Annotated in this window: 805 protein-coding genes, 3 tRNA genes, 48 pseudogenes and 3 riboswitches (2 of these 859 running past the window's edge); of the genes and pseudogenes, 487 read left to right on the forward strand and 369 right to left on the reverse strand. The window is 63.2% G+C overall.

Annotated features, from left to right (window positions below; all coding sequences use genetic code 11):
* Positions 1-304, forward strand: the 3' portion of a protein-coding gene (locus ACOIX3_RS05365; protein WP_223966842.1) for a hypothetical protein. Its footprint begins 5 nt before the window's first position; 304 of the gene's 309 nt are visible here — the last part of the coding sequence; the start codon falls outside the window, past its left edge; it ends in the stop codon at positions 302-304.
* A gap of 523 nt (positions 305-827) precedes the next feature.
* On the opposite strand, the gene ACOIX3_RS05370 is transcribed toward ACOIX3_RS05365, so the two are convergent.
* Positions 828-959, reverse strand: a complete 132-nt coding sequence (locus ACOIX3_RS05370) for a hypothetical protein (protein ID WP_420968749.1) — start codon at positions 957-959, stop codon at positions 828-830.
* Between the two features lie 50 nt (positions 960-1009).
* Here ACOIX3_RS05370 and ACOIX3_RS05375 point away from each other — a divergent pair, with 50 nt between their 5' ends.
* The 9 genes from ACOIX3_RS05375 (at position 1010) to ACOIX3_RS05415 (ending at position 7892) form a co-directional block, all read left to right on the forward strand.
* Positions 1010-1207 carry a hypothetical protein gene (locus ACOIX3_RS05375; protein WP_420968750.1) on the forward strand — a complete coding sequence of 66 codons (198 nt, stop codon included), beginning with the start codon at positions 1010-1012 and terminating at the stop codon, positions 1205-1207.
* A 3-nt stretch (positions 1208-1210) separates the two neighbouring features.
* A complete protein-coding gene (locus tag ACOIX3_RS05380) occupies positions 1211-1972 on the forward strand; it encodes a metal ABC transporter ATP-binding protein (RefSeq protein WP_420968752.1) in 762 nt (253 codons plus the stop codon).
* A gap of 5 nt (positions 1973-1977) precedes the next feature.
* Positions 1978-2847 carry a metal ABC transporter permease gene (locus ACOIX3_RS05385; protein WP_298380175.1) on the forward strand — a complete coding sequence of 290 codons (870 nt, stop codon included), beginning with the start codon at positions 1978-1980 and terminating at the stop codon, positions 2845-2847.
* A gap of 5 nt (positions 2848-2852) precedes the next feature.
* On the forward strand, positions 2853-3725 hold the full coding sequence (locus tag ACOIX3_RS05390) for a metal ABC transporter substrate-binding protein (RefSeq protein ID WP_420968754.1): 873 nt from the start codon (positions 2853-2855) through the stop codon (positions 3723-3725).
* 51 nt (positions 3726-3776) lie between these two features.
* Positions 3777-4829, forward strand: coding sequence for a CobW family GTP-binding protein (locus ACOIX3_RS05395; RefSeq protein ID WP_420968755.1), 1053 nt, complete (start codon positions 3777-3779; stop codon positions 4827-4829).
* On the forward strand, positions 4829-5848 hold the full coding sequence (locus ACOIX3_RS05400; RefSeq protein ID WP_420968756.1) for a WD40 repeat domain-containing protein: 1020 nt from the start codon (positions 4829-4831) through the stop codon (positions 5846-5848). Before ACOIX3_RS05395 ends, ACOIX3_RS05400 begins: the two co-directional genes overlap by 1 nt.
* 44 nt (positions 5849-5892) lie before the next feature.
* The gene (locus tag ACOIX3_RS05405) at positions 5893-6609 is read left to right on the forward strand and encodes an MgtC/SapB family protein (RefSeq protein ID WP_420968757.1); all 717 of its coding nucleotides are present in this window, start codon (positions 5893-5895) and stop codon (positions 6607-6609) included.
* Between the two features lie 80 nt (positions 6610-6689).
* On the forward strand, positions 6690-7019 hold the full coding sequence (locus ACOIX3_RS05410) for a hypothetical protein (protein ID WP_420968758.1): 330 nt from the start codon (positions 6690-6692) through the stop codon (positions 7017-7019).
* A 132-nt stretch (positions 7020-7151) separates the two neighbouring features.
* Positions 7152-7892 carry an acetoacetate decarboxylase gene (locus ACOIX3_RS05415; RefSeq protein ID WP_171948001.1) on the forward strand — a complete coding sequence of 247 codons (741 nt, stop codon included), beginning with the start codon at positions 7152-7154 and terminating at the stop codon, positions 7890-7892.
* Positions 7893-8004: 112 nt separating this feature from the next.
* On the opposite strand, the gene ACOIX3_RS05420 is transcribed toward ACOIX3_RS05415, so the two are convergent.
* The 5 genes from ACOIX3_RS05420 to ACOIX3_RS05440 form a co-directional block, all read right to left on the reverse strand.
* Positions 8005-9447, reverse strand: coding sequence for a homospermidine synthase (locus ACOIX3_RS05420; RefSeq protein WP_420968759.1), 1443 nt, complete (start codon positions 9445-9447; stop codon positions 8005-8007).
* A gap of 40 nt (positions 9448-9487) precedes the next feature.
* Positions 9488-9877 (reverse strand): RidA family protein, encoded by a 390-nt coding sequence (locus tag ACOIX3_RS05425; RefSeq protein ID WP_420968760.1) that lies wholly within the window; start codon positions 9875-9877, stop codon positions 9488-9490.
* Between the two features lie 92 nt (positions 9878-9969).
* A complete protein-coding gene (locus ACOIX3_RS05430) occupies positions 9970-10137 on the reverse strand; it encodes a hypothetical protein (protein ID WP_420968761.1) in 168 nt (55 codons plus the stop codon).
* Between the two features lie 10 nt (positions 10138-10147).
* Positions 10148-10765: a GNAT family N-acetyltransferase gene (locus ACOIX3_RS05435; RefSeq protein ID WP_420968762.1), complete on the reverse strand. Its 618-nt coding sequence runs from the start codon at positions 10763-10765 to the stop codon at positions 10148-10150.
* Positions 10766-10894: 129 nt separating this feature from the next.
* On the reverse strand, positions 10895-12037 hold the full coding sequence (locus ACOIX3_RS05440) for a type III PLP-dependent enzyme (protein WP_375785453.1): 1143 nt from the start codon (positions 12035-12037) through the stop codon (positions 10895-10897).
* Here ACOIX3_RS05440 and ACOIX3_RS05445 point away from each other — a divergent pair.
* Complete coding sequence (locus ACOIX3_RS05445; protein ID WP_420968763.1) at positions 12036-12302, forward strand: hypothetical protein; 267 nt, start codon at positions 12036-12038, stop codon at positions 12300-12302. The two genes, ACOIX3_RS05440 and ACOIX3_RS05445, sit on opposite strands and share 2 nt — an antisense overlap.
* Positions 12303-12698: 396 nt before the next feature.
* Here the strand turns inward: ACOIX3_RS05445 and ACOIX3_RS05450 are convergent, their stop codons facing one another.
* Positions 12699-12959 (reverse strand): hypothetical protein, encoded by a 261-nt coding sequence (locus ACOIX3_RS05450; RefSeq protein ID WP_420968764.1) that lies wholly within the window; start codon positions 12957-12959, stop codon positions 12699-12701.
* A 129-nt stretch (positions 12960-13088) separates the two neighbouring features.
* On the opposite strand from ACOIX3_RS05450, the gene ACOIX3_RS05455 reads away from it, so the two are divergent.
* From ACOIX3_RS05455 to ACOIX3_RS05465, 3 genes are read left to right on the forward strand one after another with little or no spacing between them, the layout of a single operon-like run.
* Positions 13089-15164 (forward strand): M3 family metallopeptidase, encoded by a 2076-nt coding sequence (locus tag ACOIX3_RS05455; RefSeq protein ID WP_420968765.1) that lies wholly within the window; start codon positions 13089-13091, stop codon positions 15162-15164.
* 14 nt (positions 15165-15178) lie between these two features.
* A complete protein-coding gene (locus tag ACOIX3_RS05460; RefSeq protein ID WP_420971665.1) occupies positions 15179-15814 on the forward strand; it encodes a DUF1007 family protein in 636 nt (211 codons plus the stop codon).
* Positions 15811-16932, forward strand: coding sequence for a nickel/cobalt transporter (locus tag ACOIX3_RS05465; RefSeq protein WP_420968767.1), 1122 nt, complete (start codon positions 15811-15813; stop codon positions 16930-16932). The genes ACOIX3_RS05460 and ACOIX3_RS05465 overlap by 4 nt, the downstream gene beginning before the upstream one ends.
* Before the next feature lie 192 nt (positions 16933-17124).
* Here ACOIX3_RS05465 and ACOIX3_RS05470 read toward each other — a convergent pair whose 3' ends face one another.
* Positions 17125-17523 carry an MAPEG family protein gene (locus tag ACOIX3_RS05470; protein ID WP_229170916.1) on the reverse strand — a complete coding sequence of 133 codons (399 nt, stop codon included), beginning with the start codon at positions 17521-17523 and terminating at the stop codon, positions 17125-17127.
* 115 nt (positions 17524-17638) lie between these two features.
* Between ACOIX3_RS05470 and hemH the strand changes: the two genes are divergently transcribed.
* From hemH to ACOIX3_RS05485, 3 genes are all read left to right on the forward strand, one after another.
* Positions 17639-18676: a ferrochelatase gene (hemH, locus tag ACOIX3_RS05475; protein WP_420968768.1), complete on the forward strand. Its 1038-nt coding sequence runs from the start codon at positions 17639-17641 to the stop codon at positions 18674-18676.
* A gap of 238 nt (positions 18677-18914) precedes the next feature.
* Complete coding sequence (locus ACOIX3_RS05480) at positions 18915-19916, forward strand: SPFH domain-containing protein (RefSeq protein ID WP_420968769.1); 1002 nt, start codon at positions 18915-18917, stop codon at positions 19914-19916.
* Positions 19917-20097: 181 nt separating this feature from the next.
* Entirely contained in the window at positions 20098-20544 is a 447-nt protein-coding gene (locus tag ACOIX3_RS05485) for an NfeD family protein (RefSeq protein WP_420968770.1), read from the forward strand.
* A 166-nt stretch (positions 20545-20710) separates the two neighbouring features.
* Here the strand turns inward: ACOIX3_RS05485 and ACOIX3_RS05490 are convergent, their stop codons facing one another.
* Entirely contained in the window at positions 20711-21037 is a 327-nt protein-coding gene (locus tag ACOIX3_RS05490; protein ID WP_420968771.1) for a winged helix-turn-helix transcriptional regulator, read from the reverse strand.
* Between the two features lie 104 nt (positions 21038-21141).
* Here ACOIX3_RS05490 and ACOIX3_RS05495 point away from each other — a divergent pair, with 104 nt between their 5' ends.
* Positions 21142-21681 carry a carboxymuconolactone decarboxylase family protein gene (locus ACOIX3_RS05495; protein WP_420968772.1) on the forward strand — a complete coding sequence of 180 codons (540 nt, stop codon included), beginning with the start codon at positions 21142-21144 and terminating at the stop codon, positions 21679-21681.
* Between the two features lie 67 nt (positions 21682-21748).
* Here ACOIX3_RS05495 and ACOIX3_RS05500 read toward each other — a convergent pair whose 3' ends face one another.
* Positions 21749-22759, reverse strand: a complete 1011-nt coding sequence (locus ACOIX3_RS05500) for a KpsF/GutQ family sugar-phosphate isomerase (RefSeq protein WP_420968773.1) — start codon at positions 22757-22759, stop codon at positions 21749-21751.
* A gap of 239 nt (positions 22760-22998) precedes the next feature.
* Here ACOIX3_RS05500 and ACOIX3_RS05505 point away from each other — a divergent pair, with 239 nt between their 5' ends.
* Entirely contained in the window at positions 22999-24696 is a 1698-nt protein-coding gene (locus tag ACOIX3_RS05505; RefSeq protein ID WP_420968774.1) for an outer membrane beta-barrel protein, read from the forward strand.
* Between the two features lie 23 nt (positions 24697-24719).
* Here the strand turns inward: ACOIX3_RS05505 and ACOIX3_RS05510 are convergent, their stop codons facing one another.
* The 3 genes from ACOIX3_RS05510 to gltB form a co-directional block, all read right to left on the reverse strand.
* Positions 24720-25418 carry a haloacid dehalogenase type II gene (locus ACOIX3_RS05510; protein ID WP_420968775.1) on the reverse strand — a complete coding sequence of 233 codons (699 nt, stop codon included), beginning with the start codon at positions 25416-25418 and terminating at the stop codon, positions 24720-24722.
* 192 nt (positions 25419-25610) lie between these two features.
* On the reverse strand, positions 25611-27068 hold the full coding sequence (locus ACOIX3_RS05515) for a glutamate synthase subunit beta (RefSeq protein ID WP_420968777.1): 1458 nt from the start codon (positions 27066-27068) through the stop codon (positions 25611-25613).
* A gap of 138 nt (positions 27069-27206) precedes the next feature.
* Entirely contained in the window at positions 27207-31970 is a 4764-nt protein-coding gene (gene gltB / locus ACOIX3_RS05520; RefSeq protein WP_420968779.1) for a glutamate synthase large subunit, read from the reverse strand.
* A gap of 470 nt (positions 31971-32440) precedes the next feature.
* Between gltB and ACOIX3_RS05525 the strand changes: the two genes are divergently transcribed.
* Complete coding sequence (locus tag ACOIX3_RS05525; RefSeq protein WP_420968781.1) at positions 32441-33256, forward strand: hypothetical protein; 816 nt, start codon at positions 32441-32443, stop codon at positions 33254-33256.
* A gap of 180 nt (positions 33257-33436) precedes the next feature.
* Here the strand turns inward: ACOIX3_RS05525 and ACOIX3_RS05530 are convergent, their stop codons facing one another.
* A complete protein-coding gene (locus tag ACOIX3_RS05530) occupies positions 33437-33913 on the reverse strand; it encodes an Hsp20 family protein (protein ID WP_420968782.1) in 477 nt (158 codons plus the stop codon).
* Between the two features lie 220 nt (positions 33914-34133).
* On the opposite strand from ACOIX3_RS05530, the gene ACOIX3_RS05535 reads away from it, so the two are divergent.
* Entirely contained in the window at positions 34134-35081 is a 948-nt protein-coding gene (locus tag ACOIX3_RS05535; protein WP_420968784.1) for an alpha/beta hydrolase, read from the forward strand.
* Between the two features lie 27 nt (positions 35082-35108).
* On the opposite strand, the gene ACOIX3_RS05540 is transcribed toward ACOIX3_RS05535, so the two are convergent.
* Positions 35109-35768, reverse strand: coding sequence for a hypothetical protein (locus tag ACOIX3_RS05540; protein ID WP_420968785.1), 660 nt, complete (start codon positions 35766-35768; stop codon positions 35109-35111).
* Positions 35769-35828: 60 nt separating this feature from the next.
* Complete coding sequence (locus tag ACOIX3_RS05545) at positions 35829-37628, reverse strand: adenylate/guanylate cyclase domain-containing protein (protein ID WP_420968786.1); 1800 nt, start codon at positions 37626-37628, stop codon at positions 35829-35831.
* A gap of 240 nt (positions 37629-37868) precedes the next feature.
* Here ACOIX3_RS05545 and ACOIX3_RS05550 point away from each other — a divergent pair, with 240 nt between their 5' ends.
* Positions 37869-38504: a LysE family translocator gene (locus tag ACOIX3_RS05550; RefSeq protein WP_420968787.1), complete on the forward strand. Its 636-nt coding sequence runs from the start codon at positions 37869-37871 to the stop codon at positions 38502-38504.
* A gap of 5 nt (positions 38505-38509) precedes the next feature.
* On the opposite strand, the gene ACOIX3_RS05555 is transcribed toward ACOIX3_RS05550, so the two are convergent.
* On the reverse strand, positions 38510-39262 hold the full coding sequence (locus ACOIX3_RS05555) for a sulfite exporter TauE/SafE family protein (RefSeq protein ID WP_420968788.1): 753 nt from the start codon (positions 39260-39262) through the stop codon (positions 38510-38512).
* A gap of 91 nt (positions 39263-39353) precedes the next feature.
* On the opposite strand from ACOIX3_RS05555, the gene ACOIX3_RS05560 reads away from it, so the two are divergent.
* Complete coding sequence (locus ACOIX3_RS05560; RefSeq protein WP_176529113.1) at positions 39354-40247, forward strand: LysR family transcriptional regulator; 894 nt, start codon at positions 39354-39356, stop codon at positions 40245-40247.
* A gap of 9 nt (positions 40248-40256) precedes the next feature.
* Here the strand turns inward: ACOIX3_RS05560 and ACOIX3_RS05565 are convergent, their stop codons facing one another.
* The 3 genes from ACOIX3_RS05565 to ACOIX3_RS05575 all read right to left on the reverse strand — a co-directional run bounded on the left by ACOIX3_RS05565 (position 40257) and on the right by ACOIX3_RS05575 (position 43545).
* The gene (locus tag ACOIX3_RS05565) at positions 40257-41234 is read right to left on the reverse strand and encodes a Bug family tripartite tricarboxylate transporter substrate binding protein (protein WP_420968789.1); all 978 of its coding nucleotides are present in this window, start codon (positions 41232-41234) and stop codon (positions 40257-40259) included.
* 77 nt (positions 41235-41311) lie between these two features.
* Positions 41312-42091 (reverse strand): histidinol-phosphatase, encoded by a 780-nt coding sequence (gene hisN, locus ACOIX3_RS05570; protein ID WP_420968790.1) that lies wholly within the window; start codon positions 42089-42091, stop codon positions 41312-41314.
* A gap of 566 nt (positions 42092-42657) precedes the next feature.
* A complete protein-coding gene (locus ACOIX3_RS05575) occupies positions 42658-43545 on the reverse strand; it encodes an N-formylglutamate amidohydrolase (RefSeq protein WP_420968791.1) in 888 nt (295 codons plus the stop codon).
* Positions 43546-43850: 305 nt separating this feature from the next.
* Here ACOIX3_RS05575 and cpdR point away from each other — a divergent pair, with 305 nt between their 5' ends.
* Positions 43851-44210: a cell cycle two-component system response regulator CpdR gene (gene cpdR / locus ACOIX3_RS05580; protein ID WP_092123795.1), complete on the forward strand. Its 360-nt coding sequence runs from the start codon at positions 43851-43853 to the stop codon at positions 44208-44210.
* Positions 44211-44289: 79 nt separating this feature from the next.
* Positions 44290-44364: transfer RNA gene (locus ACOIX3_RS05585), tRNA-Val, on the forward strand.
* Positions 44365-44783: 419 nt separating this feature from the next.
* On the opposite strand, the gene ACOIX3_RS05590 is transcribed toward ACOIX3_RS05585, so the two are convergent.
* Complete coding sequence (locus ACOIX3_RS05590) at positions 44784-45620, reverse strand: hypothetical protein (protein ID WP_420968792.1); 837 nt, start codon at positions 45618-45620, stop codon at positions 44784-44786.
* Positions 45617-47191, reverse strand: a complete 1575-nt coding sequence (locus tag ACOIX3_RS05595; protein WP_420968793.1) for a putative bifunctional diguanylate cyclase/phosphodiesterase — start codon at positions 47189-47191, stop codon at positions 45617-45619. The genes ACOIX3_RS05590 and ACOIX3_RS05595 overlap by 4 nt, the downstream gene beginning before the upstream one ends.
* Positions 47192-47598: 407 nt before the next feature.
* Here ACOIX3_RS05595 and ACOIX3_RS05600 point away from each other — a divergent pair, with 407 nt between their 5' ends.
* Positions 47599-48033 (forward strand): hypothetical protein, encoded by a 435-nt coding sequence (locus ACOIX3_RS05600; protein WP_420968794.1) that lies wholly within the window; start codon positions 47599-47601, stop codon positions 48031-48033.
* A 317-nt stretch (positions 48034-48350) separates the two neighbouring features.
* Here the strand turns inward: ACOIX3_RS05600 and ACOIX3_RS05605 are convergent, their stop codons facing one another.
* On the reverse strand, positions 48351-48593 hold the full coding sequence (locus tag ACOIX3_RS05605; RefSeq protein ID WP_420968795.1) for a hypothetical protein: 243 nt from the start codon (positions 48591-48593) through the stop codon (positions 48351-48353).
* 197 nt (positions 48594-48790) lie between these two features.
* Here ACOIX3_RS05605 and ACOIX3_RS05610 point away from each other — a divergent pair, with 197 nt between their 5' ends.
* The 4 genes from ACOIX3_RS05610 to ACOIX3_RS05625 all read left to right on the forward strand — a co-directional run bounded on the left by ACOIX3_RS05610 (position 48791) and on the right by ACOIX3_RS05625 (position 57771).
* Positions 48791-49843, forward strand: coding sequence for a helix-turn-helix domain-containing protein (locus ACOIX3_RS05610; protein WP_420968797.1), 1053 nt, complete (start codon positions 48791-48793; stop codon positions 49841-49843).
* Positions 49844-50178: 335 nt separating this feature from the next.
* Positions 50179-56439 (forward strand): calcium-binding protein, encoded by a 6261-nt coding sequence (locus ACOIX3_RS05615; protein ID WP_420968799.1) that lies wholly within the window; start codon positions 50179-50181, stop codon positions 56437-56439.
* Positions 56436-57014 (forward strand): invasion associated locus B family protein, encoded by a 579-nt coding sequence (locus ACOIX3_RS05620; RefSeq protein WP_420968800.1) that lies wholly within the window; start codon positions 56436-56438, stop codon positions 57012-57014. The genes ACOIX3_RS05615 and ACOIX3_RS05620 overlap by 4 nt, the downstream gene beginning before the upstream one ends.
* A gap of 79 nt (positions 57015-57093) precedes the next feature.
* Positions 57094-57771 (forward strand): hypothetical protein, encoded by a 678-nt coding sequence (locus ACOIX3_RS05625; protein ID WP_420968801.1) that lies wholly within the window; start codon positions 57094-57096, stop codon positions 57769-57771.
* A gap of 33 nt (positions 57772-57804) precedes the next feature.
* Here the strand turns inward: ACOIX3_RS05625 and ACOIX3_RS05630 are convergent, their stop codons facing one another.
* Both ACOIX3_RS05630 and ACOIX3_RS05635 read right to left on the reverse strand, forming a co-directional pair.
* Positions 57805-58662, reverse strand: coding sequence for a 3-oxoacyl-ACP reductase family protein (locus tag ACOIX3_RS05630; protein ID WP_420968802.1), 858 nt, complete (start codon positions 58660-58662; stop codon positions 57805-57807).
* Entirely contained in the window at positions 58598-59164 is a 567-nt protein-coding gene (locus ACOIX3_RS05635; RefSeq protein WP_420968803.1) for a TetR/AcrR family transcriptional regulator, read from the reverse strand. Before ACOIX3_RS05635 ends, ACOIX3_RS05630 begins: the two co-directional genes overlap by 65 nt.
* 185 nt (positions 59165-59349) lie before the next feature.
* Between ACOIX3_RS05635 and ACOIX3_RS05640 the strand changes: the two genes are divergently transcribed.
* The 10 genes from ACOIX3_RS05640 (at position 59350) to uca (ending at position 71286) form a co-directional block, all read left to right on the forward strand.
* On the forward strand, positions 59350-60222 hold the full coding sequence (locus ACOIX3_RS05640; protein WP_420968805.1) for a helix-turn-helix domain-containing protein: 873 nt from the start codon (positions 59350-59352) through the stop codon (positions 60220-60222).
* Between the two features lie 120 nt (positions 60223-60342).
* Positions 60343-61539 (forward strand): CaiB/BaiF CoA transferase family protein, encoded by a 1197-nt coding sequence (locus ACOIX3_RS05645; protein ID WP_420968807.1) that lies wholly within the window; start codon positions 60343-60345, stop codon positions 61537-61539.
* 64 nt (positions 61540-61603) lie between these two features.
* The gene (locus ACOIX3_RS05650) at positions 61604-62347 is read left to right on the forward strand and encodes an SDR family NAD(P)-dependent oxidoreductase (RefSeq protein WP_342709292.1); all 744 of its coding nucleotides are present in this window, start codon (positions 61604-61606) and stop codon (positions 62345-62347) included.
* 4 nt (positions 62348-62351) lie between these two features.
* Positions 62352-62996, forward strand: coding sequence for a glutathione S-transferase family protein (locus ACOIX3_RS05655; RefSeq protein ID WP_420968808.1), 645 nt, complete (start codon positions 62352-62354; stop codon positions 62994-62996).
* Between the two features lie 309 nt (positions 62997-63305).
* Positions 63306-63416, forward strand: a riboswitch (guanidine-I (ykkC/yxkD leader).
* 78 nt (positions 63417-63494) lie between these two features.
* Positions 63495-64568, forward strand: a complete 1074-nt coding sequence (locus ACOIX3_RS05660) for a putative urea ABC transporter substrate-binding protein (RefSeq protein WP_420968810.1) — start codon at positions 63495-63497, stop codon at positions 64566-64568.
* 46 nt (positions 64569-64614) lie between these two features.
* Complete coding sequence (locus ACOIX3_RS05665; RefSeq protein ID WP_420968811.1) at positions 64615-65433, forward strand: ABC transporter permease; 819 nt, start codon at positions 64615-64617, stop codon at positions 65431-65433.
* Positions 65430-66263, forward strand: a complete 834-nt coding sequence (locus ACOIX3_RS05670) for an ABC transporter ATP-binding protein (protein ID WP_420968812.1) — start codon at positions 65430-65432, stop codon at positions 66261-66263. The genes ACOIX3_RS05665 and ACOIX3_RS05670 overlap by 4 nt, the downstream gene beginning before the upstream one ends.
* Complete coding sequence (locus ACOIX3_RS05675; protein ID WP_420968814.1) at positions 66260-67105, forward strand: urea amidolyase associated protein UAAP1; 846 nt, start codon at positions 66260-66262, stop codon at positions 67103-67105. The genes ACOIX3_RS05670 and ACOIX3_RS05675 overlap by 4 nt, the downstream gene beginning before the upstream one ends.
* Complete coding sequence (locus tag ACOIX3_RS05680; protein ID WP_420968816.1) at positions 67102-67740, forward strand: urea amidolyase associated protein UAAP2; 639 nt, start codon at positions 67102-67104, stop codon at positions 67738-67740. The genes ACOIX3_RS05675 and ACOIX3_RS05680 overlap by 4 nt, the downstream gene beginning before the upstream one ends.
* A gap of 3 nt (positions 67741-67743) precedes the next feature.
* Positions 67744-71286: an urea carboxylase gene (gene uca, locus ACOIX3_RS05685; protein WP_420968818.1), complete on the forward strand. Its 3543-nt coding sequence runs from the start codon at positions 67744-67746 to the stop codon at positions 71284-71286.
* A 44-nt stretch (positions 71287-71330) separates the two neighbouring features.
* On the opposite strand, the gene ACOIX3_RS05690 is transcribed toward uca, so the two are convergent.
* Complete coding sequence (locus ACOIX3_RS05690) at positions 71331-71948, reverse strand: GNAT family N-acetyltransferase (RefSeq protein WP_420968819.1); 618 nt, start codon at positions 71946-71948, stop codon at positions 71331-71333.
* Between the two features lie 68 nt (positions 71949-72016).
* Between ACOIX3_RS05690 and ACOIX3_RS05695 the strand changes: the two genes are divergently transcribed.
* Positions 72017-72931, forward strand: a complete 915-nt coding sequence (locus tag ACOIX3_RS05695; RefSeq protein ID WP_420968820.1) for a LysR substrate-binding domain-containing protein — start codon at positions 72017-72019, stop codon at positions 72929-72931.
* A gap of 307 nt (positions 72932-73238) precedes the next feature.
* On the opposite strand, the gene ACOIX3_RS05700 is transcribed toward ACOIX3_RS05695, so the two are convergent.
* The 8 genes from ACOIX3_RS05700 to ACOIX3_RS05735 all read right to left on the reverse strand — a co-directional run bounded on the left by ACOIX3_RS05700 (position 73239) and on the right by ACOIX3_RS05735 (position 82155).
* Positions 73239-74234, reverse strand: a complete 996-nt coding sequence (locus tag ACOIX3_RS05700; RefSeq protein ID WP_420968821.1) for a hypothetical protein — start codon at positions 74232-74234, stop codon at positions 73239-73241.
* A 134-nt stretch (positions 74235-74368) separates the two neighbouring features.
* Entirely contained in the window at positions 74369-75064 is a 696-nt protein-coding gene (locus ACOIX3_RS05705; protein WP_223966928.1) for an ABC transporter ATP-binding protein, read from the reverse strand.
* Positions 75064-75813, reverse strand: coding sequence for an ABC transporter ATP-binding protein (locus tag ACOIX3_RS05710; protein WP_342724466.1), 750 nt, complete (start codon positions 75811-75813; stop codon positions 75064-75066). The genes ACOIX3_RS05705 and ACOIX3_RS05710 overlap by 1 nt, the downstream gene beginning before the upstream one ends.
* The gene (locus tag ACOIX3_RS05715; protein WP_420968822.1) at positions 75810-77102 is read right to left on the reverse strand and encodes a branched-chain amino acid ABC transporter permease; all 1293 of its coding nucleotides are present in this window, start codon (positions 77100-77102) and stop codon (positions 75810-75812) included. Before ACOIX3_RS05715 ends, ACOIX3_RS05710 begins: the two co-directional genes overlap by 4 nt.
* Complete coding sequence (locus ACOIX3_RS05720; RefSeq protein WP_223966931.1) at positions 77099-78046, reverse strand: branched-chain amino acid ABC transporter permease; 948 nt, start codon at positions 78044-78046, stop codon at positions 77099-77101. Before ACOIX3_RS05720 ends, ACOIX3_RS05715 begins: the two co-directional genes overlap by 4 nt.
* Positions 78047-78181: 135 nt before the next feature.
* Positions 78182-79420, reverse strand: coding sequence for a branched-chain amino acid ABC transporter substrate-binding protein (locus tag ACOIX3_RS05725; protein ID WP_420968823.1), 1239 nt, complete (start codon positions 79418-79420; stop codon positions 78182-78184).
* A gap of 235 nt (positions 79421-79655) precedes the next feature.
* Entirely contained in the window at positions 79656-80879 is a 1224-nt protein-coding gene (locus ACOIX3_RS05730) for a TetR/AcrR family transcriptional regulator (protein ID WP_420968824.1), read from the reverse strand.
* Between the two features lie 199 nt (positions 80880-81078).
* Complete coding sequence (locus ACOIX3_RS05735) at positions 81079-82155, reverse strand: alpha/beta hydrolase family protein (RefSeq protein WP_420968825.1); 1077 nt, start codon at positions 82153-82155, stop codon at positions 81079-81081.
* Positions 82156-82249: 94 nt separating this feature from the next.
* On the opposite strand from ACOIX3_RS05735, the gene ACOIX3_RS05740 reads away from it, so the two are divergent.
* Both ACOIX3_RS05740 and ACOIX3_RS05745 read left to right on the forward strand, forming a co-directional pair.
* Entirely contained in the window at positions 82250-83059 is an 810-nt protein-coding gene (locus tag ACOIX3_RS05740; protein WP_420968826.1) for a LytTR family DNA-binding domain-containing protein, read from the forward strand.
* A 124-nt stretch (positions 83060-83183) separates the two neighbouring features.
* Positions 83184-84248, forward strand: a complete 1065-nt coding sequence (locus ACOIX3_RS05745) for a ketopantoate reductase family protein (protein ID WP_420968827.1) — start codon at positions 83184-83186, stop codon at positions 84246-84248.
* Between the two features lie 106 nt (positions 84249-84354).
* On the opposite strand, the gene ACOIX3_RS05750 is transcribed toward ACOIX3_RS05745, so the two are convergent.
* Positions 84355-87489, reverse strand: coding sequence for an ATP-binding protein (locus tag ACOIX3_RS05750; protein ID WP_420968828.1), 3135 nt, complete (start codon positions 87487-87489; stop codon positions 84355-84357).
* Positions 87490-87877: 388 nt separating this feature from the next.
* A complete protein-coding gene (locus tag ACOIX3_RS05755; RefSeq protein ID WP_420968829.1) occupies positions 87878-88081 on the reverse strand; it encodes a hypothetical protein in 204 nt (67 codons plus the stop codon).
* Positions 88082-88133: 52 nt separating this feature from the next.
* Here ACOIX3_RS05755 and ACOIX3_RS05760 point away from each other — a divergent pair, with 52 nt between their 5' ends.
* Positions 88134-88862 carry a sulfite exporter TauE/SafE family protein gene (locus tag ACOIX3_RS05760; protein ID WP_420968830.1) on the forward strand — a complete coding sequence of 243 codons (729 nt, stop codon included), beginning with the start codon at positions 88134-88136 and terminating at the stop codon, positions 88860-88862.
* A 156-nt stretch (positions 88863-89018) separates the two neighbouring features.
* Complete coding sequence (locus tag ACOIX3_RS05765; protein WP_420968831.1) at positions 89019-89213, forward strand: hypothetical protein; 195 nt, start codon at positions 89019-89021, stop codon at positions 89211-89213.
* 287 nt (positions 89214-89500) lie between these two features.
* On the opposite strand, the gene rnk is transcribed toward ACOIX3_RS05765, so the two are convergent.
* The 3 genes from rnk to ACOIX3_RS05780 form a co-directional block, all read right to left on the reverse strand.
* A complete protein-coding gene (gene rnk / locus ACOIX3_RS05770; protein WP_420968832.1) occupies positions 89501-89920 on the reverse strand; it encodes a nucleoside diphosphate kinase regulator in 420 nt (139 codons plus the stop codon).
* Between the two features lie 319 nt (positions 89921-90239).
* Positions 90240-90770, reverse strand: a complete 531-nt coding sequence (locus ACOIX3_RS05775; RefSeq protein WP_420968833.1) for a chromate transporter — start codon at positions 90768-90770, stop codon at positions 90240-90242.
* The gene (locus ACOIX3_RS05780) at positions 90767-91333 is read right to left on the reverse strand and encodes a chromate transporter (RefSeq protein WP_420968834.1); all 567 of its coding nucleotides are present in this window, start codon (positions 91331-91333) and stop codon (positions 90767-90769) included. Before ACOIX3_RS05780 ends, ACOIX3_RS05775 begins: the two co-directional genes overlap by 4 nt.
* 116 nt (positions 91334-91449) lie before the next feature.
* Between ACOIX3_RS05780 and ACOIX3_RS05785 the strand changes: the two genes are divergently transcribed.
* Complete coding sequence (locus tag ACOIX3_RS05785) at positions 91450-92364, forward strand: LysR family transcriptional regulator (protein WP_420971666.1); 915 nt, start codon at positions 91450-91452, stop codon at positions 92362-92364.
* A 31-nt stretch (positions 92365-92395) separates the two neighbouring features.
* Here the strand turns inward: ACOIX3_RS05785 and ACOIX3_RS05790 are convergent, their stop codons facing one another.
* The gene (locus ACOIX3_RS05790) at positions 92396-93340 is read right to left on the reverse strand and encodes a hypothetical protein (protein ID WP_420968835.1); all 945 of its coding nucleotides are present in this window, start codon (positions 93338-93340) and stop codon (positions 92396-92398) included.
* A 252-nt stretch (positions 93341-93592) separates the two neighbouring features.
* Between ACOIX3_RS05790 and ACOIX3_RS05795 the strand changes: the two genes are divergently transcribed.
* The gene (locus tag ACOIX3_RS05795) at positions 93593-94141 is read left to right on the forward strand and encodes a carboxymuconolactone decarboxylase family protein (RefSeq protein WP_420968836.1); all 549 of its coding nucleotides are present in this window, start codon (positions 93593-93595) and stop codon (positions 94139-94141) included.
* A 216-nt stretch (positions 94142-94357) separates the two neighbouring features.
* Here ACOIX3_RS05795 and ACOIX3_RS05800 read toward each other — a convergent pair whose 3' ends face one another.
* Positions 94358-95353 (reverse strand): GlxA family transcriptional regulator, encoded by a 996-nt coding sequence (locus ACOIX3_RS05800; RefSeq protein WP_420968837.1) that lies wholly within the window; start codon positions 95351-95353, stop codon positions 94358-94360.
* 64 nt (positions 95354-95417) lie between these two features.
* Between ACOIX3_RS05800 and ACOIX3_RS05805 the strand changes: the two genes are divergently transcribed.
* Entirely contained in the window at positions 95418-96122 is a 705-nt protein-coding gene (locus ACOIX3_RS05805; protein ID WP_420968838.1) for a DJ-1/PfpI family protein, read from the forward strand.
* 30 nt (positions 96123-96152) lie between these two features.
* Here ACOIX3_RS05805 and ACOIX3_RS05810 read toward each other — a convergent pair whose 3' ends face one another.
* Positions 96153-96644: a hypothetical protein gene (locus tag ACOIX3_RS05810; protein WP_420968839.1), complete on the reverse strand. Its 492-nt coding sequence runs from the start codon at positions 96642-96644 to the stop codon at positions 96153-96155.
* 251 nt (positions 96645-96895) lie between these two features.
* On the opposite strand from ACOIX3_RS05810, the gene ACOIX3_RS05815 reads away from it, so the two are divergent.
* The 5 genes from ACOIX3_RS05815 to ACOIX3_RS05835 all read left to right on the forward strand — a co-directional run bounded on the left by ACOIX3_RS05815 (position 96896) and on the right by ACOIX3_RS05835 (position 102670).
* A complete protein-coding gene (locus ACOIX3_RS05815; RefSeq protein ID WP_420968840.1) occupies positions 96896-97957 on the forward strand; it encodes an amidohydrolase family protein in 1062 nt (353 codons plus the stop codon).
* 12 nt (positions 97958-97969) lie between these two features.
* Positions 97970-99082, forward strand: coding sequence for an amidohydrolase family protein (locus ACOIX3_RS05820; protein WP_420968841.1), 1113 nt, complete (start codon positions 97970-97972; stop codon positions 99080-99082).
* 239 nt (positions 99083-99321) lie between these two features.
* Positions 99322-99735 (forward strand): Rieske (2Fe-2S) protein, encoded by a 414-nt coding sequence (locus ACOIX3_RS05825; protein WP_420968842.1) that lies wholly within the window; start codon positions 99322-99324, stop codon positions 99733-99735.
* Positions 99736-99916: 181 nt separating this feature from the next.
* Positions 99917-100534 (forward strand): glutathione S-transferase family protein, encoded by a 618-nt coding sequence (locus ACOIX3_RS05830; RefSeq protein ID WP_420968843.1) that lies wholly within the window; start codon positions 99917-99919, stop codon positions 100532-100534.
* A 60-nt stretch (positions 100535-100594) separates the two neighbouring features.
* Complete coding sequence (locus ACOIX3_RS05835; protein ID WP_420968844.1) at positions 100595-102670, forward strand: pyridoxamine 5'-phosphate oxidase family protein; 2076 nt, start codon at positions 100595-100597, stop codon at positions 102668-102670.
* Positions 102671-102703: 33 nt separating this feature from the next.
* Here ACOIX3_RS05835 and ACOIX3_RS05840 read toward each other — a convergent pair whose 3' ends face one another.
* Both ACOIX3_RS05840 and ACOIX3_RS05845 read right to left on the reverse strand, forming a co-directional pair.
* Positions 102704-103060 (reverse strand): hypothetical protein, encoded by a 357-nt coding sequence (locus tag ACOIX3_RS05840; protein WP_420968845.1) that lies wholly within the window; start codon positions 103058-103060, stop codon positions 102704-102706.
* Between the two features lie 143 nt (positions 103061-103203).
* Positions 103204-103779, reverse strand: coding sequence for a TetR/AcrR family transcriptional regulator (locus tag ACOIX3_RS05845; RefSeq protein ID WP_420968846.1), 576 nt, complete (start codon positions 103777-103779; stop codon positions 103204-103206).
* A 125-nt stretch (positions 103780-103904) separates the two neighbouring features.
* Here ACOIX3_RS05845 and ACOIX3_RS05850 point away from each other — a divergent pair, with 125 nt between their 5' ends.
* Positions 103905-104882 (forward strand): zinc-dependent alcohol dehydrogenase family protein, encoded by a 978-nt coding sequence (locus tag ACOIX3_RS05850; RefSeq protein WP_420968847.1) that lies wholly within the window; start codon positions 103905-103907, stop codon positions 104880-104882.
* On the opposite strand, the gene ACOIX3_RS05855 is transcribed toward ACOIX3_RS05850, so the two are convergent.
* Both ACOIX3_RS05855 and ACOIX3_RS05860 read right to left on the reverse strand, forming a co-directional pair.
* Entirely contained in the window at positions 104879-105643 is a 765-nt protein-coding gene (locus tag ACOIX3_RS05855; RefSeq protein ID WP_420968848.1) for an IS5 family transposase, read from the reverse strand. The genes ACOIX3_RS05850 and ACOIX3_RS05855 overlap by 4 nt on opposite strands.
* Before the next feature lie 230 nt (positions 105644-105873).
* Entirely contained in the window at positions 105874-106848 is a 975-nt protein-coding gene (locus ACOIX3_RS05860) for a helix-turn-helix domain-containing protein (RefSeq protein WP_212320215.1), read from the reverse strand.
* Positions 106849-107010: 162 nt separating this feature from the next.
* Here ACOIX3_RS05860 and ACOIX3_RS05865 point away from each other — a divergent pair, with 162 nt between their 5' ends.
* From ACOIX3_RS05865 to ACOIX3_RS05875, 3 genes are all read left to right on the forward strand, one after another.
* Positions 107011-108354 carry a squalene monooxygenase gene (locus tag ACOIX3_RS05865; protein ID WP_420968849.1) on the forward strand — a complete coding sequence of 448 codons (1344 nt, stop codon included), beginning with the start codon at positions 107011-107013 and terminating at the stop codon, positions 108352-108354.
* Between the two features lie 31 nt (positions 108355-108385).
* A complete protein-coding gene (locus ACOIX3_RS05870; protein ID WP_420968850.1) occupies positions 108386-109621 on the forward strand; it encodes an ABC transporter substrate-binding protein in 1236 nt (411 codons plus the stop codon).
* 140 nt (positions 109622-109761) lie between these two features.
* Positions 109762-110250 carry a lipocalin-like domain-containing protein gene (locus ACOIX3_RS05875; RefSeq protein WP_259224663.1) on the forward strand — a complete coding sequence of 163 codons (489 nt, stop codon included), beginning with the start codon at positions 109762-109764 and terminating at the stop codon, positions 110248-110250.
* 48 nt (positions 110251-110298) lie between these two features.
* On the opposite strand, the gene ACOIX3_RS05880 is transcribed toward ACOIX3_RS05875, so the two are convergent.
* Complete coding sequence (locus tag ACOIX3_RS05880; RefSeq protein ID WP_259224661.1) at positions 110299-111312, reverse strand: acetylserotonin O-methyltransferase; 1014 nt, start codon at positions 111310-111312, stop codon at positions 110299-110301.
* Between the two features lie 8 nt (positions 111313-111320).
* Positions 111321-112286 (reverse strand): Bug family tripartite tricarboxylate transporter substrate binding protein, encoded by a 966-nt coding sequence (locus ACOIX3_RS05885; protein ID WP_420968851.1) that lies wholly within the window; start codon positions 112284-112286, stop codon positions 111321-111323.
* Between the two features lie 129 nt (positions 112287-112415).
* Between ACOIX3_RS05885 and ACOIX3_RS05890 the strand changes: the two genes are divergently transcribed.
* Complete coding sequence (locus tag ACOIX3_RS05890) at positions 112416-113357, forward strand: LysR family transcriptional regulator (protein WP_212320226.1); 942 nt, start codon at positions 112416-112418, stop codon at positions 113355-113357.
* Positions 113358-113457: 100 nt separating this feature from the next.
* Here the strand turns inward: ACOIX3_RS05890 and ACOIX3_RS05895 are convergent, their stop codons facing one another.
* From ACOIX3_RS05895 to ACOIX3_RS05910, 4 genes are all read right to left on the reverse strand, one after another.
* Positions 113458-115458: a hypothetical protein gene (locus ACOIX3_RS05895; RefSeq protein ID WP_420968852.1), complete on the reverse strand. Its 2001-nt coding sequence runs from the start codon at positions 115456-115458 to the stop codon at positions 113458-113460.
* A gap of 380 nt (positions 115459-115838) precedes the next feature.
* Positions 115839-116609, reverse strand: a complete 771-nt coding sequence (locus ACOIX3_RS05900; protein ID WP_420968853.1) for a hypothetical protein — start codon at positions 116607-116609, stop codon at positions 115839-115841.
* 77 nt (positions 116610-116686) lie between these two features.
* Positions 116687-117085, reverse strand: coding sequence for a hypothetical protein (locus ACOIX3_RS05905; RefSeq protein WP_420968854.1), 399 nt, complete (start codon positions 117083-117085; stop codon positions 116687-116689).
* A gap of 56 nt (positions 117086-117141) precedes the next feature.
* On the reverse strand, positions 117142-117897 hold the full coding sequence (locus ACOIX3_RS05910) for a hypothetical protein (RefSeq protein WP_420971667.1): 756 nt from the start codon (positions 117895-117897) through the stop codon (positions 117142-117144).
* Positions 117898-118163: 266 nt separating this feature from the next.
* On the opposite strand from ACOIX3_RS05910, the gene ACOIX3_RS05915 reads away from it, so the two are divergent.
* Together ACOIX3_RS05915 and ACOIX3_RS05920 are read left to right on the forward strand one after the other, a co-directional pair.
* Positions 118164-118826, forward strand: a complete 663-nt coding sequence (locus ACOIX3_RS05915) for a response regulator transcription factor (RefSeq protein WP_420971668.1) — start codon at positions 118164-118166, stop codon at positions 118824-118826.
* The gene (locus tag ACOIX3_RS05920; RefSeq protein WP_420968855.1) at positions 118823-120127 is read left to right on the forward strand and encodes an ATP-binding protein; all 1305 of its coding nucleotides are present in this window, start codon (positions 118823-118825) and stop codon (positions 120125-120127) included. Before ACOIX3_RS05915 ends, ACOIX3_RS05920 begins: the two co-directional genes overlap by 4 nt.
* Before the next feature lie 267 nt (positions 120128-120394).
* Here ACOIX3_RS05920 and ACOIX3_RS05925 read toward each other — a convergent pair whose 3' ends face one another.
* Positions 120395-121240 (reverse strand): substrate-binding domain-containing protein, encoded by an 846-nt coding sequence (locus ACOIX3_RS05925; RefSeq protein ID WP_420968856.1) that lies wholly within the window; start codon positions 121238-121240, stop codon positions 120395-120397.
* A 39-nt stretch (positions 121241-121279) separates the two neighbouring features.
* Positions 121280-121978, reverse strand: coding sequence for an ABC transporter permease (locus ACOIX3_RS05930; protein WP_420968857.1), 699 nt, complete (start codon positions 121976-121978; stop codon positions 121280-121282).
* A 126-nt stretch (positions 121979-122104) separates the two neighbouring features.
* Between ACOIX3_RS05930 and ACOIX3_RS05935 the strand changes: the two genes are divergently transcribed.
* Together ACOIX3_RS05935 and ACOIX3_RS05940 are read left to right on the forward strand one after the other, a co-directional pair.
* Entirely contained in the window at positions 122105-122917 is an 813-nt protein-coding gene (locus ACOIX3_RS05935) for a uridine kinase (RefSeq protein WP_420968858.1), read from the forward strand.
* Between the two features lie 14 nt (positions 122918-122931).
* Entirely contained in the window at positions 122932-123756 is an 825-nt protein-coding gene (locus ACOIX3_RS05940; protein WP_420968859.1) for a molybdenum storage protein subunit alpha, read from the forward strand.
* A 62-nt stretch (positions 123757-123818) separates the two neighbouring features.
* Here the strand turns inward: ACOIX3_RS05940 and ACOIX3_RS05945 are convergent, their stop codons facing one another.
* Positions 123819-124160, reverse strand: coding sequence for a hypothetical protein (locus ACOIX3_RS05945; RefSeq protein WP_420968860.1), 342 nt, complete (start codon positions 124158-124160; stop codon positions 123819-123821).
* Between the two features lie 226 nt (positions 124161-124386).
* Here ACOIX3_RS05945 and ACOIX3_RS05950 point away from each other — a divergent pair, with 226 nt between their 5' ends.
* On the forward strand, positions 124387-124758 hold the full coding sequence (locus ACOIX3_RS05950) for a cupin domain-containing protein (protein ID WP_420968861.1): 372 nt from the start codon (positions 124387-124389) through the stop codon (positions 124756-124758).
* A 24-nt stretch (positions 124759-124782) separates the two neighbouring features.
* Here ACOIX3_RS05950 and ACOIX3_RS05955 read toward each other — a convergent pair whose 3' ends face one another.
* The 5 genes from ACOIX3_RS05955 to ACOIX3_RS05975 all read right to left on the reverse strand — a co-directional run bounded on the left by ACOIX3_RS05955 (position 124783) and on the right by ACOIX3_RS05975 (position 127728).
* A complete protein-coding gene (locus ACOIX3_RS05955; RefSeq protein WP_420968862.1) occupies positions 124783-125019 on the reverse strand; it encodes a hypothetical protein in 237 nt (78 codons plus the stop codon).
* Positions 125020-125107: 88 nt separating this feature from the next.
* Positions 125108-125275 (reverse strand): hypothetical protein, encoded by a 168-nt coding sequence (locus tag ACOIX3_RS05960; protein ID WP_420968863.1) that lies wholly within the window; start codon positions 125273-125275, stop codon positions 125108-125110.
* A gap of 43 nt (positions 125276-125318) precedes the next feature.
* Entirely contained in the window at positions 125319-126437 is a 1119-nt protein-coding gene (locus tag ACOIX3_RS05965; RefSeq protein WP_420971669.1) for an acyl-CoA desaturase, read from the reverse strand.
* A 232-nt stretch (positions 126438-126669) separates the two neighbouring features.
* Positions 126670-126879, reverse strand: a complete 210-nt coding sequence (locus ACOIX3_RS05970) for a cold-shock protein (protein WP_342724435.1) — start codon at positions 126877-126879, stop codon at positions 126670-126672.
* Between the two features lie 240 nt (positions 126880-127119).
* Positions 127120-127728: a TetR/AcrR family transcriptional regulator gene (locus ACOIX3_RS05975; RefSeq protein ID WP_420968864.1), complete on the reverse strand. Its 609-nt coding sequence runs from the start codon at positions 127726-127728 to the stop codon at positions 127120-127122.
* Positions 127729-127840: 112 nt separating this feature from the next.
* On the opposite strand from ACOIX3_RS05975, the gene ACOIX3_RS05980 reads away from it, so the two are divergent.
* The 8 genes from ACOIX3_RS05980 (at position 127841) to ACOIX3_RS06015 (ending at position 134856) form a co-directional block, all read left to right on the forward strand.
* Positions 127841-128536 carry a PspA/IM30 family protein gene (locus ACOIX3_RS05980; RefSeq protein WP_420968865.1) on the forward strand — a complete coding sequence of 232 codons (696 nt, stop codon included), beginning with the start codon at positions 127841-127843 and terminating at the stop codon, positions 128534-128536.
* A gap of 70 nt (positions 128537-128606) precedes the next feature.
* Positions 128607-128882, forward strand: coding sequence for a YiaA/YiaB family inner membrane protein (locus tag ACOIX3_RS05985; RefSeq protein WP_420968866.1), 276 nt, complete (start codon positions 128607-128609; stop codon positions 128880-128882).
* A 377-nt stretch (positions 128883-129259) separates the two neighbouring features.
* Positions 129260-130315 (forward strand): hypothetical protein, encoded by a 1056-nt coding sequence (locus ACOIX3_RS05990; protein WP_420968867.1) that lies wholly within the window; start codon positions 129260-129262, stop codon positions 130313-130315.
* On the forward strand, positions 130312-131187 hold the full coding sequence (locus ACOIX3_RS05995) for a HesA/MoeB/ThiF family protein (RefSeq protein WP_420968868.1): 876 nt from the start codon (positions 130312-130314) through the stop codon (positions 131185-131187). The genes ACOIX3_RS05990 and ACOIX3_RS05995 overlap by 4 nt, the downstream gene beginning before the upstream one ends.
* Positions 131184-132383 (forward strand): hypothetical protein, encoded by a 1200-nt coding sequence (locus ACOIX3_RS06000; RefSeq protein ID WP_420968869.1) that lies wholly within the window; start codon positions 131184-131186, stop codon positions 132381-132383. Before ACOIX3_RS05995 ends, ACOIX3_RS06000 begins: the two co-directional genes overlap by 4 nt.
* Positions 132380-133501 (forward strand): GNAT family N-acetyltransferase, encoded by a 1122-nt coding sequence (locus tag ACOIX3_RS06005; RefSeq protein ID WP_420968870.1) that lies wholly within the window; start codon positions 132380-132382, stop codon positions 133499-133501. The genes ACOIX3_RS06000 and ACOIX3_RS06005 overlap by 4 nt, the downstream gene beginning before the upstream one ends.
* Entirely contained in the window at positions 133498-134493 is a 996-nt protein-coding gene (locus ACOIX3_RS06010) for a hypothetical protein (protein WP_420968871.1), read from the forward strand. Before ACOIX3_RS06005 ends, ACOIX3_RS06010 begins: the two co-directional genes overlap by 4 nt.
* A gap of 156 nt (positions 134494-134649) precedes the next feature.
* Positions 134650-134856 (forward strand): hypothetical protein, encoded by a 207-nt coding sequence (locus tag ACOIX3_RS06015; RefSeq protein ID WP_024581255.1) that lies wholly within the window; start codon positions 134650-134652, stop codon positions 134854-134856.
* Between the two features lie 205 nt (positions 134857-135061).
* Here ACOIX3_RS06015 and ACOIX3_RS06020 read toward each other — a convergent pair whose 3' ends face one another.
* A complete protein-coding gene (locus tag ACOIX3_RS06020; protein ID WP_420968872.1) occupies positions 135062-135622 on the reverse strand; it encodes a DUF2478 domain-containing protein in 561 nt (186 codons plus the stop codon).
* 93 nt (positions 135623-135715) lie between these two features.
* Positions 135716-137125, reverse strand: coding sequence for an aldehyde dehydrogenase family protein (locus ACOIX3_RS06025; protein WP_420968873.1), 1410 nt, complete (start codon positions 137123-137125; stop codon positions 135716-135718).
* Between the two features lie 177 nt (positions 137126-137302).
* On the opposite strand from ACOIX3_RS06025, the gene ACOIX3_RS06030 reads away from it, so the two are divergent.
* Positions 137303-137683, forward strand: coding sequence for a hypothetical protein (locus tag ACOIX3_RS06030; protein ID WP_420968874.1), 381 nt, complete (start codon positions 137303-137305; stop codon positions 137681-137683).
* A gap of 230 nt (positions 137684-137913) precedes the next feature.
* Here ACOIX3_RS06030 and ACOIX3_RS06035 read toward each other — a convergent pair whose 3' ends face one another.
* Together ACOIX3_RS06035 and ACOIX3_RS06040 are read right to left on the reverse strand one after the other, a co-directional pair.
* Positions 137914-138201 (reverse strand): DUF1330 domain-containing protein, encoded by a 288-nt coding sequence (locus tag ACOIX3_RS06035; protein WP_420968875.1) that lies wholly within the window; start codon positions 138199-138201, stop codon positions 137914-137916.
* A 40-nt stretch (positions 138202-138241) separates the two neighbouring features.
* A complete protein-coding gene (locus tag ACOIX3_RS06040; RefSeq protein ID WP_420968876.1) occupies positions 138242-139162 on the reverse strand; it encodes an NAD(P)H-binding protein in 921 nt (306 codons plus the stop codon).
* Positions 139163-139242: 80 nt separating this feature from the next.
* On the opposite strand from ACOIX3_RS06040, the gene ACOIX3_RS06045 reads away from it, so the two are divergent.
* Positions 139243-139830 carry a TetR/AcrR family transcriptional regulator gene (locus ACOIX3_RS06045; protein ID WP_420968877.1) on the forward strand — a complete coding sequence of 196 codons (588 nt, stop codon included), beginning with the start codon at positions 139243-139245 and terminating at the stop codon, positions 139828-139830.
* Positions 139831-139911: 81 nt separating this feature from the next.
* Here the strand turns inward: ACOIX3_RS06045 and ACOIX3_RS06050 are convergent, their stop codons facing one another.
* Positions 139912-140763, reverse strand: coding sequence for an SDR family NAD(P)-dependent oxidoreductase (locus tag ACOIX3_RS06050; protein ID WP_420968878.1), 852 nt, complete (start codon positions 140761-140763; stop codon positions 139912-139914).
* A gap of 200 nt (positions 140764-140963) precedes the next feature.
* Between ACOIX3_RS06050 and ACOIX3_RS06055 the strand changes: the two genes are divergently transcribed.
* Positions 140964-142460, forward strand: a complete 1497-nt coding sequence (locus tag ACOIX3_RS06055; RefSeq protein WP_420968879.1) for an aldehyde dehydrogenase family protein — start codon at positions 140964-140966, stop codon at positions 142458-142460.
* 287 nt (positions 142461-142747) lie between these two features.
* On the opposite strand, the gene ACOIX3_RS06060 is transcribed toward ACOIX3_RS06055, so the two are convergent.
* The gene (locus ACOIX3_RS06060; RefSeq protein ID WP_420968880.1) at positions 142748-143131 is read right to left on the reverse strand and encodes a winged helix-turn-helix domain-containing protein; all 384 of its coding nucleotides are present in this window, start codon (positions 143129-143131) and stop codon (positions 142748-142750) included.
* Positions 143132-143233: 102 nt separating this feature from the next.
* Between ACOIX3_RS06060 and ACOIX3_RS06065 the strand changes: the two genes are divergently transcribed.
* Together ACOIX3_RS06065 and ACOIX3_RS06070 are read left to right on the forward strand one after the other, a co-directional pair.
* Entirely contained in the window at positions 143234-144361 is a 1128-nt protein-coding gene (locus ACOIX3_RS06065) for an alkene reductase (protein ID WP_420968881.1), read from the forward strand.
* 230 nt (positions 144362-144591) lie between these two features.
* The gene (locus ACOIX3_RS06070; protein ID WP_420968882.1) at positions 144592-145107 is read left to right on the forward strand and encodes a GFA family protein; all 516 of its coding nucleotides are present in this window, start codon (positions 144592-144594) and stop codon (positions 145105-145107) included.
* A 55-nt stretch (positions 145108-145162) separates the two neighbouring features.
* Here the strand turns inward: ACOIX3_RS06070 and ACOIX3_RS06075 are convergent, their stop codons facing one another.
* A complete protein-coding gene (locus ACOIX3_RS06075) occupies positions 145163-146647 on the reverse strand; it encodes a hypothetical protein (protein ID WP_420968883.1) in 1485 nt (494 codons plus the stop codon).
* Positions 146648-146976: 329 nt separating this feature from the next.
* Between ACOIX3_RS06075 and ACOIX3_RS06080 the strand changes: the two genes are divergently transcribed.
* Entirely contained in the window at positions 146977-148641 is a 1665-nt protein-coding gene (locus tag ACOIX3_RS06080) for a thiamine pyrophosphate-binding protein (protein ID WP_420968884.1), read from the forward strand.
* Positions 148642-148890: 249 nt separating this feature from the next.
* Here the strand turns inward: ACOIX3_RS06080 and ACOIX3_RS06085 are convergent, their stop codons facing one another.
* On the reverse strand, positions 148891-150270 hold the full coding sequence (locus ACOIX3_RS06085) for an LLM class flavin-dependent oxidoreductase (protein ID WP_420968885.1): 1380 nt from the start codon (positions 150268-150270) through the stop codon (positions 148891-148893).
* Positions 150271-150521: 251 nt separating this feature from the next.
* On the opposite strand from ACOIX3_RS06085, the gene ACOIX3_RS06090 reads away from it, so the two are divergent.
* The 10 genes from ACOIX3_RS06090 (at position 150522) to ACOIX3_RS06135 (ending at position 160267) form a co-directional block, all read left to right on the forward strand.
* The gene (locus ACOIX3_RS06090; RefSeq protein WP_420968886.1) at positions 150522-151907 is read left to right on the forward strand and encodes a M20 family metallopeptidase; all 1386 of its coding nucleotides are present in this window, start codon (positions 150522-150524) and stop codon (positions 151905-151907) included.
* A 211-nt stretch (positions 151908-152118) separates the two neighbouring features.
* Positions 152119-153405, forward strand: a complete 1287-nt coding sequence (locus tag ACOIX3_RS06095) for an MFS transporter (protein WP_420968887.1) — start codon at positions 152119-152121, stop codon at positions 153403-153405.
* Between the two features lie 246 nt (positions 153406-153651).
* Positions 153652-154497: an IclR family transcriptional regulator gene (locus ACOIX3_RS06100; protein WP_420968888.1), complete on the forward strand. Its 846-nt coding sequence runs from the start codon at positions 153652-153654 to the stop codon at positions 154495-154497.
* Between the two features lie 154 nt (positions 154498-154651).
* The gene (locus ACOIX3_RS06105) at positions 154652-155068 is read left to right on the forward strand and encodes a hypothetical protein (RefSeq protein WP_420968889.1); all 417 of its coding nucleotides are present in this window, start codon (positions 154652-154654) and stop codon (positions 155066-155068) included.
* Positions 155065-155925, forward strand: a complete 861-nt coding sequence (locus ACOIX3_RS06110) for an alpha/beta fold hydrolase (protein ID WP_420968890.1) — start codon at positions 155065-155067, stop codon at positions 155923-155925. Before ACOIX3_RS06105 ends, ACOIX3_RS06110 begins: the two co-directional genes overlap by 4 nt.
* A 31-nt stretch (positions 155926-155956) precedes the next feature.
* Positions 155957-156874, forward strand: coding sequence for an amino acid ABC transporter substrate-binding protein (locus ACOIX3_RS06115; protein ID WP_420968891.1), 918 nt, complete (start codon positions 155957-155959; stop codon positions 156872-156874).
* 151 nt (positions 156875-157025) lie between these two features.
* Entirely contained in the window at positions 157026-157757 is a 732-nt protein-coding gene (locus ACOIX3_RS06120; protein WP_420968892.1) for an amino acid ABC transporter permease, read from the forward strand.
* 2 nt (positions 157758-157759) lie between these two features.
* Complete coding sequence (locus tag ACOIX3_RS06125) at positions 157760-158452, forward strand: amino acid ABC transporter permease (protein ID WP_420968893.1); 693 nt, start codon at positions 157760-157762, stop codon at positions 158450-158452.
* 18 nt (positions 158453-158470) lie between these two features.
* Positions 158471-159202 carry an amino acid ABC transporter ATP-binding protein gene (locus ACOIX3_RS06130; protein ID WP_420968894.1) on the forward strand — a complete coding sequence of 244 codons (732 nt, stop codon included), beginning with the start codon at positions 158471-158473 and terminating at the stop codon, positions 159200-159202.
* A 204-nt stretch (positions 159203-159406) separates the two neighbouring features.
* Complete coding sequence (locus ACOIX3_RS06135; RefSeq protein ID WP_420968895.1) at positions 159407-160267, forward strand: D-amino-acid transaminase; 861 nt, start codon at positions 159407-159409, stop codon at positions 160265-160267.
* A gap of 157 nt (positions 160268-160424) precedes the next feature.
* On the opposite strand, the gene ACOIX3_RS06140 is transcribed toward ACOIX3_RS06135, so the two are convergent.
* The 3 genes from ACOIX3_RS06140 to ACOIX3_RS06150 form a co-directional block, all read right to left on the reverse strand.
* The gene (locus ACOIX3_RS06140) at positions 160425-160883 is read right to left on the reverse strand and encodes a carboxymuconolactone decarboxylase family protein (protein WP_092123976.1); all 459 of its coding nucleotides are present in this window, start codon (positions 160881-160883) and stop codon (positions 160425-160427) included.
* Between the two features lie 35 nt (positions 160884-160918).
* Positions 160919-162529: an MDR family MFS transporter gene (locus ACOIX3_RS06145; RefSeq protein WP_420968896.1), complete on the reverse strand. Its 1611-nt coding sequence runs from the start codon at positions 162527-162529 to the stop codon at positions 160919-160921.
* A 489-nt stretch (positions 162530-163018) separates the two neighbouring features.
* On the reverse strand, positions 163019-164167 hold the full coding sequence (locus ACOIX3_RS06150; protein ID WP_420968897.1) for an HlyD family secretion protein: 1149 nt from the start codon (positions 164165-164167) through the stop codon (positions 163019-163021).
* Between the two features lie 143 nt (positions 164168-164310).
* Here ACOIX3_RS06150 and ACOIX3_RS06155 point away from each other — a divergent pair, with 143 nt between their 5' ends.
* The 4 genes from ACOIX3_RS06155 to mctP all read left to right on the forward strand — a co-directional run bounded on the left by ACOIX3_RS06155 (position 164311) and on the right by mctP (position 168390).
* Positions 164311-165222 carry a LysR family transcriptional regulator gene (locus ACOIX3_RS06155; protein WP_420968898.1) on the forward strand — a complete coding sequence of 304 codons (912 nt, stop codon included), beginning with the start codon at positions 164311-164313 and terminating at the stop codon, positions 165220-165222.
* 360 nt (positions 165223-165582) lie between these two features.
* A complete protein-coding gene (locus ACOIX3_RS06160; protein ID WP_420968899.1) occupies positions 165583-166554 on the forward strand; it encodes a tripartite tricarboxylate transporter substrate binding protein in 972 nt (323 codons plus the stop codon).
* A 149-nt stretch (positions 166555-166703) separates the two neighbouring features.
* Complete coding sequence (locus ACOIX3_RS06165) at positions 166704-166889, forward strand: DUF3311 domain-containing protein (protein ID WP_050628491.1); 186 nt, start codon at positions 166704-166706, stop codon at positions 166887-166889.
* Positions 166890-166899: 10 nt separating this feature from the next.
* Complete coding sequence (mctP, locus tag ACOIX3_RS06170; protein ID WP_420968900.1) at positions 166900-168390, forward strand: monocarboxylate uptake permease MctP; 1491 nt, start codon at positions 166900-166902, stop codon at positions 168388-168390.
* On the opposite strand, the gene ACOIX3_RS06175 is transcribed toward mctP, so the two are convergent.
* Positions 168361-171837 (reverse strand): indolepyruvate ferredoxin oxidoreductase family protein, encoded by a 3477-nt coding sequence (locus ACOIX3_RS06175; RefSeq protein ID WP_420968901.1) that lies wholly within the window; start codon positions 171835-171837, stop codon positions 168361-168363. The genes mctP and ACOIX3_RS06175 overlap by 30 nt on opposite strands.
* A gap of 156 nt (positions 171838-171993) precedes the next feature.
* Here ACOIX3_RS06175 and ACOIX3_RS06180 point away from each other — a divergent pair, with 156 nt between their 5' ends.
* Positions 171994-172449 (forward strand): Lrp/AsnC family transcriptional regulator, encoded by a 456-nt coding sequence (locus tag ACOIX3_RS06180; protein WP_420968902.1) that lies wholly within the window; start codon positions 171994-171996, stop codon positions 172447-172449.
* A 120-nt stretch (positions 172450-172569) separates the two neighbouring features.
* Here ACOIX3_RS06180 and ACOIX3_RS06185 read toward each other — a convergent pair whose 3' ends face one another.
* Both ACOIX3_RS06185 and ACOIX3_RS06190 read right to left on the reverse strand, forming a co-directional pair.
* Positions 172570-173067: a hypothetical protein gene (locus ACOIX3_RS06185; RefSeq protein ID WP_420968903.1), complete on the reverse strand. Its 498-nt coding sequence runs from the start codon at positions 173065-173067 to the stop codon at positions 172570-172572.
* 85 nt (positions 173068-173152) lie between these two features.
* Positions 173153-173506: a hypothetical protein gene (locus tag ACOIX3_RS06190; protein WP_420968904.1), complete on the reverse strand. Its 354-nt coding sequence runs from the start codon at positions 173504-173506 to the stop codon at positions 173153-173155.
* A 192-nt stretch (positions 173507-173698) separates the two neighbouring features.
* Here ACOIX3_RS06190 and ACOIX3_RS06195 point away from each other — a divergent pair, with 192 nt between their 5' ends.
* Complete coding sequence (locus tag ACOIX3_RS06195; protein WP_420968905.1) at positions 173699-174619, forward strand: LysR family transcriptional regulator; 921 nt, start codon at positions 173699-173701, stop codon at positions 174617-174619.
* A 339-nt stretch (positions 174620-174958) separates the two neighbouring features.
* Here ACOIX3_RS06195 and ACOIX3_RS06200 read toward each other — a convergent pair whose 3' ends face one another.
* The 3 genes from ACOIX3_RS06200 to ACOIX3_RS06210 are packed head-to-tail and all read right to left on the reverse strand — an operon-like array spanning position 174959 to position 178198.
* Positions 174959-175744 (reverse strand): fumarylacetoacetate hydrolase family protein, encoded by a 786-nt coding sequence (locus ACOIX3_RS06200; RefSeq protein ID WP_420968906.1) that lies wholly within the window; start codon positions 175742-175744, stop codon positions 174959-174961.
* A 12-nt stretch (positions 175745-175756) separates the two neighbouring features.
* Positions 175757-177121 (reverse strand): LLM class flavin-dependent oxidoreductase, encoded by a 1365-nt coding sequence (locus tag ACOIX3_RS06205; protein WP_420968907.1) that lies wholly within the window; start codon positions 177119-177121, stop codon positions 175757-175759.
* Positions 177122-177145: 24 nt separating this feature from the next.
* Complete coding sequence (locus ACOIX3_RS06210) at positions 177146-178198, reverse strand: Ldh family oxidoreductase (RefSeq protein ID WP_420968908.1); 1053 nt, start codon at positions 178196-178198, stop codon at positions 177146-177148.
* Positions 178199-178601: 403 nt separating this feature from the next.
* Here ACOIX3_RS06210 and ACOIX3_RS06215 point away from each other — a divergent pair, with 403 nt between their 5' ends.
* Entirely contained in the window at positions 178602-182717 is a 4116-nt protein-coding gene (locus ACOIX3_RS06215) for a GAF domain-containing protein (RefSeq protein WP_420968909.1), read from the forward strand.
* Here ACOIX3_RS06215 and ACOIX3_RS06220 read toward each other — a convergent pair.
* Together ACOIX3_RS06220 and ACOIX3_RS06225 are read right to left on the reverse strand one after the other, a co-directional pair.
* Positions 182691-183065 (reverse strand): hypothetical protein, encoded by a 375-nt coding sequence (locus ACOIX3_RS06220; RefSeq protein WP_420968910.1) that lies wholly within the window; start codon positions 183063-183065, stop codon positions 182691-182693. The two genes, ACOIX3_RS06215 and ACOIX3_RS06220, sit on opposite strands and share 27 nt — an antisense overlap.
* Positions 183066-183088: 23 nt before the next feature.
* Entirely contained in the window at positions 183089-183559 is a 471-nt protein-coding gene (locus tag ACOIX3_RS06225; RefSeq protein WP_420968911.1) for a cupin domain-containing protein, read from the reverse strand.
* A gap of 219 nt (positions 183560-183778) precedes the next feature.
* On the opposite strand from ACOIX3_RS06225, the gene ACOIX3_RS06230 reads away from it, so the two are divergent.
* The gene (locus tag ACOIX3_RS06230) at positions 183779-184378 is read left to right on the forward strand and encodes a 3-keto-disaccharide hydrolase (protein WP_420968912.1); all 600 of its coding nucleotides are present in this window, start codon (positions 183779-183781) and stop codon (positions 184376-184378) included.
* A gap of 59 nt (positions 184379-184437) precedes the next feature.
* Here the strand turns inward: ACOIX3_RS06230 and ACOIX3_RS06235 are convergent, their stop codons facing one another.
* From ACOIX3_RS06235 to ACOIX3_RS06265, 7 genes are all read right to left on the reverse strand, one after another.
* Entirely contained in the window at positions 184438-185940 is a 1503-nt protein-coding gene (locus ACOIX3_RS06235; protein WP_420968913.1) for a hypothetical protein, read from the reverse strand.
* A gap of 92 nt (positions 185941-186032) precedes the next feature.
* Positions 186033-187139, reverse strand: coding sequence for a glycoside hydrolase family 5 protein (locus ACOIX3_RS06240; RefSeq protein WP_420968914.1), 1107 nt, complete (start codon positions 187137-187139; stop codon positions 186033-186035).
* A gap of 65 nt (positions 187140-187204) precedes the next feature.
* On the reverse strand, positions 187205-189523 hold the full coding sequence (locus ACOIX3_RS06245) for an exopolysaccharide transport family protein (RefSeq protein WP_420968915.1): 2319 nt from the start codon (positions 189521-189523) through the stop codon (positions 187205-187207).
* 150 nt (positions 189524-189673) lie between these two features.
* Positions 189674-190426 carry a polysaccharide deacetylase family protein gene (locus ACOIX3_RS06250; RefSeq protein WP_420968916.1) on the reverse strand — a complete coding sequence of 251 codons (753 nt, stop codon included), beginning with the start codon at positions 190424-190426 and terminating at the stop codon, positions 189674-189676.
* Positions 190423-191238: a class I SAM-dependent methyltransferase gene (locus ACOIX3_RS06255; protein WP_420968917.1), complete on the reverse strand. Its 816-nt coding sequence runs from the start codon at positions 191236-191238 to the stop codon at positions 190423-190425. Before ACOIX3_RS06255 ends, ACOIX3_RS06250 begins: the two co-directional genes overlap by 4 nt.
* Positions 191239-191242: 4 nt before the next feature.
* Positions 191243-192685, reverse strand: a complete 1443-nt coding sequence (locus tag ACOIX3_RS06260; RefSeq protein WP_420968918.1) for a lipopolysaccharide biosynthesis protein — start codon at positions 192683-192685, stop codon at positions 191243-191245.
* A complete protein-coding gene (locus tag ACOIX3_RS06265; RefSeq protein ID WP_420968919.1) occupies positions 192679-193605 on the reverse strand; it encodes a DUF6492 family protein in 927 nt (308 codons plus the stop codon). Before ACOIX3_RS06265 ends, ACOIX3_RS06260 begins: the two co-directional genes overlap by 7 nt.
* A 419-nt stretch (positions 193606-194024) precedes the next feature.
* Here ACOIX3_RS06265 and ACOIX3_RS06270 point away from each other — a divergent pair, with 419 nt between their 5' ends.
* Positions 194025-194993: a hypothetical protein gene (locus ACOIX3_RS06270; RefSeq protein ID WP_420968920.1), complete on the forward strand. Its 969-nt coding sequence runs from the start codon at positions 194025-194027 to the stop codon at positions 194991-194993.
* 74 nt (positions 194994-195067) lie between these two features.
* Here the strand turns inward: ACOIX3_RS06270 and ACOIX3_RS06275 are convergent, their stop codons facing one another.
* Entirely contained in the window at positions 195068-196156 is a 1089-nt protein-coding gene (locus ACOIX3_RS06275) for a radical SAM/SPASM domain-containing protein (protein ID WP_420968921.1), read from the reverse strand.
* A gap of 405 nt (positions 196157-196561) precedes the next feature.
* On the opposite strand from ACOIX3_RS06275, the gene ACOIX3_RS06280 reads away from it, so the two are divergent.
* Together ACOIX3_RS06280 and ACOIX3_RS06285 are read left to right on the forward strand one after the other, a co-directional pair.
* A complete protein-coding gene (locus tag ACOIX3_RS06280) occupies positions 196562-197557 on the forward strand; it encodes a glycosyltransferase family 2 protein (RefSeq protein ID WP_420968922.1) in 996 nt (331 codons plus the stop codon).
* Entirely contained in the window at positions 197554-198873 is a 1320-nt protein-coding gene (locus tag ACOIX3_RS06285; protein ID WP_420968923.1) for an O-antigen ligase family protein, read from the forward strand. The genes ACOIX3_RS06280 and ACOIX3_RS06285 overlap by 4 nt, the downstream gene beginning before the upstream one ends.
* Here the strand turns inward: ACOIX3_RS06285 and ACOIX3_RS06290 are convergent.
* On the reverse strand, positions 198870-199964 hold the full coding sequence (locus ACOIX3_RS06290; protein ID WP_420968924.1) for a hypothetical protein: 1095 nt from the start codon (positions 199962-199964) through the stop codon (positions 198870-198872). The two genes, ACOIX3_RS06285 and ACOIX3_RS06290, sit on opposite strands and share 4 nt — an antisense overlap.
* A 190-nt stretch (positions 199965-200154) precedes the next feature.
* Between ACOIX3_RS06290 and ACOIX3_RS06295 the strand changes: the two genes are divergently transcribed.
* Both ACOIX3_RS06295 and ACOIX3_RS06300 read left to right on the forward strand, forming a co-directional pair.
* A complete protein-coding gene (locus ACOIX3_RS06295) occupies positions 200155-201126 on the forward strand; it encodes a cupin-like domain-containing protein (protein WP_420968925.1) in 972 nt (323 codons plus the stop codon).
* A gap of 36 nt (positions 201127-201162) precedes the next feature.
* Positions 201163-202344, forward strand: coding sequence for a GNAT family N-acetyltransferase (locus tag ACOIX3_RS06300; RefSeq protein ID WP_420968926.1), 1182 nt, complete (start codon positions 201163-201165; stop codon positions 202342-202344).
* 68 nt (positions 202345-202412) lie between these two features.
* Here the strand turns inward: ACOIX3_RS06300 and wrbA are convergent, their stop codons facing one another.
* From wrbA to ACOIX3_RS06315, 3 genes are all read right to left on the reverse strand, one after another.
* Entirely contained in the window at positions 202413-203012 is a 600-nt protein-coding gene (gene wrbA, locus ACOIX3_RS06305; RefSeq protein WP_420968927.1) for an NAD(P)H:quinone oxidoreductase, read from the reverse strand.
* A gap of 151 nt (positions 203013-203163) precedes the next feature.
* Positions 203164-203862: a pirin family protein gene (locus tag ACOIX3_RS06310; RefSeq protein WP_420968928.1), complete on the reverse strand. Its 699-nt coding sequence runs from the start codon at positions 203860-203862 to the stop codon at positions 203164-203166.
* A 72-nt stretch (positions 203863-203934) separates the two neighbouring features.
* Complete coding sequence (locus ACOIX3_RS06315) at positions 203935-204687, reverse strand: SDR family NAD(P)-dependent oxidoreductase (RefSeq protein ID WP_212011787.1); 753 nt, start codon at positions 204685-204687, stop codon at positions 203935-203937.
* A gap of 115 nt (positions 204688-204802) precedes the next feature.
* Here ACOIX3_RS06315 and ACOIX3_RS06320 point away from each other — a divergent pair, with 115 nt between their 5' ends.
* The 4 genes from ACOIX3_RS06320 to ACOIX3_RS06335 all read left to right on the forward strand — a co-directional run bounded on the left by ACOIX3_RS06320 (position 204803) and on the right by ACOIX3_RS06335 (position 209130).
* Positions 204803-205717 carry a LysR family transcriptional regulator gene (locus ACOIX3_RS06320; RefSeq protein ID WP_342724370.1) on the forward strand — a complete coding sequence of 305 codons (915 nt, stop codon included), beginning with the start codon at positions 204803-204805 and terminating at the stop codon, positions 205715-205717.
* 187 nt (positions 205718-205904) lie between these two features.
* Positions 205905-208340: a hypothetical protein gene (locus tag ACOIX3_RS06325; RefSeq protein WP_420968929.1), complete on the forward strand. Its 2436-nt coding sequence runs from the start codon at positions 205905-205907 to the stop codon at positions 208338-208340.
* A 131-nt stretch (positions 208341-208471) separates the two neighbouring features.
* The gene (locus ACOIX3_RS06330; protein WP_420971985.1) at positions 208472-208738 is read left to right on the forward strand and encodes a hypothetical protein; all 267 of its coding nucleotides are present in this window, start codon (positions 208472-208474) and stop codon (positions 208736-208738) included.
* Between the two features lie 32 nt (positions 208739-208770).
* Positions 208771-209130 carry a hypothetical protein gene (locus tag ACOIX3_RS06335; protein WP_420968930.1) on the forward strand — a complete coding sequence of 120 codons (360 nt, stop codon included), beginning with the start codon at positions 208771-208773 and terminating at the stop codon, positions 209128-209130.
* 9 nt (positions 209131-209139) lie between these two features.
* Here the strand turns inward: ACOIX3_RS06335 and ACOIX3_RS06340 are convergent.
* The 5 genes and pseudogenes from ACOIX3_RS06340 to ACOIX3_RS06360 form a co-directional block, all read right to left on the reverse strand.
* Positions 209140-209922 (reverse strand): annotated as a pseudogene (locus ACOIX3_RS06340) (IS5-like element ISBj2 family transposase).
* A gap of 47 nt (positions 209923-209969) precedes the next feature.
* Positions 209970-210455 carry a YbaK/EbsC family protein gene (locus ACOIX3_RS06345; RefSeq protein ID WP_420968931.1) on the reverse strand — a complete coding sequence of 162 codons (486 nt, stop codon included), beginning with the start codon at positions 210453-210455 and terminating at the stop codon, positions 209970-209972.
* Positions 210456-210475: 20 nt separating this feature from the next.
* The gene (locus ACOIX3_RS06350) at positions 210476-211219 is read right to left on the reverse strand and encodes a haloacid dehalogenase type II (protein WP_420968932.1); all 744 of its coding nucleotides are present in this window, start codon (positions 211217-211219) and stop codon (positions 210476-210478) included.
* Positions 211216-212058 (reverse strand): dienelactone hydrolase family protein, encoded by an 843-nt coding sequence (locus ACOIX3_RS06355; protein WP_420968933.1) that lies wholly within the window; start codon positions 212056-212058, stop codon positions 211216-211218. Before ACOIX3_RS06355 ends, ACOIX3_RS06350 begins: the two co-directional genes overlap by 4 nt.
* 36 nt (positions 212059-212094) lie before the next feature.
* Complete coding sequence (locus ACOIX3_RS06360; protein WP_420968934.1) at positions 212095-212979, reverse strand: amidohydrolase family protein; 885 nt, start codon at positions 212977-212979, stop codon at positions 212095-212097.
* A gap of 476 nt (positions 212980-213455) precedes the next feature.
* Between ACOIX3_RS06360 and ykgO the strand changes: the two genes are divergently transcribed.
* Positions 213456-213581, forward strand: a complete 126-nt coding sequence (gene ykgO / locus ACOIX3_RS06365) for a type B 50S ribosomal protein L36 (protein WP_002718645.1) — start codon at positions 213456-213458, stop codon at positions 213579-213581.
* 105 nt (positions 213582-213686) lie between these two features.
* Positions 213687-214343, forward strand: coding sequence for a tetratricopeptide repeat protein (locus tag ACOIX3_RS06370; protein ID WP_420968935.1), 657 nt, complete (start codon positions 213687-213689; stop codon positions 214341-214343).
* Positions 214344-214454: 111 nt separating this feature from the next.
* Here ACOIX3_RS06370 and ACOIX3_RS06375 read toward each other — a convergent pair whose 3' ends face one another.
* On the reverse strand, positions 214455-214631 hold the full coding sequence (locus tag ACOIX3_RS06375) for a hypothetical protein (protein WP_198964552.1): 177 nt from the start codon (positions 214629-214631) through the stop codon (positions 214455-214457).
* Positions 214632-214995: 364 nt separating this feature from the next.
* Here ACOIX3_RS06375 and ACOIX3_RS06380 point away from each other — a divergent pair, with 364 nt between their 5' ends.
* Both ACOIX3_RS06380 and poxB read left to right on the forward strand, forming a co-directional pair.
* Positions 214996-215973, forward strand: a complete 978-nt coding sequence (locus ACOIX3_RS06380) for an alpha/beta fold hydrolase (protein WP_420968936.1) — start codon at positions 214996-214998, stop codon at positions 215971-215973.
* Positions 215974-216056: 83 nt separating this feature from the next.
* Positions 216057-217793, forward strand: a complete 1737-nt coding sequence (gene poxB / locus ACOIX3_RS06385; protein WP_420968937.1) for a ubiquinone-dependent pyruvate dehydrogenase — start codon at positions 216057-216059, stop codon at positions 217791-217793.
* A 59-nt stretch (positions 217794-217852) separates the two neighbouring features.
* Here the strand turns inward: poxB and cycA are convergent, their stop codons facing one another.
* The gene (cycA, locus tag ACOIX3_RS06390) at positions 217853-218245 is read right to left on the reverse strand and encodes a cytochrome c-550 CycA (protein ID WP_420968938.1); all 393 of its coding nucleotides are present in this window, start codon (positions 218243-218245) and stop codon (positions 217853-217855) included.
* 251 nt (positions 218246-218496) lie between these two features.
* On the opposite strand from cycA, the gene ACOIX3_RS06395 reads away from it, so the two are divergent.
* Positions 218497-219990 carry an FAD-linked oxidase C-terminal domain-containing protein gene (locus ACOIX3_RS06395; protein ID WP_212313603.1) on the forward strand — a complete coding sequence of 498 codons (1494 nt, stop codon included), beginning with the start codon at positions 218497-218499 and terminating at the stop codon, positions 219988-219990.
* Here the strand turns inward: ACOIX3_RS06395 and ACOIX3_RS06400 are convergent.
* Entirely contained in the window at positions 219987-220400 is a 414-nt protein-coding gene (locus ACOIX3_RS06400) for a hypothetical protein (RefSeq protein WP_420968939.1), read from the reverse strand. The genes ACOIX3_RS06395 and ACOIX3_RS06400 overlap by 4 nt on opposite strands.
* A 353-nt stretch (positions 220401-220753) precedes the next feature.
* On the opposite strand from ACOIX3_RS06400, the gene ACOIX3_RS06405 reads away from it, so the two are divergent.
* Together ACOIX3_RS06405 and ACOIX3_RS06410 are read left to right on the forward strand one after the other, a co-directional pair.
* Positions 220754-221926 carry an acyltransferase family protein gene (locus ACOIX3_RS06405; protein ID WP_420968940.1) on the forward strand — a complete coding sequence of 391 codons (1173 nt, stop codon included), beginning with the start codon at positions 220754-220756 and terminating at the stop codon, positions 221924-221926.
* A gap of 145 nt (positions 221927-222071) precedes the next feature.
* Entirely contained in the window at positions 222072-223217 is a 1146-nt protein-coding gene (locus ACOIX3_RS06410; RefSeq protein WP_420968941.1) for an acyltransferase family protein, read from the forward strand.
* 52 nt (positions 223218-223269) lie between these two features.
* Here ACOIX3_RS06410 and ACOIX3_RS06415 read toward each other — a convergent pair whose 3' ends face one another.
* A complete protein-coding gene (locus ACOIX3_RS06415) occupies positions 223270-223755 on the reverse strand; it encodes a putative quinol monooxygenase (RefSeq protein ID WP_420968942.1) in 486 nt (161 codons plus the stop codon).
* A gap of 313 nt (positions 223756-224068) precedes the next feature.
* Here ACOIX3_RS06415 and ACOIX3_RS06420 point away from each other — a divergent pair, with 313 nt between their 5' ends.
* The 4 genes from ACOIX3_RS06420 (at position 224069) to ACOIX3_RS06435 (ending at position 228604) form a co-directional block, all read left to right on the forward strand.
* Positions 224069-225307 carry an FAD-binding protein gene (locus ACOIX3_RS06420; RefSeq protein ID WP_420968943.1) on the forward strand — a complete coding sequence of 413 codons (1239 nt, stop codon included), beginning with the start codon at positions 224069-224071 and terminating at the stop codon, positions 225305-225307.
* Complete coding sequence (gene glcF / locus ACOIX3_RS06425; protein ID WP_420968944.1) at positions 225304-226620, forward strand: glycolate oxidase subunit GlcF; 1317 nt, start codon at positions 225304-225306, stop codon at positions 226618-226620. The genes ACOIX3_RS06420 and glcF overlap by 4 nt, the downstream gene beginning before the upstream one ends.
* A 213-nt stretch (positions 226621-226833) precedes the next feature.
* Positions 226834-227232 carry a histone gene (locus tag ACOIX3_RS06430; RefSeq protein WP_420968945.1) on the forward strand — a complete coding sequence of 133 codons (399 nt, stop codon included), beginning with the start codon at positions 226834-226836 and terminating at the stop codon, positions 227230-227232.
* 382 nt (positions 227233-227614) lie between these two features.
* Complete coding sequence (locus ACOIX3_RS06435; RefSeq protein WP_420968946.1) at positions 227615-228604, forward strand: TorF family putative porin; 990 nt, start codon at positions 227615-227617, stop codon at positions 228602-228604.
* 290 nt (positions 228605-228894) lie between these two features.
* On the opposite strand, the gene ACOIX3_RS06440 is transcribed toward ACOIX3_RS06435, so the two are convergent.
* Positions 228895-230637, reverse strand: coding sequence for an ABC transporter ATP-binding protein/permease (locus ACOIX3_RS06440; protein WP_420968947.1), 1743 nt, complete (start codon positions 230635-230637; stop codon positions 228895-228897).
* A 309-nt stretch (positions 230638-230946) separates the two neighbouring features.
* Between ACOIX3_RS06440 and ACOIX3_RS06445 the strand changes: the two genes are divergently transcribed.
* Positions 230947-232617 (forward strand): L-lactate permease, encoded by a 1671-nt coding sequence (locus tag ACOIX3_RS06445; RefSeq protein WP_420968948.1) that lies wholly within the window; start codon positions 230947-230949, stop codon positions 232615-232617.
* 146 nt (positions 232618-232763) lie between these two features.
* On the forward strand, positions 232764-233180 hold the full coding sequence (locus ACOIX3_RS06450; RefSeq protein WP_420968949.1) for an META domain-containing protein: 417 nt from the start codon (positions 232764-232766) through the stop codon (positions 233178-233180).
* A gap of 16 nt (positions 233181-233196) precedes the next feature.
* On the opposite strand, the gene ACOIX3_RS06455 is transcribed toward ACOIX3_RS06450, so the two are convergent.
* The gene (locus tag ACOIX3_RS06455; RefSeq protein ID WP_420968950.1) at positions 233197-233826 is read right to left on the reverse strand and encodes a hypothetical protein; all 630 of its coding nucleotides are present in this window, start codon (positions 233824-233826) and stop codon (positions 233197-233199) included.
* Positions 233827-234045: 219 nt separating this feature from the next.
* Between ACOIX3_RS06455 and ACOIX3_RS06460 the strand changes: the two genes are divergently transcribed.
* The 3 genes from ACOIX3_RS06460 (at position 234046) to ACOIX3_RS06470 (ending at position 235645) form a co-directional block, all read left to right on the forward strand.
* Positions 234046-234510 (forward strand): GNAT family N-acetyltransferase, encoded by a 465-nt coding sequence (locus ACOIX3_RS06460; protein ID WP_420968951.1) that lies wholly within the window; start codon positions 234046-234048, stop codon positions 234508-234510.
* Positions 234511-234586: 76 nt separating this feature from the next.
* Complete coding sequence (locus tag ACOIX3_RS06465) at positions 234587-235165, forward strand: bifunctional transcriptional activator/DNA repair enzyme AdaA (protein WP_420968952.1); 579 nt, start codon at positions 234587-234589, stop codon at positions 235163-235165.
* A 12-nt stretch (positions 235166-235177) separates the two neighbouring features.
* Complete coding sequence (locus ACOIX3_RS06470) at positions 235178-235645, forward strand: PaaI family thioesterase (protein ID WP_420968953.1); 468 nt, start codon at positions 235178-235180, stop codon at positions 235643-235645.
* A 189-nt stretch (positions 235646-235834) separates the two neighbouring features.
* Here the strand turns inward: ACOIX3_RS06470 and ACOIX3_RS06475 are convergent, their stop codons facing one another.
* Positions 235835-236548 carry an ester cyclase gene (locus ACOIX3_RS06475; protein ID WP_420968954.1) on the reverse strand — a complete coding sequence of 238 codons (714 nt, stop codon included), beginning with the start codon at positions 236546-236548 and terminating at the stop codon, positions 235835-235837.
* Here ACOIX3_RS06475 and ACOIX3_RS06480 point away from each other — a divergent pair.
* Complete coding sequence (locus ACOIX3_RS06480; RefSeq protein WP_420968955.1) at positions 236547-236744, forward strand: hypothetical protein; 198 nt, start codon at positions 236547-236549, stop codon at positions 236742-236744. The two genes, ACOIX3_RS06475 and ACOIX3_RS06480, sit on opposite strands and share 2 nt — an antisense overlap.
* A gap of 18 nt (positions 236745-236762) precedes the next feature.
* On the opposite strand, the gene ACOIX3_RS06485 is transcribed toward ACOIX3_RS06480, so the two are convergent.
* Positions 236763-237962 carry a hypothetical protein gene (locus ACOIX3_RS06485; protein WP_420968956.1) on the reverse strand — a complete coding sequence of 400 codons (1200 nt, stop codon included), beginning with the start codon at positions 237960-237962 and terminating at the stop codon, positions 236763-236765.
* Positions 237963-238238: 276 nt separating this feature from the next.
* The gene (locus ACOIX3_RS06490) at positions 238239-238715 is read right to left on the reverse strand and encodes a MarR family winged helix-turn-helix transcriptional regulator (protein ID WP_420968957.1); all 477 of its coding nucleotides are present in this window, start codon (positions 238713-238715) and stop codon (positions 238239-238241) included.
* Between the two features lie 95 nt (positions 238716-238810).
* Between ACOIX3_RS06490 and ACOIX3_RS06495 the strand changes: the two genes are divergently transcribed.
* Entirely contained in the window at positions 238811-239179 is a 369-nt protein-coding gene (locus tag ACOIX3_RS06495) for an antibiotic biosynthesis monooxygenase family protein (RefSeq protein WP_420968958.1), read from the forward strand.
* A 183-nt stretch (positions 239180-239362) separates the two neighbouring features.
* On the opposite strand, the gene ACOIX3_RS06500 is transcribed toward ACOIX3_RS06495, so the two are convergent.
* From ACOIX3_RS06500 to ACOIX3_RS06510, 3 genes are all read right to left on the reverse strand, one after another.
* Positions 239363-239653: a hypothetical protein gene (locus ACOIX3_RS06500; protein ID WP_420968959.1), complete on the reverse strand. Its 291-nt coding sequence runs from the start codon at positions 239651-239653 to the stop codon at positions 239363-239365.
* A 92-nt stretch (positions 239654-239745) separates the two neighbouring features.
* Entirely contained in the window at positions 239746-241392 is a 1647-nt protein-coding gene (gene groL / locus ACOIX3_RS06505) for a chaperonin GroEL (RefSeq protein WP_342724339.1), read from the reverse strand.
* Between the two features lie 165 nt (positions 241393-241557).
* Positions 241558-241854: a co-chaperone GroES gene (locus tag ACOIX3_RS06510; protein WP_018269780.1), complete on the reverse strand. Its 297-nt coding sequence runs from the start codon at positions 241852-241854 to the stop codon at positions 241558-241560.
* 319 nt (positions 241855-242173) lie between these two features.
* Here ACOIX3_RS06510 and ACOIX3_RS06515 point away from each other — a divergent pair, with 319 nt between their 5' ends.
* Positions 242174-242692 (forward strand): hypothetical protein, encoded by a 519-nt coding sequence (locus ACOIX3_RS06515; RefSeq protein ID WP_420968960.1) that lies wholly within the window; start codon positions 242174-242176, stop codon positions 242690-242692.
* Positions 242693-242962: 270 nt separating this feature from the next.
* Here the strand turns inward: ACOIX3_RS06515 and ACOIX3_RS06520 are convergent, their stop codons facing one another.
* Complete coding sequence (locus ACOIX3_RS06520) at positions 242963-243739, reverse strand: protein phosphatase CheZ (protein WP_420968961.1); 777 nt, start codon at positions 243737-243739, stop codon at positions 242963-242965.
* A gap of 310 nt (positions 243740-244049) precedes the next feature.
* Between ACOIX3_RS06520 and ACOIX3_RS06525 the strand changes: the two genes are divergently transcribed.
* Positions 244050-244859: a L,D-transpeptidase family protein gene (locus ACOIX3_RS06525; protein ID WP_420968962.1), complete on the forward strand. Its 810-nt coding sequence runs from the start codon at positions 244050-244052 to the stop codon at positions 244857-244859.
* Positions 244860-245032: 173 nt separating this feature from the next.
* Here the strand turns inward: ACOIX3_RS06525 and ACOIX3_RS06530 are convergent, their stop codons facing one another.
* From ACOIX3_RS06530 to ACOIX3_RS06555, 6 genes are all read right to left on the reverse strand, one after another.
* The gene (locus tag ACOIX3_RS06530; RefSeq protein WP_420968963.1) at positions 245033-245863 is read right to left on the reverse strand and encodes a DUF2076 domain-containing protein; all 831 of its coding nucleotides are present in this window, start codon (positions 245861-245863) and stop codon (positions 245033-245035) included.
* 129 nt (positions 245864-245992) lie between these two features.
* Complete coding sequence (locus ACOIX3_RS06535; RefSeq protein WP_420968964.1) at positions 245993-246835, reverse strand: ChbG/HpnK family deacetylase; 843 nt, start codon at positions 246833-246835, stop codon at positions 245993-245995.
* The gene (locus ACOIX3_RS06540) at positions 246832-247878 is read right to left on the reverse strand and encodes a glycosyltransferase family 2 protein (RefSeq protein ID WP_420968965.1); all 1047 of its coding nucleotides are present in this window, start codon (positions 247876-247878) and stop codon (positions 246832-246834) included. Before ACOIX3_RS06540 ends, ACOIX3_RS06535 begins: the two co-directional genes overlap by 4 nt.
* 140 nt (positions 247879-248018) lie before the next feature.
* Positions 248019-248996 (reverse strand): ATP phosphoribosyltransferase, encoded by a 978-nt coding sequence (gene hisG / locus ACOIX3_RS06545; protein WP_375776943.1) that lies wholly within the window; start codon positions 248994-248996, stop codon positions 248019-248021.
* Positions 248993-250159, reverse strand: a complete 1167-nt coding sequence (locus ACOIX3_RS06550; RefSeq protein WP_420968966.1) for an ATP phosphoribosyltransferase regulatory subunit — start codon at positions 250157-250159, stop codon at positions 248993-248995. The genes hisG and ACOIX3_RS06550 overlap by 4 nt, the downstream gene beginning before the upstream one ends.
* Positions 250160-250346: 187 nt before the next feature.
* Positions 250347-251096, reverse strand: coding sequence for a 16S rRNA (uracil(1498)-N(3))-methyltransferase (locus ACOIX3_RS06555; RefSeq protein WP_420968967.1), 750 nt, complete (start codon positions 251094-251096; stop codon positions 250347-250349).
* Between the two features lie 85 nt (positions 251097-251181).
* Here ACOIX3_RS06555 and ACOIX3_RS06560 point away from each other — a divergent pair, with 85 nt between their 5' ends.
* From ACOIX3_RS06560 to ubiA, 3 genes are all read left to right on the forward strand, one after another.
* Positions 251182-251658 (forward strand): hypothetical protein, encoded by a 477-nt coding sequence (locus ACOIX3_RS06560; protein ID WP_420968968.1) that lies wholly within the window; start codon positions 251182-251184, stop codon positions 251656-251658.
* A 463-nt stretch (positions 251659-252121) separates the two neighbouring features.
* Positions 252122-252856: a hypothetical protein gene (locus ACOIX3_RS06565; protein WP_420968969.1), complete on the forward strand. Its 735-nt coding sequence runs from the start codon at positions 252122-252124 to the stop codon at positions 252854-252856.
* A 40-nt stretch (positions 252857-252896) separates the two neighbouring features.
* On the forward strand, positions 252897-253829 hold the full coding sequence (ubiA, locus tag ACOIX3_RS06570) for a 4-hydroxybenzoate octaprenyltransferase (protein WP_420968970.1): 933 nt from the start codon (positions 252897-252899) through the stop codon (positions 253827-253829).
* A gap of 231 nt (positions 253830-254060) precedes the next feature.
* Here ubiA and ACOIX3_RS06575 read toward each other — a convergent pair whose 3' ends face one another.
* Complete coding sequence (locus ACOIX3_RS06575) at positions 254061-254585, reverse strand: DUF6101 family protein (RefSeq protein ID WP_420968971.1); 525 nt, start codon at positions 254583-254585, stop codon at positions 254061-254063.
* 276 nt (positions 254586-254861) lie between these two features.
* Here ACOIX3_RS06575 and ACOIX3_RS06580 point away from each other — a divergent pair, with 276 nt between their 5' ends.
* The 6 genes from ACOIX3_RS06580 to lpxK all read left to right on the forward strand — a co-directional run bounded on the left by ACOIX3_RS06580 (position 254862) and on the right by lpxK (position 260457).
* On the forward strand, positions 254862-256250 hold the full coding sequence (locus ACOIX3_RS06580; RefSeq protein ID WP_420968972.1) for a TldD/PmbA family protein: 1389 nt from the start codon (positions 254862-254864) through the stop codon (positions 256248-256250).
* Positions 256237-257046 (forward strand): 3'(2'),5'-bisphosphate nucleotidase CysQ, encoded by an 810-nt coding sequence (locus ACOIX3_RS06585; protein WP_420968973.1) that lies wholly within the window; start codon positions 256237-256239, stop codon positions 257044-257046. The genes ACOIX3_RS06580 and ACOIX3_RS06585 overlap by 14 nt, the downstream gene beginning before the upstream one ends.
* A gap of 128 nt (positions 257047-257174) precedes the next feature.
* The gene (locus tag ACOIX3_RS06590; RefSeq protein ID WP_050628541.1) at positions 257175-257423 is read left to right on the forward strand and encodes a DUF4170 domain-containing protein; all 249 of its coding nucleotides are present in this window, start codon (positions 257175-257177) and stop codon (positions 257421-257423) included.
* On the forward strand, positions 257420-258133 hold the full coding sequence (locus tag ACOIX3_RS06595; RefSeq protein ID WP_207832759.1) for a lysophospholipid acyltransferase family protein: 714 nt from the start codon (positions 257420-257422) through the stop codon (positions 258131-258133). Before ACOIX3_RS06590 ends, ACOIX3_RS06595 begins: the two co-directional genes overlap by 4 nt.
* Positions 258096-259430 (forward strand): 3-deoxy-D-manno-octulosonic acid transferase, encoded by a 1335-nt coding sequence (locus ACOIX3_RS06600; protein WP_420968974.1) that lies wholly within the window; start codon positions 258096-258098, stop codon positions 259428-259430. The genes ACOIX3_RS06595 and ACOIX3_RS06600 overlap by 38 nt, the downstream gene beginning before the upstream one ends.
* Positions 259423-260457 carry a tetraacyldisaccharide 4'-kinase gene (lpxK, locus tag ACOIX3_RS06605; protein WP_420968975.1) on the forward strand — a complete coding sequence of 345 codons (1035 nt, stop codon included), beginning with the start codon at positions 259423-259425 and terminating at the stop codon, positions 260455-260457. The genes ACOIX3_RS06600 and lpxK overlap by 8 nt, the downstream gene beginning before the upstream one ends.
* Before the next feature lie 2 nt (positions 260458-260459).
* Here lpxK and ACOIX3_RS06610 read toward each other — a convergent pair whose 3' ends face one another.
* On the reverse strand, positions 260460-260687 hold the full coding sequence (locus ACOIX3_RS06610) for a DUF2093 domain-containing protein (protein ID WP_016848019.1): 228 nt from the start codon (positions 260685-260687) through the stop codon (positions 260460-260462).
* A 185-nt stretch (positions 260688-260872) separates the two neighbouring features.
* Here ACOIX3_RS06610 and ACOIX3_RS06615 point away from each other — a divergent pair, with 185 nt between their 5' ends.
* Positions 260873-261706 carry a dienelactone hydrolase family protein gene (locus tag ACOIX3_RS06615; protein ID WP_420968976.1) on the forward strand — a complete coding sequence of 278 codons (834 nt, stop codon included), beginning with the start codon at positions 260873-260875 and terminating at the stop codon, positions 261704-261706.
* Here the strand turns inward: ACOIX3_RS06615 and xseA are convergent.
* Positions 261703-263322, reverse strand: coding sequence for an exodeoxyribonuclease VII large subunit (xseA, locus tag ACOIX3_RS06620; RefSeq protein ID WP_420968977.1), 1620 nt, complete (start codon positions 263320-263322; stop codon positions 261703-261705). The genes ACOIX3_RS06615 and xseA overlap by 4 nt on opposite strands.
* Before the next feature lie 149 nt (positions 263323-263471).
* Here xseA and ACOIX3_RS06625 point away from each other — a divergent pair, with 149 nt between their 5' ends.
* The 4 genes from ACOIX3_RS06625 to purD all read left to right on the forward strand — a co-directional run bounded on the left by ACOIX3_RS06625 (position 263472) and on the right by purD (position 266242).
* The gene (locus ACOIX3_RS06625; protein WP_420968978.1) at positions 263472-264014 is read left to right on the forward strand and encodes a DUF2306 domain-containing protein; all 543 of its coding nucleotides are present in this window, start codon (positions 263472-263474) and stop codon (positions 264012-264014) included.
* Entirely contained in the window at positions 264011-264565 is a 555-nt protein-coding gene (locus ACOIX3_RS06630; RefSeq protein WP_420968979.1) for a hypothetical protein, read from the forward strand. Before ACOIX3_RS06625 ends, ACOIX3_RS06630 begins: the two co-directional genes overlap by 4 nt.
* Positions 264566-264568: 3 nt before the next feature.
* Positions 264569-264868 carry a winged helix-turn-helix domain-containing protein gene (locus ACOIX3_RS06635; RefSeq protein ID WP_420968980.1) on the forward strand — a complete coding sequence of 100 codons (300 nt, stop codon included), beginning with the start codon at positions 264569-264571 and terminating at the stop codon, positions 264866-264868.
* 96 nt (positions 264869-264964) lie between these two features.
* Positions 264965-266242, forward strand: coding sequence for a phosphoribosylamine--glycine ligase (purD, locus tag ACOIX3_RS06640; RefSeq protein WP_420968981.1), 1278 nt, complete (start codon positions 264965-264967; stop codon positions 266240-266242).
* Between the two features lie 134 nt (positions 266243-266376).
* Here the strand turns inward: purD and ACOIX3_RS06645 are convergent, their stop codons facing one another.
* Positions 266377-267609 carry an acyl-CoA dehydrogenase family protein gene (locus ACOIX3_RS06645; RefSeq protein ID WP_097671618.1) on the reverse strand — a complete coding sequence of 411 codons (1233 nt, stop codon included), beginning with the start codon at positions 267607-267609 and terminating at the stop codon, positions 266377-266379.
* A gap of 119 nt (positions 267610-267728) precedes the next feature.
* On the opposite strand from ACOIX3_RS06645, the gene ACOIX3_RS06650 reads away from it, so the two are divergent.
* A complete protein-coding gene (locus tag ACOIX3_RS06650) occupies positions 267729-268634 on the forward strand; it encodes an alpha/beta fold hydrolase (protein WP_420968982.1) in 906 nt (301 codons plus the stop codon).
* Positions 268635-268769: 135 nt separating this feature from the next.
* On the opposite strand, the gene ACOIX3_RS06655 is transcribed toward ACOIX3_RS06650, so the two are convergent.
* Positions 268770-269216, reverse strand: a complete 447-nt coding sequence (locus ACOIX3_RS06655) for a nucleoside deaminase (RefSeq protein ID WP_420968983.1) — start codon at positions 269214-269216, stop codon at positions 268770-268772.
* Between the two features lie 141 nt (positions 269217-269357).
* Here ACOIX3_RS06655 and ACOIX3_RS06660 point away from each other — a divergent pair, with 141 nt between their 5' ends.
* The 3 genes from ACOIX3_RS06660 to ACOIX3_RS06670 all read left to right on the forward strand — a co-directional run bounded on the left by ACOIX3_RS06660 (position 269358) and on the right by ACOIX3_RS06670 (position 273000).
* Positions 269358-271529, forward strand: coding sequence for a pseudouridine synthase (locus ACOIX3_RS06660; protein ID WP_420968984.1), 2172 nt, complete (start codon positions 269358-269360; stop codon positions 271527-271529).
* A 201-nt stretch (positions 271530-271730) separates the two neighbouring features.
* The gene (gene rsmD, locus ACOIX3_RS06665) at positions 271731-272288 is read left to right on the forward strand and encodes a 16S rRNA (guanine(966)-N(2))-methyltransferase RsmD (RefSeq protein ID WP_420968985.1); all 558 of its coding nucleotides are present in this window, start codon (positions 271731-271733) and stop codon (positions 272286-272288) included.
* Between the two features lie 94 nt (positions 272289-272382).
* A complete protein-coding gene (locus ACOIX3_RS06670; protein ID WP_420968986.1) occupies positions 272383-273000 on the forward strand; it encodes a hypothetical protein in 618 nt (205 codons plus the stop codon).
* Positions 273001-273191: 191 nt separating this feature from the next.
* Here ACOIX3_RS06670 and mutL read toward each other — a convergent pair whose 3' ends face one another.
* Positions 273192-275009, reverse strand: a complete 1818-nt coding sequence (gene mutL / locus ACOIX3_RS06675) for a DNA mismatch repair endonuclease MutL (RefSeq protein WP_420968987.1) — start codon at positions 275007-275009, stop codon at positions 273192-273194.
* Between the two features lie 232 nt (positions 275010-275241).
* On the opposite strand from mutL, the gene ACOIX3_RS06680 reads away from it, so the two are divergent.
* Entirely contained in the window at positions 275242-275562 is a 321-nt protein-coding gene (locus tag ACOIX3_RS06680; protein ID WP_420968988.1) for a ribbon-helix-helix domain-containing protein, read from the forward strand.
* An 87-nt stretch (positions 275563-275649) separates the two neighbouring features.
* Here ACOIX3_RS06680 and ACOIX3_RS06685 read toward each other — a convergent pair whose 3' ends face one another.
* Genes ACOIX3_RS06685 through ACOIX3_RS06700 form a run of 4 tightly spaced genes read right to left on the reverse strand, consistent with a single transcriptional unit; the run spans position 275650 to position 278540 of the window.
* Positions 275650-277218, reverse strand: a complete 1569-nt coding sequence (locus ACOIX3_RS06685) for a GMC family oxidoreductase (protein ID WP_420968989.1) — start codon at positions 277216-277218, stop codon at positions 275650-275652.
* A gap of 24 nt (positions 277219-277242) precedes the next feature.
* Entirely contained in the window at positions 277243-277791 is a 549-nt protein-coding gene (locus ACOIX3_RS06690) for a gluconate 2-dehydrogenase subunit 3 family protein (protein WP_420968990.1), read from the reverse strand.
* Positions 277792-277823: 32 nt separating this feature from the next.
* Positions 277824-278219, reverse strand: a complete 396-nt coding sequence (locus ACOIX3_RS06695; RefSeq protein WP_420968991.1) for a VOC family protein — start codon at positions 278217-278219, stop codon at positions 277824-277826.
* Positions 278220-278540 carry a c-type cytochrome gene (locus ACOIX3_RS06700; RefSeq protein ID WP_420971670.1) on the reverse strand — a complete coding sequence of 107 codons (321 nt, stop codon included), beginning with the start codon at positions 278538-278540 and terminating at the stop codon, positions 278220-278222.
* A gap of 390 nt (positions 278541-278930) precedes the next feature.
* Between ACOIX3_RS06700 and ACOIX3_RS06705 the strand changes: the two genes are divergently transcribed.
* A complete protein-coding gene (locus tag ACOIX3_RS06705; RefSeq protein ID WP_420968992.1) occupies positions 278931-279236 on the forward strand; it encodes a hypothetical protein in 306 nt (101 codons plus the stop codon).
* 52 nt (positions 279237-279288) lie between these two features.
* Here ACOIX3_RS06705 and arfB read toward each other — a convergent pair whose 3' ends face one another.
* From arfB to ACOIX3_RS06745, 8 genes are all read right to left on the reverse strand, one after another.
* Positions 279289-279708, reverse strand: a complete 420-nt coding sequence (gene arfB, locus ACOIX3_RS06710; protein ID WP_420968993.1) for an alternative ribosome rescue aminoacyl-tRNA hydrolase ArfB — start codon at positions 279706-279708, stop codon at positions 279289-279291.
* Between the two features lie 317 nt (positions 279709-280025).
* Entirely contained in the window at positions 280026-281336 is a 1311-nt protein-coding gene (locus ACOIX3_RS06715; RefSeq protein ID WP_420971671.1) for a M16 family metallopeptidase, read from the reverse strand.
* A 50-nt stretch (positions 281337-281386) separates the two neighbouring features.
* Positions 281387-282778 (reverse strand): M16 family metallopeptidase, encoded by a 1392-nt coding sequence (locus ACOIX3_RS06720; protein ID WP_420968994.1) that lies wholly within the window; start codon positions 282776-282778, stop codon positions 281387-281389.
* A 149-nt stretch (positions 282779-282927) separates the two neighbouring features.
* Entirely contained in the window at positions 282928-283659 is a 732-nt protein-coding gene (locus tag ACOIX3_RS06725; RefSeq protein ID WP_420968995.1) for a hypothetical protein, read from the reverse strand.
* Positions 283660-283759: 100 nt separating this feature from the next.
* On the reverse strand, positions 283760-284257 hold the full coding sequence (gene lspA / locus ACOIX3_RS06730; protein WP_420968996.1) for a signal peptidase II: 498 nt from the start codon (positions 284255-284257) through the stop codon (positions 283760-283762).
* A gap of 147 nt (positions 284258-284404) precedes the next feature.
* Positions 284405-287407 carry an isoleucine--tRNA ligase gene (gene ileS / locus ACOIX3_RS06735; RefSeq protein WP_420968997.1) on the reverse strand — a complete coding sequence of 1001 codons (3003 nt, stop codon included), beginning with the start codon at positions 287405-287407 and terminating at the stop codon, positions 284405-284407.
* Positions 287408-287619: 212 nt separating this feature from the next.
* Entirely contained in the window at positions 287620-288147 is a 528-nt protein-coding gene (locus ACOIX3_RS06740) for a sugar O-acetyltransferase (RefSeq protein WP_342713442.1), read from the reverse strand.
* A gap of 17 nt (positions 288148-288164) precedes the next feature.
* Positions 288165-289148, reverse strand: a complete 984-nt coding sequence (locus tag ACOIX3_RS06745; protein WP_420968998.1) for a bifunctional riboflavin kinase/FAD synthetase — start codon at positions 289146-289148, stop codon at positions 288165-288167.
* Positions 289149-289362: 214 nt separating this feature from the next.
* Between ACOIX3_RS06745 and ACOIX3_RS06750 the strand changes: the two genes are divergently transcribed.
* Entirely contained in the window at positions 289363-289758 is a 396-nt protein-coding gene (locus tag ACOIX3_RS06750) for a response regulator (RefSeq protein WP_016844467.1), read from the forward strand.
* A gap of 357 nt (positions 289759-290115) precedes the next feature.
* On the opposite strand, the gene ACOIX3_RS06755 is transcribed toward ACOIX3_RS06750, so the two are convergent.
* The 7 genes from ACOIX3_RS06755 to uvrC all read right to left on the reverse strand — a co-directional run bounded on the left by ACOIX3_RS06755 (position 290116) and on the right by uvrC (position 297191).
* The gene (locus tag ACOIX3_RS06755) at positions 290116-290970 is read right to left on the reverse strand and encodes a TIGR01459 family HAD-type hydrolase (RefSeq protein ID WP_420968999.1); all 855 of its coding nucleotides are present in this window, start codon (positions 290968-290970) and stop codon (positions 290116-290118) included.
* Positions 290971-290985: 15 nt separating this feature from the next.
* Positions 290986-292398 carry an EAL domain-containing protein gene (locus tag ACOIX3_RS06760; RefSeq protein ID WP_420969000.1) on the reverse strand — a complete coding sequence of 471 codons (1413 nt, stop codon included), beginning with the start codon at positions 292396-292398 and terminating at the stop codon, positions 290986-290988.
* 176 nt (positions 292399-292574) lie between these two features.
* A complete protein-coding gene (prmB, locus tag ACOIX3_RS06765) occupies positions 292575-293534 on the reverse strand; it encodes a 50S ribosomal protein L3 N(5)-glutamine methyltransferase (RefSeq protein ID WP_420969001.1) in 960 nt (319 codons plus the stop codon).
* Positions 293534-294001 carry a molybdenum cofactor biosynthesis protein MoaE gene (locus tag ACOIX3_RS06770; RefSeq protein WP_420969002.1) on the reverse strand — a complete coding sequence of 156 codons (468 nt, stop codon included), beginning with the start codon at positions 293999-294001 and terminating at the stop codon, positions 293534-293536. The genes prmB and ACOIX3_RS06770 overlap by 1 nt, the downstream gene beginning before the upstream one ends.
* 8 nt (positions 294002-294009) lie before the next feature.
* Positions 294010-294261 carry a molybdopterin converting factor subunit 1 gene (gene moaD, locus ACOIX3_RS06775; protein ID WP_173638532.1) on the reverse strand — a complete coding sequence of 84 codons (252 nt, stop codon included), beginning with the start codon at positions 294259-294261 and terminating at the stop codon, positions 294010-294012.
* Positions 294258-294872 (reverse strand): CDP-diacylglycerol--glycerol-3-phosphate 3-phosphatidyltransferase, encoded by a 615-nt coding sequence (gene pgsA / locus ACOIX3_RS06780; RefSeq protein ID WP_097671595.1) that lies wholly within the window; start codon positions 294870-294872, stop codon positions 294258-294260. The genes moaD and pgsA overlap by 4 nt, the downstream gene beginning before the upstream one ends.
* A gap of 192 nt (positions 294873-295064) precedes the next feature.
* Complete coding sequence (gene uvrC, locus ACOIX3_RS06785) at positions 295065-297191, reverse strand: excinuclease ABC subunit UvrC (protein WP_420969003.1); 2127 nt, start codon at positions 297189-297191, stop codon at positions 295065-295067.
* 265 nt (positions 297192-297456) lie between these two features.
* Here uvrC and ACOIX3_RS06790 point away from each other — a divergent pair, with 265 nt between their 5' ends.
* A complete protein-coding gene (locus tag ACOIX3_RS06790) occupies positions 297457-298080 on the forward strand; it encodes an outer membrane protein (protein ID WP_420969004.1) in 624 nt (207 codons plus the stop codon).
* Positions 298081-298355: 275 nt separating this feature from the next.
* Here the strand turns inward: ACOIX3_RS06790 and ACOIX3_RS06795 are convergent, their stop codons facing one another.
* The 4 genes from ACOIX3_RS06795 to ACOIX3_RS06810 all read right to left on the reverse strand — a co-directional run bounded on the left by ACOIX3_RS06795 (position 298356) and on the right by ACOIX3_RS06810 (position 301127).
* Positions 298356-298568, reverse strand: coding sequence for a cold-shock protein (locus tag ACOIX3_RS06795; protein WP_027536987.1), 213 nt, complete (start codon positions 298566-298568; stop codon positions 298356-298358).
* Positions 298569-298828: 260 nt separating this feature from the next.
* Entirely contained in the window at positions 298829-299689 is an 861-nt protein-coding gene (locus ACOIX3_RS06800; protein ID WP_420969005.1) for a 23S rRNA (adenine(2030)-N(6))-methyltransferase RlmJ, read from the reverse strand.
* 160 nt (positions 299690-299849) lie between these two features.
* Positions 299850-300473, reverse strand: coding sequence for a ribonuclease T2 family protein (locus ACOIX3_RS06805; protein WP_420971672.1), 624 nt, complete (start codon positions 300471-300473; stop codon positions 299850-299852).
* 177 nt (positions 300474-300650) lie between these two features.
* The gene (locus ACOIX3_RS06810) at positions 300651-301127 is read right to left on the reverse strand and encodes a hypothetical protein (protein WP_420969006.1); all 477 of its coding nucleotides are present in this window, start codon (positions 301125-301127) and stop codon (positions 300651-300653) included.
* A 166-nt stretch (positions 301128-301293) separates the two neighbouring features.
* Here ACOIX3_RS06810 and ACOIX3_RS06815 point away from each other — a divergent pair, with 166 nt between their 5' ends.
* From ACOIX3_RS06815 to ACOIX3_RS06825, 3 genes are all read left to right on the forward strand, one after another.
* A complete protein-coding gene (locus tag ACOIX3_RS06815) occupies positions 301294-301593 on the forward strand; it encodes a hypothetical protein (RefSeq protein WP_176529291.1) in 300 nt (99 codons plus the stop codon).
* Between the two features lie 43 nt (positions 301594-301636).
* Positions 301637-302167: a DUF3617 domain-containing protein gene (locus tag ACOIX3_RS06820; RefSeq protein WP_092124104.1), complete on the forward strand. Its 531-nt coding sequence runs from the start codon at positions 301637-301639 to the stop codon at positions 302165-302167.
* A 674-nt stretch (positions 302168-302841) separates the two neighbouring features.
* Positions 302842-305142 carry a TonB-dependent siderophore receptor gene (locus ACOIX3_RS06825; RefSeq protein ID WP_420969007.1) on the forward strand — a complete coding sequence of 767 codons (2301 nt, stop codon included), beginning with the start codon at positions 302842-302844 and terminating at the stop codon, positions 305140-305142.
* Here ACOIX3_RS06825 and ACOIX3_RS06830 read toward each other — a convergent pair whose 3' ends face one another.
* The 3 genes from ACOIX3_RS06830 to ACOIX3_RS06840 are packed head-to-tail and all read right to left on the reverse strand — an operon-like array spanning position 305143 to position 307811.
* Complete coding sequence (locus tag ACOIX3_RS06830) at positions 305143-306528, reverse strand: ATP-binding protein (protein ID WP_420969008.1); 1386 nt, start codon at positions 306526-306528, stop codon at positions 305143-305145.
* A 9-nt stretch (positions 306529-306537) separates the two neighbouring features.
* A complete protein-coding gene (locus ACOIX3_RS06835; protein ID WP_371821805.1) occupies positions 306538-307239 on the reverse strand; it encodes a response regulator transcription factor in 702 nt (233 codons plus the stop codon).
* A gap of 23 nt (positions 307240-307262) precedes the next feature.
* Positions 307263-307811 (reverse strand): MarR family winged helix-turn-helix transcriptional regulator, encoded by a 549-nt coding sequence (locus ACOIX3_RS06840; RefSeq protein WP_420969009.1) that lies wholly within the window; start codon positions 307809-307811, stop codon positions 307263-307265.
* Positions 307812-308141: 330 nt separating this feature from the next.
* Between ACOIX3_RS06840 and ACOIX3_RS06845 the strand changes: the two genes are divergently transcribed.
* From ACOIX3_RS06845 to ACOIX3_RS06865, 5 genes are all read left to right on the forward strand, one after another.
* Positions 308142-309221, forward strand: coding sequence for a branched-chain amino acid aminotransferase (locus tag ACOIX3_RS06845; protein ID WP_420969010.1), 1080 nt, complete (start codon positions 308142-308144; stop codon positions 309219-309221).
* A 212-nt stretch (positions 309222-309433) separates the two neighbouring features.
* Positions 309434-309940 (forward strand): YegJ family protein, encoded by a 507-nt coding sequence (locus ACOIX3_RS06850; protein WP_420969011.1) that lies wholly within the window; start codon positions 309434-309436, stop codon positions 309938-309940.
* 169 nt (positions 309941-310109) lie between these two features.
* Positions 310110-311573, forward strand: coding sequence for a histidine--tRNA ligase (hisS, locus tag ACOIX3_RS06855; protein WP_420971673.1), 1464 nt, complete (start codon positions 310110-310112; stop codon positions 311571-311573).
* 110 nt (positions 311574-311683) lie between these two features.
* Positions 311684-311887 (forward strand): tautomerase family protein, encoded by a 204-nt coding sequence (locus tag ACOIX3_RS06860; RefSeq protein ID WP_044538952.1) that lies wholly within the window; start codon positions 311684-311686, stop codon positions 311885-311887.
* Between the two features lie 116 nt (positions 311888-312003).
* Positions 312004-312399, forward strand: coding sequence for a thioesterase family protein (locus ACOIX3_RS06865; RefSeq protein ID WP_420969012.1), 396 nt, complete (start codon positions 312004-312006; stop codon positions 312397-312399).
* Between the two features lie 147 nt (positions 312400-312546).
* Here ACOIX3_RS06865 and proC read toward each other — a convergent pair whose 3' ends face one another.
* Together proC and ACOIX3_RS06875 are read right to left on the reverse strand one after the other, a co-directional pair.
* Complete coding sequence (gene proC / locus ACOIX3_RS06870) at positions 312547-313422, reverse strand: pyrroline-5-carboxylate reductase (RefSeq protein ID WP_420971674.1); 876 nt, start codon at positions 313420-313422, stop codon at positions 312547-312549.
* Positions 313423-313553: 131 nt separating this feature from the next.
* On the reverse strand, positions 313554-314054 hold the full coding sequence (locus ACOIX3_RS06875; protein ID WP_016844492.1) for a YbjN domain-containing protein: 501 nt from the start codon (positions 314052-314054) through the stop codon (positions 313554-313556).
* Between the two features lie 444 nt (positions 314055-314498).
* Positions 314499-314653, forward strand: a riboswitch (FMN riboswitch).
* Positions 314654-314731: 78 nt separating this feature from the next.
* Here ACOIX3_RS06875 and ACOIX3_RS06880 point away from each other — a divergent pair.
* Positions 314732-315298, forward strand: a complete 567-nt coding sequence (locus tag ACOIX3_RS06880; RefSeq protein ID WP_420969013.1) for a 6,7-dimethyl-8-ribityllumazine synthase — start codon at positions 314732-314734, stop codon at positions 315296-315298.
* Positions 315299-315477: 179 nt separating this feature from the next.
* The gene (locus ACOIX3_RS06885; RefSeq protein WP_420969014.1) at positions 315478-316284 is read left to right on the forward strand and encodes an SDR family NAD(P)-dependent oxidoreductase; all 807 of its coding nucleotides are present in this window, start codon (positions 315478-315480) and stop codon (positions 316282-316284) included.
* 148 nt (positions 316285-316432) lie between these two features.
* Here ACOIX3_RS06885 and ACOIX3_RS06890 read toward each other — a convergent pair whose 3' ends face one another.
* The 8 genes from ACOIX3_RS06890 to ACOIX3_RS06925 all read right to left on the reverse strand — a co-directional run bounded on the left by ACOIX3_RS06890 (position 316433) and on the right by ACOIX3_RS06925 (position 323288).
* Positions 316433-317386, reverse strand: coding sequence for a ribose-phosphate pyrophosphokinase (locus ACOIX3_RS06890; RefSeq protein WP_171948021.1), 954 nt, complete (start codon positions 317384-317386; stop codon positions 316433-316435).
* Between the two features lie 178 nt (positions 317387-317564).
* Entirely contained in the window at positions 317565-318173 is a 609-nt protein-coding gene (locus ACOIX3_RS06895) for a hypothetical protein (RefSeq protein WP_420969015.1), read from the reverse strand.
* A 104-nt stretch (positions 318174-318277) separates the two neighbouring features.
* Positions 318278-319210, reverse strand: a complete 933-nt coding sequence (locus ACOIX3_RS06900) for a MerR family transcriptional regulator (RefSeq protein WP_420969016.1) — start codon at positions 319208-319210, stop codon at positions 318278-318280.
* Between the two features lie 74 nt (positions 319211-319284).
* Positions 319285-320052, reverse strand: coding sequence for a peptidoglycan editing factor PgeF (gene pgeF / locus ACOIX3_RS06905; protein WP_420969017.1), 768 nt, complete (start codon positions 320050-320052; stop codon positions 319285-319287).
* Positions 320049-321107, reverse strand: a complete 1059-nt coding sequence (locus ACOIX3_RS06910) for a class I SAM-dependent methyltransferase (RefSeq protein WP_420971675.1) — start codon at positions 321105-321107, stop codon at positions 320049-320051. The genes pgeF and ACOIX3_RS06910 overlap by 4 nt, the downstream gene beginning before the upstream one ends.
* An 84-nt stretch (positions 321108-321191) precedes the next feature.
* Positions 321192-322034: a prolipoprotein diacylglyceryl transferase gene (gene lgt / locus ACOIX3_RS06915; RefSeq protein ID WP_375776901.1), complete on the reverse strand. Its 843-nt coding sequence runs from the start codon at positions 322032-322034 to the stop codon at positions 321192-321194.
* Positions 322035-322039: 5 nt separating this feature from the next.
* A complete protein-coding gene (locus ACOIX3_RS06920) occupies positions 322040-322540 on the reverse strand; it encodes a GNAT family N-acetyltransferase (RefSeq protein ID WP_420969018.1) in 501 nt (166 codons plus the stop codon).
* A gap of 16 nt (positions 322541-322556) precedes the next feature.
* Positions 322557-323288, reverse strand: a complete 732-nt coding sequence (locus ACOIX3_RS06925) for a dienelactone hydrolase family protein (protein ID WP_420969019.1) — start codon at positions 323286-323288, stop codon at positions 322557-322559.
* Between the two features lie 178 nt (positions 323289-323466).
* On the opposite strand from ACOIX3_RS06925, the gene ACOIX3_RS06930 reads away from it, so the two are divergent.
* The 4 genes from ACOIX3_RS06930 to ychF all read left to right on the forward strand — a co-directional run bounded on the left by ACOIX3_RS06930 (position 323467) and on the right by ychF (position 326618).
* Positions 323467-323727 (forward strand): accessory factor UbiK family protein, encoded by a 261-nt coding sequence (locus ACOIX3_RS06930; RefSeq protein WP_038388183.1) that lies wholly within the window; start codon positions 323467-323469, stop codon positions 323725-323727.
* A 333-nt stretch (positions 323728-324060) separates the two neighbouring features.
* On the forward strand, positions 324061-324789 hold the full coding sequence (locus ACOIX3_RS06935; RefSeq protein ID WP_420969020.1) for a 50S ribosomal protein L25/general stress protein Ctc: 729 nt from the start codon (positions 324061-324063) through the stop codon (positions 324787-324789).
* Positions 324790-324844: 55 nt separating this feature from the next.
* Entirely contained in the window at positions 324845-325459 is a 615-nt protein-coding gene (gene pth / locus ACOIX3_RS06940) for an aminoacyl-tRNA hydrolase (protein WP_420969021.1), read from the forward strand.
* A gap of 61 nt (positions 325460-325520) precedes the next feature.
* Positions 325521-326618 carry a redox-regulated ATPase YchF gene (gene ychF / locus ACOIX3_RS06945; protein WP_420969022.1) on the forward strand — a complete coding sequence of 366 codons (1098 nt, stop codon included), beginning with the start codon at positions 325521-325523 and terminating at the stop codon, positions 326616-326618.
* A 419-nt stretch (positions 326619-327037) separates the two neighbouring features.
* On the opposite strand, the gene ACOIX3_RS06950 is transcribed toward ychF, so the two are convergent.
* On the reverse strand, positions 327038-327313 hold the full coding sequence (locus tag ACOIX3_RS06950; RefSeq protein ID WP_097671571.1) for a metal-sensitive transcriptional regulator: 276 nt from the start codon (positions 327311-327313) through the stop codon (positions 327038-327040).
* 66 nt (positions 327314-327379) lie between these two features.
* Here ACOIX3_RS06950 and ACOIX3_RS06955 point away from each other — a divergent pair, with 66 nt between their 5' ends.
* Positions 327380-329773 carry a heavy metal translocating P-type ATPase gene (locus tag ACOIX3_RS06955; RefSeq protein ID WP_420969023.1) on the forward strand — a complete coding sequence of 798 codons (2394 nt, stop codon included), beginning with the start codon at positions 327380-327382 and terminating at the stop codon, positions 329771-329773.
* Between the two features lie 137 nt (positions 329774-329910).
* Here ACOIX3_RS06955 and ACOIX3_RS06960 read toward each other — a convergent pair whose 3' ends face one another.
* The 3 genes from ACOIX3_RS06960 to trxB all read right to left on the reverse strand — a co-directional run bounded on the left by ACOIX3_RS06960 (position 329911) and on the right by trxB (position 333269).
* Positions 329911-330828 carry a 4-hydroxy-tetrahydrodipicolinate synthase family protein gene (locus ACOIX3_RS06960; RefSeq protein ID WP_420969024.1) on the reverse strand — a complete coding sequence of 306 codons (918 nt, stop codon included), beginning with the start codon at positions 330826-330828 and terminating at the stop codon, positions 329911-329913.
* Positions 330829-331380: 552 nt separating this feature from the next.
* Entirely contained in the window at positions 331381-332301 is a 921-nt protein-coding gene (locus ACOIX3_RS06965; RefSeq protein WP_029081982.1) for a LysR family transcriptional regulator, read from the reverse strand.
* Positions 332302-332303: 2 nt separating this feature from the next.
* Positions 332304-333269, reverse strand: coding sequence for a thioredoxin-disulfide reductase (gene trxB, locus ACOIX3_RS06970; protein WP_420969025.1), 966 nt, complete (start codon positions 333267-333269; stop codon positions 332304-332306).
* A 283-nt stretch (positions 333270-333552) separates the two neighbouring features.
* On the opposite strand from trxB, the gene ACOIX3_RS06975 reads away from it, so the two are divergent.
* A complete protein-coding gene (locus tag ACOIX3_RS06975; protein WP_298367171.1) occupies positions 333553-334032 on the forward strand; it encodes an Lrp/AsnC family transcriptional regulator in 480 nt (159 codons plus the stop codon).
* 100 nt (positions 334033-334132) lie between these two features.
* Here ACOIX3_RS06975 and ACOIX3_RS06980 read toward each other — a convergent pair whose 3' ends face one another.
* The 5 genes from ACOIX3_RS06980 to ACOIX3_RS07000 all read right to left on the reverse strand — a co-directional run bounded on the left by ACOIX3_RS06980 (position 334133) and on the right by ACOIX3_RS07000 (position 340198).
* Positions 334133-334525, reverse strand: coding sequence for a DoxX family protein (locus tag ACOIX3_RS06980; protein WP_420969026.1), 393 nt, complete (start codon positions 334523-334525; stop codon positions 334133-334135).
* Between the two features lie 348 nt (positions 334526-334873).
* A complete protein-coding gene (greA, locus tag ACOIX3_RS06985) occupies positions 334874-335347 on the reverse strand; it encodes a transcription elongation factor GreA (protein WP_420969027.1) in 474 nt (157 codons plus the stop codon).
* A gap of 197 nt (positions 335348-335544) precedes the next feature.
* Positions 335545-339009, reverse strand: coding sequence for a carbamoyl-phosphate synthase large subunit (gene carB, locus ACOIX3_RS06990; protein ID WP_420969028.1), 3465 nt, complete (start codon positions 339007-339009; stop codon positions 335545-335547).
* A 346-nt stretch (positions 339010-339355) separates the two neighbouring features.
* Positions 339356-339431: transfer RNA gene (locus tag ACOIX3_RS06995), tRNA-OTHER, on the reverse strand.
* Between the two features lie 77 nt (positions 339432-339508).
* The gene (locus tag ACOIX3_RS07000; protein WP_420969029.1) at positions 339509-340198 is read right to left on the reverse strand and encodes a class I SAM-dependent methyltransferase; all 690 of its coding nucleotides are present in this window, start codon (positions 340196-340198) and stop codon (positions 339509-339511) included.
* Positions 340199-340324: 126 nt separating this feature from the next.
* On the opposite strand from ACOIX3_RS07000, the gene ACOIX3_RS07005 reads away from it, so the two are divergent.
* The gene (locus tag ACOIX3_RS07005; protein ID WP_420969030.1) at positions 340325-340864 is read left to right on the forward strand and encodes a Dps family protein; all 540 of its coding nucleotides are present in this window, start codon (positions 340325-340327) and stop codon (positions 340862-340864) included.
* A gap of 170 nt (positions 340865-341034) precedes the next feature.
* Here the strand turns inward: ACOIX3_RS07005 and ACOIX3_RS07010 are convergent, their stop codons facing one another.
* The 4 genes from ACOIX3_RS07010 to carA all read right to left on the reverse strand — a co-directional run bounded on the left by ACOIX3_RS07010 (position 341035) and on the right by carA (position 344690).
* The gene (locus ACOIX3_RS07010; protein ID WP_420969031.1) at positions 341035-341556 is read right to left on the reverse strand and encodes a hypothetical protein; all 522 of its coding nucleotides are present in this window, start codon (positions 341554-341556) and stop codon (positions 341035-341037) included.
* Positions 341557-341618: 62 nt separating this feature from the next.
* Positions 341619-342719, reverse strand: a complete 1101-nt coding sequence (locus tag ACOIX3_RS07015) for a mandelate racemase/muconate lactonizing enzyme family protein (protein ID WP_420969032.1) — start codon at positions 342717-342719, stop codon at positions 341619-341621.
* A 127-nt stretch (positions 342720-342846) separates the two neighbouring features.
* Complete coding sequence (locus ACOIX3_RS07020; RefSeq protein ID WP_420969033.1) at positions 342847-343344, reverse strand: PaaI family thioesterase; 498 nt, start codon at positions 343342-343344, stop codon at positions 342847-342849.
* A gap of 152 nt (positions 343345-343496) precedes the next feature.
* Positions 343497-344690 carry a glutamine-hydrolyzing carbamoyl-phosphate synthase small subunit gene (gene carA / locus ACOIX3_RS07025; RefSeq protein ID WP_342724260.1) on the reverse strand — a complete coding sequence of 398 codons (1194 nt, stop codon included), beginning with the start codon at positions 344688-344690 and terminating at the stop codon, positions 343497-343499.
* Positions 344691-344851: 161 nt separating this feature from the next.
* On the opposite strand from carA, the gene ACOIX3_RS07030 reads away from it, so the two are divergent.
* From ACOIX3_RS07030 to ACOIX3_RS07050, 5 genes are all read left to right on the forward strand, one after another.
* Complete coding sequence (locus ACOIX3_RS07030) at positions 344852-345553, forward strand: alpha/beta fold hydrolase (RefSeq protein ID WP_420969034.1); 702 nt, start codon at positions 344852-344854, stop codon at positions 345551-345553.
* 58 nt (positions 345554-345611) lie between these two features.
* Complete coding sequence (locus ACOIX3_RS07035; protein WP_092124143.1) at positions 345612-346067, forward strand: GatB/YqeY domain-containing protein; 456 nt, start codon at positions 345612-345614, stop codon at positions 346065-346067.
* Between the two features lie 15 nt (positions 346068-346082).
* Positions 346083-346550, forward strand: a complete 468-nt coding sequence (locus ACOIX3_RS07040; RefSeq protein WP_420969035.1) for a hypothetical protein — start codon at positions 346083-346085, stop codon at positions 346548-346550.
* An 80-nt stretch (positions 346551-346630) separates the two neighbouring features.
* Positions 346631-348151: an FAD-dependent oxidoreductase gene (locus ACOIX3_RS07045; RefSeq protein ID WP_420969036.1), complete on the forward strand. Its 1521-nt coding sequence runs from the start codon at positions 346631-346633 to the stop codon at positions 348149-348151.
* Positions 348152-348207: 56 nt separating this feature from the next.
* Positions 348208-349818, forward strand: a complete 1611-nt coding sequence (locus ACOIX3_RS07050) for an acyl-CoA synthetase (protein WP_420969037.1) — start codon at positions 348208-348210, stop codon at positions 349816-349818.
* A 166-nt stretch (positions 349819-349984) separates the two neighbouring features.
* On the opposite strand, the gene ACOIX3_RS07055 is transcribed toward ACOIX3_RS07050, so the two are convergent.
* From ACOIX3_RS07055 to ACOIX3_RS07070, 4 genes are read right to left on the reverse strand one after another with little or no spacing between them, the layout of a single operon-like run.
* A complete protein-coding gene (locus tag ACOIX3_RS07055; protein WP_420969038.1) occupies positions 349985-350500 on the reverse strand; it encodes an SRPBCC family protein in 516 nt (171 codons plus the stop codon).
* 32 nt (positions 350501-350532) lie between these two features.
* A complete protein-coding gene (locus ACOIX3_RS07060) occupies positions 350533-351000 on the reverse strand; it encodes an SRPBCC family protein (protein ID WP_420969039.1) in 468 nt (155 codons plus the stop codon).
* On the reverse strand, positions 350993-351457 hold the full coding sequence (locus ACOIX3_RS07065) for an SRPBCC family protein (RefSeq protein WP_420969040.1): 465 nt from the start codon (positions 351455-351457) through the stop codon (positions 350993-350995). The genes ACOIX3_RS07060 and ACOIX3_RS07065 overlap by 8 nt, the downstream gene beginning before the upstream one ends.
* Positions 351450-351764: an ArsR/SmtB family transcription factor gene (locus ACOIX3_RS07070; RefSeq protein WP_024581051.1), complete on the reverse strand. Its 315-nt coding sequence runs from the start codon at positions 351762-351764 to the stop codon at positions 351450-351452. The genes ACOIX3_RS07065 and ACOIX3_RS07070 overlap by 8 nt, the downstream gene beginning before the upstream one ends.
* 121 nt (positions 351765-351885) lie before the next feature.
* On the opposite strand from ACOIX3_RS07070, the gene ACOIX3_RS07075 reads away from it, so the two are divergent.
* From ACOIX3_RS07075 to ACOIX3_RS07085, 3 genes are all read left to right on the forward strand, one after another.
* Positions 351886-353325, forward strand: coding sequence for an LVIVD repeat-containing protein (locus tag ACOIX3_RS07075; protein WP_420969041.1), 1440 nt, complete (start codon positions 351886-351888; stop codon positions 353323-353325).
* Between the two features lie 7 nt (positions 353326-353332).
* Positions 353333-353866: a hypothetical protein gene (locus tag ACOIX3_RS07080; protein ID WP_420969042.1), complete on the forward strand. Its 534-nt coding sequence runs from the start codon at positions 353333-353335 to the stop codon at positions 353864-353866.
* A 238-nt stretch (positions 353867-354104) separates the two neighbouring features.
* A complete protein-coding gene (locus ACOIX3_RS07085; protein ID WP_092126760.1) occupies positions 354105-354722 on the forward strand; it encodes a LysE family translocator in 618 nt (205 codons plus the stop codon).
* A gap of 26 nt (positions 354723-354748) precedes the next feature.
* Here ACOIX3_RS07085 and ACOIX3_RS07090 read toward each other — a convergent pair whose 3' ends face one another.
* From ACOIX3_RS07090 to ACOIX3_RS07100, 3 genes are read right to left on the reverse strand one after another with little or no spacing between them, the layout of a single operon-like run.
* Complete coding sequence (locus tag ACOIX3_RS07090; protein WP_420969043.1) at positions 354749-355672, reverse strand: FAD binding domain-containing protein; 924 nt, start codon at positions 355670-355672, stop codon at positions 354749-354751.
* Entirely contained in the window at positions 355669-358350 is a 2682-nt protein-coding gene (locus ACOIX3_RS07095) for a molybdopterin-dependent oxidoreductase (protein WP_420969044.1), read from the reverse strand. The genes ACOIX3_RS07090 and ACOIX3_RS07095 overlap by 4 nt, the downstream gene beginning before the upstream one ends.
* Positions 358347-359021 (reverse strand): TetR/AcrR family transcriptional regulator, encoded by a 675-nt coding sequence (locus ACOIX3_RS07100; protein ID WP_420969045.1) that lies wholly within the window; start codon positions 359019-359021, stop codon positions 358347-358349. Before ACOIX3_RS07100 ends, ACOIX3_RS07095 begins: the two co-directional genes overlap by 4 nt.
* 188 nt (positions 359022-359209) lie before the next feature.
* On the opposite strand from ACOIX3_RS07100, the gene ACOIX3_RS07105 reads away from it, so the two are divergent.
* The 4 genes from ACOIX3_RS07105 to ACOIX3_RS07120 all read left to right on the forward strand — a co-directional run bounded on the left by ACOIX3_RS07105 (position 359210) and on the right by ACOIX3_RS07120 (position 361195).
* Positions 359210-359443 (forward strand): DUF6894 family protein, encoded by a 234-nt coding sequence (locus ACOIX3_RS07105; RefSeq protein WP_097671814.1) that lies wholly within the window; start codon positions 359210-359212, stop codon positions 359441-359443.
* A gap of 9 nt (positions 359444-359452) precedes the next feature.
* Complete coding sequence (locus ACOIX3_RS07110) at positions 359453-359632, forward strand: hypothetical protein (RefSeq protein WP_420969046.1); 180 nt, start codon at positions 359453-359455, stop codon at positions 359630-359632.
* Positions 359633-359916: 284 nt separating this feature from the next.
* Positions 359917-361005, forward strand: a complete 1089-nt coding sequence (locus ACOIX3_RS07115; protein ID WP_420971676.1) for a PepSY-associated TM helix domain-containing protein — start codon at positions 359917-359919, stop codon at positions 361003-361005.
* Between the two features lie 7 nt (positions 361006-361012).
* The gene (locus ACOIX3_RS07120; RefSeq protein ID WP_420969047.1) at positions 361013-361195 is read left to right on the forward strand and encodes a hypothetical protein; all 183 of its coding nucleotides are present in this window, start codon (positions 361013-361015) and stop codon (positions 361193-361195) included.
* Between the two features lie 247 nt (positions 361196-361442).
* On the opposite strand, the gene ACOIX3_RS07125 is transcribed toward ACOIX3_RS07120, so the two are convergent.
* Positions 361443-362888, reverse strand: a complete 1446-nt coding sequence (locus ACOIX3_RS07125; protein WP_420969048.1) for an amidase family protein — start codon at positions 362886-362888, stop codon at positions 361443-361445.
* An 86-nt stretch (positions 362889-362974) separates the two neighbouring features.
* On the reverse strand, positions 362975-363772 hold the full coding sequence (locus tag ACOIX3_RS07130; protein WP_420969049.1) for an N-formylglutamate amidohydrolase: 798 nt from the start codon (positions 363770-363772) through the stop codon (positions 362975-362977).
* A gap of 102 nt (positions 363773-363874) precedes the next feature.
* Between ACOIX3_RS07130 and ACOIX3_RS07135 the strand changes: the two genes are divergently transcribed.
* The 3 genes from ACOIX3_RS07135 (at position 363875) to ACOIX3_RS07145 (ending at position 366086) form a co-directional block, all read left to right on the forward strand.
* Positions 363875-364777, forward strand: coding sequence for a transglutaminase family protein (locus tag ACOIX3_RS07135; protein ID WP_420969050.1), 903 nt, complete (start codon positions 363875-363877; stop codon positions 364775-364777).
* A 2-nt stretch (positions 364778-364779) separates the two neighbouring features.
* Positions 364780-365589, forward strand: coding sequence for a transglutaminase-like domain-containing protein (locus tag ACOIX3_RS07140; protein ID WP_420969051.1), 810 nt, complete (start codon positions 364780-364782; stop codon positions 365587-365589).
* A 98-nt stretch (positions 365590-365687) separates the two neighbouring features.
* The gene (locus ACOIX3_RS07145) at positions 365688-366086 is read left to right on the forward strand and encodes a gamma-glutamylcyclotransferase family protein (RefSeq protein ID WP_420969052.1); all 399 of its coding nucleotides are present in this window, start codon (positions 365688-365690) and stop codon (positions 366084-366086) included.
* 159 nt (positions 366087-366245) lie between these two features.
* Here ACOIX3_RS07145 and ACOIX3_RS07150 read toward each other — a convergent pair whose 3' ends face one another.
* A complete protein-coding gene (locus ACOIX3_RS07150) occupies positions 366246-366800 on the reverse strand; it encodes a chlorite dismutase family protein (protein ID WP_420969053.1) in 555 nt (184 codons plus the stop codon).
* A 209-nt stretch (positions 366801-367009) separates the two neighbouring features.
* On the opposite strand from ACOIX3_RS07150, the gene dnaG reads away from it, so the two are divergent.
* Both dnaG and rpoD read left to right on the forward strand, forming a co-directional pair.
* A complete protein-coding gene (gene dnaG, locus ACOIX3_RS07155) occupies positions 367010-369022 on the forward strand; it encodes a DNA primase (RefSeq protein ID WP_420969054.1) in 2013 nt (670 codons plus the stop codon).
* A 253-nt stretch (positions 369023-369275) separates the two neighbouring features.
* Positions 369276-371408: an RNA polymerase sigma factor RpoD gene (rpoD, locus tag ACOIX3_RS07160; RefSeq protein WP_223977169.1), complete on the forward strand. Its 2133-nt coding sequence runs from the start codon at positions 369276-369278 to the stop codon at positions 371406-371408.
* 359 nt (positions 371409-371767) lie between these two features.
* On the opposite strand, the gene ACOIX3_RS07165 is transcribed toward rpoD, so the two are convergent.
* Entirely contained in the window at positions 371768-372004 is a 237-nt protein-coding gene (locus ACOIX3_RS07165; protein ID WP_092124162.1) for a hypothetical protein, read from the reverse strand.
* A 114-nt stretch (positions 372005-372118) separates the two neighbouring features.
* Complete coding sequence (locus ACOIX3_RS07170) at positions 372119-374938, reverse strand: CHAT domain-containing protein (RefSeq protein WP_420969055.1); 2820 nt, start codon at positions 374936-374938, stop codon at positions 372119-372121.
* Between the two features lie 505 nt (positions 374939-375443).
* On the opposite strand from ACOIX3_RS07170, the gene ACOIX3_RS07175 reads away from it, so the two are divergent.
* The 5 genes from ACOIX3_RS07175 to ACOIX3_RS07195 all read left to right on the forward strand — a co-directional run bounded on the left by ACOIX3_RS07175 (position 375444) and on the right by ACOIX3_RS07195 (position 379924).
* Positions 375444-375854 (forward strand): ester cyclase, encoded by a 411-nt coding sequence (locus ACOIX3_RS07175; protein ID WP_420969056.1) that lies wholly within the window; start codon positions 375444-375446, stop codon positions 375852-375854.
* Positions 375855-376124: 270 nt separating this feature from the next.
* Entirely contained in the window at positions 376125-377018 is an 894-nt protein-coding gene (locus ACOIX3_RS07180) for a DUF4231 domain-containing protein (protein WP_420969057.1), read from the forward strand.
* A 79-nt stretch (positions 377019-377097) separates the two neighbouring features.
* Positions 377098-378057 (forward strand): DUF817 domain-containing protein, encoded by a 960-nt coding sequence (locus ACOIX3_RS07185; protein WP_420969058.1) that lies wholly within the window; start codon positions 377098-377100, stop codon positions 378055-378057.
* Positions 378058-378112: 55 nt separating this feature from the next.
* Positions 378113-378919 carry a lytic murein transglycosylase gene (locus tag ACOIX3_RS07190; protein ID WP_420969059.1) on the forward strand — a complete coding sequence of 269 codons (807 nt, stop codon included), beginning with the start codon at positions 378113-378115 and terminating at the stop codon, positions 378917-378919.
* A gap of 159 nt (positions 378920-379078) precedes the next feature.
* Positions 379079-379924, forward strand: coding sequence for an FRG domain-containing protein (locus ACOIX3_RS07195; RefSeq protein WP_420969060.1), 846 nt, complete (start codon positions 379079-379081; stop codon positions 379922-379924).
* 207 nt (positions 379925-380131) lie between these two features.
* Here ACOIX3_RS07195 and ACOIX3_RS07200 read toward each other — a convergent pair whose 3' ends face one another.
* Entirely contained in the window at positions 380132-380998 is an 867-nt protein-coding gene (locus ACOIX3_RS07200; protein WP_420969061.1) for an SDR family NAD(P)-dependent oxidoreductase, read from the reverse strand.
* Positions 380999-381151: 153 nt separating this feature from the next.
* Here ACOIX3_RS07200 and ACOIX3_RS07205 point away from each other — a divergent pair, with 153 nt between their 5' ends.
* The 9 genes from ACOIX3_RS07205 (at position 381152) to ACOIX3_RS07245 (ending at position 389843) form a co-directional block, all read left to right on the forward strand.
* Entirely contained in the window at positions 381152-381553 is a 402-nt protein-coding gene (locus ACOIX3_RS07205; protein ID WP_420969063.1) for a response regulator, read from the forward strand.
* Between the two features lie 140 nt (positions 381554-381693).
* Positions 381694-382305: a LysE family translocator gene (locus ACOIX3_RS07210; RefSeq protein WP_420969064.1), complete on the forward strand. Its 612-nt coding sequence runs from the start codon at positions 381694-381696 to the stop codon at positions 382303-382305.
* A gap of 637 nt (positions 382306-382942) precedes the next feature.
* Positions 382943-384157 (forward strand): GGDEF domain-containing protein, encoded by a 1215-nt coding sequence (locus ACOIX3_RS07215; RefSeq protein WP_420969065.1) that lies wholly within the window; start codon positions 382943-382945, stop codon positions 384155-384157.
* Positions 384158-384193: 36 nt separating this feature from the next.
* Positions 384194-384811, forward strand: coding sequence for an N-acetylmuramoyl-L-alanine amidase (locus tag ACOIX3_RS07220; RefSeq protein WP_420969066.1), 618 nt, complete (start codon positions 384194-384196; stop codon positions 384809-384811).
* Positions 384812-385247: 436 nt separating this feature from the next.
* Positions 385248-386129, forward strand: coding sequence for a L,D-transpeptidase (locus tag ACOIX3_RS07225; protein ID WP_420969067.1), 882 nt, complete (start codon positions 385248-385250; stop codon positions 386127-386129).
* Positions 386130-386346: 217 nt separating this feature from the next.
* Positions 386347-386772 (forward strand): hypothetical protein, encoded by a 426-nt coding sequence (locus ACOIX3_RS07230; protein ID WP_420969068.1) that lies wholly within the window; start codon positions 386347-386349, stop codon positions 386770-386772.
* 190 nt (positions 386773-386962) lie between these two features.
* Positions 386963-387592, forward strand: coding sequence for a TetR/AcrR family transcriptional regulator (locus tag ACOIX3_RS07235; protein WP_420969069.1), 630 nt, complete (start codon positions 386963-386965; stop codon positions 387590-387592).
* Positions 387589-388908 (forward strand): nucleotide disphospho-sugar-binding domain-containing protein, encoded by a 1320-nt coding sequence (locus ACOIX3_RS07240; protein ID WP_420969070.1) that lies wholly within the window; start codon positions 387589-387591, stop codon positions 388906-388908. Before ACOIX3_RS07235 ends, ACOIX3_RS07240 begins: the two co-directional genes overlap by 4 nt.
* 80 nt (positions 388909-388988) lie before the next feature.
* Entirely contained in the window at positions 388989-389843 is an 855-nt protein-coding gene (locus tag ACOIX3_RS07245) for an arylamine N-acetyltransferase family protein (protein WP_420969072.1), read from the forward strand.
* Positions 389844-390209: 366 nt separating this feature from the next.
* Here the strand turns inward: ACOIX3_RS07245 and rpoH are convergent, their stop codons facing one another.
* Together rpoH and ACOIX3_RS07255 are read right to left on the reverse strand one after the other, a co-directional pair.
* The gene (gene rpoH, locus ACOIX3_RS07250) at positions 390210-391106 is read right to left on the reverse strand and encodes an RNA polymerase sigma factor RpoH (protein ID WP_021077401.1); all 897 of its coding nucleotides are present in this window, start codon (positions 391104-391106) and stop codon (positions 390210-390212) included.
* A 217-nt stretch (positions 391107-391323) separates the two neighbouring features.
* Positions 391324-392304 carry an RluA family pseudouridine synthase gene (locus tag ACOIX3_RS07255; protein ID WP_420971677.1) on the reverse strand — a complete coding sequence of 327 codons (981 nt, stop codon included), beginning with the start codon at positions 392302-392304 and terminating at the stop codon, positions 391324-391326.
* Between the two features lie 63 nt (positions 392305-392367).
* Here ACOIX3_RS07255 and ACOIX3_RS07260 point away from each other — a divergent pair, with 63 nt between their 5' ends.
* The 3 genes from ACOIX3_RS07260 (at position 392368) to ACOIX3_RS07270 (ending at position 395331) form a co-directional block, all read left to right on the forward strand.
* Entirely contained in the window at positions 392368-392703 is a 336-nt protein-coding gene (locus ACOIX3_RS07260; RefSeq protein ID WP_212313255.1) for a hypothetical protein, read from the forward strand.
* Between the two features lie 126 nt (positions 392704-392829).
* Positions 392830-393477 carry a ubiquinol-cytochrome c reductase iron-sulfur subunit gene (locus tag ACOIX3_RS07265; RefSeq protein ID WP_420969073.1) on the forward strand — a complete coding sequence of 216 codons (648 nt, stop codon included), beginning with the start codon at positions 392830-392832 and terminating at the stop codon, positions 393475-393477.
* A gap of 123 nt (positions 393478-393600) precedes the next feature.
* A complete protein-coding gene (locus ACOIX3_RS07270) occupies positions 393601-395331 on the forward strand; it encodes a methanol/ethanol family PQQ-dependent dehydrogenase (RefSeq protein ID WP_420969074.1) in 1731 nt (576 codons plus the stop codon).
* A 284-nt stretch (positions 395332-395615) separates the two neighbouring features.
* Here ACOIX3_RS07270 and ACOIX3_RS07275 read toward each other — a convergent pair whose 3' ends face one another.
* Both ACOIX3_RS07275 and ACOIX3_RS07280 read right to left on the reverse strand, forming a co-directional pair.
* Positions 395616-397943: a molybdopterin cofactor-binding domain-containing protein gene (locus tag ACOIX3_RS07275; protein ID WP_420969075.1), complete on the reverse strand. Its 2328-nt coding sequence runs from the start codon at positions 397941-397943 to the stop codon at positions 395616-395618.
* Position 397944: 1 nt separating this feature from the next.
* Positions 397945-398397, reverse strand: coding sequence for a (2Fe-2S)-binding protein (locus ACOIX3_RS07280; RefSeq protein ID WP_092124185.1), 453 nt, complete (start codon positions 398395-398397; stop codon positions 397945-397947).
* Between the two features lie 510 nt (positions 398398-398907).
* On the opposite strand from ACOIX3_RS07280, the gene ACOIX3_RS07285 reads away from it, so the two are divergent.
* Positions 398908-398982, forward strand: a tRNA-Glu gene (locus tag ACOIX3_RS07285).
* A gap of 417 nt (positions 398983-399399) precedes the next feature.
* Here ACOIX3_RS07285 and ACOIX3_RS07290 read toward each other — a convergent pair.
* From ACOIX3_RS07290 to ACOIX3_RS07300, 3 genes are all read right to left on the reverse strand, one after another.
* Positions 399400-400311 (reverse strand): DMT family transporter, encoded by a 912-nt coding sequence (locus ACOIX3_RS07290; RefSeq protein WP_420969076.1) that lies wholly within the window; start codon positions 400309-400311, stop codon positions 399400-399402.
* A 127-nt stretch (positions 400312-400438) separates the two neighbouring features.
* Positions 400439-400648 carry a hypothetical protein gene (locus tag ACOIX3_RS07295; RefSeq protein ID WP_420969077.1) on the reverse strand — a complete coding sequence of 70 codons (210 nt, stop codon included), beginning with the start codon at positions 400646-400648 and terminating at the stop codon, positions 400439-400441.
* Between the two features lie 541 nt (positions 400649-401189).
* The gene (locus tag ACOIX3_RS07300) at positions 401190-402119 is read right to left on the reverse strand and encodes an NADP-dependent oxidoreductase (protein ID WP_420969078.1); all 930 of its coding nucleotides are present in this window, start codon (positions 402117-402119) and stop codon (positions 401190-401192) included.
* Between the two features lie 209 nt (positions 402120-402328).
* Here ACOIX3_RS07300 and ACOIX3_RS07305 point away from each other — a divergent pair, with 209 nt between their 5' ends.
* From ACOIX3_RS07305 to ACOIX3_RS07320, 4 genes are all read left to right on the forward strand, one after another.
* Positions 402329-402907: a TetR family transcriptional regulator C-terminal domain-containing protein gene (locus ACOIX3_RS07305; protein ID WP_420969079.1), complete on the forward strand. Its 579-nt coding sequence runs from the start codon at positions 402329-402331 to the stop codon at positions 402905-402907.
* A gap of 71 nt (positions 402908-402978) precedes the next feature.
* Positions 402979-404082: an alkene reductase gene (locus ACOIX3_RS07310; protein WP_420969080.1), complete on the forward strand. Its 1104-nt coding sequence runs from the start codon at positions 402979-402981 to the stop codon at positions 404080-404082.
* A gap of 235 nt (positions 404083-404317) precedes the next feature.
* Positions 404318-404773: a DUF3237 domain-containing protein gene (locus ACOIX3_RS07315; RefSeq protein ID WP_420969081.1), complete on the forward strand. Its 456-nt coding sequence runs from the start codon at positions 404318-404320 to the stop codon at positions 404771-404773.
* Positions 404774-404901: 128 nt separating this feature from the next.
* Positions 404902-405282 (forward strand): cupin domain-containing protein, encoded by a 381-nt coding sequence (locus ACOIX3_RS07320; protein ID WP_420969082.1) that lies wholly within the window; start codon positions 404902-404904, stop codon positions 405280-405282.
* A gap of 320 nt (positions 405283-405602) precedes the next feature.
* On the opposite strand, the gene ACOIX3_RS07325 is transcribed toward ACOIX3_RS07320, so the two are convergent.
* Together ACOIX3_RS07325 and ACOIX3_RS07330 are read right to left on the reverse strand one after the other, a co-directional pair.
* The gene (locus ACOIX3_RS07325; protein ID WP_420969083.1) at positions 405603-406256 is read right to left on the reverse strand and encodes a TetR/AcrR family transcriptional regulator; all 654 of its coding nucleotides are present in this window, start codon (positions 406254-406256) and stop codon (positions 405603-405605) included.
* A gap of 79 nt (positions 406257-406335) precedes the next feature.
* Entirely contained in the window at positions 406336-407220 is an 885-nt protein-coding gene (locus ACOIX3_RS07330; protein ID WP_420969084.1) for an acyl-CoA thioesterase, read from the reverse strand.
* A 335-nt stretch (positions 407221-407555) separates the two neighbouring features.
* Here ACOIX3_RS07330 and ACOIX3_RS07335 point away from each other — a divergent pair, with 335 nt between their 5' ends.
* From ACOIX3_RS07335 to ACOIX3_RS07375, 9 genes are all read left to right on the forward strand, one after another.
* Complete coding sequence (locus ACOIX3_RS07335; protein ID WP_420969085.1) at positions 407556-408134, forward strand: TetR/AcrR family transcriptional regulator; 579 nt, start codon at positions 407556-407558, stop codon at positions 408132-408134.
* A 15-nt stretch (positions 408135-408149) separates the two neighbouring features.
* Positions 408150-408686 carry a nuclear transport factor 2 family protein gene (locus ACOIX3_RS07340; protein ID WP_420969086.1) on the forward strand — a complete coding sequence of 179 codons (537 nt, stop codon included), beginning with the start codon at positions 408150-408152 and terminating at the stop codon, positions 408684-408686.
* The gene (locus ACOIX3_RS07345) at positions 408683-409375 is read left to right on the forward strand and encodes a glutathione S-transferase family protein (RefSeq protein WP_420969087.1); all 693 of its coding nucleotides are present in this window, start codon (positions 408683-408685) and stop codon (positions 409373-409375) included. The genes ACOIX3_RS07340 and ACOIX3_RS07345 overlap by 4 nt, the downstream gene beginning before the upstream one ends.
* Entirely contained in the window at positions 409372-410676 is a 1305-nt protein-coding gene (locus tag ACOIX3_RS07350; RefSeq protein WP_420969088.1) for an NADH:flavin oxidoreductase/NADH oxidase family protein, read from the forward strand. Before ACOIX3_RS07345 ends, ACOIX3_RS07350 begins: the two co-directional genes overlap by 4 nt.
* 42 nt (positions 410677-410718) lie before the next feature.
* On the forward strand, positions 410719-411159 hold the full coding sequence (locus ACOIX3_RS07355) for a nuclear transport factor 2 family protein (protein WP_420969089.1): 441 nt from the start codon (positions 410719-410721) through the stop codon (positions 411157-411159).
* A gap of 5 nt (positions 411160-411164) precedes the next feature.
* On the forward strand, positions 411165-411788 hold the full coding sequence (locus tag ACOIX3_RS07360; protein ID WP_420969090.1) for a DUF7002 family protein: 624 nt from the start codon (positions 411165-411167) through the stop codon (positions 411786-411788).
* Positions 411785-412543, forward strand: coding sequence for an NAD-dependent epimerase/dehydratase family protein (locus ACOIX3_RS07365; RefSeq protein ID WP_420969091.1), 759 nt, complete (start codon positions 411785-411787; stop codon positions 412541-412543). The genes ACOIX3_RS07360 and ACOIX3_RS07365 overlap by 4 nt, the downstream gene beginning before the upstream one ends.
* A 536-nt stretch (positions 412544-413079) precedes the next feature.
* Positions 413080-413760 carry a glutathione S-transferase family protein gene (locus ACOIX3_RS07370; protein ID WP_420969092.1) on the forward strand — a complete coding sequence of 227 codons (681 nt, stop codon included), beginning with the start codon at positions 413080-413082 and terminating at the stop codon, positions 413758-413760.
* A gap of 236 nt (positions 413761-413996) precedes the next feature.
* The gene (locus ACOIX3_RS07375; protein WP_420969093.1) at positions 413997-414317 is read left to right on the forward strand and encodes an antibiotic biosynthesis monooxygenase family protein; all 321 of its coding nucleotides are present in this window, start codon (positions 413997-413999) and stop codon (positions 414315-414317) included.
* 157 nt (positions 414318-414474) lie between these two features.
* Here ACOIX3_RS07375 and ACOIX3_RS07380 read toward each other — a convergent pair whose 3' ends face one another.
* The gene (locus tag ACOIX3_RS07380) at positions 414475-415134 is read right to left on the reverse strand and encodes a glutathione S-transferase family protein (protein ID WP_420969094.1); all 660 of its coding nucleotides are present in this window, start codon (positions 415132-415134) and stop codon (positions 414475-414477) included.
* Positions 415135-416609: 1475 nt separating this feature from the next.
* Between ACOIX3_RS07380 and ACOIX3_RS07385 the strand changes: the two genes are divergently transcribed.
* Positions 416610-419393, forward strand: coding sequence for a UPF0182 family protein (locus ACOIX3_RS07385; RefSeq protein WP_420969095.1), 2784 nt, complete (start codon positions 416610-416612; stop codon positions 419391-419393).
* Positions 419394-419554: 161 nt separating this feature from the next.
* Here ACOIX3_RS07385 and ACOIX3_RS07390 read toward each other — a convergent pair whose 3' ends face one another.
* From ACOIX3_RS07390 to ACOIX3_RS07405, 4 genes are all read right to left on the reverse strand, one after another.
* On the reverse strand, positions 419555-419884 hold the full coding sequence (locus ACOIX3_RS07390) for a hypothetical protein (RefSeq protein ID WP_420969096.1): 330 nt from the start codon (positions 419882-419884) through the stop codon (positions 419555-419557).
* Positions 419885-419959: 75 nt separating this feature from the next.
* Complete coding sequence (locus ACOIX3_RS07395) at positions 419960-424792, reverse strand: NAD-glutamate dehydrogenase (protein WP_420969097.1); 4833 nt, start codon at positions 424790-424792, stop codon at positions 419960-419962.
* A 308-nt stretch (positions 424793-425100) separates the two neighbouring features.
* Positions 425101-426000, reverse strand: coding sequence for an AraC family transcriptional regulator (locus ACOIX3_RS07400; RefSeq protein ID WP_420969098.1), 900 nt, complete (start codon positions 425998-426000; stop codon positions 425101-425103).
* Between the two features lie 241 nt (positions 426001-426241).
* Positions 426242-427255: a helix-turn-helix domain-containing protein gene (locus ACOIX3_RS07405; protein ID WP_420969099.1), complete on the reverse strand. Its 1014-nt coding sequence runs from the start codon at positions 427253-427255 to the stop codon at positions 426242-426244.
* A 298-nt stretch (positions 427256-427553) separates the two neighbouring features.
* Here ACOIX3_RS07405 and ACOIX3_RS07410 point away from each other — a divergent pair, with 298 nt between their 5' ends.
* Genes ACOIX3_RS07410 through ACOIX3_RS07420 form a run of 3 tightly spaced genes read left to right on the forward strand, consistent with a single transcriptional unit; the run spans position 427554 to position 429279 of the window.
* Entirely contained in the window at positions 427554-428516 is a 963-nt protein-coding gene (locus ACOIX3_RS07410) for an NAD(P)H-binding protein (protein WP_420969100.1), read from the forward strand.
* A 30-nt stretch (positions 428517-428546) separates the two neighbouring features.
* Positions 428547-428816, forward strand: coding sequence for an antibiotic biosynthesis monooxygenase family protein (locus tag ACOIX3_RS07415; RefSeq protein WP_420969101.1), 270 nt, complete (start codon positions 428547-428549; stop codon positions 428814-428816).
* A 22-nt stretch (positions 428817-428838) separates the two neighbouring features.
* Positions 428839-429279 carry a hypothetical protein gene (locus ACOIX3_RS07420; protein WP_420969102.1) on the forward strand — a complete coding sequence of 147 codons (441 nt, stop codon included), beginning with the start codon at positions 428839-428841 and terminating at the stop codon, positions 429277-429279.
* 47 nt (positions 429280-429326) lie between these two features.
* On the opposite strand, the gene ACOIX3_RS07425 is transcribed toward ACOIX3_RS07420, so the two are convergent.
* Positions 429327-431636, reverse strand: a complete 2310-nt coding sequence (locus ACOIX3_RS07425; protein WP_420969103.1) for a tetratricopeptide repeat protein — start codon at positions 431634-431636, stop codon at positions 429327-429329.
* A gap of 230 nt (positions 431637-431866) precedes the next feature.
* A complete protein-coding gene (locus tag ACOIX3_RS07430; RefSeq protein WP_420969104.1) occupies positions 431867-433162 on the reverse strand; it encodes an MFS transporter in 1296 nt (431 codons plus the stop codon).
* A 94-nt stretch (positions 433163-433256) separates the two neighbouring features.
* On the opposite strand from ACOIX3_RS07430, the gene ACOIX3_RS07435 reads away from it, so the two are divergent.
* The 4 genes from ACOIX3_RS07435 (at position 433257) to ACOIX3_RS07450 (ending at position 439349) form a co-directional block, all read left to right on the forward strand.
* Entirely contained in the window at positions 433257-433853 is a 597-nt protein-coding gene (locus ACOIX3_RS07435) for a TetR/AcrR family transcriptional regulator (protein WP_420969105.1), read from the forward strand.
* A 119-nt stretch (positions 433854-433972) separates the two neighbouring features.
* Positions 433973-434401 carry a hypothetical protein gene (locus ACOIX3_RS07440; protein ID WP_223977231.1) on the forward strand — a complete coding sequence of 143 codons (429 nt, stop codon included), beginning with the start codon at positions 433973-433975 and terminating at the stop codon, positions 434399-434401.
* 23 nt (positions 434402-434424) lie between these two features.
* Positions 434425-436665, forward strand: coding sequence for a hypothetical protein (locus tag ACOIX3_RS07445; protein ID WP_420969106.1), 2241 nt, complete (start codon positions 434425-434427; stop codon positions 436663-436665).
* On the forward strand, positions 436665-439349 hold the full coding sequence (locus ACOIX3_RS07450) for a carboxypeptidase-like regulatory domain-containing protein (protein ID WP_420969107.1): 2685 nt from the start codon (positions 436665-436667) through the stop codon (positions 439347-439349). The genes ACOIX3_RS07445 and ACOIX3_RS07450 overlap by 1 nt, the downstream gene beginning before the upstream one ends.
* 58 nt (positions 439350-439407) lie before the next feature.
* Here ACOIX3_RS07450 and fabF read toward each other — a convergent pair whose 3' ends face one another.
* Positions 439408-440670, reverse strand: coding sequence for a beta-ketoacyl-ACP synthase II (gene fabF, locus ACOIX3_RS07455; RefSeq protein ID WP_420969108.1), 1263 nt, complete (start codon positions 440668-440670; stop codon positions 439408-439410).
* A gap of 370 nt (positions 440671-441040) precedes the next feature.
* Between fabF and ACOIX3_RS07460 the strand changes: the two genes are divergently transcribed.
* Both ACOIX3_RS07460 and ACOIX3_RS07465 read left to right on the forward strand, forming a co-directional pair.
* On the forward strand, positions 441041-442063 hold the full coding sequence (locus ACOIX3_RS07460; protein ID WP_420969109.1) for a hypothetical protein: 1023 nt from the start codon (positions 441041-441043) through the stop codon (positions 442061-442063).
* Between the two features lie 205 nt (positions 442064-442268).
* Positions 442269-442754 (forward strand): hypothetical protein, encoded by a 486-nt coding sequence (locus ACOIX3_RS07465; RefSeq protein ID WP_420969110.1) that lies wholly within the window; start codon positions 442269-442271, stop codon positions 442752-442754.
* A 566-nt stretch (positions 442755-443320) separates the two neighbouring features.
* Here the strand turns inward: ACOIX3_RS07465 and ACOIX3_RS07470 are convergent.
* From ACOIX3_RS07470 to ACOIX3_RS07490, 5 genes are all read right to left on the reverse strand, one after another.
* Positions 443321-444169: a hypothetical protein gene (locus ACOIX3_RS07470; protein ID WP_420969111.1), complete on the reverse strand. Its 849-nt coding sequence runs from the start codon at positions 444167-444169 to the stop codon at positions 443321-443323.
* A gap of 7 nt (positions 444170-444176) precedes the next feature.
* Positions 444177-444773, reverse strand: coding sequence for a helix-turn-helix domain-containing protein (locus ACOIX3_RS07475; protein WP_420969112.1), 597 nt, complete (start codon positions 444771-444773; stop codon positions 444177-444179).
* A gap of 3 nt (positions 444774-444776) precedes the next feature.
* Positions 444777-445568: a TIGR04255 family protein gene (locus ACOIX3_RS07480; RefSeq protein ID WP_420969113.1), complete on the reverse strand. Its 792-nt coding sequence runs from the start codon at positions 445566-445568 to the stop codon at positions 444777-444779.
* A 187-nt stretch (positions 445569-445755) separates the two neighbouring features.
* Entirely contained in the window at positions 445756-446022 is a 267-nt protein-coding gene (locus tag ACOIX3_RS07485; protein ID WP_420969114.1) for an HGGxSTG domain-containing protein, read from the reverse strand.
* On the reverse strand, positions 446019-446678 hold the full coding sequence (locus ACOIX3_RS07490; RefSeq protein WP_420969115.1) for a hypothetical protein: 660 nt from the start codon (positions 446676-446678) through the stop codon (positions 446019-446021). Before ACOIX3_RS07490 ends, ACOIX3_RS07485 begins: the two co-directional genes overlap by 4 nt.
* A 419-nt stretch (positions 446679-447097) precedes the next feature.
* Here ACOIX3_RS07490 and ACOIX3_RS07495 point away from each other — a divergent pair, with 419 nt between their 5' ends.
* From ACOIX3_RS07495 to ACOIX3_RS07505, 3 genes are all read left to right on the forward strand, one after another.
* Complete coding sequence (locus ACOIX3_RS07495) at positions 447098-449419, forward strand: molybdopterin guanine dinucleotide-containing S/N-oxide reductase (RefSeq protein WP_420969116.1); 2322 nt, start codon at positions 447098-447100, stop codon at positions 449417-449419.
* 110 nt (positions 449420-449529) lie between these two features.
* Positions 449530-450573 carry an alpha/beta fold hydrolase gene (locus ACOIX3_RS07500; RefSeq protein WP_420969117.1) on the forward strand — a complete coding sequence of 348 codons (1044 nt, stop codon included), beginning with the start codon at positions 449530-449532 and terminating at the stop codon, positions 450571-450573.
* Between the two features lie 26 nt (positions 450574-450599).
* Entirely contained in the window at positions 450600-451475 is an 876-nt protein-coding gene (locus ACOIX3_RS07505) for a PhzF family phenazine biosynthesis protein (protein WP_420969118.1), read from the forward strand.
* A gap of 5 nt (positions 451476-451480) precedes the next feature.
* On the opposite strand, the gene ACOIX3_RS07510 is transcribed toward ACOIX3_RS07505, so the two are convergent.
* Positions 451481-451993 (reverse strand): helix-turn-helix domain-containing protein, encoded by a 513-nt coding sequence (locus ACOIX3_RS07510; RefSeq protein ID WP_342726770.1) that lies wholly within the window; start codon positions 451991-451993, stop codon positions 451481-451483.
* A 208-nt stretch (positions 451994-452201) separates the two neighbouring features.
* On the opposite strand from ACOIX3_RS07510, the gene ACOIX3_RS07515 reads away from it, so the two are divergent.
* The 12 genes from ACOIX3_RS07515 (at position 452202) to ACOIX3_RS07570 (ending at position 464679) form a co-directional block, all read left to right on the forward strand.
* Complete coding sequence (locus ACOIX3_RS07515) at positions 452202-452840, forward strand: 2-hydroxychromene-2-carboxylate isomerase (protein ID WP_420969119.1); 639 nt, start codon at positions 452202-452204, stop codon at positions 452838-452840.
* A gap of 85 nt (positions 452841-452925) precedes the next feature.
* Positions 452926-454440 (forward strand): class I adenylate-forming enzyme family protein, encoded by a 1515-nt coding sequence (locus ACOIX3_RS07520; protein WP_420971678.1) that lies wholly within the window; start codon positions 452926-452928, stop codon positions 454438-454440.
* 48 nt (positions 454441-454488) lie between these two features.
* Positions 454489-455226, forward strand: a complete 738-nt coding sequence (locus tag ACOIX3_RS07525; protein ID WP_092116714.1) for an SDR family oxidoreductase — start codon at positions 454489-454491, stop codon at positions 455224-455226.
* 12 nt (positions 455227-455238) lie between these two features.
* Positions 455239-456420, forward strand: coding sequence for an acyl-CoA dehydrogenase family protein (locus ACOIX3_RS07530; protein WP_420969120.1), 1182 nt, complete (start codon positions 455239-455241; stop codon positions 456418-456420).
* Positions 456421-456491: 71 nt separating this feature from the next.
* Positions 456492-457622, forward strand: coding sequence for an acyl-CoA dehydrogenase family protein (locus ACOIX3_RS07535; protein ID WP_420969121.1), 1131 nt, complete (start codon positions 456492-456494; stop codon positions 457620-457622).
* Between the two features lie 16 nt (positions 457623-457638).
* A complete protein-coding gene (locus ACOIX3_RS07540) occupies positions 457639-458826 on the forward strand; it encodes an acetyl-CoA C-acyltransferase (protein WP_420969122.1) in 1188 nt (395 codons plus the stop codon).
* A gap of 21 nt (positions 458827-458847) precedes the next feature.
* Complete coding sequence (locus ACOIX3_RS07545; RefSeq protein WP_420969123.1) at positions 458848-459858, forward strand: NAD(P)H-dependent flavin oxidoreductase; 1011 nt, start codon at positions 458848-458850, stop codon at positions 459856-459858.
* 12 nt (positions 459859-459870) lie between these two features.
* The gene (locus tag ACOIX3_RS07550; protein ID WP_420969124.1) at positions 459871-460644 is read left to right on the forward strand and encodes an enoyl-CoA hydratase-related protein; all 774 of its coding nucleotides are present in this window, start codon (positions 459871-459873) and stop codon (positions 460642-460644) included.
* Between the two features lie 42 nt (positions 460645-460686).
* Entirely contained in the window at positions 460687-461847 is a 1161-nt protein-coding gene (locus ACOIX3_RS07555) for an iron-containing alcohol dehydrogenase (protein WP_420969125.1), read from the forward strand.
* 26 nt (positions 461848-461873) lie between these two features.
* Positions 461874-462680 (forward strand): glutathione S-transferase, encoded by an 807-nt coding sequence (locus ACOIX3_RS07560; protein WP_420969126.1) that lies wholly within the window; start codon positions 461874-461876, stop codon positions 462678-462680.
* A 39-nt stretch (positions 462681-462719) separates the two neighbouring features.
* A complete protein-coding gene (locus ACOIX3_RS07565) occupies positions 462720-463421 on the forward strand; it encodes an SDR family NAD(P)-dependent oxidoreductase (protein ID WP_420969127.1) in 702 nt (233 codons plus the stop codon).
* Positions 463422-463476: 55 nt separating this feature from the next.
* Complete coding sequence (locus ACOIX3_RS07570; RefSeq protein ID WP_420969128.1) at positions 463477-464679, forward strand: ABC transporter substrate-binding protein; 1203 nt, start codon at positions 463477-463479, stop codon at positions 464677-464679.
* A gap of 20 nt (positions 464680-464699) precedes the next feature.
* On the opposite strand, the gene ACOIX3_RS07575 is transcribed toward ACOIX3_RS07570, so the two are convergent.
* The gene (locus tag ACOIX3_RS07575; RefSeq protein ID WP_420969129.1) at positions 464700-466256 is read right to left on the reverse strand and encodes a glucosamine inositolphosphorylceramide transferase family protein; all 1557 of its coding nucleotides are present in this window, start codon (positions 466254-466256) and stop codon (positions 464700-464702) included.
* 15 nt (positions 466257-466271) lie between these two features.
* Complete coding sequence (locus ACOIX3_RS07580) at positions 466272-467573, reverse strand: glycosyltransferase family 4 protein (RefSeq protein ID WP_420969130.1); 1302 nt, start codon at positions 467571-467573, stop codon at positions 466272-466274.
* Positions 467574-467739: 166 nt separating this feature from the next.
* On the opposite strand from ACOIX3_RS07580, the gene ACOIX3_RS07585 reads away from it, so the two are divergent.
* Positions 467740-469857: a GumC family protein gene (locus ACOIX3_RS07585; protein WP_420969131.1), complete on the forward strand. Its 2118-nt coding sequence runs from the start codon at positions 467740-467742 to the stop codon at positions 469855-469857.
* A gap of 90 nt (positions 469858-469947) precedes the next feature.
* Here the strand turns inward: ACOIX3_RS07585 and ACOIX3_RS07590 are convergent, their stop codons facing one another.
* Complete coding sequence (locus tag ACOIX3_RS07590; RefSeq protein WP_420969132.1) at positions 469948-471273, reverse strand: lipopolysaccharide biosynthesis protein; 1326 nt, start codon at positions 471271-471273, stop codon at positions 469948-469950.
* Positions 471274-471778: 505 nt separating this feature from the next.
* Between ACOIX3_RS07590 and ACOIX3_RS07595 the strand changes: the two genes are divergently transcribed.
* Complete coding sequence (locus tag ACOIX3_RS07595; protein WP_420969133.1) at positions 471779-472999, forward strand: FAD-dependent oxidoreductase; 1221 nt, start codon at positions 471779-471781, stop codon at positions 472997-472999.
* 137 nt (positions 473000-473136) lie between these two features.
* Here ACOIX3_RS07595 and ACOIX3_RS07600 read toward each other — a convergent pair whose 3' ends face one another.
* Positions 473137-474267 carry a GNAT family N-acetyltransferase gene (locus tag ACOIX3_RS07600; protein ID WP_420969134.1) on the reverse strand — a complete coding sequence of 377 codons (1131 nt, stop codon included), beginning with the start codon at positions 474265-474267 and terminating at the stop codon, positions 473137-473139.
* 496 nt (positions 474268-474763) lie between these two features.
* On the opposite strand from ACOIX3_RS07600, the gene ACOIX3_RS07605 reads away from it, so the two are divergent.
* Together ACOIX3_RS07605 and ACOIX3_RS07610 are read left to right on the forward strand one after the other, a co-directional pair.
* Positions 474764-475576: a WecB/TagA/CpsF family glycosyltransferase gene (locus ACOIX3_RS07605; RefSeq protein WP_420971679.1), complete on the forward strand. Its 813-nt coding sequence runs from the start codon at positions 474764-474766 to the stop codon at positions 475574-475576.
* A 257-nt stretch (positions 475577-475833) separates the two neighbouring features.
* Positions 475834-477054 carry an MFS transporter gene (locus ACOIX3_RS07610; protein ID WP_420971680.1) on the forward strand — a complete coding sequence of 407 codons (1221 nt, stop codon included), beginning with the start codon at positions 475834-475836 and terminating at the stop codon, positions 477052-477054.
* 9 nt (positions 477055-477063) lie between these two features.
* Here the strand turns inward: ACOIX3_RS07610 and ACOIX3_RS07615 are convergent, their stop codons facing one another.
* The 5 genes from ACOIX3_RS07615 to clpB form a co-directional block, all read right to left on the reverse strand.
* A complete protein-coding gene (locus ACOIX3_RS07615; RefSeq protein ID WP_097672779.1) occupies positions 477064-477255 on the reverse strand; it encodes a hypothetical protein in 192 nt (63 codons plus the stop codon).
* Between the two features lie 82 nt (positions 477256-477337).
* Positions 477338-478153 carry a family 1 encapsulin nanocompartment shell protein gene (locus ACOIX3_RS07620; RefSeq protein ID WP_420969135.1) on the reverse strand — a complete coding sequence of 272 codons (816 nt, stop codon included), beginning with the start codon at positions 478151-478153 and terminating at the stop codon, positions 477338-477340.
* Positions 478146-479207 carry a Dyp-type peroxidase gene (locus ACOIX3_RS07625; protein ID WP_420969136.1) on the reverse strand — a complete coding sequence of 354 codons (1062 nt, stop codon included), beginning with the start codon at positions 479205-479207 and terminating at the stop codon, positions 478146-478148. The genes ACOIX3_RS07620 and ACOIX3_RS07625 overlap by 8 nt, the downstream gene beginning before the upstream one ends.
* 117 nt (positions 479208-479324) lie before the next feature.
* Positions 479325-479594: a DUF2171 domain-containing protein gene (locus tag ACOIX3_RS07630; protein ID WP_050628119.1), complete on the reverse strand. Its 270-nt coding sequence runs from the start codon at positions 479592-479594 to the stop codon at positions 479325-479327.
* A gap of 102 nt (positions 479595-479696) precedes the next feature.
* On the reverse strand, positions 479697-482309 hold the full coding sequence (clpB, locus tag ACOIX3_RS07635; RefSeq protein WP_420969137.1) for an ATP-dependent chaperone ClpB: 2613 nt from the start codon (positions 482307-482309) through the stop codon (positions 479697-479699).
* A 654-nt stretch (positions 482310-482963) separates the two neighbouring features.
* Between clpB and ACOIX3_RS07640 the strand changes: the two genes are divergently transcribed.
* The 5 genes from ACOIX3_RS07640 to ACOIX3_RS07660 all read left to right on the forward strand — a co-directional run bounded on the left by ACOIX3_RS07640 (position 482964) and on the right by ACOIX3_RS07660 (position 486156).
* On the forward strand, positions 482964-484385 hold the full coding sequence (locus tag ACOIX3_RS07640) for a hypothetical protein (protein WP_420969138.1): 1422 nt from the start codon (positions 482964-482966) through the stop codon (positions 484383-484385).
* 87 nt (positions 484386-484472) lie between these two features.
* Positions 484473-484655: a hypothetical protein gene (locus ACOIX3_RS07645; RefSeq protein WP_092116659.1), complete on the forward strand. Its 183-nt coding sequence runs from the start codon at positions 484473-484475 to the stop codon at positions 484653-484655.
* A 124-nt stretch (positions 484656-484779) separates the two neighbouring features.
* Positions 484780-485682 carry a DnaJ C-terminal domain-containing protein gene (locus ACOIX3_RS07650; protein WP_420969139.1) on the forward strand — a complete coding sequence of 301 codons (903 nt, stop codon included), beginning with the start codon at positions 484780-484782 and terminating at the stop codon, positions 485680-485682.
* Positions 485679-485954 carry a chaperone modulator CbpM gene (locus ACOIX3_RS07655; protein WP_420969140.1) on the forward strand — a complete coding sequence of 92 codons (276 nt, stop codon included), beginning with the start codon at positions 485679-485681 and terminating at the stop codon, positions 485952-485954. The genes ACOIX3_RS07650 and ACOIX3_RS07655 overlap by 4 nt, the downstream gene beginning before the upstream one ends.
* Positions 485955-485994: 40 nt before the next feature.
* Positions 485995-486156 carry a hypothetical protein gene (locus ACOIX3_RS07660; RefSeq protein WP_420969141.1) on the forward strand — a complete coding sequence of 54 codons (162 nt, stop codon included), beginning with the start codon at positions 485995-485997 and terminating at the stop codon, positions 486154-486156.
* A 148-nt stretch (positions 486157-486304) separates the two neighbouring features.
* Here the strand turns inward: ACOIX3_RS07660 and ACOIX3_RS07665 are convergent, their stop codons facing one another.
* Both ACOIX3_RS07665 and ybaL read right to left on the reverse strand, forming a co-directional pair.
* On the reverse strand, positions 486305-486538 hold the full coding sequence (locus ACOIX3_RS07665) for a hypothetical protein (RefSeq protein WP_420969142.1): 234 nt from the start codon (positions 486536-486538) through the stop codon (positions 486305-486307).
* A gap of 39 nt (positions 486539-486577) precedes the next feature.
* Entirely contained in the window at positions 486578-488311 is a 1734-nt protein-coding gene (gene ybaL, locus ACOIX3_RS07670) for a YbaL family putative K(+) efflux transporter (RefSeq protein WP_420969143.1), read from the reverse strand.
* Positions 488312-488426: 115 nt separating this feature from the next.
* On the opposite strand from ybaL, the gene ACOIX3_RS07675 reads away from it, so the two are divergent.
* From ACOIX3_RS07675 to ACOIX3_RS07755, 17 genes are all read left to right on the forward strand, one after another.
* Positions 488427-489092, forward strand: coding sequence for an HAD family hydrolase (locus ACOIX3_RS07675; protein WP_420969144.1), 666 nt, complete (start codon positions 488427-488429; stop codon positions 489090-489092).
* A gap of 9 nt (positions 489093-489101) precedes the next feature.
* Positions 489102-490055, forward strand: coding sequence for a sugar-binding transcriptional regulator (locus tag ACOIX3_RS07680; RefSeq protein WP_420969145.1), 954 nt, complete (start codon positions 489102-489104; stop codon positions 490053-490055).
* Positions 490056-490213: 158 nt separating this feature from the next.
* Positions 490214-491527 (forward strand): ABC transporter substrate-binding protein, encoded by a 1314-nt coding sequence (locus tag ACOIX3_RS07685; RefSeq protein WP_420969146.1) that lies wholly within the window; start codon positions 490214-490216, stop codon positions 491525-491527.
* A 137-nt stretch (positions 491528-491664) separates the two neighbouring features.
* A complete protein-coding gene (locus ACOIX3_RS07690) occupies positions 491665-492537 on the forward strand; it encodes a carbohydrate ABC transporter permease (protein ID WP_024583852.1) in 873 nt (290 codons plus the stop codon).
* Between the two features lie 4 nt (positions 492538-492541).
* Positions 492542-493372, forward strand: a complete 831-nt coding sequence (locus ACOIX3_RS07695) for a carbohydrate ABC transporter permease (RefSeq protein ID WP_420969147.1) — start codon at positions 492542-492544, stop codon at positions 493370-493372.
* Positions 493373-493387: 15 nt separating this feature from the next.
* Positions 493388-494395 carry an ABC transporter ATP-binding protein gene (locus tag ACOIX3_RS07700; RefSeq protein ID WP_420969148.1) on the forward strand — a complete coding sequence of 336 codons (1008 nt, stop codon included), beginning with the start codon at positions 493388-493390 and terminating at the stop codon, positions 494393-494395.
* Between the two features lie 11 nt (positions 494396-494406).
* Positions 494407-495180, forward strand: coding sequence for an SDR family NAD(P)-dependent oxidoreductase (locus ACOIX3_RS07705; RefSeq protein WP_375776801.1), 774 nt, complete (start codon positions 494407-494409; stop codon positions 495178-495180).
* A gap of 27 nt (positions 495181-495207) precedes the next feature.
* Entirely contained in the window at positions 495208-496860 is a 1653-nt protein-coding gene (locus ACOIX3_RS07710; RefSeq protein WP_420969149.1) for an FGGY-family carbohydrate kinase, read from the forward strand.
* Between the two features lie 9 nt (positions 496861-496869).
* A complete protein-coding gene (locus ACOIX3_RS07715; RefSeq protein WP_420969150.1) occupies positions 496870-497808 on the forward strand; it encodes a carbohydrate kinase family protein in 939 nt (312 codons plus the stop codon).
* Between the two features lie 118 nt (positions 497809-497926).
* A complete protein-coding gene (locus tag ACOIX3_RS07720; protein ID WP_420969151.1) occupies positions 497927-499357 on the forward strand; it encodes an amidase in 1431 nt (476 codons plus the stop codon).
* Positions 499358-499433: 76 nt separating this feature from the next.
* Positions 499434-500384, forward strand: coding sequence for an ABC transporter permease (locus ACOIX3_RS07725; RefSeq protein WP_420969152.1), 951 nt, complete (start codon positions 499434-499436; stop codon positions 500382-500384).
* Positions 500381-501277: an ABC transporter permease gene (locus tag ACOIX3_RS07730; protein WP_420969153.1), complete on the forward strand. Its 897-nt coding sequence runs from the start codon at positions 500381-500383 to the stop codon at positions 501275-501277. Before ACOIX3_RS07725 ends, ACOIX3_RS07730 begins: the two co-directional genes overlap by 4 nt.
* Before the next feature lie 2 nt (positions 501278-501279).
* The gene (locus ACOIX3_RS07735) at positions 501280-502284 is read left to right on the forward strand and encodes an ABC transporter ATP-binding protein (protein ID WP_420969154.1); all 1005 of its coding nucleotides are present in this window, start codon (positions 501280-501282) and stop codon (positions 502282-502284) included.
* Positions 502281-503315: an ABC transporter ATP-binding protein gene (locus tag ACOIX3_RS07740; protein WP_420969155.1), complete on the forward strand. Its 1035-nt coding sequence runs from the start codon at positions 502281-502283 to the stop codon at positions 503313-503315. The genes ACOIX3_RS07735 and ACOIX3_RS07740 overlap by 4 nt, the downstream gene beginning before the upstream one ends.
* Before the next feature lie 56 nt (positions 503316-503371).
* A complete protein-coding gene (locus ACOIX3_RS07745) occupies positions 503372-504862 on the forward strand; it encodes an ABC transporter substrate-binding protein (protein ID WP_420969156.1) in 1491 nt (496 codons plus the stop codon).
* A 439-nt stretch (positions 504863-505301) separates the two neighbouring features.
* A complete protein-coding gene (locus ACOIX3_RS07750) occupies positions 505302-507011 on the forward strand; it encodes a pyrroloquinoline quinone-dependent dehydrogenase (RefSeq protein WP_420969157.1) in 1710 nt (569 codons plus the stop codon).
* Between the two features lie 248 nt (positions 507012-507259).
* Complete coding sequence (locus tag ACOIX3_RS07755; protein ID WP_420969158.1) at positions 507260-507823, forward strand: c-type cytochrome; 564 nt, start codon at positions 507260-507262, stop codon at positions 507821-507823.
* Positions 507824-507957: 134 nt separating this feature from the next.
* Here ACOIX3_RS07755 and glyA read toward each other — a convergent pair whose 3' ends face one another.
* From glyA to bla, 3 genes are all read right to left on the reverse strand, one after another.
* Positions 507958-509235 (reverse strand): serine hydroxymethyltransferase, encoded by a 1278-nt coding sequence (gene glyA / locus ACOIX3_RS07760; protein ID WP_420969159.1) that lies wholly within the window; start codon positions 509233-509235, stop codon positions 507958-507960.
* 32 nt (positions 509236-509267) lie between these two features.
* Positions 509268-509353: riboswitch (ZMP/ZTP riboswitch) on the reverse strand.
* A gap of 84 nt (positions 509354-509437) precedes the next feature.
* The gene (locus ACOIX3_RS07765) at positions 509438-510352 is read right to left on the reverse strand and encodes an ankyrin repeat domain-containing protein (protein WP_420969160.1); all 915 of its coding nucleotides are present in this window, start codon (positions 510350-510352) and stop codon (positions 509438-509440) included.
* Positions 510353-510503: 151 nt separating this feature from the next.
* Positions 510504-511439: a class A beta-lactamase gene (bla, locus tag ACOIX3_RS07770; RefSeq protein ID WP_420969161.1), complete on the reverse strand. Its 936-nt coding sequence runs from the start codon at positions 511437-511439 to the stop codon at positions 510504-510506.
* Between the two features lie 99 nt (positions 511440-511538).
* Here bla and ACOIX3_RS07775 point away from each other — a divergent pair, with 99 nt between their 5' ends.
* Positions 511539-512513, forward strand: a complete 975-nt coding sequence (locus tag ACOIX3_RS07775) for a LysR substrate-binding domain-containing protein (RefSeq protein WP_420969162.1) — start codon at positions 511539-511541, stop codon at positions 512511-512513.
* Between the two features lie 158 nt (positions 512514-512671).
* Here ACOIX3_RS07775 and ACOIX3_RS07780 read toward each other — a convergent pair whose 3' ends face one another.
* The 6 genes from ACOIX3_RS07780 to ACOIX3_RS07805 form a co-directional block, all read right to left on the reverse strand.
* On the reverse strand, positions 512672-513640 hold the full coding sequence (locus ACOIX3_RS07780; RefSeq protein WP_342709510.1) for a dipeptide ABC transporter ATP-binding protein: 969 nt from the start codon (positions 513638-513640) through the stop codon (positions 512672-512674).
* Positions 513637-514617 carry an ABC transporter ATP-binding protein gene (locus ACOIX3_RS07785; protein WP_420971681.1) on the reverse strand — a complete coding sequence of 327 codons (981 nt, stop codon included), beginning with the start codon at positions 514615-514617 and terminating at the stop codon, positions 513637-513639. Before ACOIX3_RS07785 ends, ACOIX3_RS07780 begins: the two co-directional genes overlap by 4 nt.
* Positions 514614-515531: an ABC transporter permease gene (locus tag ACOIX3_RS07790; protein WP_420969163.1), complete on the reverse strand. Its 918-nt coding sequence runs from the start codon at positions 515529-515531 to the stop codon at positions 514614-514616. The genes ACOIX3_RS07785 and ACOIX3_RS07790 overlap by 4 nt, the downstream gene beginning before the upstream one ends.
* Positions 515497-516453: an ABC transporter permease gene (locus ACOIX3_RS07795; RefSeq protein WP_420969164.1), complete on the reverse strand. Its 957-nt coding sequence runs from the start codon at positions 516451-516453 to the stop codon at positions 515497-515499. Before ACOIX3_RS07795 ends, ACOIX3_RS07790 begins: the two co-directional genes overlap by 35 nt.
* A 230-nt stretch (positions 516454-516683) precedes the next feature.
* Positions 516684-518474, reverse strand: a complete 1791-nt coding sequence (locus ACOIX3_RS07800) for a peptide ABC transporter substrate-binding protein (protein WP_420969165.1) — start codon at positions 518472-518474, stop codon at positions 516684-516686.
* A gap of 413 nt (positions 518475-518887) precedes the next feature.
* Entirely contained in the window at positions 518888-520306 is a 1419-nt protein-coding gene (locus ACOIX3_RS07805; protein WP_420969166.1) for a M20 family metallopeptidase, read from the reverse strand.
* A gap of 272 nt (positions 520307-520578) precedes the next feature.
* On the opposite strand from ACOIX3_RS07805, the gene ACOIX3_RS07810 reads away from it, so the two are divergent.
* Complete coding sequence (locus ACOIX3_RS07810) at positions 520579-521949, forward strand: metallophosphoesterase family protein (RefSeq protein ID WP_420969167.1); 1371 nt, start codon at positions 520579-520581, stop codon at positions 521947-521949.
* Between the two features lie 44 nt (positions 521950-521993).
* Here the strand turns inward: ACOIX3_RS07810 and ACOIX3_RS07815 are convergent, their stop codons facing one another.
* From ACOIX3_RS07815 to ACOIX3_RS07830, 4 genes are all read right to left on the reverse strand, one after another.
* A complete protein-coding gene (locus ACOIX3_RS07815) occupies positions 521994-522206 on the reverse strand; it encodes a hypothetical protein (protein ID WP_420969168.1) in 213 nt (70 codons plus the stop codon).
* A gap of 363 nt (positions 522207-522569) precedes the next feature.
* Positions 522570-522944, reverse strand: a complete 375-nt coding sequence (locus tag ACOIX3_RS07820) for a response regulator transcription factor (RefSeq protein WP_420969169.1) — start codon at positions 522942-522944, stop codon at positions 522570-522572.
* Positions 522941-523807, reverse strand: coding sequence for a S1C family serine protease (locus tag ACOIX3_RS07825; RefSeq protein WP_420969170.1), 867 nt, complete (start codon positions 523805-523807; stop codon positions 522941-522943). The genes ACOIX3_RS07820 and ACOIX3_RS07825 overlap by 4 nt, the downstream gene beginning before the upstream one ends.
* Before the next feature lie 97 nt (positions 523808-523904).
* Positions 523905-524927: an AraC family transcriptional regulator gene (locus ACOIX3_RS07830; protein WP_420969171.1), complete on the reverse strand. Its 1023-nt coding sequence runs from the start codon at positions 524925-524927 to the stop codon at positions 523905-523907.
* Positions 524928-525191: 264 nt separating this feature from the next.
* Here ACOIX3_RS07830 and ACOIX3_RS07835 point away from each other — a divergent pair, with 264 nt between their 5' ends.
* Together ACOIX3_RS07835 and ACOIX3_RS07840 are read left to right on the forward strand one after the other, a co-directional pair.
* Positions 525192-525641, forward strand: a complete 450-nt coding sequence (locus ACOIX3_RS07835; protein ID WP_298366857.1) for a cupin domain-containing protein — start codon at positions 525192-525194, stop codon at positions 525639-525641.
* Between the two features lie 116 nt (positions 525642-525757).
* Positions 525758-527251, forward strand: coding sequence for a flavin-containing monooxygenase (locus ACOIX3_RS07840; protein ID WP_420969172.1), 1494 nt, complete (start codon positions 525758-525760; stop codon positions 527249-527251).
* Here the strand turns inward: ACOIX3_RS07840 and ACOIX3_RS07845 are convergent.
* A complete protein-coding gene (locus tag ACOIX3_RS07845; RefSeq protein WP_420969173.1) occupies positions 527248-527973 on the reverse strand; it encodes an alpha/beta hydrolase in 726 nt (241 codons plus the stop codon). The two genes, ACOIX3_RS07840 and ACOIX3_RS07845, sit on opposite strands and share 4 nt — an antisense overlap.
* A gap of 153 nt (positions 527974-528126) precedes the next feature.
* Here ACOIX3_RS07845 and ACOIX3_RS07850 point away from each other — a divergent pair, with 153 nt between their 5' ends.
* A complete protein-coding gene (locus ACOIX3_RS07850; protein ID WP_420969175.1) occupies positions 528127-529107 on the forward strand; it encodes a helix-turn-helix domain-containing protein in 981 nt (326 codons plus the stop codon).
* Between the two features lie 21 nt (positions 529108-529128).
* Complete coding sequence (locus ACOIX3_RS07855; RefSeq protein ID WP_420969177.1) at positions 529129-530196, forward strand: maleylacetate reductase; 1068 nt, start codon at positions 529129-529131, stop codon at positions 530194-530196.
* Position 530197: 1 nt separating this feature from the next.
* Here the strand turns inward: ACOIX3_RS07855 and ACOIX3_RS07860 are convergent, their stop codons facing one another.
* Positions 530198-531652: a GH1 family beta-glucosidase gene (locus ACOIX3_RS07860; protein WP_420969179.1), complete on the reverse strand. Its 1455-nt coding sequence runs from the start codon at positions 531650-531652 to the stop codon at positions 530198-530200.
* Between the two features lie 240 nt (positions 531653-531892).
* Between ACOIX3_RS07860 and ACOIX3_RS07865 the strand changes: the two genes are divergently transcribed.
* The 10 genes from ACOIX3_RS07865 to ACOIX3_RS07910 all read left to right on the forward strand — a co-directional run bounded on the left by ACOIX3_RS07865 (position 531893) and on the right by ACOIX3_RS07910 (position 545316).
* On the forward strand, positions 531893-534553 hold the full coding sequence (locus ACOIX3_RS07865; RefSeq protein ID WP_420969181.1) for a M1 family metallopeptidase: 2661 nt from the start codon (positions 531893-531895) through the stop codon (positions 534551-534553).
* A gap of 78 nt (positions 534554-534631) precedes the next feature.
* On the forward strand, positions 534632-536284 hold the full coding sequence (locus tag ACOIX3_RS07870; protein WP_420969183.1) for an acetolactate synthase large subunit: 1653 nt from the start codon (positions 534632-534634) through the stop codon (positions 536282-536284).
* A 223-nt stretch (positions 536285-536507) separates the two neighbouring features.
* Positions 536508-536801 carry a hypothetical protein gene (locus ACOIX3_RS07875; protein ID WP_420969185.1) on the forward strand — a complete coding sequence of 98 codons (294 nt, stop codon included), beginning with the start codon at positions 536508-536510 and terminating at the stop codon, positions 536799-536801.
* Positions 536798-537415 (forward strand): hypothetical protein, encoded by a 618-nt coding sequence (locus ACOIX3_RS07880; protein WP_420969187.1) that lies wholly within the window; start codon positions 536798-536800, stop codon positions 537413-537415. The genes ACOIX3_RS07875 and ACOIX3_RS07880 overlap by 4 nt, the downstream gene beginning before the upstream one ends.
* A gap of 217 nt (positions 537416-537632) precedes the next feature.
* The gene (locus tag ACOIX3_RS07885; protein ID WP_420969188.1) at positions 537633-538250 is read left to right on the forward strand and encodes a hypothetical protein; all 618 of its coding nucleotides are present in this window, start codon (positions 537633-537635) and stop codon (positions 538248-538250) included.
* Positions 538251-538394: 144 nt separating this feature from the next.
* A complete protein-coding gene (locus ACOIX3_RS07890; protein ID WP_420969190.1) occupies positions 538395-539039 on the forward strand; it encodes an imm11 family protein in 645 nt (214 codons plus the stop codon).
* A 243-nt stretch (positions 539040-539282) separates the two neighbouring features.
* Positions 539283-540923: a phosphoglucomutase (alpha-D-glucose-1,6-bisphosphate-dependent) gene (pgm, locus tag ACOIX3_RS07895; protein WP_420969192.1), complete on the forward strand. Its 1641-nt coding sequence runs from the start codon at positions 539283-539285 to the stop codon at positions 540921-540923.
* A 23-nt stretch (positions 540924-540946) separates the two neighbouring features.
* Positions 540947-541903, forward strand: a complete 957-nt coding sequence (locus ACOIX3_RS07900; protein WP_420969194.1) for an NAD-dependent epimerase/dehydratase family protein — start codon at positions 540947-540949, stop codon at positions 541901-541903.
* Entirely contained in the window at positions 541896-542771 is an 876-nt protein-coding gene (locus ACOIX3_RS07905; protein ID WP_420969196.1) for a dihydrodipicolinate synthase family protein, read from the forward strand. The genes ACOIX3_RS07900 and ACOIX3_RS07905 overlap by 8 nt, the downstream gene beginning before the upstream one ends.
* A 220-nt stretch (positions 542772-542991) precedes the next feature.
* The gene (locus tag ACOIX3_RS07910; RefSeq protein ID WP_420969198.1) at positions 542992-545316 is read left to right on the forward strand and encodes a xanthine dehydrogenase family protein molybdopterin-binding subunit; all 2325 of its coding nucleotides are present in this window, start codon (positions 542992-542994) and stop codon (positions 545314-545316) included.
* Between the two features lie 199 nt (positions 545317-545515).
* On the opposite strand, the gene ACOIX3_RS07915 is transcribed toward ACOIX3_RS07910, so the two are convergent.
* From ACOIX3_RS07915 to ACOIX3_RS07925, 3 genes are read right to left on the reverse strand one after another with little or no spacing between them, the layout of a single operon-like run.
* Positions 545516-546712: an acyl-CoA dehydrogenase family protein gene (locus ACOIX3_RS07915; protein ID WP_420969200.1), complete on the reverse strand. Its 1197-nt coding sequence runs from the start codon at positions 546710-546712 to the stop codon at positions 545516-545518.
* Between the two features lie 13 nt (positions 546713-546725).
* Entirely contained in the window at positions 546726-547871 is a 1146-nt protein-coding gene (locus tag ACOIX3_RS07920) for an acyl-CoA dehydrogenase family protein (RefSeq protein WP_420969202.1), read from the reverse strand.
* Between the two features lie 6 nt (positions 547872-547877).
* Positions 547878-548669 carry an enoyl-CoA hydratase gene (locus tag ACOIX3_RS07925; RefSeq protein ID WP_420971682.1) on the reverse strand — a complete coding sequence of 264 codons (792 nt, stop codon included), beginning with the start codon at positions 548667-548669 and terminating at the stop codon, positions 547878-547880.
* Positions 548670-548893: 224 nt separating this feature from the next.
* On the opposite strand from ACOIX3_RS07925, the gene ACOIX3_RS07930 reads away from it, so the two are divergent.
* The 3 genes from ACOIX3_RS07930 to ACOIX3_RS07940 are packed head-to-tail and all read left to right on the forward strand — an operon-like array spanning position 548894 to position 550929.
* Positions 548894-549508, forward strand: coding sequence for a LemA family protein (locus ACOIX3_RS07930; protein WP_092116544.1), 615 nt, complete (start codon positions 548894-548896; stop codon positions 549506-549508).
* Between the two features lie 22 nt (positions 549509-549530).
* Positions 549531-550427, forward strand: coding sequence for a TPM domain-containing protein (locus ACOIX3_RS07935; protein ID WP_420971683.1), 897 nt, complete (start codon positions 549531-549533; stop codon positions 550425-550427).
* A gap of 4 nt (positions 550428-550431) precedes the next feature.
* A complete protein-coding gene (locus ACOIX3_RS07940) occupies positions 550432-550929 on the forward strand; it encodes a TPM domain-containing protein (protein ID WP_420969204.1) in 498 nt (165 codons plus the stop codon).
* Positions 550930-551131: 202 nt separating this feature from the next.
* Here ACOIX3_RS07940 and ACOIX3_RS07945 read toward each other — a convergent pair whose 3' ends face one another.
* From ACOIX3_RS07945 to ACOIX3_RS07960, 4 genes are all read right to left on the reverse strand, one after another.
* Positions 551132-551746 (reverse strand): glutathione S-transferase family protein, encoded by a 615-nt coding sequence (locus ACOIX3_RS07945; protein WP_420969206.1) that lies wholly within the window; start codon positions 551744-551746, stop codon positions 551132-551134.
* 103 nt (positions 551747-551849) lie between these two features.
* A complete protein-coding gene (locus ACOIX3_RS07950) occupies positions 551850-553163 on the reverse strand; it encodes an MFS transporter (protein WP_420969208.1) in 1314 nt (437 codons plus the stop codon).
* A 122-nt stretch (positions 553164-553285) separates the two neighbouring features.
* Positions 553286-554095 carry an MBL fold metallo-hydrolase gene (locus ACOIX3_RS07955; RefSeq protein ID WP_420969210.1) on the reverse strand — a complete coding sequence of 270 codons (810 nt, stop codon included), beginning with the start codon at positions 554093-554095 and terminating at the stop codon, positions 553286-553288.
* Positions 554092-554466, reverse strand: a complete 375-nt coding sequence (locus ACOIX3_RS07960) for a Crp/Fnr family transcriptional regulator (RefSeq protein ID WP_420969212.1) — start codon at positions 554464-554466, stop codon at positions 554092-554094. The genes ACOIX3_RS07955 and ACOIX3_RS07960 overlap by 4 nt, the downstream gene beginning before the upstream one ends.
* Before the next feature lie 204 nt (positions 554467-554670).
* On the opposite strand from ACOIX3_RS07960, the gene ACOIX3_RS07965 reads away from it, so the two are divergent.
* The 5 genes from ACOIX3_RS07965 to ACOIX3_RS07985 all read left to right on the forward strand — a co-directional run bounded on the left by ACOIX3_RS07965 (position 554671) and on the right by ACOIX3_RS07985 (position 560421).
* Positions 554671-555750 (forward strand): hypothetical protein, encoded by a 1080-nt coding sequence (locus ACOIX3_RS07965; RefSeq protein ID WP_420969214.1) that lies wholly within the window; start codon positions 554671-554673, stop codon positions 555748-555750.
* A gap of 90 nt (positions 555751-555840) precedes the next feature.
* Positions 555841-557388: a hypothetical protein gene (locus ACOIX3_RS07970; protein WP_420969216.1), complete on the forward strand. Its 1548-nt coding sequence runs from the start codon at positions 555841-555843 to the stop codon at positions 557386-557388.
* Positions 557389-557510: 122 nt separating this feature from the next.
* Entirely contained in the window at positions 557511-558746 is a 1236-nt protein-coding gene (locus tag ACOIX3_RS07975; protein WP_420969218.1) for a flavin-dependent oxidoreductase, read from the forward strand.
* 99 nt (positions 558747-558845) lie between these two features.
* The gene (locus ACOIX3_RS07980) at positions 558846-560231 is read left to right on the forward strand and encodes an MFS transporter (protein ID WP_420969220.1); all 1386 of its coding nucleotides are present in this window, start codon (positions 558846-558848) and stop codon (positions 560229-560231) included.
* A 25-nt stretch (positions 560232-560256) separates the two neighbouring features.
* The gene (locus ACOIX3_RS07985) at positions 560257-560421 is read left to right on the forward strand and encodes a hypothetical protein (protein ID WP_223977455.1); all 165 of its coding nucleotides are present in this window, start codon (positions 560257-560259) and stop codon (positions 560419-560421) included.
* Between the two features lie 188 nt (positions 560422-560609).
* On the opposite strand, the gene ACOIX3_RS07990 is transcribed toward ACOIX3_RS07985, so the two are convergent.
* Positions 560610-561815: a CaiB/BaiF CoA transferase family protein gene (locus ACOIX3_RS07990; RefSeq protein ID WP_420969222.1), complete on the reverse strand. Its 1206-nt coding sequence runs from the start codon at positions 561813-561815 to the stop codon at positions 560610-560612.
* 210 nt (positions 561816-562025) lie between these two features.
* Positions 562026-565037: a bifunctional proline dehydrogenase/L-glutamate gamma-semialdehyde dehydrogenase PutA gene (gene putA / locus ACOIX3_RS07995; RefSeq protein WP_420969224.1), complete on the reverse strand. Its 3012-nt coding sequence runs from the start codon at positions 565035-565037 to the stop codon at positions 562026-562028.
* A gap of 114 nt (positions 565038-565151) precedes the next feature.
* Between putA and ACOIX3_RS08000 the strand changes: the two genes are divergently transcribed.
* Both ACOIX3_RS08000 and ACOIX3_RS08005 read left to right on the forward strand, forming a co-directional pair.
* Positions 565152-565616: an Lrp/AsnC ligand binding domain-containing protein gene (locus tag ACOIX3_RS08000; protein ID WP_420969226.1), complete on the forward strand. Its 465-nt coding sequence runs from the start codon at positions 565152-565154 to the stop codon at positions 565614-565616.
* Positions 565617-565707: 91 nt separating this feature from the next.
* Positions 565708-566358 carry a hypothetical protein gene (locus ACOIX3_RS08005; RefSeq protein ID WP_420969228.1) on the forward strand — a complete coding sequence of 217 codons (651 nt, stop codon included), beginning with the start codon at positions 565708-565710 and terminating at the stop codon, positions 566356-566358.
* A gap of 168 nt (positions 566359-566526) precedes the next feature.
* On the opposite strand, the gene ACOIX3_RS08010 is transcribed toward ACOIX3_RS08005, so the two are convergent.
* The 5 genes from ACOIX3_RS08010 to ACOIX3_RS08030 form a co-directional block, all read right to left on the reverse strand.
* Positions 566527-566727 (reverse strand): cold-shock protein, encoded by a 201-nt coding sequence (locus tag ACOIX3_RS08010; RefSeq protein ID WP_021079749.1) that lies wholly within the window; start codon positions 566725-566727, stop codon positions 566527-566529.
* Between the two features lie 283 nt (positions 566728-567010).
* Entirely contained in the window at positions 567011-567322 is a 312-nt protein-coding gene (locus tag ACOIX3_RS08015; RefSeq protein WP_420969230.1) for a c-type cytochrome, read from the reverse strand.
* Positions 567323-567333: 11 nt separating this feature from the next.
* On the reverse strand, positions 567334-568533 hold the full coding sequence (locus ACOIX3_RS08020) for a molybdopterin-dependent oxidoreductase (protein WP_420969232.1): 1200 nt from the start codon (positions 568531-568533) through the stop codon (positions 567334-567336).
* A gap of 210 nt (positions 568534-568743) precedes the next feature.
* Positions 568744-568971, reverse strand: coding sequence for a hypothetical protein (locus tag ACOIX3_RS08025; RefSeq protein WP_420969234.1), 228 nt, complete (start codon positions 568969-568971; stop codon positions 568744-568746).
* 162 nt (positions 568972-569133) lie between these two features.
* Entirely contained in the window at positions 569134-570879 is a 1746-nt protein-coding gene (locus ACOIX3_RS08030; protein ID WP_420969236.1) for an adenylate/guanylate cyclase domain-containing protein, read from the reverse strand.
* A 208-nt stretch (positions 570880-571087) separates the two neighbouring features.
* Here ACOIX3_RS08030 and ACOIX3_RS08035 point away from each other — a divergent pair, with 208 nt between their 5' ends.
* A complete protein-coding gene (locus tag ACOIX3_RS08035) occupies positions 571088-572647 on the forward strand; it encodes a glycosyltransferase family 39 protein (RefSeq protein WP_420969238.1) in 1560 nt (519 codons plus the stop codon).
* 139 nt (positions 572648-572786) lie between these two features.
* Here ACOIX3_RS08035 and ACOIX3_RS08040 read toward each other — a convergent pair whose 3' ends face one another.
* A complete protein-coding gene (locus tag ACOIX3_RS08040) occupies positions 572787-573818 on the reverse strand; it encodes a YcjF family protein (protein WP_420969240.1) in 1032 nt (343 codons plus the stop codon).
* Positions 573815-575278 (reverse strand): YcjX family protein, encoded by a 1464-nt coding sequence (locus ACOIX3_RS08045; protein WP_420969242.1) that lies wholly within the window; start codon positions 575276-575278, stop codon positions 573815-573817. The genes ACOIX3_RS08040 and ACOIX3_RS08045 overlap by 4 nt, the downstream gene beginning before the upstream one ends.
* A 182-nt stretch (positions 575279-575460) precedes the next feature.
* Between ACOIX3_RS08045 and trhA the strand changes: the two genes are divergently transcribed.
* Positions 575461-576153, forward strand: coding sequence for a PAQR family membrane homeostasis protein TrhA (gene trhA, locus ACOIX3_RS08050; protein WP_420969244.1), 693 nt, complete (start codon positions 575461-575463; stop codon positions 576151-576153).
* 225 nt (positions 576154-576378) lie between these two features.
* Positions 576379-577173: an SDR family oxidoreductase gene (locus ACOIX3_RS08055; RefSeq protein ID WP_420969246.1), complete on the forward strand. Its 795-nt coding sequence runs from the start codon at positions 576379-576381 to the stop codon at positions 577171-577173.
* 259 nt (positions 577174-577432) lie between these two features.
* Here the strand turns inward: ACOIX3_RS08055 and ACOIX3_RS08060 are convergent, their stop codons facing one another.
* On the reverse strand, positions 577433-578053 hold the full coding sequence (locus tag ACOIX3_RS08060) for a TetR family transcriptional regulator (protein ID WP_420969248.1): 621 nt from the start codon (positions 578051-578053) through the stop codon (positions 577433-577435).
* Between the two features lie 85 nt (positions 578054-578138).
* Here ACOIX3_RS08060 and ACOIX3_RS08065 point away from each other — a divergent pair, with 85 nt between their 5' ends.
* On the forward strand, positions 578139-579686 hold the full coding sequence (locus ACOIX3_RS08065) for a 4-hydroxyphenylacetate 3-hydroxylase family protein (RefSeq protein WP_420969250.1): 1548 nt from the start codon (positions 578139-578141) through the stop codon (positions 579684-579686).
* 246 nt (positions 579687-579932) lie between these two features.
* Here ACOIX3_RS08065 and mdlC read toward each other — a convergent pair whose 3' ends face one another.
* The 4 genes from mdlC to ACOIX3_RS08085 all read right to left on the reverse strand — a co-directional run bounded on the left by mdlC (position 579933) and on the right by ACOIX3_RS08085 (position 583870).
* Positions 579933-581561, reverse strand: coding sequence for a benzoylformate decarboxylase (gene mdlC / locus ACOIX3_RS08070; protein ID WP_420969252.1), 1629 nt, complete (start codon positions 581559-581561; stop codon positions 579933-579935).
* Positions 581562-581866: 305 nt separating this feature from the next.
* Positions 581867-582754, reverse strand: coding sequence for a BJP family subclass B3 metallo-beta-lactamase (gene blaBJP / locus ACOIX3_RS08075; RefSeq protein WP_420969254.1), 888 nt, complete (start codon positions 582752-582754; stop codon positions 581867-581869).
* Positions 582755-582883: 129 nt separating this feature from the next.
* Positions 582884-583267 (reverse strand): tautomerase family protein, encoded by a 384-nt coding sequence (locus ACOIX3_RS08080; RefSeq protein WP_420969256.1) that lies wholly within the window; start codon positions 583265-583267, stop codon positions 582884-582886.
* 105 nt (positions 583268-583372) lie between these two features.
* Positions 583373-583870, reverse strand: coding sequence for a winged helix-turn-helix transcriptional regulator (locus ACOIX3_RS08085; protein ID WP_420971684.1), 498 nt, complete (start codon positions 583868-583870; stop codon positions 583373-583375).
* Between the two features lie 122 nt (positions 583871-583992).
* On the opposite strand from ACOIX3_RS08085, the gene ACOIX3_RS08090 reads away from it, so the two are divergent.
* The 4 genes from ACOIX3_RS08090 to ACOIX3_RS08105 are packed head-to-tail and all read left to right on the forward strand — an operon-like array spanning position 583993 to position 586999.
* Positions 583993-584598, forward strand: a complete 606-nt coding sequence (locus ACOIX3_RS08090; RefSeq protein WP_420969258.1) for a VOC family protein — start codon at positions 583993-583995, stop codon at positions 584596-584598.
* 57 nt (positions 584599-584655) lie between these two features.
* The gene (locus ACOIX3_RS08095; protein WP_420969260.1) at positions 584656-585306 is read left to right on the forward strand and encodes an isochorismatase family cysteine hydrolase; all 651 of its coding nucleotides are present in this window, start codon (positions 584656-584658) and stop codon (positions 585304-585306) included.
* Positions 585303-586670, forward strand: a complete 1368-nt coding sequence (locus ACOIX3_RS08100) for an epoxide hydrolase family protein (protein WP_420969262.1) — start codon at positions 585303-585305, stop codon at positions 586668-586670. Before ACOIX3_RS08095 ends, ACOIX3_RS08100 begins: the two co-directional genes overlap by 4 nt.
* Before the next feature lie 35 nt (positions 586671-586705).
* The gene (locus ACOIX3_RS08105; protein WP_420969264.1) at positions 586706-586999 is read left to right on the forward strand and encodes a putative quinol monooxygenase; all 294 of its coding nucleotides are present in this window, start codon (positions 586706-586708) and stop codon (positions 586997-586999) included.
* A gap of 29 nt (positions 587000-587028) precedes the next feature.
* Here the strand turns inward: ACOIX3_RS08105 and hisC are convergent, their stop codons facing one another.
* The 4 genes from hisC to ACOIX3_RS08125 all read right to left on the reverse strand — a co-directional run bounded on the left by hisC (position 587029) and on the right by ACOIX3_RS08125 (position 591351).
* A complete protein-coding gene (hisC, locus tag ACOIX3_RS08110; protein WP_420969266.1) occupies positions 587029-588081 on the reverse strand; it encodes a histidinol-phosphate transaminase in 1053 nt (350 codons plus the stop codon).
* Positions 588082-588184: 103 nt separating this feature from the next.
* Positions 588185-589042, reverse strand: coding sequence for an FAS1-like dehydratase domain-containing protein (locus tag ACOIX3_RS08115; protein ID WP_420969268.1), 858 nt, complete (start codon positions 589040-589042; stop codon positions 588185-588187).
* Positions 589043-589069: 27 nt separating this feature from the next.
* Entirely contained in the window at positions 589070-590170 is a 1101-nt protein-coding gene (locus tag ACOIX3_RS08120; RefSeq protein ID WP_420969270.1) for a CaiB/BaiF CoA transferase family protein, read from the reverse strand.
* Between the two features lie 11 nt (positions 590171-590181).
* Positions 590182-591351 carry an acyl-CoA dehydrogenase family protein gene (locus tag ACOIX3_RS08125; protein WP_420969272.1) on the reverse strand — a complete coding sequence of 390 codons (1170 nt, stop codon included), beginning with the start codon at positions 591349-591351 and terminating at the stop codon, positions 590182-590184.
* Between the two features lie 152 nt (positions 591352-591503).
* Between ACOIX3_RS08125 and ACOIX3_RS08130 the strand changes: the two genes are divergently transcribed.
* Positions 591504-592427, forward strand: a complete 924-nt coding sequence (locus ACOIX3_RS08130) for a LysR family transcriptional regulator (protein ID WP_092116489.1) — start codon at positions 591504-591506, stop codon at positions 592425-592427.
* A 126-nt stretch (positions 592428-592553) separates the two neighbouring features.
* On the opposite strand, the gene ACOIX3_RS08135 is transcribed toward ACOIX3_RS08130, so the two are convergent.
* From ACOIX3_RS08135 to ACOIX3_RS08150, 4 genes are all read right to left on the reverse strand, one after another.
* Positions 592554-593147: a thiamine pyrophosphate-dependent enzyme gene (locus ACOIX3_RS08135; protein WP_420969274.1), complete on the reverse strand. Its 594-nt coding sequence runs from the start codon at positions 593145-593147 to the stop codon at positions 592554-592556.
* The gene (locus tag ACOIX3_RS08140; protein ID WP_420969276.1) at positions 593147-593704 is read right to left on the reverse strand and encodes a phosphonopyruvate decarboxylase; all 558 of its coding nucleotides are present in this window, start codon (positions 593702-593704) and stop codon (positions 593147-593149) included. The genes ACOIX3_RS08135 and ACOIX3_RS08140 overlap by 1 nt, the downstream gene beginning before the upstream one ends.
* Positions 593705-593964: 260 nt before the next feature.
* Positions 593965-594768, reverse strand: a complete 804-nt coding sequence (locus tag ACOIX3_RS08145; protein WP_420969278.1) for an isocitrate lyase/PEP mutase family protein — start codon at positions 594766-594768, stop codon at positions 593965-593967.
* Positions 594769-594837: 69 nt separating this feature from the next.
* Positions 594838-595737: an alpha/beta fold hydrolase gene (locus tag ACOIX3_RS08150; RefSeq protein WP_420969279.1), complete on the reverse strand. Its 900-nt coding sequence runs from the start codon at positions 595735-595737 to the stop codon at positions 594838-594840.
* 107 nt (positions 595738-595844) lie between these two features.
* Between ACOIX3_RS08150 and ACOIX3_RS08155 the strand changes: the two genes are divergently transcribed.
* Positions 595845-596354 (forward strand): MarR family winged helix-turn-helix transcriptional regulator, encoded by a 510-nt coding sequence (locus ACOIX3_RS08155; RefSeq protein ID WP_420969280.1) that lies wholly within the window; start codon positions 595845-595847, stop codon positions 596352-596354.
* Positions 596355-596594: 240 nt separating this feature from the next.
* On the opposite strand, the gene ACOIX3_RS08160 is transcribed toward ACOIX3_RS08155, so the two are convergent.
* The 4 genes from ACOIX3_RS08160 to ACOIX3_RS08175 form a co-directional block, all read right to left on the reverse strand.
* Entirely contained in the window at positions 596595-598430 is a 1836-nt protein-coding gene (locus tag ACOIX3_RS08160) for a methyltransferase domain-containing protein (protein ID WP_420969282.1), read from the reverse strand.
* 62 nt (positions 598431-598492) lie between these two features.
* Complete coding sequence (locus ACOIX3_RS08165; protein WP_092116477.1) at positions 598493-599767, reverse strand: cytochrome P450; 1275 nt, start codon at positions 599765-599767, stop codon at positions 598493-598495.
* 30 nt (positions 599768-599797) lie between these two features.
* On the reverse strand, positions 599798-601069 hold the full coding sequence (locus tag ACOIX3_RS08170) for a cytochrome P450 (protein ID WP_420969285.1): 1272 nt from the start codon (positions 601067-601069) through the stop codon (positions 599798-599800).
* A gap of 203 nt (positions 601070-601272) precedes the next feature.
* A complete protein-coding gene (locus ACOIX3_RS08175; protein ID WP_420969287.1) occupies positions 601273-601656 on the reverse strand; it encodes a hypothetical protein in 384 nt (127 codons plus the stop codon).
* 310 nt (positions 601657-601966) lie between these two features.
* On the opposite strand from ACOIX3_RS08175, the gene ACOIX3_RS08180 reads away from it, so the two are divergent.
* Genes ACOIX3_RS08180 through ACOIX3_RS08190 form a run of 3 tightly spaced genes read left to right on the forward strand, consistent with a single transcriptional unit; the run spans position 601967 to position 604522 of the window.
* Positions 601967-603118 (forward strand): DUF898 family protein, encoded by a 1152-nt coding sequence (locus tag ACOIX3_RS08180; protein WP_420971685.1) that lies wholly within the window; start codon positions 601967-601969, stop codon positions 603116-603118.
* A 4-nt stretch (positions 603119-603122) separates the two neighbouring features.
* Positions 603123-604247, forward strand: coding sequence for a M48 family metallopeptidase (locus ACOIX3_RS08185; RefSeq protein ID WP_420969289.1), 1125 nt, complete (start codon positions 603123-603125; stop codon positions 604245-604247).
* A gap of 29 nt (positions 604248-604276) precedes the next feature.
* A complete protein-coding gene (locus tag ACOIX3_RS08190) occupies positions 604277-604522 on the forward strand; it encodes a hypothetical protein (protein ID WP_420969291.1) in 246 nt (81 codons plus the stop codon).
* A gap of 15 nt (positions 604523-604537) precedes the next feature.
* On the opposite strand, the gene ACOIX3_RS08195 is transcribed toward ACOIX3_RS08190, so the two are convergent.
* Positions 604538-605686 (reverse strand): ABC transporter substrate-binding protein, encoded by a 1149-nt coding sequence (locus tag ACOIX3_RS08195; protein WP_420969293.1) that lies wholly within the window; start codon positions 605684-605686, stop codon positions 604538-604540.
* A 429-nt stretch (positions 605687-606115) separates the two neighbouring features.
* On the opposite strand from ACOIX3_RS08195, the gene ACOIX3_RS08200 reads away from it, so the two are divergent.
* The gene (locus ACOIX3_RS08200) at positions 606116-606328 is read left to right on the forward strand and encodes a hypothetical protein (RefSeq protein ID WP_420969295.1); all 213 of its coding nucleotides are present in this window, start codon (positions 606116-606118) and stop codon (positions 606326-606328) included.
* Positions 606329-606337: 9 nt separating this feature from the next.
* Here ACOIX3_RS08200 and lspA (ACOIX3_RS08205) read toward each other — a convergent pair whose 3' ends face one another.
* The 5 genes from lspA (ACOIX3_RS08205) to ACOIX3_RS08225 all read right to left on the reverse strand — a co-directional run bounded on the left by lspA (ACOIX3_RS08205) (position 606338) and on the right by ACOIX3_RS08225 (position 611190).
* Positions 606338-606790, reverse strand: a complete 453-nt coding sequence (lspA, locus tag ACOIX3_RS08205) for a signal peptidase II (RefSeq protein WP_420969296.1) — start codon at positions 606788-606790, stop codon at positions 606338-606340.
* Positions 606791-606975: 185 nt separating this feature from the next.
* Positions 606976-607971 (reverse strand): LysR family transcriptional regulator, encoded by a 996-nt coding sequence (locus ACOIX3_RS08210; protein ID WP_420969298.1) that lies wholly within the window; start codon positions 607969-607971, stop codon positions 606976-606978.
* 77 nt (positions 607972-608048) lie between these two features.
* Entirely contained in the window at positions 608049-609080 is a 1032-nt protein-coding gene (locus tag ACOIX3_RS08215; protein WP_420969300.1) for a MerR family transcriptional regulator, read from the reverse strand.
* Positions 609081-609723: 643 nt separating this feature from the next.
* Positions 609724-610524 (reverse strand): DUF2927 domain-containing protein, encoded by an 801-nt coding sequence (locus ACOIX3_RS08220; protein WP_420969302.1) that lies wholly within the window; start codon positions 610522-610524, stop codon positions 609724-609726.
* Positions 610525-610617: 93 nt separating this feature from the next.
* Positions 610618-611190: a L,D-transpeptidase gene (locus ACOIX3_RS08225; protein ID WP_097677246.1), complete on the reverse strand. Its 573-nt coding sequence runs from the start codon at positions 611188-611190 to the stop codon at positions 610618-610620.
* Between the two features lie 326 nt (positions 611191-611516).
* Between ACOIX3_RS08225 and ACOIX3_RS08230 the strand changes: the two genes are divergently transcribed.
* Together ACOIX3_RS08230 and ACOIX3_RS08235 are read left to right on the forward strand one after the other, a co-directional pair.
* On the forward strand, positions 611517-613061 hold the full coding sequence (locus ACOIX3_RS08230; RefSeq protein WP_420969304.1) for an acetolactate synthase large subunit: 1545 nt from the start codon (positions 611517-611519) through the stop codon (positions 613059-613061).
* A 149-nt stretch (positions 613062-613210) separates the two neighbouring features.
* A complete protein-coding gene (locus tag ACOIX3_RS08235; protein ID WP_420969306.1) occupies positions 613211-613747 on the forward strand; it encodes a hypothetical protein in 537 nt (178 codons plus the stop codon).
* A gap of 370 nt (positions 613748-614117) precedes the next feature.
* On the opposite strand, the gene ACOIX3_RS08240 is transcribed toward ACOIX3_RS08235, so the two are convergent.
* A complete protein-coding gene (locus tag ACOIX3_RS08240; protein ID WP_420969308.1) occupies positions 614118-614354 on the reverse strand; it encodes a hypothetical protein in 237 nt (78 codons plus the stop codon).
* Positions 614355-614534: 180 nt separating this feature from the next.
* Here ACOIX3_RS08240 and ACOIX3_RS08245 point away from each other — a divergent pair, with 180 nt between their 5' ends.
* Positions 614535-614675, forward strand: coding sequence for a hypothetical protein (locus ACOIX3_RS08245; protein ID WP_171947715.1), 141 nt, complete (start codon positions 614535-614537; stop codon positions 614673-614675).
* Between the two features lie 68 nt (positions 614676-614743).
* Here ACOIX3_RS08245 and ACOIX3_RS08250 read toward each other — a convergent pair whose 3' ends face one another.
* Positions 614744-615115 carry a DUF4118 domain-containing protein gene (locus ACOIX3_RS08250; protein ID WP_420969310.1) on the reverse strand — a complete coding sequence of 124 codons (372 nt, stop codon included), beginning with the start codon at positions 615113-615115 and terminating at the stop codon, positions 614744-614746.
* Positions 615116-615295: 180 nt separating this feature from the next.
* On the opposite strand from ACOIX3_RS08250, the gene ACOIX3_RS08255 reads away from it, so the two are divergent.
* Both ACOIX3_RS08255 and ACOIX3_RS08260 read left to right on the forward strand, forming a co-directional pair.
* Positions 615296-615646 (forward strand): hypothetical protein, encoded by a 351-nt coding sequence (locus tag ACOIX3_RS08255; protein WP_420969312.1) that lies wholly within the window; start codon positions 615296-615298, stop codon positions 615644-615646.
* Between the two features lie 514 nt (positions 615647-616160).
* Positions 616161-617492 (forward strand): tyrosine-type recombinase/integrase, encoded by a 1332-nt coding sequence (locus tag ACOIX3_RS08260; protein WP_420969313.1) that lies wholly within the window; start codon positions 616161-616163, stop codon positions 617490-617492.
* 597 nt (positions 617493-618089) lie between these two features.
* On the opposite strand, the gene ACOIX3_RS08265 is transcribed toward ACOIX3_RS08260, so the two are convergent.
* Positions 618090-618212: a hypothetical protein gene (locus ACOIX3_RS08265; protein WP_420969314.1), complete on the reverse strand. Its 123-nt coding sequence runs from the start codon at positions 618210-618212 to the stop codon at positions 618090-618092.
* Positions 618213-618222: 10 nt separating this feature from the next.
* Positions 618223-618900 (reverse strand): recombinase family protein, encoded by a 678-nt coding sequence (locus ACOIX3_RS08270; protein WP_420969315.1) that lies wholly within the window; start codon positions 618898-618900, stop codon positions 618223-618225.
* A gap of 104 nt (positions 618901-619004) precedes the next feature.
* Between ACOIX3_RS08270 and ACOIX3_RS08275 the strand changes: the two genes are divergently transcribed.
* Genes ACOIX3_RS08275 through ACOIX3_RS08285 form a run of 3 tightly spaced genes read left to right on the forward strand, consistent with a single transcriptional unit; the run spans position 619005 to position 621114 of the window.
* Complete coding sequence (locus ACOIX3_RS08275) at positions 619005-619811, forward strand: hypothetical protein (RefSeq protein ID WP_420969316.1); 807 nt, start codon at positions 619005-619007, stop codon at positions 619809-619811.
* On the forward strand, positions 619808-620707 hold the full coding sequence (locus ACOIX3_RS08280) for a hypothetical protein (protein ID WP_420969317.1): 900 nt from the start codon (positions 619808-619810) through the stop codon (positions 620705-620707). Before ACOIX3_RS08275 ends, ACOIX3_RS08280 begins: the two co-directional genes overlap by 4 nt.
* On the forward strand, positions 620692-621114 hold the full coding sequence (locus ACOIX3_RS08285) for a hypothetical protein (RefSeq protein WP_420969319.1): 423 nt from the start codon (positions 620692-620694) through the stop codon (positions 621112-621114). Before ACOIX3_RS08280 ends, ACOIX3_RS08285 begins: the two co-directional genes overlap by 16 nt.
* A 333-nt stretch (positions 621115-621447) precedes the next feature.
* Here ACOIX3_RS08285 and ACOIX3_RS08290 read toward each other — a convergent pair whose 3' ends face one another.
* On the reverse strand, positions 621448-621816 hold the full coding sequence (locus tag ACOIX3_RS08290) for a hypothetical protein (protein WP_420969320.1): 369 nt from the start codon (positions 621814-621816) through the stop codon (positions 621448-621450).
* Positions 621817-622005: 189 nt separating this feature from the next.
* Between ACOIX3_RS08290 and ACOIX3_RS08295 the strand changes: the two genes are divergently transcribed.
* Positions 622006-622467 carry a hypothetical protein gene (locus ACOIX3_RS08295; RefSeq protein WP_420969321.1) on the forward strand — a complete coding sequence of 154 codons (462 nt, stop codon included), beginning with the start codon at positions 622006-622008 and terminating at the stop codon, positions 622465-622467.
* A gap of 225 nt (positions 622468-622692) precedes the next feature.
* On the opposite strand, the gene ACOIX3_RS08300 is transcribed toward ACOIX3_RS08295, so the two are convergent.
* Together ACOIX3_RS08300 and ACOIX3_RS08305 are read right to left on the reverse strand one after the other, a co-directional pair.
* Positions 622693-623636 (reverse strand): IS630 family transposase gene (locus ACOIX3_RS08300; RefSeq protein ID WP_420969322.1). Its coding sequence is split into 2 segments (ribosomal slippage): positions 622693-623298 and positions 623301-623636, totalling 942 coding nucleotides; the frame shifts between segments, so codons are not numbered across the junction.
* A gap of 377 nt (positions 623637-624013) precedes the next feature.
* Positions 624014-624394, reverse strand: a complete 381-nt coding sequence (locus ACOIX3_RS08305; RefSeq protein WP_420969323.1) for a hypothetical protein — start codon at positions 624392-624394, stop codon at positions 624014-624016.
* 434 nt (positions 624395-624828) lie between these two features.
* Between ACOIX3_RS08305 and ACOIX3_RS08310 the strand changes: the two are divergent.
* The 8 genes and pseudogenes from ACOIX3_RS08310 to hxsC form a co-directional block, all read left to right on the forward strand.
* A pseudogene (locus ACOIX3_RS08310) lies at positions 624829-624936 on the forward strand (DUF4236 domain-containing protein); the annotation flags it as partial.
* Positions 624937-625059: 123 nt separating this feature from the next.
* Positions 625060-626616 (forward strand): hypothetical protein, encoded by a 1557-nt coding sequence (locus ACOIX3_RS08315; protein WP_420971986.1) that lies wholly within the window; start codon positions 625060-625062, stop codon positions 626614-626616.
* A gap of 870 nt (positions 626617-627486) precedes the next feature.
* On the forward strand, positions 627487-627945 hold the full coding sequence (locus ACOIX3_RS08320) for a hypothetical protein (protein ID WP_420969324.1): 459 nt from the start codon (positions 627487-627489) through the stop codon (positions 627943-627945).
* 1164 nt (positions 627946-629109) lie between these two features.
* Positions 629110-629646, forward strand: coding sequence for a class I SAM-dependent methyltransferase (locus tag ACOIX3_RS08325; RefSeq protein ID WP_420969325.1), 537 nt, complete (start codon positions 629110-629112; stop codon positions 629644-629646).
* A gap of 74 nt (positions 629647-629720) precedes the next feature.
* A complete protein-coding gene (gene hxsA2, locus ACOIX3_RS08330; RefSeq protein WP_420969326.1) occupies positions 629721-630023 on the forward strand; it encodes a His-Xaa-Ser repeat protein HxsA2 in 303 nt (100 codons plus the stop codon).
* Positions 630004-630351 carry a hypothetical protein gene (locus ACOIX3_RS08335; protein ID WP_420969327.1) on the forward strand — a complete coding sequence of 116 codons (348 nt, stop codon included), beginning with the start codon at positions 630004-630006 and terminating at the stop codon, positions 630349-630351. The genes hxsA2 and ACOIX3_RS08335 overlap by 20 nt, the downstream gene beginning before the upstream one ends.
* A 21-nt stretch (positions 630352-630372) precedes the next feature.
* Positions 630373-631830 (forward strand): His-Xaa-Ser system radical SAM maturase HxsB, encoded by a 1458-nt coding sequence (hxsB, locus tag ACOIX3_RS08340; protein ID WP_420969328.1) that lies wholly within the window; start codon positions 630373-630375, stop codon positions 631828-631830.
* A complete protein-coding gene (gene hxsC, locus ACOIX3_RS08345; RefSeq protein ID WP_420969329.1) occupies positions 631827-633008 on the forward strand; it encodes a His-Xaa-Ser system radical SAM maturase HxsC in 1182 nt (393 codons plus the stop codon). The genes hxsB and hxsC overlap by 4 nt, the downstream gene beginning before the upstream one ends.
* 653 nt (positions 633009-633661) lie before the next feature.
* On the opposite strand, the gene ACOIX3_RS08350 is transcribed toward hxsC, so the two are convergent.
* Positions 633662-634848 (reverse strand): IS3 family transposase gene (locus ACOIX3_RS08350; protein WP_420969330.1). Its coding sequence is split into 2 segments (ribosomal slippage): positions 633662-634596 and positions 634596-634848, totalling 1188 coding nucleotides; the frame shifts between segments, so codons are not numbered across the junction.
* Positions 634849-634926: 78 nt separating this feature from the next.
* On the opposite strand from ACOIX3_RS08350, the gene ACOIX3_RS08355 reads away from it, so the two are divergent.
* On the forward strand, positions 634927-635145 hold the full coding sequence (locus ACOIX3_RS08355; RefSeq protein ID WP_420969331.1) for a hypothetical protein: 219 nt from the start codon (positions 634927-634929) through the stop codon (positions 635143-635145).
* Between the two features lie 461 nt (positions 635146-635606).
* Here ACOIX3_RS08355 and ACOIX3_RS08360 read toward each other — a convergent pair whose 3' ends face one another.
* The 4 genes from ACOIX3_RS08360 to ACOIX3_RS08375 are packed head-to-tail and all read right to left on the reverse strand — an operon-like array spanning position 635607 to position 643772.
* Positions 635607-636824: a TIGR02679 family protein gene (locus ACOIX3_RS08360; RefSeq protein WP_420969332.1), complete on the reverse strand. Its 1218-nt coding sequence runs from the start codon at positions 636822-636824 to the stop codon at positions 635607-635609.
* Entirely contained in the window at positions 636821-640951 is a 4131-nt protein-coding gene (locus ACOIX3_RS08365; protein WP_420969333.1) for a TIGR02680 family protein, read from the reverse strand. The genes ACOIX3_RS08360 and ACOIX3_RS08365 overlap by 4 nt, the downstream gene beginning before the upstream one ends.
* Positions 640948-642255, reverse strand: a complete 1308-nt coding sequence (locus tag ACOIX3_RS08370; protein ID WP_420969334.1) for a TIGR02678 family protein — start codon at positions 642253-642255, stop codon at positions 640948-640950. Before ACOIX3_RS08370 ends, ACOIX3_RS08365 begins: the two co-directional genes overlap by 4 nt.
* A complete protein-coding gene (locus ACOIX3_RS08375; protein ID WP_420969335.1) occupies positions 642252-643772 on the reverse strand; it encodes a TIGR02677 family protein in 1521 nt (506 codons plus the stop codon). Before ACOIX3_RS08375 ends, ACOIX3_RS08370 begins: the two co-directional genes overlap by 4 nt.
* Positions 643773-644306: 534 nt before the next feature.
* Between ACOIX3_RS08375 and ACOIX3_RS08380 the strand changes: the two genes are divergently transcribed.
* From ACOIX3_RS08380 to ACOIX3_RS08390, 3 genes are all read left to right on the forward strand, one after another.
* Positions 644307-645290, forward strand: coding sequence for an AAA family ATPase (locus ACOIX3_RS08380; protein WP_420969336.1), 984 nt, complete (start codon positions 644307-644309; stop codon positions 645288-645290).
* 14 nt (positions 645291-645304) lie between these two features.
* The gene (locus ACOIX3_RS08385; protein ID WP_420969337.1) at positions 645305-647764 is read left to right on the forward strand and encodes a S8 family peptidase; all 2460 of its coding nucleotides are present in this window, start codon (positions 645305-645307) and stop codon (positions 647762-647764) included.
* A gap of 380 nt (positions 647765-648144) precedes the next feature.
* Entirely contained in the window at positions 648145-648864 is a 720-nt protein-coding gene (locus tag ACOIX3_RS08390; RefSeq protein ID WP_420969338.1) for a methyltransferase domain-containing protein, read from the forward strand.
* Here ACOIX3_RS08390 and ACOIX3_RS08395 read toward each other — a convergent pair.
* Positions 648827-649819, reverse strand: coding sequence for a hypothetical protein (locus tag ACOIX3_RS08395; RefSeq protein ID WP_420969339.1), 993 nt, complete (start codon positions 649817-649819; stop codon positions 648827-648829). The genes ACOIX3_RS08390 and ACOIX3_RS08395 overlap by 38 nt on opposite strands.
* Positions 649820-649957: 138 nt before the next feature.
* On the opposite strand from ACOIX3_RS08395, the gene ACOIX3_RS08400 reads away from it, so the two are divergent.
* Positions 649958-650866: a tyrosine-type recombinase/integrase gene (locus ACOIX3_RS08400; RefSeq protein ID WP_420969340.1), complete on the forward strand. Its 909-nt coding sequence runs from the start codon at positions 649958-649960 to the stop codon at positions 650864-650866.
* Between the two features lie 735 nt (positions 650867-651601).
* On the opposite strand, the gene ACOIX3_RS08405 is transcribed toward ACOIX3_RS08400, so the two are convergent.
* The 3 genes from ACOIX3_RS08405 to ACOIX3_RS08415 all read right to left on the reverse strand — a co-directional run bounded on the left by ACOIX3_RS08405 (position 651602) and on the right by ACOIX3_RS08415 (position 654204).
* Positions 651602-652550 (reverse strand): IS630 family transposase gene (locus ACOIX3_RS08405; protein WP_420969341.1). Its coding sequence is split into 2 segments (ribosomal slippage): positions 651602-652213 and positions 652215-652550, totalling 948 coding nucleotides; the frame shifts between segments, so codons are not numbered across the junction.
* Positions 652551-652639: 89 nt separating this feature from the next.
* Entirely contained in the window at positions 652640-653950 is a 1311-nt protein-coding gene (locus ACOIX3_RS08410; protein ID WP_420969342.1) for a type II toxin-antitoxin system HipA family toxin, read from the reverse strand.
* Positions 653950-654204, reverse strand: coding sequence for a helix-turn-helix domain-containing protein (locus ACOIX3_RS08415; protein ID WP_420969343.1), 255 nt, complete (start codon positions 654202-654204; stop codon positions 653950-653952). Before ACOIX3_RS08415 ends, ACOIX3_RS08410 begins: the two co-directional genes overlap by 1 nt.
* 1323 nt (positions 654205-655527) lie before the next feature.
* On the opposite strand from ACOIX3_RS08415, the gene sfnG reads away from it, so the two are divergent.
* From sfnG to ACOIX3_RS08500, 17 genes and pseudogenes are all read left to right on the forward strand, one after another.
* Positions 655528-656628 (forward strand): dimethylsulfone monooxygenase SfnG, encoded by a 1101-nt coding sequence (gene sfnG, locus ACOIX3_RS08420; RefSeq protein ID WP_420969344.1) that lies wholly within the window; start codon positions 655528-655530, stop codon positions 656626-656628.
* Between the two features lie 25 nt (positions 656629-656653).
* Positions 656654-657562 carry an ABC transporter ATP-binding protein gene (locus ACOIX3_RS08425; protein ID WP_420971686.1) on the forward strand — a complete coding sequence of 303 codons (909 nt, stop codon included), beginning with the start codon at positions 656654-656656 and terminating at the stop codon, positions 657560-657562.
* Positions 657562-658452 (forward strand): branched-chain amino acid ABC transporter permease, encoded by an 891-nt coding sequence (locus tag ACOIX3_RS08430; protein WP_420969345.1) that lies wholly within the window; start codon positions 657562-657564, stop codon positions 658450-658452. The genes ACOIX3_RS08425 and ACOIX3_RS08430 overlap by 1 nt, the downstream gene beginning before the upstream one ends.
* A 3-nt stretch (positions 658453-658455) precedes the next feature.
* Positions 658456-659496 carry a branched-chain amino acid ABC transporter permease gene (locus tag ACOIX3_RS08435; protein WP_420969346.1) on the forward strand — a complete coding sequence of 347 codons (1041 nt, stop codon included), beginning with the start codon at positions 658456-658458 and terminating at the stop codon, positions 659494-659496.
* A 27-nt stretch (positions 659497-659523) separates the two neighbouring features.
* Positions 659524-660855, forward strand: a complete 1332-nt coding sequence (locus ACOIX3_RS08440) for an ABC transporter substrate-binding protein (RefSeq protein WP_420969347.1) — start codon at positions 659524-659526, stop codon at positions 660853-660855.
* A 60-nt stretch (positions 660856-660915) separates the two neighbouring features.
* Complete coding sequence (locus ACOIX3_RS08445) at positions 660916-661701, forward strand: ABC transporter ATP-binding protein (protein WP_420969348.1); 786 nt, start codon at positions 660916-660918, stop codon at positions 661699-661701.
* A gap of 22 nt (positions 661702-661723) precedes the next feature.
* Positions 661724-662920 (forward strand): acyl-CoA dehydrogenase family protein, encoded by a 1197-nt coding sequence (locus ACOIX3_RS08450; protein WP_420969349.1) that lies wholly within the window; start codon positions 661724-661726, stop codon positions 662918-662920.
* A 355-nt stretch (positions 662921-663275) separates the two neighbouring features.
* Positions 663276-663458 carry a hypothetical protein gene (locus ACOIX3_RS08455; RefSeq protein WP_420969350.1) on the forward strand — a complete coding sequence of 61 codons (183 nt, stop codon included), beginning with the start codon at positions 663276-663278 and terminating at the stop codon, positions 663456-663458.
* A gap of 506 nt (positions 663459-663964) precedes the next feature.
* A complete protein-coding gene (locus ACOIX3_RS08460) occupies positions 663965-664915 on the forward strand; it encodes an ArdC family protein (RefSeq protein ID WP_420969351.1) in 951 nt (316 codons plus the stop codon).
* Between the two features lie 109 nt (positions 664916-665024).
* The gene (locus tag ACOIX3_RS08465) at positions 665025-667142 is read left to right on the forward strand and encodes a ParB/RepB/Spo0J family partition protein (RefSeq protein WP_420969352.1); all 2118 of its coding nucleotides are present in this window, start codon (positions 665025-665027) and stop codon (positions 667140-667142) included.
* 184 nt (positions 667143-667326) lie between these two features.
* Entirely contained in the window at positions 667327-671661 is a 4335-nt protein-coding gene (locus ACOIX3_RS08470; protein ID WP_420969353.1) for a strawberry notch-like NTP hydrolase domain-containing protein, read from the forward strand.
* Complete coding sequence (locus ACOIX3_RS08475; protein ID WP_420969354.1) at positions 671661-672722, forward strand: DUF7146 domain-containing protein; 1062 nt, start codon at positions 671661-671663, stop codon at positions 672720-672722. The genes ACOIX3_RS08470 and ACOIX3_RS08475 overlap by 1 nt, the downstream gene beginning before the upstream one ends.
* Positions 672723-673051: 329 nt before the next feature.
* The gene (locus tag ACOIX3_RS08480; RefSeq protein ID WP_420969355.1) at positions 673052-673975 is read left to right on the forward strand and encodes a DUF2493 domain-containing protein; all 924 of its coding nucleotides are present in this window, start codon (positions 673052-673054) and stop codon (positions 673973-673975) included.
* 139 nt (positions 673976-674114) lie between these two features.
* On the forward strand, positions 674115-674633 hold the full coding sequence (locus tag ACOIX3_RS08485) for a hypothetical protein (protein ID WP_420969356.1): 519 nt from the start codon (positions 674115-674117) through the stop codon (positions 674631-674633).
* Between the two features lie 532 nt (positions 674634-675165).
* Positions 675166-675603: pseudogene (locus ACOIX3_RS08490) on the forward strand (TrbI/VirB10 family protein); the annotation flags it as partial.
* A 4-nt stretch (positions 675604-675607) separates the two neighbouring features.
* On the forward strand, positions 675608-675850 hold the full coding sequence (locus ACOIX3_RS08495) for a DUF2274 domain-containing protein (protein ID WP_420969357.1): 243 nt from the start codon (positions 675608-675610) through the stop codon (positions 675848-675850).
* Positions 675851-676775: 925 nt separating this feature from the next.
* The gene (locus tag ACOIX3_RS08500; RefSeq protein WP_420971687.1) at positions 676776-677915 is read left to right on the forward strand and encodes an MFS transporter; all 1140 of its coding nucleotides are present in this window, start codon (positions 676776-676778) and stop codon (positions 677913-677915) included.
* 229 nt (positions 677916-678144) lie between these two features.
* On the opposite strand, the gene fcl is transcribed toward ACOIX3_RS08500, so the two are convergent.
* On the reverse strand, positions 678145-679200 hold the full coding sequence (gene fcl / locus ACOIX3_RS08505) for a GDP-L-fucose synthase (RefSeq protein WP_420969358.1): 1056 nt from the start codon (positions 679198-679200) through the stop codon (positions 678145-678147).
* Positions 679184-680266 (reverse strand): GDP-mannose 4,6-dehydratase, encoded by a 1083-nt coding sequence (gene gmd, locus ACOIX3_RS08510; protein WP_420969359.1) that lies wholly within the window; start codon positions 680264-680266, stop codon positions 679184-679186. Before gmd ends, fcl begins: the two co-directional genes overlap by 17 nt.
* Before the next feature lie 1343 nt (positions 680267-681609).
* Between gmd and glmS the strand changes: the two genes are divergently transcribed.
* On the forward strand, positions 681610-683436 hold the full coding sequence (gene glmS / locus ACOIX3_RS08515; RefSeq protein ID WP_420969360.1) for a glutamine--fructose-6-phosphate transaminase (isomerizing): 1827 nt from the start codon (positions 681610-681612) through the stop codon (positions 683434-683436).
* 693 nt (positions 683437-684129) lie between these two features.
* Entirely contained in the window at positions 684130-684774 is a 645-nt protein-coding gene (locus tag ACOIX3_RS08520; protein ID WP_420969361.1) for an Effector protein NopP, read from the forward strand.
* 971 nt (positions 684775-685745) lie between these two features.
* On the opposite strand, the gene ACOIX3_RS08525 is transcribed toward ACOIX3_RS08520, so the two are convergent.
* From ACOIX3_RS08525 to dctA, 4 genes are all read right to left on the reverse strand, one after another.
* Positions 685746-686108, reverse strand: a complete 363-nt coding sequence (locus tag ACOIX3_RS08525; protein WP_420969362.1) for a response regulator transcription factor — start codon at positions 686106-686108, stop codon at positions 685746-685748.
* A gap of 93 nt (positions 686109-686201) precedes the next feature.
* Positions 686202-686879 carry a response regulator transcription factor gene (locus ACOIX3_RS08530; protein ID WP_420969363.1) on the reverse strand — a complete coding sequence of 226 codons (678 nt, stop codon included), beginning with the start codon at positions 686877-686879 and terminating at the stop codon, positions 686202-686204.
* Entirely contained in the window at positions 686876-689548 is a 2673-nt protein-coding gene (locus tag ACOIX3_RS08535) for a PAS domain S-box protein (protein ID WP_420969364.1), read from the reverse strand. Before ACOIX3_RS08535 ends, ACOIX3_RS08530 begins: the two co-directional genes overlap by 4 nt.
* An 831-nt stretch (positions 689549-690379) precedes the next feature.
* Positions 690380-691702, reverse strand: a complete 1323-nt coding sequence (gene dctA / locus ACOIX3_RS08540) for a C4-dicarboxylate transporter DctA (RefSeq protein WP_420969365.1) — start codon at positions 691700-691702, stop codon at positions 690380-690382.
* A 1315-nt stretch (positions 691703-693017) separates the two neighbouring features.
* Between dctA and ACOIX3_RS08545 the strand changes: the two are divergent.
* From ACOIX3_RS08545 to ACOIX3_RS08715, 35 genes and pseudogenes are all read left to right on the forward strand, one after another.
* Positions 693018-693298 (forward strand): annotated as a pseudogene (locus tag ACOIX3_RS08545) (helix-turn-helix transcriptional regulator).
* Positions 693299-693566: 268 nt separating this feature from the next.
* The gene (locus ACOIX3_RS08550) at positions 693567-694616 is read left to right on the forward strand and encodes a Rieske 2Fe-2S domain-containing protein (RefSeq protein WP_420969366.1); all 1050 of its coding nucleotides are present in this window, start codon (positions 693567-693569) and stop codon (positions 694614-694616) included.
* Positions 694617-694619: 3 nt separating this feature from the next.
* On the forward strand, positions 694620-695372 hold the full coding sequence (locus ACOIX3_RS08555; RefSeq protein ID WP_420969367.1) for a GntR family transcriptional regulator: 753 nt from the start codon (positions 694620-694622) through the stop codon (positions 695370-695372).
* 11 nt (positions 695373-695383) lie between these two features.
* Entirely contained in the window at positions 695384-696364 is a 981-nt protein-coding gene (locus ACOIX3_RS08560; RefSeq protein WP_420969368.1) for a PDR/VanB family oxidoreductase, read from the forward strand.
* A 1267-nt stretch (positions 696365-697631) separates the two neighbouring features.
* The gene (locus ACOIX3_RS08565) at positions 697632-698318 is read left to right on the forward strand and encodes a molybdate ABC transporter permease subunit (protein WP_420969369.1); all 687 of its coding nucleotides are present in this window, start codon (positions 697632-697634) and stop codon (positions 698316-698318) included.
* A 1035-nt stretch (positions 698319-699353) separates the two neighbouring features.
* Positions 699354-700454, forward strand: a complete 1101-nt coding sequence (locus ACOIX3_RS08570) for a hydrogenase small subunit (RefSeq protein WP_420969370.1) — start codon at positions 699354-699356, stop codon at positions 700452-700454.
* Between the two features lie 13 nt (positions 700455-700467).
* Positions 700468-702258, forward strand: a complete 1791-nt coding sequence (locus tag ACOIX3_RS08575) for a nickel-dependent hydrogenase large subunit (protein WP_420969371.1) — start codon at positions 700468-700470, stop codon at positions 702256-702258.
* Positions 702259-702262: 4 nt separating this feature from the next.
* Positions 702263-702982, forward strand: coding sequence for a Ni/Fe-hydrogenase, b-type cytochrome subunit (cybH, locus tag ACOIX3_RS08580; protein ID WP_420969372.1), 720 nt, complete (start codon positions 702263-702265; stop codon positions 702980-702982).
* 11 nt (positions 702983-702993) lie between these two features.
* Entirely contained in the window at positions 702994-703578 is a 585-nt protein-coding gene (locus tag ACOIX3_RS08585; RefSeq protein ID WP_420969373.1) for a HyaD/HybD family hydrogenase maturation endopeptidase, read from the forward strand.
* A gap of 15 nt (positions 703579-703593) precedes the next feature.
* Positions 703594-703884, forward strand: coding sequence for a HypC/HybG/HupF family hydrogenase formation chaperone (locus ACOIX3_RS08590; protein ID WP_342709636.1), 291 nt, complete (start codon positions 703594-703596; stop codon positions 703882-703884).
* A 200-nt stretch (positions 703885-704084) separates the two neighbouring features.
* Positions 704085-704531, forward strand: a complete 447-nt coding sequence (locus ACOIX3_RS08595) for a hypothetical protein (RefSeq protein ID WP_420969374.1) — start codon at positions 704085-704087, stop codon at positions 704529-704531.
* Entirely contained in the window at positions 704528-705391 is an 864-nt protein-coding gene (locus ACOIX3_RS08600; RefSeq protein WP_420969375.1) for a hydrogenase expression/formation protein, read from the forward strand. Before ACOIX3_RS08595 ends, ACOIX3_RS08600 begins: the two co-directional genes overlap by 4 nt.
* Positions 705392-705575: 184 nt before the next feature.
* Positions 705576-705884: a hypothetical protein gene (locus ACOIX3_RS08605; protein WP_420969376.1), complete on the forward strand. Its 309-nt coding sequence runs from the start codon at positions 705576-705578 to the stop codon at positions 705882-705884.
* Complete coding sequence (locus ACOIX3_RS08610) at positions 705881-706975, forward strand: hypothetical protein (RefSeq protein ID WP_420969377.1); 1095 nt, start codon at positions 705881-705883, stop codon at positions 706973-706975. The genes ACOIX3_RS08605 and ACOIX3_RS08610 overlap by 4 nt, the downstream gene beginning before the upstream one ends.
* Entirely contained in the window at positions 706968-707309 is a 342-nt protein-coding gene (locus ACOIX3_RS08615; RefSeq protein WP_420969378.1) for a hydrogenase maturation nickel metallochaperone HypA, read from the forward strand. The genes ACOIX3_RS08610 and ACOIX3_RS08615 overlap by 8 nt, the downstream gene beginning before the upstream one ends.
* Complete coding sequence (gene hypB, locus ACOIX3_RS08620; RefSeq protein WP_420969379.1) at positions 707309-708265, forward strand: hydrogenase nickel incorporation protein HypB; 957 nt, start codon at positions 707309-707311, stop codon at positions 708263-708265. The genes ACOIX3_RS08615 and hypB overlap by 1 nt, the downstream gene beginning before the upstream one ends.
* Entirely contained in the window at positions 708265-710526 is a 2262-nt protein-coding gene (gene hypF / locus ACOIX3_RS08625; protein ID WP_420969380.1) for a carbamoyltransferase HypF, read from the forward strand. The genes hypB and hypF overlap by 1 nt, the downstream gene beginning before the upstream one ends.
* Before the next feature lies 1 nt (position 710527).
* Positions 710528-710764: a HypC/HybG/HupF family hydrogenase formation chaperone gene (locus ACOIX3_RS08630; RefSeq protein ID WP_420969381.1), complete on the forward strand. Its 237-nt coding sequence runs from the start codon at positions 710528-710530 to the stop codon at positions 710762-710764.
* A complete protein-coding gene (gene hypD / locus ACOIX3_RS08635; protein ID WP_420969382.1) occupies positions 710761-711903 on the forward strand; it encodes a hydrogenase formation protein HypD in 1143 nt (380 codons plus the stop codon). The genes ACOIX3_RS08630 and hypD overlap by 4 nt, the downstream gene beginning before the upstream one ends.
* Complete coding sequence (hypE, locus tag ACOIX3_RS08640) at positions 711900-712946, forward strand: hydrogenase expression/formation protein HypE (protein ID WP_420969383.1); 1047 nt, start codon at positions 711900-711902, stop codon at positions 712944-712946. The genes hypD and hypE overlap by 4 nt, the downstream gene beginning before the upstream one ends.
* 856 nt (positions 712947-713802) lie before the next feature.
* Positions 713803-714915, forward strand: a complete 1113-nt coding sequence (ald, locus tag ACOIX3_RS08645) for an alanine dehydrogenase (RefSeq protein WP_420969384.1) — start codon at positions 713803-713805, stop codon at positions 714913-714915.
* 651 nt (positions 714916-715566) lie between these two features.
* Positions 715567-715761, forward strand: a complete 195-nt coding sequence (locus ACOIX3_RS08650; protein WP_342709650.1) for a 4Fe-4S binding protein — start codon at positions 715567-715569, stop codon at positions 715759-715761.
* 186 nt (positions 715762-715947) lie between these two features.
* Positions 715948-717444 carry a Fe-S cluster assembly protein SufB gene (sufB, locus tag ACOIX3_RS08655; RefSeq protein ID WP_420969385.1) on the forward strand — a complete coding sequence of 499 codons (1497 nt, stop codon included), beginning with the start codon at positions 715948-715950 and terminating at the stop codon, positions 717442-717444.
* Positions 717445-717515: 71 nt separating this feature from the next.
* The gene (sufC, locus tag ACOIX3_RS08660) at positions 717516-718268 is read left to right on the forward strand and encodes a Fe-S cluster assembly ATPase SufC (protein WP_420969386.1); all 753 of its coding nucleotides are present in this window, start codon (positions 717516-717518) and stop codon (positions 718266-718268) included.
* A gap of 19 nt (positions 718269-718287) precedes the next feature.
* Complete coding sequence (gene sufD, locus ACOIX3_RS08665; RefSeq protein WP_420969387.1) at positions 718288-719610, forward strand: Fe-S cluster assembly protein SufD; 1323 nt, start codon at positions 718288-718290, stop codon at positions 719608-719610.
* Positions 719607-720854, forward strand: coding sequence for a cysteine desulfurase (locus ACOIX3_RS08670; protein WP_420969388.1), 1248 nt, complete (start codon positions 719607-719609; stop codon positions 720852-720854). Before sufD ends, ACOIX3_RS08670 begins: the two co-directional genes overlap by 4 nt.
* 500 nt (positions 720855-721354) lie before the next feature.
* Positions 721355-722857 carry a nitrogenase molybdenum-iron protein alpha chain gene (gene nifD / locus ACOIX3_RS08675; protein WP_420969389.1) on the forward strand — a complete coding sequence of 501 codons (1503 nt, stop codon included), beginning with the start codon at positions 721355-721357 and terminating at the stop codon, positions 722855-722857.
* Positions 722858-722923: 66 nt separating this feature from the next.
* Complete coding sequence (gene nifK, locus ACOIX3_RS08680) at positions 722924-724480, forward strand: nitrogenase molybdenum-iron protein subunit beta (protein ID WP_420969390.1); 1557 nt, start codon at positions 722924-722926, stop codon at positions 724478-724480.
* A gap of 100 nt (positions 724481-724580) precedes the next feature.
* Positions 724581-726227 (forward strand): nitrogenase iron-molybdenum cofactor biosynthesis protein NifE, encoded by a 1647-nt coding sequence (nifE, locus tag ACOIX3_RS08685; protein WP_420969391.1) that lies wholly within the window; start codon positions 724581-724583, stop codon positions 726225-726227.
* 9 nt (positions 726228-726236) lie between these two features.
* Positions 726237-727646: a nitrogenase iron-molybdenum cofactor biosynthesis protein NifN gene (nifN, locus tag ACOIX3_RS08690; RefSeq protein ID WP_420969392.1), complete on the forward strand. Its 1410-nt coding sequence runs from the start codon at positions 726237-726239 to the stop codon at positions 727644-727646.
* A complete protein-coding gene (nifX, locus tag ACOIX3_RS08695; RefSeq protein ID WP_420969393.1) occupies positions 727643-728038 on the forward strand; it encodes a nitrogen fixation protein NifX in 396 nt (131 codons plus the stop codon). Before nifN ends, nifX begins: the two co-directional genes overlap by 4 nt.
* 6 nt (positions 728039-728044) lie before the next feature.
* The gene (locus tag ACOIX3_RS08700) at positions 728045-728506 is read left to right on the forward strand and encodes a NifX-associated nitrogen fixation protein (RefSeq protein WP_420969394.1); all 462 of its coding nucleotides are present in this window, start codon (positions 728045-728047) and stop codon (positions 728504-728506) included.
* Positions 728507-728514: 8 nt separating this feature from the next.
* Positions 728515-728715, forward strand: a complete 201-nt coding sequence (locus ACOIX3_RS08705) for a CCE_0567 family metalloprotein (RefSeq protein ID WP_420969395.1) — start codon at positions 728515-728517, stop codon at positions 728713-728715.
* Positions 728716-728729: 14 nt separating this feature from the next.
* Positions 728730-729029 (forward strand): ferredoxin III, nif-specific, encoded by a 300-nt coding sequence (gene fdxB / locus ACOIX3_RS08710; RefSeq protein WP_420969396.1) that lies wholly within the window; start codon positions 728730-728732, stop codon positions 729027-729029.
* Positions 729030-729258: 229 nt separating this feature from the next.
* A pseudogene (locus ACOIX3_RS08715) lies at positions 729259-729821 on the forward strand (IS6 family transposase); the annotation flags it as partial.
* 207 nt (positions 729822-730028) lie between these two features.
* Here the strand turns inward: ACOIX3_RS08715 and ACOIX3_RS08720 are convergent.
* Complete coding sequence (locus ACOIX3_RS08720; protein ID WP_420969397.1) at positions 730029-730175, reverse strand: phospholipase effector Tle1 domain-containing protein; 147 nt, start codon at positions 730173-730175, stop codon at positions 730029-730031.
* A 676-nt stretch (positions 730176-730851) separates the two neighbouring features.
* Here ACOIX3_RS08720 and ACOIX3_RS08725 point away from each other — a divergent pair.
* From ACOIX3_RS08725 to ACOIX3_RS08765, 9 genes and pseudogenes are all read left to right on the forward strand, one after another.
* Positions 730852-731176 (forward strand): annotated as a pseudogene (locus tag ACOIX3_RS08725) (cytochrome P450); the annotation flags it as partial.
* Between the two features lie 94 nt (positions 731177-731270).
* A complete protein-coding gene (locus ACOIX3_RS08730; RefSeq protein ID WP_420969398.1) occupies positions 731271-732560 on the forward strand; it encodes a cytochrome P450 in 1290 nt (429 codons plus the stop codon).
* A 1-nt stretch (position 732561) separates the two neighbouring features.
* Entirely contained in the window at positions 732562-732870 is a 309-nt protein-coding gene (locus tag ACOIX3_RS08735) for a ferredoxin (protein WP_420969399.1), read from the forward strand.
* Positions 732857-733702, forward strand: coding sequence for an SDR family oxidoreductase (locus ACOIX3_RS08740; RefSeq protein ID WP_420969400.1), 846 nt, complete (start codon positions 732857-732859; stop codon positions 733700-733702). The genes ACOIX3_RS08735 and ACOIX3_RS08740 overlap by 14 nt, the downstream gene beginning before the upstream one ends.
* Complete coding sequence (locus ACOIX3_RS08745; protein ID WP_420969401.1) at positions 733702-735045, forward strand: cytochrome P450; 1344 nt, start codon at positions 733702-733704, stop codon at positions 735043-735045. Before ACOIX3_RS08740 ends, ACOIX3_RS08745 begins: the two co-directional genes overlap by 1 nt.
* Before the next feature lie 154 nt (positions 735046-735199).
* A complete protein-coding gene (locus ACOIX3_RS08750; protein WP_420971688.1) occupies positions 735200-736198 on the forward strand; it encodes a polyprenyl synthetase family protein in 999 nt (332 codons plus the stop codon).
* Positions 736199-736505: 307 nt separating this feature from the next.
* Positions 736506-738056 carry a hypothetical protein gene (locus ACOIX3_RS08755; RefSeq protein WP_420969402.1) on the forward strand — a complete coding sequence of 517 codons (1551 nt, stop codon included), beginning with the start codon at positions 736506-736508 and terminating at the stop codon, positions 738054-738056.
* Positions 738053-738955, forward strand: coding sequence for a terpene synthase family protein (locus tag ACOIX3_RS08760; protein ID WP_420969403.1), 903 nt, complete (start codon positions 738053-738055; stop codon positions 738953-738955). Before ACOIX3_RS08755 ends, ACOIX3_RS08760 begins: the two co-directional genes overlap by 4 nt.
* Positions 738956-739038: 83 nt before the next feature.
* Positions 739039-739555 (forward strand): annotated as a pseudogene (locus ACOIX3_RS08765) (type 2 isopentenyl-diphosphate Delta-isomerase); the annotation flags it as partial.
* Between the two features lie 33 nt (positions 739556-739588).
* Here the strand turns inward: ACOIX3_RS08765 and ACOIX3_RS08770 are convergent.
* A pseudogene (locus ACOIX3_RS08770) lies at positions 739589-740155 on the reverse strand (IS110 family transposase); the annotation flags it as partial.
* Positions 740156-740962: 807 nt separating this feature from the next.
* Between ACOIX3_RS08770 and ACOIX3_RS08775 the strand changes: the two are divergent.
* Both ACOIX3_RS08775 and ACOIX3_RS08780 read left to right on the forward strand, forming a co-directional pair.
* Positions 740963-741820, forward strand: coding sequence for a host specificity protein (locus tag ACOIX3_RS08775; RefSeq protein WP_420969404.1), 858 nt, complete (start codon positions 740963-740965; stop codon positions 741818-741820).
* 512 nt (positions 741821-742332) lie between these two features.
* Complete coding sequence (locus ACOIX3_RS08780; protein WP_375785063.1) at positions 742333-742728, forward strand: Rieske (2Fe-2S) protein; 396 nt, start codon at positions 742333-742335, stop codon at positions 742726-742728.
* A 1-nt stretch (position 742729) separates the two neighbouring features.
* Here the strand turns inward: ACOIX3_RS08780 and ACOIX3_RS08785 are convergent, their stop codons facing one another.
* The gene (locus ACOIX3_RS08785) at positions 742730-743335 is read right to left on the reverse strand and encodes a hypothetical protein (RefSeq protein WP_375785062.1); all 606 of its coding nucleotides are present in this window, start codon (positions 743333-743335) and stop codon (positions 742730-742732) included.
* A gap of 276 nt (positions 743336-743611) precedes the next feature.
* Between ACOIX3_RS08785 and ACOIX3_RS08790 the strand changes: the two genes are divergently transcribed.
* From ACOIX3_RS08790 to ACOIX3_RS08850, 13 genes are all read left to right on the forward strand, one after another.
* Positions 743612-743932 (forward strand): HesB/IscA family protein, encoded by a 321-nt coding sequence (locus ACOIX3_RS08790; RefSeq protein WP_420969405.1) that lies wholly within the window; start codon positions 743612-743614, stop codon positions 743930-743932.
* A 301-nt stretch (positions 743933-744233) separates the two neighbouring features.
* Positions 744234-745421, forward strand: a complete 1188-nt coding sequence (gene nifS / locus ACOIX3_RS08795) for a cysteine desulfurase NifS (RefSeq protein WP_420969406.1) — start codon at positions 744234-744236, stop codon at positions 745419-745421.
* A gap of 17 nt (positions 745422-745438) precedes the next feature.
* On the forward strand, positions 745439-745663 hold the full coding sequence (gene nifT, locus ACOIX3_RS08800; protein WP_342709678.1) for a putative nitrogen fixation protein NifT: 225 nt from the start codon (positions 745439-745441) through the stop codon (positions 745661-745663).
* A complete protein-coding gene (locus tag ACOIX3_RS08805) occupies positions 745660-746532 on the forward strand; it encodes an SIR2 family NAD-dependent protein deacylase (RefSeq protein WP_420969407.1) in 873 nt (290 codons plus the stop codon). Before nifT ends, ACOIX3_RS08805 begins: the two co-directional genes overlap by 4 nt.
* Before the next feature lie 330 nt (positions 746533-746862).
* Positions 746863-748422 (forward strand): nitrogenase cofactor biosynthesis protein NifB, encoded by a 1560-nt coding sequence (gene nifB, locus ACOIX3_RS08810; protein WP_420969408.1) that lies wholly within the window; start codon positions 746863-746865, stop codon positions 748420-748422.
* A 10-nt stretch (positions 748423-748432) separates the two neighbouring features.
* Positions 748433-748657: a 4Fe-4S binding protein gene (locus ACOIX3_RS08815; protein WP_420969409.1), complete on the forward strand. Its 225-nt coding sequence runs from the start codon at positions 748433-748435 to the stop codon at positions 748655-748657.
* A gap of 155 nt (positions 748658-748812) precedes the next feature.
* A complete protein-coding gene (locus tag ACOIX3_RS08820) occupies positions 748813-749133 on the forward strand; it encodes a nitrogen fixation protein NifZ (RefSeq protein ID WP_420969410.1) in 321 nt (106 codons plus the stop codon).
* On the forward strand, positions 749130-749369 hold the full coding sequence (locus ACOIX3_RS08825) for a nitrogen fixation protein NifZ (protein WP_420969411.1): 240 nt from the start codon (positions 749130-749132) through the stop codon (positions 749367-749369). Before ACOIX3_RS08820 ends, ACOIX3_RS08825 begins: the two co-directional genes overlap by 4 nt.
* A 15-nt stretch (positions 749370-749384) precedes the next feature.
* Complete coding sequence (locus ACOIX3_RS08830; RefSeq protein ID WP_420969413.1) at positions 749385-749744, forward strand: DUF3024 domain-containing protein; 360 nt, start codon at positions 749385-749387, stop codon at positions 749742-749744.
* Positions 749745-749778: 34 nt separating this feature from the next.
* Positions 749779-750048: a hypothetical protein gene (locus tag ACOIX3_RS08835; RefSeq protein ID WP_420969414.1), complete on the forward strand. Its 270-nt coding sequence runs from the start codon at positions 749779-749781 to the stop codon at positions 750046-750048.
* A 5-nt stretch (positions 750049-750053) separates the two neighbouring features.
* Positions 750054-751247 (forward strand): DegT/DnrJ/EryC1/StrS family aminotransferase, encoded by a 1194-nt coding sequence (locus tag ACOIX3_RS08840; RefSeq protein WP_420971689.1) that lies wholly within the window; start codon positions 750054-750056, stop codon positions 751245-751247.
* Positions 751248-751830: 583 nt separating this feature from the next.
* On the forward strand, positions 751831-752304 hold the full coding sequence (locus ACOIX3_RS08845) for a Rieske (2Fe-2S) protein (protein WP_420969415.1): 474 nt from the start codon (positions 751831-751833) through the stop codon (positions 752302-752304).
* A 1503-nt stretch (positions 752305-753807) separates the two neighbouring features.
* A complete protein-coding gene (locus tag ACOIX3_RS08850) occupies positions 753808-754155 on the forward strand; it encodes a (2Fe-2S) ferredoxin domain-containing protein (RefSeq protein ID WP_420969416.1) in 348 nt (115 codons plus the stop codon).
* Positions 754156-754701: 546 nt separating this feature from the next.
* Here ACOIX3_RS08850 and ACOIX3_RS08855 read toward each other — a convergent pair.
* Together ACOIX3_RS08855 and ACOIX3_RS08860 are read right to left on the reverse strand one after the other, a co-directional pair.
* Complete coding sequence (locus tag ACOIX3_RS08855) at positions 754702-755451, reverse strand: OmpW/AlkL family protein (protein WP_420969417.1); 750 nt, start codon at positions 755449-755451, stop codon at positions 754702-754704.
* A gap of 458 nt (positions 755452-755909) precedes the next feature.
* A complete protein-coding gene (locus ACOIX3_RS08860; RefSeq protein WP_420969418.1) occupies positions 755910-756323 on the reverse strand; it encodes an ArsC/Spx/MgsR family protein in 414 nt (137 codons plus the stop codon).
* A gap of 860 nt (positions 756324-757183) precedes the next feature.
* On the opposite strand from ACOIX3_RS08860, the gene nifH reads away from it, so the two are divergent.
* The 8 genes from nifH (at position 757184) to ACOIX3_RS08900 (ending at position 765054) form a co-directional block, all read left to right on the forward strand.
* On the forward strand, positions 757184-758068 hold the full coding sequence (gene nifH, locus ACOIX3_RS08865) for a nitrogenase iron protein (protein ID WP_342724054.1): 885 nt from the start codon (positions 757184-757186) through the stop codon (positions 758066-758068).
* Between the two features lie 146 nt (positions 758069-758214).
* Positions 758215-758931, forward strand: coding sequence for a nitrogen fixation protein NifQ (locus tag ACOIX3_RS08870; protein ID WP_420969419.1), 717 nt, complete (start codon positions 758215-758217; stop codon positions 758929-758931).
* A 367-nt stretch (positions 758932-759298) separates the two neighbouring features.
* Positions 759299-760483, forward strand: coding sequence for a homocitrate synthase (gene nifV / locus ACOIX3_RS08875; protein ID WP_420969420.1), 1185 nt, complete (start codon positions 759299-759301; stop codon positions 760481-760483).
* A gap of 474 nt (positions 760484-760957) precedes the next feature.
* Positions 760958-761299: a nitrogenase stabilizing/protective protein NifW gene (nifW, locus tag ACOIX3_RS08880; protein WP_420971690.1), complete on the forward strand. Its 342-nt coding sequence runs from the start codon at positions 760958-760960 to the stop codon at positions 761297-761299.
* A 306-nt stretch (positions 761300-761605) separates the two neighbouring features.
* Positions 761606-761737, forward strand: coding sequence for a hypothetical protein (locus ACOIX3_RS08885; RefSeq protein WP_420969421.1), 132 nt, complete (start codon positions 761606-761608; stop codon positions 761735-761737).
* A 552-nt stretch (positions 761738-762289) separates the two neighbouring features.
* The gene (locus tag ACOIX3_RS08890) at positions 762290-763399 is read left to right on the forward strand and encodes an electron transfer flavoprotein subunit alpha/FixB family protein (protein WP_420969422.1); all 1110 of its coding nucleotides are present in this window, start codon (positions 762290-762292) and stop codon (positions 763397-763399) included.
* 11 nt (positions 763400-763410) lie between these two features.
* Positions 763411-764718 carry an FAD-dependent oxidoreductase gene (locus ACOIX3_RS08895; protein WP_420969423.1) on the forward strand — a complete coding sequence of 436 codons (1308 nt, stop codon included), beginning with the start codon at positions 763411-763413 and terminating at the stop codon, positions 764716-764718.
* A gap of 39 nt (positions 764719-764757) precedes the next feature.
* Positions 764758-765054, forward strand: coding sequence for a ferredoxin family protein (locus tag ACOIX3_RS08900; RefSeq protein WP_342709698.1), 297 nt, complete (start codon positions 764758-764760; stop codon positions 765052-765054).
* 231 nt (positions 765055-765285) lie between these two features.
* On the opposite strand, the gene ACOIX3_RS08905 is transcribed toward ACOIX3_RS08900, so the two are convergent.
* The 7 genes from ACOIX3_RS08905 to ACOIX3_RS08935 all read right to left on the reverse strand — a co-directional run bounded on the left by ACOIX3_RS08905 (position 765286) and on the right by ACOIX3_RS08935 (position 771324).
* A complete protein-coding gene (locus ACOIX3_RS08905; RefSeq protein ID WP_420969424.1) occupies positions 765286-765834 on the reverse strand; it encodes a carboxymuconolactone decarboxylase family protein in 549 nt (182 codons plus the stop codon).
* A gap of 6 nt (positions 765835-765840) precedes the next feature.
* Positions 765841-766395: a peroxiredoxin gene (locus ACOIX3_RS08910; RefSeq protein WP_420969425.1), complete on the reverse strand. Its 555-nt coding sequence runs from the start codon at positions 766393-766395 to the stop codon at positions 765841-765843.
* 657 nt (positions 766396-767052) lie between these two features.
* Positions 767053-767730 carry a DUF2478 domain-containing protein gene (locus ACOIX3_RS08915; protein WP_420969427.1) on the reverse strand — a complete coding sequence of 226 codons (678 nt, stop codon included), beginning with the start codon at positions 767728-767730 and terminating at the stop codon, positions 767053-767055.
* Between the two features lie 39 nt (positions 767731-767769).
* Positions 767770-768909 carry a molybdenum ABC transporter ATP-binding protein gene (gene modC, locus ACOIX3_RS08920; protein ID WP_420969428.1) on the reverse strand — a complete coding sequence of 380 codons (1140 nt, stop codon included), beginning with the start codon at positions 768907-768909 and terminating at the stop codon, positions 767770-767772.
* Positions 768906-769370 carry a hypothetical protein gene (locus ACOIX3_RS08925; RefSeq protein WP_420969429.1) on the reverse strand — a complete coding sequence of 155 codons (465 nt, stop codon included), beginning with the start codon at positions 769368-769370 and terminating at the stop codon, positions 768906-768908. Before ACOIX3_RS08925 ends, modC begins: the two co-directional genes overlap by 4 nt.
* A 281-nt stretch (positions 769371-769651) precedes the next feature.
* On the reverse strand, positions 769652-770692 hold the full coding sequence (locus tag ACOIX3_RS08930; RefSeq protein ID WP_420969430.1) for a cytochrome-c peroxidase: 1041 nt from the start codon (positions 770690-770692) through the stop codon (positions 769652-769654).
* Positions 770693-771009: 317 nt separating this feature from the next.
* Positions 771010-771324 carry a hypothetical protein gene (locus ACOIX3_RS08935; protein ID WP_420969431.1) on the reverse strand — a complete coding sequence of 105 codons (315 nt, stop codon included), beginning with the start codon at positions 771322-771324 and terminating at the stop codon, positions 771010-771012.
* Positions 771325-774070: 2746 nt separating this feature from the next.
* On the opposite strand from ACOIX3_RS08935, the gene ACOIX3_RS08940 reads away from it, so the two are divergent.
* A complete protein-coding gene (locus ACOIX3_RS08940; RefSeq protein WP_420969432.1) occupies positions 774071-775708 on the forward strand; it encodes a hypothetical protein in 1638 nt (545 codons plus the stop codon).
* Positions 775709-775859: 151 nt separating this feature from the next.
* Positions 775860-776105, forward strand: coding sequence for a hypothetical protein (locus ACOIX3_RS08945; RefSeq protein WP_420969433.1), 246 nt, complete (start codon positions 775860-775862; stop codon positions 776103-776105).
* A gap of 338 nt (positions 776106-776443) precedes the next feature.
* On the opposite strand, the gene ACOIX3_RS08950 is transcribed toward ACOIX3_RS08945, so the two are convergent.
* Together ACOIX3_RS08950 and ACOIX3_RS08955 are read right to left on the reverse strand one after the other, a co-directional pair.
* Positions 776444-777163 carry a hypothetical protein gene (locus ACOIX3_RS08950; RefSeq protein WP_420969434.1) on the reverse strand — a complete coding sequence of 240 codons (720 nt, stop codon included), beginning with the start codon at positions 777161-777163 and terminating at the stop codon, positions 776444-776446.
* Between the two features lie 59 nt (positions 777164-777222).
* Positions 777223-777972 (reverse strand): hypothetical protein, encoded by a 750-nt coding sequence (locus tag ACOIX3_RS08955; protein WP_420969435.1) that lies wholly within the window; start codon positions 777970-777972, stop codon positions 777223-777225.
* 774 nt (positions 777973-778746) lie between these two features.
* Here ACOIX3_RS08955 and ACOIX3_RS08960 point away from each other — a divergent pair.
* Both ACOIX3_RS08960 and tnpB (ACOIX3_RS08965) read left to right on the forward strand, forming a co-directional pair.
* Positions 778747-779034, forward strand: coding sequence for a transposase (locus tag ACOIX3_RS08960; protein WP_420969436.1), 288 nt, complete (start codon positions 778747-778749; stop codon positions 779032-779034).
* A gap of 202 nt (positions 779035-779236) precedes the next feature.
* Positions 779237-779401 carry an IS66 family insertion sequence element accessory protein TnpB gene (gene tnpB / locus ACOIX3_RS08965; RefSeq protein ID WP_420969437.1) on the forward strand — a complete coding sequence of 55 codons (165 nt, stop codon included), beginning with the start codon at positions 779237-779239 and terminating at the stop codon, positions 779399-779401.
* On the opposite strand, the gene ACOIX3_RS08970 is transcribed toward tnpB (ACOIX3_RS08965), so the two are convergent.
* On the reverse strand, positions 779376-779588 hold the full coding sequence (locus ACOIX3_RS08970; protein ID WP_420971987.1) for a hypothetical protein: 213 nt from the start codon (positions 779586-779588) through the stop codon (positions 779376-779378). The genes tnpB (ACOIX3_RS08965) and ACOIX3_RS08970 overlap by 26 nt on opposite strands.
* Before the next feature lie 480 nt (positions 779589-780068).
* On the opposite strand from ACOIX3_RS08970, the gene ACOIX3_RS08975 reads away from it, so the two are divergent.
* Positions 780069-780746 (forward strand): hypothetical protein, encoded by a 678-nt coding sequence (locus tag ACOIX3_RS08975; RefSeq protein WP_420969438.1) that lies wholly within the window; start codon positions 780069-780071, stop codon positions 780744-780746.
* Positions 780747-780799: 53 nt separating this feature from the next.
* On the opposite strand, the pseudogene ACOIX3_RS08980 reads toward ACOIX3_RS08975, so the two are convergent.
* Both ACOIX3_RS08980 and ACOIX3_RS08985 read right to left on the reverse strand, forming a co-directional pair.
* A pseudogene (locus tag ACOIX3_RS08980) lies at positions 780800-781772 on the reverse strand (IS701 family transposase).
* A gap of 62 nt (positions 781773-781834) precedes the next feature.
* A pseudogene (locus tag ACOIX3_RS08985) lies at positions 781835-782586 on the reverse strand (IS5 family transposase).
* A 757-nt stretch (positions 782587-783343) separates the two neighbouring features.
* Between ACOIX3_RS08985 and ACOIX3_RS08990 the strand changes: the two are divergent.
* A pseudogene (locus ACOIX3_RS08990) lies at positions 783344-783415 on the forward strand (transposase); the annotation flags it as partial.
* A 2-nt stretch (positions 783416-783417) separates the two neighbouring features.
* On the opposite strand, the pseudogene ACOIX3_RS08995 reads toward ACOIX3_RS08990, so the two are convergent.
* Positions 783418-783651: pseudogene (locus ACOIX3_RS08995) on the reverse strand (site-specific integrase); the annotation flags it as partial.
* Between the two features lie 658 nt (positions 783652-784309).
* Positions 784310-785113 carry an effector protein NopP gene (locus ACOIX3_RS09000; protein ID WP_420969439.1) on the reverse strand — a complete coding sequence of 268 codons (804 nt, stop codon included), beginning with the start codon at positions 785111-785113 and terminating at the stop codon, positions 784310-784312.
* A gap of 243 nt (positions 785114-785356) precedes the next feature.
* Here ACOIX3_RS09000 and ACOIX3_RS09005 point away from each other — a divergent pair, with 243 nt between their 5' ends.
* Both ACOIX3_RS09005 and istA (ACOIX3_RS09010) read left to right on the forward strand, forming a co-directional pair.
* Positions 785357-786568: an IS701 family transposase gene (locus ACOIX3_RS09005; protein ID WP_420971691.1), complete on the forward strand. Its 1212-nt coding sequence runs from the start codon at positions 785357-785359 to the stop codon at positions 786566-786568.
* 417 nt (positions 786569-786985) lie between these two features.
* Positions 786986-787735 (forward strand): annotated as a pseudogene (gene istA / locus ACOIX3_RS09010) (IS21 family transposase); the annotation flags it as partial.
* An 18-nt stretch (positions 787736-787753) separates the two neighbouring features.
* On the opposite strand, the gene ACOIX3_RS09015 reads toward istA (ACOIX3_RS09010), so the two are convergent.
* The 3 genes from ACOIX3_RS09015 to ACOIX3_RS09025 form a co-directional block, all read right to left on the reverse strand.
* A complete protein-coding gene (locus tag ACOIX3_RS09015) occupies positions 787754-789820 on the reverse strand; it encodes a recombinase family protein (protein WP_420969440.1) in 2067 nt (688 codons plus the stop codon).
* Positions 789821-790093: 273 nt separating this feature from the next.
* Positions 790094-790570 carry a helix-turn-helix domain-containing protein gene (locus ACOIX3_RS09020; protein WP_420969441.1) on the reverse strand — a complete coding sequence of 159 codons (477 nt, stop codon included), beginning with the start codon at positions 790568-790570 and terminating at the stop codon, positions 790094-790096.
* A 165-nt stretch (positions 790571-790735) separates the two neighbouring features.
* A complete protein-coding gene (locus ACOIX3_RS09025; RefSeq protein ID WP_420969442.1) occupies positions 790736-790963 on the reverse strand; it encodes a DUF5372 family protein in 228 nt (75 codons plus the stop codon).
* A 71-nt stretch (positions 790964-791034) separates the two neighbouring features.
* On the opposite strand from ACOIX3_RS09025, the gene ACOIX3_RS09030 reads away from it, so the two are divergent.
* Together ACOIX3_RS09030 and istB (ACOIX3_RS09035) are read left to right on the forward strand one after the other, a co-directional pair.
* On the forward strand, positions 791035-791823 hold the full coding sequence (locus ACOIX3_RS09030) for a Mu transposase domain-containing protein (protein ID WP_420969443.1): 789 nt from the start codon (positions 791035-791037) through the stop codon (positions 791821-791823).
* 13 nt (positions 791824-791836) lie between these two features.
* Entirely contained in the window at positions 791837-792568 is a 732-nt protein-coding gene (gene istB, locus ACOIX3_RS09035; RefSeq protein ID WP_420969444.1) for an IS21-like element helper ATPase IstB, read from the forward strand.
* A gap of 1273 nt (positions 792569-793841) precedes the next feature.
* Here the strand turns inward: istB (ACOIX3_RS09035) and ACOIX3_RS09040 are convergent.
* From ACOIX3_RS09040 to ACOIX3_RS09060, 5 genes are all read right to left on the reverse strand, one after another.
* Positions 793842-793973, reverse strand: coding sequence for a hypothetical protein (locus ACOIX3_RS09040; protein WP_420969445.1), 132 nt, complete (start codon positions 793971-793973; stop codon positions 793842-793844).
* 643 nt (positions 793974-794616) lie between these two features.
* On the reverse strand, positions 794617-795708 hold the full coding sequence (locus tag ACOIX3_RS09045; RefSeq protein ID WP_420969446.1) for an ABC transporter ATP-binding protein: 1092 nt from the start codon (positions 795706-795708) through the stop codon (positions 794617-794619).
* A gap of 20 nt (positions 795709-795728) precedes the next feature.
* Positions 795729-796502: an ABC transporter permease gene (locus ACOIX3_RS09050; protein WP_420969447.1), complete on the reverse strand. Its 774-nt coding sequence runs from the start codon at positions 796500-796502 to the stop codon at positions 795729-795731.
* A 16-nt stretch (positions 796503-796518) separates the two neighbouring features.
* Positions 796519-797313, reverse strand: coding sequence for an ABC transporter permease (locus ACOIX3_RS09055; RefSeq protein WP_420969448.1), 795 nt, complete (start codon positions 797311-797313; stop codon positions 796519-796521).
* Between the two features lie 170 nt (positions 797314-797483).
* On the reverse strand, positions 797484-798536 hold the full coding sequence (locus ACOIX3_RS09060) for an extracellular solute-binding protein (protein ID WP_420969449.1): 1053 nt from the start codon (positions 798534-798536) through the stop codon (positions 797484-797486).
* Positions 798537-800521: 1985 nt separating this feature from the next.
* Between ACOIX3_RS09060 and ACOIX3_RS09065 the strand changes: the two genes are divergently transcribed.
* Positions 800522-801535 (forward strand): 2-hydroxyacid dehydrogenase, encoded by a 1014-nt coding sequence (locus tag ACOIX3_RS09065; RefSeq protein ID WP_420969451.1) that lies wholly within the window; start codon positions 800522-800524, stop codon positions 801533-801535.
* Between the two features lie 899 nt (positions 801536-802434).
* Here the strand turns inward: ACOIX3_RS09065 and tnpC (ACOIX3_RS09070) are convergent.
* Positions 802435-803199 (reverse strand): annotated as a pseudogene (tnpC, locus tag ACOIX3_RS09070) (IS66 family transposase); the annotation flags it as partial.
* Between the two features lie 60 nt (positions 803200-803259).
* Here tnpC (ACOIX3_RS09070) and ACOIX3_RS09075 point away from each other — a divergent pair.
* Positions 803260-804264 (forward strand): IS110 family transposase, encoded by a 1005-nt coding sequence (locus ACOIX3_RS09075; RefSeq protein ID WP_420969452.1) that lies wholly within the window; start codon positions 803260-803262, stop codon positions 804262-804264.
* A gap of 229 nt (positions 804265-804493) precedes the next feature.
* On the opposite strand, the pseudogene tnpC (ACOIX3_RS09080) reads toward ACOIX3_RS09075, so the two are convergent.
* From tnpC (ACOIX3_RS09080) to ACOIX3_RS09095, 4 genes and pseudogenes are all read right to left on the reverse strand, one after another.
* Positions 804494-805321 (reverse strand): annotated as a pseudogene (tnpC, locus tag ACOIX3_RS09080) (IS66 family transposase); the annotation flags it as partial.
* Positions 805322-805364: 43 nt separating this feature from the next.
* Entirely contained in the window at positions 805365-805712 is a 348-nt protein-coding gene (gene tnpB / locus ACOIX3_RS09085) for an IS66 family insertion sequence element accessory protein TnpB (protein ID WP_050382259.1), read from the reverse strand.
* Complete coding sequence (gene tnpA, locus ACOIX3_RS09090; protein WP_173637247.1) at positions 805709-806104, reverse strand: IS66-like element accessory protein TnpA; 396 nt, start codon at positions 806102-806104, stop codon at positions 805709-805711. The genes tnpB (ACOIX3_RS09085) and tnpA overlap by 4 nt, the downstream gene beginning before the upstream one ends.
* Before the next feature lie 168 nt (positions 806105-806272).
* A complete protein-coding gene (locus ACOIX3_RS09095; protein ID WP_420969453.1) occupies positions 806273-807700 on the reverse strand; it encodes an IS1182 family transposase in 1428 nt (475 codons plus the stop codon).
* A 527-nt stretch (positions 807701-808227) separates the two neighbouring features.
* Here ACOIX3_RS09095 and ACOIX3_RS09100 point away from each other — a divergent pair.
* The 4 genes and pseudogenes from ACOIX3_RS09100 to ACOIX3_RS09115 all read left to right on the forward strand — a co-directional run.
* Positions 808228-808401 carry a hypothetical protein gene (locus ACOIX3_RS09100; protein ID WP_420969454.1) on the forward strand — a complete coding sequence of 58 codons (174 nt, stop codon included), beginning with the start codon at positions 808228-808230 and terminating at the stop codon, positions 808399-808401.
* On the forward strand, positions 808402-808770 hold the full coding sequence (locus tag ACOIX3_RS09105; RefSeq protein WP_420969455.1) for a reverse transcriptase domain-containing protein: 369 nt from the start codon (positions 808402-808404) through the stop codon (positions 808768-808770).
* A 136-nt stretch (positions 808771-808906) separates the two neighbouring features.
* The gene (locus ACOIX3_RS09110) at positions 808907-809365 is read left to right on the forward strand and encodes a group II intron maturase-specific domain-containing protein (RefSeq protein ID WP_420969456.1); all 459 of its coding nucleotides are present in this window, start codon (positions 808907-808909) and stop codon (positions 809363-809365) included.
* 692 nt (positions 809366-810057) lie between these two features.
* A pseudogene (locus ACOIX3_RS09115) lies at positions 810058-810519 on the forward strand (reverse transcriptase domain-containing protein); the annotation flags it as partial.
* Between the two features lie 9 nt (positions 810520-810528).
* On the opposite strand, the gene ACOIX3_RS09120 reads toward ACOIX3_RS09115, so the two are convergent.
* Both ACOIX3_RS09120 and ACOIX3_RS09125 read right to left on the reverse strand, forming a co-directional pair.
* Entirely contained in the window at positions 810529-812214 is a 1686-nt protein-coding gene (locus ACOIX3_RS09120) for a recombinase family protein (protein ID WP_420969457.1), read from the reverse strand.
* 140 nt (positions 812215-812354) lie between these two features.
* On the reverse strand, positions 812355-812627 hold the full coding sequence (locus tag ACOIX3_RS09125; RefSeq protein ID WP_420965994.1) for a ribbon-helix-helix protein, CopG family: 273 nt from the start codon (positions 812625-812627) through the stop codon (positions 812355-812357).
* Between the two features lie 518 nt (positions 812628-813145).
* Between ACOIX3_RS09125 and ACOIX3_RS09130 the strand changes: the two are divergent.
* Positions 813146-813280 (forward strand): annotated as a pseudogene (locus ACOIX3_RS09130) (group II intron maturase-specific domain-containing protein); the annotation flags it as partial.
* 49 nt (positions 813281-813329) lie between these two features.
* A pseudogene (locus ACOIX3_RS09135) lies at positions 813330-813944 on the forward strand (IS256 family transposase); the annotation flags it as partial.
* A gap of 316 nt (positions 813945-814260) precedes the next feature.
* On the opposite strand, the gene ACOIX3_RS09140 reads toward ACOIX3_RS09135, so the two are convergent.
* Entirely contained in the window at positions 814261-815478 is a 1218-nt protein-coding gene (locus ACOIX3_RS09140) for an IS110 family transposase (RefSeq protein WP_420971692.1), read from the reverse strand.
* A 262-nt stretch (positions 815479-815740) separates the two neighbouring features.
* On the opposite strand from ACOIX3_RS09140, the pseudogene ACOIX3_RS09145 reads away from it, so the two are divergent.
* A pseudogene (locus ACOIX3_RS09145) lies at positions 815741-815982 on the forward strand (IS256 family transposase); the annotation flags it as partial.
* A 724-nt stretch (positions 815983-816706) separates the two neighbouring features.
* Here the strand turns inward: ACOIX3_RS09145 and ACOIX3_RS09150 are convergent.
* Positions 816707-816958, reverse strand: coding sequence for a hypothetical protein (locus ACOIX3_RS09150; protein WP_420969458.1), 252 nt, complete (start codon positions 816956-816958; stop codon positions 816707-816709).
* Between the two features lie 387 nt (positions 816959-817345).
* Between ACOIX3_RS09150 and ACOIX3_RS09155 the strand changes: the two genes are divergently transcribed.
* Positions 817346-817729 carry a hypothetical protein gene (locus ACOIX3_RS09155; protein ID WP_420969459.1) on the forward strand — a complete coding sequence of 128 codons (384 nt, stop codon included), beginning with the start codon at positions 817346-817348 and terminating at the stop codon, positions 817727-817729.
* Between the two features lie 551 nt (positions 817730-818280).
* On the opposite strand, the gene ACOIX3_RS09160 is transcribed toward ACOIX3_RS09155, so the two are convergent.
* The 4 genes from ACOIX3_RS09160 to ACOIX3_RS09175 all read right to left on the reverse strand — a co-directional run bounded on the left by ACOIX3_RS09160 (position 818281) and on the right by ACOIX3_RS09175 (position 819812).
* Positions 818281-818544: a hypothetical protein gene (locus ACOIX3_RS09160; protein WP_420969460.1), complete on the reverse strand. Its 264-nt coding sequence runs from the start codon at positions 818542-818544 to the stop codon at positions 818281-818283.
* A complete protein-coding gene (locus tag ACOIX3_RS09165) occupies positions 818541-818804 on the reverse strand; it encodes a tyrosine-type recombinase/integrase (protein WP_420969461.1) in 264 nt (87 codons plus the stop codon). Before ACOIX3_RS09165 ends, ACOIX3_RS09160 begins: the two co-directional genes overlap by 4 nt.
* A 46-nt stretch (positions 818805-818850) precedes the next feature.
* The gene (locus ACOIX3_RS09170) at positions 818851-819060 is read right to left on the reverse strand and encodes a hypothetical protein (RefSeq protein ID WP_420971693.1); all 210 of its coding nucleotides are present in this window, start codon (positions 819058-819060) and stop codon (positions 818851-818853) included.
* Between the two features lie 353 nt (positions 819061-819413).
* The gene (locus ACOIX3_RS09175; RefSeq protein WP_420969462.1) at positions 819414-819812 is read right to left on the reverse strand and encodes a transposase; all 399 of its coding nucleotides are present in this window, start codon (positions 819810-819812) and stop codon (positions 819414-819416) included.
* A 190-nt stretch (positions 819813-820002) separates the two neighbouring features.
* On the opposite strand from ACOIX3_RS09175, the gene ACOIX3_RS09180 reads away from it, so the two are divergent.
* Positions 820003-821436: an IS4 family transposase gene (locus ACOIX3_RS09180; RefSeq protein WP_420969463.1), complete on the forward strand. Its 1434-nt coding sequence runs from the start codon at positions 820003-820005 to the stop codon at positions 821434-821436.
* A 19-nt stretch (positions 821437-821455) separates the two neighbouring features.
* On the opposite strand, the pseudogene ACOIX3_RS09185 reads toward ACOIX3_RS09180, so the two are convergent.
* The 3 genes and pseudogenes from ACOIX3_RS09185 to ACOIX3_RS09195 all read right to left on the reverse strand — a co-directional run.
* Positions 821456-821922 (reverse strand): annotated as a pseudogene (locus ACOIX3_RS09185) (ISNCY family transposase); the annotation flags it as partial.
* 88 nt (positions 821923-822010) lie between these two features.
* A pseudogene (locus ACOIX3_RS09190) lies at positions 822011-822622 on the reverse strand (IS21 family transposase); the annotation flags it as partial.
* Positions 822623-823517: 895 nt separating this feature from the next.
* The gene (locus tag ACOIX3_RS09195; protein ID WP_420969464.1) at positions 823518-824246 is read right to left on the reverse strand and encodes a class I SAM-dependent methyltransferase; all 729 of its coding nucleotides are present in this window, start codon (positions 824244-824246) and stop codon (positions 823518-823520) included.
* A 759-nt stretch (positions 824247-825005) separates the two neighbouring features.
* On the opposite strand from ACOIX3_RS09195, the pseudogene ACOIX3_RS09200 reads away from it, so the two are divergent.
* Positions 825006-825143 (forward strand): annotated as a pseudogene (locus tag ACOIX3_RS09200) (helix-turn-helix domain-containing protein); the annotation flags it as partial.
* A gap of 110 nt (positions 825144-825253) precedes the next feature.
* Entirely contained in the window at positions 825254-825973 is a 720-nt protein-coding gene (locus ACOIX3_RS09205; protein ID WP_420969465.1) for an IS630 family transposase, read from the forward strand.
* 230 nt (positions 825974-826203) lie between these two features.
* On the opposite strand, the gene ACOIX3_RS09210 is transcribed toward ACOIX3_RS09205, so the two are convergent.
* Together ACOIX3_RS09210 and ACOIX3_RS09215 are read right to left on the reverse strand one after the other, a co-directional pair.
* Positions 826204-826401 carry a hypothetical protein gene (locus ACOIX3_RS09210; protein WP_420969466.1) on the reverse strand — a complete coding sequence of 66 codons (198 nt, stop codon included), beginning with the start codon at positions 826399-826401 and terminating at the stop codon, positions 826204-826206.
* Between the two features lie 840 nt (positions 826402-827241).
* A complete protein-coding gene (locus ACOIX3_RS09215) occupies positions 827242-827415 on the reverse strand; it encodes a hypothetical protein (protein ID WP_420969467.1) in 174 nt (57 codons plus the stop codon).
* A 240-nt stretch (positions 827416-827655) separates the two neighbouring features.
* Between ACOIX3_RS09215 and ACOIX3_RS09220 the strand changes: the two genes are divergently transcribed.
* Positions 827656-828294, forward strand: coding sequence for a transposase (locus tag ACOIX3_RS09220; RefSeq protein WP_420969469.1), 639 nt, complete (start codon positions 827656-827658; stop codon positions 828292-828294).
* 312 nt (positions 828295-828606) lie between these two features.
* Positions 828607-828912 (forward strand): transposase, encoded by a 306-nt coding sequence (locus ACOIX3_RS09225; protein ID WP_420971694.1) that lies wholly within the window; start codon positions 828607-828609, stop codon positions 828910-828912.
* Here the strand turns inward: ACOIX3_RS09225 and ACOIX3_RS09230 are convergent.
* Positions 828825-829208, reverse strand: a pseudogene (locus tag ACOIX3_RS09230) (transposase); the annotation flags it as partial. The gene ACOIX3_RS09225 and the pseudogene ACOIX3_RS09230 sit on opposite strands and share 88 nt — an antisense overlap.
* Before the next feature lie 93 nt (positions 829209-829301).
* Here ACOIX3_RS09230 and ACOIX3_RS09235 point away from each other — a divergent pair.
* The 7 genes and pseudogenes from ACOIX3_RS09235 to ACOIX3_RS09265 all read left to right on the forward strand — a co-directional run.
* Positions 829302-829478: pseudogene (locus tag ACOIX3_RS09235) on the forward strand (IS630 family transposase); the annotation flags it as partial.
* Positions 829451-829866 (forward strand): annotated as a pseudogene (locus tag ACOIX3_RS09240) (transposase); the annotation flags it as partial. The pseudogenes ACOIX3_RS09235 and ACOIX3_RS09240, both read left to right, overlap by 28 nt.
* A gap of 391 nt (positions 829867-830257) precedes the next feature.
* Positions 830258-831598 carry an LLM class flavin-dependent oxidoreductase gene (locus tag ACOIX3_RS09245; protein WP_420969470.1) on the forward strand — a complete coding sequence of 447 codons (1341 nt, stop codon included), beginning with the start codon at positions 830258-830260 and terminating at the stop codon, positions 831596-831598.
* A 642-nt stretch (positions 831599-832240) separates the two neighbouring features.
* Positions 832241-832822, forward strand: a pseudogene (locus tag ACOIX3_RS09250) (IS256 family transposase); the annotation flags it as partial.
* A gap of 468 nt (positions 832823-833290) precedes the next feature.
* A pseudogene (locus ACOIX3_RS09255) lies at positions 833291-833416 on the forward strand (integrase); the annotation flags it as partial.
* A gap of 108 nt (positions 833417-833524) precedes the next feature.
* Positions 833525-834064: pseudogene (locus ACOIX3_RS09260) on the forward strand (IS630 family transposase); the annotation flags it as partial.
* A 524-nt stretch (positions 834065-834588) separates the two neighbouring features.
* Positions 834589-835779, forward strand: coding sequence for a M24 family metallopeptidase (locus ACOIX3_RS09265; protein ID WP_420969471.1), 1191 nt, complete (start codon positions 834589-834591; stop codon positions 835777-835779).
* A 754-nt stretch (positions 835780-836533) separates the two neighbouring features.
* Here the strand turns inward: ACOIX3_RS09265 and ACOIX3_RS09270 are convergent.
* A pseudogene (locus tag ACOIX3_RS09270) lies at positions 836534-837340 on the reverse strand (IS5/IS1182 family transposase); the annotation flags it as partial.
* A 105-nt stretch (positions 837341-837445) separates the two neighbouring features.
* Between ACOIX3_RS09270 and istA (ACOIX3_RS09275) the strand changes: the two are divergent.
* Both istA (ACOIX3_RS09275) and istB (ACOIX3_RS09280) read left to right on the forward strand, forming a co-directional pair.
* Positions 837446-839215 (forward strand): IS21 family transposase, encoded by a 1770-nt coding sequence (gene istA, locus ACOIX3_RS09275; RefSeq protein WP_420971695.1) that lies wholly within the window; start codon positions 837446-837448, stop codon positions 839213-839215.
* Positions 839193-839960 carry an IS21-like element IS1631 family helper ATPase IstB gene (istB, locus tag ACOIX3_RS09280; RefSeq protein ID WP_420969472.1) on the forward strand — a complete coding sequence of 256 codons (768 nt, stop codon included), beginning with the start codon at positions 839193-839195 and terminating at the stop codon, positions 839958-839960. Before istA (ACOIX3_RS09275) ends, istB (ACOIX3_RS09280) begins: the two co-directional genes overlap by 23 nt.
* Positions 839961-840024: 64 nt before the next feature.
* Here the strand turns inward: istB (ACOIX3_RS09280) and ACOIX3_RS09285 are convergent.
* Positions 840025-840588 (reverse strand): annotated as a pseudogene (locus tag ACOIX3_RS09285) (transposase); the annotation flags it as partial.
* Positions 840589-841295: 707 nt separating this feature from the next.
* Here ACOIX3_RS09285 and ACOIX3_RS09290 point away from each other — a divergent pair.
* The 6 genes from ACOIX3_RS09290 to ACOIX3_RS09315 all read left to right on the forward strand — a co-directional run bounded on the left by ACOIX3_RS09290 (position 841296) and on the right by ACOIX3_RS09315 (position 845950).
* The gene (locus ACOIX3_RS09290; protein ID WP_420969473.1) at positions 841296-841754 is read left to right on the forward strand and encodes a transposase; all 459 of its coding nucleotides are present in this window, start codon (positions 841296-841298) and stop codon (positions 841752-841754) included.
* 804 nt (positions 841755-842558) lie between these two features.
* Positions 842559-843419, forward strand: a complete 861-nt coding sequence (locus ACOIX3_RS09295) for a tyrosine-type recombinase/integrase (RefSeq protein ID WP_420969474.1) — start codon at positions 842559-842561, stop codon at positions 843417-843419.
* A 9-nt stretch (positions 843420-843428) separates the two neighbouring features.
* The gene (locus tag ACOIX3_RS09300) at positions 843429-844622 is read left to right on the forward strand and encodes an IS91 family transposase (protein WP_420969475.1); all 1194 of its coding nucleotides are present in this window, start codon (positions 843429-843431) and stop codon (positions 844620-844622) included.
* Positions 844623-845187: 565 nt separating this feature from the next.
* Positions 845188-845319: a helix-turn-helix domain-containing protein gene (locus tag ACOIX3_RS09305; RefSeq protein ID WP_420969476.1), complete on the forward strand. Its 132-nt coding sequence runs from the start codon at positions 845188-845190 to the stop codon at positions 845317-845319.
* 20 nt (positions 845320-845339) lie between these two features.
* Positions 845340-845546 (forward strand): hypothetical protein, encoded by a 207-nt coding sequence (locus ACOIX3_RS09310; protein WP_420969477.1) that lies wholly within the window; start codon positions 845340-845342, stop codon positions 845544-845546.
* A 65-nt stretch (positions 845547-845611) separates the two neighbouring features.
* Complete coding sequence (locus tag ACOIX3_RS09315) at positions 845612-845950, forward strand: DDE-type integrase/transposase/recombinase (RefSeq protein ID WP_420969479.1); 339 nt, start codon at positions 845612-845614, stop codon at positions 845948-845950.
* Here ACOIX3_RS09315 and ACOIX3_RS09320 read toward each other — a convergent pair.
* The 3 genes from ACOIX3_RS09320 to ACOIX3_RS09330 all read right to left on the reverse strand — a co-directional run bounded on the left by ACOIX3_RS09320 (position 845942) and on the right by ACOIX3_RS09330 (position 849151).
* Positions 845942-848008 (reverse strand): recombinase family protein, encoded by a 2067-nt coding sequence (locus ACOIX3_RS09320; RefSeq protein WP_420969480.1) that lies wholly within the window; start codon positions 848006-848008, stop codon positions 845942-845944. The genes ACOIX3_RS09315 and ACOIX3_RS09320 overlap by 9 nt on opposite strands.
* Before the next feature lie 273 nt (positions 848009-848281).
* Entirely contained in the window at positions 848282-848758 is a 477-nt protein-coding gene (locus ACOIX3_RS09325) for a helix-turn-helix domain-containing protein (protein WP_420969441.1), read from the reverse strand.
* Positions 848759-848923: 165 nt separating this feature from the next.
* Positions 848924-849151, reverse strand: coding sequence for a DUF5372 family protein (locus tag ACOIX3_RS09330; protein WP_420969442.1), 228 nt, complete (start codon positions 849149-849151; stop codon positions 848924-848926).
* Between the two features lie 32 nt (positions 849152-849183).
* Between ACOIX3_RS09330 and ACOIX3_RS09335 the strand changes: the two are divergent.
* The 5 genes and pseudogenes from ACOIX3_RS09335 to ACOIX3_RS09355 all read left to right on the forward strand — a co-directional run.
* Positions 849184-850013, forward strand: a pseudogene (locus ACOIX3_RS09335) (Mu transposase domain-containing protein); the annotation flags it as partial.
* An 11-nt stretch (positions 850014-850024) separates the two neighbouring features.
* A pseudogene (gene istB, locus ACOIX3_RS09340) lies at positions 850025-850767 on the forward strand (IS21-like element helper ATPase IstB).
* 697 nt (positions 850768-851464) lie between these two features.
* A pseudogene (locus ACOIX3_RS09345) lies at positions 851465-852319 on the forward strand (IS5 family transposase); the annotation flags it as partial.
* Between the two features lie 68 nt (positions 852320-852387).
* Positions 852388-853431, forward strand: coding sequence for an IS110 family transposase (locus tag ACOIX3_RS09350; protein ID WP_420969481.1), 1044 nt, complete (start codon positions 852388-852390; stop codon positions 853429-853431).
* 285 nt (positions 853432-853716) lie between these two features.
* A pseudogene (locus ACOIX3_RS09355) lies at positions 853717-854193 on the forward strand (IS5/IS1182 family transposase); the annotation flags it as partial.
* 467 nt (positions 854194-854660) lie between these two features.
* Here ACOIX3_RS09355 and ACOIX3_RS09360 read toward each other — a convergent pair.
* The 3 genes and pseudogenes from ACOIX3_RS09360 to ACOIX3_RS09370 form a co-directional block, all read right to left on the reverse strand.
* Positions 854661-855437 (reverse strand): annotated as a pseudogene (locus tag ACOIX3_RS09360) (alpha-hydroxy acid oxidase).
* Positions 855438-855809: 372 nt separating this feature from the next.
* Entirely contained in the window at positions 855810-857444 is a 1635-nt protein-coding gene (locus ACOIX3_RS09365; RefSeq protein ID WP_420969482.1) for an acyl-CoA dehydrogenase family protein, read from the reverse strand.
* A 45-nt stretch (positions 857445-857489) separates the two neighbouring features.
* Positions 857490-858731 carry a CoA transferase gene (locus ACOIX3_RS09370; protein ID WP_420969484.1) on the reverse strand — a complete coding sequence of 414 codons (1242 nt, stop codon included), beginning with the start codon at positions 858729-858731 and terminating at the stop codon, positions 857490-857492.
* A 207-nt stretch (positions 858732-858938) separates the two neighbouring features.
* On the opposite strand from ACOIX3_RS09370, the gene ACOIX3_RS09375 reads away from it, so the two are divergent.
* Together ACOIX3_RS09375 and ACOIX3_RS09380 are read left to right on the forward strand one after the other, a co-directional pair.
* A complete protein-coding gene (locus tag ACOIX3_RS09375) occupies positions 858939-861617 on the forward strand; it encodes a 2-oxoglutarate dehydrogenase E1 component (protein WP_420969485.1) in 2679 nt (892 codons plus the stop codon).
* Positions 861618-861985: 368 nt separating this feature from the next.
* On the forward strand, positions 861986-862330 hold the full coding sequence (locus ACOIX3_RS09380) for a hypothetical protein (RefSeq protein ID WP_420969486.1): 345 nt from the start codon (positions 861986-861988) through the stop codon (positions 862328-862330).
* A gap of 51 nt (positions 862331-862381) precedes the next feature.
* Here the strand turns inward: ACOIX3_RS09380 and ACOIX3_RS09385 are convergent.
* The 4 genes and pseudogenes from ACOIX3_RS09385 to ACOIX3_RS09400 all read right to left on the reverse strand — a co-directional run.
* Positions 862382-863308 (reverse strand): annotated as a pseudogene (locus ACOIX3_RS09385) (IS630 family transposase); the annotation flags it as partial.
* A 370-nt stretch (positions 863309-863678) separates the two neighbouring features.
* Positions 863679-864532: pseudogene (locus ACOIX3_RS09390) on the reverse strand (IS91 family transposase); the annotation flags it as partial.
* Positions 864533-864905: 373 nt separating this feature from the next.
* Positions 864906-865241: pseudogene (locus tag ACOIX3_RS09395) on the reverse strand (phage integrase N-terminal SAM-like domain-containing protein); the annotation flags it as partial.
* Positions 865242-865425: 184 nt separating this feature from the next.
* A complete protein-coding gene (locus ACOIX3_RS09400; RefSeq protein ID WP_420969488.1) occupies positions 865426-866238 on the reverse strand; it encodes an IclR family transcriptional regulator in 813 nt (270 codons plus the stop codon).
* Between the two features lie 504 nt (positions 866239-866742).
* Here ACOIX3_RS09400 and ACOIX3_RS09405 point away from each other — a divergent pair.
* Positions 866743-867921 carry a M24 family metallopeptidase gene (locus ACOIX3_RS09405; protein ID WP_420969489.1) on the forward strand — a complete coding sequence of 393 codons (1179 nt, stop codon included), beginning with the start codon at positions 866743-866745 and terminating at the stop codon, positions 867919-867921.
* Between the two features lie 765 nt (positions 867922-868686).
* Here the strand turns inward: ACOIX3_RS09405 and ACOIX3_RS09410 are convergent.
* The 3 genes and pseudogenes from ACOIX3_RS09410 to ACOIX3_RS09420 all read right to left on the reverse strand — a co-directional run.
* Positions 868687-868938 (reverse strand): hypothetical protein, encoded by a 252-nt coding sequence (locus ACOIX3_RS09410; RefSeq protein WP_420969491.1) that lies wholly within the window; start codon positions 868936-868938, stop codon positions 868687-868689.
* Positions 868935-869897, reverse strand: a pseudogene (locus ACOIX3_RS09415) (IS91 family transposase); the annotation flags it as partial. The pseudogene ACOIX3_RS09415 and the gene ACOIX3_RS09410, both read right to left, overlap by 4 nt.
* A pseudogene (locus ACOIX3_RS09420) lies at positions 869891-870088 on the reverse strand (phage integrase N-terminal SAM-like domain-containing protein); the annotation flags it as partial. The pseudogenes ACOIX3_RS09420 and ACOIX3_RS09415, both read right to left, overlap by 7 nt.
* A gap of 228 nt (positions 870089-870316) precedes the next feature.
* Between ACOIX3_RS09420 and ACOIX3_RS09425 the strand changes: the two are divergent.
* Positions 870317-870514, forward strand: a pseudogene (locus ACOIX3_RS09425) (Lrp/AsnC family transcriptional regulator); the annotation flags it as partial.
* A gap of 1166 nt (positions 870515-871680) precedes the next feature.
* Here ACOIX3_RS09425 and ACOIX3_RS09430 read toward each other — a convergent pair.
* Both ACOIX3_RS09430 and ACOIX3_RS09435 read right to left on the reverse strand, forming a co-directional pair.
* Positions 871681-871819 (reverse strand): annotated as a pseudogene (locus ACOIX3_RS09430) (ArsR family transcriptional regulator); the annotation flags it as partial.
* Positions 871809-872063: a hypothetical protein gene (locus ACOIX3_RS09435; RefSeq protein ID WP_420969492.1), complete on the reverse strand. Its 255-nt coding sequence runs from the start codon at positions 872061-872063 to the stop codon at positions 871809-871811. The gene ACOIX3_RS09435 and the pseudogene ACOIX3_RS09430, both read right to left, overlap by 11 nt.
* A 110-nt stretch (positions 872064-872173) precedes the next feature.
* On the opposite strand from ACOIX3_RS09435, the gene ACOIX3_RS09440 reads away from it, so the two are divergent.
* The 5 genes from ACOIX3_RS09440 to ACOIX3_RS09460 all read left to right on the forward strand — a co-directional run bounded on the left by ACOIX3_RS09440 (position 872174) and on the right by ACOIX3_RS09460 (position 875565).
* Positions 872174-873034 carry a tyrosine-type recombinase/integrase gene (locus tag ACOIX3_RS09440; RefSeq protein ID WP_420969474.1) on the forward strand — a complete coding sequence of 287 codons (861 nt, stop codon included), beginning with the start codon at positions 872174-872176 and terminating at the stop codon, positions 873032-873034.
* A 9-nt stretch (positions 873035-873043) separates the two neighbouring features.
* Complete coding sequence (locus ACOIX3_RS09445) at positions 873044-874237, forward strand: IS91 family transposase (RefSeq protein ID WP_420969475.1); 1194 nt, start codon at positions 873044-873046, stop codon at positions 874235-874237.
* A 565-nt stretch (positions 874238-874802) separates the two neighbouring features.
* Complete coding sequence (locus tag ACOIX3_RS09450; RefSeq protein WP_420969476.1) at positions 874803-874934, forward strand: helix-turn-helix domain-containing protein; 132 nt, start codon at positions 874803-874805, stop codon at positions 874932-874934.
* A 20-nt stretch (positions 874935-874954) separates the two neighbouring features.
* Positions 874955-875161 (forward strand): hypothetical protein, encoded by a 207-nt coding sequence (locus ACOIX3_RS09455; protein WP_420969477.1) that lies wholly within the window; start codon positions 874955-874957, stop codon positions 875159-875161.
* 65 nt (positions 875162-875226) lie between these two features.
* Positions 875227-875565, forward strand: a complete 339-nt coding sequence (locus ACOIX3_RS09460; RefSeq protein WP_420969479.1) for a DDE-type integrase/transposase/recombinase — start codon at positions 875227-875229, stop codon at positions 875563-875565.
* On the opposite strand, the gene ACOIX3_RS09465 is transcribed toward ACOIX3_RS09460, so the two are convergent.
* The 3 genes from ACOIX3_RS09465 to ACOIX3_RS09475 all read right to left on the reverse strand — a co-directional run bounded on the left by ACOIX3_RS09465 (position 875557) and on the right by ACOIX3_RS09475 (position 878766).
* Positions 875557-877623: a recombinase family protein gene (locus tag ACOIX3_RS09465; protein ID WP_420969480.1), complete on the reverse strand. Its 2067-nt coding sequence runs from the start codon at positions 877621-877623 to the stop codon at positions 875557-875559. The genes ACOIX3_RS09460 and ACOIX3_RS09465 overlap by 9 nt on opposite strands.
* 273 nt (positions 877624-877896) lie before the next feature.
* On the reverse strand, positions 877897-878373 hold the full coding sequence (locus tag ACOIX3_RS09470) for a helix-turn-helix domain-containing protein (RefSeq protein ID WP_420969441.1): 477 nt from the start codon (positions 878371-878373) through the stop codon (positions 877897-877899).
* Positions 878374-878538: 165 nt separating this feature from the next.
* The gene (locus ACOIX3_RS09475) at positions 878539-878766 is read right to left on the reverse strand and encodes a DUF5372 family protein (protein WP_420969442.1); all 228 of its coding nucleotides are present in this window, start codon (positions 878764-878766) and stop codon (positions 878539-878541) included.
* An 83-nt stretch (positions 878767-878849) separates the two neighbouring features.
* On the opposite strand from ACOIX3_RS09475, the pseudogene ACOIX3_RS09480 reads away from it, so the two are divergent.
* Positions 878850-879041, forward strand: a pseudogene (locus tag ACOIX3_RS09480) (IS21 family transposase); the annotation flags it as partial.
* 283 nt (positions 879042-879324) lie between these two features.
* Here ACOIX3_RS09480 and istB (ACOIX3_RS09485) read toward each other — a convergent pair.
* Positions 879325-880092 carry an IS21-like element IS1631 family helper ATPase IstB gene (istB, locus tag ACOIX3_RS09485; RefSeq protein WP_420969472.1) on the reverse strand — a complete coding sequence of 256 codons (768 nt, stop codon included), beginning with the start codon at positions 880090-880092 and terminating at the stop codon, positions 879325-879327.
* Positions 880070-881839, reverse strand: a complete 1770-nt coding sequence (istA, locus tag ACOIX3_RS09490; RefSeq protein ID WP_420971696.1) for an IS21 family transposase — start codon at positions 881837-881839, stop codon at positions 880070-880072. Before istA (ACOIX3_RS09490) ends, istB (ACOIX3_RS09485) begins: the two co-directional genes overlap by 23 nt.
* A gap of 758 nt (positions 881840-882597) precedes the next feature.
* Between istA (ACOIX3_RS09490) and ACOIX3_RS09495 the strand changes: the two genes are divergently transcribed.
* Positions 882598-883560, forward strand: a complete 963-nt coding sequence (locus ACOIX3_RS09495) for a D-2-hydroxyacid dehydrogenase (protein WP_420969493.1) — start codon at positions 882598-882600, stop codon at positions 883558-883560.
* 499 nt (positions 883561-884059) lie between these two features.
* Here the strand turns inward: ACOIX3_RS09495 and ACOIX3_RS09500 are convergent.
* Positions 884060-885040: pseudogene (locus tag ACOIX3_RS09500) on the reverse strand (IS3 family transposase); the annotation flags it as partial.
* Between the two features lie 172 nt (positions 885041-885212).
* Positions 885213-886751, reverse strand: a complete 1539-nt coding sequence (locus ACOIX3_RS09505) for a porin (protein WP_420969494.1) — start codon at positions 886749-886751, stop codon at positions 885213-885215.
* Positions 886752-887650: 899 nt separating this feature from the next.
* Between ACOIX3_RS09505 and ACOIX3_RS09510 the strand changes: the two genes are divergently transcribed.
* Together ACOIX3_RS09510 and ACOIX3_RS09515 are read left to right on the forward strand one after the other, a co-directional pair.
* Positions 887651-888067, forward strand: a complete 417-nt coding sequence (locus tag ACOIX3_RS09510; protein WP_420969495.1) for a hypothetical protein — start codon at positions 887651-887653, stop codon at positions 888065-888067.
* 882 nt (positions 888068-888949) lie between these two features.
* Positions 888950-890008 (forward strand): ketopantoate reductase family protein, encoded by a 1059-nt coding sequence (locus tag ACOIX3_RS09515; protein WP_420969496.1) that lies wholly within the window; start codon positions 888950-888952, stop codon positions 890006-890008.
* 842 nt (positions 890009-890850) lie between these two features.
* Here the strand turns inward: ACOIX3_RS09515 and ACOIX3_RS09520 are convergent.
* Positions 890851-891073: pseudogene (locus ACOIX3_RS09520) on the reverse strand (winged helix-turn-helix transcriptional regulator); the annotation flags it as partial.
* 139 nt (positions 891074-891212) lie between these two features.
* Here ACOIX3_RS09520 and ACOIX3_RS09525 point away from each other — a divergent pair.
* The 8 genes and pseudogenes from ACOIX3_RS09525 to ACOIX3_RS09560 all read left to right on the forward strand — a co-directional run.
* Positions 891213-892604: an NAD(P)/FAD-dependent oxidoreductase gene (locus tag ACOIX3_RS09525; RefSeq protein WP_420969497.1), complete on the forward strand. Its 1392-nt coding sequence runs from the start codon at positions 891213-891215 to the stop codon at positions 892602-892604.
* Between the two features lie 26 nt (positions 892605-892630).
* A complete protein-coding gene (locus ACOIX3_RS09530; protein WP_420969498.1) occupies positions 892631-893005 on the forward strand; it encodes a cupin domain-containing protein in 375 nt (124 codons plus the stop codon).
* A 321-nt stretch (positions 893006-893326) separates the two neighbouring features.
* Positions 893327-893602, forward strand: a complete 276-nt coding sequence (locus ACOIX3_RS09535; protein ID WP_420971697.1) for a hypothetical protein — start codon at positions 893327-893329, stop codon at positions 893600-893602.
* Positions 893603-893920: 318 nt separating this feature from the next.
* Positions 893921-894166: pseudogene (locus ACOIX3_RS09540) on the forward strand (Glu/Leu/Phe/Val dehydrogenase dimerization domain-containing protein); the annotation flags it as partial.
* Positions 894159-894284: a hypothetical protein gene (locus ACOIX3_RS09545; RefSeq protein ID WP_420969499.1), complete on the forward strand. Its 126-nt coding sequence runs from the start codon at positions 894159-894161 to the stop codon at positions 894282-894284. The pseudogene ACOIX3_RS09540 and the gene ACOIX3_RS09545, both read left to right, overlap by 8 nt.
* The gene (locus ACOIX3_RS09550; protein ID WP_420969500.1) at positions 894251-894598 is read left to right on the forward strand and encodes a hypothetical protein; all 348 of its coding nucleotides are present in this window, start codon (positions 894251-894253) and stop codon (positions 894596-894598) included. Before ACOIX3_RS09545 ends, ACOIX3_RS09550 begins: the two co-directional genes overlap by 34 nt.
* The gene (locus ACOIX3_RS09555; RefSeq protein ID WP_420969501.1) at positions 894480-895022 is read left to right on the forward strand and encodes a Glu/Leu/Phe/Val family dehydrogenase; all 543 of its coding nucleotides are present in this window, start codon (positions 894480-894482) and stop codon (positions 895020-895022) included. The genes ACOIX3_RS09550 and ACOIX3_RS09555 overlap by 119 nt, the downstream gene beginning before the upstream one ends.
* Positions 895023-896174: 1152 nt before the next feature.
* Positions 896175-896258, forward strand: a pseudogene (locus ACOIX3_RS09560) (transposase domain-containing protein); the annotation flags it as partial.
* A gap of 321 nt (positions 896259-896579) precedes the next feature.
* Here ACOIX3_RS09560 and ACOIX3_RS09565 read toward each other — a convergent pair.
* Positions 896580-897785 carry an IS110 family transposase gene (locus tag ACOIX3_RS09565; protein WP_420969502.1) on the reverse strand — a complete coding sequence of 402 codons (1206 nt, stop codon included), beginning with the start codon at positions 897783-897785 and terminating at the stop codon, positions 896580-896582.
* Between the two features lie 128 nt (positions 897786-897913).
* On the opposite strand from ACOIX3_RS09565, the gene ACOIX3_RS09570 reads away from it, so the two are divergent.
* From ACOIX3_RS09570 to ACOIX3_RS09610, 9 genes and pseudogenes are all read left to right on the forward strand, one after another.
* Complete coding sequence (locus tag ACOIX3_RS09570; protein WP_420969503.1) at positions 897914-898936, forward strand: IS110 family transposase; 1023 nt, start codon at positions 897914-897916, stop codon at positions 898934-898936.
* A 992-nt stretch (positions 898937-899928) separates the two neighbouring features.
* The gene (locus tag ACOIX3_RS09575) at positions 899929-900801 is read left to right on the forward strand and encodes an amino acid ABC transporter permease (RefSeq protein WP_420969504.1); all 873 of its coding nucleotides are present in this window, start codon (positions 899929-899931) and stop codon (positions 900799-900801) included.
* Positions 900802-900824: 23 nt separating this feature from the next.
* Positions 900825-901589: an amino acid ABC transporter ATP-binding protein gene (locus ACOIX3_RS09580; protein WP_420969505.1), complete on the forward strand. Its 765-nt coding sequence runs from the start codon at positions 900825-900827 to the stop codon at positions 901587-901589.
* 260 nt (positions 901590-901849) lie between these two features.
* Positions 901850-902290: pseudogene (locus ACOIX3_RS09585) on the forward strand (hypothetical protein); the annotation flags it as partial.
* 26 nt (positions 902291-902316) lie between these two features.
* The gene (locus ACOIX3_RS09590; protein ID WP_420969506.1) at positions 902317-902835 is read left to right on the forward strand and encodes an NAD(P)-dependent oxidoreductase; all 519 of its coding nucleotides are present in this window, start codon (positions 902317-902319) and stop codon (positions 902833-902835) included.
* Between the two features lie 49 nt (positions 902836-902884).
* Positions 902885-903895, forward strand: a complete 1011-nt coding sequence (locus tag ACOIX3_RS09595) for an NAD(P)-dependent oxidoreductase (protein WP_420969507.1) — start codon at positions 902885-902887, stop codon at positions 903893-903895.
* Between the two features lie 545 nt (positions 903896-904440).
* Positions 904441-904977, forward strand: a complete 537-nt coding sequence (locus ACOIX3_RS09600) for an NAD(P)-dependent oxidoreductase (protein ID WP_420969509.1) — start codon at positions 904441-904443, stop codon at positions 904975-904977.
* Between the two features lie 72 nt (positions 904978-905049).
* Positions 905050-905895 carry a transporter substrate-binding domain-containing protein gene (locus ACOIX3_RS09605; protein WP_420969510.1) on the forward strand — a complete coding sequence of 282 codons (846 nt, stop codon included), beginning with the start codon at positions 905050-905052 and terminating at the stop codon, positions 905893-905895.
* A gap of 256 nt (positions 905896-906151) precedes the next feature.
* A complete protein-coding gene (locus tag ACOIX3_RS09610) occupies positions 906152-907318 on the forward strand; it encodes an acyl-CoA dehydrogenase family protein (RefSeq protein WP_420969511.1) in 1167 nt (388 codons plus the stop codon).
* Positions 907319-907396: 78 nt separating this feature from the next.
* Here the strand turns inward: ACOIX3_RS09610 and ACOIX3_RS09615 are convergent, their stop codons facing one another.
* Positions 907397-907564: a hypothetical protein gene (locus ACOIX3_RS09615; protein ID WP_420969512.1), complete on the reverse strand. Its 168-nt coding sequence runs from the start codon at positions 907562-907564 to the stop codon at positions 907397-907399.
* On the opposite strand from ACOIX3_RS09615, the gene ACOIX3_RS09620 reads away from it, so the two are divergent.
* A complete protein-coding gene (locus ACOIX3_RS09620; protein ID WP_420969514.1) occupies positions 907563-907817 on the forward strand; it encodes a hypothetical protein in 255 nt (84 codons plus the stop codon). The genes ACOIX3_RS09615 and ACOIX3_RS09620 overlap by 2 nt on opposite strands.
* Positions 907818-907855: 38 nt before the next feature.
* Here the strand turns inward: ACOIX3_RS09620 and ACOIX3_RS09625 are convergent, their stop codons facing one another.
* Both ACOIX3_RS09625 and ACOIX3_RS09630 read right to left on the reverse strand, forming a co-directional pair.
* Positions 907856-909712, reverse strand: coding sequence for a recombinase family protein (locus tag ACOIX3_RS09625; protein ID WP_420969515.1), 1857 nt, complete (start codon positions 909710-909712; stop codon positions 907856-907858).
* Between the two features lie 140 nt (positions 909713-909852).
* Complete coding sequence (locus ACOIX3_RS09630; RefSeq protein ID WP_420969517.1) at positions 909853-910104, reverse strand: ribbon-helix-helix protein, CopG family; 252 nt, start codon at positions 910102-910104, stop codon at positions 909853-909855.
* An 80-nt stretch (positions 910105-910184) separates the two neighbouring features.
* On the opposite strand from ACOIX3_RS09630, the gene ACOIX3_RS09635 reads away from it, so the two are divergent.
* Positions 910185-910958, forward strand: coding sequence for a reverse transcriptase domain-containing protein (locus ACOIX3_RS09635; RefSeq protein WP_420969518.1), 774 nt, complete (start codon positions 910185-910187; stop codon positions 910956-910958).
* Positions 910959-911281: 323 nt separating this feature from the next.
* On the opposite strand, the gene ACOIX3_RS09640 is transcribed toward ACOIX3_RS09635, so the two are convergent.
* Positions 911282-911347, reverse strand: the 3' portion of a protein-coding gene (locus tag ACOIX3_RS09640) for a hypothetical protein (RefSeq protein WP_420971698.1). Its footprint extends 159 nt past the window's final position; the window shows 66 of its 225 coding nt (coding positions 160-225); its start codon lies beyond the right edge, outside the window; its stop codon occupies positions 911282-911284.

Here is a 911347-nt window from a genome sequence, read left to right on the forward strand (position 1 = left end):
CCGCATCGTCACGTGTCTGACGCTTTTGATTTCCCTTCAAGCGGCCGCGGCGCAAGACAGGGCGCCGGGCGTTTCTTCACAGCCCTATTTGGGCGGATCCACTTCGCCGCCGACCGATCTGCCGTCCGGGATCGGCAGTTACTGCATCTACGAGAACCTCATCTTCTCGATTGGCTCGCCCATGTGCGTAGGCAAGACGAGCTACGTATGCGCTCCCGCGACAAATGATGCGGAGCTCGGTCAGCGGGGATATTGGTCAGCAAGACCAGCCGACCCGAAACTGACCGCGCCGGTGTGCCAGTAGACCGGCTCCCGTCTCTTCCTTGAATCGAGAACCATCCTCATCGTCGTCATCCCGGCCTACTGCGCAATTGCGCACTAGGCCGGGACGACAGCGGAATTTGAGACGTGCAGACGTGTCTCGCAACTTGCGCCACACACTCATCGTCGTCCTGGCGAAGGCCAGGACCCATTACCCCAAATCGCAATTGTTACGCGAGGCTGGGGCCGCGAGCGCGTTCATCACCGAATGCGGTGGTTATGGATCCCGGCCTGCGCCGGGACGACGGCGGAATTTAAGACGCGCAGATGCGCCACACACTCATCGTCGTCCCGGCGAAGGCTAGGACCCGTTACCCCAAATCTCGATTGTTGCGCGACGTTGGGGCCGCGATCCCGTTCATCACCGAATGCGGTGGTTACGGGTCCTGGCTTTCGCCAGGACGACGAACGGAGAGACCCCCTGCGGCTCACGCAGACGCCCTTCTGGCGGACGGTCGCCCTGGGCGACCGGCAGCCCGTTCCAAGCGCGACCGGTGCCGGGCTGGCTACCAGAAATCCTGGTCATGATCCTGGTAGCCGACGGTTCCACCGGGGCGGGTTTCCCGGGCAAAGCTGTAAACCAGGTCATCACTCTGCCGGCGCAGCTCGAATCTCTCCCGGTTTTGCGGAGCGGCCATGAGTTCCTCGTTGGTGGACTCGCGTTATGTTATAATATAACAGTTTGGCCATGGCGCATACGCACTCCCACGACGACCACCACCATCACGGCCACAGCCATCCCTACGGGCACAGCCATGGCCCCTCGGCGCATCCGGCCCAGGCCGCGCCCTGGTCGATCCTGCGCATGCCGGTGCCGGCCCGGCTGGGCGCGGCGCTCGCGGTCTCGGCCTGCCTGTGGGCCGTCGTCTGGCTGGCGATGAGGTGAATGATGGGGTCGTCTCCGCTTGTCACCTTCCGCGACGTCACGCTCGGCTATGACCGCCATCCGGCCGTGCACCATCTCAACGGCTCGGTCGAGGCCGGCGCGCTGCTCGCTGTGATCGGCCCGAACGGCGCCGGCAAGTCGACGCTGCTGCGCGGCATCGCCGGCGTGCTCAAGCCGCTGTCGGGCGTGATCGATCTCGATGGGCTCGACCACCGTGACATCGCCTATCTGCCGCAATCCGCCGACATCGACCGCACGTTTCCGATCTCGGTGTTCGATTTCGTCGGCACCGGGCTGTGGCGCGCGACCGGCTTCTTCGGCGGCATCGGCAAGGCCGCGCGCGACAAGATCCGGGCGGCCCTCGCGGCCGTCGGCCTCAACGGCTTCGAGAACCGCCCGATCGGCACGCTGTCCGGCGGCCAGATGCAGCGCATGCTGTTCGCGCGCGTGCTGTTGCAGGACGCCCGCCTGATCGTGCTCGACGAGCCGTTCAATGCGATCGATGCCAAGACCACCGCCGATCTCCTGACGCTGGTGAAACGCTGGAACGGCGAGGGGCGCACGGTGCTGGCGGCGCTGCACGACCTCGACATGGTGCGCAACAATTTCCCGGAAACGCTGCTCCTGGCGCGCGGCCCGGTGGAATGGGGACCGACCGCGGAGACGCTGACGCCGGACAATCTGACGGTCGCGATGCGGATGTGCGAGGCGTTCGACGACAGCGCCGCGGCCTGCGCGGCCGATCCGCGCTCACGGGCCGCCTGACGCCGATGCTGACCGACGCGCTGATCACGCCCTTCACCGAATTCGAGTTCATGCGCCGCGCGCTCGCGGCTGTCATCGCGCTGTCGCTTGGTGGCGCGCCGATCGGCGTGTTCCTGATGCTTCGGCGGATGAGCCTGGTCGGCGACGCCATGGCGCATGCGATCCTGCCGGGGGCTGCGATCGGCTTCCTGCTGTCCGGGCTCAACCTGTTCGCGATGACGACCGGCGGCCTGATCGCGGGCTTTGCGGTGGCGCTGCTCGCGGGCCTCGTCGCCCGCACCACCGAGCTGAAGGAGGACGCTTCGCTTGCGACCTTCTATCTGGTCTCGCTCGCGCTTGGCGTGACCATCGTGTCCATCAAGGGTACCAATATCGACCTGCTGCACGTGCTGTTCGGCAATATCCTGGCGATGGACGACCAGACCCTGCTGGTGATCGCGTTCAACGCCACGCTCACCCTCCTGGTGCTTGCGGTGATCTATCGTCCGCTGGTGATCGAATGCGTCGATCCGGTATTCCTGCGCACCGTGAGCCGGGCCGGCGCGCCGGCGCATCTCGCCTTCCTTGCGCTGGTCGTGGTCAATCTCGTCAACGGCTTCCATGCGCTCGGCACGCTGCTCGGCGTCGGGCTGATGATCCTACCCGCCGGCATCGCGCGATTCTGGTCGCGCGACATCACCACCATGATCTGCATTGCGGTCGCGAGCGCGATTGTGTCGGGCTATGCCGGGCTGGTGCTGTCGTACCAGACCCGGATTCCCTCCGGCCCCGCGATCATCCTGGTTGCGGCCGGCCTCTATATTGTGTCGCTGCTGTTCGGCAATGTCAGCGGCCTGGTTCGGCAGCTGTTTCCCGGCCGCCATCTCGAGGCGTGAGGACGATGCGGCGATTGGTTGGATTGATCGGTCTGGCACTGCTGCTGGCGAGCGGCGCGGCGCGCGCCGAGGAGCGCATCAACGTCGTCGCGAGCTTCTCGATCCTTGCCGACATGGTGCGCAATGTCGGCGGCGACAGCGTCGACGTGGTGGCGCTGGTCGGGCCTGACGGCGACGCGCACGTCTATGCGCCGACGCCGGCAGACGCCAAGAAGGTCGCCGACGCCAAGCTGCTGGTCATCAACGGCCTCGGCTTCGAGGGCTGGCTGCCGCGGCTGCTGCAGGCCTCCGGCAGCAAGGCGCCGGTGGCGGTGGCGACCAAGGGGATCATGCCGCGCAAGATGGGCGGCCATGACGATCCGCATGCCTGGCAATCGGTGGCCAATGCGAAGATCTACGTCGTCAATATTCGCGATGGGCTGATCGCCGCGGCCCCTGACCATGCCGGCGTCATCAAGGCCAATGCCGACGCCTATCTGGCGAGGCTCGAGGCGCTCGACCGCGAGGTGCACGAGGCGGTGGCGAAAATACCGGACGCGCGGCGCAAGGTGATCTCGACCCATGACGCCTTCGGCTATTTCGCCGACGCCTACGGAATTACGTTCTTCTCGCCGCTCAGCGTCTCGACCGATTCAGAGCCCAGCGCACGCGATATCGCCGCCATTATCGCCCAGATCAGGGTTGCGAAAATTCCGGCAGTTTTTCTCGAAAATATCAGCGATCCGCGCCTGATCGAGCGGATCGCGGCCGAGACCGGCGCCAAGGTCGGCGGGACCCTGTATTCGGACAGTTTGACGGCCGAAAAGGGCCAAGCACCCACTTACATTGATATGGTCAGGCACAATATAAAGGCCCTGACCAGCGCGCTCGCCAACTAGGGGCAGGGGCCTCCCTGCCGGGATTGAGCGCGGCCCCAATTCGGAGTTGTTATGGCTGAAGCTTCGCAAAAAATTCCAGTGACCGTGCTGACGGGCTATCTCGGCGCCGGCAAGACCACGCTGTTGAACCGCATCCTGTCGGAAAACCACGGCAAGAAATACGCCGTCATCGTCAACGAATTCGGCGAGATCGGCATCGACAACGACCTCATCATCGGCGCCGATGAGGAAGTGTTCGAGATGAACAACGGCTGCGTCTGCTGCACGGTGCGCGGCGACCTCGTCCGCATCATGGACGGGCTGATGAAGCGCAAGGGCAAGTTCGACGCCATCATCGTCGAGACCACCGGCCTCGCCGATCCGGCACCGGTCGCGCAGACCTTCTTCGTCGACGAGGACGTGCAGAAGAACGCCCGGCTCGATGCGGTGGTGACCGTCGCCGACGCCAAGTGGCTGAGCGACCGCCTCAAGGACGCGCCGGAAGCCAAGAACCAGATCGCGTTCGCCGACGTCATCGTGCTGAACAAGACCGACCTGGTCTCGAAAGCTGAGCTCGCCGAGGTCGAAGCCCGCATCCGCGGCATCAATCCGTACGCAAAACTGCATCGCACCGAGCGTTGCCAGGTCGGGATATCAGACGTGCTGGAGCGCGGCGCGTTCGACCTCGACCGCATCCTGGAGATCGAGCCCGATTTCCTGGAGGCCGGCGACGGTCATGACCACGATCATCACCATCACGACCACGGTCATGACCATGATCACCATCACCACGATCACGGCCACGGGCTGAAGCACTATCACGACGAGGACATGCAATCGCTGTCGCTGCGTTCGGACAAGCCGCTCGATCCGACCAAGTTCATGCCCTGGCTGCAAAACCTCGTCGCCACTGAGGGCCAGAAGATCCTGCGTTCGAAGGGCATCCTCGCCTTCACCGGCGATGACGACCGCTACGTGTTCCAGGGCGTCCACATGATGCTGGAGGGCGATCATCAGCGGAAGTGGAAGGACGGCGAGAAGCGTGAAAGCCGCGTCGTGTTCATCGGTCGCGAATTGCCGGAGCAGGCGATCCGCGACGGCTTCGAGCAGTGCATCACCACGTGATGAAAGAGTTCGACCCGGGCGAGGCCCCTTCTTCCATCGTGTCGATCACCGACCGCGTCAAGCCGCTTCCGCTCGGCGCGGCGGTCGGTTCGGTGCATTTCCTCGGCGACCGCGCGTTCTTCGTCGGCGCCGAGGAGAGCGTCGCGATCGCGACCGCGGACGGCGAGATCACGCGCACCGAGACGCATTTCGGCGCCATCCTGTGCGCGGCCTCCGACGGCAAGCGGCTTGTCACCGGCGGTGACGACGGCAAGCTGATCGCAATCGACGCCAAGGGCGAGACCTCTGTCGTTGCGACCGACGCCAAGCGGCGCTGGATCGACAATGTCGCCCTGCACGGCGACGGCACCGTGGCGTGGTCGGCGGGCAAGACCGCGTTCGTGCGCAATCCCAAGGGCGAAGAGAAAACCTTCGAAGTGCCGTCGACCGTCGGCGGGCTGGCGTTCGCGCCGAAGGGCCTGCGGCTTGCGATCGCGCATTACAACGGCGTGACCTTGTGGTTCCCGAACATGGCCGCCAATCCGGAATTCCTGGAATGGGCCGGCTCGCACCTCGCAGTCTCTTTCAGCCCGGACAACAAATTCCTGGTCACGGCGATGCACGAGGCCGCGATGCATGGCTGGCGACTCGCCGACAACCGGCACATGCGGATGAGCGGCTATCCCGGCCGCGTGCGCTCGATGTCATGGAGCGCCGGCGGCAAGGGGCTCGCGACCTCGGGCGCCGATACCGTGATCGTCTGGCCGTTCACCAGCAAGGACGGGCCGATGGGCAAGGAGCCGGCGATGCTGGCGCCGATGCCGGCGCGGGTCGCGGTGGTTGCCTGCCATCCGAAGAACGACATCATGGCGGTCGGCTATGCCGACGGTACCGTGCTGATGGTCCGGCTCGAGGATGGCGCCGAGATTCTGGTGCGCCGGAACACCGGTGCCGCGGTCTCCGCGCTGGGCTGGAATGCCAAGGGCACGCTGCTCGCCTTCGGCACGGAAGATGGTGACGCGGGCATCGTGGAAATGTAAGAGATCGCTGCATCGTTCTCGGGCGAGGAAGAATCGGCAGCGCCATGCGATTTCTCACCACATTCCAGCTCGCCGACTTCATCGATACGCTGGTCAGCCTGACGTCAGCTTTTGTGCTCGGCACACTGATCGGGGCCGAGCGGCAGTACCGGCAGCGCACCGCGGGGCTGCGCACCAATGTGCTGGTCGCGGTCGGCGCGGCCGCCTTCGTCGACCTGGCGATGCATCTGGCAGGCGCCGACGGCGCGGTGCGGGTGATCGCCTATGTGGTGTCGGGGATCGGTTTCCTCGGCGCCGGCGTCATCATGAAGCAGGGCATGGACGTGCGCGGCCTCAACACCGCGGCGACGCTGTGGGCCTCGGCCGCGGTCGGCTCCTGCGCTGGCGCCGACCTGGTGGCACAGGCGGCGGCGCTGACCGTGTTCGTGATCGCCGGCAACACGCTGCTGCGTCCGCTGGTCAACGCCATCAACCGCATCCCGCTGAACGAGAAGGCCTCGGAGGCGACCTACGAATTCAAGCTCGCCGTCACCCCCGAAGCATTGCCCGCCATGCGCGACCGCCTGGTGGAGAAGCTCGAGGCGGCGAACTATCCGGTCGCCGACGTCAACGTGGTCGAGGCCGGCGACGACTTCCTGGAGATCGTGGCGACGCTGGTCTCCACCGCGGTCGACCCCAACGAGCTGAATGCGGTGGTGGTCGATCTGCAGCATCAGCCCGGCGTGCGGCACGTGACCTGGGAAGTCAGCACCACGGATTGAGGCCGGGTTCCCGCAAGCTCTGCTCAGGAACCATGCGTCGGCCGGATCGTTGACCTCGCTGACAATCGCGGGTGAACGAGATGGCTGCGGAGCGGACCAGGCTGCGGAAGGACGTGCTGATCGCCTCCTCGCTGGTGGTGGCAGGCGTTGCCATCGCGGCGCTGTCGCTGCACGCGATCAACGCTGCCCCGCAAGAGATGGCGCAGGCGACCCAGCCGCCGCAGACAACGCCGTCACCCGAGCCGGAGAAGACAGCGCCGCCCGCGGAGTCAAAACCCGGCGGCGAGCGGCCGACCACGCCGGCGCCGGAGCCGGCGCGTCCCGACGCTGACGCGCAGAAGGCCGGCGCCAGGCCGGCGCTGCCGCCGGCGCCCGCCGAGAAGATCGCGCCGCCGATCGAGAAGAAATAGCCGAACCGCGGGCCTGCCGACGGATCTGCATTGTGACGCGTATTTGACTGATGCTGCCAATTATACGGTCTCGCCTCCGCCCTCCGCGCCCGCCATAATCTGTCGGCACACCAAACGCAGATGGGGCACTTCATGAAGATCGAGGACGTCCGGCGCACCGCCTATTCGATGCCGCTCACCAACCCGTCGTTTCCGCCGGGGCCGTACCGGTTCTTCGACCGCGAATACTTCATCATCACCTACAAGACCGACCCCGAGGCGCTGGCGGCCGTGGTGCCGGAGCCGCTCGAGGTCGCCGAGCCCGTCGTGAAGTACGAATTCATCCGCATGCCGGACTCGACCGGCTTCGGCGACTACACCGAAACCGGCCAGGTGATCCCGGTCCGCTTCAAGGGTGAGCTCGGGGCCTATACCCACGCGATGTATCTCGACGACGAGGCCCCGATCGCCGGCGGCCGCGAGCTGTGGGGATTTCCGAAGAAGCTGGCGCGGCCCAAGATCGCGGTCGAGAGCGACGTGCTGGTCGGCTCGCTGCATTACGGCTCGGTGCTCTGCGCCTCTGCCACGATGGGCTACAAGTACCACAAGGTCGATCACGACACGGTCTTGAACGCGATGAAGGCGCCGAACTTTATTCTGAAAATTATCCCGCATGTCGACGGCACGCCGCGGATTTGCGAGCTGGTGCGCTTCCATCTCGACGACATTACCTTGAAGGAGGCCTGGACAGGGCCCTCCGCGCTCGGTCTGTTTCCGCACGCACTGTGCGACGTCGCCCGCCTGCCGGTGCGCGAGGTGGTGTCGGCGCTGCACTACAAGGCGGACCTGACGCTCGGCCTCGGCTCGGTGGCCTTCGACTACATGGCGAAGTGAGCCGCTGTCATTCCGGGCCTTGCCCTTCGGGCCAGCCCGGAATGACGAGAGCCAGCCCATCTCGCCGGCTACTGTGCATGGGGTTGTTTTCGAGATTTGCCCGGAAGGCCTTTCAGCGCACCAGGACGTTCTTGAACTGCCAGGGATCGCTGGTGTCGATATCTTCCGGGAACAGTCCCGGACGATCCGTCAGCGGGGTCCAGTCGGTGTAGAAACCCTTCACCGGGCCGAGATACGGCAACTGGATTTCCAGCAGACGGTCGAAATCCATCTCGTCGGCTTCGACGATGCCCTCGTTCGGGTTCTCCAGCGCCCACACCATGCCGCCGAGCACGGCGGAGGTGACCTGCAGGCCGGTCGCGTTCTGGTAGGGCGCGAGCTTGCGGGTCTCTTCGATCGAGAGCTGCGAGCCGTACCAGTAGGCATTGTTGTCGTGGCCGAACAGCAGCACGCCGAGTTCGTCGATGCCATCGACGATTTCGTTCTCATCGAGGATGTGGTGCTTCTCCTGCATCTTCGCCGCGCGGCCGAACATTTCATGCAGCGACAGCACGGCATCGTCGGCCGGATGATAGGCATAGTGGCAGGTCGGCCGATAGATCGCCTTGCCCGATGCGTCGCGCACCGTGAAGTAATCGGCGATCGAGATCGACTCATTGTGGGTGACGAGGAAGCCGTACTGCGCGCCGCGGGTCGGGCACCAGGTGCGGACGCGCGTGTTGGCGCCCGGCTGCATCAGATAGATGGCCGCGCCGCAGCCGGCTTCGTGGGTATGCGCATTCTCGGGCATCCATTTTTCATGGGTGCCCCAACCGAGTTCGGACGGCTGCACGCCTTCGGACAGGAAACCCTCTACCGACCAGGTGTTGACGAAGACGTCAGGCTCTTTCGGCGATTTGGAGCGCTGGGTGTCGCGTTCGGCGATGTGGATGCCCTTGATACCAGCCTGCCGCATCAAGTCCGCCCATTCAGCCTTGGTCTTCGGCTTGGGGGCATTGAGCTTCAGATCGGCAGCGACATTGAGCAGCGCCTGCTTGACGAAAAACGAGACCATGCCGGGATTAGCGCCACAGCAGGAGACCGCCGTCGTCGAGCCCGCGGGGCGGGCCTTCTTGGCGGCCAACGTCACTTCGCGCAGCGCGTAGTTGGAGCGCGCTTCCGGGCCCTTCGACGAATCGAAGTAGAAGCCGAGCCACGGCTCGTTGACGGTGTCGATGTAGAGAGCGCCGAGCTCGTTGCAGAGCTCCATGATGTCGGTCGAGCCGGTATCGACCGAGAGGTTGACGCAAAAGCCCTGACCGCCGCCTTCGGTGAGCAGCGGGGTCAGCAGTTCGCGATAATTGTCCTTCGTCACGGCCTTCTGGATGAACCTGACATTCTGCTTCTCGCAATGGGCCTTGCGGCCCTCATCCTTGGGATCGATCACGGTGACGCGCGACTTGTCGTAATCGAGATGCCGCTCGATCATCGGCAGCGTGCCTTTGCCGATCGAGCCGAAGCCGATCATGACAATGGGGCCGGTGATTTTCGCGTAGATCTGCGAGGAGGGGCTCATCATTTTCTCCAGGAGAGCGCCGAGCGGCGGGTAGAGTGGATCAGGGGTTGCGTCGCTTTGCGGTGACTTCGATCTCGACCTTCATCTCGGGCCGATAGAGCCCCGCGACGATCAGCAGCGTCGCGGCCGGCCGGATCTCGCCGAGCACCTCGCCGCAGACCGCGAAATGGGCATCCGCGTTACTGACGTCAGTGAGGTAGTAGGTCGCGCGGACGATGTCGGCCATCGCGAAGCCACCCTCCTTTAGGGCAGCCTCGATGGTCTTGAAGCAGTTCCGTGACTGGCTCGTGACATCATCAGGCATGGTCATCGTGGTGTAGTCGTAGCCGGTGGTTCCGGCGACGAAGGCGAAGTCGCCGTCGATCACGGCACGGCTGTAGCCCGCGGTCTTCTCGAACGGCGAGCCGGTGGAAATCAGGCGTCGGGACATGTCGGACCTCGGCTGAAAATGGCTTTGCGCGGGGTTTACGGGCATTTTTGGCGCCCGCGCAACCCCTTCTATTCTGGGCCTTGCGGCCGGCGCTAGTGGGACTGCTGCGTGGCGTCCGGCGGCGACGGCGGCGTGCCGGTCCAGCGCCGGATCAGGATGTCCCGGACGATCATAACCGAGATCAGGACCAGCATGACCGTGGTGACGAGGCCGCGCCAACGCGGGCGCGCGCCATCGATTGCTGGAAGGTTCTCTGCCATGGCGCCCGCCTTACGCAGCGTGCGGCACGGCGAGCGGTGCCTTGCGGTTGCGGGTTGCCTTGCTCGTTGCCTTGGTCTTGGGCAGCGGTGCGCCGGTCGGCGTGATCATGCCCCAGGCGCCGTCCAGCGCGCCCTCGACCAGCTCCAGGCCGAGCAGCCGGTCGCGCTCGAAAGCCCCGGGCAGCGACAGCTCGCCGGTCCCGGCGGCGGTGAAGCCATAGCGGGCGTAATAGGGCGCGTCGCCAAGCAGGATCACCGCGCCGTGGCCGCGGGCCTTCGCGACGGCCAGCGCGCGCTGCATCAGCGCGGCGCCGACGCCGAGGCCGCGGCAGTCGTCGTCGACAGCCAGCGGCCCCAGCATCAGCGCGCTGCGGCCCCCCGCGCTGACGTGCCACAGCCGCACGGTTCCAACCAGCCGGCCGTCCTGGCGCACGGCTGCAAGGCTCAGGCCTTGGGCGGGCGCGCGTCCGTCGCGCAGGCGCTGGCAAATGCGGGCATGGCGGTTCTCGCCAAAGCAGGCATCCAGCAGCGCTTCGCGCACGACGACGTCCGAAGCCCGCTCCGCACGGATCGCGAACGGAGCGGCATTTCGGATGAGGGCAACGGGGGTGTTCCGTTTTGCAGTCATGGCACGTCAGTCCCCGCTTGCAACGGCATGTCGCACGCCGCGCAAGCGTCGTTCAGAAAAATCAAAAATGATCGGGAAGGAGCCGGCGGGGCCGGCTCCCGGTTTATCAGGCCTCGAAAAGGAGGCGGCTTAGATGTGGAAGGTCTTCAGCGGCGGAATGCCGTTGAACGCCACCGACGAGTAGGTCGACGTATAGGCGCCGGTGCCTTCGATCAGCAGCTTGTCGCCGATCTCGAGCGTCACCGGGAGCGGATACGGCAACTTCTCGTACAGCACGTCGGCGCTATCGCAGGTCGGGCCCGCGAGCACGCACGGCGTCATGTCCGCTCCGTCATGCGGGGTGCGGATGGCGTAGCGGATCGACTCGTCCATCGTCTCGGCGAGACCGCCGAACTTGCCGATGTCGAGATAGACCCAGCGCACCTCGTCCTCGTCGCTCTTCTTCGAGATCAGAACGACTTCGGTCTCGATGATGCCCGCATTGCCGACCATGCCGCGGCCCGGCTCGATGATCGTCTCCGGGATTTGGTTGCCGAAATGCTTGCGCAGCGCGCGGAAGATCGACCGGCCATACTGCAGGACCGGCGGAACGTCCTTGAGGTACTTGGTCGGGAAGCCACCACCCATGTTGACCATGGTGAGGTTGATGCCGCGCTCGGCGCAGTCACGGAACACGGTCGAGGCCATCGCGAGCGCGCGGTCCCACGCCTTCACCTTGCGCTGCTGCGAGCCGACATGGAACGAGATGCCGCACGGCTCCAGACCAAGGCGCTTGGCGAGGTCGAGCACGTCGACCGCCATCTCCGGATCGCAGCCGAACTTGCGCGACAGCGGCCACTCGGCGCCGGCGCAATCATAGAGGATGCGGCAGAACACCTTCGCGCCGGGAGCGGCGCGGGAGATCTTCTCGACCTCGGCGGCGCAGTCGACCGCGAACAGGCGAATGCCGAGCGCGAAGGCACGCGCGATGTCGCGCTCCTTCTTGATCGTGTTGCCATAGGAGATGCGGTCCGGCGTCGCACCGGCAGCCAGCGCCATCTCGATTTCCGCAACGGTCGCGGTGTCGAAGCAGGAGCCGAGCGAGGCGAGCAGCGCCAGCACTTCGGGCGCCGGGTTGGCCTTGACAGCGTAGAACACGCGGCTGTCCGGCAGCACCTTCGCGAAGGTCTGGTAATTGTCGCGCACGACCTCAAGGTCGACGACGAGGCACGGCTCGGTGTCGAGACCTTCGCTGCGGCGGTGACGCAGGAATTCCTGGATACGTTCGGTCATGGCACTCTCCAACGGCCCCAGCGACGGGGTCCGCATCAACGTGACGTCGGATAAGAATGCTCTGGCCGCATTGCGCGATGGAGGCGCAACGAAAGCCAAAAGACTCAAACCAGACTGTGCTGCCGTGGATTGGTTGGGAGAGTTTCCCGCCCGCACACCTGGCAATGAAGGACAAGCCTTTTCAGTAGCCCGCGCCGGCGTTGGACTGCCGGTAGAGACCAAAAAAGCCCGATCCGTCGTTGCTTTAAGTCGCGTCCCCCGTTGAGAGCGGGGTGCGCCGGTTCGCCTCCGGCTGCCAGTCACGGTTGCAAAGAGTGGTGAGACCTTCAACGGCATCCCTGGAGAGGGAGGCTGGCCGCCTCGTGTCCTGATGGACGTAAGCGACCCTCGGTTCTTCCACCCCTTGGCGGCTGTCCGGCCTCTTGTCCGGATACCTACCGACTGACACACGACCACAGGCACGTGCGAAATTGGGCAAGGCAGGAAATAAGTCTTTTGAATTCGCTTCGCAAGAATTTTTTTGCGATCGCGACAAATTTCCCTAACGCGTGCTTGCGATCTCGCGCGCAGCAGGCGTTGAAGATGAACGGCTGTTAAGAATGACTAACGAAGCGTGTGCGTTTAAGCCCTGTGCCGCAGCGCTTTCTTGAATCGCTTCAGATCACGCGCGGCGCGTGAACGGCTCGACGCGCTGAGCTGCGCGGATGAAGGCGATCATGATCAGGACGCCGATGCCGAACAGCACGGCCTGCAGGATGTGCGCGCCGAAATCACCGAGCCCGAGCGCGATCGCGATCGCCCAGCCGCCGGCGAACGCCGCGCCGAATACTTCCGCGCCGATCAGGATCGCCGCCGAAATCACGGTGATGACGCTCGGCCAGAGGATCCGGCTGGTGCCTGCGGTGGAGGGCTGCATGGTCATGGAATAGGTCCTGTTCAGGGGCGCAATCTCTCCGAAAAGTGCCCATCTATCAAGCGCAAAAGGCCCAAAAATGCCGTATCGCGTGATATAGATTAGGCCGCATTTTCAAGGCGAAAAACGGGATATTCGATGTCAGAAACCAGCGCAGACGTTCACGCCAACCCCCTCCTGAAGGCATGGCAGACGCCGCTCGAGACGCCGCCCTTCGCCGAGATCAAGCCGGAGCATTTCCTCCCTGCCTTCGAGCAGGCCTTCGCCGACCATTCGGCTGAAGTGGCTGCGATTACCCATGATCCGGCGCTGCCGGACTTCGACAACACGATCACGGCGCTGGAGCGCTCGGGCAAGCTGCTGTCGAAGGTCTCGGCGGTGTTCTACGACCTGGTCTCGGCCCATTCGAGCCCTGCGATCCTGGAGATCGACAAGGAGGTGTCGCCCCGGATGGCGCGGCACTGGAATCCGATCATGATGAACGCTGTGCTGTTTGGCCGCATCGCCATGCTGCACGAGAAGCGCGCCTCGCTCGGCCTGACCGGCGAGCAGATGCGGCTCCTGGAGCGCACCTACACCCGCTTCCACCGCTCCGGCGCCGGGCTCGACGACGCCGCCAAGGCCCGCATGGCCGCGATCAACGAGCGCCTCGCCCAGCTCGGCACCTCGTTCAGCCACCATCTGCTCGGCGACGAGCAGGAGTGGTCCATGGAGCTCGGCGAGGGCGATCGCGCCGGCCTCTCCGACACATATGTGGCGGCCGCCAAGGCTGCGGCGGAAGAGCGCGGCAAGGGTGGCAAGGCGATCGTGACGCTGTCACGCTCCTCGGTCGAGCCGTTCCTGCAGAGCTCGTCGCGGCGCGACCTGCGCGAGAAGGTCTACAAGGCCTTCACGGCGCGCGGCGACAATGGCAACGCCAACGACAACAACGCGACCATCGTGGAGATCCTCTCGCTCCGCGAGGAGACCGCGAAGATCCTGGGCTTCCCGACCTACGCCGCCTATCGCCTGGAGGATTCCATGGCCAAGACGCCGGAGGCGGTGCGCGGCCTGCTGGAGCGGGTCTGGAAGCCGGCACGGGCGCGGGCACTCGCCGACCGCGATGCGCTGCAGGCGCTGATCGCTGAGGAGGGCGGCAATTTCACCCTGGCGGCCTGGGACTGGCGCTACTACGCCGAGAAGCTGCGCCAGGCCAAAGCCAATTTCGACGATTCCGCGATCAAGCCCTATCTGGTGCTCGACCACATGATCGAGGCCGCGTTCGACTGCGCCACCCGCCTGTTCGGCGTCACCTTCGCCGAGCGCAAGGACGTGCCGGTGTGGCACCCGGATGTTCGGGTGTGGGAGGTCAAGGGCCGCGACGGCCAGCACAAGGCGCTGTTCTATGGCGACTACTTCGCGCGGCCCTCGAAGCGCTCCGGCGCCTGGATGACCTCGCTGCGCGACCAGCAGAAGCTCGACGGCGACGTCGCGCCACTGGTCATCAATGTCTGCAATTTCGCCAAGGGCGCCGACGGCGCGCCCTCGCTGCTGTCGCCCGACGACGCGCGGACCTTGTTCCACGAGTTCGGCCATGGCCTGCACGGCATGCTCTCGAACGTGACCTATCCGTCGCTGTCGGGGACATCTGTGTTCACCGACTTCGTCGAGCTGCCCTCGCAGCTCTACGAGCACTGGCAGGAGCGGCCCGAGGTGCTGCAGCGCTTCGCACGCCACTACCAGACCGGGGAGGCGCTGCCGGACGACCTGCTCAAGCGCTTCCTCGCCGCGCGCAAGTTCAACCAGGGCTTTGCCACCGTGGAGTTCGTCTCCTCGGCGCTGGTCGATCTCGAATTCCACACCCAGCCGGCGGCGGCGAGCCGCGACGTCCGCGCCTTCGAGCAGAAGGAGCTGGAGAAGATCGGCATGCCCGCGGAGATCTCGCTGCGGCACCGGCCGACCCAGTTCGGCCACATCTTCTCCGGCGACCACTATGCGTCCGGCTACTACAGCTACATGTGGTCGGAGGTGATGGACGCCGACGCGTTCGGCGCCTTCGAGGAGGCCGGCGACATCTTCGATCCCGCGACCGCCAAGCGGCTGCATGACGACATCTATTCGTCGGGCGGCTCACGCGATCCCGAGGAGGCCTATGTCGCGTTCCGCGGCCGCGAGCCCGAGCCGGACGCGCTGTTGCGCCGCCGTGGCCTGCTCGAGACGCCTGAGGCGGCCTGAAGGTGCGGCAGTCCCTGAAGTGCCTGATCGCCGGGCTCGCGGTTGCTGTGTCCGTCGTGCTCGGCACGGCGGCCGCCGAGGCCCATCCGCATGTCTGGATCGTGGCCAAAAGCGAGCTGATCTACGCGCCCGACGGCACCATCACGGGGGTCCGCCACGCCTGGACCTTCGACGACATGTTCTCGACCTATGCGCTGCAGGGCATCGAGACCAAGGTGAAGGGCGCCTACAGCCGCGAGGAGCTGGCGCCGCTAGCGCAGACCAATGTCGAGTCGCTGAAGGAATACGCCTACTTCACCTTCGCCAAGGGCGACGGCAAGAAACAGAAGTTCACCGAGCCGGTCGACTACTTCCTCGAATACAAGGATTCGGCGCTGACACTGCACTTCACCCTGCCGGTGAAGACGCCGTTCAAGGCCAGGCAGCTGTCGCTCGAAGTGTTCGACCCGACCTATTTCATCGACTTCCAGTTCGCGGAGAAGGAGCCGGTCAAGCTGGTCGGCGCCGCGGCCGAGTGCAAGATGCAGTTCGAGCGGCCGAACGACGGCACCGCCGCCGCGCAGAAGCTCGGCGAGCAGAACTTCCTCGACGGCAGTGCCGGCAATTTCGCGATGATGTTCGCCAACAAGATCACGGTGGATTGCCCATGACGCCGATCGCCTCCCGCGTGATGCGTGGTTTGGCCGTGTCCGCTGCCGTGCTGGCGACGTTCGCGGTGCTCGATGGCGCCGTCCATGCGCTGCTGGCGCAAAATCCGTTCGGCGCGCCGCGCACAGCGGAGCCACAGGGCGGGATCGTCGGCTGGCTCTTGGCCAAGCAGTCGGAGTTTTACCGCGAGATGTCGGCGACCATCCGCGCCGCGAAATCCGACGGCTCTGCTGTCTGGACGCTGCTCGCGATCTCCTTTGCCTACGGGATCTTCCATGCCGCCGGCCCCGGCCATGGCAAGGCGGTGATCTCGTCCTACATGGTCGCCAATCGCGAAACCGCGCGGCGCGGCATCGTGCTGTCGTTCGCCTCGGCGCTGATGCAGTCGCTGGTCGCGGTTCTCATCGTCGGCGTCTGCGCCTGGCTGCTCAGCGCGACGGCGAAGACCATGTGCGGGGCGGAGAAGGCGATTGAGATCGCCAGCTACGCGTTGATCGCGGCGTTCGGCGCCCGGCTGGTCTGGGTCAAGGGCGGCGGTTTCCTCCGCGCGCTCCAGCTGCCGCGGCCGGCGCTGGCGATGGCCGGCGTGCAGCAGCACGATCACGACCACCATGATCACGATCACCACGACCATGGCCACGAGCACCATGATCGTCACGCGCATGACGATCATGGCCATCATCATGATCACGGCCACGATCACGGGCATGACGCGGAGCACGTCCATGACGAGCATTGCGGCCATTCGCACGGGCCGACGCCGGCTGAACTCGCCGGTCCCGGCGGCTGGCGGCGCGGCTTGGGTGCGATCCTCACGGTCGGGATCCGGCCGTGCTCGGGCGCGATCCTGGTGTTGGTGTTCGCGCTGGCGCAGGGCCTGTTCTGGGCCGGCATTGCCGCGACCTTCGTGATGGGCCTCGGCACCGCCATCACGGTGGCAGCAATCGCGCTGGTCGCGGTGTCGGCGCGTGGCGTGGCCGAGCGGCTGAGCGCGGCGCGTGACGGTGGCGGCATGGTGATCATGCGCGGCCTGGAGTTTGCCGCCGCAGGCCTCGTGCTGTTGTTCGGGCTTGGGCTGCTGTTCGGCTATGTCGCGGCCGAACGGGCGACGTGCCTTTGAAGTGACTTGTCTTACCCTCCCCTGGAGGAGGAGGGTCGCTACGCATGAAGCGCAGCGAAATGCGTAGCGGGGTGGGGTGACGGTCTTCCCGCGTCCGACAGCGCCCGAGCTGAGAGATCACCCCACCCCGGTTCGCCCCTCGCTTCGCTCGTCTCGATCCGACCCTCCCCCTCCAGGGGAGGGTGAGCGCACTCAACTCGTCAGATACCCCCTGATCGCCGGCAGGAAGAAGATCGCGATGTTGATCGCAAAGCCGATGCTCCAGAGGATTGAGCGCAGCGTCGGACGGTTGCCGATATAGGTGAAGACGTAGGCGATCCGCACGATCAGGAACAGCACCGCGAGTTCGTCGATCAGCCGCAGCGGGCCGACGCGGAATTCGGCGAGCAGCACGGCGAAGGCGAAGAACGGGAAGGCCTCGATGCCGTTCTGGTGGGCGCCGAGTGCGCGCGAGCGGATCGGGTCGTCGTAGAAATCCGGATCGCGCGGTTTCGAATTGTCAAAACCGCGGATGCCGGCCCATTTCACCGATACGATCGTCAGCAGCGAGAGCAGCAGCGTCCCGAAGACGCACCATTCGGCGATCGTCATGGTTCCTCCCGATTCACGGAGAGGAACGTAGCCAACCGGCACTCGGCTTGACAAGGTTGGAGCAACGCGCGAAGCCCAAAGCCCCCAAGCGAAGGACTTTAGGCGCAACGCCATCATGAGCACGGTGATCCCCTTCGAGAGCGCGAAGCCTACCGCGGCGCCGAAGCCAGAACGCGTCGGCGTGCTCCTGGTCAATCTCGGCACGCCGGATACGGCGGATGCCGCGGGCGTGCGGGTCTATCTAAGGGAATTCCTGTCCGATCCGCGGGTGATCGAGAACCAGGGCCTGCTGTGGAAGCTGATCCTCAACGGCATCATCTTGCGCGTCCGCCCGGCCCGCAAGGCGCGCGACTATCTGAAGATCTGGAACACCGAGAAGAACGAGTCGCCGCTGAAGACCATCACGCGCTCACAGGCCGAAAAGCTCGCGGAGGCGATTGCCGATCACGACCACGTCGTGGTCGACTGGGCGATGCGCTACGGCAATCCCTCGATCAAGGAACGCATCGAGGCGCTGGCGGCGCAGGGCTGCGGCCGGCTGCTGGTGGTGCCGCTCTATCCGCAATATTCCGCTGCGACGTCTGCGACGGTCTGCGACGAAGCGTTTCGCGTGCTGGCCGGCATGCGCGCGCAGCCGATCCTGCGGGTAACGCCGCCTTACTACGACGACCCTGACTACATCGAGGCGCTCGCGGTCTCGATCAATGACCATCTCGCGACGCTGCCGTTCCAGCCCGAGATCATCCTCGCATCGTTCCACGGCATGCCGAAGGCATATGTCGACAAGGGCGATCCCTATCAGGCGCAGTGCATTGCCACGACCGACGCGCTGCGCAAGCGGCTCGGGCTCGATGCCAACAGGCTGATCCTTACCTTCCAGTCGCGCTTCGGCAATGCCGAGTGGCTGCAGCCCTATACCGACAAGACGGTCGAGAAGCTGGCCAAGGACGGCGTGCGGCGAATTGCCGTGGTGACGCCCGGCTTCTCCGCCGATTGCCTGGAGACGCTGGAGGAGATCGCGCAGGAGAATGCCGAGATCTTCCGGCACAATGGCGGCGAGCAGTTCGCGGCCATCCCCTGCCTCAACGACAGCGATGGCGGCATGGACGTGATCCGCCAGCTCGTGTTGCGCGAGCTTCAGGGCTGGATCTAGCAAGGCTTGATCCAAGCAGGCTGGATCTGATTGTTAACGATCCGTGACGCCGGACACCGCGGTTCGTTCAGCCTTGCTGCATCCGCGTTCAGCTTGCGTGCATCTGGCAGTCCGACAGCCGCTTCCTATGTGCTAGAGAGAACAACAGCCGGCTGAACCGGCGGAGCGGTCCTGCCGACCAATGCACGACCGTGCCTGGCGACGGTCTCGCGGGTCTCGCGGTGCCTTGGAGGACTTTATGACTGGCTTCGACATTTTCGCGATCGCGCTTGTTCTTCTCGTCATCGTCACGCTGTTCGCCGGGATCAAGACCGTCCCGCAGGGTTATGACTGGACCATCGAGCGGTTCGGCAAATACACCCGCACGCTGTCGCCCGGCCTCAATCTGATCGTGCCGTATTTCGATCGCATCGGGCGCAAGATGAACATGATGGAGCAGGTGATCAACATCCCCGAGCAGGAGGTGATCACCAAGGACAACGCCACCGTGACGGTGGACGGCGTCGCGTTCTTCCAGGTGTTCGATGCCGCGAAGGCGAGCTACGAGGTCGCCAATCTCAACCAGGCCATCATCGTGCTGACCATGACCAACATCCGCTCGGTGATGGGCTCGATGGACCTCGACCAGGTGCTGTCGCATCGCGACGAGATCAACGAGCGGCTGCTGCGGGTGGTCGACGCGGCGGTGTCGCCGTGGGGCCTCAAGGTCAACCGCATCGAGATCAAGGACATCGTGCCGCCAGCCGACCTCGTCGAGGCGATGGGCCGGCAGATGAAGGCCGAGCGCGTCAAGCGCGCCGACATTTTGCAGGCCGAAGGCCAGCGGCAGTCCGAGATCCTGCGCGCCGAGGGCGCCAAGCAGGGCCAGATCCTGCAGGCCGAAGGCCGCAAGGAGGCTGCGTTCCGCGACGCCGAGGCGCGCGAGCGCTCCGCCGAAGCCGAGGCGAGAGCCACCCAGATGGTCAGCGATGCCATCGCCAAGGGCGACGTCGCCGCGCTGAACTACTTCATCGCCGACAAGTACATCAAGGCGTTCGGGCAATTGGCTGATTCGCCGAACCAGAAAGTACTGATGCTGCCGATCGAGGCGACCAGCATCCTCGGCTCGCTCGCCGGCATTGGCGAGATCGCCAAGGCCACCTTCGGCGAGAGTGCCGCATCGGCCGCGGCTGCCGCGCGGCGCGGCTCGGTGCCGCCGGCAGGTCCAACGCCGCCACCGCCGGTGCCGCCGCAGCGGTAGAGGGCGTGACAATGATTGCCTCGGCGCACTCCGTTCACCTCTCCCCTTGTGGGAGAGGTCGGGTTGCATCGCTAGATGCAATCCGGGTGAGGGGTCTCTCTCCGCGGAGAGACTGTCACCCCTCACCCCAACCCCTCTCCCACAAGGGGAGAGGGGCTTCAGACCGTTGAGAGGTCACGTCATGGCCGAGATGTTTTCGACACTGGGTACCTGGAACTGGCTGATCTTCGGCTTCATCCTGATGGCGCTGGAGCTCGCAGCGCCCGGCGTCTTCCTGTTCTGGCTCGGGCTCGCGGCGCTGCTGGTCGGGCTGCTGTCGTTCGTCTTCACGCCGTCCTGGCAGACGCAGCTCCTGATGTTCGCGGTGTTCGCCGCGCTCGCGGTGCCGGCGTGGCGGCATTTTGCCAGGGGTGCGACCGAGGCGAGCAGGACCAATCCATTCCTCAACCGCCGCAACGAAGCCCTGGTCGGCCGCGAATTCACGCTGGAGAAGCCGATCGTCGATGGGGCGGGCACGGTGCGGATCGACGACACGGTCTGGCGCGTCGCCGGCCCCGATGCGCCGGCCGGCAGCCGGGTGAAGGTGGTCCGCGCCGATGGCGCCAGCCTGACGGTGGCGGCGGTCTAGCTTTGTCGGGTGACGCTCTTGTTTGTCACCTCTCCCCGCTTGCGGGGAGAGGTCGACGCGCTCTTGCGCGGCGGGTGAGGGGGTACAGGTCTCAACTATCGGCTCGCTCGCGGAGGGAGCCCCTCACCCCAACCCTCTCCCCGTAAGAACGGGGAGAGGGAGAGAACTAGCGCTTGCTCCAGCGCTCGGCGAAGCGACTGAGCGGCGTGAAGGTCGCAAACAGCTCGCGGCCGAGCGCGGTGAGGCCGTAACCATCGTCCGTCAACTCGACGAAGCCTGCCTCGCGCAGCTCGGTCAACCGCGTCTGCAGGATCGTCGGCGAGGCCTCGTCGCAGGCGGTGCGCAGCGCGCGCGAGGTCAGCGCGCCCTCGCGCAGCTCCCAGAAGATGCGCAAGGTCCAGCGCCGCCCGAGCAGATCGAGCAGCGCCATGATCGGGCGGCCGGTCCGCGAGCCGCGGACGCCGGGTTTTGCGGTCGGAGCCTGCTTTGCCATGTCGCTAGTCCCTCTCGAATCTCGCTTGCGCAAATCTCTCTTGCGTCTCTCGCTACAGATATTGTAGCGTTTCGCTACAGTAAATGTAGCAAAGAGATCAGCCTATGTCACGCATCGCGCCGATCGATCCGCCTTACGCAGCGGACGTTCAACAGCATTTCGACCGCATCATGCGCGGCAAGCCGCCGCTGGTGCTGTTCCGCACGATGGCGGGGCACCCGCGCGCCTGGGAGAAGTTTCGCGGCGGCAGCCTGCTCGACCGCGGGCCGCTGCCCTTGCGGGCGCGCGAGATCGTGATCGACCGCACCTGCGCGCTCAATGCCTGCGAATATGAATGGGGCGTGCATGTCACCGCGTTCGGCGCCGCCGCCGAGCTGTCGGAGCAGCAGGTCCACGCCACCGTGCGCGGTGCGGCCGACGCCGACTGCTGGTCGCCGGCCGAACAGGCGATGATCGCCGCGGTCGATGCGCTGCATGCGCGCGCGACGCTGAGCGACGCGGAATTCGCCGCGCTGTCGTCGCATTATGATGAGGATCAGATCCTGGAGATCATCCTGCTGTGCGGCTTCTACCGCACCGTCTCCTACCTCGCCAACGCGCTGGCCCTGCCGCTGGAGGAAACCGCGGCGCGGTTTCCAAGGTAGTCGTCATTCCGGGGCTCGCCGCTTCGCGTCGCCCTCAGATGCGCAATTGCGCATCGGGGAATGACAATTACGCCACGCCGGCGCGCAGCAGATCGTGCAGATGGATGATGCCGACCGGCTTCTTCGCATCGGTCACGATCAACGTCGTGATCTTCGAGGCGTTGAGCAGTTCCAGCGCCTCGCCGGCCAGCGTGTCGCGGCTGATCGTCTTCGGGGTCTTGGTCATGACCTCGTCGACCGACAGCGTCAAAAGGTCGGGGCGCGTCAGCTGCCGGCGCAGATCGCCGTCGGTAACGATGCCGACGAGATGGCCGTGGCGGTCGACGATGCCGACGCAGCCAAAGCCCTTCGAGGTCATCTCGACCAGCGCGTCCGACATCTTGGTGCCGAGCGGCTTCAGCGGCAGCGCCTCGCCGCTGTGCATCAGGTCGCGGGCAAATTTCAGCAGCGCGCCGAGCTTGCCGCCCGGATGCAGCACGCTGAAATCGGTCGAGGTGAAGCCGCGGCCTTCGAGCAGCGCGATCGCCAGCGCATCGCCGAGCGCCAGCATCATCAGCGAGGACGTCGTCGGCGCCAGATTGTGCGGGCAGGCCTCGCGCGCCTTCGGCAGCGTCAGCTGCACGTCGGCCGCCTTGCTCAGCGTCGAGTCCTTGTCGGCGGTCATCGCGATCAGCGGGATGCCGAAGCGCGCGGCATAGGCGATCAGATTGCGCATCTCCGGCTGCTCGCCGGACCATGACAGCGCCAGGATCGCATCATCGGCCGTGATCATGCCGAGATCGCCGTGGCTGGCTTCGGCCGTGTGCACGAAGAACGCCGGCGTGCCGGTCGAGGCGAAGGTTGCGGCGATCTTGCGGCCGATATGGCCCGACTTGCCGAGCCCGGTGACGATCAGCCGTCCCTTGGCCTTGCGGATCAGTTCGGCCGCCGCCGTGAACGCCGCGCCGAGGTCGGACTTGAGCGCCGCAGAGAGCGCAGCGACGCCGCTTGCTTCGGCATCGAGGGTGCGGAGTGCCGACTGAACGGCGCCGTCATCGGGGCCGGATGATTTGGTCATCGGCGGTTTCGGTTTGGCCATTTCGGATTCCAGGGGAGGGTTTTGCACCCGGGCGTCTCCCTTAGCACGTTCGATTCCGCGATGCGACGCGCGGCGGCGGATCCTCAACGGCTCATTAACCATAATTGTTTTAACTCCATTAACGACGTTTTTCGCCGCCCGGCGGGATGCGTACGTCAAGTGCATGAATTCGTTGGAGTATTTCCATCGTGTGGCGGCGGCCAGCAAGCGGCCCAAATCGGCGCGGATGCTTCGTTCGCGTGGTTTTGCCATGCCTTTTGCTGACTCCAGCGCTGACCGCGACGACCGGGCTCGCCAACGCCCAGACCGTGACGCCGGATCTGTTCAGCCCGAACCGGCAGAGCCAGGTGATCACCCAGGATTCGCCGCTGCGCCGGACCACGGCCGATGCCACGGATCCGCTCAACGGCTTGAGGCTGCCCGACGCCGATCCTGCCCGGCGTGCCTCGTCGTCGTCGACATCAACCACCGACCGCGTCGGACAGGTCCCGACCTACGGTCTTCCCGCCGCCAACGGCGCCGCGACGTCAGGCTATGACTCGCTCAACCGGAAGCGCCTGAAGCCGAAATATTATCCAGGCCAGGCCAAGCCGAAGCCGCCGCCGGGACCCGGCTCGCCGGTGCCGACGCCACAGCCGTTGACGGCGGCCGGGCAGTTGCGACTGTCGATCCCGCCGTCGGAGACCGCCAGCAAGCCGCCGGTGCCGCCTGCGATGGCCGGCACCATCGTCGGCCAGCCGCCGCGCAGGCGGCTCAAGATCGACGACGATCCGTTCGGTGCGGTCGGCGACTACGCCGGCTCGTTCATGGTCAAGACCGCGGTCGAGGTGATGGCGGGCTACGACACCAACCCGGGTCGCTTGAATTCGCCGCAGGGCAAGGCGTTCTACATGGTCGCGCCGGAATTCGTCGCGATGTCGGACTGGGAGCGCCACGCCGTCGTTGCCGATCTGCGCGGCTCGTTCACCGGCTACGGCTCCCAGCTCGCGCAGATTGACGGCACGCCGCTGTCGGCGCCGCTCGACGTCGACCGTCCGAGCTTCACCGGCCATATCGACGGCCGTCTCGATGTGTCGAGGGATACGCATCTCACGGCGCAGGCCCGCTTGCTGGTTTCGACTGACAATCCCGGCAGCCCGAACGTGCAGGCCGGCCTCGCCAAATATCCGCTCTACTCTACGGTCGGCGGCACCTTCGGCATCGACCAGCATTTCAACCGCATGCAGGTCTCGCTCGGCGCCACCGTCGACCGCACCGACTACCAATGGTCGAAGTTGACCGACGGCACCTCGTCGTCGAACGACGACCGCAACTTCTCGCAATATGGCGGCATCGGCCGCGTCAGCTATGAGCTCAATCCGGCGGTGAAGCCCTTCATCGAGGTGCAGGGCGACAGCCGCGTCCACGATCTCCATCTCGACCGCGCCGGTTTTGCGCGCGATTCATCCGGCGGCTATGCCAAGGCCGGCACCTCGTTCGAGTTCACGCGGCTGTTGTTCGGCGAGATCTCGATCGGCTACGCGATGCGCGATTACACCGACACGCGGCTCAACCGGCTCGAGGGCTTGCTGACTACGGCCTCGCTGACCTGGACCGCGACGCCGCTGACCACAGCGAAATTCTATTCCGACACCCAGCTCGGCGAGACCACGCTGCCCGGCACCTCCGGCGTGCTGTCGCGCACCTACACCGTCGAGGTCGACCACGACTTCCGCCGCTGGCTCACTGCGATCGGCAAGTTCACCTACGGTACGCTGGAGTACAAGGGCGACAACCGCAACGACACCATCTACTCGGTGTCGGCCGACCTGATCTACAAGATGACCCGCAGCCTCTGGATCAAGGGCACGGTGCGCCGCGACTGGCTGGATTCGAACCTGGCCGGACAGAGCTCGTCGTCGACGGTCGTGATGCTGGGCGTGCGGGTGCAGAACTAGCTGATTTCGCTCCCGGTGCAGTGTCACATCCAGCCGGCAGCGCGCAGCAGCTCGGGCACCTTATCGAGCGCGCCGGCCGTTGCGTTCGGCACATAGTCCGGCAAGGGCTGCCGCCCCGTGCCACGATCGATCCAGATGGTCCGAAAGCCGAGTTCGCGAGCTGCCGCGAGGTCGAGATGCGGGCTGGCGCAGATATGCAGGAGCCTGTCCTTGCCGACACCGATGGCGTTCCAGGCGTGTTGGAAGATACGCACGGACGGCTTGTAGGCTTCGGCCTGCTCGGCGGTGATGACGCGATCGATATGGCCGCCGAGTTGCGCGACGTTGCCGGCGATGATCGCATCATCGGTGTTGGAGATGATTGCAAGCTTCAAGCCCGCTGCCTTGAGGCGGCCCAGCGTCTCGACCACCTCTGGGAAAGGAGGCATCGCGCTGATCGACGATGTCAAAATCTCCGCGTGACTCGCTTCGAAGGGCAGCGCCAGCTCCGCCATCGTCAGGCGCAACGCTTCGGCACTGACGTCCTTGAAAGACATATGCGGGCGCTGCTGCTCCAGCCGATGCTCATGGCGGTCGTGGATCGCGATGAGCTCATTCGGATCGACTGCTCCTCCGCTGCGGGAAAGGATGCTGCGAACCGCAGCAGCCAGGCCTTCGTCCCATTGGATCAGCGTCCCGTAGCAATCGAAGGTCAGCCATTCCGGCCGCGGTCCTGCCAGCATCGTCCCAATTCCTCGCCATGCGCGGCGATCCTGACAGGTGGGACGGGCATGGTGAAATTAATTCAACCAATGATCTCGATTAGGAATGCAAATGGCATATCCAGCAGACGTCTCTGGAATACAGGATCGCCCGCTTTCGCGGGCGATGACGGTTCAGTGTGTGGCTGTGGTCCGGCGTGACGGCCGGAGCGCTTACCCCGGCAGGTCGGTCTTGCCCATCAGGAAGCTGTCGATCGAGCGCGCGCACTGGCGGCCTTCTCGGATCGCCCAGACCACGAGCGACTGGCCGCGGCGCATGTCGCCGGCGGAGAAGATTTTCGCGCGCGAGGTCTGGTAGTCCTGCAGGGAGGCGCGGACATTGCCGCGCTGGTCGAGCTCGATGCCCAGCGTCTTGAGCAGGCCCTCGTGCACCGGATGCACGAAGCCCATTGCCAGCAGCACCAGCTCGGCGTCGAGCGTGAACTCGGTGCCGGGCAGCGGCTTGAACTTGTCGTCGACCTTGACGCAATGCAGTTTTGTCACTCTGCCGTCGACGCCTTCGAACTTCGTGGTCAGCACGGCGTATTCGCGCACCGCGCCTTCGGCCTGGCTCGACGAGGTCCGCATCTTCAGCGGCCAGTTCGGCCAGGTCACGCCCTTGTTCTCGTGCTCGGGCGGCGCCGGCATGATCTCGAGCTGGGTCACGGACTTGGCGCCTTGCCGGAACGAGGTGCCGATGCAGTCCGAACCGGTGTCGCCGCCGCCGATCACGACGACATGCTTGCCGCCGGCGAGGATGTCGGCTGTGCCGTTCAGCGGCTCGCCGGAGACGCGGCGGTTCTGCTGCGGCAGGAAGTCCATCGCGAAGTGGATGCCGGCGAGGTCGCGGCCCGGGATCGGCAGGTCGCGCGGGGCTTCCGCGCCGCCGGTCAACGCCACGGCGTCATACTGCTTGGCGAGCTCCTGCGGGTCGATCGCACCTGGCGTCGAGCCACCCACGGCGTTGCCGTAGTGGAAGGTGACGCCCTCGGCTTCCATCTGCGCCACGCGGCGGTCGATGATGTCCTTCTCCATTTTGAAGTCGGGAATGCCATAGCGCAGCAGGCCGCCGGCCTTGGCGAACTTCTCGTAGACATGCACCTCGTGGCCGGCGCGCGCGAGCTGCTGCGCGGCGGCCATGCCGGCGGGGCCCGAGCCGATCACGGCGACCTTCTTGCCGGTCTTCTGCGCAGCGATCTCCGGCTTGAGCCAGCCATTGTCCCAGGCGCGGTCGACGATCGCGCATTCGATGGTCTTGATGGTGACCGGGTTGTCGTCGATGTTGAGCGTGCAGGACGCCTCGCACGGCGCCGGGCAGATCCGGCCGGTGAACTCGGGGAAATTGTTGGTCGAGTGCAGGTTGCGCGAGGCCTCTTCCCAGTTGCCCTGATAGACGAGGTCGTTGAAATCGGGGATCTGGTTGTTGACCGGGCAGCCCGGCGTACCCGGCGCGGTCGAGCCGGTGCCGTGGCAATAGGGGATGCCGCAATTCATGCAGCGCGCGGCCTGGTCGCGCGTGTCCTTCTCGCTCAGCGGAATGACGAACTCGTTGAAGTTCTTGAGCCGATCGGCGACCGGCTCGTACTTGCGGTCATGCCGCTCGATCTCGAGAAAACCTGTGATCTTACCCATTGAAACCCGATGCCCCTGCATCTCAGTTGTCCGTCATTCCGGGCTGCGCCGCGAGGCACAGACCCGGAGGTCTCGAAGTGGTCTGGCGAGATTCCGGGCTCGCGCCAATGGCGCGCCCCGGAATGACGCCCGGTGATACTACGCGCCGATCGCGATCTTCGGCTCGGCGTCGGCGTTGGCCTTCATTTCCTTCAGCGCGCGGCGGTACTCCACCGGCATCACCTTGCGGAATTTCGGCAGCCAGCCCTTCCAGTCGGCGAGGATCTCGGCCGCCTTCTTCGAGCCGGTCAGCTTGGCGTGACGCGTAATCAGGACGTGCAGCCGCTCCACGTCGGAGTCGAGCAGGTTCTGGAACACGTCGACCCGGCCATGCGCCTCGAGATCGCCGGAGTGGTGGTAGGTGTCGGCGTTGATCATCTCCTCCGACAGCACCGGCTCGAGCTCGACCATCGAAAGATTGCAGAGCTTGTTGAAGTCGCCGCTCTCGTCCAGCACATAGGCGATGCCGCCCGACATGCCGGCCGCGAAGTTGCGTCCGGTCTTGCCGAGCACCACCACGATGCCGCCGGTCATGTATTCGCAGCAATGATCGCCGGCGCCTTCGACGACCGCGACCGCGCCTGAGTTGCGCACCGCGAAGCGCTCGCCGGCGATGCCGCGGAAGTAGCACTCGCCCGCGATCGCGCCATACATCACGGTGTTGCCGACGATGATCGATTCCTCCGGCACGATGCCGGAGTTCTTCGGCGGCTTGACGATGATGCAGCCGCCCGAGAGGCCCTTGCCGACATAGTCGTTGCCTTCACCCTCGAGCTCGAAGGTGACGCCCTTGGCGAGCCAGGCGCCGAACGCCTGTCCCGCCGTGCCCTTCAGGCCGACATGGATGGTGTCGAGCGGCAGGCCGGCATGGCCGTAGATCTTGGCCACCGCGCCCGACAGCATCGCGCCGGCGGAACGGTCGGTGTTGTTGATCTCTTCCTCGATCTTGACCGGCGCACCTCGATCGAGCGCGGCCTGTGCCTGCTCGATCAGCCGGCGGTCGAGCACGGCGTTCAGATGGTGGTTCTGGCTCTCCGAGTGATAGATCGTCCGGCCCTTCTCCTCCTTCTGCCGCACGAACAGCTTGGAGAAGTCGAGGCCCTTGGCCTTCCAGTGCGAGACCAGCGCGGTCTGGTCCAGCATCTGGACCTGGCCGACCATCTCGTCGAACGTCTTGTAGCCGAGCTGCGCCATGATCTCGCGCACTTCCTCGGCGACGAAGAAGAAGTAGTTGATGACGTGCTCGGGCTGGCCGGTGAAGCGCTTGCGCAGCACCGGATCCTGGGTCGCAACCCCGACCGGGCAGGTGTTGAGGTGGCACTTGCGCATCATGATGCAGCCCGCCGCGATCAGGGGCGCAGTGGCGAAGCCGAACTCGTCGGCACCGAGCAGCGCGCCGATCACGACGTCACGGCCGGTGCGGAAACCGCCGTCGACCTGGACCGCGATACGGCTGCGCAGCCGCTGGCGCACCAGCGTCTGATGGGTTTCGGCAAGGCCGATCTCCCATGGCGAGCCGGCATGCTTGATCGAGGTCAAGGGCGAGGCACCGGTGCCGCCCTCGAAGCCCGCGATGGTGACATGGTCGGCGCGCGCCTTGGCGACACCGGCGGCAACCGTGCCGACGCCGACTTCCGACACCAGCTTGACCGAGACCTGGCCGTCGGGATTGACGTTCTTGAGGTCGTAGATCAGCTGGGCGAGGTCTTCGATCGAGTAGATGTCGTGGTGCGGCGGCGGCGAGATCAGGCCGACGCCCGGCGTCGAATGCCGCACGCGCGCGATCGTCGCGTCGACCTTGTGGCCGGGCAACTGGCCGCCTTCGCCGGGCTTGGCACCCTGCGCCATCTTGATCTGCATCATGTCGGAGTTGACGAGATATTCCGTCGTCACGCCGAACCGGCCGGAGGCGACCTGCTTGATCGCCGAGCGCATCGAGTCGCCGTTGGGCAGCGGCTTGAAGCGGTCGGATTCCTCGCCGCCTTCGCCGGTGTTCGACTTGCCGCCGATCCGGTTCATCGCGATCGCGAGCGTGGTGTGCGCCTCGCGCGAGATCGAGCCGAACGACATCGCGCCGGTCGAGAAGCGCTTGACGATGTCCTTGGCCGGCTCGACGTCCTCGAGCTTGATCGGCTTGCGCTTGTCGTCCTCGGCGCTCCTGATCCGGAACAGGCCGCGCAGCGTCAGTAGACGCTCGGACTGCTCGTTGAGGATCTTGGCGAACGCCCGGTAGCGCTCCAGCGAGTTGCCGCGCACGGCATGCTGCAAGGTCGAGACCGATTCCGCGGTCCAGGCATGGTCTTCGCCGCGGGTGCGGTAGGCATATTCGCCGCCGACATCGAGCGCGCTCTTGTAGATCTGGCCGTCACCGAACGCATCGGTGTGGCGCCGCACGGTCTCCTCGGCGATCTCGCCGAGGCCGACGCCCTCGATCCTTGTGTGGGTGCCGGCGAAATACTTGGCGACGAAGTCCGCCTTGAGGCCGACCGCGTCGAAGATCTGCGCGCCGCAATAGGACTGGTAGGTCGAGATGCCCATCTTGGACATCACCTTGAGCAGGCCCTTGCCGATCGACTTGATGTAGCGCTTGACGATCTCGTAGTCGTCGAGCGCGCCGGGCAGCCGGTCCTTCATCGCGAGGATGGTCTCGAACGCGAGATAGGGGTTGATCGCTTCGGCGCCGTAGCCGGCGAGGCAGGCGAAGTGATGCACTTCGCGCGGCTCACCGGATTCCACGACGAGGCCGACCGAGGTGCGCAGGCCGGTGCGGATCAGATGATGATGCACGGCGGCGCAGGCCAAAAGCGACGGGATCGGAATCCGGTCGGTGCCGGTCATGCGGTCCGACAGGATGATGATGTTGATGCCCTCGCGCACCGCGCCCTCGGCGCGCGCGCAGAGCTCGTCGAGCACCTGCTCCATGCCCGCCGCGCCGAAGCCGGCGTGGAAGGTGGTGTCGAGCGTGCGCGACTTGAAGTGGGTCTCGGGAACGTCGGAGATCGAGCGGATCTTCTCGAGATCGGCATCGGTCAGGATCGGCTGCCGCACTTCGAGGCGCTGGGTCGAGGCGACGCCCTGCAGGTCGAACAGGTTCGGCCGCGGCCCGATGATCGAGACGAGGCTCATCACGATCTCTTCGCGGATCGGGTCGATCGGCGGGTTCGTGACCTGGGCGAAGTTCTGCTTGAAGTAGGTGAACAGCTGCTTCGGCTTGTCCGACAGCGCCGAGATCGGCGTGTCGTTGCCCATCGAGCCGGCTGCTTCCTCACCGGTGGCCGCCATCGGCGTCATCAGGATCGTGATGTCTTCCTGGCTGTAGCCGAACGCCTGCTGGCGATCGAGCAGCGGCAGGTTGGAGCGCACGCCCTTGGCCGGCGCATCCGGCAGCTCCTCGAGCTGGATCTGGGTGCGGTGCAGCCAGTCATTGTAGGGATGGCTCTTGGCGAGGTCGGCCTTGATCTCGTCGTCGGGAATCAGGCGGCCCTGCTCGAGGTCGACGAGCAGCATCTTGCCGGGCTGCAGCCGCCACTTGGTGACGATCTGGTCCTCCGGAATCTTCAGCACGCCCATTTCGGACGCCATCACGATGCGGTCGTCCTTGGTGACGAGGTAGCGCGCCGGGCGCAGGCCGTTGCGGTCGAGCGTCGCGCCGATCTTGCGGCCGTCGGTGAAGGCGATCGCGGCCGGGCCGTCCCACGGCTCCATCAGCGCGGCATGATATTCGTAGAAGGCGCGGCGCTGCTCATCCATCAGGGGATTGCCGGCCCACGCTTCCGGAATCATCATCATCACGGCGTGCGGCAGCGAGTAACCGCCCTGCACCAGGAATTCGAGCGCGTTGTCGAAGCAGGCGGTGTCGCTCTGGCCTTCATAGGAGATCGGCCACAGACGGCTGATGTCCTTGCCGTAGAGCTCCGAATGCACGGAAGCCTGCCGCGCCGCCATCCAGTTGACGTTGCCGCGCAGCGTGTTGATCTCGCCGTTATGGGCGATCATCCGGTAGGGATGCGCCAGCGACCAGGTCGGGAAGGTGTTGGTCGAGAAGCGCTGATGCACCAGCGCCAGCGCGCTGTCGAAATCCGCTTCGTGCAGGTCGGGATAGTACTTGCCGAGCTGGTCGGCGAGGAACATGCCCTTGTAGATCACGGTGCGGCACGACAGCGAGCACGGATAGTAGCCCGCCATGCCGCGGTCGCGGCGCTGATAGATCGCCTGCGAGATCGACTTGCGCAGGATGTAGAGCCGGCGCTCGAAATCGTCCTCGGTCTTGACCGCATTGTTGCGGCCGATGAAGACCTGCATGTGATAGGGCTCGGTCGGCTTCACCGTGACGCCGAGCGAGGAATTGTCACTGGGCACGTCGCGCCAGCCGAGCAGCTTGAAGCCCTCGTTCTTGATCTCTTCGGCGATGATGCTCTTGATCACGTTCCGCCACGCGGCATCGCGCGGCATGAACAGCGCGCCGATGGCGTATTCGCCGGGCTTCGGCAGCTTGAAGCCGAGCTCGGAGGTCTTGCGCGCGAAGAAGGCGTGCGGGATCTGCACCAGGATGCCGGCGCCGTCACCGGCGCGCGGATCGGCGCCGACGGCGCCACGATGCTCGAGGTTGCACAGGATGCTCAGCGCGTCGGAGACGATCTGATGCGACTTCTGGCCCTTGATGTTGGCGATGAAGCCGACGCCGCAGGAGTCCTTTTCCAGGCTCAGGTCGTACAGGCCTTCGGCCTGCGGGCGCCAGGTGTGAAGCTCGGGGGTGTGCGGTCCATAGGACGCATCATGCGCGGCATCGGCGGCTTTCGAGTCCGCGGTCGCCGACAGCATGCCTGCCACGATGGTTTCGCGCTCGAATTCCGACCCGCTCATGTGTCCTCTCCCTTTCGTAAGGGGCCTCACCGTATTTGGCGCACCTTGGACGTTGCGGCACCCACCGGGCCACCGCTCGTCCGCCGCGAGCCGCATTTTCCTAAATTCAGGCGACGGGCGTTTCAACGTCTCCTAGGAGACGGCCCTGCCTGCAGCATTCTCGGAGCCCGGGGCGCCGAGTTTTCGTTGCAATCCCTATGCCGGAATGGCCCCGAAATTGAGACAGCTTTGCTGTCCTAACCTCGACCTTGCCAAATTTTTGTCTATCACACAAGCGCGAGGAAGTCCTCGCCCGCATGCTTGGATCGGACAGCTCGGCGGGCCCGCCGCGCCCCTGATTCGAAGCAAACACGCCGTGATCTGGCCCAAGGAGGGACCAAGGACCGCCGGAATTCAAACCGAAATTTTACCCGGCAAGCCGGCAAGAGAGCGGGAAGCTCCCAGAGGCGGGCCAGACAGGAGTTACGGCGATGAAGTTGTTCACAGGTTCGGTTGCAGCCGCCGCCCTCGCGCTCAGCGCAGCCTCGGCCCAGGCGCAGCTGGTGACGTCCGTCCGGATTGGCAGCCCCTCTTTCGTCAGGGTATCCGACATGGGCGGGCCCTACGCCGCCATGCCCGAGGTTCCGCCGCCGCCGCGCTTCGGCCGCGTCCCGAGCCTGCTGCCGCCGGTCGAGGTCTACACGGTGCTGCGCGAGAACGGCTATCTGCCGCTCGGCGCGCCGCAGCAGCGCGGCTTCGTCTACACGATCTCTGTGATCGACCAGGGCGGCGACGACGGCCGGCTGGTGATCGACGCCCGCGACGGGCACATCGTCCGCTTCACCCCGGCCTATCGGCTCGGCGACAACTTCGAGGAGGAGATGAGCGCGACCTACGGCCCGGTCGGCCCGATGCCGCGGGCGATCCAGGCGAGGGTGCCGCGGCCGCCGCTCCCGATCCCGCATGTCGCCAGCCGCGTGCCCGTGCCGAAGCGGAGCCCGCTCGCGGCCAGGACAGCGCCAGGTCCAGCGCCCGGTCCGGCACCGGCTTCTGCCCCGGCGGCGGCCCAGGCTCCCGAGCCGGCGGCTCAGGCCGCCGTCGCCCCGACCACTCCGCCGAGCCCGGCAGCTGCGCCCGCGCCTGCCGAGCAGGCCGCGGCCGCACCGAAGCCGGCCGAAGCCCAGGCGGCCGCGCCGCAGGCCGTCCAGCAAGCCGAAGCTCCGACCGTCGGTCAGGCCGCTCCACCGCCGCCAGCGCCCGCGATCCTGCCGACCCAGGCGATGCCGAAGGTGCAGGGGCTGGAATGACAGAGGTCGCTGCGTAGCCCGGATGGAGCGCAGCGAAATCCGGGACAGTCTCGCCGCGGGGAACGTCCCCGGATTGCGCTTCGCTCCATCCGGGCTACGGCCCGCGCCAACAAAAAAACGCCCCGGTTTCCCGGGGCGTTTTCGCGTTCAGCCAATATCTGCTGACGCGGGACGTGTCGCTTAGGCCGCGACCTTGCCGACCGAGGCGTCAAACACCTGCGGGGCCTTGTCGCCGCCGCCGATCGGAATGCTGCGGGGCTTCTTGGCCTCGGGAATCTCGCGGACGAGATCGACGTGGAGCAGGCCGTTCTCGAGCGAAGCGTTCTTCACCTGCACGAAGTCGGCAAGCTGGAAGACGCGCTCGAAGGCGCGGGAGGCGATGCCGCGATAGAGCACTTCGGCGCTGTTGCCGGAGTTCTCGTTGGCGGATTTCTCGCCCTTGATCGTCAGCGTGTTCTCTTTCGCGACGATCGAAAGCTCGGCCTGCGAGAAGCCGGAGACCGCAACGCTGATCCGGTACGCATTCTCGCCGGTGCGCTCGATGTTGTAGGGGGGATAGCCGGGGCTGCCGTCCGAAGTCACCTGATCGAGCAGGCTGAAGAGGCGGTCGAAGCCGACGGTGGAACGATAGAACGGAGTGAGGTCGTAGCTACGCATAGGGTAGTCCTCCAATGAGCGACTGTTTCAGTTACCCGCCCGCCATCGGGCCGGGCTTAGATGTGTGCAGCCTGATGTTCCGGTTCCGAAACACTGGTAGCGGCCTGCACTGAGGTGATATGGGAGGGGTCATGTCGCGTTCAAGAGGCGGAAACCGCGTCGCTTTTTTCGGCGCCGGCGTCCTTGATCTCCACCCTGTCCCTCCACTCCGGTCTCCTGCATGACGCTCGTCTCGATCCCCGCCAACCCGGTTCCGGACGACGTTGTCAGTGGCACCATCAAGACTCCCGACGGGGCTGAGCTGCGCTTCGCGCGTTGGGCGCCGCCGCCCGGCCGCAAGGGCACGGTCTGCGTGTTCGGCGGACGCGGCGAGATGATCGAGAAATATTTCGAGACCGTGCGCGATCTGCGCGACCGCGGCTTTGCGGTGGCGATGATCGACTGGCGCGGGCAGGGCCACTCGTCGCGGCGGCTGCGCGATCCGCGCAAGGGTTACGTGCGCGACTTCGCCGACTACGAGGTCGATGTCGAGGCTTTCGTGCAGCAGGTGGTGCTGCCGGATTGCCCGCCGCCCTATTTCGCGCTGGCGCATTCGATGGGCGGCGCGGTGATGCTGCGGGTCGCGCATGCCGGCAAGCGCTGGTTCGACCGCATGGTGCTGTCGGCGCCGATGATCGACCTGCCGCGCCGCCGCGTCTCGTTCTTTCCGAGCGCGCTGCTCAGGATCATGCGGCTGACCGGGCAGGGCGGCAATTACGTCCCGGGCGGCAGCAGCGAACTCGTCGGGCTTGCGCCCTTCATCGGCAATCCCGTGACCAGCGATCCGGTGCGCCATGCCCGCAACGCCGCGATCCTGGAAGAAGACCCGACGCTCGGTATCGCGGCGCCGACGGTCGCCTGGGCCGACACCGCGTTCACCGCGATGCGCACCTTCCGCGGCATGTCGTATCCGTCCGAGATCCGCCAGCCGATCCTGATGCTGGCGGCGAGCAATGACGAGGTGGTGTCGACGGCCGCGATCGAGGAGTTCGCCTATCATTTGCGCGCCGGCTCGCATCTCGTGATCGCCGGCTCCAAGCACGAGATCCTGCAGGAGCAGGATCGCTACCGCGCGCAATTCTGGGCGGCGTTCGACGCCTTCGTGCCGGGCACGCCGCTGTTCAAGTGAACCATCTATTGGTGTGGAGCGCGCGGCTCAGCCGTTGAGCAGCGCGACGATCCGGTCGGGAAAGCGCTTTTCCACGAACAAGGTCCTGACCTCGGCGACGCTGAGATAGCGGTCCTTGCCTTCGCCCTTGCCCATGATGTCGAGCAGCACCGGCCACTCGCCAAGCATCAGAAGCGGATAGTAGCAGTGCAGGATCGCGTAGGACGGAGGATGCTCGTCCTTGGCGCGCTGGAAGTTCGCCGCCATGAAATTCTTGATCTCGGAGGCCGACAGCCCGCATTCGACGCTGCCGTCGGGCGCCTTGTGGTCCGTGCCGAAGGTCGCGAGCCGCGCGATCTCGTCCTCATGCACGACGGCATGCTGGTCGAGGATGCGCGAGCCGGCGCCGTGCTTGTCGAGCGGGCCGTTGCGCAATTCGTCGAGGATCGCGCCCTGCAGCAGGCTGCGAATCTGGCTGAAGGGGCCGATGCCGTTGGCCATCTGCGCGACCATGAAGATCTTGGCGCCGGCGCTGAGTGCCGGAAGGCCGGTCTTGCCGGTGGCGCGGTCGATGGTCTCAGTCAGCTTCGGCAGCGGCACGATATGGCCGCCGACATAGTCGCCGGCGACCAGCGCACGCAGGAACGGGCACGGATTGTCAGGGGAAACCTGCGGAGCGGGTGCCGCACTTGCAGCCGTATCGGACATCAAACCACATCCTGAAAAGCTTCAGCTTAAAAAGCATCCGTTACCGGTGGATGAATTCGCTCAGGAATCAGCGGCGAATTTCGAGTTGGATGCAACCAGAGCGAGTTTGCCGAAGGGGAGGCCGGCTTTCAAGAGGCCATCGCGATAGAGCGCGATGTCGGCCGGGTTCTTCCAGTGGAAATTGCGCAAGTGACGTTCGACCGTCAGGTCGGGATGGTTGGCGAGCAGCGCTTCGGCGGCCTGCGCGGCTTCGTCGGCGCGGCCGAGCTGGGCGAGTGCCGCGGCGCGCACCGCAAGACCCTGCAGGTGGTTCGGGTTGAGATAGAGCGTTTCGCGCGACCATGACAGCGATGCGTCGTATTGTCCGAGCAGGTAATGGCTGAACGCGTTCAAAGCGCCCCATTGGTAGCGCGGGTCGCTGTTGCCGCGCTGGACCGCCGTCGAGAACAGATCGACCGCCTTGCGATGATCGCCGATCACCATGTGGCAGATGCCGAGCACGCCGCGGGCGCCCATGTCGTACGGATTGAGCTCGATCGCCCGCTTGATGGCGTCCATCGCGGCTTCGTAGTGGCCCTGCATCGCATGCAGATAGGCCAGCAGCGAAAATGCGAACGAGGAGCGCGGGTCGAGCCGGACGCTGCTCTCGGCCAGGCTGACCGACGAGGCCCACAATTCGCGCGTGCTCGGAATCCAGCCGAACTGGATACTCTGGATCTGGATCAGCGCGAGATAGGCGCGCGCGATCGACAGCGCGGGGTCGAGCTCGATCGCCTCCTTGAACAGCGCGATCGCGGTTTCGCAGTCATCCTTGGTCTGGTGATAGTAGTGCGACAGGCCCTTCAGGAAGCGGTCCCACGCGGTCAGTTCGGCGTTCGGCGAGCGCGCCGGTGCCGAGGCCTCGGCGCGGTAGATCTCCTGGGCCACCGCAGCGGAAAGGTTGGCGGTGATCTCGTCCTGCATCGCGAACAGGTCGCCCATGTCGCGGTCGTAGCGGCCGGTCCACAGCTGCTCGCCCTTCTCGGGCGCGATCAACTCGGCGGAGACGCGGATCTTGTTGCCGGCGCGGCGCACCGAGCCCTGGATCAGATACGTCGCGTCGATCTCGCGCGCGATCAGGCGAGTCGAGACGTTCTTGCCCTTGTAGGCAAAGGTCGAGTTGCGGCTCAGCACGCGGTAGAAGGATTGCAGCGACAGCGCGTGGATCAGATCCTCGGTCAGGCCGTCGGAGAAATATTCGTCGGCGCCGCCGCTCAGATTGTCGAACGGCAGCACGCCGACGATCGCGGTCCGGTATTGCCCCGGCAGATGCGGACCGTCGTCCGGAACCTGCTCCTGCTTGTCGGAGCCGGCCGGCGCCCAAGTCCAGACATGGACCGGCTCGGTGATGTTCTTGAAGCGATGCGGGCCGGCATCGACCAGGCTGACGGCAAGCCGCCGCCCTGACTCGGTGCGGGCCTTGTCCGACACCGCGATGCCGCCGGGCACGGCGACGGTCTCGAGACGGACCGCGATGTTGACGTCGTCGCCGAACACCTCGTCCTCGTCGGCCATGACGTCGCCCATATGGACGCCCATCCGGAAGTGCATGGCGCGGTCGGCCGGCAGATGTTCATTGCGCTCGGCCATCAGGGTCTGCATCGCGACGGCAGCCTCGATCGCGCCGATGATGCTCGGAAATTCCAGCAGGAAGCCGTCGCCGGTGTTTTTGACGATTCGGCCGCCATGGTTGAGGATGATCGGGTAGATCGCGCTGCGATGCGCCTTGAACGAGGCGTGCGTCCCCGCCTCGTCGACACCCATCATGCGGGAATAGCCGGCGATATCAGCGCAAAGAATGGCAGCGAGCCGTCTTTCCATGTCTCCTGTGCCCTGGAATTGGCCACTTAGCCGAGGTGACCGAATCCGATACTTACAAGACAGGCCGGGTCCGGCGGAAGCTCGGTTTACGGGCACCTATAATGCATAGTAGCAGGAATTGGCATGCGACCAACGGATCGTACAGTCCGCTTCTCTACTGAATTCGTGTGTCGCTGCGATGGCGCAGGTTGGCTGACCGTCCTTTCGGGTTCGTTACTTACATAGGATAATGTGGCCGAGATGCTGGGAATTCACGAGCTTTGGCTGTTTGTCCTGTCCGGGCTGCTGCTCAACATCACGCCGGGGCCGGATACCGCTTATATCATAGGGCGCACGATTCAGCACGGATGGCGCGGCGGAGCCGCTGCGGCGATCGGTATCAGCTGCGGCTGCCTGGTTCACGTGCTGGGCGCGGCGATCGGGCTGTCGGCGCTGCTGATGGCCTCGTCGACCGCGTTCCTGGCCGTCAAGCTGATCGGCGCGGCCTATCTGGTGCTTACCGGCCTGCAGATGCTGCTGTCGCGCGCCAAGCCGATCGCCGACATCGCCGGGCAGGGTGGCGAGACCTCGATCTCGCGCGTGTTCTGGCAGGGCGCTCTGACCAACATCCTCAACCCCAAGGTGGCGCTGTTCTTCCTGGCATTCCTGCCGCAATTCGTGGCAGCGGACTCAGCCCACAAGACGCTCGCCTTCCTGGTGCTCGGGCTGATCTTCATCACCGGCGGCACGCTGTGGTGCCTTGGCCTCGCAGCGTTTGCGGCGCGGGCTGCCGGCCGCATCCGGCAATCGACCGGCGTGATCGCCTGGATCAACCGTTCGCTCGGCGCGCTCTTTATCTATCTCGGGGTCCGCGTCGCGATGCTGGAGGCGCGCTAGGTTTCTCAGCCGTGGATCTTGAGCAGCGCGCTGCCGGCCAGATAGATGCCGAGCAGGATCATCGAGATCAGGAACCAGCGGCGGAAGACGTCCGGCTGCATCCGTGTGCGGACCGCCTGGCCGATGAACATGCCGGTGAACGATGCCACCATCGCCACCGCGCCAGGTAGCGCGGTGGCCGCGGTCAGCAGGCCCGAGGCCGTGAGGTTGAAGGCGAGTGCCACCGTCGCGGTGGTGAAGAAGACGCCGAGCGCCTGCACCAGCTCGTCCTTGTCCATGCCGATCGCCTGCATGAACGGCATCGAGGGAATGACCTGGACGCCGGTTGCCGCCGAGATCAGCCCGGTGATGACCCCGACGATGCCGCCGACCCATTTCTCGTGACGCCGCGCGACCTTGAAGTTGAATCTGCTCAGGCCGACGATCGCGTAGATCACCAGCAGCGCGCCGAGCACGACGGTGCCGTAGGCTGCGTACGGCCCGGTCAATAGCCCGGCATTGATCCAGATTCCGACGACGGTGCCGAGCATCAGCGGCCACAGCCGCTTGAGGATGTCGCGCAGATAGGGGCCGACGAAGGTCTGCCAGATATTGGTGACGATCGCCGGCACGATCACGATCGCAATCGCCTGACCCGGCGCCATCGTGGTTGCGAGCAGTCCCATCGCGACCGTCGGCAGCCCGAGGCCGAGCGTCCCTTTGACGAAGCCGGCGAGCAGGAAGGCGAAAGCGATGAAGATCAGGAGATGGTCGACCATGACTGCACATTGACCGATCGAGCCGATCGGCACAATCTGGAGGTTACGGAGTTAGCCTTCGGACGGTCCGAAGGGCGGGGCGGGAAACGTCATGCGGTTCGACCTGATCGACTTGCAATTGTTCATCGCGGTTTCGGATGCACGCAGCATCACCCAGGGCGCCGCGCGCGCAAACCTTGCGCTAGCCTCGGCCAGCGAGCGGATCAAGGGCCTCGAGGAGGCGCTCGGCGTCGCGCTGCTCAAGCGCGGCCGTCGCGGCGTCGAATTGACGGCGGCGGGCGAGAGCCTGCTCGGTCATGCGCGGATCGTGATGCATAATGTCGAGGCCTTGCAGAGCGATCTCGCCGCCTATGCCAGCGGCGTCCGCGCCAACGTACTGCTGCTCGCCAACACCTCGGGTCTGTCGGAGCATCTGCCGCGGGCGCTGGCGGCATTCCTGCACGAACATCCCGATATCAGCGTCGACGTCGAGGAGCGCGAGAGCACCGATATCGCGACCGCGATCGCCAGCGGCGCCGCCGATCTCGGCTTCGCCGCCGAACACGCGCTGCCCGACAGCGTCGAACGCTTCCTGTTCAGCGAGGACCGCTTGATGCTGGTGGCATCGCGGCGCAGCGATCTCGGCGGCCGCCGCCAGATCGATTTCCAGGAGGTGGTCGGCCGCGATTTCGTCGGCCTCACGGCAACGTCCGCGCTGCAGGTCCATATTTCGCGGCACGCGGCAAAACTTGGTGCGCGGCTGCGCTTCCGCGCCCGCCTGCGCGGCTTCGACGCCATCTGCCAGATGGTCGCCGCCGATGTCGGCATCGCGGTGATCCCGGAAACCGCGGCGCGGCGCTGCGCGGCAGCGATGCCGATCACGACGATCAGGATCCGCGACGCCTGGGCCAACCGCCGGCTGACGATCTGCGCGCGCAGCTTCAAGGCTCTGCCGCGCGCGGCCAAGCAGCTGGTGGAATATCTGCGGGCCGAAGCGCAGCGCTGACGGCTTGCTCTACTTCGTCGTCACCACGCCGGCGTCCTTGATCACCTTCGCCCATCTCTTGATGTCGGCGGCGATGAAGTCGCGGAAATGCTCCGGCGTGTCGCCGACCAGCGTCAGGCCCTGCTCGGCGAGTTTTGCTTTGACCGTCGGATCGGCCATCGCTTCGGTGGCGATCTGGTTCAGCCTGTTGACGATCGCCGGCGGTGTTCCGGCGGGCGCGACCATGCCGTACCAGTTCTCGATGATCAGGTCGGGCATGCCGGCCTCTGTCGTGGTCGGCACGTCGGGCGCGGTTGGGGCGCGCTCGCGGCCGCCGAGCGCGATTGGCCGCAGCGTGCCCGCCTTGATCTGCGGCAGGATCACCGGCAGGTCGAGGAAGGTCATCTGCACCTGCTGACCCAACAGATCGTTCACCGCCGGCGCCGCCCCGCGATAGGGCACGTGCACGATGTCGATCTTCGCCGTCAGCTTGAACATTTCGCAGGCCAGATGCGGCAGGCTGCCGGGGCCTGAGGAGGCGAAGTTGAGCTTGCCCGGCTGTGCCTTGGCGAGCGCGACCAGTTCGCTCATGTTCTTTGCCGGCACGTCGGTGGCGACCACCAGCATCTCCGGCACGGTCGCGACCAGCGTGATTGGCGCAAGGTCCGTCAGCGTGTCGTAGACGACCTTCTCCATGCTCGGGCTGATCGCCAGCGCGCCGGCGCTCGCGATCGCAACCGTGTAACCGTCGGATGCGGCCTTCGCGACCGCATCGGTGCCGAGCACGCCGCCCTGGCCGGCGCGGTTGTCGACGATGATCGGCTGCTTCACCAGTTCCGAGATCTTCTGCCCGATCACCCGCGCAATGATGTCGTTCGGCCCGCCGGGCGGGAACGGCACGATCAGCCGGATCGGCTTGGCCGGGAACTGCTGGGCGCTAGCGGTGACGGGCGCGAAAAGCAGGAGAAGGGCTGCCAGCAGCCTGCCGCACATCGTCATGTCGCCCATCCCTGACTTTTCTCGTTGCCGTCAGGATGGGCGCAGATCAATCGCCCGGCAACTCAAGAAATCAGGCGGAGAAAAGATCAGGCGTTGAGCAGCTTCATCGCGGCTTCGTGCACGCGCGGGTCACCGGCTGCGATGATGCGGCCGCCGCCTTGCGCCGGCTTGCCGTCCCAGGTGGTGACGACGCCGCCGGCGCCGGTGACGATCGGGATCAGGCCGGCAATGTCGTAGGGTTTCAGCTCGGTCTCGACCACCAGGTCGAGATGGCCGGCCGCGAGCATGCAATAGGAGTAGCAGTCGCCGCCGTAGCGCGACAAGCGCGCCGCATGCTCGACGCGGCCGAAGCGGGCGCGGTCATCCGGATTCATCAGCAGCGGGCTGGTGGTGAAGACGGTCGCCTCCTTCAGCGAGGCGCAGCGCCGCACCGAGAGCCGTCGCGCGCCCGACGGCCCCGCGTAATTCGCCGAGCCGTTGTCGCCGGAGAAGCGCTCGCCGATATAGGGCTGGTGCATCATGCCGAATACCGGCGTACCTTTATGCAGCAGCGCGATCAGCGTGCCCCAGATCGGAAAGCCGGCGATGAACGACTTCGTGCCGTCGATCGGATCGAGCACCCAGACATAGTCGGCGTCCTGGCGCTCATTGCCGAACTCCTCGCCGACGATGCCGTGCTGGGGGAAGTTCGCCTTGATCAGCCGCCGCATCACGGCTTCGGCGGCCCGGTCCGCCTCGGTGACCGGATCGAAATCGTTCGAGCTCTTGTTGTCGACCGAGAGCGAGGTTCGGAAGAAGGGCAGGATGGTTTCGCCGGATGCGGTCGCGAGGCGGCCGATGAAGGCGGTAAAGTCGATGACCGTCACGGCATGTCCCTGAAATGCGCAAACGACGCGATAGATACCGGATGTGCTCTTGCCTAGCTTAATCCCAGGCGGCGCGCACGATTAACGGAGTGTTATCCCAGCCTGATGACCCGGTTCCGGACTTTCGATTTGGCTTCGATTCGAAAGTCTCCCTGGCTTCGGGGCGGATCACGAAGTTGCGAGTTCTGGTATACAAGCTATGCGCTGAACGCCGTCTGATCTCGTTTTCTCGCGTAAGATGTTGATATCAAACATCTTAATTCGTATCTCTGGCCGTGTTGCAGTTTCGCCAGACTTACCAACATTACAGAAGAAATGTTTCGAAAGTTCTTGCGTTTTGTGCGGCGCGGTCGCATATTGTTGCGGTGCGGTAGCGCCTCGCGCTATCGCTGCCCTCCTTGGGCGTTTCCTCCCTAGACTTGGGCCGCTTGTTCATTCAAGCGGCCCTTTTTTCTTTGGGCCGTCATTTCCGCGAGTGAACTGAGAATCCAATTCGGCGCCTATCGCGTTGCCAATTTGAATTCCCGGTTCATGACTTCATCGGCATCACGGTGCCGACGATGGATTTACTCCGCCGCCGCCTGGAACGGGCCGAGATCCCCGAACGGAATCTTCGCGAGTGCATCCCCGAGCGACGCAAAGTCGGCCGCCACCTGGGCGAAGCGCGGTCCGCGCTCGCGTTGGCGCTCATCCATATAGACCGCGCGGTTGAGCTCGATCTGCACGGTGTGCAGGCCGCTCGCCGGGTTGCCGTAATGCTCAGTGATGAAGCCGCCGGCATAGGGCTTGTTGCGGCCGACCGAATAGCCGAGCGAGCTCATCATCTCCTCGACCAGGTCGGGCAGCAGCGGCGCGCAGCTCGTGCCATAGCGGTCGCCGATCACGACGTCGGGCCGGCGCGGCTCGTCGCGCGATACCCCAACCGACGGCATCGAATGGCAATCGACCAAAATCACGGCACCGAACGCCTGATGCGCCTTGTTGATCAGCCGGCGCAGTGCGCGGTGATAGGGCTTGTAGAGCACCTCGATCCGCCGCAGCGCCTCGTCAACATCGAGCCGCTCGCGGTAGATCTCCTGGCCGTCGCCGACCACGCGCGGGATGGTGCCGAGGCCGCCGGCCACCCGCATCGAGCGCGTGTTGGCAAAGCTCGGCAGCCGCCCGGTGAACATGCGCGGGTCGAGCTCATAGGGCTCGCGGTTCACGTCGACATAGGAACGCGGGAAGTTGACCCGGATGATCGGAAAGCCGCGATCGCTCAATCCGGCGATCAACTCGTCCATGAAGGAGTCTTCGGAGCGGCGCAGCGACGCCACGTCGATTCGCGAGGCCTCAAGGAACTCGGCCGGGTAGACCGAGCCCGAATGCGGGGAATTGAAGATGATCGGCGCGCGCCAGGCCTGCGGCTCAACGATCTCGAACGGGGGCGACAACTCGCCAGCAAATTCGGTCATTCCCTTGGCGCCGTCCCTTGCGTCCGCCTCGCCCCGCAAGAACTGATTCTGCCGGAAAAGCGGAGATTTATGGGCGGGCATTGTCGGTAATCGCGATCATTCTGCCAAGTGAAAAGAGTGTGGCGCGGGCTGGAACGCGTCTTAAAGGCGGGAAATGCCGCACAAGGTTGATTCGATGCGTGGTTCGGTCCACAAGTGACTGGCGCGCATTTGCCGCTGGCTTGACGCAAATTTCACCCGAAATTTACCGTCTGTCGGGCTTACTGTTCGGACTGCTCCTCAAGCCGGATTCGACGATCCCTGCCATGCCGAAAATTCTTCTCGCCGAAGACGACACCGATATGCGCCGCTTTCTGGTCAAGGCACTGGAAAATGCGGGTTTCAAGGTCTCGCCGCACGACAACGGCATGTCGGCCTATCAGCGGCTGCGTGAGGAGCCGTTCGAAATGCTGCTCACCGACATCGTGATGCCCGAGATGGACGGCATCGAGCTGGCGCGCCGTGCCTCGGAGCTCGATCCCGATATCAAGATCATGTTCATCACCGGCTTTGCCGCGGTGGCCCTCAATTCCGATTCGGAGGCGCCGAAAAACGCCAAGGTGCTGTCCAAGCCCGTGCACCTCCGGGAATTGGTTAGCGAAGTGAATAAGTTGCTGGCGGCCTGATTCGCCAAAAAACCTTCACTTTGTATCCTTGCCTGCCCCGCCGGTGTCCGTTATAGGGACCCGATCCAAACACGGCTTTGGGTGCGTAGCTCAGCGGGAGAGCACTACCTTGACATGGTAGGGGTCACAGGTTCGATCCCTGTCGCACCCACCATCCTTCGCTCGCGCAGCGAGAGAAGGATGCCGCGCCGAAGCCCAACGGGCGAAGGCGGGCCGTTGGCCGCCAGCTACGGCTCGGCAAGCCACGCTTCGCCATGACGGCGAGCTTCTGATTCAACCTGTCAAATGGCTTGCTCGGTGTCATCACCCGCGCATGCGTGATCCAGTGTTCCAGAGACGCTGGTGCTTGAGCGGAAGGGCCGCGGCTTCTCCCGGCGTCGTCCCTGCGAAAGCAGGGACCCATACTCCGCGGCGGATATTGTGAACGGGATTCGTCGTTCCGGCATCGCCCGACAACAACCATCAGTGGTTATGGGTCCCTGCTTTCGCAGGGACGACATCGAGATTGTTGGCGCGCCTCGCCTGGTATAGGGCGCAGCGAAAGCCGGGCGCCGATCGCACACACAAGGCCGGTCAGTGCTGCAGGTTCCTGCCACTCCAGGGTGAGGGCCGCGCCGGCGCGGCCGCGGCGCCGACCAGCGGACGTCGATTCCAGTCCAGCACGGAGTCGCTGTGCAGCTGCTCGACGACCCAGAGGAAATAAACCGAGGCGGGAATGCCGATCAGGTCGAACACGAGCATCGATCCGCTGCCGTGAGTCGTCGCGTCGATGAGATGGATCAGCGCGCAGGAGGAGAAGACGCCCGCCAATGCGGCCCCCGACAGCGACCACACACCGGTCGCCAGATAGCGGCGCACCTGATGGTCAGCCAGATACCAGCCGACCAGGCCGTAGGTCACGGTGACGAACACATTAGCGTAGAACGTCGCCGAGGCGACGTCGATCCAGGTGCTCGGCATCGCCACGCGCGCGGCAAGATCGGCCGACGTGCAAAGGAACGGGATGTTTGCGCCTGGCTGGGCCATCGCCCAAGCCGCCAGCCAGCCAGCCGTGATGGCGAAGCCGCCGACCAGCAACATCGCGCGATGCGGCGAGAGGGCGATCAATCGCTCGCCCTGGCCACCCAATATCGTCTCGAACCGCAGGAACACAAATGTCAAACCTGCCGGCAGCCCGAGCAGGGTGACGGCGAGCATCGACCAGGACACGCTTTCGCCCTGCAGCACCTGAAAGCCATGCACCAGATGATGCGGGCCGCAGCTTGCCGCCATCATCGAAAATCCGATGCCGAAGCGGGACCAGCCCCTGTAACGGTGCAGGCTGACCGTCTCCCAGGCCGACAATACGCCGAGGCCGGCGTAAGCCAGTCCGATCGCCAGATTGCTGAGACCGATGACGAGATACATCATCGCGAGACCGTCGCCTTGGTGCCCATGGGAGCCCCGATGTGATCAAGGAATTCGTCGATGAAATAATGATGGCCGCGCCGCACCGGTCCTTCCACGGGCTGCGCGGCGTGCAGCGCGCGTCCCGAACTCGGGTGCCAGAGTGCCCTGGTCAGCATCGGCGCGATCTGATCGGCGGCAACCGGCCGCGAAAAGAAATAGCCCTGGGCAACGTCGCACCCCATGCGGAGCAGCATTGCGGCCTGCTCACTCCTTTCCACGCCCTCGGCGATGGTGTGCTTGCCCATCGCGTAGGCCAGGCTCAGGATCGACGATACGATCGCCGTATCGCCGGGCTCGCTGCTGAGACCGTCGATGAAGCTGCGGTCGATCTTCAAGACCTCGGCCGGCATGTCGCGCAGCCGCGACAGCGATGAGTGCTCGGTGCCGAAATCGTCGATCGCGACGAACACGCCGAGCTGCCGGATCTGATCGAGCACCTGGACGACCTCCTCCGGGGCGCTCATCATGACGCTTTCGGTGATTTCGAGACACAGGGCGGTCGGATCGACATTGGTGCTGGCGAGAGTCTGGCGGAGCTCCTGGATGAAGGTCGGCTCCGCGATCTCGCGCGGCGACACGTTCACGGTCATGGCCAGTGGGCAGCCCGGCATCAGCCTCGTCCACTCGGCGAGCTGGCGACAGGATTCCTGCAACACCTGCCGTCCGATCTTGACGATAAGCCCGCATTCCTCGGCGACAGGGATGAAGTCGGCGGGCGAGATGATGCCACGCTCGGGATGTCGCCAGCGCACCAGCGCCTCGACGCCGACCACGCGTCCATCTTTCAGGCGGACCTGCGGCTGATACTCCACGAACAGCTGCGATTCCCGCAGCGCCGCCCGCAAATCGGATTCGATTTGAACACGCTTCTCGGCGCGGGCATGCAGCTCGTCGTTGAACTCGGCCAATCGCGCACGGCCGCGGACCTTTGCCGCGTAGAGCGCGGTGTCCGCCTCGCGCAGCAATTGTTCGGCGCACTTCGTGCCGGGCTTGCAGTGCGCGAGCCCCACACTTGCCGATACCACGACTTCCTTGCCGGAGAGTAGGATCGGCTCTGCCAGCGCTGCAAGGATCCGCTTGCCGAGTTCCGCTCCGGAGGAGTCCGAGGCGCGCGGATGGAGAACGACCATCTCGTCGCCGCCGAACCGGCTCGCAGTATCTTCCGGTCCGAGACAGCCAAGGATGCGCCGGGCCATTTCGGACAGCACCTCGTCGCCGCTGCTATGGCCGAGTGAATCGTTGACGAGCTTGAAGTTGTCGAGATCGACGAACAGAACCGCGATCCGCGCGCCGTCATCGGCCTCGCGCGCCAGTTCACGATCCAGCCGCTCGAGCAGCAGGCTGCGCGTCGGAAGTCCAGTCAGCTGGTCATGCGCGGCCGTGTGCATCAGGCGTGCAATGACGCCGCGCAGGCGCTCGACCTCCGAGCTTGTTCCAACCGATGGAACGGCGGAATCACGCTCGACGCCCGAATGCTGTTCCCTGAATGCAGTCCCGAGTCGTATTGGGATATTCGGCCGCAGCCCAGCCATTCCCGTCCCCACTATCACTATAATATCCGGCGACGGTAGGCAGTTTGGAGTTTGCAAAAGGTTGCGTGAAGGCTGCCCGCGACTTTTGCGCGATAACGATTTGCAAGATGGTTACAAATCTACGACAGGGGCGCGGCCCATTTGTTGCGACTTTCGTCGAGGGCCAAATTGCCGCCGTGCCGACGCATGGCCATTCGGAACGGGCGCCGGGGCGCGGCACGCCTCCCCAGTGAGAACCCCTGTGCTGCCGGGAGCCATCGAAGGCGGCTTGGACGATAGACTTGTGTGGTTGGGCAAATCGGTGATCGGCATCTCGACGATCACGGCGCCCCAGGCAATAAAGGGCGCGGAACACAGGTTGCACAGGGTTCCTGGCGCGATCACGGCAGGTCGAAGGAGGCATCGCAGTGCTCGATCATATCCTGAAGTTCATGACGCTCGGGACCATCATCGTCGGCATCACCGCGATCTACACGGCGCTGCACACCAACAACCGGCGTCTGGGAGCCGACATCTTCCTGAGATATTCCGAGCGCATATCCGATTTGCGGCGTCGCCTGCCAACGGCGGCGTTCCATGACGAGGGCGCCGGCGGCGCCATCGAGATGACGCCGGACGAGCGCCGAATTGTGCATGAGGTCATCTTCTCGATCTTTGAGCTCTACGAGCTCAAGGTGCATGGCTTCGTTCCGCCGGGAATCTGGAAGATCAGGGAGCCCGACATCGAAAGGGTGCTCTCGCTGCCGGTGTTCCAGCAGGAGTTGGCGGTCGTGCAAGGCAGGTTCGCGAAGCACCCGCGTTTTGCGGCATGGCTCGACCAGATCGGGCAAGGCAAGGCATAGCCGGGCGACACCCGATCGAGGACCGCATGCTCCGTCGCTGGTGTTGCAGGTACCGGCGATCAGGTTCGCGCCGCCGGCATAGCGGGGCGTGTTCACCGACGAATATGATGGGCCATTGTTACTTTCGTCATCTCGACGTTCATATGAAACTGCCGCAGCGTGCCGCAACATGTGCGCCTCGTGCGGCGCGCGTGTTCCGTTCCCATCGATCGCATTCACGTCGCACGTGGTGGAATGCCGCATGATTAGGCAAGCGTCTTCAGGCGCGGTCGACGCGAATCCCGTGAGCGGGATTCGCGATGTGTCATGTACCGTGCTTAGGTTGCTGCGCTCTCGCGACATTCATTTCGTCTCAGCGCGAAGATCGAGAAAATTTTCTGAAGTCCCTGCGATGATGCGTTGCCGGATCGCATCGTACGAGCGCAATCTTGGATTTCTTCGCGGCGCGCGTTGCCGCCGCTCTGGTTCTCGCTCAGATTGTTCTCTAGATCAGTCAGGCCGACTCGGCGACGGGGCTTCCGGGCCGGGTCCGGTAATGACGCGACAATGATGAATGCCATGTGTGAGCCCGACTGCCGCAGGACCCATCGGCCCTATCAGGAGCGGCCGGCGTAAGCGGGTGATGTCCGCATCCGAAAATGCTGCTTCCTTGTCCGCCAGAAATTCGCCTGCCCGTCAGCGGCCGGCGACGCAACCTTGGGAATGCGCCCCCGTTGAGACGACGTTCGTCGTTTGCGACGACGGGGGACGGAATGACATGCCAGAAGACGACAATGCGCCGGCGAATGCCGCCAATCTCCTCGAACAAGTTCCCCTGCCACGCGAGCCTCGGGACATCAGGGACATAATTCCGTCGGTACCACGGTTCTTCACGACACGGCTCTATCCGCCGTCGGAGCAGTTCGAGGTCTGGAAGACGCGCATGGCCTCGCTGGTCGATGTGGCGCCGTCGGAAGGCCATAGTCCTGCGCAGGGATTCGAGGTGGAGTATCTGACCTGCAACATGGCCGACGTCATCTTCACGTCAGGACGCGTTGCCGCTCAAACATTCGCGCGTGCCGTCGACCCCTCGCAGGGCGCGCCGGTCGATATCTGGTGGCTGTTCCGGGTGCGCTCCGGCGAGGCCCGCTTCGAAACCGCAGAGCGGCGCGTTCACGCCGGGCCAGGCGCGATGTTCCTGATCTCGCTCGACGACGATTTCCGCGGCAGCATCACCGACTATGATGGCCTGGTGCTGGCTTTGCCGCGCCGGGCATTCGCGGATGTGGCCGATCAACTCAACGACGCCTGCAACATCCTCCTCTCGGGCAATCTGATCGAACTGCTGTCCGACTATCTCGACAGACTCGAAACGCGCCTGGTCCTGATGTCGCCGGAGGAGTTGAGGCAGGCGGGACGAGCGACCGCGCAAATGATCGCCGCGTGCATTCAGCTGTCCTCGGACCGGCTGGAGCAGGCACGCGGCGCAATCGAATCGGTGCTGTTCGAGCGTGCACGTCTTTATATAGAGACCCATCTCGGCGACTTCGATCTGACGCCGGATCGCATTGCGCAGCAATTGCGCATCTCGCGCTCTGCCCTCTACCGTGCATTCGAGAGCGTCGGCGGCGTCGCCGGATATATCCTGCGCAAGCGGCTGCGCGCAGCACATGCCGAACTCGTCGCGTCCACCGACAGGCAGGTGCAGGAGATCGCCTATCGTCACGGCTTCAAGCTGGCGTCGGATTTTACGCGCGCGTTTCGCCGCGAATTCGGCGTCAGTCCGCGCGAGATGCGTGAACGCGCGCGCCGCAGGTCAACTGCCGGTTGAAGATTTGCGGATTACCCCACGGTGCATCGAGCAAATCATTCAACTTGTGAGACGATCTGCGCGCTATTTGGACGGCCTGCTGAGTGACGTTGTCAAATATGTGTCTATCATTTTTGATATGACGACTCGGGGCACATTGATGGGGCAGTCGAGCGAGCGCTGGGTGGCAAGATGCGCTCGTTGAGTTCGACACATCGTTGGCCAGGACCGGAAGGCCGGCGCAGGTTGCGCGGCCTTTATATCTCCACATGCGTTCCCAAGGGACACGCATGTCGGCACAGTCCGCGGCATGGCTCCCCCGACGTCTGGACAAGATGTCACAAAAGGGGCGCACCATGGTTGTCGCACGCAACTCAACCGAATCGCTGAAGCGTCAGGGCCGCACCGGCTTCGTCCGGAGCTGGGTCGCGTCGGGCGATGCGGGCAGCACTTCGCTGCGGCGGCGACTGTTGGCGGTGTTGCGTCAGGCGCACCGCAGGCTCGGCGTGAAGCGCAATCGGCTGGGGCTTGGTTCGCTGGGTGCCGGCGGAGCGGTCGGCGCGCTGCTGGTCGTGATGGGGATTATGATCCCGCAGGCGGCGTTCGCGCAGGTTGCCATCGGCAATGGTGTTTTGAGCAACCCCGCCAACTGCACCAATCCCACCGCTGCAACGGCAGGCAGCACGGCTATTGGTTGCGGCGCCCACGCTGCCGGCACCACCGCAACCGCCATTGGCGCCAATACCAATGCGAATGGCCAGAACTCCCTGGCGATCGGCGATTCGAACACCGCGACCGGCGATGGTTCGATCATCGTGGGCTATTCCAACTCCGTGAACGGCCTCAATGCGATCGGTATGGGTGTGTTCGCGAACGCGACCGGCACCAACGCTCTCGCGATAGGTGGGAACGCGCATTCCACCGGTGACGGATCCTCATCCTTTGGCGTCAACACCACTGCAAATGGCGTGGGTGCCTTGGCGCTTGGTTCGACGGCGAGCGCTTCCGGCGGCGCATCGATAGCCATTGGATTGTCCTCCGCTGCCTCATCTTCAAACGGTTCGGGCACCGCGATCGGCGTCAGCGCCAAGGCAAACGCCGGAGCCGGCGGCGGGTCTCCGATCGCCATCGGCACGAATGCCAATGCCAGCGGGACCGCGCCTGCCGGCTTCACCTTCGAGGCTGTTGCGCTCGGCACCGGTTCCACCGCGACAGGGGCGTGGTCGACCAGTGTCGGCCCAAGCGCTTCAGCGACGGGGACAGGAGCCAGCGCTTTCGGCACCTCGGCCACGGCGTCGGCAAACCAGGCGACCGCAGTTGGTAACGGGGCGACCGGTTCCGCGGTAGGGACCGCAGCCGTGGGATACCTCGCCAATGCGAGCGGCTCCAACGCCGCCGCCTTTGGGACCCAGTCGGCCGCGTCGGGCATCAGTTCGTTGGCCGCCGGCAACCTCGCCAAGGCGTCAGCGGATTTCAGCGTCGCCTTGGGCAATCAGGCGCAGGCGCTGAGCACCGGGGGCTCGGTCGCAATTGGATCGGGCGCAATCGTCAACAGTGCAGCGACGGGCGGCATCGCGCTCGGTAACAATGCGGCATCCGCCGGCATCAGTTCGATCGCGACCGGCGTTGGGGCCAGTGCCGCCGGCACAAGTTCGCTGGCGATCGGCACTACCTCAAATGCGAGCGCCGTCGCCAGCACTGCGGTTGGCAACACAGCCGTTGCCAGCGGCCAAAATTCCTCCTCATTCGGATCTGGAGCGAGCGCGGCAGGAGACAACTCTCTCGCGGCCGGCGTCAGCGCCAACGCCAGCGGAGTAGCCAGTACCGCGCTCGGCATCGGCGCCAAGGCGTCGGCTGCAAGTGCCATCGCTATCGGTAACAATGCCGCGGCCAGTTCTGCCAACGCGGTGGCCTTGGGCACCAACGCGGTGGCGACCGGCGGCCAGGCGGTCTCGATCGGCGCGAACAACACCGCCTTTGGCAACGGCGCGGTGGCGATCGGCGACCCCAGCTATGCGAGCGGCACCGGCGCCTTCACCGGCGGCGCGAACAACATCGCCAACAGCGACGGCACGGCGAGCGCCACCGCCGCCAACCAGGCCAACGGCGCAGTCGCGATCGGCAACAACAACAAGGCGATCGGGCAGGGCTCCGTGGCGCTCGGCAACGGCTCCACCGCGGGTGCCGCCGGCCTTGCGGGCAATGTCGCACTGGGCAACGGCGCCACGGCGGCGGCAAAATCCGGCGATGTCGCGCTCGGCTCCGGCAGCGTCACGGCTGCCGCGGTCGGCACGCCCAACGCAGTGATCAACGGCATCACCTATTCCGGCTTCGCCGGCACCACCCCGGCCTCGACGGTTAGCGTCGGCGCGGTCGGCGCGGAACGCACCATCACCAACGTCGCAGCCGGTCGGATCGGCACGTCGAGCACGGACGCCATCAACGGCTCGCAGCTCTACAGCGTTGCCAATACGCTCTCGAGCCAGATCGCCGCCGGCGCGATCCACGACTACAGCGTTAACAGCGTGAGCACGGGCACGGATACCAACTACAACAACGCTGGAGCCACAGGCGCCAATGCGCTTGCGGCAGGGGTGAGCGCTGCGGCGTCCGGCGTGGACGCCGTCGCGGTTGGATACATAGCCAAGGCGACCGGCCAATTCAGCACGGCGATCGGACCCAATGCCCAGGCCTCGGCCACGTCCAGCACTGCGGTCGGCCAGAATGCAGCGGCCTCCGATGTTCAGGCGACCTCTCTCGGTGTCAATTCGAGTGCCGGTGCCGCGAATTCGCTCGCGCTTGGCGCCAATGCCAACGCCGGCAATGCCGGCGCCGTCGCGCTCGGCTTCGGCAGCGTGACCGCCGCGGCGGTCGGCACGCCGAACACCGTGATCAACGGCACCACCTACACGTTCCAGGGCACGACGCCGGCCTCGACGGTGAGCGTCGGCGCGGTCGGCGCCGAGCGCACCATCACCAATGTCGCGGCGGGCCGGATCAGCGGATCCTCGACCGACGCGATCAACGGTTCTCAGCTGTTTGCCACCAACCAGGCCGTCGATTCCATCGGCACCACCGTCAACAACATCAACAATGGCGGCGGCATCAAGTATTTCCACGCCAGTTCGACGCTAGCCGATTCGTCCGCGGTGGGGACCGACTCGGTTGCGGTCGGCCCGGTGTCGACCGCGACCGGCGCCAACGCAATCTCGATTGGTAACGCTTCGACCGCCAGCGGCGACAATGCGATCGCCGCCGGCTACCAATCTACTGCATCGGCGCTCGACTCAGTGGCGTTGGGATACATCTCCAAGGCGACGGGCCAGTTCAGCACCGCGATCGGACCCAATGCCCAGGCCTCAGCCACGTCCAGCACCGCAATCGGCCAGAACACGGTTGCATCCGGCACGCAAGCGACCTCTCTCGGTGTCAATGCGAATGCCGGCTTCTCGAATGCGCTCGCGCTGGGCGCCAATGCCAACGCCTCGAACGCAAATGCGGTCGCACTCGGCTCCGGCAGCGTCACGTCAGCCGCGGTCGGCACCCCGAACACCGTGATCAACGGCACCACCTATAGCTTCGCCGGCACGACACCGGGCTCGACCGTCAGCGTCGGTGCGGTCGGTGCCGAGCGCACCATCACCAACGTGGCGGCGGGACGGCTCAACAACGGGTCGACGGATGCGGTCAACGGGTCGCAGCTGTTTGCGACCAACCAGGCGATCGAAAACATCAACACCGGCGGCGGCATCAAGTATTTCCACGCCAATTCGACGCTGGCCGATTCGTCCGCGGTCGGGACGAATTCGGTTGCGGTCGGCCCGGTGTCGACCGCGACCGGCGCCAACGCAATCTCGGTTGGTAACGCTTCGGCCGCCAGCGGCGACAATGCGATCGCCGCCGGCTACCAATCTACCGCATCGGCGCTCGACTCAGTGGCGCTGGGATACATCTCCAAGGCGACAGGCCAGTTCAGCACCGCGATCGGACCCAATGCCCAGGCCTCGGCCACGTCCAGCACCGCGATCGGCCAGAATGCAGCGGCCTCCGATGTTCAGGCGACCTCTCTCGGTGTCAATTCGAGTGCCGGTGCCGCGAATGCACTCGCGCTTGGCGCCAATGCCAATGCCAGCAATGCCGGCGCCGTCGCGCTCGGCTTCGGCAGCGTGACCGCCGCGGCGGTCGGCACGCCGAACACTGTGATCAACGGCACCACCTACAGCTTCGCCGGCACGACGCCGGCCTCGACCGTCAGCGTCGGCGCGGTCGGCGCCGAGCGCACCATCACCAATGTCGCGGCGGGACGGCTCAACAACGGCTCGACGGATGCGGTCAACGGCTCCCAGCTCTGGTCCACCAACCAGGCCGTCGATGGTCTCGCGACCACCGTCAACAACATCAACAATGGCGGCGGCATCAAGTATTTCCACGCCAGTTCGACGCTGGCGGATTCCTCCGCCGTCGGCACCAACTCGGTTGCGATCGGGCCGGTGTCGACCGCGACCGGCAGCGGCTCGGTGTCGATCGGCAACGGCGCGACCGCTGCGAATGCCAACGATATCGCGCTCGGCTCCGGCAGCCAGACCACCACGGCGGTCGGCACGTCAGGCATCACCATCGGCACCACCGCCTACAGCTTCGCCGGTACCGGCCCGCTCTCGACCGTCAGCGTCGGCACGGTCGGCAACGAACGCACCATCACCAACGTCGCGGCGGGACGGATCAGCAACGGCTCGACCGATGCGATCAATGGCTCGCAGCTGTTTGCCGCCACTTCGGCGATCGACAGCCTCACGACCGTCGTCAGCAACGGCCTGACGCATTATTATAGCGTCAACGACGGTGGCACCCAGCTGGCGAACTACACCAACAACGGTGCGACCGGTGCGAATTCGATGGCCGCCGGCATCGCCGCGTCGGCAACCGCCGCCAATTCCACGGCGCTCGGCTTCAACACCCAGGCCTCGGTCGCCGGCGGCGTTGCGATCGGCTCGGGCTCGATCTCCAACCGCGCGCTCGCGCCGGCGTCCGGCACGATCGGCGGCACCATCATCCCCTACAACACCACCGATCTCGCGCTGCTCGGCGCGGTGTCGGTCGGCAATGCGACGAGCTATCGGCAGATCACCAATGTGGCCGACGGCACCCAGTCGAGCGACGCCGTGACCGTGCGGCAGCTGACCGGCGCGCTGTCGTCGTTCGCGACCACGACGACGAAATACTTCCACGCCAACTCGACGCTCGCCGACTCGCTCGCGGTCGGCAACAATTCCGTCGCGGTGGGACCGCAGACCGTGGTCAATGGCGACAACGGCATCGGCATGGGATTTGGCGCGACCGTGCAGCAGACCGCGCCCGGCGGCATCGCGATCGGCCAGAATTCGGTATCGAACTTCGCCGATTCGATCGCGTTCGGAACCAATGCGGTGGCCAGCGGCATTCAGTCGGTGTCGATCGGCGCCGGATCCCAGACCACCAACCCGACCAGCGTTGCGCTCGGCCCGAATGCCAAGGCGACGGCGCAGGCCGGCGACGTCGCGCTCGGTGCCAACTCGACCACACAGACGGTGGTCGCGACCAAGAACACCACGATCGGCGGCACCACCTACGCCTTCGCCGGCACGGCGCCGACCTCGACCGTCAGCGTCGGCAGCGTCGGGGCGGAACGCACCGTCACCAACGTCGCCGCGGGCCAGATCAGCTCGACCTCGACGGACGCGATCAACGGCTCGCAGCTTTGGGCCACCAACACCTCGCTCGACGCTCTCTATACGACCGTCAAGAACATCTCGACCGGCAGCGGCGGCATCAAGTACTTCCACGCCAACTCGTCCGCGGCGGATTCCTCCGCCACGGGCGCGGAGAGCGTCGCGATCGGACCGCAATCGGTCGCAAGCGGCGCGAACGCAGTGTCGATGGGCAACGGCTCGGCCGCATCGGGCGCCAACTCGGTCGCGATCGGTGCCGGCGCCAAGGCGACTTCGGCCAACTCGCTGGCGCTCGGTGCGAACTCGACCACCACGGCCAATCTGAGCGATGCGGCTTATACGCCTGTCGTCGGCAAGAGCGTCGCGGGGGTTGCGACCGGCGAAGTGTCGGTCGGCTCGGCTGGAGCCGAACGCCGCGTCACCAATGTTGCCGCCGGCTCGGCCGCGACCGATGCGGTCAATGTGAGCCAGCTGCAGGCCGTTTCCAGCGGCTCGATCCGCTACGACACCGATGCCTCAGGGAACACCACCAACAAGGTGACGCTGAACAGCGGCAGCAGCGGGCCGGTCACCATCAGCAACGTGGCGGCGGGCGTCGCCGGCACCGATGCGGTCAACGTCAACCAGCTCAACAGCGCATTCCAGCAGCTCAACGGCCAGATCGGCGAGGTGCGGCAGGACGCCTGGCGTGCGGCGGCGATCGGCATGGCCGCCGCATCGCTGCGCTATGACGACCGGCCCGGCAAAGTGAGCGCATCGGCCGGCGGCGGCGTCTGGCGCAGCCAGGGCGCGCTCGCCTTCGGCATCGGCTACACCAGCGAGAACGGCCGGTTGCGCACCAACGCGGCGGCGACCACCGCCGGCAGCGAGTGGGGCGTCAGCGCCGGCGTGAGCCTGACGCTCAATTGACCCTGACGTCGACGAGGCGGCTGGCGTGTCTGGCTTTGGCGATCTGGCTCGGCGCGGCGGCGGGCGCAAGCGCGCAGGGCGCGCCGCCACCCGCCTATGCCGTGAAGCCGTCGGACGTCGTGGTGCCGGAAGGCGAGACGCTCGGCGAGTTCAGGCGGATGATCCAGCCGTTCAAGAACTGGACCTTGATCTGCGACGAGAGCCTGAAATCGAAGCGCCGCGTCTGCAACGTCACGCAATCGATCGTCAACGCACAGGGCGCGGTCGCCTTCAACTGGTCGCTGATCGCGACCGCCGACGGCAAGCCGCTGATGGCGATGCGGATTCCCGCGGCCGCCGGCGTCGGCGCGCAGATCGAGCTTGCGATGGGCGATAGTCCCGACCGCATCGTTGCGCAGACCGATCGCTGCGACGCCAATTTCTGCTTCGCGACGATCGCGATCGGCAATGTGCTGAGGCGGCACATTCGCGCGGCGACGCCGTGCCTGGTGTCGTATCCGCTTCCGCAAGGCGGGCCGATCGTGCTGGAGGCGCCGCTCGACGGACTGTCCGGTGTGCTGGCGAAACTGAAATGAAGCGGGGTCGGACATGCGGATGTGGGATTCCGACGTCCGGCTCGAAACTGAAGTGCGAAGTGAAAAGGACGGATTGTCGATGCGGCGCACCCTTGGATTGATCTTTGTTGCGGTCGTCGTGGCCGCGCTCGGTGCTGCCGGCGTCGTGGTCTACGCGCAGCAAACGCAACCTGTACCCTTGCAGCCGGCCGTACCTGCGCCGCCCAAGAAGCCTGCTGCCGCTGCGAAGCCGCAGCCGCACAAGCAGCGTCCGCAGGAGGCGCAGACGCCACCGGCGGCCGCCGCATCCGTTCCGCCGCCGCAGGCGGGGCAGCAACCGACCGTGTTCGACGAGCATGCGCGGCAGGGCAATGTCGTGGCCTGCGCCAATCTGTTCGGAACGCTCGGCCGCGGCCTGGCGACCAACTCCAACTACACCGCGCAGTCGCAGTGGGACGCCAAGGCCGGAAATTCGCATTCGGTGCAGTCGCTGGTTGCGCTCGCGCCAATCCAGGCGCCCCAGGGCAGCGCTGCCCAGCGCGCCGCCGGCATCGTGTTCGCCGCGCCGGTCGGGTCGTCCTGCGAAGGCAATCTGGTGCGGGTGACGCCGAGCGCCGAGAGCTGCCCGACGGTTGCCGCGGAGCTCGCCAAGCTCAATGGGCAGAACGGCACGCTTGGAGACCTCGCGACGATCGCACTGCCGAACGGCGCGCAGGTGGTGCTGATTCCGTTCGGCAATGCCTGCGTCGCGGTGACCGCGCTCCGGGTCGCCGGATAACGCGGTCGCTCTCGTATACGTGACGCCGCCCGATCAGAGAACGTAGCCGCCGTCGATGGTGATGCTGGTGCCCGTGATCAGGCTGGCGCCGTTGCCTGCCAGAAAGCTGACTGCCGATGCGATGTCATCCGGACTGTTCAGGCGGCGCAACGGAATCCTCTCCTTCAGCCAATCGGCCATGCCGGCGGTCATGTCCGTGGCCGTCGGTCCCGGCTGCAGATTGTTGACCGTGATCTGCCGCGGGGCCAGGTCGAGTGCCGCGGTCTTCACGAGTGAAGCGACCGCCGCCTTCGTCATCGCATAGGCGCTGCCGCCGGCGGCGCCGGTCCTGATGGCCGTATTGCTTCCGATCGTGATGATCCGCCCGCCGTCACGCATGGCGGCCGTGGAGGCCTGCATCGCCAGGAACACGCCGCGAATGTTCACATTGAGCAGCAGATCGAGATCGTCGGGATTGAATGACTCGATCGATCCGAGACGAAGCACGCCCGCATTGATGACGACGACATCAAGCAGTCCGAGCTGATCGGTGGCCTCTGCCACGGCGCGCCGGATCGCGGCGGGATCGCCGCTGTCGGCGTGGATCGCGATTGCCTCGCCTCCGGCTCCAGAAACTGCGTCGCACACCTCGCGTGCCTTGTCGGGCCTGCTCACATAGGTGAGGGCGACCGAGAACCTCTCCTCCGCAAGGCGCTTGGCAATCGCGGCGCCGATCCCCCGCGACCCACCGAATATGAGGGCGCTACGTGGTCTCTCCGATGCTGTGTAGGTCATTTCCGTGTTTCCCTTCTTATTGGAATGTTTATTCCAGAATAGGCCAAAAAAATCATGCGAGTGCGCGCAGCGCCAATTGTCCGAGTGATCGCAATCGCCGGTGGCCGGCGCCACCACGAGCGGCGATCCGGATCCCTGCGAACGACGCGGTGAGGAATTCGGTCGCGCTCGATGGATCGATTTCGGCCGCCACATCGCCCTGCGCCTGAGCCTCACGGATTCGCGCCACGATGGCCTTGGTCAGCGCGCGTCCCGAGCTGTCACGGACCGCAGCAAGCTCCGGCTTGGCGGTGCCGAATTCGCAGATCGAATTGACGCCAAGACACGCCTCCGCTGCGTCATCCACCACGCGTTCGACCATAGCGCGAAGGCCGTCGAGCGCGCGCCGCTCGCTTGCCAGGGCTGACAAATGTGCCTCGGTCTCCCGGGTGGCATAGCGCTGCACCGCGGCAACATATAGCTGCCACTTGTCGCCGAACGTGTCGTAAAGGCTTTGCCGGCCGATGCCGAGCGCCCGTACCAGCATTTCGGCCGACGTGCCCTCATAGCCGTGCTCGCGGAACACGCCGATCGCGGCATCGAGCGCCTCTTCCGCAATGAATTCCTTCGGTCTTGCCATTGCCTGGAAATGACGGATTTGGAACGATCAGTCAAGAATGGTTGACATCACGGTCGCGTGCGCTGACCTCCAAACCTGTCCGCTAACATCTTGGCGATCAGCCATCAAAGGGCTGGATTTCCGGCTCCGGATCGTCAATTCTGATTTGGAACTTACCATCCGTGCATACGCGGAGGAGATGTCTCATGGAGGACGCGCGTCCGGAGCGGTTTGTCCGCAAGGTCGGCGGTGAGCTGGTGTCGTCCGTCATCGCGCGGTCAGAGCCGATCAGGGTCGAGCTGCTCAGCCGGACCTCGCGGCCCCGCATGAACTGGCACTTCCGCCAGCCCGAGCTGACGTTGTTCTGGTTCCGCAACGGCTGCTCGCGGTTGCAGGCCACGATCAACGGCCGTCCGGTCGAATATGAGTTCTCCAGCGCGGCCAATCTCGCGCTGTTTCCGGCCGGTACCGAGATCGAGGGGGAGTGGTCGGTCGGGCCGGCGTTCGACTATGTGGTCGTGTTCCTCGACCCGAAATTCGTGCAGAGCCGTCTCAATGGCTTGATCGAAACATCAGCGATTGCGTTCGGCCATGACCAGCTCTGTCGCGGTCTCTCCGAACTTTGCCAGGAAGCGACCACGCCGGACGATCTGTTCGATCTGTTCGCCGAAGGCTGGGCCAGCCAGGCGCTGGCCCATATGGCGCGGCTGTCGCGCGGCGCGGAACCGGCGAAGGCGCCGAGCCGTGGCGGACTGCCGGCGCTCAAGCTGCGCAGGATCGAGGAATTCGTCCGGGCCAATCTTGGCGAGACGATCTCGTTGTCGGCACTGTCAGATGTTGCCGGCCTGAGCAAGCGGCATTTCCTGCGCGCGTTCCAGGAGAGCATGGGTACCAGCCCGCATCGCTATGTGCTGGGCCTCCGCATCGAGGCCGCCAAGCATCGCCTCAGCGACACTGACGAGAGCTTGACCAGCATCGCGCTGGCCTCGGGGTTCAGCCACGCCCAGCATTTCTCGTCGACGTTCAGGCAAGTCACGGGTGTCAGTCCGTCGATGTTCCGGCAGCAGGGCCGGGCGTGAATTTCGGCGCTTTTTTGCAAGTCGAGGCGCTTTCCAGCAAGCGCAGGCGCACGGTCCATCGTATGCCGAGGTTGCGCTCAAGGTTTGATCGCGTCCGCGCATTGGAGAAGGAAGCAAAGCATGCCAGGGCCATTGGCGGGAGTTCGCGTACTTGATCTGACCGGTGTCGTTTCGGGCCCGTTCGCGACGATGTTTCTGGCCGATCAGGGCGCCGATGTCCTGAAGGTCGAGCCGATCGGCGGCGACATCACCCGCCGCAGCCGGGCCAATGTCGACAAGACCGGCGAGTTCTCGGCGCTGTTCATCTCGTCGAACCGTGGCAAGCGCTCGCTCTCGATCGATATGAAAACCGATGCCGGCCGGGACGTGCTGGGCAAGCTGGTCCTGCAGTCCGACGTGCTGGTGCAGAATTTCCGGCCCGGCACGATGGAACGTCTCGGGCTCGGTCCGGACGAGGTGCGCAAGAAGAATCCGCGGCTGATCTATGTCTCGATCAGCGGCGTCGGTGAAGACGGGCCTTACGCCAAGAAGCGCGTCTATGATCCGATCGTGCAGGCCCTGTCGGGCTTCTGCGATATCCAGGCGCAGCCGGTGACCAACCGTCCGCAGATGATCCGGACCATCGTGGCCGACAAGACGACGGCGGTCTATGCCGCGCAGGCGATCACGGCGGCGCTCTACGCGCGGGAAAAATCCGGCAGCGGCCAGCATATCCAGGTGGCGATGCTCGACGCGATGATCGCCTATCTCTGGCCGGAAGGCATGATGCAGTACACGGTGGTCGGCCGCGAGCAGGCGACGGCCGATCCGAACGATCGGCCCGATCTCGTGTTCCAGACCTCGGACGGCTACCTCACCTGCGGCACTATCTCCGATTCCGAATGGCAGGGCTTCTGCAAGGCCACTGGCGATCCGGAACTGGCCAGAGATGAACGCTTCGCCACGCCGGCCTCGCGCTCGGTCAATGCCACGGCGCGCATCAACAAGATGCAGGACTATATCGGCAGGCACACCACGGCCGAATGGCTGGCGCGGCTTGATGCGGCCGATGTGCCCTGTGCGCCGATCCTCCGGCGCGGCGAAATCATCGCCAACGAGCAGGTGGTTGCCCGCGGGCTGATCGCCGAGCTCGAGCAGCCCGGGGTCGGCACCGTGCGGCAGCCGAAGCCCGCGGCGCGCTTCGAGGTCGATGCCGCCGCGATCGGCGGTCCTGCGCCGCGGATCGGACAGCATACGAAGCAGGTGCTGTCCGACCTCGGCTACGGCGATGCCGCCATCGCAGAGATGATCGAGCAGAAGGCCGTGCGCGCGGTCTGAGCGACCGCGCCGCGCAACGTCACCATTGCTGAACTGAACAACTGCCGTCGGTGGGAGATGTCCTATGGCCGAGACGAACAAGACTGCCTTATTGGTTGGCGCGGGCGATGCGATCGGCGCCGCGGTAGCGCGGCGCTTCGCCGCCGGCGGCTACACCGTCTGCATCGCGCGGCGCGATGCGGCGAAATCGAGCGCCCTGGTGGAGGAATTGACCGGCGCCGGAAGCCAGGTGCATGCGTTCAGTGTCGACGCGCGGCGCGAGACCGAGGTGCAGGAGCTGTGCGAGCGGGTCGAACGGGAGATCGGGCCGATCGAGGTCTGCCTGTTCAATGCCGGCTCGAACGTCAAGAAGGAGCTGCATGAGACCAGCGAGAAGCTGTTCTTCAAGGCCTGGGAGCTCGCCTGCTTCGCCGGCTTCCTGGTCGGACGCGAGGCGACCCGGCACATGCTGCGGCATGGCCGCGGCACCATGCTGTTCACCGGCGCGACCGCGAGCGTGCGCGGCAGCAGCGGCTTTGCGGCATTCGCATCCGCCAAGTTCGGCCTGCGCGCGGTTGCCCAGGCGATGGCGCGCGAGCTCGGACCGAAGAACATCCATGTCGCGCATCTCTTGATCGATGCCGGCGTCGACAGCCCGGCCATCCACCAGCGGATGAAGGCCGCCACCGGCGTCGACGCATCAGAGATCCCGCCTGACACGTTGACCCGCACGTCTTCGATCGCGGAGGCCTACTGGTTCGTGCACCAGCAGAGCCGCGACGGATGGAGCCATGAACTGGATCTGCGTCCCTCCGTCGAGAAATGGTGACGTCATGCCTGAGACGCTGACGTTATGGGGGGTGGGGACATCGCGGACGATCCGGGCCCACTGGGCATTGCACGAATTGGGGCTGGACTATCACTGCAAGCCGATCCTGCCTCGCTCCGGCGAGACCAAGACGCCGGAATACACGCTGCTCAATCCGCGGCAGAAGATTCCCCTGCTGCAGGACGGCGACTTCACGATCGGGGAGAGCGCCGCCATCGTCGCCTATCTGGCGCGCCATTACTCGAACCCGAACATCTCCCTCGTTCCCGTCGAGGAGCGCGACTTTGCGCGATGGCTGGAATGGTGCTTCTTCATCGTGGCTGAGCTGGACTCGACCAGCCTCTACGTGATGCGCCGCCATGACGTCCAGGGCCTCGCCCATATCTACGGCCATGCTCCGGATGTGGTCGTGAAAGCGGCCGAGTATTTTCGCCAGCAGCTCCGCCATGTCGAAGTCGCCCTGTCGGACGGCCGCCAGTATCTGATGGGCGATCAGTTCACCAGCGCGGATATCCTGCTCGCGACCTGCCTGGTATGGGCGATCGACTACGGTGTCGGGGTCTGCGACGTCGCAACGCCCTATCTCGACCGCGTCACGGCGCGGCCGGCCTACAAGGAAAGCGTCGCGGTCAACACCGTGAAGAGCTGATCGGCCTCGCCATTCAGGGCTGGCGCTGCCGGGGACCGCCGATCTCGCATCCTGGCATCAGACCAAACCGGCCGTGCAGCCCACGCCAGAGGCTGCCGCACAGTACGCTCAGAAGCTTGCGCATCGACTTCCCCCTCGACATCCGCCGACTGCGATCCTGCTGACGCCGCTGACGGAATGACAGAGCCAATTCTGGGCACGCCTGCGTAGTTTTTAAGCAGAGCGTTCTCGCGGCCGCGCGGCGCGCGCCGAAAAATCTCATGAGATTCAAACGTCGGTGCGCTGGCACGCCTCGTGCATCAATGGCGCTGAGTTGGCCGCTAGGGTTCCGATCTTGCGAAGCAAGGTGCTGGTCCGAGAGCAGCCGCTTGCGGGGGAGACATCCTCGCAGGTGCACGGCGGGATAAAAGCCCGGGAGACCTCGTTAGCCAAGGGATTGGCGGAGCGATGGTCTTTTCGCCAGTCCCTTTTTGTGAAGTTTCGCAAGAGGGATCGGCAATGAACAAGTTCTCTTTCTTCCTCCGCTCTGTTGTCACCGGCTGCGCGATCGTGCTCGCGGCCGCATCCGTCGCTGACGCCGCACCGAAGAAAAGCTTCAAGGTCGCCTGGTCGATCTATGTCGGGTGGATGCCGTGGGGCTATGCGGCCGACACCGGCATCGTCAAGAAGTGGGCCGACAAATACGGCATCACGATCGAGGTCAAGCAGTTCAACGACTACGTCGAATCGATCAACCAGTACACCGCCGGCGGCTATGATGCCGTCACCATCACCAACATGGACGCGCTGTCGATTCCGGCGGCAGGCGGTGTCGACACCACCGCGGTCGTGATGGGCGATTTCTCCAACGGCAACGACGCCGTGATCCTCAAGAACAAGTCGGATCTGGCCGCGATCAAGGGCCAGACGGTCAACCTGGTCGAATTCTCGGTGTCGCACTATCTGCTGGCCCGCGCGCTCGAGACCAGCAAGCTGAGCGAGAAGGACGTCAAGGTCGTCAACACCTCCGATGCCGATATCGCAGCCGCCTACAAGACGCCTGACGTCAATGCGGTCGTGACCTGGAATCCGATCGTGACCGAAATCCTCGGCTCGCCCGACGCCAAGAAGGTGTTCGATTCCTCGCAGATCCCCGGCGAGATCATGGACCTCATGGTGGTCAACACGGCGGTTGCCAAGGACAATCCTGATTTCGCCAAGGCGCTGGTCGGCATCTGGTACGAGACGCTGTCCAGGATGACGGCGAACGATCCCGCGGCGAAGGCCGCCAAGGAAGCGATGGCCAAGGCCTCCGGCACCGACCTCGCCGGTTTCGACAGCCAGCTCTCGACCACAAAACTGTTCGACAAGGCAACGGACGCCGAAGCCTTTACGCGCAGCAAGACCATCGGCGTGACCATGGACCGCGTCCGCAAGTTCCTGTTCGAGAAGGACCTGCTCGGTAAGGGCGCGAAATCCGCCGACGCCGTCGGGATCGAGCTCGCCGACAAGTCGGTGCTGGGCGACAAGGCGAACGTCAAGCTGCGCTTCGATCCGACCTTTATGGACGAAGCCGCCAAGGGCAAGCTTTGACGTCAAGCCCTGACGCGCGTCGCGTCGCCTCAAACAGGAGCCGGATATGCGACTTGTGAACATACGGCCGGGACGGCAGACGCGATTCTATCTGCTCGCGCTGCCGTTTCTGTTGGTCGCAATCGCCTACTTCGCCGGCTCCAGCGCGCGGCTCACGCAAAACCCGAACGACAAGCTGCTGCCGGCGCTGCCCAACATGGTGCAGGCCGTCAAGCAGATGGCGTTCGAGGTCGACCCGCGCACCGGAGGCTATCTGATGGCCTCCGACACCGTCGCCAGCCTGGGGCGGCTGGGGTCGGCGCTGGCGATCTCGACGGTGGCGGCGCTTGTCCTCGGCATCGTGATCGGACTGTTGCCGGGTGCCAATGCCCTGCTCGGGCCGTTCGTGTCGGTGACTTCGATGGTGCCGCCACTGGCATTGTTGCCGATCCTGTTCATCGTGATGGGGCTCGGTGAGAACTCGAAGATTGCGCTGATCGTGATCGGGACGCTGCCCTGCATGATCCGCGACCTCGCCATGAAGGTGCAGGAGCTGCCGCGCGAGCAGATCGTCAAGGCGCAGACGCTCGGCGCCTCGACCTGGCAGATCGCGCTGCGCGTCGCGATGCCGCAAACCCTGCCGCGGCTGATCGACGTGCTGCGGCTGCAGCTCGGGCCGGCGTGGCTGTTCCTGATCGCGGCCGAAGCGATCGCATCCGACTCCGGGCTCGGCTACCGGATCTTCCTGGTGCGCCGCTATCTCGCGATGGACGTCATCATCCCCTACGTCGCCTGGATCACGCTGCTGGCGTTCCTGATCGATGTCGGCCTGCGCGTCCTGCAGCGCAGGTTGTTTCCCTGGTTTGCCTCGGTGAGGGCGGAATGAGCGCGATCCGGTTCGACGACGTCTGGAAGGAATACGGCGATCACATCGTGCTCGAGCGCATCACGATGGAGGTCGAGCCGCGTGCCTTCATTGCTCTGGTCGGCCCGTCCGGCTGCGGCAAGACCACGCTGCTCAGAATGCTGCTCGGCGAGGAGCAGCCGAGCCGCGGCCAGATCATGGTCGACGGCAAGCCGTTGAGCGCCGAGCCGGATGCCGATCGTGGCGTGGTGTTCCAGCGCTACTCGGTGTTTCCGCATCTGACCGTGCTGCAAAACGTCTTGCTCGGCCGCGAACTGCGCGACGCCAAATTCACGGCGCGGCTGTTCGGCGCCGCGCGGCGCGCCGCCAGCGACGAGGCCATGGCGTTGCTCGCCGAGGTCGGGCTCGCCGGTCAGGAGGGCAAGTATCCGTCGGCGCTGTCGGGCGGCATGCAGCAGCGCCTCGCGCTGGCGCAGGCGATCATGCGCGGCCCGAAAATCCTGCTGCTCGACGAGCCGTTCGGCGCGCTCGATCCGGGAATCCGCGCCGACATTCACCTGTTGATGAAGCGGCTCTGGAACGAGACCCATCTGACGGTCGTGATGGTGACGCACGACCTCAGCGAGGCCTTCGGGCTCGCAACGCGCGTGATCGCGCTGGAGCGGCAGCGCAACCGGCCGGAGGAGCGCGAGCGCTACGGCGCCACGGTGTCGCGCGACCTCGAGATCTTTCCACGCCGCAGCGCGGAGCCGCGGTCATCAGTTCAACCAGCTCCGATCGGGACGACCCGGTCAGACCAGGAGCATCAGCCGGGACGGCCCGGCGCTCTCGTCTTGAAGGAGCAACCATGATCCTCACAGAGGAACAGAAGGCCGAGATCGCGGCGCATACCCGACGTTACAACGAGCTGAAGGCGGCAGGGCAGGAGCACGCGCCGCGGGCGCTGCCGGCGGCGACCGCGCGCGATGCTGCGCCGATCGCCACTGACGCGATCATCCATCGCGAGGTGATTCCGGCCGGCTGGTACTGGACCACACGGCTGAACCGCGGCGATACGTTGCGCATCGTCAACACGTCGGGGACATCGACCGTCAGCCTGCTCGCCTGGAACAGCGCTGACACCACCGAGCGGCTCAACCACGCCGACACCATCAAGGTGCAGTGGGCGGCGCGGCTGCAGAAGGGCCGCATCCTGCTGTCCGACATGGGGCGCGCGCTGCTCGGCCTCACCGAGGACAGCAGCACCGCGCATGATGCCGTGGTCGGCGGCTCGACCGCGGCGACCAACCTCGCGAAATACGGCGACGGCAATTTCCGCAACACGCGCGACAATTTCATCCTCGCCGCGGCGAAGCTCGGGCTCGATCGCCGCGACGTCCATCCCTGCGTCAGCTTCTTCGCGCCGGTCGCGATCGACGCGGGCGGCAGGTTTGTGTGGTCCGGCGCGCGCCGGCAAAAGGGCGATTTCGTCGATCTGCGCGCGGAGATGGACCTGCTGATCGCGCTGTCGAATTGTCCGCATCCGCTCGATCCCGGGGAAAGCTATCCGCAAGCGAGCGTGGAAGTCGTGCGCTATCGCTCGGCCAAGCCCGCCGCCGATGATCTCTGCCGTACCGCGACGGCCGAGGCGATCCGCGCCTATCAGAACAATGCGCTGTATCTCGGCGAGATGAGCGAAGGAGCCGTGCGATGACCACGCCATCCGCTCAAACCCGCGGTCGTATCGTTCTCGACGTGGAAATTCCCGCGCGCAAGCCATGGTCGGCCATCATCCGCAAAGGCCAGACGCTGCGGATCACGGATACCCATGGCCAGCAGGCGGTCGATACGCTGTTCTATCGTGCCGACGATTTCGGTGAACGCTACAGCGGCCAGGATACGTTGCGTGCGCAGGGCTCGGCCTATGTCGGGCTCGGCACCCAGATCATGTCCAATGAAGGCCGGGTGATGCTGCGCGTCACCGCTGACAGTTGCGGCCTGCACGACACCTCGGCGGGCGCCTGCTCCTGCGAAAGCAACACCGTGCGGTTCGGGCACCAGACCCGCTACCAGCACGCCTGCCGCGAGAACTTCGTGCTTGAGGCCGCGAAATACGGCATGTCGAAGCGCGACATCGTGCCGAACCTGAACTTCTTCATGAACGTGCCGATCGATCCGGTTGGAAATTTCACCGTGGTCGACGGCGTCTCCAAACCCGGCGACGCCATCGAGCTGGTCGCCGAGATGGACGTGCTGTGCCTGATCTCGAACTGCCCGCAGATCAACAATCCCTGCAACGGCTTCTTCCCAACGCCGGTGCAGGTCACGATCTTCGAGCCGGAGGCGTGAGGCATGTTCAGCAAGGTCCTGATTGCCAACCGCGGCGAGATCGCCGGGCGGATCGGAAAGACGTTGCACCGCATGGGCATCGGTTCGGTCGCGGTCTATTCCGACGCCGACCGCTTCACCCGGCCGGTGCTGGAGGCCGACGAGGCGGTGCGCATTGGTCCGGCGCCGGCCGCCGAAAGCTACCTCAACGTCGATGCGATCATGGCGGCGTGCCTTGCGACGGGCGCGCAGGCAGTGCATCCCGGCTACGGCTTCCTGTCGGAGAACCGCCGCTTTGCCGAACGCCTGGCCGAGCACGGCATTGCGTTCATCGGGCCGCGGCCGGAGCACCTTGACGCCTTCGGACTCAAGCATCGGGCGCGCGAGATCGCCGAGCAAAGCGGCGTGCCGCTGTTGCCGGGCTCCGGCCTGCTGGAGACCATCGAAGAGGCGGTGCGCGAGGCTGACAGAATCGGCTTTCCGGTGATGCTGAAGAGCACGGCGGGCGGCGGCGGCATTGGCATGCAGCTCTGCCACGATATGGCGACGCTGCGCGAGCGGTTTGAATCCGTGCAGCGCACGGCGCGCGCGAGCTTCGGCGATGCCCGGGTCTATCTCGAGCGGTTCGTCGCCCGGGCACGCCACATCGAGGTGCAGATCTTCGGCAACGGCAAGGGCGATGTGGTCGCGCTCGGCGAACGCGATTGCTCGCTGCAACGGCGCAACCAGAAGGTCTTTGAGGAGACACCCGCGCCGGGGCTCTCCGCCGCGATCAGGCAACGGCTGCACGCGGCCGCGGTGTCGCTCGGCAAGGCGGTCGCTTACGAATCCGCCGGGACGGTGGAGTTCATCTATGACGTCGCGCGCGAGGACTTCTACTTCCTTGAGGTCAACACCCGTCTCCAGGTCGAGCATCCCGTCACCGAGCAGGTCACTGGTGTCGATCTCGTGGAATGGATGGTCCGGCAGGCGGCCGGCGAGGATGTGCTGGGCCAGGCCGGCGCGCTCACGCCGAAGGGCGCGGCGATCGAGGTGCGGCTCTATGCCGAGAACCCGGGCGCCGGCTTTCGCCCGAGCGCGGGCCGGCTGACGCAGGTCAGCTTTTCGCCGGACGCGCGGATCGACGGCTGGATCGAGACCGGCACCGAGGTCTCGCCGTTCTACGATCCGATGCTGGCCAAGATCATCGTATCGGCCGACACCCGCGACGCTGCGATCGCAAAGCTGACGCAGGCACTGGATGATACGGTCGTCGCCGGGATCGAGACCAATCTCGATTATCTCCGCGCGATCGCGGCGTCGGACGTGTTCCGCAGCGGCAAGGTGGCGACCAGCGTGCTCGGCGCGTTCGCCTATCGCCCCCGCACCATCGATGTCGTCGCACCCGGTGCCCAAAGCGGCGTGCAGGAATTGCCCGGCCGGCTGCATCTCTGGCATGTCGGCGTGCCGCCGAGCGGGCCGATGGACGAGCGGTCGTTTCGTCTTGCCAACCGCGTGGTCGGCAATCCGGAGACCACGACCGCGCTGGAGCTGACCGTCAACGGGCCGACCTTGCGCTTCAACACCGATGCGATCGTTGCGCTCTCGGGCGCACGCATGAAGGCATCGCTCGACGGTGCCGAGGTCGCCCATGACGAGCCGGTCGCGGTGCGCGCGGGGCAGACGCTCGTGATCGGCAGCATCAAGGGCCCCGGCCAGCGCAGCTATCTCGCCGTGCGTGGCGGCATCGACGTGCCCGAGATCCTGGGATCGCGAGCGGTGTTTGCGCTCGGCGCGTTCGGCGGCCATGCGACGGGCTCACTGAAGGCCGGCGACGTGCTGCACATCGGTGCCGAGACGTCGAGCCTTGCCGCGCCTCGGCGCGCAACGGAGGACGAATGTCCACAGCTTGCGTCGGCGTGGCAGATCGGCGTGGTCTATGGCCCGCATGGCGCGCCGGACTTCTTCCTCGACGAGGACATCGAAACGCTGTTCGCGGCGAGCTACGAGGTGCACTTCAACAGCGCCCGCACCGGCGTGCGGCTGATCGGTCCGAAGCCACGTTGGGCCCGCGCCGATGGCGGCGAGGCCGGGCTGCATCCGTCGAACATTCATGACAACGCCTATGCGGTCGGCTCGATCGATTTCACCGGCGACATGCCGATCATTCTCGGCCCCGACGGACCAAGCCTCGGCGGCTTCGTTTGTCCGGCGGTCGTCGCGCGCGACGAGCTCTGGAAGGTCGGCCAGCTCCGGCCCGGCGACACCGTCCGCTTCGTTCCGGTGAAACGCGACGATCCTGTTGCGGGCCCCACGGTGCTGCGCGCGCCCGAGCTCGGCTCGGCCGTTGTCGGACGCCATGATGACGGCCCGATCCCGGTGGTGTACCGGCGCGCCGGCGACGACAATCTCCTGGTCGAATATGGTCCGATGGAGCTCGACATCGCGCTGCGGCTGCGCGTCCATGTGCTGGCGCAGGCGCTTGAAGAAGCAAAACTCGGCGGCCTGATCGACCTCACGCCCGGCATCCGCTCGCTGCAGATCCATTATGACGGCACCGCGCTGTCGCGAACGAAGCTGCTCGATGTGCTCAGACGGATCGAACGCGACTTGCCGCCGGTCGATGCGATGCGGGTGCCGAGCCGCACCGTGCATCTACCGCTGTCGTGGCGGGATCCGCAGGCTGAGCTTGCGATGCGCAAGTATCAGGAGCTGGTCCGCGCGGATGCGCCGTGGTGTCCGTCGAATGTCGAGTTCATCCGCCGCATCAACGGCCTCGGCAGCGAGGACGACGTCCGCCGCATCGTGTTCGATGCCGATTATTTCGTGCTCGGCCTCGGCGACGTCTATCTCGGCGCGCCGGTGGCGACCCCGCTCGACCCGCGGCATCGTCTCGTCACCACCAAATACAATCCGGCGCGGACCTGGACGCCGGAGAACGCGGTCGGGATCGGCGGCGCCTATATGTGCATCTACGGCATGGAAGGGCCGGGCGGCTACCAGCTGTTCGGCCGCACCATCCAGGTCTGGAACACATGGCGCACCACGAAAGTGTTCGAGCCGGGTCATCCGTGGCTGCTGCGGTTCTTCGACAAAATCCGATTCTTCCCGGTCGATGCCGATGAGCTCTTGGACGCACGCGCCGCGTTCCCACACGGGCAATACGACATCAGGATCGAGCAGGGCGAATTCTCCTACGCCGACTACGCGAAGTCCTTGGCCGATGCGCAGCCGTCGATTACTGCGTTCAAGGCGACGCAGCAGGCCGCGTTCGATGCCGAGCGCCAGCGCTGGCGCGAGATGAAGCTCGACGAGGCGCCGGCAGAATCGATCGATGCGAGTGTCGTCTCGACCGGCATTCCCGACGGCCAGGTCGGCGCGTTCTCGGAGGTGCCCGGCAACATCTGGAAGATCCTGGTCGAGGAGGGCGCGGTGGTCGCAGCCGGCGACACACTCGCCATCATCGAGTCCATGAAGATGGAGATATCAGTGCATTCGCCGAGCGCGGGCCGCATTGCGTCGGTGCCGGTCAAGCCCGGACAGACGTTGCGCGCCGGGGATGTGGTGGCGTTGATCCGGCCGGAGTAGATTCGGCCGCATCGATCTGCTGCGGTCCTGTCCCCGTCATGGCGCTATGGGGGGCGATCGGACGGAAGCCGACTGCGCCACGTCTCGTTGGCAAGGAACCGGCGCTGTCGGTCGGCGATGGCGGGCCATCCGGAGCGTACCACGCTGAGCACCGCAGCGTCGGCGGATGGACCTTCATCGCAGGCAAAATAGGCGCGAAGCCGTCCCTCGCAGCGGAAGCCGAGGCCGGTGTAGAGCTCGAGCGCACGCCGCAGGCGCCAATCCAGATGCACCTCGGCCCGCTCGACGGCGAGCACCTCAAAGGCATACCGCGTCATGAGATGCGCGACATGGCTGATGAGCAGGATCTCGTCCAATCGTCCGCTGCTCCAGATCGGCGCAAACCTCGCCCGCTTCTCCTCCGGCTCGAGCGCCGCGAATGCGGTGAGGCCGATGATGTCGCCTGACCCGGCGTCTTCGATCGCGAACGCGGTCGTGACGTTCGCGCAGCTCAGTGTGGCTGCCATGCGCGCGGCCGCCGCCCGGCCGGAGCCGCTGCGATCGAGCTGCCGAAGCATGCCGGCGTCCCCGAGCGGCTTTGCCCGCGAGATCTCGGAACCGTGGATCCTGGTCAGCACGATACGGTCGGTGGCCAAGGCGGCATGGCTGTCTGCGAATTGCATGCCCTATTGACGCATCGAACCAACATGCCGTCAAATGACCGGAATGGCAGTTCATATGCAGATTGGTCATGTCCCTGAATCCGAGACACGTTGACCTGTTTCGCGAGGTCGTGCGTCACAACGGAATCACCAAGGCGGCCCTGAGCCTGCGGATCGGGCAGCCCTTCGTCAGTCGCGCCATCGCGCGGCTGGAGCGCGAGATCGGCTTCGCGCTGTTCGAACGCGGGCGCGGCGGCGTCACGTTGACGCCGGAAGGCGAGATATTCCTGCATGAGGTGGAGCGCAACCAGGCCGGGCTGGAGTATCTGGCGCGCGCCGCGCGCGGCATTCGCGCGCGGGGCAGCGGGACGCTGAGGATCGCCTGCCTTCCAGCATTCACCTATTCGTTGATGCCGCGGATCGTCAGCAAATTCTCCAGGAAGAACCCCGGCATCATGCTGTCGGTCGCCGTGCATAGCCCCGAACGGGTTTGGAGCCTGGTTGCTGCGGGCCAGTGCGATGTCGGGCTGGCGCGACCCCAGTCAGGCTTTGCAGCGGTCGACGACGAGCAGCTGATGACGACCGACGCCATCTGCGTGCTGCCGCGTCAGCACCGGCTGCGGTCCAAGCGATTGATCATGCCAAAGGACCTGCACGGCGAGGCGATGATTGCGGCAGCCCCGGGCGCGCCGCATCGATCGCGCCTCGAACGCGCCTTCGAAGACGCCGGGGCCGAGGTCAGAACGGTGGCGGAGATTCAGTACAGCATGCAGCGCTGCGCGCTGGTTGCGCAGGGGCTGGGCTTCTCGATCGTCGATCCCGTCGTGGCGCGGGATTTTGCCAGCGCCCGGATCGTGCTCAAACCGTTCACGCCGCGGCTGGAGATCACCACCGTGCTGCTGTTTCCGTCGCAACGGCCGCGCAGCCGTCTCGCGCTCGAATTCTGCGACCTGCTTCGCGCCGAGACCGCGGAGTACAGGAAGCCCGCCCGCGCTCCGGCCTGACCCGATCGGTGCCGGTGAAGCCGGGCCAGACACTGCGCGCGGGCGATGTCGTGGCGTTGATCAGCCAAGAGGAGGGCAATGCACATCGCACCGCGATGTCTGCCTGTCCTCGACGGCGCGAACTAGCGGTTGGGCGCCGATTTTGATGCTTCGCCGAACAGAGGGGTCGGCACCTGCTTGAACTCGGGGAGCTTGGAGCTCGGCGCGACCGGACTGATCTTTACCCCTACGAGAACGGGATTCCCCAGAAACCAGAGTGCGCCAGCCAACATAACAAGCCCGGCAACGCCCAGTGCGGCAAGACCTTTCACACGGACCCCCTTGAATGTGACGAGCCGATCAGCATGACGCCGTGCTGACGGCGCGAGGGATGATCGGCTCCAACCAGCGCATGCTCGTCATTGGCGAGCACGATTTCGGGTAACGGTAAGGGCTCAAGTCCGGCAAATCGGCGATACAACGCGCCCATGACGGCGCCATACGCGCATGCAGGCATCACCAGATAGGCGATGTGAGCCGCCGGAATGAAGGGCGCGAAGAGACCGATACACAATACGCCGCTCAAACCTCCGATCACCGAGTAGTCTAGCCCACGGCAGCGCCGGAAAGCTCTTGCAAGGTGATGAACGACAAGGATCAGGACGGCCGAGGGAACCACTGTGGCAATCAAAGTCATCAGAAATACTTGAGCCGGGATCGCCACAGCGAAGATGGAATCGGCAACGATCAGACGGGGCGGCAGGAACAGTGACTCAAGGGAAACGCATAGTACTGCGGTCAACACAGCCGGCACGATGGCTGCAATCGTAACCGCGGCGATCGACGTGCGAACACGAACCGGTCCGTCGAAAGTCCTTGAGCTGCGGGACTCGGCGTCTTGCCGCAAAGCTGCCGGCGCAAAACCCGCGAATTGACTATAGAGGAAGGCCGAGATCGTGCCGGCAATCGCTGGCAGAAGGCCCGAGGTGATCTCGGTGCCATGCCTCAGCGGAAACAGCCAGAACCCATTTTGGATCGCGGTTACATAGCTCAACGCGACCATCGCGCCACCCATAAGCCCGTACGCAAGCCTGCTCGAGATACGGAACTGGCGCAGCACAAGGTGACCAATGAACAGGAATGTGCCGTCCAGCACCAGACGACCTACAAAAAAGGTCAGCACCTTGTCCGGGCTCGGGAGGGCTCTTTCTGGCGGCGTGGTTTGGGTCGCAAGCAACGCCATGCCAATCAAGATGGCGTGCATGGCCGCAAGAGGAACAAGCGCCGCGAGCAGTGCGCGCGAGGAATTTTTCACCGCGTACATGCGTGCCCCCCTGAATGGTTGCACCCTAGACGGGAGGAGTTATCGATGCTCTATGGAAGAGAATAAAATTGTAATCAACCGCTTGCCGGAATTACCGTGTGAAAGCTGACGGTGTCTGCCATCGGCACCCCCCCTCACACCTCGAGCCATTCCTCGCGGACGGCCGCGTTCGCCTTGAGCTGGTCGGGGGTGCCTTCGAACACGACGCGGCCGTGGCCCATGATGTAGACCCGGTTCGAGATCTTCATCGCGATCGACAGCTTCTGCTCGACCAGCAGGATGGCGACGCCGGCCTTGGCGATCCGCGCGATCAACTCGCCGACCTGCTGCACGATCAGCGGCGCGAGGCCTTCGGTCGGCTCGTCGATCATCATCAGTTCGGGATCGCCGAGCAGCGTGCGACACGTGGTCAGCATCTGCTTCTCGCCGCCCGACAGCACGCCGGCCGGCGTATCGGCGCGGCGGGCGAGGTTGGGAAACATGTCGAGCATCTCCTGCAGCCGCCACTTGCCGGGGCGCCGCGGGTCCTTGATGCCGAGGATCAGGTTCTGGCGAACCGTCAGGCTCGGGAAGATGTCGCGATGCTCCGGCACATAGCCGAGGCCGAGGCGGGCGATCTTGTGGCTCGGCAGGCCCGCGATGTCCTGGCCCTTGAAGCGGATGGTGCCCTGCGGCGGCACCTCGCCCATGATCGCCTTGACGGTGGTCGAGCGGCCGACGCCGTTGCGACCGAGCAGGCTGACAACCTCGCCGGCGGCGATGTCGAGATCGACACCCTGCAGGATGTGGCTCTTGCCGTAATAGGCGTGGAGATTCCTGACCTCGAGCATCAGTCGACCTCCTCGCCGAGATAGGCTTCCTTGACCTTCGGATTGCCGCGGATTTCTTCCGGGGTGCCGGAGGCGATGATGTGGCCGTAGACCAAGACCGAGATGCGGTCGGCAAGGCCGAACACCACGCTCATGTCGTGCTCGACGATGACGAGCGTGCGTCCTTCGGTGAGGCGGCGGATCAGCGCGACGGCGCGTTCGGTCTCGGCGTGGCTCATGCCCGCGGTCGGCTCGTCCAGCATGATGACGCTGGCGCCGCCCGCGATCGTGATGCCGATCTCGAGCTCGCGCTGCTCGGCATAGGTGAGCAAGCCCGCCGGCACGTCGCGGCGATGGGTGAGATGGATGTCGTCGAGGATCTGCGCGGTGCGCTGCTTCACCTCGGGCAGGTTGTCGACGTTCTTCCAGAACGCGTAGCGGTGGCCGGTCGCCCACAGCACGGCGCAGCGGACGTTCTCCCACACCGTCATGCGGGCGAACACGTTGGTGACCTGGAACGAGCGCGACAGCCCGCGCCGGTTGATCTCGAACGGTCTGAGCCCCGAGGTGACCTCGCCGTTCAACCGGATCTCGCCCGAGGTCGGCTTGATGTAGCCACTGATCAGGTTGAACGTCGTCGACTTGCCGGCGCCGTTCGGACCGATGATGGCGTGACGCTCACCCTTGGCGACGCTCAAATTGAGATCGCGGATGATGGCGACATTGCCGAAGCTCTTCTCGACGGCGTTGACTTGGATGGCAGCGGTCATGCGAGATACCCCCGATCACGAGCCACCGTCGCGGCGCGATCCCAGGCTTCCGCGACGCGCCGCCAGGTGATGCGCGCAACCAGGAAGCCGCCGACGACGAGAACCGCCGCGGCCGCCCAGGTGGTCGGCGCGGTCGCGGCGAAGGGAATGCCGAGCAGATTGATGGCGTCGCCGCCGGAGAAGCGCGCGACCGTCTCGATGGTCAGGATGATGCCGAGCGCCAGCGCCAGCGTCGGGATCGCCGCGACCAGGTAGGACGGGATCACGGTGCCGAGCGTGCCGGCACGGATCAGTGGGCGGTGCTTCATCAGGATGCCGGCGATGCCGCCCGGGGCGAACATCACGATGGCGATGAAGATGATGCCGAAATAGAGCTGCCAGACCGAGGTGACGTTGGTCAGTCCCAGCTGCAGATACGTCACCAGGATGGCGCCGAAGATCGGACCGAAGAAATAGGCGGTGCCGCCGATGAACGCGGAGAACAGCACCAGCCCCGACTGCGTCGCGCCGAGATAGGCGGAGTTGGCGATCTCGAAATTGATCGCGGCGAGGCCGCCGGCGATGCCGGCGAAGAAGCCGGCGAACATGTAGGCGAGATAGCGCACCACATGCGGATCGTAGCCGATGAACTCGACGCGTTCCGGGTTGTCGCGCACCGCATTGCAGATGCGCCCGAGCGGGGTGCGGGTCAGCGCGTACATCGCGATTGCGGAGATCATCACCCAGAACGCGATCAAATAGTAGACCTGGAGCTGCGGCCCGAAGGTCCAGCCGAACAGCGGCATCAGCGCGGTGCGGTCGGTGGTGATGCCGGATTCGCCGCCGAATACGCTGCGCAGGATCAGCGACGACGAGGCGACCAGCTCGCCGATGCCGAGCGAGATCATCGCAAACACGGTGCCGGCGCGCTTGGTCATGACCCAGCCGACCAGCAGCGCGAACGCCATGCCGCCGATGCCGCCCATCAGCGGGATCAGCGGCAGCGGGATCGGCCAGTTGTGGCTCGCGACCGCATTCATGGTGTGGACGGCGAGGAAGCCGCCGAGGCCGTACTGCACGGCGTGGCCGAACGACAAGAGCCCGGTCTGGCCGAGCAGGATGTTGTAGGACAGCGCGAAGATGATCGCGATGCCGATCAGGCTGAACGAAGTCAGCGAGCCGCCGGAGGAGAACACCAGCGGCAGCACGACCAGCGCTACGGCTGCGATCAGCCAGATGCCATAGAAGCTCAGGGCGCTGTTGGACTCTTCTTTGGCCATTGCGGGAGCGGGCGTCACAGCGTTCGTCATGACTCGCGCGTCCCCAACAGGCCCATGGGGCGGAAGATCAGGACCAGCACCAGCAGCAGATAGGGCAGGATCGGCGCGATCTGCGCGATCGTGACGTTCCAGATGTCGGTCAGCGGCGAGGCGCCGAGGCTCGGATCGAGCGGCCCGAACACGCTGGCGAGCGAACCATTGAGGGCGACCGCAAAGGTCTGGATCAGTCCGATCAGGAGAGAGGCGATGAAGGCGCCGGGCAGCGAGCCGAGGCCGCCGAACACGATGACGACGAACAGGATCGGGCCGAGCAGCGCGGCCATGTCGGACTGAGTCACCAGCGAGGGACCGGCGATGACGCCGGCAAGGCCCGCCAGCGCGCTGCCGACGCCGAACACCAGCATGAAGACGCGGCCGACATTGTGACCGAGATGGCCGACCATGCTCGGATGGGTCAGCGCGGCCTGCACGATGAGGCCGACCCGCGTCCGCTTCAGCGTGACCAGCAGCGCGATGAAGATCACGACCGAGACCACCAGCATGAAGATCTTGTAGGCGGGGTAGTTGGTGGAGAATATGGTGAAGGCCGGAAAGTCGAGTGCCGCCGGAACCCGATAGTCGACCGGGCTCTTGCCCCAGATCATCGAGACGATTTCCTCGATCGCAAAGGCGAGACCGAAGGTCAGCAGCAACTCGGCGACATGGCCGTGCTTGTGGGTGTTGCGCAGGCCGTAGCGCTCGACGCCCATGCCGACCACGCCGACCAAGAGCGGAGCGATCACCAGCGCCGGCCAGAAGCCGATCCAGCGGGTGAGCTGAAAGCCGAAGAACGCGCCCAGCATGTAGAAGCTCGCATGCGCGAAGTTGAGCACGCCCATCATGCTGAAGATGACGGTGAGTCCGCTGGACAGCAGAAACAACAGCATGCCGAACAGCACGCCGTTGAGTGTCGAGATGACGATGAGCTCAGCCACGGCGCACCCGCTTGAGACTGGAACGGTTCACGTGATCAATAACCTGTCGGTGAAATGAACTGCGGCACCACGACGCTGCCGGAAGACGAACGCCTCCGCAACCCTGTGGTCGCGGAGGCGCCTTGCAGCGGCCGATCAGGGCCGCTTCATGTTGCAGGTGGTCGGAAGCATCGTCTTATCGGTGTCGATCTTGGAGACGATGTGCCAGCCCCAGCCGGTGTTCTCTTCGTCGAAGGGCTCCTTGGCCTTGTCGGTCAGCGAGCCGAACGAGGAGATGTAGATCGGCTGGAAGAACTGGTGGTCGTCCTTGCGCATGAAGCCATCGCCGCCGTCGAACACTTCGAACTTCATGCCCTCGAGGGCGGCCGCGACCTTCACCGGATCGACCGAATTGGCCTTCTCGGCGGCGACCTTGAACATCCGCATCTCATTGACGGCGCGCGGATACCACACGGAAATGCCGGTCTTGGCGCGGAAGTCCTTCTCGAAATCCATCGCCGCCTTGTTGCCGGAGTTCGGGACGCCTTCGCTGATCTGGAACACCTGGTTCTCGAGGCCGGTCTGCTTGATCGCGGTCGGCCCACCGGCGCCGCCGGCATAATAGGTGTACCAGTTGACCTTGAGGCCGGCATCGGCCGCGGCCTTCAACAGCAGCGCGAAGTCCTGGCCCCAGTTGCCGGTCACGACGGTGTCGGCGCCGGAGGCCTTGATCTTGGCGATGTAGGGCGAGAAGTCGGTGACCTTGAGCATCGGGTGCAGTTCGTCGCCGACGACCTGGATGTCCGGCCGCTTCTCGCCCAGCATCTTGCGCGCCGTGGTGCGCACCGACTGGCCGAACGAGTAGTCCATGTTGATCAGATAGACCTTCTTGATGGACGCTTGGCCCTTCATGTAGTTGGTCAGCGCTTCCATCTTGATGTCCGAGTTCGCATCCCAGCGGAAATGCCAGTAGCTGCACTTCTCGTTGGTCATGCTCGGATCGACCGCGGCGTAGTTGAAGTACAGCACTTCCTTGCCGGGGTTGCGCGAGTTGTTCTTGGTAACGAAATCTTCCAGCGCCGCACCGACCGACGAGCCGTTGCCCTGGGTGATGTAGTGGATGCCGGCGTCGACCGCCTTCTGCGCCTGCACCAGGCTTTCCTGCGGATTGGTCTTGTTGTCGAGCGGGACGATTTCGACCTTGTGGCCGAGGATGCCGCCCTTGGCGTTCAACTCGTCGGCGAGATACTGAAACGTCTTCAGGCCGCCTTCGCCAACGCTGGCGCCGCCGCCGGAGAGCGGATCGATATAGCCGATCTTGATGGATTCCTGCGCGGACGCCGCGCCTCCCAACACCGTCAGCGCTGCCGCGGCGGCAACGATCAGCCTATGCATTCTGCGTTCCTCCCTTGCTCGTGTTTTGATTGATCTTAAGCGATCGAGGCCGTCTCATAACCCCAATTGCCGCGCCTTCGCAACTTTCGCTTTGAATTTAGCGTCAAGTTTTAGCGGAAGGTAGTATGATGTTATAGGCTATATGCCTTCGGAATCGGTCGCTGTTTTGAATGAGCAGTAAACTTTCGGATGAGACCTGCGTGCGCACGCCCGCCCGGCATTTTGGAACCGATGCTCAGGTCGGATGCCGGCGCGGCTTGAGACCTGCGAGAAACAACCGCGCGAAATGATCGGCGATCTCTGCCGGAGACCAGTCGCGCCTGGTCTTGAACCAGATCGGATACCAATGGCCCATTCCGGTCAGAATGCGCTCCGCGAAGTAGGTATCGATGCGGCGGAAGCGGCCCTCGTCGATCCAGCGCTGATAGCTGTCCTGGTCCTGCCGGATCGTCGCCAGGACGTCTCCGACATAGACTTTCCGGTCGACGTCGTTGAGATAGTTGATGTTGTGGTAGGTCGCCTTCGGGCCGCAGGGCGTGTCGTGCAGCATCAGCAGCAGGCGGATCCTCTGCACGATGTGATCGAATGCACCGAGGCTGTGCTCTTGCAGGTGCTCGCGGATGCTGATCTCGCCGGCGAGCCCGCGCCGCAGGCACGCCAGCAACAGGCTCTCTTTTTCGCTGAAGTGATAGTAGATGCCGGCGCGGGTCATGCCCGCATCCGCGGCGATGCTCTCGAGCGATGTGCCTGACGCGCCCCTGCGGTTGAAGCTGTCGGAAGCAATCGAAAGCATCCTGTCGAACTTCGCGGCCCGCTTGTTCAACGCCGCGCGCGACTCCAGGAAAGGTGCAAGGCTGAGCGGTTCGGGCATCTCGGGAACCGCGATCTCGCGCCGGTAAACGCCGTGCGTGATGATGTCGTCGATGGCATCGATCGCCTGCTGGCGCGTGTAGTAGTCACGTTCGGACAGCCAGAACGGCACCCAGTCCAGGATGGAGATCAGCGCCACCGCCGTCAGCAGCGGTTCGTCGCAGGCGATCGAGCCGTCCGCCACACCCCGATCCAGAATCTCCGCAAGCCGCGCGGCATTCTGCCAGCGCTTGGCATGGACTTCGCTGCTGTAGGGCGCAGCCAGCGCATCGATGTCGGTGAACAGGATCATGCGCTGGGCTTCGGACCGCAGCCTGCCGCGCACGAAGCGCCTGACGATCTCGAGCCCATCGATACCGGGCTCGGCCGCTGCCTCCATCTCGCGCCTGTAGATCGCAAGGCCGCGCAGATAGCAATGAAAGATCAGGTCTTCCTTGTCGCGGAAGTGGTGATACAGCGCGCCCGGCACGGCCTGCACCGTCGCCGCAACCTGCTCCATCGTGACATTGGCATAGGAGTGGCGGGCAAACAGCCGGGATGCAGCGACCAGAATCTCTTCAGCTCGACCTGTCAGCGCAGCGACTTGCAAGCTCCGATGCCCTTTCCGGTTGCCGGATGCCAATCCAGACGGGAGATAATCCTCTCGGCATGGGACTTTCAATCGCCGATTTGGTCCGGCGAACGTCCGATCGCGTAATCCGGAGCATGAGATCACGACGCGGCGGCGCGCATCATGATCCCGTCTCGTTGCGTGAGTCCGATCCCGGCACGGTCAGCTGCGTCGCCATCTACTCCTGCGCAAATGCCTTGTCGAAGAAGGCGGGCAAGTCGTTGCGCAACTGCGTGAGCAGCGCCTCGCGATCGAAGCCGGGCGGATCTGCTGCGGCGTCGCCATCCAGGGTCTGGATCGGTGTGCCGGGGCGATCCATGAAGGCGAAGTGCCACGCGTTGGGGATCATGTGAAATTCGGCGTGCGGCACATTCTGTGCAACCCATTCGGCATGGAACCGCGGCACCAGCCAGCGGTCGCGTTCGGCTGCGTAAACCGCGGTCGGTATCTTGATCGCGGCGAGCGATGCGGCGGTGAAGAACACGCCGGCCGGCGCCATCGCCACCACCGCGCGCACCCGCGGATCGGTCGCCGGGGGCAGCAATGTCGTCGCCGGCGGCGGTGACTTGGAGTCGCCCCCCATGCTGCAGAACAAGGGATCGTCCTTGCTGTCGATTCTGCAATGCTCGCCGATGCGGGACAGGTCGACCTGGCCGCCCGCCAGCGCGATCACGGTGTAGCCGCCGGCGGAGTGTCCGACCGCCCCGATGCGCGGACCCTGTGCGTCGGTCGCGATCTTGTCCTTCCATTCGGGGTCCGCCAGCAGCGCATCAATCACCCGCGATGCCTGGCGCGGCCGTTCGGTGAAGAACGTCCCCGGCGGCTGCTGCCAGATCGAATGATCCTCCCAATTGTCGCCGGGATGCCGCAAGGCCGCGACCAGATAGCCGTGCCGGGCCAGCGCCTCCGCCAGGCTGGTATGCCCGAGCTCGGAGCCGCCCGTGCCGTGGCTGAGGATGATCAACCCCTTGACCTTCGGGTCCGGCGGCGCCCCGATCGCCGCCCGGACCGTGGACGGCCCCATCGGGATGGCGCGGGCCGGCGTTTGGGTCGGGTAATAAAGTGCGACGGGGATCGCCGCTGGATTAGAGGAGGAGACCGGGATCGTGATCTGGCGCCAGCCCGCCTCGGCGGCCTCGGCAGCCTCGGCTGCGGAGGGCGGCATCAGGACCGGGAGGGCCAGCAAGCCAAGACAGGACCAGAGGCAGGAGCAGAGCAGCCGGAGGCGAGCCGCCGGAACCAACGAAAATTTCATGTGCGAGTCCTCGAATGATCGACCGTCCGGCTGCTATAGGAAGGGGCGGTCTCGGGTCCACGTCCACTTCGCGAACAGCAGTTCTTATTCGCCAATGACCATCACCGAACTTTTCCGCCAGGATTCGATGGCTTTGCCGCGGCGCCACGCTGCAGTGGTGCTGCCTGTGGTGACCGGTATCGGGCTCGCGATCGTGGGCGCGTTCGGCACCTATGTCGGGATGGGGTTGCTGACGCGGCTGGTCCATTTCGTTGTGGGCGCGTTGTTGATCACCACCCTGGTCATTGGCGTGACGGCGCTGGTGCGGCGCTATCTGTTCTCCGGCGCCGAGCCGCTCTGGGCCGCGGTCGGCGTCGCGGTGGCGGTTGCGCCGGCCGGCGGCTGGATCGTTCAACAATTGTTGTGGCTGCTGGCGCCGCAGGTGCTGCCCTATGTGACCTACCGCGACCTCGCCCTGCAGGTGCTGTGGATCAACCTGTTCCTCGGCCCGCTCATCTGGGTTCTCCGGCGGGTGCCCGTTGGAGCTGCCGATCTTGCCATCGATCCGGCACAGCCGACGTCCCCGCCGGACGCAGCTTGCTCGTTCCGTTCGAAATTGCCGTTTGCGGTCCGCCACGCCGCCATCCTGTCCCTGAGTGCGGAAGACCATTATGTCCGCGTGCGCACCGATCGTGGTGAGGCCCTGATCCTGATCAAGCTGGCCGATGCCGTCGCGGCCCTGGGACCGGAGACCGGGGTGCGGATCCATCGATCACACTGGGTCGCCCACACCGGTATCCGGGGACTGACGCGTCAGTCCGGCCGGCTCGGCGTCCGGCTCGACGACAATCTGGTGCTACCGGTGAGTCGCGCCGGACAGAAACTGCTGCGTAATCAGCAGGATAGGATGCCGCTCGGCGCCTGAGCCGACAAAACCGCATCATCGCGCCAAGGAGCTTGGCCGGATCGCCCGAACATCGTAAGACAAGTATCTGGTATACCACGGACCGTCGGCAAGAGGTCCGGGATTGGTCTTTGAGAGAGGAAACATGGCGCGCAACATTCTGATCCTTGGGGCTTCCTACGGCTCCCTGCTGGGGACCAAGCTTCTGATGGCGGGGCACAACGTGTCCCTGGTGTGCCGGAAGAACACCGCTGACCTGATCAACCGCGACGGCACCGAGGTGCGCATCAAGCTGCGCGACGAGAAGCAGCATCGCTCGATCTTCTCGCGCGACCTGCCGGGCAAGCTCGATGCCGTCACGCCCGCCGATGTCGACGTGTCGCGCTACGACATGGTCGGCCTGGCGATGCAGGAGCCGCAATACACCAACCACACGGTTCGCGTGCTGATGATCAAGATCGCGGCGGCGAAGCTGCCCTGCCTGTCGATCATGAACATGCCGCCCCTGCCGTATCTGAAGCGGATCCCCGCGCTCGCCGGCATGGACCTCGAGGAGGCCTACACCAACGCCCAGGTCTGGGAGCGCTTCGAGCCGGGACTGGTGACGCTGTGCTCCCCGGATCCGCAGGCGTTCCGTCCGCCGGAAGAGAAGGCCAACGTCCTGCATGTCGGCCTGCCGACCAACTTCAAGGCCTCCGTTTTCGCCGACGACAAGCACAACAAGGTGCTGCGCGAGCTCGAAGCCGACATCGACGCGGTGACGCTCGACGGCCAGGACGTTCCGGTGAAGTTGAAAGTGTTCGATTCGCTGTTCGTGCCGCTGGCGAAGTGGTCGATGCTGCTGACCGGCAACTATCGCTGCATCACACCATCAGAGCCGCAATCGATCCGCGACGCCGTCCACGGCGACCTCACGCGCTCGCAGGCGATCTATGACCATGTCGATACCATCGCGCGCAAGCTCGGCGCCGATCCTGCGGATCAGGTGCCGTTCGCGAAATACGCCAAGGCGGCGGAGAGCCTGCTCAAGCCGTCCTCGGCGGCCCGCGCGGTCGCCGCCGGCGCGCCGTTCATCGAGCGCGTCGACCTCTTGGTGAAGCTGATCTCGCATCAGCTCGGCACGCCGAGCGCCGAGATCGACCGCACCGTCGAGACCGTCGACCAGAAGCTGAACGAGAAGATCGTGCAGGGCGGCTCCGGCGCCGAGTAACGGGAACGCACGTTGACGGCGGGGGCAGGACTCGAACCCGCAACCCGACCGTCATAAGCGGCGGGATAGCGATCAGATTCGTTGATCTTGCTGTGGTCTCGGTCGGCTAAGCGGGCCGCGAAGGCAGCGAGGTCATCGCTTCGAGTTGCGCCGTTCGCGTTGCCAACACCGCGAGCAAGCTCTTGTGCAGCCGATCCTCGGGTTCGAAGTTTTGCGCGAGCGTTCGGATGGTCTCGGAAAATCGCATGCGGTACGTCGCCGCCCTGTCGACGTCTCCGTATTTCGCGAAGATCTCGGCGGCCGTGCGGTACACCCGCCAGGACGCAATCGGGAAGTCGGCACCGTCGACGATCTCCAGCGCGCGAGACAGCTGCAACCGAGCTTCCGCTGAATCGCCCAAGGCAAGCGCAGTCCGCGCGAGCAGTCCGTGGGCCTGGGCCAGGTGATTGAGATCTGGAGCCGTAGCCACATAGTCGTGGAGCTGGCGTGCACAGCTCTGAGCCTGCGTAAGGTCGTCAACCTGCAGGTAATATTCGCCGAGGCAATGATACACCTGCGTCGCGGCGGTAAATTCGATGTCGATGCCTTCTTCATGCCTGCGGCGTTCGATATCGTCGAATTGCCTGCGCGCTCCCGACGGATCGTTCAGGCCGACATAGGCCTTCGCAAGGACCGCCCGCTTGTGGAAGTAGGTCGACTGATCGCCGACCAGCAGGCTGTCGTCGACGCTTTCGCAGAGTTCCCGGGCTCCATCAAAGTCCATCGCTTCGACATGCAACCATGCAAGCGTCAGCCGGCACAATGCGCTGCTGGGGCCGTTCGCGTTCCTGACGGCAAGTTCCAGGCCGGCCGTGATTTCACGCCGCAATTCGCGCCACTCGCCCAGATGAATCAGCGCGATTGATTCAAGAACGTTGAACAGGACAAAAGTGTAAACGTCGCCGGCTAGCCGCGCCAACCGCTTTCCTTCGGTGCCGGCGCGGCGGCACTCCTGGTACCGCGACCGCCAGCAATCAACGATACCGGATATTCCATTGCGTCTGATCAAGACGCCATAGTTCGTGGCATTCGCACTCAGCTCGATCGCCCTGTCGCAGAGCGTGGCGTCCTGTTTGCGCCAGCCGTTGAGGAACAGGTTGACGCTCGCGCTGCTGCCCTGGACCAGAGCCTTGAATGTGTCGTCCGCAAGCGTCTGGCTTCGCGACAGCACATCGTCAGCGGCCTCAAGGCAGGCGTGGCGATCCACACGCAAGCAGAGACTGCTCACAGCCGTGAGGCCGTTGAGCTGCTGCTTGATCTCGCCGGCTTGTTCGGCGCAGACAATCATGTCGCGCAAATCACGGATCGAGCCGACGAGGTCACCGCACGAGCGAAGCGCCCAGCTCCGCTCCCGCAAGAGGGCGACGCGGGTCGAGAATTTGTCGGCAGCATCGAAACGATCAAGTATGCCGAGCGCGCGGGTGAGATAGCTTGCGGCCTCCGCATGGCCGAGGCGTTTCGTCGAGCTCCTCGCCGCTTCCCTGAGGTAGCGCAACGCGCTCGGAAAGTCGCGACCCTGCTCAAAGTGAAGTGCGAGCGCGGGCGCGATTTCAGGGGTGCGGCCGGCATAGGCCTCCTCCAGCCTCTTGCCCAAGCGCTTGTGGGTCTGCGCGCGGTGCCCCGGCGGCAGATTCTGGTAAATGATATTCTGATAGAGAATGTGACGAAAGGCGTAGGAGCCCGAATATGTTCCATCGGGCCACTCGGAAACCCCCGAACGAACGAGGATTTGATCCTTCCGGATCGACGCTTCGATGTCCCTCTCAACGTCGATCGCATCGTCGGACAGGCCGGCCGCAACGAGGGCGGCAGAAAATTCCTCGCCGGCAACGCTGGCGACATCGAGCAGACGCCGCTCGTGATCGGTGAGGCGATCGAGCTCGTGGCCGATCATGTTGAGGAGGCTGTCTGGAATGCGATCTTGCGTGAATGCCGCCTGCGTGGCCAGGCACCATCTGCCGTCGATTTCGACGATCGACTCCTGGTCGATCAAGTGCTTGAGCAGCGAAGCAACAAACAGGGGATGTCCCAGCGTTCGCTCGAACACGGGCTTTGACAGGCTGGAGGCAAGTTCCTCGTCGTCGAAGCGCAATGCCAGGTAACGCTCGACCTCCGAACGTGACAATCGGTCGAGGCGCAATTCGCCGCAGTACCCATGGATCTCGAGATCCCGGTGCAGGCGACGGATGGGATGCCCGCCCGCGGAACTCTCGGCCGGACGATAGGAGCAGAGCACCAGCACGCGCGCCTTGCCGTTTCCGCGGGCGAAGCGGGACAGCACGTCGAGTGTCGCGAAGTCGCTCCAATGCAGATCTTCGAGCACAAGCACCCAGGGGCGGCCGGTGCTCAACGCTTCCAGAAGATCGCAAAATTCGCGCAGCATCCGCTCGCGCGTCGCGCCGAACACTTCATCCTGGAAAGCCGCGCGTTCCGATGCGTCGATGGCGCCCGGCAATTGCAGTATCCAGGTCGGGGCGTGCGCGCGAACGGCCGAAATCAATTCCGGACCGTTTGCGCGATAACGGTTCACCAGTGCATCGATGAGTGGAAGAAAGACCTCGTCTGTTCCGAATCGTTCAGTGCAGCGCCCATAGAGCTGATCGAAGCCCTGTTCCGTCAACTGCTCGATCGCCTTGGCGATGAAGGCCGTCTTGCCAATTCCGGCTTCTCCGGTGACAAAAGCCATCTGCCGCTTGCCGGACAATACATGCCGCGTCATCTGGTCGATCGTCGCGAAGGAGGCTGTCCGGCCGACCATCAGGGTGGAGATCTCGGCCTTCAGAGGTACGACCGCGTGCACGACCTCCCTGGGTGCTTCCCGCACCGTGCCGACAAAGCGGACGCCTTTGCGCGGCAAGGTCTTGATCAGCCGTTGCGCCTCGCCGGAATCGCCTATTCCCGTACGGGCTGCGTTGATCCGGGTGGTGAGCGCTGATTCCGAGACGATGCGCCCGCCCCAGATTGCACTGATCAGATCGTCCTTGGTCACCACCCGGGCGCGGTGGCGGACAAGATATTCGAGGAGGTCAAAAACCTGAGGCTGCAACGGGATCGGACGTCCGTCACGGCGCAATTCCCGCTGCTCGGTGTCGAGAACGAACTCGTCAAATAGATACTGCAAAACAATGCCTTCGGAGGTGCACGCGAGGCGGACATTCAACCGGTACGGCGGCCCGAAAGCAAGCACACCCTGCAAAATCAAGGAAACGATAAGGACAAATTAAGCTCGCGTTAAAGCGTGGCGTGGCGTCCCGTTCGATACTTCCAGCCGTATCCAGCCACTCACACAAGGTGCTCGTGTCATGCGCTTGGAAGAAAAGGCGCGGCGTCTCACCCGCGTGTTCTATGGGTTGTTGTTTCGCAAGATGTATCAGTCGATCGCGGCCGCGGCCGTACCATTGTTCGACGGCAGGGCTTCAGCCCGAAGCGATCCGTTGTTTTCTGTCGCCTCCGCGAGCTCTTCTCGAAAACAGGGCTGGCTTGGGCGCCTCCTTCAAGCGCTTCACGATTCGCGACGGCCGCAGGCAGAGCGCACCCTTCGACAGTATCGCCACCTGATCGACAATAGGTGGCACCGGTTTGCCGCTCGGTCAGATGTTGGAGGCCATGACAATGTCGGTCAGTGAAAAGTCGTCCGAACGCAAACTTCGGGTTTCGGCACCGAGCGAGAATACGCTGCTGGCAACGATCGCCATCTGCTTTGTCATTGTGCACATCCTTGCAGCCACGATGCTGACTTCGACCCGCCAGAGCGATGCCGGGATAGCGCCCGAGCCGCCCGGACTGTCGTCCACGGACTGATCGCCACGTCCATTCCAGGATTTTGCCAACCGGAAGGGTTAGCTCATGGGCGACATTGCGTCGTTTTGCCTGCTCAGTATCGCTGTGTTTTGCGGCGCTTTCGTCTCGGGCCTCGCGGGCTTTGCCTTTTCGGCGGTGGCCGGTGCGATTCTCCTGCACGTTCTCCCACCCCTGGAGGCGGTCCCGCTGATGATGGCCTGCAGCATCACCGTGCAAGCCACGGGTCTCTGGGCCTTGAGAAAAAGCATCCGCTGGAAACAGAGCTCCGCACTGGTCGTCGGCGGATTGCTTGGCGTTCCGATCGCCGTCTGGCTGCTGCAAGCCGCGGACGCGCGGATCTTCAGGGAGAGCTTCGGTCTCGCTGTCGCCTGCTATGCGGCCTACACGTTATTCCGGCCGGTGCTTTCTCATCGCTTGCAGATGAATGCGGGACGTAATGCATTGATCGGCTTCAGCGGAGGCTTTGTCGGCGGGCTGACGGCAATGCCGGGTGCGATACCGACTATATGGTGTGACATCCACGGCGTGCCGAAAACCGAGCAGCGCGGAATGGTTCAACCCTTCATCGCGGCCATGCAGATATTCGCACTTGGTCTCATGCTGGTCCGAGGAGATCTGTCGACAAAGGTCCTGGTTGATTTCGCCATCAGCATCCCGGCACTCCTCGCAGGAACGGCGCTCGGGCTTCTTGTCTTTCGCTGCGTCGATGACGCGCTGTTCCGGCGAATTATTCTCAGCATCTTGCTGGTTTCGGGACTGTTGCTGGTGTTGTAGCTGCGCCAGTCGCGCCTTCAGTTGCAATGGCAGCCAGTTGCTGACTTCTCGCCATGCATCGGTGGTCAGCAAAGTGCAGAATCGCGACAGCCGAACGCATGGCTCCGCCGACCCAGGTGAGGTAGGCTCGCGGAGTTGCGGTTGGGAGCCACGGACATGCCGATCAAAACGCTTCCCGTTCTTGCAATCTATGGCGATCTGGATCGCGCGCGCGACATCATGCGCGCCTGGCAGCCGCTCGACCATCTTTCCCCCGACGACGCCGAGATCGTCGTGAAGGCGATCGCCGAGGGCATCGCGCGCGGACGCCGGCACGGGCTCGAGATGGGGCAGTGCCATCTGGCGGCTTGAGTTGCGCTTACGTAGCGCTCGAGTATCGCGACCTGTTCAGGTGAGGTGAGCACGCCGGTCAGGCTCCCTCTCCCCTTGCGGGAGAGGGTGGGGAGAGGGGTGGCCCCGGGCGAGATGATCGAATGCGCATCGCTATCGCAACACCTATGACATGTCTGGTTCAAGACTCTGCCGAGAGAGTCCGCCGTGTGGCACCCCTCTCCCCAACCCTCCCCCGCAAGGGGGGAGGGAGCCCTTCCGCCGGTGGCTCCCTTACGAGAAAATAGTCACCCCGCGCGAAGCGACCGCTAGCTCTGCTGCTTCACAGCCAAAATCGTCACCGCACGCGTCTGGTGGCTTGGTGTCTGGAAATCGATCGTCTGTCCGACCGACAATCCAATCAGCGCGGCGCCGACCGGCGTCAGCACCGAGATGCGCCGCAGCGCGATGTCGGCTTCGTGCGGATACACCAGCACGACTTCCCTGACGTCGCCGGTCTCGTCGTCGCGGTAGCGCACGCGCGCGCCCATGCGGACCACGTCAGGCAGTTCGGAATCGTCGGCGACGACCCGGGCCCGGTCGGTCTCGCGCGCGAGGAACTGGGCCACGCGGGGAAACACCGCCATGCTGGAATCGGCCAGCGCGCTGAGGCGATGCGCCTCGCTCGCGGTGATGACGATCGGCGGCAGTGCGGGAGCGGTAAAGGTGTTCTGAATGGTTCGGGTCATGTCGGATGATCTCTGCGGTTGATCGCGGGCGCGGCGACGCCGGCGCGCGGATGTCTCGCGCGATGCGACGGAGCGAATGATTTCGATGAAGCTATGATTTTGACGACGACGGAGAATCCGGACGGCGCGCGATCGCCGGCCGGCTAAGTGCCTGCGTGCAGTCGTCCAGCGCGCAATCCGAGGCGCGCAATGCGGGTGTCGATGCTCAACATGTCGATCATGGCACCATCAACATAGCCGCTGATCACGTCGCATCCATTGCGGCGAAAGCGCGCACGCGCCGCGTGGAACGACGCGCCATCGCGGCAACAGCCTTGCGTCAGGGCTGGCCGATGCCGGTGAGGCCGAGCACCGCGCCGGCGGCGAGCGCGAGCAGCGGATGGATCCGGGTGGTGGTGGTGGCGATCGCGACCATGGCCGCGATCAGGATGGTGCCCCAGCTCGAGGTCGACGAATGGGTGATGACGATGGCGCTGGCGGTGACGAGGCCGGCGGTGACCGGAACCAGCCCGGCCTGCACCGTGCGGCGCCACGGCCGGTCCTTGAAGCGTTCCCAGAGCCGTAGCGCGAAGCCGGTGACGAGCGACGACGGCCCGAACTTGGCGAGCGAGGTCACCAATACGCCGGAGAAGCCGGCGACATGCCAGCCGACCAGCGGGACCACCATCATGTTCGGTCCCGGAGCGGCCTGCGCCAGCGCGAACAGCGCGCCGAATTCCTGCGCCGTCATCCAGTGATGGATGTCGACCACCTGACGCTGCATCTCCGGCAGGATGGTGTTGCCGCCGCCGAAGGCGAGCAGCGACAGCTCGGCGAAGATCAGGGCGAGCGTGACCAGGGTCCCCGTCATGACGCCTGCCTCGACCTGAGGACAATGCTGAGCGGCGCGAGCGTCAACAAGGTCGGCAGCAACGGCAATCGGAACACCGCGATCGCGAGCACGCAGAGCGCGCCGATGACGAGGCCGAGCACATCGCGCCGCAACGGCCAGGCGATCTTGATCGCGGTGGAGATCAGGAGCCCGGCCGCCGCGGCGGCGAGGCCGCCGAACAGATGGCGCACCACCGGGTGGTCTGCGAAGCGGCCATAGATCACGCCAAGGCCGATCACGACCGCGGTCGGCACCGCGATCAGGCCGAGGATCGAAGCGAGGGCGCCCGGAATGCCGCGAAACTTCAGCCCGACCGCCACCGACATGTTGATGATGTTGCCGCCGGGCAGGAACTGGCAGAGCCCGAGCAGGTCGGTGAACTCGGCGCCTGTCAGCCAGCCGCGTTTCTCCACCATCATGTGCCGCGCCAGCGGCAGCACGCCGCCGAAGCCGGTCAGCCCGAGGATGAAGAAGCCCGTGAACAACTCGCCGACATCGGGTGCGTCATGCTTGGCGGTCTGTGCGGCGGGTACGGCGTCCATCGGCGGGGCGGCTCCGGTTCGTTCGTTGTTGAACTGACTTTAGTTGGCCGCGTGCCAAATATCCAATATATGGATACGGGAATTTGCATATCTATTGCATATGGATCGCCCTGATGATCGAGCTGCGCCATCTCCGCTATGCCGTCGCGGTCGCCGAGGAAGGTCACATCACCCGCGCCGCCGCGCGGCTCGGCATCCAGCAGCCGCCGCTGAGCCAGCAGATCCGCGCGCTGGAAACTGAGATCGGCGCGCCGCTGTTTCGCCGGCAGCCGCGCGGGGTGGAGCTGACCGCCGCCGGCCGCGCCTTCGTCAGCAAGGCGCGCGCGATCCTGCGCGATACCGAGCTCGCCGTGGAAGCCGCGCGCCGCGCGAGTCGCGGCCAGGAAGGGCAGCTCGCGATCGGCTTCACCTCGTCGGCCGCCTTCCATCCCTTCGTCACCGGCGTGATGCGCGAAATGCGCGAGCGCGCGCCGGCGATCACGTTGTCTCTGGAAGAGGCCTCGACCGGCGAGCTGATCGAAGCCGTCGAGGCCGACCGGCTCGACGCCGCATTCGTGCGCTCGCCGAGCGAGCGGCTCGATAACCTCACGATCACGCATCTGCTCGACGAGGAGATGGTGGTGGCGTTGCCCGACCATCATCCGCGCGCCCGCAAGGACCCGCGGCGACGGATCTCGCTGGCCTCGCTCGCCGACGAGCCGCTGATCCTCTACCGCCGTCCGACCGGGCCCGGCCTCTACGACAGCATCATCGCCGCCTGCCGCGCAGCGGGCTTCAGCCCGAAGGTGGCGCAGGAGGCGACGCGGATGGTCTCGACGCTGAGCCTGGTCGCGGCGGGGCTCGGGATTTCGATCGTGCCGGAATCGATGGCGCGGCTGGAGACCGCCGGCGTGTCCTATCTCCGGCTCGACCGCGCCACGGGCCTCGTCGCGCCGCTCGCACTGGCCCGCAAGAAGGGCCCCGCCGCCGGCACGCTCGGCCGTCTGCTCGGGATCGTGACGCGGCGGGTGAAGGACCGTGCTGGGGTGTAGCGTGAACCTCGGAAGCGACGGCAGCGGGTGCTCACGGTCTCAGAAAGCAGGTTGCGAGCGGCGCCAGCAACGCAAGAGGCAACGGTGCGCTCAGTGCCACGGCGATGCCACCGGCGCGATGAAGCGCGAGGACATGGGCGCGGGGCGCAACCGTATCCGCCAGACCTCGCGTCATCAGCACCACGAAATTCGCAGTGATTGCGCCCCAGATCGCGCCGGCGCTGAAATGGCTCGCCAGCACCTGGAGGCGACGGGACCACGGTTGACCATTGAGGGCCCATCGATCCAGGAATAACGGGTCGATGGTCATGTGATAGAGCTGCGCGGCGATTGCCGAGACGACGCTGCCGGCGATCGAGGCGCTGAGGAATGTCAACGCTGTCCTTCGCCGTCCGGATGCCATGCCGAGCACGCAGGCGGGAATCAACGACGTCAGCGCACCGATCACGATCGTCCAGAGCAGGAACGGTCCCCACGGCAAATCGAGAATACCTGACGCGGTCAGCGTGCCGTGCACGCGCTCGGCCAGTGCAGCCTTTTGCAGCCGGAACTCGGACTCGAAGCGGATCGCGAGCGGCCCTCGACCAGCAACGTGTAGTGCCGTGACGAGCCACAATGCGGACGACAGCAGTGCGCCCAGGAACCAGATCGTGATGCTCAGTCTTGGCAGGATCCGCTTGAGCACGATCCCTTGCATCAGTGGTGGGGCCAGCGTGGCGAGCACGACAGCGGCCAGGAGGCCATTCATGATGAGCCCGCGGTATTCGGCGGTCCGCGAGACCTGCTTGCCGATGGCGGTAGCCGATAGCGCGGTGAAGACGGGGATCAGCGCGGAGACGAACACCCAGGCGAGCCAGGTGGACCAGGTCACGGGCTGCAAACGCAAAGGGGCCGGTTCTGTTGTCGGGTTCATGTCGCCAGCCTGAATTGATGAGATGAGCGCGCAGAACGTCGGCGACAAGCCGATCTGCGGCAACGGTCAATCCCTGCAAGCTTAGGCACACGGCCGATGGCGCTGTGTCGACTTGTCCGCGTTTGTGCGCATCCGTGCGGCTCGCGGAACGAGCCGGCCGGCAGGGATGGCGTGGAATGTGGGGAGTTTGGCGAACGCGCGCGTCAGGGCGCGGCTAGATAGCTCCCATCGAACTCCGATGCCGGCGCGTCGATCGCAACAACTCGGTTGCGTCCGGCGGCCTCGGGTTCAATCACCACAGTGAAAGGCAGTTCAATGGCACGTTTTCCTGTCCATACGCTCGACTCCGCACCGGAAGCCTCAAAGCCCGCGCTGCGTGACGTCGAGGCGCGGTTCGGCGTGATCCCGAACCTTGCCGCGACGATGGCGACCTCACCGGTGCTGATCCAGAGCTTCATCGGCATCTTCGACAAGGTTCACGGCGGCAGCTTCACCGAGCAGCAGATCCAGACCGTGCTGCTCACCGATGCGGTGACCAATGGCTGCATCTGGGCGGTCGCACTGCATTCCGCGCTCGGCCTGCAGGCCGGCCTCGATCCTGAAGATGTCGACGCGATGCGCGCCGGCCGCTCGCCTGCCGACAAGACCCTCGGCGCACTCTCGACGCTGGCGAGGTCGCTGATCGAAAAGCGCGGGCGGCTCGACGATGAGGAGATCGAACGATTCCTGGCGGCCGGGTTCTATAAGGACCTCGTGCTTGAAGTGATCACCATCGTGGCGGCGTCGACCATCACGAATTACACCGGCAGCGTGACCAATCCGCCGCTGGAGGCGGGATTACAGGACCATGCCTGGAATCGTTGAGCCGATCTCAACTACGCGTCAATCGCTGCGCTCTGCACTCCCTCTCCCCGTTCTTACGGGGAGAGGGCTGGGGTGAGGGGCCGTCTCCGCATAGATGGCGGTAGCTGCGTTTGCGGAGACTCCCCCTCACCCGGAACGCATCTGGCGATGCGTTCCGACCTCTCCCCGCAAGCGGGGCGAGGTGGAGCGAGGCCCGCCGCTCGATTCGAGAACGTCCTAGCGCGCAAATCTGGCGCGGTAATCCTGCGGTGTGGTCGACAGCACGCGCAGGAAGCTGCGGCGCATCGTCTCCTCGGACCCGAAACCGCAGCGCTGCGAGATTCGCTTGACCGGCAGGCGCGTCTCCGAGAGCAGGTGCCGGGCGCCCTCGACCCGCAATCGCTCGATCGCGCGTGCCGGCGTCAGCCCGGTTGCATCGGCGTAGTGCCGGCTGAAGCTGCGCTCGCTCATGCCGGCCTGTTTCGCCAGCGTCGAAAGCGAGAGGTCGTCGGCCAGATGGCCGCTGATCCAGTCGTGCAGCGCGCCGAACCTGTCGTCCGTCGTTTGCAGCGACAGGATTTCGCTGAATTGCGCCTGTCCGCCCGGCCGCTTGAAGAACACCACGAGATAGCGGGCGACGGCAAGCGCCGCCGCGCGGCCGAGGTCTTCTTCCAACAGGGCGAGCGCGAGATCGATGCCGGAGGTGACGCCGGCCGACGTCCAGAACGATCCGTCGCGCACGAAGATCGGATCGGACTCGACACGAACCTCAGGAAAGCGCTCGGCGAGTTCCGAACAGAATTGCCAATGGGTCGCGGCACGACGTCCATCGAGAACGCCCGATGCCGCGAGCAGGAACGCGCCGGTGCAGACCGATGCGGTACGGCGCGCTTGCCCGGCGCGTCCGCGCACCCAGTCCACCAGGGCGCGATCGGCCGCCGCTGCGTTGACGCCGTCGCCGCCCGGAATCACCAGCGTGTCGACCGCGGTGCTGACGGCGGGCAGCGGGTGCACCGCGAGCCCGACGCCGGCCGACGCTTCGACCGTTGGGCCGTCCTTGGCGACGACGCGGACCTCATACGGCTCGGCGTTGCCAGCCCTGGCCGCCAGCGCGTTGGCGGATGCGAACACCTGCAATGGCCCGGTGACGTCGAGCAGTTGCACCGCCGGGTAAGCCAGCACTTCGATCAGGCGGCGGCCTTTTGGCGAGAAACGTGGGCTGGTTGGCGTCATCGCCGAAACCTGCCGCGCTAGGTTTGCTTTGTCCATAGTGCAAAGAAAGTTCGAGGGAAGTTCGATGATTGCTCACGATGTCCACTTGCGGATCGGATCACTGCTGTTCGAAGGCGTCGATCAAATCGATTTGACCGGGCCGTTCGAGGTGCTGTCGCGGATTCCGAATTCGACCTACCGCATCTACGGCAAGACCGCCGAGCCCGTCCGCGACATCAAGGGATTGCGGCTGACACCGGATGCGACGCTGGCCGAAGCGCCGCCGCTCGATGTGCTGCATGTGCCGGGCGGCTTCGGTCAGCAAGCCCTGATGGAGGACGCGGAAGTGCTCGGCTGGATCAGCCGGCAGGCGGCGGGGGCATGCCGTATCTTCTCGGTCTGCACGGGTGCGCTGATCTGCGGAGCGGCCGGCCTTCTGAAGGGGCGCAGGGCGACGACGCATTGGGCGTCGTTTCATCTGCTGCCGTTCTTCGGCGCGACGCCGGTGAACCAGCGCGTGGTGGTGGACGGAAGCTTTGTCTTTGCCGCCGGCGTCACGGCCGGCATCGATGGCGCATTGCGGCTCGCCGCTGAATTGCGCGGCGACGATGCCGCGCGCGCGATCCAGCTCTATATGGTGTATGCGCCGGAGCCGCCGTTCGACAGCGGCACGCCGGAGACCGCGCCAGCCGAGATCCTGCAGCAATCACGCGAGGCCGTGCGCGCGATCACGGCGCAGCGGGAGGAAACCGCACGCCGCGTGGCTGGCAGGTTGGGCGTCGTGGTGTAGGGAGATTGAGCGCCGCCTTTCAGGTGCGCTCTAATTCCCCGGCTCAAAGCTGCAGTCGGCGCCGCCGCCGGCCTTGTCCTTGATCACGGCGGGATCGAGCGTGCAGGACAATTTCGACAGCGCTTCGTAGATCGTCCCGGCGGCTCCGTCGCCGGGAACGCCGGCGAGCGCTACGGTCGCGTAGATCGCGTTGGCTTCGCGGCCCTTCACGGTGTGGGTCCTGCTGCCGAAGGTCAGCGCGCAGGAGCGCGAGGTGATGTCGACATTGCTGGCCCGGCAGACGACCTTGTCGGCGGTGACGGTGATCTTCCTGGTGATGCGGACATTGCTGGCGCCGCCAAAGAACGCGGCGACCGCCTTCTTCTCCTTGGCCGGCAGCGACGAGTACGGCGCCACCACGCCGGCAAGCGCCAGCGCGACCGAGCCGGAGGTGGTCGCAGGCGCGGCCCATGCCGCTGTTGAGGCCAGCGACAATGAACATGCGAGGATCGTCAATCGGCCAAGCCTCATTCCAAGTCTCATTCCCGTCTCCTGAAGCTCCGCTTTCCGCGATGCGAAATCGCTAGCATGTCTGACGGCGCGCATGGGTGATGCCGTTCACATGCCATCCCGCAACTTCGCGTGAGGGCGGTGCGCGCACAGGGCAGGGCGGCCCCGCGTGGACCCGCTTGCACGATCGCGCCATCGGCGTCACAGTCCGCTCCGCGGCAGCGATGCCGCCAACAACCAAGACAAGAAGTTCGCTCCGGGGAACGGAACATCTAGGAAGCATCATGGCGGCCACGCGCATCGACTGCGACATCCATCCCGCGGTGGGGGGAACGCGCACCACGCTGCTGCCTTATCTCAGCGATCACTGGAAGGAACAGGTGGTCAGCCGCGCCATCGACGGGCTCGACCTCAACTCTTATCCGCCGTCGATGCCGCTGTCCGGCCGCGCCGACTGGCGGCCGGCCGACGGCCGCAAGCCCGGCAGCGATCTTGCCATGGTGCAGCGCGGCGCCTTCGACCAGCTCGGCGCCAGCCACGCCATCTGCAATGTCGTCTACGGCGCGCAGGCGGTGTTCGATCCCTACATGGCGGCGGACTTCTGCAAGGCGATCAACGACTGGATCGCGGCCGAGTGGCTTGCCAGGGACACGCGGCTGCGGGCCTCGATCGTGGTGCCGATCCAGGCGCCGGATCTTGCGGTCGAGGAGATCGAGCGCCGCGCTGGCGACAACCGTTTCGTCTCGGTGCTGGTGCCCTCGCAGGGCGAGATGCTGCTCGGGCGGCGGCACTACTGGCCGATCTATCAGGCCGCGGAGAAACACAGGCTGCCGATCGCGATCCACGCCGGCAGCGCCTATCGCGGCGCGCCGAGCTCGATCGGCTGGCCCTCCTATCGCTACGAATATTATCTCGCGGAGGCGCAGGCGTTCCAGGCGCAGACATTGAGCCTGATCTATGAGGGCGTGTTCGGGAAGTATCCGGGGTTGACGGTCGTGCTGATGGAGTCGGGCGTCAGCTGGCTGCCCGCCTTCATGTGGCGCGCCAACAAGACCTGGCGCGGCGTCCGCGTCGAGGTGCCGTGGGTCGAGCGCGAGCCGGCCGCGATCATCCGCGACCATTTCCGTGTCACCATGCAGCCGTTCGACGCGCCGATGGATGCAACCGGCGTCGCCGATATCATCGACCAGATCGGCTCCGACAAGATGTTCCTGTTCGCATCCGACTATCCGCACTGGCAGTTCGACGGCGACGATCCGGTCCCGCCGCATTTGCCGAAAAGTCTCATCGAGCGCATGTGTGCCGACAACCCGCTCGAAACCTTTCCGCGTCTCAAGCTGAATTAGGAGGAGGATCGCATGAGTGACGTCATCGACCGCCCGATGCTCGACCAGGAGACCACCGCCGCGACGCGGCTCAAGATCATCGATTGCGACATCCATCCGAGCATTCATGCGCACAGTGACCTCTACGAGTTCCTGCCGAAACGGTGGCAGCAGCATCTCAAGGAATATGGCAGCCATCTGCGCACGCCCTATATCGGCACCACGCCATATCCGCGCTCCTCGCCGCTGATCGCGCGCCGCGATGCGTGGCCGCCGACCGGCGGCGTGCCCGGCTCCGATCTCGATTTCATGCGCAAGCAGCATCTCGATCCGTTCGACGTCGAGTTCGGCATCCTGCAGGTGCTCGACCTCTTCATCTTCTCGCAGCAGAATCTGGAATTCGGCGCCGCGATCCAGCGCGCCATCAACGACTGGCAGCTCGCCTTCTGGGCGCACCGCGATCCCAGGCTGAAGGCCTCGATCCTGGTCGGGCAGGACGGCTCCGACCTCGGCCTCGCCGAGATCGACCGCTGCGCCAAAATCGGTGAGTACATCCAGATCAACGTGTCGCCACGCGCCAACGAACCACTCGGCCGCCGCCGCTACTGGCCGATCTACGAGCGCGCGCAAGAGCTCGATCTGCCGCTCGGCATCCATGTCGGCGGCTATGGCGGCCATGCGCCGACCGGCGGCGGCTGGCCGTCGTATTATTGCGAGGAGCATCAGTCGAACGCGCACACGGTGGCCTCGAACCTCACGAGCCTTGTGCTGGAAGGTGTTCCCGAGCGCTTCCCGAAACTGAAGATCGTGTTCATCGAGGGCGGCTTCGGCTGGATCCCCGCGACGATGTGGCGGATGGATCAGCACTTCGAACGCTTCCGCAGCGAGGTGCCGCATCTGAAGCGCAAGCCGAGCGAATATGTGAAGCAGCACTTCTGGTTCACGACCCAGCCGATCGACGAGCCGGATGAAGCCAAGCACCTGCGCCAGCTGATCGAATGGGTCGGGATCGACCGGCTGCTGTTCTCGTCGGACTATCCGCACTGGGACTATGACGACGCACGCTTCGCCTTCAAGACGCCGCTGACGGACGCCGAGCGGCGCAAGATCTTCAACAGCAACGCCCGCGCGGTTTACAAGTTTTAGGATCGAGATGACCCTGCTTCGGATCGCGCCGCGGACCCCGCGTCACCTCGCCCCGCGTGCGGGGAGAGGTCGGAATGCATCGCTAGATGCATTCCGGGTGAGGGGGAGTCTCCGCGAACGCAGCTATCACCGCATATGCGGGGACAGCCCCCAACCCTCTCCCCGTAAGAACGGGGCGAGGGAGCGCAGCGCCGCCGTGGTCGCTATTCGACCCACTCTCATCACGCACTAGGATTCCGATGGCCCGTCACATCGTCGCGCGCACCAGTGAGATTCCAGCCGGCGGCAACAAGGTGTTCGGTATCGAGGGCCGCGACATCGTCGTGTTCCACGTCAATGGCGAGTTTTTCGCGCTGCTCAATCGCTGTCCGCATGAGGGCGCGCCGCTGGAGAAGGCGGCCTGCGTGGCGCGCCTGACGTCGCCGGAGCCCGGCATCTATCAGCGCGACCGTGTCGGCGAGATGCTGCGCTGTGCGTGGCACGGCTGGGAATTCGACATGCGCAACGGCCAGTCCTGGTTCGATCCCAAGCGATTCAGGATCCGCTCCTATCCGGTCGCAGTCGAAAGCGGCGCCGAGTTGCAGAAGGGGCCGTATGTCGCCGAGACGTTTCCGGTGCACATCGAAGACGATTACGTGATCGTCGAGGTGTGACGGATACGCGTACTGCGCACTTCGTCATGGCCGGGACAAGCCCGGCCATGACGGCGGAGTTTGTTTATTGCGAAATACGCAACAATGAAGTGCTGTCGCTAGCGATTATAATGTGACGTGCAATGGGCCACCTTGAGGTCGCGGTCGGGATAACCCCGCCCACGACATCAGGAACGGCACCATGAAGCTCTATCACTTTGCTCTGTCCGGCCATGCGCATCGCGCCCGCCTGTTCATGTCCCTGCTGGGCATTCCGCACGAGGTGGTCGACGTCGACCTCAGGTCCGCGGCGCAGAAGACGCCGGAATTCCTCGCGCTTAATCCATTCGGCCAAGTGCCGGTGCTCGACGATGACGGCACCATCATTGCCGACTCCAACGCGATCCTCGTCTATCTCGCGACCAAGCTCGGCCGCACCGACTGGCTGCCGCAGGATGCGAAGGCCGCCGCCATGGTGCAGCGCTGGCTGTCGGTTGCCGCCGGCGATCTCGCGTTCGGGCCCGCCGCGGCGCGACTGATCACGGTGTTCGGCGCGAAGTTCAATCCGGACGACGTGATCGCGCGCGCCCACGTCCTGCTGAAGCGGCTCGAAGCCCATCTGGCCGGTCGCGATTGGCTGGTCGGCGCGCAGCCCACGATCGCCGATGTGGCGCTCTACAGCTATTTGTCGAGCGCGCCCGAAGGCAACGTCGATCTCTCCGCCTATCCGCGCGTCAACGCGTTCCTGCGCCGGATCGAGGCGCTGCCGGGCTTCGTGCCGTTTGCCAAGACGCGCGCCGGTTTGGCGGCGGCTGCGTGACATGTCGACCGGGCGTGCCTGCGGGCGCGCCCGTCCGACCCCGAAGGGGAAGGCGATGCGATGGGCGACAGGCGAACCAAGAGCAAGCTCGCGACCTGGCATGCCGGCGAGATGGCGATCCAGCAGAAGGTCGGCGTCGCGGAGAAGATGGCGGCCGTCGGCCAGCGCGCCGTGCGGGATTTCATGCCCGACCAGCATCGCGATTTCTTCGCGCAGATTCCCTTCATCGTGGTCGGCAGCGTCGACCGGCGCGGCGACGTGTGGGCCTCGTTGCTGGCCGGCCGGCCCGGCTTCATCGCCTCGCCGACGCCGAGCAGCCTCGAGATCGATGCGCGGCCGGAGCCCAGCGATCCCGCAAGCGAGGGCATGCGCGAGGGCGATGCGATCGGACTATTGGGAATCGAATTGCACACGCGGCGCCGCAACCGTGCGAACGGACTGCTTCGTGCGTCGTCGGGCAAGGCGCTCAGCTTCGAGCTCGACCAGAGCTTCGGCAATTGTCCGCAATATATCCAACTGCGCGATTTCACGTTCGTGCGCGAGCCGGCTGAACCGTTCAAGGGAGAGATTGAGGAAAGCACGACGCTCGATCAGGCCGCGCGCGACACGATTGCGGCGGCGGATACGTTCTTCGTGGCGTCCTATGCCGAGCGCGAGGATCGCCGCCAGGTCGACGTCTCGCATCGCGGCGGCAGAGCGGGTTTCGTCCGCGTCGCCGCCGACGGCACGCTGACGATCCCCGATTTCGCCGGCAATCTGTTCTTCAACACGCTCGGCAACATCCTCGTCAACGGCAAGGCAGGGCTGCTGTTCGTCGATTTCGAAACCGGCGACATGCTGCAACTGACCGGCGATGCCGAGGTGATTCTGGACTCGCCGGAGATCGCGGCGTTCCAGGGCGCCGAACGGCTCTGGAGCTTCCGCGCCCGCCGCGTGGTGCGCAGGCGCGGGGCGCTGCCGCTGCGCTGGGCGTTCCAGAACGCGGGCTGGTCGCCGAATGCATTGATGACCGGCGATTGGGCGCAGGCTGCCGACCGGCTCCGCGCGGCCGAGCGCGCCACGCAGTGGCGCCCGTTCAAGATCACCAAGATCATCGACGAGAGCCGTTCGATCCGCTCGTTTCATCTGCAGCCGGACGATGGCGCAGGGCTGCTCCCGCACCAGGCCGGACAGCATCTGCCGATCCGCCTCGCATTGCCCGGTGCCGACAGACCGGTAATCCGCACCTACACACTGTCGGTCGCGCCGTCGGACGGCATGTACCGGATCAGCGTGAAGCGCGATGGCCTGGTGTCGCAGCATCTCCACGACGCGATCCATGTCGGCGACATCATCGAGGTGCGGGCGCCGAGCGGCGGCTTCACGATCGATGCGCGCGAGAAGCGGCCGGCGGTGCTGCTTGCCGGCGGCGTCGGCATCACGCCGATGCTGGCGATGCTGCGCCACGTGGTCTATGAAGGGCTGCGCACCCGCGGCATCCGGCCGACCTTCCTGTTCCAGGCCGCGCATGCCAGGCCCGAGCGCGCGTTCGGCAACGAGTTGCAGCAATTGGCCGATGCCGCAGGTGGCGCAGTCCGGATCGTCCGCGTCCTCAGCGACATCGATGGCGCCGCGCAGGGCACGGACTACGACGCCGCGGGGCGGATCGACATGGCGCTGCTGTCGCGCGTCCTGCCATTCAACGATTACGATTTCTATCTGTGCGGGCCGCCGCAGTTCACCCAATCGCTCTATGACGCCCTGAGCGGCTACAACATTGCCGACGGCCGGATTCACGCCGAGGCTTTTGGTCCATCGTCGCTGGTGCGCAAGCCGGACGTCGCCACCACAGCGCCGCCGCGCCGGCCGGCTGCGACCACGCCGGTTCCGGTCGCCTTCACCGCATCGATGAAGGAAGCGCGCTGGACGCCGGAATCCGGAACGCTGCTCGAGCTGGCGGAGGAGCGCGGCCTCAGCCCGGCGTTCAGTTGCCGGGAAGGCAATTGCGGAAGCTGTCGAACCAGGTTGCTGGCAGGCGCCGTAACCTATCTGAAGGAGCCGACCGCCGAGGTGGCTGACGATGAGGTGCTGATCTGCTGCGCGGTCCCGGCGAAGCCGGATGGCGACGGCGTGGAGCGGGTCCAGCTGGACCTCTGATCCGCCGAGTTCGCCGACACGCAAGCCGGCTGCTCAGCCCATGCTGCCCGGCATGAAGCAGCGCGGCCGCGGGTGGCCATCGATGTAGTACGGCCAGACCATGGTGCGGCCGGCGCGGTTCGGGCCGGCGACGACGGCGTCCTCGGGAACGTCGACCCACTCGCCCTCGAGGCGGACGCGATAGTGGCCGTCCTTGGTGTCCCAATCGGCATCGTCGACGCGCTGCGCGTCGCTGCCGTCGCAGCAGGGTCCCTTGCCGCTGTGCAGGCTCTCATACCAGCCGTTCAACTCGGGATGCTGGTGATCATGGGCTTGCACCGGGCCGATCGCCGGCAGCGCCAGCAGGCCGGTGATGGCAAAAAGCGTCGCACGCCAAGACGGTTTGTTCATCTGATCCCAGATCCGGAAAGGCCCAGCAGCCAATCCGGACATGGTCATCACGCGCGCGACATCAATAAGATGATGATCGTCATATATTCACATTCATGCGAGGGCACGGCGTGCCGCCGGGCCAGGGCCTGCTACCGCCAAACTCAGGCGAGCAGGCCCATCACCTGGTCGATCACGGCCTTCACCCGTTTTGAATCCGGCCTTTGGTGCGCCAGCGCCAGCAGCCCGGCATGCACCACCATGATGGTGTGCGCGGTGACGTCGGGGTCAAACCCCTTCCTGAACTGGGCGCGGTCGGCGCGCAGCCGCGTGCGCAACAGCTCTTCGAGCCGCCGGTTGTAGCGCTCGATGCTCCTGCGGAGCTCGGCCTGGTCGAGCGAGCCGTCGGTCGCGGAATTGATCGACAGGCAGCCGCGCTGTCCCTTCTCGCCCGAGCAATAGGGAATGAAGCCGGTGAGCCACTGCCTGATCGCCTCACGGGCGGGCACAGGCTGGGCCAGGGTGCGCTCGGCCCAGCCCAGGATGCCGTCGTGATAGCGGTCGAGCACTTTCAGGAACAACGCGTTCTTGTCGCCGAACGCTGCGTAGAGGCTGGGCTTCGCGACGCCACTTGCGGCCGTGATCTCGTCGAGCGAGGTCGCCTGGAATCCCTTCTGCCAGAATACCTGACGGGCGATTTCCAGGACATCGTCCGGATCGAAGCTGCGCGGCCTTGCCATACTGCCCTTTTATGTACTCCTGCGTCGGATGTGAAGCCTTCATCTTGCTGTGAAGGTGGTTAGGGCCATTGACGGCACCTGCGTTCTGTACTTACTAGTACATAACGAAATCGGGAGATGGTGCCATGAAGGCTGTTCAGGTCGTTGCGTTCGGACGTGCTCAGGATGTGGTCAAGCTCAACGAGGTGCCCGACGTCGGCAGCCCCGGTCCCAACGAGGTCGTGGTCGCAGTCGAGGCTGCGCCGATCAACAACTCGGATTTCATGATCATCGCCGGGCGCTACGGCTATCTGCCGACGCCGCCGGCGACGCTCGGGATCGAGGGCGTCGGGCGGGTGGTTGCCGCGGGATCGCAGGTCAAGAACCTGAAGGTCGGCGATCGCACGTTGATCCCGTTCACGGTCCCGACCTGGACCGAACGCGTCAAGTTCACGGCGTCGTGGCAGCGGCCGCTGCCTGAGCAAGCCGACGTCCAGCAACTCTCGATGATCGGGGTCAACCCGGCGACCGCCTATCTGCTGCTGACCGATTTCGTGAAGATCCCGCAGGGCGGATGGGTGATCCAGAACGGCGCCAATTCGGCGACGGCGCGGGCGGTGATCGCGGTTGCCAAGTCGCTCGGGCTCAAGACGGTCAACGTCGTCCGGCGCGAGGAGGTCGTGGGTGAGGTCAAGTCGGTCGGCGGCGATATCGTGCTGGTCGACGGGCCGGATCTCGCCAAGCGGGTGGCGAAGGAGACCGGCGGGGCGCCGATCCTGCTGGCGCTCGACGTCGTCGGCGGCACATCGGCTCTAAACCTGATGAACTGCCTGGCGCCGAAGGCGGTACTCGTCATCTACAGCGCGATGAGCGGACAGCCGTTCTCCGGCTCGGCCTTGAGCGTGATTTTCAATGAAGTATCCGTGCGCGGCTTCTGGCTCGGCCATTGGGGCAAGACTGCAACCGATGAAGCCCTGGGCAGGATGTACGACCATCTCGTGCCCATGGTCGCATCCGGCGCGATCAGCGCGCCGGTGGTCGGGAGCTATGGCCTCGAGGGATTCCCGGAAGCCATCGCGCAGGCGGCAGCATTCAAGGGCAAAGTCATCTTCACCCCGAACTAGGGCGCGGACTCATAACGCGCGGCCAGCCATAGACGGATGGATGCGAGTTGGACGAAGGCAAGGTAGTTTTCCGCAAGCCTGTCGTAGCGCGTCGCGACCCGACGGCATTGCTTGATCCTGTTGAAGAACCGTTCGACGCGATTGCGAGCGCGATAGAGGTAAGGGCTAAAGCAGATCGGATCGCTGCGGTTGCGTTTCGGCGGGATGTTGGCCCACGCGCCCTTCTTCATGGCAAGCTCCCTGATCCAGTCGGCGTCATAGCCACGGTCGGCAAGCAGCATTGATCCGGATTTGAGACGAGACAGCAGTTTTCCGGCAAGTCGAACGTCGTGCGCCTCGCCTGGGCTCAACGCAAGCCGAACAGGCAGACCATTGCCATCGACTAACGCATGGATCTTGCTCGTCAAGCCACCGCGTGATCTTCCCATCGACTGGTGCTGGTTCCTTCTAATGCAGGCCGCCTGCTGATGCACACGGACAATCGAGGTGTCGATCATCTGGACAGCGGCATCATGGGCAGTCGCAAGCGCATCTATGATATCGCCCCACACGCCCGCCCGTCGCCAACGAACGAACCGATTGTAGCAAGTCGTGTACGGTCCGAAGTTTTCTGGCAGGTCGCGGCATGGCGCTCCGGATCGCAATATCCAGAAGATACCGTTGAGGACGCGACGGTCATTCACTCGCGGCACGCCGCGCGACTTATTCGGCAGCATCGGCTTAATGGCAAACCACTCATAGTCCGTGAGTTCGTAGCGCATGATTCGGCCCCTCCGACTGGATGGCTTGAATCATGGTTCGGCCGTCGGGCTCAACTGGTCGGTATCCGTCCGAAAGCGGACCTATATGCCCACCTTGAGTTTTGTCGTTCATGACCCCAAAGCAGGCAAAGAGCAAACTCGACGAAATAAGCGTCCGATGGTCTCTCGTGGCGGCGGTTTCGGTGCGAAGTTGATTGCGGTTCGCGCATAGTCGAGCGTCGGTAACGCTCCTATTTCGTCCTCAACCCGGTCTCATTCCTGATGTCGGATGGTGTCGCGTTGTAGCGCCGGCGAAATGCCCTGTTGAAGTAGGACAGGTCGTTGAACCCGAGGTCGAAGGCGATCGTACTGATCGCCCGCCGCGAATGGAGAGGGCTTCTCAAATCATGATAGGCCCGGGCCAAGCGCTGGCCGACCACGAACTCGGAGTAGGTGATGCCCTCGTTCTCGAACAGCTTGTGCAGATAACGCACGCTCACGCGATTACGGGTCGCGACCATCGTCGCGTTCAGCGTGCCATCATCGAGGTTGGCAACGATATCGGCCTTGATCGCGGCCAGCCGGACTGCGCCCAGCGTTCTGTCCGCGGCGACCGCCCTGGCGTCGCTGCTCGCCCCGAGTGCCAGCGCCACGAGATCGTGGAAGTGGCTGATGATCAGGCGCTGCGAAGCCGGTGCCGCCAAAGCCTCGTCGTCGGCGACGACGTCGAGATATTTTCGGAGGAGGCTCAGCCCGCTTGTATCCCTCGCTAAGCGTCGCATCGTTATGTTTTCGAGCTTGGGAACAAGCTGTGCAATCGCAGACCGGGGCAAGCGAATTCCAGCGATCTTGACGGATGACGGCGAGGTCATGGTCCAAGTGGCCTCCTCGTTCGTCATCAGCACGGCATCTCCATCACTGAGCATCATCTCGCGGCCGCGCCGGCTTCCCACGGTCGTCCCATGCAGGGTCATGCAGAGATAGAGGTGGTCACCCTCTTGCCGCACGCCCTCGCGGCGGATGCTCGTATAGCCCGCCGTCAGGATGCGGAGCCCGGGCATCGTGCGGTTGACAAGATCAACCTGCGGCACAGCGTTGCCGTAGCGAACAAATTTGGTCGGCAGCAGGCCGCGCTCATGCAGCTCTTCGAGCGTTTTGCCCCGTGCTGCTTCCGGCAAAGCGCGGCTTGAGAACCGAACGACAGTGTAGTCTGGCGCCGAATTCATCATTAGCCACCCCGCTGCAAGGGCCAATACGGACCGCACTCCAGTCTAGCAAACAGGGCACTTTAGTCCAAGCCGGCCTTCGCTTCAGTCCAAGATTGCTTGACCATGACCGCTTAAAGCCATGGCGAGCGAATGTTCGACGTAATTGGACCGGCAGGGAACATGCCAAAATCGATCGGCCGGCACGCAATCGTTGTCGGAGCCGGCATGGCGGGGCTCGCTGCCGCGAAAGCCCTGTCGTCGTTCTTCGACGCAGTCACCGTGCTGGAGCGTGACGCGCTGCCGTCTGCGCCGATCGCGCGTAGTGGCACGCCGCAGGCCCGGCAAATCCATGTTCTGCTCAAAGGCGGCCTCGACGCGCTGAGCGAGCTCATGCCGGACTTCGAAACGGAGCTTGAGCGCGCCGGCGCCGTCCGCGTGCGGGTCGGCTCTCAATCTCTGCTCGAATTTCCGGGCTTTGATCCGTTTCCGCGGCGCGATCTCGCCTTCGACTATCTCAGCATGACGCGGCCACTGCTGGAATTGGTGGCGAGGCGCCTAGTCCAGCGAGACAGCACCATCACGCTGAACCAACATTGTCGCGTCACGGAATTTCTGCAGGCGCCAGGCAGGGACGGTGTGGCGGGTGTGCGCTACGAACATGGGAACGCCAGCCACGAGCTTGCGGCTGATTTGGTCGTCGACGCATCGTCGCGCGGTGCGCTCACACTGGATTTCCTGGACAGGATAGGCCTGCCGAGACCGAAAGAGACGGAAATCGGCATCGACCTGCGTTACGCGACGGCGATGTTCGAGATTCCGTCTGACGCGCCGCCCGACTGGCGGGCGGTGCTGCATCGGCCTTCCCTCGGCAACTGCCGTGGCGGCTTACTTGTCCCGGTCGAGAACAATTGCTGGCAAGTCAACCTGACGACCCTTCATGGCGAGCCGGTGCCAGAAAACGTCGCGGAGTTCATCGCTTTTGCGAGGACGATGCGAACGCAGACGATCCACGACGCGATTGCTCGCGCAAGGCCTGTCGGACCGATCTACCGGTTCGGCTTTCCCTGCAGCATTCGCCGGCATTTCGAAGCGCTTGAACGCTTTCCGAGCCGTCTACTGCCGCTCGGCGATGTGATCTGTCGATTCAATCCGGCGTTCGGCCAGGGAATGAGTGTCGCCGCGCAGCAAGCCGGGGCCCTGAGATGGCTGATCGAGGCGCGAATCTCGAATGCCGATCCGCTCGCCGGCATCGCATGGCCTTTTTTCGAGGTGGTACAGGACTTCCTCGCGGCACCTTGGGCGACGGCCGAGAGCGACTTCATTCACGAGAAGACACGTGGCCAGTGCCCGCATGATTTTAAGGAGCGGCTGAACTTCAATTCTGGGCTGCTGCGGCTCGCTTCCGAAGATGCAATTGTGCATCGGACCATGAGCGAGGTGAGCCACCTCGTGAAGCCGTCCAGCGCCCTGCGCGCTCCCGAGATCGTCAACCGGGTCTCGGCGCTGTTGGCGGTCTCGATCTGATCCCGGACTGTCACTGCCAGGAGGATATCCGATGCTCCATCTTGCCAGAACACTGATGCCGGCTCTTGCAGGCTTCAGCCTGCTCGTCGGCACTGCGTCCGCGGAAAAGCAGTACGGCCCGGGGGTGAGCGACACCGAGATCAGGATCGGCAACATCATGCCGTACAGCGGCCCGGCCTCGGCCTATAGCATCATCGGCAAGACGATGAGCGCTTACTTCCGCATGATCAACGACGTCGGCGGCATTAACGGTCGCAAGATCACCTTCATCTCCAATGATGACGGCTACAGTCCGCCGAAGACCGTAGAGCAGGCACGAAAACTGGTCGAGAGCGATGAGGTGTTTCTGATCTTTGCGCCGCTTGGCACCGCCACCAATGCCGCCATTCAGAAGTACATGAACACCATGCGCGTGCCGCAGCTCTTCGTCCTGAGTGGCGCCTCGCGCTGGGGCGACCCCGGGCATTTTCCATGGACGATTGGCTTGCAACCCAACTACCGCGCTGAAGCGCGCGTCTATGCCGCGTATATTCTGAAGCAACATCCCGACGCCAGGATCGGCATCCTCTATCAGAACGATGATTTCGGAAGGGACTATATACTTGGATTGAAGGATGTGCTGCGGGACAGCTACGACAGAATGGTCGTTGCCAGCATGCCCTATGAAACCAGCATTCCAACAGTAGACTCGCAGGTGGTCGCGATCAAGGCTGCCAATCCCGATATCCTCCTCAATATTGCGACGCCAAAATTTGCTGCCCAGGCGATCAAGAAGGTCGCCGAACTCAATTGGCACCCCGTCCATATCGTGACGAATATATCGGTTTCGGTCGGAGCCGTGCTGAAACCCGCCGGGCTCGACAACGCCAAAGGTATTCTCAGCGCAGCTTTCCAGATGGACGTCACGGATCCGCAGTGGGATAGTCGCCCAGGCATGCTGCGCTTCCGGGCCTTCATGGCAAAATACTATCCTGAAGCAAATCGTTCAGAGAGCGGTCCAATGATCGCCTTCATCGCGGCGAACGCGCTGGTCGAGGTGCTGAAGCGATGCGGCGACGATCTCACTCGCGACAACGTCATGAAAATGGTGGCTAACCTCGATTTGGAGATTGATGGCTTGATTCCTGGCATTCGTGTGAAGACCACTGAAACTGACTTCTATCCGGTTGAACAGGTGCAAATGATGCGTTTCACCGGTGAACGGTGGGAGGCATTCGGCCCGATATTGGACGGCCGCGACGGGACGATTGTCCCTTCTCCGAACTAGCCGCGGCTGCAAACGCCCGTTTGCGAACCGTGGCAACAGTCGCCACAAAGGGCCTTACGCTTCTTTCCAGCCGCTCAATTCCTGCGCTAGTATCAGTCCACCGACTACCAAAAGGGCAGAGCATTGGAGGGAAACTCCTTATGTCCACTTTAAGATGCCTTGTTGCCATCGTGGGGTTGATTATGGCGGCGGATCCGAGCTTTGCCGATGATCGTGAGAATGTAATCGGCATCTGGAAACTAGTTTCTCAAGAAATTGAAATTCAAGCCACCGGGCAAAAAGAATCCGTCTTCGGACGCTCCCCTACGGGATATGCAATTTTCACGGCTGAGGGCCGTGTAATGTTTGTTCTGACTGCAGAGGGGCGCAAGCTACCACAAACGGTCGAAGATCGCGCCGATCTGCTAAACAGCATGGCCGCCTACACTGGCATGTACCGTCTCGAAGGGGACAAATGGATTACGAAAGTGGATGTTGCTTGGAACCCTGAATGGGTGGGTACCGAGCAAACACGCTTCTTCAAGTTAGACGGAGATCGTCTCCAAGTTACTTCGACGTGGCGAATAATGCCAAACTGGGCAGATAAGGGGATGCAGAGGAGCCTCCTTGTATTTGAAAAAGCGAAATAGAAGTTTGAACAACTTACCTTCCGCATAGCCGGGGTCGGCTTCCAAGTCTCAACAAAGCCGCGACTCGGTCAGATTAAAGCGGCCGGCGCGGAGAACCGCGACGGGGCGAAAGCCACTCTCGGTCAGGAGCCAATGATATTCCCTTTCGGTCCGCTCCCGTCCACCTGGACCGCGCAGCATGTTTAAATCGCTCATCGCGCACGACCTGTCCGCGTTATCGGTGCCGGGTAATTCCGACATCGCACGTTCGACTAATAGCAGTCTGCCTTTTTGGGGAAGCGCTTTGCGGCAGTTTCCCAAAATGATGCGACTGCGCTCATCATCCCAGTCGTGAATAATGCTTTTCAAGATAATCGCATCGGCCACTGCAGGCACCGCGCGAAAGAAATCGCCTGCAACAAATTCGACGCGGTCGGAGATTCCGAGGTGCCCGAAGTACTGGTTGGCGGCGTCGGCGCACCTCGGCAGATCGAAAACCGTTCCTTTGATATTCGAGTATTCTCTCGCTACGGCGCCCATGAGTTCCCCGGAGCCGCCTCCGACATCCATCAAGTGGGAGATCGAGCCAAAGTCGTAGGCCTGCAGCAGATCGTGCGTGACCAGCCGTGTCAGGTCTGTCATCGCTTCATTGAACATCCGCACATGCTCTGGCGTGCGCGCCATCAGATCGAAATTGTCGTCGACGTCCTGGAGTTGGGCAGCCGTCTTCCCCGACATGATCGAATCCAGAAGACCATCCCACCTCCTGACCAGCATGGAGCCTTCGAAGATGACCCAGTTCTTCAACGATCGTTCAGCAGCACCGTCGAGCGAGGCTCCCAGTTCGGTTAGCAAGTACCGGCCTTCGCCAACGCGAGAGCAAATGCCGACGGTCGAGAGAGCGACGAGCAGGCGGGCCAGCGCGTCCCGGTCCGCGTGGGTTCGGCTCGCGAGTTCTTCGACCGTTCGCGGTCCGTCGCGCAGAAATTCGGCAAGGCCCAACTTGGCTGCGACATGGATCACAGCTGTCACACGGTGCGATTGAACAAGGTCCAACAAATGTTCGGAGGGATCGGTGGTCATGTGCCGCCCTAATCTTCAATCGGGAATCCTGATGCCCTCACGATCGGCCCCCAGCGGTCGAGGTCGGTGCGCTGGATATGTTTAAGTTCGTCCGAAGTCGTTCCTGTTGGTTCGCACCCCATGGCATGAATCTTTGCGCGCATTTCGGGATCGCTCCCGATTGCAATGATCTCGTTTCCCAGGCGCTCAACGGACTGACGGGAAGAATGGGCAGGCGCATAGAATGCGAACCATCCGGACGCATCGATATCGATCCCGCTCTCCTTGAGAGTCGCGGTTTGGGGTAGGAAGGAAGATCGAGCGGTGGCTGCGGTGGCGATGATCCGTATGCCACCATCCCGGTGTTGCTCCAGGAGTTCGGAAACAAACGCCATATACATCGGGACCCGGCCGGCCAGCACATCCGGGAGGGCAGCAGACGTACCCTTATAGGGCGTGTGGCGCAGGTTCAGGCCTGTGATCCGACCAAACTCCCCGCAGATAAAATGAGGTGCTGTACCCGCTCCGGGCGAGCCGTACACGGCCTCTGCAGGATTGGCTTTCATCCAGTCGATGAGCTCATGCGCTGAATGGATGGGCAGCTTCCCGCTGACCGCCAGAGCCAGATCGACCGTCATCACCTGCGAAAGGGGCACAAAGTCGCGCTCTGCATCATATCCCAGGCTCCTGAAGAGATGCGGCTGAAGCGTGAATTGCGAAGCGGAAGCAAACAGCACCGCTTCCTCGCCCGGTGCGGCATTCTTGACCGCCTGCGCGCCAATGCGGCCGCCGGCGCCAGCAAGGTTCTCCACAATGGCCACCTTCCCGAGCCTGGTATGGAGCTGCTCGGCGAACAGCCGGGCGATCGAATCTCCCGACCCGCCAGGCGCGAATGGAAACACAATTTTCAGCGGCTGGTCGGCAGCAACAATGGGTAAAGGAAGAGCCAGAGCCGAAAACCCGCCCAGTATGGCGCGACGCGAGTAAAGCTGCATGGCGTTCTCCATGTGCTTCGGACAGCAACGCGACGATCCGGCCGGCTTTGCACCTCGCTATCCTGAAGCACTAAGGCTATAACCGGAAATCGCATTTTCCTATCGGGCTATAACGTGAGGTGAATACTCATGCAGTGGCAGGACCGCATCGGCCGACGCCTGCGTCTCAAGGATCTGCATACGCTCCAGACTGTCGCAGAGGTCGGCAGCATGGCCAAAGCGTCTCACCGTCTTGGATTGTCGCAGCCGGCAATCTCCAAGGCCATCACCGACATGGAGCACGCCGTCGGCGCTGCGCTGCTGGATCGCACCTCGCGCGGGGTTGAACTCACTGAGTGCGGTCGCCTTCTTGTCGATCGCACGCGCGTCGCTTTCGACGAAATAAAGCTAGGTGTTACCGACATTGTACAAAGGTCAGATCCGGCGCAAGGGCTCGTTGCGATCGGTATAACGGAGCCGGTCACCGCGATCGTTACTGAAATTATCGGACATCTCGTCCGCAGATATCCAGGCATCAGGTATCATATCACGATAGGTGATCGGGATGCGCTGGAGCATGCCCTGCGCCAGAGAATCCTCGATCTCGCCATAACGCGTTGGGCGCCGTTGCCGGTCGCCGATGATTTGTCCGCGGAGGTGCTGTTTAGATCCTCCCTTGCGGTAATGGCGGAGCGACGGCATCCGCTCCTGCGATCGAAGAAGAAGTTGAAGCTCGCAGAACTTATGCAAGAGCAATGGACGCTCTCGCCGCCCGATTCTTTTTTGGGGCGTACCGGCGTCGAGCTATTTCGGCGACATAACCTGCCGCTTCCGCAAACGACCGTCACCACGATTTCAATCTACATGCGGTTGAATCTGTTGGCGAGCAGCCGGTTTATAACCCTATTGCCAATGCAGATACTCAGAATGCGATCGAGCAGCGCATGGCTGCGCGCGCTGAACGTCGATCTTGGCGATACCTCCGCCCCGATTGCCTCAATCACCTTGAAGGGGCGACGGGCCGGAGGTGCCGTCAAATTATTCCAAGAGGCCAGCCGGGAGGTCTGTAAGGCGCTGGTTGGAGTGAGCTGATTGGTCCGAGCGGATTGTTCATCAGCGGAACTGACGAGTTTATGAGTACGAGTTTATGAGTACGCGCCCTAGAGCGTGATCGAGCGAAGCGGCAGCGCCGCTAGACGATGGTCGTGAGCACGAATGCGTGCCAGGAGCCCCAGTCGATGCCGTCAAACGCGCGCACATACATCGGCTCGGCGCCGGTGGCGGCACCGCCGCGGACCCACACGTCATCGACAGCCGCGGCGCTGACGTCGATGACGGTGCTGGCTGCCCAATGGGAATTCGCGGAGGTCCAGAAGTAGCCGCTGTCGGCGGTGTTGCCGCCGTCGAAGAACTGATACTCGGTCGCGGGATTTCCGTCGACATCGGAATAGGACAACAAATTGCTGACCTGGCTCCACTCGTTGACGTGCAATGTCTGATCGCTGATCGAGGCGACCGGCGCGTGGTTTGGCAGCGACGTCAGGGTAAAGCTGTCCCAATTGCTCCAGGCGGTCCCGTCGAAGGCCCGCACATACATGGTTTCGGAACCGCCGGCGGTGCCGCCTCGCACCCAGATATTGGCCAGATCGGACGCTGCAACGTCGATGGGGGTGCTGGCTGCCCAGTGTGAATTGTCGGGCGTCCAGAAATAGGCGCTGTTCGCGGCCCCGCCGCCGTCCCAGAACTGGTATTTGGTGATCGCATCGCCGTCGGCGTCGGATGCCGTCGTCCAGTTGACGAGCTGCGCCCACTGCGCGGCGTTCAGCGTATGATCGCTGATCGCAACCGTCGGGGCCGTGTTCGTGGACGTCAGGTTGAAGCTGTCCCAATTGCCCCAGGCGGTACCGTCGAACGCCCTGACCCACATGGTCTCGGAGCCGGTCGCCGAGCCGCCCTGAATCCAGAGATTGTCCAGGTCGGACGCCGAAACGTCGATCACGGTGTTGGCCGCCCAGTGCGCATTGGCAGGCGTCCAGAAGTAGGCGCTGGTCGCGGCGGTGCCGCTGTCCCAGAACTGATACTTCGTGATCGTATCGCCCTCGGCATCGCTGGTGCTGAGCCAGGCTTCGGGTTTGACCCATTGATTGACGTGCACCGACTGGTCGTTGATAGCAGCAACCGGTGGCGTGTTGACCGTCGACGTCAGCGTGAAAGTATCCCAATTGCTCCACGCGGTGCCGTCGAAGCCCCTGACCCACATCGTCTCCGAACCGGTCGCCGAGCCGCCCTGGATCCAGACATTGGCGAGATCCGCGGCCGAAACGTCGATCACGGTGTTGGCGTCCCAGTGGGAATTGGTCGGCGTCCAGAAATAGGCGCTGGTCGCGGCCGAGCCGCTGTCCCAGAACTGATACTTCGTGATCGCATCGTTGTCGGCATCCGATGTCGTCAACCAGTTGCCGACGGTCACCCACTGGTTCATGTGCACGGAATGGTCGCCGATCGTCACGACGGGGGCCGAATTCGTCGACGTCAACGTGAAGGTATCCCAGTTGCTCCAGTCCGTTCCGTCGAACGCTCTGACCCACATGGTCTCGGAGCCGGTCGTGGAGCCGCCCTGGATCCAGACATTGGCGAGGTCCGCGGCCGAAACGTCGATCGTCGTGTTGGCAGCCCAGTGCGAATTGGTGGGAGTCCAGAAATACGCGCTGGTGGCGGACGATCCGCTGTCCCAGAACTGGTACTTGGTCGCAACGTCGCCGTTGGCGTCGGAGTAGTTCAGCCAGTTCGTGACCTGCGCCCATGTATTGGTGTGCAGCTGCTGGTCGTTGATCGTGGCGACCGGAGGCGTGTTTGGAATCGTCGTGAAGGTGAATGCGGTCCAGGTGCTCCAGTCCGTCCCGTCGAAGGCGCGTGCCCAGAGTGTCTCGCTGCCACCGACCGAACCCGCACGCACCCACACATCGGAGAGGTCAGACGCTGCAACATCGATGACGGTGCCCGCATCCCAATGGCTATTGCTGGGAGTCCAGAAATAGCCGCTGGTTGCGGCGGTGCCACTGTCAAAGAACTGAAAGCTCTGCGCGGGATTGCCGTCGGCATCGAAATAAGTCAGCCATGGCTGCACCTTCTGCCACTGATTGTACAACAGGCTGTGGTTACCAATCGTGACGACCGGTGGGGTATTGGCCATGGGTTTGCGTCCTCGTGGTGCGCCGGTCGAAGCCGGCTAATGTCCAAGGTGCAAGGCAATCAATTCTGTGCTCGCGAAGCGCGCTGGTGCTGAACCAGCATCATTGAGCCGAGAGCAGCGCATCAAAAAAGCAGACAGTATCGAGATGAGGATCGCAGAATTTGAGTGCGGCATCTATGACGGGCGTCACACCCGCTGGCCGAGCCAACTGCGGCAAAACGTCCTAGACCTCGCTTCGTAACCACGTCACACAGAGGGGCTCCGTTCACGTAGTTCGCGACAGACCATCGCCCGCGAACCGATCGATCGCGAGACGATGATCGCGACGCGCCAACATACCCGCACGAGAACGATGTCCGGTGCGGGCAGAGGCCTGGCGTTCACGCATGCTCCCCCGCCCGCTGCGGCAGGATGAAGACCAGGGCCGCGATCGCAACGGCGAGAGCGATCGATGCCGTGTAGCGGCTGAGCGCAAGGCCGCCGTGATCGAGCGGCTTGTCGAGGAAATCGCCGACGGTCGCGCCGAGCGGCCTGGTCAGGACGAACGCGATCCAGAACAGCACGGTGTGCGACACCCGCGTCCAGAGATAGGCGGCGGCAACGATGGCGATGCCGGCGGCGAACACGATGGCGCCGCCGCTGTAGCCGAGGCCGGTGGAGTCGGCCATCCAGTCGCCGAGCGCGGTGCCCAGCGTCTGCGAGAACAGGATCGTGATCCAGTAGAAAGTTTCGGCCGCCTTGTTGTCGATCGACGCGATCGAGACCGTTCCCATGGTGCGATGCCACGCGGCAAGGGACACAACGAGCAGTCCGGCGAGCAGCGACGAGCCGCCGAGATATCCGATTCCGAGCGAACGGTCGACGAAGTCGGCAAAGGTCGTGCCGACGGTCGTCGTCGCGATGATCACCGTCCAGTAGAGAGCCGGGTGAAAGCGCTTCGCCGACATCTGCGCTGCGACGGCAGCAGCGAAGATCACCGCGAAGATCGCGGTGCCGACGAGATAGCCGAGATTCATCGACATCGTGACGGCGTCGCCGCCGGTCTCGCCGAGCGTCGTGGCGAGAATCTTGATGACCCAGAAGCCGAGCGTGACGGCGGGGACTTTTGCCGCGCGCTCGTCCGCGGCGGTGTCGTGCAACAATAATTCCATGGGGTTCTTCGCTCCAGAAGGCCGGGTCGCCGGCGGACGATGCCGCCGGCGGGCAGTCGAGGTGACGGACGGAGAGATCAGGCCTTCATCGAGTCCATGATCGACAGCAGCTCGGCGAGCGCCTTCTTGCATTTGGCGGCATCCGGATTGGTCTCACGCACCGCCTCGAGCGCACGATCGATCGCCTTGTCGACCGTGTGCCAGTCCGCGGCCGCGCGCGGCTTCAATCCGGCTTCCGCTTCGTCCCATTTGGTCTCGAGATCCTTGATCCGCGTCTTGGCGCCGACGAGGTCACCCTTGTCGACCAGTGCCGCCACATCGGCGGCGATGCTGCGAAATGGCGCCAGGTCGCCGAGCCTGGCGGCGGCCGTCTGCGTGTGCGGCAGCAGCCTGAGGCCTGCGTTGGCTTCGGGGAGCGGCTGGATGACTGTGAGCGCAACGATCGCGGTCGCAAGGCCGAGTGTCGTCTTGTTCATGGGTGGTTCTCCTTTGTGGGGTGCTTCGATGGGTATCCGTCGGGCGCATGGCGAATTCACGCGCCGGGCGACGCCTCGGGCTTGCCGCCGGCGTCGCCTTCGAACGACAGCCAGGCGACCAGCGCGACGATCACCGTCAGGAAGGCGAGGCTGGTGTAGATCGTGCCGAAGCCAAGGCCGCCGTACTCACGGGCCTGGGACAAGAGGTCGCCGAACGATGCTCCGAGCGGACGCGTCAGGATGTAGGCGAGCCAGAAGGTCAGAACCGCGTTGGCGCCAAGCGCGTAGGCTGCCGCTATGGCGGCGATCAGTGCCGTGAACGCGACCACCCCGACGTTGAAGCCAAGGCCCAGCGCTTCGGTCGCCAGATCGCCCGCAGCCGTGCCGAGCGCGAATGTGAACAGGATCGCGGCCCAGTAGAACAGTTCGCGCCGTTGGGTCACGATGCTGTGGATCGACAGCGTCCGCTCGACCGAAAACCAGATCGCGAAGGTCGTGGCCAAGGCGATCGCGAAGGCGGCGGTGCTGACGTAGAGGCTGATCTCGAGCTTGTCGGTCAGCGCATCGGTGATCTGCGTCCCGACGATGCTGACGAGCACGACCGTCAGCCAGTAGACCCATGGCACGTAACGGTCCATCCGCAGCTGGATGGCCAGCACTGCGGCAAGCAGCGTGATCATCAGCAGCCCGGTCACACTGGTGCCAAGGCCGACATGGACGGCGAGGTAATCCGCGCCGGTCTCGCCGACCGTGGTCGACATGATCTTGATCAGCCAGAAGACGAGAGTGACTTCGGGGACCTTGTTCAGCATGCTGCGGCCGATGGGTCTGATATCCAGCACGGTGTAAAGCTCCGCTTTTGAGAGGGTCGGCGGTTCCGCCGAGTTCGAAGGCGAGCGTGCACCGCGAGACTTAGCCCCGGCTTAGGTGGGCGGAGCGGCCGCCATTGGGGCGCCGAAAGCCCCTAAGCCGCGGCTAAGTCGAAACTGATATGATCGCGCAAGCGTCGCCGGCCGATCGGTGCGACGCAGTTTCGCCGGGCCTACTCCCGGCGCGGATCGGGATGGATTGCCAGGCGATGCGGGTGCTCGTGGTGGAGGACGACAGGATGATCGGCGCCGCCGTGGTCGAGGCGCTGCGGGATGCCGCCTATGCGGTCGACTGGGTGCGCAATGGCGATCTCGCCATCGAAGCCAGCCGCAGCGAGACCTACGACATTGCGCTGCTCGATCTCGGCCTGCCGTTGACTGACGGTCTCGACGTTCTCAAGGCGATCCGGGAGCGCGCCTCGCGCCTTCCCGTGATCATACTCACCGCACGCGATGCGCTGAACGATCGCATCCGGGGACTCGATCTCGGCGCCGACGATTACCTGGTCAAGCCGTTCGAGATCGCCGAGTTGCTGGCGCGCATGCGCGCGGTGCTGCGGCGCGAGGGCAGCGGAGCGCCCCCGGTTCTGACCAACGGCGCGCTTCATCTCGACCCGGCAACGCGGGAAGCCATTTTCTGCGAAGAGAAGGCCGTGCTCAGCGCACGCGAATTCGCCCTGCTGCAGGCGCTGCTGGCCCGGCCGGGAACGATCCTATCCCGCGCCGAGCTCGAACGTCAGATCTATGGCTGGCGCGAGGAGGTCGAGAGCAACGCGGTCGAGTTCCTGATCCACGCCGTGCGCAGAAAGCTCGGCGCCGCGGCGATCAGGAACGTGCGCGGCGTCGGATGGATGGTGGATCGTTCGAGATGATGAGATCGCTGCGCGGACGCCTGTTCGTCGGACTCACCGCGATCATCCTGTTGACCGGCGCCGTCGGCGGACTGCTGGCGTACAGATGGGCCTACAGCGAAGCGATCGAGATGCAGGACTCCGTGCTGATCCAGATCGGCAGCTTCGCGCTGAGCGCTCCGATCCGGCAAAGCCGCCCGGTCACCGGCATCGACGCGGAAGCCGAGGTTGCCGTCGTCGAGCTCGGCGAGGCGCCGCGCGGCTCCGCCGACGATCGCCGACTGTGGGGGCTGAAGGATGGGCTGCACAATGATGTCTATCACGGGCAGCCGGTCCGCGTGCTGCTTCGGACCCGGCCGGACGGCAGCCGCTTTGCGGTGACGCAGCAGACCGAGATCCGCACCGAGATCGCGGGCGATATGGCCGTCCGCACGCTGTTGCCGATCGCCGCGCTGGTGCCGTGCCTGTTGCTGATGACGGCATTCGTGATCGCCCGATCGTTCCGCCCGATGTTGCGCCTCGCCGGCGATCTCGATGCGAGCAGGGTGGATGACGTCGGTGCGTTGCCGGTGACGGGCGCGCCGAGCGAGCTGCAGCCGTTCCTTGGCTCGATCAACGGGCTGCTGGGGCGGGTGCGCGTCATGATGGATCAGCAACGGCGTTTCATCGCCGACGCGGCCCATGAACTTCGAACGCCGGTCACCGCGCTCAGCCTGCAGGCGGAAAATCTCGCTTCCCTCGACATGCCGGCGGAGACGCGCGACCGGCTCGATGCGTTGAAGAGCGGCATGCGGCGCACCAAGCATCTGCTCGAGCAACTCCTCGCGCTGGCGCGTCAGGACGCTGCGCCAGCCACCGTGAGCGCACCCGTGGCGCTGGACAAGATCGCAAAAGGCATCGTCGCCGATCTGCTGCCTGAGGCCGCAGCGCGCAACATCGATCTCGGCTTCACGACGGTCGAGGTGGTCGCGGTGAACGCTGATGAGCTGTCGCTGATCTCAGCGGTCCGGAACCTGGTCGAGAACGCAATCAAGTTCACGCCCAACGGAGGCGCCGTCGATCTTGCCGTCGGCAGGGAGGACGGAATGGCCGTCATCCAGATCGAGGACACCGGGCCGGGGATTCCGCCGCAGGATCTGGCGCGGATCGGCGAGCCGTTCTTTCGCGGCGGCCAGCCGAGCGGCGAGGGCGCCGGGCTCGGGCTCTCGATCGTGAAGCGGATCGTCGATCATGCGGCCGGTTCGGTTCTGTTCGAAAATGTGACTGGTGCCGGACGTTCAGGCCTGCGCGTGACCGTCAAGCTGCCGGCGACCGACCGGTGAGGTCTGGTCGCCGGCAGAATGCGCGCCAGCAGTGCGGCATCATTGCCATTGCAGCTTGAGACCGGTTCGGCTTACCGCTACCAGTGCAGTTCGGATGCGGGCCATTGCAATCGCCCCGTTGATGACGTCGGTTCTCAACTGAATAGCTTTAAGCTGATCATCAGTTGGAGCATACTTGCAATCAGCCGGCCGCTCTGAGGCTCTGCCCCCGCAGTAGGGCAAGCCGGCGCGTGCTTACGGAACGCAACCGGGCCGCTCCTTGTCCCCTCAAGCATTGGGATCGTTCGCATTGGGATAGAACAGCTGCTGGCCGTTGATCTTATAGCCGGCGATCGCGCTCTGTCCCTCCGGTGAAATCAGAAAATCGATGAAGCGCTGGCCGGCTTCCTTCTTTACCGCGGGATGCTTGATTGGGTTGACCAGCATCACCCCGTACTGATTGAACAGCCGCTTGTCGCTTTCAACCAGGACGGTCAGGTCGCCGCGATTTTGGAACGCCAGCCATGTGCCGCGGTCGGACAACACATAGGCGTTTGACGCCGAGGCCATGTTCAGCGCCGCACCCATGCCCTGGCCGATTTCCTTGTACCACGAGCCGCGTTCGTTCACGATGTCGATGCCGGCCTCCTTCCAAAGCTTCAGCTCGGCAATATGGGTGCCGGAATGATCGCCGCGGGAGACGAACGGCGCGGCTCTGGTCTTGATGGTCTGCAGCGCAGTGAGGACATCCTTGCCCTTGATGCCTGCCGGATCGTCCTTCGGACCGATGACGACGAAGTCGTTATACATCACGGGATAGCGCTTCACGCCAAATCCTTCCGCAAGGAATTTCTCCTCCGCGGATTTGGCGTGCACGAAGACCACATCGGCATCGCCGCGGCGTGCCGTATCGAGCGCCTGGCCGGTGCCCTGTGCCAGCACCTTCACCTCGACACCCGTCTTCTGCTTGACGATCGGGAGTAGGTAGTCGAACAGCCCGGAGTCCTGGGTGGACGTCGTCGATGCCACGACAATTGACTGATCTTCCGCCCGACCCGGATGGGTGAAGGTCTGAGCACTGAGCGCGGCAAACGCGATGATTGAGATGCGAAGTGAGCCGAACCAATGCTTCATGTGAGCGATCTCCCTTGGAACAATCATATTTTTGGCGCTTCAGCGAGCGGTCAGGATGCGTCCGATCAAAAAGCTCAACGCGCTTACGGTCATCGAGAGGATGACGAGGATGATGCCGAGCGCAAGCGCGAGGCTTAACTCTCCCTTGCTCGTCTCCAGTGCGATGGCAGTGGTCATGGTGCGCGTATAGCCGCGCACATTGCCGCCGACGATGATGATCGCGCCGACCTCGGCGATCGCTCGGCCGAACGCAGCGAGAAACGCGGTTAATAGCCCGTCGCGTCCGATAGCCATGAGCGGCAAGGTGGCACGCAAGCGCGAGGCGCCGTCGACGAGAAGGGCATCGCCGTAACGAGCCCAGACATCCACCATCATCCGGTGCACCAGTGCAATGACGATGGGAATGCCGAGAATGGCCTGCGCGATCACCATCGCGGTTGGCGTGAACAAAATCCCGAGCGCCCCCAACGGCCCCGATCGGGATAGGAGGAGGTAAACCGCAAGCCCCACCACGACCGGCGGCAACCCCAGGAGCGCATTGACGACAACGATCAACGCAACTCGACCCCGGATCCGGTAGATGGCCAGTGCCGTCCCCATTGGCGCCCCGATCGCGAAAGCAAGGAGGCTCGCCGTCAGGCTGACGCCGAGCGACAGGCCGACGATCTGGCGTAGCTCCGGATCAAAACGGCCGATAAGGCTGGCAGCCATTGCCAGCGCTTGGGTAAAATCATTCATGGTCTCTTACTAAGCCAGACCTCGGCAAATAAGCAAAATGATCGAGGTCTTGAGGCCCGGCCCGGTTACCGCTACCAGTGCAATCCGGAAGCAATGCCAGGCGCATTGGAGATAAGGACGTTTCTCATGGCAAACACGACGGCGGAGCTTGAAGCGCTCCTGATGCAGCGGTCGCTGACCGATCCGCAACTCCTGGCGACGGCAGAGGCGGCGTCGAACTTCCGGATCCTCCCCGATGCCGCAGTGATCAAGATCGGCGGCCAGAGCGTCATCGACCGCGGCCGCGCCGCGGTCTATCCGCTGGTCGACGAGATCGTCGCCGCCCGCAAGGCGCACAAGATGCTGATCGGGACCGGTGCGGGCACCCGCGCCCGGCATCTCTACTCGATCGCGGCCGGGCTCAGACTGCCGGCCGGCGTGCTCTCGCAGCTCGGCGCCTCGGTCGCCGATCAGAACGCCGTGATGCTGGGCCAGCTGCTGGCCAAGCACGGCATCTCCGCGGTCAGCGGCGCCGGCCTCTCGGCCGTGCCGCTCTATCTCGCCGAGGTGAACGCCGTGATCTTCAGCGGCATGCCGCCTTACGGGTTGTGGATGCGGCCCGCAGCCGAGGGCATGATCCCGCCCTACCGCACCGACGCCGGATGCTTTCTGGTCGCCGAGCAGTTCGGCTGCAAGTCGATGATCTATGTGAAGGACGAAAACGGCCTCTACACCGCGAACCCCAAGACCTCGAAGGGCGCCACCTTCATTCCGAAGATCTCGGTCGCCGAGATGAAGGCGAAGGGATTGCAGGATTCGATCCTCGAATTCCCGGTGCTCGATCTGCTCGCCACCGCGCGCCATGTCCGCCAGGTGCAGGTCGTCAATGGCCTCGTCCCCGGCAATCTCACCCGCGCGCTCGCGGGCGAGCATGTCGGCACCATCATCACCGCGAACTGAGCAGGGACACGACCATGGATGACACCATCAAGCACGTCGCTTCGCCGCTCGCGCGCCAGACCCTGCTCGACAGCGATCTCACCCGTCCCGTTGCCGGCGGACGCCCGATCCCGCTGCTGCCCTGGCTGCAGGTGGTGAAGATCGGCGGCCGCTCCATCATGGATCGCGGCCATCAAGCGATCCTGCCGATCGTCGACGAGCTGCGCGCGCTGCTGCCCGAGCACCGCATGCTGATCCTGACCGGCGCCGGCATCCGCGCCCGTCATCTCTACAGCGTCGGCCTCGACCTCGGACTGCCGGTCGGCTCGCTGGCGCCGCTCGCCGCAAGCGAGGCCGGCCAGAATGGCCACATTCTCGGCTGCCTGCTCGCGCCGGAGGGCGTGTCCTATATCGAGCATCCGACCATCGCGAGCCAGCTCGCGATCCATCTCTCCGCGGCCCGCGCGGTGGTCGGCAGCGCGTTTCCGCCATATCACCATCATGAATTCCCGGTCTCGCGCATCCCGTTGCACCGCGCCGACACCGGTGCGTTCCTGATCGCCGATGCGCTCGGCGCCGCCGGCCTCACCATCGTCGAGGACGTCGACGGCGTGTACAGCGACGATCCGAATGGTCCCGACGGCAAGAAGGCCCAGCTGCTGCGCGAGACGAGCTTCACCGATCTTGCCAAGCTGAAGGGAACGCTGCCGTTCGATCCCGCGCTGCTCGAGGTGATGGCCAACGCACGGCACATTGAACGCGTCCAGGTCGTGAACGGCCTGGTCCCCGGCCGGCTCACCGCGGCGCTGCGCGGTCAGCATGTCGGCTCGATCATCCGCACCGGCGCGCGGCCGGCCTGATACGAATGCAAGCGTCGCGCGCCGGGTTTGCCCGGCGCGCGACAATCCAACCGGGTCGGCGATTACTTGATCGTGGCGTGCACGGTGATGACCGAGGTGCCGGAGGCCTTCGGTCCCTGACCTGTTGCCTTGATGGCAAACGTATCGCTGCCCTTGTACTTGGCCTTCGCCCTGTATTCGAAGGTCGATGCGTTGATCTTTTTCAATTTGCCATAGGCCGGCTTTTGCGAGATCGACGAGTCCGTCACCGTGCCGCGGATCCCGATCGGGATCTGGCAGCTTTCGCCTGCTGCGACGTCGATGTCGCCGGTCGAATTCTCGCCCCAATCCGCCAACGTCACCGACATCGAGCATTCCGGCACGGGCTGCGCCGAGGATGCCGGCGTGACACTTGATGCTGACAAGATGAACGCCAAAGCGGCGACGACGATACCCGTTTTCATGCAAGGCCCACTGCTGAAGATGTTCAGTGCTGGAATCCTGCAACGTGGAAGCAGGGGTGGCAAGGGCTTCGCCTCAGCGGTGTGACATGTGTTGAAATGCTTGGGCGCTTGTTGCGTCGTTGGAGCGCCGCCATAGTCGCGCCCGATCCGGTCGGGACAAAGGTGCGCGTGACAGGAAAGGGTTCCAATGGCTGAAAGCAACGACGATCAGACAAGCGCTCGTCAAGCCGGCTTCGCCGGCGTCACGCGCAAGACCCTCGAGCGACTGCAACTGCCCGGCGATCAGCGCGAGCTTGTCGTTGCCGAGGTCACCTATCCGCCCGGCGGCGTTGCTCCGCTGCACCGGCATCCGGTCGGCGGCGTGATCTTCATCGTCGGAGGTGTTGCCGAGTCCGCCTATGGCGACGAGGCGCCGCGACAATATCGGGCGGGCGAGACCTTGCAGGATCGGGCCGACGTTCCGCACACGCTGTTTCGCAATTGCGACCCGGAACGGCCGCTGCGCTTTCTGACCATCTACGCGCTCGAACCCGGACGCGCCTACACGATGGAGCCGTGAGGTCTGGGTGTTTCCGTGGGCTGTTCAGATCATCACGAGCTTGATCTGGCCGCCTTCAATGGTTCCCGCCGCAAGGGCATCGCGAGCCATCTTTTCGAAGGTCGGCCAATTCGCGAGAAGATATTTGTGCGCCTGCATCTTCGTCGGGAATGTGGTTTGCAGGGTGCAATCCTGTCGTGCGTTTCCGTTCGCAATCTGAAAAGACACCGCTTGGGGTCCCTCATTGATCTCTTGTTCGGTAGGCTTGGGAAGCTTGCGCATGCTGCTCCTTCGAAATTCTTCGCGCTCGTCGCGAATGGAATTCGGTCGTATCCCGGGGCGGGCGATCCGGTCGGGTGGTGCGCGGGGCTTAATCGACGTCGGCGGCACCAGCCGCGGTCTTTTTGGCTTTTACCGGGCGCGGCTTCGACACCTGGTCCGGGCTCGGCGTGTTACGCACCGCCTCGGTCAGCATCTCACGCAATTCGGCCTTGGTCTTGGGTGGTTCGCGCTTGCTCGGTTTTTGCCAGTTGCTCATTGACTTTATATGGGGATGCCCGAGGCAAAATGCTACCGCTCCCTCAAGCTTTCGGGTTTACCCCGGCCACCGGCGGCGGAACGGCCAGAAGGAAGCAGACCGATTCCACCAGCAGCTCATGTGCACGGTCGACGATGTCGTCCAACGATGGCGTCTTCGCAAACATGGCCTGGGCTTCAGCCAACAACTGCTCGCGCGTCGGCATGCTGGGCAGATGCAAATCGGCACGATGCTGCAACAGAAAAAGCGCGTCCCGCACCGACAATCCGGTTTCGTGGATTGAGGATTTGATCGCCTGCGCAATGTGTTCGGGGTTGAAACGGCCGGCAAGCTGCTCAGCCGTCCGCTTGATCACGCGCGATCCCAGGCGCTGCTCGTTGCGGAGAACCTGCGCGGGCGGCGCCTTGAGATCCCAGACGACACCGAACCAGGACAAGACCACCAGGACATAATAGGTCGCATCGATCTCCCACCAGCGGAAGCCCTGCCGCGCGCTGCTTTGATAGGCGTGGTGATTGTTGTGCCAACCCTCACCCATCGTAACCAGCGCCAGCAGCCAATTGTTGCGGGAGTCGTCGCCCGTCACATATCGCTTGCGACCGTGAACATGTGCGAGGGAGTTGATGCAGAACGTCGCGTGGTAGAGCAGCACGGTGCTCCAGAAGAAACCGGCCAGGAGCCCCGGCCACCCGGCAATGAGGAAGCACAGACATGCGACCACGACCGCCGGCAAAATCTCAAATTTGTGCAGCCACATCAACTCCGGATACGCGGCAAAATCCGCAACTTTCGTCAGATCAGTCGCATCGTGCTGTCGATAGAAGATCCAGCCGAGATGGCTGTACACGAAGCCTTTGTGCCGGGGTGAATGCACATCCTGCTCGGTATCCGAATGAAGATGGTGATGTCGATGTTTCGCAGCCCACCACAGGACGCTCTTCTGGGCGCTGCTCTGGGCCAGGAATGCGAGGATGAACTGAAACGTCCGGCTGGTCGAATAGGCTCGATGCGAGAAGTAGCGATGATACCCGGCCGTGACCGCAAACATGCGCAGCCAATACAGCGCGACGCAAATTGCAATCGCCGGCCATGAGACGCCCGACCAGATCGCCGCCAGACACCCCAAATGGACCAGCACGAACGGGAGCACCTGCGGGTACATGATGTCGTCGTGCCGCGGAGCCGGATCGATCTTGGTGGACACGCTCGCGACCTCAGCTGCTTCGATGCGCAGGCCGCTTTGCCGGCGGACGGTTCAAGTCCTGGTCGTGGCGGGCATTGCGCGCGGTGTTGATAAAGAGAACCCCGCGGCCGGGTGACCAGTCGCGGGGTCGCGTAACCAGAGGCTTTGCCAGTTCATCCGTGGTCAAAGCAGCATGGCTAATTGCCGCAGCTTACACCGCGCGCAGATTGTCCGCAGCAGATTTGCCGGTCCGGCGGTCTGCCACGATTTCAAAAGAAATCTTCTGACCCTCGTTGAGGGAGCTCATGCCGGCGCGTTCGACTGCGCTGATATGAACGAAAACGTCCTGGCCGCCGTCGTCCGGCTGAATGAAGCCGAAACCCTTTTGGCCGTTAAACCACTTCACAGTTCCCATGCTCATGGAACATCGTCCTTTAGTACAGATGCGTGTTTGGAGCCGCACCCGAGGGCGCAGCAGGCTAAGTCGAAGTTCAGGGGGTGAGGGTCGTCAGTCAGGCACGCTATCAGCGGCGAGGCCAAGTCGTTCGGCCGAAACTCGATCCGAGGTAAGTAACTACAGTTCGATCGTTCCGCAAGGGGCCTTCCTCCTTTCTCTGCCTGACCGCACGGCGGGGACACCGTGCGATTACGGGCACCTGCGCTAATCCTTCATCGCCGCCAGGCCGTCGACCATCGCGCGCGTCAGGGTCGAGATCTCGCTGCGCAGCGCGCCGATCGGCACCGCGATCAGCTTGTGCTCCAGCCCGAGCGCGACCATGCCGTGGACGGCGGAGAACAGGCTGCGGGCGGTGACGCCGAGCTGTGCCGGCGAACGCTGCGGAAACAGCGCGGCGAGCGGCTTATAGATGTGGCGGAACAGTTCCATCTGCTCGGTGATGGCCCATTCCGGCACCGGCTTGCCGGGCTGCATGCGATGCTCGAACAGCGCGCGCCACAGTTCGAGATTGTCGGCGGCGAAGTCGCAATAGGCGACCGCGATCCGCACCAGCATCTCGCGCGGCGCCGCCGCGCCGCGGATCTCGGCCAGCGACAGCGAAGCATCGAGCCGGGCCAGCGTGCGGGAGCCGACGCGCAGGATCAGCTCGTCGACATCCTCGACCAGATTGTAGACGCCGCCATTGGCGACCCCGATTTCCTGGGCCAGTTCGCGGGTTTTCAGGCCACCGAGACCCTTTGCCGCAATTGCCCGTTCCGCCGCCTCGATCAGCGCTTCGCGCAGTTTTGCACGTCGTTCCAATGCTTTGGACATGTTTCACCCGTCGTTAATCACATGTATGAGCGTTGCTCAAATAATTCTTGAGCAATGCTCATTATGTGGTACAAGAGATTCATGAGCGATGCTCATAACAGGGAGTGACCAAATGTTCAAAACTGTTTTGACGATTTTCCGCGGCAGCGTGGCGGCAGCCGAGGAGGAACTGCAAGATCGGACCGCTCTGGTCGTCCTCGACCAGCAAATGCGCGATGCCGCCGCCGCGGTCGACCGCTCGAAACGGACCCTGGCGCTGGCCATTGCCGGCGACCAGCAGGAGGGCCGGCGGCTCGAGGCGACCAATGCCCGGATCGCCGATCTCGAGGTGCGCGCCTCGGCGGCGCTCGAGGGCGGCCGGGACGACCTCGCCCGCGAAGCCGCGCAGGCGATCGCCAACCTCGAAGCCGAGCGCGACGCCGCGATGACCGCGCGCGCGCTGTTCGCCACCGAGATCACCCGGCTGAAGCGCCACGTCGCCAATGCCGAGGCGCGCATTGCCGAGCTCGATCGCGGCAGGCGCCTCGCCCGTGCCTCGGAAGCCGTGCGCTCGCTGCGCCGAAGCGGCATCGAGGCGGCGCGGCCCTATGAGTCGACGCTGCCGGAAGCGGAAGCCACGCTGAAGCGGCTGCGCGAGCGGCAGATGGAGACTCAGGCGGCCGACGACGCGCTGTTCGAGATCGACACCGCCTCGGGACCATCAGCCACCGCCGAGAAGCTCGCCGAGCAGGGCTTTGGCCCGCGGATGAAATCGACGGCCGACGACGTGCTGGCGCGCTTGAGAGCCAAGCGCCCGCCTGCCGCCTGAGAACTCAAGCCTGAAACCTCGAGCCTGAAACCAAGCCAACTTCAAATCACCTAACATCAAGGAGACGACCATGAACCAGACCATCCAACCCCACAGCGGCGCTTGGGTCACCTTCACCTACGCGTCCTTCGCAGCCTCCGCCTTCCTCGTCGCGGTCGGCGTGTTCTTCCTGCCGATCAGCATCTGGATGCAGGGCTATCTGACGATGGGCATCGTGATGCTGGTCCAGACCTGCATCACGCTGACCAAGACGGTGCGCGACAATTACGAGAGCGGCAAGTTCGTGAACCGGATCGAGGACGCCAAGGCCGAGCGCCTGCTGATGGAAGTGTCCAAGGCAGGGTGAGCCGGAGCCAGGACGAAGCGGCGGGTGTTTCGCACCCGCCGCTTTTGCCTAAAACGCTTTGCGCCGATCGGGCGCTAGACTTAGCAGTCCCGTCATCCTGAGGAGCGCGTAGCGCGTCTCGAAGGATGCACGGCCCGGCTGGTGGCCGTCGACCCTTCGAGACGCGCGTTCCGCGCTCCTCAGGGTGACGGTGAAGGAGCACGCACTCTGCCGCTACGAGCTGCGCTCGCAATGACGGTGGATAGGCCGCGGGCCGCTTACCACCAACTTGTTCCGTTTCCGGAAGGCCTTGTTTACCCTGCGGCAAACAGCGCCAGGTTGCACTCATGGCTCTTTAACAGGCCAAAGTGCAGAGATCGCGCCCGAGGGACATAGAAATGGCGTCCACCGACAATCGCACGCCCGCTTCGCGCGGCAGCAGGAGCCTTGCCAAAGCGCGCGCGGCCTTTGACGGCCTGCGCAGCCACGGCGGCTTCTGGCTGAAGGCGCTGTCGCAGCCGACCATCGATCTCACCTTGCGCACCCAGGCCGGCCAGCGCACCCGCATCGTCGAATCGCCCGGCCTGTCGCTGCCAAAGGACGAGCTCGACGCGCTGGTCGAGCAGTTGCGCACCGTCGCCGCCAAGACGCTGCCCGAGGAGAGCCTGAGCTACGGCATCTTCTCCGGCGAGCCGGAGCGGCTGTCGCGCGCCGTTATCACTTTGATAACAGAGGAAGACAGCGGACGACCGATCGCCTTCAACGCCCTGTCAGTGATGGACGTGCCGCTCGACGGCGAGCCCACCGAAGTGACCCATCTCGGCCTCGTGATGGTCGATCCCGATGTGCGCGGGCAGGGACTGTCCTGGGTGCTTTACGGCCTGACCGCGCTGGTGCTGTTCGCCCGCGATGGCTTGCGGCCGAAATGGATCTCCAACGTCACCCAGGTGCCGGCGGTGGTCGGCATGGTCAGCGACACCTTCTCGGACGTATTCCCGTCGCCGCTGCCGGGCGCGCGGCAGAGCTTTGCGCATCTGCAACTGGCGCGCGGCATCATGGCACGGCATCGCGCGGTGTTCGGCGTCGGCGACGAGGCCGGCTTCGACGAGGCGCGTTCGGTGATCACCAATGCCTATACCGGAGGCTCGGACGCACTGAAGAAGACCTTCGAGGTCGCACCGAAGCATCGCGATGCCGTCTACAACGAATTTTGCGAACGCGAGCTCGACTACGGCCGCGGCGACGACGTGCTGCAACTCGGCCGCATCGATCTCGCCGGCGCGCGGCGCTACCTGATGAGCGAGGTGCCTTCGGGCTCGCTGCCGGCGCTGCTCGCGGCGTCCGCGATGCTGGCGTTGCAGCGGCTGGTGCTGCCGGTGGTCTACTGGATGGACGACAGTCGCGCCTTCGGCACCTTGCGGCCGTGCAGGCAGGAGAACGGGACCGCGCGATGAATTTCGATTATTACTCGTTCACCGGCCGCAACATCGGCTTTATCGACGAGCACGAGCAGCAGCTGCTGCGCCGGGCGCGGGTGTTCGTCTGCGGCGTCGGCGGCATGGGTGGCGCCGCCTTCATGGCGCTGGCGCGCGCCGGCGTCGGCAAGTTCGTGATCGCCGACATCGATCGCTTCGAAGTCTCCAACCTCAATCGCCAGGTGTTCGCCTTTGCTGACGAGGTCGGCCGCGAGAAGGCCGCGGTCGCGGCCGAGGCCGCCAAACGCATCAATCCGACCATCGAGGTCGAGGTGCTCGGCGAGAACTGGACCAGCGAGCTCGCCGGGATTGCCGAACGCTGCCCGGTCATCGTCAACGGCATGGACGATATCGCCGCCGGCGTGCATCTGTACCGGACCGCGAAAGCCGCCGATGCGACCGTGATCGACGCCTACATGTCGCCGCTGCCGTCGGTGATCGTGGTGCGTCCGCACGATCCGCGGCCCGAGCAGCGGCTCGGCTTTCCGACCCTGGTCAAGGACTGGACCGAGATCACCGAGGACGATCGCCGCGCTGCGATGCGGGCCGAGATCGAGCACGTGATGCTGCACTCCTCGTCGCGCAACTATGTCGACCTTGCGATTGCCGGCGAAGTCGCGGCCGGCCGCCGCAGCCGGATGTCGTTCGCGCCGATGGTGATCTCGACCGGCATGCTGATGGCCTATGAAGCGGTCGCGCTGATCCTGGGGCGCACCTCCGGCACCGATTGCCGCGGCTGGTTCCTCAACCCGCATCGGCCGGCGATCGAGAGGCCGCGCAATGCGCTGGTCGCTGCCCTGATGCGCCCGCTGGTGCGGCGGGCGATCGATCAATTGACGGGCGCCGCATGACCTCGGGCGTGATCGCCGATTCCATCGTCAACCTCTGCGGCGCCATCGGCGTCGTAGTGGCGATGATGACGTTCTACCGGCGCGATCCCCGGAGCCCGCTGACGCGCCGCTTGCTGCTCGCGCTCGGCGTGATCGCACTCCTGTTCCTCGACCGCGGCGTCGCGTGGTGGAGTGGAAGCCGGCTGCTCGATCGCCTCTCGGTGATCCCGGCCGCGCTGATCCCGCTCGGCGCGCTTGTTGTCACCGAAGGCATCCAGCGCCGGCACGCGCCGCGCGCGGTCAAGATCGCGGCGCTCGCCGGCGGCATCGTGCTCGGCCTCGGCGGTCTGTTCGGGTTGCAGCGCTTTGCGATGCCTTATGCAGTCGCGCTGGCGCTGTTCCAGCTCGTGGGCTTCGCCACCTGCGCGCTGCTGCTGGCGACGCGCGACCGCGCCGCGCTGATGGCCTCGGAAAACCGCAGCATCGGCCGCATGGCGGTCGGCGCACTGGTGGTGATCCCGTTCATCCTCACTGACTTCCGCACGCTATTCCCCGACATCCCGGTCCGGCTCGGCGCGCTGGGTGCGCTGCTCACCGTGACCGTGATGCTGATCGCCGGCGGCGGTGCCGAGACGCGCCGGCACGGCCTTGCGATGATGGCGCTGCGGCTGATCTCCTCGGGGCTGCTCGGCCTCGCCGCCGCCTTCATGGCGCCCGACGTCGATGCCGCGCAGATGGTCCGGTTCGTCGCGGTGGCGATCGCCGGCGTGCTGACCATCGGCCTGATGACGGATGCGCTGCGCGCGCTGTTCGAATCGCAGGAGCCGGGCGTGCTCAATTCGGTCGCGGCGTCGCCGGCGCAGACCCGCGAGCAGCTGATCGCCGAGCTCGCGCGGCATCCGATCTTCGAAAGCGCGCGGCGTTTCCGTGAAGGCGAGCTCGCGCTTTACGATCCGCCGCTGCTGCGCGATTTCCTGTCGGCGAGGCGCGTGCTGCGCCGGCCCGATGCGCCGTGGGGGCTGGCGCCGACCGACCCGGCCGCCGAGCGTATGGTGTCGCTGATGACCGCCAACAGCGCCTCGCACGTCATCGTGCTCGCGCACGATCCGATCGACCTGATCGTGCTCGCCGTCCCGGTGACCGCGGCCGATCCCGCCACCGAGACTGCACTGGCGCTGGTGCGGCGGCTGCTGGCGCTGACCCCGGAGGCCAAATGACGCTTGAGATCCGAGAGGGCGACCGCAGGGCGGCGTTCGACGCCGCGCTCAATGCCTATGGGCCGGACAGCCTCTACGTGCCGCCGCTGTGGAGCGATTTCGACCGGATGTTCGATGCCACGAAGAATCCGTTCGTCACCGAAGGCCACGGCCGCTATGCGCTGTTCTCGGCGCATCGCGACGGCCGTCCGGTCGGCCGCATCGCCGCCTCGATCCACGACGCCTCCAACCGCAAGCACGGCACCCGCCACGGCGCGTTCGGCTTCTTCGACTGCATCGACGACGTCGAAGTGACCGATGCGCTGCTGCGTGCCGCGGAGCAATGGCTGTCCGCGCGCGGCATGACCCGCATTGCCGGCAATTTCAATCTGACGGCGATGCAGCAGATCGGGGTGATGACCGACGGCTTCGACCATGCGCCGTTCACCGACATGATGTGGTCGCCGCCGCATATCGCACAGCATCTCGAACGCGCCGGCTATGCCGCGACCTTTCCGATGACGACGTTCGAGATCGCGCTCGACGGCGGCAGGCCGGAGCAATTGCTCGGCGACAAGCAGCGCGCGGTGCTGGCCGACACGGACTTCGTCTGGCAGCCGATCAAGCGCTCCGCCTTCAAGGTGCGGCTGGAGGATGCGCGGCTGATCCTCAATGACGGCTTTGCCGACAATCCGATGTTCGTGCCGCCGACCGCCGCCGAATATCTGTTCCAGGCTGGCGACATGATGTGGATCATCGACAAGCGGATTTCGACCGTGGTCTATCACCGCGGCCGGCCCGCCGGCGCGATCATCGCGATCCCCGACCTCAATCCGCTGATCAAGGCGATCGGCGGCCGGATCGGGCTGACGGCGCCGTTCAAATTCGTGCAGCACCGCATGCTGAACACGCGCGCGGTGCTGATCTATCAGTCGGTCTGCCGCGACCTGCACAACCGCGGCCTCAACGGCGCGATGCTCTACCGCACCGCGCTGGCCCTGCAAGAGGCCGGCTACCGCACGCTCGGCGGCACCTGGATCGCCGACATCAACGCGCCGTCGCTGCGCCAGGTCGAGAAGGCCGGCGCCACGCCGCTGCACCGGCTGCATCTGTTCACCAAGCGGCTGGCCGCGGCATGAGCGAGCTGACGCCGGATTTGCTGCGCGAGCTGGTCGCGGAGGCGCGGCTGGCGCCGAGCGTCCACAACATCCAGCCGACCCGCTGGCGGCTGCTCGGCGACAGGCGGCTGGCGCTGGTCGACGATATCAGCGTGCGCGCGCCGGTTGCGGATCCCGCCGGACACGACGTGCTTGTGTCGCACGGCGCAGCGCTGGAGGGCATGAGCCTCGCGCTCAACCGCCGCGGCCTCGCGATCACGGCGATGACCACGATCGAGCAGCCGCTGTCGCCGCAATTTACCGCGCTCTGCAGCTTTGCGATCAGGCAAGGTGTCGCGCCCGATCCGTTGGCCGGCCATGTGGCGCACCGGATGTCGTGGCGCGGCAAATTTGCGGCGTCGCCCGATGAGCCCGCGCCGCTGCTGCAGCTCGCCGTCGCGCGTGACGATCTGGTCTGCATCTGTCATCGCCAAGCAATTGCCGATATCGCCGGCTGGGCCGACCAGGCCGAGTTCTCCTTCGTGCACGGCGACGACTACCGGGCCGAACTGCTCGAATGGATGCGGCTGTCGCCCAACGATCCGCGCTATCTGCTGGATGGTCTCAATCGCGATGCGCTTGCGATGAATGCGGTCGAGGCCACCGCCGCCCGCTTCGTGCTCGGCAGCCTGTTCAGGCCGCTCGATCGTCTCGGCCTCGCCGCATCGCTGCTGTCAGACAGCGCCAAGACCGCTTCCGCCGCGGCGATCGTGCTGTTCTGTCGTCCGGTCGGTGAGGATCCACTCACGACAGGGCGGCATTTCTACCGCAGCTGGCTGGAGATCGATCGCGCCGGGCTCGCGGCATGCCCGATCTCGGCGCTGGCCGATCACCCCGACTTCAACGACCTGCTGCGCAAGGTCGGCAAGATCGGCACCGATCTGCGCCTCGTCAACGTGTTCCGCGTCGGCCGGCCCGCAAAACCGTTGAAACCGCGGCATTTCCGGCTGCCGGTCGATCGGCTCATCGTGTAGATTTTTTGTATTGACGCGTTTTCGTCACGCGAACCGGTATCCACGTCGCTCGAAAACGCTCTAGGATGTACTCACAAATAGAGCTCGATATCTGCTGTCAAAGCTTCACGGGGTCGTGCTATGACGCCGCCCGCAAACCAATGACCGGTGGGGTTAATGTCGAAGCAATCGTTGCGCGAGGAGGCCGAGCGCCTGATCCGCGAGACCATGGAAAAGCGGAACCTGGTCATCAAGCAGGGCACGACCCGGATCGAGGCCGTCTGCGGCAAATGCGGCGCGCCGAACCGGGTGCAGGCGGAAAAGGGCCAGTCCCGCGTCAAGTTCACCTGCAAGAATTGCGACCACAAGCAGGAAACGCTGTAAGCGCGGCCTGGTCTGTATGGTGGGGCTCGCTGACTCATCCTGCGATTCTGCATGTCCCGTCATCCTGAGGAGCGCGTAGCGCGTCTCGAAGGATCGACGGCCACCGGCCGGGCCGTTCATCCTTCGAGGCTCGCTCCGCTCGCACCTCAGGATGACGGGATAAATAGAATTGGATGGGTTAGCTGACCCACCCCACAAAGCCCCTTTACTTGAACGCCTCGCAGACCGTGGTGTGATCCGGCGCGATCCGGGCCGCGGTCCGCAGCGAGACGTTGCGCCACCAGGCGTCCAGCGCGTGGCGCTCGCAGGCGAGCTTCACGCTCATGCCGCCGGCGAACTTGATCCAGTCGGCAAAGCTCTGATGTGACACCGCGATCACGACGGGAATATCGGCGTCGAGCGCGCGCTCGATCACGAAGCCAAGGCCCTTGCCGTCGCGTTCCCGCTTGCCGAAGCGGTTGACGATGACGAGATCGGCGCCTTCAGCGAGCGCATCGGCGACGCGAACGCCGGCGTCCTGCAGCCGCGACAGATCGAGCTTGCAGCCGCTCGCACCCGGGCTCGGCGGCTGCGCCAGCAGCAGCGTCTCGCCGCTGTGGACCAGCACTGCCGACAGGGTGGAATCCGCGCATTGGCCTGATTGCACCATGCCGACCACGCGCGCCCCGCGCGCCTTCAGGTCGCCGGCGAAGTCGCGCAGGATGGCGTCGGGATCGTCATTGTCGTCATAGACCAGGGCGGCAAGGTCGCATTGGGCATCGAACATGATGGGCTCTGTTCGTTGTGGAGGAGAGCGGCGGCCGCGGCGCCAAGGGGCATTAAGGGGTGCCAAGGCGTCGCGCGGCCGCATGTTTTAGGATCAGGCGGCCGGCGGGCCGTTGATGATCTGCAGCTGGGTGAATTCGGCGAGACCTTCCTCGGCGAATTCGGTGCCGATGCCCGACTGCTTGGCGCCGCCGAACGGAATGTTCGGGGCCATGTCGAGGTGCTTGTTGATCCACACCGTGCCGGCTTCGATCTGGGTCGCGATCTCGTGCGCCCGCTTGATGTCGGAAGACCAGACCGACGCGCCGAGGCCGTAGGTGGTGGCGTTGGCGCGGCGGATCACGTCATCCTTGTCGGAGTATTTGATGACCGGCAGCACCGGGCCGAACTGTTCCTCGTCGACCAGCTTGGAGCCTTCCTTGATGTCGCGCACGATGGTCGGCTCGATGAAATAGCCGGGACGGTCCATTGCGGCGCCGCCGGCGATCACATTGCCGTTCTTGCGGGCGTCGTCGAGGAACGCCTTCACCTTCTCGTACTGCATCTTGTTCTGCAGCGGGCCGAGCTTGGTGCCCTGCTTGGAGCCGTCATCGACCACGGTGTTCTTCGCAATCGCGACGAGCTCGTTGCAGATCTCGTCATAGACGGATTCGTGCACATAGAGCCGCTTGATGGCGAGGCAGACCTGGCCGGAATTCTGGAACGCACCCTCGAAGATGCCGGGCGCGACCTTCTTCGGATCGACGTCGTCGAGCACGATGCCGGCGTCGTTGCCGCCGAGCTCGAGCGTGATCCGCTTCAGGGTCTGCGATGCGCTCGCCATCACCTTCTGGCCGGTCGCGGTCGAGCCGGTGAAGGAGATCTTGCGAATGTCAGGATGCTTGGTCATGTGATCGCCGAGATCGTTGGCGTCGGCGATGAAGTTGAGCACGCCCTTCGGCAGGATGTCCTTGACCAGTTCGGCAAAGCGCAGCGAGGCCAGCGGCGTGGTGGGCGCAGGCTTCACCACTAGCGTGTTGCCGGCAAGCAGCGCCGACGGCAGCTTGAACGCCAGGATCAGCAGCGGATAGTTCCAGGGAATGATCGCGCCGACCACGCCGAGCGGGCGGCGATAGGCCTCGACCTTGCGGTCGCCGGAATTCTCGACCACGCGCATCGGCAGATCGAGCGAGCCGAGGTAGCGGAAGAAGCCCGTCATGCCCATGACTTCGCCGGTGGCGTCCGCGAGCGGCTTGCCCTGCTCGCTGGTCAGGATGTGCGCGAGCTCGTTGGTGTTGGCCTCGATCGCCTCGGCCATCTTGATGATGAGCTTGCGACGCTCTTCCATCGGCGTGGCGGCCCACGCCGGGTAGGCGGCCTTCGCTGCGGCGACGGCCTTGTCGAGCTGTTCCTTGGAGGCGCGGGGGCATTGCGCCACCACCTCTTCGGTCGCCGGATTGAGCACCGGCATGGTCTGGTCGCCGGGTACCATCTTGCCGTCGATGAGAAGCTTGTAATCACTCATAGGCTTTGCTCTCCCTGGTCATACGGGCCCTTCGCGGGCCTCGCTATATCTCGCCGTATATCACGATTGCGGCGGGCGGGCCACGGCCAAAGATGCTCCCCGAATACCGGCTGGACGGCGGCCAGCCGAGCGATATATCCTTACGAATATAACGACGAAATGATCCGGAGTGCCGGCATGCAGATCGAAACCCAGCAGCTCACCACCTGCGAAGTCGCGCCCGACGGCTGCGCGATCTCGCTGGGCTTCGTCGACGGCAAGGGTGAGCCCGCAACCATTCGCCTGTCGATCAACCAGGTCGGCGCGCTGGTGATGACGCTGCCCGGGCTGATCAGCAAGGCGCTGCAGACGCGTTTCGGCGACCAGAGCCTGCGCTACGCCTATCCGCTGGATTCATGGGTGCTCGAGCAGTCGACCGATCCGAGCCATGGCATGATGACGCTGAAGACGTCGGACGGCTTCAGCGTCTGCTTCTCGATCCCGCGCGCCCAGCAGAGCGAGCTCGGCGAGGCGCTGGTGGCGCAGCCGGTGACGCCGGTGCGGGTGCGGGCGAATTAGCGTTGCCCGATGGCCTTTCCACGTCATTGCGAGCGGAGCGAAGCAATCCATTTTTTTCCGCGCATGCGGTGTCATGGATTGCTTCGTCGCTTCGCTCCTCGCAATGACGGGGAGAGACCTCACTTCCCCTTCACGAATGCGGCGAACGCGTCGCCGAAATCCGGATGTCAGCGCGACAGCGGCCGGCGGCTCAGAGGATGCGGCGCCGTCGATCGCACGCAGATGCCTTGTCAAACTCCGTCCAGAATAGCCAGGCTGCCGCGCGTGCTCTTGAGCCTGAGACCAATGATCTTCTGGTAGGCGGCCGAGTCGTACCAGCGTTCAGCGGATTCGCGTGACGGAAATTCAACGACCACTGTGCCGGGATGCTCCCACTGACCTTCCAGCACTGTCGCCTTGCCACCGGCAGCGAGAAACTGTCCCCCAAACGGGGCGGCCGTGTCCCCTACCTGCCTTCGATACTGTGCAAACATCGCTTCGTCGTGAACCGTCAACGTTACAATCAGGTAGGCCTTCATCTGAAACCCCTCATTGCTCAACTGGTCGCCAAGAAAACGCTCAACGTGCGAGCGTAGCCCCGGCCCGGTGCCGGGTTGAGTTCCGAAAGATCTCGATATTTTCGGCAAGCCATTGCGGCAGCGTTCTCGGCGACTGGCCGGTCAATGTCTCGACAGTCGACGTGGTCTCTCCGAGAGCGGATTCGCGAAACATCTGGTCCAGCCCGACCAACAAATCGGCGACCAGTGGCGGGAGGCCGTCAGCCAGCAGCGCGGCTCGCTGTTCCTCAGTCGACCGATGGTTGTAGACGACCGGGTGGCCGAGCAGGCTCGACAGCTGCTCAGCAACCTGCAGCATGGTCCAGGCCCGTGTCCCGGTCAGATGATAGGCGCGCTGCGACTCCGGGCTGAATTCCTCGAGCAATGCCACGCGTGCCACGTCGGCGACGTCACGGGTATCGATAAAGTTCACGCGCCCTTCGCCGGCCGCGCCCGCCCAGAAGCCGGCGGCGATTTGACCAGCCGCGCGCTTGAGGATGTCGACGTATGCCGAGGGCCGCAAGACGGTCGACGCCACCGGCTGCTGAGCCAGATGCGCCTCGATTTGCATATGCCAGGCAAAAGGATTCAGGCGAGACGCCGGCCCCAAGGCGGAGAGTTTGACCACATGGCGGACGCCGGCAGCTACGGCGGCGTCGATCAACGCGATCTCGTTCGCCACCTGCTGTGGCGACGTACCATGCGAAACGAACAGCCGATCGGTATCACGAAGCGCGTTCTGAAGCGTATCCGGCCGATCGAAATCGACAGCGGCGATGCGGACTCCCTTGGGCAGTTGAGGCGCGTCGGGCCGCCGGGTCAGCACCGTGATATCGACCGGATCGGAAGCGAGGAGGCCGGCCAGCGTCGAGCCGACGCGGCCCGTGGCACCGGCTATGGCGATCCGCGGCTTGTGCGACGCCGGTTGGATTTCCTTGGACATAGCGACATCTCCCTTGTATCTTGGAACGGTCGGTCCAACATACATGGAACGATCGGTCCAAGATGTCAAGCGGGGTGTTTATGAGCGGCAAGCCGCAATTCGATGAAGTTGCCGTGATCGCTGCGGCAATCGAGGTTTTCTGGCGCAACGGCTACGCGGCCGCTGCCATCAGCGATCTGACCGAGGCCACGGGCCTGTCGCGCTCCAGCCTCTATCAGCGATTCCAGGACAAGGACGGCTTGTTCCGGGAAGCCCTCGCAGCCTATACGCAGCGCGTCTTACGGCGCATGAACTCTGCCAAGGCCGATACCGCGCGCGGGCGACTGAACGCGTTGCTGCGCGCGTTTTTGCCGGACAGATCCCGGCCCCGGGGCTGCCTGATCGGGCGAAGCTGTGCCGAGATCTCGGCACTATCTAAAGCAGGACAGGCCGCCACACTGGCAGCAGCAGCACGTCAGCGTGACGTTTTGGCAGGCCTCCTGCGTGAAGGCGTGGCGGCGGGTGAGCTGCCCGAGGATGCCGACATCGATGCGATGGCTTGGTATTATCTCGGTGTGCTGCAGGCCGTATTGAATTTCCCGCAAACGGGTGGTGATCCGAGCATGCTCGATCGCATGATCGACGTCGCCATGTCGGTTTGGCCCGGCCCTCGTGTCAGCGGCTCATGACGTCAGTGCAAGCCAACGGGCCGCGCGAACGCGCGCCCGATGACGGGCTTCGTCGCCTCGCTCTTCGCAATGACGGTGTAACTACTTTCCCTTCACGAACGCGGCGAATGCGTCGCCGAAATCCGGATGCCAGCGCGACAGCGGCGGGCGGTTCTCGACGATGTCGCCGGCGGCCCACAGGATGCGGCGTTCGTCGAGCGCGCGCGGCACGTCGTTGTCCGGGCAGAGGATGTAGAAATCGCCGGCTTGGAGGTGCTCGATCATGAAGTCGACGGTCTGCTCCGATGTCCAGGCGGCGGCCGGCTTCTCGGTGCGGCCGCGCGCGGTCAGCCCGGTAAAGACAAAACCCGGGATCAAGAGATGCGCCGTGATCTTGCAGCCGTCGGTGTTGCGCAGCTCGTGCTGCAGCGCCTCGGTGAACGCCTTCACGCCGGCCTTGGAGACATTGTAGGCGGGATCGCCCGGCGGCGTGGTGATGCCCTGCTTCGAGCCGGTGTTGATGATCAGCCCCGGCCGGCCGCGCTTGATCATGTTCGGCGCAAACGCCTGCGTGCCGTTGATCACGCCCCACAGATTGACGCCAAGGATGCGCTGCCAATTGTCCGCGGGCCCGAACATCGCGCTGCCGGGCTGGATGCCGGCATTGTTCATCAGGATGTCGGTGCCGCCGAACTTTTTCGTGACGGCGGCCTCAAGGCCTGCGACCTCATCAGCACGGCTGACATCGACCGCAGCCGTCATGATGTCGGCGGCGCCGCCAGGCGCGGCAGATGACAGTTTTGCGGCAGCCGCCTTCAGCCTGTCATCGCCGAGATCGGCGATGCAGACCTTCATGCCGGCTTCGGCAAACCGCTTAGCTGCAGCAAGCCCGATGCCGGATGCGCCTCCGGTGATCACGGCAACATGATTGGCTGATATCACGGGGTGGGGCATCGTCGGTCTCCGGACACATCTGTGGCTCAGTTCGAAAATCAGTATATCGCACCTGGCATGCACGCAGGTGCATGGGAGGTTTTCATGCGCGCCACCCTCGACAACGCCGGCGTCGCTTTACGGTTTCGTGGCCGCGCTGTAGAATCGCCGATATAACGCTTCCAAAACACCTCAGCCGACATTTTATAGGGAGTGCAAACATGGCTGTTTCGCAGGCTATTCCGATCACGCGCCATCCTTATGCCGATGGCTCCTACAAGCAGATGCTGATCGACGGCAAATGGGTCGACGCCGCCTCCGGCAAGAAATTCGAAACCCACAACCCCGCCACCGGCGAATTGCTCGCCTCCGTCGCCGAGGGCGATGCCGAGGACATCAACCGTGCGGTTGCGGCCGCGCGCCGCGCCTTCGAAGGGCCGTGGAGCAAGGTGAAGCCGTTCGAGCGGCAGAACATGCTGCTCAAGCTCGCCGAGCTGGTCGAGGCCAATTTCGAGGAACTGTCCCAGCTCGACACGCTCGACATGGGCGCGCCGATCAGCCGCACCCGCGGCAACCGGCTGCGCGCGCTCGGCATGCTGCGCTACTACGCCGGCCAGGCCACCGCGATCCACGGCGAGACCATCGAGAACTCGCTGCCCGGCGAGATCTTCTCCTACACGCTGAAGGAGCCGATCGGCGTGGTCGGCGCCATCATTCCCTGGAACGGGCCGCTGACCGCCTCGATCTGGAAGATCGGCCCCGCGATCGCGACCGGTTGCACCGTGGTGCTGAAGCCGGCGGAGGAATCGCCGCTGACCTCGCTGCGCATCGGCGAGCTCTGCATGGAGGCCGGCATTCCGCCCGGCGTCGTCAATGTCGTGCCGGGCTATGGCGAGACCGCGGGCGCCGCGCTCGCCTCGCATCCCGATGTCGACAAGGTCGCCTTCACCGGCTCGCACGTCACGGGGCAATCGATCATCCGTGCCTCGGCCGGCAACCTCAAGCGCGTCTCGCTCGAGCTCGGCGGCAAGTCGCCGGACATTGTGTTCGCCGATGCCGATCTCGATGCCGCGGTGCCGGGCGCTGCGATGGCGGTGTTCGCCAATTCCGGCCAGATCTGCAGCGCCGGCACCCGGCTGTTCGTCGAGCAGAAGGTCTATGACGAGTTCGTCGGCCGCGTCGCCGAGTTCGGCAAGAAGCTGCAGGTCGGCAACGGCCTCGATCCCAACACCCAGATCGGCCCCTTGGTGTCGCAGCAGCAGATGGAGCGGGTCTCCGGCTATCTCGACATCGGCCAGAAGGAAGGCGCCAAGGCGCTGGCCGGCGGCGGCCGCCTCACCGAGGGCGCGCTGTCGAAGGGCTATTTCGTGCAGCCGACCGTGTTTGCCAATGTGCAGGACAACATGCGCATCGCGCAGGAGGAGATCTTCGGCCCGGTGATCTCGGCGATCTCGTTCAAGGATCCGGACGAGCTGATCAAGCGCGCCAATGCCACCACCTTCGGCCTCGGCTCCGGTGTCTGGACCACCAATGTCAGCAAGGCGCACCAGCTCGCCAAGGCGCTGCGCGCTGGCTCGGTCTGGGTCAATTGCTACCAAGCGATGGATCCGGCGGTGCCGTTCGGCGGCTACAAGATGAGCGGCTACGGCCGCGAGTCCGGCAAGCAGCACGTCGAGGAATATCTCAACGTCAAGGCGGTCTGGATCAAGACGGGTTAGGGTCGCGCAACCGCCTGCGTTTTCTCTTCGCCTCTCCCCGCCTGCGGGGAGAGGTCGCCGCGCCCTTGCGCGGCGCGTGAGGGGGGTACAGGTCTCACCACTAGCTGGTGCGCGGAGCGAAGCCCCTCACCAATGCTTGCATGATTTCGGAATATTAGAAGAATATCCCTGATTTGCCCGACGCGTCAAGTCGCCTTGTCGAGCGCCGGCCGTCGCCGGCTACTGTGCATGGGGTTGTTTTCGATATTTTCGTAAGCGCCCCTTGCTGCGGCCGCCGATTCCAGCGTTTACCGCCCCGCGGCCTTCCTCGGCTTGCCGATGTCGCTGCGCAGGGCCTCGAGATCCTTGCGCACGGCGGTCGCCGCATCGCGCTCGATCTTGCGGTAGCGCGCCACCAGGGAAAGACCGAACGGGGTCAGCACCGCGCCGCCGCCGTTCTTGCCGCCGGTCTGGCGTTCCACCGCCGCCTGGCGGCAGATGCGGTTGATCTCGTCGACCAGGTCCCAGGCGCGCTTGTAGCTCATGTCCATGGCGCGGCCGGCGGCCGAGATCGAGCCGCATTCCCTGATCTGCTCGAGCAGCAGGATCTTGCCCGGTCCGATGCGGTCTTCGGCATCGAGATCGATGCGGACGCTCAACGAGGGGAGCGATGTGGCGCTCGTTTTCGACATGGCAAGCCTGCTTGTCTGTTCGCTAGATTGCCACTACCTGCTTTTGCGAACAAGATGAACCCGTGACATAACGGGACATCACAAAGAATAATCGGGGTAGGCATGAGTTCTCCATCGCTGTTTTCGCCGCTCAAGGTCGGTCCCTATGAGCTGAAGCATCGCGTCGTGATGGCGCCGCTGACGCGGATGCGGGCGGCGCGGCCGAGTCTCGCGCCGCGGCCGATGAACGCGGAATATTACGCGCAGCGCGCCACGCCCGGCGGCCTCTTGATCGCGGAAGCCTCGCCGGTGGTCGCCACCGGCTTCGGCAATCCCGGCGTCCCCGGCATCTACAGCGAGGCCCAGATCGCGGGCTGGCGCGAGGTGGTGGATGCCGTGCACGCCAAGGGCGGCTTGATCTTCCTGCAGCTCTGGCACGTCGGCCGCGTCTCGCATTCCTCGTTCCAGCCGGATGGCGCGCTGCCGGTGGCGCCGTCGGCGGTCGCGATCCCCGCCGAGTTCAGGTGCATGACGGCGGACGGCAAGGTAGTCGACTACGAGACGCCGCGTGCGCTCGAGACCAGCGAGGTCGCCCTGATGGTCGAGGCCTACCGGCAGGGCGCGAAGAACGCGCTCGCCGCCGGCTTCGACGGTGTCGAGATCCACGGCGCCAATGGCTATCTGATCGAGCAGTTCCTGCAATCGCGCAGCAATCTGCGCACCGACCAATATGGCGGCTCGATAGAGAACCGCGTCCGCTTCCTGCTGGAAGTGGCGCAGGCGGTGACCGAGGTCTGGGGCGCCAACCGCGTCGGCGTGCGGCTCTCGCCCTACGGTATTGCCAATGGCAGCGGCGAGGCCGAGCCGATGCCGCTCTACAGCCACGCCATCAAGGCGCTGGACAAGTTCGGGCTCGCCTACCTGCATTTCATCGAGCCGCGTGCCTCGGGCACCGGTCGCGCCGAGGTCGACTGGCAGAACGTGCCGTCCGCGATGGTGTTGTACCGCCCGATGTGGAGCGGTGTCCTGATCACCGCCGGCAATTTCGTCGGCGACAGCGCGCAGAGCGCGGTCGCGGAAGGCCATGCCGATGCAATCGCGTTCGGCCGCTATTTCATCTCCAACCCGGATCTGCCGCGCCGCCTGCAGCGCGGCTATCCGCTGACCAAGTACAACCGCGCGACCTTCTATGCCGGCGAGGAGAAGGGCTACACGGATTATCCCCTGCACGACGAGATGGCGCAGGCCTGAGGATCTCGTAGTCCGGATAGTCTCGTAGCCCGGATGAAGCGCAGCGCAATCCGGGGCCTTTCGTCGGCGGATCAAGCGTCCCAGGATTTCGCTTCGCTGCATCCGGGCTACGATGCTTCCTTCCTCGTCATTGCGAGGAGCGGCAGCGACGAAGCAATCCATCGCCCCTGGCGCGCGGATAGATGGATTGCTTCGCTGCGCTCGCAATGACGGCAAATGGAGCGACCCCGATGTTTCCGGACGACGAGTTTGAGCCGACAAAGAAATCAAAACCGGTGGCGCTGGCAAAGCCCGCGGCCGGCCAGTGCCTGTGCGGCAAGGTGCAGTTCGAGATCGACGTGCCGGCACGCTGGGCCTGGCACGATCACACCGCTGCGAGCCGCCGCGCCCATGGCGCTGTTTATGCGACCTATGTCGGCAGCTGGAAGAAGCGCTTCCGCATCACGCAGGGCGAGAGCGAGCTCTCGCGCTATGAGGACACGAAAAGCAAGACCGCGCGCAGCTTCTGCGCCAATTGCGGCACGCCCATCGTCTACGAGCGCGCCCGGTCGCCGCACATGGTGAATATCCCGCGCGCGCTGTTTTCGGGGCGCACCGGCCGGCAGCCGCTCTATCACATCGCGATCGAGGAATTGCAGGAGTGGGCCTACACCGGCGAGCCGCTGGTGCCGCTGAAGGGCTATCCCGGCGTGGTCTGGCAACGTTCGAAAAAGAAGAAGCGCAGCGAGCGCGAGGGAATGTTCTAGGACACCAGGTCGCGCATGTCAGCGTTCGAGGCAGGGCGGTCACACCAACGCTATGTCAGTGCTTCACGTAGATGACCTCGTCCGTTCCTACGTATTCCTCGGTCCACCCTCTCTTGTCGACGAGGAACCGCTTCAGCGGTTCGTGCGCCTTCACCCAGAGCACCGTGTCGATCTTGTACTTGGCGAGGACGGTGTCCCAGGCGGCCTCGTCGATCTCCCATTTGATCAGGCTGAAATAGTCGCGCAGCAGCTCATCGGGATAGGCGGTGGCCGACCGACCGTCGACGAACACCGGCACCGCACCGCGTGTGTAGAAGATCAGGAGCCCGCCGACGTTCCAGTGGTTCAGCAGCCGTGCATGCGGAAAATGGCTTTGAAGATAACGCGCATCCTGCTCCGAGAGCAGCTGCGGCATCGCGAGCGCCGGTTTGACGTACATCAAGGTCAGCGGCAGCGCGCACATGCCGACAATGCCGGCCACCAGCAACGAACTCTGGACCTTGAGGTCGTTGAGCTGCTTGGGCAGCACCCGGTCGATGTGAAGCGCCAGCGGCACCGTCGCGAACATGAAGAAGAACGACATGTACCGGTATTGATAGAATCCGAGCAGCAGAAACAGCCAGGACAGCAGCCGCGACTCCGGAGGAGCGGGCGAGGCAGCCGGGTGGCGCAGCTCGAACGCGGCAAATATGGCGATATAGACGATGCCGGGAATGCTCCCGGGCACGGTGAAGTTCGCGGAATAAGACCACCACTCGGTGATGTTCGCCTGCGCAAAGTGGCCGAGCGTGTTCGTGACGCCGTCGTAGATGTGCCAGCCGAGCGGATTGATCAGGATTGCGACAAGGCAACCGGCGGCTGCGAAACCGTAGATCTTAAGACCTGCCCAGTCCCGCCTGAGCACGGACGCGGCGCCGAAGATGCCGATGATGAAAAGCCCGAGCACAAAGCCGCCATGCAGATTGGCCCAAAGCACCATCATCACCGGCAGCAAGAACCACCTGGTTCGCTTCAGGCACTCTGCGTAGAAAACGACGCAGAACAACATGGTCGGGGTGTTCGGCGAAGCGGCGAGATAGGAATTCGGCGCGGTCACGAACGCCGGGTAAAGCAGGCACGCGGCGAGAACGGAAATGCCGACCGCAAGCGTCGAGGCGCCGCTGCGCAGGCAGATCGATGCAAGATATCCGGTGATGACGGCGCCGCATGCAACGACCGACAGTGTGAGACCGATATACCCCGTGTATTGAAACACCACGCTGGCGATCACGTCCCAGAGCCAGGACAGATTGTACCATTGCCTGTCGCCGTGGGTGAATGACCATGGATCCTGGAAGGGGACATTGCCGCGCTCCCTGATCAGGTCTCCGGCGGCAAGGTGCCATCCGAGATCCAGATGGCCGAGCAGGAGCGGCCCGTTCGACAGGTAGTACACCGACGTGACTGCGATCAGGAAGACATAGAGACCCGGCTTCTCGCGCCCGATCGTTCCCGGTCCTCTATCGAGCCTGGTTCCGTTCCAGGCCGCCAGCGCGTCCATGACTGAACCCTCGCGATCGAAGCGAGCCGTGTGCGGGCCCTGCATGCTCTTCTGTGTGCTTGATGAAGGCAAACCATCGTCGCTTTAGGGCACTCTGGCTAAAGTAGCGTTAAGGTCGGCCGCGCAATTCGATGGCTCCCGTCGAGGTTCACGTCTGCCCAACGCCGGCTTTCGAGGGACCGGCCGGCGCAGTGAAATGATGGGCCCCGAGAGCCAGGCGCGCGCCAGCGGAATGCGGCCATGACCGGCCGCTCGATTGCTCCCCAAGCGCAAGTTTGGTCATCTCCACCGGTGCCGTCGGCCAATGCGCTGGCAGGCCTGGAGGGAACATGAAGAATCGCATCACCGGCCGCTCGGCATTCCTGGCGCTGCTGAAGGACGAGGGCGTCACGCATCTGTTCGGCAATCCCGGTACCACCGAATTGCCGATCATGCATGCGTTGAAGGATCATCCTGACCTCACCTATGTGATGGCGATGCAGGAGAGCCTGGTCGTCGCGATGGCCGATGGTTTCAGCCGCGCCTCCGGCAAGCTGGTCGCCTGCAACGTCCATGTCGCGCCCGGCCTCGGCAATGCAATGGGCTCGCTCTACAATGCGAGCTTCACCGGCACGCCGCTGATCCTTACCGCCGGCCAGCAGGAGCAGGGCCATGGCCTGACCGAGCCGGTGCTCTATGGTCCGCTGGTGCAGATGGCCACGCCCTTGGTGAAATGGGCCGTCGAGGTGACGCGGCTGGAGGACCTGCCGCGCATCGTGCGCCGCGCCGCCAAGATCGCGACCACGCCGCCCACGGGACCGGTGTTCATCTCGCTGCCCGGCGATATTCTCAACGCCGAGGCCGGCATCGAGCTCGGCCGCTCCACCCGGGTCGACACGCGCGTCCGGCCGTCGGAGGAGTCGTTGAAGGCGCTGGCCGCGCGGATCCTGAAAGCGGAGCGTCCGGTGATTGTCGTCGGCGACGAGATCGTCAAGAGCGACGCGTTGCGCGAAGCGGCCGATCTCGCCGAGACGCTGGGCTGCCCGGCCTGGCAATCGCCGACGCCTTATGGTTCGCATTTCCTCTCCGAAAGCCCGAGCTTCATGGGCGCGATCGCGCGGCTGCAGAAGGTCGCCCGCGACGTGCTGGCGCCGTATGATCTGTTGATCGCGCTCGGCGGCGATCCGCTGCGGATGTCGGTCTATAGCGAGGTCGATCCGCTGCCGGACGGGCTCTCGATCGTGCAGGTCGGCCTCGTCGACAGCGATCTCGCCAGGAATTATGGCGCCGAGATCGCTGTGAAGGCCGACGTCAAGGAAACGCTGCGCGCGCTGGTCCCGGCATTGAAGGAGCTCGGCGGCGGCGCGCTGGAGACGCGCGCCAAGCAGGGCCTTGCAGCGCTCTCGACGAAGAACTGGGCGGCGAAGCGCAAGGCGCTGGTCGAGCAGATCTCGAAGGCGAGCCTGAAATCGCCGATCGATCCGGATTGGCTGGCGCTGCAGGTCGTGGAGGCGATGCCCGACAATGCGATCCTGGTCGACGAAGGCCTGACCTCGTCGCGGCAGATCCTCGGCTTACGCCCGCATCGCGACCGCTACGGGTATCACGCGCTTGCCTCCGGTGGCATCGGCTGGGGCCTGCCGGCCGCGGTCGGCGTCAGCCTCGCCAATCCGCAGCGCCCGGTGGTGTGCTATTCCGGCGACGGCTCGTCGATGTATTCGATCCAGTCGCTGTGGACCGCGGCCAACCACAAGCTGCCGCTGACCTTCGTCATCGTCAACAATGGCGGCTATCGCATCATCAAGCAGCGCCTGCTCGCCTTCCATGGCGACGACAATTACGTCGGCATGGATTTCATCGATCCGCCGGTCGATTTCACCGGTGTCGCGCGCTCGCTCGGGCTCGAGGCGATCAAGGTCACCGACCCGCAGGAGCTGAAGGGTGTGATGAAGTCGGCGTTCAGCCGTCCCGGCGCGAAGCTGATCGAGGTGATGGTCAGCAATTCGGTGAATTGAACGGGTTGCGGTGCGCCAGCTCTCTCACCGTCATCCTGAGGCTCTCGCGTAGCGAGCCTCGAAGGATGCACGGCCCGGCCGTTGGCCGTCGATCCTTCGAGACGCGCGCAAGAGCGCGCTCCTCAGGATGACGGGACGGTGAGCTGGGCCTATCCTCGTCATTGCGAGGAGCGAAGCGACGAAGCAATCCATTGCTTCGCATATGCGGAAGCATGGATTGCTTCGCTTCGCTCGCAATGACGCCGTAAACTACTCCGCCGCGCGCTTCACCCGATATCGCCCCGCCGGATGTGTTGCGTCCAGCCTCGCTCGTCCCGCGCCGAACAGCTTCTCGCGCAAGGTGCCCTTGGCATACTCCCGCTTGTAGCGGCCGCGCTTGACGAGCTCCGGCACCAGCATGTCGGCGATATCCTCGAAATCGCCGGGCGAGATCGCAAACGCGACATTGAGGCCGTCGACGTCGGTATCCTCGAACCATTGCTCGATCTTGTCTGCGACCTGCTCGGGCGAGCCGACCACCACGGGGCCGGCGCCGCCGATGCCGACATGCTCGGCGACCTCGCGCACGGTCCAGACCCTGTCCGGGTCGGCGCGGGTGACGTTGTCCATCGCGGAGCGGCCGGCATCGTTCTGCACGTGCCGGACCTCCTGGTCGAGCGAATAGGTCGAGAAGTCGACGCCGGTCCAGCCCGACATCAGCGCCAGCGCGCCCTCATGGCTGATATGGCTGCGATACTCGGCGTACTTCGCCTTCGCCTCGGCCTCGGTCGGCGCCACCACGATGCACATCATCGAGAACATCAGGATCTCGGCGGCGTTACGGCCTTTCTCGGCGGCGAGCTCGCGGATCGCCGCCACCCGCGGGCCGATCACCTTGGCCGACGGGCCGGACATGAACACGCATTCGGCGTGCTCGGCGGCGAACTGCCGGCCGCGCGGCGAGGTGCCGGCCTGATAGAGCACCGGCGTGCGCTGCGGCGACGGCTCCGACAGATGGATCGCGTTGAGCCGGTAGTTGGCTCCCTCGTGCTGCACCCGATGCACCTTCTTTGGATCGGTGAAGATGCCGCGCGCGACGTCGCGGATCGCGGCGTCGTCCTCCCAGCTGCCTTCCCAGAGCTTGTAGACCAGCTCCATATACTCGTCGGCGAGCTCGTAGCGGTCGTCATGCGCGGTCTGCTTGTCCTTGCCGGCCCCGCGCGCCGCGGAATCGAGATAGCCGGTCACCACGTTCCAGCCGACCCGGCCGCCGGTGAGATGATCGAGCGTCGACATCCGCCGCGCGAACGGATAGGGCGGCTCGAACGAGAGATTGCTGGTGACGCCGAAGCCGAGATTTTCGGTCACGGCGGCCATCGCCGGGATCAGCATCAACGGCTCGTTGGCCGGGGTCTGAGCCGCGTTGCGCAGCGCCGCATCCGGATTGCCGGCATACACATCGTAGACGCCGAGCACGTCGGCGAGGAACAGGCCGTCGAACCGCCCTCGCTCCAGCGTCTTCGCCAGATCGGTCCAGTAGGACAGCTTGTTGTAGTCCTTGGTGCGGTCGCGCGGATGGGTCCACAGCCCCGGCGACTGATGCGCCACGCAGTTCATGGCAAAGGCGTTGAGCCGGATTTGTTTTGTCATTGTCGAAACCTTGGTCGAAACCTTGAGCGCCGCTTCGATTGTGGCCCGGTCGGATGCCGGGCGTCCCGCAGCAACTTGTTGCGACTTCCCACGTTTTGGCAAGGCCCCTTCGCGATTCACACCCTTCCGGTGGCGCGCCGATCCCGATAGGTTGCCGGCCTCCAGAAGCATGATCCGGGCGCAAGGCGTCGCGTTCCGGTGGGATCATGCCAAGCAATCATCTCGAGACGCGACCGGACGAAGGAACAATCATGGCGACACGGGCCGACGCAATCGCAAACGTGCGAGAGCATTTTCAATCGGGACAGTTCTTGCGGGAGCTGGACCGCAGGGTCGGCTACCAGACCGAGAGCCTGAATGCCGACAAGGCCGATGCGCTGCGCGCCTATCTGGTCGAGAATCTGCAGCCAGCCTTTGCCGAGCTCGATTTCAAGACCCGGCTGATCGAATCGCCGACCGGCCGCGGGCCCTATCTGATCGCCGACTACCAGGAGGATGCGGCGCGGCCGACCGTGCTGACCTATGGCCATGGCGACGTCGTCGACGGCATGGTCGGCGAATGGCGCGACGGGCTCAATCCCTGGCAGACCACGGTCAAGGGCGACCGGGTCTATGGCCGCGGCACCGCCGACAACAAGGGCCAGCATTCGATCAACATGGCCGCGCTGCGCGCGGTGAAGCAGGCGCGCGGCGGCAAGCTCGGCTTCAACGCCAAGTTCATCATCGAGACCGGTGAGGAGATCGGCTCGCCCGATCTGCGCGAGGTCTGCGAGGCGCATCGTGAGGAGCTGAAGGCCGATCTGTTCATTGCCTCTGACGGGCCGCGGCTGTCGGCGGACCGGCCGACCATCTTCCTCGGCTGCCGTGGCGGCAACCGCATCCATCTCGACGTCAACCTGCGCGATGGCGGCAACCATTCCGGCAATTGGGGCGGCGTGCTGGCCAATCCCGCGACGATTTTGGTCAACGCGATCGCGAGCCTGGTCGACGGCAAGGGCCGCATGAAGCTCGAGATCCTGAAACCGCCGCCGATCTCGAACCGTGTCCGCGCCGCGCTCGCCGACGTTGAAATCAAGCCGACGGCCGACGAGCCGGCGCTGGCGGAAGACTGGGGCGAGGAGGGCCTGACCGCGGCCGAGCGGCTCTACGCCTGGAACACGCTGGAAGTGCTGGCGATGTCGTCAGGCAATATCGACAAGCCCGCCAATGCAATTCCGGGCAAGGCGAATGCGGTGCTGCAGCTCCGCTTCGTGGTCGGCACCAGATATCTCGAAGTGATCGATGGGGTGCGCAATTATCTGCACAAGAACGGCTTTCCGATGGTCGAGGTCTCGGGCGCGCAGCGGTTTGGCGCCTCGCGCACCGACATGGACAGCCCGTGGATCGAGTGGGCGGCGAACTCGATCCGCACCACCACCGGCAAGGCGCCGGCGGTGCTGCCGAACTTCGGCGGCTCACTGCCGAACGACGTGTTCTCGGAAGGGCTGGGGCTGCCGACGATCTGGGTGCCGCATTCCTATCCGGGCTGCTCGCAGCATGCCCCCGACGAGCACATCCTGTTGCCGGTGACCGAGGAGGCGCTGACCATCATGGCCGGCCTGTTCTGGGATCTCGGCGAGGCACCGCGCAAGGGGTGAGGTTGCCGTTGAGCCAAGACTGGATGGGCTCCCTCGCCCCGCTCTTGCGGGGAGAGGGTGGGGTGAGGGGCTTCTCTCCGCGAGCACGCCGATTGTTGAGACCTGTACCCCCTCACCCGGATTGCATCTGACGATGCAATCCGACCTCTCCCCGCGGGCGGGGAGAGGTGAAGGACGCAGCGAGAAAGCTTGAGACCGCTAAGGAATCTAGATGACACTATCGACGCCGCTTACCTCCGAAGCCGACGCCACCACCAAGAAAAACATCACCCGCCTGATCGTCGCGACCTCGGTCGGCAATGCGCTCGAATGGTACGACATCTCGGTCTACGCCTATTTCGCGGTCTATCTCTCCAAGGCGTTCTTCCCGGCCAATGATCCCACCACCTCGCTGCTGCTGACCTTCGGCAGCTTCGGCTTGTCGTTTTTGATCCGCCCGATCGGCGGCATCGTGCTCGGCGCCTATGCCGACCGTCACGGCCGCAAGGCTTCCCTGATGCTGTCGATCGTGCTGATGACATTTGGCACATTGGTGCTGGCGTTGATGCCGACCTATCAGACCATCGGCATCCTGGCGCCGATAGCGGTGATGCTGGCGCGGCTGGTGCAGGGCTTTTCCGCAGGCGGCGAGTTCGGCTCCTCGACCGCGTTCCTGGTCGAGCACATGCCGGAGCGGCGCGGCTTCGTGGCGAGCTGGCAGTTCGCGAGCCAGGGCGTCAGCGGCCTGCTCGGCGCAGGCTTCGGTGCGCTGCTGACCTCGCTGATGAACCCCGACGACCTGCAATCCTGGGGCTGGCGGCTGCCGTTCCTGTTCGGCGTGCTGATCGGCCCGGTCGGCATCTACATCCGCAACCATGTCGACGATGCGACGCCGCCGCCGGCGGCGGGGAAGCAGGACTCGCCGGTGAGGGAAGTGTTCGCGCGGCAGAAGCTCGCAACGATGCTGGCGATCGGCGCGCTCGCGGTGTCGACCGCGGTCAACTATCTGATCGTCTACATGCCGACCTATGTGGTGAAGACGCTGAACCTCGCGCCGTCGGTCGGCTTCATCGCCGCATTCGCCGCGCAGACGGCGGTCGCGCTGCTGGCGCCAATCGCAGGCCTCGTCTCCGACAGGATCGGGCGCACCACGCACATGATCCTGTTCGCGCTGCTGCTGCTGGTATCGATCTTCCCGGCCTTCCTGCTGCTCACGGGCAGGCCGACGCCTGTCATCATCCTGATCGGCGTGCTGTGGCTCGGCGTGCTCAAGTCGCTGTATTACGGACCGCTCGCCGCGCTGATGTCGGAGCTGTTTCCGGCGGCGACGCGTGCGACCGGGCTCGGCCTCAGCTACAATATCGGCGTCACGCTGTTCGGCGGCATGGGCCCGGCGATCATGACCTGGATGGGCGGCTTCGCGCCGATCGGCGAGCTCGCACCGGGCTATTACCTCACCGGCGTCTGCCTGCTCAGCCTGTGGTCGCTGTTCACCATCCGACGGCTGCGGCTGGCATAGAGCATGATCCGAAAAAGTGCGAAGCGGTTTCTCGAAAGATCATGCTCAAATGGTGGATGATTTCGTGAAGCGAAATTCAAGTATCCTTGTTGCTGCAAAGCAGCGTAGATAGTCGCAATCAAAGTTTCATCTGACAAAAGTATACGATGTCCGGCGCACGTCATCCGTCTTAGGATGATGTCCGCCGGGCACGTCTCTCGCCGTGCCCGGTTCAGGATTTGGAATTGAGGCAAGGAAGATTAGGGCATGAACGCCTCCACGACTGCGACCGCACGGACCAGCCGCAAGAGGCCGCCGCCGGAGCCGGGCCAACCCGACAAGTTCAACGCGATCCAGAAGGTCTGCGCGATCCTGCGCGTGCTGGCGCAGCGCTCGCCGTTGCGGCTGACCGACATCGCCGACACCACCTCCCTGAACAAGGCGACCGCGCTGCGTATCCTCAACTCGCTGATCGAGGAAGGTTTCGTCAGCCGGCTCGCCGGCGCCAAGACCTATGAACTCGGCCAGGAGGCGCGGGTGATGGCGGTCGGCGCGCGCCGTTCGGTCGACATCGCCGAACTGGCGCAGCCCAGCCTGTTGCGGCTGTCGGAGCGCTCCGCCGACACGGCATTGTTGTCGGTGCGCTCCGGCGTCGAGGCGCTGTATCTGGCGCGCTCGGTCGGCAGCCATCCGTTGCAGCCGAACTATCTGCAGATCGGCAGCCGCCGTCCGCTCGGGGTCGGCGCCGGCGCGCTGGCGCTGTTGGTCTGGCTGCCGGATGCCGAGATCGAGGCCGTGATCGAGGTGATCGTGCCGCGGCTGGCGAAATCGCCGCGCATCACGCCGAAATTCCTGCGCGAGCGGATCGCCGTGGCGCGCAAGGCCGGCCACACCGTGCTGATCGACGCCGCATTCCCCGGCATGGGCGGCGTCGGCGTTCCCGTCCGCGACGACGCCGGCGAGGTGGTCGCCGCGCTCTCGATCGGCGCGGCGTCCGACCGCATCCGCCGCCGCGAAAACGAGCTCGCCGACATGCTGAAGAAGGAAGCCCAGGTGCTGGCCCGCGCGATGGCCCAGGCGCCGAAGGCCGGGCGTCCGGTGAAGGCGGGGTGAGATAGCGCGCGCCTCCGCGCCCTGACCGGCCGGCCGCGTTTGGTCAAGCGTATAATCCAGGGAACCCAAGGGCATCCAAGGGCATCGGCGGCTTGCGGGATCGCGCCCTTCCGGTCATCATGGGGCGTCCGCCGCAGGAAAACTTCCCCGACAGATGACGTTATCGCCCGACGCCACCGACGACGCTGTGACGACGGCGTTTGCCGGCATTCCCGCATTGCTCGACCAGGCACCGCTCTTGGTCTCGCGCGGGCGGCTGCTCGATTGCGACTGCCTGCTCGGCCCTATGGCGCGGCCGTTTCACGCCGCGATCCGCGCCGGCCGCATCGTCGAGCTCATGCCCTCGCCGGTCCTGATGCGCTCATGGCGCTTTGCCTATCGCGCGACGCCGCAGGCCTGGGCCGCCTATTGGCAGGCCGAGCCGAGACCCGGCTGGCACGATCTGCTGGCGCTGACCAAGCGCGGCGAGGCGGTGCTGGAAGGCGATCTGCATCCCTTCATGGTGCACCTGCAATACTTCAAGGACCTGCTGGCGCTGCCGCGGCAGCATTTCGCGGCGGCCGTATCATGAGCGGCGCGATCATGAACGGCCATATCGAGCCGATGGTCGGCCGCTATGTTCACGTCGAGATCGGCGGCGAACTGCACCGGATCTATTTCGAGGAGAACGGCAAGGGCATTCCGCTGGTCTGCCTGCACACCGCGGGATCAGACGCGCGGCAGTGGCGGCATCTGCTCGCAGATAGCGCGTTTGCCGAAAATTTCCGCGTCATTGCCTTCGATATGCCCTGGCATGGCAAGTCGAATCCGCCGAAAAGCTGGACCGGCGATGAATACCAACTCACCACCAACAGCTACACCGAGACCATCCGCGCCTTCTGCCGCGCATTGCGGTTGGAGAAGCCTGTCGTGATGGGCTGCTCGATCGGCGGCCGCATCGTGCTCAACCTTGCGATCGAACATGCCGCCGAGTTTCGCGCGCTGATCGGGCTGGAGGCCGCCGATTTCCAGACGCCGTGGTACGACACCGACTGGCTCAATCGGGCGGACGTTCACGGCGGCGAGGTTTGCGCCGCGCTGGTGTCGGGGCTGATCGCGCCGCAGAGCCCGGCGCCTGCGCGGATGGAAACGCTGTGGGCCTACAAGCAGGGCGGCCCCGGCGTGTTCAAGGGCGACCTATATTTCTACCGTGTCGACGGCGACCTGCGCGGCCGGGTCGCGTCAATCGATACTAAAGTATGCAAGCTCTATCTCCTCACGGGCGAGTATGATTTCTCCTGCACGCCTGAGGACACGAGGCGGACGGCAGCGGCAATAGGGGGCGCCAGCGTCACGATCATGGAAGAGCTCGGTCATTTTCCGATGAGCGAGAATCCGGACCAGTTTCGCCGCTACATCGCACCCGTCCTCGCCGACATTCTCACGTAGTAAATCGACCTTTCCACGAAGGAGTAGACGTATGACATCCAAATATCTGATCGGCCTCGCGCTCGCCGCCGCGCTCGGCGCGAGCCAGGCGCAGGCCGAGGAGCTGACGGGAACCCTGAAGAACATCAAGGACACCGGCGCGATCACGCTCGGCTACCGCGATTCCTCGATCCCGTTCTCCTATCTCGACGACAACCAGAAGCCCGTCGGCTACGCGATGGACATCTGCTACAAGATCGTCGATGCCATCAAGAAGGAGCTGAAGCTCGACAAGCTCGAGGTCAAGCTCAACCCGGTGACCTCGGCGACGCGTATTCCGCTGATGGCCAACGGCACCGTCGACCTCGAATGCGGCTCGACCACCAACAATGCCGAGCGCCAGAAGCAGGTCTCCTTCACCAACTCCCACTTCCTGACCGCGAGCCGCTACGTCACGAAGAAGGCGAACAAGATTAACTCGATCGACGACCTCAAGGGCAAGACGGTGGTTTCGACCGCCGGCACCACCAACATCAAGCAGCTCACCGAAGCCAACCTCGCACGCGGGCTGAGCATCAACATCATCCCGGCCAAGGATCACGCCGAGGCCTTCCTGATGGTCGAGACCGACCGCGCGGTCGCCTTCGTGATGGACGACATCCTGCTCGCAAGCCTCGTCGCCGGCTCGAAGTCGCCGGATGACTACGTGATCTCCAAGGACGCGTTCTCCAAGCCGGAGCCGTACGGCATCATGCTGCGCAAGGATGACGCGCCGTTCAAGAAGGTCGTCGACGCCGCCACCGCGGCGCTCTACACCAGCGCCGAGGGCCAGAAGATCTACGACAAGTGGTTCAATCAGAAGATCCCGCCGAAGGGCCTGAACCTCAACGTGCCGCTCGGGCCGGAGATGAAGAAGCAGCTTGCGAAGCCGTCGGATTCACCCGATCCGGATGCGTATCTGGTGAACTGATCGCAGTGCTGCGCATGACCCGTCGCCGTCGGCGGCGGGTCTTGAAAGTTAGCATGTCCGGCCATTTTGGAGGAAAATGGCCGGACATTTGCATAGACGCCGCCCGTGATGTCGGCGTAATGCGTGATCGGCGCGAGAGCGCGGGGGACCCGTGAACTATAATTGGAACTGGCACATCTTTCTTGAGCCGAACCCGATGGGGACCGGCACCTATCTCGACCTGTTGCTGGCGGGACTGGTGGTCACCATCAAGGTGTCGGTGCTCGCCTGGATCATCGCGCTGGTCTCCGGCACGGTGATCGGCGTGCTGCGCACGCTGCCGTCGCGGACGGCGTCGTGGATCGGCTTCTGCTGGGTCGAGTTCTTCCGCAACATGCCGCTGCTGGTGCAGCTCTTCCTGTGGTTCTTCGTGCTGCCCGAGCTGCTGCCGAAATCCGCCGGGCTGTGGCTGAAGCAGTTGCCGAACGCGCCGTTCTGGACCGCCGCGGTCGGCGTCGGCCTCTTCATGTCGGCGCGCGTCGCCGTGCAATTGCAGGCCGGCATCGGCTCGCTGCCGCGTGGCCAGAAGCAGGCCTCGACCGCGCTCGGCCTCACCACGGTGCAGACCTATCGCTACGTGCTGCTGCCGATGGCGTTCCGCATCATCCTGCCGCCGCTGACCTCCGAATTCCTCAACACCATCAAGAACAGCGCCGTCGCCATCACCATCGGCCTGATCGAATTGACCGGCCAGGCGCGCTCGATGCAGGAGTTCTCGTTCCAGGTGTTCGAGGCGTTCACCGCGGCGACCGTGCTCTATCTTCTCCTCAATTTCGTCGTGGTCACCGCGATGCGCTTCCTCGAGCGCTATGTCGCGGTCCCCGGCTACATCACGGGCAAATGACGATGCTCGGCAATCTCGATTTCGACGTCATCCGCCGCTCGCTGCCCTATCTGTTCTTCGAGGGGATGCGCTTCACGCTGACCTTGACGGCGCTCGCGGCGTTCGGCGGCCTCGTGTTCGGCACCCTGATCGCCCTGATGCGGTTGTCGAGCTACAAGGTGCTCGGGCGCATCGCGGGCTTCTATGTCGACTTCATCCGCTCGCTGCCGCTGGTGCTGGTGATCTTCTGGTTCTACTTCCTGGTGCCTTACATCGGGCAGTGGCTGACCGGCGCGTCGCGGCCGATCTCGGTCGGCGCCTTCGCCTCTTCGCTGATCACCTTCGTCGCATTCGAGGCGGCGTATTTCTCCGAGATCATGCGCGCCGGCATCCAGTCGATCTCGAAGGGCCAGCCGGCCGCGGCCAGCGCGCTCGGCCTGACCTACGCGCAGTCGATGCGCTACATCGTGCTGCCGCAGGCGTTCCGCAACATGCTGCCGGTGCTGCTGACGCAGACCATCGTGCTGTTCCAGGACACCTCGCTGGTCTACGTGCTGTCGATCCCGGATTTCCTCGGCGCCGCCAGCAAGGTCGCACAGCGCGACGGCCGCCTGGTCGAAATGTACCTGTTTGCCGCGCTGGTCTACTTCGTCATCTCCTGTGTCGCGTCCTTTGGCGTGCGCCGCCTGCAGGCGCGGATCGCCATTGTTCGCTGAACAACAAGCTGAGCCATCATGATCGAGATCAATCACGTCAATAAATGGTACGGGCCGACCTTCCAGGTGCTGAAGGACTGCACCACCAGCGTCGCCAAGGGCGAGGTGGTCGTGGTCTGCGGCCCGTCCGGCTCGGGCAAGTCGACCCTGATCAAATGCGTCAACGCGCTGGAGCCGATCCAGGACGGCGTCATCACGCTCGACGGTATCAAGGTCAACGATCCCAAAACCGATCTGCCGAAGCTGCGCTCCCGTGTCGGCATGGTGTTCCAGCACTTCGAGCTGTTTCCGCATCTGCGCATCATCGACAATCTCCGCCTCGCGCAGGAGAAGGTGCTGGGGCGCAAGCATGACGATGCCACCGCCAAGGGCATGAAGCTGCTGGAGCGCGTCGGGCTGACGGATCACGCCAAGAAGTTTCCCGCCGAATTGTCCGGCGGTCAGCAGCAGCGCGTCGCGATTGCCCGCGCGCTGGCGATGGACCCGATCGCGATGCTGTTCGATGAGCCGACCTCGGCGCTCGACCCGGAAATGATCAGCGAGGTGCTCGACGTCATGGTCGACCTCGCCCGCGAGGGCATGACCATGATGGTGGTCACCCACGAGATGGGCTTTGCCAACAAGGTCGCCGACCGCGTCATCTTCATGGACCGCGGCGAGATCGTCGAGGACGCCAAGAAGGCCGATTTCTTCGGCACGCCGCGCAGCGACCGCGCGCAGAAGTTCCTGTCGAAGATATTGCAGCACTGAGGCGGGGGCGCTGACCTTTCCCCTTTCGTCATTCCGGGGCGCCTCGCAGAGGCGAGCCCGGAATCCATAACCACCATCGTGAGTATGGATTCCGGGCTCGCGCCGAGTGGCGTGCCCCGGAATGACGGTGTGGAGGGTTTTCCCCCGTTAACAATTTGCGTATACGAAGGCCTGAAACTCCCCTTCGTCCGCAGGAGAACTCGCGTGGAAAAGATCGCTTACGTCAACGGCTCGTTCGTGCCGCATTCGGAGGCCAAGGTCTCGGTGTTCGACCGCGGATTCCTGTTCGCCGACGGCATCTACGAGGTGGCGGCGGTGCTCGAGGGCAAGCTGATCGACAACGCCTCGCATCTGGCGCGGCTGAAGCGCTCGGTCGGCGAGATCCAGCTGGCGCTCCCCGAGACGCTGGAGCGGATCGAGCAAATCCAGAAGGAGCTGGTCAAGCGCAACGACCTCGTCAACGGCATGGTCTATCTCGAGGTCACCCGCGGCGCCGACAAGGGGCGCGACTTCGCCTTCCCGAAGGCCGACGTCAAGCCGACCCTGGTGATGTTCACCTCGGAAAAGGACATTATCAACGCGCCGTCGGCCAAGGCCGGCATCAACGTGATCACGGTGCCCGACATCCGCTGGGAGCGGCGCGACATCAAGAGCGTGGCGCTGCTGGCGCAGGTGCTGGCCAAGCAGGCCGCGGCCGCGGCCGGCGCCGGCGAAGCCTGGATGATCGAGGACGGCAAGGTCACCGAGGGCGGCTCGTCCTCGTCCTTCATCGTCACCCAGGACGACGTCATCGTGACCCGGCAGAACGGCAACGAGATCCTGCCCGGCTGCACCCGCAAGGCGGTGGTCAAGCTCGCCGAGGAGCGTCAGCTTCGCATCGAGGAGCGCGCCTTTACGGTCGAGGAAGCGCTCACCGCCAAGGAAGCCTTCATCACCAGCGCCTCGGTGTTCGTGCAGGGCGTGGTCGCGATCGACGGCAAGCAGGTCGGAGGCGGCAAGGTCGGCCCGATCACCGACCGCCTGCGCGAGATCTACGTCGAGTTCGCCCGCGCGACGGCGGTGTAAGGCAGTCGCGCGCGAACTCTCCTCTCGTCATTCCCCGGTGCGCAATCGCGCACCTGAGGGCGCGCCGCTTGGCGCGAGCCCGGAATCCATACTCACGATCGTGGTTATGGATTCCGGGCTCATCGCTTCGCGATGCCCCGGAATGACGAAGGAGGAGCTACGCCGCGACCTTCACCTTCACCGGGTGCACCGCGCGGAAGCCGATCGCGATCCGGTTCCAGGCGTTGATGGCGCCGATCAGCGTGGTCAGGTTGACCAGCTCGCTGTCGGTGAACTGCGCGCGCACCGCCTCGTAGTCGGCGTCGGGCGCATGCGTTTCGGATACCAGCGTCAGCGCTTCGGTCCAGGCCAGCGCCGCGCGCTCGCGCTCGCTGTAGAGCGGCGACTCGCGCCAGGCGTTGAGCAGATAGAGCCGCTGCTCGGTCTCGCCGTGCTTGCGGGCGTCCTCGGTGTGCATGTTGATGCAGTAGGCGCAGCCGTTGATCTGCGAGGCGCGGGTCTTGACCAGTTCGATCAGCGATTGCTCAAGGCCGCTCGCGGTGATCTGGCTTTCCACTGCGACCAGCGCTTTGATCGTCTCGGGGGCCGCCTGGTAGAAATTCATGCGGGGCTTCATGGTCGTTCTCCTTGGTTAGGGGTTTGGCAAATAGGTTAGTGCGCACCGCCGCCGCCAGCGAGCTGGCCCGGCTTCTTCAGGAACAGCGCCGCCACCAGCGCCACGATCAGCGCCACGCCGAGCAGATAGAAGGTATCGCTGAAGGCGAGGATGTAGGCCTGCTTCTGCACGACCCTGCCGACCGCCGCGATCGCGCGGTGGGTGGCGTCGGCGTGATCGGCAACGCCGTGGTTCAGGAAATACTGGGTCAATCCCTCAATCCGGGTTCGGGTCGCCTGTTCCAGCATCGAGACCGACTGCATCAGCACATTGGAATGATATTGCTCGCGTTTGGTCAGCAGTGTCTGCAGCGCGGCAATGCCGATGGCGCCGCCGAGGTTGCGCATCATGTTGAACAACGCCGACGCCGATCCGGCATTCTCCGCCTCAATTCCGGCCGTCGCAACCGCCGACAGCGGCGCGAATACCAGCGCCTGACCGACGGCACGGACCACGTTCGGCCAGAGCAGCTGATCGGCCGCATAGTCGTTGGTCATGTAGATGTTCATGAAGTTGGAGCCGGCGAACAGCGCAAATCCGACGCCGATGACGATGCGCGGGTCGAAGCGCCGCATCAGCCGCGGCACCAGCGGGATCAGCGCGAGCTGCGGCAGGCCGGTCCATGCCAGCACCATGCCGATCTGCTCGGCGTTGTAGCCCTGGATGCGCGCCAGATATTGCGGCAGGATGAACACCGAGCCGTACAGCGCGATGCCGAGCAGGAAGTTGGCCAGCATGCCGAAGCCGAAATTGCGGCGGGCGAGCAGGCGCAGATTGAGCAGCGGCTTCTCGACGGTGAATTCGACGACCAGGAAGGCGACCAGCGCCACGGCGGCGATCACCGACAGGCGGACGATAAAGGGCGAGCCGAACCAGTCGTCCTTGTTGCCCTCTTCCAGCACGGTCTGCAGCGCGGCGAGGCCGATCGCCATGGTGATGATGCCGAGCCAGTCGCCCTGGCGGATCAGCGACAGCTTCATCGGGCTCGGATCGAGCGAGACGTACAGCATCGCGATCATCACGGCGCCCGGCACCAGATTGACATAGAAGATGTACTGCCAGCCCCAGTTCTCGGTGAGATAGCCGCCGATGGTCGGGCCGATCGCCGGCGCGAACGTCGCCGACAGCGCGAACAGCGCCAGCCCGATCGGCTGCTTGGCCTTCGGCAGCAGGGTGATGATCAGCGTGAATGCCATCGGGATCAGCACGCCGCCGGTGAAGCCCTGCACGGCGCGCAGCGCGATCATCTGCGGCAGGTCCTGCGCCAGCGCGCAGGCGCCGGAGAACACCAGGAACAGAAACGCATTGGTGAGCAGATAGATGCGCACCGAGAACACCTGCGCGAGCCAGCCGGACAGCGGGATCACCACGATCTCGGCGATCAAATAGGAGGTCGAGATCCAGCCGCCGTCGTCGATGCCCGCGCCGATGCCACCCTGGATGTCGGCAAGCGAGGCGTTGACGATCTGGATGTTGAGCACCGCCATGAAGGCGCCGAGCGTGGCGCCGATCACCGCGATCCAGGTCTTGGTCGGGATCGCCGGCGCAGCAGGCGCTGCGGGCGACGGGAGGGCGACGGCGTTGGCTGTGGGCTGGAGCGCGGTCATCGGGATGGTCCTTGCTTGCCCGCACAACATGGATTAGGCGGCCGGTTTCGATAATCCGGGAAAGACTGAAAGGATTGTCCTGTCGCGTTTGATAATCGACATGGCTGCCACTGCGGCCGCGCGGCTAGGCCCGCGCCCGCGGCCAGCGCACGCTGCATTTGGTCTTCGTGGTGTCGACGAGTGAGGTGAGCACTTCTCTCAGGCTCCCTCTCCCCTTGCGGGAGAGGGTGGGGAGAGGGGTGGCCCCGGGCGCTGACGTCAATTTGCTCGAACTGCTTCAATCCTGCCGACCCGTCACTTGCAGCAGGTGCGCAATCGCGATTCGTCTGATCTCAGCGCAAGCGGCACCCCTCTCCCCAACCCTCCCCCACAAGGGGGAAGGGAGCCCTAGCGCCGGTGCTTACGGCACGAAGAATGGACGTCGACACAACAAAACGCGATCGACCCTTACGGCCGATCGCGTCAAATCAGTCGGAGAATGTTCGAACGCTAGCCGCCGCTCGCCCGCGTCGCCGACGCCAGCCGGCGCTTCTCCTCACGCTCGGCCAGCACGGTCGCCTTGGTGTTGACGGTCGGGATCGCCGACATGCCCGGCCGCAAGAGACCGGTGAGGCTGTGATCGTCGAGCACGATCTTGACCGGCACGCGCTGCACGATCTTGGTGAAATTGCCGGTGGCGTTGTCGGGCGGCAGCAGCGCGAATTCGAGGCCGCTGGCCGGTGACAAGCTGTCGACATGGCCCTTCAGCGTGGTGCCGTGAAAGCTGTCGACGGTGAGCTCGACCGGCTGGCCATTGCGCACGTGGGTCAGCTGGGTCTCCTTGAAATTGGCGACCACATAGACCGCATCGAGCGGCACCACCGCCATCAGCTGGGTGCCGGCCTGCACGTATTGGCCGACGCGCAGCGTGCGGGCGCCGACCGTGCCGTCGACCGGCGCGGTGATCCGTGCGTAGGACAGGTTCAGCTCGGCCTGCTGCTCGACCGCGCGGGCCCGGTCGGCCTGCGCGACAGCCTGGGCCCGCTGCGTGGTCAGCACGTCGACCTTGCGCTGCGCCGCCGACAGCGCCGACTTGGCGTGCTGCCACTGCGCCGTGTTGCTGCGCAGCGCCGCGTCGGTCTGCTGCGCGCGTTGAATGGTGCCGGAGCCGGACTTCATCAGGCCGTCGTAACGGCTCTGCTCCTCCTGGGCGAATTTCAGATTGGCCTCGGCGGCGGTGACGTCGGCTGTGCTCTGGTCGATGATCGGCTGCTGCAATTCGAGCTGGGCATCGAGGTTGCGCACCGAGGCGTCGGCAGCGTCGACATCGGCCTTGGCCTGGCCGAGCGCCGTGCGGTAGTCGCGGTCGTCGATCTCGGCCAGCAGCTGGCCGGCCTTCACCGGCTGGTTGTCGGTGACCAGCACGCGGGCGATGTAGCCCGACACTTTCGGGGCGATGATCGTGGAGTCCGCCTTCACATAGGCGTCGTCGGTGGATTCGAGATAGCGGCCGGTGGTGAGGTAGTCGTAGCCAAGGTCGCTGGCCACGGCGATTCCGAGCAGGGCGGCGAGCCCAAGGGCTGCCCGCTTGACCGTCCGCCGCGACGGACGGAGGCCGATTTTCGCTGATTCTTCAGGGATATAGGTCGTGGTCGACATGATTGTCTCCTGGCCGAACATTCGCGTCCTTCCAGAAAGGGCGCCGGATACGGCCCCTTAGATGCAATGTCCTCCCCGCTGTGATAATCCCGATAAAACTGGAAGCATTATCAAGCCAGCGCTGATAATCCGGACCTTGTTACATGGATCGCCTGACCAGTTTGACCGCCTTCGTCCGGGTCGTGGATTCCGGCGGCTTTTCCGCCGCCGGCCGCAAGCTCAACATGTCCACCACCATGGTGAGCAACCACGTCCAGTCGCTGGAAGACCGGCTCGGTGCCCGGCTGCTCAACCGCACCACGCGCAAGGTCAGTCTCACCGAGGTCGGCCAGGCCTATTACGAGCGCTGCATCCAGATCCTCGCCGACATCGAGCAGGCCGATGAGGTTGCGGGTGCGCAGCAATCGGTGCCGCGCGGCACGCTGCGCATCTTCACCAACACCCATCTGGTCCAGTTCCTGTCGTCGACGGTCACCGAGTTCCTGGCGACCTATCCCGAGGTCAAGATTGATCTGATGATCGGCGAACGCTCGGCCGACCTGCTCGACGAAAATTTCGATCTCGCCGTGCAGATGATCCAGCCGCGCGATTCCGCGCTGATCGTGCGCCGCATCGCCACCTGGCGACACGTGCTGTGCTGCTCGCACGACTACGCCGAGGCGCACGGCAAGCCGGAGCGGCTCGACGACCTCACGACCCTCAACTGCGTTCGCCATGTCAACTACCCGTTCGGGGACGAGTGGCATTTCGTCGACCGCAAAGGCGCGCCGGCAGCGGTGAAGGTGGCCGGCAATCTCGTCTCCAACAGCGGCGAGACGCTGAAACTCGCGGCGCTCGCCGGCGTCGGCGTGTTCCTCGCGGCGGGCTTCCTGGTCCGGGACGAACTCGAATCGGGGAAGCTGGTTCGGCTGCTGCCCGAATACCGGCCGGTCGAGCTCACCATGAACGCGATCTACCCGCACCGCCATCACCTCTCGGCGAAGGTGCGCGTCTTCATCGACCTGCTGGTGCATCACGCCACCGAGCAGCAGAAGCTGATCAATCCGTATTCGTGATGGGCGATGCAGGCTGCGCAATGGCGCGCATGCTGGCGCTGAGCCGGCTCTGCGCTCCGTTCGTCGTCCCGGCGAAGGCCGGGACCCATACGCCGCGGCGGGTGTTGTGAACGGGGCTCGTCGTTCCACCATCGTGCAACAATGACCAGCTGTGGTTATGGGTCCCGGCCTGCGCCGGGACGACAGTGGGTTTGTTGCACGGCCGGTGCGCCATACATGCGTATTCTCGCGGTCCGCCGCGCCACCTTAAGGATGTCGGGACTGGCAGCGCAGCGCTTCCTTTGCCCGTCATGACCACCCGGCACTCCACGCATGGCGTTCGCGTGTATGAGAAGAACACCTCATCCGCCGGGGCCTGCCATGCCGCTTCGCGTTCTGACCTCCATCCTGTTCGCGATCGCAGCAAATGTGCTGCTGCAGGCGCCCGCGCGCGCCTTCTATCCCGACCATATCGTGAAGATCGTGGTGCCGTTCGCGCCGGGCGGCGGCACCGATGTCGTCGCGCGCACGCTGGCGCAGGAGATGCAGAAGGATCTCGGCGTCACCGTCATCATCGAGAACAAGCCGGGGGCAGGCACCATCATCGGCACGCAGAGCGTCGCCACGAGCCCGGCCGACGGCTACACGCTGCTGATGGCGACCTTCGCCAACGCCGTCAACCCGAGCCTCTACAGCAAGCTGCCCTACGACGCGCATAAGGACTTCGCCCCGGTAGCGCTGGTGGCGCGCTCGTTCAATGTCGTCGTGGTCAATCCTGCTTCGCCGATCAAGTCGATCGCCGATCTGATCGCGGCTGCGAGGGCCGATCCGGAAAAACTGTCCTATGGGACCTATGGCACCGGCACCTCAGCGCATCTGGCCGGCGAATTGTTCAAGCACATGGCTTCCGTCAATCTCACCACCGTGCCCTACAAAGGTGCCGCGCCCGCCATCACCGACTTGATGGGTGGCCAGATCCAGGTGATGTTCACGACGGTCGCAAGCTGCGCGTCGCTGGTTGAGGCCGGGCAGCTGCGCGCGATCGGCGTGACCTCGACCGAGCGTTCGGCGTCATTCCCGCAATTGCCGACGGTGTCCGAAGCCGGTGTGCCGGGCTATTCAGCGGAATCCTGGTACGGCCTTTACGCACCTGCGAACACGCCGCCCGAGATCATCGACCGCCTCAACAAATCGGCAGCCAAGGCCGTGCAGGCGGAGGCCTTCCGGAAGCTCAGCGTCAATGAGGGCCTCGTGATGGTGGCATCGCCCCCGGCCGAGCTCGACCGCTACTTCACGGCTGAGGAGGCCCGTTGGCGCAAGGTGATCCAAGACGCGGGCATCAAGGCGGAGTAGGCTGGGCGCTCGGCACGGCGATCACATCTTTTTGCATCGCCATGCCGCAACCGTGATTCTAGACGCAACAAATGGTTCCTGGGGTCGTTGATGACGGGACGCCGGCAACACCGCCGGTTTTGATCGGACCCCGGGCTGGGGAGTGAGCCATGTGGATTCTGTTGCTGCTGCCGTTCATCGGCTTGCTGTGGGTGCCGTTCTACAATTTCGCCGAGCCGTCGCTGTTCGGCTTTCCCTTCTTCTACTGGTACCAGCTCGCGTGGGTGCCGATCTCCTCGCTGCTGATCTGGCTGGTCTATCGCAGCCGGCGGCCTGATGCCGACGAGCAGCGGTGAGGGGGCAGCCATGACCGATCATATCGCCTGGGTGGCGCTCTCCGTCTTCATCTTCTTCTTCGCCCTCGTCACCGTGATGGGCTTCTTCGCCGCGCGCTGGAAGTCCGGCCCGGTCAGCGAGCATCTCGACGAATGGGGTCTCGGCGGCCGCCAGTTCGGCACCTGGATCACCTGGTTCCTGGTCGGCGGCGATTTCTACACCGCCTACACCGTGATCGCGGTGCCGGCGCTGGTCTACGCAGTCGGCGCCTACGGCTTCTTCGCGCTGCCCTACACCATCATCGTCTATCCCTTCGTATTCGCGGTGATGCCGGTGCTGTGGAAGAAAGCGCACGCCAATGGCTACGTCACCGCGGCGGATGTCGTCCATGGCGCTTATGGCTCGCGCAGCCTCGAGCTCGCGGTGGCGCTGACTGGCCTCGTCGCGACCATGCCCTATATCGCGTTGCAGCTGATCGGCATGGAGGTCGTGATCAAGGCGATGGGCCTGACCGGCGAACTGCCGATCATCGCCGCCTTCGTGATCCTTGCGCTCTATACCTATAGCTCCGGCCTGCGTGCGCCGGCGCTGATCGCCTTCGTCAAGGACATCATGATCTACATCGTGGTGCTGACGGCCGTGGTCGTGGTGCCCTCCAAGCTCGGCGGCTATGCGGCAGTGTTCTCTGCCGCCAACGACGCCTTCACGGCGAAGGGCGGCGCTACCGGGTTGACGCTGAAGCCCGCTCAGTATCTGCCCTATGCGACGCTGGCGCTCGGCTCGGCGCTCGCCGCCTTCATGTATCCGCACACGCTGACCGGCATCTTCGCCTCGAAGTCGGCGGATACCATCCGCAAGAATGCGATCCTGCTGCCGGCCTACACGCTCTTGCTCGGCCTGATCGCGTTGCTCGGCTACATGGCCTATGCCGCCGGCATCAAGGTGACGTCGCCGAACGACGTGGTGCCGCTGCTGTTCAAGACACTGTTCCCGGAGTGGTTTGCGGGCTTCGCGTTCTCGGCGATCGCGATCGGCGCGCTGGTGCCGGCGGCGGTGATGAGCATCGGCGCCGCCAATCTGTTCACCCGCAATGTCTGGAAGTCCTATGTCAATCCGGACATCTCGCATGCCGGTGAGGCGTCGGTGGCGAAGATCACCTCGCTGGTGGTGAAGGTCGGTGCGCTCGCCTTCATCCTGTTCCTGCCGACGCAATATGCGCTCGACCTGCAACTGCTCGGCGGCCTCTGGATCGTGCAGACGCTGCCGGCGCTGGTGTTCGGCCTGTTCACCGTCTGGTTCCGCGCCGAAGCGCTATTGCTCGGCTGGGCGGTCGGCATCGGCTGGGGCACCTACACGGCATGGAGCAACGGCTTGAAGCCGCTCGCCAGCATCTCGCTTGGCGATTCCAGCTACACCTTCTATGTCGGTCTCGGCGCGCTCTTGCTCAACATCGTGGTGGCGGTGCTTGCGACCGTGGTGGTCGGATTGATCTCACCCGCCAAGCGCGGCGCGGCGGCCTGAGCCGTCGCCTGAATCTGACGGGGCGGAGGTGAGAAGCGCGGTCAGCCGCGCCACCTCCGCCCTGGTCTTCTCGATCGCTGCGTCCTTCACCGGTCCATAGCCGCGGATTTCCATCGGCGCTTTTGCGATTGCTGTGAGATCGGGCAGCGGTGCGGCATCGAGCTTGCCGAGCATGGTCTCGATCACCGCCTCGTACCAGGTGATCAGCTCGCGCTCGGCGCGACGCTCCGCGGTGTAGCCGAATACGTCGAACGGCGTGCCGCGCAACCTCTTGAGCCGCGCCAGCAAGCGGAACGGCGTCTGGATCCATTGCCCGAACGCGCGCTTGCGTGGCCGGCCGCGCGCGTCGCGCCGTGCCGGCAACAGCGGCGGCGCGAGATGGTACTGCACCGTGAAGTCGCCATCGAATTCGCGCTTGAGGGTCTCGAGGAAGCCGGTCTGCATATGCAGCCGCGCCACCTCATACTCGTCCTTGTAGGCCATCAGCTTGAACAGCGAGCGGGCGACGGCGTCGGTCAATGTCTCGCTGCCGAGCGCGGCCTCGGCGCGGCGGACGCGGTCGACCGTGGCGCGGTAGCGCGCGGCATAGGCTGCGTCCTGATAGTCACGAAGGAAGTCGCCGCGGCGCGCGATCATCTGCTCCAGCGTCTCGGGCACATTGGCCGCCGTGTCGTCGGCCTTAGGCAAAAACTCCGGATCGGCAAAGGCGAGCCGGCCCCAGGCCAGCGCCTGCTTGTTGCGCTCGACCGCGACGCCGTTCAATTCGATCGCGCGCGTCAGTGCGCCGAGCGACACCGGCACCAGGCCCTGCTGCCAGGCAAAACCGAGCAGCATGATGTTGGCGTAGACGCTGTCGCCGAGCAGCCGCTCGGCCAGTGCATTGGCGTCCATCGCGGTGAGGTTGCCTGTTCCGATCACCCGCTCGATGGCGCGGAGGCGAACCGGCGAGGCGAGGTCGGCATCACGAAAGCGAACCACGTCGCCGGTCGGCATCTCAGCGATGTTGACCGCGGCGCGCATGCCCTTGCGATAGGTGCCGGAGGCCTTCGCCGACGAGCTCACCACGAGGTCGCAGCCGATCAGCGCGTCGGCCGAGCCCTGGTCGATCCGCACCTGATGCAGCGCCTCGGGCAGAGCCGCGAGCCGCAGATAGCTCAGAACGGGACCGAATTTCTGCGCGAAGCCGGTGAAGTCGAGCACCGAGACGCCGCGGCCCTCGAGATGTGCGGCCATCGCGATGAGCGCGCCGACCGTGATGACGCCGGTACCGCCGACGCCAGTCACCAGCAGGTCGTAGGGCTTGTCCAGTGCCGCCAGCTCCGGCGCCGGAAGTGCCGCGGCGCGCGCCAGCGGATCGATCGCGCTTGCGCCCTTCGCCCGCCGCTTGCCGCCCTCGATGGTGACGAAGCTCGGGCAGAAGCCGTTGAGGCAGGAAAAATCCTTGTTGCAGGTCGAGAGGTTGATCTTGCGCTTGCGGCCGAACGGCGTCTCCTTCGGCTCGACGCTGAGGCAGTTGGATTCCACCGAGCAGTCGCCGCAGCCTTCGCAGACGAGGTCGTTGATGTAGGCGAAACGCGCCGGATCCTTGATCGTGCCGCGCTTGCGCCGCCGCCGCTTCTCGGTGGCGCAGGTCTGCTGATAGATCAGCACGGTGACGCCGGGAATTTCGCGCAGCTCGCGCTGCACGGCGTCCATCTCCTCGCGCGGATGGATGGTGACGCCGGCGGGCAAATCCGCCGGTGAGAACTGCGCAGGATCATCCGACACCAGCGCGATCCGCGCGACGCCCTCGGCGCGGACAGAGTGCGCGATCGCCTGCACGCTGACCGGGCCGTCCACCGGCTGGCCTCCGGTCATCGCCACCGCGTCATTGAACAGGATCTTGTAGGTGATGTTGGCCTTGGCGGCGATCGCCTGGCGGATCGCCATCGAGCCGGAGTGATAGTAGGTGCCTTCGCCGAGATTCTGGAACACATGGCTGTTGCCGGTGAATCTTGACGAGGCCGCCCAGTTGACGCCTTCGCCGCCCATCTGGATCAGCGACGAGGTCTCGCGGTCCATCCAGCTCGCCATGAAGTGGCAGCCGATGCCGGCCAGCGCCTTGGAGCCCTCGGGTACCTTGGTCGATGTGTTGTGCGGGCAGCCCGAACAGAAATACGGCGTGCGCGTCGCGCCCGGCACTGCGATCATGCGGTCCTGCTCCGGCCGGAGCGCGGCGACGCGGCGCGCGAGCTGCAATTCCGGAAACATCGGATCGAGCCGCCGCGCCAGCACATCGGCCAGCATCAGCGGCGACAATTCGCCGGTCCAGGAGATCAGCCGCGCGCCGGTTTCGTCATGCTTGCCGACCATCCGTTCCGGCTTGGAGCCGGGATAGTCGTAGAAATACTCCTTGAACTGGCTCTCGATGATGCCGCGCTTCTCCTCGACCACGAGGATCTCGCGCTTGCCCTTCACGAACTCCATCGCGTCGTGCAGCGCCAGCGGCCACACCATGCCGACCTTGTAGATGTCGATGCCGAAGCGGCGGCATGCGGCTTCATCCAGCCCGACCAGCCGCAGCGCCTCCATCAGATCGAGATGCGCCTTGCCCGTGGTGACGATGCCGTAGGTCGCGTCCTTGATGTCGTAGATGTGGCGGTCGATCGGATTGGCTTTCGCAAACGCATAGACCGCGTGCTTCTTGGCCTCCAGCCGCTCCTCGATCTGCGGGCCCGGCAGATCGGGCCAGCGATAATGCAGGCCGCCGGGCGGCGGCACGAAATCCGGCTGCGCGAACACCCGCGGCGGCGCAAGCTCGACCGAGGCGCCGGACTCGACGATCTCCGAGATCGCCTTGAAGCCAACCCACATGCCGGAAAATCGACTGAGCGCGTAGCCATATTCGCCGAATGCGAGATATTCGCCGACATCGGCCGGATGCAGCGTCGGCATGAACCAGCTCATGAAGGCGACGTCGGATTGGTGCGGCATCGAGGACGACACGCAGCCATGATCGTCGCCGGCAACGACCAGCACGCCGCCATGCGGCGAGGAGCCATAGGCATTGCCGTGCTTCAGCGCATCGCCGGAACGATCGACGCCGGGGCCCTTGCCGTACCACAGCCCGAATACGCCATCGACCTTTCGATCCCTCTGCGTCTCGACCTGCTGCGAGCCGAGCACGGCGGTCGCGGCGAGGTCCTCGTTCACCGCGGGCAGGAATTCGATGCGGCTTTCCTTCAGCTGCTCGCCGATCTTCCACAGTTCGAGATCGACGCCGCCGAGCGGCGAGCCGCGATAGCCGGAGATGAAGCCCGCGGTGTTGAGGCCGCTCGCGCGGTCGCGCCGGATCTGGTCGAGCGCGATACGCACGATCGCCTGCGTGCCGGTGAGGAAGACGCGGCCACGCTCGCGGCTGTAGCGCTCGGACAGCTGGTAGGCGTCGAGCAACGGCATCTGGCCCATGACTGACCCCTCCGGGAATCGCAATGTCTGACCGGACAAGGCTACGCCTGAGGGGGTGGTAGGTCTTACCTATCTGTTCGGCCAACGGACCATAATCGGTATATGATTGCTGAAGGATCCGCAATTTGGTAAAATCTACCAAATTGAGGTCGCGCAATGGTCGAAGAACAAGACGAGAAAATTCTCGCCGAACTGCAGAAGGACGGCCGCGCCACCAACCAGCAGCTCGCGGAAACCGTGGGGATGTCGACGTCGGCGTGCTGGCGGCGGGTCCGCGCGCTGGAGGAGGCCGGCGTCATCTCGGGCTATTCGGCGCTCGTCGCGCGCGAGCACGCCGGCTTTGCGACCTCGGCGATCCTGCACGTCTCGCTGGAGCGGCACGACACGAAATTCGTCGACGAGTTCGTCGCGCGGGTGATGCAGCGCCGCGAGGTGCTGGAATGCTTCGCTACAACAGGCGATGCCGATTATCATCTGCGCGTCGTGGTGCGCGACATGGACGCCTACAATAGATTCTTGGACGAGTTCATGTTCCGCATCCCCGGCATCCGCCACGTCCGCACCAACGTGATCCTGAAGGAGATCAAAACCGGCGTGGCGCTGCCGTTTTAGCTTGTCATTCCGGGGCGCGCGAAGCACGAGCCCGGAATCCATTCCTCCACAAGCTATGCGGCTCGATGGATTCCGGGCTCGCCGCTTCGCGTCGCCCCGGAATGACGAGGGGAGAGGGCGCTACGCTTCCGCCGCTTTGGTCCGCATCAGGATCATGAACACCATCACATGGCTGACCAGCAGCAGCGGCACGTAGAGCGCCGGGATATAGATGCCGGCGCCGAACAGGCCGGGATCCGCGTTCTTCGTCGCGCCCATGAAGTAGGCGTTGAGAAGATCCAGCGTGCCCCAGATGTTGAAGAACCAGACGATCGGAATCGCCACCGGCCAGCGCCACGACAGTGCCGCCATCGCGAGCAGCGCGAGCGCTGCCGCGGTCAGATCGCCCCAGCCGACCGAGCTGGCAAACACCGGGTTCACCTCCGGCGACACGAAGCCTGTGACCATGAAGTTCATCCCGAGAAACCGGAAGGCATGAAAGGCCGCAAGCAGCCGGAGCGCCTCATGGCGCGGCCAGGTGCGGAGCGCCGGCCAGACATAGGTCGCGGCCACCACGGCACTGGTCAGAAATGCTCCGGCGACGCTGAGCAAGAATGGAATGTTGAGACTTACTGGCACGGTCGGCTCCCGTCTGACTGTCGATCCGGAGAGGCCGGACCCGGCGATCGGGTCCGGCCTCGGCGAGGCACTCAGGGCCTGACGCTTAAGGCTTGCCGACCAGCAGGCGCAGCGGCAGCAGCGGGCCGACCGCGATGTAGTCGTGGTCCATGATATCCAGCTTGGACAGCGGCAGCCCTTCCATGATCGCGTGTGCCTCGGACGTGTCCTTGGCATCGAGCAGCAGGATGACCCCGCGTCCGTCGGACCGCGAATACCATTCACGAACCTTGCCGCTGAGATAGAGCTGCACGGTCTGCCGGATTTCATCCGGCATCACGGCCATCACCTGTTCGCGGGTGACGCCGGCCTTGACGGTCAGGATCACCATCACGCCGGTGGTGATGGTGGAGGGGGCTTGGGCCTGTGTTTGGGTCTGCGCAAGGGAGGGAGCGGTCATGGAGGTTAAGCCTGTCGAAGTGAGGGTGAGGGCAAGGAGGGTGTGACGGATTGTTTTCATCGGTCGCAGGTCTCCGTTCACGACTGATGTCGTGATGTCGCGTGGAGCAGCGCGCGTCGCGGTGCTGCTGCCTGTGGCTCCGATGTAGGGCGGCTTCCCGTGCGCGACTATTCGCGATAATGTTGACGGGCCATGAAGCAGAACTTCACAGTCAGGCAGGGGGCGCTCGACGGCGTGGAAGCGTTCCTCAGCGTCGCCCAGCACCGCAGCTTTCGTCGCGCGGCGACCGAGCTCGCGGTGACGCCGTCGGCGATCAGCCAGGCGGTGCGCGCGCTCGAGGCGCGCCTCGGCGCCGTGCTGTTCATCCGCACCACCCGCAGCGTCGGCCTCACCGAGGCCGGCGAGCGATTCCTGGCGCGTGCCAGGCCTGCGTTCGAGGAGCTGGTCGCCGCAAGCGGCGCGGCGCGCGAGCTCGGGCAGAAGCCGGCCGGGCTGTTGCGTCTCACCGTGCCGCGCTCGGTGGTGCCGATCCTGCTGGAGCCGCTGATCGCCTCATTCTGCAAGGCCTATCCCGAGATCGAGGTCGAGCTCGCCGCCAGCGAGGAGCTGGTCGACCTCGCGGCCGGAGGTTTCGATGCGGGCATCCGGATGGGCCAGTTCATCAACCCGGACATGATCGCGGTGCGCCTGACCAAACCGTTCCCTTTCGCCGTCGTCGGCAGCCCGGACTATCTCGCGCGCCGTGGCCGGCCCAAACGTCCGGACGATCTGCGCGAACACACGTGCCTCAGGTTGCGGCGATCGAATGGCGGGCTGGCGCCGTGGTCGCTGAACGACAACGGCCGTTCGATCGAGCTTGCCGTCTCCGGCTCCTTCATCGGCCATGATTTCCCGACGCTGGTCGGCGCGGCCATCGAAGGTGTGGGACTGGCGCAAGTCCCCGCGCCGCTGGTCGCTGGCGCCGTGAAGGAGAAAAGGCTGGTCCGCGTGCTGGAGCCATTCGCGACGACAACGCCCGGCGTATTTCTCTACTATCCCGGCCACCGCCAGATCATGCCGAAGCTGCGCGCCTTCATCGACCATGTGAAGAGCAGGTCGGGGGCGGCGCGCTAGCCCGCGGGCCCCATGGGTGCGATTGGCATCCGGCTTTCCCTGCGCCCTCTCTTCTCAGAGCGGCGAAACGAAGAGCAAAGCTCGGACAATTCATATCGCGAGAATGCGAAGCTGCGTCCCCACTCACACTGTCATCGCCCGGCTTGACCGGGCGATTCAGTACGCCGCGGCTTGTCGGCTCAAGCACAGCCGCCTCTGGAAGACTGGATCACCCGCATGCGCGGGTGATGACACCGCGTGGTGTGACACCTTGATCTGTGAACCATCCTCATCGTCGTCCCGGCCTTCGCCGGGACGACATCGAGGACGCGGCGCGCGCGCAGGCTCAGGCCACCCGCCTCACACCCTCTCCTTCACGAACCTGTTCCGCAATGTCCCGATCCCGGTGATGTCGATCTCCACCACGTCACCGTCCTTCAGGTCCGGCGAGGCACCGTCGGTGCCCATCCAGATCACGTCGCCGGGCGACAGCGTGAAGTATTTCGAAAGCTCGACCAGGAAGGGCACGATGCCGAAGATCATCTCGTTGGTGCGGAAGCGGCCGGTCTCCTTGCCGTTGACGCGGATTGCGGTCTCCATGCGGTCGAGATCGACAGCGGTCTCGATCCACGGGCCCATCGGCTTGAAGGTGTCGGCGTTCTTGGCGCGCCACAGCCCGCGGTCGGCCTTCTGCCAGCTGCGCTCGGAGACGTCGTTGCCGATCGTGTAGCCGAACACGCAGTCCATCGCATTGGCTTCGGTGAGGTGCTTGGCTTTCTTGCCGATCACGACGACGAGCTCGCCCTCGTAATGGATCTTCTCGGTCGCGCTCGCCGGGATCACGACGTTCTCGTCATGGGCGATCAGCGCATTCTGGGCGCGGTAGCCGATCTCGGGACGATCAGGGACGTTCGGCACCGTGCCGGCCTTGTCGGCGGCCTCCTTGAGATGCTTCAGATAGTTCAGCCCGACGCAGTAGAAGGTGCGCGGGATCAGCGGCAGCTCGATTTTGACGTTCTTCAGGGCGTGAGTCTTCGCCGTCTTGCTCCATTCACCGAACGGATCGCCATTGACGGTGATGACGGTGTCGCCCTCGACGAGGCCCCAAGACGTGGTGCCCGCGGCGGTGAATTTCAGCCAGCGCATGATGATGTCCTTCTATTCCGCGGCCTGCGCGCGGGTCTTCCAGGCGCCCGCAGCCGGGCGCTTCAGTCCAAGATTCTCGCGCAGCGTGGTGCCGGCGTAGTCCTTGTGGAACAGGCCCCGCTTCTGCAGCTCGGGCACCACGTGATCGACGAAGTCGGCGTAGGAGCCAGGCACATAGCTCGCCGCGATGACGAAGCCGTCGCAGCCGCGGCCTTCGAACATTTCCTCCAGCCGGTCGGCGATCTCCTTCGGGCCGCCGACCATCGCGTCCTGCACCTGGCCGCGGCCGGAGAAGGTGATGAAGTCGCGGGTCGAGGGATTGGTCTTGCCGGAGGTGCGCAGCACGCCGTCGCGGATGCCGAGCATGCCTTGCATGCCCTGCAGCTCCTCGGTGGTCAGCGGCTCGTCGATCGGTTTGGCGCCGAAGTCGAAGTTGAGGCCTTCGGCGAGCAGCGACAGCGCGTCGATCTCGAGCGGCAGCTTCTGGATCACCGCCATCCGGTCCTCGGCCTCGGCCTTGGTCGCGCCGGTGACCGGCGTGATCAGGTTGCAGAGGAACATCTGGTCGGGATCGCGGCCGGCCTTGGCGGCTTCGCCCCGGATCGCGTCATAGCCTTGCTTGGCATTGGCGAGGTTGCGCGCCGCGGTGAAGATCACCTCGCCCCAGCGCCCGGCGAAACGCTGGCCGCGGCCGGAGGCGCCGGCCTGGATCACGACGGGATGGCCCTGCGCCGAGCGCGGCACCGTGAACGGGCCGCGCGAGGTAAAGAACGCGCCCTTGTGATCGAGCCGCTTCACCTTGGCCGGATCGGCGAACCGGCCGCTCTTCTTGTCGATCACCAGCGAGCCGTCTTCCCAGGCATCCCAATGGCCGAGCACCACCTCCATGAACTCGTCGGCGCGGTCGTAGCGCGGATCGTGGTCGAGATGCTGCGCCTTGCCCATGTTGAGCGCTTCGCCGTCATTGACTGACGTCACCACGTTCCAGGCGGCACGGCCGTTTGTCATCAGGTCGAGCGTGGCGAAGCGGCGAGCGACGTCGAACGGCTCGAAATAGGTGGTGGACGCGGTCGAGGCGAGGCCGAGCTTGGTGGTGACCATGCCCATCGTGGTCAGCACCACGATCGGGTCCATCTTCACGCAGCGGATGCCGTATTCGACGGTGTGGGCGTGATCGTTGCCGTAGCGGTCGGGCATTGCGAGGCGATCGTCGAAGAACGCCATGTGGAACTTGCCGCGCTCGAGGATGCGCGCGATCTCCTGGTAGTAGTCCGCCGACATCGAATCGTCGCGCGACTCCGGGTGACGCCAGGAGCTCGGCAGGTTGGTGCAGTTCTGCGCCTGCAAAAAGCCGACCAGCGCCATTTGCCGTGTCATGTCGTTCTCCTGTACCTGAATGCGTCAGCGAAGATCGAGGTCGTCGGTCAGCTTGTAGTCGGCGGCGAGCGCCTTGAGCTTGTCCCAGGTCGCATCCTCGATCTCGATGCCGTTCTTGCGCCGTTCGACTTCGCGCAGATGTTCGACCTCGCCGGGATAGAACACGCCGCGGCTCCCTTCCGAGGGCGGCGTCGATTTCAAGTAGCTGGCGAAATCGGCGACTTCGCGTCTGAAATCCTGCAAGGGACGGAACGCCGCGACATTGAACACCGCCATGAAGCAGCCGTCGTTGTGACGGCCGGTCGGCTCGACCCCGAAGCCGAGGCCGGTCAGCAGGCCGCACAGCACCTCGACCATCGCGGCAAGGCCCGAGCCCTTGTAGCCTTCGCTGCCGCCGAGCGGCAGCAGCGCGCCACCCTTGCGGTAGTCCTTTGGGTCAGTGGTGTCGCGCCCTTCGGCGTCGATGATCCAGCCCTTCGGGATGCTCTCGCCGCGCGCCACCGCGAGCTGGATCTTGCCGGCCGCGACCGCCGAGGTCGCCATGTCGAGATAGAACGGTGCCTCGAGATCGGACGGCACGGCGATCGAGAGCGGGTTGGTGCCGAGCCGGGCCTCGCGGCCGCCGAACGGCGCGACATGTTTCGGCGAGCGGCCGGAATCGGCGGCCGCGATCCCGATCATGCCTTCGCGCATCGCCATCAGCGGGTAATGCGCCAGCCGGCCGACATGGCTCTGCCGGAACACGGTGCAGGCCGCGACATTGGCGGTCTTCGCCTTGTTGATGGTCATCTCCATCGCCTTGGCGTTGACGTGGAAGCCGAACCCCCAATGACCGTCGATCACGGTCGTGGTCGGCGTCTCCTGCACCACGGTCCATTTCGCGCCGGGGACGATATGGCCGGCCTTGATGCGGTCGATATAGGTCGGGATCGCGATCACGCCGTGGGAGTCATGGCCGGCGAGGTTGGCGTTGACGCAGCCGGAGGCGACCGCGTTGGCCTCCTCCTCCGATGCGCCGGCGCCCCGGAGCAGCGCCGCGCCGATGCGCGTGAGACGGTCGGCATGGACGATCGGCATGGGATTTTCCTCGCGGTCCGCCCGCGTGATGCGCGGGTCTTGCTTGCTGTTATCAGGCTCATGCTCTCAAAGCGCAGGGCGCCGAGCAAGGGGCGGAAAATCCGGTCCGCCATACCGCCAGCAGGGTGCTCCGGGCCAGGATTTCACCGAATGGAACGAGCGCGGTCGCGCCGCGGAATTTGGCGGCTCCGGCGGCGCAAGCCGGGCGGCGATCCGCGCCCCGCACCTCTCCGCCTCAGGCTGGCACACAGGCGTCCGTATTATCCCGGAAAACCGCCACCGGGATTCGTCAGCCGTTTACTTTGTCTCACAACTTGCCGGATACACTAACCATCACTTAGGCCTCTCGCGGGCAATGTTCCCCGGCAGATTGAAGGGGGTGGCCCTGGGGCCTTCAGGGATCGTGCAGTCCAGCATCGGGCGTACATTCGCGGCGTTGAATGCCACCAACGAAGCGATCCTGTACGCGAAATCACCAGAAGAGTTGTACGGGAAGGTCTGCGAAGCCGCGTTCTCGAGCGGGAGCTTCCTGGCCGCGACCGTCTTTTTGCTGGAGCCGGATACCGGTCGGCTGACTTTCGCCGCCGGTTGCGGCGACGATGTCGCGCGCCTGCGCAGCATCAGGATTTCCACCCTCGCCAACATTCCGGAAGGGGAAGGCGTCGCCGGGCGGGCGTTCCGCGATCAGAGCGCTAGCGTCAGCAACGACTATATCAATGATGCCCGTTCGGCGGCCTGGCGCAGCGGCCTCGCAGCGGCTGGCGTCGGTGCGGCGGCGGCGATGCCGCTGGTCTGCAACGGACAGAGTGTCGGCGTCTTCATGGTGACCCGGCGCGAGATCGACTCGCTCAGCGAGGAGATCGTGTCGCTGCTGGAGCGCATCGCGGCGAACGTGTCCTTTGCGCTCGACAATTTCGACCATGAGGCGTCGCGCAAGAGCGGCGAGCGGGCGATGCGCCGGCTCAACCGCATGTTCGGCGCCATCAGCGCAACCAACGAGGCGATCCTTCGCGCCAAGACCGAGCACGATCTCTATCAGCGGGTGTGCGACGCCGCGGTGTTTAGCGGCAAATCCTTCGCCACGGTGGTGCTGCTGGCCGAGCCCGACACGCACTGGCTCGAGCCTGTCGCCGGCACCGGCGAGGCGCTCGACCTGATCACGCAGACGCGGTTTTCGACCGATCCGGACAATCTCTACGGCAAGGGGATCTGCGGCGAGGCGTTCCGGACCAAACGGCCGTGCATCGAGCACGACATTCCGATATCGACCGGCGCCTCGCAGGCGCAAGCCGGTGAGAGCGGTCTGATGGCCTGCGTCGCGCTGCCGCTCACCCGGTTCGGCAAGAGCATCGGCGTCCTGATCTTCTTCATCGGCAATTCCTGGGCCCGCGACGAGGAGATCATCGCGCTGCTGGCGGGCATCGCCGAGAACGTCTCGGTTGCGCTCGACACGTTCGGCCGCGCCACCGAGAAGGCCAAGGCCGATGCCGAACGCGAGCGGCTGTCGCGGATGTTCGCGGCGCTGAGCGCGACCAACGAGGCGATCATGCGCGCGCGGTCGCGGCTCGAGATGTTCGAGCTGGTCTGCGCCGCGGCGGCGCATGGCGGCGGGTTCAATTCGACCAGTATCCTGATCGCGAAACCCGGCGACGACTTCCTGGAGATGATGGCGGTGGCGGGGCCGACCGCCGAGAATGCGCGCCGCCTCAACGTCTCGCGCAGCGAGGCGCGTCCCGAAGGGCGCGGCGTTTGCGGCAGGGCGTTCCGCTCCCGGCGCGCCTGCATCGACAACGATTTTCTCGGCGACGTCGCCAACAACCCGTTCCGCGATATCATCGACCGCGAGGATGCGCGATCGGGCGCGGCGTTTCCGTTGATCGTCGACGACGAGCCGGTCGGCGTGATGCTGTTCATCTCGGCCAAGCGCAACACCTTCTCGGCCGAGTTCGCCGAGCTGCTGCAGCGGCTCGCCGACAACGTCGCCTATGCGCTCGGCAGTTTCGATCGCGCCGACGAGAAGGCGCGCACCGAGGAGCAGAAGGAACGGCTGAGGCGGATGTTCGCGGCGCTGAGCGCGACCAACGAGGCCATCATGCGGGCGAAGTCCCGCGCCGAGCTGTTCGATCTGGTCTGCGATGCCGCCGCGGTCGGCGGCCAGTTCATCTCGGCCACCATCAGGCTAGTGCGGCCGGGCGAGGTCTTCCTGGAGAACGTGGCTGCTTCCGGCCCCGACCGGGTACGGGCCCGCGAAGTCCAGTTGTCGGCCGACGCGACGCGTCCGGAGGGACAGACGCTGACCGGCGTTGCGGTTCGCACCCGCAGGCCCTGCATCAGCAACGATTACCTCAGCGACTTCGGCCCCGAGTCGCATGTCTATCCGGCCGTGCGCGACAGCGGCAGCAAGTCCGGCGCGGCCCTGCCGCTGCTCAAGAACGGCGAGGCGATCGGCGCGCTGGTGTTCCTCTCCGGCGAGTTCAACACCTTCAGTCCGGAGATGATGGCGCTGCTGCAGCGGCTCACCGAGAACGTGTCGTTCGCGCTGGCCAATTTCGACCGCGCCGACGAGAAGGCCCGGGCCGACGAGCAGAAGGAGCGGCTATCGCGAATGTTCGCGGCACTGAGCGCGACCAACGAGGCGATCATGCGGGCGAAGTCCCGCGCCGAACTCTATCAACTGGTCTGCGAAGCGGCAGCGACCGGCGGCAAGTTCACCTCGACCACCATCGCGCTGGCCCAGCCCGGCAGCGAGTATCTCCGCATCGTCGCGATCGCAGGCCCGGCAGCCGACGGGGCGAGCCAGGTGACGCTCTCGACCAGTGACGCGCACCCCGAGGGGCGCGGCGCCTGCGGCAGGGCGTTCCGGTCCGGCAAGGCCTGCATCATCAACGACTATTTCGCCGATACCGGTACCGCGGCGTTCCATGAGCGCGCGCGCCGCGATGGAACGCAGTCCGGTGCCTCGTTTCCGCTGATCGTCAGTGGGGAGGTCGTCGGCGTCATGATCTTCGTCGCGATCGAGAAGGATACGTTCACGCCTGAGTTCGCCGAGCTGCTGCAGCGGCTCGCCGACAATCTGGCGTTCGCGCTCGAAAGCTTCGATCGCGCCGACGAGAAGCACAAGGCCGACGAGCGGATCGAATATCTCGCCTCGCATGACAGCCTGACCAATCTGCCGAACCGCGAGACCTTCAACGAGATGCTGCGTCACGCGATCTCGGCGGCGGACCGCCATCGCCGGCAGCTCGCGGTGCTGTTCATCGATCTCGACCGCTTCAAGGTGATCAACGATTCGCTTGGCCACGACGCCGGCGACATGCTGCTGGTGGCGATCGCCGATCGGCTGCGCGGATCGTTGCGCGCGAGCGACGTGGTGGCGCGGCTCGGCGGCGACGAGTTCGTGGTCATCCTGGACGACACCGCCGAACGTCACGACGTCGAGCGCATCGCCGGCGATCTCCTGGTCGCACTCAGCCAGCCGATGCAGCTCAGCGGGCACGAGTGCCACACCACGGCCTCGATCGGCATTGCGACCTATCCGACCGACGGCTCCGACGTGCAGACGCTCACCAAGAATGCCGACATGGCGATGTATCTCGCCAAGGAGGACGGCAAGAACGGCTTCCGTTTCTTCTCCAACGAGGTCAGGGCGCAGTCGATCGAGCGCCTGACGATGGAAAGCGCGCTGCGCCGCGCGCTGGAGCGCGACCAGTTCACGCTCGAATATCAGCCCAAGGTCGACATGGCGAGCGGACAGATCAGCGGCGTCGAAGCGCTGCTGCGCTGGACCCATCCCGAGCTCGGCAAGGTCTCGCCGGGGCAGTTCATTCCGCTCGCCGAGGAGATCGGTCTGATCGTGCCGATCGGCCGCTGGGTGCTGAAGGAAGCCTGCGCGCAGAACATGGCGTGGCAGCACCGCGGTCTCAAGGCGGTGACGATGGCGGTCAACCTTTCGCCGCGGCAGTTCGGCGATCCGAACCTGCTCGACGACATCGACGAGGCGCTGGCGGCGAGCGGCATGTCGCCGGCGCTGCTGCAGCTCGAGGTCACCGAGAGCATGGTGATGCGCAACGTGACACGCGCGGTCCGCGTGCTCGACGCGATCCAGCACCGGGGCATTCGCCTTGCGATCGACGATTTCGGCACCGGCTATTCGTCGATGTCGCTGATGAAGCAGTTCCCGATCGACACCATCAAGATCGATCGCTCCTTCGTGCGCGATCTGCCTGATGATTCCGAGGACGTCGCGATTGCGCAGGCGATCATCAGCATGGGCAAGGCGCTCGGCATGACCATCGTGGCCGAGGGCGTCGAGACCTCCGAGCAGCAGGAGTTCCTGCGCGCACATGCCTGCGACGAGATGCAGGGCTTCCTGTTCAGCCGGCCGCTGCCGCCGCGCGATCTCGCCGAGTTGTTGAAGACATCGCCGGTGCTGACGTCGCCACCGTTGCAGCCGTTGCTGGACGACGAGGCGATCGGCGAGGCCGGGCCGGATCTAGGGCGGAAACGCGCTGTCGTCTGACGGTTGCACGGGCAGGTCGCGGACATCGGAATCGGTGGATGCGATCAAGCGCGAGAAATCGTAGGGCCAGGAAGGTATCGCCTGGCCGGCCAGGGTCTGGCGCAGCGCCGCCGACGCCTCCGCAAAACTCGCCCCGTCGGGCAGGCGGAACCGGCGGCACCAATTGGACGGCAGCGGTTCGGCGGCATTGCGCATCTCGAATGCCGGTCCCCACCACCACGCCGGCGCCGGCGGCCGTTCCGGTTCGGCAATGGCGCGCCAGCGCGCGAACTCGTCGGCGATGCGGGCAAATTGCAGCTTGGCGGCGGGATGCATCGAAGGTCCTTCCTTGAGCTGCGATGATAGCATCGCATGGACCTTACGCAACGCGGCTACTTCTGTTCCACCTCGGTCGCGGTGGCCGGGCCTTCGCCCATGATCAGCAGCACGGCGTCCTCGTCCTTGGCGCCGTCCCAATGCACCTGCTTGCCGAAATGGGTGACGAAGCTTCCGGCCGGCATCGCTACGGTGCCGTGCTCGGGATCGAATTTCGGACCCGAGCCGACCCACCAGGTGCCCTTCAGCACCACGATGTACCGGTCGTTGGGATGGAAGTGCGGACGGCTGAAGTGATTGCCCTTGGTCCATTTGGTGTAGACCATGTAGAAGCCGGGCTTCGAGGGATCGCCGACCACCACGGCATTCTGCGCGCCGCGCGCGTCGACCGGGCTCCATGGAATCTGGTCCGGCAGCTTGTAGGTGACGGCGGCCGGATTGAGCTCTGCCGCGGAGCTGACGCTCAGCGTGCCGGCAACGGCCAGCGGCATCAGGAGGTATCGCCAGGACCGGTTCAACGCCGTCATCGTATCCTCCCACGTCAATTCGTTCGGGCGACTGCCGCGCCCGTATGTCGCGTGATGCTAGTCGCTCTCGCTTGCGTCGGACAAGTCGCGCTCGCGCATGTCTGCCCTCAAGATTGCGGCATCGGGCCGTGACACAACGCAGTTGCAGTATGAAAAACGCATTTACGCCGCTGCAGACGATGATAGGTTGCGCGCCAACCAAAAGACGGGAGGATAACCTTGAAGAAGCAACTGTCGATACTGGCGGCGGGACTTATGATCGGTGCGGCCGCGCTGCAATTTTCCACCACCGCATCGGGCGATGACGGCTGGGTCACGCTGCTCGACAGCTCCAAGCAGGGCGACTGGGACGAGGTCGGCAAGGCCAATTGGGCGATGAAGGACGGCGCGCTGGTCGCCGACAAGCTCGACGGCAAGGATCTCTCCTATCTCGTCAGCAAGACCCAATACAAGGATTTCCAGATCAGGGCGGAGTTCTGGACCGACGAGGATGCCAACAGCGGCGTCTTCATCCGCTGCGAAGGCAACAAGGTGATCGACTCCAAGGTCTGCTACGAGGTCAACATCTTCGACAAGCGGCCCGATCCAACCTACGGCACCGGCGCGATCGTCGACGTCGGCAAGGTCGATCCGATGCCGAAGGCGGCCGGCAAGTGGAACGTCTACGAGATCACGGCGCAGGGGCCGCATTTCGTCGTGACGCTGAATGGCCAGAAGACCGTCGACGCGCAGGATTCCAAGCACGCCAGCGGCTACGTCGCGCTCCAATATGGTTCCGGCGTGGTCAAGTTCCGCAAGGTGCAGATCAAGCCGCTCTGACGGCGTACGTCGAGGAGAGCCCGGTCGCGCCGCGGCCGGGCTTGATCGCCTGTCATGTGCTATCCGCCGGAGGCCTTCAGGTCGTCGCCTTGCGTGCGCAAATGATGACCGATCACGAGCCCGGTCAGGCACAGCAACAGCCCGAGCGCCGGCGGCGCAAACAGCGCCTCCTCCTGGAAGATGCCGTTCACCAGCACGACCATCGTGCCGAACGCAGCGAGCCCCTGGATGAGGATTCCGGACGAGGCGTAGAGGCGCCAGGCCTTCAGCGCCACCGCAAAGAAGAAGCCGAGCGGCACCACTGCACCGATGCCCATCTGGTAGAGCAGGACGCCGACGGCGCTCTCCACCGCGCCGTCCATCGTGCCGGCCGCTTGCGCGGCGTCCCAGTCGATCGAGAAGTAACCTTCGGAGAGATTGCCGCCGACGCCGAGGCCACGGCCGATCGGATTGTGCAGGAATCCATCCCAGCCGCCCATGAAGCCGATCACGTGAAAGTCACCGATCTGGAGTCCGATGTGGATCGCCGCGATGGCGTACCCTAGGAGTCCGATCAGCGCGACGGCAAGGGTGATGGTGGCGCCGAGCAGCCAGGTCGCCGTCCAGGCCAGGGCCACGAAGATGACCAGGATGAGCGCGCCCTTCACGCTGCAGAAGATCAGCAACGGGATCGCGATCAGCGCCAGCCAGCGATATCCGGCCGCGAACAGGAACAGGATGGAAAAGGCGATCCCGTAGCCGAAGCTGATCGGGCTCATGTTCGGTCCGAAGATGCGCAGGATCGACGACAGTCCGAGATCCTCGAACAGCGGGCTGTTGAGAAAGCTGAAACGGAAGCGGTCGATCAGATCCACCGGGACATTTCCGGTTTGGCGCATCTGGGCTTCCCAGGCTCCGGAGCGGGTCGCCTTCAGCTCGTCGAAGTGCCAGAACGTGTAGCCATTGGTGATCTCGAGCCAGAAATCGCGAAACAGCAGTTCGACATAGCCGCAGACGATCAGCAGCGTGGCGACGGTCACCAGGAACGGCGTGATGCGAATCTCGAAGGTTGCGGCGGTCAGCAGCGACAGCTGAAACAGGAACAGCGGAAACGCAATGTTGCGCAGATAGACGAGGGCTGCATGCGGGTCCTGCGTGGCGCCGAGCAGGAAATAGGCTCCCACGACCGCGAGGGTCATCAGCCCCCAATTCATGATCCGGTCGATGCCGGGCGAATGCTTGCGCTCGCGCAGCACATACAGCGCCAGCGTCACCAGCCACATCACCGCGCAGATCAGGAAATTGTAGCCCTTGACGAAATCCATCTCCTGCTCGGTCGTGATGTAGGACGACAGGATCGAGACGAACAGATTCTGGAAGAAGATGATGAAGATGGCGATCGACGGCGCATAGGCCGGCGCCGCGAGCACGATGGCGCAACCGATCAGGCCTTCGACGGCGATCGCGAGCCCTGCATTGGCCGCCTGCATGATCGGCGCGAAAGCGATCGATGCCACGGCGATGCCGAGCGCAGGAACGAGGTCGCCGGCCAACAGCGGCCGCGGGGCTATGTCTGCTCGCACAGGCTCTGACCTAAATGACCGGATGGGTGGCGTGCCACACCCGCATCGCCGATCTAGCCGCGCATTGTGTAAGAACCGGTTAACCAGATGGGTCAGCGCGGCCCGAGCAGCGCCCTCAGCACGTCGCGGTCGGCCTTGCCGGTGACGGCGTCGGCCAGGCCAAAGCCCTGTGACAGTTCCCAATGGGTCCAGCCCCAGCACTGCTGCCGGGCGTAGGCCGTGACGCCGGCGAGCCAGCGTAACCGGCTGTCGCGCGGCGCCCCGGCCTTCAGCACCCCGAACTCATTGATGATGATCGGACGGGAATATTGCCGCTGCCAGGCGGCCGCGGGCTCGAGCCATTGGTCGATGCCGCGGCCCGGGATGGCGCGGTCGACCATCGCAAGCGCCTTGGGCCTGTTCAGCGCGGTCAGCTGCTCCCGCAATTGTTGAACCTTCGGGTCGTCGGCACGGATCGGAAAGGGCAATCCGACGACGTCGTGAAGCGGCTCGCTCCGATCCCAATGGGCCTGATGGGTGAACACCATCGGATCGTAGAAGTGGATGGCATAGACGACATTCGGATCGTCGAGCGGCGCGAAGCCCGGCAGCGAGTCCGCACGTTGCCAATTGACCGGACCCGTGATCAGCGTGGTCTGCGGCAGCAATTGGCGAATGAAGCCGGCCAGTTCCCGGACTTCGCCCTGCCACTGCGCGGCATCGACCTCCGGTTCGTTCAGCAGTTCCGCAAACACGCGATCGGAGGGATAGCGCTGCATGACCTGCGCGAGTGCGGTCCAGGCGCTCTTCATTTCGGTCATGGCGCCGGGCGGATCGTCCTTGTGCAGCGGGTTGAAGTGCTGGCCCGAATGCAGGTCGATCGATACGGCATAGCCGAGTGCGAGGAGGGTCTGCAGCGCGGCATCGACGGTTTGCAGCCGGCTGTCGATCTCCGCCTTGGTGGCGAAGCGCGGCATGACGAAGTCGGCCGGCACCGGCAGCCGGATGTGGGTCAGGCCGGCCTTGCGCAATTCGAGCAGCAGGCCGCGCGGCGGCGCCGACCGCGGATCGACGATCCAGCCGTCGGCGTTGACGCCGCGTGACAAGGCCTTGATCCGGTCCGCCGGGACGCCTTCGATCAGGGCAGGGCAGGCCCGCGCAGCGACGGACAGCAGAATGGATGCGGCGGCGACGATGGCGGGGATCGATGGCCGGGCCATTGGAAGATCAACTCGCGATCAATGTTGCAGCGGCGACGCCGAATGCGGCGCAGCTGGCGCGTCGCTCACGCATACTGCCTGTCGTGCTGCTGACCTGCGACGGTGGACAGCAGTTCGTTGAGCACCACACCGGCAAGCTTGCGCTCGGCGCCACCGAGCGCGCTGATGATGTCTTCCATCGACGCGTTGATGTCGCGATCCAGCGGCAGTGCCGCGATCAGCCCGTCGGCCAAGTCGAACAGCCGCCGTTCGTCCGCACCCCACGGCATCGGCGGGCCGTCGAGGATCACGAGGTCGTGGCCGCCGGCGGAGCGCGCCTGCACGATCGCCTTCTGGATCGCCTCGCTGGCCTTGGCGGGATTGCCCTTGATCGCCGGCAGGATCGCAATGCCGTTTGCGGTGTTGATGGCGCGGGACGCCTTGCTGCCGATCGTGAGCCAGTCGAGCCGGCTCGGGCTGCTCTGGATCGGATGCGCAACCCTGTCGGTCAGGGCGTGGACGGTTGCATCGGCGTCGATCAGCAGGACGCGCGCGCCATCGCGCGCGGCGACGAGCGCGATGTTGAGCGCAACCACGCTGCGATCGGGATCGTCGGCGGTGCCGATCACGGCCAGTACAGGGACGGCCTCGGGGGCGGCGCCCGTCGCCAGCGCCGCATGGATCTGCCGCATCGTGTTGGAGAACGGCCCCAGGGCCGAACTGGTCCGCAGCGTCGGCCAGCCGAACCGCGTGACGTCGGCGGGATTGTCGCCGGTCAGGATTCCGCCAAGCGTGCGCATGACATCGGATTCCTGCAGCTCGGCGATCAGCGGCTTCTCGATCACGGGCTTGTCGATGAGAGCGGCAGCCGGCTGGATCGGGGGTGATGGCTGCACCGGCGGCCTGGCCTTGGCGATGACGGGCTGCCGCTCCGGTGCGGCGTCCTGCTTCGGCTGGATCTGGGGGCGGATCGGATCGGCGCCGGGCGCCAGCTGGCTGGCCGCAACGATCCACGCCGCGGCGGCGAGGCCACCAAACATGAACCCGATCATCGCGAGCAGGCTCATCGGCGGCGGGAAGGTGCGCAGCTGCGGGATCGTCGCATCGCCGATCACGCGCGCGCTCGAGGTGTTGAGGCTCTCCTGCTCCTCGGTCTCGCGCGAGCGCTTGAGGAAGGACTGATAGACGTCGCGGCTGGCATCGACCTCGCGCTCGAGCTCGCGCAGCCGAACCGATGCCTGGCTCATCTGCACGCTCTGGTGCTTCTGAACGTCGAGCGCCTTGTTGAGCGAGGCTTCATAGTCGCGCGCCCGGGTCAGATCGTTCTTGGCGGATACCGCAAAGCGGTCGATCTCTTCCTTGATGGTCCGGCGCAGGTCCTCGACCTGTTGCTCGACCTGGCGCAGCGCCGGATGGCGCGGCCCGAGCTCGCCCTGCAGCTCGGCCTGCCGCTTCTTGGCATCGGCATATTGCGAGCGCAGATTGGCGATGGTCGGCGACTGCAGCGCTTCGGCGGTCGCGCCCGCGTCCGTCGACCCGCGACGGCTGGCTTCGATCTGGTCATACTTGGCCTGCGCATCGAGCGTGAGCGCCCGCGCCGCGGCCAGCCGCTGGTTGCCGACCGAGAGCTGCTGGTCGGTGAGCAGATTGTCCTGCGAGCCGACGAAGTTGTTCTGCGCCTTGTAGGTCGCAAGCGCCTCTTCGGCGTTGCGCAGGCGCTGCTGCAGCTCCTTCAGCCGGCCGGACAGGTCGCGGGTGGCGCGCCGCGCGGCCTCGGCCTGCGACTGCTTGGACTCGGTGAGATAGGCCTTGGCGATGGCGTTGGCGAGCATCGCCGCCTTGACCGGATCGTGCGACCACACCTCGATGTCGACGATGAAGGTGCGATCGGTCTTCTTGACGTTGATATGCCGGTTCAGCGTGTCGAGCGTCGTCATCTCGATCTGCTGTTGCTGTTCCGCCGTGGTTCGCGGCTCGATGCCGAACAGGCCGAGCAGCGAGGCGAGCAGGCCCGTGCTCGCGGCGCCACCGCCAAACTCGGGATCTTTCACCAGGTTGGTGTCGCGCATCACCTGCAGCAGCACATTGTTTGACGTGATCAGGCGCGACTGGCTCTCGACCACCATCGCGAGGCCGGAGACGTCCTGGGCGCGGGGGGTCAACTCGCGCTCGACCAGCTGCAGCTCGCGCGGGTCGACATAGAGCTGGGCGCCCGCGGTATATTTCGGTGTCAGGCCCTTGCCGATCGCGACCGCGATGCAGGCGCAGAGCAGCGCGACTGAGACGATTGCGACCTTGCGCGCCCACAGCAGCCGCACCAGCTCGAGCACGTTGAAGCCGGCCGGGATTGCGCCCCGGCGCGGCTCCGGTTTGGCCCGATCAATCGGCTGGTCATAGCTAAGCATCGACCCCAGCTTCCGTCTGAATGGCCGCACGCATCGGCTGAGGAGCGCTGTTTCGGGCCACGCAACGCGCACGCGACGACGCGGAGGCGCAACACGAAAAATTAACCATACTCATTCGCCGACTATTCACCAGAAAGGCAAACAAAGGGTTTAAGCGCGGGCGCATCGGAACGCCTCCGCCATCGTCAGCACCGGGACATTGCGCCGCGCCGCCGCCTCCAGCGCGTAGGTCATCAGCTCAGGCGTGCAGCCATAGAGGCTCGGCGCCTCGGCGACGTCGTGGCTGTAGAAAATTAACCAGCCGTTGATGTTTGCCGTCTCGGCGAAGGCCATGTCGATCCGGTCGCGGGACATCTGGCGGTCGATCAGCGGCATGGCGCGGAGGAATTGCAGGTCGACCTCGCCGCTGTTCACGCCGGGCACAATGCTGCGGCAGGTGCGGAATTCGGACCGCAACTGGTGTTTGCGCGCGTAGGAGCCGTAGCCGAACGGGTAGGCGAAGCTCTCGACCGGCATGGTCGGATCGAGCGAATGGAAATAGGTCCGGTTGCGCGCGATCTCCGCGGCCAGCGAGGTCTCGTCGAGATCGCAGGCGCGGCGGTGCGAGAACGTGTGGCAGCCGACCTCATGGCCACGGCGATGCAGCGAGATGACGTCGTCGGCACTGCCGGTGGTCCAGTCCGGTGCGTCCAGTCCAACCAGTCCGCCCGACACGTAGAACGTGCCGCGGGCGCCGTAGGATTCCAGAATGTCGGCGCCGAACGTCGCCGCGCTCTTCGGCAGATCGTCAAAGGTGAAGGTGACCATCGGCGTGGCATTGTTCAGGCGAAAACGCTCGACCTGCACATGCATCGCCAGCCGGTGGCTGACCTTGACCCTGGCTTCCGACCACAATGCGTTCATGAGCCGAGCTTCCGCAAGATCACGTGGTAATCGCCGTGCCGGACGTCGATCTTGCCCGGCAGCAACGCGTTGATCGTCTTCGCGCCCGCGTCGATCATCGCGGCCAGCAGCGGCTTGCGCCGGCGCATCTCGGGATAGCGCGGGCTCTCGTACTTCTTCCGGTAGATGACCTGCAATCCGCGGCCGGCCGCGAACGCTTCGAGGTTGCCGAGGGTTACCAGCGGATGGAAATGGGTCGGGAACGGCGCCTCGCCCGGCAGTCCGGCGTGCTTCTCGCCGCGCACATGGCGGTAAAACCAGACGTGAAACCAGTGCGGGGAGTATTTCGTGACGACGCCCGACAGCGACTTCGGGTTCGGTGCGCCGATCAAGAGCAGCCCGTTCGGCTTCAGCGCCTCGCAGAACCCGCTCAGCACGGCCTCCACATCGGGGATGTGCTCGATGACGTTGTAGCAGATGATCAGGTCGAAACGCTGCGGCGGGAAGCGATGGGTCTGGATGTCGCCGAGGATGGCTTCCTGCGCATAGCTGTTGTTGCGGATCTGATCGGCGTCGATGTCGACGACGGTCACGTGCGAACGCCGCAGCACGCCGAGCGGCAGATAGCTGGTCGAGCCGCCGCCGGCCTCGTAAATCGAGAGCGGACCGGACGGCAGCCGGGCCTCGAGGATGCTGTGAACCGTGAGCAGGCTCTGCTTGGCTTCGCCGGGCGGCAAGGCCAGCAGCGATTCCGGATGGATTTCAGCGGGGACGGGCATCGAGAGTTCGGTGAGCGGGGCGGGGCGCGTAGCAAGCGCGAGGGATCTGTTCATCGGCTCATCCAACGTTGCTGTTTGCGGATCTGGTGTGGAACATGACAAGGCCCCGCTTCAGCCGGCCGCGCAGGCGCGCGATGTCGAACAGCCAGCAGAGCGCGGCGTAGACGACGAGCCCTGCTCCGATCAGCACGATGCTGGCGGGGAGATCGGCGAGGTTGAGAGCGCGGTCGAACGCGCCGACGGTGAGCGCCATCGCGAGCGCGGCGATCGCGATCAGTGCGAGCCGGCCGAGCGGGATCGGAATCCGGAAAGCGAAGCGGCTCAGGATCAGGGCGCAGACGAAGCCCATGATGTCGGCGCCGAGCCGAGCCCAGGCCGCGCCGATGGTGCCGTAAAGGCTGACCAGGACGTAGGACAGGATCACATTCGCGGCGATGATCGAGGCGGTGTTGATCAGGTAGAAGGAGTTGCGTCCCGACAGGAGGAAGCTCGCATGCAGATATTGCTGCGTCAGCACCTGGAACAGCACGGCGATCGCGACGATAGGCATGATCTCGCTTGCAACCGCGCGGAAATCGGCGCCGAGGATGATGTTGGCGACATGCGGGGCGATCAACGCGAAGCCGAGACAGGCCGGCAACGTGACGCCGGCAAGCAGCTCGAGGCAATCGGCGAGATGGGTCCTGACCGCGGCGTCGCCTTGCCGGGCATGGATCTGCACGGCCATCGGAAAGAACGCCGCGGCCATGCTCATCGCCGGCATCATCAGGGTCTGGCGCACCAGGTCGAGCGCGGCGACATATTTGCCGGCGTCGGCCGCGCCGACCAGGTTCGCGATCATGAAGCGATCGGTCACGCTCGAGATCGCGAGCAGCGTCAGCGACAAGGTCAGCGGCAGGCCGGTGCGGGCGAGCGAGCGCAGGTCGGCACGGTCGAAATTGACGACGGTGCCGTGCCATGCGCTGCGCGATTGCACGAGCACGGCGACGAGATAGGCCGTGGAGGCCGCGAGCAGCAGCAGCACGCCGGTCGGGCTGACCAGCGCAACCACGACACCGAGCCCGAGCAGGGCGGCCGCGCGGACCAGCGTTGCCTTCATGACCGAGAGCGCCTTCAGCCGTGCACGCAGCAGATCCTGTGTCAGCTCGAAGAGGCCGATCGCAATGGCGAGAACCACGGCCGCAAGCGCGGCAGCGCCATCGAGGCCGACGAAGCGGGCCAGCAGATAGGCGATCGGCGCCGTGAGGCAGCAGATCAGGTAACCCGACACGACCAGGCCGCGGACGTCGGTGCCGTCATTGCGGGCGTGGCCGCTCAGGATCAGGTTGCGAAACCACCCGACCAGAAAGACCGATATGACCGAGGCGAATCCGACACCGAGCAGATAGATGCCATAGTCATGCGGCGCGAACAGCCGCGTGAAGATGAATACACTGAGCAGTCCAAGCAGCGCCGAGAGCACGTTGGCGGTCAGGTTGATGCTGGCCTGTCCGATCAGCATGATGCGGCGAGCTCCGAGAGCCTTGTTGCCGCCGACGACGCCAGGATCACGTCGCTCTCGGCCACGACCTCACGAATCGTCGCGACCGGCGTTCCTGAGAACGATGCGATCGAGAACGCGACGTCGTCCCGGTTGGCGCGTAGCAGCAGCCGGGTGAGCTCGTCTTTGCTCAGGGTCGGATCGTCCCAGTAGCTGACGCATGGCGTCTTCGGCACGTCGGAGTGACGCAGCGCGGCGGACTCGTCGTTCTCGACGAAAAAGCCGTACAGCAGATACTCGGAGAACTCGCGGGTCCGGCACAGCGCCTCGATCCAGCTCATCCCGGAGACGGCCTCGATGCGCTCAGTGAGCGCGCGCGTGGTCTGCTTGTCCCAGAAGATGATGTGCCCGATGAAGTCCGGCGCCGGGAAAGGCGGCGTCGGCAGCCCGATCAACTGGTGGCTGGTCTCGAGCCAGCGCGAATGGCGCGGCTGGTCGGCGGTGACGGCATCGGCCATTTTCAGCAGCGGGATCGTGTTCGGATACTGGAAGCGCGAAAGATCGAAATCGCGGAAGAACACGATGTCGGAATCCAGGATGCAGAACCGCTCATAGGGCAACGCGATCGTCGCCGCGATCTTCAGGATCTGCTGCACGTGCCAGCCGTTCACCGGCTTGGCGCGCAGCGACCACCAGAACTGGCGGCGCTTGCGCTGGATCATGCGCGGCAGCGGCCGCAGCCAGTCGGGCAGGAAGGAGGAGGCCGGAATGATGATGCGACGCTCGCTGGCCAGCGGCGCGAACAGCGGCAGGTCGCAATCCGGCACCAGCAGATAATGCCTGGTGAAGGACGTGACGTGACGATCCACGCTCTCGCACAGCAGCGTGCAGATTTCCAGATCGCGCCCGTAGGTCGGGGTCAGCAACGCGACAGGGTTCATCTCGTAACTCTCTCCGGCGACACCGTTTCACGGCGGTACATCGTGGCCGCCGGACTTTGTCCTGAACCCCAGTTCAGCAAGATCGGTGCCGGAGAGATTTGATGACCCTATCGACGGCGTTGATGGTTAACGATTGCCAAATGACGGCCCGCCGCGGCCGTTAGCGGATTGCAAATCATCGTCCGGCTGCGCGATTTTGACGCTGGATATTGATGTTGCCCGGATATTGCAGTGCTGGCGTCTCGAATGCCGATTTGGTCGGCGCAGGCGAGTGCACATGCAGATTCGATGGTATTTCCGGTGGGTAAGCAGCACGGCCGAACGGCGGGCCGCACCATCAGTCCATTTCGAGACATCCGCACTGTCGGCGCTGTGTGCTTTTGGCACGCTTGCCGCGCGCGAGCCGGCTGGAGCGCGGGATGCCGACTGATCGCGGAATCACGCGGCGCGGTGTCCTCGCAGTCGCGGCGCTTGCCCTCAGCGGATTGTCGACCGCGCGGGCCGCACCGTCAGCCCGATCGCAGCTCGGTACGGGTTCGGCGCGGTTCGCCGGCGCCTTTGTCAATTGGGGCGAGACCGGCCGCGAGCATGTGTTGCAGGCTTGGGAGAGATGGCTCAATCGGCCGCGCTCGTCTGTGCTCGGCGTCGACTTCTACGGCCAGAGCAGCTGGGACGACTTTCACAAGCTCGATTGGCTGCCGGGGCTCTGGAAGAAGCTCAATCCGGCGCGCAATCTGGTGTGGTCGGTGCCGCTCACCATGTCAGGCACGCCGCTCGCCGATGTCGGGGGCGGCCTGCACGATGCCGAGTTCGAGACGGCCGCACGCGCGATTGCGGCGGCGCATCCGAAGGCGATCATCCGCCTCGGCTGGGAGATGAACATCTCCAACTCGGGCTGGTTCGCCAAGGGCCATGAGGACGATTACATCAAGGCGTTCCGGCACGTGGTTGGAATCTTCCGTCGCCATTCCCGCAGTTTCAAATTCGACTGGTGTCCGGGCTGGGGAGCTCAGGACATGCCGGCCGACGCCGCCTATCCCGGCGACGACGTCGTCGATTTCATCGGCCTCGACGTCTACGATTTCAAATCCGAAGGCAGCGCGGCGGAGCGCTGGACCAATTCCTGTCTGAAGGCGCCGTTCGGTCTCGAATGGCAGCGCACGTTCGCAGCGAAGCACGGCAAGCTGATGAGCTATCCGGAATGGGGCGTCGGCCAATCCGGCGACAACGCGTTTTTCGTGCAGCAGATGCACGACTGGTTCGCGGCCAATCAGGCTGCGATCGCCTACGCGGCCTATTTCGATGTCGACGGGCTGTGGCCGACGCAGATCGACAACGGTCAGTTTCCGGAGTCCGCGAGCCTGTTCCGCAAACTATTCGCGGGCTGAGCTCAACACGATGAAGCAAAAGGCCCGATCCGTCCTTGGGGACAGACCGGGTTTGCTGTTTCTCTCTTGCTGCGTCAGGCGGCCTTGGTGTTGGTCAACAGCGTCAGGCCCATCTTCAGCTTGTCCTGTAGCGTGCGCTGCGCGAGGCAGGTGAACAGGCAGAGCTTGTCGCAGGCGACAGTCTCCTTGCGGCGGGCCCGGGCTTCCTCGCTGTACCAGATCTCGCGTGCGGTCTGGGTACGCACGTTGCCGATCGGCTTGAAAAACCAGCACGTTTCCAAACGGCCGTCGGAGCGGATGAAGTAATTCCGCATGCCGACGCGGCAGGGCATCACTTCTTTCGGCGCCTTCTCGCGGCGGAAATGGTTCGGCCAGGCCCGCAGCACGGCCTCGCCGTTGAGGATCGGCGCGCCTTCGCGCTTCATCCGCAACAGCTCGTCGCGGACCTTGATGAGATCGTCCAGCTCGCTCTCGCCAATCCACAGCTCGTCCTCGACCTCCTGCGTGCCCTGCTCGACCGGCTGGAAGCTCAGGGCGGTGGCGCCGATCTGCTGGATCCAGTCGACCATTTCAGGCAGGCGGCGGAAGTTCAGCCGGTGCACGACCGGCTTGATGATGATCGGGAAATCCAGACCTTCGGCACGGCGCTGTTCGGCGACGTTGCGGATGCCCTGCACGATGTCGCTCAGCGAGTTCTCGACGCCGCGCGAGTAGTTGTGAATCTTGGGATCGGTGGAATCGATCGAGATGTTGATGTTGAACGGATGCGCTTCGACGGTTTGCGCCACGATCTTCTTGTTGAGGTAGGCACCGCCATTGGTGGTGACGCCCCAGTGGATGTCGTTGTCGCGGCAGAACCGCAGCAGATCGAGGAAGCCCTTCTTGATGTAGGGCTCGCCGCCGGCAAACTCGACGTGATAGGCGCCGATGAATTCCTTCAGGCTTGCGAGCGCGCGCTGCCATTCGTCGATCGACATCTCGTCGCGATAGTTCGGGCGGCGCCAGTAGTCGCAGTAGCGGCACTTGTAGTTACAGCGTTCGACCACCTCGGCGAAGATCGCGGCCGGGCGGGTGACGTCCCGTCCGGTACGCAAATAGAGCTCTTCCGAGAGGGCGTTGCGGACGTGCTTGGTGCCGAGCGAGACGAGGTCGAGCGCTTTCAAGGTGAACCTCAGGCAGTGTTTTGCGTTGTTGCGACCGGATCGATCGAGGATTTATGGGGCGATCAGCAAATTGAATGCCAACTGGCGTGCAAGGCTCGCTGCACGCGCGCGTGACCGCTCTTAACCCTAAGGATCAGCTAACGGCGTGACGCCGATCGCGAGGCCTCGCTCCCACGCGGCGGCTCATTCCAGCAGAATCGCTTCGTTCGACTTCAAATTAACCTTGCGACGAAGTTGCGGTAACGCGGGTCTCGCCTGGAGCGGATTTTGCCATGAGGTCGCCGTAACGTTCGATCCGCGGCCGTATCGCTGCCCGCGCCGGTCACTTTGGGACGGCCATGTCCCATTCCGACCCGTGCCGGGACGATGCGTCGTGCGGATCGCGATTGCCAGGAGGGCATGGAGATGTCGACCGAGCTTGCTGTAGCCGACCGCGCCTGGGTCACTATCTCGCCCGCGCTGGATTGCTCCATCGAGACCGTCATCTGCATTCCAAGCTTCCGGCGCCCCAAGCACCTGCGGCTGACGCTGGAGTCCGTGGCGGCGCAGCGCACCGAGCGCCGCTTCGCGATCGTCGTGGTCGAGAACGACGCCTCGCGTTGCGAGAGCGCGCCGGTCGCCGCCGAGTTTCTCAATTCCGGCAAGCTCAGTGGCGTCTGCATCGTCGAGCCGCGGCAGGGCAATTGCCAGGCGATCAACGCGGCATTCGAGACCGCGCTTGAGACCTTTCCGAACGCGCAGAACTTCCTGATGATCGACGACGACGAGGTCGCCTCGCCCGACTGGCTGGAGCGGATGGTGCAGGCGGCCGAAAGTTCCGGCGCCGAGATCGTCGGCGGCCCGGTGTGGCCGAATTTCGATGACAAGCACAAGGGCAGCCTCAAGCGTCATCCGGCGTTCGCGCCGGCCTATCATGCCAGCGGTCCAGTTCCGGTGATCTATGGCTGCGGCAATTGCCTGATCCGGCGCGCGGTGTTCGACACGCTCGGACAGCCCGCCTTCGACCTGCGTTTCAACTTCCTCGGCGGCGGCGACCACGATTTCTTCGCGCGAGCGCGCCGCGCCGGCTTTCGCTTCTTCTGGGTCACGGACGCCGTCATCAGCGAGACCGTTCCCTCGACCCGGACCAATCTCGGCTGGATCGTGCGGCGCGGATTGCGGATCGGCGCGATCAACTATCACATCGAGCGCAAGGCGGCGCAGACAATGTGGTCACGCGCGGTCGTCAAGGCCAAGATGTTCGGCCTGGTGCCGTTCTCGCTGTATCGCTTCACGCGCATCGTGCTGCGCGAGCAGCAGGCCGTGATCGCGATGCACCCGATGGTGGTCGCGGTCGGCAGCGCGCTTGCCGTGCTCGGCATCGAGCCGCAGCCCTACGCAGCTTCCAAGATCGCGTCGTGAGCGATCTGTCCGTCACCGCGGAGAGCCGGGCGCTGATCGCCGACATTGCGCGCCGGCCGGTGATGGATATCGTCCGCGGCGCATTCTTTGTCGGCACTCTCCTGCTGGTCTGGATATCGCTACGTCCGTTCGCGGATCTGAGCGGCTTCTATGTCGGCGACGTGGTCACCGGCAAGGATGCGGTGCTTTACGCCCTGTTCGGCGTGCTGACGGTCGCGATGCTGGCGCTGACCTTGCGCGACAATCTGCCGGCGCTGAAATCATTGCTGACGCCGGCCTTCCTGCTGTTTGCGGGCTGGATCTGCGTCACCGTCGTGCTGTCGTCTGATCCCGCCACCTCGCTGCGCCGCCTGGCGCTGTCGGTGTTCGTCGTCGTGGTGACCGCGACGCTGCTGCTGCTGCCGAAATCGCAGGGCGAATTGATGCGCTGGTTCGGCATCGCCGCGCTGGTCCTGCTCGTGACGTGTTACCTCGGCGTCTTCCTGGCGCCGCATCTGTCGATCCACCAGGCCACCGATCCGCAGGAGCCGGCGCTTGCCGGCAACTGGCGCGGCGCGTTCGGCCACAAGAACGTCGCGGCCGCGATGATGGCGATGCTGATCTTCCTCGGCATCTATCTGATGCGGGCCGGCGGCTGGCTGTCGGGCATCGCCGTGACCACCCTCGCCGCGGTGTTCCTGTTCTTCACCGCCGGCAAGAGCGCGATCGCGCTCTGTGTCGCCGTGCTGATGCTGACCGCGTTGATGCCGGTGGTTCGCTCGCTGTGGGGCCGCGCGCTGCTGTTGCTGGCGCCGCTGCTGCTGCTCAATCTGTTCAGCGTCGGCACCGTGATGAGCGATACGCTAGCTGCGATCGCCGGCCGGATGCCGATCGACACCTCGTTCACCGGCCGCGCCGACATCTGGGCCTTCGCCCTCGAATCGCTGCAGCAGCGGCTATGGACCGGCTACGGCTTCGAGTCGTTCTGGGGCACCAGCGCGATCCAGAACCTGCAGGAAGGCAAGGAGTGGGCGGGCTACGCCTCGCACAGCCACAATGGCTATCTCGATACCGCGCTGGGGACCGGCCTGCCGGGTCTCGTGTTGTTGATCGCGGCTGTGGTCGTCAAGCCGCTCCGCGACTTTCAGGCCGCGGATGGTGGCGGCAATGATGCGCCGCTGACGATGCTGTTCCTGCGCATCTGGCTGTTCGGCCTCTACCTGTCGTCGATGGAGAGCTTCTTCCTCGATCGCGCCGATACGATCTGGGTGACATTCCTGATCGCGGTATTCGGGCTGCATTATCTGGCCCGGTTCCGGATGCGCGGCGAGGTCTAAAGCTGCGCGCGGACCGCGCTGGCAACGTCCGTCCACCAGCCGTCGAAATCGAACGGGGGCACGGGCACGGTCGGCCGCTTCAACGCCGCGACGATCCGGTCGGCGTAGGCCGCACTGTCGGCGTCACGCGGCACCAGCAGGATGGCGCCGTGATCGATCAATTCCCTGAAGCGCGGATGATGGTCGAATTCGTCCGGCAACGCCGGGCCGGTGACGATCAGCGGCCGGCCCGACTGCACGCAGGCCAGGATGCTGGAGCGCCGCGCGGTCAGGCCCTCGGCGAGCGAATAGCAGAACACGTCGATCTCGCCGAGCAGGCCGAACACCTCGTGATCGGAGGCGACATAGCCGGAAACGATTACGTCGCCCTTCAGCCCCAGCTCGGCGACGCGGGCATAGAACTTCTGCTCGATGTTGTCGGTGCCGCGGATGAAGGAGCCGATATAGACGATCAAGGGCTGCAGGCCTCGCTGCTTCAGGATCGCGCCGATCTCGAGCAGCCCGTTTGGCTGCTTGCCGGGATAGATCGAGCCGAAATGCCCGACGATGAGCTGGCCGTTGCTGCGTGCCGCGACGAGCCGCTGCAGCAGCATTGAATCCGAAAAGCCGGCCGGCGCCGCGATGTTCGGCGGCAGCGGCGCCAGCACGCATTTCCGCACCATGCCGCGCATGATGCGGTCGTCGGCGAGCTCGCGGCGCACCAGCGGCGAGAACATCACGATGGTGTTGGCGAGCCACAAAGCGGGGATATAAGTAAGCCGGCGGATGCCGTTGAGGCCGGCCCATTCGTGCTGGATCAGCACAACCTTGCGACGGCGCAGCCGGGCGAACAGCAGCGCGAGCAGCGGGCGCGCGATCACGCGCTTCCAGGCCACGATCGGGAAGTTGCAGACCACGCTGTCCGCGCTGCCGACCGCGCGCCAGATCTCGGCGATGGTGCCGTCGGTCTGGGTCAGGGTTAACGCCGTGCTGGCGCCGGGCTCGAGCTTGTCGAGCGCCTCCTGCAGCAGGCGGGTGAATTGCCCGACGCCGCAGTGCATCCGCGGCCCGGCGCCGAGAAACAGCGCGCGATATCGGGGTGGTTCAGTCATTCAGTCCTGTCGGCCACGGCGGCCGGCTCCGGAAACGTCGCGGTTAGCCATATCGGCGAGACATTAGCGTTGTGTAACCCCGCGCCCATACGCGACGGCACCGTTCTTGCCAATCCCTGTCCAAGAGCTGCCGGCTCGTCCCGGAACGGGACATCGGATGCAGCGAAACGGCGCAGCCAGGAGCGCGACCATGACGACGGGCAAGATCTTTGCGAATTGGGATGACAACCATTCCAGGCTCTGGAGCCATCAGCCGATCCGGCTCGAGCACACCATGCACAAGCAGCCGGCGTTTTCGATGGACGATCTCGCCAAGCTGATCGAGCACTATCCGCGCGAGCATTACAGCCTGATCAAGACCGGCGCCAAGGGATCGAGCCGGGTGTGGCGCGAGGGCGAGATCGGCAGGCTGCGCGGCCATCAGGTGATCGAGGCGATTTCGCGCGGTGGCCTGTGGCTGAACCTGCGCAACGTCACCTCGATCGATCGCCGCTACCGCGACATGATCGAGCGGATGTTCGGTGAGATCGCCACCAAGGTTCCCGGCTTCGATGCGCCGACCCATCAGGCCGGCATCCTGATTTCGTCGCCCGATGCACAGGTCTATTACCATGCCGATCTGCCGGGGCAGGGCCTGGTCCAGATCGCCGGCCGCAAGCGGGTCTACATCTATCCCAGCACGCAGCCGTTCATCCGGCCCGAGCATCTCGAGAACATCGCGCTGTTCGATGTCGAGGTCGATATCCCCTACGAGCCCTGGTACGACTGGCATGCGCAGGTGATCGATCTCGAACCCGGCCAGATGCTGAACTGGCCGCTCAATGCGCCGCACCGCGTCGAGAACCTCGACACCGTCAACATCTCGATGACGATCTCCTATGTCAACGACGACATCCGCCGCGCCCAGATCCTGCACCTCGCCAACGGCATGCTGCGTCATCGCTTCGGCTATACGCCGCGCAGCCGCAGCATCCGCGGCCCCACTTTCTTCGCCAAGCAGGTGATGCAGAAGCTGCTGCGCGACGGCAAATGGGTGAAGCGCGAACGCGCCATACGGCGCGCGATCGACTTCCGCCTCGACGAGAGCGATCTCGGCAAGATCGTCGACCTGCCCAAGGACCCGCCCAAGAACCCGCCCAAGGCGGCGTTGGAAGCGGCGTAAGCGGGCTTGCCGGTAGCAGGTGCTGGAATGACGGTCTTGACGACAGCGGTTGAGAAATTCGGGGCGCGGGTCGCTTCCTATGCGGTCGGCTATCGCGTCGAATTGGTTTCCGATTGGGCGTATGCCGCCGCGCGCTGGGGCGCGTTCGAGCCGCTTACGGCGTTCCAGCATCCGCAATGGTATGCGTCATGGTACCGGGCCTTCGCGTCGACCGATGGTGTCGAGCCGCTGATCGCAATCGTCAGTGATGCGGCAACCGGCGAACGAGCGGCGCTGCTGCCGCTGATCTGTCACCGGCAAGGCAGCCTCCGCATCGTCGAATTCGCCGACCTCAACCTCACCGACTTCAACGCGCCGATCCTCGGCCCTGCCGCACCGCGCGACGACGTCGCTGCATGGCAGTTTTGGCGTGATTTGCAGGCCGCGCTGCGCAAAGCACCCGGCGGAGCCGATCTGATCCGCTTTCGCAAGATGCCGGTCAAGCTCGCGACGCGATCCAATCCGCTGGCGCTGCTCGATGGCATCGGACCGTCGGTCGTCAACGGCAATCTGCTGACCATCGGTGACGACCACAACGCCTGGCGCTACGAGCTGAACCGGAAAGTTCGCAAGGAATTGGGACGGAGCTGGCGCGTATTCACGCGTGAGCCGTCCGCCTCGTTCAGGGTCGCCGCAGATACCGGCGAGGCGCTGGACCTTCTGTCCATCACGGAAGTGCAGCAGGGCGCGCGGCTGAACGGTCTTGGGCTCAATTACGTGCTCGACAATGCGGACTGCGCCGCCTTCTATCGCGACCTGGTGCGCGAAGGTACCGCGCGCGGCTATGCGGTCATGACCGCACTTGCGACCCATGACGAAGTGGTGGCGACGCTGCTCGGCGTCCGCTCCGGCTCGCGCTACGTCATGATCCGCATCAGCAATGCGGGCGAGAAATGGTCGGCCTGTTCGCCGGGGCGGCTGATCATCGATCGCACCATCGAAGCGCTGCACAGAGACGGTGTGCGGGAGTTCGATTTTTCGATCGGCAATTACACCTACAAGCGGCGGTTCAGACCACAGCGCACGCCGCTGGTCGATCTCAGCGCACCCTTGAGCTGGCGCGGGCAGCCTTACGCGCTGCGTGACCGCGCCGTGCTGGCGCTGCGTCACTATCCGGACCTCACCGCGCGGCTGAAGCAGGCGCTCGGCAAGTCGACGCCCTCGCGCGAGGACGACTGAGCAAAGGGCGGCATTCTCGAATGAGAATGCCGCCCTGATCGCATTTGCCTCGTAGCAAGCCGCGAAGCTTAGCCGTGCAGCTTTCTGGCAGCCTCCGCGATCGCCCGGCCCTGATAGCGCGCGCCGGCGAGCTCGTTCTCGCTGGGCTGGCGGCTGCCGTCGCCGCCGGTGATCGTGGTGGCGCCATAGGGCGCGCCGCCGGTGACCTCGTCGAGCTTCATCTGTCCGGCAAAGCCGTAGTTCAGTCCGATCACCGTCATGCCGAAATGCAACAGGTTGGTGATGATCGAGAACAGCGTGGTCTCCTGGCCGCCATGCTGGGTCGCGCTCGAGGTGAAGGCGCCGCCGACCTTGCCGTTCAGCGCGCCCCTAGCCCAGAGGCCGCCGGCCTGGTCGAGGAAGTTGGCCATCTGCGACGACATGCGGCCGAAGCGGGTGCCGGTGCCGACGATGATGGCGTCGTAATTGGGGAGGTCGTCAATCTTGGCGATCGGCGCGGGCTGGTCGAGCTTGTAGTACGAGGCTTTCGCGACTTCGGCCGGCACGAGCTCGGGCACGCGCTTGATGTCGACGGTGGCGCCGGCTTCGCGCGCGCCTTCCGCGACGGCATTCGCCATCGCTTCGATGTGACCGTAGGCGGAGTAATAGAGAACGAGAACCTTGGCCATGATGGCCTCCTTTGGGTTGAGGTTAGGGGAGTTGGTTTTGGGGCCGTCGTTGCCGGGCTTGACCCGGCAATCCATCGATCTCGAAAAAGCCCTTGCGAAGCTCGATGGATGCCCGGGTCAAGCCCGGGCATGACGGAGTGGGCTGCGGTCCTTACGCCGCGTCGACGAGCACGAGCTCGGCATCCTCGAGCGCGGTGATCTTCAGCTTGGCTTCATCGCGGATCGCGGCGCCGTCGCGCGCATTGACGCGCACGCCGTTGACTTCGATGCTGCCGGCCGCCGGCACCAGATAGAGGTGGCGGGCCTTGTCGGCGGCGTATTCCGCGCTCTCGCCGGCCCTCAGCGTGGTGGCGAGCACCCGCGCATTGGCGCGGATCGGCAGCGCGTCGTTGTCGCCGGCGATGCCGGAGGCGATGGTGACGAGCTTGCCCGAGCGGTCCGCCTTCGGGAACGGCTTCGAGCCCCAGGTCGGGTGACCGCCCTTCGTCGTCGGCTCGATCCAGATCTGGAAGATCTTCGTCTTGGACGGTTCCAGATTGTACTCGGAGTGGCGGATGCCGCTGCCGGCGCTCATCACCTGCACGTCGCCGGCTTCGGTGCGTCCCTTGTTGCCGAGCGAGTCCTGGTGCGTGATCGCGCCTTCGCGAACATAGGTGATGATCTCCATGTTGGCATGCGGATGCGCCGGGAAGCCGGAGTTGGGTGCGATCTCGTCGTCGTTCCACACCCGCAGCGCGCCGTGGCTGACATTCTCGGGATCGTAGTAGCTCGCGAACGAGAAGTGGTGCTTGGCCTTCAGCCAGCCATGGTCCGCACCGCTAAGCTCTGCGAATGGTCTGAGTTCGATCATGGTCATTCCCTTTGATGTGAATGTTTGGGGGGCCGGGCGCACCGCGCCCGGCGTCTCCAGATGATTTGCGGGTCAGGCGCCGAAGCCGCCGTCGACGTTGAGCACGGTGCCGGTCACGAAGGATGCTTCCGGGCTTGCCAGGAACACGACGCCGGCGGCGACTTCCTCCGGGCGGCCGAAGCGCTGCAGCGCGTGCTGCAAGCGTTGCGTCTCGGCAAACTCGCCGCCGTCCTTCGGGTTCATGTCGGTGTCGATCGAGCCGGGCTGCACCACGTTCACGGTGATGCCGCGCGGTCCGAGGTCGCGTGCCGCGCCCTTGGTGTAGCCGACGACGGCCGCCTTGCTGGCGACGTAGTCGGCAAGCCCCGGGAACGAGGCGCGATCGGCGAGCATCGAGCCGACGGTGACGATACGGCCGCCTTCACCCATCAGCTTCGAGGCGGCGCGGATCGCGGTGATGACGCCGTCGACATTGATGGCCTCCTGGCGGGCGAGCGTCGCGGTGTCGGCCTTCGGATCGTCGACCGCACCGCCGGATGCGACACCGGCATTGTTGACGAGGATGTCGAGCCGGCCAAAATCCTTGGCGACGGTCTTCACCAGCTGATCGACATCGGATGACGAGGCCTGGTCGGCCTTGTAGGCGCGGGCATTGACGCCCTTGCCCTTCAACTCGGCGACGACGGCTTCCGCCTTTTCGGGAGAGGCGACGTAGCTGATCGCGACGCTGGCGCCTTCCGCGGCGAGCGCGCGGGCGCTGGCGGCGCCGATGCCGCGCGAACCGCCGGTGACGAGGGCAACCTTGCCTGAGAGCTTCTTGGTCATTGGATTTCTCCACCGATTGAATTTGATGGCACTTGGATATGCCTCCGGCTGTGGTATAGAAATAGAAACTATTGAAACTCATTGTTTCCAAATTAAACGATCAGGACAGCGGCCCATGTCGAAACTGCCGGACTTCGAGGCGCTCGCGATCTTCGCAAAAGTGATGGAATTACGGTCGTTTGCGGCGGCCGCGACTGAGCTCTCGCTGTCCAAGGCGACGGTCTCGAAGGCGGTCAGCCGGCTCGAGGAGCGGCTCGGCGCGCGGCTGTTCAACCGCACCTCGCGGCGGCTGGCGCTGACCGATGCCGGCCAGAAATTGTCGGAGCGCGCCGCGCGGCTGCTGGCCGACGGCGAGGCCGCCGAGAGCGAGGCGCTGGCGCAATCGACCACGCCGCGCGGCCTGGTGCGGTTCGCGGTGCCCATGACCTTCGGCGTCAAGACGGTGGCGCCGCTGCTGCCGGAATTCATGGAGGCCTATCCGGAGGTCGCGATCGATCTGCATCTGAGCGACGCGACGGTCGATCTGATCGGCGAAGGCTTTGATGCCGGCCTGCGCATCGCGCGGCTGCCGGATTCCTCGCTGATCGCGCGGCGGCTGTGCGGCATGCCGCGCTATACGGTGGCAGCGCCGTCCTATTTGAAGCGCTACGGCCGGCCGACCCATCCGATGCATCTCGCCGAGCACAAATGCTTCGGCTACGCCTATCTCTCGACCCAGGGCGTCTGGCACTACACCAATGCGTCGGGCGAGCAGGCGAGCGTGCGTCCCGCCGGCCAGTTGCGCGTCAACAACGGCGAGGCCGTGATGCCCGCGCTGCTCGCCGGCCTCGGCATCGCCGATCTGCCCGACTTTATCGTCGGCGATGCGATCGCACGCGGCGAGGTCGAGGTGATCCTGAAAGGCTGGAAGCAGCCTGAGGGCGCCGTGCATCTCGTCACGCCGCCGGGCGGCCCGCGCCCCGCCCGTGTCGAAGTGCTGGCGGATTTCCTCGCCAGCCATTTCGCGAAAGGCCGCGCGCAGCGGAAGTAAAGGGGCAGCGCTCACCGGAAGTATCGAATCCACACACGAGGCTCAACGCCGCGTGACCCGTCACATTCGTGTCATCCCTTTTAAATTGTATAAGTTGTGTGAACTAACCCATGATCGTGGGCTGCCGCGATCGTCTATTTCTGCGTCCTGAACCTGTTGCCGCCAAGCGCATTTTCGGAGGAACCAGATGATTGACCTGACCAAGCATGATTTCACATCATTGTCGGTGAAGGATCTGCTCGATGCCCGCGAGGCCTATCATGTGCATCTGGCCCATCTGCAATCGGTCTACGCGACGGCGATCGGCCGCTATCTGATCCGCGACAGCGACCGCAACGCGACCGAACGGCGGCACCATTCCAAGCCGCAGGCGCTCGGACCGCGCACGCTGTTCAATTCGTCGGTCAAGGACTGGTCGTGGCCCTGCATCCTCGTCTTCGTGCGGGACTGGATGAAGCGCTCCGAGCTGAAGAACCATCCGGAGAAGCAGGACCAGCTGGTGCCTCCGTTCCTGTATCTGCCTGACGGGCGCGTCGTCCCCACCTGCGTCGTCAAGGTCGACCCGAACGAGGACAGCCCCGGCGTCGTCGACCCGCCGGTGTTCAAGAGCGAGCTGGTTGGCGGCGGCTTTCCGGTCCAGACCATGATCCAGGGCAAGATCCATCGCGGCTCGATCGGGTGTCTCGTCACCAATGGCGAGACCGTGTTTGCGCTCTCCAACCGCCACGTGGTCGGCGCGGCCGGGCGCGAGATCTTCGCCGGCTTCAAGAACACGGAGCGGCGTCTCGGCGTCAGCGATGCGCTGCAACTCGGCAAGCGCGCCTTCAGCGACGTCTATCCCGGCTGGCCCGGCGCGCGGGTGGTGGCCAATCTCGATGCCGGATTGATCCGCGTCGACGACGTCAAGGGCTGGACCGCGCAGGTCTACGGCGTCGGCCAGGTCGGCGACGTCGTCGATCTCAATGTCGGCACCTTCCGCCTCGAGATCATCAACCAGCCGCTGATCGCCTTCGGCGCGACCAGCGGATTGATGAAGGGCAAGATCATCGGCCTGTTCTATCGCTACAAGACCGTCGGCGGCATGGAATATGTCAGCGATTTCGTGATCGGTCCGCGCGACAGCGACACGCCGCTCAACAACTATCCCGGCGATTCCGGCACGATCTGGTTTCTCGACGATCCGGATGCGAAGAAGAACGCCGGCGGCGCGCGCATCCTCAGTCCCCTGGCGCTGGAATGGGGCGGCCAGGAATTGTTCGGATCGGGCGGCAAGATTCCGATGCAGGTCGCGCTCGGCATCTGCATGGCGACGCTGTGCCGCGAGCTCGATGTCGAGCTGATCGGCGACTGGAACGCCGGCCACACCGAGTATTGGGGCGAATGGGGACACGTCAAGATCGGCGCCTATGCGACCGGCCTGATCGATGCGAAGCTTCCCAAGCTCTCGGCCATGATGGACGCCAATGCCGACAATATCGGCCTCGACGACAAGCTGCTCCAAGACCTCAAGCCATATCAGCGCGGCGCATTCGCGCCGCTGGCCGACGTCGCCGACCTGGTCTGGCGCTTCACCCGGCACACCGACGAGAGCAACCATTTCGCAGACATGGACAAGCCGGGCAAGGACGGCAAGACGCTGCTGGATCTTTGCGCCGAGTCCACGCGCAACGTCGATCCAAAGGTCTGGAACGACTATTACGAAGGGATCGGCGAGGACCGCCGCGGCGCGTTGCCGTTCCGGGTCTGGCAGATCTTCGATGAGATGGTCGAATATGCCGCCGCCAACAAGAAGCTGGAATTCGTCTGTGCCGCGGGAATCGTCGCGCATTACATCGGTGATGCCTGCCAGCCGCTGCACATCTCGCAATTCCACCATGGCCTCGATCTGAACGACAAGGCGCACGCCAAGGTGCACAGCGTGTACGAGACCACGATGATCGGGCGTCACGGCAAGGATCTCATCAAGATGATCCCCGACGCCCGGACCAGCGACGTCGCGGAGATCGTTGCGGGCGGCACGCCGACCGGCCGCGATGCCGCGGTCGCCGTGGTCGCGCTGATGCAGCGAACCGTGAAGCGGCTGCCGCCGATGACCATCGTCAATTTGTTCAACTCGCACATGGGAAGCGGACAGGTCGATGTGCTGTGGTCGAAGCTGAAGGATGCGACGGCAGCCTGCATGCAGGACGGCGCCAAGACCCTGGCCCGGGTCTGGGAAGCGGCCTGGCGCGCCGGCGCGGGTGAAGATCGCGGGCAGGGCGGCAAGTTCGATCAGGGCAGTCTGAGCAAGCTCTACAACGATCCGAGCTTCCTTCCTGCATATCCGCTCCAGCAGCTCACACTCGATGCCGACGACCACATCGTTCCGATCGGGGGAAGTGGCGCGCGGCGCCGGAGTACGTCGACAGCACGGCGCGCACGCCCGCAAGCCGCCAAGAAGGCAGCGAAGAAAGCGGCCAAGAGTTCGGCGAGGAAGGCGGTCAAGAAGGCCGTGGCGCGCAAGCGTCCGGCAGCCGCCGCGCCGGTCCGCCGCGCGGCCGCCAGCAAGAAGACCGCGACCAAGCGCGGCGCGGCCAGGAAGCGGTCGGCCGGAAAGACGCGCAAGGCGGCGCGTCGGCGCTAAAGGATCATCAAGTCAGGTTGAACCGGCCCCGCGGCAGACTGCGGCAAACTCGTCATGCCCGGCCTTGTGCCGGGCATCCACGTCTTGGTTTCCGCGTGAGAAAGACGTGGATGGCCGGGACAGGCCCGGCCATGACGAAACGTGGAAGTCGCAGTGCCAAGCTTTTCGCTGCCATATGCGATTGCCCTGCGCTTGCGGGGGAGGTAGACGCGCCGGAGTTTTCAAAATTTGTTGCAGACGACAGCGCGCGGTTGATCGCGGCGGTGAAGAAGATCGGCAAGGATAGGGAACCGAGATTTATTGGCCTTCACATTTTGTTGTCTGCGCGAACGATCCTTGGCCGCATTCATTTGCCATTTTTGAAGCAAGTCGCCGCGCGGAACCATGCACGCGGATGAAATCGAACTCTCATTGAATAAAGGCACTGGGCATGCAGACGGAGCGGATTGTCCTGAGCTTAGCGATCGCGATCAGCGGCCTCGGCACTGCCGCGCCTGCGTTGTCGCAGGAGTATCGCGGCACCTGGGAACAGCAGATGGCGTGCACGCCCGACGTGATGCGGCTGTGCAGCGATCAGATTCCCGACACCAATCGGATCGTCGCCTGCCTGCGGCAGAACACGGCGCTGCTTGGCAGTTCCTGCCGTGCGGTGTTCGAGTCGAATGCGCAGCAACAGGCGCAGACGCAGGGGCGCGCTCCGCAGCCGCAGACGATGCAGCGGCCGCACACGCCGCAGCAGATGCAGCCGCCCCCGGTTGCGCCGCCGCGGCCCGACGATGATGAGGATTAGGGTTGAGACTCAATTGAGCCAATATGCGACGAGAGCGGCGAGATGAACAGCGGCCAAAAAATTACGGCCGAGCTTGTCATATCGCGTGGCGATGCGCCGGAAGTCCTTGAGCCTGCAAAAGCAGCGTTCGATGACATTTCGTCCTTTGTAGGCGCGTTTGTTGAAGCGATGGATGACGACACGGTTAGATTTATTGGGGATTACGGGCTTGGCGCCGCGACGAATGATTTCGCCGCGAAGCTTGTCGCCATCATACCCTTTGTCGGCGAGGAGCACGCTCATGGGTGGCGCGAGCGCCAGGACATCGGGAGCCGCAGCGATATCGGCATACTGGCCTGGAGTCAGATGCAGGACGACCGGCCGGCAGAGCGGATCGCTCAGCGCATGGATTTTTGTCGTGCGGCCTCCGCGCGAGCGGCCGATTGCTTGATTGTGCTCCCCCCTTTTCCGCCGGAGGCACACCGGTGAGCTTTAATCGAGGTCGAGTCGAGCGACAGTACGACGCCGTCTTCGCCAGGTTTGGCCAGCGCTTCGAAGATTGCGCACCATCGTCCTCGCTTGGCCCAGCGATTGAAGCGATTGTAGATCGTCGTGTAAGGGCCGTATTCACGTGGACAATCACGCCATCGTGCACCCGATTGCAACATGTGAATGATGCCGCTGACGATGCGTCGGTCGTCGTCCCGATCCGGCCCCGTCAGTCCCCTCGGCAGATGCGGTTCGATACGCGCCCATTGCCTGTCGTTCAGCCAAAACAAACCATCGCGCATTCTCTCGCCCCCGAATCAACACGTAGGCAAGAGAATCACGTGTCGCTATTTAGGTACAGACCCTAGTGTCTAGGCACTGACTTCTGTCTGGGCCCTGACTTCGCAGACGTCGACCCATTCGGCCGCGGTCAGCTCGGCCATCCGCTCGGGCGTGATGCGCACCGCGCTGTGGGTCGAGCCCGCGGCCGGCACCACGACGTCGAATGCTTTCAGCGACACATCGCAATAGACCGGCAGCGGCGTCTTCAGCCCGAACGGGCAGACGCCGCCGACCTCGTGGCCGGTGATGTCGGCAACCTCGTCGAGGCCGAGCATCTTCGGCTTACCGCCGAACGCTGCCTTCACCTTCTTGTTGTCCATCCGCGACGTGCCGGCGGCGACGATCAGCACGACGCGGTCGCCGACCCGCAGGCTCAGCGTCTTGGCGATCCGCGCGGGCTCGACGCCATAGGCCTCCGCCGCCAGCGCGACGGTCGCAGAGCTCACGGAGGATTCGATCACGGAGATATCGGGCGCCTTCTCGGCGAAGAAGGCGCGGACGGAGGCGAGACTCATGCTGTTCAGGACCTTGCTAGTCAGGATCTGGCAGACACCAGGGCAGGAAGTTCGGCGAGACCGTGGATCCGGTGATTGGGTACCACGCCGAGCTCGTCCATCTGGGTACGCAGGGCCTTGAACATCGTCAATGGGGCGACCGTCTCGCTCTCGACGCAGGCCAGCGCCATCGCTTCCGGCGTCACCCGCTCGATCCAGGCGACATTGAGTCCAAACGCCTTGGCGCCGCAGGCGTCCCACGGATTGGAGGAGATGAACAGGACCTCCGCGGGCGGTACGTTCAGCACCTCCTCGATCAGCGTGTAGGCCTCGGGCGCCGGCTTGAACACCTTGTGGGCATCGACGCTGATGGTTGCATCGAGCAGGCGGTCGAGCCCGGAATTGCGCACCAGCGCGTTCAGCATATCAGGGCTGCCGTTGGAGAGGATTGCGAGCTTCTTGTCCTTCATTGCCTCGAGCGCGGCGACCGCATCCGGATACAGCGCAAGATGCTGATACTTGTCGATGATGCGCCCAAAGGTCGCTTCGTCATATTGCAGGCCGAGGCAGCGCAGCGTGTAGGCGAGGGAATCGCGGGTCGCTGTGGCGAAATCCTGGTAGCGCCGCATCAGCGAGCGCAGCCAGGAGTATTCGAGCTGCTTGATGCGCCAGACCTGGGTGATGATGTCGCCATAGCCGGGGAATGCATCCTCGGTGATTTCGGCCACCGACTGGACATCGTAGAGCGTGCCGTAGGCGTCGAAGACGATCGCTTTGATTGTCATTGTGGTCTCTCTTGCCCGCCGATCGTCGCATACAGGAATTCCCTGAGTGCGTCGATGGACTGATCGCGGACCTGCTCGTTGAATTCGAGGTGATGACCGAGCAGCCGGCCCGGTGTGCGATATTGCGGCTCGTCGAAATCGTGATGGGCGCCGGGATAGACGATCAGCTCGATCGGATAACCAAGGCCCTGCTGCCGCGAGATGCCGTCATCGTCGCGGCCTTCCGCCAGGTTCCGGCACTCTTGCGCCGGCGTCCAATCGTCGAGTTCGCCGACCATGATCAGGGTCGGCACGGTCATGTTGCCCTTGATGCCGAGGCAGCGCGGGTAGAAGGCGACGGCGGCGCGAAATTTTTCGGTCGCGTTGACCTCGATCGCGCCGCGCTCGACCGAGAACAGTGCGAGCCATCCGCCTTGCGAAAAGCCGACCACGGCAATGCGTGTCGGATCGACCATGGATTGCCGGCTCAGGAAGCTCAGCGCGCGATAGGCGTCGTGAACTGTTGCGGCCGGGGCATCGCCGGTGCAGGTGTTGCTGATGCCGCGCGGGCCGAACCGGTCCACGGTGAGCGTGACATAGCCCCAGGCCGCAAGCCGTTTGCCCCAGCGCTCGTCGAGTTCCCGCCACTGCCCGCTGCAGCCATGCAGCAACACCACGGCGGGCAGGAGACCCGGTCGCTCCGGCCGCCGCAACAGGCCCTGCAATGGCTGCGCGTTGTTGAGCGGGCTTTCGAACTCGACCAGCACAGAGGGCGCTTCGGCTGCCGCCGCAGGTTTGCCGCCCGCGCTCCCGACCAGGAGCACGGCGAGGAGGGTGGCAAGTCCGGCCCGGTTCGTCATCGGCCGCCCCGCAAGCGTGCGGCCGACGATACTCCCCTAAATCCCCAAAATCTTCCGCGCGTTGGCCTTCAGCACCTTCGGCCGGATCTCATCGCGGATATCGAGCTTGGCGAAGTCGGCGAGCCAGCGGTCCGGTGTGATGACGGGCCAGTCGGAGCCGAACAGCATCTTGTCCTGCAGGATCGAGTTGATGTAGCGCACCAGGATCGGTGGGAAATATTTCGGCGACCAGCCGGACAGGTCGATATAGACGTTCGGCTTGTGGGTCGCGACCGACAGCGCCTCTTCCTGCCAGGGGAAGGAGGGATGCGCGAGGATGATCTTGAGGTCGGGCAAATCGGCCGCGACGTCGTCCATGTACATCGGGTTGGAATATTTCAGCCGCATCCCCATGCCGCCCGGCATGCCCGAGCCGACGCCGGTCTGGCCGGTATGGAACAGCGCGATCGCACCGCCCTCGTTGATCGCCTCATAGAGCGGATAGGCCATGCGGTCGTTGGCGTAGAAGCCTTGCATGGTCGGATGGAATTTGAAGCCGCGGACGCCGTACTCCTCGATCAGCTTGCGCGCCTCGCGGACGCCGAGCTTGCCCTTGTGCGGGTCGATCGAGACGAACGGGATCAGGACGTCGAGATGGTCGGAGGCGATCTCCAGCATCTCCTCATTCTTGTAGCGGCGGAAACCGGTCTCGCGCTCGGCGTCGACCGGGAAGATCACCGCGGCGATGTTCTTGGCGCGGTAGTAGGCCGCGGTCTCCGGCACGGTCGGCGGATGCTTGTGCGGCGACTTGAAATAGTCGGCCATCTGCGCCTGGAAATCGTCATAGCCGTCGTCGCCATGCATGCCGCACGGCTCCTCGGCATGGGTGTGGATGTCGATCGCTGTGACCTTTTCGATGTCGGGCAGTTTGAGCTTGGGCATTCGGCTTCCCCGGCGGCGTGTTTGTTGGTGATGGAAAATAATTATATGATATAATAATTTTCGCAAGCCGTCTGAGTTGATGGAAGGCGATGGCGGTGCGGGCTTAGTGCGGCCGCGAAGTGGTCCTTGGGTGGGCGCGAGCGCGGCGTGCGAGCACGATTCGCTGGCCATGAATCCACCGCTAGAGCGCCGCGACGGGTCGGGGCTTGGCGCCGGATATCGCGGCGGTCGCCGTTTCTGATGTGATCTCAATGGCGTGGCAGGTTGACCGACACCGGTTCCAGGCCGCGATAGGGCCGAAAATCGGCCCATCTCGGTTGACATTTAACTGTCCGATGGCTTAGAACCCGGCCGTCCCGCGCGGTAGGCCGCTTGTCGGGATAATCCCATTTCGCCAACTATTGGCTTTTGCCGACGATTGGCATTGATCAGGTACGGCCTCCAACACGGGCCTTTCGAAGTAACAGGATTGTCCCATGAAGGTCCGTAACTCGCTCAAGTCGCTGCGCGGCCGCCATCGCAACAACCGTCTGGTCCGCCGCAAGGGCCGCGTCTACGTGATCAACAAGGTCCAGCGCCGCTTCAAGGCGCGCCAGGGTTGATCCGGCGCGGGTTGGCCGATTGCGCCGATCCCAACACATCTCTTTCACAGGTCTTTGACGCCGTGCTGCTTTGCAGCGCGGCGTTGTGCGTCTAGACTTCGGGTCATGGGATTCAACTTCCTTGGGCCTACCCACCGCCGGCTGGCGATCGTGATCGCAGCACTTCTGGCCATGCCTGTCGCGGCCGCCGCGCAGGACGATCCGCGGGTCATCCCGCCGCCGAAGGCCCAGAAGAAACTGCCCGAAGCCCCGACCAAGCTGCCGAAGGTTCCGGCCGATCGCACCCGTGGTCTGGATTTCCTGTTCGGCGCTCTGAAAGCTGCGCCCGATGAGGACAGCGCCCGCCACGTCGAGGCGCGGATCTGGGCGCTGTGGCTGCAAACCCCGAGCGATACCGCGGCGCTCTTGATGGTACGCGCCAAGGCTGCGCTCGATGCCCAGAATATCGATGTGGCGCTGAAGCTTCTGGACGCGGTGATCAAGCTCCGGCCCGACTATGTCGAGGCCTGGAACCGGCGCGCGACGATCTACTATCTCAAGAACGACTATGTCCGTTCGCTGGGAGACCTGCAGCAGGTTTTGACCCGTGAGCCCCGCCATTTCGGCGCGCTGGCGGGTGTCGGCATGATCATGCAGGACATGGGCGACGACAAGCGCGCGCTGGACGCCTTCCGCAAGGCGCTGGCTGTCGATCCCTACCTCGAGAAGGTGCCGCAGATCGTCAAGCAGCTGACCGAGAAGGTCGAAGGCCGCGACATCTGATCGCCTTCAATTGATTGCGTGCGATGGATCGCGATCGCGGGCCGATGGCCGCGAATGGGCACGTGGCTCGCGAGCTTGATGCTTGCTCGCGATATGGCCCGGCGCAGGAGACTAGTGCAGGAACTTGCCGCGGGAGGCGCAGTCCTCGGCCACCGCAGCATAGAATTGCTGAAGCTCCGCCTCCAGGTGCTCATTCACGAGCAACAGTGCCTTCAGGGCGCCGCGCAGGTCGCCATTGCAGCTCGCCACGATCTGATCGATGGCCACATCGCTAGGGTCGGAAATCATGGTACTCCTCCGATTACTTCCCGTTGAACTCGTCGTGCGGACGCAGGTTCCTGTGGATTCAGTGTACAAAGCCAAGAGGCATCCCGGTGCGTCCCGGTTTCGATGAAGCCTCGCCTCTGATGGCGAAATTGCCACCGGCAATCTATGGAATTACTAATGACGGTGGGATGAACCCGCTATCCACAGGCTGGGGGCATTGTGGACAACTGCGCCTTGCGCGCGAACCGGACAACCGAAAATTGGCTTTCCGAACAAGGGCATCCCAGGGCTGCGGGCAAATCGACGCGAAACCTGACTTTGGCTTCGTCGTAATTTTCAGGTGTCCAAGACGCTTCAATTACCCAAGATCTTCCGGATCCCCTCGATGTTAACCGCGATCATCGCGCTGGCGGCGGCAGGGCTGGCCCTGGCGACGCAAATCGGCGTCAGCCTCATTCAGAGGGCCTTTCCGCCTCGGGGCCGCATGATCGAGGTATCCGGCGCGCGGCTGCACGTGGTCGAGCTCGGCCCGCGCGATGCCGCGGGGCCGCCGGTCGTGATGCTGCATGGCGCAAGCTCCAATCTCCGCGCAATGCAGCCGCTCGGCGACCGCATTGCCAAGACCCGCCGGGTGATCCTGATCGACCGGCCGGGCCATGGCTGGAGCACGCGGGAGCGCGTGGCGGATTCGACACCGGCGATCCAGGGCCGGATGATCGCGGAGGCGCTGACGAGGCTCGGCATCATCAGGGCGATCGTGGTGGCGCATTCCTGGGCCGGCGCGCTCGCGTTGCGCATCGCGCTGGATCATCCGGACCGTGTCGCGGGCCTCGCGCTGCTCGCCCCGGTCGCCTATCCCTGGCGTGGCGGCGCCGGCCGCTACAATGATGTGATCTCGACGCCGCTGATCGGGCCGTTGCTGGCACACACCATCACGCTGCCGCTCGGTTATCTCGTCACGACATCAGGCGTGCGCGGCGTGTTCGCGCCGCAGCCGATGCCGGCCGACTTCGTCCGCGACAGCGAGACGTTGCTCCTGCTGCGCCCGCGCGAATTCATCGCCAATGCGCGCGACCTCGTCACCCTGAAGGCCGCCGTGGTCGAGCAGGCGCCGCGCTATGCGGAGATCAAGGCGCCGCTGTCGATCATTTCGGGCGACGTCGACAAGACGGTCTCGACCAGAATCCATTCGCGGCCGCTCGCTGCGTCAGCGCCGAACGCCAAGCTCATCGTGCTGCCGGGTGTCGGCCACATGGTGCAGTACGCGGCGCCCGATCTCGTCGCATCCGAGATCGAGGCGATGGCTGACCGGTTGGTCCAACCGGCAGCAACAGCGGACAAGACTGTCCCCGCGAATCTGTGATCCGGTGAGGCTTGCGCGGTCGCAGCCTGCCGAACATCATGCGGCTGCGCGGCTCGACAGATATCACCCAAAGGACAAGCCCCATGCGGATCGACAACATCGCCGACCTCATCGCTGAAACCCTTGCCCAGGCCGGCGTGAAGCGCATCTACGGTGTCGTCGGCGACAGTCTCAACGGCTTGACCGAGGCGCTGCGCAAGCGCGGGACGATCGACTGGCTGCATGTGCGCCATGAGGAGGTGGCGGCCTTCGCCGCCGCGGCCGAATCCCAGATCACGGGCGACCTTGCGGTATGCGCGGGCTCCTGCGGCCCGGGCAATCTCCATCTCATCAACGGCCTGTTCGACGCGCATCGCAGCCGCACGCCGGTGCTGGCGATCGCAGCACAGATTCCATCGGCCGAGATCGGCGGCGGCTATTTCCAGGAGACTCATCCGCAGGACCTGTTCCGCGAATGCAGCCATTATTGCGAGCTGGTGTCGGATCCGGCGCAGCTGCCCTACATGCTGGAGAACGCGATCCGCGCCGCGGTCGGCAAGCGCGGCGTTGCGGTTTTGGTGCTGCCGGGCGACGTCGCGATGCGGCCGGCGCCGAAGCGCGACATCGCGCCGAACGCCGGGCTGCTGCCGCCGGTGCCGGTGGTGCGCCCGGCCGAGGCCGAATTGAACGCGCTGGCCGCGCTGCTCGATGGCGCAAAGCGCATCACGCTGTTCTGCGGCCGCGGCTGCGCCGGGGCGCATGACGGCCTGATCAAGCTCGCCGAGACGCTGAAGAGCCCGATCGTGCATGCGCTCGGCGGCAAGGAATATGTCGAGTACGACAATCCCTACGATGTCGGCATGACCGGCTTCATCGGCTTCTCCTCCGGCTATGCTGCCATGCACGGCTGCGACGTACTGCTGATGCTGGGCACCGACTTTCCCTACAAGCAGTTCTTCCCGACCGGCATCAGCATCGCCCAGGTCGATCTCCGTCCGGAAAATCTCGGCCGCCGCTGCAAGCTCGATCTCGGCATCGTCGGCGACGTCGGCGAGACCATCGCCGCGCTGTTGCCGAAGCTCACGATCAAGACCGAGCGCAAGTTTCTCGACGCCAGCCTCGCGCACTACAAGGACGCCCGCGCCGGCCTCGACGATCTCGCCCGCGGCAAGCCGGGGCAGAAGCCGATCCATCCGCAATATCTGGCTCGCCTGCTCAGCGAGCAGGCGACCGAGGATGCGGTGTTCACCGCCGACGTCGGCACGCCGACGATCTGGGCCGCGCGTTATCTGAAAATGAATGGCCGGCGCCGGCTGGTCGGCTCCTGGGTGCACGGCTCGATGGCCAATGCGATGGCGCACGCGATCGGCGCGCAGGCGGCGCAGCCGGGGCGTCAGGTGGTGTCGATGTCCGGCGACGGCGGCTTTGCGATGCTGATGGGCGATTTGATCACGCTGACGCAGGCGAAGCTGCCGGTGAAGGTCGTGATCTTCAACAACAGCGTACTCGGCTTCGTCGCGCTGGAGATGAAGGCCGCCGGCTTCATCGAGACCGGCGTCGATCTGAAGAATCCGGATTTCGCGGCGATGGCCCGCGCCATGGGCATTCACGGCGTCAGGGTGGAAGATCCCGGCGAGCTCGAGGGCGCGATCCGCAACGTCTTCGCGCATGACGGCCCGGCGGTGCTCGATGTCGTGACCGCGACGCAGGAGTTGTCGATGCCGCCGACCATTACGCTGGAACAGGTGAAGGGCTTCAGCCTGTGGGTGCTGCGCGCCGTGATGAGTGGCCGCGGCGACGAGGTGGTCGATCTCGCCAGGACCAATCTGTTGCCGCGCTGATCGCGGTAACACGTCCGCCCCGGCATTTGCGCAGGGCGGACGACGTCCGGTACCGCCGATTACTTCTGCTTGCCGTCCTTGTCGAACGACGACACGTAGGCCCACAGGTTGTTGGCCTCGGTCTCGTTCTTGATGCCGGCGAAGGCCATCTTGGTGCCGGGGATCTTGGCCTTCGGATCCTTGATGTAGTCGAGGAACTGGTCCTTGTTCCAGGTGATGCCGGAATTCTTGTTGGCATCGGAATAATTGTAGTCCGGCGCGGTGCCGGAGTGGCGGCCGTCGAGGCCGTTGAGCTCGGGGCCGACCTTGTTCTTGGCGCCCTCACCGATCGCGTGGCAGGCGAGGCATTTGTTGAACGAGGTCTTGCCGGCGGCGGCATCCTGCGCCAGCGCGGAGGATGCGGTGGCCAGCGATGTGACGACCGCCAGCCCGCTCAAGGTCTTTAGGTTCATGGGGTTCTCTTCGTTTCGTCCCGGGGGGTAGTGTTTGGTTTGTGGCATGTCCGGCTTGGACAGGACAAGCCACGAAACTTTGACAGGTTTCATGACCGTCCGCTTGTCCGAGAGAGAACTCGCCCTTGCGGGGCGGGGCAATCCGACCTTCGGCCGGGTGATTGAAACAGGGTGACTGAAACAGGTGCAGACCTGATTGATTTGTCGTAACAAATCCGCAAAGCGCGCCAGAGCGCGCCAAGGGAACACCGATGTCCATCATGATGCCGGCGGCCGATCAGGCCGTCCTTGCCCGCCGCGCCGAAATCGTCGCCGCCTTGCGCGCCATCGTCCCGGGCGAGGGCGTGATCGACAGCGCCGCCGAAATGCTGGCCTATGAATCCGACGGCCTGACCGCCTATCGGCAGCCGCCGATGGTCGTGGTGCTGCCCGATACCACCGAGCAGGTCGCGAAGGTCCTCAAATATTGCCAGGAGCAAGGCATCAAGGTGGTGCCGCGCGGCTCCGGCACCTCGCTGTCGGGCGGCGCGCTGCCGCTCGCCGACGGCGTCTTGCTCGGGCTCGGCAAGTTCAAGCGCATTCGCGAGATCGACTTCGACAACCGCGTTGTCGTCACCGAGCCCGGCGTCACCAACCTTGCAATCAGCCAGGCGGTCGCCCATGCCGGCTTCTATTACGCGCCCGATCCGTCGTCGCAGATCGCCTGCTCGATCGGCGGCAATGTCGCGGAGAATTCCGGTGGCGTGCACTGCCTGAAATACGGCATGACCACCAACAACGTGCTCGGCTGCGAGATCGTGCTGATGAGTGGCGAGATCCTGCGCATCGGCGGCAAGTCGGCCGAGAACGCCGGCTATGATCTGATGGGGATCATCACCGGCTCGGAGGGGCTGCTCGGCGTGATCACCGAGATCACGGTGCGCATTTTGCAGAAGCCCGAGACGGCGCGCGCGCTGATGGTCGGTTTCGCCGAGGTCGAGGCGGCCGGCGAATGCGTGGCCGCCATCATCGGCGCCGGCATCATCCCCGGTGGCATGGAGATGATGGACAAGCCGGCGATCCACGCCGCGGAAGCCTTCGTTCATGCCGGTTATCCGCTCGATGTCGAGGCGCTCCTGATTATCGAGCTCGACGGGCCCCAGGTCGAGGTCGACGAGCTGATCAAGCGGGTCGAGGCGATCGCGCAGGGCTGCGGCTCGACCTCCTGCCAGATCTCGACCTCGGAAGCCGAACGCAATCTGTTCTGGGCCGGCCGCAAGGCGGCATTCCCGGCGGTCGGGCGGATCTCGCCGGACTATCTCTGCATGGACGGCACCATCCCGCGCGGCGCGTTGCCGAAGGCCTTGGCGCGGATCCGCGAGCTCTCGGAGAAATACGGCCTCGGCGTCGCCAATGTGTTCCACGCCGGCGACGGCAATCTGCACCCTTTGATCCTCTACGATGCCAACAAGCCGGGCGAGATCGAGAAGGCGGAAGCGTTCGGCGCCGATATCCTGCGTTGCTGCGTCGAGCTCGGCGGCGTGCTCACCGGCGAGCATGGCGTCGGCATCGAGAAGCGCGACCTGATGCCGGAAATGTTCACCGAGATCGACCTCAACCAGCAGCAGCGGCTGAAATGCGCCTTCGATGCCCAGGGCCTGCTCAACCCCGGCAAGGTGTTTCCGACGCTACATCGTTGCGCCGAGCTCGGCCGCGTCCATGTCCACGCCGGCAAGCTGGCCTTCCCGGATATCCCGCGGTTCTAGTACCGTCTTACCAGGCCGCCCGCTGCGCTGGCATCGCCATATGCGGCGCAGGCCCGTTCGGGGTCAGCTATCAACTCCGCCCGGACCCGCCTGAAGGTCTTGCCGGCAGCTTCGGACACCTCGGGACGGAATTTGCGCGGATCGTAGTCATTGCCATCGTTGGCCTTGATGGCCGCGTCAAAGGCGCCGATCATGGCCATGGCGGCGTCGGGGCTGCCGAGCAGCCTGGCGCCGAGTTGAACGCCGCCGGCACCGTTGGCCTCATAGCCGATGCATCGCTGTTCGAGCACCGCGGCCGCGGTGGCGAGCTGGTCGAGGAACGTCGCCTCGGCGTCGGTGAGCATTGCGGCGCGCGCCTGCTGGGCCACGATCATCGCGAGCAGCGCGATGGCTGTTGGTTTGATGTTCATGGTGGCGGTTCTCCTGCGACGGTTGAGCCGCGATCGAAATCGCCGGTCGCCGAATGACGATGGCGCCGGCCAGTCCTTTTGGAGCATCAGGCGCCGCGCCGGCTATTGGCCCCAAGGCCAACATGCATCGATGTCGGCCGCTGGCGGACGTGGAATTTGCGAGCGCTTCGCCGATCGATCCATTTCGACGGATCGCGCTAGCCGACCGATAACCTTAACCGATGCTTGCCGCGGCGGCGGCAGGCCGTCAGGGCTGCCGTTGCATGTCGCTGCACCAGCGGCGGCCACCGTTTACACGACCTTCAACTGTTCCTCGGTACTTTCCCACGATGCATGTCTTCGGGACCACATCGATGCCCAGCCTGGCTGATCAGCTGGCGCTTTCGCGCAATCGGCCCGCAGGTTTCGATTACATGCGGATTGCGCTGGCAGTATCGATCATCTGCCTGCACAGCCTGAACGTGACGCTCGGCCTTGGCCGGGCGCTGGAAATCCTGGGCTCGTTCCGCATCGGCATCGCGATGATCCTCGCGCTGTTTTTCTCGCTCAGCGGCTTCCTGGTGACGGCGAGCCTGCAGCGGTGCAAGAGCCTGATTTCCTTCCTAGGCCTGCGCGTGCTTCGGATCGGACCCGCGCTCGCGGTCGAGACGACGCTGTCGGCGGTCATCATCGGCTCGGTGTTCACCGAACTGCCATTGGCGCAGTATGTCGCCGACCCGAAATTCCACGCCTATTTTCTCAATATGGTCGGCGACATCCATTACGAGCTGCCGGGCGTCTTCCTGCACAATCCGATGCCGGACGTGGTGAATGCCCAGCTCTGGACGGTGCCGTATGAATTGTGGTGCTACGTCATCCTGGCGCTGCTCGCGGTGACCACGATCTGCTTCAACAGGGTGGCGTACCTTGTGTTCCTGGTGATCGTTCAGGTCGCGCTGGTGAGCTACGACGTCTACCGCTGGGAAGAGGTGCCGATCCAGCTTCGCCCGCATCTTCTGGTGTTCTGCTTCCTTGCCGGCGTCGGCTTCTACCTGTGGCGCGACAAGGTGCCGTTCAACCGCACGGCGTGCCTGGTTGCGCTGTTGCTGTGCGCCGCCGGCATGGCCACGGGACGCGGCGACGCGCTGGCTCCGGTGCCGGCCGCCTATGTCGCGTGCTATCTCGGCCTGATGAACCCGCGACGGAGCTGGATCGTGTCGTCAGGCGATTACTCCTACGGGCTCTATCTCTATGGGTTCGTGATCCAGCAGTGCGTTGCCGCGTTCGGCCCGCCGGTTCAGCACTGGTATCTGAATATCCTGATCAGCCTGCCGCTCGCCTTCGGCGTCGCCGTCGCGTCCTGGCATCTCGTCGAGAAACATGCGCTGCGGCTCCGCGGCCATGTCGAGACTTTCGAGGCTGCGGTGCTGTCGCGGATTTCGATCGTCGGCTTCCGGTGCAAATCGCCCGAGCAGGCCGAACGAGAGGCTGTCATCCAGCCTGGGCCGATCAATCCGGTTCGACCGATCGTCCTTTCCGGCCGGTAACCTCTAACCATTACTTGCTGCGAATCCGGTGGCGCGTCGCTTAGATTGCGCCTGTTTGCACATACACGTTATGCGTTCATATCTTGTTAGTTTGTTGCTGGATAGTTTCCGATGATGTAGTTGTCTCGGAAGTGCAATGCAACCTATGTTCAGCCTGGCCGATCAGTTGGCTCTTTCGCGCCATCGGCCCACAGGCTTCGACTATCTGCGGCTCGCGCTGGCGGCCACCATCATCTGCCTGCACAGTGTGAACGTCGTCTTTGGGATCGACCGGGCGATGGAGGTCTTGGGCCACATCCGCATCGGGTGCGCAATGGTCCTTGCGCTCTTCTTCGCCTTGAGCGGGTTTCTGGTGACGGCGAGCTTGCTGAGGTGCAAGAGCCTGGTTTCATTTCTCGGCCTGCGCGTGCTTCGCATTGTGCCCGCGCTTGCGGTCGAGACGACACTCTCGGCCATCATCATCGGTCCGATCTTCACTGCGCTTCCCCTCGCGCAGTACTTCGCGGACCCGAAATTCTATGCCTATTTTCACAATATCTTCGGCGACATCCACTATGAGCTTCCGGGCGTGTTTCTGCACAATCCGGTACCTTTTGCGGTGAATGCGCAGCTTTGGACGGTCCCATATGAGCTGTGGTGCTACGTGATCCTGGCGCTGCTCGCCGTGACCACGATCTGCTTCAACAGGGTGCTGTATCTGGCGTTTCTGGTGTTCGCCCAGATCGGTTTCGCCTGCCACGATATCTACCATTCGGACCTGCAATATCTTCACCTTCGTCCGCCGCTGCTCGTGTTCTGCTTCCTTGCAGGTGTCGGCTTCTATCTCTGGCGCGACAAGGTCCCGTTCAACCGCACCGCGTTCCTGCTCGCGCTGATGCTTTGCGCGGCCGGGATGGCCACTGGATACACCGATGCGTTTGTTGTTGGACCCGCCGCGTATGTCGCGTGCTATCTGGGGCTCATGAACCCGCCGCGAGGCTGGATCGTGTCATCCGGCGACTACTCGTACGGGATGTATCTTTACGGAGTCGTCGTCCAGCAGTGCGTTGTGGCGTTGGGCCGTCCGGTTCAGCATTGGTACCTGAATATCCTGATCAGCCTGCCGATTGCCTTCGGCGTCGCGTTCGTGTCCTGGCATCTCGTCGAGAAGCATGCGCTTCGGCTCAGGGCGCAGGTCGAACAGATCGAGGCGGCGGTGCTCTCCCGGATTTCGATCGCAGCCTTCTGGCGCAAATCGCCCGAGCGGATCGAGTTGGGTGCGACGCTCGACGGCAGCCGCGCGTCGGTCTGATATTGTACGGGAGGGGGAGGACCTGCATCGCAAGCCCTCCCGCGGCACCGTCTTAAAGCAGCACGTATTGCGTCCGTTCGCGCTTGGCGAGCAGCGGAAGTGCCTGCTCCGCGATGTAGGTCTTGAAGTAGGCGCTCTCTGCATGCGCCTTGAACGCCGCTTCGTCCTGGAACAATTCGTAGAACAGGAATTGCGCCGGATTGTCCTTGCCGCGGCCGATCAGGAACAGCTTGGTGCCGGGGTCCTTCTGCGCCTCGGGCAGGAAGCCGTCGAGGATTGCCGCGACCTTGTCGGCCTGGCCGTCCTTGGCTTCCCATTGCGCCACCACCAGCAGTCCTGATGTGTTGATCACATCGCTGATGGTTCTCGTGCTCATCGCATAGTGCTTCATTTGCATTCCTCCGTTGCTTTGCTCGGATCGAGCCTGCGATCCGGTCCAGGGCGAGACGCCGGCGATCGTCATGATCGCGGCGAACGAGCCGATGGCCGATCGTCGGGTGAGCATCATCGTCGTGGTCGTGACGTCCGAACGTTTCATGATCGCCTCCAGATGAAGTGCGCCAACCGTCGTGCCGGCCGAACCGCACCGCGACAGATAGGGGATCGCGCCGCGCACTCGGTTAGGCGACGGTCGAAATGTCGATGTCGTGAAAATGGTTCGACATCGGTCGAAGTGTTGCGTCTCCGCCTGCGCAGGAGGCGCGATGTGGCCAAAACCTCGAGCAGGGGCCCGACCGCCGTTCCCGCCACTGTCGGGCGGCAAGCCCGGCTCCCGGGCCAGTCCGTCGGCATGGCGACGGTGGGGTTCGTCGCATTTGATTTCGGCGCCGAATTTCGTTACCGCCTAGCGGGTGGAAACGCTGAAAGTCAGAGACGTCCAGGACGTCGAAGAAGTGGTGCGCGCCGCTGTCGCCAGCGAGCAGCCGCTTGAGGTCATTGGTCATGGATCGAAACGCGCCATCGGCCATCCGATGGCGACCAATGCGGTGCTCGACGTCTCGGTGCTGAACGCGGTCAGCTCCTATGAGCCGAACGAGCTGATCATCACCGTGCAGGCCGGCGCGCCGCTCGCTGACGTGCAATCCCTGATCGACGCCAAGAACCAGCAATTCGCCTTCGAGCCGATGGACATGTCCGTGCTGCTCGGCAGCGCGGGAGCCGGCACGATCGGCGGCATGATCGGCGCCGGCCTTGCCGGTCCGCGCCGTATCAAGGCCGGCGGTGCCCGGGATCATCTGCTCGGGGCGCACGCGGTGTCCGGGTTCGGCGACAGTTTCAAGACCGGCGGGCGGGTGGTGAAGAACGTCACCGGCTACGATCTCTGCAAGCTGCTCACCGGTTCCTGGGGCACGCTGGCGGTCATGACCGAAGTGACGCTCAAGGTGATGCCGAAGCCGGAAGCCGAGCGGACGCTGGTGCTGCGCGGGCTCGACGACGTCACTGCCAACAAGGCGATGACGGCAGCGCTGGGTTCGCCCTTCGACGTGTCGGGCGCGGCGCATCTGCCCGGTTCGGCGCTGCGGTCCGGAACCGGCGCGCTCGCCGGCCTCGCGGCCTCCGGCCAGCCGGTCACGCTGGTGCGGCTTGAGGGCATTTCAGCGTCGGCGGCCCACCGGGCGGCCTCGCTCAGCCAGACACTCTCCTCCTATGGAACGGTCGACAGCCTCGCTGACGACGCCTCGGCTTCGATCTGGAGCGCGTTGCGCGACGTGGTGCCGTTCGCGGCGAACGGCGCGCTCGGGGCCTGGCCGGTGTGGCGGATCGTTTGCCCGCCGGCCTCAGGCGGCACGCTCGGTCAGGCGCTGTCGCGCGCCACCGGCGGTGATGTGATCTACGATTGGGGCGGCGGGCTGATCTGGGCCGCGGTGCCGCCGGGCACCGACGCGCAGGCCGCGCTGGTCCGCGGCCAGGTCGAGGCGGTCGGCGGGCACGCCACCCTGATCCGCGCCACCGAGGATGTGCGCCGTGCAGTCGATGTGTTCCAGCCGCAGCCGGCCGGGCTTGCCGCGCTCGGCGAGCGGGTCCGGGCGAGTTTCGATCCGAGATCGGTCCTCAACCGCGGCCGGATGATGCGAGGCGGGGGGGCATGAAGACCGAGTTTACCCTGGCGCAGCTCGCCGATCCCGACATCAAGGAAGCCGACAAGATCCTGCGCGCCTGCGTGCATTGCGGCTTCTGCACCGCGACCTGTCCGACCTATGTGCTGCTCGGCGACGAACTCGATAGTCCGCGCGGCCGCATCTACCTGATCAAGGAGATGCTGGAGAAGGACAAGCCGCCGACGGCGGACGTGGTCAAGCATATCGACCGCTGCCTGTCGTGCCTCGCCTGCATGACCACCTGTCCGTCGGGCGTGAACTACATGCACCTCGTCGACCAGGCCCGAGTCAGGATCGAGCGGGATTACGCGCGGCCGCTGACCGAGCGGCTGCTGCGGTCGGTGCTCGCCTACGTGCTGCCGCGACCGGGCCTGTTCCGGATCAGCATGATCCTGGCCGGGCTCGCCCGTCCGTTCACAGGGCTGCTGCCAACGCCGTCGGTCGGTGCGGCGAGTCCGGGCCTGCTGCGGCGGATCAAGGCCATGCTGGCGCTGGCGCCGCGCGGCCTGCCGCCGCCGGGGCCGGCTGCGGGAACCGTGTTTGCGGCGACCGGCCGTCGGCGTGGGCGGGTCGCGCTGCTGCAGGGCTGCGCCCAGCAGGTGCTGGCGCCACGTATCAATCAGGCCGCGATCAACGTGCTGACCCGGCACGGCGTCGAGGTGGTGCTGGTCAAGGACGAGCAATGCTGCGGCGCGCTGACCCATCACATGGGACAGGACGCCGACGCGCTGGCGCGCGCACGGGCCAACGTCACGGTGTGGCAAAGGGAAGCGGACCAGAACGGGCTCGACGCCATCCTGGTGACGACCTCGGGCTGTGGGACAGTCGTCAAGGACTACGGCTACCTGCTGCGCGAGGACAAAACATTCGCGGAAGCAGCCGAGCGAATCTCGGCGCTGGCAAAGGATATCACCGAGTATCTCGCTGGCCTCGAGCTCGCGCCTTCAACGCAGAAAGGCGACATCACCGTTGCCTATCACTCGGCTTGTTCGTTGCAGCACGGACAGAAAATCACCCAACTTCCGAAAGAATTGCTTTCCAAGAATGGATTCGTGGTGAAAGATGTGCCTGAGAGCCATTTGTGTTGCGGTTCGGCGGGGACCTACAACATTCTCCAGCCCGACATTGCGAGCAGATTGCGCGATCGCAAGGTCGCCAATATTGCGCTTGTCAAACCGGACATGATCGCTGCGGGCAATATTGGGTGCATGGTTCAGATTGCCGGCGGTACGTCAGTTCCTGTGGTGCACACGATTGAGCTTCTCGATTGGGCGACAGGAGGTCCCCGGCCAGGATTGAATTGATCGACTGCCATTCGAGCATGATCCGGACCCCAGCCTTGCCCTGACGCAAACTGAAGGACCGGCGCTTCCCTGCCACAGACGCGAAGCGATCGCGCGGCCATCATGCCCGACAAGCGAAGTGGAAGGTGCCTCTCCTCGAGGTGCAGCTGCTGACCGGCAAGCGATCACTTCAATACGCGGTGGACTCAAATCAGCGGCAACAGGAGGACCACGATGGCGAAGTCGAAGAAGGCGAAGAAAAGCAAGAAGGCCAAAAAGGCCAAGAAGGCAGTAGCGGCGAAGAAGAAGTCCGCGAAGAAGTCGGCCAAGAAGACTGCGAAGAAGGCCGCGAAGAAGTCTGCAAAGAAATCGGCGAAGAAGTCAGCCAAGAAGACCGCCAAGAAGACCGCTAAGAAAGCTGCGAAGAAGGCTGCTCCGAAGAAAGCCGCGCCCGCGAAGCCGGCTGCGAAGAAGGCCGCCAAGAAGAGCGCTCCGAAGAAGGCCGCCGCGCCGAAGCCGGCCCCGGTTGCAGCGCCCCCGGCGCCCGAGCCCGCGCCGCAGCCGGCGCCGAGCTGGGCCACGCCGGGCCACGAGCCGGCGCCGAGCTGGGGCACCGACAGCGAGCACCACTAGCCGAACCTGCACCGGTTCACCTGATCGAAGCCGCAGCGGACGCCGCTGCGGCTTTTTCCGTATCGGCCGTCCGTAGTTTTGCGGAGACGCGATTCGCGTCGATACCGACCGCAGTATGTCGAACTGTTGCTCGAATCCGATTTTGCGTGCCGCTCAACTGGGGCGGGAGCCCTGAGTCTTGTGGTGTAAATGCAACACCCGCCAACCAACGTGTGGCGAGGCGGCCAGAACGCCTAAAAAGTCGGCAGATGCATGTCTTTTCGCCTTCACGGTACCGTGCACGGGCCTCAGATTGATCCCACGCGATTTAGTTGCAGTCCGTTATCGCGCGCCCTGGGGGCCACCGGAGCTGGGCTGTCTGGAAAAGTAGATGGGGATCGTCATGAAGAAACTGGCCTTGTTAGCAACGGCGCTAGCAATGATTTCGAGCTCGGCAATGGCAGCTGACATGGCGGTGAAGGCCGTCAAGGCGCCGCCGCCGGCTCCTTTCGATCCCTGGGACGTCGCCTTCGGCGCCGGCATCGTGAGCGACTACATCTTCCGCGGCGTCACCCAGTCGAACCACAATCCGTCGGTCACCGCCTATTTCGAGCCGCGCTACAACGTCAACAAGGACCTGCAGCTCTACATCGGCACCTCGACCGAAAGCATCTCCTTCGCCAACCGCGCTGCGGCCGAAGTCGACGTCTACGGCGGTATCCGCCCGACCTTCGGCGCCTTCGCCTTCGACATCGGTGTCTGGGGCTACCTGTATCCGGGTGGAACCTGCTTCTTCGGCGCGCCGACCGACACCGCCGGCAAGCTGCTCAGCCCGGAGTGCGCAGCCAACGCCCTGCTGAACGGCAACGTGATGAAGAAGGACGTCTCGTTCTTCGAAGTCTACGGCAAGGCGACCTGGACCATCAACGACAACTGGGCGTTCACCATCAACGAGTACTACTCGCCCAACTTCCTCAACACCGGCGCCTGGGGCAACTACTCCTCGATCATCGGCAAGTACACCGCGCCGAGCACCGTGTTCGGCACCAGCGGCGTCGGCATGTATGTGTCGGGTGAGTTCGGCCGGCAGTGGCTCGGCACCTCCGACAGCTTCTACGGAGTTCCGGCGTTCCCGAACGGCATCAAGTATGCCGACTACAACACCTGGAACATCGGCATCGGCTTCACCTACAAGGTGTTCACGCTTGATCTGCGCTATTCCGACACCGACCTGTCGAAGGGCAATTGCAGCGCCTTCACCAGCGACTTCACCGCGGGCGGAACCACCAACGTCACCCCGATCAATCCGGGCGGCACGGGCTCCAACTGGTGCGGCACATCCGGTATCGCCAAGCTCTCGGTCGACCTGACCGCGATGTCCAACCTGAAGTAATTTCCTCTTCCGAGGATCGCGGGGGCGGCAGAGCAATCTGCCGCCCCTTTTTTGTTGGATGGATTGCCGCCTGATGGTCGTGAGGCCGGGCTGAACTGGAGCAGCACAGGCGGCCTAACCTCTCCCGAAGGGAGAGGTCGATTTGCGTGAGCAAATCGGGTGAGGGGTTACGGTCTATCGAGAGGGTAAGAGCCCTCACCCGGCGCTGCGCGCCGACCTCTCCCCGCCGGGGAGAGGTGAACCGAAAGCACCGTAAGCCGATTAAGCCAAAAGCCCCAGCTCCGGCGTGCTTACGATGCTCCAACCTCGACCTTGTCACGCAAGGTGAAGCGGTCGCCGTCGCGGACCAGCGAAATGTTGCGCTGGTGGAAGGCGTCGAGCGTCGAACGGTGGCCGATCGAAACCACCGTGGTGTCGGGCAGCTTCTCGGCGATCAGTCGGTACAGCGCGGCTTCCGACGGCTCGTCGAGCGAGGCCGTCGCCTCGTCGAGGAACAGGAACTGCGGCGCATGCAGCAGCGCCCGGGCGATGCCGAGCCGCTGCTGCTCGCCGAGCGATAGCATCCGGTTCCAGTGCGCTTCTTCCTCGAGCCGCGCCGCAAGCTGCGGCAGTCCGACGGCGGTGACAACCTCGCGGACCCGTCCCGCATCGAATTGCGCGGCCTTGCCCGGATAGACCACCGCGTCATGCAGCGAGCCGATCGGCAGATAGGGACGTTGCGGCAGCATCATCAGGCTGGCATTGGCGGGGATCTGGACCGCGCCGCGGCCGAACGGCCAGATGCCGGCCACCGCGCGGAACAGCGTGGACTTGCCGGCGCCGGAGGGACCGGTGACCAGGGTGCGTTCATTGTCGCGAAGGCTGAAGCCGTCAGCCGCGAGCAGCGGCTTGCCGTCGGGCAGGGTGACCAGGAGATCGTCGAGATCGATGGTGTCGCCGGCTGTGGGCTTGACGTGGATGATGTCCTGCCGCTGCGCGAGCGCATCGCCACCGCGGATCGAGTTCTCGAAGCCATCGAGACGCGCGACCACCGATTGCCATTCAGCCAGCGTCCGGTAGGCCGTGATGAAGAACGACAGTGAGTCCTGCACGCTGCTGAAGGCGGAAGCGGTCTGCATCATGCCGCCGAGCTGGATCTTGTTGGCGAAATAGGCCGGTGCGATCAGCACGTAGGGGAAGATCACGGCGGCCTGCGAATAGGTCGCGGTGAACGCGGTCAGCTTCTTGGTTCGTTGCATGATGTCGAGCCAGTTCCCGACCACGAATCCGAAGCGATCGAGCAATCGCGTGCGCTCGGCCGGTTCACCGCGGAGCAGTGCAATCTGCTCGGCGTTCTCGCGGGTCCGCACCAGGTTGAAGCGGAAATCGGCTTCGAACCGTTGCTGCCGGAAGTTGAGGTCGACCAGCGGCCTGCCGATCACATGGGTCAAGACCGTTCCGAGGATCGCGTAGACCAGCGCGCCCAGCACCAGGTAGCCGGGAATCGCGATGTCCTTGCCGAAAAGATGCAGCGGCGCCTGATTGGAAAGGCCCCACAGGATGAACACGAAGGAAGCAAGCGTCACCACGGCGCTCAGCAATCCGATCCCGAGCGTCAGGGTCTGTTCGACGAAGCGCTGGGTGTCGTCGGCGATACGCTGATCCGGGTTATCAGCGGCATCGCCGAGTAGTTGCATGCGGTAGTGGTTGGCATCGTGCAGCCAGCCGCCGAGATAGCGCGTGGTCATCCAGCGCCGCCAGCGGATCTGCAGCCATTGATTGAGATAGAGCTGGTAGACCTTCAGGCCGATCCAGAACGCCGCGAGCACGCAGAAATAACCGATCTGATAGGTGAAGACCGCCTGATCACGCTCCTGTAGCGCGTTGTAGAAAACGTTGTTCCAGCGGTTGAACAGCACGGTCAGAAAGACGGTGGCGAGCTCGATGATCACCACCGCGGCCAACAGTCCGCGGCCTGCCCATTTGTCGTCGGAGTTGAAATAGGGCGAGGCGATGCGCCACACCGTCGCGAGCGTCGAGCGAATGTTGTTCACAGATTATCGTCTCCGGGGAAGCGGCCGCAACGGCCTGAAGAATCGGGACAATCGGCGTGGTCCTCGACTAAAGTCGTAGGTCTGGCATGCAAGCGTTGGCTTGTCCCGGCGATCGAGTCAACCCTAGCATGACGACAACGGCGAGGGGCGGGGGACCTTCGATTTTTCGCGAGGATGTGAGCGATCCTTACCGATCGTTCATTCGCGAGCCGGGGCTGCAATTCTTCCGACGGACTCCCGCAATCGCACCGGCGCGCCTGCCTGCACCGAGGCCGGGGCGCTGCATAAGAACGTGGGAAGGACCCCGAGATGAGCACCTGGAATCAAATCTACAATCCGCTGGGGAATGCCGGGCTGTCGACGCTGGCGGCCGCCATTCCCGTGGTCACGCTGCTGGTGCTGATCGCCAGCGGCAAGGTGAAGGCACATATCGCTGCCATCGTCGCCGTGATCGTGACCAACCTGATCACGATCTTCGTGTTCACGATGCCGGCCGGCATGTCGATCCGCGCATCGATCCTCGGCATCGTCACCGGGTTCTTTCCGATCGGCTGGATCGTGCTCAACGTCATCTTCCTCTACCAGGTCACGGTAAGGTGCGGGAAGTTCGAGCTGCTCAAGCGCGCGGTCGGCGGTGTCACCGAGGATCGCCGCCTGCAGTTGCTCCTGATCGCGTTCTCGTTCGGCGCCTTCTTCGAGGGCGCCTCGGGCTTCGGCACGCCGGTCGCCATCACCGGCGCGGTGCTGATCGGGCTCGGCTTCTCGCCGCTCGCAGCCTCCGGCCTGTCGCTGATCGCCAACACGGCACCGGTCGCCTACGGCGCGCTCGGCACGCCGATCCAGGGCCTCGCCTCGGTCACCGGGCTCGATCCCTACATCCTCGGCGCCATGGTCGGCCGGCAGCTTCCGCTGTTCTCGCTGATCGTGCCGTTCTGGGTGGTATGGGCGTTCGCGGGCTGGCGCGGCATGAAGGAGATCTGGCCGGCGATCCTGGTCACCGGCGTGTCGTTTGCGGTCCCGCAATTCGTGATCTCGAACTATATCAACCCCTGGATCGTCGACATCGGCGCCTCGCTGATCTCGATGGGCGCGCTGATCCTGTTCCTCAAGGTCTGGCAGCCGCGGCAGCTGTGGCTGTCGCCCGCGCTGCGCGGCCGCGATGAATCGGCGGCAACGATGGCGGCTGCACCGCCGCTCGACAAGACACCGCTGACCCAGGGCGAATTGTGGAGCGCGCTGCTGCCGTGGATCATCGTCTGCGTGCTGATGCTGATCTGGGGCAATGGCGCCTTCAAGACCTGGGCGAACGCCAACTTCACCTGGAACTATGCGGTGCCCGAGCTCGACAAGCTGATCTTCAAGGTGCCGCCAGTGGCCGCCAAGCCGACGCCCGAAGGCGCCGTGTTCAGCTTCACCTATTTGTCGTTCACCGGCACCGGCATGCTGATCGCCGCGATCATCTCGGGTCTCTTGATGGGCTTCTCGCCTGCCAAGCTGATTGCCGAGTATGGCCGCACCATCCGCCTCTGCGCGATCTCGCTGATCACGATCTCGGCGATGCTGGCGATCGGCACCTTGACCCGGCTGTCCGGCGTCGACGCCACCCTCGGCCTCGCCTTCGCGGCGACCGGCGTGCTCTATCCCTTCTTCGGCACCTTGCTCGGCTGGCTCGGCGTGGCGCTGACCGGATCGGATACCGCCTCGAACGTGCTGTTCGGCAATCTGCAGAAGATCACCTCCGAGCAGCTCGGCCTGTCGCCGATCCTGATGGCGGCGGCGAACTCCTCGGGCGGCGTGATGGGCAAGATGATCGACGCGCAATCGATCGTTGTCGCCTCCACCGCGACCAACTGGTACGGCCACGAAGGATCGATCCTGCGCTACGTGTTCCTGCACTCGATCGTGCTGGCGTGCCTGGTCGGCCTGTTCGTGACCCTGCAGGCCTATGTCTACCCGTTCACGGCGATGGTTCTGAAATAACGAGGCGAGGCGTCGCCCAAACCAAGATCCCCGCGGGGGAGAGCCCGCGGGGATTTTGTTTTTCAAGCACTTTTTCTCGCGCCGCCATTCTGGCCAATCGCAGCCTCGTCCCATACAAGGGCGGCAAAAGCGACCCTGGGAATGGCATGATCTCGATGAAGCGGATTCTGAACGGCGGCATGGCCGCGTTGGTGGTCGTTGCAGCGGCGCTTGGCGCGGGGCCGGTACAGGCCCAGGAAGAATTCCCGTTCGGCTTCGTGATGACGCTCGATGCCGCGCGCATGCCGGGCTCCAAGCGGATTCCCTCGATCGAGGTCGGCGACAATGGCGAGGTGATCCTCGAGCTGTGGTGCGACGGCGGCAGGGGCCAGTTCTCGGTTGCCGGCAACACCATTGTGTTCGTCCCCGGCGCGATGGAGAACCGCAGCTGCGCGCCGGACCGGGCGCAGGCCGACAAGGATCTGCTCGCCGCGCTCGGCGACACGACGAGCTGGCGGCGGCAGGGGGATCAGGTCACGTTCATCGGAAGCAGGCAGCTGCGTTTCGTGATCAACAGCAACTGACGCGCATCGCGCGGGCTCAGGGCGTCGCGACCAATCCGCTTGCGGTGGCAACGATCCAGCGATTGCCCCAGCGCACGATGGAATCGACCCGTCCGAGGCCTGGGACGACGTCGCCGCGTGCGGCCATCTTGACGCCCTCCGGTCCCTCGAGCACGGCGGTGCCGTCGCGGACTTCAACCACCGACCAGCCGGGAATCGTGCTCGGCCGGGTCTCCGCCGCTGCTCCCGCGGGCTGCTTCGTTCCGAGCGCGGCGGCCTGCGCGTTCAGGGTGGTGGGCGCGGCGCCGAGAGCGAGCGAGCGCGGGCCGGCAGGGGTGTTCTTGGGAATGCTGCCAGTGACGACGGGGTCGGCGTTGGATGCGGTCCGGCGCGGGCTCTCGCTCTTTCGGCTCGGTGGCGCCTCGGCAACATGCGGCACCGGCGCTTCCTTCTGAGCCATCGGGACTGGCGCGGGAGCCGCAAAATCGTGCCAGTTGGCGCCGCCGGTCCATCCCAGCACGAAGCTTGCGGCCAGGGCGGTGGCTGCCAGCAGTGCGGTGCCGATGCGGTCGGCAAACGGCTCCCGCAGCAGCAGGGTGGCGTCGTGGTTCTCGCCTGAGACGTCCCAGAGGTCCGCCGTCTGCGCCGGCGAATGACCCTCCGTCACATCCGTTGGCCAGATGCTCCCAAGACTGATCGGCTCGCGGTCTTGCATGGCGTGACCCGTGTTCGGTGACGCAAAGGATGATCCTCGAAACTAAATCGAGCCTTAATTTTCGGTGACCGAACTGCGGCAGCACGAAGTCTTTTGGTCGCAGGCCCCGCAAATTGACGGGGCGGTGAGGGCGGCCGACAATCGCGACGACGACCCCGCATTGGGCCAGAGATGCGCACGCCTGACATCAGCATCGCCCCCGAAGACCCGCGGCAGGCGGACGTGCGGCAGCTGATCGATCTGTCGGACGCCCACATGCAGGCGTTGTATCCGCCCGATAGCAATCACCTCGTCCCCGTCGAGACGCTGGCCGACGCGGATACGGTCTTCCTCGTCGCGCGGCGCGATGGCGAGGTGCTCGGGTCGATCGCCTTCCGCCTCATCGCACCCGGTCATGCCGAGATGAAGCGAATGTTCGTGCGTGCCGATGCGCGCGGACACGGGCTCGGCCGCCGCCTGCTCGGAGTGTTGGAGGACGCCGCGCGCAGCCGGGAGATCACGCGCATCAGCCTGGAGACCGGGATCCGGCAGCCGGAGGCGGTCGGGCTCTATCGCGCTGCCGGCTACCGGGAGTGCCCGCCGTTCGCCGACTACGCGCCCGATCCGCTCAGCCTGTTCATGACCAAGCGCCTCTAACGCCAAGCGGTCGTTTCCGGACGTCGTCACCGCAAAGCGGGTCGTCCCGGCGCATAGGCGTCGCTATAGCGATGGCATGCTCGATTTCGCCGCCCAATATGCAGCCTTTCAGCGCCGCGATCCGGCCTGGGACGGCATCGTGTTCGTCGCGGTCCGGACGACGGGCGTGTATTGCCGTCCGGTGTGCCGGGCGCGCACGCCGCTCGCCCGCAATGTGCGGTTCTATGGCAGCGCCGCGTCGGCCGAGCGCGCCGGCTTCCGGCCCTGCCTGCGCTGCCGTCCTGAGGCGGCACCGTTCTGTCCGGCATGGAAGGGCACCAGGACGACGGTCGAGCGCGCGCTGGCGCTGATCGAAGCGGGCGCCCTCGACCGCGGCAATGTCGCTGCGCTGGCCGATCGGCTCGGCATCGGTGCGCGGCATCTGTCGCGTCTGTTCGCCGAGCATCTCGATGCCTCGCCGCTGCAGGTCGCGCTCTCGCTGCGCGTGCAGCGCGCCAAGCGCCTGATCGACGGCAGCGATCTCCCGCTCGCTTTGGTGGCGCAGCGCGCCGGCTTCTCCAGCGCAAGGCGCATGAACGCCGCATTCGCAAAGCTCTACGGCCGCTCGCCCGCGTCGCTGCGACGGAAGCCGCTGTCAAACATCACGATGCAATAATGGAGATCAGCAATGGCCAAGAGCTACGGCACCGTCAGTGCCGAACAGAAACTCAGGATGAGCGGCCTCGCATTCGTCCAGGGGCTCGCCTCTGGCGCGTTGCCGCTCAACACGATCGCGCGGACGCTCGGCTATGACGTCACGGAAGCCGAGCACGGCCGCGTCGTCGTCACGCTGCTGCCGACGGATGCGCATCTCAATCCGGCAGGCACCGTGCATGGCGGGCTCACCGCCACGCTGCTCGACAGTTGCATGGGCCTTGCGGTGCAGTCGACGCTCGATGCCGGAACGAGCCAGACCACGCTCGAATTCAAGATCTCGCTGGTGCGGCCGATCACACCCGACACCGGCCTCATCCGGGCCGAGGGCCATGTGCTCAATTGCGGCCGCCGCGTCGGCACCGCGGAGGGCAGGGTCACCGACGAGAAGGGGCGGCTGCTTGCGCACGGCACGACGACGTGCCTGATCTTTCCGGCTTGATGCACAATTGTTGCGGAGAGGTTGCGCCGGTACCGCATCGGGAGATGCGGAGCCGGCGCGACGTTGGAATGCCTCCAGCGAGCCTGCGGATTAGAGCGCTTCAATTTCACTGAGCCGATCGCTTGCGTTACCCGAACGCATGGAATGTGCGTTCGGGTAGCCGCGATGCGATTGTCGATGAAACGCGGTTTACCCGGCGTAGCCACTCTGTTCAGGCAAGCGAATGAGGCCGAGCTGCAGCATGGCTGTCAGCGCATCTTCCTGTCCGAGCTCCTCGGCGATCCGTCCGTCCCGCACGCGCAGTACGGTCGTGCCAGCGAACGTCATCTTGCGGCCGGAGGCCGCGGGCAGCGAGCCGAGGCGGAAGTCGCTGAAGGCAGGCCCGGTGTGCGTACCGCCACCTTCCCAGCGGCCGACGACGAGATCACCTTCCGCGACGAGATCGCCGACACCCCAGAAATTGAGATCCGGAAACGCTTCACGAAACTCGGTGATGAATTGCGTGACCGCGGCGCGGCCCTTCTTCGGTTCGTGCATCGGGTAGTGCACGACAATGTCTGGTGTCGCGAGCTCATCGATGATGCGCGGATTCCATGGGTTTCCCCAAAAGCCCTCGAACCACCGGCCTACGATGCTCTTGTTTTCCTCTGACATCGGATCGTCTCCATTTGCGTGTTGCCGGTATCGCGACCGGCCCTGTGTCGATGAACGCATTAGGCATCTTGAGACGGGTATCGTGCCACCCGATTCCAGATCGGGCGTGGCGTCGGCGTTCAGACGAGATTCCGCTTTGTCGATATGGCGCTTAGCGCCGCTTCTCGGATGTCGCCGCGCAATCGGGAAGCGGGTGGCTCGCGCAACACGAACGCGAAACCACTTCGCGATCACACAGGAGAACATCATGCGCAACTTCGATGCGATCGCCGCGTTGCGCGGCGACGGACTTCGGCCCGAGCTGCAAGCGCTGTTCGAGCGCCTTGCGATCGAGCCCCGCTCTGAACTGTTCGTCAGAGATGACGGGATGCTTCAGTCCGGTCCTGACCCCACTCCTGAGGCGGCGCGCGACAACGTCGTGCCGCTGAAGCGCAGGACGGCCTGAATCAGGAGAGCGCCGGCTTCAGCGCCACACCGACTTGTCGGCGTCCCAGCGCTGGCCTTTGAGCTCCTTGACCAGCGCGTCGATCGCGCCGTTGTCGTCCTTCGCCTCGCTGCCTTCCTCGTCGCTGCCGGAATCGTCCGAGAGACTGAGTTTGGCGCCGGCGCTGTCGTCCGACGTCGAGACGGTCGGGCTCGAGACCCACAGCATCAGCCTGTCCGAGCTGCCGGGCTTGTCGGGCGAGACGAGGGCGGTGACCTCGTAATTCTGGGTGAGGCCGAGCGCAGGGTAGATCGCGCTTGGCCGCTTCAGCACCAGCTTGAGCTTGCCGGTATTCGCGTTCCAGGTCGCCGAGGCGGGCTTTGCCGCGAGCGTCTTCGCCAGCACGCCCGCGATCGCGGATGCGAGCTTGTCCTTGTTGATCTTGTCGCCATCACGCCAGTCGGCGGCGGCGAAGCGGATGGTGCGGTCCATCTCGACCACGCCGCTGGTCCAGCCGGCCGCCGTCACGCCGGGTGCTGATTTCGCCTTGGCGAGCAGCGCGCCGGCGTGCTCGGGATCGACGGTGAGGTTGATGGTCTGCTCGCCGGAGCGCATCGCATCGCAGGTCACCGCGAGGCTGGAGGTGCCGATCTCGACGGCCTCGCCCTTCAGGCCCCTCAGGAAATCGGCCGCCGCATCGAGCTTGACCCGCACCCCGATCGATTCCGGCGAGACGTCGGTGAAGTCCTTCGGCTGTGGCGTGATGCCGTCCTCGGTGGCCTGGTTGTCCTGGAATTCCTTCTCGCTGAGATCGGAATTGTCGGTCGAGGCGACCTCGGTCACCGTCTGGCCGATCGTGATCTGGCCGCGGAACTCAAAACTCTCGCCGGTCTGCTTGCGGTTCAGCTTGACCGTGATCGGCTGCTTGTCGGCGACGCTCTGGGTGGTGCCGGACAGCGTCTGGCCGTTGACGGTCAGGTTGGCGACGAAGCGGTCCTTGCGGTCCGAGCTCTTGTCGGCGGGATAGCAGACGTCGAGCACGGCCGCGGTCACGGTCTTGCCCTGGCGGGTTTCCTTCAGCACGACGTCGGCATTGCCGTCCATCAGGCCGTCGATCGAAGTGAAATAGCGCGTCTCGGGGCCATTCGACGCTGCCGGCTTCGTTTGCAGCTTCATCTGGGCGAGGGCAGGTGCCGAGACGACGGCAAGACCGAGCAGCAGGAGCGGGAGCGCGCGCATACGATGAGTCCTCGATGGGCAGAATCGGTTCCGTCGTAACTAGCAAACCTCCGTCTCATTGGCCAAAAAAGAAGGCCGCCTAACGGCGGCCGGCTATCGCACACGAGATGAACGGACCTTTTTGGCACCGTCATGGCCGGGCTTGTCCCGACCATCGACGTCTTTTCTTTACGTGGGAACGAAGGCGTGGATGCCCGGGACAAGCCCGGGCATGACGAATGCGGAGACGGCACCGCTTCGATTATGCGTTTTGCGACGAACTTACGCTTGCTCGCGTCATGCGCGGTCGTCGGGTTCCTGGCCGCTCTCCAGCCTGCCGCGCAGCGTACTGACGACGCGACTGGTGGATTCGAGGTCCTTGATCGACAGCCCGTCGGCGAGGCCGTTCACCCAGGGCAGCTGCAGGCGCATCGCCGCGTCGAAGCTTTGCTGCCCCTTCTCGGTCAGCACGACGAGCTGGGCGCGGCGATGATGCGGATTGGTCTCGAATGTGACGAGCCCGTCCCGTTGCAGGTCGTTGACGATCCGCTGCACGTTCTGTCTGGCAGCGCCGAGGTCGCGCGCCAGCCATGCGACCGGTTGCGGGCGCTCAGTGGTGACGATGGCGCCGAGGATCTGCCAGCGCGCGCTGGTCAGGCCAAGTCCCGCCACCATCCGGTCGCCGGTGGTGAACAGCAGGCTGTTGAGCCTGAACAGGTCGAGAATCAGGTTGCTCAGGGCTTCGCCGGCCGGCGTTCGCTTGGTCTGCGGCATTTGTCACCATAAGTTGATATTGACATCATGATGTCAAGATATATGTATCCATCCGATCGAAATGACATCATAGCACCAAATCAACGGAGCCAGCCATGCCGCAGATGCGCCCCCTCGACCCCGCATTCCCGATCGACCGCCAGCTCGCGATCGATGCCAGCAACATCGTGCTCGTCAACGTCTTCACGCTCGATGCGGCCGACGAGGAGATCTTTCTGAAAGCCTGGCAGGCCGACGCCGCCATCATGAAGCGGCAGCCCGGCTTCATCTCGACTCAACTGCATCGTGCGCTCGGCGACAGCCCGGCCTATCTGAACTACGCGGTGTGGGAATCGACCGCGGCCTTCCGGGCCGCCTTCGCCAATCCCGAGTTCAGGGCCAAGCTCTCGGCCTATCCGGCCTCGGCTGTGGCGTCGCCGCATCTGTTCCAGAAGGTGGCGGTGGCTGACATCTGCGTCGCTTGAAGCGCGATGGGCACCGTGCACAGCTCCATCCACGTCATTGCGAGCGAAGCGAAGCAATCCATGGTTCCGCAAGCGGAGAAGTGGATTGCTTCGTCGCTATCGCTCCTCGCAATGACGGTGGTGCCAAGCATCACGGCCCCGTCGCGGGCGAAAGCGAACATGGGACGCCGCTTCAAAGATCGCTCAACTGTGCATCAGCACGCCGACGCCGAGCGTGGCCGCGGCAGCCAGGAACGATATGTCCAGAAACCGCAGCGGCGCTTTTGGACGATGTCCGATCGAACCGGCAACGACGCAATAGAGGCCGTAGGCTGCGGCGAGGACGACGAATGTCACTGTTTGCTTGAACCAGAACGTCAGGACGACCGCAAGATCATCGGTGCTGTCCAGGGCAGAGGCGCCCAACGCGAGCACCGCGCCGATCGCGTAGAACAGCACGAGCGTTGACGTCAGGGATTTGGCGTCGCGGGACATCAGATGATCCTTACAGCTCCATTGTAATCAGATCGCAAAAAAGAAGGCCGCCCGGAGGCGGCCTTCGATCTCGATGCGGATGCGGCGAGGGCTTAGAAGCCGCCCATGCCGCCCATTCCACCCATGCCGCCGCCGCCCGGCATCGCCGGCGCCGCGTCCTTGGGCAGTTCGGCGACCATGGCTTCGGTGGTCACCAAGAGGCCGGCCACCGAGGAGGCGTCCTGCAGCGCAGTGCGCACCACCTTGGCGGGATCGATGATGCCCTTGTCGACCATATCGACATAGTCTTCGGTCTGGGCGTCGAAGCCGAAGGTCTCCGACTTGTTCTCGAGGATCTTGCCGACCACGATCGAGCCCTCGACACCGGCGTTCTCCGAGATCTGGCGGACCGGAGCTTCGAGCGCCTTGAGCACGATGTTGATGCCGGCCTGGACGTCGGCATTCGGGTTGGTGAGACGGCCGACCGCCTTCTTGGCGCGCAGCAGCGCGACGCCGCCGCCCGGCACGATGCCTTCCTGCACCGCGGCGCGGGTTGCATTCAGCGCGTCCTCGACACGGTCCTTCTTCTCCTTGACCTCGACCTCGGTCGCGCCGCCGACCTTGATGACGGCAACGCCGCCGGCGAGCTTGGCAAGGCGTTCCTGCAGCTTCTCACGGTCGTAGTCCGAGGTGGTCTCCTCGATCTGCGCCTTGATCTGGCCAACGCGGGCGTCGATGTCCTTCTTCTTGCCGGCGCCCTTGACGATCGTGGTGTTCTCCTTGTCGATCACGATCTTGCCGGCGCGGCCGAGCATGTTGACCGTGACGTTCTCGAGCTTCATGCCGAGGTCGTCGGAGATCAGCTGACCGCCGGTCAGGATCGCGATGTCCTCCAGCATCGCCTTGCGGCGATCGCCGAAGCCCGGCGCCTTGACGGCGGCGACCTTGAGCCCGCCGCGCAGGCGGTTGACCACCAGCGTCGCCAGCGCCTCGCCCTCGACGTCCTCGGCGAGGATCAGGAGCGGACGGCCCGACTGCACCACGGCTTCGAGCACCGGCAGCATCGACTGCAGGCCGGTCAGCTTCTTCTCGTGCAGCAGGATGTAGGCATCCTCGAGCTCGGCGGTCATCTTCTCGGCGTTGGTGATGAAGTAGGGCGACAGGTAGCCGCGGTCGAACTTCATGCCCTCGACAATGTCGACTTCGGTATCGAGCGACTTGTTCTCCTCGACAGTGATGACGCCTTCGTTGCCGACCTTCTGCATCGCCTGCGCGATCATCTTGCCGATCGCGGCATCGCCATTGGCCGAGATGGTGCCGACCTGGGCGACTTCCGAAGAGGAGGCGACCGGCTTGGCGCGCTTCTCGATGTCCTTGATCACGGCGGCGACTGCGGTGTCGATGCCGCGCTTGAGGTCCATCGGGTTCATGCCGGCGGCGACCGCCTTGGCGCCCTCGCGGACGATGGCCTGCGCCAGCACGGTGGCCGTGGTGGTGCCGTCACCGGCGGTGTCGTTGGTCTTGGAAGCGACCTCGCGCAGCATCTGCGCGCCCATGTTCTCGAACTTGTCCTCGAGCTCGATCTCCTTGGCGACGGTGACGCCGTCCTTGGTGATGCGGGGAGCGCCGAAGCTCTTCTCGATGACGACGTTGCGGCCCTTCGGGCCGAGCGTCACCTTCACGGCATTGGCGAGCACGTCGACACCGCGCAGCATGCGGTCGCGGGCGTCTCCGGCGAATTTTACGTCCTTGGCAGCCATTGATTTGAACTCCTGTCAGTATTTTGAATGAGCGGCTGCAGCTTCCTGAACTCGTCATCGCCGGGCTTGACCCGGCGATCCATCTTTCGAAGCGTGATGGATGCCCGGGTCAAGCCCGGGCATGACAGCGGAGCGAGCGCCGCGTTTCTCGAATTGGTCGTGGCCTTACGCCAGCACGCCCATGATGTCGGACTCCTTCATGATCAGGAGCTCCTGGTTGTCGAGCTTGACCTCGGTGCCCGACCACTTGCCGAACAGCACGCGGTCGCCGACCTTGAGGTCGATCGGGATCAGCTTGCCGGCCTCGTCGCGGCCACCCGGGCCGACAGCGACGATCTCGCCTTGGGACGGCTTCTCCTTGGCCGAGTCCGGAATGATGATGCCGCCCTTGGACTTCTCCTCGGCATCGATACGCTTGACCACGACGCGGTCATGCAGTGGGCGGAAGGTGGATTTAGCCATGACGTTCCCTCTTGGAGGCTCGGTTTCAGGTCCGGTTCATCGAGACCGGCGTTGAATGCCGGCCCGGTCGGCGCCAGGCAGGACGCCCGGCGCATTTAGCAATCGTGGTGCGAGAGTGCTAATTGTGCGCCGGGAAATATGGCTTGGCGCAGTTTCTGTCAAGCAAACGGGTTAAGGCCTTGGTGAGGCCAATATAGGATGGTGGACCGGAAACCAAATCGTAGCGATGACGTAATTTTGTCAGACGTCATTGCTCCGCCTTAAGTTTTACGCTTGGCTGCATGACGGGTGCGGCCGGGAGATAGTTCGGGGGATGCATATGATCAGGTCACTCAACGCGCGATTGGTCGCACGGTTCGCGGCTGTCTCGGCGCTGACGACACTTTTGGGGGCGTGCGGCAGCATGAGCCTGCCGTCGTTGTCGTCGAACCACGAGCCGGCGCCCGTCGAACCGGGGGTAGCCCCGGAAATGCCGGCGTCGATCCGCCCCGACGAGATCGTCGGCCGCTGGGGCCTCGCCTCGTTCCAGAATCCCGCCGACCGCGCCCGCACCGAGGCCGCCGCGCGCGGCCAGTGCAAGCAGCCTTACGTGATCGGCGCCGGCCAGAGCGGCGGCGTCATCATGCATCTGGCCGACCAGGCCACCCCGCAGGAACTGCGGCTGAAGGGTTCCCCGAGCGGCAAGAACTATATCGGCCCGCCCGGACCTGTGCCCGGCGAGCAGGACCGCGAGATCATCTCGTTCGACGGCCGGGTCTTGATCACCCGCTTCGTCGACAAGGACGCCGCCACCCGCTACGGCAACATGGTCTACGTCCGCTGCGCCCCGAGGGCGTAACGGCGAGCTCCTTCAGCATGAGATAGTGCCGCATCGGCAGTGCACCTCTCCCCTTGTGGGAGAGGTCGGATTGCATCGCCAGATGCAATCCGGGTGAGGGGTCTCTCTCCGCGAGTCCCACTCTCGTCTGAACACGCGGTGACAACCCCTCATCCGGCGCGCTTTGCGCGCCACCTTCTCCCACAAGGGGAGAAGGGAAGAGGGGCCGCCGGGACAAGCAAAAACGCCGACCCTCAAGGCCGGCGTTTTGTATTCTTCCTCAGCGATCGCTCAGTTGAACATCGCGTCGATGTCGTCCTGCGAGGCATGGCCGGCGTCGCCGTCGAGCTTCGGGCCGTTGAGCAGGCGGGCATCGCCCTCGCGGGTGTCGACGATCGGCGGGACGTGGGTCTTGATCGCGTCGACGCCGCCCCAGATGTTCATCATCTCGTTGATGTGCTGTTCGATGAACTTCATCGTCTGCATCACCTTGCTGATGCGCTGGCCGGTGAGGTCCTGGAAGTTGCAGGCCTCGAAGATCGAGACCACGCGCTCCTGAATATCTTCGCTGAGCCGCTTCTGCTGGTCGGGCGTGACGTTGTTCGCGAGCGCGGTCGCGGCCTGGTCGATCGCTTCCACCGCTTCGAGGATCTGCTGGGTGGCCTGTTCGGTGCCGCCGACCACGGCGCCGAGCTCGCCATTGACCTTGGCCATCTCCTCGCCGTTGAAGCTCTTGCCGTGCAGCACGGCGATCTCACGCTTGGTGCGGCTGATCGCGTCGTGGATCAGGTCGAGCTCGACCTTGAGCTTCTCGCACTGTTCGACCTGCGCGCGGTAGGTCTCGAGCAATGCATGCGTCTCGGCGACTTCGCGGGCGACGGCGGCATCGACGCTGTCGCCGGTGCGCTGCGCCGGTGCCGCGGCCATCTGGGCGCGGATCGAGCGAAGCTCCGCCATGATCTCCCGATGCATCGGACCGAGCTCGGTGCCGCCGGCAACTTCCGGCTCCGGCATCACGACTTCGCCCATGGCCTGCTCGACACGAAAACGCTTACGCTTCACTGACATGATTTCATTCCCGCCCCTTCACTGCGTTCCGTTCTAGCGAGAGGTGATTTAACGTCAGGTTCACGCGGGAACAGTTTGCGCCGAGCGCGCGCAACCGCGGCGATACCGGCGATTAACCATGTCGCCGCGGCGTTCACGCAAAATAAACGCTGTCCGGCAAAACCGCGCGGCATCGTCGAGATGGTGAATCGAAACGGCCGATCCGTTTACCAAACCGATGCGGTTTTCATTGCTTATTGACCACGTGCAACGGCGCATGTGCGCTCCGTCCACGTCACACGTCACGACGAAACCAGTACAGAGTACGTCGATGTTCAGGAAAACCACGCTTGCGCTGCTCGCCGGCGCTTCTTCGCTTATTGCCGTTCCCCATCATGCCATGGCGATCGACGCGTCGGCTCAGCCCGAGCCCACTGTGATCTACGCCAACCAGGGCGCACCGCAGCCGCCGATGCGCACCGCCTATGTGCAGCCGCAACGTTCCAACATGGGCGGCGGCTTCATCGAATTCCTGTTCGGCGATGCGCCGTCGTCACAGGGTTATTCGCGAGAGCCGATGTATCAGCAGCAGCCGGCCTATTACGGCAACCGCCAGGGGCTGCCGCCGATGGATCCGCAGCAGCAGATGATCCGCCAGCAGGAAGAGGCGGCCGGCGATCCGACGCAGCGTCCGTTCGATCAGAGATATGAAAAGCAGCTGGTCGATTACAGCGGCAAGGAAGGCGCCGGCACCATCGTCGTCGATACGCCGAACAAGTTCCTCTATCTGGTGCAGGGCGACGGCCGCGCGCTGCGCTACGGCATCGGCGTCGGACGGCCCGGCTTCACCTGGGCCGGCGTCAAGACGATCTCGGCGAAGAAGGAATGGCCGGCCTGGACACCACCGCCGGAAATGCTGGCGCGCCGTCCCGATCTGCCGCGGCACATGGAAGGCGGCCCGGAGAATCCGCTCGGTGCCCGCGCGATGTATCTGGGGTCCTCGCTCTATCGTATCCATGGCTCCAACGAGCCCTGGACGATCGGCACCAACGTCTCGTCCGGCTGCATCCGGATGCGCAACGAGGACGTGATCGACCTCTATGGCCGCGTCAATGTTGGCGCCAAGGTCGTCGTGATGTGAGATGTAGCTCGGATGGAGTCTATGTAGCCCGGATGCAGCGAAGCGAAATCCGGGACGGGCTTCACCGCAGATAGAGTTGCCCCGGATTGCGCTGCGCTTCATCCGGGCTACGGATTGATCAAACCAAAACGGCCGCTCGATTGGAGCGGCCGTTGTCGTTTCAGCGATCGCGTTTACGCGTAATCGCCGTTGTCGTCGCCGCCGTTGTCGTCGAAGTCGTCGGCGTCTTGATCATCGTCACTGTCCCGGTCGGCCTGCGCCTGGTCGAACGCGCCGGCGCGCGAGCCGGAATCACTGTCGCGACCGGACGAATTGACATCGTTGATCCCGGCGTCACGGGCAAGGTTGCTCGACGACTGGTCGCCGCCCCAGGGACGCGAACCGCCGAGGCCACCGGCGTCGGCCAGCGATTGATGGCTGCCGCCACCCATCATGCCGCGGATGCTGGAGAGCAGCAGTCCGCCGCCGACCACGCCGGCCGCGGCCGCAGCCGCAGTGCCGAGAAATGATCCGCCACCGCCACCGGGCGCGCCGCCGCCGAAGGGCGGGGGCTGCTGGCCGCCGTAGGGTTGGCCGTATTGGGGTTGGCCGTATTGCTGCGGCGGCTGGCCATAGCCGCCCGCCTGCTGCATCGCCTGGCCCGAGTTCCAGACCGGGCGGCTGCCGCCGACATCCGGCGGGCGCACCGGCGGCACCGAGCCGTGCGGCTGCTGCTGGCCCTGTCCGAAGATCGCATCGCGCATCGAATCGAGGAAGCCGCCGCCCTGCTGCTGTGCACCCTGCTGCTGGCCGACCGCGGCCTCGAGCTCCTGGATCCGGTCGTGGGCGCGCTTCAGCGCCTCGTCCTGCACCAGCGCGGTCTGCACCAGCGTGTAAACCGCATTCGGCGCGCTACGCAGGCCCTGCATGATCGCGGACATGGCCTCGTTGTCGCGCGGGGCATTCTCCAGCTTGGCGAGCCGGTCGAAGAGATCGTCAATCAGTTGGCGTTCTTGCGGTGTCATGGCGTTCTCCATCGCGTCGATCGAATCGGCGCGCGGCTCATGTAGGACGGGCTTTGTGGCGCAAGGAGTGGGGGCCAGAATTAAATTTCTGTATGCGACAATCCGACCGGCGGTTTTTCGTGAACCTTATCAGCCGAGTGTAACTTTATTCAGGGCCAGCAGCGCGGGGAAATCCTCGCCTGCGAGATAGGCATGTTCGGTCTCGCGTTGCGTCGTCAGCGGGTCGAGGTTTTTCAGGGTTTCATCGACGAAACCTGGATGGCACATCACGAGCCCGTCTTCCGGCAGGCCGTCGAGAAAGCCCTGCATCAGGCCTGCGAATTCGCTGCCGCGCGTAAAATCGTAGGCGCCGGCGAAGGCCGGGTTGAAGTGCAGGCCCGATCGCTGGGCCTTGATCCGGAATTGCGTGCTGAGCACGTTCAGCACCAAAGCCTTCGGCGCCGCCAGCTGGCGCGCCAGCGGTCCTTCGCGTCCGCACTGCCGCACCCAGGCGCCCGGCGCGCGCTCTTTCACGGCGCGCAGGAAGCCGTCGCGCACCTGCGGAAACAGCTGCGCGTGCTGATGGCCGTCGACGAAATCGGGCGCGCGACCAAACAGATCGTGGAAGGCGTCGAGCTGCGCCAGCACCTCGGCATGGACCAGTTCGGCATCGAGCCGATGCATCAGCCCGGCACGCAACAGCCTCGGGAACGGCAGGAACATGTCGCCGTCGACCGGGCGGAAATGCATGGTCAGCGGCCGGAACGGCGCGGTCAGCGTCACATGCAGTCCGATCGCGCAGCGCGGGCTTTTCGCCACGGAGGCCGTGAGCGCGGCCGCCGCCTCGCGGCCGATTGCCGGCGTCACCATCATCACCGACGTCGCATTGAGGCGGCCACGCTCGATCAGGTCGCGGATCGCGCGGTTGACGCCATCGCTCAAGCCATAATCGTCAGCACACAGCCAGATCCGGCGCGGCGAAGTCTCGCTCATTCGGCGGCGGTCCGCTCGGTGGCGCTTTGCGCCGCGCCGCCGTCGGCGTGCTTCTCGGTATGCTCGGCGACGAAGTAGATCGGCCGTGCCTTCAATTCGGAGAGGATCTTGCCGATATATTCGCCGACGATGCCTATCATGATCAGCTGCACGCCGCCGATCGTCATCACGCCGATCATCAGCGACGGATAACCGGGGACCTGCTTGCCGGTGGTCAGCACTTCCCACAGGATCGAGAGGCCGAACAGGAACGCCGCGCCGGCGAGCAGCGCGCCGAGTAGGCTGGCGAAGCGCAGCGGCGCCACCGAGAACGAGGTCAGGCCCTCGATCGACAGGCCGATCAGCCGGCCGGCATTGAAGGTGGTGACGCCATGCGCGCGCGGCGCCGGCTCGTAGTCGACGCGGATCTGCCTGAAGCCGATCCAGCTCGCGAGGCCTTTGAAGAAGCGGTTGCGCTCCGGCAATTGCCGCAGCGCCAGCGCCGCGCGCGGCGACAGCAGGCGGAAGTCGCCGGCATCCTCGGGAATCTTCTGCCGCGCGCCCCAGTTGATCAACGCGTAGAAGCCGCGCACGGAAAGCCGCCGCAACGCCGATTCATTGTCGCGATGCGCCTTCGCCGTGTAGACCACGTCGTAGCCGTCATCGATCCAGTGCGCGACCAGCTGCTCGACCAGCGTCGGCGGATGCTGGCCGTCGCCATCCATGAACAGCACCGCGCCGCGGCGGGCATGGTCGAGGCCGGCCATCAGCGCAGCCTCCTTGCCGAAATTGCGTGACAGCGACACCACCTGCAGGTCGAGCCCGTCGGCGGGCAGGCCGCGCGCGATCGCCAGCGTGTTGTCCGCGCTGCCGTCGTCGACATAGACCACTTCGCAATTGAGCCCGTAACGGGCGCGCAATGAGCGGGCGAGGTCGATCAGCCGTTGGTGCAGTGCCACAAGCCCGTCGGCCTCGTTGTAGACGGGCACGACGATGGACAGCCCCTGCGCGGCGGCGGTCTTGGCGGTTGTGGTCAGGCTGGAAACGTCAGAGCCCAGCATCATCGGTCAGGTTCCAGAACTAGAGCGTTTTCCACCGAAATCGGGTTCCGGTTCGCGTGAAAGAAAACGCGTCACAACGAGAGATCATGAACACAATATGGTACCGACGGCCGGCTGTCGCCAACATGAACGGCGACACCGACTCATTGTCGCAGGAACGCCTCGAGCTTGGCGAACAGCGGGTTCTCGCGGTCGAACACGTAGTCCAGCGACACCACCGACACGGTTTCGGCGCCGTGCTCGCGCAGGAAGCTACCGAGCGCGTAGAGCTTGCCCGGTGGGCAGTGCAGCGTCAGCATGCCCGACGAGGTCGGCCCGCCGAACGGGGCGACCACGCCGAAGCGGGTATGCGCCTCGGACAGCAGCGCGTCGTTGCAGCCGGCGAACCGGGTACGCACCTCGCGGTATTTGCTGGCGCGGGCGCGCGCGGCGATGTGGTCGAGGATGACGCGCGCGGTCTCGCGGGCGCCGGTCGACCAGTCGGCATCACGTGAGGCGACGAGGTTGGCCTGGCTGCGCAGCATCACGCCGTCGTCGAGCACCTTGAGTCCGTTGGCGGCGAGCGTCGCCCCCGTGGTCGTGATGTCGACGATCAGCTCGGCAGTGCCGGCCGCGGGCGCGCCCTCGGTGGCGCCGGCGCTCTCCACGATGCGGTAGTCGCCGACACCGTGCTTTGCAAAGAAGCCGCGCGTCAGGTTGATGTATTTGGTCGCAACCCGCATGCGGTGATTGTGCTGCTCGCGGAAGCCGCTTGCGACGTCGTCGAGATCGGCCATGGTGCGGACGTCGATCCAGGCCTGCGGCACCGCGACCACGACATTGGCATAGCCGAAGCCGAGGCCCTCGATCATCAGCACGCGCTTGTCGGCATCCGGAATGCTCTCGCGCACCAGATCCTCGCCGGTGACGCCGAGATGCACCGAGCCGCGCGCCAGGTTGGCCGCGATCTCGCTCGCCGACAGATAGGCGATCTCGACATTGTCGACGCCTGCGATGGTGCCGCGATAGTCGCGCGCGCCGCCGGCCTTCGACAAGGTCAGCCCGGCGCGGGCGAAGAAGCTTTCCGCGTTTTCCTGCAAGCGTCCCTTGGAGGGAACGGCGACGACGAACGGCGTGCTCATTGGGCGCCTCCGGAGGAGGTGGCCTTGCCATGGCGGGTCATCGCCTCGATCCAGACCGAGAAGCCGACCGCGGGGATCGGACTGGCCGAGCCGAGCTGCGTCATCAGCCCGTCATAGCGGCCGCCCGCGACCAGCGGCTCGGCGCCGTTGCCCTTGGCGTGCAGCTCGAACTCGAAGCCGGTGTAATAGTCGAGGCCGCGGCCGAACGCGGTCGCGAACCGCGTCTTCCTGATGTCGATGCCGCGCGCGGCCATGAAGCCGACCCGGCTCTCGAACTGGTCGATCGCCGCGGCAAGATCGAGCCTGGCGTCGGCGGCCAGCGCGCGCAGCTGCGCGATCGCGTCGTCGGGATCGCCCGATATCGCGAGGAAGCGCTTGATGGTGGCGAGCGCATCGCGCGGCAGCGCGCCGCCCTTCAGCGTCGATTGCTCGAGGAAGCGGTCGGCGATCTCGGCGACCGTGCGGCCGCCGACATTGGTGGTGCCGGCGATCGACATCAGGTCGGTGACCAGCGCCAGCGCTGCCTTGCGGTCGGAGCCGGCCAGCGCCGCGAGCACGCCCTCATATTCGTTGCGGCCGGGCGCAGTCGCCAAGGTCAGCTGCTCGATGTCGTCGGTCAGGGAAACCTTGCGGTTGAAATCCTTGATCAGCCGGCGCCGCCACACCGGATAAAGCTCGAGCGCATCGATCAGCGCGTTGAACAGCGCCACGTCGCCGGTGCGGATCTCGACATCCTTCAACCCGAACGCCGTGGTTGCCTCCAGCGCCAGCGCCAGCATCTCGGCGTCGGCCGCGGCGCGGTCCTGCCGCCCGAACGATTCGATGCCGGCCTGCAGGAACTGGCTCGGCTGGCCGTCGCGATAGCGGAACACCGGGCCGAGATAGCTGAAGCCGGCCGGCTGGCCGGCGCGGGGCGAGGCGAGGTAGTCGCGCGCCACCGGGATCGTGAGATCCGGGCGCAGGCAGAGCTCCTCGCCGCTCGGGTCGGTCGTCAGATACAGGCTTTTGCGGATGTCCTCGCCGGACAGGTCGAGGAACGGCTCGGCCGGCTGCAGGATCGCGGGCTCGGACCTCAGATAACCGGCCTGCGCGAACGAGGCCAGCAGCGCATCCGCCCATAAGGCGGATCCGGCGGCGGTTCGTGGTGCGGCAGCTTCGCTCATCTCGACGTCCAATTCGCTCCGAAATCGCGTTTCAGAGCGGGTTCCATGGGTGGTGTTGGCGGAGCCCTTAGCATGGCCGTATCAGGGTTTCGACAGGGATCAGCCAAGTGGCTTAATGATTGGGTTCGTTAACGATTTTGCGACTGCTTGGCTAGGGGAAGATGTTTCCCACAACCGGGCTACGCGCTCACCTGGTCCCCCAGTCCCCCAGCGCCGCCTGGACCAGCGCCAGCGCCGCGACGGCGGCGGTGTCGGCGCGCAGGATACGCGGGCCGAGTGCGAGGCGGAGGATGTCGGGCTGGCGCAGCAGCAGCGCACGCTCCTCCTCGGCAAAGCCGCCCTCGGGGCCGATCAGCACGTCGATCCCGCCGTTTGCGGCGGTCGCCGCCTGCAACGCATGCACCGGGTTCGCCACTTCGGCCGCCTCGTCGCAGAACACCAGAAGCCGCGCCGGATCGCGCCCCGCCAGGAAGCGCTCGAGCGGGAGGGGATCGGCGACCTCGGCAAGCGAGATGATGCCGCATTGCTCGGCGGCTTCGACCACATTGGCGCGCATCCGCTCGCTGTTGACCCGCGACACCTGGGTGAAGCGGGTCAGCACCGGCACCAGCCGTGCCGCGCCCATCTCGACCGCCTTCTGCACCATGTAGTCGAGCCGCGCATGCTTCAGCGGCGCGAACACATAAGTCACGTCGGGCAGGCGGTCCTGCGCCCGGGTCTGCGCCGTGATCGTCAGCGTGTCGGCGCGCTTGCGGCCGGAAATCTCCGCGCGCCATTCGCCGTCGCGGCCGTTGAACACCAGCACGGCGTCGCCGGCGGCAAGCCGCAGCACGTTGCCGAGGTAGTTGCTCTGGTCGCGTTCGAGCGAAACGGTCGCGCCGGCACCGAGCGGGGCGTCGACAAACAGGCGGGGGCTGCGAAAATCGAGTTCAGGCATATCCTATTCCGGTTCCGGGCCGCGTTTTAGCCCAAAAGGCGCTGCCAGGTAGTTGCGAAGTATCGCTCACGCTGGAGAGGTCGTCATGATGGTCTACCGCTCATTGCTGCTGCTTGCGCTGGCTGCTGCGTCCGTGTCGGCCGAAAAAGCGTCGGCTCAGGGTGGTCCCGCGCCGTTTCCGGGCAACGGCACCACGCCGATTACGCCGGGCTCCCCGGTGCCATCCGCCGAGTCCTGCACCAGGGATTTCGCTCCGCTGCGCGAAGACGCGGAGATGAAGGGCAGGCTGATCAGGGCGGCTGCGGACCGCCATGCGCCTGCTGCCGAATCCTGCGGCTTGATCCGCAACTACGGTCGGGCCGAGATCAAGATGATCGATTATGTCGAAGCCAACGCGACCCGGTGCGCAATCTCGCCGCAGATTGCGAACCAGCTGAAGGCTGGTCACAACAATACCGAAGCGTTGCTCAGGAAGGCGTGCGCGCAAGCAGAACAGGCGCCAAGCCTGCCCGCCGGACCGGTCGGCGACTTTGATCACCTGATCAATCATCAGATTCCATGACCGACATCGTGTGTGCCGGCTGAAACGGCTTCCATGCGGCGAGGCAAGTTAACCAAGCCGGACGACACCGTAGTCCCGCGGACTCGTCAGGAACGCTGCGGCCAACTACTACAGTGGTGTCGATATATTGCTTCTGTCACCAAGTCATTTTTGAAGTCCGAGGGGTCGCTTGCACGCGGCCCCTTTTGCCGCTCGGACAGCGCGTGGAGCCGCGGATTCAAACCGAGGCGTGACCGAAAATCCCCGTTCAGGCACATGTGATGGCCGGTTTTACCGCCGTTCGCAGCCTAAAGGCTTCAAATCGGGGAACAATTTAATGTGGCCGGTGTGGCCCTACGCCGCGCTGTCGCCCAAATCCACGGGTTGTTAAGGGGTCACAGGAATCGTAAAACGCCCCCAAATTTCGTTGCTTCGTTTTGTTGCGCTGGGGTTGCCTGGACCTTTTGCCGGAGAAACACCCTCGATGATCCGCCGACTGATCGTGCTGACCGTTGCCGCGACCGCCCTGTCTGCGGGGCACGCCGCGGCCCAGAGCGCCTTTCCGGCGCCGTTGCCCAATCAAGGCCAGGCTGGCACCGCGTCGGATTCCGCGTTCCCGCCGGTGAACGGCGCGCGCCCAAGCCGGGCGAGCACCGCTCCGGATCCTGCGTTTCCGCCGGTCAACGGCGCGCCCGCGGCCAGGGTCGGCGGCGCGCCGTCGCCATTTCCGAGCAGTGGCGCAGCTCCCATCGCCGGCGGCGGTCTGTCGTCTCCGCCGCCCCCGCCCGGCGCCGGTGGCGGCGCCGGCGGTGACGCCTGCATGAAGGATTTCGTCCCGCTGCGCGAGGAGACCGAGCGGCGCGGCAAGGCGATCAAGGCGGCGAGCGACCGGCACGCCAGCCCCCAGGAGGCCTGCAAGCTGATCGGCAATTATAGCCAGGCCGAAGTCAAGATGATCAAATACGTCGACACCAATGCATCGAAGTGCGGAATCCCGCCGCAGATCTCCAATCAGCTCAAGGACGGTCACAAGAATACCGAGGCGTTGCTGAAGAAGGTCTGCAACGTCGCGGAGCAGGCGGCGGCGCAGCCGCGCGGCCCCGCGGGTCCGTCGCTGAGCGACGTGCTCGGCTCATCCGCCTCGCTGCCGGAAGCGACGCCGACCAAGAAGGGCGGCAGCACCTTCGACACGCTGAACGGCAACGTTCTGACCCGATGATCGGGCGCCCGATGATTGACCAGCCAATGATTGCGCATTCATGAGCGATGTCTCCGCCCGCGTTGCCGACTCTACAGGCAACTGGGTGGACACCCATGCGCCGGTCTGGTCGCGGCCCTATCTGCGGCTTGCACGCTACGACCGGCCGATCGGCTCCTGGCTGTTGTTGATGCCGTGCTGGTGGTCGGCGGCGCTCGCCGTCGGCGTCGCGCACGATGTTCACTCGCTCCCGCTCGTCGTCCTGCTGTTCTTCATCGGCGCCTTCGTGATGCGCGGCGCGGGCTGCACCTGGAACGACATCACCGATCGCGATCTCGACGCCAAGGTCGAGCGCACACGGTCGCGGCCGATCCCGGCCGGGCAGGTCACGGTGACGCAGGCGGTGGTCTTCATGGTCCTGCAGGCGCTGATCGGGCTTGCGGTGCTGCTGCAGTTCAACCGCTTTGCGATCATGACCGGCATCGCGTCGCTGGTGATCGTTGCGATCTATCCGTTCATGAAGCGGATCACCTGGTGGCCGCAGGTCGTACTCGGCCTCGCCTTTTCCTACGGCGCCCTGATGGGCTTTGCGGTGACGCTCGAGCGCATCGATGCGGCCGCGATCGCGCTTTACGCCGGCTCGATTGCCTGGGTGATCGCCTACGACACCATCTACGCGCATCAGGACGCCGAGGATGATGCGCTGATCGGCGTCAAATCCACCGCGCGCCTGTTCGGCGCACGCACCCATCGCGCGCTGGTGATTTTCTATGGTCTCGCCGTGCTGCTGATCGGCGTGGCATTCGCGCTCGCGGGCGCGCGCTGGCCGGCCTGGATCGGGCTAGCGGCGTTCGCGCTGCATCTCGCCTGGCAGGTCCGCCGGCTCGACACCAGCGACCCCGCGCTTTGCCTCCGCATCTTCAAATCCAACCGCGACGCCGGCTTCATCCTGTTCGCAAGCCTGGTCGTCGACGCGGTGATGCGGGCGGCTTAGGCCGCGAGACTGCGAAGCTGCGTCCTCACGCGGACGTCTGACTCACCGGCGGAACGACACATTCGGTGTCGTCCCTGCGAAAGCAGGGACCCATAACCACCAACATTCATTGTTGAGCGAGGCTGGAACGACAAGTCGCGTCGTCACAACGTCGGCCGCGGCGTATGGGTCCCTGCTTTCGCAGGGACGACAGCGGTTGTGAGGCGAGCTGTGTACGAAGAAACGATAAAACTAATCCCGCGCGATGATCTCGCGCTCGTCGCGATGGACGCTGGTGCCGTTGAGGCTGACGCCGGCGCGGCGGCGGACCAGGAATTTCGGGCGGCGCGCGCGGATTGCGTTGCGGCGGCGGCGGCGCGGGGCAGGCTGGCGCGGCGCCGGCTCGGTCAGTTGCGGGAGATGGAAGATGTCGCTCCACATCTGCCAGGCGGAGGCGATCTCTTCGGCATCCGAACTGGTGCCGAGCGGAATGGTGAGCGCGGGATCGCGGTGAACCAGCACCAGCATCTGCGCGTCGTCGATGCCACGCAGCGCGACGCCGAGGAAATCGCTGACGCGAACATTGACCGCCATCCGCATGCCGAGAACGGCACGGCGCAGCACGACATGTTCGCGGTGAAGCTCGACCTGCCGCATGCCGCCATCCGCGCGCGCATCCTGCGCGTGGAAGCTGAGCGGAAGGCAAAGAGGGTCGAGCCGCAGTGCGCGGCTCGACCCGGCGGAATTGATTCCGCTTGTTGGTGTTTGACGCCTCAAAGCCTTAGTCTCCCCGCCGGGATTATGTTCCCGGTCGATGTGTGAGAGCCTAGCCGAGCGATGGCCGTTTCGGCTTAAAAAGCCTGGTTAACCCATCCTCACCTGGCGCCATGATTGACAAGAGGTTGGCCCGCATGATTGACGAAGCCTTGCGCCGATCACTCAAATCTTTGTTGCCCGCCGGAGCAAAGTGCTTGAATTCCCTGTGAAACCGGCACATCTGGTTAGGTCTGTCGACGCCATTCCGGGCCCCCCTCAATCCGCAGGAATTCGTTCGTGAACTCTTCACCATCTGCATCGCGACACGGCGATACCTCCGATCTGTTCGACCAGTCCGGCCTGAGCGACCTTGCGCAGCGTCTGGTCGAAGCCGCAAAGCGCGCCGGCGCCGATGCTGCCGATGCCATCGCGGTGCGCGGCGTCTCGCAAGGCGTCGAAGTCCGCGACGGCCGCGTCGAGGAAACCGAGCGCTCCGAGGGCGATGATGTCGGACTTCGGGTGTTCGTCGGCCAGCGCCAGGCGGTGGTGTCGACCAACGACGTCAGTGGCGACGGGATTGCAAAGCTCGCCGAGCGCGCGGTCGCGATGGCGCGCGTCGCGCCCGACGACAAATATGTCGGCCTGGCCGATCCCGCGCTCCATGCGCATGATTTCCCCGATCTCGATCTGCTCGACCGCACCGTGCCGACCACGGCCGAGCTCGAGCAGCGCGCGATCGAGGCGGAGGCCGCGGCGCTCGCGGTCAAGGGTGTCTCCAAGTCCGGCGGTGCGTCGGCCTCGACCGGGATCGGCGGCATGGTGCTGGTGACCTCGACCGGCTTCCACGGTTCTTATCTGCGCTCCAGCCACGGCATTTCGACGACGGCGATTTCCGGTGAGGGCACCGGCATGGAGCGCGACTATGATTTCACCAGCGCGCCGCATGCGTCCGATCTCGATTCACCCACGGCCGTTGGCCGCAAGGCCGGCGAACGCGCGGTGGCGCGGGGAAATCCGCGCAAGGTCGAGACCTGCAAGGTGCCCGTGGTGTTCGATCCGCGGGTTGCGGGCTCGATCGTCGGCCATGTCGTCGGCGCGATCAACGGCGCCTCGATCGCGCGCAAGACCAGCTTCCTGAAGGACAAGCTCGGCGAGCAGTTGTTCTCCCGGGACATCCGCATCATCGACGATCCCTTGCGCGTGCGCGGCCTGCGCTCGCAGACCTTCGACGCCGAGGGCGTCAAGGTGAAGAAGATCGCGTTGATCGACGAAGGCGTGCTGACCACCTGGGTGCTGGACTCCGCGACCGCGCGCGAGCTCGGCCTGGTCACGACCGGCCATGCGCATCGCGGCGTGTCGTCCTCGCCGTCGCCCGGAACCTATAATCTGCATCTCGAGCCGGGTGCGGTGACGCCGAAGGAGCTGATCTCCGACATCAAGCAGGGCTTCTATGTCACCGACCTGATCGGCTCCGGCGTCAACGGTGTGACCGGCGATTACAGCCGCGGTGCGTCCGGCTTCTGGATCGAGAACGGCGAGATCACCTATCCGGTCAGCGAAGTGACCATCGCCGGTCACCTGCTGCCGATGTTCAAGTCGCTGGTTGCCGCCAACGATCTGGAATTCCGCTACGGCGTCAATTCACCGACGCTGCGCATCGAGGGGCTGACGCTTGGCGGACGCTGATACGGACGACTGGACCAAGGCGCGCGACGCCGCCTTGCTGACCAGATCGGTGCAGGAGGCGGGCCGGCTCGCATTGTCGCTGTTCCGCACCGAATTGAAGAACTGGATCAAGGGCGCGTCATCGCCGGTCTCCGAGGCCGACATCGCGGTCAACGACCTCCTGGAGCAGCAGCTGCGGTCGGCGACGCCGGGTTACGGCTGGCTGTCGGAGGAAAGCGCCGACAATGCGACCCGGCTCGACAGGCGCTTCACCTGGATCGTCGATCCGATCGACGGCACCCGCGCCTATCTCGCCGGGCGCGAGGACTGGTGCGTCAGTGTGGCGCTGGTTGAAAATGCAGCGCCAGTGCTCGCGGCGGTGTATGCGCCGGTGACCGAGGAATTCTTCTTCGCCGCCCGCGGCCAGGGCGCGACCCTGAACGACAGCGGCGTGCACGCAACCGCGGGCACCGATTTCGATTTTCCCCGCATGGCCGGACCGAAACCGCTGGTGCAGCGCCTCAGCTCGACGTCGGACGAGATAACGCTGTTTCCGCGGATCGGATCGCTGGCGCTGCGGTTGTGCCGCGTAGCACAAGGTCGACTTGACGCCGCCTTTGCGGGCGGGCAAAGCCGCGACTGGGATCTTGCCGCCGCGAATTTGATCGTGCAGGAAGCGGGTGGTAGGATGACCGCGCTCTCGGGGGATGCGATTGAGTACAATCGCCGGGAGGTGACGCATGGGGTGCTGGTGGCAGCAGGACGCGAACGTCATGCCCGCATTGTCGAGCATTTTCGTAATCGTCCATTGCCGTGAGGCCCCGCCGATCCGCACCGCGTTTCCGATTGTGACGACCAGGCTTGTTACGACAAACCTGTGACGACCAGACCTGTGACGACCACAACTTCATTTGCTTTGCCGGGCATCTCGTTAGGAAAACCATCATGTCAGACAATGCCCAGCCACAGCTGCTTCACCTCGTGATCGGCGGCGAGTTGACCGATCTCGAGCACAACACCTTCAAGAACCTGGACGAAGTCGAGATCGTCGGCGTCTACCCAAACTATGCGACCGCCTATGCGGCCTGGAAGGCGAAGGCGCAAGCGACCGTGGACAACGCCCAGATGCGCTATTTCGTCGTCCATCTCCACCGGTTGCTCGATCCTGAGCAGGACACAAAGCACTCCCATTGAAACGACTTCTTCGCGATCTGCTGCGCAGCGGCTTCGTGCAGCGCGTGCTGGGTGTGCTTGCGGCCGAGTACCTGCGGCTGGTGTGGTACACCAACCGCTTCATCTATCAGCCGCATGACGTATACGGGATCGTCGAGCCCTTGATGCCGGCGATCTTCGTGTTCTGGCACGGCCAGCACTTCATGACGCCGTTCATCAAGACCAAGGACAGCTACCGCGCCAAGGTCCTGATCTCGCGCCACCGCGACGGCGAGTTCAACGCCCTGGCGGTCGAGCGGCTCGGCATCGGCACGATCAGAGGTTCCGGCGATCATTCCGGCGCGTTCCATCGCAAGGGCGGCGTCGGCGCCTTCCTGGAGATGGTCCGGACACTGGAAGACGGCTGCAACATGGCCACCACGGCCGACGTGCCGAAGCGGGCGCGGGTGGCGGGCCTCGGGGCCATCATGCTGGCGCGGGAAACCGGGCGGCCGATCATCCCCTTTGCGATGGTCACCAGCCGATTCATCCGGTTGAAAAACTGGGATTCCACGACCATCAATTTGCCATTCGGGCGCGGCGCAGTGGTAGGTATTGAGCCGGTCTATGTGCCGCCGGATGCCGATGCCGCGACGATGGAGAAGCTTCGGCAGCACGTGGAGAATCTGCTCAACGAAGCGACCCGGCGCGCCTATGCAGCCGTCGGGCGGCCGGAGGCAACGCTTGGCTAGCTCGCTACCGATGACGTTGCGTGTCTACCGCAAGCTGTCGTCCGCGATGGTGCCGCTCGCGCCTGCGCTGATCAAGCGGCGGCTCAAGCTCGGCAAGGAAGATCCCGAACGCGTCGGCGAGCGGCGCGGCGTCAGCGCCGATACCAGGCCGCAGGGACCGCTGGTGTGGATCCACGGCGCGAGCGTCGGCGAGGTGCTGGCGGCGGTGGGGCTGATCGAGCGGCTGCGCGCGCTCAATCTGCGCATCCTGCTCACCTCAGGCACAGTGACCTCGGCAGCGATCGTGGCCAAGCGCTTTCCGCCCGACGTTATCCATCAATACGTGCCGTATGACTCGCCGCGCTATGTCGCGCGCTTCCTCGATCACTGGCGTCCGTCGCTGGCGCTGTTCATCGAGTCCGACCTGTGGCCGAACCTGATCCTGTCGAGCGCCGCGCGGCGGCTGCCGATGGTCTTGATCAACGGGCGGATGTCGCAGCGCTCGTTCCCGCGCTGGCGCCGGGTCTCCAACACCATCGGCGCGCTGCTCGGACGGTTCGACATCTGCCTCGCGCAGTCGAAGACCGATGCCGAACGCTTTGCCGCGCTCGGCAGCCCCAACGTCATGGTCACCGGCAACCTCAAGCTCGACGTCGCGGCGCCGCCGGCCGATCCCGCCAAGCTGGAGCGGCTGATGTCGGTGACGCGCGGCCGCGCGATCGTGGTGGCCGCGTCCACCCATCCCGGCGAGGAAGAGATCCTGATCGAGGCGCACAAATCGCTCGCCGGATTCTTCCCCGGGCTGCTCACGGTGATCGTGCCGCGGCATGCCGCGCGCGGCGAGGCCGTGGCGCGGCTCGTGACGGAAGCAGGCCTGCGCCCCGGGCTGCGCTCGCATGAGGATTTGCCGGTCGCGACCACCGATATCTATGTCGCCGACACGATGGGCGAGCTCGGCCTGTTCTATCGCCTCGCGCCGATCGTGTTCATGGGTGGCTCGCTGGTGGCGCATGGCGGCCAGAACCCGATCGAGGCGATCAAGCTTGGCGCCGCGATCGTGCACGGCCCGCACGTCTTCAATTTCACCGAAGTCTATGACACGCTCGATCGTGCCGGCGGCGCGCGGCGCACTGACGATCTGGAGGCGCTGGTCAAGCAGCTCGGCCAGTTCCTCGCCGATCCCGCGGCGCGCGACGCATCGCTTGCGGCCTCCGAGCGCGTCGTCGAGCAGCTCGGTGGTGCGTTGGAGCGCACGGTGACCGCTCTCGAGCCCTATCTGTTGCAGCTGCAGCTCGAGATGGGAGCCGCCAATGCGTGAGCCGGCCTTCTGGCACCGGCCATCGTCTTGGACATCGCAATTGCTCCGACCGCTTGCCGCGCTCTATGGCGCGGTGGCCGCACGGCGGATGCAGCAACCCGGCATCGATGCCGGCATTCCCGTGATCTTCGTCGGCAATTACCATGTCGGCGGCGCCGGCAAGACCCCGACGGTGCTGGCGCTGGCAAAACTGCTGCGCGAGCTCGATGAGCGGCCGGTGGTGCTCAGCCGCGGCTATGGCGGCAGGCTTGCCGGGCCGGTCAAGGTCGATCGAGACCACCACACGGCGGCCGATATCGGCGACGAGCCGCTGATGATGGCGGCGACATTGCCGGTCGTGGTCTCGCGCGACCGTGCCGCGGGTCTGGCGCTGGCGCGCGCACAGAACGCAAGCGTGATCCTGATGGATGACGGCTTCCAGAATCCGAGCGTGCTCAAGGACACCTGTCTGATCGTGATCGACGCCACGCGCGGCGTCGGCAATGGCCGCGTCATTCCGGCAGGACCGTTGCGCGCGCCGTTGTCACCGCAGCTGGAACGCACCGATGCGCTGATCGTGGTCGGTGAGGGGAGTGGCGCGAAGAAGATTGCGGCCGATCTCGCGGCCCGTGGCAAGCCGGTATTGTCGGCGCATCTGAGGCCCGATGAGGCCTCATTGAGTGCGTTGCGCGGTCAGCGCGTACTCGCCTTCGCCGGCATCGGCGATCCCGCGCGCTTCTTCAACACGCTGCGCGCAAGCGGCGTCGACGTCGTGCGCAACACGGCCTTCGCCGATCATCATGCCTTCACCAAGGACGAGATCGCGCAGCTCGTTGCCGATGCGAGAGGTGACGCCTTGACGCTGGTGACGACGGAAAAGGATCTGGCGCGGTTGCGTGGTCCGGCCGGGATGCCGGCCTGGGCACAGCCGATCGTGCCGTTTGCGGTGACGCTGCAATTCGAAGATGCTGCCGCGTTGCGGCGCCTGGTGAGCGATCAGCTGTTCAAGGCGCGGAGCAGGAGGCTGGGCGCATCAGCCCGGTCTTGAGCCTAAGCCTGCGGTTTGAGCACGCCGGGATGATGGCGCTGCAGCACGGCGGTCGGGGTGGCGTAGGCCTCCTGCAGGTCGACGCTCCAGTACTTCAGCTCGTCGAGCGGGATCCGGACGTCGGTGATGGCACAACGCACAAAGGTGCCAGGCGAGATCACGCGGAAATCGCCGTCGAGATATTGCACCTGCGCTTCGCCATGGCCCGAGGGACCGAACTTGTTCAGCACGTTTGAGCTCTCCGCCTTGCCCCCGATGAGGCCCTTAAATGTTCATGAAGCCGTCTATCACAGATAGGGGGGCATGTCCGCCCGTTAAACCACCGACTTGTGATGATTTGGCGGCAGACGTGCATGGTAGCGTTGCAGGCGTGGTCCGCTGTGTTTACAGCGCCATAACGAGCCGGCCGGATCGGATGCGCCTCAAGTCAGTTTTCATGTGCCTCGCGATGCTTGCCGTGCCGGCCGCGGCGGCGGCGCCGCTTCCAGCCCCGCATCAGGTCGAGATTCCCGAAGGCAATGTGACGCTGCACGCGCAGCTCTACCGGCCCGATGGCGATGGTCCGTTCCCGACGGTCATCGCGCTGCATGGCTGCGGCGGTCTTGCCGGCCGTTCCGAGGCGGTGCTGCCGCGCTATCGCGACTGGGCCGAGCAACTGCTCACGTCAGGCCATGCGGTGCTGCTGCCGGACAGCTACGGCTCGCGCGAGCTCGGGCCGCAGTGCCGGATCAAGGAGCATCAGGTCCAGACCCGCCGTGCGCGGGTCGCCGATATCAACGCCGCGCGGCAATGGCTGGTGCAGCAGAAATGGGTGGCGAAGAGCCGCATCAGCCTGATCGGCTGGGGCAACGGCGCGGCCGCCTTGCTGTGGGCGGTGCGGCCGCAGACCTGGTCGCGCAACGTCGAGCCGGACTTCCGCTCGGCGGTCGCGTTCTATCCGGATTGCCGCACCTCGTCAGGCCTTGGCTGGAGCGCGCGGGTGCCGACGCTGGTCCTGATCGGCGCGCGCGACGATGTGACGTCATCGTCGGCCTGCCACCAGATGGTCGACGGCGCGCGCGGCCGCAGCGCGCTGGCGCGGATCGTGGTCTATCCCGAGGCCTACCACGATTTCGACCGCGCCAACCTGCCGCTGCATGCGGTCGCGGCCTCGTCCGATGTCGACATCACGGAGCCCGGTCACATCGGCACCGATGCGAGCGCACGCAAGGACGCGCAGAAGCAAGTCGCGGAGTGGCTGTCGCGCTAAAACAAACTGCCCTGATCGACCGGCTTGGTGACGCGCTTCGGCGCCGCCGGTTTTGCTTCGCGTGGCTTCGGCTGGCTCTCAGGCGTCACCGTCGCCGCGGGCTGATCGGCATCCGTGGTGGCGGCGACGCGGCCGTCGGCGAACTCGATCGACAAATTGGCGTTCGGGCCGACCGCCGCGGCTGAATGCAGTGCGTGTCCCTGCGCGTCGCGCACCAGCGCAAAGCCGCGCGCCAGCACGCCGCGATAGGACAGCGCCGACAGCAGCTGGCTGCGATGGGCGACCCGCGCCTCGAGCCGCTGCAGCGTCGTCAGTAGCGCGCGGCGGGCACGCTCGGCGAGGCGGTGGGTGCGCTCGAGATCGCGCGCGATCGCGTTCCGCTGGGCCTTGGCATTGGCGAGCTTCGAGGCCTTGAGCCGGATCTCGAGCCCGCTGAAGCGTTCGCGCCGCCGATGCAGCAGCGCGCGCGCCGACAGCGTGATGCGCTCGCCCGAGACCGTCAGCCGCTGCCGCGCATGCGCGACCTGGCCGCGCAGCACGCCGATGGTGAGGCGCGAGCTCGACGCGGCAAAGCGGCGGAAATGCGCATGCGTATTGGCCTTCAGCCCGCGGGGCAGCCCGGCTGCGAGATGATCGAGCCGCTGCCGCGGGATCGCCAGCAGTTCGTTCGCCGCCGGCAGCGCACGCGCCGCGGCGCGCAGCTCGTTGCGGCGGGCCTCCTGGCTGCGTTGCCAACACACCATGGTGCGGCGGGCGAGCCCCTGGACCTCGACGAACAATTCGCTGCGCACCGGCACCGCCATCTCGGCGGCGGCGGTCGGCGTCGGTGCGCGCTTGTCGGCGACGAAGTCGATCAGCGTGATGTCGGTTTCGTGGCCCACCGCCGAGATCAGCGGGATGTGGCTCTCGGCCGCGGCGCGGACCACGATCTCCTCGTTGAACGACCACAAATCCTCCAGCGAGCCGCCGCCGCGCGCGACGATCAACAGATCGGGCCGCGGGATCCTGCCGCCCTCCGGCAGCGCGTTGAAGCCGCGGATCGCGGCCGCGACCTGCTCGGCCGAGCCGTCGCCCTGCACCTTGACCGGCCAGACCAGCACGCGGCGGGGAAAGCGGTCCTCGAGGCGATGCAGGATGTCGCGGATCACGGCGCCGGTCGGCGAGGTGACGACGCCGATCACCTCGGGCAGCCAGGGCAAAATCTGCTTGCGGGCCTCGTCGAACAGGCCCTCGGCCGCGAGCTTCTTCTTGCGTTCCTCCATCAGCGCCATCAGCGCGCCGACGCCGGCCGGCTCCAGCGAGTCGATGACGATCTGGTACTTCGAGGAGTTCGGATAGGTGGTCAGCTTGCCGGTGGCGATGACCTCGAGCCCTTCCTGCGGCTTGAAGCGCATCCTTGCGCGGGCGAACTTCCAGATCACCGCCTCGATCTTGGCGCTCTCGTCCTTCAGGGCGAAATAGCAGTGGCCGGAGGAGTGCGGGCCGCGAAAGCCGGAGATCTCGCCGCGGACGCGGACATGGCCGAAGCGGTCCTCCACCGTCCGCTTCAGGGCGGAGGAGAGTTCCGAGACGGTGAATTCGGGCGCGTTGACGAGATTAGGCGCGGCAGCAGTCATTTGCAGGTGATTCGGCTGTTTGTGAGCTTCAGCGCAACGTAGGGACTTTTGCCCGCCATCGCCAATGCGCGGGCTTGTTTGTCCATATACTCTGTGGTACAGAGTTCTCTGCATAGAAGGTGCTGGCGACCTGGCTGGAGGGCTGACCGATGGTCCCGCAGTTGACGTTGGCAAGTTTCGTCCATTCCGCGGCAGGCGCGGTCCATGCCGTCGTGGCTGTCCTGTGCATCGGTGTCGGGCTGATCCAGTTCCTGCGTCCAAAGCGCGGCGCGGGCCACCGGGCACGCGGCTATTTCTACGTCTACGCCATGCTGGTCGCTGACGGGACCGCGATGCTGGTCTATCGGTTCACCGGCGCCTTCAACCTGTTCCATGTCGGCGCGATCGTGAACTTCGCCTGCATCGTGGCGGCGATTGTTCCGCTGCTGCGCAGCCCGCGCCCGGCGAACTGGCGGCTCACCCACTACTATTTCATCTCGTGGTCCTACGTGTCGCTGATGTCGGCGGCGGCAACCGAGATCATGGTGCGGCTGCTGCCGCTGACGACGCGCGGACAGGTCGGGCTGGTGGCATTGGTGCTGTCGACCATGACCATGACGATCGCCTATGTCCTGATCGGCAAATATCGTCCGCCGGCGGAGGCGCCACCGGTGTCCGCCAAGCTCGCCGAGCAGAGTGGAATGCCGTCATGATCGACAGCCAGCAGGCCAGCGCGGCGCTAAACGACATCAACGACGTCGTGCAGCGCGTCCGCCAATCGCAAGTCTACCAGATCGCGAGCCTCATCATCATCATGTGGGGCGTGTTGGTGTTCCTGGGCTACATCGCCAACTACACATGGCCGCCCCAGGGCTACGCGATCTGGGCCGTGGTCGATCTCATCGGGATCGCAGGCTCGATCGGAATTGCCGCGTTCAGCGGTGTCGGTCCGGGGGCGGGCGCCTTCGCCATCCGATTGCTGATGGCGTTCCTGCTGTTCATCGCATTCGGCATTTTCTGCTCGGTGGTGTTGGGCCATTTCGGCCCGCGCCAGATGCTGGTGTTCTGGCCGGTCTTCACGATGCTGTTCTACGCGCTCGCCGGCCTGTGGTTCGGCTATGCCTTCATCGTGATCGCGCTCGGCACCAGTGCCCTGATCGTGATCGGCTATTTCTACGCCGGTGGTCCGGCACTGCTGCTGTGGATGGCGGTGGTGCATGGCGGCGCGCTGGTGCTCGGCGGTCTCTGGATGCGCCGGATCTGATCGATGGCCGAACTCGACGAGATCATCCATCAGCCGCTGCGGCTGCGGATCATGGCGGCGCTCAATGCGCTTCCGGTTGCGACCGGGCTCGAATTCGCCCGGCTGAAGAAGCTGACCGGCGCCACCGACGGCAATCTCGGCGCCCATATCGAGACGCTGGCCAGGGCCGGCTATGTCTCGGTCGACAAGGCGTTCGTCGGCAAGAAGCCGCAGACCACCGTGACCGCGACCGCGGCCGGCCGCGGCGCCTTCGCCCGCCATGTCGCGACCTTGCAGGAGATCATCGCCGGCAAGCAGCCGTGAGCCGGAATGACGGGGGAATCGGCCCCGTCGCCTCTTGCAGGCCGGCCGGGATTCGTGCGACCGACACAGCTCTTGCACCCTTTGGGCCTCTGTCTGATGAACATCCTCCTGCTCGGTTCCGGCGGCCGCGAACATGCGCTGGCGTGGAAGATTGCCGCATCCCCGCTGGTGACGAAACTTTGGTGCGCGCCGGGCAATGCCGGGATCGCGCGCGAGGCCGAGTGCATCGCGCTCGATGTCGCCGACCATGCCGCGGTGATCGAATTCTGCCAGCGCAACGCGGTCGATCTGGTGGTGGTCGGTCCGGAGACGCCGCTCGCCGCCGGCATCGTCGATGATCTCGCCGCCGTCGGCATCAAGGCGTTCGGGCCGAGCAAGCAAGCCGCGCAACTCGAGGGTTCGAAAGGCTTCACGAAGGACCTCTGCAGCGAGTTCGACATTCCGACCGGCGCCTATCGCCGCTTCGACAATGCGAAGGATGCGGTGGCCTATGTCCGCGCCCAGGGTGCGCCGATCGTGGTCAAGGCCGATGGGCTCGCCGCCGGCAAGGGCGTCGTGGTGGCGCAGACCTTGCTCGAGGCGGAAGCCGCTGTTGCGATGATGTTCGAGGGCGCATTCGGCTCGGCCGGCGCCGAGGTCGTGATCGAGGAGTTTTTGTCGGGCCGCGAGATCAGCTTCTTCGCGCTGTGCGATGGCGAGACCGCGATTCCGCTGGCGTCGGCGCAGGACCACAAGCGGGTGTTCGATCACGACAAGGGGCCGAACACCGGCGGCATGGGCGCCTATTCGCCGACGCCGTTCGTGACGCCTGAGGTGCACGACCAGATCATGGCGCACATCATCCTGCCGACGGTGGCAGGGATGAAGAGCCGCGGCATGCCGTTCAAGGGCGTGCTCTACGCCGGCGTGATGCTGACCGCGCAGGGTCCAAAACTGTTCGAATACAATGTCCGGTTCGGCGATCCCGAGTGCCAGGTGCTGATGCTGCGGATGATGTCGGACATCGTGCCGGCCTTCCTCGCCTCAATCGACGGGCAGTTGAAGAATTTCGACCTGCGCTGGTACCCGGAGCCGGCGCTGACGGTGGTGATGGCGGCCAAGGGCTATCCCGGCGACTACATCAAGGGCACGCGGATCGATGGCCTCGATGACGCCGCCAAGGTCGAGGGCGTCGAGATCTTTCACGCCGGCACGGTGGCGAAGGACGATGCAATCCTCGCCAACGGAGGTCGCGTGCTGAACGTCTGCGCGATGGGCAAGACGGTCACCGAAGCGCGCGACCGCGCCTATCAGGCCGTCGATCGCATCAAATGGCCGGAGGGATTCTGCCGCCGCGACATCGCCTGGCAGGCGGTGGAGCAGGAAAAGGGCTAGCTCACGCCAACGCCTCACATGTCATGCGCGGGCCTGACCCGCGCATCCATCGCCTTCACGAGAGTCTCTTCGTGAGATGGATTGCCGGTCAAGCCCGGCAATGACGGAGTGGTGTGGGGCGGTGCGGCTGTCGACTACAGCAAGTCCCCGCCCGCCGCGCTCGCCGTGGTGCCGTGTTCGCGGAACGCCTTGATGACGTTCTTGCCGATCTTCCACTTGTGCACTTCATCCGGGCCGTCGACCAGCCGCTGCGAGCGCACCTGGGTGTACCATTTCGCCAGCGGCGTATCCTGGCTGAAGCCGAGCGCGCCGTGGAGCTGGATCGCGGTGTCGATCACCTTGTGCACCATGTGGGCGTGGAAGATCTTGGCGATCGAGTTCTCCTGGCGGATGTCGAGGCCCTTCTCCGCCTTGTAGGCGATGTGCAGCAGCATCAGCCGGCCGATATAGAGCTCGCTCGCGCAATCGGCGAGCATGAACTGCACCGCCTGGCGGTCGGCCAGCAACTGGCCGAAGGTCGAGCGCTTGGTGACATGGGCGGCCGCCATGTCGAGCGCGCGCTGCGCCTTGGCGACGTTGTGCATGCCGTGGCGCAGCCGGCCGTAGGCGAGGCGGTGCTGGCCCATGTTGAAGCCATTGCCTTCGCCGCCGAGCAGGTTATCGGCGGGCACCTTGAGATCCTTGATCTCGATCTCGGAGTGGCCGCCATGGATCACGTCATCGTGGGGGCCCTCGATCGCCATGTTGGCGACGTTGCGCTTGATGCGGTAGCCGGGGTTGGGCAGCTCGACGATGAAGGTCGAATACTGCTTGTGGCGTGGCGCGTTCGGATCGGTCTTCGCCATCACCAGCGCCATGTCGGCGACGCTCGCCGACGAGGAGAACCATTTCTCGCCGTTGAGGATGTAGTTCTCGTTGCCGTCCTTCACCGCCGTGGTCTGCATGCCGGTGGCGTCGGCGCCGGCAGCCTTCTCGGTCATCGAGAAGCAGATCCGCTTCTCGCCGTTTAGCAGGGGCTTGAGGAATTTCTCCTTCTGGTACTCGGTGCCGTGCGCCAGGATCGTCATCATCGAGGCGTCGTCCGGCCCCTGCGTGTTCATCGAGAGCGCGCCCAGCATGCTCTCGCCGAGCTCCATCTGCACCAGCGCATTCGCCAGCGGGCCGAGGCCCATACCGCCATACTCCTTCGGCACGAACGGGCACCACAGACCCTGCGCCCGGGCCTTCTTGCGCAGCGGCGCCAGCACCTCGGCAAGCGGCTTGGTGTCGAGTTCCTTTTCCGCCGGGATGCACTCGTCGTGCACGAATTTGCGGACCTTCTCGCGGATCGCTTTGGCTTCGGCCGGAATCTCGAAATCGATCGACATGGCACTTCCTCGTTTGGTGTTGTTGTTGCTTGGGCTTGAGAATGGCATAAACCTCGCTTGGACCAGCGGCAACGCCGAACAAAGTTTGAAGCACGGCGCACGCGACCGGGGAGCCACCGATGCCTGATCTCGCTGATCTTTTTCCCGGCTATGAGTCGAAATGGATCAACACCTCGCAGGGCCGCATTTTCGCCCGCGTCGGCGGCAAGGGCCCGCCATTGCTGTTGCTGCACGGCTTCTCCTCAACGCATGTGATGTGGCACACGGTCGCGCCGAAGCTTGACGACAAGTTCACGCTGATCATCGCCGACCTGCCGGGCTACGGCTGGTCCGATATGCCCGACAGCGACAAGGACCATACGCCCTACACCAAGCGGGTCTGGGCCAAGACCATGGTCGAGGCGATGGAGCAACTCGGCCATGTGCATTTCGCACTCGCCGGTCACGACCGCGGCGGCCGCGTCTCATACCGGCTGGCGCTCGATCATCCCGGCCGGCTGTCGAAGCTCGCGGTGCTCGATATCGCGCCGACCTGTGATTACTGGCAAAAGCTTAATCGCCTCTCGGCGCTGAAGATCTACCACTGGGCGTTCCTGGCGCAGCCCTATCCGCTGCCGGAGACGCTGATCACGAGCAATGGCGAATTCTTCCTCAAGGAGAAGATGGCGAGCCAGACCAGGACCAAGACGCTGGACGCCATCGATCCCCGCGCGCTCGCGCATTACCTTGCGCCGTTCCGCGATCCCGCCCGCATCCACGCGATGTGCGAAGACTACCGCGCCGGCGCCTATGCCGACTTTGAGATCGACAAGGCCGACGTCGACGCCGGCAACAAGATCACGATCCCGATGCTGGCACTGTGGGGCGATGCCGGCGTTGCCAGCGCGGCAACGACGCCGCTCGACACCTGGAAGAATTGGGCAACCAATGTCAGCGGCGCGCCGGTGGCGTCGGGGCATTTCCTGCCCGAGGAGGCGCCGGACGCGACGGCAAAGCTGCTGCGCGAGTTTTTCCTGGCGGGGTGATGCGGCGCTTAAACCCGTCATCCTGAGGAGCGCGGAACGCGCGTCTCGAAGGATGCACGGCCCGGCCGGTGGCCGTCGATCCTTCGAGACGCGCTACGCGCTCCTCAGGATGACGGGTCTACATTCGCAGAATGTCTAACGCCGCTCCCTGAAGAACTCGCGCAGGAGGCGCGCCGACTCGGTCTCGCCGACTGCGCCATAGACCTCTGGCACGTGGTGGCAGGTCGGCTGTGCGAAGAACCGCACACCTGACTCGACCGCGCCGCCCTTGGGGTCGGCGGCGCCGTAATACAGCCGGCGGATGCGGGCCAAGGAGATCGCGCCGGCGCACATGGTGCAGGGCTCCAGCGTCACGTAGAGGTCGCAGTCGACCAGCCGCTCGGTGCCGATGGCCTCAGCCGCCTGCCGGATCGCCAGGACTTCCGCATGGGCGGTCGGATCGCGGTGGGTCAGGGTGCGATTGCTGGCGGTGGCGATGATCTCGTAACCCCGGACAATCACGCATCCAATCGGAACTTCGCCGGCTTTTCCGGCGTTTTCGGCCGTTTTCAGCGCCAAATCCATGAAAGAAGGGGCTGACATGCCTCGTATCATCGGAAGAAACCTGCTAGTAGCTTCGCCTTCAGCAAAAGTGGATGCCGGTTTTGCGTCAAATGCGCTGCCAACAGGGCGCGTACGCCCGGCTGCCCTTGCACCCCAATTGAACGTCCAGCGAGATTATTCATGCCCCGCGACAGCGACAAAAACAACGATTCCCGCGGCCGGCGTGATCGGCCCGGCGGTGGCAAGGGCCGCGCCAGCGGCGGCAAGGGCCGCTCCGGCGCCGCCCGCGGGCCGGACAAGAAATTTGCCAAGCGCGGCTTCGGCGACAAGAAGTTTGCCGGCAAGGGCGATGGCGAAAAGCGGCCCTATCGCGGCGATCGCGAGGACCGTCCGCCGCGCCGCGAGTTCGGCGACAAGCCGAGGTTCAACCGCGACGATCGTCCCCCTGGCGACCGGCCGTTCCGCGATCGCCCCGCGCGTGACGGCGATGGCGAGAAGCGCACGTTCAAGCCGCGCGAAGACCGGCCGAGATTTGATCGCACCGGCGATGGCGAAAAGCGTTCGTTCAAGCCGCGCGAAGATCGTGGCGGCGAAAAGCGACCCTATACGCCCCGTGGCGACCGTCCGAACTTCAATCGCGACGATCGCCCGCCGCGGCGCGATCGCGATGATGCGCGCCCGGCGGGGCGGTCCTCCGATCGGAAGTTCGGCGACAGGAAGCCTTACGCGCCGCGCGAACGTGACGGCGAGAAGCGGCCCTATACGCCGCGTGGCGAGCGATCGTTCGGCGACCGTCCTTCGCGCGACGGCGACCGGCCCGCACGGAAATTCGGCGGCGACAGCAAGTTCAAGCGCGGTGCGTCGGATCGCGGCGGCGATCGGGATCGCGGTGGCGATCGCGGCCCGCGCAAGGACTTTGGCGACCGGCCGCCGCGCGGCGAATCCAAGCCGTGGCAGAAGCGCGAGGGCGGCTCCGATCGTCCGGAGCGTAGTTCGCGTCCGTTCCGCGACGGCCCGCGCAATTTCGACAAGCCGCGCTACGACAAGCCGCGCGATGATCGTGGCGGCGAGCGGCCGCGTTTCTCGCGCTCCCGCGACGATCGCGAGCAGGGCGATCGTCCGGAGCGGCCGAAGTTCAGCCGGCCGCGCTGGGAGCGCGACGAGGCTGGTGGCGACAATCGCCGGCGCGAGCGCCCCGAAGGCCGCACCGACTGGCAGGAGCATCCGCGCAGCGAGGGCCGTTTCGGTGACCGCCCGCGCCGCGAGAATGAAGACGACAGCAAGGTCTTTGCCAAGCGCCCGGCGTTCGGCGGCCGCGGTGCCTATCGCGAACGTGCCTTTGATGACCGCCGCGAGCGTCCCGAGCCGAAGCCGAAGAAGGCGGGTGAGCGCATCGCCAAGGTGCTGGCGCGCGCCGGCCTCGCCTCGCGCCGCGATGCCGAGGAGATCGTCACCCAGGGTCGCGTCACCGTCAACGGAAGGGTGATCAACTCGCCGGCGCTCGATATCACCGAGAACGATGTCGTGGCGGTCGACGGCAAGCCGTTGCCGCCGCGCGAGCGGACCCGGCTGTTCATGTATCACAAGCCGCGCGGGCTGATGACGACGCATGCCGATCCCGAGGGGCGGCCGACCGTGTTCGACAATCTGCCCGAGGGCTTGCCGCGGCTGATCTCGATCGGCCGGCTCGATTTCAACACCGAGGGCCTGCTGCTGCTGACCAATGACGGCGGCCTGGCGCGGACGCTGGAGCATCCCGACACCGGATGGCTGCGCCGCTACCGCGTGCGCGCGCATGGCGAGGTGACGCAGGGCCAGCTCGACCAGCTCAAGGACGGCGTCGAGGTCGACGGCGTCAAATACGGGCCGATCGATGCGACGCTGGAGCGCGACCAGAGCGCCAACGTCTGGGTGGTGTTCGCGATCCGCGAGGGCAAGAACCGCGAGGTGCGCAACGTGATGGCGCATCTCGGGCTCGAGGTGAACCGGCTGATCCGGATCTCCTACGGCCCGTTCCAGCTCGGCGAGCTCGAGGAGGGCAAGGTCGAGGAGGTCAAGACGCGGGTGCTGCGCGAGCAGCTCGGCGAGAAGATCGCCAAGGTCGCCGGCGCGGACTTCGCGCGGCCCGAGCAGCGTGACGCCGCCGACGGCGACGATGCGCCCGCCAGGAAGCCGAAGCCCAGCAAGCGCGAGACGATCAACGACCGCAAGGGCCGCCGCGTGCTGGTGCAACGCACCGGCAGCGAGGAAGCCCGCGCCCGCAATGAGGACGAGGCCAACGGCTACGGCCCGCCGCGCCGCCCCAAGCGCGGCTATCACGGCAAGCGCGATCTCACGCCGAAGGACGAGTAGAGCGGTCGCGACGATGGATGTGTCGTCTTTACGCGCTGCGATGCGATCAACGCTCTCTCCGTTCCCTCCCCCCTTGTGGGGGAGGGCAAGGGAGGGGGGTGCCACACGGGTGGTCTGCCCGTGGGGCACCTCCTTCCCCAACCCTTCCCCACAAGGGGGAAGGGAGCACACCGCCCGAGTGGCCAACATCGAGGCATCCTGATGCGCGTTGTTGGCGGGCGATTGAAGGGCCGCAATCTCGCGTCGCCGTCGGGCCGCGACATCCGTCCGACCGCGGACCGCCTGCGCGAGTCCGTGTTCAATATCCTGATCCACGCCTACGACAATCCGATTGAGGACGCCCGCGTGCTCGATCTGTTTGCCGGCACCGGTGCGCTCGGCATCGAGGCGGTCTCGCGCGGCGCGAAGTTCACGCTGTTCGTCGACAATGGCGCCGAGGCGCGAGCCTTGCTGCGCAACAATGTCGAGTCGCTCGGCCTTGGCGGGACCACCAAGGTCTATCGCCGCGATGCCACCGATCTCGGACCTGCGCATCCGGTCGAGCCGTTCTCGCTGGTGTTCCTCGATCCGCCCTACGGCAAGGGGCTCGCCGACAAGGCGCTCGCTTCGCTGCGCGACGGCGGCTGGCTGACGCCGGGCGCGCTGCTCGTCGTCGAGGAGGCGAAGGCCGCGGCGTTCGCGGCGCCCGCGGGGTTCGAGGTGCTCGAGCGGCGGGCGTATGACGACACCGAGTTCGTGTTCCTTCGCGAAAAAGTGTAGGGGCGCATTGATGTCAGCGTCATCCGCTGACCCTAAGATGATTACCTCTGCTTCACCCCACGACTGATTCATCATCGTTTGCGGAGTACGAACCATGGCCGAAACGCTCGCTGAGCTCGCGGGTCAGCTTGAGGCGCGGGTCAAGGCGTTGCGCGGCGTCGGCGATGACACGGCACTGCTTGCGGCGGCGCGCGATGCCGCCGACCAGATCGAACGCCGTCGCGGCACGCAGGATGGTAACGAGCGCGAAGCACTCATGATGGCTCAGCGCTGGACGTACAATGCGGCGGCCGATTGCTGGCCGGGCTGGAGCGTTTCCGACAAGCCGATCGATCAGGACAATCTGCTGGCCGCGCGCGAGCTTGCGGAACGTTCGTTAGCGCTGGTGCGGGGCCTGGGGCTCGCACCGCTGCGCGAGGCAACGGGTGTCTGGATGGTAGGGGCCTTCGACCTTGCGCTCGGCCGCTACGACGACGCGTCTCGGCTGTTCCGCGACGCGCGGCAGTTATATGTTGCAGCGAGCGCGCCCGGCCTCGTGCTGCTGGTGGACGGCTATGCCGCGATTGTCCGGCGGATCGGTAAGCAGCCAGCCGATGGCAATGATCTCGATCAGGTCTGCGCCCGCATTGCGGCGGGTGGCTTTAAGGACGGCGACGAATGGATCGCGCAGTTGCGCACCGCGCTTGAGGTGTTCGCGCGCAAAAATTCGTAGGATGTCCTATTCTGTCGTCCCTGCGAAAGCAGGGACCCATAACCACGAATGTGCATTATGGAAGCGTGCTGCGGCCCCAGCTTCTCTCAAACCAGACATTCGTGGTTATGGGTCCCGGGTCGCGCGGAGCCTGTCATCGGGCGGCGCTTCGCGCCGACCCGTTGGCTTGCCCGGGACGACGGGGATAGAGACTACCTTCGCCCGAACAGCTTCTCGATATCGCTCAGCTTCAACTCGACATAGGTCGGCCGGCCGTGGTTGCACTGGCCGGAGTTCGGCGTGTCTTCCATTTCGCGGAGCAGCGCGTTCATCTCTTCCGGCTTGAGGCGTCTCCCGGCGCGGACCGAGCCGTGGCAGGCCATGGTGGCGGCGACATGCATCAGACGGCGCTCCAGCGGCAGCGCCTCGTCCCACTCCGCCATATGCTCGGCGAGGTCGCGCAGCAACCCGGCCGCATTGGCCTTGCCGAGCAGCGAGGGCGTCTCGCGCACGGCGACCGCGCCGGGGCCGAAGGATTCGATCGCGAGCCCGAACGACGCCAGCTCCTCGGCGCGATCGAGCAGTTTTTCGACGGTCGCCTCATCGAGCTCGACGATCTCCGGGATCAAGAGGATCTGCCGCTGCACGCCGTTCTTCGCCAGCGAGGCCTTCAGTCTCTCATAGACGATGCGCTCATGCGCCGCGTGCTGATCCACCACGATCAGGCCGTCGCGGGTCTGCGAGACGATGTAGGTCTCGTGGATCTGGGTCCGCGCAGCGCCGAGCGGCCGGTCGAGCATATCGGGTGCGGCCGCGGCCTCGAAGCGGACATCGGCGGTCGGGGTGCCGACGTCGAAGGCGGCCTGACCGGGTTCGGCGAAAGCGGGCGCCGCCGCGCCGTCGAAGGCGCGCAGCGGATTGACCGGATAGGACGGCGAGTTGCGCCAGTCCCAATTGCCCGGGCGCGGTGGCGTGAAGGCGGGGCGGAACGCCTGTAACGTCGCGCCGTCGGCGGTGTTGGCCGCGGTGCGCTTGCCCTCGCGCGCGAGGCCATCCTTCAGCGCGTGCACGATCAGCGCGCGCACCAGACCGGCATTGCGGAAGCGCACCTCGGTCTTGGCCGGATGCACATTGGCGTCGACCTCTTGCGGGTCGCAGGTCACGAACAGCGCCACCACGGGATGGCGGTCGCGCGGCAAATAGTCGGAATAGGCCGCGCGCACCGCGCCGAGGATCAGCTTGTCGCGCACCGGGCGGCCATTGACGAACAGATATTGCCCGAGCGCATTGGCGCGGGTCAGCGACGGCGCGGCGGCAAAGCCCTCGACCACGACGCCCTCGCGCTCGGCGCGCACCTCGATCGCGCTGGCGCGAAAGTCCGCGCCCAGGATATCGCCGAGCCGGGTCAGCCGGCCGGCCGCACCGGGCAGCGCCGCGGCCCAGGTCACCGGCGCACGCTCTTCGCCGGCCAGGGTGAAGGCGATGTCGGGCCGCGCCATGCCGAGGCGCCGCACCACCTCGCGGATCGCCTCCGCCTCGGTGCGGTCGGTCTTGAGGAATTTCAGCCGCGCCGGCGTTGCGTAGAACAGTTCGTTGACCTCGACGCGGGTGCCCTGGCCGAGCGCGGCCGGCATGACCTCCGACTTCTCGCCGCCTTCGACCGACAGCGACCACGCATGCGGTTCGCTGGCATGCCGCGTGGTGATGCCGAGCTTTGCGACCGCACCGATCGACGGCAGCGCCTCCCCGCGGAACCCGAGCGTGCGAATGCGCAAGAGGTCCTCGTCGTCGAGTTTCGAGGTGGCGTGGCGGTCGACCGCGAGCGCAAGGTCTGACCGCGTCATGCCGCCGCCATCGTCGGTGATGCCGATCCGGCGCCGGCCGCCGCCGTCGGTGAAAACGTCGATGCGGCTGGCGCCGGCGTCGATCGCGTTCTCGACCAGTTCCTTGACGACGCTCGCAGGGCGTTCGACCACTTCGCCGGCGGCGATGCGGTTGACGAGCAGTTCGGGAAGCTGGCGGACGGGCATGGATTGAATGTTGGGAAACCGATTCGAGGCTTGCCGTTACTATAAGTCACCGCCCCGGCAAATGCATGGGAGCGCTGCGGCCATCAGCTGCGCGTTGGGGATGATTCCGGCCTATCGCCTTGAAGACGCTCGTCTTCGGCGCCCGGCTCGTTACGCCCTACGTCCCGATTGTGGGGCCGCACGCGCAGGTATATCGTTTAGAAAAATTATAAGTTCTCGCCGGAGGAACGCCATGTGCCATCTTTTCGCGCACCAGCCGCAGCGTGACTATGAATCGCAGACCAGATCGCTGCGGATTGACGGCCATTGCACCTCGATCCGGCTGGAAATGTCGTTCTGGGACACGCTCGAGGAGATCGCGGCCAAGGAAGGCATGAGCTTGGCCAAGTTCCTCACTACCTTGCACAACGAGGTGCTCGACCATCACGGCGAGGTGAACAATTTCGCGTCGCTGTTGCGCTGCTCCTGCCTGATCTACCGCGCCAAGGCGAATGCGCCGGCGGTCGTGTCGGATTATCGCGCGACGGCGGCGATCATGGACGCCGCGGAGTAGCGTCGCGCCGACCCATCGCACAGGAAGAAAAAGCGGCCTTGTCCAGTTGGGCAAGGCCGCGCCAGTTAGAGGGACCTGGATTTCTTCCTAGATCTCCTTGCGCTGCATCGCGCCGGCGATGTGGTCGGCCTGCCGGATCGCCAGCGACACGATCGTCAGCGTCGGGTTGCACGCCGCGCCTGACGTGAACTGGCTGCCGTCGGAGACGAACAGGTTCTTGATGTCGTGGCTCTGGCCGAACTTGTTGACCACGCCGTCGCGCGGCTTCTCGCTCATCCGGTTGGTGCCCATGTTGTGGGTCGAGGGATAGGGCGGCGTCGGGTAGGTCACGGTGGCGCCGACCGCTTCATAGACCGCGGAGCCCTGCTTGTAGGCGTGATCGCGCATCGCGATGTCGTTCGGATGATCGTCGAAATGCACGCTGGCGACTGGCTGGCCGAACTTGTCCTTGATCTTCGGATCCAGCGTGACGCGGTTGGTCTCCTGCGGCATGTCCTCGCCGACCAGCCACATGCCGGCCATCCGCGGATAGCCTTCGATCGCGCTGGTGAAGCTGCGGCCCCAGGCGCCGGGATTGAGGAACGCCGCCATGAAGGGCAGGCCGAGCGACAGCGTCTCCATCTCGTAGCCGCCGACGAAGCCGCGGCTCGGGTTGTTCTTGGCTTCGTCGCGGATGATGCCGGCCATCGTGGTGCCGCGATACATGTGCACCGACTTCTCGAAGCTCGCATACACGCTGCCGGTCATGTGCCGCATGTAGTTGCGGCCGACCTGGCCCGACGAATTGGCGAGCCCGTCCGGGAACATGCTGGAGGCGCTGTTGAGAAGTAGCCGCGGGCTCTCGATCGAGTTGCCGGCAATCGCGACCACGCGGGCCTTCTGGCGCTGCATCGCGCCGGTCGCATCGGCATAGACCACGCCGGTGACCTTGCCGGACGGGTCGTGCTCGATCTTGATCACCATGCTGCCGGGACGCACTTCGAGATTGCCGGTGGCTTCGCCCTTCGGGATCTCGGTGTAGAGCGTCGACCATTTGGCGCCGGACTTGCAGCCCTGGAAGCAGAAGCCGATCTGCTGGCAGGAGCCGCGGCCGTCGCGCGGTTCGCTGTTGATCGCCATCCGCCCGGTGTGCACCTCCTTGTAGCCGAGCTTCTTGGCGCCGGCTTCCATCACCTTGAAGTTATTGTTGCCGGGCAGCCCGGGGATGCCGTTGGTGCGGGTGACGCCCATCTTGTCCTCGGCCTTGGCGTACCACGGCTCCATCTCGGCGAGCGTGATCGGCCAGTCCAGCAGGTTGGCGCCGGGGATGCCGCCATAGGCCGACTTGATCTTGAACTCATGCTCGTCGAAACGCAGTGACGCGCCGGCCCAATGCGTGGTCGAGCCGCCGACCGCCTTCACGATCCAGGCCGGCAGGCCCGGAAAATCCTGGTGGACGCGCCAGCTTCCCGACGTCGAGCGCGCGTCGGACCAGGCGAGCTGCGTGAAGCTGTCCCATTCATCGTTGATGAAGTCCTGGTTCTCGATGCGCGGTCCGGCTTCGAGGATCACGACCTTGACGCCCTTCTGCGCCAGTTCATTGCCGAGCGTTCCGCCGCCGGCACCGGAGCCGACGATCACGACAACGCCGCTGTCATTCAGATCGAATTTTGCCATTGTTTCCTCCTGGGCGTTGTGTGTTCAAGCCTTCGGCAGCCAGTCGATATCGGCGAAGCCGCGCTTGATGTAGCCGCCATGCTCGGCCGAGGAGCCCTCGTAGCCGAACCGCGGCCAGACCTCCTTGTTGTTGTAGAGCGAGACGATGAGGTCGCCGCGGATCTTCTGGAAGAACGCGCTTTGCTCGATCTGTTGCAGCAGCCCGACGCGATCGTTCTCCCAGGCGATCTGGGCATAAGGCATCTTGTGGCGATCGTTGGCCGCCTGATCGAGTCTCGCGACGCCCTCGTTGATCAGCGATTTGACCGCCGGATCCTTGGCGGCCTTGTCATCCCACGGCTTGACCGCCGTGATGTAGTAGCTGTCGCCGAGGAAATCGTGCGGATAGATATCGCGCGCCACCTTCAGCAGCGTCTTCATCGTGGCCGGCGTCAACGTGCCCGCCTCATCGGCCCACGCATCGGTGATGCCAAGCCCCGTGGACGTCGCGATCGCGACTGCGGGTGCGGTAACGGCCGCGCCTTTGAGAAACACACGCCGGTCATATTTGCTGCGTCGATCGATTTCTCTCATGGGTTTCCTCCGTAGTTTATTTTCTGATTCGATTAGCCGAAGCGCCCGCCGCGCTGGATCACCTCGATCTTGTAGCCGTCGGGATCCGAGACGAAGAAGAAGCGCGCCAGCGTCTTGCCGTCGTGCTTGAAGTCGCGCAGCGGCCCGGGCGACAGTTTCTCTCTCTCGAAGCGCGCGTGCTCGGCATCGACGTCATCGACGACGACGGCGAGATGGCCGTAGCCGTCGCCGAGCGTGTAGGGCTCCTTGCGGTCGAAATTGACCGTGAGCTCGACCTCGAAAGGCGAGGAGGGATGGCGCAGATAGATCAGGGCGAAGTCGCCAAATCTCAGATTGTCCGCGATCTCGAGCCCAAACGCGCGGTGATAGAAGTCGAGCGCCTTGGCCTCGTCGAACACGCGGATCATCGAATGCACGGGTTTCGCCATTCAGTTCAGCTCCTTCAGATAGGCGATGATCATGGCGCGGGTTTCCGGCTTGGCCTGCCGGTAGGCCATCACGGCGCCGGGGATCACCTCTTGTGGATTGGTCAGCCAGGCATCGAGCCTCGTGTCGTCCCAGACGAAGTCAGCCTTGGCGAAGCCCGCGGAATATTTGAAGCCGTCGGCCTTGCCGGCATGGCGGCCGACGATCTTGTAGAGCGACGGTCCTTGCCGGGCCGGATCCGTCGCGTTTGACGTGTGGCAGGTCGCGCATTGCTGCTTGAACAGTGTCGCCCCATCGGGCGGCTTGGCAGCAGGCAACGGCATTTGCGCAGCCGCCATTTGCACTGCAAACATCGCGCTGCAAAATCCCAGCGCCAACGTCCACCTCGCGCGCAGCTTTGTCATATACATCACCGCCTCTGTGCGGTGACTGTAGGAGGCTGAAATCGGCCGTTGGTAGTAGCGGGCTGTTTCACAGCAGAACAAAGCTGGGCGCTGATCTGGCGCGGAACCGATCGTTGCCGCATATGCGGACGACAAATCCGCAAAATGACCGCGAAATCCCTGCACGATCACCACACGCCGCCGCTTGCATTGCGCGTGCGCCGTTTGCGGAAAATTCAATCTCGCGCGATGGGGTTCAGGGTCGGCGCTGCAAACGGCGCACCACCCGCGCCGCTCCGTCCATCGTCAATCAAAGTCCTGGAGAAATAGATGACGTTTGCAAAGACCAGCGTGCTCGCCCTTGCCATCACGGCCGCGATGGCCGGTCCCGTCCTGGCGCAGGGCGCGACGACGCCGGACACCCAGCTTCGCGGTGGTGCGCAGGGCCGAGGCACCATGCAGCAGGGCGGCGGCATGTCCGGCAGCGGCGATGAGGAAATGGCGGCGCAACCGACGTCGCCGACGCAAAAGAGCGCCACCAGCGCCAAGTCGGGCAACAAGGGAACGGTCGGCAGCGGCCACGCCACACCGAAGTCGGGCGGTTCCGAGATGGCGCCTGCAACCAAGAAGTACTGATCCGCGATGATCGGATTCCGGATGCAGCGCCGCGCGCTGCGTCCGGTGCTCCCTAATCGTCGAAACGTTGACTGCCGCGGCCCGCCTTGATGTCGCTGCGGCGTTTCTTGCCCTCGAGCCGGCGCTTCTTTGAGCCGAGCGTCGGCCTGGTCGGCCGCCGCGGTGTCGGCCGCACCATCGCCTCCTTCAGCATCTCGAACAGCCGCTCGATCGCGTCCGAGCGATTGCGCTCCTGGGTGCGGAAACGGAACGCCTGGATCACGATCACGCCGTCCTTGGTCATGCGGCTGCCGGCGAGCCGCGCCAGCCGCTGCGCCGCGTCCTGCGGCAGTGCGATCTTGGTCGTGTCGAAGCGAAGCTGGGCTGCGGTCGAGACCTTGTTGACGTTCTGCCCGCCCGGACCGGAGGCGCGGACAAAGACGATCTCAATGTCATTCTCGTCGATCGTAAGGTCGCGGGACAGCCGCAGCATGACATCACCCGGTGCAGGGAAGAATCGGCGGCCGCAGGATAGCGGGTTTGTGTTGCGCGTGCTTGGGCGGTGTTGATGCAGCGTTCGTTACGTCAGCGGTCGGAGTTCGCGGCCACCCCTCTCCCCACCCTCCCCCGCAAGGGGGGAGGGAGCCCATCCGCCTGCGCGTCCCTAACTCTATCTCACCCGCTCAAGCTTCAGTTGTGATGCGATGTAAGGTGAGCACGCCTCTCAGGCTCCCTCCCCCCTTGCGGGGGAGGGTGGGGAGAGGGGTGGCCACAACGGTGGTGTGAGAAGGAGCGGCGCGCCGAACCGCGTCAGTTCGCCTTCGGCGGCGCCGATGCCGGCTGCGCTGCGGCTTGCGGGGCGCGGCCGACGATCACGGTGAGCAGGCCGTTGCCCCACAGCCTCTTGGAGACCCGCTTGACGTCGTCGAGCGTCACCGCATCGACGATGGCGCTGCGCTTCTCGATGTAATCGATCGGCAGCTTGTCGAGCTGGTATTGCAGCATCGCCTGCGCGAGCTTGGAGGAGGTGTCGAGCGCCAGCATCTGCGAGCCCTTCAGATAGGACTTCGCCTCGTCGAGCTCCTGCTGCGTCGGACCTTCCTCGGCGATGCGGCGGATCTCCGCCTCGATCGCATCGACGGTCTCGCCGGCGCGGTCGGCGCGGGTGCCGGTGTTGCCGATGAACAGCGCGGAGTGATCCATCCAGAGCAGCGCTTCATAGATCGAATAGGCCAGCCCGCGCTTCTCGCGCACTTCCTTGTAGAGCCGCGACGACAGCCCACCGCCGCCGAGAATGTGGTTCACCACATAGCCGGCCATGAAATCCGGGTCGTGCCTGTTGATGCCGGGGCCGCCGAAGGTGACGACGGTCTGCGGCACGTCGAGCGGGACAAAGGCGCGCTGCGGCGGCTTGGTCGCCACGACGTCGGGAATCGCGGTCAATTCGGCCTTGGCCGGCAGGCTGCCGAAGGTCTTGTCCAGCAGCTTGCCGAGCGTATCGGCATCGACGTCGCCGACCACGGCGATGCGCAGCGTGTCCTTGGCGATGATGCGGCGGACATAGTCCTTCAGATCGGCAATCTCGATGGTCGGCACGCTCTCGAGCGTGCCGGTCGCCGCCCTGGCATAGGGGTGATCGCCGAAGGCGAGCTCGAGGAACTTGCGGCCGGACAGCGAGGACGGATTGGTCGATTCGCGGCGCAGGTTCGAGATCACCTGGGCGCGGATGCGTTCGACGTCCTTCGGCTCGAACCGCGCCGAGGTCAGCGCCATCCGCAACAGGTCGTAGGCTTCGTCCTTGTTGTCCTTGAGCATGCGCAGCGAGCCGCGGAACTGATCGCGGTTGGACTGGAAGCTGAGCTCGATGGCGCGGCGCTCGAGCCGCTCATGATAGGTCTTGGAATCGAGATCGCCGGAGCCCTCGTCGAGCAGGTCGGCGACCAGATTGCCGACGCCGGGCTTGCCGGGCGGATCCTGGCTGGCGCCGCCGCCGAAGGAATATTCCATCGCGATCAGCGGCACGGTGGCGTCCTGCACGAACCACGCTTCGATGCCGCCGGGCGACACCAGCCGCTGGATCTTGGCCGCAGCCTGCGAGGGCGCTGACGTCAGCGTCAGCATCGCGGCGCAGGCGCCGCCGATCAGCGCCGCGCGGCGGGTGAGGGAATAGATCACGAGCGCTTCTCCTCGCGTTTCGGCGCAGTATCCTTGATCAGATAGCCGGTCACCGACCGCTTCTTGTCGAGCCAGGTGGCGGCTGCTGCGCGCACCTGCTCGGCGGTGACGGCGCGAACGCGATCCGGCCAGCTCCTGATGTCGTCGATGCCGAGCCCGGTGGTCAGCGCGCCGCCATACCAGCGCGCCAGCGTCGCCTGGTTGTCCTGGGCGTAGATCGCCTCCGCGATCAGCTGGGTCTTGACTCGCTCGAGGTCCTCGGCGCGCGCGGGGTTCTGCGCGAGATCGGCGATCACCTTGTCGATCGCGTCCTCGATCTGGGCGAACTCGACGCCGGCCTTGGGCGTCACCGCGATCGAGAATTGCGACGGATCGAGCGCGGTGCCCTGGTAGCCGGCGCCGGCCGAGATCGCGAGGCCCTTGTCGATCACCAGCGAGCGATAGAGGTAGGAGTTGGCGCCGCCGCCCATCAATTGCGCGAGCACATCGAGCGCCTGGCTCTCGCCCGCCGCCGCCGTGGTCGCTGACGGCACCAGATAGTAGCGGCGCAGGTTCGGCTGTTCGACGCGGGGATCCGACAGCGTCACGGTGCGCGGCGCGGCCGGTGTCGGCTCCTGCGGCCGGACACGCTTCTCGGGGATCGCACGCTGCGCCGGGATCGGGCCGAAATTCTTCTCGACCAGCGGGCGGATGTCCTTGACGTCGACATCGCCGGCGATGACCAGGATCGCGTTGTTCGGCGCGTAGAAGCGGCGGTAGAAGGCGAGCGCATCCTCGCGGTCGAGCTTCTCGATCTCCTGGTGCCAGCCGATCACCGGCCGGCCGTAGGGATGGTTGAGATAGAGCGCGGCCATGATCTGCTCGGTGAGCCTTGCATCCGGGTTGTTGGCAACCCGCATGTTGAATTCCTCGAGCACGACGTCGCGCTCGGGCAGCACATTCTCATCCTTCAGGATCAGGCCGGTCATGCGATCGGCCTCGAACTCCATCATGGTGGGCAGCTGCTCGCGCGGCACGCGCTGGAAGTAGCCGGTGTAGTCGTTGGAGGTGAAGGCGTTCTCGTTGCCGCCGATGCGCAGCACGGTCTGCGAGAACTCGCCGGCCGGGTGCTTGGCGGTACCCTTGAACATCAGGTGCTCGAGGAAATGCGCGAGGCCCGATTTGCCCGGCGTCTCGTCGGCGGAGCCGACCTTGTACCAGATCATCTGCGTCACGACGGGCGTGCGGTGATCGGGAATCACCACGACCTGCAGGCCGTTGTCGAGCGTGAAGCTCGCAGGGCGTTCCGAGGTGACGGTGGTCTGGGCGCGGAGGCTGCTGCCCGACAGCGGGATGGTTGAAACAAAGGCAGCAGCGAACAGGGCAATCGATCGGCGTGAGGGCATCATGGTCCTTATGGAAGCCTGAACTGATGGCCGGGCATGAAAGACGCCATCGTACACGGTGCGGTCCGTGCCAGTCGTCACGAAGCGGAGAGACGGATGTCCCCCCGCATTAAGCTTTGCTCATGTCAGCCTTCGCCCAAACAGGCCAAGCGTCACTGGATCGGTTTTCCGGTCATGACGTCGTACTGGCCCTCGTTCACCTTCGGCTTCATCGGGCCTGTGCCATAGTCAAAGCCCGAGGACGGCGTCTGGTAGCCCGGAGGGGGCTCGGTCAGGGATTCGCGCGTCGGCTCGCCCGGGAACGGCTTGGACTCGCTGCTGTTCCCCTTGAAGATGCCGAGCAGACCGCCGTTGTAGCCGAGCTGGCTCGGCATCAGCGACGGATTGGTGTTGGTGCCCGGCTCGAGCGGCTCTCTGCGGCCCTCGGTGGCCGTCTGCTGCTTGCGGCCCGCCTCGATCTCGGCCGGCGTCAACGCCACCGCTGACTGCCACGGCTCCTTCTTGACTTCCTTCTTGCGCGCCGCGATCGCAGCCTTGCGCGCCGCGATATCGGGGTCCTTCGGCCAGTTCGGCGCGTTGACCTGGGCGGCTGTGGCAGGCGGCGGCAGGTCGAGCTTCGGCGGCACCACCAGCGGCGAGCGCTCGCGATAATCGATGCCCTTGCTGGCGGCGCTCTTGGCGCCGAGCCCGGTCATCAGATTGTCGACGATCCGCTCTTCGAAGGTCAGGCCGTCATCGCCGTCGTCTTCATCGTCGCCGGCACGCACCGGGCCGGCCGTCATGACGAGGCCAATCCCGGCCGCAACGAACGCCAGACGCAGGCCGCGCATCAGCGGCAGCCGGGACGTCTCGATCAGGTAACCGCGGACTTTGGTGTTGCGCATCGCGCTATTCCCATCTCAAAATTCACCAAAGCGATCACTGGCTTAGCGCACAGTTTCGCTGGGTGCAGGTCGGCCGCCGACCGGTTCGTATCGGCCGGGATCAGGGCGCTTTTACGGCGGGGGTCCCCATGACGGAATCATACAATAGGGCCGCCACGCCAGCAACGATCGCCACATCGGCGAGGTTGAATATGTACCAATTGAAGGTTTTTCCCCCGATCTCGATATGAAACAGGGCAAAATCGACCACGGCGCCATAGGCGAAGCGGTCGATCCCGTTGCCGATCGCACCGCCGATGATCAGGCCGAGCGAGAGGGTCGCTAGCCAGGTCCGCGACCGCGCCATCCAGATCGCCAGCGCGATCACGGCCGCGGCCTTGATCACCATCAGCAGGATCTGGGCCGCCGGGGTCTCGCTCTGAAACCAGCCGAAGCTGATGCCGGGATTCCAGGCCAGCACCAGGTCGAAGAACGGCGTCACCTCGACCGCGCCGCGGTGGCCAATGCCGAAGACGAACAGCAGCCAGAGCTTGGAGGCCTGGTCGGCGATCAGGGTGATGACCGCCGCCAGCACACCGGCGCGAACGGGAGGGGTCATTGCCAGCCCACCAAAGGTGTCGTCCCTGCGAAAGCAGGGACCCATACGCCGTGCCGGGTATTGTTTGAATGACTCGGGGTCATCACCTTCGTCCGTTCGAGACAGCGGTGGTTATGGGTCCCGGGTCAAGCCCGGGACGACGGCGAGTTAGGAGATGCTGACCCCCAGCGCCTTCCATTCGCGCAGCGCTTGCGCGTCGCGCGGCGAGACGTCGGGATATTCGGGATCCTCGCCGATATCAGGCAGGATCTTCCACGAGCGTGCGCATTTGGTGCCGACCGCCTTCTCGACCACCACCGCGACGCCGGGCACGGCATCGAGGCGGAAGGCATTGGCCGGCGCCTCGCCCTCGCGCACCTCGTAGTTCGAGGTGATGCAGACCTCGGCGAGATCGATGTCGAACAACGTTGCCAGCATCTCGCGGTCAGCGATGTAGATCACCGGCGAGGCCTCGAGCGAGGAGCCGATCCGCTTGGCGGCGCGCTCGAGCTCGAGCGCACCGGTGACGACGCGGCGGACGTTGCGGATCGTCTCCCACTTCGCGGCGAGCGCGTCGTCGCGGAACTGCTCGAGACCTTCGGGGAACAGCGTGAGATGCACCGAGGGCTCGGCGTTCGGCCGGTACATCCGCCAGGCTTCGTCGGTGGTGAAGCTCAGGATCGGCGCCAGCCATTTCAGGATCGCGTCGCAGAGCAGGTCGATCGTGGTCAGCGCCGCCTTGCGCGCCACCGAGGACGGCGGGTCGCAATACAGCGTATCCTTGCGGATGTCGAAGTAGAACGCCGACAGCTCCGAGTTCATGAAGGCCGCGAGCGTTGCGACCACGGTCTTGTAGTCGAACGCGGCATAGGCCTTGCGGATGGTCTCGGTGTGGCCGGCTAGTTCGTGCAGCATCAGCCGCTCGAGCTCGGGCATCTCGGCGAAGGCGACCTTCTCGCTCGGCTTGAAATGATGCAGCGTGCCGAGCATCCAGCGGATCGAGTTGCGCAGCTTGCGATAGGTCTCGATGGTGTTCTTCAGGATCTCCGGGCCGATGCGCTGGTCGTCGGCATAGTCGGTGGCGCAGACCCACAGGCGCAGGATATCCGCGCCGGAATCCTTGATCACCTTTTGCGGCTCGACCGTGTTGCCGAGCGACTTCGACATCTTGCGGCCGTTCTCGTCGAGCGTGAAGCCGTGGGTCAGCACGATGTCATACGGCGCGCGGCCGCGCGTGCCGGCGCTTTCCAGCAGCGACGAGTGGAACCAGCCGCGATGCTGGTCGCTTCCTTCCAGATACATCACGGTGTCGTTGCCGCCGTCGATCTTGCGGACGATGTTGCCGAGCTGCGGGAAGTTCTGGCGGTCTTCCAGCACGAAGGCGTGCGTGGAGCCGGAATCGAACCAGACGTCGCAGATGTCGTCGACCTTCTTCCAGTTCTCCGACGCGCGGCTCCCGAGGAAGCGCTCGCGGGCGCCGTCCATGTACCAGGCGTCGGCGCCTTCCTCCATGAATGCTTCGGTGATGCGCTGGTTGACCACCTCGTCCTGCAGGATCTCGGCCGAACCGTCGGCCTTCTCGCGCACGAACACGGCGATCGGCACGCCCCAGGCGCGCTGCCGCGAGATCACCCAGTCGGGACGGTTGGCGATCATGCCGTTGATGCGGTTCTCGCCGGCCGGCGGCACCCATTGCGTGACCGAGATCGCCTGCAGCGCGCGGGCGCGCAGCGTGTCGCCCTTCTTGGCATAGCCATCTTCCGCGATGGGCTTGTCCATCGCGATGAACCATTGCGGCGTGTTGCGGAAGATCACCGGCTTCTTGGAGCGCCAGGAATGCGGGTACTGGTGCTTGAGGCGGCCGCGCGCCAGCAGCTTGCCGGCCTCGATCAGCGCCTTGATCACCGCCTCGTTGGCGTCGCCCTTCTCGCCCTTGTCGTTGAGCACGCGCTTTCCGGTGAAGCCCGGCGCCTGCGCGGTGTAGGCGCCGTTCTCGTCGACCGTATAGGGGATCGCAGTCGGGATGCCGCGGGCATCGAGCTCGCGGGTGTTGGCGGTCCAGACATCGAAGTCCTCGCGGCCGTGGCTCGGCGCGGTGTGCACGAAGCCGGTGCCGGTGTCGTCGGTGACATGCTCGCCGGCGAGCAGCGGCACGATGAATTCGTAGCCGCCGCCAAAGCCGCGCAGCGGATGGGCGCATTCGACGGCGTCCAGCGTGTCGCCGGGGATATCGCGGACCTTCTCATAGGACGTGACGCGCGCCTGCTTGAAGACCTCCGCGGCGAGCGCATCGGCCAGGATCAGGAGATCGCCGGTCTTCGCCCAATTGTCGGCGGGCGCGTCCGAGACCTTGTAGAGGCCGTAGGCGATCTTCGGCGAGAACGAGATCGCCCGGTTGCCGGGCAGCGTCCACGGCGTGGTGGTCCAGATCACGACCGAGGCACTGGCCAGCGCACCATGCGCCGGCGAGGTGACCGGGAATTTCACCCACACCATGTCGGAGGTGTAGTCCTCGTACTCGACCTCGGCTTCGGCGAGCGCAGTCTTCTCGACCACGCTCCACATCACCGGCTTGGAGCCGCGATACAGCGTGCCGTTGGCGGCGAACTTCATCAGCTCGCGGGCGATCTGCGCCTCGGCCGGATAGCTCATCGTCTCGTAGGGATGATCCCAGTCGCCGATGATGCCGAGCCGCTTGAACTCCTCGCGCTGCACGTTGATCCAGTGCGTCGCATAGGCGCGGCATTCCCTGCGGAACGCGACCATCGCGGCGGAGTCGCGGAAGTCGGGCTTCTGCTTGCCCTTGGAGCGGTAGTTCTCCTCCTCGATCTTCCATTCGATCGGCAGGCCGTGGCAGTCCCAGCCCGGCACATAGTTGGAGTCGAAGCCGAGCATCTGCTGGCTCTTGGTCACGACGTCCTTGAGGATCTTGTTCAGCGCGTGGCCGATATGGATGTTGCCGTTGGCGTAGGGCGGGCCGTCATGCAGCACGAATTTGGCGCGGCCCTCGGCTTCCCGGCGAAGCCTGTCGTAGAGGCCGATGTCGTTCCAGTATTTCAGGATTTCCGGCTCGCGCTGGGGCAGGCCGGCGCGCATCGGGAATTCCGTCTGCGGCAGGTAAAGGGTCTTGGAATAGTCGTTAGCGTCGGTCTTTTGCGGCTTGTCGGACATAAAAGCTCTGATTTGGCAGGTGCGGGCGCGGAAACGCGATCAATCGCGGGTGAAACGACGAAGTCCCGGTCTTGCGCCGAGCCTTCAAGCTCAGGCGGAAGCCGGGCCGCTAATCCGTATGATGCGCCGCGAAAACATGGGTTTTCCATAGCAGCCAAGCGGGGAAATCGCAAAGCCCCCGCCGCCGGCAAATCGAGCCCCGCCGGGCCGCCCTAAGCCTGCCGCGGCCGGGCCGGATTTCCTGCCACGGTCGCGCCGGGGGCGACGTCCCGCGTCACCACGCTGCCGGCCCCGACCAGGGCGCCGTCGCCGATCGTGACGCCCGGCAGGATGATGGCACCGCCGCCGATCCAGACGTCGCTGCCGATCCGGATCGGGCGGCCGAATTCCAGCCCGGCGCGCCGGGTCGCGGCGTCGCGCGGATGGTCGGCGGTATAGATCTGCACCGCGGGTCCGATCTGGGTGCGATCACCGATTGTGACCTCGACGACGTCGAGGATGACGCAATTGAAGTTGAGGAACACGCCGTCGCCGAGGCTGATATTGCTGCCGTAGTCGCAGAAGAACGGCGGGCGGATCACGGCGTCCTTGCCGACCTTTCGGAAGCGCGCGGAGAGCAGGGCGTGCAATTCGGCCGCGGACGATGCGCCTGACGCGTTGTAGCGCGCCATCCAATGTTCCGCCGCGGTATGGTCGGCGGCAAGCTCGGCATCCGGGCGATAGAGCTCGCCCGCCAGCATTTTCTCTTTCTCTGTTCTCAACCAATCACTCCGAGCTGCGGGAACGCGTCGGGAGCTGCGGCCAATGCCGCGCGCGCCCTGGCGCTGTCGTCATCCATCTGGCGTATCAACGCTTCGATGGTGTCGAATTTCAGCTCTTCGCGAATGAAACTGATGAAGGCGACATCGAGGACCGTGTCGTAGAGATCGCCCTTGAAGTCGAACAGGAACACTTCGAGCAGCGGCGCGCCGTTGTCGAAGGTCGGCCGGCGCCCGAAGCTTGCGACGCCGTCGAACCGCACCTTGTCGTTTCCGTGGACCTTGCCGACCCGCACCGCATAGATGCCGTGCTTCAAGCCGCAATGCTTGTCGAGGCGGATGTTGGCCGTGGGGTAACCGAGGTCGCGGCCGCGCTTCTCGCCATGGATCACCTTGCCGGTCGCAAACCACGGGCCGCCGAGCATCGTGGTGGCATCGTCGATCTGGCCTTCGGCGAGCGCCATGCGGATGGCGCTGGAGGAGACCGGGCGTTCCTCGATGTCGACATGGGCCTGCACATCGACCTCGATGCCGAGCCGCGGCGCTTCGCTGACCAAGAGGCTCGGCGAGCCGACCCGGCCCTTGCCGAAATGGAAGTCGTAGCCGACTGCGATGCCGCTGATGCCGAGCCGGCCGATCAGGTCATGGTGAATGAAGTCCTGTGCCGTGGTCCCGGCGCGCGCCTTGTCGAACGTCATGACGACGGCGCCGGCGAGCCCGGTAGCCGCGAGCAGCCGCAGCTTGTTGGTCTCGTCCGTGAGACGGAATTGCGGGGTGTTCGGGCTGAAGAAACTGCGCGGATGCGGTTCGAAGGTCACGGCGAGCGCGGGCACGCCGTGCGTCTTGCCCATCGCCAGCGCCGCGCCGATCACGGCGCGGTGACCGAGATGGACGCCGTCGAAATTTCCCATCGCGACCACGGCGCCCTTCGGAATGGCGCTTTCAGGGGTGTTGTCGCGGATAACGGTAAAGCCGGTGCTCATGTCAGGTATTCTTCAAGGATTCTTAAGCATGATTGGTGCGGGCCGGACCGTGACGTGGCGGCGGCGTGGAAGTCAAGCATAGCGAAAATCGCGTCAAATCCGTAACAATCCGGATTCAGCCGGTTAACGCGCTGTTTAACGCCTGCTGTTAGTCGTTGGCGGAAAGCTGCGTTCGTGCAGAAGCCAAGTTGCGTCAGGCGTTTTGGGGGAAAAGATGGCGGTTGATTTGTCCATGCCGGTTCTGGTGGTTGATGATTACAGCACCATGATCCGCATCATCCGGAATCTTCTCAAGCAGCTTGGATTCGAGAATATCGACGACGCCTCCGATGGCTCCGCGGCGCTCAACAAGATGCGCGGCAAGAAGTACGGCCTGGTGATTTCCGACTGGAACATGGAGCCGATGACCGGCTACGACCTGCTCAAGGAAGTCCGCGCCGATCCCAATCTCGCGACCACGCCCTTCATCATGATCACGGCGGAATCCAAGACCGAGAACGTGATCGCGGCCAAGAAGGCCGGCGTGAACAACTACATCGTCAAGCCGTTCAACGCGGCCACGCTGAAGACCAAGATCGAGGCGGTCTTCCCGGACATGGCGACCGCGTAAGCGCCCGTCCGTCGCATCACGATTCATCCTCATCTCATTGCGCGTCAGCGAATGACCAGCGCCGCCTCACCGTCGCCCCCGCGCAACGGCTTTGCCGTTGTCGCCTGAGGAGCCGCGATGCGGCGTCTCGAAGGGTCGACGGCCCGGCTGGTGGCCGTGCATCCTTCGAGACGCGCGCAAGAGCGCGCTCCTCAGGATGACGGGACCAAAGCATTGTACAATTTCGGAATATTAGAAGAATATCGCTGAGTTGCCCGACGTGTCAAGTTAGCTGGTGGCCGAACGTCGACTGCCGCCGGCTACTTTGCATGGGGTTGTTTTCGATATTTTGGCAGCGCGCCTCTGCGGGGTTGCCGGCTACCACTTCAGCTCGCGCATCAGCGCGCGCGGCGGATGGCCGAACAATTCCTTGATCGAGGCCGCATCGAGCTGCTCGATGCCCTCGAATTGCTCGGAATGGATGCCGCGCGTGACGAACAGGAGATCGATGCCGAAGCCATGGGCGCCGGTGAGGTCGGTGCGTACGGAATCGCCGATCGCGAGCACGCGGCTCAATTCGGTCGGACGCCCGCGGCGTTCAGTGGCCAGCGCCATCGCGCGCTCGTAGATCGGCCGGTGCGGCTTGCCGTAGAACACCGCCTCGCCGCCGAGCTCGCGATAGAGTTCGGCAATCGCACCGGCGCAATAGATCAGCCGGTCGCCGCGCTCGACCACGATGTCCGGATTGGCGCAGACCAGCGTCAGCTTGCGTTCGAGCGCCTTCAGCAGCGTGTCGCGATAATCCTCGGCGGATTCGGTCTCGTCGTCGAACAGGCCGGTGCAGATGATGTAGTCGGCCTGCTCCAGCGGCACCAACGTGGCGTCGAGGCCGCGATGGATCGAGCTGTCGCGCTCCGGACCGATCCAGAAGATTTTCTGACCGGGATGATCGGCGACGAAGTGGCGCGTCAGGTCGCCGGAGGAGACGATCGCGTCATAGGTCTCGTCGGCGACGCCGAGCTTGCGCAGCTGGCGCTGTACTGAGTCAGCCGGACGCGGCGCGTTGGTGATCAGAATGACGGTGCCGCCCTGCTGGCGGAACGTGTGCAGCGCCTCGCAGGCCTCGGGAAAGGATTCGAGCCCGTTGTGCACGACGCCCCAGATGTCCGACAGCACGACGTCGACGTCGCCGGTGAGGTCGCGCAGCCGCTCCACGAAACGCAGCGATGTCATGATGCGGACCGCCGGTCAGTTGGGCCCGAGCGCGCGGCGCGCCAGCGCGGCGCTGCCGGTCGTGCGCGGTGGCGCTGCGGGGCTGGAGACGGGTGCGGAAGTGCCGGCGCCATTGAGGTCCTGGGGCTTGGTCTGCGGAGTCTCGGCGGTAGCAGATGCCCCTTCGGGCCGCAACGGCCGCGGCGGGGCGAACAGGAAGCCCTGGCCGAACCGGACATCGTAGTCGAGCAGGTCGACCACCGAGCGCTCGCCCTCGATCCGTTCGGCGATCAGGTCGATGCCGAAGCGGCCGAGCAGGTCGGACAGATCGGAGGGATCGATATCGGCGGTTGCGCTTTGTCTGGCGTCGAGCAGCAGCGCGGCCGGCACCTTGATGAAGCGGACGCCGCGATCGGCGAGCTCGCGCGGCTCGAGGCGGAGGTCGCTGACATGGTCGATCGAGAACCGGTAGCCGCGCTGCGACAGCGCTGCGAGATTCTCGCTTTCAACCGGGCCGAGATTGCGGAAGGTCGCCTGCTTGAACTCGAGCACGAAGGAGGGCGCCAGCGCGCGGTTGGCCTCGAGGAAGTCGAGACACTGGGTGAAGTGCTGCGGGCTGGCCAGTGTCGCGGCCGAGACGTTGCAGAACACGCCGACATCCTTGCTGCGGATCATCAGGCGGCGCAGCACCTGGACGCAGCGAAGCATCACCATGTGGTCGATGCGGCCGATCAGGCCGCCGACTTCGGCGGCCTCGATGAAATCGTCGGCGGCAAGCACCTGGTCGCGCTCGTCGCGCAGCCGCGTCACCGCCTCGTAGTAGCGCACCTTGCGCTGCGGCAGCGTCACCATCGGCTGCAGATAGATGTCGAGGCGGTTCTCGTCGATGGCGTGCCTGACCGCGGCAATGAGCTGGGTCTGGCTGCGTGAGATCGGCGATGGGGGCGCAACCGGCGGCGGGGGCGCAAACACGACAGTCGGAGCCGGCGGGACCGGTTGCAGCAGATCGTCGCGCGGCGAGGCGACCGGCTGCACCACGGGAGCGGCCGCCAGCACATCCTCATGATGGGCGACGGACGCCGCAAGCTGCCGCACCAGGCCGCCAAGTTCGTTGATCTCGCCGGCCATGCCCTGGATCCGGTCGGCGCCGGTGGAGTTCGCCGAGGCGACGCGGCCTTCGACCGCGGCCAGCCGGCGGCCGAATTCGGCGACCTGACGGGCGAGGTCGGCGGTGCCGCGCGACAGATCCGCGATCTGGCCGCCGACATCGCTGCGGTCGCGGAGCCGCATCGAGACGGCGTTGTAGAGGATCAGGCAGGTGAGGGCGGTGAGCGCGACGATCGCCGATTCCGATCCGCTGATGCCCGCCACCGAATACAGGACGAAGCCGAGCGAGGCTGCGACCAGCACCATGCAGATGGCGATGAAGATCGTCGAAATGCGAATCATGTCGCGCGCCCGCGCCCTCTCTCCGAACGTCCCCGGAGCGCAAGCTTAGCACCATTGTTGATTCGACGGGCCAGCGATCTTCCGAACCGGCTGGAACTGCACACGATTTTCGCTTCGTCTTGGTCGGCTTCGAAGTCGGGCTCCGTAACGGACCGGAGCCGGCCGCGGCGTGCCGGTCAGAGGTCGGCGGCGGCGATCCAGAACACCTCGCCCTCGGAGTCTTCGGTGTCGAGCCAGAGCAGCGGCAGGTGGGGATAGGCCGCCTCGAGATTGTCGCGGCCGCGACCGATCTCGCAGAGCAGCCCGCCTTGCGGGGTCAGATGCCGCTTGGCCTCATCGAGCAGGCGGCGGACGATATCGAGCCCGTCGGCGCCGCCGTCGAACGCGATCTTCGGCTCGGCGCGGCACTCGCGCGGCAGCGCGGCCATGCCCTCGGCATCGACATAGGGCGGGTTCGAAATGATGAGATCGTAGCTGACGTCGCCGAGCGGCTTGAACAGGTCGCCGCGATGGAGTGTGAGGCGATCGTCGAGGCCGTGGTCGGCGACGTTGCGCGCGGCGACCTCCAGCGCATCCTTCGAGATGTCCACCGCGTCGACCGCGGCGTTGGCGAAATGCCGGGCGGCCAGGATCGCAAGGCAGCCGGAGCCGGTGCAGAGGTCGAGCACGCGTTCGACGTCGGCGGGATCGCCGATCAGCGAGGTGCCGTCCTCGTCGCCGCCGAAATGCGAATCCAGCAATTCGCCGATGAAGGAGCGCGGCACGATGGTGCGCTCGTCGACGTAGAACGGCAGGCCGCGCATATAGACCTTGTTGACGAGATAGGCGGCGGGCTTTCGCGTCGCGATCCGCCGCTCGATCAAATCGAGGATCTGCTTGCCTTCGGCGACGGTGACGCGCGCGCTTGCGAAATTCTCGAACTGGTCGGGATGCAAATGCAGCGTCTCGCAGATCAGGAACGCGGCCTCGGCCACCGGATCGGTGGTGCCGTGCGCGAACACGAGCTTTGCCGCGTTGAAGCGGCTGACCGCATAGCGCAGGAAATCGAACAGGGTGTGGAGCTCGCCGGCGCCGACCTTGGGCGCTTTCGGCGCAGCGGGGCTGCGCCTGGCCGGCACTTTGCTGCGCTTCGCCATCAGGATTTGGTCCAGCGCGCGGCGGCCGCGTCGTCATGGCCCTGCGCCTCGATCCAGCTCGTGCCGCGTGCGCTTTCCTCGCGCTTCCAGAACGGCGCGTTGGTCTTCAGATAGTCCATCAGGAACTCGGCTGCCTCGAACGCGGCCTGCCGGTGCGCCGAGGCGGTCACGACCAGCACGATGTTCTCGCCCGGCGCGATGCGGCCGAAGCGATGGATGATGGTGAGGCCCTGCAACGGCCAGCGCGCCAGCGCCTCGTCGGCGTGGCGCGCAATCTCGGCTTCCGCCATGCCCGGGTAATGTTCGAGCGTCAGCGCGGCGATCGGCTCGCCCTGTTCGCTGCCGCGGCAGATGCCGCTGAAGCTGACGACCGCGCCGACATCGGTGCGGCCCTTGCTTAAGGCTGCGATCTCCTGCGCGACGTCGAAGTCGGCTTGCTGGATCCGGATGGTCGCTGCGATAGCCATAGGAATATCTAACCGCCTGTCATCGGCGGGAAGAACGCGATCTCGCGGGCGCCGGAGATCACAGCGTCCGGTTTGACATGGGCATGGTCGATCGCGGCGCGGATCACCGTGGGCTTCTCGAAGGCGTGGGCGTAGCCGTCGTCGCGCGCGGCAAGCCAGCCGATCAGCTCGCCGACGGTGCGCACCTCGGCCGGCGGCTCGACGATCTCTTCGGCCTTGCCGATGCGCTCGCGCACCCAGGCGAAATACTTCAGCTTCATCCCTCATCCTCCTTGATGAGGTGATGGATGCCGGCACGGAAGTAATCCCAGCCGGTGTAGATCGTGAAGATCGCCGACATCCACAGCAGCACGATGCCGATCAGGGTGGTCGCCGGGAACACCTGTTCACCGGCTTCGCCGGCGATCAAGAAACCGATCGCCACCAGCTGGATCGTGGTCTTCCATTTCGCAAGCTTGGTGACGGGAACGCTGACCCGCAGGCCCGCGAGATATTCGCGCAGGCCCGAGACCAGGATCTCGCGGCACAGGATCACGATCGCCGCCCACAGCGTCCAGCCATGGATCGAATTGTCGGCGGCCAGCATCAGCAGGCTGGAGGCCACCAGCAGCTTGTCGGCGATCGGGTCGAGCATCCGGCCGAAGGCGGACTGCTGGTCCCACATGCGCGCGTAGTAGCCGTCGAGATAGTCGGTGATCCCCGCCGCAATGAACACGGCCAGCGCCACCCAGCGCAGCCACAACGGGCCGTCCAGGATCGACTGCCAGTAGACGCAGCCGATCACCACCGGGATCGCGGCGATCCGGGCGTAGGTGAGGATATTCGGGAGGGACATAGTCTTGCCCTGTCCCCGGGTCGTCGCGATGTTCATCCGTTCTACCAATACCGCTGAAGCCGGAAGGTCAACCGTGCGGGCGCCGAAGCACGGCGAGATTAGGCTGATTAGTCATGGCACCTTAGCCCCTTGTTTATGCATGTTCTTTTCGGAACGTTGCTTGCCACTTTTCCGCATCATGCCCTAGATGCCCTGTCGCAGGCGACGCCCTGATGACTCGCCTTTGGTTTAACCCGGCTGGGCGTGGAAAAACTCGAAAATCTTGCGGGCACTCTCGGCGCTGACGCCGGGAACCTTGCCGAGGTCGGCGATCGAGGCCCGCTCGATCTCCTTGAGCGTTCCGAAGTGGTGCAGCAAGGCACGTTTGCGCGACGGGCCGATGCCCGGGATCTCCTGCAATCCGGCCTCGCGGATGTCCTTTTTGCGCAGCTTGCGGTGCGAGCCGATCACGAAGCGGTGGGCCTCGTCGCGCAGCCGCTGGATGAAATAGAGCACCGGGTCGCGCGGCTCCAGCTTGATGGCCTCGCGGTCCGGCATGAACAGGGTTTCCCGCCCCGCATCGCGCTCCGGCCCCTTGGCCACCGCCATCAGCGAGACCTGGGTCAGCCCGAGATTCTCGAAAATCTCCCGGACCGCGTTGAGCTGGCCGCGGCCGCCGTCGATGATGACGAGATCGGGCCATTGCGGGAACGACTCGTCGTCCGCCCTGTCCTTTGGTTTGCCGGCTTCGCCCTCCGGCGGTTTCAGCAGCCGCTTGAAGCGGCGCTCCAGCACCTCGCGCATCATCCCGTAATCGTCGCCGGGCGTCAGCCCCTCGGACTTGATGTTGAACTTGCGGTACTGGTTCTTCATGAAGCCGTCCGGTCCCGCCACGATCATCGCGCCGACCGCGTTGGTGCCCTGGATGTGGCTGTTGTCGTAGACCTCGATGCGCTTCGGCGTATGCGGCAGGCCGAGCGTCGTGACCATGCCCTCCAGCAGCCGGCTTTGCGTCGCGGTATCGGCGAGCTTGCGGCCGAGTGCCTCGCGCGCGTTGGTGAGCGCGTGGCCGATCAATTCCTTCTTCTCGCCGCGCTTGGGCACGGAGACCTCGACCTTCGATCCGGCCTTCACCGACAGCGCGTCGGCGAGCAACGCGCTTTCCTCGATCTCGTGCGATAGCAGGATCAGCTTCGGCGGCGGCTTGTCGTCGTAGAATTGCGCAAGGAATGAGGACAGCACCTCTTCCGGCGTGAAGCTCTTTTCCGCGCGCGGGAAATAGGCGCGATTGCCCCAGTTCTGGCCGGTGCGGAAGAAGAACACCTCGACGCAGGAATAGCCGCCTTCCTGGTGGATCGCGAACACATCGGCCTCTTCGACGGTGCGCGGGTTGATGCCCTGCTGCGACTGGATCGCCGACAGTGCCGCGAGGCGGTCGCGGTACAGCGCCGCGGTCTCGAACTCGAGCTCGCCGGAGGCCTTCTCCATCTCGGCCGCGAGCAATTGCTTCACGGCGTGGCTGCGGCCGGACAGGAATTCGGTCGCCTCGCGCACCAGTTCGGTATAGCCGGGGAAATCGATCTCGCGCGTGCAGGGGCCTGCACAACGCTTGATCTGATAGAGCAGGCAGGGCCGGCTGCGGCTCTCGAAGAAGCCGTCGGTGCAGGAGCGGATCAGGAACGCGCGCTGCAGCGCCGTGATGGTGCGGTTGACCGCGCCCGCATTGGCGAACGGGCCGAAATAGCGTCCGGGCCGCGACTGCGCGCCGCGATGCTTGAGAATCTGCGGCGCCCAATGGTCGCCTGATATCAAGATATAGGGAAACGACTTGTCGTCGCGCAGCTGCACATTGAAGCGCGGCCGGAGCTGCTTGATCAGATTGGCTTCGAGCAGCAGCGCCTCGGTCTCGGTCGTGGTCGAGACGATCTCGACATGCGTGGTCGCCGCGATCATGCGCAGGATGCGCGCCGGCAGTGGCGCGTTGGCCCGCGCATAGGACGACAGCCGCTTTTTGACGTTCTTCGCTTTGCCGACATAGAGCACGTCGTTGGCGGCATTGAGCATGCGGTAGACGCCGGGCGAGGTCGGGGCGAGGCGCACCGCGTTCTCGATCGCCTCATGCCCGATCGAGAGCGTTCCCTCGGCGATTGTCTCGGTGGCGTCCTCCGATGCCTCGGGAAGACGTGCGTCATCCTCCTCCTCGGTGGCGGAGGTTTCCGGATCGACGTCGCTCGTGTCGAGCGTCAGGTCGTCCTGGGGCAGATCGGACTTTGCACTGCGGCGTGGCTTGGGGGCAGCCTCGCCATCAGTCTTGCCATCAGTCTTGCCATCAGTCTTGGGGGCCGGCGTCGGACGCTCGGGAGAATCGTGAACCATGGGCCGTAAATTAAGCGCTTGGGCGACCGGTCGCCAGCACTGGCGGCTCAGGAAAAAGAACCCGATTGCAGGGCGTTACTGGCCCGGCGCGGCCGGCCGGGGCGGGTCGGTAACACATTGTTAAGACTGATGAGCGGGCCGCTAACCGGGCTTAACAACCCTTTAACTTAAAACTCTCGATAAACCTTAGCGAAAACGAGTGGAATTCCGTAACCACGCCGGCCTCGGGCCTGCGGGCTGCGGCAGTTGCGTGTGGAGAGTACCCATGACCCGGTTTGTAGCGCGTGCGCTGGCACTGATCGTCGCAGGCTGGACGACCTCGGCGGCGTCGGCCGATCTCAACTACGGCTCGCCCTATACCGTCTATCAGCCGCTCAATGCCTACAGCTGGGCCGGTCCCTATCTCGGCGGCAACGTCGGCTACGGCTGGGGTTCGGTCGAGAACAACCCGACCAAGCCGTCCGGCTTCGTCGGCGGCGTGCAGGCCGGCTACAATTTCCAGAACGGCTCGCCGTGGGTGTTCGGCATCGAGGCCGATATCCAGGGCACCACCGCCGACGATCGGTTCGCGCCCTGGAAGTTCTCCAACCCGTGGTTCGGCACCGTGCGCGGCCGCGCCGGCTATGCGGTCAACAACGTGCTGTTCTACGCGACCGGCGGTCTTGCCTTCGGCGAACTGCGCGGCGAGACCTTCGGCGTATCGGAGTCGCATACCAATGCGGGCTTCACCGTCGGCGCCGGCGCCGAAATGGGCTTTGCCCCGAACTGGAGCGCCAAGATCGAATATCTCTACGTCGATCTCGCCAACAGCAACTTCACGATCACCGGCGGCGCGCCGAACGGCTACAGCTTCAGCCTGGTTCGCGCCGGCATCAACTATCACTTCTGAGAACAAGAAAACGTCTGACATCAACTCCCGGCTGCGCCTCGCGTGGCCGGGTTTTTCTTTGTGCTGATGACGCCGACATCACGCGCGGCTGCATAAACGCCGCGGCGTCCGCGCAACCGGTCGGACGGCCGCACGCACCGGATATGCGGGCACCGTCAATCGCGTCCGCATCATGCAGGTGGTCGTGCAGCGAGCGCGAGCCACGCGCCCGGCAGTCAACTCACACGCAACGCTTCATTCGCCGTTCATCACGAGTCACGCACCGCGCGCGCTCATCATGAAATCACCAGGTTGACCGCCTTCGGGCCCTTGCCCTTCTTGTCGGGTTCAACCTCGAACGTAATGCGCTGTCCTTCAGTCAGGTCCTTCAATCCTGCACGCTCGACAGCTGTGATGTGAACGAACACATCGCGGCCGCCATCATCAGGCTTGATGAAGCCGTAGCCACGCTCTCCGTTGAAGAACTTGACTGTCCCAGTCATGGCCATCGGGAAACTCCTCCCCCGTATTGCTCCACCGCTACGCGCACGCCGCGTAGCGGTTGACCGACATTCGCTTGTCGGAAGCTTGGCCACCTGAACAGGCCGGCGTCACGCCACCGGTCTGCCTGGATTTTATTTCGGCCTTGTCACTCCGCCGCAACCATTCGCGGAAGCGGAACGTAAAGCCAGTCGTAACAGGATGAGCATAATACGGTTCCGCGCGCGTTGCCTATGCTCAAATAGAACTTTTCAGTGGGTGCTACCGATCAAGGTTTAGGCGTTTCGAGTCTGAAGCGTCCGGCGCCACCTTGACCAAGCGGTCTCTCGAGTTCGGGCAGGATGATCTTCAGCTCGCCCGCCAGCGTCCACGGCGGATTCACTATCAAAAGGCCGGTAGAAACGAGGCCTGCGCCGGTTTCTTGCGGCGCCACACTGAATTCCAAACGCAAGCATTTGCCCGCGGGCCGACTGCTTGCTGTTGCTGCAGCCACGCTGCGCGCGAGCTCGTCGGTAGCTCTCCGGGTTTTTACGGGGTACCACAAAAGATATGTGCCGGTCGGCCACTTCGCGAACGCTTCGGTGAAGGCACTGGCCAGCCGCTCGAACTCGTCCTTCGCTTCGAATGGCGGATCGATCAGCACAAGGCCGCGCCGTTCGTTCGGCGGCACGAATGCAGGCAGTGCCATCCAGCCGTCGAGATCGACGACGCGCGCCTGCGCATCGCGTCGCAATGCATCGATCAATTGCTTGCGCGCCACGGGCTCGATCTCACAGGCCGTCATACGGTCTTGCGGACGCAGCAGCGCCCGCGCGATCAACGGCGAGCCCGGATAGGCTTTCAGTTCGCCTCTCGGGTTGAATGCTCTGACGATGTCGAGATAGGGCGCGACCAGCGGCAATGCCTTGTCGGACAGCCGCGCCTGCATCAGTCGCGCGATGCCGGTCAGCCATTCGCCGCCGCGCTGCGCTTCACTCGACGTCAAATCATAGAGGCCGGCGCCGGCATGGGTGTCGATGACGCGGAACGGCGCCTGCTTCTCCTGCAGGTAGGTGAGCATGCGCACCAGCACGATGTGCTTGATGACGTCGGCAAAGCTGCCGGCATGAAAGGCGTGACGATAGTTCATGCGATGACGCTGCGCTCCAGAGGGTGCGCATGTTGTACTGCGTCATGCCCGGCCTGTCCCGGGCATCGATGCCTTATCTCGCTAGTTTCGTGATGGCGTCCATGGCCGGGACACTCGGCGCGACAACGCGCGTTTGCCCGGCTCTGACGCGGACGGGACTTCAGCCGCCGCGAACCGGCGGCATCAGCACCTGATCGCGGCGGCAGGCGCGGCGATCGATCTCCTCGCAGGAACGGAATTGCAGATCCTTGCTGAGGCAGATCCGCACCTCGCTGAGCCGCTTGCTGTCGCAGGTCACCGAGATCGCGGAGTTGCTGAGCCCCGGATTGGCCTTGATGAACGCCGTCTCCAGCTCGTCGGGCGCGATCGTCTTCGGCTCCGTCAATTGCAGGAATTCCTCGGGGATCTTCACCGCGGCGCGGGCCTTGCGGATGGCTTCGAAATAGGCCCGTTCGCCGAGGCCGGAGCAGGTGCCGTGCTTGTCCCACTCGTTGTAGATCAGCCCGGGCGCCGGCATCAGGTCGAGCATCGAGCTCATGATGTTGCGGGCGAGGCGGGGCGAGGGCCGCTGGCAGTATTCCGGAAAGCCCCGCTCATATTGCGGCCACAGCCCGTGCACCACGAACGAGTATGGCCGTCCGCCGCACTGCGCCTGCGTGCCGCGGCCGTTGTTGCCGCGCTCGCTCGCCGCCTCGCAGAACGAGGGCGACCATGACAGCGACAGCACATAGAAGTCGAACTCGCCGGGCGCATTCTGCCGGCGATCCTGGGCCGAGGCCCCCATCGCACCACACAGAACAAAGGCAATTGAAATCAGAAATCGGGAAATTGTGACCAACCGAGGCATCAAACGCTCCCCTCACGCGACCATTCAGAGCCTAGCAGGCCGCTGGAACATTTCAAGAACAAAAGCCGCCGTCTGGATGGCGGCGGCTTCCGTTTTGACCGAACTGGTCGGAGATCAGGGCCGGGCGGCCTTGCAGGACGGGTTGTATGCCCAGTTGCGATCCAGCCCGGCGACGCACCAGTCGACGCCCTGGTTGGTGCCGGCAAAGCCGCCGTCCTCGATGATCGAATAGTGCACCTTGCGCACCTTGCCGTCGCTCAACACCGCGTCTCCCGAGCAATAGCGGCGCGGAATGTTGTCGGACTGCCAGGGGCGGAACGCGGTTTCGTGGATCCGGCTGAAGCCGGTGATCACGAGCGGCGAATTCCAGAAGGTGGCTTCTTTCTCATGGAATTGATCGCTGATGGTCGCCAGGGCCTTCTCGCAGGGTGCCACATGGCCGTCATAGCGCGGGCCGGACAGCCAGAAATTTAATTCGAACGGATTGGCGGCCTGAGCCGTGCCCCCGAACGCCAGAAGGCCGACCACGAGCGCGGCGCCGAGGCCAAGCGTGTGGCTGAGTTTATTGGGGGAGTTGAACAGGTTGCGCATGGGAATCCACCCGATGATCAGATGTGGCGGACGGTGCCGTGAAGCCCCGGCAAGGTCAAGTGCAGCGCGGCAACACCTGCGGAGAAGTCCACCTCCAGCAGCCGGCTCGTTCTTTCCATGGTCGCCGGCGCACTCTATGTTGGTCGCAAGCGAAATGGAGTCTGCGATGCGAAGGAAATTGGCCGCGTGCCTGGTTGCCGTTTGCGGGATGCTGGCCGTTGGTCCGGCGCGAGCCGACTGGATGCAGCCGGTGCCGCCGTTCAAGGGCAATGATACCGGCGGTATCATCGCCTATACCCTGGCGGCCCAGACCGATGCGCGGCAGCTCGCCGTCGATCACTGCGCTTCCTACGGCAAGGTGGTCAAGTTCCTTGCGATGCAGCGCTACCCGGGTGGCTACATCTCGTTCGCCTGCCGTTGGGTGCCCTACGGTTCGGCCCAGAGGCCGGTGCGCACGCTCTACTGAGCGCACTCCAAATCCTTCGATCGTTCAGCCGGGAGCTCACCGCATGACCCGACAGCTTGCCTTGCTTGGTTCTGCTGTTTGCCTTGTCCTGTCCACCGGTGCCGCGAGCGCCGTCGATCTGCCGATCCGCAAGGCCGGTCTGTGGGAGATGAAAATGGTGCGTACCGGCGGGCCGATGCCGGAAATCACCATGCAGCACTGCACCGACGAGACCACCGACAAGGAGATGAGCGCGGCGGCCTCGCCGATGGCCAAGGAAGTCTGCTCCAAGCAGGACATCCAGAAGACCGCGACCGGCTATGTCAGCGACAGCGTGTGCAGCGTCGCCGGCATGTCGATGAAGAGCCATGCCGAGATCGTCGGCGATTTCAATTCCGCCTACACGGTCAAGAGCAGCTCGCACGCGGAAGGCGGCGCCGCCGGCTCCCGCGACACCACGATGACCATCGAGGCGAAATGGCTCGGCGCCTGCAAGAGCGACCAGAAGCCCGGTGACATCATCATGCCCGGCGGCATGAAGATGAACGTCAAGGATATGGAAAAGCTGAAGGGCCTCCTGCCCAAGCAGAAGTAGCGCGCAGCGCCTTCGCTCGCCGCCGTGCGCCCCGAGCACGTCCTCTCTGATGTTGAGAGGACGTGACGTCTTTTCACCGCCATCGTTGCGAGCAACCCGCGACAAAACTGCCAAGGGTTTTGCGCTGCCTTTCATTGAGCGTTCGTTCGCGCGACCCGTCAGTTCGCAATGATCCGGTTGGACCGTGTGCGCCAACTCCGTCACGCCGGCGTATTCGCTTCACCGTTGTCGCTGAAGGTTGACGCCGAGCGCGCGTCGCGACGCACAACGGTCACTGGCCTCTCACCTTCAATAGATTGGATGTCAAACATGATGTCCGGTGTTGGTCGCGACAACGCGCGCGAGCACGACGGCATTGCAGGACGACGCCAGCATCATTGAATGATCGCTGCGTGACGCGCGCGCGAGACTCTCTGAGAGAGCGAGGACGTGCAGCGAATTCCTCGTGCTGAAAGGCTTGCTGCGACAACATGCCCTTTTTGAATCGCTCCAGTGTTGCGCATCTTGAATCGTTCCAGTGCCGTGCATCGCACGCTTCAATGGATTCTATTTTGCGCGTGTGGAATTCCGCGCATCCCGCCGATAGAAGTCCGCCCCAATCGAGCCCGCTCAATCACGAGCACGCGGCTCGATCAAGATCGGCCTTGCGGAAGTGTGGGGATTGCTTGGTGGGAATGGCTTCGTCGCGGAGCAAGCGCAGCTTGCTTGCATCAAAGGCTGCGATCAACGCAGCGCTCCTCGGTTCGGTCATGCTTGTGCCGATGAGTGCAAGCGTCGCCAGCGCTCAGGCACAAACCAGCTCTCCGCAGAACAATGTCAGCGTGCTTCCCGCCGTGACGGTGGATGAACCTGGCGCTGCAAGGAAGCGTAGCGCTGTCGCTTCAAGTCGGAACAGCAGGTCTTCGCGCACCACCGTGGTGAGCCGACGCCGCACTGCTGCGGCGCCCGCTCAGAACCAGGCTCCGCGCTCGCCAGGCGCGGCCGGCACGATTGGGACGACGACCGGTTACGTTGCGACCGGCAGCACGGCCGGCACCAAGACCAACACCGCGCTGATCGAGACGCCGCAGTCGCTTTCGGTCGTCACGCAAAAGGAGCTCAGGGATCGTAACGTTCAGACGCTCAAGGACGCCGTCAATTACACGCCCGGCGTCACGACCACGGCGTTCGGCTATGATCCCCGGTTCGACAGTTTCTACATCCGCGGCTTCGATGCGACCTATACCGGGATCTATCGTGACGGCCTGCGCCAGGGCGGCGGCAACTTCGCCATTCCAAAGATCGAACCATACGGTCTCGACAACGTGTCGATCCTCCGCGGCCCGGCCTCAGGCCTCTACGGCCTTGGCTCTCCGGGCGGCATCGTCGACGTCACCACCAAGCGGCCGACCATGACGCCGTTCGGCGAGGTGCAGCTGCAGACCGGCAATTATGATCGTTACCAGGGCAGCTTCGACATCGGTGGTCCTGTGCCCGGCAGCGATCAGCTGTACTACCGGCTGACCGGTTTGCTCCGTGACGCGAAGACCTGGTATCCCGGCAACGACGACGATCGCACCTATATCGCGCCTGCGCTGACCTGGCGGCCGGACGTCGATACGACCTTCACGATCCTCAGCGAATATCAAAGCAGCCGAACCGCCGCGAGCATCGGCAACTTCCGCACGCCCGACGGAAAATTGACCAACATCTATTCGAATGATCCGGCCTTCAGCGCCATGGATCAGAAGCAATACCGCATCGGCTACGCGTTCGAGCACAATGTCGACGACGTCTGGACGGTGCGGCAGAACTTCCGCTTCTACCAGGTCGACACCGACGCGAAATACACCCAGATCGATTCCATCGACAACAGCACCAATCTTGCGTCGCGGTCCGCCTGGCGGATCCTGGATAGCTTCAATACGGTGACGCTAGACAACCAGGCCGAGGCCAAGTTCATGCTCGGCGCGATCAAGAACACGGCGCTGTTCGGCGTCGATTACGGGCACTCCTACTACAACGACAAGATCGGCTACGGGCCGGCTCCCGATCTCAATCTCCTGACGATGAATTACGGTGCCCAGGCGATCGCGTCGCCGGCATTCTCGATCTTCAACAAGCAGTCGACCGACGAGGTCGGGGTCTATGCGCAGGAGCAGGCCAAGCTCGGCGGCTTCGTTCTGACGCTCAATGGCCGCCAGAGCTGGGTCTCGCAGACGACGACCGCGGGCCTCGACGGCGTGCCGTCAACGCAGAAGGCGACCGCCTTCACCGGCCGCGCGGGCCTCAGTTACGTCTTCGACAGTGGCGTTGCGCCTTATGTCAGCTACGCGACGGCATTCAGCCCGCAGGTCGGCGTCGATGCATCGGGATCGCCGTTCAGGCCGACCACCGGCGAGCAGAAGGAAATCGGCATCAAGTACCAGATGCCGCAAGTGCCGGTGCTGTTGACCGCCGCGGTGTTCGACATCACGCAGGACAATGTGCTGCGCACCGATCCGAGCAACATGGCCTTCCAGGCGGCAACCGGGCAGGTCGAATCGAAGGGCGTGGAGCTCGAGGCGAAGCTGGCGCTCAAGCAGGGATTCGATCTTACGGCTGCCTACACCCACCTGAACGTCGTGATCACGCAGGGCAATCCCGATACGACCGGCAATGAGCTCTCCGGCATTCCGCGGAATTCCTTCGCCGCCTTTGGCAAATACACGTTCCAGTCCGGCGTCCCTGTCGAAGGGCTCGGGCTCGGTCTCGGTGTCCGTTATATCGGGACCAACTTCGGCAACGACCAGAACACGTTCCAGAATGCGGCGAGAACGTTGTTCGATGCCGTGATCGATTACGATCTCGGCAAGCTCGACCGGCGCTTGCTCGGCGCCACCATGCGCTTGAACGCGACCAATCTGTTCGACACGCACTATCAGACCTGTCAGTCCGGCTACTGCTATGCCGGCGAACGGCGTCAGGTGATCGGCACCCTGTCTTACCGCTGGTAGCTACACCGGTATCCGCACCACCGCGCGCAGGCCGCCCATCGGGCTTTCGCCGAGCATGATGTCGCCGCCATGCGAGCGGGCGATGTCGCGGGCGATCGCAAGTCCGAGGCCGCTGCCGCCTTCGTCCTGGTTGCGGGCGTCGTCGAGCCGCAGGAAGGGCTTGAACACTTCCTCGCGCATGGCGGCGGGAATGCCGGGGCCGTCGTCGTCGACCGTGATGTTGAGATAGCGGTGGTCGCGCTGGCCGGTGATCGAGATCGTGTTGGCGTGGCGCGCCGCGTTGGAGACGAGATTGGCGAGACAGCGCTTGAACGAAGCCGGTTTCACCGTGACGACGGGCAGGCCGTGAAATGCGACGGTCGCGGTGTGGCCGTGACGTTCGGCGTCGCTGCGCAATTCCTCCAGCGCCATCGCCATGTCGGTCGGCTGCGCGACCTCGCCGGAGTCGCCGCGCGCGAAGGCAAGGTAGTCCTCCAGCATCATCGACATCTCGTCGACGTCCTTGCGCATCGCGTCGATCTCGGGGCCTTCGCCGATCAGGGCAAGTTCGAGCTTGAAGCGAGTCAGGATGGTGCGCAGATCGTGCGACACGCCGGCGAGCATCGCGGTGCGCTGCTCGATCGAACGCTCGACGCGCGCCTTCATTTCGATGAAGGCCTGCGCCGCACGCCGCACCTCGCGCGCACCGCGCGGCCGGAAGTTCGGCGCCTCGCGTCCCTTGCCGAAGCTTTCGGCGGCATCGGCCAGTCTGAGGATCGGCTTGATCTGGTTGCGCAGGAACAGCACGGCGACGATCAGCAGGATCGACGAGGTGCCGACCATCCAGAAGATGAAGATCTCCGAATTGGAGGCGTAGGCCGCGCTGCGCTGGGCGAAGATCCGCATCACCGAATCGTCGAGCGAAACGCGGATCTCGACCAGGTTGGACTTGCCGACGGTGTCGATCCAGAACGGACGGCTGATCTGGCGGCCGAGCTGCACCGACAGCGTCTGGTCGAGCAGCGAGAAGAACGGCTTCGGCCCCGGCGGCGGCATGTCGCCGGCGGGGAGGAAGTCGACCACGAGCTGCAGCTTCTGGGCGATGTGGCGCAGCTGCGCGCGGTCCTTGTCCTGCGGATAGTTCTTGTAGACGTCGATCAGCGCGGCGATGTCGGAGACCACCGCGGCCGACAGGCGCCGCGTCACCGTGTTCCAGTGCCGCTCCATGAACACGAACGCGACCACGGTCTGCAGGATCACCATCGGCACGATCATGATCAGCAGCGCGCGCGCATAGAGGCCGGTCGGCATCCAGCTCTTGAACGCATTGCCCATCCAGCCGTTCGCCTTCGAGACGCGCTGCGAGGCGTTCTTGATCAGGGTCAGGCCGGTGTCGAGCGTGCTCATGGCTGCATCTTACGGCGAGGCGACCAGGCGATAGCCGATGCCGCGTACCGCCTGCAGGAACAGCGGATTGGCGGGATCGTGCTCGATCTTGCGGCGCAGGCGGTTGATCTGGACGTCGACCGCGCGCTCATTGACGGTGCCGCCGCTGGTCAGCTCGCCGCGCGGCACGGTCTCGCCGGGGGCGCTTGCGAGGATACGCAGCATCTCGCGCTCACGGTCGGTGAGATGGATGATCTCCTCGCCCTGACGCAGCTCGCTGCGTTCGATGTGGAAGATGTAGGGGCCGAACGCGATCTGCTCGACGACAGTGACTTGCGGCGGCGCGGTGCGCTTGAGGATATTGCCGATGCGCAGCACCAGCTCGCGCGGCTCGAACGGCTTGGCGACATAGTCGTCGGCGCCGATCTGCAGGCCCTCGATGCGGGCTTCCGCCTCATGGCGGGCGGTCAGCATGATGATCGGCACCGTCGAGGAGGTGCGGATGAAGCGGGCGAGGTCGAAGCCGTTCTCGCCGGGCATCATCACGTCGAGGATGAGCAGGTCGAAATGCAGCCCGAGCAGCTTGGCGCGCGCGTCGGTGGCGCTCATGGCCGTCGTGACGCGATAGCCCTCGCCGGAGAGAAAGCGCGACAACAGGTCGCGAATGCGCCGGTCGTCGTCGACCAGCAGGAGATGCGGCGCATCGTCGGCCGGCTCGACCGGCGTGCGCATCAGGGTTGCAGCCTGCACCAGGTTCACTCCCTTGTTTTTCTGCCGCCGCCGAAGATCGCTTCGAGCACCTTGTCGGGATCGTCGCGGTCGATCATCGCGCGGAGGAATTCGCGAACCGTCTCGACGCCGGCCGGATCGATGCCGGCGATGGCGCGGTTGATGCGGTCGGTCTGCAGCCCTGCGAGCTTGGCGACCAGCGCCTCGCCCTTCGGCGTCGCGTAGAGCAGGCGCTGCCGGCGGTCGTTGTTGCCGGTCTTCTGCACGATGTAGCCTTCGTCCAGCAGTTGCTTGAGCACGCGTCCGAGCGACTGCTTGGTGATGCGCAGGACGTCGAGCAGGTCGGCGACCTTCAGGCCGGGGTAGCGGGTGACGAAGTGGATGACGCGGTGGTGGGCGCGGCCGAAGCCGAACGCCTCCAGTTCCTGGTCGGCGTCGCCGACAAAGTCGCGGTAGGCGAAGAACAACAGCTCGATGATGTCCCAGCGCAGGTCGCGGCCGCCCGCCGCAGGAGCGTGATCATCTCCCTGCGAATCGGGCTTGGCAGCCATGCCTGAGATATTTATGTCAGTCATATTGACGTATCTTGGGTTCAATGTTACAAAACTGCCTGTCACGACGAAACATTAGATCGTTCCGTCCCCGACAGCGTTTGAGGCGGCCTGAAAAAGCCTGTGAGGCGGTTTGGGCCGCAAATTGGACTACCGTGCGATTGTCGAGCGGCATTTCGGCAAACATACTGGACTTCAGCACTCCGCAAAAGCATGTCTAAACGGCATGTTGGCGATGGAAACCGGCCGGGTTGGCGGCGGTGGTGAAGTTCGGACCAGCCGAGCCTGATGGCTCCGGGGGAAACAGGTCGGCGCCCGGTATGGCGCCGGTTCCGACAGCGGAAAGCAAGAAAAATGACTTTGAAATTCGACATCCAGCCTTCGCCGAACGCCACGTCCGACAAGGATCGTGCAGCGAAGCTCGTGGACCCGGGCTTCGGCCGCGTCTTTACCGACCACATGGCGATCGTCCGCTACAGCCAGGGCAAGGGCTGGCACAGCGCCCGCGTCGAGGCACGCGCGAATTTTCCGCTCGATCCGGCCGGCGCGGTGCTGCACTACGCCCAGGAGATTTTCGAAGGTCTCAAGGCCTACCGGCGCGACGATGGCGGCGTGAACCTGTTCCGTCCCGACGCCAATGCCCGGCGCTTCCACGATTCGGCCGACCGCATGGCGATGGCGCCGCTGCCCGAGGAGGTGTTCATCGACGCGGTCGAGCAGCTGGTGCGGATGGATCGCGCCTGGATCCCGGGCGGCGAGGGCAGCCTCTATTTGCGACCGTTCATGATCGCGAGCGAGGTCTTCCTCGGCGTGAAGCCGTCGGCGGAATACATCTTCTCGGTCATCGCTTCTCCAGTCGGCTCCTACTTCAAGGGCGGTCCCGCGCCGGTGTCGATCTGGGTGTCGGAGAATTACACGCGCGCCGCGATCGGCGGCACCGGCGCCGTGAAGTGCGGCGGCAACTATGCCGCAAGCCTGCGCGCGCAGGCCGAAGCGATCGAGCGCGGCTGCGACCAAGTCGTGTTCCTTGATGCGATCGAGCGCCGCTACATCGAGGAGCTCGGCGGCATGAACATCTTCTTCGCCTTCGACGACGGCTCGCTGCTGACGCCGCCGCTCGGCACCATCCTGCCCGGCATCACCCGCGACTCGATCATCGCGCTTGCCAAGGATACCGGCACGCGCGTGCGCGAGGAGCCCTACACGATCCAGCAATGGCGCACCGATGCCGCCAGCGGCAAGCTGAAGGAAGCCTTCGCCTGCGGCACCGCGGCCGTCATCTCGCCGATCGGCAAGGTGTGCTCGGCGAGCGGCGACTTCCAGATCAGCGGCGGCGTGGCCGGCCCGGTCGCGATGGGCCTGCGCAAGAAGCTGGTCGACATCCAGTACGGTCGCACCAACGACCCGCATAACTGGATCAGGAACGTCGCCTGACACAGCGGTTCCGCCGCTGACGTGCTTCGATTTGGCGCCTCTCCTTTGCAAAGGGAGAGGCGCTTTCGCTTTGGAACTCCAGCAAGCACGCCGACGCTTCGCCTCGGTCGTCATTTTTCCGTGTTGTCGGCCGTCATCGCATGAACGGCCTGCCGCGAGCGCGCGACAAAGTCTCGCCTCCGCTTCAAACAATCCCCCATTTGCGTGATGACATGACCAAAACTCCCGTAACACGTCTGACCTGTGCCGTGCTGATTGCGGCTGCGTTCGCGCTCACCGGAACCGACACGGTGCGCGCCGAGGACCGCTCGCCCGTGATCGATGTCCGTACGGCCGATCCGGAGATGAACGCCGCGATCACCCATGCGCGCGAGACGCTTCCGTCATTCTGGGCCTCCTATGAGGCGCCGAAGCCGTCGGAGACCCAGCACTCGCTCAAGGTCCGCTTTCCGACCCATCGCAACGACGGCGAGCACATCTGGATGCGTGAGGTGAAGAAGCTGCCGAGCGGCGGCTATTCCGGCCGGTTCGCCAACCAGCCACGCGACTTGCCGGGCAAGCAGGCCGGCGACCTCGCCGAGTTCAAGCAGGCCGACATCTCCGACTGGATGTTCATGCGCAACGGCAAGATCGTCGGCGGCGAGACCATCAAGTCGCTGCTGAAATCGATGCCGAAGGCCGACGCCGACGCGCTTCGCGCGCGGATGGAGCAGCCCTGAGGACCAGCGTTTCGCGGTAGCGGAAGCGCAAAGCCGGGTTGCCGCCTTGCGCGTCCGCTGGTAAACGCCGCCAATGGCCGAGAAACCCAAAAAACCCCAGAAGCTGAAGGCGCGTCTGCCGCGCGGGCTGGAAGATCGCGGCCCGGCCGCGATCAATGCCACGCGGGCGATGGTCGAGAAAATCCGCGCCGTCTACGAGCTCTACGGCTTCGAGCCGGTGGAGACGCCGGCGATGGAATATACCGATGCGCTCGGCAAATTCCTGCCCGACCAGGACCGGCCCAACGAGGGCGTGTTCTCGTTCCAGGACGATGACGAGCAGTGGATCTCGCTGCGCTACGACCTGACCGCGCCGCTGGCGCGCTATGTCGCGGAAAACTTCGGTACCGAAAGGTTGGTTCTGCCCTACCGCAGTTATCGCTTTGGATACGTCTATCGAAACGAAAAGCCGGGTCCCGGCCGTTTCCGTCAGTTTATGCAGTTCGACGCGGACACGATCGGGACGGCGCAGTCTGGACCAGCTGCTGCCGCGGCTGACGCTGAGATTTGCATGATGGCGGCCGACACGATGGAGGCGCTTGGCATTCCCCGCGGTAGCTATGTCGTAAAAGTGAATAACCGCAAGGTGCTGGACGGTGTGATGGAGAGCATCGGGCTCGGCGGCGACGAGAATGCGGTTCGCCGCCTCACCGTGCTCAGAGCGATCGACAAGGCCGATAAGTTTGAGTGGGTAGAAGTAGAAAAGCTACTCGGGCCTGGAAGGAAGGATGAAAGCGGTGATTTCACCAAAGGCGCTGGGTTAGACGCCGAACAGATTGAAGCTGTTCGCCAAAGCTTGCAGTTCAGATTCAAGTTTGAGCAACTGCCAGATGGCACATGGCACAACCACTTGGAAGGTGAGTTACCAAAGCGCTTCTTTCAAATGGAAGGCGAGAGTCTCTTTAGCGTCGGGCTCTCGGAGCTAGGAGAAATTGCAAGGCTAGTCGCCGCTGCCGGGTACCAAGGCGATCGGGTCCGCATCGATCCCTCGGTCGTTCGCGGCCTCGAATACTACACCGGCCCGGTCTACGAGGTTGAGCTGCTGCTCGACACCAAGGACGAGAAGGGGCGCCCGGTGCGGTTCGGCTCGGTCGGTGGTGGTGGACGCTACGACGGTCTCGTGTCGCGCTTTCGCGGCGAGCCGGTGCCTGCCACCGGCTTCTCGATCGGCGTCTCGCGCCTGCAGGCCGCGCTGACGATGCTCGGCCAGCTCGATACGCAGGCCGGGTTCGGGCCCGTCGTCGTCACCGTGTTCGACCGAGATCGCGTCGCCGACTACCAGAAGATGGTCGCAGAGCTGCGTCAGGCCGGCATCCGCGCCGAGCTCTATCTCGGCAACCCGAAGAACATGGGCAACCAGCTCAAATACGCCGACCGCCGCAACTCGCCCTGCGTCATCATCCAGGGCTCCGATGAGAAGGCGCGCGGCGAGGTACAGATCAAGGATTTGATCGAGGGCGCCAAGGCGGCGGCTGCGATCGCGTCCAACCAGGAATGGCGCGAAACGCGCCCCGCCCAGTTCTCTTGCGCAGAGGCGGATCTGGTCGCCAAGGTCCGCGAGGTGCTCGCGCGCCACGGCGTGAGCTGGGGATAGCTGGTTTGTCGTGCGCGGGCTTGACCCGCGCATCCATCTTCAAAAAGATGGCGCGCCAGCCAGACCGGCGGATGACTGGTCTGCGCAACAACAACAAGGGAGTTATTCCGATGCCCGAGATCACTGTCAGCATGGCCGCCGGCCGCACCGACGAGCAGAAGGCCGGCATGATGCGCGACATCACCCAGGCGCTGGTGAAGAACCTCGGCGTCGACGCCGACGCCGTCGTGATCCAGATCAACGAAGCGCCGTTGCATCACAAGATGAAGGGCGGCAAGACCTTCGTCGAGCGCGCGGCTGCGGCGAAGAAATGACGCGCGAAAGCGCGTCATCCCGGGGCGCGCATTAGCGCGAACCCGGGATCTCGATCAACAATCTCCAGATTCCGGGTTCACGCTTCGCGTGCCCCGGAATGACGAGCAAGGCACCAATGGACGCACGCGACTTCATCAAGATCGGCATGAGCGCCGAGCGCATGCTCGTGGTGCCGCCGGAGCGCACGGTCGGGCATTTCGTGCCGGGCATGCCGATGGTCTATGCGACGCCGATGATGATCCTCGACATGGAGATGGCGTCGGGTGATGCCATCCGCGCTGCGCTGCAGCCCGGCTGGGTCACGGTCGGGACCGAGGTCGATATCCGCCATCTCGCCGCCGCGCTCGTCGGCGCCACCGTGCGGACCACCGCAAGTGTGGTCGCAGTCGAGCGCCGCGTGATCCGCTTCGAGGTCGAGGCCTTTGAGGGCGGGCGCAAGCTCGGCGAAGGCCGCCACGCCCGCGGCCTGATCAATGTCGAGAGTTTCAACAGGCGGCTCGGCGCGGCCTAGACCGCACATTCAGACGTCATCCTGAGGAGCGCGTAGCGCGTCTCGAAGGATGGGCGGCGGGCCGTGCACCCTTCGAGGCTCGCTCCGCTCGCACCTCCAGCGACAAAGGCGAAGCCTTTGCGCGGGGATGACGGGATCAGCAGGAGACTACTTCGCCAATTCCTTTGAGCGTCGCGTCGCCGCAGCGATGGCGCGGGTCATCAGTGGCTGCATGCCGTCGCTCGCCATCAGCACCTCGAGCGCGGCCGCGGTGGTGCCGCCGGGCGAGGTGACATTCTGCCGCAGCGTCGCCGACGGCAGATCCGAGCGATGCAGCAACTCGCCGGAGCCGGCGACGGTCGCGCGCGCCAGCGTGGTCGCGAGTTGCTCGGGCAAGCCGGCCGCGACGCCGGCGCGGGCGAGCTCCTCGGCGAGCAGGAAGACATAGGCCGGGCCGGAGCCGGAGACCGCGGTCACCGCGTCCATCAGGCCTTCATCGTCGACCCATTCGACCAGCCCGGTCGCCTTCAGCAGCGCGTCGGTCATGGCGCGCTGCGCGGCGGTGACGCGCTTTGAGGGCACCGCGACCGTGATGCCGCGGCCGATCGCCGCCGGCGTATTCGGCATCGCGCGCACCACCGCGCCGCCGACCACTTCTTCCAATGAGGAGATCGTGGTGCCGGCCATGATCGAGACCACGAGTGTCGATGGACCGACCAGCGCCTTCAGCGCAGCGCCGGCGTCGCGGAACGATTGCGGCTTCACCGCGACGACCAGCGTGTCGACCGTGCCGAGATCCGTCGCTCGCGGATTGAGCCGCACGCCCTTGGCGGCCAGCGCGGAAATCTCCGGCGAGATATGCGGATCGATCACCGCGACATGCTTGGGCGAGAGGCCCTGCGCTAGCCAGCCGGTCAGCATTGCGCCGCCCATCTTGCCCGCGCCCGCAAGCGCGATGGTGCCGGAAGTGTTCGTCAATGCGCTGCTTGTGTTCACGGGTGGCTCCACAAACTCTGTGTCGTCCCTGCGAACGCAGGGACCCATAACCACAGGCGGTTCTAGTGAAGCGTGGCGCCAGCCACAAGCAGTTTGCGTGAGCCCCGCGGCCGCGGAGTATGGGTCCCTGCTTTCGCAGGGACGACACCGAACGTGTGGAGGCGTCGCGCTACAGCCGCTTACGCCTCGCCCTCGGTATCGAACATCGCCGCGGCCATCGCCTCGGCGGTCGACTTGCCGGCCCACACCACGAACTGGAACGCCGGATAGTAGCGCTCGCAGGCATGGATCGCGTTGACCACCATGGCCTCGCATTGCGCGGTGGAGGCGGTGAGGCCGCCGGGCAGCACCAGCGCCTGACGATGCATCACCATGCCGGTGTGGGTCCACAGGTCGAAATGGCCGACCCATAGTTGTTCGTTGATGGCGGCGACCAGCCGCTGCACCTCGGCGCGCCGCGCTTGCGGCATCTTCATGTCGAAGGCGCATGCGAGATGCAGCGCCTCGATCTCTCCCATCCAGGTGAAGGAGAGCTGATAATCGATCCAGTCTCCCTTGGAGACGATCGTCACCTCGTCTTCGCCGGAACGCTCGAACGCCCAGTTGTTGTCGGTGGCGATATCTTCGACCACCGCAAGCGGGTTGTTCCGGGAATCGATAATGCTTTCGAGGAGGGACATGCCGTCTCGGACCTTGTTCTTATGATCGCTTGATACGCACACGGAAGCCGGCACTTGCGACATACTGCGTCGTGGCCGAGTGCAGTTCCTTGACCGGGCTTCCGGATGCCCCTGGACCTGACGCCGATGAAGTGATGTGATTTGCGGAATCCGCGCAACCGCACGCCGAGTCCGTCCACAGCCAAAGCGCGCATCGTCCACAGCTGATCTCCGCCACACTTGTGATTTTGCGAACAAATCGGAATCTAGGCGTTCGCGTAACGATTTATTAACCATTGGCAGGCGCTTCGCCGCACACGTGAATCAGCCTTTCGGGCGCTCACATCTCTCTGCAAGGGCCGCGGCGCGCTCATGGGGACATGCCGTTTCCCCATGCCAAAGGTGCTTGCCCAGCTGTCGCGGTTTGGTCATATTTCGCCTCAGGCACGTCCATCCCGGGCGTGCCGATGTTCTCAGGGCGGGGTGAAAATCCCCACCGGCGGTAAAGGGTGATGAGCCCAAGCCCGCGAGCGCCTTCTTCCGCGAAGCCGGAGGAAGGGTCAGCAGATTCGGTGCAATTCCGAAGCCGACGGTTACAGTCCGGATGAAAGAGAACGGTTGCGGCAGCCAACGCGATATTCGCGTGGGCTTGTGTCGTTGTCCGTGTGCCCTGATTCTGGTCCTGAAAGAGGAAAGCCATGAATCAGATGTTGCAAGACGCTGAAGTCCAGACCTCCCAAGCAGAAAGTGTTCCGGATACGCCGGCTCGTCCGCCGGCGCCGGAGCATCCGCACTTCGCCAAACCGCAGCGCGTTGCCTTCGTGCAGTCGTCCTGGCATCGCGATGTGGTGGAAGAGTGCCGCATCTCCTTCCTGAAGGAGATCGAGGCGCGCCACATCACCAATGTCGATGTGTTCGAAGTGCCGGGCTCGTTCGAGATCCCGCTGCATGCGCAACTGCTGGCGAAGACCCGCCGCTACACCGCGATCGTCGCGGCCGGGCTCGTTGTCGATGGCGGCATCTACCGCCACGAGTTCGTCGCCGATACCGTGATCAAAGCGCTGATGGATGTGCAGTTGCGCACCGAGGTGCCGGTGTTCTCGGCGGTGCTGACGCCGCAGCAATTCCACGAGACCGAGGTGCATTACGACTTCTTCCGCAAGCACTTCGTCATCAAGGGGATCGAGGTCGCGGAGGCCTGCGCCAACACGCTGCTCAGCCTCGAACGGCTGCGCGGCCAGGTCGCGGCGGGGATACCTGGCTAACGCGCATGATCCGGAAAAGTGCGAAGCGGTTTTCCGAAAAGATCATGCGCAGATAAGAAGCGCGTCAATAGATCAAGGCCCGACGCAAAAGCGATTCCGGCATGCGTGCCGGGATCGCGCTCGCAGCCAGCGCGTTCGGTTATGCTTGCCGGCATAATCAGAACGCGCGGGAGGCGCTCATGACCGAACAACATTCCACCGACTGGCTCGGCCTGTCCGGCCGCGTTGCCGTCGTCACCGGCGGAGGCGGCGGCATCGGCCGCGCCACCGCGGTCAGTTTCGCGCGCGCCGGCGTCAGGGTCGCGGCCCTCGATCGCGACGAGCGCGGGCTGACGGAGACCGAGGCGAAGCTTCGCGAATTCGGCGATGGTCATCTCGTCGCAAGCTGCGACACGACCAGCGAGGATAACATCGCGGCGGCTGCCGATGCCGTCGCGCGCACGCTTGGCTCTTGCGACATCCTCGTCAACACCGCGGCGGTGCTGCGCCCCGGCGGGCTCGACACGCTGCCGCTCGCCGAATGGAATGCGGTGCTGGCGGTCAACCTCACCGGCTACTTCATCTGCGCGCGGGCGTTCGGCCGCCAGATGCGCAAGGCCGGACGCGGCAGCCTCATCCATGTCGCCTCGATCGCCGCCAGCAATGCGCAGGGCCAGAGCGGCGCCTACAGCGTCAGCAAGGCCGCCGTCGTGATGCTCTCGCAGCAGCTCGCCGCCGAATGGGGACCGCACGGCATCCGCAGCAATGTGGTCAGCCCCGGCCTCGTCGTCACGCCGATGAGCCAGGCGTTCTACGACACGCCAGGGGTCACCGAGCGGCGCACCGCTGTGGTGCCGATGCGCCGGATCGGCGCGCCGCAGGATATGGCGGACGCGACCCTGTTCCTGGCAAGCGACCGCGCGTCATACGTCAATGGCGAGGAGATCATCGTCGACGGCGGCTATGCGCGGACGCTGATGAGCCACGTGCCGCGGCCGGGGTTTTAGCGGAGTGGGTGCCGCAAACCCGGTGTCGTCCCGGCCTTGAGCCGGGACCCATAACCACGAATGTGATTTGATTTACAACGCTGGAGCCACAGCCTTCGCAACAACAACGGACTGTGGTTATGGGTCCCTGCTTTCGCAGGGACGACGGTTAATCGAACAGGCTGGAGACCGACTCTTCCGCTGCGGTGCGGCCGATCGCTTCGGCGATCAGGCCGGCGATCGAGATCTGGCGGATGTTCGGTGCCTTGTTGACGGCTTCGGTCGGCAGGATCGAGTCGGTGATGACCAGCTCCTTCAGCCGCGACGAGGCGATCCGCGCGGCGGCGCCGCCGGACAGCACGCCGTGGGTGATGTAGGCCGAGACTTCCTTGGCGCCGTGCGCGATCAGCGCCTCGGCCGCGTTCACCAGCGTGCCGCCGGAATCGACGATGTCGTCGACCAGGATGCAATTGTAGCCGGCGACGTCGCCGATCACGTTCATCACCTCGGACTCACCGGGGCGCTCGCGGCGCTTGTCGACGATCGCAAGCGGGGTGTTGATGCGCTTGGCGAGGCCACGGGCACGCGCCACGCCGCCGACGTCGGGCGACACCACCATGACCTTGGCGAGGTCGAACTTCTCCCTGATATCGCGCACCATCAGGGGCGCCGCGAACAGATTGTCGGTTGGGATGTCGAAGAAGCCCTGGATCTGGCCGGCGTGTAGGTCGAGCGTCATGACGCGGTCGACGCCGGAGTGCGAGATCAGGTTGGCGACGAGCTTGGCCGAGATCGGCGTACGCGAGCCGGACCTGCGGTCCTGCCTGGCGTAACCGAAATAGGGCACCACCGCCGTGATGCGGCGCGCCGAGGAACGGCGCAGCGCGTCGGTGATGATCAAAAGCTCCATCAAATTGTCATTGGCCGGATACGACGTCGACTGAATGATGAACATGTCCGAACCGCGGACGTTCTCCTGGATCTCGACGAAGATCTCCATGTCGGCGAAGCGCCGGACCACGGCCTTGGTCAGTTCGATGCCAAGTCCCTTGGCAATGTCCTGCGCCAGCGCAGGATTGGAGTTGCCGGCGACGAGCTTGATTGATCCGTTCTTTGCCGACATCGATGCTTCCCCCCGCGCCTTGCTGGATACGACGTTCAGCATCTCAAGTCCTTACAGAACCGGCGGGTTTTCGGTGCGCGAGGGAATATCAGGCAGGCGGCGCCGATGGCAACCCATTAGGCGCTTCGGCCCACGTTTTCCTGGGCAAAAAACGCCTTTCCCCGGGAGATTCCGGGGGTTAGTTGGCGGAATAGCTGAGTGCCACGGTTTCGGGCGTGGCGGGGGCCGGGGCGCTGACCATCGCCGGCCCACGGAGCTCCGGTGCCGGGGCGGGCGCCGGGCCACCATTGATCATGCCGGACAGGCCGCTGAGGCCGGCCTGGGCGATCTTGCGCAGCACCAGATCGTCGGCGGCAGCCCAGGCGTCGCGGCCGGCTTTGCCGGCGGGCTCTTCGCCGGACAATCGGAGCGCGCGTTGCTGGTTGCTGTCGTAGACGTCCCATACCCACGCAATCATGGTGCGGCCGCGCACCACCTGCGCCGAGAGATAGCTGCGCACGCGATAGGCCGCGGTGGCCTGGCGCGACACGATCGACAGGCTGCGCAGCTTGGATTCGCTGTCGAGCACGCCCACCATGCGGTCGAACACCTGGGGCGGCGGGCCGTCGATCGATTCGAAGGCGACGGTTGCGCCGCCGCTCGCGGGCGTCGCCATTGCGTAGGAGTCAGCCACGTTGCCGCCGGCCGCGCATCCGCCAAGCGCGGACGCAATCGCGAGCCATGTGGCTGCGATCGCGACACGCACGACTGTCCCAGTTTGAAACTGGTGGTTTGACGCTTCCCTCATTGCGTCCTGCGATATCGTTAAAACGGCTTAACGTCTAGGGCAGGACGGCCACAGCACTTAACGATCCGGGAAGAGGACCGAATTCCTTTCGCGATATTTCTGGCTCAGTCGGCCAGATGATGCCGCATGGCTTCGGTGATCCAGGCCCACTCGCGGTTCGGGCTCGCGTCCGGCGACTGCCCGCGCATGATGGCGACGAGTTCCCAGTAGCGGGCCGCACGGGCGTCGTGCAGGGCGTACTTGCGGCGAATCCAGCTGCGGAATTCGAGGTCGGGTTCGCGTTTCAGCAATCGCGCCGACGTCGCCAGCCAGTCGCGTGCCAGCACCTGGCCCGCCTCCGACTCCGGCCCGAGGTCGCGCGCGATGATCTCCCTGGCCTTGGCCAGCACGGTTTCGTTGGCCGCTTGCCAAGCAGCGAGATCCAGCACGTGGTGATTCCACACATCCTCCGCGTTGGCGCGAAGGTTGGCGACGAGGGAGGGATCGCCCAGCATCTCCGAAAGCTCGATCCACGCATCGCATTGCTCTGGCGTCGGCTCGTCGGGCAATTCGGGTACGCTGGTCTCGATCATCTGCCGGATCCATTTCCGGTCGATGTTGATGCCGTCGGACACCTTCTCGAAAAAACTTTCGACGACGTTGCGGCGCTCAGCGCGGGATAGCTGCGTCATGGTCAGGAATCTCCGTAAGTCTGCTTCGGTGAGTTGCGGTGAACGCAACGCAGCCCGCAGGGCCGAGGCGACGCGGCGCTGGGCCGCGATCTCCGCTTCCAGCGTCTCGAGACGGAGCTTGAGCGCCTCGACCAGCGAGAGTTCCTTGGTCAGGACCTCGCGGATGGCGTCGAGACCGAGCCCCGCATCGCGCAGGCAGCGGATCAGGTCGAGGCGAACCAGTTCATCGTCGGTGAAGACGCGATAGCCGCTCGCGGTGCGGCCGGCCGGCGGCAGCAACCCCTGGTCCGCATAGAAGCGGAGCCTGCGGACGGAAATTCCGCTGAGCCGCGCCGCCTCGCCGATGCTGTAGGTGCGTTGTGTCATGCGCCGCTTGTCCGGTCTCCAGCAGGTGGAGAGTCAAGGCGGTTGTCGCATAAAAACGAAGATGACGCCCGGCGTCAGCTTTCCAGCGCGATGGCGTGAACGAGCCGGCCGTAATCGGCTTCCTTGCGGTGCACGGAGCGGCGGTAGCTGAAGCAGCGCTCGTCGGAGTAAGTGTCGATGCCGAGATCGTCGATCATCAGCACGCCGGCATTTTCCAGCCGCATCCGGATGAAGCCGGCGAGATCGAACATCGCGTGGCCGTCGCGCTCGGCGGGCATGAAGAACATGCCGTTCTCGGCATCGGCCTCGATGAAGCGTTCGACGAATTCACGTCCGACCTCGTAGGATTCCTTGCGTATCAGCGGGCCGATGGCGGCGACGATGCCGCCGCGCTCGGCGCCGAGCTTCTCCATCGCATCGATAGTCGATTCCAGCACGCCGGTCAGCGCGCCCTTCCAGCCGGCATGCGCCGCGCCGATCACCCGCGCATGGGGATCGACGAACAGGATCGGACCGCAGTCGGCCGTCGTGACCGATATCGCCAGACCCTCCGTGCGTGTGACGAGCGCGTCCGCCTTCGGGCGCGCGGCGTGATTCCATGGACCAGTCACGGTCACGACGTCGGGCGAGTGCACCTGATGCACGCTGATCAGGTGCTTGGACGGCACGCCGAGCTGCTCGGCCATCCGCCGCCGGTTCTCGGCGACCTTGGCCGGATCGTCGTGCGAGCCGAGCCCGCCATTGAGGCCGGCATAGATGCCCTCGGAGACGCCGCCCTCGCGCGAGAAGAAGGCGTGGCGCAGGCCCGGAACGGCCGACAGCAGCGGTGATCCCAATGTCATTGTTCGGTCTCGTCAGGCTGATCGCTGAGGCCGGCGATCGAGGTGAGGCGCGGGTCGGAGATGGCCATGACCTTGAACATCGAGCCCATCCCGCCGCGTCCGGAATCGGTCAGGCGCTTCAGCGCGCCGGCAATGTCGGCGGAGACCTCGGGTGAGGCTTTCGCCATCAATCCGGCGGCACGGGCCTCGACGCCGAGGCGCTTGAGGAAGTCGCCCTGCGTCGCCGGCCCGTGAACGCGCGCGCCGACATCCTCGGCGGCCTGCGCCAGGGCCTGGAAATCGACATGCGCCGTCACGTCGGCCTGTCCCGGGTTCCTCAGCGGGTCGGCGAAGCTGTGGCGCGCGATCGCCTGGAAGGTGTCGCCGGCGTCGCTGCGCAGATGGCCGTAATCGATGATCAGCGCGGCGCCGTCCTGGTCGCGCAGGCGCGTTGCGAGCTTCATGATCTCGCTGTCAGGCCGCCATTCAAACACCGCGCCGAGCGGGGCGGCGCGCATCAGCGGCGGCAGCAGCACCTCGAAATGCGGTGTCGGCTCGGCGGCGGGCGCGAAATACAGATTGCCATTGGCATCCATCCCGACCGTGCGCTCGTGCCAGCCGGTCTCGCGGCGGACCATCTGGTGGATCGGCAGCACGTCAAAATATTCGTTGGCGAGGATCACCGCTGGCCCCTCCGGCACGTCGTCGATGCTGTCGTGCCAGGTGATGTTGCGCACGCCGGTCAGCGTGGCGTGCTGCTTCTCGCGCAGCACCGGATTGACCTCGACGAGGTGGATGCTGAGCGACTGGTAGAGCGGCGGCAGCACGCGCAGCGCACGCAGCGCATCCGACATCATGGTGCCGCGGCCGGGCCCGAGCTCGATCAGGCGGAGCGTGTCCGGCGACCCGATCGCGCGCCAGATCGAGGCGCTCCACAGCCCGAGCAGTTCGCCGAACATCTGGCTGACCTCGGGCGCCGTGGTGAAATCGCCCTCGCGGCCGAGCGGATCGCGCGACAGATAGTAGCCGTAGCGCGGATGCATCAGGCACAATTCCATGTAGCGCCAGACCGGCATCGGCCCGGACAGCTTGATCAGCTTCCTGATCTCATCCAGCAGTGGGGAGGGTTCGCTCACGGCCTTCCTTGGATTGCACTTGCTCTACATTGAACTCGGCGCCGGCCCGTTCGCCCTGCGGCGAATGGCGGCCGTGATGATGATAGCGCCCACGATGATCATTGGCACCGACAGCAGCATGCCCATGGTTAATCCGCCCCACAGGAATCCGAGCTGCGGATCGGGCTCCCTGAAATGCTCGCCGATGATGCGGGCAATGCCGTAGATCGCAATGAAGCTGCCGAGGATCAGGCCGGGCCGCTTCAGCGCCCCCATCCGGATCATGATCGCCAATGCCGTGAACAGCACGATGCCCTCGAGCCCGGCCTCATAGAGCTGGCTCGGATGGCGCGGCAGCGGTCCGCCATTGGGGAAGATCATGGCCCAGGGCAGGCTCGGATCGGCGTGACGGCCCCACAATTCACTGTTGATGAAATTGGCGAGCCGGCCGAGGAACAGCCCGATCGGCGCCACCGCGGTGGTGATGTCGCCGAGCGACAGGATCGGGATGTTGTTGCGGCGGGCAAACAGCATCACGGCGGCGACGCAGCCGAGGAAGCCGCCGTGGAACGACATGCCGCCCTTCCACAATTCCAGGATCTCGGACGGGTGCGCGATGAAGAAGGGCAGGTTGTAGAACAGCACATAGCCGGTGCGGCCGCCGACGATGATGCCGATGGTGACCCAGAGGATGAAATCGTCGAGCTGCGGCAGCGTGATCGGCGCCGGGCCGCCCCACAGCCGCTCCTTCTTGATCAGCGAGCGGGCGTAGATCCAGCCCAGCACGATGCCGACGATATAGGCCAGCGCATACCAGCGGATCACGATCGGCCCGAGCGCGAGCGCGACGGGGTTGAACACCGGAAAGTCGATCAGCAGGAACGGCATCGGGATCAGAGCGCTTTCGTGTAGACGGCGTAGGGCACGCCATGAATGGGCGGAGCGTCATGCACCTTGCTGAAGCCCATCCTGAGATACATCGGCAAGGCGACCGTCATGATGGGGCTCGTGTGAAGCGCAATGGTCCGGCACCGGTCGCGCCGCGCCCTGGCGAGGCATTCCGACGTCAACGCATGCCCGAGTCCCTTGCCCCTGTCGACTGTGTCGACGCTGTCGACGACCAGCATGCGAATGACCGGCCATGCCTGATCGAAGAATGCGGCCTTTTTGACGCCGGGCCCAAAATAGCCGACCGCGCCGGCCAGCCGGCCGCCGAGCTCGGCGACGATGATCTCGCCGCCGGAACTCAATTCAGAAGTCTTTGACTGGCCGGCGCGCATCGCCGGCCAGTCGTCGAAGGCGTCACGGAATTGCTCGAAGGCTATCACCGCAAGCCGGTTCACCTCATTGGCGTCGGAGCTTCGGTAGCCTCGAATGCGCGGGGCCTCCGCCATCCCTGTGCTTCGGGCCTCAGACCAGGTTGCGGCGATAGAGCGCGAGCAGCCGCTCCCAATGGCGTTCGGCGGCGTCGCGGTCGTAGACCGGGCGCTTGGGGAAGGCGAAGCCGTGATGGGTGCCGGGATAGATCTCGACCTCGTTGGTCGAGCCCTTCATGCCCGCCTTCACCTGCTCGATGATCTCCGCTGGGGCGTAGATGTCGGTCTCGGCGCAGGCGAAATAGAGCTCGGCCTTGGTCTTCTGCGCGGCGAGATGTGGGCTGTCGGGCTGGTCGGTCGCCAGATGCGTGCCGTAGACCGAGGCGGCGGCCTTGACGCGATCGGCGAAATGCGTCGCCGCGTTCACCGCATAGCGGCCACTCATGCAATAACCGACGGTGCCAATGATCTTGGTGTTGGCGGGCTTCTGGGTCTCGGCGTAGCCGAGCAGGCCCTTGGTGTCTTCCATGACCAGCGGGATGTTGAGCGAGTGCATCAGCTCGAACATCCGCTTGCGCTCGGGCGATTCCGGATCGGGATTGATCGGGCCGAGCTCCATCGCGCCGGCGCGGTAATACATATTGGGCAGCATCACATAATAGCCCGACGTGCCGAGCCGGCGTGCCATGTCGCGCAGCTCCTCGCGGATACCAGGCGCATCCATGTAGAAGATGACGACAGGGAAGGGGCCGCCGCGCTCGGGATGGGTGATGAAGGTGGTGGTTTTGCCGTCCTTGGTCGGGATATCGACGGTCTGCTCGATCATGGCGTTTCTGCTCGCGTTATGTGTGCGATTTCTGTTGTGAGTTCATACGATTGCAAGGAAACCGGAGCATGACAAGGCAAGCGCCCGTAAGGTCTGCCATTCGCGGCGGACTTGAACCGGATGGCAGGGATCGCCATTGTCTTTTGCGCAAGCCAGTGAATGCGGAGAGTTTTGCCAGATGACCCAGACCAGCAACCGGTTTTTCGATGAGATCGGCCGTCTGATGAACGACGCCGCGGGCGCAGCCCAGGGCGTCAAGCGTGAGGTCGACACGGTCATGCGCAACCAGGCCGAACGGATCCTGCGTGACCTCGATGTGGTCAAGCGCGAGGAATTCGACGCGGTCAAGGACATGGCCCGCCTGGCACGCGAGGAGAACGAGGCGCTGAAGGCGAGGATCGCCGCGCTGGAAGCCAAGCTGGGTGGTTCGGCGGGCTGATCTTCCACCCTCCCCTGGAGGGGGAGGGTCGGCTCACAATTGAGCACAGCGAAATGTGAGCCGGGGTCGGGTGACGGTTCCTCCACCTGAATGGTGCTCGTGTTGAGAGATCACCCCACCCCAGCCCGCATTTCGCTTCGCTGCATGCGGTCCGACCCTCCCCCTCCAGGGGAGGGTGAAGAAAGAAAATCTCCTTCATTTCCTTGTCATTTCGGCCCTTTGGGGCTAAAAGCCCGCCACGTCCGCGGCCCCCGCACCCCTGGAGGCTTGCTGTGGACCTGAGCATGGGCCGCGCTGCGGCCTTTAACTTTTTAAATACAAGGACTTAACGCTATGGCGACCGTCAAGGAATTGAAGGCGACCGCGCGTCCGAAGAGCGGCAAGGGGGCCGCCCGGGCAGAGCGTCGCGCCGGGAGAGTTCCCGGAGTGATCTACGGAGACAACCAGCCCCCCGTCACCATCTCGGTCGACGATCGTGAACTGCGTCAGCGCATCCTGGCCGGCCGGTTCCTGACCACGATCTATGACATCGACCTCGAGGGCAAGAAGCACCGCGTGATTCCGCGCGACTTCCACCTCGACCCGGTGAAGGACTTCCCGCTCCATGTCGACTTCATGCGGCTTGGCGAAGGCGCGACCATCCGCGTCAGCGTGCCGCTGCACGTCGTCAACGCGGAAACCGCCCCCGGCATCAAGCGCGGCGGCACCGTGAACATCGTCACCCACGCGCTCGAACTCGAGTGCGCGGTCGACAACATTCCGCAATACATCGAAGTCGACGTCGGCAGCCTCGAGATCAGCTACTCGCTGCATCTCTCCGAGGTCACGCTGCCCAAGGGCGTGAAGTCGCTGACCCGCGAGGACGCGACGCTGGTCACCATCGTCCCGCCGTCCGGCTACGCCGAAGAGCAGAAGGCCGCAGCTGCGGCGGCTGCTGGTGGCGCTGCTCCGGCCGCGGGTGCTGCAGCTCCGGCTGCGGGTGCTGCGGCTCCGGCTGCGGGTGCTGCGGCTCCGGCCGCGGGTGCCAAGGCTCCCGCCGGCGGTGGCGACAAGAAGAAGTAATCGATCAGGTCGGCGCGCGATCGTCTGATGGCGCGCCGACGCGGGATGCCGCGCCATGCGCCTTTTTGTCGGTCTCGGTAATCCTGGCGCGAAATACGCCAGCAACCGGCACAATATCGGTTTTCTGGCGGTCGACGAGATTGCACGGCGTCATGGTTTCGGACCATGGCGCCGTCGCTTTCAGGGCGAGACCTCCGAAGGTGTCGTCGATCGTGAGAAGGTCGTGCTGCTGAAGCCGACCACCTACATGAACGAGTCCGGGCGCGCGGTGCAGGAAGCGGCGAACTTCTTCAAGCTCGCCCCCTCCGACATCACCGTGTTCCAGGACGAGCTCGAACTGCCGCCCGCCAAGGTGCGGGTCAAGATCGGCGGCGGGATTGCCGGCCATAACGGGCTGCGCTCGATCTCCGCACATATCGGCAACGAATATCGGCGGGTGCGGCTCGGGATCGGTCATCCCGGCGTCAAGGAGCTCGTGCACAGCCACGTGCTGTCGGACTTCGCCAAGAGCGACCGGGCGTGGGTGGAGGCCTTGTGCCAGGCCGTCGCCGACAATGCCGGCCTGCTGGCTGCGGGGCACGACGCCTCGTTCGCCAACAAGGTGCATCTGACGATGCAGGCCAAGGGATTTTTCGACAAGGGTGAGGATGGCGGCAAGGAGCCGGCCTGATCTCGCTTCATCGTCATCGGCACGAGCCCGCCATGACGAACCAGAGAATATTGAGGACGACATGGGATTCAAATGCGGGATCGTCGGGCTGCCGAACGTCGGCAAGTCGACACTGTTCAATGCACTGACCGAGACGGCGGCCGCCCAGGCCGCGAACTATCCGTTCTGCACCATCGAGCCGAATGTCGGCGAGGTGGCGGTGCCCGATCCGCGGCTGGAGAAGCTGTCGGCGGTCGCGAAGTCCGCGCAGATCATCCCGACCCGGCTGACCTTTGTCGATATCGCGGGCCTAGTGCGCGGCGCGTCCCAGGGCGAGGGCCTCGGCAACCAGTTCCTCGCCAACATCCGCGAGGTCGACGCCATCGCCCATGTGGTGCGCTGCTTCGAGGACTCCGACATCACCCATGTCGAAGGCAAGATCGCGCCGCTCGCCGACATCGAGACCATCGAGACCGAGCTGATGCTGTCCGACCTCGACAGCCTGGAGAAGCGCGTCGACAATTTGTCGAAGAAGGCCAAGGGCAACGACAAGGAAGCCAAGGAGCAGCTCGAGCTCGTCAACCGCGCGCTGGTGCTGTTGCGCGACGGCAAGCCGGCGCGTGGGCTCGAGCGCAAGCCGGAGGAGGAGCGCGCGTTCCGCATGCTCGGGCTCCTGACCTCGAAGCCCGTGCTCTACGTCTGCAACGTCGAGGAAGGCTCGGCCAAGGACGGCAACAATTTCTCCAAGGCGGTGTTCGAGCAAGCCAAGAAGGAAGGCGCGGTCGCGGTGGTGATCTCGGCCAAGATCGAATCCGAGATCGCGACGCTGTCGCGCGCCGAACGCGCCGAGTTCCTGGAGACGCTGGGCCTCCAAGAGGCCGGGCTCGACCGGCTGATCCGCGCCGGCTACCAGCTGCTCGACCTCATCACCTATTTCACGGTTGGCCCGAAGGAAGCCCGCGCCTGGACCATCGACCGCGGCACCAAAGCGCCCGCCGCCGCCGGCGTGATCCACACCGATTTCGAGAAGGGCTTCATCCGCGCCGAGACCATCGCGTATGAGGATTATGTCGCCGGCAATGGCGAAGCCGGCGCACGCGATGCCGGCAAGCTGCGGCTCGAAGGCAAGGACTACGTCGTCGCCGACGGCGACGTCATGCATTTCCGGTTCAACACCTGAGCGCGATCGCTAGCCGAGTGTAACAGCGGCGGCGAACCGAGCCCCCGCTTTCTCCCCACGTCGTCCCGGGCAAGCGAAGCGCGACCCGGGACCCATAACCACAGGGCACTGTTGTTGCGCGACGCTGTGGCCCCAGCCCGCTTCATCCCCACGTCCTGTGGTTATGGGTCCCTGCTTTCGCAGGGACGACACTGAATGTGCGGCGCCGCTCTTTCCGCATGTCGTCCCGGGCAAGCGACTTGTCCGCCGTAGCTCTACGAGCGAAGGCGGATGCGCGACCCGGGACCCATAACCACCAATCTTCGTGATTGATGAGGCTGGGGCCCCAGCGTCTTCTTATTGCTGGCTGCTGTGGTTATGGGTCCCTGCCTTCGCAGGGACGACACGGAGTGTGCGGATAGCGCACAGCCAAACAGCGCTCACCTATCCGCGCGGCCGATCACATCCATCAGCTCGGCGATCTTGCGCCGCTGGTCGGCCTTGTCGCCGGACGAGATCGCATGCTCGACGCAATGGGCGACATGATCGCGCAGCACCTCTTCCTCGACGCGGCGCAGCGCCGCGCGCGCCGCGGCGATCTGCGTCACCACGTCGATGCAATAGCGGTCTTCCTCGACCATGGCGGCCAACCCGCGGATCTGACCTTCGATCCGTTTGAGCCGTTTTAGACAGGATGTCTTGACGTCGTCTCTCATAGGTCTCATATACCCCCCTAGGGTATACAAATCAAGAGGCCGGGATACCGGCCGGGAAGAGTCTTCGTGGCAGACGCAAAGCACGACCATTCGCGCGCCGATCATCACCATCATGGCGCGGCCGCGCATTCCTGCTGCGGCGGCAAGCATGATCACGACGCGACGCCGGCGGAAGCGACGTTCGCGATCGATCCGGTCTGCGGCATGAAGGTCAATCCGGCGACCGCCAAGCACCGCTTCAGCTACCAGGGCGAAGAGTATCTGTTCTGCAGCGGCCGTTGCCGCGAGCGTTTCGAGGCCGAGCCGGACAAGTACCTCAAGCCGCGCGAACCCGAGCCGCCGATGCCGGCCGGCACGATCTACACCTGCCCGATGCATCCCGAGGTACGCCAGGTCGGTCCCGGCAGCTGCCCGATCTGTGGCATGGCGCTCGAGCCGGAGCAGATCTCGCTCGACGACGGGCCGGATCCCGAACTGATCGACATGGTCAGGCGGTTCTGGATCGCGCTGGCGCTGACGCTGCCGGTGTTCGTGCTCGAGATGGGCAACCATCTCGGGCTGATGCATCTGGTGCCGCAGACCTGGTCGAACTGGATCTCGTTCGTGCTGGCGACGCCCGTCGTGCTGTGGGCCGGCGCGCCGTTCTTCGTGCGTGGCTGGCAGTCGGTGGTGACGCGCAATCTCAACATGTTCACCCTGATCGCGATGGGCGTCGGCGTCGCCTATCTCTACAGCGTGGTCGCGACATTGGCGCCGCAGCTGTTCCCGCCGGCGTTCCGCGACATGCATGGTGCGGTCGCGGTGTATTTCGAGGCGGCGGCCGTGATCACGGTGCTGGTGCTGCTCGGCCAGGTGCTGGAATTGCGGGCCCGCGCGCAGACCTCGGGCGCGATCCGCGCGCTGCTCGGCCTTGCGCCCAAGACCGCGCGGCGCGTCACCGATCACGGTGACGAGGATATCGACATCGACGCGATCAAGGTCGGCGACCGCCTGCGCGTGCGCCCCGGCGAGAAGGTGCCGGTCGACGGCGTCGTCATCGAGGGTAGCGCCGTCATCGATGAATCCATGGTCACGGGTGAATCGATGCCGGTCACGAAGGCGGAAGGCGAGAAGGTGATCGGCGGCACCGTCAACCAGAGCGGCGGCCTCGTGATGCGCGCCGAGAAGGTCGGCCGCGACACCATGCTGTCGCGGATCGTCGACATGGTGGCGAAGGCGCAGCGCTCGCGCGCGCCGATCCAGCGGCTCGCCGATCGCGTTGCCGGCTGGTTCGTGCCGGCCGTGATCGCCGCGGCCGCGCTCGCCTTCATCGCCTGGACGCTGTTCGGCCCCGAGCCGCGGCTGACCTTCGCGCTGGTCGCCGCGGTCACGGTGCTGATCATCGCCTGTCCCTGCGCGCTGGGGCTGGCAACGCCGATGTCGATCATGGTCGGGGTCGGCCGTGGCGCGCATTCCGGCATCCTGATCCGCGACGCGCAGGCGCTGGAGCGGATGGAAGCGATCGACACGCTGGTCATCGACAAGACCGGTACGCTCACCGAAGGCAAGCCGAAGGTCGTGCGCATCATCGCGGCCGAAGGGTTCGACGAGAATGACGTGCTCCGCCTTGCCGCCAGCGTCGAGCAGGGCAGCGAGCATCCGCTGGCGCAGGCGATCATCGCGTCCGCCAGGGAGCGCAAGCTCGCATCGGCGGCCGTCAGCAACTTTGCCTCGCCCTCCGGCAAGGGCGCGACCGGAACGGTCGAGGGCAAGCAGATTGCGCTCGGCAATGCGGTGCTGATGAGTGAGTTGAAGATCGTAACGTCAACTCTGGATCAGGCTGCCGAGGCCGCGCGGCGCGATGGCGCGACGGCGATCTATGTCGCGGTCGACGGTCGCGTCGCCGGCGTGATCGCGATCGCCGATCCTGTCAAGCCGTCAGCGGCCAGTGCGCTGCAGGCGCTGCGCGCCGAGGGCCTGCGCATCGTGATGCTGACCGGCGACAATGAGACCACCGCGCGCGCGGTGGCGAAGACGCTCGGCATCGACGAGGTCGAGGCCGGCGTGCTGCCGGAGCGCAAGAGCGAGGTCGTGCAGCGGCTGCGCGGCGAGGGCCGCACCGTCGCGATGGCGGGCGATGGCGTCAACGACGCGCCGGCGCTCGCCGCGGCCGATGTCGGCATCGCGATGGGCGGTGGCACCGATGTCGCGATCGAGAGCGCCGGCATCACGCTGCTGACCGGCGACCTGATGGGCCTGGTCCGGGCGCGGCGCCTGTCGGTCGCAACCATGCGCAACATCCGCCAGAACCTGGCGTTCGCCTTCGTCTACAACGCCGCCGGCGTGCCGATCGCGGCCGGCGTGCTGTATCCGCTGTTCGGCATCCTGCTGTCGCCGATGCTCGGCGCCGCGGCGATGGCGCTGTCTTCGGTCAGTGTGATCGGCAACGCGCTGCGGCTTTCGAGGGTGAAGCTGGACTGAGCAACAGTGCCTCGTCCCGCAAACGCGGAGCGAGGCAGTGCCACTGCGTAGCCCGGATGAAGCGAAGCGAAATCCGGGGCGGTCCTACCGTGTGCGCGACTCCCGGATTTCGCTGCGCTGCATCCGGGCTACGGGAGTTAAGCCGGCTGCAGCAAAAGCTGCGCGCGCCGCTCCATTTCGGCATCGAGCCAGGTTGCAAGATCCTCGCTCACCTCGACCATCGGCAGCCGCACCTCGGGGCTGTCGATCAGCCCCTGCCGCCACAGCCAGTGCTTGGCCGGCGCCGGGCTCGGTTCCGCGAACAGCAGCCGGGTCAGGCCGAGGACGCTCTGCCAGGCGGCGAGTGCCGCGTCGCGCTTGCCCTGCCGCAGCAGCGTGCGGATCGAAGCGAAGGTGTCTGTTTCGAGATGCGCGGACAGCAGGATCGCGCCGTCGGCGCCGTCCGAGAGCGCATCGAATGTCTGCGCGTCCTCGCCGGTCAGCACGCGGAAGCCGGCGGGCCGGCGGTTGAGGAAGTCGATCGACTGCGCGCGGTCGGCAGAGCAATCCTTCATGCCGACGATGTTGGGATGTTCCGCGAGCGTCAGCAGCGTTTCATTGGTCAGGTTCACCGCCGTGCGATAGGGAATGTTGTAGAGCACGACCGGCCACGACGCGTGATCGGCCAGCGCGTTGAAGTGCTGCACGAGCCCGCGTTGCGAGGGCCTGATGTAATAGGGGCTCGCGATCAGGTAGCCGTTGATCGGCCAGTCGGCCGTATCATCCAGCGCATCCTTCATCCTGGCCGTAGAGGCGCCGGAGAGCCCGAGGCAGACCGGCAAATGGCGGGAGTTGGCACTGAGCTCGTCGAGTACGACGCTAACCAGGCCCTCCAGCTCATCGGTGCTGAGCGCCATGCCTTCACCGGAGGTTGCACCGAGGATGAACCCGTCGACGGGGCCGCCGGCATAGTGCCGCACCAGGCGGCGTAGCGAGGTGACGTCGAGTTCGCCGTCACGGAACGGCGTGATCAGGGGCAGCCAGAGGCCCTGCAATTGCTGGTGTAGCTCAGTCATGTTCCATCTCCTTGAGAAGGCAAAGCCGGAGACGGGACCAACAAAAAACCCCGTCCAGGCGGCGGGGTTTCGGGATCGGTCTGAATGCGAAGGTGATCTTATCGCGCGCGATCTCGTGTCCCCGGGAGGGGAGCTTTTTTCGACGACAGAACGGCGCACGAAGTCGTGATCATTGGATAATGATGCTGCGCTGCGAGGTTGTTGTCAATCCACATGCTGACCGTGACGTGCGGCACGTTCGAGCGTGACATCAAGGTGAAAGACCTGGAGTTGAAAGACATGGAGATGAAAAAAAGCCGGGCTCGATGAGCCCGGCTTAAGGTATTGGCCACGTGAGGCCGACACAATCACCTTCCAAGAGGGATTACTGAACTTCCGCGCCACTGGAGGAGGGGGACATATGCGCGACGCGACCGCTCAGCGTGTAACCACTATGATCCCCATCGACGCCCTGCAGCAACTATCCAGGTCGCATGTCAGTCATGCGGAGATTTAGGGGCCTCTTGGGCCAGCGCGGCAAGCCTATAAACCAGCCCTATAAGGGCGGCTTAATCAGGACGGCCAGCGCTGCGCCTTGCTGACCACGAAGTCGCGGAACACCTGCACCCGGGCCACCGTCTTCAGCTCTTCCGGATAGACGAAGTAGGTGTCGAGCGCGATCGAGTCGGACTCGCCGAACAGCTGCACGAGGTTGTTCTGTTCGACCAGATAGTCCGGCAACGCGGCGATGCCGAGGCCCTGCTGGCAGGCGCGCACCAGGCCAAGGATGTTGTTGACCTTGAAGTAGGGTTCGCGCGGACCGGAGCCGTTGCGGCCGGCATCGATCAGCCAGCTGCGGTTCTGCAGATGCGGCGGCACCTGCGAGTCGCCGAGCATGATGATGCGATGCGAGTCGAGATCATCCAGCGTCCGCGGCGTGCCGAAGCGCTTGATATATTCCGGCGAGCAATAGGCATGGAAGCCGATCGAGAACAGCTTGCGCTGGATCAGGTCAGGCTGGGTCGGCTTGCGGGTGCGGATCGCGACGTCAGCCTCGCGCATCGACAAATCGAGATCCTCGTCGGTGACGATCAGCGAGATCCGGATGTCCGGATAGAGCGCGACGAACTCGTCGAGCCGCGGGATCAGCCAGTTGATGCCGAGTGCCGGCGGCGTGGTGATCTTGAGGTCGCCGCTCGGCCGCTCGCGGCTGTCGGTGAGCTTTGCGCGCGCCGCCTGCAGTTGCATGAACACGTCATGCGCGGTGCGGAACAGCAGGTCGCCCTGCTCGGTGAGGATCAGGCCGCGGGCATGGCGGTGAAACAGCGAGACCGAGAGCTCCTGCTCCAGTGCGCTGACCTGGCGGGAGACCGCCGATTGCGACAGGCCGAGCTGCTCGCCGGCATGCGTGAAGCTGCCAGCCTCCGCCGCCGCGTGAAAGACCTTCAGCTTGTCCCAATCCATATCCGTAAATCCGTCGCGAGAGCGTGCCATGATTATTCCGCCGCTGCGCGATCGCTCGCGCGAAGAGCAATGAAGCGTTCTGCCTCGAGCGCTGCCATGCAGCCGAGGCCGGCGGCGGTGACCGCCTGCCGAAAGGTTTCATCCGCCACGTCGCCCGCGGCGAACAGGCCGGGCATCGAGGTCGCCGTGGAGTTCGGCGCCACCTCGACATAGCCCGACGGTTTCAGCTTGATCTGGCCTTTGACGAGCTCCGTCGCCGGCGCATGGCCGATCGCGACGAAGACGCCGTCGGTCTTGAGGTCGGTCAGCGCGCCGGTCTTGACGTTCTTCAGCCGCACATGGGTGACCTTGTTCGGGTTCTCCGATCCGCAGATCTCGTCGATCGCCGAATCCCACACCACCTTGATCTTGGGATGCTTGAACAGCCGCTCCTGCAGGATGCGCTCGGCGCGGAAGTGATCGCGGCGATGCACGATGGTGACCTGCGAGGCATGATTGGTCAGGTACAGCGCTTCCTCGACCGCGGTGTTGCCGCCGCCGACCACCACGACGTCCTTGCCGCGGTAGAAGAAGCCGTCGCAGGTCGCGCAGGCCGACACGCCGCCGCCCTGGAATTTCTCTTCCGAGGGCAGTCCGAGCCAGCGCGCCTGGGCGCCGGTGGCGAGGATGACCGTCTCGGCGAGATAGACGTCGCCGGAATCGCAGGTCAGACGAAACGGGCGGTGGCCGAGCTCCAGCTTGTTGACGAGATCGGTGACGATCTTGGTGCCGACATGGGCCGCCTGCTTCTCCATCTGCTCCATCAGCCAGGGGCCCTGGATCACATCGGCGAAACCGGGGTAGTTCTCGACGTCGGTGGTGATGGTGAGCTGCCCGCCCGGCTGAATGCCCTGGATCAGGATCGGTTCGAGCATCGCGCGCGCCGCGTAGATCGCTGCGGTGTAACCGGCTGGGCCGGACCCGATGATGACGACCTTGGCATGGGTAGGCGCGGGCATTGTGAGATCCCTCTGTTTTGGGGATTTTGATCAAGGACTTGTGCGGGAAGCGCCCCGGAAACGCGTCACGGCGGCGCCAAAAGTGTCAAATCCAAGTCTAGGATATCTGGGAAGCTATGCAAGATTTGCAATCCATGGCAGCGATTTTTCCCCGGAACTGAAGTCACATTCGCGAAATCGTGCGCTGCACGCGCAATAAAATTGCGCAATGCCGGCTGCCTGCGCTATGAGAGTTGCCGGCAGACCTGCCAAACCTTCCGAACCCTGAGGGAACCCAAGTCGCGTGTCGAAGAACCTTGACGAGATCGACCTCAAAATCCTCGCCGAGATCCAGGCCGATGGCCGAATCACCAATGTGGAACTCGCCAAACGCGTCGGGATCTCGCCGCCGCCCTGCCTGCGCAGGGTCCGGGCGCTGGAGGAGGAAGGCTACATCCAGGGCTACCGCGGCCTGCTCGATCCGCGCCGCCTCGGCTACGACGTCACGGTGTTCGCCTCGGTGCATCTGTCGAGCCAGGCCGACGCCGACCTCCGCGCCTTCGAGAATTTCGTGCGCGCCGAGCCGTTGGTGCGGGAATGCTGGATGCTGTCGGGCGAAGTCGATTTCATCCTCAAATGCGTCGCCCCCGACATGGCGACGTTCCAGGATTTCGTCACCCACCTGACAGCCGCGCCGCATGTGCGCAACGTCAGGACGTCGCTGGTGCTGCACAATTCGAAATACGAAGCCGCGGTGCCGCTGGGCGTGAAGGCGGCGGGCTGAGTCCCGCGCGAGTCATTCCGGGGCGATGCGTTAGCATCGAACCCGGAATCTCGAGATTCCGGGTTCGACCATTTCATTCGCGCTGCGGATATGACTGCGATTACCTCTTGCGCATCGCGTCGACGCTGATCGGGCCGGGGCCCGAGGTCGCGAGATACAGGCAGGCAAAGCAGAACGCGATCGCCAGACTGCCGTTGTTGAGCAGTGGATAAAAGCCTTTGGGGAAATGGCCGAGGAAGTAGGCGAAAGCCATTTCGCCAGCCAAGATGAAGGCCACGATGCGTGAGAACAGGCCGATCATCAGCAGCGCGCCCAGGACCAATTCGAGAGTGCCGGCTGCGCCGATCAGCGAGAACAGTTCGACCTTTTCGAACATTGTCCCGGGTGGGAATTTGAAGAGCTTTGCGACGCCAAACTGAAACAGCAGCAGTCCGGTGATGAACCGAAACAGGCTGAGCGCTATCGGCTGAAACCTGGAAAACATCTGATCCATGTCAGTTACCCCCTCTTTGACACGTTAGAACGTTGCACGAAGCGAATACACGGTGTCCGCCACCCGAGTGTGATGTCAACACCTTGCACCTGGAATCATTCCTCGCTCCACGGAAGTTGCGAGAGAACGCAGCAGTGACACGGTGACACGCCGCGATGCGTGTTGCGACGCAATCATCGGCTCCGCTCCAGTCCCCGACATGATTATGCTGCATAAACATGTCACGGCCTCACTAGTATGCCGCCTACCCGCTCTCCACTCACATTGCTGTCAGACAGGGGGAAAACGCGGGCACAAAAAAAGCCGCGTGCAACACGCGGCCTTTTTGCACCAGTCACGTCAGGGTAACTACCGCCACTCGACCTTGGTGATCTCGTAGGCCTTGGCGCCGCCCGGTGCCATCACTTCGACGGTGGCACCCTTCTTCTTGCCGATCAGCGCGCGCGCGAGCGGCGAGGTGATGGAGATGCGGCCCTTCTTGGCATCGGCTTCGACCTCGCCGACGAGCTGCCACACCGCCTTCTTCTCGGTGTCCTCGTCGATCAGCGTCACGGTCGCGCCGAACTTGATGGTGTCGCCGGACAGTTTCGAGATGTCGATGATGTCGGCGCGCGCGAGCTTGTCCTCGAGCTCGGCAATGCGCCCCTCGTTGTGCGACTGCTCTTCCTTGGCGGCGTGATACTCGGCGTTCTCCGAGAGGTCGCCGTGCGAACGCGCTTCCGCAATGTGCTCGATGATGCGCGGACGATCCTCCGACTGTCGCTTCTTGAGCTCGTCCGTCAGCGCGGCGTATCCGCCCGCGGTCATCGGAACCTTATCCATCATCTTCGTCCTTCATCGTGCGCGCCCGGCGGCCGTGCACGAATATCCAGTTCAGCTAACGCAGGAATCAGGACGCGAATGCGCCCGGAAGCCCAGTGATTTTCGGCCCCGCTAAGGGCCGTGACAACATCCAATCGCGCGGTGAGTTCCAGCCATTCGGCTAATTGACCGCTTCGGGCCTTCAGCCCGGGCAGCGATCAGCTTTCGGAAAAGTAACTCTGAAGCGTGCGGACCTCAAGGTCCCCGTCCCGATAGGCCCGGATCCCCCGCGCGGCCGCCACCGCGCCTGAAAGAGTGGTGTAATATGGCACTTTATGCAAGAGGGCAGCCCGCCGCAGCGAACGGCTGTCCGCCAGGGCCTGCGGACCTTCGGTGGTATTGAAGACCAGCTGGACGTCGCCATTGGTGATGGCGTCGACGATGTGCGGACGGCCTTCGAGCACCTTGTTCACCTTTTCCGTCGGCACGCCGTGATCGCTGAGATAGCGTTGCGTGCCCGAGGTCGCCATCACCTTGAAGCCGAGCGAGTGCAACAGCCGCACCGCATCCGCGATGCGCATCTTGTCGTCGCCGCGCACCGAGACGAACACCGTGCCCTGCCGCGGCACACGCGTGCCGCCGCCGAGCTGGCTCTTCGCGAATGCCACCTCGAACGAGCGGTCGATGCCCATCACTTCGCCGGTCGAACGCATCTCCGGTCCGAGCACGGTGTCGACGCCAGGGAAGCGCGCGAACGGGAACACCGATTCCTTCACGCCGACATGGTCGAGCTTCTTCTTCTTCAGCTTGAAGTCGGCGAGCTTCTCGCCGGCCATGATCCGCGCCGCGATCTTGGCGACCGGCATGCCGATCACCTTGGCGACGAACGGCACGGTGCGGGACGCGCGCGGGTTGACCTCGAGCACGTAGATCTCGCCGTCCTTGATGGCGTATTGCACGTTCATCAGGCCGACCACGTCGAGGCCGAGCGCGAGCTCGCGGGTCTGCCGCTCCAGCTCCTCGATGGTTTTGGCGTCGAGCGAATGCGGCGGCAGCGAGCAGGCGGAGTCGCCGGAATGGATGCCGGCTTCCTCGATGTGCTCCATGATGCCGACGATGAAGGTGTCCTTGCCGTCGCAGAGGCAGTCGACGTCAACTTCGGTCGCATCGGACAGATAGCGGTCGAACAGCAGCGGGTTCTTGCCGAGCACGGTGTTGATCTGCCCGGTCTTGTCGTTCGGGTAGCGTGCCTTGACGTCGGCGGGCACCAGCTCGGGCAGGGTGCCGAGCAGGTAATCGTTGAGCTGGGTCTCCTCGCGGATGATCTGCATCGCGCGGCCGCCGAGCACGTAGGACGGACGCACCACCAGCGGCAAATCGAGATCGGCGGCCACCAGGCGTGCCTGCTCGACCGAATAGGCGATGCCGTTCTTCGGCTGCTTGAGGCGGAGCTTGTCGAGCACGCGCTTGAAGCGGTCGCGGTCCTCGGCGAGGTCGATCGCGTCAGGCGAGGTGCCGAGGATCGGCACTTCGGCGGCTTCGAGCGCGCGGGCAAGCTTCAGCGGGGTCTGGCCGCCGAACTGCACGATCACGCCGTGCAGCGTGCCGTTCTTGCGTTCGGTCGCGACGATCTCCAGCACGTCTTCGGCGGTGAGCGGCTCGAAATACAGCCGGTTGGCGGTGTCGTAGTCGGTCGACACCGTCTCCGGATTGCAGTTGACCATGATGGTCTCGTAGCCGGCGTCCTCGAGCGCGAAGCAGGCGTGGCAGCAGCAATAGTCGAACTCGATACCCTGGCCGATGCGGTTCGGCCCGCCGCCGAGAATGATCACCTTCTTGCGGTCGGACGGCGCGCTCTCGTCGGCGAGCTCGCCCGCGAACGGCCGCTCATAGGTCGAATACATGTAGGCGGTGGGCGAAGCGAACTCGGCCGCGCAGGTGTCGATGCGCTTGAACACCGGGCGCACCCCGAGCGCGTGGCGCTTGGCGGTGACGTCGGCTTCGGTGGTTTCGGTGAGCACGGCGAGCCGCGCATCGGAGAAGCCCATCGCCTTCAGCGTCCGCATTGCGAACGCGTTCGGCGGCAGGCCGTTGCGGCGGACCTTGTCCTCCATCTCGACGATGGCGCGCATCTCCGCCAGGAACCAGGGATCGATCTTGCAGGAGTTGAAGATCTCCTCGTCGGTCCAGCCGAGCCGCATCGCTTGCGCGACCTGCAGGATGCGGTTCGGCGTCGGTGTTCCGAGCGCGGCGCGGATCGCGTTCTTGTCGTCGCCGCGGCCGAGCCCGTCGATCTCGATTTCGTCGAGGCCGGTCAGGCCGGTCTCGAGCCCACGCAGGGCCTTCTGTAGGCTCTCCTGGAAGGTGCGGCCGATCGCCATCACCTCGCCGACCGACTTCATCGAGGTGGTCAGCGTCGAGGAGGCGCCGGGGAATTTCTCGAACGCAAAGCGCGGAATCTTCGTGACGACGTAATCGATGGTCGGCTCGAACGAGGCGGGGGTGGCGCCGCCGGTGATGTCGTTGGCAATTTCGTCGAGCGTGTAGCCGACGGCGAGCTTGGCCGCGACCTTCGCGATCGGGAAGCCGGTGGCTTTCGAAGCCAGCGCCGACGAGCGCGACACGCGCGGATTCATCTCGATCACGACCATGCGGCCGTCGACGGGGTTGATGCCGAACTGGACGTTGGAGCCGCCGGTCTCGACCCCGATCTCGCGCAGCACCGCCAGCGAGGCGTCGCGCATGACCTGGTATTCCTTGTCGGTCAACGTCAGGGCCGGCGCGATGGTGATGGAATCGCCGGTATGCACGCCCATCGGATCGAGATTCTCGATCGAGCAGATGATGATGCAATTGTCCTTTTTATCGCGCACCACCTCCATCTCGTACTCTTTCCAGCCGAGCACGCTTTCCTCGATCAGGACCTCGTTGGTCGGCGAGGCGTCGAGCCCGCGCTCGATGATGTCGAGGAACTCTTCCTTATTGTAGGCAATGCCGCCGCCGGTGCCGCCCATCGTGAAGGAGGGCCGGATGATCGCGGGCAAGCCGATCTCCGACAGCGCCATCAAGGCCTCGCCGAAGGCGTGCTCCTGATAGCGTTTGCGGCGTTCGTTCTCGCCAAGGGTCCACTGCCGCTCGAGTTCTTCCAGCGCCTCGCCGGACAGCTTCTCCCGCTCGGCAAGGTATTTGTCGCGGTAGGACTTCTTCAGCGCCGAGGCATTGGCGAGCCGCGATTTTGGCGTCTCCAGCCCGATCTTGGTCATGGCCTCGCGGAACAGCTGGCGGTCCTCGGCCTTGTCGATGGCATCAGCGGTGGCGCCGATCATCTCGACGTCGAACTTGTCGAGCGTGCCCTGACGGCGCAGCGAGAGCGCGCAGTTCAGCGCGGTCTGGCCGCCCATGGTCGGCAACAGCGCGAAGCCGCCCGGGATGACGTGGCGCTCCTTCTCGATGATCTTGCCGACGATCTCGGGGGTGATCGGTTCGATATAGGTCGCGTCCGCCAGTTCCGGATCGGTCATGATGGTGGCCGGATTGGAATTGACGAGGACGACGCGGTAACCCTCTTCCTTCAGAGCCTTCACCGCCTGCGTGCCGGAATAGTCGAATTCGCAGGCTTGGCCGATCACGATGGGACCGGCGCCGATGATCAGGATGGTGGAGATGTCGGTTCTTTTGGGCATCAGCTCTCGCGGACTGGAATTTGGGCACAAAAAAAGGGCGCGCGTCCCGCGCGTCCCTCGAGCCATGCGCTACATCTTGTAGCGCCGGAAGCGCGATCCCTCGCGCGCGGGTGGTCTTTAGACCAGTTTCCGCACCTGCGAAACCCCCAAAAACGCCCAATCAACTGCGATTCTGGGGGAAATGGCACATCCGAGGGGGCGATTGGGGCGCGGGGCGGCTGCTGAGGCCCGGCTGGACTCGCTGCCCAGTCCGTCTACGCTTTCGCTACGCTCAAGCTACGCCGGACACGCTTTGCCCCGCCGGTCTTGCGTGGCTGCGCCACGCGGAGCCCGTCAGGGCGAAGCGTGGAGGCCCGGCCTGGAGTTGAACCAGGATAAACAGTGTTGCACCACTGCCGCGTCGACGCTTCCGCCACCGGGCCGAGTGGATCATTGCTGATTATTTCAGCGGCCGCTATGTTTACTTTTGGTTAACCCTAATATTTTGTGCAACCTTTGATTAGTGGTGGGCCACGAACGTCATCCGCCACGGATTGTGCCCGATGTTGCGCGGCGCGCGCGTGGCGTCAAAGCCCGCGGCGGCGAGCTTCGCGATCATCTCGTCCTCGCGGTAGCGCTGCAGCCCGATCCTGGTGCGCAGCTGCCGGTAATCGGACAGTGCGGTCGAGGCGAGCCCGATCAAGGCATCGCGCAGGAAGCCATGGGTCGCCGCAAAGCGCAGCAGCGCGATGACGTCCCTCGCCATGCCGACTTCGGGCCGCAGGATATCGCCGAGCACGAAACGGCCCGAGGGCTTCAGCAGGCGGTGGATCACGTCGAATGCGGAGTCGAGCTCCTGCGGCGTCATGTATTGCGCCACCGAATTCATCACCACGAGGTCGATTGAATCCGCCTCCATGTTCTTCAGCTCATCGAGCGAGCGGACGCGGATTTTGGTGTCGGGCGCAAAGCGCGCGACCAGGCGGCCGCGCACGCCGGGCGCAGGCTCCGCCAGATAGAGCTGGGCGCAGGCATTGGCGACCTTCGCCGCCGACAGCGCCTCGCCGCAGGCATAGTCCAGCACCACGGCGCCGGGCGAGGTGATGTAGCCGATGATGTCGTTGGCGATGACCTGGAAATGCAGGTCGCGGTGCAGTCGGCTCGCATAGATCGTATGCGTGGAATCGTAATAGTCGATCCATTCATCCATCGCGTTTGGTATCCGGCAGAACGGGTTCCTGACTTCCAGGAACAGGTGGGCTGATGATGCGTTAGCGGTCCGGCGGCCAATGTTCAATGCGCCGAAATACGGGGGTTCCTAACAGGAAGGTCCAACGTGAGCAAAGCCAAGAGTGACGCTAAGACTGACAAGATATCGCCCGATCTCGACACGCCGAGCGATCTGCCGCAAGCCGCGGTGGACACGATCTCGGCCTCGCTCAACACGCTTCTGGCCGACGCCTTCGCGCTCTATTTGAAGACCAAGAATTTTCACTGGCACGTCAGCGGGCGGCATTTCCATGATTACCATTTGTTGCTGGACGAGCAGTCGGACGCGATCTTCGCGACCACCGACCAGCTTGCCGAGCGGGTACGCAAGCTCGGCGGTGCGACGCTGAGGTCGATCGGCGACATCGCCAAGCATCAGACCGTCAAGGACAATGACGAGGACTTTGTCCCGCCGCGCGAAATGCTGCGCGAGTTGATGGAGGACAACAAGCACATGGCGGCGGCGATGCGCAAGGCGCACAAGCTCGCCGACGACCACGAGGATTCCGGCACCGCCGGCCTGCTCGAAGCCTTCATCGACGAGACCGAGCGCCGCACCTGGTTCCTGTTCGAGGCAAGCCGCCAGGAAGGCAGCAACGCGGCCTGACTTTCACCCTCTCCCCTTGTGGGAGAGGGTGGCTTCGACGCGGTCAGCATCGAAGCCGGGTGAGGGGTTCTCTCCGCGGAGACAGACCCCTCATCCGGCTCGCATCTGTCGATGCGAGCCACCTTCTCCCACAGGGGGAGAAGGGAAGCGGCACCGGTGCAGGCCAATTCCTATCGCTTCCACAGCCGCACCAGCGGCCCGTTCTTGCCCATCACCGGATCGGTCGCCGGGATCGCCACCAGCGGGATCGTCTTCAGCGCCTTGGCGTGGTTCTCCGGCGTTGGCCGTTGCAGGTCCATCGGCGGGCCTGGCGGATAGGCGCCGACCACGCTGAAGTCGCCGCTCGCCGACAGGCATTGATGCCCGGTGCCGGCCGGCAGGATCGCGACGTCGCCGGCGGCAATCTCCAGCGCCCGCCCGCGCTGGCCGCCGAACTGCACGCGCGCGCTGCCGCAGGCGACGCCCAGCACCTCGTGCACGGTGGCGTGGTAATGCGCGAAGTCGTAGACGCCGTTCCGCCACATCGCGCCCCAGCCATTGTCGCCGAACAGCTGCTCGATCGTGGCCTCGGGATTTTTGCCGACGTCTATCGCGGCCTTGTAGACCAGGAACGGCATCGGATTGTTCGGCACCAGGCCGTCGTCCTGAAAGACAAAGGTCAGCGGTTCGGCGTCCTTACTCACCACCGGCATGGCGGCTCTCCAGCGTTGCGAGGGGTGGTGATATCAAACCGTCGGTCCGGAAACCGTTCCCGCTAGATCTTGAACTTCAGCACGTCGTCCTTGAATTTGAGCCCATGCCCCGGCCGTTCCGGCGCGGTGATCATGCCATTGGCAATCTCCGGCGGATCGACCCAGAGGTCGTCGATCAGGGCCATGTTCTCGCACCAGATGCCGTTCGGGATCGAAGCCAACAGGTGCACATTGAGTTCGGGGAACAGATGCGGCGCGATGGTGATGCCGAACGTGTCCGCAAGCGCCGCGATCTTGCGCAGGTCGGTCATGCCACCGCGCATCGGGTCGGGCTGCAGGATCGGCAGGCAGGGATTGAGGAAGAACGGCCGCAGATCGTAGCGCGTGAAATGCGTCTCGCCGCCGACCACCCGCATGTCGAGCGCCGCCGCGATGCGCTGATAGCCGGCGAAATCATCGGCCGGCACCGGCTCCTCGAGCCAGTAGATATCGTACTTCTCGAACTTGCGTCCCATCTCGATGGCGACATCGGCGCTCCAGCCCATGTTGACGTCGATCATGATGTCGATGTCGGGCCCGAGCGCCTCGCGCATGCGGCGCACATTGTCGAGGTCCTGCGCCGGAGTGTGAACATGCGCGACCTGCATCTTGATCGCCTTGTAGCCCTGCTTGACGAAATGCAGCGCCTTCTCGATCATCCCATCACCGCCGGCGCCACGGAAGCAGCCGGAGCCATAGATCGGGATTTCCGAGCGATAGTGCCCCCACAGCCGGTGCAGCGGCAGGCCCGCGCGTTTTCCCACCGCATCCCACAGCGCGATGTCGAGCGCCGACATCGCCATCGCGGCGATGCCGCCGCGGCCATAGGTCATCGTTGCGGTCCACAGATCGCGCCAGATCGCCTCGATCGCGGTGGCATCCTTGCCGATCACGCGCGGGATGATGCACTCGTCGAGACAGGCCGCGATCGACTGCATCGCCGGGCGGAACACGAACAGGTAGCCCATGCCGGTGATGCCGCCGGACGTCTCGACGTCGCAGATCAGGATGTCGCGCGTCGCGCCCAGCGCTGCGCCCTGCAGCCAGCGATCGTCGGCCCAGGGCAGGCGCAGCATCGTGACGCGGATGTCGCGGATGGTCATGTCCGGATTGGCTGAGGTCATCGGGCGATTCCTTCCTTCCAGGCCGGATCATGTGGCCTGATCTCGGTCAGGGAAACTCAATCACAGAGCACGGCCGCCAATCCAGCGCTGTAAGTCATGCCTCCAATGCGCGAAGACGCGATTGCCTTCAGGCACTTTTGGGAAGCTCGAATACCATGCAGGTCGTGGTCGCGTGCGCGATCAGCTTGCCGTTCGCATCGGTGATGCGGCCTTCGGCGGTCGCGGCGCGACGGCCGGCGTTGAGCACCCGACCCTCGGTGCGGATCTTGCCGGTGTCCTGGCTCATGCCGCGGACAAAGGAGATCTTGAACTCCAGCGTGGTGTAGCCCGAACCCTTCGGTAGCGTGGTCTGCACCGCGAGCGCCATCGCGGAATCGAGCAGGATCGCGACATAGCCGCCGTGCACCGAGCCGATCGGGTTGTAGTGGCGCAGCCCGGGGATGCTGTGGATCACCACATGACCCAGCTCGGCGGTGCAGTCGAACGGCTCGACGTTCTCCATGATCGGCGGCTCCGGCAGCGTGCGGGCGAAGATGCCGCGCACGAAGTCGAGCCCGGGCATCGACGCCATCAACTCCAGCGAGGAGACGCCGTAGACGGGCTCTGGGGTGGCGCTGTCGGTCATGTCTGCATTTCCCGTGATTGATGCGACGGCGCATGGTCGCCCGTCGATGCTCGCGGCACACCACAGTCCGTCATGCCCGGACTTGATCCGGGCATCCATCTTTCTTCAAGGGATGGATTGCCGGGTCAAGCCCGGCAACGACACGTGCAAGCCTACGCCGCCTGCTTCTTCTTCCGCATCAAATCGGCAAACCGCTGGAACAGATAGTGCGAGTCGCGCGGGCCGGGTGACGCTTCCGGGTGGTACTGCACCGAGAACACCGGCTTGCCCTCGAGCGCGATGCCGCAATTGGAGCCGTCGAACAGCGAGATGTGGGTCTGGGTCGCGCCGGCGGGCAGCGTCGCCTGGTCGACCGCGAAGCCGTGGTTCATCGAGGTGATCTCGACCTTGCCGGTGGTCTCGTCCTTGACCGGATGGTTGGCGCCGTGATGGCCCTGATGCATCTTCATGGTCTTGGCGCCGACGGCGAGGCCGAGCATCTGATGGCCGAGGCAGATGCCGAAGGTCGGCGTCCCCGAAGCGATCACCTTCTGGATGACGGGCACGGCATATTTGCCGGTCGCGGCGGGATCGCCGGGGCCGTTCGACAGGAACACGCCGTCCGGCTTCATCGCCAGGATGTCTTCGGCCGCCGTCGTCGCCGGCACCACGGTCACCTTGGCGCCGACACCGGCGAGCAGGCGCAGGATGTTGCGCTTGATGCCGTAGTCGATCGCGACCACGTTGAACTCCGGCGCGGTCTGCTGGCCAAAACCCTTGCCCCACTCCCAGGGGGTCTCATCCCAGGTGAAGCGCTGGCCGGAGGTGACCATCGGCACCAGGTCCATGCCCTCGAGGCCGGGCCATTCGCGGGCCTCTTCCTTCAGGGCGTGCAGGTCGAACTCGCCGCTCCTGGCGTGCGCGATCACCGCGTTGGGCATACCCTTGGAGCGGATCAGCGCGGTCAGTGCGCGGGTGTCGATGCCGGAAAGGCCGATGATGCCGCGCGCCTTCAACCACTGATCGAGATGCTTGGTGGCGCGGTAGTTCGAGGGATCGGTGATCGCCGAGCGCAGAATCACGCCGCGCGCGCCAGGCGTCGCGGCCATGTTCACCGTCTCGATGTCTTCCTCGTTGGTACCGACATTGCCGATATGCGGGAAGGTGAAGGTGATGATCTGGCCGGCATAGGAGGGATCGGTGAGGATCTCCTCATAGCCGGTCATCGCGGTGTTGAAGCAGACCTCGCCGACGGCGTGGCCTTCCGCGCCGAGACCGAAGCCTTCCAGCACGGTACCATCGGCGAGCACAAGGAGCGCGGTCGGTTTGTGGTCCGGCCAGGCGGGAGCGTTTTCGGGGGTTGTCATGAGCCCTTTAAATAGTCGCCGCACCCTGCGGCGTCAAAGCGAAAGGGCACGGATTCACACGGCAATACCGGCCGATTTGACAGGCCGGAACGGCCTTTTAATCTAAAGTTCCTTGAAGCGGCCGTTTGCTTGCCGAAAATGACCCGGTCCGGAGCTCCCGCATGGACAATACGATGCCGATCCTGCTCGTCCCGGGCCTCATCTGCTCACCGCGGATATTTGCCCCGGTTATCCCGGCGCTGTGGCGGTGCGGGCCGGTCACGGTCGCCAACCATGTCAGGGACGACAATATGGGGGCGATCGCCCGCCGGATCCTGGCCGAGGCGCCGCCGCGCTTTGCCCTCGCCGGGCACTCGATGGGCGGCTACATCGCCTTCGAGATCATGCGGCAGGCCCCCGAGCGGGTCGCGAAGCTGGCGCTGATGAACACCCAGGCGAGGGCCGACACGCCGGAAGCGACCGCACGCCGCCGCGGCATGATCGAGCGCGCCAGAAACGGCCAGTACCGGAGCGTGGTCGACGAGCTGTTTCCGGGCTTCGTGCATCCGTCGCGGCAGGGCGATGCAGGCCTCCGGAAGATCGTCGAGGACATGAGCGAGGATGTCGGCGCCGAGGCCTTCATCCGCCAGCAAAACGCCGTGCTCAGCCGGCCGGATTCGCGGCCGGGCATGGCCTGGATCAAGTGCCCGACCCTGGTGCTGACGTCGGATACCGACAACACCGTTCCGAACGCGTTGTCGGACGAGATGGCCAACGGGATTCCCGGGGCCAAGCTCGTGGTGCTCGCCAATTGCGGTCACCTGCCACAGCTGGAGCAGCCGCAGGCCTGCGCCGATGCGCTGGTTCAGTGGTTGCGGAACTAGGTTGTCCAGTCGCTGCAAACTGCCTACATGAGGGGATTGCTAGTTTAAGGACACCAGGATGCTGCGCGACGACATCAATACTGCGGTCAAGGAAGCGATGAAGGCGAAGGACGAGCGCAAGCTCTCCACGCTGCGCATGGTCAATTCGACCATCAAGAACGCCGACATCGACGCGCGCGGGCAGGGCAAGCCGCCATTGTCCGATGCCGACCTTCTGAGCGTCCTGCAGAAGATGATCAAGCAGCGCCAGGAATCGGTCGAGCTCTATGACAAGGGCGGCCGGGCCGAGCTCGCCGCCCAGGAGCGCGAGGAGATCGCCGTGATCTCCGCTTACCTGCCGAAGCAGATGTCCGATGACGACGTGAAGGCCGCGATCGCGGCTGTTATCGCCGAGACCAATGCGGCCGGGATCAAGGACATGGGCAAGGTGATCGGGGCGCTGAAGGCGAAATACGCCGGCCAGATGGATTTCGGCAAGGCCAGCGGCCTGGTAAAGGCGGCGCTCGCGGGATAGCGGTGGAGGCTTCCGATGTTTCGTGTCGCGGCGGACAGTCTGGAAGCCTACCTCGCCTTCGATCCCGGTCGGACCGCGGATCTCGAACAAGTCCATGCGGTGATGCGAAAGGCCGCGCCTTCGCTCAAGCGGCACTTTCATGCGGGCACGCCGGCCGGTGAGGCCGGCATGCGCATGAACATGATCGGCTACGGTCAGTTTCGCTATGCGATCAAGTCCGGCAAGACGGCTGTCTGGCCGGTGATCGGGCTGGCGCTGCAGAAGAACTACATCAGCGTCTATGTCGCGGTCACCCGTGGCGGCAAGCCGCTGGTGTCCTGCTACGCCGGCAAGCTCGGCGAATTGCGCGCGGGCGGCAACAATTTCAGCTTCGAGGCGTTTGTTGATCTGAAGGCGGCTGCGGTTGCGGCGCTGTTCGCCGAGGCCGCCGATATCTTCAAGGCGGACAAGGAGAACCCGGTCCGGTACATGCAGGGAAGCTGAGATCGCCTTGCCGCAAAGGGACAAGGCCCCGTGAAGGCGGCGCCCTCGGGGTGAAGTTCTGGAAAAACTGGAGACAGGCCATGGCCGATCAGCAAGCTCCTTCCGGTCCGGATCTGACACAAGGCGTCGCACTCTCAGACTTCTCGGGCACGATGTTGCTCGGCCATGTCGGCGACGAGGACGTGCTGCTGGTGCGCTCGGGGGCGGATATCTTCGCCATCGATGCGCATTGCAGCCATTACCATGGCCCGCTCGCCGACGGCGTGGTGGAGGGCGAGACCGTCCATTGCCCCTGGCATCACGCCTGCTTTGATGTTCGCACCGGTGAAGCGACCGAAGCACCCGCCTTCAACGCGCTCGCCGTGTGGAAGGTCGAGCGCGAGGGCGATCGCATCATCGTGCGCGAGAAGCGCGAGCAGCCGAAACCCCGCGTCAAGGGACCGGTCGATGCGCCCGGCAGGATCGTGATTGTCGGCGGAGGCGCAGCGGGGTTTGCCGCCGCCGAGATGCTGCGACGGCAGGACTATCGCGGCAGCATCGTCATGCTGAGCGGCGAGGCCGCGCCGCCGGTGGATCGGCCGAACCTGTCGAAGGACTTCCTCGCCGGCAGCGCGCCGGAAGACTGGCTGCCGCTGAAGCCGGACAGTTTCTACACCGATGCGGCGATCGATCTACGACTGCGCACCGAGGTCAAGTCGATCGACACCGGCCGCCGCAACGTCGTGCTCGCCGGCGGCGAAGCGCTTCCCTATGACCGGCTGCTGCTGGCGACCGGTGCGGAGCCGCTACGGCTGCCGATCCCGGGTGCGGACCAGCCCAACGTTCATGTGCTGCGCACACTCGACGATTGCCGGGCGATCATCGCCTCTGCCAGCGGAGCGCGCCGCGCGGTTGTGATCGGCGCAAGCTTCATCGGGCTCGAGGTTGCGGCCTCGTTGCGCGCGAGGGAGATCGAGGTTCACGTGGTCGGGCTGGAACAGCGGCCGCTGGAGCGCGTGCTCGGGCCTGAGATGGGCGATTTCGTCCGCGCGCTGCACGAAGAGCATGGCGTCGTCTTCCACCTTGGCGACACGGTGACCGCGATCGACGGCAAGCGTGTGCAGCTGAAGAGCGGGCCGGTGCTCGATGCCGATCTCGTCGTGCTCGGTGTTGGCGTGAGGCCGCGGCTGGCGCTGGCGGAGGGAGCCGGGCTCGCGATCGATCGCGGCGTGAAAGTGGACGCCTATCTCGAGACCAGCGTTCCCGGCATCTACGCGGCCGGCGATATCGCGCGCTGGCCCGATCCGCACAGCGGCGAGAACATCCGGGTCGAGCACTGGGTGGTGGCCGAGCGCCAGGGGCAGACCGCCGCGCGGAATATGCTCGGGCAGCGCGAGGTGTTCGATGCGGTGCCGTTCTTCTGGAGCCAGCATTACGACGTGCCGATCAACTATGTCGGGCACGCCGAGCAGTGGGACGAGATCGCGGTGGACGGCAGCATCGCCGGCCGGGATTGCATGCTCCGCTACAAGCGCGGCGGGTGCGTGCTCGCGGTCGCGTCGATCTATCGCGACCGCGAAAGCCTCGAGGCCGAGATCGCAATGCAGCGGGTGGCAGCCTGACCGCTTCCCGGCAAGGAGGGGTTTGTGGTCTCACAGCAATGGTCTAGTCTGCGGCCATGCTTCAGGAAGCCAAAACCTACGACGAACTCTACCGCAACTTCCGCTGGGACGTCCCCGCGCGCTTCAACATGGCGACGGCGTGCTGCGATCGCTACGCCGACGGCACGGGCCGGCTCGCGCTGGTCTATGTCGATGAGGAAGGCGGCACCACGCGCACCTCGTTCGATGAAGTCGCAGACGCCTCGCGCCGCTTCGCCAATGTCCTGACCGCCGACGGCCTGGTGCGCGGCGACCGCGTCGCGGTGTTCCTGTCGCAATCGCTCGAATTGCCGGTCGCGCATCTTGCGGCGTTCCGCGCGGCGCTGATCTCGATCCCGCTGTTTGCGCTGTTCGGCGAGGATGCGCTCGAATTCCGCCTGTCGAACTCGGCGGCGAAGGCCGTCATCACCGATGAGGCCGGCTGGGAGAAGATCGCCAAGATCCGCGATCGCCTGCCGGAGCTGAAGAGCGTCTATATCGTCGGCGAAAAGACGCCGGCCGGTACGAAGTCATTCTGGAGCGCGATCCGATCGGCGTCCCCGGAATTTGCCACCGTCGACACCTCGGCCGACGATCCGGCATTGATCATCTACACCTCGGGCACCACCGGCAATCCGAAGGGCGCGCTGCATGCGCATCGCGTCGTGCTCGGCCATCTGCCCAATGTCGAGATGTGCCACAACTTCCTGCCCAGGCCCGGCGACCTGATGTGGACGCCGGCCGACTGGGCCTGGATCGGCGGGCTGATTAACGGCCTGTTCGCGTTCTGGTACCACGGCATCCCGATGGTCGGTCACCGCGCGCGCAAGTTCGAGCCGCAGGCCGCGATGCAGATGATGGCCGAACTCGGTATCCGCAACGTGTTCCTGCCGCCGACCGCGCTGAAGCTGATGCGGCAGGCCGATGTGAAGAATTCCGGCGTCAGGCTGCGCAGCATCTTCACCGGCGGCGAGTCGCTCGGCGGCGAATTGCTTGGCTGGGTCCGCGAGACCTTCGGCATCGATGCCCATGAGGTGTTCGGCCAGACCGAATGCAATTTGGTGATCGGCAGCAATTCGAACCTGTTTCCGATCCGCCCCGGCTCGATGGGCCGCGCCACGCCGGGCTTCGACGTCCGCATCGTGAGCGACAGAGGCGAGGAATTGCCGCGCGGACAGCGCGGCATCATCGGCGTGCGCCAGCCGTGCCCCTGCACCATGCTCGAGTACTGGCGTAATCCGGAAGCGACTGCGAAGAAGTATGCCGGCGAGTTCCTGCTGACCGGCGATCTCGGCGTCCAGGATGACGACGGCTATTTCTGGTATGTTAGCCGCGAGGACGACGTCATCACCACCGCCGGCTATCGCGTCGGCCCGTCCGAAATCGAGCACACGCTGATGAAGCATCCGGCAGTCGCGATGTCGGCGGTGGTCGGCATCCCCGATCCGATCCGCACCGAATCGATCAAGGCCTGGATCGTGCTGCGGCCGGGCTTTGCGCCGAGCGATGTTCTTGCGCGCGAGATCCAGGAGTTCGTCAAGGTGCAGCTCGCCGCCCACGAATATCCGCGCTTCGTGCAGTTCGCCGACAGCCTGCCGATGACCGCGACGGGCAAGGTGCTGCGGCGGGAATTGCGGGCGCTGGGGTAATCCTCGCCGTCGTCCCGGGCAAGCGGAGCGCGACCCGGGACCCATAACCACAGCGGTTCATTGTTATGCGACGCTGTGGCTCCAGCGTGCGCCACCACGAAGGGCGGTGGTTATGGGTCCCTGCTTCCGCAGGGACGACAGCGGAGTACGACGCGCATCCCTCGCCTTACGTCGGCATCGGAACTCCCAATTCCTTCAGCGCGGCCAGCATGCGCTGCGGCGGCTGCATCGGGATCACCATGGCCTTGCCGGTCTCCATGAGGCTCTTCAGGCTGGAGAGGATCGCGGGCCAGCCGGTGCGGCCGCCGGACAGGATGTCGTCGCTGATCGGGCGATCATGCGATTGCAGCAAGGTCAGCTTCACGCCGTCGCCGGCCGGCTCGATCTCCCAGGTGACGAGCGTCGGCCCGAGCTTCTCGACGAGCTGCGGCCAGTTGACGTTGAAGGTGACGGTGAGCCGCCTCAAGGGATCGCACTCGATCACTTCGCCGGAGATGTGCAGCGCGCCGTCGGGCGTGCGCACGATGTAGGCGCCGCCGAGGCGAAGATCGACCTCGACCGCGTTGCCGGAGAAATACTGCCGGCTGAATTCGGCATTCGTCAGCGCCTGCCATACCTTCTGCGGCGTGGCGGCGATGTAGATCGCGTAGACGATCGCCGGTTTGAATTTCTCGATGTTCATGTCCGCACGTATCCTTCGATAGATTTTCATCGTCATTCGAAGCCGTCGATCGCGAGCGCGGCAGGCGGGATCGTGACCGCCTTGCCGGTCTCGAGCAGGCTCTTGAGCCCCGACAGGATCGCCGGCCAGCCCTTGGAAATGCCGTCGAGCAGTTTGCTGCCCACGCCAAAGCCCTCATGCGTGACGGTCAGCTTCACGACATTGCCGAACGGCTCGAGCGTGAACACAACTTTCGTTGCCGGTTCCTTGCGCATTTCAGGATCGGCCTCGTGCTTGAACGTGTAGGCGAGGCGGCGCGGGCGGTCGATCTCGAGGATCTCGCCGGTGTCGGTAATCTTGCCGTTCGTCACCAGCGCGAGCGGCGCACCGATCGTCCAGTTCGACCTCACCTCGGTGTCGAACCAGTACTGCTGCGTGAATGCGCTTGATGTCAGTGCATCCCACAGCTTCTCCGGCGTGGTCTCGATGTAGGTGACGTAGACGAATTCGGGCTTAGGCATGGTAGGCCTCCCTCGCGCCGCTGGTGAGCAGGTCGGCCGGCAACTCGCGTCCGGTCTCCAGGAAGCTCTTCAAGCTTGCGATCACCATCGGCCAGCCGCCGGAGATGTCGCGCAGCGTCTTCGGGCCGAGATTGTCGTGCGTCACGGTCAGCTTGACCACCCCGCCGTGCGGTTCGATGTCGAAAGTCACGCGCGAGACCTGTTCGCGCGCGTGGCCTTCCTTCACCACGTCCCAGCTGTAGGCGAGCTTGCTCGGCGGATCGGCGATCAGCACTTCGCCCTGCACGGCGCGGCTGCTGTCCTTGGACAAGTGGTAGGGCGAGCCGACCTTCCAGTCCGAGCTGACCCGATAGCCGAACCAGAAGCGCTCGGTGAAATCGCCCGATGTCAGCGCGTGCCACAGTCTGTCGGCCGTGGTCTCGATATAGGTGACGTAGACGTAGTCCGGCTTACTCATCACGCTTCTCCAATTGCCGTTTCAATTCGCTGAGCGCGGCAAGCTTGCCGCGCTCGAACTTCCTGATCCACCGCTCGCCGATCTGATGGATCGGAACCGGGTTGAGGTAATGCAGCTTCTCGCGGCCATGCTTGATCGTGGTGACGAGGTTGGCCTCCTCGAGAATCCCAAGGTGCTTGGTGACGGCCTGACGCGTCATATCGAGGCCGTCGCAGAGCTCACCGAGCGTCTGCCCGTTCTGATCGTGAAGCCGGTCAAGCAGCGTCCGCCGTGAGGCATCCGCGAGGGCTTTGAAGACTTCATCCATGGGTCGGATAATAGGCAACCAAATGGTTGCATGTCAAGAGCGTGTGTTTGGGCACCGGTATCGCCGTGCTAGCGTTCCGCACAGCCAACGCAGATTGGCCTGGGAATTCGGGGGGGTGCGCATGGGTGGTCGCGTTACGGCAGTTTGCTACGCGTTTCTTCTTGTCCTGCTCGCGAACGCTGCGAGCGCCCAGCAGAAGATCGGCGACCCGCCCGAAGCCTCCAACATGCGGCTGGTTGGAACCAGCGACCTGCAGGCGCGCAGCGCCTATCAGCCGACCATCCATCACCAGGGCGACCGATGGATCGCCTATATCGGCCACCACGGCGGCACCGACGACATTCCCGATCCCGTCAACCCGATGACCGGCAAGCCTGAACCAAATGGCACCTCGATCGTCGACGTCACCGATCCCGCGCATCCGAAATATCTGCGGCACATTCCCGGCCAGGAAGGCAAATACGAATCCGGCGGCGCGCAGATGGTGCGGATCTGCGACGGCAAGGATCTGCCGAAGGGCGATCGCAACGCGGTCTACATGCTGCGCACCTTCGGCAGCGAGGCGCATGAGATCTGGAACGTCGCCGATCCCGCCAATCCCGTGCTCATCACCCGGATCGGTGGGTTGAAGGACACCCACAAGAATTTCTGGGAATGCGAGACCGGCATCGCCTTCCTGGTGTCCGGCGCACCGGACTGGCGCACGCGGCGCATGACGCAAATCTACGATCTCTCCGATCCCGCGCATCCGAAGAAGGTCAGGGATTTCGGCCTGCCCGGGCAGGAGCCGGGCGCGACCGGTGCGGTGCCGACCGAACTGCACGGGCCGATTTCGACCGGGCCGAAGGGCAACCGCGTCTATTTCGGCTACGGCACCGACAAGGGCGGCTTCCTGCAGATCGTCGATCGCGACAAGCTTTTGAACGGGCCGAAGGAGCCGACGCCCGACAATCTGAAATTCCCTGAGATCGCGCGGATGCCGCTGTCGGCGATGAACGGTGCGCATACCGTGTTTCCGATGCCCGGCATGCCGATCGCGGAATTCGCCCATGACAAGGACGGCAAGACGCGCGACATCGTGATGATCGTCGACGAGGCGATCCAGAACGAATGTGGCGAGGCACGGCAGATGGTGTGGTTCGCCGACGTCACGACCGAGGCGCGGCCGACGCTGATCTCGAGCTACACCGTGCCCGAGGCTTCCGGCGCATTCTGCGAGCGCGGCGGCCGGTTCGGCTCGCATTCGTCGAACGAGAGCATGGCGCCGGTCTATTACAAGAAGCTGGCCTTCATCGCCTTCTTCAATGCCGGCGTCCGCGCGCTCGATATCCACGATCCCTATCACCCCAGGGAAGTGGGCTACTTCATTCCTTCGATCACGGCCGCGACCGACAAGCGCTGCGTCACCATCGACGGCAAGGACCGCTGCAAGGTCGCGATCCAGACCAACAATGTCGAGACCGACGAGCGTGGCTACATCTACGCGGTCGACCGCGCCAATACCGGCCTGCATATTCTCGAACTGACCGGCGCGGCGCGTGCCGTCGCCGGCCTGCCGTGAGCCGGCGATGACGCGCTCGTGGCCCGTCATCGCTGCGATGTTCCTGGCGCTCGGCGGCCTGTCGGCCGTGGCGGGCTACGAGATGGCACCGCCGCGCCCCGCGCGATGGCGCGAGATCGCCTGGCCGTTCCCGCGCGACGGCTGGCCCGCCGGCCGCGCCTTCCGCTGCGGCACGGCCGAGTGCGGCGCCGAGGTCGAGGTCTATCTCCGGCCGAAGCTCGGCTTCTGCAATTGCGACAGCGGCGTCGCCGATGACGACGAGGTCGATCGCGTTGCCGACGTCGACATGATCAGCCCGCACTTTGTGCCGCAGAAGGCGGGCGATGTCGTCGATGTCGCCGATATGCGCGGACGGATCAGGGCTTACGATCTTGATGGCAAGCGCAGCGCGATCGGCATCGCGGCCTCGCATCGCTGCGATCTGATGGCGGTGGCGGCGCAGGGCGGGGGAGATGCAGCGCATGTGCAGCGCGCGACGTTGCAGTTTCTGGAGGCGCGAGAGATCAGAGCGTGGATGATTGCGGCCATGGAGGGCCATTGAGGACCCCGTCTCTCGCATGCGGAAATGGTGTCGTCACCCGCGAAGGCGGGTGACCCAGTATTCCAGAGGCACTGGTGTTTAGCAGATGGGCCGCGGCGTACTGGATTCCCCGCCGGAGCCTGTCATCGGGCGCGCGTTCGCGCGACCCGGTGGCGGGGTATGACGGGAATGAGCAGGAACCGCTTCCTCTTCGCCCGTCCGACGTGCATAATTCAGCCTCACCGTCAGTGAGATTTCCATGTCCCTGCAAGCCTATTTCGCCTTCGTCGCCGCCTGCATTGCGCTGGCGCTGTTGCCCGGTCCGATCGTCACGATGGTGATCGCCAACGGGCTGCGCTACGGCACGCGTGCGGCACTCACCAATGTGCTGGGTGCGCAGGTCGGGCTCGCGATCGTGATCGGCATCGTCGCGGTCGGGCTGACCTCGCTGATGGCGACGATGGGCTACTGGTTCGACTGGGTGCGCTTTGCCGGTGCGGCCTATCTGGTCTGGCTCGGCATCAAGCTGATCCGCTCGCCGGTCGAGGGCGTCGGCACCGACGACCGGCCGCCGCCGCCGCGCGGCGGCTTCTTCCTGCAGGGCTTTCTGGTGCTGCTCTCGAACCCGAAGGTCTTGGTGTTCTTCGGCGCCTTCATTCCGCAGTTCATGGACATGGACAAGCCGCACATTCCGCAGGTGGCGCTGCTCGGCGTCACCTTCATGGCAACCGCCGTGCTGACCGACGCCGCCTACGCGTTGGCGGCCGGCCGCGCCCGCAAGTTCTTCTCCAAGGAGCGGACGCGGTTGATGTCGCGCATCTCCGGCGGCTTCATGATCGGCGGCGGCATCTGGCTGGCGCTGACCCGGGCGCGGTGAGCCCGGCGCCGGAACGGTCGCCCGCGCTACGCCACAACCCGCTCGACCACGTCGCGGACGAGGCCCGTCAGCAGGTCGAGCTTGTATCCGGTCATCGTCAGTGGCTTGGCCCCCGATGTTGCCAGCTCGGCGGCCTGTGCGATGGTCGACGCGTTGGCCGGCTTTCCCTGCAGCGCCGCGGCGCATGCCGTGAGCCGCAGCGGGACCGGGGCGATGCCGCCGGCGGTGATGTGGATCTGCTGGAACGTGCCGCCGGATAACACGGCCCGCACGCAGACCTCGACCAGTGGCCATTCCGCATATGAGCGGCTAATCGCGCGCTTGTAGAGCGCGCGCTCGCCGGCCAGCGGGGCAGGGAGCTCTATCCGCTCGATCCGTTCGCCCGGTGCGAGCAGGTTGTCGGCCGCCCCGTTGCTGCCGTCGCCGAGCAGGTCGGTGATCGACAGTCCGTTGCGCCGGTCCGTGACGATCTTCGCATCATAGGCCAGCAGCGCCATCGCCATGGTGGACGGATGCGGCGCCACGCAGGGTCCGAGATCGAACGCGACGTGATAGAGATGATTGCCCGCTCGCGCCGGACAATCGGAGCCACCCTTCTTGAGACAAGCGATCTGCGGATTGCGGAAATACCAGCAGCGCGAACGCTGCGCGAGGTTGCCGCCGAGCGTCGCCATGTGCCGGATCTGCGGCGTGGCGAGACCCTGCGCGGCCGCGGCGATGCCGGGATAGGCCTGCGCGAGCCGCGCGTCGGATGCGATCGCAGCGATCGCGGTCAGCGCGCCGATGCGCGCCGCGCCGTCCGCACCCCACGCGATCCCGATCGTATCGGGACTGGCGGTGAGATCGATGATCGCTCCGCACGACAGGCCGCTGCGGCGGCGCTCCGACAGATCGGTGCCGGCAGCGCGGAATTCGGGCGCGGACAGTGCCTCTGCGATTGCGACGCTCATGCGGCATCCCTCCCTTTCAGTGCGGCGACGATGCGGTCGGGCCGGATCGGAATCTCGGTGAGGCGGACGCCGATCGCGTCGTGGATCGCGTTGGCGACCGCGGCCGAGGTCGGCACGGTCGACGCCTCGCCGATGCCGACACTGTTGCCGAGCACATGGTCGAAGCCGGCTTCGTCGAAATGGACATCGATCTCGGGCGTGTCGGCGATACCCGGGATGCGATAATCCTCCATTCCCGCGGTCAGGACGTCACCGCTGGTCGGATCAAGCTCGCGCGCCTCGTAGAGCGCGTAGCCGAGGCCCTGGATCACCGCGCCGCAGGCCTGGCTGCGCGCCAGCGCGGGCGCTGCGATCTTTCCGACCGCGATCCCGGTGTGCACGTTGAGCACGCGGACATGGCCGAGCCAGGTGTCGACCTCGACCTCGATCACCTGCACCGAGCTCGGCACGCCGGCGCCGACCGCGATGTTCGAGAAGCGGCGCATCATCCAGCCGAACACCATGCCGATCAGGCCGACTTCGCGCAGCGGCGAGCGGATGCCGGGCGCGGTGTTCTTGCCGTCCTCGCCGCGCGTCTCCGTCACCGCAATGTCGGGTGAGCGCGCTATCAGCTCGCGCCAGGGCGCGTTCGAGCCGGGCGCGGGCTTTCGGGTCGCCTGTTCGAGGATCGCAGCCTTCAGTTTCCGCACCGCCTGCAGCGTCGGCGGCATCACCGAGGCGGTGACGCGGCTGCCGCCGGAGCCGGGGCCTTCGGGCAGCGACGAATCGCCGATCCGCACCTCAATGTCGCCGGGTTCGAGATCGAGCTCGCGCGCGATCGTGTCGGCCAGCACGCTGCGGGTGCCGGTACCGATATCCTGCGTCGCGGTGCTGGCGACGATCCGGCCGCCCTTGACCGCGACCTCGACCTTCACGTTGGGCTGCCAGAGATAGAGCCAGTAGCCGGTCGCCATGCCGATGCCGCGGCGATAGCGGCCGTTCTGCGCAGGCTTGCGGTTGCGCCAGAGCTCGAGCCCGGAGGCCCAGTCGTAGAGCCGCTGGCGGTTGGGATCGGGATCCCACTTCTTGCGCAAGGCGATCGGGTCGACGTTGAGCCGCAGCGCGGCCTCGTCGATCGCCTGCTCCACCGCGAACGCCATCGGCGGACCGCCGGGGCCGCGGAAGGCGGCGCCGGGCGGCAGATTGCTGATGACGTCGAAATCCGAAAGGTCCTTCGCCTCGGCCGGATAGATCAGCCGCGCCAGGCCCGCGATCGTCGAGTTGGTCGCAGCCCCCGTATCGGCATGCGCGGTGACGGAGAGTGCCTTCAAGCCGCCCTTGTCGGACGGGAGCAGCGCGACCTTCAGCTCCGCGGCCGGACGATAGCCGGCGACGGAGAGCTCTTCCTGCCGATCGTAGGCGACTCTCACAGGCGCTTTTGCCTCGCGCGCGAGCTCGATGGCGGCGATGGTCTCCACGCCCAGGCTCGCCTTCGACCCGAAGCCGCCGCCGACGTGATCGGCGATCACGCGGACCTTGTCGTGATCGAGCTTGTAGCGTTTTGCGATCTGCTCCTTCAGGTGAAACACCTGCTGGGTCGAGGCGTGCAAGGTCAGCCGGTCGCCGTCGAAGCGCGCCACCGCGGCGTGCGGCTCGAGGCATGCATGCTGCTGCGTGGCGGTGCGGAAGGTCGCTTCGACCAGCAGGCGGTTGTTGGCCTGGCGCGCCTCGTCCACCCAGTTGCGGGCCTTCTTGGCGCGGGTCGAGAACACCGCGGTCGGCCCGCGGATGTTCTGCTTCCATGGCGCCGGCCCGCCGGCCGCCTCCGAGACGTTGCCGGCCCGCTTGCGGCTCGCTTTGTCGAATACGACAGGCGCGCCATCCTTGCGCCCGGCGTCGAGCCCGACCACCGCGGGCAGCCGTTCGCTGGTCAGCTTGATCGCAGCCAGCGCGGCCAGCGCCGTCTTGCGGTCTCTGGCTGCGACCGCTGCGATCGGCTCGCCGACATAGCGCACGATCCGGTCGTCGCCGAGCAGCGACACCGCGGCGACGCCGGCGAGCGCGCGCGCCGGCGCCAGATCAAGCGCGGTGATGCGGGCATGCGCCTCGCGCGAGCGCAGGATCAGGCCTTCGAGCTGGCCGTCATGGTTGATGTCGACGGTGTATTTCGCCGCGCCCGTCACCTTGTCGCGCGCCTCGATGCGCGGCGCTGTGACGTTGTCGCCGTCGAAGCGGCCGGCGCAGGCATCCGCCACCGCACGGAAGATGCCGTCATAGGCGCCGCAGCGGCAGAGATGGCCCGACAGCGCCGCGCCGATTTCCTCGCGTGACGGCACCGCCGTTCCCTTGGTCGCGCGCCAGCGGTCGCAGAACGCGGTCGCTTCCACGATGAAGCCCGGGGTGCAGAAGCCGCATTGCAGGGCGTCATGCGCCATGAACGCCTTCTGCACCGGATGCAGCCCGGCGGCGCCGATGGCTTCGACCGTCGTCACTGCTTTGCCGGCCGCGGCGTGCGCCGGCATCAGGCAGCTTGCGACCGGCGCGCCGTCGACCAGCACCGTGCAGGCGCCGCAGACGCCGGCGCCGCACACGAGCTTGGTGCCGGTGAGCTTGAGCTGGTCGCGCACGATGTCGATCAAGAGCGCATCGGGATCATCGGGCAGCGATTCAATGCGGCCATTGATGGTCGTCGTGCTCATGGACGTCCTCCTATCTTGCTGCGTGTCGGCTTTGCCCTGATCGCCGCCTTCTTGATGAGCGGCTTCTGCGATTTCGGCGAAGATTTTTGCAAGGCGCCCGCGCAGAGCGTTCGCACCATGATCGCCATGTCCTTCAGGAACGCATCCGCCGGCTGCATCGCAGGATACTGCGACTTCGATGCGTACACGGACATTTCGACCAGCCGCGCGAATTCGGCCGGCGAGAGCTCCTGCGGCAGCGCAAGCTGATGCTTGCGCACGGTCCGCGAGATGGTGGCCACCATGCGCTCCGCATAGCGTGCGGCGTAGGTCTGGTAGAGATCGCGCGCGTGCACGAGGTGCTCGGAATACAATTCCTCGAGATGCGGCGAGCCGTCCAGCGACGCGATCATGGTCGACATCCGCGCGGTCATGCCCGCGGCAAGGATGTCGCCGAGATTGCCGCCCGCCGTCTCTGCCTCGGCAACGGCGGTCTCCTCGGCTGCGATCGCGGATTCATGCACGCGCTCGATCACGGCGCGGAACAGCGCTTCCTTGGATTCGAAATGATGATAGAGCGCCTGCCGCGTCAGGCCGGCCGCTTCGGCGACCTGCTCGATCGAGGAGCGGCGAAAGCCGTGCCGGCGGAAAACCAGCATGGTGGCATCGAGAATGCGGGTTTTCGGTCCCATTTGACGATTTTGACAAATATAGGAGAACTGTCAAATCGCGATTTGGTGAGGCGGCGCCGCGGCCTGGCGGGCGTCTCGCGCTTGTGTGAGCCGCGTCACGGATCGGCGCACGCTGCCCACGTAAAGCTTCGTCATGCAAGGGCGCCCGATCGCCCGGAGCTTGCGAGGATACGCAGATGGCCCAGGACATGACGCAGGTCTATTTCCATTGCTCGAATACGCGCGGCGTGTTGATGGACCGCCGCGGCACCTCGGTGACCAGCCTCGCCGAGGCCTGCGAGGCGGCGACCCGCATGATGCGCTCGCTGGTCGCAACGGTCAGCCTGGAAGACTGGCGCGACTGGGCCGTGCATGTCAGCGACGAGGACGGCGAGGAGATCGTGATCCTGCCCTTCGCATTCGTTCTCGGCAAACCGCACTGAGAGCGAGCCATGCCGTCGCTGCTGTCATCATGGACGCTTCTCCGCCGCGGCCTGAACGCGATCACGACCGGCTGGCAGAATTTGATCGCGCGAATGCGCGATCCCTACCGGCCCGAGCTGCACTACATGCGCGGGCCTGGCCCCAAATGGCGTGCGAAGCATCCCGTCCACGCCGCGTCAGCCGCTTGAACACCGCGATCCAATTTAGAACGATCCCAGGAGATCGCGCCGAAGGCCGAGACGCATCGTCGCAGTTCGCGGACGCTCTCGTTGCGTGATCGCAACACGATCAACGATAACTCCAACACTGGACGGGTTCTAATCGCCGCGCGACCGCGCGCATCCGTCATCGTGTTAGTGACGACAAGAATGGAGACTCCTGGAATTAGGTAGCGAAGTTGACTGCGACGACCAAATCCCTGCGGCGATGGGGCGCCGTCCACAAATGGACCAGCCTGATCTGCACCTTGTTCATGCTGCTGCTCTGCGTCACCGGCCTGCCGCTGATCTTCCACGACGAGATCGATGATCTCCTGCACAGCCAGGTCAAGCCGGCCGAGGCGCCGGCAGGCACGCCGCCGGCCAATCTGGATCATCTGCTCGCCAACGCGCTCGCACGGGCGCCGGGCAAGGTGCCTCACTTCCTGATCTGGGATCGCGACGAGCCCGGCGCGATCTGGGTCAGCGTTGGCCCGACGATCGACGCCGATCCGACCAACAACCTCCTGGTCCGGATGGATACGCATACCGGCGCCTATCTCGATTCCCCTGACGTGACCGGCCGCTTTACCTACATCATGCTGAAGCTGCACACCGACATGTTCGCGGGCCTGCCCGGCAAGCTGTTCCTTGGATTGATGGGGATCCTGTTCTGCGTCGCGATCATTTCCGGCATCGTGGTCTACGCGCCGTCGATGCGGAAGCTGCGTTTCGGCGCCTACCGCGCGCAGCGGAGGCGCGTCGTGCGCTGGCTCGACGTCCACAATCTCGCCGGCATCCTGCTGGTGGCCTGGACGCTGGTGGTCGGCTTCACCGGTGTCATCAACACCTGGGCGGACCTCGTGCTCAAGATGTGGCAATTCGGCCAGCTCGCCGAAATGACCGCGCAGTACAAGGACCGGCCGGTGCCGTCGAAGCTGACCTCGCTGAACGGGGCCGTTGAGGTTGCGAGGCATGCGGTGCCCGGAATGACGCCGAGCTTCGTCGCGTTCCCGGGAACGCTGTTCAGCAGCAAGAGCCACTACGCGGTGTTCCTGCACGGCGATACGCCGCTGACCTCGCGGCTGCTGAAGCCCGCGCTGATCGATGCGGAAACCGGCACGCTGACCGACAGTCGCGACATGCCCTGGTATGTGTCGACGCTTTACGTCTCACAGCCGCTGCATTTCGGCGATTACGGCGGCATGCCGCTCAAGATCGTCTGGGCGCTGCTCGACATCCTCACCATCTTCATCCTCGTCACCGGCGTGTATCTGTGGCTGCGCCGGCGCAAGGCGGGCGTGAGCCAGGAACGCGCCATCGCCAACGCCGCCTCCATCGACAACCCCGCGCTCACCTCGTGACATCAGCATGGTCGCACATCGTTCATTGAGCCAGATCTTCGCCGTCCCGCTCGTCATCGCGATCGTCAGCACGGTGGGATTGATCAGCGCGCTGGTCGGAGACGGCTGGTGGGATGCCGTCTCCTGGGTGGCGCTAGGTCTGCCTGTGTTGCTCTATCTGCTGTTCATCTGGCGGCGCCGGCCGAATTGATCGGGGCGGCTTGATCGACGTTCGAGCAGAATGAGGCGGCAGCTCGAGCCGGCAACGCCAGGTCGATCGAAGCGGAATATGTGCGATCGCGCGGCGTCTCTGCTGCCGAGATGCGAAGCATTTCTTGTCGTCAGTTGGTTGGCTTCCAGCAGCGGCGTGATGCGGCCGCCGGGGCTCTTGCCGCGCTTAGCAGGGCGCTTGAGGCCACCTATGGCTTTCGACCAAGGACCGTCGTTGCTGCGCGATGCTACGGAGCAACCATCGGGTAGCTCACGGGCGGCCAGCGATCTGCCCAGGGGCGCGCCGCTTCGAGCTGGTAGGCCAAGCCGAACAACGTCGCCTCCGCGCCCACGCGAGCGGCGAAGTGCGAGCCGACGGGCATGCCGTTACCGTTCCAGTACAGGGGAACGCTCATGGCTGGTGTTCCCACCGCGTTGATCAACGGCGTGAAGTCCGAGTTGTCGACGGCGCGCTCGAACAGAACGTCGAATGGCAGGTCCGTGGCGTGCTCGCCGAGAAACTTCGGCGGATGGCGTGCCACGGGCGACAGCAGCACGTCGTAGGTTTCGAAAAATGCGTCCAGGGCCCGACTGGCCTGCGTCAATTGAGCGACCGCATCTGCAATCCGATCGGGCAGGAGCGCTGCTCCTCGGCTTGCGAGTCCCAGCGTCCAGGGCTCGAAGTTCTCTGTGTTGGCCTCGCATTTGATCCATGCGCAGGTCGCTGCCACGGCGCTGGCTGCCAGCACCATCCATTCATCGAGGAAAGCCCCGATTGCTGCCGGGCCGGAAAATGGCCATGCCGTCGGCTCCACGTGATGACCCAAGCTCTCGCAAAGCTGGGCGGTGGACAGCAATGCATCGTCCACGTCGGTGACGGCGCGATTACCGCTCAAGCCTTCCCGCACCATGCCGATGCGGAGCGGCTTGTTGACCGGATCGCGCACGAAGCCCAGCGGACCGAGCTTGGTACTGGGCTCCTCCGTGAGGCTGAGCATCAGGGCGCTATCGCGCACCGATCGGGTCAGGACGTGGTTGACCGCGATGTCGGGCAAGTCGAACGGCATGGGTGGAGCGCCATCGCTGCGATTGCGGCCACGGCTGGGTTTGAGGCCGAAGACGCCGTTGTGGCACGCTGGATGACGGATCGATCCGCCTCCGTCGCTGGCATGCGCCATCGGCGTCATTCCGGCTGCGACCGCGGCTCCGGCGCCGCCCGAAGACCCGCCGGGCGAGCGCGCGAGGTCCCACGGATTGTGGGTTGGACCGAAGAGTTTGGGTTCGGTCGTGTCGATCAGAGCGAACTCCGGCGTGTTCGTGCGCCCGACCGTGACCAAGCCGACTGCCTCCAGCGCCAGCGCGTACGGGGAACTGACCGGCGGGATGAAGTTGCCTAGCGCGCGACATCCAAACGTGTTCGGCGTGCCCGCCACCGACAGTACATCCTTGATCAGAAACGGAACGCCTGCGAAAGGACCCGACAGGGCCGCGCTTGCGGATCGCTCTCGTGCTTGCGAATAGAGTTTGTGCGTGACGGCGTTGAGCGCTGGGTTAGTCGCCTCGATCCGCGCGATAGCAGCTTCGACAAGCTCGCTGGCGCTGATCTGACCAGATCGCACCAGGTCGGCCTGGGCGATAGCGTCCAGCTTGGCGAACTCGTCATTTCCGCCCGACTTGACCTCGGTCTGCGACATGCACACCCGCCTACTATTGATGCTCTCGGCAGTTCACTCTATCGGTGTGTACGAAGCAGGAGCAAGCGCGAGTATCAGCTGACGCGCTAGATCAACGCCCCCGCGCGCAGCGTCGTCTCGATCTCGCCGAGGATGCGCGCCAGCCGTTCGGCCCATGCGGTCTCGCCTGCCTGGTCGGAGATCAGGTCCTGGCGGATCTCGATGCCGGAATTCATCAGGCCGCGCTTCTCGCCATGCACGGGGATCGTGTAGTCGGTCTCGTCACTGACTGCATAGGGCTCGTTGTCACCGACCACGAGATCGCCCTCGCTGCGCAGATGCTTCAGCAGCAGCGGCGGCAGCGCCTTGTCGCGGTGATAGAGCGTGCCGATGTGCCAGGGACGCGCGATGCCGGCGTAGACCGGCGTGAAGCTGTGCAGCGACACCAGCACCGTCGGCATGCCCTGACGCGCACGTTCGTCGATGATCTCGTCGATGCGCTGGTGATAGGGATCGAAGATCTGCGCGCGGCGCATCTCGGCGGCTTCGCGCGACAGGCCTTCATTGCCCGGAACGGTGGTGGCTTCGCTGATCAGCGGGACCGCGCTTGCGACATGCGGCGGACGATTGCAGTCGATCACGAGCCGCGAGTAGCGCTGCGCGATCAGGTGCGCGCCGAGCAGGTCGGAGAGCCGGGTCGCGACGCCGGCGATGCCGATGTCCCAGGCAATGTGCCGGACGAGCTCGCTTTCAGGCAGGCCGAGGTCGCCGAGCGGGGAGGGAATCAGCCTGCCATAATGATCGCAAGTCAGAAGGAACGGCGAGCGGCCGCCAGGATTATGTTCAAGAACCGGTGAAACATCGGTGTTTGTCAGCAGAAAGAACGGGCCACCGGCGTGATTCACGGGCTTTTTCCTCAACTTTGCCTATTCAAGGGGCATGCTGGTTTGGAATCGAGCAGCATTCTCTATAGATTTCGCGGCCCAAATCACGATGATTGTTTGAAGATGCCGCTCCTGACTATCCATCACAAGACCGTTTATCGCTATGCGCGCCCGGTGGCGTTCGGCGAACACCGCATCATGCTGCGCCCCCGCGACGGCCATGATCTGCGCGTGCTCGACAGCGCACTTGTGATCGACCCGCAGCCGATGTCGCTGCGCTGGATCCACGACGTGTTCGGCAACAGCGTGGCGATCGCCACCTTCGACGAGCGCGCCGACACGCTGTCCTTTGTCTCGACCGCGACGGTGGATCACAATCCGGCCGACAGGTTCGCGCTGACGCCTGATGACGCCGCCTACTTCTATCCGTTCCTCTACGATGATGAGGAATTCCCCGACCTGCAGCAGTTCATCACGCCGCAATATGGCGACCCGAACGGCGAGCTGTCGACCTGGGCGCGGCGCTTCCTCGATGTCGAGGCGCCGACCCTGACGTTCAAGATCCTGAGCGACATGACGCATGGCATCCGTGAGGCGTTCAGCTATCGCAAGCGCTTTGAACATGGCACCCAGCATCCGCTCGATACGCTGCGGACGCAGTCCGGGACCTGCCGCGACTATGCGCTGTTCATGATCGAGGCGCTGCGCCGGCTCGGTATCGCCGCGCGCTTCGTCTCCGGCTATCTCGCGATGCCGACCGACAGCGCGCATGGCTATGTCGGCGGCGGTTCGACCCATGCCTGGGTGCAGGTCTATCTGCCGAGCGCCGGCTGGATCGAGTTCGATCCGACCAACGGCATCGTCGGCACGCGCGACCTGATCCGCGTCGCTGTCGCGCGCGATCCACGCCAGGCGATTCCGCTGCACGGCGTCTATCTCGGCCCGACCGATGCCTTTCTGGACATGGATATCGACATCAAGGTCGTGTCGGTCGGCGAGAATGCGGCGGAGCGGGAGACGGCCTGACGATGCAGATCAAGGTCGGCTTCGAGATCACCTACACGGCTCCGCAGCCGACCCCGATGGTGATCATGCTGTCGATCCATCCGTCACGCTACGCCGATATCGTCGGCACCGAGAGCCTTGCGGCCGAGCCGGATGTCCCGATCGGCCTCTATCGCGACGGCTTTGGCAATGTCTGCGGGCGTCTGGTCGCCCCTGGCGGTGGCGTCACCTTCCGCGGCAGCGCGCTGGTGCGGGATTCCGGGCTGCCCGATGTCGTCAATCCGGCGGCACAGCAGGTTCCGATCGAGCAATTGCCCGACGACATGCTGCTCTATCTGATGCCGAGCCGCTATTGCGAGACCGACAAACTGACCGACATCGCCTGGTCGCTGTTCGGCAACACGCCGCAGGGCTGGGCGCGGGTGCAGGCGATCACCGATTTCGTGCACCACCATGTGACGTTCGGCTACGAGCACGCCCATCACATGAAGTCGGCGCATGACGTCTACGAAGGCCGCGCCGGCGTCTGCCGCGACTTCGCGCATCTCGCGCTCACCTTCTGCCGCTGCATGGGCATTCCGGCGCGCTACTGCACCGGTTATCTCGGCGACATCGGCGTGCCGCCGGATCCCGCGCCGATGGATTTTTCCGGCTGGTTCGAGGTCTATCTGTCGGGCCAGTGGTACACTTTCGATGCCCGCCACAACACGCCGCGGATCGGCCGCATCCTGATGGCGACCGGCCGCGACGCCGCCGACGTCGCGCTCACCACGAGCTTCGGCCGCATGACGCTGGCGAAGTTCGTCGTGATGACCGATGAGGTGGTGGCGTGAGTTACTCCTTCGTCATTGCGAGGAGCGGTAGCGACGAAGCAATCCATCTTTGCGGCGGCATGGATTGCTTCGCTTCGCTCGCAATGACATAGAGGGCCATGACTTCCGACCTTCTCTTCGTCTACGGCACGCTGATGCGCGGCTTCGACCATCCGATGGCGAAGCTGCTCACCGGCAATGCCGAGTTCCTCGGGCCGGCGCGGTGCCGCGGCCGGCTCTATCTGGTGAAGCATTATCCGGGCCTCGTCGCGTCGGACGATCCCGCCGACATCGTGCACGGCGAATTGTTTCGCCTCCGCGAGCGCGAGGCCATGCTGCGCGAATTCGACATGTATGAGGCCTGCGGCGAAGGCTTTCCGCCGCCGACCGAATATGTCCGCGAGATGCTCAAGGTCACGCGCGCCGACGGCAGCGTGAGCGAGGCGTGGACCTATCTCTACAACTGGCCGGTCACCGAGCTGCCGCGGATCGCGTCAGGAAAGTTTCTGGAGCATTAGCACTCAGTCGCAATCCGCGTACGTCGTCATGCCCGGGCTTGGCCGTCCGAAGGACGGCGTCGCTTCCGCTCGCCTATGACCCGGGCATCCATCTCACTTCGCAAGTGTCCTTCTCTGATGGATTGCCGGGTCAAGCCCGGCAATGACCGAAGGGGGAAGTCACACTTCCCGCTCGACCCGGATGTCCACCTCGCGCTCGACATAGCTCCACTCCTCGGTCGCGCGGAGCATGCCGACCAGCTCGTCGAACAGGGCGACGTGCTCGGGCGCGAATTCGAACCAGGTCAGGAAGTCGAAGGGCATGCCGAGGTCGCGGGCGTGAAACAGCTGGCGGGCGATCGCAGGGAGGAATTTCAAGGTGCCGGCGATGTGGTGCGACTTGTCCTCGAAGATCGCGCGGCGCTCCGGCTGCGTCAGCTCCCACCACGCCGCGGATTTCCTGATCGGGATCAGCGCCGCATGCGTTGCCTCGGCGCGGCCGAGCCCGGCCTGCACGGCGGCAAGCTTCTCGCGCTCTTCCTTCTCGGTATAACGCAGATAGCTGGCGACGCCGGCGAGCCGCCAGGAGGTCTGCGCCGGCAGCAGCGGCAGCGCGATCGATTCGCTCGCAACGATCGACAGCGCCGCGACCTTCGGCAGCGTCTCGCCCTTCACCCGCGTGATGGACGTGACCTGCCAGCCGCCGCTCTGTCCGCCTCTGAATGTCGTGAACATGGCCTATCCAATCCCGGAAGCGGAGAGGGGGCAAGCTTGCCGTGCAGGCTCTCCACCGTGGATTCGGGGGTAGCCCGCTCGACCGAGCCGTGACGGACCAGGCCTGTGAATAGCCCGGAAAAGCCCCACATTGTTCGGCATGCCCGGTCGTGCCGCTATATGGCTAACCGGTTGTCCGCGATTCGTCGCCCGAGGCCAGAATCACCCTGATGCGTTTCACGCCCGAATTCCTCGATGAGCTGCGCGCCCGGCTTCCGGTCTCGGAAGTCGTGGGCCGGCGCGTCAAGCTCAAGAAGGCCGGGCGGGAGTGGAAGGGGCTGTCGCCGTTCCAGCAAGAGAAGACGCCCTCGTTCTTCGTCAACGACCAGAAGCAGGCCTGGTTCGACTTCTCGTCCGGGCTGAACGGCAACATCTTCGACTTCCTGATGAAGACCGAAGGCGTGACCTTCCCCGAGGCGGTGGAACGTCTCGCCGCGATGGCGGGTGTTCCGCTGCCGGCCGTAACGCCCGATGCGGCGCGCCACGAGCAGCATCGCCGCACCCTGCACGACGTAATGGAACTGGCGACGAAGTTCTTCGCCGACACGCTGGCCTCGCGGGGCGGCGCCAAGGCGCGCGGCTATCTCGCCGACCGCAGCATCACGCCGGCGACCCAGCTCCAGTTCCGGATGGGCTATGCGCCGCCGGACCGTTTTGCGCTGAAGGAGCATCTGGGCGCGCAGGGCATCTCGACCGAGGACATGGTGGAGGCGGGGCTGCTGGTGTCCGGCGAGGACAAGCCGGTGCCGTTCGATCGCTTCCGCGACCGCGTCATGTTCCCGATCACGGATGGGCGCGGCCGCGTCATCGCGTTCGGCGGCCGCGCGCTGGAGAAGGACGTTCCGGCCAAGTACCTGAACTCGCCGGAAACCCCGCTGTTTCACAAGGGCGACAATCTCTACAATCTGTTCACCGCGCGCCAGGCCGCGCATGACGGCGCGCAGCTGATCGTCGTCGAGGGCTATGTCGACGTCATCGCGATGGTCACCTCGGGCTTCCCCGGCGCCGTCGCGCCGCTCGGCACCGCGCTGACCGAGAACCAGCTGGCGATGCTCTGGAAGATGGTGGACGAGCCGGTCCTCTGCTTCGATGGCGACCGTGCCGGCCAGAAGGCCGCTTATCGCGCCGCCGACCTTGCCTTGCCCCAGCTCAAGCCGGGAAAGAGCCTGCGTATTGCGCTGCTACCGGAAGGGCAGGACCCCGACGATCTCGCGCGCTCCGGCGGCCGCGGCGCGATCGAGGATGTGATCGGCGCCGCGAGGCCGCTCGCCGAAATGATCTGGTCGCGCGAGATCGAGGGCGGCAATTTCGACACCCCCGAGCGCCGCGCAGCACTGGAGGCGCGGATCGGCGAGCTCACCAATGGCATCCGCGACGAGGTGGTGCGCCGCTATTACCGGCAGGATTTGCAGGAGCGGCTGCAACGCAACTTTGCCCCGGAGGGAGGGCGCGGCGGTTACGGCCGCGGCGGCTACGGCAACAGGGGCAATTTCGGCGGCGGACGCGGCGGCGAATCACCCCGCCAGTTTGCCTCCCGCGGCCCGGGTCAGGGCGGCCGGTTTGGTGCCAAGGGCGGCGGCACCCCCGGGTTTTCACGGGGCCCCTATCAGGCCGCGAGCCAGCAACTGGCCAACAGCCCGATCATGCGCGGCCAGCGCAGCGCGATTTCGAGCCGCGAGGCGCTGATCCTGCAATCCCTGATCAATCACCCCTGGCTGCTGCACGACCATCTCGAGGAGGTGGCGGCGCTGGAGCTCGCCCATCCCGAGGCCCACAAGCTGCGGGCCGCGATTATCGCCGCCTTTGCCCACGACCATCACCATTCTCCCGATGTCGAGGAGCAGGCCGAGAAGATGCGCGCCGACCTCGAAGCGGGTGGATTATCGCAGATACTTCAAAGGGTTGAGCGAGCGATCACAACCCAGGCGGTGTGGGGGGCGCAGATCGGCGCCGCGCGCGAGGATGTTTTATCGACCTGGCGTCAACTCGTTGCCTTGCATCAGAAAACCCACGCCTTACTTAGGGAAAGAAAAGATGCGGAAGCGGCTTTGGCTGAAGACTCCAGCGAGGCCAATCTGGCATGGTTGCAGGATATCCAGGCCCGGATGGCAGAAGCCGATGGGACCGAAGCCCTGATTGAAGGGTTCGGCGAATTATCGGGCCGGTTCCAGCGTAATGTCTGATAACAAAAATGCTGCGGACGGCGCTGGCCGAACCCGCAAAAAGACTCGCCAAATCCATGGTTTGGCTGCAAAAACAGGGTTAAGCGAAACTTAATAGCCTCGCGGCTATTTCAAGATGGAAACCGTCGAGACGGATCAGAGGGGTGGCGAGATTTTGCGCCGCCCTTTGTGCGTCGAGAGAGTAAATCTAGATTTCGTGCGGATGCGCGTGCGTGGCGCCATTCTGCATGACCGCGTTTCGGGAGCTTAGTGAATGGCCACCAAGGCAAAGACGCTGCAGGTTAAGGACAAGGAAAAAGACGACAAGGCAGCGGATGCTCCTGAGAAGGATGCCGCTGACGCGCCGTCGCCGTTGCTCGACCTGTCGGATGCCGCGGTGAAGAAGATGATCAAGCAGGCCAAGAAGCGCGGCTTCGTGACCTTCGATCAGCTCAACGAAGTGCTGCCCTCCGACACGACCTCGCCCGAACAGATCGAAGACATCATGTCGATGCTCTCGGACATGGGCATCAACGTCACCGAGGCGGATGACAGCGAAGGCGAGGACGAGAAGGACGACGGCGACGACGAGACCGACAACGAGCTCGTCGAGGTCACGCAGAAGGCCGTCACCGAGGTCAAGAAGTCGGAGCCCGGCGAGCGCACCGACGATCCCGTGCGCATGTATCTGCGCGAGATGGGCACGGTGGAATTGCTCTCCCGCGAGGGCGAAATCGCCATTGCAAAACGCATCGAGGCCGGCCGCGAGGCGATGATTGCGGGCCTCTGCGAAAGCCCGCTGACCTTCCAGGCCATCATCATCTGGCGCGACGAGCTCAACGAAGGAAAGATCTTCCTTCGCGACATCATCGATCTCGAAGCCACCTATGCCGGCCCCGAGTCGAAGGGCGGCATCAATCCGAACCTGATCGGCAACAACGGCGCCGAGGGCGCCGCCGCTGAAGGCAATGGCGGCGATGTGCAGGCCGGCGCGCCGGCCCATGTAGCGCCGCCCGCCGCGCCGCCGTCGCCGACCCCGTTCCGCGCCGCGCCCGCCGGTGGCGAAGCCGGCGTCGAGGAGAAGGATCCGGCCGAAGCCGCCGCCGAGTCCGACATGGACGACGACGAGTTCGAGAACCAGATGTCGCTCGCCGCCATCGAGGCCGAGCTGAAGCCGAAGGTGGTCGAGACCTTCGACAAGATCGCATCCGAGTACAAGAAGCTGCGCCGCCTGCAGGAGCAGGACATCGCCAACCAGCTGCAGAGCGAGTCGCTGTCGCCCTCGCAGGAGCGCAAGTACAAGAAGCTGAAGGACGAGATCATCGTCGAGGTGAAGTCGCTGCGCCTCAACCAGGCCCGCATCGATTCGCTGGTCGAGCAGCTCTACGACATCAACAAGAAGCTGGTCTCGTTCGAGGGCCGCCTGCTGCGCCTCGGCGACAGCCACGGCGTCGCGCGCGAGGACTTCCTGCGCAACTATCAGGGCTCGGAGCTCGATCCGCGCTGGCTTAACCGCGTCTCCAAGCTGTCGGCCAAGGGCTGGAAGAACTTCGTCCATCACGAGAAGGACCGCATCAAGGACCTGCGCCACGAGATCCAGTCGCTGGCGGCGCTCACCGGGCTCGAGATCGGCGAATTCCGCAAGATCGTGCACGGCGTGCAGAAGGGCGAGCGCGAGGCCCGTCAGGCCAAGAAGGAGATGGTGGAAGCCAACCTCCGTCTCGTGATCTCGATCGCCAAGAAGTACACCAACCGCGGCCTGCAGTTCCTCGACCTGATCCAGGAAGGCAATATCGGCCTGATGAAGGCGGTCGATAAGTTCGAATATCGCCGCGGCTACAAGTTCTCGACCTACGCCACCTGGTGGATCCGGCAAGCGATCACCCGCTCGATCGCCGACCAGGCCCGCACCATCCGCATCCCGGTGCACATGATCGAGACGATCAACAAGATCGTCCGCACCTCGCGCCAGATGCTGAACGAGATCGGCCGCGAGCCGACCCCGGAAGAGCTCGCCGAGAAGCTCGGCATGCCCTTGGAGAAGGTCCGCAAGGTCCTCAAGATCGCCAAGGAGCCGCTGTCGCTCGAAACCCCGGTCGGTGACGAAGAGGATTCGCATCTCGGCGATTTCATCGAGGACAAGAACGCGATCCTGCCGATCGACGCCGCGATCCAGTCGAACCTGCGCGAAACCACCACGCGCGTGCTGGCCTCGCTCACCCCGCGCGAGGAGCGCGTGCTGCGCATGCGCTTCGGCATCGGCATGAACACCGACCACACGCTGGAAGAAGTCGGCCAGCAATTCTCGGTGACGAGAGAGCGCATCCGCCAGATCGAAGCCAAGGCGCTGCGCAAGCTGAAGCACCCGTCACGTTCGCGGAAGCTGCGGAGCTTCCTGGACAACTAATTCGGGTCATCATGCCCGGGCTTGACCCGGGCATCCATCGAGACAAAAGCGGCGGGCCTGGGCCCGCCGTTTTCTTTTGTAGAGACCTCGCAAAATTTTCGCGTCAGCGCCCGCGGCCACCCCTCTCCCCACCCTCCCCCGCAAGGGGGGAGGGAGCCTGACGAGTGTGCTCACCTTACGTTGCACAGCGCGTCAGAGCTGCGCATCGCGAGACAACGCGTGCTTTGTGCCGGTCGCAACGTGAGGGACGTGTCAGCGGAAGGGCTCCCTCCCCCCTTGTGGGGGAGGGTTGGGGAGAGGGGTGCCGCTTGCTCCGCGGCTAGTTGCAGGCGTGAGCAGCGCGCTCGCTGTTGACGCCGCTACTTCTTCTTCGCGCCGACGCGCTCGATGGTCTTGATCTCGAGCGGCGGGCGGCCGCCCTTTTCGGCGATCTCGCGGTCCTGCTCGCGCAGGAAGGCGCGCGCCGGCTCGTCGCCGTCCAGCCCGCCCAGCAGCTCCGATGGCACGCGGCGGTTGGAGCGCTGCGAGCCGTCTTCATAGAAGACGTTGAAGAAGGCAAATTCGCCTTTGGGATTGGTCCCGGGTTTTTTCGGCATGGGCGGCTTGTCCCCGATCGGAGCGCTGCTGTCAAAGCAAATTACCTGCGGCTGGTGACGATCTGCCTTGCATGATTCGGCGGCGTAAGTCCCTTGCACAAGGCGGAGCGCGCCTTAGCCCTCGAACAGCACGAACGCCGCCCACACGCTCGCGTCTTTGGCGCCCGCGACCTTGCCGTCGCGCGCATCGCGCCGGGTCTGGCGCAGCGCATCCGAATAAGTCAGCCCCTCAGCCAGATGCTCATAAAAGCGCACGGTGAAATTGGCGGTGCCCTCGTCGGCGACCGGCCACAGCGTCAGCAGCGCGCGGCGCGCGCCCGCGATGCCGAGCGCGGTCGGCAGGCCGCGCAGGCCGCTGACAAAGCTCTCGTCGCCGCGGCCGGTCTCGCAGGCCGAGAGCACCAGCAGATCGAGGCCCGACAGGTCCCAGTCCATCACCTCGAAGGCATAGAGATAGCCGTCCTTCTCGTCGCGCAGCGGCCATCGGCTATCGCCGGCGCCGGAGAGCACGATGCCGCTCTGCCAGAGCGTATCGAGGCCGGACGCCGTGCTGTCGTGATAGAAACCGTGGGTCGCCAGATGCGCGATGCGGGCCTTGCCGATCGCCTCGCGCAGCACAGCTTCGCTGACGCTGCGCCCGGTCAGCATTTCGACCGGCGCGCCGCGCGCGCGGGCGAGTTTTGCGATCGCCTCGATCTCGGTCTTCGTGCCGGGCAGCGGCATCGGCCCCGGCTGGCCGTATTCGATGCCGCCGGCGAGCAGCATCGCGCCGGTCCGGTCGAGCTTTTCGCGCGCATGGATCGCGATCAGCGCGTCGGGGCTGGTCAGCATCCGGATCGTGGTGCGATCCTCCAGCAGGCCGCCGTCGGCGCCGGGCAGCAGCGAGAACGGCACGGCAAACAGGAATCCGTCCGGCACCACATAGAGCGTGGTCTTGTCCTTCAGCAAAGGTTCCAGCGGCGCGAACAGCCGGGCGCGGAGGTTCTGGAAGCGGCCTTTGCTGTCGAGCGCCCTGTCGTCGGGCGCCCTGTTGTCGCGATCCAGCACGGCGGCCTGCGTCGTGCGCAGCCGCGCGATCTCGGTCCGCACGCCGGTGTCGACCATGCGGCCGGGATCGCCGAGATCGACCACGCGGGGCTCGCTCGTTGCGGTCCCGACGATGGCGTAGAGCACGGTCGCGGACAGCGGCTCCTTGGACTGGCGATCCGCCTTCCATTGCCGCGTGATGAAATAGTTGATGACGGCTTCGTCAGGCGCGAGCAGCTGCGAGGGACGGATCGCCCCTTGCGGCAGCTTCACGCCGATCGCGTCGAGCCGCTTGTTCAGCGCCTTCTCGGCCGCGTCCTGCCGCTGCCACACGGACCTCGCCCAGTCGTCGATATTGCCCGACGAGAACAGCTCCTGCTTCTCGCCGTTGAGCCGCAGCGCCGCGCGCAGCAGCGTCGCGGTCTCCTCGTCCTTGTCCGCCATTTGGGTCTCGAGCTGGCGCAGCGCCGTGGCGTCGCCGCCGCCGAGCGTCTTCCAGCGCAGCACGGCGGCGGCAAAGGCCGGCTGTGCCACCGATGACCCGGCGGAGGTGGCGAAGCGGCCGAACGCGAACAGCAGATGGTCGGCATGGGCGCGGATCGCTTCCGCGACGGCGCGATCGCCTGATGTGCCGACCTCGCGCTTCATCCAGTCGAACATCTCGCGGTCGAGCGCGGTGAACGCGCGCACGGCGCGGTTCGGATCATCAGCGATCAGGGCTGTCGCAATGCCGAGCTTGATCTCGAAGCTGAGCGGGTGCTGCGCGGTAAAGGCGCGGGTCGAAATCGCCAGCGCCGTCTCGCGCAGCCGCATGCCCGCATCTCGTTCGCCGCGCTGCTCGCGTCGGCCTGCCGCCAGCACCGCGGCCTTGATGCGCAGGAAGTCCGCGAAATTTTCCTCATTGGCAACGATCGCCTCCAGCCGCTCCAGGTCGGCCGGCGACATCGCGGCATCGCCTGTGGCGAGCATGTCGGTGTAGAACAGCCAGGCATCGGCCTGGCCGGCGAAGCTCGGATCCTTCGGCGCAAGCACGGTCGCGATCGCGCGATGCCGGCGGAAATAGCGGCGGGCATCGTCGAAGCGGCCGAGATTGAGAAAATCCTGTCCGGCGTTGTTGACCGTCACCAGCGTGTTGAGATGGTTCTCGCCGTAATGCTTGGCGCGCTTCTCGATCGCGAACAGATCGAGCTCGAGCGCCTTTGCCGGCGCGCCGATCTCGCGCAGCATGTCGGCATAGTTGTTGGCGAGCTTCCAGGTGGTGCGATGGTCGGGCCCCAACGCCTTCTCGGAAAGCTCGAAATTGTGCCGGCCCAAATTCGTCGCTGACGCCGCCGAGCCGTTGGCCGACAGCGCGACTGCGAGCTTGTCATTGGCGATCAGCGATTCCTCGGAGCCTTCGCCCCAATAGGCGTTGAAGGCCGCGATCGCCTTCATGTAGAGCGGGACGGCTTCCGCGATCCTGGCGTGGTCGGATATGAGAATCGCGTACATCAGGAGCACGTCGGCATTGCCGGGCGGCGATTGCGCCGCCGCCTTGCCCTTGAACGCGCGGACGAACAGTTTTTCGGCCAGATCGTCGCGCTTGACCGCGCGCAGCGCGGCGGTCGCGTCGAAATACTGTTCCATGACGAATTGCGCGTCGTCGAGCTTGTCTGCCGCATCCAGTGCTGCGAGCAGCTGTGCATAGCCGGCGTCGAACTTGCCGCCGCGCGTCAGCGCGATGGCGTTCTTCATCTGCGCGCCGATCGCCTGTGTGCCGCCGGCGCCTTGCGCCGGCGTGCGCTTGGCCGGGGAGTTCTGTGCTGCGGCGGTATCGATCGGTCCGATCAGAACAGCGCCGAACACGAGGATGATACAGAGCGATGCGGCTATCCTGCGCGCGCGTGCGAGACCCCCGGCAACCTTCATCAGCAGTACATCCTCATTCCAAAACCCGTCACCGGATGGCGCCCCCGCATGACGGTGTCGTTGCAGCCAGCGTGCTTGGCTCTAACCGCGCGCCTTTGCACGAACAAGACACGGCTGGCGACCGCACGCCGGCGTGCCGCGCTGTGCTCCTCTTGGTCGCGGCAGGCGGCTGCGCCGTTCACGCATCGCGCCCCGAAATGCCGCCGTGCAGTGTGGCGCTCGCTGTCGTGCGCCGCCCCTTGTATGCCACCAGAATGATCCAGTCGTCGGATGATGTTACCGCTCGCGTGTGGGCTGGGCCTGCCCTTCGCGGGCGCCGCGCCGTGACGAACGACAGCCGTCGCAGTTTCCCGGCGGCCGCCTTTCGCTTCGGAATAGAAACGCGCGCGGGTCTAAAGCGGCGGCTTTTTCTGACCATCGTCACTTGCACCGTCCCGCCCGATTCGCGTATGAGGCGCATCCTTCCTTTTCTGCAACTTTTCCTTTGATCGAAGGCGCCCCGCCGATGTCCAACGTCACCCTCGACGCCAACAAGGCGCTGGTGCTCGCGCATTACGACGCCGTGGCCAATCGGCTCGATCCTGATGCGATCCGCGCGCAGCTGGCGTCCGACTTCTTCGACCATGCCGCCGGCAAGCGGATGAGCGTGGAGGAGGTGATCGCGCATGCGACGGCCATGCACGAGACCTTTGCCGATCTGTCGGCGGTGGCGGAATGCCTGGTGGCCGAGCGCGACATCGTCGCCGGCCGCTTCGTCTGGCGCGGCCGGCACCGCAGCCCGTGGCGCGGCATTGCCCCGACCGGCCGCCACGTCGAATTCCGCGGGATGACGTTCTGGCGGATTCACGATGGCAAGATCTCCGAGCGCTGGGCGGAGATCGATTTCGTCGATCTGGAGCGGCAGCTCAAGGACTGAGCTTCCGCCGCACTCTCCTTGTGCTGTTCCGATACACCACGGCCGGTTCGACCACCGCGGGCCGCCGATCGGCGGCTTCCGCGCGCCAGGATTTCGTGCTCCGGTTGTCTTGACCAAAGGTTGTTATTGGATGAGAATGAACCTTTGAATTGCTCGACGATATTTGGAAGCGAGCATGGACATCGATTATTCCAAGACCTGTTTTGTGCCCATGCTGCTGGAGCCGATGTTGTCCTGAAATAATTCGCGCGTTGCTCGAGGGTATTTGCGATGGCCATGTTGGACACGATTGCGAACCGCCATGCGCAGTGGTCAGAGACCGCAAACCAGCTGAAATCGACCATCGACCGGGCGCGCTGGTCGGTGTTCGCCCTGTCGTCGCTCGGTGCGGTCCTGGCCGCCGTGGCCAGCCAGCTGCCGGACAACACGACCGCGCCGCGCACCACGGTTGCGATCGCAGGCGCCGTGAGCCTCGCCATCGCGACCTTCTTCACCCAACGTCTGCTCGGCGCCGATCGCATCTCGTCCTGGGTGCGTGCGCGCGCGATCTCGGAGCGCCTCAAGCGCGAGGCCTATCGCTTTGCCGCCAGCGCAGCCCCCTATGACGACGCGGCCAAGGCGGACGCCTTGCTCGACGACGAGGGTCGAAAGATCGAGGCCGATGGTGAGGACCTGTTGCCGCAGCTGGTCCAGGCCGCGGGGCAGGGGTCGCTGCCCCGCCAGGGTCTGCAACAGCAGCAATACATCACGCAGCGCGTGCAGGGGCATATCGGCTGGTTCACGAAGCGGGCTGCCCGCTATCAGGTCATCGCATCGCGCCTGCGGCACGTCGAGTTCGCGCTCGCGGCACTGGCAACCCTGCTTACCGCGGTTGCCGGCGTGGAAGCCAAGCCTGTGATAGCCGGTGTTCCGTTCGACATGGTCGCCTTCACGGCCGTGCTGACCACGCTCGGCGGCGCCGTGCTCGCCCATGTCGAAGCCTCGCGCTACGATTTCCTGGTCACCACCTATCGTGCCACGGCGCGGCGGCTCGAGGACTGCACCAATCGGCCGCGCCCGTCATGGTCGGACTTCGTCAACGAATGCGAGAACATCCTTGCGACCGAGAACATGTCCTGGATCGCCAAGTTCACCGGCAAGCCCGGGACGACGTCGAGCCCGTGAGAGTTCACGCGTGCGGTTTGAGCAAAATCTGCACAACTCCGCCGCGCTGCGACCGTGATCCACGGCCATCGTCCGCGGTGTGCATCACAAGCTGACACCAACCAAGCCGATCGCGAGCGCCGCGGCCAACTGGCCGCCGCTGCGCCGCTTCATCGCCGACGAGCATCGCCTCGGCCTGTTGATGGCGCAGCGCCGCTGGACTGCGGCGGTCTACGAATTCCTGCGCTTCGGCGTGAAGCAGGCCTGGGCCTGCCTGTTCGGCGGCATCGCGGTGGCGCTGATGATCGGCACCTGGCGCTTTTATCCGCCGGACGCGGCGCTGTCGCGCTACGACTTCCTGTTTCTCTGCATGCTCGCCGTCCAGGCCGCGTTGCTCGCCGGGAGGCTCGAGACATGGGAGGAGGCCAAGGTCATTCTGATCTACCATGTCGTCGGCACGGCGATGGAGCTGTTCAAGACACACGTCGGTTCCTGGATCTATCCGGAGCCCAGCATTTTCCATATCGGCGGCGTGCCGCTGTTCTCGGGGTTCATGTATTCCTGCATCGGCAGCTACATCTGCCGCTGCTGGCGGCTGTTCGATTTCCGCTTCTCGCACCACCCGCGCCGTCTCGCTCTGATCGCCCTCAGCGTCGCGATCTACATCAACTTCTTCAGCCACCATTACATCATCGACCTGCGCTGGCTGCTGTTCGCCTGGGCGATCTGGCTGTTCGGCCGCACCAGCGTCTATTTCAAGGTCTGGACCCGCTATCGCGCGATGCCGCTGCTGCTCGGCCTCGTGCTGGTGTCGCTGTTCATCTGGTTCACCGAGAACATCGGCACCTTCACCAAAACCTGGCTCTACCCCTCGCAGCGGCTCGGCTGGTCGATGGTCTCGATCGACAAGCTCGGCTCCTGGTTCCTGCTCCTGATCATCAGCTACACGCTGGTCAGCCTGGTGAATGCGCCGCTGAAGTGGAGGGGCGACAATGCGGCTGCCGGCGTGCGCCGGCGGGACGCCGAGACTGCCGGTCGAGTGTCTGTGCCGACGCTTTGACTGCCTCGTTTGCTCCGTGGCATGATCGGCCATTCGAAGCAGGAGGGATTGTTGCATGCTCAGGTGTCGTTTGGCGGTTGTATTCGGCGCCTTGCTGCTTGCCACCCCCTCTTATGCCGCCCGCTGCGGCGGCAGTTTCCCCGCCTTCGTCCAGTCGTTCTCGCAGGAGGCGGCCGCGGCCGGCATCCAGCAGGATGTGATCTCGCAGGCGCTCGGCGGCGTGCAGCAGGACGGCGGGGTGCTCGCCTTCGACCGGCGGCAGCGCTACACCTTCAACAAGACGTTTGAGCAATATGTCGCAACCCGCGTCGGCTCCGGGCGCATCAATGGCGGCCGCGCCATGCTGCAGCGGCACGCCGCGCTGCTCTCGAAGATCGAGCAGCAATACGGCGTGCCGCGCCAGATCCTGGTCGCGATCTGGGGACTGGAGACCGATTTCGGCAAGGGCGACATGGGCAAGCTGCCGGTGTTCCGCGTGCTCACGACGCTGGCGCATGATTGCCGCCGCACCGAGCTGTTCCAGGGCGAACTGCTCGCCGCGCTCAAGATCCTGCAACGCGGCGATCTCCGCCTCAACGACATGATCGGCGCCTATGCCGGCGAGATCGGCCAGACACAATTCCTGCCGTCGTCCTACATCAAGTATGGCGTCGATTTCGACGGCGACGGTCATGTCGATTTGCGCCATTCGGTGCCCGACGTGCTGGCCTCGACCGCGAACCTGCTGCATACCAGCGGCTTCAAGATGGGCGCGCCCTACGGCGAAGGCACCGCCAACTTCGAGGCGATGCGCGAGTGGAACAGGGCGGTGATCTATCGCAAGACCATCGGGTACTTTGCCGATCAGCTGGTGGGGCGGTGACCAGCAAGGCGCGCGGCCGCCATCCCCACCACTGTCATTCCGGGGCGCGCCTCTTGGCGCGAGCCCGGAATCCATCAGGCCGCATAACGTGTTGAGAAATGGATTCCGGGCTCTCGCTTCGCGAGCCCCGGAATGACGGGTTGAGAGTGCGGAGCACCCATGGAAACCATCGGCAGCCAAAAGATCTGGTCGTTCTTCGACCGCCGCGGATGCCAGATCGCGAAGAACGCGGCGGTGCGGGAGGGGCCGGGGCATCGCGTCGGCTCCTATCTCGAGCTCGCGACCAAGATCGCCGAGCTGCAATTTCTCAACCGCGATCATGTGCTGCTGTTTCGCGGCCAGGGCGCCGATTTCAGGAACGTCAAGCGCAACTCGTCGCTGAAGCCGACGCTGTTCCGGGCCGGCCGCGGCAATCCCGACCGCGCGACGCTGGCGTCGCGGTTCGCGGCGCTGGCCCGCGCCGAGCAGATCCTGATTGCGGACTACGCGAAAGCAAAACTGCTCGGACTGGAGCGGCTGAAACGGCATCGCATCCTGCGCTGGTCGATCCTGCAGCATTACGAGGTCTGCACCACGCCGCTGCTCGACGTCACCCATTCGATCCGGATCGCGGCGTCGTTTGCCTCGCTGGCGGAGACCGGCACCGCCTTTCTCTATGTGCTCGGCGTGCCGAACCTCAGCGGCGCGATCACCGCGAGCGCCGAGGCCGGCCTGCAGATCGTGCGGCTCTCCAGCGTCTGTCCGCCGGCGGCGGTGCGGCCGCATATCCAGGAGGGTTATCTGCTCGGCGAATATCCTGAAGTATCCGGCACCGACGAGAGAGAAAACTATTTCCCCTACGAGATGGATTTCGGCCGGCGGCTGGTCGCAAAATTCTCGTTCGCGCCGGCGGCGTTCTGGAAGAACGACAATTTCCCGCAGGTGGCGCGAAGCGCGCTCTATCCGTCGGAGCGAAGCGATCCGCTGTTTCGGCTGGCGCTTGGGGTGAAGAAGCAGCTGGGGTGATCAGGCTTCGCGGAGCGCTTGGTGACACACCGCTCGCGCAACATCTTCAGTGTCGTCCCGGGCTTGACCCGGGACCCATAACCACAAATGCCCGTAATGTCCGACGCTGGAGCCGCAGCGTGCTCAACAACCCGGTCCTGTGGTTATGGGTCCCTGCTTTCGCAGGGACGACGACGGGGTGTGCGGGGCCTGCGCGCCGCCGCACATTCAACCGGCCCTCGCCGCCTCGCGCGCCAGCCGGCGCGCCGCCGTCTTCTCCATCATCCGCTGCATCACCTTCCAGTAGGTTGCAGGACGGAAGCGTTGCAGCAGGTCCATGAAGCGGGCGTCCTTGCCGATCAGGATGCGCGGCTGGTTCTTCTCGATGCCGGCGATGATGCGCTGCGCGGCTGCAGCCGGCGTGGTCCTAGCCAGCGCGTCGAAACGCTCGATCGCCTCGGAGCGGCGGGCATTGTCGGTGATGCCGGCGCCGGTGCGCGAGTTGCGCGCGATGTTGGTGGCGACGCCGCCGGGATGCACGACGGAGAGGCGCACCGGGCTGCCTGCCACCGCAAGCTCGTGGCGCAGGCTTTCCGAGAAGCCGCGCACCGCGAACTTGGCCGCGCAGTAAGCGCTCTGGCCGGGCGGCGCGAGGATGCCGAAGATCGAGGAGATGTTGACGATATGCGCCTCGCGCTGCCGTGAAAGCAGCGGCAGGAAGGCGCGGCTGCCATGCACCACGGCCCAGAAATTGATGTTGAACAGCCACTCCATCTGCGCCTGCTCGATCTCCTCGAACTGGCCGAGCAGCGCGACGCCGGCATTGTTGACGACGATGTTGAGCCCGGGATGGGCGGCGCCGGCGGCTTCGGCAAACGCCGTGATCTGCCCGGGCTCGCTGACATCGAGGCGATGCACCGTGACCTTGCGCGGGCTCGCCTTGGCGATCTCGGCGGCGGCGGCCTGCAGGCCGGCCTCGTCGCGGTCGGCGATCGCCAGGTCGCAACCGCGCAGCGCCAGTTCATGCGCGAGCGCGCGGCCGATGCCGCTGGCGGCCCCGGTTACGGCGGCGGCAGATCCAGAGATCGCGGTCATGTCAGGTCAGCTCCATCTCAACGAGGGGTGGGAGCCGTGAGGAACACGGCGGGTTTCCCCACTTTTCTCAGATTGGAACCGAACTATCCAGCGCCCAGGTGTTTGACCCTCGTCACACTTCTCAAACCGAGGCATTCCAAGGGAGGCCCAGCCATGGGACAATCGAGACCCTGTCGTGCGAAGGCCCTGGTTGTCGAAGACGACCCGATGCAGCGCGAGATGATCGAATTGCTGCTTGCGGAGAGCGAGTTCGAGGTCATCTCCTGCGAGAGCGCGGAGGCCGCAGAATTGGTGCTGCGGAGCAACGGCGACAGCATCGTGCTGATGTTGACCGATGTCGAGTTGGCCGGAAACATGACCGGCGTCGAGCTCGCTTATGTCGCGAAGAAATACAGCCCCGATCTCGATGTGATCGTGACCTCGGGCAAACCGCTCCGGCAGCGCCTGCCTGACGGCACCCTGTTCTGGTCCAAGCCCTGGGCGCCGCTGGACGTCATCCGGGTCGCCGAGATGAAGGCGTCGGAGCTGTCGGGCAGCGGGTCGCGGAGGTCCTAACGAGAGCAGATCCTGACAAGACCGGGGTCGTCCTCCATAACGGAGTTGTCAGCGCTGGCGAGGGGCCGGCCGGCCGCTGGCTGCTTCCGCCCTGGGGGCGGGACGTGATATTGGCGGCTGATGTCCCTGGGGATTTTGAAATGACCTGGTCCTTCCTGCTGACCACCCTGATCGTGGTCGCCTCGCCCGGCACCGGCGTGCTCTATACCCTGGCGGTGGCGCTGACCCGGGGCTCGCGCGCCAGTGTGGCGGCGGCGTTCGGCTGCACGCTCGGGATCGTGCCGCAGATGATCGCGGCGATGCTCGGCCTTGCCGCCATCCTGCACACCAGCGCGATGGCGTTCGCGGCGCTGAAATGGGGCGGCGTGGTCTATCTGCTCTATATGGCCTGGCAGGCGCTGCGCGAGCGCGGCGCGCTCGCCGTCGACACCGAGATCAAGCCGCGCTCGAGCGGGCGCGTGATCGTGACCGCCATCCTGATCAACATCCTCAATCCAAAGCTGTCGATCTTCTTCCTGGCCTTCCTGCCGCAGTTCATCGCCGTCGACGATCCGCACCCGCTGGCGCGGATGGTCGAGCTGAGCGGCGTGTTCATGGCGATGACCTTTGCGGTGTTCGCGGTCTACGGGCTGTTCGCAGCGTCGGTGCGGGACCGCGTCATCACCCGGCCGAAGGTGATGGCCTGGCTGCGGCGCAGCTTTGCCGCGGGCTTTGCCCTGCTCGGCGCCAAGCTCGCCTTCGCGGAGCGTTGAGGTCGCATTGCCTCGCGCCTTGCGGCAGGCATTAAAAAAGCAGGCCTTGCGCCTGCTGCCTTGCGTCCCTGCCTGGATAGTCCGGATCGGGTGCCCGGGCAGGGCAGGAGCCGCTACCCGGGCGAGAAAATTGGTTACTTCTTGGCGGCCTTCTTCTTGGTGGCCTTTTTCGCCTTCGCCTTCTTCGCCTTCTTCGCTTTCTTAGCCATAGTATCCTCTCAGGGTTTAATGGATTGAACGCGACTCCGAGGCATGCTTGGCGGAGGGCCAGCCTCGCAACATCCTCAGTATCAAACTCAGCAGATTCGGAGGCTGCTGCCGCGTGCTGTCACCGCGCTGTCATCGTGTTATCCACAGCTGTTACGTGTTTTCGCCAGTTTTTCGCCAGTGTGCGCGTGTCACGCGTCGCGGCGGCGTCGCATCCGTCATGCTTAACGATGCGCAAACGGCCGGTTCGGGAATCTTCATCAATTCAAAACCACAGCGCGGATTGGCGCGTAGCGGGTGAGAGTCCGTTAAGCGGCGCGGCCGCATCCTGTCCCTAAGGCAACGGGGATTGCCATTGGGAGAAAACGCCTCAAGGGGCGGACGGTCATTTCAGAAGAGGCGAGGCCGATACGGGCCTCGAACAGGGGCGATGTTGAGCGTTCCGACGCTTTGGACGGTATTCGTTATCAATTTTCTCGCGCTCGGCCTGATCTGGGCCTATGTCGCGCGCAGCTATCCGGCTTTCGGCGCGGCGCGGTTCTGGACCGCGTCCACCTTCGTCGCGTCCGCCGGCGCCGCCTGCGCCATGCTCCGCGTCATGATGACGGACTCGCTGCTGCCGCTGCTCGCGGCAGGGACGCTGATGGTGTTCGCCGCCGGCCTTGCCGCGATGGGCATCGAGCGCTTCTACGGCAAGCCGGTCGGCTGGCGCAGCACCGCGCTGTCCACCGCATTCGCCTTTGTCGGCCTCGGTGTCTTCATCTTTGGCTATGACAGCATGCCGATGCGCATCCTGGTCTACACCATAGCGCAGGTCATGCCGCTGGCGTTGACGTTGAAGCTGTTGCTGTCACCCGAGAACGGCCGCGTCAACCCGGGCGCGCGGCTTGCCGGCATCGTCGCTTCCGTGCTGATCGGGATTTATGCGCTGCGCCTCGTCGGCGCCGTGCTCGAGCCTGGCGAGTTCACCTTCGTTCGCTTCAATGCGAGCCAGTCGCTGGTGATCCTGCTGATGGTATTCCTGTCGATGGCGCTCAATTTCGGCTTCCTGCTGATGGCGATCGACCGGCTGCGCAACGAGGTCGCCGACCTCGCGCTGCTCGACGATCTCACCGGCGTCGGCAACCGCCGCCATCTGTTGCAGCGGCTGACCGAGGAATGCGCGCGCTCCGAGCGCAACGGCGAGGCCTTCGCGCTGCTGGTGATCGACCTCGACGGCTTCAAAGGCATCAACGACACCCATGGCCACGCCGCCGGCGACGCCTGCCTGCAGCACTTCACGCTGATGGCGCAGACGAGGCTCCGCCCGGGCGACATGCTGGCCCGCACCGGCGGCGACGAGTTCTGCATCGTGCTGCCGTCCTCGACCCTGCGCGAGGGCGCCATGATCGCCCGCCGCGTGCTGGAGGTTTGCCGCGCCGACGCCGAGCAGTGCACCGGCAATGATATTCCGATCGCGGTCTCGATCGGCGTCGCGCAATGGACCCGCGAGATCGGCCAGCATCCCGACCGCCTGGTCGCCGCCGCCGACCATGCACTCTACGACGCCAAGAAGGGCGGCAAGAACGGCTATGCGACCTATGAGCCGAAGCTGCCGCCCGAGATGGTCGCTCTCGTGGAGGAGACCCTGCGCAAGCGCGCCTGAGCGTGCTAACTGGGGGCGATACTGGATATTTCCCTAATGATGCCCCGCCTGCTCGCCGTAATCTTTGCGCTCTTGCTGTCCTCCGCCGCATCGGCCGAAACTGATCTCGCTGTCATCGCGCGATCACAGGGCACGCCCGAGATTCCCGGCTTGAAGATGGTCTGGCTGTCGCCCTGGGGCGACGTCGCCAAATCGCATCCCTGGCGCAACATCATCGTGCACCAGACCGAAGGCCCGGCCGGCTCGGCACGAAATGGCGCCGCCGAGCAGCACAAGAACCCGACCCGCCGCGGCGTGATGGTTTGGGTCGAGACCGACGGCACGGTCTATTGGGCGGTCGCCGACAATCTGGTCCCGACCCACACCGACGGCGCCGACCGCAACGACAACAAGTATGTCGACAACAGCAAGACCTATCGCCAGGTGAACAAGGACACCTCGATCGGCGTCGAGTTTGCCGGCAATTATCCCGACGTCACGAAGGGCCCGACCGACGCGCAGATCACCGCATGGCGGGTATTGGTGAAGGTGCTGCGCGCGCGTTACGGCATTCCGCTCGACCACGTCTACGCCCACAACTGGATCGACTTCAAGGACGCCCGCTATTGCGAAGGCTGCGCGCTCGCGACCATGGCGCGAGAGTGGGGCGAGTAGGGCGGGTACGCGTCATGCTCGGCCCAGCAAACAGCTGTCATCGCCCGGCTTGCCGCCTCCGCTAAAGCTACGGCGCGCCGAGAGCGAAAGCCTCGGCGAAGCCTTGGCGTAGCCGGGACCGGGCGATCCAGTATCCCAGAGACGCCAGTGCTTGAGCCGAAAGGCCGCGGCTTCTCCCGGCGTCGTCCCTGCGAAAGCAGGGACGACGATGAGGATGGTTCTCGCACGATACCACGCACCGTCATTGCGTACGTCATCTCGGTGTCATCGCCCGGCTCGACGCCGCCGTGTACCGGGTTCCCCGTTTTCGCTGAGCCATTCCAAACAAGCGCTCGCGTTAACGACGCTTGGCGATTTCCAGCCTGAGTGAAATCGCTTCGAAGCTTGTTAAAATTTGCTGGGTACCTGTTCGAAGCACAGGGATCGGGGGAAAGACATGGCTAAGCGGGCGAAACGTAGGAAGACTGAGGCGCTCGCGTTACCGGTGGCGGGAAGAGTTGCAATTGGCGCCGTGGCGGCGGTCGCATTGGGGTACGGTTTGCTGTGGCGGCCGGCGAGCGTTCAACCGATACGGAAGCAGGCCGCGCACCAGGTCCCGGCGCCGTCTAGTCCTGCGCCATCGACTCCTGTTCACGTAGCGGCGCCGGTTCAGGCTCCCGCGCCAGCTCCGGTTCCAATCCCGGTCCCAGCGCCCGCGCCCCGGATCGAAACACCAAAAGCCGCCGACGCTCCCGGAAGATTTGTTCGGCAGGTGGTCGACTACGCCAGTCACCAGACGCCGGGCACCGTCGTCATCGATACCGGAAACACATTCCTTTACCTTGTTCTGAACGACGGACAGGCGATGCGCTACGGCATCGGTGTCGGCCGCGAAGGTTTCACATGGTCCGGTGAACAGACCGTGGCCCGCAAGACAGAATGGCCGGACTGGCGTCCGCCGGCAGAGATGATTTCGCGCCAGCCTTATCTGCCGCGGTTCATGGCAGGCGGTCCCGGCAATCCGCTCGGCGCCCGGGCGATGTATCTGGGCGATACCGAATATCGAATTCACGGCACCAACAAGCCCGACACGATTGGGAAGCGGGTTTCGTCCGGCTGTATCCGGCTGACCAATGAGGACGTCATGGACCTCTACGATCGCGTGAAGGTCGGAGCGAAAGTGATCGTGCTCCCGGCACAAGCTGCCCATCGACCATCCCAGGGAGCGCCGCCCGACGCCGCCGTCTCAACGCAGGACCCGGCGTCGCTCTCGAACCGGCCCTCGGCAACGAACCTGCAGTTGCTGTCACCTCGACCGAAGATGGCCGATGCCCAGTAGTTCAATCCGAGCATCATGCCAAAAACCAGTTTCGTAGGATGGGTGGAGCGAAAGCAGGCGTCCCGGACTTTATTGAGTAGGCGTGCTTCCGGCTCCGCTGCCGCGCCATGGCCGCGAGCGCAGAGCCCTTGCGATAGCTGGCATCCTTACCCGTACATCCGCAAGCCATCGCTGGTTTCTTCTGCGTGCAGATGGATGATTGCCTTGCTACCAGAGCTTGATCTACAACCGCGTTGCTCGCAACGGGGGGCTTGCAATGTGGTGGAGGGTTATCGCGTTTGTTTACGCGCTTGGTTACTTGTGGGCTTTCTTTGATGCCGCGCGTGACGAGACGGCATTTCGTCTGATCACGACAGCAGTACTGCTCCCCGCGCTCGTGAGTCTGTTTTTGCTGGCCTTCAACACGCATCTTCTTCCGAAACTGTTTTGGAGAATCTACGCCATCGTATTCGTGGCGTACTGGGCGGTCCCATTGGTCTTGGGCGCGAAGACGCTGATCAACGCAAGCGGCATTCTGACTTACGCGATAATCATCGCGGTCTGCGTGGTTTTCACATTGCCTGTAGTGCGGAGCTTGTGGTGGCTTTCCTTCGCGCACACTGAACCCGGCTCGGAGCACCTTGGTGACCCGGCCGCCCGCTAGATCGGCGTCTGGTCCGCTTTCAGATCGAGTGAATGGAAGAACAGCCACCTAGCGGCGTTCGGCCAGCAACAAAAAAGCCGGCGTTGCCGCCGGCTTTCGTGTCTGTTGGCTTGCCGCGCGTCGCCAGCCCCCGTTTGACATGCCCTAAATTTAGAGTTACATTGTGTAACATGAAATTGGGGGCGACACGATGTCTCCGCGAGCCTATCGCCAGTCGGCGCGCGCCAATGCGGTTCAGGACACCGAGCAGCAGATCGTCGGTGCCTTGAACGCGCTCCTCGCAGAGCGCTGGTTCGACGAGATCACGCTCGACGACATCGCCGCCGCGGCCGGCACCACCCGCCAAACCGTGATACGGCGGTTCGGCAGCAAGACCGGCGTGCTCAGCGCCATGGCGGCCCAGATGGATGTCTCGATCCAGTCCCAACGCTGGAGCACGCCGGCGCAAAGCGTGGCGGAGATCGTCACGCTCCTGATCGACGATTACGAACGCACCGGCGACATCATCGTGCGAACGCTCGGGCAGGAAGCGCGCATTCCAGAGTTCGCCGCCGTCCTCGACCGCGGACGCAAAGGTCATCGCGAGTGGATCAAGGGCATGTTCAAGGCCTGGCTCGACAAGCTCGACAGCCAGGCCCGCGGCGATCGGCTCGCGCAGTTGCTGGTGCAGACCGATGTCTGGATCTGGCATCTGCTGCGCAGGGCGCAAGGACATTCAGCGGCGGAGACACACCGGCTCATGACGCAGGCGATCGAGCGCCTGCTGCGTGAGGATGCGACGACTGATCCGGTCTCTATCGAGAAAGGACCAAGGCAATGATCAAGACGACAGATGTGGCGCCGCATCTGCGCATCTTGGCGGCCTGCTGGGAAGGCGGCGGCAACGTGCCGCCGACGCTCGCGGCCGTCCGAGCCCTCGCGGGCCGAGGCCACGACGTGCGCCTGATCGCCGACGACACGATGCGCGTGGAGGCGATCGAGGCGAGGGCTCGATTCCTGCCATGGAAGCGCGCCCCGAACCGTCCAGATCGCTCGCCTGAGAGCTGCTTTGTGCGTGATTGGGAAACCACCGATCCCCTGGCCGGCTTCCAAAGAGGGTGCGAGCGGGTCTTCGTCGGACCAGCGCAATCCTATGCCGAGGATATTCTCGAAGCACTGGCAACGGAGCCGTCCGACATCCTTCTCGGCTCGGATATGCTGTTCGGCAGCATGCTTGCCGGCGAAGTTGCGAAAGTTCCGACAGCCCTGCTCGCAAGCAACATCTCGCTCTGGCCGCTCCCGGGACATCCGCCGTTCGGTCCGGGCTTTCAGCCCGCCCGGTCGGCGGCCGACAGCGCGCGCGACGCCGAGGTTTCGGCAACGGCCGAGCAATTATGGGACGGTTTCCTGCCTCGGCTCAACGCCGCCCGTGCTCATTTCGGCCTTGCGCCGCTGGCCCATGTCCACGAACAGCCCTTGAGCGCCGGCCGCCATCTCCTTGCCACCAGCAGCAGCTTCGACTTTCCCACCGAGCGCCTGCCAGACCGTGTGCGCTATGTGGGGCCGCTGCTGGAGATGCCGAGCTGGGCCCGCGAACGCTGGACGAGCCGACCTGCGCGCGAGATACGGCCACTCGTGCTCGTATCGTTCAGCACCACCAATCAGGGGCAGGCCGATGTGCTCCAGCGAGTGATATCCGGCTTGGCCGGGGAGCCGGTCGAGGTGGTCGTCACCCTCGGCAAAGCACTCGAGGGGCTTCGGCTTCAGTCGTCGGCGAATGTCACAATTCTTCCCAATGCAGCGCATGACGACATCCTGGCCAAAGCCCGCGCCGTCGTCACCCATGGCGGGCACGGCACGGTCATACGATCGCTGAGCCACGGCGTCCCCCTCGTCGTTCTCCCGATGGGGCGCGATCAGAACGACAACGCCGCGCGCGTGGACTATCACGGTGCGGGCCTGCGCCTCGATCCTTCAGTGCCTCCGCAAGTGGTCGGCGAGGCCGTGCGGCGCGTCGTTTCAGAACCGCGCTTCGCCGAGCGGGCGGTGGCGCTTGGGCGCGCCATTGCCGAGGAAGGTCCGGGGCCTGCACGGCTCGTCGCAGAAATCGAGGACTTCGCACGGAGGTCTTCCCAAAGAGCTCGATCCGCCGCGTGACTGGCACCCGCTGCTCGCGGCAGGCCCCGAAACACGGCATCGAAAACCTCGAGAACGGTTCATCGAAAGGAGACCGAAGGATGACGCACGTCTCTTCTAGCGAAAGTGGAATGACCCTGACGTCTGGCCAACTGGACGCCTATCTCGCAAGGATCGGGGTCGGTCGCCCGGTTTCTCTCGACGTCGCCAGCCTGTCGGAACTGCACCGCGCCCATGCCATGGCTTTCACCTGGGAGGCGCTGGATGCTTTCATGGGATGGCCGTCCTCGATCGCGCCGGCCGCCGCCTTCGCAAAAATGGTGGAGGGCAAGCGTGGTGGCTGGTGCTACGAGATGAACGGCCTGTTCGGCGCGGCACTCGCCGCGCTCGGCTTCCGCGTGACCCGCCTGTGCGGCGGCGTCAATCGTGAAACGCTGGGCGACATCGTCATGGGCAACCATCTGACCCTGCGTGTCGATCTCGACCGCGCGTACCTTGCCGACGTCGGTGTGTCCGACGCCATCGTGGAACCTGTACCCCTTGCAGTCGGACCGATCAGCCAACGTGGTTTCGATTTTTCGATCGTGCCGACCGACGATGGCTGGCTGCGTTTCAGGAACCACGCGCGCGGCATGGCGCACAGTTTCGATTTCCAGCCTGATCACAGCGACGAGGCCGCCATAGCCGCTACGCTTGGCTGGCTGACGCAGGATCCCGGTTCGCCGTTCACCAACGCACTGGCGGTCTTGCGCCACACCACCGACGGCTACATCGCCCTGCACAACGATTGTCTGCGCAGCGTGACGGCAGACAGCGTCAACGAACAGCGCATCACGAGCGCGGATCATCTTGCCGACACGTTCGAAACGATCTTCGAACTCGCTGTTCCGAAGCCTGGAAGCGTCTGGGAAAAAATCCAGACGGTCCTGTCGCGCCACCATGCAGAAATCATCTGATCGCTTTGAAAATTGGGACGAACAAGTCCACGACCTGCCCTCCATCGAGTGTGTCAATGGCGGCGACCTGAGCGTCATCGAACAAAACCAGCAGCAACACCCAGAACCGCCGCTACGTCACACGGCACGATCAATCTGAACTGGAAGCCCGAACGCGGGAACTCCATCCGACCAAGTGAGCGCTACGCAAGATCGAGAACCGCGGCGAGCAGGAAGGCTGACCTCGGCGGCGACGCTTGCGACAAGTCTGTTGGTTTGAGAGCGGTTCGCGGGCGCGCCGAAGCCAAACGATCGCGCGCCATCCATGGCAACAAAAAAGCCGGCGTTGCCGCCGGCTTTCGTGTCTGTTGGCCTACCGCCGCGCGATTAGTGCGCGGCTTCGAGTGCGGCTTCCTGCCGGGCGATCGTGCCCTTGACGGCCGACTGCACCTTCTCGAACGCGCGGACCTCGATCTGCCGCACGCGCTCGCGCGACACGCCGAACTCGGCGGCGAGGTCTTCCAGCGTCATCGGCTCATCCGCCAGACGCCGCGCCTCGAAGATGCGGCGTTCGCGCGGGTTGAGCACGCCGATCGCACCGTTCAGGGCCTGGCGGCGATGATCGAACTCTTCGCTCTCGGCCATCAAGGCTTCGGCGTTCGGCGAGTTGTCGACCAGCCAGTCCTGCCATTCGCCGGCTTCGCCGTCGTCGCGGATCGGGGCGTTGAGCGACGCGTCACCGCCGAGGCGGCGGTTCATGTCGACCACGTCCTGATCGGTCACGCCGAGGCGCTTGGCAATCAGCTTCACCTGGTCGGGGTGGAGATCACCCTCTTCCAGCGCGGAGATCTTGCTCTTCGCCTTGCGCAGGTTGAAGAACAGCTTCTTCTGGTTCGCGGTGGTGCCCATCTTCACGAGCGACCAGGAACGCAGAATGTACTCTTGTATTGACGCCTTGATCCACCACATGGCGTAAGTGGCGAGACGGAAGCCCTTCTCGGGCTCGAATCGCTTCACCGCCTGCATCAGGCCGACATTGCCTTCCGAGACGACCTCGGAGATCGGCAAGCCGTAGCCGCGATAGCCCATGGCGATCTTGGCCACGAGCCTGAGATGGCTGGTGACAAGCTTATGCGCCGCGTCGCGATCGTCATGCTCGCGCCAACGCTTGGCGAGCATGTACTCCTGCTGGGGCTCCAGCATGGGGAACTTGCGGATCTCGGCGAGGTAACGTGAAAGGCCGGATTCTCCATTGAGGACCGGCAACGTAGCTGTACGGGCCATTACTTGCGCCCTCCAGTGGTTCAGACCCCCGATAGCGGCGGGCCCGGCAGGTGGCCGCTGGGTTAAAGCCGGCCATGCTGCGATGTTCCGCGTTGGATATTCAACGCAGGTGCAACATACACCAAACTGTCCGTGATAGGGAAGGATTGCTGACGTCACGTCCCCGTGTGGCAGGTATAACCTGTTGTCATAACGTGGCTTTTCCGGGAGGGGTGCGTCATACCGCCGCTGCCAGCGCCCGCTGCAGGAGAAGCAAATCCTCCGGCAAAGCCGACTCCCAGTGCAAAAGTTCCCCGGTGCGGGGGTGTTCCAAAGCCAGCAGATAGGCGTGCAGGGCCTGGCGGCCGAGCGCGGTAAGTGCGTGCTTACCTTCCGGACCGAGCTGTCCGGCCTTGGTCTTGAAGTGCGCGCCGTAAACGCTGTCGCCCATCAGGGGATGGCCGAGATGGGCAAGGTGCACCCGGATCTGATGGGTCCGCCCGGTCTCGAGCCGGCAGGCCAAGAGCGAGGCGACCGGCTTGCCGTCGCGGCCGGCAAAGCTCTCGCGCACATCGAAATGGGTGATCGCCTCGCGGCCGCTCTGGCGCACCGCCATTTTTTCGCGGGCGTGCGGATGGCGGTCGATCGGCGCGTCGATGGTGCCGTGGGGCCGGTTCGGCACGCCCCAGGCGAACGCCATGTAGCCGCGCTCCATCGGACCGGTGCGGCCGTGGTCGGCGAATTGCGCGGTCAGCGACTGATGGGCCTGGTCATTCTTGGCAATCACCATCAGCCCCGTGGTGTCCTTGTCGAGGCGGTGCACGATGCCCGGCCGCTTGACCCCGCCGATGCCCGACAGGCTCGAGCCGCAATGCGCGATCAGCGCGTTGACCAGCGTTCCCGTGGCGTGGCCGGCCGCGGGATGCACCACGAGCCCCCTGGGCTTGTTGATGACGATGATGTCGTCGTCCTCGAACACGATATCGAGCGCGATGTCCTCGCCCTGAGGCTCGGCGGGCACGGCCTCCGGCACGTCGATTATGATCGTATCGCCCTTGGCGACATGATAAGCGGGGTCGCGCACGACGGCGTCCTTGACGGCGACGGAACCGGCGAGGATCAGCGCCTTCAGCCGGGACCGCGACAGCTCCGGAGTGCGCTGTGCGAGCACGCGGTCAAGCCGGGCCGAGCCCTCGTCGCCTGCGACGATGACCTCCAGCTTCTGACCGCCATTCGAAGAAACCTGATTCAAATCGACCTGTTGCAAAGATAGAGCCTTGTGATGACCGACACCGCTGTGACCGAACCGACCCCCGACCAGGCCGCGCTGATCGCGCGGGTGCGGCGCATGATGCTAATCGCGGGCCTGACCTCGGCATTGGCCGTGGCCGTCGTGTTGATTGCCATCGGCTACCGCCTTTATCGCAGCGAGGGAAGCCCCGTTTCCGTATCCGACGTCACTGCTGCGCTGCCGAAGGGCGCCCGTATCGTCGCAACCGGCACAGCCGGCGAACGGCTGGTCCTCACGCTTGATATAGGCGGTGCAACAGAGATCCGCACATTTGATGCAAAGACACTGAAACCTGTCGGCAGGCTGAGCTTCGTCAACGAGCCCTGATCGAGGCGATCGCGAGGCGGCGCGGTCGATCAACCAAAAGCTGCAGCATGTTTTTTGCGCATGCGTTCGCGCATCGAGAATGTGTGCCGCCATCTTTTCGGCTGAGTTGCACGCTCAGCTTGCGCCATGTCGGAGTCCAACCCCAGCGCTTCCAGCGAACAGTGCGGTGAATCCGAAGCGGCAGCGTCGTGCACCGACCCGACGCGTCGCGCGGTGTTGACCGCGCTTGCGGGCTGCGCCTGTCTCGCCGCGATCGAGCCCGCAGCTGCCGACGATGAAGATCAGCCCGGCGCCAGTGAGCGACCGCAAAAAGCCGACGTCCTGGTCCGCGCCGAAGGCGACAAGGCCGGCCAGGTCATCAAGTCGGATGATCTGAAGCTCGGCGGACCGCCCATTCGCGCTTGGCCGCAGGATCCGAAGAGTTCCGTCGTCCGCAAGGGTTCGCGGCTCAACGAGGTCGTGCTCGTCAAGCTCGATCCGAGCGAACTCGACGATGCCACGCGCGCCCGCGCACCTGACGGCATCGTCTGCTACTCGGTCATCTGCACGCATGCCGGATGTCCGATCACCGCTTGGTTGAAGCAAGATCAGGGCGACAAGAACGTTTTGAAATGCCTCTGTCACAACTCCGAATACGATCCGCGGCAGAATGCGCAGGTCGTCTTCGGGCCGGCGCCACGACGCCTCGCGGCCTTGCCGCTGACGGTTGCCGACGGCGCGATCACGGTCGCAGCGCCATTCGTCGGGAAGGTGGGTGCTCAGCAGGGAGGATGAGGCCGCACCGGGAGTTCTGCATGACCTAAAGCATGATCCGGAAAAGTGCGAAGCGGTTTTCCGAAGAGATCATGCTCAAAACAAAAACTGAAAAAACAAAACAGAGCAGGGAGGTAGCATCTCATGACAAGCAAGCAGTGGTTACTGTCGAGTTGTGTCGCATTCACGTGCCTCATTTCGACCTACGCCGTCGCAGGGCCGATCGAAAACTACAGTTCCGTCACCTCTGCGCGTCTCGAAAATCCCGAACCCGGCAACTGGATGCTCTATCGCCGGACCTATGACGGACAGGGTTTCAGTCCGCTCGACCAGATCAACACGTCCAACGTCAAGGACCTCAAGCCGGCCTGGACCTTCTCGACCGGCGTCATCGAGGGCCATGAGGCGCCGCCGATCGTCAACAACGGCGTGATGTTCGTCGCGACCCCGATGGGGCAGGTGATCGCGCTCAATGCCAAGACCGGCGACGAGTACTGGCGCTACAAGCGACAGCTTCCCGACGATCTGTTCCAACTGCATCCGACCAGCCGCGGCGTCGGCCTGTGGGAGGACAAGCTCTATCTCGCCACCACCGACGATCACGTCGTCGCGCTCGATGCCAAGACCGGCAAGGTGGTCTGGGACACCAAGGTCCAGGACTACAAGAAGGGTCAGTACCTGACGCTGATGCCGCTGGTGGTCGACGGCAAGGTGATCGTCGGCGGCTCCGGCGGTGAGTTCGGCGTGCGCGGCTATGTCGTCGCCTACGACGCCAACAGCGGCAAGGAGCTGTGGCGCACCTTCACCATCCCCGGCGAAGGCGAGCCCGGTCACGAGACCTGGAGCGGCGACGACTGGAAATCGGGCGGCGGATCGGCCTGGATGACCGGCACCTACGACAAGGACACCAAGACGGTCTATTGGGGCGTCGGTAACGCCGCGCCATGGCCCGGCTCGATGCATGCCGGCGACAATCTCTACACCAGCTCGGTGATCGCGCTCGATCCCGACAGCGGCAAGATCAAGACCCACTTCCAGTATCACCAGAACGATTCCTGGGACTGGGACGAGGTCGATGCGCCGATGCTGATCGACATGCAGCGCGACGGGCGGTCGTTCAAGAGCCTGGTTCATCCCGGCCGCGATGCGATCTTCTGGGTGCTGGAGCGCAAGCCGGACAAGATCAACTATGTCGCCGGCTGGCCGTTCGTGAAGACCAATGTCTGGAAGGGCATCGAGGCCGAGACCGGCCGGCCGATCCTCGATCCCGAGCACAAGCCCGTGCTCGGCAAGCGGGTCGAGTTCTGCCCGTCGCTGTGGGGCGGCAAGGACTGGCCGTCGGCGGCGTATAGCCCGAACACCAAGCTCGTCTATGTTCCCGCCAACGAAAACTTCTGCGGCGGCTTCACCGGCGAGAAGCAGCCGCTGGTTCCCGGTCAGCTCTGGCTCGGCACCAAGCCGGAGGACATCGGACTGACGCCCGCACCCAATGCCGATCATTTCGGCGAGTTGCAGGCGTGGGATCCGGTCACCGGCAAGAAGGTCTGGCAGCATGACTACAAGACCTCGCAGCTGTTCGGCGCGGTGACCGCGACTGCGGGCGATCTCGTTCTCGCCGGCGGCACCAACGACCGCGCCTTCCGCATCTTCAATGCCAAGACCGGCGAACTGTTGTGGGAGCAGAAGACCAACTCCGGCATCATGGCGATGCCGATGTCCTATGAGGTCGATGGCACGCAGTACATCGCGGTCCAGTCGGGCTGGGGCGTCGACGCGCAGCGCATCCAGGACGCGCTCGCCGGCAAGGTTGCGGGCTTCGAGAACAACGTCCCGCAAGGCGGCGTGATCTGGGTGTTCGCGCTCAACAAGAAGTAAGGCGCGAACCACCGATAGGGGGCGATGCGATCGGGAAGCGGCGAGGGGGGAGCCCGCCGCTTCCCGGTCCGCTCGCCGTTTCTCTTTCCACGTCATTGCGAGCCAACGGGTCGCGCGAACGCGCGCCCGATGACAGGCTCAGCGAAGCAATCCACCGGCCTGCATATGCGGAGAGATCAATCGCTTCGTCGCTGTCTCTCCTCGCAATGACGATGTTGCCTTCAAAGAAAAACGCCCGCGAACAAGCCGCGGGCGTCTCTGCTAGTTGCGCTTACCGCCCTGCTTCACGTCTCCAGCTGCTTGCCGATCGGAAGCGCGCGGATGCGCTTTCCGGTGGCGGCAAAGATCGCGTTGCTCAGCGCCGGTGCGAACGGCGGCACGCCGGGTTCGCCGACGCCGCTGGGCGGGGTGTCCGCTGCGGGCGGCACGATGTAGACGTTGGTGATCGCAGGCGACTCGTCGATCCGGATCACCGGGAAGTCGTCGAAATTGCTCTGCTGCACCTTGCCGTCCTTGAAGCTGATCTCGCCATATTTGGCGAGGCTCAGCCCCATGATCGCAGCGCCCTCGATCTGCGAGGCGATCCGCTCCGGGTTCACGTACGTGCCGCAATCGATCGCGGTGTCGACCCGCGGCACCGTGAGCTTGCCCTTGTCGTCGACCGCCACCTCGACGATCGTCGCGATGTAGCTGACGAAGGAACGGTGCACGGCGATGCCGAGACCATGGCCTTTCGGCACGGTCCGGCCCCACTCGCCCTTCTCGGCGACCAGTTCGACCACCTTGCGCAGCCGCGCGGTGTCGATCGGGTAGCTGTCATAGGGCTCGCCGTAGTTCCAGGGATCCTTCACCGAGGACAGGTTGACGATCCGGGGCGATCCGATCAGCTCCAGCAGCATGTCCTTCTGGTCGCGGTTCGTCGCATGCGCGATTTCCCCGACCATGGATTGCACCGCGAAAGCGCGCGGGATATTGGACACCGAGCGGAACCAGCCGATCCGCGTGAACGCGGCCGCTTCCGGATTCTCGCACTGCAGATTGGCGATCTCGAACGGGTTGTCGATCAGGCCCATGCCGAGCTCGAAGGGCGCTTCGTGGTTGGCGCCGGCGGCGAAGGTCGAGGCGATGGTCGGCGCCACGCTGCGGTGCCGCCACGCAATCACCTTGCCGCTCTTGTCGAGACCGGCCTCGATCCGTTCCACCGAGACGGTGTGCAGGAAGTCGTGATGGACGTCGTCCTCACGGGTCCATTGCACCTTGACCGGCGCGCCGAGTTCCTTCGACAGCAATGCCGCCTCGAGCGCGAAGTCGCATTTCGACTTGCGGCCGAAGCCGCCGCCGAGCAGCGTCACGTTGACGGTGACATTGTCCTCGGGGATGCCGAGCGTCTTGGCGACGTCCTCGCGGGTGCCGCCGGGGCTCTGTACCGGGGCCCAGATCTCCGCCTTGTCGCCCTTGACGTCGGCGACCGCGACCGGCGGCTCCATGCTGACATGGGCGAGATGCGGCAGGTAATATTCGCCTGTTATCACCTTGTCGGCGCTCTTCAAGGCTGCATCGACGTCGCCTTCCTTGCGCACTACGAGGCCTGGCTTGCGCGCAGCCTCTTCCAGCGAAGCACGATACGTGACGGAGTCGTATTTGGCGTTGGCGCCGTCATCCCAGACGATCTTCAGCTGGTCGCGGCCCTTGATCGCGGCTCCGGTGTTGCGCGCGATCACGGCCACGCCGCCGAGCGGCTGGAATTTTGACGGCCAGGGCCAGCCCTTGACCTCCATCACCTTCTCGACGCCGGGGACCTTCATCGCCGCGCTGTCGTCGAACGACTTGACCTTGCCGCCGGTGACCGGCGGACGGGCGATCACAGCGTATTTCAGGCCGGGCAGCCTTGTATCGGCGCCGTAATGCGCCTTGCCGGTGGTGATGTCGTGCAGGTCGACGATCGAGACCTGGCCCTTGCCGAGATAGCGGAAGTCCTTCGGGTCCTTCAGCTTGAGGCCTTTGATATCAGGCACCGACTCCTTGGCGGCATCGGCCGCGAGATCGCCGAAACCGATCTTGCGTCCGCTCGCGCTGTGGACCACTTCATGGTTCTGCGCCTTCACCTCGGTCACCGGCACGCCCCATTTCTTGGCGGCGGCGGCTTCCAGCATTGAACGCGCGGAGGCGCCGATCTGGCGCATCGGGATCAGGTAGTGCCGCGTGCTGCGCGAGCCGTCGGTGTCCTGGTTGCCGAACTTGACCTCGTCGCCATGCGCCTGCTGGACATGGACGCGCGACCAGTCGGCCTCCATTTCCTCGGCGACGATCAGAGGCACGCTGGTGCGGACGCCGGTGCCCATCTCGGAGCGGTGCGCCAGGATGGTGACGACGCCGTCGGGCGCGATCGCGACGAACACGCGCGGATCGACCACGACGCCGTGCGGCATCTTGCCGGCGCCGGTCTCATAGGCGAACGCCTGGCGTGTCATCACGGGCGCGGCGAGCACGAAAGAGCCGGCGATGCCGAGACCCTTCAGGATGCTGCGGCGCGACAGGTTCTCGACCCTCACGTGCTTCTCGAAGCCGCGAAGCTTGCCAGAATTGGTGGGTATGTTGGTGCGGATATTCATGTCACACCCCCGTCGATGCGAGATGGACGGCATTCTCGATCCGCTGGTAGCAGCCGCAGCGGCAGATATTGCCCGACATGGCTTCGCGAATCTGGTCGTGGTTGGGCTTCGGGTTCTGGTCCAGCAGCGCCGCGGCCTGCATGATCTGGCCGGCCTGGCAGTAGCCGCACTGCGGAACATTGACCTGGCGCCACGCCTTCTGCACCGGATGGTCGCCGGTCGGGTGCAACCCCTCGATGGTGGTGACCTCGCGGCCGGCGACGTCGGACACCGAGGTGATGCAGGCGCGCACCGCTTCCTTGTCGATGATCACGGTGCAGGCGCCGCACAGGGCCTGGCCGCAGCCGAACTTGGTGCCGGTGAGGCCGGCTTCGTCACGCAGATACCACAGCAGCGAAAGATCCGGGTCGCCGTCCCAATTCTGTTCCTGGCCGTTGATTTTTAGTTTGATCATGGTCTGTCCTCGCTCTGCTTAAGCTATTGACCGGTGCGGGCAGGGCGGAACGTCTTCCATGGCCTGCGGCCGCGTTGATGTTTGTTTTTGCCAAGATATTCGTGAGCCAAATTGTCGTGCCTGCGGGCTTGCGCTTTGTTCCAAGCACTCCTCTCGCGTCTCGAGCGCCTTGCCCGGCGCAGCATGGTGAAGAGCTGCGATGTTAGCAGAGGCAGGCCGTCGGGTGACTTCACAGCCAGGTGTTTTGCATTTCCGTTTGGCGAAAGCAGGGCCGTGCACGATGCAGACATGACATCCGCAGGTGGCCATCATGCGCGCGGCGCGGCCGCATTGCCGGTCCGTACAAATCGGCACGCTGTGGCCCCGCAGGGCGCAGGGGGCGTTCCGGAGCTGCTCCGGTGCCGAAATCGCCGGCACGGCATGGTAAGCATGGGATGACAAAATCCCCGCCGCAGCGCACAAGCCATCTTGCGGCGGGGCGATTTCGAGGCTATTGCCTTCCCCCTCAACGCTCCCTTCGTCTAGCGGTTAGGACGCGGCCCTCTCAAGGCTGAAACAGGGGTTCGATTCCCCTAGGGAGCGCCATTCGGAACGGAACCACGAACTCCGTCCTCGGTCCGTTTTGTGGAGCGTGAGCTCGCCGGCATCGGCGTGGTTCTTCGATGCGGGCAGGATTTCCCTCATCTGCTTAGGCGCCGGTGGGTCGAGCGCCTCAATCTTCGCAGCAATTGGCGAGGGGTCTTCGACGCCGAATCCGGATCGTGATCAAAAGCAGGACGATCGCGAGCGGCGGAGCCAAAATCCCGACAGCGGCTATCACAGTGGCCGGTGGTCGTCGGTCAAGGCCGGCCCATGACAGAGACAAGCTTGCCTGCGCTGCGCCACGTTGAAGCGGTGATGACAGCGACTTTTCCCGACATATCGAACAAGGTCACACTTCCCTCCCAGATACGGCTTTTGATTTTTGCTCTTGAGCTAAGCCGCGCTCGGGACGTCGGATGATCACAACCCATCGGGCGGTGGGCCTGTTGTACTTGCCGCCACTGGCCGTGCGCGCACGCGCTCGCGGTAGAATGCATAGAGACCGGACAGCACGATGATCGCCGCCCCCGTCACCATCATGGCGTCGGGCCTGTCGCCGAATACAAGATAGCCAAGCAGCATGGCCCAGAGCAGCGCGGAATAGCGGAACGGCGACACCGCCGAGATATCGCCTGTTCGGAGCGCCATGATTATGCACTGATAACCGATCAAGATAAGAACCGCGGCGAACGCCAACAGAGCGAGAGCGCGACCGGATGGCGGCGTCCAGCCGCCAAGCGGGACAAGTATGGCGCCCCCGGCAATGGCAACGCTAATGGTGGTCAACAGGGTGACGAACAGCGATGGAATCGACGCGGGTATTCGCTTGGTCGCGAGATCGCGTATCGCGCAGAAGATGACCGAACACAGCGCGAACAGCGAAAACTGGTTGAACCCCTCGACCCCCGGCCGAACGATAACGAGAACGCCGATAAAGCCGGCCGCGATCGCCAGCCAACGTCGCCAGCCGACGGGTTCACCGAACGTCAGGGCTGCTCCGAGCGTGATGGCGAGTGGCAGCACCTGAATGATCGCCGTAGCATTGGCCAGAGGCAAGTTCACGATCGCCGCCAGCAATAATATCGTTCCGCCGACTTCACCAGCCACCCGCAGCACGACTGCCTTCATCATCAGCGTGCGTAGCGGCCGCAGCGCCCGTTGATGCAATGCAAGCACTGCGATCAGCACAGTCGCGAACAAGCCGCGCACCAGCAACACTTGGCCGAAATTCATCTCGGCCGACACCGCCTTGGTGATCGCGTCGTTTATGTTGAAGGTTGCCATGGCAGCGGCCATCAGCAGGCTTCCGCGAATATTCGGGGAAAGGACCAAATCAGTTTCCAGGTCGGATTACGCGGCAGCGCCCGGCCACGTGGTGCGATCCGCGTGGTGCGCCGCAGATCATTTTGTTATTTCGCATCGGACTTCGGCGATGAAATTCATAGGCAACGATCCGCGCTCACCCGTTGCCATGTGCGAAGATTTCGCCACCAACAAAGTCGATAAGATGCGCTTCCATAACCACCACTGATTGACGCTCTCTCAGGAAACCAGTCGCCGAAATTCTCTTCACTATGCTTTGATAATCCACAGAGTGGTCCAGCGCATCGATCCAACGCTGCTCACTCCAGAGAGTCACCACGACGCAATGTGCCCCGTCAGAGAACATGAGTACACCCTGGCAACCCCGGTGCCTTCGAAACATCGGCAAGGAATGATCTCGTGCAAATTGCCGGTATTCATCAGCCCGGGTGGGATCAATCTCCGTTCGCCAAATTCTTGCCAGTGTCACGGTTGATCCCTTCGCTGCTTGTGTGCATTCCTCGATCTAGAGCCGGCCTAGCGCTGCAACGCTCGATGTCTCCTTTAGTTGGGAGCCTCCGAGGCCGGCCAGAGCGCCGTTGAGGCGAGGCTTCCGTCGTAGTGCCATTCGTCGTAACGTGAGTGTAATGCCCGCACCCCAGTGACCTTCGGCTATTTCGTTCATGATAATCCAGACATTGGGGCCGTCCTTCGGCGAGGACTGTTTGAGCGTATCAACCGGACGAGTGTTAATCTCCTGATGCACCCGCGTCTTCGCGATTTGCGTGGCGGATGCATCGGATAGCGCGACCTCAATCACGTCAGCCCGCTGCCGCACATGTATTTTCTGTGTGGCCTCCGACATATCAGTCCTCGGGTTGAATCGGCCGCCTCTGGCACCGCAGGTTTCAGCTGATCTGCACGATGGTCTTTCCAAAGTTCTTGCCTTGGAGCATCCCGATGAATGCGTCCGGAGAATTCTCCAATCCTGCACTGACATCGACTTTGTATTTGATCTTGCCTTCTCCGAGCCAGCCCGCCATTTCGCCGATGGCAGCGGGGAGCCGAGGGAAATGATCTGCAATGATGAAGCCGCGTATATTGAGCCGCTTCTTCAGGGCCACTGTAAGATCGGGACCTGCGTGGGGTTTGGTCAGGTTGTATTGCGCCATCAGTCCGCAGATGATCACGCGCGCACCGCGATTGAGCAGCGGCCAGATCGCGTCGAGAATTTCGCCACCGACATTCTCGAAATCGATATCGATGCCGTTGGGGCAGGCGGCGGCGAGCGCATCTCTGAAGTCTGAAGCCTTGTAATCGACGCAAGCCGCGTATCCCAGTTCCTCGACCGCGTACCTGCATTTGTCGGGGCCGCCAGCGATTCCGATCGCTCGCAAGCCTTTCATGTTTGCAATCTGGCCCGTGAGCGCCCCAACCGCGCCTGCCGCGGAAGAGACCACAACTGTTTCACCGGGCGTAGGATTTGCCAGGTCAAGTAGCCCAACATATGCCGTCCACCCGGGAAGCCCCATGGGCCCGAGCCAAGCGGGCAACGGCGCGAGCTTTGGGTCGATCTTCCGAACAGGCGGCGATTTCAGCGCGACGAAGTCCTGCCAATGCCCAGGTCCCCAGACAAGCTCTCCGACCGCGAAGCGGGGGTCCTTGGAATCCACGATCTCGCCGATCGTGTGACCGTTCATCACTTCGCCAGGGTTGATGGCCTGGATATACGACTCACCGCCGTCCATTTGACCGCGCATGTAGGGATCGAGCGAGAGAAACCGGTTCTTGACCAGCACCTCTCCTTCCTGAAGGCCAGGAAGCTCGAATTCCCGCATCTCAAAGTCCGAAGGTTTGGGCATTCCCTGGGGCCGGGCTCTTAACAGGACACGACGATTTCTGGTCACGGAGGACTCCGACGTTACGGTCACGTTAGATATGACCGGTCGGTTCTAAATTGTCAACCGCTCACGAAAGTCCAAAATATGCGCGGAGTTTAGCGGGATCCTGCGTTGACAGCTATGAGCCAACCGGTCATATCTCGCGCATGGCGAAGCAAGATATTCGTGAAAAGCTGAGTGCCGTCGGTCTTGAAACCCTGCATCGCAATGGGTTCAACGGATCGAGCGTGCAAGACATCGTCGATGCCGCCGGAGTTCCGAAGGGCTCGTTTTATCACCATTTCGATAGCAAGGAGGCGCTCGGCCTCGACGCAATTGACCGGTACTGGGGCGGCTTTGGCCCCCGGCTCTCCATTTTGACAGATGCGAGTCATCCGCCGATCGATCGGCTGCGGCGATATTTCGAATCCCTGGCTGAGACGCTGAAGGGCTGGAAATACCAGAAGGGGTGCTTCATCGGTAACGCCAGCGCGGAAATGGCCGATCAGAGCCCCGCGATGCGGGTACGGCTGTCGACCGTATTTGCCGGCTGGACTCGCGCCGTTGAGCTCTGTGTGCAGGAGGCCCAGACGCGTGGTGATATGTCGAGCGACCTCGATGCCGCGATGATCGCATCCTACCTCCTGAATTCGTGGGAGGGGGCCGCCTTGAGAGCCAAGGTGGAGAAGGACAGCAAGGCGCTGGACCAGTTTCTCGCGGTCATGACCACCAAGATCCTGATCTAGATTCATGTCAACGCGCGTGAACTTTTGCGTGCGAGAGAGATAGAACCGACCGGTCAACTATGGAGCCGCAAATGCCTTCCTTGCTATCGCCGCTGAAGCTCGGAGACATTGACCTGGCGCATCGGGTGGTGATGGCCCCTTTGACGCGCATGCGAGCTCGGCAGCCGGGAAATACGCCCGCCGAACTGAATGTCGAATACTACCGACAACGGGCGAGCGTCGGCGGCCTCATTATCACCGAAGCCACTCAAATTTCTCCAACAGGACAGGGATTTCCGGCAACGCCAGGGATCTATTCGGCCGAGCAGGTGGCTGCCTGGAGGCGCGTGACGGATGCCGTTCACGCCAACGGAGGCAGGATCGTGCTTCAGCTCTGGCATGTTGGTCGGATATCCCACTCGTCTCATCTGCCGAACGGTCGTCGGCCGGTCGCACCATCGCCGCTCAGGCCTGCCGGCAACGCGTTGAATTCAAATTGGCAACGTGTTCCGTTTGAAACGCCCCATGAGCTATCAATCGGCGAGATCTGGGAGACGATTGAAGACTATCGTTTGGCGGCCAGCAACGCCTTGAAAGCCAACTTTGATGGCGTTGAGATCCACGGGGCCAACGGGTATTTGCTTGACCAGTTTCTTCAAGACGGCACCAATCAGCGCTCGGATCGCTATGGCGGCAGCATAGAAAATCGATCGCGGTTGCTGCTTGAGGTCGTCGATGCTGCCATCGCCATTTGGGGCAATGGACGCGTTGGCGTTCGGTTGTCGCCGTTCGGCTCCTACGCCGATATTCGAGACAGCAACCCCGAGGCTCTATTCACCGATGTAATCGGGAAGCTTTCAAGCCGCCAGTCTGCCTATCTGCACCTTATCGAACCGCGCGCGAGCGGGGTGACAGGAAGCGATGACCTCAATCATGCAGCTCCCCTGACGTCCAGTATCTTTCGAAGTGCATTCAATGGCCCGCTCATCGCCGCAGGCTGTTTTACGAAGGCGACAGCGGAGGCGGCAATCGAAAGCGGCCTGGCGGACGCGGTCGCATTCGGTCGCTTGTTCTTGGCAAATCCGGATCTTCCGCGTCGCTTTGAAGTTGATGGACCGCTCTCACCGCATGATCGATCAACATTCTACGGCGGGGGTGAGGCGGGGTACACCGACTACACCAAGCTCGATCGTTGATGGTCTGGCAGTTGCGACAGGCGACTGGCTCAAGGGATGTCGAATTTCCCATGCTGATCCCCGGGATAAAGGCAAATACCAGTCCGACGGACTATCTGCCGATCGAGCGGATGCGGTTCGATGGTCACAGTTGGGTCGGTTTCGGCGAAATAATCGATGCGCGCTAGGACTCCCCGAAATTCTGGCGGCGGCTGCAATGGCTGCTGCCTCTCTGTTACGGGCCCTGGAGGGTTACATGTCAAATTCAACGCTGGACCAGCAATTGGTAGCATCGCTTGTTCCGCTGTGTTTGGTCCGCGCGACGCTTGGCGATCGCGTCGTCTTGCCGGCGCCTTTCGGGACGCGGGCGATCCTCGAAGTGGAGACCATGCGCTACTCCGGCGACAGGTTGAACGCTTCGCTCAGGGGCCGCGCCGCGGCTGACTGGGTGACCGTGTCCTCAGACGGGAGGCTGGGCGCTGCCGATGCGCGTTGCACGATGGAAACCGATGACGGTGCTCTGATTTTTGTCCAGTACAATGGCCGCATCCAATACGCACTCGACGGCGGTCCGCACCGCTTGTACGTGGCTCCCCGCTTTGAGACGGAAGACGTCCGCTACGCCTGGCTCAATGCGGTTCAGGCAGTCGGGAAGGGGCTGTTCGATCCGCAGTCCCGCATTCTCTCGTACGCCTTCTTTCAACTTTCCTAGCTGCTACCCGACGCAAACTGATCCTCTGCAGTTCGGCGCCGGCCAATTACGAGGGACGAAGCAGCATGAAAGCCGTTCAAATCGCAGCCTGAAAGCATTGGGGATGTAGAAACCGAGGAGACACCGAGATGGCTGAGACAGCGGCCTACCCATATGCCACTCATCTGGACATCAAGTTCGATCCACTGACATTGATCGACGTTTCTTCGCTAGCGAAGACGGTCACCGATCGATGGTACAATCAGACCCTATGCAAGGTGAATGAATCCGTTATCCGCCTCGGCGTCATGCAAGGTGAATACCATTGGCACAAGCACGATCATGACGACGAGTTCTTCTTCGTCCTCAACGGTCGTTTCATTATCGATCTTGAGGGACGCTCAATCGAGTTGCTGCCCAATCAGGGTCTCACGGTGCCGAAGGGAGTGTTGCATCGCACCCGCGCGCCCGAAAGGAGCGTGATCTTGATGGTCGAGACCGCCGCAATCGTGCCAACTGGCGATGCCTGATCGGGTACGTCGAGCACTTGTGAGAAGTTGCCCCTTCTCGACGAGGAGGAACGTGTCCTATCGCCTGGTCGATCGTGAGGCGGATGGGCGAACTGACGAGCCGAGCGCGATGCGGGCCACTCCGTCGCCGAGGCGCAGCTTCCGCTCCTGGCATCGCACTTATTGTAATCGGAGCCGTCGGTCTGAAGATCCAGACGGCATGACGATCTCTGAATGGTTGTGATGTTGCCGGGACAGGTGGCGCCTGTCCCCGAGAGGTGTGGACACAGCCGATGCATGCTGGCCGGCCAACCGTCCCCCGGCTCCTGTCTTGGCCGTCGTCAATTTGGCTGTGAACAGATCAGGCCGATGAGATTATCGAATATCTCCGTGAGGTGGTCTGCTGTCTCTACGCGAGAGCGAACGGCGATCGTATGTTGCGTCGCAACGATCAGATCCACTGCGATAGCCGGAGTAATGCCGGTCTTCAATTGACCATTTTCGAACGCAGTCGCTATCCGCGTGAAAAGCAGCTTGCCCATTTGTTGGTGAAATTCCCTGATCTCTGTCTGAATTGCTGCGCTGGCCGCGAGTTCCTGGGAGAGAGAGGCAATTGTAAAGCAACCACGTGCTTTCGCGTCTGACCGGTAAATCGACAATATGCGTTGGTAAATGCAACGCAGTACGACCCCAATATCGGAGCGCCGATCAAGTTCGTCGATTACCGCATTCCTGACGAGCGTGTGGTACCTTCTTAAAGCCAGGAGGTACATGTCCTCTTTATTGCCAAAGGCCAGATAGAGGCTAGGGCGCTTCATTCCGGCCGCCAGGCTAATGTCGTCAAGCGACGTGGCTTCGTAGCCTTTCTGCCAAAACAGCGCCGTGATCTTCTCTAGAACAAGTTCGGAATCATAGGCACGAGGACGACCTCGTGAGGGTGACGGTTGCGCATCGCCCCGGCGCGCAGACGGAGGCGGAGGAATACTCTGTTTCATTGGCGAAAACTCTCGCGCTTGCCGGCCTCTTGCTATGGATCAAATCGGCTCCGCAGAATGCACGTGGATGCGAGCGGCTTCAGGGCGGGCCGGTCTCCCTGACGGAGCGGGCGCGGACGAGTTGGCGAGAGGTCGCCAACAGACATCCGTCGGGTGACCAGATCCGCGCGTCCTGATCGAAATACCCGTTCCTGCCGATATTTGTGAAGGCTTCCACCAGCAAGAAGGCATCGCCCAACTCTTCCAGTGCATCCGGAGTGCAATGATAGTGTGCCGATAGGCTGACGGTTGCGATCGAGGGGTGAGGAGGAGGGCGGTAATAGCTGCGCGCGATCGACGCGTCTGTCAGCGCGGTCAATCGCTCGAAGTCCATGGGCTGCTCGTCCGCAAGGCGCGTCCATACGAGACTTCGTCCGTCAGCACTCTCTCGAGGCATCCCAAGAGCGTGACGCATCTCATATGAGCCGACCCAAGTCCCCGGAAACTGATCGTCTGGCAGTGCTCCGAGCTCGGAAGGTCGAGCGACTGCTGGCATTGTCACCACTTCGAAGCCAGCATCATTGTGCATTCTGGAAAGAAGCATCGTGATGTCGGCAACCAGCGTTCCATCTGCCAAATGCAGTTGGGCTCGCCAACGTTCGGAGGCCCAGGTGCTTCTCAGCAGCTGCAGTCCTATTGTTACCAGCGAGTTCACCGGCGCCGCGGCTACAAATTCGGCGCTCAAGCTTTTCGGATGCATCCCGGCACCTGCGGAAGCGAGGATCGCGCGTGTAGCGATGGCCAAAAGCCAACCGCCGAACGCGCCAGCGCCCATCAAGAATGCGGGATGCACATAGGCGGTCCACAGACCGTTGGGTTGTAACGAGATGCCAACAGCCCGATCGAATTGCGACATCATCATCAAAGACCACTCTACTTTCCGGATTTTCGTTTTTACATTACGACCGGTCGTGCTATTCTTCAAGCGGAAACATATCGGTGCATCGTCGCGCGACCTCGGTAACAGCTCTGGGCGACGCGCGGGCAAGTGTCGTTTCGATTGCGGAAGACGTGTTGCGACCTTCCGTTGGCAGGCGTCCCTGGGCCTTGTGTTAGCCGTCGAGTCGTTTGGTCCGCCGCGTCGTATGGCGCTTCCTGTCAGCTAAACGCGATGATTGAAAATCGGGGCTCTCCCAAGGCCGTGGCGGCGGTTCAGAGGAACTGCGTCCAGTTTTTTGGGGCGAGCGTCTCGACAAGCTTAATTGCGGCAAGCCGGAAACGGGACTTTACATTACGACCGATCGTGCTATTTACGCTGACATGAGCAAAGGACAATCGACCCGACAGACAATCGTTGACGCAGCTCTTAACCAGTCCATCCGGCTGGGACTGGAAGGCGTCTCGCTGGGCAACCTTGCCGAGGATGTCGGGCTTTCAAAATCGGGGTTATTCGCACACTTCAAGTCAAAGGAAAGCCTCCAGCTGGCGGTCCTGGCGGAGGCCGTGGAGCGGTTTATGGGGCTCGTGGTCGAACCAGCCCTTAAGAAGCCTGCTGGGCTTTCCCGCGTTCGAGCTCTCTTTGAAAATTACCTGGATTGGATAGCCGGCGAGGGGGAGTCTGGGGGCTGTCCGTTCGTCACCTTCGTCCAGGAATTTGACGATCGACCCGGCGCCATCCGCAATCTGCTTGTTCGGTCGCAACGGGAATGGCGCGCAGGGCTTTCTGCCGCAATTCGCGTAGCGATGGAGAAAAAGGAAATACGTCGCCATGCGGATCCTGAACAGGTTGCTTTCGAGCTGATTGGTGCCGCCCTCGCGTTTCAAACTTCACTAAAACTTCTGGGCGAACGAGGTTGTCGTGCTCGCGCAGTTGCGGCCTTCGGCAACATAACTGGGTGAGGTCAAGGTAAGGCCATGGCAAACGTGTCGCTCAATAAAAGCACGACCGATCGTTCTAATGCTGAAACAGCTGAATTGAGCGGAGTTATTGTTGACGTTCGAACCGGCGAACGCAGCGCTATAGCCTCATGGGTCGAGGCCTTCACCTACGTTTGGGATAATCCCAATGAGCGGCTCGAGCGATTGCTTGGTTTGCTCAGCGACGACGTGGTGTTGAAAGCGCCGATCAAGCCTCCGATGTCACGAGGAAAGGTCGCGGCACGAAAGGGCTTTGAAAGCGCATTGCGCGGCATGCCTGACCTGAGGGCGGACATTCATCACTGGAGCGCGTCCGGAAACACGCTTTTCATAGAGCTGACGTTTCGCGCCACGATTGGAGGCCACCAGGTCTCCTGGCATGACGTTGATCGCATTACGTTTCGGGCAGGTGAGGCTGTGGAGCGCGTGGCGTTCTTTGACCCGTCCGTGATCCGCGGCGCCTTCTTTCGTAACTTCGCAGCCTTCCGACAATTCCGGCGAATGCGTAAACCGCGGCAGCGGGGTGCGTCATGAGGCTGTATTCCGGTCCGCTCAGCATGTTTGGCGCGAAGGCGCAAATCGCAGTCGCTGAAAAGGGTATCGAGTGCGTCGTTGAGCTCGTCCCATTCGGTTTCCGAAAGGGATATGATCCGAAGCATCCGGAGGTCCTCAGGATAAATCCCAAGGGGCAAGTGCCGGTTCTCGTCGACGGCGAACTTGAGATCTTCGATTCAACGCAGATCTTCGAGTACCTGGAGGATCGATTCCCCGATCCTGCTCTTTGGCCTGCCGATCCGCAAATGCGGGCGCGTGCGCGTCTGCTCGAGCTCAAATCGGATGAAGTGTTCTTTCCCAACATCATCAAGCCAATGGGGCAACGGACGTCGCCCGACAGCAGCGAAGCAGTCGCGGCTCGGGATGCAGCGTCAAGGTTCTACGATTACGCTGAGGACATTCTCGCGGTGAACAACTTTGTCGCGGGCAGTTATTCCTATGCGGATATTGCCCTCATTATGGCGCACTATTTCGCGGTTCGGCTCGGCGCTGACATCGAACCTCGTCATCGACGATTCGATAGGTGGCGACGTGATGTCAGTGCGCGAAGCGCGGTTCAGCATGTACTTGCCCCCATGAGCAGCTTCCTGCGGGGCAAAGGGCTTGAAGCGCCAGCCTTTGCCGAAATCCCCACAGCACTCGCGTCGAAGGATCGGAATTCAACATGATCGCATCAAACTTGACCTTACCGTGCGGCCTAACAATTCCCAATCGCATGGTGAAAGCCGCGATGACGGAAAAATTCGCCGGAGTCGATGGCCATGCATCCTCGCGGCACGCGGAGCTATTCAAGCGCTTCGCTGAAGGAGGCGCCGGCATGCTCATAACCGGGAATGTCGTGGTAGACCCGCGCTATCTCGAGGCGCCGGGGAACGTGTTTATCGAAGACGACAGCGGCCTTGTTCATCTCCGACGTTGGGCCGCAGCCGGAAAATCTACCGGAGCTCGCATGATCATGCAGATCAATCATGCCGGCCGTCAAACCCCGTCATCCGTTGCGGACACTTCGATCGCGCCATCTGCCGTTCCGCTCAATTTGGGAAAATTCTTCTCAACGCCCCGCGCGATGACCGAGATCGAAATAGAGGAAGTCATCGGTCGATTTGCATTTGCCGCATCGCTTGCAGAAAAGGCGGGCTTTGATGGCGTCGAGATCCACGCTGCTCATGGCTATCTGATCAGCCAGTTTCTCTCACCCAAGGTCAACAGGCGCACGGATAGCTGGGGTGGTTCAATTGCCAACCGGGCCAGGATCCTCGTTAGGGTGGTTAAATCCGTTCGCGCGGCGGTGTCCAGCAACTTCGCCGTGGGCGTCAAACTCAACGTCGGCGATTTCATCAAGGGGGGGCTTGAGCCGGAGGACGCGATCCTGGTGGCACGCATGCTGGATCCGCTCGGCGTCGATTTCATTGAATTGTCCGGGGGTACCCACGAGCGGGCAGTTTCGTTTGGCTTTGGCGAGGCAGAAGAGGGCGGAGCATCCGAAGCCTACTTCGCTACATATGCGCGTCGGGTCCGTGCGGCGACGCGTATACCGTTGATCCTTACCGGCGGCATGCGAAGCGCGAAGATCATGCGCGAAGTGGTCGAGTCGGGCCTTTGCGATCTCGTAGGTATGGCGCGTCCACTTGTCATCGATCCCGACCTTCCGGGACGCCTATTACGTGGCGATGCGAAAGAGGCGGCGAAGTTCTCGTTGAAGCTGCCGCCGCCGCCGCGGGCTAACCTGCTTGAACTCCTCTGGTCGCGCGAGCAGCTCGTTCGCATCGCCGACGGAAAGAAGCCCAGGCTGAATTCCTCACCGAAATTGTCGCTATATCGGATGCTTTGGGAGGAACTCGGCTTTCGCGGAAGGCGGAGACGCTATCTACGGAAGCATCCCGCCCAGCCGACGGACGTGTTCCTCGCATTGGCCCAACGCGCGAGTGGCGAACAATCGCCGCGAAGCTCGCCGAGGTCAGCAGCCTGACACCTGAACTTTGAAACGAAGACAACAGCAGGGAGAAAACGGATGACACAGACACAAACATTGAAAAATCCCATAAAGGATCGCTCGAGCGATATTCGCGAGATCTACGAGCATTACGTCGCAACTTTCGCAACCCGCGATATTGCAGCTATCGCGGAGAACCATGCAACCGACGGGACATTCTGGCTCCATACCGGCACCAAGGCGGTTCAGGGCCGGGAGGCGATCGGCACGACGTTTGCGGGTTTCTTCGAGCAGTGGCCGAATTTCGGGTTCACGGTACACCGAACCTTGTTCACCGAGCGTCAATGGGTTCTCGACTGGACTGCCACTGCAGAACTCCGTGGGGCGGACGGCTTGCTGAAACCCGTGAGCTTCGATTGTCTAGATGTCGTTGATGTCGATGCGCAGGGCCTCGTTATCCGCAAGGATACGTTCATCGATCTCGTCCAGGTGCAGAAAGCCCGTTCCCTGGGTGCCTGACGCGAATGGCTACGCGTGCGTTGCCTGTCGCCGTCTATCACCTTGTTGATGCCGCCAATTGGGACCGCGTCAGGCGTGACGGGCTAAAATGTACAGCCGACTTGATTGGACGCGACAATGCCGCGTGCGGAGAGCACAGACCGCGAGCAATAGCGGCGCCTGATGGAAGTTACATCCGAGATCAGGCGCCGATGCCACCAAGCGCACTGGCTCGGTGTCTCGATCCGCCGCTTGTTCCAGCGGACTGGTACCGCATGCTAAACGGTTTGGTCTTCTTTTGGTTTGATCGAGCGCGTGTCGATCGACATGTTCGGGCGGCCCACAGTCGCCAGCAGCATTTGCTGACGATCGACGTAGCCAGGCTTGTCGAACGATATGCTGCCGCACTTCGTGTGACCCCATTCAACACGGGGAATGCGAAACGGAAGCCCGCCAGCCGAGGGCCGCGCAGCTTCGTGCCAGTGGACGAGTGGCTTGCGAACGGCTGGATCTTTGAGTGCCAGGCGGGCGGCAAGCCGCGTCCACCGTCGCATCGCCCCGCAGAGCTTGTTTCGCTGGTCCCAATTCCCGACGTGCTGGAGTTGTGCGTTGGGATCGAGCTGATTGAACCGAAGGGCAGTATTCGATGACCGACATATCGGAACCCGATCTGGTTCGAGGCGAGAAGCGGGCACTACGAAGAGTCTTCGTAACGGGCGGCTCAGGCTTCGTCGGTAGCCACTTGATCCGCGAACTGAGAGCGCAGGGTAGTGAAGTTGTGGCGCTGGCCCGCTCTGAGGCCGCAAGCCGTATCGCAGCTTCGGCGGGTGCTGCCGTTCACACGGGCGATCTGACTTCGATATATAGTCTTTCTCGGGGCATGGCCGGCTGCGACACTGTATTTCACGCAGGTGCCTACCTTCCGGATTGGAACAAGAAGGAAGCGTTCGACGTAAATGTGGTGGGTAGCCGCAACGTGGTCGAGGCTGCACTCCGAGCCGGGGTGGAGCGAATCGTCTACGTGAGCGGAATTGGCGTGATGATTGGAAGCGGTCCGGTCAGAAATGTGGACGAGTCTGTTCCTCGAGGAAGGCCGGTTGGCGTGCTCGCGGCATCTCGGATCCAAAGCGAAAGAGAGATGCAGAATGCCAACCGCGATAACCTCAATACCGTCATCGTACGCTTTCCGTATGTGTGGGGGCCCAGGAAACACCCTTATCCCGGCACTCAAGGCCGGGATTCCGAGCGGTCGATTTCGCTGGATCGCAGGGGGGCGTCACAATATCTCGACAGTTCACATCGCCAACGCGATCGATGGCTTGATCCTAGCGGGAAGAAGAGGTCGGCCGGGCGAAATCTACTATTTCACGGACGGCGAGCCAGTGGAGCTGCGACAGTTCTTTGAAGTTCAGCTCCGAGCCGCCGGCATAGAACCGCCTGCGGCGGAAATCGGACTGAATACGGCCAAGGTCACTGGCGCTATCTTGTCGCTGATCTGGAAACTTCGGCGACGCCGCTACCCACCGCCGCTCACGCCGACCATCGTTCGGTTTCTCGGTCAGGAGGTGACCGTTAACGATCAAAAGGCACGCCGAGAACTCGGCTACCGGCCGAGGATCAAATGGCCTGACGGGCCATTTTGAGAACCGGCGTCCGCGTTGCCATCGGCTTGACGCGAGCCGGCGCGCCTCTACCGAGTCCCTCCTGACGATGCGCCCCACCTCGGCTTCGGACGGCGTCCCCGCCTGCGCCTTCTGATAGCTGCTCGATCGACAAGCGCAGCTGACGTCGATGTCGGGTTCGAAAGGCCGCGACCGATTTCAGCTGTCGCGAGCGCCGCAGGTATCAAATCTCCTCTCAACTAACGGGCGATGAGATCTCTTTACAAAGCGACCGGTCGTGCTAATTTGGCTGGCGGCCTAAGCCGGAAGGATGCTGTCGATGCTCGACTATTATACGGTCCGCTCGCTCGGTGGTAACGGCAGAAAGGTTTCGATCATGCTTGCCGAAACCGGACTTGAGCACGTTGTACATTTCGTCGACATCGAGAAGGGTGAGCAGAAGGAGGATTGGTTCACCGCGATCAATCCTAACGGCCGTATCCCCGCAATCGTTGACCACGATTTGCCCGGCGGCCTACGTCTCGGCGAGTCCGGCGCGATCCTTGTCCATCTCGCGGAGAAGACGGGTCGGTTCCTGCCGGCCGAACCGAAAGCGCGCGCGCAGACGTTGATGTGGACGTTCTGGCAGGTCGGCGGAGTCGGACCAATGTTCGGTCAATGGTCGTATTTCGCAAGGACAGCAGCTGAGAGGGTGCCGTTCGCAATTCAAAGGTACCGCGACGAATGTGAGCGACTGTTCGACACCTTCGACCGAAATCTGGCTGCCCAGGAATATGCGGCTGACGAATATTCGATCGCCGATATGGCACTCCTGCCTTGGATGAAGCCGGGGTATGCAGGTCTTATGCGCGCGATGCCCGACGCTCGCGACCGTTGGCCCAATTTGCGGCGCTGGATTGCGGCAGTCGAAGCTCGCCCCGCCGTCGCTCTCGCCATGAGTTGTGCTGAAGGCGCGGCTGCACGGATCGGACACGGTGCGTCAAGCGCCGAACGCGTTTGAGGCGCAGGGGCTTAGGAAGGTCTGGAATTGCTCTTGAGCAGTCCGAGGCATTTTCTGTCCGGCAAATGCGGGTCGCGTTTTAGCAATTTTACGGGGCAGGGAGCGCCCGCTCCCTTCATTGTCGGTTCGCTGGTGTGGGACAGGCGGCAGGCGATGTGGGCCAAGTTTCGCTGGGCTCCCATTGCGAACGGACGGTTCGGAACTGCGGATACGAGTTCTTCGGCGAGGGGCAGCAAGTGATCATGCGAAGCTGGAAGGCCAGTACGGATGCAGCGCGAGCTTCAGCGTACGAATCCCATTTTATCGCAACCGTGTTACCCGAGCTCCAGAGTCTGCCTGGAAATAAAGGCGCGTATCTGCTGAAACGGATTGGAAATGACCGGGCCGAGATTCTTGTGCTGTCGCTCTGGGATTCCCTGGAAGCCGTAGGGAGCTTTGCCGGCGACGATGTCGAGCGGGCAGTGGTCGAGCCTCAGGCCATAGCCGTGCTCGATATGTGGGATTCTCGCGTCCAGCACTATGAGGTTCTTCACGCTCCTCAAAAGGACAATATTTGATCTGCCTTCAGATTCGAGTCGTCGCAGCCGTGAGTTTGATTTTCTCTCGATGGGGATCCTTGGAGTCGATCAATTGGTGCTTGGCCGGTGTCCATACTTCGGCAGATTCCGAAGCCGTCGGCGTTTACGTGATCGTACCGGTTAATCGCGTCGCGTCCTATTTCTGAACGCGTTCGTGAGCACTCATCCCCAACGGAGGCGAGGTCGGGATCGTCTTCTTGAAACAGTCTCTCTTCGATATCTCTTCCACCCAGGCCGAAAGAAACGGTCGCTTCGAGCGCCAGTCCACGTTTTCTCCATATCGGAAATCGATATATCCCACACCCGAAACCAGAGCGAGGTGCGCAATGTTCAGGCGAGGCGTGTCGAATACGTTCGGGTTCGTGTCAAACCAGGTAAGCGCGTTGAATATCTTGTCCCACTGATCATCAACCCAGACTTGCCAACGCTTATCTTCGGGCCTGATCGAGGTCTCGTACCGAATCGATATGACGGCATCGCATATGCCTTGGGCCAGTGCGTGCTGTGTAAGGACGGCCCAGCGCTTATCTGGATCACGTGGAATTAATTGGGCGCCGCCGGCGAGGTGATCGAGAAACTCACATATGACGGTAGAGTCGAAAAGGGTGCAGTTCTCATGCACGATTAACGCGGGTACCTTCCTCAACGGGTTGTGAAGTTGTCCAAATTCGACATTGGGTTGGCCAGGAACGACCTCGACATAAGTCAACTCAATAGAGGTCTCAAGCCCAAGCTCAATCGCGGCGGCACGAACCTTGCGCGCAAATGGAGACTGAGGTGCATACATGAGCTTCATAGCAGTCTCCTTGCCACTAGTGGCCAAATGCGGGCCGCGCGTCACGGTGCGGCCGGCTCAGACGCTGCACTAACCAAAATCGCTTCCGCGACTTCTTCATCAGATGCCTCCGATCAGATGCCCGCTGCGCGCGCGGCTCGATTGTGAACGCCGATGCGGTATGGATATTGGGTAGTCATTTCTACCGCGAGCGCCAGCAAGCTCCTTATACTGCTCGGGGATGGCACCCTCCGCCAGGGCAACCTCGTCGAAAGCCCGAAAATGCGGCCATCGCGTCCGGGGCACCCTCAGCGACCTTACTCAACCTTCCTATTGTTGCGCGTTACACTGCAGCGTGAAATAGCAATTTGAGATGGTTGCATGTCCTCGATCGAACTTTCCGTTCGACAAGCGTCTGAGTTAGGCGGACGATCGGAGGAAATATCGCAGATTTGCGTCCTGTGGGGAAAGGCGGTAGCGGTCTCCCGACTGGCACAAACACTTGAACAGCCTTGCTTCGGTAATTCGCCTTGGCTTGCGTGGTTGCGAAAATTCTCTCGCCGTCAATGGGTCCGAACGCTTCGAACAGCCGTTGCTGTGCGCTGCCGTACGCGCCAGTTCTCAGATACTCGCATTGACGTTGCGAGGCACACGCCTACCGGCGCCATCAGACGCGTGAATTCGATCAAGACCGCAGGATGATTCCTCACGCGCGATTTCCCGTCGGCACCACGTTTCCACCACTCCGCGGCACCAAGGACACGACTGCCGCCCTTGCGGGGTCTTCGGGCCGGCTGCTTGCGACGCGGCTTCTGTTCGGGCTCGGGCTACGGCCTCCCGTGCCGCTCCCACAGCCTGTTCGAAGGTCAGAAGCCCGTCGGTGGGCTTGTCATTGATGTCGTTGGCGACGCCGACTTGCGCCTGCCTGTAGTTGCCGCCGCCGTAGTGACTACGTCAGCGGACAAGCCAAATGCCGCCCTGTCTTCCTTTGCGATAGCCCAGATGCGTTTCCGCATCGAGGCGACGCCAATGCACGCCAAGCTCGAGTCTGGAGCGCGCTTTAGCCGTCGTAACTGGAGCCTCGGTGAGCGTCTTCGACATAGCGTTCGCCGGCTTTACGTCGAATATCCGTTGAATATAAACCAATGTACATTGGCGAACTATACTGACTATGGGCATTCAATATCCTGAAATTATTGAACATCGGCAAACGAAGACAGCCACATTATTTGGCCCTCTCAAGGCTGAGGCGGGGGTTCGCTTCCCCTAGGGAGCGCCAAACCTTCGCTTTTCCGCGATATGGGGCGACGCGCCTCCGTTCGCGAGCGTCCTCCTGCTCGATAGCTGATTGATCGTGCCGGCCTGTATCAGCCGAGTTTGGCGCTTGTTCGCGGTCGCGGCGACGGAGCTTTGAGCATCCCCGTCGCCCGCCTTGGCGGGCAGTTCGGCCCGTGAATCAAGCGGCGGGCGTCCCTCATTTCCGCTATGATCAAGCCATGACGATCGGGATTACCGGACCCGGCCGGAAGGTACCACGGCAAAGTGGCGTGGTGAGGCTGATCGTTGCGGCCGTCGTCATCACGATTTGCCTGATCCTGCTCTCGTTCGCGAGCGACTTCCTGGTCGATTGGCTTTGGTTTTCCTCGATCGGTTATCTCGAGGTTTTCCTGACGGCGATCGGCGCCAAGGCGACCGTCTTTTTTGCGGTCTTGGCGGTGACCACCGTCGTCCTTTGGCTGAACGGAGTGCTGGCGGCGCGGTTTGCCATGCAGCAGCCGCCACAGAACCCAGCCGCGCTGTGGAAGGTGGCGGGTGTTACGCCGCCGCCCGATCTGTCCGTATTGCTGCGCGATCGACTAGCACGGCCGTGGTTTATCGCGCTCGGTGCGGGTTTGCTCGGCGTGCTGGTTGCCGCAGGCGAAGCCGGCAACTGGGGCATCTTCCTGCAGTTTCTCTACGGCGTGCCCTATGGCACGGAGGATCCGCTCTACAACAAGGACATCGGCTTCTATCTCTTTGCGCTACCCGCTTATCTCGCGATCAAGAACTGGATGCTGCTCGCAATCGTCCTGAGTGCGCTGTTTGCCGGAGCGATCTACTGGGCGCGCGGCGACATCGAGTACGATGTTCACAACCGATCAATCTCGCCGACGGTGATCGCACATGGCTCGGCGCTGGTTGGCCTTCTGTTCGCGGTGAAGGCCTGGTCCTATGGGCTCGACCGCTATCTGCTGCTCTACAGCGACAATGGTGTCGTGGTCGGGGCAAGCTACACCGATGTCCATCTGGGGCTGCCGGCACTGTGGCTGATGATCGGGATTTCGATCATCGCGGCGCTCGTCGCATGGGCCAATCTGCGGGCGCGCACCTACCGGCTCCTTGCCGCCGGGTTCATCCTCGTCGGCGCCGGCTCTGTCGTGCTGTCGAGCCTCGTCCCTTCGCTGTTCCGGCACTTCGTCGTCAAACCGACGGAGTTGCAGCTGGAGAAGCCGTACATTGAACGCAACATCGCGCTCACCAGGCAGGCCTACAATCTCGACCGGATCGCAGCCAAGCCGTTTGCCGCCGAACAGCGGCTGACCTTCAAGACGCTGGAAGCGAACAAGGCCACCATCGACAATATCCGACTCTGGGACTGGCTGCCGCTGTCGGATACCTACGCGCAACTGCAGGAGATCCGCACCTACTACAAATTCCACGATCTTGACGTCGATCGCTATTGGCTCGACGGCTCCTACCAGAGCGTGATGCTCTCGGCCCGCGAACTGCGCGCCTCGCTGTTGCCTTCGAATGCCCAGACCTGGGTCAATCGCCACGTGCTGTTTACGCACGGCAACGGCGCGGTGATGAGCCCGGTCACCCGCAAGAGCGCGGAAGGACTGCCGTTCTTCTATTTGCGGGATATTCCGCCGGTTGCGGACGGCGGCCCCAAGATCGACGAACCGCGCATCTACTTCGGAGAAGAGAGCGACGACTACGTCATCGTCAAGGCCAGCATCCCGGAGTTCGATTATCCGAAGGGGAAAGACAACGTCTATGCGGCCTATGACGGCAGTGGCGGTGTTCCGATCGGAGCATTGGGATGGAGAACGCTGTTCGCCTACTACTTCAATGACGCGAATCTGGTCCTCTCAAGCTACATCACGGCCGACAGCCGGATCATGATCCGGCGCAATATCACGGAACGGGTGCGCGCGATCGCTCCATTTCTCAGGCTCGATCATGATCCCTATCTGGTCATCAGCAACGGGCACCTGTTCTGGATACAGGACGCCTACACCACGAGCTCCTATTTCCCCTCCGCGCAGCCCGTGCCGGAGCTCGGTCTCAACTACATCAGGAATTCTGTGAAGATTGTTGTCGATGCCTATAACGGGACGGTCGATTTCTATCTGATCGACCCACGCGACCCCATTGCAGCAACCTACCAGCATATCTTTCCGAGCCTGTTCAAGCCGTTCACGGCGATGCCGGCGGATTTGCAGAAGCACATTCGCTATCCGGAAGATCTGTTCCTGATTCAGGCGCGGCTCTATCAAACCTACCACATGGAGCAGGCCGAAACTTTCTATAACCGAGAGGACTTCTGGCAGTTTCCGCGACAGCCGGGCGGCGACGGCACCTCGGTGATGACCCCCTATTACATCATCATGCGGCTGCCCGGCGAGCCGCAGGCCGAGTTCTTCCTGATGCTTCCGATGGTGCCGAGCCGTCGCGACAACATGATCGCGTGGCTCGCTGCGCGTTGCGACGCGCCCGACTACGGCAAGCTGATCGTCTACGAATTCCCCAAGGACAAGCTTGTCTACGGGCCGTTTCAGATCGAGGCGCGGATCAACCAGAGCACCGAGATCTCGCAACAACTCACGCTGTGGAACCAGATGGGCTCGCGGGTGATACGCGGTGCGAACCTGCTGGTGATTCCGATCGAGAATTCGATCCTTTATGTCTCGCCGCTCTATTTGCGCGCCGAGCTTGGACACCTGCCGGAGCTGAAACGCGTGATCGCAGCCTACGGCGAGCATGTCGTGATGAAGGAGACGCTCGCTGACGCCCTGGCCGCGTTGTTCGCAGAGCCTGGTGCGGTGCCGGCGGTTTCAAACGCAACGGACGCGGTGTCCCCTGCGGGCGGGGCGGCGAGCCCGGCGCAGCAGGCGCTCGATCGCTACAATCAGGCGGTGGAACGCTTGAAGGCCGGAGACTGGAAAGGTTTCGGCACGCAGTTCGATGCCCTGCGCGAGTCCCTGGAGGAAATGAACCGGCGCTCCGTCGGCCACTAATGGCCGAGGGGAATTGAAAGCGCGGACGCGCGCCTCGATCGTATTGCTAAAGGTTGCATTGCAATTTCGATCGCACAGGAACTCGCTGTTCTGTTCCGGACGGCGCGCCATTTCCGCTTCGCGCGCGATGCCGCCGGTCAATCGTTGCAATTGCCGGCGCCTCAGGTGACGTTCCGGATCCTTGCCACAACCTCCGGCCGGTTGCTCTCGAGCCAGGCCACGGCGTCGGGTCCATCGACGACGCACGCGAAGGTTTCCCAGGTTGGGTCCTCCAGGGATTCCGGTTGCAGTCGCTTCGCCGCATACTCAACGAGGTCGTGCAAGCGTTCATAGCCTCGTCGGCCCTCAAGGGAATCTGCAATCGCGGTGCTGGTCCAGCCTCGCTGGGCCAAATCGACAATGCTCGGAGCGTCAGCCTCGCTGAACCAGGGTGTGGCATCGAACTCGATGCAGCGGACATTATCGGCGGTATGGCAAGTCGCGTGGATCATCGGATTCCTCCGTTCGCCGGCTAACAACCTGCGCCGGCATTGCTCCCAGAGTTTCACATCGCCGCCTCGCACGCCTCAGGCTTTGACCAGGTCCCCCAGCAGGTTCGCCGCCACCGTCAGCTTGGCGAGCGTCAGGCCGCTGGCCGCGATCTCCTCGACCGAGCGGCGGATGCGCGCCGCTTCGGGGTGGGCCGCGAGCCAGGTCTCGACAGCCTGCTGGCCGGACTGCCCGGTTGCCAGCATGTCCGCGGCCAGTCTTCTTTCGGCGCCGGCGATCTGCTCAACGGCGCGATCGATCGCCATACGTTCGAAATAATCGTTTGCCGGCACGCTGCGCGCAGCGGCGACGATGCGGTCGAGGCGGAAGTTCGCTTCGGCGGCGAAGAAGGTCGCAGCAGCGTCGCCGATCGGGCGGGCGGTGCGCTCGGCAACCGTCACGATATCGGGTGCCGAGACCAGAGCATCGAGATCGGCGAGTTCGCCGGCGAGGCCGGCCGGGACACCGGCATCGGTCAGGTCCTGCCGACGCTTGGCACGTGCGGCCTGCAAGTCCGGCGGCAGCGCGGTGTCGAGCCCGGCGACGATCTGGCGGATAGCCGGGCCGAAGCGCGCGACGACGGTCTCCAGCCCGTCCTTGAAATCGACATTGCGCACGTACCAGACCATGCGGGAGAGCAGGAGGTCCTGGACAGAAGCGTAGAGGGACAGCTGCACCCGCCCGTCGATGCAGGTATCGAGTGCATCGATCGCGTCACTGAGCCACTTGAGCCCGTAGCATTCATCGACTGCCACATGGGCCATGACGATGGTCGGGATATCGGCGTCCGTCTCGTCGATCAGACGCACGACACAGGCCGGGCCGCCGCGATTGATCACCGCATTGGCGAGGCTGGTCGCGATGATCTCCCGCCGCAGGCGATGGGATTCGACCGCTCTCGGGTATTTGTCCTGAACCTCGCGCGGAAAATACTGGGATAGTTCCCGGGCAAGATAGGGATCGTCCGGCACGCTGGTGACGAGCAGGTCATCGTAAAGCGTCAGCTTGGCATAGGCGAGCAGCACGGCAAGCTCGGGCCGCGCGAGGGACTGGCCGCGCCGTGTGCGCTCGGTGAGCGCTGCGTCGTCGGGCAGGAACTCCACTGCGCGGCTGAGCAAATCGCGCTGCTCGAGCGACTGCATCAGGCGCGTGAGGAAGCCGGTCTCGGCCACGCCCTTGCGTTCGGCGAGCGAGAGCGCCAGCGACTGCAGATAGTTGTTGCGCAGCACCAGCGTGCCGACCTCGTCGGTCATCGCGGCCAGCAGGCTGTTGCGGTCAGCGGGGCTGAGCCGGCCCTCGCGCTCGAGCCGCGCCAGCGCGATCTTGATGTTGACCTCGACGTCGGACGTGTTCACGCCGGCCGAGTTGTCGATGGCGTCGGTGTTGAGCTTGACGCCCTTCTGCGCCGCCTCGATGCGGCCGCGTTGGGTGACGCCGAGATTGGCGCCTTCGCCGATCACCCGGGCCCGCACGTCGCCGCCCGTGATGCGGATTGGATCGTTGGCGCGGTCGCCGGCCTGATCGTCGCTTTCCGCGGCGGAGCGGATATAGGTGCCGATGCCGCCAAACCACAGCAGATCCGCGCGCGCCTTCAGGATTGCCGTCATCACCTCGAAAGGCGTCGCTTGCGGCTTGTCGAGATCGAGCAGGGCGCGTACCTCCGGAGTGAGCGGGATCGCCTTGAGCTGCCGCGAGAACACGCCGCCGCCCGCCGAGATCAGCGACTTGTTGTAGTCCTGCCAGCTCGATCGCGGCAGGTCGAACAGACGCTTGCGCTCGGCGAGGCTGATCGCAGGATCAGGCGAGGGATCGATGAAGATGTCGCGGTGATCGAAAGCCGCCACGAGCTTTGTCGCCGGCGACAGCAGCATGCCATTGCCGAAAACGTCGCCGGACATGTCACCCACGCCGACCGCGGTGAACGGCATGGTCTGAATGTCGGTGCCGAGCTCGCGGAAGTGGCGCTTGACCGCTTCCCAGGCGCCGCGCGCCGTGATCCCCATCTTCTTGTGGTCGTAGCCCTGGCTGCCACCGGAAGCGAAGGCATCGCCGAGCCAATGGTTTTTCTCGGCCGAGATCGCGTTGGCGATGTCGGAGAAGGTGGCGGTGCCCTTGTCGGCGGCGACAACGAGGTAGGGGTCGTCGCCGTCATGGCGCACGGTGGATTCGGGCGGCACGACGATGTCGCCGTCGAGATTGTCGGTGAGCTCCAGCAGCGAGCGAACGAAGATGCGATAGGCTTCGGTGCCTTCCGCGAGCCAGGCATCGCGATTGGAAGGCGGCGGCAGGCGCTTGGGCACAAAGCCGCCCTTGGCGCCGACCGGCACGATCACGGCGTTCTTGACCTGCTGCGCTTTCACGAGGCCGAGGATCTCGGTGCGGAAATCCTGCGGCCGGTCGGACCAGCGCAAGCCACCGCGCGCAACCTTGCCGAAGCGCAGGTGAATACCTTCGACACGAGGTGAATAGACGAAGATCTCGTAGAGAGGTCGTGGAGCCGGCAGGTCGTCGATCCGGCGCGCGTCGAACTTGAAGGAGATCACGGGACGCGGATGTCCATCCTCGCCGATCTGCCACAGATTGGTGCGAATCGTCGCCTGCACCAGGTTGGTGAAACGGCGCAGGATGCGGTCCTCGTCCAGCGAGGCAACGGATTTGAGTTGCTCCTCGACCTCGGCAAGCAGGGCCGTCTCGCGTGCCGAGCGCTCGGCATCCGTGGAGGCGAGGCGTGGATCGAGGCGGGTTTGGAACAGCGCGACGAGGCTGGCCGTGATCGCGGCGTTCTTGCGCAAGGTCTCCCACATATAATCCTGGGTGAACGGCGCGCGGATCTGGTGCAGGTAGCGGGACAGTGCCCGGATGGTCGAGACTTCCCGCCAGCCTAGGGCGGTGCGCAGGATCAGGCCGTTATATCCATCGGATTCGGCGTGATCGCGGACCACCGCCATGATCGAGGCTTCAAGGCGATGGCTGAATTCCGGGCTGATCGTGATCGGCTGGCCGTCGCTGGTCTCGATCGTCATCTCGTGGAGCCAAACCGGCGGAGGCGCCGGCGTGGCGCGCGGCGCGATCTGATAGGTGCGTTCGTTGACCACGCGCAGGCCGTGATTTTCGATCACGGGCACGCGGTAGGACAGCGACAGGGGCGCGTCGTGCGAGAACACCCTCAGTCCGAAGCGCTTGGGATCGGCCTCGCTTGCGTCGCGATGAACCGAAATCGCCACCGGGCGGGCTGGCGTGAGCTTTTCGATGGTGGCGATATCGGTGATCGCCTGTTCCGCGCCGAACACCTCGGTATAGCCACCGCTAAACGCCCGGGCATATCGGTTGGTGAGCATGCGTGCCCGCATGCCATCGGTGGAGGCAGTGAGCGCGGCCTTCAGCTTGTCGGCCCACGTCGCGGCAATGGCGCTGATCCCGGCTTCGAGCGTGGCGCGTTCGACGACGGGAGTTTTGCCGTCATAGCGTCCGATGATGTAGTGGACGCGCACAAGCGCCCCTTCAGGGAATGAAACGTAGGAGGCCGACAGCGTCCCCTTGTAGACCTGCGCCAGGAAGGCACCGACGCGGGTGCGGACGTCCGTGTCGTATTTCTCGCGCGGAATGAAAGTGAGGATGGAGACGAAGCGATCGAACTTGTCCACCCGCGCCAGCGCGCGGACGCGCGGACGCTCGTAGAGGATCAGGATCTCCATGATGAAATTGTAGAGCGTGTCGACGTCGACCTGGAACAGTTCGTCACGCGGATATTCTTCGAGAATATGCATGAGCGCCTTGCCCGAATGGCTGTTCGGGTCGAAGCCGGCGCGTTGCAGCGCGCGCGTCACCTTGTGGCGGACATAGGGGATCTGGCGTGCGGAGCGGGTATAGGCGCCCGAGGTGAACAGGCCGACGACCCGCAATTCGCCCTCCAGCCGGCCGTCGGGCGTATAGAGCTTGATGCCGACATAATCCATGCGAATGCGACGATGAACGCGGCTGGAGACGTTGGCCTTGATGACGATGAGCAGGGTGGGGTCGTGCATGAACTCGCGTATTTCCGACGTCATCACCACCATTTCGCTACCGCGGCGCAGCACCTTCGCATCCGGATCGCGGAGGACGCCGAGGCCTTTGCCGGTCGTGATGTCGTCGGATGCATCGCCGTCGGGCGAGAAGCGATATTCGCGCACGCCGAGGAAGGTGAAATTGTCCGCGCAGAGCCATTGCAGGAACTGGTTGGCCTCGGCGACCTCGTCGATCGGCAGCGGCGGCGGATTGGAAGAAAAGGTCTTGATCGCGTCCTCGACCCGGTCGCGCATCGCGCGCCAGTCGGTGACGCAGGCGCGGACGTCGTTCAACGTCCTGGTGAGGCCGTCGATCAGCTTCTGGCGATCGGCGTCGGCGTCCAGGCGGGTGATGTGGAGGTGAATCAGGCTTTCCCGCGTGCCGTTTACTCCCGCCGGCAGCGCTTCGCCGTGGAAGCGCAGGAGCTTGCCTTGGCTGTCGCGCTCCACCGCGAGGATCGGGTGAGCGACGAGGGTGACTTCGATGCCTTGCTCGGCCAGCTCCGCCGTCGTGGAATCGAACAGGAAGGGCATGTTGTCGTTGAGAATTTCGAGCACGGAAATCTCGCGCCCGTCCGGCATCATCGGATTGACGACACGGATATCGGCGCTGCCGGCCGTACGCTGCTGCACGTGCTCCCAGGCTTGTTCCGCCAGGAAGGCCAGCGACAGCGCATCGTGATTGGCGAGGTCCTCGACATTGGTGTAGCCGAACAGAAGCTCGGCAAAGCTCCGGGGCGCCTTGCCCGGTTGCACGCTTCCCGCTGCATCGCGGATCAGGGTTGAACGGGCCTTATCGTCACGCCAAGCCATCATGTCCTCCATTTGCCGCGCCGTCCGATCGCGTTCGCGATCATCAGCTTGATTCTGGAGTGCATCGCTTCGAGCGCCACAGCCTTGACCGCGATCGAGTGCGTACGCGAAATCCCCGGTCTCAAAGTTGCGACAACTCCGGACGACAATACTCCGATCCCAAAGCTATCCAAGGCGCATGCTGTCGTGAGAAGTCTTGAGGTGCCCTGCTGCAGCGCGTGAGGCCGAAGCCGGCGCCGGCGGCTGCCGAACCACTGGGTTGGCCAAAATCACAAGCAATTTCAATCGAGTATGAGTTCGCAGCGCTGCGGCGCAGCTGTTCAGCGCCGCGCCGCTGCGCGAATTTCCGAAGGCGTTGCGCCGTAACGGCGGCGGAAGATGCGGTTGAAGTAGGACAAGTCTCCGAATCCAGCTTCGAACGCGATGCTGGAGATGTTGCGTTCGTCCCAGAGCCGATCGGTCAGCAGCCGATGCGCGCTGGTCAGGCGGGCATCCAGCACGAATTCCGAGAAGCTCGTGTCCTGGTCCGCAAACAGCCGCTGCACGCTGCGCGGCGGAAGACGCTGGCGCGCTGCGACCGCGTTCAGCGACAGGTCGGGATCGCCGAGATGCGCGCGGATGTCGGCCTTGATCGCGGCAAGCCGCGCGGCCCGCAGCCCGCGGCTTTCGGCCAGCGCCGCTCCGTCGCTGGTGGCGCCGATCGCGAGCGCCGCCAGATCGTACACATGGGTGACGACGGCGCGCTGCAGCTCATACGTCGTCAATGGCACCCCAGTCTGCAACTGCCTGACATAGTTCACGAGTAGACGCAGCGGGTTCGTGCCGGGCAGCACACGCATCAGCGCATCTTCGGGCCTGGACACGAGCGATGCGACGGCCTTGCGCTGCAGCGGAATCGTGATGAAGCATGACGGTGACGACGTCGCAGACATGCTGGTCTCCGCCGCCGACATCAACAGCGCATCGCCCGCGCGGAGCGTGACCTCTCGACCGCCTTGCGATGCGACTCCGGTCCCGCTCGTAAAGACCTTCAGAACGAGATCGTCACGGTCGTCCAGCAGATCGCGCGTCCTTGCCGCGCGTATATTGACGCTGGCGCCCGACACGATCGCGAGCCCAGGGAGCGCCTGCACCACCAGGTCAGCGCGGAACGGGTCGTCGGAAATCGGCCCGAGATCGAACTTCACGGTCGCGCGTCCGATGACCTCCTGCAGAATCATCAGCCGATCCCGCTCCGGCCAATCGGCGCTCGAGAATCGAAACGTGCTGGAGTCCGGCAATTTCGGGAACGCGGAGTCTGGATCACCTGCTCGCATGATGTTCTCGACCGTGTTTCCAACCGGTCAACCGCTCGCCGCCATCAGAAGGCAACTCATACCCGTTCTACGGCGGGATAGGGCGGGGAAGCTAGGACAGTCGCGTCAAGGGCCCGGTTTGAGGCGCCATCGATCCGACGCGTCATCAACGCTCTGGCATTGCGCGAATCTCCGATGGCGTCGCGCCGTAGCGGCGGCGAACGGCGCGGTTGAAGTAGGACAGGTCGCCGAAGCCGACTTCGAACGCGATGCTGGAGATGTTGCGGTCGCGCCAGCGTGGATCGGTCAGCAGGCGATAGGCCTGGGCGAGGCGCGCGCCGAGCACGTATTCCGAGAAACTCGTGTCCTGTTCGGCGAACAGCCTCTGAACGCTGCGCGGCGACAGACGCTGGCGCGCGGCAACCGCGGTCAATGTGAGGGCGGGATCGCCCAGATGGGAATTGATATCGGCCTTGACGGCGGCGCGCCGCGCCGTGCGCAGCCCGCGATTTTCAGCGACGGCCGCGCCGTCACGCGTGGCACCGATCACCAACGCCGCGAGGTCGTACAGATGGGTGACGACGACATGCTGCAGCTCGCCCGCGGCCATCCGATCCATGCGGTTCAGCTCGTCGGCGTAAAAGGTAAGCAGTCGCAATGCCTCGATGTCGCGCGGGACCGGACGCATCAGCGCATCTTCGGGGTTGGGCACGAACGGCGTAAGCGCCTTGCGCGGCAGCCGCAGACTGAGGAAGCGCACAAGCGACGGGTAGACGCTCACCCGCGGTTCCGCGGTCGACATCAGAATGGCATCGCCGGTGTCGCCGGTGGCCTCGCGTCTCCGGTGCGTGATGATGGGTGCGCCGCTCAGCGCGATCCCGAGCACGAGATCGTCGCTGCCATCGAGCAACTCGCGGGTCACGGCGGCGCGCAAATTGGCCAATGCCCAGGAACCGAGCCAAAGCCCGGGCAGCGCCAGTACGGTCGCCTCGGCATGGAACGCTCCGTCGGACAACGGCTCCGTGTCGAGCTGGATGACGGTGCGCCCGATCGACTCGCGCCAGATTGCCAGTCGATCCCGTGCCGGCCAATCGGCGGTCGAGAACCGAAAAGTCGCAGGCGCCTGTTGCTCTGACATCGTCGGCTCGTTCCCGTGCCGTGGCATCCCCTGTTGCGGCATTGCGTCACCCGACCCGAAAAGTCAACGGTGGCGTCTGTGTCCTAGATCACGGTGCGCCAGCCCAAGAACACCGGTCCGATCACCGCCTACACGTCGTGCCACGGGAACCGATCAACGGGAGTTTTGAATGCGTGTCTCGGAACAGGACTGGGCGCAGGTCGGGATATCGGCCGGCGACCTTCGGCTCCACCACTCAGGATCTGATCAGCACTTGCTGCCAAGGGCGGGATCAACTGCAAACTTTGACAACGATTTTGCCGCTTGAAGACCGGTTCGCGGCGAGCAACCGGTGAGACGCATGACGAAAACGGCGTTGATGATCGGAGCGACGGGAGGCGTAGGGCGCGAGGTCGCAAGGGCCTTGGCGCGCCACGGCTGGCATCTTCGGTGCTTGAGCCGCACGCCAAAGCCGGTCTCCGCCTCTTTGCCGGATAACGGCGTCGCCTGGATCCAGGGAGACGCGATGAAGGCGGATGACGTGGCCAACGCAGCCAGCGATGTCGCCCTCATCGTTCACGCAGCCAATCCACCGCGGTACAAGAACTGGCGTGGCCTCGCGATGCCGATGCTTCGTAGCTCGATCGAAGCGGCGAGCGCCTCAAACGCGCGGCTGATCCTCCCTGGCAATCTGTATAACTTCGGCGCGGACACCGGTCCGCTGTTGTCCGAGACAACGCAGCAGGAGCCGAACACGCGCAAGGGCCGCGTTCGCTGCGAGATGGAAGACATGCTGAGGGCGGCGGCGGCGACCGGCACCCGATCGCTCGTCGTGCGCGCCGGCGACGTGTTTGGTGGACACGGGCCATCCTCAAATTTTTCGAATGTCCTGATCAAGCCGGGGCAGCCGCTGCGTGCCATCTCATATCCCGGTCCTCCTGCGACAGGGCATGCCTGGGCCTATCTGCCGGATTACGCCGAGGCGATTGCGCGACTTGCAGAGATCGAAGCCGATCTGCCGCCGTTCGATGTGTTTCACTTTGGCGGACACTGGATCGAACCCGGGATCGAGCTCGCTCAATCCATTCGTCGCGCGGCCGGAAGGCTCGACCTCCCCATTCGCCGCTTTCCATGGCTCGCCGTCCGGCTGCTCGCGCCCTTCGTTCCGCTCCTCCGTGAGGTCGAAGAGGTTCGCTATCTCTGGGATGTCCCGCTTCGGCTCGATAATTCCAAGCTGATTGCGTTGATCGGCGACGAGCCTCACACGCCTCTCGACCAGGCAGTTCGCGCCAGCCTGTTAGAGCTCGGGTGCCTGTCGAGTTGAAAGCGAAGTTGCAAAAAAATGGAGACCAGAATGCCAGTCCTGATGGTTCGCGGTGATGTCGAGGACTTCGACAGATGGAAGCAGGTTTTCGACAAGAATGACGAGGCGCGAACCGCGCATGGTTGTCGCCGCGTCCGCCGCTTTCGCTCGACGGCTAACCCCAGTCACCTGCTGATCCTGTTCGACTGGGACACAGAGGAAAATGCGAAGGCGTTCAGCTCCAGTCCGCAGCTTGAAAGGACTCAGGCCAAAGCCGGCATTCTGCCGGGGCGAGAGACCGCCTTTTTCGAAGAGTTCTGACATGCTCACGCAGGGGTCGCCAATGTCGAAACAACTTCGCTCCAGCGCGATCGCGCGATGGTACATCATCACGGCCGCCATCTATCTTTGCATCGGACTTGCCATCGGCATCGGCATGGGTATTGCCGAGAACTTCAAATACGTGGTCGTGCACGCCCACCTGAATCTACTCGGCTGGGCGACGATGTGTCTCTACGGGCTCGTCTTGCAGGCGTTCCCGGAACTTGGCGCATCCCGGCTCGTACGCTGGCAGTTCGCCGTCGCGAATCTTGGCGTCGTCATTTTCGTCCCAGGGCTCGTTCTTGTGGTTGCCGGCGTCACTCACGTCGCTGCAATCGTAGGGTCGCTCATTTCCTTTGTCGGCGCCTTGCTCTTCGTCGGCCTGCTGATCGGATCGTTACGTCAGGGGCGCGGCGAGGCGGAGCAGCCTGGCCCGAGCAGCACGTCGATGCCCGCTCACTGACCCATAACCAATCCTCGCCAGGATCAGGAGGGGTCCGCAATCAACGATCACGCCGGGACGACGATATGGTCCGGTGCGATGCCCGCCCGGTGACGCTCATACATCGCGGTGTAGGCGGTCTCGACATGTCGGGTGAAGCGTTTGGTATCGAACAACGGTGCCGTCAGCCGATTGGCCGCCAGCCTGGTTTTGATCGCCGCGAGCCTCGAAGGATCGGTCGCAAGATCGACCGCCATGCGCTCGTAGGCCTCCGGCGATTCCGCGACAAGCTCGGGCAGGCCGATCGCATGGAGCAGGCTCGCCGCAACCCGACTGGCAAACGTGTCGCCGAGAATGGTCAGCACCGGCAGGCTGGCCCATAGCGCATCGCTGGTGGTCGTGTGGGCGTTGTAGGGAGTGCTGTCGAGGAACAGGCCGGCGAGACGATGGCGTGCGAGATGGTCGGGCAACGACAGGCGCGGTGCGAACACAAGGCGCTCCGCAGCGACGCCACGCGCGACCGCCTCCTTGCGCAGATTTGCGGCAGCGTGGGCGTTGCCTTCGAGCAGCCACAACATGCTGCCCTCGACGCGGCCGAGAATCCTCATCCACCGATCGAACATGCCAGGCGTGATCTTGTAGTTGTTGTTGAAGCAACAGAACACGAAGCCCGCCGGTGCCAGCCCGACGTCGCCGCGCGTAAACACGCGATCGGCAATGACGCGCTTGTCGTCGTTGGCCTGATAGCTGTTGGGCAGAGCAACTACCTTTTCGCTGTAGAACTCGCGATGGTGATCCGGGATCACGGTACGATCGGCGATGACGTAGTCGATGAACGGGGCACCGAGGGTTCCCGGGTAACCCAGATAATTGACTTGGATGGGGGCAGGCCGGCGGCCAAGGACTCTGGTGCGGGATCCCCCGGTAAAGCCTTTCAAATCAACCAGGATGTCGATCTCCAATCGTCTGATCAGGTCGGCAACCTCATCGTCGTTCATGTCCCGGACCTCGACAAATCGATCGAACGATGCCTCCAGCCGTCGGCGCATCTCCGAAGGGTCGTCGGGCGACCATGAGATTGCCACTGTCTCGAATTTCGACCGGTCGTGGCACTCGAACATCCCCGCCATCAAAGCCGCTGTCGCGTGGTTGCAAAAATCCGACGAGAAATAGCCGACGCGAATTCGATCGTGATGGTAGCGCTCGCCCCGCCAGCGTTGGCTTTCAGACGGCGGATGATTCTTCGCGGTCCATCGCGCGGCGCAGAGCAGTTGGTCGGCGGCCGAAGAAGAAACGTTACAAAACAAAAATGGCGGCGTCGTCGCGTCCCGATTCCTGATCGACCCGATAAGTCGGTCGCACTCGGCGTCAAAGTCGACCCAGTCGCAAAGGTGAGATTTGACGTGCAAACGATAGCCTTCGATGTCGGCCTGGTCCGGCTTGAGCGCGACGGCCCTGTCAAAGGCCGCGAATGCCTCGTCATAGCGCGCCAGCATGGATAGAACCTTGCCGCGGTTGGCGTAGGCATCCGCATCGTCGCCCTTGTACTGGATCGCCTTGTCGATGCTGGCGAGCGCCGCCTCATGCTGCCTGAGCCTCAACAGCGCCGTGCCGCGGTTGTTGTAGGCCTCGGCATAGTCGGGCCGCAGCGCGATCGCTTTGTCGAAACTTGCAGTTGCCTCTTCGAGACGATCCAGCTTGATCAGCACGTTGCCGCGGTTGTAACAGGCGCCGGCCAGCCCCGGCGCCCGGTCGTAGCTCGCGAGCGCATCATCGAACCTTTCGAGGTCATTGAGCACGTTGCCACGATCGTTGTGTGCACCGCCATCGTTGGGCTTGAGCGCGATCGCCCGGTCCAGGCTCGCCAGGGCCTCCTCGAGCCGCTCCAGCTTTCTCAGCGCGGCGCCCCTGTTTCGATGGGCATCTGCATGGTCAGGCAGGAGCGCGATCACGCGATCGTAGCTTGCGATCGCCTCCTCGTGGCGCCCGAGCTCCGCGAGCGTAAGTCCGCGATTGTAGAGTGCGGGCGCAAGGTTTGGCTTGAGCGCAGTCGCCCTGTCGAAGCTCGCGAGCGCTTCGTCGAAGCGACGCAAATCGCGCAGCGTGTTGCCCAGGTTGTTGTGTGCGTCCGCGACGGTGCCGTTGAGCCCGATCGCTCGCCGGATCAGGTCAGCGCCGCGCTGGCTACGGCCGGTCTGTGCGGAAATCAGGCCTAACAGATGCAGCGCATCGAAGTTGTTTGGCTGCTGTCGCAGCATGTCTTCGTAGATCTTCTCTGCTGCCGCCAACTGCCCCCGCTGATGCAGCGCGACAGCCTGCGCGAAGGCGAGCTGCAAGGCGGTCGAATCGGATTTTTGAGGTTTACCTGTATCGGGCATCCGACTTCTTCACGCGCACCGTGTCCGATCCGGGCTTTCAAAAGCAGTTGCAACAAGCGGGTCAATAGCTTCAGGTCTGGGCCCTCACGCTGGTAGCCATTTGATATCTGTTTTGCCTCGAAAGCAACCGGCGGACGCGGGACTCGCAATGGGCGACCTGCGCGTCCGCCGGAAAACCGGGATGCTTCTCGATTGCAGTTCGTCGATACGCCAACGAGGTCGGCGCGTGCTTACGCAGCGACCAGGACCGGTTGCGCCGGTCGCCGGGTGATCGTCAGTGACAGCACGGCAGCTATGATGCCGGTCAGGCCTGCGATCATGAAGGCCTGCAGATAATCGCCCTGCGACGAGCGCACGAAGCCGGCGAAGAACGCGGCGCAGGCGGCGCCGAGCTGATGGCCGGCGACCACCCAGCCGAACACCAGCGGTGCGTTCTTGTCGCCGAACGCCTCGGTTGCGATCCGCACGGTCGGCGGCACGGTCGCGATCCAGTCGAGACCATAGAACACCGCGAATACCGACAGGCTGACCAGCGAGAAATCCGAGTAGGGCAGGTAGATCAGCGACACGCCGCGCAGCCCGTAATAGAAGAACAGCAGCTTGCGCGGATCGAAGCGGTCGGTGAGCCAGCCCGACAGCGTGGTGCCGAACAGGTCGAAGAACCCCATCAAGGCGAGCAGGCTCGCCGCCTGCACCTCGACGATGCCGTGGTCACCGCAGAACGCGATCAGATGGGTGCCGACCAGGCCGTTGGTGGTGAAGCCGCAGATGAAGAAGGTAGCGAACAGGAACCAGAACGCCCGCGTCTTCGCAGCGCGCGCCAGGTTGCTGAACGCGGCGACGAACGGGTTGCCCTGCGCCGGCGGCGCGGCATGATCGTCGTGCTGGCTGCCGAACGAGCGCAGGCCGACCGAGGCGGGGCGCTCGGGCACCAGGAAATACACCAGCGGAATCAGCGCCGCGCAGCACGCGGCCACTGTCAGCACCACCGGCTTCCAGCCGCCCCATTCCACCAGCGCAGCGAGGCCCGGCATGAAGATCAGGGTGCCGGTCGCGGTCGACGCCGTCAGCAGCCCCATGACGAGGCCGCGATTGGTGGTGAACCAGCGATTGACGATGGTGGCGCCGAGCACGTTGGCGACCGCGCCCGAGCCGATGCCGGAGAGCAGTCCCCAGCTCATGAACAATTGCCACGGCGCGGTCATGAAGTAGCTCACGCCGGTCGAGGCCGACATCAGCACCAGCGCGCCTAGCACCGTGTGGCGGATGCCGAAGCGCTGCATCACGGCTGCGGCGAACGGGCCCGCGAGGCCATAGAGGAAGATGCCGACCGCGGCCGACGATGAGATCACGCCGACATCCCAGCCGAAGGCCTGTTGCAGGGGCAGCATCAGCACGCCCGGCGTTGAACGCAGGCCGGCTGACGCGAGCAGCGCGAGGAAGATCACGGCGACGACGACGAAGGCGTAGTTCTGGCCGAACGGCCGTCTGGACACAGGGGTAGCTTGAATGGATGGTTCTGGCATGTTACTTACCGGTACGTATTGCGATGCGGCATGTATACGTACCGGTCAGTAACACTGTCAAGCGTGCCGTATGCGAAATCGGGAGGGAGCCGTCATGAAGAAAGCCGTCGAGCCGTCTGCGGAGCGCCCCGTGCGTGCCGCCGACCGGATCCGCGCGTCCGCGGCCGAACTGTTCTATCGCGAGGGCATCCGCGCCGTCGGCGTCGACGAGGTGGTCGACCGGGCCGGTGTCACCAAGCCGAGCCTCTATCGCAGCTTCGCGTCCAAGGACGATCTCGCTGCCGCCTATATGCGCGACTATGAGGCGAACTTCTGGGAGAGTTTCGAGAAGCCCGGCGGAAAATCCTATTCAGATGCGCGCGAGCACGTGCTCGCCTATATCCGCGTGCTGTCGGCGCGCGCCGTTGCCGCAGGCTATCGCGGCTGCGGGCTCACCAACGCGACCGTGGAATTTCCGTCGCGCGACAATCCCGCGCGGCAGGTCGCCGAAGCGCACAAGAAGCTGTTTCGCAAGCGCCTGCGCGAGCTCGCCGCCCTCATGGGCGCGCGTCACCCCGCCGTGCTCGGCGACGCCCTGCTGCTGCTGATCGAAGGCATCTACGTCACCGGCCAGCAGTCGGAAGAGGGACCGGCGCAGTCGGCGCTCGCGGTGGCCAAGCTCGTGATCGATGCGAGCGTGGCCAAGGCGTGAGGTGTCTCCCGTCCGCCATTTAACCAAGGGGGACGCGCGATGGGCAGGCCCACCCCCATATATATAGACTTGAGATTTTAAGTCTGTTACCCCACGCCAAACTGGTGTGGACCAAGCGCATGTGGAAGCCGCTACTCGCCTGCCTGATGACGTTTTTCGTCGCTCTTCCGATGTCCGGCGTCTCCGCGGAGGCGCCGAAAGCGCTCGACGTCGCGCGCAGCAATATCGTCGCCGCGCCTCGCGGCGAGCGATTGCTGATGCTGCTGAACCTGCAGCCGGATCGCGACAAGCTGCGCGCTTTGCCCGCCGATGATGTCAATTCGACCTTGGTCGAAACGGGAAAGCGCTACGTCTCCGAGCTGTTGAACGACGAGCGCTATCGGAGTTTTTCGACCGTCGAGGTCATCTTCGCGCTCGTGACAAGCATGGACGAATACGCGCGTCCCAACTACGGCGGGATGGTCAGGATTGGAACGGTGTCCTTCAAGCGGGAAGGGACCGATATCAGCGTCACCGCGACCAACCTCGACCCGAAGACCCTCCGCTAATTCAATCTCAAAGGACCGGTTAATTGGCGGAGCTCCCATCCAGAAGTTTGCGCTCGTGGAAGGCGCGGACGGTCATCGTACTGCTGGTCGCCGCAGTCGCAGGCGTCGCTGTCGTCGGTCCGCGCGTCTACCCGAAACTGCGCTTCTATGTGAGCATCCTGAAGGCGATGCCGGGGGAGCAGTTGAGGCAGTCTGCCGTACTCGCCAACCTCCAGGCCGAGCATGCGAAGCAGGCCGCTGAGCTGGCCGCCATTCAAGCTGCGCAGTCACAGCAAAGCGGGGAGATCAAGGACGAGATCTCGGACCTTCGCGAACACCTTTCAGACTTGAGGACGGATACCGGAGGCTCCGCGTCATCGAATGCCGTCCGGGGAAGCGCGTATCAGCTCGGTGAATGGGCATTTTTGAACGACATCGATGTCTATCAAAAGGCCGGCCTCCTCGAAGTCTACGGCGGCACGCTGACGCAAAAGCGTATCGGGCCGATCGCCGTGAAATCCGCGGTCCTGACCGCGAGCGCGCGCAAGTCGTGGCTGGCCTGGTCGCCGGACAACACGCCAGCGATCAACGCCAAGCAGATCGAGCTCGAACTCGACAGCGATACCATTCGGGCCGGAACCCTCACCGTCGGCCTGATCCTCGATGACTACTCATTCGCCGGATGGTCGCTGCGTCTCGGTCCGGATATGCCGCCGGATGCCGCCCTCAAGCCGGCAGATGTTCCGTCCGATCTCGCCGAACCTGTCGAGAAGGCCGGCCCTCTCAAGCAGCTCCGGGGCGCCGGCAACGGACGCTACGTCGGTGCCTTGCCGAAATCGGTGAGAACGGCACTCGCCGGGACGTCGGGACACGGCGTCAGGTCATGGGTCGTCATTCTGGATGGTGCAGGGCCAGGCGAGCTTGCCATTCGACGCCTCGCCTTGACCGCATCGGATACCACGACATCCGACGCCGCGCCCTCGACCATCTCCGGAAAGGTGGTTGGTGGATTGGCCACCGCCGGGCAGCGCATCGAACTCGTCCTCGAAGACAATCAGACGCGATCGACCGAGCTTGGGCTCGATGGAAGTTTTGCATTTTCGGATGTTCCGACGCGCCTCGCGGCATCGTTGCGGTACCGGTTCGAAGATCAGGACTATTATGCGTCGCTCGGACGCTGGTTTCGCCCGCTGGCCGGCGCCATGGTGGTGGATGTTCCGGTCCGCCCGGAGTTCGACAACCCCGCCCGCAAGGAACCGAACGCCGCGGAGACGGACATCAAGTCCGAATTCGACGCCGACGACCAGAAAAACCTGACCACCTTTCGCTACGCAAAGCACCGCCGCACGACATGGCCGGGCGGTCCGGGATTTCCCCGCGAGTTTGCCGGCCGGGCCTTCGCCAACAATTTCGGACATCTCGACCGCGATCGCGCGTTGGACAACCGCGACCGCTGCATCCGCATTGGCGCCGTCGGCGGAAGCACTTTCGTCGCATTGCAGGTCAAGGCCACCGAAAAATTCAACGTGGTGCTCGAAGGTGAACTCGGACGGCGCCTCGGTCGCTGCGTCGAGGTCATCTCCGCCGGGCGCGACAATGGCGACCTTGCGGCCGACTACCGTGTCATCCGCGACTACATCATGAAGTTCCACCCGGACGTCGTGCTCATCGAGCAGATGAGCGGGCTTGCGACCCAGATGAACCCCAAAATGCTGAAGAGCACGCTCGGATGGAGCTACGAGCACAACGTGCTCGACGACTTTGATCTCGGCGCCAACGGCGCGTTGACGTTTCGGCCGTGGGATCCGAGCTGGGCGCTCGACGCCGTCGCCCCGACCAACGAGCAGCTGATCAAGGGCCTCGGCATCTTCGAGAGTTTCAGCATTCCCTATTCGGATTTTGCGCCGGAGGCCAAGGCATCGTTCGATTTGTTCGCGGCCATCGCAAAGAAGCTGAAGAGCGATTATCCCGGCACGCGCTTCGTCCTGGCGAGCGGTCATGATCAGGCTGTCTGCCATGGCAGCAACAATTGCGACGGAAAGTTCGCGATGCCGGATGGCCGCACCGTGCGCAAGGGAGCCGCGCAATTGCTCGAGAACTTCGCCAGGCTTTGCGAGCAGGCGTCGATCGGCTGCGTGCAGCCCCCGATTCCGGTGGCGGAAGAGCACCTGACCTATCAGCACGATGCCCATTATTCGGTTCGCGGACATCAGTGGCTGGCGCGTCATCTCGCGGACCAGCTCGCCGAAATACTGTCCAGACCGGGTCTCGAAAGCAGCAAATGATGCGCCGGACGCTGGCCACTTGCCTGGTCTTGATCGCGGCCGGCATATCGTCTTTTGCCGCGCAATCCCTTGCCGCGGACGTCCGCCCGCTGCCTTACCCGTTCGGCAACATGATCACGTTCTCGAGCGACGTCGACTATCAGACGCCGTGGGAGGGACATGCGATCCACCGCTACCTCAACGAAGAGCTCGGGCTTCCGATCACCGACAGCTTCTGGATCAGCAGCTCCACCGGTGGCGACAACGTCAGCGCGCTGTTCAAATCCTACATCGGTCTGAGCACGCAGCCGTCGCGTGTCGGGCAGCATTCGGTTTATGGCTTGCTGCTTCGGCAATGGCATCGCGGCAACATCGATACGATCCATTCATGGGCCGACGACATGCTGCCGCAGTTCCGGCGCGTCTTGCCGGAGCCGTTGCCGCTCTCGGCCGGTGGAATATCGCTGGACCTGAAGGGGGCCGGCGAGTGGATGCGCGCGTTCGAGGCGTTCGGCGGCAAGGACGCGCGCGGCTACCAGCAATTGCGGATGGTCTTCGACCGCGATCCGCCGGCTGACCTGGTCGTCGAGGCGCAGTTCGCCGACGGCGCAACCTATGTGTTTCCCGCGGAAACCACCGCACGCCTTCGGATGGGCGCAGGCAAGCCGCCGTCCGCAGCGCCCGCCTCGGTCACCATCATCTTGAACGAACCCTGGCCGGTCGGCGTCATGCCGGGGCGGGACGGCCCGTTTCCGGCTCTGACCGGGCTGCGCATCAAGTCAGGTTCGTGTGGCCCGTCCTGCGCCGTCAACCTTGTCGCGATCGAGCGCGACAATTTCAGCCGCTGGTCGGTGCTGGCCGAGAAGGACACGATCGATCTTCTCAACATCCGCCCCTCGTCGCTGACCTCGCATGGCGGGCTGAACTATCACCCGTCATTCGAGGGACCAGGGCCGCACTACAAGCCGGACTACAAGCTTGGCGCTGATGTCCGGCAGGAGTCGATGGGGCTGGCGGGAGCGGCGGGCACCCACGGCTATTACGCCGATATCCTGAAGCAGACGGGATTCCGCAGCGTCACATCGATCTGGAACGGTGACCCAAGCGAGACGTGGTCATTCCACCGGGGCGTCGCTCCGCTCGCTTCGGTCTTTCCTGGATTCTACGCGCTTGCGAAGAGCCACGTCAGCTTTGGCGATGTGACCAGTGAAACGATTGACGCGTCGAAAGCCGCGCTCGTGAAACTTGAACCCCGGCTCGAGGACTTCGATCTCAAGGCCTATGTCTGTACGGTGAGCATCTATTGTCGCGAAGCGTCACAGGGATCCACCGCGGGCGGCCAGATCGCGCTTGGCCGGCATCTCATTGCCAAGGGCGCCTCGGTTCAGCACCATTGGTATACCCATTTCGGCACCGTCCGTTTCGATCCGACCTTCACGGCGACATCCGAAGCGCCATTCCCTCCGGTGGCCATGGAGGAGTTTCGCAAGCTTGCAGGCGACTACTACAACCCGACCGGTGAGCTGCCGGAAGCAAAACGCGTGTGGGTGCCGCCGAGCGCCGTCTGGTCGAACTACCGGATCGTGCATTCCCAGATCGCGCAGCACGTCTCGGTGAATCCGGACACCTCCGCGGTCGAGATCGCATCGTTCGTGGACCCGGTCCTGCACGAGAAGCTGCCGGACCCGAACGCCGGCACACGCGACCTGCACGGCATCACGATCTACGTCCCGAGCGCCGATCGCGCGACCGTCTCAATCGACGGCAAGCCGATCACATCCTTCACGCGAAATCCCGCGGACGCCACCGGCCGGGAGAGCATCACGATCGTCGACGACAACACCCCGACGACATTCTTCAACAGGCTGCCGTTGGAAAAACTGGGCGAAACTCGTGTCGCGGGCGGAACGTACCAATGGCAGGCGTCGGCCGGTCAGGCGTCCGAGGCGCCGCCCGCCTATGCGAAGCTCACCGCGGCGTCGCGTGAAGCTTCGCTCACATTCGCACCAAACGACCTGCAGCTTTTCAACGTCACGCATTTGTCCTGGTCCTACCGGATCCGCAGGGACGACAGCCGGATTGCGAAAGCAAAACTCGAAATCGTCTGGCGCACCGAAGCCGGCGCGATGGTGTCGGTCGCCGAAGGTGCCGGCACAAGGCCACCGGAGGATGCCGACACCGGGCGATGGATCAAGCCGTTCGAGCGCGACGGCAATTGGCACGCGGTGACCGTCGCGCAGCACGATTTCCTCTGGAAGGCGGGCTTCGAGAAGTGGCGCGTCCTGCCGCTGGCGCTTGGAAAGATCCGCTCGGTCGAGATCAGGCTGATCGACGCGGAGCCGGGCGACATCCTCGAGATCGGCGCCATGCAGGGGCTGCGGCCGACCGGCAACGCGGTTGCCGCGGACCGCAGCCTGCTGATTGCGGGGCAGGTCGTTGCCCCGTCAGGCCGGCCGCAGCAGGGCGTCGCGATCACGCTGCGCAATGAGGATGGATCGACGCGCACCACCGCGACCGATGCGGGCGGCTATTACATCCTTGGCAAGGTCAAGCGGGATTCCCTCGTTTCGGTGAGCGCTCGGACCGCATCCGGTCCGTGCTCTCCCAAGCGCGGCGCCGAGCTGGAGCTCCGGCAGGACGAGGCCGAGCTCGACTTCGATCTCTCCGCGTGTGCAAAGAAGGAAAGCGTCAGCGCCTTGCAGTAGCCGGGCCATCCCGGGAGGAAGCGCGGCCCACTCTCCCTTGCCAGGCTACGCAAACGGCTCAGGACCAGCGTCGGAACACCAGACTGGCGTTGACGCCGCCAAATCCAAAACCGTTCGAGATCGCGTGTTCGATCGTCATCGGCCGCGCGAAATTGGCGACGAGGTCGATGCCCTCTGCGGCCGGATCGGCGTTCTCCAGGTTGAGCGTCGGCGGCGCGACCTGGTCGCGCAGCGCCAGGATCGTGAAGATCGCCTCGACGCCGCCGGCCGCGCCAAGCAGGTGTCCCGTCGCCGACTTGGTCGCGCTGACGGCAACGCGTCCCTCGCGCCCGAACACGCGGTTGATGGCCTCGAGTTCAGAGAGATCGCCGACCGGCGTCGAGGTCGAATGCGCGTTGAGATGCTGGATCTGGTCGAGCCGGAGGCCAGCCTGCCGCAGCGCCGCCTCCATCGCCCGTCGCGCGCCGTCGCCGTCTTCGGGACCCGCGGTGATGTGATAGGCGTCCGCCGTCGTGCCGTAGCCGATGAGCTCGGCGATCGGCTTCGCGCCACGCCGAAGCGCGTGGTCGAGCTCCTCGATGACGAGCACGCCCGCGCCTTCGCCCATCACAAAACCGTCGCGGTCGCGGTCGAACGGCCGCGACGCCCGCGCCGGCGTGTCGTTGAACGACGTCGACAGCGCCCGCGCCGCCGCAAAGCCGCCGAGGCTCACCGGATCGATGCAGGCCTCCGCGCCGCCGCAGATCGCGACATCGGCTTCGCCCGACCTGATCAAACGCGCGCCATCGCCGATCGCCTGCACGCTCGCAGCGCACGCGGTCACCGGCGCGCCGATCGGCCCCTTGAAGCCGTATCGAATGGTGATGTGCCCGGCCGCGAGATTGGCCAGGAAGGAGGGAACGGTGAACGGCGACAGCCGGCGCAGCCCACTCTTTTCCGCGGTGCGCACCGCGTCCGCGATCGCGGGAAACCCGCCGATCCCGGATGCGATCACGGTCGCGGTGCGCTCTCGCGCATGCGCCTCGGCCGGCATCCAGACGGCCTGCGCCACGGCCTCGCTTGCTGCCAGCAGCGCGAACAGGATGAACCGGTCCATCTTCTTCTGGTCCTTGCGCGGCGCCGCGGAATCGGGATCGAACCCGCCCTCGGCATCCTCGGCCTTGCCAGGAACCTGTCCCGCGACGCGCGCCGGCAGCGCCGCCGCCCACGCCGGCAATGCGCCAAGCCCCGAACGCCCCGCAAGCAGCCTCGACCAGACCAGTTCGGTGCCACAGCCCAGCGGGGACACCGTCCCCAGGCCCGTCACAACAATTCGACGCATGGTGCTCCTGCGGTGGCCTTGGTGCGAACCGGCTGGCCGGGACTCGAGACTGCCCGGGTCGTTGGGTCTGTATTATATGATGACTCTCATCTATTGTCTCGACCGGGCGGACGTCAAGGCATTGCCCCCTCAACGCTCCCTTCGTCCGGCCGTCAGGACACGGCCCGCTCAAGGCTGAAACAGGGGAGTTTCCGGAGCGCCAGCAAAGCTCCTCTCATCCTTGAAATCCCTTGTATTTTTGCCAGTTTCTCCAAACTGGCGGAAGGCGCGCGCCGGGTGCCCACCAAAAGTAGCCCCTCGGTTGTTGTGAATGGGCTTGCCTGCGCTTTTTGGTTGCAGGAAAATCTCACGGTTTGTTGGGGCGAATTTTATGAGTGCGATACGTATTGCGAGCGCAGTGACCTGCTGCGCCCTTGGGGCGATGTGCTCTACCATCCCTGTAGGTCAATCGGCTGAGATCAAGAGTGGCGTCGGCAAATCGGGCCAGGCCACCATATGGATCACCGGCGAACTGCTGCCCGGCGATTCGGACAAGTTTTCATCGGCCGTGAAGCAAGCCAACGATGTCGGCAGGTATGTTGCGAACGTCCGGCTCGATTCTCCGGGCGGCAACTTACTCGAGGGCGCAAAGATCGCGGACTCGATCAGATTCGGCAAGATGTCGACCAACGTCGGAAAGACCGCCGTTTGTGCATCGGCCTGTTTCCTCCTGTTCGCCGCTGGATCCTCAAAGAACGTGAGTTACGGCGCCCAGGTTGGCGTTCACGGTGCGTCGAACGAAAATGGTGAGGAGACGACCGCTTCTGGTGCGGCAACCGTCTCGATGGCCAAGATGGCGAAAGAGCTCGGAGTGCCGCCAGCAATCATCGGGAGGATGGTCGTCACCGCGCCGAGCGACATGGTTTGGCTCAGCCCGCAAGATCTTCAGTCCATGGGCACGACGATGATGGGAAAGCCCAGTCAAACGGCTGCGACGGGCGCACCGTTGCCTCTGGAGCCGGGCCAGGTTGCGCGGCAGACGCCTCAGCAAACGCGGCCGGGCGATCCGACGAGCTTGCTGCCAAGCTCGAAGACCAATGCGCCGCTCACGTGGGAATCATTCGTGAATGACGCCATCGAGATGTCGGCTCGGCAAAATGGCGGCCGGGCAAATAGCATGAGGGGGTGTCAGCCAGAACTGAAGGTCTGCATCAACGCCGTCATGTTCAAGATGGACGGCACCGACGCGATGATCAAAGTCACCAAAGATATCAACGACAAGATCATCCGCAGAGAGTTTTGCGCCTTCAACAATTCAGGCGACATTCGCCTCTGCCTCGACTGGGACACTCAGCAAAAACACCGCGATATGAAGGATGCACGCGGTGATTGGAGCAAGGTGGCTGACGAATAAGCAAATCGAATTACGGTGACAATGCCCATCAATTGATGTCGGATACCAGCGCGGCAAGGCCGCGCGGACGTTCTGATAATGGAAATAAGTGCACTGTCACCGTCACGTGAGAACGAGGCTGTCGCTCAAATCGGGCAGAATCTCAAGGAGCTTCGCGCGCACGTTCCTGCACCCCTTGATCACATTTGCGGGGAATAGAATTCACATGCTCACGACCGAACACCTCCTCAACGGACTACCGCCCGACTTGACGCTCCGGTTCTTCGCCACGTTCGCTCGAATGGAGTTTGCGCTGAAACATCTTCGCTTGCTCCGCTTTACGGCGGAGGGAGACGTGGCGCAGATGGGGCTGCCGAGTCTTGTAGCCCGGCTCGGAACCGGCTTCTTTCCGGCCGTCCAAGCTGCCCATGTAGCTGAGACGTTGATTGCAATCCCGCCAAAGCACTTCCTTGTCAATGGCGCCGGCGGCGTGGAGTTCGGCGCGCAGCCCGCTGCCATCGCGACGACCTCCGATTTGATCGGCGCGACCTGGCGCGTCCGTAACAATCTCTTTCATGGTAACAAGCTGTTTCCCGCCAATCGCGAGCGCGACGAGCGCTTGATGATGGATGCGTTGGCCGTGCTCGGCATGATTCTGGAGGCGCTACCCGATGTGTCGATCGCGTTTCACGAACCTCAACATTATTTCTGAAGGTAGTTCATGACACGAAGGGAGGAACTGCCGAAGCTCTGAATCAAGGAGTTGCTGCTTCACGCGAAGATTGCCGAGGAATTTTGCGAGCTAGAGATCACGCGCAACGCGAACGACCCGACCGGAGACCTGGTGGAATATCTATTCTGCGCGGCGTTTGGATGGGCGCGCGCTGGGAAGCGTTCTCTTTGACGAGATGTACGGCGTCCTGCGAGCCGCGCTCATTCCTCGCGTTACCGTTAAGTTGCGAGCGACCTATGTGGCTCACACCAACAGCCACATATTCATCCTGCATGACGACGTGTGGCGTGCGGAAGGGGTCCGAGACGTAACTTCAGAACTGGCAGAGATCATGACCTGAGGCTGCCGTGCCGCAATGTGAATCAAATCGGCGACGTGATCGTGCATGCAGCCTGCGTGCAAAGTGCTCCCTTAGTCTTAAGCAGGCGTAGCTCGGATGAGCGTAGCGACATCAGGGGAATGGTCTGTCCCCGCATGTCGCTGCGCTCATGCGGGCTATTTGATTTAAAACTTTTGTAGGCCAGCCTCGGTAGGTGGGGCAGCAATCACCGCGACGCCGGATCGCCGTGCAACGATGGTTGCACGGGATTGGCTTTCAAACTCACATGTTCAGAACGCCATTCCTTAAATGATTGCGCGTCACGAAACGACAACGCTCGGTCGGCCATCACTTCGCATGATCGCAGCTCAATGTTCTTCCATACCCAGCCTTGACGACACTTATCCGCAAAGAGTCTCTCTATCGCTTGGCGGGCTTCCTCGGCTTTCGCTTCGGCCACTTCGGGATCATTGTCGGTATCATAAAGCAACGTGACGATAAGATCGTAAGCGTCGTTCTCGCCGCTGCGTTCATTTTCCTGCCCTTCGTCGACATCGAAGAACACCGCACGAAGATATTTGCCGAACTTGGTGCCGATTGCCTTTAACCCATTTTCAACGCCAGTTGATCTCAACCGTCGATTAAATTCATCTGCGAACGCGGACCGCTGGTACCGTGCAACTAACCACCGTTGGAGTATGACTAGTTCTTCGTAAGACAGACGAGCATGCGAGTCGGGGTCATGCTGTAGCAAAGAGTTCTTCGGAACCGCCATCTTGGCGGTCGCGGCGATCTCTATCAAGATTGGCGTTGAGCCAGCTGAACATTCGAGATGAAGTCGACGAGTATTTTTTGCAAAAGTGTAATTGCCTTCCACCTTGCCGACCTTGCGACCGACGATAATTTCAATCGTTGGTTCGGAATCGGGCGGTTGAGACAAATCGCAATCGTGAGATATCACGATGGCGACGGTGGATTCCGGGTCATCGGCCGTCAAAAGACCCAATTCGCTCAGCGCCTGTCTGGGCAATAGATGGCCTTGACGCCATTTGGTGCTGCTATCCCAAATGGCCATGCCTTAGCTAGCTTTCCTCATTGTGCATCGGCACGCCCATTGCTGCGGACCCGATCTTTTGGTCTTTTCGCGCCCCGAGCCGTGCTTGTAGCCGGTCTCTCTGTTCACTTTCCCGCCGAAGTATCGAGATAAGCGATAGCGCTGCGTGTTCTGCGTCGCCCCCATTCTTCACAAATTCAATGAACGTCTTGCCGCCAGCTAACTTTCTGCGAAGCGCAAACACTGGATTTGGCACTTCTGCCGCTATCGCGTCTGCAGCGCGGCCCAAGCTCGAAAGCCTATCAGCATTGTCGGCAGCAACCGGTTTACCCGATAGCCAGTCGTAGACAGCTTGTCGCGAAACTCCGACAATAGTTGCAAGCTCGGTGACACTCAATTTGAGAACTTCGCGGACTCGCGCAATATCCTCAGTCGGCGTGCGCTCGGTAACGTTTTGCCTTTCGGGAGAATCGTAGCGTGCAAAGGCATAACCCTTGTCGCCTTTGGCGCGATAATACTCGCCCGTTGCTAAGCCGCCAGTTCCGACCTGCAAAGCAACAGTAGCGGCAGCAAAAACAGCACCTGAAAACCAACGTGTAGTCGGTGTGCTAGGGAGGGCTGTCATGAATCACTTCCATTTGTCCAAAGCGTGAGACATTACTGTGAGCTTAAAAACCTTCTCAATTTCATCGTGCAGCACGAATAGCTCTGATTGTAGTCTTGCGGCGTCATATTTCATTCGCGACTCGGTAAAGCCGTCATTATCTAAGATCGCATGCAGACCATTTAGCTTTTTAAAGCGCTCGGGCAACTCGAACAGAAACGGTTGTAGATCGGCAGGTATACCAACCGGACCGGGTTGGACAATAACCCTAGAGACAATGGTCGCATGTTTTAGCTTGCTTTGGGTTTCAAAAAAGGAATGCGAAAGCTCACCGCCGATCTTTCCGACCAATCCGAACACAGAGGGATTCAGGTATTGAGAAAGCTCGTCCCCCGTGTCCGGAAAAACCGCATCGAGATAACGAACGCCCACTCGGTCCGTATAGCTCAAGCCGCCGATGGTCGCGTCAATGATCCCGAGCCCTTCGAGAAGGCGGTTCGAAAAAGTTTCGAATACATCGTATTCGGTTGCCATATAGGTCAGGGAATCCTGAAGCAGGATGAACCCGAGCGTTTTTTCCATGTTGGAAAACACGTACTGGGCAACGGCGGTCGCGGGTACGGCTTGTCCGCCCTCAGTAGATCCCGCCAAATTCAGGCTAAAGGTTTGGGCCAACACCTTCCTGAAGTCGGGATATCCCAACTTCCGGTACGCTTCTTGTATGGCAGGTGCGTAGTTATCCAAAGCTAGAAGCCGGTTAAACCGCACCTGCGCCAAGCCAAGATACACCGGTGCGCGGCTCATTTTCTTGCTCATCGGCTCCCCTTCGCTTGACGCTTTACTTGACACTTTACATTCGGCTTTACAAGTGGAGGAAAGGTAAAAATGTTCCATAAACTGGTCCTTTTTGAGGGAAATGTCGCGTAGCGATGGGCCTTTTATCGGCCCGGTTCATCCATCCTGCTTTCGGCGCCGCCCTTGTGCGGTGATTGCGAAAGCCCAATCACCTCATCCTCTCCAGTACCTTCCGCACGTCCCGCAACACCTCCCGTATCTGCCTCCGCTCTTCGATCGCATCCCCAGTGAACAGGCCGTGCTTGCGCGCGTTCCGATTTGCCCTTGGCGCGCCTGATCCCTCGGCGCCGCCGTGCATGCGGCAGCGCGTCTCGCCGTGCACCGCCGGCGCGCGGCACGCGCCACCGCAACGGGTTTTGGCGCCGCAGTGCGGACTCGCCCGCATCGGCCCGGTGGTTCTGATGTGATCGCTCATGCCTCTGCGTTCTGCCCGGCATCGGCGGCATCATGCCGTCGCCCGGCGCCCGCGGGCCTCGGTGCCCGCGCCGCGGAGGCTGGGGTCTGGTCCGAGACGATCACATTCGCATGCTGGGTGACGTTGCCGACGATGGCATTGCCGCCGTCCTCCACCTTCACGTTCTGCACGGTGATGGCGGGCTCGCGCTGGCTGCGGTAGCGGGTCAGCGCGTCGATCTGGGCGGGAAAGGTGCGGGTGAGCCGGCCGAGCGCCCGCGCGGCGCTGTCGTGCTGGGCGAGGTCGTCGGCATGCGCGAGGTGATGGGCGCAGCGCATCGCCATCACATGCACCGACACCATCTGCGCCACCAGCATGGCCTCGACGGAATCCCGCGGGCCAATGCTCTTCACCATCGAGATCATGAAGGCGAGGTTGACCTCGCAGGGCTTGCCGCCGCTCACGCTGGCCTTGACCAATTGGCGCAGGATGCCGTCCATCGCGTCGCGGTCGGCGGCGCCGAGCACGTTCGCCATCAGCGCTTCGCCGAGCTTGCGGTCGGGATGGTCGATCGCGTATCCGCGCCGCGAGAGTTTGATGCGCGGCGTCGCGGCGGCCTGGCTCTGGGCGGTTGCGGCGGGCATCGTCGGCACGGTGATGTCAGGTGCAGTCGTCATGTCGATGGTCCTTGGGGCGCGCGCGGCATGCGCGCAGGCGATCGCTCGCTGCGGCAGCCGGTGCGATGTCGATTGTGAGGAGGGTGGTCGCAAGCGCAATCGTCGCACCGCTATTGCGGGGCGAGGGGCGCTTGCACGATTTCGGAATATTGGAAAATTACCCCTGAGTTGCCCGACGTGTCAAGTTGACTCATCGAGCGCAAGGCAGCCGCCGGCTACTGTGCATGGGGTTGTTTTCGATATTTTGGCTGCGCGCCCCTGCGGCGGGCAGTTCCGCCGCCGTCACCCGCAGTCATGCCGGCGCGGCACGGGGCGATAACCGGCCAGCGGGTACCGCGCGCCGGCTGAATCATTATACTGGCCGGACCGTTGCGACCCAGGCGCGGCCTCACCGCCGGCCTGCGGATCAAGGAGATGAGATGAGCGAGACCATTGGCTACCCCGATCCCGGCCTCGATCTGTCCGATGGTTTCAAGCCGCATACCTCGCATTGGGGCGTGTTTTCGGCGCGGCTCGGCAAGGCGGGTCTCGAAGTCCGGCCCTATGGCGGCGATCCCGATCCGAGCGGCATCATCAACAACTTCCCCGGCGCGCTGCGCCACCAGGCGCGCATTGCCCAGCCCGCGATCCGCCGCGGCTGGCTCGAGCGCGGGCCCGGGCCCGACGAGCGCCGCGGCCGCGATGAATTCGTCTCGGTCAGCTGGGAGCAGGCGCTCGATCTACTCGGCGGCGAGCTCGGGCGCATTCGCGACACGCTCGGCCCCGGCGCGGTGTTCGGCGGTTCCTATGGCTGGTCGAGCGCGGGCCGCTTCCATCACGCGCAGAGCCAGGTGCATCGCTTCCTCAACATCGCGCTCGGCGGCTATGTGCGTTCGGTGAACTCCTATTCCTCGGGCGCGTCCTCGGTGCTGCTGCCGCAGATCCTGACCGGCTACGAGGACATCACCAAGCGCAACGTCACCTGGGAGCAGATCGCAGCCGAGACCGAGATCGTGCTGGCGTTCGGCGGCATGGCGCTGAAGAACTCGATGGTCGCCGGCGGCTCGATCAGCAAGCATGTCGAGCGCGGCGCGATGGAGGCGGCGCAGCGGCGCGGCTGCGAGTTCATCCTGGTCAGCCCGCTGCGCGACGATCTGCCGGTCGAGGCCGGCGCCGAATGGATGACGGCCGTGCCCGGCACCGACACCGCGCTGATGCTCGGCATCGTCCACACGCTGGTCAGCGAAGGCCTGCACGATCAGGCCTTCCTCGATCGCTACACCGAGGGCTGGCCGGTCTTCCTGCGCTATCTCATGGGCGAGAGCGACGGCGTGCCCAAGAGCGCCGGATGGGCCGCCGCGATCTGCGGCATCGATGCGAACACGATCAGGACGCTGGCGCGGCGGCTCGCCGGGCGGCGCGCGCTGATCACCGTCTCGCATTCGCTGCAGCGCGCCGAGCATGGCGAGCAGCCGGTGTGGATGGGCATGGTGCTGGCGGCAGCGCTCGGCCAGATCGGCCTGCCCGGCGGCGGCTACGCCTATTCGCTCGGCGCGATCGGCTATTACGGCCGCCGCGTCAATGCCGTGCCCGGACCGACGCTGGGGCAAGGCCGCAACGGCGTCGCCGACTTCATTCCGGTGGCGCGCATCGCCGACATGCTGCTCAATCCCGGCACCTTCTATCGCTACAATGGCGAGACGCGCACCTATCCGGATATCCGCCTGGTCTATTGGGCCGGCGGCAATCCGTTCCACCATCACCAGGACCTCAACCGGCTGCGCAAGGCCTTTGCGAAGCTCGATACGCTTGTGGTGCACGAGCTCGCCTGGACCGCCACCGCGCGCCACGCCGACATCGTGCTGCCCGCGACGATGACGCTGGAGCGCGAGGACATCGGCTATTCCAGCAACGATCCGCTGATGGTCGCCATGCACCGGATCGCCGAGCCGTTTGGTCTCGCCCGCGACGACTATGACATCTTCGCCGATCTTGCCGACAGGCTGGGGGCCCGCGAGCCCTTCACCGAGGGGCGCACGTCGCGGCAATGGCTGGCGCATCTCTACGAGCCGACCCGCAAGGCGCTCGCCGCGCGCGGGCTCGAGGCGCCGGATTTCGAGGAATTCTGGGCGCGAGGCAGCCTGGTGGTGCCGCAACATCTCGACGATGGCGGCTCGCTGCGCCGCTTCCGCGAGGACCCGGTGGCGCGGCCGTTGCCGACACGAAGCGGCCGCATCGAGATCTTCTCGCAGAAGATCGCAGATCACGGCGATGCGGACTGCCCGGGCCATCCGTTCTGGCTGGAGAAGACCGACACGCCGACGTCTGATACGCCGTGCTTCCTCGTCGCCAATCAGCCGGTGACGCGCCTGCACAGCCAGCTCGACTTCGGCGGCCACTCGCAAGAGGCCAAGCATCGCGGCCGCGAGGTCGCGCGCATGAATCCGCGCGATGCCAAGGCGCGCGGCATCGCTGAGGGCGACATCATCCGCATCTTCAACGCGCGCGGCGCCTGCCTCGCCGCGGTGCATGTCACCGACGGCATCGCGCCCGGCGTGGTCCAGCTGCCGACCGGCGCCTGGTACGATCCGATGGACCCCGAGGAGGAGGCGCCGCTCTGCGTGCACGGCAATCCGAACGTGCTGACCCGCGACATCGGCACGTCATCTTTCGCGCAGGGCTGCACCGGCCAGCTCACCACCGTCGAGGTGGAGCGTTTCAACGGCAATCTGCCGCCGATCCGGGCGTTCGATCCGGCGTAACCGGCGGCTTGCGGGCCGATCACGAACAAATCATCGGTGGGGCGCTGGCTGGCGCCCAACCGTTCGGCTACGGCATCACGACGTCGTCCCTGAGTTCTGGATTTGCCGAGATGCACCTGAAAACCCTGTTTCACCTCGCCGTCGCTGCGACCGTCGCGCTCGGTTCGTCCAATGCATGGGCGCAATCCGCCGCCGAGCCGGCATACGGACCGGAATTGCAGGGTTTCGACTATCCCTACCCGGTCGAGCACTACCGCTTCAGCTCGCAGGGCCAGGAGCTCGACATGGCCTATCTCGACGTCAAGCCGGCGACGCCGAACGGCCAAACCGCGGTGCTGCTGCACGGCAAGAACTTTTGCGCCGCGACCTGGGACGGCACCATCAAGGCGCTCAGCGGCGCCGGCTATCGCGTGATCGCGATGGACCAGATCGGGTTCTGCAAATCCTCCAAGCCCGAACGCTATCAGTTCACCTTCCAGCAGCTCGCCGGCAACAGCCGCGCGCTGCTGGCTTCGCTCGGGATCGAACACGCGATCATGGTCGGGCACTCGACCGGCGGCATGCTGGCGATGCGCTACGCGCTGATGTATCCGGAGGCCACCGACCACCTGGTGCTGGTCGATCCGATCGGGCTCGAGGACTGGAAGGCCAAGGGCGTGCCGTGGCTCAGCCTCGACGGCTGGATGCAGCGCGAGACCCGCGTCACCGCGGACAGCATCCGCGCCTATGAACGCGCCACCTACTATGCCGACACCTGGGATCCGTCCTACGAGACCTGGGTGCAGATGCTGGCCGGCATGTATCGCGGGGAGGGCCGCGCCGCCGTGGCGTCGAGCTCAGCGCGGCTCTACGACATGATCGCGACCCAGCCGGTGTTCTACGAGTTCGAGCAGATCAAGCCGCCGACCCTGCTGTTTGTCGGCGACAAGGACACCACCGCGATCGGCAAGGACACCGCGCCGCCCGAGATCCGCAAGACGCTCGGCAATTATCCGGTGCTCGGCAAGGCGGCCGCGAAGCGAATCCCGCATGCGCAGCTGATCGGATTCCCCGACCTCGGCCATTCGCCGCAGATCCAGGCGCCGGCGCGCTTCCACGACGCGCTGCTCGGCTGGTTGCAGCATCCGGAAACCGGTGCGACGCTGGTCAAGTAGCAACGGTGAGACAGGCGGGCGACATCATGACGACAGCCGAGATGGTCAGCGTGTTCACGGTGGATGGGCAGGGCGGCAATCCCTGTCCGATCGTGGTCGATGCAAGCGGCATGAGTGCGTCCGAAATGCAGGACGTCGCGCGCCGCCATGGTCACGAATCCGGCTTCGTGTTGCCGGGCGAGAGCGACGATTTCGACGCCACGTTCCGCTTCTTCGTTCCGAACCACGAAATGGAGATGTGCGGCCACGCCACCATCGGCGCGCTCTGGCTGCTGGCGCGGCATGGCAAGCTGCCCGGTGATACGATCCGGATCGCGACGCGCAGCGGCCCCGTCACCGGCTTCATCAGCCGCGATCGCAACGGCGAGCCAAGTGTCGAGATCACCCAGCCGGCCGGAAAGACCGTTCCGCTCACCGATGCGCAACGCGATGACGTGCTCCGCGCGCTCGCGGTCGGGCCGGATGCGATCGGCGGGACTGCACCCTGCAATGCGGTCACATCGCGGATCAAGACCCTGATCCCGATGCACTCACCGGAGGCGCTGAATGCGCTGGATCCCGCGGTCGAGGCCGTCGAAGCGGTCTGCGGCCGGATCGGATCGACCGGGCTCTATCCATTCGCGGTGATCGACCGCGACGCTCGCTTGTTCGAGGCGCGGCAATTCCCGCGCTCGTCCGGCTATCGCGAGGATGCCGCAACCGGCATCGCGGCCGCGGCGCTGGCATTCGGGTTGCTCGACAGCGGCCTGGTCGCGCCGAACGACGAGGAGATTCGTATCCTGCAGGGCAGGACGATGGGCCGGCTGTCGGAAATTCGCGTCCGCATCGGCTTTGCCGGCGGCCGTGCCGTCGGCTGCCTGCTCGGCGGCAATGTCGTGCTGATGGCTGCGCCGTCACACTGAATGAGCTAGCTCGATTCGGCGGCGCGCTTGGCGCGCTCTCGCGCGCTGGCGTGCACCGGCGACGATTTCCGGGCACCAGGGCCCGGATGCACGTGGACCGCCTTGGCGCTCAGCGGCTCGCCGCATTCCGAGCAGACCATGACAGGATCGAACATCTTCCCGCAGGTCTTGTGTTCGTGCAGCAACGGCCGACCGCGGGCGTCGACCATGTGGATGTTGCCCCAGTGCACGATCGACATGATGATCGGATAGAGGTCGAGGCCCTTCTGCGTCAGGATGTATTCGTAGCGCTTCGGCGCTTCCTGATAGGGAATCTTGCGCAGCACGCCGAACCGCACCAGCTTCTTCAGCCGGTCGGCGAGCAGATGGCGGGTGATCCCGAGCGATGCCTGGAAGTCATCGAACCGGCGGATGCGCAGGAAACATTCGCGCAGGATCAACAGGCTCCAGCGGTCGCCGATCACGGCGACGGTGCGGGCCAGCGAGCACGGCTCCTCTTCGAGGGTATCCCATTTCATCGGCGTCTCCTGCGATCTGCGACGGCATCGCACATAAAATTCTAAAACAGAACTGACGTTATTTCAATAGGATGCCTACGTGGTGGCTGCTGCACGGTCATTGGATGACAAATATCATATTGACAGTTCTAAAATAGAACTTATGGTTCGGACCACGATCAACCGGCGGCAACAGGCGATTGCCGAACATCGAAGGGAAGGGCGTTCCATGGCTGCTCCGCTCAAGGTCGAATTCCATTTCGATTTCGGAAGCCCCAACGCCTATCTCGCCGAACTCGCGCTGCCCGGGATCGAGAAGCGCACCGGCGTCAAGTTCGACTACATCCCGGTGCTGCTCGGCGGCGTCTACAAGGCGACCGGCAACATGTCACCCGGCGAGTCGCTGCGCGGGATCAAGAACAAGCCCGAATACAACGCGCTCGAGACCGAGCGCTTCCTGCGCCGCCACAACATCACGAAGTTCGCCATGAACCCGTTCTTTCCGGTCAACACGCTGGCGCTGATGCGCGGCGCGGTAGCCGCACAGTTCGAAGGCGTGTTCGAGCCCTATTTTCGCGCGGCCTACAACCACATGTGGGTCGAGCCCAAGAAGATGGACGACCCGCAGGTGTTCCGCGAAGCCTTCCTGTCCTCGGGTGTCGACATCGATCGTCTGATCGCCCGTGCCCAGCAGGACGACGTCAAGAAGAAGCTGATCGACAACACCAGCGACGCGGTCGCGCGCGGCTCGTTCGGATCGCCGACGTTCTATGTCGGCAACGAGATCTTCTTCGGCAAGGACAAGGTGCGCGAAGTCGAGGAAGAGATCGTCGCGCAGCTGGCGGCGGGGCAGCGCAAGACCGCCTGAGCGGAAAATTCCTCGACACACAAGCCCAAAGGGCAGCGACAGGGAGGTTTGAGTGCAGGCGCCGATCCAGATTATCGAAGGAAGTGTGGAAGGCTTGCCAAACCGCCTCCACGAGGTGATCGATCACCACGTCGCGGCGACGCCGGATCATCCGGCGCTGATCGACGACAAGGGGCGGCTGACCTATCGCGAGCTCGATCGTGCGGTCGGCCGTGTCGCCGAGGCCTTGCAGGCGCTCGGCATCCGCGCCGGCGACCGCATGATGATCGTGAGCGAGAATTCGATTCCGCTGGCCTGCCTGCTGCTGGCGGCGAGCCGGCTCGATGTCTGGTCGATCGTGGTCAATCCGCGGCTGTCGCCGCGTGAGCTGGATCAGATCAGGGATCACAGCGGCGCCCGCCGCGTGTTGCTCACTGCTGAGGTCTCGCAAGAGGCGGCCACCCATGCCGCGCGCTATGAGGCTGCCGTGCAGGATGTCGGCCCGCTCCGTGGCGTTGCCGTCACCGGCCTGAACTTGGCGACCACGGCGGAGCCGGTCGAAGCCGACGGCGCTAACCAGGTCGCGGTCCTGATCTACACGTCCGGCACCACCGGTGCGCCAAAGGGCGTGATGCTGACCCATCGCAATCTGCTGTTCAGCGCCCGGGGCACCGCGGGCTTCCGAAAGATGGCGGCCGACGACGTGCAATATTGCGTGCTGCCGATCTCGCATATCGTCGGCATCTCGCTGCTGACCATGACCCTGATGGTCGGCGCCACCGTGCGCCTGGTCGCCAAGTACGATCCGGCCGCGCTGGTCAGGGCGATGGCCGAGGAGGGCATCACGATCCTGAACGGCGTGCCCGCGACCTATCAGCGTCTGCTCGAATACCGGCGCAACGCCGGCTTGCCGAATCTCGATCGCGGCCGGTTGCGCGTGATCTCGGTGGCCGGCGCGCCGCTCGATCTCGATCTCAAATCCCGGGTCGAGCAGGAGCTCGGGCTGCCGCTGCTCAATGGCTATGGCATCACGGAGTGTTCACCCGGCATCTCCGGCGTCCGACCCGATAACCCGCGGGCCGACCACGCGGTCGGCACCGTGATGCCTGGCCTCGAGGCGAAACTGGTCAGCCGCGACCTCAAGCCGGTTGCATCGGGCGAAGTCGGCGAGTTGCATGTCCGCGGCCCTAACGTGATGCGCGGCTATTACCGCGCGCCTGATCTGACCGCCAAGGCGATCGATCCCGACGGCTGGTTCAACACCGGCGATCTGGCGCGCTTCGAGAATGACGTCCTCTACATCGTCGGGCGCACCAAGGAGATGATCATCCGCTCCGGGTTCAACGTCTATCCGGCCGAGATCGAGGCGGTGCTGAGCACGCACGACGCCGTTGTGCAGTGCGCCGTGGTCGGCCGGCCGGTCGAGGGCAATGAGGAAATCATTGCGTTTGTGCAGCTGATCAAGGGGTCGACGGCCACCGTGCAGGACCTGATGGCCCATATTGCCCCGCAACTCACCTCGTACAAGCGCCCGTCCGAGATTATCCTGATGGACGCGCTGCCCGCGACGTCGACGGGCAAGCTCCTGAAGCACAAGCTCGCGGAGTCGCTGCGCAGCTGAGGCTGAGCCGCCGCAAGCCAGTTCACTCAAACACAACCGGAGTACACCATGCAGAAGAGAAACAAGACGGTCGCCGTCATTGGTGCCGGTGATTTCATCGGCGGCGAGATCGCCAAGAAGTTCGCTTCCGAAGGCTTCACGGTCTTCGCCGGCCGCCGCAACGGCGACAAGCTCGCGCCGCTGGTCAAGGAGATCGAGGCCGCCGGCGGAGAGATCCATGCGCGCTCACTCGATGCGCGCAAGGAGGAGGAGATCATCTCCTTCCTCAACGACGCCGACAAGCATGCGCCGCTGGAGGTCTGCATCTTCAACATCGGCGCCAACGTCAACTTCCCGATCCTGGAGACCACCGAGCGCGTGTTCCGCAAGGTCTGGGAAATGGCCTGCTACTCCGGCTTCCTGGCCGGCCGCGAGGCGGCACGGCTGATGACGGCGCGCGGCGAGGGCAACATCTTCTTCACCGGTGCGACCGCGTCGCTGCGCGGCGGCAGCGGTTATGCTGCCTTTGCCAGCGCCAAGTTCGGCCTGCGCGCCGTGGCGCAGGCGATGGCGCGCGAGCTCGGACCGAAGAACATCCATGTCGCGCATCTGATCATCGATTCCGGCGTCGACACCGAATGGGTGCGGCAGCGCCGCATCGAGGCGCTCGGCCCGAACGCGCTCGACAATCCCGATCTGTTGATGCCGCCGGCTTCGGTCGCCACGTCTTACTGGCAGCTCTACCAGCAGCCGAAGAGCGCCTGGACCTTCGAGCTGGAAATCCGGCCTTTCGGCGAGAAGTGGTAGGGAGCGTTACAGATGGAGCTCGCGCTATCTCCTGAAGACGCGGCGTTTCGCGACGAAGTCCGCGCCTTCATCAAGGACAATTATCCGGCGGAGATGCGCGTCCCCAACCCGGAGACCGATCTCTCCAAGGAGCAGATGCTGCTGTGGCATCGCATCCTGCACGAGAAGGGCTGGATCGCACCGCTCTGGCCCAGGGAATATGGCGGGCCCGGCTGGTCGATCACCCGCCGCTTCATCTTCGAGCAGGAGACGACGCGCGCCGGCACCATGCCGCCGCTGGCGTTCAGCGTCACCATGGTCGGCCCCGTCATCTACACGTTCGGCAACGCGGCGCAGAAGGCGAAGTTCTTGCCGCGCATCCTGTCCGGCGAGGATTGGTGGTGCCAGGGCTATTCGGAGCCCGGCTCCGGCTCCGATCTCGCCACCGTCCGCACCAAGGCGGTGCGCGACGGCGACCACTACATCGTCAACGGGCACAAGACCTGGACCACGCTGGCGCAGCATGCCGACTGGATCTTTTGCCTGGTCCGTACCGATCCGGCTGCCAAGCCGCAATCCGGCATCTCGTTCCTGTTGATCGACATGAAGTCGCCGGGTGTGACGGTCCGCCCGATCATCACCATCGACGGCTCGCACGAGGTCAACGACGTCTTCCTGGAGAACGTCCGTGTTCCGGCTGAGAACCTGATCGGCGAGGAAAACAAGGGCTGGACCTACGCCAAATTCCTGCTCGGCAACGAGCGCACCAGCATGGCCGGCATCGGCCGCTCGACGCGCTACATCGCGCGGCTGAAGAAGATCGTGAAGGCCGAGATCCCGGAAGACGATCCGGCGCATCTCGAATTCATCAGGGACATCGCCCGCGTCGAGCTCGACGTGCTGGCGCTGGAAGCGACCGAGCTTCGGGTCGTGGCCCAGATGGCGCGCGGCATCGATCCGGGGCCGGCAGCCTCGCTGTTCAAGATCCGCGGCACCGAGATATTCCAGGACATCACCGAGCTGACCCATCGGGCTATCGGCAATGACGGCCTTGCGATCCGCGAGCATCCGGTCAGCGCCAATCACTTCATGCCGGGGCCGGACTACGGCCACACGGCGTCGGAGAAATATCTCAACTCGCGCAAGCTCTCGATCTACGGCGGATCGAACGAGATCCAGCGCAACATCATCGCCAAGGCGGTGCTTGGTCTCTAGAGCATGATGCTCAAACAAGGCGTTGGAGCGCATCGCATCGCGCTTTAGCCGCAGCGGCACGAGAGGATCGGATGGATATCCAGTTCACGGAAGAGCAGGAATTGTTGCGGTCCAGCGTGCAGCGGCTGCTGCGCGACCGGTATGACTTCGACGCGCGCCGCAAGATCGTCGCCAGCGAGGACGGCTTCAGCCGCAAGCATTGGGCTGAATTTGCCGAGCTCGGCCTGCTCGCAGCACCGTTCTCGGAAGCGGCCGGCGGGCTCGGCGGCGGGCCGCTGTCGACCATGATCGTCATGCACGAGTTCGGCCGCCATCTCGTGGTCGAGCCGTTCGTCGAGACTGTTGTCGTTGCGGGTGGCCTGATCGAGCAAGCGGGTTCCGACGCGCAGAAGCAGGCCTACGTTGCCGACATCATCGCGGGATCGAAGCTCTGGGCGCTGGCCTGGACCGAGAGGGGCTCGCGCTTCGATCTTGCCACGGTCACCACCACGGCCCGCCGGGCGGGCAACGACTATGTCCTGACCGGTGAGAAGACGGCGGTGATGGCCGCACCCTGGGCGGATCATCTGATCGTGTCGGCGCGGACCTCGGGCCATCGTCACGATCGCGGCGGCGTCAGCCTGTTCGTGGTCGATCGCCGCGCTGCCAATCTCGATCTGCAGAGCTTCAGGACGATCGATGGCCGCCGGGCGGCCGAGATCAGCCTGCGCGGCGTACGCGGCGAGCTGCTCGGTGGGGAAGGCGAGGGCGTTGCCGCGCTGGAAGCCTGCCGCAACCGCGCGATCGGCGCGCTCTGCGCCGAGGCGGTCGGCGCGATCGGCGAATTGAACGATGCCACACTCGACTACTCCAAGACGCGCAAGCAGTTCGGCGTCACGATCGGCAGCTTCCAGGTGCTGCAGCACCGGATGGTCGACATGTTCATCGCGCATCAGGAGGCACTGTCCCTGATGCAGCATCTCAGCCTCAGCCTCCGCGACGATGAGGCCGGCATTTCCCGGCTGGCGTCGGGCGCCAAGTCCAAGATCGGCTATGCCGGTAAGTTCGTGGCTGATCAGGCGGTGCAGCTGCACGGCGGCATGGGCATGACCGACGAGCTCAATATCGGCCACTACTTCAAGCGGATTTCCTCCATCAACATCCAGTTCGGCGATCCCGCCTACCACGTGCTGCGCTATGCGCAACTCGACGCGGTCGCATAAAGCCAGAGAGGCAAGCATGTCACAGGATGCAGTCATCGTTTCCACCGCGCGCACCGGCGTCGGCAAGGCCTATCGCGGCGCGCTCAACAACACCGACGGCCCGACCCTGGCCGGCCATGTGATGGCCGAAGCCGTCAAGCGCGCCGGCATCACGCCGGGCGAGGTCGAGGACGTGGTGATGGGCTGCGCCATGCAGCAGGGCACCATGGTGATGAATGTCGCGCGCAAGGGCGCGATCCGCGCCGGGCTTCCGGTCACAGTTGCCGGCACCACCATCGACCGCCAATGCGCCTCGGGCCTGCAGGCGATCGCGGTCGCGGCGCGGTCGGTGATGCACGACGGTGTCGAGATCGCGATCGGCGGCGGCATCGAGTCGATCAGCCTGGTGCAGAACGAGCACATGAACAGGTTCCACGCCGTCGACGATGAACTGATGGCGATGAAGCCCGAGATGTACATGTCGATGCTGGAGACGGCCGAGGTCGTCGCCGAGCGCTACGGAATCGGCCGCGACAAGCAGGACGAGTACAGCCTCGAGTGCCAGCGCCGCGTCGGCGCCGCGCTGCAGGGCGGCCGCTTCAACGACGAGATCGTGCCGATCACCACCAAGATGGCCGTGGTCAACAAGGACACCAAGGAAGTCAGCTTCCAGCAGGTGACGCTCGCCAAGGACGAGGGCCCGCGGCCGGATACCACGGCGGACGGCCTCGCCAAGATCAAGCCGGTGTTCGAGGGCAAGACCATCAGCGCCGGCAATGCCAGCCAGCTCTCGGACGGTGCCTCGGCCTGCGTGATCATGAGCGATCGGATCGCCGCGCAGAAGGGGCTGAAGCCGCTCGGCATCTTCCGCGGCTTCGTCGCCGCCGGCGTCGAGCCGGACGAGATGGGCGTCGGCCCGGTCGCGGCGATCCCGCGGCTGCTGAAGCGGCATAACCTCAAGATCGACGACATCGATCTCTGGGAGCTCAACGAGGCTTACGCGGTGCAGGTGATCTATTGCCGCGACAAGCTCGGCATCGATCCGGACAAGCTCAACGTCAATGGCGGCTCGATCGCGATCGGCCATCCCTATGGCATGACCGGGGCGCGGCTCACCGGCCACCTCCTGATCGAGGGCCGGCGGCGCAAGGCGAAGTACGGCGTGGTGACCATGTGCATCGGCGGCGGCATGGGCGCGGCGGGCCTGTTCGAAATCGTCCACTGATCGGAAACGCGGGAGAAATTTGTGAAGACAGCAATCACTGAACTGTTCGGGATCCAGCATCCGATCATCCAGGGCGGCATGCATTATGTCGGCTTCGCCGAGATGGCGGCGGCGGTGTCCAATGCCGGCGGCCTTGGCATCATCACCGGCCTGACCCAACGGACGCCGGAGCTGCTGGCGAAGGAGATCGCGCGCTGCCGCGACATGACCGACAAGCCGATCGGCGTGAACCTCACCTTCCTGCCAAGCTTCACCGCGCCGCCCTATCCGGAATATATCGCTGTTATCCGCGAGGCCGGCGTCAAGGCGGTGGAGACCGCGGGCCGCAGCCCGGAGCAGTACATGCCGGCGCTCAAGGCGGCCGGCATCAAGGTGATCCACAAATGCACCTCGGTGCGGCATTCGCTGAAGGCCGAGAAGATCGGCTGCGATGCGGTCAGCGTCGACGGCTTCGAGTGCGGCGGCCATCCCGGCGAGGACGACATCCCCAACATGATCCTGCTGCCGCGTGCGGCGGACGAGCTGACAATCCCGTTCGTGGCCTCGGGCGGCATGGCCGATGCGCGCAGCCTCGTCGCGGCGCTGTCGATGGGCGCCGCCGGCATGAACATGGGCACGCGCTTCATCGCGACCAAGGAAGCGCCGGTCCATGCCAATGTAAAGCAGGCGCTGCTCGATGCCGACGAGCTCGATACGCGCCTCGTGATGCGGGCGCTGCGCAACACCGAACGGGTGCTGAAGAACAAGGGCGTCGATGAGCTGCTCGAGATCGAGCGCGAGAAGGGCGGCAAGCTCAAGATCGAGGACATCCACGAGCAGGTCGCCGGGGTCTACCCGAAGGTGATGATCGACGGCGAGATGGATGCCGGCGCCTGGAGCTGCGGCATGGTGGTCGGCCTGATCCACGACATCCCGACGGTCAAGGAGCTGATCGACCGCATCATGAGCGAGGCCGAAGCGATCATCCGGCAGCGGCTGACCGGCTTCCTCGACGGCAAGTTTGAAACCACGGCGGCCCGCGCGGTCGCCTGACGGGAGAGTGCCATGACCGAACATGTCAAAGTGGAGGTCGCTGCCGGCGTCATGACGCTGACCTTGCAGCGGCCCGAGAAGAAGAACGCCCTGACCGGTGCCATGTACGACGCCATGTCGAACGCGCTGAAGCAGGCCGAGGCGGATCCATCCGTCCGCGTCATCCTGTTCCAGGGCGATGGCGACAGCTTTACCGCGGGCAACGACCTGGCTGATTTTGCGAGCCAGGCGCGCGGCGAAAGCGCCGTCGATAGCCCCGCGCATCGCTTCATCGAGACCATCAGCAAGGTTGGCAAGCCGCTGGTCGCGGCCGTGCAGGGCAATGCGGTTGGCGTAGGCGCCACCATGCTGTTGCATTGTGACCTGGTCTATCTCGCCGAGACCGCGCGGCTGATTACGCCGTTCGTCAATCTGGCGCTGGTGCCGGAGGCAGCATCGAGCTGGCTGCTTCCCTTAAGGATCGGGCACGCGCGCGCCTATGCGATGTTCGCGCTCGGCGAGCCGATGGATGCGGCGGGCGCGGTGGCATCCGGCCTCGCCAATGCCGTGGTGCCGCAGGCCGATCTCCGCAAGAAGGCGTACGACGCCGCGATCGCGCTGACCAAGCGGCCGGCGGGTTCGCTCAGCATGACCAAGCAGCTGATGCGCGAGCAGCAGCGGATCGCGGCCCAGATCGCCGAGGAGGGCGTGTTGTTCAAGCAGCGGCTGACGACGCCGGAGGCGCGGGAGGCCTTTGCCGCGTTCGCCGAACGGCGTCAACCGGACTTCACCAAGCTGTCGGCCTGACCGGCGGCGTAACTCACGGACACATCGAGGGAGTGAAAAGCAATGGGCGTCGTCGGCAGCCATCAGTATCCCAGCATGGAATCCGTGATCTACGGCAAGCCGGCGGCCGAAGCGCTGCGCGAGGAGGCGGAGCGGCTGGGCGCCAAGCGCGTCTATCTGATCGCCAGCCGGACGCTGAACACCACGACCGAAGAGATCGAGAAGATCCGTAAAGGACTCGGCGACCGCCATGCCGCGACCTTCGACGGCGTGCCGCAGCACACGACGCGGGATATCGTGACCCAGATCGCGCGGCAGGCTAGCGAAGCCAAGGCGGACCTCGTCGTCGCGATCGGCGGCGGCTCGGTGGTCGATGCGGCGAAGATCGTGCTGATGTGCATGGAGCACGAGATCTTCGAGCCCGCGGGGCTCGACGGCTTCGAGACCACGCCCGACCGCCGCTTCGGACCGTTCCGCAACCCGAAGGTCCGGATGATCGCGATCCCCAGTACGCTCTCGGGCGGCGAGTACAATTCTGGCGCGCTGGTCACCGACACCAGCCGCAAGCTGAAGCAGATCTTCAATCACCCGATGATGATGCCGCGCAGCATCATCCTCGATCCCGCGATCACCAGATATACGCCAGAGAAGCTCTGGCTCGGCTCCGGCACCCGCGCGATGGATCATGGCATCGAGGCGATCTGCTCCAGCCGCCCCAACGTGCTGGTCGATTCGGTGTGCCAGCAGGGACTGCGCTATCTGCATCACGGCCTGCTGCGCACCAAGGCCAATCCCGACGATGAGGCGGCGCGGCTGAGTTGCCAGCTGGGCTCGTGGCTGTCGGCCTTCGGACTGCAGTCGCGGGTGCCGATGGGCGCAAGCCACGCCATCGGCCATGTGCTCGGCGGCACCTGCGACGTTCCGCACTATTTCTGCACGGCGGTGATGATGCCGAGCGTGCTGCGCTACAACCGTCCCGCGACGGAAGCAGCCCAGCAAGCGATCGCCGCCGCGCTCGGTGCGCCCGGTCGCGACGCCAGCGAGGCGTTCGCCGGCTTCATCGCAGAACTCGGCCTGCCGCGGCGGCTTGCCGATGTCGGCGTCGGCGAAGATCGCTTCGAACTGATCGGCCGGAACGCCATGCTGTCGATCTTCACGCGCACCAACCCGCAGCCGATCCGCGAGTCCGGCGACGTCGTCAAGATCCTGAAACTGGCCGCCTGAGGCAACAGCACCCGGAGCAGCCCATCATGGCCGCCTTGCGCATCTTCTCCTATCTGCCGAACCCGCGGGTCTGGAAGGCAACCATTGCTGCGCGGTTCTGTGGCGTCGACGTCGAGGTCAGAGGCGCTTCCGGCAAGGAATTGCGCGACTGGCTGTGGGATTACGATGCCCGTCCGCTGGCGGAGCAGGAACGCGCCGAGCTCGCCTCGCTCGCTCGAACCGGCCGGGTCGGGCTGACCGGCGCACGGCTTTTCAAGACCGATGCGTTCATGGCGGCGCAGCCGTTCGGCAATGTGCCGGCCGCGTTCGGCGCCGACGGCACGGTCGGGATCTTCGAATCGAACAGCATCATGCGCGTAGTGGCGCGGCTCGGTGAGGCGGCGTTTCCGCTCTATGGACGTGACGCCTACGAGGCGTCCAGGATCGACAGCTTCCTCGACGTCAGCCTGGTCTTTGCGCGCGACACGCAGATCTATCTGCTCGCGCTGTCGGGCGGCACAGTCGATGCGGCCATTCATGCCCGCGCCAAGGATGCGTTCGCGATCTATGCCTCGGGGATCGAGCAGGCACTGTCGCCCCGGCGAGAGGCGCTGGTCGGGAACGGCATTTCCATTGCCGATATCTGCCTTGCCGCCGAGCTTGCGCTGTTCATGAACGAGCACGCGCGGACCGAGCAATTGCGCAAGCAGGGGTTGGACAAGATCCTGCATCCCGGGGTGCAGGATGCGTATCCGCTGATGTTCGCTCACTTCGCCCGGCTGCTCGAGCACGAGCATATCAGGCCGGACCTCAAGCCTTACGTCGAGAAGCTGCTGTCGAAGGCGGCCGCCTGATCTTGAAAACTGTTGGCTGCAACGCGGAGGATTGACTGCATGAGCGCACCCGTCTGTCTGATATCCGGCGTTGGGCCCGGTACCGGCTCGGCGCTTGCCCGGAGGTTCGCTGAAGGCGGCTATCGGGTCGCACTTCTTGCCCGGAACGAGGAGCGCCTGGCTGCGCTCGAGAAGCAGCTGCCGGGCGCCAAGGCATACCGATGCGATGTGTCCGATCCGGTGCAGGTCGAGACGGTGGCGTCGGCGGTGGAGCGCGATCTCGGCCATCCCAGTGTCGTGATCCACAACGCCGTCGGCGGGGCGTTCGGAACCTTCCGCGAGATCGATCCGCAGATTCTCAATCGCAACTTCCAGGTCAACACGATGGGCCTGTTGTATCTGGCGCGGCGGTTTGCTCCGGCGATGATCAGCGCCGGCAAGGGCGCCATCGTTGCGACCGGCAACACCTCGGCATTGCGCGGCAAGGCCGGTTTCGCAGGGTTCGCGCCGACCAAGGCGTCGCAGCGCATTCTGGCCGAAGCGATGGCGCGCGACCTCGGGCCGCAGGGCGTCCACGTCGCCTATCTCGTGATCGATGCGGTGATCGATCTGGAATGGACGCGCAAGCGCTGGCCGGAGCGGCCGGACGACTTCTTCATCAAGCCGAAAGCGATCGCCGACGAGGTCTGGCACGTCGCCCATCAGGACCGCAGCGCGTGGTCGTTCAACGTCGAGATCAGGCCGTTCGGCGAAGCCTGGTAGGCGCCGTGCGGCGGTCGCAATCGCCGGTCAATTCATAAGAGCTCAGGGGGAATTCATGTTGGTGAAGACGTTTGCTGTGTCCATTGCGATGCTCGCGGCCGTTGCTGCTACTGCGGTCCGCGCCGAAACGCCCGGCATCTCGGAATCGGAAATCAGGATCGGGGCGACATTCCCGTTCAGCGGCCCGGCCTCCCCGCTCAGCAATACCGGCAAGGGCCTCATCGCCTACGTCCATTCCATCAACGATCGCGGCGGCATCAACGGCCGCAAGATCAACCTCATCACCTATGACGACGCCTATTCGCCGCCCAAGGCGGTGGAGCAGACCCGCAAGCTGATCGAGAGCGACGAGGTGGCGTTCCTGTTCAGCCCGCTGGGGACGCCCGGCATCGGCGCAACCATCAAATACGTGACCGCGAAGAAGGTGCCGCACCTCTTCGTCGTCAGCGGTGTGACCAAGTTTGCGAACTTCGCCGAGTATCCGCTGACGACCACCGGGCTGCCGAGCTACAACACCGAAGGAAAGATCTACGCCAAATACATTGCCCAGACCGCGCCCGACGCGAAGATCGCGATCCTCTACCAGAACGACGATCTCGGCCGCGACTTCGTGGCCGCGTTCAAGGAAGCCCTGAAGGGCGAGTTCGACCGGAAGGTGGTGACATCTCCCTATGAGGTCACCGAGCCCACGATCGAATCCCGCGTGGTGACGCTGAAGGCGTCGGGCGCCCAGGCATTCCTGATCGCCGGCACGCCGAAATTCGCGGCGCAGGCGATCAAGAAAGCAAGCGAGATCGGCTGGACCCCGCTCACCATCGTGAATTACGTGTCGAGCTCGGTCTCCTCGACCATCGTGCCGGCAGGCGTGGACAAGGCGGTGGGCGTCGTCGTGGCGACCATCGCGAAGGATCCGAACGACAAGAGATGGGCCGACGATCCCGGCATCAAATGGTATCGCGCTCACTTCGAGAAGTATCTTCCGGGTGCCGATATCGGCGACAGCAACTATCTGTTCGGGACCCAGCAGGGCCAGATCCTCGAGCAGGTGCTGAAGCAGTGCGGCGACGACCTGTCGCGCGAGAACATCGTGAAGCAGGCGCGCAACATCAAGGGGCTTGTGCTGCCGACCTTGATGCCGGGCATCACGGTCAACACCGGGCCCGACAACAGCATGGCCTATACGCAGCTTCAGCTGCAGCGCTGGACCGGGAGCTCCTGGGAGCAGTTCGGCGGTGTGCTGCGCGCCGAGCCGAACTGAGCCGCCACATCGATTATGCGCTAGTGGGTCCGTCGTACGATCGGCTTCGCCAGCGTACCATGCCAACCCCATTGCGATGATCGGTCGCTCGATCGCAGGCTCGCCAGCAACGCCGTGGTCTTCGGCTGCACCCGCGAGCCGTCGATCACCTCGAGTTGGCCGCAGCGGTTGAGCGTGTGCAGCTTGCGGCCGGTCCATAGCGGCCCGGGCTTGAGCAGATGCCGGACGGCTTGCTTGTAGGTCGTCGGCGATAGTTCGAGCACTTCTGCAAGTCCGAGCGCCGCGCCGTATCCGTTGGTGCAGTCCTGCACCGGCCGCCACAGTCTTCCATTGACGGTCACGAAGTTTCCGGCCGGCCGCGTGGTCGCGCGATCCATCAGGATCGGATTGGCCGCATGCGGCTGCCAGGGGCCAAGCAATTGCCCGGCGTAGTAGATCGCGAGCGTATCGGAATATCCGCCGGTGCCGTCGCGCCAGGCGCCGAACATGTAGTGCAGACCGTTGTGCTGCGTGATCGTCACGTCGGCCAATTCGAGGCCGGACAGCAGCGTTGAGTGCCGCTCCCACTTGTCCGGAAAGCGGATGCATTTGTAGATCGGAACGTCCCGGTGCGCGGTGCTTTCCGGGATCATCCAGAGCTCGCCGCCATCCTCGATCAGGAACGGATAGGACAGATGCCAGGGCTCTTCGAGCACGGGCATCACCGTGCCGATCGGCCCGCTGCCGTCGAATTCGACCGCAGAGATGATGCCCTTGCCGGTGCGGTGGTCGAGGTCCTCGAAGAACACGAAGGTTCTGCCCTGCCATTTCACCGGGACGGGATCGGCATAAAAGTGGTTGCCGGGATCGCCGAGCACGTTCCAGGCAGGTCCCGACAGGTCGCCGGTGCGCCAGATATCCGCGTTCCCGACGAAGCGCCAACCGATATGCCAATGCGGCGCGTAGCAGCACAGACGATAGATTTCCTTCGCGATCGAAGTCGCGACGCCGCGCACGACGAAGGGCGCGGGATTTGGCGCTGCACTGCTGTTCGTCGGAGCAGGTAATTGCGGCACCAGCCGCGGAGCTCCTGACAAAATCGGCGGCAGCATCGACAGCGTGCGTGCCATCACCGTTTCGAGCCCGCCGCTCAGGCCGGCCGCGATTTCCGCCGAGGGATGACCGCGGTCCATCACCGCGCCGTCGAGCTCATTGATGATTTCGATCACCGGCAGATCGCCGGCGAGAATGGCCGAAAGTACCGCGCTTTCTCCCGTGCGCCCGTTGAACCGCGGGCGGATATAGAGCTTGGCGGCGCAGTTCGGATCCCGCGTGGCGCTGGTGAAGTCGACCACCACGTCGGGCTTGCCTGCGCGCGGACGCTCCGGGATCGTCTTCAGCCGGTCGGCCTCGCCGGTCTTGCCCTTGCGCAGCACGATGCGCTCGAGCTCGAACAGCATGTCGAGGCCGGCGGGTCGAGGCTCCGGCGTCGTGGTCCAGGCGATTTGAACGGGAATATCCTGATCGTTGACGCGCAACGACTCGCGGCTCATCCAGAGCCGCGGCTGCGCGCGGTCGCAGCGAAACTCGATAATCATGGCCAGCCCAACTTCCTAGTGCGCGTCCGCTCCCACGGCTTCGCCGAGAATGCGGACGTATTCCTCTATCATGGCATCCAACGAATAACGCGACTTCAGGCCCACGGCGCTTTGCCGCAGCTGGTCGCTCAACACACGATCGGTCAGGACCTTCGACACGGCTGCCGCGAATTCGGCCTCGTTCGCCGCGTCAACGAATACCGCGGCGGGCTGTCCCTGGTAGGACAGCACCTCGCGCAGCACGGGAAGATCGTTGACGACGCAGGGAATGCCGGCGCTCGCGGCCTCGACCGCGGCAAGGCCGAAGGTTTCGGCCTGCGTCGGGAATACGAAGACGTCGAGGCAGGTCAGAAAATCGGCCACCTGGCGCGGTGGAATTTCGCCGATGAAGTGCAGCCGGTCCGCGACATCAAGCTCGTCCGCCAGGGCTCTCAATCGTCCCTCATCCGCGCCCTGGCCGGCGAGCGCAAGGTGCCAGGATGGATCGGCAGCCAGCAGGCGAATGGCCGCATCGAGCCGCTTATGCGGGTGCAGCCGTGCCGCGCAGCCGAGCAGGGTACGGTCCGGCGGCAGCTTGAACTGTTGCCGCGCAACGGCCTTCGGCAGGCTGTGCGACTTGTCGTCGAAGCCGTGCGGGACGTGCTTCATGCGCGATCGATACGGAGCCGGATAGCGCGCGTATTCGCGCTCCATGTCGCGCGAGTTCAGCGTGATGCAGTGGAAGAAACCGGTCGAGCCCATGACGATGTCGGCAGCGCGCACCGGCATGCTCATCGACAGCGCCGAGGATACCTGGTTGGCGATCACGGGGGCGCGGCTGACGAGGCGCGACACGCCTCCGCCGATCACATTGCCGAAGTGCTGGAAGGTCAGCACGACATCGGGCTTGATGGTCCTGAGATGACCGGCGAGCGACCACAGCATCCGCAGCAGCGCCACCGGATTTCCCGGACGGGTCTGCGCGCAATAGAACGTGTTGGGCGGCTCGTCGAAGGAATCCGATTTGCGGAAGAAGAACAGGTTGGCGACGTCATGGCCGCGTGCGGTGAGGCCGGCGCCGAGTAGCCGCGAGATCTCCTGCGCGCCAGCGTTCTCGGCCTGGGTCTGCACCAGGACAACACGCAGCTTTCGCTTGCTCTCGTTTGGTCGATCGCGTGATGCGGTCGATGCCTCGCGCAATTCTGTGCTTGGCGTGTGTTGGAGCACGGATTCCTCACCCGTTGAAGGAGTGGATTCGTCCCCTTCACTTTTGCGCGCGTAGCTATCACGCGAAGCGCGCTCGTGCATCGAGTAGCGCGTGTTGAGGTTACTGCTCATTTAGCAATCAGACATGTATCGGCAATCGAGAGCTATTATCTCACAGATAGGGTACAGCTGGCTCGTTAACTAATTGGTTACGGCAACGCGAAGAGGGGGTAACCGGCGATTAACCATAGATATTTACGTTGGAGCAGTACTGTCAGTTGAATTCGAGTCAGAACCCATGAAGTTCGGTAGCCGCATAGGCCCGAGACGTTCCGAAGTCACGGAACCCGCAGCGTCGTGGGAAACTGCCGGCGTGCCGGCCGGCCAATCCTCCGCGGAAACCATCAAGGGCGTACTTAGCATTCCGGGCGTGGTGGCCTTTTTTCGCGAGAAGGGTCAACGCATCCTGATGCTGGCCGCGGTCATCTTCGCAGTCGGTGTCATTGTGTTGATGTTGATCCCGGCGCGTTACGCGGCGACGGCGCTCGTCGTGCTCGATCCGCGCGAGCAGCGCGTCACCGCCGACCAGGACGTGCTGCCCGGTATCGGGCAAGATGCCGCAGCTCTGCAAAGCTACGTCGAAATCGCCAAATCGGATGGATTTCTCGGGCCGCTGATCGATCAGCTCAAGGTCGCCGAGGACGGCGACGTTTCCGGTGGCACGACCGACACCACGCGGCTGCTCGACCGGTTTCGCAAGCGGCTCGATATTTCCCGGCGTGGATTAACCTATGTGATCGCGATCACGTTCACGTCCAACAATCCGCAGCGTGCGGCCTACTACGCCAATGCGGTGGCCGAGGCGTTCGTCGCCAGCCAGCGCGGGACGCGCAGCGTTGCAACCGATGAAGCGGCCGACTGGCTGAAGAGCCGGCTCAAGACATTGAACGACCGGCTGCGAACGTCGGAAGATGCCGTTGCCAAGTTCAAGCTCGAGCACCGGATCGTCAACGCCGGCAAGGAATCCACCACGCAGCAATTGCGCGTCACCGACCTGACGCAGCAGGTTGCCGCGGCGCGGGCCCGTGCCGAGGAGGCCAAGTCGCGCTATGACCAGCTGCAACGCGACCTGAAGGCCAATGTCGACGGACCGGTCAAGCAGGACCTGCTGAGCGCGCTGCGCGCCCAGCGCTCCGCGCTCAACGACCAGATTGCGCAGAAGCGCGGGGTGCTCGGCGATCGTCATCCCGACCTCGTGATGGCGCTCAGCCAGTTGAGCGATCTCAACCGGCAGATCGAGATCGAGCGCAAGAAGAACATCGACACCGCGAAGTCGGAATACGAGGCGCAGCGCGACCAGCTGAAGGCGCTCGAAGACCAGTTGAAGGCGGCTGAGTCGCAGATCCTGGTCGACGGCCAGGCGTTCGTTAAGCTGCAGGAGTTGCAGCGCGATGCCGATGCCAACAAGAATATCTACGAGCAGTTCTTGTCGCGCTACAGGACGACCGACGAGCAGCGCGGGCTTCAGAACTCGCAGACCAAGGTCGCATCTCCAGCGACGCCGCCGGTGCGTTCGACGCTTCCGCCACTGCCGCTGTTGCTCGTCGTGCTCGCGATCGTCTCACTGCTGACGTCGACGGCGATCGTCGCCGTTCCCGGTCTGAATCTGGGGCAGCTCCCGATCAAGGCCGTTCCGCCGCTCCGCCGCGCCGAGGAGCCCGCGCCGGCCCCGGCCCCGGTCCCGGCCGCGCCGCAGTCTGCACTGCCGCCGGGATTGCCGGTGCTCGCCCGCATTCCCAACATGGTGTCGCCTGATGCCGTCAGGAGCGTCTGGCAGACGCCAATTTCGACGACGGCTGAGCCCGATCTCAGTCTACATCTTCAGCTGCTGACCGAGAACATCGAGCAGCTTCCGGGTGAGCACGGCAAGGTGGCGCTGTTGCTGTCGGTCGAGACCGGTGCGGGCGGCAGCACCGTCGCACGGTCGCTCAACCGGTCCGCCGTCAAGAACGGGATGCTTAGCGTCCTGATCGAGATGGAAACGAGGCGCACCGAAGCCGCGCCGCCGCAAGGCTCGGGGATCATCAAGGCCGATCTGCCGTCGGTCGTCGAACTGCTGGGCGCCAGCAGCAAGGCGCCGCCCTATCCGCAGGACGACATTCGCGCCGATTTCGGCCTGATCATCGTCGACGCATCGTCGCTTGCGATGCAGCCGGCCGCGGTCGCGCTGGCCGCCCACGCCGACCTTGTGATCCTCGTGGTCCGCGAGGGCGCCGCCGACCCGGCTGCGATCGGCAAGGCGCGGGCCGATCTGTCCAAATTCGGTTCGGTCCCGATTGCGCTCGTCGTCAATCGCGTGGCGGCCAATGCCGCAGTCAGCAACCCTCAGCGCGAAGCCCTGGGATTGGCAAGCTGAAGCTCTGAATTCCTGTTTGACGGGTTTTCTTCATGCGAACCGGCGTCCATCCCGCATCAAGTGCGGGACAGGCTTTCGCCTGAAAACGCTCTAGTCCTTGCTATCCGCAACACGGACGGCGTAAGCGCCAGCCTTCGACGACGACAGATGCGACAGCACCAGAATTGACGGGTCGACGCCGGTCCGCCGGCGGCACAGCACATTGAGCGCGATGGTGGCGAGCACCAGGGAAGCCGTCGCCGAGATCGCCGCCCCGAGCACGCCGAGCCAGGGGATCAGCACGACAAATCCGACCAGCCGCAACGCCACGTTGGCGGCGACCACCGGAACATAATCGCGCTCATGCCCCGTCAGTTGCAGGACCGCGGCCGACGGCCCGCCTGCCGCCTGGAAGGCCGTTCCGATCGCGAGCACGATCAGCACCCACTGCTGCGCGGCGAAATGCGGTCCGAACAGGCCGAGCAGGTAGGGAGCGCCGACCCAGACGATGACCAGCCCGGTGACCACGCAGAGCGCGGTCACCTCGGCCATCAGCTTCAGCGTGTGTTCGAGTTCGCGGTGGTTCTTGCTGAAATACAGCGACGGCAGCCGGCGCGCGCCGAACGTGTAGAGCGCAGCGGAAAGCATCGCGAAGATATTCGCCAGGCGCGAGGCGGCGAAATAGACGCCCGCAGTGGCCGGATCCAGCATCCAGTAGACCAGGATGACGTCGAAATACTGGTTCGCCGCTTCGAGAATCGAGGCGAGCCAGAAGCGGAACGCGCTGCGGTTCCAGCGCGACGTCTCGAAGCGCGCCGTGACCGTGCGCAAGTTCGGCAGCACGCGCATGATCGACACGATCTGCACGATCAGCCCCAACGCCATCGCGACCGTCATCGCGGTGAACAGCTCGGCGGGGGTGAGCTGGCGGTGGCCGAACAGCACTGCGATCAGCACCAGGACAACGGCAACCCGCCAGAAGAATTCGCGATTGCCTTCGCCCATCAGGATGCTGACCAGTGATCGTGCGATCTGGCTGCCGAGCATCAGCCCGGCATTGATGGCGGTGAATGCCGAGACCGAGAGGATCAAGAGCCACCATTCGCCGCGAATGCTTGCCACCGTGGCGATCGCGGTAATCGAGATCAGCATCCCGATCGCCGAGTACTTCAGGCTCGACAGCAGCACACCCTTGGTGAGCTCGGCCTGACCGCGCACCTCGTACTCGTTGAGGAAGCGAACCAGCAGCAGCTCCTGGCCGACCAGGCCCACGACCGCGCCGATCTGGGCGATGGAGAGCAGGGTTGCGAAGTCTCCGAACGCGTCAGGTGTCATCGCTCGCGCGGCCAGCGAGAACAAGGCGAACGCAAGTCCGCCGCTGCCAACCTTGAGGAGGATGGTCCCGGCAACGCCGCGCGTCACATCGCGCCGTAGCATTTGGAGAACGGAGGCAATCACAAGAGACGTCTCAATATCCTGTCGGACGACCGACCTTAGCAACCGGTGAGGTCTGGAGTGTTAAAGTTCTCTTGCTAAAATTCCGTTCCTTCCAACCGGGCTTGAGGCGCGACGGCCAATATGTCGCGCTGCTCCATTCTGGAACGCCGCCGTCCTCGCTGTGTCCTAACGGCGCAGATCGGATTTTTCTCCGCCACCCGGTTCGATAGCATGGACCGCGCCGGTTGAAGCCGCGTTAGCGCGTCAACGGCGCCCGTCGAAGCGCCACGGCCAGGCCATTGCCCCGCTTGCCTGCTGCGGAGCGTCTAAAACATCAGTTTCATGACCGTTATGGCTGCAAGCGATGTGCCGGGAAGCGGCTGATCGCGGCCGGAGCGTTGTTGTTAACCTCAATAGTGGAACTCGTCGTGTTCGTTCTGCAAGGCGGCGGGGCAGGCAAGGAAATTGCAGTTCCGTGGTCAATTAGCCGTCGGAGCGGACAAAGATGATTGCCGAGAAAAGCACGACCCAGCCGATCGCACCCTGCGAGGCTGAAACGATCGAAGCAGACGTTGCCATTGTCGGCGCCGGTCTGGCGGGCTCGCTCGCGCGGGCCGTTCTCGCCCGGGCCGGCTATCGGGTCGTCCTGATCGACAAGCGCTCGATCCCGCCGGATGAATTCCGCGTCGAAAAGATCGCCGGGCGGCAGATCGATATCTTCCGACGCCTCGGTTTCATCGACCACGTCGAGGCCGTCGCTGCGCCCTATGACCGTGTGCTCAACATCAGGGACGGCAGACTGGTCGATATCGGCGTCGGCAGGTCCTACGGGATTTCCTATGCCAACCTCGTCAACATGGCCCGCGGCCTGACGCCGGATACGTCGAGCTTCCTGCTCGACCAGGTGACCAATGTCAGCTGCAGCGAGGATCGTCAGCAACTGACGCTGGCCTCCGGAAAACGCGTCGTCTCGCGCCTGGTCGTCCTGGCGACCGGCATGGCGGGCGCGCTTGGCTACAATCTCGGAATGCGCCGGCAGATGCTTGCCGAGCGCCACTCGATTTCGTTCGGGTTCACCATCGCAAAGCCGGACAACGCGCCGTTCGGTTTCGACGCGCTGACCTGCTACGGCAAGAAGGCCGCTGACGGCGTCGACTATCTCAGCCTGTTTCCGATGTCGGGCGGCATGCGGGCGAACCTGTTCATGTTCCGCGATCCGACCGATCCGATCATGCGCGAGCTGCGCCGCGACACAAGACGGACGCTGCTTCGTCTGATGCCGGGACTGGAGCGCTACCTCGGCGATTTCCAGATCGTCGGCCAGGTGCACAATTGGGTCATGGACCTGTCGGTGACCGAGGGCCATCTGCAGCCCGGCGTCGTGTTGATCGGCGATGCCTACCAGACCAATTGTCCCGCGGCCGGTACCGGCGTGAGCCGGCTGCTGGTGGATGTCGAGCGTCTTTGCACCGAATATGTGCCGCGCTGGCTCGAGACCGACGGGATGGGCACGGAGAAGATCGCGCAGTTCTATTCCGATCGCGACAAGCTCGCCGCCGACCGGCATTCGCTGGAACTGGCGCGCTTCCGCGAGGCTTTGACCTCCAACACCGACGTACGCTGGACCATGCAACGGAAGCTGCACTTCCTGCGCCGCATGGTCACGCATCAGGTTGACCGGATTCATCCGGGATGGGTCATGCGCGTGCGCAGCGCGCTCCGCTAACGGGGCGCGCGCTTCTCAAGCGGCTCTAAAGCCGGACGAGTTTTGCTTGAATCGGCTTTGGTGCGGTCTCGGTTCACCTCTCCCAAGGGAGAGGTGAGCTTTCGACGCAGTCCAGCTCAACCTGATCTCATCACGATCTAGCGTGTACCGGTCGAGGTGCGGATCGGCCTGAGATCGGTCACCCGCTTCGCCGCCTGCTTGATCCAGGGCGCCTGCTTCAGCGCAAACAATGCAAGCGATCCGGCCGCGCTGCCGGCCTGCGTCACGCCCGACATCGGCGTGGGCTGGCCGCCGAACTGCATCTTGTAGGGCTCGTCACCGATGGTGAAATCCAGCACCCGGTCTCCACGCTCGATGCAGTCCTTGGCGACACTTTCGAACGTCAGCGCGCCGATCGACTGGCTCTTGTATCCCTCGATGTCGAAAGCCGTCATGACGATGAGCAGGCGGCCGCTGTGGGCGAGGCCAAGTGCCGTGGCGATGACCTCGCCATCCATCTTCATGGTGTAGAGCCGGGTAAAGGTGCCCATACCGCGAAACGCCACGCTCGAATAGAAATCGAAATATTCCGGACGCTGCAACAAGTCGCCATCACCGTGCGCCTGAAACCGCGGACCGCGAAACTTCCTCATCACGTCCATGGCTTCGCCGACGGAAGCGCCGTCGGTGCAGCATGCGAAGGTGAGCGTGCCCTTCTTGTGGATCTGGCGCCACTTCTTCGCCAGCTCCTTCACATAGGACTTGCCCAGCGCGTTGATCTGCCATTGCTCGAACGGCGCGGACAGGACTGTCGCATAGGCATTGGTATCCATCAGGCTGCGGTGAGGCGCCCCGAGCAAATTCTCGATCGGCATCCTGGCATCGAGCAGCTTGGGAATGCGCAGCAGGTCGAACGGCCGGACCAGTTTGCGAAGCTTCTCGCAGGCCTGCCGGTCCTGCAGCAGGTCGGCGAACGTCTTGGCGGCGCAGACCGACGACAGATAGTCGGACACGCGAAGGTCGGCGAATTCGATCGTGCGCATCGGCCCGCGGCGCACGCGCAATAGCGGCAGCACGGCCGCCAGCGCCTTGCTGGCGCGGTGACGGACGACGACGACCAGCGGCTTCGCTGCCGCGGCGGGAGCGAGCTTGCGATAGAGGCTGTCGAGCCACAGCGGATGCTGGAAGGCGGTCGCGTCGGAGCCTTCGAACAATGTCGCGTATTCTTCAGACAGGAAGTCGAATGCGTCGTCGATGCAAACATCGAACGCGTCATCATTCTTATTCATGTGAAACCAAACAAACGGGTTTTCAAAAGCGCCGGTCGAGCCGCCGTGATCTCCTTATAGCAAAGGCTGACGACCTCGGGCACCGGGAGAATGCGATTTGTGTTAATGCGCTCCCGCGACCTTTGCGCAGTGTTGCTGCTCGAACGTCGCCGGCCTTGCGGAATCCTGTGTGATGCTGTCGCTCCGCCCAGCGCCGGCATCGTTAACCATCCCTTGCGGTCCGTCTCACGTCACGCTGCCGCGTGATATCGCAGCCGTCTGGACCGGATATTGCAGTTAGGTGCACGTAAGCACTGGAGCCCCTGCTGAAATGTTGACTAACAGCCAAAAAGCCCGCGTTTCCGACGCAATCTCGCCCCTGCAGGCCGATCACGAGCGGCCGCGGCGTCTCGATTCGGATATGGCTGCTCCAGCTGTCCGGATTTGCAACACTTCGAGCGTCGGGCAACCGGTTTCCTCGACGGATGTGCCAGCCGAATCAACGACGCCGAACGGCGTGCTGGAGCGGCGCACCAATCCTGTCGGCCGGGCTGCGACCGCCAGCGTTGCTCGCGCGACGATCGGCGGGCTGCGGCTCGCTGTGCTCGATCGCGAGCAGACCGCGGATTTCATGGTCGAAGCGGTGTATCCCAACCGGCGCATCAATCGGCCGCTGTATCTGACGTCAGCCAATGGCGAGGTGCTGTCGCGCTGCTCCACCGAGCCGATGACCGATCGGCTGTTCCGTGCCGCCGACCTGATCAATGCCGACGGGCAGCCGCTGGTCATGGTGTCGAAGCTGCGGTCTCCGAACCCGCTTCCCGAGCGCGTCGCGACCACGGATCTGTTCCACGACGTCGCGTGCAAGGCGGAAGAACTCGGGCTGACCTTCTACCTGCTCGGGGCGAACGAGGCCGAAAACAACGCGGCCATCGCCAATGTTCGTCGGGCCTATCCGGCTCTCAAGATCGTCGGCCATTCGCACGGCTATCTGCGCGGCGACGCGCTTCGGGCCAAGGTGGATGAGATCAACGCTCTGGCGCCGGACTTTCTCTGGGTCGCACTTGGCGTGCCCTACGAGCAGGCCTTCGTCGATGAATTCATGTCGCGGCTTGGCAACGTCGGCGTCATCAAGACGTCGGGCGGATTGTTCAACTTCCTGTCCGGATCGCGGCCGCGCGCGCCGAGGTGGATGCAGATCGTCGGGCTCGAATGGGCCTGGCGTCTTTGGCTCGAGCCGCGCCGGCTGTTCTGGCGCTATCTGACCACCAATCCGCACGCCCTCTATCTGCTGTTCAACCGGACGCGGTCCTCGTCGACCAGGAACTGAAGCACCTGTCGCGTGCAAACTGCGCTCCGGTCCGATCCTCCGGAGTCGCAAGCTCATCCGATGAGCTGAGTACAACCGATATGATGCCGCTCGCGGCGCATGCGGATCGCGCGGTACGCCCTGCCTTGCCTTGCATGGCCTGAGGAACAATACTCGCTCCGGACAGCCAGCCCAGGGAACCGAGAGCGTTGCCGGACATTGCGAGCAGGGAACAGTTCGATGTCAAGCGCGCAGCCTTTGCCGCGACCATCGGCAACATGCTGGAGTTCTACGACTTCATCACCTACAGCTTCTTTGCGACCGAGATCGGGCGCACCTTCTTCCCCGCGCATAGCGAATACGGCAGCCTCATGCTGTCGCTCGCGACCTTCGGCGCCGGTTTCCTGACGCGGCCGATCGGCGGCATCGTGCTCGGCATCTTCTCCGACCGGGTCGGCCGGCGGCCGGCGATGCTGCTGAGCTTTGCGCTGATGGGTGGCGCGATCCTGACCATCGCGTTGACGCCGTCCTATGCCGCGATCGGCGTCGTGGCGCCGATCATCGTGATCCTGGCGCGGATGGTGCAGGGGTTCGCGCTCGGCGGCGAAGTCGGACCGACCACGGCCTATCTCATCGAGATCGCAGCCCCGAGGAATCGCGGCCTGGTGGTGGCCTGGCAGCCGGCAAGCCAGGAGATCGCGGCGACCGTCGGCGCCCTGGTCGGCGTGATCCTGAGCAGCACGATGGCGCCCGACATGCTGCAGGCTTACGGTTGGCGCGTCGCATTCCTGCTCGGGGCCGTCTGCCTGCCGTTCGGCATCTGGATGCGCCGGACATTGCCGGAAACGGTTCCTCACGGCGAGCGTGCCGCGGCGGGCGTTGAGCGCGCGAACCATGTCACGCTGGCGCGCCGGCATCTTCGCGTGATCCTGCTGGCCGTGATGATCCTGGCCAGCGGCACGATCTCGACCTACGTGACGCAATACATGACGACCTACGCCAAGAATACGCTGCATGTGTCGCCGTCGCTGGCGTTCACCGTCTCGCTGGTGAGCAACGGACTTCAGATCATCGGCGCGGTGCTGGGCGGCTGGCTTGCCGACCGGCTCGGACGCAAGCCGATCATGATCTGGCCGCAGCTGGTCGTGCTGGTGCTGACCTATCCGGCCTTCCTGTGGATCGTCCGGGATCCCGGCGCGTGGTCGCTGCTGTTCGGCTTCGGCATCCTGTCATTCATCGGATCGCTGCCGTTCACCGCGTTCTACGCGGCCTTCACCGAAGCGCTGCCGCAGAACATCCGCGGCGGCGTGTTCGCGACGATCTACGCGGTCGCGATCGCGACCTTCGGCGGCACCGCGCAACTCGTGGTCACGTGGCTGCTGCACGTGACGGGAGATCCGCTGGCGCCGTCCTGGTATCTGCTGCTCGCAGCAGTGGTCGGCATCGTGGCCATGAGCCTGATGCCCGAGACCGCGCCGGTGAAGGTCGGCGAGAGGTAACCGCTGAGCTCAGTCCATGTCGCGAAAGGCGTGGCCGTTGGCCTCGATCTCCTTCACGAGCTGCGGCGGCAGGTTGGCTTGCGCCGAGGTGCCGTCGAACACCCAGTCCTTGGCGTCGCCGAGATCGGGGAGGCCGGCGCCCTTGCGAACATAAAGGCCGACCGATGCCTTCTTCGGGTTGATGTAGAGATCGTAGTCCATCGCGCGCCTCCTCTCCGTTTCACGTTTAGTGGAAGTCCCGGCCATGGCCGGAGACTTCCCGGATGAAGCAACGCCGGCGGGTCTAGGCGGGTTTCTTCGCCTCCGGCGCAAGCACCACCGACGCTTCGCTGGTCAGCATCAGGAAGGTGATGGTCTCCTGGAAATACAGCTGGACCGAGGTCGCCGAGTGGCTGAGATAGCCGATCGAAAGGTCCTGGCCGATCGAGAGCTGGAAATCGCCGCCGCGGGTGGTCAGCAGGACGCCGCCCGCGATTGCGGGTGCCCAGATGATCTTGCCGTCGATCAGGCGCTGGATGTGCTGCAGCACGGGGTAGCCGTCGTCGGTCGCACCGCCGATCGCGGTATAGGGCTCGGTGCCGAGCAGCAGCGTATAGGGACCGTTGACGCCGGCGAGCCGCAACTGGCTGACCGCCTGCGCGACCACGGCGGGGTAATTCTTGATGCTCGACGGCAGCTTCAACACCGGGTTGCTGGTGCCCTGACGGATGCCCTGAATGCCGGCGGCGGTGTAGCCATCGAACACCGCGCGATCCTCGGCGAAGGCGATCTTTCGCGCGGCGTCCTTGAGCGGATCCCAGTCGGAATCATTGGAGCCGCGTTCGACGTCGTCGATCGCCTGGCGCGACAGCTCGAACGGCACGCGCAGCTCGACCAGCGCGCGCACGTCACGCTGCGTCGCCTCGACCCCGTCGCCGGGTGTCGCAATTTTCTTCAGATGGCCGGTGCCGACCGCGGAAAAGTCCGTGCCCTTCGGACCATCGACGTCGACGACACGGCGCGCCGCCAAGTGGCGCTTCAACGTCCGCGAAGCTTCCTCTTCGATCTGGGCCCATGCCGCGTCTGAGATGGGGGCTAGTCCCCGATGAAGATTATTCATGTCCAGCCTCTCCTTTGAGTGAGCCGATCCCGAGCGAGCCGTCGGACGGCGGTATTTTTTGTGCAGGTGCCTCGTCAGCCCCGGCGTCATCCAGCGACGGCTCGGCTGGCGCGGGTGCAGGCGGCTCGCTGGTGACATCTTCCAGGAAGGTCGCTGACGGAATGAAGAACAGCGTGCCGGTCACCGCGCGGCTGAAGTCGAGCAGGCGGTCGTAATTGCCCGGCGGCTTGCCGACGAACATGTTCTCCAGCATCTGCTCGATCCGGTGCGGGGACTTGGCATAGCCGATGAAATAGGTGCCGAACTCGCCCTTGCTGGTGTTGCCGAACGGCATGTTGTCGCGGACGATGTCGAGCTCCTCGCCGTTCTCGACGATCGTCGTCAGCGCATTGTGCGCGTAGCTCGGCTTCACCGCATCGTCGAGCTCGATGTCGGACAGTTTGGTGCGGCCGATGATCTTCTCCTGCATCTCGACCGGCAGCTCGTTCCACTTCTTCAGATCGTGCAGGTATTTTTGCACGATCACATAGCTGCCGCCGGCGAAGGCCGCGTCCTCGTCGCCGATGATCGTCGCCTCGGTTGCCGCCTGGTCCTCCGGATTCTCCGTGCCGTCAACAAAGCCGAGCAGGTCGCGCTCGTCGAAATATTTGAAGCCGTGCACCTCGTCAGAGGTCGCGACCGCATCGCCGAGCCGCGACATGATCTGTGTCGCGAGTTCGAAGCACAGGTCCATCGGCACGGCGCGGATGTGAAACAGCAGGTCGCCCGGCGTCGCGACGGCGTGGTGGACGCCGTTGATCTCGCGGAACGGATGCAGGCCCTGCGGCTTCGGCGCGCCGAACAGCCGGTCCCATGCATCCGAGCCGATGCCCATGACGCAGGACAGCCGGCCCTCGAGATCGCGGAAGCCGACCGCGCGCACCAGCGCAGCCACGTCCGCACATAGCGACCGCACCACGGTATCAAATTCCGGATTGGGCTTGATCGTGACCGCAAGGAAGATGGCCGCGCGCGTCAGCTTCGCAGCGACCGGTTGCGGAACGGCTGATGGCACGCATCTCTCCTTAACTAACGGCACTTTAACGCGAAAAAGGTCTCGGCTGGACGCCGGATCGACGTTCAGACAGGGCAGAGGAGCATGCCACCGGAGCCTTTACAAGAGCCCGGATTGCTAGGCTTCCGCGGACGGACCAACCGGCTTGCCGGACTTTTCCTCCTCGAGGGTCACCGCAATGGCGGCGTTGGCTGACAGCCGCACCTTGGAGCCTTCGACACCGGCAACGAAGCCGAGCTCGATATAGTGGTGATGGCCCTTGTGGAAGCCGTCGCTCTCGCTCTTCTTGAGCTTGATGCGGTTGCCTTCCACATGGTCGACGGTGCCGACATGCACGCCGTCGGCGCCGATGACCTCCATGTTGTCCTTGATGTTCTGCTGCGTCATGACGCTCTCCCTGGTTTCAGGTCGGCTTGTACATTCAGCTTGCATATGATGCGCCTGGACGACGCGACGATGACGGCGCGTCGTTGGCAATCCGGGCTTCTCTCACACTGGTTCGAATTCGTCCGCGGCAGCGTTCTCCGGCTTCTTGCCGTTGAAGGTGAGGCCGGCCTTGGTGGCGGAGAGCTTCACCTGTGAGCCGTCGCGCACGTCGCCGGCGAGGATCATCTCGGCGAGCGGGTCCTGCACGCTGCGCTGGATCACCCGCTTCAGCGGGCGGGCGCCATAGGCTGGATCCCAGCCCTTCTCCGCGAGCCAGTCGCGCGCCTTCGGATCGAGCTCGAGATCGATCTTGCGATCCTCCAGCAGCTTGCGCAGGCGCGAGAATTGAATCTCGACGATGCGGCCCATGTCGCTCTTCTGCAGCCGGTGGAACAGGATGATCTCGTCGATGCGGTTGAGGAATTCGGGGCGGAAGTGCGCCCGCACCATGTTCATCACCTGCTCGCGCACCGTGCTGGTCGGCTGTCCCTCCGGCTGGTTGACGAGATATTCCGCGCCGATATTCGAGGTCATGATGATCAGCGTGTTGCGGAAATCGACGGTGCGGCCCTGGCCGTCGGTGAGACGGCCGTCGTCGAGCACCTGCAGCAGCACGTTGAAGACGTCGGGATGCGCTTTCTCGATCTCGTCGAACAGCACGACCTGGTAGGGCCGGCGCCGCACGGCTTCGGTCAGCGCGCCGCCCTCGTCGTAGCCGACATAGCCCGGAGGCGCGCCGATCAGCCGCGAGACCGAGTGCTTCTCCATGAACTCGGACATGTCGAGCCGGACCATCGCGGTTTCGTCGTCGAACAGATATTCGGCGAGCGCTTTCGCGAGCTCGGTCTTGCCGACGCCGGTCGGACCCAAGAACATGAACGAGCCGATCGGCCGGTTCGGGTCCTGCAAGCCGGCGCGGGCGCGGCGCACCGCGGTCGACACCGCACGCACGGCCTCGGCCTGGCCGACGACGCGCTTGCCGATCATCTCCTCCATGCGCAGCAGCTTGTCCTTCTCACCTTCCAACATCTTGTCGACCGGCACGCCGGTCCAGCGCGAGACGACCTGCGCGATGTTGTCGGCGGTCACGGTCTCGCTGGCGGACGAGGTCTCGCTGGCCTCGACGGCAGCGAGCTTCTTCTCGAGCTCGGGAATGCGGCCATAGGCCAGCTCGCCGGCCTTCTGGAATTCGCCCTTGCGCTGCGCATTGGCGAGCTCGGTGCGCAACTGCTCGAGCTCGCCCTTCATCTTCTGCGCGTCGGAGAGCTTGCTCTTCTCCGACCGCCATTTCGACGTCATGTCCGCCGACTTCTTCTCGAGATTCACGAGATCCTTCTCGAGGGTTTGCAGACGGCTCTTGGAGCCGAGATCGGTCTCCTTCTTCAGTGCCTCCTGCTCGATCTTGAGCCGGATGATCTCGCGATCCAGCGAATCGAGCTCTTCCGGCTTGGAATCGACCTGCATCTTCAGCCGCGCCGCCGCCTCGTCCATCAGGTCGATGGCCTTGTCGGGCAGGAAGCGGTCGGTGATGTAGCGGTTCGACAGCGTTGCGGCCGCGACCAGCGCCGAATCCGCGATGCGCACGCCGTGATGCTGCTCGTATTTGTCCTTGAGGCCGCGCAGGATCGAGATGGTGTCCTCGACCGTCGGTTCGGAGACGAACACCGGCTGAAACCGCCGCGCCAGCGCCGCGTCCTTCTCGACATGCTTGCGGTATTCGTCGAGCGTGGTGGCGCCGATGCAGTGCAACTCGCCGCGGGCGAGCGCGGGTTTCAGAAGGTTCGATGCGTCCATCGCGCCGTCGCCCTTGCCGGCGCCGATCAGGGTGTGCATCTCGTCGATGAACAGGATGATGCCGCCCTCGGCGGACGTCACCTCCTGCAGCACCGCCTTGAGCCGTTCCTCGAACTCGCCGCGATACTTGGCACCGGCAATCAGCGCGCCGAGGTCGAGCGCGAGCAGTGCCTTGTCCTGCAGGCTCTCCGGCACGTCGCCATTGACGATGCGTAGCGCCAGACCCTCGACGATCGCGGTCTTGCCGACGCCGGGTTCGCCGATCAGGACGGGATTGTTCTTGGTGCGGCGTGACAGCACCTGGATGGTGCGGCGGATCTCCTCGTCGCGGCCGATCACCGGGTCGAGCTTGCCGTCGCGCGCGGCCTGGGTCAGATCGCGGGCGTATTTCTTCAGCGCGTCATACGCGTTTTCGGCGGTCGCGCTGTCAGCGGTGCGGCCCTTGCGCAGCGCATTGATCGCCGCGTTCAGGTTCTGCGGATTGACGCCGCCCCTGGCGAGCAGCTTGCCGGCCTCGCTGTCCTTGTCGGCTGCCAGCGCCTGCAGCAGGCGTTCGACCGATACAAAGCTGTCGCCGGCCTTGTCGGCGGCCTGTTCCGCCGCGGCGAAGGCGCGCGCGGTCTCGGGCGCGAGGTAAATCTGTCCGGAGCCGGCGCCGCTCACCTTCGGCACCTTCGCCAGCGCGTCTTCGGTCGCCTTGAGGATCGCGCGCGAGTTGCCGCCGGCGCGGTCGATCAGGCCGGCTGCGAGGCCTTCACTGTCGTCGAGCAGCACCTTCAGGATGTGGAGCGTCGAGAACTGCTGGTGTCCCTCGCGCGTCGCGAGCGATTGTGCCGACTGAATGAAGCCGCGGACGCGATCGGTATATTTTTCAATGTTCATCGTGGCACCTCAAGGCAGCACAGGCTCGTCGAGATCCATTATGCCATGCATTGCCGCCGGCGACAGATGGCGGAACGATGACGTCCATCATGCGACAGGCGTCCAATCGTGCCGGGCGGAGAACCGCGGGCCTGACGCCGCCGCTGCTCGTATCGTGTGGTCGTTTCAGGGGAGTGTCAATCGCGGAGCGCGGCCGCCGGCATACCGCTTTTGAGGTGTTGCGACTGCCGGTGTTCGCTTCTGGCACTCATCCGGAGGCACTGCTACGGACGCGCCGACAAATCGGGGCCCCGCATCACGCCGATGGCGGCTCGGCTGATCGTGATGCTTGCGAAATGAGCGGCGCGACAAGTCCGGATGGGTTGCAATCGTGCGAGAGCCGAAGTCATGTTCGCGAATTCAGTAACTGTGATCCCGCACCTCGCGGAATGCACGCGATGATGCAGACGTGCGTCGCGCGCTGTTTCACTGAATCGCATGATAATGAGTCACTGCACACTCTGAACCGTCGATGAATAGCTGCGTGATGCGTTTGGCGCTGTTTCAGGTTGATGTAAGGTCAAGGCGCTAGCGATGAAGTGTGTCGGTGCGTTGCCGATGCACGGAACTTTGTTCCGGTTCTCACGTTGAACGTGCTCATCGAAGAGGCTCCCAATGATCACTCGTCTTCTTTCGACCGCGTCGTGCGCCGCGATGGCCACGGCGCTGTTCACTGCGACGGCCGTGCCGGCAATCGCGCAAGATGCGGCATGCGCGCCGGTCGCTGCCGTCGAGACCGCGCCGCCGCCGTTGCCGACCTACGATCAGCCGCCGGTGCCGGGGCCCGGTTACATGTGGTCGCCGGGCAATTGGTCGTGGGACGAGGATCGCGGCGATTACTACTGGGTGCCGGGCACCTGGGTGCAGCCGCCGCGGGTCGGGCTGCTCTGGACCCCCGGTTACTGGGGCGCATTCGGCGGCGGCTTCATTTTCCATCAGGGCTATTGGGGCGATCGCGTCGGCTTCTACGGCGGCGTCAATTACGGCTTCGGCTACGGCGGTTCGGGCTATGAAGGCGGCCGCTGGGATCACGGCAACTTCTTCTACAATCGCACCGTGAACAATCTGGAAGGCGCGCGGATCACCAACGTCTACGAGAAGAATGTCACGATCAATCAGACCACCATCAACAACGTCAGCTACAATGGCGGCCGCGGCGGCATCGAGGTGCGGCCGACACCCGCCGAACGTACGATCGCCAAGGAGCAGCACTTCGCGGCGACGCCGTTGCAACGCAAGCAGGTCGAGACCGCAAGCCAGGATCCGAGCCTGTTCAAGCGGGCCAACAACGGCGTGCCCGCGGTCGCCGCAACGGCGCGGCCCGGCGAGTTGAAGGGACCGGGCGTGGTCCGCGCGCGGCCGGCCGGCGAGGCCGTGCCTGCCACCGCGGCAAAGCCGGCGGCCGCGGAGCCGGCGCGGCCGGGAACAGCGGCTGCACCTGCAACAGCACCTGCTGACTCCCATGCGCTCCCGGTCCCGGGGAAAGAGCTTCCGGCGGCGCATCCTGCGGCCCAGGAGACCAAGCCCGCGGCCGAGGAGAAGCGCGCAGCTCCCGCTCCCGAGACCAAGGCTGAGCCGCACCCTGCTGCGCCGGTGGCTGCCGGGTCGCACGCGCTTCCAGTCCCCGAGAAGGGCGTTGCGGCGCATCCGCCCGCCGAGCCGAACAGGCCTGCGGTCGAGGAGAAGCGCGCAGCGCCCGCCGCCGAGCCGAAGGTTGAGCCGCGGCCTGCAACGGAAGCGGCGCGGCCTGCCGCGCCGGAGCGGCGTCCTGAGGAGGTGCGCAAGGAGGAGCCGCGGCCGGAGCCTGCCGCGAAGCCCGTCGCGCGGCCGGAGCAGGCAGCACGGCCCGAACCACGACCGGAGCCTGCTGCAAGGCCGGAAGCACGGCCGGAGACGATGGCGCGTCCTGAGGCGCATCCGCAGCCGGCGGCACGGCCGGAGCCGCACGTTCAGGCCGCGCCGCACGTTCAGGCGGCGCCGCACCCTGCGCCTGCCGCAGGTCACCCCGCAGAGGAGAAGCGGCAGGAGCAACGCTGAGGTACAATCGCGCTCCGCCGGCTCGTTCCGGCGGAGCGCGCACTCTCTATCTTCCCGCGCGCAGGCGATCATCACTGGAGGTCGGTCATGGCACAGAGTCACGGTGGCAGCGGACAGCTTGACGACGGCAAGCCACGCCTGAGCGAGGACGATATGCAGCGAGCCCTGCTTGGTCCGCGGGGTGTGCCGGGTAAGCCGGATCCCGCCAGGATGACGCCGCAGCAGAAGAAGAACATGCCGAACTATCTCGATCCCGGACATACCTCGTAGCGCGCCCGCGATCCGAACGCATGCTGCGTCGCCCATTGCCGGGCGACGTGCGAGCGCACTTGCAAATCGGCTGTTTTTGCGTCCTCATGATTGCAGGTGCACTCACGGTGTTGCGGAGCATGTTGTGAGAAATCCGTACGAGGTTCTTGGCGTTGCCCCGACGGCGTCTTCAGTCGATATCCAGAAGGCCTATCGAAAGCTGGCGAAGAAGCTGCATCCGGATCTCAATCCGGGTGACAAGGCGGCCGAGGAAAAGTTCAAGGAAGTCGCTGCGGCAAACGACCTGCTCTCGGATGCCGACAAGCGCAAGCGCTTCGACGCCGGCGAGATCGACGCCAGCGGCGCCGAGCGGCCGCAGCATCGCTACTACCGGGATTTCGCCACTGCGGATGGGGAGCATCCCTACGCCGACAGTTCCGGTTATGCCGACTACATGGATCAGGACGACGCGTTCGCCGAATTGCTTCGGCGCAGCGAGCAGGCACGCGCCAACCGTCGCGGCCGCGACCTGCACTATAGCCTCGCGATCGATTTCGCGGAGTCGATCACCGGTGCGAGCAAGCGCCTGACGCTTCCCGACGGCGGCACGCTCGATGTGACGATCCCGCCGGGACTGATCGACGGCCAGGTCATTCGTCTGCGTGGCAAGGGCATGCCCGGCAGCGGCAAGGGCGGTCCCGGCGACGCGCTGATCGAGGTCGAGGTGCGGCCCGATCCGCGCTTCACCCGCGAGGGCGACGACATCTCGCTGGAATTGCCGATCTCGCTGTCGGAGGCTGTGCTCGGCGGCAAGGTCAACGTTCCGACGCCAACCGGCGCGGTCACCATGACGGTTCCGAAGGGCTCGAACACCGGCACGACGATGCGGTTGCGCGGCAAGGGCGCGCCCAAGGTCGGCGGCGGTCACGGCGATGAGTTCGTCAAGCTCAAGGTGGTCCTGCCCAAGGGACCCGATCCCGCGCTCGAGGCGTTCGTGTCGAGCTGGGATCGCAAGGGATTCAATCCACGCGATGATGGTGCATCATGAACAAGCAGCAGTTCCTGATCGATGCGGGTCTGGAGGTGCAGACCCTGGAGTTCTGGATCGAGCAGCAATGGCTCGTTCCGGACGAGACCATGCACGAGATCAGCTTTTCCGATACCGACCTGGCGCGCGCGCATCTGATCCGGGATCTGAAGGGCGATTTCGGCGTCAACGACGAGGGCATCGACGTCATCCTCCATCTGGTCGACCAGCTGCACGGGCTGCGCCGTGCGTTCGAAGAATTGCACAAGGATATCGCGTCATCGCCGCGCTAGCCGCCTCGCTTGCGGCGAACCTCAGTCCCGGGAGACGATCATGACGGACAAGCCGACGCCGCTGGCCCATGGCGAGATCGATGTTCTCATCCTGCAGGCGCTGGTACGCAAGCTGATCGCAAAGGGCGTGCTGACGCCGGACGACGTCCGCGCGATGCTGTTCGAGGCCGCGAAAACCTCGACCTTGTCGGCAGCGAGCTGACGACGGAAGCCGCCAACATCATCGTACAGGAAGATCTGGCGCCGGCATTCCTCGGCGGCTAAAGCATGATCCGGAAAAGTGGAAGCCGGTTTTCCCTCGCGACAAACGCGAAGCGTTTGCGCGGAGATCATGCGCAAACAAAGAGACGTCAGGTCTGGCCGCTGCGGTTGGAGACCAGCCGGATTTGCGTGATCTGGTCGGCATTGCCGGCAAGATAGGACTGCGCGTCGCCTACCAGACGCTCGATCGCCGCGGCGTCATAGCTCGGATGACGGGTGTTCAGATGTAGATCGGTCTCGATCTGCATCACATTGGTCGTGGCATCGGCGCCGATCTCGATCGAGAACGACACCAACGAAACGTGCGGGCTCTTGAACGCCATGTCCTGATCTCCTTTCGTCGCGCAGTGGGCGCCGTTACCTCAGGCTGCGGAATCTTCCCTTGCGCTCGCAGCATTTTGCGTGACCGCACCTGAGTGCCTGCGGTCGAGCTCCTCGATCATGCCGCGGGCGATCTCGCGCTCGCCCATGATCACGATGTCGGCCCCGAGCCCCTTCAGATGATCGACCTCGGCGTCGGAATGCGCGCGCGCGATGATCTGGATGTCGGCATTGGCGGCGCGCGCCTGCTCGACGATCTGCCCGGCCTCGAACGCTTCGGGAATCGCAATGACCAGCGATCGCGCGCCGGCCGGATTGGTCGCGCGCAGCACGCTGGCGCGCGCGGCGTTGCCCATCAGGGCTTCGATGCCGCGTTGCCTGAGTCTTGCGACCATGTCGTCGGACGCCTCGACCGCGAGGAATGGCGCGTTGCGCTGATGCAGGGCATCGCCCACGATGCTGCCGACCCGGCCGTAGCCGACCAGGATGGTGTGATCCTGCAAGTCGGTGACCGGGATCGCCTCGGAGGTCGCGGCGGTCGGCGCGGCGGCCTGCGGTTTCTCGAGCCGCGAGGTCAGCCAGTCGACCACCGCGAACACCAGCGGGTTGAGCATGATCGAGAAGATCGCGCCGGCCAGGATCAGGTCGCGGCCGGCCTTCGGCAGCAGATTGAGGGCAACGCCGAGCTCCGCCAGGATGAAGGAGAATTCGCCGATCTGAGCGAGGCTCGCCGAGATCATCAGGGCGGTCGCCATCGGATGGCGGAACAGCACGACGATCAAGAGCGCAGCGAGCGACTTGCCGACCACGATGACGAACAGCGTTGCGAGAAACGGCCACGGCTCGCGCACCACGCTGAGCGGATCGAACAGCATGCCGACGGAGACGAAGAACAGCACCGCGAACGCGTCGCGCAGCGGCAGGGTTTCCTGGGCGGCGCGCTGGCTCAGCGGCGATTCCCGCAGCATCATCCCGGCGAAGAAAGCGCCAAGCGCCAGCGACACCCCGAACAGCTTGGTGGCGCCGAACGCGATGCAGAGCGCGATCGCGAGCACGGCCAGCCGGAACAGCTCCCGCGACCCGGTATGCGCGATGTAGTGCAGGGCCCACGGGATCAGCCGGCGTCCGACCACCAGCATCAGCGCGATGAACACGGCGATCTTGATCAGCGTCAGCGCCAGCACGCCGGTCAGCCCGAGGCCGAAGCGGGCGGCGAGCGGATCGGAGGTAAGTGCCGCGCCATCGCCGCCCTGGAAGCTCGCAACCGCCGGGAACAGCACCAGCGCGAGCACCATGGCGAGGTCCTCGACGATCAGCCAGCCGACCGCAATCTTGCCGCGTTCGGTGTCCATCAGGCGGCGCTCCTGCAGCGCGCGCAACAGCACGACGGTACTTGCGACCGACAGCGCGAGCCCGAACACCAGGCCGGCACCGATGGTCCAGCCCATCACCAGCGCGAGGCCGAGGCCCAAAAGTGTGGCGACCGCAATCTGCGCAATCGCGCCGGGCACCGCGATCGCGCGCACCGACAGCAGATCGTTCAGCGAGAAATGCAGACCGACGCCGAACATCAGGAGGATGATACCGAGCTCGGCGAGCTCGGTGGCCAGCGCCTGATCGGCGACGAAGCCGGGCGTGAACGGACCCACGGCGACGCCCGCGATGAGATAACCGACCAGTGGCGGAACCCGAAAGCGCTGCGCGATGGTTCCGAAGACGAAGGCGAGTCCGAGGCCCGCGACGACGGTCGCGATCAGAGGTGTGTCATGCGGCATTTCGCCTTGTCGCACAGCATGGTTGGCGGTGCACCGCGACCATTTGAGGCGCGGCATTCCGCGCGCGAAATCGTGATCTATTGCTCATGGCGTGAGCATATGATCTCATGTCGGGATGGATCCGCGGCTGCCCGAGACCGATCTGGTCATCTTCGACTGCGACGGCGTGCTCGTCGACAGCGAGGAATTGAGCTGCCGCTGCCTCGCCGAGGCGATGGTGAAGGCCGGCATCGAGATGAGCACCGAGCGGGCGCTCGAACTCTTCCTCGGGCGCAGCACCACGGCCCTGGTCGACTATTGCCGGGGCGTGGGCAAACCGTTGCCCGCGACCTTCTTGCCTCAACTGGCGCACCAGGTGCGCGAGACCTTCCGCTCGCAGCTCCAGCCGATTGCGGGCATCGCCGCTGTGCTCGCGGAATTGCATCTGCCGTATTGTGTCGCTTCATCGAGCGATCTTGACCGCGTGAGGTTCTCGCTGGAACTGACCGGTCTTGCGGCGAGCTTCGGACAGCGGCTCTACACCGCACAGATGGTCGAGCACGGCAAGCCGGCGCCGGATCTATTCCTGTTTGCCGCCGGCAAAATGGGAGCCGAGCCGCGCCGCACGCTGGTCATCGAGGACAGCGTCAGCGGGGTGACGGCGGCAAAGGCCGCGGCGATGAAAGTGTGGGGATTTGTCGGCGGCGCCCACTATCGGTTGACGGATGGCAGTGCTCTGTTGAAGCAGGCTGGGGCGGATCGAATCTTCGCCGCGATGACCGATTTCTGGAACGAAGGCTGACGCACGATCATGGCTGCGCCCGACAACGAAAAGTCTCGCCTCGACGATGCGGCGCGCGCCGGCTGGCTGTATTTCATCGCGGGCCACACCCAGGACGAGATTGCAAAAATGCTGCAGGTGTCGCGTGCCTCGGCGCAGCGCCTGGTGTCGCTGTGTCTTGCGGAGCGGCTGATCACGTTTCGTCTCGAGCACCCCATTGCGGCCTGCATGGAGCTGGCATCGCGGCTGAAGGCGCGGTTCGATCTGGTACATTGCGACGTCGTGCCTTCAGATCCGGCGGCGCCGCTGTCGAATGCAGGGATCGCTGAACGCAGCGCCAATCTGCTGGAGCTGACGCTGCGCTCGGAGACGCCTGTCATCGTCGCGCTCGGCACCGGCCGCGCGGTGCGCGCCGCGGTCGAGCGGGTCTCGCCGATCGAGCGGCCCGATCATCAGATCGTCTCGCTGGTCGGCAACATCTCCGCCGACGGCTCGGCGAGCTTCTACGACACGGTCGGACGGCTCGCCGACCGCACCGGTGCGCGGCATTACCCGATGCCGCTGCCGTTCCTGATGTCGAGCGAGGACGAGCGCAACCGCATGATCCGGATCGATCCGATCGCGCGGGTGAGGGCGGTCGCCGCCAAGGCCGATCTGCGGCTGATCGGCATCGGCCAGATGGACCAGAAGGCCCAGGTCCATGTCGACGGCTTCGTCACCCGCGAAGAATTGCTGGAGATGATGCGGCTCGGCGCGGTCGGCGAGGTGACCGGCTGGGCCTATGACGCCAAGGGCCGCCTGATCAAGGGCGGCACCAACAAACGGCTGACCAGCATTCCGCCGCAGATCCCCGCGGTATCGACCACGATTGCCGCAGCCGTCGGCGCCGCCAAGGTGCCGTCGATCAGAGCCGCGCTGGCGGGCCGGGTGATCAACGGCCTCATCACGGATGAGGCGACCGCACGTGCGGTGCTGGATCGCTAGGCGCGTTCTTCGCTACCGCAAAAAACTCCATTCCAGGCTGTGGTGGAACCTGCAATCGCGCGGGACTGCGCAGTCGCGTGCTTGACAAATTTTAACGACGGGATGAACATACGCTCAACACGTGGGCATATGCTCAACGTGACATAAGGGAGGTCACCTTGAAAAACGTCCTTTGCGCCGTTGCGGGCGCGGCTGCTCTTTTGATCTCTGCCCCCTCGATCGCCCAGACCACGTTGACGGTGGCGACCGTCAACAACAGCGACATGATCCGCATGCAGGGGCTCACCAGCGAATTCACCGCGAAGAACCCCGACATATCAGTGAAATGGGTGACGCTCGAGGAGAACGTGCTGCGCCAGCGCGTGACCACCGACATCGCCACCAAGGGCGGCCAATTCGACGTGCTCACCATCGGCACCTACGAGGTGCCGATCTGGGCCAAGAAGAGCTGGCTGGTGCCGCTCGACAAGCTCGGCGCCGACTACGACGTTGGCGACCTGCTGCCGAAGATCAAGGATGCCGTCTCGGTCGACGGCAAGCTCTATGCCGCGCCGTTCTACGGCGAGAGCTCGATGGTGATGTATCGCACCGACCTGTTCGACAAGGCCGGCCTGAAGATGCCGGAAAGCCCGACCTGGGACTTCGTGGTCGATGCCGCCAAGAAGCTGACCGACAAGTCGGGCGGCGTCTATGGCATCTGCCTGCGCGGCAAGGCCGGCTGGGGCGAGAACATGGCGTTCCTGACCGCGATGTCCAACTCGTTCGGCGCGCGTTGGTTCGACGAGAAGTGGGAGCCGCAGTTCAATTCGCCGGAATGGAAGAAGACGCTGACGACCTATGTCGACCTGATGAAGCAGGCCGGACCTCCCGGCGCCTCGTCCAACGGGTTCAACGAGAACCTCGCGCTGTTCAGCGCCGGCAAATGCGCGATGTGGATCGATGCCACGGTGGCGGCGTCCATGGTGACCAACCCGAAGGATTCCAAGGTTGCCGACAAGGTCGGCTTCGCGCTGGCGCCGAACACCGGGCTCGGCAAGAACGCCAATTGGCTGTGGGCATGGAGCCTCGCGATTCCTGCCGGCTCGAAGAAGGTCGAGGCGGCCGAGAAGTTCATCGCCTGGGCGACCAGCAAGGACTACACCAAGCTCGTCGCGGACAAGCAGGGCTGGGCCGCCGCACCTCCCGGAACACGCACCTCGCTCTACAAGAATCCCGACTATCTGAAGGCCGCACCGTTCGCCAAGATGACGCTGGCCTCGATCGATGCGGCTGACCCCAGCCATCCGACCGTCAAGCCGGTGCCTTACGTCGGCGTGCAGTACGCGGCGATCCCTGAATTCCAGGGCATCGGCACCCAGGTCGGCCAGCAGTTCTCGGCCGCGTTGTCCGGTTCGACCACCGTCGATGCGGCGCTCTCGGCTGCGCAGTCCGCGACCGAGCGCGAGATGAAGCGCGCGGGCTATCTGAAGTAAGCCACGCGCGACTCGATAGCCAAGGCGTGTCAAACGCCTTGGTCGCCCGACCAGCTTAGACCTCCCGAGCTGGGCTACTTGCGACCATCCTGTCCCGCAGCGGGATGGTCGCTCCTTTCCTTAAGAAGGAGGCGGGGATGGCGACCCAGCAGACCCAACTGCTCGCACGCACGCTGCTCACGCCCGCCGTGGCGCTGCTGTTCATCTGGATGATCGTGCCGCTGGCGCTCACGATCTACTTCGCGACCCTGCATTACAATCTGCTCGATCCCGGCTCCGAATCCTTCGTCGGGCTGGAGAACTTCCGCTACTTCCTCACCGATCCGGCCTTCCTCGCCTCGTTGCAGAACACCCTGGTGCTGGTCGGCTCGGTGCTCGCGATCACGATCATCCTCGGCGTGCCGCTGGCGCTCTTGCTCGACCAGCAGGTCGTCGGGCTCTCGATCGTCCGCCTGATGGTGATCGCGCCGTTCTTCGTCATGCCGACGGTGAGCGCGCTGGTCTGGAAGAACCTCCTGATGCATCCGGTGTCAGGCCTGTTCGCCTGGATCGCACACCTGTTCGGGCTGCCGGCGATCGACTGGTTCAATGATGCGCCGCTGTTCTCGGTGATCCTGATCATCTCCTGGCAGTGGCTGCCGTTCGCGACCCTGATCCTGCTCACCGCACTGCAATCGCTCGACGAGGAGCAGAAGGAGGCCGCCGAGATGGACGGCGCGAGCGCGATCTCGACCTTCATCTACATCACGCTGCCGCATCTGGCTCGACCGATCACGGTGGTGATCCTGATCGAGACCATCTTCCTGCTCACGGTGTTCGCGGAGATCTTCGTCACCACCGGCGGCGGCCCCGGCCTGCAGACCACCAACATCGCCTTCCTGATCTACTCGCAGGCGCTGATCCAGTACGACGTCGGCAGCGCCTCGGCGGGCGGCTTGGTCGCGGTGGTGCTCGCCAACATCGTCGCATTCTTCCTCGTTCGCATCGTCGGCCGGAATCTGGAGGCGTAACGTCATGGCGCGGATGGTCACGACCCGGAACAAGGTGATCTCGACAGCGGCGGCCTGGCTGGTCGGCTTCCTGATCTTCTTCCCGATCCTCTGGATGGTGCTGGCGAGCTTCAAGACCGAGCTCGAAGCCTTCGCCATCCCGCCGTCGTTCCTGTTCTTCCACTGGACGACGGAGAACTACGTCACGGTGCAGGAGCGCAGCGACTACGTCCACCACGCGCTCAACTCGATCATCATCGCCGGCGGCTCGACACTGATCGCGATGCTGATCGCGATTCCAGCGGCGTGGTCGATGGCGTTCTCGCCGACCAAGCGGACCAAGGACGTCTTGCTCTGGATGCTCTCCACCAAGATGATGCCGCCGGTCGGCGTGCTGGTGCCGATCTACCTGATCTATCGGAATTTCGGCCTGCTCGACACTCGAACCGGGCTCGTCTTCATCCTGTGCCTCGGCAATCTGCCGATCGTGATCTGGATGTTGTTCACCTATTTCAAGGAGATCCCGAAGGACATTCTCGAGGCGGCACGGATGGACGGTGCCACGATCGGGCGGGAGCTGATCTATGTGCTGACGCCGATGGCGGTGCCGGGGCTGGCCTCGACCTTGCTGCTCAATCTGATCCTGGCGTGGAACGAGGCGTTCTGGACCCTCAATTTGTCGACGCTCGAGGCCGCACCGCTCACCGTGTTCATCGCATCCTATTCCAGCCCGGAAGGCTTGTTCTGGGCGAAATTGTCGGCGGCGTCGACGCTCGCGATCGCGCCCATTCTCGTGCTCGGCTGGTTCAGTCAGCGGCAACTCGTCCGCGGCCTGACCTTCGGCGCGGTCAAGTAGCAGAAAGGCTTCGCCATGGGTCAGATTACGCTGCAGGGTGTGCAAAAATCATTCGGGCCGGTCCACATCATCAAGGGGGCCGACCTCGAGATCACCGACGGCTCCTTCGTCGTCTTCGTCGGTCCGTCAGGTTGCGGCAAGACCACGCTGCTGCGGTTGATCGCGGGCCTCGAGGACGTCACCGGCGGCGCCATCCTGATCGACGGCCGCAACGTGGTCGACGTGCCGCCGGCCAAGCGCGGGCTGTCGATGGTGTTCCAGTCCTACGCGCTCTATCCGCATATGAGCGTGCGCGGCAACATCGCCTTCGGCCTGAAGATGGCCGGCATCGCCAAGGACGAGATCAACCGCAAGGTCGAGGCCGCCGCGGCCACCCTCAACCTGACGCCTTATCTCGAGCGCAAGCCGCGCGAGCTCTCCGGCGGCCAGCGCCAGCGGGTTGCGATCGGGCGCGCCATCGTACGCGAGCCGAAGGCGTTCCTGTTCGACGAACCGCTGTCGAATCTCGACGCCGCGCTGCGGGTGCAGATGCGGCTCGAGGTGACGCGGTTGCAGAAGCAGCTCGGCACCACGGCGATCTACGTCACCCACGACCAGGTCGAGGCCATGACCATGGCCGACAAGATCGTGGTGCTGAACGGCGGCAAGATCGAGCAATATGGCTCGCCGCTCGAGCTCTATGAGAAGCCTAACAACCTGTTCGTCGCCGGCTTCATCGGTTCGCCGAAGATGAATTTCGTCACCGGCGAGCTCGCCAAGCAGCAGGGCGCGACCACCATCGGCGTGCGGCCCGAGCATTTGAAGGTCGAGCGCGACGGGCAGGGCGGCTGGCACGGCACGGTCGCGGTCGCCGAGCATCTCGGCAGCGACACCTTCCTCTATGTTGACGCGGGGCCGCAGGGGATGCTGACCGCGCGCTATGTCGGCGAGCTCGACCTGCATCCCGGCGACAAGGTGTCGCTGATCCCGGATCCGGCGCGCATCCATCGTTTCGACGACGGCGGAAAATCGATCCACGCGTAAGGAAGAAGAAAATGTATCTCGAAAAATTCAGGCTCGGCGGCAAGACCGCCATCATCACCGGCGCCGGTCAGGGCATCGGGCTCGCCTGCGCCGAGGCGCTGGCGGAAGCCGGCGCCAAGGTCATCATCGGCGACCGCGACGCCAAGGCGGCCCACGACGCGCAGGCGGAGCTGAAGGCCAAGGGCTTCGACGCCGATATCGCGCTGATGGACGTGACCGATTCCGGGCGCGTCTCGGCAGTCGCCGACGAACTGGTCCGCAAGTACGGCAAGGTCGATATCCTCGTCAATAATGCCGGCATCGCGCGCAGCGAGACGCCGGCCGAGACGGTGACCGACGAGCACTGGCTCAACGTCATCGACGTCAATCTGAACGGCACCTTCTGGTGCTGCCGCGCGTTCGGCAATCACATGCTCAAGGCGAAGTCCGGCACCATCGTCAACGTCGGCTCGATGTCCGGCTTCATCGTCAACAAGCCGCAGGAGCAATGCTTCTACAACGCGTCCAAGGCCGCGGTGCATCATCTCACCAAATCGCTCGCCGCCGAATGGGGCGCGCGCGGGGTCCGCGTCAACGCCGTGGCGCCGACCTATATCGAGACCCCGCTGAACGCCTTCGTGAAGAACAGCCCGCGCATGTACGACGCCTGGATCGGTGGAACCCCGATGGCGCGGATGGGGCAGGTCGATGAGATCGCCTCCGTGGTGCTGTTCCTCGCCTCCGAGGCGGCGAGCCTGATGACCGGAAGCATCGTTCTGGTCGATGGCGGCTACACTTGCTGGTAGGATCGCGCCGGACATAACGGAGCGGCCATGCGGCAAGCCTATATCGGGGTGGACGTTGGGAGCACCAGCGCCCGGGCGGGGGTATTCGACGAGGCCGGCAAGCTATTGGGTTCGGCCCGGCATTCGATCCGGGTCTGGCACGAGCCCGGCGACATCGTCGAGCAATCGTCCGATGACATCTGGGCGGCCTGCGTGACCTCCGTGCGTCACGCGATGCGGGAGGCTGCGGTCGCGGCCGAACAGGTCAAGGGCATCGGTTTCGATGCGACCTGCTCGCTGGTCGTGCTCGACAGAGCAGGCCGGCCGCTCACCGTCAGCCCGTCCGGCGATCCCGCACGCAATGTCGTGGTCTGGATGGATCACCGCGCGATGGACGAGACCGAGTTCGTCAACGCGACCGGCGACCGCGTGCTGCGCTATGTCGGCGGCGCGATCTCGCCGGAGATGGAGATCCCGAAGATCCTCTGGCTGAAGCGGCATCTGCCCGCGACGTTCGAGGCAGCCGGTCACTTCTTCGATCTCGCCGACTATCTCTCGTTCCGCGCTACTGGCTCGCTGGCGCGCTCGACCTGCACGGTCACCTGCAAATGGACCTATGTGGCCGGCGAGGGCGGCTGGAGCGAATCGTTCCTGAAGCGCGTCGGGCTCGAGGAGCTCGCCGCCGATCGCTTTGCCCGGATCGGCACCGAGATCGTGCCGCCGGGCTCGCCGCTCGGCCGCGGGCTCTCGCAAGATGCCGCGCGCGATCTCGGCCTCGTGCCGGGAACCGCGGTCGGCGCCTCGCTGATCGATGCCCATGCCGGTGGCGTCGGCGCGATCGGCGGCCGTGACGGGTCAGGCGCCGACGTCGATGTCTGCCAGCGACTGGCCTACATCATGGGAACGTCGGCTTGCATCATGGCGACCACGGTCGATCCTTGCTTCGTGCCCGGCGTCTGGGGCCCGTATTTCGAAGGCATGGTGCCGGGCTTCTGGCTGAACGAGGGCGGTCAATCGGCGGCGGGTGCCGCGATCGATCATCTGCTCAAATCGCATCCGGCGCATGCCGAGGTCTCGCTCGCTGCGAAGAACGACGGCGTCGATGTCATCGAGTACCTCGAAAAGCGCATCCTGGCGCGCAGCGGCAATGCCGGCGCGGCCGCGCTGCTCGCGCGCAACGTTCATGTCCTGCCGGAATTCCTCGGCAACCGTTCGCCCTATGCCGATCCCGGCTCGCGCGCCGTGATCGCCGGGCTCGATCTCGACACCGATGTGTCGGCGCTGGAGCGGCTGTTCATCGCCGGCCTGTGCGGGCTGGCCTATGGCCTTGCCGACGTCATCGAGGCGCTGCAGGCCCACGGCGTCAGCGGCAAGACCATCGTGATCGGGGGCGGCGCGAGCCGCAGCCCCCTGGTGCGCCAGATCATGGCCGACACCACTGGCTACACGGTGGCGTTGCCGCAGACGCAAGAACCCGTCTTGCTCGGCGCCGCCATGCTGGGCGCGGTCGCCAGCGGTGCGCACAATTCGATCAATGCGGCGATGGCCGGCATGTCGGCGCTCGGGCGGTTGAGCGAGCCGACCAGGCCCGAGCTTGCCGATTTCCACCGCAAGAAGCGCGGCGTGCACAAGATGCTGCGCCAGCTCGATCGCGACAGCCGCGAGGCGATGAAGCGGGCGCCCGGCGCGGCGCCTGGTTGAGGTGTTTGCATGCTGCTGAGTTGCGGAGATGCGCTGATCGATTTCCTGCCGTCGCGGACGGCGGATGGACGCGAGGCCCTGACGCCCGCGGTCGGCGGCTCTTGCCTCAACATCGCAGTCGGGATGGCACGCCTCGACGTTCCCACCGGCTTTGTCGGCGGCATCTCGACCGACACCTTCGGCCGGATGATCGCCGATCATGCCGCGGCGTCCGGTGTCGATCTTAGCCGCGCGACGCGCAGCGATCGCCAGGCTACGCTGGCCTTTGCGCGGGTGACGGGCACCGAGACGCAATATGCTTTCTATGACGCCGACACCGCATCGCGGAACTGGACCTATCGGCGCGAGGCGATCGCGCTTGACGGCGTCACGTGCCTGCACACCGGCTCGACCACGCTGGTCCATGACAAGGGTGCGGCCGAGACGCTGGCCTTCATCGAGCATGCGCGGGCGAAGGTGACGATCTCGCTCGATCCGAACTGCCGGCCGAACCTCGTCAAGGACAAGGACGCCTATCGCGCCCGCATGCTGGCATTCTGCGGCAAGGCGGATATCGTGAAGATGTCCGACGTCGACTTCGCCTATCTGTTCGGTGATGAGGCCTATGCGGCGCGGGCCGAGGCGCTGCTGTCCGGCGGGGCGTCGCTCGTCGTCATCACGCGCGGCAATGATGGCGCCTCTGCCTGGCATCGCGAGGCCGGACCGATCGAGGTCGCATCGCCGGTGGTGGCCGTCGTGGATACGATCGGCGCCGGCGACAGTTTTCAGGCCGCGCTGCTCGCCGCGTTGCATCGGCTGGATCGGATCGCGCGAGCGCAACTGCGCGAGATCAGCGCGGCCGAACTCACGCGCGCGCTGTCGTTTGCCTGCAAATGCGCCGCCTTTACCTGCACACGCGCGGGCGCCGATCCGCCGCGGAGCCGGGAGTTGCCCGCGGGCACTTGGTAGGCCATGCGCGACCGTCGCCGCGCCACGTGCCATCATGCGCGCGAGGCGATGGACTTGACGCATCCGGCGCGGCACGATGCGGGTCGTCGACCGCGTCCAATACGAGCCCGTTCCCAAGATGAGCGAAGATCTTTGCCTGCTGCCTGCCGTTGAGCTTCGTGCGCGCATCGCCCGCAAGGAAGTCTCTCCCGTCGAGCTCACCGCCGCCGTGCTGGCCCGCGCCGAGCGGCTGCAGCCCGAATTGAACTGCTTCATCACGCTGTGCGGCGACGAGGCGATGGTGCAGGCGAAGGCCGCGGAGCGGCAGGTCATGGCCGGCGAGCCGCTCGGCCTGCTCCACGGCATCCCGTTCACCGTGAAGGACATCGTCAGCACCAAAGGCGTACGAACGACCTTCGGTGCGGTGCCGTACCGGAACAATGTGCCCGATCATGATGCGGTGGCGGTGGCCCGGCTCCGTGCGCAGGGCGGAATATTGATCGGCAAGACCACGACGCCGGAGTTCGGCAGCAAGTGCCTGACCGATTCGCCGCTGTTCGGCCGAACCCGCAATGCCTGGAGCGCCGAGCGTTCCAGCGGCGGTTCCAGCGGCGGCGCGGCCGTGGCAGTCGCGAGCGGGATCGCGCCGCTGGCGGTTGCGACCGATGGCGGCGGCTCGACCCGGATTCCCGCCGCCTGCAACGGCGTGGTCGGGATCAAGCAGAGCAATGGCGTGATCCCGCACAGCCAGGTGCAGGACGCCTTCGGCAACCAGACCTATGTCACGCCGACCACGCGCACCGTGGCCGACACCGCGCTGATGATGCAGGCGATGGCCGGCGAGGATCCGTCCGATCCCTGGTCGATCGGCGTGCCGGTGCCCGACTATCTCGATCGCGCGGCGCCGCGCGGCGATCTCCGGGGCACGCGGGTGCTGTACTGCCTGTCTCCGCCGGGCCGCCCGGTGACATCAGACGTTGCCGCTGACTTCAAGGCGAGCCTCGATCGGCTGGTCGGTCTCGGTGCTGAACTCGAGGAATTCTCCGGTGAAGGATTCGACATCGAGCCGATCTGGCGCGCCATCAATCACACCGTCTGGCGCACCCGCTTCGAGAAGCTCGCGGCCGATCATCCTGATGACCTCAGCCCCACCTTCCTGAAGCAGCTCGCGCTGGCCGCAAAGGTCAGCGGCGTCGAGTACCAGCAGGCGATGTTCGACCGCACCGCGCTATTCCGCCGCGTGCAGGCGCTGCTTGCGCGCGGCGACCTGTTGGCGATGCCGACGCTGACCCGCACGGCGCTGCCGATCGATCAGGATCTGTTCGGCACCATCGACATCGACGGCCAGAGCTTCGACAGCGTGCGGCCGCACTGGTTTCCCTGGACCATGCTGTTCAACATGACTGGGCATCCCGCGGTCAGCGTCCCCTCGGGCTTCGGCCGCGACGGCCTGCCGATCGGCCTGCATCTGGTCGCCCGCTTCCGGGCCGATGCGGAACTCTTGCGCGTCGCGGCGCTGTTCGAACAGGCGAGCGATCTGCTCGGCCGCTGGCCGGCGCTGAAATCATGAATGGTGCGGCGAAGGGCTTGCATTCGTTCGCGAACATGTTGAAACCTGCTGCCTGTTCCCAATCCTTCGGGCGGGCATGAGCGTATTCTTCCTGCGGCGGATCCTGACCCTGGTGGCGACGCTGTTCGCGGCCTCGCTGATCATTTTCCTGGTGCTCGACGCGCTGCCCGGCAATGCCGCGCAGATGCTGATGGGCGCCGACGCCTCGCCCGATGCGGTGCGCGCGCTCACCGTCAAGCTCGGCCTCGACCAGCCGCTCACGGTTCGCTATTTGCTCTGGATCAAGGGCATGGCGGTCGGCGACCTCGGTAACAGCTACGTCTATGGCACGCCGGTGGCCGGCCTGATCGCGGAGCGGCTGGTGCTAACCATCCCGCTCGCGATCATGTCGATGCTGATCACGGTGGTGCTGGCGCTGTCCGCCGGCATCTACACCGCGGCCAACCACAACAAGCTCGGCGATGTCGGCGTGATGTCGCTGACTCAGATTGGCATCGCGCTGCCGAATTTCTGGTTCGCGATCCTGTTGATCCTGCTGTTCTCGGTGAAGCTGCAATTGCTGTCCGCCGGCGGATTTGCCGGCTGGGATGACGGCGTCTGGGTTGGAATCAAGTCGCTGCTGCTGCCCGCGATCTCGCTCGCCGTGGTGCAGGCCGCGATCCTCGCCCGTGTGACCCGCTCCGCCGTACTGGAGGTGCTGCGCGAGGACTTTGTGCGTACCGCGCGTGCCAAGGGGCTCGGCAAGCGCGAGGTGCTGTGGCGCCATGTGCTGCGCAACGCCATGATCCCGGTCATGACTGTCATGGGGCTGCAATTCGCCAATCTGCTCGCCGGCACCATCGTGATCGAGAATGTGTTCTATCTGCCGGGCCTCGGCCGGCTGATCTTCCAGTCGATCGCCAACCGAGACCTGATCGTGGTGCGCAACTGCGTGATGCTGCTGGCTGCAATGGTCGTGACAGTCAATTTCGTGGTCGATGTGCTCTATGCCTTCATCGATCCGCGCATCAAGGTCGCTAACCTGTGAGCGCGCCGCTGACCGCATCCGCCGGCGCGCCGGCACTCGCACCCGGCGCAAGGCCTGCGACCGGCTTCTGGCGCCGCGCGCTGCGTCATCGCAGCTTCGTCCTCGGCGCGGTGCTCAGCCTCGTTGTGCTCGGCGCGGCGCTGCTGTCGCTGGTCTGGACGCCGTGGTCGGCCTACGACATCGACGTCGCATCGAAGCTGCACCCGCCGTCGGCGGCGCACTGGCTCGGCACCGACGTGCTCGGCCGCGACATCGTCTCGCTGATGCTGGTCGGGGCGCGCTCCACCATCATGGTCGGTGTCATCGCGGTCGGCATCGGCCTGACCTTCGGCGTTGGCCTCGGCCTGATCGCGGCGGCCTGCAAGGGCTGGACCGAGGAGCTCATCATGCGGATGAGCGACTTCACCTTCGCTTTCCCTGCGGTGCTGTCGGCCATCATGCTGGCCGCGGTCGCGGGCCCCGGCATGGTGACGTCGATCACCGCGATCGGCATCTTCCAGATCCCGACCTTCGTCCGCGTCACCCGCGGCTCGGCCAATGCGATCTGGGCCCGCGAATTCGTGCTGGCCGCGCGCGCCGCGGGCAAGGGCTCATTCCGCATCACGATCGAGCACGTGCTGCCGAACATCCTGTCGATCCTGATCGTGCAGGCGACGATCCAGTTCGCGCTCGCGATCCTCGCCGAGGCCGCGCTGTCCTATCTCGGGCTCGGCACGCAGCCGCCGCAGCCGTCCTGGGGCCGCATGCTCAATGACGCGCAGACCCTGCTGTTCCAGTCGCCGATGCTCGCGGTCTATCCCGGTGTTGCGATCGCGATCGCGGTGCTCGGTCTCAATTTGCTCGGTGACGGCTTGCGCGATCTGCTCGACCCCCGTCTGGCGCGGGAGCGTTGAGCATGCGTGAGGGAGGCGCGCCGCTGATCGAGGTGAAGGACCTGGGCGTCCGGCTCAACACCAGCCGCGGTCCGGCGCAGGCCGTCCGCGGCGTCAGCTTTGCGCTTCGCCGCGGCGAGACGCTCGGGCTGGTCGGCGAATCCGGTTGCGGCAAGTCGGTCACGGCGCTGGCCCTGATGGGGTTGCTGCCCGACAGCGCCGTGATCAGCGGCAGCATCCGGCTGGAAGGCGCCGAGCTGGTTGGACTGCCGGATGCGGCCTATTGCAAGCTGCGCGGCAACCGCATCAGCATGATCTTCCAGGAGCCGATGACCGCGCTCAATCCGATGCACACGATCGGGCACCAGGTCGCCGAGCCGCTGCGGCGTCACACCGGTGTCTCGGCGGCGGAGGCGCGGCAGGAAGCCATTGCCTTGCTTGATCGCGTCGGGCTGCCGGATGCGGCGAAGCGCGTCGATGCCTATCCGCACCAGTTTTCCGGCGGCCAGCGCCAGCGCATCACGATCGCGATGGCGCTGGCCTGCCAGCCCGATGTGCTGGTCGCCGACGAGCCGACCACGGCACTCGACGTCACGATCCAGGGCCAGATCCTCGATCTGATCGCCGATCTCGTCGCGGAGCGCGGCATGTCGATGATCCTGATCTCGCACGATCTTGGCGTGATCGCCGAGAATGTCGAGCGCATGATGGTGATGTATGGCGGCACCGTCGTCGAAAGCGGCGCCACCGACGCCGTGTTCACGCGGATGGGCCATCCTTATACGCAGGGCCTGTTCCGCGCCCGGCCGCGGCTCGGCGCGCGCAAGGGGACGCGGCTCACGACCATCGCCGGGACCGTGCCGGAACTCGCTGACTTGCCCGCGGGCTGCACCTTCGCCGATCGCTGCGCGATCGTGGAAGCGCGTTGCCGCGCGGCGCTGCCGGCTGTCGTCGATGTGGGCGGAAGCCATGGCGTGCGCTGCATCAGGACCGACGTCTCGATGGCGGCCGGGGGCGTTGGCGCATGACCGTGCTCGATCAGCCTCAGCCCGCGCCCGCGACGCCGCTGCTCGAGGTGACGGATCTCGCGCAACGTTACACCCTGCCGCGCGAAAGCCTGTTCAAGCCCGCCGCGCAGGTCCACGCGCTCAATGGCGTCACGGCTCAGGTTATGCCGGGCAAGAGTCTCGGCGTCGTCGGCGAGTCAGGGTCGGGCAAATCGACCTTTGCGCGGCTGGTGATGGCACTGGAGCGGCCGACATCGGGCACGGTGTGTTTGCGGGGCCGCGACCTCAATCGGATGCCACCGGACGAACTGCGCCGCGCGCGCCGCGATTTCCAGATGGTGTTCCAGGATCCTTATGGCTCGCTCGATCCGCGGCAGACCATCGCGCGCATCGTGGCCGAGCCGCTGACGGCGCTCGGGCGGATCGATCGCGGCAGCCTGCGCGAGCGCGTCGCTGCGGTGCTGCGGCAGGTCGGACTGCGCGATGCCGACATGGACAAGTTTCCGCACGAATTCTCCGGCGGTCAGCGCCAGCGCATCGCGATTGCGCGCGCGCTGATCACCCAGCCGAAGCTGATCGTCGCTGACGAGCCGGTCTCGGCGCTCGACGTCTCGGTGCAGGCGCAGGTGCTCAACCTGATGCAGGATCTGCAGGACGAGTTCGGGTTGAGCTACATCCTGATCAGCCATGACCTCGCCGTGGTCGATCTGCTCTGCGACGAGATCGCGGTGATGTACCTCGGGCAGATCGTCGAGCAGGGGCGGCCCGCCGATCTGTTCGCCCACAGCGCCCATCCCTATACGCGCGCGCTGCTGGATGCGGTTCCGCGCGCCCGGGCCGGTGGTGTCCGCCGCCGCCGCGGCGCGCAGGCGATCGGCTCGCAGGCCTCGGCTGCGGCCGGCTGTCCCTACGCGCCGCGCTGCCCTCTCGCCGACCAGCATTGTCGCGAGGCCGCGCCTGCGCTACGCAGCGTGGGAGACGCCCATCTGGCGGCCTGCCATTACGCCGAAGCCGTGATGGCGCTGCCGCCGGTGGTCGCCGAGGCCGGTTAGTCTTTTCTGTAGGGTTGACCTAGGCTGGTGAAAGAGCACGTCCGGGGAGCAGACCAATGTTGAGGAAATTGTGCATCATCGCGGCCGCTGCCGCACTCGCCGCAGCGCCGCTGCCGAGCCTCGCGCAGGGCAAGAAGGACAGCGTCGTGATGGGCATGACGCTGGAGCCGCCGGGACTCGATCCCACCAACGCGGCGGCCGCAGCGATCGCCGAAGTCACGCTCTACAACGTCTATGAGACGCTGACCAAGATCAACGAGGACGGCTCGGTGTCGCCGTTGCTCGCCGAGAGCTGGCAGGCCTCGCCGGATCTCAAGACCTATACCTTCAAGCTTCGCAAGGGCGTCAAATTCCACAATGGCGAGCCGTTCGATTCCGCGGCGGTCAAGTTCACGTTCGACCGCGCCGCGGCGCCGACCTCGACCAACAAGGACAGGAGCCTGTACCAGGCCTTCACATCGGTGACGGCGCCCGACCCGGAGACCATCGTTGTCGCGTTGAAGTACGCCGAGCCGAACCTGCCGTTCCTGCTCGGTCAGGCATCGGGCTCGATCGTCGAGCCGAAGAGCGCGCCGACCGATGTGACGCAGCCGGTCGGCACCGGACCCTATACGCTCGGCAACTGGGCCAAGGGTTCGTCGATCACGCTGGTGAAATGGCCGGAGTATCGCAACGCTGCCGCGATCAAGCTTTCCAAGGTGACGATCCGCTTCATCGGCGATCCCGCCGCGCAGGTCGCGGCGCTGCTGTCGGGCGACGTCGACGCGTTCCCGCGGGTTGCGGCGGCGCGCAGCCTGGCGCAGTTCAAGGCCGATCCGCGCTTCAACGTGCTGATCGGCGGCTCGCGAACAAAAACCATCGTCGGCATCAACGAGCGCAAGAAGCCGCTCGACGACGTCCGCGTTCGCCGCGCCATCCTGGCGGCGATCGACCGCAAGGCGATGATCGACGGCGCGGTCGACGGCTTCGGCACGCCGATCGGCAGCTTCTACACGCCGGGATCGCTCGGCTATGTCGATACCACCGGCATCAATCCCTATGATCCGGAACTCGCCAAGAAGCTTTTGGCCGAGGCCGGCGTCAAGACGCCGCTCGAGCTCAGCCTCAAGCTGCCGCCGCCGTCCTACGCGCGGCAGGGCGGCGAGGTGCTCGCGGCCCAGCTCGCAAAAGTCGGCATCGTTGCCAAGATCGAGAACGTGGAATGGGCGCAGTGGCTGTCGCAGGTCTTCACCGGCCCGCACAATTACGACCTCACGATCGTCGCGCATGTCGAGCCGTTCGACCTCGTGAAGATGACCGAGCCGGATTATTATCTCGGTTACAAGTCCGAGGCGTTCAACGCGCTCTATCAGCAGATCATGGCGACGCCTGACGAAGCCGGCCGGGCAAAACTGCTTGGCGACGCGCAGCGGATGCTGGCAACCGATGCGGTCGCCGGCTTCCTGTTCCAGCCGCAATTGATCACCATCGCCAGCAAGAAGCTGAAGGGCGTATGGAAGGACGTGCCGCAGTTCGAGAATGATTTCTCGACTTGGGCTTGGGAGTAACTTGGAAGTAACCCGGCAGCAGGCGATCGCGCCGGCGGAGACCAATGGCCTCAGCCGGCGCCGCACCTCGCGCGCCGCCGTCGCTTGACGCTTAGTCTCATTTTGCGTGCTGCGTCTGCGAAGGCGCACGTGTCCGGCGATGCGCGAAGGCGCCGGAAGCCACCGATATTGCTCAGGTTGATGCAAGCCCGCGGTCGCAACACCTCGGGAGCGCGAACGCATCCAGTTGCGGTTTCGCATTGAGCGCATCGGTTGTCTTTGTGAACGACAGCGCTAACATGGAACCCGTCCATCGATACCTGTCGTTGTCTTTTTTGATTACCTATTGCGGCGCAACCAAGGGCCACCACGGTGTGCGCTCGCTATGGCGGCCAGGTCTCGAAGGGGAAGTAGCAAACATCATCCCTGATACTGCAACCAAGAAATAACGGGGGAGACTATGTACGTGAAAGGGCTTGCGGCATTCGCCGCAGCGGTCGGCGTTGGCCTGTTGTCCGGTGCCGCCATCGCACAAGAAGTCAAGCAGGAGAAGCAGTCGGTCCTGGGGAACGCCAATGTCCCTCCGGTGACCCAGGAGCAGCTCAACGTCGCCGACAAGAACGCCAAGGACTTCCTGCTCACCAACGGAAATTACGCCCAGACGCGGTTTTATCCGGGCAAGCAGATCAGCCGGGACAATGTGAAGAACCTGCACGTCGCCTGGATTTTCCAGACCGACGTCAAGGAGTCGCTCGAGACATCGCCGATCGTCGTGGACGGCGTGATGTATGTCACGACGTCGTTCAGCCATGTCTATGCGCTCGACGCCAAGACCGGCCAGCAGCTCTGGCACTATGCCCACAAGATGGGCCCGATCACGGTCTATTGCTGCGGTCCCAACAATCGCGGCGTCCAGGTGCTCGGCGACCGGGTCTATCTGGCGACGCTGGATTCCAAGCTGATGGCGCTGAACGCCAAGACCGGCGAGGTGGTCTGGACCACCAATATCGCCGATCCCGAGCTCGGTTACAGCGAGACGATGGCGCCGACCGTGGTCAAGGACAAGGTGCTGATCGGCACCAATGGCGGCGAATACGGCATCCGCGGTTTCGTGCGCGCCTATGACGCCAAGTCCGGCAAGCAGCTGTGGAATTTCAACACCATTCCGGAGAACTCCGTCGGCGTCTGGGCGACCAAGGACGCCACCGGCCGCGACATGCATCGCAATATCCAGGCCGAGAAGGACGTGCTCGCCAAGATCGGCGATCCCTATGCCAAGCTCGGCGGCGGCGTGTGGCAGAACCCGTCGGTCGATCTCGCGACCAACCGGATCTATTTCGTCGTCGGCAATCCGTCGCCCGACCTCGACGGCTCGAACCGGCCCGGCGACAACCTCTACACCAACTCGCTGGTCGCGCTCGATCTCGACACCGGCAAGTATGTCTGCCACTTCCAGTACATCGCCCACGACGTCTGGGACCTCGACGCGGTCAGCCCGACGGTGCTGGTCAACGTCAAGGACAAGGACGGCAAGACGATTCCCGGCGTCATTCATGCCGGCAAGACCGGGCACATCTATGTGCACGATCGCAAGGACTGCAGCCTGATCCGCTTCTCCGAGGCGATGGTGCCGCAGGAGAACATGTGGGTGCTGCCGACCAAGGAAGGCGCGCGCATGCTGCCGGGCGCCAATGGCGGCGTCGAATGGTCGCCGATCGCGACCGATCCGGGACAGGAGCTGGCCTACGCCATCAACCTGCACCAGCCGATGACCTACCACGTCGAAAGCTCGGCCTATCCGAACGGCAAGCTGTGGCTGGGCGGCGCCTTCAAGGTGATCCCGAGCGAGAAGCAGTCGGGCAACATCACCGCGGTGAACTACAACACCGGCAAGATCAAGTGGCAGGTCAAGACGCCCGAGCCGATGATCGGCGGCATCCTCGCCACGGCCGGCGGCCTGGTGTTCACCGGCGAAGGCAACGGCAAGTTCGCGGCCTATAATTCGTCGAGCGGCAAGGAGCTGTGGAGCTTCCGCGCCGGTGCCGGCGTCAACGCGCCGCCGTCGAGCTACATGATCGGCGGCAAGCAATATGTCGTGGTCGGTGCCGGTGGCAACGTCCAGCTCGATTTCAAGCGCGGCAACAACATCATCGCCTTCACGCTCGACTGAGCCGGGGCGGGATGCATCATCGCGCGTGCAAGCATTGACGGCGAGGCGGGACCGGTCCGGTCCCGCCTCGGTTTTGTTTGGATGAAAGCTCTAACCGCGTCATTGCGAGCGAAGCGAAGCAATCCATCGTGCCGCGTCTGCTGACGCATGGATTGCTTCGTCGCTTCAGCGCAAAATTGCCTCGCAATTTTGTCGCGAGCTCCTCGCAATGACGGAGGTAGATGGTAACGGCGCCTCGGGATAAGCGGATGCTTGGTAAATTATTGATTTGCGCCGCGCTGCTGCTGATTGGGGCCCAAGCGCGCGCGGAGACGATCGAGGAGAAGGTGCAGGTCTGCACCGGTTGCCACGGCGAGGACGGCAAGCCCGTCGACAAGACCATTCCGACGATCTGGGGCCAGCAGGCCGGCTATCTCTACATCCAGCTCCGCGATTTCAAGCGCGGCGATCGCAAGAGCGAGATCATGCAGCCGATCGCGACCCAGTTCGAGCGCGACGACATGCTGGCGATCGCGGAATATTTTTCGCAGAAGCCATGGCCTGACCTCGGCCAGCCGAGCGCGCCCAAGGACGTCGCAGCGAAGGCGCTCAGCGCCAGCGCTTCGGTCGGTTGCCCGGCCTGCCATCTCGATCGCTTCCAGGGCGACGGCACGGTGCCGCGGCTTGCCGGCATGGGGCGCGACTACCTCGCGAAAACCATCGCCGATTTCCGCACCCGCGCGCGCGGCAACAATCCCGGCATGTCCGATCTGATGCTGGCGACGTCGCCCGACGACCTCGCCGCGCTGGTGGACTATCTGGCGGGGCTGTGAGCGGCAGGCAGGTTGACCTCCACGCGAGCGCAGGGCTGCCGCATGTGCGTTTTTGGCGGTCGAGGTCGGGCGTCGGCGCCCGACCCCGTTCTGTACGTCTGCGCGCCAAGTTGTGGTTGCCGGCGTAGAGCCGATCAGTTCGGTCGAGACCCGGACACCACGCCTGGAACAGGAAAGGCTCGGCACATCTCGATGCACTCCGACCTGAGACGCGCGAGGACCGCATCGTCTCCGTTCGCCTGCAGAGCCCCTGCAATGAACTCGCCGATACGGCGCATTTCGGAATCTCCCATGCCACGTGTGGTCGCTGCCGGCGTCCCAAGGCGAACACCGCTTGGCCTGAGCGGCGGGCGCGGATCGTCTGGAATAACCTGCTTGTTTGTGGTGATCGCGATGGCATCGAGCACGTCCTCGGCTGCTCGCCCATCCATTCCGACGGACGCGACGGTATCGACGACCAGCATGTGATTGTCGGTCCCGTCCGTGACCAGCTTCATCCCGCGTTCCATCAGCGCGCCGGCAAGAACCTTCGCGTTGTGCAGAACCTGCCGCGCGTAAACCTGGAAGTCCGAGGTCGCCGCCTTCTTGAGCGTCACGGCAATCCCGGCCACAACGTTCATGTGAGGTCCGCCCTGCAAACCTGGAAAGACGGAAGCATCGATCCGACCGGCATTCTCCTTTCGGCACAGGATGATCCCGCCGCGGGGGCCGCGCAGTGTCTTGTGGGATGTCGTCGTCATGACGTCGAAGCCGGCATCAAGCGGATTGCGCATGACATTCGCGGCAACCAATCCGCCGTAATGGCTCACGTCAGCCATCGTGAGCGCGCCAACGTCGTCGGCGATATTCTTGAACGCCGCATAGTCCAGGTCGCGCGGATAGGAGCTGTAGCCGCACAACACCATCTTCGGACGCGCTTCACGCGCAATCGCGCGCAATTCATCGAAATCGATCGCGCCGTTTGACGGGGCCGTCTTGTAGCGAACGAAGTTGAACAAGCGCCCCATGTGGGACACCGGCGCGCCGTGGGTGAGATGACCGCCGTGGGACAGGTCCATCGCGAGAATCGTGTCGCCGGGCTGCAATAGGCCGAGATAGACGGCCTGATTCATCGGTGATCCGGAAAGCGGCTGAACGTTGGCGTGCTCGGCACGAAAAAGCGAGCAGGCCCGCTGGCGTGCGAGGTTCTCGACGTCGTCCGTATACTGCTGGCCGCCGTAGTATCTGCGTCCCGGATATCCCTCGGAGTATTTATTGGTGAAGACCGATCCGAGCAGCTCAAGCACCTCCGGGTAGGTGTAATTCTCGGACGGAATAAGTTCGACGCCGTCCTGTTGACGGCGCTCTTCCCCTATAAGGGCAGCAGCGATCTCTTGATCGTTGATAGACAGTTCGTTGCGAAATGACGGCATGATCGGGCTCCTCAACACGCTGTTTTCCAGCAGATTGGTGCCCAGGCGATCGGCGTCGGAACCCTTCGCGCTTCCCCGTGGTCTATTCCACGTTAGCTCGCCAGTCGCGCGATAGGACGAATGAGCACGGAGACTCTTCGTGGAGGAGAATTTAGCCGACCTGCGGACCTTCCGCAACTCATGAGTCCATCGCGTCAATGCTTCAGCGCCGCGTCAGCTCCTCGCGCAGCGCGGACAGGATGGTGAGATCGGCGGCGTGCTTGCCGGCCTTGTCGGCCAGTGCCGCATCGGCGCCGTGGGCCAGCAGTGTTTTCGCGATGGCCGGATGGTTGCCCTCGGCGGCGATCATCAGCGCCGTGCGTCCGCGCGCGTCGCGTTCGTCGACCCTGGCGCCTGCGTCCAGCAGATGCGCGACGACCTCGAGCGCCTGCGCCTCCGGCACGGTCTCATCCGGTCCGGCCGCCCACATCAGCAGCGTGAGATCGTTGGCGTAGCGCGCGTTGACGTCGATATCGAGCGCGAGCAGCTGCTTGACGATGCCGAGCTGACCGCCGGCGGCCGCATACACGACCGGCGGCTTGCCGGTGTCGTCGGCCTTGCGGGCGTCGGCGCCGTGCGCCAGCAGCATGCGCACCACCGTATCCCGGCCGGCGTAGGCGGCGGCCGCAACCGCCGATGCACCACTGCGTCCGGTGAGATTGACGTCGGCGCCGCGATCGATCAGGCGCTGCACGATCGCGACATGGCCGCGCTCGGCGGCAAGATACAGCGCGGTCGATCCCGCGAGGTTGCGGGCATCGACCGGCGCGCCGCGCGCCAGCAGCAGGTCGACCATGTCGAGATGGCCGGAGCGGGCGGCGTGGCTCAGCGGCCTTGCGCCGAGCCGGTCCCGCGCATCGATCGAGGCGCCGCCATCGAGCAGCGCGGTGGCGAGATTGATGCAATCGGCATTGGCCGCCGCGAACAGGGTCAGCGAGATCTCGACCGCGCTGAGCTGCGCCTTGTCGGTTTCGTATTTGCGGATCAGCTCGCGGCAGCGTGCCGGATCGGCCGCAGCGAGGCTGCTGTGGATACTGCCGGCAACCAACAGCGCGGCGAGGGCGATGCGGCGATACAAGACGTGTCCTCCGTATGGCCTGCTATCAGCATCGCCATTCGGATTGAGCGTCGCATGATCCTTGGTTGCTGCCAAGCCGCGCAGCGATTTTCAAGCCGCGCAGGGATGTCGCGCCGCGCAACGCCGTTGTGCCGCGCGGCGTTGTGCGGCTCTAGCCGGTCTGTCCGGTGCTCGCATTGGCAACGGCGCGCGCGACATTGGCGATCACCTCGTTGCACTTCTCCATCGGCGCGCTTGCGCCGGTCAGGTAGACCGTCACCACGATCGGCTTGCGGCCGGGCGGCCAGAACACCCCGATATCGTTATAGGTGCCGCGCTCGCCGGTGCCGGTCTTGTCGCCAACCCGCCAGTCGCGCGGCACGCCGGCGCGCAGCCTCGTGTCGCCGGTCTTGTTGGCGACCATCCAGTCCACCAGCTTCTGGCGCGAGGCAGCCTGCAGAACATCGCCGATCACCACGCGCTGCAGATTCTTCAGCATCGCGACGGGGCTCGTCGTGTCGCGCGGATCGCCTGATACGCCCTCGTTCAGCGCTAGCTCCCAGCGGTCGAGCCGGCTGACATTGTCGCCGATGGTGCGGAAGAAGCCGGTCAAGCCGGCCGGCCCGCCAATCTCGCGAAGGATCATATTGCCCGCGGTGTTGTCGCTCCGCGTGATGGCGGCCTCGCAGATTTCGGCCAGCGTCATGCCCGACGCGACATGCTCCTTGGTGACGGGCGAATTGGCCAAGATATCCTTGGCCTCGAACCGCACGCGCTGGTCGAGGCTGGATTCGCCGCGGTCGACCCGATGCAGCACCGCGGCCGACGCCAGCGCCTTGAAGGTGCTGCACATCGGGAACCGCTCGTCGCCGCGCAGGCTCGCGCGCAATCCGGTCTCCATGTCGAGCGCGGCGACGCCGAGTCGGCCGCTGGTCGCCAGCTCAATGCGTGCAAACTCCTCCTGCAGCCGCTTTGCCGGCTCGCCTGGTCCCGCCGCTGCGCTCTGTCCTGCCGCGGCGCTCTGTCCTGCCGCGGCGCCTGGCCGCGGCAAAGTGCAGGAAACCGCAAGGCCCAGCGCGCGCAATCCAAATGTCCGTCTCGTCAGCATCTCTCGTCTCCGTTGGCGGCGCGAACCTGCCGGGCGGCGTGACGGAGCACAAACAATCATTTATACAACGAGGCATGAGGAAAACTTGGTCATGACGCCGTGCGCCGGCATCTCCCGCTGAACGCGTTGCGCGCCTTCGAGGCGTCCGCGCGGCTGTTGAGCTTCACCCGCGCGGGCCTGGAACTGCGCGTGACGCAGACCGCGATCAGCCACCAGGTCAAGCAGCTCGAGGAGCTGCTGGGCGCAAGCCTGTTCCGCCGCCTGCCGCGCGGGCTGGTGCTCACCGACGAGGGACTGGCGCTGTTGCCGGTGCTGACCGACGCGCTCGACCGGATCGGGGCTGCGATCGACCGCATCGAGGCCAAGGGCACGCACGAGGTCGTCACCGTCGGCTGCGTCACGACGTTTGCGACCGGATGGCTGCTGCAGCGGGTCGATCGCTTCAAGCGCGCGCATCCCTATATCGACCTGCGCCTACTCACCAACAACAACCGCGTCGACATCGCGGGCGACGGGCTCGATCTCGCGCTGCGCTTCGGCGACGGCTCCTGGCACGGCACCGAGGCGATCCATCTGCTGTCCGCGCCGCTCTCGCCGGTGTGCTGTGCTGACGTGGCGGGCCGGCTGCGCAAGCCGTCGGATCTCGCGCAGGAGTTCCTGCTGCGCTCCTACCGCGCCGAGGAATGGCCGTTGTGGTTTGCGGTGGCCGGTGCGCCGTGCCCGAAAATCCAGGGACCGATCTTCGACAGTTCGGTCGCGATGGCCGAGGCCGCGGCGCGCGGCGTCGGCGTCGGGCTGGTGCCGACAGCGATGTTTGGCAATGAGCTGGCGTCCGGCCGGCTGGTGCGGCCGTTCGCGGCCGAAGTCCCGGCGGGGTCCTATTGGCTGACCTGGCTGAAGTCGCGGGAAGTGACGCCGGGCATGCGCGCCTTCCGCGACTGGTTGCTCGATACGCTACGGACGGAGGCGAGTGAGAGCGAGGGGAGGGCGGACCCGCCTGCCTCACCGCATAGAGCAGGCGTTGAAACCAAAGCAAAGGCCAAGGCGAAGGCCGTGAAGAGGCAACGGCGCTAATCGTCGCGCAATGCTCTCTACACCGTCATCCTGAGGAGCCGCGAAGCGGCGTCTCGAAGGATGTACGGCCCGGCTGGTGGCCGTCGACCCTTCGAGACGCGCTACGCGCTCCTCAGGGTGACGGTCCGGGAGCAGCGTGCGCTGCGGAGCATCCGCCCCTACGCCAGATGGCAGGCCACAGAGTGCCCGTTGCTGCCTTCGCGCAGCTCCGGCGCGGTCTGCCGGCAACGCTCTTCGGCGATCGGGCAGCGGGTGTGGAAGTGGCAGCCTTTCGGCGGGTTCATCGGGCTCGGCACGTCGCCCTTCAGTCGGATGCGCAGCTTTTTCGCCTTGGGGTCCGCGACCGGCACCGCCGAAAGTAGCGCCTTGGTGTAGGGATGCTGCGGGTTGCGGTAGAGATCGCTGGCCTTGGCAAGCTCGACGATGCGGCCGAGATACATCACCGCGACGCGGTCGGAGATGTGCTCGACGACCGAGAGATCGTGGGCCACGAACAGATAGGTGAGGTTCAGCTCGGCCTGCAGATCCTCCAGCAGGTTGATGACCTGGGCCTGGATCGAGACGTCGAGCGCCGAGACCGGCTCGTCGCACACGATCAGCTTCGGCTCCAAGGTCAGTGCGCGGGCAATCGCGATGCGCTGGCGCTGGCCGCCGGAGAATTCATGCGGATAGCGCCGCATGTGTTCGGCCTTCAGCCCGACCTTGACCAGAAGGCGCGCGACGCGGTCCTCGCGCTCGCTGGCCGAGGTCACGAGGTTATGAATGATGAACGGCTCGGCGAGGATCGCGCCGACCGTCATGCGCGGATTGAGCGAGGCGAACGGGTCCTGGAAGACGAGCTGCATGTTGCGCCGCATGGCGCGCAGGTCGCCGCCGCCGAGCCCGATCACGTTCTGGCCGTCGAACACGACTTCGCCCGAGGTCGGCTCGATCAGCCGCAAGACGCAACGCCCGGTGGTCGACTTGCCGCAACCGGATTCGCCGACCAGCCCCAGCGTCTCGCCGCGGTTGACCGCAAACGACACGCCATCGACCGCATAGACCTGCCCGACCTCGCGCGACAACAGGCCGCCGAGCACCGGAAAGTGCTTCTTCAGATTGCTGACGCGCAGCAGCGGCTCGCTCATGACGCGTCTCCGAGGTGGCAGGCCATGCGATGGCCGGGCGCGATCTCGCGCAGCCGCGGCTCCCGGTCGGTGCAGATGCTCATGGCGTGTTTGCAGCGGGAAGCAAACCGGCAGCCGGGCGGCGGGTTGATCAGGATCGGCACCGAGCCGCCGATCGCTTCCAGCCGGGTCTTGTGCTCGGCGTCGAGATCGATGCGCGGGATCGAGCGGATCAGGCCCTGGGTGTAGGGATGGCTCGGATTGCCGAACAATTCGTCGACCGGTGCCTCTTCCACCACCTTGCCGGCATACATCACGACGACGCGCTGCGCAGTCTCCGCGACCACGCCCATCGCGTGCGTGATCAGCATCACCGCCATGCCGAGGCGCTCCTTCATGTCCTGCAGCAGGTCGAGGATCTGCGCCTGGATGGTGACGTCGAGCGCGGTGGTCGGCTCATCCGCGATCACGAGCTTGGGCCGGCAGGCCAGCGCCATCGCGATCATCACGCGCTGGCGCATGCCGCCGGAGAACTGGTGCGGATAGTGATGCACGCGGCCCGCGGCGTTGGGGATCTGCACCAGCTGCAGCATCTCGATGGTGCGCTCGAGCGCCTGCTTCCTGGTCACCGCCTCGTGGCGGCGCAGGCTCTCGGCGATCTGCTCGCCGATGGTCAGCACTGGATTGAGCGAGGTCATCGGCTCCTGGAAGATGAAGCCGATCTCCTTGGCCCTGATCTCGTCGAGCTGATGGCTGGTCAGCGGCGCCAGATCGCGGCCCTCGAACATGATCTCGCCTGCGACGATCTTGCCCGGCGGCATCGCGATCAGCTTCAGGATCGACATCGCCGTGACGGTCTTGCCGCAGCCGGATTCGCCGACCACGCAGAGCGTCTCGCCGCGGTTGATGCTGATGTCGACGCCGTCGACCGCCTGGACGATGCCGTCGTCGGTGGTGAAATGGGTTTTCAGGCCCTTGATGTCGAGCAGCGCCATCAGATCACCTTGCGCGCATCGAGCGCGTCGCGCAGCCCGTCGCCGATGAAGTTGATGGCGACGACCGCGATGAAGATCGCGCCGCCCGGAAACAGCGCCCAGTGCGGGCCGATGTCGAGGAAGTCCTTGGCGTCATAGAGGATGCGGCCCCAGGTCGGCGTATCCGGCGGAAAGCCGAGGCCGAGGAACGAGAGCGTCGATTCGGCGATGATCGCGGCGGCGACGTCGATCGTGCCGGCGATGATCACGGGTCCCAGTGCATTGGGCAGGATGTGGCGCACCACTTGCCGCGTCGGGCTCGCGCCGAGCGCACGCGCCGCCTCGACGAATTCCTTTTCGCGCAGCGACAGGAACTGGGCGCGCACCAGGCGCGCGACCGGCATCCAGCGCAGGCCGCCGATCACCAGCACGATCAGGATGAAGATGCCGCCCTCGGGGCCGAACGCGGCCTTCAGCCCGTCGCGGAACAGATAGATCAGCATCAAGAGCAGCGGCAGCTGCGGCAGCGACAAGAACAGGTCGGTCAGCCACATCAGCGCGTAGCCGAGCGGGCCGCGCGACATGCCGGCGAGCGCGCCGATCAGCGTGCCGACGAACACCGAGACCAGCATCGCGGCGAGGCCGACCGCGAGCGAGATGCGGCCGCCATAGATCATGCGGGCGAGCAGGTCCTGGCCGAGATCGTCGGTGCCGAACGGATGCGCCAGCGAGGGCCCTTGCATGCCCGCCACGACGTCGATGTCGCTGATCGAGACCCGCCAGACGAACGGCCCGATCACGACGGCCGCGATCAGCAGCAGCAGCAGCACGGCACTGACCACGGCGGCCTTGTGCCGGCGGTAGCGCCGCCAGGTTTCGCGCCAGGGCGAGTAGCCGCGCCGCTCAGCGGAAGGAGATGCGAGGGTCAAGCCAGCCATAGAGCACATCTGCTATCAGGTTGAAGAGCACCACGAGACACGCGAACACGAAGGTCACGGCCATCACGACCGGCGTATCATTGGCGAGGATGGAGGAAATCAAGAGCGAGCCGATGCCGGGTATCCGGAAGATCTGCTCGGTGACGATGGCGCCGCCGAACACCGCAGGCATCTGGAGTGCGATCAGCGTGACGACCGGGATCATCGCGTTGCGCATCACATGCTTGACGATCACCTTGGCCTGCCCGAGCCCCTTGGCGCGGGCGGTGGTGACATAGTCGAGCCGGATCACGTCGAGCATCGCCGAGCGCACGAAACGGGTCATCGACGCCGCCTGGAACAGGGCGAGCACCATCACCGGCATGATCGCCTGCCGGATCATCTCCAGCACCCAGGGGATGCCGCTTCCCTGCACATCGGTGTAGACGAAGGGCAGCCAGTCCAGCTTCACCGAGAACACCAGGATGAACAGGATGCCGGTGAAGAAGGTCGGCAGCGAGAAGCCGATGAAGGCGAAGGTGTTGGCGAGCTGGTCGAACAGCGAATAGGGCCGGGTGGCGGCATAGACGCCGACCGGGATCGCGATCAGCAGCGCCAGCAGCTGCGCCGAGCCGATCACGTACAGCGTGGTCGGCAGCCGCTGCAGGATCAGCGTGTCGACATTGATCCGGCTGACAAAGGAGAAGCCCCAGTCGCCCTGCGCCATCGCCGATAGCCAGTGCACGTAGCGCAGATAGATCGGGTCGTCGAGGCCGAACTTGGCGCGCAGCGCGGCCTGCACCTCGGGCGGCACGTTCGGATTGGTCGCGAGCTCGCTGAACGGATCGCCCGGCGCGAGCGCCAGCACAACGAACAGCACAAGCGAGATTCCGAGCAGACTCGGGATCGCGATCATCAGACGGCGCAGGATATACTGACTCATCGAGAGATCATCTAACTAACGCTCGCACCTTGAGCACGTTGACCTTGCTTCCAGTCGAAAGGCGAGCTTCACCTCGCCCCGCGTGCGGGAAGAGGTCGGAATTCAAGCGCAGCTTGAATTCCGGGTGAGGGGGACTCTCCAAGAACTCATCTCTCACGGTATTTGCGGTTGGAGCCCCTCTCCCCGTAAGAACGGGGAGAGGAAGAAGCAATTCCCGAGCCCGCGACGTCTCAGGTTTCACGATACCAGTCTTGCAGATTGTCGGTCTGGTTGGCCCAGCCGGACAGCGCGGGCCGCAGCGTGTTGGAGCAGGCTTCGACCGCGAGGCGATGCATCACGGGGATCATCACCGTGTCCTGCCACATCAAATCGTTGCCCTTGATATAGAGGTCTGCCCGCTTGAGCGGATCGGTCTCGATCTCCGCCGCGTCGATCGCGGCGTCGAAATCCTTGTTGACCCAGCGCGGGAAGTTCGGACCCTGCCACTTGTTCTCCTTGGTGGCGACGTTGCGCGAATGATAGCGGCGCATGTGCAGGGCGGGATCGGGTTGGGTCATCGGGATCTGGAACATCTCGATGTCCGCATAGAAGTGGGAATAGGTGTCGGGGTTGGCGACGTCGGAGGAGAAGAACACCGAGGCGACCACCGATTTGAGCTCGACGTCGATGCCGGCTTTCTGGCAGGCCTGCTTGACGATCGCCTGGGTCTTCTGGCGCGGGCCGTTGATCGAGGTCTGGTAAAGGAACTTCAGCTTCTTGCCGTCTTTCTCGCGGATGCCGTCCGAGCCGACTTTCCAGCCGGCCTCCTCGAGCAGCGCGCTCGCCTTCTCGACCGAGAACTCCCATTTGGTGTTCTTGGAGACGAACTCCTCGGGGCCGTTGAGATAGTTGGCGGTGGCGCGGCCGGCGCGGCCGTAGATCACCTTCTTGATGGATTCGCGGTCGACCAGCAGCGCCAGCGCCTTGCGCACACGCGGGTCGGACAGGATCGGATGTTTGGTCTTGATCGACGAGCGCTCGCCGTCGACCTCGGTGTTCGGGTCGGTGAAGTTGACCGCGATGAACTCGATGTCGCCGCCGACCGCGAACAGCGACTTGCCCTTGCCGCCCTTTTCCAGGCGCAGCAGCACCTCGTCCTCGACCTGGATATTCCAGGCGAAGTCATATTCGCCGGTCTGGATCACCGCACGGGCCGCCGAGACGGCGTCGCCGCCGCCCTTCATCTCGATCGTGTCGAAAGATGGCCTATTGGCCATGTGATAGTCGGGATTGATCTCGCCACGGATCAGATCGCCCGGTTTGAATTCGACGAATTTGTAGGGGCCGGTGCCGACCGGCTTCAGATTGTTCGGCGCTTCGCGGGATTTGCCGCCCTTGTACTCCGCGAACAGATGCTTCGGAATGATGCAGCCATAAGCGCCGACAAAGGCGTTGGCCCAGAACGGTGTCGGCTTCTTGAAATTGATGCGGACCGTGAGGTCGTCGACCTTTTCGACGGTGAGGCCGCTATAGGTCTCAATCGATACGGCCGCGGTCGCGGGATCGCTGGCATATTCCCAGTTGAACACGAGATCGTCGGCGGTCACCGGCTTGCCGTCATGCCATTTGACGCCGGGTTTGAGTTTCCAGACCACCGATTTGGCGTCGGCGGCGAGCCCGCCGTTCTGGATCGAGGGGATCTCGGCGGCGAGGATCGGGTTGAGATGGCCGTCGACGTCCCAGCTGGCCAACGGCTCGTAGAAGATGCGCGAGCCGTCCTGGTCCTTGGTGCCGGTGGCGAAATGCGGATTGAGCAGGGTCGGGCCCTGCCACCACAACAGCTTCAGCGGACCGCCGCCGCCGCGCTTGGTCGGCTTGTAGGGGTTGGGGCTCTGCGCCATCGCGACGCCGCCGATCGCCAGAATCTGGTTGGCCATCGGCGCGGTGAGGCCGACGGCAATCATTCGCTTGACGAAGGCGCGGCGGTCCATCCGTCCGTCCTTCACCTCGTCGATCATCCCGCGCAGATTGTTGTCGAACATTGTCCCCTCGGTCCGGCTCACGTGTGATTGCGGCGGGCCTTGGAACCGGCCGCCGTGCTGGCGGCAGATGGCACACCGAATGACCGCGCAGGTCAACGTCTCCAACGCCACAGGGTCTAGGTCTTTTGGCTATCGCTTGTGCAGAACCGCGCCGGACCGCACATCGGTTCGGCATTTCGGCGCCAAAGCGCGGCTGCGCGCGCCTCGCAGTGCGGAAAATTTGTTCGTTATCCTTTGTTCCGAGATGCTTTCTTGCCACACGGACGCGCTTCCGCGCGAAGTGAATGCCGGTTCGCGTCAAGAAACCGCGCCAAGACAAGAATCCCGAGCCCCGCTCCGATCAAAATCGGAGCGGGAAAGGCGCTCGCCGGACCTCGCATCGAAGCGTTGGTCCGGCCTGTTAGATGCGGCGCTCAGGCGACCGACATGTCCAACGGCGGTGCAACATTCACCGGCAGCGGACTGACATAGGGCGTTCGGGTGGTCCGCTTCTTGAGGTCGGCCTTGGCGGCCGCGATCAGCTCCGGCTCCATCAGCGCCTTGACGCCGAGACCGGCCATCGCCTTGGCGGCCTGCACCATCGCCTTGTGCGCGGCCGGCGTCTTGCCCTGCGCCACAACCTGCCAGGTGTGGAACGGCGTGCCGATTGCAACCGTCGGTGCATGGACCTGCACCGTCGGCACCACCCAGCTGACGTCGCCGACGTCGGTCGAGCCGATCAGCGGATTACGCTTGGCGTCGATCGGCACCAGGAAATCGGCCAGCGGCCGGTCGGTCGGATCCATGCCGATCGCGTAGTAGACCGAGGCGATGTCCTTGTCGGTCAGGGTCGCGCGGATCTTGCCGGCGAAATCCTTGTCGGCATCGTCGAAATGCGGCGGGCCGAGATCTTCCATGATCCGGTGCAGGGTCTGCTCCAGCGGGGTGTTGGGCAGGATGTTGGAGACCGCGGAGATGATCTTCATCTCCATTTTGGTCTCGGTCATCAGGGCTGCGCCCTGTGCGATCTTGTTCACGCGCTCGACCAGTTCGTTCATGCCGGGCAGGTCGCGGGCGCGGATCGAATAGCGCACGCGGGCATGGGCCTGCACCACATTGGGCGCGATGCCGCCGGTGTCGAGCAGCGCGTAATGCACCCGGGCATCGCTCGGCATATGCTCGCGCATGTAATTGACGCCGACATTCATCAATTCCACCGCATCGAGCGCGCTGCGGCCGAGGTGCGGCGAGGCCGCCGCATGCGAGGTCCGGCCGGTGAAGATGAAATCGGCACGGGTGTTGGCGAGCGATGGCGTCACCGCCACTTCCCAGAAACTGTGCGGATGCCAGGTGATGGCGATGTCGGCGTCCTCGAACGCGCCACAGCGCACCATGAAGGCCTTTGCCGCGCCGCCTTCCTCGGCCGGACAGCCGTAATAGCGCACCCGGCCCGGCACCTTGTTGGCGGCGAGCCAGTCCTTTACCGCGGTCGCCGCGAGCAGCGCGGAGGAGCCGAGCAGATTGTGGCCGCAGCCATGGCCGTGGCCGCCGCTCTCGACCGGACGAGGTTCGGCGATTCCGGCCTCCTGGCTGAGGCCGGGCAGGGCATCATATTCGCCGAGGAAAGCGATCACCGGGCCGCCCTCGCCCCATTCGCCCATCACCGCGGTCGGAATGTCGGCGAGGTTCTCGGTGATGCGGAAACCCTGGTGGCGCAGCTCGGCCAGATGTTCGGCGGATGAGCGCGCCTCGGTGTAGCAGACCTCGGGCATCGCCCAGACCCGGTCGCTCAATTCGATGAAACGCGGCTTGATCGTGTCGACGCCGCGCCAAACATCATTACGGTTGTCCATTTGCTTCGGTTCCTTAGCTCGCAAGGCAATCTGAAGCGCAAAAGGCTAGCAGCTTGGCGCGGCGCCGCCTAGCGTGCGCCGGCAGAGCAGCTTTTCCGCAGCGTCACGTCTTGGTGTGTGAGAAACGTCTCTGCCGCGCCAAAACTGCTCTCGTTGGATGCACGCTATGCGCAAAGAAACGCCGCTCCGCCACGACCTCGCGCGCAATTGCCTCCCTTGAGCGATTGGCCTGCCTCCCTCTATGATGTAGCTCGCGAGGACGTGGTCCGACCATGCATGATGCAATTCCGTCTCTGTTGCCGAGGAATTCGGGCCACCAGTTCGTGATCTATGCCGACGCCTGCTCGGGCGTAGCAGGCGCGCTGCATGAGCGCACCTTCGCGTCGGTGAACAGCGTGGTTCGCCGGCTGCACCCTGCGCCCGAATTCATTCTCTTCCCCGGCGACGAGATCATCGGCCTCACCGCCGATGCCGAGGCGTTGCGCGCGCAATGGCGGCATTGGCTCGACACCGAAATGGGCTGGCTCGACCGGCGTGCAGTGCCGCTGTGGCACACGACCGGCAACCACACGACTTACGACGAGATGAGCGAGGCGGTGTTTCGCGAGGTGCTGAAGCTGCCGCGCAATGGTCCGCCGGGGCAGGAGGGTTTGTCCTACTGGGTCCGCCGCGACGATCTGTTGATGGTGTTCGTGCACACGCTGTGGAGCGGACTGGGCGGCGAGGGCCATGTCGAGACCGACTGGCTGCAAGCAGTCCTCGAACAGCACAAGGACGCCAGACACAAAATGGTGCTGGGTCATCATCCCGTTTACCCGATCAACGGCTTCAGCGGCAGCTATCAGCGCGAGATCGGCCATGAATACAGCGCGCACTTCTGGGATATCCTGGTCCGCGCCGGCGTGACCGCCTATCTGTGCAGCCACATCCTCGCGTTCGATGTTCAGGTCCACCGCGGTGTGCTGCAGATCTGCACGGCGGGCGCGGGCACCGCGCACCGGATGCCCGAAGGCGTCGAGTATCTGCATTGCGTTCAGGCGGCGCTCGATCAGGACGGCCTTCGCTATCAGGTGCTCGACACCGAGGGCGTCGTGCGCGAGCGGCTCGCGTGGCCGCTGCCATCGCTCGACCACGCCGTGTGGTCGCCATTGCCGCACGGGACCAGCCCCGCGCTATTGTCCGGGATGCCGGCACCCGCGACGGTGGTCGCCTTGAAGCTGTCGGGCCGCACCGCCGCGGCAAGCCCCGCGCCGCAGACGCTGCTTTGCACGCCGGTGCCGGACATGATCGCGCCGCTCTGGCTCGGCCTGCGCGGGCCGAACCAGACGCTCACCCTGATCCTCGGGCGCGAGCCCGGCCGTAGTCCGCACTACTGGGTCGGTCCCCATCTCGGCGATGAGCGGGATTTCGACCTCGACATCGCCTTCTATCCGGACATGGGACCGGGCGGCGTGCTGTGGCGACACCGCGGTGACATCAGCTGGACGTCGTTCGCGGCGATATCGGCGACGGGGCTCGAGCGGTTCTCGTGGCCCGCGCTCTGGAGCATCGGGCGCGGACCGCGTGGACCGGACGACAGGCGATATGCCGGACCACGGCTCGACGTCGCCGCGACCGTGATCGCTTTGTCTGAGCCAAGGTAGGCGGCGCCCGCCCCGCTGAGAAGCAGGGCTGGGACGCGGGTGGCCTAGTCAGACTTCTTCGGCTTGTCGCGTTCCGCGCTTTTCAATTCGCGATCGATCAGCGTGCAGACCCGCCGCTGCGCCAGCAGGCCGAGCCGCGCGCGCGTGGTGCCCTGCCTGATCTTGCCGTTGATTTCGAATGACCAGCTCCAGAGGTCGGGTTCGATGTTGGTGAGCGTGTATTGAATGTCCCGATGACGATCGATCAGCTTCTTCATGCCGTTTCTTTTTGTTGGCTGAAGATTGCATAACCAGATCGAGGAGACGTCTGTATCCGGACGACTACCTACACAATTGGTCTAAGCGCCCGCGTCACGGAATTTTCGCAAAGAGCGGCGGGACGAAGAGCAAAGCTCGGGCAAGTCATGTCGCGAGAATGTCGCTGCATGATAGCCGTGTCACACACTCGGTGTCGTCCCTGCGAAAGCAGGGACCCATAACCACGAATGGCTATTGTGGACGAATGTCGGAACGACGAGTCCCTCTCGACAACGACGGCCGCGGAGTATGGGTCCCTGCTTTCGCAGGGACGACGGAGGGATAGGTCCCGATCCACCAGCATCAGCGCCGTGTCTCTACCCTCACAAATTGATCACCCCGCGCCGCGCCGCATGCGCGACCGCGTCGGTGCGGCCGGTGGCGTCGAGCTTGTCGAGCAGGGAGCCGACGTGAAACTTGGCGGTGTGGACGGAAATCCCGAGCCGCTGCGCGATCATCTTGTTGGATGCGCCTTCGGCCAGCAGCGCCAGCACGTCGAGTTCGCGCGGCGTCAACTCGAAGTCGCCGCCGCCTGCGGCCTCGCGGTTGCGTGCGACGATCGTCGCCGTCGCCTGTTCGCCCGGCGCGGCAAGCCGCAGGCCGGCGACGCTGCCGAGCAATGTCGCCAGCCGGTCGGCGAGGGCGGGGTCGTCGACCTCGAGTGCGATGACGATGTCGGAAGTGGGCTCACTGCTCACGTCTCGGGCCTTTCGCCGACCGTCACCTTGAAGTTCAACGGCTCGCCGCCGCGATGCACGGTGAGCTCGACGACGGTGCCGACGCTCTGCGGCCCGAGGCCGCGCGACAGCGCCCGCACGCCGGACAGCTTCTCGCCGTTGACGGCAATGATCACGTCGCCCTGGCGGATGCCGGCGGCAGCTGACGGACCGGCCCTATCGACATTCATCACCATCGCACCGAGGCCGTCGTCGAGGCGGACCGGCTGCAGCCCGACGCCGAGATATCCGCGCGCGATGCGGCCGCTCTTCTCGAGCTGGGCTGCGACCCGCTCGATGGTCGAGGCAGGGATCGTCAGCACGCGGCGCGGGCCGAGCACCGCCATGCCGAACGGCACGCCCGCGGCATTCAGCGCCAATCCGCCCTGCTGGCTGTGCCGCAGCCGGACGTCGAGCTCGATCCTTGCATCGATCTCGCCGCCGCGCAGGCTGCGCCAGGCAGCGCCCGACCTCGAGACCATGCCGAGCCGCGCGATCGGCGCGCCGCGGTCGGCCGCGACGATCACCGCGAGCGATCCGAGCGAGGGGATTTCGGTCGACAGCTTGATCGGCGCGACATCGCCATCGACGCGCAGCAGCGCGATGTCGGTGGTGTGGTCGCGTCCGGCGACGGTCGCCTGTCGGCGGCTGCCGTCGGCAAACTGGATCTCGATCTCGCCCTCGTCGGCGAGCGCTTCGTCGGCGGTGACGATCAGGCCGGTCTTCCAGACGAAGCCGGAGGCGCGCGCGCGATGCGAATGCACGGAGACGATCGCGGGCGCAGCGCGCGCGATGGTGTCGGAAAGGGCTGATGACAGCGAGGCGAGGCTGGTCGGTTCGGTCATGGGAAACTCCGTTGGCTTCCCCCAATCTGGGATGTTGCGGCTAAAGGCGAAACTGGCCGGATGGGCAGGACGTGGCCCCGCCGATCGGAACCGCCGCTCAGCTCAGCCGATGCAGCGTCGCCTTCGGGCTCTCGCCGAACTTGGCGCGGTAGGCGCTCGCCATCCGGCTCAGATGGGTAAAGCCGAGGTCGAATGCAATATCGACGATGCGTTCGCCCGGCCGCGCCGTCTTGAGACGGGCGTTGAGATGGGCGAGGCGGATGTCGAGCAGCATCTCGGACACGGTGGTGCCGAAGTGACGGCGGAAGCCGAGTTGCAGCGCGCGGACGCCGGTGCCTGCGATCTCCGCAAGCTCGGCGAGATCCAGCGGCTCGGTCGCGCGGGTCTCGAGATAGGCCCGCACGCGCTTCAGCGCCGCGGGCTGGGCCTCAGCACGGCCGTTGAAGACGTCGATCGCCGAACTCAGGCTGTGCCGCTGCCCGTTAAGCAAGACGTTGAGGAACGACTCGCGCCAATTGGCCGCCGCCACCGCTGATAAGGATTTGTGCGGCCCGAGCTGCTCGGCGGTCGTCACGAGTTGCTCGATCCTGGCCGAGAGCGCCTGCCCGAGTGGTCCGCTCAGTGCGACGGCCGGATCGAACTCGACCGGTCGGACCGCCACGCCGCCAAGCGCTGCGGCGCGATGCTCGACCAGCTTGCGGTCGAGCAGCAGGATGAGCTGGGCGCAGTCGTCGCGCCAGGTCATTTCGGTCGGAATCGTCGGCGACAGCAGCGAGGCACAGTGTCGTGGTCCGGTGGTGAGCTCGCGCGCGGCGATCCGCACCGCCGCCGAGCCCGACAGCGGCATCTGCAACAGGAAGAAGCGGTCGAGGCAGCCGGGGTTGATCGCGACCGATCCGCCATAGGCGACATAGTTGACGGAGAACCCGTCGAACCCTGCACAATTATGGTGCGCGGAGAAATCGCGCTCTGAATGATCGACCGGCGTCAGATCGTGCGGACAGAAGATGCGGCCGATCGCTTCAGCCGCGTCGTCGACACGCGCCGTCGCGACGCGCGCGAAATCCTTGAGCCTTACCGAACTTGCCCTTGCCGAAACCTCGTTGCCAACAGCTGTCACGCCGGCCGTCCGGAGTTGTTTGAGGTCTAAAACATCGTGCAGCCTAGTGCATCCGCCGGCAAAGGGGAACGCCGTTTCGTCGCGCAATCTGCCCGATCGGCGCGCAGGTGGATGCGGCGGCATTGGCCACACGCCGTAGGCCTCGACGCTCCCGCATTGCAGCATGATCGCGCCGGCTGCGGATTCGTTTATCGGCTAGACAGCCTCACCGGCTGACGACAGGCTCCGTGTCGGCAATACGCATCCAAAACTGGAGAGGCTGACATGGGCACGCTCGAAAAAGGCATTACCCGAACCGGCACCGGCTACGGCGGCAAGACCTGGAATATCCTGGGCCAGGTCTACTATCCGAAGGCGGTCACCGACTCGACCTTCGCGTTCGAGACCAACAGCGATCCCGGCCAGTTCGTGCCGGTGCACGTCCACCCGACCCAGGACGAATTCATCCTGGTGCAGGAGGGCGTGCTCGACCTCAAGCTCGACGGCGTCTGGGTGCAGGCCAAGGCCGGGGATCTCGTGCGCATGCCGCGCGGCATTCCGCACGGCTATTTCAACAAGTCCGACAAGCCGGCGCGGGCGCTGTTCTGGGTGTCGCCGATGCAGAAGCTCGAGGCGCTGTTCGACAAGCTGCACAATCTGCAGGACCCGGTCGAGGTGGTGCGCATTTCCGCCGAGCACGAGGTGGACTTCCTGCCGCCGGAAGCCAACGAGTAGGCCGGCGAGCATACAGACAGCGCACCCGAGACAGCGATCGCCGGAGTTGGCTCGGGCGATGACGGGAACGCGTGCGCTTAGGGAAATGGCCTGTTCATTCATCGCGGAGACGTTTCATGGTCAAGCAGAAGCATGTGTGCGTCATCGGCGCCGGCATTTCCGGGCTCGCCGCCGGCAAGGCCTTTGCCTGTCGCGGTCACAAGGTGACCATCATCGAGCGCAGCGGCGATCTCGGCGGGGTCTGGGAGCCGGCGCGCTCCTATCCCGACGTCCAGACCCAGAGCCCGAAGGAGCTCTATCGCTACACCGACAAGGCGATGCCGGAGTCCTATCCGGAATGGCCGAAGGGTCCGCAGGTCCATGCCTATTTGCGCGACTATGCCCGCAGCCACGGGCTCGACGGTGCGATGCGCTTCGACACCAGGGTCGAGGGCATGACGCGCCGCGCCGACGGCAGGCCGGGCTGGACGCTCGAACTGCGCTCGACCGACGGCGCCACTGGGCATGAGGACTTCGACTTCGTCGCCGTCTGCACCGGGCAATTCAACGAACCGCAGACGCTGCCGCTGGCCGGCGAGGACGGCTTCAAGGCGCAGGGCGGCCAGATCCTGCACTCGTCGCAATACAGCGATCCTGATCTTGCCAAGGGCCGCAAGGTGGTCGTGCTCGGCGGTTCAAAATCGGCGACCGACATTTCGGTGAATGCGGTCAATTCCGGCGCCAGCGAGGTCACCATCGTGTTTCGCGAGCCGGTCTGGCGGATTCCCTATTTCGTCGGCGGTCTCGTCAACTTCAAGCGCATCCTCTACATCCGCGCGCAAGAGCAGATGTTCGCGAGCTGGGGCATCGGGCCGATGGCACGCCTCGCCCATGTCGTGGCAAAGCCGTTCGTCTGGGCGAACTGGCGCGGGCTCGAGAGCATGCTGAAGATGCAGCTCAAGCTGAAGCAATGCGGCATGGTGCCGAAGGAGCGGATCGAGGACGGCGTCAACTGCTCGGTGCCGATCGCGACCCCCGGCTTCTACCCGATGGTTGCCGACGGCCGTATCAAGGCGGTGCAGGGCACCTTCGACCATTATGACGGCAAGACCATCGTGATGAGCGGCGGTCAGCGCGTCGCGGCCGACGTCGCGGTGCTCGCGATCGGCTACAAGCTCGGTGTGCCGTTCCTCCCTAAGGCGTATCAGAACAAGCTGGTCGAGCCCGACGGGCAGTACCGGCTCTATCGGCTGATCGCCAACCCTGACCTGCCCGACATGGGCTTTGTCGGGTTCAATTCGAGCTTCTGCACCGTGCTGTGTGCGGATCTCGCCGCGAACTGGCTGGTGCGTTATGCCGATGGGCAGCTCGCGCGGCAGCCGAGCGCGGCGGAGATGCACGACAACATCGCGATGATGCTGAACTTCAAGCGCGTCGAGCGTCCGGCGGCGGGGGTCTATGGCGGGCTGTGCGTCGCGCCGTATCACTTCAAGCATTTCGACGAGCTGTTGGCGGACATCGGCACCAAGGCGTCGCGCCGCAACCCGCTCGTCGAAAAGTTCACGCCGCCGGACGCGGACGCCTATGCACGCTTCCTGGCGACCGCGCCCACGTATGAGGCCGTGGCCTAATCACGGCCGGCATCGACGAAGGCTTGCGCCAGGCGCTCGGGATTGGAGAAGCAGAGCTCGTGGCTGCCCGGCACCTGGACCAGGCGGAACAGCCCGAGCTTCTCCGACAGCCGCGGATGCCAGGGCAGGCTGTGCGGCATCGCGGTGTCCTCGGTGCAGTTGACGTAGGACTTTGCGATCGGCATCTCGGCCGGATTGGTCCGCAGGGCGATCTTGTCCTGGAAGGTCTTCAGCGGGTGCGGGTTGAGCTTGTCATAGGCTCGCTGCGCCGTCTCGAGGTCGGCGTCGTTGATGAACGCCTCGCGCCAGATCGGGAACGGCAGCACCACCGAGCCGTCGCCGCGCTCGGCATAGATGGCATCGAACAGGCCGACATAGTGCGGCGGCACCATGTCGTTGAGGCTCTCGCCATTGTTCGGCACGAACGCATTCCAGTACACCAGCCGGCGGATGCGGTTGGCGGCGGCGTCGGCAACACCCGTGATGACCATGCCGCCGTAGCTGTGGCCGACCAGCACGATGTCATTCAGATTGTGCTCGGCGAGATAATCCACGATCGACTGGATGGCCTCGGCAAGACCAGTATCCTTGCCGTCGCCGGGCCGGTTGCCCTTGATGGTCGGGGTGTGGACGACGTGGCCGGCCTTGCGGATGGCAGCCGCAACCGGTTCGAACTCGGCGCCGGTATGCCAGGCGCCATGGACGAGAACATAGGTCGACATGTTGTACCTCCCTGTGTGGTTTGGTCAGATCGACTGCGCGGTTCGGGCGTCCGCGGATACGCGCCGACGTCATGTGGTTCCTGATGGATATTGACCCGGGGCTAAGGAACGCGCTTGGCTGTAACCGAACCGGACTGGGCTCGGAGTGAACTGATGCAGCAAATCGCCGCCGCGGATCGCTCGCGCAGGCTGAGCTGGAATACCGCGGACACCAGGCCGGGCGAGCAGTTCGCCTATTATCGGGAGGCGATCTGCCAGGCCTTCATGAACCTGACGCCGGAGCCGCCGACGACGCCGGGCTTCCTGGCCCGGGTCGAGACCGTTGGGCTCGGCGACGGCGCGGTCAACCGGGTCAGTTTCCCGGAACACGTCGTGCGGCGCTCGGTCGCCGATATCGCCGCGTCAAGCCGGCGCTGCTACTACCTCAATCTCAAGCTCGCCGGCCGCTGCCGCATCCAGCAGGCGGGGCGTGAGATCAGCCTGTCGCCCGGACAGGTCGGAATTTTCGACAGCGGGCAGCGCTTCTCGCTGCTGCACGACCGCGGCCCCACGCTGCAGGTCGCATCGTTCTGGGTGCCGGCGGAAGCCCTTGACGAACGGCTGCCGTCGGCGCCCGAGGTCGCGCCGGCACGGGTGTCCGATGATCCGTTCGTCGGCCATCTCATCGCTGAGACTGCGCAGGTCCTGAATACGTCGGCGCTTCGCGCCTCGGACGCAGACAACGCCCGGCTGTTCGGCGTGCTGCTCGATCTGGTCGCGCTCAGCCTGTCGCGGACCGGTCGCGCGGGTGTTGCCGAGAGCGCGGGTCTTGCAGATGCAACCTGGCTCGCGCTGCGCCGTGCCGTGGACCGCAGGCTGCGCGAGCCAGGGCTGGGCGTGGCCGCCATCGCCGCCGGAATCGGCATCAGCGAGCGTTACGTCCACAAACTGTTCGAGCGCGCCGGCACCACATTCGCCAGCTATGTGATGGACCATCGCCTCGATGGCGCCGCGCGCGACCTCAGGGATACCGCGATCGCCGGGCGCGCCATCGGCGACATCGCCTTCGACTGGGGTTTTTCCGACCTGTCGCATTTCACCCGGCGCTTCAGGCATCGCTTCGGCTGCACGCCGCGCGACTGGCGCCGCGGCTGACCAGCGCTTTTGGAACTCATCATGCCACAGCCGTTCACCTATCAAGTCAGCCCGATGCGGGTCGTGTTCGGGACCGGCACGGTCGCACAGCTGGCGAACGAGCTCGACCGCCTCGGCGTCAGCCGCGCGCTGGTGCTCGCAAGCCGGCGGCAGCAGGCCGAGCTCGGCGATCTCCGAGGGTTGACCGGCGGCCGCATGGCTGGCGCCTTCGACGGCGCTGTTGTGCACACCCCGGTCGCGGTCACCGAACGTGCGATGCAGACGGTCGGCGAGTTGAAGCCCGACGGCATGGTTGCGATCGGCGCGGGTGCCGCGACCGGTCTCAGCAAGGCGATTGCGCTGCGCACCGACCTGCCGCAACTGATCGTGCCGACCAGTTATGCCGGCTCCGAGATGACGCCGGTGCTCGGCGAGACCGTCGACGGCGTCAAGACCACGCAATCCTCGCCCAAGATATTGCCCGAGGCCGTGATCTACGACGTCAACCTGACGATCTCGATGCCGGCAAAGTTCTCGGCGATATCAGGCCTCAACGCGGTCGCGCATGCGGCCGAGGCGCTCTATGCGCGGGACGGCAATCCGATCACCTCGCTGATGGCGGAAGAGGCGATTGCGAAACTCGCGTCCTCGCTGCCGGAGGTGATCGCGCGGCCGCGCGATCTCGACGCGCGGTCCGACGCGTTGTATGGCGCGTGGCTATGCGCGGTCTGTCTCGGCACCGTCGGTATGGCGCTGCATCACAAGCTCTGCCACACCGTCGGCGCGCTGTTCGACCTGCCGCATGCTGAAACCCATGCGGTGCTGCTGCCGCACACCATCGCCTATAACACGCCGGCGGCCCGCGAGGCGATCGGTCGCGCCGCGCGGGCGCTCCGGGTTGTTGATGCGGCCGATGGCCTGTTCGATTTGTCGGAAAGGCTCGGCGCGCCGCGTTCGCTCGCCGAGATCGGCATGCCTGAAGACGGCATCGCAAAGGCGGCTGCACTCGCCACCAAAAATCCTTACTGGAATCCGCGGCCGATCGAGGAGCGCGCGATCGGCGACCTGTTGCGGCGCGCGTGGTCGGGCGCGCGGCCGCAGGCCGGATAGATCACACGCCGATGGCGTTGCGCGCGATCACGTCGCGATAGAATGCCGCGCTCAGTTTCGGCACGCGCGCCTGGGTCTCGAAATCCACGCGATAGAGGCCGAAGCGTTTCGCATAGCCGAAGATCCATTCGAAATTGTCCATCAGGCTCCACAGGAAATAGCCGTGGACCGGGACGCCGTCGGCGGTCGCGCGCTGCAATTGAGCGAGGTAGTTGCGCAGGAACATGATGCGGTCGAGGTCGTAAATCTGCCCATCCTGATGCACCTTGTCCTCGCCGGAGGTGCCGTTCTCGCTGATGTAGATGCTTTTGATGTTCCAGAGCTTGGCGGCAATCCGCGGCGCCCAGTAGATCGTCTCCGGCGCGATGCGCAGCCAATCCGAATTCATATGCGGGAAGGAGCCCGGCATCGGCAGCGGCTTCCAGCCGGGGGCAGTATCGGTGGCGAGGACATAGCAGTGCGGCGCGTAGATGTTGAGCCCGACGAAATCGTTGGGCTGCGCGATGATCTTCAGCTCTTCGGCGGTGAATTTGGGCGCGTCCGCGCCGGCATATTGCAGGAAGCCTTCGGTGTACTTGCCTTCGAGCACAACGCCGAGAAAGCCTGCATTCAGCTCGCGCGTCGCGATCTCGGTGGCGCGGATGTTCTCCGGCGTGTTGATCGCGGGCACGCAGGCGGTGATGTTCTCGGCGGGACCGACCCGCGTGCCAGGGCGGCCCTTGGCACGGATCGCCTGCACCGCGAGGCCATGCGCCAGCGCGACATGGTGGCGCGCCTGGTTCACCTCGGCCGGCGGCAGCGTCAGGCCCGGCGCGTCGACGCCGAGCGCATAGCCGAAGGGGAGGAAACGCCCGACCTCGTTGAGGGTGAAGATGTTCTTGACCCGGTCGGTCAACCGCTGCGCCACGTAGCCGGCGTAATCGCCAAATGCCTTCGACGTGTCGCGCGAGCGCCAGCCGCCGACGCGGTCCTGCAACGCCTGCGGCAGGTCCCAGTGATAGAGCGTGGCATAGGGCTCGATGCCGTTGGCGAGCAGCTCGTCGACCAGGCGGTTGTAGAAGTCGAGGCCCTTCGGATTCGGCGTGCCGGTGCCATCGGGAAACACCCGCGACCAGGCAATCGAGAATCGATAGGCCCTGGCGCCGAGATCCTTGATGAGGCGGATATCGTCCTTGTAGCGGTGGTAGTGCTCGTTGGCGCGGTCGCCGGTCGAGCCGTCCTCGATCTTGCCCGATGTGTGGGTGAATGTGTCCCAGATCGACGGGCCGCGGCCGTCCTCATTGACCGCACCCTCGACCTGGTAGGACGAGGTCGCGGTGCCCCAGACGAAGCCGGCGGGAAAGTTTGTGCCATTCGGCCGCGGAGCGTGGTTCGCGGCCTCCGCAGGGCCGGTCAAACCGAGCGCCGAGAGGCCCGCAAGGCCCGCAAACTGCCGGCGCGAGAACTTTCCGAACATAATTGTCTCCCGTGGCCGGACGTTGCGGCTGGAATGCCGGCCACAAGTTAGCCTTCCGCCCGGCCGTAGAGCAACAAGGGCCGGTAGGCGGATGCGAGTGCGCGTCGATCGATGCGGACCGTTGCGATGTCGGATGTCGCGGAGTTGTCAGTTTTGTAGCGACATGTTCTCTACTAGATTGCCTGCTACGTCCTTCCGGAATGCCCTCCGAAAATCTCAGCGATCCCTGTGAGCCGCGCGATGAACAAGCCTGCAACCCATGTCAGAATCGCGCTGCGTCGTCTTGCCACGGCGATCGGCTTGCTGCTGGCGACGGCCGCGGGCGCGCAGGCCGAGCAGACATTTTCGTTCGACAGCACCTCCGGAAAACTGCCGAAGACGGTCATCCCGTTGAGCTACGCGATCGAGCTGACGCCCGATCTCACCAGCCTCGCTCTGCCCGGCGTCGAGACCATCGACATCGAGGTGCGCGAGGCGACCGCGCAGCTGACGCTGAATGCGATCAACACGGTGTTCGCCGAGGCTACCATCGATGACGGCGCGCAACGCGCGGAGGTCGTGACCGACGCCGCCGCGCAGACCGCGACGCTGACCTTCGCCAAGCCGGTTGCGGGGGGCCGGCACAAGCTCCGCATCGCGTTCACGGCGCAGATCAACAAATTCGGCACCGGGCTGTTTGTGGTCGACTATCCGACCCCGACCGGGATCAAGCGGCTGATCTCCAGCAAGCTGGAGCCGGCCGATGCAAGGCGGATCTTTCCATGCTGGGACGAACCGTCGTTCAAGGCGAGCTTCGCATTGACCGTCGTGATCCCGCGCAATCTGCTCGCGGTCGGCAACATGCCCATCGCGAGCGAGGCGCCGGCCGCCGGCGATCTCAAGAAGGTCACGTTCGCGCCGACGCCGAAAATGTCGAGCTACCTGTTCGTGCTCACCGTCGGCGAACTTGAGCGGATCACGGCGGATGCCGGCGGCGTCACGGTCGGCGTGGTGACGACGGAGGGCAAGAGCGGGCAGGGCCGGTTTGCGCTCGACAGCGCCGTGAAACTGCTCGCCTATTACAACGACTATTTCGGCGTGAAATATCCGCTGCCGAAGCTCGATTTGATCGCTGTCCCCGGTGGGTTCGGCGGCGCGATGGAGAATTGGGGCGGTATCACATTCTTCGAGAGCCGGCTGCTGTTCGATCCCGCGACCAATGCGGAGACCGCGCGGCGCGGCATCTTCGCCATCATCGCGCACGAGATGGCGCATATGTGGTTCGGCGATCTCGTCACCATGGCGTGGTGGGACAATCTCTGGCTCAACGAGGGCTTTGCCAGCTGGATGGCGACCAAGGCCTCGGAGCAGTTCTACCCGCAGTGGCAGAGCTGGCTGAACGGCACCAGCGCCAAGCAGTTTGCCATGGCGCTCGATGCGCGCCGCACCTCGCATCCGGTGCAGCAGCCGATCGCCGATCACAGCGAAGCGGTCACGGCGTTCGATGCCATCACCTACAACAAGGGCCAGGCGCTGATCCGGATGCTCGAGAATTATCTTGGCGAGCAGGCGTTCCGCGACGGCATCCGAAAATACATGGCCGCGCATGCCTACAGCAACTCCACCACGGCCGATCTCTGGCAGGCGCTCGAGGCTTCCGGCGGCAAGGCGATCACCGGCATCGCCGCCTCCTTCACCGAGCAGGATGGCGTGCCGCTGGTGGTGGCCGAGACGGCCTGCGATGGCACGGCGCAGCGCTTGATGTTGCGGCAGGACCGCTTCGTGGTCGCGCCGGCCAACGATCCGCCGCTGCCGGCCCACGACTGGCAGATCCCGGTTGCGGCTGGACCTGCGCAGGGCAAGCCGTTTGACGAGATCCTGCTGAAGGGCAGTACCGATATCCCGGCCGGCGCTTGCGGCGACGCGATCAAGGTCAATCTCGGCGACGTCGGCTACTACAGGGTCGAGTACGGTCCGAAGAACCGTGCTGCGCTGCTGAACGCCTTCCCGCAAATGCAGGTCGTTGACCGGCTCAATGTCGTCACCGATAGCTGGGCGCTGGTGCAGGCCGGCCGCGCCGAGGCGCCGTCCTATCTCGCGCTGCTCGACGCGCTCGATACCGGCGACCATCGCGCGGTGTGGGGTCAGGTGATCTCGACATTTGCTGCGCTCAACCGCCTGTCGCGCGACCGCAGCGAGCGGGGTGTGATCCAGGCCTATGCCCGCGCCAAGCTGCGCCCGGTGTTCGATCGGATCGGATGGGATGGCACCTCGGGCGACGACGACACCTCGCTGCTCGGCGCGAGCCTGATCTCGACGCTTGGCGACCTCGGTGATGCGGCCATCGTCGCCGAGGCGAAGCGGCGCTTTGCGGCGTTCCTCGATGATCCCAAATCGCTGCCGACCACGCTGCGCGATGCGGTCACCCATGTCGCCGGCATCACGGCCGACCGGGCAACCTATGACAAACTGTTGGCGCTCGCCCGCAACAGCACGGCGACCAATGAGCGGCTGCGCTATTATTTCGCCGCAGCCAGCGCTCGCGATACGGAACTGGCGCGCGCGACGCTGGCCTTGACGCTGACCAGCGAATTGCCCGACACGATCGTCACCGGGATGATCAATGCGGTTGCGTCCGCGGGCGAGCATCCGCAGCTCGCCTGGGACTTCGTCCAGGCCAATTTCGATACGCTGCTCGCCCGGCAGGGGCCGAGCTTCCGCGACCAGTTCGTGCCGAACGTCATGACTAATTTTACCGATCAGGCCCACGCGGCAGAGCTCGCCGCGTTTGCGCCGTCACAATCCACCCGCGGCGGGCGGGTGATGGTGGCGCGCTCCTTGCAAGCGATCGCGATCTCGGCCGATCTCGCCGCGCGTGTGCTCCCCGCCGCCGACGGCTGGATCAGGGCGCACAAGCCGTGAGATCGCGAGGGAGTTTCCGGCGGCGCGCGATGCGGCTATGCTCCGTGCGCGGCATGCAATCAACGATGCGAGGCTGAGATGGTCAAAGGTTCCGATTTGCTGGTCGCGGCCCTCGAGAATGAGGGCGTGGAACGGGTGTTCGGCGTTCCCGGCGAGGAGAATCTCGACGTCGTCGAGAGCCTGCGCAAATCCTCGATCAAGCTGATCGTGACCCGCCACGAGCAGGCCGCGGCGTTCATGGCGGCGACCTATGGCCGCCTGACCGGAAAGCCCGGTGTCTGCATGACGACGCTCGGCCCGGGCGCGCTCAACCTCACCACCGGCGCGGCCTATGCGCTGCTCGGCGCCATGCCGATGGTGATGCTGACGGGCCAGAAGGGCATCTTGAGCAGCCGGCAGGCCAAGTTCCAGATCGTCGACATCGTCAACACGTTCCGTCCGCTGACCAAGCTGTCGCTGCAGATCGTCAGCGGCGCGACCATTCCGACGCTGGTCCGCGACGCCTTCCGGATCGCGACGCAGGAACGGCCGGGGCCGGTGCTGCTCGAACTGCCGGAGGATATCGCGCGCGAGGAGATCGCGCCGGTCGAGATCGTGCCGCCGCATCCGATCGAAATTCCGATCGCGCATGCGGCCGCGCTCGACCGCGCTGCCGACATGATTTTGAAGGCGCAGCGCCCGCTGATCATGCTCGGCGCGGCGGCATCGCGTCCGCGCTCGACCGCCGGGATCGGCGACTTCGTACGGCGCACCAAGATCCCGTTCTTCACCACCCAGATGGGCAAGGGCACGGTATCCGGCGGTACCAACCAGTACATGGGAACCGCCGCGCTGAGCGAGCGCGACTATGTGCATGAGGCGATCGACCGCGCCGACCTGATCATCGCGATCGGTCACGATACGATCGAGAAGCCGCCCTTCATCATGGGCCCGAAGGGGCCGCAGGTGATCCATGTCAGCTACACGGCGGCGAATGTCGAGCAGGTCTACTTCCCGCAATGCGAGGTGATCGGCGATGTCGGGCCGAGCCTCGAACTGCTGGCCGACCGGGTCGCGGGAAAGCTGCCGTCTGCCAGCGCGCTGCTCAGCCTGCGCGAAGGCATCCTGGCGAGGATCACCGATCGCGCCACCGAGGGCCGTTGGCCGCCGACGCCGCAGCGCATCGTGCACGATGTGCGCCAGGTCATTCCCGAGGACGGCATCGTCGCGCTCGACAACGGCATGTACAAGATCTGGTTCGCACGCAACTACCGCACGCTGCTCGCCAACTCGCTGCTGCTCGACAACGCGCTCGCCACCATGGGCGCCGGCCTGCCGTCGGCGATGATGGCGGCGATGCTCTATCCGAAGAACCGCGTGCTCGCGGTCTGCGGCGACGGCGGCTTCATGATGAACTCGCAGGAGATGGAGACCGCGGTCCGCCTCAAGCTTAATCTGGTGATCCTGATCCTGGAGGATTCTGCGTACGGCATGATCCGCTGGAAGCAGGCGGTCGACAATTTCCCGGATTTCGGCCTCACTTTCGGCAATCCGGATTTCGTCAAATACGCCGAAAGTTACGGCGCCAAGGGTTCGCGGATCGAGAGCACGGAGGCGATCGTCCCGACCCTGGAGCGGGCGTTCGCCGGCGGCGGCGTGCATCTCGTGGTGGTGCCGATCGACTATAGCGAGAACAAGCGGGTGCTGGTCGACGAGCTGCGCGAGAAGGTAAGGCAGATCGACGTCGAATAGCGGATTGCCTGCCAGCAGACAATTGGGCCGAGGATTCGCGACTGCGACCTTCGCAGACAACGCAAGAATGTAAGGGTTTTCTGCAAAAACGTTTGCGGGTTCGAATAACCTTGGTCGTCTATCAATAGGGAGTGCGATAGGGCGGAGGTCTTCAATTTTGGCTGGGTCAGGGAGTGGCTCGTGTATCGGTCAGGTGCCTCGATCGAAGGCGCAGTTCACCGCAGTGCTGCTGCTTGAAAAAGCGGCGAGTCTCTCGTTTGGGCAACCGGCGGCGGAGCTGAAGCGCATCGCGCCGCGAGCTCGAATATGCGTCGCGTGGCTCGATCCGGGCTCTATCCTTCAGCGCGCCTATTCGACCGCGGAATGTCTTCTGGGTTCCGGCAAGCGTCTCGGGGACGGCGAGGCGATCGGTGTTGAAGGTCAGGCGAGATTCAAGGTCTCTCACGCGGATGCGGGCGATCTTGTCTCGTTTCCGATTGCGCGCCTCAGCCTGCAGGTCGGGGAGAGTTGGTCATGACCTATCTGTTCGACCCCACATACTGGAACGGCACGATCTTTCATCTCGATGAGACGAAGGAGAGGATGTCCAAGGGCTGGATGGAGTTTGAGGGTAAGAATCAACCCATCCCAGCGTCCTTTTTTCCAAAATCGCTGACTTTTGACGCAGCCAGCGCCGCGCTGCCTGATACGTTTCACACAACCAGAGACATCATCGTGTTCTCCAAGCGGGCGCGCGTAGTCTTTGAGGAATGGGCGCCTGATCAGGTTGAGTTCATTCCTGTGATCTGCCAGGCGTCGCCTGCGATCGCCGCCACACTGAAATTCGACAGCGCGTATTACTTCATCAACGTGCTGGGGCGCGCTCAGCGGCTGCAATGGCTGGAGATTCCGACCCGAACGCTTCCACCGCAAGAAGACGGGACGGAGGTCGTAACGTTGCTCCCTGGTCTTCGCAACTGGCGATTGCGCGAACGCGCAGCCAGCGAACCACTTATCTGGCGCGACACGGCATGGATCGTCGGGAACAAACGCTACAGCGCGCACAGCAACGTCTTTATCGCGGACGCGCTGTGGCGAGAGCTTGATGCGAATTTTCCCGACCAGCTCAATGCGCAGCGGGTCGGTGAGTGAACGATCGACTTTGAAACTCAGGGGGCGGACGTGGCGGACATCCAAGTAAGTCATAACTCCCGAAGCAGATCTGGACGGAATCCGGTGCCAGGCTTTGATCGCGCGACGACCGGCATCGACGCCAGACGAGATTCAAGGTCTCTTACGCTGATGCGGGCGATTTGCCTCGTTTCCGGTCGCCCGCCTCAGCTTGCAGGCCGGGTAGGGAGAGCCGGTCATGGTCTACAAGTTTGACCCGACATACTTCAACGGCACAATCTTTTCCCTCGATGAAGATACGTGGAAAATGGAAAAGGGTTGGAGCGAATATGAACGCAACAACCAACCCATTCCAGCGCCCTATTTCCCAAAATCGCTGACCTTTGACGGCGCCAAGGCTCCGCTGCCCGACATGTTCCACACGACGAGAGATATCATCGTGTTCTCCGAGCGGGTGCGGGTGATCATCGAAGAGTGGGCGCCCGGTCAGGTCGAGTTCATTCCTGTGGCGGTCCACGCACCACCCAAGATCGCCGCTCGGCTGAATTTCGCCGCCGCTTACTATTTCATAAATGTCCTCGGTCGTGCCCAGCGGCTGCGATGGCTCGAAATGCCGACAGACAAGTTTCGACCGCGAGACGACGGGGCCGAGATTTTTGGACTGCCGCAAGACTTCAGCAAATGGGAGCTGCGTGAGCGCGTCCCAGGAGAACCGCTGATCTGGCGCGACACGCCGTGGCGGAATGAGAACAAGGAATACAGAGGCTACAACGTAGTCCTCATCGAGGGTGTTCTCTGGCGAGAGCTGGACGCAAATTTTCCCGATCAGCTGAACGCGCTGCGGGCGGGTGAGTGAAGGAGCGGCTTTGAAACTCAGAGGCGGCGGACGTGGCAGACACCCAAGTAAGTCATGACAAGCCACTCTAACCCTCGCAGCAGCCGAGATCCTGGGATGATCTATGGTTTGCGGCATGCGCGACCGGCGCCGCAGGAGAATTCAATGACAGAGGAATCGAAGAAGGGCCCGCAGAATCAGGGCATCCCGGCCACCAGCGATCGGAAATATTTCACCTTCGCTACGGACTTTACCCAGAGAAGCGCGCCGTTCGCGGAATGGGTCAACGAAGAGCAGCAGATGGAGGATTTTCGTCCGGCTCCGCGCAAGCCGTTTCGGGGCATTGGTCGTTTCTCGCAGCCACCGCAAATCAGGTTTGACCGGAAGGGACGGCGTGGCGCCGTTCTGGACGCTTACCCGGTGACGCTCGGATTCTGGATGGTGTCGGATCGCCTCAAGGCGCTGTTCGAGCGGCTCGATCCTGATCCGCAGGCATTTGTGTTCCAGCTGGTGGAGGTTGATTACAGCAATTTCCCCGAACCAGGGCCCGGCTGCTGGTTCTGCTACTTCATGCGGGAGCTGGACTGCGTCGACGAAGAACGGTCCGAGCTTACCTACTACGACAACATTCCGGCAATCAAAGCCTATAGAGCTTTGGTGGATGTCAAAATGCGCCCGGACGTGATCGGCTCCGCCCATGCATTTCGGTTGAAGTTCGCCGACATGCAATCGATCGTCGATGATTTGATCGTGGACGTAGTGACGACCGAGAAAATCCGCGGGTTCGCTTTCACGCCTATCCAAAAGTAAGGGCGTTTCGGCGCGCCAACATGACGGCGACGCTGATGAGCCGGGCATAAGACAAGGGATCGGACACATAGGGCGACCTTTGACTGGCGGCGAAGATCTCGCCCGGATTCGCCGGTTGCCGCTACTGCGCGACGGGCAAGGAACGAAATGCCCTCGGCTTGATTGGAAGTGAGCCATCATGGTACCACGCAACGGCATCATTTCCTGTGCTGATGGCCGGCGATACCAGATCTGAGAGGTCACGTGACTGCACCAAATCCTGCCGCCGGCAAACCCATCGATCCCGCCCAGCTTGCCAATGTGCCGCGGCTGGTCACGGCCTATTTTGCCGGCAAGCCCGATGCCGGCGATCCCACCCAGCGGGTTGCGTTCGGCACCTCGGGCCATCGCGGCTCGTCGTTGAAGAATTCGTTCAACGAGGACCACATCCTCGCCACCACGCAGGCGATCTGCGACTACCGCCGCGAGAAGGGGCTCACTGGGCCGCTGTTCATCGGCATCGATACCCATGCGCTGGCCGAGCCGGCGCTGGCCAGCGCGGTGGAAGTGTTCGCGGCGAACGGCGTCGAGATCATGATCGACGCGCAGGGCGGCTACACCCCGACGCCGGTGATCTCGCACGCGATCCTGAGTTACAACAACGGCCGCAGCACGGGCCTTGCCGACGGCGTCGTCATCACGCCGTCACACAACCCGCCGGAGGACGGCGGCTACAAGTACAATCCGCCGCATGGTGGCCCCGCCGACACCGACGTCACCGCCGTCGTCGAGAAGAACGCCAACCGCTATATCGAGGCCGGCCTCAAGGGCGTCGCGCGGATGCCGTATGATCGCGCGCGCAAGGCCGCGACCACGCACCTGCACGACTACATCACGCCTTATGTCGCCGATCTCGGCAACACCGTCGATCTCGCGCTGATCAAATCCGCCGGGGTCAGGATCGGCATCGATCCGCTCGGCGGCGCAGCGGTGCATTACTGGCACCCGATCATCGCGCGCTACGGCATCAACGCGTCAGTGGTCAACGAGGCGGTCGATCCGACCTTCCGCTTCATGACCGCGGACTGGGACGGCAAGATCCGGATGGACTGCTCGTCGCCTTATGCGATGGCGAGCCTGATCGGGATGCGCGACCGGTTCGACGTCGCCTTTGCCAACGACACCGACGCCGACCGGCACGGCATCGTGACCCGCTCGAACGGGCTGATGAACCCGAACCATTTCCTCGCCACCGCGATCGCTTATCTGTTCGCGCACCGGCCGCAATGGAGCGGGAGCGCAGCGATCGGCAAGACCATCGTGTCGAGCTCGATCATCGATCGCGTGGCCAAGAAGCTCGGCCGCAAGCTCGTGGAGACGCCGGTTGGCTTCAAATGGTTCGTCGAAGGGCTCGGCAGCGGCGGCTTCGGCTTCGCCGGCGAGGAAAGCGCCGGCGCATCGTTCCTCAAGCGCGACGGCTCGGCGTGGACCACCGACAAGGACGGCATCATCCTGGGCCTGCTGGCGGCGGAGATCATCGCCAAGACCGGCCGCGATCCCAGTGAATTGTTCAAGGAGCTGACCGCCGAGCTCGGCGTTCCCTATTATGAGCGCATTGATGTCGCGGCGACGCCGAAGCAGAAGAACGCGCTGAAGGCGCTCGGGCCCGAGCAGCTCAACATGACCGAGCTCGCCGGCGATCCCGTGCGCGCGGTCAGGACCAAGGCGCCGGGCAACGATCAGCCGTTTGGCGGCATCAAGGTCGAGAGCGAGGCCGGCTGGTTTGCCGCGCGTCCCTCCGGCACCGAGGATGTCTACAAGATCTACGCCGAAAGCTTCCGCGGACCGGATCATCTGAAAAAGATCCAGGGCGACGCGCAGGCGGCGATCGCCAAGGTGTTCTGAGAGGGCGGGGCCGGGCGGAATTCATGCGCGTATTGTTGACCGGCTCCTCCGGCTGGCTCGGCCGTTTCCTCGCGCCGCGGCTTCGACAAGTGGGCCATGACGTGACTGGCCTCGACGTCGTCGCGGGCGAGGCGACCAATGTGGTCGGCTCGGTCGCCGACCGGTCGGTGGTCGATCGGGTGTTCGGTGATCACGGCATCGAGGCCGTGATCCATGGCGGCGCGCTGCACAAGCCTGATATCGCGCGGTTCGCGCCGCAGGCCTTTGTCGACGTCAATGTGTCAGGCACGCTCAATCTCTTGCGGGCTGCGGCCGCCGCCCGCCATGACCGCTTCGTCTTCACCTCGACGACCTCGCTGATGATCTCGCAGGCGATCCGCGATGAGGAAGGCCATGCGGCGGTGTGGCTCGACGAGGCGACAGGGCCGCTCGAGCCGCGCAACATCTACGGAGTGACGAAACTCGCTGCCGAAGGGCTGTGCCGGCTGTACAGCCGCGAGCATGGGCTGAACTGCGCGGTGCTGCGCACCAGCCGTTTCTTCCCCGAGGACGACGACACCATCCGCGACATCCATGGCGAGAACCTGAAGGCGGTCGAGCTGCTGTATCGCCGCCTGACGGTCGAGGATGCCGCCGATGCCCATGTCGTGGCGCTGGAGAATATCCGCGGCTTCGAAGTGTTTGTGATCAGCGCGCCGACGCCGTTTGCGCGCAGCGATGTTGCGGCCCTGAAGACGGACGCGGCCGGCGTGATCGCGCGCCATTTCCCCGATGCGCCGGCGCTGTTCGCGCGGCGCGGCTGGCATTTGCCGAAATCGATCGGCCGGATCTACGACGCGGGCAAGGCCGAACGGCTGCTCGGTTTCCGCGCGGTAACCGACTTTGCAGCGGTGCTCGGCGCCCTGCGCAGCGGCGAGCCGCTTCCCTTTGCGCACGATCCCGATTATGTCTCGCCGTCAACGAGGCTCGCAAATGGCTGATTTCCACGGCGTCTTTCCTTACCTGGTGTCTCCGGTCGATCCCGCCGGCCATGTCCGCACCGAGGTGCTGGGCCGGCTCTGCGACGATCTGGTCAAGGCCGGTGTCCACGGGTTGACGCCGCTCGGCTCGACCGGCGAATTCGCCTATCTCAACAATGCGCAGCGCATGCAGGTGGTGGCGACCACGATCGAGGCCGCGCAGGGCCGCGTGCCTGTTGTGGCCGGTGTCGCCTCGACGGCGACGGCCGATGCGGTGGCGCAGGCCAAGGCTTATCAGAAGCGCGGTGCGGCCGGCATTCTCGCGATCATGGAGGCGTATTTTCCGCTCAGTGACGCCCAGGTGGAATCCTATTTCCGGGCCATCGCCGACGCCGTCGACATTCCGGTCGTGATCTACACCAACCCGAATTTCCAGCGCTCCGACCTCACGCTCGACGTGATCGCACGCCTCGCCGAACATCCGCGGATTGGCTACATCAAGGACGCCTCGACCAACACCGGCCGGCTGCTGTCGATCATGAACCGCTGCGGCGACAGCCTGAAAGTGTTCTCGGCCTCAGCCCATATTCCGGCCACCGTGATGCTGATCGGCGGCCATGGCTGGATGGCGGGCCCGGCCTGTATCATCCCGCGGCAGAGCGTCGAGCTCTACAATCTGTGCCGCCGCGCCCGCTGGGACGAGGCAATGGCCCTGCAGCGAAAGCTCTGGCGCATCAACGAGGCGTTCGCCCGCTTCAACCTCGCCGCCTGCATCAAGGCCGGGCTTTCGAGCCAGGGCTACGATGTCGGCGACCCCGTGCCGCCACAAGCGCCGCTCACCGCCGAGCAGCGTAAGGTGGTCGAGACCGCGTTGCGCGATCTCGGTTGAAGCTGGCTTGCGCGTTGCAAGTGCTCTCACCACGTCGTCATTCTCGGTGCGCAATTGCGCACTTGGGGGCGAGGCGAAGCCTCGAGCCCGGAATCCATAACCACGATCGGGAGTATGGATTCCGGGCTCGCGCCAAGGCGCGCCCCGGAATGACAGCCAGTTGTCTCGCGCCCAAAATCCGTTAAAACCCGCCGAAATTTCTGAAATCAAGGACCCTCCGATGAACATTCTTCCCGGCAATATGCGTTTTGGTGCGGGCCAGCCGGTCAAGCGTCTGGAAGACCAGCGGCTGCTCACCGGGAAGGGGCATTTCATCGACGACAAGCCGCAGGACGGCGCGCTCTGGCTGCACGTGCTGCGCTCGCCGCATGCCCATGCCAACATCAAGTCGATTGACGCCAAGGCGGCGCTCGAGATGCCCGGTGTCAAGGCGGTCTATACCGGCGCCGACCTCGTGAAGGACGATATCGGCACGCTGCCGACGCTCGCGATCTTCAAGCGGCCCGATGGCTCGCCGATGACCGTGCCACCGCGGCGCCTGCTGGCGCATGAGGTGGTGCGCTACGCCGGCGAGGGTGTCGCGGCTGTGGTCGCGACCTCGCGCGTGCTGGCGCAGACCGCGGCCGAGGCGATCGAGGTCGATTACGAGGTGCTGCCTTCGGTGGTCGATCCGGTCGAGGCGATCAAGCCGGGCGCGCCGGCGGTCTGGCCGGAGGCGCCCGACAACATCGTGGCCGCGATGAGCTATGGCGACGCCGCCAAGGTCGAGGCGGCCTTTGCCAGTGCCGCGCACAAGGTGTCGCTCGATCTGGTCAGCCAGCGCCTGGTGCCGTCGGCGATGGAGCCACGCTCGACCATTGCCGAGATCGAGAAGAAGACCGGCCGGCTGATTCTCCATGTGCAGTCGCAGACCCCGGGCTCGACCCGTGATCTCCTGGCGGAATCGATCCTGAAGCGGCCGAAGGACAGCGTGCGCGTGCTGGTCGGCGATATCGGCGGCGGCTTCGGCCAGAAAACCAGCCTCTATCCCGAAGACGGCATCGTCGCCTATGCCGCGACCAAGCTGAACGAGAAGATCCGCTGGCGCGGCGACCGCACCGACGAGTTCGTCGGCGGCACCCACGGCCGCGACCTGACCTCGACCGGCGAGTTCGCGCTCGATGCCAAGGGCCGCGTGCTGGCCTACCGCGTGCGTTCGATCGGCGGCACCGGCGCGTACTCGTCGGGCACCGCCAACATCATTCCGCTGGTGCTCGGCCCGTTCGTGCAGACCGGCGTCTACGATCTGCCGCTGGTGCATTTCGAGGTGAAGTCTGTCATGACCAACACCGCGCCGGTCGGTGCCTATCGCGGCGCCGGCAGGCCCGAGGCGGTGTTCATCGTCGAGCGGCTGTTCGATGCCGCCGCACGCCAGATCGGCATGGACCCGCGCACCATCCGCAAGGTCAACTACATCAAGCCGGCGCAACTGCCCTACACCAACGCGGTCGGGCAGGTGTATGACTCCGGCGCATTCGCCCACATGCTGGAGCGCGCGTCCGACTTGGCCGACTGGAACGGCTTTGCCGCGCGCAAGAAGGCGGCGAAGAAGAAGGGCCTGCTCTATGGCCGCGGTCTGACCAGCTACATCGAATGGACCGGTGGCCGCGCCCACACCGAAAACGTCTCGCTGCATGCGACCGCGGAAGGCCGCGTCATCCTGCATTCCGGCACCATGGCGATGGGGCAGGGCCTCGCCACCACCTACACCCAGATGATCGCCGATACGCTCGGCATTGCCATGGACAAGATCGACGTCATCCAGGGCGACACGGATCTTGCCACCGGCTTCGGCAGCGTCGGCTCGCGCTCGCTGTTCGTCGGCGGCACCGCGGTTGCGGTCTCCACCAACGACATGATCAACAAGGCGCGCGACAAGGCCTCCCATTTGCTCGAAGCCTCCGTCGGCGACATCGAGTATCGCGACGGCTTCCTCACCGTGGTCGGCACCGACAGGCGCATCAGCCTGTTCGAGATCGCAAAGAAGGAAACCGGCGCAAAGCTCTCGGTCGAGAGCGAGGGCAATGTCGACGGCCCGAGCTGGCCGAACGGCACCCATATCTGCGAGGTCGAGATCGATCCCGAGACCGGCGTCACGCGGGTGGTGCGCTACACCACGGTCGACGACGTCGGCGTCGCGGTCAATCCGATGCTGGTGACGGGGCAGGTGCATGGCGGCGTCGTCCAGGGCATCGGCCAGGCCCTGTACGAAGGCGTGGCCTACAGCGAGGAAGGTCAGCTTCTGACCGCAAGCTATCAGGACTATTGCATCCCGCGCGCCTCGGACGTTCCGCCGATCACGGTGACGCTCGATCCCTCCGCGCCGTGCAAGACCAATCCGCTCGGCGCCAAGGGTTGCGGCGAGTCGGGCGCGATCGGCGGGCCGCCCTGCATCACCAACGGCGTGATGGATGCGCTGAGCGAGGTCGGCATCACCCAGCTCAACACGCCACTGACGCCGGTCAAGATCTGGCAGGCGATCCAGGACGCGAAGGCGGGGACTTGAGCACGCCGATGCCTTCACCCTCCCCTGGAGGGGGAGGGTCGTCACGCATCGTCAGATGCGTGACGGGGTGGGGTGATCTCTCAACTGAGGCAGTGCTCGCGAGGAGGGACTTTCACCCCACCCCGCCGCTCCTTTCAGTCGCGTCGACCCTCCCCCTCCAGGGGAGGGTAGGGGAATGGCGAATTCGCCCAAAGGCGGTCTACAGCCCCAGCACCATCTTCGCGATGATGTCGCGCTGGATCTCCGACGATCCGCCGAAAATCGTATACGCCCGCCCGTTGAGATATTCGGGCACCACCGGCAGCAGTTCCTCCGGGATCGCCGGCTCGTGGTTGAGCCGGTAGAACGGTCGCGCCGGCTCGACGGCGAGGCCGTCCTGGCCGATCACATCGACGCCGAGCCGGGTCACCGCCTGGCGGATCTCGCTGACGCGAAGTTTGATCAGCGACGACACCGCGCCGGGATTCTGCCCGGTCTGCAGCGCCGACAGCACCCGCAGTTCAGTCATCTCGAGCGCATCGATATCGACCTCGACCTCCGACATCCGCATCGCGATATCGGGGTCCTCGATCGCGCGGCCGGTGACTTCGGAGCCTGCGAGATCGGAGATCGTCTTCAGCGCCTCGCGCAGCTTGGCGGACGCGATGCCGGAGCCGCGCTCGAATTCGAGCAGATACTTACCGTAGGTCCAGCCCTTGCCTTCCTCGCCGACGCGGTTGGCAATGGGCACGCGCACGTCGTCGAAGAACACTTGATTGACCTCGTGGTCGCCGCCGATGGTCAGAATCGGGCGCGTGGTGATGCCAGGCGTCTTCATGTCGATCAGGATGAAGCTGATGCCGTCCTGCTGCCGCTCGCCATCATTGGTGCGAACCAGCGCGAACATGCGGTTGGCGTGATGCGCATGCGTGGTCCAGATCTTGGTGCCGTTGATGACGTAGTCGTCGCCGTCGCGCGCCGCGCGGGTCTTCAGCGACGAAAGATCGGAGCCCGAACCCGGCTCGGAATAGCCTTGGCACCAGTAGTCCTCACCCGAGAGGATTCGCGGCAGGTAGAAGTTCTTCTGCTCGGGCGAGCCGAAGCCGATGATGACGGGGCCGACCATCTTGACGCCCATCACGTTGACATTCGGCACGCCGGCGCGGGCGCATTCGGCCTCGAAGATCCAGCGCTGCGCCGGCGTCCAGTCCGGCCCGCCATGGTCGACCGGCCAGCCCGGCGCGCCCCAGCCTTTCCGGTGCAGCGCGCGCTGCCAGGCCATGCCGATGTCGGGATCGGAGAACACCGACGGCGTCAGCGCGGTGGCGCGCTTCATTTCCGGCGTCAGGCTCTCGGCGATGTAGTCGCGGACTTCCTTTTCGAAAGCGCGTTCCTCGGCGCTGAAGGTGAGATCCATGGTGCACTCTCCGTTAGGCGTGGGCGCGGCCGCTTAAGGCGGCGTGGCGGCGATAATGATGGGCACTGCCGCCGAACAGCGTGTCGAAGGCAAGCAGCCGCTTGAAATAGGCGCCGATGTCGAGTTCTTCCGTGACGCCCATGGCGCCGTGCAGCTGGACTGCCTGCTCGGCGACGAAGCGCGCGCATTTGCCGATCTTCGCCTTGGCGCCGGATGCGGCACGGCTGCGGGCGACCGGTTCGGCATTGGCCATCAGCGCGGCGCGCAGCGCCATCGAGCGCGCCTCGTCGACCTGCATCGCCACGTCGGCGAGGCGGTGGCGGATCACTTGATTGGCCGACAGCGGCCGGCCGAACTGCTTGCGAATTTTTGTGTATTCGAGCGTGGTGTCGAGCAGCGTCTGCATGATGCCGACCGCCTCGGCGCCGAGCGCGGCCATCGCGCGGTCGACCACGGTCTCGATCGCGGGCAGCGCATCCCGGCCGTCGCCGAGCAGCGCGTCGGCGGGCAATTGCACATCCCTGAGATCGAGATTGCAGCCGCGCCCGCCACCGAGCCGCGCGTAGTCGCGCAGAGCGAGGCCGGGTGTTCCAGCCGGCACCAGGAACAGGCCGAGCTTGCCGGATGCGCCATTGGCATTGGCGACGCGGGCGGAGACAATGATCTGGTTGGCCGATGCGCCGTCGAGCACCGCGATCTTGCTGCCGCTCAAAAGCCAGCCGCCGGCAGTTTTCGTCGCTGTCGTGTCGACATGGCCGAGGTCGAACCGCGCGGCGCGCTCCGAATGCGCAAAGGCGAGCGTGAGCGCGCCCTCGGCGACCTTGGGCAGGATCGCCTGCTGCTGCGCCTCGGTGCCGCATTCGGCGACCAGCGCGGCGCCGATCACGACGGTGGAAAGGAACGGCTCGGACACCAGGCCGCGCCCGAACGCTTCCATCAGTAGTCCGATCTCGATCGCGCCGCCGCCGAGCCCGCCATGGGCTTCGCTGATCGGCAGCGCCAGCCAGCCGAGCTCGGCGAACTGCTTCCAGATCGCGGGCGAATAGCCCAGCGCATCGTTCGCCGTCTTCTTGCGATGCTCTGATGTGAAGGTCCCCGCCACGAAGCGGTCGGCACTGTCGCGCAGCAGGCGCTGCTCGTCGCTGAGGGTCAGGTCCATCTGGGTCTACTTCACGTTGGCGGTTTTTCTGACGGAGGGGTGCAGACCCGCGGGGTCCACCACCATTCCGAATTCCTGCAGATTGTGCGCGTGGCAGAGCTGATGCAGCGCGAACGCCTGATCGATCGCAGCAGGCTGCCCCATGATGTCGATCGAGCGGTTCACCGCCTCCTTGGACAGCTTCAGCGCGAACGCGGGTTTTGCTGCGATGCGCCGCGCGAGCGCCAGCGTGAAAGAGGAGAGATCGCCGCGCGGCACCACGTGATTGACCATGCCGAGGCGATGCGCCTCGTCGGCGCTCCAGACGTCGGCGGTGAACAGCATCTCCTTGGCTTTGCGCGCACCGAGTTCCCAAGGATGCACGAACCACTCGACGCCGCAGACGCCCATCGTCACCACGGGATCGCAGAACTCGGCATCGCTGCTCGCGACGATCAGGTCGCAGGCCCAGGCCAGCATCAGCCCGCCGGCGATGCACTTGCCGTGCACCTCCGCGATCGTCGGCTTGGCGAGATTGCGCCAGCGCCGTGTGATCTGCAGGTAGATCTCCTGCTCGCGTGCGAAGCGGCCATGCGCGTTGGGTTCGGCGAAGCCGCCCCAATTTCCGACTGGCGGGAAATCGACGCCGGCCTGGTTCTTGGCCCCAGGCCTGAGATCATGACCGGCCGAGAAATGCGGGCCGTTGCCGGCGAGGATGATGACCTTGATTGCGTCGTCCTGCACCGCCTGGTCGAAGGCGGTGTTGAGGTCGTAGGTCATCTGCAGGTTCTGGGCGTTGCGCGCTTCAGGCCGATTCATCACGATCCGCGCAATCGCAGGATCAGGCCGCTCGACAACAATCGTCTCGAATTGTTCAGACGCCAATGGATCCTCCCAGGATCGATTTTTCGCCATGATGAACAGCGCAAGGAGGGATAGGCAAGGGCCATCATCGGCAAAACCGGCCGCGAATCCCGCCACGCGGGATTGTCGGGCGAAAATCTGTTACCGTGATGCGAGAATCCACCGGGAGGACCATCTTCATGCGCAAGCTTTGGACCGTGCTGGCAGCGCTGGCGACATTGAGCCTGACCAACTGCGGCTACAACGCGATCCAGACCAATGACGAGACGGTCAAGTCGAGCTGGTCGGAAGTGGTGAACCAGTACCAGCGGCGCGCCGATCTGGTGCCGAACCTGGTCAATTCGGTGAAGGGCTTTGCGCAGCAGGAGAAGGACGTGCTGCTCGGCGTCACCAACGCGCGCGCCAAGGTCGGCAGCATCCAGGCGACGCCCGAGGTGCTCAACGATCCGGCCGCGTTCCAGAAGTTCACGCAGGCGCAGGGTGAGCTCACCAGCGCGCTGTCGCGGCTCCTGGTCGTGACGGAGAACTACCCGCAGCTGAAATCGGATGCACTGTTCCGCGACCTGATGGCCCAGCTCGAAGGCACCGAGAACCGCATCACCGTGGCGCGCAACCGCTACATCAAGGCGGTGCAGGACTATAATGTCGGCATCCGCACCTTCCCGAACAATCTGACTGCGATGGCGTTCGGCTACAAGGAGAAGCCCAACTTCTCGGTCGAAAACGAGAAGGAGATTTCGACCGCTCCGAAGGTCGATTTCAATCCGGCGCCCGCGCCCGCGCCGTCGAAATAGCGCCGGCGTGCCCACCAACGCGATGACCGCCGCCCGCGTCTTCCTGCTGGCCTTCCTGCTGGGCTTCGTGTGCCCGGCGTGGGCCGAGGTCGCGGTCCCTCAGCTCACCGGCCGCATCGTCGATCAGACCGGGACGCTGTCGGCGAGCGACGTTGCGTCGCTGAACGACAGGCTGAAGGATCTGGAGGCCCGCAAGGGCAGCCAGATCGCGGTCCTGATCGTGCCGACGACGGCTGAGGAAACGATCGAGCAGTTCTCGATCCGCGTGGCCGAGGCCTGGAAGATCGGGCGCAAGAAGGTCGATGACGGCGCGCTGCTCGTCGTCGCCAAGAACGATCGGCATTTGCGCATCGAGGTCGGCTACGGCCTCGAAGGCGTGCTGAGCGATGTCGTCACCCATCGCATCATCGACGAGGACATCACGCCGAAATTCAAGGCCGGCGATTTCGCCGGCGGCATTTCGGCCGGCGTCGACCGCATGATCCGCCTGATCAATGGCGAGCATCTGCCGGCGCCGGAGCCCGAGCATTGGCAGGGCCCCAATCTCGTCGATCTCGCCAATCCGGTGACGATCTTTGTCGTCATCATCGTGGCGAGCGTGCTGCGTGCGATGCTGGGGCGGCTGTTGGGCTCGGCCGCGACCGGCGGCATCGTCGGTGTCTTCATCTGGATGGTAGCCGGCTCGCTCGCCACTGCCTTGGTGGTCGGGCTGTTCGCTGCAATTGCGGCGCTGATCTTCGGCGGATTGAATTTTGGCGGTCCGGCGGCCGGCTCGGGACCATACCGGCGCGGCGGCGGCTATTCCGGAGGGTGGTCCGGCGGCGGGGGCTGGAGCAGCGGCTCAAGCTCGAGCGACAGCGGCGGCTTCAGCGGCGGAGGCGGCAGCTTCGGCGGCGGCGGCGCTTCGGGGAGCTGGTAGGCACATGGGCATCAAGCGCATCGGCAAGCATCTGCTCGAGCATCGCTGGCGCGTGCGGCGCGAGTTTCCGCCGCGCGTGCTCGACGCGATCGAGCGGGCGATCAAGGCCGGCGAGGCCACGCATTCGGGCCAGATCCGTTTCGTCGTCGAGGGTGCGCTCGACGGCGTGCCGCTGTTCCGCGATCAGCCGGCGCGGGAGCGGGCGCTTGACGTGTTCGCGCACTTGCGGATTTGGGACACCCATCACAACAACGGCGTCCTGATTTATCTTTTGCTCGCCGACCGTGACGTCGAGATCGTCGCCGATCGTGGCATCGATGCGAAGGTCGGCCGCGCCGGCTGGGAAGCGATCTGTCGCGCGATGGAAATCGACTTTCGGGCAGGCCGGTTCGAGCAGGGCGTGATCAAGGGGATCCAGGCGGTGTCGCGGGAACTGGCGCAGCATTTCCCGCATGTCGCCGGAGGCCCGAACGAGCTGCCGGATAAGCCGGTGGTGATTTAGGGCGACCAACGATTTGGTCCGATGCTCTCATCCTCCCCTGGAGGGGGAAGATCGACGCGAATGCAATGAGCGGCGAGGTGGCGTGAAGGTCTCTCCGCGTGAACCCTGCCCGAGTGGAGAGATCACCCCACCTCGGTTCGCATTGCGCTGCGCTTCATGCGAACCGATCCTCCCCCTCCAGGGGAGGATAAGAACACAGCGCTTACGCCTTCACCGACGGCCGCGCGCCGACGCGGTTGAACCAGGCGACGATGTTGGCGTTCGACTGGTCGAGCGGCTGGCCGACCTGGTTGCCGAAATCGAGCCAGCAATAGAGCAGCATGTCGGCCAGCGTGAAGCGCTTGCCGCAGATGTAGTCGCGGCCGTCGGCCATCTGGCTATCAAGCCATTTGATGCGGTTGGCGGCGATCATCTTCAGCCCGGGCGAGGCCTCGGGCGCGACCGGAATGCGCTTCTCGAAGAATTTCAGCGCCTCGCCGAAGCGATAGCCGTTGGCGAGCGGCTCGGCGATGTTGAGATCGACGCGGCGCGTCCACATCCGGCACTCCGCGCGCTCTTCCGGCGTGCTGCCGATCATCGCGGGCGAGGGATGCTTCTCCTCGAGATATTCGCAGATCGCCGTGATCTCCGAGAGGTAGTTGCCGCAGTCGAGCTCGAGCGCCGGCATCTGGCCGTGCGGATTGCGCTTCAGATGCGCTTCCTCGCGGTTCTCGCCCTTGCGCAGGTCGACGGTCTCTTTGGGGATCTCGATGCCCTTCTCCGCCATGAACATGCGCACGATGCGCGGATTGGGTCCGATCGAGTCGTAAAGCTTCATGGTCCTCGCTCCCTGTTCTTCAGCGTTATTCTTGCCGCTGTTGAACAGGCCACGCGCGGATTTGTCAAATGAAGCATCACATGTGCGGTCGCGCACGCGGAGGTCATTGCGCCGGTTGAGGTGCGATTCCCGGCACGGACGGTCGCGCGCGATAGACCGCCAGACCCACGAGACCCACTGCCGCGGCGAACAGGATGTAGTAGACCGGCGCAGCCTTGTCGCCCGTTGCCTGGACCAGCCAGGTGTTGATGAACGGCGCCAGCCCGCCGAACAGCATCACGGCCAGATTGTACATCAGCGATGCGCCGGTGGAGCGCACGCCGACGGGAAATATCTCCGTCATGAAGGCCGGCATCGGCCCGGCCAGGGCTCCGAGCAGCACCGCGACGATCTGCAACTGCCAGAGGTTCGCGGTGGTCGGGGCGGCGACGAGCCGCTGCAAGATCACATAGAACAGCAGGCTGTAGACGATCAGCGCCGGAACGAGCACCGCGCGACGACCGATCCGGTCGGAGAGCGCGCCGCAGGCCACCGCCACCGCCGCATTGACGAGGCTGACGACGAGCAGGCCGAGCTGTGCATTCAGGAGCGGCAGCTTCAGCTCGGCGACCGCATAGGTCGGCAGAAAGATCGCATTGACATAGTTGATCGCCGTACCGGCCGCGATCAGGCAAAATGAGGCAATCAACTCGCGCGGATGTTCGGAGAACAATTGGCCGAGCGTGGTCTGCCGGCTCGGCTGCGCCGTCGCAGCCTTCTCGGCGAGATACGCCTGGAATTCAGGCGACTCGTCGCACCTTTGGCGCAGATACCATCCGGTCGGTCCGATCAGAATGCCGAGGATGAACGGCATGCGCCAACCCCAGCTCGCGAAAGCGTCGGGCGACAGGCCGAGATTGAGACCGATCGCCATCGCGGCACCGAGGCCAAACGCCAGCGATTGCGACACCATCTGAAACGAGCCGTAGAAGCCGCGCCGGCCGGGCGGCGCGAATTCGATCAGCATCGCGCTGGCGCTGCCGAACTCGCCGCCGGCGGAAAAACCCTGGATCAGCCGCGCCAGCAGCAATAGCAGGGGCGCCGCGATCCCGATCGCGCCATAGGTCGGCAGCAGGCCGAGCAGGCCGGTGCCGACAGCCATCAGCGATATCATCACGACCAGCGCCTTCTTGCGGCCGTGCTTGTCGGCATAGAGCCCGAACACCAGGCCACCCAACGGCCGCGCTGCAAAGGCGATCCCGAATGTCGCGAAGGTCAGCAGCAGCGAGGAATGCGGATTGTCCGCCGGAAAGAACAGCTTGCTCAGGATGCCGGCGAACAGGCCAAAAACGGTGAAGTCGAACCATTCCAGCGCATTGCCGATCGTGGAGGAGATCACCACCCGGCGGCGCATCTGCGCCATCGTGTCAGCCTGCATTCATTTCGTCTCCCCGCTGTCGGCAACGGCTTGCACCGCCGAGCCCATGATTTTTTGTCGTTGAGCCGATCCTAATGCAAAGTCATGGCAGGCCACAACGGGCGGCTTGCCGGGGTCGGGCGTCAATCGTCGAGCTTGTTGAGGTCGCGCACCGACTGCATGATCGGCTCGAAATTCGACCGCGCGTCGAGCGCGTCAAACAATTGCGCGGTGTCCTCGAGCAGGGCATGCGAGCGTTGCAGCGCGATCCGCACGTCGTCCTGCGGCGTGTCAGACAGCCGGCCATGACCCGACAGCAGGATCTTCGAGTTGAGGCCCTTCAGCCGCTCCAGCGACTGGATGTAGTCGGCGATCGAGCCGGAGCCGAACACGCCGCCCATCACGCCGCCGGGCATCAGCGTGTCGGCGGCGAACAACAGCCCCTTGTCCTGATCGAACAGCGAGATGCAGGCCGAGGTATGGCCCGGCGTGTACATCACGTTGAGGCGGAAATTGCCGAGGTCGATCAAATTGCCTTCCTCGAGCCAGATGTCGATGTCGATCGGCACGTTCGGTTCATTGAACATCTTGCGCAGCATCGAGAAGTCGTCGCGCAGCATGATCTTGTTGGCGGCGAGCCGGTGCGCGGCGATGTAGGCGCTGCCGTGGAAATGATAGGCCGCACCGATATGATCGAGATGTTCGTGGCTCAGCACCACCATGTCGATCATCGCGGGCGTGATGCCGAGATGATTCAGACAGGCGATCAGCGATGGATAGTTGGTCGACAGCCCGACGTCGATCATAATGGTCCGCTTGCTGCCGCGCACGAGATAGGCATTCGCCGCGCGGTTCTTGAAGCGGATCTGGTAGACGTCGTCGGCCGCCTGGATCAGCGTGGCGACGTCGGCCTCGAACAGCGTCTTGAACGGGCTTGGCTTGCGCTCGCTCATGGGGTGGCCGCCGTCCGGTAAGTGACGGCGTTGGACGCGCGCAGGCGTTTCGAGAGCGCGTCCATCACCATCAGCGCGAAGGCCGGCTGCTGGCTGACCAGATAGACGAAGCGAGCGTGGTTGATCCGCATCACCCGCGTCGCGGGTGCCGAGGCGATCGCGGTTGCCGAGCGCGCCGAGCCGTCGATCACGGCCATCTCGCCGAAGAACTCGCCCTTGCCGAGGCTGACGATGACCGTCTTGCGTCCGCCATCGATCTTGGCGATGTCGACGGTGCCGCCGAGCACGACAAACAGCTCGCGGCCGGTCGAGCCTTCCTCAAAAATGACGTCATCGACATCAAATTCATTGATGCATTTCTCGATCGTCATGGCGCTCTCCTGCCTTCTGGCTGGAAGACGGCGGTATGTTAGTCGGGAAAACGCCGCGCGCAAACGGAGCTGACGCAGATTGCCGCATGGCAACATCGCCTAAATCCGGCCCGGAAAACTCCCTAAAATTTAGGTAATGGCGGAGCGGGGTAACCATTTCGCAAGCAATAAAAGTTACCGAATTGTCAACCCAGTCTGGAGACTTTGAACGTGAGTGAGCAGCAGAGCGAGCCGGTCAGCGGTCAAGCCGGCGCCGAGACGGCGGCGAAGAGCGAGCCCGTGATGGCCGCGGCCGGTGTCGAGGCCGTCCGGCTTGCGCCCGAGCAGGAAGAGACGTCGCCAAAGGCCGACGCGCCCAGGATGGACGCGCCGAAGGTTGAATCCCCGAAGATTGAGCCGTCCCGGCTGGATCCCATGATTGAGGCCAAGATCGACGCCAAGATCAATGCGAAGATCGAGCCGACCAACATGGACGTGCCCAAGGTCGAGACCGGCAAGCGTGAAGAGCCGCGTTTCCCGGGCAAGCTGATGATCATGGCGCCCGGTGACCGGACCTGGGACCACGAGGCATCCGCCTCCAAGCCGGGCGCCGAGCAGGGCGCCAAGACAGCAGGCAAACCGGCCGGCACGCGCCGGTTCGGGGCCATGGCCGCCGTAATTGCGCTGGCGACCGTGGCAGGGGCCATCGGTGGCGCGCTCGCGACCGCCGGGCTTGGCCATCTCGCCGCCCCCGCCGCTGCCTCCGTCAGGGATGTGGCTGCCCAGGATGCTGCCAAGGACGCCGCCGCCAAGGAAGCGGCCGACGCCGCGCTCGCCCGGCTCGAATCAGAGATCGCCGCGCTGAAGGCCAATGTGGAGCAGACGGCCAAGGCCGGCCAGGCCCAGTTCAGCAAGGCCAGCGACCGGATCGAGAAGGTCGAGAGGGCCCAGGCCGAGCCGATTGCCAAGCTCAACAAGCTCAGCGAGACCGTCGACAAGCTCCGCGCCCCGCAGACGACCGTCGCCGCCGCGACGCCGGCCCGCGAGGTGACCGGCTCGATCCCGCCGGCGACTGCCGCGGCAGCACCTGCGGCCCCCAGGCCCGAGGTCGGCCGCATGCCGGTGGTCGACGGCTGGGCGCTGCGCGACGTCGGCAATGGCGGCGCGCTGATCGAGGGCCGCGGCGGCATCTACGAGGTTTATGCCGGCGATCCCGTCCCCGGCCTCGGCCGCGTCGACGCGATCCGCAAGCAGGACGGCCGTTGGGTGGTCGTCACCAGCAAGGGCCTGATCGTCTCCCGCTGATCGGCCAAACACGACAACAGCAAGGCGCTTCACCGCGATGTGAAGCGCCTTTTTTCTTGAATAGGGTTTGCCGTGCGGTGTTAGTGGGGCATGAGCCGCGCGCTGAAATGCCTCCTGGTGATGTCCGTTCTGCTCGGTGGCGCCGTGCCTGCGCGTGCCGCGGAGGATCGCGCGCTCGAACGCGGTGCGGCGGTGATCGATCCCGCGATCCTGCGCGAGCTCGATCATGGCCGCCTCAGTCTCGGCCGGATGCTCGCGCCGGAGCGTTCCGCCGACACGCCGCTGTCGAACCGCGAGCTGTTCGGATTGCCTGCGATGGTGCCGGTGCGCGAGGCGCTCGATCGCGAGTTCGATCGCTATGTCGGAAAGCACAAGGAAAGCCTGCCGAACGAGAGCATCGGTGTCGGCGACGGCTTTGCCTTTCAGCTGTTCGACCGCGCGCTGTTTGAATCCCCTGACGTTCGCTTCGTGCTCGCAGGCATCGTTAATCGCATGGACCGCGCCTATGTGGCGCCGAAAGATTGCGGCGAGATCCGGCTGATCTATCGGCTGACCCGCACCGACGTGCCGCTGATCGGCGAGAACGCGGTGTCGCAGCGGCTGCCGATGACGCTGAACCTGGTGCTGAAGGCGAAGGGCGACGGCAACGAGCCGTCGCTCAGCTGCCGCGAGCTCGCGCGACGCTGGCTCGCGACCGGCAGCGCGCCGCCGGCGATGGAGAAACTGTTTGGCAAGGACGGCCCGCTCGACCTGATCGATGCCCGGAATATCGATCGGATCGAGACCAATCTGCAGATCGCGCACGCGCCGAAATCCGCGGTGCGCGACTTCCGCACCGACTATCTCCTGAAAGTGTTCGACTATGACGGCGCGGCAAAACGCTTTGCCGAGGCGCCGCTGGAGAACCAGATCGACCGCGATCGCATTCTGGCCGACGAGGCGCTGAAGCGCGACTTCAAGACGTGGCTGCTCGATCCCAGGCATTTTGCCGAGCTCGATCGCGGCACCCTGCTGATCCCCGATCGCTTCCTCGCGAGCGGTGCGGTCGCGCCGACGCCGACTGGTTTTGATGTCAGCGACCTGGAGCCGGAGTTCGGGATGGTGCAGGGCGAGGGAACGGCCGGCAACGCGCTGTTCTCGGAAGGTGACGTGGTCGGCGCGTTGCAGAAGGCTGCGGCCGACGGAACGAAGCTGCAAAACATCCAGTCGCTGGCCGGCTTCGAGCGGCGCCTGAACGACGTCACCTGCGCCGGCTGCCACCAGACCCGCGGCATCGGCGGTTTTCATTTCCCGGGTGTCGACTGGATGGCGGCAAAACCGTCGAACTCCACCGTGGTGCCGGCCTCGCCGCATTTCTTCGGCGACCAACCTCGGCGCCGCGATATTCTGACCAGCTTCAGCGACGGCAAGGCGCCGGACTTCTCGCGCGGCTTCTCCAACCGGCCGCAACTGCGCGCCGGCGCCGAGCTTGCCGGCACCGAATACAGCGATGGCTGGGGCGCGCATTGCTATGTGCCGGGCACCAGGCCGGCCGAGACCGACCGCAGCTTTCGCGGCTGGACCTGCGCCGAAGGCCTCGCGTGCCAGGTCGCGGGGAAGACCTCCCGGATGGGGATGTGCTTCGTGAAGGGGCGGTAGCCCTGCGCCGGGATCCCTCGTCTCGCTCGCCGCGCTCGTGCGGAGGGAGGTGATCTGGGCAGATTGACAGTGGGCTTACCATTCGTGTTTCATCCGCACCAACAATGTCAGGGGATGGAAGCATGGACGAGGTCATCATCGTCGGTGCCGGTATCGGCGGGCTGACGCTCGGTCTCGCGTTGCATCAGGCCAACGTTCCCTGCCGCATCTTCGAGTCCGCCGGCGAAATCAGGCAGGTCGGCGTCGGCATCAACCTGCTGCCGCATGCGACCAAGGAACTTGCAGCGCTCGGGCTCGAGGACGCGCTTGCGAAGGTCGCGATCACGACCACCGACGCGACCTTCTTCAACCGTTTCGGCCAGTTGATCTACCAGGAGCCGCTCGGCCGCAGCGCCGGCTACGATCATCCGCAGTTCTCGATCCACCGCGGCGACCTGCAGATGGTGTTGCTGGACGCGTTCCGCGCCCGCGCGGGAGCAGATCGCATCGTCACCAATCGTCACTGCGTGGCTGTGGCCCAGGACGACGACGGCGTCACCGTGTCGTTCTCCGATGGTCCCGGCGGTAGCGACCGCTTCACCGCGCGTGGCCGCGTCGCCATCGCTTGCGACGGCATCAACTCGGCGCTGCGCAAGCAATTCTTCCCCGGCGAGGGCGAGCCACGCTATTCCGGCGTCAACATGTGGCGCGGCGTCACCCGCTGGCAGCCGATGCTGTCGGGCGCCAGCATGGTGCGCGCCGGCTGGCTGTCGCACGGCAAGATGGTGATCTATCCGATCCGTCCGGCCGGCGCCGACGGCCTGCAACTCGTCAACTGGGTCGCCGAGATCGAGACGCCGAACTATCGCAAGCGCGACTGGAATCGCACAGGCTCGCTCGACGATTTCATCTGGGCGTTTGCCGACTGGCATTTCGACTGGCTCGACGTGCCCGCCTTCATCCGGGCCGCCGATAGCGTGCTTGAGTTCCCGATGGTCGATCAGGATCCGTTGCCGCGCTGGAGCTTTGGCCGCGTCACCTTGCTGGGCGATGCCGCGCATCCGATGGTGCCGCGCGGCTCGAACGGCGCGGGACAGGCGATCCTCGACGCCCGGGCACTGACCACGGCGTTGCTCGCGCATGACGATCCCGTCGCGGCGCTTTCGGCCTATGAGGCGCAGCGGCTGGAAGCAACCACCCGCATCGTGCTGACCAACCGCACCAACCCGCCGGATGTGATCCTGCGCGAGGTGTTCCTGCGCACCGGAGACAAGCCGTTTCGTGTCATCGAGGACGTGATCAGCCGCGAGGAATTGGCCAGCCTGTCCGACGGCTACAAGCGGATCGCAGGCTATTCCAGGGAAGCGCTGCGCGGCTAGCCGGAAGCCTGCCGCGTTGGGTGCAATCTGCGGTAGGTTTGGAAAATTGACCGCTGACAACAGCCGCAGACAAAGCGGCAGCGCGGGGAGGGGACGGTCATGGTGGAGACGGAGGCAACCGACGTTGCCGACTATATCGACCGGCAGCCTGTCGGCGGCTTTCAGATCAGGCTGCTGCTGACCTGCGCCGCGGTGCTGTTCCTCGATGGCTTCGACACGCAGGCGATCGGCTATGTCGCGCCGGCGCTTGCCAAGAAGTGGAACCTGTCGCGCGCGGCGCTCGGGCCGGTCTTCAGCGCTGGCCTGTTCGGACTGATGATCGGCGCCCTGATCTTCGGACCGCTCGCCGATCGTATCGGGCGCAGGAAGATCATCATCTTCTCGACGCTCGCCTTCGGCATCGGCACGCTGGCGACGGCTTTCGTCAACGACGTCACCGCGCTCATGGTGATCCGCCTGCTCACTGGTTTCGGGCTTGGTGGCGCGATGCCGAATGCGGTGGCAATGACGTCCGAATTCAGCCCGCACCGCCGCCGTGCCACCATGGTGATGATCATGTTCTGCGGCTTCTCGGTCGGTGCGGCGCTTGGCGGCCTGCTCGCCGCGGCCCTGATCCCGCATTATGGCTGGCGTTCGGTGTTTGTCGTCGGCGGTGTCGCGCCGCTGCTGCTGGCGCCGTTCCTCGCGTGGCGGCTGCCCGAATCCGTGCGCTTTCTCGCGCTCAGCGGCCGCGCCCCTGCGCGCGTTGCCGAGCTGCTCGGCCGCATCAACCCGGACGCCGCGCGAGCCGTATCGGGTAGGCAGTTTGTCGTGCATGAGCCACGGCTCGAAGGCCTGCGGGTGCTGCATCTGTTCACCGACGGCAGGACGCTGCCGACGCTGTTGTTGTGGGTCGTGTTCTTCATGAGTCTGCTCGACCTCTATTTCCTGGCGAACTGGCTGCCGACCGTGCTCAACGATCTCGGCGCTTCCGTATCGGCGGCCGCCTTGATCGGCGCGATGCTCCAGGTCGGCGGCGTGGTCGGCACGTTTGCGCTCGGAAGCGTGGTCGACCGTTTTTCGTTCCGTGCGCTGGCGTTGGTCTATTTCGTCGCCGTGTTCGCGGTCGGTGCGATCGGCCAGCTCAGCCATTCGGTGGTGTTGGTCACGCTTGCGGTGTTCGTGGCCGGCTTCTGCATTGTCGGTGGCCAGATCGCCGCCAATGCGCTGGCCGCCAACTTCTACCCGACCGCGATGCGCGCCACCGGCATCGGCTGGGCGCTCGGCATCGGCCGAGTGGGCTCCATCATCGGTCCATTGATCGCCGGCGCGCTGATGAGCGCGAAATGGAGCACCGGGGAGCTGTTCATGACGGCGGCATCGGCCGCCCTGTGCGCGGCGCTGGCGGCGTTCACGCTCAGCCGGGCCGTCCGCCTTGGCGGTGATTCCGGCGCGAGCCGGGCGTCATCATTCGATGCTACGCTGCCTGCTGCGACCAGAACCTGAACAGCCCTTGAGCGGAGACCGGCCGATGAGTGCTCCCGAGCAGGACAAGCAGCGCAACCGCGAGATCGCGGCCAACGAGGCCGAGCGTCAGGCGGTGAGCGCCGTCCGCGTCAGCAGCTGGGCGATCGGGCTCGCGGTCATCATCGGCATCATCGTTGTCGCCGTCGTCTGGTCCTGGCTGAAGCGCTGATCCGCCATAGCGTTTTCAAGCGAAGTGGGCACCGGTTCGCGTGAGGACCACGCGTCAAGACTCAAGCGTAGTGCTTCCGGCGCGGGCCGGGCAGGTGCGCCGGCCCCGGATTTCGCTTCGCTGCATCCGGGCTACAGATGTCGTTGTGCGAAGCGATCGCGCGCAATGACGACCAGGTTCGACTTGGCTTACGCCACCGCGCCGGACGCGCGCAGCTTCTGGATCGTGGCTTCGTCGTAGCCGGCCTGGCGCAGGATCTCGTCGGAGTGCTCGCCGACCTCGGGCGGCTTGCGCGGCTGCACCTTCTTGGCGCCGTCGATGAAGATCGGGCTGTTGACGGTCAGCATGGTGTCGTTCTCGAAGCGCACCAGCACCTCGTTCTCGATCATCTGCTTGTCGTTCGGGATGTCGTCGAGGATGCCGACGACGCCGAACACCAGGCCGTTGCCGTCGAGGATCTTGCGCCATTCGGCGAGGTCCTTGCCGGCGAACACTTCGTCGAAAATCCTGATCAGCTCGACCGAGCGGGCGTGGCGGTCCGCCTTGGTGGCGAAGCGTGCGTCGGCGACGAGGTCCTCGCGGCCCATGCAGCGCGCCAGCGTCGGCCACTGCCGGTCCTCGTTGAGCAGCGACAGGATCAGCCAGCGGCCGTCCTTGCACTTGTAGTGGTTGGTGACGGCGTTGAGCGCCTCTTCGCGCGGCTTGCGCTTCTTGAACTTGGCGCCCACCAGCTTGGCCTGCGCCAGCACGCCGTTGGCCCAGATGCCGTTGGCCATCAGATTGGTCGAGACATGCGAACCCTTCCCGGTCTTCTCGCGCTGGAACAGCGCGGTGACGATCGCGCCGTAGAACGCCATCGCGCAGGGGTGATCGCCCATGCCGGCGACCGAGCGCGCTGGTGTGGTGTCCTCGTCGGCGCGCACCAGGTCCATCAGGCCGGAGCGGGCCCAATAGGCGTTGGAGTCGAAGCCGGGCTTGTTGGCCTCTTCGCCCTTCTCGCCATAGCCGGTGAAGGAGGCATAGATCAGCCGGTCGTTGAGATGGGCGAGATGATCGTGGGTGATGCCGAGCTTCTGGCGCACCTGCGGCGGCATGTTGGTGATGAACACGTCGGCCTCGGCGACGAGCTTGTAGAGCACCTCGCGCGCGTCAGGCTTGGTGAGGTCGAGCGCGAGGCTCTTCTTGTTGCGGGCTTCCAGCATCCACGCGAAATTGTGCTCGCTTGCGGGATAGCCGGGCAAATTGGGCAGATTGCGGTAGGGGTCGCCGGCGCCGGGCGGCTCGATCTTGATGACGTCGGCGCCGAAGTCGGACAGCACGGTGGCGGCCGCGGGCGCCGCGATGAAGCTCGCGCAATCCAGGACCTTGAGCCCGTCAAAAATGCCTTTTTCCATCGTGCCGTCGCTCCCGTGGCGCTTGTTGGTGTTTTTCCGGTAGCTGGAATTATCGTGTGCGATGATCCCGATCGGACCGCCATTTGACCCATCTCGGGGGCACGATGCAACCAAGTCATTCCGGGGCGATGCAAAGCATCGAACCCGGAATCTCGAGATTCCAGGTCTGGTGCTGGCGCACCATCCCGGAATGACGTGCGTGTGATGAACCTACTCCACCCCCGCCATCAGCGCGGCATTGCCGCCCGCGGCGGCGGTGTTGATCGTGACCGTCTGCTCGGTGGCGAAGCGCGTGAGGTAGTGCGGGCCGCCGGCCTTCGGGCCGGTGCCGGAGAGGCCGCTGCCGCCGAACGGCTGCACGCCGACGACCGCGCCGATCATGTTGCGGTTGACATAGATGTTGCCGACCTGGAGGCGGTCGATCACGTGCTCGATCGTGTCGTCGATGCGTGAGTGGATGCCGAGCGTCAGCCCAAATCCAGTCGCCTCGATCGCCGCCAGCACGTCGCCGAACCGCTCGGCACGGTAACGCACGACATGCAGGATCGGGCCGAACACCTCCTCACGCAGCTGGCTCGCCGCCGACAGCTCGAAGATATGCGGCGCGACGAAATTGCCTGCCGGCGCCTCGCCGGCGAGATGCACCCGCGCCTCCTGCTTCATCCGCGCGATATGCGCGTCGAGCCGCTGCTTGGCCTCGGCGTCGATCACCGGTCCGATATGCGTCGACGGTTGCGAGGGATCGCCGATCTTCAGTTCGCGCGCGGCGCCGGCGATCATCTCGATCATGCGGTCGGCGACGTCGTCCTGCACGAACAGCAGCCGCAGCGCCGAGCAGCGCTGGCCGGCGGAACGGAACGCCGAGGTGACGACATCATCGGCGACTTGCTCGGGCAGCGCGGTGGCATCCACGATCATCGCATTGATGCCGCCGGTCTCCGCGATCAACGGCACGATCGGGCCGTCCTTGGCCGCAAGCGTCCGGTTGATCACGCGCGCCACCTCGGTCGAGCCGGTGAACACCACGCCGGCAATGGCGGGATGGCTGACCAGCGCGGCGCCGGCCGTGCCGTCGCCCTGAACCAGATGCAGGGCCGATGCCGGCACGCCGGCCTGATGCAGCAGGGCGATGGCCTCGGCTGCGATGCGCGGGGTCTGCTCGGCCGGTTTGGCGATCACCGCATTGCCGGCCATCAGCGCCGCCGTCACCTGGCCGAGGAAGATCGCGAGCGGGAAATTCCATGGCGAGATCGCGACGAATGCGCCGCGGCCCCGCAGCTCCAGCATGTTGCTCTCGCCGGTCGGCCCGGGCATCGCCTCGCCTTGCCCGAACAGCTTCCGGCCGAGCGCTGCATAGTAGCGGCAGAAGTCGATCGCCTCGCGCACCTCGGAGAGTGCGTCGTCGAGTGTCTTGCCGCCCTCGCTTTGCAGCAAGGCGAGGAAGTGCGCGCGGCGCTGCTCGAGCAGGTCCGCAGCCTTGTCGAGGATCGCCGCACGTTGCGCGGCCGACGTGCCATCCCACGCCTTGAAGCCGCCGCGCGCGGCAGCGACCGCGGCATTCGCCTGTTCGACCGTCGATGTCGCGACCATGCCGGACGCCGCCTTGGGTTCGGCCGCGATCGCCGACGTCAGCGCGTCGAGCGCCTTTCGCTCGCCGAACTCGATGCCGTACGAATTCTCGCGCTGCGGCCGATAGAGATCGGCCGGCAACGGAATTCCGGAGTGAGCAGCGTTGGTGTCGGCGCCGATGATCTCGGCCGGGCGGCGCAGCAGATCCACGATGGAGACGCGATTGTCGGCCGCCAGCGCCACGAACGACGAGTTGGCGCCGTTCTCGAGCAGCCGGCGCACCAGATAGGCAAGCAGGTCGCGGTGGCTGCCGACCGGGGCATAGGTGCGGTGGGCGATCTCCGGCCTGTCGTCGCCGAGCTGGGCGTAGAGCGCTTCGCCCATGCCGTGCAGCCGCTGGAATTCGAAGCTCGCGGGATCGTCTGACAGTTCGAGGATGGTCGCGACCGTCAGCGCGTTGTGGGTGGCGAACTGCGGAAATAGCAGCGGCCGCAAGCCGAGCAGCTTTCGCGCGCAGGCGACATAGTTCAGATCGGTCATCGCCTTGCGGGTGAACACCGGATAGCCGTCGAGCCCGCGCTCCTGCGCGCGCTTGATCTCGGTGTCCCAATAAGCGCCCTTGACCAGGCGCACCATCATCCTGCGGTCGAGCGCGCGCGTGAGTGCATCGATGTAATCGATCACGTCGACGGCACGCTTCTGATAGGCCTGGATCGCAAGCCCAAAGCCGCTCCAGCCGGCGAACGACGGATCGGCGAAGGCAGCTGCGATGACGTCGAGCGACAGCTCCAGCCGGTCGGCTTCCTCGGCATCGACGGTGAAGTTGAGGTCGAACGCCTTGGCGCGGCGCGCCAGATCGATCAGTTGCGGCACCAGCTCGGTCATCACCCGCGCGTGGCTGACCGCCTCGAAGCGCGGATGCAGCGCGGAGAGTTTGACGGAGATGCCGGGCCGGTCGGGCAGGGGCTGATCGCCGGCCGCCTTGCCGATCGCGTCGATCGCGCGGGCGTAGGATTCGAAATAGCGGCGGGCGTCGTCGGCGGTACGGGCGCCCTCGCCAAGCATGTCGAAGGAATAGCGCGAGCCGCGCGGCGTGTGCGATTGCGCCCGCGACAGCGCCGCCTCGATGGTCTCGCCGAGCACGAAATGGCTGCCCATCAGCCGCATCGCCTGCCGTGTCGCGGCGCGCACCGCCGGCGCGCCGAGCCGCTTGGTCAGCCGACCTATCGTTCCTTGCGGTGTTTCACCGGGCTGGATCACGCGCGCCGACATGCCGAGCGCCCAGGCCGAGGCGTTGACCATGAACGCGCTCGATCTGGTCTCGTGGTTGACGAAGTCGCCCTGGCCGAGCTTGTCCTCGATGAACTGGTCGGCGGTGCGCGCATCGGGCACCCGGAGCAGCGCCTCCGCCAACACCATCAGCGCCAGGCCCTCCTTGGTCGACAGCGCGAACTCGCGCAGCATGTCCTCGACCCCGCCGAGCGGATCGTCGTTGGCCCTGATCGCCTCGATCAGGCGCCGCGCGGTGCGGTCGACCCTCACATCCTGGTCGTCGCCAAGCCTGGCGTCCTGGCGCAGGCGGCCGGCGATCGCGGTGTCATCGGGTGCGTAGGGCGCGCTGAACGGGGGCGGGAGCGGGGACGGGTCTGGCATGGCGGTTCCTTGAGGTTGCACGGGAACACCTACGCGGGGTCGAACCGTAGTTCGATAGACAAATTAGCATATTTGCCTTAGAAAATAAGGATCAAGTCAGGTATTGCCTTACATATGACAGATATAGACAAGACAGACCGCAAAATCCTCTCGATCCTGCAAGGGGATGGCCGGATCGCCAATGTGGAACTGGCCGAGAGGATCGGCCTGTCGCCGACCTCGGTCGGCGAACGGCTGAAGCGGCTGCAGCGCGACGGCTTCGTCGAGGGCTATGGTGCGCGGCTCAACCCGCACCGGCTCGGGCTCGGCCTTCTGGTGTTTGTCGAGGTGCTGCTCGACAAGACCACGCCCGATGTATTCGAGAAGTTCGCCAGGGCGGTCCAGATCGCGCCGGAAGTGCTGGAGTGTCACATGGTGGCCGGCGGCTTCGACTATTTGGTCAAGGCGCGCGTCGCCAACATGAGCGCCTATCGCAGGTTTCTCGGCGAGACCCTGCTGGCGCTGCCGGGCGTGCGCGAGACCCGAACCTACGCTGTGATGGAGGAAGTCAAGCGCGACGCGCCGCTGCCGGTCGGCTGATGGGCTCCGGATCTGATCCACAGCCATGCGCAGGATGTCTTGGCAGCGCGACGCACCCGCGATAATTCTCCCCCCAGTTGGGGGCCGCGACATGGACGATACCAATCAGCCGATACGAGCGAAGCGAGCCGGGGTTGCCGGCGCGTTATGCGCGGCCATCTTGTCCCTGTCCGCAATGACGCCGTCCCGCGCGGCCGAGTTCAGCTCCGGCATCATGCAGCTCTATACATCGGTCTCGATCTATCCACCGTCGGCCTCGGCGATGACGGTGTGCTACGGCTTCGTCTGCCGGCGCCGCGAGATGCTCGACTTCAGCGGAGCCGACCGGGCGGCCCTGACCAGGATCATGGCCACGGGCCGCGCCAACGCCGCCGCCGAACGCGCGGCCGTGCAGAAGGCCGTGATCTGGTTCGACCGCCGGATGGGGCCGATCCTCGGCACCGACAAGCGCGTGGCGAAAGCGGACTTCCGCGCCAACGACGACAAGCACAATTACGATTGCTGGGACACGACGCGCAACACGACCAGCCTGATGCTGGTGATGCAGTCGTGGAATCTGTTCAAGTTCCACGACGTCGGGGATCCCCACTACCGCGGGTTTTCGTTGGGACAAACGCCGCACAACACCGCCGTTCTGCTCGAACGCACCACCAAGGTGGAATGGGCCGTCGATCTCTGGCCCCGCGGCTATCTGCAACCGCCTGACGTCATGACCGTCGCCAAATGGGTGACGGAGGATTGAACGGCTGAGCGTTCGTGCCGCGCGCGTTCCGAGGCGGCCGAAAAGAGTTCAACGCCGTGGCGCGCGGGCGCCGTGCCCGCTCCGCCGAACGTCACGTCGTGTGATGTTGGATCGGCCCTCACTCCCGGATCGTGTCCGAGAGTGCGCCGCTGGATCTTGCGCCGTGCGCTAGACCTTGAGGTTCTCGGCTGATGTCTTGCCGCGATTGGCAATCTCTTCGTATTCAACAGACTGGCCTTCGTTGAGGCTCTGAAGACCGGCCTTCTGAACTGCTGAAATATGAACGAAAATGTCCTTGCCGCCTGTTGCGGGCTGGATGAATCCATAACCCTTGGTCGGGTTGAACCACTTCACTGTACCTTTGGGCATTCCAGTCGTCTCCGCGGAATCAATCGAAAACAGACCAGTCGGTCCCCGCACAAACCGGCTTGTCCGTACCGCACAGGATAGCAGTTTGAAAAAAGCTGGGTAGATCAAACCACGGTGTGTTTTCGCCCGGAAACAACCCGCTTTGCAGGGTTTTGGCGGCGGATTGCCTGTTTCGTGGTCAATTGATGCGCTGCAAAAAAGATCGGTTCCGCTGACCCGAATTGGATCAATAGCCCCGCGCGCGGGCGTTCGGCCGGCGCGCGGGGGATGGATCGGCCGCGTCTCAATAGGTCGCGGAAAGATACTCGACGATCTTGCCGACGTCGGCCTGGTCGATCGGCGCGCCGTAGACCTTGATCATCTTGGTCACCTCGGCCTGCCAGAAGTCCTTCTTGAACTTCTCGCCCTGCGGCTGGGTCTTGATGTAGTCGGCCGAGTGGCAGGCGGTGCAGTTGTTCTGCACCACGTCGAGGTTGGGACCGGGCTTGAAGGTCGCGGTCTCCTCGGGAAGCGCGTAGTTGACGGGCGCGGCCATCGCAGCTCCGATCGACAGCATGGCGATCGCGGCGAGGGAGGGAAGCAGCTTGCTGGTCATGATGCTTCTCCTCACGCCGCGGTGACGCGCACGGTTTCGACGACATTGCGCAGATAGCCGGCGGGATTCCACAACGGATCCATCGGCTGGGTGTCGCCGGCATTGTTGGTGGCGCGCACCTTCAGGTCCAAGGCGCCCGCCGGGAGCGCCACCTTCAGCTTCCATTCACGGAAGGCGTATTTGCCGAGATCCTTGCCGAGCTTGGCCGGTGTCCAGCTCTTGCCGTCGTCGATCGAGACCGCGACCTCCTTGATGCCCTTGCCGCCGTCGAAGGCGATGCCGCGCAGCGTGGTGCGGCCGGCCTTCAGCTTGGCGCCGTCGGCAACGCTGGTGATGAACGAGCGCACCGTGAAGCGGTTGATCGGGATCGTCGCCTTCGGTGCGGTGCCGGGCTCGACCGCATTGTTCGGCGTATCCGGAATCCGGTAGGCCGACTTCATCCAGAAGCCCTCGAAGACGTTGTCGATCACGGTGATCTCGTTGAGGTGCTTGACCCAATAGGTGCCGTAATAGCCGGGCACCACGAGGCGGAGCGGGAAGCCGTTGAGGAATGGCAGGTCCTCCCCGTTCATGCCCCAGGCCAGCATCACCTCGCCGTCGCGCGCATGGTCGATGTCGAGCGCCTTCACGAAGTCGGGCGTCGTGTCCATCACCGGACCGTCCATGCCGTTGAAGGTGACCTGCTTGGCGCCGGCCTGCACGCCGGCCATGTCGAGCACGGTCTTCAGCGGCACGCCGTGCCAGCGTGCGCAGCCCATCGCGCCGTTGCCGAGCTGACCGCCGGCGACGCGTGGATTGAAGAAGCCGCGGCTGTTGCCGGAGCACTGGTTGACGGCGACGAGCTCGACAGCCTTCAGCTTCCGGATGTCCTTCAGCGACAGCCTCACGGGCTTGTCGACCTTGCCCTTGATCTCAAGCGTGAACTTGTCCGGATCCAGATCGTAGGGGATGCCGGCGAGGTGATAGCGGACGAAGAACGCGTTGTTCGGCGTGAGCGGACCGTCGTTGAAGACCGCAAACGGCGTTTCCAGCTGCGGCGGCCGGGCGGTCAGGCCGATCATCGGGCGCTTCTGCGGGTAGCGCACCAGCGGGCGTTCGCCATTGCCGAAAGGCAGCGTCACGGTGTCGAGGGCGAATGCGCCCCTTGATCCCAGCCCCGCCACCAAAGCGGCCAACCCGGCGCGCTTCATCAAGTCTCGTCGATCGAGCATTCCGCTTCCTCCGAAGCTGTTCTGTCGTGAGCCGGTCATCACCAGGCTCACCTTGCCTTGCGCGCCTTCGCATCATGGAATGCGCGCGGCGACAAATGTCGCACCTGACAACCCCAAGTCAATTGAGCTTTCGCAGCGTTGCGTCGCAACAACGAGAAGCCCCGGTCGCATGCGGCGACCGGGGCATTTCCATCCAAGTCGAAGGCTCGATCAGTAGCAGACGTTCACGGTGCGATAGCGATAACCGTAGGGCGTCATCACCAGGCGGGTGACGTAGCAGCCGGAATCGACGAAGCCGACGGAGATGCCCGGGCCGCCCCAGAAGTGATGGTGATGCGGATGCCAGAAGAACGGCTTGGCCGAAGCCGAGGTCGGCGCCAGCGCGGCGGCAGCAAGCGTTGCGGCGGTCGCGAGAGCAAGCGTGACTTTGCGAAGCATGGTCGTCTCCTTCAGATGCGCGTTGACCTCTGTCGCGGCGCGGTTGCAGTGTTACCCATCGCCAGTCAGTCGCATCCGGCACCGGGCGCGTTCGAGCATCTCTGCTGAACGCAGCTTCGGATGTGCGGCAGATCACATTCGGTGAAGGGGGAGATGAACCGGTCAGGCCGCGACGGCGTGCCGGTCGTCGACCAGCGTGGCCAAGACGCGCGTCGCCTCGACGGTGCGCACGGTCATCGGCGCGTTGCGGCCGCGGATCGCGACCTCCTGCGCCGGCAGGGCATCGTCGGCGAGCCCCGCGGTGACGCGCACCTCGTCTGAGATGACCGCCTCGCAGGCCAGCGCTTTCGTCATGTCCTGCAGCCGTGCCGCGACGTTGACGGCATCGCCGAGCGCGGTGAACACCATGTGGTCGCGATAGCCGATGTCGCCCACGATCACCTCGCCGCCATGGATGCCGACGCCGAAGCGGATCGGCTCGCGCAAATCGTGGCTGAGGAACTGGTTCAGCTCGTCGATATTGGCTGCGATCAGCGCCGCCGCGCGCAGTGCCTGGCGGCAGGCCACCTGCCGGTCGGTGCTGAGCCCGAACAGCGCCAGCATGCCGTCGCCGATGAACTGGTTGGGCCGCCCGCCGGCTTCCAGCACCGCCTGCGACACCGCGCCGAGGAAGCGGTTGACGATGAACACGGTGTCGAACGGCAGCCGCTTCTCGGCAAGCTGCGTCGAGCCGCGCATGTCGACGAACATGCTGACCAGATAACGCTCCTGGCCGACCCGCGTCGGATTGGAGGCGTGCGAATTGGCCGACATCGTGTGCGGCAGGAACAGCTGGAAGAAGGTCAGGTCGCCCGTCGGCCGCAACTGGCAGGCCAGCCGGATCGACGGATCGTCGGTGCCGACCCGGTGCAGCACGAAGGCCTCGCGCGGCGAGGGCTCGGGCAGTTGGGCGTGATCGCCGATGATGCGGATGCGGCAGGTCGAGCAGCGCGCGCGGCCGCCGCAGACGCTCGCATGCGGCACGTTGTAGCGCAGGCTCGCTTCCAGCACGCTCAGTCCCTTCGGCACCCGTAGCGTGCGGCCGTTGCCGTAGGACAGCGCGATCGTGCCGCCGCGGCGCTCAAGCAGGGCACGCGCGCCGCGCGCCAGCAGCACGAGGGCGAGCAGGCCGAGATAGCCCATCGTCAAGCCACCCGTGATCTTCTCGAGCGTGGCAGCCTGGGCCGCCGTGCCGAGCTTCTGCACCGACAGCTCCTCGCGCCGCCAGTCGGGATCCTGATAGTCCTCGATGGTGGCGCGGCCGCCCTGATAGATGCCGAGCATTGCCAGCGTCGGGATCAGCACGGCCGTGGCCAGCAGGAACGGCGCGGCCCACCGGAAGAACGCGCGCAGCCGCAGCCAGAAATAAAGCCCGATGCAACCATGCACCCAGGCGATCAGCAGCACCGCAAACATCAGCCACAACCGGACCGGCGAGGCGATGAAGAAGGTGTAGAGCTCCTGCGGGTAGAGCTTCTCGTGCCCGTACAGGGTCTGGCCGAGCCGCACGCCGACGATGTGGATGATGATGAAGACCGGGATGCTCAGGCCGAGCACCAGCTGCAGCGGCTCGATCGCCTTCCAGTGGAACTCGCGGCGCTGATACAGCGCCCAGATGCCGAGCCCGGTATGCACCAGGCAGGCGCCGTAGAACACGATCGCGACCGGCAGGAACTGCCAGAACTCAGTGTGGTAGTGCACCCCGATCGCCATCGCCTCGGTCGAGATGTTGCCGAGCGCGTGGTTGAGGAAATGGCTGACCAGGTAGGCGAACATGATCGCCCCCGTGACCAGGCGAACCTGCCGCTGGCCGACGCCGCGGGCCATTTCCTGCAAATGTTCGCGCGAGGGGGAGGCCATGTGATTCATATCGGCAATTCTAGTGCTTAATTCCCGCGCTGAACACCACCGCGGGTCCGGACGGGCCGCGGTAGCGGGCTGGGCGGCACGTTGACACTCCGTTAAGAGTCGAACAAAAAGCGCCGTGACGATAGCCCGAGCCCAATCCGGAGCCGATAACATCAGCGTTAAGCCGGCCCGTTCGCGCGCGCCGGATTGGCGTGGCGTCATCGCCGTGATGGCAGCCATGACCGCGATGCGGCTGGTCTATGCCCATGCGCTCGATCTGCGCACCGACGAGGCCTACTACTGGACCTGGTCGAAGGAAAACGTGCTGTCCTTCCTCGACCATCCCCCGATGGTCGCCTGGTTCATCCGTTTTGGCACAGCTGTTCTCGGCGACACCAATCTTGGCGTCCGCCTCGGTGGCATCGTGGCGATGCTGGCGACCCAGCTCCTGCTCGCCGACATCGTCCGCCGCGTGACATCGAACAATGTCCGCGCCGTGATGCTCGCGCTGCTGCTGCCGGAGGCGGCGCTTTATTACGGGTTGTTAATGGCCAAGGTCGCGCCCGATACGGCGCTGATCCCGTTTTCGGTTGCGATGCTGTGGTCGCTGGTGCGGCTCGCGCAGAGCAATGACGGGCGCTGGTGGCTGGCCGCGGGGCTGTTCGCCGGGCTGTCGCTGCTGTCCAAATTCACCGCGATCATGTTCGCGCCGGCGGTGCTCGCCTTCGCGCTGGTGCCGGACTGGCGCTGGCGCTGGCTGCGCAGCCCGTATCCTTACCTTGCCGCGCTGATCGCGATCGTCGTGTTCTCGCCGGTCTTGATCTGGAACGCGGAGCATGACTGGGCCTCGTTCCGCTTCCAGGCGGTGCGCGCCACCGTCGAGCGCGATCTCACCTTCCGTACGCTCGGCGAGTTCATCGGCATGCAGTTCGGCCTGGTCGGCTTCGTGCTGCTGCCGGTGACGCTGTTCGGGACAGTGCTGACGGCATGGCGCGGCTATGTCAGGCGCGAGCCGGTCGCGATCCTGCTCGCGACATCGGTGCTGGTGCCGTTCGCCTATTTCCTCTGGAAGTCGCTGACCTTGCGGGTCGGCGACACCTGGCCGATGTTCCTGTGGCCGGCGGGCTTTGCGGCGGTTGCCATCAACGTCACGCGGATGCCGTTCGAGGGTTGGTCGGTCGGGCTCATCAAGTCGACCGTCTCCTGGGCGCGGACCGCGATCACATCGGGCATCGTGTTCGTCGTCTGCGTCTTCCTCTATTATATGTTCGTGCCGTGGAATCTGATCGGCCGCACCGATCCGATCGGCACCGAGGCGGGCTATGATGTGCTGGCCGCGCATACCCTGGCGCAGGTGCAGGCCACCGGCGCGACCTGGGTCGCGACCACGGATTATCGCACCTATGCGATGCTGCGCTGGATGCTGCGCGGGCGGGTGCCGGTCATCGAAATCAATGAGCGCGGCCGCTTCCAGGGCTTTGCCGACCCCGGCATGAACTTGATCAGGGATCACGTCGGCATCTATGTCGGGCGCGAGCCCGAGAACAATCTGCCGCTATGGAGCGAAACATCAGCAGTGCGCCAGCCGCTCGAGCGCGTGACGCGAAGCTGGCGCGGCATGGTGATGGACACCTATGCGCTCGAGAAGATCAGCGGCTGGACACCCGATCTGTCGCCGCCGCCGGACACCACGTTCTTCCGCTGGCGCGTGCTGGCGATGCTGAGGGAGCCTTGCGAGATCACCTTCTCCCCTTGTGGGAGAAGGTGGCAGCCGAAGGCTGCCGGATGAGGGGTCTCTCTCCGCTGGCGAGGTGCGCGGAGAGAAACCCCTCACCCAAGTGAGTTCGTGGCGGGCAGCTGAGCTGCCCTCTCCCACAAGGGGAGAGGGCGCAGTAACGGGCGTCTGCTCTGCGTTGAAGAAGCGATAGCTACTCTTCTTCCTCGCGCTTGCGGATCAGGTCCTTCGCCAGGTCGGTCAGCGCGGGGCGCGGCAGGGCGTTGAAGGGAAGCGGGCGGGTGACGTCGATGGCGGCGAGGCCGAGGCGGGCGGTCAACAGGCCGTTGAGCATGCCTTCGCCGAGCCGCTGCGAGAGTTTTGCCGCGATGCCGTGGCCAAGCATCTGCTGGATCAGGCTGTCGCTCGCGGCCATGCCGCCGGTGATCGCGAGGTGCGCGATGACGTGGCGCAGCAGGCGGATCATGCCGAGCGCACCGGGCCGGCCGCCATAGAGCCGCGCCAGCTGGCGGATCATCCGCAAGCTCGCCACGAACACGAACAGCACGTCGATCATCGCGCGCGGGCTGACCGCCGTGACGACGGAGACGCGCTGCGCAGCTGATGACACCAACCGCCGCGCCTCCTCGTCGAGCGGCGTCATTAGTTCGCGCTCGGCGAGGCGGATCATGTCGGCGCCGTCAATGATGTCGTCGGTATGGCTCTGCAGCGCGCTGCGGGCGCGGGCGAGCTGCGGGGTCTGGTGCGCGAGCTTGAGCAGGTCGGCGACAACAGCCCGGCTCGCGGCGCGGTCGTCGCTGATCAGCACCTCAGCCGCGCGCAGATGCAGCTTCTCGATGGTCGCAAGCCGCGCCAGGCCGACCAGCTCGCGTGTGCTCACCACGGCCAGCGCCACCGTGGCGATGACGGCGAGCCCGAGCCCGAGGACGCCGAGGCCTTCGTTGCGCGCGAACAGATCCTCGACCAGGTTGATCACGCCAAGCCCGGTGCCGAGCACCACGAGGCCCGCGACCGCGCTCCAGAACAGCGTGCCCCAGCGGAAGCCGCGGCGCGCCGGCAGCAGCGGCGTATCAACCGGCACTGGAAGCTGCGCGGGCTCGGCCTCGGGCACGATCTGGATCGTGCCGCGGCTGAGGCGGCCGCTGTCGTCCGGATCCATCACGACCACGCCGGGATCGTCGAGCTTGAACGTCGCCGGCCGCCGCGGGGGCGTCTTCTCGTTCATTGCAGTTTGTCTCCGATCAGGAACTGGAGGGCGCGGTCAAGGCGGATGTGAGGCAGCGCCGGCTCCGCATCGCCGCCTCGTTCCAGTTTCGGCGGCCGGAAGCGCAGGAAACGATAATCGGCGGCCTCGGCGCCGGCGCTCGAGAGGCCGCGGAATCCGCCGTTGAACAGCTCCTCCGGATTGTCGGGCAAGTCGCCCGGAAAGGTCGCAACTTCAGTTTCGCCATCCAGCGTCCCGCCATTGGCGGCCTCGCCCTGCGCCGGCGTGCCGAGGATCGAGGGCAGCCGGTCGCGGCCGCGTGCGACCTGCGCTTCGCGCGTGGCGCGCACCGCGGCGAGCGCCACCACGTCGATGGCGGCGCCGGCATATTCGGCGCGCTCGGCGGCCTTGGCCACGATCCGCCGCAGCACGGCTTCCAGCCGGTCGTGGCTCTGGTGATGCAGATGGTCGGCCTTGGTTGCCGCGAACAGGATGCGGTCGATGCGCGGCCGGAACAGCGAACTCAGGATCGTGCCGCGGCCGATCCGGAAGCAGTCGAGGATGCCGGCCAGCGCCGCTTCGAGATCATGCAGCGCCTCGGGGCCGGCGTTGAAAGCGGCGAGCGCGTCGGCCAGCACGATCTGGCGGTCGAGCCGCGCGAAGTGGTCGCGGAAGAATGGCCGTACCACGACGTCCTTGTAGGCCTCGTAACGCCGCCGCATCATCGCCCACAGCGAGCCGTCGGGCGCGCTGCCGTCGACAGGCACGTCGAGCGGCGCAAAGGTCAGCGCCGGCGTATCGGCGAGATTGCCCGGCATCAGGAAGCGGCCGGGCGGCAGCAGGCTCATCGCGAAACGTTCGTCGCGGCAGGCGCGCAGATAATCGGTGAACAGTCTTGCCTCGGTGCGCGCGGCCTGCTCGTCCTCCTTGGCCTCGGGCTGCAGCGTTGCGAGATGGGCGTGCCAGGGCGCCGCGAGCTTTGCGCGCAGCGGCTCGCGCGACAATGCGAGGCTCTCGGCCGACCATTGCTCGTAGCTCTTGTTGAGCAGCGGCAGGTCGAGCAGCCACTCGCCGGGATAATCGACGATGTCGAGGGTCAGCGTGCGGTCCGCGCCATTTTGCCGCTGATACTCGATCACGAGGCGGAGCTCGGAGATATCGGTGGTCGAGCGCGGCCAGCTCCGCTCCTCGATCAGGGTGCGGACATGGTTCTCGTAGGCGAAGCGCGGCACCGCATCGTCGGGCTGCGGGGCGAGATAGGCGCGCGCGATCCGCCCCGAGCTATAGGCCTCGAACACCGGGAAGCGGCCACCGCGGGTCAGGCCATGCACCAGCGCGGTGATGAACACGGTCTTGCCGGCGCGCGACAGGCCGGTGACACCGAGCCGCACCGTCGGCTTGAAAAGGCCCTCGCTATAGTCGAGCAGCGCCCGCGCCGACAGACGCGCTTCCTCGACGATATCAGAGAAGCGGGGGGGCATGGAGGGTTAGCGAAAAGATCCGGCAGGAGGAGCCAAAAGAGGCGGGCGATCACCCGCAAGGTGGCGATTATCGGGCCAAAATCAAGTTTCACATTTCCGGCGCCTTTGCAGGCGAGGGATTGCGAGGGGAATTGAATGCGTCGCACCACCCCATGGTCAAATCGGCACACCGGAAAGCCTGTATGACGGTCTTTCGCCTGAAGCAAATCTCGACCTCGATCCACGCGGCCGGCGCCGCGCTGTGGAACTACGACCGTGCCGAACTGATTGCGGACGGAGTCGTCCACCTCGTCGGCGTCTGTTTCGGGCTGGTTGCCGCCACCGCGCTGATCGTGCTGACCGCGGTGTACGCCGGCCCGTTCGATATTGCCGTGGTCTCGGTCTATGTCGCGGGCCTGCTCGCGATGCTGACGCTGTCGGCGACCTATAATCTCTGGCCGGTGTCGCGCGCCAAATGGGTGCTGCGGCGCTTCGATCACTCGGCGATCTATTTGTTGATCGCCGCGACCTACACGCCGTTCATCGTGGAACTGAAGGACAGCACGTTCGCCATCGCGCTGCTGGTCGGCGTGTGGTGTGTCGCGATCGTCGGGATCTGGCTGAAGCTCGCCTATCCCGGCCGCTTCGACCGGCTCGCGGTCGGGCTTTATCTCGCGATGGGTTGGAGCGGCATCATGCTCTACGACGCCGTCGTGAAGGCATTGCCGGCGAAGGCGCTCGGCTTCGTGCTGGCGGGCGGCATCCTCTACAGCTTGGGGGTGATCTTCCACTCCTGGCGGCGGCTGCGCTTCCAGAACGCGATCTGGCACGGCTTCGTGCTGCTCGGCGCCGCCTGCCACTATACGGCGGTGTTCGACGTGGTGCTGGCGAGCTGAAGTTCTCGCCATCTGCGGCGGATGGGCTATCATGTTTCGTGATAGCGCATTCAGCCCTCTTACCGTCACCCTGAGGAGCCGCGCAGCGGCGTCTCGAAGGGTCGACGGCCACCAGCCGGGCCGTGCATCCTTCGAGACGCGCTCCGCGCTCCTCAGGATGACGGGAGATAGGGGGCGGAGTGAGCAGAGCGACAGTGTGCAAGCAAAGATATCGGGAGGATAGCCATGCAGGTGGCAGGTAAAGTCGTGGTGGTCACCGGCGGTGGCAATGGCATCGGCAAGGCGTTGTGCGAGGCGTTCCACGCCGCGGGTGCGTCCAAGGTCGTGGTGGTCGACCTCGACCATGCGGCGGCCGAGCACGTCGCGGCCTCGGTCGGCGGCGCCGCGTTCAAATGCGATGTCGGGCAGGAGAAGAACATCCTGCACGTGATCGACGAGAGCGAGCGCATGTTCGGCCCGATCGCGCTGTTCTGTTCCAATGCCGGCATCGGCGGCGGCTTCGACCCGCTGTCGAAAAATGCCGGCGGCACCTCGGACGAGCCGTGGTCGCGGAGCTGGGCGATCCATGTGATGGCGCATGTCTACGCAGCGCGGCATCTGGTGCCGCGCATGAAGGTGCGCGGCGGCGGCTACTTCCTCAACACGATCTCGGCCGCAGGCCTGTTGTCGCAGGTCGGCAGCCCGGCCTATTCGACCACCAAGCACGCCGCGGTCGGCTTTGCCGAAAACCTCGCGATCTCGCACCGCGCCGATAACATCAAGGTCTCGATCCTCTGCCCGCAGGGCGTCGACACCAACATGCTGCGCTCGATCCCGAGGGGCCCGCAATCCGGCGACGGCGATCTCTCCGCCGACCAGGTCGCACAGGATGCGCTGAGGGGTATCGAGCAGGAGACCTTCCTGATCCTGCCGCACCCGCAGGTGCTCGGCTACATGCGCAAGAAGACCGAGAACTACGACCGCTGGATCGGCGGCATGGCCAAGATCCAGGCCAAGATGCGGGAGGCGCAGGGGAAGTGACTTGTGGGAAAGACTGACCGCGCAAGTCGTTGCGATGTGAGGTGAGCACACTAGTCAGGCTCCCTCTCCCCTTGTGGGAGAGGGTGGGGTGAGGGGTGGCCCCGGGCGAGATCGTTGATCGTAGTCTCGCTATCGCAATTTCGGCCGCGCGTCGTTCGAGTAGATCGAGAGCGCACCCGTGTGGCACCCCTCTCCCTAACCCTCCCCCACAAGGGGGGAGGGAACCCTTTCGCCGGTGCCATCCTCACGTGAGGTAGCCTTACTCCTTCGCGAGTTGCGCGATCTTGTCGCGCAGATAGGCGTCCATCAAATCGGGCGCGGAGGCGCCGAACATCCTGATGCGGCCGGTGTGCAGCAACAGCAGCAGGCCAGTGGCGTGGGCGAAGCAATCCACCATCACGGTGTTGGCCGTCTGCCTGGACGCGCCGAGCGCCTCGGCGGCTTCCGCGATCGGATGCAGCGCGGCCTCCAGCGCGGCGTTCAGCTCGCGGTCGCGGTCATGGCCGAGCCCGGCCGGCTTCATGCCGCCGCGGAACAGATAGAAGCCGAGATCGAGGTCGCGCGGGTTATCCGCATAATAGCGGAAGAAGCCCATGCCGGCGGCGTGCAGCCTCTGCTTGGCGCCGCGCGTCGTCGCGACCGCCGCGCTGACGGCTTCGCCGAGCGAGGCCAGCGATTGTCGCAGCACCTCGGCATAGATCGCTTCCTTTGAGTCGAAGTGGAAATACAGCGCTGCCGGGGTGTAGCCGGCCCGCGTCGCGATCGCCCGCAGGCTTGCGCCCTCGAGACCTTCCTCGGCGAACACGCTGCGCGCCGCATCGAGGATCAGCTCCCGCTTGTGGCGGCTGACCGCTTCCTTCCTGCTCTCGCGCGTCTGCATGGTCGGGCGAATCCGTTCTTGACTCAATTTTAACAGCGTTAGATAATTTAACGATGTTAGAATAAATGATCAAGGGAGAAGCGCCATGCTGATGACGGCTGCGGACTACCGGGAATCCCTGCGCCGCTACAAGCCGCGGGTATTCGTCAACGGCGCGGCGGTGGCGAGCGTTGCCGATGAGCCGCTGCTGGCGCCGGGCGTGGCCGGTGTCGGCGTGACCTATGATTTCGCGCTGCGGCCTGAGCACGCGCCGATCATGACGGCGCGGCAGGGCACCTCGGGCAAGACCGTCAACCGTATGCTCCACATCAACGAGAGCGCGCAGGACCTGCTCTACAAGCTCGAGGCGGTGCGGCTGGTGTGCAGGACGTCGGGCTGCGCGCAGCGCTATCTCACCCATGATGCGCTCAATGGCCTCTATCAGGCGACCAGGCTGACCGACGATCGCCACGGCACCGACTACAGCCAGCGCTTCCTCAATTATCTGCACGAGGTGCAGGACCAGGACCTGACGCTCGGCATCGCCATGACCGACGCCAAGGGCGATCGCTCCAAGCGCCCGGGCCTGCAGGCCAATCCGGACGTCTATGTCCGCATCAACGAGCGCCGCCCCGACGGCATCGTGATCCGCGGCACCAAGGCGATCGTGACCGGCGCGCCCTACATGCACGAATTCCTGGTCATGCCCTGCCGCACTCATGTGCCCGACGACACGGATTTTGCGGTCTGTTGCGCCGTGCCTGTTGATGCGCCCGGCGTCACCATCGTCGCGCGCCCGGCGGGCCGGCCGGGCGATGCATCGGCGAAATTCTCGGCGAAGTATGGCCAGTCGGTCGGCGTCGTGATGTTCGACGACGTGTTCGTGCCGCATGACCGTGTCTTCCTCGCCGGCGAGGCCGAGGAGGGCGGCTTCCTCACCACGTCCTACGCCACGCATCACCGCCATTCCTGCATCGGCGCGCGTGCCGGCTTCGGCGATCTGCTGATCGGCGCCGGTGCGCTGATGATCGAGGCCAACGGCCTCGATGCCGAGAAGCACGCGCATATCCGCGAGGCGATGGTCGAGCTGATCACCATCACCGAGAGCTTCTATGCCTGCGGCGTCGCCTCCTCGGTCTATTGCACGAAGGATCCGGCCGGCTCGGTGATGCCGGATGCGGTCTTCTCCAACATCGGCAAGCTGCTGCTGGCGACCAAGATCTACGACATGCACCGCGTCGCGCATTACGTCTCCGGCGGCCTGATCGTCGCGCTGCCGGGCCCCGACGAGGACCACAATCCGGAGACGCGCGCCTCGCTCGCCGCTGTCATGGGCGGGCGGCCCGATATTCCGGCCGAGCAGCGCGCCGAGGTGGCGCGGCTGATCGAGGACCTCACGGTCTCGCACGAAGCCGGCTGGTATTCGGTGATCTCGCTGCATGGCGGCGGCTCGCCGGAGGCGATGAAGCGCGAGATCTGGCGCAACTATCCGGTCATGGAGAAGGCCGAGCTGGTCGAGAATCTGCTCGGCCGCGGCCTTGTCGACGAGGGACAGCGGGTGTCGAAGCAACCCGGCCGCTGTTGCGCAACCGGCTGCGAGGTGCCGACGCCGTCAGCGCTTGCGCTGGAGCAGGTGCCTGATCTCGTCAGGTGAGCACGCTATTCAGGCTCCCTCCCCCCTTGCGGGGGAGGGCTGGGGAGAGGGGTAAGCCCCGGGTGAGTTGATTGAAGTGAGCCTCGCTTTCGCAACTTCGATCGCGCATCGTTGAGACTCATGTCGAGAGAGCGTGCTGTGTGGCACCCCTCTCCCTAACCCTCCCCCGCAAGGGGGGAGGGAACCCTGCCGCCGGTGGCTTCCTCACTGCATGTGCCGAAAGTCCGCCACCGATCAGCGCGATCTTCACCCCTTCTGCGCGTAGAGCAGCGGCACCGCGGAATCCACCATCACCTCGATCAGGCTGGCGCCCTGATGCGAGAGGGCGCGCTGGTAGGCGCCCGGAAGCTCGGCCGATTTCGTCACCCGAATTGCATCGCAGCCCATGCCTTCGGCGAGCTTGACGAAATCGATGCCGGGCAGGTCGAGGCCGGGCACATTGCGTACCTGCATCACCTGGCTGAACGAACGCATCGCGCCGTAGCCGGAATTGTTCATCACGACGACCGTCAGCGGCAGCTTGCGTTGCGCGGCGGTCCACAGTGCCTGGATCGAATACATCGCCGAGCCGTCGCCGATCAGGCAGACCGTGCGCCCCGTGCTGCGGCCGAGCGCCATGCCGACTGCGGCCGGCAGGCTGTAGCCGAGGCCGCCGCTTGCCATGGTGTAGAAACTGTCCTGGCCGCGCATCGGCATCGCCTTCTGCATCAGCGGGCGATGCGACGGCACCTCCTCGACCAGCGCATCGTGCGGTCCCATCGCGGCCGAGAGTGCATGCAGCGCATATTCGGCGGGGATCGGATCGCCGGCCGCGGGCGCCGGCGGCAGGACGCGGCCCGGCGATGCGGTGCGCCTGGTCTCGGGCAGCATCTCGAGCAGCGCCGTCAGCGCCGGCTTCATGGTCGCGATGATGCTGTGGCCGGTGGGCGTCATCGCGGCGGCATCGGGATCGTCGGTGATCTGGAAGATCGTGGTCGTGCCGTCGAAGATCGCGGCATGGCCCTCGACATGGAAGGTGAAGACCGGCGCGCCGACCACGACGACGAGATCGTGATCGCGCAAGGCATCGGAGAGCTGGCCCGGTGCGGCATGCAGGAAGCCGGCAAATTGCGGATGCCGCTCGGGGAACGAGCAGCGCGCCGAGAACGGGCTGGCCCAGACCGCGGCTTGGGTCTTCTCGGCAACCTTTACCATCAGGTCGACAGCCTCGGCGCGATCGACGGCGGGGCCGACGACGAGGGCAGGGCGCTTGGCCTCGCCGAGCGCGGCGGCCAGCGCCTGCATCGCGGCCGCATCGGGGCCGACCTCGCGGCTGACCCGGCGCGCATCGAGCGGCTGCGTCGCATGCGCCCAGTCGTCGATCGGCACCGAGACGAAGGTTGGCCCGCAGGGCGGCTGCATCGCGACGTAATAAGCGCGCGCGATTGCGGCGGGCACGTCCTCGGCGCGCGCCGGCTCGACCGCGAACTTCACGTAAGGCCGCGGGAATTCGGAGGCGCGCTCGGCATAGAGGAACGCCTGCAGCGGCATGATCGAGCGCGCCTGCTGGCCGGCGGTGATCACCAGCGGGGTCTGGTTGCGATAGGCGTTGTAGATGTTGCCGAGCGCGTTGCCGACACCGGCCGCCGAATGCAGATTGACGAAGCCGGCATTGCGCGTCGCCAGCGCATAGCCGTCGGCCATGCCGACGACGGAGGCTTCCTGCAGGCCGAGCACGTAGTCGATGTCGTCGGGCCAGTCGCTCAGGAACGGCAGCTCGGTCGAGCCGGGATTGCCGAACACCTTCTTGATGCCCCACGCGCGCAGGAGGCCGAAGGTGGCGTCCTTGACGGTGACGGTCTTGCTCTTGCCGGCGGCGGGTTTGCGCGAGGACATCGGGCGGCTCCCATTGCTGTCTTGTTATGTTCCGTCATTGCCCGGAGCAAAAGCGGAAAGGCAATCCACCTCTCGATGGATTGCCTGACGATGTCAAGCCGCTGCGCCCATAGTTGCCGCGGCAACGGCTGAAATTTGCGAGGCGCCTATCCCGTCATCCCTGCGCAAAGGCGCAGCCTTTGTCGCTGGAGGAGCGCGCTCTTGCGCGCGTCTCGAAGATCGACGGCCACCGGCCGGGCCGTCGATCCTTCGAGACGCCGCTTCGCGGCTCCTCAGGATGACGGGACGACGTTTCGCAGTGGCGGCTAATTAGCCTTCTGCAGTGCAGCGGTCTGCTTGGCGAGCTGCTTGTCGAAATCCTGCTCCAGCCCGGCCACATAGCTGGCGTTTTCGCCCGGCTTGACGAACGGGTTCGGCGCGCCGTCCTTCATCTGTGCGCGCTTGGCCTGCATGTCGTAGACCTCAGGATGCGGCCCGAGCAGCACGTCGACCTTCATCGCCTTGACCTTGGCGAAGGTCGAGCGGTAGTCGTCGACGATACCGGAATAGGTCGGGCGGCCGACCAACCGGTTCAGCGCCACCGTTCCGCTGCAGAAGAACAGCACGTTGCGTTGCTGGTTGCCGTCCTTGACCGTCATTTCCCAGCTGGTGCAGCCGGGCGAATGGCCGGGCGTGGTGTGCGCGGTCAGCGTCACATCGCCGAGCGTCACCTTGTCGCCTTCCTTGACGGTGCGGTCGACCTTGACCGGCGCAAAGGCAAGATCGGCGTTGCTCTCGTCGCCTGGATAATAGCCGCCCTCGAGCAGCGGCTTGTCGCGCTCGCCGGCGATCAGCTGCGCGCCGGTCTCCTGCTTGATCTCGGCAAAGCCGCCGGTGTGGTCAAGGTGGGCGTGGGTGTTGAGGATATATTTGATGTCGCCTTCCTTGAAGCCGAGCTTGGCGATGTTGTCCTTGATCATGCCGGTCGACTGCTGCATTGCCGTATCCATCAGGATCAGCCCTTGCGACGTCTTGATGATATAGACTGCGATTCCGTCAGTGCCGACGTAGTAGATATTGTCGATCAGCTCGTACGGTTCGAACGGCGCGGTCCATTTCTTCATGACAACAGCCATGAAATCCTTGAGCGTCTGTGCCTGCGCACCGGTTGCGATCAGCGCGAGCGCGCACAGCGCGGCTGCGATCGTCCTCATGGTTGCCTCCCGATTTGTTGTTGTTTGTGCACGGAGGCGCACTATGCGTGCCGGCAAGGCCGATCGCAAGATACGGACAACAAGCAGCCGGACATGCCACCGCGTGTCCGGCGCATGCCTGTTCCGCGCTCAGCTCGCGTATTGTGCAATGCCGTTGCCGAACGACCAGTTTTCCTTGGCAACCTCGACCAGGTTGATGAAGATATCGTCCGGACGTCCCTGCAACTGGCTCTGGAAATCATCCGCGATCCGCTTGTAGAACGCCTTCTTCATCTCGACCGTACGCCCGGCATTCAGCGTGATCTGGATCAAGATGAGATCGTCGCTGTAATTGTTGCCGAGATAGTTGTCGGCGTAGTTCAGATCGCCGCGGTCGTGCTCGGTGATGATCTGAAACTTGTCATTCTCGGGCACGTTGATCACCTCGCGCATCGCCTTGTAGACGATCTCGCCGAGGGTCTTGCGATATTCGGCGGACTTGCCGCGCTTCAGGTCGATACGAACGAATGGCATGGTGGTCTCCGTTTGTTATGCGGGGCTCGGCCGGATCGGCCCCGTGTGATCGAGACGGTGCGAATGCTCTCGCGTCGTCCGCTTGCACCGGCGGCGTCAGGGAATTCAGCGGGTCGCCTTGAAGGCCTCCCAGCGCGCATCGCGCTCTCTTTGGTATTTGGGCGTCCGCTCGCCCACCATGTCGGCGCGGCGGACCGGCTCGCCGCAGGACTCGCAGACCGGACCGAGCCCGGCCGGCTTGCCGCAGACGAGATGGGTGTAATTCATTGCGCGGCCATCTCGCGGTGACTTGCACCAGGTCTCGCCCCAGGCGCGCAGCGCCATCATCACCGGAAAAAACGCTTCGCCCTTCTCGGTGAGGTGATACTCGTGGCGCAACGGGCGCTTGTTGTAGACGCGCCGCGTCACCAGACCGTCCGCTTCCAGCTTTTTCAGCCGTGCCGTGATCATCTGCGGCGTGCCGCCGGACTGCGCCTGGATCTCCTCGAAGCGATGATTCCGCGCGAACAGTTCGCGCAGAACAAGTACTGTCCAGCGGTCGCCCACAACGGTTTCGGCGCGAGCGACAGGGCACAGCGTTTGGTCAGCCGTGTTGTCCTTCATTTTTGTCATCACGTTTTCTTCAGCAGGCTTGTTGCTATGATTTTCATAGTAATATGGCCCGGCATCGTCGCAAATGCAATGGGCCGTAGATCGGCCGGTCTGTCATCACCAAGGAGCGAGCCATGACCACCGAACAGGGGCCGACAGCGGCCAAAGTCGATTTGAAGCTCGAAGTCGCCGTCATTCCGGTCTCGGATGTCGACCGCGCCAAGCGCTTCTACCAGGACCTGGGCTGGCGGCTTGATGCCGACTTCGTCAGGCCCGACGGTTCGCGCGCCGTGCAACTGACGCCGCCGGGTTCGCCGACCTCGATCCATCTCGGCTCGGGATCTGCGCTGCCGCGCTTCCTGATCGTCAATGATATCGAAGCGGCACGCGCCGAGCTGATCGCGCGCGGCGCCGATGTCAGTGAGGTGTTTCACCGCGGCGCCGAAGGCCGCATCAAGGGGCCGGACCCGGAACGGCCGAGCTACGGGTCGCTCGCCACGTTCAACGATCCCGACGGAAACGTCTGGCTGCTGCAGCAGGTGACGCAACGCCTGCCCGGGCGGGTCGACGGCAACAGCACAAATTTCTCCTCATCGGCCGATCTCGCTGCCGCGCTGCGCCGCGCGGCAGCAGCCCATGGCGAGCACGAGAAGCGGACCGGCGGCCACGATGCGAACTGGCCCGATTGGTACGCCGAGTACATCGTCCGCGAACAGGCCGGCAAGCCGCTGCCCGAGTGAGCGGAGCGCGTCATTGAAGCAAATCCAACCGGGCGCCTGATGGCCAAGGAGCGAGCGATGTCGGAGATCATCTATCCACGCGAGCGAACCGCGCTGCTTCTCGTCGATCCCTACAATGATTTCCTCTCCGAGGGCGGCATGGTCTTTCCGCGCATCCAGCCGATCGCCGACGAGGTCGGGCTGCTCGACAATCTGCGCCGGCTCGACGGCGCGGTCCGGGCCGCCGGCATCCAGGTGGTGATCGTCCCGCACCGCCGTTGGGAGCCGGGCGATTACGAGGATTGGGACCATCCCAATCCGACCCAGCGCTTGATCATGCAGCGCCATAGCTTTGCGCGCGGCGAATGGGGCGGGGATTGGCATCCCGACTTTGCACCCAAGCCCGACGACCTGATCGCCCAGGAGCATTGGGGGCAGAGCGGGTTCGCCAACACCAATCTTGATTTCCTGCTGAAGCAGAAAGGCATCACGCATGTGATCGTGGTCGGGCTGCTGGCCAACACCTGCATCGAGTCGACCGCCCGCTTCGCGATGGAGCTCGGCTACCATGTGACGCTGGTGCGCGATGCCACCGCCGCCTTCTCGCACGACTTGATGCACGCCGCTCACGAGTTGAACGGCCCGACCTACGCCCATTCCATCCTGACAACCGCCGAGGTGATCGCGGCGTTGCTGGCGGCCTCTCATTCCAAGGAGACAGTCAAATGACCACGACATCGAAGACTCCAGCTGCAATCGCAATAGGCCAATTGAACCGGGACACCATCGACCAGGACCGGCGCCGGCTGCTGACGGGCGTGGCGCTGGGCCTGGCTGCTGCCGGTGCTGCCAGCCTGTTCCCCGCGCATCCCGCCGCGGCGGCCATCGGTGATGCGATCCGCCCATTCCGCATCAACATTCCCGAAGAAGACCTTGTCGACCTTCGCCGCCGTTTGGCCGCGACCCGTTGGTCCGACAAGGAGACCGTCAACGACGACTCCCAGGGTGTTCCGCAGGCGATGCTGCGCGATCTCGTCCGCTACTGGCAGACCGACTACGAATGGCGGAAGGTGGAGGCGCGGCTCAACGCGCTGCCGCAATTCATGACCGAAATCGACGGTGTGGACATTCACTTCATTCACGTTCGCTCGAAGCACGACAATGCATTGCCCCTGATCGTCACGCATGGCTGGCCGGGTTCGGTCATCGAGCAGATGAAGATCATCGATCCCCTGACCGATCCCACCGCGCACGGCGGCAGCGCGTTGGATGCGTTCCATCTCGTGATCCCGTCGATGCCGGGCTACGGCTTCTCCGGCAAACCGACCACGGTCGGCTGGGATCCCCAGCGCATCGCGCGGGCCTGGGTTCAATTGATGACGCGGCTCGGCTACAGCAAGTTCGTGGCGCAGGGCGGCGACTGGGGCTCGCCGGTCTCCAATGAAATGGCCAAGCTGGGTGCGCCGGAGTTGCTCGGCATTCACGTCAATCTCCCCGGCGTCGTTCCGCCCGAGGTCCTCAAGGCGGTCAGCACCGGCGGCCCTGCGCCGGACAACATGTCCACGGAGGAGCAGCACGCCTTCGAGCAGCTCAAGCTTCAATTCGCGAAACGGCGCGCCTACGCGCAGATCATGGGCACGCGCCCCCAGACGCTCGCGGCCTTTGCGGATTCGCCGGCGGGCCTCGCCGCCTGGCTGCTCGATCACGGCGACGGCTATGCCCAGCCGGCCTCCGCGATGCAATCAGCCGTGCTCGGGCGCGCCGTCAATGGACATTCCGCCGGCGCACTGACCCGCGACGACGTGCTCGACAACATCACGCTCTACTGGCTGACCAACACGGCCGTCTCTGCGGGCCGCTTGTACTGGGAGAACAAGACCAACCTTTATCTGCCCGCCAATGTCACGATCCCGGCCGCCGTCACCGCGTTTCCCGGCGAGAGCTTTGTGGCGCCGCGGAGCTGGGCGGAAAAAGCCTACCACAAGCTGATCTACTTCCATCAGGCCGAAGCCGGCGGCCACTTCGCCGCCTGGGAGCAGCCGGACATCTTCAGCAGGGAGGTTCGGGATGCGTTTCGACCGCTGCGCAGCTGAACTGAATATTCAAAACAGCGAAAGGAGTATCCATCATGGCCAAGCTTGCAATCGTCGCCACCATCGAGGCCGCGCCGGGCAAACGGGATGAGGTGCTGCCGCTGTTGCTGGCGCACCGCGTCCGTTCGCTGAGGGACGAGCCGGGCACGCTGCAGTTCGATGTCCTGGTGCCCCGCGAGGACGCTTCAAAGCTGCTCCTCTACGAGGTCTATCAGGATGACGCCGCGTTCGCGGCACATCGCAATGCGCGATCGATCGCCCAGTTTCGCGAGGAGACCGCGGACCTCGGCGTCAAGGTTACCGGCACATGGTGCACGCCCGCCGAGTAGACGCCGGCGTCGCCGTCGCAGGTGCGGGATCAGACCATCTGACGTAGCAGGCCGATCAGGCGGCCGCATTCATCGTCGGTGCCGACCGTGATGCGCAGGAAGTCCTCGATCCGCGGCTTCTGGAAATGCCGCACCAGCACGCCGCGCTCGCGCAGTTTTGCGGCCAGATCCGCGCCGCGATGGCCGCCATGGCGGGCGAACACGAAATTTGCATGCGACGGCAGCACCTCGAAGCCGAGCTCGGTGAGGCCGCGGGCGAGCGCCTCGCGGCTCCTGATGATGCGTTGCCGGGTCTCTTCAAACCATGCGTCGTCCTCGATCGCGGCGATGGCGCCTGCGATCGCGAAGCAGTCCAGCGGATAGGAGTTGAAGCTGTCCTTGACGCGCTCCAGCGCCTCGATCAGCGTGCGCTGGCCGATCGCGAAACCGACGCGCAGTCCTGCGAGCGCGCGCGACTTCGATAGGGTCTGGATCACCAGCAGATTGTCGTGGCGCGCGACCAGCGGCACGGCACTCTCGGCGCCGAAATCGACATAGGCCTCGTCGACCACCACCAGACGATCGGGATGCTCGGTGAGCAGTGCCTCGATCGCCGCGCGCGGCAGCGCGATGCCGGTCGGCGCGTTGGGATTGCAAAGCAGGATGGCGCCGCCCGGCCGCTGGTAGTCCGCAAGCTGTATCCGCATCGCGGCATCGAGCGGGATCGTCTCGTAACCGACGCCATAGAGGCGGCAATAGACCGGGTAGAAGCTGTAGGTGATGTCGGGGAACAGCAGCGGCGCGTCGTGCTTCAGCAGCGCGGGAAAGGCGTGGGCCAGCACCTCGTCCGAACCGTTGCCGACGAACACCTCGTCGGCGGTGACGCCATAGCGCGTTGCGATCGCCTCGCGCAGGGCGGATGCGCGCGGGTCCGGATAGAGCCGCAGGCGATCCGTCGTCGCGGTGATCGCCGCTACCGCGCGCGGCGACGGCGGGTAGGGATTCTCGTTGGTATTGAGCTTGATCAGGCCATCGATCTTCGGCTGCTCGCCGGGCACGTATGGCGACAGATTGTGGACGACCGAACTCCAGAAGCGACTCATGATCTCAGGTCCAAGGATGAATGCGATCACAATAGGGAAAACGAGGCGCTGATGAAAGCGCCTCGTTGTTTCGTCGCATTCTGATGTGGGTCGCGCTCGTGACCTACCAGGTCGCCGTGCCCTTCATGGTCGGCTGGCCCTCGGCATTCGCGGTCCACAGCTCCATGCCGCCGTCCTTGTCGTTGGCATTGATCGAGAACTCGCTGCCCTCGAACAGCGGCTGCACGCCGCGATAGGTGAGCTTCTTCGGCGGCTTGCCGCCGTGGAGTTTCGCGGCGAATTCGACGATGAAGGAGGCCTGCAGCGGGCCGTGGAAGATCAGGCCCGGATAGCCCTCGACCTTGGTGACGTAGTCGCGATCGTAATGGATGCGGTGGCCGTTGAAGGTCAGCGCCGAATAACGAAACAGCAGCACCGGATCGGAGACGTGGCTTTCGCGATGCTGCGCGGCGGGGGGAGGCGGCGGCGCCTTGGCGGGCGCTGCTGCCGCGGGCGTGCTCGTCATCTCGCGATAGACGATGTCCTGCCGCTCGCGGACCGCAAGCCCGCGCGAGGTCGTCACCTCGTGATTGACCGAGACGAAGCACAGCGTGCCGGTCGAGCCTGATTTCACGGTGACGTCGGCGATGCGCGAGGTGCGTTTGGCGTCGTCGCCGATGCGCAGGCTATCGAAGAATTCGAGCTCGCCGCCGGCCCACATCCGGCGCGGCAGCGGCACCGGCGGCAGGAAGCCGCCGCGGGTCGGGTGGCCGTCGGGGCCAAGCTGCGACATCGGAAACACCGGCTGCGCCAGGCACCAATGCGTGGTCCACGGCGCGGCATCGCCGGCCTTCGGCTCGCCGATCTCCTGGAACAGCGTCGCGCGCAACCCCATCACGAGATATTTGGTGACGACGTCGGAGGCCTCGGTGGTCTTGCCGATCCACTGGCGGAGATGATCGAGGTCGAGTTTGTCGGTCATGTCTGTGTTGCCCGGGCAGAAGGGATCTCAGGATCGTTTGATGCGCTCGCCGATCGCGGGCACCTTGCCGTAGTGCCTGTCCTCGCCGACGACGATCGCGGCCGGCGCTGGATAGCTGACCTTGCCGTTCGGCGTGTCGACCTCGATGCGGCGCAGATGCGGATGCCTGGCGAGGTCGTCCATGCTGTTGACCTCGGCAAAGGCGATGTCGGCCTCGGCGAGCTTGCCCAGCAAGTCCTCGCGCGTCAGCTTGCCGAAACTGTCGCTGACGATCTGATCGGTCACCGCGCGGTTGCGCACGCGCTCGACCATGTTGGCAAAGCGCGGATCGTCGGGCAGGCCGGGCTGGCCCAGCACCTTGGCGCACAGCGTCTTCCACTCGCGCTCGCTCTGGATCGAGATCAGGATCTCCTTGCCGTCCTTCGAGCGGAACACGCCGTAGGGCGCGATCGAAGGATGGGCGAGGCCGATCCGCTTCGGCGACTTGCCGTCCTCGGCATTGAGCAGCGGCACCGTGAGCCAGTCGGCCATCACGTCGAACATCGAGATCCGGATGTCGGCACCCTGGCCGGTACGGCCGCGGCCGATCAGCGCTTCGAGGATCGCGGCATGCGCGGTGGCGCCGGTCGCAACATCGACGATCGACATGCCGACGCGCGAGGCGCCTTCCGGGCCGCCGGTGATCGAGGCAAGGCCGCTCTCGGCCTGGATCAAGAGGTCATAGGCCTTGCGGTCGGCGTACGGGCCGGTGTCGCCATAGCCGGTGATGGTGCACATGATCAGCTTGGGATATTCCTTGCGCAGCCGCTCGCGCGAGAAGCCGAGCTTGTCCATCGAGCCGGGCTTCAAATTCTGCAGCAGCACGTCGGCGCCCGCGATCAGCTCCTCGAGCTGGGCGCGGCCTTCCTTGGTGGCGAGATCGACCACGGCGGAATCCTTGCCGCGGTTGAGCCAGACGAAATAGCTGCTCTGGCCCTTGGCCGCGGCGTCGTAGCCGCGGGCGAAATCCCCCTCGGGCCGCTCGATCTTGATGACATGGGCGCCGGCATCGGCCAGGCGTGACGAGCAGAACGGCGCGGCAACCGCCTGTTCGACGGCAATGACGGTCAATCCCTCAAGCGGCAGCATGATCTGAGAACTCAGTAGGAGCGGGGCATGCCGAGCACGTGCTCGGCGACGAAGGAGAGGATCAGGTTGGTCGAGATCGGCGCCACCTGGTAGAGCCGGGTCTCGCGGAACTTGCGCTCGACGTCGTACTCCTCGGCGAAACCGAAGCCGCCATGGGTCTGCACGCAGGCATTGGCCGCTTCCCAGGACGCATCCGCCGCCAGCATCTTGGCCATGTTGGCCTCGGCGCCGCAGTCGAGGCCGGCTTCATATTTGCGGGTGGCTTCCTTCACCATCAGTTCGGCCGCGCGCATCGAGGCGTAGGCCTTGGCAATCGGGAACTGGATGCCTTGATTCTGGCCGATCGGCCGGCCGAACACGCTGCGCTCCTTGGCGTAGTTGGTCGCCTTCTGGATGAACCACTTGGCATCGCCGACGCATTCGGCCGCGATCAGGATGCGCTCCGCATTCATGCCGGACAGGATGTAGCGAAAGCCCTTGCCTTCCTCGCCGATCAGATTCTCCGCCGGCACCTTCATGTCGGTGAAGAACACCTCAGTGGTGGCGTGGTTCATCATGGTGCGGATCGGGCGGATCTCCAGCCCCTTGCCCTTCACCTCGCGCATGTCGACGATGAACACCGAGAGCCCGTCGGTGCGCTTCTTGGACTGCTCCTTCGGCGTGGTGCGCGCCAGCAGCACCATCAGGTCGGAATATTCGGCGCGGCTGGTCCAGATCTTCTGGCCGTTGACGACGTAGTGGTCGCCGTCGCGGCGCGCAAAAGTCTTCAGCGACGAGGTATCGGTGCCGCTGGTCGGCTCGGTGACGCCGAACGCCTGCAGCCGCAACTCACCGGTCGCGACCTTCGGCAGATACCTCGCCTTCTGCGCGTCGTTGCCGTGCCGCAGCACGGTGCCCATCGTGTACATCTGGGCGTGGCAGCCGCCGCCGTTGCAGCCGGCGCGCTGGATCTCTTCCAGGATCGCCGCCGCCGCCGACAGCTTCAGGCCCGCGCCGCCATATTCCTCGGGGATCAGCACCGAGAGATAGCCTGCCTCCGTCAGCGCATCGACGAACTCCTTCGGATAGGCCATCTGGCGGTCGAGCTTGCGCCAGTATTCGCCGGGAAACTGCGCGCAGAGCTTTGCGACGGCGTCGCGGATGTCGGTGTGGTCGTCGGTGTGCTGATCGTGTGCGGTCATGATTTCGTTTTGCCGAGAGGTTGCGCCAGAACGCTTTCGAGCGAAGCGGAAGCCGGTTCGCGTGAGGAAAACGCCCGCTGTTGTGGGGTCCCGGTAAACTCCCTATGCTGTTTTGTTATAGCGTATGAACCTGCCTTCCAGGATTGGCAAGTATGGATTTCCGCCAGCTTAGGACCTTTGCATGCGTCGCGGAACTCGGGAGTCTGAGCAAGGCATCCGATACCCTGCGGGTCGCGCAGCCGGCGCTGAGCCGGCAGATCAAGCTCTTGGAGCATGAACTGCGCACCGAACTGTTCACGCGCAACGGCCGCGGCATGGTGCTGACCGATGCCGGCCGGCTGCTGCTGGCGCGCACCGGCGGTATCGTGCGGCAGATCGACCAGATCCGCGACGACATCCAGTCGGCGGGCGGCGCGCCGTCCGGGCGCGTCGTGCTCGGGCTGGTGCCGACGGTGAGCTGCGTGATCTCGGCGCGGCTGGCGCGGCGCACGGTGGAACGCTATCCCGGCATCTCGCTCTGCATCGTCGAAAGCTACAGCGGCCACCTGATCGAGTGGCTGCATCGCGGCGAGATGGACCTTGCGGTGATCTATGGCCCGTCCGTCGATCTGCACCTGGCGGTGCAGAGCCTCGGCCGCGATAGCATCGTCGCGGTCGGCCCGCGCGGCAGCGGGCTGAAGCAGAAGAAGCAGGTCGATATCGGCTGGCTGCTGCGCCAGCGCCTGGTGCTGCCAAGTCATTCGCACGGGCTCCGCGCCATGATCGAGCATGCGGCGGCGAAGAAGAAGGTCACGCTCGACGTCAAGCTCGAGGCGGATTCGTTCCGCGTGCTGACGAGTTTGGTCGAGGAGGGGCTCGGATACACCATGCTGCCGCCGTCCTCGGTGCGCGGCGAGGTCGCCGACGGCCGGCTCGAGACCGCGCCGATCGCGCGGCCGGCGCCGCGACGCGAGCTGACGCTGGCCTCGCCGGTCGAGCATCCCGGCTCGAATGCGATCACGCTGATCGCCAAATTGCTGCGCGACGAGGTCGCCGCGTGCCGCGCCGAGGGGCTCTGGGACATCCAGCTCGCCTGAGCGCGGCTGCATTCATTTCCGTCATTGCGAGCGAAGCGAAGCAATCCATCGCGCGGCATGCGCGGTGGCATGGATTGCTTCGTCGCTGTCGCTCCTCGCAATGACGGGGTCGCACGCATTATGCTCTCATCTCACCGCGAAGCCGAGATGACCGCGGAAGCGGTTCTTGAGATACGTGCCGTCGCGCGGCGGCAGCGCGCGCTCGACCTCGCCGGCTGCGATGCGGATGCGCGCGAGCCGCGGGCCGCCAGCGAGATCGCGCAAGCTATTCCGGAAGCGTTCGATGCCGGCCATGTCGGCGATGTCGGAGACATTGCGGATGCCCGCGCCATCAGCGATCACCTCGAGCTTCGCCCCTAAGCCGGAGTGGCTGAGCTGCATCCCGGTCTCGCCGAAATGGCCGTTGTCGAGCACCGCGATCGAGAGATTGCCCGGCTGCTTAGTGGCAATCGTCAGCAGGCTGCCGATCCCCATCAGCTGCTCGCCGTCGCCGGTGACGACAAGTACCGGCCGCTTCGGCTGCGCCAGCGCGAGGCCGAGCCCGACCATCGCGGCGCCGCCCATCGCGCCCCAGAGATAGAAATTGCCGGGATGCTCGCCGGCGTCGAACACATCATAGGACGAGGAGCCGAGCCCGGAGATCACGAGCAACTCGCCGCGGTCGGCGAGCAGCGCCTTCACGGCGGCGCGGCGATCGAGCGTGCCTGTTGGTGCTGACATCAATGCGTCTCCTTCGTCCACTTCTTGCGGCCGATCATGCGCTGCGAGATCAGCACCGCGACCTGCTGGTCGCCGTCATAGGCGAGCGAGGCGGCGGCCGAGATCACTTCTTCGGCGTCATCGGGGTTTTCCAGCCGCAGCACGGTGGTGCCCATGATCTCGAAGGCCTGCGGCGTCGCGCGGCCCATCGGGATCTGCCAGGGATTGAACTCGGCCCATTCGCCGCGCATCGTCACCAGCGCCAGCAGCGGGAAGCGGCAGCTCGCCATCAGCGACAGCATGTTGACGCAATTGCCGACGCCGCTCGACTGCATCAGCAGCACCGCGCGGTCGCCGCCGAGCCAGGCGCCGGCGGACAATGCCACGCCTTCTTCCTCGGTCGTCAGCACCGTGGTCTTGATGTCGGCATCGGCGTGCGACAGCTTGATCAGCTTGGAATGTCCGGCGTCGGGGACGTAGGACACTTGCGCGACGCCGAAGCTCTTCAGCGTGCGGTAGATCGCGACCGGCCAGTCGGTGCTGGTCGCGCTGTCCTGGTGAACGGCAATCTGGTCCATCGTGGGCCTCGGCTAGGGGCGCGCAGTGGCGCGTCCTCACACCGAAGGCTTAGCGCGCGAGGACGATCAACTCCCGTCGCATCTGTGTCGCGCAGCTATGCCGGAATTGTATATCTCCGTCATTGCGAGCCAACGGGTCGCGCGAACGCGCGCCCGATGACAGGCTCCGCGAAGCAATCCATCTGTCCGCATGCGCGGAGGGATGGATTGCTTCGTCGCTTCGCTCCTCGCAATGACGAGGGGGCTGGCGCTATCCCGCCTCAGCCATTCGGCTGCAGAAACGTGCCGTACTGCTTGCTCGCGACGACCGCGGCGGCGGCGTCTCCGATGACGCGCATCGCCGCCATCATCGGCCACGGCCCAAGGCTGACCCTGCGCACGCCGGCGCGGGCGAGCTCGCCGATTTCGGGAACGCCCCGCGTCACCATGACGTTGACCGGCAGCGGCGTCAGCTGGACGAGCCGCTCGATCAGCGCGAGGTCGGTCAAGCCGGGCACAAAAATGCCGTCGGCGCCGGCCTCGGCATAGAGCTTCGCGCGGTTTGCCGCTTCGTTCAGGCATTGCTCCGGCGAGCCGAATTTCAGCAGGAACGGATCGGTCCGCGCATTGATGAAGAGATGAATGCCGAGCTGTTGCGCGGTGTCCCGCACCGCCCTGATCTTGGCGGCATGCAGCTCGGGATCGACGAGCTGCCGCTTGCCGCCCAAGAGCCCGTCCTCGATATTGATGCCGATCGCGCCGGCTTTCAGGATCCTTGCCGCCGAATGCGCGGCGGCATCTGGAGTGTCGCCGTATCCCGCCTCCAGATCGATCGAGACCGGAACCGGGACGGAAGCGGTCATTCGCGAGACCAGCCCTTCCACGATGTCGAGCGGGGCATTCTCGCCGTCGGCAAAGCCGAGCGCGGACGCCACTGCGCCGCTGCTGGTCGCGATGGCCGGCGAGGTCTTCGCGATCGCCTTGGCGGTCGCGACATCCCAGGCGTTGAACAGGACCAGTGGATCTCCCGTCCTGTGAAGACCGTGAAACGCTTCGGCGTGTTGCTGCTGTGTCGTGGCGTCCATTGCGCGCACTCCTGGTTAGAGAGAATTCGAAAGACTTCGTGATGTGGTCGCTGGTCGCAGCACGGCTGTTCAGCCGGCGGCGTGGGTCTTGAACCAATCCATGATCAAACTGTTGACCTCGGCCTCGCGCTCGAGGTGCGGGAAGTGCCCGACACCGGGCAGGACAACGCGCTGATGTGGTCCCTTGAACAGCGGCTCTTCCTTGATCGAATACCGCGCTGTCGGATCGTTGCCGCCATAAATCGTCAGCGTCGGCGTATGCATGTCGTTGATCGGCAGCCGCCCCGCAACTCCCGCATCGACCAGGCCATTGTAGTATTTCAGCGCCGCCTTCATGGTGCCGGGAGAAGAGAGCGTCTCCTTGACCGAGCGGAGATGCGCGTCGTTCTCGAATGTTGGCGACCACAACTTCCAAAGGTAGTCGACGAAGGGAAGTCCCTCGATGTTGACCGCCGAGTGAGCGCCGGGCACCGTAAAGAAATAGACATGGAAGACTGAGCGAACGGCATCGGGATCGCTCCTGAGGCTCGGGATCGTGATCGGGTGCGCGGTGTTCATGACCACCGCGGCCTTGATCGCTGACGGTGAGGTGGCCAGCGCCTGGAACGTCGACGTGCCGCCCCAATCCATGCCGACGACACACGCTTGTCCGTCGTCGCTGAGCGCTGCGATCAGCGCTTCGAGATCCTGGCCCAGCGCGATCGGATCGAAGATGCCGTCGGCTGGAATCTCGGTCGGCGCATAGCCGCGCAGGAACGGCGCGACCGCGCGATAGCCGGCATCCGCGAACACCTGCAGCTGCTTGCGATACGACCAGGCGTTGTCGGGAAATCCGTGCAGGAACATGACGAGCGGCCCGCTGCCCTGTTCGAGATAGGCAAATCGCACGCCGTTGGCCTGCACGTATTTCAGCGCGGGTTCGCTGCCGGCGGCGTCAGGCATTGCCAATGCGGTGCTTCGGATCGTCATCGCTGCTCTCCATCTTTTGTTGTGGTCACCCTCTCGGACAAATATGTGCGTAGCGCACATATCAGGTCAAGTTGTTTTTTGTGCGCAGCGCACATATTATTCCCGGCATGGAACACGGAATCGCCAATCTGCTGGGCGCGCTGTCGCTCGCCGTCATGGATCGTATCGAGCAAGGTGCGCGCGAGGTGGTCGGCCGCGGCGGCGAGACACCCGCGGCGCTCATCGTCATCGGCTACGGCCAGGGCATGACCAACGACAAGCTGAGGCGGATCCTCGGCCTGTCGCATTCCGGAACGGTCCGGCTGGTCGATCGTCTGGTTTCGGACCGGCTGGTCGAACGTCGTCCGGGCAAGGACGGCCGCGAGGTCGCCTTGCACCTGACGGCGATCGGCGCTGCATCCCGAAACGAGCTGTTGGCGTCGCGGATTTCCGCCGTGACGTCATTGCTCGATGTGCTGTCGTCGGCTGAACGAAAGCAGCTTGCGACGTTGATCCGCGAGCTGCTGGCAAGGCAGGATACATCAGAGATGGATCGCTTCACGATCTGCCGGATGTGCGACGACCGGGTCTGCACCAATTGCCCGTTGCCGACCAACAAGGGCCAGCACGGTCACTAGAGGGATGACCCTACTCCGAGTCGAGCGGCAGGCTCCGCTTCACCTCGCCCCGCGTGCGGGGAGAGGTCGGAACGCATCCTTGGATGCGTTCCGGGTGAGGGGGAGCCTCCGCAAGCACAACTATCGCCGGATACACGGAGACGGCCCTTCACCCCAACCCTCTCCCCGTAAGAACGGGGAGAGGGAGCGCAGTGCCGTTGCTGTCACTATTCGACCTTATCCGGCGCTAGCGCCTTGCCGTCAGTTTGCGGTCTTGCCCGCCGTGAAGACGTACATGTCCCAGAACGTCTCGGCATGATCGACCTCGAAGCGGTGCCACTGGTCGAGATCGGTCTCGTCGGCCGTGCCCGGAAACTGTTTGCGGAATTGGTCGAGCACCGCCGGATCGTCAAACGGCTCGAAACCCCCGAACGTCAGGCCGTGCTCGTTCAGGAATGCCGCGATCTCGGGGATCGTCAGGCGATGCTCCATCACGTTGAACAGCAGATCGCGGCAGCCGCTCATGCTGTAAAAGTCCTTGGCGCCGATCAGCGGCTTCCATTGTTCGGCCTCGCGAAAAATGTCCCGCCGGCACCGTCGGATGTCGGCGGCGGTGGCGCGATAATTGCGCGCGGCGATGCGGGCGCGGGCCTCCACGATGACGCGGCGCGCCAGGTCGCTGTACAGGCCGACGCGCATCGTGCCGCCCGGCCGCAGCAGCGAGACCAGCACGCGCCAGCCGGCAAAAGGCTCGGCCAGATGGTGCAGCACGCCGACCGACTCGATGCTGTCGAAGGTGCGACCGATCGCGCCCAATTCCAGGATATCCGCCTGCGCATATTCGATGTTGCGCAGGCCCAGCTCGCGCGTCTTGCGGCGCGCATAAGAAAGGCTGGTCATGCTGATGTCGACCGCGAGCACGCGGGCATTCGGATAGACCTGCGCGATCTGGATCGCGTGCGAGCCGGTGCCGCAACCTGCGATCAGAATATCCTGTTCGGCTCGCTGTTCCGCGGTCGCGACGGTTCGTCCCCGCGCCCGATCGGCAGCGAATGCCGTCAGCGGGTTGACGGTCCAGCGCGGATAGGGATTTTCTTCGTATTGGCGCATCACCTCGACGGATACGTCGTTCTTGATGGGGGTGAGTATCGCAATGGTGCTGCGCTCTGCCATTTCCTCGCGCGGCTCCCGAAGCTGCACCCGCAACAGGCCGGCTGTGGTCGCAGGCCAATCCCTGCGCAGCAGCGCGTCCGCCTGCGGGAGCGCATGAAGCGGAAAATACGCCGCAACGACCGCGAGCGTGAGCGGCGCGATCGCAGCCCCTGATGCGAGGTCCTGCAGCAAACGATCGCGCAGCGCGCCCGCAAGCTCGCTTTCCGTCTCGGTCTGCCCGTAGGCATATTCGTTGATGAAGCATTGGCGGGCGAGCGCGCAGGCAAAGGCGACGATCTCGTCGTCCTCCGGGTCCTGGTTGCTCGCGCGCTGCAGCAGTTCGGCCCGCGCATATCCCAGCAGCACCTCGAGCTGCATGTTGGCCAGCGTGGTGGCTTCGAGCGCCGCGCGCAGGAACAGGTCGCGCGCAAGCCGGGCGACGCTGTCAGTGCCGAACAATTCGGCGCTCGTGACCGGCAGCGGCCACTTGCCGGCAATCCGCCCGACATAGCTGGTGACGGTTGGGCTCTGCAGGATGAAGCCGACGGCCCTCGCATCCATGCCGAGCGCGAGCGCCTTGCTGAAATGCGCGGCCGCCTTGGCGCGATTGCCCAGCGCCTGGTAGGAATTTCCGGCGTTGTAGTGGCAGGCGGCGTTGACCTCGTCGGAGGCAATCGCCTTCGCGAACGTCTTCACGGCCGATCGGTGATCACCCGCAGCCTGCGCCATCAAGCCGAGCAGGTTCAGGCTCTGCACATGGCCAGGCTCACGCGCGAGAATTTGCCGGCAAATCTCCTGCGCTTCGTTGAAGCGGCGCATCCCGTAGAAACGGCTTGCCTCGGCGGCAAGGCCGGCCATGCCGATGCCTGCGGAGCCGAAAGCGGGTGCGTTTCCGGCGGACTCGTCCCGTCGCTTACCGGCCGCACGCCGCTCTTTTCGGTTCATGTTCCGTCAACTGGCCCAAACTGCAAGATGCTGCCGGACAGCGCGCCGAAACGGCTCGATGCTCAGCCCGGGATCCGCACCGGCAGGTTCTCGATGCCGCGCACGAAGCTGGAATAGACGCGCTTCGGCTCGCCGACCACCTCGATGCGGTCGAAGCGTTTCAGCATTTCCTGCCAGACGATCTTCAGCTGCAGCTCGGCGAGTCGCATGCCGACGCAGCGGTGGATACCGAAGCCGAACGACAGATGGATGCGCGGCCGGGCGCGATCGATGATGAACTCGTCGGGGCGGTCGATCACCTCGTCGTCGCGGTTGCCGGAGACGTACCACATCACGACGCGGTCGCCCTTCCTGATCGTCTTGCCGCCAACCTCGGTGTCCTGAAGCGCGGTGCGCCGCATATGCGCGAGCGGCGTCTGCCAGCGGATCACCTCCGGCACCATGGTGTCGATCAGCGCGGGATTCTCCTTCAGCTTCCTGAACTGGTCGGGATGCTCATGCAGCGCCAGCACCGAGCCGCTCATGGTGTTGCGCGTGGTGTCGTTGCCGCCGACGATGAGCAGGATGATGTTGCCCATCAGATTGTCCGGATCCATGTGCCGGGTGGCGTCGCTATGCGCCATCATCGACAGCAGGTCGTTCCGCGGCGGCGCGTTGACGCGCTCATTCCACAGCTTCGAGAAATAGGCGTAGCACTCGTCCATCTCCTGCCGCCGCTGTTCCGGCGAATCGACGATGCCGCTCTTCGGCAGCGCGGTCGAGACGTCGGACCAGCGCGTCAGCTTGCGCCGCTCCTCCCAGGGGAAGTCGAACAGCGTCGCCAGCATCTGGGTGGTCAATTCGATCGAGACGCGCTCGACGAAATTGAAGGTCTCGTTGCGCGGCAGATTGTCGAGCACGCTCGCCGAGCGCTGGCGGATCAGCTTCGCCAGCTCGTCGAGATGATTGGGCGTGAACATCGGCGACACGGTCTTGCGCTGATGGGCGTGCTTGGGCTGGTCCATCGCGATGAAGCTCGGATAGTCGTAGCCGGGCGGCACGTCGCGGATCGAGATGCCGCCGAGCGTGGAGTCCGAGGAGAAGATGCCGTGGCTGGTGTCGACATGCATGATGTCGTTGTACTTCACCACAGACCAATAGGGCTCGATCGGCGAATTGGTGCAGTAGTGCACCGGCTCTTCCTTGCGCAGTCGCTCGAACCACGGCCACAACGTGTCGTTCTGAAATAGTTTTGGCGCGCCGGGATGAAAATCCCTGAGGGGCGTCGCATAGGCTTCCTCGCGCGCCTGGCGCAGCAGCTCGGCCCGGTCGGCACGGATGGCAGTCTGGACGTTCATGATTCTTGATCCCGGTTGGCTGGCGAGGCGTCAGGCGGCAATGCGCACCGGCAGCGTCTCGTAGCCCTTGATGAAGCTGGAATACACCCGCTGCGGCTCCTCCACCACCTCGATCGTGTCGAAGCGCTTGAGGATCTCCTCCCAGATGATCTTGAGCTGCAGCTCGGCGAGACGCAGGCCGACGCAGCGGTGGATGCCGAAGCCGAACGAGATGTGGGTGCGCGGCCGGGCGCGGTCGATCAGGAACTCGTAGGGCTTCTCGATCGCCTCCTCGTCGCGGTTGCCCGAGACGTACCACATCACGACCTTGTCGCCCTTCTTGATCTGGCGGCCGCGGAACTCGAAGTCGGCGAGCGCGGTGCGCCGCATATGGGCGAGCGGCGTCTGCCAGCGGATCACCTCGGGCACGAAACTGTCGATCAGCGCTGGGTTCTCCTTGAGCTTGCGGTACTGCTCCGGATGCTTGCTCAGCGCGTAGATGCTGCCGGACAGCGTGTTGCGCGTGGTGTCGTTGCCGCCGACGATCAACAGGATCAGGTTGCCGAGGAAATTCTTCGGATCCATGTTCCGCGTGGCGTCGCTGTGCGCCATCATCGAGAGTAGGTCGCTCTTCGGCGGCTGGCCTGAGCGTTCCTTCCAGAGCCGTGCGAAATAGCTCGCGCATTCCATCAGTTCGGACTGCCGCTCGTCCTCGGTGGCGACGAGGCCGCCGGCGCCGGGCAGGGTGGTCGCGACATCGGACCAGCGCGTCAGCTTGCGGCGATCCTCCCAGGGAAAGTCGAACAGCACCGCCAGCATCTGGGTCGTCAGCTCGATCGAGACCTTGTCGACCCAGTCGAACACCTCGCCGCGCGGCAGATTGTCGAGGCACTCGGTCGAGCGGTTGCGGATATTGATCGCGAGCTCGTCGAGGTGCGTCGGCGTGAACATCGGCGCCACGGTCTTGCGCTGCGCCGTATGGCGCGGCTGGTCCATCGCGATGAAGCTTTCGCGGCGCAGGTCCGGCGGCACGTCGCGGATGGTGATGCCGCCGAGCGAGGCGGCCGAGGAGAACACCGAATGGTTGGTCTCGATGTCCATGATGTCGTTGTACCGGGTGATCGACCAGTACGGACCGAACATCGAATCCTTGCAGTAGTGCACCGGATCCTCGCGGCGCAGCCGGTCGAAATACGGCCAGAAGGTATCGGTCTTGAACAGCTCGGGATGGCCGGGATCGTAATCCGCGAGCGCAAGCGTGTTGGCGCGTTCGCGTGCGGCATCCAGATTGGTGTCGTCGACCAGATCGATGGTCCCGTGCATGAGCGGCTCCTCAACCGTTTTCGCTGCCGGGGCATCGCCGGCGCGACATGTTTTACCGAATTACATTCTCATTCCGCGGTTTGCGCAAGGGCTCTCAACGCGCATTTGGCCGCATTGATGTCAGGTCAAAGCGGCCGAATCCGGGCTTTTCGCCGGTGCAGGGGGCAAGGCGGCGACCAACGCTGTTTGAAACGGCGTTTGATTTAATCGGCCGGTGCGGGCGCCGTCTGTTGGCTGGCGGGCTTTTCGCAGGGGTAGGTGTCCTGCATGCCCCATAGCAGCAGGAGAGCGATCACCACCTCGCCTTTGGCGGACCGCTTGTCGGCCGATTTGAGCATGATCTCTTCGGTCTGTTCGCTGGTCAGCGCGAGGTCGCCCGGCATGCAGAACAACATTTGGCCGCCATGCCGTTTCAGCCAGGCATTGGACGCCATCAGGCCGCCCCTGACGCCGTCCAGATACATATGATTGAAGATGCGAAAGTTCTCATTCTTCGGATTGCGATAGGAATCCAGCCGCACATCGACGGCAGCGGCGGGAGCTGCCGTCAGCGCCAGGAAGCACGCCGACATTATCCACTTGCTCATCGCTACCCTTCCTCGCTTGTCCGGCGTGTTTCCTTGTCACCTGATCCGTAAGTATCTCATTCCTGCCATGGGGTTCGAAGCCCGCGCTCGACGAGGGTGGGATGGCGGCCGCTTTGCTCCGACCGGGGGCATGCCGGCAGCAAGGACGGCCCTGTTTCCGGCGATGCCGTTAAGGCATGGCCAACCGCACCCCAGCAAAAATCGGCCGGCGATCTCGACCTTGTGTGAAACCTGGATCACACTCGCAGCGACAAACCTGTGCTTTTGATACGCAGAGATTGTCCCGTCCTGGAGCTATCCCGTGAACGACATGAGCTGGACCCCGCTGGGGCCGCCGCAGCCGCCTCCGCAACCGGGCCCGCCGCCGATGCCGGTGGCATTTTCAGGGAACCGGAAGGAGTTCTTCCGCCTGGTCGCGCGCGGCGCCGGGCTCGAATTGGTCACGGTCGGCTTCTACCGGTTCTGGCTCACCACCGACATCCGCCGGCACCTCTGGTCGAACACCCAGATCGATGGCGACGCGCCGGAATATACCGGCCGCGGCAAGGAGCTCTTGATCGGCTTTCTGGTCGCGCTCGCGATCCTGCTGCCGATCTATCTCGGCTATTTCCTGATCGGGATCGAGGCCGAGCATCTCAAGGCGTTCGCCTCGCTGCCGCTGGTCGCCTTCTTCTATCTGTTCGGCCAGTTCGCGATCTATCGCGCGCGGCGCTACCGCCTGACCCGCACGGTGTGGCGCGGCGTCCGCTTCTGGATGAGCGGCTCGGGCTGGATCTATGCGCTGAAGGCCTCGCTGTGGGGCGTGCTGGTCGTGATCACGCTCGGGCTCGCGTTGCCATGGCGCGAGGCGGCGCTCGAACGCTACAAGATGCGGCATTCCTATTACGGCGATCTTCAAGGCTCGTTCGAAGGCCGCGGCTGGGAGTTCTTCAAGCGCGGCTGGTGGCTCTGGCTCTTGATGCCGTTCGCGCTCTACAGCACGATCTTCGCCCCGTTCGCCTATGCCGCGTTCAAGGCGATCGAGTGGCGCTGGTGGCTGTCGGGCATCCGCTTCGGCGGGGTCCGGCTGGAATCCACCCTGCGCCGCAGCGCGCTGATCGGCCTGTACTGGAAGGTGATCGGCTGGGTCATGCTGCTCGGCATGGTGTTCGCGGCCTATCTCGTGCTCTGCACCTTCCTGGTCGCCAGCATGGACGGCTCCTCGATCGAGAGCTTCTTCAAGACCGAGGCGTTCGCCAAGAGCATTCCCCTGATCGTGCTGCTCGGCATCGGCTATCTCGCCTTCGCGCTGGCGATGAACGTGGTGATGCGGGTCTATCTGATGCGCGATCTCTGGGTCCGGGTGCTGTCCTCGACCATCGTGCACAACATCGGCGCGGCCGCCGACGTCACCGCACGCGGCGATCTCGCCAATGCGCTCGGCGAAGGCTTTGCCGACGGCCTCGACGTCGGTGGTTTCTAGCACCATGGAGTCTGATCCCAGCGAGACAAACTCCGCGGCGACGCCGGATCCCGGCGGCGTCTTCTTCGACGGCCTGTCGAACCGGCGGCGCCTCGTCGCGCTCAAACTGTCCGATGCGCTGGAGATCAGGGAAGACGGCGCGCTGCTGGCGCACTGGGCGTTCGCCGACATCCGCCGCGCCGACAGCCCGTCCGGCCTGCTGCGGCTGAGCTGCCTGACTGCACCGTCGCTGGCGCGGCTCGAGATCCGCGACGCCCAGCTCATGACCGAACTCGTCGCGCGCTGCGATGCGCTCGAGGCCAACCTGCCGAACCGCAGGAGCGTCGCCGCGATCGTCGGCTGGTCGCTCGCGGCTGCGGTGTCGATCGTGCTGGTGGTGCTGTTCGGCGTTCCACTCGCCGCCGAGCGGCTGACGCCGCTGGTGCCTGACTCGTTCGAGCGCCGCCTCGGCGATGTCGCGGAGGCGCAGGTCAAGGTGCTGTTCGACGGCAAGCCGTGCAGCAACGCGGCCGGACAAGCGGCATTCGAGAAGCTGGTCGGCAAGCTGCGGGAGACCGCGGGCCTCGACAATTCAGTGCAGTCGGGCGTGCTGGCGACCCCGGTGCCGAACGCCTTCGCGCTGCCGGGCGGCAAGGTCTATCTGTTCGAGGGGCTGCTGGAGAAGGCGGAAAACCCCGACGAGATCGCGGGCGTCCTGGCGCACGAGCTCGGCCATCTCCGCCATCGCGACAGCATGCGCGAGCTGATCCACAACGGCGGCACCTCGTTCCTGATCGGGCTTCTGTTCGGCGACATCACCGGGTCCGGCGCGCTGATCTTTGCCTCGCGCTCGCTGGTGACGTCATCCTATTCGCGCGACGCCGAGACCAATGCCGACAGCTTCGCGATCGAGACCATGCACAAGCTCGGCCGTCCGGCGAAGCCGATGGGCGAACTGATGTTCCGCGTCACCGGCAAGGAAGGCGGCAAGGGGCTCTCGATCGTTTCCGGCCATCCGCTGACCGAGGACCGTCTCGCACGCATGGACAAGGCCGATGCCGGCAGCCGGCCCAATGGCCCGCCGCTGCTGTCGTCGGCCGAATGGCAGGCGCTGAGGGCCATCTGCGGATCGGGCAAGGGCAAGGTGTGAAGCAGGGGGTTTCGGCCTGGAGCAGTCCCATGCCACGTGACGACAGATACTGGTTTCCCGCCAAGCGCTACGGCTGGGGCTGGGGACCTCCGAACAACTGGCAGGGCTGGTCGGTCGTCGCGGGCTTTGTGGCCCTGACTGCCATCGGCGCCGCGACGATCCTCCCGCACTCCCACACCGGCTTCATTGGCTATGTTGCTGTGCTGTGCGTCCTGCTCACCGGCGTGTGCTGGTGGAAGGGCGAGCCGCCGCGCTGGCGCTGGGGCGGCGACTAGCCCAGTCCTGAGCGCCTACTTCACCAGCCTGAACTTGCCGGCCTCGACCTTGATCAGGAACGCCGACCGCTCGTCATAGCCGTTGTGGTCGGTCGGGCTCATCGTCGAGAGGCCGTTGTTCAGATAGACGTCCTTGCCGCGCTCGAGCTCGTCGCGCAGCGCGGCGCGGAATTCCGGCGTGCCGGGTTTTGCGGTCTTCAGCGCGCTCGCCGCCGCCCGCTTGAACAGCGTGACGGCGTCCCACAAATGCGCGCCGAAGATGTTCGGCTTTTGCCCGTTGACCTTCTCGTAGGACGTCACGAACTCGTCGCGCGCCTGGCGGAACGGATCGCCCGCCGGCAGATCGTCGGCGATGGTGAAGGCCTCGCCGGTGAAGATCGCGCCCTCGACATTGGCGCCGCCGAGCTTGATGAATTCCTCCGACGCGACGCCGTGGGTCTGGAAGATCTTGCCGGCATAGCCGCGGCTGCGCAGCGCCTCCTGCGGCAGCACGGCCGGCGTGCCCGCGGACGCGATGAACACCGCTTCCGGGTTGGTCGCGATCACCTTCAGCGCCTGGCCCATCGCGCTGGTGTCGGCGCGTGCATAGACCTCATGGGTCGTGACGGTGAGGCCGAGCGTGGGTGCCAGCCGTGACACTTCATTGTAGTAGCCTTCGCCATAGCCGTCGGAGACGCCGATATAGCCGAGCGTCTTGATACCGGATTTCGCGATGTATTTCAGGATCGCCGCCGCCATCAGGTCGTCATTGGGCACCACCTTGAACGCCCAGCGGCGGCGGTCGTCCATCGGCCGCACGATCGCAGTCGCCGCGGCCAGCGAGATGATTGGCGTCTTGGATTCGAAGGCGACGTCGAGCATCGGCATGGTCACGGGGGTCAGCGAGGAGCCGATCAGGATGTCGACGCCGTCCTGGATCACGAGGCGGCGCGCATTCTGCGTGCCCTTGGTCGGGTCGGATTCGTCGTCGAGCGCGATATAGACCACCTTCTCGCCGCCGATCTCCTTCGGTAGCGCAGCGATGGTGCGCATCTGCGGCTGGCCGAGCGCCGAGCCCGGCCCGGATCCGGACACCACGACGCCGACCTTGATGTCGGCACGCGCGTCCGGCGCAACCAGCAGCGCGCCCGCGAGTACCCAGAGTCCGGCCATGGCCAGCTTCATTGCAAATCCTCCCAGTAAGTCTTTTTTCTATAATGCGCCGCCGATGATAGCCGACCGGCATCCGGTTCGGCATCTTATTGATTCCACGGGATGCGTCTGTCCCCCTGATTGGGGACATCCGGGCGGCGCCCGGGAAGGGCTCGCGCCCAGGCCCGGATGTCCGCGCCACCAGCGCCGAATATCCGGCTGCGGTACAGTCCTGAACCTCACGTTTACCAATCTCTTAAACGCCGCGGGAACCAGTTTCCCTAATCGGGCGGCAACGTCCTCCTGTTATTGAAGATCCGGAAAAGGGAGTACGAACCATGTTCAGCATTGTTCGGATCCTCGTCTTGATCGCATGTGCGCATGCGGGATCCGCGTTCGCGGAAATGCCGTCTGACGGCTCGCGGCCTTTGCAAGCAGTTTACGTCCAAGCAGTCCACGTCGATGAGTGAGCCTCATCCGATCGCGCCGGAGCACGCGCGCGCCATCTGCGAAGAGATCGGCGAGCGGCTGCGCCATGCGCTGCGCGACGATTACGCCGATTTGCCGCCGAGGCTGCGCGAACTCGTGAACGAACTCGCCCTGCAGGATTGCGAGGCGCCGTCGCTGGTGCCGGCAATGGCGGAGATGACGCGGCCGCTGGTCGTCGCGGCCTAGGATATCAGCCTAGTTGCCGCCGTGCGCCGCCTTGGGCACCTGCAACGACGGCAGGAGCGCGGCCAGCAGGACAAGCGCGATCCCCAAATCGATTGAAACGTCGGCGACGTTGAAGATCCAGACAAATCGAAGTTTCGAGGCATCGAACAGGTCGACGACGGCACCCAATCGAAGACGGTCGATCGCATTTCCGGCGGCTCCAGCGCCGATCAAGGCGAAACCGAAGGCGTTGATGGTCGTCGTCGATCGCCGCAGGATCGATCCGAGCAGGGCCGCCGCTGCGGCTAGGCCGACGGACGCGAGCGTCCACCGCGACAACGCACCGTAGTCGGGAACGAGACCGAATGCGTTGCTGCGATTGAACACGAGGGTGAGGTCAATAGGGCCGGGCAGCTTGACGGTGGCGCCGGTGTCCAGCGATCGAAGCGCCCAATGCTTTGTCAGCTGATCCAGCGCCAGCATCGCGAGTGCCACGCAGAACGCGATGATGCGCGAGCTTCGATATCTTCTCACGAAACCGTCTCTCGCTCCGCTGCCGCCATGGGCAACAACCCCGGTGTCACACCATAGTGTGATGGGCCGCAATGGCCAATATCTCCGACCGTATTGCACCAGCCTGGCCTTGACGTGAGGAGCACAAGTTCGCGTCAGACGTTCTTCGCGACCTTGCGCGTTCGCGTCGGGCCGGCGCCGGCGATCGCCGGCTTGATATTCCACACCGCGCGCACGGCTGCGAAGGCGTGCGCGATCACCGGCTCCTGGCGGCGGGCGGCAAGGCAGGCGAAAGAGAGGTCGCAGGTGAGCTTCACCCGGTCGGAGACCACGAACTGATGCGGGCGCGCCATCCGCGGCGCCAGCACGCTGTCGCGCGCGAGGCTGAGGCAGAGGCCGGATTCGACGAAGTCGATCATCGCCTCTTCCTGATCGGTGTAGCCGACCCGCTTCGGCAAGGCGCCGAGCGGACGGAAGATGTCGTCGAGCAGCCGGCGGTGACCGGAATGCTGCGGTGTTGCAAGCCAGGGCAGCTCGGCAAGCTCCGCCCAGTCCTTGCCGATCACCCGGTCCCGCCAGCCGATCGGCGCGATCACGCGGTAGTGGTAGCTGAGCAGCGGCGCCAGCTGGTAGCGGCCGTCGGCGATGGTCCGCTCAGTGAAGCTGTGATGGACCAGCTGCTCCGGCGGCGTGGCGTCGACATAATAGCCGACGTCGAGCTCGCCCCGGCCGACCTGCCCCAGCACGTCGTCGCTGACGCCATGGCGCAGAAACACCTCGGTGCGCTGCGAGGACATCGCAAGGCTGCGCACGAACGGTCCGAGCCGGGTGAATTCGGGGTCGAGGATGGTGCCGACGCGCAGCGTGCCGCGCTGCGCCTCGTTCAGCGAGTCCGCCATCGCCTTGAAGTCGGATGCCGCGGCCACTGCCCGGTGCGCCAGCGGCAGCAGCGCGGCGCCGGCCTCGGTCAGCGTGAAGCCGCTGGGTGTGCGGTTGAACAGCTGCAATCCGGTGCTTTCCTCCAGCGCCTTGAGTTGCAGGCTGACCGCCGGCTGGGTCAGTTTCAGCATCGCTGCAGCGCGCGATACAGTGCCCTCACGGGCAACCGTGATGAAGCAACGCAAGGCCTGGGTACGGGGAAGCTCGGTCATTGTGTGAGCTTATAGCACAGTTTTCCTGCCGTGCATCCGACCTTGTCGCGTGATTATAATACAACCAATACGAGAAATCAGGATGGCCGCCACGCAACCATGCCTTCGGTCCGCGCGCGCACCTCCGGCGAGGCGAGGCAGGTCGCCACGGCTTCATAGCCCATCGCACCGGGCACCGGTGTGACGCAGATCGGCACGCTGTGATTGGCGGGGCACAGGATGATCGCTTCATCGTCGCCGACCGCGTCGAGGTCCAGGATCGCATTGGAGCGCGTGAGGAAGAACAGCGGCCGCGCCTCGGGTCCGCGGCGGCGTAGATGCGCGATCACGGCCTCCTGGCTTGCCGCATCGAGCCCCTGCTCGAGCATGTCGATCACCAGGATGGTGTCGCCGTCGGCCTCGAGAGCGGCGAGCAGGGTGGTCAGCGCGGCCGAGTCCACCGCGCCGTCGGCGAGCAGGGCAGCAAGGCTCGCGTCGACCCGTGCCTTGTGCGCCGGATCGGCATCGAGCCGCGCACGAACCGCCGCGCCGCCGTCGGCGGTGCGGTCCAGCCCCACGAAGCTGGCATCGGGCAGCACGTCGGCGAGCCGCTGCGCGAGGCGCGTCTTGCCGCTGCCGAGCGGGCCGACGATGTAGTTCAGCAGCTTGATGTCGCGCAACTCGAAGCGCTCGCCGCCCCACGGCCACGGCAGATCGAACGCGACGCCGATCGCCGGCCGCGCCCTGACCGCGCCGATGAGATCGCACGTCGCGGGCATCTTGCCGCGGCCGAGGTCGGCGCGCAGCCGGCGCACCCTGGCGATGCTGTCGCCGCTTTGGCGGATGCTCGCTTCGAGCGTGGCCTCGTGCGCAGCCAGCACGCGATCGAGGATGACGGCGTCGCCGCTCAGGATCCGCGCCACTTCATGGATGCTGAGGCCGAGCGCGCGCAGCGCGACGATCTCCGCGCCGCGCGCCATCTCGGCCGCACCATAGGCGCGCCATCCCGCCGGCGTGCGGCCGGGTGCGATCAGGCCGCGCTCCTCATAGAGGCGCAGCGCTTTCGCCGAGATCCCGAGCTGCCTTGCAGCTTCGGACGGACTGAGGAAACGGGCAGCAGGAGCATTCATCGAATCACCTCGCGTCGTCTGACCGCGCTTCTATGGAGGCGGCCGCAGGGGCAAGGTCAAGCGGGGAGGTGCGAAAAATCCAACGGGCGCATCTACGCGCCGCCAGCCCTCAGTCGATTCGGGCGAAAGTTGTCGCGAGAATGCGGAAGTATGACTCACAGGCCGCGCAACATACTCGGTGTCGTCCCTGCGAAAGCAGGGACCCATAACCACCGAAGTTCATTGTTGTGCGACGCTGGAACGACGAGTCCTATCCACAACATTTGCCGCGGAGTATGGGTCCCTGCTTTCGCAGGGACGACGTGTGGAAAGAGCCGTGAGCTCTAATCCCCTCCAGTGTCATGCCCTGCGCATGCGGCGCATCCAGCGCGCCGCGGCCTCTCGGCTCAAGCACAGACGTCTCTGGAATACTGGATCACCCGCATGCGCGGGTGATGACACCGCGTAGTGTTGCATTTTGAATCGCAAACCATCCTCAGCGTCGTCCTGGCGAAAGCCAGGACCCATTACCCCAAGTATCAGCCGTTGCGCGACGCTGGAGCCACGATCCCGTTCACAATCAAATGCGGTGGTTATGGGTCCTGGCTTTCGCCAGGACGACAGCGGTGTTTCTGGCGAGCGCAATGCACCGATCGCAGCCGCCTCACTCCAGATGGTTCACCTTCGCCACCCAGGCGCGGACGTCGGTGAGGACTTCGGGCAGCGCGGCCTTGACCTCCTGCACGGTCATGCCGGGCCTGATGCGGGGGTCGTAGAGCAGGTTGAGCAGGTATTGGTCGTAGACGTCGAAAAAGCCCATCGAGACGCTGTCGTTGAACATCGTCCACGGCACGGTCGCGGTGTCGTTGATCGGGCCGAGCGACTGCAACAGCTCCTCATAGGCGCAGTCGAGGAAGACGAAATCGCCATTGTCGACCGTGAGGATGACGTCGGAATGCTCGATCTCGTAATTCTCGTTCTTGCGGAAGCCGGACAGGCATTGCGGGTCGAGCGAGGTGCGGATCTCCTTGGCGCGCTCCTGGCCGTAGAAGGTCGCGATGGTGCGGTAGAGCTCGCGGTCGCGCACCAGCTTGACCACGACATTGGCGGCGTCGTTGTCATCGGTCATTGCGATGTCGAGATGCTGCACTTTGCTGCGGATGTCGGCGATGACCTTGGCGAGCTGAACCTTGCGGTCGGCGCGGTTGCCGTCGGCGAACACGCGCACCGGCCTGTCGTATTTGCGGATGCGGTCGACCCGACCGGCGAGATGGTATTCGGCGCCGAACGCGGTCTTCAGAAAGCCCTCGACGATCTCGGCGTCGGTGAAGACCTTCTTCTCGTTGCGCTGGCGCGAGGTGATGGCCGGAATCTCTGCGCCCGTCGCCGGTACGATGGCGTCGGTGAGCGAGGTGGCAAGCGCCGCGGCGAGCAGCAGCAGGATCGGCGAGCAATGTTGGCGCATTCGAACCACGCTGCCGCAATGCGCCCGGCAGCGCAAGGCGAGATCAGCGATCTCGCCGCATGGAAGCGCCTGGTTCCGTCGAAATCGACGCGATCAGTTCTTCACCACCACGGTGGCGCCGACCGAGACGCGATCATAGAGGTCCTTGACGTCCTCATTGGTCATCCGGAAGCAGCCCGACGAGACCGCCTGGCCGATCGTCTCGGGCTCGTTCGAGCCGTGGATACGGTACAGCGTCGAGCCGAGATACATCGCGCGCGCGCCGAGCGGGTTCTCGATGCCGCCGGCCATGTGGCGCGGCAGATCGGGGCGGCGGCGCAGCATGTCCGACGGCGGCGTCCAGGACGGCCATTCCTTCTTCGCGGAGATGCGGTGCACACCGCTCCAGCGGAAACCGTCGCGGCCGACGCCGATGCCGTAGCGCAGCGCCTGGCCGTTCGCCATCACCAGATAGAGCCGGCGCTCGGCGGTGTTCACCACGATGGTGCCGGGGGCGTAGTTGGTCTCGTAGTTGACGGTGGTGCGCGGGATCGGGCTTGCGCCGCCACCGCCGAAGAAGCTCGGGGCTTCGGACTGGTAGCCACGGGAATCGAAGAACTGGGCCTGGGCCTGGCCGGCACCTGCCAGGATCGTGAGCGCGGCAAACATCAAGGCAATCTTGCGCATCGTCGTCGTCCTCGCGAACAATCAAATATGCCGCCAAAAAGGCCATAATCGCCGGCCTTTCGCAAGCGACGAACCTGTGACTTTAGGCACTTTCCGACAACACGGTTTAAAAAGGCAACAGACCGGAAGCGATAGCTGCATTGTCCCGCCAAACCTTTGACGAAGCGGCTGAAGAATGGTTGATCTGGAGCGTTTTCAAGCGAAGTGGGTACCGGTTCGCGTCAAGAAAACGCGACCAAACAAAAGGATGAGAGCATGATCCGATTCAATCGGATCGGATCATGCTCTCAGCGACCTCAAGAACATCTCGAAACGGGAGCGTGAGCATGAACGGTGCGGAAAGTCTGGTGCGGACATTGGTCGCGGGCGGCGTGGACGTCTGCTTTACCAATCCCGGCACCTCGGAGATGCATTTCGTCGCGGCACTGGACAAGGTCCCCGGCATGCGCTGCGTGCTCGGCCTGTTTGAAGGTGTGGTGACCGGTGCCGCCGACGGCTATTTCCGCATGAAGGGAACGCCGGCCTCGACGCTGCTGCATCTCGGGCCCGGCCTTGCCAACGGCCTCGCCAATCTGCACAACGCCAAGAAGGCGCATTCCGGCATCGTCAACATCGTCGGCCAGCACGCCACCTATCACATCGAATACAACGCACCGCTGACGTCCGACATCGAAGGCCTGGCACGGCCGATGTCGGCCTGGGTGCGCACCTCGCCGGACGCCAAGTCGGTCGCCCGTGACGGCGCCGCCGCGATCGCCGCCGCCAGCGGCGCACCGCCGCAGGTTGCGACCTTGATTCTGCCTGCCGACACCGCGTGGAACGAGGCCGACGGGGTGGCCCAGGTGCCGGTGGAATCGCAGCGCCGGAACTATTCGCCGCAGGCCGTCGAGAGCGCCGCCAAGGTGCTGCGCAGCGGTGAACCGACATTGCTGCTGATGACCGGCAGCGCGGTGACAGAGCCGGGGCTGGCGCTGGCGGCGCAGATCGCCGGCAAGACCGGCTGCAAGGTCATGGGTCAGCTGGCGAGCCCGCGGATGGCGCGCGGACGCGGGCGGTTTTCGATCGAGCGGGTGCCTTACGTGGTCGAGCTGGCGCTCGCGGCGCTGAAGGGCTTTCGGCACATCGTTCTCGTCGAAGCCAACGAACCTGTCGCGTTCTTCGCCTATCCGAACAAACCGAGCCTGCTGAAGCCGGATGGATGCGAGGTGCATCGCATGACCTCGAGCGGGGAGAATTCGGTGGCGGCGCTACAGGCACTGGCCTCGGCGGTTGGCGCCAAGCCGGCCGATGTGAAGCCGCAGGCGACCGTCGAACTGGTGAAGCCGACGGGTGCCTTGAACCACGCGTCGATCGCCCAGGCGATCGCGGCTGCGGTTCCTGACAATGCCATCCTGGTCGACGAATCCATCACGACCGGGCGCGGCTTCTTTCCGCTGACGGCGAGCGCCGCTCCGCACGACTGGATTCAGAATCTGGGCGGCTCGATCGGCTATTCGACGCCGGTCGCGACCGGCGCGGCGATCGCCTGTCCGGACCGCAAGGTGATCTGCATGGTCGGCGACGGCAGCGCGATGTACACGATCCAGTCGCTGTGGACCCAGGCGCGCGAAGGGCTCAACATCGTCACCATCGTCTTCGCCAATCGCATGTACCAGATCCTGCGCGGCGAGTTCGATGGCGTCGGCGCCGGCGAACCGGGCAAGCGGGCGCAGGACATGCTGAGGATCGACAGCCCGACGCTGGATTTCGTCGCGCTCGCCAAGAGCATGGGCGTGCCGGGCCGGGCGGTGACCACCGCGGACGAGTTCAACAAGGCCTTGGCGGAAGCCATCGCCGAGCCGGGCCCGCAGCTGATCGAAGTGCAGGTGTAGAGTCTATTCTCACAAGCCGCGGCGGCGGCCGAGCATGATCCGGAAAAGTGCGAAGCGGTTTTCCGAAAAAGATCATGCCCAAACAAAAGCTAGAGCGCGATGATGGATCAACCTGATCTCATCGCGCTTTAGTCCAGTCGGAGGCGCCAATGCAGACCGAGCTGAACAAGGTGATCGCCGCCGTGCAGGAGTTTTATGCGCAGGAGACCTTCCTGCTGGAGCGCGATCTCGGCGAGCGAACGCTTACTCACCGGCTGGCTGTCTATGTCGAACGGCAGTTTCCCGGCTGGCAGGTCGACTGCAATTATGATCGGCTCGGCGAGCGCACGCTACGGCTGCCGCGCGGCTCGGGGAGCTCGACCGATGACCATCTCGGCAAGTCGATCTATCCCGATATCGTCGTGCATCAGCGCGACATCCCGAACAATCTCCTGGCCATCGAACTGCGCAAGGACAGCAACCACCAGCCGCTCGAGCACGACCAGCGCAAGCTGCAGGCGCTGACCGATCCGAATGTCTGGTTTGCCTATGCGATGGGCGTTCTGGTGATCGTCGGACAGCACGGCGTGAGCTCTTCCGAAATCTATGCCGGCGGCACCATCGACAGCGCCACGTCGCGCTGGTTTGCGGCACGCATGCGCGAGAGCGGGCTCGCGGCCAGCCGCGACGATGGCGCTCAGCATTAAGTCTATCGCGATGAATCTTGCTCTGCATCGCAGTGATAGCCCGTTTGGATCATGCGTTGCCGCTGCACGCGCGTCACAACAGAAGGTGCGGGAGGTGGAGCAATTCCTGGAGCTGGTGGTCAATTTTCAGAACGATCCGATGGCGGTGCGGATTATCGGCTCTGCGCCTCTTTCGCTCCCTCTCCCGCACTTTAATTTTCTGGTTCAATTCTGGCTTGCCCAACAATCACTGCCCCAAGCGGTCGGCGCGTTTGATCGCGACGCGATGGGCGAGGCGGCATCCGCACCAGACAGCAAGCAAAAAGGCCGCCTTCGGGCGGCCTTTTCCGTGATCGCTGGATTCGTGATCGGCTACCGCGATTGTTTCTGTTTATTGCTTGGCCGCGTCGTCACCGGTCGTGGCGGCGCCGGCCTTGGTGCCTCCCTTGGCGCCCGATTTCTTGGCGGTCTTCGCTTTCTTCTTCGGCGCCATTTTGGTCGCCTCGCCCTTGGTCGCCGTGTCGCCGCTTTGCGCTGCGGGGGCCGGGCTGCTGCCGGCCTTGTCCTGCGCGAGCGCGGCGGACGAGACGAAGGCAAGCGCCGTGGCGGCGAGGATCAGTGTTCGCATCGGATGGTTCTCCCAAGTTGGTTTCCGGCGCCCCTCAACGGGACAGAATGTCGCAGGTTCCGCGACGCCGATCAGCAGTCCGTGAGCTGTGCGTGAACGGCGCTGCCGCCGCGAAAGGGCCGGAACCGGGAACCGCGCGCCGCGTTATGTCGCTGGGCAGGAGTTCCGAGGAGAGACGCCATGCGCTGGCGGTCAATGACGGAAACCACCAACACGGTGCTCGACACCGCTCCCGAGGATACCTTCTACACGGTGGGCTGGACCATCAGCGGGCTGGCGACACTGGCCACCATCGTCGCGGTCTGGATGTTCGGGATCTGAGGGCGAACGATCCGCGCGGGCGACCGGCTTGCCAGCGCCGGCGGGCGGCAGCGGCCTGCGCCGGCCAGCTATTTCCGCAAAATGGCCAGCGCTTCCCGGTAGAGCTGCGAGAAACCGAGCAAGAGCGCGCTCGACAGCAGGAACGTCGCGAGGCTGTCATAGTCGTCGGCCGTCGGCCAGGCGAACTCGAAATAAGGGGGCATGAACGCCCACCAGACGATCGGCACCGTGATGATGGTGGCAAAGGCGCCGGCCGGTGCGCCGCCCATCAGCCCGGCGATCAGGATCGCCGGCACGAAGGCCGCGAAATAGAACTGCATGCCGAAGCTTGCGAACATCTCCTGCGTCGCGGTGGCGAACACCACGGCCAGCAGGGCGACGACGAACGTCGACAATGACCAAGGCCTCAGCTTGAGAATGTAGTCGTTGCCCTTGCGCATCGAGACGTCCCGGCCTCCGCGAGTGCCGGGAAGGTAGCCGAGGAGGCCTGCAAACAAAACCCCGTAGGACTCCGAGGGTCAGCGTTGTGCTCGGGACAGTGACAAGGAACCGTCCCGGTCAAGCCGCGGCCGCATTGTCGCGCTTATTGCGTTGCGGCAGGGTGATGGTGGGACGACACAATGCTGGAATTGCTGATTGTCGTATTGGTCACCGGGATCGGGTTCGTATCCGGGTACGGCGTGCGCGAGCTGATCTCGCGCCGTAGACGGCGGTCCCCGCCGCGCGTTCACGCGCCGGAGGTTCGGGCCGCGCGGCATTGGGCACGGAGACGGCACGACGATGACGCCGCCGCGCTCCTCGCCGCGAACGACGACATCTCCGCCGGTAACCTGCGACAGCCGTCCGGCACGCAGGAGGCCGGTCCCGCCACCCCACCCGACGAACTCGACGGCGCGGTTCGCGACCTGCTCGGCGAACTCGGCCGGCGCAACACCAAGCCGTCATCCGCATCGCACCGCCGCCGGCACTGAGCCGGAATGGCGCACGAACAGCGGTCAGGCGCCGTTACGGCTTGCGTCGGCTACTTTGCATGGGGTTGTTTTCGACATTTCTGACGAGGCGCGGTCCCGAAGGGCAGCAGAATGTCGACATTCGTCCGCAACTGCCGGTGGGAAGGGGAATGGTGGACGCACAAGGGATCGAACCTTGGACCTCTCCCGTGTGAACCACAATCCGTAGATCCAAGCTGGCCCCACGCAGCCACAGTTTTGTCGAAATAATTCATTATATTACAGTATCTTATGGTCGTTTAGGCCTCAGGAGGCCACAGGGGGCCATACTGCATTTTGTGTGCCCCTGTTGTGCCCGCCGCAGATTTTCCCTTGGGGCACAAAAATGAGGGGAGGTCTGAGATCCGGTTCTGTTTGGGTCTCTCGGTCCTTCCTTCTGGGGCACAGGGCGAGGGAAAGCTCTGAGAGCCGGTTCCGATCGGCGACGATTGCCTCCTCGCGGGGCACACCGGGGCACAAACGCGGGGAAGGAATTATGACAGAGCCGACCAACCAGCTAACACTCACCGATGCGGTGATCCGCAACGCCACGCTGCCGCCGGGCAAGGCGCAGCATTATCTCCACGACGACAAGCTGCCTGGCCTTGCCCTGCGCATGCGTGCCACTGGCGGTCGGACTTGGGTTTACCTCTTCACCAAGCCGGGGGTGAGGGGGACTCAGCGCAAGACCCTCGGCTCTTGGCCCAAGTATAATGAGAAGGCGGCGCGCAAGGCCGCCACCATCGCCGCAGGCGAGGTGGTCAAGGGCATGGACCCCAACGACGCGAAACGCGAGGCGAGGCAGCAACAGGCAGCCGAAAAGCAGCGCACCACACTGGCGGACCTCATCGTCGAAGAGGGGTCCTACCAGACGTCCCTGACCGGACGTCAGGTCGTCAACTGGAAGCCGGCAATGTCAGCGTTGCGGCGCGGGCTCAAGGAGCACGCCAAAAGCGGCGTGGGGGACCTGACGCGGCGGCAAATCATGGCAGCAGTCGACCGGGTCGCCAAAACTGGCAAGCGTGGTGCGGCCAGGGATCTACGCAAGCACACCCACACATTCCTCGAATGGTGCGTTGGCGAGGGCTATGTCGACCACAATGTGCTGGCTGGCTATCGCGAGCCCAAGGAAACCCGTGCGCAACGGGTTGGACGTCGAACGAAGGGCCGGGCGCTCACCGATGAAGAAATCATCAAGGTCTGGCACGCATCCGGCAAGCTTGGGACCTTTGGCCTCCTGACGAGGATGTGCCTACTCGGTGGACCGCGACGTAGCGAGCCAACCCTGATCGAGTGGCAAAAGCACATCATGGACGACCGCATCACCTTCGATGCGGCCTGGACCAAGATGGGTTTGCACCACGATGTACCGCGCACCCACCTCGTTGATGAGGTGCTCGCGGCCGCGAAACATTTTCAACGGGCAACGTCCGACTATGTCTTCCCGTCACCGAAGACCGGCGGCCAGTTGTCGGGCTTCACCAAGATGGTCAATCGTTTGGTCAAGGAAGCAGGTGTTGACAAGTTCACCATGCATGACCTGAGGCGCAGCTTACGCACGATCATGTCACGCTGCGGCTACGACAACGAGATCCAGCGGCTCTGCGTCGGGCAGAAGCCAAGCGGAATCGATCAGGTTTACAATCACGACGAACAGTGGATCATTCGTAAGATGGCGTTCGAAGCGGCGCATGACTACATTGCGGAGTTGGTCGGCGCAGAACGAGTCGGTAAGGTCGTGCGCCTGCAGCGGACCAATCCGCTCGATCCCATCAAGGCCGAGCTGCTCGGCCGTCTCCGCGAGCATTACGCGGCTGAGGGCGCCTAGTGGTCTTATCGCACCCGGCCAGATAGTCACGCACGGCATCGACACGATAGAGTGGGCGGCCGTCGACGTAACGCCATTTCAGCAGGTGGTTCGGATCGCGCCGCCACTGTTCGAGCGCTCCGGGCGTGCGCCGGATGACTGCTGCCGTCTCCAAGGCGGTCAAATTGGAGCTGCCCGGCAGGGTATCGATATCGAAAGTTGCGGGCGGCGGCATGCCACGGTTCTTGCGGGGGTGCTTCGCGGCGCGGGATATTTTCCGGCTATCTGGCGACCCAAACGCCGTGGCGTCACTCTCTTCGTCCTTCCCGCGCATCCCTCACCCCCGAACTACGATCGCTCTTCGATCAACTAAGATCGAGGCTTCTCCAGCAAGATAGAGATCTAAAGCGCAGGTTCGGCGGCTGAGTAGCTGTGGCGTACAAATAGGACGAATGATCCGCGAGCTCGAAGTGATTGTCTTTCAGTCGCCGATCCCCTTTTTTGCGATTAACATCAAACGGATCGGAGCTTGGCCCTCTCAAGGCTGAAACAGGGGTAGGGTCCCGCACGAAAGGGGACCCATTTTCTAGAGGGGGGCGAGCGGACTGCCCTTCGCCCTCACACGGCGTAACGTGCGATCAGCACCGCGCCGCCGAGCAGCGCTGAGCCTGCCACCGGACATTCAAGCGCCACCGAGACGCACCCGGCAACCATCATCGTGAGAGCTATTGCTAGGGTCATGGTTCGCTCCTTACTGGGTTGCCGCGCGGTCAAGGATGTTCTTCACGCTCATGGGGTGCCACTCGCCCCCTCGGGCGGTTGGGACACCTCGGGCATTCAAGGCTTCAGCCACGGCGCGCAACGTGTGTGCACCGGCGCTTTGGGCTTCCTTGATGGTCGGTAGGACGTTGGCGGCGTGTCTGTCTGCCTCGGCCTTCACCGCATCAGACGCACTCTTCCGGGCGAGGTGGAGCTTAGGGCTTCCTAGGACTGCCCCGCGCGCTTTGGCCGCCGCGAGCGCCTGTCGGGTGCGGCTGGAGATCAGGGAGCGCTCCTTCTCAGCGAGCGCCGCGAAGAGGTGCAGGACAAACGGGTCAACGTCCGCGCCCAGCTCAGCGACAACGAAGGGCACCTTGTGCGCCATAAGGCCGCTGATGAAATGGACGTCGCGGCTGAGCCGGTCGAGCTTGGCGACCGCCACGGGACACTTGAGCTTCTTGGCGGCAGCGAGGGCGGCCTTGAGCTGCGGCCTGCGGTCGAGGGCGTCAGCACCCTTGCCGGTCTCAACCTCCACAAACTCTCGCGCCAATTCCACGCCCTCGGCTCTCGCGAAATGCTGGAGTAGCTGGCGCTGAGCTTCTATGCCCAAGCCGGAGCGCCCTTGCTGGGAAGTCGATACGCGAATGTAAGTGACGATATGGCTAGGCATCTGGGTCGGTCCTCAGGTCTGTCAAGAACCTATATGACATTTAGGATTTTTACAAGGACCTGTGGAGACAACCTAGGGTAGGCGGGTTGCGTTTGGGGCTCCGGATGTATACGTTTTTGACGCTGGCTCTTAACGGTCGGATCAATTTTTCAGTTCAGAATGCTCATATGACTAAGCCAGTTATCCCTTGGGCTGCCCATGCGTTGCAGGTGGCGCTCTTCAGCAACACGGTCTTCCCGATCGGCGAGAACTATTTCTCGGCGCTTCTCGGCGTCGAGCCCGACACGAGCGAAGACCGACCGAGGGAGGGCGTGCGAACGCAGGTGGGGGCTGTAGATGGCGCTCATGTTCAGATTGGCATCACGCCGCTGCGTCTGGATGTAGTCTTCTCGCCACCGCCACAGGCGGCGTCTCTTGATGTCGAGGGCATTCGTACATCGATCGGACCCTTCGTGCCTGAGCTGCGAAAATTTTCCAACCTCATCTTGAAGTGGGTAGAAGGCATCGACACGCCGCTCGTCAGAGTGGCTTTCATCGGAGCTGCGATTGCCGACGCCGCGTCGAGGGAAGAAGCATACGACTTGCTTGCCAATAGCGTAAAGTCACTCGCGGTGTCGCCCGAGATGACCGACCTTGTTTATAGGGTCAATTGGAGGGCCACTACATCAACTCTCACTGAAGGCTTTTTCAATCGGCTAACAACTTGGACAGCTCAAAAGTTGGACTTGTCCGCGGGGTTCAACCCACAGAGCGTGGTAAAGGTTGGCACGAGGAACTTCGCCAAACTGGATATAGACATAAACACCCCTGCGGAGCGACGTGACCCGTTGCCCCGAGCTGATATTCCCAAATTGCTATCAGAGATATTTGAGCTTGCTGTTGATATTGCTGAGCACGGAGAACCAGCGTGAGCTTCCGTCAAACTCGCTTTGAAGAGGCAATCTTAGAGAGGGCCCTCTATTCCAGTCCGGCTGCAGCAATTGGAGCAGCAGTTGGACTGTTCGATCAGACGCAGCAGGATGCGCGTGTTGATCTCGCAACGGAATATCGTGGGATGGAGCGTTCTTTTTTGAAGCCCTTCACTGGAGCGACGCAGGGACTTGCAACAAGCATCAACGCTGCTTCAGTAGCCGCAATGCCTTTGCATGGATCGGTTTTCACGACCCTCAATTTCGCTATGCTGGCGCTGAGCGGGAACGTCATCAACGCGTCGATGGTGAACACGCAGCCATGTCCTGTGGTCAGTGTCGGAACGGGAGCGGTTGGCTCCACGGCCGCGGATGCAGTTCTGATCATGGGTGCAGGGAGCATTCAATTCGGGCTGCCCAACGGAGCGCTGTCACCCGCGTGCAGCGAGCAATCATTGTTGGTGATCGGTGATCCGACCAGCTCACCGCGCGCGGTTTCACCTGTCCTTTCGAAGTATCTCTTACTTCTTGCTGGACGATCTGCGGTGCTATCCGAAAATCAATTCAGGAGCCTTGCTCGGCAATTGAGGGCCTTGCTTAGTGACCTAGAGGAGCCTTCCACGCTTGACGGCCCGCGATCCGTGGCTTCGTTTCGTGGCTTGATCAAGTTCTTGACTGAAAAGCGCCCGTCCCATCCGAGCCTCTCGATTTCCAAGGATGGTCTGTTCGTCGCCTCTTGGTCCCCAAAGCAGCGAGCCGAGCTATCACTTACGTTCTTGGATGCCGAGGGCGGAAGCTGGTACGCTCTAAGCCTCGACGATTTCTTACACAGTGAAGGGAAATTCTTCACATCCTCATTCAGCCTGCCAGTGCCGTACGGATCATGGACAATGCGGTGAAGGGGGATGCAATTCCCATTACTGACAATTTAGCCCTTCATTGTCAGCCAACCTCGATCAAAGTCGATGCTACGGGTGCTCCGAGTGGAGTGACGGCAGATGCTTTCCGCGTTGACGCTGACGGCATTTCAACGAACTGGATAGAATTTTCCGGTGGGTTCGCTCAAGTCTGCGCACTGTTCAGAACGTTACGAACGGTCCGGAAGACCCATATCGTCGGGGTGCTCGCGGTCAACGATGTCGAACACGTTGGTCGGCAGTACAAAAACGATATGAAAGCGATCCACGATCCAATTGACGACGCACCGCCCAATCCTGGTCACGCGCTGATAGTGGGTGCAAAGCCATCCGATGAGCTACTTCTGCGCGCGTTAGCGCTGTTGGTTAGCGTGCGCAATTTTGTGTGAATACGCTATTGTTGCTGGTGGTAGCGTCGCGTGGTAGCAGTGGCGCCGCAGCGAAGCCGATTTGTATCGGTTTTTCAGCTGTTTCTCGTGTCGCAGTTCGTCCCCCTAGGGAGCGCCAATCGAGCTTTTCTCGCTTTGAGTTAGCTTAGTTTTTTATCGTTTTCCGCAAACGGGCCGTGGGTTTGGGGAGTTCTGTTCGCCTTGTGATCTTCCAGCTTAGCGATTGCACTGCGGCCACCGCGACGGCGGTCTGCTTCCCGCGTGTAGCGTTCCGCCTCGGCGAGCGTCAAATGGCCGAGCGAAGCCATGATTTCGTGGGCGGTCGCACCGGCATCAGCGAGCAGACGGCCAAGGGGGCTTGCGCAAACCGTGCGGCTTGCAGTCGAGAGGGAGCCCGGCTGCCGTCATGGCGTCCCGCATCCATCCTGAGAATCCGTCAACAGTGAAGGGCTTGCTGTACTCGGTATTTATGATCGTGACGTGTTTGCGTGCCAACGCATCGAGCGCTTTACGCAATGAATGCGCCACCGTGACGACGACCGGAACGCCGGTCTTGCGGCGTGTGTATTCGAAGGATGCATCGTCTGCCTGCGCCCAAGTCGTCAGATGTACATCGGCGCGGGCGGTGCCGACGTTGAGCATAAGCTCATAGGCAACGCGCTGCTTCGTGCCGTAGGACCATCGGTTCTCGAAAGCAGTCATTTCAGCATCGGTCCACGCGCGGAACTCTTTCGTCTTGCCGCGTTTGATGCCATCGGACGGGTCGTTGGTTAGCCATTTTAAATCATCCTTTGCATAGCGGATGAGGATGCAGGTTAGTTAGGCTAGTCGGACTGAACAGTCAGAGACTAGCCCTTGTGACATTGCCAATGAATTGAGCAAGGAGAAATCGTGGTCAAGGATGAGACTCGCGCCCAGCCGCCCACTCAGCCCATCACTGACTTTGAGCTCGACCTATTTGTGAACAGCTTGGCGCACTGTCTTGATAGGGCGATCTTGGTGCCTCAACCCGAGTTCGAGAAGGCAGATAGAGAAAGTCGATTGGATAGGATTTGCAGGGAACTGCATCGGCGTGGCGTAGTTAAATTCATCGGATCCGAGCACCGCCCAGAATGGGTCGTAGCGGACTATCGAGCGGGACCACCTCTCTCTCCTCGATCGCGCTTTAAGCTGGCGGATAAAGTCGATCCGTATCCGGTGAACGCATTCGATCGCGCGGTTAAAGATGCAGCCGACCGCCATCTCGATTCCATTCTCGCGGCGACAGGGCAATTGTTCTGCTCGGACCATATGGATTGGCGTTTCGCGGAGGATGGCTCACTTGTTTGGACGCTGCGTGTGCCTGGACATTGAATCACTTAGACCGCATCATAAGCTGCGCTTAAGTCACAGGGGCACCACAGCGGAGCCATCCCGTCTGACTGAATACAGACGCTTCGCGCGACGCGGGGTCTTCCGCTCCGTGTTGTCTAGACTTGAGGCTCCCACGGTGGGAGGCCAACCGATTCCAGACCAGGCCATCGAAATTCGAACTCGCAAGCCTTCGGAAAATGCTCGGCATACTAGAGCGGGATGAGTTTAGGTCTGGTCATATCCGGCGTTGGCGAAGTAGTTTGCGCATTCGTCTGGTGAGACGGTATTGAGGATCGGAGCGATAGCATTGTAGACGGCCTCGGTCGTGCGCTGTGCGGCTTTGCGCAGCCAGTGTTTGAACTTGGCGAAGAACTGCTCGATTGGGTTCAGATCAGGCGAGTATTTCGGCAGGTAGAAGAGCCGGGCGCCGGCGGCGCGGATGGCACGACGCACGGCATTTGCCTTGTGCGAGCCGAGATTGTCCATGATGACGATGTCGCGGTGCCGCAGGGTCGGGACCAGAACCTTCTCGATATAGAGAAGGAAGGTTTCGCCGTTGATCGGCCCCTCGATGTACCACGGAGCGGTGATGCGATCGTGGCGTAGAGCGGCGATGAAGGTCATGGTCTGCCAGCGGCCGTGCGGCACCTTGGTTTTGATGCGTTGACCACGCGGTGCCCAGCCCCGCAGCGGCGCCATATTGGTTTTGGTCCAGGTCTCATCGATAAACACCAGGCGCGAGGGATCAATCCGGTCCCGGTATTTTGTCCATTGCGCCCGTCGGCGGGCGACATCGGGACGATCCTGCTCGGCGGCAATCAGCGTCTTTTTTTATAACTGAGCTTCTCAGCGTGAACGAACTCCCACATCGTGCGGTAATCGACCTTGAGGCCGCGCTCAGCGAGCTCGGCCACCAGCCCGCGCACGGTAAAATCCTTCCGACACCGTTGGATCAGCCATTCACGGTGCGGCCCCGCAATCTTCTTCGGCCGATAACCGCCGATCTGATCCGGCTTGACGCTGCCGGTCTCGTGGAAGCGCTGGACCCAGTTGATCGCCGTACTGATCCCCACCCCAAACTGGGCTGCCGCCTGATGCCGCGATAGGCCGCCTTTGATGACAGCCTTCACGACCCGCTCACGAAGGTCGTCCGAATAGGGTCGTCCCATCCATGCTGGCCTCCCTCCCAGCCAGCATGTTGAATCAGAAGTATTCTGATTTGGGAATCCTCAATCGATTCAAACTAGACCCATCCCGCTCTAGCACACGGCACTTAAGGTGTGATCCGTTGTTGCTCGAACATAGCCGCGACAATTAGGAAGAATTAGCGCGAGGGTGCCCTTCCGTTATTGCACCCATTTTCTTCGACCGCTCAAGAAGCGCCGGTCGGTAAGGCGGATTAGGGTCGTCATCGTCGGGGATAGCGCAAGAGCCGAATTCCCGTTGGATGCGCTGAATCTCCATGACGCGCTCGTTTAACATGGAGGTACCGCGGGGACTCGATGCTTTACGGCGGACAAGTGCTCAGACAAACCTGATCGCTAGATTATCTGCACACGACTTCTAGTTCGTCGTCACGAAAAAGGTGGTCCGCTTCCGGAGCTTTAAAGTTTACGAACTTCATTTGCACCCGTGGCGGAACGGCAAAGTCCACATCTAAGATCGCAGTGCCCAATTTCATATTGCTTTGGACGCGTTTCGCCGTAACCGCGCTCGCGATCAGGGCGCTTGCCAACGCGCCGCCGGTAGCTTTGGCGGTAATCGCATTGATCTTGCTGGCATCCGCGTTCCCGGTTGATCTAGGCCGAAGGCGGGCTTTAGGCGGCAGCCCCCAAATGACTTTGAAGGTTACAACTTCGCGGCCCATCGACTCTAATATCGGAAGAGTGTCGCCGATTTGCTGAGTGAACGAGTTAAACTCGCTCATGACTCGGCTAGACACGTCAGAAAAGTCTGGCATGGAAGGCAAGCCTATCGAGGGGAGCGACGGCATACTTGGGACAAGATCACGGGCAGATTTCGTGATCGTGTCTATGCGACTGGGAGAAGGAAGCTCTTCGGCCCTCGCGGCACCGATGCCAATCGCTAGAACCGCGACGGCCGCCATAACTCTGACTGTCATTTTGAACCTTTGCGCCTCAAGGCGGTTTCGGATCGTAGTGATTGGAAAGTAAGTGGGCCAGCGAAGTTAGTCGCCGACCTATTTACTACTAACGTATGATGCTCGCTTTCCGAGATGCGACGTTGGGGTTCGGGCCGCTTGCATTTTTCCGTGGCAACGAAAGCCCGCAGTGACTTGCTTGCGCTCGTCCCCGCGATAGTATCGGGCCATACTACCTTTGATATTGGTCGGGGGCGGCTATGGGACTTAGGTTTCGGCGAAGCTTCAAGATAGTTCCGGGTGTGAGACTTAACCTGAGCGGAAGCGGGGCAAGCGTTTCAGTTGGACCGCGCGGTCTTCATTTCACTGTCGGTCCGCGAGGCACAAGAACGACCGTGGGTTTGCCTGGGTCCGGAGTCTCTTGGACGGCGTACCAGCCCTATTCAAAGGGTAGCAGCGGCTCCCCGCCGGCTCCTCCCGCTCGGCCTGCCGTGGGATCTGCCGCATATGAACCGACGAACGCAGATCAGGATGCGGTCGTAATCGACAGCGCGCCAATTGAACAGTTGGTAGCTGACTCAACCGTCGATATAGCGGGAGCGTTGAACGAGGGGGCGGCTCGATGGCGAGCATATAAGACCGGGCTTACGCTACTGACGGTATTCTTCGTAGCCATCGTTGCTTTGACGCTAAGGGGAGGTTCTGAGTCGGCCCCGATCGCTGTACTCGCGCTCGTTGCGGGAGCGGCTATCGTCACCGGCGCAATTGCGATTCACGGACGCCAGTCGAGCACAGTATCCCTCGATTACGAGCTAACGGGCGAGGAGTCGGAACGGTTTGAAGCGCTTTCGCGGGCTTTTGGCGTTATGGCAAGTTGCAGCGGGCTGTGGAGGATTCCGCTAGAAAAGCAGGAAACTGATTGGAAGCGAAATGCCGGGGCTTCGAAGACCGTGCAGCGAACGCGAATTGCATTTGCCAGAAGCAAACCGCCGCTCGTTGCCAGTAACGTCGATTTTCTGCAACTGCCGCTTGGCAAGGAAACTATCTACCTTACGCCTGATGCGGTGCTCGTTGTTGTGGGAGGTGCTATCGCCGCGATGAAATACGCAGATGTTGATCTTTCGTACCAACAGACCCGTTTCATTGAAGACGGCCAAGCGCCAAGCGATGCTACTGTCGTCGGCGAGACATGGCGCTACGTAAATCGAAAGGGTGGTCCCGATCGGCGCTTTAACAACAATCGCCAGCTACCAATTTGCCTCTATGGTGAAATCGATTTCTTATCTGCCAGCGGCCTAAAAGAGCGAATACATTGTTCTCGCACGGAGGCGTCGCAGAAATTCGCATCGGCCTTCCACGCAATGCGGGTGGCCGATGTGTCCGTATCTCCGCCTCCTATGCCGCGGATCGAAGCTCCGGAGGCGACGGACGTTCGAGCGCTCTACGCAAACGAGACAGAGGCTGTTCGTTCACTTGCGCTCAATCATGGAAAATTGTGGGAGTTCTTGCTAGTGCAGGAGTTGCTTGGGAATAGGCTGTGGTCGATCAAGGCCGAACACGAGAGTTTGAGCAAATTGCCGGCGAGCACTCCAACCAAGCGGTTCTCGGGGGCCGAGTTCACGAAATGGGTCGGGAGCCAAACCAGCGACCTGTCGGCAGCAATTCACGACATGTCTGTTTGTATCGACAAAAGTTTGATTGATGCTTTGGGTGCACCGGGCGTGCCGGGCGATGAAGCCAAGATACTAAAAGCTGTGAATTCCCTTTTCTTAATTTGCCGACGCTTTGTGGATTTTGAACTTTCTGTAAGAGCAGCCATGGTGCCGCCCGCATTCGAGACATTGAGAGACGCGTTTCATGGCATTGGGGATATGCTCATCCGCGTGGTGGAGGATCTGACCAATCAGTGGAATGAAAAGACGGAAGCGCTCAAGGCTGGTGCAACGAGTTTTGAGGTCAAAGTGAGGTTCGAGCCGCCCCCACAGATCGCTGCGGTTATGAAGGAATTTGATCGGATGCAAAAGCATCCCGAGCGCTTCCGCGACTAGCTTAGAGACTCCTGAGCGGATCTGTCATTACGCTGCTCGAATGCCCCTGACCAATTGGTTGCCGTTTCGTGTTCAGCTTTTCGAATACCGCCGTTGAATTGGCGTGAGCGTATCGAAACAACCCCAATTCAAAGAGCCGGCTAATCGCTTCGTGCCGTAAGTCGTGGAAACGAAGGTCGTTCAGCCCCACGCGTGTGATAAGGCGATCCCACGCCAGGTGAATTTCATTGCCACTCATCTCAAACACACAATCGCTCGAACTTGAGCGGCTTGGAAGCGCGCTGAGAGCATCGCTAGACAGCCAGATCGAATGGGCATGAGGTCGTACACTGCTCACCGGCTCCTTGCCCCTTGGCAGGCTCTTGCCTTCACCCCCCCCTGGGGCCGTGTCTGTCAAGGGGGCACGGGGGAAGCGCGGTGCGCCCGGCTGGCTCAAGTACCCCACCCAGCCCTGGCCGGAAATTGAATGGTGGCCTCGGGGGTGGCACCGGGTCGTTCGTTGCGTTCGCTAGTTAAGCCTCGCGAGGCGCACCGTCGACTTGGGCTGCATACATTGCGCTCGCGTAGGTCTCCCGACCGCGAGTTGAGACGTATCAATTCGTGGAGGTACAGAGTTTCACGCAAATATATTCCTAGTCGGGCGATTGCAGTCTACCAACTTTTTTCGCCGCCATGGCGTACTACCTCCCTCGCTCGTCCGCGTCCATTTCTTCACCGATCATTTGCTGCCGACTGAGATCGCCGTTCATTGACAAGGTGGGTTGGTCGGGTGGTCACGCAAGGCAATGAAAGGCGGTCAGCCGCTTCCACGTCTTGCAAGTTTAATGCTATGTAGGGTCAACCAATTTTGCGCTCGGAGGTAGAATCAACATGACCAGACGGCGCGTTCAAATAGAAAAGAATCTGTTTTTTGAGTATGAGGTCAGCCCTCACCGTGCAATTTTGGAGCGCATTTCTAGCACAACCGGCCGGTTGGCTGGATCGACTACCGCCTCGGAAAAGTCAAAGGAAGTTCTTGGAAGCATTACTCGTGAGGGCTCGCTTCGAGGGAGCTCCGAAACTGGAATGCACGTTCCCTTCAAGCAGATTCGTTCTAAAGGGTCGATCAATCCCTTGAAGCCGCCACTTCACGTCGAGACTGTGTTGATTGGCCGAGCGCTAGAACAAGAGACCGGGTATCTGAATGGCGTGGGCTTCCGGATTCGAGATGATGGTTACGTGGAAGGTGAATTCTTGAACGGAGTGGAAAAATTCGACTCTTTTGAAGAGTTCACGAAGGCGGTGAAATGCCGCTTGCAGAAATTCGAGGACAATGACGACCGAGAGTAATCGACCTCGGGATAGAAATCAGACGTCGAGACGGATATGTTAAGAGTACAGGTCGCCAATTTGGGAGGAAATATGAAATGAAGAAGCCGGTTCTAATTTCAGTCTGCGCTGTCGCACTTGGTTTTGCTGCATTGTCCTCCCACGCTTGGGCTCAAGCGAAGACGGCTAAGGCCTGTACTGAAGAGTGGCGCGCGGATAAGGCTGGCTTCCAAGCTAAAGGCATCACGGAGAAGGCATACGTAGCGGCGTGTCGCGCCGGGACTGCGGCGACCCCGACCGCTGCTCCTGGCCCAGCACCCACAATTGCCGTCCCGCAGTCTGGTACAGCCGCGCCAGGCGGCAGCACAGGCGCCAAGACTGCTAAGGCCTGCACTGAAGAGTGGCGAGCTGATAAAGCTGGCTTCCAAGCAAAGGGCATCACCGAGAGGGCATACGTAACAGCATGTCGCGCCGGAACCGTGGCCACACCCACTACTGCTCCAGCTCCAGTACCTACTACTACAACCGCTGCGCCAGCTCCTACGACTGCTTCTCCTGGCCCGGTGCCCACTACAGCCGCCCCTAATGGGAAGACCATCAAAGCCTGCACTGAAGAGTGGCGAGCCGACAAGGCTGGCTTCCAGGCAAAGGGCATCACTGAGAGGGCATACGTAGCAGCATGTCGCACCGGAACCGTTGCGACACCGACTACCGCTCCAACCCCTACGACTACGACTGCCGCTCCTGCGCCAGCTCCTGCGACTACGACCGTTGCTCCGGCGCCAGCACCAGCTTCAAGGCCAAGCGCTCAGCCTCCTTACGGTACGACAGAAAGGGGCCCCTCCACTGGATCGCCTTCTGGAGCGGGTCAGTTTGCAAGTGAAGCTCAGGCAAAGGCAACCTGCCTGGGTGACACAGTTGTTTGGGTAAACTTGCGCTCAAAAATCTACCATTTCGCTGGTACGCACAATTATGGAAACACCAAAGATGGCGCGTTCATGTGTGAACGAGACACGGCCGCACAAGGAATGCGCGCGGCGAAGAACGAGCAGCATCCGTGAGAAGGACAGGGACAACAGCGCGCAAGGCGGTGTTGTCCCGCTCCTTTCGGGCATCGTTAGGGGATAAATTTGCCAAGTGCCTAGAGCCAAGCCGCTACCTTCGCTCGCCCCGTCCAAAACCTTGATGCAATTTCTTGACCAAGTAACTTCGTCCTACTGTGAGCCGATTTTGGACGCTCCATGTGGATTTGGAAGAAATGCTTTGGCGTTGGCCGCCCGAGGATATGATGTAGTAGCGGTCGACAAAGACCTCGATTGTCTCGATTCACTCAAGAACACAGCCGCAATAAAATTGGACGGCCCCAAATGGATCAGGTCTGGGAAGGTTTTCCCGGTATGCGCCGACCTTAAGCCGAGCCGGTTACCGTTTGGCGAGTCGTCGTTTTCCGCGATCGTTTGCGTTCACTATCCGGTGCAGGAAATCATTTCAGATTTGTGCACCGCATTAAAGGATGGGGGCTGGCTGTACATTGAGACGTTCGGGGGACAGGGGCAGAATTACTTGGAATTGCCAAGAGCTGGGGCAATTCGACGTGCACTCGAGGGCCATAAGCTGGTCTACTACAAGGAAAGACCCGTCGGTCCCACACATCAAGAGGCGGTTGCTGTATGCGCGCTCTCGCAAAAGTCCAATCGGCCTCAAGGTTTTGACCAAAGTTGAGACCCCGGAGGCTTGCAACCGCTCGAAAAATAATGCTTATGCTCAAACGTTACTCAATATGACTGGGGGTCTCGATGTCTCTGAACTCTAAACAAATTTTTTCCCTCGGTGCCGCGCTGGCTTCGCTGGCCGGTACTCAGGTGGTTAGCACTGAAGCGCAAGCAACCGGCTCAATTGGCGACGTCAAAGCTTCAACAGTTGGTGCTGAGAGTTCGGCTGCACAGTTGGAGCCAAATACTCACTATCAGGTTGGTGAGGACCTTCTTGGCTTTGTGATGACGCAGCAGCCCGACGGAACGTTGGTTGCGCAGCACTCGTCTCACGCTTCCCATGCGTCTCACGCGTCCCACGCATCACATGCCTCAAGTCGCTACTGAGAAATACGAACCGAAAATTTCAACTGATCTGGATTTTGACGCAAGCGTTCAGACGCTGAATGCTTTGCAAGCGGCTGCATATCGTCTGATTGGAGTCGCTACCTGTCAGATCGAGGAAATTGACGGCCGGCTTATCTGCCGTCTTGAGACACGGGCGCGCGCAGTACGGGACGGTATAGAAGATGCCGATCAATTAAAGACGCGCTTTCTGGAACTCGTCACAGACGAGAACCTGAGGGCGCAGGTGGCGGAAAAGACCGCTGGCATTCGCAATGTAATTTTGGCGCTTGCTTTTGGTTCGTTGGCAGCTGACCAAAACAACAAATAGTCACGTTAGAATTGACTTAGCATGGCCCGCTTTGCTGCTTCTGAAGCTTTTGGCTCGCCGAGTGGCGAGCTTGCGCTTTTGCCATTCAATTTTGAACGAACAGGAAATGCGCAATTCCTAGTTTCAAATATGGTTGGCGATTTCATCCGACTGACCGAGGATGAAGTCAACAAGGTGATTGACCTTAAGTTGGCGCCTGGAGATGGGCTTTATGAAAAGGCCTACGCAGCGCACTTAATAACTGGCACCCACCAAAAAGCCCAGCAGCAAATTCTTGCGCTGCGTCTTCGAAGTCGTATGTCATTCTTGCGTGAGATGACCCCCCTTCACATGTTTGTTGTGACTTTGCGATGCGAGCACTCGTGCCCGTATTGCCAAGTCTCGCGTCAAAGTGCCGACCGCTCACGATTTGATATGAGTGAAGCGACGGCCCAGCGAGCGCTTGATATTGCATTCGAGAGCAGGTCTTCACGGATAAAGATCGAATTCCAAGGCGGCGAACCACTTCTAAACTTTGATCTGATCAAGAAGATTGTGCACGCCGCCAACTCACGGTCTGCGAGACTTGGTAAGAAGGTTGATTTTGTAGTTGCGACGAACCTAGCACTGCTTGATGACACCATCTTGCAGTTTTGCAAAGCCAACGGAATTCTTCTGTCAACATCTCTCGACGGACCGGCTGATCTACACAACAAGAACCGGCCAAGGCCGGGCGGAAATAGCTATGAGCTAGCCGTTAGCGGTATCCGCCGTGCACAAGAGGTCCTTGGGCACGATCGCATCGGCGCACTCATGACCACCACCGAGGCTAGCCTGGATCGAGTTGACGGGATCATTGATGAATACTTGAAGCTAGGCCTAGACGGAATATTCCTTCGCCCGCTATCGCCCTTCGGTTTCGCCATCAAGACAAAGCAATATCATCGTTATGACACTAAGCGTTGGCTAGGCTTTTTTGAACGAGGCCTTCGACGCATTCTCGAAATCAATCATCAAGGGACGGCATTTCGCGAATTCTACTCTGCTTTAGTCGTAACTCGAATGCTCACTGATAAGCCGATCGGCTACGTTGATTTGCGGAGCCCGGCAGGCGTCGGTATCGGAGCTCTTGTCTATAACTATGATGGCAGCGTCTATGCCTCTGACGAGGGGCGCATGCTTGCGGAAACCGGTGACAACGCGTTTCGTCTAGGACACGTTGACACGCACGATTACCGTTCACTTGTCCTCTCGGACACGCTGATCGATGCAATTTCCGATTCTCTAACACAATGCGCACCAGAATGCTCCGATTGTGTGTTTGAGAGTCATTGCGGCGCGAATCCCGTTCACCACCATGCTACGCAAGGCGACATGCTTGGGATTAAGCCCCTTTCGGATTTCTGCGAACGCCAGAAGGGGACAATGCGTCTGCTGCTGGAAATATTAGAGAACTCACCAAGGGACGCAGCAATTCTGCGGCGTTGGGCGGGCATATGACTCTTCCGCTGTTTGGAACTGCCGTTGGCTGGCAAGGATTTGTAGGCGAGCCTTCTAGAATCGTTGTTCGCCTAAGGTCGCTTGGAAGGGAGGAGCATTTTGACAGGCATGACTTCCATATCGTCAGGTCAAATGATGACTTGTCACGGTCAATTGAGGAAAAGCGCAGCTCAATTTTTGTGATCAACGATGCACTCGATCTCCCGACATCGAGCGTGAGCAGATTTGATCGAATAATCGCTGTACCAGCTAAGTTTGATTATCTTGGTGCTGGAGATGTTGTTGGCATTCACATTCCGACTGGAAAATTTCGGACTCTTTTCCGGAATAACTCGCGCCACAATTCGTTCCTCGTAACAGAGCGCTGCAACAATTACTGCCTGATGTGTTCACAGCCTCCAAAGGACATTGATGATCGTTGGATTTTAGATGAGATAAGAGAGAGTTTACCGCTTGTACCGAAGAGTGCGCCTACCCTAACGTTTACAGGAGGAGAGCCGCTCTCTGACTGGATTGAATTTATCGAAATCCTCGCGGATTGCCGTGATCTGCTTCCAAACACGGCTATCCAGGTCCTGACGAATGGGCGCGCCTTTGCAAGGTCCGAAATTGTCGACGCGTGGAAGGACGTAAATCACCCAAGCCTAATCGCGGCCATTCCAGTCTATTCTTCCGTAGATCACATACACGATTATGTGGTTCAGGCCAAAGGTGCGTTTGATGAAACGATCCTTGGTATCTTAAAGCTTAAGGATAGGGGACAACGTGTGGAAGTGCGTGTGGTTCTGCATGCGCACACAGCTCCAATCATAGCTGAGACGAGCCGGTGGATTGCTCGAAATCTCCCATTTGTCGATCATGTGGCGCTAATGGGAATGGAGAATACCGGCTTCGCTATCGCCAACGAGCAGTCGCTCTGGATTGATCCGATGGATTACCGCGAGAGCCTTTCCGAAGGTGTTCACATTTTGGCGGCCACTGGCATGACCGTTTCGGTCTACAATCTTCCACGATGTGTGCTTGACGTCTCTATTTGGCCTCACGCAGTTCAATCGATTTCAGATTGGAAGAATGGCTATACTGAAGAGTGCAATAAGTGTGTTGAGAAAAGCAGGTGCGGCGGATTGTTTACATCCGGACGCCCGCGCTGGAGTCGCGGCATTGCGGCGATTCAATAAGCTCAAGGCTTTTGGCTTCGTAGCTTCACGCCTGCTCTGTCAACGTTGGCTGGAACATCCTCCCTTGATAGCCGCCGCGCTTTTCCTGGCTTGTACGCTTGCGCATGCCCAGAGCGCGCTATCTGACGCGGAACGCGGAGCAATCGAAAAATCCCGCGAGTTTTGCATCGAGGCTCTTGGGGGACGTGACCGGCTGAACCGCCGAATCTTCTTCGGAGACAGCGACACTGCGAACTCCCTTCACGCGCGGGTGGACGAGTGCGTCTTGCGAACACTGCCTCGCTACCAGCCTCCCGCGAGCCGGGGAACGCGATGAGGACCTTTCCTCTGGCGCCATGACTCGCCAGCCCCGTCATCCCTTCGGGCTCTTCAGCCTTACCCCCTTCAGGCAATATATAGAAAGAGCTCACTAGGGGATTCGCTTTGACGGTTAGTCGCTTGTTATCTTGATATCTGCAGGAAGCGCAAGCGCTCATGACCGACGCGATCCATCGCCAGAGTCTGCAACCGTTTGACCGGCACGAAGCGCGGTGGACGATGATCAGCAGCGTCACTGGTGGCCCCAATCTAACCTTCGACGCGCATTGCAAATATATCACCGAAGCTCGACGCCGCCAGCTCCTCGGTGATCCACTTGACCTGCCACCGAACTTTCATCCAGCGGCGGTTAGAGTCTCGGGGTTTTGTACGCCGAGTGGCGCGGGTGGAGCAACGGGCGATCGGCGGAGCTGGTCGGGGTTGCGCAGCCGATCGCCCGTTGCGGTGAATGTGGCGGCGTAGGCCGCGGGGGTCTGGTATTTCAGCGAGGAGTGCGGTCGCTCCCCATTGTAGTCGGCGATCCATGCGGCGACCTTCGATCGGGCATCGTCGAGGTCGAAGAACAGCGTCTCGTTCAAGAATTCATCGCGCATGCGGCCGTTGAAGCTCTCCACAAAGGCATTCTGGATCGGTTTGCCTGGCGCAATGAAGTGCCAGTCGATGCCAGTCTCCTTGCACCAGACCAGCATCGCATTGCAGGTGAACTCGGTGCCGTTGTCGGAGACAATCGAGCCCGGTTTACCGCGCCGCGCGACGATCGTCGTCAGCTCCCGCGCCACCCGTCGCCCCGAGATCGAGGTGTCTGGGATTGCGCCCAGACACTCCTTGGTCACGTCGTCGACGATGTTAAGGACGCGGAAGCGTCGTCCGTTGGCAAACTGGTCATAAACGAAGTCGAGCGACCAGCGCGCGTTCGGCCTCGCTTCCAGAAGGATCGGCACCCGGACGCCAACCGCCTTGCGGCGGGCGCGTCGCTTGCGCACGGCCAGCCCTTCCTCCCGATAAAGCCGGTGGATGCGGTTGATCCCTGACGGCTCGCCCTCCCGCCGTAGCAGGATGAACAGCCGACGGTAGCCGAACCGGCGGCGCTCATTGGCAAGCTCGCGAAGCCGCCCACGAAGCTCCGTGTCCGGACGACGGCGGGAACGGTAGCGGACCGCCTTCCGATCCGCACCGACGATCAAGCAGGCCCGCCGTTCCGAAAGGCCCATGACGGCTTTCAGGTGCGCGACCCCTGCGCGCTTGGCGACGGGCCCTACCATTTTTTTGACAACAGCTCCCGGAGCGCTGCCGCATCGAGCATCTGCTCGGCCAAGAGCTTCTTCAGTTTGGCGTTCTCATCTTCCAGCGCCTTCAGCCGCCTGGCCTCGGAGACGTCCATCCCGCCGTATTTGGACTTCCAATTGTAAAACGTCGCTTCAGAGATCCCGTGCTTCCGCGCAAGATCAGCCGTCTTCGCTCCAGCCTCGTGCTCCTTCAACACCGCAATGATCTGCTCTTCCGTGAACCTTGCTCGCTTCATCTGTCCGTCCTTCGTCAGGCCGGACTCTAACTCCTTCTGGAGGAAATTCTCAGGGGCAGGTCACACTGCGGACGGGAATTGGGCCTCGATCCGAGCAAGAGAAACAAGAGGCCGGCTATCGGCAAGATCATCGATGATGGTCTTCTCATCGTGATCGATGATGTACTGAACCTGACGTGCGTGACCTTCGCCGGCAACATACGGGCATGGGCTGGCTTGACGAAGAAGGGAGCGGACTTCAGGCCGGGAGTGATCGAGCTTTCGCTCGACGGTGGATCCTGGGCTGAAAGCGGCTAAGTCTCACAGAAAAATGCTACCAGCGATGATGCCAATACGACGACCAACGCGCTTTGCGGCGGTCCGCTGACGGACGCGTTCCTCGTCGCGTCAAAAACCTCTTGCCGAAACCCTAAGGTTGTTGACCTGCCACCGAACTTTCATCCGGCGGCGGTTAGAGTCTAGGGGTTCTGTGCAGCGAGACCGAACTTTGGACCACCCGGTAGCCCTGCTCGATGACGTCGTGCAACGGCTTAACCCATGTTTTCAACTTTAGCCTCGTACTACGCGAGCCTAGCGTTGCTCGCCTCTGCATCTCCGATGCAGCTTCCTTGAAATCGCCATAAGCATGTAAATCGGTGAGGAGCAATCGCGTGCGCGGGAGTCTCCCTGTCTCCCTTGGGGCCGAACCGATGAGATCTGCTCCACCGTCGACGCACTCGCGGTCGATCGTCCGGACAGGAGTGCGTTCTCGGATCTAGTCAGGCGTGTAGCGACTCTTTGCCCAAAAGGTCAACGATCCGCTCGGCGATGGCCTCCTCCTCGATCTTGATTCCGGTCTTTTCCATGGCCGTGGTGAGCTCAGCATCCCATGAAGCGATGACGGGCCGTCCGCTGAGCGCTATTGCGAACTGAGGAGCGCTGTTGGCGGCGGCGACGTAGTCTGCCGCTGAGAAATGCCATGGTACGGCGTCGTATTTCGCAATCACGTAGTTGGCGATCGAAATTCCTGGCCAATCGTAGTCGCCATGGTATCGCAGATCTGCTCCCGATTCTTTGAGCTGTTTGAGAATGGTCCGCTGAGCCGCGCCGAGGTGGCCGTCGACGCAAACGACCGGAGGGCAAGCGGTCCTGAGCTGGTCGGCGAGGATTGCGACGAGATTCGGGTTCTCGCACACCAAAATGGATCTGCTCGCCACCGTCCATTCCGGCGGCCGCCGTGCGAGAAGCCGCAGTGATGCGTATTGTGGTTCTCCTGGCGAGATTGGCAATCCGCTGCACGGCACATTCAAGAACAGGGCAGGCCTGGCGAGTTCGTTCACCAGGATGCCGACCGCAGCCCATGTATCGCGGTCATCGCCTGTGTCTGTCGATGAGCGGCTTCGAAGGACGGCGAGCGTGAGAGTGGCGACCGGGCGGGCGCTGTCCAGTCCGTGAGCGTCTCCGAGATGCTCCGCCGCGATTTGAGCGCGCGGTACTCCCGCAGCGGGAAGCCGTCTGAGGATGTCTTCGGTTTGTCTGCAGATAAGGGACGCGGAATCCGGTTGATTGCCTGATAAGCGCTTTAGGACGCCAAAGTTGAGCGGCGAGGCCAAATAGGCGATCAGATCGGCGTGCGAGCAGCCGGCCAGAACGGCCGCCCAACTGTCGCGAATCCTGTTCAATTCAGTTTCTCGGTGGGTGATCGGACCGTCAAGAAGTTCGAGCGCAGCTCGAAGGGATGGTGCGATACCGGCATCGGAGAGCGCTCGGTCGACTGCGCTGACGTCGATGGAGATTGAAGCCGCCACGCCGCCTTTGCGACCGACCAGGGACGCGAGTGCGGCGCGTTCCGCTTCATTCAGCTTGCTGACCTGGATCGATGGGAGCTTGCCGTCGGCCGGTCCGAGCTCGTAACGCCTGCGCAGCCGCGCGCGCAGATCGGAAAGCTCGGCGCCGCCGAGGAGCCGGACCAGGCGTTCGTCTATGGCCGACGTCATGCGCTACGGTTCAACATCAGCCGCGCCGGTTCTTCCATCCTTGAACGCGTCTTTCCGTTCCATCGCCAGCGGGAGACGTGAATGGCGTCGAACTTGTCGTGTCTCTGGAGTTGGCAGATCGCGACGCCCGGCAGCGTCTTGTAGCAGGCCCATTCGCGTTCGCTCGTGATAACGAAGTCCAGATCGAACTCGTGGATCAGGCCCATGCAGTGCGCCCGGACGCCGTCGTCGATGCCGGCGTACGCTTCATCCAGCAGGACAAGGCGCGGCCGGGTGCTGTGCTCGTCGCCGTAGAAGCTTGCGACGGCTGCGAACATGGGAATGGTGAGACCCAACGCACGTTCGCCGCCGGAGGCGGGCTGAGAAATGGAAATCCACCTGCCCATTGCGTTGCGCTCGACGACGAAGCGGTGCCACTGGCGATAGTCGAGGGCGGCGGAAAGCTGCTCGCGGAGACTGCTGCCGCCAGACTCTTCGGCCTTCAGCCGCTCTTCCTCGATGCGTCGCTGCAGCATGGCCCCGATGGCTTGCCTGTCATTTTCGGTCCACAGATCCGCGTTCGTCTTGAGGAGACGTTTGCGGGCGTCCTCCAGATCGGCAGGAGCACCTTGCGCTTCAGTGAGCGGGATCCACCTCAGGCGGAAATAGGTGCCCGTTGAGGTCGGACGTTTCTCGATTTCTGCGTTGACCCTTTCGACATACTGTTCGGCGTCCTGAATGAGATTGCGGATTTGGACGGACATCTCCGACTGGAGGTGGTCCTCTAGAATCTTCGTCTCGCTTTCGGTGAGAAGGGTCCGACGCTGTGTGATCTCGGTGTCGACCTGTGCAAGGACCTCGGCAGGTGACAGTCCGCTCTTGTTCTGGACTGCGATGGTGACCACTAGACCGAATCCCTCGACATTCTTACTGTCGGGGACGTATCCCAGTTGAGCGAGTGCATTCTGGAGATCGACGTATTCGCCGTAGATCTTGGACTGCAGGCCATCCCACTCGTTGTCGCGGATGTCGCTGAGCGCTTGATTCAGATCTGCGGCAAGCCCCCGCGTCTCGTCGACCGTCCATGTCCGGCCAGTGTCGGGGAACAGTACGTTGGGGGCGCCGGCGGCCATCAGACCTGTTGCTGCGAGCGTTTGCAGATTGCTTGCCGCTCGCTGCCGTTCCTCTACGCGCATCGCCAGAGCCTGGGTCGCAGTTTCGTGTGCACCGACGGCCTGGGTATGCACGGCCACCGCCGAGAGCCGGCGATCGTCCGTGCTGTCCACGTCGGCCTTGGCATCCTCGAGCCGCTTTTGCGCACCAATGAGGCGACGTTCCCACTGTTCGGAGGACGCTCCCACGCTTTCCTTGAGAGCATCGTATACGGCGCGCGCGGATGTCGCAGATATCGCCGCGACCTTGACGTCCTCTGCTGCGGCGTGATGGCGAACGCGGGCGCTTTCCACACGCTCGTTGGTGTCTTGAAGGCTTTGCGCGGCGCGGATGGAATTCGAGCAATGTTCGACGACGATGAGGTGCGCGTCGCCGAGGGAATCGCAAGCGATGCGGGCCTGTTCGAGAGCTCGCTTGTCGCATGGAAGAGCGGTGTCGAGTGCCGCCTGCTCGGCGGACTCCCTGCACGCGTGCAGAGCCTGTCGTGCGACCGCGGTATCGTTTGCCCTTGTTCTGACGTTTTCAGTTGCCCGGTGCAGATCGTTGGTTGCCGAGCGCACGGTGTCGTGCGACTTGCGGAGATTGGTGTCCGGCGGGCAGGTCCTTTCCACCTGTTCGATGGCCTCGGTCGTGGCGCCATTGCTCGTAATCGCGGTTTCGAGACCGGCAAGTTGCTCGCTGAGGTCGGTCGCAGTGGCTTCGAGCTCTTCGATCCTTTTCAGTCTGGCTCTCTCCCGAGCCGAATGACCAATGTACGTGGCGCGGGATTTCTCCCATGTGCCCGAGAGTGCGCCGAGGCGGAAATGGCCGGCCGGCGATACCCACATCTCGGCGCCGTCGTCGGTGTCGGTACAGGAGACTGCGCACAGAAAAGTCTCGACGGCATCCTGGACCGACGGCTCGCCACAGTAAACAAGCCAGTCGGCGAGGGTCCTGCCGGTGACCAAGGGCCTCGAAACAAGCGACACGTCATGCTCGATCTCGCCGATGAACATCCTGCCGTCGGGGAGGATCCACGCGTCGAGAAGTCCGGATGCCTCAAGTGCGGCTTCGAGGCCGGCCCGAACGCCGTCGTCGGCCTCCGATACAAAGTCGACGGCCTGCCACAAGGCCTGCCCCGGGCGGCCGTTGCGATCAGCCTTGCGTGTGTACGGGATGGCAGGACGCTCGAATGAGCCAGTCTGCAGATCCGCGATCTGCTTTGCCACGGCGTCCAGTTCGGCGCGTACCGCAGCCTCCTGATGTTTCAGCTCGGCCAGCGCCTCGGTGAGCCGTTTGTATGCAAGTCGACACTTGGCGATGAGCTCGCGCGCGGCCGGGTTTTCGCCTTCGAGCGAGTGAGCCCATTCGACGAGGGCACCCACGACTTCCTCGGTCGCTATTGCCATGAGATGCCCGCAGTCCCCGAGATGGCGGCGCCACGCCGCGCCGAGAGCGTCGATCTCATCGTTCAGCGCATTCTCGGCGGCGGCGAGAGTCTTGCCGGCTTCGTCACGGAGGCCACGGGCCGCATTCTCGTCGCGCTCCGCGTTCGCCAGCACCGAAATCTTGTTGTCGACTTCGCGAAGCAGCTCGATAACCGCATCGATGCTGCTTCTGCGGCCCCTGATCGCGGTCAGCAGACTACCACGCTCGGATTGGAGAGTGGTCTGTCCATCGTGCACAAGCTCGCTTGGCAACGCGGAGTAGGACTTCGCATGCTCAAACTGGGCGACCATGCCGACGGATCTGGCGAGATCGAGCGCCTTTCTTCGATTGACGGCAAGGGTTTCCGTCGCACGGTCAAGGTCGGCCCTTGCCGCTTGCTGGCGTTCGGACTCTGTCTTCAGATCTGCAGCCGCCGTTGCGGAGCGTTTCTCGGATACAGTCAGCCGCCCCTCAGCCTCTTCCGCCAGGATCCGTTTGGTCGCAAGATCTGCCGCCTTGAGGCCGTCGGGATGTTGAAGGATGCCCTTGTATGCCGCATCCGCCGCTTCGGCTTCGCGTTTCGCGTTGATGTTGGCGGTTTCAGCCGATGTCGATTCTTGAAGCGCAGAGGCCAATTGCGCGGCGGCCTTGTTTACCTCCGCGCTTGCCTCTTCGAACTTGGTTCTTGCGGCTCGGACCTCGCGCGCAAACGTACGAATCCGAGCGCCAGCATAGCGGCGATAGGTTCGCTCGAATTTTCCGATGGCGGCGTGGACCAATTCATAGGATTTAAGCTGGCTGCGATCCTCTTCAAGGCGGCTCATGGCTTCCGCAATGGTGTCGATCATTTCGGCCGCGACCGGAGGTAGGGCGGCAGTCAGGGCGTTGGAAAGACGCGTCTCGTCGGGGGTCTTTGTAAGCTGCGGATGGCGAAGCTGAATGAGGGTGTCGACCAGGATGCGGTAACGTTCCTCTCCGAGTTGGAAAAGTCTTTGATCCACGGCACGGCGGTAATCGTCGGCACGGTCAAAGAAGTGTCCGCCTTTGTCAGCGAGCTCATCTTTCAGCTGCGTTCGGCGAAGCACCGCTCTTTCAGGCGTGATGAACGAGCAATCCTGACCGACGCGGCTTCCATCGATGATGAAGAACCAGCTTTCCACGTTCGCGCGGTCTTCGACCGCTTCCAGTCCACACGCAAGCGTGACGAACTGGTTGTTGCCTTCCTCGTCGACGCGCCCGAACTCGACCCAGACATATCCGACGCGGCGCTTGTGCCTCCCCATGAGGAGATTCCACGCCATCTTCTTCGTTCGATCGCCATCCGGCTCGACGCGGAACGGGCTCAGATTGGCATCGAAGAGGAATGGTAGCGTGAGTGCCAAGAGTTTGGACTTGCCAGCGCCGTTGTTGCCCCGATACACGATGTGTCCGTCGATGAACCAGAATTCCTCCACGTCATAGAAAAATATCTCCACGACGCCAGTCCGCAAAGGCTGCCAGCGCTTTTTGCCGGGAAGGGGCAGGACGGGGCCGGTGCTTTGTGGGTTGAAAGGAAGAACGGAGTTCATTCGTCGGCCTCCTCGGAAACGTCGGGCAGCCGATCGCTGTCATCGCGATGCTTGATGTCCGGTTCGCCCAGTTTGTAGCGAGAAAGCGCCGGCAGAACCTCGATGCTGTCGCCTTCGATGGTGATGAGCTTGAGTTGACTGAGACGGTGGATGGCAATCGCCGTCAGCTCCCGCGCGCCGGCTTCGCCCTGGGCGCTGCGCCGCCAATATCGGCCATACCGCTTGGCCGATTGAGCCACGAACCTTTCGATTTGCAGGCGATCGGGAACGCCGCTCTCGGCATGTGCCAAGTGGTCGGCCACAAGGAGCGTGACGTGGGCATCGGTGCCGTCCGCCGGCATCGCGACGTCACTACAATTGCCGTCTGGATCGCAAAGTGCAAGGCCCTCGGAACGGAGTTCGACGACAAGGCCGGTGCCAAGCGCGAGGCGGTTCGCCATCGCGCCGCGCTGATTGATGAAGTATTGCATGTCGGCCTCGTCGATTGTGCCGTCGTACACAACGGGATCGTCGAGAAGGCGCCTTGAGATGCGGTGCCGGCTGACATCGCGGCGGCCCTCGTCGGTCTCCGGCTGAATGTCTGCCGTAATGTCCGAGATCCGATCGATGGTTGTCTTGGGTGCATCGTTCTCGGGCCACGTGGATGGCCCCCGCACGCATGCAAGAATGCTCGCAAGCGGTCCGCGATTGACGTCGTAGAGGACGTCGCGGGACCGATCTTCCGACTGCCCGGACTTGACGAATGACTCGGCGTCTCCATCGATGGCGTTGAGTACGCCGAGTTCGCCGAGCGCGACGCAGGCCGATGCAAGGTTGCGTCGGTCGTGGATGTCCGCCATGTCGAGAATGAAACCGCGGCTGAGGAGATCGGTATCCTTTGCAAGGGACAGGATTTGGTCACCCAGGGCTGAAAGGGTGATCTGCGGGTCGCTCCGCGCGAGCACCGCGCATACCAGGCAGAAGATCGCGTAGCGCCTGCGGTTGAAACTTGCCCATCCTCGCGTCGGATCGCTTGTGTCGCTCGGGCGTTTCCACAGCCTGGCGTAGTCGCGCTCCACGCGCAGCGGCCATCCGGCCTCGCGGGCGAACCACTCCCTGAGGTATGCGGAGTGACGTCGCACCAGACGGAGAGCCTCTCTTGCTTCGGCGGTTGTGGGCGTCAGTAACGGGCGCATCAGGAGCGCGCGAACGGCCTCCCTGCGCTCGGCGTGTTCCTGCGTCTCCTGCTGGCGCAGGATCTCGCGTCCACCAGGGCGGCCGGTCTGTGCGGCCGCGTCATTCCGCGTGGACGAGGCGGCGCTCATGCGGCATCCGTCGGCGTGATGGTGATGCGGTGGTCGCGGCCGCAAAACAGGCCGTCTTCGGTGACGATCTCGGCTTCCGTGTCCGCGTCGAGCGGTTCAAGCCGGATGAGATAGAGGCCGTCGTTGGACTGGATCTCGGTGACGCCATCGTCGCCGGCGGCCTTGGTCGCGATGGCTTCGCCCAAGAGATCGAGGAAAAATCGGAACTCGTGCGAGTTTAGACGCCAGAGCTCCGAGAGGAGCAGGGGGCACCCGGTTGCGAATTTTTGTCTGGCTGCCTCGATCTGCGCGTGCTCTTCACCGACCTGCGCTTCGAGCTTCTTGCGTCCGGCGCTTCGATCATGAACGTGCGGGAGCCGTCCGCGGGGCATGCTGTAGCCGGTCTCGCGGAGCCGCAGCGGAACGACGATGGACGGCGCCTTATGCCACGGAATGACACCGGTAACGTCAGCAGCTGCGGTGTTTTCGGCGTAGTGACGCGCCGGGTTGAGCGCAAACGCGGCTCGTGCAAGTCGGTGGGCGTCTTCGTCGCCGTCGCAGTCGAGGAACCAGTGAGCAAGGCTTTTGAAGTCCGCCGAGCGGTCGCTGCGGCCGCTTCGGCGTTCGTTGATCGCGATGATCGCTGCAAGCAGTTGCGGAATCGCGGCGCGGGCGCGACTTCTGAGCTGTTCGCTCTGGGACCGCTCGCCGTTCGACCCGCCGACGAACCACATTCGCAGGCCCTGCCACCGCTCGTCCCACATCTTCAATTCGACTTCGTAGGCCGCCTGCTCTTCGCCCGGAGGTGCGTTGCGTGCCTGACGGCGAGCGACAGACTGGAGCATCGCGTCGATACGCAACTGAAGGGCATTGATGTCTTCCGAAATCGCACCGCTTCGGCTAACCAAGTCGCCGACGAATTGGCGGATGTACTCGATGAGACGCTGCTTGTAGTTCAACACGGCGTCCACGTCGCCGTCCTGCAAATCGACACCGCGGAGGACGCCGGCCATGAAGGCTCGCGCGGTCTCGGCCATGTTGTTGAACACCGTCATCAGACCGTTGAGGGTCTCGTAGATCTTGGCGACGTCAGGATCGTTGCTTCGGCCGAGATGGATCAGCGTGAGGAGGCTCTTGCCGATGTCTTCAAGCGCGACCGTCTGCAGTTCGCCGCGGCGCTGCATCTCCTTGGCGAAGGCGCTGAGCGCCATCTCGACGGAGACGCCGCCCTTCGAAAGCCGGTAGAGCATGCGGCGGCGATAGAACCCGCTCAACGAGGTGACGCGCGAGTTGTCGGCCTGGCAGTCGAGATTTCCCCACTCGGTCAGCTTGTCGAGGATGGTGTCCAGTTCGGACGCGGTTGGCGGCTCGCCCAGCCACTTTGCTTGCGCGAGAATCTCGGAAGGCCGGACGTAAAGCAGCAGTTGACGTTCAGCTGCCGCGCACACATCCAGGACGCACCGGTACAGCGCCGCATTATCGGCGGTGACGTGACGGAAAAGGTCCTGATGCGTGGCGATCTCGAATTGACCGCTCATGCATGCCCCATAACTACTTGAAATTCCTCGCAATGGTGGCCCGGTGAGCGGCGTCCGTCAAAGCAAATTAGCCCTAGACGACCGCTAAACACAGGAAAGGCCGATATCGGTGATGCATGGTTTGGCATGGACCTTCTGCAGGCGACGGCTACCCATGATTATTTACGCCGACCTCCCAAGAGTCATTTGAGCCGCACCCGCAGTGGGCATTTGGCCAGCACAATCGTTGCTGGTGTTCTTGACCGAAGACGACCAATGGATATAATGTTCATGTTATGTTCTGTCATCGCGGAAGGTGCATATTTCTGCCCGCGGCAGGTTCAACCGCATGCCGTCCAGGGATGGGATCCGAAACACTTAACCACTCATTGGTAGACTGGTGATCAGGCTCAAAGCCCTGCCGGGGTCGCCGAATCCTGTGAAATCAGGGCGAAGTCGAATAGATGTAAGCCCTTTTGTCCGATACAGCCCCATCCTTGATCGTTAGTGTCGGGTCTTGGAGGAACTCCGGACTGGAACCAGAAGTAGGGAATAATGTCGACCGCTCGCCACATCGTCGCGTTGCTGCGCAGCCATATCGACGGAGATGAGGACCGCTTCCTCTCCGTGGCGACGCAGCTTGCCGCGCATGAGGCGAGGCAAGGACACGGCAAACTCGCCCAGGAACTGCGTGAACTGATCGACGCGGCAAAGGGCAAGACCGCGCATGTCGGACGGCGCGGCGCCGGTCCCGTTCCTCTAGCGCAGCCAAAAGGCGAACTCAGCAGCCTGCTTTCGGCGCGATATTCAGATATTCGCCTCAACAGCATGGTGTTGGGGCCGGAACTGAAAGAGCGCTTGGCGCGCGTCTTGACCGAACAGCGCCAACAGGAGCGCCTGCGCGCGCGCGGCCTGATGCCTAGACGGAAGCTGCTGTTAATTGGGCCTCCGGGTTCAGGCAAGACGATGACGGCGTCCGCTCTTGCCGGCGAGTTGAAGCTGCCGCTGTTCACAGTTCTCTATGAAGGCTTGATCGGCAAGCTCATGGGCGAAACAGCGACGCGCCTTCGCCTGGTATTTGATGCTGTTGCAGTTCAGCGTGGAGTATACTTCTTCGACGAATTCGATGCGATCGGTTCACAACGATCGCACACGAACGATGTCGGTGAGATCCGGCGCGTGCTCAATTCATTTCTCCAGTTTTTGGAAAACGATGACGGCCCGAGCCTGATCGTCGCTGCGACCAACCACCCGGAATTGCTGGACAGAGCCGTTTTCCGGCGTTTCGACGACGTCATTGTTTATGGATTGCCGGACCCGGAAATCGCTCGGGGCATATTGGAATCGCATCTGACGGGATTTGATCTCTCGGACATCAATTGGTCATCGATTTTAGAAGCCACCGTAGGTTTGAGCCAGGCGGAAGTGTCGCGGGCTGCCGACGAGGCGGCGAAGATCGCAGTACTCGAGGACAGAAGCGAGATCAGGACGCCAATACTGCTCTCGACATTGGCGGAACGCAGAGCCGCCACGAGTTGAGGCGCAGACGATAGATGGCACGACCGCCGCGCAATCGGCCGCATTTTCATGTTGAGGGTGGCGGTGAAGCAGAGCCGTACACATCACCTCGCATTGTCATCACAGGACTGCCTCCCGCCCGGGTAAGAGCGCAGCACGCAGAGAAGCTTGGCCACGCAATCGGTGCCGCCGTCCAGCAGGCCCGGCAGAAACTTGGAACCCGCGACCAAACGGTCGCTGAAGGCGAGAAAGGGTTCTATCTCGAATTCGAGATCCCGGCGGCGCAGCGGGACGCTGTTGAAGGTCTTGAAAATAAGCCAGCCGAGATTGAGCTCGTCGCCGTCAGAGCTGTCGCCGATAATCAGGAGATGGTTTCGGCCACCGTCTTCGTGCCCGAACGTTCAGCCGAGTTCTTTGCGAAAAAGGTCGAGACGTATCGCGACAAGAACACGAAGTCGGGAAAGCCGAGGAACGAGGCTCTGGTCGCTCGAATCGAGGATGTCCGCCTTGGAGCTGTTCGTTCGCTCTTCACGGACGACATATCCCTTTTTCCGACGGCTGGTCGTCAAGCATGGTGGGAGGTATGGGTTCGCGATGGTCGCCTGGAGACACTTAGGCATGTCGCACAACGCCTCAATGTGACCCTGAAAGAACATGCCATCAGCTTTCCCGAGCGCGACGTGATCCTGGCGCTCGCCAACGAAGAAGCGATGGCGAGGCTCGTCGACAATAGCGACGCCGTAGCTGAACTGCGTATTGCAAAGGACACGCCGACGCTTTTCCTCGAGATGCGGCCAGTGGAACAGGCAGATTGGGCGGGTAATCTTGTTGACCGGGTTGACGCCCCTGATGCTGTGGCCCCGGCAGTCTGTCTTCTCGACAGTGGAGCGACCCGGGTGCATCCCTTGATCGAGCCAGGCTTGGATGCAGTAGACCAGCACGCCTATGACAACGATTGGGGCGTAGGTGACAGCTCTTACTGGAACGGCCACGGCACGTCGATGTCAGGCGTCGCCCTCTATGGCGATCTTGAAGCGGCGCTTAGTCATGGTGGTCAGGTTGATCTGCGCCATCGGTTGGAGACGGTCAAAATCCTACCGCCGGCTGGCCAGAACGATCCTGAGCTTTATGGAGCAATAACCGAGGCCGGCATCGGCAAGGCTGAGGCACAGGCTCCGCGTCGTCGGCGCGTGTTCTGCATGGCGGTGACAAGCGAAGTCGGTCTTGGTCGCGGTCGCCCTTCTTCCTGGTCGGCAGCTGTCGACCAGCTTTGCTATGGAGGCGGCGACCGTCGGCGCCTCATGGTGCTCGCTGCCGGGAATCTGCGAGGTGACATTTCAGCTCCGGACTATCCAGACCGTAACGACCTTGAAGAAGTCGAGAGCCCTGCTCAGGCGTGGAATCCTCTAGTTGTCGGTGCTTACACCGACAAGATCGGCATCTTTCATCCCGACTTCAACGGCTGGCAGCCGGTGGCCCCAGCCGGCGAACTATCGCCGGCGAGCCGAACGTCCGGTATCTGGGATCGTCAGTGGCCGATCCGACCGGACGTCGTGTTCGAAGGTGGCAACTTTGCCCATGACGGTGTCAATGCAGCTTCAGCGATTGATGATCTTCAACTCGTAACAACGCACTATCGTCCACAAATGCGTCTCTTCGAGACTTTTGGCGATACAAGCGCGGCCGCGGCATTAGGCTCGCATCTCTGCGCCAGTATCCTGGTGGCTCGGCCCCAGCTCTGGCCAGAGACCGTGCGAGCTCTCGCAGTGCACTCGGCCGAATGGACGCCTGCGATGCGCGCGAGGATCGAGGGGGCTGCTCAGGCGCAGAAGGCGGCCATGCTTCGCCGATACGGATGGGGCGTCCCTGATATCGGTCGCGCAGTGATGAGCGCGACAGACGATGCGACCTTGATGGTCGAAGATGCGCTTCTCCCGTTCCGAAAGGATGGTTCGACCATCAAGACTCGCAGCATGAACCTCCACCGCTTGCCGTGGCCCCGAGACGAGCTGCTAGCGTTGGGGGAGCAAGATGTTGAGCTGCGGGTCACCTTGTCCTATTTCGTCGAGCCTAACCCCGGGGAGCGGGGATGGACGAGACGACACCGCTATTCATCTCACTCGCTGCGTTTTGCAGTGAAGCGGTCATTGGAGAGTCTTCAGCAGTTTCGCCAACGTATCAACAAGGCTGCGGAGGCGGAAGAGGAGGGGCAGGCTGGAGCCGCGGCAGGTGGCGACAATTGGGTACTCGGCACGATTCGCGATAAAGGATCGATCCACTCGGATATCTGGCGCGGAAGTGCGGCAGAACTAGCTGAGCGCGATGCCATCGGGGTGTTTCCCATCAGTGGCTGGTGGAAAGAAAAGCCTGCGCTTCAGCGTTGGGATCGCTCGGCGCGGTATGCCCTGATCGTTTCCGTGAGAGCGCCGGGAGCCAACATCGACATCTACACGCCGATCGCCAACATGCTCGAAATTCCAATACCTGCTTCATGACCAGTGGCGGCGCGAATACAGGGCTATTGCAAACGCTACCGACCGACGGATAGCGGTGGCAATTTCGGGGGTGCAAAGCGTTCGCTTACTCCGCTGCGCGCGCGAGGTCGAACGCGCGTTCGACGGGGGAGAACTAGGCCTTGTGAGAGATCTTGCTGTTGGTCCGGTAAGGCTGTGACCTGTGGCGGGCGAAGGCCAGCCCGAGACTTGGCGGCTCGACCCAGACGTTCATTGGTATCAAGTCCTGAGGGGCAGACAATTCCCATTACCAGTGGTTGTTCTATTGCCTTTTCCTCGCGGATTACTAGTATCGGTGCTTTCGGAGCGGCCAATTCGGCATCTCTAACAGCACATAACTCGGAATTATCGACGCTACACAGGTGACCGCAGAATTCAGGCGCGACGAATTACGGAACCGCTATGACGTCGATAGTATCGAAGAGGATCCGTGGCACACTTACACCGGGCTGAGGACGGCCAGTCTTCTGGCGAACGTTCTCCCCGGCATTGGTTTGTCTGGTGTCCGCGTCCTAAACGCTGGCGCCGGAGTGTATGCGATTCCGGTCCCCTCTGAAGACCAGTTCTTTGTGGATCTCTTTGCCGCTCCCATGAAGGGACGCAAAAACGCAGTCTGTGCTTCAATAGAACAGTTGCCCTTCGGGGAGGCAGTCTTCGAGTGCGTCGTATGTGTCGGCGAGGTTCTGTCTTATTGCGATCCAGCTGCTGCCCTTCGCGAATTCGCTCGCATCCTATCTCCGAAGGGACATCTGGTATTCGATTTTGGAAGCACGCACAGCATCGTCCATTGGCGTACTGACCTCTTTGGGCGAGCCGCGGATATTCTGACGGATCAGTACAACGGCTCGTCCGAAAAAGTCTGGCGTTACAGTCCCTCATACATTCGAGGACTTCTTGAGGCTAACGGCTTTGGAATTCGTCAAACACACGGAATCCATACGTGGTCTGCGGTAGCAAAACGTCTGGGGGCCAACGAGGCGCGAGCGCTCATGGTGCAAAGATGGCTTGAAATGGTGAGACTTCCGTCGGCATGGGCTGATGTACTCACGATCGTTGCCGTGAAAGAGACATCCGCGAGATGATCACTAGAAGAAGGCGTCTGGATGTATCCGTGTCCTCCCCAAGACAATAGACCGCAGCTACAGCGAGCACAAACGGAACGAGCATCCAACTGCTGCCCAACAGCGATTGCGCCCCCAGCATGACTAGCATGACGACCAGAACCCTGGGCATCTTTGGCCCAAATATCTTTCCTAGCAAAGCAGTGATCTGCGGTTGACGCTTCGCGATACGGGTGAGCAACGAGCGCCGGTCATCCCCTTGTGTTCCGAATGTATCGTCTCCGCCTATTTTGGAGACTTCAGACGAGTACAATTCATTGATCAGGAGTTCTCGTTTGCGGAAGCTTTCGGCATCGAGGAAGGGACGATCCCAACGCAGGTAGTGTTTGTAGTAGATGCATCGAAGAATGGTCCTGACTTCGAAAGAGGATAAATCCTTACGTCCGCTAGGCAACGAGACCATCAAGTCCGCGGGATAGCTGACCGCGCCGTCATAGCTTTGCAGGACCGGATACCTATAAGCAAAATCAACGCTTCTAAAGCCTAACCGCTTAAAATACGAAATCAGTTTCTTGTCCGCGGTCCATTCGTCCGAGGCGCTTCGCTTTCTAGCAACCTCAAAGACGATGCTGAACTCGGGCCGGTAGTTCTGGGCCAAGTGATCCCTGATGCTCTCGACTGCATCACTCGGCAGCAGACCTGGACGGGTCTGGTCCCTTAGGCAGAGATACTCAAAGAAGAAAATGTGCTCTTCCCGGAAGTAACTGTACTGCAAGTACCCGATCACGTCGCCTTCGTTCTGAATCGCAAAGCAGCGAAATTCGTCCGCCAGCGTCTCACGGCTATGGTCGATCCAATAGAGTATCTGGCGTTCCGGATTTTGCGCCTCGGCCAATATGGTTTCTCGATAGATGCTGAGAGCCGCGTTAAGCCGACGGACGCCCCGGTCCGTCCTGTCGATCGCCTTGAGCTCCATAGCGTCAATAATTCCGAGTTATGTGCCTTTCAGTCGCAAATTGTGATCGCGTTTACCATGAAGGAGTTTGAGCCCATGCCAATTCGGGCTGTCTTTGCGATAGAGACTGGCTGAATTGTGTAATGGAGTGTGCTTCTGATGCTGATCAGCTCAGCAGTTACCGACTACTTGCGGTATTGTGCGATCGAACGACAGCTGTCCACGCACAGCCTCGAAGCCTATGCTGCGGATCTGAACGATTTTCATCGTTTCGTGGGTGTCGATCGTTCAGTGTCTTCGATAGCCAGTGCGGATCTCGGCGCTTACCTCTCCGATCTGTTGGAGCGTCGAAGGCTTTCGATTTCAACTGCGCGTCGACGCTTCGCTTGTCTGCGCACATTCTTTCGACGGACGGCCGCTTTGGCCCAGGCGGCAGATCCGTTTCATGGATGGCGTCTTGAACTTCCGCGCCGCAAGGGACTGCCCCGCTGTCTCTCGCGCTCAGAAGTTCGAGGCGTATTGTCAAGCTTGGCAAGCACACGCGGGAAGGTCACCAGTTCCATCAGGCCGGTTCTAATCGGGGCTCGCCTAATGATTGCAACCGGCATAAGAGTGGGTGAGCTTTGCAAGATACGCATTTCTGATATCGCCCCAGAAGGAACGCGCGTTAGGATTCGCGGCAAGGGAGCGAGAGACCGGCATGTTTATGTCTCCGATGCGGTGCTTCAGTCTGAGCTCGTGCAGCTGCTGGAGTGTCGCGCGAAAGAGCGGAGCAAGGTTGCGCATCTGTTTTTGAACCGACTTAAGCGGCCGATGAGACCCCAATCGATTCGAAGAGCGCTTCGTCGTTATTCTGAAGTATCAAGCAACAGACGTCGTATCACGCCGCACATGTTACGCCATACGGCCGCAACTCTATTGATCGAGCGTGGCGTTGATATTCGGTTCGTTCAAAAGCTACTTGGACATTCGAGCATATCGACGACCGAAATTTATACCCATGTGTCAGATGAAGCGTTAAGAGCTAGTTTGGAAAGGGCTGATGTGCTGGCCAATCTGGTAACATAGCCCGTCGAAGCGCGGAGGAGATGTAGTCGCCAGACGATTGAAAGTGTGCGGCTATGTTGAGGCGCCAGATCATGGGCGTTCATCATTGGGTTTCGGCGAAGCACTGCTTCCACTTTCGCCGCGCCGGTGGGCGCGCAGTGATGGGGTGAAACCGTAATAATACACCCGCGGCCCATCCTTAGAGGCTATCTTCCGGTTGTCTACTGCCATGTGAGACGTTGGCTCGACCGCGTTGCGCTCGAGGAGGCGGGCGTCCATCTCAGCTCTCAACGCACCGGTGTCGGCTAGGTGTCGGGAGGACGATCATAGGGGCCGACCCCCCGCGCGGGGCAGGGTCGGATGCTTACCAAAGAATCGATTACGGCGCGGCGTCGACGGCTAGACGGGCGATCGGCGTGAAGCCCAAGCTATCATTGCGAGATCCGATCTGTGCCGCATCATCGCACCTGCCCGAGCCTCGCCGCGCTGTTCGGCTCAGACGACGGCCCGATCTTCGGAGGCATAGAGCAGCTCTCGGCATTTCTGTGAGCTCTGGAATCGCTCGCATGGTCGGCGAAAGTGACCCGCTGCTGGTGTCGGCGATCTTGGCCCGACCGAATCGACTGGATCGGCCGATATCTGAACCGTCCCGCCAACAACCTGTGAACTGCTTTCCCCAGACGCACACCAGCTTCGGCCAGCGCATCACCATAGAGCGGGCGGCCATCGACCGGCAGTCGGCCAGCCTAGAGCGTTTCACGTTTTTATTGAAGCGTATCCGGCGTTGGCGAAGTAGTTTTTGCATTCGTCTGGCTGGATGGTTTGGATGAGTTCGCCGAGGTGGCGGCTGATCTCGTCAATGGTGCGTTTTTGGGCGGCGCGCATCCAGTGCTTGATCTTGGCGAAGGTCTGCTCGATCGGATTGAGGTCAGGCGAGTAAGGTGGCAGATACCAAAGCCTTGCTCCGGCGGCCTTGAGGATGCAGCGGAGCGCGGCCGACTTGTGGCTGCCGAGATTGTCCATGATGACGACGTCGCCAAGCTTCAGCGATGGCAGCAGGATCTGCTCGACATAGGCGCGGAAGCATTCCCCGTTGATCGGCCCGTCGAACAGGCAGGGAGCCGCGAGACGGTCGTAACGCAGCGCGCCAAGGAAGGTCATCGTGCGCCAGTGGCCATGTGGTGCGAAGCCGCGAAGACGAGTTCCTTTCGGTGCCCATCCGCGCAGCGGAGCCATGTTGGTCTTAATCCAGGTCTCGTCGATGAAGACGAGGCGCTGAGGATCAAGACCAGCCTGCCACGATCGCCAGCGTTGCCGGCGGCGGACCACATCAAAGCGGCCTTGTTCAAGAGCGAACAGCGTTTTTTTTGAACCGCAGCCCCTCGCGGCGCATGAACAGCCACACCGCATTATGCGACACCGCGACCCCGCGCGCCGCCAACTCGTCCTTCAGCGCGTGCAGCGTCAAATGCGGGGTGTGCCTGACCCGCTCCTTGATGAAGTCGCCATGCGGATCCAGCACAGACTTGCGCTGTCGGCCCATCCTGTCCGGCTTGACAGAGCCGGTCGCCCGATAACGCTGCGACCACTTCACCACCGAGGACACGGCGACGCCAAAACGCAAGGCCGCTGACCGGCAACTCTCACCCTTCGATACCGCCGCAACCACCCGCTTCCGCAGGTCATTGGAAAGGGGTCTGACCATCGATGCTGGCCTCCAATCCAGACAGCATCTTGAATCATATTCGCCGCTGAACCGGAATCCCTCCAGATTCAGTAATTTCGTGAACCGCTCTAGTTCGCTTCGTTGATGAGTTTGATGCGATGCAGAGCCGCGATCCGGATCGATTCCGTGAGGTTTCTCGGGAAGCCTGTAGGCAGAGCTTTGACGACCTCCTCGAAGTTCGCCTCGAATGTCGCGGTTAAATCATCAAAAATCGTGCGCACGACGGCGATCCCGACGCCCGACATTTCTGCCGTCTGGATGAAGTGCCGCGGCAGCACCTCATTTACGGTATAGTGGCGGCTCTTGCCGACCGACATGGCGAGTTTGAATGCCTTGGGTTGGATTTGCTTTGCATCGAGGCTCGGCTGCGCACTCAACACGTCATAAAGGGGCGTGAGACGGAAACGTCCGCCGGGATGGAGGAAGACGCTGAAGTTTTTGCCGTGGGCATCCGTCGCGCCGATCAGCCAAAATACGATCCCCGCGCGCATGAAGACCGCGATATCTTCAGCGGGAGAATCGCTGCCTTTTAGCAGATCAAAGATTTCCTTCATGCCGGGACCGCCGTCGGATTGATATTTTCGCGTCGGCGGGACGGAAAGCGCTTGGCAGCAGTCTTCTTGCGGAAGCCGGAGCAAACGTTTGTCCTGAGTCCAGCGGCGGTCAAAGCGCTCGACGATGAGTGTGCGCCGACCGCCGAAGTCGGCAATCTCTGCATTGGCAGCCGGTATGCCAAGCGCCTTGATCAGCTTGAGACAGAAATACTCGTTCTCGACGCTGTTTGAGAGATCAACCCCATTTGGTAAGCGACCGATCTGCGGCTTCAGAATATGGGTTGTCGCCGTTGTCCCGGACGGTTTGTACCATTTGCCGCTTCGGCGCAGCAGAGCCGTCTTTTCTTGAGCGCCAGCCAGCGAGATACGAAAATCCTCGTCCTCGCTAAGGCCAAGCGGCGCTGTGGCCAGGTTTTGAATGAGTTTGCTAATGTCCTCATCGCTCACATATGTGCCATCGGTCTTTCCCGCCGGGCCCGGATCGATGCCTTCCGGCAAAAATTGGAGAGCGCCAACGCAGTCGTGGCCGAGGGACAAAAGCATACTGTAGGCGTCGGTACCATTGGCTCCGACGCGCTCCGCAACACGCCTGCGTATTTGCTCGCTATCCGGCAATAGATTGTCGAAGACACTGGTCACCACTGCGCCGATGTACCGATCTTCACGGAGCGGCAATGACAGCGAAATCGGGAAAGTCGATTGCCAGGCGAGCCAGGCTGGATCGTATCGGAAATCGATAGCCCCGCTGGACTCGCGGTTGAGTACCCCTGCCTGGCGTCCGTTCACGAACACGTTCAACGGCTCATTGGCTCGCGGACGGGCCATCAGAAGATATCCTCGATATCGGCTGCACTGGCTTTGCTCCGCGGGCGAACGACCAGCTCAAGATCAAGCGCGGCCAATGCTTCCATGACGGTGTGCAGCTGAATGGCCGGTGCCCCTCCTTCGAGCCGGGACACCGTCGCTTGGCGCAGATGTATGACTTTCCCGAGATCGGATTGCGTCAGCCCGACCTTTTTGCGAGCCCGGCGCAGGATGGCGCCGAGCTGCTTTTCTGTTCGTGCGATTTGTTGGGTCATCCCCACCTCCTCGACAAGATATACGCAATCGCGCATAAATCGTCAATATTCGCGATCGCGTATAAACGGCAGTTATACGCAATCACGTATAAAACCGCCATATACGCGATCGCGGATACGGCGGCCTCCGGCTGAACGGGGTGAGCCGCTCCCAAAGCCGCCGACGTGAAAGTTGAAGAGGGCGTCCTCAATCAACGCGCACGGGAGCCTCGATAGCGCTATCGCCCCCATGGTCGGTCGCCCGACATTTTCAAATGAAAAAGCTTTACCGAATTTGCTGGTTCTAAATCTCTCGAAACTCGAAACGAGCCGGCCTCCAAGAAAAAGTCAGCCGATCGTTTGGGACGAATGTCGACGAGCGTCGCAAGTTCAAGCGGTACATCCCGGGCAAAGAGGTCAAGGAGAGCTCCTCGAGCGATAAGATATCCAAGAAGGGCCATTCAGATTGACGCAAATCCACGATCGGGCGTCGTCGGAAGACTGGTAGGCGGTGTTTCTCAAGCTTATCGGAGAAAATCACGATCGTTGAAAGGGCAGCTCGCTTGGCGCCTTTTCGCGCTCCGCTTCAAAAGCGCTTACTTTATAGACGCGCTTTGCGATCTCCTGGTCATCAGGTCACGGCGAGCGACGGCAGGGCGCAAAGCTTGGCACGCCATCCCTCCCGCATTGACGCGAGTCCGGTCCGGTTGGTTTCCGCAATTATCCTGGCTGAGTGCAGTCGAGCCGTCACAAGAGATAAATCTCTATGACGACACGCGCTGCCGTGTGATTTTACATCTACGCTGTCCAGCGTGCAGGAAAGAATCGTTTCGAACATCAGAACGATCCTCTCCTTCATCTCAGGGAAGCCGGCATGTTACTGCAAGCCGCATGATCTCGCCGCATAAGCGCGCGCCGGTATGGATAGAAATTCGGCCGCTCAGCATCAAACGATGCGTTTTGCGTCAACAAAAGAATACCGCTTTCCCGGAACCGGCGAAAAAGAGTTTGGCTTGGACTCGCTCGCCCGCAATTTCTCTGAGACTATTGATCGTCAGCCGATGGTGCTTGCGAGGGGAATACTGATGACGTGCACCGACGTCTTCGACGAAACGAAAGACTGCGCATTGCCAACGTCGTGTCGCACGATCTGTTGTTGACGCGCCGACGGTGCGTTGCGGATCAGGCCTCCTGATCGCTCCAACCTTCCGAAATTTCACTGGCTGACACCAGTCTCGATCAGCCTCGCTCCAGCCCGCTGACCCCGCGCAGCGTGAATGCATCGTGCTGCCTGCTTCCCTCGACGCTCTTTCGTCGCATGCCAACCCACATGAGGACATTCGAATGACCGCCAGCGATGATCAGATCAAGTTCGCCTATTGGGTGCCGAATGTCTCCGGCGGATTGGTGATCAGCAAGATCGAACAGCGAACTGGATGGGATATCGATTATAACCGCCGCCTGGCGCAGATCGCAGAAGAGAGTGGCTTCGATTATGCGCTGAGCCAGATCCGCTTCACTGCCGGCTATGGCGCCGAATTCCAGCATGAGCCGGTCGCCTTCAGCCACGCCTTGCTGGCAGCGACCACCAAGCTGAAGGTGATCGCGGCGCTGTTGCCGGGACCCTGGAATCCGGCGGTGGCGGCCAAGCAGATCGCGACCATCAGCCAGCTTACCGAAGGCCGCGTCGCCGTTAACATCGTCAGCGGCTGGTTCCGCGGCGAGTTCACCGCGATCGGCGAGCCCTGGCTCGACCACGACGAGCGCTACCGCCGCTCGGAAGAATTCATCCGCGCGCTGCGCGGGATCTGGACGCAGGACAATTTCACGTTCCGCGGTGATTTCTACCGCTTCTCGGATTACACGCTGAAGCCGAAGCCGGCCCATCCATTGCCCGAGATCTTCCAGGGCGGCAGCTCGCGTGCCGCGCGCGACATGGCCGCGCGGGTGTCGGACTGGTACTTCACCAACGGCAATTCGGTCGAGGAGATCAAGAAGCAGGTCGACGACATCAGAGCCAAGGCGCGCGCCAACAATCATTCCGTCAAGATCGGCGTCAATGCGTTTGCGATCGCGCGCGACAGCGAGGCCGAGGCGCGCGCCGTGCTGGACGAGATCATCGTCAAGGCCGACCCGGAGGCGGTCAACGCCTTCGGTCATGAGGTGAAGAATGCCGGCAAGGCCTCGCCGGAAGGCCAGGGCAATTGGGCGAAGTCGAGCTTCGAGGACCTCGTCCAGTACAATGACGGCTTCAAGACCAATCTGATCGGCACGCCCGAGCAGATCGCCGAGCGCATCGTCGCGCTGAAGCAGGTCGGCGTCGATCTCGTTCTGCTCGGCTTCCTGCATTTCCAGGAAGAGGTCGAGTATTTCGGCCGCCGCGTCATTCCGCTGGTTCGTGCGCTGGAGGCGAAAGCCGCCGCGCATGCCGAGGCTGCCGAGTGACCGGGAGCCTGGCAACGTGACCGCGATGGCGACGAATGCCGGTGTCCTTGCGCTGGAGGCTGCTCCGGCGGAAGGAAAGGCGCGTGCAACGGCGATTGCCGGTGCTCCTGATCGGGCGCTCGCGCCGGCCGGCGATCGCGCGGCACGGCCGGTGCTGGCGTTAAGCGATGTCGCGCTGACCTTCGGGGGCGTTGCGGCGCTGCGCGACGTCGATCTGGAGGTCGCACCGGGCGAAATCCGCGCGGTCATCGGGCCCAATGGAGCCGGCAAGAGCTCGCTGCTCAACGTCATCAGCGGGCTCTACCGTCCCGATCGCGGCCGGGTCTGGCTCGGTGAGCGTGCTTTTGTCCAGGTGCCGACGGCGCATCTCGCCGCGCACGGTGTCGCACGCACGTTCCAGAATCTTGCGATCTTCAAGGGGCTGTCGGTGTTCGACAATGTCCTGATGGGGCTCGCGCACCGCGTCCGCGCCGGTTTCCTGCGCCAGATCATCGGCTCGCCGCTGGCGCGCCGGATCGAGGCGGAGAACCGCGCTGCCGCCGAGGATGTCATCCGCTTCCTGCACCTAGGCGACGTCCGTGAGCGAGCCGCCGGAAGCTTGCCCTATGGCTTGCAGAAGCGGGTCGAACTGGCGCGGGCGCTGGTCGCGCGGCCGTCATTGCTGCTGCTGGACGAGCCGTTCGCGGGCGTCACCTTGAACGAGAAGCGCGAACTGTCCGAGCATGTGCGCAATGCGCGCGACAACTATGGCGCCACCATCGTGCTGATCGAGCACGACATCGCAGTGGTGATGGGATTGTCGGACCGCATCGCGGTGCTCGACAACGGCCGCAAGATCGCCGACGGCACGCCCGACGAGGTGAGGTCCGACCAGGCGGTGATCGACGCCTATCTCGGTGTTGCGCATCAGGACGTCACGGAGCTCGCGGTCTGATGTTCGATTATCAGTTTCTGATCGAGGTGCTGGTCGGCGGCCTGCTGTCGGGGGTGATGTACTCGCTGGTCGCGATCGGCTTCGTGCTGATCTACAAGACCTCGGGTGTGCTCAATTTCGCGCAGGGCGCGATGCTGCTGTTCGCCGCGCTGACCTTCGTCAGCCTGGTCGAGCGCGGCCTCTCGTTTCCGCTCGCGTTCCTGATCACCCTGGCGATCATGGTGGTGCTCGGCGTGACCGTCGAACGCACGGTGCTGCGGCCGCTGGTCAACCAGCCGCCGATCACCCTGTTCATGGCAACCCTCGGGCTGTCCTACGTGATCGAGGGCGCCGCGCAGCTGTTGTGGGGCACCCAGGTTCACGGCCTCGACATCGGGATCAGCGACGTTCCGCTCGATATCGCCGGCGTTTTCATCAGCCGGTTCGATCTGTTCGCAGCAGTGGTCGCGGGAAGCCTGGTGGCGCTGTTCGCGCTGTTCTTCCGTTACACGCGGACCGGGCTCTCGTTTCGCGCTGTCGCCGACGATCCGTTCGCGGCGCTCGCCGTCGGCCTGCGCCTGCCGCGGGTCTGGGCCAGTGTGTGGACGGCGTCCGGCATCGTCGCGCTGGTCGCCGGGCTGTTGTGGGGCGCGCGGCTCGGCGTGCAGTTCTCGCTGTCGCTCGTGGTTTTGAAGGCGCTGCCGGTGCTGGTGCTGGGCGGCTTCGATTCGATTGCCGGCGCGATCATCGGCGGGCTCTTGATCGGCGCCATCGAGAAGCTCGCGGAAGTCTATGTCGGGCCGCTGTTCGGCGGTGGCATCGAGGCCTGGGCCGCCTATGTCGTGGCGCTGGTGCTGCTCCTGGTGCGGCCGTCGGGACTGTTCGGGCAGAAGCTGGTCGAGAGGGTCTAGGCGATGCACGCAGCAACCTTGACAGCACGGCACGCCGGCGCAGACACCATCGCGATTGCCGTCGCAGCCGTGATCGCCTTTGGCGTGATCCCGTTCTTTGGCTCCGACTACCTGTTGGATGCGGTGTTGACGCCGTTTCTTGCGCTGGCGCTCGCCGCGGTCGGGCTCAACGTTCTCACCGGCTATGCCGGCCAGGTGTCGCTGGGCTCCGCCGCCTTCCTCGCGGTCGGCGCCTATGCCACCTACAATCTCCACCTCCGGCTGCCGGAGCTGCCGCTGCTGGTCGATCTGGTGCTCGCCGGCCTGATCGCGGCCGCGATAGGCATTGTGTTCGGGCTGCCGAGCCTGCGCCTGCGCGGGTTCTATCTCGCGGTCTCGACCCTGGCCGCGCAATTCTTCGTGCAGTGGGCGCTGACCAAGTTCGGCTGGTTCTCCAACGACAATCCGTCCGGCGTGATCGATGCACCGGTCCTGAGCGTGGCCGGCGTGTCGTTCACCAGCCCTGCCGGACGCTATGTGTTCTCGCTGAGTGTCGTGACGGCAGCGACCTTCCTGACCTGGCGGTTGCTGCGCGCGCAGTGCGGCCGCAACTTCGTCGCGGTGCGCGATCATGAGCTCGCCGCCAAGGTGATCGGCGTGCCGCTGCTGCGCACCAAGCTGTTGGCCTTCGGCGTCTCCTCGTTCCTGATCGGTATCGCGGGAGTGTTGTGGGCCTTCGCCTATCTGCGCACGGTCGAGCCGGCCGGCTTCAATCTCGACCGCTCGTTCCAGATCCTGTTCATCATCATTATCGGCGGATTGGCCTCGCTGCGCGGCGCGTTTCTCGGTGCCGCCTTCATCGTGGTGTTTCCGCTGATCCTGTCACGCGCCGGTGCGGCCCTGCTCGGTGGCGTGTTCGATTCGGGCGTGCTGGAGATGAGCCAGCGCATCGTCGTCGGCGCGCTGATCATCGGATTCCTGATTGCCGAACCGCGCGGCCTGATCGCGCTGTGGGACCGGTTCTGGACGGTTCTCACGCGGCAAGCCGCCGCTCGCAACACATGACATTTCGCACTACTGGAGGAGTTGAGGATGATTAAATCGAGAGTTCTGAAATTCGCTTTCGCCGCGGCGGTTGCCTCTGTGCTGGCCGGGCTACCTGCGGCCCGGGCCGACGAGCAGTTCTTTCCCCTGCAAAGCTACCGGGTCGGCCCCTATGCGGCCGGCGGCACCGGCTTCGTCGGCGGGTTCATCGACTATCTCAACCTGATCAACATCCGCGACGGCGGCGTCAACGGCGTCAAGCTGACCTGGGACGAGGGCGAGACCCAGTACGAGGTCGAGCGCGGCGTCGAGGTCTATGAACGGCTGAAGGGACGGCCCGCCGTCGCGGCCTGGAATCCGCTGTCGGTCGGCATCGCCTACGCCATGATCGATCGCATCACCAAGGACAAGGTGCCGCTGATCACCATCAATCACGGCCGCACCGATTCGACCGATGGCCGCGTGTTTCCCTACGTCTTCCCGCTGCTGCTCAATCCCTATAGCGAAACCTCGGGAATCGTGAACTACATCGGGAGCCGCGAGGGCGGCATCGACAAGCTGAAGGGCAAGAAGCTGGTCGTGCTCTATCACGGTTCGCCCTATGGCAAGGAAACCATCCCGATCTACAAGCTGCTGGCCGACAGATATCAGTTCAGCCTCGAGCAGATCGAGGTGCCGCATCCCGGCAACGAGCAGCAGTCGCAATGGCTGTCGATCCGGCGCGCCAAGCCTGACTACGTGGTGCTGCGCGGCTGGGGTGTCATGAATCCGGTGGCGCTGAAGACCGCGCAGAAGGTCGGGTTCCCCGCCGACCACATCATCGGCAACGTCTGGTCCAATTCCGAGGAGGACGTGATCCCGGCCGGCGACGCCGCCAAGGGCTACATCGCGATCACCACGCAGGCCTCCGGCGAGCAATATCCGGTGCTGCAGGAGGTGATCAAGACGGTCTACGGCGCCGGCAAGGGCAATCTCGACGACAAGAAGCGGATCGGGAGCGTCTACCACAATCTGGGAATCGTGAACGGCATCCTCAATGTCGAGGCGATCAGGATCGCCCAGGCGAAGTTCGGCAAGCGCACTTTGACCGGCGACGAGGTGCGCTGGGGTTTCGAGCATTTGCGGCTCGATCCGGCGCGCGTCGAAGCGCTCGGCGCCAAGGATCTGTTCCATTCGATCAACGTCACCTGGGACAATCATGAAGGCGACGGCCGCGTCACGTTCCAGCAGTGGGACGGCGGCAAGTGGAAGGTGGTCTCGGGCTGGATCGCGCCGGATTGGGCCTTCCTGCGCCCGATCATCGAGAAGTCGGCGGCCGCCTATGCCAAGGAGCATGGCATCAAGCTGCGGACCTCCGGTGACGATCCGGTCAGCAACTGATGCCGCGACAGGCGCGGGAGCTCTGCGGCTCCCGCGTCCTGCAACGCTAGGGATCAACAGATGAGTGAAACTCTGCTCGCGGTCGAGGGATTGGCTGCCACCTATAATCACGCGATCGCGGCGGTCAGCGACGTCTCGCTCGCCGTGCGACGCGGCGAGATCGTCGCCGTGCTTGGCGCCAACGGCGCCGGCAAATCGACCACGCTGCAGGCGGTCTCGGCGCTGCTCCCCGCCCGGCGCGGCCAGATCACCGCCGGCCGCATCGTCTTCGACGGCCGTGACGTTGCGGGCATATCTGCCGCGACGCTGGTGCGTGCCGGTCTGGTACCGGTGCTCGAGGGGCGGCACTGCTTTGCATCGCTGACCGTCGAGGAGAACCTTATCACCGGCGCGATGGGGCGCGATGCGCGGCGGGCGGAGATATCAGCCGACCTCGAACGCATCTATGCGCTGTTTCCACACCTGAAGGTGCATCGCCGCTCGCTCGCCGGTCTGACCTCGGGCGGCGAACAGCAGGTGACGGCGATCGGCCGGGCCCTGATGTCGCGTCCGCGGCTGCTGGTGCTGGATGAGCCGTCGATGGGGCTTGCGCCACTGGTCGTCGAGGGAATTTTTCGCGCGCTCAAACAGCTCAACCGCGAGCAGGAGCTGTCGATCCTGGTCGCCGAGCAGAACTCGACGGTGGCGCTGCGCTTTTCCGATTACGCGGTGGTGCTCGAGAACGGCCGCAGCGTGCTGGCCGGCGCGGCAGCCGAGCTGCGCCAGCGAGCCGACATCAAGACCCATTATCTCGGCGGATCGTCGCAAGACGATTTAAGCCGGAGGCAGCCTGAGGCTGTCGCATGACTGCAACCCGGAGAAAATGACCATGGCCAGTGATAATCTCGCACGCAAGATCGACGACGACGTATATGCCAGGCTCGATGCCGCCATCGACGCGACGGTGAAAGTGAATGCCGATCGCAACGACCGCGAGAGCCGCTTTCCGCGCGAGAATCTGCGCGCGCTGGCCGAGGCCGGCTGGACCGGCGTGCTGAACGAACCTCATTTCGGCGGGCTCGGTCTCGGCCATGTGGATTTTGCCGAGGCCGCCTACCGGATCGGGCAGGCCGATGCATCCACCGGCCTCGTCTATGTCATGCATGTCGGCGCGGCGCAGACCATCAATTTGTTTGGAAACACCGACCAGAAGGAGCGCTGGCTGAAGGCCGGTAACGGCAGCCTGCTCGGCACGTACTCGACCAGCGAACGCGCCACCGGTGGTCACTGGTGGTACAATCTGTCGGAAGCCTCGCGTGACGGCGACGACTATCGCGTCAATGCCGAGAAATCGTTCACGACGAGCTCGGGCCAGGCGGACTATTATGTGGTGCAGACGCGCACGCCCGACGCCAAGGACCAGGCCGACATCATCTTCTTCATCGTCGACGGCAAGGCGGAGGGGATCGAGTCCCGCCCGTGGGATGCGCTCGGCGTGCGCGCCAACCATTCCGGACCGATCCGCTACAGTAATGTGCTTGTGCCGCAACGCGACCGGCTCGGCGCCGAAGGGCAGGGCAAGGAGATCATCTATGACGGCGTTTCGCCGGTCTATCTGATCGGGCTCGGCGCGGTCTGGGAAGGCGTCGCGCGCGGCGCGCTGAACGCTGCGATCGCCCACACCACAAGCTTCGTGCACAAGGACAGGAACAAGAGCCTGTCCGACTATCAGGCCATCCGCCAGGAGCTCGGCGCGGCCAAGGTACTGGTCGAGACGTTGCGGCCATGGCGCAACGAGCTCGCAGCCAGGCTCGACGCGCTCTGGCGCGCCGGCAAGCCGCAGAGCGAAATCCTCATCCCGCTGACCGAATTCAAGGTGCACGCGGCTGAGGTCGCCAACAAGGTTGCGGCGACGGCGCTGACGGTAACGGGCGGGTACGGCTATCACCGCGGCCCGATCGAGCGCGCCTATCGCGACGCGCGTGCGGCGATCGCGATGGGGCCGTCCAATGTCATCGCGCGCGACTGGATCGGCAAGGCGCTGGTCGGCCTGCCGCTGGAATTGTTCTACGAGGGGGGAGAGTAAGCCGAAGTTGCGGACCATTGCCGGTATCGCCGCACTCAAGATTGTGGCGATCCCTTGTGGTACTCAAAGGGCAGATATCACGAAGCTCAGCGCGTAGCTGAGCGTGCCGGCCAGGGACTCTGGTAGGGCAGCTACGTCGAGCCAATCGCTCTATCGTGCATGCATCCGGGCAGGCGGAAACCCGTCCGCCTGTTCGGAGGATGCAAATGCCCATCCTTGATGGAGTCTGCTGTCGGGTGTCAATCCACAAACGTCCGATGGCCGATCACCACAGTTTCGCAGGCGGCTCTAGCGTGGGTTGGGCGACTCACGCTACCCATCATTTCCAATCACCTCACTGAATAATGGGAATGACATGGTTGCAGCTACCCGTAAACTGCCGACCTCTGGTTACGCGCTTGAAGTTGACGGCCGACTCAAAACCGAATTTGCGACCAGAGACGGCGCCAAGGCAGGTGGAGAAGAACTCAAGAGACGTTTTCCCAGGCTTCAGATCAGGATCTATGACGCGCAAACGAACGCGCGCGAGGAAATCTAGATTCTTTGACTGGAGGTTTCTTCCGCTTGCGCGTGCGGCTGCCGCCGCACCGGGCTCTCGTGAACCCAGCCGCTTTGCGTCTGGGCCGTCCGGCGTCGATCCCTCGCGCAAAGACTGCGGAGCTCCTCGCCGGGGGCACGCGTGAAAGGGTCCCGCCGTCATGAAGTATGACGGCGTCGCTATCACTGCCCCGTTCCCGGGTGCCCTCTTAACCGGTCTTGTCGCTGCACTCGGTCCCGCGTGCCGCCTTCGGCGTCGCTATGCTCACGCTCCTGCGGGTGCCATTTCCCTTGAGGCGATACGCCTTTGGCGCACGCCTGGTCGGGCCTGCGGCCCTAGGCACCTATCAAGGCCAAATCCCATGAAGAATCGGACGGTAGGCGGGCTGCGTCGCAGATTTCGCATTCTCTTCCCTGGAGGCTGAGAGGAAGAGTGCCGCGCGGGTTTTGCCGTGACGGGTAATGGGCTGCGAGAGAGGCTCGCGGCGCCCGTCGCGGAGACCCGCGATGTCCAGACTTCGAACGCGTGCCGGTGAGGACCGCACAAGCCTTTATGACGAAATCACCAACAAGATTATCGCCGAACTTGAGACCGGCCGAGTGCCGTGGGTGCAGCCTTGGGGTATCGCGACAGCGAAGGCGTCTTTGGCCATGCCGAAAAGCGCCGCCACCGGCCGCCAATATAGCGGCATCAATGTTCTAATCCTCTGGGGGGCTGCCACCGAACGCGGATTTACAGGCCAGAGCTGGCTTACCTTCCGCCAGGCGCTGTCGCTCGGTGGTCACGTCCGCAAGGGCGAACGAGGGACGACCGTCGTCTATGCCGACCGCTTTGTGCCGGTCGAGGAAAAGCGGCGCGCGAGAGAAACTGGCGACGAAGCGCAGGCCATCCCGTTCCTGAAGCGCTTCACGGTCTTCAATACCGATCAGTGCGACAATCTGCCTCCGGAGGTCGCAACGACGGCGCCGCCCCCGCCGCCAGGCTTGATCGAGCCGCGGGTCGAAAAGCTCATCAAGGCGACCGGCATCAACTTCCGGATCGGCGGCAACCGCGCTTTCTATGTACCTGCAGAAGACTGTGTGCAGGTGCCGCCGCCGCAAGCCTATTTCGAGCCGATCAACTGGCATCGAACGGCCTTGCACGAGTTGGCGCATGCCAGTGGCCATCCGTCGCGTCTCAACCGCGACTTGTCGGGCAGCTACGGCACCAGGAAGTACGCCTTCGAGGAACTCGTCGCAGAGATATCGTCTGCATTCAGTTGCGCTTCGCTTGGTATTGCGCCGACGGTGCGGCATGCGGACTATATCGGCTGCTGGCTTGACGTGCTGCGAGAGGACAATCGGGCGATTGTGCGTGCTGCTTCACAGGCCAGCAAGGCTGCGGATTACCTTCTCGGATTCCTGCCGGAACCCGTTGTCGACACGACGACGGAGGGGGCGGAGCAGGAGGCGGCGTGAAGTTCTCGCCGCTCGTCTCGAAAAAGAGAGTGAGAGGGGAGCCGCAGTTTTTCGCGACGGGTTGGAGGCCGAGAGAGAGGCTCCCGGCCGCCCGTCGTGGAGAATCGACATGACGAAGTCTGTCCAGAAGATCACCCTGTCGCCCTCGCGCGACATTCCGTTCAACAAGCTGGTGCTCAGCCAGTCGAACGTTCGGAGCGTCAAGGCAGGGGTTTCGATCGAGCAACTCGCCGAAAGTATCGCGCAGCGTACGCTCCTGCAAAGTCTCAGCGTGCGAGCGGTTGTGGACACGGAAGGCAATGAAACCGGCATGTTCGAGGTGCCGGCAGGCGGCAGGCGCTATCGCGCGCTGGAACTTCTTGTGAAGCAGAAGCGCATGGCGAAGACGCAGGCCGTTCCTTGTGTCGTGCGTGAGGGGGGCCTCGCTGAGGACGACTCGCTTGCAGAGAACGACGAGCGGATAGGGCTGCATCCGCTCGATCAGTTCCGAGCCTTCCAGACCTTGAGCGGCGCCGGCTTGTCCGAGGAGGATATCGCTGCTCGGCACTTCGTGACGCCGGCCGTCGTGAAGCAACGCCTCCGGCTGGCGTCCGTGTCGCCAAAGCTGCACGACGTCTATGCCGAAGACGGCATGACCCTCGAGCAGCTCATGGCCTTCGCTGTCACAGGCGACCACGCCAGACAGGAGCAGGTCTGGGAGAACGTCAGCCGATCTGGCTATGACGAGCCCTATCAGATCCGGCGAATGCTGACCGAAAATACCGTGCGCGCGTCCGATCGCCGCGCGCAGTTCATTGGGCTGGATGCTTATGAGCAGGCTGGCGGCGGCGTTTTGCGGGACCTGTTCGAGCACGATGATGGCGGCTGGCTCCAGGACGTCGCCTTGCTCGACCGCCTCGTGGCAGAAAAACTCAAGGTCGAAGCCGAGACGGTTGCTGTGGAAGGCTGGAAGTGGATCTCATTGGCGCTCGATTTCCCCTACGGTCACGCTGATGGTCTGCGAGAAATCGAGGGAAAACCTGTCGATCTCTCACCTGAGGAACATGCCACCATCGACGCCCTCAACGCCGAGCACGCCAAGCTTGAATCCGATTACCAGCATGCCGACGAGTTGCCCGACGAAGTCGATCAGCGTCTCGGCGAAATCGAGACGGCACTGATGGCGTTCGAAGATAGGTCGGTGCTCTACGATCCGGCGGAGATTGTCCGAGCCGGCGTCTTCGTCAGTATCGATTCCGAAGGACGCCTCTTGGTAGACCGCGGTTACGTCCGGCCAGAGGACGACCTTCCGGCAACCGATCCTGACGTCGGCCAGAGCGCCGATACGTCATCAACCGAGGGACGCGAAGTCGGTGCTTCCGGTCCGCGCACCGTGGTCTCGGTTGCAGGTGCGCCGGTCGAATCCGACGGGGACGATGACGATGTGACAAGGCCATTGCCCGATCGATTGATCACCGAGCTGACGGCGCATCGTACGCTGGCGTTGCGGGATGCACTGGCAGAAAATCCCGCGATCGCGTTCCAGGCGGTGCTGCACAACTTCGTGCTGACGGCTTTTTACCGGTTCGCATCGTCCGGAAGCTCTCTTGAGATCGGACTTCGTACGCCGACCTTTCCCGCTCAAGCTCCTGGCTTAAGGGAAAGCGCGTCCGCGAAGGCCGTCGAGGCTCGGCACGAGTCCTGGAAAGTACGATTGCCGAAGGGCGAGAACGATCTCTGGGATGCGCTCACAGCTCTCGATGGCGAGGCGCAAGCATCCCTGTTTGCTCACTGTGCGTCATTTGCGGTCAACGCTCTCTACGAGCCGACCAGCCGCACCAATCAAGGCCGCGTCTCCGCCCACGGCGTGCGCACGCGTCTCGACCAGGCCGATGCGCTGGCGCGCGCCGTCGGGCTCGACATGGTGCGGGCCGGCTGGCGGCCCACTGCCGACAACTATCTTGGCCGGGTCACCAAGCCTCGCATTCTGGAGGCGGTGCGGGAAGCAAGAGGCGAATCTTCCGCGCAACTGATCGACCACCTGAAGAAGGCCGACATGGCCAAGGAGGCCGAGCGTCTTCTCGATGGTTCGGGCTGGTTGCCGGAGCCGCTGCGTCTCACCGACGCTACCACGTCGCCAGCGGAAGAGCAGGGTGAAGCGGGCCCGCTGCCCGAATTCCTTGGCGGCGCCGAGAATCGGGAGAATGCCGGCGACGACGATCGGCGACAGCTTGACGCGGCCGAGTGACATAAGAGAGCGGGATGGCTTCGGCCATTCCGCAGTTGCTTGGGGACCGGTGCGCAGCGCCGGTCCCCATTCTTATGGGCGAGGACTTAGAGGGAGAGCCGGGCCGGGAAGGGTTTGAGCCGTCGGGATCAAGGAGAGCGCCTGATGGTTCGCCCCATTCCTGCTCTCCGAAAGAAATCCTGCCATGCCCGAATCTCTCACCGGCGGCGTCTCCGCCGCGCCGCTCTCGATGCGTGCCGCTGCAAGCATCACGTCCGCCGCCATCAGGGCGGCCCGACAGCTCTTGAACGACCTGGAACGCGGCCGGCGCATCGATGCCGGCGTCCTGCGCAGCGCCATGGAGGCAGCCTTCGGCGCCTCGGACGCGGCCGGCGCCTGGAACTGGAAGACCGCCTATGACGTCTGCGAGGCGGCAACCGTTCTATTCCTTCGCAAGTTTGGCCCGGCCATGCGCGCCAAGGCTGGCTCAACGGCTGGCTCGACGGCCGCGATGCTGCCAATGCTCGCAAGAATCGTGAGCTCCCTGCCGGCGCATACGCGCCGTTCCGAAGATAGTCAGGCGTTTCAGCAATTCTCGACGCCGATCCCACTCGGGCTGGCCGCATGCACCGCAGCCGGCATTGCGTCCGGCGACCGCGTTCTGGAGCCCTCTGCGGGGACCGGCTTGCTCGCCATCTTTGCCGAGCTCGCCGGCGGCGCTCTGATGTTGAACGAGTTGGCCGAAGGCCGCGCGGCGCTGCTGGATCATTTGTTCGCCAATGTTGAGGTCACGCGGTTCGACGCCGCGCAGATCGATGATCACCTTGACGCGACCGTCGAACCGAGCGTCGTTTTGATGAACCCGCCGTTCTCCGCGGTCGCGAATGTCGATCGACGGATGGCGGACGCGGCTTTCCGGCACATCGCTTCGGCGCTCGCGCGTCTTTGCGACGGTGGACGCCTTGTCGCCATCGCTGGCGCAGGTCTTGCGCCGGATAACCCGGCGTGGCGAGATGCCTTTGTTCGCCTCCAGGAGCGCGGACGGATCGTGTTTTCTGCCGCGATCGACGGTGCCGTCTACGCCAAGCACGGCACTCAGACGGACACCAGGCTGCTTGTGATCGACAAGCTGCCCGCCGCAGATCCGAAGGGGTTTCCTGCTTCACTGGGCATAGCGAGCGATGTCGCCACCTTGCTTGACCGGGTGACCCAGCATGTGCCTCCGAGGCTGCCCGTCGCCACGCCGGTCGTGGTCGACGTTATCAGGCGCCCTGCGATGTCGCGATCGGTTGGTGCCTCTGCTCCAGGCTCATCGTCCATCTCCGAAGACACAGCGCCAGGACGCGTAGAACTTGCGTACGAAACGATCGAATGGTCGCCGCCGGAAGGCGCCCGCCTGACCGATGCGCTTTACGAGGAATATGCATTGCAGTCGATTCGTATTCCCGGATCGTGCATCCATCCGACCAAGCTCGTGCAGTCCGCGGCGATGGCCTCCGTTGCGCCGCCGAAACCGTCCTATCGTCCGCACCTATCTCCGGGGCTGCTGGCAGATGGAGTTCTGTCGGACGCCCAGCTCGAGAGCATCATCTATGCTGGCGAGGCGCATTCCGAGTTTCTCACGGGCTCCTGGACAGTCGACCCGACGTTTGACGTTGTCGCGGCCGCGCGCGACGACGCCGAGAATGCCGTCCGCTTTCGCCGCGGCTGGTTTCTCGGCGATGGCACCGGCGCGGGCAAGGGGCGGCAGGTCGCCGGCATCCTGCTCGACAATTGGCTCAAGGGCCGCCGCCGCGCTGTCTGGATCAGCAAATCCGACAAGCTCATCGAAGATGCGCAGCGCGACTGGTCGGCACTCGGCATGGAGCGCCTGCTTGTTACGCCCTTGTCGCGGTTTCGCCAGGGCACCCCGATTCGGCTTTCGGAAGGTATCCTGTTTGCCACCTACGCTACGCTGCGAACCGACGAGCGTGGCGACAGGCTTTCGCGTGTCAGGCAGATCGCTGAATGGTTGGGCTCCGACTTCGACGGAGTGATCGTCTTCGACGAGAGCCATGCCATGCAAAATGCGGTCGGCGGCAAGGGCGAACGCGGTGACCAGGCGGCCTCTCAGCAGGGGCGCGCAGGCCTGAGGCTCCAGCACGCCTTGCCGAACGCGCGCGTTCTTTATGTATCGGCCACGGGCGCCACCTCGGTCCACAACCTCGCTTATGCTCAACGCCTCGGCCTCTGGGGCGGTACCGACTTCCCGTTCGCCACGCGGGCCGAGTTCGTCGAGGCGATCGAGGAAGGTGGTGTCGCGGCCATGGAGGTGCTGGCGCGCGATCTCAAGGCGCTTGGGTTCTACGCGGCCCGCTCGCTCTCTTACGAGGGCGTCGTGTACGATCTCGTCGAGCACCAGCTGACACCGGAGCAGGTTCGCATCTACGACGCCTATGCCGATGCGTTCGGCATCATCCACAACAACCTCGACGCGGCGATGCGGGCCGCCAACATCACCGGCGAAACCGCAACGCTCAACGGGCAGGCGAAATCGGCGGCGCGATCCGCTTTTGAAAGCGCCAAGCAGCGTTTCTTCGGTCATCTGCTGACCTCGATGAAGACGCCCTCGCTGATCCGATCGATCGACCGTGATCTCGATGCCGGCCATGCCGCTGTCATCCAGATTGTCTCCACCGGCGAAGCGCTGATGGAGCGCCGGCTTGCCGAGATCCCGACCGAAGACTGGGGCGACGTCCAGGTCGACATTACCCCGCGCGAGTATGTGCTCGACTATCTCGCCCATTCGTTCCCGGTTCAGCTCTATGAGCCCTTCACCGACGCGGAAGGCAACCTCTGTTCCCGGCCTGTCTACCGTGACGGCCAGCCGGTCGAGAGTCGAGAAGCTGTCGCCCGCCGTGACCGTCTGATCGAGAAGCTCGCCTCGCTGCCGCCGGTACCCGGCGCGCTCGACCAGGTCATGCAGCGGTTCGGCGCCGACATGGTCGCCGAAGTGACCGGCCGCTCGCGACGCGTCGTTCGCAAGGGCGACCGGCTCGTGGTTGAAAACCGCGCCGGTTCGGCCAACCTCGCCGAGACCTCGGCCTTCATGGATGATGTGAAGCGCATTCTCGTGTTCTCCGACGCAGGCGGCACGGGAAGGAGCTATCACGCCGAACTGTCGGCCCGAAACCGTCGCCTGCGCGTCCATTATCTGCTCGAGCCCGGCTGGAAGGCCGACGCCGCGATCCAGGGGCTCGGCCGGACCAACCGGACCAACCAGGCGCAGCCGCCGCTGTTTCGTCCCATCGCAACCGACGTGAAGGCCGAAAAGCGCTTTCTCAGCACCATTGCCCGCCGGCTCGATACGCTAGGTGCCATCACCCGCGGTCAGCGCCAGACCGGGGGGCAGGGACTGTTCCGGCCGGAGGACAATCTCGAAAGCCAGTACGGGCGCGATGCGTTGCGCCAACTCTACACGCTGCTGGTGCGGGGCAAGGTCGAGGGATGTTCGCTCGAACGGTTTGAGGATGCCACCGGCCTGAAGCTCACCGATGCCAATGGGCTCAGGGATGATCTGCCGCCGATCACGACCTTCCTGAACAGATTGCTCGCGCTTACCATTGAGCTTCAGAATATCCTGTTCACCGTTTTCGAGCAGCTCCTGACCGCTCGGATCGAGGGTGCGGTTGCGTCCGGCGCCTATGATGTCGGGCTGGAAACGCTCCGCGCCGAGAGCTTTGTCGTTACCGACCGGCGGACGATCTATATCCATCCGGGTACCGGTGCCGAGGCCCGGCTGCTCACGATCATCCAGCGTCAGCGGAACCGTCCTCGGGGGCTGGATGACGCTCTGGGTCATCTCTCCGATCGCCGTGCAGCCCTGCTGGTCAATGAGCAGTCGGGGCGCGCCGCCGTGCAGGTCCCGGCGGCCAGCGTGATGCTCGACGACGGTGACATCGAACAGCGCGTTCGCCTGATCCGGCCGATGGAGCAGCACACCGTCCCCCTGGGCATGATGGCGGAAAGCCACTGGACCCAGGCGGACCATCAATGCTTTGCCGCGGCCTGGCTAGCGGAGCTCGCCGAGATTCCCGAGTTCACGGAAAGCACGGTCCATGTCGTGGCGGGCCTGCTATTGCCCATCTGGAAGCGGCTGCCGAACGAATCGACCCGCGTCTATCGGCTTCAGACTGATGCCGGCGAACGCATCATCGGTCGCAGGGTTTCGGCTAGCTGGGTCGCAAATCTCCTTGCTGCGGAGGCGCCCGCGCTGACGCCGAACGCTGCCTTTGCCGCGCTGATGGAGGGACGGACCGTCATTGATCTCGCGGAGGGACTCAAGCTTCGCCGGGTCCGAGTCATGGGCGCGTACCGCATCGAGCTGTCGGGATTCAACGATACGATGCGCGATCGCCTCCGGGCTTACGGCCTCTTTGGGGAGATCATTTCCTGGAAGCTGCGGATGTTCGTGCCCGCGGACGGGAAGGGCGTCGAGATCCTTTCGAACGTGCTCGGCACCTATCCTGTTGCGCGCATCAGCGATCGGGAGGCCGCGTGATGTCTCGCGATGCTTCCGAACTGGCACGCCGGCTTGCGTGCGAGGCCGAGGCGGTGTGTCGACACTATCTCTCCGGCGGCAAGCGGGCGGGGCGGTACTGGGTGGTCGGCGACGTCCGCAACACCCCGGGCCGCTCATTGTTTGTGCGGCTCCTGGAATCGCCGAAGGGCGCCGCCGGCAAGTGGACCGATGCCGCAACCGGGGAGCACGGCGATCTCCTCGACATCATCCGCGAATGCCGGGGTTTCCGCGATTTCCGCGAGGTCGCCGAGGAAGCGCGGCGGTTTCTGAAACAGCCTCGTGGCGAGCAGAAATCGACCCCGAAACCCATGCGTTCGCGTGCGTCGGCTGGATCGCAGCAAGCCGCCCGACGGCTCTTTGCGATGTCGCGCCCGATCGACGGAACGGTGGTTGAAAGGTATTTGCGGCGTCGCGGAATAGCCCGTATCCGCCATGGCGGAAGTCTGCGCTTCCACCCTCGTTGCTACTATCGGCCGGATGAGCATTCGCCGACCGAAACCTGGCCGGCGATGATCGCCTGCGTCACGGACCTCGAGGGGCGAACCACCGGCGTGCACCGCACCTGGCTCGATCCAGACGGCTTTGATCGCATTCGCCTCGGCAAGGCTCCAGTCGACACGCCGCGGCGAGCCATGGGCGACCTGCTCGGCAACGCCGTTCGCTTCGGCGTGGTGGACGACGTGCTCGCCGCCGGCGAGGGAATTGAGACCATGCTTTCACTGCGCTACGTGCTGCCGACTATGCCCATGGCTGCAGCGCTCTCGGCCAATCACCTCTCGGCCATGTTGCTGCCGCCCGGCCTGCGTCGGCTCTATATCGCCCGCGACGCCGATGCCGCCGGAGATGCGGTGCAGGCAACTCTCACCCGGCGCGCAGAGGACGCCGGCGTCGAAGCGATCGCATTGTCGCCTCGGTTGGGCGATTTCAACGAAGATCTGCACATCTGCGGTCTTGAGGGTCTCCGAGCGGCGTTGTGGCTTCAACTCGTACCAGAGGACGTCGTCCGCTTCCTGCATTGGTCGACGGTGGTCGCGGAATAGCTCCGGCATTTCGACGTCGTCACGGTCGGTCGCGGAGGACCAATGCCGGAAGAGGACCAACCTCGGCCTTCTAGAGGGCGATCGGAAGGCAGGCGGGTGCGGGCCGGCAATGGCTGCGCCCGGCTATTTTCCGCCGCGCGCCGGCGATGAGGAGACACATTATTCTTTCTGGCCCGCGCGCTTTGCATCGCGAAGCAAAATAGCCGGGCTGCGCCATCCTCCGCTGCCGCTTCGGCCCTATCGGGTTCTGGCCCGTCCCGCCCGCCGTCTGAGTGATCGCCACGAAGGCCGCGATGGGCGCGGCCGCTTCCGGCAAAGGACTCCCCACCATGACCGACCGTGACGACATCGAACCGCCGCATGCCACTTCTCCAACCGATCACGTTCTCGCCGAGCTACAACTCTACGGCTATCGCCCCTTCGACGACCAACCAGATCCACGGCCCCTTCCCGAGGGCCGGATCATCGCCGGCGCCGTCGCGGACATCTTCGATGCCATGGTTGCCACGTTGAGCGATACTCGGCTTGAGCCGGACCTTGACGATCTGCTCTGGTCGACCGTCAACCTGTTCCATCGCGCTGTCGACCGCATCGGTCGCCAGCTCGACGATAACGAACAGGCGCAGCGGAAGAGCCAGCTTGAGCAAAACGGCTCCGAGGTGCAATCGGTCGTACTCGAGCGCCTGACGGCCGAAGGTCTCACGCTCATCGAGCGTCGCAACTGCCTGGAACTGTTCCGCGACCAGGCCTTGGAACGCTTTGAGACTCACACGGGCTCGTCCTGGCGTCCCCGATCGGGATCGCTGGTGAACCACCGCACGATGACCGCAGCGATGATCGATTCCCGTGACTTCATCGCCGCCAGGCGTCGCGCCGAGACCGAGCTCATGTTACCTCCAGGACCGAAGATTGCACTCACCGGGGGACTCGATTTCAACGATCACAACCTGATCTGGGATCGCCTCGACAAGGTCCACGCCAAACATCCCGACATGGTTCTGCTTCATGGCGGCTCCCCGAAAGGCGCCGAACTGATCGCCTCCAAATGGGCGAACAATCGCAAAGTGCCTCAAATCGCCTTCAAGCCCGACTGGACGAAACATGCAAAGGCTGCACCCTTCAAGCGCAACGACGCGATGCTCGAACTCCTGCCGATTGGCGTCATGCATTTTCCGGGCACGGGAATCCAGGACAACCTCGCCGACAAGGCCAAGCGGCTCGGCATCCCTGTCTGGAGATTCGGCGGCGCGTGAGCGCCGCCTGCTCGCCCTTGGCATCAAAGCGGAGTTGCAGGCGCCGCAACTCCGCCTCGTTTCGGCTCTAAGCGCGGATTTGCGCCATGGTGGTGGTGGAAGGCGCGACGGATAAATCCATGCACATGGAGCCACCACCATGCTCGCCTTTGGGCTTGTTCTCAACACACTCGGAATCGGTCTGTTCTGCTGGGCGATCTTCGCGCTCGCGGTGCATGCCCTGCCGTTCTTTGTTGCGCTGAGTATCGGGACGATGGCGTTTCGTGGCGGCGCTGGCGTGGCCGGCGCATTGCTTATCGGAACGGCCAGCGGCGCGGTGGCGCTTGTCTTCGGTCAGGCCGCCGTCGCCATCACGCGATCCATGACCTTGCGTTTCGCTATCGCGAGCGCATTCGCAGTTCCGGCCGCTGTTGCCGGCTACCATGTTGTGTCGGCCCTGTCCCAGATCGGGGTGCCTTCGCCGGCCTGGCGGGAGGTGTTTGCTTGCCTGGGGGCGCTTTCCTTCGGCGGCGCGTCGTGGGTGCGCTTGACCGCATTTGCGGAGCCCGGCGCGTTCGAGCAGGCCGGGCTGGTAGGCAGGCCCTCACAACCAATTCTTACGAGCGCCAGGCGCGGGCATGATCGCTCGCCGCCTTCATCGTCGAACAGGTTGGCATAGATCGGCGCATTGAAACGAGGGATGATCGGACCTGAGCGGGATGGGGCAGTCCTCTTCGAAGCGCTTCCACCAACCCCAAGCATTTCGGCTAGCTAGCCCACTCAGCCGCGGCGGAGCCGCGTGTCTTGATTATTCCTCGGAGACAATACCGCCCTTTGCTGCAGATTGTTTCTTTTTCTGCCGGATTTCGTTCGGGCCTCTTGCTCAGCACAACCGAGCTACGCCACGTTCTCCCGAGATTGCGGTTGAGCACGCGGACGCACGTGGCCTCGTTGATGGCTGGATCTGGCCAAAGACCGGCTTCGCCTCGATCGTCTGAGCCGCAACGCCGTTGATGCGACTTTCTTCCCCTGGGCTGCGCCCATTCCTCGCGAGACAAGAAAGTCGCCACAACGGCGTCCTCCGCTGCGCTCCGGCCCGCAACAGCGGGTGCGTCGCCGATCGTCCTTGGCCTCTAGATCGCCATCGAGGCCGCGGTGGTCGCGGGCTCGAAACACAACAGGAGAAGTGACATGGCTAACATCGGTTCTTTCCGCAGGGGGCAAGGCTGATCGGCACGTACGACAGCCAGGTCGCTTTTGGCCAGTCGCGCGTGCTGCTGGTCTGGACACGGTTGATGATGCCAAACGGGCGTTCGATCGTCTTGGAACGGCAGCCTGGCGCAGATGCAGCTGGATACTCCGGCCTCGAGGACCAGGTCGACAATCACTGGAAAGAGCTCTTGGGCGCAGCTGCGCTTTCGACGCTGCTCGCCGTCGGCACGGAGGTCAATTCGGGCGCGGACACAGGCAGCACCAACAGCGACCTCGTTGTTGCGCTCCGGCGCGGGGCGGGGGATTCCGCAAATCAGACGGGACAGCAGCTGGTTCGCCGCAATCTCAACATCCAGCCAACGTTGACGATCCGCCAGGGCTTCCCGGTGAGAGTGATCGTTAACCGCGATCTCGTGCTCGAACCCTACAGGGGATAAGACGATGGCAAAGCTCAAGCTTGGAGCGATCGAAGATGACAAGCCGATCAAAGTGACGCACGAACTGCCGGCAAACGTCCACCGGGACCTCGCTGCCTACGCCGAAATCCTGGCCCAGGAAACGGGACAACCCGTACAGGATCCAGCCAAGCTGATCGCACCCATGCTGGCGCGGTTCATGGCGGCGGATAGGAGCTTTCGGAAGGCCCGACGGGTGCGTCAACGTCCGAGCGGAACCAAGGAGTAGCGCTCAGAAAGCAAGTTCAGAACGCGGCCAACGTGGGGTCTTCGTTGTCCGCTCGCCACTAAGCCGAAAAATCGAACGGCTGGCGCCGATGCCAATCGCGCGGTTCGCGGCGGTAGACGAGGCTTGCAAACGATTCCAGCGTTCACGCTTATCAGGCTCTCCGCGGCTGACGTCGTGGTGCTCGATTGTTTTTCGATTCTCAGGCGAAATTAGCTTGGAAAACAGAAGATCTCCAACCTCTTTTCCGGCATTAGTGGTTCAATAGCACTGTCTCCCAGCAGGTCAGTCCTGCGAAGAATGTCACGCGCAGTGAGGGCATGATCATGCGGCAAGGCGACCAGGACGCGCTCGGTTTACGAGCGCAGAGCTTACGTTGACGCCGGCGCGGTTAGAGGATTGAACGGCTGGCTTCGTCGATATGATTGAGTGGCGCCGACCGGTCACGGTAAGGATGTCAGGATTGAATCCAGAGTAAATTCCATTCACCTCGCCCTACGAAAGATGCTTTTGCATCGTCGTCATCGGTAGCTAGACGTCTTGGAAGAGCTTTGAATAACGTACCGTGCTAGGTCTCTTCGACGTACATGCAGGAGCTGCATGGTCGGCTTTGTCCGGTTTGCGACAAAGCTGTCTTTCGGATGTGCCTCCGATTTCTATGCGCGAGTTTCAAAGGTATCGGCTGCCGTAGGGCTAGCTCATCCGAAAGAAGGAGCTGGAACACGTAAGTGACGGGCGTTCGCCGTTCGCTCCTATTGTGACGCGCGCCCGTAGGATTGCGCGACCTTTGGCAATGGCATCGCACTTGCAACGAACGAAAAATATCAGCTCGAGAACCTTATCGGGGAGCTGCGCACCGGGTGTAGGCGAGCGCACCCGGATGACGGGTGCCCCACTCACGAGCTCGTTCTCTCAGGAGTACCCTGTGATACCATCTTCTGACGGGTCAGCTGGCCTGCTCGCGACCCGGATCGCATTTTTTGTCGCCGGATTCGGCCTCGCGGCCTGGGCGCCGCTGGTGCCGCTCGCCAAGGAGCGGCTCGCGGCAGATGACCGCATGCTTGGTCTACTGCTTCTCTGTCTCGGCGCTGGATCAGTCGTCGCGATGCTTTTGACCAGCGTTTCGAATGCGAGGTACGGCAGCAAGCCCATCATACTTGCGGGCGGACTTGGCCTGGCGCTTATCCTGCCATTGCTTACTATAGCCAACACAACTATCGGCCTAGGCACCGTGCTGTTTGCGTTCGGCGCTTCAGCTGGCTCGATCGATGTAGCTATGAACATTCACGCAATCGAAGTGGAGCGCGCCACGGGCCGTCCGGTGATGTCCGGATTCCACGCCCGGTACAGCATTGGCGAATTCGCTGGCTCTGCCGCCATGACCGCGTTCCTTTCGCTGCGGCTTGACCCATTTGCTTCGACGCTGGTTTGCTCGGCGCTGATGATGCTTGCAATTGTGTCGGCCTGGCCGCGGTTACTCGCAACAGGTCGGACGCAACGGGGGCCATGGTTTTTCTCGCCCCATCGCAGCGTGTTGTTAGTTGCTGCACTCGCGGCTGTCACCTTTCTTGTGGAAGGAGCAATGCTCGACTGGAGCGCCTTGCTTCTCGTTGGTCGGGGTCTCCTCGCGGAGGCGCACGGGGGTCTCGGTTTCATGCTCTTCTCCATCGCCATGATCGTGGGCCGTCTCGGCGGAGATGCCGCAGTGGCACGATTCGGCGACCGTGCCCTATTAATGTTCGGAACTCTGCCGATTGTGACAGGTTTCGTGGCTGTAGTGGCCGCGCCGGTTGCGGTAATTGCAATGATGGGCTTCCTGCTTATCGGATTGGGCATTTCGAATATTGTACCGATCCTATGCCGCTCCGCTAGCAAACAGAAAATGATGCCAGTGGGTCTTGCGATCGCGGTCGTCACGGCGGCCGGCTACGCGGGTATACTCGTGGGTCCCGCCAGCATCGGGGTTATCGCTCATATGGTTGGTCTGCCTGTGGCGTTCGGAATGTTAGGTGCGCTCATGTGCATCGCCACGCTGTCGGCATGGATGGTGATGGCGGACTATCGCTAGGTGTGGCTGAAGAGGAACATCGGTGCGCTCGGTCTCCATCGTCGGCCGCGGCTCGGCATTGACTTCAGATCGCGCTTATCGAAACGTTCGACTTCATCGGAAGTAGAACAACACATGCGGGTCATGATCATTCAAAGTCTTCATGCAAGTCGGCGGGTCGGGCTGGCAGCCAGAATGTACCCGGCACTCAGGTGTTGGCATCCAACCGGTCGCTGTGTTGACGAATTTATTACCGAGTGGCGCGGGCCGCCAGATGGCTAGCAGATTCACCGCCGACTGGTCGTGGAGGATTGCCCTCCCTCAAGCCGGCTTGCCGGGGACGTGCAAGATCACTCTGGCGGCTTTTATTGCTGTGGGCGAGATACGCCCGGTACGCCAACTCAATACCCTCCTCCAGTGAGGTCCGGGCGCGCCAGCCGAGCTTGGTTAGGCGGCTGACGTCAAGCAGCTTGCGCGGCGTGCCGTCCGGGCGCGATGTGTCGAAGCTGATCTCACCGCGATAACCGACGGCCGCAGCGACCAGGAGTGCGAATTCGGCAATGGCGATGTCCTCGCCGGTGCCGATATTGACCAGGTCCGGCGAGGAATAGGTCTTCATCAGATGGACGCAGGCATCGGCGAGATCGTCGACATAAAGAAATTCGCGGCGCGGCGTGCCGGTGCCCCACACCACGACTTTGGTTGCGCCCGAGACCTTGGCCTCGTGGAAACGGCGGATCAGCGCGGCGACGACGTGACTGTATTCGGGATGATAATTGTCGCCGGGACCGTAGAGATTGGTCGGCATCACGCTGATGAAATCGGCGCCATACTGGCTGCGATAGGCCTCGGCCATCTTGATGCCGGCGATCTTGGCGATGGCATAGGGCTCGTTGGTCGGCTCCAGCGGGCCGGTCAGCATCGAATCCTCGCGCAGCGGCTGCGGCGCCAGGCGCGGATAGATGCAGGACGAGCCGAAGAACATCAGCTTCTCGCACCCGTTGCCGTGGGCCGCCTGGATCACATTGGTCGAGATCGCCAGGTTGTCGTAGAGGAATTCCGCCCGCAGCGTGTTGTTGGCGACGATGCCGCCGACCTTGGCGGCGGCGAGGAACACCGCCTGCGGCCGCTTCGCGGCAAACCAGGCGTTGACCGCGGCCTGGTCGCGCAAATCGACCTCGCCGCGCGACACCGTCAGCAGATCGGCCTGTTCGCGCGCCAGCCGGCGCATCAGCGCCGAGCCGACCATGCCGCGATGGCCGGCGACGAAGACCGTCTTGCCCTTCAGTTCAAACGTGCTTGCCATTGCCCGCATCCTGCCTGGCCTCAGCGAGATCGCTGGCGACCATTTCCTTCACCAGTTGCGCGAATGGCGTCTTCGGCGCCCAGCCGAGCTTGGCGCGTGCCTTGCTGGCATCGCCGATCAGGAGATCGACCTCGGTCGGACGGAAATAGGTCGGGTCGATCTGCACCAGGGTCTTGCCGGATGCCTTGTCGACGCCGACCTCGTCGACGCCCTTGCCGCGCCATTCGATGCTACGGCCGACCTCGGCGAATGCCAGCTCGACGAACTCGCGCACCGACCGCGTCTCGCCGGTCGCGAGCACGAAGTCGCCGGGCTCGTCCGCCTGTAGGATCTTGTGCATGCCTTCGACATAGTCGCGGGCATGGCCCCAGTCGCGCTTGGCGTCGAGATTGCCGAGATAGAGCTTGCTCTCGAGGCCGACCTCGATGCGGGCGACGGCGCGGGTGATCTTGCGCGTCACGAAGGTCTCGCCGCGGATCGGGCTCTCATGGTTGAACAGGATGCCATTGCTGGCGAACATGCCATAGGCCTCACGGTAGTTCACCGTGATCCAGTAGCCGTAGAGCTTGGCGACGCCGTAGGGCGAACGCGGATAGAACGGCGTGGTCTCCTTCTGCGGCACCTCCTGCACGAGCCCGTACAGCTCCGATGTCGAGGCCTGGTAGAACCGGGTCTCCTTTTCCATGCCAAGGATGCGGATCGCCTCCAGAAGGCGCAGCACGCCGATGGCGTCGGCGTTGGCGGTGTATTCCGGGCTCTCGAAACTGACCTGGACGTGGCTCTGGGCGGCGAGGTTGTAGATCTCGGTCGGCCGGATCTGCTGCACCAGCCGGATCAGATTGGTCGAATCGGTCATGTCGCCGTAGTGCATCAGGAACGGCACGTTGCCGGCGTGCGGATCCCGGTAGAGATGGTCGACCCGCGCCGTGTTGAACGAGGACGACCGGCGCTTGATCCCGTGCACGGTATAGCCGAGGCCGAGCAGATATTCGGCAAGGTACGCGCCGTCCTGCCCGGTGATGCCGGTGATCAGCGCAACGCGCCGCTTTGAGTCCTGAGCCGCCATCGTCTCTCTTAGTTGCGTTGGAAAGAAAGCCCCCCTAGGAAGCGCTATTTGCGAAGCGGTTTATCGGGAGATCTAGATGCGCTAGCGCGCTCCACCCGCAAATAGAGGAAAGCGATCGTTAGCTCCAATCATACACATCAGATGGGCATGCACACCATATACATTGATTTGTATTGGCTTGGAGGGGGGCAGTGTAGTTGAGATTCAAAAAAGGAAGTCAACTAACCCCCGCAACCTTCCTGATACCCGCGATGCCCCCTACGCTGTCGAAATGGATGACAAACGCCGTTACGCGCAGCCGGGCGCGCTCCGGCGATCCAATGAGATAGAAGCCGACGGTCTGTGTGTTCCTTCCCTATCCTCAACGCATGTCATATGCATTCTGACGTAGTCTGGTCATGGCCGGAGAGAGACGTGTTGAGGTCCCATGTTGCAAGTCAGGAGATGTCAGTGCCCGGCCGGAATGACGGCATGCAGGCCAGCACTCAGCGACAGTGAAGCCTGCGCATCGATATCGTAGCCCGCAAGGCGTGCGGCCCGTGCCTTCATCTTCTAACAGAACACCGAGTCTGGGAAGCGGCAAGGTCATCGACCATATTGATGATAAACGCTTCCGCCAACAGCCTCTTCGCGTAGGCAGCGGACGGTCGACGCAACTACGAAATGCGTAGACTTGCAAACGTCGGTATAGTTCTTCAAACGTTTCAATATCGAAAGCTTACGTTCGTACAATAGAGCTATCGATGCCGATCGTTAGTCTCATCCCGACTAGCATAGCTTGCATCCGTTCGAGTATGATCAGCCTCTTAAACCAGCGCGACAAAATGTTTCCAATAACGCATGACAGCTCACGTAACGCATGACAATTCACGCTAGCGCGCGCTGCGCAAATTCCATGCGGAAACCGTGGGAAGATTGCATCCTTCCACCTGCAAAATGGACGCCGCCGATGCGGGATGTGAGCCTCTCGAAGAAGTCTTTCAACGAGACGCGAGGACTTGGTTGCCGCTGCACCAGTCGCCATCCGGCTTGCCGGCGCCGCCGCACAGTTTCTTGGGAGTTTGAACTGAAGAGTCGTGAATGGCTCACGGTGACGATGGGCCAAACCACGACACACGTCAGTCGCAGCCAAATGGCGGCTTGTACTTGATGGCTGTCACCCAAAGCGAGCTGTGGCTGAACGAAACGATGATGGTTGAAAGAGACCTAACTCACGCTTTTGAATGCTGCGGCAATGGCCGCCGCAAATCCCGAAATTGATCGCTGGTTATGATCGGGCAAGCGGTTTTCATGAAGAGCTTCCTGTAGGTCAACTTCCTTAAACTTCGGGTGCATTGGTCGGTATGTGTGGAATTGTCGGCATCTTGGGGTGTGGTCCGGTCGTTGGGCAGTTGGTCGCTTCGCTCAAGCGATTGGAGTATCGTGGCTACGACTCCGCAGGAGTTGCTACGCTCGAAGGTCTCCGTATCCAGCGGCGGCGCGCTGAAGGTAAATTGAGAAACCTCGATGAGCGGCTACACCGGCATCCGCTGTCGGGTCATATCGGTATTGGTCATACCCGATGGGCGACTCATGGGAGGCCGACCGAGAGCAACGCCCATCCGCACGCGACGGAAAATGTCGCGGTCGTTCATAATGGGATCATCGAGAATTTCCGCGAGCTGAGAACCGAATTGGAGCGGAATGGAGCCCATTTCAGCTCTGAGACGGACACCGAGGTGGTGGCGCATCTCGTTGAATCTTATCTCATGAATGGCTACTCGCCACAGCAGGCGGTACAGGCATCGCTGCCGCGGCTGCACGGAGCATTCGCGCTGGTATTCCTGTTCAAAGGCCACGACGATCTTCTGATCGGTGCGCGCGAGGGATCACCCCTTGCGATTGGGCATGGTAATGGCGAAATGTATCTAGGATCGGACGCGATCGCGCTCGCGCCCTTGACCGATTCCATTACCTATCTTGAAGACGGCGACTGGGCCGTGCTTACCCGCACGACTTGCGTGATCTACGGCGCGGACGGCGCTATCGTTCACCGGGAAACATCAAAGTCCGGCGCGTCGTCGCTCCTGGTAGACAAGGCGAATTATCGCCACTTCATGGCCAAGGAAATCCACGAGCAGCCGATAGTGGCCGCGCAGACATTGGCTCATTATGTCGATATTAGTGCCGAGCGCGTAGCCCTGCCGCTCAAACTGCCGTTCAACTTCAATTCCATTCAGCGCATCTCGATTACGGCCTGCGGCACGGCAAGCTACGCCGGTCACATCGCCAAATACTGGTTCGAGCGGCTAGCACGCCTGCCGGTCGAGATCGATGTGGCATCTGAGTTCCGCTACAGGGAGGCTCCTTTGCGCAAGGGCGATCTCGCGATCGTCATTTCGCAGTCGGGGGAGACCGCCGACACTCTGGCTGCGCTGCGTTACGCCAAGAGCCAGGGTCTGCACACGATATCTGTGGTCAACGTCTCGACCTCAACGATTGCGCGTGAGAGCGAATCCGTGTTGCCGACGCTGGCGGGACCGGAAATCGGCGTCGCCTCCACCAAGGCATTCATCTGCCAGCTAGTGGTAATGGCGGCGCTTGCTCTGGCAGCAGGCAAAGAGCGGGGTACGTTGCACGAGATCGAGGAATCGAAGCTTGTCCGCGAGCTTATCGAAGTGCCGCGGCTGATTGCTGCGGCGCTGTTGATCGAGCCGCAGATCGAGAAACTCGCGCGTCATGTCGCTAAGTCGAACGATGTGCTCTATCTCGGCCGGGGCACATCGGCGCCCCTAGCACTGGAGGGGGCGCTCAAGCTGAAGGAAATCTCGTATATCCATTCAGAAGGCTACGCCGCCGGCGAGCTCAAGCACGGACCGATTGCATTGATCGATGAGACCGTGCCCGTGGTGGTGATCGCGCCTTACGACGCGGTTTTCGGGAAAACCGTCTCGAACATGCAAGAAGTCGCGGCTCGCGGTGGCAACATCATCCTGATCACTGATGCGAAGGGCGCTTCGGAAGCGACGTTGGACACGCTCATGACCATTGTGTTGCCGGACATGGGTGGAAGCTTTACGCCGATGGTTTATGCCATCCCGGTGCAGCTTTTAGCCTATCATACAGCCCTCGTTATGGGGACGGATGTGGATCAGCCGCGCAATCTCGCAAAATCGGTCACCGTAGAATAGGCAGCCGCGGCAATGTCCAGGTGCTTCTCCGTTGTCTGGCCATTAGGCTCCGGTGGCTGCGCCGGCTCTCTGGATTCAAGATCCTGAAAGGTTGTAGTCTCGCGCTTATCCATGGTTGGTCGTAGTTGGCGGAGATTTGGTTGTCGCGACCTCTGATAATCGTTAACAGGGCAGCGCGCTCCCCCGAACTTGTCGAGACTGCGATCTGGACATACGTCTAGCGTGGCGCGCAGCATCGGAAGGAGAGCGTCCGACGGCGCCGTTCAATGGGTGAACTATCGATTGATCCCACTCCTGTTAAACTGACATTGCGAGCCATGCTCGTAGCCTCGCCGCAACGCCAATGCGACGTGCATTACGTTCGTGCCGCTTTAGGAAAGCTTGCCGAAAAGATTGGAGGCCATTCACGGTCTCGCGTCAGGTTTTGGTAAGGCTGCCAGCCTATCAGCTCCGAAGGGCCTAACCAGCCTGAACCAAATGCGGCAGTATATGCCCGCTGGGAGCACCAATCGCCATGTATAATCAGATAAATGGCTCCTCCTGTTCCAATCCTCGCGCGTTGCCGAAGCTGACGAGCAAACGGGTGCAGATAGGTTCGCGGATGCGTTCGCCAGTATGAACTTAGCTGCACCGGGCTCCAGCGGCAGCTCGCCTTCGGTAACAGGACCATATTCGCTAGTTCCAAGGCCCCCTGTGATAGAGATCAATAGGTCGTCATTCATCGACACAGCGCGAGCCTATTACGGCGCGGAAATCAAGCACATCGCCGACAACCCGCAGGAGTACTCGGAGTTCGTGTCCGCAAGAGCACGGCGAACTGCAAAAGTTGCCGAGCGCTATGGAGCAACTCGAGATTCCGGCAATGCGCGATACTTCAGCTACCAATTAGGAGAAAGAAGTGTCGGGCTTCTAAGAATGGAGGGCGGCGACAGCATGACGGAGTTCGACGTCAAAAAATGGCAGGAGCTGTTTCCTGGGCGAACTGGGACTACCTCGACTGTAGATCTTCAGGTCGTTCATCCGCTCGTCGAGAACGCTGGCGATATTCTGCTCGAGCATCAACTTCGAGTGGGCGGCGAAAGGCCGTTGCTCAATTTGCGCCCGGCTAATCCAGAAGCAAGAGCACGTGCGGTACGGATGGGGTTTGTCGAGGTTGATGCCGACAATATGGTTCTCGATCCAGAGAAGTCAGACAATTGGATAAGGAACAGTGATGGTGAGTGGCAGCGAAGAGGTACTGCTGCGCACCGTCTTTCTAAAGTGGACGACAGCGAAAGAAGGGATACTGGAACGGAAGAAAGTCCCTCATCATGCGAATACGAGGATAATTTCATGTGATCATAGGCCGCCGGGAACATCGTCGCGTAGAACATGCCTCGTCCTTGCTCTTCGCTACGTTAGGCGACCTTTGGCGGCTCGTAATCAGACGAGCTCTTGCGTTTTGAGGGAAAACGGTATGCAGAGAGGAGTTCCGGCCGGCTTGGTCTTCGCCGAGCTGCTAGCGATTACTGGGCATAAGAGCGGCACTGCGTAACGCAATTGATCGAATTGCTTGCGTCGGTAGTAAGCTGCGCGAGGCGCGGCCCAAAGTGCGCCCCGCGGTCGAAGGGAGACCGGGCGTTTTGCGCGTTGAGTATATGGGTAGCTTCGAGGTGGAGGTCTTCCTGGCGATCTAATGAGGCGCAAGAGTTCGGGAGGAGCAAAGAAGCCGCCTGAGATAGGGCTGAAAAAAGGCGCACACTCCAGTAGACAAGAGGAAACATCTATGACGGGCTGTGGCACTGCGGCGAGCAGGAATTCGTCCCGCAGAGCTCTTCGCCTGCCGACCAACGTCGATCATAAACAAGACGCAAGAAAATGGCTCGACAATTCAATCCAAAGAGCTGCTGGCTGAGAGGAGCTCTTTCGTCGTCGTGAGCAGTACGTTGCTACGACGAGACCGGGCCAAGCGACCGCTCAAGCCTGTCGAATCCGTTCCGGGGGAAGATCACCTGAGCGCCAGCCCACATAGATGAATGGAACCCAGAATGCCAAGTACCTGGGTCTCGCGGCGGGAGCGCTGTTCTGGATCGAGGTGGCCAGCGGGGCGGAGCAGGTCACGGATCAATGCAGCAAAGTAGGAAATCGACCGCTGGCAATGCCAGCTGATTCGGGAAGTTGATTCCAGAATATCCTCAGGAGTTCTTACTGCAGGTGCCGCGCGCTTGACGCCAAGAGGCTGATCGAGAGCGTCTCGCGTGAGAAGGGCTGAGATCAGACATGAAGTTGGCGACGGCCGGCTAGTTTCAGGCGTGCCACCAGCCGCGGTTCTACTTCAATGCAGCATCGAGGCACTCGATCAGTGTGTGTCCGGCAAAGGGCTTGGCCAGAAAGCCAATCGCTCCCGAGCTCAGGACCGAGGCGCGCACGCGGTCGTTCGGGAAGGCAGTAATGAAAATGAACGGCACACTGAGACCTTTGGTCCGCATTTCGGCCAACAGGTCTAAGCCGCTCATGACCGGCATCTGCACATCCGTAATTACGCAGGAGGTTTCGTTCAACCGCGGTGATCTCAAAAAGTCCTCGGCCGACGCAAAGGTTTGGACGATGTAGCCACGCGATTTCAAAAGGTTCTCTGTCGCCGCGCGGACCGACGCGTCGTCGTCGACGACAGATATTAAATGCGTGGACAAGACGTGCCCTCCGGACGCAGGAATGGCGGCCGCCGCAGCATTGGCCACCTTTGGCGAAAAGTGGGCTTGAGCGGTGAAATTGTAAAATCATACTTAGGTTTGTTCGGGTCGGTTTGCGCCGATGCGCAGCGTCTCAGTCATTCTGATCAAATCCGCGAGCGACCGGGCGCGCATCTTTTTCATTAGGTGTCCCCGGTAGATCTTGACCGTAATCTCGGCGAGCCCCAGCTCGGCGGCTATCTGCTTGTTCATCAGGCCGGTAGCGACCAGCTTCATCACTGCCTGCTCGCGCGGGCTTAAGGTCTCAAATAGAGCCTGCAGCTCCGCGACGGTCTGCTGAGTCTTCCGTCTCTTGCGATCACGTTCCGTCGCGGCGACCACGGCGTCAAGCAGTTCCTGATCGCGAAACGGTTTGGTGAGAAAATCGACCGCTCCGCCTTTCATGGCCCTGACGCTCATGGGAATGTCGCCATGGCCGGTGATGAAAATGATCGGAACATGAATGTTCAACCGCGCCAGCTCAGCCTGGAACTCAAGTCCACTCTGACCTGGCAGCCGGATATCGAGGACCAGGCAGCTAACAACATCGGGAAGCCTGCTCTGTAGCATTTCGCGGGCCGACCCGAACGCAACGACGTCCAGGCCGACCGATTGAAAAAGGTTCGTTAGCGACCGACGCATCGAGACGTCATCTTCGACAACGAAGACTATCGCATTTGCCGAAGCTTCAGCCTTGCTGCCTTCGCGCGGGGGGGCAGAGCGTTCGCTCACGGCACGAACTCCTTGTGCAACGGCAGGTCAACCCGAAAGCTTGCCCCCGGCCCCTGCTTGCGAACGACTGAAAGGCGCCCTCCATGAGCTTCCAAAATCGAGCGACAGATCGAAAGACCCATGCCAAGACCACTCGATTTTGTCGTGAAGAAGGGGTCTAATACTCGGTCGGTATCATCTTTAGCGATCCCGACGCCGCAATCCGTCACGGTAAGCTGCACATGTCCCGTATCGTCCTTAGATGACTGAATCACCAGTTCGCGCGCTCGGTCTGTAACTGCGTCCATGGCTTCGATCCCATTCATTACCAGATTGATGATCACCTGTTGCAGCTGAATCCGATCACCGAGGATCGCGGGCAGGGCTGCCGTCAACTTAGTCTTTAGCGTCACTCGGTGGCTAACCAGCTCACGTGCCACCAAAGCAATGACATCCTTAACAACATCGTTGATATCGAGCGGTACCATCTCGATCTCGCCTTTCTTCGCAAGTACGCGAATGCGACGGATCACTTCGCTGGCCCGGATTGCGTCTTCGATGATCCACTCAACCGAAGAGCGCGCGGCGGTAAGATCTGGTGTCTGGCGGCCCATCCAGCCGAGGCACGCGTCGGCGTTGCTGATAATCGCGGCGAGTGGCTGGTTGATTTCGTGGGCGATGGAGGTTGTCAGCTCTCCTAACGTCGTCACACGCGTCACATGTGCAAGCTCCGCCTGTGCCTTTCGCAGTTCTTGTTCGGCTTGATCTGCGCGAATGGTAGCGGTGATGTCAGTGCTGACGCCACGGTAGCCCAGAAAATTACCGTCGATATCAAAAAAAGGCTTGCCACTCGTCCGGACGTAGATCGGAGATCCCATCCGGTTGACAGTGCGGTAGACCAGATCCCGAAACGGGAGATGCGCCTCCAGCGTCGCCCGATGCTGCCGCCACATCTCAGGTTCGTCTTCGGCGTCGCGCGCAATGTCCCAGCGAGGCAGACCGATTAATCCTGTCGCCAAGATTCCCGCAGCGCTGGTGTGTTCGGACAAGTGGGTGACCCGATGATCTGGCCCGGTCTCCCAGAGCCAGTCTGAGGCTGTTTCGGCGTAGTCGCGGAAGCGCTGTTCGCTTTCGCGCAGCGCAGCAAGTGTGTTTTCCAGGCGGTACCTTGCGGCGTATTGCTCGGTGACATCGATATGTGTTCCGATGAGTTCGCTCGCGTTTCCATCCCTGTCGATCACCAAATGCGCGACCGAGTGTATACGCCTTATCCCGCCATCCGCCAGAAGGATTCGAAAGTCATATTCAAAGCGCTCTTGCTGAATTTCGATAGCTTGGCGCTGCACTTCCAGAAGCAGCGGTAGGTCGTCTGGATGGATACGCGACCGAATGGCCTCCAGCGAGATCGTCTCTTGCGGATCAAAGTCAAACAGGCGATCGACCTCGGCGGAGCGATACACAAAATCGCGACGGTGGAGGTCCCAGGACCAACTACCCGTATGACTAAGATGCTGGGCTTCGGCCAGATAGGCCTCGCTGCGGCGCAGCTGCTGTTCTGTTTGCCGCGCCGCCGTGATATCCGTCGCAGCCCCAACAAACTCGATGTCACCAGTGGCGGTTGTCGTGGCTCGCGCCCGTGCATGGATGTGCTTCACCGAGCCGTCCGGCAGCAAGAGCCGGTATTCATGTTCGAAATCCTTTGGGTCTCGCATCACGCGATCGAGAGTCTCTTGGACCGAAGCTCTATCGTCTGGATGAGTGCGTTCGATGACCAGTTGCGGCCCGGGAACCGTCGGCGGGTCCACCTGGAAAATTCGAAAAGTCTCCTTTGACCAAAAGGCCTCGCCGGTGGCAGCGTTCCATCCGAAGCTGCCTGTATGGCTCAGCTCCTGCGCCTGCGCCAAATGGGCTTCGCTCCGCTGCAGAGCAAGTTCGGTTTGCTTTCGCTCTGTGACATCTTCGCAGGCTATGAGAACAATGGACTGGTCATCGGCCCAGAGCATGGCTTTGGCGTTTTCACGTACCCACAATACCGAGCCGTCTTTTCTGACTTTCTGGACGTCCCAAGTGTGCGATTGGCCGATATCTTCAAAGCACTTTCGAACGAATTTGCGAACGAATGCGCGATCCTCCTCAAGAAAGATTCCCAGGATGGATTGACCGATCAGTTCGGCAGGCGCATAGCCGAGTTGTGCCGCGCCGTATGTATTGACGTTGAGGACAGCACCGGCTTCGTCGAGCATGAAATACATGGCTGGGTTGTGCTCAAAGATTGCGCGCCACCGTTTTTCGCGGTCCTTCAAATCGGCAGCGCTGCGCCGGAGCTTTGCCGCAGCCTCACGGGCAGCCTCTCTTTCCTGGCGGACTTTTCCGATCAGGTGCGTTCCGACAATCGAAACAGTAAAGAATGCGACGACCACCGGAAGAGCCTGAGGGTCGTCGATCCGCAGACTGAACGCCGGGGGCACAAAGTAGTACGCCAAAGCAACGATGGCTAAGACTGAAAGCGCGGATGATGCGATAAAGCTGCCGATCAACGAAAACAGCAATATCACCAGCAAATAGGCGAACGCCGTCGCAGCGAAATGCGTGTGAAGGTACAAGGAAGCTTGCGTCACCACCGCCAGCGTTATGCTGCCGAAAGCAAACAGCGTGGCTGAACGTTTGAAATTGCTGATCTGGTTAAGCATTCTTAGACCGTCCGGCCTTTCTGCGGCGGGAGAGCTATAACATTTTAGGCAAAAATGGGGCAATCCTTTCTGTCCCGAGAGACGCTCGCGCGCAGGTCCGAGATCGATTGCTTGCAGCTGAACTCAGCACGCGCCGAAGAGAGGCGCATTACAAACGTACGTATAGTTGTCCTAAACCTTTCGATATCGCGCGCAGACATGCGTACAATCGAGCCTGACATGTCTGTTTTGCTTCGCTGCCGATAACCCTCGTAGGCGCTCGAGGCCGCGGGGAACCCCGGCAGAGCACAGCCGCGTGGCGCCGGCGCGCGTCCAACGTGGGACAAGGCTACTCAGCTCAGCCAAGACGCTTAACAATGAGGCATGCCTCGCCTAATCTGGAAAGAGCAGCAGCAAGCTGCGGAGCCGGTGACGTTACCTCTGTCCGATCCATCTCGGGCCGGTGCAGGTGCTAATCTGATTCCCGGTGGCGACGCCCATTGCGGTCTGATGCCGCAACACGCCCTGGAAACAACGGGTGACCGAGTTGCACCAGCAAGATCGCCACCGCATCGTCGGTCAGACGATGCCAGTTCAGTGCCAAGCACCAGCCGCTAATCTTGCGCCTGCTCTCGAAAGGCGCGTCTGAAAAGGACTGCGGAAAAAGTCTCTTTGACCTCGTTTCGGGGATCTTTTCAAAGGCGTTGCCGGGGCACGACACGGAGCAGGTACTGCGATCCGGAGATCCCGCGTAGAGATGCTCCGGCTGGCAGTTCAAGTCGGCGAGGAATCACGAAGTTGGCTACATTCGCGTTCGACGCGTCTTGAAATCACGGCAAAAATGCGGGGGGACTACCTCCGTGTGCTTCTGGTGTCGATATTGGTGGAATCGGTGGGCTGCTTGAGCCGGGCGTGTAGCGTCGCGTGATCGAGCTCGCCTTCCCACCAGGACACGAACACGGCGGCGATGCCATTGCCGGTGATGTTGGTAAGGGCTCGCACTTCGCTCATGAACTTGTCGATCGAGAACACGATTGCCATGCCCGGCACCAGCGCCGGGCTGACCACCGACAATGTCGCGGCGAGCGTGATAAAGCCCGCGCCGGTGACGCCGCTTGCCCCCTTCGAAGTCAGCATTGCCACGAGCAAGATCGTGAGCTGCTGGCCAAAGGTGAGATCGACCCCGAGTGCCTGGGCAATGAACAATGTCGCAAGCGTCATATAGATGTTGGTACCGTCGAGGTTGAAGGAGTAGCCAGTTGGGACCACGAGGCCGACCACGGGCTTGGAGCAGCCCAGTCGCTCGAGCTTTTCCATCAATTGCGGCAGCGCGCTTTCCGAGGACGAGGTGCCGAGCACGATCAAAAGCTCGTCCTTGATATAGACAATGAACTTGAAGATCGAAAAGCCGACGATGCGCGCGATCAGACCGAGCACGACCACCACAAAGACCGCGGCCGTGGCATAGAATAGCGCGATCAGACCGATCAGATTACCCAGCGCCGACGGCCCGAACTTGCCGATCGTGAAGGCCATCGCGCCGAATGCACCGATCGGGGCCGCTTTCATGATGATGGCGATCACGCCGAACACCGCGTGCGCGACATCGTCAATCATGCCGCGCAGCCCCTTTCCACGCTCGCCAAGTGCCATCAGCGAAAAGCCAAACAGGATCGCGAACAGGAGCACCTGCAGGACATCGCCGCGAGCGAGGGCGCCGACCACAGTTTCGGGAATGATATTGAGAACGAAATCGACCGTCTTGGAGGCTTCCGCCTGCTTGACGTAATTGGCGACCGCCGCAGCATCGGGTTTGACCGCAAGGCCATGGCCGATTTGGACCAGATTGCCTATGACAAGGCCCAACACCAAGGCAAAGCTGGAGACGATCTCGAAATAGACCAGCGCCTTGACGCCGACGCGCCCGACTTTCCTTGCATCTTGAATATGCGCGATGCCGGACGCGACGGTGCAGAAGATGATCGGCGCGATCACCATTTTGATCAGCTTGATGAAGCCGTCACCGAGCGCCTTGACCCAGTCGTTGGTCGCAACCGATGGCCATAGCCAGCCGACGATGACGCCAATCACGATCGCGATCAACACCTGGACGTAGAGAATTTGATACCAAGTTTGCGACGCGCGCGCGGGTGCCGCAGTTGCCATGGTGGTCATGACGCTTCCTTCCCGAATACACTCGAATGCGGGCCGCCGCATCGTTGAGAGGCGCCGGCCTCATACGAGGCTGTCATTTTAGCCGTGTCCGATTGAAGACAGTTCCGAGAGCCGGCGCGTCATTCCAAAGGCAGGCGTTCAATTACGTTATCTTTTTCGTCAAGCAAGATTTGCACCAGACGCCCAACCTGCGGCCGATCAAACGGCCATCGGAAACATCTGCCTCCTGGCGAGGTTCATCTGAATACTCGGACGGCGTTGGCAAGTCCGAATGCGAAGGCGTTGCTCAGGGTGACGCATATCTTGCACTGGCAGGGTACGTTAGCCGAGTCATGTCTCGGCGTGGAAGCTCAGTGTGATCGGTATGCGTCGAGTGCTGAGTTGATGCAACATTGCGCTGCATTGGTAAAATTGATTGTCTGGATCGCAGGTATCCACGCGATGGAAGCGTAGCGAGATCAAGGCTAGGCTAGATTTGGCTTCGTTAGGAAATCTTTGATTTGGTGCGGGGCACTGCGTTATTTGCTCGCGGTAAAGCTCGTTCGTGCGCGATGGCGTCTCCAGGCCCGTGCTAACGGTGCGGCTAGGCAGGTTTGGTCGATGTAAGGCGTATCCGCCTTCGGCCCTGGGTGAGCCTTTGGCCGTCTCGCAAAAGCAGCGCTACGATGGTTCCTCAACTCGATCATTCCGCCTTGCCAGCTTTGATCGTTCGTTTTCGACCTCTTTATCAGGCAGGACAGGACCAACGTGACTGACTCCGAGTGTACTGGCGAGTTCGAACAGAGTGGCGACAATTGGAAGACGGCGAGCGTGCTTCAGACCAGCAATACATGGCCCGGTGAAGCCGGACGGTTGGGCGAATTTCTCCCGCGTAATGGGGTTCTGCTTCTGCAATCTTGCGAAGCCGACTGAGCATGTTCAGCCCACAACGAGTGTCTTTGCACCCGTGAGTGATGATTGAGCAAGGTCGTCTGCTGGAGCGGTGCCAATTGGGAAAACACCGTTAAGCGGTGGACGACCTTGCAAAGAAGCTTCCCCCTCACAAACGGGAGGCGATTCCTGCAAGGGGATCGGGCCTGGACATCGCGCGATCTGCGCAGCCCACTGTCCGTCTGGCGCAAAGTGGGCTGGTACTGGTGCGCGGAGGCCATTACCGACTTTGCGGCCAGAGCGCAGGGACGAATATGCCTTGCCCTAGGGGTGTCGAAAGTCGCCCCTCAATGTTCGATATCCCTTCCGAGAGCGCGCTTCTGCATGATGTGGCACGAACGCCAGCGCCGCCGTCCTCGGCGCGTCAATCACCTGGAGCTCTCAAATGCCCAATCCGATGTTTGGCTTATCCCCGTGGTTCCTGCGCACGCCGGAGGCTCCGCGTTATCTCGGCCTATCCGGCCGCACGCTCGAAAAGCACCGCATATATGGCACGGAGCCGACGTATCGAAAGATCGGCGGTCGCGTCATCTACGCACTGGATGATTTGAGAGCATGGGCCGATCTCGGCGCCAAGACGTCGACGTCCGATCCCGGCAAGGGGACTGTACTGCCGGCCAACAAGCGCCCACGCTGCGCCCCTACGCAGGCCAGGAGCGTCGCTGATCACCCTATGAGGAAAGCGACGGTGCGCGGGCCGAGATCCAGCGGGATGAGCAGGCTGGCGAGGCCGGATTCAGCGGGCAGTGCTCGGCCGCGTGCAAACCAAGCTGATGCTTCGGTATGGCCGAGCGGAATGCGGTGGGGTCTATCTCTCCATTTTGACCATCTCTGTATACAGGTTTACCATCGAAAGCACGAAAATTTGTCATACTTCGATCGAAATCTGCCGATTATGTATACATTCAGTGTCCAGAACTGAGGAAATCGGCATATGACCCATTGCTTTCCGACCAATGCCTGGTACGCGGCCGCTTGGGATACCGAGGTGAAGCAGGCGCTGTTGCCCCGCACGATCTGCGGCAAGCATGTTGTGATGTATCGGCGCACCAACGGCGAAGTCGCAGCGCTGGAGGATGCCTGTTGGCATCGGTTGGTGCCGCTCTCAAAAGGTCGCCTTGAGGGCGACAGCGTCGCCTGCGGCTATCATGGGCTGAAATTCAACGCACAGGGCCGCTGCACCTTCATGCCCTCGCAACAGACGATCAACCCCTCCGCCTGTGTGCGTGCCTATCCTGTCGTTGAGCGCCATCGGTTCGTCTGGTTGTGGATGGGTGATGCAGCGCTAGCCGATCCGGGCTTGGTGCCCGATATGCACTGGAACGATGATTCCGCTTGGGCTGGCGATGGTGGCACCATTCACCTGAAATGCGATTATCGTCTGGTTGTCGACAACCTCATGGACCTGACCCACGAAACTTTTGTGCATGGCGCCAGCATCGGCAATGACGCCATCGCGGAAGCGCCGTTTGACGTCACTCATGGCGAGAAAACCGCCACCGTAACGCGCTGGATGAAGGGGATTACCGCGCCGCCGTTCTGGGCCAAACAATTGCAAAAACCTGGTCCGGTGGACCGCTGGCAAATCATTCGTTTCGAGGCGCCGTGCACCATCAATATCGACGTCGGGGTGGCGCCCGCTGAAACCGGCGCGCCCGAAGGCAATCGCTCGGCCGGCGTCAATGGTATTGTCCTCAACACCATCACGCCGGAAACGGGAACGAGCTGCCATTATTTCTGGGCATTCGTGCGCAATTACCGTCTGAACGAACAGCGCCTGACCACCGAACTGCGCCAGGGCGTTTCCGGCATCTTCCGTGAGGACGAGGTCATTCTTGAAGCGCAGCAGCGCGCGATCGACGAAAATCCTGACCGGGTCTTCTATAATCTCAATATCGATACGGGCGCGATGTGGGCCCGCCGTCTTATAGATCGCATGATCGACGCCGAGAACGCGTTGCAAAGCCGGCAGGCTGCGGAGTAGGACATGGCCGAGCGCGACACTGATCGCTCCGTCTCACAGACGGTGCGCGTCCAGCTGAGCTTGCGCGATCTGATCCTGTCGGGCGACTTGCGGCCGGGCGAGCGGATCTCCGAGTTACAGGCGGTGGAGACGACCGGCGCCTCGCGCACCCCGGTGCGAATGGCGCTGGTCCGGCTGGAGGAGGAAGGACTTCTGGAAGCGATCCCTTCTGGCGGCTTCATGGTGAAGGCGTTCTCCGAGCGAGATGTCCTGGACTCGATCGAACTGCGTGGCACGCTGGAAGGTCTGGCCGCGCGCTTTGCCGCCGAGCGCGGCGTTTCGTTGCGCGATCTCGAGCCTCTGAAGGGATGCCTTGACGAGATTGACCGCCTGGTGCGGCAGGATCCAATCTCCGTCGAGGCATTCTCCTCCTACATCGCGTTCAATGCACGGTTTCACGCGCTGCTGACCGAATTGTCACGCAGTGCGCCCTTGATCCGGCAGGTCGATCGCGCGTCTGCGCTGCCATTCGCCTCGCCCAGCGGCTTTGTGGTGACCCAATCGACACTACCGGATGCGCGCGACACACTCTTGATTGCGCAAGATCAACACCGCGTCGTGATCGACGCAATCGAAAACCGCGAAGGCGCGCGGGCCGAAGCAATCATGCGCGAGCACGCGCGAGTGGCGGCGCGCAATTTGCGCCTGGTGCTCAAGAACAAGACGAATTTTGACCTGCTGCCGGGACTGGCGCTCATCAGGATGGCAGGCGATTAGAGGAGACCTGCATGCGGTTCATGGAAAGCTGGACACCCGCAACCCTTGTCGCGACGCGCGATCTGACGCCTGCGATCCGCGAGTTGCTGATCAAACCGGAAAACTTCGATGGCGCAGCCTATCCCGTCGGCAGCCATATCAATATTGCCGTCACTATCGATGGGCGCCCGGAGACGCGGTCCTACTCCTTGGTCGGCGAGGCCGACCGAGCCGGCTATCGTATTGCGGTGCGGCGCGCGGAGGACTCGCGCGGCGGCTCGCGGTACATGTGGTCGCTCGCCCCGGGCGCGCGGCTGGCCATCACACTGCCGGCCTCGCTGCTGCCGATCGACTGGGCGCGCCGGCACTACTGCCTAATCGCGGGCGGCATCGGCCTTACGCCACTGATTGGTGCAGCCAGGGCGCTGGCCCGCCGCGATGCCGACTTTACCTTGCACTATGCTGTGCGTTCCCGTGAGCAAGCCGTCTATTTGGACGTTCTCGCTCCCTTGCTGAACGAGCGGCTTATTGTCCATGCGGGCAACGAAGGGCACCGGCTCGATTTCGATAACTTGTTCGCCTCGCTGCCGCCTGACGCCTTAACGCTCTTGTGCGGTCCGATGCGGATGCTCGATGCAGCGCGCCGGGCCTGGACGGGCGCAGGACGCGCACTATCCGACCTACGCTACGAGACCTTCGGTTCGAGCGGTTCGCTGCCGACTGAAGGTTTCCGGGTGCGCCTTGCAGATCGAGCCGTCGAGATCGAGATACCGCGCGATCGCTCGTTGCTGGACGTGCTCAATGAGGCCGGCTACGAGGTGATTGCGGATTGCCAGCGCGGCGAGTGTGGCGTCTGCGCCATCGACCTCGTCAACATCGACGGTGAGCTCGACCACCGCGACGTCTTCTTCAGCGAGCAGCAAAAGCTTGCGAACGAAAAAATCTGCGCATGTGTCTCTCGCGCCAACGGCACCATCACCGTCGATATACTGCATCGCCCGGACGCGCGGTAGGTTCGCTACAACGCGTGGTTTCGGTGGCGTGTCCTGGCCGATCTCCCGGCACAACTAACGCATGTCCCAAGTTTGTGCCCCGCTATCATAGAACAGCGCGCGCAGGGGGCGGATAAAGACGGTCGGCGACGCCCAATTGTCTTTCTAGGCAAGACAAAAGTTCAGCGCGTTTCTTCAGTCGCGTTATTCTCGCAATGGGACTGTGGAGGGTTTTGCTTGCGCTGGTCGCGCTCGCGCTTGAGGGACCCTAAACAAACCAGCCGATTCGTCGAAGCAGAATTTACGTGAAGATTTGCGTCGAGTGAGCACGGAGCGTTGTAAAACCCCAAGAGCATCTCTCGGGCGGCAAACTCTGTCGTTTCATTGTGCCGTCGCTGTCTGCTTGAGAACACAGATGCCGGAAACCTGACAGCGCGTTAGGTCCACTCCACAGCGAACGCTGGCACCTATGCGCGTTTTTCTCACGCACGCCACAATTCGCAAGCGGCACAGAGATTGCTGGAGAGCAAGCGAGGAGCTGCGCCGTCAGACCGGTCGAAGCGGCCCCGTCACAGGAGTTTCCGATGAGGCTTGCGATGCCGCTCTTGCTCGCAGCAACGACGCGCGTCGATGTGGTGGCCGCCACCAAATCCCGCGTGCCACACGATAAGCTTGCCGCGTTGTCGAAACGGGCGCCGAGGTCCGAGACGGTGTTGAGCGTTACAGCGAGCACCGAGCTCAATAGCCGAGCCACGCAAGCCGCGACATTTCGGGCGTCTCGCTTGGGCGACAGCGTTCGCCCGAGGCGGCTGCTTGAGAACGGCCCTGCGGCTCCGGAAAATCACTTCACCTCTAAGGCGAATTCGACTTCGAACGTCCTGAATGGCGCGGATACGCGCAAGCCGTTGTCGTTCGCAATGCTGTCGAGTTGCCGTCGCGTCGTCGCCTCAGAAGGGACGGTTGGGGCCAACACAACGAACGTGTTCGCCATGTCGGAAGCCGCGCAGCCGAACTTAATACGGCGTGCGCCCATCCCGCAGGCTAATCGATTGATAGAGACCGGAGATCCTGACCTCTGCTCCACTGCACTGTCGCCGCTAACAGGCAGCGAAGCCGGTATGCGTCGGCTGTTAGCGAGCGGCTTTGCGCGTCAATCTGGAAAGACGCCCAGTTCTTGGAGGTTGGACCGGACCAATAGGCGATGCACGCCAGATCCGTCAACGATCCGGAAGTGCAGGCGATCGCTGAACCGGTATGACGACGTACTCTCACCGGGGGGCTGACGCACATGGATGCTTTTTCGGCGGAGATCTGGCAGTCCGTTGCGCTCACGATCGAGCTTGCCAGCGTCACGACGATGATCCTCCTGGTTGTTGGCGCGCCGCTCGCGTGGTGGCTAGCACGCTCAAAGACGGTCTTGAGCGATGCGGTAGCGACAATCATCGCGCTGCCACTTGTGCTGCCGCCGACTGCGCTCGGCTTCTGCGTGCTCGTCCTGCTCGGCCCGAACGGTCCAGGGGGCCTTCTCGCCTCTTTCTGGGGCGAGCACACGCTCGCCTTTACCTTTGCAGGAATCGTGGTCGGTTCGGTCCTCTCGGCGCTCCCTTTGGTGGTGCAACCGATCCGTAATGCCTTTGTTGCGATAGGAGACGCTCCGCTGGAAGTTGCGGCCAGTCAGCGTGTTTCTCCGTTGCATGCTTTCATTACCATCGGCCTGCCGCTAGCGCGACTGGAGTTTCTCAAGGCTGCCGTGATTGGCTTTGCTCATACGATCGGCACATTCGGCGTCGTGATGATGATCGGCGGCAACATTCCTGGGCGCACCAAGGTGTTGTCAGCCTACGTCATAGACTACGTCCAGGCATCGCGCTGGCGCGAGGCAAGTTGGGTTGCCGGCGGTATGGTGATGTTCGCCTTTGCCGTCATTTTTACTTTAACCCTCATCGACAAATGCTGTGCCAGGAGAGGCACATGAGGGCAGGCGCACCTCGCCGGTTCGAATTACCCGCGACGTGGCGGCCCGACATGTCCGATCATGAGCGAGCAGCAGTATTGCAAGCCAGATCCGTCCGTCCTTGGCGAGGACACAGTGAACGCGCCTGTTATGGCCGCGGCGGAGGCCGGAATCAGCCACAATTCGGCACACTCCGCGCCTCTGCTCGAGGTGAGGCGCAATGACGTCGCAGTTTCCAAGCAACGGCGTGCCAGACTAGACAAGTTCTTCGCTCGCGATATCGCAGGCAAGCGGGTACGGGGCGGGGGTGTTGCAATCGCCAGAGACGGCGAGGCTTCGCTACAAGGCGTACGGACCTCGATCCAGAAAACGGAACGTCGATGCGATATTCGCACCCGCGTCTATGACCAAACCGATGCTGGCGGTAATTGGGTTTATGCTGATGGAAAAGGGTCGCCTGCATCTGCGGGCCAAGCTTAGCGGTTCCGGAATTCGAAAACATGAAGGTGGGATGCGGCAGCCTGACGGTTCAATAAAATCGAAGCGCAGAGTTCTCCGATCTACGGCCACGATCTTCATCGCCACACCTCAGCTATGACGGGTCCTCGCATAGCTCTGATCAAGTCGCGCGTCTCTGTCGGGGTTTTGCGGCTGCGCCGATCAGGGCGACAAGCATGTTTTCAACGAAGGCATTGCCAAGCTGCCGCTGGCGCATCAACCAGGGTCTAAATCGGTGACCGATGTGGTGCCCGGCAACGGCACCAACTCTGTCAAGCAATCGTCATGCCGCGCGCCGTGCTTAAAGCGAGTATGACGCATCCGCCGCGCAGCAGCAAACCGTTGCTTTGTTGGAGTTCCCACGTCGACGTTTAAAACCGGACCATTAACGCGATGGGCGACCAGACGCGAGCTTGTGCCTCGCTAGCTGTGCTCGCCAATCCGCATTGCAGACTGCCACGCGGCGGCTTGGCATCTGCCAAGTGCTTCTTGTGCCGTGGCCTGTTTCTTGCTGCTGGACGTCATTCGTGACGGCCGACGAGACACTTGGAAGGGTTCATGGGCGGGGCAACGGAAACCTTCTACAGCGTGATCAGACGCCAGGGTATCACGCGTCGCAGTTTCAACAGATTCTGCAGTTTAACGGCCGCGAGCTTCGGACTCGGTCCGCTCGCTGCAAGCGACATTGCCGCCGCTCTGGAGACCAAACCGCGTGTGCCCGTCATCTGGCTGCACGGGCTCGAGTGTACCTGCTGCTCGGAAAGCTTTATCCGCTCGGCCCATCCTTTGATCAAAGACGCACTGCTGTCGATGATTTCGCTCGACTATGACGATACGATCATGGCGGCGGCAGGACATCAGGCCGAAGCCATCCTGGAGGAAACCCGTGCCAGGTACAAAGGCAAGTACCTGCTTGCCGTCGAAGGCAATCCGCCGCTGAACGAGGGGGGCATGTTCTGCATTGACGGCGGCAAGCCGTTCATTGAAAAGCTCAAGTCGATGGCGGAAGAGTCCATGGCGATCATCGCTTGGGGCACATGTGCGTCGTGGGGGTGCGTGCAGGCGGCCCAGCCAAATCCGACTGGCGCGGTGGCGATCGATAAGGTGATCACCAACAAGCCGATTATCAAGGTGCCCGGGTGCCCGCCCATCGCAGAGGTCATGACAGGCCTGGTGACCTTCATGACCACGTTCGGAAAGCTTCCGGAGCTCGATCGCCAAGGACGCCCAAGGATGTTTTATTCCGAGCGCATCCACGACAAGTGCTATCGGCGTGCCCATTTCGACGCTGGCCAATTTGTCGAGGAGTGGGATGATGAGGGCGCACGCAAGGGCTACTGCCTGTACAAGATGGGTTGCAAGGGGCCGACCACCTACAATGCCTGTTCGACCGTTCGGTGGAACGGCGGCGTTTCATTCCCGGTTCAATCCGGCCACGGCTGCTTCGGCTGCTCCGAAGACGGCTTTTGGGACAAAGGTTCATTTTACGACCGGCTCACGACCATCAAGCAGTTCGGCATCGAGAAGAACGCCGATCAGATCGGCATGGCCGCTGCCGGCGCGGTTGGACTGACCGTCGCCGCGCACGCGGCCGTCACGGCCGTGAAGCGGTTGACCCACAAGCCGGATCGCGCAGCTCACAGAAGTAAACCGAGTTGAGGGGAGGGCGACTATGGGTGTCCGGACACCGAATGGGTTCAACCTCGATTCTTCCGGTAAGCGAATTGTCATCGATCCGCTGACCCGGATCGAAGGCCACCTGCGCGTCGAGGCCAATCTCGATTCCGGCAACGTGATCCGCAATGCAGTCTCGAGCGGGACGATGTGGCGTGGCATCGAAGTCATCCTGCGCGGGCGCGATCCGCGGGACGCATGGGCGTTCACCGAGAGGATTTGCGGTGTCTGCACCGGCACCCATGCGCTCACCTCTGTGCGCGCGGTTGAGAATGCGCTAGGGATCTCCATTCCGGAGAATGCCAACTCGATCCGTAACATCATGCAGCTGTGCTTGCTTGTGCATGATCACCTCGTGCATTTCTATCACCTGCACGCGCTGGATTGGGTCGACGTGGTCTCCGCGCTCAAGGCCGATCCCAAATCGACCTCCGCCCTGGCGCAGTCTATCTCGCCCTGGCCGCTGTCGTCTCCTGGGTATTTTAAGGATTTGCAGATCAGGCTCACCAGATTCTTTGGATCAGGGCAACTTGGTCCGTTCAAGAATGGCTATTGGGGTCATCCGGCCTACAAGCTACCACCGGAAGCGAACCTGATGGCCATGGCGCATTATCTGGAAGCGCTCGACTTCCAGAAGGAGATCGTCAAGATCCAAGCCATTTATGGGGGCAAGAACCCGCATCCGAACTGGCTGGTCGGCGGCGTGCCTTGCGCGATCAATATCGATGGAACTGGCGCGGTGGGCGCGATCCATATGGAGCGGCTTAACCTCGTGTCCTCGGTCATCGACCGTTCGATCGAGTTTGTCGAGCAGGTCTATCTGCCCGACATTGCAGCGATCGGCTCGTTCTACAAGGACTGGCTCTATGGCGGCGGGCTTTCGGGCAAAAGTGTGATGTCCTATGGCGACATCCCCGAAAGCGCCAACGACTGTTCCGAGAAAAGCCTCAAGCTGCCGCGCGGCGTCATTCTTGATGGCAATCTCAAGGAGATCTTGCCGATTGACCATGGCGATCCCGAGCAGATCCAGGAGTTCGTCGCCCATTCATGGTATAAGTACCCGAGCGAGTTCTGCGGTCTGCATCCCTGGGATGGCGTCACCGAGCCGAGCTTTCAGCTTGGGGGAAAGGTCAAAGGCAGCAGGACAGATATCAAGGAACTCGACGAAGGCGGCAAGTATTCCTGGATCAAAGCGCCGCGCTGGCGCGGCCACGCCGTCGAGGTCGGGCCGCTGGCACGATACATCATCGGTTGTGCGCAAGGCAAAGCCGAGTTCAAGGAGCCGGCCGAGAGACTGCTCAAGGGGCTCAATCTTCCCCTGACTGCGCTGTTTTCGACGCTTGGCCGTACCGCGGCGCGAGCGCTCGAATGTCAGTGGGCGGCGCATCAGATGCGTTATTTCCAGGACAAGCTGGTGCTCCACATCAAGGCCGGCAATACCGCAACTGCCAATGTCAGCAAGTGGAAGCCGGAAAGCTGGCCTAAGGAGGCCAAGGGCTACGGTTTCACTGAGGCGCCGCGCGGTGCGCTCGGGCACTGGATCAAGATCAAGGACACCAAGATCGCCAATTACCAATGTGTCGTGCCGACGACGTGGAACGGGTCGCCTCGCGATTCCAAGGGCAATATTGGCGCTTTTGAAGCCTCCCTGATCGGTACTCCGATGGCGGATCCGCATCGGCCGGTCGAGATCTTGCGAACGATCCATTCCTTCGATCCGTGCTTGGCGTGTTCGACCCACGTGATCAGTCCTGCCGGCCAAGAAATGGCTTCAGTCAATGTTCGTTAGGCACATGTTGGACAAGGCTCCGCACCCCCTTACGGCCGTCGATGCGGCACCGACCGCTCGCAGTGTCGGCCATGGCGTCGCCTACGTTTATGAGGCGCCGGTGCGACTGTGCCATTGGGTCAATGCGGCGGCCATTCTGGTGCTGGGTATATCCGGTTATCTCATTGGAACTGGGACACCGGCGATGCCGGGAGAGGCAAGCGGCAATTTCCTGTTTGGCTATATCCGCGTTGCGCATTTCTCTGCGGGATATGTGCTCGGCGTCGGCTTTCTGCTGCGCATCTACTGGGCCCTGATGGGAAACCCGTATGCCATGCAGATCTTTTGCGTGCCGCTCTGGCGCAGGAGCTTTTGGCGCGAGGTGTACCACGAGATTCGCGGGTATGCCTTCCTTGCAGTTGAGCCCGAGAGGCGTGTCGGGCACAATCGCCTAGCTCAACTCGCAATGTTCTTCATGTTTACGCAGACGATCACGTTCATGGTCGTCACAGGCTTTGCACTTTATGGGCAGGGCGCCGGCAGTGACAGCTGGCAGTACGAGCTGTTCGGCTGGGTGTTTGCAATCTGGCCGAACAGTCAGGACGTCCATACCTGGCATCATCTCGGCCTGTGGGTAATCGTGAGCTTTGCGCTCGTCCATATCTACGCGGTGATCCGGGAGGACGTCATGTCGCGCCGAAGCATCTCCTCCATGATTTCGGGTGAACGCGAGTTTCGCGATTGACAGGGAAGCGGATGCTGAGTCCGAAAAACAAGAAGCGGATCCTGGTGCTCGGCATCGGCAATATCCTGTGGGCCGATGAGGGATTCGGCGTGCGAGCGGTCGAGGAGTTTCACCGCCGCTACGTTACCCATGACAACGTCACCATCCTCGACGGTGGCACGCAGGGGCTCTACCTCGTCAGTTTTCTTGAGTGGGCGGACTGCCTGATCGTGTTCGATGCCATCGACTATGGACTGCCGCCCGGGCAGTTGAAGCTCGTGCGAGATGACGAAGTGCCGAAATTTACCGCTGCCAGGAAGGTGAGCCTGCATCAGACCGGCTTTCAGGAGGTCTTGAGTGCGGCCGACCTGCTTGGCCGCTGCCCGCGAGAGCTCGCTCTCATCGGCTGTCAGCCATTGGACCTGGAGCATTGGGGCGGTCCGCTGACTGCTCCGGTGCGTTTTCAGATTGCGCCTGCGATTGAACTGGCTTGCAAACTGTTGGTGCAGTGGGGCTCGCCGCCAAAACTGCGGACGGCGCCGCTGCCTGCATCAGGACGGCTGTTGGCGAATAATATCGACCGTGCAAACTATGAAACAAGAGCGCAGCCGATCTAGCGGCCGCGGCTGACCATGTGCCTTGGCTTGCCAATGACGATTGTTGAGACAGACGGCATCACGGCGCTGTGCGAGCATGGCAATGAACAGCGACGTGTCTCGGTCATGCTGCTCTCCGACGCGTCGCTCGGCGCGAAGGTGCTGGTCCATATCGATACCGCGGTGCGGCTGTTGGACGAGGATGAAGCAAGGCTGATCTCGCAAGCACTCGACGGGCTTGAGGCCGGCCTCAACGGCCAGGACTGCGATCGCTTCTTTGCGGACTTGATCGGTCATGAGCCGCAATTGCCCGAGCACCTACGCTAGTGGTGCCGCTTGCGGACGTTGCGCTGCCTACGCTTGCTCACATATCGAATCTGCAATCGCGGGCGCCCTCTACACGAAAAAATCAAGCGCCTTGAGCCGCTGATCCGAGCGGGGAAACGCGATCGCGGCGAGACGATGATTGGCATGTGCCTTGCTAATACCCCGCTTAGTAGAACCAAACATTATCATAAAGGCGTCTGATGAAATTCCAGCCGGCGCAGCATGATCTGGCACGGCCCCGTCTGTCCGAGGTGGGGAGCGTCAGCGCCGATGGGCGCCTGGCCACGCACGATCCCATGAGGGCAGTCGTGGTGCTGCTGTCGGCTGCCGATCCCCTATATTTGCTCTGGGCCATCCACGTCGCAATCTCTCTTTCTGAACTGATCAAGGCGCTTCGGCGGCGCATGCGAGGCGCAGTGACTGCGCGCGGCGCTAGTGGCGAACTGGACAGACGGCTCGGCCTGCGTGGCCTGCCGACGCCGATCCTGTACCATCAGCGCGATACACTCCGCCTGACCGGCAAGAACCAGGTCCGTTTTGTCAAGATGGACCTCATCTCGGCACCGATCGTTCGGCCACACGCCCCTAGCGCTCGTATCGCCAAGAGCCTTGCCCCCTGGCACACCCAGCGGAACGTCGCATCATGAAAACAGCGGCCAGCGTCCTATCCGAAGGCGCCGAGCAGGCGGTAAGCGACTTGCCACCCGACGCGGAAAGTCTCGGCGTAATCCATAGCGGGCCGACGGCTGTGGGGGCGCTCACCAAGCGCGCTTGGCGCGATGGCGACGAGCTTGCGAGAATCTGTCCGAATGCCACCGCGCTGTTATCGAACGCCGCTGATGCCGTTGGCGGCCAGAAAAGCGGCGCGCGGACGCAACTGTACAGCCTGGCGAATCTCAGCGATCTCGAGCGCAAGCTGATTTCCGAAGTGCTTGGGGAGGGCGAGGTTGCCGGCGTCGTTGCCCTGCCGGATGGCTCTTTGGCGCAAATCCGGGAGGCCGTGCTGGCGGGCATCTGGCGCGTGCGCATCGGGTCGGAGCCGGCACACGAATATGTTGAGATCGGGGCGATCCCGCAGATCGTGCGGCGCGCCGCAACTGACCTGACGTCCCCCGATCTTGTGATAGGCTCGGCGCCGGACGGCGCGATGAACGTGCTCCCGGTGCTCGCCGAAATACGCGAGCGGGCCCACGCCTGGCGGCCTGGCATGCGCGCGCATGTCATCAATCTCACGCTGCTGCCGATGAGCGCTGTCGACCTGGCGTTTCTGCAGCAAAGCGTGGGCAATGGTCCGGTCCAGCTCATCTTCCGCGGGTACGGCTCATGCCGAGTGCAGGCGACCGGAGTCCGGAACGTCTGGTCGGTGCAGTTCTTCAATTCTATGGACAACATCATCCTGGATACGCTGGAGGTCGGCGGCGTGCCGATCGTAGCGTTGGCCGCCGGCGAGGATTTCGAGGATTCCGCCGAACGCTTGCACGAAATCATCAAGGCTTACTTCCCATGAAGAGCTTAGAGAATATTTGGTATCCGGCGAGCTTTCGCGGACGGCGCGCGCATGCACTGTGGCGCGATATTACAGGTTGCCGCAGACATCTCCCCCGACGCTCGAACGAACCGTTCGGGGTCGAAATGATCAGATTTCGCATGCGTGAGCGCGGGTCGTTGGCATGTTGCGCGCGCCTTGGGTCATGAAAGTGGTTGTCATCCTGCGTATCGGCACTCGGCAACCGCGTTTTGAGCGGACATCGCGAGTTCGAGCCGACAAAATTGAGCTTATTGTCAGCGAGATCGCGCTATTGGGCTTGATCGCCTGCTGCTCGCTGTTGTCGGCGTCCTTCGTTCGCGAAGACGTGCGGTCCGCCCGTGCCGAAGCGGCGGTCCCTGCCATGATGTGGCGGGACGACCGGCCAGCATCGCATCGGATCCACGCGCCAGATCTCATTTCGAGCGACCGCTGGCATTTCTTGCGCGAGATGATGGCGGAACGGTACGCATGAGCTTCACCGCCCGCAACAAGATCGAAGTCACCGTATCGCTTGCTGCCGACGCAATCGCCGCAGTCGAGATCCTGCCGCGAGTCCGGCCGCCGCTGGCGCGGCTGTTCGTCGGCAAGCCGACCTTGTCGTTGCTCAAGGCTCTGCCGCGGCTCTTCGCGTTGTGTGCCGCTGCGCAACAAACTGCATTACTGTCCGCGGTCGAGGCCGCGCGCGACCAAGAGATCATCCGCTCGACAAAGCAGCGTCGTATTACCCTCGTCGTTGCCGAGCGCATCGCAGAATTGCTGCGTAGTCTCTTTGTCGGACATCTCATGCCGAACATCGCCAATGCGGCTGCGATCCGCTGCCTGATGCAGGGAATGTCAGTGCTTGTGGGCAGCGCACAGCCAGCCTTCGGGTCTGCGCGACGCGAAGCGATAGCGCAGATTGCGACTGCGCTGGCCGCGCTCGGCATAACGAATGAAGATGGCGCGCTGAGACCAGGGAGCCCATTCGCGCTGCGCATTGCGGCGCTTGATGAGGTCGACTTGAAGTCATTCCCGATCGAGCACTCGTTCCTGTCCGTTGCCGACGACCGCAACATCGTTGAACGGCTGCTCGTGGATGACGCGACATTTTGCTATTGTCCCGATCTTGCGGGACATGCGCCCGAGACGGGTCCATGGGCGCGCCAAATGACGCGTGATCAGCTCCCGCTGGGCCGGTCGGGTGCGGTCGAGCGGCTGAAGGCCAGAATTGCAGAAATCGTTCGGCTATGCTCTTGGCTCAAGGCCGGTGCTCATGCCGATTCGGCGGAGCATGGGATCATCGAAAGCTACAGACTAGGTCCTGGCCGTGCAGCGGCCGCGGTCGAATGCGCCAGGGGGCGCCTCTATCACGCGGTTGAGCTGGATCCTCAGGGCCAGATATCCCGCTTCGAATTTCTTGCGCCCACGGAATGGAATTTCCATCGGCGCGGACCGCTTGTCCGGAGCCTGCAGGGCGCGGTGCTGACGGCGCGACGACATCAGGATGCGGTTCGTGCGGTGATTGCATCGCTCGACCCCTGCGTCGGCTTCACACTCAATTTTCGCGAAGTTGGCGATGCATGAAATGGCGCTTTGTCTGGGCATCATCGAAATCGTCGAGCAGGAGTTGCGTTACCGATCGTTTTCGCAGGTGCGGAGCGTCTGCCTGGAGATCGGGGCGCTGAGCCATGTCGCGCCCGAAGCGGTCATGTTTTGCTTTGCAGCCGTTGCAGCGCGGACCGTTGCCGACGGCGCGGTGCTTAAAATCGTCGAACTCCCCGGCCTGGCCTGGTGCATGACCTGTTCGAACAGCGTCGAAATTGCACGGCGAGGTGAGTGCTGTTCTTGCTGCGGCAGCTATCAGTTGCAGGTAACCGCGGGCGAACAGATGCGAGTGAAAGAGCTGGAGATCGATTGATGTGTACCGTATGCGGCTGCAGCGAACAGGCGTCCTTAACCGGACACACCGAAGCGCATGATGCGCAAGGCAAGGGGTGTTACCGTCCTCATGTGCAGGACGATTGCGATCGCCATCATGTCCATCCGCATGGTGACCAAGGCCTGCAGCATTCATATCAGGCTCGCCACGGTCATAATCACCACGATCGTCCTGGCCATCTGCAGGATCATGGTAGGCAGGCGTTTCTGAGCTGCGGCGCCGGCCCCGCTGCCTTGAAGGTCGCGGGCATGAGCAGCGACCGGGTCATTCAGGTCGGGCGCGATATCCTTGGCAAGAACAATAGGATCGCGGCGGACAACCGCGCGCGCTTCGTGGCCGATGGCCTGCTCGTGTTTAATCTTGTGTCCAGTCCCGGTGCAGGCAAAACGTCGCTGCTTGTCCGCGCCGTGTCCGAGCTCAGGCGCAGCCGCCCGATCGGGGTCATCGAAGGCGACCAGCAGACCTCGAACGATGCCGAACGCATTCGGGCGGTCGGCGTGCCAGCTATTCAAATCAATACCGGCAAGGGTTGCCATCTCGATGCTGCAATGATTGGCGAGGCTTATCGCCGCTTGCCGCTGCTCACGCGAGGTATTCTCTTCATCGAGAACGTCGGTAATCTGGTCTGTCCCGCGGCCTTCGATCTTGGCGAGGCCTGCAAGATCGTGGTGCTATCGACTACCGAAGGTGAAGACAAGCCGCTCAAATATCCCGATATGTTTGCCGCTTCTTCGCTCATGCTGATCAACAAGATTGATCTGGCGTCAGTGCTTGAGTTCGAGTTGGGCAGGACCATCGAATATGCAAGACGCGTCAATCCAACGATCGAAGTGCTCGCGGTTTCGGCGCGTACCGGCCAGGGTTTTGGCGCGCTCTACGCCTGGATCGATAAACAGGCGGCGCATCAGCGGCACATCGTAGAGGACACAAGGTGATGAGCGCCGCCGCCGCTTGTGGCGACCGAAAACGGCTGCGCGTGCGCGTGAGCGGGGCTGTGCAAGGGGTCGGCTTTCGTCCCTACGTCTATGGCCTCGCCACGCGGTACGGATTGGCGGGATTTGTCATCAATGGCCCCGATGGCGTCACGATCGAGGTCGAGGGTGACCGTGCATCGGAGTTTGCCGCCGCTTTGCCGCTCGAGGCACCTCCACTGGCGCGCATTGACCACATCTGCGTTCAGGAGACCGCGGCGCTCGCGGTGAAAGACTTTTCGATCGGCACGAGCGAAGGTGGCAGGTTGTCAACCCGGATCGTCGCCGATGCCGCGACCTGCCAGCAATGCCTCGGTGAGTTGTTCGATCCAGAAAGTCGCCATTACCTCTATCCCTTCATCAGTTGCTCGCATTGCGGCCCGCGCTATACCATCGCCGAACGGCTTCCGTACGATCGCCGCAACACGGTCATGGAGGCTTTTAGGCTTTGTGCCGCCTGCGTGGCTGAGTATGTCGATCCGGCGAGCCGCAGGTTCCATGCGGAGGCGATCGTGTGTCCGACATGCGGCCCTCGGCTCAGCCATGGGATCAACGCCATTGTCGCGGCGATCGCCGGCGGTCAAATCGTGGCGATAAAGGGGCTGGGCGGGTACCAGCTGCTTTGCGACGCGCGCAACCAGGGCGCCGTGCAGCGCTTGCGCAGCAGAAAGCAGCGCCTTGAGAAGCCGTTTGCGGTCATGGTGGGTTCCATAGAGCGGGTCAATGAGATCGCGGACGCGAGTGCGTCCGAGCTTGCGCTACTCGAATCCGTAGCTCGCCCCGTCGTCCTTCTACCCACGCGCAATCATCTAGCGCCCGGCATAGCTCCTGGCTTATCTCGTGTGGGTGTCATGCTGCCTGTAGCCCCGCTGCATCACCTCATCTTTCATGCGTTTCGCGCGACAGGAGCATGGTTTGAGGGGCCGGGCCCCGTCATCGTCGCGACCAGTGCCAATCTTTGCGGCGAACCGCTATTGATCGACAACACGCAGGCGCTGCGGCGGCTCGAGGGGATCGCCGACCTTGTCGTGACCCATGATCGCGAGATCCTAACGCGTGCCGACGACTCCGTGGTGTCGGTGGTGGCGGGCCGGCCCCAATTCATTCGTCGCGCCCGTGGCTATGTTCCCGAACCGATCCGGCTTGCGAGGTCCGTGCCGCCCGTGCTCGCCGTCGGCGGCGCGCTGAAATCGACTGTCACCATCACGCGGGACAACGAAGCGTTCGTGTCCCAGCATATTGGCGATCTCGATACGGCCGAAGGCATCTGTGTGTTCGAGGAGACGATCCGGCACCTCACATCGACCCTTGACGTGGAGCCTGTCGTCATCGCCCATGATCTGCATCCCAATATGGCGTCTACCCGGTTTGCGGAAGCAAGCGGCCGCGCGCGGGTCGCTGTCCAGCATCACCACGCACACGCTGCCGCCGTCATCGCTGAGCATGGCCATGCGGGACCTGCGCTTGCGGTGGTGCTCGACGGCCATGGCTTTGGCTCCGACGGCGGCAACTGGGGTGGTGAGCTCTTGTTGTGCGAAGGGACGAGGTGTCGACGCATCGGGCATTTCGCGCCCCTGCAAATGCCTGGCGGAGATCGTGTAGCCCGCGAGCCGTGGCGCATGGCGAGCGCAATATTGCAGTTGCTCGGCCGGGGAAACGAAATCGGGCCCCGCTTTGCAGCGCAACGGCAGGCTGAGCGCATGCAGGCATTGCTTGATCAGCCGGGCGGGGCCACCACGACCAGCGCGGGCCGGTTGTTCGATGCAGCGGCGGCGCTGCTGGGGATTGCGAGTGTGCAAAGCTATGAGGGCGAAGCCGCGATGAAGCTCGAGGCGCTGGTGCGGCGGACTGCGATTTTTGATGCCGGCTGGACGATCGATGGCGGCGTGCTGTCGCTTCGTCCGCTGTTTGCACGCTTGATTGCAGACAAGATTGACGCAGCGGACGGAGCCGGGCTGTTTCATGGCACCTTCGCCGCCGCCTGCATTGACTGGGTCACGCGCTCTGCGCGAACGACCGGGGTCAATACCGTCGTTCTAAGCGGCGGCTGCTTCCTGAACGTGGTGCTGGCGGATGAAATCCAGCGCGGTTGCAGCAGCGGCGGTCTCATCCCGCTGATGCCACGGCAGGTGCCACCCAATGATGGTGGCTTGAGCCTCGGCCAGGCCTGGATTGCCGCTCTGCAGATTGCCGAACAGTCGTCAGCCCTGGAAGGAACAGCCTGATATGTGTCTTTCGGTCCCGGCAAAGATCGCGAAAATTCTTCCCCACGACATGGCGATCGTGTCCATCGACGGCGTCAGCCTGGAAGTATCGATCGCTCTCATCGACGAACTCGACGTCGGCGACTGCGTCCTTGTCCATGTCGGCCATGCGCTGGCCAAGATCGACCCCATAGAAGCCAAGCGCACCATGGAGCTCCTGCAAGAGCTAGGCAGCGCAGGGCTGGAGCTCCGATCATGAAATATGCCGACGAATTTCGCGACAAGACCATCGCGCAGGGGCTGGCGCGTGCGATTGGCGCCGAGGCCGGTCCACAGAGGGCCTATCGGTTCATGGAATTCTGCGGCGGACACACGCATGCGATCTCCCGCTACGGCCTGGAGGATTTGCTGCCCGCCAACGTCCGCATGATCCACGGGCCGGGTTGTCCCGTCTGCGTTCTGCCCGCGAGCCGGATCGACATGGCGATCCGGCTCGTCGAGCGGCCGGAGGTCACTCTGTGCGTCTACGGCGACCTGATGCGCGCGCCTGGGTCGCAAGGCCAGTCCCTGTTGCGAGCCAAAGCGCTCGGCGCTGACGTTCGGATGGTCTACTCGACGCTCGACGCTATCCGGCTCGCCGAACAGGTGCCGAGCCGGGAGGTGGTCTTCTTTGCCATCGGATTTGAGACCACGACGCCCCCGACAGCGGTGATGATCCGGATTGCCGAGAAGAAGAAGCTGAAGGGCCTCAGCGTGTTCTGCAACCACGTGCTTACACCGTCTGCGATGCACAGCATTCTCGAGAACCCGAAGATCCGCAATATCGGCGGGGTCGCAATTGACGGCTTCGTCGGCCCTGCACATGTCAGCACCATCATCGGTACGCGGCCTTACGAGCCTCTGGCGGAACAATTCGGCAAGCCGATCGTGATCGCGGGATTTGAACCGCTCGACGTCATGCTGGCGATCCTGATGCTGGTGCGGCAGGTGAACGAAGGCCGTTACGAGGTGGAGAACCAATACAGCCGCGCTGTGACGCGCGAAGGCAATCGGCGTGCCAAGGACGAGGTCTTGCAGGTATTCGAACTGCGGGAGCAGTTCGAATGGCGTGGGCTTGGACTCGTACCCAACAGCGGACTGAAGCTGAAGGGGGCTTACGCGCGATTTGACGCCGAGGCGCGTTTTGCGATGCACGAGCTACGTGTAGCCGACAATCCGGCGTGCGAGTGCTGCGCGATCCTGCGCGGCGCCAAGCGGCCGGTTGACTGCAAGCTGTTTGGAACCGTCTGCACGCCGGAAACTCCCATCGGGTCCTGCATGGTCTCATCGGAAGGTGCTTGTGCCGCGTATTGGACATATGGCCGAGTTCGCGATGATGGCGTGAGGCGGACGTCATGAGCGTAAAGGCCTATCCACGCAAACTCGACCTCGAGAACGGACGCGTTGATCTTTCCCACGGATCCGGGGGCCGTGCCATGGCACAGCTGATCTCGGGCCTTTTTCACCAGGCCTTCGGCAATGAATGGCTCGCCCGTTGCAATGATCAGTCGGCGTTTGACGTTACGACAGGCAGGATGGTGATGACGACCGATAGCTATGTGGTTTCGCCGCTGTTCTTTCCCGGTGGCAATATCGGGTCACTCGCCGTGCACGGCACGATCAATGATGTCGTCATGGCCGGCGCGCGTCCACTCTATCTATCGGCCAGCTTCATCATCGAGGAGGGGTTCCGGTTTTCGGATCTGAAGACGATAGCGGATTCGATGGGCGCAGCGGCGCGCGGCGCCGGCGTTTACATCATCACGGGGGACACCAAGGTCGTCGAGCGCGGCAAGGCGGATGGTCTGTTCATCTCCACGACCGGGATCGGGGTTCTGGCCGATGGGCTCGATCTCTCCGCCGACAAAGCAAGGGTCGGGGACCGTGTCCTGGTGTCCGGTAGCCTCGGCGATCATGGGGTGGCGATCATGTCAACGCGCCACAACGTCGCCTTTCAAATCGAGATCGTCTCGGATTCCGCAGCGCTGCATAACCTTGTAGCCGTCATGGTCGCGGCCGGTGGCCGCGGCATCCGGGTGATGCGTGACCCCACGCGCGGCGGTCTTGCCGCCTCCCTCAACGAGATTGCGCATCAATCTGGGCTCGGGTTCCGTCTGCAGGAAGCGGCCATTCCAGTGAAGCCCGCGGTTGCGGCCACTTGCGAACTTCTTGGACTTGATCCGATCCATGTCGCTAATGAGGGCAAGCTCGTTGCGATCGTCGCGCCCGATTTGGCCGATGCCGTGCTTGCAGCCATGAAGGCGCATCCGCTCGGATGTGATGCGGCTGATATTGGCGAGGCCGTAGCTGACGATCACAAATTCGTACAGATGGCGACCAGTTTCGGCGGCGGACGAATTGTCGATTGGTTGTCGGGCGAACAATTGCCCCGGATCTGTTGAACACGTCACGCTCGGTTGCGGCGGGCATGAAGGCGTCATGCATGCGCCTCTTCCGAGTTTTGGGAGACCAAATTTGAGATCCATGGTCATTAGCCATCAGCACCGAGAAACGGGCCTTAAATTTGCGGCCAGTCCTGCTCAACTGGCGGGCTGCGATGTTCACTCGTCAAGAAATTCGGCAAGGCCTGGTTTTTCGTTGTTAGTTTTTCCACGATCCGAGAACCCAATCCGAAACGATTTATTGCCATCGCGCAGTTCGCGGTAGCTCAACCCACGCAAAGTCGTTGCTCCCACTCGCCGCTCCAAGGCTGAAGGGAGGCGTGGGCCGCTCCTATGAGACTCTTTACAAGGCTTCGACTTGCATCGTGCCGCTTGATTTTGGGCCTACTGTGCACAAGAGCAGCCTTGAGATCAGAGCGCGATCTCCGCTCCTGAATCTAGGTGGCTCAGGAGAACGGACTGACCACCAAGGTTCCATGCAGTCATTGACCTCGCGTACAGCCAACGCGTGATTCGCAGGCAATGAGATGAGGATACGTTCGCCCAGCGCGGAAGGCCCCTTTGTCATCGCCGCGGAAGGTAATTCTGTAGACGTTATCAAGACGTCCCACCGTTCCATTATATTCCCTTTCGTTCAGCAGCGGGCTGCCATTGCGGTCGAGAGCCTGTTCGCTTCGGCCGCGGAGGGAACGATGGTCAAGCTCAGAGTGGTCATTCAATCCACCCAGTATCTGTTTGTTTGAAATCCTGCGCCGCCGGTCAAAGATCGCTGAAATCCTGCGCCATTTGCGCGCCTGCGTCGCAATATCGCTGTGCTCTTCCGATTAGAAAAGCTCTCCAGGCAGGGAGTTTTCAAATGAAGGTCGGAGTTCCCAAGGAAATCAAGGCGGACGAATATCGCGTGGGCCTTACCCCTGGAGCTGTTCGCGAATACGTGGCCGCCGGCCACCAGGTGATGATCGAGACCAATGCTGGCGCAGGCATTGGTGCAACCGACGACGATTACCGCAAAGCCGGCGCAACGATTCTAACTTCGGCAGTTGAGGTATTCGCATCGAGCGAGATGATCGTAAAGGTTAAGGAGCCTCAGCCATCCGAATGGAGCCAGCTGCGGGAGAGCCAGATCCTCTTCACTTATCTGCATCTGGCCCCGGATCCGGAGCAGGCCAAGGGGCTCCTAAAATCCGGGTGCACAGCGATCGCCTATGAGACCGTAACTGATGCGCATGGTGGTCTTCCACTGCTGGCACCGATGAGCGAGGTCGCGGGTAGACTTGCGATCGAAGCGGCGGGTAGCGCCCTGAAGCGGAGTGCAGGCGGACGAGGGCTGTTGATCGGTGGGGTGCCCGGTGTTCAGCCGGCCCGGATCGTGGTGATTGGAGGTGGCGTCGTTGGTACGCACGCGGCGCGCATGGCGATCGGTTTGGGCGCAGAGGTCACCATCGTCGACCGCTCGATACCCCGGCTCCGCGAGCTGGATGAGCTATTTGAAGGGCGCGTTCGGACCAGGTTCTCGACCATCGGCTCGGTGGAGGAGGAGGTATTTGCGGCCGATGTGGTGATTGGTGCGGTGCTCGTTCCAGGTGCGAGCGCGCCGAAGCTAGTCCGGCGGGGCATGCTGGGCTCGATGCGTAAGAGGGCGGTGATCGTGGACGTCGCTATCGATCAGGGCGGCTGCTTTGAGACATCGCACCCAACGACTCACGCAGATCCAACTTACGAAGTGGATGGCGTCATTCATTATTGCGTGGCCAATATGCCCGGCGCCGTGCCGCTGACCTCGAGCGAGGCACTGAACAACGCCACGCTGCCGTTTGGTCTGGCTCTGGCCAACAAGGGTTTTTCCGCCGTGCTCGAAAATCCGCACCTGCGCGCGGGCCTCAATGTCCATCGGGGCCGGCTAACCTACAAGGCCGTGGCCGAGAGCCTCGGGCTCCCGTTCTCACCGATCGAACAGGCTGCGGCCTGATCCCAGATTCCCTTACGGGGCGTTTTCTCCCAGACTTGGGCCACCCTTCGGGGTGGCTTTTTTTCGGTTCTATCAATCCGCTAAACGCTGTTATCTGTTTGGAACGTGGAGCGAAGCCGGGACCACCCGACGATCGCGCTTGGATTTCAGTCGTCCTCGTGATGCGAAAAAATGTAGTTTTCGCCCGCCACAGGGCGCCTGAATGCAGGTTTGCCGGCGGGGTTTGAACATAGCGTGCAGCGGCCCACCCAGAGAGCCCGTGGTCATCGGCGTGACTTTATCTGGCGCGATCGCCGCGAGCGTTTCTGGCCGTGCTGTGGATACGCGCCGAATCCGCTGCCGGTGAGCAGAGCCAATATGATGGGCCAGGCGACCTGATTGTAGCCGCGTCACCGCAGCCATCGGAAGGATGGCGCCCTGGGGCTGCGAACGCCTTCACCTGGTCGGCTGACCGCCGTCAGATCGACGATGCGCTCAAACCATGGCATCGAGATCAAGCTACTGTGATGCTGATTGTAGGATTTGCGACACGCCGTCGAGGCGGCGCCATGCGCTATGGAAAATAGCCGAGACAAATCAAGCCTAGGCTCTTTGGCACAAGACTTGAACGCAAGAAACCGTCCCGCACCTTCTGCTTATGGAATCGCAGTGATGGCCTACAAGATAATCGCGTCCCAGTGCACCGTCTGCGGTGCGTGTGAGTTTGAATGCCCCAACGCCGCGATCAGCCTGAAGAACGACATCTATGTGATCAATCCGACCAAGTGCACCCAATGTGAGGGGCATTTTGACGCGCCGCAATGCGCCGTCGTTTGCCCCGTGCCCGAGACCTGCGTGCCGGCATAAGGAGTAGCTGATGAGTGGGACTCCGGCGCGAAGCATGATGACGACACTACCGACGGCGTCCGTCTTTTGGATCCGACGCCTGATTCTCGCGCTCGCCGGCCCCGAGTTGGCCGTGACTTGCGCGATCAGCCCGGAGAGGGCGGGCCGGAACTGGCTGGAGTCGTCCTTGCGCGAGCGGAGTGGGCAATGGTAGCTGTACAAGAGACGGTCGAGCGCGTCCGGCGCATCGACGTCGACCAGTATCGTTATGGATTTGAGACGCTGATCGAGTCCGACAAGGCCCCGAAAGGCCTGTCGGAAGACACCGTCCGCTTCATCTCGGCAAAGAAGAATGAACCGGCCTGGATGCTGGAATGGCGTCTGGAGGCGTATCGCCGCTGGCTGACCATGACCGAGCCGACCTGGGCGCGCGTCAACTACCCGAAGATCGACTATCAGGATCTTTATTATTACTCGGCGCCGAAGCCGAAGAAGACGCTGTCCTCGATTGACGAGATTGATCCGGAAATCCTCAAGACCTATGAGAAGCTCGGCATCCCGCTCCGCGAAGTCGCCGTTCTCGAGGGCGTCGAGCCGCCGCCGGGCGGACCGCCGTCGGCCAATCGCAAGATCGCGGTCGATGCCGTGTTCGATTCGGTGTCGGTCGCGACCACCTTCCAGAAGGAGCTGAAGGCGGCCGGCGTGATCTTCATGCCGATCTCGGAGGCGATCCGCGAGCATCCCGAGCTGGTGCAGAAATATCTCGGCACCGTGGTGCCGACCTCGGACAATTACTTTGCGACGCTCAACTCGGCAATGTTCTCCGACGGCTCGTTCGTCTACGTGCCGCCGGGCGTGCGCTGCCCGATGGAGCTGTCGACCTATTTCCGCATCAACGAGCGCAACACCGGCCAGTTCGAGCGCACGCTGATCATCGCCGACAAGGGCTCCTACGTCTCCTATCTCGAAGGCTGCACCGCGCCGCAGCGCGACGAGAACCAGCTGCACGCCGCGGTGGTCGAGCTCGTCACGCTCGATGACGCCGAGATCAAATATTCGACGGTGCAGAACTGGTACCCCGGCAATTCCGAGGGCAAGGGCGGCATCTACAATTTCGTCACCAAGCGTGGCGATTGCCGCGGCCGGAATTCCAAGATCTCCTGGACCCAGGTCGAGACCGGTTCGGCGATCACCTGGAAGTACCCGAGCTGCATCCTGCGCGGCGACAATTCGAGCGGCGAGTTCTACTCGATCGCGATCTCGAACGGCTTCCAGCAGGTCGATAGCGGCACCAAGATGATCCACCTCGGCAAGAACACGTCGAGCCGGATCATCTCCAAGGGCATCGCCGCCGGCAAGTCGCAGAACACCTATCGCGGCCTCGTCAGCGCGCATCGCAAGGCGACCGGTGCGCGCAACTACACCGCCTGCGACTCGCTCCTGATCGGCGACAAATGCGGCGCGCACACCGTGCCCTATGTCGAGGCCAAGAATTCCTCGGCGACGTTCGAGCATGAGGCGACCACGTCGAAGATTTCCGAGGACGTGCTGTTCTACTGCGTGCACAGAGGCTTAAGCGAGCAGCAGGCCATCGGCCTCGTCGTCAACGGCTTCGCGAAGGATGTTCTGCAAAAACTGCCGATGGAGTTCGCGGTGGAAGCACAGAAGTTGATTTCGATCTCGCTCGATGGATCTGTCGGTTAGCTAAACGTCCCGCGAGCCCTCCCGAATACGGCTCGCGTTCCGAATGACGCAATTCAAGGGATCAGATCAAAATGGCGCTACTCGAAGTCCGAGATTTGCATGTTGGTGTCGAGGACCGCGAAATTCTTCGCGGCCTGGATCTTGCGATCAATGCGGGTGAGGTGCACGCGATCATGGGGCCGAACGGCTCCGGCAAATCGACGCTCTCCCACGTCATCGCCGGCAAGCCGGGCTATGAGGTGACCGGCGGACAAATCCTGTTCAGGGGCGAGAACCTCCTGGAGATGGAGGCCAATGAGCGCGCCGCCAAGGGCGTGTTCCTGGCGTTCCAGTATCCGGTCGAGATCCCCGGCGTGACCACCACGAACTTCCTGCGCACGGCGCTGAACACCCAGCGCAAGGCGCGCGCCCAACAGGAATTCTCCACCCCCGAATTTCTGAAGAAAGTCCGCGAGGTCGCCAAGTCGCTCAACATCTCGCAGGACATGCTCAAGCGCGGCGTCAATGTCGGATTTTCCGGCGGCGAGAAGAAGCGCAACGAGATTTTGCAGATGGCGCTGTTCGAGCCGAGTCTGTGCATCCTGGACGAGATAGATTCCGGCCTCGACATCGACGCGCTGCGGATTGCCGCCGACGGCGTCAACGCGCTGCGCTCGCCGGAGCGCGCGATGGTCGTCATCACCCACTACCAGCGGCTGCTCAACTACATCGTGCCCGATGTCGTGCACGTGATGTCGAAGGGCCGGGTGGTGAAGAGCGGCTGTAAAGAACTCGCGCTGGAGCTCGAGGCTTGTGGCTACGCCCAATTCGAGGACGCGGCCTGACGGCTCAAGGAATTTCCTGATGAAGCAGGTTTTAGCCAAAGCCGGCGCCGGACGCCCAATGGGCAATGTCTTCGCCAAGGCGCACGGACGGCTGCCCGGCACAGGCCCTATCGCCCATATCCGTGCAAGGGCATTCGAGGCCTATGAGCGTGCCGGCCTTCCGCATCGGCGTATGGAGGCTTGGAAATACACCGATCTGCGCGCCCTGATCGGCGAGGTACTGCCACTCGCTCCGCGACCGGACGCAGCTGCGCTGCTGCGCGCACAGGCGTCGGCCAAACAAGCGGTTGCCGATCAGGCGGTCAAACTCGTTTTGGTGGATGGCATATTCGCGCCCGAGCTATCCGACGTCGGCAGGATGGAGAATGGGGTCGATGTGCGGTCGCTGCGAGAGGTTCTGGAGAACTCGGCCAATAGCGCGATAGCCGGTCTGGTGCTGTCGACGGCGACTGATGCGGTGATCTCGCTCAATGCCGCAATGGCGACCGATGGCCTCGTGATAACGATCGCTAAGGGCCATGCGGTGAAGCGTCCGATTCAGATCGTTCACGTTGCAACCGGATTGTCGGTGTCCAACTTTACGCGGTCCTATCTGCAGCTCGATGAAGGGGCGCATGCGGCTGTGGTGGAAACGTTCGTTTCGGCCGACGGCGCGAGCGGCTATCAAACCAACGATGCGACAATCGTCCTGGTTGGTGACGAGGCGAGCCTTTCGCACGTCCGGGTGGCAGCTGATGCGGCTGACGCCGTGAACATCTCGTCGGGGATCATCGCAGTCGGCGCCAGGGCGAAGCTCAATCTCTTCAACATGACCTGCAGCGGTTCCATCAATCGCTATCAGGGATTCGTCACGCTGGCCGGCGAGGGATCCAAGCTCTCGGCGAACGGGGTCAATCTTCTCAGGGAAAAGCAGCACGCCGATACAACGATCGTAGTCGACCACGCCGTACCACATTGCATCAGTCGGGAGACGTTCCGCGCGGTCGTCGATGATTGCGGCCGCTCGGTGTTCCAGGGCCGAATCGTCGTTCGTCCCGCCGCGCAGAAGACGCACGCCACGCTGACGACACGCGCGCTGCTTCTGTCCGACCAGGCCGAAGCGGACAATAAGCCAGAACTTGAAATCTTGACTGACGATGTGACCTGCGGCCACGGATCGACAACAGGTGCGCTGGATGGCACTCTCGTTTTCTATCTGCGCGCTCGGGGTCTATCCGAGAAGGATGCGCAGGAACTGCTCATAAAGGCGTTCCTTGGCGAGTCGATTGAGGAGATCGCCGCCGAGAATCTACGCGATTTTGTGACCGTTCAAGCTGAACACTGGCTGCAGGCGCGGCGATGAGCGAGCATCCCGCGATTAGCAATGGTCGTTACGAGGTCAACCGTCTGCGTACGGACTTTCCTGCGCTGGCCATGACGGTGTACGGCAAGCCGCTCGTTTACCTCGATAACGCTGCATCCGCGCAAAAGCCGAAGGCGGTGCTTGATCGTATGATGCAGGTGTATTCCAGCGAGTATGCCAACGTACATCGTGGTTTGCACTACCTCGCTAACGCGGCGACCGAGGCGTATGAAGGTGCCCGTACCAAGGTGGCACGGTTTGTGAACGCAGATCTAAACGAGGAGATCGTCTTTACCCGCAGCGCCACGGAGGCCATCAATCTGGTCGCCCAGACCTTTGGCCGTGAACGCATCACCCCGGGTGATGAGATCGTTCTGTCTATTATGGAGCACCACTCCAATATCGTGCCGTGGCATTTTCTAAGGGAACGGCTCGGCGCAGTCATCAAATGGGCGCCAGTGGATGATGACGGCAACTTTCTGCTCGATGCATTTGAGCGGCTCCTGACCCCGCGCACCAAGATGGTTGCGATCACCCAGATGTCGAACGTGCTAGGTACCGTCCTGCCGGTGAAAGACGTCGTGAGGATCGCACATGCACGTGGTATCCCGGTGCTGGTCGACGGCTCGCAAGGATGTGTCCATCTGACCGTCGACGTCTGCGACATCGATTGCGATTTCTATGTGATGACAGGCCACAAGCTCTATGGTCCGACCGGGATCGGCGTGCTTTACGGCAAGTCTGAACATCTGGCATCGATGCCGCCCTTCAACGGTGGCGGCGAGATGATCCGTCAGGTCTCGCGTGCCGGCGTCATCTATGGTGGTCCGCCGCACCGGTTCGAGGCGGGTACGCCGCCGATCGCCGAGGCGATCGGTTTGGGGGCGGCTGTGGATTACATCAATTCAATAGGCAAGGAGCGGATTCGCAAGCACGAGAACGCGCTGCTCGCTTACGCGCAGGAGAAGCTGGGGGACATCAACTCCGTGCGCATGATCGGGACGACGGCCGAGAAGGGGCCAGTCATCTCCTTTGATATGAAAGGCGTGCATGCCCATGATATTGCCACCGTCATCGACCGTGCCGGAGTAGCGGTTCGGGCGGGGAGCCATTGTGCGATGCCGCTGCTCGAGCGCTTCGGCGTGCTGGCGACGTGCCGCGCATCTTTCGGACTTTACAACACATGTGAAGAGATTGATACGCTCGTGCGGGCGCTCATCAAGGCGCGGCAGCTGTTCTCGTGAGCCGGCGAGCTTGCCACGTCTAAGTGGCTAGGCCAGGTTGTACTGACCTCGGGATGATGATGAGGTCATGCCCATGGGGCGTCATCGTCATCGCAGAGGTAAGTCTCTGGCAGAGGTCAGTCTCTGTAGGTCTCGGCAAACATAGATGGCATTGGCAAGCCCGCAGTCGGCCGGCCTGGCGGGTGGTTTTCCTCATTACGGGCTGCTCTCCCGCCAGCGTGATCGCGAAGTACAGCAAACGGCAGCCCGCAGGCCGTAAATCGTGCGGTGCAATTTCACGTATAGCCAGCCCTTGTTCCATTTCGAACAGGACCAAACGAAGGGGTCTCCGGGCAAAGCGCGATGTCGCGTTAGCAACAATACCCAGTCCCGGACAACGAAATGCGCTAATCGATTTCAATCATTCGGCTTTTTGTGCTCACGCCGCACTGGCATGCTCGTTGCAAAAGTCTTGGTCAGGAAGTCGCTCTCCTAGCAGCTAACCCTTGAAGGACATCAGCATGAGTCTCGCCACGACCCAGAGCATCGCAGAAATCAGGGCTCGCAACAAAGAGCTGATTGAGGAGGTGCTGAAGGTCTATCCGGAAAAGACCGCGAAACGGCGCGCCAAGCACCTCAACGTTCACCAAGCCGGCAAGTCCGACTGCGGGGTCAAGTCCAACATCAAATCCATACCCGGAGTGATGACCATCAGAGGCTGCGCCTATGCAGGGTCCAAGGGGGTGGTCTGGGGACCGATCAAGGACATGGTCCATATCAGCCATGGCCCGGTTGGCTGCGGTCAGTATTCGTGGGGCTCGCGGCGCAATTACTACGTCGGCACGACGGGCATCGATAGTTTCGTGACCCTGCAATTCACCTCCGACTTCCAGGAGAAGGATATCGTATTTGGTGGCGACAAGAAGCTGGTCAAAGTCATTGACGAAATCCAGGAGCTCTTCCCACTCAACAACGGCATCACCATCCAGTCGGAATGCCCGATCGGACTGATCGGGGATGACATCGAGGCCGTGTCGAGAGCGAAATCCAAGGAATATGACGGCAAGACCATCGTGCCGGTCCGCTGTGAGGGCTTTCGCGGCGTGTCGCAGTCGCTCGGCCACCACATTGCCAATGATGCGGTGCGCGATTGGATTTTCGACAAGCTCGACCCCGAGAGCAAACCAAAGTTCGAGCCGACGCCGTACGATGTTGCGATCATCGGAGATTACAATATCGGCGGCGACGCCTGGTCATCGCGAATTCTGCTGGAGGAAATGGGACTGCGGGTGATTGCGCAGTGGTCCGGTGACGGTTCACTCGCCGAGCTCGAGGCAACGCCGAAGGCAAAGCTCAACATTCTGCATTGCTACCGTTCGATGAACTACATCTCGCGCCACATGGAAGAGAAGTTCGGTATCCCCTGGTGCGAGTATAACTTCTTCGGACCTTCAAAGATCGCAGAATCGCTGCGCAAGATCGCCGGCTATTTTGACGATAAGATTAAGGAAGGCGCCGAGCGGGTGATTGAAAAGTACCAGCCGCTGGTGAACGCCGTGATCGCAAAATATCGCCCTCGCCTGGAGGGCAAGACGGTGATGCTGTACGTCGGCGGACTTCGTCCGCGTCACGTGATCGGCGCATACGAGGACCTCGGGATGGAAGTCGTAGGCACCGGATACGAGTTCGGCCACAACGATGACTATCAGCGCACCGCCCAGCACTACGTAAAGGACAGCACGCTCATCTACGACGACGTCAATGGCTATGAGTTCGAACGCTTCGTCGAAAAGCTCCAGCCCGACCTGGTCGGCTCGGGCATCAAGGAAAAATACGTCTTCCAAAAGATGGGTGTGCCATTCCGGCAAATGCATTCCTGGGACTATTCGGGCCCATATCACGGCTATGACGGCTTTGCGATTTTCGCGCGCGACATGGACATGGCTGTCAACTCGCCGGTCTGGAAGAAGACGAAGGCGCCCTGGAAAGAAGCGCCGAAAGCCAGGCTCTTGGCTGCGGAATAAGCTACTAATCTCGCTCTCTGCGGAGAGCTCTGGCGATGCCAATTTCGATAGTGAAGGATCTTAACTATGGCGCAGAGTGCAGAACAGGTGCTCGATCATCTCGAACTGTTCCGTGGTCCAGAATACCAGCAGATGCTGGCCACCAAGAAAATATTCGAGAATCCCCGCGATCCCGCTGAGGTCGAACGTATCAAGGAATGGACGAAGACACCGGAATACCGCGAGAAGAATTTTGCGCGGGAGGCGCTGGCGATAAATCCGGCCAAGGCCTGCCAGCCGCTTGGCGCCGTATTCGCCTCAGTTGGCTTTGAGGGCACGCTGCCATTCGTCCACGGCTCGCAAGGCTGCGTGGCCTATTACCGCAGCCATCTGTCGCGGCACTTCAAGGAGCCGAGCTCCTGCGTCTCTTCGTCGATGACGGAAGACGCTGCCGTATTTGGCGGCCTGAACAACATGATCGACGGGCTCGCCAACAGCTACAACATGTACAAACCCAAGATGATCGCCGTCTCCACGACCTGCATGGCAGAGGTGATCGGTGATGACCTCAACGCTTTCATCAAGACGTCGAAGGAGAAAGGCTCTGTTCCGGCGGAGTTCGACGTGCCGTTTGCGCATACACCAGCGTTCGTCGGCAGCCACGTCACCGGCTATGACAACGCGCTCAAGGGCATTCTGGAGCATTTTTGGGACGGCAAGGCCGGAACAACGCCAAAGCTAGAGCGCAGGCCAAACGAGGCAATCAACATCATTGGCGGGTTCGATGGCTACACCGTCGGAAACCTCCGCGAGATTAAGCGCATCTTGGCGTTGATGGGCATCCAACACACCATACTGGCCGATAATTCTGAAGTCTTCGATACCCCGACAGATGGCGAGTTCCGCATGTATGACGGCGGCACCACGCTGGAAGACGCGGCCAACGCGGTTCACGCCAAGGCGACAATCTCCATGCAGCAGTGGTGTACGGAAAAAACGCTGCCGTTTGTATCTGAGCATGGTCAGGACGTCGTGTCTTTCAACTACCCGGTGGGCGTATCCGCAACGGACGATTTTCTCTTGGCGCTATCACGCATCAGCGGCAAGGAGATCCCGGAGCAACTCGCGCGAGAGCGTGGCCGCTTGGTTGATGCCATCGCTGACTCCAGCGCGCATATCCATGGCAAGAGGTTCGCGATCTATGGCGATCCAGATCTCTGCTATGGGTTAGCTGCCTTTTTGCTCGAACTTGGCGCCGAGCCGACCCATGTGCTGTCGACCAACGGCAATAAGGCGTGGCAGGAAAAAATGCGGGCGCTGTTTGCCAGCTCACCGTTCGGGCAGACCTGCCAGTCCTATCCGGGCCGGGACCTCTGGCACATGCGCTCGCTCTTGTTCACCGAGCCGGTCGATCTTCTGATTGGCAACACCTATGGCAAGTATCTCGAGCGTGACACTGGAACGCCACTGATCCGCATCGGCTTTCCAGTGTTTGATCGGCATCACCATCACCGCTCCCCTGTATGGGGCTATCAGGGCGGCCTGAATGTGCTGGTGAAGATCCTCGACAAGATATTCGACGAAATCGACAAGAAAACCAACGTTCTTGGCAAAACCGACTACAGCTTCGACATCATTCGTTGATGACGAACGGTGCGCGTGCCATCGCCGAAAAAAAACTCGACGATGGCACAGGCGCACGATGGGTGACCTTGCAATTGGCTTCGGCTGAGAGGAAAAACGGATGAATTCGCTAGCGGCCACGGTCCAGAATATTTTCAACGAGCCGGGCTGCGCCAAGAATGGCAGTAAGTCGGAGGCTGAGCGCAAGAAGGGCTGCACTAAGCAGCTGCAGCCGGGCAGTGCTGCGGGCGGTTGTGCCTTCGATGGTGCCAAGATTGCGCTGCAGCCGTTTACCGACGTCGCTCACCTGGTGCATGGCCCGATCGCGTGTGAAGGCAACTCCTGGGACAATCGCGGCGCGGCGTCTTCCGGCTCGAATCTGTGGCGCACCGCATTCACAACCGATATGAACGAAACCGATATCGTGTTTGGAGGCGAGAAGCGACTTTGTAAAGCGATCAAGGAAATCGTGGACAAGTGCGACCCGCCCGCCATCTTCGTCTATCAGACCTGCATCCCGGCGATGATCGGTGACGACATCGACGCCGTCTGTAAGGCGGCATCCAAAAGGTTCGGCAAGCCGGTGATCCCGATCAACTCCCCGGGGTTCGTTGGTTCCAAGAACCTCGGTAACAAGCTCGCCGGCGAGGCCTTGCTCGACCATGTGATCGGAACGCGGGAGCCGGACTGCACCACGCCGTACGATATCAACCTGATCGGAGAATACAATCTCTCGGGAGAGCTCTGGCAAGTGAAGCCATTGTTAGATGAGCTCGGAATCCGGATTCTCTCCTGCATCTCGGGCGATGGCAAATATGGCGAAGTCGCTTCATCTCATCGCGCGCGGGCGGCGATGTTGGTGTGCTCAAAGGCCATGATCAACGTCGCACGCAAGATGGAGGAACGCTTCGGGATCCCGTTCTTCGAAGGGTCGTTCTACGGTATCCAGGATTCAAGCGATTCGCTGCGGCAGATCGCCCGCTTGTTGGTTGAACGCGGCGCGCCGAAAGAGCTGCTCGGGCGCACCGAGGCGGTGATCGCGCGCGAGGAAGCGTGGGCCTGGGCTGCGATCGAGCCGTACCAGCCACGTTTGAAAGGCAAGAAGGCATTGTTGATTACCGGCGGCGTCAAGTCGTGGTCGGTCGTTGCTGCACTGCAGGAAGCCGGGCTCGAATTAGTCGGAACCAGTGTGAAGAAGTCGACAAGGGAGGACAGGCAGCGCATCAGGGAACTTATGGGGCAAGATGCCCACATGGTCGAGGATATGACGCCGCGGGAAATGTACAAGATGTTGAAGGACGCAAAGGCGGACATCATGCTATCGGGCGGCAAATCGCAGTTCGTCGCGCTGAAAGCGGCGATGCCCTGGCTCGATATCAACCAGGAGCGTTGCCACGCCTATATGGGCTATGTCGGCATGGTCAAACTGGTCGAGGAGATCGATAAGTCGCTTTCCAATCCGATGTGGGAACAGCTACGTCGACCGGCGCCATGGGAGGCCTTGGCCAGGGCGAAGGTGAAGATGCAATCGCCGGTGGCCGGGATCGTCCGCGATCCGGCGCTCGCCGAAACGGCGCGGCGGGCGAGGAAGATCTGCTTCTGTAACAAGGTCGATCTCGGCACGATCGAGGATGCGATTTACGCGCATGGTCTGAGGAGCGTCGAGGCAGTCAGAGAGCACACTAATGCGGTCGGTGGCTGCTGCAAGAGACGTATCGAGGGGATCTTGGTGTCCTCGCCATCTGCCATGCTACAGGCCGCAGAATAGGGAGGTGTCATGGCCATCGTCACGGCGCCGACAAAAGCCTGCGCGGTCAACCCGCTGAAGATGAGCCAGCCGATCGGCGGCGCATTCGCCTTCATGGGGCTGCGTGAGGCGATGCCGCTTCTGCACGGCTCGCAAGGATGCACTTCCTTCGGGCTCACGCTCTTTGTGCGGCATTTCAAAGAGGCCGTACCGCTGCAGACCACCGCGATGAGCGAGGTCTCGACCGTGCTCGGCGGCCATGAGAATCTTGAGCAGGCGATACTGAATATCTACAACCGCGCCAAGCCAAAGATCATCGGAATCTGCTCGACCGGTGTCACCGAGACCAATGGTGACGATGTGGATGCCTACCTCAAGCTCATCCGGGACAAGCATCCGCAACTCGCGAAACTGGCGCTGGTCCATGTCTCGACGCCCGATTTCAAGGGTGCGTTCCAGGACGGCTGGGAGAAGGCTGTCGCGCGCATTGTGGAGTTGCTGGTGGAACGGCCCCACGTCAATGGCCTTCGCGATCCCTCGCGAGTGAATGTTCTTCCAGGATGTCACCTCACGCCGGGTGATCTTGACGAACTCCGTGTCATTCTGGAGGATTTTGGGTTGCGGCCGTCCTTCCTGCCTGATCTGGCGGGATCGCTCGATGGGCATATCCCCGATGAGTTTACGCCAACGACCATCGGCGGCATCGGCGTCGACGAAATTGCGAGCATGGGCCGCGCCGGGTGGACGATAGCAATCGGCGCGCAGATGCGACGAGCGGCAGAGGTCATGCAGGCCAAGACCGGCGTGCCATTTCGCCTCTTCGAGCGGCTGTGCGGCCTCGGTCCGAATGACGAATTCATGACTTTTTTGACCGAGATCAGCGGTCGGCCCGTACCATTGAAGTATCGGCGCCAGCGCGGCCAGCTCACCGATGCGATGCTGGACGCGCACTTCCATATTGGCGGTCGCAGACTCGCGATCGCCGCTGAGCCGGATCTCTTATTGGATCTCTCCAGTATGCTGCACGACATGGGTGCGCAGGTGTGCGCGGCCGTAACGACCACGCAGTCGCAGGTGATCGGGCGGATCAAAACCAAGCAGGTGCTAATTGGCGATCTTGAGGATCTGGAAGAGCTTGCCAGAACCAAGCATTGCGACTTGCTGATCACGCATTCGCACGGCAGGCAAGCGGCGGCTCGGCTGAAAATTCCGTTCTATCGTGCGGGCTTTCCGATGTTCGATCGACTTGGCGCAGGGCACCAATTATCCATCGGTTATCGTGGTACGCGCGATCTGATCTTCGACATCGCCAATCTCGTGATCGCGGACCGCGAGGAGAACCATCAGCCTACTCCCGATAGATGGCGGGCTGCGGCCGCACTGCCACTGAGATCCGGGCACCGCAGCTCCGTCGGCGCAGCCGAGAGGTCGATTGCATGAAGGTCGCATTCGCAACTCAAGACCTAAGGCGCGTCGATGCCCATTTTGGTTGGGCAAGGAATATCGCTATCTACGATGTCGCGCCAAGCGGGCACGTGTTTCTCAAAGCGGTTGAGTTTGAGGGTGATCTCAAGGAAGACGGCAACGACGACAAGTTGGCGCCGAAGATCGAGGCGATTAAGGATTGCGCAATCCTTTACGTCGCCGCTATCGGCGGTGCCGGTGCTGCGCGGGTGGTCGCCAACAAGATCCACCCTATCAAGGTGAACAAGCCAGAAGACATCCTTGTGCTGCTCGAAAAGCTCGAGCGCGTCCTGAAGGGAACGCCACCTCCCTGGCTACGCAAGGTCATGGCGAGGGACCAACGGCGCACTTTCGAGTTCGACGAATGAGATAATATGACCGGAAAAATAGAGCAGGGCAGCGCCGCCGATTTGCCGTTCCTCAAGGAACTGGTCAAGATTTGTCGCGCCGAGGATACCAACGGCACCTGGGAGGCCAAGAGCGATCTCGACCTGCTCGAACCCTATATCCTGGACAAGGGGAAACGGCGCGCATTGCCGATTGTCGGCGATCCTGATCCCGATACGCTGTGGCGGCTGGAGCTGTTTTTCAATGCGGTCGCGGTCTCGATCGAACGGGTCACCGGCGTGATGATCCAGCCGATCCTGAAGCTGCATCATGAAGGCTTTGGCCGCATGGTGCTGATCGGAGGCCGGTTGATCGCCGTGAACAAGCAACTGCGCGATGTGCATCGCTTCGGCTTCGATAACCTCGCAAAGCTCGCGCAGGAGGGTGACAAATATGTCAGGGACGGAATCAACCTGATCCGAAAATTCCCAGACGTGGCGAATTACTGAGGGCACTCATGAGCAATCGTGAAACACTGAAGGCAGAACTAAAGAAGCTGTCGGCCAAAGCGCTAGAAGCCAAAATGGATCTGCATGATCTTTCGGAAGAATTGCCCATCAACTGGACCTCGATCATGGCTGTGGCGCAGAAGGCGCACGATGCCTTTGCCGAGCTCGAGCGCAAGAGCCATGATTTGAAGTCGCTGGAAAATACCTAGAAAAGGCCCTACTCATGTCATTTGCAACGCGCGATGGCCGCGACTGGACGCCAAACTATCTGATCTCAATCGATGCCAAGAAGTGCATCGGCTGTGGGCGCTGTTTCAAGGTGTGCGGCCGGGATGTCATGACGTTGAAAGGAATCAACGAGGAAGGCGAACTTGTCGACCTCGGCGATGACGAGGACGATGAGATCGAAAAGAAGATCATGGTTCTGAATGATCAGGGCGCCTGCATCGGCTGCGGCGCGTGCGCCAGGGTTTGTCCGGCCAACTGCCAGACTCACGTTTCAGCCACAGCTGAAGCTGCCTGACCGACCGGCCGGGGTTCCTCTCGCGGCAGACGCGAAATGTGGGAGAGCATTGGCCCGTTGTTGATCACGTGAACCCGCAACCGAGATTTTGCCCGCGCGCTCTGATGGCCTCGTTTGTCAAGATGGAGTGAGCGGAGACATTGCGGCGAATCCTGCTTGATCGAAGGCAAGCACATAGCACGGCACCGTCAAGTTAACGGATTAGAGCGGCCGGGGGGAGACGACCGGCATGAAGACCACCCGGGACCCTCTTTATCACCGCCATCGTTTCCCACCGGAAGTGATCAGCGATGCCGTTTGGTTGTATTTCCGGTTTCCCTCGAGCAATGGTCGAGGAAATGCTGGCAGCGCGTGGCATTGGCGTGATCTATGAAACGGTGCGCCAGTGGGGACGGAAATTCGCTAGGCGTTCTCCGGTCGGATACGCCAGCGCGCTCCCGCTCGCGGTGACAAATGGCATCTGGACGAAGTCGTTATCTCGATCGCGGGCGAACAACATTGGCTCTGGCGCGCTGTCGACCAGAATGGCTTCGTTCTCGACGTCTTGATCCAGCGCCTAAGAGCGAGCGGATCATGAAGCGTTTCAAATCGTCCCATCAGGCTCAACATTTTCTGTCAGTTCACGATCAGGTCGCGAACCTTTTCCACATCCCCTGTCCCGGAGCCGTTACTGCCGACTTCCGTAGCGCTTCGCGCGAGCGAGCCTTTGCGATTTGGCGCGCGAGATCTCCACGACAAGCGCTATCGCCGAATCTCGAACCTTTGAGAAGCGCCTTCTTCAGCCGGGCGGTCGCGAAGCCGGAGTCCTGGGCCTATAGGCACCCCGTTCCTAGTCATGCTGCGCGCCCCCTTCGCGGCGAAGCGCTCAAGCCCGCCGGATAAGGGACTGCCTGGCTCTGCCAACCCCGTTCCACTTGACTCGCCCCCGCAAGGAACCGGGTTTGCGCTCGTCGTGTTACGGACCAAGCGGATCCGGATTCAGCTTCAGGAATCTATCATCTAACTTGACGTCGAAGCGTTGGGCGTCTTGCCGTCGGGAAAGTTCTCGGCCGCATGCGCCATCCAACACAGCGAGATGTCGGAGAGGCGGGCTTCGTTTTCCGGATAGCTACCGCCGACATCGGAGTGGCTTCCGGCGAACCACACCTGCTGCGGCCTATCCGATGCTTGAAATATCGCGCAAGGGCTGCCCCGAACATTCAGCGCGAGAGCTGGCCTTTGTCGGGCACTTGCTGCGCCGGTTGTAGGCGTTGAGACTCAATGCCAGAAACCTGACACTACGCGCCGCTACAAAGTGCCTGCTGAGCCTGCGAATTCACTTCGGCACGCGATTTGCTCTGTTCACGGCATCATCACCAATCGCAGTGCGATGGTCTTTGGGACGGACACGGCGCGCGTCGCTGTTCGCGTCTGGTCCGTTCCGACGGCTTGCTCTGGCAAGGACTTGGCGCTCGGTTGTGGACCGAGAAAATGCAGGGAAGCGTTGGATGCGATCTAGAGTTCTTCTTTGGGAGCCACAACAATTGCGCTCGTCGCGAGCGGTGCAACCAAAGCGGCAGACCTTGAGCCAAGAGTGAAACTACCGCCCGTGGTGGGGGACTGGTCCGGAGGCTACAATGGCGGAGACGTCGGTGGCGGGGACGGTCGAACCTCCTTCACCAATCCCTACGGTCAGTCGATCTATGGCGATGCCGACAGGTTCGATGTCACCTGGCGGCACAACCCGCACCTGTCGTCGGCTAGGTTCCGCATTTCTGCCTCGGCGCAGCACTGGCGCGCCTGGAATTGCGATGCGCCTTCCCCGCGCTGTTCGTGCGGCTGGAGGACCGGCGTGACCATCGCGGGCGTGCATATTCCCGCCGAGAGCAACGTACTGGTCGGCCTGCCGGGGACGTCGTTCGATCCGCGCCATTTCGACGACCCGGAAATCTTCGACATCGGGCACGAGCAAAAGCCGCACTTGGCGTTCTCCTACGGGCCGCACTACTGCATCGGCGTGGCGCAGACCAGGCTGGAACTCAAGGTGGTGTTGGGATCGATCTTCCGGCGCTTTCCCGCGCTGCGCCTGGCCGTGGCGCCCGAAGAACTGAAAGTTGCGCAAGCAAATCATCACTGGCGGGTTCGGGGAGTTTCCGGTGCTCTGGTGAAGCGCGGACGCCGGCGGGGATCGCGGCCTTCTCCGCAATTTGCCGGCGCACCTGGCGCGCGCCGGTCAGGTCAGTCAGCCAACAGGTAACCAAGATGGACGTTCGAGAAACCACGGCAGCATGCCGGGACGCCTTCGCCGAACTGGCGTCGCCAGCGCGCATCCACGACCCGTATCCGTTCATGCGGTGGTTGCGCGAGCACGATCCGGTGCATCGCGCGGCATCGGGCCTCTTTTTGTTGAGCCGCCACGCCGACATCTACTGGGCGCTCCAGGCCACGGGCGATGCGCTTCGGGGACCGACGCCGGGCGAACTGGCGCGCTATTTCCCGCGTGTGGCGACCAGCCTGTCGCTCAATCTGCTGGCGTCCACGCTAGCGATGAAGGATCCACCGACGCATACGCGTCTGCGCCGGCTGATCTCGCGCGATTTCACCATGCGCCAGATCGACAACCTGCGGCCGAGCATCGCGCGCATCGTCGCAGCGCGCCTGGACGGCATGGCGCCCGCGCTGGAGCGCGGGGAGGCGGTGGACCTGCATCGGGAATTCGCGCTGGCCTTGCCCATGTTGGTCTTCGCCGAACTGTTCGGCATGCCCCCGGACGACATGTTCGGGCTCGCCGCCGGCATCGGCGCCATTCTGGAAGGCCTGCGCCCGCACGCCAGCGATCCCCAACTCGCCGCGGCGGACGCGGCCAGCGCCAGGGTGCTGGCCTACTTCGGCGACCTCATACCGCGCAAGCGCACCGACCCCCGCCACGACATCGTGTCGATGCTGGTCGGCGCACACGACGACGATGCCAACACGCTCTCAGATGCGGAGTTGATCGGCATGCTGTGGGGCATGCTGCTGGGCGGCTTCGCCACCACTGCTGCGGCCATCGACCATGCGGTCCTGGCGATGCTGGCGTATCCCGAACAGCGGCCCTGGCTGCAGGGAGACGCCGTGGGGGTGAAGGCATTCGTCGAAGAAGTCCTGCGCTGCGTTGCGCCCGTTATGTTCAGCTCCATTCCGCGTATCGCCCAGCGCGACATCGAACTGGGCGGCGCGGTGATCCCGAAGAACGCGGACGTGCGCGTGCTGGTCGCCGCTGGCAATCGCGACCCGGACGCCTTCGCCGATCCCGACCGGTTCGATCCCGCGCGGTTCTACGGCACCAGTCCTGGCATGTCGACCGACGGAAAGATCATGCTGAGCTTCGGCCACGGCATCCACTTCTGCCTCGGTGCGCAACTGGCCCGGGTGCAGTTGGCCGAGAGCCTGCCGCGAATCCAGGCGCGCTTCCCCACGCTGGCATTGGCCGAGCAGCCGACCCGGGAGCCGTCCGCGTTCCTTAGGACGCTCCGCGCGCTGCCGGTGCGGCTGCATGCGCAGGGGGGCTGAGATGCGCGTCGTGGTCGACCAGGATCTGTGCGGAACCACCGGGCAGTGCGTGCTGACGCTGCCGGGCACCTTTCGCCAGCGCGAACCGGACGGCGTGGCCGAAGTGTGCGTGGCGACGGTCCCGCAGGCGCTGCACGCCGCCGTGCGGCTCGCGGCCAGCCAGTGCCCGGTCGCCGCCATTCGGGTCATCGAAAGCGACGCTGGCGATGACGAGCGCGCCAGCGCCGACCCTGGACCTTCTCCGGCGGAGGCCGCGCGGCATGCCGCGAACGACCAACGCAATCCAGGAGGACACGATGGGACGGTTTGAAGGCAAGGTGGCCGTGGTGACCGGCGCCGGCGCCGGCATCGGCAAGGCATGCGCCCTCGCCATCGCGCGCGAGGGCGGCAGAGTGGTGGTGGCCGACATTGATGGCTCGGCGGCCATGGCCTGCGCCGCGCAGATCGCGGCCGAAGCGGGCCACGCGCTGGCCCTGGCCATGGACATCGCCGATGCGCAGGCGGTGGCAGCGCTGTTCGAGACGGCGGAGCGGCAACTCGGTGGGGTCGACCTGCTGGTGAACAACGCGAGCGCCATGCATCTGACCCCGCGCGACCGCGCGATCCTCGACCTGGACCTGGCGGTCTGGGACCAGACCATGGCGACCAATCTGCGCGGCACGCTGCTCTGCTGCCGGCAGGCCATCCCACGGATGATCGGCCGCGGCGGTGGCGCGATCGTCAACATGTCGTCGTGCCAGGGGCTTAGCGCTGACACCGCGCACACGTCCTACGCCGCGTCGAAGGCGGCGATGAACATGCTGTCGGCTTCGCTCGCGACCCAGTACGGTCATGCGCAGATCCGCTGCAACGCGGTTGCGCCGGGTCTCATCATGACCGAGCGTCTCCTCGTCAAGCTGGACGAGGGTATGCAACGGCATCTGCGCCGGCACCAGCTCCTGCCGCGCGTCGGCCGCCCCGAGGACGTGGCCGCGCTGGTGGCGTTCCTGCTCTCCGACGATGCTGCGTTCATCACCGGCCAGGTCGTGTGCATCGACGGCGGCATGCTGGCGCACGTGCCGACGTACGCCGACGGTGGCAACAGCCGCGCCGCGCGGCCTGCCGGCGACACCGCCGAAGCGGCCGCGGCGCCGCGCTCCTGATGGACATGCTGCTCAACCCGCTGGACCGTCGGCACCGGCTGCGGGACGACATCCCGGTCCTGCCCGGCGCTTTCCCCCTGGTCGGGCATCTTCCCGCCATCGCCTGCGACCTGCCGCGCCTGCTGCGGCGCGCGGAACGGACGCTGGGCAGCTACTTCTGGCTGAATTTCGGCCCTGCCGGACACCAGATGACCTGCATGGATCCGGATGCGTTCGCATTGCTCCGGCACAAGGACGTGTCCTCGGCGCTGATCGAAGAGATCGCGCCCGAATTGCTTGGCGGAACGTTGGTCGCCCAGGACGGCGGCGCGCACCGGCAGGCGCGCAATGCGATCAAGGCGGCGTTCCTGCCCAAGGGGCTGACCGAGGCCGGCATCGGCGACCTGTTCGCGCCCGTCATCCGGGCGCGGGTGCAGGCGTGGCGCGACCGCGGCGACGTAACCATCCTGCGCGAAACCGGCGACCTGACGCTCACGCTCATCTTCAGCCTCATGGGAATCCCCGCGCAGGACCTGCCGAGATGGCATCGCAAGTACCGGCAACTGCTGCAGTTGATCGTCGCGCCACGGGTCGACCTGCCCGGACTGCCCTTGCGGCGCGGCCGCGCCGCCCGCGACTGGATCGACGCGCAGTTGCGCCAGTTCGTCCGCGACGCGCGCGCGCATGCCGCGCGCACCGGGTTGATCACCGACATGGTGAGCGCCTTCGATCGCAGCGACGATGCGCTCTCCGATGACGTCCTGATCGCCAATATACGCTTGCTGCTGCTTGGCGGTCACGACACCACCGCCTCGACGATGGCCTGGATGGTGATCGAGCTGGCGCGGCAGCCTGCGCTGTGGGACGCCCTGGTCGAGGAGGCGCAACGCGTCGGCACGGTGCCGACCCGGCACGCGGACCTGGCGCAGTGTCCAGTCGCCGAGGCGCTGTTCCGCGAGACACTGCGCATGCACCCGCCGACCACGCTCCTGCCGCGTCGCGCGCTGCAGGAATTGCAACTCGGCCAACGGCGCATTCCCGCAGGCACGCATCTGTGCATTCCGCTGCTGCATTTCTCGACCTCGGCGCTGCTGCACGAGGCGCCTGATCAGTTCCGCCTGGCGAGGTGGCTGCAACGCACGGAGCCGATCCGGCCGGTGGACATGCTGCAGTTCGGTACCGGCCCACACGTCTGCATCGGCTATCACTTGGCATGGCTGGAACTGGTGCAGTTCTGCATTGCCTTGGCGCTGACCATGCACAAGGCCGGGCTGCGGCCGCGGTTGCTGAGCGGCGTCGAAAAAGGCCGGCGCTATTACCCGACCGCACATCCGTCCATGACAATCCGCATCGGATTCTCATGAGCTGGCATCGCATGCCCCGTGTGGCGAGCCAGCGGCGCCGGCGACGCGCGGCATTGCTGCACTCGGCGCGCGCGCTCGGTGCGACACCGGCAACACCGCGGCGGCTCGCCGCTCGCCGTGGCCGTCTCCTGTCAGGTACAAGGACATGAACAACATGCAGACCGGTTCCACGCTACACGACGACCGAACTGGCGTTTCCGCGCACGGCGGATTGGGCGCGCAGGCGCGAGGCGCATCCGGCAGGCTGCTGCCGGAGACCTGGATGCAGGACGGCGCAAAGCGGGTCGAACAGGCGCTGGCGCGTCTTCTCTGTGCCGAAGACGACGGTGAGACCGAGCTGATGGCGGCGATGCGCTACGCCACCTTGCATGGCGGGAAGCGCACCCGCGCCTTGCTCTGTCTGGCTGCCGGCGCACTGGCCGACACGCCGGCGCACATGCTCGACGACGTCGGCGCCGCCATCGAGATGATGCACGCCTGTACCCTGGTCCACGACGACCTGCCCGCGATGGACGACGACGTGCTTCGCCGCGGCCTTCCGACCGTGCACGTCAAGTTCGGCGAAGCCACTGCGATCCTGGTCGGCGATGCGCTGCAGGCGCACGCCTTCCTGACCCTGGCGAGCCTGGATGCGCCGGGCGACGACCGTATCGCGCTCGTGCGCGAACTGGCGCAGGCGGTGTCAGCCGAGGGTGCCGCAGGCGGGCAGGCCATGGATCTGTCGCTGGTTGGAAAGCACGTCGAGCTGGACAGGATCGTGGCGATGCACCGGATGAAGAGCGGAGCGCTAGTGCGCGCGTCCGTTCGCATGGGCGCGCTATGCGCCATCGCGGAGGATGCCACGCACGCTGCGCTGTACTGTGCGCTCGATCGCTACAGCGCCTGTTTCGGCCTGGCGTTGCAGGTGGTCGACGACATTCTCGACACGACAGCGGATATCGCGACGCTGGGCAAGACCCCCGGCAAGGACGCGGCGGCGCAGAAGCCGACCTGCGTGTCGATCATGGGGCTGCAGGCAGCGCGCCAGTTCGTGTCGGATCTGTTGCGCGACGCCGGGGAGGCCATCGCCCCGCTGGGGCCGCGTGCGGAACGGTTGGCGCAGATCCTGCAGCGGGCCAACGCGTATCTGTTCAAGCACGCGCCATGCGCATGAGCGCGCCCGTCCGCATGGAGTTGCCCCTGTGCCGCTGCGATCGGCCGGCGGCAGCGGTGCATGCTGCACTGTGTCCGAGTCCGCGGCGCCGATCGCAGCGGTTGCCCAGCACGGCCGCGGCGCACGCGGCGCGCTGCGCGCAAGCCTATGCGGCGGACCGGCGCCAGCATCGGGGCGTGTCGCCGCGCCGGAGCAGGGCGGCCGTCCGGCGCTGTCCATGCGCCGGGCCGCGACGGGCCTGTGGCGACGTGCGCGGCGTCTGCCCGATCCTGGTTCTCGTCAACCGTCTGCAGAAAGAACATCCCGCGTGAACGCGCTGTCCGAACAGATCCTTTCCGAATTGCGCCACCTGCTGAGCGAGATGAGCGATGGCGGCAGCGTCGGTCCGTCCGTCTACGACACGGCGCGAGCTCTGCAATTCCACGGCAACGTCACCGGTCGGCGGGACGCATACGCGTGGCTCATCGCGCAGCAACAGGCCGATGGCGGATGGGGAAGCGCGGACTTCCCGCTGTTCCGCCATGCGCCCACGTGGGCGGCGTTGCTGGCATTGCAGCGTGCCGATCCTCTTCCCGGCGCTGCCGACGCAGTCCAGGCTGCAACCCGGTTCCTCCAGCGCCAGCCCGATCCGTACGCGCACGCGGTGCCGGAAGACGCGCCGATCGGCGCGGAGCTGATCCTGCCGCAGTTTTGCGGCGAGGCCGCATCCTTGCTGGGCGGCGTGGCGTTTCCGCGCCACCCGGCGCTGTTGCCGTTGCGGCAAGCGTGCCTGGTCAGGCTGGGGGCGGTGGCGACGTTGCCGAGCGGCCATCCGTTGCTGCACTCCTGGGAAGCCTGGGGGACGTCGCCGACCACCGCATGCCCGGATGACGACGGCAGCATCGGCATCAGTCCGGCGGCCACCGCCGCGTGGCGTGCGCAGGCCGTGACGCAGGGGAGCGCGCCGCAGGTCGGGCGCGCCGACGCGTATCTAAAGGCGGCATCGCGGGCGACGCGCAGCGGCATCGAAGGTGTCGTTCCCAACGTCTGGCCGATCAATGTGTTCGAGCCATGCTGGTCGCTGTACACCCTGCATCTGGCCGGGCTGTTCGCGCATCCCGCACTCGCCGAGGCGGTACGCGTGATCGTCGCGCAGCTCGACGCCCGCCTGGGCGTGCGCGGTCTGGGCCCGGCCTTGCCCTTCGCGGCCGATGCGGACGACACCGCCGTTGCGTTGTGCGTCCTGCGCCTTGCAGGCCGCGACCCGGCGGTCGATGCGTTGCGCCATTTCGAAATCGGCGAGCTGTTCGTCACCTTCCCCGGCGAACGTAATGCCTCGGTGTCGACCAACATCCATGCCCTGCATGCGTTGCGACTGTTGGGAAAGCCCGCCGCCGGCACCAGCGCCTACGTCGAGGCCAATCGCAACCCGCACGGTCTATGGGACAACGAAAAATGGCACGTTTCGTGGCTGTATCCCACCGCGCATGCGGTCGCTGCGCTGGCGCAAGGCAAGCCCCAGTGGCGCGACGAGCGCGCGCTGGCGGCGCTGCTGCAGGCGCAGCGTGACGACGGCGGCTGGGGCGCCGGTCGCGCGTCCACATTCGAGGAAACCGCCTATGCGCTGTTCGCGTTGCACGTGATGGACGGGAGCGAAGAGCCGACAGGGCGCCGGCGCATCGCGCAGGCGGTGGCGCGTGCGCTGGAGTGGATGCTCGCCCGCCATGCGGCGCATGCATTGCCGCAGACGCCGCTGTGGATCGGCAAGGAACTGTATTGCCCCACCCGGGTCGTGCGCGTGGCCGAACTCGCCGGGTTGTGGCTGGCGCTTCGTTGGCGGCGGCGCGTCCTGGCCAAGGGAGCGGGAGCGGCGCCATGATCCAGACCGAACGCGCGCTGCAGCAGGTGCTGGAGTGGGGGCGTTCCCTGACCGGGTTCGCCGACGAGCATGCCGTGGAAGCGGTCAGGGGCGGCCAGTACATCCTGCAGCGCATCCACCCGAGCCTGCGCGACACCAGCGCCCGCACCGGCCGCGATCCGCAGGACGAAACGCTGATCGTGGCGTTCTATCGCGAACTGGCGCTGCTGTTCTGGCTCGACGATTGCAACGACCTTGGCCTGATCGCGCCTGAGCAGCTCGCCGCGGTGGAGCAGGCGCTGGGGCAGGGCGTGCCGTGCGCGCTCCCCGGATTCGAGGGCTGCGCTGTGCTGCGCGCTTCGTTGGCCGCGCTCGCCTACGATCGTCGCGACTATGCTCAGCTTCTCGACGATACCCGGTGCTACTGCGCGGCGCTGCGCGCCGGACACGCGCAGGCGGCAGGGGCGGAACGCTGGTCCTACGCCGAGTACCTGCACAACGGCATCGATTCGATCGCCTACGCGAACGTGTTCTGTTGCCTGTCGTTGCTGTGGGGGCTGGAGATGGCGACCTTGCGCGCGCGTCCGGCGTTTCGCCAGGTCCTGCGGCTCATCTCTGCGATAGGGCGCCTGCAGAACGATCTGCATGGACGCGACAAGGACAGGTCGGCCGGCGAGGGCGACAACGCGGCGATCCTGCTGCTGCAGCGCTATCCGGCTATGCCTGTGGTGGAGTTCCTCAACGACGAGCTGGCCGGCCATACGCGCATGCTGCACCGGGTGATGGCGGACGAACGCTTTCCCGCACCGTGGGGACCGTTGATCGAGGCCATGGCGGCCATCCGCGCGCAGTACTACCAGACCTCGACCAGCCGCTACCGCAGCGACGCTGCGGGGGGAGGCCAGCGTGCGTCGGTCTGAACGCGCGGGAGGCGGCGGCGTGCGCGCTGCCGTCGGTTCGATCCGACGCAACGCCGTCGCCCGATGCGGCGGATGGAGCGAGCATGAGCGACACCGCCCTGAGCCGGCGCAAGGACGACCATCTGGACCTCGTGCTGGATCGGCGAACGGCGCAGGCCACGGTCGCCGCCGGTTGGGAGTACATCCGGTTCGAACACTGCGCATCGCCCGAGTTGGACCTGACGCAGATCGACCTGCGCGCCTCGCTGCTGGGCAAGACCATGCGCGCGCCGCTGCTGATCAGCTCCATGACCGGCGGCATGCCACGCGCCGAGGCCATCAACCGGCATCTGAGCGAGGCAGCGCAAGCCTTGGGGATCGCCATGTGCGTCGGTTCGCAGCGCGTGGGCCTGCAATCCCGCAATTCCCAGGGGCTGACGCGCGCGCTGCGCCGCCTGGCTCCAGACATTCCCTTGCTGGCCAATATCGGTGCCACACAACTTCGCGAGGTCGACGGCCTGGACCTAGCGCGCCGGGCGGTGGATGCGGCTGGAGTCCGATGGACTCATCGTCCATCTCAATCCGCTGCAGGAACTGTCGCACCCGCGGGTTCAGCCCGAAATAGCTCACCAGCTTCTGCGGGCTGTTGAACCGGGTGATGTCGCCGATCGCCGCCATGATCCCTTCGGCAACCGCCAAATTCACGCCGGTGATCGTCATCAATCTGTTGACCGCGGAATCCTCGATTGCGTCCTGCCGGATCTCTCGGTCGAGCAGGGCCAGATCTTCCGCAAGCCGATCAAGCTCACGCTCGTGCCGATCGACGGCTGCCCGCTCATCATCGGGCAACTGTTGAGCGGCTAACCACGCCCGGCCGCGGGCGTTGAAAAGATCGGCATGCGGGCACTTCGGAATCAGGTGCGCGTGCACGATCGAATGCACCTCGTTCTTGAGCCGCATGCGATGCCGCACGACCTGGTAGCGCCGCGCCACCAGCCTGCGCCTGCGTTCGGTCTCCGCGTCCGGCGTCCAGATCTGCGGCAGATACCCGGCCGCCTGCAGACTGGCGAGCGTGCCGGCATCGATCTTGTCGGTCTTGACGTGAGCCTGGGCGATCGCCTTCACCTGCAGTGGATTGGCGATAATCACCCGCGCCACGAATGGCGCCAGAACCTCGCAGTACCGCCATGCTGTTGCCGGTCGCCTCAAGCACCACCTCATCACTAGCCGGCAGGGTCTTGCCAAACCCCTCCGGCGCAGTCCGCGTCATGTCAATGCGGCCCGCATGTCGGAGCTTGCCGTCCTCCCAAAACATCACCTCCCCGAAGGTTCGGTGGACGTCGATGCCGATCACACGTCGCATTCGCACCTCCTATGACACATGACGGGAGCCGCGGGCGACACGACAACTACGGAGTCGCGCTCTCGGCGCAAGCGGGCGAGTCGCAGAGGCGGCCAGCTTCTAACTCGAGCTCTCGGCTCGTCGTGTGCATCGGCCTGCTCGCACTTCGTGCTCCCGGTGCCTCTGTCCCGATGGTCGCATCGTACGCCACGAGGTAGAACACCGCAGCGGAACGTTGGCCACCGAGACATCTCATACCGGTTACCAATCCGATCGAGCGCCTCAACGGCGAGATCAAGCGGAGGACCGAGATCGTCGTGCACGCGCCGCCGGTGTTCGATATACGGGTGCGTAAAGTAATGTGTCTGTTCGAACCTGCGGCGTGTCTCAATAGCGGGAGCGGTCTGATGAGAGGGCGGTGGTACAGAGCCTGAGCCGTCAAGCGGCCGGTTCCCTGATGGATCGACCGTCGGCAATATCACGCACTATCCGCCTACAGATTGCAGCTCAATGAACAGCGCGTGGATGTGAGGCGCGCGGATAGCCTGGTCGTCGTGTGGGAGTGCGGACAGATGCTTCGCGCCTGTGCGTCAGGTTATGGTCAGCTAGGCTGCATATCCTCGTCGGCAGAGCTTGCGCGGCACGAGCTCGACAGCGTGAAAATCTGCCGCTAGGAGAGCGATCTGATGTATGGCAGAATCGTTGGCTCATCCAGCCAGTCAACAGGTGCCGGCCAAGCCGATGAATCGGGAGAGACCGGAGATAGTCCTCGCATTTCGGAAACAGTTGCAAGCATCGCGTCAAGCGGGTCGTCGCCCGCGCCATATTCTCTCGCGTCCGATCCGCCCATTATAGAGATCGACCGATCTTCCTTCATGGAAGGACTGGAGAGATTTTTGGGCAGCGACATCAGGCACATCGCCAGTCACCCAGAAGAGTACTCGGACCGCGTGTCCGAGAAAGCTCGGCGCGCAGCAACAGTTGCTGGAAGCTACCTCCACACTTACGATGATCCAAGCAAGCCAGCAAAATTCTACAGCTATCAATTGGGTAACGAAACTGTCGGGCTTTTAAAGGCAGGTGGGCCGGCTCGAATCACGGGGGACAAGGGGGAACAGTTTCAGCGACAATTTGGACGCAACGATATCACGTCCGTGGTTGACCTTCGGGTTACTCATCCGTTGGTCGAGAACGCGGGCGATATTCTGTTGGAGCATCAACTGCGACAGGACGGCGACCGTCCCTTGGTCTTGTCACGTCCTGCCTTGGAGGGCATGGAACCCCGTCTGAACGAAATGGGTTTTGTCCACATCGGTCGTAATTATTGGGCGCTTGATCCTAACCAGCATCCCGAAGTGTGGACGAAGAACGAGAGCAACGAGTGGCAGCGAGTGGACAAACCTACGAAGTATCTTACTAAGGTCGAGGATAGTGACACCGGTTCTGAAGCAAGTGTCGAAAGTGCTGAAGCGAGTGAGGCCTCTTCAGGTGGTGATCCGTACGCCTTCTTGGCGGAAGAACTCGAACGATTGAACATGGAGTAGAACAGCGCAATAAAGAGACCTGGCAGGAAATAACGGCTGTTTCGTAAATGGACGCGGCGCCGCGAAGGTCCTGGCGTTAAACGAGGGGGCGTACGTTAGCAGCGTGCGACCCCATTCGCCTGCCCATCCTATTCAGAAAGTAATGATCTTCTGGCGCTTGCGGGGCCGTTCAGCTGGAATCGGTGCACGAAGATCGAGTACGAATGCCCGCCCCAATGCAACGGCGCGTCATGATATGAGCAGGTTGGGGGCGGCATGCGCTCAAGGAAGTTTTGTATCAAACTATATGCCAAGGTGGACGATCGCGACACAATTCGCAGCGTCATTTGGTCTATTTGGCGCGAGTGGAAAGGCTGTGGCGATCTGTGAGCAACCACTGCGTTTAGTTCAGTAAGGTGTCGGAAAAGTTGGCGCGCGAAAGCTGCAGCTACGCAAGTTCTGGAACTTCTACGGTTCTTGCATGTTTGATTGTCCCGCGAAATGAAGAACGTCCTGCAATAAACGAGCAATGGATGCAGTCAGACGCAATCTATGCGATTTGTGGCTTTAACGACATTCCAAGCCGCCGGGCCATGGGATTCCATCTTATAGTCGTCGATGCCGAGGGCAACCACCGGCCGTGGTCCATCGTTGTAGTGCGATGGGGTAAGAAGGTGTTTGGCTATGTCAATAAATGCCCGCACAACAGCGTCAATCTGGACTGGGAGCGGAACGAATTCCTGGATCCATACGGCGTCCGGCTGATGTGCGGCAAGCATGGATCGACCTTCGAACTCGGCACGGGGCAGTGCGTCGAAGGTCCATGTAGGGGTAGAGCGCTCACGCCGATCGCGTTGACAGTTCAGGATGGAGATATTTGTGTTGTCGGCGTGCGTCTTGTCGAAGACGATGTGTCCCCAAACGAATGAATCAGACCGGCCGATTTTCGTTGCGATTTTTCACGGGTTCCATCTTCTTCAGCCCGTCTTCGTACGAGATCTCGTCATAGGACAGCTCAAGATCGGACAGCTCGATATCGTTTGCCGCATCGAGCACGTAATCAAGCTTGCCGCCCGTATCGAGCTTCTTGATGTCGTCCTTGCTGACTCCGACCAGGTCCATCATCTCCTTCCAAACCGTAGATTCATCACACGGTAAGACGTGGAAGGTAACACCGCCGAGCTTGATTCGGTATTTCGCCAGCAAATCTATGTTGTTGCAGAATATGAAATAGCGGCCGTTCGGGCTTAAGGCGCCGTCAAGGACGGCTGCGACGTCAGCCAGATACGCGAAGGAATGCAGATAGCCGGCCAGCACGGGAATAGTGGGTTCTCCATCCTGCGCGATCGTCAAAACCTGCTCGATCGAATAGTCCGGCGGTCGTTTCTCATCTGCGACCTGGGTCTGGAATTTCAGTGCGACATCGCCGCGAAAGCCGAACCGGCCCGGCTTGGTGGTCCCGCCTTTGATCACGGCATTGAGCAGGCGGCCCTCCTTCTCAAGTCTGCCGAGTGCGGTGTTCTCGATTGCAGTCATTAAACTCGTCCTCGATCTAAGCTCCTCACCGACGCCTGGCCGGTGCGAGATGCAATGCAAATTGCTTGCCGTCGCATGCGCGGCGGCTTTCGGCGCAGTTGAGAGAAGAACAAGCGAAAGTTGCCTGCGATCGCCTCAAGCGGCCTTGTCAGAAGCCCGACACGAGTTCCAAAGCCAACAGGCGCGATCCGAAAAGGTAAGCATCATCAAGCGCCTGCTCGCTGGCACATGACTTGCCCATTGGCAGGCAGACCTGTAGCAGATGAGGGATAAGCCATGATTGACCTGACGGATCGCGCAGTGAATGCGATCAGGAGCGCAATTTCATCGTCCACGCACCCCGCAAGCGGCGTGCGCATTATAGTCGAGGCAGGCGGCTGCAACGGGTTCAAATATAGGCTCGGTCTGGCCGAGGTGGCGAAGCCTAACGACACAGTGATCGAGTGCGGCGGCGTGAAGGTGTTTGTCGATGACAAGAGCCATGAACATCTGGTCGGCACAACCATCGATTTTGTGATGGCGCTGGAGAGCCCAGGTTTCACCTTTCACAATCCGAACGCCACCTCAAGCTGCTCGTGCGGCAAATCATTCAGCTGATAAAGAGGAGAAATCAAAGCATGCTGGCCGAACCAGAACCAACTGAGGCAGTTGCCGGTCACGGCGACCGGCTGAGAGCTCCACATTCGCACCGTGATCGAGGGGATCCGCCCCAATCTGCAACGCGACGGCGGCGGCTGTCCGCTGATCGGGGGCGATGGCTGCATGGTCAGCTTGATCGGCGCCTGCGCGTTCTGTCAGCGTTTGAGAGGGCGCTGGAAGGCATTCAAGCGCGGCTGCTCGACAGGCTCGGCGAATTCGTCCGCGCGATCCCGGTTGCTGCGGCAGGTAAGGCGCGGGATTGAGCGGGGTTCGAGTGCCGATTTACCTCGACAACAATGCGACGACGCGGACCGATCCATCCGTCGTGCAAGCCATGTTGCCGTTCTTCACCGAGCAATTCGGCAACGCCTCCTCCGCCCATGCGTTTGGCGGCGAAGCCGCAGCCGCGCTGAAGCAGGCGCGGCGTAGCTTGCGGGGGCTGCTGGGGATTGCCTACGATCATGAAATCGCTTTCACCTCCGGTGGGACCGAGGCTATTAATGCCGCCATCCTCTCTGCGCTTGCGACCCAGGATGGTCGCGACGAGATCGTTACCACCTCGGTTGAGCATTCGGCTGTCCTTGCGCTGGTCGAACAACTGGCGACAAGAGGCGTCAAGACGCATATCGTACCGGTAGATTCCCGCGGCCGGCTTGACATCGAGGCGTTTCGCTGCGCGCTCGGGCCACGCACGGCGATTGCCTCCATTATGTGGGCCAACAACGAGACCGGCACGATTTTTCCTGTGGAGTTTCTCGCCGGCTTGACCCGTGAGGCGGGCGCGCTGTTTCACACCGATGCGGTCCAGGCCATGGGCAAGGTGCGCGTCGACCTAAAGGACAGTGCGATCGATATGCTGTCGCTGTCCGCGCACAAACTGCATGGACCCAAGGGAATCGGCGCGCTCTATCTGCGCAAAGGGACCAAGTTCCGGCCGCTGATCTGGGGCGGAGCACAGGAACGACGGCGCCGCGGCGGAACTGAGAATATTCCCGGCATCGTCGGTCTTGGAAAGGCTGCGGAGCTTGCGGTGGAGCGGCTCGAGCCGGAGCGTGTTCGTATTGGTGCGTTGCGCGACCGCCTGGAGCAGGGGATCTTGCACAATGGCGGGTGTGTTGCGCTTGGTGACGTCAGCAACCGGCTGGCGAACACGGCCAATATTGCCTTCGACCATCTCGATGGCGAAGCAATCGTCCATCATCTTGATCGTGCGGGCATTGCCGTGTCGCTCGGATCAGCCTGCAGCTCCGGCTCAATGGAGCCATCGCATGTTCTGCGCGCCATGCAGGTGCCGCCGTGGAGCTTGCGCGGCGCCGTGCGCTTTTCTCTGTCGCGTGAAACCTCCGTCGCGGAGGTCGATGAGGTCGTGTACGCACTGTCCGACATCATGGCTCGCCTGCGCGCCACCCCGCGGGAGTCTGCCGGTCTGCCCGGCTATGCGTCATAGTCGAGGGAGTTGAGCTTGTGAAAATCATGATCCGCCGCTCTCCGGATGCGGGCCTGTCGATCTACGTGCCGAAGAAGGATCTCGAAGAGCCGATCGTGGAATCCGAGTACGAGACGCTCTGGGGCGGCTGGATCAAAATAGCTAATGGTTGGGTGCTCGATTTGCCCGAGATGGCGAGCGACACACCATTGCCGATCACAATCAACGCCAAAAAACGGGGCGAGAACGGGGACGATCCGTGAAGGCGCCCCCGCAGATCGATTTTGTCAATGCGACCGATGCAGAGGCCATTCTCGCGGACGTCGCTGCCGGGCTGAGGGCCAACAGCGTTGTTCCCTATCTCGGGCCTGGTCTCGCCGAACTCTCCAGACCCGACGTGCCGACGACACCCGAGGCGTTAGCCGGCTTCTTCGCCAGCAAGATTGCGCTGCCGCGGCGGGCCAAAGGCAATGCGTGGGCGTCGGCGCAGCATATCGAGATCAGCAAACATCGTTCCACCGTGACGGCATTGATGGCGCATGCCTTCGCTCCGACGGTCGAGCCGACGCGGTTGCACCATCATCTTGCGTCTCTGTCGCTGCCCGTCATAGTCGACGCATGGTACGATGGCGCGATGCGCGCGGCGCTGGACAAGCGCGATGGATGGGGCGAAGTGCAGGGCATCACCCGCGTCGGCATCGGCGAAAGCCGTTGGTATCGCTTTTATGACTCGGTTGGCCAAGAGGTCGACAGTGTCGTGGCCGGCAGCTGGGCGACGGTGCTGTATAAGCCGCATGGCGGCGTACAGCCGGCCAAGAACTTCCTGATCTCTGACTCGGACTATGTCGAGGTGCTGACCGAAATCGATATCCAGACACCGATACCTGACATCATCAAGGAAAGGCGGAGCGGACAGAGATTTCTGTTCATCGGTTGTCGTTTCAACGATCAATTGTTGCGTAGCTATGCGCGGCAGATCATCAAGCGTTCGGCCGACACGCACTATGCGATCGTTGATCCGGACGCGCTCTCACGCAACGAGCTCCGTTTTCTGCTCGAGCAAGGCCTGACGCCGCTTGCGATTGGGCTCCCTCGCGCGGTGGAGATATTGCTCACCAATTCGGCGTTGTGAAGCCGGATCGCCCAGCTATATCGGCCTATTGTGAGAGGCCGCAACCCGCAAAAGGCCATGCGGATGGAGCTGGGTTCCCGCGAGCTTAGCGCGAGAATGAATGCGCCGGACATGGAGCCCGGTGTCAGAAACGCGACGTGCCTATCGCATTGCCGACATGCGCATCAGTGCTGTTCTTGCATGCGTCAGCGTCGTTTATTTGCGCTAACTCTTTGACGTATGGCTGCAACGCCATCGTCTCCGCCATGGCATGTGAGTTGCTACACCTCATCTTGAGGCTCGCTCAGGGGGGCCTTGGAGAGGCGATGCTGCCTGCAGGGAGAAATGAAAATGAATGCGGTCGTCGGGCGCAGAACATATGCCAACGGTGCGGTAGCTGGCGGCAAGATGATGCAGCCTGCCTCCGAGCATAAGGGCTGCCGCACGTCAGCCAACAGCGGCCAGGCGAGCTGCGGCTCACGGCCAGGCCAAGGCGATCTGCCGACCGGGATCTGGGAAAAGGTGAAGAACCATCCATGCTACAGCGAAGAGGCGCATCATCATTACGCCCGCATGCATGTTGCGGTAGCGCCAGCCTGCAACATCCAGTGCAATTACTGCAACCGCAAATACGACTGTGCCAATGAATCGCGTCCGGGCGTGGTGAGCGAGAAGCTCACCCCTGAGCAGGCGGTGAGAAAAGTGCTCGCGGTCGCGAGCACCATTCCGCAGATGACGGTGCTTGGCATCGCCGGTCCGGGCGATCCCTTGGCCAATCCAGAAAAGACTTTCAAGACGTTCGACCTGGTCGCCAAGGCGGCTCCCGACATCAAGCTATGTCTGTCGACCAACGGACTGGCGCTGCCGGACCATATTGACACCATCGTCAAGTCCAGAATCGAGCACGTCACCATCACCATCAACATGATCGATCCCGAAATCGGCGCAAAGATTTATCCGTGGATCTTCTTCAACCACAAGCGCTACACCGGCATCGACGCGGCGAGGATACTCGCCGATCGTCAGCTGCGAGGTCTCGAGCTGCTTAGCGAGCGGGGTATCCTGTGCAAGGTCAACTCGGTAATGATCCCACAGATCAACGATCATCACCTGGTCGAGGTCAACAAGGCGGTGAAGTCGCGCGGCGCCTTCCTTCACAATATCATGCCGCTGATCTCCGCGCTCGAGTACGGCACGGTATTTGGCCTCAACGGTCAGCGGGGCCCGACGGCTCAGCAATTGAAGGCGCTGCAAGATGCTTGTGAAGGGGGGGTAGCCATGATGCGGCATTGCCGTCAGTGCCGCGCCGATGCTGTGGGTCTGCTCGGAGAGGATCGTAGCGCGGAGTTCACCACCGGCCAGGTTATGAAAATGGACGTCAAATATGACCTCGAGATGCGCAAAGCTTATCAAGACAGGGTGGAGGATGAGCGTGCCGCCAAAGTCGCGGCCAACCGAGACGGGCTTGCGAAATTCACCGGCGAGATGAGTGAGATCACGCTTCTGGTCGCAGTCGCAACCAAAGGCTCCGGGCTGATCAACGAGCACTTTGGGCATGCAAAGGAATTTCAGGTGTATGAGCTTTCCACATCCGGCGCCAAATTCGTCGGCCACCGTCGCGTGGATGTCTATTGCCAAGGCGGTCATGGCGAGGAGGATAGGCTTTCGACCATCATCCGTGGCATCTCTGACTGCTATGCGGTGTTCGTAGCCAAGATCGGCGGTTGCCCGAAAAGCAATCTGATCAAGGCTGGAATCGAGCCGGTCGATCAATATGCGCATGAGTACATCGAGAAGTCGGCGATCGCTTGGTTCAGGTCTTATCTTGACAGAGTGAAAAGCGGTGAGATCCAGCACGCCAAGCGCGGCGACGCCGCGATTCGGCAGGGGGCCCTGATCTCGGCGGCGTAAGGGGGGTTATGTGCCATTCAAGATCATTGCCTCGCAATGTACGAGCTGCTCAGCCTGCGAACCCCTATGCCCGAATGTTGCAATCTCGGAGAAGGCAGGGAGCTTCGTCATTGAACCGGCGAAATGCACCGAATGCATCGGCTATTTCGAGGAACCGCAATGTGTCGCGGCCTGTCCGGTCGACGGTACCTGCGTCATTGACACGTCTTGGCCGCGTTACCAGGCGCACGCCTAAAGAATGAGACCCATGATCGGCATGTCAAGAGCTGTTGCTGAAAACGTCGCAAGCTTCGTGCTGCGCGTTGGCGGCGCCGCAGGCGCCATCGTTCGGCGGGATTTCGCCTGCGCTGGTCCGAGCTGCGTCCCTGCATGTCCGCGGGGGAGCGGAGCGTGAGCAGCATTGTTCGCGACAGCGACGTCGTCGAGCTCGGCGGGCCGCCTGTCTTCAACTTTGGCGAAAAAGTGCGAGCCAATCGCACCATCCGCAATGATGGCACCTATCGCGGCAAGGAGATTGGCGACATTTTGGTCAAGAAGGGAGAGGTAGGTTACGTCATCTCGATCGGTACGTTCCTGCAGCAATTCTACATCTACGGGGTCGAGTTTTTGGAAAGCGGCTACCGCGTTGGCATGAAGCGCAAGGAGCTCGCGCCGGTGAACGCATGCGAGGACACTGATGATCTGCCATTGCCGGAAGAGACCGTGTCGTGACTGAGCCCGGCTTTCCGAAATATCGACGGGGCCAACGCGTCAAAACCGCGCTCGACATCATCAATGACCGCTCTTTTCCCAATACGGAGCCCGAGGGGATCTTGCTCGGCGCTGGAGCGACCGGCGAGATCATCAGGGTCGCTATCCATACCGAAGCGAACGTGCCGATCTATACTGTCGATTTTGGTGCGCGGCTGCTCATCGGCTGTCTCGAAGAAGAAATCACAGGGCTTTGAAGGGAGGCTTTCGCGATGAATGCCGCGCTGATGAGAAAGGTAAAGACCGGGCCGGTGCCTCACCCAAACGAGCTCGATCGCAAGCGGATCGAGCGCGGCTTGAGCTTGCGCAAGCGCTATCTCTATGTCTCGCCGAACGTGACGCCGGTGAGGGGTGGCTATCTCGTCGAGAGTCCCTGTTGCTCGCGCAATATCGATAAGGATGGCGGTCTAGTCGATGTCGCGTTGATTCTTTATGATGCCGTGAGCGGAATCTGGAAGCTGTTTTGCAAGAACCACGCGCAAGGAATCTGGGAATTTTACAGCCTCTACCACCGCCTGACTTCAGCAATCGACGAATTGAACGCGGATCCGGAGCGTCTGTTCTGGCGATGACGAACCGCCATTGACGAGCCATAAAGGAGCCACGATGGCGCTCACTGCCGAGGAATTGATCGAAATCGAACGGCTGCTTGCGGACGCGGGCGCCGAGACGAGCTGCTTTGTCGAGCTGTCGCGCCGCTTCCCGCAGCTTGCCTGGGCGCGCTGTGATGCCTCGGATGTCGCGGATCAGCCGTTCCGGCAGTTTCCTCGTTTCGACCTGCATTTGCTCGATGGGTCGGATCACTGCGTGCAGATCACGGCCGATCCTGCGCGGGCGACCGGCATCGTATTGGCGAAAAGGAATGTTGCGCGGTGAGCGGCATTGAACTCGCAAAGCGTCCGCTTGATGGCGCGGACAGTGAGGAGGCAAATACATCCTTCATTCCGCTGTCCGATCCCGATATCACCTTCGCCGAGCTCTCTGCTGTGGAAACACTGCTGTGTTCGCCGCAAATTTCCAATGGGCGGATCACTGAAGCGTTCGAGCACGCTTTCGCGGCTTATCTTGGCCGCAAATATGCGGTCGCGGTCTCGAGCGGTACCATCGGGCTCCTGCTTGCGCTGAAGGTGCTCGGCGTCGGACCGGGGCAGGAGGTCATTGCCTCGCCCTATTCCTTTCGCGAGACAGTCCATGCTATCGGTCTCGCGGGCGCACGGGCGGTATTTGCCGACATCGACTATTGGTCGGGGACATTGGTCCCAGCGAAGGCCGAAGAGCGCATCACGGTCAACACCCGGGCGATTGTCGCCGGCAATGCCAACGGTCATCCTGCGCCATGGTCGGAGCTGCGCGCGATCGCGCAGCGCCATCAGCTGCCGCTTTTGGAGGATTCCACCGAGGCGATCGGATCGAGCTACAAGGGCGAGCTCGTCGGCCGGTTTGGCGACCTGGCCGTGTTCGACTTTGCCCAGCCCCTGGCCCTAAGCTGTGGCGAAGGCGCAATGGTGGTGACCGACGATATCGACATCGCGGTTGGCTTGCGTCGCCATCGCGCCCACCGCCTGGACGAGCGTTCGTCCGTTGTCGTCGGTGCCACAGCACCTTACCAGTGCGGCATGAGCGATCTCACGGCTGCCTTGGGGCTGGCTCAGCTCAAGCGCCTCGATGAAATCCTGGAGCGTCGTCGATTGGTCGAGCAGCTTTACAACGCGCACATGCAATCATTTGAAGGCATCAAACCGCCTTACGTTGGCCCCGATGTGACCGAGGTGAACTGGTTGCTCTATCTCGTCCATCTGGGAACGCGCTTCACGCGATCCGGCCGCGATGCCATCGTCGATGATCTGCGCGCCGCTCAAGTCGAAGCCGCCGCCTACAGCCATCCGCTGCATTTGCAACGCCACTATTTCGATCTCGGCTATCGACGTGGCGATTTCCTGGTTGCGGAAAAGATCGCTGATCGCGCACTGGCGCTGCCGTTTCACACCCATCTCACGAACAATAAGATCGAGTTTGTCGTCGAGACCGTGAAAGATGCGTCGGTCAACGTGGGCGCGGGTGCGGCGATCTACTGAGATGTTCGTCATCCTCCGCATGAATGAACGATGATTGAATAGCGATGATCGCGGTGTTGTTCTTGCGCAAATCCAGCAAAGCGACCGTGGGCAGGCCGTTTGTGCCGGCGTTGCTTGGCGCGCAGATCGCCGTCCCACACAAATGCGGGCCCGGGGCGGATGCTGCTGGAGTCATATTTTCGTCTGGGAAGGGCGCGGGAATGCTCCAGATGCGAGCGCGAAGAAAGCCTGTTCGAAGTAGCGAAGATGCCCTCTCCAACCCGCCGCTCGAGGCCCACGCGCCAGGTGCTCGAAACCAAGGACGTCACAATCGAGATCCTCGGTTTTGGCTTTGGCCTTTAGGATTGACCAAATAAGGGGTTGCCATGAACTCACAACAAGTCATCATTCACGTCCGCTTCGCTCCGAACGGGAGGGTGGTCCAAATCAGCGAGCGCCCGGCGAAGCTCACGCCGAACCAATGGTTTGACGTTCTCAACGCCCGTGCCAGTTCGACCTATCGGACGCTCGCTCGTGGCCGTGGCGCTTTTCGGCTGACCCGGACCGCGATCGAAGCCTTCAAGCAGGAAACTGCGAGGCCGGGATGAGCGAAGGGATGATAGGCAACCTGAAGAGCGATCAGATCGAGGTGTTCGCCGTCTGTCCGGCCGATGCCATCGAGCGGAGTGGCGCCAGGGGCTTTAGCCTGTCGCGGATCGAAGATAGCGGCGCGAGCCGGCCGTTTCCGATCATTGTGGTGCGCACTTTCGGCAACGAGTATTTCGGGTATGTCAATCGTTGTCCGCATGACAGCGCCTGGCTTAACATCGGCTCCGGTGAATTCTTCTCCCCAGACCGCTCCTTTCTCAGATGCGGGCGGCACGGTGCGAGATTCGAGATCGACACTGGAGTGTGCATCGATGGGCCCTGCAATGGACAAGCGCTTGAGCCGGTCGCGCTCGCCGTGATCGAAGGTGACGTCTGCCTGTGCGGCGTCAAGCTGCTGGAGGACGATCGGTTTTCCAACCCGTTCGAGGACAGTGACGAAACCCTGGATATTGCGATCCATCCCGATTAATAGGCGTATCGCTTGGCTGTTGCTCAAGGTGCTTAGGCGCTTTGTTGCCGGATAAAGCCGTCATACTCGTGAGCGTTGACGCAGACGGTGTTGCCGCTTCTGTACGTGTGAGAGCAAACGCGCTGCCAGCCAGATTCCGGTCATGCACCGGCGATCTCCGCGGCACCAAGGAGGTGCTCGGGACTCTAGATTCCTGTTTTGACGCGTTCCTTTACGCGAACCGGTATCCACTTCTCTCGAAATTGTTATAGCCCACCAACTGGACCCGGCAGGCCAAGATGCGCGTCTTGCTGCCGGCGGATACAATATGCTCGAGAAGGAAATGCCCTCGGCGGCTAGAAGTCCGCCGGGGGCACCGTCTGGGCTGGGAGAATGGGAGGACCCAGACTGACAGGACCGTTTGGGCAGAGAAATGACGATCCTGTGTCAGAAGTTCTTGGGCGTCCGCCAAAGCTGGCGTTAGTGCCTGCGCTGCAATTGCAATGCCAAACCTCCGTTCATGCGACGTCCTTGGTGAGTTCCGCTACCATGGTCAGCCGACGGCGCCGGTTAAGGTCGAATGCATTGACGAGCACGTGCGCGTGGCCGAGCTCATTGTCCCGCAAGATGCGGCAAGCGCATATCGAGTTGTAGCGCGCGAAGCGGAGGGCGCAGTCGGGCCTTGTATTGCAGGTTTGCCGTTGCTGCCAATCGAGAGAGTTTGTGGGCGGGCCTGCCCTGTAGCCGCAAACGTGGCTCGGTGATCACCTGCGCCTCGTCGGAACGCTCGCGATTGGGCGTTATCTTTGACGCAAACAATAGATGGGCAGCGCCACGAGCGCAGGGTTTAGCCGTTCGGCGAGGAAGATACGGTGCGCGCGCGACCGGACGATGCGGCTAGCCCATCACGTTTTGGGCGAGCAGAGCGCTCGAGTCGCCGGGCCGATCGCCGAACGCGAAAGCTCCGCGAGACGGGACGAGGGGCACGAAGATCGCTGCCTATTCCGCGAAATGATCGTGCAGGAGCTGGACAGCCCGACCGAGAATCTCCGCCCGTTCTGCGAGCGAACTGCGGAAGCCTGAAGCGGGCGACTCAAACGGGATTCAACGTTTGTCGCGTCCGAAACAGAAAGGAACGACCTTGTCGCAACCTCGGCAAGAATTGTCAGTCGCGCCGGGGCAGGGCAAGGGAGCGCTGCCGTAACGAGCGTTACGCATCTGGTGCGGAACTTGCTTGGAGAAGTTGCATGGTTGACTAAGCGATGCGGGAGCAAAAAGATTGCGATGACGGGAGAAGACGTTGAAACCGATCAAGGAGGCTGTCCCTAACGTGGAAGTATCTATCGCCGATTTTCCGATGACATTCACCATGGCGCCCGCTCGTCTCCCCTGCCTTCGCAAGCACGAGTGGGACTCCCTAGACCAATCGGTCGATGCGGCGTTTAACTGAAGAATGGATTGTGGGGCGATGCGCTCGGACCTTGTCTCTTTTCAGATGAAACCCATCGATTACAGGATAGGCGCATGAACGCAGAAACCGAATTCGAGCTTCCTCAACTGTATAGGCATCATGTCTTTGCCTGCAACACGCAGCGTCCGCCGGCTCATCCGCACGGCAGCTGCGGCGCCTCTGGCGCGCAACCCCTGTGGGATCGGATGGGTAAGGCGATCGAATCGCAAGGCCTCAACGATGTCGGTTTCACGGTGGCGGGCTGCCTCGGCTTTTGTAATTCCGGCCCCCTGATGGTCATCTATCCCGACGGAGTCTGGTATCGCGCGACCACGCCTGAGGACGTTGACGAAATCGTAAACTCTCATCTCAAGCAAGGCAAACGTGTCGACCGCCTCGTGATGGTGCTAAAGCGCAGCTAGAGGCGTCGCTTAGCGCCGCTTGGCTCGGGCTATCAAGTGTGTACGGCTTACCCGTCCAGCGGTTGGCATCTCAGAGCTGCTCAATCATTTGAAGATGAACGGGTGCCCTTCGCCGCCGGGACGCGCGCAACAGCAGGCATTGACCTTGTCGTTATGGCCTCGGATTTCATCGGGATGTTCGGCGAGAAGCGAGCTCGATCAGAGTGCTGCGCTTGATCGAGGTCGACGAGGCCTGAGCGTCAAGTCCCTTGTGACGCGGTCTGCTCCGTAGAACGGCGCGCCGGCTTGAATTCCTGGCTTTGATAAGCAAGTGGGGCCCCGCAACGGGCAACGACTCAAGAGCGTGATCTCATCGATCACTATTTGCTCGATGGCTGGCGTTCCGTCACTTCATGCCATCAATCGGTAGCTCACAACGCGAGCAATGCTGCGGGTGGCTTCCAGTGTCCGGCGAGATGACGCATCCTTGACGCGCCATCTCGCTTGCTCCTGAGCAAACCGATCCTTTCCCTGGCTCCTGTTCTGGCGGCAGAACTTGTTCCAGCGTCAGAATTTGTAAGTGATGCCGCCGCTGACAAGCCATGGGTCGATATTGGCGCGCCCGGTGACGGCAATCGCATTGTTTACGGTCGCCGAATAATCCGGACGCAGCCACAACTTCTTCACGTCGAAGTTGAGGCCCCAGTGACGGTCAAGCATGTAATCGAAGCCGAATTGGACCGCGGCGCCAAACTGGTTTCTGATGTGCAAATCTGTCACTGCAAGGCCCGCGAGCGACGTATTGGCTGCGGTTTGGTTGAAAAACACGGTGTAGTTGATGCCCGCGCCGATATAGGGCTTGAGCGGCCCGAAATCGGTGAAGTGATATTGCAGGGTCAACGTTGGCGGCAACAGCCAAGCTTTGCCGATATCTAGCCCATTGAGCGTGCCGTTGCCGCTGATGTGATGACTGGTCACGCCGAGAATGAGTTCTGCGGCAATATTCTTTGTGAAGAAATAGGTGATGTCGAGCTCCGGTATCGCTTGATCGCTGATCGACAGCCCAGAACTTGGCGAGGACAGCGGCGGCGCCCCGGCGACGTTGACCGAGCTGCCTGCGGTATCCGGCAAAACGCCAAGCACGCGCAGGCGGATCATCCACGGATTGAAGGGTTCGATCGGGGGGGATTTGTAATAGACCGGCGCGCTGGCCAGATCCGCGGCCTGTACCGAGATGCCAGCGGCACTGAACGAGGTCGCGAGCGCGAGCAACGATGCCGTCCTCAGAATTGTTCTTGGTCTCATCGAGTTCTCCATTCCCAGGTTCGCGCGAAACGTCGCGCGAGACCTCTGTCACACATGGGGGATGGCGAAGGATTTGACGCCGGTCAAAATGGAGCCGCCGTAGCGCAATTATGCAGCAAAGTTGCAAATGGATCACGCCAGCGAAAGTCGATCTGTTCGGATCGCTATTCAATTCAATCTTCGGTCTGAGCTGTTTACGAAACTGTTTTCAGCTTTGTGTTTTGGATGCAATCCAGGCCGGCAGGAGGCATGAGGGATCGGGGCGGTCGAACTGCAGCGGCATCTCACACACCGCAAGCCCTTGAGAGGCTGAATTCACTCCGAGTGCAAGATGAGAGCACTTTGTTACGGGGAGCCACTCACGCCGGCTTTCACAGCGAAGGACCTGTCGGCTGCCCCTGAGGGAGCCGGAAGCGAAAACGTCGTTGTTCGCATCATCGGCTTGCATTGTCGTACGATCGATCGTTTCCTCACGTCCGTGGACAGCGCGTGCCCGTTCCTTCGTACGAGCATCGCTCGAGATCATCTTGCGTCTTCCGGCCAAGCAGCGACAGCACGGGCTCATGATCGAATCCAGCGCATCTTGCACCCCCGACGTTGATCAGCGGTCGTCGGATCAGGAGCGGATCGCGCAGCATCAACGCGAGTGCACTCGGCGCGTCGATTGCGTCGGGATTGACTTCGCCTGACTTGATACGGGGCGCGGCTCGGTTGAACCAGGATGCGATCGGCATATTGCCGAAGAAGCGTCGCAATTCCTCGGCACCCCATCGTTCCTTCAAGATATCTTTCGCTATCACGTCGTGGCCAGCGACCTTCAGCGCCTGCATCTGACGCGCATTGGTAACGCAGCCGGGCTTTTGATAAAAGATGATTGTCGCCATAATCTACCTTATGCGGGTATGCTGAACTGAGCGATCGGTGCGTTGCCGCAGCGGCCGAACGCGTATTCGACTTGCTCGCGAGCCATCTCCAAAGTCAGCGGCTTGACCAGCGTACCGCGTGCGCCGGCCTCATGCGGTCGACGCACATGGCCTCCTTGGTTGTTCGCAAACGACCAAGATCCGAGCATCTTGAAACCGAGCCGCTAACTCATCAATGAGCGTCGGGCCCTTATCTCTCAAAAAGGGAACACAGAGCAGGACTACATCTGGCTTCAACCCATAGACGCCTCGGAAAAGCGCCCTGCGGCGTTTTCAACTCGTGCGTCCCGATCTGATCATGCTGCATCAATTGCAGAGGCGCGCGGCTGATCTCGTCATCGTCGACCACGCACCCGTCGACGGTCCACTACCGTCGAGGTTTCGATTCCGACCTGCATCTTCACTCTCCTCAAATCGCCGACAGCTGGCTTCGCAAGAAAAGTAGCAAGTTCCGTTCCACAGATGAGGGTAGGCACCGGACCAGGCCAGGCCAGGCCAAACTGACTTCTTCCGGTTGATGGTTCTCGCCCTTGTTCGCTTTCTGACACCGCGCAGATGCTGTTAGCTCCAATACAGCTGGGATGACCCGCCGGCGCGTTGGTTTTCAAAACGTAATCAGAAGCTTAGTGGACGCGCGCAAGCGTTGGCATAGCGGTTGCTAGTAGGCGGCAGCAACACTGAGTGAGGGCTGAGTGCACGCCGACGTTTAAGACGAGCGATGCGCTCCTTCCCTTGAACCCGTGTGCCCCGTTTCTGAGAGAGAAACGAGCTCGCGCACGAGAAGTGCGCAACTTTTGGCAAATCGGTTGACGGAGAGAATGATGTCTTCACTGAGACAAATCGCGTTCTACGGAAAGGGCGGCATCGGCAAGTCCACGACTTCGCAGAACACGCTAGCGGCGCTGGCCGAATTGGGCCAGAAAATCCTGATTGTGGGGTGCGATCCCAAGGCGGACTCGACCCGCCTGATCCTGCACGCCAAAGCGCAGGACACCATTTTGAGCCTCGCAGCGAGTGCCGGCAGCGTGGAGGACCTCGAACTCGAGGACGTGATGAAGGTCGGTTACAAGGACATCCGCTGCGTTGAGTCCGGTGGTCCTGAGCCGGGTGTCGGCTGCGCCGGCCGCGGCGTCATCACCTCGATCAATTTCCTGGAGGAGAACGGCGCCTATGAGAACATCGACTATGTCTCCTACGACGTGCTTGGCGACGTCGTTTGCGGTGGCTTTGCGATGCCAATCCGCGAGAACAAGGCGCAGGAGATCTATATCGTGATGTCCGGGGAAATGATGGCGATGTATGCCGCAAACAACATCTCCAAGGGCATCCTGAAATACGCCAACTCCGGCGGCGTGCGACTGGGCGGCCTAATCTGCAACGAGCGGCAGACCGATAAGGAGCTGGAACTGGCGGAGGCCCTGGCCAAGAAGCTGGGCACTCAGCTGATCTACTTCGTGCCGCGCGACAATGTGGTGCAGCATGCCGAGTTGCGCCGCATGACGGTGCTGGAGTATGCGCCTGAGTCGCAGCAGGCCGATCACTATCGCAATCTCGCGACCAAGGTTCACAACAATGGCGGCAAAGGGATCATTCCGACTCCGATCTCCATGGACGAGCTCGAGGACATGCTGATGGAGCATGGCATTATGAAGCCCGTCGACGAATCGATCGTCGGCAAGACCGCTGCCGAACTCGCGGCCTCGTAAAGGTCGCGAGTCGCGGCCTTGTGAAGGCGCGCGACGGATGCCGGTCTCCCCTACCCCCATCCGGGGAGGCCGGCACTCTGACGATCGACCCGTGGCCAAGACCAGGATGGTGCGGGTAAACCTGACCGCCGTGGAAGCCACAAATCATGCCCGAAGCGCACTTCCTTTCGTTGATGGCTGCCTGTGCCGTTGATGCGAACAGCCAGATGCATAGGGGAATTGCAGCCTACCGCCTGCTCACCGGTGTGCCTCCTGCAGATGCCGACATTGCCACTGACAGCAATTTTGATTGCCATGTCCTGGCGTCTATTCTGGCGGCTGCCACGTTGGACGGTGGTCCGCTTCCCGAGAAGGCCGGCCTGTCCGGCCACGAACTGGCGGCCTTGCTGAAGCAGTACTTTCCGTCGGTTGAGATCAAGCTCGCGGAGCAACTCCTGGCCTTCAAGTGCGATGAGAACGAGGAGATCGCAATGGTGCGCGATCTCTTGCTCAAGCAACGCTCGACGAAAGGCGATATCGGCCGCTGGCTGGCAGCGATGATCGCGCGCCGCGCCATTGAGCCAGACCACCTGTGGGAAGGTCTCGGATTGCGCAATCGTGCCGAACTGTCTCGGCTGCTAAGCCGCCATTTCGCGCCGCTCGCCGTGCGCAATATCAACAATATGCGCTGGAAGCGCTTCTTCTACCGCATGCTGTGCGAGGATGAAGGCCTCGTGATGTGCACAACGCCGGTGTGCACGCTATGTAACGACTTCAACCTCTGCTTTGGCGAAGAAAGCGGCGAGAGCCGGATGGCCGAGCGCAGGCGTGACTTTCTGTTGCAGGCAGCTCGTCCAGCCGTCGACGGCGACTGGCCCATCTGAACTGTCACAAGGATTCTCGATCACCGCGCCGTCTGAGAACGCTTGGCCGGGGGTTGGCGTGCGTCGCAGGAGGTCGAGGCGCGGCCGACGTCGTCTCGATGCGAGCGAGCGACCATGTGACCGAGGCAGTACCGGGCCCAAATGCTCCGCGACAATTCGTTCATCCTGCGCGCTGCAATCCGAGCCAACTCCCAGTTCGCCGTGGCAAGCGGCGTGGTGAGGCGTCCGCTTGATGCGCCTGTCGCGATTGCGACAATCCGGTGGAGGAGGAAAGCGGTGATACTTCAATCGGTTGTCAGGGATGACGGGCTGGCATGCGGGTTGCTCAAGCGTATGCTGGTCAAAAACAATGAGGAGCCCTTTCGTGATGGCCGCCACCACCGCCGCCAAACCCTCTTGGTCCGAGCAGGCGCGCGCCGAGCCGACCGTGCTCAACGACACGACGCTGCGCGACGGCGAGCAGGCGCCTGGCGTTGCGTTCACCACAGGGGAAAAGCTCGCGATCGCGCAGGCGCTGGCGCGAGCCGGGGTCACGGAGATCGAGGCAGGAACGCCCGCAATGGGCAACGAGGAGATCGCCGCCATCCGCGCCATTGTCGAAGCGGATCTTCCGCTTACCGCCATCGGCTGGTGCCGGATGCGGGAGGCGGACATCGACGCAGCGATCGAAGCGAAGGTGTCCATGGTCAATATGTCGATCCCGGCGTCCGATGTGCAGATCGCGGCCAAGCTTGGCGGTCATCGCGACCTGGCGCTGGAGCAGGTGAAGCGGGCGGTAGGTTACGCCCGTAAGCGGGGACTTGAGGTCGCTGTCGGCGGCGAGGACTCCTCCCGCGCCGACATCGATTTTCTCATCAGACTGATGGCAGCGGCAAGAGCGGCGGGCGCGCGTCGCTTTCGTATTGCCGATACGCTCAGTGTGCTCGACCCCGACACAACCTACGCGCTGGTCAGGAATTTGCGCGCGACCACCGATCTCGAACTCGAATTTCACGGCCACGACGATCTCGGCCTCGCAACCGCCAATACGCTTTCCGCCATCAAGGCCGGCGCGAGCCACGCCTCAGTGACCGTCATCGGGCTGGGCGAGCGGGCCGGAAATGCTCCGCTCGAGGAAGTCGCGGTCGCGCTCAAGCAGCTCTACGGACGCGAGACCGGCATCATACTGCCGGAGCTCGAGAATGTCGCCGCGGTGGTGGCGTCCGCGGCTGCGCGTTCGATTCCTCTGAACAAGGCCATTGTCGGAGAACATGTATTTACGCACGAGTCCGACATTCATGTCGATGGCCTTTTGAAGGATCAACCCTATCAGTCGCTTGATCCCGTTTTGTTTGGGCGCAGCAACCGTTTTGTGATCGGAAAGCATTCCGGGCTCTCGGCGATCACCGCGTTGCTCAATGAATTGCAGCTCGTCGCCAGCGCCGATCAGGCCAGGCAGATCCTCTCGCAAGTCCGCAAACATGCCATCGAGCACAAGCTGCCGGTCGAGCGCGAAACGGTGGCGACAATCTGGCGCGACGTGTGCGGATGCTTGGCGACCGCCCCCGCGTGAAGAGCCGTGCCCAGCATCGTTTTCACCGAATGTTCGAAAACCAAAGCGCCGCAAGGACGGTGTCCGATGTCGCTGATGGACGGGAACGACCGCCTGCCTGCGCATGCCAGAGTCCGTAGCGCGATCTCAGCTCCAGACCTTGCTGGCCGTTCCGGCATAGATGCTGTGATCTGCTATCCAATGGCGAGCCGTCCTCGGACTGCCAAGCGGCGTCTTCCCGCGCGGCTGTTGTTCCGGTCCGGCTACGTCCTGACGAGCATCAACATTGATCGCCGTCCGACCATTGATCCATCTTCATTGGCGCTGGCGTCTCCGGCGAATCCGCCGATGTGGTCAGCAATGGCGAGGGGCGGCTTTCCAGAGCCCGGCTTCGGCGGCGCGCAGCAGCTGTGCGGGCTCGGGGCTGCGACAGGATCGTCAGGCGCTGCCGCATTTCGTCGAATGTCGACGCGCCAACCCAAGGGAGATTTTACGATGAGCAACTCATGCCCGCCAACCGGTATCCTGGATCGGCTCGGCAAGGCCGCGTCGGCGGAAGAGTTTTTCTCGCTGCTAGGCGTCGATTACGACCCCAAGATCGTCAATGTCGCGCGCCTTCATATCCTAAAGCGCATGGGACAACATTTCGCAAAGGAGCAGTTCGCTGGTGCGGCCGAGCCGGAAGTCAGAGCTCGGTGCAAGGCGATGCTGGAGCAGGCCTATGCCGATTTCGCGGCATCGTCACCGATCGATCAGCGAGTGTTCAAGGTTTTGAAGGATGCCGTCGCGGACCCTAAGAAGCCGGCGGCCTTTGTCCCATTGAGTGCGCTGAAGTGATCTCGTGCTCCGCTGCAGCGCGATTTCTCCCAAGTGGCGTGGTGACGGTCCCTTGTGCAGATTTCGTCTTCATCCAGATCAACTTTCTGCAGCGATGACTCGAGCGGCGCTGTCGTATTCCCGACCCATGTCTGGACCGGTCATGTCCGCGGTGTCAGCCGTCATCTTATGCGTCTCCCAAGTCATTGCTTTCGCCCGGGTTTCCTTGGTTCTTGCAACTGGTACGACACTTGCTGTTGTCGTGCCAATCCCGTCATCGATGCTGACAGATGGTAGCCGTCCGAGATGAGATTTGAAGGAAGACCTATGGCGTTGCTTCTGCCGGCTGTCGAGCGCTGCGGCATCATCTCGTGGCTCACGCTGGCGCCAGCGCCGTTCGAAATGGCCTTTGACGCGATTGAAGCCAGCATCGAGCGTGAGATGGTGGTCAATGGGTAAGTCGCTCGTCCACGATACACCTGGAGCGGGTATGCAGATAGTCGTCCGCTTCCAGCAGGTCCCCGAATCCGCGCAGGCCCGCATCCATCCCATGGTCGACATGCGTGAGGACGAGGCACGAAGGTCGGCTTATGCGAGTTGTCGGCGCTGGCGGCCGGGCACGGATTGCTTGGCAGGTGCAGTGGCAAGATCACTTCGGACGTCACAGTCAATGAGGAGCGCTGGGCCAAAAGCGAGGTGCAGGTATTGCGCGGCAAGCGGACTTGCCGACCCAAGGATCGAAGCGCCCAGTCAGATTTACCGCAGCGGCCCGGCCACCGCCGTGGCGCTCGTCGAATGGAGCGCGCAAGAGACGGGTGTCGAGAACCTCCCAAGATCAGGCCCGTCCGGTAGGTCTAGCGCGGCGAGGCGTCTCATTGCGCGGTCGGGCCGCACCGAGCAGACGGGGCGGGCAAGCAGCCGGCCACCCGCTGATCAAAAGTGATCTCGGCTGACCGATGTAGAAAGCAATCCTGTGGCGCACGCGCGTAATTTTTGAGGGGAAATTAAAGCATGAGCAATGTCACCAAAACCGCCGTGCCGGCGGCGGCCGGCCGCGCAGCAGCCAAAAAGGAGCTGCCGGAGCACTTTAAGGCCTACAGGCATGTCTGGGTCTTCGTCGAGCAGGAGCGCGGCCAGGTGCATCCGGTGTCCTGGGAGCTCATGGGTGCGGGGCGCAGGCTCGCCGACAGACTAAAGGTGAATCTCGCCGCGGTCGTTATCGGTCCGGAGGGGCAGCCCACGCGTAACGCCGCGCTTGAATCCTTCTGTTATGGCGCCGATCTGGCCTATCTCGTGAGCGACAATGTTTTGTCGGACTATCGCAACGAATCCTATACCAAAGCGCTCACCGAACTCGTCAACACCTACAAGCCGGAAATCCTCCTGTTGGGTGCGACGACACTCGGTCGAGATCTCGCAGGCTCCGTGGCGACGACCTTGTTGACGGGGCTCACTGCCGACTGCACCGCGCTTGACGTCGACGCCGATGGTTCGCTTGCGGCGACGCGTCCGACCTTTGGCGGCTCGCTGCTCTGCACGATCTATACCTTGAATTATCGTCCGCAGATGGCGACCGTCCGCCCGCGCGTCATGCCCATGCCGGAGCGCGTCGCACGCGATGCCGCTCGTATCATCATCCATCCGCTTGGCCTTGTTGAAGACGATATCGTCACGAAAGTGCTGTCGTTCATCCCCGACCGCGATTCAGAAACGTCCAATCTGGCCTATGCCGATGTCGTGGTTGCCGGCGGCTTGGGACTGGGATCGCCTGAGAATTTTCGGTTGGTGCGCGAGCTCGCAACTCTGCTTGGCGCGGAGTTCGGTTGCTCGCGTCCACTGGTGCAAAAAGGGTGGGTTACGTCTGACCGGCAGATCGGCCAGACCGGAAAGACCATCCGGCCAAAGCTCTATATTGCTGCCGGCATTTCCGGCGCGATCCAGCACCGGGTTGGCGTGGAGGGCGCGGATCTGATCGTCGCCATCAACACTGACAAGAACGCGCCGATCCTCGACTTTGCCCATGTCGCGATCGTCAGTGACGCCATGCAATTGCTGCCGGCACTGACGGCCGCATTTCGCGCCAGGCTTTTGCCGAATTCGCGCGCCCGGATCGCGGTCTAGAGGAGATGATGATGATTGAAGAGAGGTTCGATGCGATCGTGGTCGGAGCCGGCATGGCCGGAAACGCGGCGGCGTTGACCATGGCCAAGCGCGGCATGAAGGTGCTGCAGCTCGAGCGGGGCGAATATCCCGGATCGAAGAATGTGCAGGGCGCAATCCTCTATGCCGACATGATGGAAAAGCTGATCCCCGAGTTTCGCGAGGAGGCACCGCTCGAACGGCATCTGGTCGAACAGCGGTTCTGGATAATGGACGATCGATCCCATGTCGGCATGCACTACCGCTCGGATGACTTCAATGAGGAACGGCCGAACCGCTACACGATCATACGCGCGCAGTTTGACAAATGGTTCTCGTCGAAGGTGAGGGAGGCCGGCGCGACCGTGCTGTGCGAGACGACAGTCACCGAGCTCGCACGGGACGACCATGAGAGGGTTGTCGGAGTCCGTACAGATCGCCGCGACGGCGAAATACATGCCGACGTCGTCGTGCTGGCGGAGGGTGTCAATGGCCTGCTCGGGACCCGCGCGGGGCTGCGCGCGCGGCCGACACCCGATAACGTTGCGCTCGCGGTGAAGGAAATGCACTTTTTGCCGCGCGAGACTATCGAGGCGCGCTTCAATCTTAAGGGCGATGAAGGCGTCGTGATCGAGGCGGCCGGTACCATTTCCCGCGGCATGACCGGAATGGGTTTCATCTATGCCAACAAGGAGTGCATTTCGCTCGGCATCGGCTGTCTCGTCGCCGATTTCCAGCGCACCGGCCAGACGCCCTACGGCATGCTCGATCAGTTCAAGCAGCATCCGTCCGTGGCGCCGCTGATCGCAGGTTCCGAAGTCAAAGAGTATTCGGCGCATCTCATTCCTGAAGGCGGTTACAAGGCAATCCCGCAGCTCCACGGTGAGGGCTGGGTGGTGGTGGGGGACGCGGCGCAGCTCAACAACGCCATTCATCGCGAGGGCTCCAATCTTGCGATGACCTCAGGTCGCATCGCAGCCGAAGCGATCGTCCAGGTGAAATCGCGCCGCGAGCCGATGACCGCGACAAATCTGTCGCTCTACAAGAAGATGCTTGACGATTCCTTCGTCATCAAGGATCTCAAAAAGTACAAGGATTTGCCGACGCTGATGCACACGCATTCGCAAAACTTCTTTCTTACTTATCCGCAGCTCATCTCCAAGGCGATGCAGAACTTTGTTCGCGTCGATGGTACGCCGAAGGCTGAGAAGGAGAAGGCGACCCTGAAATCCTTTGTCAAGGCGCGGTCATGGACAGGTCTGTTCGGCGATGCGTGTCGGTTTGCCCGGGCCTGGCGCTGACCGGCAACAGTGTGAAATCGAGCTATGGAAGGTCAAAGCATGAATGTCGAACCCTCAATGCGCGTCGAAGACAAGCTGTACTACAACCGCTATCTTGTCGATGTCGGTCATCCCCACGTCAAGGTGCGCGCACACACGACGCCGTCACCGCAGCTACTTGCGCTTTTGAAAGTCTGCCCCGCGCGATGCTACGAACTCAACGACAATGGCCAGGTTGAGATAACGGTCGACGGCTGCATCGAGTGCGGCACCTGCCGCGTGATCGCCGAGCCAACCGGCGACATCCAATGGAGCCATCCGCGCGGCGGATATGGGGTGCTGTTCAAGTTTGGGTGAGTGGAGCGAAGAACTGTGGTGTGATCGCCGTAATAGGCGGGAGGATCTCACCGCCTTTGTGGCGCATTCCGCGCCTCCCGTGCACGGAGGGTGGAATTCGAGCGAGGCTCGCACCTTGAGGGTATGCTCCGCAAGACATAGCCTGGGGATGTTACGCTCACTCGGGATACGCGAAGGACCGGTTGTGGCGCCATTGGGTGGCGCCAGGTGTCGATCCGGTGGCAAAGGCAATCAGCCCGTCGCCTGGGAAGGGGTGGGCCCAGCGGCTTCGATCGCAACCGCCACTGACTGCACGATCGCTGCGAAGCGCACGGCGGTATGGATCGCTTCGGAACTGACGCCCGCGGCCCGCAGTGTCTTCTCGTGGGCTTCGATACAGGCACCGCAGCCGTTTATGGCCGAGACCGCCAGCGACCACAGCTCAAAGTCGGACTTGTCCACGCCGGGATTGCCGATCACATTCATGCGCAGCCGTGGCGGCATCGTCTTGTATTCCGGGTTGGAGACGAGGTGAACGAAGCGATAGTAGACGTTGTTCATCGCCATCACAGAGGCTACGGATTTCGCTGCGGAAATTGCCACGGGCGTCATCACTGCGGCTGCAGCCGATTCCATCGCGGCAATCAGGGCCGCATTGCGGGTGGCAATCGCGCTCGCCAGAAGCACTCCGTATTGTCGTTGCGGCGAGAGCGTCTCATCGGCCACCAAGGAGGTCAGGTTGAGCCTGACGTCCTTGGCGAAATCGGGAATCGTTTCATTCAACTGATCGATCGACGACATGCTGCCTCAAGCAACCTTCAGGGTTTCGCCGCCGACTTCGCGGTTGCAGGGACAGAGCTCGTCGGTTTGCAGCGCGTCCAGAACGCGGAGCGTGTCTTTGGGGCTGCGCCCAACATTGAGATTGGTGGCATAGACGTGTTGGATTGTGTTGTTGGGGTCAACGATAAAGGTGTAGCGATAAGCGACGCCCTCGGGTGAACGCACACCAAGGCCATCGACAAGGGTTCCCTTTGTGTCGGCAAACTGCCAGATCGGTAGATCGTGCAGGTCGACATGCGAGCGCCGCCAGGCGAGCTTGCAGAACTCGTTGTCAGTCGAACCACCCAGCACGACCGCACCGCGGTCGGCGAATTCCTTGGATAGCCGGGCAAACTCGGCGATCTCGGTCGGGCAGACGAAGGTAAAATCCTTGGGATAGAAGAAGATGATCTTCCATCTTTCTGGAAAGCTCGTTTCGGTCAGCGTCTCGAACGCGCTCTGCCCGTCTTCTTCATGCGCCTGAAAGCCGGGCTTCACGCCCGTGACCTCGAACGGCGGCAACTGACTTCCAATTCCAAGCATGCTGTCCTCACAAGGCTGTTTTGCGTAGATCGTGCCGTCACCTTTGAAGCAAGCTATATGCCATGCGTTCTCAAATCCGATTGTCGCGACTGCGCCAAACAGGGGCTCTGGTGTAGCATCTACCCCTTGTTCGATTGGATCTCAGATCCATATCCAATCGTGCCGCGTGCATGCGCGATGCTCGCGCGCTCGAAACGAATTGATCGAGTGCGCTGTTCAGCTGGGTTGCGATGCTGAAGCAATTCTGGAACCTAATGGTATCAGGCGCCCGACGCGCGCTGTAGTGCGCCTCGACTCGTAAATTCCAGCCCAGAGGCGTGCACTACGATCCGCCTGGGAATGATCGGCCTGCAGAACGACTGGGTGCCATCCTGCAAGCCGCTAGCATGCGCCGGCAGAAGAACGACTATAATTTTGGGTGTCTTGGCAGTGGAGGGTACCCGGGCGCCGGTTAGGCGATTGGCGGGGAGGACGGCCGGCAGACCTCAACGGCTCGTCGTCGAGCGGCAGGTGCAGCAGAACCGACTAAGGGCCCGACGCCGGCTTCGACTGACAGTGCGCGCCGAGCCGGTGGGAGCGGCTTCTCGCCGACTGGAATGCGTCATCAGCACGCTCGCAGAGCATCTGCTGGCTCAGAATGTGGCGTGGACGCCGAAGCTAAGGCGTTTTTCGTAGGCGGCCAGGAAGCCCGGCGGGGGCTTTTGGAGCCAGCGTGCCCGGTAGTCTCACAGCCGTCATCAAGCTGTCCGGTATTATCGTCGCCAGATAGCTGCAACTGGGACTGAAGGCCGGGCTGCGCGCCAAGCGTGTGGAACTGTCGCGCCACCACTCCTCCACGACCTGACGATCGCAAACTAGCAGCGTGCCAACGTCCCCAGTGAAAGCTCGCCAGTCGACAAGACATTTTCTTGGAACGGCCGTCAGGAGTGGCACGCCGGAGGTAATCGCGTCGATGAATTCGGCGCGAAGGCCGCGGCCAGCCGCTTCCTGTTTGCCGAATTTACTAATCACGAGGAGGTCGACCTTGTCGTGAAGCGCCTGGGAAACGACAATTGCGGCTTCGGCAAGTCCATTCGTATCGAGCGTACAGGACATGGTTCCGCTGTCGAGTGGCTTGGAAATCGAGATCTCTTGTCCGGTCGCAACGTCGACTGCGCACATCGCATGCGTTCCGTTTGCGCCCTTGAAGTGTCGCTGGACGATGCCGCCGACGCGTACGCCCCGCCGAGCGAGATCCTGGGCAAAATCGGCAAGCAGCCTATCGACGTCGTCGTTTGGCTGGTAGAAAATTGCCGCCACATCATTCGGATCGATCTCTTCAAGATTGCCGATCATGGCCGTGGTCCTATTGCTGCGCGTTTCTCGTGTCGGCGCTCACCGTCGAACATCTCTAGCTGGTGTGGAAGGGGTTACGAGCAACCGCTCGGGGGCCGCGACCGGCAAGGCGCGCGCGACCTCGGCGAATACGTCCATTCCATTGCTGAGCTTTAGCGCATCAAAGGAGCGGCGCGGGATGCGGGCCAAAAGCGGCACGCCCGATCGGCCTGTTTCGAGAGCCAGAACCAATGTCACCTCAGCTTCGTCGAACGGCAGAGAAGCTTTGATGCGTGCCGGAAAGATATTGAGGATGGAACTTGCGCGCGGTGCCTCGCACGTGATGCTGACATCGCCGGCCGCAATGCGCAGCCGTAGCTGCGCGCCGGGTCTGAGCGGCGGTCCCGGTATCAACAGACGCGCACCTTTGAGGCGGAGGATGATTAGCCCATAGCGCCCGTCATAGCCGCCGACGATGGTGTCAATGCAAACCGCCGCTTCGCCGCGCGCGGCAAGCGCTGGATCGCTCTGAACGGCATGCAGCGGCCCAGCCGCAGTCACAATGCCATCTCTCATCATGACGAGATGATCGGCAAAGCGCTCGATATCAGCCATGTCATGGCTGATATAGATCATAGGCAACGTAAGCTCTTCACGCATGCGCTCGAGAAATGGCAGAATCTCGCGCTTGGCGGGGCTGTCGAGCAAAATGAGCGGGTCGTCCAGCAAAAGTAGCCGAGGTTGGGACAACAGCGCACTTCCCAGGGCAAGTCGCTGTCGCTCGGCGCCAGAAAGTAATGAGGGCTGACAGTCAAGCAATGGCGCCAGGCCGAGCAATTCGACCACGCCATCAAAGTCGATCAGTGTCGCTTTCGATTTTGGCGTGTTGTACAGAAGGGTGCGCTTGACGGACAAATGAGAAAACAGAATCGGTCGCTGGAATACATATGCGACGGGACGCTGATGAGCCGGCCAAAACGTCGTCTCATCCTGCCAAATCTCGCCATCGATCGCGCAAAACCCGCTCGGTAGACGCTGAACGCCGGCGATGCAGCGCGCGAGTGTGGTCTTGCCGCACCCAGGCGGACCGAAAATGGCCGTGACACCTTTGGCCGGTACGCTGAACTGCGCATCCAGCGGGACGCTGGCCAGAGAGCCGTTGAAGGCGACTTCGATATGGCCAGGTGTCGCGTCTCTCACGTGCCCGTTCCTGCGCTGTATCTTTCCATCAAGGTCACGAGCGGAATGGCTCCAAAGGCGAAGATCACCATGCCGCCGACAATCCGGTCTGTCTCGCTCCAGCGCTGCGTCTCCGTCCCTAGGAGGCCATAAGGAGGTGCGGCCGCAGGATTGCGGACTGATGGTGTTACGGCAGCCGGCATCTTGAGCGCCGGCAATCGAACGCTGCCGCGCGCGCTTGTCGATGACATAGACAAAGCGGGTTCCAGTGTCGCGGGCAGGGCTTGCATCGTTTGGCTGGAGAGGTGTCGCTTCGCGCCAGAGCTCGATACGGCCTCGGCGCCGGCAGTCCGCTTGAAGGGAGCCACGGCTTTCGTAGCCAATGTGACGATTGCGCCAACGCCCGTATTCATGGCTTCTGCAATTTCAGGCGCAAGCAGCATCAAAACCAGGTCGACTAGGATCAATCGGATAAGCTTCATTGGAGCTCCGGCGGTGGTCCGCCGCGACCGCCTTCGTCGCGGCAGCTCCTTGCTCCTCACCCAGCAATCTGCGTGCCGTTCAAAAATATGGCGCACAGCCCGCTTGGCTCATGGTGAAACGCGCGTGGGTCCCAACCCGGCTAGTGGAATGGCCCCATCGTGTCGTTGGGCTTCAGACGTTGGCGTCGCCAACCGGACATGCAGGATGGACGAGAAGCTTGCGTCGTTGCGCCGTCTTCCTCAGCATTCGACGAACGCCTAATTCTGGTGCGGCAAGGGCTCTATTTGTCCACAGAGGGCTTTGGTGTTTTTTCGGTACGCGCGGGCAGTATCGGATAATCGATTTTAGGCAGCTGCCCGGTGAGTGAATTCAGAAACGCGACGATGTCGTCTTTTTCCGTATCGTTAAGCTTCGCGCCGAGTTGAATCTCACTCATCACGCCAACCGCCTGTTTGAGGCTCCAAACCCGGCCCGAATGGAAGTAAGGGGGGCGCAATGCGACGTTGCGCAACGGGGCGGAGCGAAAAACATATTCGTCGCTGGGCACCCCGGTGACGGCAAAACGGCCCTTGTCGCCCCGAGGGAGCAGGCTTGCGGCTGGCCTTTCCATCACACCGAACGGGAAGTAATCCTGTCCACCGACGTTGATTCCATTGTGGCAGGAAGAGCATCCCTTTTCGATGAATAGCTTCAATCCTGCTTTCTGTTGATCACTAAGCGCATACGCATCGCCCTCGAGGTACTGGTCGAAGGCGGCGGCGGGTGTGATCAATGTCGTCTCGAAAGCCTCGATGGCCTTGGCGAAATTTTCAAAGGTAACCGGCGCCGGATCGTTGGGGAACGCCTTACTGAACATAACGATATAACCGTTCATCGAATTCAACGTGTTGAGCACGTGAGCGGGCGTCGCATTCATTTCGACACTGGACTGGACAGGGCCTGCGGCCTGGGCCTTGAGGTCCGCCGCGCGACCATCCCAGAACTGCGCTACGTTGAAGACTGCGTTATAGACCGTTGGCGCGCGACGTGAACCAAGCTGCCAGCGATGACCAACCGACAACGGACCGGCATCCACTCCGCCGGTCCCAAGATTATGACATGTATTGCAGCTGATGACCTCGCTCGCCGATAGCCTCGGGTCGAAGAACAGGGATTTGCCAAGTGTGACCTTTTCGTGGGTGATGGGGTTATCCTTCACCGCAGGAACGACTGAGGGGATCGGCTTGAAAATCCGCCTCGCGACGTTCATCAAATCATCATTGGCGCCTGCTGCTGACGTGGCCAGAATCCCGGCGGCCGCAATAGACAACTTGCCTGCCATGTAAAACTCTCGTGCCGCTGATTTCCTCATACCGATTCTTACTGTCTGTTGTCGTAGATCCTGGGCATCGCGAACATAGCGCGGGATTCGCGCGGCCTGCGTCTGCAGAATGGCTGGCAGCAGTCAAAGACAAATGGCGTCTTATATGTTGCGGCTAGGCTGCACGCAGGTCTCACGCTTGCCGCTGTTAGTAGCAACTGCCGTGCCAGTCGGGCTCAAAGGTCTAAGCGCTGATTGGGTCTCAAGGAACTGCAGAATAAGAATAGCAGCAGGCGGCTTGAACATGCGAAATCAATTGTCCGTCACAGATACGACAATCACCGGCCCAGACCAAGGTATCCTGGGCCCATCGCTTCATACCTTGTATTCGAGCCGTAAAGCGGTCGGTCCCGCCCATCGTTGAGCGTGCAGGCGCTAAGACGTTGGTCGGCGTGGCACAGAGCGAGCAGCGACCAGGCCGCTTGTCGGGTGATCGGCTCGACGTAATCGCGATGCTCGTCTGCGGCGCCTTCAACAATGCGCTGCGCTCCAACAGTAGGCCGAGCGATCAGCGGTCGACATCGGATGACGCCTTGCACGCGATGCAGCCGGAGAAGCGTGTAATTGTCGAGGAGTTCGTTCTTCTTGCTCATGTCAAGATGCAGATATGCCCATCTCAGCGCGTATTGACACTTGCTCGACGCTCAAAGTGATTGAATCGACCGTAGCGTTAGGTTGTAGGTCTTCTGAAGCAAGGTCGGACGCCTTTGCAGAAGAGTCATATTGGGAACCAACATTGCGAATGTCTCAAGCTATAAAGCGGGCTGCGCGAGCCGCGTGTGCAGCCGATCTTTACTGGGCGTTAGTCTGGGCGACGGGCCTGTCGCGCGTGGTGGAACGATGATTCGGAAGCAGGGCAACGACGACGTCGGCCCTGCAATAGCACGATGGTTTCTGCCAATGCTTGGCCTGCTTCCCGGCAAGCAGGACGATAATCGCGGGACAAGGAACAATCATGAAGGATATACAGCGCAAGGGAGGTTTGGTGAACCAAAAGCGACGGACGGGTTGGACCTCCCCTGCGTATCCCAATCTGCCACCCGTTGCCGTGATTGCGATCGCGGCCATGTTGTGCACGGGATACGCTCACGCGCGAGATCGCAGGTCGGAAGAGGTCTTGACGTCTTGCAAACCAGACGTGATGCGCTTCTGCAACCGCTTTACAGGACGTGGGGATGTGGACGCGACCATGTTTTGTCTTCGGGACAATTTCAAAAGCTTGCTTGTCGAATGTCGCCGCGTGATGCCAACCGCGGCGGAAAGAAAGGGACGGGCGAAACGAGGCGTCGACAAGCTTCCGATCGTCCTGCGTCGGGAGTGAGCCGCCCGAGCGTCAATCTCAGAACGTAACCGGCAGGCAGCGGTCCAAACGGGGTGGGTGCTGAAGTTTTCGTCACGCTGGTTGTCTTGAAGCAGATCGAAAGCGTCCCTCCAGCTGGAGCGCCGTTGGTCCACTGGCGGGCATGCAAGTTCCAGCAATCGATGGCCTCGTTCGGCGATCGAGCGCGCGCGCACGCCTGTTGTGAGGTCGTGATGCGATCGGAAGCTCGCATTTTCGGTGCTGCAGTAGCTCGTTATCAGCGGTGCAGCCAATTCCGCGAGCCAGCAGTGAAGTTGCCACCGGTTCGCCGAAACTGACCCGGGGGATATACGCTATGCACGTCCGGGCTGGTTACGGCCAAGCATCGTCCAGGAATTCCTGCGGTCACTCATCTATGGCGACGTCAGCCTAATGTTCCTGGCAGGCGGTCGAATCGGCGATAATCGGCAGCGAAATCGCTTGAATGCTGGCGTTGCGATTTCATTCCATGGCGGCCTTCCAAGTCAGAGCCGCTCGTCACGGGATTAGCTTGGCGTTGACCGTCGCCCTCGAGGGAGTAGATCGAGGAAGTCGCTCACGTCGGCCGCCAATCGACCTTCCGAAGGAACCGGTTGACGCCATTGCGGCGTTCTCGATCGGCGCCTAAGTGGAGTCGCTTGGCCCAACTACGGTGCTTTTCGTCGAATTCGCTTCAGTGCTCAGGACCAAAGGAAATGCGGTCGCCAAGAGCCGCTCGAAGGCAGAAAGCTGTTCAAGCAGACGCTTCTCCACGACCTCGCGCTCAGCGCCAGGCAGCCCCGCTCGAAGCAACCTACGACAACGCCAAACCTCGTTTCGCACCCATCTGATCTCACTCAATCTATCATCGATCGACATCATCACAGATTGCAGATTTAGGTTTACCCGGCGATTTGCAAACATCGAGCATGCGGATATCCGCGAGCAACCGCTCCATGGCGCCGCATACATACCGAACAGCTGCGTCTAAGAACTTGTGACTTGCCGATGTCATCGGGGAATGTGGCGAGCGGTTTGAGGTGTGCAAGGCTTTTATCAACCGGTACCAGCTCACGCTACGCGTGTGAAAAAGTATTTGCTGAAGATCATTGCGTTTCCCGGCGTTGTGACGGTGTACATCGCATATTTCCTGCACGCTACACGGTCGACGTATATCAGAGAGGTTTGGGTCGGGTCCGACGCCCGAGGAAGCTGACGGTCGAGCAGGAGTTCGTCAGACACAATGCACGCCGCCATGGTCGATGGCACCAAAGTGACATTTGTTTGGCGACTTTGTTCGATGCCCAGCCACTCGGCCTTGGCTTCACCTCAGTCCAGCAGAGCACTACCGGGAACGTGGCGACGTTGACCTCCAACGGCGCAAGGGATGTAAAATGATGGCGACTTTATTACGCTCGCCTCTCCCCCAGCAGCGCAAGAATACGCACGGGCCAGCGTGAGGCTCAGCCTATCACAGATTGTTATTATTTCAGTCGGGATCAGTGTCGAACTCAATAGGCACTCCACTGATAATCATTGCTATCATCGTCGGCTGTGCACATTCAGCGTCAAGATACCCATTTAACAGCTTGAATCTCACGTTGCGTCAGGTTGTAGTCTCGTAAAGGAAAAAAGCGGGCGGGACACGCGTCTATGACTCATTGGCAAATAATGATCGGCGGCGATGGCATGCTAATTGCCAAACTTGTCGCTTATGGGCGACGGGCGGGAGAACCAGAGTCATCGTGGGCACGAGGCGACGCAGTGGGGGCTATTGTCAATCGTGCTGCAACAAGCGGGCTCGCGATGCGGCATGAGATCATGGAATGATGCAGAATGTCGGCAACAGCTGCGATCGCATTTAAATCCCTGCGCAAAGAGAGCGCGATGAGTGAATAGCTCGGCGCTCGTAAGCAGATGGCTTCAATTGGATAGGCAGTTAGTATCCAGCCAGAGGTGATGACCGGTCGCACTGAGCGCGCGGCCGCACCGAACGCCGCGGAAAAAGCTCGGAAGGTCTTATGTCCGCTCACACTGATCTGACGACGGCGCTAAGCGAAATCGATCGTGCTCGCGATATCGTTGAATTCTCAACTGCAGTGGTCACGCGCGACAAGCAGCTGCGCAAGGCAGACCACTCCGCGTTTCTGCAGATGGCCGCCGTTGAGTTTCAATCTCGATTTCTGCCGAACTTCGAGGAAAGCATCCGTGCCGGGAGATCGTGGGGCTATGCGACGACATGCAACGCGGTGAGTCGAAAGGCCGGAGGCCAGGCCGGCCGGGCCGCTTGCGAGAGAATTGCGTCTCGTGTGTCGCAGCTCGACCATGCTCTGATTGGGAAAGTCGGAATCAGAGCCCTCTCCATATTTGCAGCATCATTCGGCCGGCACTCCAGTAGAGCGGAGTGTCGCAACGGAGCGATCAGAATAGCTAGTTTTTGTCGCGAGGAAAGCAGGTCGCTTCAACGATTGAATAATCTGAGTCTGGCGGCGTTGATAAACGGTTTCAGCAAGTGGCCGGAAGAGGCTGACTTTCGTCAGGCCGCAGCCGCGATCGCGGGGGAGGTCATTTGCCGTGCGGGCCGCCATCACCAGCTCTCTGACTTTACACAGCAAGGGTTGGTGAGCCTGGTCAACGGATTCAGCAAATGGCCGGAAGAGGCGGCCTCGGGCCAAGCCGCGGCCGCGCTTGCGCGCGAAATCCTGTGCCGTCCCGGCCGGCTCCGCGATTTTGCCCAGCAGGGGTTGGCCATCCTGGTGAACGGTTTCAGCAAGTGGCCAGAGGAGTTGCCCTGTGGTCAGGTCATAGGCGCGATTGCGGGCGAAGTCCTTGGACGTGCCGTCCAGATTCGCGAATTTAGCGAGCAGGATCTGGCGAACTTGGTGAATGGCTTCAGCAAATGGCCAGATGAGGCAGTCACTCGTCAAGCGACGGTCGCGATCGCAAGTGAGCTCCTGCGAAGTGGCGCCCAGCTTCCTCATTATACCCAGCAAGCACTTTCGAACCTTGTCAACGGGTTTTGCAAATGGCCCGAAGATGCGACCTGTCGCAAGGCTACGGTTGCGATCGCTGGTGAGGTACTTTGCCGTGCTGCCCAACTCCCTGATCTTACGCAGCAGGGGCTGGCAAACCTGGTGAACGGCTTTGGCAGGTGGCCGGAAGAGGCTGCCTTTCGCCGAGCTGCTGTCGTTCTCGCTCGCGAGGTCTTCCGCCGCACCGCTCAGCTCTGTGAGTTCTCGCAGCAGGGATTGGCGAATTTGGTGAACGGCTTCAGCAATTGGCCGGAGGAACTGCCTTGTGGTCAAGTGGCCGTTGTGCTCGCGGGCGAGTTCCTTCGCCGCGGCGAACGCAAGGCGGGGCTCTCATGTTTCACCGCCCAAGACCTCAGGGGCCTGGTGATCGGATTCAACAAATGGCCGCAAGAGAGCGCCGCTCGCCAAGCCACGATTACAATAGCCGATGAGGTCCTCCGCCGCGGTGTCCGGCTGTTTGACTTTACCAAGCTGGAATCGGAGAATCTGCTGAATGGCTTTAGCAAATGGCCGCAAGACGCCGCCGGGTATCGGACGATAGCGGAGATCAGCAGGCAGCTGCAACTCACGCAAACTGAAGCCGCGCAGCCCCGTGTTGGAGAGAAGTGGACCCGGCAGACGAGATAATCGACCAAAGAAATCTCTCGGCAGTTGTCTTCAATACGCATGATGCGGACGTCTCGAACACGACAATCCCGCGCAGCGAACGCCGCCTGGTGATGCGGTGGCAGCGTTCACATTTCATAGAATTGAGCGAACAATCAGAAGGACGTAGTTCTTGATCGAGGCTGAGAAGGATGTCGTCGACCACATGCTCTCATCATTGACGACCAGCGTGTTGCAGAATCGCATCACGCCATCCGACGAACAGGTGATGCATCATTTCGGGCTAGCCTGCGAAAGAGCGGGGCTGATTGCGACGGAAGAGGCGGCAATCCGGATCCTGAAGCGTGTCTCACGCGAGATCAACAAGGCAAAGTCAATGCTCGAGTTCATCGGTCACGGCATGGATCGGTTGCAATGAGCTGGGCGTAGAGAAATATCCGTCGTATCACAGCAGATGCAGCCGTTTGTTCAACCGACAATTGGAGCAAACCAAGAGCCGGGTCATCGTCGCTTGTCCGTCGAAATCTGCGACAGAATGAGCCGATGTTGGAGGATCGCTCCTCGCGGCCGATGTTAGAACAGGAGGGAGCTTGTCATCCAGGATGATATAATCCAGGACCCAGGCCTTTGTTGATTGCGCCGAGAGCGCGCGCCGGCTTGAAAAGGTACTCTCGACTGCTCTTTACGGGTGAAGAATCCTTTATCGCGATTCCAAACGTTCACCTCCCATTGGGGAATGGATGGCGAGCCGGGACTTCAGTGTGCCCTTGTGCCCCGCAGGCTTTCGATATTCGTCGCTCGAGATCGATAGGGTCCCCGCAGCATCACACTCGATTCCAGGTCGCGAAACATGGTGTAATTTCGTCGGATCCACTGATGCAACTCGGTGGACCAGTCCTTCTCGTTGCGCAGATATCCGGTGAAGGAAAAGCTAAGTCGATCGATATATCTCTTGAGAAACAGCGGCAGCGCGGGAATCCGAAGTACCCGCTCGCCATCCATCGCATCGGGTAATCCGCCGCGCAGCACGAACTCATTGTGGACAGTGACCAGCGCCGCCGGCGGAATCCGCCGCCGCAGCATGTCATAACTACGAAAGGAGACGCGGTCAGCATTCGCGACGAAGAAGATAATAGGCGCGACATAGCAGCGCATCGTCTCCTTCATAAAGCCGATCTCCTCGCACATCTTGAAGAATTCATCAAAGGCATGGAAACCGAGATCGATCACCTTGGCGACCCCGTCGTGGATGATCAGCGGGTCCATCAACTGCATCTTGCCGTAAGTATCGATCACATCTGCGGTCTCCGTGATGTTGGGGAGGTAATCGAGTAATGACGGCTCCTTCAGACTGACATCGAAGGAGAGCGCCTTGCCATTTTTTAGCAGCAAGAACTCGCTCAGGAGGCGAGCGATGAGAGTTTTGCCGACCTGCGGGCTAGGAGAGCAGATGATGTAGATGGGGGTTGCTAACATAGCCAGCAGATCAATCTTGTTTCGTATTGGGCTCAACCCGTCGCTCGCCGATAATGCGACTACTTCTCGTCGCCACGGTTGGCTGACTTAGCTCCGGTCAATTCCGTCAAGCTGATGCGATCAAATTCGCTCCAGACATTTGCCAGCCAATGCCGGACATAGCCGCGCAGCACGAAGGAGTTATTCGCCGGCTCATCGTTCCGCCCCTTGTTTGCGACGAAGTCCACGAATGGGACGGAAGCGACTTCGACCTGCTCATAGGCCATCTCGTTAAGTTTCGGTATGGTCAACTCGGTCGCATGCTTGATGCGATGAAAATAGGAATTATAGGTCGGCTGGTCCCACTGGAAGAATTGAGTGTCGTTGATGAAGTTTTTGACCAGATAGTATTTTGCGCCGCTCATGTAGGTCGCGGTCTCGGCGATCTCGTCCAGCGAAGCGATAGATGATCCCAAGATATGGAATACGGCAAAGGTGATCTGTCCAGACCGCGCCGCATCCAAAAAACCGATGTCGCGCAAGGAGGCCAGTGCGGAGGACAGTAAGCCGGCGCGTGCATCGATGACGGTGACGGATAGCCCTGAGTTCAGGGTATCGAAGATCTTCATCTGGTCCGCGGTCGTTGTCATATCGACGATCTCGGTGATCTCCGGATAGAAGCGCTTCAGCGTCCCCCGCGGCGACTCCGTGTCGAATGCGCGTGTTTGCACGTTATTGACTCTGAAGTAGTCCAGAAGCGTCCGTGATACGGTCGTCTTGCCGACACCTCCTTTGTCCGCACCCACCACAATCACAACTGGCTTCACCATGGAAATCTCCTGAGACACTCGTTATTGCCGCGCGCGAAGCACGCTATCGGCGAGTACCTGCTTTGGATGCGAACATGGCAGAAAGAAGGGGCAATCGAATCTTTGATACGAGACGCGCGACTGGTCGACATTTCCTAACATCAAGCCAGTGAAGCCGCTTGATTGCAAAGACGATGCAGGTCGAGAACGGCAACTAATCACTCGTACTCGTGATCTATGTGAGGTTTGTAAGCAGCTGGAAGAGTTCGAAGAATCAGCTGCACGCCTGTGATCATCGTCACGATCACCATCAGCCGGTTATTCCTGCCGATCTTAGATCGACATCAAACCACTTGAATCTTACGTAGCGTCAGATTGTAAGCTTGCTGGTAGCGCCATCGAGGCGGTGCTGCGCAGGCGAACTGAGAAAGAGTCGCGCCTCAAGTTCGTCCGACTACGGCGTGGCCGATGTTAAGCATCTCCTCGATAGTCACGGATGGCCGTCTTTTTCACCAGAACGCGAAGTGGCTCCTGAGATGACGTTGCAACGATCGAGCTCTCAAGTCTGCTGAGATAACATCGAGATGTGCGAGCGTTGGAATGCGTCATGACGCACATCGCAATCTCCCATCTGTTCGCGCCGAGGCGAGATCATCGTCTCGCGGACAAGACTGAACGGTGAGCAGGTCGTCGACCTGACGGCGCAGCATCGTAAGCGGCAAAGAGACCCCGTCTGGCGGAGTGGGTGAGCGATCGGCTATCGGCTGCTGAGTTTGTGAGCCGATGTGAGCTTCTATGTCTGCGCCTAGTTCTGGAACTAGAACCTTCGATACGATCGAAGCGATCGCCGACAGTCTTGAGGGAGCGCCGCGGCAGCGTCGCCGACGCTGGTCGGACGAGTTCAAGGCGCAAGTTGCGACAGAGGCGCTGGAGCCCGGCGCGAGCGTATCGGCGACGCCCGCCGGATCGGCATTCACCCGTCGCAGCTGTTCGCCTGGCGCCGTGATGCTCGGGCCGAGCGGCATTATCGTTCGCGGCCCTCGAGTTGCGAGGGTGTGGTGGCTTCTGTGGCAGGTGTCGTGATCGAAATTGCGATTGGCGAGGTGGTCGTGCGCGCCGACGTGGACGTCGACGAGGCGCACTTGCAGCGGGTGATCCGGGCGGTCCGTTCGGCATGATCCCCTCTGGTGTGAAGGTGTTCCTAGTGCGCGATGCCGGTTCAAATCCGTTGTTCCGAGCAAAAAGAGCCGATGGAATAAAGATCGTATAGTGGGATGGCTCCGGCGTGTGCCTCTATTTAAAACGTCCTGAAGAGGCGAAGTTCTGCTGGCCGCGGATCGGGCATCATCGGGTGCAGATGAATCCTGCGCAGTTGACGGCACTGGTGGATGGAATGGACTGGAAGCGGGTCCGGACCGTGGTGGTCAAGCGGCCGGAGATTGTTGGGTAAAAGCGCTGCGGCCAAGTGAATCAGTGAGCTGAAAGGCAAGAGAACCGGGGCAAAAAGCGCTCTGGTCGGGCCAATGATGCCGCCCGATCTCAACCTCCCGAATGACGTAGAGACGCTGAGAGCCATGGTGCTCACCATGGCCGAGAAGGCGGCTAATCGCCCGCAAATCCTTTTGCTTCAGCTTCATTCCCAAATGTTCTGTGTTTTTCTGGCTCTTCGAGTCGACTACAGTATCCACTCGTTCGGAGGCGATTCGGGCGTTCTTTCCCCAAAGCCGAGCGGGACGGCGTCTGAAAGAGCGTGAGTATCGGTGGCATTGCTTTCCCTGACTCGTGGCTTCTCGAAAGATATACGAAAATAGAAAACGGAATGCTCGAGGCGGCAGAATGAATACCGACCTACGGAACACCGCGGAAGACTCCAATGAATCTTACGATCTCCTGCAGCAGGCGCAGCGACAACCGGGAGACTTGAGCGCAAGCCAGCTCGCCGGCACACCCGTCCGCGGATCAAGCGAACTTTGACCAGAAGCTAAATGAGCTGCGGCCGATCCAACCAACAGCTGCCGCTTCGACGGATTCTGAAATTGGATCAGGGTCGACTATGACGAAGGGCAATCTGAGAGCGCGGGCTATCCCGCAGACCGAACGGTGCCCAGCCCCATCTTTTGTTAGGGGGGCGCGCCGAACTTGCCGCATCGCTGAGCGGAGCGAACGTTGAAGCGCTCAGGAACGAGATCAGACTGGCTGAACAGCGATCAGCACAATGGCCAGGAACAAACCGATCTTTCGCTGGCAGCGTCGATAGCAGCAGTGTTTTCAACAATGTGCTGGCATCGTCGTATCTACAGCTACACCGCTTTCAGGACGCGGCCAGCGATTGCGATCCGCGCCTAGATGATAATGTTAGTGCCATCGCGCATGTGCGCTCCTTGGCGGATTTGCGTTGTCACGAAAATCCGCATGTTTCTGAAGCGTTCCGCTGGGAGGACGATGAGGAGGACGAAAAGAAAGAGGACGAAATCGATAAGGCGCGCCTCGCTGCGATGCACACGCAGGGCGACATAGATAGTGCGTTTGTGTCGTTGTCCCAGGACCCCTCACAGCTGCTCGTTTCAAGGGACGACAGTGAGTATGGCGCGAAGGGAATTGCAGAGAACGCTAAGGAGTTGCACACCTACATGGTACCGCGTGTTGCCGCTTGGCCGGCTAAAAAAATCAATGACATTCTAGCATTACAGTTGCAATTTTTTGCTGAGATGGGCTTTGCGCGCGTTGGCCTGATGAGCCCTACGCCAGGACGACCATGCGAGGATGTGGGCGTGGGGGATGCGCCGCTGGGTTAGCTTCATGGCGATGCGCCGGATTTCTTGGATTGACCAGCGGATCAAGAACGATGCTACGGTCGAGGCCGCTGTCGCGTTTTTTTGAGCAATGGCCCGGTGTTGGCCCGATGACGGATGACGGCCATCATGGCGAAGGCAAGCATGACGAGCGAGACATGGCGATGCCAGCCTTGCCAGGAGCGGGTTTCGTTGTGATCAAGGCCGAGCTCGTTCTTAGCGGTTTCGAAGCTGTCCTCGATAGCCCAGCGATGGCCTTCCACCGACACCAGCTTCTGCATGGACGTGCCCTTGGGGCACCATGTGGAGAAGAAGGCCAAGCTGCCGTCGGCAATGTTGCGGCGGATCAGAAGACCCCGCGTCCATTCCCCGGCAAGGTCGTCGTTGTATTCTCCAGCGTCGAGATCGGCCAGCTCAAGATAGGCCCAGTCGTGCCAGCGCGGACCTTTGGTCCCTTCGCCGGACGACAGGCGATGCCAGACCTTCTTGGGAAGGCTCTGCGCGATCGCGGAGGCAGTGCCGGCGACAGGCTGCGGCTTGCCCCAAGAACGGAACACATGATTGGAAGCAACGCCCAGAACATAGCCCTTGCCCGCCTTGCGCAGCAGGGTTTCGATCTCTCCGGTGCCATACACGCTGTCCGCCGCCACGAACGAGAACGGCACCTTTGCGGCGATCGCGCGAGCGATCATTCGACGCGCGATCTTGGGCTTCGTCGCAAAGCTCACATCGGTTGGTACATGCGCTGCCTTCAGGCGAGCGGGTTCGTCCGTCCATTCCTTTGGCAGGTAGAGCGCCCGGTCGATGAAGGCATGGCCATGCCGCGACACATAGGAGGCGAACCCGCATCCAACCCGTCTTGCGCGGCTCGTTGCCCAACAGTCCGTCGAGAAACTGCCACGCCGAGGCCGCGACCCGCTCCTGCGTAAACAGCGGACGGATGCGTTGCTTGGCATCTCGCAACGATGAAGCCCACAGCGCCAGCGTATTCTCAACCGACGCACCACCAATCATCAGATCCCGAATCATGGTCACCCATGGATTCAGAACCCTCAAGAAAATGCAACTGTAATGCTAGGGTCTGTTTGGATTCATCTTGAATTTGTCACGGCGGCGGTGAGATTGATCATTGCTTCGAAGCTGAGGTCAGTTTTGTCGGCTCGCATGGCGATCCGCTTGAATTCCTTGAGCTTGCAGAAGAGGTTTTCGATCAGGTGCCGCCATTTGTACATTTCCTTGTCGATGGCGAGAGGATTTGCGCGCCGCGGGTGCTGGGAGATGACAACCTTGGCGCCGCGTGCGTCGAGGTCGGCGATGATTGCGTTACTGTCGAACGCCTTGTCTGCAATCAGCGCATCGAAGGCCAGCCCTTCGATCAGCGGCGGGACACCGACCGTGTCAAAGCGCTGCCCAGGCAGCAGCACGAAGCGCACGAGATTGCCGAGCGTGTCGGTCAGTGCCAGGATTTTGGTGGTCATTCCACCTTTCGAGCGGCCGATGGCCTGGTTTTGCGTTCCCCTTTTGCGCCCTGTCCGTGGCGGTGGACTTTGACGATGGTGGCATCGACCATGACATATTCCATGTCCGGCTCGTCTGAAACCGCATCAAACATGCGCTTCCAGACGCCCGCCTTCGCCCAGTCGCGAAAGCGCGTGTACGCAGTTATCCAGTTGCCGAAGGCGCGCGGAAGATCGCGCCACGGACTGCCCGTGCGGGCAATCCACAGCACGGCTTCGACAAACAGCCGGTTGTTATTGCCGCTCCGGCCGGGATCGCCCGGCTTGCCAAGACACAGCGGCTCCATCTTCGCCCATTGGGCGTCAGTCAAAACGAATCGGTCCATCCCAAGCTTGAATCACAACCAAGCCAGGATGAGAATCTGGAGGGTTCTGTGAGGTCGCGCTCACGCGAGGGCGCGGCAGGCGCTTATGACGCGACCTCATTGAAGCCGGATTGAACGAAGGCGCGGGAGGCTATGCGCGGTTTTGCAGCTATGGGGATTGTTCGAGATCGCAATGCCCGATCTGCTGGCTCGGCGCGAGAGGCAGAGAAACGGGATGTGCGCATCGGGGAAGAGTTGAGATCAGACGCGCTTCGCCGGAGATCGCGATAGGCTTTTTGCTGCATCGGACGGTTGTTGTGGCGCGGTGTGACAGCACGGATTCGACATCGTCCGCGATGATCGAGACGCTGGGAGCGAAATGACGAATGATGATCGTCGTGCACGGCATGACTTGGCTCACGATGTGTCGCATCGGAACGGTGATGTTCGAGGGCTGGGGCGTCTGAAGCTATGTCGAAAGCGCTCAATGATGCGCATGACGCCACCACAATCGGGACAGGCAGGCGCCTCGGCCCAGGTTTGAGCTTCCGAATCCACAGGCGACGGCTCGCCATCGTTTGGCGCTGTCCGCTCACGATCGAGAAGTTTGCAGCAAAGGGCGAGTTTGGCAGCGCGATGGCCGTTGGCCATGAAGCCGAAGTGGCGGATGCGATGGAAGCCATCGAAGAGCCGCGCCGCGCTCACCACCGCCTATGCGGCCGGGCTCAGGGCCTCGGAGGTTGCGGGACTGCGGATCGAAGACATCGACAGCGCCCGCGGCGTCACCCAGGTGGTGTTGGCCTATCTCGGCCGCTACACCCATCGCGTCGCCATCGCCAACAGCCGGCTCTAGAAAAACCGTAGCGCACAGACGATCTGGTTCAGCGCCGGCCATGATATGCCGGTCGAGACCAGATGCACCTGGAAGGCGCGGACGTCTTCCAACTCTAACCGGTCAGGTGATCGGCCAAAATAGCGGCTGAACTTCGAAACCGCGCTGATGTAGGATCGCTGCGTCGCCGGCGACAGATTGCGGACGGTCATGTCTTCGATCATGCGGCGGCGAAGAGGGCTCAAATCGGCCATCTCGATACTCCTGTCTGAGGGGGTGGGCTCCAACACCCACATCCTTCAGCCAGGAGGCGATCTACGCCACCTTGCCCCTTACGCCGCGGCAGCGGCTTCGTTCAATCCTAATAAAAAGCCCAATTCTAACAATCTGCCAAAGTAGTGTTAGGGCGCGGATTCATTAAGGCGCAGCCATAGCCTGACTGGCGCGAGTTGAACGAAGGCAAGGTAGTTGTCCTGACATCTGCTCCATTTTTTGATCTTCGCATCCAATGCCGGCGAGCCCGGGTGGATGGTCTCGTTGCTCGATGAGTTGGCCCGACACTTCTCGAGATTACCGCCTACGAAGAAAACGGCCAACGAAGCCCTCCTCACCCAGGCAACCCGGAAAGATCCCGAGCCATTCTGATGGCGAGGACACAATGACGCTGGCGCCTGCCATAGGCAATCCGCTCCTCCCGCCCGGGCGGGAGTCGAAAACTCCGGCTGGAAGCCGGGGTTTTCTTTTGTGCTATTATAGGCACCAGCTCTCGTAAACCGCCGCCAGTACAGTGCACCTCACGGCTTGAGCCGAATTGGCTTGGGCTTCGTTCCGTCCAAGGCTCGATCGTAAGCCGCAGGTGTCGGTTGGTCTGCGCTCCTGCTCCACCTCAAATGGATTGGTAGAGATCTCACGTCACATGAAGTCTCCATCCGAGTCGGACTCTGATGAAGGTTCATCATCGCTCGACGCTTTGGAGAGATACATCGAAGAATTGGTTGCGCGCTGCCATTCACCATCCCTATATCTCCACTGGCTGGACTGGGTGGGATCAAGTACCATATCATCGGGATCCACATGAACGAAGCCCAGTTGTTCTGCACGGGCTCTCGCTTCGTCATTGGCAGGACGCCAGTTCACTAGCGGCCGTTCGCCGTCTCGCCGTAGTTGGTGCTCGAGCAGAATATCGCCGGCGTTACCGACGAGCGGATGTGCAACCTGAAAATCCACGATTGATGTGACATCAGTCCGTCCGGGAAACAGTTCTCGCCACCGCTGGCTGGTGAACTCAGTCGCCATAGGAAATCCGGCTTCCGTTCTTTGGAGGCCGACGCTCGTATTTCCTAGTTGGTAGCTGTAATATCGCGCGGCATCGGAATCCCTTCGGATCGCGAAACTTCTGGCGGTATCCGCGGTGCGATTAGCTCTTTCGGATACAAATTCTGAGTATTCCTGCGGATTGTTGGCGATACGATCGATTTCTTCACCATGAAAGCTCCTCACCCGTTCCCGGAATTCGGCCCGGTTGATCTCAATAACGGGAGGTCTTGAGTTGAGGTAATAACTCGGCTGCGAGGATGAGCTGGCACCCGAGTCCTGCAATCCCATTCTACGGAACGCGTCCGCAAAATCGTCGGCATTCCTGTGCTCCGGGGAGCTAGCGTAATGATACTCATCGTAGGATGGAACATGCGACGTATTGTTAACTCGATCGTCCATGACGACCACACTCCTATGGCGGTTGCATTGTGTTTCAGGTCGTTAGACCTGACTCCGCAGATAAGCAGCTTAGCTGTCCGTAAGCTGACGCCGAGAAATTAACGGAAAACTAGGTGTTTGGCCCCGGCATTTCTGCAGCGGATTGAGTTTGAATCGTTCCGGCTTGGAAGTTCAATCCTGAATCCAAACAGACCCTAGCATTACAGTTGCATTTTCTTGAGGGTTCTGAATCCATGGGTGACCATGATTCGGGATCTGATGATTGGTGGTGCGTCGGTTGAGAATACGCTGGCGCTGTGGGCTTCATCGTTGCGAGATGCCAAGCAACGCATCCGTCCGCTGTTTACGCAGGAGCGGGTCGCGGCCTCGGCGTGGCAGTTTCTCGACGGACTGTTGGGCAACGAGCCGCGCAAGACGGGTTGGATGCGGGCGGAAGCGGCCGGCGATCCAGGCCCGTGGCGCCAGCAGGCGATCCTGGGCCGGGGGCGGTGGGATGCGGACGCACTACGCGACATTGTGCGTGAGTACGCGCTGGAAGCGCTTGGCGATGAGGACGCGGTCCTGGTCATCGATGAGACCGGCTTTTTGAAGCAGGGCAAGGCCTCGTGCGGGGTCGCACGCCAGTACACTGGCTCGGCGGGCAAGATCACCAATTGCCAGATCGGAGTGTTCGCCTCCTATGTGTCGCGGCATGGCCATGCCTTCATCGACCGGGCGCTCTACCTGCCAAAGGAATGGACGGACGAACCCGCTCGCCTGAAGGCAGCGCATGTACCAACCGATGTGAGCTTTGCGACGAAGCCCAAGATCGCGCGTCGAATGATCGCTCGCGCGATCGCCGCAAAGGTGCCGTTCTCGTTCGTGGCGGCGGACAGCGTGTATGGCACCGGAGAGATCGAAACCCTGCTGCGCAAGGCGGGCAAGGGCTATGTTCTGGGCGTTGCTTCCAATCATGTGTTCCGTTCTTGGGGCAAGCCGCAGCCTGTCGCCGGCACTGCCTCCGCGATCGCGCAGAGCCTTCCCAAGAAGGTCTGGCATCGCCTGTCGTCCGGCGAAGGGACCAAAGGTCCGCGCTGGCACGACTGGGCCTATCTTGAGCTGGCCGATCTCGACGCTGGAGAATACAACGACGACCTTGCCGGGGAATGGACGCGGGGTCTTCTGATCCGCCGCAACATTGCCGACGGCAGCTTGGCCTTCTTCTCCACATGGTGCCCCAAGGGCACGTCCATGCAGAAGCTGGTGTCGGTGGAAGGCCATCGCTGGGCTATCGAGGACAGCTTCGAAACCGCTAAGAACGAGCTCGGCCTTGATCACAACGAAACCCGCTCCTGGCAAGGCTGGCATCGCCATGTCTCGCTCGTCATGCTTGCCTTCGCCATGATGGCCGTCATCCGTCATCGGGCCAACACCGGGCCATTGCTCAAAAAAACGCGACAGCGGCCTCGACCGTAGCATCGTTCTTGATCCGCTGGTCAATCCAAGAAATCCGGCGCATCGCCATGAAGCTAACCCAGCGGCGCATCCCCCACGCCCACATCCTCGCATGGTCGTCCTGGCGTAGGGCTCATCAGGCCAACGCGCGCAAAGCCCATCTCAGCAAAAAATTGCAACTGAATGCTAGAGCGCGGGCATGCTCCCGGAGATCGGGAGTTGCGAGATTGGGTGTGCGGATTCCGAGATGATGGTGCGCACCGTACCGATTTGATGGCGCGCAGGGTTCCGAAATGATCGCGCGCAGCATTCCGAGCATTCTCCGCGCAGCATTCCGATTTGATCGCGCGCAGTTTCGGATGGTGTGAAGCCTGATCGTTGGTCCATTTCTCCGGCTGGAACAGCTTGGAGAATTGGATGCCGACGAGGAGGGTTATCATGCGCCAGGTGCGCGAGATTGCGAGGTTGAGCCTTGAGGCTGGGCTCTCGACGCGCGTGGTTGGCGAACGTGTCGGCGTCGGACCGACGACGGTACGTGACACGCTGAAGCGGTTTGCACGCGCGGGTCTGGCATGGCCCGTCCCGGAATCGATAAGCGACGTCGAGCTGGAGCAACTGATGTACGGGGTGCCTGGCGTGAAGCCGGGTCGCCGCAAGGTGGCCGAGCCTGACTGGTCTGTTGTTGCCCGCGAGCTCAAGCGCAAGCATGTGACCTTGCAGGTGCTGTGGGACGAGTACATTGCAGAGCATCCGGACGGGTACCGGTACAGCCGTTTCTGTGACTTGTTCCGCAACTGGGAAGGCCGGCGGCCGCTGGTGATGCGCCAGCACCACGGCGGGGGCGAGAAATTGTTTGTCGAGTATGCCGGCGACAGGGTGCCGGTGGTTGACCGTAAGACTGGCGAGGTGCGTGACGCGCACATCTTCGTCGCGGTCATGGGCGCATCCAGCCTGTCGTTCGCGCTGGCGACGTGGACCGAACAGCTCGGCGACTGGATCGCGGGACATAACGCGGCCTACAGCTTTTTTGGCGGCGCGACGCAACTGTTGGTGCCCGACAACGCCAAGGTCGCGGTGATCAAGGCCTGCCTCTATGACCCTATGGTCAACCGCAGCTACAGCGATATGGCGCAGCATTACGGGACGGCGATTTTGCCGGCACGGCCGCGTCGCCCGAGAGATAAGGCGATTGCTTCATATTGCACCTCATCCTGACAGTTGCGCGGTGATAGGTGTTGCTTGCGGTTTGCGGGAGCGGCGGCCGCCACGGCCTTTAAGGATAATGGTATCTGATGCGATCTCCCAGAGCCCACGGTTCAGGCTGTCAGCGTAGCATTTTTTGATGAGTCCCTGACGGCCCCACTCCTGCACGGTGGTTTTGGCGATGCCAAACCTCGCTGCGACCTCGCGCGTCGTGAGCATACCACGGTGGCGCAGTCGATCGTATCGACTCGCCAGTTTGTAGGCACTGCGGATGAAGGCAATCTTCTTCAGATTGAAGGGCTTGCTTTCCCAGGTGCGCCATCCGTCTCGGTTCAAAATCTCAGCGATCTCGCGGTCGCAATGCTGATCGAGCAGCCGATCGACGGCCGCGACAAGCTCGGGTTTGAACTTGCGCAGCTGGGCGATTGGCAGCGGTCGCTCGAGCTCCAATGTGCGCGTAGCCCCGCCGGACAGACGCACATGAGCAATGATCTTCTGCGCCTTGATCAAGGTCACGTCTTCGATGAGCAAGCGCGCGATGCGCTTGCGTTCACGGAAGTCGACGCGCGGATCGTTCCAGATTTGCGGCAGCTGCTCGGCAAGACCGAGAATACGCTGGCGGACCTCAGCGGCGAGCGTCGCAGTCTGCTGTTTGTTGCGACGTTCATATTCCTCGATAGCTTCGGCATGACGGTGTAGCTTGTTGTTCCACTCCGCCTCAAGCGCATCGGCGACGAGACGATTGTCGGGGTCCACCTTCATGTAGCGCCGGCGGGCAAGTTCGGCGTCGTAGCGCAGTCGTTCGACGTGCTGGCGACGTGCGGTATCGGTCTCGCGGACTCGCGCCTCAAGCTCGCGTTGGACCTCCAGAGTGACCGCCAGCGCCATCGGCGTCATCATCTCGATCATCAACCCGGCGACCGCTGGATCGATGATCTTGCCAGGCACCGTTTGGCAGGTCTTCCCGGCGCGGCGCACTGCACTCTCTTGGCACACATAGGTCGGGACCGTATTGCCATGCTCGCGACTGTAATGCACACCCATGCGGTCGCCGCACAAGCCACAGAGCACGCGTCCCTGGAGCAGCGCCGGCCCCTCGCGCGCCGGCCCAGAGAATCGTTCACCGCCGAATGCGCTCGCATTATCCGCAAGGCGCCGTTGATTTGCTTCGAACCGTTCCCAGTCGATGTAACCCTGATGCATGCCGGGCATGACGAACTGCCAATCCGCTCGGGGAATCTTCACGACGCTGGTTCCGCCGTCGGGCCGGTGGCGTGTGCGCGTACGCCCATAGACGAAGGCGCCGGCATAACGGGGATTGTGCAGCACCTGCAAGATCCTTGAATGCTGCGGAAGCGCCCACAAAAGGTCGCCTTTGTTCGCGCCCGTCCGCAATCGGCGCGGGAACTGCAGGCCTTGCTCCCGGAAGAAACGGACTGTCTGGACGGCGCTTCCGGTCCGCTCAAAGGTCTCGAAGACCAACCGGATGGCATTCTGTACTTGAGCATCCGGATCGAGACCGACCGTACCGTCGGTTCGGTACACCAATCCGACCGGAGGCCCCATCTCCAGCTCGCCGCGACGGGCCTTGTTGAGCTGGCCGCCACGCATGCGCGCTTTGAGGATGTGCAGTTCGGCTTCGCTCATCGTGCCTTTGAGGCCAAGCAGAAGGCGATCGTTAAAGCCGGCTGGATCATAGATGCCGTCCTCATCGAGAATGAGCGTCGCAGTCAACGCGCACAGTTCGATCAGGCGATGCCAGTCCGCAGAGTTACGCGCCAATCGCGAGACCTCCAGGCCCATGACGATGCCAGCCTTACCGAGCGCCACCTCGCTCACGAGCTGTTGGAAGCCGTCGCGTGCGGTCGTGCTCGATCCGGATTTGCCGAGATCGCGATCAATTACATGAATGCGTTCGATCGGCCAGCCCGCTGCAATTGCGCGCTGGCGCAGCGCGTATTGGCGCTGCGTGCTCTCGCCATGTTCGGCGACCTGCCGCAACGTGGACTGACGAACATAAAGGTACGCATCACGCTTGAGATGGTCGGCCGTGACCTTGTGCTCAGGCATGCATGGGCTCCATAGCGAGGGAGATAAGAATGCCGGCGATGAGGCGGGTGACCTCCTGTGCCGGCGGCGACAGATCGGGCTTGGCGGAAGACGATGGCTCGGGGGCGTGGTGGCAAGTCGCCTCGGCACGAGGTTCGTGCCCAAGCGCCCGCATCCAGGCGGCCAAACCTTGACGGCGAAGAATGCCGAGACCAGGAGTTGCGGCGGGTTTGCCTGATAGGATCGCGGTACGCAGCTCCTCGTAGACCGCCGCTGCCTGCGCCGATGCCACAATCACGCTGGATGGATGATTCGTTTTTTTTTGCGCGCAAGCGCTCGCTCGAGGCTGCGCCTGTGCACTTTGATGCCGAAGCGTGACTCGATCGCCTCGAGGCATTGAGACGTCGCCAGCTCGGGCTTTGCCGTCTTGAGTTCTGTAGCGAAGGCAATGACTTCGCCAGACAGCTTGTGGCCGGCCTTGGGGCCTCGCTGGCTTGGCAGCAGACCGGCGAGCCCACTGGTCTTCAATGCGCTCTGAGCTTTGTAGAAGGTGGGTCTCGTAACACCGAACGCCGCCGCGGCCTCGGTAATGGCGATGCCATCGATCTGATGACGCCGCACCATCTCGTAGCGGACCTGGACCAGGTCCGCGGCATCGAAGAACGGATTGCCGGTGAACGCAATGTCGCGAACGGCCTCGGGATTGGGGTTGAGGACGCCGTCTCGTGCCAGCGCCTCGCTCTTCGAATCCCGCTTTCTTGCCTTCGCCATGTCTCGCCTCGGGGGCACGTAAATAAAAATACGCCTCTATATGTAGATTGTCAACCGCCGGTCTAGCGCTAGATGCGGTGATTGGCGGCAAGAAAATGAGACTAGATGTCATGATGAGGCCTGCGCAGCGGCATGATTTGATTTACAATGGAGGCGTAATTGCCTTTACACATCAGTTGCTCGAAGCTGCTGCGCGAGCCGATCCAGCGCGTCGCACAAGGACAGCAAGTCCACCGTGCGAAAAGCGGCTCTACCCTCCGCAATCCGCTGGAACTCGTCCACCGGATCGATATCGGTGAACGCGCTTGCGATCGTGCAAAGCCTCCCATCTTCGCCGACGTAGACCACACGATCCTCGCCCCAATGTCGCTGCCGGCAGATCGGCTCGAACATGCGGCCGCACAGCGGATGGAAAGGATGAGTGATCCGCACCTTTTGGCGGGTCGTACCTACACAGCCTGCAGTTGGCGACTTTCGACAAAGCCAAGGTCGAAGTCGGCGTCCAAATCGTCGGGCGATGGATTCTGGCGCGCCTGCGCAACCGCCGTTTCTTCTCGCTCGCCGCCCTCAACGAGGCGATCCACGCACTGCTCGTCGATCTCAACAACCGACCGTTACGGAGCTGGGGACGAAGCCGGCGCGAGCTGTTCGAGGAGCTCGACCGACCGGGACTGACCCCATTGCCCGACGAACCCTACGAGTACGCTGAGTGGAAGCGCTGTCGGGTCAACCTCGATTATCATGTCGAGATTGCCAAGCATTACTACAGCGTACCTCACAACCTCGTGCATGAGGAGGTCGAGGCACGGATCACCCTAAAGACCGTCGAGATTTTCCTGCGCGGCAAGCGCGTCGCCTCCCATCTGCGCAGTATCCTGCCGCATCGACCAACGACGATTTCCGAGCATATGCCAAGCTCGCTTCGCCGCTACCGCGACTGGACCCATGAGCGCATCCGCTCCGAAGCCGCCAAGGTCGGGCCCGACGCCGAGACCCTGATCGACGTCATCCTCCGATCGCGGCCGCATCCGGAACAGGGCTTCCGCTCGGCCATCGGCATTCTCGGGCTGGTCAAGCGCTATGGCGCGGAACGTGTCGACGCCGCCTGCGCCCGTGCGCTGCTGCTCAATGCTCGTTCCTACAAGTCGGTCGCCGCCATCCTCAAGAACGCCACCGACAAAGCCGCTCCTCCCGCCCAGGAGGCGCCCGTCCTCTTCCACGCCAACATCCGCGGCCGCAGCTACTATAACTAATCAGGAGATCATTGTGCTCATTCATCCGACCGTCGAACGCCTGCGCGCGCTCGGCCTCACTGCCATGGCCGGCACCCTCATCGAGCTGCAGAACAATCCCGAGGCCGCCGACATGCCGCATCCCGATTGGCTCGGTCTCCTCGTCGATCGCGAGGTCACCGCCCGCGACAACCGCCGCCTCGTACGGCGCTTGAGCAGTGCCAAGCTCCGGCAGGCCGCCAGCATCGAGAATGTCGACTATCGCACCGCTCGCGGTCTCGACCGTTCGCTCTTTCAGAGCCTCGCCACCTGCCAATGGATCCGCGAGCACAACCATCTCGTCATCGTCGGTCCGACCGGCACCGGCAAGTCCTGGCTGGCTTGTGCGCTCGGCAACAGGGCCTGCCGCGATGGCTTCTCGGTCCTCTACAAGCGCGTGCCCCGCTTGTTCGCCGATCTCGCTCAGGCGCGTGGCGAAGGTCGTCTCGCCCGCCTGATCGCGGCGCTGAAGCGCGTCAATCTGCTCATTTTGGACGACTGGGGACCCGAAGCGCTCACTGCCGACCAGCGCCGTGATCTCCTCGAGATCGTTGATGATCGCTACGACAAGGGATCATTGTTGATCACAAGTCAGGTTCCCGTGGCGCAATGGCATGACGTAATTGCCGATCCCACGCTCGGCGACGCGATCCTGGACCGCATCATTCACAACGCCCACCGCATCGAGCTCAAAGGGCGACAGCCTGCGTCGTCGGGCCGACGATAGGACAACAGCGTGACCACGACGCGCCCGATCGCCCCACCGGCCCACAGGTCCCTCCCGCGCGCGCCGCTGCGTCGCTCGTGGGGGCCCACTCCGCGCCGCGCGCGGGGCCCTCCCATGGACCGCCGGACCGATCTCCGAGCCATCCCGCCCGTCTTGACCAGGAAGATCATTTCCAGCACAGATCAACACGTCAGTCGTGTTCGCCTCCGCAAGTGATCACCATCGTCTGGAATCCGTGATCGCGATCGCCTGGAACGGCTGATCACCATCCGTGGAATACGCAGCCGATAGGTCCGCGTCTGGCCATGGTCAATTCCAGCTGTCCATGAGGGACCGTACCCCCTGGCCGTTATGACTGTGAGGCAGCACATCGATAGCCTGGACGATGTCGAAGAAAACCGGTTACCCGTTCTCAGACCCGAGAATGCTGGATCTCACAACGGATGAAGGAAAATGGAAATGTCTGCTTGAGGCAGCCGACTCATGATCTCTGGAAAATCCATCGTATCCTCCTGCCAACAGTGGTCGCATCGCCTTCAGGGATGCCAAGAGATTCGGGTCCGCAAATCCCAACCGTTCGGTGGAAAGCCGTGCTCTGCCGTTGAGAGCCGCGCTCACTGAATACGTTCAAGTGTGCGCCGGATTCACTGGAATGAGGCGGATGTCATCGACGCAGATGACGATACTAAAACGTCGCCGGGCTTGGGCTGCCGTCCGAACGGGAAGCGATCCCGCATCGTCAATTGCGCACCATTGACGTCGAGTACGAGTCGCGTCGCCCTAGTAGGGTGACTGCAGAACGAGGGCTGTCTGTGCCACTCCCCTTGCCCCGTCTCCTGACGTGAAGATGCCGTCGATGTCCACAGTTCCGCAAGCAACAAGCATTAGCCGATGAATTTGCAACAAATGACGTCGACGGCGCTTCGTGGATTTCGCCGGCGTACCGACCAATTTCGACCTGACCAGCATTCATCACCACAACACGGTCGGACTGAGCCAGTGCCTCTTCCTGATCGTGTGTCACAAACAGGGTCGTGACGTCAACGCTGCGGATGACCTTCCGAAGCTCTTCGCATATGCGTACCCGAAGCATCCAGATTTGAGAAAGGCTCGTCGAAAAGGAGCACGGCTGGCCGCATCGCCGGAGCGCGCGCCACGCGCGATACATTGCTGCTGACCGCCGGATAGCTGGCTCGGCAGGCGCTGGGCTGCGTGCGGCAGTTCGGCCAGCTTGTCTCGCTGACGCGCTTCTCCCGTTCGGCGAGCCGCGATTTCAAGTTTCGAGGCCGAACGCGATATTCTCAGCCACCGCCATATGCGGGAACAGCGCGTAGCTTTGGAATATTATGCCGGTGTCGCGCCGGTAGGGAGGCTGGTCCGTCATGTCGACGCCATTGATACTCACTCACAGCCCCAGAGGTCGGCTTCTCAAAACCCGCAACGATGCGCAATGTCGTCGTCTTGCCGCAACCCGAAGGTCCAAGCAGACAAACGAGTTCGCCACGTCACACCGCCATCGATATGTTGGCGACGGCGATCGTCTCCCCCAAGTGTTTCGAGATAGATCGTAGTTCCAGCGTCATGGGAGTTTCGCATCGTTCTTTCTAGCTCTTTCAAAAGTGACTACATCCATCCTCCCGGCCTAGGCGAGCCCTTCGGTCCCAATCAACCGCTCGATTGTAAGGATCACGGCCATGGTGACCAAAATCATCAGGCTGGATACAGCAGCGACGAGCGGATTGTAGCTGGTCGACGTACGTAAAGATTTGGACAGGCAAGGTTCCATTGCCGCCAAAAGTGAGAAGGACGTTTCCGCAGGATGTCACAAAAGCAAAGATCGCAGCGGACAGCAGGCCGGGAAGGATTAGGGCAGTGTAATGCGCGGAATGACACTCCATGGCGTGGTCCGGAGGTTCATCGCTGTCTGTTTGGGTATCTGATCGTGCAGAGTGAGGCTGGCGAGTATGGCGCCGCACTCAACGCCGGATTTGCAGCATCAATGGATGATCCTAAGGATAACTAAACCCCAATCATGGATAGCCGGCGGTTCAGCTTGTCGTGCCCGCCGCTGGCACAACACGGACCTCGCTCGTGTTGAGTGAGACGTATAGTGTTTCTCCGGCCTTGGGATGTCGACCAAACGGAAACCGTTCGTGCATCATGAGCTGCTCTCCGTTAACGTCGAGAATGACGCGCGTTGCCCCCCCATAGTAGTGAGTTTCAAGTACCCTTGCCCTCGCGCCGAGGCCAGGAGCGCCGTCCGCGGCAAGGTGTAGGTGCTCGGGCCGGACGATGGCGCTTGCGGGACCCGGTTGGCAGATACCAGGCCAACTTAGGCCGCCTTTCGAAGTGAACGTTCCGGCCGCGTCGACAGTGCCATCGACCAGTGAACACCAGCCGATGAACTTTGCGACAAAGGTGCTTTCAGGGCTTTCGTAGATGTCACCCGGCGAACCGATTTGCTCGATCCTGCCGGCATTCATCACGACGATACGATCGGACATGGTCAACGCTTCCTCCTGATCGTGAGTTACGAACATGGTGGTCACGTCGACACCGCGAATCACCTCCCGCAGCTCCTCGCGCATGCGAATCCTGAGTTGCGCGTCGAGGTTCGAAAACGGTTCGTCGAGCAGAAGTACGGCCGGGCGCATGGCAAGGGCGCGGGCGAGGGCTATGCGCTGCTGCTGTCCGCCGGACAGCTGCGTCGGCAGCCGCTCCGCGAGGTGGGGAAGCTCAACAAGTTTGAGCATCTCGCTTACGCGCCTATCGCGGTCGGCCCGATTCCACTTGAGGTTCTCAAGCCCAAAAGCGATATTCTGCGCCACGGTCATGTGCGGGAAAAGGGCGTAACTCTGGAAAACCATCCCCGCATCGCGCCGGTAGGGCGGCTGGTGGGTCATGTCTTGATTGTTGATGCGGACGGTTCCGGACGTCGGCTCCACAAAACCGGCCACGATGCGGAGGGTCGTTGTTTTGCCGCAGCCGGATGGTCCGAGCAGACAGACAAGCTCGCCCCGCATCATGCCAAGAGATACATCGGCAACAGCGATTGAATCGCCGTAGTGCCGCGAGACGGATTGCAGTTCGACGACATAATCGCCCTGACCCTGCGGGCGGTTTGGAAGACTGCTCGACACAGCTGATACCCCTTTTCTAGTTAGGCGAGTCGTTCGGCGCCGATCAATCGCTCAATTGTCAATATGACTGCTAGAGTGACAAAGATCATGATGCTGGATACTGCCGCAATGAGCGGATCGTAGCTTGCGTCCATATAGGCAAACAGCTGGACCGGTAGCGTGGCGTTGCCGCCATACGTGAGGAATACGGAAACAGTTACGTTTCCGAACGAAGTCACGAACGCGAAGATCGCTGCCGACAGCAACCCGGGTAGAATGAGCGGCAGCGTGATCCGTCGCACCACGACAACGGGCGTTGCCCGGAGGTTCATCGCGGCTTCCTCGAGCACACGGTTATGTAGCGAGAGGCTCGCGAGGATAGTTCTGACAACGTATGGTAACGCAAGGACAAGATGACCGACGATCAGAGGGAGCATCGTTTGTGACAGATGCATCCATGAGAACAAATACAGAAGGCCTATACCCAGGACGACGGCGGGAACGACCAACGGTGAGAATGCGAGCGCCTGCAGCAACCCCTTTCCCGGGAAGGAAAACCTGTTGATGGCGAATGCCGCAGCGAAACCTACGCCCAGCGCCATAATCGCGACGATGATGGCAAGATAAGTGCTGGTCCACAGGGCGGACATGAATGGTTTGCTTTCGAAGGCGCGTTGATACCACTGGAGAGAGAAGCTAGGAGGTGGAAAGTTCATCGAAGTCCCGCTGGTGAAGGACGAAACGATAACCAGCACAGCGGGCAGTGCGAGCACGCTGTAAACGACGGCCCGAACCAAGGCGCCGGTAACCTTCATGGCATAGTCGCTAAAATCATACCGCACGTCGACGCCCACCCATCACATAGCGCGACGCGGCCAGTGCGTTGAATGCCGCAGTAAAGCCGAGTCCGGCCACGAACAGGATAAAGGCCATCGCGGCGCCGGACGGCCAGTTGAATTCTGACATGATGCGTTCATAGATTAAGCTGCCCAGCATTGTCACGCGGTTGCCGCCGATAACGCGGGGCGTGATGAACGCCGAAATGGACAGCACGAAGACCAAACTGAAGCCGACCAGAATGCCCGGGATCGCCAGCGGAACGATCACGCGGCGGAACGTAACGAACCGGTTGGCGCGCAAGTTGGAGGCTGCGTGTTCAAGCATGGGATCGATCTGTGTCACAACGGCCATAACCGACAGGATCATGAACGGCAGAAACTGCTGCACGAGGACGAGAATGACGGCCGGTCGCGTAAAGAGGAAGGTCGCCGGTGACGACATCATGCCGAGATTGACCAAGACGGCGTTGAGAAGCCCGTTTCGTCCGAGGATGATCAGCCAGCCGAAGACGATCACAACTAGGCTCAGCGTCAACGGCATGATCACGACGATTGTCCGCCAGCGACGTGCGAGAGGCGGAAGGCGCGCAAGCGAATACCCTGTCGGAAAGCCAAGCACCAAGCAAATCACGCTGACGATCAATCCGTCAACAAACGTTTCCCAAAGGATCGACGAATAATAAGAGTCCGCGAAGAAGCGCAGGTAGTGTCTGAGCGTATAACCTGATCCATCCAGGAGATAGTCTCCGTCTAGGAAACTGGAGCGGAGCACGCCCGCCACCGGCACTATCAGAAATCCTACAAGGAGTAGAACCATCGGTGCTAGCAGGATTACTGCAGTGAAATTACGGCTTTGTCGGAGCGGGTGACCCATGACTTACCCTTAAAACTCAATCGACGTGCAGGTACAGGGTCGCCCAAACACCGCGCAATCCGGCACCCAAGAGAGCAATAGCCTCAACCGCGGAGAATTTTGTTGATGCGCTCGATCCGCGTGCTGCCGTCGGCCATCCACTTCTCCCAGTCGACAGTCTTCTTTAGGGCAATCCGCTCAGGTGAATTGAATGTCAGCTCGTTCGCGATGGCACCCGGCAGCTTGACGTCCGTGGTCACACCGAACCGCATTACCTGCGGCAGACCCAGCATGCCTTCGTCAGACAGCGCCTGATTGAGGAAGGCGAATGCCGCCTCAGGATGCTTAGCATTCTTCACGACATTCATGTAGGAGGTCGCTCCATAGATGCCATGCGGCGAATATACACTCTCGATTGGATGGCCTTTCGAACGCAACTCGTACCCTCGAGCATCTGATATAACGCCAGCAGAGGCTTCCTCGTTTTCAAACATCTGGACCATCGCAACTGTACTCTGCGTAAGCGCGAGAATATTAGATTTGGCCTGTTCGAGTAGTTTGTATGCCGGCTCCATGTCGGAGACAGAACCACCGTTTTCCTCCGCCAACGCGAGCAAATACAGATTCCACGTGGCGGAGATTGGGGCGGGGAGAGCCAGCCGGCCCTTTAGATCGGGCCTTGTTATATCGGTGTAAGTAGTCAATGGTCTTTTGACGAGTCGTGAGTTATACATTGGTATCATGCTAAATGTGTTATACGGAACACCATAATCGCCGTACTCGCGAAATCCTGGAAGAATACGCTTGATGTTGGGCACCTCTGCTTCCCCAACTTTTTCAATAACATCGGCTTTGAGCGCCTCAAGCATATACGCGCTATCTGCTTGATACACATCAAACGGCGGGTTTTTCTTGTTCGCCACGATCTTGACCAAGTCTGCGGCCTGTGTGCCCGCCGTGATCTGGACTTTTAGCCCGGTCCTTTCCTCAAGCGGTGCTGCAACGTACTTCTGAATGGTTTCGTCGTACAAACCGCCCCATCCGTCAACGAGGAGGGTAACGCCAGCGAACTTCTTGTTCTGGGCCTGAACGTAAGGCGCCGCTAACGCGGTCATCGTCGTTGCGGTCGCCAGTTTCAGAAATGTGCGTCTCTTCATTCCCCATTCTCCTCATGTTTGCCTGGTTCTACCGACGCGATGAGCCGCGGCGGGCAATTGCTTTCTCATCGGGCACTCTGGTGAGACAACCGATACAATGAAACTCGCGATCTCTGGGTCGACAAGACCTCGCACTCAGGGCCAAAATCTACCACTCACCCGTCTGGAGATTTCCTCCCGGGTAGCCGCTGCTCAGCCGCAAACTCGACAAGGTTCTGGACACCAACGCGATCGAGCGCTCGAGAACGTCGTCCGTATTGTGATCTTCGCGGGAGTCTCAGGTCATCAACGCCAATATGCATCCATGACAGGATCACCTCCTCTTTGTTCCCCTCAGTTGAGATGAGATTACTTATTTCTCGTGCCGCAACGTAGAGAACGAATCCACCTAGCGGTCGAGGAAGCCGAGCTGTCGCCTTGAAGGCCACGAGCAGCATCAGCTTGTTACCCAGCCCAAACCCTCGGAACCCAGCAGTCGATGAACCTAGCCGAGCTCCGCGATCAAGGGCAGATCTCTGAGCGTGACGTGCCGCGACTTCGCAATGACCTTGCAAATACTCTTCGGCTGACCCGCCCTAGTCACGCAAATAATACCGCCCCCAAAATCCGATTTTGACGAATATTGGAGTGCGTGTTGCAGAAATTCTGCGTCTGACTTGCAGAATGCGAAGCTTTCATGCCGCACGGTCGCGTAGCCCGATCAGGGGCACCAAGGTGATCTGGGTTTTTCGAACGGGGAAAGGTTGACGACGGCCGCCAGATCGGTTCAAGCCTTTCCCGCGCTGCAATCGAAACTTTTGCGCGAAAACTCGGCATGCTTGGCATGCTCCCTATTGAGACCTTGTCGTTTTGTTTGCGTTGAGCGATGCGCAGACGACTTTCAACGACGCATTGTACATTGGCGGCACCTGGTCGGTCGGTAATACCTACGCCGCTGTAAACTCCTACACTGTTCCGTTCGGCCTTTATGGCGGCACGAACAATCCGACGTCTACGGCTCGATCACCGGCAGCTATTTGTGGGGCAGCGTCTATACGCCGACGGCCCGCACGGGCGCAGGCATCACAGTTGGTCCGGTCGGCCAGCAACTAACGAAGGCGTACGGCGGCTCGATCGCGTTTGAGCATGGCTGGAACGCCGAGTGGCGGACCTCCGTCTTCCGCGGCGTCCAGGTCGTGAACTACAACGAGGCAGCTAATGCCATCTTGTGCTCGCAGTTTGGAGCCGCAGCACGTCGGGTCAGTTGGTGAACCTGGCAGGCGCGAACGTATCAAATACGTCGGCTTGCAACTGGGATTACCAGCGTTGCTGGTGTCGGCGGCCGCACCTAGGGATCGAACGTCTGCTCGTAGCCCCTTTTCGCCTCGCTGCCATCGAGTCGATCTAACCCAACAGCATCCCTGCTTCATCCCTTCCGCCAGGGATCCATCGAAGCCGATCGGCCTTACCACGCCCTAAAGCTTGACTTGGCGATAACGCACAGCTGACCGCTTCTCCTTAGGGGCCGTTTCGCGAAAGAGAATCCATCACCTAGCGTGGAGTTTGTGCCCGGTCGGATAATTTGGTCGTGACGGGACGCAGGATCGCGGTGTCGTCTAAAACAATCTGATGCCCTGAACGCCGCTGAGATTGGAACGGTCGCCGAGCGGGTTCTGTATATGGCTTGGAGCCGATCGCAGTCTCACTCGCGTAGCGGGATCACTCAAGCACGCTTGAGAAACACGAAAACTACTGGTCTAGCGCGCTAATCAGCATCTCACCGAGAAGGTGAGGAGAAATCGCGTTATTGTCAATCGGCAACCCATTCGAGGAAGCAGATTTCCTGCGTGGAAGCGGGCTTCCTAGCAGAAATGCGCTCTGTCGGCCTCGCACTTCGCAGTCAAGCCCTAAGGCGAAAAGCGTATGGTGAATATGTCGACGGAAACAGATGCTGTCACCTTGCGGGAACACGCCGAGGCATGAACTAACTAAGGAGAATTGGTGCAATGAAAGTTCTATGTTTGTGGTATGCGACGGACGATGAGATAGCCTACATTAAAAACGCAATGCCGGCGGGAACAGAGGTTGTGGCTCCGAAAGGTGAATACTTTTCCCGTTTTGAATGTGCTTACTCAGAACTCTCGCCTCTCGCCGTTGATGCCGATGCGTTCATCGGCTTCGCGCTTCCTAAAGGTTTGATTGGAGTAGCAGAAAAACTTAAGCTATACTGTACGTTGCACACGGGTATTGATGACCTCGACAAGCCGCTCTTAAAACAGCGCGGCATCAGAGTCGCTAATACCCGCGGCGCAAACGCGGTCGCATGTGCAGAGCATGCAATGATGTTGATGCTCGCTCTTGCAAAGCAGACCTTGTACAAACATCAACAGTTGCTCGAGGGGCGCCGAATATTTCCGACCTGGGAAGACGGCACGCGATCTGCGACCCTACAGGGTCGTACTGTCGGCGTGATCGGCGTTGGAGCCATCGGGAGTCGCGTCGCGCAATATGCCAAGGGATTCGATATGCATGTTCTCGGCGTGCGGCGAAACAAGGCGAACTCGGTCGAACACGTGGATTCGATGCATTCAATGGACGAGCTGCATACTGTTCTACCGAAATGTGACTACGTGGTGGTGGCAACTCCTTTTACAGACGAAACCAGTCGGTTTTTCGGAAAGGCTGAGTTCGCTGCCATGAAGCCATCCTCTTTTCTAATAAACATCTCGCGCGGGAAGTGCATTCAAGAACAACCTCTCTATGAGGCGCTTACGTCCGGTCGTTTGCGGGGCTTCGCAGCGGATGTCTGGCCTCGGTACGAATATGGGGAAACCTTTCCGATCGGCTATACATCACGTTTGGAAATTCACAAGCTTCCGAACGTCATTGGCTCGCTTGGCGAAGCTGGCAATGCTGATGACGTCAAGGAACGGCACATTCAGTGGGGTACAGAGAGCCTATCAGACTTTGCAAGAGGAAAGCCAATCAGGCGCGAGGTGAACCTCGATGAGGGCTACTAGACGGACGGGCCTGAGCGCGATTTCCGTTTGTGAACGTTGACTAAGCAAAGGGGTTGTCGGTTGAGGTCGGCAACCCACCAAGATAGCAGATTTACAAGTAGAGCCATACTTGGGTAGCCCTACCCGAGAGGACACAGTGATCACAAATACATCGATTGGATACGTCGGAAGATCTTTTTATCTCGCCGTTCTCCAGACATTTTGACGTGGGGTTATGTGGCTCTACCGAAATCTCGCTCTGACATTCAGCTAAATGTGCCGCGTTTGCCGAAGGCTCCAAACTTTGAGAGGGGGAGCCATCATGAGCAGGACGACGAACAGGTTTCACCCGAGGTCTGAGCCCGTCCGGTTCGGATGGTTTGGATCACGAGGGCGGTTCGCGCTGGGCGCGGCGGTTTCCTCGTTTGCGGCGAAGATTAGCTGCACGGCGCAGACGCTCAATGAGTGGGTGAAGAGTATCGCTCCAGCGAGGTCCTCAACGGAGGGATACATCCCATATCAAGGAGCCGTCGATGTAAACTGATGCGCGACCGCAGTCTTTGAGCGAGTATCTTAGTCCTCTTAGCCTTGAATGTAAGACCCCATGGTGCGCCCCGACGGCGCGTATTACCAGTGGAGGAAGGATCCACCCAGAGAATTGTCGATTGATCTGGTAGCTGACGAGCGGTTTGGACGAGCAATCGGACAGATCGAAGCCTAGTGACAAAGGTCGCTTTGGGCGGCCGAGCAATCCAGCGGGCGGTAACGTGAGTGAAGCCTGAGCACGCCTCGAAAGTTACGATGTGAATACCGACCCGATCGTACCGCGGGGAAGGCCGGGTCGACAGAGAAGCAATCGACACATGCACCGTACGCATCCGGTCAGCACCCCGGGCAGGCGCGCCGGTCAGCCGTGGCGCTCAGGCGGCAGCCGCTCTGGACTGTTGGGTCGCCTTCCAATTCCACGGGAGCAGGTCGGCGACTTTGTTGACGGGGTGATCTGGAAGCCTGGCCAACACATCCGCGAGCCAGGCTTGCGGATCAACGTCGTTCATCTTGCAGGTTTCGATCAGGGTATAGACGGCGGCGGCGCGATGGCCGCCGGCATCTGAACCGGCGAAGGTCCAATTTCGTCTTCCGACAGCCACACCGCGTAACGCTCGTTCGGCAGCGTTGTTCGAGAGGCAGACGCGACCATCGTCCAGGAAGCGGGTGAACGCCGCCCAACGGTTGAGCAGGTAGTTGATCGCCTTTGCAGTATCGTTGCCTGATGAGAGCAAGGTCCGCTGCTGGCGCATCCAGATCTCGAGATCAGCAACGATTGGTGCTGACTTCTCTCGACGTACCGCAAGCCGCTGTTCTGGCGTTTTGCCGTTGATGGTGCGCTCGATCTCGAACAGGATATCGATGCGTCGCACGGCCTCGCTGGCAATCGGCGCCTCTCCAGATTTCGCCAGGTCGAAGAACTTTCTGCGGCCGTGGCTCCAACAGGCCGCTTCAAGGATCGGAGCCGGCTTCCTTTGGGCTTTGTAGAGCTGGTTATATCCATCGAAGGCATCGGCCTGCATCAGGCCCACATAGCCGGCGAGATGGCTTTGCGGATGCTCTCCAGCCCGGTTGCGTGAGTAGTAGAACAGGGCCGCCGGCGGATCCGTGCCGCCAAACGGCCGGTCATCGCGAACATAATGAGATGGACGGTCCCCGCCCTGATAAGCTGCGAAAGAGCACCCCAAGGAGGACAAGTTATGGCTATGACGACAATCGGGCTTGATATCTCGAAGAGCTGGTTTCAAATCCACTGGATTACGGCGGATGGAGAAATTATCCGCAAGAAGCTCGCCCGCGGCAAGGTTCTGGATTTCTTTTCACGGCTTCCAAGTTGTCTCGTTGGTCTTGAGGCTTGCGGCAGTGCTCATCATTGGGCTCGTGAACTAATAAAGCTTGGACACAAAGCGCGTCTTATGCCGGCCCGCTACGTACGAGCCTACGTGAAGACAAACAAGCATGATGCTGCTGATGCGGAGGCGTGCTGGGAAGCCGTCCAACGGCCTGGCATGCGCTTTGTCCCTGTAAAAACTGTCGAACAGCAGGGAATTCTAATGCTCCATCGCGCGCGCGATTTGCTCATCCGACAGCGCACAGGCGCGATAAATGCTCTGCGTGGTCATTTGGGCGAGTTGGGGATCGTGACCGGGAAGGGAAAAGCAAGCGCGAGAGAGCTCATGGCACTCGTGGACGTTGACGAGCGTATTCCACAGAGCGCGCGTAGCGCCCTTTCAATCCTTGTCGATCAGATCGAAGACCTTGAGCTACACATTGAAAGCTACGAGAAGATGATCCTTGCAACTGCCAAAGACAATGAAGTGTGTCGGCGTCTCATGAAGGTGGCGGGCGTCGGCCCATTTGCCGCCACCGCCCTGGCGGCGTCTGTCGACCATCCACAACAGTTCGCATCGGCAAGGCATTTCGCTGCCTGGCTTGGATTAGTACCGAAGCAGCATTCGACCGGGGGTAAGGAGCGTTTGGGTGGTATCAGTAAGCGCGGCGACGGCTACATTCGTAAGTTGCTGATACATGGCGCCCGAGCGGCCGTTCATCGCGTCCGTATCCATCAGGTCACCAACACCTGGATAACAGAGCTGCTCGGCAGGCGTCCCTTCAATGTCGTGACGGTGGCGCTTGCTCACAAAACCGCACGGATCGCTTGGGCGATCATGGCCACTGGTGAAGAGTACCGCGCGCAAGTATAGATCGAGCGTGGTTCCGTTTGCGAGGGCAAAAGCAGAGTGATGGCAACCGGTCGGACCGGGGTCGGCTAAGCCCGTTGGACCTATCGAGCTTCAGAGCTCGCCAACATAATTGGGCGCCGATCCGCGGATCTCATCAAGGCTCGTGGCATTGCCATAAAGCCGGATAGATAGCTGCAAACGATCGTTAGCCGGAACAAAGCGAATGGCCTTGCAAAGCGGGGACCGTCCATAGATAGGTCCAGATCCGGCCGGTAACCGTCTTGAGCTTGGCCAGCACCGGCACCGTCGTATCGTCGGCGTGGATGCGTTCCGCGCTCATGACGTGGATCCGGATTGCCTCAATGATGGGATCGAGTGCCACCACGCAGGCGCCGATCCGATCCGCCAGGGTCGAGACGTCGATCTCGATCCCTTCGCGGGCATAGGTCTTGCTCTGTCGGTTCAACGGCTGGTGCAGCAGGAACTTGTTGACCAGCACCATCGCCAGCAGGCTCGGCCCGGCATAGCCTCGCGGGATCGGATGGGAGGGCGCCGGCGCCTCGGTGATTGCCTCACAATCCCGGCAGGAGAACTTTTCGCGGACATGCTCGATAATCTTCCAGCGCCGCGGCTCACATTCCAGGGTCTTCGATACCACCTCGCCGAGCTTGTGCAGTCGCTCGCTGCCGCACTTGCCACATACGCAAGGAGCGGGTTCGACGATGCGTTCGATCGGCAGATTGTCCGGCAACGGACGTCGCGGCGGCCGTGGATTTTGCACGCGCTGCTGTTTGGCGGCTTCCGGCGCTGCGAGCTCGGCCTTGGTTTCCTGCTCAGCCTGGGTCTCTTCAAGATCCTCGATGGCGAGTTCGAGCTGCTCGACCAGCAGCTTGCCGCGCTCAGAAGATTGCCCGAACTGTTCTCGCCGTGCCTTGGCCAGCATCAGCTTCAGCCGCTCGATCTCCAGTCGGCCGACGGTCACCTCGCTCTTCGCCAGCGTCAGCTGCTCGCGCTGCGCAATGATCATCGCGTGTGCTGCGGCAAGGTCGGTGGGAAGCGGATCGGCGGGCGTCGTCACGAGGACGAATCAACCATATTCGTCGCAAAAAATCCCGCTCGATTTAACCGGAAGCCTGTGGACGCCAGGTTGCCTGCGGCATCCGCCAATCAATTCCGGAGAGGAGATAGGATAGCTGCGCAACGCTGATCGTCACAACGCCGTCCGCCATTGATGGCCACAAAAAGCGGCCTCGCTCCAGCCGCTTCGTGAACAGACACGCGCCTTGGCCATCATGCCAGATGATCTTGATCAGGTCGCCGCGGCGGCCTCTAAAAACATAGAGATCACCGGCATGCGGATCACGCTTCAAACTCTCCTGGACCAGACGCGCGAGGCTCGGGAAGCCGCGGCGCATATCGGTGTGGCCGGTCGCAAGCCACACCCGCACATTACCCGGTATGGCAATCATCGGCGCTCAAGTACCTCGAGGACCCGCGCCAGCGCTTCTGGATCGACGTGCGAATCCACTCGGATCCGTCGCCGGTTACCGAGGTCGATCTCGATCAATCCAATACGCGCGGCCACTACAGACCGCCCTCGGCTATCACCCGCAGGTAAGAGCTTCGGAGTTTCCTCCGCCTCCGTGGCGGCGATCTGCACCGGCGCAAAAGACGGTGCGACCTGCTCGGATGTCCGCGCTTGACGACGCCAGGTGAACACCAGGCTGGCCGCTACTCCGTTGCGACGTGCAACCGCTGTCACCTTTGCGCCCGGCGCCAACGTCTCCTCGACAATCCGTGCCTTGTCATCCTGCGACCAACGCCGCCGACGCTCCAGCCCGCCCAAAACCTCGACCCGCATCGCCTGATGACCTTAAAGCTAGCAGACCGTGTGAAAAGTCCATGGTATTTCCGACCCGTATTGGCTTGCGCTCGCTCCAGCAAATATTTGATGATCTGACCGACGAACGTTGTCCTTAGCCGTTCAGGAGGACTATGAAGTCGCATTTTTCGTGCTGTCGCCCGAATTTCACGCAGGCACGGCTGCCAGAAGTGCTTTCGTGCCAAGGATGTTGAGCGCTCTTCGGAGATTGTAGACGAGCGCCGTTAAGCTGAACTCGGCGCGCACGTTTTCGAGCCCGCGCATAAGGAAGGCGCCCTGGTTCATCCACTGCTTGATCGTGCCGAAAGGATGTTCGACGATTTCGCGGCGCCGGTTAAGGATTTCTGGGTTCTCCGACACACGCTCCGCCATGCGGTCGAGTACGCCTTCATTGTCAAGACGCGAGATGTGGCGAATATCTTTCGTACAGCGTGAGCGCAGGGGACACGCACGGCACGCCTTTGGATTTCCGTATTCGATCTTCTTCAGTTCGCGCAGTCGGCTTTCACGTATCCGTTTCAGCGACTGCCCGACCGGACAGACGTAGGCGTCGCTCACACTATCGTAGCGGAACTCGTCCTTGCGAAAGAAGCCATTCTTCACTGCCGCCCCTCGCTGCGGCCGTGGCATGTAGGGTATCAGAGCTGTCTGCTCGCACGCCTCAATGTCCTCTATCTTGTAATAGCCTTTGTCGGCAACGATGTTGATTTTTTCGACATCAAGTATAGCTCGCGCGGGCTCGGCGGTTCGTTGCAAAAGACCCATGTCCAGGACATCGTTTGATACCGCCTGTTCGACGATCATCTTGTTCTTTGCATCCACCGCGATCTGAACATTGTAACCGACGCCCACTTTGGTATGCCCGGCCATGGCGCGGCTGTCAGGATCGGTCATCGATACTTGATCATCGCCGCTCCTCTCCAGGATCTTCAAATAAGCTGCATATTCCGCGCGCTTTCTCTTGAGAGCCTCGATCTTCTCAGCAAGATTCCTAGTGCGCGCCCCCGGCATCGCGTGCTCGATCTCATCGCCCGTGTCGAGCCGTGCTAGATAGTCATCAAGCTTCTTGTCGGCGGCGGCGATGAATTTATCCAGTGATGCCTTCGTAAAGTTCCTATCCTTGTTGTTGACGGCCTTGATGCGCGTGCCATCAATCGCTAGGAGCTCTCGCCCGAAGAGATCGAGACGTCGGCATAAGACCGTGAACTCGCGAAAAACCGATTTGAACGCCGCACGGTTGTCGCTCCTGAAATCAGCTATGGTCTTAAAATCCGGCTTGAGAGTTCGTAGCAACCAAATTACTTCCATGTTCCGATGGCATTCGGCTTCCAGCCGTCGGCTCGAACGAACATGATTGAGATAGCCGTAAATATAAAGCTTTAGCAGGTCCCCCGGATCGTAACCCGGTCGCCCTATGACCTTCGCCTCCACCCGCGCGAAGCCTGAACTCTTGAGATCAAGCCCATCGACAAAGGCATCAATAAAGCGGACCGGATTCTCGACGTCGACGTAATCGTCGATCGCCTCGGGCAAAAGCAGCAGCTGCGAGCGATCCGAGCCAGAAATGTGTGCCATGCGCGATTCTAACGCAACGGCCCTGTCATTGGAATCCGCCTCGGGGACTTTTCACACGGTCTGCTAGACTTAAGGTCACACGCTTGGCGAATTACAGCGTGTCAGACAAGACGGCGCCCGCCGGATGCGTACCATGCACCTGTCTGGTTCACCGGGGTAAAGGGCACGGCACGCTGGAGAGGTAGTGCGGGTAATCGGGGGAGACCCGTCTTGGTCGAAGATCGCGCCTTCAGCATCGAGTAGTCGATGGACCGGACGGGGGTCGGACAGGGTCGTAGTACTGATGAAACCGGGTAATTCCGGCGGAGCAAAGGACCCTGACTTAAGGTGCGCTTTTGAAGATGGCGAGGAAATGGGTCGATTGGCGATGAGCCTACAAACGCCCGATAAGATCAGGAGCCTGCAAGGCGAAGGCGGAGCCTGCCTTCCGCTTCTACGTGCTGTACGACAAGATCTGCCGCGAGGATATTCTGAGCCATGCCTACAGGCGGGCCCGCGCCAACGCGGGTGCGCCAGGAGTGGACGGAATGACTTTCGAGCAAATCAACGCGTCGGGACTCGAAGCATGGTTGGCCGGCCTGCGCGATGAACTCGTCACGAAGACTTACCGGCCCGATCCGGTGCGGCGGGTGATGATCCCGAAGCCCGGCGGTGGCGAACGTCCATTCAGTATTGCAACAATCCGGGACCGGGTCGTCTAAGTGGCCGCAAAGGTCGTGCTGGAGCCGATCTTCGAGGCGGATTTTGAGGGCGGCGCTTATAGATATCGCCCGCGTCGCAGCGCGGTCGATGCCGTCAAGGAAGTGCACCGGCTTGTGTGCCGGGGCTACACGGACGTTGTTGACACCGATCTGTCGAAATACTTCGACACGATCCCGCACTCGGACCTCCTCAAGTCGGTGGCCCGACGCATCGTCGGCCGGAATGTGCTGCGGCTGCTTAAGCTATGGCTGCGAGTACCGGTCGAGGAGCGGGATGCCGACGGGAAACGGCGCATGAGTGGCGGTAAGAGCAACAAGCGCGGCACGCTGCAGGGCGGTGTCGCCAGTCCGCTGCCCTCCGTCATCTAAATGAATCGGTTCCTGAAGCAGCGGCGTCTCAGCGGTCGGTGTGAAGCGTTCCGTGCTCAGCTTATCTCCTATGCCGACGACTTCGTCATTCTCAGCCGCGGCCACGCGGAGGGCATTGGCGTGGACGAGAGCAGTGATGACCAAGCTCGGGCTGACACTAAACGAGGCAAAAACCTCGGTGAAGAACGCCCGCTTGGAAAGCTTCGATTTCCTTGGGTACACACTGGGACCCCGCCGTTTCCCCAATGGGGGACGGTGGTATCTTGGCGCGGCACCGTCCAAGAAAAGTGTGCTGCGGATCAAGAGGAAGGTCAGCGAGCTGCTGACGCCGAGCAACAAAGGCGCTTGGCCCGAAGTACAAGCACGACTTAACCGCCTTCTGGGCGGCTGGTCCGCTTACTTCAGCTATGGCTCTCTTGCCACGGCTCATCAGGCCGTTGATCGACACGTCTTCGACCGCGTGCTCGCCTTTCTGCGCAGACGACACAATACGCCCGGCCGTGGCGTCAGACGATTCTCTCGTGAGATCTATGGGAACCCTGGCGTGCTTGTGCTGAACCGCGTGCGCAAAGTGTCGCCGACGTGTGCCTCGTGATGAAGCCTGTCGGAAAGCCGTATGCGGGAAAACTGCACGTCCGGTTGTGTGTCCAGCGAAGGCTGGCATGTTCAGCAGGAGACAAACCTGCCGGGGTAGAAGTCAGAGCCCCGTAGTTTGGATAGCAGAGGTGATGGAAACTGAAACTCTGAAGCCTATCGACAAAGTCTCCCCAGGGGAGGCTACGAGTCATCGGGCCGTAATAAAAGTGAACGCGTTGTGGCCTCGAAAGTGAGTATCCCCGAGGGCCGAGCCTTCAACCGGAGGGCGAAGGCCGCGTGAGCAACCGAAGACTGACCGATACGGTTGTTCACCTCGGCGGGGTGGAAGCGACAGCACGGTGACAAGGACATGCCGAGCAACTGGAGAAGCCCTCCTCGTCCCGACGCGAAATCGTCGGAGCAAGGTAGGCCGTATAACCGGCGAAACCGGGAAGTCGGCCGAAGACGAGAGGGTGGCGGCCGGGTCCGGAGTAGCTATGAAGCGGAGTAATATCCGTGGAGCCAAGGGACCCTGCCATTTGCAATGTCTCCAACATAGGGGAAGGCAAGGACGAGATGACAAAGGCGTCCATTGATTTGCAGGACCTGAGGCGGAGAATATACGTCAAGGCGAAGGCTGAACCGTCCTGGCGGTTCTGGGGACTATACGTCCACGTCTGCAAGATGGAGACCCTGCGCGCTGCGTATGAGATGGCCAAAGAGAACGATGGAGCACCGGGAATAGACGGCGTCACCTTCGAGGCCATTGAGACGCAAGGCGTGGAAGCTCTGCTCGAGCAGTTACGGGACGAACTGATCGGGCGCACCTACCAGCCACTTCCCGCGCGGAGGCAGGAGATACCGAAGGACGGGGGCAAAGTCCGCGTCCTCTCGATTCCGGCGATCCGCGACAGAGTGGTGCAAGGGGCGCTCAAGCTCATCCTCGAGCCTGTGTTCGAGGCTGACTTCCAACCGGGGTCGTATGGATATCGGCCCAAACGGACAGCACATGGCGCCATCAAGCGTGTGGCTGAAGCGATAGTCCAACGGAAGACGCGGATTCTCGACATTGACCTGCGGACCTACTTTGACAATGTCCGGCATGACCGGCTGTTGGAGAAAGTGGCGCGGCGGGTTGATGACGCGGATATCATGCATCTCCTAAAGATGATGCTGAAAGCCTCAGGCAAGAAGGGCGTTCCGCAGGGTGGTGTGATGGCTCCTCGAACGCAAAAGGTAACTTTGCGTAGCCGGCAGTGCAGCGTCCGCACTGCCGGCTGGCGGGCCGTCCCCCGGTGCCATGGGCAAAGGGATGCAGTGCCGGATGATGATCTTGTCGTCGCCGACGAGGATTTCCTTGACGAGAAGCCGCAGGACGCGCTGGCGTTCCAATACGTCGAGGGTTCCCGCCGACGACCGCAGTCGCGTAAGGAACGTGGCCAGCGTTTCAGCGAGGCGCAGGTAGGCTGCACGGTCGACTGACTGGTCGACGACCGCCTGCAGTTCGGCGTTGTCGGCTTGTTCGCGCCGCCGCAAGTTCGGCATGCGCTCGCGCAGTTCGTCCAGCGAGAGAAGGCCGTCCTGATAGGCGGTGAGCAAGCGATCGATGCTCTTGCGGATGCGAACGAGATCGCGGCGGAGAGCCTCCTCACGGCGTTTGGTCGGGTCGGCTTCTCGCGCCGCTGCGAGCCGTCGGTCGAGTTCGTTATGGATGAGTTCGGGATCTTCGAGCAGCCGCACGATTTCCGCCCAAACAACCCCGTCCAGAAGATCCTGACGCACTGGACGGTTGCTGCAAACGGGGCCGGATAGTTGCCGCCAAGCGTCTGAGCCGAGACATCGATAATAGTGGATCGCGCGTGCGCTCGATCGCGTCGATGTGCGATAGAGAGCGTAGCCGCACTTGGCGCAGCTTACGAGACCTTGCACGACGCTGGGCGTGACGGTCCGCCGCGGCGCATGAGTCTTGTTGGTCTCGAGCCGCTCCTGCGCGAGCGCAAAGGTCTCTTCGCTGACGATCGGCGGCACGGCGATCGTGATCCAATCCCCTCGCGGCTGCTCGTGGCTGGCGCTGTTGCGAGTGGCAATGCCGCCACGCATCCGTATTGGCCGCGTGATCCGTTGGCGCGGTGCAAGCGTCGTCTTACCAAAGCAGGCTTGGCCTTTGTACGCCGGATTTCGCAGCATTCCCCAAACCGTCGAGCGCTCCCACCGACCGCGTCGCTTGCAGGTGGGGATTGCCTGTTCGTTCAAGAGGCGAGCGATGGCGCCGATGCTGAGCCCCTGAACGGTGTATAGTTCGAACATCCACCGTACAATGCGAGCCTGCTCTTCGTCGATCTGGTAGTACGCAGCCGAGTGATCTGTCTTGCGGATAAAACGATACCCGAACGGAGCGCCGCTCAGTACGCTGACTTCGCCCTGACGAGCGCGATGTCGTTTGCCGCGGCGCGAGCGCTCCAGAATCTGGGCTCGTTCATATTCCGCGATCATTCCCTGGAACTGCACGAGCAATTCGTCCTCAGGCGTCGAACCGCGCGGCGCGCGCACAAACAGGGTCTCGACGCCGGCGCGGGCGAGCTCCTCGATCAAGAGAATCTGGTGCGCGTATCGTCTGCTCAACCGGTCGGGCGCATAGATGAGGACGGCCTCGATCAGCCCCTCGGCAGCAAGATCGCGCACCCGCTCAAGGCCGGGACGGATTAGGTTCGCCCCACTATAGCCGTCGTCCTCGAAGACCCACTCCTTCGGCACTTCGAATTGCCGCGCGCGGGCGAACGCAACCAGCGCCGCCGTCTGACTGGCGATCGTGTTCTCCTCCCTTTGTTTGTCCGACGATACACGAGCGTAAATTGCTGCCGTCTTCATCGTCTGCTCCCGTCACCTTTGCGCTGCCCACCACCCGGACCCGATCAGGAACCAGAATGTCGTAAGCCTGTTCGAGCTTGGCAGCGAGCAGCCGATCGAATGCGAACTCTAGATGGATGGCACGACGTATCGGTCGCTGCTCAACCATGCCTGCGCTTCACCACCAGGAAAGCCGCCACGGCCTGCCTGACGACCTCGCTTGTCGTGACGCCGCGCGCTGTTGCGTGAGCACGCAGACCGCGCGCGAGGCTTTCCGGCATTTTGAGCGTGATCGTAACCGAGTTCTCGGCCGCCAACGGCGGCGCACCCGCTCGCGCCAGTTCGAGGTAGCGATAGGCTTGTCGTCGCGACAAGCCAAACGTGCGCGATAAAGCCACAGCGGCCTCCGCCATGCCGATCTCGTCCGCGAGCAAGCGCCGCGCGGCTCTCAGTCGTTCGGCCTTTTGCACTCGCGTCGAACGAATCATCTGACATGTGGGTATTACCTTTTGCGTCTCAAATCAACCACGCACCGTCCACGCCAGCCCACAATCGCCCGTTCGAAGCGGAAGTTATCTTTTGCGTTCAGGGAGCCATGAGCCCGATCCTCGCCAACCTCTTCATGCACTACGCATTTGACCTCTGGATGGCGCGGACGTTCCCGGCTCTGAGGTGGTGTCGGTATGCGGATGACGGTTGGTACATTGTCGGAATGAGATGGAGGCGCAAAGCGTTTGCGAAGCGCTCCAGGCTCGGCTGGCGGAGTGCCGCCTGGAATTGCATCCTACGAAGACGAGGATTGTCTACTGCAAGGATGATCAACGCCGCGGTAAAAGCGAGACGGTCATGTTTGACTTTCTTGGTTATTGCTTCCGGCCACGATCGGTCCTGGGGCCGCGTTCGCAGAAGATGTTCCGTGGGTTCAGCCCAGCGGTCAGCAAGCCAGCACGCCATGCGGGCGACGGTCCGAGGCTTGAAACTTCGCAGGCAAACGACGGTGACGCTGGACGATATTGCTCGCGAGCTAAACCCGATGGTTAGGGGGTGGATCGCTTATTATGGGCAATACAGCCGCTCAGTGCTCTATCCGCTGGCACGCTACATCAACCAGACGTTAGCTATTTGGTTGAAGCGAAAGTACAAGCGCTTCCATCCGCCTGAAGGACGGCTGGCTCGACGAGCACGCCGCGTGACAGAAGCGCGATCTTCCGGCCAAGCGCTACGTCTACATCTGGGGTCGATGGCATTCATCTCCAAGCACCCCTTGAAGACGAAAAGCAGTGCATCCTGGCGCTGATCGGCGCGACGCCGGAAGGCCGCAAGGAACTGGTCGGCTTCACCGATGGCGCCCGCGAGAGCGCGCACGACTGGGGCGATCTGCTGCTCGAGCTGAAGCGGCGCGGGCTCGACGTGCCGCCGCGGCTCGCCATCGGCGATGGCGCACTCGGGTTCTGGAAGACCGCCGGCAAGGTCTGGCCGAAAACGCGCGAGCAGCGCTGCTCGGTGCACAAGACCGCGAATGTGCTCGCCAAGTTGCCGAAGAGTCAGCAGCCGAAGGCCAAACGCGCGTTGCAGGAGATCTGGATGGCCGAAACTAAGGCCGCGGCCGAGCTGGCGTTCGACGCCTTCATCGAGAGCTACACGCCCAAATATGAGAAGGCGGCCGACTGCCTGAGCAAGGATCGGGACACCCTACTGGCGTTCTACGACTTCCCGGCCGAGCACTGGAAACACCCTGCGGACGACGGATGAGATGGACAAGCGATTTTTTGACCGAGACGACAATTGCGGAAATCGCGGCACGTCCATTCTTTTGTTCGGCCGCGCCGCAGGTCATTCTTCCGTCCCGGCCATCAATCTTGCAGCCGCCGCGCGCAGGGGCGGTCAAGGCTGGCCGCACTTGCGGCCACCGCAAGGCTTGGCCTTGACCGGCCCGAGCACGGTGGCACGCTGCATGGAACGGGCCTGGCTAGGCTGGAAGTTGCCGTCAGCTGCGATTATGGTTGTCGGGCGCGGGCGACCTCGTGGCGAAGCGTGACGCGTCGGCTGCAAGCGTCACCAGACTGCCTATGTTGTCTTGCCGAATTGAGGCGCCCGCTCGCCCGCTCTTGGCCGCCGCGCTTTCCATTGCGACACGAATTGTTCGTAGTTTCGCTCCGCCTGGGCGGCAATCACCATCTCGTGGTCGCGCAGCGCCTTGATGTTGTAGGCGTAGGCAGGTCCACGCCGGTTACCTTTCTGTTGCGGATGTCCGGCTTGAAGTTGCATTGCGCGGGTCTTGTTGGCGACCAGCGCTGGGCGCGCCCACAGGTAATCTTCGCCCTTCGTCAGCAAATGCCAGCAGAGCACCGTGAGCTTGCGAGCCACGGCCACCGCGGCGACCTGATGGCCACGCCGGGCGCGGATCCGGACGAAAAAAGCATGCAGTGGACCGGGCGCCTTGGCCGCTGCCCAGGCCGCCTCGACCAGCATGGCGCGCGCGTGAGAGCGGCCGATTTTGCTGATGCGACCGTGGTGGGCCGCTCCCAGCCCCGACTGCCGCACCCGCGGGTTCAGCCCGAAATAGCTCACCAGCTTCTGCGGGCTGTTGAATCGGCTGATGTCGCCGATCGCCGCCACGATCCCGGCGGCGACCGCCAGATTGACGCCGGTGATTGTCATCAATCTATTGACCGCGGGATCGTCCATTGCGTCCTGCGCGATCTCGCGGTCGAGCAGGGCCAGGTCTTCCGCCAACCGGTCAAGCTCACGGACGTGCCGATCGATCGCTGCGCGTTCATCGTCCGGCAACTGTTGAGCGGCCAACCACGCCCGGCCGCGGGCGTTGAAAAGATCGGCATGCGGGCACTTCGGGATCAGGTGCGCGTGCAGGATCGAATGCACCTCGTTCTTGAGCCGCGTGCGATGCCGCACGACCTGGTAGCGCCGCGCCACCAGCCGACGCTTGCGTTCGGTCTCCGCGTCCGGCGTCCAGATCTGCGGCAGATACCCGGCCGCCTGCAGACTGGCGAGCGTGCCGGCATCGATCTTGTCGGTCTTGACGTGAGCCTGGGCGATCGCCTTCACCTGCAGCGGATTGGCGATAATCACCCGCGCCACGAACGGCGCCAGAACCCGCGACACCGCCATGCTGTTGGCGGTCGCTTCGACCACCACCTCATCACTGGCCAGCAGGCTCTTGCCAAATCCCTCCAGCGCAGTCCGTGTCATATCAATGCGGCCCGCATGTCGGAGCCTGCCGTCTTCCCAAAACACCACCTCCCCGAAAGTTCGGTGGACGTCGATGCCAATCACCCGTCGCATTTGCACCTCCTGCTTGACACATGACGGGAGCTGCGGGCGACACGACAACTACGGATTCGCGCTCTCGGCGCAACCGGGCGAGTCGCAGAGGCGGCCAGCTACTAACTCGAGCTCTCGGCTCATCGTGTGTATCGGCCTGCCCGCACCTTCGTGCTCCCGGTGCCTCTGTCCCGATGGTCGCACCATACGCTACGGTGTTAGACACCGCGGCAGAACGTTGGCACCGACACATCTCATACCGGTTACCAATCCCATCGAAAGCACCTTCGCTACCGTGCGCCACCGCACGATCCGATCGAAGGGTTGCCTGTCCAACAGGACGGCGCTCGCTATGGTCTTCAAACTGCTTGAGGCCGCGCAGAAAAGCTGGCGTCCTCTCGATGGCCACAACCAGTTGCCAAAACTCGTTCTCGGTGTGACATTCAGCGATGGGATCGAGTCATCGCTAAACCGACTGACTGTCAGCCTACAACCGCAGCCGCCTGACCGGCCAGGCCGTCACCAAAATTTAGCGATAGCTCAAGCAGCCGATCCGCTGCTCGCTATGAAGCCGACCGGACGCTCTCTCTGATGCTGCTGAGCGCGCCGTACCGTTCGCGGCTTTCGGAGCAAATGATCTAAGCTAACCAACAGGCTCGCGCGCGGCGTTCGGTTCCGCAGAAACTTTGGAGTCCTTTGACCAATAGTTCCGTCCCGAGGTCTCGTGTTATCTCTCACCGCTGGACTGTCGGCGAGACGCCAGCGTAGGGAAAACTTCATTCCTCGCCGAAAGGCGCAGGATTCTGTAGGGCCACATCAGTTAAATTCCAACTTGAGAGACCGTATCTCTTTTCGAAAGGCGGCGGCCATTCTTGATCTCTGACGTGGCGAGATTTCATCGGAGCCACCGATCGATGATTATGCCGAGATACATTCCGCCAACGACAAAGAACTCATGGCTTTCACGGGAGGAAGATCGGACATAACCCAAAGCGGCGGTGCGCTCGGTATATGTTGCAGTCACAGAATACTCCGCAGACCATGTGCGGATCGCTCAGCCATCCTACCACTTTCCCATTTCCAACCATTTCCCGACCTGTTCGGGGCATTTGGACCAAGAATGTCGTCTTTGGTGGTGAACACAACAAATTGGAAGCCGCCCACATAAGCGCGGCAAAGGAGTTGGTGGGTGAGGGCGCAGTTGCGATTACGAGCAACTGTGGGTTTACGCTCAAGTTCCAGAGACGAACAGCCTTTTCTCGAGCGCGTCGTCCGTCAGCTCTCCAGGCAACGGCCAAGTCAGTCCCGCCGCCGCTGCGCGCTTGAGATTGTCCTGGACGGTGCTGCGCGCCACGTCCAGCGTCAGCGCGATGTCGCGGGTGCTCGTCCGGCCTCCGGCAAGTCGGAGCATTTGGCGTAGTTGTCTCGTGGTCAGCCTTCTCTTTGCCAGCATGACGAATCCTTTGTTCAAAAGGATCGTCATGCCAAAGTTGCTGACCCAGGCGTCTCTCTTCAGCCCTTCAAAATGGCCGGATATTGATCGGAATCGTGGCCCAGTAGCACTTCGCGTGCACCGCCGAATTCAGGTCCTCATAGCCTCCACTTACAAGATCGCTTTTGATCGCGGAGATCCAGCCCTCGACAAGTGTCGCGCCGTCAGGTCAGGGCAGACCCGCTCGCGGCTGATTTCAGCAAATACGAGGGCCGAAATGCAGAATTTCAACAAAAGCGTCGCCACTATCGGTCATTTCAACTTTAACGGTCAGTCTACTATGCAGAGAGACCTGGAAGTGATGCCGAAGCGACCGTTACTGACAATACCCGGAGTTCTCCGACTATCGAACCAGCCAATCAACTCACTGTGAGGACCATGAGCGCATTCACAAAAACTATCCTATTCACGGACACTGACGGCCGCTCGCGGTTTCGCGAGGAGGCAATCGACCTCGCCGAAGGAACGCGGCAAATGCAGTTGTCGCCGGTCTTCGCCAGCAGCGGGTATCGACTGCGTCAAAGTCCTGTGGGTTTCAACTACGACTTTCATTGTTCGAGTAGCCCGATGTGGGTTGTGATTCTGCGCGGGCAACTGGAAATCACCTTGCAGGATGGCAGTTCTCGACTCTTCAAGCCTGGCGACTGCTTCCTTTCGGAAAATGTGGTGCCGCCCGGCGCGGACTTCGATCCACACGTGCATGGGCACGCCTCACGTCAGGTCGGCTCAGATCCGCTGGTCACGATGTTTGTGCGCCTCTGAGCCGATTGCCGCTCTTCTGAGAAGGCGTCGCTTCAACGACTGTTGCGAAAAATAATGGAAATGCGGCGAGGGCACTATGAAAACAGTTTTGCAGACTCCAGATCCTGTCATTGGCACTTGGAAACTGAATCTAGCCAAGTCCGACCTAAGCCCGGACTCGCAATGGCAGTCACTTACACGCATTTATAGTGTGGATTCCGCGGGGGGCATAAACAACACGAATGTGGCAATCGAAGCCGATGGGTCGCATTACGTCGAGTCGATAGTCAATTGCAGATACGACGGAAGTGATTGCCCGATTAGATTTGCCCCCGGGTTCGACTCTATGTCTGCAGAGCGAGTAGACCGCAATCAGGTGACTTTTACATGCAAAAAAGCGGGCATGGTTGTGGGGACTGGCACCCGAGCGGTGTCGGTCGACGGAAAAACCCTGACGGTGCAGTTCGATTATACGGATGGCCAGGGTGTCTCCCGTCACAGAGTGGGAGTCTACGACAGGCAGTAGAAGCTGCGGTGCGGCGGCAGCGCTCTGAGGGTGCGAGATCTCTGGCTCAGTGTGATCTTGAGACAGGAAATTCGTAGAATCGGCGGAGCACGCCGTGACGGACGGCGCGACTGTTGGCGGCGCCGCCGAACGACGGGACGAAGTCCAGCGCCTTCTGTCCGGGTGGCGGGCTACCCGGTTGACAGAACTCGACGTAGCGAACGATAGCCCGCAGCGTGCCGGCTTGCTTGTTGAAGGCGTAGCCGAGGGAGCGGCGCAGCTCGATGTAACGCTCGACCTTGTCGCCGAGGAATGCGGCGAAAGCGGTCATGCGGCGCCTCCCGGAAAGGGGAGCGCGACCTCAGCGAGCTGCGAGGCAGCGACCTTCACGTACAGCGCCGTTGTGTTGATGCTTTGGTGCCCTAGAAGATCGGCAACCTCGTTGATCGGCCTTCGTCGCCCGACGAGCTGGATGGTTAGACTGTGGCGCAGGAGATGTGCGCCTCCGACGCGACCGAGCTCGATCCCACCATGCTGCAACCGCTTCCGCACGATCCTCGAAACAGACGACGCGTACTTGAATGCTCCCACGGGCGGCGTGAAGGGTATCCATCCGAGCTAGACCGCGGACAGAGGCTCACCGATCCCGCCGCTTGAGGAGATCAGGATCTTCCTTATGCATCCTGATGAGCTCGGTCAGGTTTTCGATGCCGAAGGCGGTGAACGCCATGACCTGGTCGTCCCCTATGCCGTAAACCCAGATGACGCCATCCTCTGTGTCCATTCCGTTGGCTACGTCCCAGAGCCAGTCCTCGTCTTCGCCGAGGTCTTTTGCGACGCGACCAATGGTGAAGACGGCATAGACCTTGTTGACGTGCGATCCATCTCGGCGCCGTGCGCGCCGTCACGAAGGCGCTTAAGCTCGCCGCGGTACGAAAAATAGAACGCGAGCATTGTGCCCCTCCGGCGTTACGGCGCAGGGGGATCCCGCGTCCGCACGAGAGGCACGAAATATTATGTGGCGGAGGAATCCAGCCGTGGCCTGCCCTGGTTGGCGTTAAGGCGCCTCCGCCACACAATCGTGCCCGACACATAAGAATGGATCAGTCCCATCGTCTTGCACCAGAGCCATCAAGCCGGTCGCCTCCTTGCGGAAGTCAACCGGCATGCTCGCTACATAAACCTGCACGCCGGCCGGGATCATGCCTTGCGCACCGCCCGGATCACATCGGCAAGCCGGTTAGGCTCGACGTCCCCGCTGGCGCGCACCACTACATCGCCGATAGCAATTTCGACCATGTTGCTCCGCGCCGCTTTAAAGCGCGCAAACTTGACCGGCCCGCTCGCCGCTGCTGCCAATGGCACCATCACGCCAGAGCCCTTCGCTTTGCGACGCCACGCAAAAAGTTGCGACGGATCGAGCCCATTGGACCGCGCAATCGCCGACACATTCGCTCCGGCGACCAGCGTCCCTCCGACGATCCTGGCCTTCTCCTCATCCGACCAGGACCGGTAACTGCGCGCCGGACTGCTCGACAGCCGCACAGGGCCTTCCGTGAGAACTTCGAAGCTTCTGCTATCAGACATACGTTCGCTCACAGGAGGCTCCGGACAAATCACAAGGAAATCCTGCGATATTCGACCACGCCGCGCTATGTGGGGTCTCGTACCTTTCAATTACCCACATTTGACGTCGGATTTGAGCGAGGCGCCGCGGGCGAAATCTTGAATCGGTAGAATCTGTTGTAATTCGTTGTTGAGCACCTGATTCGGAAGCGTGGGGTGCTCGATGGGCTTGGTGAAGGAACGCGCGGGGGCGCGTGCTCAGCGATTGACGACCGGTATCGAGACGTGGGTTGATCGGGAAGTTGCGGGATGCGAGTTTAAGGATGAGCGGCTTGGTCGCCGGTTCTGCAAATTGCTCGCACAAATCGGGAGCGACATGGGTCAAAGCATCCCGCTGGTTTGTCAGGATTGGGCCAACACGAAGGCCGCCTATCGCTTCTTCTCCAACGAACGGGTCGACGAGGCGGATATTCTTTGCGGTCATTTCGAGGCGACGCGGGGGCGCGTAGCGGCAACGGAGGGACCGATCCTCGTCCTCCATGACACGACGGAATTCAGCTTCAAGCGCGAGAAGCCGGATCTGATCGGCTTTACGGGCAAGACGGCAGGACGCACGCAGTGCGGCATCCTGATGCATTCGAGTCTCGCCGTGACGACCGAGGGGCTTCCGCTCGGACTGTCGGCAATCAAGTTCTGGACCCGCAAGAAGTTCAAGGGGACGACGGCGCTGAAGCGAAAGATCAATCCGACACGGGTGCCGATCGAGCAGAAGGAGAGCATCCGCTGGCTCGAGAATTTACGGCAATCGACCGACCTTCTCGCCGCCCTTGGACTATGCCTTCATATTGGTGATCGCGAGAGCGACATCTATGAGCTGTTTTGCCTGGCGGAGGAGGCCGGAACGCATTTCCTGGTGCGAACCTGTGTTGATCGGCTTGCCGGGGACGGCAATCATACAATTGCCGACGAAATGGACGAGGTTACGATCAAGGGCCTACATCGGATCAAGGTCAAGGACGACAAAGGCGATCCCGACGACGCCGTTCTTGAGATCAGGTACCGCAAGATACGAGTCCAGCCGCCGATTGGCAAACAGACGAAATATCCCGCACTCACTCTGACCGTGATCCATGCTCAAGAGCGGGGAAGGCCGAAACGGCGAAAGAAAATCGAGTGGAAGCTTCTCACCGATCTCCCGGTCCAATCGCGCAAGGACGCCATAAACAAGATCGAATGGTACGCCTTGAGGTGGAAGATCGAAGTCTTCCACAAGATCCTCAAATCGGGCTGCAAAGCAGAGGACTCAAAATTGCGAACCGCTGAGCGTCTGGTCAATCTGGTCGCGGTCTTCTGCATTGTGAGTTGGCGCGTCTTCTGGATGACGATGCTCAATCGCTCCTCGCCGAATGCCGTACCGCAAATGGCGCTGACAGATCCCGAAATCAGGCTTCTTGATCATTTGGTGAAAGACAGGGGTGGTGATTGCTCTCGACGAAGCACGCTCTCGCACTATGTCGTCAAGATCGCGCGGCTCGGAGGATACTTGGCCCGAGCCAACGATCCGCCTCCAGGAAATACCGTGATCTGGCGCGGACTATCGCGGCTGAACGACATCGAACTTGGATCCGCAATCGAGGCAACAATTATGGGTAATTGAAAGGTCTCGTACGCGCTTACGTCCGTACCGGGATGCTCCGTCGACAATGCGCTCGCCACTGGCCGACGGCGCTGACGCCCACCCTCCTGTCCGATCTTGCCCAGCGCCCGGTCGATCGTCGACGCGCTCATCACCAGCAGATTCGCGCGGATTTCAGGCGCCAGGCCCTTGTGGCCGTTCCGTTCCATCGACTCGATAGGTAGCGGCAGCAGCGCTTTCAGTCTCTTGCCGCAAATCCGGTCCGAGGCCTCCCAAAGAACGACCAACGCATTGCGTTCAGCTTGCTCGTAAATCCGGCGACAGGTGCGCCGAACCGAGGATTGCTCAATATCGCTTCGGAGCAGGCGCATCGCATGATTTCGGTGGAAGCCCGTCACTACCACAAACTCGTCGAGAATTCGCGCCCTCTCCGCGCGGTTCGCCTCTCTGTAACGCTGCTCCACAGCGGCCGTCAGTTCTTCAAGTCGCCATGCTCAGTTGCCTCATTATCGCCCCCGCAGTCCCGTCTCACTGGGGAGCAAATTACGTGAGGCAACGGCCCGCATTCAGGAACATTTCAGGCGGCGCAATGCGTCGCGGTCGTCATATTGTCGTCGATGCCGCGGCTGCAGCTGCCCTTGAACAGGCCGAACGCCCGGTCGTGGGCGTCGAATCCCATCTCCTGCGTCTCCCGCGGATAGGCCCGCACGAACAGCATGTGGCTGTGGCAGAGGCGGACATGGCCGACCTTCACCATTACCTTGATGCCGCTCAGCAGGACCACCTCGTGGCTCCAGTCAAACTGGTACGCTTCGCCCGGCGCAAAGCTCAGCGGGACATAAGCAGCCGCGGTCGATTGCCCGCGTTCTTTGCTCCGCGGCCTGGCGTAACGTCGCACGGCATCGTAACCGCCGTCATAGCCTCAGCCGCGCAGCTCTTCGAAAATCCGAATCAGCGTCAGTTATTCACGAGCCGGTTTGGTCGCGTTCGCCGCCAGCAGCCTGCCGAGCTCCGATGTCCACCGCCCCAGCTTTGGTCGCGGCTACACCTGCCGCTCGTACTCGAAGGAGGTCTCTCCCGACCTCAGCACCTTCCGGTCCGTGTTCCGCGACACCTTCAGGTCACGGGCGATCTCCTTGATCGTCTCGTCCTTGATAAAGTGCTCGCGCCGAATCCGCGCGATCGGATCAGGCGATGAAGGCCAAATCCCGTCGGCCCGGCCTCGTTCATGCGCAGCCGAGCCGGCAATCTCTTTTTTCGGAATGGAGGCGAGGTGAACATAAGCGGCCGCCGCCGAGTAGACGTTATTCAGTCGGGCGTCATCAGGATACACAACACATCCGTGGCTCCTCAAGTGATGAACTCGCAAATCATCCCTATCTAGTTCGATCGGAGAACGCGATTGGGGCTGCTACCGGTGAGTTCCACGTGACTGGGATGAGGCGCCCGTCTGTGTTGCGGGCGAGGCCAAAACTGGCTGGCACCGAAAGAGCAAGCTGGCCGAGAGCGGCGGCCCAGCCGCGTCACGGGTCCAGCGCTTGAACACGACCTAAACCCTCCCGCCTTCGCAGCAAGACGATTGAAGTTCCTTCCGAAATCGGGGTCGTAATCTCGTTATCGACACTAATCGAGCCGGACAGAAACAAGTATGTCCATCATGACTTTTCACTGGTGGTCTCCTCCTTAAGAATGAGTTTACACCGAGAGGACTCTGCGACGACGATGCACGAGTTGCAGCGCTGCTGAATTGCTTGAGTGACGTTGCATCTTCATGCAAGTGGCCGATCGAAATCCATGGCGTGATCAGTCCATCAACTTCCTGGAAGAGAACGATACCTATGAGGACATCGACTACGCCCCAATGGCGTGCCCGGCGACGCGATCTACGGTGGTTGGGCGATGCCAATCGCGAGAACAACGCGCAGGAGATTTACGTCGTGATGTCCGGCGAGGTAATGCCAATACATCTTCTACGGAGCGCTCCCGCGACATCGAATGAGTTGGCGCAAAATAGCTCAACTCGGCTCAAGGTGAGTGAACCCGACCTGTCACACGCGGATTACTGACTTTACGATCCAGATTGTGACGTCGCTGGGGCCGCTTTACCTTCCGTTGCGCGGGATCAATCTCGCCAGGCTACGGTCGCCGTTAGGCTCCAGCGCCTCAACCCGCCCGAGCGTAAACACCATGTACGAGAGCTGGGCGAAGGGTGCGCGTGCAAACTCGATGGCGGCGAAGCTCGCCCGCAATAGCGGATTCAGCGGATGATAGCACGCCGGACGTTGCGCCGAGATTTCGATGAGGCCCAATCGGCGCATGGCGTCGAGCACTGCCAAGCTCCAGTACGATGGGACTTGCCTGTATGAGAACGAGACGACGCCAAGACCACTCTGTTCCGCCAAGTCCGTAAAGCTCAGGCGGTTGAACAGTATGAAATGACGCGGCGTGTGATAGCCGCCCCACGAACAATGCCGGAACAGTCGTGCATCGAGCGCATCGAAGTTTGGCGTCATGATCAGCACGCGGCCGTGAGCAGTGAGGAGTCCTTCGATACGACGTAACACGAGCGCGGGGTCGCGTACATGCTCGATCAAACCGAGCGCTAGGACCAGATCGAATCGTCGATCCGTCTCGAACTGCTCGATACGACCGATATAATAGGCGTGTCCGCGTGCGACCGCCTGAGCTCGCGCGCCCTCGTCCAGATCGACACATTGCGTGAAGCTTACCCGCGGTGAACAGGACTTGACCTGGTCGAGTATCCAACCGCTGCCGCCACCTATATCTAGGACGCTAAGCCGATCGCCTGGGACGGAGGCCAGCAGTTTCACTAGAAGCCGGTCGAGCGACCGGTTTTTTTTTAGACGCGTAGGAGTAATAATTCTTCGGATAGATCTCTCCGAGACGATCCCACAGCATCGGGACGATGAACAGGACATCGCACCTGTGGCATTTGTGGAAAGAATAGGTGCGGTCGGACGTATGGTACTCGATGTCGTGGGCATCGGCGTACCAACTTGTATCGGTACAGCCTCTGATCGGGCATGCCGGTGACGAGCTGTCCTTCGTCACCAACGTCCCCAACAGGTCGTCGTCGATCTTTGCATTCCAATTCATAGCACGCCTCCAGCTAAAGTCTTGCACGATCCGAAAAATGTGTACCGGCTTTGTCAGTTGCAAACCCTCGGGCTTGACCGAAGGACGATGCTCACTCGTGAAGCTTCTAACTGACCTGAGCCCCTTCATCTCCTCCAAGAACGGGTAGGTTTTTTGCAGCGCAACCGAACTTTAGTGCCACCAAGACGACCGATTCCATGAAGCCTGCGGTCATGGAGCAGGCTGAATTGGTGGAACGGACAGGTTGTTAACGGATTCCTCGTTTGCGGTCGGCGAAACGAGGAGCTGTAGCATGGCAGGATGGCGGCGAGCCGTCGAATTGGCAATGAGTGACGAAGAGATAGCGACCTTGCCGGCTCTTTCGCGGTCGAGGACTGAGCTGGCGAGCCGGGTATCGCGAGCGCAGATGCTGTTGGCGTATCGGGAGAATCCTTCGTTCTGCGCGGTGGAGACTTGGGGTCCATCATCAGACAGTGCAGCGCTGCGTCGACCGAGCACGGGCCGATGGCCCACTGGCAGCCCTTGATGATCGTCCACGACCGGGCAAGGAGCCAACGATCACGCCTGAGGCCAAAGCCTGGTTGGTGTCATTGGCATGCGACAAGGCCAACGACCACGGTTATCCGCATAAGCTGAGGACGACGCGTTTGCTGACACGTCATGCACGCGAGCGCGCACCGGCGGCGGGCATGCGGGTTTGGCCCGCTTGGTCCAGGGAACGGTGTACAAGATCCTCGGCCAAGAGGAAATCAAGCCGCACAAGGTGCGCTACTATCTTGAAAATCGCGACGCCGAGTTCGAACAGAAGGTGGCGGAGGTCTTGTGCGTCTATCGTGAGGTCGAAATCCTGAAGAAAGCGTCTGCCAAGGGAAAGCGGCGGAGGAAGTCGGTGACGATCGTCTCCTGCGACGAGAAGCCGGGAATCCAGGCCATCGCAACGACGGCGCCGGATTTGCCGCCCAAGCCGGGCGTCTACACCTCCTTTGCGCGCGACCATGAATACAAACGCCATGGCACGCTCAGCCTGTTGGCTGGGATTGATCTGCTCACCGGCAAGGTCCACGCCCTTGTCAACGATCGCCACCGCAGTCGAGAGTTCGTCGAATTCCTCAAGCTTATTGACGCCGCCTACCCGCCGAACACTGCGATCAAGTTGATCCTCGATAATCATTCCGCGCGCATATCGAGAGAAACCAGAGCTTGGCCCGCCACGCGACCAAGCGGGCGCTTCGAGCTCACCTTCACCCCCAAGCACGGCTCTTGGCTCAATCTCATCGAGGGCTTCTTCTCCAAATTCGCCCGTTCGGTTCTGCGCCATATCCGGGTGGCCTCAAAACACGAACTCAAGGAGCGCATCGTGGCTGGCATCGGCGACATCAATCGCCATCCGGTCATCCACACCTGGCCCTACAAACTCGCCGAGGTCGCAAGAAAACGCTGACCTAGAATTAAGTGTTTAAATCTCGAGGCGTTCATCATCTGTCGCGCCTCCCAGCCGAGGGGATTCGACAGCGAAAACTCTAGCCAAAAGAGGTCCAGTTTGTCGGCCTCAGATCAGTACTGAAGGGAATGGGCTAGCGAAAGAAGTTAAAAAGCCATAGCCACCATGATCAACACGATCATGCCGGCCGGTGCGCGCGCCGCGTGCTTCGAGGCGGCGGCTCATCTGATCTAGAGTGAATCCAGACCGAGCTTGCGGAGGAGTTCGTGAGGCCCCTCTTCGAGATGAAGCGTCTCGTTGTCCACGGAAGTGTAGAGCCGCGACTTACCGCCGACCTTCCCTGTGTTTTTGACGATGGCGCTAATGCGCTCCCCGTTCAGATAGACCAGCTGCCTGTTTCCCGCGGTTGTCGCCTGAATGAACTTCATCCGATCTCCGATAGCCCAAATCGAAACGGATCGCCTGCCGGGAATGGCTGGAACCTTGATGCGCGCTGGGAAGCCCGTATCTCCGGGACCTCATGCGAGTTTTGCCGTTGGGACGAAGCAACGCGTGCGACCTATCCAGTCGAAGTGGCGCGGCTTCGTGTCTCGCGTTGCTTTCTTGGCGCAAATCAATACGTGCGTGGCTATAGTATCCTGCTGCTTAATCGACACGCAGTAGAACTTTACGACCTGGATAAAACCGTGCGGCGCGCCCTCACCGAAGACATGGTCGATGCCGGGCTAGCGCTCGGGCGCGTGCGAAAGCCGATCAAGATGAATTTCGAGTTGCTCGGCAACGTAATTCCACATCTCCACTGTCACCTCAAGCCGAGTCGCCATCATGATCGGCCGGGTCACGCACGCATTTTCCGAGCAGCTCTGGCAAGTGCTGCTGAAGAAATTAGAACGACTGGCCGGAGAGCTAAGATCCGAGTTACCGAATTAACGGAGACGGCTGTGCTGGGTTGAAACGGCGGTCTGACCTTTCAGCGGGGGGGATCGGGAGTGATCTAACTCCCGAGAATAGCAACGAGTTGCCTTTCGTTTTGGGCATAGCCACCAAAGATGTGCAAGTCGTGGTGAATCGGGCAGCCAAGTTCGTGAGCACAGCTTCTCGCGCGAGGCGCCGCCACTGCGGATTGGCCTAGCCACACCCGGATGCGCTCCAACTCTGCCCAAACAGGTGCTGCTCAGCCGACGTGACCAGCACTTTAGTTCGCCTGAGAGAAGGTGCAATCAAGCGGCGCTCAGATCGGGTATCTCCGAGCTTTATTTTGTGAGAGGTCAAGCGATTCGCCCGACTGGACGGGCGAAGGCGCTCGCGAGCTCATTTAGCCCGAACTTCTCGCGCAGGGTTGTGCCGACATACTCGTCTTGAGACAGGCTGCGCGAGTGAATGAGGATCGCGTCGGCACCCGCCGCGGCGTAGACGCTGGCGCGCAGAATAGCGTCGTCCATTCCGTGGCCGGCTATCAACGCTGAAGTGGACCCCGGATTTTGGACCGGCGGCTTAGGTGGTGCGGATGCCGTTCCGTTTTGATAAACGGAGCGGACCATGAAGAAGACAAGACGGAAAATCGATGCGGCGCTGAAGGCAGCGATCGCCTTGGAAGCGCTGCGAGAACAATCAACGGTAACTGATCTGGTGTAGGGACTGGGCAAGATTCTCTGTTTCGGCAAATGAAGGTACGATTTGGCATGACAAATCGTACCTTCAAGACCGGTGTCAGCTGGGATCAGACCAGCTTTCTGCCGCCGCGTGTGGAAGATTATGTGGCTGGCGACAATCCGGTTCGAGCGATCGAAGCTTTCGTTGCAGCGCTTGATCTTTCGAATCTTGGCTTCCGCCATGCCGGATCGGGTGGCGGTGCTGGACAGCCGCCTTACGACCCGGCCGACCTGCTGAAGCTCTATCTTTATGGCTACCTCAACCAGATCCGGTCATCGCGCAGCCTGAAGCGCGAGGCTGTTCGCAATCTGGAACTGATTCGGCTGATGAAGCACCTTGTGCCCGGCTATCGCACCAATGCCAAGTTCCGTCAGGAGAACTGGAAGGCGCTCAAGGCGGTAAACCGGGAGGTCGTGCTGATGCTGTGCGAACTCGGTCTGTTTGGCGGAGATGTTGTGGCGATCGACGGTGCATTGTTTGACGGCAACGCCAGCAAGGCGAGCATCAAGACGCAACGCAAGCTCGCCAAGCGGCTGGCTGAGATCGAGCAGGCGATTGAGGCCTATGGTGCTGCGCTCGAGGCCAACGACAGTGCCGAGGTGGAACGCCCGGCTGCAGGGCAGGATGCGAGGGCAGGGGGGACGTTGCGCAAAAGGTGGCGACCTTGATGGCCAAACGCGCAAACTTGCAGGCCGATCTGGCACGACTGGAGGAGAGCGGTCAGACGCAGTTGTCGCGTACCGACGCAGACGCCCGCCTGTTGTCGAAGAATGGCCAGGTGGTGGCGGGCATAACGTTCAAGGCCGCAAAAGGACGAGCTTGGCGTCGCGACGCTGACGGCGCTTGCCGATAACGGCTCTTACAACGGCGACACGCTCAAGGCCTGCGAGGAGGACGGAATCGTGGCCTACGTTCCGCAGGCTAAGCGAACCGAGCGGCTCGAAGCAGAGGATCGCATCAGCCATGAAGCGTTTGTCTACGTGGCCGATGCCGATGTCTATCGCTGTCCACCCGGCAAGCTGCTGCGCCCGACCGAGGGGCGCAAGACCAATGGCAACCGGATCGAGGTCAGGTATGTCAGTCGCAAGTCCGACTGTGATGCCTGCGCGCTACGCTCACGCTGCCTCTCGGCTAAAACGCCGACCCGCACTGTCCAGCGCTGGGAGCATGAAGCCGTGCTGGATCGGCATCGCACCCGGATGAAGGCGTCGAACGCTAGCTCGGCGGCGGCCTTGATTTCGGCCATCCAGATCTCCTGCAACGCGCGTTTGGCCTTCGGCTGCTGACTCTTCGGCAACTTGGCGAGCACATTCGCGGTCTTGTGCACCGAGCAGCGCTGCTCGCGCGTTTTCGGCCAGACCTCGCCGGCCGCCTTCCAGAACCCGAGTGCGCCATCGGCGATGGCGAGCCGCGGCGGCACGTCGAGCCCGCGCCGCTTCGGCTCGAGCAGCAGATCGCGCCAGTGGTGCGTGCTCTCGCGGGCGCCATCGGTGAAGCCGACCAGTTCCTTGCGGTCTTCCGGCGTCGCGCCGATCAGCACCAGGATGCACTGCTTTTCGTCTTCAAGGGGTGCTTGGAAGAGAAGTCCACCTTTCGCGGAAAGATCGCAAGGTGCTTGAGGCGTGTTGTCGCTCGCCGGTGACGTTGCAGCGCGATTTGAAGCGAGCGCGAATAGAAGCCTTCGATCCAGGCCTTGGAGCGAGCGCAGGGTTATTTGAAGTTGCCCAATGGCCGCGCCTTGACCGGCCAGAGCCACGATTACAAGCGGCATGGCACCACAACGTTGTTTGCGGCGCTCGAAGTCGTCGCTGAAAAGATCATCGCGGCTCATTCAAAACGCCGTCGCCGACTTTTACCGCTGCCTTGCGCTGCACCGCCCTGACTGGGCCGATGACCCTCGACGGACCGATGAACGCCGTCGCCTTCCTCGCCTATGTCGACCAGGTGCTGGTACCTACTCTCAATCCCGATGACATCGTCGTGATGGACAACCTGCCGGCACATAAAGGTGCCGCCGTCCGGGCCGCAATCGAGGCCTGCGGCGCCAGTCTTCTGCTGCCGCAATACTCGCCCAACTTCAATCCAATCGAGAACGCTTTTGTCAAATTCAAGTCGAGCCTGCGCAAAACCGCCGCCAGGACCGTCGACGCCCTCCAAGTCGCAATCGCCGACCCTACCGAGCATTCACCCCTAATGAATGCGCCAACTACTTCCTGGCCGCAGGATATAGTTCAATCTGATCGGAATCTGCTCTCTAGGTCACGAGTCCGCGAGAAGCGCTTGGCTCTCTTACGGAGACTACAGATCTTGAGAACCAAGCGAGTCGAGCTGCGCGGGTTTCCTCGCGGCCAACGCCGGTTGCGCACATTTCCGTCGACCGACTCTTGAGATTATAAGGGCTCAACTGCCACTCTTGGGCCGCCTATAGCGCGGCGTACCAACATTTTTTCCGATCAGCTACCAACTTTGGTAATTGATCAAGAGCACAGAGCATGTCACCGATGAATCTGATCAGTATCGGACGGCCGGTACTTATCTGCGAGGGCCAAGCACGCGCAGCATCATTTTGGGGCCAATGAACACGACGGAATAGCTGGTGTACAACGATAGCGATTCAGATGGAGGTTCGTCATGCAACGCAATGGTCAAATGAAGCTCGGACTGTATCTCCATAGAGCAGGATATCACGAAGGTGCATGGCGCGATCCGAGCGTGCCGGAGAATGGCGCAGTTGACATCGACTATTATGCTTACCTGGCAAGGCTTGCCCAATGTGCGGCGTTTCACTTCGTATTTCTCGCCGATAGCCAAGGCGTAATAGATGACCACGCAGCCATCGCTCGTGTAAGTCGCAACGATGGGTTTGAACCAATTACGCTGCTGTCGGCGCTTTCATCGAGAACACAAGACATCGGCCTTGTCGCGACAGCCACGACGACGTACTATCAGCCTTACCATCTTGCACGGATGTTCGCGTCACTTGACCACTTATCGCGGGGACGCGCGGCCTGGAACATTGTAACCTCGGCAATGAATTCCGAAGCCCAAAACTTTGGTGATAAAGAACTTCCAGATCATGACTCTCGCTACGCTCGAGCGAAGGAATTTGTAGAAGTTACCAAGGGGCTTTGGGATACTTGGCAGGATGACGCTTTTACTCGCGACAAGCAGACAGGTATTTACGTCGATACTACCAAGCTGCATTTGCTTAATCACCAAGGGAAGCACTTTTCAGTCAGGGGCCCGCTGAACACCGCAAGACCGCCGCAAGGCTACCCAGTCTTGGTTCAGGCTGGCGCATCCGATGCTGGAATTGCGTTCGCTGCAGAAGTCGCTGAGGTCGTATTCACCGCCGAACCGTCTTTAGAAAACGGTAAACGATACTATGAAATTCTCAAGGAGAAAGTGCGCGCACTTGGGCGGGAGAACGATCAGGTGTCAGTTATGCCGGGCATCGTCACGATCGTTGGGAGGACCAAGCAAGAAGCATCTGAGAAGCTTAAAAGGCTACAATCCTATACGCACATCGACGTTCTAATTGGGGCGGCCAATCTTTGGCTAGGATCTGTCGTCGACCTACGTTCAATCAATCTCGACTCATTGGTGCCCGAGAATTTACCGCAGACTAACTCAATCCAGAGCCGCCAGAAATTGCTCATCGACCTCGCCGCACGCCAGAAATTGACCTGGAAACAATTGATCCGCTTGGTGTCGGATAGCAAGGGTCATTTCATGGTGGCTGGAACACCGGAAGAAATTGCCAACGCTATGGTGGATGCTTTTGATCAACGTGCGGCCGACGGATTCAACGTAATACCAGCGACCGTTCCTGGCGGACTCAAGGATTTTGTTGAGCTTGTCGTTCCGGAATTGCGCCGACGGGGTAAATTCAGGTCCGGATATTCGGGACAGACACTAAGAGAGAACCTCGGTCTCAAGCGACCCCTAAACCGATTCATTCAGCAGGTATAAGCCGTCGTTCGTGAGATGCTCAAGCCGGTGAGCGGGATTCGGCCTTTGGCACGCGGCGGTTTTTCTTGGGTCGCAAACGTTGGGGATTGAGGTCGAGCTTTGAAAATCTCACGTCCTGGCGCGAAGCTCGCCAGCCCTCCGCGCAAAACCGAAGGAAGGGCCTCGAAGCTAGGATTTTCGTCATGATCTCACCAAATCTACGTTCACTTGGAATTCTCGACATTGAAGAGGGGCGCGCTGCGTGGCGCTACGCCAACCAAGCCTGTGCCCGGCGCGATATTGCATCCCGATAGCTTCGATTTTCCTGTGATTGTCGAAACCGTGGCAAGAGGTCGGGTTGAGAACGTGGTCTATGGCGACCCGGCGCTGGAGCCGGCGTTCATTGCAGCTGCTCGGCGGTTGGTCGAACGAGGTACCGTCGCGCTAAGTTCGACGTGTGGCTTCTCCATTCGTCATCAGCGAGCAGTGGCCGCATCGGTGGAAGTTCCTGTGGTGACGTCTAGCCTGTTACTGTTGCTGCTGCTACTGCTTCAGCTGCCACTCAAGGCAACCCGTGATCACTTCATCAGCGACCAACGGCGATAAAGAGCTGCGATGCCGCGACAATAGCCCTGTGGAGGCGGAAACACGCCGCCGCCTATGGCCTACGTGCAGGGCGTTTCGACCCGCTCAGTGGACAATCTGGTGCAGGCGATGGGCATGAGCGGGATCTCCAAAAGCCAGGTGAGCCGGCTTTGTGCCGAGATTGACGACAAGGTGACAGCCTTCCTCGACCGGCTGATCGAGGGCGACTGGGCGTATCTGTGGATCGACGCCACCTATCTGAAGGTGCGCCATAATGGTCGTATCGTGTCGGTTGCAGTGATCGTCGCCGTCGGCGTCAACAGTGATGGCCGGCGCGAGGTGCTCGGCATGGACAACGGCCCGTCTGAGGCCGAGACGTTCTTGGACGGCGTTCCTGCGCAAGCTCGCCCGTCGCGGGCTACGCGGCGTCAAGCTGGTGGTCTCCGACGCCCATGAGGGCATCAAGGCCGCCGTCAGCAAGGTGCTCAACGCCACCTGGCAGCGCTGCCGCGTGCACTTCACGCGCAACGCGCTGGCACATGCCGGCAAAAGCGGGCGGCGCGTCGTCTCCGCCTTCATCGCCACTGCGTTCGCCGAGGACGATGCCGAGCCTCAAAGGCGCAGTGGCGCAAGATCGCCGATCAGCTCCGCCCCAAGCTGCGGGCTTTCGTCCGCTACGTGAGCGCGCTCAGCTCAATGGGCCCGCCGCCCGGACGATGGCGCTGGACTTCGTCCTGTCGTTCGGCGGCGCCGCCAACGGCCGCGCCACTCGTCACGGCGCCTTCGCCGATTCTACGAGTATCTCGCCGTCTATGACGCCCGAACCGAGGCCTTGGGGTGCGGAGCTTCCCCCAGATCCAGGGCGATTCCGCCGCCGCGTATCCTCAGCGAGGCAGAGTTGGCGTCGCTCATCGACGCATACGACCGCATTTCGCCACGGACCCCTCTCAAGGGGCGGACGATGGCGACGGTGATCGGATTGTTGGCGGCTTCGTGACTGCGATCGGGCGAAGTGGTGAGGCTTGATCGTACCGACGTCGATCTGGCCAGCGGGATTCTCCTCGTTCGGAAGACGAAGTTCCGCAAGGACCGTCTCATCCCGGTTCACACGACGACCTTCGTCAATATGTGCGTGAGCGCGATGCTGCTTTTCCCACGGCCAAGGACCAAGCCCTTTTCCTCAGCTCCCGTGGCAACCGCCTTTCGGCGACGGGTCTGCAAAACGGTTTTGCTGAGGTCCGCAAGCTCGCCGGCCTTGATGGCGGCGAGCCGTTAAGGCCTCACGATCTCAGGCACCGGTCGTCTCAGCCTCTGGCACCAACAGCGCGCCAACGTTCAGGCGCTGCTCCCGTTGCGCCACAGCTATGCGTGGACGAGAAGCCCTCGATCCAGGCTTTGGAGCGAGCGCAGGGTTATTTAAAGTTGCCCAATGGCCACGCCTTGACCGGCCAGAGCCACGATTACAAGCGGCATGGCACCACAACATTGTTTGCGGCGCTCGAAGTCGCCACCGGAAAGATCATCGCGGCTCATTTCGCCGTCGTCGCGTCGAGTTTCTCGACTTCATGAACAGCGTCACCGCGGCCTTTCCGGGCCGAAAGCTTCACGTCATCCTCGACAACCTCAACACCCACAAGAAAAACGAGCACTGGCTCACGGCCCACCCCAACGTGCAATTTCATTTCACCCCGACAAGCGCGTCCTGGCTCAATCAGGTCGAGGTCTGGTTCTCGATCTTGCACGGGCAGTCACTTAGCGGCACCTCCTTCAGAAGCCTCAAGCAGCTTCAGGAACACATCGATGCCTACGTCAACGCGTACAACGACAAAGCCGAGCCCTTCGTCTGGACCAAGAAAAAAGGTCCGTCAACGCCGTTTCAAAGGCCGCCGTATCACTCAGCTCTGGTTCCGGGTACTAGCTCCAAATGGCCCCGCACTATCGGGTGCCCGGACGTTGGAATGGATTCTGCTTCGAGTCCCAAGCGGCTCAGCATGCACACGAGAAGTACGGCAACCTTGCCGACGCCAATTTTATAATTGCTTATGCTCGAGTGTCTCGGGTAATCGACCAAGCGGCTTACGAAACGATTTTTATTCGCTTTGATGTGCTCAAACACCCTGTTCCGCACTGCGATCCGGTTATTTATTCCCGGCCACCGCCAAGCCCGACCGCATAAAGGCCTCAGATTGTGGGGCTCGGGCGAGCAATTTCGGCGTCTATGACGCCAATCCGAAGAAAACGGGCTTCGATCCAGGCTAAGATTTTTCCATGATCATAACCTCGGCTCACGTGGAACGAGCGGGTGGAATGGGGACGAGGGGAATCGAGACCTGCAGGGCTGTCTCATGCGGTCTCTGAAGACGATGCAGTACGTTTTGTTCCCTAAAAAATAGCTAGCCACTTACTAGCCACAAGGAGCTGGAGGCATGGCACCCGCATTTCCTGTTGTAGAATACCGGGAACGTCTGACGAAGCTGCGTCAGCAGATGAATGACCGGGGATTATCCCTGCTTGTCGTGTCAAACCCGGCGAATATGAACTATATCTCGGGATATGACGCTTTAAGCTACCAGAATCCTCAAGCGTTACTTTTGCCGGGCGGGGATCTTGAGCCTGTTTGGATCGGGCGTGGCTTGGACACTGCCGGTGCCGAAGCTTCAACTTGGCTTTCCGTCGGCAATATCGTTGGCTATGTGGACGCTTATGCGGACAATTCTCAGAAGGCAATGGAGATCGTCGCAAACGAGATCAAGAAGCGGGGCTGGAACCGCGGCCGAGTTGGATATGAGGGGGACGCCTTCTACTTCACGCCACGGGCGTGTTTCTCTCTGCAGAAGAACATTCCGGAAGTCGAATGGGTGGATGTCGGCTTCATGATCAATTGGATTAAGACGACAAAGACGCCGCGCGAGATTGAGTTTATGCGCCGCGCTGGAAAGATAGCTGAGAACGTCATGAACGTTGCGATCGATTCGCTTACGCCGGGAATGCGGGAGAGCGACTTCGCTGCCCGGATCGTACAAGCGCAGGTCGAAGGCGCCGGCGAGTTCGGTGGTAGCTTGCCGGCTGCCGGTCCGTTCGTTCTGACTGGAAAGCACGCAGGTCTGGCTCATTCCCCATGGACGACCGACATAATTCCACATGGCAGCAGCACAACAGTGGAATTGGCCGGTTGCTATTTGGGTTACCATTCCGCAATTGCGCGTACGATAAGTCTTAGTGAGCCGAGTGCCGGGTTGGCCCGGTTGGCAAATGCTGTTCTGGAGGGTTGGGAAGCGGCACGAGCCGCTACAAGGCCCGGCGCGACGTGCCATGACGTCTGGGCGGCATGGCAACGCGTTCTGGAGCGCAGTGGCTATAAAAAGCTTTCCCGGATCGGATATTCTATTGGTCTGGCCTATCCGCCTACTTGGCGCGAATACACGCTAAGCTTTGAGCGGGGGAATGAGGTCGAGCTCCGGCAGGGTATGTGTTTCCACTTGCTATGCGGGATGTGGACCGGTGATGGTACGAATAATGGTGAGCCAACCTACAGTATCAGCGAGTCGGTACGGGTTACCGAAAACGGTGTTGAAGCGTTGGCAAATGTTGAGCGAGAGCTCTTCGTAAAGCAGTGAAACGATCTTTTCCATGGCAGGGACATCGATCTCTCCCATAATATCTGTCTTGTGCTGACATTGAACGTGCGCGTTGCCGTGCGCCAAGGGCCTGAGGCCGCTCCTTGCACCAGATCCGGCGAATGCTCTCCTTTTGATAGGGGGCCGAGCCGGGCGAAGGACATCGATCCCGCCGCGACGGTCACGAGCGGTCCTCGCCGGATGGACTGATCCACTTGGGCATCGAGAAGATGGACCGCCTCGAGTAGCGTGACCGCTGGGGGCGCCGTTTCCATCGCGTGGGCTAGAGCCTGTCTTTAGTCTAGTTAAGCAAAACGATAGCCGAGGCCAATGCCGACAAGAAAGTTTCTCGCGAGCTTATCGTAACGTGTTGCGATGGTGCGAAGGTGCTTGAGTTTGTTGAAGAAGCGCTCGACGAGGTTGCGCTCGCAGGTTGCGGCAGAAGCTATGGGGAGGGCGGCGAGGTCGTGAAATGGTGCCACCGCCCTTCGATGAAACGGATGGAGGTCCCCCATGAGCCAAGTCAGCGATCTGAGCCGTTCCCTTGTTTCCTTTGATCAAAATCCTCTCCGACGGTGGTCGTTGAGCTGAGCGAGGCCAGCTGGCTCATCGCTGGATTGATTTCCGGTGTCGATCGCGAACCAGTGAAGAAGCAGGAACCGGAGACGGTCGCTCTGCTGCGGCTGTTGGAGCGTTGGTGGGTGGAGGCCTTGAGGCTGGCAGGACATTTAGTCGTCCGTGAAGAACTCTGATTTCAACCTGAGACGAGCTGCGGTCGAGCGGTGAGCTGGAGGAGGATTTGGCGCAGCAAGAGCGCCAGCCATCGGATGAGGCGGCGGAAGTTGTAGCCGGCGGCGGCGAGGACGGCGTTGATGGCGTCGCCCTGGCGGTGCCAGAGATAGTTGCGGCCCATTCGATGCTCGGATTTGAGATGGCCGATGACCGGTTCGACGGCCGAGCGGCGGCGCAGATCGCGCTTGATCTTTGGGGTTACCCGCCGCTTCTGGCCTGAGATGAAGACCCTGAACTTGTACTCGGGCGGCGCATTGTGACCACGATAGCCTTTGTCGAGAACGAGGCGCTCGATGATGTTGCCGATCAGCGCCTCCATGTCCGGGATCACGGTCTTGAGCGTATGACCGTCATAGGGATTGCCGGGCAGCGCCTTCACATGGGTGACGAACTGACCGCCGCAGGCTGACGCCAGCGTGGTGGCGACGGAGACCTTGACCCCGAACTCGTAAGGCCGGTGCGCCTTGCCCTTGCCGATGCACTCCACTTCCGGCGCGTGCAGCGAGTAGACCTTGGGGCCGCGCTGGTGCTGCTTCTGGTCAAGCACCCGTCTGGCCAGCGCCAGCATGCGTCCGAGGACAATCTCGCCGAGCAAATCGGTGCGGCCTTCGATCTTGCGGGCAGTGTCGCGGATAATGCGACCGAGATAGGTTCTGAGCGTCTTCAAGGCCCGGTTGGCGCGCTTGAACTGCTTGGCGTGGGCATAGCGCTGATGCTTGATCAGGGCGAACTTACCCACCCGCGCATAGGATTGGCGCAGCTTGACGCCCCGTGGGTCGTTCAAAATCCCCCGGGTATGGTCACTTGAAACTCCCCCACCTGATGATCGCCGTCAGCGCCGCTGAACAGCGGTAGCCGGTCAGGCAGGACGTTTATTTTCGGTCCCTTTAGCCAGCAAGGGACCGGGGAGTTGAACGTCTTGAAGCCACACCTGCAAAGCACGGTATTTACGCTACTCGATCGCAACGCCAGCCAGCGCGAGATCCACAGGTTGACGGGGGTCGATCGCAAGACGATCCGGCGTTACCGGGCGCTGCGGGCTGGTGCGGAGGCAAATTCCCCCGGGGAAGTGACCACCGGCCCGGTGAGCGAGGACGGGCAAATTCCTCCACCCCGACCACCGGCTTTTGGGGCATCGGAAGCGACGGTCATCAGCAGCCTGGCCCGTTCGGCTTGCGAGCCGCATCGGACGTGGATCGAAGAACAGGTCCGCCTGAAGCGGAATGCGCAGGCGATTTACCAGGACCTGGTCGATCAATTTGGCTTTCCGTCCAGCTACCAGAGCGTCAAGCGGTTTGTCCGCACGTTGCGCCACAGCGATCCCGAGCAGTTTGATCGACTTGAGTTCCTCCCCGGCGAGGAGGCTCAAGTCGACTATGGCGAGGGCGCTCTGACGATCGATCCCAGGAGCGGCCGGTACCGCCGTCCCCGCCTGTTCGTGATGACGCTGCGCTACTCGCGGCGCAGCTTCCGGCGAGTGGTCTGGCAATCCAGCCAGCAAGTCTGGGCGCAGCTTCACGAAGAAGCGTTCCGGTATTTTGGCGGCGTTGTCAGATATGTCGTGCTCGACAACCTGAAGGAAGGTGTCCTCAAGCCCGATCTGTACGAGCCCGAGCTCAACCCGATTTACAGCGCGATGCTGGCTCATTACGCCGTGGTCGCCGATCCCGCGCGGGTGGCCGACCCCAATCGGAAAGGATGCGTCGAGAATGCGATTCAACATACCCAGGGCACCGCGCTGGCTGGACGGCGCTTCGAGACGCTGGAAGCCCAGAACGAGTTCTTGAGGCATTGGGAGGAGAATTGGGCCTCCAAGCGCATCCACGGCAGCACGCGTCGTCAGGTCGAGGCCATGTTCCAGGAGGAGAAGCCTCACCTGCGGCCGCTGCCTGTCGCGCCCTTCCGCATCTTCACCGAGGTCGTTCGGACCGTCTGCGACGACACCACCGTACGCGTCGACAACAGCTATTACGCCGCGCGACCCGCGCCCATCGGCAGCCAGGTCGTTGTGCGGATCTACGCCTCCACGATCGAGATCCGTGATCGCCACACCCGTGCGCTGCTGCGTGTTCATTCCAGGATGACGCACCCCGGCTCTGTCGTCCTGCCAACCAACGAACGGCCGTTCAATCCGTCGCGGCAAACCGCCGTGTTGCTGGCGAGCGCCGAGCGCATCGGGCCGCAGACCAAGGCGTTGTGCCAGCAGGTGTTCGACACCGAGGGACGCCCCGGACAGCGCGCGATGTGGGGCATTGTCGGGCTGAGCCGGAAGTATCCGGCACGGCTGGTCGAGCAAGCCTGTGCGCACGCCATCGACAACCGCATCTACCGCTACAAGCACGTGCGTGCGACCGTCGAGCGGTTGTTCGAACAGGCTATCGAGCAGGTTGGAGCGACGCCACAACCGGCATCGCCGCTCACCCAGGATCATCCGCTGATCCGTGCCCCGGCCGAATACGGCGATCTCTTCAGCCGTGCCGTGCGGCACGATGCCGGCGACAATGGCCGGCAGGCCGAGGCTCACGACAGCCGCGCTCGTGTCGCCTGCGCAACCCCGGCCAGCTCCGGCGCCACGAGCGCTCCCGCTGCATCTTCTCACCTCAAACTGGAGACCCAGCCACATGATGACCATGCCGGAAATTGAACGTTGCCTGCGACAGCTGCGCCTGTCGGGCGTCCGCGACACGCTGCAGACGCGCGTGCTGCAGGCGCAGGGCGCCAACCAGCCATTCCTCGAGACCTTCTCCCTGATCCTGCAGGACGAACTGGACCGTCGTCAGTCCCGCCTCATCGAGCGCCGCTACCAGCAATCCGGGCTCGACGAAAAGCTGACGCTCGCCGAGTTCGACTGGTCCTTCAATCCCAAATTGCCGCGCCAAACCTGCTTCCAGCTCCACACCCTGGCGTTCATTGCCGCTGGCGAGAACGCGCTGCTTGTCGGCAAACCTGGCACCGGGAAGTCCTACATCGCCAAGGCGATTGCCTATCAGGCGATCCTGCAAAGCCACAAGGTCCAGTATCTTGAGACCGACGACTTCTTCCACCGCTACGCCATGAACTCCCCGGCACAACGCGAGGTCCGGCTGCGAACCATCATCGACTGCGATCTCCTCGTGCTCGACGATCTGTTCCTCGCACGCGCCATCCCTGACGACGCCGGCGCCTTGCTGCAGACCCTGATCCATCAGCGCTACAAACTGCGCCGCAGCGTCATCGTCACCTCCAATCGCGTCGTGCAGGACTGGGGGACATACCTGGGGGACAACACCATGAGCACGACGATCCTCGATCGCCTGATGCATCATTGCCATCTGCTTGAGTTCGACGGACGCAGCTATCGGCTCAAAGAGGCCGCTGAAACTCTTGCCCGGGAAACAAAGGCAAACTAACAATCACCATGTCCTGCCTCGCGGGTGGAGGAATTTGACTGACCATACCCGGAGGAATTTGAAGTGACCCGCGGGGCTTGACGCCATGCCGCTTTGCCAGCCGGACCAGGATCTCGCGGGCGCGGTTGAGAAGCCGGGCATCGGTCGGGAACATCACGTTCTTGGGCTGCACCGTGGTGTCTACGATGACGCGGTTGAGGTCGCTTGGCTTGATCGCCTCGGTCCTGGTGGCGACCGAAAGGCTCTCTTGCAGCAGCGCCTGCAGCTTCTCCTCACCCATCCGCTGGCGCCAGCGCGTCAGCGAGGAGCGGTCGAACATCAGGCGGTGCTGGAAGAACTCCTCGCCGCAGAAGAACTGGTAATAGGGGTTCTCCACCCAGCGTTCGCACAAGACCTCATCGGAGAGATCGAAGGTATGCTTGAGGATGGCGAGGCCCGCCATCAGGCGGGTCGGCAACGGCGGCCGGCCCGGCTTATCCTCGTAGACCGTGCCGAACTTCTGCTCGAGGAACGACCAGTCGATCGTCCGCGCCAGCTTCACCAGTGCATGGTTCATATCGATGATCGCGTCCAGCCGAGAGCGTAGAAGATCGGTCTGTCCGCCGTCCCGTCGTTCCTTGGGTCGCATCGTCCCCTCCGATGCGACCATGGAATCACGCCCCTCGATTCGAGGGAATCCAAAAGATGAAATTGCAAGCTTTTGGGACCTCAACGCCCAAAACCCGGCAAACTCAAATGTCGTTGGGACCAGAAAATCGAATCCCGCTCAAGGACTTGGGAGATTCTTCACGGCCGACCATTTAGTCGGATTGCCCTCGCGTTTGAGGCGGGCCGCGCGGGTCCTGGCTGGCGCGGTGGCTACAGGCTCGCGACATCGAGGCGCACGTTGTTCACTCAACCAGCGTGTTTTGTCATGCAAGCATCGCCGAGCCAGGACCGATAGGCTGGATACGGCGATGCTCATGCGTGTGTTCCTGGGATGGCTGAGCGGCGGGCACGGACACTGCCGGATGGAGGCGATCCCAACGCTTGCGCAAGAGGACGCCAAACGTCCGAACCGTGAACGGGAAAGCCTGGTCGGTGAGCGCACGCGGATCATCAACCGGATGAAGGAAGCCTTGGCCCGGCTCGGCATCCGCGGGTTCAAACCGACGTTGCGCAAGGCGCCCCTGCGGCTCGACACCTTGCGCGCGCCGGAGGGGGGCGATTCCAGCGAACACGCTCGACAAGATCCGACGCGACGTGGTTCGGCTCGCGGTGGTGCGAGAACAAATCGATGTGATCGAACGGGCCCGCCTTGCGCGCCTGGAACGAGCGCCGGCGAGGCCACACGCCATGGTGCGCCTGTTGGCCCGCGTCATCGGCGTCGGCCTGGAAACGGCGGACATGTTGGTTCAGGAGGTGTTGTCCCGAAACCTTCGAGACCGGCGAGCGGTGGCCCGTTATGTAGGCCTCACGGGCTCGCCTGACGAGAGTGGCAGACGGCGACAGGAGGAAGGATTGGCCGAGGCGGGCAATGCCCGCGTGCGCCGTGGCCTGATCCAACTCGCCTGGCGGTTCTTGAGATTCCAGAGGAACAGCGCGCTTGCGCAGTGGTACCAAGCGCGGACCGGCGGCCCGAAGGGCGCGCGCAAGACAACGATGATCGTGGCACTCGCCCGCAAACTGCTCATCGCGTTACGCGGATGGCAACATCGGCGAGATCCCGGCGGGCGTCGCGCTATGGCAGATGATCTGAACACGCGGCATGGTCGTCGCGCGGCGGGTCGACTGTCGCGACGAGGCCACGCGTAGCGATTCGAGGTGGCGGTGACCCGAACAACTCCATGGCTCCAAATGCCGTCGGCAGAATGGGTCCGCCGCCTCGGACCCTTGCTGCTGAAGCCATTGACTGCTTCATGGTCCGGGTCCCATACGGATCCAACCGAATACAAGGTCGCGGCGAGATGCTTTGCGCCAATGGCAGACTCCCCCGGATTGCTCGCTCAGTGCCTGATCGGGCCAACGCGCGGCTCATCCTCGCGGTCGATCGACCCCGGCCTTTTGGCCCATGCGCTGGCCGTCAGGGATTCAAGAAAGAGGGGCTGACAGCTTGACAAACTAAATCCCCATACAAGGGAGCTGTAGGCGATGCACATGCTGCCGCAATCTCATCTTCGGATAAAGGCCGAGCTAGGCCCGGTCTCTCGCGTAGCGGATCAAGCGAATGATTGAAGAACGTAGCGCAAGCTGGTCGATCGTGAAGAAAGGTAGTATCGCTCAAATGACTCGAACCCTCAACGGCTCACAAAGCAAGTCACAGCTTATTGCAATATAGCTGGCTGCAGCACGCCGCCCCGGTAGGGCGAGCTGTTCTGACAAGTGTCGCTTTGTCAATGGACCTCGCTCCGAGCCTCCGAACGCCTCAAAATATCCTCTAGATGCTATCAGCCGCGTGTTTTGATGCGCGCGAACTATCGATGATGCGGATTCCGGTCGATGTCGCCCAGGATTGAACGAACCCGCTACGCGGGAGTGGGGGCAAGCCTGCTGAACTGAGGTGTCCTGTCTGAGAGGATGTTGGTCTTCGCACCACCCCTCTCAAGACAGGAGACCCAGATGGCTACGATAAGCCCTCTTCGGCAGCGCATGATCGAGGACATGACAGTCCGCAATCTGTCGCCGTGGACTCAACAATCCTATATCTATGCGATCGCAAAGTTTAGCCGCCATTTCGGCTACGCTCCGGACCGGTTGAGTTTCGAGCAGGTCCGCGCCTACCAACTGCATCTCATCGGCCAAAAGCGTTCGTGGTCCCACATCAATCAGGTGGCCTGCGCGCTGCGGTTCTTCTACGGCGTCACACTCGGGCAGACGGAGGCATTCGAGCGGATCATCGGTGGCCAGAAGCCCGACAAGCTCCCGCTCGTGCTTAGTGCCGAAGAGATCGAACGCTTCCTGGACGCGGTTACAGGGGTGCGCAATCGCGTCGTGCTGGCGGCGGCTTATGCGGCTGGCTTACGGGTTAGTGAAGTCGTCCGCCTGAAGGTGAGCTCGATCGACAGCAAGCGAATGTTGATCCACATCGAGAACGGCAAGGGCGGCAGGGATCGTTACGCGATGCTTTCTCCGCGACTGCTGGAGATTCTGCGTACGTACTGGATGCGAGCCCGACCGGGGCTGTGGCTATTTCCAGGCCAAGACCCAAGTGAACATGTCAGCGTCCGCTGCGTCCAGGCGGCCTGCCGCGCCGCCCGCCGCCGCGCTCGGCTTGCCAAGCCGATTACTGTCCATACGCTCCGGCACTCGTTTGCGACCCATCTCCTGGAAAGCGGGATCGACATTCGCATCATTCAAGTTCTGCTCGGACATGCCAACCTGGGATCGACCGCGCGGTACGCTCAGGTTGCGACCAATCTGCTCGCCCGCACGACCAGCCCATTCGATGGACTCTCCGTCAGGGTGATCCCACCCGACTGAGCTGCGCATATGCGCCCCGTGCTCGAGGTGGCGGACATCCTCCGTCGCCACGGCGCTGCGTTCCGTGCCGCGCAAGGTCCTCGGCTGTCCTCCGATCAGCGCCGTGTGATGGCGGCCATCGAGGCGTGTCGCACAGCGACGCTCGGCGGCCACGTCGAGCGGTGCGACGACTGCGGCCTGGTCCGCGTCGCCTATAACAGCTGTCGCGATCGGCACTGTCCAAAGTGCCAAGCGCTCGCGCGCGCCCAATGGCTCGCCGAGCGCCAGGCCGACCTGCTGCCGGTCCCCTATTTCCATGTCGTCTTCACCGTGCCGGCGCCGGTGGCCGCCATCGCGCTGCAGAACAAGGCGGTGGTCTACGACATCCTGCTCAAGGCAGCAGCCGAGACGATCCGTCTCATCAGCGCCGACCCGAAGCATCTCGGTGCCGAGACCGGGATGATCGCCATTCTCCATACCTGGGGCCAGACCCTGACGCATCATCCGCACGCCCATTGCCTCGTGCCGGGCGGCGGGATCGCCCCTGATGGAAGCTGGGTTCATTGTCGCCCCGGCTTCTTCCTTCCCGTTCGCGTCCTGTCACGACTGTATCGTCGGCTATTCCTGGAGCGCCTGCAGGCGGCGTTCGATAGCGCCAAGCTCCAGTTCTTCGGCCACCTCGCGCACCTCGTCGAACCGGCAGCATTCAGCCGCCATCTGAACGCCCTCCGCAAGATCGAGTGGGTCGTCTACGCCAAGCGTCCCTTCGGCGGACCAGAACAGGTTCTGGCCTATCTCGGGCGCTACACCCATCGCGTTGCGATCGCCAACGGCCGGCTCCTTACCTGTGAGCAGGGCCACGTCCGCTTTCGGTGGAAGGATTATCGCGCCGGCAACAAATCCAAAGTGATGACGCTCGACACTGAGGAGTTCATTCGTCGCTTTCTGCTCCACATATTGCCGAAGGGGTTCCGCCGCATCCGTCATTTTGGCTTCCTGGCGAACGCCTGTCGCGCCGCCAAACTTGCGCGCATCCGAGCGGCGCTTCAGGCGCCGCAGCCACCTCCGCCTGCCGAAGCTGTCGACTATCGTGAGCGCTGCGCCATCCTCCTTGGTCACCGCCTCGACTTGTGCCCCATCTGCGGAGGCCGCATGGTCGAGATTGGGCCTGTGCCGCGTGCGCCAACTCAGCGACGCGCAGCACCTCGCTGCGATACATCATGACCGACGACCTCGATCGTTCGCTCCCACTGCACGCGCTGTCCTGCCGACGTTCTCCGTCGGAACGATCAAGCATGCTCACAACGCCCGGCGAACGGGCGATAGTCAGCCGCCTGGGCTTGACGCGCCGTTCGACGCTATCGACGGCGGCATCCTTTGCTGCCAACATCCGCGACAATCTGCGGCCACCCTCGCTCGCGGGCCCGACACCGGATCAATCGCGCCTACCGGCGCCTAGATCGAGCCCCCATAGGTCCGCGCTCACAAGACGCGGCTTCGTTCAATCCAGCTTCAAATAGGTCCCGCGCTGGACTTGCGGCGAGATCTGCGACGCGGGACCTATTTGAAGCCTCCAGTATTCCAGGCCATCGTGATCACTCATTCCAGAGCATCGTAATCACTCATTCCAGAGCATCGTGATCACCATTTCCAGTTGATCGTGATCGCTATTTCCAGCGATCGCGATCGGGAGCAACCAGGAGGCGTGCACCGCTGACAGTCTGCAACCCGGGTAGCTTGGTCTTTTGCCTAACCGTAGAGGATCACGATGCCGACCGAGAGACTGTCCATGCGCCACATTCGTGAAGTTCTACGCCTGCACTACAGCGTCGGCATGTCGCAACGCGCCGTTGCCCGCAGCCTGGGCCTAGCCCGGAGCACGGTCAGCAAGTACCTCATCGAACTCGCCGCGCCGGCCTGACCTGGCCGTTGCCGCCGGAGTTGGATGATGACGTCCGGCTCGAGAACCGCCTGTTTCCGCCGCCTTCCGATCGGCCCAGCGACGAGCGCCCGCATCCGGACTGGGCGCTCGTGCATCGCGAGCTGCGGCGTCCGAACGTCACGTTGATGCTGTTGTGGGAGGAGCATTGCGACGCGAACTCCGGCAGCTCCAGCTATGCGTGGTTCTGCGAACGCTACAAGGAATAAGCCGGCCGCCTCAAGCCGACCCTGCGCCAGGTCAATGTCGCCGGCGAGAAGCTGTTCGCCGACTAATGGAGGCGGTTGACGGGCTCAGCGGCGAGGTGCGGAGCCGGCAGGTCTTCGTCGCCGTGCTCGGCGCCTCGAACTACACCTACGCCGAAGCCAGCCTCACCCAGAGCCGGCCGGACTGGATCGCCTCGCACGTTCGGGCCTTTGCCTATTTCGGCGGCACGACGCGGCAGACGGTGAGCGATAATCTGAAGGCTGGCATAACCCGGGCCTGCTTTCACGAGCCGATGGTCAACCGGACCTATGCCGATCTCGCCCGCCATTACCGCACCGCCATCGTCCCGGCGCGACCGTATCGTCCGCGCGACAAGGCGATTGCTTCATATTGCACCTCATCCTGACAGTTGCGCGGTGATAGGTGTTGCTTGCGGTTTGCGGGAGCGGCGGCCGCCACGGCCTTTAAGGATAATGGTATCTGATGCGATCTCCCAGAGCCCACGGTTCAGGCTGTCAGCGTAGCATTTTTTGATGAGTCCCTGACGGCCCCACTCCTGCACGGTGGTTTTGGCGATGCCAAACCTCGCTGCGACCTCGCGCGTCGTGAGCATACCACGGTGGCGCAGTCGATCGTATCGACTCGCCAGTTTGTAGGCACTGCGGATGAAGGCAATCTTCTTCAGATTGAAGGGCTTGCTTTCCCAGGTGCGCCATCCGTCTCGGTTCAAAATCTCAGCGATCTCGCGGTCGCAATGCTGATCGAGCAGCCGATCGACGGCCGCGACAAGCTCGGGTTTGAACTTGCGCAGCTGGGCGATTGGCAGCGGTCGCTCGAGCTCCAATGTGCGCGTAGCCCCGCCGGACAGACGCACATGAGCAATGATCTTCTGCGCCTTGATCAAGGTCACGTCTTCGATGAGCAAGCGCGCGATGCGCTTGCGTTCACGGAAGTCGACGCGCGGATCGTTCCAGATTTGCGGCAGCTGCTCGGCAAGACCGAGAATACGCTGGCGGACCTCAGCGGCGAGCGTCGCAGTCTGCTGTTTGTTGCGACGTTCATATTCCTCGATAGCTTCGGCATGACGGTGTAGCTTGTTGTTCCACTCCGCCTCAAGCGCATCGGCGACGAGACGATTGTCGGGGTCCACCTTCATGTAGCGCCGGCGGGCAAGTTCGGCGTCGTAGCGCAGTCGTTCGACGTGCTGGCGACGTGCGGTATCGGTCTCGCGGACTCGCGCCTCAAGCTCGCGTTGGACCTCCAGAGTGACCGCCAGCGCCATCGGCGTCATCATCTCGATCATCAACCCGGCGACCGCTGGATCGATGATCTTGCCAGGCACCGTTTGGCAGGTCTTCCCGGCGCGGCGCACTGCACTCTCTTGGCACACATAGGTCGGGACCGTATTGCCATGCTCGCGACTGTAATGCACACCCATGCGGTCGCCGCACAAGCCACAGAGCACGCGTCCCTGGAGCAGCGCCGGCCCCTCGCGCGCCGGCCCAGAGAATCGTTCACCGCCGAATGCGCTCGCATTATCCGCAAGGCGCCGTTGATTTGCTTCGAACCGTTCCCAGTCGATGTAACCCTGATGCATGCCGGGCATGACGAACTGCCAATCCGCTCGGGGAATCTTCACGACGCTGGTTCCGCCGTCGGGCCGGTGGCGTGTGCGCGTACGCCCATAGACGAAGGCGCCGGCATAACGGGGATTGTGCAGCACCTGCAAGATCCTTGAATGCTGCGGAAGCGCCCACAAAAGGTCGCCTTTGTTCGCGCCCGTCCGCAATCGGCGCGGGAACTGCAGGCCTTGCTCCCGGAAGAAACGGACTGTCTGGACGGCGCTTCCGGTCCGCTCAAAGGTCTCGAAGACCAACCGGATGGCATTCTGTACTTGAGCATCCGGATCGAGACCGACCGTACCGTCGGTTCGGTACACCAATCCGACCGGAGGCCTCATCTCCAGCTCGCCGCGACGGGCCTTGTTGAGCTGGCCGCCACGCATGCGCGCTTTGAGGATGTGCAGTTCGGCTTCGCTCATCGTGCCTTTGAGGCCAAGCAGAAGGCGATCGTTAAAGCCGGCTGGATCATAGATGCCGTCCTCATCGAGAATGAGCGTCGCAGTCAACGCGCACAGTTCGATCAGGCGATGCCAGTCCGCAGAGTTACGCGCCAATCGCGAGACCTCCAGGCCCATGACGATGCCAGCCTTACCGAGCGCCACCTCGCTCACGAGCTGTTGGAAGCCGTCGCGTGCGGTCGTGCTCGATCCGGATTTGCCGAGATCGCGATCAATTACATGAATGCGTTCGATCGGCCAGCCCGCTGCAATTGCGCGCTGGCGCAGCGCGTATTGGCGCTGCGTGCTCTCGCCATGTTCGGCGACCTGCCGCAACGTGGACTGACGAACATAAAGGTACGCATCACGCTTGAGATGGTCGGCCGTGACCTTGTGCTCAGGCATGCATGGGCTCCATAGCGAGGGAGATAAGAATGCCGGCGATGAGGCGGGTGACCTCCTGTGCCGGCGGCGACAGATCGGGCTTGGCGGAAGACGATGGCTCGGGGGCGTGGTGGCAAGTCGCCTCGGCACGAGGTTCGTGCCCAAGCGCCCGCATCCAGGCGGCCAAACCTTGACGGCGAAGAATGCCGAGACCAGGAGTTGCGGCGGGTTTGCCTGATAGGATCGCGGTACGCAGCTCCTCGTAGACCGCCGCTGCCTGCGCCGATGCCACAATCACGCTGGATGGATGATTCGTTTTTTTTTGCGCGCAAGCGCTCGCTCGAGGCTGCGCCTGTGCACTTTGATGCCGAAGCGTGACTCGATCGCCTCGAGGCATTGAGACGTCGCCAGCTCGGGCTTTGCCGTCTTGAGTTCTGTAGCGAAGGCAATGACTTCGCCAGACAGCTTGTGGCCGGCCTTGGGGCCTCGCTGGCTTGGCAGCAGACCGGCGAGCCCACTGGTCTTCAATGCGCTCTGAGCTTTGTAGAAGGTGGGTCTCGTAACACCGAACGCCGCCGCGGCCTCGGTAATGGCGATGCCATCGATCTGATGACGCCGCACCATCTCGTAGCGGACCTGGACCAGGTCCGCGGCATCGAAGAACGGATTGCCGGTGAACGCAATGTCGCGAACGGCCTCGGGATTGGGGTTGAGGACGCCGTCTCGTGCCAGCGCCTCGCTCTTCGAATCCCGCTTTCTTGCCTTCGCCATGTCTCGCCTCGGGGGCACGTAAATAAAAATACGCCTCTATATGTAGATTGTCAACCGCCGGTCTAGCGCTAGATGCGGTGATTGGCGGCAAGAAAATGAGACTAGATGTCATGATGAGGCCTGCGCAGCGGCATGATTTGATTTACAATGGAGGCGTAATTGCCTTTACACATCAGTTGCTCGAAGCTGCTGCGCGAGCCGATCCAGCGCGTCGCACAAGGACAGCAAGTCCACCGTGCGAAAAGCGGCTCTGCCCTCCGCAATCCGCTGGAACTCGTCCACCGGATCGATATCGGTGAACGCGCTTGCGATCGTGCAAAGCCTCCCATCTTCGCCGACGTAGACCACACGATCCTCGCCCCAATGTCGCTGCCGGCAGATCGGCTCGAACATGCGGCCGCACAGCGGATGGAAAGGATGAGTGATCCGCACCTTTTGGCGGGTCGTACCTACACAGCCTGCAGTTGGCGACTTTCGACAAAGCCAAGGTCGAAGTCGGCGTCCAAATCGTCGGGCGTTGGCTGCTTGGCCGCCTGCGTCATCGCACCTTCTACAGCCTCGCCGAGGTCAATACGGCGATCGGCGAGCTGCTCACCAGGCTCAACGAGGAGCGGCCGATCCGGCGGCTCGGCGTGACACGCCGCCGGCTGCTCGAGGAGGTCGACCGGCCGGCGCTCAAGCCACTGCCGGCGAGTTCCTACGTGCTCGCCGAGTGGCGGATCCGCCGCGTCAGTCTCGATTACCACGTCGAAAGCATTACTACAGCGTGCCGCATCGCTTCGCCCGCGCCGAGCTCGAGGTGCGGTTCACGGCCCGCACCGTCGAGATCTTCCACAAGGGCGAGCGGATCGCCGCGCATCAGCGCATGAGCGGCAATCACAAACACGCCACCGTGCCGGAGCACATGGCCTCCAGCCATCGGCGCTATGCCGGCTGGACCATCGCACGCATCCGCCAGGACGCTGCCGCGATCGGGCCGGCGACCAGCGCGTTGTGCGACCTCATTCTCGACGAGCGCTCGCACCCCGAGCAAGGCTTCCGCGCCTGCCTCGGCATTCTCAGGCTTGCCGCCTCCTACGGGCGCGAGCGCCTCGACGCTGCGGCTGCGCGGGCGATCGACATCGGCGCACGCACCTATGGCTCGGTCAAGTCGATCCTCGCCAACAATCTCGATCGGCGTCCCGCTCACCAGCGTTCCGCGGACGATGCGCCGATCCTGCATGCCAACATCCGCGGACCGCGCTACTACAATTAGGAGACCATCCCTTGCTCACTCATCCGACCTTCGATCGCCTCAACGCCCTCGGCCTCACGGGATGGCTAAGGCCTTCGCCGACATCGAAGCAACCGGCGAGGCCGCAAGCCTCGGTCACGCCGAATGGCTCGCGCTGCTGCTCGAACGTGAAGCCTCGCTGCGTCACGACAAGCGGCTCGCCACCCGCCTGCGCTACGCCAAGCTGCGCCAGCAGGCGTGCGTCGAGGACATCGACTACCGCACCCCGCGCGGCCTCGACCGCCCGCTGTTCGCCAGCCTCGTCGAGGGCCGCTGGATCGACGACCACGTCAACCTGCTGATCTGCGGCCCGGCCGGCGTCGGCAAGAGCTGGCTCGCCTCGGCGCTCGGCCACAAGGCCTGCCGTGACAATCGCTCTGTCCTTTACCAGCGCGTCCCGCGTCTGTTCGACGATCTGGCGCTCGCCCGCGGCGATGGCCGCCACCCGCGCCTATTGCGCGGGCTCGGCCGTGTCGATCTGCTGATCCTCGATGACTGGGGGCTCGAGCCGCTCGACGCCGGCGCCCGTCACGACCTCCTGGAAATCCTCGAAGATCGCTACGGTCATCGTTCCACCCTCGTCACCAGCCAACTCCCCGTGGACACATGGCACGTGCTGATTGGAGATCCGACTTACGCCGACGCCGTGCTCGATCGCCTCGTCCACAACGCCCATCGGCTCGACCTCACCGGCGAGAGCCTGCGCCGAACCCCGTCATCCGCCCGAAAGACCTGAGCCCGTGGCGCTGTGGACATGCCGCTGCGCTTGGACAACGCAATCGCGTTGCCCACATGCCCACAGCAACAGCAGAAGAAGAAACAGGTTCAAGTTGCGATTCCAGATTGACCTCGCGGCTTGACCGATGCCAGAGAACCAATCGGCCAGAACGCCTCGCCCCCGGGCGAGATCAAATCGGAAAGGTGGGCGACATCGTCTCGGAATCCACGGGCGACTTCATATCGGTACGCCTGGGCGACTTCATCGGAATCCGCAATCGATGACCTTTGAACGCTCCACCGCATCGCCAACGACACCGGATACCTCCATCGTCAATCCCGCTAACCGATCAAATCGCGTTCGCCCAAGAGCGAACACGAGAGAAGCTGATCTCTCGGCTCAGCGACCTACGGAGCGACGTCAACCAGCATGCATTCGGCGTGGAAAAGGCTTCGAGCTTCGGGAACGCTTCTTACTGGTCAGCAGACGGTTCTTGGAATATACTGAGTGATCCCACACCGGATCATCTACCCAAGCCAACGAGTCGTCCGTGAAGAATGCGGATCGGCCTGATGGGTAAGCAGAAGTTGTCTCATTAAAGTATTCGATTTTGCAGGAAAGCCGGTTGTTGGGCCGCGGTTTCTTGCGTTTTGGGATTTTGCTTTCGAGCGATTCGTGATTCCCTAACGGCGGGTCATCGGCATTGGGGACGGCGATGAGCAAACCGCGGGATGATCGCCAGAAAGACCTGTTGCTTCCGGCGCTTGATCAAATCATCGACATGGGCCACCCGCTGGTGCGGTTGGCGGCGCTGATCGACTGGAAGTTTCTGGATGACCGCTTTGGTTCGGTGTGCCAAACCGGTCCGGGGCAACCAGGCCTGCCGACGCGGCTTGTCGCCGGCCTGTTCATCCTGAAGCACATGCACAATCTCTCGGATGAGGTGCTGTGCGCCCGCTGGATCGAGAACCCCTATTATCAATACTTCTGCGGCGAGTTGAGCTTCTGCCACCGGCTGCCGTTCGATCGATCGTCGATGACGCGCTGGCGCCAGCGGCTCGGCGAGGAGCAGCTCGTCGCGCTGATCCAGGAAAGTCTGTCGGTGGCACACAAGACTGGCGCCATTGGTCCTAACGACCTGGAGCGGGTAGTGGTCGATACCACGGTGCAGCCCAAGGCCGTTGCGCATCCGACCGACGCACGGCTGATGCATCGGGCCATCACCAAGCTCGTCGGGTTCGCCAAGCGCAACCGTGTGCCGCTGCGCCAGAGCTATCTGCGCCTGGCGAAGCGCGCCGCCATCATGGTCGGCCGCTATACCCACGCTCATCAGTTCAAGCGCGCCCGGCGCCAACTCAAGTTCCTGCGGACGCGGCTTGGCCGGATCATCCGCGACATCCGCCGCAAGATTGATGGCGATGCGGTGCTGGAAGCGCGCTTCGGCCCGCTGCTCGATCTGGCGCAGCGGGTGCGCAGCCAGGATCAGCATCAGCGCGGCCCCAAGGTCTATGCGTTACATGCGCCGGAGGTCGAGTGCATCGGCAAGGGAAAAGCCCGCGCGCCTTACGAGTTAATGGCATGGACCACGCCCGCTCCCAGCGGCAAATATAAAGCCCCGGTAAGAAAGGAGCGCAAGCCATGTCCCATACGAACATCGTCACGATCGGTATCGATCTAGGCAAGAACGCATTCCATGTGGTGGGTTTCGATGCCACGGGTGCAATCATCCTACGCAAGAAGCGATCGAGAAATCAGCTAGGGCCGTCGCTGGCTAATGTTCCGCCCTGCCTAATCGGAATGGAGGCTTGCGCAGGAGCACACCATCTCGGTCGCAAGCTCGAGAAATTAGGGCATCGAGTTCGGCTCTTGCCGGCACAATACGTGAAGCCATATCTCAAGGGCCACAAGAATGACTTCCGCGACGCTGAAGCCATCGCCGAAGCTGTTCAGCGGCCGACAATGCGATTCGTCCCATTGAAGTCGGCAGACCAACTCGATTTGCAAGCACTCCACCGAGCTCGGAGTCGATTGGTGACGCAGAGAACGGCGGTCATCAATCAAATTCGAGGCTTCCTGCTCGAGCGAGGGCTGCCGGTTCGACAGGGAGCGGCAGCACTCCGATTAGCACTTCCTCAGATTCTCTCGACGCTATCGGACAACCTGTCCTCTCGAGTGGTTCGGCTCATTCAGGACTTGGCCGAGGACTGGCGCTATCTCGACCGGCGCGTCGCGTCGATCACGAAGGAAATCAATGAACTCGCCGATCAAGATGTACACTGTCGCCGGCTGATGAGTGCGCCGGGCATCGGACCAATCATCTCAAGCGCGATGGTCGCCGCGATCGGAACTGGTGACGCCTTCCATAAGGGGCGCGACTTCGCAGCATGGCTTGGCTTGGTACCAAAGCAAATCTCGACCGGTGATCGAACCATTCTCGGTCGCATATCGAGGCGCGGCAATCGGTACCTGCGAACACTGTTCATCCAAGGGGCCAGAGCCGTTCTTTTGAGACGCCAGACCTGGCCCAAGCACGGCTTCGGAGATTGGCTTGAAGCAGCCTCCAAGCGGCTCCATTCAAATGTATTGGTTGTTGCCTTGGCCGCAAAACTCGCGCGCATGGCCTGGAGTATGCTTGCAAAGGCCCGCGACTACGACGCCAATTTCCTGGGTCGCACCGCGTAAAGATACTGGCCGGGAAGGAAGAAAGATCCACAATCCAATCGTGGGCACGATATCACGCCGAGGTTTGCGAGACGGAAAGGACGAATGGAGAAACGGTTCCACCGGCACTTCTGAAGCCTGGTTCGTAGCCATGGCCCGTTGAGGCCGGCGAGTTATTGAGGACAGAAGTGGGCGGATATCCATAATGGCTCGGGGCGAAAGCCCCAATTGAAGCCGGATAGATTGGCGCAGACCGCTACATCCTTTTGTCGATTCCTCTTGCAATGCGGGCGTGGTCCATAGATCGGCTGCAAGGTCAGTATCGCCACCCCCGTGACGTCCCCGAAGGGCGGACAGTTCGTGCTCCATGCCAAGGCGCTGCACGGCAATCCCTTCGACGGGCACACGCTCGGCCCCGTGGTCGCCGACATGGAGAAGCTCACCGGCGTGGAGGCTCGCCGCATCCATGTCGACAAAGGGTACCGCGGCCACAACCACCCGCACCGGCTCAGGGTCTGGATCTCAGGTCAGGTTCGCCGCGTCACGGCTTCCATCCGGCGCGAGATGAAGCGTCGTGCGGCTGTCGAGCCCGTCATCGGTCACGTCAAGGCCGAGCACCGCATGGACCGCAACTATCTCAAAGGCCGCGTCGGCGACCGTATCAACGCCGTCCTCGCAGCGGCCGGCTACAACTTCGGCCTGCTCCTGCGATGGCTCGCAGAACTCTTGCGTGCCATCATCCGGGCGCTCGCCGAAACTGTCCCGGCTCAAAACATCGCTTAAATCAGCGCTCGTCCGCGTTCTTCACGGCGGACCAACGAACCAACGAAACAGAAGGTAAAGATCCATTCGCTCGATCAACTGGCGTTACGAGCGGATCAATAGAACACCTGCAACAAGCTCGCCCGAAGCAACCGCTCCGGTGGGATCGAAGGCCTCCATCGCCAAAGCCTTGGCGAAGCGCTAGGCTGCGCTCGTTCTTCATTGATCGGGTTTCCGTTACGGCTCTCGCTCGTCAAGTCATGCCGCCGATGATAGCGGAATGTCCGGACCGGCACGGCGTGGGATCCCAGCTGATGCAGGCGCCGTTTGCGGTCCAGTATCCCGTGTTATGATTTTGGCCGACTTAAGTAATGAGGCCCAGCTGTCCAACGCTGCTAGAACCGATCTGCGCCATTACCGCATCGATCTCCTTGCGCATGATCTCGATAGCGCGCTTGGACGCCGGCCGCGCCGCCCGCCGCAGTACCTTACAAGGGCGGACGACCGAACAGCACGAAGCGCGCGCCCAGACAAATCGCAATGACGACATCGGAGCCGCGCCTGACTCCACTCTCGAGGATGAGTTCGGCGCGGTCTTCAACTTGTGTGCGGATAGCTGGCGGCACCTCCAGCGGGGACGGAGCGGCATCGAGCTGGCGGCCGCCATGGTTCGACACGATGATGGCCTGCACGCCAAGCTGCACGGCGCGCATCGCATCCTCCTGATGCAGGATGCCTTTGATGACGAGATTCCCGGGCCATAACGATCGAATGCGCGCGAGCGTTGACCAGGTGACCATCGGGGCGGGGGTCAGCGTGCCATAGAGGTCGGCGAGCTCACCGGAACAGGCGCCCTTGGGCGCGTAGGGCGCCCAGTTCTCCATCAGCGGAATGCCGCCAGACATCATGAAGCCAATGAGCCACCCTGGATGCCGCAGCACCTCTAGCAGAATCGACGGGGTCATCTTCAGCGGCCGAGCAAAACCATTGCGCTTGTTACGTTCACGGTTCGCGTTTACGGGCACGTCGACAGTGATGACGAGCGTTGAGAGCGCGAGATCGCGGGCCCTGCGTACCAGGTCCTCGGTGATCTCAGGTTTGGACGCGCCATAGATCTGCAACCATGCGTTCTACGGGGCGACCTTAGCGGCAGCCTCGATTGAGGCATTGCTCGCGCTCGACATTAGATAGGGGATGTTGGCTTCTTGAGCCGCCTGCGCCAACATCAGGTCGGCATTGGGCCGGAACAAGCCGACGAGACCCATGGGCGAGATGCCGAAGGGATGGGGCGTAGCTACGGCCGAAGAGCGTCGCAGTAAAGTATGGCGCGCGAAAGCTTCTCGGTTTGCGCCGCGGGCGAAGTTCGTCGTCGACGCCTCCCTCGATGAGGTCGAAGGCGATCTTCGGCAGCCGCCGCTTTGCCATTAGGCGCAGGTCATCCAAGTTGACGGCTCGGTTCATGTTCATGCAATCGGACTCGCGTGTAAGTTCTAGGGGTTAGACTGCCACAAGGACGGCACGTCGTGAACGGTCTGGGCGTCGACCCAGTCTGAGTGGTCTCCCGGAATGCGGAACTCATCAAGCATGCGGGCACAGACCCGGCATTCGATCTTCTCAGGCGGAGCGACCATCGTTCGTCACGCTGCGTCGCTATTAAGGAGACCGCGCGCAACAACTTGCGCCTGAATTTCGGCAGCACCCTCAAAGATACTGAGTATCCGCGCGTCGCAAAGAACACGACTAATTTCATATTCAAGGGCGTACCCGTTGCCGCCGTGAATCTGCAGTGAAACGTCTGCGACGGACCAAGCCACACGAGCCGCGATCAGCTTGGCCATTCCGGCTTCGACGTCGCATCTGCGGCCGGCGTCTTTGGCCCGCGCGGCGCTGTACGTCGCTTCCCTTGCCAGAAGGATTTCGGCCGTCATCGTAGCAAGTTTGTCCGATATCCGGGGAAATTCTACGATGGCTTTTCCAAACTGAATTCGTTCCTTAGCGTAGGTAAGTCCGAGTTCAAGGGCCCGCCGCGCTACCCCGACAGCTCGAGCCGCTGTCTGGATGCGCGCGCCTTCAAACGTGCGCATAAGCTGCTTAAATCCCTGGCCCTCTGCATTCCCGAGCAGACCGTCTTGGGGAATTTCGAATCCGTCGAAGGCGATGTCGTACTCGCGCATGCCTCTGTAGCCGAGGACATCGATTTCGCTTCCGCTCATCCCTCGGACCGGGAACGGATTGCCCGGAAGGCCCCTCGGTTTCTCGGCGACAAACATCGAGAGCCCCGCATATCCGTGAGCTTCCGGTAGAGTACGTGCGAGCACTGTCATCAAGTCACTTCGGGAAGCATGCGTGATCCAGGTCTTTGCGCCGAACATGCGCCAGCTTCCATCGGGTTCACGGGTGGCGCGCGTTCGAAGATTTCCGAGATCGGATCCTGTGTCTGGCTCCGTAAAAACGGCCGTCGGCAGAAATTCACCTGAGGCGATCCTCGGGAGCCACCTGTTCTTTTGCGCCTCAGTGCCAGCGAGGCTTATCAATTCAGCTGCTATTTCGGACCGAGTGCCAAGTGATCCTGCCGCGATCCATGACCGACTGAGTTCCTCGGTGACCACGCACATCGCGAGTTTGCCGAGCCCCAAGCCGCCGAACTCAGGGGCGATGGAGATGCCAAAAATACCGAGGCCGGCCATTTCTTGGACAATCTCGTCGGGGATGAGAGCGTCCTCAAGGTGCCACTTATGGGCCTCAGGAAGAATACGTTCATCTGCAAAGCGTCTGACTTCCGCTCGGAAGGAGTCGAGCGTCTCATCGTCCAGCGTATCTTCCAGGCGACTGCCTTCCGCCAAAAGCCTGGCCAGTTCCGAGCGCACTCCCGACCAGTCCGCGAGCACAAATTTGGCCACGCAATCGTTTGCCGCCAGCTCCGCGGCCGCTTGGGATAGACCAAGCTCCGGCGGCCGGACAATCTCATTCTGCGTCATCGGGACCCCGCCGATGAGCTGACCAAGGTACTCGGAGAAGCCGATAATGATCGTGCGTTCGCTCAGTGGGTGGAGCCTACCGGACAATGCGCGTCGCTGATACCAGTCTGCAGTTGCCGAAAGGCACTCGCTGAGGGTAGCGATCCAGGCAAAGCCATGAGTGGCCCGTTGCCTTCGATCAAATTCGCACGTTGAGACGCGGTCGCCTTTCATGACATTTCGAGAAAGCGCAACTTTCGCCGCAGCGACAAACTGCTTTGCGGCTGCCGCGGCGCCGAGCGCGGTTGTGACCAAGCGCTCACCACAGAGTGGCTCGAATCCCATCGTCTGTGCCGTCCTTTAGCTTGGCGAGAGAAGGCGATCCGGCAAGCGAATCACGCCTTGGTCATGAAGGCTCGCGAGAGCGGCGCTGGGAACGCGAAGAAGGGTGGTCAACACTTCTTCAGTATCCTGGCCCAAGGCGGGGGCGGGATATGGATTGCGACGAGCTTCGCTTGAAAATGAAGCCGGAAACCCCGGTGTCGGATACCTGCAGCCGCTCGGATGTTCCACGTTTGCAAAGATGGGATTAGATTCAACAAAACTCGGGTCGTCAGTGAGCGCCTCTTGCACGGTCCTGTAGACACCGAAACAAACCCCCGACGACTTAAACCGCTGCGAAAGGGCCGCCAGCGTGTATCGTGCTACGGCCTGCTCAACGATTGCGTCAATGCGCTCTCGATGCAGAAAGCGGGCCCCTTCGTCGGACTCCAACGAAATGCCAAGTTCGGCTTCAAGCGCACGGATAGGGGTTTCCAGATCAAGAGCGGCTATCAAGGCTTTCCATTGTTTAGACGTCAGCGCGACAATCATGACGCGCTTGCCGTCAGCGCAGCCAAAGTCCCGGCCGAAGGCGCCATACAGGCTGTTGCCGAATTTTGGTCGGTCGGCGCCGGAGATGGCGACCTCCGCGATTTGTCCGAGAGTGCCCAAGGTTGCGGCCGCAACGTCGCTCAGCGGAATGCGTATATGTTGACCGAGTCCCGTGCACTTCCGATATTCGATCGCCGCAAGGACCGAGACAGCGGCAGTTGAACCTGCAAGCAGGTCCCATGCGGGAAGAACGTGGTTTATGGGAACGTGCTCATCGCCTTCCGGGCCAGTCATGTAGGGAATCCCAACCGCGCAGTTCACGGTGTAGTCGACCGCTGAAGCACCGTCGGCATGACCGAGAATACGGGCGGTCACGAGGTCCGGCCTGACACTGCAAAGACTGTCGTGGGAGAGGAATCCGGTCTCTGGATAGTTGGTGACGAAGATTCCACCATCTTTGCCTTCGGCGGTGACGATGGCAATCGCTAACTCACGTCCCTCTGGCATTGCAAGATTCAGAGCGACGGACTTCTTTCCTTTGTTCAGGCCCTCCCAATAGAAACTGTCTCCGCCAGGACCGAGCGGCCAGCGGCGATAGTCGGGACCGCCGCCAATGGCGTCGAACCGGATGACATCCGCTCCAAGTTGGGAGAGCAGCAACGTGCAATATGGCGCCGCAATGAAGGAAGCACCCTCGACAACCCTTATATCTGACAGCAGCCTGTACACGGCTCTCGTCCTCCTAAGCCGCTGCGACAGCAGCTTTCTCTGCTGTCGATCATTCCGTTGACGAGAGGTCCGCGCAACCCAGCATCGCATAGAAATTCACCAGATGAATAAATAATCCAAAAACTGTGTCTCGTATCGAGGGGCGCGGATATCGCTACGTGAGTCGGCGACGACAAGCGTTCGACCCCTTGCAACGAGCAAACGCGAATGAACCTCCCGCTTTCTGGTGACAGCTCCTTTTTTCTGAATTTGTACGCCCGGTACTTGAAGGACCCGCGGTCAGTACCGGCCGACTGGGTCATTCATTTCGAATCCCTCAATGACGGCCAGATTCGAACAATCGAGCAAGATGAGGCCGCGATAGCGGCGCTCGTGCAGGCGTTCCGTTCTTACGGCCACAAGGAAGCGCAATTGGACCCCCTTGGCTTGGCGCCGACCATTCACTCTCCTGAAATTGCCCAGGCAAAGGACCGCTTACGCTCCGCGCGGGTCAAACTATCTGTCGCAGGCAGTCCTATGGAGGTGACCAAAGAGAGGGCGGACGAGATTCTTCGCCGTGCTTATTGTCGGCACGTGGCTTTGGAAGCGGCTCATCTCGATGCTCCGGAGGATCGTTCGTGGATATGCGAGCTCTTCGAGAAGGAGGTTTTGGCTGAAGCTGACGAGCGCGTGCTGACCTCCGCGATGGAGGCCGTCCTGCTGGTGGACGAATTCGAGCGGTTCATCAAGACCAAATGGCCGACGAAAAAGCGATTTGGTAGCGAAGGCTCCGAATCTTCAACGGTCATTCTGAAGGAAATCCTGCGAGAGGCTGCGAGTGCGGGTCAGAGAGAGATTGTGGTCGGAGGCATGCACCGTGGTCGGCTAGCAACGCTTGCGACCGTATTCGGCAAGTCCTTGCCCGTCCTGCTTTCGGAGATCAAAGGACGAGACATCACTGCCGGGGACGAGCTCTTCACTGGCGACGTCCCTTATCACAATGGCCTTATTGCAACTGTGGAAACGGGATGCGGGGCCGTAGAAGTGCGCGTCCTCCCGCATCCCTCACATCTGATCGTGGTCGCGCCAGTAGCCGCTGGGGCAGCGAGGGCTCGCCAGGAGCTGCACGCTCGTCAAGGCAGTCCTGGAGCCGTCCTCCCTGTTCTCATGCACACAGATGCGGCCTTTGCCGGCCAGGGTCTCGTCAGCGAACTGCTGCAAATGAATGGCTTGGCTGGCTACTCGCCGGGCGGAACCATCCATCTCGTCGTCAACAATCAGATCGGGTTCACGACTTTGCCTGCAGAAGGTCGCTCAACGCCACATCCAACGGATATCGGAAAGGCGTATGGCATTCCAATTCTACATGTGAATGGGGATGATCCGATCGCTGCAGCGGCTGCAGCGCGGGTCGCCTACGCGTGGCGACATCGCACCGGGCGAGACGTGATCATTGACCTCGTGTGCTATCGTCGGAACGGCCATAACGAGCTCGACGAGCCACGCTTTACACAGCCAGTCAGTTGCACCGCTATTGAAAAGCATCCGAGCTTGAGGACGCTTTTTTCGGAACATGTCCGAACTCGTTCGCGCGAAGCTTTCGAAGCCGCGGAGGCTCGGCGAGCGGCGTTCGCGCTACGACTCACCGAGTCGTGCGAGACCTTTGACAAGCTGCGATTCAATGACGTTCTGGCCGAAACGATCGTCTTCCCGAAGACACAAATCGGATATGGCTCGGAAACCGATCCGCATACGGGCGTCGATCTGGAGACGCTTAGGAGTCTGGGTCGCACGATTACCGAGATCCCGGACGATCTTTCGCCTAATGCGAAGGCGCGTGCCTTCCTGAAGTTTCGATGGGACGGTATTCAGAAGGGCATAGGGATTACTATGGCTACGGCGGAAGCACTCGCCTTCGCGAGCCTGCTCCACGAAGGAACTTCGGTTCGCTTGAGCGGGCAAGACTGTATCCGTGGAACTTTCACACAGCGTCATTTAGCAATCCACGACCTACGGGATGGCCGTTCGCTCGTACCGCTAAGTATGCTTGCCCGGGACGGGGTCCGATTTGACGCCGTCAATTCGCCGCTGACTGAGTACGGCGTGCTCGCTTTCGAGTTCGGGATGAGCCTCGCGGACCCGAATCGGCTCATCGTTTGGGAAGCCCAATTCGGCGACTTCCTGAACGGGGCGCAGGTCGTGGTAGATCAATATATAGTAAGCTCCCAGTCGAAGTGGCAGATGCAATCTTCGCTCGTCATCGCACTGCCACATGGTTTGGAGGGGCAGGGTCCCGACCACTCGTCGGCGCGCATCGAAAGAATTCTTCAAAGCTGCGCCGGCGGAAATATCACCGTCGCGTTCCCATCCACGCCAGCGAACCTGTTTCACCTGCTGCGCCGGCAACAACGGAGCGTACGGCGAGCACCACTTTTTCTGATCGCGCCGAAATCTCTCCTGCGCGAAAAGGCATGTCAATCGGAGCTGTCGGAACTGGCGTCCGGGACACGATTCCACTCAGTCATCGTCACAGAGGCGTCGCGCCATTGTGACCGGATCATCTTTTGTGCCGGGAAGATCTTTTACCCCCTCAATGAAATGCGTTTGTGGGAAAGCGCCTCGGAAGTCGCCTTGGCGCGTATTGAGCAGCTTTACCCATTTCCAAACAAAGACATCACTGAGGTGCTCGCCAAGCATCCCAAGGCCGAATTGGTTTGGTGCCAAGAAGAGCCGGAGAATCAGGGCGCCTTCTACTACATGAGCAGGATGTTCAGAGAAATCGACCTGCGCCGGCCTCTGCGCTATGTCGGGCGCGCCCCGATGGCCGCGGCTGCGGGCGGGTCGATTGATCGACATGAACGCGAGCAAGCCGAAATCGTTGCGGCTGCGATACGATGTTCTCGCTAGCTTACAAAAGCCAAAATCCGATTCTTCTTATCGAACGTTGAAAGCAGAGAGAGCGATGGAAGACATGAAGCAGCGTGACTCAGTTCTCGAACGCGTGCGCGGACTTGCTACGGCCACCTTAGAAGATGCATTGGACGCGCTCGGCCTTTCTGGGGTTATGTCGGACATCACCCGCAGAACTGGAGGTGGAAGGGTGGCTGGGTTTGCCCAGACAATGCTCCAGCAAGTCGCCTCATTTGGCAGTTTCTCGTTGGAGGACTTCGCTGTCGGGTCGGCAATTCGATGCGACCTCCCGGCATACTGTGCTCGTTCGATACGGGCTCGGCTGATATCTGAACATTCGGCGGACTGGCTGCGCTCGCGCTCACATGAACAATGCGGCCGGCGCTTTGGCGGACGGTGGATGCGGGGATGTCGCGGAAATCGCTCGCCTTGGGCTGAAGGTTGCAAGTCGAACGGTTACGCCCCGCACTGGCAAAGGTCGGCTCCGGATCGTTTCACGAGGCGAGGCCATTACCTGTGGTAGAGTTTGCGTCTGTCCGGACGATTTGATCGTCATGGACGACACCGGAATGGTTTTGGTACCGCAGGACAAGATTCTGGCCGTCCTGACCGCCGCTGAAGATCTGGATCGTCGTGATGCGGGTTTTGCAGAGCGCTTGAAGACCGATGGTAGGTTCGCTCGGGCGGCGGCATCGCTCAAGCACGCTTGAGAGCGGACGGAGACTTACCGCCTCATCGCGCCATAGCGTGATGAATTTACGTCCATATCCTGAGTTTTCCAAGTAGCTTGCGCAATCTTCGGACGAGAAGAACTGGATTACCTCGCCGATGGCCAGCCAAACAGCGTCGACAGTTCCGGCGGCAGCCTTTCGGAGGAAGTGCTTGAGTTTGACGAAGGCCTGCTCGATGGGATTCAGATCGGGAGAGTATTTGGGCAGGAAGAATAGGTTGGCTCCGGCGGAGCGAATGAGCTGGCGCACGATCTTGCCTTGTGACTGCCGAGATTGTCCATGATCATGATATCACCCGCACGAAGCGTCGGGAGAAGGACCTCCTTCACGGAGAGGCGGAAGCTCTCGCCGCCGATCGGGCCCTCGAGAAACCCTGGGCCTCGATGCGGTCATGCCGCAGGGCCGCCAGGAAGGTCATGGTCTTCCAGCGGCCGTGTGGAACCTTGCTGGGAAGCCTCTGGCCGCGCGGCGCCCTTCCCCGCAATGCCGCCATATCGGTCCTGGTCCAGGTCTCGTCGATGAAGACCAAGCGCTCAGGTTCGACGCGATCTTGATATTTGCTCCACTGAGCTCGCCGTCAGGCGACGTCCGGACGATCGCGCTCGCAGGCCACCACTCTTTTTTGAAGCTGAGCTTCTCGGCATGGACGAACTCAAAAACCGAACAGTAATCGACCTTCAGTCCGCGCTCAGCAACCTGACGACCAAGCCACGCAAGGTGAAATCTCGCTTGGTTCTCTCCAACACCTAGACACGGTATTCGCCTGAAATCGCCTTCTGCCTGTGGCCGCCCATCTTGCCAGGCGCCACGCTGCCGGTCTCGCGCTGCCGTCGTACCCATCCAATAGCGTGCTGGGGCAACCGCGAACTGCTTTGCCGCCTCGTTGCAGGACAACCCGCCGGTAACCACCGCTGCAAGCATCCGCTTCCGAAGATCTCCAGAGTAAGGCCTGCCCATCCATGCTGGCCTCCAGCCCAGCCAGCATGTGAATCAGAAGCGCACTGATTTGGGAATCTTGAGGGTTCTGTGAGGTCGTGGGTACGTCGGCGTCCGGGACGCGATCGGAGCACGACCTCATAGAGGCCGGATTGAACGAAGCCGCGGAGTTGGGGCGCTATGGGGAAAGTTGCCAGTGCGTGGCGGCGAGACTGCTCTGACGGCGGCCGCGCAATTGATGCGAAGCGCTGTTTTGGCAAGGCCGGTCGGCGGCAGAACGCGCAGCAAGCTCGGCAGCGGTGAAGATGGAAATCGGCAGCGATGAGATCATGATGTGTCGCAGTAGAATGGTTGATGGGTGGATGAGCGCGGCACGACTGCGATACGCCTGCATGTTACCGCCGCAATCTGCGCAGATGAGGAGGTCGGAGGCGTTGTTCTGCCGATCGGCTTTGGCGTGACCGGCCGCCAACTCGGAATTGGCGGTGGCGTGATAGGCATCGAGCAACCGACGGCAGAGAGCGAGGGGCCGCCGCGTCGACCATTGGCGAAAAAGCCGTAGTGGCGAATGCGATGGAAGCCGTCCGGCAGGTATGTAAGAGGAAGGGGCGAATGAACTCCTTGGCATCGAGCGTCATCACTTTGGTCCTGCTGTCCTGGCGTAGTCCTTCCACGCGAAGCGGACCTTGCCGCCGGAGAGCGAGATCAGGCGGCTGTGGGCGATGGCGACGCGATGGATGTAACGGCCGAGATGGGCCAGCACCTGTGGGGGGTGGGGGGCCACCGAACGGCGGCTTGGCATAGACGACCCATTCGATGCGTCTGAGTTGGTCGAGCCCGGCGGCGAAGGCCGTGGGCTCGGCCATACCGGCGAGGTTGCCGAAGAAACGCAGTTTGCCGACGTCGAAGGCATGCTACAGGTTCTGCAGGAACAGGCGACGAAACAGGCGCGAAAGCACACGCACCGGCAGGAAGAAGCCGGGGGGGGCAAGCGATTGAGCGTGTGCCGTTGAGCGAGGGGCCGCCGCCGCCTGGCACCACGCAATCAATGTGCGGATGGTGCTGCAGCGTCTGACCCCAGGTATGGAGCACCGCGGTGACGCCGATTTGCGCACCCGGATGCTTGGATCGGCAGCGTGAAGACGACTTGGAAGTACGGCGCCGGTAACAGTTCGGCCTGTCGATGCGCGAGCCATTCGGCGCGCACCAGCCCTGGCACTTGGGGCAATGGCGGTTGCGGCAGGTAATGGGCGACAACCATTATCTGCCTTATGGGCAGATCCGGTAATCGAGAGTTGGCGGCGGCGAGGGCCCGTTTTCCTGTGAATTGTCGCTCTGCCTCTCTCCATAACATCGCTTCCCTGCGCCCCCATCCGCTTTGGCCACTGATGGCCGGTCACAAACGGGGACGAATATGTTGGAGACATACTTCACGGCATCGAAGTTGCTGGGGCATCTGCGGAGCGGGCCAAGCGGACCACACCTCGACAGCTTCGCAGCGGCGCTCGAACGGCAGGGCTACATCCCCGCGACGGCCGTGCGCTATTTGCGGGCTGCGGCTCATATCGGCCATGTCATGGCCGAGCGTGGCGTGCGCGGCGAGGGATTGCTTCGAGGAGCGCACGACCTCGTCGGCGCTCAGCACCACCGGCAGCTTGCTCGGCTGGCGTGCATAGCTGATGCGCTCCGGAATGGCGTCATGACCGAGCGTCACACCGTAGAAAAACCGCGGCGCGCAGACAATCTGATTGAGCGCCGGCCAGGATATCCCGATCGCCACCAGGTGGACCTGGAAGGCGCGGATATCCTCCAGCTCGAGACAATCGGGGAACCGACCCAAATACCGGCTCAACTTCGATACCGCGGCAAGGTAGGATCGTTGCGTCGCTGGCGACAGATTGCAGACCGTCATGCCCTCAATCATGCGGCGGCGAAGAGGGCTGATCTCAGCCAATGGAAAACTCCTGTCTGAAGGGGTGGGCTTCGAAAACCCGTAATCTTCTCAGACAGGAGCCTGATCTTGCGATCCCTCCTCAATTGCCGCGCCAGCGGCTTCGTTCAATCCCAAATCGATTCAACCTAACTTCATCCCGCATAGTTGGAACCTCGCTGGGCACTGAACGTGGAGGCGAACCACGTCACTGTCCATCGGCAACAAGCCGATCGCGGATACTGACCGCAGCCTTCCTTAGACTTGGAAGAATCGATTGGAGCAATCGGCGCCTCTCACCCGCGACGGTCAAAACCAAACTGCTTATGGCGGCCGGAACCTTTCCGTCCCTTGTCATTATGGGAAAGGCGACCGCCCAAATCCGCGACTGATAGACCGCTTCTAGGTACTCTTCGTCGGCAAACGCGTACCCGTCGCGACGGATTTGCGCGAGTTTCGCGGCGAGCCTCGGTGCCATGCGAGGGTCGCTATTCCAGCGGCCTCCCGTTTCCCGAGCACGTGAAAGCGCCGTCTTCCGCTCCTCCTCGGGCATGAACGCCAGCGTGACCAGTCCCACCCCGGTGGTCGTTAAGGGGATTCTTGCGCCCGTTCGACCGGGCAGCGACAAGCCAAGCGAAGCCCGATTGCTGCACAGTATTACCATTGCGTCGCGATCGAACACGGCGAGATTCGACGGCCAACCAGTTTGAATGTGCATTTGATCGATAATGGGAGCTGCAATCTGAAGCAGAAGCGATTTGGAATCGAAGCCCCGGCCCAGCGCCAGAGTTCGGCCGGTCACAAGGTACGTTGACTTTCCGGCTTGGCGATAGACGTAACCTTCCGCGATCAGAGTTTCGAGCAAGCGCACGACTGTTGGCTGCGGGCAGCTACATCTTATAACGAGGTCCGCAATTGTCACCGGCCCGTGCTCGCTGATAGCCCGTAGTACCGCAAGGCCACGCTGAATTGCTCGGACCGGCTCGTAAGATGGCATAGTTGTCTCCGCAAGCAGGATCACGCACCTCTCCGCCCACCGGGCCGACGTTGCGTTTTGTTTGTCAAAAGCTTATCGCCAACAAAAGCCTATCGAATGGGCCCTGTTCGCGGGCGCCTCGTAGCTCGCATAGGGGTTGAAGCGGATCGGTTCAGCGCGATCGCCTTTCGGCGAGATGTGGCCCAAAACCCTTCGAGTTACCCAAGGTTCGCCCGAAATTCATTGTGTGAATAATTCATCCATCGCACACAATTGCTGCGCATTGTGCGGACAGAACGCCGAAATTACGAGTGTTGACACTCTTTCAAGCAGGGAACAGGCGAGACGATATGGTAGAGTCATCAGAGGAACGATGAAGGGATTCGCCCGCTGCTCACGCTCAGCCGCGAGATAGTCGTGGCATCACCAAGGCTCCAGTGCGCCAACTCGTAGATATGCTCACGATCGAACGCTTCCTTGATGTCCAGCCTCACCTGTTGGGTGCCTGCGGCTGCGAATTTAGTCAATCAACACTTGGAGGTACTAGGTATGGAAAAGGAACTGCATTTTGAGCGGGCCGAATTCGTGGCACGCTTAGCAGCCGTGAAGAAAGAGATGGCCAGGCGAGGAATCGATATCCTACTTCTCTCGGAGCCCCCCAACCAAAATTATCTAACGGGCTACGACGCCTACTCTTTCTATACACCACAAATGGTGCTCGTGGCGCTCAATCACGACGAGCCGATCTTTATCACGCGGTTCATGGACCGCATCTCAGGAGTGATGACCACTTATCTCGCCGACGATAACATCAGAGGATATAAGGATGAATATGTGCAATCGACTACCTTATCAGCGTACGACTTTATAGCCGACGTTGTAAAGGAAGTTGGTGGTGAAAAGGCGAGCATCGGTGTGGAGATGGGGGGGTACTACTACTCCGCGCATGCACATGCTGATCTCGTCCGAGCGCTACCGCTCGCTAAGTTTGTAGACGCGGACTTGCTGGTCAATTGGATTCGTATTGTGAAGAGCCCGGCCGAGCTCTCGATCATGCGCCAAGCCGGCCGCATCGCCGATGCGATGATTAAGAGGGCCGTCGATACGATCGCACCCGGTGTACGCGAATGCGATATCGCAGGTGCCATCTATCACCAGCAGATGTCGGGCACGCCTGATTTCGGCGGAACCTATGGTTGTTCGTGTCTGATGCTTGGCGTGGGCGAACGCGCCCTTGCGCCACATGCCGCGTGGACCGACAAGCCGCTGCCGGCATCAACAACGGTCTATGTGGAAGTTCACGGAAATCGGCTTCGCTACCAGGTCAATTTAAGTCGCACGATCTGCGTCGGGGAACCTTCCTCCGAGTACCAGAAATTTTCGGAGATCGCGGTCGAAGCTTTGAATGCGGGCGTCGAGAGTGTCCGCCCCGGTCGCACGTGCTCGGAGGTCCAGGGTGCCTTCCGGCAAGCGCTCGCTCGCCATGGATTTGAGAAAGAGGCGAGGCTCGGTTATTCGATCGGAATCGGCTATCCACCCGCCGTAGGGGAGCGCACGGCCAGTTTGCGCAAGGGGGATGAAACGGTTCTTCAGCCGGGCATGTGTTTCCATATGATGCCTGGCCTGTGGCTGGACAACAAGAGCATTGCCATCACGCAATCCTTCGCAGTCACCGAAAGCGGCCATGAGGCTTTGACATCGACGCCGCGTACCCTGTTCGTCAAATAGTCGGAAAAAAATTGTAACATGCTTCTTTTCCGGCGGCGGCCCGCTGCCGCCGCGATCCGATCACGGTTGACCGCTCATAGCGCCTGACCGGATGCATTTGTTGAAGCGGGTTGAGAACGCAAGGAGGACGCTAATTCAAAGCCAGCGCTGAACTGACAAGTCTCGCATCGATCTAGGTTGGTCGCCTAGCAGGAAGTGTGCGCCAAATGACGTCGAGATTCCAGATGAGCTCTTGCCCCCAACCGACGACGATCATTATGCCCTAACTCGGCCTTCCAGAAGCACATGAAACCGATCTCAATTTATCGCAGCCCCGTGTAAAACCCAATGGAGCTAAGACTATGACACGCAACAAAGGGCCACAGACATTCCCGCGAGCAGGGTACCTACGAAGACTTGCAGCCGTAGAATCAGAAATGGCGCGTCTGGAACAGGCCGCGCGGACTTGAGCTGGGCGTGTCGAGACCCTGTGAGCGACCGGCGCTCAAAAGGTGCCGTCCGGCCGTTCGGATTCTCGGCACCTCCGGGGCAGAATTGTCTGGAGCTGCGTGCAGTGTCGCTAACTGTACGGCAGCCCTGGCGCTTCGTAGGCTTGGAGTTGAACTGAGAATCAACTCCGTCTGACACGACACTGCTGATCCACGCTTGCCGCACATGGGGACTCTGGAGGGTTCTGTGAGGTCGCGTGGCAAGCGCGAGCGGCGCGCACTGTCGAGCGTGCGACCTCATAGAAGCCGGATTGAACGAAGCCGCGAAGTTGGGGCGCTATGGGGAAAGTTGCCAGTGCGTGGCGGCGAGACTGCTCTGACGGCGGCCGCGCAATTGATGCGAAGCGCTGTTTTGGCAAGGAAGACCTCGCGGATCGGGTCCCGAGCGCGAGAAACAGATCAGGTTTAGCCGTTGGCCCGCTCTGGGGTCGGTATTGCGGCAGTCGATCGGCACAGCTGGCTGCTCGGCGGCAGGACGCGCAGCAAGCTCGGCAGCGGTGAGGATGAAAATCGACAGCGATGAGATCATGATCTGTCGCAGTAGAATGGTTGATAGGTGGATGAGCGCGGCACGACTGCGATCCGCCGCATGGCGCCGCCGCAATCGGGGCAGACGAGGAAGTCACTGGCGTAGTTGTGCCGATCGCGTTTGGCGTGACCGGTCGGCAACTCGGAAGGGGCCGCCGCATGATGGGCATCGAGCAGCCGACGGCAGCGGGCGAGGTTGTCGCTGCGTTGGCCATTGGCGAGGAAGCCGTAGTAGCGAATGCGATGGAAGCCATCCGGCAGGGCATGCCGCAGGAAACGGCGGATGAACTCGTCAGCATCGAGCGCCATCAGGCTGGTCTTGCCGTCCTGGCGATAGTCCTTCCAGGCGAAGCGGACCTTGCCGTCGGAGAGCGAGACCAGCCGGCTGTTGGCGATGGCGACGCGATGGGTGTAGCGTCCGAGATAGGCCAGCACCTGTTCGGGGCCACCGAACGGCGGCTTGGCATAGACGACCCATTCGATGCGTCTGAATTGGTCGAGCCCGGCGGCGAAGGCCGTGGGCGCGGCTAGACCGGCGAGGTTGCCGAAGAAACGCAGTTTGCCGGCGTCGAAGGCATGCTACAGGTTCTGCAGGAACAGGCGACGAAGCAGGCGCGAGAGCACACGCACCGGCAGGAAGAAGCCGGGGCGGCAAGCGATTGAGCGTGTGCCGTCGAGCGAGGGGCCGCCGCCTGGCACCACGCAATGAATGTGCGGATGGTGCTGCAGCGTCTGCCCCCAGGTATTGAGCACCGCGGTGACGCCGATTTGCGCACCCAGATGCTTGGGATCGGCGGCGATGGTGGTGAGCGTCTCAGCGGCGGCGCGGAACAGGATCGCATAGACGGCGGCCTTGTTCTGGAAGGCGATCTCGCCCGCCAGCGTCGGCAGCGTGAAGACGACGTGGAAGTACGGCGCCGGCAATAGTTCGGCCTGTCGATGCGCGAGCCATTCGGCGCGCGTATCCCGATCGCCATCAGGTGGACCTGGAGGGCGCGGATATCCTCCAGCTCGAGACAATCGGGGAACCGACCCAAATACCGGCTCAACTTCGATACCGCGGCAAGGTAGGATCGTTGCGTCGCTGGCGACAGATTGCGGACCGTCATGCCCTCAATCACGCGGCGGCGAAGAGGGCTGATCTCAGCCATTGGAAAACTCCTGTCTGAAGGGTTTCGAAAACCCGCAATCTTCTCAGACAGGAGCCTGATCTTGCGATCCCTCCTCAATTGCCGCGCGAGCGGCTTCATTCAATCTGCAATCTGTTCAATAGTTAGGCTGCAGCCTTCGCCATGAACGGTCGCGAGGCCCACTTGTTGCCTCGCCCAATTGTCTGATTTCCCGAATTTCCGACCTCTTCTAACGACGGCAGCGTAGCCGTGGAACTTGACAGAATCGATGCTCGTCTTCTTGACCTCGTGCAGCGCAAGAATCGCCTGAGCAATGAAGAACTCGGCGCGGAGGTCGGCTTGTCTGCATCCGGAGTTCAGCGTCGACTAAAGCGCCTACGATCGGAACGCGTCATAGAAGGAGACGTCTCAATCGTCTCCCCAAAAGCAATCGGACGGAACGTGACCGATCGGCCGAAGCGGGGACGGCTGATCCTATCGAAACTGACCGATTACACGCTCAGCGTCTATGCGGCGGAAAGCTATTTGTCTCGAGAATGCCCGATCGGGAGTCAATCCGATCTGGCAGGGCGATTGTTGTCAACCGACGTGGAGGATTTCGTATACAGCGGGATCGCTAGGCTACGCGTCTGCTCTTGGACGGTTGATGTCGCGCCGCTACGAATGCGAGAGCGTCGTTGCCCAGATGGAGGCGGTGCGAAGCGCTCATGGCAACGGCATTTTGCACGACTACGCCGCCCGTCGTTATCCGGATCTGCAGCTGCTGCTTCCCGACGTACGGTTCGTACGAAGCTACTGGCTCACCTCACACTCCTATACGCACGATGCGAGGGGTCCACGAAGTTCGCCGTTTTATCACCGCTTCAGTCAAAGCGGCCAAGTTTCAATTCGAGATGGATTGACGCGATTTTGATATTCGATTCGCCCCACGAGCCGGAGCGATACTCATGAAGGCCAATAAACTAATAATGTGGTGGGGTAATTGCCCAAACGACTTTTGCCTGGGCCTTTCCTGGGTTAGCGCTACGATGTTGCGAGGTGCTCTTGAAAGAAAAAGCGAGAATCGCGTGGTACTGAATGATAAAAAGACTGTCGTCTTCAACGGCTGAACGGAGCTTTGACAAGCCAAGCAGATTTGCCCGTAAGACGCGGGCGTGGTGCTGCGGCGAAGAAGAATGCGGGGGCCCATCCACGTAAAGAACGCGAGAATGCGCACCAGCTCCCATAGCTCTCACCAGTGTCAGTAAGGCTGCGCGAGATGCGGTGGAAGGTTCTGGCTGATCAGCTACTGCTGCGAGCGACCGGTCCTTTGCTACGAGAAATTTGTCGACCGCTTCGAGGCCGACTCACGATTGAGAATCTGGGCATCAAAAAAAGCCCACTGCGGCGGCCACCTTGATGGCTCAGCGAGACTTTCGCGCGACCAAGTCCGGCCTCGAAGAGTTAACGAGTGCGCCACGGAAGCTTTTGAGATCGGTCACGCAATGGAATGACACGCGATATCCGTAGTGTTTCACAGCGCTGAGGAGCGACAGTGCGAGTTTTCCGGCTTCTATGCGCGTGAGCGATGAAAGCGCGCAAAACGCACAGATGCGCGGGGCAAGACATCAGCGTCAATCCTCCGGCGGAGCCTCAATTGGGATGGCACAGCCCGCCTTTACGCGGGACCATCGTCTTGACCGCCTTGATGTCCGCGTTCTCATAGAAGAAGCGCCGGGTGAACTGCTCATAATTTTCTATGCTACGCGCGGTAGTCGCGGCTTCCTCTCTTCCGTGAAAGCGGATTCAAAATCATCGCCAACGGCACCTTCGCGACGTCCGGCGGTTCCGAGAGTAGTGAATTGTTTCGCGAGTCCATCTTTAGCGCGGCCAAGGCGCTCGTTGGTTCTTCATCTCCTGCACCGGTCTGCCTGTCGTGCCGCACATCGATGCCTTGGAAAAGGATATCGATATCCCGGTCGTCACCAGCGTGCGCGTTCCAGCCGATCGTGATCACCGATTGAACGAACCCGCTACGCGGGAGTGGGGGCAAGCCTGCTGAACTGAGGTGTCCTGTCTGAGAGGATGTTGGTCTTCGCACCACCCCTCTCAAGACAGGAGACCCAGATGGCTACGATAAGCCCTCTTCGGCAGCGCATGATCGAGGACATGACAGTCCGCAATCTGTCGCCGTGGACTCAACAATCCTATATCTATGCGATCGCAAAGTTTAGCCGCCATTTCGGCTACGCTCCGGACCGGTTGAGTTTCGAGCAGGTCCGCGCCTACCAACTGCATCTCATCGGCCAAAAGCGTTCGTGGTCCCACATCAATCAGGTGGCCTGCGCGCTGCGGTTCTTCTACGGCGTCACACTCGGGCAGACGGAGGCATTCGAGCGGATCATCGGTGGCCAGAAGCCCGACAAGCTCCCGCTCGTGCTTAGTGCCGAAGAGATCGAACGCTTCCTGGACGCGGTTACAGGGGTGCGCAATCGCGTCGTGCTGGCGGCGGCTTATGCGGCTGGCTTACGGGTTAGTGAAGTCGTCCGCCTGAAGGTGAGCTCGATCGACAGCAAGCGAATGTTGATCCACATCGAGAACGGCAAGGGCGGCAGGGATCGTTACGCGATGCTTTCTCCGCGACTGCTGGAGATTCTGCGTACGTACTGGATGCGAGCCCGACCGGGGCTGTGGCTATTTCCAGGCCAAGACCCAAGTGAACATGTCAGCGTCCGCTGCGTCCAGGCGGCCTGCCGCGCCGCCCGCCGCCGCGCTCGGCTTGCCAAGCCGATTACTGTCCATACGCTCCGGCACTCGTTTGCGACCCATCTCCTGGAAAGCGGGATCGACATTCGCATCATTCAAGTTCTGCTCGGACATGCCAACCTGGGATCGACCGCGCGGTACGCTCAGGTTGCGACCAATCTGCTCGCCCGCACGACCAGCCCATTCGATGGACTCTCCGTCAGGGTGATCCCACCCGACTGAGCTGCGCATATGCGCCCCGTGCTCGAGGTGGCGGACATCCTCCGTCGCCACGGCGCTGCGTTCCGTGCCGCGCAAGGTCCTCGGCTGTCCTCCGATCAGCGCCGTGTGATGGCGGCCATCGAGGCGTGTCGCACAGCGACGCTCGGCGGCCACGTCGAGCGGTGCGACGACTGCGGCCTGGTCCGCGTCGCCTATAACAGCTGTCGCGATCGGCACTGTCCAAAGTGCCAAGCGCTCGCGCGCGCCCAATGGCTCGCCGAGCGCCAGGCCGACCTGCTGCCGGTCCCCTATTTCCATGTCGTCTTCACCGTGCCGGCGCCGGTGGCCGCCATCGCGCTGCAGAACAAGGCGGTGGTCTACGACATCCTGCTCAAGGCAGCAGCCGAGACGATCCGTCTCATCAGCGCCGACCCGAAGCATCTCGGTGCCGAGACCGGGATGATCGCCATTCTCCATACCTGGGGCCAGACCCTGACGCATCATCCGCACGCCCATTGCCTCGTGCCGGGCGGCGGGATCGCCCCTGATGGAAGCTGGGTTCATTGTCGCCCCGGCTTCTTCCTTCCCGTTCGCGTCCTGTCACGACTGTATCGTCGGCTATTCCTGGAGCGCCTGCAGGCGGCGTTCGATAGCGCCAAGCTCCAGTTCTTCGGCCACCTCGCGCACCTCGTCGAACCGGCAGCATTCAGCCGCCATCTGAACGCCCTCCGCAAGATCGAGTGGGTCGTCTACGCCAAGCGTCCCTTCGGCGGACCAGAACAGGTTCTGGCCTATCTCGGGCGCTACACCCATCGCGTTGCGATCGCCAACGGCCGGCTCCTTACCTGTGAGCAGGGCCACGTCCGCTTTCGGTGGAAGGATTATCGCGCCGGCAACAAATCCAAAGTGATGACGCTCGACACTGAGGAGTTCATTCGTCGCTTTCTGCTCCACATATTGCCGAAGGGGTTCCGCCGCATCCGTCATTTTGGCTTCCTGGCGAACGCCTGTCGCGCCGCCAAACTTGCGCGCATCCGAGCGGCGCTTCAGGCGCCGCAGCCACCTCCGCCTGCCGAAGCTGTCGACTATCGTGAGCGCTGCGCCATCCTCCTTGGTCACCGCCTCGACTTGTGCCCCATCTGCGGAGGCCGCATGGTCGAGATTGGGCCTGTGCCGCGTGCGCCAACTCAGCGACGCGCAGCACCTCGCTGCGATACATCATGACCGACGACCTCGATCGTTCGCTCCCACTGCACGCGCTGTCCTGCCGACGTTCTCCGTCGGAACGATCAAGCATGCTCACAACGCCCGGCGAACGGGCGATAGTCAGCCGCCTGGGCTTGACGCGCCGTTCGACGCTATCGACGGCGGCATCCTTTGCTGCCAACATCCGCGACAATCTGCGGCCACCCTCGCTCGCGGGCCCGACACCGGATCAATCGCGCCTACCGGCGCCTAGATCGAGCCCCCATAGGTCCGCGCTCACAAGACGCGGCTTCGTTCAATCCAGCTTCAAATAGGTCCCGCGCTGGACTTGCGGCGAGATCTGCGACGCGGGACCTATTTGAAGCCTCCAGTATTCCAGGCCATCGTGATCACTCATTCCAGAGCATCGTAATCACTCATTCCAGAGCATCGTGATCACCATTTCCAGTTGATCGTGATCGCTATTTCCAGCGATCGCGATCGGGAGCAACCAGGAGGCGTGCACCGCTGACAGTCTGCAACCCGGGTAGCTTGGTCTTTTGCCTAACCGTAGAGGATCACGATGCCGACCGAGAGACTGTCCATGCGCCACATTCGTGAAGTTCTACGCCTGCACTACAGCGTCGGCATGTCGCAACGCGCCGTTGCCCGCAGCCTGGGCCTAGCCCGGAGCACGGTCAGCAAGTACCTCATCGAACTCGCCGCGCCGGCCTGACCTGGCCGTTGCCGCCGGAGTTGGATGATGACGTCCGGCTCGAGAACCGCCTGTTTCCGCCGCCTTCCGATCGGCCCAGCGACGAGCGCCCGCATCCGGACTGGGCGCTCGTGCATCGCGAGCTGCGGCGTCCGAACGTCACGTTGATGCTGTTGTGGGAGGAGCATTGCGACGCGAACTCCGGCAGCTCCAGCTATGCGTGGTTCTGCGAACGCTACAAGGAATAAGCCGGCCGCCTCAAGCCGACCCTGCGCCAGGTCAATGTCGCCGGCGAGAAGCTGTTCGCCGACTAATGGAGGCGGTTGACGGGCTCAGCGGCGAGGTGCGGAGCCGGCAGGTCTTCGTCGCCGTGCTCGGCGCCTCGAACTACACCTACGCCGAAGCCAGCCTCACCCAGAGCCGGCCGGACTGGATCGCCTCGCACGTTCGGGCCTTTGCCTATTTCGGCGGCACGACGCGGCAGACGGTGAGCGATAATCTGAAGGCTGGCATAACCCGGGCCTGCTTTCACGAGCCGATGGTCAACCGGACCTATGCCGATCTCGCCCGCCATTACCGCACCGCCATCGTCCCGGCGCGACCGTATCGTCCGCGCGACAAGGCGATTGCTTCATATTGCACCTCATCCTGACAGTTGCGCGGTGATAGGTGTTGCTTGCGGTTTGCGGGAGCGGCGGCCGCCACGGCCTTTAAGGATAATGGTATCTGATGCGATCTCCCAGAGCCCACGGTTCAGGCTGTCAGCGTAGCATTTTTTGATGAGTCCCTGACGGCCCCACTCCTGCACGGTGGTTTTGGCGATGCCAAACCTCGCTGCGACCTCGCGCGTCGTGAGCATACCACGGTGGCGCAGTCGATCGTATCGACTCGCCAGTTTGTAGGCACTGCGGATGAAGGCAATCTTCTTCAGATTGAAGGGCTTGCTTTCCCAGGTGCGCCATCCGTCTCGGTTCAAAATCTCAGCGATCTCGCGGTCGCAATGCTGATCGAGCAGCCGATCGACGGCCGCGACAAGCTCGGGTTTGAACTTGCGCAGCTGGGCGATTGGCAGCGGTCGCTCGAGCTCCAATGTGCGCGTAGCCCCGCCGGACAGACGCACATGAGCAATGATCTTCTGCGCCTTGATCAAGGTCACGTCTTCGATGAGCAAGCGCGCGATGCGCTTGCGTTCACGGAAGTCGACGCGCGGATCGTTCCAGATTTGCGGCAGCTGCTCGGCAAGACCGAGAATACGCTGGCGGACCTCAGCGGCGAGCGTCGCAGTCTGCTGTTTGTTGCGACGTTCATATTCCTCGATAGCTTCGGCATGACGGTGTAGCTTGTTGTTCCACTCCGCCTCAAGCGCATCGGCGACGAGACGATTGTCGGGGTCCACCTTCATGTAGCGCCGGCGGGCAAGTTCGGCGTCGTAGCGCAGTCGTTCGACGTGCTGGCGACGTGCGGTATCGGTCTCGCGGACTCGCGCCTCAAGCTCGCGTTGGACCTCCAGAGTGACCGCCAGCGCCATCGGCGTCATCATCTCGATCATCAACCCGGCGACCGCTGGATCGATGATCTTGCCAGGCACCGTTTGGCAGGTCTTCCCGGCGCGGCGCACTGCACTCTCTTGGCACACATAGGTCGGGACCGTATTGCCATGCTCGCGACTGTAATGCACACCCATGCGGTCGCCGCACAAGCCACAGAGCACGCGTCCCTGGAGCAGCGCCGGCCCCTCGCGCGCCGGCCCAGAGAATCGTTCACCGCCGAATGCGCTCGCATTATCCGCAAGGCGCCGTTGATTTGCTTCGAACCGTTCCCAGTCGATGTAACCCTGATGCATGCCGGGCATGACGAACTGCCAATCCGCTCGGGGAATCTTCACGACGCTGGTTCCGCCGTCGGGCCGGTGGCGTGTGCGCGTACGCCCATAGACGAAGGCGCCGGCATAACGGGGATTGTGCAGCACCTGCAAGATCCTTGAATGCTGCGGAAGCGCCCACAAAAGGTCGCCTTTGTTCGCGCCCGTCCGCAATCGGCGCGGGAACTGCAGGCCTTGCTCCCGGAAGAAACGGACTGTCTGGACGGCGCTTCCGGTCCGCTCAAAGGTCTCGAAGACCAACCGGATGGCATTCTGTACTTGAGCATCCGGATCGAGACCGACCGTACCGTCGGTTCGGTACACCAATCCGACCGGAGGCCTCATCTCCAGCTCGCCGCGACGGGCCTTGTTGAGCTGGCCGCCACGCATGCGCGCTTTGAGGATGTGCAGTTCGGCTTCGCTCATCGTGCCTTTGAGGCCAAGCAGAAGGCGATCGTTAAAGCCGGCTGGATCATAGATGCCGTCCTCATCGAGAATGAGCGTCGCAGTCAACGCGCACAGTTCGATCAGGCGATGCCAGTCCGCAGAGTTACGCGCCAATCGCGAGACCTCCAGGCCCATGACGATGCCAGCCTTACCGAGCGCCACCTCGCTCACGAGCTGTTGGAAGCCGTCGCGTGCGGTCGTGCTCGATCCGGATTTGCCGAGATCGCGATCAATTACATGAATGCGTTCGATCGGCCAGCCCGCTGCAATTGCGCGCTGGCGCAGCGCGTATTGGCGCTGCGTGCTCTCGCCATGTTCGGCGACCTGCCGCAACGTGGACTGACGAACATAAAGGTACGCATCACGCTTGAGATGGTCGGCCGTGACCTTGTGCTCAGGCATGCATGGGCTCCATAGCGAGGGAGATAAGAATGCCGGCGATGAGGCGGGTGACCTCCTGTGCCGGCGGCGACAGATCGGGCTTGGCGGAAGACGATGGCTCGGGGGCGTGGTGGCAAGTCGCCTCGGCACGAGGTTCGTGCCCAAGCGCCCGCATCCAGGCGGCCAAACCTTGACGGCGAAGAATGCCGAGACCAGGAGTTGCGGCGGGTTTGCCTGATAGGATCGCGGTACGCAGCTCCTCGTAGACCGCCGCTGCCTGCGCCGATGCCACAATCACGCTGGATGGATGATTCGTTTTTTTTTGCGCGCAAGCGCTCGCTCGAGGCTGCGCCTGTGCACTTTGATGCCGAAGCGTGACTCGATCGCCTCGAGGCATTGAGACGTCGCCAGCTCGGGCTTTGCCGTCTTGAGTTCTGTAGCGAAGGCAATGACTTCGCCAGACAGCTTGTGGCCGGCCTTGGGGCCTCGCTGGCTTGGCAGCAGACCGGCGAGCCCACTGGTCTTCAATGCGCTCTGAGCTTTGTAGAAGGTGGGTCTCGTAACACCGAACGCCGCCGCGGCCTCGGTAATGGCGATGCCATCGATCTGATGACGCCGCACCATCTCGTAGCGGACCTGGACCAGGTCCGCGGCATCGAAGAACGGATTGCCGGTGAACGCAATGTCGCGAACGGCCTCGGGATTGGGGTTGAGGACGCCGTCTCGTGCCAGCGCCTCGCTCTTCGAATCCCGCTTTCTTGCCTTCGCCATGTCTCGCCTCGGGGGCACGTAAATAAAAATACGCCTCTATATGTAGATTGTCAACCGCCGGTCTAGCGCTAGATGCGGTGATTGGCGGCAAGAAAATGAGACTAGATGTCATGATGAGGCCTGCGCAGCGGCATGATTTGATTTACAATGGAGGCGTAATTGCCTTTACACATCAGTTGCTCGAAGCTGCTGCGCGAGCCGATCCAGCGCGTCGCACAAGGACAGCAAGTCCACCGTGCGAAAAGCGGCTCTGCCCTCCGCAATCCGCTGGAACTCGTCCACCGGATCGATATCGGTGAACGCGCTTGCGATCGTGCAAAGCCTCCCATCTTCGCCGACGTAGACCACACGATCCTCGCCCCAATGTCGCTGCCGGCAGATCGGCTCGAACATGCGGCCGCACAGCGGATGGAAAGGATGAGTGATCCGCACCTTTTGGCGGGTCGTACCTACACAGCCTGCAGTTGGCGACTTTCGACAAAGCCAAGGTCGAAGTCGGGATCCAAATCGTCGGGCGATGGATTCTGGTACGCTTGCGCAACCGCCGCTTCTTTCCGCTCGCCGCCCTCAACGAGGCGATTCACACGCTCCTTGTCGAGCTGAACGATCGACCGCTACGCAGTTGGAGACGAAGTCGGCGCGACTTGTTCCAGGAGCTCGATCGTCCGCACGGCGGAAGAGACCGGCTCTGCTGCGTCGACAGACCAGAAGATCGTCGATATCGCTTGTCGCTAGAGCGGCGCGAATGTAGTCGCGGCCGGCGGTCCTGTTCAATGTCTGAACCGAACATTTCGGACTGCGGAGCAAACGGAGCGCCTGGACAGTCTTCGCCCGAGAGAGATGAAGAGCGCGGCGCGCGCTCTTGGCGGCGCCTGCCCCGCGGGTCACTTCAAATTCCTCCGGGTATGGTCAGTCAAATTCCTCCACCCGCGAGGCAGGACATGGTGATTGTTAGTTTGCCTTTGTTTCCCGGGCAAGAGTTTCAGCGGCCTCTTTGAGCCGATAGCTGCGTCCGTCGAACTCAAGCAGATGGCAATGATGCATCAGGCGATCGAGGATCGTCGTGCTCATGGTGTTGTCCCCCAGGTATGTCCCCCAGTCCTGCACGACGCGATTGGAGGTGACGATGACGCTGCGGCGCAGTTTGTAGCGCTGATGGATCAGGGTCTGCAGCAAGGCGCCGGCGTCGTCAGGGATGGCGCGTGCGAGGAACAGATCGTCGAGCACGAGGAGATCGCAGTCGATGATGGTTCGCAGCCGGACCTCGCGTTGTGCCGGGGAGTTCATGGCGTAGCGGTGGAAGAAGTCGTCGGTCTCAAGATACTGGACCTTGTGGCTTTGCAGGATCGCCTGATAGGCAATCGCCTTGGCGATGTAGGACTTCCCGGTGCCAGGTTTGCCGACAAGCAGCGCGTTCTCGCCAGCGGCAATGAACGCCAGGGTGTGGAGCTGGAAGCAGGTTTGGCGCGGCAATTTGGGATTGAAGGACCAGTCGAACTCGGCGAGCGTCAGCTTTTCGTCGAGCCCGGATTGCTGGTAGCGGCGCTCGATGAGGCGGGACTGACGACGGTCCAGTTCGTCCTGCAGGATCAGGGAGAAGGTCTCGAGGAATGGCTGGTTGGCGCCCTGCGCCTGCAGCACGCGCGTCTGCAGCGTGTCGCGGACGCCCGACAGGCGCAGCTGTCGCAGGCAACGTTCAATTTCCGGCATGGTCATCATGTGGCTGGGTCTCCAGTTTGAGGTGAGAAGATGCAGCGGGAGCGCTCGTGGCGCCGGAGCTGGCCGGGGTTGCGCAGGCGACACGAGCGCGGCTGTCGTGAGCCTCGGCCTGCCGGCCATTGTCGCCGGCATCGTGCCGCACGGCACGGCTGAAGAGATCGCCGTATTCGGCCGGGGCACGGATCAGCGGATGATCCTGGGTGAGCGGCGATGCCGGTTGTGGCGTCGCTCCAACCTGCTCGATAGCCTGTTCGAACAACCGCTCGACGGTCGCACGCACGTGCTTGTAGCGGTAGATGCGGTTGTCGATGGCGTGCGCACAGGCTTGCTCGACCAGCCGTGCCGGATACTTCCGGCTCAGCCCGACAATGCCCCACATCGCGCGCTGTCCGGGGCGTCCCTCGGTGTCGAACACCTGCTGGCACAACGCCTTGGTCTGCGGCCCGATGCGCTCGGCGCTCGCCAGCAACACGGCGGTTTGCCGCGACGGATTGAACGGCCGTTCGTTGGTTGGCAGGACGACAGAGCCGGGGTGCGTCATCCTGGAATGAACACGCAGCAGCGCACGGGTGTGGCGATCACGGATCTCGATCGTGGAGGCGTAGATCCGCACAACGACCTGGCTGCCGATGGGCGCGGGTCGCGCGGCGTAATAGCTGTTGTCGACGCGTACGGTGGTGTCGTCGCAGACGGTCCGAACGACCTCGGTGAAGATGCGGAAGGGCGCGACAGGCAGCGGCCGCAGGTGAGGCTTCTCCTCCTGGAACATGGCCTCGACCTGACGACGCGTGCTGCCGTGGATGCGCTTGGAGGCCCAATTCTCCTCCCAATGCCTCAAGAACTCGTTCTGGGCTTCCAGCGTCTCGAAGCGCCGTCCAGCCAGCGCGGTGCCCTGGGTATGTTGAATCGCATTCTCGACGCATCCTTTCCGATTGGGATCGGCCACGCGCGCGGGATCGGCGACCACGGCGTAATGAGCCAGCATCGCGCTGTAAATCGGGTTGAGCTCGGGCTCGTACAGATCGGGCTTGAGGACACCTTCCTTCAGGTTGTCGAGCACGACATATCTGACAACCCCGCCAAAATACCGGAACGCTTCTTCGTGAAGCTGCGCCCAGACTTGCTGGCCGGATTGCCAAACCACCCGCCGGAAGCTGCGCCGCGAGTAGCGCAGCGTCATCACGAACAGGCGGGGACGGCGGTACCGGCCGCTCCTGGGATCGATCGTCAGAGCGCCCTCGCCATAGTCGACCTGGGCCTCCTCGCCGGGGAGGAACTCAAGTCGGTCAAACTGCTCGGGATCGGTGTGGCGCAACGTGCGGACAAACCGCTTGACGCTCTGGTAGCTGGACAGAAAGCCAAATTGATCGACCAGGTCCTGGTAAATCGCCTGCGCATTCCGCTTCAGGCGGACCTGTTCTTCGATCCACGTCCGATGCGGCTCGCAAGCCGAACGGGCCAGGCTGCTGATGACCGTCGCTTCCGATGCCCCAAAAGCCGGTGGTCGGGGTGGAGGAATTTGCCCGTCCTCGCTCACCGGGCCGGTGGTCACTTCCCCGGGGGAATTTGCCTCCGCACCAGCCCGCAGCGCCCGGTAACGCCGGATCGTCTTGCGATCGACCCCCGTCAACCTGTGGATCTCGCGCTGGCTGGCGTTGCGATCGAGTAGCGTAAATACCGTGCTTTGCAGGTGTGGCTTCAAGACGTTCAACTCCCCGGTCCCTTGCTGGCTAAAGGGACCGAAAATAAACGTCCTGCCTGACCGGCTACCGCTGTTCAGCGGCGCTGACGGCGATCATCAGGTGGGGGAGTTTCAAGTGACCATACCCGGGGGATTTTGAACGACCCACGGGGGCGCCTGCAGTGTCCGTATCGATACAATGGAGCTGGCTTTGCCGATCTCGCAAGTAGTCCATACCGCAAACTGCCGATTTCGTCGATCGCTCGCGGTCGTGGGCGACGCGACGTAACTGAATTCCATGTGCAGCATCGCTCTCTTGCACACCAGCGACTATTTTCATGCCCCCAATTGGTCGGCGAGGTGGGGCCGCTCAAGTGCGTCGAAAAGGGGCGCCCGAATGCAGGATTTAAGCCTCAGCGCGCGGCCCATAGCATTAACGAGTCTTGAAATATGGTTATAGTCACAAGAGGCCAAACGTACCTCCTGTTTCACGCGCCACTTTTAGGCGGTTCGGCAAAGGCGAGGGGACTATGACGGGCATCAAGTGCCCAACAGTTCACATGCAATCGCAACGCGCATTCGGCCTCAGCGTTCGGCTGGAGCAATGTCCGATATCGCCGACGCGTGTGTCGTCTCTTAGGCTGCGAACAACGCAAGCATGCTGGCGGAGTAGCTTGCGTGGATGGATTGCACTTAGCGTTAAGACGTGCTGGTCCCCCTCTGAAGTACGCAACGCCACCCCACTCACGCGATGAGTATGTGGCGCACGATAAACGCGAACGGCGTCAGGTTCACCCAAAGCTCGTCAATTACGGAGAGATATCATGGACGGTGAAAGCCCAGCTCTTACTATTGTCCTCAACCATTCTGCCGCTGAATCCTTTGCGCGACTTATAGGGGAGCGCTTCGCGCGGGTCCGCGCGATCGTGGCTCCGGACACCGACCGGCTCGAGCGGTACATAGGGGAAGCGGACGCGCTGATTGCCTATCGCTTCCCTGTTGAGGTGTTCGACCAGGCGAAGAAACTACGCTGGTTCCAATGTACTGCCGCCGGTGTCGATTCCTTGTTCCCGATCCGCGATAGGATAGGGCACGTCACGGTCACCAATGCGCGAGGCATTCATGGTGGCATCATCGCGGATTTTGTGCTGGCTGGCGTGACGATGCTGCATTGGGATTTCCGCAGGCTTTTGCGCGAGCAGACAGAACGGAAATGGAAACCGCGATTTGTGGTGCCGTTAGCCGAGAAGACGCTCGGCGTCATCGGACTGGGCTCCATCGGGGCGACGATTGCACGACGCGCAAAGAGCGCGGGGATGACGGTGGTCGGCTCGAAACGGGATATTTCCGTTCCGGTCGAGGGGGTCGACCAACTGTTCGCTTCCGATGCCCTGGGGGATATGTTGCCGCTTTGCGATTTTGTGGTTCTTGCCGTGCCCACGACCGCGGACACAGTGGGTCTCATTGGTGCAGCCGAAATCGCTCGCATGCGGCGCGATGCCTTTCTGATCAACATCGCTCGGGGTAGCGTCGTCGTGGAGGTCGAACTGGTCAAGGCCCTCCAGACAGGCGCAATCGCCGGTGCGATGCTCGACGTATTCGAGCGGGAGCCGCTTCCGCGGGACAGCCCGCTGTGGGGCATGCCCAACGTGATTGCAACACCTCATATTGCGGGAAGTGCAGCAAATTATGTGGAGCGGGTGTTCTCCATCTTTGCCGACAACATTGAACGCTACCTGACAGGCCAGGCGCTGACGAATGTCGTGGATCTCGCACGCGGCTATTGATGGCATCGCGCAAGCGCATCGAAGATGGACTTCGATGACCAGTTGGCTCGAATCACTTCGAGCCATCGTCGGGAACTTCGTAACGGGCGAGGAGGCCGCCGGATAAGTGCAAGGCGGCCGATATGGGATGGACGGGCGCTTTGCGTCGCGCGGCCCTCTTCAGTGGAAGAGGTGCCCCGTGTCGTCGCACACTGCTCGGCAGCAGGTGCGCAGTTTGTTCCGCAGCGGGCGAACACGGGTGTTGTCGAGGCAAGCGCGCCGTATGAGGGACGCAAGTCGTCCTGTCGCTCAATAGGCTGCATAACCGCTGCGACATCGACGTAGCCAACCGCACAGTCGATGTGGATGCCGGCGTCCTCCTGCATGGATTGAACGACAGACTGGAGCCCGAATGGGCTCTGGTTTCCGATCGACCTCTCCGCTAATCGAAGCGGAGGTGGCATGGTGTCCTGCAACACCGGAGGAACACGACTGCTTCGGTATGGCGATTTCCACCAACGTCGATCCTCCATTCTTCGATGATCTGGCTGGCTTTGTTGAGGCTGGCGAAGAGGTGCTCGTTGAGACACTCGCCACGCAGCCGACCGTTGAAGCCTTCGACAAACCCGTTCTGCATCGGCTTGCGGTGCGCGATGTAGTGCCACTCGATTCCCAGCTCGCGTTGCCAGTCAGCATTGCGTTCGACGTAAACTCGGTGCCGTTGTCGCTGACAATCATGCGTGGACAGCCTCGCACCTCAATGAGGTAGTCGAGATCGCGCGCCAGCAGCGTGTCCACGACGAGGCCCAGGCATTCCCGGGTGAAGTCGTCGGCCATGGTCAAGGATACGGAAGCGCCGGCCGCTAGAGAGCGTATTCATCACGAAGAGGAGCGACCAGCGCAGCTTCTGAACTGCGGGATCGCTATCGGCGCCTTGGCCCAAGTGCCCGTTTACGGCCGCCGCGCTTGCGTACCTCAGCCGCTCCTCTTTGTGAGCCGGTACAGCTTCTTGTGAGTGATGGACCCCTTGCCGAGCCAAGAGCCGCCCCAGGTGCCGGTAGGCGAAGCGGCGTCGCTGCGAAGCCAACTCCTTCAACCGGCCCCGCAATACGCCATCGTCCGCGCGGATCGAGGCATGCGATAGGTCTTCGGTGCAGCCCGACCAGCCTGTAGGCTCGCCTCTGCGAATAGCCTTATTGATTGCCGCCCAGGTCACAGCACGTCTCCGCAAGCTGGGCGTCAGAAGTTTTTTCGAGCATCTCCTTCAGCGTCGATGCGTCCAGCATCGGCTCCGCCAACAGCTTCCTGAGCTTGCGGTTCTCTTCCTCCGGGGCCTTCAACTTGCGGGCGTCGATATCTTCATCCCGCCATAGCGATCGCCCTTGTAAAACGTCGCATCGCTGATGCGGTGCTTCCGGCACAGATCGCTCGCCGACATCCCGGCAGCGTACTCCTTCAGCACCTTGATGATCTGCTCTTCCGTAAACCTGCCTTTACACATTGTACGTCTCCTGACAGGAGAGCAGAGCTCCAACTTAAACCGGGGGAATTTCAGGGAGGTCAGCAGCTACGCTGTCAGTAACGAAGCAAATATCAGATCTCAGACTCAAAAGGCCTCCGGCGGGCATGCGGGAGGCCTTCTTGGAGGTCGCTTCCTTTCGTTTGCTAGTTACTTAGAAGTTGCGCTGAGCGATCAGCTGAAACGCGAAGCTATTTTGGTCTTTTAGCTCATACAAGGCAGCCGGCTTTCCGATGCCAGCTTGGGCCGGCAGCACCACCGTGCTTCCGCTCGCGAAATTTTGGTGGATCCTAGTGTAATCGAGTTCCGCCAAAAAGGTCAGCCCCTTGACAGGAGTCCATGACGTTTTTGTGCCGACAACTGCATATTCGAAGTCGGGATTACAGCCAGCCACTCCGCTCGAGAGCGCGAGGTTGGCAACGAACGCACCGCAGATGTAGCCCTTGGCTGTGCTGTTATAGCGTACAACACCTAGCCCACCGAAGAGGCTGCTAGCCCAGTGCGGATCCCAGTTGTGGTTAAAGGCTCCGTTGAAGCCATACGTTGTGGTCAATTCCTGACCAGCGCCCGCAACGAACACCGAATCAGAAACCCCCGCAATTCCGACGCTCTGGTAAGCACCCGCCAAGCTTGTGCCGCCGTACCGCGCGAAGTTGGCGACCATATTCTGGTTAAAGACGTAACGGCTTGCACCATTCGCATACACGCCCGACATGTTGATGGAGTCAGCAGGGCCGGTCGACAGATTCTTGATGGATAGGGCAAGTTGACCAGCCCAGCCCCACTTATCATCCGGATGCCCGGTAACTTCGGTCGCGCCGTAGTAGGCGGCATGGTTGTCGTGCGCGACGACTGATGCTTGGAACAGGCCCCACGCTTGGTCCACACGCAACGACGCGATCAAATCTGGAGCGATCGTACCTGCGTAGTCGCTGCCACCGTAGACACCTGTCGCGATACCTGCTGCCGAGGCCGCGTTCACATTCCAGACGCCGGCTTGAGTACTTGGGGCTTGATCCTGGGCCGAGACCGAGAATGCGATCCCTTGCCCGAGGTCAGCGGTGTAGGAGAATTGATTGACAGGCTGATAACCGCTGCTACCAGGCAGTTCTGTGTAGTTGCCAGGATAATCGCCCCAGGGCGTGGAAAACTGTGAGATTGCCTGGCCCATGGTGAAGCCGGCGAACTGGATAAAGGCAAACCAGACACCCACCGTGCCATAACCAACGGCGCCAGGATTTGAGTTGAGCGGTGCCGAAACGCCGCCGATGGACTGGTAGACAGTCGAGCCATTTCCTAGCCCACTATAGCTGCCGCTCGTCCAGTTAAATACAACCTCGGCGAAGGTACGAAGCGTGCCGTATTCAGTCGCGGTGCGCGTGTCAATATCTACGAGTTCACGGGCACGCCACGTATAGCCGTTAGAGAATCGATTCCCCGCACCACCCGGTCCGAAATCCGGATTGACACCCATGCTATTGCTATTCACTATCATCCAAGCACGCGTATAACCACTCAGCTTGAGGCAAGTGTCGGTGCCCGGAACGTAATAGAAGCCCGCGCCATACAGCGAGCATATCTTGACGTATTCGATGGGTTTTGCCTTGACAGGCAGATCAGCTGCCCGCGCCACCCCGCCTAGCGCGATCAAACCCGCGGCCGACGCGAGCAAAAAGCTTCTCGTCATTTCCATAGACATTCCTCCAAAATCTTTGTAGGCGAGCCGCTAAGCCAACGACAAACCATCTTCGCCCCCAATGGCTTTCCGCAAACGGAATACCGCGAGGCGGACCATCCGCTGCTCGCAAAATCAAGCTTACAGATGATTTTCATATTTCGTTGGCAAACTTCGTCCGAAACGGACAAGCCCGCTGACGGCCGGAAATTAGTGATCTAAGTGCTTCATATTAGTACGGTCAGTACCAACGAGCGATCGAAGATAGACTTTCCCTGTTTGGTTATGTGGCACAGCTATTTCGCCTTCAACGTGCAAGTTGCTTTGCACTTCAGTATGTAATTGACGCAGCCTATCCGGGTGCAAAAATGGGCACCCCGTCATGTGGTTGGTCTAAACGTGCGACAGGTTAAGCTGCGCCAGCGAAACGGCTACGCCGCATCAACTGACCTGCTAGGACTGCTCGACACAGCGAGGGCCTACGCGTCAGAAGGCAGGCGATCAGAAGCTTCGGCGATCTAACGTTTCGAGCTGAGTTGTCGCGACATTCTCGCCCGCTTTTGAATTGACGAGTTCGGCGCCATATTCCGCATCGACCGTTGTCACTATGGTTGAACGGCTTGTGGCGCGGCCTTGAAGGCTTCGCCGACCGTCGACTCAGCCGGAACCGGCGTTTGGTAGGTCCGACCCACCAACTACTTGTTGGCCGGTGAAGCCGTGTTGTAACGATCCGCCCGGGCAGATCGTGCGCTTCGGCAACGCCCTGCGCAAAGAGCGATACGGGGTTTCAACCTCATGGAGCTGTTCGTGGGGACGTCCGGCACGGCGGGCATCATCATGGGCGCGACGCTGGAAGTGTCTACTCGGCCGAAGCAGGCGGTCACAGCGTTGTTCCATCCAAGTCCGAGGAGGCAGTTGTGTCTCTGCTGGGTGCTGCAGAAGCGCTGCTGGGCGACGGCAGTCCTTTCGCCGGTGCGCCGATCCCCGAGTTCGCGTTGCTCTTCGCGCTGGCATCGTGCTCCACGCAGCATGAGCTGGACCTTGATGCTGTGTTGATGCTCTTCCTCGAGGAACAGATGGAAAAAGGGGAGATCACAAATGCGGTCGTCGGCCATAGCAATGAGCTGGAACAGATTGAAAGGCCGGAACAGATAACAACGCTGGCGCGCATGCGCAAAACTGTGAAGCTCTTAGCACTAATGATACATCGGATCTTGTGCCCGGTTGGCGCCAATCACCGTGACCGCAGAAATTCGGCGGAATCGACGCAACAAAAAACACATCTCTGCATCTCAAGCGAGGAATCGCTGGAAAACAGCCAACAGCCTCCGTAAAGCTTAGTTGGGTGGAGCTCGCTGCACAGCACCTGATCTGCAATGCCGAACAGAGACGAACCGCGAGAGTGTTCATTGTATAGCGGCAAGCGTTACAGTCGACCTCTCACGGAATTCATGCGGCGGTTAGGCGCGGATCAACAGCGCGGCTGGCTCAAGGGGAAGGGAATATGTCAATCTCTTGGCGCTACCTCATTAGAGTGGGCATGCCCGCCGGAGCGGCTGTGTGGATCCGTTGGTCGTGCGCGAGCAGACAGCGTCAACCGGCGCGTGGACGGTCCGCATGGTAGCGTGTGGCCTTGGCGTCCTTGCGTAAGAGCACCTTCCATCTTCACCTACGACGTCACCGTTCGGTGGACGAATGATCCGTCGATAGAAAGCTGCAACCGTGAGAGGAGACACACATGAGAAAAATCACTTCGAAATTACACGCCGCTCCTTGTTAGCCGGTATGGCGGGCATACGTCGGCGCTGATGGTGATGAGGGCCTCGCGTGCTGCAAGCCAAGTCTGATTCAGTGACGCTTGTCAGTTATGGTGGAAGTTATCAAGAGATCTTAGTCAAATATGCGTTGAACCCCTTCTCCGAAGAAACGGGAATCAAGGTGAACTTTGTCCCTGTGCCCGACCTATCGAGAATTGAGGCTCAGCTGCCGATGGGAAATGTCGAATGGATTCTTCATCTGGTCCCTCCAGGGCGGTTCGGCTTGTCACCGCACGCCGTCCGGGAGAGGAAGCGCACACGTGCGGGTTCGCGGCCGTCCTTCACGGCCAGCGTCCGCATGGCGCCGATACGCCGTCGAGTTCTCAAGGGTTGCGCAGCGGCGCCCAAGTCGCTTCGGAGCAGGTGGGATAAGCGCATAATGAGAAGTGGAACAAGCGCATGAAGAAACGCATCGCTATCGTTGGAGCGGGGGCCGTCGGCTGTTACCTTGGGGGACACTTGGCGCGCGTCGGGGACGACGTCACGCTTATCGATCCCTGGCCGGAGCACGTCGAGGCCATCCGGGCACGTGGTCTCAAGCTGTCGGGAATGACGGCTGGGGAAACCTGCAATGTCGCTCTGCCGACAATGCACCTAACCGAGGTGCAGAGCCTTTCAAAGCAGCGGTCCATCGACATCGCGATCATCGCAAGCAAGTCTTACGACACTGAATGGTGCACGGTTCTGATCCGGCCTTACCTCTCCGAACAGGGCTACGTGGTCTCCGCGCAAAATTCTATCAACGAGGAAATCATTGCTCGCGTCGTCGGGTGGGGCCGCACCGTCGGCTGCATTGTCGCGAATAATTTCGCCGTGGATCTCTATGAGCCAGGTTGCGTTCGCAGGACGATGCCGCGAGACTTCGACACCGCATCGATCTTCGTCGGCGAAGTGCACGGGCGCGTGACCACTCGCATTCAGGAGCTGCGCGACACGTTTGCATCAATCGACGGAACTGCGACCACCACAAACTTGTGGGGCGTGCGCTGGTCGAAGTTGTGCGTGAACGGCATGCGCAACGGCGTGAGTGCAGCGACCGGTATGGGCGGAAACGAGCGGGATGCGCATCCCTTGATCCGCCGCGTGGTCATCCGTCTCGGAGGGGAGGCCGTGAGGGTGGGACAGGCGCTCGGATACGATCTCGAGCACATCGCAGGTCTTGCGCCTGATCGGCTGCTGGCCGCCTCCGAAGGCGACACGAAAGCGCTGTCGGCAGTCGAAGCCCATATGCAGAAGGGAACGAGTTCGCAGGCGCGCAGTAATCTGCAACGGCCGTCGATGGCGCAAGACATTCAGAAGGGACGGCGGACCGAGATCGGCGAGATCAACGGTTTCATCGTCCGCAAGGCCAAAGAGCTCGGTTCCGCTGCGCCGACGCACCAGAAAATCATCGACATCGTACGCCGCGTAGAGCGGGGCGAAATGTCGCCGCGGCCGGCGGTCCTGTTCGATGTCTGAACCGAACATTTCGGACTGCGGAGCAACAAGGCCGTCGCGTCGCTAGAGTTTCACAAGGAATTCCTGCATCATGGCAGGAATATTGGCCGAACGTGCGCGCTAAAGGGAAGGCGGCCGAGTTCTTCTTCATAAGAGAGCGAATACCTATGGACGGCGTCCGATCGAATGGCGCACGCGAAGGATTTCTGGTTCGGAAGCCGCGTGCCCGGTACCGATTCGCATACCCCTACATTCGGAGCTTCCGATGACCTCATCGTCCCAACTACGGAGCTCTCCGCCAGATACATCCTCGATCTGTTGAATTCCCACACGCCCGCCACCGAACGCTGATGTGTAGCCCCGCGGCTGCCATCCCAGGAGAACCGATGCTGCATGCCAGGGCCCACGCCTGCTTCGCAAATTTGCGAAAAAGGAATTGAGCTGCTTGCGACTTTGGCATTCTCAGGACAACTTCGGCACGGCTTCTAAGGCTTCGGCAACCAAGGAGCTAGGGTATGCGTGGGACATCACCGCTGCGGTCCATCTTCTAACCTCTAGGATCGCGTGGTACTAAATGAAGACTGTCGTCCTCATCGGCTGAACGGAGCTTTGGCGTACCGAGGCAGAGTTGCTGGCGTACGGCCCTTGCTCCAAAGAATGCGTCGACCGCTTCAAAGCGCGTTGGGAAGCCGCCCACAAATAGCTTCGCTGGTTGCGAGCGGCAGGAGGCGCGGCGCCGCGGCGTTCCCAAACAATCTACCGGCCAACCGCAGCATAGAAGAGCGACAGTGCGGGTTTTGCGCATTATGTGCGAGTGAGCGATGAGAAAAACGCGCAGCACAGACCCCGTGGTTAAACACCCACTCCAAGGTTACCAGCACAAGCATTTGAATAGGATTTCCTACCGTCTTCGGCGAAGCGATCGAGGCATCGCCCATCGATGATGCCTTCCGAATGAAGCCTCTTCAGCGGTCGGTGACACGCGGTAGCAGAAAGCCCCACCAGTTCGCCGATGACTTAGGAAGTTAGACGGCTATTCGTTTGCCCGATCTCAAGGATTCGAGCGTCTATTCGATCGTATTGCATAATCGGCTCAGCCTTGTGGTGGATTCGCCGCAAAATGCCTGTGTGATGCAGGAAATCATCCGAACGGCGGGAAAGTGCGGCGCAAATGCTTTTGCGATGGCACTATCTTGAACATATAAGCAATTTTCAACAGGCTGGGATGGACAATTTCTGGGTAAAGCAGGCGTTCGACCGTGGTGGAAAGCCCCAGGTGCGATCCTTATCGACGCATGCCACGGCCGACGTTACGATCGTCGGCGGCGGTTACCTGGGCTTATGGACAGCAATTCGGATCAAAGAACGCTCGCCCTCGCTCAAAGTCGCGGTGGTAGAGAGGGACTTATGCGGGGCGGGCGCAAGCGGCCGCAATGGCGGATTCGTCACCAGCTACTGGGCCAAATATCTTTCGCTGCACAAGCTATGCGGTACCGATGAAGCTAACCGGATTGCGAAAAGCTCCGCGGAAGCGGTCCTGGAAATCGGCGCGTTCTGCCGGGAGCATGGCATAGACGCGGAGTTCCGCGCGGATGGATGGCTGTGGACTGCGACCTCCGTGCCGCAAATTGGCTGCTGGAATATCCTGATCAGTGAGCTGGCCAAGTATAATGTGCGGCCATTTGAAGTCCTCGACACTGCGCAGGTGGCGCGCTTGGGCGGCACCGACCGCAACCTGGCTGGCGTGTTCGAGCCAGATGCCGCCACGGTCCAGCCGGCCATCCTTGCCCTCGGTCTCCGAAGTCACGCCCAGAAGCTGGGTGTGACGATCTACGAGCATTCGCCCATGATCCGCCTGGAGCGGACCAGAACGCCAAAAGTGATAACGGGCAAAGGCTCGGTTACAAGCAAGAAGGTCGTTCTGGCCATGAATGCTTGGGCGGCCCAGTTCCGCTATCTGCGGCGCAAGGTGGCGATCGTGTCCAGCGACATGATCGCGACGACGGCCAGGCCCGACGAGCTGAACGAAATCGGTTTTGTGAAAGGCGTCGCAATATGCGATTCCCGTATGTTCCTGAACTATTACCGAAATACGCCTGATGGCCGCATCGTTTTCGGCAAATCGCTAGGGCACTTCGCGTTCGCCGGCCAGGTAGTCGATCACTATGAAGGGCCATCACTCAGAGCCGGCGAAGTGGAGGAAGGCTTCCGCAAGCTTTATCCGATGCTCAATGGCATGGACATCGAATCATCGTGGACCGGCCCGATCGACAGGTCCGTGGACGGTCTGCCGTTCTTCGGCCGTCTGGACAATCACCCGAACATATCATTCGGCATCGGCTTTTCCGGTCAGGGCGTCGGACCGACCGTTCTGGGTGGAAAGATACTCGCCTCGCTTGCTCTTGATGAAGTGAACGAGTGGTCAAACTGCGGATTGGTCCGTGACGAGGTAGACAAGTTCCCGGTAGAACCTTTCCGTTACGTCGGCTCCATCCTCGTGCGCGAAGCATTGCGCCGGAAAGAAGGTCTGGAAGACCGCGCCCGGCACCCCGATCCTCTGACTATTGCGATCGCGAACCTTGCTCCCGTCGGATATGTGCCTTCGAGGCGTAACTGATATCAACAAAACGAATAGGAAGAGACATGATTCCGGTTGTCCTCAAAGCTTCCGTCAACCTGCCTACCGACGAACTCGATACGATTAGCCCGGTTTCTCGCCCGATCGGCGAGCCGGTTTCCATCATGCGCAGTAAGATCGCTTTCAAATCTTCGACGGACGCCACCAGCGTCGGCGTGTGGGAATGCTCGCCTGGAAGATGGCGCCGTCAGGTTGCCGAGGCGGAATTCTCCACCTTTCTTTCAGGGCGTTGTACGTTTACGCCCGATGGCAGTCCGACGATCGTTCTCGAAGCCGGCGACTCCATATATTTTCATCCGAACACGAATGGAGAATGGAACATCATTGAGGCGGTTCGGAAAGCCTACGTCATTCTTCCCAAAAACACCCAGCTCGTGTGATCGCTGCCCAAACAGACATTATGAGTATTGCCTCCCGGCATCCGAGACAACGATCGATATCACAATCACACGCTTCATGTCATGCATCGCGAACCTGAGCTCTCCAACGCGGAATGGAAAGACGCAGGAGCGGATCGGCGGCATACTGCAGCGCTTCGGCCTCGACGGCGCCAACGTCCTCGACAACACCGGCCTCTATGTCGACATCGAAGGCACCGCCTCCGGACCGAAGCGGTCGATCGCGGTGCGCGGCGACATCGACGCACTACCGATCCAAGGGGCGCGCGAGGATTACCCTATCGCTTGCAGGTCGGCGGCGTCATGCACGCCTGCGGTCACGACAGGCACGGCTCGATCGTGCAAGGCACCACCGCATTCGCCTTTCATCTGCTGCGCGCCAATTTCGCGGGCAAAGTGCGCATGTTCTTCCAGCCAGCCAAGGGGCGCAGCCGGTCGGCGAGCGCACTGTACAAGAGGGGACAAGCTGCTGGACGGCTTCGACCGGACCGTCGGTTTCCACGTCAATCAGGACATTCTCGCCGCCACTTTCGTCAACGAGGTGCAGAAGGTAGTCTCGCGCGAAATGCCGGTCGATAACGGCCCGATCGTTACGATCGGCGCGGCCGCCACGAACTAACCTTTGGATCGGACGACATCACCGCGCGCCATCTTCTGAACTCGTTCGTCGTTAGTGTCCCCCCACGACCGCCTCCAGTTTGCTTCACACTCAAATCAAGTTGGATGATGTGACCTATGAACAGAGCAATCTATAGCGGTCCTGTTTTCGACATGGCCAAGCAGCAATTCGAGCAGGTTGCCGATCACCTGCAAATCCTGGAAATGGACAGAGACCGACTGCTTTATCCGAAGCGCGCGATCGCAGTGTCATGCCCAATTCACAGGGACGATGGCCGAATGGAGGTCTACCAGGGTTACCGGGTGCAACATCGCCTTACGCTTGGACCAACCAAGGGCGGAACGCGGTTCGCGCCATCGGTGGATATTGGCGAGATCGCTGCCTTGGCCATTTGGATGAGTTGGAAATGTGCGCTGGCGGGACTTCCATATGGTGGAGCAAAAGGAGGCGTAACCGTCGATCCTTACGCGTTCACCACGCGAACTCGAGGCGCTATCCCGACGCTACATGCAGGAGATGATTCCTTTCGTCGGTCCACACACCGACGTTATGGCCCCGACATGGGTACTAACGAGCAGGTCATGGCCTGATTTATGGATACTTATTCCATGTATCAGGGGCAGACGGTCAACGAGATCGTGACCGGAAAGCCGATATCTGCAGGAGGTACACTTGGCCGCCGCGAGGCGACTGGGCGCGGAGCGGCTTATCTCGTCGGGCGCGCGCTTGACCACCTTGGGATCAGTGCGGGCAGCGCGACAGCGATTGAGCATGGCTTCGGCAACGTTGGGTCAGTGACAGCATATTCCCTTGGCGAAAGAGGCGTCAAAATCATCGGTGTCAGCGATCACACGGCCGCATACTACGATCCCGTCGGGTCTCGATATTGCCGAGTTAAAGGGCCACATTTTGAGATGCGGGCAACTAGGTGGGTTCTTGACTCAGAGCCTCATTGAACCATCGGAGCTGTTGGTCAAAAAGTGCGATGTCTTTGTACCGGCTGCGATCGAGCGGGTCATTACGAGCGAAAATGCCTCAGAACTCAAATGTCGCATTCTCGCCGAGGGCGCCGATGGTCCAACAACACCCGAAGCTGACGCTATCCTGCATCGACGGGGAGACGATATCTTTGTGCTACCTGATATTCTCTGCAATGCAGGTGGGGTCATCGTTAGCTATTTCGAATGGGTGCAGGATCTCCAGCGGCTATTTTGGGGGGAAGCTGAAGTATTCGATCGTCTCTGCCGAATTCTCGAACGCTCCTTTCAGCAAACGAGAGCTCGCGCGAGGCGCGATCGCATTTCGCATCGTATGGCGGCCATGGCGATCGGCGTAAGCGCGGTACAATCGGCTAAGCGAACCAGCGGCCTCTTTCCTTGATGACTTCGAAGCGCAGTGCGTGCTCCTCCTTGACGTATGAGCGCGCCAGCGTTTGAGCAATCGCGATTTCACCAGATCTTGCGCGTCGCCGCCTGCCCGATATGCAGCGTCTGTTCAACGCCGAAACTTGCTGGAATTTCCGCCCTTAGCTTTTCGCTGAAATGGTGCCGCTCTTTTGGAATGGCGCCGCCTGGACGGGCACCCAAATCTGCGTTGCAATCGCTATGCTGGCGACTATCGTTAGACGCTCGCGGCCTACGAGCCTCAGCCGGATCTTTCCGCAGCTGCGCGGTTTCCTGACCATGTTGGTCCTGACGCGGACACCTCTCCGATCATCGCCGACGGTGCCACGAGCCACGCAATTTCTGGATACAACTTCCGGAGCGTTTCGATGCGTGTCAATCGCCGTGACTTCGGTCGGCGGTAGTGGTTGCTTCAATCCGTCGCGCCAATATTTTTCGCGTTCGATACCTCCGATCACAATCCTCGCCCGGTCCTTTGGGTTGTCAATGCCCAGTGCGTATTCTCCGTAGTGTGCCGAGTCGTATGTCAGAACAGCAATCTTTTCCGTTTCGTGCACCTGCCGAAGCAGGAACGGTAGAAACAGTAGGCTTGACGTACACGGAACAGCGACCGATGCGGCTATCGCGCGATGATGTCGGAGACGGAAAACCCGCACGCGGAACTGGACCGCAACAGCACCTCGCGCGATCAGCGCTTCGCAGCAGAAATGAAAGCTGGTTCCAACGATGGGTCTCCGCGAACCGCATTCTCGGCCCAGCCTCCTGCTAACGTTCCAACGAGAACTCAAACGTGCCTGGATGTAACATCGCTCCAGGCATGTGCCTTGGTGTCGCACTTGGCGGCAGCCCGCGTTCGAGGTCGAGGATTCCGAGCGGATGTGAGTTTGAGAGTAAGCGTCGTTCCGTTCGCACCTTCTCGCGGCACCTGGATAGGCGAGTTTCACGATCTCTTTTGAAGGGATCGGCTTGTGTCTATGCTTGACCATACGCTTAAGTCGGACGTGACGGCGCGCCGGCTGGAAGTGATCACGGAGACGGGACGCCGTCGTTGGTTCTAAGGACGACAAGGCCCGGATCGTCGAGGAGACGCTGGTACCAGGCGCGGTCGTTTCCGAGATTGCCCGGCGACGATCCGCTCGCCTATCTCACTGACGTCCTGACCAGGATCGTCAACGGGCATCCAAACCGCGACATCGACCAGCTACTGCCCTAGGCCTACCGCGCTCAAGCCCTCAAAGCCGTGGCCTGAAAACGACGCTCTGATGTCCGCTGTCAAGGACTAGAACGCAGAGCACCGTCCGATCGTCGATCGGTGATTCATAGAGATGGTCGTGCATAGGTGGAGGCGGAACCGAAGGACGTCGGTGATCAAGCTCTGATGCGCGGATTGGCTACCGCATTCCCGATTGTGCGTCCGAGGTCTGCTCCTATCTTACTGCGGGCATCGGCGCTCTTGCCGGCCACAAAGCATCGGCGGGCATTCCCTCTGCCGTGGTCCCGCCTCCGCCCATGCACGAATGATAAGAGGATTTAATCAGGCTGCCTGCACCTGCCTGGCGACCGCCCACATGAACCCAACCAGTTCACGGGCGATAGCAGCGCAAACCACCGTCGCTCGTTTGCCGCGCGCAGCCAGCTTCCGGTAGCGGGACGTCAAGCGGCTCTGCGCCTTCCAGGCAATCTCTCGCACTGCTGGCGACGCGTGCTCAAGCCGGTATAGCTTTGTCTTGCCGATCTTCGGCGGGTGTCGATATGTCCAGGCGCTCTCGATCAACATGTGGCGAACACGCCCGTTGCCGGCCTTGGTGATGCCGCCACGCCTGACGGACTCTCCCGTAGATCGTTCGCTTGGCACCAGGCCGAGATAACCCATGAGTTGCCGTGGGCTCTCAAAACGGCTCATGTCACCAACCTCGGTCGCGAACGTCACCGCGACGATCAGATCGACGCCTCGCAACGTTTGAAACGCCCGCACGAGCGGCTCCAAGGACCAGGCCGTGACAAACTCTTCGATTGTGCATTCGAGCCGATCGACCCGTTCCCTGGCGACGCGAACCGCTTCGACCATTTCTTGAAGCGCAATTTGGTGAGCGGGATGGTCAAACTGCTGCTCCTGTAGCCAGCGCAGATAGCGCATCGTCCAACCCTTCTTGCGAGGATAGGTGCGGCCGTGCTTGAGCATGAAGGCGCTCACCTGTTGTCGGTGGACCCGCAGCGCCTCAACCGCTGCCGCTCGCGCGCGAACGAGATCCCGCAGCGCCTCGTGGCCTTCATCGGGAACCCATACCGCTGTCAGCTCGCCGGCGCGTAGCAGCCGCGCGAGAGAAACGGCGTCCCGGCGGTTCGTCTTCACCCGATCGCCTGGCTTCCTTGGAATTTGCGATGGCGCCACCACCGTGCATTCATGACCCAGCGACCGGATCAGGCGATAGAGGCCATAGCCGGTCGGCCCGGCCTCGTAACAGAAATGCACGCGGTCGAACCGGTTGGCGATCCGCGCGATGATGCGACCCATGTTTGTTCCCGAAGCGTCGACCTCGCCGAAGAAGCGAACTTCCCCCTCCCGGCCTGCCTCCGCAATCGCGATCGCGTTTCTCAGCTTGGCCACATCGATTCCGACGAATGCTTCCCTATAATCTGCCACGGCTCGTCCTCCTGTGATGAGGATCGGCTCGGTCCGCCCGAGCAACCCTCGGACGCGCAGTGTAGGGCGAGCCACCTCATCGGCAGAGGCGGACATACATAGGGTAATCGCGGGAACGATGCCCCAGGCCTTCAGACGATGGATGCTGGTGGCTGTTCCCCGATAAGATGGAAGTACGGGCTCACGACCGGAAGCCGGGCCCAAGCATCTGATGGAGAACAGCCATGGAAGAGTATATCGGCCTCGACGTCTCTCTGAAAGAGACGGCGGTATCTATTCGGCGCGGCGGCGAGCGTGTCTGGCGCGGCAAGTGCGTCTCGGATCCACAAGTTGTTGCAGCGCTGATCCGCAAACACGCCCCGTCGGCCAAGCGAGTGGTGTTCGAGACCGGACCGCTGTCCGTCTGGTTCTTTCATGCCCTCACTGCGGAAGGGCTGCCGGCGATCTGCATTGACGCCCGCCACGCGAAAGCCGCGCTCGACATGGCAGCCAACAAGACCGACGCCAACGATGCCGACGGGCTCGCGCATTTGGCGGAGGTTGGCTTCTTCCGCGAAGTGCGGGTGAAGGGTTTCGACAGCATGCTCTCGCGGACTTTGGTCGCGGCTCGAACGAAGCTCGTGCGAGCGACGCTCGACGTCGCGAACCAAGTCCGCGGGCTCATGAAGACGTTCGGGCTCATCGTGCCACGCGGCATCGGCGGTAAATTCGAGGCGCATGTTCGCTCCCTGCTCGCCGACAATGCCGCTCTCGCCCGGATCATCCTGCCCTTGCTCGAGGCATGGCGAAGCCTACGCAGCCAGGCGGCCGAACTGGGCCGGCAGCTCCTCGCGGAGGCACGCCGGAGCCAGCAATGCCAGCTGTTGATGTCGATCCCCGGCGTCGGTGCGATCACCGCCACCGCCTACCTGACCGCCGTCGAGGATCCAGCGAATTTCAAACATTCGCGCTCGGTCGGCGCCTGGCTGGGGCTGACCACGCGGCGCTATCAGTCGGGCGAGGTCGACTATGACGGCCATATCTCCCGACGCGGAGATATCCATGTCCGCTCGCTCCTCTATGAAGCCGCGGTGGTAATCCTGACCCGCAGCCACACAGACGGCGATCTGCGCAGCTGGGGCATGAAACTACGCGAGAAGATCGGCTTCAAACGCGCTGCTGTTGCCGTTGCCCGCAAGCTCGCCGTCATCATGCATGCAATGCTACGCTCCGGCGAGCTCTTCAACAGGGTGGCAGCTACCGCCTGACAACGAACTCGAAAGCGCCCATGGCGTGACGAGGCGTCCCTGCCGGGACGTAGGCTGGTCCATTCCGTTAAGACCGTTGCACCACGAGGTTGCCCGGAGCGTGCGTGACATACATTGGAAGGACTATCCCGCGAAGCCCCATGATGCGGCGGCTTATGCCGACCGCGTAGACGACCATGCTCCCGGCAAACAACGCCCCGTGCAAAAAAAGCGCTTGCATGCCGCTATTAGACGACGGTCTTACGTTTGAGAAAATCATGACGGCCAATTTATTCGCGCATCGAGGGCTCCAATTTGACACTATCAACGCCGAAATCCTGCGTTGAATGAGCAATTTCCTGCGCAGCTTAGCGCATTCGGCTTGATCGCCGAGAATTCGTCTGGACGGTAAGGCAAGGGGTATTGTGGAAACTTGTGGACGCAAATTCCGAGGAGCTAATGACGAACTCCTGCATCAAACCGAGGTGGGACGCCTAGGAAATTTGAATTGGGCTGGCGATCGGATGATTTTCGGCTTTCGAAAGCACGTATGTTGTCATGCGGATGAAGTCTGGCCAAGGGCAAGGACAGAGTAAATGAATGAGAGCCGTTTATCGCTTGCTGAGCGCGAGGCTGTAGTTGCGTTACGCCATGCCATGCATCGGGAGCCCGAACTGTCGAACGGGGAGTGGAAAACCCAGGACCGTATCCGCACGATTCTACAGCAGTTCGGCCTGTCGATATTAAAGTCTTTCATAACTCGGGTCTCTATGTCGACATCGAGGGACGTGCCGCGGGACCGAAGCGCTCTATCGCAGTTCGCGGCGATATTGCGATGCCGCGGGATACCGAAGTTGTGTTCCCAAAAGGGGGGCACTTTTCTCACTTCGAGTGCACTCACTCGGAGCTTGAGCGCTAAGTCATTGAGGCCGATGCGTTCATCGGCTTCGCTCTTCGTAAGTGCATACTCGAGATTGCACAGAGGCTTACGATGGGATCAGGAGACAAAGGCCATGTCAACGGTTCTGGGCAGGCAACCGGCAGCCGGTGGACGCGATCCGTCGGGAACCGCCATCTCTGATTTGGAGCACGTGCGCCGCAAGCACATCGGTCGCTACTTCAGTGCGGCGGTGATCCTTGCGGTGCTTGGTTGGATTGGGGTGGCGTTTTCTCGCGGCCAGATCGCGTGGCCCGTCGTCGGGAAGTTTCTGACCGCGCAGACGATCCTGCTTGGGCTTGGCAACACGGTGATGATGACGGCGCTCGCGATGGCGCTGGGCATCGCCATCGGGGTGACCGTCGCGATCATGCGTATGTCGACCAACCCGGTGGTGAACTGGACGGCCGGCGCGTACGTCTTGTTCTTCCGTGGAACGCCACTTCTGCTGCAACTGCTCCTGTGGTTCAACCTCGCGCTGGTGTTTCCTAAGCTGGGAATTCCCGGACTGTTCGAGATCAAGACGGTAGACGTGATCACGCCGTTTGTGGCAGCGCTGCTCGGGCTGGGAATCAACCAAGGCGCATACACGTCGGAGGTGGTCCGTGCCGGCTTCCTGTCGGTCGACCAGGGTCAGTACGAAGCAGCCGCGGCTATCGGGATGCCGCGGCTGCAAGCGCTGCGCAGGATCATCCTGCCGCAAGCCATGCGCGTGATCGTGCCGCCGGTGGGCAACGAACTGATCGGCATGGTCAAGACGACGTCGCTGGCCAGTGTGATTCAGTACCAGGAGATGCTTTACGCGACCGAGAACATCTACTTCGCGAACAACTACGTCATCGAACTGTTGATCGTAGCGGCCATATATTACCTGATCGTCGTGTCGGTGCTCTCGGTGATCCAGGTGCGCATCGAGCGGTACTACGCGCGCGGCGCGGCAAGGAATTGAAATCGTGCTAGGCGGGGAAAGAAATGAAACCGATTTTCAAGGCCGTCGGCGTGCGCAAGTCGTTTGGCAATTTCGAAGCGCTCAAGGGTGTCGATCTTGACATCGATCGTGGTGAGGTGGTGTGCGTAATCGGTCCCTCAGGCTCGGGCAAGAGCACCTTCTTGCGCTGCATCAACCAGCTGGAAACCATCGACGGCGGAGCCCTCTGGATCAACGGCGAGCTCGCGGGCTACCGGCAGGTGGGCAACAAGTTGCTCGAACTTTCCGAGGTCGAGATCGCGCGCCAGCGGCTGTCGACGGGCATGGTGTTCCAGCGTTTCAACCTGTTTCCGCATAAGACGGCCCTCGAAAACATCACCGAAGGGCCCGTGCAGGTGCTCAAGACTGATCGCAAACAAGCCGACACTGCGGCGCACGAATTGCTCGCTCGCGTGGGGCTGGGACACAAGTGTAACGCATACCCCATCGAGCTTTCCGGCGGCCAGCAGCAGCGCGTGGCCATCGCCCGCGCGCTGGCGATGAAACCAATGCTGATGCTATTCGACGAACCGACCTCGGCGCTGGATCCGGAGCTCGTCGGCGAAGTCCTCGCTGTGATGCGCGATGTCGCGCGCACAGGCATCACGATGATCGTGGTGACACACGAGCTTGGTTTTGCACGCGAAGTGGCAAACCGTGTGGTCTTCATGGACCAGGGGCAGGTGGTCGAAAGCGGCCCGCCTGCCCAGATTCTGGGGAGTCCGAACCACGTGCGCACCAAGGAATTTATTTCAGCAGTGCTGCATTGATCGGTCGCAACGAATTTTCCGCATAGCGAGCCAGATCCAATCGTATGATTAGTGTCAACAGGGGAATGAGAACGCGGTTGACGCAGCCCTTCGACGTCCGTGCCGCAAAGGCATTGTTGATACGCTCAAGCTGCAGCAAGGTAACGGCCACCAAGACCCTTTCAGGTAGCTCTAGCTATCCTGGTTGAGCGAGCTGTGCGTCAAGTAAACGGAATGCTAATCGAGGGAGATAGAATTGATGAAAGTACTTTGCCTCTGGTATGCGACGGAAGACGAGCTGGCCTACATGCGCAGCGCCGTGCCGAGGCACAGAAATCTTAGTGCCACGGGGAGAATTTTTCTCGCGATTCGATGCCCCGTTCGAAGTGCTCGAGCCACTTGCGCGCGAGGCTGATGTGTTCATCGGCTTCTCGATTCCGGCCGGCGTCATCAAGGCGGCAAAGAACCTCAAGTTCCTGTGCTGGCTGCACGCGGGCATCGACGATCTCGACCTCCCATACCTGCTGCAACGCGGCATCGGGGTGGCAAACACGCGCGGGGCCAATGTCATCGCGGTGGCGGAGCAGGCGACGATGTTCATGCTCGCGCTGGCCAAGCACATGCGTGACAAGCACCAGGCCCTGTTGGATGGGCGCCGCACCTTCCCGACGTTCGCGCCCGACACCCGTTCCTCCATGCTGGATGGCCGGTCTGCATCATCGGCCTTGGAAGCATCGGCAGCAACGTCGTGCGGCATGCCAAGGGTTTTGGCATGCGCGTGCTGGGCGTACGCCGCAACAAGAGCACGCCGGTCGACAATGTGGACGCCATGTACGGCGTGGATGAACTCATTTCGATCCTGCCGCCGTGCGACTACGTGGTCGTGGCCACGCCCAACACACCCGAGACAATCCGGTTCTTCGGCAAGGCTCATTTTGCTGCGATGAAACCGACAGCCTTTCTCGTGAACGTCGCGCGCGGCAAGTGCGTGCAGGAACAGCCGCTGCACGAGGCGCTCACGACCGGCCGGTTGCGCGGCTTCGCAGCGGACGTCTGGCCCCGCTATGAATTCGGGCAGTCCTTCCCCATCGGTTACATGTCGCGCCTGGACGTCCACAGGCTGCCGAACGTCGTTGGCTCGCTCGGCGAGGGCGGCAACGCGGACGACCTGCTGGAACGACACATGCAGTTCGGCTGCGAAAGCGTCTCCGAATTCGTGCTGGGCAACCCGGTCCGGCGCGAAGTCAACCTCGACCGAGGTTACTAGCAATTGCATTTCAATCCACCGCCCGTCTTAAGTCAAGGAGACTGAAGCAATGAAGGTTGTTTGTACTTGGTATGCCACGCAAGAGGAAACCGACGCGATCAAAGCGGTGTTGCCCGCCGACGCTCAGATCGTGGTGCCGCAAGGCAAGTACCTTTCTCGCTTCGACTGTACCTACGCTACCTTGCGGCCGCACCTGGCCGAGGCAGACGTGATCATGGGTTGGGCTCTGCCAAACGGCACGCTGGAAGCTGCCAACAAGGTCAAGCTGCTGAACTGGATTCACTCCGGCTGCGATGGGCTGGACGTGAGGCTCCTCAAGGAACGTGGAACGAGGGTGGCGAGTGCCCGGGGCGCAAATGCAGCCGCGATCGCGGAGCAAGCGATGATGTTCGTGCTTGCCCTCGCGAAAGCCACCATCGTCAAGCACCAGGCATTGCAGCAGGGTCGATGGCTGTTCCCACTTTGGGGCGAAGATCGTTCAGCCATGCTCTCCGGCCGCACCGTTGGCGTCATCGGTGTCGGAAGCATTGGGGGACTGATTGCTAAGGCGGCCAAGGGATTCGGAATGCGTGTCATCGGGGTTCGTCGCCACAAGGAGCAACCCGCGGAGTGTGTGGATGCCATGCACGGCCTCGACGAATTGCGTTCCGTCCTGCCGCAGTGCGACTACGTCGTCCTGGCAGTCCCCAATACCGAGGAGACCTACGATCTTTTCGGCGAAGAGGAACTGGCAGCGATGAAGCCTTCTGCGTTTCTCGTGAATGTCGCCCGGCCGGCCTTGGTCCAGGAGCAACCCCTGTACGACGCTCTGACCACCGGTCGCTTGCGTGGCTACGCGGCGGATGTCTGGCGGCGGTATGAGTATGGGAGGGCCTTTCCGATCGGCTTCATGCCACGCCTAGAAGTCCACAAGCTCCCCAATGTGATCGGCTCGCTCATGGAAGCTCATGATGCCGATGACGTTCTTGAGCGGAATCTGCAATTGGCTATCGAAAATCTGGCGGAGTTCGTCGCAGGCAAGCGGATGACGCGCGAGATCGATCTGGAACGCGGTTACTAGGCGATCGAGGTCGTCCCCATCGTGCACGTTGAAGCGGATATTGGCCAGAACCGATGCCGTGGCGGTATATCTGTGCAAAGGAGTTGGGACCGATGAAAGTACTATGCCTTTGGTACGCGACTGAAGACGAACTGGCCTACATGCGAGACGCCGTTCCCAGCGGAACGGAAATCCGCGTGCTCCGGGTAAAATTCTTCTCGCTGTTCGAGGCCCCGAGGGCGCGCGAGGTCGATGCATTCATTGGCTGTTCGATTCCCACCGGTCTCATCAAGGCGGCGAAGAATCTTAAGTTCCTGTGCTGGCTGCATTCGGGCATCGACGACCTTGCCATACGTTGCTGCAGCAGCGCGTCGTCAAGGTGCCGAACACACGCGGGGCCAATGCCATCGCGGTGGCGGAACAGGCCACGATGTTTCTGCTGGCGCTGGCCAAGCACACACGCGACAAGCACAAGGCCCTGGTGGTGGATGGGCGCCGCATCATCCCGACGTTCGAGCCCGACACGCGCTCCGGCATGCTGGCGGAGTGCACGCTATGCATCATCGGTGTCGGCAGCATCGGCGACCGCGTCGCGTGGCACGCCAAAAGCGCGCGTGCTAAGCGTGCGGCGCAACAAGGGTGCGCCGGCCGACAACGTGGATGCGATGTACGGCGTGGACGAGCTCGTTTCCATCCTGCCCCAGTGCGACTATGTCGTTGTTGCCACGCCCAACACACTGGAAACCATCCGGTTCTTTGGCCAGGCGCATTTCGATGCGATGAAGCCCACCGCCGTTCTTGTGAACGTCGCGCGGGGCAAGTGCATTCAGGAGGAGCCGCCTCATGAGGCGCTCACGACGGGGCGCCTTCGCGGCTTCGCCGCCGATGTCTGGTCCCGCTACGAATTCAGGCAGTCCTTCCCCATCGGCTACATGTCACGCCTGGAGGTTCACAAGCTCCCGAACGTGATCGGCTCCTTGGGCGAGCGCGGCAACACCGACGATGTGCTTGAGCGTCATCTGCAGTTTGGCTGCGAGAATATCTCCGACTTCGCGTTGGGCCGCACGATCCGACGCGAAGTTAATCTCGACCTGGGCTATTAGCACTTAAGTGAATTCGGGGCTTCGAGCTTGTGAATCCCATGATCGCACCCATTCAACCTGAAGGAAACGAAGATGTCACCTGCACAGACGCGGCTTCGGCTCGTAATTTGTAGTGTGTTCGCTATCGCATTTGGTCTCATCACGAGTGTTGCGCACGCGCAAGTGCCGAAGAAAGTGATCAATGCGCAGACGATCACCGCCTATCCTCCTTGGTCGTTCAAGGATCCCGCGACCAACAAGGTCACCGGGTTCGACATCGACACGCTTAACGCTGCGGCTGGGAAGGTAGGGCTCGAGATCAACTGGATCGAAACCAGCTTTCCGCAGCTGATCAGTTTTGCAGCGCTCAAGACCGGCCAGAGCGACATGACGGGTTCGGGTATGGTCGCTTCGCCAGAACGCCAGCAAACCGTCAATTTCGTCAACTACGCGTACGAACCGCAGTATATATATACGCTGCGTGACGGTGAGCACCCCAAGACACCAGAGGACGTCTGTGGAAAACGTGTTGCGGTGACGCGTTCGAGCGTCTTCATGAACGATGGTGTCCGCATCTGGAGCGACGAGTATTGCGTTAAGGCTGGGAAGCCCGCGGCCATCATCGTCACCAGCGATAGCGGCGGGCAGTCACAGCTGATGCTCAACCAGGGGCGCGTCGAGGCGGCCATTTTGGGCGGCGGAGGCTTGACCTACCAGAATTCCTTGGAAGGCAACAAGTACGTGATTCTCGGAAAGCATGCAGGCATCAAGCCCATGTACGGATGGGCTTTCAGGAAGGACGACGTGCAGCTCACCGAGATAGTCAAGAAAGGACTTACTGCCATCATCGCTGATGGCACGTATGATCGGCTACTGCGGAAGTGGTACATGACCGAGGACTTCTCGATTGGGAAGGCAATGATCAATGGTAAACCTTGAAATTTCGCCGGAAGTTCCGTAGGCGGTGAGGGCCGCAGTGAACTCGGTCGATGCCGGAGCAATGCGCATGAAGCGCTGAGCTCCGATTGAAGACAGTTCCGCTGCCGCGCTCTCCGAAAATCTCAGAAGTCAGTGCTCCGCGGCATGCTGGGGCGCTGCGCTCGGCTATTGGCCGCAGGCCATAGGTGTCGCAAGTCAGCGCAACTACTTAAGAACCAAGAGAGAGCGAGAGAGAGAGAGAGAGAGAGAAGCATCCATGGACTTCGCACTCACCGACCAGCAGGAAGCAATCCGCGATGCGATTGCCAAAATCTGCGCCGCCTTCGACGACGCCTACTGGCTGAACAAGGACCGCGAAGGTGGTTTTCCCCACGACTTCCATAAGGCGTTGGCCGATGCCGGCTGGCTCGGCATCTGCGTGCCGGAGGCTTACGGCGGATCGGGTCTCGGCATCATAGAAGCTGCCATTATGATGCGAACGATCTCCGAGTGCGGCGGCGGGATGTCTGGCGCTTCCGCTGTGCACATCAACGTGTTCGGGCTTAATCCGGTCGTGGTGTTCGGAAGCGAGGAACAACGTCGGCGCATGCTTCCGCCGATGGTGGAAGGACGCGAGAAGGCCTGCTTTGCAGTAACGGAGCCGAACACCGGACTGAACACTACCCAGCTCAAGACGCGCGCGATTACGAAACATGACCGCTATATCGTTAACGGCCAGAAGGTCTGGATCTCAACCGCGCAAGTCGCCGACAAGATCCTGCTGCTCGCGCGCACCACGCCTCTGGACGAGGTGAAGAGCCCGACCCACGGGCTCAGTCTGTTCTACACCGATTTCGACCGAAAGCAGATCAAGGTCCACGAGATCGAAAAGATGGGCCGCAAGATCGTCGACTCCAACGAGTTGTTCTTCGAGGATTTTGAGATCCCCATGGAGGACCGCATTGGCGAGGAAGGGCGGGGATTTGAATACATTCTCGAGGGTATGAATCCGGAGCGCATATTGATCGCAGCGGAAGCGGTGGGGCTGGGTAAGCTCGCGCTATCGCGCGCGGCGGAATATGCAAAGACCCGCATCGTCTTCAACCGGCCAATCGGCAAGAACCAGGCGATTCAGCATCCGCTGGCGAAAAACTGGATCGAGCTCGAGGCGGCGTGGCTGATGGTGATGTCGGCAGCCTGGCAATATGACAAGGGCATGCCTTGCGGCGCCGCGGCGAACTCCGCCAAATATCTCGCTGGGGAAGCTGGTTTCCAGGCCTGCGAGCAGGCTGTGATGACCCATGGCGGCTTCGGTTATGCCAAGGAATTCCACGTCGAGCGTTATCTACGCGAGGTCCTGATTCCGCGTATTGCCCCGGTGAGCCCGCAACTTGCGCTAAGCTTCATCGCCGAGAAGGTGTTGGGCCTGGCAAGGTCGTACTGATCTCGAGCCATCTGCCGGACAATCGTTAGCCTGACGACGGCCTGTCGAGAGAGATGACTTGACGTAATCTTGACGCGCTCATTCATCGCTTGCCTCCGTCGACGGGCCGTTCTGAACCAGGCGTGAGATGAGGCGCGCCAGAATCTCGATCGCCGCCATGCGGGCGGCTTCGTCGATTTGTTCCCACGCGACTGGCGCGCTTGGTAAAACATCGCGCTGATCGAAAAAGTCTAGGTTCAATTGCATGGCGGCTCTCCTTGCCCGGCGCCGACTCGGCACCCCGGATGCAAAGAGCGTCGACGAGCTTGCGCAAGTGGAGCAAATCACCGAGCCTGCCGAGATCGTGGACAGCGTCATCGGCATCGATTGGCGGCGCGCCTCCAAGCGGCTCAACCTTCCAATCGGTCCAACTCGCCGGAATCAACGAGCGACTGCCATCCGGCAGAACTGTGAGGAGATAGTGGATGCCGCGCCGCCTGATGCTGCCGATCACGGCTAACGCCTGACCTTCGAATGCGTGACGCGTGCGCGTGATCGTCACCGAAGCTGGGACATCATGGCGATGGGCAGTCTGTGGCCGCTTCCTTCGACACCATCGACCACGAGTGGCTGTTGCGGATGGTGGCGCACAGGATCGCCGATCCACGCATCCAACGGCTCATCGAGCTGTGGCTGCGGGCTGGCGTTCTTGAGAGCGGCGAGAGGCAAGAGACGGACAGGGGCACGCCGCAAGGAGCGGGCATGGCTCCTCGAACGCAAAAGGTAACTTTGCGTAGCCGGCAGTGCAGCGTCCGCACTGCCGGCTGGCGGGCCGTCCCCCGGTGCCATGGGCAAAGGGATGCAGTGCCGGATGATGATCTTGTCGTCGCCGACGAGGATTTCCTTGACGAGAAGCCGCAGGACGCGCTGGCGTTCCAATACGTCGAGGGTTCCCGCCGACGACCGCAGTCGCGTAAGGAACGTGGCCAGCGTTTCAGCGAGGCGCAGGTAGGCTGCACGGTCGACTGACTGGTCGACGACCGCCTGCAGTTCGGCGTTGTCGGCTTGTTCGCGCCGCCGCAAGTTCGGCATGCGCTCGCGCAGTTCGTCCAGCGAGAGAAGGCCGTCCTGATAGGCGGTGAGCAAGCGATCGATGCTCTTGCGGATGCGAACGAGATCGCGGCGGAGAGCCTCCTCACGGCGTTTGGTCGGGTCGGCTTCTCGCGCCGCTGCGAGCCGTCGGTCGAGTTCGTTATGGATGAGTTCGGGATCTTCGAGCAGCCGCACGATTTCCGCCCAAACAACCCCGTCCAGAAGATCCTGACGCACTGGACGGTTGCTGCAAACGGGGCCGGATAGTTGCCGCCAAGCGTCTGAGCCGAGACATCGATAATAGTGGATCGCGCGTGCGCTCGATCGCGTCGATGTGCGATAGAGAGCGTAGCCGCACTTGGCGCAGCTTACGAGACCTTGCACGACGCTGGGCGTGACGGTCCGCCGCGGCGCATGAGTCTTGTTGGTCTCGAGCCGCTCCTGCGCGAGCGCAAAGGTCTCTTCGCTGACGATCGGCGGCACGGCGATCGTGATCCAATCCCCTCGCGGCTGCTCGTGGCTGGCGCTGTTGCGAGTGGCAATGCCGCCACGCATCCGTATTGGCCGCGTGATCCGTTGGCGCGGTGCAAGCGTCGTCTTACCAAAGCAGGCTTGGCCTTTGTACGCCGGATTTCGCAGCATTCCCCAAACCGTCGAGCGCTCCCACCGACCGCGTCGCTTGCAGGTGGGGATTGCCTGTTCGTTCAAGAGGCGAGCGATGGCGCCGATGCTGAGCCCCTGAACGGTGTATAGTTCGAACATCCACCGTACAATGCGAGCCTGCTCTTCGTCGATCTGGTAGTACGCAGCCGAGTGATCTGTCTTGCGGATAAAACGATACCCGAACGGAGCGCCGCTCAGTACGCTGACTTCGCCCTGACGAGCGCGATGTCGTTTGCCGCGGCGCGAGCGCTCCAGAATCTGGGCTCGTTCATATTCCGCGATCATTCCCTGGAACTGCACGAGCAATTCGTCCTCAGGCGTCGAACCGCGCGGCGCGCGCACAAACAGGGTCTCGACGCCGGCGCGGGCGAGCTCCTCGATCAAGAGAATCTGGTGCGCGTATCGTCTGCTCAACCGGTCGGGCGCATAGATGAGGACGGCCTCGATCAGCCCCTCGGCAGCAAGATCGCGCACCCGCTCAAGGCCGGGACGGATTAGGTTCGCCCCACTATAGCCGTCGTCCTCGAAGACCCACTCCTTCGGCACTTCGAATTGCCGCGCGCGGGCGAACGCAACCAGCGCCGCCGTCTGACTGGCGATCGTGTTCTCCTCCCTTTGTTTGTCCGACGATACACGAGCGTAAATTGCTGCCGTCTTCATCGTCTGCTCCCGTCACCTTTGCGCTGCCCACCACCCGGACCCGATCAGGAACCAGAATGTCGTAAGCCTGTTCGAGCTTGGCAGCGAGCAGCCGATCGAATGCGAACTCTAGATGGATGGCACGACGTATCGGTCGCTGCTCAACCATGCCTGCGCTTCACCACCAGGAAAGCCGCCACGGCCTGCCTGACGACCTCGCTTGTCGTGACGCCGCGCGCTGTTGCGTGAGCACGCAGACCGCGCGCGAGGCTTTCCGGCATTTTGAGCGTGATCGTAACCGAGTTCTCGGCCGCCAACGGCGGCGCACCCGCTCGCGCCAGTTCGAGGTAGCGATAGGCTTGTCGTCGCGACAAGCCAAACGTGCGCGATAAAGCCACAGTGGCCTCCGCCATGCCGATCTCGTCCGCGAGCAAGCGCCGCGCGGCTCTCAGTCGTTCGGCCTTTTGCACTCGCGTCGAACGAATCATCTGACATGTGGGTATTACCTTTTGCGTCTCAAATCAACCACGCACCGTCCACGCCAGCCCACAATCGCCCGTTCGAAGCGGAAGTTATCTTTTGCGTTCAGGGAGCCATCAGCCCGCTCCTTGCCAACATCTTCCTGCACTACATCCTCGATCTCTGGACCCATCAATGGCGTCGTCGCCGCGCACGCGGTCGCATCGTGATCGTGCGCTATGCGGACGACTTCGTCATGGGCTTCGAGAGCAAGGCAGGTGCGCAGGAAATGCTCTTGGCCCTCAGGGCGCGGCTGGCCAGCCTTGGCTTGATGCTCCATGAGGACAAGACGCGGCTGATCGAGTTTGGCCGGTTCGCGGCCCTCTCACGACGGCGGCGCGGCGAGCGGCGGCCCGAAACCTTCGCCTTCCTCGGCTTCACCCACTATTGCGGGCGGACCCGGGATGGCCGGTTCATCGTGAAGCACAAGACGGAAGGGAAACGCCTGACGCGCAAGCTGACGGCGTTGCGCCAGGAGGTCCGGCGGTTCATGCACGCGCCACTGGCCACGCAACACGAGCGGCTCGCCGCCGTTCTGCGTGGACACTACGGCTACTATGGCAGACCGCACAACTATCCGGCGCTCAACGGCTTCTACCGGGAAGTGCGTCGGACCTGGCTGCGCTGTCTGAGACGGCGTAGTCAGAAAAGCCGGCGCATGGGTTGGTCGGAGTTCGAAAACCTGACGGCTCGCTTCCGTCTGCCCGTTCCACGCATCACTCGCACTTGGGCGCAGGTGCCGATATGACGCGGGTTACTCTCGGGAAGAGCCGGGTGCGGGAAAGCCGCCCGCCCGGATCTGTGAGGACGAAAGCCGAATGGCTGAGCTACTCGACCACGACCATGACGCGCTGCACTGCTGCAATATAATCCTCACGGCTGAAGTTCGAATGCCATGCGCCCACGTAGCCGGGGGAGGAATCCGGCGGTGTCTTTGGGCTGGCAAGTAGTGCTGCAACCTTTTTGGCTCGACGGCGTGCACGCTCGCCGCGACGTACGGGATCCTGCTCCGGCCATCCGGTCGAAACGATCCAGCATCTATCGTCGCGATGGTCGTAGCTTAATACCACGTCATAGAAGTGCAGGATGGCTTGGAGTAAGGCTGTCGGGGATTGCCGGCGCCGGCAATTGCTCCGG

This window comes from Bradyrhizobium sp. B120 (assembly GCF_049075665.1).
GTDB lineage: Bacteria > Pseudomonadota > Alphaproteobacteria > Rhizobiales > Xanthobacteraceae > Bradyrhizobium.

Coding starts and splice junctions, on each gene's coding strand:
- ACOIX3_RS09300 (WP_420969475.1), top strand. CDS start 843,429: ATGCGCCCCGTGCTCGAGGTGGCGGACATCCTCCGTCGCCACGGCGCT.
- hisS (WP_420971673.1), top strand. CDS start 310,110: ATGGTCGAGAAAATCCGCGCCGTCTACGAGCTCTACGGCTTCGAGCCG.
- ACOIX3_RS06755 (WP_420968999.1), bottom strand. CDS start 290,970: ATGACATCGCTGCGTTTCGTGGAGCGGCTGCGCGACCTCACCGGCGAC.
- ACOIX3_RS08235 (WP_420969306.1), top strand. CDS start 613,211: ATGCAGACCGAGCTGAACAAGGTGATCGCCGCCGTGCAGGAGTTTTAT.
- ACOIX3_RS06820 (WP_092124104.1), top strand. CDS start 301,637: ATGACCCGACAGCTTGCCTTGCTTGGTTCTGCTGTTTGCCTTGTCCTG.
- ACOIX3_RS08035 (WP_420969238.1), top strand. CDS start 571,088: ATGGCAGCCATGACCGCGATGCGGCTGGTCTATGCCCATGCGCTCGAT.
- ACOIX3_RS05735 (WP_420968825.1), bottom strand. CDS start 82,155: ATGAAATTTTCGTTGGTTCCGGCGGCTCGCCTCCGGCTGCTCTGCTCC.
- ACOIX3_RS09210 (WP_420969466.1), bottom strand. CDS start 826,401: ATGAAGTTCATTCAGGCGACAACCGCGGGAAACAGGCAGCTGGTCTAT.
- ACOIX3_RS07220 (WP_420969066.1), top strand. CDS start 384,194: ATGATGCCCCGCCTGCTCGCCGTAATCTTTGCGCTCTTGCTGTCCTCC.
- ACOIX3_RS07705 (WP_375776801.1), top strand. CDS start 494,407: ATGTATCTCGAAAAATTCAGGCTCGGCGGCAAGACCGCCATCATCACC.
- ACOIX3_RS07425 (WP_420969103.1), bottom strand. CDS start 431,636: ATGCCCGATACAGGTAAACCTCAAAAATCCGATTCGACCGCCTTGCAG.
- ACOIX3_RS08970 (WP_420971987.1), bottom strand. CDS start 779,588: ATGAAGCTGAAGCAAAAGGATTTGCGGGCGATTAGCCGCCTTCTCGGC.
- ACOIX3_RS05665 (WP_420968811.1), top strand. CDS start 64,615: ATGCGACTTGTGAACATACGGCCGGGACGGCAGACGCGATTCTATCTG.
- ACOIX3_RS08410 (WP_420969342.1), bottom strand. CDS start 653,950: ATGGCCCGTCCGCGAGCCAATGAGCCGTTGAACGTGTTCGTGAACGGA.
- ACOIX3_RS06320 (WP_342724370.1), top strand. CDS start 204,803: ATGTCGAAACTGCCGGACTTCGAGGCGCTCGCGATCTTCGCAAAAGTG.
- ACOIX3_RS05820 (WP_420968841.1), top strand. CDS start 97,970: ATGAGTGACGTCATCGACCGCCCGATGCTCGACCAGGAGACCACCGCC.
- ACOIX3_RS06530 (WP_420968963.1), bottom strand. CDS start 245,863: ATGACACCGCAAGAACGCCAACTGATTGACGATCTCTTCGACCGGCTC.
- nifN (WP_420969392.1), top strand. CDS start 726,237: ATGGCCATCGTCACGGCGCCGACAAAAGCCTGCGCGGTCAACCCGCTG.
- ACOIX3_RS06500 (WP_420968959.1), bottom strand. CDS start 239,653: ATGTCCCGCGACGCCAAATCCCTGACGTCAACGCTCGTGCTGTTCTAC.
- ACOIX3_RS07485 (WP_420969114.1), bottom strand. CDS start 446,022: ATGAGCGATCACATCAGAACCACCGGGCCGATGCGGGCGAGTCCGCAC.
- ACOIX3_RS06885 (WP_420969014.1), top strand. CDS start 315,478: ATGACCGAACAACATTCCACCGACTGGCTCGGCCTGTCCGGCCGCGTT.
- ACOIX3_RS06435 (WP_420968946.1), top strand. CDS start 227,615: ATGAAGAAACTGGCCTTGTTAGCAACGGCGCTAGCAATGATTTCGAGC.
- ACOIX3_RS07780 (WP_342709510.1), bottom strand. CDS start 513,640: ATGAGCGAGCCGCTGCTGCGCGTCAGCAATCTGAAGAAGCACTTTCCG.
- ACOIX3_RS05595 (WP_420968793.1), bottom strand. CDS start 47,191: ATGGCTGGGCTGCGGCCGAATATCCCAATACGACTCGGGACTGCATTC.
- ACOIX3_RS06555 (WP_420968967.1), bottom strand. CDS start 251,096: ATGCCTGAACTCGATTTTCGCAGCCCCCGCCTGTTTGTCGACGCCCCG.
- ACOIX3_RS09050 (WP_420969447.1), bottom strand. CDS start 796,502: ATGAAGGTTACCGGCGCCTTGGTTCGGGCCGTCGTTTACAGCGTGCTC.
- ACOIX3_RS09610 (WP_420969511.1), top strand. CDS start 906,152: ATGGACTTCGCACTCACCGACCAGCAGGAAGCAATCCGCGATGCGATT.
- ACOIX3_RS08465 (WP_420969352.1), top strand. CDS start 665,025: ATGACGAAGTCTGTCCAGAAGATCACCCTGTCGCCCTCGCGCGACATT.
- hisC (WP_420969266.1), bottom strand. CDS start 588,081: ATGAGTCGCTTCTGGAGTTCGGTCGTCCACAATCTGTCGCCATACGTG.
- ACOIX3_RS09060 (WP_420969449.1), bottom strand. CDS start 798,536: ATGAAGAGACGCACATTTCTGAAACTGGCGACCGCAACGACGATGACC.
- ACOIX3_RS06660 (WP_420968984.1), top strand. CDS start 269,358: ATGCCCCGCGACAGCGACAAAAACAACGATTCCCGCGGCCGGCGTGAT.
- ACOIX3_RS05745 (WP_420968827.1), top strand. CDS start 83,184: ATGGCGCGCAACATTCTGATCCTTGGGGCTTCCTACGGCTCCCTGCTG.
- ACOIX3_RS07465 (WP_420969110.1), top strand. CDS start 442,269: ATGCTCACGACCGAACACCTCCTCAACGGACTACCGCCCGACTTGACG.
- ACOIX3_RS08535 (WP_420969364.1), bottom strand. CDS start 689,548: ATGCTTAACCAGATCAGCAATTTCAAACGTTCAGCCACGCTGTTTGCT.
- ACOIX3_RS06615 (WP_420968976.1), top strand. CDS start 260,873: ATGCGCCTCAAGTCAGTTTTCATGTGCCTCGCGATGCTTGCCGTGCCG.
- ACOIX3_RS05935 (WP_420968858.1), top strand. CDS start 122,105: ATGGCAAACACGACGGCGGAGCTTGAAGCGCTCCTGATGCAGCGGTCG.
- ACOIX3_RS05525 (WP_420968781.1), top strand. CDS start 32,441: ATGAAGTTGTTCACAGGTTCGGTTGCAGCCGCCGCCCTCGCGCTCAGC.
- ACOIX3_RS07970 (WP_420969216.1), top strand. CDS start 555,841: ATGAGCCGCGCGCTGAAATGCCTCCTGGTGATGTCCGTTCTGCTCGGT.
- ACOIX3_RS07880 (WP_420969187.1), top strand. CDS start 536,798: ATGACCTATCTGTTCGACCCCACATACTGGAACGGCACGATCTTTCAT.
- ACOIX3_RS08375 (WP_420969335.1), bottom strand. CDS start 643,772: ATGAGCGGTCAATTCGAGATCGCCACGCATCAGGACCTTTTCCGTCAC.
- ACOIX3_RS09245 (WP_420969470.1), top strand. CDS start 830,258: ATGCAACGCAATGGTCAAATGAAGCTCGGACTGTATCTCCATAGAGCA.
- ACOIX3_RS06560 (WP_420968968.1), top strand. CDS start 251,182: ATGATGGTCTACCGCTCATTGCTGCTGCTTGCGCTGGCTGCTGCGTCC.
- nifV (WP_420969420.1), top strand. CDS start 759,299: ATGGCCGCCACCACCGCCGCCAAACCCTCTTGGTCCGAGCAGGCGCGC.
- ACOIX3_RS07390 (WP_420969096.1), bottom strand. CDS start 419,884: ATGATCCACGCGACTTGCCATACCGCCGATAATGTCCGCTGCATCGAG.
- ACOIX3_RS09000 (WP_420969439.1), bottom strand. CDS start 785,113: ATGGACGATCGAGTTAACAATACGTCGCATGTTCCATCCTACGATGAG.
- ACOIX3_RS09110 (WP_420969456.1), top strand. CDS start 808,907: ATGACCAAGCTCGGGCTGACACTAAACGAGGCAAAAACCTCGGTGAAG.
- ACOIX3_RS08305 (WP_420969323.1), bottom strand. CDS start 624,394: ATGAGCGAGTTTAACTCGTTCACTCAGCAAATCGGCGACACTCTTCCG.
- ACOIX3_RS07500 (WP_420969117.1), top strand. CDS start 449,530: ATGCACCTGAAAACCCTGTTTCACCTCGCCGTCGCTGCGACCGTCGCG.
- ACOIX3_RS06750 (WP_016844467.1), top strand. CDS start 289,363: ATGGCGGTTGATTTGTCCATGCCGGTTCTGGTGGTTGATGATTACAGC.
- ACOIX3_RS07370 (WP_420969092.1), top strand. CDS start 413,080: ATGCTCGACTATTATACGGTCCGCTCGCTCGGTGGTAACGGCAGAAAG.
- glyA (WP_420969159.1), bottom strand. CDS start 509,235: ATGCCGTCATTTCGCAACGAACTGTCTATCAACGATCAAGAGATCGCT.
- ACOIX3_RS06140 (WP_092123976.1), bottom strand. CDS start 160,883: ATGAAGCCCCGCATGAATTTCTACCAGGCGGCCCCCGAGACGATCAAA.
- ACOIX3_RS09530 (WP_420969498.1), top strand. CDS start 892,631: ATGATTCCGGTTGTCCTCAAAGCTTCCGTCAACCTGCCTACCGACGAA.
- ACOIX3_RS08555 (WP_420969367.1), top strand. CDS start 694,620: ATGGCCGAGCGCGACACTGATCGCTCCGTCTCACAGACGGTGCGCGTC.
- ACOIX3_RS06565 (WP_420968969.1), top strand. CDS start 252,122: ATGATCCGCCGACTGATCGTGCTGACCGTTGCCGCGACCGCCCTGTCT.
- ACOIX3_RS08940 (WP_420969432.1), top strand. CDS start 774,071: ATGTCCGCTCACACTGATCTGACGACGGCGCTAAGCGAAATCGATCGT.
- ACOIX3_RS07755 (WP_420969158.1), top strand. CDS start 507,260: ATGCTTGGTAAATTATTGATTTGCGCCGCGCTGCTGCTGATTGGGGCC.
- ACOIX3_RS06255 (WP_420968917.1), bottom strand. CDS start 191,238: ATGAACAGATCCCTCGCGCTTGCTACGCGCCCCGCCCCGCTCACCGAA.
- ACOIX3_RS05390 (WP_420968754.1), top strand. CDS start 2,853: ATGCGGCGATTGGTTGGATTGATCGGTCTGGCACTGCTGCTGGCGAGC.
- ACOIX3_RS06450 (WP_420968949.1), top strand. CDS start 232,764: ATGATCTCGATGAAGCGGATTCTGAACGGCGGCATGGCCGCGTTGGTG.
- ACOIX3_RS05795 (WP_420968836.1), top strand. CDS start 93,593: ATGGCACGTTTTCCTGTCCATACGCTCGACTCCGCACCGGAAGCCTCA.
- ACOIX3_RS05970 (WP_342724435.1), bottom strand. CDS start 126,879: ATGAGCATGGGAACTGTGAAGTGGTTTAACGGCCAAAAGGGTTTCGGC.
- ACOIX3_RS09380 (WP_420969486.1), top strand. CDS start 861,986: ATGAACAATGCGGCCGGCGCTTTGGCGGACGGTGGATGCGGGGATGTC.
- ACOIX3_RS08750 (WP_420971688.1), top strand. CDS start 735,200: ATGCAGACCGGTTCCACGCTACACGACGACCGAACTGGCGTTTCCGCG.
- ACOIX3_RS08015 (WP_420969230.1), bottom strand. CDS start 567,322: ATGACCAGCAAGCTGCTTCCCTCCCTCGCCGCGATCGCCATGCTGTCG.
- ACOIX3_RS05840 (WP_420968845.1), bottom strand. CDS start 103,060: ATGAACAAACCGTCTTGGCGTGCGACGCTTTTTGCCATCACCGGCCTG.
- ACOIX3_RS05555 (WP_420968788.1), bottom strand. CDS start 39,262: ATGGTCGACCATCTCCTGATCTTCATCGCTTTCGCCTTCCTGCTCGCC.
- ACOIX3_RS05825 (WP_420968842.1), top strand. CDS start 99,322: ATGGCCCGTCACATCGTCGCGCGCACCAGTGAGATTCCAGCCGGCGGC.
- tnpA (WP_173637247.1), bottom strand. CDS start 806,104: ATGCGGGTCGAGGTTTTGGGCGGGCTGGAGCGTCGGCGGCGTTGGTCG.
- hypD (WP_420969382.1), top strand. CDS start 710,761: ATGAAATATGCCGACGAATTTCGCGACAAGACCATCGCGCAGGGGCTG.
- ACOIX3_RS07805 (WP_420969166.1), bottom strand. CDS start 520,306: ATGGACAACCGTAATGATGTTTGGCGCGGCGTCGACACGATCAAGCCG.
- ACOIX3_RS05565 (WP_420968789.1), bottom strand. CDS start 41,234: ATGGGCGACATGACGATGTGCGGCAGGCTGCTGGCAGCCCTTCTCCTG.
- ACOIX3_RS06965 (WP_029081982.1), bottom strand. CDS start 332,301: ATGGCACGCTCTCGCGACGGATTTACGGATATGGATTGGGACAAGCTG.
- ACOIX3_RS05800 (WP_420968837.1), bottom strand. CDS start 95,353: ATGACGCCAACCAGCCCACGTTTCTCGCCAAAAGGCCGCCGCCTGATC.
- ACOIX3_RS07925 (WP_420971682.1), bottom strand. CDS start 548,669: ATGAATCGGCCTGAAGCGCGCAACGCCCAGAACCTGCAGATGACCTAC.
- ACOIX3_RS07010 (WP_420969031.1), bottom strand. CDS start 341,556: ATGCCGGTGGTGAGTAAGGACGCCGAACCGCTGACCTTTGTCTTTCAG.
- ACOIX3_RS08115 (WP_420969268.1), bottom strand. CDS start 589,042: ATGACCGACAAACTCGACCTCGATCATCTCCGCCAGTGGATCGGCAAG.
- ACOIX3_RS06700 (WP_420971670.1), bottom strand. CDS start 278,540: ATGCCGTTGCCTGCTGCCAAGCCGCCCGATGGGGCGACACTGTTCAAG.
- hypF (WP_420969380.1), top strand. CDS start 708,265: ATGAGCGCCGCCGCCGCTTGTGGCGACCGAAAACGGCTGCGCGTGCGC.
- ACOIX3_RS08830 (WP_420969413.1), top strand. CDS start 749,385: ATGAATGCCGCGCTGATGAGAAAGGTAAAGACCGGGCCGGTGCCTCAC.
- ACOIX3_RS05660 (WP_420968810.1), top strand. CDS start 63,495: ATGAACAAGTTCTCTTTCTTCCTCCGCTCTGTTGTCACCGGCTGCGCG.
- ACOIX3_RS08285 (WP_420969319.1), top strand. CDS start 620,692: ATGGACAATGCGGTGAAGGGGGATGCAATTCCCATTACTGACAATTTA.
- ACOIX3_RS08265 (WP_420969314.1), bottom strand. CDS start 618,212: ATGACCCTAGCAATAGCTCTCACGATGATGGTTGCCGGGTGCGTCTCG.
- ACOIX3_RS08025 (WP_420969234.1), bottom strand. CDS start 568,971: ATGCTTCGCAAAGTCACGCTTGCTCTCGCGACCGCCGCAACGCTTGCT.
- arfB (WP_420968993.1), bottom strand. CDS start 279,708: ATGCTGCGGCTGTCCCGCGACCTTACGATCGACGAGAATGACATTGAG.
- ACOIX3_RS07075 (WP_420969041.1), top strand. CDS start 351,886: ATGGGTGGTCGCGTTACGGCAGTTTGCTACGCGTTTCTTCTTGTCCTG.
- ACOIX3_RS05635 (WP_420968803.1), bottom strand. CDS start 59,164: ATGGCAAGACCGAAGGAATTCATTGCGGAAGAGGCGCTCGATGCCGCG.
- ACOIX3_RS07600 (WP_420969134.1), bottom strand. CDS start 474,267: ATGAATAAGAATGATGACGCGTTCGATGTTTGCATCGACGACGCATTC.
- ACOIX3_RS08930 (WP_420969430.1), bottom strand. CDS start 770,692: ATGGCAGGCAAGTTGTCTATTGCGGCCGCCGGGATTCTGGCCACGTCA.
- ACOIX3_RS07190 (WP_420969059.1), top strand. CDS start 378,113: ATGCTCAGGTGTCGTTTGGCGGTTGTATTCGGCGCCTTGCTGCTTGCC.
- gmd (WP_420969359.1), bottom strand. CDS start 680,266: ATGGCGGCTCAGGACTCAAAGCGGCGCGTTGCGCTGATCACCGGCATC.
- ACOIX3_RS08605 (WP_420969376.1), top strand. CDS start 705,576: ATGAAAGTGGTTGTCATCCTGCGTATCGGCACTCGGCAACCGCGTTTT.
- ACOIX3_RS07825 (WP_420969170.1), bottom strand. CDS start 523,807: ATGACCGAACCGACCAGCCTCGCCTCGCTGTCATCAGCCCTTTCCGAC.
- ACOIX3_RS05605 (WP_420968795.1), bottom strand. CDS start 48,593: ATGGCATTCATCATTGTCGCGTCATTACCGGACCCGGCCCGGAAGCCC.
- ACOIX3_RS08615 (WP_420969378.1), top strand. CDS start 706,968: ATGCATGAAATGGCGCTTTGTCTGGGCATCATCGAAATCGTCGAGCAG.
- ACOIX3_RS06065 (WP_420968881.1), top strand. CDS start 143,234: ATGAGTTCTCCATCGCTGTTTTCGCCGCTCAAGGTCGGTCCCTATGAG.
- ACOIX3_RS06680 (WP_420968988.1), top strand. CDS start 275,242: ATGTGCCATCTTTTCGCGCACCAGCCGCAGCGTGACTATGAATCGCAG.
- ACOIX3_RS07030 (WP_420969034.1), top strand. CDS start 344,852: ATGGACAATACGATGCCGATCCTGCTCGTCCCGGGCCTCATCTGCTCA.
- rnk (WP_420968832.1), bottom strand. CDS start 89,920: ATGACCCGAACCATTCAGAACACCTTTACCGCTCCCGCACTGCCGCCG.
- uca (WP_420968818.1), top strand. CDS start 67,744: ATGTTCAGCAAGGTCCTGATTGCCAACCGCGGCGAGATCGCCGGGCGG.
- hypB (WP_420969379.1), top strand. CDS start 707,309: ATGTGTACCGTATGCGGCTGCAGCGAACAGGCGTCCTTAACCGGACAC.
- ACOIX3_RS08260 (WP_420969313.1), top strand. CDS start 616,161: ATGACAGAGCCGACCAACCAGCTAACACTCACCGATGCGGTGATCCGC.
- ACOIX3_RS08485 (WP_420969356.1), top strand. CDS start 674,115: ATGCTCGCCTTTGGGCTTGTTCTCAACACACTCGGAATCGGTCTGTTC.
- ACOIX3_RS06745 (WP_420968998.1), bottom strand. CDS start 289,148: ATGAGCACCGGCTTTACCGTTATCCGCGACAACACCCCTGAAAGCGCC.
- ACOIX3_RS07095 (WP_420969044.1), bottom strand. CDS start 358,350: ATGAGCACGACGACCATCAATGGCCGCATTGAATCGCTGCCCGATGAT.
- ACOIX3_RS09550 (WP_420969500.1), top strand. CDS start 894,251: ATGTATCAGGGGCAGACGGTCAACGAGATCGTGACCGGAAAGCCGATA.
- ACOIX3_RS07975 (WP_420969218.1), top strand. CDS start 557,511: ATGGACGAGGTCATCATCGTCGGTGCCGGTATCGGCGGGCTGACGCTC.
- ACOIX3_RS06690 (WP_420968990.1), bottom strand. CDS start 277,791: ATGAGAGAAATCGATCGACGCAGCAAATATGACCGGCGTGTGTTTCTC.
- ACOIX3_RS08935 (WP_420969431.1), bottom strand. CDS start 771,324: ATGAGCAAGAAGAACGAACTCCTCGACAATTACACGCTTCTCCGGCTG.
- ACOIX3_RS08320 (WP_420969324.1), top strand. CDS start 627,487: ATGACCAGACGGCGCGTTCAAATAGAAAAGAATCTGTTTTTTGAGTAT.
- ACOIX3_RS06685 (WP_420968989.1), bottom strand. CDS start 277,218: ATGGCAAAATTCGATCTGAATGACAGCGGCGTTGTCGTGATCGTCGGC.
- ACOIX3_RS06180 (WP_420968902.1), top strand. CDS start 171,994: ATGGTCGAAGAACAAGACGAGAAAATTCTCGCCGAACTGCAGAAGGAC.
- ACOIX3_RS06540 (WP_420968965.1), bottom strand. CDS start 247,878: ATGATGCTGGGCTCTGACGTTTCCAGCCTGACCACAACCGCCAAGACC.
- ACOIX3_RS05395 (WP_420968755.1), top strand. CDS start 3,777: ATGGCTGAAGCTTCGCAAAAAATTCCAGTGACCGTGCTGACGGGCTAT.
- ACOIX3_RS05425 (WP_420968760.1), bottom strand. CDS start 9,877: ATGTCCCGACGCCTGATTTCCACCGGCTCGCCGTTCGAGAAGACCGCG.
- ACOIX3_RS05920 (WP_420968855.1), top strand. CDS start 118,823: ATGATGAGATCGCTGCGCGGACGCCTGTTCGTCGGACTCACCGCGATC.
- ACOIX3_RS08570 (WP_420969370.1), top strand. CDS start 699,354: ATGGGCGGGGCAACGGAAACCTTCTACAGCGTGATCAGACGCCAGGGT.
- pth (WP_420969021.1), top strand. CDS start 324,845: ATGCGCCTTTTTGTCGGTCTCGGTAATCCTGGCGCGAAATACGCCAGC.
- ACOIX3_RS06515 (WP_420968960.1), top strand. CDS start 242,174: ATGATCAGGTCACTCAACGCGCGATTGGTCGCACGGTTCGCGGCTGTC.
- ACOIX3_RS08890 (WP_420969422.1), top strand. CDS start 762,290: ATGAGCAATGTCACCAAAACCGCCGTGCCGGCGGCGGCCGGCCGCGCA.
- ACOIX3_RS06740 (WP_342713442.1), bottom strand. CDS start 288,147: ATGCTGGCGGGCGAGCTCTATCGCCCGGATGCCGAGCTTGCCGCCGAC.
- ACOIX3_RS05495 (WP_420968772.1), top strand. CDS start 21,142: ATGTCACGCATCGCGCCGATCGATCCGCCTTACGCAGCGGACGTTCAA.
- ACOIX3_RS05415 (WP_171948001.1), top strand. CDS start 7,152: ATGAAGATCGAGGACGTCCGGCGCACCGCCTATTCGATGCCGCTCACC.
- ACOIX3_RS06830 (WP_420969008.1), bottom strand. CDS start 306,528: ATGAGCACGCTCGACACCGGCCTGACCCTGATCAAGAACGCCTCGCAG.
- ACOIX3_RS08055 (WP_420969246.1), top strand. CDS start 576,379: ATGCAGGTGGCAGGTAAAGTCGTGGTGGTCACCGGCGGTGGCAATGGC.
- ACOIX3_RS09005 (WP_420971691.1), top strand. CDS start 785,357: ATGATTCGGGATCTGATGATTGGTGGTGCGTCGGTTGAGAATACGCTG.
- ACOIX3_RS07980 (WP_420969220.1), top strand. CDS start 558,846: ATGGTGGAGACGGAGGCAACCGACGTTGCCGACTATATCGACCGGCAG.
- ACOIX3_RS06650 (WP_420968982.1), top strand. CDS start 267,729: ATGCCTGATCTCGCTGATCTTTTTCCCGGCTATGAGTCGAAATGGATC.
- ACOIX3_RS06060 (WP_420968880.1), bottom strand. CDS start 143,131: ATGTCGAAAACGAGCGCCACATCGCTCCCCTCGTTGAGCGTCCGCATC.
- ACOIX3_RS06400 (WP_420968939.1), bottom strand. CDS start 220,400: ATGAACATCAAACCAACAGCCATCGCGCTGCTCGCGATGATCGTGGCC.
- ACOIX3_RS05700 (WP_420968821.1), bottom strand. CDS start 74,234: ATGTACGCGGTGAAAAATTCCTCGCGCGCACTGCTCGCGGCGCTTGTT.
- ACOIX3_RS06370 (WP_420968935.1), top strand. CDS start 213,687: ATGGGATTCAACTTCCTTGGGCCTACCCACCGCCGGCTGGCGATCGTG.
- ACOIX3_RS09020 (WP_420969441.1), bottom strand. CDS start 790,570: ATGGCGAAGGCAAGAAAGCGGGATTCGAAGAGCGAGGCGCTGGCACGA.
- ACOIX3_RS06110 (WP_420968890.1), top strand. CDS start 155,065: ATGAGCGGCGCGATCATGAACGGCCATATCGAGCCGATGGTCGGCCGC.
- ACOIX3_RS06445 (WP_420968948.1), top strand. CDS start 230,947: ATGAGCACCTGGAATCAAATCTACAATCCGCTGGGGAATGCCGGGCTG.
- ACOIX3_RS06980 (WP_420969026.1), bottom strand. CDS start 334,525: ATGGATCAGATGTTTTCCAGGTTTCAGCCGATAGCGCTCAGCCTGTTT.
- ACOIX3_RS07305 (WP_420969079.1), top strand. CDS start 402,329: ATGGCGAAGCAAGATATTCGTGAAAAGCTGAGTGCCGTCGGTCTTGAA.
- ACOIX3_RS06000 (WP_420968869.1), top strand. CDS start 131,184: ATGACCTCGGGCGTGATCGCCGATTCCATCGTCAACCTCTGCGGCGCC.
- ACOIX3_RS05445 (WP_420968763.1), top strand. CDS start 12,036: ATGGCACTCTCCAACGGCCCCAGCGACGGGGTCCGCATCAACGTGACG.
- ACOIX3_RS08365 (WP_420969333.1), bottom strand. CDS start 640,951: ATGAACTCCGTTCTTCCTTTCAACCCACAAAGCACCGGCCCCGTCCTG.
- ACOIX3_RS05890 (WP_212320226.1), top strand. CDS start 112,416: ATGCAGTGGCAGGACCGCATCGGCCGACGCCTGCGTCTCAAGGATCTG.
- ACOIX3_RS05400 (WP_420968756.1), top strand. CDS start 4,829: ATGAAAGAGTTCGACCCGGGCGAGGCCCCTTCTTCCATCGTGTCGATC.
- ACOIX3_RS07240 (WP_420969070.1), top strand. CDS start 387,589: ATGATCAAGACGACAGATGTGGCGCCGCATCTGCGCATCTTGGCGGCC.
- ACOIX3_RS07480 (WP_420969113.1), bottom strand. CDS start 445,568: ATGAGCAAGAAAATGAGCCGCGCACCGGTGTATCTTGGCTTGGCGCAG.
- ACOIX3_RS06890 (WP_171948021.1), bottom strand. CDS start 317,386: ATGTCGGCAAAGAACGGATCAATCAAGCTCGTCGCCGGCAACTCCAAT.
- ACOIX3_RS06960 (WP_420969024.1), bottom strand. CDS start 330,828: ATGACTGAGCTACACCAGCAATTGCAGGGCCTCTGGCTGCCCCTGATC.
- ACOIX3_RS05655 (WP_420968808.1), top strand. CDS start 62,352: ATGCCTGAGACGCTGACGTTATGGGGGGTGGGGACATCGCGGACGATC.
- ACOIX3_RS07745 (WP_420969156.1), top strand. CDS start 503,372: ATGTTGAGGAAATTGTGCATCATCGCGGCCGCTGCCGCACTCGCCGCA.
- ACOIX3_RS06175 (WP_420968901.1), bottom strand. CDS start 171,837: ATGGGCCAGATGCCGTTGCTCGACGCCTACCAGCTGTCCGAGCGCTAC.
- ACOIX3_RS07550 (WP_420969124.1), top strand. CDS start 459,871: ATGACCGAACATGTCAAAGTGGAGGTCGCTGCCGGCGTCATGACGCTG.
- ACOIX3_RS09015 (WP_420969440.1), bottom strand. CDS start 789,820: ATGCCTGAGCACAAGGTCACGGCCGACCATCTCAAGCGTGATGCGTAC.
- ACOIX3_RS08040 (WP_420969240.1), bottom strand. CDS start 573,818: ATGAACGAGAAGACGCCCCCGCGGCGGCCGGCGACGTTCAAGCTCGAC.
- ACOIX3_RS07985 (WP_223977455.1), top strand. CDS start 560,257: ATGAGTGCTCCCGAGCAGGACAAGCAGCGCAACCGCGAGATCGCGGCC.
- ACOIX3_RS08955 (WP_420969435.1), bottom strand. CDS start 777,972: ATGGTGAAGCCAGTTGTGATTGTGGTGGGTGCGGACAAAGGAGGTGTC.
- ACOIX3_RS09375 (WP_420969485.1), top strand. CDS start 858,939: ATGAACCTCCCGCTTTCTGGTGACAGCTCCTTTTTTCTGAATTTGTAC.
- sfnG (WP_420969344.1), top strand. CDS start 655,528: ATGACCGCCAGCGATGATCAGATCAAGTTCGCCTATTGGGTGCCGAAT.
- ACOIX3_RS07225 (WP_420969067.1), top strand. CDS start 385,248: ATGGCTAAGCGGGCGAAACGTAGGAAGACTGAGGCGCTCGCGTTACCG.
- ACOIX3_RS07870 (WP_420969183.1), top strand. CDS start 534,632: ATGGTCAAAGGTTCCGATTTGCTGGTCGCGGCCCTCGAGAATGAGGGC.
- ACOIX3_RS07890 (WP_420969190.1), top strand. CDS start 538,395: ATGACAGAGGAATCGAAGAAGGGCCCGCAGAATCAGGGCATCCCGGCC.
- ACOIX3_RS08575 (WP_420969371.1), top strand. CDS start 700,468: ATGGGTGTCCGGACACCGAATGGGTTCAACCTCGATTCTTCCGGTAAG.
- ACOIX3_RS07270 (WP_420969074.1), top strand. CDS start 393,601: ATGACAAGCAAGCAGTGGTTACTGTCGAGTTGTGTCGCATTCACGTGC.
- ACOIX3_RS06090 (WP_420968886.1), top strand. CDS start 150,522: ATGGCGACACGGGCCGACGCAATCGCAAACGTGCGAGAGCATTTTCAA.
- ACOIX3_RS07215 (WP_420969065.1), top strand. CDS start 382,943: ATGTTGAGCGTTCCGACGCTTTGGACGGTATTCGTTATCAATTTTCTC.
- ACOIX3_RS09265 (WP_420969471.1), top strand. CDS start 834,589: ATGGCACCCGCATTTCCTGTTGTAGAATACCGGGAACGTCTGACGAAG.
- ACOIX3_RS09215 (WP_420969467.1), bottom strand. CDS start 827,415: ATGGACGACGCTATTCTGCGCGCCAGCGTCTACGCCGCGGCGGGTGCC.
- nifH (WP_342724054.1), top strand. CDS start 757,184: ATGTCTTCACTGAGACAAATCGCGTTCTACGGAAAGGGCGGCATCGGC.
- ACOIX3_RS05455 (WP_420968765.1), top strand. CDS start 13,089: ATGTCAGAAACCAGCGCAGACGTTCACGCCAACCCCCTCCTGAAGGCA.
- ACOIX3_RS07845 (WP_420969173.1), bottom strand. CDS start 527,973: ATGTCGACCTATGTTCTCGTCCATGGCGCCTGGCATACCGGCGCCGAG.
- ACOIX3_RS08170 (WP_420969285.1), bottom strand. CDS start 601,069: ATGCACGGGACCATCGATCTGGTCGACGACACCAATCTGGATGCCGCA.
- ACOIX3_RS07355 (WP_420969089.1), top strand. CDS start 410,719: ATGACACAGACACAAACATTGAAAAATCCCATAAAGGATCGCTCGAGC.
- ACOIX3_RS06475 (WP_420968954.1), bottom strand. CDS start 236,548: ATGATGTTCTCCTGTGTGATCGCGAAGTGGTTTCGCGTTCGTGTTGCG.
- ACOIX3_RS08960 (WP_420969436.1), top strand. CDS start 778,747: ATGTCTGCGCCTAGTTCTGGAACTAGAACCTTCGATACGATCGAAGCG.
- ACOIX3_RS06525 (WP_420968962.1), top strand. CDS start 244,050: ATGTTCAGGAAAACCACGCTTGCGCTGCTCGCCGGCGCTTCTTCGCTT.
- ACOIX3_RS08885 (WP_420969421.1), top strand. CDS start 761,606: ATGGCGTTGCTTCTGCCGGCTGTCGAGCGCTGCGGCATCATCTCGTGG.
- ACOIX3_RS05540 (WP_420968785.1), bottom strand. CDS start 35,768: ATGTCCGATACGGCTGCAAGTGCGGCACCCGCTCCGCAGGTTTCCCCT.
- ACOIX3_RS05465 (WP_420968767.1), top strand. CDS start 15,811: ATGACGCCGATCGCCTCCCGCGTGATGCGTGGTTTGGCCGTGTCCGCT.
- ACOIX3_RS07540 (WP_420969122.1), top strand. CDS start 457,639: ATGTCACAGGATGCAGTCATCGTTTCCACCGCGCGCACCGGCGTCGGC.
- ACOIX3_RS07610 (WP_420971680.1), top strand. CDS start 475,834: ATGCTGGAGTTCTACGACTTCATCACCTACAGCTTCTTTGCGACCGAG.
- ACOIX3_RS09460 (WP_420969479.1), top strand. CDS start 875,227: ATGGAGGCGGTTGACGGGCTCAGCGGCGAGGTGCGGAGCCGGCAGGTC.
- ACOIX3_RS09440 (WP_420969474.1), top strand. CDS start 872,174: ATGGCTACGATAAGCCCTCTTCGGCAGCGCATGATCGAGGACATGACA.
- ACOIX3_RS06350 (WP_420968932.1), bottom strand. CDS start 211,219: ATGACAATCAAAGCGATCGTCTTCGACGCCTACGGCACGCTCTACGAT.
- ACOIX3_RS06635 (WP_420968980.1), top strand. CDS start 264,569: ATGGCCGAACTCGACGAGATCATCCATCAGCCGCTGCGGCTGCGGATC.
- ACOIX3_RS08400 (WP_420969340.1), top strand. CDS start 649,958: ATGCTGATCAGCTCAGCAGTTACCGACTACTTGCGGTATTGTGCGATC.
- cycA (WP_420968938.1), bottom strand. CDS start 218,245: ATGAACCTAAAGACCTTGAGCGGGCTGGCGGTCGTCACATCGCTGGCC.
- ACOIX3_RS08150 (WP_420969279.1), bottom strand. CDS start 595,737: ATGACGATCCGAAGCACCGCATTGGCAATGCCTGACGCCGCCGGCAGC.
- ubiA (WP_420968970.1), top strand. CDS start 252,897: ATGAGCGATGTCTCCGCCCGCGTTGCCGACTCTACAGGCAACTGGGTG.
- ACOIX3_RS07515 (WP_420969119.1), top strand. CDS start 452,202: ATGGCTGCTCCGCTCAAGGTCGAATTCCATTTCGATTTCGGAAGCCCC.
- ACOIX3_RS07990 (WP_420969222.1), bottom strand. CDS start 561,815: ATGGAAAAAGGCATTTTTGACGGGCTCAAGGTCCTGGATTGCGCGAGC.
- ACOIX3_RS07665 (WP_420969142.1), bottom strand. CDS start 486,538: ATGGCGTTCAAGAGCCCGCACGTTTCGTTGGTGTCGTTCTCGATCGAG.
- fabF (WP_420969108.1), bottom strand. CDS start 440,670: ATGCGTCGAATTGTTGTGACGGGCCTGGGGACGGTGTCCCCGCTGGGC.
- ACOIX3_RS06485 (WP_420968956.1), bottom strand. CDS start 237,962: ATGCGCGCGCTCCCGCTCCTGCTGCTCGGTCTTGCCGTCGTCTCGGCA.
- ACOIX3_RS06105 (WP_420968889.1), top strand. CDS start 154,652: ATGACGTTATCGCCCGACGCCACCGACGACGCTGTGACGACGGCGTTT.
- ACOIX3_RS08470 (WP_420969353.1), top strand. CDS start 667,327: ATGCCCGAATCTCTCACCGGCGGCGTCTCCGCCGCGCCGCTCTCGATG.
- ACOIX3_RS06130 (WP_420968894.1), top strand. CDS start 158,471: ATGATCGAGATCAATCACGTCAATAAATGGTACGGGCCGACCTTCCAG.
- ACOIX3_RS06225 (WP_420968911.1), bottom strand. CDS start 183,559: ATGACGGCGTTGAACCGGTCCTGGCGATACCTCCTGATGCCGCTGGCC.
- ACOIX3_RS08585 (WP_420969373.1), top strand. CDS start 702,994: ATGCTGAGTCCGAAAAACAAGAAGCGGATCCTGGTGCTCGGCATCGGC.
- hisG (WP_375776943.1), bottom strand. CDS start 248,996: ATGAGCACGCCGTTCGTCGTCGCCGTTCCCTCCAAGGGACGCTTGCAG.
- ACOIX3_RS06850 (WP_420969011.1), top strand. CDS start 309,434: ATGACCAAAACTCCCGTAACACGTCTGACCTGTGCCGTGCTGATTGCG.
- ACOIX3_RS09150 (WP_420969458.1), bottom strand. CDS start 816,958: ATGACGATCCTTTTGAACAAAGGATTCGTCATGCTGGCAAAGAGAAGG.
- ACOIX3_RS06035 (WP_420968875.1), bottom strand. CDS start 138,201: ATGAAGGCCTACCTGATTGTAACGTTGACGGTTCACGACGAAGCGATG.
- ACOIX3_RS06865 (WP_420969012.1), top strand. CDS start 312,004: ATGGACGCACGCGACTTCATCAAGATCGGCATGAGCGCCGAGCGCATG.
- ACOIX3_RS06465 (WP_420968952.1), top strand. CDS start 234,587: ATGCTCGATTTCGCCGCCCAATATGCAGCCTTTCAGCGCCGCGATCCG.
- ACOIX3_RS07790 (WP_420969163.1), bottom strand. CDS start 515,531: ATGGCTGGCTTGACCCTCGCATCTCCTTCCGCTGAGCGGCGCGGCTAC.
- ACOIX3_RS07700 (WP_420969148.1), top strand. CDS start 493,388: ATGGGTCAGATTACGCTGCAGGGTGTGCAAAAATCATTCGGGCCGGTC.
- ACOIX3_RS08010 (WP_021079749.1), bottom strand. CDS start 566,727: ATGCCCAAAGGTACAGTGAAGTGGTTCAACCCGACCAAGGGTTATGGA.
- ACOIX3_RS08425 (WP_420971686.1), top strand. CDS start 656,654: ATGGCGACGAATGCCGGTGTCCTTGCGCTGGAGGCTGCTCCGGCGGAA.
- ACOIX3_RS05690 (WP_420968819.1), bottom strand. CDS start 71,948: ATGCAATTCGCAGACAGCCATGCCGCCTTGGCCACCGACCGTATCGTG.
- nifW (WP_420971690.1), top strand. CDS start 760,958: ATGAGCAACTCATGCCCGCCAACCGGTATCCTGGATCGGCTCGGCAAG.
- ACOIX3_RS06395 (WP_212313603.1), top strand. CDS start 218,497: ATGTCCATCATGATGCCGGCGGCCGATCAGGCCGTCCTTGCCCGCCGC.
- rpoD (WP_223977169.1), top strand. CDS start 369,276: ATGGCCACCAAGGCAAAGACGCTGCAGGTTAAGGACAAGGAAAAAGAC.
- ACOIX3_RS05510 (WP_420968775.1), bottom strand. CDS start 25,418: ATGCTGGCAGGACCGCGGCCGGAATGGCTGACCTTCGATTGCTACGGG.
- ACOIX3_RS09160 (WP_420969460.1), bottom strand. CDS start 818,544: ATGACCGCTTTCGCCGCATTCCTCGGCGACAAGGTCGAGCGTTACATC.
- ACOIX3_RS06895 (WP_420969015.1), bottom strand. CDS start 318,173: ATGAGGGAAGCGTCAAACCACCAGTTTCAAACTGGGACAGTCGTGCGT.
- ACOIX3_RS09575 (WP_420969504.1), top strand. CDS start 899,929: ATGTCAACGGTTCTGGGCAGGCAACCGGCAGCCGGTGGACGCGATCCG.
- ACOIX3_RS05990 (WP_420968867.1), top strand. CDS start 129,260: ATGGCGTCCACCGACAATCGCACGCCCGCTTCGCGCGGCAGCAGGAGC.
- ACOIX3_RS05980 (WP_420968865.1), top strand. CDS start 127,841: ATGTTCAAAACTGTTTTGACGATTTTCCGCGGCAGCGTGGCGGCAGCC.
- ACOIX3_RS08105 (WP_420969264.1), top strand. CDS start 586,706: ATGGCCAAGCTTGCAATCGTCGCCACCATCGAGGCCGCGCCGGGCAAA.
- ACOIX3_RS08175 (WP_420969287.1), bottom strand. CDS start 601,656: ATGAGCAAGTGGATAATGTCGGCGTGCTTCCTGGCGCTGACGGCAGCT.
- ACOIX3_RS08395 (WP_420969339.1), bottom strand. CDS start 649,819: ATGGAGCTCAAGGCGATCGACAGGACGGACCGGGGCGTCCGTCGGCTT.
- ACOIX3_RS05815 (WP_420968840.1), top strand. CDS start 96,896: ATGGCGGCCACGCGCATCGACTGCGACATCCATCCCGCGGTGGGGGGA.
- ACOIX3_RS07125 (WP_420969048.1), bottom strand. CDS start 362,888: ATGTCGCAGACCGAGGTCAAGTCGGGCGGAAATGACGAGTTCGCCAAG.
- ACOIX3_RS08785 (WP_375785062.1), bottom strand. CDS start 743,335: ATGACTGCAATCGAGAACACCGCACTCGGCAGACTTGAGAAGGAGGGC.
- ACOIX3_RS05875 (WP_259224663.1), top strand. CDS start 109,762: ATGTCCACTTTAAGATGCCTTGTTGCCATCGTGGGGTTGATTATGGCG.
- purD (WP_420968981.1), top strand. CDS start 264,965: ATGAACATCCTCCTGCTCGGTTCCGGCGGCCGCGAACATGCGCTGGCG.
- ACOIX3_RS08385 (WP_420969337.1), top strand. CDS start 645,305: ATGGCACGACCGCCGCGCAATCGGCCGCATTTTCATGTTGAGGGTGGC.
- ACOIX3_RS05810 (WP_420968839.1), bottom strand. CDS start 96,644: ATGAGACTTGGAATGAGGCTTGGCCGATTGACGATCCTCGCATGTTCA.
- ACOIX3_RS06095 (WP_420968887.1), top strand. CDS start 152,119: ATGACACTATCGACGCCGCTTACCTCCGAAGCCGACGCCACCACCAAG.
- ACOIX3_RS07835 (WP_298366857.1), top strand. CDS start 525,192: ATGGGCACGCTCGAAAAAGGCATTACCCGAACCGGCACCGGCTACGGC.
- ACOIX3_RS05895 (WP_420968852.1), bottom strand. CDS start 115,458: ATGGCCAATACCCCACCGGTCGTCACGATTGGTAACCACAGCCTGTTG.
- ACOIX3_RS08190 (WP_420969291.1), top strand. CDS start 604,277: ATGCCACGTGACGACAGATACTGGTTTCCCGCCAAGCGCTACGGCTGG.
- ACOIX3_RS08450 (WP_420969349.1), top strand. CDS start 661,724: ATGGCCAGTGATAATCTCGCACGCAAGATCGACGACGACGTATATGCC.
- gltB (WP_420968779.1), bottom strand. CDS start 31,970: ATGAGCGGGTCGGAATTCGAGCGCGAAACCATCGTGGCAGGCATGCTG.
- ACOIX3_RS08440 (WP_420969347.1), top strand. CDS start 659,524: ATGATTAAATCGAGAGTTCTGAAATTCGCTTTCGCCGCGGCGGTTGCC.
- ACOIX3_RS07205 (WP_420969063.1), top strand. CDS start 381,152: ATGGGACAATCGAGACCCTGTCGTGCGAAGGCCCTGGTTGTCGAAGAC.
- ACOIX3_RS07865 (WP_420969181.1), top strand. CDS start 531,893: ATGAACAAGCCTGCAACCCATGTCAGAATCGCGCTGCGTCGTCTTGCC.
- ACOIX3_RS05560 (WP_176529113.1), top strand. CDS start 39,354: ATGCGGTTCGACCTGATCGACTTGCAATTGTTCATCGCGGTTTCGGAT.
- ACOIX3_RS08705 (WP_420969395.1), top strand. CDS start 728,515: ATGAGCAATCGTGAAACACTGAAGGCAGAACTAAAGAAGCTGTCGGCC.
- ACOIX3_RS06375 (WP_198964552.1), bottom strand. CDS start 214,631: ATGATTTCCGACCCTAGCGATGTGGCCATCGATCAGATCGTGGCGAGC.
- ACOIX3_RS08120 (WP_420969270.1), bottom strand. CDS start 590,170: ATGCTGCCGCTTGAGGGATTGACCGTCATTGCCGTCGAACAGGCGGTT.
- ACOIX3_RS07565 (WP_420969127.1), top strand. CDS start 462,720: ATGAGCGCACCCGTCTGTCTGATATCCGGCGTTGGGCCCGGTACCGGC.
- ACOIX3_RS08475 (WP_420969354.1), top strand. CDS start 671,661: ATGTCTCGCGATGCTTCCGAACTGGCACGCCGGCTTGCGTGCGAGGCC.
- ACOIX3_RS06715 (WP_420971671.1), bottom strand. CDS start 281,336: ATGCTGACGCTGACGTCAGCGCCCTCGCAGGCTGCGGCCAAGATCCAG.
- ACOIX3_RS07070 (WP_024581051.1), bottom strand. CDS start 351,764: ATGGATGAAGTCTTCAAAGCCCTCGCGGATGCCTCACGGCGGACGCTG.
- ACOIX3_RS08165 (WP_092116477.1), bottom strand. CDS start 599,767: ATGAACGTCCAGACTGCCATCCGTGCCGACCGGGCCGAGCTGCTGCGC.
- ACOIX3_RS08910 (WP_420969425.1), bottom strand. CDS start 766,395: ATGCTTGGAATTGGAAGTCAGTTGCCGCCGTTCGAGGTCACGGGCGTG.
- ACOIX3_RS07795 (WP_420969164.1), bottom strand. CDS start 516,453: ATGAGTCAGTATATCCTGCGCCGTCTGATGATCGCGATCCCGAGTCTG.
- ACOIX3_RS08215 (WP_420969300.1), bottom strand. CDS start 609,080: ATGAATGCTCCTGCTGCCCGTTTCCTCAGTCCGTCCGAAGCTGCAAGG.
- ACOIX3_RS05410 (WP_420968758.1), top strand. CDS start 6,690: ATGGCTGCGGAGCGGACCAGGCTGCGGAAGGACGTGCTGATCGCCTCC.
- ACOIX3_RS05680 (WP_420968816.1), top strand. CDS start 67,102: ATGACCACGCCATCCGCTCAAACCCGCGGTCGTATCGTTCTCGACGTG.
- ACOIX3_RS08090 (WP_420969258.1), top strand. CDS start 583,993: ATGACCACCGAACAGGGGCCGACAGCGGCCAAAGTCGATTTGAAGCTC.
- ACOIX3_RS06430 (WP_420968945.1), top strand. CDS start 226,834: ATGGCGAAGTCGAAGAAGGCGAAGAAAAGCAAGAAGGCCAAAAAGGCC.
- ACOIX3_RS07415 (WP_420969101.1), top strand. CDS start 428,547: ATGCCAGTCCTGATGGTTCGCGGTGATGTCGAGGACTTCGACAGATGG.
- mdlC (WP_420969252.1), bottom strand. CDS start 581,561: ATGTCCTCGCGCAAACCCGCCGCCGGCAAGAGCAAGACCGTCACCGTC.
- ACOIX3_RS06290 (WP_420968924.1), bottom strand. CDS start 199,964: ATGACTGAACCACCCCGATATCGCGCGCTGTTTCTCGGCGCCGGGCCG.
- ACOIX3_RS05880 (WP_259224661.1), bottom strand. CDS start 111,312: ATGACCACCGATCCCTCCGAACATTTGTTGGACCTTGTTCAATCGCAC.
- ACOIX3_RS09605 (WP_420969510.1), top strand. CDS start 905,050: ATGTCACCTGCACAGACGCGGCTTCGGCTCGTAATTTGTAGTGTGTTC.
- ACOIX3_RS07535 (WP_420969121.1), top strand. CDS start 456,492: ATGGATATCCAGTTCACGGAAGAGCAGGAATTGTTGCGGTCCAGCGTG.
- ACOIX3_RS06840 (WP_420969009.1), bottom strand. CDS start 307,811: ATGACTGACATAAATATCTCAGGCATGGCTGCCAAGCCCGATTCGCAG.
- ACOIX3_RS06020 (WP_420968872.1), bottom strand. CDS start 135,622: ATGTTCGATGCCCAATGCGACCTTGCCGCCCTGGTCTATGACGACAAT.
- ACOIX3_RS08855 (WP_420969417.1), bottom strand. CDS start 755,451: ATGGAGAACTCGATGAGACCAAGAACAATTCTGAGGACGGCATCGTTG.
- ACOIX3_RS08595 (WP_420969374.1), top strand. CDS start 704,085: ATGAAATTCCAGCCGGCGCAGCATGATCTGGCACGGCCCCGTCTGTCC.
- ACOIX3_RS06240 (WP_420968914.1), bottom strand. CDS start 187,139: ATGGCCCGGCCATCGATCCCCGCCATCGTCGCCGCCGCATCCATTCTG.
- ACOIX3_RS05940 (WP_420968859.1), top strand. CDS start 122,932: ATGGATGACACCATCAAGCACGTCGCTTCGCCGCTCGCGCGCCAGACC.
- ACOIX3_RS07360 (WP_420969090.1), top strand. CDS start 411,165: ATGGCTACGCGTGCGTTGCCTGTCGCCGTCTATCACCTTGTTGATGCC.
- ACOIX3_RS07055 (WP_420969038.1), bottom strand. CDS start 350,500: ATGAACATCGAGAAATTCAAACCGGCGATCGTCTACGCGATCTACATC.
- ACOIX3_RS05925 (WP_420968856.1), bottom strand. CDS start 121,240: ATGAAGCATTGGTTCGGCTCACTTCGCATCTCAATCATCGCGTTTGCC.
- glcF (WP_420968944.1), top strand. CDS start 225,304: ATGAAGACCGAGTTTACCCTGGCGCAGCTCGCCGATCCCGACATCAAG.
- ACOIX3_RS06460 (WP_420968951.1), top strand. CDS start 234,046: ATGCGCACGCCTGACATCAGCATCGCCCCCGAAGACCCGCGGCAGGCG.
- ACOIX3_RS07615 (WP_097672779.1), bottom strand. CDS start 477,255: ATGGACTACGATCTCTACATCAACCCGAAGAAGGCATCGGTCGGCCTT.
- ACOIX3_RS06295 (WP_420968925.1), top strand. CDS start 200,155: ATGACGACGGGCAAGATCTTTGCGAATTGGGATGACAACCATTCCAGG.
- ACOIX3_RS08905 (WP_420969424.1), bottom strand. CDS start 765,834: ATGTCGTCGATCGATCAGTTGAATGAAACGATTCCCGATTTCGCCAAG.
- ACOIX3_RS07460 (WP_420969109.1), top strand. CDS start 441,041: ATGAGTGCGATACGTATTGCGAGCGCAGTGACCTGCTGCGCCCTTGGG.
- ACOIX3_RS07710 (WP_420969149.1), top strand. CDS start 495,208: ATGCGGCAAGCCTATATCGGGGTGGACGTTGGGAGCACCAGCGCCCGG.
- ACOIX3_RS08005 (WP_420969228.1), top strand. CDS start 565,708: ATGGACGATACCAATCAGCCGATACGAGCGAAGCGAGCCGGGGTTGCC.
- ACOIX3_RS07325 (WP_420969083.1), bottom strand. CDS start 406,256: ATGAAACAGAGTATTCCTCCGCCTCCGTCTGCGCGCCGGGGCGATGCG.
- ACOIX3_RS06875 (WP_016844492.1), bottom strand. CDS start 314,054: ATGTCCCTCCTCGAAAGCATTATCGATTCCCGGAACAACCCGCTTGCG.
- ACOIX3_RS07170 (WP_420969055.1), bottom strand. CDS start 374,938: ATGAAGGTTGCCGGGGGTCTCGCACGCGCGCGCAGGATAGCCGCATCG.
- ACOIX3_RS08735 (WP_420969399.1), top strand. CDS start 732,562: ATGCGCGTCGTGGTCGACCAGGATCTGTGCGGAACCACCGGGCAGTGC.
- ACOIX3_RS07675 (WP_420969144.1), top strand. CDS start 488,427: ATGGATCCGCGGCTGCCCGAGACCGATCTGGTCATCTTCGACTGCGAC.
- ACOIX3_RS07335 (WP_420969085.1), top strand. CDS start 407,556: ATGAGCAAAGGACAATCGACCCGACAGACAATCGTTGACGCAGCTCTT.
- ACOIX3_RS07090 (WP_420969043.1), bottom strand. CDS start 355,672: ATGAGCGTCGCAATCGCAGAGGCACTGTCCGCGCCCGAATTCCGCGCT.
- ACOIX3_RS06150 (WP_420968897.1), bottom strand. CDS start 164,167: ATGTCGACCACGACCTATATCCCTGAAGAATCAGCGAAAATCGGCCTC.
- pgeF (WP_420969017.1), bottom strand. CDS start 320,052: ATGACATTGGGATCACCGCTGCTGTCGGCCGTTCCGGGCCTGCGCCAC.
- ACOIX3_RS07245 (WP_420969072.1), top strand. CDS start 388,989: ATGACGCACGTCTCTTCTAGCGAAAGTGGAATGACCCTGACGTCTGGC.
- ACOIX3_RS06835 (WP_371821805.1), bottom strand. CDS start 307,239: ATGCGCACGCCGGTCGAGCCGGCCGACGATGCGCCGCATCTCCTGCTG.
- xseA (WP_420968977.1), bottom strand. CDS start 263,322: ATGACTGCTGCCGCGCCTAATCTCGTCAACGCGCCCGAATTCACCGTC.
- ACOIX3_RS06760 (WP_420969000.1), bottom strand. CDS start 292,398: ATGATTCGCATTTCGACGATCTTCATCGCCATCTGCATGGTGCTGGTC.
- ACOIX3_RS05775 (WP_420968833.1), bottom strand. CDS start 90,770: ATGACGGGGACCCTGGTCACGCTCGCCCTGATCTTCGCCGAGCTGTCG.
- ACOIX3_RS05900 (WP_420968853.1), bottom strand. CDS start 116,609: ATGGAATTATTGTTGCACGACACCGCCGCGGACGAGCGCGCGGCAAAA.
- ACOIX3_RS07560 (WP_420969126.1), top strand. CDS start 461,874: ATGGCCGCCTTGCGCATCTTCTCCTATCTGCCGAACCCGCGGGTCTGG.
- ACOIX3_RS08380 (WP_420969336.1), top strand. CDS start 644,307: ATGTCGACCGCTCGCCACATCGTCGCGTTGCTGCGCAGCCATATCGAC.
- nifX (WP_420969393.1), top strand. CDS start 727,643: ATGAAGGTCGCATTCGCAACTCAAGACCTAAGGCGCGTCGATGCCCAT.
- ACOIX3_RS09120 (WP_420969457.1), bottom strand. CDS start 812,214: ATGAAGACGGCAGCAATTTACGCTCGTGTATCGTCGGACAAACAAAGG.
- dnaG (WP_420969054.1), top strand. CDS start 367,010: ATGCGTTTCACGCCCGAATTCCTCGATGAGCTGCGCGCCCGGCTTCCG.
- ACOIX3_RS06625 (WP_420968978.1), top strand. CDS start 263,472: ATGGTCCCGCAGTTGACGTTGGCAAGTTTCGTCCATTCCGCGGCAGGC.
- ACOIX3_RS05905 (WP_420968854.1), bottom strand. CDS start 117,085: ATGAACAAGACGACACTCGGCCTTGCGACCGCGATCGTTGCGCTCACA.
- ACOIX3_RS07905 (WP_420969196.1), top strand. CDS start 541,896: ATGGCTGATTTCCACGGCGTCTTTCCTTACCTGGTGTCTCCGGTCGAT.
- ACOIX3_RS08870 (WP_420969419.1), top strand. CDS start 758,215: ATGCCCGAAGCGCACTTCCTTTCGTTGATGGCTGCCTGTGCCGTTGAT.
- ACOIX3_RS06900 (WP_420969016.1), bottom strand. CDS start 319,210: ATGACACAACGCACCTACAGCATCGGCGAGGCGGCGCGGCTCAGCGGA.
- ACOIX3_RS06380 (WP_420968936.1), top strand. CDS start 214,996: ATGTTAACCGCGATCATCGCGCTGGCGGCGGCAGGGCTGGCCCTGGCG.
- ACOIX3_RS07105 (WP_097671814.1), top strand. CDS start 359,210: ATGACGCAGGTCTATTTCCATTGCTCGAATACGCGCGGCGTGTTGATG.
- ACOIX3_RS07720 (WP_420969151.1), top strand. CDS start 497,927: ATGAGCGAAGATCTTTGCCTGCTGCCTGCCGTTGAGCTTCGTGCGCGC.
- ACOIX3_RS07400 (WP_420969098.1), bottom strand. CDS start 426,000: ATGATTCTGCAGGAGGTCATCGGACGCGCGACCGTGAAGTTCGATCTC.
- ACOIX3_RS07915 (WP_420969200.1), bottom strand. CDS start 546,712: ATGGATCTCACCTTCAGCGCCGAGGAACGCGCTTTCGAAAAGGAAGTC.
- ACOIX3_RS06600 (WP_420968974.1), top strand. CDS start 258,096: ATGCAGCCGTCGGGCGGCCGGAGGCAACGCTTGGCTAGCTCGCTACCG.
- ACOIX3_RS07120 (WP_420969047.1), top strand. CDS start 361,013: ATGGTCGCACATCGTTCATTGAGCCAGATCTTCGCCGTCCCGCTCGTC.
- ACOIX3_RS08650 (WP_342709650.1), top strand. CDS start 715,567: ATGGCCTACAAGATAATCGCGTCCCAGTGCACCGTCTGCGGTGCGTGT.
- ACOIX3_RS09410 (WP_420969491.1), bottom strand. CDS start 868,938: ATGATCTCATCGCTGTCGATTTTCATCCTCACCGCTGCCGAGCTTGCT.
- ACOIX3_RS06210 (WP_420968908.1), bottom strand. CDS start 178,198: ATGCCGATCGTCCATGCCGACCGTCTCACGCGCATCGGCGCGGCGCTG.
- ACOIX3_RS08860 (WP_420969418.1), bottom strand. CDS start 756,323: ATGGCGACAATCATCTTTTATCAAAAGCCCGGCTGCGTTACCAATGCG.
- ACOIX3_RS09320 (WP_420969480.1), bottom strand. CDS start 848,008: ATGCCTGAGCACAAGGTCACGGCCGACCATCTCAAGCGTGATGCGTAC.
- ACOIX3_RS07295 (WP_420969077.1), bottom strand. CDS start 400,648: ATGTTCTCTGACGGGGCACATTGCGTCGTGGTGACTCTCTGGAGTGAG.
- ACOIX3_RS07140 (WP_420969051.1), top strand. CDS start 364,780: ATGCAGATCAAGGTCGGCTTCGAGATCACCTACACGGCTCCGCAGCCG.
- trhA (WP_420969244.1), top strand. CDS start 575,461: ATGACGGTCTTTCGCCTGAAGCAAATCTCGACCTCGATCCACGCGGCC.
- ACOIX3_RS07945 (WP_420969206.1), bottom strand. CDS start 551,746: ATGAAGCTTTACGACTCGATCGGACCCAATCCGCGCATCGTGCGCATG.
- ACOIX3_RS08030 (WP_420969236.1), bottom strand. CDS start 570,879: ATGAATCACATGGCCTCCCCCTCGCGCGAACATTTGCAGGAAATGGCC.
- ACOIX3_RS07260 (WP_212313255.1), top strand. CDS start 392,368: ATGACCGACACCGCTGTGACCGAACCGACCCCCGACCAGGCCGCGCTG.
- ACOIX3_RS07955 (WP_420969210.1), bottom strand. CDS start 554,095: ATGAGCGAGCGCAAGCCAAGCCCGTTCAAGACGCTGTTCGAGGCCGAC.
- ACOIX3_RS09505 (WP_420969494.1), bottom strand. CDS start 886,751: ATGGAAATGACGAGAAGCTTTTTGCTCGCGTCGGCCGCGGGTTTGATC.
- ACOIX3_RS07310 (WP_420969080.1), top strand. CDS start 402,979: ATGCCTTCCTTGCTATCGCCGCTGAAGCTCGGAGACATTGACCTGGCG.
- ACOIX3_RS08060 (WP_420969248.1), bottom strand. CDS start 578,053: ATGCAGACGCGCGAGAGCAGGAAGGAAGCGGTCAGCCGCCACAAGCGG.
- ACOIX3_RS06770 (WP_420969002.1), bottom strand. CDS start 294,001: ATGGCTATCGCAGCGACCATCCGGATCCAGCAAGCCGACTTCGACGTC.
- ACOIX3_RS06930 (WP_038388183.1), top strand. CDS start 323,467: ATGACCCAGACCAGCAACCGGTTTTTCGATGAGATCGGCCGTCTGATG.
- ACOIX3_RS06490 (WP_420968957.1), bottom strand. CDS start 238,715: ATGCCGCAGACCAAGCGAACGCCGGCCGGCGAAGCCCTGAGCAACCTG.
- ACOIX3_RS08925 (WP_420969429.1), bottom strand. CDS start 769,370: ATGAAGCTTATCCGATTGATCCTAGTCGACCTGGTTTTGATGCTGCTT.
- ACOIX3_RS06205 (WP_420968907.1), bottom strand. CDS start 177,121: ATGACACGGCAAATGGCGCTGGTCGGCTTTTTGCAGGCGCAGAACTGC.
- ACOIX3_RS07575 (WP_420969129.1), bottom strand. CDS start 466,256: ATGATTATCGAGTTTCGCTGCGACCGCGCGCAGCCGCGGCTCTGGATG.
- ACOIX3_RS09535 (WP_420971697.1), top strand. CDS start 893,327: ATGCACGCCTGCGGTCACGACAGGCACGGCTCGATCGTGCAAGGCACC.
- ychF (WP_420969022.1), top strand. CDS start 325,521: ATGGGATTCAAATGCGGGATCGTCGGGCTGCCGAACGTCGGCAAGTCG.
- ACOIX3_RS09450 (WP_420969476.1), top strand. CDS start 874,803: ATGCGCCACATTCGTGAAGTTCTACGCCTGCACTACAGCGTCGGCATG.
- ACOIX3_RS06630 (WP_420968979.1), top strand. CDS start 264,011: ATGATCGACAGCCAGCAGGCCAGCGCGGCGCTAAACGACATCAACGAC.
- ACOIX3_RS08460 (WP_420969351.1), top strand. CDS start 663,965: ATGTCCAGACTTCGAACGCGTGCCGGTGAGGACCGCACAAGCCTTTAT.
- ACOIX3_RS08700 (WP_420969394.1), top strand. CDS start 728,045: ATGACCGGAAAAATAGAGCAGGGCAGCGCCGCCGATTTGCCGTTCCTC.
- ACOIX3_RS07595 (WP_420969133.1), top strand. CDS start 471,779: ATGATTGCCGAGAAAAGCACGACCCAGCCGATCGCACCCTGCGAGGCT.
- ACOIX3_RS05380 (WP_420968752.1), top strand. CDS start 1,211: ATGGGGTCGTCTCCGCTTGTCACCTTCCGCGACGTCACGCTCGGCTAT.
- ACOIX3_RS06360 (WP_420968934.1), bottom strand. CDS start 212,979: ATGCCCAAGCTCAAACTGCCCGACATCGAAAAGGTCACAGCGATCGAC.
- ACOIX3_RS08220 (WP_420969302.1), bottom strand. CDS start 610,524: ATGCGCCAACATTGCTCGCCGATCCTGCTGCTGCTCGCCGCGGCGCTT.
- ACOIX3_RS05705 (WP_223966928.1), bottom strand. CDS start 75,064: ATGCTCGAGGTCAGGAATCTCCACGCCTATTACGGCAAGAGCCACATC.
- ACOIX3_RS07110 (WP_420969046.1), top strand. CDS start 359,453: ATGCCGTCGCTGCTGTCATCATGGACGCTTCTCCGCCGCGGCCTGAAC.
- ACOIX3_RS08245 (WP_171947715.1), top strand. CDS start 614,535: ATGCGCTGGCGGTCAATGACGGAAACCACCAACACGGTGCTCGACACC.
- ACOIX3_RS06800 (WP_420969005.1), bottom strand. CDS start 299,689: ATGAACTATCGTCACGCCTTTCATGCCGGCAGCTTTGCCGACGTCATC.
- ACOIX3_RS08140 (WP_420969276.1), bottom strand. CDS start 593,704: ATGGACCAGATTGCCGTTCACCAGGACAGCGCGACCAGCACCGACTGG.
- hypE (WP_420969383.1), top strand. CDS start 711,900: ATGAGCGTAAAGGCCTATCCACGCAAACTCGACCTCGAGAACGGACGC.
- ACOIX3_RS06535 (WP_420968964.1), bottom strand. CDS start 246,835: ATGAGCGAGACTTCGCCGCGCCGGATCTGGCTGTGTGCTGACGATTAT.
- ACOIX3_RS05740 (WP_420968826.1), top strand. CDS start 82,250: ATGACCATCACCGAACTTTTCCGCCAGGATTCGATGGCTTTGCCGCGG.
- ACOIX3_RS08370 (WP_420969334.1), bottom strand. CDS start 642,255: ATGAGCGCCGCCTCGTCCACGCGGAATGACGCGGCCGCACAGACCGGC.
- putA (WP_420969224.1), bottom strand. CDS start 565,037: ATGCCAGACCCGTCCCCGCTCCCGCCCCCGTTCAGCGCGCCCTACGCA.
- ACOIX3_RS06220 (WP_420968910.1), bottom strand. CDS start 183,065: ATGCTATCATCGCAGCTCAAGGAAGGACCTTCGATGCATCCCGCCGCC.
- ACOIX3_RS07580 (WP_420969130.1), bottom strand. CDS start 467,573: ATGAGCAGTAACCTCAACACGCGCTACTCGATGCACGAGCGCGCTTCG.
- ACOIX3_RS06790 (WP_420969004.1), top strand. CDS start 297,457: ATGACCCGGTTTGTAGCGCGTGCGCTGGCACTGATCGTCGCAGGCTGG.
- ACOIX3_RS05995 (WP_420968868.1), top strand. CDS start 130,312: ATGAATTTCGATTATTACTCGTTCACCGGCCGCAACATCGGCTTTATC.
- carA (WP_342724260.1), bottom strand. CDS start 344,690: ATGACAACCCCCGAAAACGCTCCCGCCTGGCCGGACCACAAACCGACC.
- ACOIX3_RS05610 (WP_420968797.1), top strand. CDS start 48,791: ATGCCAGAAGACGACAATGCGCCGGCGAATGCCGCCAATCTCCTCGAA.
- ACOIX3_RS06510 (WP_018269780.1), bottom strand. CDS start 241,854: ATGGCTAAATCCACCTTCCGCCCACTGCATGACCGCGTCGTGGTCAAG.
- ACOIX3_RS08730 (WP_420969398.1), top strand. CDS start 731,271: ATGGACGTTCGAGAAACCACGGCAGCATGCCGGGACGCCTTCGCCGAA.
- ACOIX3_RS06355 (WP_420968933.1), bottom strand. CDS start 212,058: ATGACGAACCGGGCCGGACTTGCCACCCTCCTCGCCGTGCTCCTGGTC.
- ACOIX3_RS07950 (WP_420969208.1), bottom strand. CDS start 553,163: ATGCAGGCTGACACGATGGCGCAGATGCGCCGCCGGGTGGTGATCTCC.
- ACOIX3_RS06520 (WP_420968961.1), bottom strand. CDS start 243,739: ATGTCAGTGAAGCGTAAGCGTTTTCGTGTCGAGCAGGCCATGGGCGAA.
- ACOIX3_RS07470 (WP_420969111.1), bottom strand. CDS start 444,169: ATGGCCATTTGGGATAGCAGCACCAAATGGCGTCAAGGCCATCTATTG.
- ACOIX3_RS09075 (WP_420969452.1), top strand. CDS start 803,260: ATGGCTATGACGACAATCGGGCTTGATATCTCGAAGAGCTGGTTTCAA.
- ACOIX3_RS08590 (WP_342709636.1), top strand. CDS start 703,594: ATGTGCCTTGGCTTGCCAATGACGATTGTTGAGACAGACGGCATCACG.
- ACOIX3_RS07280 (WP_092124185.1), bottom strand. CDS start 398,397: ATGATCAAACTAAAAATCAACGGCCAGGAACAGAATTGGGACGGCGAC.
- ACOIX3_RS07850 (WP_420969175.1), top strand. CDS start 528,127: ATGCAGCAAATCGCCGCCGCGGATCGCTCGCGCAGGCTGAGCTGGAAT.
- ACOIX3_RS05670 (WP_420968812.1), top strand. CDS start 65,430: ATGAGCGCGATCCGGTTCGACGACGTCTGGAAGGAATACGGCGATCAC.
- ACOIX3_RS06480 (WP_420968955.1), top strand. CDS start 236,547: ATGCGCAACTTCGATGCGATCGCCGCGTTGCGCGGCGACGGACTTCGG.
- blaBJP (WP_420969254.1), bottom strand. CDS start 582,754: ATGAGGACGATCGCAGCCGCGCTGTGCGCGCTCGCGCTGATCGCAACC.
- ACOIX3_RS07690 (WP_024583852.1), top strand. CDS start 491,665: ATGGCGACCCAGCAGACCCAACTGCTCGCACGCACGCTGCTCACGCCC.
- ACOIX3_RS07505 (WP_420969118.1), top strand. CDS start 450,600: ATGACGACAGCCGAGATGGTCAGCGTGTTCACGGTGGATGGGCAGGGC.
- tnpB (WP_050382259.1), bottom strand. CDS start 805,712: ATGATTGCCATACCGGGTAATGTGCGGGTGTGGCTTGCGACCGGCCAC.
- ACOIX3_RS07235 (WP_420969069.1), top strand. CDS start 386,963: ATGTCTCCGCGAGCCTATCGCCAGTCGGCGCGCGCCAATGCGGTTCAG.
- ACOIX3_RS05950 (WP_420968861.1), top strand. CDS start 124,387: ATGGCTGAAAGCAACGACGATCAGACAAGCGCTCGTCAAGCCGGCTTC.
- ACOIX3_RS05835 (WP_420968844.1), top strand. CDS start 100,595: ATGGGCGACAGGCGAACCAAGAGCAAGCTCGCGACCTGGCATGCCGGC.
- ACOIX3_RS05575 (WP_420968791.1), bottom strand. CDS start 43,545: ATGACCGAATTTGCTGGCGAGTTGTCGCCCCCGTTCGAGATCGTTGAG.
- ACOIX3_RS07655 (WP_420969140.1), top strand. CDS start 485,679: ATGAACAAGCAGCAGTTCCTGATCGATGCGGGTCTGGAGGTGCAGACC.
- ACOIX3_RS09305 (WP_420969476.1), top strand. CDS start 845,188: ATGCGCCACATTCGTGAAGTTCTACGCCTGCACTACAGCGTCGGCATG.
- ACOIX3_RS06410 (WP_420968941.1), top strand. CDS start 222,072: ATGTTCAGCCTGGCCGATCAGTTGGCTCTTTCGCGCCATCGGCCCACA.
- sufC (WP_420969386.1), top strand. CDS start 717,516: ATGGCGCTACTCGAAGTCCGAGATTTGCATGTTGGTGTCGAGGACCGC.
- ACOIX3_RS08745 (WP_420969401.1), top strand. CDS start 733,702: ATGGACATGCTGCTCAACCCGCTGGACCGTCGGCACCGGCTGCGGGAC.
- ACOIX3_RS05375 (WP_420968750.1), top strand. CDS start 1,010: ATGGCGCATACGCACTCCCACGACGACCACCACCATCACGGCCACAGC.
- ACOIX3_RS07490 (WP_420969115.1), bottom strand. CDS start 446,678: ATGACGACTGCACCTGACATCACCGTGCCGACGATGCCCGCCGCAACC.
- ACOIX3_RS05500 (WP_420968773.1), bottom strand. CDS start 22,759: ATGGCCAAACCGAAACCGCCGATGACCAAATCATCCGGCCCCGATGAC.
- ACOIX3_RS07065 (WP_420969040.1), bottom strand. CDS start 351,457: ATGAGTAAGCCGGACTACGTCTACGTCACCTATATCGAGACCACGGCC.
- ACOIX3_RS08020 (WP_420969232.1), bottom strand. CDS start 568,533: ATGCTCGATCGACGAGACTTGATGAAGCGCGCCGGGTTGGCCGCTTTG.
- ACOIX3_RS06260 (WP_420968918.1), bottom strand. CDS start 192,685: ATGCTGATCGGACAGGCCAGCATCAACCTGACCGCCAACGTGCTCTCG.
- ACOIX3_RS09405 (WP_420969489.1), top strand. CDS start 866,743: ATGGAAAAGGAACTGCATTTTGAGCGGGCCGAATTCGTGGCACGCTTA.
- ACOIX3_RS07080 (WP_420969042.1), top strand. CDS start 353,333: ATGACGCGCTCGTGGCCCGTCATCGCTGCGATGTTCCTGGCGCTCGGC.
- ACOIX3_RS06015 (WP_024581255.1), top strand. CDS start 134,650: ATGTCGAAGCAATCGTTGCGCGAGGAGGCCGAGCGCCTGATCCGCGAG.
- ACOIX3_RS07115 (WP_420971676.1), top strand. CDS start 359,917: ATGCTGCTGCTCTGCGTCACCGGCCTGCCGCTGATCTTCCACGACGAG.
- ACOIX3_RS08045 (WP_420969242.1), bottom strand. CDS start 575,278: ATGCCCCCCCGCTTCTCTGATATCGTCGAGGAAGCGCGTCTGTCGGCG.
- ACOIX3_RS07430 (WP_420969104.1), bottom strand. CDS start 433,162: ATGCCAGAACCATCCATTCAAGCTACCCCTGTGTCCAGACGGCCGTTC.
- ACOIX3_RS07620 (WP_420969135.1), bottom strand. CDS start 478,153: ATGAATAATCTTCATCGGGGACTAGCCCCCATCTCAGACGCGGCATGG.
- ACOIX3_RS07440 (WP_223977231.1), top strand. CDS start 433,973: ATGTGGAAGCCGCTACTCGCCTGCCTGATGACGTTTTTCGTCGCTCTT.
- ACOIX3_RS07100 (WP_420969045.1), bottom strand. CDS start 359,021: ATGGGACCGAAAACCCGCATTCTCGATGCCACCATGCTGGTTTTCCGC.
- dctA (WP_420969365.1), bottom strand. CDS start 691,702: ATGACCACCATGGCAACTGCGGCACCCGCGCGCGCGTCGCAAACTTGG.
- ACOIX3_RS06335 (WP_420968930.1), top strand. CDS start 208,771: ATGCAGACGGAGCGGATTGTCCTGAGCTTAGCGATCGCGATCAGCGGC.
- ACOIX3_RS07525 (WP_092116714.1), top strand. CDS start 454,489: ATGCAGAAGAGAAACAAGACGGTCGCCGTCATTGGTGCCGGTGATTTC.
- ACOIX3_RS08270 (WP_420969315.1), bottom strand. CDS start 618,900: ATGCCTAGCCATATCGTCACTTACATTCGCGTATCGACTTCCCAGCAA.
- ACOIX3_RS09220 (WP_420969469.1), top strand. CDS start 827,656: ATGACAAATCGTACCTTCAAGACCGGTGTCAGCTGGGATCAGACCAGC.
- ACOIX3_RS06080 (WP_420968884.1), top strand. CDS start 146,977: ATGAAGAATCGCATCACCGGCCGCTCGGCATTCCTGGCGCTGCTGAAG.
- ACOIX3_RS09635 (WP_420969518.1), top strand. CDS start 910,185: ATGTGGGTATTACCTTTTGCGTCTCAAATCAACCACGCACCGTCCACG.
- ACOIX3_RS08095 (WP_420969260.1), top strand. CDS start 584,656: ATGTCGGAGATCATCTATCCACGCGAGCGAACCGCGCTGCTTCTCGTC.
- ACOIX3_RS06920 (WP_420969018.1), bottom strand. CDS start 322,540: ATGGCGGAGGCCCCGCGCATTCGAGGCTACCGAAGCTCCGACGCCAAT.
- ACOIX3_RS07640 (WP_420969138.1), top strand. CDS start 482,964: ATGATCACTCGTCTTCTTTCGACCGCGTCGTGCGCCGCGATGGCCACG.
- pgsA (WP_097671595.1), bottom strand. CDS start 294,872: ATGAACATCGCGACGACCCGGGGACAGGGCAAGACTATGTCCCTCCCG.
- ACOIX3_RS06550 (WP_420968966.1), bottom strand. CDS start 250,159: ATGAGCGAAGCTGCCGCACCACGAACCGCCGCCGGATCCGCCTTATGG.
- ACOIX3_RS06070 (WP_420968882.1), top strand. CDS start 144,592: ATGTTTCCGGACGACGAGTTTGAGCCGACAAAGAAATCAAAACCGGTG.
- ACOIX3_RS06075 (WP_420968883.1), bottom strand. CDS start 146,647: ATGGACGCGCTGGCGGCCTGGAACGGAACCAGGCTCGATAGAGGACCG.
- ACOIX3_RS09315 (WP_420969479.1), top strand. CDS start 845,612: ATGGAGGCGGTTGACGGGCTCAGCGGCGAGGTGCGGAGCCGGCAGGTC.
- ACOIX3_RS07530 (WP_420969120.1), top strand. CDS start 455,239: ATGGAGCTCGCGCTATCTCCTGAAGACGCGGCGTTTCGCGACGAAGTC.
- ACOIX3_RS05485 (WP_420968770.1), top strand. CDS start 20,098: ATGGCCGAGATGTTTTCGACACTGGGTACCTGGAACTGGCTGATCTTC.
- ACOIX3_RS07135 (WP_420969050.1), top strand. CDS start 363,875: ATGCCGCTCCTGACTATCCATCACAAGACCGTTTATCGCTATGCGCGC.
- ACOIX3_RS05855 (WP_420968848.1), bottom strand. CDS start 105,643: ATGCGCTACGAACTCACGGACTATGAGTGGTTTGCCATTAAGCCGATG.
- ACOIX3_RS08760 (WP_420969403.1), top strand. CDS start 738,053: ATGATCCAGACCGAACGCGCGCTGCAGCAGGTGCTGGAGTGGGGGCGT.
- ACOIX3_RS05885 (WP_420968851.1), bottom strand. CDS start 112,286: ATGCAGCTTTACTCGCGTCGCGCCATACTGGGCGGGTTTTCGGCTCTG.
- ACOIX3_RS05480 (WP_420968769.1), top strand. CDS start 18,915: ATGACTGGCTTCGACATTTTCGCGATCGCGCTTGTTCTTCTCGTCATC.
- ACOIX3_RS09100 (WP_420969454.1), top strand. CDS start 808,228: ATGACTTTCGAGCAAATCAACGCGTCGGGACTCGAAGCATGGTTGGCC.
- ACOIX3_RS07695 (WP_420969147.1), top strand. CDS start 492,542: ATGGCGCGGATGGTCACGACCCGGAACAAGGTGATCTCGACAGCGGCG.
- lgt (WP_375776901.1), bottom strand. CDS start 322,034: ATGCCGTTCCTGCTGATCGACTTTCCGGTGTTCAACCCCGTCGCGCTC.
- ACOIX3_RS05645 (WP_420968807.1), top strand. CDS start 60,343: ATGCCAGGGCCATTGGCGGGAGTTCGCGTACTTGATCTGACCGGTGTC.
- ACOIX3_RS07035 (WP_092124143.1), top strand. CDS start 345,612: ATGCTGCGCGACGACATCAATACTGCGGTCAAGGAAGCGATGAAGGCG.
- ACOIX3_RS07800 (WP_420969165.1), bottom strand. CDS start 518,474: ATGTTCGACAACAATCTGCGCGGGATGATCGACGAGGTGAAGGACGGA.
- ACOIX3_RS06415 (WP_420968942.1), bottom strand. CDS start 223,755: ATGAAACGTTCGGACGTCACGACCACGACGATGATGCTCACCCGACGA.
- ACOIX3_RS08740 (WP_420969400.1), top strand. CDS start 732,857: ATGGGACGGTTTGAAGGCAAGGTGGCCGTGGTGACCGGCGCCGGCGCC.
- ACOIX3_RS05545 (WP_420968786.1), bottom strand. CDS start 37,628: ATGGAAAGACGGCTCGCTGCCATTCTTTGCGCTGATATCGCCGGCTAT.
- ACOIX3_RS07200 (WP_420969061.1), bottom strand. CDS start 380,998: ATGACCGCGATCTCTGGATCTGCCGCCGCCGTAACCGGGGCCGCCAGC.
- ACOIX3_RS08415 (WP_420969343.1), bottom strand. CDS start 654,204: ATGACCCAACAAATCGCACGAACAGAAAAGCAGCTCGGCGCCATCCTG.
- ACOIX3_RS07435 (WP_420969105.1), top strand. CDS start 433,257: ATGAAGAAAGCCGTCGAGCCGTCTGCGGAGCGCCCCGTGCGTGCCGCC.
- clpB (WP_420969137.1), bottom strand. CDS start 482,309: ATGAACATTGAAAAATATACCGATCGCGTCCGCGGCTTCATTCAGTCG.
- ACOIX3_RS05420 (WP_420968759.1), bottom strand. CDS start 9,447: ATGAGCCCCTCCTCGCAGATCTACGCGAAAATCACCGGCCCCATTGTC.
- ACOIX3_RS07590 (WP_420969132.1), bottom strand. CDS start 471,273: ATGCTACGGCGCGATGTGACGCGCGGCGTTGCCGGGACCATCCTCCTC.
- ACOIX3_RS05385 (WP_298380175.1), top strand. CDS start 1,978: ATGCTGACCGACGCGCTGATCACGCCCTTCACCGAATTCGAGTTCATG.
- rsmD (WP_420968985.1), top strand. CDS start 271,731: ATGCGCGTTGTTGGCGGGCGATTGAAGGGCCGCAATCTCGCGTCGCCG.
- ACOIX3_RS06270 (WP_420968920.1), top strand. CDS start 194,025: ATGCCGACTGATCGCGGAATCACGCGGCGCGGTGTCCTCGCAGTCGCG.
- ACOIX3_RS05930 (WP_420968857.1), bottom strand. CDS start 121,978: ATGAATGATTTTACCCAAGCGCTGGCAATGGCTGCCAGCCTTATCGGC.
- ACOIX3_RS07145 (WP_420969052.1), top strand. CDS start 365,688: ATGACTTCCGACCTTCTCTTCGTCTACGGCACGCTGATGCGCGGCTTC.
- ACOIX3_RS07395 (WP_420969097.1), bottom strand. CDS start 424,792: ATGGAGGACATGATGGCTTGGCGTGACGATAAGGCCCGTTCAACCCTG.
- ACOIX3_RS07040 (WP_420969035.1), top strand. CDS start 346,083: ATGTTTCGTGTCGCGGCGGACAGTCTGGAAGCCTACCTCGCCTTCGAT.
- ACOIX3_RS09620 (WP_420969514.1), top strand. CDS start 907,563: ATGGCGGCTCTCCTTGCCCGGCGCCGACTCGGCACCCCGGATGCAAAG.
- ACOIX3_RS06810 (WP_420969006.1), bottom strand. CDS start 301,127: ATGCGCAACCTGTTCAACTCCCCCAATAAACTCAGCCACACGCTTGGC.
- cybH (WP_420969372.1), top strand. CDS start 702,263: ATGTTGGACAAGGCTCCGCACCCCCTTACGGCCGTCGATGCGGCACCG.
- ACOIX3_RS08670 (WP_420969388.1), top strand. CDS start 719,607: ATGAGCGAGCATCCCGCGATTAGCAATGGTCGTTACGAGGTCAACCGT.
- glmS (WP_420969360.1), top strand. CDS start 681,610: ATGTGTGGAATTGTCGGCATCTTGGGGTGTGGTCCGGTCGTTGGGCAG.
- ACOIX3_RS05850 (WP_420968847.1), top strand. CDS start 103,905: ATGAAGGCTGTTCAGGTCGTTGCGTTCGGACGTGCTCAGGATGTGGTC.
- ACOIX3_RS07350 (WP_420969088.1), top strand. CDS start 409,372: ATGATCGCATCAAACTTGACCTTACCGTGCGGCCTAACAATTCCCAAT.
- ACOIX3_RS06160 (WP_420968899.1), top strand. CDS start 165,583: ATGCCGCTTCGCGTTCTGACCTCCATCCTGTTCGCGATCGCAGCAAAT.
- ACOIX3_RS06330 (WP_420971985.1), top strand. CDS start 208,472: ATGACGAAACGTGGAAGTCGCAGTGCCAAGCTTTTCGCTGCCATATGC.
- ACOIX3_RS08915 (WP_420969427.1), bottom strand. CDS start 767,730: ATGATCGGCAATCTTGAAGAGATCGATCCGAATGATGTGGCGGCAATT.
- ACOIX3_RS06470 (WP_420968953.1), top strand. CDS start 235,178: ATGGCCAAGAGCTACGGCACCGTCAGTGCCGAACAGAAACTCAGGATG.
- ACOIX3_RS06245 (WP_420968915.1), bottom strand. CDS start 189,523: ATGCTTAGCTATGACCAGCCGATTGATCGGGCCAAACCGGAGCCGCGC.
- ACOIX3_RS09595 (WP_420969507.1), top strand. CDS start 902,885: ATGAAGGTTGTTTGTACTTGGTATGCCACGCAAGAGGAAACCGACGCG.
- ACOIX3_RS07510 (WP_342726770.1), bottom strand. CDS start 451,993: ATGAAATGGGATACCCTCGAAGAGGAGCCGTGCTCGCTGGCCCGCACC.
- lpxK (WP_420968975.1), top strand. CDS start 259,423: ATGCGTGAGCCGGCCTTCTGGCACCGGCCATCGTCTTGGACATCGCAA.
- ACOIX3_RS09350 (WP_420969481.1), top strand. CDS start 852,388: ATGTCCCATACGAACATCGTCACGATCGGTATCGATCTAGGCAAGAAC.
- ACOIX3_RS09295 (WP_420969474.1), top strand. CDS start 842,559: ATGGCTACGATAAGCCCTCTTCGGCAGCGCATGATCGAGGACATGACA.
- ACOIX3_RS08335 (WP_420969327.1), top strand. CDS start 630,004: ATGCCTCAAGTCGCTACTGAGAAATACGAACCGAAAATTTCAACTGAT.
- ACOIX3_RS09475 (WP_420969442.1), bottom strand. CDS start 878,766: ATGTTCGAGCCGATCTGCCGGCAGCGACATTGGGGCGAGGATCGTGTG.
- ACOIX3_RS06325 (WP_420968929.1), top strand. CDS start 205,905: ATGATTGACCTGACCAAGCATGATTTCACATCATTGTCGGTGAAGGAT.
- ACOIX3_RS07740 (WP_420969155.1), top strand. CDS start 502,281: ATGACCGTGCTCGATCAGCCTCAGCCCGCGCCCGCGACGCCGCTGCTC.
- ACOIX3_RS08290 (WP_420969320.1), bottom strand. CDS start 621,816: ATGACTGCTTTCGAGAACCGATGGTCCTACGGCACGAAGCAGCGCGTT.
- ACOIX3_RS07050 (WP_420969037.1), top strand. CDS start 348,208: ATGCTTCAGGAAGCCAAAACCTACGACGAACTCTACCGCAACTTCCGC.
- ACOIX3_RS09465 (WP_420969480.1), bottom strand. CDS start 877,623: ATGCCTGAGCACAAGGTCACGGCCGACCATCTCAAGCGTGATGCGTAC.
- ACOIX3_RS08210 (WP_420969298.1), bottom strand. CDS start 607,971: ATGACCGAGCTTCCCCGTACCCAGGCCTTGCGTTGCTTCATCACGGTT.
- ACOIX3_RS06880 (WP_420969013.1), top strand. CDS start 314,732: ATGAATCAGATGTTGCAAGACGCTGAAGTCCAGACCTCCCAAGCAGAA.
- ACOIX3_RS08160 (WP_420969282.1), bottom strand. CDS start 598,430: ATGAACCGAAAAGAGCGGCGTGCGGCCGGTAAGCGACGGGACGAGTCC.
- sufD (WP_420969387.1), top strand. CDS start 718,288: ATGAAGCAGGTTTTAGCCAAAGCCGGCGCCGGACGCCCAATGGGCAAT.
- ACOIX3_RS05435 (WP_420968762.1), bottom strand. CDS start 10,765: ATGACTGCAAAACGGAACACCCCCGTTGCCCTCATCCGAAATGCCGCT.
- cpdR (WP_092123795.1), top strand. CDS start 43,851: ATGCCGAAAATTCTTCTCGCCGAAGACGACACCGATATGCGCCGCTTT.
- ACOIX3_RS06025 (WP_420968873.1), bottom strand. CDS start 137,125: ATGAGTGATTACAAGCTTCTCATCGACGGCAAGATGGTACCCGGCGAC.
- ACOIX3_RS09625 (WP_420969515.1), bottom strand. CDS start 909,712: ATGAAGACGGCAGCAATTTACGCTCGTGTATCGTCGGACAAACAAAGG.
- lspA (WP_420968996.1), bottom strand. CDS start 284,257: ATGACCCCTCCCGTTCGCGCCGGTGTGCTGGCGGCGGTCATCACCCTG.
- ACOIX3_RS09565 (WP_420969502.1), bottom strand. CDS start 897,785: ATGTCCGCCTCTGCCGATGAGGTGGCTCGCCCTACACTGCGCGTCCGA.
- ykgO (WP_002718645.1), top strand. CDS start 213,456: ATGAAGGTCCGTAACTCGCTCAAGTCGCTGCGCGGCCGCCATCGCAAC.
- ACOIX3_RS08155 (WP_420969280.1), top strand. CDS start 595,845: ATGGAACACGGAATCGCCAATCTGCTGGGCGCGCTGTCGCTCGCCGTC.
- ACOIX3_RS09470 (WP_420969441.1), bottom strand. CDS start 878,373: ATGGCGAAGGCAAGAAAGCGGGATTCGAAGAGCGAGGCGCTGGCACGA.
- ACOIX3_RS08200 (WP_420969295.1), top strand. CDS start 606,116: ATGAGTGAGCCTCATCCGATCGCGCCGGAGCACGCGCGCGCCATCTGC.
- ACOIX3_RS09615 (WP_420969512.1), bottom strand. CDS start 907,564: ATGCAATTGAACCTAGACTTTTTCGATCAGCGCGATGTTTTACCAAGC.
- ACOIX3_RS07630 (WP_050628119.1), bottom strand. CDS start 479,594: ATGACGCAGCAGAACATCAAGGACAACATGGAGGTCATCGGCGCCGAC.
- ACOIX3_RS05985 (WP_420968866.1), top strand. CDS start 128,607: ATGAACCAGACCATCCAACCCCACAGCGGCGCTTGGGTCACCTTCACC.
- ACOIX3_RS08790 (WP_420969405.1), top strand. CDS start 743,612: ATGATTGACCTGACGGATCGCGCAGTGAATGCGATCAGGAGCGCAATT.
- ACOIX3_RS07060 (WP_420969039.1), bottom strand. CDS start 351,000: ATGCCTAAGCCCGAATTCGTCTACGTCACCTACATCGAGACCACGCCG.
- ACOIX3_RS06190 (WP_420968904.1), bottom strand. CDS start 173,506: ATGACCGCTCCCTCCCTTGCGCAGACCCAAACACAGGCCCAAGCCCCC.
- ACOIX3_RS06590 (WP_050628541.1), top strand. CDS start 257,175: ATGTCAGACAATGCCCAGCCACAGCTGCTTCACCTCGTGATCGGCGGC.
- ACOIX3_RS07930 (WP_092116544.1), top strand. CDS start 548,894: ATGCGCAAGCTTTGGACCGTGCTGGCAGCGCTGGCGACATTGAGCCTG.
- ACOIX3_RS07840 (WP_420969172.1), top strand. CDS start 525,758: ATGGTCAAGCAGAAGCATGTGTGCGTCATCGGCGCCGGCATTTCCGGG.
- fdxB (WP_420969396.1), top strand. CDS start 728,730: ATGTCATTTGCAACGCGCGATGGCCGCGACTGGACGCCAAACTATCTG.
- ACOIX3_RS05370 (WP_420968749.1), bottom strand. CDS start 959: ATGGCCGCTCCGCAAAACCGGGAGAGATTCGAGCTGCGCCGGCAGAGT.
- ACOIX3_RS07960 (WP_420969212.1), bottom strand. CDS start 554,466: ATGACGATCGAGAAATGCATCAATGAATTTGATGTCGATGACGTCATT.
- nifD (WP_420969389.1), top strand. CDS start 721,355: ATGAGTCTCGCCACGACCCAGAGCATCGCAGAAATCAGGGCTCGCAAC.
- ACOIX3_RS07150 (WP_420969053.1), bottom strand. CDS start 366,800: ATGTTCACGACATTCAGAGGCGGACAGAGCGGCGGCTGGCAGGTCACG.
- sufB (WP_420969385.1), top strand. CDS start 715,948: ATGGTAGCTGTACAAGAGACGGTCGAGCGCGTCCGGCGCATCGACGTC.
- ACOIX3_RS07410 (WP_420969100.1), top strand. CDS start 427,554: ATGACGAAAACGGCGTTGATGATCGGAGCGACGGGAGGCGTAGGGCGC.
- ACOIX3_RS07680 (WP_420969145.1), top strand. CDS start 489,102: ATGGCTGCGCCCGACAACGAAAAGTCTCGCCTCGACGATGCGGCGCGC.
- ACOIX3_RS05450 (WP_420968764.1), bottom strand. CDS start 12,959: ATGACCATGCAGCCCTCCACCGCAGGCACCAGCCGGATCCTCTGGCCG.
- ACOIX3_RS08185 (WP_420969289.1), top strand. CDS start 603,123: ATGGAGTCTGATCCCAGCGAGACAAACTCCGCGGCGACGCCGGATCCC.
- ACOIX3_RS06845 (WP_420969010.1), top strand. CDS start 308,142: ATGACTTTGAAATTCGACATCCAGCCTTCGCCGAACGCCACGTCCGAC.
- trxB (WP_420969025.1), bottom strand. CDS start 333,269: ATGCCCGCGCCTACCCATGCCAAGGTCGTCATCATCGGGTCCGGCCCA.
- wrbA (WP_420968927.1), bottom strand. CDS start 203,012: ATGGCCAAGGTTCTCGTTCTCTATTACTCCGCCTACGGTCACATCGAA.
- ACOIX3_RS08480 (WP_420969355.1), top strand. CDS start 673,052: ATGACCGACCGTGACGACATCGAACCGCCGCATGCCACTTCTCCAACC.
- ACOIX3_RS05440 (WP_375785453.1), bottom strand. CDS start 12,037: ATGACCGAACGTATCCAGGAATTCCTGCGTCACCGCCGCAGCGAAGGT.
- ACOIX3_RS06040 (WP_420968876.1), bottom strand. CDS start 139,162: ATGTCCAAGGAAATCCAACCGGCGTCGCACAAGCCGCGGATCGCCATA.
- ACOIX3_RS07195 (WP_420969060.1), top strand. CDS start 379,079: ATGGAAACCATCGGCAGCCAAAAGATCTGGTCGTTCTTCGACCGCCGC.
- ACOIX3_RS09545 (WP_420969499.1), top strand. CDS start 894,159: ATGATTCCTTTCGTCGGTCCACACACCGACGTTATGGCCCCGACATGG.
- ACOIX3_RS08495 (WP_420969357.1), top strand. CDS start 675,608: ATGGCAAAGCTCAAGCTTGGAGCGATCGAAGATGACAAGCCGATCAAA.
- ACOIX3_RS07815 (WP_420969168.1), bottom strand. CDS start 522,206: ATGAAGAAGCTGATCGATCGTCATCGGGACATTCAATACACGCTCACC.
- ACOIX3_RS07735 (WP_420969154.1), top strand. CDS start 501,280: ATGCGTGAGGGAGGCGCGCCGCTGATCGAGGTGAAGGACCTGGGCGTC.
- ACOIX3_RS08230 (WP_420969304.1), top strand. CDS start 611,517: ATGAACGGTGCGGAAAGTCTGGTGCGGACATTGGTCGCGGGCGGCGTG.
- ACOIX3_RS07810 (WP_420969167.1), top strand. CDS start 520,579: ATGCATGATGCAATTCCGTCTCTGTTGCCGAGGAATTCGGGCCACCAG.
- ACOIX3_RS07345 (WP_420969087.1), top strand. CDS start 408,683: ATGAGGCTGTATTCCGGTCCGCTCAGCATGTTTGGCGCGAAGGCGCAA.
- ACOIX3_RS05960 (WP_420968863.1), bottom strand. CDS start 125,275: ATGAGCAACTGGCAAAAACCGAGCAAGCGCGAACCACCCAAGACCAAG.
- ACOIX3_RS09065 (WP_420969451.1), top strand. CDS start 800,522: ATGAAAGTTCTATGTTTGTGGTATGCGACGGACGATGAGATAGCCTAC.
- proC (WP_420971674.1), bottom strand. CDS start 313,422: ATGGGTCCCTGCGTTCGCAGGGACGACACAGAGTTTGTGGAGCCACCC.
- nifB (WP_420969408.1), top strand. CDS start 746,863: ATGAATGCGGTCGTCGGGCGCAGAACATATGCCAACGGTGCGGTAGCT.
- ACOIX3_RS08455 (WP_420969350.1), top strand. CDS start 663,276: ATGGTTGCAGCTACCCGTAAACTGCCGACCTCTGGTTACGCGCTTGAA.
- ACOIX3_RS08000 (WP_420969226.1), top strand. CDS start 565,152: ATGACAGATATAGACAAGACAGACCGCAAAATCCTCTCGATCCTGCAA.
- ACOIX3_RS08180 (WP_420971685.1), top strand. CDS start 601,967: ATGAGCTGGACCCCGCTGGGGCCGCCGCAGCCGCCTCCGCAACCGGGC.
- ACOIX3_RS07715 (WP_420969150.1), top strand. CDS start 496,870: ATGCTGCTGAGTTGCGGAGATGCGCTGATCGATTTCCTGCCGTCGCGG.
- ACOIX3_RS08085 (WP_420971684.1), bottom strand. CDS start 583,870: ATGAAGGACAACACGGCTGACCAAACGCTGTGCCCTGTCGCTCGCGCC.
- ACOIX3_RS08560 (WP_420969368.1), top strand. CDS start 695,384: ATGCGGTTCATGGAAAGCTGGACACCCGCAACCCTTGTCGCGACGCGC.
- ACOIX3_RS07725 (WP_420969152.1), top strand. CDS start 499,434: ATGAGCGTATTCTTCCTGCGGCGGATCCTGACCCTGGTGGCGACGCTG.
- ACOIX3_RS07450 (WP_420969107.1), top strand. CDS start 436,665: ATGCGCCGGACGCTGGCCACTTGCCTGGTCTTGATCGCGGCCGGCATA.
- ACOIX3_RS05865 (WP_420968849.1), top strand. CDS start 107,011: ATGCCAAAATCGATCGGCCGGCACGCAATCGTTGTCGGAGCCGGCATG.
- ACOIX3_RS08565 (WP_420969369.1), top strand. CDS start 697,632: ATGGATGCTTTTTCGGCGGAGATCTGGCAGTCCGTTGCGCTCACGATC.
- ACOIX3_RS09495 (WP_420969493.1), top strand. CDS start 882,598: ATGGACGGTGAAAGCCCAGCTCTTACTATTGTCCTCAACCATTCTGCC.
- ACOIX3_RS07085 (WP_092126760.1), top strand. CDS start 354,105: ATGTCCCTGCAAGCCTATTTCGCCTTCGTCGCCGCCTGCATTGCGCTG.
- rpoH (WP_021077401.1), bottom strand. CDS start 391,106: ATGGCCCGTACAGCTACGTTGCCGGTCCTCAATGGAGAATCCGGCCTT.
- ACOIX3_RS08775 (WP_420969404.1), top strand. CDS start 740,963: ATGTATGGCAGAATCGTTGGCTCATCCAGCCAGTCAACAGGTGCCGGC.
- ACOIX3_RS07175 (WP_420969056.1), top strand. CDS start 375,444: ATGTCCAACGTCACCCTCGACGCCAACAAGGCGCTGGTGCTCGCGCAT.
- ACOIX3_RS07000 (WP_420969029.1), bottom strand. CDS start 340,198: ATGGATGAATGGATCGACTATTACGATTCCACGCATACGATCTATGCG.
- ACOIX3_RS08225 (WP_097677246.1), bottom strand. CDS start 611,190: ATGCGCAAGATTGCCTTGATGTTTGCCGCGCTCACGATCCTGGCAGGT.
- hxsA2 (WP_420969326.1), top strand. CDS start 629,721: ATGTCTCTGAACTCTAAACAAATTTTTTCCCTCGGTGCCGCGCTGGCT.
- ACOIX3_RS08145 (WP_420969278.1), bottom strand. CDS start 594,768: ATGGACGCCACGACACAGCAGCAACACGCCGAAGCGTTTCACGGTCTT.
- ACOIX3_RS06345 (WP_420968931.1), bottom strand. CDS start 210,455: ATGAGTCTCGCCTCCGTCCGCGCCTTCTTCGCCGAGAAGGCGCCCGAT.
- ACOIX3_RS08125 (WP_420969272.1), bottom strand. CDS start 591,351: ATGACCGCACACGATCAGCACACCGACGACCACACCGACATCCGCGAC.
- ACOIX3_RS05780 (WP_420968834.1), bottom strand. CDS start 91,333: ATGGACGCCGTACCCGCCGCACAGACCGCCAAGCATGACGCACCCGAT.
- ACOIX3_RS05470 (WP_229170916.1), bottom strand. CDS start 17,523: ATGACGATCGCCGAATGGTGCGTCTTCGGGACGCTGCTGCTCTCGCTG.
- ACOIX3_RS05715 (WP_420968822.1), bottom strand. CDS start 77,102: ATGACGAACGCTGTGACGCCCGCTCCCGCAATGGCCAAAGAAGAGTCC.
- ACOIX3_RS07405 (WP_420969099.1), bottom strand. CDS start 427,255: ATGCCGCAACAGGGGATGCCACGGCACGGGAACGAGCCGACGATGTCA.
- ACOIX3_RS08780 (WP_375785063.1), top strand. CDS start 742,333: ATGCAGTCAGACGCAATCTATGCGATTTGTGGCTTTAACGACATTCCA.
- ACOIX3_RS05530 (WP_420968782.1), bottom strand. CDS start 33,913: ATGCGTAGCTACGACCTCACTCCGTTCTATCGTTCCACCGTCGGCTTC.
- ACOIX3_RS09180 (WP_420969463.1), top strand. CDS start 820,003: ATGGGCTTGGTGAAGGAACGCGCGGGGGCGCGTGCTCAGCGATTGACG.
- ACOIX3_RS06005 (WP_420968870.1), top strand. CDS start 132,380: ATGACGCTTGAGATCCGAGAGGGCGACCGCAGGGCGGCGTTCGACGCC.
- ACOIX3_RS06050 (WP_420968878.1), bottom strand. CDS start 140,763: ATGCCCCACCCCGTGATATCAGCCAATCATGTTGCCGTGATCACCGGA.
- ACOIX3_RS05625 (WP_420968801.1), top strand. CDS start 57,094: ATGCGGCGCACCCTTGGATTGATCTTTGTTGCGGTCGTCGTGGCCGCG.
- ACOIX3_RS08130 (WP_092116489.1), top strand. CDS start 591,504: ATGGATTTCCGCCAGCTTAGGACCTTTGCATGCGTCGCGGAACTCGGG.
- ACOIX3_RS06265 (WP_420968919.1), bottom strand. CDS start 193,605: ATGAACCCTGTCGCGTTGCTGACCCCGACCTACGGGCGCGATCTGGAA.
- ACOIX3_RS06935 (WP_420969020.1), top strand. CDS start 324,061: ATGGCGACCGTCAAGGAATTGAAGGCGACCGCGCGTCCGAAGAGCGGC.
- mutL (WP_420968987.1), bottom strand. CDS start 275,009: ATGCCCGTCCGCCAGCTTCCCGAACTGCTCGTCAACCGCATCGCCGCC.
- ACOIX3_RS07020 (WP_420969033.1), bottom strand. CDS start 343,344: ATGACCGACAGCGCCACCCCAGAGCCCGTCTACGGCGTCTCCTCGCTG.
- ACOIX3_RS05615 (WP_420968799.1), top strand. CDS start 50,179: ATGGTTGTCGCACGCAACTCAACCGAATCGCTGAAGCGTCAGGGCCGC.
- ACOIX3_RS07585 (WP_420969131.1), top strand. CDS start 467,740: ATGAAGTTCGGTAGCCGCATAGGCCCGAGACGTTCCGAAGTCACGGAA.
- ACOIX3_RS05695 (WP_420968820.1), top strand. CDS start 72,017: ATGTCCCTGAATCCGAGACACGTTGACCTGTTTCGCGAGGTCGTGCGT.
- ACOIX3_RS05590 (WP_420968792.1), bottom strand. CDS start 45,620: ATGATGTATCTCGTCATCGGTCTCAGCAATCTGGCGATCGGACTGGCT.
- ACOIX3_RS05805 (WP_420968838.1), top strand. CDS start 95,418: ATGATTGCTCACGATGTCCACTTGCGGATCGGATCACTGCTGTTCGAA.
- ACOIX3_RS06705 (WP_420968992.1), top strand. CDS start 278,931: ATGACGTTTGCAAAGACCAGCGTGCTCGCCCTTGCCATCACGGCCGCG.
- ACOIX3_RS05860 (WP_212320215.1), bottom strand. CDS start 106,848: ATGAATTCGGCGCCAGACTACACTGTCGTTCGGTTCTCAAGCCGCGCT.
- ACOIX3_RS08950 (WP_420969434.1), bottom strand. CDS start 777,163: ATGTTAGCAACCCCCATCTACATCATCTGCTCTCCTAGCCCGCAGGTC.
- mctP (WP_420968900.1), top strand. CDS start 166,900: ATGACCGATCATATCGCCTGGGTGGCGCTCTCCGTCTTCATCTTCTTC.
- ACOIX3_RS05965 (WP_420971669.1), bottom strand. CDS start 126,437: ATGTACCCGCAGGTGCTCCCGTTCGTGCTGGTCCATTTGGGGTGTCTG.
- ACOIX3_RS06030 (WP_420968874.1), top strand. CDS start 137,303: ATGCAGATCGAAACCCAGCAGCTCACCACCTGCGAAGTCGCGCCCGAC.
- ACOIX3_RS07885 (WP_420969188.1), top strand. CDS start 537,633: ATGGTCTACAAGTTTGACCCGACATACTTCAACGGCACAATCTTTTCC.
- ACOIX3_RS08550 (WP_420969366.1), top strand. CDS start 693,567: ATGACCCATTGCTTTCCGACCAATGCCTGGTACGCGGCCGCTTGGGAT.
- ACOIX3_RS08895 (WP_420969423.1), top strand. CDS start 763,411: ATGATTGAAGAGAGGTTCGATGCGATCGTGGTCGGAGCCGGCATGGCC.
- ACOIX3_RS07910 (WP_420969198.1), top strand. CDS start 542,992: ATGAACATTCTTCCCGGCAATATGCGTTTTGGTGCGGGCCAGCCGGTC.
- ACOIX3_RS06815 (WP_176529291.1), top strand. CDS start 301,294: ATGCGAAGGAAATTGGCCGCGTGCCTGGTTGCCGTTTGCGGGATGCTG.
- ACOIX3_RS07570 (WP_420969128.1), top strand. CDS start 463,477: ATGTTGGTGAAGACGTTTGCTGTGTCCATTGCGATGCTCGCGGCCGTT.
- ACOIX3_RS05430 (WP_420968761.1), bottom strand. CDS start 10,137: ATGGCAGAGAACCTTCCAGCAATCGATGGCGCGCGCCCGCGTTGGCGC.
- ACOIX3_RS06495 (WP_420968958.1), top strand. CDS start 238,811: ATGCCGCAGATGCGCCCCCTCGACCCCGCATTCCCGATCGACCGCCAG.
- ACOIX3_RS06100 (WP_420968888.1), top strand. CDS start 153,652: ATGAACGCCTCCACGACTGCGACCGCACGGACCAGCCGCAAGAGGCCG.
- ACOIX3_RS07340 (WP_420969086.1), top strand. CDS start 408,150: ATGGCAAACGTGTCGCTCAATAAAAGCACGACCGATCGTTCTAATGCT.
- ACOIX3_RS08435 (WP_420969346.1), top strand. CDS start 658,456: ATGCACGCAGCAACCTTGACAGCACGGCACGCCGGCGCAGACACCATC.
- ACOIX3_RS06195 (WP_420968905.1), top strand. CDS start 173,699: ATGAAGCAGAACTTCACAGTCAGGCAGGGGGCGCTCGACGGCGTGGAA.
- greA (WP_420969027.1), bottom strand. CDS start 335,347: ATGGATAAGGTTCCGATGACCGCGGGCGGATACGCCGCGCTGACGGAC.
- groL (WP_342724339.1), bottom strand. CDS start 241,392: ATGGCTGCCAAGGACGTAAAATTCGCCGGAGACGCCCGCGACCGCATG.
- ACOIX3_RS09095 (WP_420969453.1), bottom strand. CDS start 807,700: ATGGCACACATTTCTGGCTCGGATCGCTCGCAGCTGCTGCTTTTGCCC.
- ACOIX3_RS09525 (WP_420969497.1), top strand. CDS start 891,213: ATGGACAATTTCTGGGTAAAGCAGGCGTTCGACCGTGGTGGAAAGCCC.
- hemH (WP_420968768.1), top strand. CDS start 17,639: ATGAGCACGGTGATCCCCTTCGAGAGCGCGAAGCCTACCGCGGCGCCG.
- ACOIX3_RS08065 (WP_420969250.1), top strand. CDS start 578,139: ATGCTGATGACGGCTGCGGACTACCGGGAATCCCTGCGCCGCTACAAG.
- ACOIX3_RS08195 (WP_420969293.1), bottom strand. CDS start 605,686: ATGAAGCTGGCCATGGCCGGACTCTGGGTACTCGCGGGCGCGCTGCTG.
- ACOIX3_RS07385 (WP_420969095.1), top strand. CDS start 416,610: ATGACGATCGGGATTACCGGACCCGGCCGGAAGGTACCACGGCAAAGT.
- ACOIX3_RS05535 (WP_420968784.1), top strand. CDS start 34,134: ATGACGCTCGTCTCGATCCCCGCCAACCCGGTTCCGGACGACGTTGTC.
- ACOIX3_RS05975 (WP_420968864.1), bottom strand. CDS start 127,728: ATGTCCAAAGCATTGGAACGACGTGCAAAACTGCGCGAAGCGCTGATC.
- ACOIX3_RS07645 (WP_092116659.1), top strand. CDS start 484,473: ATGGCACAGAGTCACGGTGGCAGCGGACAGCTTGACGACGGCAAGCCA.
- ACOIX3_RS06125 (WP_420968893.1), top strand. CDS start 157,760: ATGCTCGGCAATCTCGATTTCGACGTCATCCGCCGCTCGCTGCCCTAT.
- ACOIX3_RS08845 (WP_420969415.1), top strand. CDS start 751,831: ATGAGCGAAGGGATGATAGGCAACCTGAAGAGCGATCAGATCGAGGTG.
- ACOIX3_RS07935 (WP_420971683.1), top strand. CDS start 549,531: ATGACCGCCGCCCGCGTCTTCCTGCTGGCCTTCCTGCTGGGCTTCGTG.
- ACOIX3_RS06950 (WP_097671571.1), bottom strand. CDS start 327,313: ATGAGAGACGACGTCAAGACATCCTGTCTAAAACGGCTCAAACGGATC.
- ACOIX3_RS07860 (WP_420969179.1), bottom strand. CDS start 531,652: ATGTTCGGAAAGTTCTCGCGCCGGCAGTTTGCGGGCCTTGCGGGCCTC.
- moaD (WP_173638532.1), bottom strand. CDS start 294,261: ATGAAGCTGAAGTATTTCGCCTGGGTGCGCGAGCGCATCGGCAAGGCC.
- carB (WP_420969028.1), bottom strand. CDS start 339,009: ATGCCCAAAAGAACCGACATCTCCACCATCCTGATCATCGGCGCCGGT.
- ACOIX3_RS08080 (WP_420969256.1), bottom strand. CDS start 583,267: ATGCCATTCGTTCGTATCGACCTGAAGCGCGGCAAGTCCGCCGAATAT.
- ACOIX3_RS09570 (WP_420969503.1), top strand. CDS start 897,914: ATGGAAGAGTATATCGGCCTCGACGTCTCTCTGAAAGAGACGGCGGTA.
- ACOIX3_RS06860 (WP_044538952.1), top strand. CDS start 311,684: ATGCCCGAGATCACTGTCAGCATGGCCGCCGGCCGCACCGACGAGCAG.
- hxsC (WP_420969329.1), top strand. CDS start 631,827: ATGACTCTTCCGCTGTTTGGAACTGCCGTTGGCTGGCAAGGATTTGTA.
- ACOIX3_RS06825 (WP_420969007.1), top strand. CDS start 302,842: ATGGCTTCGTCGCGGAGCAAGCGCAGCTTGCTTGCATCAAAGGCTGCG.
- ACOIX3_RS08325 (WP_420969325.1), top strand. CDS start 629,110: ATGCAATTTCTTGACCAAGTAACTTCGTCCTACTGTGAGCCGATTTTG.
- ACOIX3_RS06925 (WP_420969019.1), bottom strand. CDS start 323,288: ATGATCGAGCAGACCGTCGATATCCCGACCAAGGACGGCAAAACCACC.
- ACOIX3_RS09325 (WP_420969441.1), bottom strand. CDS start 848,758: ATGGCGAAGGCAAGAAAGCGGGATTCGAAGAGCGAGGCGCTGGCACGA.
- ACOIX3_RS06655 (WP_420968983.1), bottom strand. CDS start 269,216: ATGTCAGCCCCTTCTTTCATGGATTTGGCGCTGAAAACGGCCGAAAAC.
- ACOIX3_RS06145 (WP_420968896.1), bottom strand. CDS start 162,529: ATGACCGCGCTCCAGCCCACAGCCAACGCCGTCGCCCTCCCGTCGCCC.
- ACOIX3_RS05550 (WP_420968787.1), top strand. CDS start 37,869: ATGCTGGGAATTCACGAGCTTTGGCTGTTTGTCCTGTCCGGGCTGCTG.
- ACOIX3_RS06280 (WP_420968922.1), top strand. CDS start 196,562: ATGTCGACCGAGCTTGCTGTAGCCGACCGCGCCTGGGTCACTATCTCG.
- ACOIX3_RS07900 (WP_420969194.1), top strand. CDS start 540,947: ATGCGCGTATTGTTGACCGGCTCCTCCGGCTGGCTCGGCCGTTTCCTC.
- ACOIX3_RS07320 (WP_420969082.1), top strand. CDS start 404,902: ATGGCTGAGACAGCGGCCTACCCATATGCCACTCATCTGGACATCAAG.
- ACOIX3_RS06795 (WP_027536987.1), bottom strand. CDS start 298,568: ATGGCCATGACTGGGACAGTCAAGTTCTTCAACGGAGAGCGTGGCTAC.
- uvrC (WP_420969003.1), bottom strand. CDS start 297,191: ATGGTTCACGATTCTCCCGAGCGTCCGACGCCGGCCCCCAAGACTGAT.
- ald (WP_420969384.1), top strand. CDS start 713,803: ATGAAGGTCGGAGTTCCCAAGGAAATCAAGGCGGACGAATATCGCGTG.
- ACOIX3_RS07165 (WP_092124162.1), bottom strand. CDS start 372,004: ATGCCGAAAAAACCCGGGACCAATCCCAAAGGCGAATTTGCCTTCTTC.
- ACOIX3_RS06085 (WP_420968885.1), bottom strand. CDS start 150,270: ATGACAAAACAAATCCGGCTCAACGCCTTTGCCATGAACTGCGTGGCG.
- ACOIX3_RS05955 (WP_420968862.1), bottom strand. CDS start 125,019: ATGCGCAAGCTTCCCAAGCCTACCGAACAAGAGATCAATGAGGGACCC.
- ACOIX3_RS07265 (WP_420969073.1), top strand. CDS start 392,830: ATGTCGGAGTCCAACCCCAGCGCTTCCAGCGAACAGTGCGGTGAATCC.
- ACOIX3_RS05765 (WP_420968831.1), top strand. CDS start 89,019: ATGCCGATCAAAACGCTTCCCGTTCTTGCAATCTATGGCGATCTGGAT.
- ACOIX3_RS08100 (WP_420969262.1), top strand. CDS start 585,303: ATGACCACGACATCGAAGACTCCAGCTGCAATCGCAATAGGCCAATTG.
- ACOIX3_RS06055 (WP_420968879.1), top strand. CDS start 140,964: ATGGCTGTTTCGCAGGCTATTCCGATCACGCGCCATCCTTATGCCGAT.
- ACOIX3_RS05675 (WP_420968814.1), top strand. CDS start 66,260: ATGATCCTCACAGAGGAACAGAAGGCCGAGATCGCGGCGCATACCCGA.
- ACOIX3_RS05910 (WP_420971667.1), bottom strand. CDS start 117,897: ATGCTGAACAAGGTCCCCGAAGTCACTCTCGTCTTCTGGCTGATCAAG.
- ACOIX3_RS05405 (WP_420968757.1), top strand. CDS start 5,893: ATGCGATTTCTCACCACATTCCAGCTCGCCGACTTCATCGATACGCTG.
- ACOIX3_RS07660 (WP_420969141.1), top strand. CDS start 485,995: ATGACGGACAAGCCGACGCCGCTGGCCCATGGCGAGATCGATGTTCTC.
- ACOIX3_RS09515 (WP_420969496.1), top strand. CDS start 888,950: ATGAAGAAACGCATCGCTATCGTTGGAGCGGGGGCCGTCGGCTGTTAC.
- ACOIX3_RS08255 (WP_420969312.1), top strand. CDS start 615,296: ATGCTGGAATTGCTGATTGTCGTATTGGTCACCGGGATCGGGTTCGTA.
- ACOIX3_RS07420 (WP_420969102.1), top strand. CDS start 428,839: ATGTCGAAACAACTTCGCTCCAGCGCGATCGCGCGATGGTACATCATC.
- ACOIX3_RS05725 (WP_420968823.1), bottom strand. CDS start 79,420: ATGCATAGGCTGATCGTTGCCGCCGCGGCAGCGCTGACGGTGTTGGGA.
- ileS (WP_420968997.1), bottom strand. CDS start 287,407: ATGTCCGACAAGCCGCAAAAGACCGACGCTAACGACTATTCCAAGACC.
- ACOIX3_RS05650 (WP_342709292.1), top strand. CDS start 61,604: ATGGCCGAGACGAACAAGACTGCCTTATTGGTTGGCGCGGGCGATGCG.
- ACOIX3_RS09445 (WP_420969475.1), top strand. CDS start 873,044: ATGCGCCCCGTGCTCGAGGTGGCGGACATCCTCCGTCGCCACGGCGCT.
- ACOIX3_RS08360 (WP_420969332.1), bottom strand. CDS start 636,824: ATGACGTCGGCCATAGACGAACGCCTGGTCCGGCTCCTCGGCGGCGCC.
- ACOIX3_RS09580 (WP_420969505.1), top strand. CDS start 900,825: ATGAAACCGATTTTCAAGGCCGTCGGCGTGCGCAAGTCGTTTGGCAAT.
- ACOIX3_RS05870 (WP_420968850.1), top strand. CDS start 108,386: ATGCTCCATCTTGCCAGAACACTGATGCCGGCTCTTGCAGGCTTCAGC.
- ACOIX3_RS07380 (WP_420969094.1), bottom strand. CDS start 415,134: ATGAAGCTCATGTATGCACCTCAGTCTCCATTTGCGCGCAAGGTTCGT.
- ACOIX3_RS08430 (WP_420969345.1), top strand. CDS start 657,562: ATGTTCGATTATCAGTTTCTGATCGAGGTGCTGGTCGGCGGCCTGCTG.
- ACOIX3_RS06670 (WP_420968986.1), top strand. CDS start 272,383: ATGGCCGAAACGCTCGCTGAGCTCGCGGGTCAGCTTGAGGCGCGGGTC.
- ACOIX3_RS08250 (WP_420969310.1), bottom strand. CDS start 615,115: ATGCGCAAGGGCAACGACTACATTCTCAAGCTGAGGCCTTGGTCATTG.
- ACOIX3_RS09025 (WP_420969442.1), bottom strand. CDS start 790,963: ATGTTCGAGCCGATCTGCCGGCAGCGACATTGGGGCGAGGATCGTGTG.
- fcl (WP_420969358.1), bottom strand. CDS start 679,200: ATGGCAAGCACGTTTGAACTGAAGGGCAAGACGGTCTTCGTCGCCGGC.
- ACOIX3_RS05915 (WP_420971668.1), top strand. CDS start 118,164: ATGCGGGTGCTCGTGGTGGAGGACGACAGGATGATCGGCGCCGCCGTG.
- ACOIX3_RS07365 (WP_420969091.1), top strand. CDS start 411,785: ATGACCGACATATCGGAACCCGATCTGGTTCGAGGCGAGAAGCGGGCA.
- ACOIX3_RS07495 (WP_420969116.1), top strand. CDS start 447,098: ATGAGCGAGACCATTGGCTACCCCGATCCCGGCCTCGATCTGTCCGAT.
- ACOIX3_RS07940 (WP_420969204.1), top strand. CDS start 550,432: ATGGGCATCAAGCGCATCGGCAAGCATCTGCTCGAGCATCGCTGGCGC.
- ACOIX3_RS07315 (WP_420969081.1), top strand. CDS start 404,318: ATGTCAAATTCAACGCTGGACCAGCAATTGGTAGCATCGCTTGTTCCG.
- ACOIX3_RS05490 (WP_420968771.1), bottom strand. CDS start 21,037: ATGGCAAAGCAGGCTCCGACCGCAAAACCCGGCGTCCGCGGCTCGCGG.
- bla (WP_420969161.1), bottom strand. CDS start 511,439: ATGCTGACGAGACGGACATTTGGATTGCGCGCGCTGGGCCTTGCGGTT.
- ACOIX3_RS07275 (WP_420969075.1), bottom strand. CDS start 397,943: ATGAATATCCGCACCAACATACCCACCAATTCTGGCAAGCTTCGCGGC.
- ACOIX3_RS06115 (WP_420968891.1), top strand. CDS start 155,957: ATGACATCCAAATATCTGATCGGCCTCGCGCTCGCCGCCGCGCTCGGC.
- poxB (WP_420968937.1), top strand. CDS start 216,057: ATGCGGATCGACAACATCGCCGACCTCATCGCTGAAACCCTTGCCCAG.
- ACOIX3_RS08275 (WP_420969316.1), top strand. CDS start 619,005: ATGTATACGTTTTTGACGCTGGCTCTTAACGGTCGGATCAATTTTTCA.
- ACOIX3_RS09330 (WP_420969442.1), bottom strand. CDS start 849,151: ATGTTCGAGCCGATCTGCCGGCAGCGACATTGGGGCGAGGATCGTGTG.
- ACOIX3_RS05515 (WP_420968777.1), bottom strand. CDS start 27,068: ATGGGTAAGATCACAGGTTTTCTCGAGATCGAGCGGCATGACCGCAAG.
- lspA (WP_420969296.1), bottom strand. CDS start 606,790: ATGCTGGCGCTGGATCAGCTGACAAAGCATTGGGCGCTTCGATCGCTG.
- ACOIX3_RS07920 (WP_420969202.1), bottom strand. CDS start 547,871: ATGGACCTGACCCTCAGCGACGAGCAGCGCCTGCTGCGCGACAGTGCC.
- ACOIX3_RS06200 (WP_420968906.1), bottom strand. CDS start 175,744: ATGCGCTGGCTGAAATTCACCGCCGCGGGCACCACGTCTTGGGGCCTC.
- ACOIX3_RS08135 (WP_420969274.1), bottom strand. CDS start 593,147: ATGTCAGCACCAACAGGCACGCTCGATCGCCGCGCCGCCGTGAAGGCG.
- ACOIX3_RS07855 (WP_420969177.1), top strand. CDS start 529,129: ATGCCACAGCCGTTCACCTATCAAGTCAGCCCGATGCGGGTCGTGTTC.
- ACOIX3_RS06405 (WP_420968940.1), top strand. CDS start 220,754: ATGCCCAGCCTGGCTGATCAGCTGGCGCTTTCGCGCAATCGGCCCGCA.
- ACOIX3_RS06250 (WP_420968916.1), bottom strand. CDS start 190,426: ATGAACGCATTGTGGTCGGAAGCCAGGGTCAAGGTCAGCCACCGGCTG.
- ACOIX3_RS08600 (WP_420969375.1), top strand. CDS start 704,528: ATGAAAACAGCGGCCAGCGTCCTATCCGAAGGCGCCGAGCAGGCGGTA.
- ACOIX3_RS08445 (WP_420969348.1), top strand. CDS start 660,916: ATGAGTGAAACTCTGCTCGCGGTCGAGGGATTGGCTGCCACCTATAAT.
- ybaL (WP_420969143.1), bottom strand. CDS start 488,311: ATGCCGCATGACACACCTCTGATCGCGACCGTCGTCGCGGGCCTCGGA.
- ACOIX3_RS06010 (WP_420968871.1), top strand. CDS start 133,498: ATGAGCGAGCTGACGCCGGATTTGCTGCGCGAGCTGGTCGCGGAGGCG.
- ACOIX3_RS06910 (WP_420971675.1), bottom strand. CDS start 321,107: ATGCCGGTCTGGCGCTACATGGAATTGTGCCTGATGCATCCGCGCTAC.
- ACOIX3_RS08630 (WP_420969381.1), top strand. CDS start 710,528: ATGTGTCTTTCGGTCCCGGCAAAGATCGCGAAAATTCTTCCCCACGAC.
- ACOIX3_RS08850 (WP_420969416.1), top strand. CDS start 753,808: ATGAACGCAGAAACCGAATTCGAGCTTCCTCAACTGTATAGGCATCAT.
- ACOIX3_RS07015 (WP_420969032.1), bottom strand. CDS start 342,719: ATGACCTCAGCCAATCCGGACATGACCATCCGCGACATCCGCGTCACG.
- ACOIX3_RS05845 (WP_420968846.1), bottom strand. CDS start 103,779: ATGGCAAGGCCGCGCAGCTTCGATCCGGACGATGTCCTGGAAATCGCC.
- ACOIX3_RS09290 (WP_420969473.1), top strand. CDS start 841,296: ATGGTGCGCCTGTTGGCCCGCGTCATCGGCGTCGGCCTGGAAACGGCG.
- ACOIX3_RS05830 (WP_420968843.1), top strand. CDS start 99,917: ATGAAGCTCTATCACTTTGCTCTGTCCGGCCATGCGCATCGCGCCCGC.
- ACOIX3_RS09630 (WP_420969517.1), bottom strand. CDS start 910,104: ATGGCGGAGGCCACTGTGGCTTTATCGCGCACGTTTGGCTTGTCGCGA.
- ACOIX3_RS07045 (WP_420969036.1), top strand. CDS start 346,631: ATGGCCGATCAGCAAGCTCCTTCCGGTCCGGATCTGACACAAGGCGTC.
- ACOIX3_RS06720 (WP_420968994.1), bottom strand. CDS start 282,778: ATGATGCCCTCACGCCGATCGATTGCCCTGTTCGCTGCTGCCTTTGTT.
- ACOIX3_RS06165 (WP_050628491.1), top strand. CDS start 166,704: ATGTGGATTCTGTTGCTGCTGCCGTTCATCGGCTTGCTGTGGGTGCCG.
- nifK (WP_420969390.1), top strand. CDS start 722,924: ATGGCGCAGAGTGCAGAACAGGTGCTCGATCATCTCGAACTGTTCCGT.
- ACOIX3_RS05760 (WP_420968830.1), top strand. CDS start 88,134: ATGGGCGACATTGCGTCGTTTTGCCTGCTCAGTATCGCTGTGTTTTGC.
- ACOIX3_RS08900 (WP_342709698.1), top strand. CDS start 764,758: ATGAATGTCGAACCCTCAATGCGCGTCGAAGACAAGCTGTACTACAAC.
- ACOIX3_RS06695 (WP_420968991.1), bottom strand. CDS start 278,219: ATGGCGAAACCCGTGCATTCGATGATCCGCGTGTTCGACGAGGCCAAG.
- ACOIX3_RS06155 (WP_420968898.1), top strand. CDS start 164,311: ATGGATCGCCTGACCAGTTTGACCGCCTTCGTCCGGGTCGTGGATTCC.
- ACOIX3_RS06310 (WP_420968928.1), bottom strand. CDS start 203,862: ATGATCGAACTCAGACCATTCGCAGAGCTTAGCGGTGCGGACCATGGC.
- ACOIX3_RS05640 (WP_420968805.1), top strand. CDS start 59,350: ATGGAGGACGCGCGTCCGGAGCGGTTTGTCCGCAAGGTCGGCGGTGAG.
- ACOIX3_RS05710 (WP_342724466.1), bottom strand. CDS start 75,813: ATGACCGCTGCCATCCAAGTCAACGCCGTCGAGAAGAGCTTCGGCAAT.
- ACOIX3_RS07555 (WP_420969125.1), top strand. CDS start 460,687: ATGGGCGTCGTCGGCAGCCATCAGTATCCCAGCATGGAATCCGTGATC.
- ACOIX3_RS08835 (WP_420969414.1), top strand. CDS start 749,779: ATGGCGCTCACTGCCGAGGAATTGATCGAAATCGAACGGCTGCTTGCG.
- ACOIX3_RS08240 (WP_420969308.1), bottom strand. CDS start 614,354: ATGCGAACACTGATCCTCGCCGCCACGGCGCTTGCCTTCGTCTCGTCC.
- ACOIX3_RS06805 (WP_420971672.1), bottom strand. CDS start 300,473: ATGGGGGCCTCGGCCCAGGATCGCCGGCAGAATGCGCCCGGCGAGTTC.
- ACOIX3_RS07750 (WP_420969157.1), top strand. CDS start 505,302: ATGTACGTGAAAGGGCTTGCGGCATTCGCCGCAGCGGTCGGCGTTGGC.
- istB (WP_420969472.1), top strand. CDS start 839,193: ATGATGACCATGCCGGAAATTGAACGTTGCCTGCGACAGCTGCGCCTG.
- prmB (WP_420969001.1), bottom strand. CDS start 293,534: ATGGCGAAGCGCAGCAAAGTGCCGGCCAGGCGCAGCCCCGCTGCGCCG.
- ACOIX3_RS07180 (WP_420969057.1), top strand. CDS start 376,125: ATGGCCATGTTGGACACGATTGCGAACCGCCATGCGCAGTGGTCAGAG.
- ACOIX3_RS08610 (WP_420969377.1), top strand. CDS start 705,881: ATGAGCTTCACCGCCCGCAACAAGATCGAAGTCACCGTATCGCTTGCT.
- ACOIX3_RS07475 (WP_420969112.1), bottom strand. CDS start 444,773: ATGACAGCCCTCCCTAGCACACCGACTACACGTTGGTTTTCAGGTGCT.
- istB (WP_420969472.1), bottom strand. CDS start 880,092: ATGATGACCATGCCGGAAATTGAACGTTGCCTGCGACAGCTGCGCCTG.
- ACOIX3_RS09155 (WP_420969459.1), top strand. CDS start 817,346: ATGAGCGCATTCACAAAAACTATCCTATTCACGGACACTGACGGCCGC.
- ACOIX3_RS07210 (WP_420969064.1), top strand. CDS start 381,694: ATGACCTGGTCCTTCCTGCTGACCACCCTGATCGTGGTCGCCTCGCCC.
- ACOIX3_RS06045 (WP_420968877.1), top strand. CDS start 139,243: ATGAGCGGCAAGCCGCAATTCGATGAAGTTGCCGTGATCGCTGCGGCA.
- ACOIX3_RS07300 (WP_420969078.1), bottom strand. CDS start 402,119: ATGCGGGAATTCGAGCTTCCTGGCCTTCAGGAAGGAGAGGTGCTGGTC.
- nifE (WP_420969391.1), top strand. CDS start 724,581: ATGAATTCGCTAGCGGCCACGGTCCAGAATATTTTCAACGAGCCGGGC.
- ACOIX3_RS06315 (WP_212011787.1), bottom strand. CDS start 204,687: ATGACCAAGAAGCTCTCAGGCAAGGTTGCCCTCGTCACCGGCGGTTCG.
- ACOIX3_RS06645 (WP_097671618.1), bottom strand. CDS start 267,609: ATGTCGATCGATTTCGAGATTCCGGCCGAAGCCAAAGCGATCCGCGAG.
- ACOIX3_RS06725 (WP_420968995.1), bottom strand. CDS start 283,659: ATGCGCAACACCAAAGTCCGCGGTTACCTGATCGAGACGTCCCGGCTG.
- hxsB (WP_420969328.1), top strand. CDS start 630,373: ATGGCCCGCTTTGCTGCTTCTGAAGCTTTTGGCTCGCCGAGTGGCGAG.